Source organism: Nitratireductor sp. WH36-1 (assembly GCF_058725515.1).
Map to the genome: position 1 here is coordinate 1,767,725 of NZ_CM178970.1, position 908,729 is coordinate 2,676,453.

The 908,729-nt window shown below is 61.3% G+C and carries 835 protein-coding genes, 16 tRNA genes, 1 pseudogene and 1 riboswitch (2 of these 853 running past the window's edge); of the genes and pseudogenes, 429 read left to right on the forward strand and 423 right to left on the reverse strand.

Annotation, left to right across the window (positions count from 1 at the left end; all coding sequences use genetic code 11):
* Nucleotides 1–626, forward strand: the 3' portion of a protein-coding gene (locus AC4PTT_RS08420; protein WP_492162484.1) for a LysR family transcriptional regulator. Its footprint begins 277 nt before the window's first position; the window shows 626 of its 903 coding nt (coding positions 278–903); its start codon lies off the left edge, out of view; it ends in the stop codon at nt 624–626.
* Nucleotides 627–987: 361 nt separating this feature from the next.
* Here the strand turns inward: AC4PTT_RS08420 and AC4PTT_RS08425 are convergent, their stop codons facing one another.
* The 6 genes from AC4PTT_RS08425 to AC4PTT_RS08450 form a co-directional block, all read right to left on the reverse strand.
* Nucleotides 988–2,814, reverse strand: a complete 1,827-nt coding sequence (locus tag AC4PTT_RS08425; protein ID WP_492162485.1) for a TniQ family protein — start codon at nt 2,812–2,814, stop codon at nt 988–990.
* 10 nt (nt 2,815–2,824) lie between these two features.
* Nucleotides 2,825–3,895, reverse strand: coding sequence for an ATP-binding protein (locus tag AC4PTT_RS08430; protein ID WP_492162486.1), 1,071 nt, complete (start codon nt 3,893–3,895; stop codon nt 2,825–2,827).
* Nucleotides 3,896–3,917: 22 nt separating this feature from the next.
* Complete coding sequence (locus AC4PTT_RS08435; protein WP_492162487.1) at nt 3,918–6,170, reverse strand: TnsB C-terminal domain-containing protein; 2,253 nt, start codon at nt 6,168–6,170, stop codon at nt 3,918–3,920.
* Nucleotides 6,167–6,760, reverse strand: a complete 594-nt coding sequence (locus AC4PTT_RS08440) for a hypothetical protein (protein WP_492162488.1) — start codon at nt 6,758–6,760, stop codon at nt 6,167–6,169. Before AC4PTT_RS08440 ends, AC4PTT_RS08435 begins: the two co-directional genes overlap by 4 nt.
* A 728-nt stretch (nt 6,761–7,488) precedes the next feature.
* Complete coding sequence (locus AC4PTT_RS08445; RefSeq protein WP_492162489.1) at nt 7,489–7,665, reverse strand: N-acetyltransferase; 177 nt, start codon at nt 7,663–7,665, stop codon at nt 7,489–7,491.
* Between the two features lie 172 nt (nt 7,666–7,837).
* Nucleotides 7,838–7,969 carry a hypothetical protein gene (locus AC4PTT_RS08450; RefSeq protein ID WP_492162490.1) on the reverse strand — a complete coding sequence of 44 codons (132 nt, stop codon included), beginning with the start codon at nt 7,967–7,969 and terminating at the stop codon, nt 7,838–7,840.
* Nucleotides 7,970–8,356: 387 nt separating this feature from the next.
* Between AC4PTT_RS08450 and proA the strand changes: the two genes are divergently transcribed.
* Nucleotides 8,357–13,165, forward strand: a complete 4,809-nt coding sequence (proA, locus tag AC4PTT_RS08455) for an anti-phage protein ProA (protein WP_492162491.1) — start codon at nt 8,357–8,359, stop codon at nt 13,163–13,165.
* Nucleotides 13,166–13,748: 583 nt separating this feature from the next.
* Here proA and AC4PTT_RS08460 read toward each other — a convergent pair.
* The 6 genes from AC4PTT_RS08460 to AC4PTT_RS08485 all read right to left on the reverse strand — a co-directional run bounded on the left by AC4PTT_RS08460 (nt 13,749) and on the right by AC4PTT_RS08485 (nt 19,147).
* Nucleotides 13,749–13,874, reverse strand: a complete 126-nt coding sequence (locus AC4PTT_RS08460; RefSeq protein ID WP_492162492.1) for a transposase — start codon at nt 13,872–13,874, stop codon at nt 13,749–13,751.
* Nucleotides 13,875–13,956: 82 nt separating this feature from the next.
* Nucleotides 13,957–14,298, reverse strand: coding sequence for a DUF6634 family protein (locus AC4PTT_RS08465; protein WP_283801408.1), 342 nt, complete (start codon nt 14,296–14,298; stop codon nt 13,957–13,959).
* A 186-nt stretch (nt 14,299–14,484) separates the two neighbouring features.
* On the reverse strand, nt 14,485–16,425 hold the full coding sequence (locus AC4PTT_RS08470; RefSeq protein ID WP_492162493.1) for an AAA family ATPase: 1,941 nt from the start codon (nt 16,423–16,425) through the stop codon (nt 14,485–14,487).
* 66 nt (nt 16,426–16,491) lie between these two features.
* Nucleotides 16,492–17,127, reverse strand: coding sequence for a hypothetical protein (locus AC4PTT_RS08475; RefSeq protein WP_492162494.1), 636 nt, complete (start codon nt 17,125–17,127; stop codon nt 16,492–16,494).
* A gap of 256 nt (nt 17,128–17,383) precedes the next feature.
* On the reverse strand, nt 17,384–17,938 hold the full coding sequence (locus AC4PTT_RS08480; protein WP_492162495.1) for a PIN domain-containing protein: 555 nt from the start codon (nt 17,936–17,938) through the stop codon (nt 17,384–17,386).
* Nucleotides 17,939–18,472: 534 nt separating this feature from the next.
* A complete protein-coding gene (locus AC4PTT_RS08485; protein WP_492162496.1) occupies nt 18,473–19,147 on the reverse strand; it encodes a metallophosphoesterase in 675 nt (224 codons plus the stop codon).
* Between the two features lie 315 nt (nt 19,148–19,462).
* On the opposite strand from AC4PTT_RS08485, the gene AC4PTT_RS08490 reads away from it, so the two are divergent.
* Nucleotides 19,463–19,687, forward strand: coding sequence for a hypothetical protein (locus AC4PTT_RS08490; RefSeq protein ID WP_492162497.1), 225 nt, complete (start codon nt 19,463–19,465; stop codon nt 19,685–19,687).
* 342 nt (nt 19,688–20,029) lie between these two features.
* Here the strand turns inward: AC4PTT_RS08490 and AC4PTT_RS08495 are convergent, their stop codons facing one another.
* Entirely contained in the window at nt 20,030–20,806 is a 777-nt protein-coding gene (locus tag AC4PTT_RS08495) for an alpha/beta fold hydrolase (protein WP_492162498.1), read from the reverse strand.
* Between the two features lie 255 nt (nt 20,807–21,061).
* Nucleotides 21,062–21,628 (reverse strand): GNAT family N-acetyltransferase, encoded by a 567-nt coding sequence (locus tag AC4PTT_RS08500; RefSeq protein ID WP_317560172.1) that lies wholly within the window; start codon nt 21,626–21,628, stop codon nt 21,062–21,064.
* 292 nt (nt 21,629–21,920) lie between these two features.
* On the opposite strand from AC4PTT_RS08500, the gene AC4PTT_RS08505 reads away from it, so the two are divergent.
* Both AC4PTT_RS08505 and AC4PTT_RS08510 read left to right on the forward strand, forming a co-directional pair.
* The gene (locus tag AC4PTT_RS08505; RefSeq protein WP_492162499.1) at nt 21,921–22,643 is read left to right on the forward strand and encodes a hypothetical protein; all 723 of its coding nucleotides are present in this window, start codon (nt 21,921–21,923) and stop codon (nt 22,641–22,643) included.
* Nucleotides 22,644–23,007: 364 nt separating this feature from the next.
* Complete coding sequence (locus AC4PTT_RS08510) at nt 23,008–23,367, forward strand: GNAT family N-acetyltransferase (protein ID WP_492162500.1); 360 nt, start codon at nt 23,008–23,010, stop codon at nt 23,365–23,367.
* A 461-nt stretch (nt 23,368–23,828) separates the two neighbouring features.
* Here the strand turns inward: AC4PTT_RS08510 and AC4PTT_RS08515 are convergent, their stop codons facing one another.
* From AC4PTT_RS08515 to AC4PTT_RS08525, 3 genes are all read right to left on the reverse strand, one after another.
* Complete coding sequence (locus AC4PTT_RS08515) at nt 23,829–26,486, reverse strand: S1 RNA-binding domain-containing protein (RefSeq protein ID WP_492162501.1); 2,658 nt, start codon at nt 26,484–26,486, stop codon at nt 23,829–23,831.
* Nucleotides 26,487–26,755: 269 nt separating this feature from the next.
* Entirely contained in the window at nt 26,756–26,947 is a 192-nt protein-coding gene (locus tag AC4PTT_RS08520; RefSeq protein WP_492162599.1) for an integrase core domain-containing protein, read from the reverse strand.
* 40 nt (nt 26,948–26,987) lie between these two features.
* Nucleotides 26,988–28,075, reverse strand: a protein-coding gene (locus AC4PTT_RS08525) for an IS3 family transposase (protein WP_492162502.1) whose coding sequence is annotated in 2 segments (ribosomal slippage) — nt 26,988–27,814 and nt 27,814–28,075 — 1,089 coding nt in all. Because the reading frame shifts where the segments join, the coding sequence is not laid out codon by codon here.
* 218 nt (nt 28,076–28,293) lie between these two features.
* On the opposite strand from AC4PTT_RS08525, the gene AC4PTT_RS08530 reads away from it, so the two are divergent.
* Both AC4PTT_RS08530 and AC4PTT_RS08535 read left to right on the forward strand, forming a co-directional pair.
* On the forward strand, nt 28,294–28,938 hold the full coding sequence (locus AC4PTT_RS08530) for a YjaZ family protein (protein ID WP_492162503.1): 645 nt from the start codon (nt 28,294–28,296) through the stop codon (nt 28,936–28,938).
* A 708-nt stretch (nt 28,939–29,646) separates the two neighbouring features.
* The gene (locus AC4PTT_RS08535; protein ID WP_492162504.1) at nt 29,647–30,372 is read left to right on the forward strand and encodes an IS1595 family transposase; all 726 of its coding nucleotides are present in this window, start codon (nt 29,647–29,649) and stop codon (nt 30,370–30,372) included.
* A 509-nt stretch (nt 30,373–30,881) separates the two neighbouring features.
* Here AC4PTT_RS08535 and AC4PTT_RS08540 read toward each other — a convergent pair.
* The 7 genes from AC4PTT_RS08540 to AC4PTT_RS08570 all read right to left on the reverse strand — a co-directional run bounded on the left by AC4PTT_RS08540 (nt 30,882) and on the right by AC4PTT_RS08570 (nt 40,775).
* Complete coding sequence (locus tag AC4PTT_RS08540; protein WP_492162505.1) at nt 30,882–34,637, reverse strand: vitamin B12-dependent ribonucleotide reductase; 3,756 nt, start codon at nt 34,635–34,637, stop codon at nt 30,882–30,884.
* Nucleotides 34,638–35,320: 683 nt separating this feature from the next.
* Entirely contained in the window at nt 35,321–36,859 is a 1,539-nt protein-coding gene (locus AC4PTT_RS08545; protein WP_206543805.1) for an inorganic phosphate transporter, read from the reverse strand.
* A 115-nt stretch (nt 36,860–36,974) separates the two neighbouring features.
* Nucleotides 36,975–37,442, reverse strand: a complete 468-nt coding sequence (locus AC4PTT_RS08550; protein ID WP_113156352.1) for an NUDIX hydrolase — start codon at nt 37,440–37,442, stop codon at nt 36,975–36,977.
* A gap of 262 nt (nt 37,443–37,704) precedes the next feature.
* Complete coding sequence (gene bluB / locus AC4PTT_RS08555) at nt 37,705–38,406, reverse strand: 5,6-dimethylbenzimidazole synthase (RefSeq protein ID WP_206554577.1); 702 nt, start codon at nt 38,404–38,406, stop codon at nt 37,705–37,707.
* A 53-nt stretch (nt 38,407–38,459) separates the two neighbouring features.
* Nucleotides 38,460–38,957 carry a xanthine phosphoribosyltransferase gene (gene gpt, locus AC4PTT_RS08560; RefSeq protein ID WP_113155520.1) on the reverse strand — a complete coding sequence of 166 codons (498 nt, stop codon included), beginning with the start codon at nt 38,955–38,957 and terminating at the stop codon, nt 38,460–38,462.
* Nucleotides 38,958–39,103: 146 nt separating this feature from the next.
* Nucleotides 39,104–39,946, reverse strand: coding sequence for a universal stress protein (locus tag AC4PTT_RS08565; RefSeq protein ID WP_113156351.1), 843 nt, complete (start codon nt 39,944–39,946; stop codon nt 39,104–39,106).
* Between the two features lie 76 nt (nt 39,947–40,022).
* Nucleotides 40,023–40,775 (reverse strand): competence/damage-inducible protein A, encoded by a 753-nt coding sequence (locus AC4PTT_RS08570; protein WP_492162506.1) that lies wholly within the window; start codon nt 40,773–40,775, stop codon nt 40,023–40,025.
* Nucleotides 40,776–40,993: 218 nt separating this feature from the next.
* Here AC4PTT_RS08570 and AC4PTT_RS08575 point away from each other — a divergent pair.
* The 3 genes from AC4PTT_RS08575 (at nt 40,994) to hdhA (ending at nt 42,808) form a co-directional block, all read left to right on the forward strand.
* Nucleotides 40,994–41,079, forward strand: a tRNA-Leu gene (locus AC4PTT_RS08575).
* A gap of 268 nt (nt 41,080–41,347) precedes the next feature.
* Complete coding sequence (locus AC4PTT_RS08580; protein WP_492162507.1) at nt 41,348–41,923, forward strand: GNAT family N-acetyltransferase; 576 nt, start codon at nt 41,348–41,350, stop codon at nt 41,921–41,923.
* Between the two features lie 117 nt (nt 41,924–42,040).
* Nucleotides 42,041–42,808 (forward strand): 7-alpha-hydroxysteroid dehydrogenase, encoded by a 768-nt coding sequence (gene hdhA / locus AC4PTT_RS08585; protein ID WP_206554580.1) that lies wholly within the window; start codon nt 42,041–42,043, stop codon nt 42,806–42,808.
* A 47-nt stretch (nt 42,809–42,855) separates the two neighbouring features.
* Here the strand turns inward: hdhA and recQ are convergent, their stop codons facing one another.
* Both recQ and AC4PTT_RS08595 read right to left on the reverse strand, forming a co-directional pair.
* Complete coding sequence (gene recQ, locus AC4PTT_RS08590; protein ID WP_492162508.1) at nt 42,856–44,658, reverse strand: DNA helicase RecQ; 1,803 nt, start codon at nt 44,656–44,658, stop codon at nt 42,856–42,858.
* 92 nt (nt 44,659–44,750) lie between these two features.
* Nucleotides 44,751–45,647 carry a LysR family transcriptional regulator gene (locus AC4PTT_RS08595; protein WP_492162509.1) on the reverse strand — a complete coding sequence of 299 codons (897 nt, stop codon included), beginning with the start codon at nt 45,645–45,647 and terminating at the stop codon, nt 44,751–44,753.
* Between the two features lie 119 nt (nt 45,648–45,766).
* On the opposite strand from AC4PTT_RS08595, the gene AC4PTT_RS08600 reads away from it, so the two are divergent.
* From AC4PTT_RS08600 to ade, 3 genes are all read left to right on the forward strand, one after another.
* Nucleotides 45,767–46,741: a DMT family transporter gene (locus AC4PTT_RS08600; RefSeq protein ID WP_492162510.1), complete on the forward strand. Its 975-nt coding sequence runs from the start codon at nt 45,767–45,769 to the stop codon at nt 46,739–46,741.
* A 545-nt stretch (nt 46,742–47,286) separates the two neighbouring features.
* Nucleotides 47,287–47,889 (forward strand): TetR/AcrR family transcriptional regulator, encoded by a 603-nt coding sequence (locus AC4PTT_RS08605; protein ID WP_113155513.1) that lies wholly within the window; start codon nt 47,287–47,289, stop codon nt 47,887–47,889.
* A gap of 145 nt (nt 47,890–48,034) precedes the next feature.
* Nucleotides 48,035–49,852: an adenine deaminase gene (ade, locus tag AC4PTT_RS08610; protein ID WP_492162511.1), complete on the forward strand. Its 1,818-nt coding sequence runs from the start codon at nt 48,035–48,037 to the stop codon at nt 49,850–49,852.
* A gap of 100 nt (nt 49,853–49,952) precedes the next feature.
* On the opposite strand, the gene AC4PTT_RS08615 is transcribed toward ade, so the two are convergent.
* Together AC4PTT_RS08615 and AC4PTT_RS08620 are read right to left on the reverse strand one after the other, a co-directional pair.
* Nucleotides 49,953–51,149, reverse strand: coding sequence for an alpha/beta hydrolase (locus AC4PTT_RS08615; RefSeq protein ID WP_492162512.1), 1,197 nt, complete (start codon nt 51,147–51,149; stop codon nt 49,953–49,955).
* 80 nt (nt 51,150–51,229) lie between these two features.
* A complete protein-coding gene (locus AC4PTT_RS08620; RefSeq protein ID WP_206543796.1) occupies nt 51,230–52,687 on the reverse strand; it encodes a TrkH family potassium uptake protein in 1,458 nt (485 codons plus the stop codon).
* Between the two features lie 133 nt (nt 52,688–52,820).
* On the opposite strand from AC4PTT_RS08620, the gene ilvA reads away from it, so the two are divergent.
* The 4 genes from ilvA (at nt 52,821) to AC4PTT_RS08640 (ending at nt 57,649) form a co-directional block, all read left to right on the forward strand.
* Entirely contained in the window at nt 52,821–54,107 is a 1,287-nt protein-coding gene (gene ilvA / locus AC4PTT_RS08625) for a threonine ammonia-lyase IlvA (protein WP_113155509.1), read from the forward strand.
* A 9-nt stretch (nt 54,108–54,116) separates the two neighbouring features.
* Nucleotides 54,117–54,653 carry a DUF1697 domain-containing protein gene (locus AC4PTT_RS08630; RefSeq protein ID WP_475084517.1) on the forward strand — a complete coding sequence of 179 codons (537 nt, stop codon included), beginning with the start codon at nt 54,117–54,119 and terminating at the stop codon, nt 54,651–54,653.
* Between the two features lie 279 nt (nt 54,654–54,932).
* On the forward strand, nt 54,933–56,303 hold the full coding sequence (locus AC4PTT_RS08635; RefSeq protein WP_206543793.1) for a DEAD/DEAH box helicase: 1,371 nt from the start codon (nt 54,933–54,935) through the stop codon (nt 56,301–56,303).
* Between the two features lie 134 nt (nt 56,304–56,437).
* Nucleotides 56,438–57,649 carry an MFS transporter gene (locus AC4PTT_RS08640; protein WP_492162513.1) on the forward strand — a complete coding sequence of 404 codons (1,212 nt, stop codon included), beginning with the start codon at nt 56,438–56,440 and terminating at the stop codon, nt 57,647–57,649.
* Nucleotides 57,650–57,655: 6 nt separating this feature from the next.
* Here AC4PTT_RS08640 and AC4PTT_RS08645 read toward each other — a convergent pair whose 3' ends face one another.
* The gene (locus AC4PTT_RS08645; RefSeq protein ID WP_492162514.1) at nt 57,656–58,483 is read right to left on the reverse strand and encodes an SDR family NAD(P)-dependent oxidoreductase; all 828 of its coding nucleotides are present in this window, start codon (nt 58,481–58,483) and stop codon (nt 57,656–57,658) included.
* Nucleotides 58,484–58,711: 228 nt separating this feature from the next.
* Here AC4PTT_RS08645 and AC4PTT_RS08650 point away from each other — a divergent pair, with 228 nt between their 5' ends.
* From AC4PTT_RS08650 to AC4PTT_RS08670, 5 genes are all read left to right on the forward strand, one after another.
* A complete protein-coding gene (locus AC4PTT_RS08650; RefSeq protein WP_206543790.1) occupies nt 58,712–59,746 on the forward strand; it encodes a cysteine synthase A in 1,035 nt (344 codons plus the stop codon).
* Entirely contained in the window at nt 59,746–60,486 is a 741-nt protein-coding gene (locus tag AC4PTT_RS08655) for an alanyl-tRNA editing protein (protein ID WP_210344138.1), read from the forward strand. Before AC4PTT_RS08650 ends, AC4PTT_RS08655 begins: the two co-directional genes overlap by 1 nt.
* Nucleotides 60,487–60,501: 15 nt before the next feature.
* Entirely contained in the window at nt 60,502–61,353 is an 852-nt protein-coding gene (sseA, locus tag AC4PTT_RS08660; protein ID WP_113155502.1) for a 3-mercaptopyruvate sulfurtransferase, read from the forward strand.
* A 114-nt stretch (nt 61,354–61,467) separates the two neighbouring features.
* Entirely contained in the window at nt 61,468–62,025 is a 558-nt protein-coding gene (locus AC4PTT_RS08665; protein ID WP_206543788.1) for an OmpA family protein, read from the forward strand.
* 83 nt (nt 62,026–62,108) lie between these two features.
* Nucleotides 62,109–62,582, forward strand: coding sequence for a DUF1203 domain-containing protein (locus tag AC4PTT_RS08670; protein WP_206543787.1), 474 nt, complete (start codon nt 62,109–62,111; stop codon nt 62,580–62,582).
* A 93-nt stretch (nt 62,583–62,675) separates the two neighbouring features.
* On the opposite strand, the gene ald is transcribed toward AC4PTT_RS08670, so the two are convergent.
* On the reverse strand, nt 62,676–63,791 hold the full coding sequence (gene ald, locus AC4PTT_RS08675; RefSeq protein ID WP_206543786.1) for an alanine dehydrogenase: 1,116 nt from the start codon (nt 63,789–63,791) through the stop codon (nt 62,676–62,678).
* A 151-nt stretch (nt 63,792–63,942) separates the two neighbouring features.
* Here ald and AC4PTT_RS08680 point away from each other — a divergent pair, with 151 nt between their 5' ends.
* A complete protein-coding gene (locus AC4PTT_RS08680; protein ID WP_492162515.1) occupies nt 63,943–64,416 on the forward strand; it encodes an Lrp/AsnC family transcriptional regulator in 474 nt (157 codons plus the stop codon).
* Nucleotides 64,417–64,464: 48 nt separating this feature from the next.
* Here AC4PTT_RS08680 and AC4PTT_RS08685 read toward each other — a convergent pair whose 3' ends face one another.
* Entirely contained in the window at nt 64,465–65,109 is a 645-nt protein-coding gene (locus AC4PTT_RS08685) for a 5-formyltetrahydrofolate cyclo-ligase (protein WP_283800897.1), read from the reverse strand.
* Between the two features lie 211 nt (nt 65,110–65,320).
* Between AC4PTT_RS08685 and AC4PTT_RS08690 the strand changes: the two genes are divergently transcribed.
* Nucleotides 65,321–67,297, forward strand: coding sequence for a bifunctional 2',3'-cyclic-nucleotide 2'-phosphodiesterase/3'-nucleotidase (locus tag AC4PTT_RS08690; RefSeq protein ID WP_492162516.1), 1,977 nt, complete (start codon nt 65,321–65,323; stop codon nt 67,295–67,297).
* 198 nt (nt 67,298–67,495) lie between these two features.
* Nucleotides 67,496–67,792, forward strand: coding sequence for a Dabb family protein (locus AC4PTT_RS08695; RefSeq protein ID WP_492162517.1), 297 nt, complete (start codon nt 67,496–67,498; stop codon nt 67,790–67,792).
* A gap of 11 nt (nt 67,793–67,803) precedes the next feature.
* Here the strand turns inward: AC4PTT_RS08695 and AC4PTT_RS08700 are convergent, their stop codons facing one another.
* The 4 genes from AC4PTT_RS08700 to AC4PTT_RS08715 form a co-directional block, all read right to left on the reverse strand.
* Nucleotides 67,804–69,255: a cryptochrome/photolyase family protein gene (locus AC4PTT_RS08700; RefSeq protein WP_492162518.1), complete on the reverse strand. Its 1,452-nt coding sequence runs from the start codon at nt 69,253–69,255 to the stop codon at nt 67,804–67,806.
* A gap of 23 nt (nt 69,256–69,278) precedes the next feature.
* Entirely contained in the window at nt 69,279–69,506 is a 228-nt protein-coding gene (locus AC4PTT_RS08705) for a hypothetical protein (RefSeq protein WP_206543782.1), read from the reverse strand.
* A gap of 140 nt (nt 69,507–69,646) precedes the next feature.
* Nucleotides 69,647–71,209, reverse strand: coding sequence for a CYTH and CHAD domain-containing protein (locus AC4PTT_RS08710; RefSeq protein ID WP_492162519.1), 1,563 nt, complete (start codon nt 71,207–71,209; stop codon nt 69,647–69,649).
* Between the two features lie 162 nt (nt 71,210–71,371).
* Nucleotides 71,372–71,446: transfer RNA gene (locus tag AC4PTT_RS08715), tRNA-Asn, on the reverse strand.
* A 187-nt stretch (nt 71,447–71,633) separates the two neighbouring features.
* Between AC4PTT_RS08715 and AC4PTT_RS08720 the strand changes: the two genes are divergently transcribed.
* The 12 genes from AC4PTT_RS08720 (at nt 71,634) to AC4PTT_RS08775 (ending at nt 89,247) form a co-directional block, all read left to right on the forward strand.
* Nucleotides 71,634–71,918 (forward strand): hypothetical protein, encoded by a 285-nt coding sequence (locus AC4PTT_RS08720; RefSeq protein WP_222474230.1) that lies wholly within the window; start codon nt 71,634–71,636, stop codon nt 71,916–71,918.
* A 111-nt stretch (nt 71,919–72,029) separates the two neighbouring features.
* Nucleotides 72,030–72,103: transfer RNA gene (locus AC4PTT_RS08725), tRNA-Cys, on the forward strand.
* A gap of 2,077 nt (nt 72,104–74,180) precedes the next feature.
* Nucleotides 74,181–75,989 (forward strand): amidohydrolase, encoded by a 1,809-nt coding sequence (locus AC4PTT_RS08730; protein WP_492162520.1) that lies wholly within the window; start codon nt 74,181–74,183, stop codon nt 75,987–75,989.
* Nucleotides 75,990–76,106: 117 nt separating this feature from the next.
* The gene (locus AC4PTT_RS08735; RefSeq protein WP_113156346.1) at nt 76,107–77,042 is read left to right on the forward strand and encodes a pirin family protein; all 936 of its coding nucleotides are present in this window, start codon (nt 76,107–76,109) and stop codon (nt 77,040–77,042) included.
* 201 nt (nt 77,043–77,243) lie between these two features.
* Complete coding sequence (locus AC4PTT_RS08740) at nt 77,244–77,918, forward strand: protein-L-isoaspartate O-methyltransferase family protein (RefSeq protein ID WP_206546379.1); 675 nt, start codon at nt 77,244–77,246, stop codon at nt 77,916–77,918.
* Nucleotides 77,919–78,123: 205 nt separating this feature from the next.
* The gene (locus AC4PTT_RS08745) at nt 78,124–79,488 is read left to right on the forward strand and encodes a TolC family outer membrane protein (protein ID WP_113155492.1); all 1,365 of its coding nucleotides are present in this window, start codon (nt 78,124–78,126) and stop codon (nt 79,486–79,488) included.
* Between the two features lie 294 nt (nt 79,489–79,782).
* On the forward strand, nt 79,783–80,595 hold the full coding sequence (locus tag AC4PTT_RS08750; RefSeq protein WP_492162521.1) for a PopZ family protein: 813 nt from the start codon (nt 79,783–79,785) through the stop codon (nt 80,593–80,595).
* A gap of 204 nt (nt 80,596–80,799) precedes the next feature.
* A complete protein-coding gene (locus tag AC4PTT_RS08755) occupies nt 80,800–83,652 on the forward strand; it encodes a valine--tRNA ligase (RefSeq protein ID WP_492162522.1) in 2,853 nt (950 codons plus the stop codon).
* 427 nt (nt 83,653–84,079) lie between these two features.
* Entirely contained in the window at nt 84,080–85,321 is a 1,242-nt protein-coding gene (locus tag AC4PTT_RS08760; RefSeq protein ID WP_492162523.1) for an OmpP1/FadL family transporter, read from the forward strand.
* A 249-nt stretch (nt 85,322–85,570) separates the two neighbouring features.
* Entirely contained in the window at nt 85,571–86,503 is a 933-nt protein-coding gene (locus AC4PTT_RS08765; RefSeq protein ID WP_206548870.1) for a TerC family protein, read from the forward strand.
* 229 nt (nt 86,504–86,732) lie between these two features.
* Nucleotides 86,733–88,457, forward strand: a complete 1,725-nt coding sequence (ilvD, locus tag AC4PTT_RS08770) for a dihydroxy-acid dehydratase (RefSeq protein WP_206546373.1) — start codon at nt 86,733–86,735, stop codon at nt 88,455–88,457.
* On the forward strand, nt 88,444–89,247 hold the full coding sequence (locus AC4PTT_RS08775) for a tetratricopeptide repeat protein (protein ID WP_113155487.1): 804 nt from the start codon (nt 88,444–88,446) through the stop codon (nt 89,245–89,247). Before ilvD ends, AC4PTT_RS08775 begins: the two co-directional genes overlap by 14 nt.
* 19 nt (nt 89,248–89,266) lie before the next feature.
* Here the strand turns inward: AC4PTT_RS08775 and AC4PTT_RS08780 are convergent, their stop codons facing one another.
* From AC4PTT_RS08780 to AC4PTT_RS08790, 3 genes are all read right to left on the reverse strand, one after another.
* Nucleotides 89,267–89,554, reverse strand: coding sequence for a hypothetical protein (locus AC4PTT_RS08780; protein ID WP_206995016.1), 288 nt, complete (start codon nt 89,552–89,554; stop codon nt 89,267–89,269).
* Between the two features lie 97 nt (nt 89,555–89,651).
* Nucleotides 89,652–90,443, reverse strand: coding sequence for an exodeoxyribonuclease III (gene xth, locus AC4PTT_RS08785; protein ID WP_206546371.1), 792 nt, complete (start codon nt 90,441–90,443; stop codon nt 89,652–89,654).
* Between the two features lie 95 nt (nt 90,444–90,538).
* A complete protein-coding gene (locus tag AC4PTT_RS08790) occupies nt 90,539–91,606 on the reverse strand; it encodes a polysaccharide deacetylase family protein (RefSeq protein WP_492162524.1) in 1,068 nt (355 codons plus the stop codon).
* 269 nt (nt 91,607–91,875) lie between these two features.
* Here AC4PTT_RS08790 and AC4PTT_RS08795 point away from each other — a divergent pair, with 269 nt between their 5' ends.
* Complete coding sequence (locus AC4PTT_RS08795) at nt 91,876–93,255, forward strand: uracil-xanthine permease family protein (protein ID WP_206552315.1); 1,380 nt, start codon at nt 91,876–91,878, stop codon at nt 93,253–93,255.
* Between the two features lie 58 nt (nt 93,256–93,313).
* Here AC4PTT_RS08795 and AC4PTT_RS08800 read toward each other — a convergent pair whose 3' ends face one another.
* Together AC4PTT_RS08800 and erpA are read right to left on the reverse strand one after the other, a co-directional pair.
* Nucleotides 93,314–93,754, reverse strand: coding sequence for a cupin domain-containing protein (locus tag AC4PTT_RS08800; RefSeq protein ID WP_224873587.1), 441 nt, complete (start codon nt 93,752–93,754; stop codon nt 93,314–93,316).
* A 199-nt stretch (nt 93,755–93,953) separates the two neighbouring features.
* Nucleotides 93,954–94,304, reverse strand: a complete 351-nt coding sequence (erpA, locus tag AC4PTT_RS08805) for an iron-sulfur cluster insertion protein ErpA (protein ID WP_206995185.1) — start codon at nt 94,302–94,304, stop codon at nt 93,954–93,956.
* A gap of 170 nt (nt 94,305–94,474) precedes the next feature.
* Here erpA and AC4PTT_RS08810 point away from each other — a divergent pair, with 170 nt between their 5' ends.
* From AC4PTT_RS08810 to AC4PTT_RS08875, 14 genes are all read left to right on the forward strand, one after another.
* Entirely contained in the window at nt 94,475–95,695 is a 1,221-nt protein-coding gene (locus AC4PTT_RS08810) for a deoxyguanosinetriphosphate triphosphohydrolase (protein WP_113155481.1), read from the forward strand.
* A 67-nt stretch (nt 95,696–95,762) separates the two neighbouring features.
* The gene (gene argS, locus AC4PTT_RS08815) at nt 95,763–97,520 is read left to right on the forward strand and encodes an arginine--tRNA ligase (RefSeq protein WP_206546367.1); all 1,758 of its coding nucleotides are present in this window, start codon (nt 95,763–95,765) and stop codon (nt 97,518–97,520) included.
* A 111-nt stretch (nt 97,521–97,631) separates the two neighbouring features.
* Nucleotides 97,632–100,685: an SPOR domain-containing protein gene (locus AC4PTT_RS08820; protein WP_492162525.1), complete on the forward strand. Its 3,054-nt coding sequence runs from the start codon at nt 97,632–97,634 to the stop codon at nt 100,683–100,685.
* A gap of 91 nt (nt 100,686–100,776) precedes the next feature.
* The gene (nagZ, locus tag AC4PTT_RS08825; protein ID WP_206548875.1) at nt 100,777–101,796 is read left to right on the forward strand and encodes a beta-N-acetylhexosaminidase; all 1,020 of its coding nucleotides are present in this window, start codon (nt 100,777–100,779) and stop codon (nt 101,794–101,796) included.
* A 60-nt stretch (nt 101,797–101,856) separates the two neighbouring features.
* Nucleotides 101,857–102,663 carry a segregation and condensation protein A gene (locus AC4PTT_RS08830; RefSeq protein ID WP_204360910.1) on the forward strand — a complete coding sequence of 269 codons (807 nt, stop codon included), beginning with the start codon at nt 101,857–101,859 and terminating at the stop codon, nt 102,661–102,663.
* Complete coding sequence (gene scpB, locus AC4PTT_RS08835) at nt 102,656–103,387, forward strand: SMC-Scp complex subunit ScpB (protein WP_113156343.1); 732 nt, start codon at nt 102,656–102,658, stop codon at nt 103,385–103,387. Before AC4PTT_RS08830 ends, scpB begins: the two co-directional genes overlap by 8 nt.
* A gap of 53 nt (nt 103,388–103,440) precedes the next feature.
* Entirely contained in the window at nt 103,441–104,559 is a 1,119-nt protein-coding gene (locus tag AC4PTT_RS08840) for an ABC transporter ATP-binding protein (RefSeq protein ID WP_492162526.1), read from the forward strand.
* Nucleotides 104,560–104,594: 35 nt separating this feature from the next.
* The gene (locus AC4PTT_RS08845; RefSeq protein WP_113155475.1) at nt 104,595–104,819 is read left to right on the forward strand and encodes a twin-arginine translocase TatA/TatE family subunit; all 225 of its coding nucleotides are present in this window, start codon (nt 104,595–104,597) and stop codon (nt 104,817–104,819) included.
* Nucleotides 104,820–104,871: 52 nt separating this feature from the next.
* A complete protein-coding gene (gene tatB / locus AC4PTT_RS08850) occupies nt 104,872–105,507 on the forward strand; it encodes a Sec-independent protein translocase protein TatB (protein WP_492162527.1) in 636 nt (211 codons plus the stop codon).
* A gap of 52 nt (nt 105,508–105,559) precedes the next feature.
* Nucleotides 105,560–106,345: a twin-arginine translocase subunit TatC gene (tatC, locus tag AC4PTT_RS08855; RefSeq protein ID WP_283800913.1), complete on the forward strand. Its 786-nt coding sequence runs from the start codon at nt 105,560–105,562 to the stop codon at nt 106,343–106,345.
* A 68-nt stretch (nt 106,346–106,413) separates the two neighbouring features.
* The gene (gene serS / locus AC4PTT_RS08860) at nt 106,414–107,697 is read left to right on the forward strand and encodes a serine--tRNA ligase (protein ID WP_492162528.1); all 1,284 of its coding nucleotides are present in this window, start codon (nt 106,414–106,416) and stop codon (nt 107,695–107,697) included.
* Between the two features lie 4 nt (nt 107,698–107,701).
* Nucleotides 107,702–108,460 carry a 5'/3'-nucleotidase SurE gene (surE, locus tag AC4PTT_RS08865; RefSeq protein WP_206546364.1) on the forward strand — a complete coding sequence of 253 codons (759 nt, stop codon included), beginning with the start codon at nt 107,702–107,704 and terminating at the stop codon, nt 108,458–108,460.
* Nucleotides 108,457–109,110, forward strand: coding sequence for a protein-L-isoaspartate(D-aspartate) O-methyltransferase (locus tag AC4PTT_RS08870; RefSeq protein WP_283800867.1), 654 nt, complete (start codon nt 108,457–108,459; stop codon nt 109,108–109,110). Before surE ends, AC4PTT_RS08870 begins: the two co-directional genes overlap by 4 nt.
* Nucleotides 109,111–109,313: 203 nt before the next feature.
* Entirely contained in the window at nt 109,314–110,798 is a 1,485-nt protein-coding gene (locus tag AC4PTT_RS08875) for a peptidoglycan DD-metalloendopeptidase family protein (protein ID WP_432516231.1), read from the forward strand.
* Between the two features lie 123 nt (nt 110,799–110,921).
* Here AC4PTT_RS08875 and AC4PTT_RS08880 read toward each other — a convergent pair whose 3' ends face one another.
* Nucleotides 110,922–111,800 carry an ATP-binding protein gene (locus AC4PTT_RS08880; protein WP_492162529.1) on the reverse strand — a complete coding sequence of 293 codons (879 nt, stop codon included), beginning with the start codon at nt 111,798–111,800 and terminating at the stop codon, nt 110,922–110,924.
* 253 nt (nt 111,801–112,053) lie between these two features.
* Between AC4PTT_RS08880 and yajC the strand changes: the two genes are divergently transcribed.
* The 5 genes from yajC (at nt 112,054) to AC4PTT_RS08905 (ending at nt 118,217) form a co-directional block, all read left to right on the forward strand.
* Nucleotides 112,054–112,401 carry a preprotein translocase subunit YajC gene (gene yajC / locus AC4PTT_RS08885; protein ID WP_113156340.1) on the forward strand — a complete coding sequence of 116 codons (348 nt, stop codon included), beginning with the start codon at nt 112,054–112,056 and terminating at the stop codon, nt 112,399–112,401.
* Nucleotides 112,402–112,471: 70 nt separating this feature from the next.
* On the forward strand, nt 112,472–115,042 hold the full coding sequence (gene secDF, locus AC4PTT_RS08890) for a protein translocase subunit SecDF (protein WP_206546361.1): 2,571 nt from the start codon (nt 112,472–112,474) through the stop codon (nt 115,040–115,042).
* Entirely contained in the window at nt 115,042–115,431 is a 390-nt protein-coding gene (locus tag AC4PTT_RS08895; RefSeq protein WP_492162530.1) for an Mth938-like domain-containing protein, read from the forward strand. Before secDF ends, AC4PTT_RS08895 begins: the two co-directional genes overlap by 1 nt.
* A 1-nt stretch (nt 115,432) precedes the next feature.
* A complete protein-coding gene (locus tag AC4PTT_RS08900; RefSeq protein ID WP_492162531.1) occupies nt 115,433–116,281 on the forward strand; it encodes a phytoene/squalene synthase family protein in 849 nt (282 codons plus the stop codon).
* A gap of 178 nt (nt 116,282–116,459) precedes the next feature.
* A complete protein-coding gene (locus tag AC4PTT_RS08905) occupies nt 116,460–118,217 on the forward strand; it encodes a DUF4153 domain-containing protein (RefSeq protein ID WP_492162532.1) in 1,758 nt (585 codons plus the stop codon).
* Nucleotides 118,218–118,301: 84 nt separating this feature from the next.
* Here the strand turns inward: AC4PTT_RS08905 and trmFO are convergent, their stop codons facing one another.
* On the reverse strand, nt 118,302–119,705 hold the full coding sequence (gene trmFO / locus AC4PTT_RS08910) for a methylenetetrahydrofolate--tRNA-(uracil(54)-C(5))-methyltransferase (FADH(2)-oxidizing) TrmFO (protein ID WP_492162533.1): 1,404 nt from the start codon (nt 119,703–119,705) through the stop codon (nt 118,302–118,304).
* Between the two features lie 123 nt (nt 119,706–119,828).
* Between trmFO and AC4PTT_RS08915 the strand changes: the two genes are divergently transcribed.
* Nucleotides 119,829–120,410, forward strand: a complete 582-nt coding sequence (locus AC4PTT_RS08915; protein WP_492162534.1) for a hypothetical protein — start codon at nt 119,829–119,831, stop codon at nt 120,408–120,410.
* Nucleotides 120,411–121,090: 680 nt separating this feature from the next.
* Here the strand turns inward: AC4PTT_RS08915 and AC4PTT_RS08920 are convergent.
* Entirely contained in the window at nt 121,091–121,231 is a 141-nt protein-coding gene (locus tag AC4PTT_RS08920) for a DUF1127 domain-containing protein (RefSeq protein WP_008599151.1), read from the reverse strand.
* Nucleotides 121,232–121,567: 336 nt separating this feature from the next.
* Between AC4PTT_RS08920 and AC4PTT_RS08925 the strand changes: the two genes are divergently transcribed.
* The 4 genes from AC4PTT_RS08925 to AC4PTT_RS08940 all read left to right on the forward strand — a co-directional run bounded on the left by AC4PTT_RS08925 (nt 121,568) and on the right by AC4PTT_RS08940 (nt 124,748).
* A tRNA-Leu gene (locus AC4PTT_RS08925) sits at nt 121,568–121,652 on the forward strand.
* An 88-nt stretch (nt 121,653–121,740) separates the two neighbouring features.
* A complete protein-coding gene (gene tig, locus AC4PTT_RS08930; protein ID WP_206548883.1) occupies nt 121,741–123,177 on the forward strand; it encodes a trigger factor in 1,437 nt (478 codons plus the stop codon).
* A 184-nt stretch (nt 123,178–123,361) separates the two neighbouring features.
* Nucleotides 123,362–124,174 carry an aminoglycoside phosphotransferase family protein gene (locus AC4PTT_RS08935; RefSeq protein ID WP_299935304.1) on the forward strand — a complete coding sequence of 271 codons (813 nt, stop codon included), beginning with the start codon at nt 123,362–123,364 and terminating at the stop codon, nt 124,172–124,174.
* Between the two features lie 76 nt (nt 124,175–124,250).
* Nucleotides 124,251–124,748 carry a GNAT family N-acetyltransferase gene (locus tag AC4PTT_RS08940; protein WP_492162535.1) on the forward strand — a complete coding sequence of 166 codons (498 nt, stop codon included), beginning with the start codon at nt 124,251–124,253 and terminating at the stop codon, nt 124,746–124,748.
* A gap of 134 nt (nt 124,749–124,882) precedes the next feature.
* On the opposite strand, the gene AC4PTT_RS08945 is transcribed toward AC4PTT_RS08940, so the two are convergent.
* The 10 genes from AC4PTT_RS08945 to AC4PTT_RS08990 all read right to left on the reverse strand — a co-directional run bounded on the left by AC4PTT_RS08945 (nt 124,883) and on the right by AC4PTT_RS08990 (nt 137,239).
* Nucleotides 124,883–127,969: a molybdopterin dinucleotide binding domain-containing protein gene (locus tag AC4PTT_RS08945; protein WP_492162536.1), complete on the reverse strand. Its 3,087-nt coding sequence runs from the start codon at nt 127,967–127,969 to the stop codon at nt 124,883–124,885.
* Nucleotides 127,962–129,119: an NrfD/PsrC family molybdoenzyme membrane anchor subunit gene (gene nrfD, locus AC4PTT_RS08950; protein ID WP_492162537.1), complete on the reverse strand. Its 1,158-nt coding sequence runs from the start codon at nt 129,117–129,119 to the stop codon at nt 127,962–127,964. The genes AC4PTT_RS08945 and nrfD overlap by 8 nt, the downstream gene beginning before the upstream one ends.
* A complete protein-coding gene (dsrO, locus tag AC4PTT_RS08955; protein WP_113155460.1) occupies nt 129,100–129,879 on the reverse strand; it encodes a sulfate reduction electron transfer complex DsrMKJOP subunit DsrO in 780 nt (259 codons plus the stop codon). Before dsrO ends, nrfD begins: the two co-directional genes overlap by 20 nt.
* Before the next feature lie 347 nt (nt 129,880–130,226).
* The gene (gene radC / locus AC4PTT_RS08960) at nt 130,227–130,982 is read right to left on the reverse strand and encodes a RadC family protein (protein ID WP_475084354.1); all 756 of its coding nucleotides are present in this window, start codon (nt 130,980–130,982) and stop codon (nt 130,227–130,229) included.
* A gap of 70 nt (nt 130,983–131,052) precedes the next feature.
* Entirely contained in the window at nt 131,053–131,880 is an 828-nt protein-coding gene (gene map / locus AC4PTT_RS08965) for a type I methionyl aminopeptidase (RefSeq protein ID WP_113155458.1), read from the reverse strand.
* A gap of 57 nt (nt 131,881–131,937) precedes the next feature.
* Nucleotides 131,938–132,639 carry a DNA/RNA nuclease SfsA gene (gene sfsA, locus AC4PTT_RS08970; RefSeq protein ID WP_492162538.1) on the reverse strand — a complete coding sequence of 234 codons (702 nt, stop codon included), beginning with the start codon at nt 132,637–132,639 and terminating at the stop codon, nt 131,938–131,940.
* 61 nt (nt 132,640–132,700) lie between these two features.
* A complete protein-coding gene (locus AC4PTT_RS08975; RefSeq protein WP_492162539.1) occupies nt 132,701–133,675 on the reverse strand; it encodes a hypothetical protein in 975 nt (324 codons plus the stop codon).
* Nucleotides 133,676–133,823: 148 nt separating this feature from the next.
* Nucleotides 133,824–133,899 (reverse strand) — tRNA-Glu (locus AC4PTT_RS08980).
* A gap of 81 nt (nt 133,900–133,980) precedes the next feature.
* Nucleotides 133,981–135,129, reverse strand: a complete 1,149-nt coding sequence (locus AC4PTT_RS08985; RefSeq protein WP_492162540.1) for a YcbK family protein — start codon at nt 135,127–135,129, stop codon at nt 133,981–133,983.
* Between the two features lie 280 nt (nt 135,130–135,409).
* On the reverse strand, nt 135,410–137,239 hold the full coding sequence (locus AC4PTT_RS08990) for a PHA/PHB synthase family protein (RefSeq protein ID WP_113155455.1): 1,830 nt from the start codon (nt 137,237–137,239) through the stop codon (nt 135,410–135,412).
* A 200-nt stretch (nt 137,240–137,439) separates the two neighbouring features.
* Here AC4PTT_RS08990 and AC4PTT_RS08995 point away from each other — a divergent pair, with 200 nt between their 5' ends.
* From AC4PTT_RS08995 to recJ, 5 genes are all read left to right on the forward strand, one after another.
* Entirely contained in the window at nt 137,440–137,796 is a 357-nt protein-coding gene (locus tag AC4PTT_RS08995; protein ID WP_492162541.1) for a hypothetical protein, read from the forward strand.
* Between the two features lie 84 nt (nt 137,797–137,880).
* A complete protein-coding gene (locus tag AC4PTT_RS09000; protein ID WP_492162542.1) occupies nt 137,881–139,101 on the forward strand; it encodes an LL-diaminopimelate aminotransferase in 1,221 nt (406 codons plus the stop codon).
* A gap of 40 nt (nt 139,102–139,141) precedes the next feature.
* On the forward strand, nt 139,142–140,455 hold the full coding sequence (locus tag AC4PTT_RS09005) for a homoserine dehydrogenase (RefSeq protein ID WP_113155453.1): 1,314 nt from the start codon (nt 139,142–139,144) through the stop codon (nt 140,453–140,455).
* Between the two features lie 140 nt (nt 140,456–140,595).
* A complete protein-coding gene (glpX, locus tag AC4PTT_RS09010; protein ID WP_113155452.1) occupies nt 140,596–141,573 on the forward strand; it encodes a class II fructose-bisphosphatase in 978 nt (325 codons plus the stop codon).
* Nucleotides 141,574–141,728: 155 nt separating this feature from the next.
* The gene (gene recJ, locus AC4PTT_RS09015) at nt 141,729–143,510 is read left to right on the forward strand and encodes a single-stranded-DNA-specific exonuclease RecJ (protein ID WP_492162543.1); all 1,782 of its coding nucleotides are present in this window, start codon (nt 141,729–141,731) and stop codon (nt 143,508–143,510) included.
* A 9-nt stretch (nt 143,511–143,519) separates the two neighbouring features.
* Here recJ and AC4PTT_RS09020 read toward each other — a convergent pair whose 3' ends face one another.
* The 3 genes from AC4PTT_RS09020 to folE form a co-directional block, all read right to left on the reverse strand.
* Nucleotides 143,520–144,503: a patatin-like phospholipase family protein gene (locus tag AC4PTT_RS09020; RefSeq protein ID WP_492162544.1), complete on the reverse strand. Its 984-nt coding sequence runs from the start codon at nt 144,501–144,503 to the stop codon at nt 143,520–143,522.
* Between the two features lie 188 nt (nt 144,504–144,691).
* Entirely contained in the window at nt 144,692–145,138 is a 447-nt protein-coding gene (gene hisI, locus AC4PTT_RS09025; RefSeq protein ID WP_113155450.1) for a phosphoribosyl-AMP cyclohydrolase, read from the reverse strand.
* The gene (gene folE / locus AC4PTT_RS09030) at nt 145,138–145,803 is read right to left on the reverse strand and encodes a GTP cyclohydrolase I FolE (protein ID WP_113155449.1); all 666 of its coding nucleotides are present in this window, start codon (nt 145,801–145,803) and stop codon (nt 145,138–145,140) included. The genes hisI and folE overlap by 1 nt, the downstream gene beginning before the upstream one ends.
* A 243-nt stretch (nt 145,804–146,046) precedes the next feature.
* On the opposite strand from folE, the gene AC4PTT_RS09035 reads away from it, so the two are divergent.
* The 3 genes from AC4PTT_RS09035 to thrS all read left to right on the forward strand — a co-directional run bounded on the left by AC4PTT_RS09035 (nt 146,047) and on the right by thrS (nt 148,967).
* Nucleotides 146,047–146,493: an iron-sulfur cluster assembly scaffold protein gene (locus AC4PTT_RS09035; RefSeq protein WP_113155448.1), complete on the forward strand. Its 447-nt coding sequence runs from the start codon at nt 146,047–146,049 to the stop codon at nt 146,491–146,493.
* 2 nt (nt 146,494–146,495) lie between these two features.
* Nucleotides 146,496–146,834, forward strand: a complete 339-nt coding sequence (gene yidD, locus AC4PTT_RS09040) for a membrane protein insertion efficiency factor YidD (RefSeq protein ID WP_492162545.1) — start codon at nt 146,496–146,498, stop codon at nt 146,832–146,834.
* A 156-nt stretch (nt 146,835–146,990) separates the two neighbouring features.
* Nucleotides 146,991–148,967: a threonine--tRNA ligase gene (gene thrS / locus AC4PTT_RS09045; protein ID WP_492162546.1), complete on the forward strand. Its 1,977-nt coding sequence runs from the start codon at nt 146,991–146,993 to the stop codon at nt 148,965–148,967.
* Nucleotides 148,968–149,044: 77 nt separating this feature from the next.
* Here thrS and AC4PTT_RS09050 read toward each other — a convergent pair whose 3' ends face one another.
* Nucleotides 149,045–149,938 (reverse strand): RgsD C-terminal domain-containing protein, encoded by an 894-nt coding sequence (locus AC4PTT_RS09050; RefSeq protein WP_113155444.1) that lies wholly within the window; start codon nt 149,936–149,938, stop codon nt 149,045–149,047.
* A 222-nt stretch (nt 149,939–150,160) separates the two neighbouring features.
* Between AC4PTT_RS09050 and AC4PTT_RS09055 the strand changes: the two genes are divergently transcribed.
* Nucleotides 150,161–150,721 carry a nitroreductase family protein gene (locus AC4PTT_RS09055; protein WP_492162600.1) on the forward strand — a complete coding sequence of 187 codons (561 nt, stop codon included), beginning with the start codon at nt 150,161–150,163 and terminating at the stop codon, nt 150,719–150,721.
* On the forward strand, nt 150,721–151,329 hold the full coding sequence (locus AC4PTT_RS09060; protein WP_492162547.1) for a flavin reductase family protein: 609 nt from the start codon (nt 150,721–150,723) through the stop codon (nt 151,327–151,329). The genes AC4PTT_RS09055 and AC4PTT_RS09060 overlap by 1 nt, the downstream gene beginning before the upstream one ends.
* Nucleotides 151,330–151,387: 58 nt before the next feature.
* On the opposite strand, the gene AC4PTT_RS09065 is transcribed toward AC4PTT_RS09060, so the two are convergent.
* Entirely contained in the window at nt 151,388–152,266 is an 879-nt protein-coding gene (locus AC4PTT_RS09065; RefSeq protein ID WP_492162548.1) for an HpcH/HpaI aldolase/citrate lyase family protein, read from the reverse strand.
* Between the two features lie 2 nt (nt 152,267–152,268).
* Nucleotides 152,269–152,724: a MaoC family dehydratase gene (locus AC4PTT_RS09070; protein ID WP_492162549.1), complete on the reverse strand. Its 456-nt coding sequence runs from the start codon at nt 152,722–152,724 to the stop codon at nt 152,269–152,271.
* Between the two features lie 177 nt (nt 152,725–152,901).
* On the opposite strand from AC4PTT_RS09070, the gene AC4PTT_RS09075 reads away from it, so the two are divergent.
* Nucleotides 152,902–154,017, forward strand: a complete 1,116-nt coding sequence (locus tag AC4PTT_RS09075) for a DUF2336 domain-containing protein (RefSeq protein ID WP_206995042.1) — start codon at nt 152,902–152,904, stop codon at nt 154,015–154,017.
* Nucleotides 154,018–154,061: 44 nt separating this feature from the next.
* On the opposite strand, the gene parE is transcribed toward AC4PTT_RS09075, so the two are convergent.
* The 8 genes from parE to AC4PTT_RS09115 form a co-directional block, all read right to left on the reverse strand.
* Nucleotides 154,062–156,134, reverse strand: a complete 2,073-nt coding sequence (gene parE / locus AC4PTT_RS09080; RefSeq protein WP_206546342.1) for a DNA topoisomerase IV subunit B — start codon at nt 156,132–156,134, stop codon at nt 154,062–154,064.
* A gap of 293 nt (nt 156,135–156,427) precedes the next feature.
* Nucleotides 156,428–159,229 carry an aminomethyl-transferring glycine dehydrogenase gene (gcvP, locus tag AC4PTT_RS09085; RefSeq protein WP_492162550.1) on the reverse strand — a complete coding sequence of 934 codons (2,802 nt, stop codon included), beginning with the start codon at nt 159,227–159,229 and terminating at the stop codon, nt 156,428–156,430.
* Between the two features lie 9 nt (nt 159,230–159,238).
* Nucleotides 159,239–159,607, reverse strand: a complete 369-nt coding sequence (gene gcvH, locus AC4PTT_RS09090) for a glycine cleavage system protein GcvH (protein WP_113155437.1) — start codon at nt 159,605–159,607, stop codon at nt 159,239–159,241.
* 7 nt (nt 159,608–159,614) lie between these two features.
* Nucleotides 159,615–160,718, reverse strand: coding sequence for a glycine cleavage system aminomethyltransferase GcvT (gcvT, locus tag AC4PTT_RS09095; RefSeq protein ID WP_492162551.1), 1,104 nt, complete (start codon nt 160,716–160,718; stop codon nt 159,615–159,617).
* Nucleotides 160,719–160,866: 148 nt separating this feature from the next.
* Nucleotides 160,867–160,965, reverse strand: a riboswitch (glycine riboswitch).
* 125 nt (nt 160,966–161,090) lie between these two features.
* Nucleotides 161,091–161,474: a helix-turn-helix domain-containing protein gene (locus AC4PTT_RS09100; protein WP_113155436.1), complete on the reverse strand. Its 384-nt coding sequence runs from the start codon at nt 161,472–161,474 to the stop codon at nt 161,091–161,093.
* Nucleotides 161,475–161,695: 221 nt separating this feature from the next.
* The gene (gene fghA / locus AC4PTT_RS09105; protein WP_492162552.1) at nt 161,696–162,535 is read right to left on the reverse strand and encodes an S-formylglutathione hydrolase; all 840 of its coding nucleotides are present in this window, start codon (nt 162,533–162,535) and stop codon (nt 161,696–161,698) included.
* A gap of 4 nt (nt 162,536–162,539) precedes the next feature.
* Nucleotides 162,540–163,004, reverse strand: coding sequence for a YaiI/YqxD family protein (locus AC4PTT_RS09110; RefSeq protein WP_492162601.1), 465 nt, complete (start codon nt 163,002–163,004; stop codon nt 162,540–162,542).
* Between the two features lie 4 nt (nt 163,005–163,008).
* The gene (locus AC4PTT_RS09115) at nt 163,009–164,136 is read right to left on the reverse strand and encodes an S-(hydroxymethyl)glutathione dehydrogenase/class III alcohol dehydrogenase (protein ID WP_113155433.1); all 1,128 of its coding nucleotides are present in this window, start codon (nt 164,134–164,136) and stop codon (nt 163,009–163,011) included.
* Between the two features lie 196 nt (nt 164,137–164,332).
* On the opposite strand from AC4PTT_RS09115, the gene AC4PTT_RS09120 reads away from it, so the two are divergent.
* The 5 genes from AC4PTT_RS09120 (at nt 164,333) to AC4PTT_RS09140 (ending at nt 172,954) form a co-directional block, all read left to right on the forward strand.
* A complete protein-coding gene (locus tag AC4PTT_RS09120) occupies nt 164,333–166,345 on the forward strand; it encodes an acetyl-CoA carboxylase biotin carboxylase subunit (RefSeq protein ID WP_492162553.1) in 2,013 nt (670 codons plus the stop codon).
* A 13-nt stretch (nt 166,346–166,358) separates the two neighbouring features.
* Complete coding sequence (locus AC4PTT_RS09125; protein ID WP_206546337.1) at nt 166,359–167,042, forward strand: HAD hydrolase-like protein; 684 nt, start codon at nt 166,359–166,361, stop codon at nt 167,040–167,042.
* A 103-nt stretch (nt 167,043–167,145) separates the two neighbouring features.
* Nucleotides 167,146–170,670, forward strand: a complete 3,525-nt coding sequence (gene dnaE, locus AC4PTT_RS09130) for a DNA polymerase III subunit alpha (RefSeq protein ID WP_492162554.1) — start codon at nt 167,146–167,148, stop codon at nt 170,668–170,670.
* A 100-nt stretch (nt 170,671–170,770) separates the two neighbouring features.
* Nucleotides 170,771–171,874, forward strand: a complete 1,104-nt coding sequence (locus tag AC4PTT_RS09135) for a YjgN family protein (RefSeq protein ID WP_113155429.1) — start codon at nt 170,771–170,773, stop codon at nt 171,872–171,874.
* 57 nt (nt 171,875–171,931) lie between these two features.
* Nucleotides 171,932–172,954 carry a M48 family metallopeptidase gene (locus AC4PTT_RS09140; protein ID WP_492162555.1) on the forward strand — a complete coding sequence of 341 codons (1,023 nt, stop codon included), beginning with the start codon at nt 171,932–171,934 and terminating at the stop codon, nt 172,952–172,954.
* 21 nt (nt 172,955–172,975) lie between these two features.
* On the opposite strand, the gene AC4PTT_RS09145 is transcribed toward AC4PTT_RS09140, so the two are convergent.
* Complete coding sequence (locus AC4PTT_RS09145) at nt 172,976–174,286, reverse strand: DNA polymerase IV (protein ID WP_492162556.1); 1,311 nt, start codon at nt 174,284–174,286, stop codon at nt 172,976–172,978.
* A gap of 112 nt (nt 174,287–174,398) precedes the next feature.
* Here AC4PTT_RS09145 and AC4PTT_RS09150 point away from each other — a divergent pair, with 112 nt between their 5' ends.
* The gene (locus tag AC4PTT_RS09150) at nt 174,399–174,974 is read left to right on the forward strand and encodes a GNAT family N-acetyltransferase (protein WP_492162557.1); all 576 of its coding nucleotides are present in this window, start codon (nt 174,399–174,401) and stop codon (nt 174,972–174,974) included.
* Nucleotides 174,975–175,158: 184 nt separating this feature from the next.
* Here the strand turns inward: AC4PTT_RS09150 and AC4PTT_RS09155 are convergent, their stop codons facing one another.
* Both AC4PTT_RS09155 and AC4PTT_RS09160 read right to left on the reverse strand, forming a co-directional pair.
* The gene (locus AC4PTT_RS09155) at nt 175,159–175,812 is read right to left on the reverse strand and encodes a hypothetical protein (RefSeq protein ID WP_206552344.1); all 654 of its coding nucleotides are present in this window, start codon (nt 175,810–175,812) and stop codon (nt 175,159–175,161) included.
* A gap of 21 nt (nt 175,813–175,833) precedes the next feature.
* Nucleotides 175,834–176,118 (reverse strand): DUF3572 domain-containing protein, encoded by a 285-nt coding sequence (locus AC4PTT_RS09160; RefSeq protein WP_113155425.1) that lies wholly within the window; start codon nt 176,116–176,118, stop codon nt 175,834–175,836.
* Between the two features lie 225 nt (nt 176,119–176,343).
* Here AC4PTT_RS09160 and AC4PTT_RS09165 point away from each other — a divergent pair, with 225 nt between their 5' ends.
* The 3 genes from AC4PTT_RS09165 to AC4PTT_RS09175 all read left to right on the forward strand — a co-directional run bounded on the left by AC4PTT_RS09165 (nt 176,344) and on the right by AC4PTT_RS09175 (nt 180,570).
* Nucleotides 176,344–176,715, forward strand: coding sequence for a response regulator (locus AC4PTT_RS09165; RefSeq protein ID WP_113155424.1), 372 nt, complete (start codon nt 176,344–176,346; stop codon nt 176,713–176,715).
* A gap of 42 nt (nt 176,716–176,757) precedes the next feature.
* Nucleotides 176,758–178,122, forward strand: coding sequence for a PleD family two-component system response regulator (locus AC4PTT_RS09170; protein ID WP_206548903.1), 1,365 nt, complete (start codon nt 176,758–176,760; stop codon nt 178,120–178,122).
* A gap of 372 nt (nt 178,123–178,494) precedes the next feature.
* The gene (locus AC4PTT_RS09175; RefSeq protein WP_492162558.1) at nt 178,495–180,570 is read left to right on the forward strand and encodes a TonB-dependent receptor domain-containing protein; all 2,076 of its coding nucleotides are present in this window, start codon (nt 178,495–178,497) and stop codon (nt 180,568–180,570) included.
* A 575-nt stretch (nt 180,571–181,145) separates the two neighbouring features.
* Here AC4PTT_RS09175 and rpmG read toward each other — a convergent pair.
* A complete protein-coding gene (gene rpmG, locus AC4PTT_RS09180) occupies nt 181,146–181,313 on the reverse strand; it encodes a 50S ribosomal protein L33 (protein ID WP_007008183.1) in 168 nt (55 codons plus the stop codon).
* 367 nt (nt 181,314–181,680) lie between these two features.
* Here rpmG and AC4PTT_RS09185 point away from each other — a divergent pair, with 367 nt between their 5' ends.
* The 4 genes from AC4PTT_RS09185 (at nt 181,681) to AC4PTT_RS09200 (ending at nt 205,875) form a co-directional block, all read left to right on the forward strand.
* Nucleotides 181,681–187,245, forward strand: coding sequence for a DUF7507 domain-containing protein (locus AC4PTT_RS09185; protein WP_492162559.1), 5,565 nt, complete (start codon nt 181,681–181,683; stop codon nt 187,243–187,245).
* Between the two features lie 154 nt (nt 187,246–187,399).
* Entirely contained in the window at nt 187,400–191,932 is a 4,533-nt protein-coding gene (locus AC4PTT_RS09190; protein ID WP_492162560.1) for a DUF7507 domain-containing protein, read from the forward strand.
* A gap of 595 nt (nt 191,933–192,527) precedes the next feature.
* Nucleotides 192,528–199,529, forward strand: a complete 7,002-nt coding sequence (locus tag AC4PTT_RS09195) for a DUF7507 domain-containing protein (RefSeq protein ID WP_492162561.1) — start codon at nt 192,528–192,530, stop codon at nt 199,527–199,529.
* Nucleotides 199,530–201,342: 1,813 nt separating this feature from the next.
* Entirely contained in the window at nt 201,343–205,875 is a 4,533-nt protein-coding gene (locus tag AC4PTT_RS09200; RefSeq protein WP_492162602.1) for a beta strand repeat-containing protein, read from the forward strand.
* A 66-nt stretch (nt 205,876–205,941) separates the two neighbouring features.
* Here the strand turns inward: AC4PTT_RS09200 and AC4PTT_RS09205 are convergent, their stop codons facing one another.
* Nucleotides 205,942–206,643: a retropepsin-like aspartic protease family protein gene (locus AC4PTT_RS09205; RefSeq protein WP_492162562.1), complete on the reverse strand. Its 702-nt coding sequence runs from the start codon at nt 206,641–206,643 to the stop codon at nt 205,942–205,944.
* Between the two features lie 2 nt (nt 206,644–206,645).
* Entirely contained in the window at nt 206,646–206,870 is a 225-nt protein-coding gene (locus tag AC4PTT_RS09210; RefSeq protein WP_206546393.1) for a DUF1289 domain-containing protein, read from the reverse strand.
* 143 nt (nt 206,871–207,013) lie between these two features.
* On the opposite strand from AC4PTT_RS09210, the gene AC4PTT_RS09215 reads away from it, so the two are divergent.
* Nucleotides 207,014–207,982, forward strand: a complete 969-nt coding sequence (locus tag AC4PTT_RS09215) for a nicotinate-nucleotide--dimethylbenzimidazole phosphoribosyltransferase (protein WP_492162563.1) — start codon at nt 207,014–207,016, stop codon at nt 207,980–207,982.
* Nucleotides 207,983–207,996: 14 nt separating this feature from the next.
* Here the strand turns inward: AC4PTT_RS09215 and AC4PTT_RS09220 are convergent, their stop codons facing one another.
* The gene (locus AC4PTT_RS09220; protein WP_475078561.1) at nt 207,997–209,538 is read right to left on the reverse strand and encodes a sensor histidine kinase; all 1,542 of its coding nucleotides are present in this window, start codon (nt 209,536–209,538) and stop codon (nt 207,997–207,999) included.
* A 68-nt stretch (nt 209,539–209,606) separates the two neighbouring features.
* On the opposite strand from AC4PTT_RS09220, the gene AC4PTT_RS09225 reads away from it, so the two are divergent.
* The 4 genes from AC4PTT_RS09225 (at nt 209,607) to AC4PTT_RS09240 (ending at nt 212,060) form a co-directional block, all read left to right on the forward strand.
* Nucleotides 209,607–210,233, forward strand: a complete 627-nt coding sequence (locus tag AC4PTT_RS09225) for a thermonuclease family protein (protein ID WP_492162564.1) — start codon at nt 209,607–209,609, stop codon at nt 210,231–210,233.
* Nucleotides 210,220–210,831 (forward strand): glutathione S-transferase, encoded by a 612-nt coding sequence (locus tag AC4PTT_RS09230; RefSeq protein ID WP_432516392.1) that lies wholly within the window; start codon nt 210,220–210,222, stop codon nt 210,829–210,831. Before AC4PTT_RS09225 ends, AC4PTT_RS09230 begins: the two co-directional genes overlap by 14 nt.
* A 2-nt stretch (nt 210,832–210,833) precedes the next feature.
* A complete protein-coding gene (locus AC4PTT_RS09235) occupies nt 210,834–211,466 on the forward strand; it encodes a uracil-DNA glycosylase family protein (protein WP_492162565.1) in 633 nt (210 codons plus the stop codon).
* Nucleotides 211,467–211,565: 99 nt separating this feature from the next.
* On the forward strand, nt 211,566–212,060 hold the full coding sequence (locus AC4PTT_RS09240) for an Lrp/AsnC family transcriptional regulator (protein WP_113155415.1): 495 nt from the start codon (nt 211,566–211,568) through the stop codon (nt 212,058–212,060).
* Here AC4PTT_RS09240 and AC4PTT_RS09245 read toward each other — a convergent pair.
* The 10 genes from AC4PTT_RS09245 to moaA form a co-directional block, all read right to left on the reverse strand.
* On the reverse strand, nt 212,015–212,605 hold the full coding sequence (locus AC4PTT_RS09245; protein WP_492162566.1) for a DUF3299 domain-containing protein: 591 nt from the start codon (nt 212,603–212,605) through the stop codon (nt 212,015–212,017). The two genes, AC4PTT_RS09240 and AC4PTT_RS09245, sit on opposite strands and share 46 nt — an antisense overlap.
* 9 nt (nt 212,606–212,614) lie before the next feature.
* Nucleotides 212,615–213,484, reverse strand: a complete 870-nt coding sequence (locus AC4PTT_RS09250; protein ID WP_206546324.1) for an NAD(P)-dependent oxidoreductase — start codon at nt 213,482–213,484, stop codon at nt 212,615–212,617.
* Between the two features lie 45 nt (nt 213,485–213,529).
* Entirely contained in the window at nt 213,530–214,354 is an 825-nt protein-coding gene (locus AC4PTT_RS09255) for an ABC transporter permease (protein ID WP_113155412.1), read from the reverse strand.
* Nucleotides 214,351–215,064, reverse strand: coding sequence for an ABC transporter permease (locus tag AC4PTT_RS09260; RefSeq protein ID WP_492162567.1), 714 nt, complete (start codon nt 215,062–215,064; stop codon nt 214,351–214,353). Before AC4PTT_RS09260 ends, AC4PTT_RS09255 begins: the two co-directional genes overlap by 4 nt.
* Nucleotides 215,065–215,233: 169 nt before the next feature.
* Nucleotides 215,234–216,019, reverse strand: coding sequence for an ABC transporter substrate-binding protein (locus tag AC4PTT_RS09265; RefSeq protein WP_113155410.1), 786 nt, complete (start codon nt 216,017–216,019; stop codon nt 215,234–215,236).
* Between the two features lie 405 nt (nt 216,020–216,424).
* On the reverse strand, nt 216,425–216,943 hold the full coding sequence (mobB, locus tag AC4PTT_RS09270) for a molybdopterin-guanine dinucleotide biosynthesis protein B (protein WP_492162568.1): 519 nt from the start codon (nt 216,941–216,943) through the stop codon (nt 216,425–216,427).
* Nucleotides 216,940–217,569: a molybdenum cofactor guanylyltransferase MobA gene (gene mobA / locus AC4PTT_RS09275; protein WP_222473910.1), complete on the reverse strand. Its 630-nt coding sequence runs from the start codon at nt 217,567–217,569 to the stop codon at nt 216,940–216,942. Before mobA ends, mobB begins: the two co-directional genes overlap by 4 nt.
* A gap of 9 nt (nt 217,570–217,578) precedes the next feature.
* Nucleotides 217,579–218,784, reverse strand: coding sequence for a multidrug effflux MFS transporter (locus AC4PTT_RS09280; protein ID WP_113155408.1), 1,206 nt, complete (start codon nt 218,782–218,784; stop codon nt 217,579–217,581).
* Between the two features lie 100 nt (nt 218,785–218,884).
* Nucleotides 218,885–219,805: a DMT family transporter gene (locus AC4PTT_RS09285; RefSeq protein ID WP_113155407.1), complete on the reverse strand. Its 921-nt coding sequence runs from the start codon at nt 219,803–219,805 to the stop codon at nt 218,885–218,887.
* Nucleotides 219,806–220,222: 417 nt separating this feature from the next.
* Nucleotides 220,223–221,227, reverse strand: a complete 1,005-nt coding sequence (gene moaA, locus AC4PTT_RS09290) for a GTP 3',8-cyclase MoaA (RefSeq protein WP_206547454.1) — start codon at nt 221,225–221,227, stop codon at nt 220,223–220,225.
* A 177-nt stretch (nt 221,228–221,404) separates the two neighbouring features.
* On the opposite strand from moaA, the gene AC4PTT_RS09295 reads away from it, so the two are divergent.
* Nucleotides 221,405–221,758, forward strand: coding sequence for a gamma-butyrobetaine hydroxylase family protein (locus AC4PTT_RS09295; RefSeq protein ID WP_492162569.1), 354 nt, complete (start codon nt 221,405–221,407; stop codon nt 221,756–221,758).
* A gap of 40 nt (nt 221,759–221,798) precedes the next feature.
* Nucleotides 221,799–222,392: a pyridoxamine 5'-phosphate oxidase family protein gene (locus AC4PTT_RS09300; protein ID WP_492162603.1), complete on the forward strand. Its 594-nt coding sequence runs from the start codon at nt 221,799–221,801 to the stop codon at nt 222,390–222,392.
* A 23-nt stretch (nt 222,393–222,415) separates the two neighbouring features.
* Here the strand turns inward: AC4PTT_RS09300 and AC4PTT_RS09305 are convergent, their stop codons facing one another.
* Nucleotides 222,416–222,766, reverse strand: coding sequence for a VOC family protein (locus tag AC4PTT_RS09305; RefSeq protein ID WP_206546319.1), 351 nt, complete (start codon nt 222,764–222,766; stop codon nt 222,416–222,418).
* 72 nt (nt 222,767–222,838) lie between these two features.
* Nucleotides 222,839–224,041 (reverse strand): MFS transporter, encoded by a 1,203-nt coding sequence (locus AC4PTT_RS09310; protein WP_283800772.1) that lies wholly within the window; start codon nt 224,039–224,041, stop codon nt 222,839–222,841.
* Between the two features lie 135 nt (nt 224,042–224,176).
* Here AC4PTT_RS09310 and AC4PTT_RS09315 point away from each other — a divergent pair, with 135 nt between their 5' ends.
* Nucleotides 224,177–225,004, forward strand: coding sequence for an AraC family transcriptional regulator (locus tag AC4PTT_RS09315; protein ID WP_113155404.1), 828 nt, complete (start codon nt 224,177–224,179; stop codon nt 225,002–225,004).
* A 118-nt stretch (nt 225,005–225,122) separates the two neighbouring features.
* Here AC4PTT_RS09315 and AC4PTT_RS09320 read toward each other — a convergent pair whose 3' ends face one another.
* The gene (locus tag AC4PTT_RS09320; RefSeq protein ID WP_113155403.1) at nt 225,123–225,575 is read right to left on the reverse strand and encodes a MarR family winged helix-turn-helix transcriptional regulator; all 453 of its coding nucleotides are present in this window, start codon (nt 225,573–225,575) and stop codon (nt 225,123–225,125) included.
* Nucleotides 225,576–225,623: 48 nt separating this feature from the next.
* On the opposite strand from AC4PTT_RS09320, the gene AC4PTT_RS09325 reads away from it, so the two are divergent.
* Entirely contained in the window at nt 225,624–226,577 is a 954-nt protein-coding gene (locus AC4PTT_RS09325; RefSeq protein ID WP_492162570.1) for an alpha/beta fold hydrolase, read from the forward strand.
* Nucleotides 226,578–226,767: 190 nt separating this feature from the next.
* Nucleotides 226,768–228,651 (forward strand): L,D-transpeptidase family protein, encoded by a 1,884-nt coding sequence (locus AC4PTT_RS09330; protein WP_492162571.1) that lies wholly within the window; start codon nt 226,768–226,770, stop codon nt 228,649–228,651.
* A gap of 109 nt (nt 228,652–228,760) precedes the next feature.
* On the opposite strand, the gene AC4PTT_RS09335 is transcribed toward AC4PTT_RS09330, so the two are convergent.
* The 14 genes from AC4PTT_RS09335 to AC4PTT_RS09400 form a co-directional block, all read right to left on the reverse strand.
* Nucleotides 228,761–230,215, reverse strand: coding sequence for a TrkH family potassium uptake protein (locus tag AC4PTT_RS09335; RefSeq protein WP_492162572.1), 1,455 nt, complete (start codon nt 230,213–230,215; stop codon nt 228,761–228,763).
* Between the two features lie 133 nt (nt 230,216–230,348).
* On the reverse strand, nt 230,349–231,149 hold the full coding sequence (locus AC4PTT_RS09340; protein WP_283800776.1) for a methyltransferase, TIGR04325 family: 801 nt from the start codon (nt 231,147–231,149) through the stop codon (nt 230,349–230,351).
* Between the two features lie 139 nt (nt 231,150–231,288).
* Complete coding sequence (locus tag AC4PTT_RS09345) at nt 231,289–231,783, reverse strand: hypothetical protein (RefSeq protein ID WP_113156324.1); 495 nt, start codon at nt 231,781–231,783, stop codon at nt 231,289–231,291.
* Nucleotides 231,784–231,870: 87 nt separating this feature from the next.
* On the reverse strand, nt 231,871–233,214 hold the full coding sequence (locus AC4PTT_RS09350; RefSeq protein ID WP_206547459.1) for an HlyD family type I secretion periplasmic adaptor subunit: 1,344 nt from the start codon (nt 233,212–233,214) through the stop codon (nt 231,871–231,873).
* Nucleotides 233,215–233,228: 14 nt separating this feature from the next.
* Nucleotides 233,229–235,373, reverse strand: a complete 2,145-nt coding sequence (locus AC4PTT_RS09355; protein ID WP_412033025.1) for a type I secretion system permease/ATPase — start codon at nt 235,371–235,373, stop codon at nt 233,229–233,231.
* Nucleotides 235,374–235,393: 20 nt separating this feature from the next.
* Nucleotides 235,394–237,367: a type I secretion protein gene (locus AC4PTT_RS09360; RefSeq protein WP_492162573.1), complete on the reverse strand. Its 1,974-nt coding sequence runs from the start codon at nt 237,365–237,367 to the stop codon at nt 235,394–235,396.
* Nucleotides 237,368–237,535: 168 nt separating this feature from the next.
* On the reverse strand, nt 237,536–239,350 hold the full coding sequence (locus AC4PTT_RS09365) for a hypothetical protein (protein ID WP_492162574.1): 1,815 nt from the start codon (nt 239,348–239,350) through the stop codon (nt 237,536–237,538).
* A 471-nt stretch (nt 239,351–239,821) separates the two neighbouring features.
* Nucleotides 239,822–240,307 (reverse strand): hypothetical protein, encoded by a 486-nt coding sequence (locus tag AC4PTT_RS09370; protein ID WP_113155395.1) that lies wholly within the window; start codon nt 240,305–240,307, stop codon nt 239,822–239,824.
* 114 nt (nt 240,308–240,421) lie between these two features.
* Entirely contained in the window at nt 240,422–240,625 is a 204-nt protein-coding gene (locus tag AC4PTT_RS09375; RefSeq protein WP_113155394.1) for a hypothetical protein, read from the reverse strand.
* Nucleotides 240,626–240,846: 221 nt separating this feature from the next.
* Nucleotides 240,847–241,053 (reverse strand): hypothetical protein, encoded by a 207-nt coding sequence (locus tag AC4PTT_RS09380; protein WP_113156323.1) that lies wholly within the window; start codon nt 241,051–241,053, stop codon nt 240,847–240,849.
* A gap of 262 nt (nt 241,054–241,315) precedes the next feature.
* Nucleotides 241,316–242,704 (reverse strand): GGDEF domain-containing protein, encoded by a 1,389-nt coding sequence (locus AC4PTT_RS09385; protein ID WP_206552363.1) that lies wholly within the window; start codon nt 242,702–242,704, stop codon nt 241,316–241,318.
* Nucleotides 242,705–242,947: 243 nt separating this feature from the next.
* Nucleotides 242,948–244,426, reverse strand: a complete 1,479-nt coding sequence (locus tag AC4PTT_RS09390) for a pyridoxal phosphate-dependent decarboxylase family protein (RefSeq protein ID WP_492162575.1) — start codon at nt 244,424–244,426, stop codon at nt 242,948–242,950.
* A gap of 315 nt (nt 244,427–244,741) precedes the next feature.
* Nucleotides 244,742–244,816: transfer RNA gene (locus AC4PTT_RS09395), tRNA-Val, on the reverse strand.
* A 79-nt stretch (nt 244,817–244,895) separates the two neighbouring features.
* Complete coding sequence (locus AC4PTT_RS09400; RefSeq protein WP_113155391.1) at nt 244,896–245,579, reverse strand: HAD family hydrolase; 684 nt, start codon at nt 245,577–245,579, stop codon at nt 244,896–244,898.
* A 144-nt stretch (nt 245,580–245,723) separates the two neighbouring features.
* Between AC4PTT_RS09400 and rpiA the strand changes: the two genes are divergently transcribed.
* The 8 genes from rpiA to AC4PTT_RS09440 all read left to right on the forward strand — a co-directional run bounded on the left by rpiA (nt 245,724) and on the right by AC4PTT_RS09440 (nt 253,667).
* Nucleotides 245,724–246,413 (forward strand): ribose-5-phosphate isomerase RpiA, encoded by a 690-nt coding sequence (gene rpiA / locus AC4PTT_RS09405; protein ID WP_206546308.1) that lies wholly within the window; start codon nt 245,724–245,726, stop codon nt 246,411–246,413.
* Nucleotides 246,414–246,435: 22 nt separating this feature from the next.
* A complete protein-coding gene (locus AC4PTT_RS09410; protein ID WP_206546307.1) occupies nt 246,436–246,987 on the forward strand; it encodes a DUF2059 domain-containing protein in 552 nt (183 codons plus the stop codon).
* Nucleotides 246,988–247,274: 287 nt separating this feature from the next.
* Nucleotides 247,275–248,660, forward strand: coding sequence for a glutathione-disulfide reductase (gor, locus tag AC4PTT_RS09415; protein ID WP_113155388.1), 1,386 nt, complete (start codon nt 247,275–247,277; stop codon nt 248,658–248,660).
* A 1-nt stretch (nt 248,661) separates the two neighbouring features.
* A complete protein-coding gene (locus AC4PTT_RS09420) occupies nt 248,662–249,243 on the forward strand; it encodes a gamma-glutamylcyclotransferase family protein (RefSeq protein ID WP_492161024.1) in 582 nt (193 codons plus the stop codon).
* 154 nt (nt 249,244–249,397) lie between these two features.
* On the forward strand, nt 249,398–250,774 hold the full coding sequence (locus AC4PTT_RS09425; protein ID WP_206546304.1) for a class II 3-deoxy-7-phosphoheptulonate synthase: 1,377 nt from the start codon (nt 249,398–249,400) through the stop codon (nt 250,772–250,774).
* 100 nt (nt 250,775–250,874) lie between these two features.
* Complete coding sequence (locus AC4PTT_RS09430; protein WP_492161025.1) at nt 250,875–251,306, forward strand: GFA family protein; 432 nt, start codon at nt 250,875–250,877, stop codon at nt 251,304–251,306.
* Nucleotides 251,303–251,896, forward strand: a complete 594-nt coding sequence (locus tag AC4PTT_RS09435; protein WP_492161026.1) for a hemerythrin domain-containing protein — start codon at nt 251,303–251,305, stop codon at nt 251,894–251,896. Before AC4PTT_RS09430 ends, AC4PTT_RS09435 begins: the two co-directional genes overlap by 4 nt.
* Nucleotides 251,897–251,981: 85 nt before the next feature.
* The gene (locus tag AC4PTT_RS09440) at nt 251,982–253,667 is read left to right on the forward strand and encodes an NAD+ synthase (protein WP_283800793.1); all 1,686 of its coding nucleotides are present in this window, start codon (nt 251,982–251,984) and stop codon (nt 253,665–253,667) included.
* A gap of 129 nt (nt 253,668–253,796) precedes the next feature.
* On the opposite strand, the gene AC4PTT_RS09445 is transcribed toward AC4PTT_RS09440, so the two are convergent.
* The 3 genes from AC4PTT_RS09445 to AC4PTT_RS09455 are packed head-to-tail and all read right to left on the reverse strand — an operon-like array spanning nt 253,797 to nt 255,125.
* On the reverse strand, nt 253,797–254,417 hold the full coding sequence (locus tag AC4PTT_RS09445) for an ATP-dependent Clp protease proteolytic subunit (RefSeq protein WP_206546300.1): 621 nt from the start codon (nt 254,415–254,417) through the stop codon (nt 253,797–253,799).
* Nucleotides 254,418–254,457: 40 nt separating this feature from the next.
* Entirely contained in the window at nt 254,458–254,814 is a 357-nt protein-coding gene (locus AC4PTT_RS09450) for an SRPBCC family protein (protein WP_113155381.1), read from the reverse strand.
* Nucleotides 254,811–255,125, reverse strand: coding sequence for an ArsR/SmtB family transcription factor (locus AC4PTT_RS09455; protein WP_492161027.1), 315 nt, complete (start codon nt 255,123–255,125; stop codon nt 254,811–254,813). Before AC4PTT_RS09455 ends, AC4PTT_RS09450 begins: the two co-directional genes overlap by 4 nt.
* Before the next feature lie 163 nt (nt 255,126–255,288).
* Here AC4PTT_RS09455 and AC4PTT_RS09460 point away from each other — a divergent pair, with 163 nt between their 5' ends.
* Both AC4PTT_RS09460 and gltX (AC4PTT_RS09465) read left to right on the forward strand, forming a co-directional pair.
* A complete protein-coding gene (locus AC4PTT_RS09460; protein WP_492161028.1) occupies nt 255,289–256,506 on the forward strand; it encodes an MFS transporter in 1,218 nt (405 codons plus the stop codon).
* A gap of 49 nt (nt 256,507–256,555) precedes the next feature.
* Entirely contained in the window at nt 256,556–257,929 is a 1,374-nt protein-coding gene (gltX, locus tag AC4PTT_RS09465; RefSeq protein ID WP_492161029.1) for a glutamate--tRNA ligase, read from the forward strand.
* Here gltX (AC4PTT_RS09465) and AC4PTT_RS09470 read toward each other — a convergent pair.
* Nucleotides 257,847–258,947, reverse strand: coding sequence for a DUF2865 domain-containing protein (locus AC4PTT_RS09470; protein WP_492161030.1), 1,101 nt, complete (start codon nt 258,945–258,947; stop codon nt 257,847–257,849). The genes gltX (AC4PTT_RS09465) and AC4PTT_RS09470 overlap by 83 nt on opposite strands.
* 199 nt (nt 258,948–259,146) lie before the next feature.
* Entirely contained in the window at nt 259,147–261,462 is a 2,316-nt protein-coding gene (locus AC4PTT_RS09475) for an NADP-dependent malic enzyme (RefSeq protein WP_206546296.1), read from the reverse strand.
* Between the two features lie 309 nt (nt 261,463–261,771).
* On the opposite strand from AC4PTT_RS09475, the gene AC4PTT_RS09480 reads away from it, so the two are divergent.
* On the forward strand, nt 261,772–262,608 hold the full coding sequence (locus tag AC4PTT_RS09480; protein WP_113155375.1) for a UDP-2,3-diacylglucosamine diphosphatase: 837 nt from the start codon (nt 261,772–261,774) through the stop codon (nt 262,606–262,608).
* Nucleotides 262,609–262,627: 19 nt separating this feature from the next.
* On the opposite strand, the gene dgcA is transcribed toward AC4PTT_RS09480, so the two are convergent.
* A complete protein-coding gene (dgcA, locus tag AC4PTT_RS09485; protein WP_113155374.1) occupies nt 262,628–263,611 on the reverse strand; it encodes an N-acetyl-D-Glu racemase DgcA in 984 nt (327 codons plus the stop codon).
* A gap of 115 nt (nt 263,612–263,726) precedes the next feature.
* On the opposite strand from dgcA, the gene AC4PTT_RS09490 reads away from it, so the two are divergent.
* From AC4PTT_RS09490 to AC4PTT_RS09505, 4 genes are all read left to right on the forward strand, one after another.
* The gene (locus AC4PTT_RS09490; protein ID WP_432516371.1) at nt 263,727–264,917 is read left to right on the forward strand and encodes an ABC transporter permease; all 1,191 of its coding nucleotides are present in this window, start codon (nt 263,727–263,729) and stop codon (nt 264,915–264,917) included.
* 12 nt (nt 264,918–264,929) lie between these two features.
* Nucleotides 264,930–265,742, forward strand: coding sequence for an ABC transporter ATP-binding protein (locus tag AC4PTT_RS09495; protein ID WP_113155372.1), 813 nt, complete (start codon nt 264,930–264,932; stop codon nt 265,740–265,742).
* Nucleotides 265,743–265,752: 10 nt separating this feature from the next.
* The gene (locus AC4PTT_RS09500; RefSeq protein ID WP_113155371.1) at nt 265,753–267,126 is read left to right on the forward strand and encodes an MlaD family protein; all 1,374 of its coding nucleotides are present in this window, start codon (nt 265,753–265,755) and stop codon (nt 267,124–267,126) included.
* A gap of 97 nt (nt 267,127–267,223) precedes the next feature.
* A complete protein-coding gene (locus AC4PTT_RS09505) occupies nt 267,224–267,826 on the forward strand; it encodes an ABC-type transport auxiliary lipoprotein family protein (RefSeq protein ID WP_206547472.1) in 603 nt (200 codons plus the stop codon).
* A gap of 282 nt (nt 267,827–268,108) precedes the next feature.
* Here AC4PTT_RS09505 and AC4PTT_RS09510 read toward each other — a convergent pair whose 3' ends face one another.
* Both AC4PTT_RS09510 and AC4PTT_RS09515 read right to left on the reverse strand, forming a co-directional pair.
* On the reverse strand, nt 268,109–269,149 hold the full coding sequence (locus AC4PTT_RS09510) for a zinc-dependent alcohol dehydrogenase family protein (RefSeq protein WP_492161031.1): 1,041 nt from the start codon (nt 269,147–269,149) through the stop codon (nt 268,109–268,111).
* A 162-nt stretch (nt 269,150–269,311) separates the two neighbouring features.
* The gene (locus AC4PTT_RS09515) at nt 269,312–274,150 is read right to left on the reverse strand and encodes an apolipoprotein A-IV repeat region-like domain-containing protein (protein ID WP_492161032.1); all 4,839 of its coding nucleotides are present in this window, start codon (nt 274,148–274,150) and stop codon (nt 269,312–269,314) included.
* A 339-nt stretch (nt 274,151–274,489) separates the two neighbouring features.
* Here AC4PTT_RS09515 and AC4PTT_RS09520 point away from each other — a divergent pair, with 339 nt between their 5' ends.
* Together AC4PTT_RS09520 and AC4PTT_RS09525 are read left to right on the forward strand one after the other, a co-directional pair.
* Nucleotides 274,490–274,777: an Hpt domain-containing protein gene (locus AC4PTT_RS09520; protein WP_492161033.1), complete on the forward strand. Its 288-nt coding sequence runs from the start codon at nt 274,490–274,492 to the stop codon at nt 274,775–274,777.
* 155 nt (nt 274,778–274,932) lie between these two features.
* Complete coding sequence (locus AC4PTT_RS09525) at nt 274,933–275,253, forward strand: 2Fe-2S iron-sulfur cluster-binding protein (protein ID WP_113155367.1); 321 nt, start codon at nt 274,933–274,935, stop codon at nt 275,251–275,253.
* A gap of 78 nt (nt 275,254–275,331) precedes the next feature.
* Here AC4PTT_RS09525 and AC4PTT_RS09530 read toward each other — a convergent pair whose 3' ends face one another.
* Nucleotides 275,332–275,961, reverse strand: coding sequence for a DUF922 domain-containing Zn-dependent protease (locus AC4PTT_RS09530; RefSeq protein WP_315900348.1), 630 nt, complete (start codon nt 275,959–275,961; stop codon nt 275,332–275,334).
* A 152-nt stretch (nt 275,962–276,113) separates the two neighbouring features.
* Between AC4PTT_RS09530 and folP the strand changes: the two genes are divergently transcribed.
* Genes folP through folK form a run of 3 tightly spaced genes read left to right on the forward strand, consistent with a single transcriptional unit; the run spans nt 276,114 to nt 277,869 of the window.
* Nucleotides 276,114–276,959, forward strand: coding sequence for a dihydropteroate synthase (gene folP, locus AC4PTT_RS09535; protein ID WP_492161034.1), 846 nt, complete (start codon nt 276,114–276,116; stop codon nt 276,957–276,959).
* Nucleotides 276,960–276,966: 7 nt separating this feature from the next.
* Nucleotides 276,967–277,326 (forward strand): dihydroneopterin aldolase, encoded by a 360-nt coding sequence (gene folB / locus AC4PTT_RS09540; protein WP_206552784.1) that lies wholly within the window; start codon nt 276,967–276,969, stop codon nt 277,324–277,326.
* A complete protein-coding gene (gene folK / locus AC4PTT_RS09545) occupies nt 277,327–277,869 on the forward strand; it encodes a 2-amino-4-hydroxy-6-hydroxymethyldihydropteridine diphosphokinase (RefSeq protein ID WP_206995129.1) in 543 nt (180 codons plus the stop codon). It begins immediately after the preceding gene.
* Between the two features lie 42 nt (nt 277,870–277,911).
* Here the strand turns inward: folK and AC4PTT_RS09550 are convergent, their stop codons facing one another.
* The 4 genes from AC4PTT_RS09550 to AC4PTT_RS09565 all read right to left on the reverse strand — a co-directional run bounded on the left by AC4PTT_RS09550 (nt 277,912) and on the right by AC4PTT_RS09565 (nt 281,791).
* Nucleotides 277,912–278,457 carry a hypothetical protein gene (locus AC4PTT_RS09550; protein ID WP_113155362.1) on the reverse strand — a complete coding sequence of 182 codons (546 nt, stop codon included), beginning with the start codon at nt 278,455–278,457 and terminating at the stop codon, nt 277,912–277,914.
* A gap of 205 nt (nt 278,458–278,662) precedes the next feature.
* A complete protein-coding gene (locus AC4PTT_RS09555) occupies nt 278,663–279,727 on the reverse strand; it encodes a YcjF family protein (protein ID WP_492161035.1) in 1,065 nt (354 codons plus the stop codon).
* Entirely contained in the window at nt 279,724–281,202 is a 1,479-nt protein-coding gene (locus AC4PTT_RS09560; protein ID WP_492161036.1) for a YcjX family GTP-binding protein, read from the reverse strand. Before AC4PTT_RS09560 ends, AC4PTT_RS09555 begins: the two co-directional genes overlap by 4 nt.
* Before the next feature lie 79 nt (nt 281,203–281,281).
* A complete protein-coding gene (locus AC4PTT_RS09565; protein WP_206552383.1) occupies nt 281,282–281,791 on the reverse strand; it encodes a SixA phosphatase family protein in 510 nt (169 codons plus the stop codon).
* A gap of 267 nt (nt 281,792–282,058) precedes the next feature.
* Between AC4PTT_RS09565 and dksA the strand changes: the two genes are divergently transcribed.
* Nucleotides 282,059–282,475 carry an RNA polymerase-binding protein DksA gene (dksA, locus tag AC4PTT_RS09570; protein WP_113155358.1) on the forward strand — a complete coding sequence of 139 codons (417 nt, stop codon included), beginning with the start codon at nt 282,059–282,061 and terminating at the stop codon, nt 282,473–282,475.
* A 202-nt stretch (nt 282,476–282,677) separates the two neighbouring features.
* Here dksA and AC4PTT_RS09575 read toward each other — a convergent pair whose 3' ends face one another.
* Nucleotides 282,678–283,637: a flagellar biosynthetic protein FliO gene (locus AC4PTT_RS09575; protein WP_492161037.1), complete on the reverse strand. Its 960-nt coding sequence runs from the start codon at nt 283,635–283,637 to the stop codon at nt 282,678–282,680.
* A 227-nt stretch (nt 283,638–283,864) separates the two neighbouring features.
* Between AC4PTT_RS09575 and cckA the strand changes: the two genes are divergently transcribed.
* Complete coding sequence (cckA, locus tag AC4PTT_RS09580; RefSeq protein ID WP_113155356.1) at nt 283,865–286,450, forward strand: cell cycle histidine kinase CckA; 2,586 nt, start codon at nt 283,865–283,867, stop codon at nt 286,448–286,450.
* A gap of 93 nt (nt 286,451–286,543) precedes the next feature.
* Here the strand turns inward: cckA and pncB are convergent, their stop codons facing one another.
* On the reverse strand, nt 286,544–287,848 hold the full coding sequence (gene pncB / locus AC4PTT_RS09585; protein WP_113155355.1) for a nicotinate phosphoribosyltransferase: 1,305 nt from the start codon (nt 287,846–287,848) through the stop codon (nt 286,544–286,546).
* A 321-nt stretch (nt 287,849–288,169) separates the two neighbouring features.
* On the opposite strand from pncB, the gene AC4PTT_RS09590 reads away from it, so the two are divergent.
* On the forward strand, nt 288,170–288,439 hold the full coding sequence (locus AC4PTT_RS09590) for a hypothetical protein (protein ID WP_206552785.1): 270 nt from the start codon (nt 288,170–288,172) through the stop codon (nt 288,437–288,439).
* A gap of 19 nt (nt 288,440–288,458) precedes the next feature.
* On the opposite strand, the gene AC4PTT_RS09595 is transcribed toward AC4PTT_RS09590, so the two are convergent.
* Together AC4PTT_RS09595 and AC4PTT_RS09600 are read right to left on the reverse strand one after the other, a co-directional pair.
* Complete coding sequence (locus AC4PTT_RS09595) at nt 288,459–289,991, reverse strand: acyl-CoA carboxylase subunit beta (protein ID WP_492161038.1); 1,533 nt, start codon at nt 289,989–289,991, stop codon at nt 288,459–288,461.
* A 108-nt stretch (nt 289,992–290,099) separates the two neighbouring features.
* Complete coding sequence (locus AC4PTT_RS09600; RefSeq protein WP_206547481.1) at nt 290,100–290,540, reverse strand: VOC family protein; 441 nt, start codon at nt 290,538–290,540, stop codon at nt 290,100–290,102.
* Between the two features lie 226 nt (nt 290,541–290,766).
* Here AC4PTT_RS09600 and AC4PTT_RS09605 point away from each other — a divergent pair, with 226 nt between their 5' ends.
* The 4 genes from AC4PTT_RS09605 to AC4PTT_RS09620 are packed head-to-tail and all read left to right on the forward strand — an operon-like array spanning nt 290,767 to nt 293,570.
* Nucleotides 290,767–291,363: a cold-shock protein gene (locus AC4PTT_RS09605; RefSeq protein ID WP_113155352.1), complete on the forward strand. Its 597-nt coding sequence runs from the start codon at nt 290,767–290,769 to the stop codon at nt 291,361–291,363.
* A gap of 34 nt (nt 291,364–291,397) precedes the next feature.
* Nucleotides 291,398–291,925: a DUF192 domain-containing protein gene (locus AC4PTT_RS09610; RefSeq protein ID WP_492161039.1), complete on the forward strand. Its 528-nt coding sequence runs from the start codon at nt 291,398–291,400 to the stop codon at nt 291,923–291,925.
* A gap of 24 nt (nt 291,926–291,949) precedes the next feature.
* Nucleotides 291,950–292,714 (forward strand): alpha/beta fold hydrolase, encoded by a 765-nt coding sequence (locus AC4PTT_RS09615; protein ID WP_492161040.1) that lies wholly within the window; start codon nt 291,950–291,952, stop codon nt 292,712–292,714.
* Nucleotides 292,701–293,570, forward strand: a complete 870-nt coding sequence (locus tag AC4PTT_RS09620; RefSeq protein WP_206547484.1) for an alpha/beta fold hydrolase — start codon at nt 292,701–292,703, stop codon at nt 293,568–293,570. The genes AC4PTT_RS09615 and AC4PTT_RS09620 overlap by 14 nt, the downstream gene beginning before the upstream one ends.
* Nucleotides 293,571–293,591: 21 nt before the next feature.
* Here the strand turns inward: AC4PTT_RS09620 and AC4PTT_RS09625 are convergent, their stop codons facing one another.
* Nucleotides 293,592–294,302, reverse strand: a complete 711-nt coding sequence (locus AC4PTT_RS09625) for an enoyl-CoA hydratase-related protein (protein WP_492161041.1) — start codon at nt 294,300–294,302, stop codon at nt 293,592–293,594.
* Between the two features lie 198 nt (nt 294,303–294,500).
* On the opposite strand from AC4PTT_RS09625, the gene cysE reads away from it, so the two are divergent.
* Nucleotides 294,501–295,337 carry a serine O-acetyltransferase gene (cysE, locus tag AC4PTT_RS09630; protein ID WP_113155347.1) on the forward strand — a complete coding sequence of 279 codons (837 nt, stop codon included), beginning with the start codon at nt 294,501–294,503 and terminating at the stop codon, nt 295,335–295,337.
* Between the two features lie 303 nt (nt 295,338–295,640).
* The gene (locus AC4PTT_RS09635; protein WP_113155346.1) at nt 295,641–295,847 is read left to right on the forward strand and encodes a DUF3126 family protein; all 207 of its coding nucleotides are present in this window, start codon (nt 295,641–295,643) and stop codon (nt 295,845–295,847) included.
* Between the two features lie 101 nt (nt 295,848–295,948).
* On the opposite strand, the gene AC4PTT_RS09640 is transcribed toward AC4PTT_RS09635, so the two are convergent.
* Nucleotides 295,949–296,617 carry a hypothetical protein gene (locus AC4PTT_RS09640; RefSeq protein ID WP_492161042.1) on the reverse strand — a complete coding sequence of 223 codons (669 nt, stop codon included), beginning with the start codon at nt 296,615–296,617 and terminating at the stop codon, nt 295,949–295,951.
* 179 nt (nt 296,618–296,796) lie between these two features.
* Here AC4PTT_RS09640 and AC4PTT_RS09645 point away from each other — a divergent pair, with 179 nt between their 5' ends.
* Both AC4PTT_RS09645 and AC4PTT_RS09650 read left to right on the forward strand, forming a co-directional pair.
* A complete protein-coding gene (locus AC4PTT_RS09645) occupies nt 296,797–297,117 on the forward strand; it encodes a DUF6949 family protein (protein WP_492161043.1) in 321 nt (106 codons plus the stop codon).
* 72 nt (nt 297,118–297,189) lie between these two features.
* Entirely contained in the window at nt 297,190–297,717 is a 528-nt protein-coding gene (locus tag AC4PTT_RS09650; protein WP_492161044.1) for a gamma carbonic anhydrase family protein, read from the forward strand.
* Nucleotides 297,718–297,916: 199 nt separating this feature from the next.
* On the opposite strand, the gene AC4PTT_RS09655 is transcribed toward AC4PTT_RS09650, so the two are convergent.
* On the reverse strand, nt 297,917–298,531 hold the full coding sequence (locus AC4PTT_RS09655; protein ID WP_113155342.1) for a transglutaminase-like cysteine peptidase: 615 nt from the start codon (nt 298,529–298,531) through the stop codon (nt 297,917–297,919).
* A gap of 228 nt (nt 298,532–298,759) precedes the next feature.
* Between AC4PTT_RS09655 and AC4PTT_RS09660 the strand changes: the two genes are divergently transcribed.
* A complete protein-coding gene (locus AC4PTT_RS09660) occupies nt 298,760–299,476 on the forward strand; it encodes a haloacid dehalogenase type II (protein ID WP_297560272.1) in 717 nt (238 codons plus the stop codon).
* A 22-nt stretch (nt 299,477–299,498) separates the two neighbouring features.
* Here AC4PTT_RS09660 and AC4PTT_RS09665 read toward each other — a convergent pair whose 3' ends face one another.
* Nucleotides 299,499–300,116, reverse strand: coding sequence for a PilZ domain-containing protein (locus AC4PTT_RS09665; protein WP_206546275.1), 618 nt, complete (start codon nt 300,114–300,116; stop codon nt 299,499–299,501).
* A gap of 91 nt (nt 300,117–300,207) precedes the next feature.
* Nucleotides 300,208–300,846: a PAS domain-containing protein gene (locus tag AC4PTT_RS09670; RefSeq protein ID WP_113155340.1), complete on the reverse strand. Its 639-nt coding sequence runs from the start codon at nt 300,844–300,846 to the stop codon at nt 300,208–300,210.
* A gap of 402 nt (nt 300,847–301,248) precedes the next feature.
* Here AC4PTT_RS09670 and AC4PTT_RS09675 point away from each other — a divergent pair, with 402 nt between their 5' ends.
* Entirely contained in the window at nt 301,249–302,013 is a 765-nt protein-coding gene (locus AC4PTT_RS09675) for a rhomboid family intramembrane serine protease (RefSeq protein WP_206546273.1), read from the forward strand.
* A 95-nt stretch (nt 302,014–302,108) separates the two neighbouring features.
* A complete protein-coding gene (locus AC4PTT_RS09680) occupies nt 302,109–302,540 on the forward strand; it encodes a CBS domain-containing protein (RefSeq protein ID WP_113155338.1) in 432 nt (143 codons plus the stop codon).
* A gap of 36 nt (nt 302,541–302,576) precedes the next feature.
* Here AC4PTT_RS09680 and AC4PTT_RS09685 read toward each other — a convergent pair whose 3' ends face one another.
* On the reverse strand, nt 302,577–302,834 hold the full coding sequence (locus AC4PTT_RS09685; RefSeq protein ID WP_113155337.1) for a YjhX family toxin: 258 nt from the start codon (nt 302,832–302,834) through the stop codon (nt 302,577–302,579).
* A 310-nt stretch (nt 302,835–303,144) separates the two neighbouring features.
* Here AC4PTT_RS09685 and gatB point away from each other — a divergent pair, with 310 nt between their 5' ends.
* From gatB to AC4PTT_RS09705, 4 genes are all read left to right on the forward strand, one after another.
* Complete coding sequence (gatB, locus tag AC4PTT_RS09690) at nt 303,145–304,647, forward strand: Asp-tRNA(Asn)/Glu-tRNA(Gln) amidotransferase subunit GatB (RefSeq protein WP_206546272.1); 1,503 nt, start codon at nt 303,145–303,147, stop codon at nt 304,645–304,647.
* Nucleotides 304,640–305,146, forward strand: coding sequence for a GNAT family N-acetyltransferase (locus AC4PTT_RS09695; protein WP_492161045.1), 507 nt, complete (start codon nt 304,640–304,642; stop codon nt 305,144–305,146). Before gatB ends, AC4PTT_RS09695 begins: the two co-directional genes overlap by 8 nt.
* A gap of 378 nt (nt 305,147–305,524) precedes the next feature.
* Nucleotides 305,525–305,923 carry an NADH:ubiquinone oxidoreductase subunit NDUFA12 gene (locus AC4PTT_RS09700; RefSeq protein WP_113155334.1) on the forward strand — a complete coding sequence of 133 codons (399 nt, stop codon included), beginning with the start codon at nt 305,525–305,527 and terminating at the stop codon, nt 305,921–305,923.
* A 113-nt stretch (nt 305,924–306,036) separates the two neighbouring features.
* Complete coding sequence (locus tag AC4PTT_RS09705; RefSeq protein ID WP_206547493.1) at nt 306,037–306,465, forward strand: DUF2155 domain-containing protein; 429 nt, start codon at nt 306,037–306,039, stop codon at nt 306,463–306,465.
* Nucleotides 306,466–306,499: 34 nt separating this feature from the next.
* Here AC4PTT_RS09705 and aat read toward each other — a convergent pair whose 3' ends face one another.
* From aat to AC4PTT_RS09740, 7 genes are all read right to left on the reverse strand, one after another.
* The gene (gene aat / locus AC4PTT_RS09710; RefSeq protein WP_492161046.1) at nt 306,500–307,120 is read right to left on the reverse strand and encodes a leucyl/phenylalanyl-tRNA--protein transferase; all 621 of its coding nucleotides are present in this window, start codon (nt 307,118–307,120) and stop codon (nt 306,500–306,502) included.
* 123 nt (nt 307,121–307,243) lie between these two features.
* Nucleotides 307,244–308,587: an acetyl-CoA carboxylase biotin carboxylase subunit gene (accC, locus tag AC4PTT_RS09715; protein ID WP_113155331.1), complete on the reverse strand. Its 1,344-nt coding sequence runs from the start codon at nt 308,585–308,587 to the stop codon at nt 307,244–307,246.
* A 16-nt stretch (nt 308,588–308,603) separates the two neighbouring features.
* Nucleotides 308,604–309,074, reverse strand: coding sequence for an acetyl-CoA carboxylase biotin carboxyl carrier protein (gene accB, locus AC4PTT_RS09720; protein ID WP_113155330.1), 471 nt, complete (start codon nt 309,072–309,074; stop codon nt 308,604–308,606).
* Nucleotides 309,075–309,095: 21 nt separating this feature from the next.
* A complete protein-coding gene (aroQ, locus tag AC4PTT_RS09725; protein WP_206547495.1) occupies nt 309,096–309,539 on the reverse strand; it encodes a type II 3-dehydroquinate dehydratase in 444 nt (147 codons plus the stop codon).
* Nucleotides 309,540–309,669: 130 nt separating this feature from the next.
* Nucleotides 309,670–310,437 (reverse strand): DsbA family protein, encoded by a 768-nt coding sequence (locus AC4PTT_RS09730; protein ID WP_492161047.1) that lies wholly within the window; start codon nt 310,435–310,437, stop codon nt 309,670–309,672.
* Nucleotides 310,438–310,511: 74 nt separating this feature from the next.
* Nucleotides 310,512–311,882 carry a M48 family metalloprotease gene (locus tag AC4PTT_RS09735; protein WP_113155328.1) on the reverse strand — a complete coding sequence of 457 codons (1,371 nt, stop codon included), beginning with the start codon at nt 311,880–311,882 and terminating at the stop codon, nt 310,512–310,514.
* A gap of 192 nt (nt 311,883–312,074) precedes the next feature.
* Complete coding sequence (locus AC4PTT_RS09740; RefSeq protein ID WP_492161048.1) at nt 312,075–315,035, reverse strand: Rne/Rng family ribonuclease; 2,961 nt, start codon at nt 315,033–315,035, stop codon at nt 312,075–312,077.
* A 687-nt stretch (nt 315,036–315,722) separates the two neighbouring features.
* Between AC4PTT_RS09740 and AC4PTT_RS09745 the strand changes: the two genes are divergently transcribed.
* The 3 genes from AC4PTT_RS09745 to prfB all read left to right on the forward strand — a co-directional run bounded on the left by AC4PTT_RS09745 (nt 315,723) and on the right by prfB (nt 320,929).
* On the forward strand, nt 315,723–316,889 hold the full coding sequence (locus tag AC4PTT_RS09745; protein WP_222473919.1) for an N-acetylmuramoyl-L-alanine amidase: 1,167 nt from the start codon (nt 315,723–315,725) through the stop codon (nt 316,887–316,889).
* 332 nt (nt 316,890–317,221) lie between these two features.
* Nucleotides 317,222–319,678 (forward strand): penicillin-binding protein 1A, encoded by a 2,457-nt coding sequence (locus AC4PTT_RS09750; protein ID WP_206546263.1) that lies wholly within the window; start codon nt 317,222–317,224, stop codon nt 319,676–319,678.
* A gap of 119 nt (nt 319,679–319,797) precedes the next feature.
* Nucleotides 319,798–320,929 (forward strand): peptide chain release factor 2 gene (gene prfB / locus AC4PTT_RS09755; RefSeq protein WP_492161049.1). Its coding sequence is split into 2 segments (ribosomal slippage): nt 319,798–319,866 and nt 319,868–320,929, totalling 1,131 coding nucleotides; the frame shifts between segments, so codons are not numbered across the junction.
* A 66-nt stretch (nt 320,930–320,995) separates the two neighbouring features.
* Here the strand turns inward: prfB and AC4PTT_RS09760 are convergent.
* Together AC4PTT_RS09760 and AC4PTT_RS09765 are read right to left on the reverse strand one after the other, a co-directional pair.
* Entirely contained in the window at nt 320,996–322,297 is a 1,302-nt protein-coding gene (locus AC4PTT_RS09760; RefSeq protein WP_283800836.1) for a M23 family metallopeptidase, read from the reverse strand.
* A gap of 181 nt (nt 322,298–322,478) precedes the next feature.
* Nucleotides 322,479–322,958 carry a peroxiredoxin gene (locus AC4PTT_RS09765; RefSeq protein WP_283800819.1) on the reverse strand — a complete coding sequence of 160 codons (480 nt, stop codon included), beginning with the start codon at nt 322,956–322,958 and terminating at the stop codon, nt 322,479–322,481.
* A gap of 194 nt (nt 322,959–323,152) precedes the next feature.
* Here AC4PTT_RS09765 and AC4PTT_RS09770 point away from each other — a divergent pair, with 194 nt between their 5' ends.
* Entirely contained in the window at nt 323,153–326,431 is a 3,279-nt protein-coding gene (locus AC4PTT_RS09770) for a YhdP family protein (protein ID WP_492161050.1), read from the forward strand.
* Between the two features lie 77 nt (nt 326,432–326,508).
* Here the strand turns inward: AC4PTT_RS09770 and tyrS are convergent, their stop codons facing one another.
* Together tyrS and AC4PTT_RS09780 are read right to left on the reverse strand one after the other, a co-directional pair.
* Nucleotides 326,509–327,762, reverse strand: a complete 1,254-nt coding sequence (gene tyrS / locus AC4PTT_RS09775) for a tyrosine--tRNA ligase (protein ID WP_492161051.1) — start codon at nt 327,760–327,762, stop codon at nt 326,509–326,511.
* A 66-nt stretch (nt 327,763–327,828) separates the two neighbouring features.
* A complete protein-coding gene (locus tag AC4PTT_RS09780) occupies nt 327,829–328,503 on the reverse strand; it encodes an alpha/beta hydrolase (protein WP_113155319.1) in 675 nt (224 codons plus the stop codon).
* Nucleotides 328,504–328,763: 260 nt separating this feature from the next.
* Between AC4PTT_RS09780 and AC4PTT_RS09785 the strand changes: the two genes are divergently transcribed.
* The 8 genes from AC4PTT_RS09785 (at nt 328,764) to AC4PTT_RS09820 (ending at nt 336,318) form a co-directional block, all read left to right on the forward strand.
* The gene (locus tag AC4PTT_RS09785; protein WP_492161052.1) at nt 328,764–329,927 is read left to right on the forward strand and encodes a cysteine desulfurase family protein; all 1,164 of its coding nucleotides are present in this window, start codon (nt 328,764–328,766) and stop codon (nt 329,925–329,927) included.
* A 183-nt stretch (nt 329,928–330,110) separates the two neighbouring features.
* Nucleotides 330,111–331,634: a Fe-S cluster assembly protein SufB gene (gene sufB / locus AC4PTT_RS09790; protein WP_090326480.1), complete on the forward strand. Its 1,524-nt coding sequence runs from the start codon at nt 330,111–330,113 to the stop codon at nt 331,632–331,634.
* Between the two features lie 27 nt (nt 331,635–331,661).
* Nucleotides 331,662–332,417: a Fe-S cluster assembly ATPase SufC gene (sufC, locus tag AC4PTT_RS09795; RefSeq protein ID WP_090326477.1), complete on the forward strand. Its 756-nt coding sequence runs from the start codon at nt 331,662–331,664 to the stop codon at nt 332,415–332,417.
* Between the two features lie 9 nt (nt 332,418–332,426).
* Nucleotides 332,427–333,698 carry a Fe-S cluster assembly protein SufD gene (sufD, locus tag AC4PTT_RS09800; protein ID WP_206547500.1) on the forward strand — a complete coding sequence of 424 codons (1,272 nt, stop codon included), beginning with the start codon at nt 332,427–332,429 and terminating at the stop codon, nt 333,696–333,698.
* Nucleotides 333,699–333,857: 159 nt separating this feature from the next.
* On the forward strand, nt 333,858–335,099 hold the full coding sequence (locus AC4PTT_RS09805; RefSeq protein WP_206546258.1) for a cysteine desulfurase: 1,242 nt from the start codon (nt 333,858–333,860) through the stop codon (nt 335,097–335,099).
* Nucleotides 335,100–335,104: 5 nt separating this feature from the next.
* A complete protein-coding gene (locus tag AC4PTT_RS09810) occupies nt 335,105–335,503 on the forward strand; it encodes an SUF system Fe-S cluster assembly protein (RefSeq protein WP_206995161.1) in 399 nt (132 codons plus the stop codon).
* Nucleotides 335,504–335,601: 98 nt separating this feature from the next.
* Complete coding sequence (gene sufA, locus AC4PTT_RS09815) at nt 335,602–335,982, forward strand: Fe-S cluster assembly scaffold SufA (RefSeq protein ID WP_113155314.1); 381 nt, start codon at nt 335,602–335,604, stop codon at nt 335,980–335,982.
* A 9-nt stretch (nt 335,983–335,991) separates the two neighbouring features.
* Nucleotides 335,992–336,318: a TfoX/Sxy family protein gene (locus AC4PTT_RS09820; RefSeq protein ID WP_283800824.1), complete on the forward strand. Its 327-nt coding sequence runs from the start codon at nt 335,992–335,994 to the stop codon at nt 336,316–336,318.
* 91 nt (nt 336,319–336,409) lie between these two features.
* Here the strand turns inward: AC4PTT_RS09820 and AC4PTT_RS09825 are convergent, their stop codons facing one another.
* Both AC4PTT_RS09825 and AC4PTT_RS09830 read right to left on the reverse strand, forming a co-directional pair.
* Nucleotides 336,410–337,852 carry a DEAD/DEAH box helicase gene (locus AC4PTT_RS09825; RefSeq protein ID WP_317087949.1) on the reverse strand — a complete coding sequence of 481 codons (1,443 nt, stop codon included), beginning with the start codon at nt 337,850–337,852 and terminating at the stop codon, nt 336,410–336,412.
* A gap of 163 nt (nt 337,853–338,015) precedes the next feature.
* Entirely contained in the window at nt 338,016–338,789 is a 774-nt protein-coding gene (locus AC4PTT_RS09830; RefSeq protein ID WP_113155311.1) for an NAD kinase, read from the reverse strand.
* Nucleotides 338,790–338,950: 161 nt separating this feature from the next.
* Between AC4PTT_RS09830 and AC4PTT_RS09835 the strand changes: the two genes are divergently transcribed.
* A tRNA-Thr gene (locus AC4PTT_RS09835) sits at nt 338,951–339,026 on the forward strand.
* 371 nt (nt 339,027–339,397) lie between these two features.
* Here the strand turns inward: AC4PTT_RS09835 and AC4PTT_RS09840 are convergent.
* The 10 genes from AC4PTT_RS09840 to AC4PTT_RS09885 all read right to left on the reverse strand — a co-directional run bounded on the left by AC4PTT_RS09840 (nt 339,398) and on the right by AC4PTT_RS09885 (nt 348,393).
* A complete protein-coding gene (locus tag AC4PTT_RS09840) occupies nt 339,398–339,820 on the reverse strand; it encodes a hypothetical protein (RefSeq protein ID WP_492161053.1) in 423 nt (140 codons plus the stop codon).
* On the reverse strand, nt 339,817–340,197 hold the full coding sequence (locus AC4PTT_RS09845; RefSeq protein ID WP_492161054.1) for an XkdF-like putative serine protease domain-containing protein: 381 nt from the start codon (nt 340,195–340,197) through the stop codon (nt 339,817–339,819). Before AC4PTT_RS09845 ends, AC4PTT_RS09840 begins: the two co-directional genes overlap by 4 nt.
* Nucleotides 340,194–340,496: a hypothetical protein gene (locus AC4PTT_RS09850; RefSeq protein WP_492161055.1), complete on the reverse strand. Its 303-nt coding sequence runs from the start codon at nt 340,494–340,496 to the stop codon at nt 340,194–340,196. Before AC4PTT_RS09850 ends, AC4PTT_RS09845 begins: the two co-directional genes overlap by 4 nt.
* Entirely contained in the window at nt 340,496–340,924 is a 429-nt protein-coding gene (locus AC4PTT_RS09855) for a hypothetical protein (protein ID WP_492161056.1), read from the reverse strand. Before AC4PTT_RS09855 ends, AC4PTT_RS09850 begins: the two co-directional genes overlap by 1 nt.
* A gap of 97 nt (nt 340,925–341,021) precedes the next feature.
* On the reverse strand, nt 341,022–342,653 hold the full coding sequence (locus AC4PTT_RS09860) for a hypothetical protein (RefSeq protein ID WP_492161057.1): 1,632 nt from the start codon (nt 342,651–342,653) through the stop codon (nt 341,022–341,024).
* Nucleotides 342,650–343,039 (reverse strand): hypothetical protein, encoded by a 390-nt coding sequence (locus AC4PTT_RS09865; protein ID WP_492161058.1) that lies wholly within the window; start codon nt 343,037–343,039, stop codon nt 342,650–342,652. Before AC4PTT_RS09865 ends, AC4PTT_RS09860 begins: the two co-directional genes overlap by 4 nt.
* A 641-nt stretch (nt 343,040–343,680) precedes the next feature.
* The gene (locus AC4PTT_RS09870) at nt 343,681–346,221 is read right to left on the reverse strand and encodes a primase-helicase family protein (RefSeq protein ID WP_492161059.1); all 2,541 of its coding nucleotides are present in this window, start codon (nt 346,219–346,221) and stop codon (nt 343,681–343,683) included.
* Between the two features lie 76 nt (nt 346,222–346,297).
* Nucleotides 346,298–346,486, reverse strand: a complete 189-nt coding sequence (locus AC4PTT_RS09875) for a helix-turn-helix transcriptional regulator (RefSeq protein ID WP_492161060.1) — start codon at nt 346,484–346,486, stop codon at nt 346,298–346,300.
* Between the two features lie 201 nt (nt 346,487–346,687).
* Nucleotides 346,688–346,912, reverse strand: a complete 225-nt coding sequence (locus AC4PTT_RS09880; RefSeq protein ID WP_492161061.1) for a helix-turn-helix domain-containing protein — start codon at nt 346,910–346,912, stop codon at nt 346,688–346,690.
* 227 nt (nt 346,913–347,139) lie between these two features.
* A complete protein-coding gene (locus AC4PTT_RS09885; RefSeq protein WP_492161062.1) occupies nt 347,140–348,393 on the reverse strand; it encodes a tyrosine-type recombinase/integrase in 1,254 nt (417 codons plus the stop codon).
* A gap of 1,206 nt (nt 348,394–349,599) precedes the next feature.
* On the opposite strand from AC4PTT_RS09885, the gene AC4PTT_RS09890 reads away from it, so the two are divergent.
* The 4 genes from AC4PTT_RS09890 (at nt 349,600) to AC4PTT_RS09905 (ending at nt 354,254) form a co-directional block, all read left to right on the forward strand.
* The gene (locus AC4PTT_RS09890; protein ID WP_425523540.1) at nt 349,600–350,085 is read left to right on the forward strand and encodes a Csu type fimbrial protein; all 486 of its coding nucleotides are present in this window, start codon (nt 349,600–349,602) and stop codon (nt 350,083–350,085) included.
* A 20-nt stretch (nt 350,086–350,105) separates the two neighbouring features.
* A complete protein-coding gene (locus AC4PTT_RS09895; protein ID WP_206547504.1) occupies nt 350,106–350,822 on the forward strand; it encodes a fimbrial biogenesis chaperone in 717 nt (238 codons plus the stop codon).
* Nucleotides 350,791–353,196, forward strand: coding sequence for a fimbria/pilus outer membrane usher protein (locus AC4PTT_RS09900; RefSeq protein WP_492161063.1), 2,406 nt, complete (start codon nt 350,791–350,793; stop codon nt 353,194–353,196). The genes AC4PTT_RS09895 and AC4PTT_RS09900 overlap by 32 nt, the downstream gene beginning before the upstream one ends.
* Before the next feature lie 146 nt (nt 353,197–353,342).
* Nucleotides 353,343–354,254: a Csu type fimbrial protein gene (locus tag AC4PTT_RS09905; RefSeq protein WP_492162604.1), complete on the forward strand. Its 912-nt coding sequence runs from the start codon at nt 353,343–353,345 to the stop codon at nt 354,252–354,254.
* Between the two features lie 72 nt (nt 354,255–354,326).
* Here the strand turns inward: AC4PTT_RS09905 and AC4PTT_RS09910 are convergent, their stop codons facing one another.
* The gene (locus tag AC4PTT_RS09910; protein ID WP_317088187.1) at nt 354,327–355,175 is read right to left on the reverse strand and encodes a TrmH family RNA methyltransferase; all 849 of its coding nucleotides are present in this window, start codon (nt 355,173–355,175) and stop codon (nt 354,327–354,329) included.
* A 187-nt stretch (nt 355,176–355,362) separates the two neighbouring features.
* Between AC4PTT_RS09910 and AC4PTT_RS09915 the strand changes: the two genes are divergently transcribed.
* The 15 genes from AC4PTT_RS09915 (at nt 355,363) to AC4PTT_RS09985 (ending at nt 372,343) form a co-directional block, all read left to right on the forward strand.
* A tRNA-Tyr gene (locus tag AC4PTT_RS09915) sits at nt 355,363–355,447 on the forward strand.
* Nucleotides 355,448–355,478: 31 nt separating this feature from the next.
* Nucleotides 355,479–355,552 (forward strand) — tRNA-Gly (locus AC4PTT_RS09920).
* A 566-nt stretch (nt 355,553–356,118) separates the two neighbouring features.
* Nucleotides 356,119–356,340, forward strand: coding sequence for a hypothetical protein (locus tag AC4PTT_RS09925; RefSeq protein ID WP_113155302.1), 222 nt, complete (start codon nt 356,119–356,121; stop codon nt 356,338–356,340).
* Between the two features lie 123 nt (nt 356,341–356,463).
* Nucleotides 356,464–356,973, forward strand: coding sequence for a DUF2867 domain-containing protein (locus AC4PTT_RS09930; protein ID WP_492161064.1), 510 nt, complete (start codon nt 356,464–356,466; stop codon nt 356,971–356,973).
* Between the two features lie 212 nt (nt 356,974–357,185).
* A complete protein-coding gene (gene tuf / locus AC4PTT_RS09935) occupies nt 357,186–358,361 on the forward strand; it encodes an elongation factor Tu (protein WP_206547510.1) in 1,176 nt (391 codons plus the stop codon).
* A gap of 230 nt (nt 358,362–358,591) precedes the next feature.
* Nucleotides 358,592–358,667 (forward strand) — tRNA-Trp (locus tag AC4PTT_RS09940).
* Nucleotides 358,668–358,998: 331 nt separating this feature from the next.
* Entirely contained in the window at nt 358,999–359,202 is a 204-nt protein-coding gene (secE, locus tag AC4PTT_RS09945; RefSeq protein WP_113155300.1) for a preprotein translocase subunit SecE, read from the forward strand.
* Between the two features lie 30 nt (nt 359,203–359,232).
* Nucleotides 359,233–359,760 (forward strand): transcription termination/antitermination protein NusG, encoded by a 528-nt coding sequence (gene nusG / locus AC4PTT_RS09950; protein ID WP_113155299.1) that lies wholly within the window; start codon nt 359,233–359,235, stop codon nt 359,758–359,760.
* A gap of 138 nt (nt 359,761–359,898) precedes the next feature.
* A complete protein-coding gene (gene rplK / locus AC4PTT_RS09955) occupies nt 359,899–360,327 on the forward strand; it encodes a 50S ribosomal protein L11 (protein ID WP_113155298.1) in 429 nt (142 codons plus the stop codon).
* Between the two features lie 4 nt (nt 360,328–360,331).
* Entirely contained in the window at nt 360,332–361,036 is a 705-nt protein-coding gene (gene rplA / locus AC4PTT_RS09960; protein WP_113155297.1) for a 50S ribosomal protein L1, read from the forward strand.
* Nucleotides 361,037–361,379: 343 nt separating this feature from the next.
* Entirely contained in the window at nt 361,380–361,898 is a 519-nt protein-coding gene (rplJ, locus tag AC4PTT_RS09965) for a 50S ribosomal protein L10 (protein WP_113156316.1), read from the forward strand.
* 51 nt (nt 361,899–361,949) lie between these two features.
* Complete coding sequence (gene rplL, locus AC4PTT_RS09970; protein WP_065815249.1) at nt 361,950–362,327, forward strand: 50S ribosomal protein L7/L12; 378 nt, start codon at nt 361,950–361,952, stop codon at nt 362,325–362,327.
* Between the two features lie 181 nt (nt 362,328–362,508).
* The gene (gene rpoB, locus AC4PTT_RS09975) at nt 362,509–366,648 is read left to right on the forward strand and encodes a DNA-directed RNA polymerase subunit beta (protein ID WP_492161065.1); all 4,140 of its coding nucleotides are present in this window, start codon (nt 362,509–362,511) and stop codon (nt 366,646–366,648) included.
* A gap of 150 nt (nt 366,649–366,798) precedes the next feature.
* Entirely contained in the window at nt 366,799–370,998 is a 4,200-nt protein-coding gene (rpoC, locus tag AC4PTT_RS09980) for a DNA-directed RNA polymerase subunit beta' (RefSeq protein WP_113156315.1), read from the forward strand.
* 253 nt (nt 370,999–371,251) lie between these two features.
* A complete protein-coding gene (locus AC4PTT_RS09985; RefSeq protein WP_492161066.1) occupies nt 371,252–372,343 on the forward strand; it encodes an esterase-like activity of phytase family protein in 1,092 nt (363 codons plus the stop codon).
* A gap of 79 nt (nt 372,344–372,422) precedes the next feature.
* Here AC4PTT_RS09985 and AC4PTT_RS09990 read toward each other — a convergent pair whose 3' ends face one another.
* Nucleotides 372,423–372,704, reverse strand: coding sequence for a transcriptional regulator (locus AC4PTT_RS09990; protein WP_297560373.1), 282 nt, complete (start codon nt 372,702–372,704; stop codon nt 372,423–372,425).
* A gap of 469 nt (nt 372,705–373,173) precedes the next feature.
* Here AC4PTT_RS09990 and rpsL point away from each other — a divergent pair, with 469 nt between their 5' ends.
* The 36 genes from rpsL (at nt 373,174) to AC4PTT_RS10170 (ending at nt 397,268) form a co-directional block, all read left to right on the forward strand.
* Entirely contained in the window at nt 373,174–373,545 is a 372-nt protein-coding gene (gene rpsL / locus AC4PTT_RS09995; RefSeq protein WP_007010616.1) for a 30S ribosomal protein S12, read from the forward strand.
* Nucleotides 373,546–373,604: 59 nt separating this feature from the next.
* Nucleotides 373,605–374,075: a 30S ribosomal protein S7 gene (gene rpsG, locus AC4PTT_RS10000; RefSeq protein ID WP_113155292.1), complete on the forward strand. Its 471-nt coding sequence runs from the start codon at nt 373,605–373,607 to the stop codon at nt 374,073–374,075.
* A gap of 26 nt (nt 374,076–374,101) precedes the next feature.
* On the forward strand, nt 374,102–376,192 hold the full coding sequence (gene fusA, locus AC4PTT_RS10005) for an elongation factor G (protein ID WP_206552510.1): 2,091 nt from the start codon (nt 374,102–374,104) through the stop codon (nt 376,190–376,192).
* 75 nt (nt 376,193–376,267) lie between these two features.
* Nucleotides 376,268–377,443 (forward strand): elongation factor Tu, encoded by a 1,176-nt coding sequence (gene tuf / locus AC4PTT_RS10010; protein ID WP_206547510.1) that lies wholly within the window; start codon nt 376,268–376,270, stop codon nt 377,441–377,443.
* A 60-nt stretch (nt 377,444–377,503) separates the two neighbouring features.
* Nucleotides 377,504–377,812, forward strand: coding sequence for a 30S ribosomal protein S10 (gene rpsJ, locus AC4PTT_RS10015; protein WP_007009511.1), 309 nt, complete (start codon nt 377,504–377,506; stop codon nt 377,810–377,812).
* Nucleotides 377,813–377,897: 85 nt separating this feature from the next.
* Nucleotides 377,898–378,611: a 50S ribosomal protein L3 gene (rplC, locus tag AC4PTT_RS10020; protein ID WP_113155289.1), complete on the forward strand. Its 714-nt coding sequence runs from the start codon at nt 377,898–377,900 to the stop codon at nt 378,609–378,611.
* On the forward strand, nt 378,611–379,231 hold the full coding sequence (rplD, locus tag AC4PTT_RS10025) for a 50S ribosomal protein L4 (RefSeq protein ID WP_206545228.1): 621 nt from the start codon (nt 378,611–378,613) through the stop codon (nt 379,229–379,231). The genes rplC and rplD overlap by 1 nt, the downstream gene beginning before the upstream one ends.
* A complete protein-coding gene (locus tag AC4PTT_RS10030; protein WP_113155287.1) occupies nt 379,228–379,521 on the forward strand; it encodes a 50S ribosomal protein L23 in 294 nt (97 codons plus the stop codon). Before rplD ends, AC4PTT_RS10030 begins: the two co-directional genes overlap by 4 nt.
* Nucleotides 379,522–379,542: 21 nt before the next feature.
* Entirely contained in the window at nt 379,543–380,379 is an 837-nt protein-coding gene (gene rplB, locus AC4PTT_RS10035) for a 50S ribosomal protein L2 (RefSeq protein ID WP_113155286.1), read from the forward strand.
* Between the two features lie 16 nt (nt 380,380–380,395).
* Complete coding sequence (rpsS, locus tag AC4PTT_RS10040; RefSeq protein WP_009452531.1) at nt 380,396–380,674, forward strand: 30S ribosomal protein S19; 279 nt, start codon at nt 380,396–380,398, stop codon at nt 380,672–380,674.
* A 2-nt stretch (nt 380,675–380,676) separates the two neighbouring features.
* The gene (rplV, locus tag AC4PTT_RS10045) at nt 380,677–381,066 is read left to right on the forward strand and encodes a 50S ribosomal protein L22 (protein WP_113155285.1); all 390 of its coding nucleotides are present in this window, start codon (nt 380,677–380,679) and stop codon (nt 381,064–381,066) included.
* Nucleotides 381,066–381,773: a 30S ribosomal protein S3 gene (rpsC, locus tag AC4PTT_RS10050; protein WP_113155284.1), complete on the forward strand. Its 708-nt coding sequence runs from the start codon at nt 381,066–381,068 to the stop codon at nt 381,771–381,773. The genes rplV and rpsC overlap by 1 nt, the downstream gene beginning before the upstream one ends.
* 20 nt (nt 381,774–381,793) lie before the next feature.
* Nucleotides 381,794–382,207 carry a 50S ribosomal protein L16 gene (gene rplP / locus AC4PTT_RS10055; RefSeq protein ID WP_113155283.1) on the forward strand — a complete coding sequence of 138 codons (414 nt, stop codon included), beginning with the start codon at nt 381,794–381,796 and terminating at the stop codon, nt 382,205–382,207.
* Nucleotides 382,208–382,221: 14 nt separating this feature from the next.
* Nucleotides 382,222–382,422 (forward strand): 50S ribosomal protein L29, encoded by a 201-nt coding sequence (gene rpmC, locus AC4PTT_RS10060; protein ID WP_113155282.1) that lies wholly within the window; start codon nt 382,222–382,224, stop codon nt 382,420–382,422.
* 11 nt (nt 382,423–382,433) lie between these two features.
* Nucleotides 382,434–382,673 carry a 30S ribosomal protein S17 gene (rpsQ, locus tag AC4PTT_RS10065; RefSeq protein WP_113155281.1) on the forward strand — a complete coding sequence of 80 codons (240 nt, stop codon included), beginning with the start codon at nt 382,434–382,436 and terminating at the stop codon, nt 382,671–382,673.
* A 69-nt stretch (nt 382,674–382,742) separates the two neighbouring features.
* The gene (rplN, locus tag AC4PTT_RS10070) at nt 382,743–383,111 is read left to right on the forward strand and encodes a 50S ribosomal protein L14 (protein WP_007009523.1); all 369 of its coding nucleotides are present in this window, start codon (nt 382,743–382,745) and stop codon (nt 383,109–383,111) included.
* Nucleotides 383,112–383,123: 12 nt separating this feature from the next.
* Nucleotides 383,124–383,438, forward strand: a complete 315-nt coding sequence (rplX, locus tag AC4PTT_RS10075; protein ID WP_113155280.1) for a 50S ribosomal protein L24 — start codon at nt 383,124–383,126, stop codon at nt 383,436–383,438.
* Nucleotides 383,431–383,988, forward strand: a complete 558-nt coding sequence (gene rplE, locus AC4PTT_RS10080) for a 50S ribosomal protein L5 (RefSeq protein ID WP_113155279.1) — start codon at nt 383,431–383,433, stop codon at nt 383,986–383,988. Before rplX ends, rplE begins: the two co-directional genes overlap by 8 nt.
* Before the next feature lie 27 nt (nt 383,989–384,015).
* Nucleotides 384,016–384,321, forward strand: a complete 306-nt coding sequence (gene rpsN / locus AC4PTT_RS10085) for a 30S ribosomal protein S14 (RefSeq protein ID WP_113155278.1) — start codon at nt 384,016–384,018, stop codon at nt 384,319–384,321.
* A 12-nt stretch (nt 384,322–384,333) separates the two neighbouring features.
* On the forward strand, nt 384,334–384,732 hold the full coding sequence (gene rpsH, locus AC4PTT_RS10090; RefSeq protein WP_025030949.1) for a 30S ribosomal protein S8: 399 nt from the start codon (nt 384,334–384,336) through the stop codon (nt 384,730–384,732).
* Nucleotides 384,733–384,770: 38 nt separating this feature from the next.
* Complete coding sequence (gene rplF / locus AC4PTT_RS10095; RefSeq protein ID WP_113155277.1) at nt 384,771–385,304, forward strand: 50S ribosomal protein L6; 534 nt, start codon at nt 384,771–384,773, stop codon at nt 385,302–385,304.
* A gap of 11 nt (nt 385,305–385,315) precedes the next feature.
* Nucleotides 385,316–385,675, forward strand: coding sequence for a 50S ribosomal protein L18 (gene rplR / locus AC4PTT_RS10100; RefSeq protein WP_113155276.1), 360 nt, complete (start codon nt 385,316–385,318; stop codon nt 385,673–385,675).
* A gap of 79 nt (nt 385,676–385,754) precedes the next feature.
* Nucleotides 385,755–386,312 carry a 30S ribosomal protein S5 gene (gene rpsE / locus AC4PTT_RS10105; RefSeq protein ID WP_113155275.1) on the forward strand — a complete coding sequence of 186 codons (558 nt, stop codon included), beginning with the start codon at nt 385,755–385,757 and terminating at the stop codon, nt 386,310–386,312.
* 68 nt (nt 386,313–386,380) lie between these two features.
* Nucleotides 386,381–386,581 carry a 50S ribosomal protein L30 gene (rpmD, locus tag AC4PTT_RS10110; protein ID WP_113156314.1) on the forward strand — a complete coding sequence of 67 codons (201 nt, stop codon included), beginning with the start codon at nt 386,381–386,383 and terminating at the stop codon, nt 386,579–386,581.
* A 19-nt stretch (nt 386,582–386,600) separates the two neighbouring features.
* Nucleotides 386,601–387,077, forward strand: coding sequence for a 50S ribosomal protein L15 (rplO, locus tag AC4PTT_RS10115; RefSeq protein WP_113156313.1), 477 nt, complete (start codon nt 386,601–386,603; stop codon nt 387,075–387,077).
* 132 nt (nt 387,078–387,209) lie between these two features.
* The gene (gene secY, locus AC4PTT_RS10120; RefSeq protein WP_113155274.1) at nt 387,210–388,550 is read left to right on the forward strand and encodes a preprotein translocase subunit SecY; all 1,341 of its coding nucleotides are present in this window, start codon (nt 387,210–387,212) and stop codon (nt 388,548–388,550) included.
* Nucleotides 388,547–389,131, forward strand: a complete 585-nt coding sequence (locus AC4PTT_RS10125) for an adenylate kinase (RefSeq protein WP_492161067.1) — start codon at nt 388,547–388,549, stop codon at nt 389,129–389,131. Before secY ends, AC4PTT_RS10125 begins: the two co-directional genes overlap by 4 nt.
* Nucleotides 389,132–389,339: 208 nt before the next feature.
* Complete coding sequence (gene rpsM, locus AC4PTT_RS10130) at nt 389,340–389,708, forward strand: 30S ribosomal protein S13 (protein WP_113156312.1); 369 nt, start codon at nt 389,340–389,342, stop codon at nt 389,706–389,708.
* Between the two features lie 91 nt (nt 389,709–389,799).
* The gene (gene rpsK / locus AC4PTT_RS10135; protein WP_007009537.1) at nt 389,800–390,189 is read left to right on the forward strand and encodes a 30S ribosomal protein S11; all 390 of its coding nucleotides are present in this window, start codon (nt 389,800–389,802) and stop codon (nt 390,187–390,189) included.
* A 98-nt stretch (nt 390,190–390,287) separates the two neighbouring features.
* Entirely contained in the window at nt 390,288–391,298 is a 1,011-nt protein-coding gene (locus tag AC4PTT_RS10140; RefSeq protein ID WP_492161068.1) for a DNA-directed RNA polymerase subunit alpha, read from the forward strand.
* Nucleotides 391,299–391,348: 50 nt separating this feature from the next.
* Nucleotides 391,349–391,780, forward strand: coding sequence for a 50S ribosomal protein L17 (gene rplQ / locus AC4PTT_RS10145; protein WP_206545229.1), 432 nt, complete (start codon nt 391,349–391,351; stop codon nt 391,778–391,780).
* 275 nt (nt 391,781–392,055) lie between these two features.
* Complete coding sequence (locus AC4PTT_RS10150; RefSeq protein ID WP_492161069.1) at nt 392,056–393,561, forward strand: DegQ family serine endoprotease; 1,506 nt, start codon at nt 392,056–392,058, stop codon at nt 393,559–393,561.
* A 69-nt stretch (nt 393,562–393,630) separates the two neighbouring features.
* Nucleotides 393,631–394,944: a replication-associated recombination protein A gene (locus AC4PTT_RS10155; protein ID WP_492161070.1), complete on the forward strand. Its 1,314-nt coding sequence runs from the start codon at nt 393,631–393,633 to the stop codon at nt 394,942–394,944.
* Nucleotides 394,945–394,990: 46 nt separating this feature from the next.
* Complete coding sequence (gene crcB / locus AC4PTT_RS10160; RefSeq protein WP_113156310.1) at nt 394,991–395,368, forward strand: fluoride efflux transporter CrcB; 378 nt, start codon at nt 394,991–394,993, stop codon at nt 395,366–395,368.
* Nucleotides 395,369–395,419: 51 nt separating this feature from the next.
* Complete coding sequence (locus tag AC4PTT_RS10165; RefSeq protein WP_113155269.1) at nt 395,420–396,400, forward strand: RluA family pseudouridine synthase; 981 nt, start codon at nt 395,420–395,422, stop codon at nt 396,398–396,400.
* Nucleotides 396,401–396,473: 73 nt separating this feature from the next.
* Nucleotides 396,474–397,268 carry an ATP12 family chaperone protein gene (locus tag AC4PTT_RS10170; protein WP_492161071.1) on the forward strand — a complete coding sequence of 265 codons (795 nt, stop codon included), beginning with the start codon at nt 396,474–396,476 and terminating at the stop codon, nt 397,266–397,268.
* A gap of 370 nt (nt 397,269–397,638) precedes the next feature.
* On the opposite strand, the gene AC4PTT_RS10175 is transcribed toward AC4PTT_RS10170, so the two are convergent.
* The 3 genes from AC4PTT_RS10175 to AC4PTT_RS10185 all read right to left on the reverse strand — a co-directional run bounded on the left by AC4PTT_RS10175 (nt 397,639) and on the right by AC4PTT_RS10185 (nt 400,278).
* Entirely contained in the window at nt 397,639–398,016 is a 378-nt protein-coding gene (locus AC4PTT_RS10175) for a YggT family protein (RefSeq protein WP_210343937.1), read from the reverse strand.
* Nucleotides 398,017–398,181: 165 nt separating this feature from the next.
* Entirely contained in the window at nt 398,182–399,993 is a 1,812-nt protein-coding gene (locus AC4PTT_RS10180) for a sodium:solute symporter family protein (RefSeq protein ID WP_113155267.1), read from the reverse strand.
* Between the two features lie 12 nt (nt 399,994–400,005).
* Nucleotides 400,006–400,278 (reverse strand): DUF4212 domain-containing protein, encoded by a 273-nt coding sequence (locus AC4PTT_RS10185; RefSeq protein WP_113155266.1) that lies wholly within the window; start codon nt 400,276–400,278, stop codon nt 400,006–400,008.
* A 38-nt stretch (nt 400,279–400,316) separates the two neighbouring features.
* On the opposite strand from AC4PTT_RS10185, the gene AC4PTT_RS10190 reads away from it, so the two are divergent.
* Nucleotides 400,317–401,093, forward strand: a complete 777-nt coding sequence (locus AC4PTT_RS10190; RefSeq protein WP_492161072.1) for a hypothetical protein — start codon at nt 400,317–400,319, stop codon at nt 401,091–401,093.
* Between the two features lie 63 nt (nt 401,094–401,156).
* On the opposite strand, the gene glnA is transcribed toward AC4PTT_RS10190, so the two are convergent.
* Together glnA and AC4PTT_RS10200 are read right to left on the reverse strand one after the other, a co-directional pair.
* Nucleotides 401,157–402,566 carry a type I glutamate--ammonia ligase gene (gene glnA / locus AC4PTT_RS10195; RefSeq protein ID WP_113155264.1) on the reverse strand — a complete coding sequence of 470 codons (1,410 nt, stop codon included), beginning with the start codon at nt 402,564–402,566 and terminating at the stop codon, nt 401,157–401,159.
* A gap of 68 nt (nt 402,567–402,634) precedes the next feature.
* Nucleotides 402,635–402,973 (reverse strand): P-II family nitrogen regulator, encoded by a 339-nt coding sequence (locus tag AC4PTT_RS10200; RefSeq protein ID WP_007009552.1) that lies wholly within the window; start codon nt 402,971–402,973, stop codon nt 402,635–402,637.
* Nucleotides 402,974–403,253: 280 nt separating this feature from the next.
* On the opposite strand from AC4PTT_RS10200, the gene AC4PTT_RS10205 reads away from it, so the two are divergent.
* Nucleotides 403,254–404,759 carry an NAD(P)H-hydrate dehydratase gene (locus AC4PTT_RS10205; RefSeq protein ID WP_492161073.1) on the forward strand — a complete coding sequence of 502 codons (1,506 nt, stop codon included), beginning with the start codon at nt 403,254–403,256 and terminating at the stop codon, nt 404,757–404,759.
* A gap of 92 nt (nt 404,760–404,851) precedes the next feature.
* On the opposite strand, the gene lexA is transcribed toward AC4PTT_RS10205, so the two are convergent.
* Entirely contained in the window at nt 404,852–405,574 is a 723-nt protein-coding gene (gene lexA, locus AC4PTT_RS10210) for a transcriptional repressor LexA (protein ID WP_206547517.1), read from the reverse strand.
* Between the two features lie 86 nt (nt 405,575–405,660).
* Nucleotides 405,661–406,293 (reverse strand): MarC family protein, encoded by a 633-nt coding sequence (locus tag AC4PTT_RS10215; RefSeq protein ID WP_206547518.1) that lies wholly within the window; start codon nt 406,291–406,293, stop codon nt 405,661–405,663.
* 231 nt (nt 406,294–406,524) lie between these two features.
* On the opposite strand from AC4PTT_RS10215, the gene gyrA reads away from it, so the two are divergent.
* Nucleotides 406,525–409,392, forward strand: coding sequence for a DNA gyrase subunit A (gyrA, locus tag AC4PTT_RS10220; RefSeq protein WP_317088174.1), 2,868 nt, complete (start codon nt 406,525–406,527; stop codon nt 409,390–409,392).
* 48 nt (nt 409,393–409,440) lie between these two features.
* Here gyrA and AC4PTT_RS10225 read toward each other — a convergent pair whose 3' ends face one another.
* The gene (locus AC4PTT_RS10225) at nt 409,441–409,587 is read right to left on the reverse strand and encodes a hypothetical protein (protein ID WP_206545237.1); all 147 of its coding nucleotides are present in this window, start codon (nt 409,585–409,587) and stop codon (nt 409,441–409,443) included.
* A 220-nt stretch (nt 409,588–409,807) separates the two neighbouring features.
* On the opposite strand from AC4PTT_RS10225, the gene coaD reads away from it, so the two are divergent.
* The 9 genes from coaD (at nt 409,808) to AC4PTT_RS10270 (ending at nt 417,904) form a co-directional block, all read left to right on the forward strand.
* On the forward strand, nt 409,808–410,308 hold the full coding sequence (gene coaD / locus AC4PTT_RS10230; RefSeq protein WP_113155259.1) for a pantetheine-phosphate adenylyltransferase: 501 nt from the start codon (nt 409,808–409,810) through the stop codon (nt 410,306–410,308).
* An 18-nt stretch (nt 410,309–410,326) separates the two neighbouring features.
* Nucleotides 410,327–410,917, forward strand: a complete 591-nt coding sequence (locus tag AC4PTT_RS10235) for a peptidylprolyl isomerase (protein ID WP_206545238.1) — start codon at nt 410,327–410,329, stop codon at nt 410,915–410,917.
* 128 nt (nt 410,918–411,045) lie between these two features.
* Nucleotides 411,046–411,522 carry a peptidylprolyl isomerase gene (locus AC4PTT_RS10240; protein ID WP_113155257.1) on the forward strand — a complete coding sequence of 159 codons (477 nt, stop codon included), beginning with the start codon at nt 411,046–411,048 and terminating at the stop codon, nt 411,520–411,522.
* A 54-nt stretch (nt 411,523–411,576) separates the two neighbouring features.
* Entirely contained in the window at nt 411,577–412,653 is a 1,077-nt protein-coding gene (gene queA / locus AC4PTT_RS10245; RefSeq protein WP_492161074.1) for a tRNA preQ1(34) S-adenosylmethionine ribosyltransferase-isomerase QueA, read from the forward strand.
* Nucleotides 412,650–413,780: a tRNA guanosine(34) transglycosylase Tgt gene (gene tgt, locus AC4PTT_RS10250; protein ID WP_492161075.1), complete on the forward strand. Its 1,131-nt coding sequence runs from the start codon at nt 412,650–412,652 to the stop codon at nt 413,778–413,780. Before queA ends, tgt begins: the two co-directional genes overlap by 4 nt.
* Nucleotides 413,781–413,931: 151 nt before the next feature.
* The gene (locus AC4PTT_RS10255) at nt 413,932–415,341 is read left to right on the forward strand and encodes a circularly permuted type 2 ATP-grasp protein (RefSeq protein ID WP_492161076.1); all 1,410 of its coding nucleotides are present in this window, start codon (nt 413,932–413,934) and stop codon (nt 415,339–415,341) included.
* Nucleotides 415,342–415,394: 53 nt separating this feature from the next.
* Nucleotides 415,395–416,336 (forward strand): alpha-E domain-containing protein, encoded by a 942-nt coding sequence (locus AC4PTT_RS10260; protein WP_206552522.1) that lies wholly within the window; start codon nt 415,395–415,397, stop codon nt 416,334–416,336.
* 10 nt (nt 416,337–416,346) lie between these two features.
* Nucleotides 416,347–417,141, forward strand: a complete 795-nt coding sequence (locus AC4PTT_RS10265; protein ID WP_317088171.1) for a transglutaminase family protein — start codon at nt 416,347–416,349, stop codon at nt 417,139–417,141.
* 34 nt (nt 417,142–417,175) lie between these two features.
* The gene (locus AC4PTT_RS10270; protein ID WP_206545244.1) at nt 417,176–417,904 is read left to right on the forward strand and encodes a proteasome-type protease; all 729 of its coding nucleotides are present in this window, start codon (nt 417,176–417,178) and stop codon (nt 417,902–417,904) included.
* 22 nt (nt 417,905–417,926) lie between these two features.
* On the opposite strand, the gene AC4PTT_RS10275 is transcribed toward AC4PTT_RS10270, so the two are convergent.
* Nucleotides 417,927–418,340 (reverse strand): DUF4864 domain-containing protein, encoded by a 414-nt coding sequence (locus tag AC4PTT_RS10275; RefSeq protein WP_113155250.1) that lies wholly within the window; start codon nt 418,338–418,340, stop codon nt 417,927–417,929.
* A 194-nt stretch (nt 418,341–418,534) separates the two neighbouring features.
* On the opposite strand from AC4PTT_RS10275, the gene AC4PTT_RS10280 reads away from it, so the two are divergent.
* From AC4PTT_RS10280 to AC4PTT_RS10300, 5 genes are all read left to right on the forward strand, one after another.
* Complete coding sequence (locus tag AC4PTT_RS10280) at nt 418,535–419,308, forward strand: DeoR/GlpR family DNA-binding transcription regulator (protein ID WP_206545245.1); 774 nt, start codon at nt 418,535–418,537, stop codon at nt 419,306–419,308.
* Between the two features lie 98 nt (nt 419,309–419,406).
* Nucleotides 419,407–420,942 carry a glycerol-3-phosphate dehydrogenase gene (gene glpD, locus AC4PTT_RS10285; RefSeq protein WP_206552523.1) on the forward strand — a complete coding sequence of 512 codons (1,536 nt, stop codon included), beginning with the start codon at nt 419,407–419,409 and terminating at the stop codon, nt 420,940–420,942.
* A gap of 164 nt (nt 420,943–421,106) precedes the next feature.
* Nucleotides 421,107–422,603: a glycerol kinase GlpK gene (gene glpK / locus AC4PTT_RS10290; RefSeq protein WP_492161077.1), complete on the forward strand. Its 1,497-nt coding sequence runs from the start codon at nt 421,107–421,109 to the stop codon at nt 422,601–422,603.
* Between the two features lie 131 nt (nt 422,604–422,734).
* A tRNA-Lys gene (locus tag AC4PTT_RS10295) sits at nt 422,735–422,810 on the forward strand.
* A 113-nt stretch (nt 422,811–422,923) separates the two neighbouring features.
* Complete coding sequence (locus AC4PTT_RS10300; RefSeq protein ID WP_492161078.1) at nt 422,924–423,307, forward strand: hypothetical protein; 384 nt, start codon at nt 422,924–422,926, stop codon at nt 423,305–423,307.
* A gap of 39 nt (nt 423,308–423,346) precedes the next feature.
* Here AC4PTT_RS10300 and AC4PTT_RS10305 read toward each other — a convergent pair whose 3' ends face one another.
* From AC4PTT_RS10305 to AC4PTT_RS10355, 11 genes are all read right to left on the reverse strand, one after another.
* Nucleotides 423,347–423,868: a GNAT family N-acetyltransferase gene (locus tag AC4PTT_RS10305; RefSeq protein ID WP_492161079.1), complete on the reverse strand. Its 522-nt coding sequence runs from the start codon at nt 423,866–423,868 to the stop codon at nt 423,347–423,349.
* A gap of 1 nt (nt 423,869) precedes the next feature.
* Nucleotides 423,870–424,145: a type II toxin-antitoxin system TacA family antitoxin gene (locus AC4PTT_RS10310; protein ID WP_492161080.1), complete on the reverse strand. Its 276-nt coding sequence runs from the start codon at nt 424,143–424,145 to the stop codon at nt 423,870–423,872.
* Nucleotides 424,146–424,826: 681 nt separating this feature from the next.
* Nucleotides 424,827–425,633, reverse strand: a complete 807-nt coding sequence (locus AC4PTT_RS10315; protein WP_492161081.1) for a hypothetical protein — start codon at nt 425,631–425,633, stop codon at nt 424,827–424,829.
* Nucleotides 425,634–425,636: 3 nt separating this feature from the next.
* A complete protein-coding gene (locus AC4PTT_RS10320) occupies nt 425,637–425,951 on the reverse strand; it encodes a hypothetical protein (protein ID WP_492161082.1) in 315 nt (104 codons plus the stop codon).
* 15 nt (nt 425,952–425,966) lie between these two features.
* Entirely contained in the window at nt 425,967–427,400 is a 1,434-nt protein-coding gene (locus AC4PTT_RS10325) for a hypothetical protein (RefSeq protein WP_492161083.1), read from the reverse strand.
* Complete coding sequence (locus AC4PTT_RS10330; RefSeq protein WP_492161084.1) at nt 427,397–427,807, reverse strand: hypothetical protein; 411 nt, start codon at nt 427,805–427,807, stop codon at nt 427,397–427,399. The genes AC4PTT_RS10325 and AC4PTT_RS10330 overlap by 4 nt, the downstream gene beginning before the upstream one ends.
* A gap of 509 nt (nt 427,808–428,316) precedes the next feature.
* The gene (locus AC4PTT_RS10335; protein WP_492161085.1) at nt 428,317–430,620 is read right to left on the reverse strand and encodes a phage NrS-1 polymerase family protein; all 2,304 of its coding nucleotides are present in this window, start codon (nt 430,618–430,620) and stop codon (nt 428,317–428,319) included.
* A gap of 110 nt (nt 430,621–430,730) precedes the next feature.
* Nucleotides 430,731–430,940, reverse strand: a complete 210-nt coding sequence (locus tag AC4PTT_RS10340) for a hypothetical protein (protein ID WP_492161086.1) — start codon at nt 430,938–430,940, stop codon at nt 430,731–430,733.
* An 85-nt stretch (nt 430,941–431,025) separates the two neighbouring features.
* Complete coding sequence (locus AC4PTT_RS10345) at nt 431,026–431,715, reverse strand: hypothetical protein (protein ID WP_492161087.1); 690 nt, start codon at nt 431,713–431,715, stop codon at nt 431,026–431,028.
* The gene (locus AC4PTT_RS10350) at nt 431,712–433,001 is read right to left on the reverse strand and encodes a tyrosine-type recombinase/integrase (RefSeq protein WP_492161088.1); all 1,290 of its coding nucleotides are present in this window, start codon (nt 432,999–433,001) and stop codon (nt 431,712–431,714) included. Before AC4PTT_RS10350 ends, AC4PTT_RS10345 begins: the two co-directional genes overlap by 4 nt.
* Entirely contained in the window at nt 433,001–433,294 is a 294-nt protein-coding gene (locus AC4PTT_RS10355) for a hypothetical protein (protein WP_492161089.1), read from the reverse strand. The genes AC4PTT_RS10350 and AC4PTT_RS10355 overlap by 1 nt, the downstream gene beginning before the upstream one ends.
* 380 nt (nt 433,295–433,674) lie before the next feature.
* On the opposite strand from AC4PTT_RS10355, the gene AC4PTT_RS10360 reads away from it, so the two are divergent.
* The 5 genes from AC4PTT_RS10360 (at nt 433,675) to AC4PTT_RS10380 (ending at nt 439,164) form a co-directional block, all read left to right on the forward strand.
* The gene (locus AC4PTT_RS10360) at nt 433,675–433,899 is read left to right on the forward strand and encodes a hypothetical protein (protein WP_492161090.1); all 225 of its coding nucleotides are present in this window, start codon (nt 433,675–433,677) and stop codon (nt 433,897–433,899) included.
* A 288-nt stretch (nt 433,900–434,187) separates the two neighbouring features.
* Nucleotides 434,188–434,946, forward strand: a complete 759-nt coding sequence (locus AC4PTT_RS10365) for a cytochrome c biogenesis CcdA family protein (protein WP_297559505.1) — start codon at nt 434,188–434,190, stop codon at nt 434,944–434,946.
* A 73-nt stretch (nt 434,947–435,019) separates the two neighbouring features.
* Nucleotides 435,020–436,375 carry a bifunctional UDP-N-acetylglucosamine diphosphorylase/glucosamine-1-phosphate N-acetyltransferase GlmU gene (gene glmU, locus AC4PTT_RS10370; protein WP_492161091.1) on the forward strand — a complete coding sequence of 452 codons (1,356 nt, stop codon included), beginning with the start codon at nt 435,020–435,022 and terminating at the stop codon, nt 436,373–436,375.
* A 139-nt stretch (nt 436,376–436,514) separates the two neighbouring features.
* Complete coding sequence (gene glmS / locus AC4PTT_RS10375) at nt 436,515–438,338, forward strand: glutamine--fructose-6-phosphate transaminase (isomerizing) (protein ID WP_492161092.1); 1,824 nt, start codon at nt 436,515–436,517, stop codon at nt 438,336–438,338.
* A gap of 121 nt (nt 438,339–438,459) precedes the next feature.
* On the forward strand, nt 438,460–439,164 hold the full coding sequence (locus AC4PTT_RS10380; protein WP_206545500.1) for a DUF502 domain-containing protein: 705 nt from the start codon (nt 438,460–438,462) through the stop codon (nt 439,162–439,164).
* On the opposite strand, the gene recG is transcribed toward AC4PTT_RS10380, so the two are convergent.
* A complete protein-coding gene (gene recG / locus AC4PTT_RS10385; protein ID WP_492161093.1) occupies nt 439,116–441,224 on the reverse strand; it encodes an ATP-dependent DNA helicase RecG in 2,109 nt (702 codons plus the stop codon). The genes AC4PTT_RS10380 and recG overlap by 49 nt on opposite strands.
* Before the next feature lie 119 nt (nt 441,225–441,343).
* Between recG and AC4PTT_RS10390 the strand changes: the two genes are divergently transcribed.
* The gene (locus AC4PTT_RS10390) at nt 441,344–441,622 is read left to right on the forward strand and encodes an FAD assembly factor SdhE (protein ID WP_113156306.1); all 279 of its coding nucleotides are present in this window, start codon (nt 441,344–441,346) and stop codon (nt 441,620–441,622) included.
* A 12-nt stretch (nt 441,623–441,634) separates the two neighbouring features.
* Nucleotides 441,635–445,138: a transcription-repair coupling factor gene (gene mfd / locus AC4PTT_RS10395; RefSeq protein ID WP_492161094.1), complete on the forward strand. Its 3,504-nt coding sequence runs from the start codon at nt 441,635–441,637 to the stop codon at nt 445,136–445,138.
* A gap of 33 nt (nt 445,139–445,171) precedes the next feature.
* Here the strand turns inward: mfd and AC4PTT_RS10400 are convergent, their stop codons facing one another.
* Complete coding sequence (locus AC4PTT_RS10400) at nt 445,172–445,855, reverse strand: DsbA family oxidoreductase (RefSeq protein ID WP_492161095.1); 684 nt, start codon at nt 445,853–445,855, stop codon at nt 445,172–445,174.
* Between the two features lie 10 nt (nt 445,856–445,865).
* Nucleotides 445,866–447,698 (reverse strand): extracellular solute-binding protein, encoded by a 1,833-nt coding sequence (locus tag AC4PTT_RS10405; protein ID WP_492161096.1) that lies wholly within the window; start codon nt 447,696–447,698, stop codon nt 445,866–445,868.
* 285 nt (nt 447,699–447,983) lie between these two features.
* On the opposite strand from AC4PTT_RS10405, the gene AC4PTT_RS10410 reads away from it, so the two are divergent.
* A complete protein-coding gene (locus AC4PTT_RS10410) occupies nt 447,984–448,607 on the forward strand; it encodes an invasion associated locus B family protein (protein WP_113155240.1) in 624 nt (207 codons plus the stop codon).
* Between the two features lie 74 nt (nt 448,608–448,681).
* Here AC4PTT_RS10410 and hspQ read toward each other — a convergent pair whose 3' ends face one another.
* The gene (gene hspQ, locus AC4PTT_RS10415; protein ID WP_204360814.1) at nt 448,682–449,014 is read right to left on the reverse strand and encodes a heat shock protein HspQ; all 333 of its coding nucleotides are present in this window, start codon (nt 449,012–449,014) and stop codon (nt 448,682–448,684) included.
* 163 nt (nt 449,015–449,177) lie between these two features.
* Between hspQ and AC4PTT_RS10420 the strand changes: the two genes are divergently transcribed.
* Nucleotides 449,178–450,140 (forward strand): AEC family transporter, encoded by a 963-nt coding sequence (locus tag AC4PTT_RS10420; RefSeq protein WP_492161097.1) that lies wholly within the window; start codon nt 449,178–449,180, stop codon nt 450,138–450,140.
* Here AC4PTT_RS10420 and AC4PTT_RS10425 read toward each other — a convergent pair.
* Nucleotides 450,103–451,359 (reverse strand): UbiH/UbiF family hydroxylase, encoded by a 1,257-nt coding sequence (locus AC4PTT_RS10425; RefSeq protein ID WP_492161098.1) that lies wholly within the window; start codon nt 451,357–451,359, stop codon nt 450,103–450,105. The two genes, AC4PTT_RS10420 and AC4PTT_RS10425, sit on opposite strands and share 38 nt — an antisense overlap.
* Nucleotides 451,360–451,485: 126 nt before the next feature.
* Here AC4PTT_RS10425 and AC4PTT_RS10430 point away from each other — a divergent pair, with 126 nt between their 5' ends.
* The 8 genes from AC4PTT_RS10430 (at nt 451,486) to AC4PTT_RS10465 (ending at nt 459,449) form a co-directional block, all read left to right on the forward strand.
* Entirely contained in the window at nt 451,486–452,376 is an 891-nt protein-coding gene (locus AC4PTT_RS10430) for a DUF2182 domain-containing protein (RefSeq protein ID WP_492161099.1), read from the forward strand.
* Nucleotides 452,377–452,500: 124 nt separating this feature from the next.
* Nucleotides 452,501–453,115: a DUF1326 domain-containing protein gene (locus AC4PTT_RS10435; RefSeq protein WP_297560481.1), complete on the forward strand. Its 615-nt coding sequence runs from the start codon at nt 452,501–452,503 to the stop codon at nt 453,113–453,115.
* 9 nt (nt 453,116–453,124) lie between these two features.
* Complete coding sequence (gene pcsA, locus AC4PTT_RS10440; protein ID WP_113155235.1) at nt 453,125–453,850, forward strand: phosphatidylcholine synthase; 726 nt, start codon at nt 453,125–453,127, stop codon at nt 453,848–453,850.
* Nucleotides 453,851–453,951: 101 nt separating this feature from the next.
* Nucleotides 453,952–455,538: an ABC transporter ATP-binding protein gene (locus tag AC4PTT_RS10445; protein WP_492162605.1), complete on the forward strand. Its 1,587-nt coding sequence runs from the start codon at nt 453,952–453,954 to the stop codon at nt 455,536–455,538.
* On the forward strand, nt 455,538–456,635 hold the full coding sequence (locus AC4PTT_RS10450; protein ID WP_113156303.1) for an ABC transporter permease: 1,098 nt from the start codon (nt 455,538–455,540) through the stop codon (nt 456,633–456,635). The genes AC4PTT_RS10445 and AC4PTT_RS10450 overlap by 1 nt, the downstream gene beginning before the upstream one ends.
* Nucleotides 456,628–457,542, forward strand: coding sequence for an ABC transporter permease (locus AC4PTT_RS10455; RefSeq protein ID WP_206545272.1), 915 nt, complete (start codon nt 456,628–456,630; stop codon nt 457,540–457,542). The genes AC4PTT_RS10450 and AC4PTT_RS10455 overlap by 8 nt, the downstream gene beginning before the upstream one ends.
* 34 nt (nt 457,543–457,576) lie before the next feature.
* Nucleotides 457,577–458,653, forward strand: a complete 1,077-nt coding sequence (locus AC4PTT_RS10460) for a BMP family ABC transporter substrate-binding protein (RefSeq protein WP_206547537.1) — start codon at nt 457,577–457,579, stop codon at nt 458,651–458,653.
* A 148-nt stretch (nt 458,654–458,801) separates the two neighbouring features.
* Nucleotides 458,802–459,449, forward strand: a complete 648-nt coding sequence (locus tag AC4PTT_RS10465) for a glutathione S-transferase family protein (protein WP_492161100.1) — start codon at nt 458,802–458,804, stop codon at nt 459,447–459,449.
* 34 nt (nt 459,450–459,483) lie between these two features.
* Here AC4PTT_RS10465 and speE read toward each other — a convergent pair whose 3' ends face one another.
* Nucleotides 459,484–460,344: a polyamine aminopropyltransferase gene (gene speE, locus AC4PTT_RS10470; RefSeq protein WP_492161101.1), complete on the reverse strand. Its 861-nt coding sequence runs from the start codon at nt 460,342–460,344 to the stop codon at nt 459,484–459,486.
* Nucleotides 460,341–460,820 carry an adenosylmethionine decarboxylase gene (gene speD, locus AC4PTT_RS10475; protein ID WP_113155229.1) on the reverse strand — a complete coding sequence of 160 codons (480 nt, stop codon included), beginning with the start codon at nt 460,818–460,820 and terminating at the stop codon, nt 460,341–460,343. The genes speE and speD overlap by 4 nt, the downstream gene beginning before the upstream one ends.
* A gap of 470 nt (nt 460,821–461,290) precedes the next feature.
* Here speD and AC4PTT_RS10480 point away from each other — a divergent pair, with 470 nt between their 5' ends.
* The 8 genes from AC4PTT_RS10480 to AC4PTT_RS10515 all read left to right on the forward strand — a co-directional run bounded on the left by AC4PTT_RS10480 (nt 461,291) and on the right by AC4PTT_RS10515 (nt 468,379).
* Nucleotides 461,291–462,271, forward strand: a complete 981-nt coding sequence (locus AC4PTT_RS10480) for a hypothetical protein (protein ID WP_492161102.1) — start codon at nt 461,291–461,293, stop codon at nt 462,269–462,271.
* The gene (locus tag AC4PTT_RS10485; RefSeq protein WP_113155227.1) at nt 462,268–462,690 is read left to right on the forward strand and encodes a toxin-activating lysine-acyltransferase; all 423 of its coding nucleotides are present in this window, start codon (nt 462,268–462,270) and stop codon (nt 462,688–462,690) included. The genes AC4PTT_RS10480 and AC4PTT_RS10485 overlap by 4 nt, the downstream gene beginning before the upstream one ends.
* 165 nt (nt 462,691–462,855) lie before the next feature.
* Entirely contained in the window at nt 462,856–463,074 is a 219-nt protein-coding gene (locus tag AC4PTT_RS10490; protein ID WP_492161103.1) for a hypothetical protein, read from the forward strand.
* Nucleotides 463,075–463,199: 125 nt separating this feature from the next.
* Nucleotides 463,200–464,870, forward strand: coding sequence for a peptidase domain-containing ABC transporter (locus AC4PTT_RS10495; RefSeq protein WP_492161104.1), 1,671 nt, complete (start codon nt 463,200–463,202; stop codon nt 464,868–464,870).
* Nucleotides 464,870–466,192, forward strand: a complete 1,323-nt coding sequence (locus AC4PTT_RS10500) for an HlyD family type I secretion periplasmic adaptor subunit (RefSeq protein ID WP_492161105.1) — start codon at nt 464,870–464,872, stop codon at nt 466,190–466,192. Before AC4PTT_RS10495 ends, AC4PTT_RS10500 begins: the two co-directional genes overlap by 1 nt.
* 100 nt (nt 466,193–466,292) lie before the next feature.
* Complete coding sequence (locus tag AC4PTT_RS10505) at nt 466,293–467,219, forward strand: 2-dehydro-3-deoxygalactonokinase (RefSeq protein ID WP_492161106.1); 927 nt, start codon at nt 466,293–466,295, stop codon at nt 467,217–467,219.
* Nucleotides 467,216–467,860 carry a 2-dehydro-3-deoxy-6-phosphogalactonate aldolase gene (locus tag AC4PTT_RS10510; RefSeq protein WP_224873247.1) on the forward strand — a complete coding sequence of 215 codons (645 nt, stop codon included), beginning with the start codon at nt 467,216–467,218 and terminating at the stop codon, nt 467,858–467,860. Before AC4PTT_RS10505 ends, AC4PTT_RS10510 begins: the two co-directional genes overlap by 4 nt.
* 3 nt (nt 467,861–467,863) lie before the next feature.
* Entirely contained in the window at nt 467,864–468,379 is a 516-nt protein-coding gene (locus tag AC4PTT_RS10515; RefSeq protein ID WP_206545282.1) for a DUF3291 domain-containing protein, read from the forward strand.
* 57 nt (nt 468,380–468,436) lie between these two features.
* On the opposite strand, the gene AC4PTT_RS10520 is transcribed toward AC4PTT_RS10515, so the two are convergent.
* Together AC4PTT_RS10520 and AC4PTT_RS10525 are read right to left on the reverse strand one after the other, a co-directional pair.
* On the reverse strand, nt 468,437–468,784 hold the full coding sequence (locus AC4PTT_RS10520; RefSeq protein WP_492161107.1) for an ankyrin repeat domain-containing protein: 348 nt from the start codon (nt 468,782–468,784) through the stop codon (nt 468,437–468,439).
* Between the two features lie 454 nt (nt 468,785–469,238).
* Nucleotides 469,239–470,921: an alpha/beta hydrolase family protein gene (locus AC4PTT_RS10525; protein WP_492161108.1), complete on the reverse strand. Its 1,683-nt coding sequence runs from the start codon at nt 470,919–470,921 to the stop codon at nt 469,239–469,241.
* 307 nt (nt 470,922–471,228) lie between these two features.
* On the opposite strand from AC4PTT_RS10525, the gene AC4PTT_RS10530 reads away from it, so the two are divergent.
* The 3 genes from AC4PTT_RS10530 (at nt 471,229) to AC4PTT_RS10540 (ending at nt 473,812) form a co-directional block, all read left to right on the forward strand.
* Nucleotides 471,229–471,387: an acinetodin/klebsidin/J25 family lasso peptide gene (locus AC4PTT_RS10530; RefSeq protein WP_297559471.1), complete on the forward strand. Its 159-nt coding sequence runs from the start codon at nt 471,229–471,231 to the stop codon at nt 471,385–471,387.
* Nucleotides 471,388–471,461: 74 nt separating this feature from the next.
* Nucleotides 471,462–472,121: a lasso peptide biosynthesis B2 protein gene (locus tag AC4PTT_RS10535; RefSeq protein ID WP_492161109.1), complete on the forward strand. Its 660-nt coding sequence runs from the start codon at nt 471,462–471,464 to the stop codon at nt 472,119–472,121.
* Entirely contained in the window at nt 472,121–473,812 is a 1,692-nt protein-coding gene (locus AC4PTT_RS10540) for an asparagine synthase-related protein (RefSeq protein ID WP_492161110.1), read from the forward strand. Before AC4PTT_RS10535 ends, AC4PTT_RS10540 begins: the two co-directional genes overlap by 1 nt.
* A 161-nt stretch (nt 473,813–473,973) precedes the next feature.
* Here AC4PTT_RS10540 and AC4PTT_RS10545 read toward each other — a convergent pair.
* The 4 genes and pseudogenes from AC4PTT_RS10545 to AC4PTT_RS10560 form a co-directional block, all read right to left on the reverse strand.
* Nucleotides 473,974–474,718: pseudogene (locus AC4PTT_RS10545) on the reverse strand (IS30 family transposase).
* Between the two features lie 179 nt (nt 474,719–474,897).
* Nucleotides 474,898–475,308, reverse strand: coding sequence for a DUF2177 family protein (locus tag AC4PTT_RS10550; RefSeq protein ID WP_113155219.1), 411 nt, complete (start codon nt 475,306–475,308; stop codon nt 474,898–474,900).
* 31 nt (nt 475,309–475,339) lie between these two features.
* Complete coding sequence (locus AC4PTT_RS10555; protein WP_492161111.1) at nt 475,340–476,035, reverse strand: ChrR family anti-sigma-E factor; 696 nt, start codon at nt 476,033–476,035, stop codon at nt 475,340–475,342.
* Nucleotides 476,032–476,601 (reverse strand): sigma-70 family RNA polymerase sigma factor, encoded by a 570-nt coding sequence (locus AC4PTT_RS10560; RefSeq protein ID WP_244974849.1) that lies wholly within the window; start codon nt 476,599–476,601, stop codon nt 476,032–476,034. The genes AC4PTT_RS10555 and AC4PTT_RS10560 overlap by 4 nt, the downstream gene beginning before the upstream one ends.
* A gap of 226 nt (nt 476,602–476,827) precedes the next feature.
* Here AC4PTT_RS10560 and AC4PTT_RS10565 point away from each other — a divergent pair, with 226 nt between their 5' ends.
* The 3 genes from AC4PTT_RS10565 to AC4PTT_RS10575 are packed head-to-tail and all read left to right on the forward strand — an operon-like array spanning nt 476,828 to nt 480,187.
* Nucleotides 476,828–478,180, forward strand: coding sequence for an NAD(P)/FAD-dependent oxidoreductase (locus tag AC4PTT_RS10565; protein ID WP_492161112.1), 1,353 nt, complete (start codon nt 476,828–476,830; stop codon nt 478,178–478,180).
* A complete protein-coding gene (locus AC4PTT_RS10570; protein WP_492161113.1) occupies nt 478,177–478,983 on the forward strand; it encodes a DUF1365 domain-containing protein in 807 nt (268 codons plus the stop codon). The genes AC4PTT_RS10565 and AC4PTT_RS10570 overlap by 4 nt, the downstream gene beginning before the upstream one ends.
* Complete coding sequence (locus AC4PTT_RS10575; protein ID WP_206545288.1) at nt 478,970–480,187, forward strand: SAM-dependent methyltransferase; 1,218 nt, start codon at nt 478,970–478,972, stop codon at nt 480,185–480,187. Before AC4PTT_RS10570 ends, AC4PTT_RS10575 begins: the two co-directional genes overlap by 14 nt.
* Nucleotides 480,188–480,202: 15 nt before the next feature.
* Here AC4PTT_RS10575 and AC4PTT_RS10580 read toward each other — a convergent pair whose 3' ends face one another.
* Nucleotides 480,203–480,976 carry an SDR family NAD(P)-dependent oxidoreductase gene (locus AC4PTT_RS10580; protein ID WP_492161114.1) on the reverse strand — a complete coding sequence of 258 codons (774 nt, stop codon included), beginning with the start codon at nt 480,974–480,976 and terminating at the stop codon, nt 480,203–480,205.
* Nucleotides 480,977–481,231: 255 nt separating this feature from the next.
* Here AC4PTT_RS10580 and AC4PTT_RS10585 point away from each other — a divergent pair, with 255 nt between their 5' ends.
* From AC4PTT_RS10585 to AC4PTT_RS10610, 6 genes are read left to right on the forward strand one after another with little or no spacing between them, the layout of a single operon-like run.
* On the forward strand, nt 481,232–482,716 hold the full coding sequence (locus AC4PTT_RS10585) for a M81 family metallopeptidase (protein WP_492161115.1): 1,485 nt from the start codon (nt 481,232–481,234) through the stop codon (nt 482,714–482,716).
* Nucleotides 482,713–483,828, forward strand: a complete 1,116-nt coding sequence (locus tag AC4PTT_RS10590) for a C4-dicarboxylate TRAP transporter substrate-binding protein (RefSeq protein WP_206552553.1) — start codon at nt 482,713–482,715, stop codon at nt 483,826–483,828. Before AC4PTT_RS10585 ends, AC4PTT_RS10590 begins: the two co-directional genes overlap by 4 nt.
* A gap of 59 nt (nt 483,829–483,887) precedes the next feature.
* On the forward strand, nt 483,888–484,403 hold the full coding sequence (locus tag AC4PTT_RS10595; protein ID WP_113155211.1) for a TRAP transporter small permease subunit: 516 nt from the start codon (nt 483,888–483,890) through the stop codon (nt 484,401–484,403).
* A gap of 9 nt (nt 484,404–484,412) precedes the next feature.
* The gene (locus tag AC4PTT_RS10600; protein ID WP_492161116.1) at nt 484,413–485,717 is read left to right on the forward strand and encodes a TRAP transporter large permease; all 1,305 of its coding nucleotides are present in this window, start codon (nt 484,413–484,415) and stop codon (nt 485,715–485,717) included.
* Between the two features lie 4 nt (nt 485,718–485,721).
* Nucleotides 485,722–486,606: a MurR/RpiR family transcriptional regulator gene (locus AC4PTT_RS10605; RefSeq protein ID WP_492161117.1), complete on the forward strand. Its 885-nt coding sequence runs from the start codon at nt 485,722–485,724 to the stop codon at nt 486,604–486,606.
* 13 nt (nt 486,607–486,619) lie between these two features.
* Nucleotides 486,620–487,951, forward strand: coding sequence for an aspartate aminotransferase family protein (locus AC4PTT_RS10610; protein ID WP_492161118.1), 1,332 nt, complete (start codon nt 486,620–486,622; stop codon nt 487,949–487,951).
* Nucleotides 487,952–488,045: 94 nt separating this feature from the next.
* On the opposite strand, the gene ubiV is transcribed toward AC4PTT_RS10610, so the two are convergent.
* Genes ubiV through AC4PTT_RS10675 form a run of 13 tightly spaced genes read right to left on the reverse strand, consistent with a single transcriptional unit; the run spans nt 488,046 to nt 503,896 of the window.
* Nucleotides 488,046–488,963, reverse strand: a complete 918-nt coding sequence (ubiV, locus tag AC4PTT_RS10615; RefSeq protein ID WP_492161119.1) for a ubiquinone anaerobic biosynthesis protein UbiV — start codon at nt 488,961–488,963, stop codon at nt 488,046–488,048.
* Nucleotides 488,964–488,967: 4 nt separating this feature from the next.
* Nucleotides 488,968–489,966, reverse strand: coding sequence for a ubiquinone anaerobic biosynthesis protein UbiU (ubiU, locus tag AC4PTT_RS10620; RefSeq protein ID WP_317561305.1), 999 nt, complete (start codon nt 489,964–489,966; stop codon nt 488,968–488,970).
* Nucleotides 489,963–490,493 (reverse strand): ubiquinone anaerobic biosynthesis accessory factor UbiT, encoded by a 531-nt coding sequence (gene ubiT, locus AC4PTT_RS10625; RefSeq protein WP_206995938.1) that lies wholly within the window; start codon nt 490,491–490,493, stop codon nt 489,963–489,965. Before ubiT ends, ubiU begins: the two co-directional genes overlap by 4 nt.
* A 10-nt stretch (nt 490,494–490,503) precedes the next feature.
* A complete protein-coding gene (mog, locus tag AC4PTT_RS10630) occupies nt 490,504–491,067 on the reverse strand; it encodes a molybdopterin adenylyltransferase (protein ID WP_317561303.1) in 564 nt (187 codons plus the stop codon).
* A complete protein-coding gene (locus AC4PTT_RS10635; protein ID WP_206545300.1) occupies nt 491,057–491,599 on the reverse strand; it encodes a DUF2478 domain-containing protein in 543 nt (180 codons plus the stop codon). The genes mog and AC4PTT_RS10635 overlap by 11 nt, the downstream gene beginning before the upstream one ends.
* Entirely contained in the window at nt 491,596–492,873 is a 1,278-nt protein-coding gene (locus AC4PTT_RS10640) for a molybdopterin molybdotransferase MoeA (protein ID WP_492161120.1), read from the reverse strand. The genes AC4PTT_RS10635 and AC4PTT_RS10640 overlap by 4 nt, the downstream gene beginning before the upstream one ends.
* A 30-nt stretch (nt 492,874–492,903) precedes the next feature.
* Complete coding sequence (locus tag AC4PTT_RS10645; RefSeq protein WP_317088140.1) at nt 492,904–493,473, reverse strand: hemerythrin domain-containing protein; 570 nt, start codon at nt 493,471–493,473, stop codon at nt 492,904–492,906.
* Between the two features lie 10 nt (nt 493,474–493,483).
* Nucleotides 493,484–494,401 (reverse strand): peptidylprolyl isomerase, encoded by a 918-nt coding sequence (locus AC4PTT_RS10650; RefSeq protein WP_206547565.1) that lies wholly within the window; start codon nt 494,399–494,401, stop codon nt 493,484–493,486.
* A 4-nt stretch (nt 494,402–494,405) separates the two neighbouring features.
* On the reverse strand, nt 494,406–495,128 hold the full coding sequence (narI, locus tag AC4PTT_RS10655; RefSeq protein WP_113155200.1) for a respiratory nitrate reductase subunit gamma: 723 nt from the start codon (nt 495,126–495,128) through the stop codon (nt 494,406–494,408).
* Nucleotides 495,129–495,140: 12 nt separating this feature from the next.
* On the reverse strand, nt 495,141–495,854 hold the full coding sequence (narJ, locus tag AC4PTT_RS10660; protein WP_206545304.1) for a nitrate reductase molybdenum cofactor assembly chaperone: 714 nt from the start codon (nt 495,852–495,854) through the stop codon (nt 495,141–495,143).
* On the reverse strand, nt 495,854–497,392 hold the full coding sequence (gene narH, locus AC4PTT_RS10665) for a nitrate reductase subunit beta (RefSeq protein WP_492161121.1): 1,539 nt from the start codon (nt 497,390–497,392) through the stop codon (nt 495,854–495,856). The genes narJ and narH overlap by 1 nt, the downstream gene beginning before the upstream one ends.
* Nucleotides 497,389–501,144, reverse strand: a complete 3,756-nt coding sequence (locus AC4PTT_RS10670; protein ID WP_492161122.1) for a nitrate reductase subunit alpha — start codon at nt 501,142–501,144, stop codon at nt 497,389–497,391. Before AC4PTT_RS10670 ends, narH begins: the two co-directional genes overlap by 4 nt.
* Nucleotides 501,145–501,157: 13 nt before the next feature.
* Nucleotides 501,158–503,896, reverse strand: a complete 2,739-nt coding sequence (locus tag AC4PTT_RS10675; protein WP_113155196.1) for a nitrate/nitrite transporter — start codon at nt 503,894–503,896, stop codon at nt 501,158–501,160.
* Between the two features lie 244 nt (nt 503,897–504,140).
* Between AC4PTT_RS10675 and AC4PTT_RS10680 the strand changes: the two genes are divergently transcribed.
* Entirely contained in the window at nt 504,141–504,839 is a 699-nt protein-coding gene (locus AC4PTT_RS10680; protein WP_206552564.1) for a cyclic nucleotide-binding domain-containing protein, read from the forward strand.
* Between the two features lie 527 nt (nt 504,840–505,366).
* Nucleotides 505,367–506,620: a D-amino acid dehydrogenase gene (locus AC4PTT_RS10685; RefSeq protein ID WP_113155194.1), complete on the forward strand. Its 1,254-nt coding sequence runs from the start codon at nt 505,367–505,369 to the stop codon at nt 506,618–506,620.
* Between the two features lie 60 nt (nt 506,621–506,680).
* Here the strand turns inward: AC4PTT_RS10685 and AC4PTT_RS10690 are convergent, their stop codons facing one another.
* The 11 genes from AC4PTT_RS10690 to AC4PTT_RS10740 all read right to left on the reverse strand — a co-directional run bounded on the left by AC4PTT_RS10690 (nt 506,681) and on the right by AC4PTT_RS10740 (nt 516,426).
* Entirely contained in the window at nt 506,681–507,148 is a 468-nt protein-coding gene (locus AC4PTT_RS10690) for a YbaK/EbsC family protein (RefSeq protein WP_492161123.1), read from the reverse strand.
* Entirely contained in the window at nt 507,111–507,974 is an 864-nt protein-coding gene (locus AC4PTT_RS10695; RefSeq protein ID WP_206547570.1) for an MBL fold metallo-hydrolase, read from the reverse strand. Before AC4PTT_RS10695 ends, AC4PTT_RS10690 begins: the two co-directional genes overlap by 38 nt.
* Nucleotides 507,971–508,762 (reverse strand): TatD family hydrolase, encoded by a 792-nt coding sequence (locus tag AC4PTT_RS10700; RefSeq protein ID WP_113155191.1) that lies wholly within the window; start codon nt 508,760–508,762, stop codon nt 507,971–507,973. The genes AC4PTT_RS10695 and AC4PTT_RS10700 overlap by 4 nt, the downstream gene beginning before the upstream one ends.
* Before the next feature lie 5 nt (nt 508,763–508,767).
* Entirely contained in the window at nt 508,768–510,327 is a 1,560-nt protein-coding gene (metG, locus tag AC4PTT_RS10705) for a methionine--tRNA ligase (protein ID WP_206995954.1), read from the reverse strand.
* 83 nt (nt 510,328–510,410) lie between these two features.
* A complete protein-coding gene (locus AC4PTT_RS10710; protein ID WP_492161124.1) occupies nt 510,411–511,454 on the reverse strand; it encodes a DNA polymerase III subunit delta' in 1,044 nt (347 codons plus the stop codon).
* Nucleotides 511,454–512,149: a dTMP kinase gene (gene tmk / locus AC4PTT_RS10715; RefSeq protein WP_492161125.1), complete on the reverse strand. Its 696-nt coding sequence runs from the start codon at nt 512,147–512,149 to the stop codon at nt 511,454–511,456. Before tmk ends, AC4PTT_RS10710 begins: the two co-directional genes overlap by 1 nt.
* Before the next feature lie 142 nt (nt 512,150–512,291).
* Nucleotides 512,292–513,419 (reverse strand): D-alanyl-D-alanine carboxypeptidase family protein, encoded by a 1,128-nt coding sequence (locus AC4PTT_RS10720; protein WP_210346586.1) that lies wholly within the window; start codon nt 513,417–513,419, stop codon nt 512,292–512,294.
* Between the two features lie 174 nt (nt 513,420–513,593).
* Nucleotides 513,594–514,835: a septal ring lytic transglycosylase RlpA family protein gene (locus tag AC4PTT_RS10725; RefSeq protein ID WP_492161126.1), complete on the reverse strand. Its 1,242-nt coding sequence runs from the start codon at nt 514,833–514,835 to the stop codon at nt 513,594–513,596.
* Nucleotides 514,836–515,170: 335 nt separating this feature from the next.
* Nucleotides 515,171–515,599, reverse strand: coding sequence for a VOC family protein (locus tag AC4PTT_RS10730; RefSeq protein ID WP_492161127.1), 429 nt, complete (start codon nt 515,597–515,599; stop codon nt 515,171–515,173).
* Between the two features lie 119 nt (nt 515,600–515,718).
* Nucleotides 515,719–516,114, reverse strand: coding sequence for a hypothetical protein (locus AC4PTT_RS10735; protein ID WP_492161128.1), 396 nt, complete (start codon nt 516,112–516,114; stop codon nt 515,719–515,721).
* Nucleotides 516,115–516,336: 222 nt separating this feature from the next.
* A tRNA-Ser gene (locus AC4PTT_RS10740) sits at nt 516,337–516,426 on the reverse strand.
* A 230-nt stretch (nt 516,427–516,656) separates the two neighbouring features.
* Between AC4PTT_RS10740 and AC4PTT_RS10745 the strand changes: the two genes are divergently transcribed.
* Together AC4PTT_RS10745 and mazG are read left to right on the forward strand one after the other, a co-directional pair.
* On the forward strand, nt 516,657–517,712 hold the full coding sequence (locus tag AC4PTT_RS10745) for a dipeptidase (protein ID WP_492161129.1): 1,056 nt from the start codon (nt 516,657–516,659) through the stop codon (nt 517,710–517,712).
* Nucleotides 517,713–517,746: 34 nt separating this feature from the next.
* Nucleotides 517,747–518,568 carry a nucleoside triphosphate pyrophosphohydrolase gene (mazG, locus tag AC4PTT_RS10750; protein WP_113155184.1) on the forward strand — a complete coding sequence of 274 codons (822 nt, stop codon included), beginning with the start codon at nt 517,747–517,749 and terminating at the stop codon, nt 518,566–518,568.
* Between the two features lie 18 nt (nt 518,569–518,586).
* Here the strand turns inward: mazG and hflX are convergent, their stop codons facing one another.
* The 9 genes from hflX to dusB form a co-directional block, all read right to left on the reverse strand.
* Nucleotides 518,587–519,951 (reverse strand): GTPase HflX, encoded by a 1,365-nt coding sequence (hflX, locus tag AC4PTT_RS10755; protein WP_206995967.1) that lies wholly within the window; start codon nt 519,949–519,951, stop codon nt 518,587–518,589.
* The gene (gene hfq / locus AC4PTT_RS10760) at nt 519,952–520,200 is read right to left on the reverse strand and encodes an RNA chaperone Hfq (RefSeq protein ID WP_113155182.1); all 249 of its coding nucleotides are present in this window, start codon (nt 520,198–520,200) and stop codon (nt 519,952–519,954) included.
* A gap of 151 nt (nt 520,201–520,351) precedes the next feature.
* The gene (locus AC4PTT_RS10765) at nt 520,352–521,218 is read right to left on the reverse strand and encodes a D-amino-acid transaminase (RefSeq protein ID WP_206545322.1); all 867 of its coding nucleotides are present in this window, start codon (nt 521,216–521,218) and stop codon (nt 520,352–520,354) included.
* A 99-nt stretch (nt 521,219–521,317) separates the two neighbouring features.
* A complete protein-coding gene (trkA, locus tag AC4PTT_RS10770) occupies nt 521,318–522,694 on the reverse strand; it encodes a Trk system potassium transporter TrkA (protein WP_206545323.1) in 1,377 nt (458 codons plus the stop codon).
* A 111-nt stretch (nt 522,695–522,805) separates the two neighbouring features.
* On the reverse strand, nt 522,806–524,167 hold the full coding sequence (gene ntrX, locus AC4PTT_RS10775) for a nitrogen assimilation response regulator NtrX (protein ID WP_297559429.1): 1,362 nt from the start codon (nt 524,165–524,167) through the stop codon (nt 522,806–522,808).
* 3 nt (nt 524,168–524,170) lie between these two features.
* Nucleotides 524,171–526,423 carry a sensor histidine kinase NtrY-like gene (locus AC4PTT_RS10780; protein WP_492161130.1) on the reverse strand — a complete coding sequence of 751 codons (2,253 nt, stop codon included), beginning with the start codon at nt 526,421–526,423 and terminating at the stop codon, nt 524,171–524,173.
* 168 nt (nt 526,424–526,591) lie between these two features.
* Complete coding sequence (gene ntrC, locus AC4PTT_RS10785; protein WP_492161131.1) at nt 526,592–528,040, reverse strand: nitrogen regulation protein NR(I); 1,449 nt, start codon at nt 528,038–528,040, stop codon at nt 526,592–526,594.
* On the reverse strand, nt 528,037–529,197 hold the full coding sequence (locus AC4PTT_RS10790) for a two-component system sensor histidine kinase NtrB (protein ID WP_206547581.1): 1,161 nt from the start codon (nt 529,195–529,197) through the stop codon (nt 528,037–528,039). Before AC4PTT_RS10790 ends, ntrC begins: the two co-directional genes overlap by 4 nt.
* Nucleotides 529,194–530,108, reverse strand: coding sequence for a tRNA dihydrouridine synthase DusB (gene dusB / locus AC4PTT_RS10795; protein ID WP_492162606.1), 915 nt, complete (start codon nt 530,106–530,108; stop codon nt 529,194–529,196). The genes AC4PTT_RS10790 and dusB overlap by 4 nt, the downstream gene beginning before the upstream one ends.
* A 230-nt stretch (nt 530,109–530,338) precedes the next feature.
* Between dusB and AC4PTT_RS10800 the strand changes: the two genes are divergently transcribed.
* Both AC4PTT_RS10800 and AC4PTT_RS10805 read left to right on the forward strand, forming a co-directional pair.
* Nucleotides 530,339–531,568: a bifunctional 2-C-methyl-D-erythritol 4-phosphate cytidylyltransferase/2-C-methyl-D-erythritol 2,4-cyclodiphosphate synthase gene (locus AC4PTT_RS10800; RefSeq protein ID WP_206552602.1), complete on the forward strand. Its 1,230-nt coding sequence runs from the start codon at nt 530,339–530,341 to the stop codon at nt 531,566–531,568.
* On the forward strand, nt 531,565–532,056 hold the full coding sequence (locus AC4PTT_RS10805; protein ID WP_113155174.1) for a CinA family protein: 492 nt from the start codon (nt 531,565–531,567) through the stop codon (nt 532,054–532,056). Before AC4PTT_RS10800 ends, AC4PTT_RS10805 begins: the two co-directional genes overlap by 4 nt.
* A gap of 2 nt (nt 532,057–532,058) precedes the next feature.
* Here the strand turns inward: AC4PTT_RS10805 and AC4PTT_RS10810 are convergent, their stop codons facing one another.
* The 16 genes from AC4PTT_RS10810 to tpiA all read right to left on the reverse strand — a co-directional run bounded on the left by AC4PTT_RS10810 (nt 532,059) and on the right by tpiA (nt 547,604).
* Entirely contained in the window at nt 532,059–532,514 is a 456-nt protein-coding gene (locus AC4PTT_RS10810) for a type II toxin-antitoxin system RatA family toxin (RefSeq protein ID WP_113155173.1), read from the reverse strand.
* A complete protein-coding gene (gene lipA, locus AC4PTT_RS10815) occupies nt 532,514–533,491 on the reverse strand; it encodes a lipoyl synthase (RefSeq protein ID WP_113155172.1) in 978 nt (325 codons plus the stop codon). The genes AC4PTT_RS10810 and lipA overlap by 1 nt, the downstream gene beginning before the upstream one ends.
* Before the next feature lie 7 nt (nt 533,492–533,498).
* Nucleotides 533,499–533,798 (reverse strand): GlsB/YeaQ/YmgE family stress response membrane protein, encoded by a 300-nt coding sequence (locus AC4PTT_RS10820; protein ID WP_206545505.1) that lies wholly within the window; start codon nt 533,796–533,798, stop codon nt 533,499–533,501.
* A 139-nt stretch (nt 533,799–533,937) separates the two neighbouring features.
* Nucleotides 533,938–535,383, reverse strand: a complete 1,446-nt coding sequence (lpdA, locus tag AC4PTT_RS10825) for a dihydrolipoyl dehydrogenase (RefSeq protein WP_492161132.1) — start codon at nt 535,381–535,383, stop codon at nt 533,938–533,940.
* A gap of 68 nt (nt 535,384–535,451) precedes the next feature.
* The gene (locus tag AC4PTT_RS10830; RefSeq protein ID WP_113155170.1) at nt 535,452–536,003 is read right to left on the reverse strand and encodes an HdeD family acid-resistance protein; all 552 of its coding nucleotides are present in this window, start codon (nt 536,001–536,003) and stop codon (nt 535,452–535,454) included.
* An 18-nt stretch (nt 536,004–536,021) separates the two neighbouring features.
* Nucleotides 536,022–536,660 (reverse strand): SGNH/GDSL hydrolase family protein, encoded by a 639-nt coding sequence (locus AC4PTT_RS10835; protein WP_317088130.1) that lies wholly within the window; start codon nt 536,658–536,660, stop codon nt 536,022–536,024.
* Between the two features lie 33 nt (nt 536,661–536,693).
* Complete coding sequence (locus AC4PTT_RS10840) at nt 536,694–538,055, reverse strand: pyruvate dehydrogenase complex dihydrolipoamide acetyltransferase (RefSeq protein WP_492161133.1); 1,362 nt, start codon at nt 538,053–538,055, stop codon at nt 536,694–536,696.
* Between the two features lie 13 nt (nt 538,056–538,068).
* Nucleotides 538,069–539,469, reverse strand: coding sequence for a pyruvate dehydrogenase complex E1 component subunit beta (locus tag AC4PTT_RS10845; RefSeq protein WP_206545331.1), 1,401 nt, complete (start codon nt 539,467–539,469; stop codon nt 538,069–538,071).
* 13 nt (nt 539,470–539,482) lie between these two features.
* Entirely contained in the window at nt 539,483–540,403 is a 921-nt protein-coding gene (gene pdhA / locus AC4PTT_RS10850) for a pyruvate dehydrogenase (acetyl-transferring) E1 component subunit alpha (protein ID WP_492162607.1), read from the reverse strand.
* A gap of 350 nt (nt 540,404–540,753) precedes the next feature.
* The gene (locus AC4PTT_RS10855; protein ID WP_113156295.1) at nt 540,754–541,074 is read right to left on the reverse strand and encodes an FtsB family cell division protein; all 321 of its coding nucleotides are present in this window, start codon (nt 541,072–541,074) and stop codon (nt 540,754–540,756) included.
* Nucleotides 541,075–541,150: 76 nt separating this feature from the next.
* Nucleotides 541,151–542,425, reverse strand: a complete 1,275-nt coding sequence (eno, locus tag AC4PTT_RS10860; protein ID WP_113155165.1) for a phosphopyruvate hydratase — start codon at nt 542,423–542,425, stop codon at nt 541,151–541,153.
* Nucleotides 542,426–542,560: 135 nt separating this feature from the next.
* On the reverse strand, nt 542,561–543,391 hold the full coding sequence (gene kdsA / locus AC4PTT_RS10865; RefSeq protein ID WP_113155164.1) for a 3-deoxy-8-phosphooctulonate synthase: 831 nt from the start codon (nt 543,389–543,391) through the stop codon (nt 542,561–542,563).
* On the reverse strand, nt 543,388–544,293 hold the full coding sequence (locus AC4PTT_RS10870) for a VOC family protein (RefSeq protein WP_492161134.1): 906 nt from the start codon (nt 544,291–544,293) through the stop codon (nt 543,388–543,390). The genes kdsA and AC4PTT_RS10870 overlap by 4 nt, the downstream gene beginning before the upstream one ends.
* Nucleotides 544,294–544,404: 111 nt before the next feature.
* Entirely contained in the window at nt 544,405–546,033 is a 1,629-nt protein-coding gene (gene pyrG, locus AC4PTT_RS10875) for a CTP synthase (protein ID WP_162742309.1), read from the reverse strand.
* A gap of 148 nt (nt 546,034–546,181) precedes the next feature.
* On the reverse strand, nt 546,182–546,568 hold the full coding sequence (secG, locus tag AC4PTT_RS10880; protein WP_113156294.1) for a preprotein translocase subunit SecG: 387 nt from the start codon (nt 546,566–546,568) through the stop codon (nt 546,182–546,184).
* A 286-nt stretch (nt 546,569–546,854) separates the two neighbouring features.
* Nucleotides 546,855–547,604 (reverse strand): triose-phosphate isomerase, encoded by a 750-nt coding sequence (tpiA, locus tag AC4PTT_RS10885; RefSeq protein ID WP_492161135.1) that lies wholly within the window; start codon nt 547,602–547,604, stop codon nt 546,855–546,857.
* 175 nt (nt 547,605–547,779) lie between these two features.
* Here tpiA and AC4PTT_RS10890 point away from each other — a divergent pair, with 175 nt between their 5' ends.
* Genes AC4PTT_RS10890 through AC4PTT_RS10910 form a run of 5 tightly spaced genes read left to right on the forward strand, consistent with a single transcriptional unit; the run spans nt 547,780 to nt 553,221 of the window.
* Nucleotides 547,780–549,666, forward strand: coding sequence for a SurA N-terminal domain-containing protein (locus AC4PTT_RS10890; RefSeq protein WP_492161136.1), 1,887 nt, complete (start codon nt 547,780–547,782; stop codon nt 549,664–549,666).
* Between the two features lie 8 nt (nt 549,667–549,674).
* Entirely contained in the window at nt 549,675–550,706 is a 1,032-nt protein-coding gene (gene trpD / locus AC4PTT_RS10895) for an anthranilate phosphoribosyltransferase (protein ID WP_113155159.1), read from the forward strand.
* Nucleotides 550,696–551,511 carry an indole-3-glycerol phosphate synthase TrpC gene (gene trpC / locus AC4PTT_RS10900; protein ID WP_297559410.1) on the forward strand — a complete coding sequence of 272 codons (816 nt, stop codon included), beginning with the start codon at nt 550,696–550,698 and terminating at the stop codon, nt 551,509–551,511. Before trpD ends, trpC begins: the two co-directional genes overlap by 11 nt.
* Nucleotides 551,512–551,515: 4 nt before the next feature.
* Nucleotides 551,516–552,010 carry a cyclic pyranopterin monophosphate synthase MoaC gene (gene moaC, locus AC4PTT_RS10905; RefSeq protein WP_206545337.1) on the forward strand — a complete coding sequence of 165 codons (495 nt, stop codon included), beginning with the start codon at nt 551,516–551,518 and terminating at the stop codon, nt 552,008–552,010.
* 2 nt (nt 552,011–552,012) lie between these two features.
* Nucleotides 552,013–553,221, forward strand: a complete 1,209-nt coding sequence (locus AC4PTT_RS10910) for a molybdopterin molybdotransferase MoeA (protein ID WP_492161137.1) — start codon at nt 552,013–552,015, stop codon at nt 553,219–553,221.
* A gap of 126 nt (nt 553,222–553,347) precedes the next feature.
* Here the strand turns inward: AC4PTT_RS10910 and AC4PTT_RS10915 are convergent, their stop codons facing one another.
* Both AC4PTT_RS10915 and AC4PTT_RS10920 read right to left on the reverse strand, forming a co-directional pair.
* Nucleotides 553,348–553,779: a hypothetical protein gene (locus AC4PTT_RS10915; RefSeq protein ID WP_492161138.1), complete on the reverse strand. Its 432-nt coding sequence runs from the start codon at nt 553,777–553,779 to the stop codon at nt 553,348–553,350.
* 14 nt (nt 553,780–553,793) lie between these two features.
* Nucleotides 553,794–554,291, reverse strand: a complete 498-nt coding sequence (locus AC4PTT_RS10920) for a single-stranded DNA-binding protein (RefSeq protein WP_283800496.1) — start codon at nt 554,289–554,291, stop codon at nt 553,794–553,796.
* 939 nt (nt 554,292–555,230) lie between these two features.
* Between AC4PTT_RS10920 and uvrA the strand changes: the two genes are divergently transcribed.
* Together uvrA and AC4PTT_RS10930 are read left to right on the forward strand one after the other, a co-directional pair.
* Nucleotides 555,231–558,155: an excinuclease ABC subunit UvrA gene (gene uvrA / locus AC4PTT_RS10925; protein WP_492161139.1), complete on the forward strand. Its 2,925-nt coding sequence runs from the start codon at nt 555,231–555,233 to the stop codon at nt 558,153–558,155.
* Nucleotides 558,156–558,159: 4 nt separating this feature from the next.
* Entirely contained in the window at nt 558,160–558,960 is an 801-nt protein-coding gene (locus AC4PTT_RS10930) for a DUF72 domain-containing protein (protein WP_206993420.1), read from the forward strand.
* Between the two features lie 95 nt (nt 558,961–559,055).
* On the opposite strand, the gene AC4PTT_RS10935 is transcribed toward AC4PTT_RS10930, so the two are convergent.
* Nucleotides 559,056–561,440: a ComEC/Rec2 family competence protein gene (locus tag AC4PTT_RS10935; RefSeq protein WP_492161140.1), complete on the reverse strand. Its 2,385-nt coding sequence runs from the start codon at nt 561,438–561,440 to the stop codon at nt 559,056–559,058.
* Nucleotides 561,441–561,569: 129 nt separating this feature from the next.
* On the opposite strand from AC4PTT_RS10935, the gene gltX (AC4PTT_RS10940) reads away from it, so the two are divergent.
* Nucleotides 561,570–562,991 (forward strand): glutamate--tRNA ligase, encoded by a 1,422-nt coding sequence (gene gltX, locus AC4PTT_RS10940; RefSeq protein ID WP_492161141.1) that lies wholly within the window; start codon nt 561,570–561,572, stop codon nt 562,989–562,991.
* A 194-nt stretch (nt 562,992–563,185) separates the two neighbouring features.
* The gene (gltA, locus tag AC4PTT_RS10945) at nt 563,186–564,481 is read left to right on the forward strand and encodes a citrate synthase (RefSeq protein WP_113155150.1); all 1,296 of its coding nucleotides are present in this window, start codon (nt 563,186–563,188) and stop codon (nt 564,479–564,481) included.
* 89 nt (nt 564,482–564,570) lie between these two features.
* Here the strand turns inward: gltA and AC4PTT_RS10950 are convergent, their stop codons facing one another.
* From AC4PTT_RS10950 to AC4PTT_RS11025, 16 genes are all read right to left on the reverse strand, one after another.
* Complete coding sequence (locus AC4PTT_RS10950) at nt 564,571–565,005, reverse strand: glyoxalase superfamily protein (protein ID WP_206547600.1); 435 nt, start codon at nt 565,003–565,005, stop codon at nt 564,571–564,573.
* On the reverse strand, nt 565,002–566,393 hold the full coding sequence (locus AC4PTT_RS10955) for an MATE family efflux transporter (RefSeq protein ID WP_492161142.1): 1,392 nt from the start codon (nt 566,391–566,393) through the stop codon (nt 565,002–565,004). The genes AC4PTT_RS10950 and AC4PTT_RS10955 overlap by 4 nt, the downstream gene beginning before the upstream one ends.
* Before the next feature lie 263 nt (nt 566,394–566,656).
* A complete protein-coding gene (lpxB, locus tag AC4PTT_RS10960) occupies nt 566,657–567,832 on the reverse strand; it encodes a lipid-A-disaccharide synthase (protein ID WP_206552618.1) in 1,176 nt (391 codons plus the stop codon).
* Nucleotides 567,829–568,719 carry an LpxI family protein gene (locus tag AC4PTT_RS10965; protein WP_492161143.1) on the reverse strand — a complete coding sequence of 297 codons (891 nt, stop codon included), beginning with the start codon at nt 568,717–568,719 and terminating at the stop codon, nt 567,829–567,831. The genes lpxB and AC4PTT_RS10965 overlap by 4 nt, the downstream gene beginning before the upstream one ends.
* Entirely contained in the window at nt 568,706–569,536 is an 831-nt protein-coding gene (gene lpxA / locus AC4PTT_RS10970) for an acyl-ACP--UDP-N-acetylglucosamine O-acyltransferase (RefSeq protein ID WP_206545347.1), read from the reverse strand. Before lpxA ends, AC4PTT_RS10965 begins: the two co-directional genes overlap by 14 nt.
* A gap of 18 nt (nt 569,537–569,554) precedes the next feature.
* Entirely contained in the window at nt 569,555–570,025 is a 471-nt protein-coding gene (fabZ, locus tag AC4PTT_RS10975; protein WP_113155145.1) for a 3-hydroxyacyl-ACP dehydratase FabZ, read from the reverse strand.
* Nucleotides 570,018–571,079: a UDP-3-O-(3-hydroxymyristoyl)glucosamine N-acyltransferase gene (gene lpxD, locus AC4PTT_RS10980; protein ID WP_317088113.1), complete on the reverse strand. Its 1,062-nt coding sequence runs from the start codon at nt 571,077–571,079 to the stop codon at nt 570,018–570,020. The genes fabZ and lpxD overlap by 8 nt, the downstream gene beginning before the upstream one ends.
* Nucleotides 571,080–571,144: 65 nt before the next feature.
* Entirely contained in the window at nt 571,145–573,514 is a 2,370-nt protein-coding gene (gene bamA, locus AC4PTT_RS10985) for an outer membrane protein assembly factor BamA (protein WP_492161144.1), read from the reverse strand.
* Between the two features lie 216 nt (nt 573,515–573,730).
* On the reverse strand, nt 573,731–574,870 hold the full coding sequence (gene rseP, locus AC4PTT_RS10990) for an RIP metalloprotease RseP (protein ID WP_113155142.1): 1,140 nt from the start codon (nt 574,868–574,870) through the stop codon (nt 573,731–573,733).
* A gap of 195 nt (nt 574,871–575,065) precedes the next feature.
* Nucleotides 575,066–575,926: a phosphatidate cytidylyltransferase gene (locus AC4PTT_RS10995; RefSeq protein ID WP_297559390.1), complete on the reverse strand. Its 861-nt coding sequence runs from the start codon at nt 575,924–575,926 to the stop codon at nt 575,066–575,068.
* The gene (locus tag AC4PTT_RS11000; RefSeq protein WP_113155140.1) at nt 575,923–576,687 is read right to left on the reverse strand and encodes an isoprenyl transferase; all 765 of its coding nucleotides are present in this window, start codon (nt 576,685–576,687) and stop codon (nt 575,923–575,925) included. The genes AC4PTT_RS10995 and AC4PTT_RS11000 overlap by 4 nt, the downstream gene beginning before the upstream one ends.
* A 92-nt stretch (nt 576,688–576,779) precedes the next feature.
* Nucleotides 576,780–577,340, reverse strand: a complete 561-nt coding sequence (frr, locus tag AC4PTT_RS11005; RefSeq protein WP_113155139.1) for a ribosome recycling factor — start codon at nt 577,338–577,340, stop codon at nt 576,780–576,782.
* A 12-nt stretch (nt 577,341–577,352) separates the two neighbouring features.
* Nucleotides 577,353–578,099 (reverse strand): UMP kinase, encoded by a 747-nt coding sequence (gene pyrH, locus AC4PTT_RS11010; protein ID WP_113156292.1) that lies wholly within the window; start codon nt 578,097–578,099, stop codon nt 577,353–577,355.
* Between the two features lie 92 nt (nt 578,100–578,191).
* Nucleotides 578,192–579,115, reverse strand: coding sequence for a translation elongation factor Ts (gene tsf / locus AC4PTT_RS11015; protein ID WP_206545350.1), 924 nt, complete (start codon nt 579,113–579,115; stop codon nt 578,192–578,194).
* Nucleotides 579,116–579,219: 104 nt separating this feature from the next.
* Complete coding sequence (gene rpsB, locus AC4PTT_RS11020; RefSeq protein WP_113155137.1) at nt 579,220–580,002, reverse strand: 30S ribosomal protein S2; 783 nt, start codon at nt 580,000–580,002, stop codon at nt 579,220–579,222.
* A gap of 162 nt (nt 580,003–580,164) precedes the next feature.
* Nucleotides 580,165–580,998: a cell envelope integrity EipB family protein gene (locus AC4PTT_RS11025; protein ID WP_492161145.1), complete on the reverse strand. Its 834-nt coding sequence runs from the start codon at nt 580,996–580,998 to the stop codon at nt 580,165–580,167.
* A gap of 234 nt (nt 580,999–581,232) precedes the next feature.
* On the opposite strand from AC4PTT_RS11025, the gene AC4PTT_RS11030 reads away from it, so the two are divergent.
* From AC4PTT_RS11030 to AC4PTT_RS11040, 3 genes are all read left to right on the forward strand, one after another.
* Nucleotides 581,233–581,700 (forward strand): RidA family protein, encoded by a 468-nt coding sequence (locus AC4PTT_RS11030; RefSeq protein ID WP_113155135.1) that lies wholly within the window; start codon nt 581,233–581,235, stop codon nt 581,698–581,700.
* Complete coding sequence (locus tag AC4PTT_RS11035; protein ID WP_492161146.1) at nt 581,700–582,410, forward strand: glycerophosphodiester phosphodiesterase; 711 nt, start codon at nt 581,700–581,702, stop codon at nt 582,408–582,410. Before AC4PTT_RS11030 ends, AC4PTT_RS11035 begins: the two co-directional genes overlap by 1 nt.
* A 187-nt stretch (nt 582,411–582,597) precedes the next feature.
* A complete protein-coding gene (locus AC4PTT_RS11040) occupies nt 582,598–583,725 on the forward strand; it encodes a GNAT family N-acetyltransferase (protein ID WP_492162608.1) in 1,128 nt (375 codons plus the stop codon).
* Between the two features lie 4 nt (nt 583,726–583,729).
* On the opposite strand, the gene AC4PTT_RS11045 is transcribed toward AC4PTT_RS11040, so the two are convergent.
* Entirely contained in the window at nt 583,730–584,059 is a 330-nt protein-coding gene (locus AC4PTT_RS11045) for a DMT family transporter (protein WP_113156291.1), read from the reverse strand.
* Nucleotides 584,060–584,167: 108 nt separating this feature from the next.
* On the opposite strand from AC4PTT_RS11045, the gene AC4PTT_RS11050 reads away from it, so the two are divergent.
* Nucleotides 584,168–584,593: an HIT family protein gene (locus AC4PTT_RS11050; protein WP_113155132.1), complete on the forward strand. Its 426-nt coding sequence runs from the start codon at nt 584,168–584,170 to the stop codon at nt 584,591–584,593.
* Here the strand turns inward: AC4PTT_RS11050 and AC4PTT_RS11055 are convergent.
* The 5 genes from AC4PTT_RS11055 to clpS form a co-directional block, all read right to left on the reverse strand.
* Nucleotides 584,590–585,528: a phosphatase PAP2 family protein gene (locus tag AC4PTT_RS11055; RefSeq protein WP_492161147.1), complete on the reverse strand. Its 939-nt coding sequence runs from the start codon at nt 585,526–585,528 to the stop codon at nt 584,590–584,592. The two genes, AC4PTT_RS11050 and AC4PTT_RS11055, sit on opposite strands and share 4 nt — an antisense overlap.
* A 47-nt stretch (nt 585,529–585,575) precedes the next feature.
* Nucleotides 585,576–585,926 carry an AzlD domain-containing protein gene (locus tag AC4PTT_RS11060; protein ID WP_492161148.1) on the reverse strand — a complete coding sequence of 117 codons (351 nt, stop codon included), beginning with the start codon at nt 585,924–585,926 and terminating at the stop codon, nt 585,576–585,578.
* Nucleotides 585,923–586,672 (reverse strand): AzlC family ABC transporter permease, encoded by a 750-nt coding sequence (locus AC4PTT_RS11065; protein ID WP_492161149.1) that lies wholly within the window; start codon nt 586,670–586,672, stop codon nt 585,923–585,925. The genes AC4PTT_RS11060 and AC4PTT_RS11065 overlap by 4 nt, the downstream gene beginning before the upstream one ends.
* 130 nt (nt 586,673–586,802) lie before the next feature.
* On the reverse strand, nt 586,803–589,262 hold the full coding sequence (gene clpA, locus AC4PTT_RS11070) for an ATP-dependent Clp protease ATP-binding subunit ClpA (RefSeq protein ID WP_206545355.1): 2,460 nt from the start codon (nt 589,260–589,262) through the stop codon (nt 586,803–586,805).
* Between the two features lie 8 nt (nt 589,263–589,270).
* Nucleotides 589,271–589,621 carry an ATP-dependent Clp protease adapter ClpS gene (gene clpS / locus AC4PTT_RS11075; RefSeq protein WP_113156290.1) on the reverse strand — a complete coding sequence of 117 codons (351 nt, stop codon included), beginning with the start codon at nt 589,619–589,621 and terminating at the stop codon, nt 589,271–589,273.
* A gap of 368 nt (nt 589,622–589,989) precedes the next feature.
* Between clpS and AC4PTT_RS11080 the strand changes: the two genes are divergently transcribed.
* Nucleotides 589,990–591,312 carry a D-alanyl-D-alanine carboxypeptidase gene (locus AC4PTT_RS11080; protein ID WP_297561060.1) on the forward strand — a complete coding sequence of 441 codons (1,323 nt, stop codon included), beginning with the start codon at nt 589,990–589,992 and terminating at the stop codon, nt 591,310–591,312.
* A gap of 47 nt (nt 591,313–591,359) precedes the next feature.
* Here the strand turns inward: AC4PTT_RS11080 and AC4PTT_RS11085 are convergent, their stop codons facing one another.
* The 8 genes from AC4PTT_RS11085 to AC4PTT_RS11120 form a co-directional block, all read right to left on the reverse strand.
* On the reverse strand, nt 591,360–592,055 hold the full coding sequence (locus tag AC4PTT_RS11085) for a DnaJ domain-containing protein (RefSeq protein ID WP_206552625.1): 696 nt from the start codon (nt 592,053–592,055) through the stop codon (nt 591,360–591,362).
* The gene (locus AC4PTT_RS11090; RefSeq protein ID WP_492161150.1) at nt 592,052–592,795 is read right to left on the reverse strand and encodes a vWA domain-containing protein; all 744 of its coding nucleotides are present in this window, start codon (nt 592,793–592,795) and stop codon (nt 592,052–592,054) included. Before AC4PTT_RS11090 ends, AC4PTT_RS11085 begins: the two co-directional genes overlap by 4 nt.
* 66 nt (nt 592,796–592,861) lie before the next feature.
* A complete protein-coding gene (locus AC4PTT_RS11095) occupies nt 592,862–593,296 on the reverse strand; it encodes a DUF1489 family protein (protein ID WP_113155125.1) in 435 nt (144 codons plus the stop codon).
* 86 nt (nt 593,297–593,382) lie between these two features.
* The gene (locus AC4PTT_RS11100) at nt 593,383–594,783 is read right to left on the reverse strand and encodes an L-serine ammonia-lyase (protein ID WP_206993434.1); all 1,401 of its coding nucleotides are present in this window, start codon (nt 594,781–594,783) and stop codon (nt 593,383–593,385) included.
* Nucleotides 594,784–595,372: 589 nt separating this feature from the next.
* Nucleotides 595,373–596,182, reverse strand: a complete 810-nt coding sequence (locus AC4PTT_RS11105; protein WP_299939288.1) for a YdcF family protein — start codon at nt 596,180–596,182, stop codon at nt 595,373–595,375.
* Between the two features lie 41 nt (nt 596,183–596,223).
* Nucleotides 596,224–597,705, reverse strand: coding sequence for an Asp-tRNA(Asn)/Glu-tRNA(Gln) amidotransferase subunit GatA (gene gatA / locus AC4PTT_RS11110; protein WP_492161151.1), 1,482 nt, complete (start codon nt 597,703–597,705; stop codon nt 596,224–596,226).
* Nucleotides 597,706–597,768: 63 nt separating this feature from the next.
* On the reverse strand, nt 597,769–598,056 hold the full coding sequence (gatC, locus tag AC4PTT_RS11115) for an Asp-tRNA(Asn)/Glu-tRNA(Gln) amidotransferase subunit GatC (RefSeq protein WP_113155121.1): 288 nt from the start codon (nt 598,054–598,056) through the stop codon (nt 597,769–597,771).
* Nucleotides 598,057–598,222: 166 nt separating this feature from the next.
* Complete coding sequence (locus tag AC4PTT_RS11120; protein ID WP_492161152.1) at nt 598,223–598,930, reverse strand: metal-dependent hydrolase; 708 nt, start codon at nt 598,928–598,930, stop codon at nt 598,223–598,225.
* Between the two features lie 222 nt (nt 598,931–599,152).
* On the opposite strand from AC4PTT_RS11120, the gene ruvX reads away from it, so the two are divergent.
* Entirely contained in the window at nt 599,153–599,638 is a 486-nt protein-coding gene (gene ruvX / locus AC4PTT_RS11125; protein WP_113155119.1) for a Holliday junction resolvase RuvX, read from the forward strand.
* Here the strand turns inward: ruvX and AC4PTT_RS11130 are convergent.
* Entirely contained in the window at nt 599,584–599,916 is a 333-nt protein-coding gene (locus AC4PTT_RS11130) for a DUF6105 family protein (RefSeq protein WP_206545362.1), read from the reverse strand. The genes ruvX and AC4PTT_RS11130 overlap by 55 nt on opposite strands.
* The gene (locus AC4PTT_RS11135) at nt 599,916–600,500 is read right to left on the reverse strand and encodes a hypothetical protein (protein WP_492161153.1); all 585 of its coding nucleotides are present in this window, start codon (nt 600,498–600,500) and stop codon (nt 599,916–599,918) included. The genes AC4PTT_RS11130 and AC4PTT_RS11135 overlap by 1 nt, the downstream gene beginning before the upstream one ends.
* A 165-nt stretch (nt 600,501–600,665) precedes the next feature.
* On the opposite strand from AC4PTT_RS11135, the gene AC4PTT_RS11140 reads away from it, so the two are divergent.
* The gene (locus AC4PTT_RS11140; RefSeq protein WP_113155116.1) at nt 600,666–601,604 is read left to right on the forward strand and encodes an AEC family transporter; all 939 of its coding nucleotides are present in this window, start codon (nt 600,666–600,668) and stop codon (nt 601,602–601,604) included.
* Here the strand turns inward: AC4PTT_RS11140 and AC4PTT_RS11145 are convergent.
* Nucleotides 601,586–603,199, reverse strand: coding sequence for an acyl-CoA dehydrogenase family protein (locus AC4PTT_RS11145; protein ID WP_204360903.1), 1,614 nt, complete (start codon nt 603,197–603,199; stop codon nt 601,586–601,588). The two genes, AC4PTT_RS11140 and AC4PTT_RS11145, sit on opposite strands and share 19 nt — an antisense overlap.
* Nucleotides 603,200–603,436: 237 nt before the next feature.
* Between AC4PTT_RS11145 and AC4PTT_RS11150 the strand changes: the two genes are divergently transcribed.
* The 4 genes from AC4PTT_RS11150 to dprA are packed head-to-tail and all read left to right on the forward strand — an operon-like array spanning nt 603,437 to nt 607,457.
* A complete protein-coding gene (locus tag AC4PTT_RS11150; protein ID WP_492161154.1) occupies nt 603,437–604,399 on the forward strand; it encodes an aspartate carbamoyltransferase catalytic subunit in 963 nt (320 codons plus the stop codon).
* The gene (locus tag AC4PTT_RS11155; RefSeq protein ID WP_113155113.1) at nt 604,396–605,682 is read left to right on the forward strand and encodes a dihydroorotase; all 1,287 of its coding nucleotides are present in this window, start codon (nt 604,396–604,398) and stop codon (nt 605,680–605,682) included. Before AC4PTT_RS11150 ends, AC4PTT_RS11155 begins: the two co-directional genes overlap by 4 nt.
* Before the next feature lie 30 nt (nt 605,683–605,712).
* On the forward strand, nt 605,713–606,327 hold the full coding sequence (gene plsY, locus AC4PTT_RS11160) for a glycerol-3-phosphate 1-O-acyltransferase PlsY (RefSeq protein ID WP_206993439.1): 615 nt from the start codon (nt 605,713–605,715) through the stop codon (nt 606,325–606,327).
* The gene (dprA, locus tag AC4PTT_RS11165; protein WP_492161155.1) at nt 606,324–607,457 is read left to right on the forward strand and encodes a DNA-processing protein DprA; all 1,134 of its coding nucleotides are present in this window, start codon (nt 606,324–606,326) and stop codon (nt 607,455–607,457) included. The genes plsY and dprA overlap by 4 nt, the downstream gene beginning before the upstream one ends.
* Here the strand turns inward: dprA and AC4PTT_RS11170 are convergent.
* Nucleotides 607,419–607,667, reverse strand: a complete 249-nt coding sequence (locus tag AC4PTT_RS11170) for a hypothetical protein (protein WP_113155110.1) — start codon at nt 607,665–607,667, stop codon at nt 607,419–607,421. The genes dprA and AC4PTT_RS11170 overlap by 39 nt on opposite strands.
* A gap of 311 nt (nt 607,668–607,978) precedes the next feature.
* Here AC4PTT_RS11170 and topA point away from each other — a divergent pair, with 311 nt between their 5' ends.
* From topA to AC4PTT_RS11190, 4 genes are all read left to right on the forward strand, one after another.
* Nucleotides 607,979–610,600 carry a type I DNA topoisomerase gene (gene topA / locus AC4PTT_RS11175; RefSeq protein ID WP_492161156.1) on the forward strand — a complete coding sequence of 874 codons (2,622 nt, stop codon included), beginning with the start codon at nt 607,979–607,981 and terminating at the stop codon, nt 610,598–610,600.
* Nucleotides 610,601–610,604: 4 nt separating this feature from the next.
* A complete protein-coding gene (gene rnr / locus AC4PTT_RS11180; protein ID WP_492161157.1) occupies nt 610,605–612,947 on the forward strand; it encodes a ribonuclease R in 2,343 nt (780 codons plus the stop codon).
* Complete coding sequence (locus AC4PTT_RS11185; protein WP_113155107.1) at nt 612,947–613,408, forward strand: DUF983 domain-containing protein; 462 nt, start codon at nt 612,947–612,949, stop codon at nt 613,406–613,408. The genes rnr and AC4PTT_RS11185 overlap by 1 nt, the downstream gene beginning before the upstream one ends.
* Before the next feature lie 67 nt (nt 613,409–613,475).
* Nucleotides 613,476–614,216: an NUDIX hydrolase gene (locus tag AC4PTT_RS11190; RefSeq protein WP_206545509.1), complete on the forward strand. Its 741-nt coding sequence runs from the start codon at nt 613,476–613,478 to the stop codon at nt 614,214–614,216.
* Nucleotides 614,217–614,266: 50 nt separating this feature from the next.
* On the opposite strand, the gene AC4PTT_RS11195 is transcribed toward AC4PTT_RS11190, so the two are convergent.
* The 3 genes from AC4PTT_RS11195 to AC4PTT_RS11205 all read right to left on the reverse strand — a co-directional run bounded on the left by AC4PTT_RS11195 (nt 614,267) and on the right by AC4PTT_RS11205 (nt 617,627).
* A complete protein-coding gene (locus tag AC4PTT_RS11195; protein WP_492161158.1) occupies nt 614,267–615,088 on the reverse strand; it encodes a sulfite exporter TauE/SafE family protein in 822 nt (273 codons plus the stop codon).
* Between the two features lie 92 nt (nt 615,089–615,180).
* The gene (dusA, locus tag AC4PTT_RS11200) at nt 615,181–616,173 is read right to left on the reverse strand and encodes a tRNA dihydrouridine(20/20a) synthase DusA (RefSeq protein ID WP_492161159.1); all 993 of its coding nucleotides are present in this window, start codon (nt 616,171–616,173) and stop codon (nt 615,181–615,183) included.
* 158 nt (nt 616,174–616,331) lie between these two features.
* Nucleotides 616,332–617,627, reverse strand: coding sequence for a hypothetical protein (locus AC4PTT_RS11205; protein ID WP_492161160.1), 1,296 nt, complete (start codon nt 617,625–617,627; stop codon nt 616,332–616,334).
* Between the two features lie 221 nt (nt 617,628–617,848).
* Here AC4PTT_RS11205 and AC4PTT_RS11210 point away from each other — a divergent pair, with 221 nt between their 5' ends.
* From AC4PTT_RS11210 to AC4PTT_RS11220, 3 genes are all read left to right on the forward strand, one after another.
* Nucleotides 617,849–618,424: a LemA family protein gene (locus AC4PTT_RS11210; protein ID WP_162742308.1), complete on the forward strand. Its 576-nt coding sequence runs from the start codon at nt 617,849–617,851 to the stop codon at nt 618,422–618,424.
* Complete coding sequence (locus AC4PTT_RS11215; protein WP_299939280.1) at nt 618,421–619,446, forward strand: hypothetical protein; 1,026 nt, start codon at nt 618,421–618,423, stop codon at nt 619,444–619,446. Before AC4PTT_RS11210 ends, AC4PTT_RS11215 begins: the two co-directional genes overlap by 4 nt.
* A gap of 190 nt (nt 619,447–619,636) precedes the next feature.
* The gene (locus AC4PTT_RS11220; protein ID WP_492161161.1) at nt 619,637–621,457 is read left to right on the forward strand and encodes a serine aminopeptidase domain-containing protein; all 1,821 of its coding nucleotides are present in this window, start codon (nt 619,637–619,639) and stop codon (nt 621,455–621,457) included.
* A 15-nt stretch (nt 621,458–621,472) separates the two neighbouring features.
* On the opposite strand, the gene AC4PTT_RS11225 is transcribed toward AC4PTT_RS11220, so the two are convergent.
* The 12 genes from AC4PTT_RS11225 to AC4PTT_RS11280 form a co-directional block, all read right to left on the reverse strand.
* The gene (locus AC4PTT_RS11225) at nt 621,473–621,886 is read right to left on the reverse strand and encodes a hypothetical protein (RefSeq protein WP_206552642.1); all 414 of its coding nucleotides are present in this window, start codon (nt 621,884–621,886) and stop codon (nt 621,473–621,475) included.
* A 111-nt stretch (nt 621,887–621,997) separates the two neighbouring features.
* Complete coding sequence (locus tag AC4PTT_RS11230; RefSeq protein ID WP_492161162.1) at nt 621,998–622,891, reverse strand: hypothetical protein; 894 nt, start codon at nt 622,889–622,891, stop codon at nt 621,998–622,000.
* Nucleotides 622,888–624,867: a vWA domain-containing protein gene (locus AC4PTT_RS11235; RefSeq protein ID WP_492161163.1), complete on the reverse strand. Its 1,980-nt coding sequence runs from the start codon at nt 624,865–624,867 to the stop codon at nt 622,888–622,890. The genes AC4PTT_RS11230 and AC4PTT_RS11235 overlap by 4 nt, the downstream gene beginning before the upstream one ends.
* A 14-nt stretch (nt 624,868–624,881) precedes the next feature.
* The gene (locus tag AC4PTT_RS11240; protein WP_492161164.1) at nt 624,882–625,754 is read right to left on the reverse strand and encodes a hypothetical protein; all 873 of its coding nucleotides are present in this window, start codon (nt 625,752–625,754) and stop codon (nt 624,882–624,884) included.
* Nucleotides 625,755–625,912: 158 nt separating this feature from the next.
* Nucleotides 625,913–627,139 carry an NAD(P)/FAD-dependent oxidoreductase gene (locus tag AC4PTT_RS11245; protein WP_492162609.1) on the reverse strand — a complete coding sequence of 409 codons (1,227 nt, stop codon included), beginning with the start codon at nt 627,137–627,139 and terminating at the stop codon, nt 625,913–625,915.
* Nucleotides 627,140–627,235: 96 nt separating this feature from the next.
* Nucleotides 627,236–628,201, reverse strand: a complete 966-nt coding sequence (locus AC4PTT_RS11250) for an isoaspartyl peptidase/L-asparaginase family protein (protein ID WP_206547633.1) — start codon at nt 628,199–628,201, stop codon at nt 627,236–627,238.
* Between the two features lie 333 nt (nt 628,202–628,534).
* Entirely contained in the window at nt 628,535–630,187 is a 1,653-nt protein-coding gene (locus AC4PTT_RS11255; RefSeq protein ID WP_113155094.1) for an OFA family MFS transporter, read from the reverse strand.
* Between the two features lie 282 nt (nt 630,188–630,469).
* Nucleotides 630,470–632,488: a sensor histidine kinase gene (locus AC4PTT_RS11260; protein WP_206547635.1), complete on the reverse strand. Its 2,019-nt coding sequence runs from the start codon at nt 632,486–632,488 to the stop codon at nt 630,470–630,472.
* Nucleotides 632,481–633,881: a sigma-54-dependent transcriptional regulator gene (locus AC4PTT_RS11265; protein WP_113155092.1), complete on the reverse strand. Its 1,401-nt coding sequence runs from the start codon at nt 633,879–633,881 to the stop codon at nt 632,481–632,483. Before AC4PTT_RS11265 ends, AC4PTT_RS11260 begins: the two co-directional genes overlap by 8 nt.
* Nucleotides 633,882–633,954: 73 nt before the next feature.
* Nucleotides 633,955–635,037, reverse strand: a complete 1,083-nt coding sequence (locus tag AC4PTT_RS11270) for an ABC transporter substrate-binding protein (RefSeq protein WP_475077864.1) — start codon at nt 635,035–635,037, stop codon at nt 633,955–633,957.
* Nucleotides 635,034–636,443 (reverse strand): sensor histidine kinase, encoded by a 1,410-nt coding sequence (locus tag AC4PTT_RS11275; protein ID WP_492161165.1) that lies wholly within the window; start codon nt 636,441–636,443, stop codon nt 635,034–635,036. The genes AC4PTT_RS11270 and AC4PTT_RS11275 overlap by 4 nt, the downstream gene beginning before the upstream one ends.
* Nucleotides 636,443–637,120, reverse strand: a complete 678-nt coding sequence (locus AC4PTT_RS11280; protein WP_113155089.1) for a response regulator transcription factor — start codon at nt 637,118–637,120, stop codon at nt 636,443–636,445. The genes AC4PTT_RS11275 and AC4PTT_RS11280 overlap by 1 nt, the downstream gene beginning before the upstream one ends.
* Nucleotides 637,121–637,291: 171 nt before the next feature.
* On the opposite strand from AC4PTT_RS11280, the gene AC4PTT_RS11285 reads away from it, so the two are divergent.
* From AC4PTT_RS11285 to AC4PTT_RS11295, 3 genes are all read left to right on the forward strand, one after another.
* Nucleotides 637,292–638,266, forward strand: coding sequence for a Bug family tripartite tricarboxylate transporter substrate binding protein (locus tag AC4PTT_RS11285; RefSeq protein WP_113155088.1), 975 nt, complete (start codon nt 637,292–637,294; stop codon nt 638,264–638,266).
* 83 nt (nt 638,267–638,349) lie between these two features.
* Nucleotides 638,350–638,781 carry a tripartite tricarboxylate transporter TctB family protein gene (locus tag AC4PTT_RS11290; RefSeq protein WP_297559339.1) on the forward strand — a complete coding sequence of 144 codons (432 nt, stop codon included), beginning with the start codon at nt 638,350–638,352 and terminating at the stop codon, nt 638,779–638,781.
* 16 nt (nt 638,782–638,797) lie between these two features.
* Nucleotides 638,798–640,333 carry a tripartite tricarboxylate transporter permease gene (locus tag AC4PTT_RS11295; protein WP_206545396.1) on the forward strand — a complete coding sequence of 512 codons (1,536 nt, stop codon included), beginning with the start codon at nt 638,798–638,800 and terminating at the stop codon, nt 640,331–640,333.
* A gap of 16 nt (nt 640,334–640,349) precedes the next feature.
* Here AC4PTT_RS11295 and AC4PTT_RS11300 read toward each other — a convergent pair whose 3' ends face one another.
* From AC4PTT_RS11300 to AC4PTT_RS11310, 3 genes are read right to left on the reverse strand one after another with little or no spacing between them, the layout of a single operon-like run.
* A complete protein-coding gene (locus tag AC4PTT_RS11300; RefSeq protein ID WP_206552653.1) occupies nt 640,350–641,237 on the reverse strand; it encodes a DMT family transporter in 888 nt (295 codons plus the stop codon).
* Entirely contained in the window at nt 641,234–643,588 is a 2,355-nt protein-coding gene (locus AC4PTT_RS11305; protein WP_492161166.1) for a PIG-L family deacetylase, read from the reverse strand. Before AC4PTT_RS11305 ends, AC4PTT_RS11300 begins: the two co-directional genes overlap by 4 nt.
* Nucleotides 643,589–643,608: 20 nt before the next feature.
* A complete protein-coding gene (locus AC4PTT_RS11310) occupies nt 643,609–644,808 on the reverse strand; it encodes an ROK family protein (RefSeq protein WP_492161167.1) in 1,200 nt (399 codons plus the stop codon).
* 152 nt (nt 644,809–644,960) lie between these two features.
* Between AC4PTT_RS11310 and AC4PTT_RS11315 the strand changes: the two genes are divergently transcribed.
* From AC4PTT_RS11315 to AC4PTT_RS11340, 6 genes are all read left to right on the forward strand, one after another.
* Nucleotides 644,961–646,220: a sugar ABC transporter substrate-binding protein gene (locus tag AC4PTT_RS11315; protein WP_206547640.1), complete on the forward strand. Its 1,260-nt coding sequence runs from the start codon at nt 644,961–644,963 to the stop codon at nt 646,218–646,220.
* A 160-nt stretch (nt 646,221–646,380) separates the two neighbouring features.
* Complete coding sequence (locus tag AC4PTT_RS11320; protein ID WP_206545400.1) at nt 646,381–647,274, forward strand: carbohydrate ABC transporter permease; 894 nt, start codon at nt 646,381–646,383, stop codon at nt 647,272–647,274.
* A 79-nt stretch (nt 647,275–647,353) separates the two neighbouring features.
* Entirely contained in the window at nt 647,354–648,157 is an 804-nt protein-coding gene (locus AC4PTT_RS11325) for a carbohydrate ABC transporter permease (RefSeq protein WP_371685977.1), read from the forward strand.
* A gap of 7 nt (nt 648,158–648,164) precedes the next feature.
* Nucleotides 648,165–649,652: an argininosuccinate lyase gene (gene argH, locus AC4PTT_RS11330; RefSeq protein ID WP_492161168.1), complete on the forward strand. Its 1,488-nt coding sequence runs from the start codon at nt 648,165–648,167 to the stop codon at nt 649,650–649,652.
* 4 nt (nt 649,653–649,656) lie between these two features.
* Nucleotides 649,657–650,715 carry an ABC transporter ATP-binding protein gene (locus tag AC4PTT_RS11335; protein ID WP_113155079.1) on the forward strand — a complete coding sequence of 353 codons (1,059 nt, stop codon included), beginning with the start codon at nt 649,657–649,659 and terminating at the stop codon, nt 650,713–650,715.
* Nucleotides 650,712–651,614 (forward strand): carbohydrate kinase family protein, encoded by a 903-nt coding sequence (locus AC4PTT_RS11340; RefSeq protein ID WP_475077838.1) that lies wholly within the window; start codon nt 650,712–650,714, stop codon nt 651,612–651,614. Before AC4PTT_RS11335 ends, AC4PTT_RS11340 begins: the two co-directional genes overlap by 4 nt.
* A gap of 18 nt (nt 651,615–651,632) precedes the next feature.
* Here AC4PTT_RS11340 and AC4PTT_RS11345 read toward each other — a convergent pair whose 3' ends face one another.
* Genes AC4PTT_RS11345 through doeA form a run of 3 tightly spaced genes read right to left on the reverse strand, consistent with a single transcriptional unit; the run spans nt 651,633 to nt 654,696 of the window.
* Nucleotides 651,633–652,325 carry a GntR family transcriptional regulator gene (locus tag AC4PTT_RS11345; RefSeq protein WP_113155077.1) on the reverse strand — a complete coding sequence of 231 codons (693 nt, stop codon included), beginning with the start codon at nt 652,323–652,325 and terminating at the stop codon, nt 651,633–651,635.
* Nucleotides 652,326–652,344: 19 nt separating this feature from the next.
* A complete protein-coding gene (gene argE, locus AC4PTT_RS11350; RefSeq protein ID WP_206552658.1) occupies nt 652,345–653,508 on the reverse strand; it encodes an acetylornithine deacetylase in 1,164 nt (387 codons plus the stop codon).
* Nucleotides 653,509–653,511: 3 nt separating this feature from the next.
* Nucleotides 653,512–654,696: an ectoine hydrolase DoeA gene (gene doeA / locus AC4PTT_RS11355; protein WP_113155075.1), complete on the reverse strand. Its 1,185-nt coding sequence runs from the start codon at nt 654,694–654,696 to the stop codon at nt 653,512–653,514.
* 271 nt (nt 654,697–654,967) lie between these two features.
* Here doeA and eutB point away from each other — a divergent pair, with 271 nt between their 5' ends.
* From eutB to maiA, 7 genes are all read left to right on the forward strand, one after another.
* Nucleotides 654,968–655,981 (forward strand): hydroxyectoine utilization dehydratase EutB, encoded by a 1,014-nt coding sequence (gene eutB / locus AC4PTT_RS11360; protein WP_492161169.1) that lies wholly within the window; start codon nt 654,968–654,970, stop codon nt 655,979–655,981.
* Nucleotides 655,971–656,963, forward strand: a complete 993-nt coding sequence (locus tag AC4PTT_RS11365; RefSeq protein ID WP_492161170.1) for a cyclodeaminase — start codon at nt 655,971–655,973, stop codon at nt 656,961–656,963. The genes eutB and AC4PTT_RS11365 overlap by 11 nt, the downstream gene beginning before the upstream one ends.
* Nucleotides 656,964–656,965: 2 nt before the next feature.
* A complete protein-coding gene (locus AC4PTT_RS11370; protein ID WP_206547646.1) occupies nt 656,966–657,466 on the forward strand; it encodes an Lrp/AsnC family transcriptional regulator in 501 nt (166 codons plus the stop codon).
* 127 nt (nt 657,467–657,593) lie between these two features.
* Complete coding sequence (locus AC4PTT_RS11375) at nt 657,594–659,078, forward strand: NAD-dependent succinate-semialdehyde dehydrogenase (protein ID WP_492161171.1); 1,485 nt, start codon at nt 657,594–657,596, stop codon at nt 659,076–659,078.
* A 45-nt stretch (nt 659,079–659,123) separates the two neighbouring features.
* On the forward strand, nt 659,124–660,497 hold the full coding sequence (locus tag AC4PTT_RS11380) for an aspartate aminotransferase family protein (protein WP_113156287.1): 1,374 nt from the start codon (nt 659,124–659,126) through the stop codon (nt 660,495–660,497).
* Nucleotides 660,498–660,615: 118 nt separating this feature from the next.
* Nucleotides 660,616–661,311, forward strand: a complete 696-nt coding sequence (locus AC4PTT_RS11385) for a fumarylacetoacetate hydrolase family protein (RefSeq protein ID WP_113155070.1) — start codon at nt 660,616–660,618, stop codon at nt 661,309–661,311.
* 1 nt (nt 661,312) lies between these two features.
* Nucleotides 661,313–661,963 carry a maleylacetoacetate isomerase gene (gene maiA, locus AC4PTT_RS11390; protein WP_492161172.1) on the forward strand — a complete coding sequence of 217 codons (651 nt, stop codon included), beginning with the start codon at nt 661,313–661,315 and terminating at the stop codon, nt 661,961–661,963.
* A gap of 18 nt (nt 661,964–661,981) precedes the next feature.
* On the opposite strand, the gene AC4PTT_RS11395 is transcribed toward maiA, so the two are convergent.
* Nucleotides 661,982–662,446: a MaoC family dehydratase gene (locus AC4PTT_RS11395; protein WP_113155068.1), complete on the reverse strand. Its 465-nt coding sequence runs from the start codon at nt 662,444–662,446 to the stop codon at nt 661,982–661,984.
* A 384-nt stretch (nt 662,447–662,830) separates the two neighbouring features.
* Between AC4PTT_RS11395 and rirA the strand changes: the two genes are divergently transcribed.
* Entirely contained in the window at nt 662,831–663,292 is a 462-nt protein-coding gene (gene rirA / locus AC4PTT_RS11400) for an iron-responsive transcriptional regulator RirA (RefSeq protein WP_492161173.1), read from the forward strand.
* A gap of 79 nt (nt 663,293–663,371) precedes the next feature.
* Here the strand turns inward: rirA and AC4PTT_RS11405 are convergent, their stop codons facing one another.
* The 5 genes from AC4PTT_RS11405 to hemP are packed head-to-tail and all read right to left on the reverse strand — an operon-like array spanning nt 663,372 to nt 667,425.
* On the reverse strand, nt 663,372–664,166 hold the full coding sequence (locus tag AC4PTT_RS11405; protein WP_492161174.1) for a heme ABC transporter ATP-binding protein: 795 nt from the start codon (nt 664,164–664,166) through the stop codon (nt 663,372–663,374).
* A complete protein-coding gene (locus tag AC4PTT_RS11410; protein WP_206993463.1) occupies nt 664,166–665,266 on the reverse strand; it encodes a FecCD family ABC transporter permease in 1,101 nt (366 codons plus the stop codon). The genes AC4PTT_RS11405 and AC4PTT_RS11410 overlap by 1 nt, the downstream gene beginning before the upstream one ends.
* Before the next feature lies 1 nt (nt 665,267).
* Nucleotides 665,268–666,182, reverse strand: coding sequence for a heme/hemin ABC transporter substrate-binding protein (locus AC4PTT_RS11415; protein WP_492161175.1), 915 nt, complete (start codon nt 666,180–666,182; stop codon nt 665,268–665,270).
* A 16-nt stretch (nt 666,183–666,198) separates the two neighbouring features.
* On the reverse strand, nt 666,199–667,257 hold the full coding sequence (locus AC4PTT_RS11420; RefSeq protein WP_206545413.1) for a hemin-degrading factor: 1,059 nt from the start codon (nt 667,255–667,257) through the stop codon (nt 666,199–666,201).
* A gap of 9 nt (nt 667,258–667,266) precedes the next feature.
* Nucleotides 667,267–667,425 (reverse strand): hemin uptake protein HemP, encoded by a 159-nt coding sequence (hemP, locus tag AC4PTT_RS11425; protein WP_222473968.1) that lies wholly within the window; start codon nt 667,423–667,425, stop codon nt 667,267–667,269.
* 247 nt (nt 667,426–667,672) lie between these two features.
* On the opposite strand from hemP, the gene AC4PTT_RS11430 reads away from it, so the two are divergent.
* Genes AC4PTT_RS11430 through AC4PTT_RS11455 form a run of 6 tightly spaced genes read left to right on the forward strand, consistent with a single transcriptional unit; the run spans nt 667,673 to nt 672,663 of the window.
* Nucleotides 667,673–669,742: a TonB-dependent receptor domain-containing protein gene (locus AC4PTT_RS11430; RefSeq protein WP_492161176.1), complete on the forward strand. Its 2,070-nt coding sequence runs from the start codon at nt 667,673–667,675 to the stop codon at nt 669,740–669,742.
* 1 nt (nt 669,743) lies between these two features.
* Nucleotides 669,744–670,190, forward strand: a complete 447-nt coding sequence (locus AC4PTT_RS11435) for a hypothetical protein (RefSeq protein ID WP_206993465.1) — start codon at nt 669,744–669,746, stop codon at nt 670,188–670,190.
* Nucleotides 670,191–670,222: 32 nt separating this feature from the next.
* A complete protein-coding gene (locus AC4PTT_RS11440; RefSeq protein WP_283800452.1) occupies nt 670,223–670,930 on the forward strand; it encodes a MotA/TolQ/ExbB proton channel family protein in 708 nt (235 codons plus the stop codon).
* Nucleotides 670,920–671,309: a biopolymer transporter ExbD gene (locus AC4PTT_RS11445; RefSeq protein WP_492161177.1), complete on the forward strand. Its 390-nt coding sequence runs from the start codon at nt 670,920–670,922 to the stop codon at nt 671,307–671,309. Before AC4PTT_RS11440 ends, AC4PTT_RS11445 begins: the two co-directional genes overlap by 11 nt.
* A gap of 5 nt (nt 671,310–671,314) precedes the next feature.
* Nucleotides 671,315–671,725 (forward strand): ExbD/TolR family protein, encoded by a 411-nt coding sequence (locus AC4PTT_RS11450; protein ID WP_317561203.1) that lies wholly within the window; start codon nt 671,315–671,317, stop codon nt 671,723–671,725.
* A gap of 14 nt (nt 671,726–671,739) precedes the next feature.
* Nucleotides 671,740–672,663 (forward strand): cell envelope integrity TolA family protein, encoded by a 924-nt coding sequence (locus AC4PTT_RS11455; protein ID WP_492161178.1) that lies wholly within the window; start codon nt 671,740–671,742, stop codon nt 672,661–672,663.
* 80 nt (nt 672,664–672,743) lie between these two features.
* Here the strand turns inward: AC4PTT_RS11455 and putA are convergent, their stop codons facing one another.
* Entirely contained in the window at nt 672,744–676,370 is a 3,627-nt protein-coding gene (gene putA / locus AC4PTT_RS11460) for a bifunctional proline dehydrogenase/L-glutamate gamma-semialdehyde dehydrogenase PutA (protein WP_492161179.1), read from the reverse strand.
* Nucleotides 676,371–676,532: 162 nt separating this feature from the next.
* Between putA and AC4PTT_RS11465 the strand changes: the two genes are divergently transcribed.
* Nucleotides 676,533–676,985 (forward strand): Lrp/AsnC family transcriptional regulator, encoded by a 453-nt coding sequence (locus AC4PTT_RS11465; protein ID WP_113155057.1) that lies wholly within the window; start codon nt 676,533–676,535, stop codon nt 676,983–676,985.
* Here the strand turns inward: AC4PTT_RS11465 and AC4PTT_RS11470 are convergent.
* The 4 genes from AC4PTT_RS11470 to AC4PTT_RS11485 form a co-directional block, all read right to left on the reverse strand.
* The gene (locus AC4PTT_RS11470; protein ID WP_492162610.1) at nt 676,982–678,217 is read right to left on the reverse strand and encodes a cytochrome-c peroxidase; all 1,236 of its coding nucleotides are present in this window, start codon (nt 678,215–678,217) and stop codon (nt 676,982–676,984) included. The genes AC4PTT_RS11465 and AC4PTT_RS11470 overlap by 4 nt on opposite strands.
* Nucleotides 678,218–678,225: 8 nt before the next feature.
* Nucleotides 678,226–678,681: a FixH family protein gene (locus tag AC4PTT_RS11475; protein ID WP_492161180.1), complete on the reverse strand. Its 456-nt coding sequence runs from the start codon at nt 678,679–678,681 to the stop codon at nt 678,226–678,228.
* A 172-nt stretch (nt 678,682–678,853) separates the two neighbouring features.
* Nucleotides 678,854–680,311, reverse strand: coding sequence for an NAD-dependent succinate-semialdehyde dehydrogenase (locus tag AC4PTT_RS11480; protein ID WP_206545421.1), 1,458 nt, complete (start codon nt 680,309–680,311; stop codon nt 678,854–678,856).
* 68 nt (nt 680,312–680,379) lie between these two features.
* Nucleotides 680,380–681,321 carry an AEC family transporter gene (locus AC4PTT_RS11485; RefSeq protein WP_492161181.1) on the reverse strand — a complete coding sequence of 314 codons (942 nt, stop codon included), beginning with the start codon at nt 681,319–681,321 and terminating at the stop codon, nt 680,380–680,382.
* A 216-nt stretch (nt 681,322–681,537) separates the two neighbouring features.
* Here AC4PTT_RS11485 and AC4PTT_RS11490 point away from each other — a divergent pair, with 216 nt between their 5' ends.
* From AC4PTT_RS11490 to AC4PTT_RS11515, 6 genes are all read left to right on the forward strand, one after another.
* Nucleotides 681,538–682,089, forward strand: a complete 552-nt coding sequence (locus tag AC4PTT_RS11490; RefSeq protein ID WP_206547663.1) for a histidine phosphatase family protein — start codon at nt 681,538–681,540, stop codon at nt 682,087–682,089.
* Nucleotides 682,090–682,195: 106 nt separating this feature from the next.
* On the forward strand, nt 682,196–682,474 hold the full coding sequence (locus AC4PTT_RS11495; protein WP_007009717.1) for an acyl carrier protein: 279 nt from the start codon (nt 682,196–682,198) through the stop codon (nt 682,472–682,474).
* Between the two features lie 36 nt (nt 682,475–682,510).
* On the forward strand, nt 682,511–683,698 hold the full coding sequence (locus tag AC4PTT_RS11500; protein WP_492161182.1) for a beta-ketoacyl-ACP synthase: 1,188 nt from the start codon (nt 682,511–682,513) through the stop codon (nt 683,696–683,698).
* A gap of 113 nt (nt 683,699–683,811) precedes the next feature.
* On the forward strand, nt 683,812–685,032 hold the full coding sequence (locus tag AC4PTT_RS11505; RefSeq protein ID WP_394374054.1) for a beta-ketoacyl-ACP synthase: 1,221 nt from the start codon (nt 683,812–683,814) through the stop codon (nt 685,030–685,032).
* Nucleotides 685,033–685,235: 203 nt separating this feature from the next.
* Nucleotides 685,236–686,264, forward strand: a complete 1,029-nt coding sequence (locus tag AC4PTT_RS11510; protein ID WP_475077793.1) for a zinc-binding dehydrogenase — start codon at nt 685,236–685,238, stop codon at nt 686,262–686,264.
* A 10-nt stretch (nt 686,265–686,274) separates the two neighbouring features.
* Nucleotides 686,275–687,195, forward strand: coding sequence for a lipid A biosynthesis lauroyl acyltransferase (locus tag AC4PTT_RS11515; protein WP_113155051.1), 921 nt, complete (start codon nt 686,275–686,277; stop codon nt 687,193–687,195).
* A gap of 42 nt (nt 687,196–687,237) precedes the next feature.
* Here AC4PTT_RS11515 and AC4PTT_RS11520 read toward each other — a convergent pair whose 3' ends face one another.
* Complete coding sequence (locus AC4PTT_RS11520; protein ID WP_113155050.1) at nt 687,238–687,669, reverse strand: L,D-transpeptidase; 432 nt, start codon at nt 687,667–687,669, stop codon at nt 687,238–687,240.
* A 189-nt stretch (nt 687,670–687,858) separates the two neighbouring features.
* Here AC4PTT_RS11520 and AC4PTT_RS11525 point away from each other — a divergent pair, with 189 nt between their 5' ends.
* From AC4PTT_RS11525 to AC4PTT_RS11550, 6 genes are all read left to right on the forward strand, one after another.
* Nucleotides 687,859–689,142 carry an acetylornithine deacetylase/succinyl-diaminopimelate desuccinylase family protein gene (locus tag AC4PTT_RS11525; RefSeq protein WP_113155049.1) on the forward strand — a complete coding sequence of 428 codons (1,284 nt, stop codon included), beginning with the start codon at nt 687,859–687,861 and terminating at the stop codon, nt 689,140–689,142.
* 82 nt (nt 689,143–689,224) lie between these two features.
* Nucleotides 689,225–690,706 (forward strand): ABC transporter substrate-binding protein, encoded by a 1,482-nt coding sequence (locus tag AC4PTT_RS11530; RefSeq protein WP_492161183.1) that lies wholly within the window; start codon nt 689,225–689,227, stop codon nt 690,704–690,706.
* An 82-nt stretch (nt 690,707–690,788) separates the two neighbouring features.
* Nucleotides 690,789–691,736 (forward strand): ABC transporter permease, encoded by a 948-nt coding sequence (locus AC4PTT_RS11535; protein ID WP_113155047.1) that lies wholly within the window; start codon nt 690,789–690,791, stop codon nt 691,734–691,736.
* Nucleotides 691,733–692,605: an ABC transporter permease gene (locus tag AC4PTT_RS11540; RefSeq protein ID WP_113155046.1), complete on the forward strand. Its 873-nt coding sequence runs from the start codon at nt 691,733–691,735 to the stop codon at nt 692,603–692,605. Before AC4PTT_RS11535 ends, AC4PTT_RS11540 begins: the two co-directional genes overlap by 4 nt.
* The gene (locus AC4PTT_RS11545) at nt 692,602–694,236 is read left to right on the forward strand and encodes an ABC transporter ATP-binding protein (RefSeq protein WP_113155045.1); all 1,635 of its coding nucleotides are present in this window, start codon (nt 692,602–692,604) and stop codon (nt 694,234–694,236) included. The genes AC4PTT_RS11540 and AC4PTT_RS11545 overlap by 4 nt, the downstream gene beginning before the upstream one ends.
* Before the next feature lie 129 nt (nt 694,237–694,365).
* Nucleotides 694,366–695,022 (forward strand): transglycosylase domain-containing protein, encoded by a 657-nt coding sequence (locus AC4PTT_RS11550; protein ID WP_492161184.1) that lies wholly within the window; start codon nt 694,366–694,368, stop codon nt 695,020–695,022.
* A 16-nt stretch (nt 695,023–695,038) separates the two neighbouring features.
* Here the strand turns inward: AC4PTT_RS11550 and AC4PTT_RS11555 are convergent, their stop codons facing one another.
* On the reverse strand, nt 695,039–695,410 hold the full coding sequence (locus tag AC4PTT_RS11555; protein WP_206552681.1) for a TerB family tellurite resistance protein: 372 nt from the start codon (nt 695,408–695,410) through the stop codon (nt 695,039–695,041).
* Nucleotides 695,411–695,761: 351 nt separating this feature from the next.
* On the opposite strand from AC4PTT_RS11555, the gene AC4PTT_RS11560 reads away from it, so the two are divergent.
* Nucleotides 695,762–696,547 carry a TSUP family transporter gene (locus tag AC4PTT_RS11560; RefSeq protein ID WP_113156280.1) on the forward strand — a complete coding sequence of 262 codons (786 nt, stop codon included), beginning with the start codon at nt 695,762–695,764 and terminating at the stop codon, nt 696,545–696,547.
* 52 nt (nt 696,548–696,599) lie between these two features.
* Complete coding sequence (locus AC4PTT_RS11565) at nt 696,600–696,770, forward strand: hypothetical protein (protein WP_204360808.1); 171 nt, start codon at nt 696,600–696,602, stop codon at nt 696,768–696,770.
* Between the two features lie 75 nt (nt 696,771–696,845).
* Here the strand turns inward: AC4PTT_RS11565 and AC4PTT_RS11570 are convergent, their stop codons facing one another.
* Nucleotides 696,846–698,318, reverse strand: coding sequence for a cobyric acid synthase (locus tag AC4PTT_RS11570; protein ID WP_492162611.1), 1,473 nt, complete (start codon nt 698,316–698,318; stop codon nt 696,846–696,848).
* 143 nt (nt 698,319–698,461) lie between these two features.
* Between AC4PTT_RS11570 and AC4PTT_RS11575 the strand changes: the two genes are divergently transcribed.
* Nucleotides 698,462–699,631 (forward strand): isobutyryl-CoA dehydrogenase, encoded by a 1,170-nt coding sequence (locus tag AC4PTT_RS11575; protein WP_113155042.1) that lies wholly within the window; start codon nt 698,462–698,464, stop codon nt 699,629–699,631.
* Between the two features lie 50 nt (nt 699,632–699,681).
* Nucleotides 699,682–700,566, forward strand: coding sequence for a 3-hydroxyisobutyrate dehydrogenase (mmsB, locus tag AC4PTT_RS11580; protein ID WP_492161185.1), 885 nt, complete (start codon nt 699,682–699,684; stop codon nt 700,564–700,566).
* Nucleotides 700,567–700,843: 277 nt separating this feature from the next.
* On the opposite strand, the gene AC4PTT_RS11585 is transcribed toward mmsB, so the two are convergent.
* From AC4PTT_RS11585 to AC4PTT_RS11595, 3 genes are all read right to left on the reverse strand, one after another.
* Nucleotides 700,844–702,223 (reverse strand): aspartate aminotransferase family protein, encoded by a 1,380-nt coding sequence (locus tag AC4PTT_RS11585; protein WP_492161186.1) that lies wholly within the window; start codon nt 702,221–702,223, stop codon nt 700,844–700,846.
* A gap of 170 nt (nt 702,224–702,393) precedes the next feature.
* The gene (locus AC4PTT_RS11590) at nt 702,394–703,149 is read right to left on the reverse strand and encodes a phosphate/phosphite/phosphonate ABC transporter substrate-binding protein (RefSeq protein ID WP_492161187.1); all 756 of its coding nucleotides are present in this window, start codon (nt 703,147–703,149) and stop codon (nt 702,394–702,396) included.
* A gap of 40 nt (nt 703,150–703,189) precedes the next feature.
* A complete protein-coding gene (locus AC4PTT_RS11595; protein WP_492161188.1) occupies nt 703,190–704,203 on the reverse strand; it encodes a fatty acid desaturase in 1,014 nt (337 codons plus the stop codon).
* Between the two features lie 197 nt (nt 704,204–704,400).
* Between AC4PTT_RS11595 and AC4PTT_RS11600 the strand changes: the two genes are divergently transcribed.
* From AC4PTT_RS11600 to AC4PTT_RS11615, 4 genes are all read left to right on the forward strand, one after another.
* On the forward strand, nt 704,401–705,252 hold the full coding sequence (locus AC4PTT_RS11600; RefSeq protein WP_162742301.1) for a helix-turn-helix domain-containing protein: 852 nt from the start codon (nt 704,401–704,403) through the stop codon (nt 705,250–705,252).
* Between the two features lie 115 nt (nt 705,253–705,367).
* Nucleotides 705,368–706,405, forward strand: a complete 1,038-nt coding sequence (bmt, locus tag AC4PTT_RS11605; protein ID WP_492161189.1) for a betaine--homocysteine S-methyltransferase — start codon at nt 705,368–705,370, stop codon at nt 706,403–706,405.
* A 119-nt stretch (nt 706,406–706,524) separates the two neighbouring features.
* Nucleotides 706,525–707,295 (forward strand): polysaccharide pyruvyl transferase family protein, encoded by a 771-nt coding sequence (locus tag AC4PTT_RS11610; protein ID WP_492161190.1) that lies wholly within the window; start codon nt 706,525–706,527, stop codon nt 707,293–707,295.
* 205 nt (nt 707,296–707,500) lie between these two features.
* Nucleotides 707,501–708,910: an MATE family efflux transporter gene (locus AC4PTT_RS11615; RefSeq protein WP_206545437.1), complete on the forward strand. Its 1,410-nt coding sequence runs from the start codon at nt 707,501–707,503 to the stop codon at nt 708,908–708,910.
* On the opposite strand, the gene AC4PTT_RS11620 is transcribed toward AC4PTT_RS11615, so the two are convergent.
* Nucleotides 708,876–709,376 (reverse strand): hypothetical protein, encoded by a 501-nt coding sequence (locus AC4PTT_RS11620; RefSeq protein ID WP_492161191.1) that lies wholly within the window; start codon nt 709,374–709,376, stop codon nt 708,876–708,878. The two genes, AC4PTT_RS11615 and AC4PTT_RS11620, sit on opposite strands and share 35 nt — an antisense overlap.
* Nucleotides 709,377–709,656: 280 nt before the next feature.
* Between AC4PTT_RS11620 and AC4PTT_RS11625 the strand changes: the two genes are divergently transcribed.
* A complete protein-coding gene (locus tag AC4PTT_RS11625) occupies nt 709,657–710,685 on the forward strand; it encodes a DUF1176 domain-containing protein (protein WP_206545514.1) in 1,029 nt (342 codons plus the stop codon).
* 16 nt (nt 710,686–710,701) lie between these two features.
* On the opposite strand, the gene AC4PTT_RS11630 is transcribed toward AC4PTT_RS11625, so the two are convergent.
* The 7 genes from AC4PTT_RS11630 to AC4PTT_RS11660 all read right to left on the reverse strand — a co-directional run bounded on the left by AC4PTT_RS11630 (nt 710,702) and on the right by AC4PTT_RS11660 (nt 716,972).
* Nucleotides 710,702–711,589 carry an alpha/beta hydrolase gene (locus AC4PTT_RS11630; protein WP_492161192.1) on the reverse strand — a complete coding sequence of 296 codons (888 nt, stop codon included), beginning with the start codon at nt 711,587–711,589 and terminating at the stop codon, nt 710,702–710,704.
* Between the two features lie 5 nt (nt 711,590–711,594).
* Complete coding sequence (locus tag AC4PTT_RS11635; RefSeq protein WP_492161193.1) at nt 711,595–713,202, reverse strand: NTP transferase domain-containing protein; 1,608 nt, start codon at nt 713,200–713,202, stop codon at nt 711,595–711,597.
* Nucleotides 713,199–713,903 (reverse strand): XdhC family protein, encoded by a 705-nt coding sequence (locus tag AC4PTT_RS11640; protein ID WP_492161194.1) that lies wholly within the window; start codon nt 713,901–713,903, stop codon nt 713,199–713,201. Before AC4PTT_RS11640 ends, AC4PTT_RS11635 begins: the two co-directional genes overlap by 4 nt.
* A complete protein-coding gene (locus AC4PTT_RS11645; RefSeq protein ID WP_113155031.1) occupies nt 713,903–714,241 on the reverse strand; it encodes an XdhC family protein in 339 nt (112 codons plus the stop codon). Before AC4PTT_RS11645 ends, AC4PTT_RS11640 begins: the two co-directional genes overlap by 1 nt.
* On the reverse strand, nt 714,234–715,499 hold the full coding sequence (locus AC4PTT_RS11650; protein WP_206552692.1) for a vWA domain-containing protein: 1,266 nt from the start codon (nt 715,497–715,499) through the stop codon (nt 714,234–714,236). The genes AC4PTT_RS11645 and AC4PTT_RS11650 overlap by 8 nt, the downstream gene beginning before the upstream one ends.
* A gap of 1 nt (nt 715,500) precedes the next feature.
* Nucleotides 715,501–716,415: an AAA family ATPase gene (locus AC4PTT_RS11655; RefSeq protein ID WP_113156275.1), complete on the reverse strand. Its 915-nt coding sequence runs from the start codon at nt 716,413–716,415 to the stop codon at nt 715,501–715,503.
* A gap of 62 nt (nt 716,416–716,477) precedes the next feature.
* Nucleotides 716,478–716,972 (reverse strand): flavin reductase, encoded by a 495-nt coding sequence (locus AC4PTT_RS11660; RefSeq protein WP_206545444.1) that lies wholly within the window; start codon nt 716,970–716,972, stop codon nt 716,478–716,480.
* A 238-nt stretch (nt 716,973–717,210) separates the two neighbouring features.
* On the opposite strand from AC4PTT_RS11660, the gene AC4PTT_RS11665 reads away from it, so the two are divergent.
* From AC4PTT_RS11665 to purB, 5 genes are all read left to right on the forward strand, one after another.
* On the forward strand, nt 717,211–718,278 hold the full coding sequence (locus AC4PTT_RS11665) for a branched-chain amino acid ABC transporter substrate-binding protein (RefSeq protein WP_492161195.1): 1,068 nt from the start codon (nt 717,211–717,213) through the stop codon (nt 718,276–718,278).
* Nucleotides 718,278–719,297, forward strand: a complete 1,020-nt coding sequence (locus AC4PTT_RS11670) for a P1 family peptidase (protein ID WP_206547731.1) — start codon at nt 718,278–718,280, stop codon at nt 719,295–719,297. The genes AC4PTT_RS11665 and AC4PTT_RS11670 overlap by 1 nt, the downstream gene beginning before the upstream one ends.
* A gap of 24 nt (nt 719,298–719,321) precedes the next feature.
* Complete coding sequence (locus tag AC4PTT_RS11675; protein ID WP_492161196.1) at nt 719,322–720,047, forward strand: DUF2259 domain-containing protein; 726 nt, start codon at nt 719,322–719,324, stop codon at nt 720,045–720,047.
* A gap of 38 nt (nt 720,048–720,085) precedes the next feature.
* Nucleotides 720,086–720,583 carry a hypothetical protein gene (locus AC4PTT_RS11680; RefSeq protein ID WP_492161197.1) on the forward strand — a complete coding sequence of 166 codons (498 nt, stop codon included), beginning with the start codon at nt 720,086–720,088 and terminating at the stop codon, nt 720,581–720,583.
* 61 nt (nt 720,584–720,644) lie between these two features.
* On the forward strand, nt 720,645–721,952 hold the full coding sequence (purB, locus tag AC4PTT_RS11685) for an adenylosuccinate lyase (RefSeq protein ID WP_113156273.1): 1,308 nt from the start codon (nt 720,645–720,647) through the stop codon (nt 721,950–721,952).
* Nucleotides 721,953–722,169: 217 nt separating this feature from the next.
* Here purB and AC4PTT_RS11690 read toward each other — a convergent pair whose 3' ends face one another.
* On the reverse strand, nt 722,170–722,979 hold the full coding sequence (locus AC4PTT_RS11690) for a VOC family protein (RefSeq protein ID WP_492161198.1): 810 nt from the start codon (nt 722,977–722,979) through the stop codon (nt 722,170–722,172).
* A 222-nt stretch (nt 722,980–723,201) separates the two neighbouring features.
* Between AC4PTT_RS11690 and AC4PTT_RS11695 the strand changes: the two genes are divergently transcribed.
* A complete protein-coding gene (locus AC4PTT_RS11695; protein WP_492161199.1) occupies nt 723,202–723,750 on the forward strand; it encodes an RBBP9/YdeN family alpha/beta hydrolase in 549 nt (182 codons plus the stop codon).
* 117 nt (nt 723,751–723,867) lie between these two features.
* Here the strand turns inward: AC4PTT_RS11695 and AC4PTT_RS11700 are convergent, their stop codons facing one another.
* Nucleotides 723,868–724,641, reverse strand: coding sequence for an HpcH/HpaI aldolase family protein (locus AC4PTT_RS11700; protein ID WP_206993971.1), 774 nt, complete (start codon nt 724,639–724,641; stop codon nt 723,868–723,870).
* A 14-nt stretch (nt 724,642–724,655) separates the two neighbouring features.
* On the reverse strand, nt 724,656–724,979 hold the full coding sequence (locus AC4PTT_RS11705; RefSeq protein WP_113155022.1) for a DUF1476 domain-containing protein: 324 nt from the start codon (nt 724,977–724,979) through the stop codon (nt 724,656–724,658).
* A 270-nt stretch (nt 724,980–725,249) separates the two neighbouring features.
* Between AC4PTT_RS11705 and purC the strand changes: the two genes are divergently transcribed.
* From purC to AC4PTT_RS11735, 6 genes are all read left to right on the forward strand, one after another.
* The gene (purC, locus tag AC4PTT_RS11710) at nt 725,250–726,038 is read left to right on the forward strand and encodes a phosphoribosylaminoimidazolesuccinocarboxamide synthase (RefSeq protein WP_113155021.1); all 789 of its coding nucleotides are present in this window, start codon (nt 725,250–725,252) and stop codon (nt 726,036–726,038) included.
* A 29-nt stretch (nt 726,039–726,067) separates the two neighbouring features.
* Nucleotides 726,068–726,310 (forward strand): phosphoribosylformylglycinamidine synthase subunit PurS, encoded by a 243-nt coding sequence (gene purS, locus AC4PTT_RS11715; RefSeq protein ID WP_206545450.1) that lies wholly within the window; start codon nt 726,068–726,070, stop codon nt 726,308–726,310.
* A gap of 20 nt (nt 726,311–726,330) precedes the next feature.
* Nucleotides 726,331–726,606: a hypothetical protein gene (locus AC4PTT_RS11720; RefSeq protein WP_206547686.1), complete on the forward strand. Its 276-nt coding sequence runs from the start codon at nt 726,331–726,333 to the stop codon at nt 726,604–726,606.
* Nucleotides 726,603–727,271, forward strand: coding sequence for a phosphoribosylformylglycinamidine synthase subunit PurQ (gene purQ / locus AC4PTT_RS11725; protein ID WP_492161200.1), 669 nt, complete (start codon nt 726,603–726,605; stop codon nt 727,269–727,271). The genes AC4PTT_RS11720 and purQ overlap by 4 nt, the downstream gene beginning before the upstream one ends.
* A complete protein-coding gene (locus AC4PTT_RS11730; protein WP_206545452.1) occupies nt 727,271–727,711 on the forward strand; it encodes a hypothetical protein in 441 nt (146 codons plus the stop codon). Before purQ ends, AC4PTT_RS11730 begins: the two co-directional genes overlap by 1 nt.
* Nucleotides 727,712–727,894: 183 nt before the next feature.
* Nucleotides 727,895–728,536: a Pr6Pr family membrane protein gene (locus tag AC4PTT_RS11735; RefSeq protein ID WP_492161201.1), complete on the forward strand. Its 642-nt coding sequence runs from the start codon at nt 727,895–727,897 to the stop codon at nt 728,534–728,536.
* 99 nt (nt 728,537–728,635) lie between these two features.
* On the opposite strand, the gene AC4PTT_RS11740 is transcribed toward AC4PTT_RS11735, so the two are convergent.
* A complete protein-coding gene (locus AC4PTT_RS11740) occupies nt 728,636–728,863 on the reverse strand; it encodes a DUF1127 domain-containing protein (protein ID WP_492161202.1) in 228 nt (75 codons plus the stop codon).
* A gap of 84 nt (nt 728,864–728,947) precedes the next feature.
* On the opposite strand from AC4PTT_RS11740, the gene AC4PTT_RS11745 reads away from it, so the two are divergent.
* The 5 genes from AC4PTT_RS11745 to AC4PTT_RS11765 all read left to right on the forward strand — a co-directional run bounded on the left by AC4PTT_RS11745 (nt 728,948) and on the right by AC4PTT_RS11765 (nt 735,066).
* Nucleotides 728,948–730,360 carry an aminotransferase-like domain-containing protein gene (locus tag AC4PTT_RS11745; protein WP_492161203.1) on the forward strand — a complete coding sequence of 471 codons (1,413 nt, stop codon included), beginning with the start codon at nt 728,948–728,950 and terminating at the stop codon, nt 730,358–730,360.
* Between the two features lie 96 nt (nt 730,361–730,456).
* The gene (gene purL, locus AC4PTT_RS11750) at nt 730,457–732,652 is read left to right on the forward strand and encodes a phosphoribosylformylglycinamidine synthase subunit PurL (protein WP_206993489.1); all 2,196 of its coding nucleotides are present in this window, start codon (nt 730,457–730,459) and stop codon (nt 732,650–732,652) included.
* A 142-nt stretch (nt 732,653–732,794) separates the two neighbouring features.
* The gene (locus AC4PTT_RS11755; RefSeq protein WP_113155012.1) at nt 732,795–733,028 is read left to right on the forward strand and encodes a BolA family protein; all 234 of its coding nucleotides are present in this window, start codon (nt 732,795–732,797) and stop codon (nt 733,026–733,028) included.
* A 110-nt stretch (nt 733,029–733,138) separates the two neighbouring features.
* Nucleotides 733,139–733,474, forward strand: a complete 336-nt coding sequence (gene grxD / locus AC4PTT_RS11760; protein WP_113156272.1) for a Grx4 family monothiol glutaredoxin — start codon at nt 733,139–733,141, stop codon at nt 733,472–733,474.
* 347 nt (nt 733,475–733,821) lie between these two features.
* Nucleotides 733,822–735,066, forward strand: a complete 1,245-nt coding sequence (locus AC4PTT_RS11765; protein WP_113155011.1) for a multidrug effflux MFS transporter — start codon at nt 733,822–733,824, stop codon at nt 735,064–735,066.
* On the opposite strand, the gene ttcA is transcribed toward AC4PTT_RS11765, so the two are convergent.
* Nucleotides 735,050–735,880, reverse strand: coding sequence for a tRNA 2-thiocytidine(32) synthetase TtcA (gene ttcA / locus AC4PTT_RS11770; RefSeq protein ID WP_222473946.1), 831 nt, complete (start codon nt 735,878–735,880; stop codon nt 735,050–735,052). The genes AC4PTT_RS11765 and ttcA overlap by 17 nt on opposite strands.
* Nucleotides 735,881–736,070: 190 nt before the next feature.
* Between ttcA and AC4PTT_RS11775 the strand changes: the two genes are divergently transcribed.
* From AC4PTT_RS11775 to AC4PTT_RS11785, 3 genes are read left to right on the forward strand one after another with little or no spacing between them, the layout of a single operon-like run.
* Nucleotides 736,071–737,066: a glycosyltransferase family 2 protein gene (locus AC4PTT_RS11775; RefSeq protein ID WP_206545459.1), complete on the forward strand. Its 996-nt coding sequence runs from the start codon at nt 736,071–736,073 to the stop codon at nt 737,064–737,066.
* A complete protein-coding gene (locus AC4PTT_RS11780; RefSeq protein WP_492161204.1) occupies nt 737,059–737,871 on the forward strand; it encodes a ChbG/HpnK family deacetylase in 813 nt (270 codons plus the stop codon). Before AC4PTT_RS11775 ends, AC4PTT_RS11780 begins: the two co-directional genes overlap by 8 nt.
* The gene (locus AC4PTT_RS11785) at nt 737,868–738,269 is read left to right on the forward strand and encodes a GtrA family protein (RefSeq protein ID WP_492161205.1); all 402 of its coding nucleotides are present in this window, start codon (nt 737,868–737,870) and stop codon (nt 738,267–738,269) included. The genes AC4PTT_RS11780 and AC4PTT_RS11785 overlap by 4 nt, the downstream gene beginning before the upstream one ends.
* Before the next feature lie 74 nt (nt 738,270–738,343).
* Here the strand turns inward: AC4PTT_RS11785 and AC4PTT_RS11790 are convergent, their stop codons facing one another.
* The 6 genes from AC4PTT_RS11790 to AC4PTT_RS11815 form a co-directional block, all read right to left on the reverse strand.
* Nucleotides 738,344–739,834, reverse strand: coding sequence for a glycosyltransferase family 39 protein (locus tag AC4PTT_RS11790; RefSeq protein ID WP_492161206.1), 1,491 nt, complete (start codon nt 739,832–739,834; stop codon nt 738,344–738,346).
* A 91-nt stretch (nt 739,835–739,925) separates the two neighbouring features.
* Nucleotides 739,926–740,543 (reverse strand): 30S ribosomal protein S4, encoded by a 618-nt coding sequence (rpsD, locus tag AC4PTT_RS11795; RefSeq protein WP_113155007.1) that lies wholly within the window; start codon nt 740,541–740,543, stop codon nt 739,926–739,928.
* 279 nt (nt 740,544–740,822) lie between these two features.
* Nucleotides 740,823–741,638, reverse strand: coding sequence for a glutamate racemase (gene murI / locus AC4PTT_RS11800; RefSeq protein WP_492161207.1), 816 nt, complete (start codon nt 741,636–741,638; stop codon nt 740,823–740,825).
* Nucleotides 741,639–741,691: 53 nt separating this feature from the next.
* A complete protein-coding gene (locus tag AC4PTT_RS11805) occupies nt 741,692–742,477 on the reverse strand; it encodes an RNA methyltransferase (protein WP_206552708.1) in 786 nt (261 codons plus the stop codon).
* 47 nt (nt 742,478–742,524) lie between these two features.
* Entirely contained in the window at nt 742,525–744,654 is a 2,130-nt protein-coding gene (locus AC4PTT_RS11810; RefSeq protein WP_492161208.1) for a DUF294 nucleotidyltransferase-like domain-containing protein, read from the reverse strand.
* A gap of 114 nt (nt 744,655–744,768) precedes the next feature.
* A complete protein-coding gene (locus tag AC4PTT_RS11815; RefSeq protein WP_317088042.1) occupies nt 744,769–745,545 on the reverse strand; it encodes an NAD(P)H-dependent oxidoreductase in 777 nt (258 codons plus the stop codon).
* Nucleotides 745,546–745,639: 94 nt separating this feature from the next.
* Between AC4PTT_RS11815 and AC4PTT_RS11820 the strand changes: the two genes are divergently transcribed.
* The 4 genes from AC4PTT_RS11820 to AC4PTT_RS11835 all read left to right on the forward strand — a co-directional run bounded on the left by AC4PTT_RS11820 (nt 745,640) and on the right by AC4PTT_RS11835 (nt 749,297).
* Nucleotides 745,640–746,503, forward strand: coding sequence for a LysR family transcriptional regulator (locus AC4PTT_RS11820; RefSeq protein ID WP_297559234.1), 864 nt, complete (start codon nt 745,640–745,642; stop codon nt 746,501–746,503).
* Between the two features lie 180 nt (nt 746,504–746,683).
* The gene (locus AC4PTT_RS11825) at nt 746,684–747,895 is read left to right on the forward strand and encodes an NADP-dependent isocitrate dehydrogenase (RefSeq protein ID WP_206545464.1); all 1,212 of its coding nucleotides are present in this window, start codon (nt 746,684–746,686) and stop codon (nt 747,893–747,895) included.
* Between the two features lie 422 nt (nt 747,896–748,317).
* Nucleotides 748,318–748,674: a hypothetical protein gene (locus tag AC4PTT_RS11830; RefSeq protein WP_492161209.1), complete on the forward strand. Its 357-nt coding sequence runs from the start codon at nt 748,318–748,320 to the stop codon at nt 748,672–748,674.
* On the forward strand, nt 748,671–749,297 hold the full coding sequence (locus tag AC4PTT_RS11835) for a DedA family protein (RefSeq protein WP_113154999.1): 627 nt from the start codon (nt 748,671–748,673) through the stop codon (nt 749,295–749,297). Before AC4PTT_RS11830 ends, AC4PTT_RS11835 begins: the two co-directional genes overlap by 4 nt.
* Nucleotides 749,298–749,374: 77 nt before the next feature.
* On the opposite strand, the gene alaS is transcribed toward AC4PTT_RS11835, so the two are convergent.
* Nucleotides 749,375–752,035 (reverse strand): alanine--tRNA ligase, encoded by a 2,661-nt coding sequence (alaS, locus tag AC4PTT_RS11840; protein ID WP_492161210.1) that lies wholly within the window; start codon nt 752,033–752,035, stop codon nt 749,375–749,377.
* Between the two features lie 206 nt (nt 752,036–752,241).
* Nucleotides 752,242–753,321: a recombinase RecA gene (gene recA / locus AC4PTT_RS11845; RefSeq protein WP_113154997.1), complete on the reverse strand. Its 1,080-nt coding sequence runs from the start codon at nt 753,319–753,321 to the stop codon at nt 752,242–752,244.
* Nucleotides 753,322–753,556: 235 nt separating this feature from the next.
* Here recA and AC4PTT_RS11850 point away from each other — a divergent pair, with 235 nt between their 5' ends.
* Together AC4PTT_RS11850 and AC4PTT_RS11855 are read left to right on the forward strand one after the other, a co-directional pair.
* Entirely contained in the window at nt 753,557–754,507 is a 951-nt protein-coding gene (locus AC4PTT_RS11850; protein ID WP_492161211.1) for a carbohydrate kinase family protein, read from the forward strand.
* 13 nt (nt 754,508–754,520) lie between these two features.
* Nucleotides 754,521–755,438: a pseudouridine-5'-phosphate glycosidase gene (locus tag AC4PTT_RS11855; protein ID WP_492161212.1), complete on the forward strand. Its 918-nt coding sequence runs from the start codon at nt 754,521–754,523 to the stop codon at nt 755,436–755,438.
* Between the two features lie 83 nt (nt 755,439–755,521).
* On the opposite strand, the gene AC4PTT_RS11860 is transcribed toward AC4PTT_RS11855, so the two are convergent.
* From AC4PTT_RS11860 to AC4PTT_RS11870, 3 genes are all read right to left on the reverse strand, one after another.
* Entirely contained in the window at nt 755,522–756,181 is a 660-nt protein-coding gene (locus AC4PTT_RS11860) for a YiaD family glycine zipper/OmpA-like lipoprotein (RefSeq protein WP_113154995.1), read from the reverse strand.
* A gap of 162 nt (nt 756,182–756,343) precedes the next feature.
* Complete coding sequence (locus tag AC4PTT_RS11865) at nt 756,344–757,351, reverse strand: GGDEF domain-containing protein (RefSeq protein WP_315900285.1); 1,008 nt, start codon at nt 757,349–757,351, stop codon at nt 756,344–756,346.
* Between the two features lie 190 nt (nt 757,352–757,541).
* The gene (locus tag AC4PTT_RS11870) at nt 757,542–758,372 is read right to left on the reverse strand and encodes an aldo/keto reductase (protein ID WP_299939233.1); all 831 of its coding nucleotides are present in this window, start codon (nt 758,370–758,372) and stop codon (nt 757,542–757,544) included.
* Nucleotides 758,373–758,459: 87 nt separating this feature from the next.
* On the opposite strand from AC4PTT_RS11870, the gene AC4PTT_RS11875 reads away from it, so the two are divergent.
* Entirely contained in the window at nt 758,460–759,458 is a 999-nt protein-coding gene (locus AC4PTT_RS11875) for a heparan-alpha-glucosaminide N-acetyltransferase (RefSeq protein WP_492161213.1), read from the forward strand.
* Nucleotides 759,445–759,921 carry a methyltransferase family protein gene (locus tag AC4PTT_RS11880; RefSeq protein ID WP_206545471.1) on the forward strand — a complete coding sequence of 159 codons (477 nt, stop codon included), beginning with the start codon at nt 759,445–759,447 and terminating at the stop codon, nt 759,919–759,921. The genes AC4PTT_RS11875 and AC4PTT_RS11880 overlap by 14 nt, the downstream gene beginning before the upstream one ends.
* Nucleotides 759,922–759,934: 13 nt before the next feature.
* Here the strand turns inward: AC4PTT_RS11880 and AC4PTT_RS11885 are convergent, their stop codons facing one another.
* The gene (locus tag AC4PTT_RS11885; protein WP_113154990.1) at nt 759,935–760,321 is read right to left on the reverse strand and encodes a MerR family transcriptional regulator; all 387 of its coding nucleotides are present in this window, start codon (nt 760,319–760,321) and stop codon (nt 759,935–759,937) included.
* 549 nt (nt 760,322–760,870) lie between these two features.
* Between AC4PTT_RS11885 and AC4PTT_RS11890 the strand changes: the two genes are divergently transcribed.
* Nucleotides 760,871–762,055 carry an MFS transporter gene (locus AC4PTT_RS11890; RefSeq protein ID WP_206545518.1) on the forward strand — a complete coding sequence of 395 codons (1,185 nt, stop codon included), beginning with the start codon at nt 760,871–760,873 and terminating at the stop codon, nt 762,053–762,055.
* A gap of 48 nt (nt 762,056–762,103) precedes the next feature.
* Here AC4PTT_RS11890 and mgtE read toward each other — a convergent pair whose 3' ends face one another.
* On the reverse strand, nt 762,104–763,519 hold the full coding sequence (mgtE, locus tag AC4PTT_RS11895; RefSeq protein WP_113154989.1) for a magnesium transporter: 1,416 nt from the start codon (nt 763,517–763,519) through the stop codon (nt 762,104–762,106).
* Nucleotides 763,520–763,875: 356 nt separating this feature from the next.
* On the opposite strand from mgtE, the gene AC4PTT_RS11900 reads away from it, so the two are divergent.
* Together AC4PTT_RS11900 and AC4PTT_RS11905 are read left to right on the forward strand one after the other, a co-directional pair.
* Entirely contained in the window at nt 763,876–764,328 is a 453-nt protein-coding gene (locus AC4PTT_RS11900) for a TspO/MBR family protein (protein ID WP_492161214.1), read from the forward strand.
* A 42-nt stretch (nt 764,329–764,370) separates the two neighbouring features.
* A complete protein-coding gene (locus AC4PTT_RS11905) occupies nt 764,371–764,667 on the forward strand; it encodes a hypothetical protein (protein WP_492161215.1) in 297 nt (98 codons plus the stop codon).
* A 105-nt stretch (nt 764,668–764,772) separates the two neighbouring features.
* Here AC4PTT_RS11905 and proX read toward each other — a convergent pair whose 3' ends face one another.
* The 3 genes from proX to AC4PTT_RS11920 form a co-directional block, all read right to left on the reverse strand.
* A complete protein-coding gene (gene proX / locus AC4PTT_RS11910; RefSeq protein WP_206545473.1) occupies nt 764,773–765,783 on the reverse strand; it encodes a glycine betaine/L-proline ABC transporter substrate-binding protein ProX in 1,011 nt (336 codons plus the stop codon).
* A 101-nt stretch (nt 765,784–765,884) separates the two neighbouring features.
* Nucleotides 765,885–766,817 (reverse strand): ABC transporter permease, encoded by a 933-nt coding sequence (locus AC4PTT_RS11915; protein WP_113154985.1) that lies wholly within the window; start codon nt 766,815–766,817, stop codon nt 765,885–765,887.
* Nucleotides 766,814–768,067: a quaternary amine ABC transporter ATP-binding protein gene (locus AC4PTT_RS11920; RefSeq protein WP_317561155.1), complete on the reverse strand. Its 1,254-nt coding sequence runs from the start codon at nt 768,065–768,067 to the stop codon at nt 766,814–766,816. The genes AC4PTT_RS11915 and AC4PTT_RS11920 overlap by 4 nt, the downstream gene beginning before the upstream one ends.
* Before the next feature lie 336 nt (nt 768,068–768,403).
* On the opposite strand from AC4PTT_RS11920, the gene AC4PTT_RS11925 reads away from it, so the two are divergent.
* Nucleotides 768,404–768,652 (forward strand): hypothetical protein, encoded by a 249-nt coding sequence (locus AC4PTT_RS11925; protein ID WP_113154983.1) that lies wholly within the window; start codon nt 768,404–768,406, stop codon nt 768,650–768,652.
* A gap of 115 nt (nt 768,653–768,767) precedes the next feature.
* On the opposite strand, the gene AC4PTT_RS11930 is transcribed toward AC4PTT_RS11925, so the two are convergent.
* Nucleotides 768,768–770,213 carry an alanine/glycine:cation symporter family protein gene (locus tag AC4PTT_RS11930; RefSeq protein ID WP_113154982.1) on the reverse strand — a complete coding sequence of 482 codons (1,446 nt, stop codon included), beginning with the start codon at nt 770,211–770,213 and terminating at the stop codon, nt 768,768–768,770.
* A gap of 303 nt (nt 770,214–770,516) precedes the next feature.
* On the opposite strand from AC4PTT_RS11930, the gene AC4PTT_RS11935 reads away from it, so the two are divergent.
* The 16 genes from AC4PTT_RS11935 to AC4PTT_RS12010 all read left to right on the forward strand — a co-directional run bounded on the left by AC4PTT_RS11935 (nt 770,517) and on the right by AC4PTT_RS12010 (nt 786,920).
* On the forward strand, nt 770,517–770,777 hold the full coding sequence (locus tag AC4PTT_RS11935) for a hypothetical protein (protein WP_206545475.1): 261 nt from the start codon (nt 770,517–770,519) through the stop codon (nt 770,775–770,777).
* Nucleotides 770,778–770,843: 66 nt separating this feature from the next.
* Nucleotides 770,844–771,716 (forward strand): maleate cis-trans isomerase family protein, encoded by an 873-nt coding sequence (locus AC4PTT_RS11940; RefSeq protein ID WP_492161216.1) that lies wholly within the window; start codon nt 770,844–770,846, stop codon nt 771,714–771,716.
* Between the two features lie 117 nt (nt 771,717–771,833).
* Nucleotides 771,834–772,079 (forward strand): GlsB/YeaQ/YmgE family stress response membrane protein, encoded by a 246-nt coding sequence (locus AC4PTT_RS11945; RefSeq protein WP_113156265.1) that lies wholly within the window; start codon nt 771,834–771,836, stop codon nt 772,077–772,079.
* A 140-nt stretch (nt 772,080–772,219) separates the two neighbouring features.
* Nucleotides 772,220–772,399, forward strand: a complete 180-nt coding sequence (locus AC4PTT_RS11950; RefSeq protein WP_206545476.1) for a hypothetical protein — start codon at nt 772,220–772,222, stop codon at nt 772,397–772,399.
* A 238-nt stretch (nt 772,400–772,637) separates the two neighbouring features.
* Complete coding sequence (locus AC4PTT_RS11955; protein ID WP_283800400.1) at nt 772,638–773,777, forward strand: CehA/McbA family metallohydrolase domain-containing protein; 1,140 nt, start codon at nt 772,638–772,640, stop codon at nt 773,775–773,777.
* A 252-nt stretch (nt 773,778–774,029) separates the two neighbouring features.
* Nucleotides 774,030–775,037: a mechanosensitive ion channel family protein gene (locus AC4PTT_RS11960; protein ID WP_297559209.1), complete on the forward strand. Its 1,008-nt coding sequence runs from the start codon at nt 774,030–774,032 to the stop codon at nt 775,035–775,037.
* Nucleotides 775,038–775,264: 227 nt separating this feature from the next.
* The gene (locus AC4PTT_RS11965; protein ID WP_113154977.1) at nt 775,265–775,855 is read left to right on the forward strand and encodes a hypothetical protein; all 591 of its coding nucleotides are present in this window, start codon (nt 775,265–775,267) and stop codon (nt 775,853–775,855) included.
* Nucleotides 775,856–776,009: 154 nt separating this feature from the next.
* Nucleotides 776,010–776,255 (forward strand): DUF982 domain-containing protein, encoded by a 246-nt coding sequence (locus AC4PTT_RS11970; RefSeq protein WP_113154976.1) that lies wholly within the window; start codon nt 776,010–776,012, stop codon nt 776,253–776,255.
* A 1,048-nt stretch (nt 776,256–777,303) separates the two neighbouring features.
* Entirely contained in the window at nt 777,304–778,434 is a 1,131-nt protein-coding gene (locus tag AC4PTT_RS11975) for a DNA cytosine methyltransferase (protein ID WP_492161217.1), read from the forward strand.
* Nucleotides 778,431–781,406: an ATP-binding protein gene (locus AC4PTT_RS11980; RefSeq protein WP_492161218.1), complete on the forward strand. Its 2,976-nt coding sequence runs from the start codon at nt 778,431–778,433 to the stop codon at nt 781,404–781,406. Before AC4PTT_RS11975 ends, AC4PTT_RS11980 begins: the two co-directional genes overlap by 4 nt.
* On the forward strand, nt 781,399–783,210 hold the full coding sequence (locus AC4PTT_RS11985) for a response regulator receiver domain (protein WP_492161219.1): 1,812 nt from the start codon (nt 781,399–781,401) through the stop codon (nt 783,208–783,210). The genes AC4PTT_RS11980 and AC4PTT_RS11985 overlap by 8 nt, the downstream gene beginning before the upstream one ends.
* A 33-nt stretch (nt 783,211–783,243) precedes the next feature.
* Entirely contained in the window at nt 783,244–783,840 is a 597-nt protein-coding gene (locus AC4PTT_RS11990) for a hypothetical protein (RefSeq protein WP_492161220.1), read from the forward strand.
* A 541-nt stretch (nt 783,841–784,381) separates the two neighbouring features.
* Complete coding sequence (locus AC4PTT_RS11995; RefSeq protein WP_492161221.1) at nt 784,382–784,579, forward strand: hypothetical protein; 198 nt, start codon at nt 784,382–784,384, stop codon at nt 784,577–784,579.
* Nucleotides 784,580–784,622: 43 nt separating this feature from the next.
* Nucleotides 784,623–784,889, forward strand: a complete 267-nt coding sequence (locus AC4PTT_RS12000) for a hypothetical protein (RefSeq protein ID WP_297562316.1) — start codon at nt 784,623–784,625, stop codon at nt 784,887–784,889.
* A 9-nt stretch (nt 784,890–784,898) separates the two neighbouring features.
* Nucleotides 784,899–785,555, forward strand: coding sequence for an SOS response-associated peptidase (locus AC4PTT_RS12005; RefSeq protein WP_492161222.1), 657 nt, complete (start codon nt 784,899–784,901; stop codon nt 785,553–785,555).
* Nucleotides 785,556–785,738: 183 nt separating this feature from the next.
* Nucleotides 785,739–786,920 (forward strand): Fic family protein, encoded by a 1,182-nt coding sequence (locus tag AC4PTT_RS12010; protein ID WP_492161223.1) that lies wholly within the window; start codon nt 785,739–785,741, stop codon nt 786,918–786,920.
* Nucleotides 786,921–787,078: 158 nt separating this feature from the next.
* Here the strand turns inward: AC4PTT_RS12010 and AC4PTT_RS12015 are convergent, their stop codons facing one another.
* The 6 genes from AC4PTT_RS12015 to AC4PTT_RS12040 all read right to left on the reverse strand — a co-directional run bounded on the left by AC4PTT_RS12015 (nt 787,079) and on the right by AC4PTT_RS12040 (nt 791,589).
* On the reverse strand, nt 787,079–787,420 hold the full coding sequence (locus AC4PTT_RS12015; RefSeq protein ID WP_492161224.1) for a DUF1515 family protein: 342 nt from the start codon (nt 787,418–787,420) through the stop codon (nt 787,079–787,081).
* A 26-nt stretch (nt 787,421–787,446) separates the two neighbouring features.
* Nucleotides 787,447–787,659 (reverse strand): hypothetical protein, encoded by a 213-nt coding sequence (locus AC4PTT_RS12020; RefSeq protein WP_492161225.1) that lies wholly within the window; start codon nt 787,657–787,659, stop codon nt 787,447–787,449.
* 183 nt (nt 787,660–787,842) lie between these two features.
* Nucleotides 787,843–788,646, reverse strand: a complete 804-nt coding sequence (locus AC4PTT_RS12025) for a hypothetical protein (RefSeq protein WP_492161226.1) — start codon at nt 788,644–788,646, stop codon at nt 787,843–787,845.
* An 850-nt stretch (nt 788,647–789,496) separates the two neighbouring features.
* On the reverse strand, nt 789,497–789,928 hold the full coding sequence (gene nudI, locus AC4PTT_RS12030) for a nucleoside triphosphatase NudI (RefSeq protein ID WP_299939208.1): 432 nt from the start codon (nt 789,926–789,928) through the stop codon (nt 789,497–789,499).
* Nucleotides 789,929–790,154: 226 nt separating this feature from the next.
* Entirely contained in the window at nt 790,155–790,415 is a 261-nt protein-coding gene (locus tag AC4PTT_RS12035) for a DUF7940 domain-containing protein (protein WP_492161227.1), read from the reverse strand.
* Between the two features lie 31 nt (nt 790,416–790,446).
* Complete coding sequence (locus tag AC4PTT_RS12040) at nt 790,447–791,589, reverse strand: phage late control D family protein (RefSeq protein WP_492161228.1); 1,143 nt, start codon at nt 791,587–791,589, stop codon at nt 790,447–790,449.
* 291 nt (nt 791,590–791,880) lie between these two features.
* Between AC4PTT_RS12040 and AC4PTT_RS12045 the strand changes: the two genes are divergently transcribed.
* Nucleotides 791,881–793,095, forward strand: coding sequence for a hypothetical protein (locus tag AC4PTT_RS12045; RefSeq protein WP_492161229.1), 1,215 nt, complete (start codon nt 791,881–791,883; stop codon nt 793,093–793,095).
* 319 nt (nt 793,096–793,414) lie between these two features.
* On the opposite strand, the gene AC4PTT_RS12050 is transcribed toward AC4PTT_RS12045, so the two are convergent.
* The 33 genes from AC4PTT_RS12050 to AC4PTT_RS12210 form a co-directional block, all read right to left on the reverse strand.
* Nucleotides 793,415–794,764, reverse strand: a complete 1,350-nt coding sequence (locus AC4PTT_RS12050; protein ID WP_492161230.1) for a hypothetical protein — start codon at nt 794,762–794,764, stop codon at nt 793,415–793,417.
* A 527-nt stretch (nt 794,765–795,291) separates the two neighbouring features.
* Nucleotides 795,292–795,504, reverse strand: coding sequence for a tail protein X (locus AC4PTT_RS12055; protein WP_492161231.1), 213 nt, complete (start codon nt 795,502–795,504; stop codon nt 795,292–795,294).
* Nucleotides 795,505–795,507: 3 nt separating this feature from the next.
* Nucleotides 795,508–795,939, reverse strand: a complete 432-nt coding sequence (locus AC4PTT_RS12060; RefSeq protein WP_492161232.1) for a phage tail protein — start codon at nt 795,937–795,939, stop codon at nt 795,508–795,510.
* Entirely contained in the window at nt 795,939–798,254 is a 2,316-nt protein-coding gene (locus tag AC4PTT_RS12065; RefSeq protein ID WP_492161233.1) for a phage tail tape measure protein, read from the reverse strand. Before AC4PTT_RS12065 ends, AC4PTT_RS12060 begins: the two co-directional genes overlap by 1 nt.
* A gap of 117 nt (nt 798,255–798,371) precedes the next feature.
* Nucleotides 798,372–798,650, reverse strand: coding sequence for a phage tail assembly protein (locus AC4PTT_RS12070; protein WP_492161234.1), 279 nt, complete (start codon nt 798,648–798,650; stop codon nt 798,372–798,374).
* A 12-nt stretch (nt 798,651–798,662) separates the two neighbouring features.
* The gene (locus AC4PTT_RS12075) at nt 798,663–799,175 is read right to left on the reverse strand and encodes a phage major tail tube protein (RefSeq protein ID WP_492161235.1); all 513 of its coding nucleotides are present in this window, start codon (nt 799,173–799,175) and stop codon (nt 798,663–798,665) included.
* A 54-nt stretch (nt 799,176–799,229) separates the two neighbouring features.
* Entirely contained in the window at nt 799,230–800,660 is a 1,431-nt protein-coding gene (locus AC4PTT_RS12080) for a phage tail sheath subtilisin-like domain-containing protein (protein WP_492161236.1), read from the reverse strand.
* Between the two features lie 132 nt (nt 800,661–800,792).
* On the reverse strand, nt 800,793–801,269 hold the full coding sequence (locus tag AC4PTT_RS12085; protein WP_492161237.1) for a hypothetical protein: 477 nt from the start codon (nt 801,267–801,269) through the stop codon (nt 800,793–800,795).
* Nucleotides 801,269–802,471 (reverse strand): hypothetical protein, encoded by a 1,203-nt coding sequence (locus AC4PTT_RS12090; RefSeq protein WP_492161238.1) that lies wholly within the window; start codon nt 802,469–802,471, stop codon nt 801,269–801,271. Before AC4PTT_RS12090 ends, AC4PTT_RS12085 begins: the two co-directional genes overlap by 1 nt.
* Before the next feature lie 10 nt (nt 802,472–802,481).
* Nucleotides 802,482–805,733 carry a DUF4815 domain-containing protein gene (locus AC4PTT_RS12095; RefSeq protein WP_492161239.1) on the reverse strand — a complete coding sequence of 1,084 codons (3,252 nt, stop codon included), beginning with the start codon at nt 805,731–805,733 and terminating at the stop codon, nt 802,482–802,484.
* A gap of 2 nt (nt 805,734–805,735) precedes the next feature.
* Entirely contained in the window at nt 805,736–806,866 is a 1,131-nt protein-coding gene (locus tag AC4PTT_RS12100; RefSeq protein WP_492161240.1) for a phage tail protein, read from the reverse strand.
* The gene (locus AC4PTT_RS12105) at nt 806,863–807,717 is read right to left on the reverse strand and encodes a baseplate assembly protein (protein WP_492161241.1); all 855 of its coding nucleotides are present in this window, start codon (nt 807,715–807,717) and stop codon (nt 806,863–806,865) included. The genes AC4PTT_RS12100 and AC4PTT_RS12105 overlap by 4 nt, the downstream gene beginning before the upstream one ends.
* An 18-nt stretch (nt 807,718–807,735) precedes the next feature.
* Nucleotides 807,736–808,110 carry a GPW/gp25 family protein gene (locus AC4PTT_RS12110; protein ID WP_492161242.1) on the reverse strand — a complete coding sequence of 125 codons (375 nt, stop codon included), beginning with the start codon at nt 808,108–808,110 and terminating at the stop codon, nt 807,736–807,738.
* 5 nt (nt 808,111–808,115) lie between these two features.
* Nucleotides 808,116–808,310: a hypothetical protein gene (locus AC4PTT_RS12115; RefSeq protein ID WP_492161243.1), complete on the reverse strand. Its 195-nt coding sequence runs from the start codon at nt 808,308–808,310 to the stop codon at nt 808,116–808,118.
* 12 nt (nt 808,311–808,322) lie between these two features.
* Nucleotides 808,323–808,580: a PAAR domain-containing protein gene (locus tag AC4PTT_RS12120; RefSeq protein ID WP_206546839.1), complete on the reverse strand. Its 258-nt coding sequence runs from the start codon at nt 808,578–808,580 to the stop codon at nt 808,323–808,325.
* Nucleotides 808,580–809,014 (reverse strand): phage baseplate assembly protein V, encoded by a 435-nt coding sequence (locus tag AC4PTT_RS12125; protein ID WP_492161244.1) that lies wholly within the window; start codon nt 809,012–809,014, stop codon nt 808,580–808,582. The genes AC4PTT_RS12120 and AC4PTT_RS12125 overlap by 1 nt, the downstream gene beginning before the upstream one ends.
* 3 nt (nt 809,015–809,017) lie before the next feature.
* Entirely contained in the window at nt 809,018–809,776 is a 759-nt protein-coding gene (locus tag AC4PTT_RS12130; protein ID WP_492161245.1) for a hypothetical protein, read from the reverse strand.
* Nucleotides 809,776–810,153, reverse strand: coding sequence for a hypothetical protein (locus tag AC4PTT_RS12135; protein ID WP_206995260.1), 378 nt, complete (start codon nt 810,151–810,153; stop codon nt 809,776–809,778). The genes AC4PTT_RS12130 and AC4PTT_RS12135 overlap by 1 nt, the downstream gene beginning before the upstream one ends.
* Nucleotides 810,154–810,158: 5 nt before the next feature.
* On the reverse strand, nt 810,159–810,530 hold the full coding sequence (locus tag AC4PTT_RS12140) for a hypothetical protein (protein WP_492161246.1): 372 nt from the start codon (nt 810,528–810,530) through the stop codon (nt 810,159–810,161).
* A 136-nt stretch (nt 810,531–810,666) separates the two neighbouring features.
* Nucleotides 810,667–811,677, reverse strand: coding sequence for a major capsid protein (locus AC4PTT_RS12145; RefSeq protein WP_492161247.1), 1,011 nt, complete (start codon nt 811,675–811,677; stop codon nt 810,667–810,669).
* A gap of 9 nt (nt 811,678–811,686) precedes the next feature.
* Nucleotides 811,687–812,070: a head decoration protein gene (locus AC4PTT_RS12150; RefSeq protein ID WP_492161248.1), complete on the reverse strand. Its 384-nt coding sequence runs from the start codon at nt 812,068–812,070 to the stop codon at nt 811,687–811,689.
* 3 nt (nt 812,071–812,073) lie between these two features.
* Nucleotides 812,074–813,141 carry a head maturation protease, ClpP-related gene (locus AC4PTT_RS12155; protein ID WP_492161249.1) on the reverse strand — a complete coding sequence of 356 codons (1,068 nt, stop codon included), beginning with the start codon at nt 813,139–813,141 and terminating at the stop codon, nt 812,074–812,076.
* 24 nt (nt 813,142–813,165) lie between these two features.
* On the reverse strand, nt 813,166–813,429 hold the full coding sequence (locus AC4PTT_RS12160) for a hypothetical protein (protein WP_492161250.1): 264 nt from the start codon (nt 813,427–813,429) through the stop codon (nt 813,166–813,168).
* A complete protein-coding gene (locus tag AC4PTT_RS12165) occupies nt 813,426–815,009 on the reverse strand; it encodes a phage portal protein (protein ID WP_492161251.1) in 1,584 nt (527 codons plus the stop codon). The genes AC4PTT_RS12160 and AC4PTT_RS12165 overlap by 4 nt, the downstream gene beginning before the upstream one ends.
* Complete coding sequence (locus AC4PTT_RS12170) at nt 815,006–817,120, reverse strand: phage terminase large subunit family protein (protein WP_492161252.1); 2,115 nt, start codon at nt 817,118–817,120, stop codon at nt 815,006–815,008. Before AC4PTT_RS12170 ends, AC4PTT_RS12165 begins: the two co-directional genes overlap by 4 nt.
* The gene (locus tag AC4PTT_RS12175; protein WP_492161253.1) at nt 817,117–817,734 is read right to left on the reverse strand and encodes a hypothetical protein; all 618 of its coding nucleotides are present in this window, start codon (nt 817,732–817,734) and stop codon (nt 817,117–817,119) included. The genes AC4PTT_RS12170 and AC4PTT_RS12175 overlap by 4 nt, the downstream gene beginning before the upstream one ends.
* 136 nt (nt 817,735–817,870) lie before the next feature.
* Nucleotides 817,871–818,449, reverse strand: coding sequence for a hypothetical protein (locus AC4PTT_RS12180; protein WP_492161254.1), 579 nt, complete (start codon nt 818,447–818,449; stop codon nt 817,871–817,873).
* A gap of 188 nt (nt 818,450–818,637) precedes the next feature.
* A complete protein-coding gene (nusG, locus tag AC4PTT_RS12185) occupies nt 818,638–819,258 on the reverse strand; it encodes a transcription termination/antitermination protein NusG (RefSeq protein ID WP_492161255.1) in 621 nt (206 codons plus the stop codon).
* A complete protein-coding gene (locus tag AC4PTT_RS12190; RefSeq protein WP_492161256.1) occupies nt 819,258–820,499 on the reverse strand; it encodes a helix-turn-helix domain-containing protein in 1,242 nt (413 codons plus the stop codon). Before AC4PTT_RS12190 ends, nusG (AC4PTT_RS12185) begins: the two co-directional genes overlap by 1 nt.
* The gene (locus AC4PTT_RS12195) at nt 820,496–821,191 is read right to left on the reverse strand and encodes a hypothetical protein (protein ID WP_492161257.1); all 696 of its coding nucleotides are present in this window, start codon (nt 821,189–821,191) and stop codon (nt 820,496–820,498) included. The genes AC4PTT_RS12190 and AC4PTT_RS12195 overlap by 4 nt, the downstream gene beginning before the upstream one ends.
* A complete protein-coding gene (locus tag AC4PTT_RS12200) occupies nt 821,188–821,715 on the reverse strand; it encodes a hypothetical protein (protein WP_492161258.1) in 528 nt (175 codons plus the stop codon). The genes AC4PTT_RS12195 and AC4PTT_RS12200 overlap by 4 nt, the downstream gene beginning before the upstream one ends.
* Complete coding sequence (locus tag AC4PTT_RS12205) at nt 821,712–821,999, reverse strand: hypothetical protein (protein WP_492161259.1); 288 nt, start codon at nt 821,997–821,999, stop codon at nt 821,712–821,714. Before AC4PTT_RS12205 ends, AC4PTT_RS12200 begins: the two co-directional genes overlap by 4 nt.
* The gene (locus tag AC4PTT_RS12210; RefSeq protein WP_492161260.1) at nt 821,996–822,289 is read right to left on the reverse strand and encodes a hypothetical protein; all 294 of its coding nucleotides are present in this window, start codon (nt 822,287–822,289) and stop codon (nt 821,996–821,998) included. The genes AC4PTT_RS12205 and AC4PTT_RS12210 overlap by 4 nt, the downstream gene beginning before the upstream one ends.
* A gap of 164 nt (nt 822,290–822,453) precedes the next feature.
* Between AC4PTT_RS12210 and AC4PTT_RS12215 the strand changes: the two genes are divergently transcribed.
* A complete protein-coding gene (locus AC4PTT_RS12215; protein ID WP_492161261.1) occupies nt 822,454–823,119 on the forward strand; it encodes a hypothetical protein in 666 nt (221 codons plus the stop codon).
* 29 nt (nt 823,120–823,148) lie between these two features.
* On the opposite strand, the gene AC4PTT_RS12220 is transcribed toward AC4PTT_RS12215, so the two are convergent.
* The 4 genes from AC4PTT_RS12220 to AC4PTT_RS12235 form a co-directional block, all read right to left on the reverse strand.
* Nucleotides 823,149–824,366 (reverse strand): MT-A70 family methyltransferase, encoded by a 1,218-nt coding sequence (locus AC4PTT_RS12220; protein ID WP_492161262.1) that lies wholly within the window; start codon nt 824,364–824,366, stop codon nt 823,149–823,151.
* Between the two features lie 259 nt (nt 824,367–824,625).
* On the reverse strand, nt 824,626–825,111 hold the full coding sequence (locus tag AC4PTT_RS12225) for a hypothetical protein (RefSeq protein ID WP_492161263.1): 486 nt from the start codon (nt 825,109–825,111) through the stop codon (nt 824,626–824,628).
* Between the two features lie 284 nt (nt 825,112–825,395).
* A tRNA-Met gene (locus tag AC4PTT_RS12230) sits at nt 825,396–825,470 on the reverse strand.
* A gap of 297 nt (nt 825,471–825,767) precedes the next feature.
* Nucleotides 825,768–826,022, reverse strand: a complete 255-nt coding sequence (locus AC4PTT_RS12235) for a helix-turn-helix domain-containing protein (protein WP_492161264.1) — start codon at nt 826,020–826,022, stop codon at nt 825,768–825,770.
* Here AC4PTT_RS12235 and AC4PTT_RS12240 point away from each other — a divergent pair.
* The 3 genes from AC4PTT_RS12240 (at nt 825,954) to AC4PTT_RS12250 (ending at nt 828,368) form a co-directional block, all read left to right on the forward strand.
* A complete protein-coding gene (locus AC4PTT_RS12240) occupies nt 825,954–826,769 on the forward strand; it encodes a LexA family transcriptional regulator (RefSeq protein WP_492161265.1) in 816 nt (271 codons plus the stop codon). The genes AC4PTT_RS12235 and AC4PTT_RS12240 overlap by 69 nt on opposite strands.
* Nucleotides 826,770–827,118: 349 nt before the next feature.
* Nucleotides 827,119–827,292 (forward strand): hypothetical protein, encoded by a 174-nt coding sequence (locus AC4PTT_RS12245; RefSeq protein WP_492161266.1) that lies wholly within the window; start codon nt 827,119–827,121, stop codon nt 827,290–827,292.
* A gap of 8 nt (nt 827,293–827,300) precedes the next feature.
* Entirely contained in the window at nt 827,301–828,368 is a 1,068-nt protein-coding gene (locus AC4PTT_RS12250; protein ID WP_492161267.1) for a tyrosine-type recombinase/integrase, read from the forward strand.
* Between the two features lie 22 nt (nt 828,369–828,390).
* Here the strand turns inward: AC4PTT_RS12250 and AC4PTT_RS12255 are convergent.
* Nucleotides 828,391–828,475 (reverse strand) — tRNA-Leu (locus tag AC4PTT_RS12255).
* 185 nt (nt 828,476–828,660) lie between these two features.
* Here AC4PTT_RS12255 and lipB point away from each other — a divergent pair.
* Both lipB and ggt read left to right on the forward strand, forming a co-directional pair.
* Nucleotides 828,661–829,383, forward strand: coding sequence for a lipoyl(octanoyl) transferase LipB (lipB, locus tag AC4PTT_RS12260; RefSeq protein WP_113154969.1), 723 nt, complete (start codon nt 828,661–828,663; stop codon nt 829,381–829,383).
* Between the two features lie 227 nt (nt 829,384–829,610).
* Entirely contained in the window at nt 829,611–831,404 is a 1,794-nt protein-coding gene (gene ggt / locus AC4PTT_RS12265; RefSeq protein ID WP_492161268.1) for a gamma-glutamyltransferase, read from the forward strand.
* A 653-nt stretch (nt 831,405–832,057) separates the two neighbouring features.
* On the opposite strand, the gene AC4PTT_RS12270 is transcribed toward ggt, so the two are convergent.
* The 21 genes from AC4PTT_RS12270 to AC4PTT_RS12370 form a co-directional block, all read right to left on the reverse strand.
* The gene (locus tag AC4PTT_RS12270; protein ID WP_113154967.1) at nt 832,058–832,744 is read right to left on the reverse strand and encodes an ABC transporter ATP-binding protein; all 687 of its coding nucleotides are present in this window, start codon (nt 832,742–832,744) and stop codon (nt 832,058–832,060) included.
* Nucleotides 832,744–834,057, reverse strand: coding sequence for a lipoprotein-releasing ABC transporter permease subunit (locus AC4PTT_RS12275; protein WP_206549089.1), 1,314 nt, complete (start codon nt 834,055–834,057; stop codon nt 832,744–832,746). Before AC4PTT_RS12275 ends, AC4PTT_RS12270 begins: the two co-directional genes overlap by 1 nt.
* A 71-nt stretch (nt 834,058–834,128) precedes the next feature.
* Nucleotides 834,129–835,463 (reverse strand): proline--tRNA ligase, encoded by a 1,335-nt coding sequence (proS, locus tag AC4PTT_RS12280; protein WP_206545484.1) that lies wholly within the window; start codon nt 835,461–835,463, stop codon nt 834,129–834,131.
* 570 nt (nt 835,464–836,033) lie between these two features.
* Entirely contained in the window at nt 836,034–836,303 is a 270-nt protein-coding gene (locus tag AC4PTT_RS12285; protein WP_206545485.1) for a DUF1467 family protein, read from the reverse strand.
* 9 nt (nt 836,304–836,312) lie between these two features.
* On the reverse strand, nt 836,313–836,717 hold the full coding sequence (gene mce / locus AC4PTT_RS12290) for a methylmalonyl-CoA epimerase (protein ID WP_206993510.1): 405 nt from the start codon (nt 836,715–836,717) through the stop codon (nt 836,313–836,315).
* A 59-nt stretch (nt 836,718–836,776) separates the two neighbouring features.
* On the reverse strand, nt 836,777–838,480 hold the full coding sequence (locus AC4PTT_RS12295) for a ribonuclease J (RefSeq protein ID WP_113154962.1): 1,704 nt from the start codon (nt 838,478–838,480) through the stop codon (nt 836,777–836,779).
* Between the two features lie 13 nt (nt 838,481–838,493).
* On the reverse strand, nt 838,494–839,318 hold the full coding sequence (locus AC4PTT_RS12300) for a biotin--[acetyl-CoA-carboxylase] ligase (protein ID WP_113154961.1): 825 nt from the start codon (nt 839,316–839,318) through the stop codon (nt 838,494–838,496).
* 3 nt (nt 839,319–839,321) lie between these two features.
* Entirely contained in the window at nt 839,322–840,758 is a 1,437-nt protein-coding gene (nuoN, locus tag AC4PTT_RS12305) for an NADH-quinone oxidoreductase subunit NuoN (protein ID WP_113154960.1), read from the reverse strand.
* A gap of 15 nt (nt 840,759–840,773) precedes the next feature.
* Entirely contained in the window at nt 840,774–842,288 is a 1,515-nt protein-coding gene (locus AC4PTT_RS12310) for an NADH-quinone oxidoreductase subunit M (RefSeq protein WP_206545488.1), read from the reverse strand.
* 3 nt (nt 842,289–842,291) lie between these two features.
* On the reverse strand, nt 842,292–844,277 hold the full coding sequence (gene nuoL, locus AC4PTT_RS12315) for an NADH-quinone oxidoreductase subunit L (protein WP_206554529.1): 1,986 nt from the start codon (nt 844,275–844,277) through the stop codon (nt 842,292–842,294).
* A gap of 10 nt (nt 844,278–844,287) precedes the next feature.
* The gene (gene nuoK, locus AC4PTT_RS12320) at nt 844,288–844,596 is read right to left on the reverse strand and encodes an NADH-quinone oxidoreductase subunit NuoK (protein ID WP_025030250.1); all 309 of its coding nucleotides are present in this window, start codon (nt 844,594–844,596) and stop codon (nt 844,288–844,290) included.
* Between the two features lie 5 nt (nt 844,597–844,601).
* Nucleotides 844,602–845,222: an NADH-quinone oxidoreductase subunit J gene (locus AC4PTT_RS12325; RefSeq protein ID WP_113154957.1), complete on the reverse strand. Its 621-nt coding sequence runs from the start codon at nt 845,220–845,222 to the stop codon at nt 844,602–844,604.
* Between the two features lie 223 nt (nt 845,223–845,445).
* A complete protein-coding gene (gene nuoI, locus AC4PTT_RS12330; RefSeq protein WP_113154956.1) occupies nt 845,446–845,937 on the reverse strand; it encodes an NADH-quinone oxidoreductase subunit NuoI in 492 nt (163 codons plus the stop codon).
* Between the two features lie 43 nt (nt 845,938–845,980).
* A complete protein-coding gene (gene nuoH, locus AC4PTT_RS12335) occupies nt 845,981–847,024 on the reverse strand; it encodes an NADH-quinone oxidoreductase subunit NuoH (protein WP_206549086.1) in 1,044 nt (347 codons plus the stop codon).
* A gap of 6 nt (nt 847,025–847,030) precedes the next feature.
* Complete coding sequence (nuoG, locus tag AC4PTT_RS12340) at nt 847,031–849,112, reverse strand: NADH-quinone oxidoreductase subunit NuoG (RefSeq protein WP_492161269.1); 2,082 nt, start codon at nt 849,110–849,112, stop codon at nt 847,031–847,033.
* A gap of 49 nt (nt 849,113–849,161) precedes the next feature.
* Nucleotides 849,162–850,466 (reverse strand): NADH-quinone oxidoreductase subunit NuoF, encoded by a 1,305-nt coding sequence (gene nuoF / locus AC4PTT_RS12345; protein ID WP_113156261.1) that lies wholly within the window; start codon nt 850,464–850,466, stop codon nt 849,162–849,164.
* Between the two features lie 11 nt (nt 850,467–850,477).
* Nucleotides 850,478–851,575 carry an NADH-quinone oxidoreductase subunit E gene (locus AC4PTT_RS12350; RefSeq protein ID WP_206545492.1) on the reverse strand — a complete coding sequence of 366 codons (1,098 nt, stop codon included), beginning with the start codon at nt 851,573–851,575 and terminating at the stop codon, nt 850,478–850,480.
* Complete coding sequence (locus tag AC4PTT_RS12355; protein WP_113154952.1) at nt 851,576–852,766, reverse strand: NADH-quinone oxidoreductase subunit D; 1,191 nt, start codon at nt 852,764–852,766, stop codon at nt 851,576–851,578. It lies immediately after the preceding gene.
* Nucleotides 852,767–852,783: 17 nt separating this feature from the next.
* Entirely contained in the window at nt 852,784–853,386 is a 603-nt protein-coding gene (locus tag AC4PTT_RS12360) for an NADH-quinone oxidoreductase subunit C (protein WP_206545493.1), read from the reverse strand.
* An 8-nt stretch (nt 853,387–853,394) separates the two neighbouring features.
* Complete coding sequence (locus AC4PTT_RS12365; protein ID WP_113154950.1) at nt 853,395–853,970, reverse strand: NuoB/complex I 20 kDa subunit family protein; 576 nt, start codon at nt 853,968–853,970, stop codon at nt 853,395–853,397.
* The gene (locus AC4PTT_RS12370) at nt 853,961–854,326 is read right to left on the reverse strand and encodes an NADH-quinone oxidoreductase subunit A (protein WP_113154949.1); all 366 of its coding nucleotides are present in this window, start codon (nt 854,324–854,326) and stop codon (nt 853,961–853,963) included. The genes AC4PTT_RS12365 and AC4PTT_RS12370 overlap by 10 nt, the downstream gene beginning before the upstream one ends.
* Before the next feature lie 384 nt (nt 854,327–854,710).
* Here AC4PTT_RS12370 and AC4PTT_RS12375 point away from each other — a divergent pair, with 384 nt between their 5' ends.
* From AC4PTT_RS12375 to AC4PTT_RS12395, 5 genes are all read left to right on the forward strand, one after another.
* The gene (locus tag AC4PTT_RS12375) at nt 854,711–855,919 is read left to right on the forward strand and encodes a winged helix-turn-helix domain-containing protein (RefSeq protein ID WP_492161270.1); all 1,209 of its coding nucleotides are present in this window, start codon (nt 854,711–854,713) and stop codon (nt 855,917–855,919) included.
* A gap of 444 nt (nt 855,920–856,363) precedes the next feature.
* On the forward strand, nt 856,364–856,792 hold the full coding sequence (locus tag AC4PTT_RS12380; RefSeq protein WP_206545496.1) for a TadE/TadG family type IV pilus assembly protein: 429 nt from the start codon (nt 856,364–856,366) through the stop codon (nt 856,790–856,792).
* A gap of 1 nt (nt 856,793) precedes the next feature.
* Nucleotides 856,794–858,554, forward strand: coding sequence for a pilus assembly protein TadG-related protein (locus AC4PTT_RS12385; RefSeq protein ID WP_492161271.1), 1,761 nt, complete (start codon nt 856,794–856,796; stop codon nt 858,552–858,554).
* Nucleotides 858,555–858,722: 168 nt separating this feature from the next.
* Nucleotides 858,723–860,279: a VOC family protein gene (locus AC4PTT_RS12390; protein WP_492161272.1), complete on the forward strand. Its 1,557-nt coding sequence runs from the start codon at nt 858,723–858,725 to the stop codon at nt 860,277–860,279.
* Nucleotides 860,276–861,160, forward strand: a complete 885-nt coding sequence (locus AC4PTT_RS12395) for a DMT family transporter (RefSeq protein ID WP_206993517.1) — start codon at nt 860,276–860,278, stop codon at nt 861,158–861,160. Before AC4PTT_RS12390 ends, AC4PTT_RS12395 begins: the two co-directional genes overlap by 4 nt.
* A gap of 21 nt (nt 861,161–861,181) precedes the next feature.
* Here AC4PTT_RS12395 and AC4PTT_RS12400 read toward each other — a convergent pair whose 3' ends face one another.
* Complete coding sequence (locus AC4PTT_RS12400) at nt 861,182–861,976, reverse strand: methyltransferase domain-containing protein (protein WP_492161273.1); 795 nt, start codon at nt 861,974–861,976, stop codon at nt 861,182–861,184.
* A gap of 72 nt (nt 861,977–862,048) precedes the next feature.
* Between AC4PTT_RS12400 and AC4PTT_RS12405 the strand changes: the two genes are divergently transcribed.
* Both AC4PTT_RS12405 and AC4PTT_RS12410 read left to right on the forward strand, forming a co-directional pair.
* The gene (locus tag AC4PTT_RS12405) at nt 862,049–863,149 is read left to right on the forward strand and encodes an AraC family transcriptional regulator (RefSeq protein ID WP_492161274.1); all 1,101 of its coding nucleotides are present in this window, start codon (nt 862,049–862,051) and stop codon (nt 863,147–863,149) included.
* A 101-nt stretch (nt 863,150–863,250) separates the two neighbouring features.
* Nucleotides 863,251–863,490: a PA2433 domain-containing protein gene (locus AC4PTT_RS12410; protein ID WP_113154941.1), complete on the forward strand. Its 240-nt coding sequence runs from the start codon at nt 863,251–863,253 to the stop codon at nt 863,488–863,490.
* Between the two features lie 326 nt (nt 863,491–863,816).
* Here AC4PTT_RS12410 and AC4PTT_RS12415 read toward each other — a convergent pair whose 3' ends face one another.
* The 5 genes from AC4PTT_RS12415 to AC4PTT_RS12435 form a co-directional block, all read right to left on the reverse strand.
* Nucleotides 863,817–864,398, reverse strand: coding sequence for a hypothetical protein (locus tag AC4PTT_RS12415; protein WP_492161275.1), 582 nt, complete (start codon nt 864,396–864,398; stop codon nt 863,817–863,819).
* A 24-nt stretch (nt 864,399–864,422) separates the two neighbouring features.
* Entirely contained in the window at nt 864,423–865,043 is a 621-nt protein-coding gene (locus tag AC4PTT_RS12420; RefSeq protein WP_492161276.1) for a hypothetical protein, read from the reverse strand.
* A gap of 129 nt (nt 865,044–865,172) precedes the next feature.
* Nucleotides 865,173–866,555 carry a GGDEF domain-containing protein gene (locus AC4PTT_RS12425; protein WP_492161277.1) on the reverse strand — a complete coding sequence of 461 codons (1,383 nt, stop codon included), beginning with the start codon at nt 866,553–866,555 and terminating at the stop codon, nt 865,173–865,175.
* A 231-nt stretch (nt 866,556–866,786) separates the two neighbouring features.
* Nucleotides 866,787–867,203 carry a hypothetical protein gene (locus AC4PTT_RS12430; protein ID WP_492161278.1) on the reverse strand — a complete coding sequence of 139 codons (417 nt, stop codon included), beginning with the start codon at nt 867,201–867,203 and terminating at the stop codon, nt 866,787–866,789.
* A 20-nt stretch (nt 867,204–867,223) separates the two neighbouring features.
* Nucleotides 867,224–867,300, reverse strand: a tRNA-Asp gene (locus AC4PTT_RS12435).
* A gap of 185 nt (nt 867,301–867,485) precedes the next feature.
* Between AC4PTT_RS12435 and AC4PTT_RS12440 the strand changes: the two genes are divergently transcribed.
* From AC4PTT_RS12440 to AC4PTT_RS12475, 8 genes are all read left to right on the forward strand, one after another.
* Nucleotides 867,486–867,561, forward strand: a tRNA-Val gene (locus AC4PTT_RS12440).
* Between the two features lie 93 nt (nt 867,562–867,654).
* On the forward strand, nt 867,655–869,220 hold the full coding sequence (locus tag AC4PTT_RS12445) for a site-specific integrase (RefSeq protein ID WP_492161279.1): 1,566 nt from the start codon (nt 867,655–867,657) through the stop codon (nt 869,218–869,220).
* 118 nt (nt 869,221–869,338) lie between these two features.
* Nucleotides 869,339–870,562: a phage portal protein gene (locus tag AC4PTT_RS12450; RefSeq protein ID WP_492161280.1), complete on the forward strand. Its 1,224-nt coding sequence runs from the start codon at nt 869,339–869,341 to the stop codon at nt 870,560–870,562.
* Complete coding sequence (locus AC4PTT_RS12455) at nt 870,559–870,792, forward strand: hypothetical protein (protein ID WP_492161281.1); 234 nt, start codon at nt 870,559–870,561, stop codon at nt 870,790–870,792. The genes AC4PTT_RS12450 and AC4PTT_RS12455 overlap by 4 nt, the downstream gene beginning before the upstream one ends.
* Nucleotides 870,789–871,202: a gene transfer agent family protein gene (locus AC4PTT_RS12460; RefSeq protein WP_492161282.1), complete on the forward strand. Its 414-nt coding sequence runs from the start codon at nt 870,789–870,791 to the stop codon at nt 871,200–871,202. The genes AC4PTT_RS12455 and AC4PTT_RS12460 overlap by 4 nt, the downstream gene beginning before the upstream one ends.
* Nucleotides 871,202–872,725, forward strand: coding sequence for a phage major capsid protein (locus AC4PTT_RS12465; RefSeq protein ID WP_492161283.1), 1,524 nt, complete (start codon nt 871,202–871,204; stop codon nt 872,723–872,725). The genes AC4PTT_RS12460 and AC4PTT_RS12465 overlap by 1 nt, the downstream gene beginning before the upstream one ends.
* Before the next feature lie 5 nt (nt 872,726–872,730).
* Nucleotides 872,731–873,348 carry a hypothetical protein gene (locus AC4PTT_RS12470; RefSeq protein WP_492161284.1) on the forward strand — a complete coding sequence of 206 codons (618 nt, stop codon included), beginning with the start codon at nt 872,731–872,733 and terminating at the stop codon, nt 873,346–873,348.
* Nucleotides 873,349–873,539: 191 nt separating this feature from the next.
* Complete coding sequence (locus AC4PTT_RS12475; RefSeq protein ID WP_492162612.1) at nt 873,540–873,689, forward strand: HNH endonuclease; 150 nt, start codon at nt 873,540–873,542, stop codon at nt 873,687–873,689.
* A gap of 2 nt (nt 873,690–873,691) precedes the next feature.
* On the opposite strand, the gene AC4PTT_RS12480 is transcribed toward AC4PTT_RS12475, so the two are convergent.
* Nucleotides 873,692–873,886 carry a hypothetical protein gene (locus AC4PTT_RS12480; RefSeq protein ID WP_492161285.1) on the reverse strand — a complete coding sequence of 65 codons (195 nt, stop codon included), beginning with the start codon at nt 873,884–873,886 and terminating at the stop codon, nt 873,692–873,694.
* 104 nt (nt 873,887–873,990) lie between these two features.
* Between AC4PTT_RS12480 and AC4PTT_RS12485 the strand changes: the two genes are divergently transcribed.
* The 9 genes from AC4PTT_RS12485 to AC4PTT_RS12525 all read left to right on the forward strand — a co-directional run bounded on the left by AC4PTT_RS12485 (nt 873,991) and on the right by AC4PTT_RS12525 (nt 880,927).
* Nucleotides 873,991–874,248, forward strand: coding sequence for a hypothetical protein (locus AC4PTT_RS12485; RefSeq protein WP_492161286.1), 258 nt, complete (start codon nt 873,991–873,993; stop codon nt 874,246–874,248).
* Complete coding sequence (locus tag AC4PTT_RS12490) at nt 874,245–874,562, forward strand: head-tail connector protein (protein WP_492161287.1); 318 nt, start codon at nt 874,245–874,247, stop codon at nt 874,560–874,562. The genes AC4PTT_RS12485 and AC4PTT_RS12490 overlap by 4 nt, the downstream gene beginning before the upstream one ends.
* Nucleotides 874,504–874,977 (forward strand): HK97-gp10 family putative phage morphogenesis protein, encoded by a 474-nt coding sequence (locus AC4PTT_RS12495; protein WP_492161288.1) that lies wholly within the window; start codon nt 874,504–874,506, stop codon nt 874,975–874,977. The genes AC4PTT_RS12490 and AC4PTT_RS12495 overlap by 59 nt, the downstream gene beginning before the upstream one ends.
* Nucleotides 874,974–875,393 (forward strand): DUF3168 domain-containing protein, encoded by a 420-nt coding sequence (locus tag AC4PTT_RS12500; RefSeq protein ID WP_492161289.1) that lies wholly within the window; start codon nt 874,974–874,976, stop codon nt 875,391–875,393. The genes AC4PTT_RS12495 and AC4PTT_RS12500 overlap by 4 nt, the downstream gene beginning before the upstream one ends.
* Nucleotide 875,394: 1 nt before the next feature.
* On the forward strand, nt 875,395–875,709 hold the full coding sequence (locus AC4PTT_RS12505; protein ID WP_492161290.1) for a phage head closure protein: 315 nt from the start codon (nt 875,395–875,397) through the stop codon (nt 875,707–875,709).
* Entirely contained in the window at nt 875,706–876,092 is a 387-nt protein-coding gene (locus AC4PTT_RS12510; protein ID WP_492161291.1) for a phage terminase small subunit P27 family, read from the forward strand. Before AC4PTT_RS12505 ends, AC4PTT_RS12510 begins: the two co-directional genes overlap by 4 nt.
* A complete protein-coding gene (locus AC4PTT_RS12515) occupies nt 876,092–877,711 on the forward strand; it encodes a terminase large subunit (protein ID WP_492161292.1) in 1,620 nt (539 codons plus the stop codon). The genes AC4PTT_RS12510 and AC4PTT_RS12515 overlap by 1 nt, the downstream gene beginning before the upstream one ends.
* Before the next feature lie 10 nt (nt 877,712–877,721).
* Nucleotides 877,722–879,743 (forward strand): hypothetical protein, encoded by a 2,022-nt coding sequence (locus AC4PTT_RS12520; protein ID WP_492161293.1) that lies wholly within the window; start codon nt 877,722–877,724, stop codon nt 879,741–879,743.
* 245 nt (nt 879,744–879,988) lie between these two features.
* Nucleotides 879,989–880,927 carry a hypothetical protein gene (locus AC4PTT_RS12525; RefSeq protein WP_492161294.1) on the forward strand — a complete coding sequence of 313 codons (939 nt, stop codon included), beginning with the start codon at nt 879,989–879,991 and terminating at the stop codon, nt 880,925–880,927.
* A 167-nt stretch (nt 880,928–881,094) separates the two neighbouring features.
* Here the strand turns inward: AC4PTT_RS12525 and AC4PTT_RS12530 are convergent, their stop codons facing one another.
* Nucleotides 881,095–881,415 (reverse strand): hypothetical protein, encoded by a 321-nt coding sequence (locus tag AC4PTT_RS12530; protein ID WP_492161295.1) that lies wholly within the window; start codon nt 881,413–881,415, stop codon nt 881,095–881,097.
* Between the two features lie 209 nt (nt 881,416–881,624).
* Between AC4PTT_RS12530 and AC4PTT_RS12535 the strand changes: the two genes are divergently transcribed.
* On the forward strand, nt 881,625–882,023 hold the full coding sequence (locus tag AC4PTT_RS12535) for a hypothetical protein (RefSeq protein ID WP_492161296.1): 399 nt from the start codon (nt 881,625–881,627) through the stop codon (nt 882,021–882,023).
* 183 nt (nt 882,024–882,206) lie between these two features.
* On the opposite strand, the gene AC4PTT_RS12540 is transcribed toward AC4PTT_RS12535, so the two are convergent.
* Nucleotides 882,207–882,662 carry a hypothetical protein gene (locus AC4PTT_RS12540; RefSeq protein ID WP_492161297.1) on the reverse strand — a complete coding sequence of 152 codons (456 nt, stop codon included), beginning with the start codon at nt 882,660–882,662 and terminating at the stop codon, nt 882,207–882,209.
* Between the two features lie 40 nt (nt 882,663–882,702).
* Nucleotides 882,703–883,032, reverse strand: coding sequence for a hypothetical protein (locus AC4PTT_RS12545; RefSeq protein WP_492161298.1), 330 nt, complete (start codon nt 883,030–883,032; stop codon nt 882,703–882,705).
* A 617-nt stretch (nt 883,033–883,649) separates the two neighbouring features.
* Between AC4PTT_RS12545 and AC4PTT_RS12550 the strand changes: the two genes are divergently transcribed.
* Complete coding sequence (locus tag AC4PTT_RS12550) at nt 883,650–884,015, forward strand: hypothetical protein (protein ID WP_492161299.1); 366 nt, start codon at nt 883,650–883,652, stop codon at nt 884,013–884,015.
* A 332-nt stretch (nt 884,016–884,347) separates the two neighbouring features.
* A complete protein-coding gene (locus AC4PTT_RS12555; protein ID WP_297557684.1) occupies nt 884,348–884,794 on the forward strand; it encodes an acetyltransferase in 447 nt (148 codons plus the stop codon).
* 118 nt (nt 884,795–884,912) lie between these two features.
* Here the strand turns inward: AC4PTT_RS12555 and AC4PTT_RS12560 are convergent, their stop codons facing one another.
* From AC4PTT_RS12560 to AC4PTT_RS12580, 5 genes are all read right to left on the reverse strand, one after another.
* Complete coding sequence (locus AC4PTT_RS12560) at nt 884,913–885,269, reverse strand: hypothetical protein (RefSeq protein ID WP_492161300.1); 357 nt, start codon at nt 885,267–885,269, stop codon at nt 884,913–884,915.
* Nucleotides 885,270–885,419: 150 nt separating this feature from the next.
* On the reverse strand, nt 885,420–885,695 hold the full coding sequence (hupB, locus tag AC4PTT_RS12565) for a DNA-binding protein HupB (protein ID WP_113154937.1): 276 nt from the start codon (nt 885,693–885,695) through the stop codon (nt 885,420–885,422).
* Between the two features lie 257 nt (nt 885,696–885,952).
* A complete protein-coding gene (gene lon, locus AC4PTT_RS12570) occupies nt 885,953–888,376 on the reverse strand; it encodes an endopeptidase La (protein ID WP_297557690.1) in 2,424 nt (807 codons plus the stop codon).
* A 326-nt stretch (nt 888,377–888,702) separates the two neighbouring features.
* Nucleotides 888,703–889,977 carry an ATP-dependent Clp protease ATP-binding subunit ClpX gene (gene clpX, locus AC4PTT_RS12575; RefSeq protein WP_206549073.1) on the reverse strand — a complete coding sequence of 425 codons (1,275 nt, stop codon included), beginning with the start codon at nt 889,975–889,977 and terminating at the stop codon, nt 888,703–888,705.
* 318 nt (nt 889,978–890,295) lie between these two features.
* Complete coding sequence (locus tag AC4PTT_RS12580; RefSeq protein ID WP_113154934.1) at nt 890,296–890,928, reverse strand: ATP-dependent Clp protease proteolytic subunit; 633 nt, start codon at nt 890,926–890,928, stop codon at nt 890,296–890,298.
* 243 nt (nt 890,929–891,171) lie between these two features.
* Here AC4PTT_RS12580 and AC4PTT_RS12585 point away from each other — a divergent pair, with 243 nt between their 5' ends.
* Nucleotides 891,172–892,419 carry a cytochrome P450 gene (locus AC4PTT_RS12585; protein ID WP_492161301.1) on the forward strand — a complete coding sequence of 416 codons (1,248 nt, stop codon included), beginning with the start codon at nt 891,172–891,174 and terminating at the stop codon, nt 892,417–892,419.
* An 80-nt stretch (nt 892,420–892,499) separates the two neighbouring features.
* On the opposite strand, the gene AC4PTT_RS12590 is transcribed toward AC4PTT_RS12585, so the two are convergent.
* Complete coding sequence (locus AC4PTT_RS12590) at nt 892,500–893,783, reverse strand: O-acetylhomoserine aminocarboxypropyltransferase (RefSeq protein WP_113154932.1); 1,284 nt, start codon at nt 893,781–893,783, stop codon at nt 892,500–892,502.
* Nucleotides 893,784–893,904: 121 nt separating this feature from the next.
* Entirely contained in the window at nt 893,905–894,426 is a 522-nt protein-coding gene (locus AC4PTT_RS12595; protein WP_492161302.1) for a CoA-binding protein, read from the reverse strand.
* 115 nt (nt 894,427–894,541) lie between these two features.
* Between AC4PTT_RS12595 and AC4PTT_RS12600 the strand changes: the two genes are divergently transcribed.
* Entirely contained in the window at nt 894,542–894,874 is a 333-nt protein-coding gene (locus AC4PTT_RS12600; protein WP_113154930.1) for a hypothetical protein, read from the forward strand.
* Nucleotides 894,875–895,101: 227 nt separating this feature from the next.
* A complete protein-coding gene (locus AC4PTT_RS12605) occupies nt 895,102–895,386 on the forward strand; it encodes a hypothetical protein (RefSeq protein ID WP_113154929.1) in 285 nt (94 codons plus the stop codon).
* Nucleotides 895,387–895,446: 60 nt separating this feature from the next.
* On the opposite strand, the gene AC4PTT_RS12610 is transcribed toward AC4PTT_RS12605, so the two are convergent.
* Nucleotides 895,447–895,890 (reverse strand): VOC family protein, encoded by a 444-nt coding sequence (locus AC4PTT_RS12610; protein ID WP_206546686.1) that lies wholly within the window; start codon nt 895,888–895,890, stop codon nt 895,447–895,449.
* A 2-nt stretch (nt 895,891–895,892) separates the two neighbouring features.
* Nucleotides 895,893–896,711, reverse strand: a complete 819-nt coding sequence (locus AC4PTT_RS12615) for an enoyl-CoA hydratase (RefSeq protein WP_492161303.1) — start codon at nt 896,709–896,711, stop codon at nt 895,893–895,895.
* A 129-nt stretch (nt 896,712–896,840) separates the two neighbouring features.
* Here AC4PTT_RS12615 and AC4PTT_RS12620 point away from each other — a divergent pair, with 129 nt between their 5' ends.
* The 5 genes from AC4PTT_RS12620 to argC all read left to right on the forward strand — a co-directional run bounded on the left by AC4PTT_RS12620 (nt 896,841) and on the right by argC (nt 900,715).
* Nucleotides 896,841–897,311: a PaaI family thioesterase gene (locus AC4PTT_RS12620; protein WP_224873398.1), complete on the forward strand. Its 471-nt coding sequence runs from the start codon at nt 896,841–896,843 to the stop codon at nt 897,309–897,311.
* Nucleotides 897,312–897,590: 279 nt separating this feature from the next.
* A complete protein-coding gene (gene rplM, locus AC4PTT_RS12625; RefSeq protein WP_113154926.1) occupies nt 897,591–898,055 on the forward strand; it encodes a 50S ribosomal protein L13 in 465 nt (154 codons plus the stop codon).
* Nucleotides 898,055–898,540 carry a 30S ribosomal protein S9 gene (gene rpsI / locus AC4PTT_RS12630; protein WP_113154925.1) on the forward strand — a complete coding sequence of 162 codons (486 nt, stop codon included), beginning with the start codon at nt 898,055–898,057 and terminating at the stop codon, nt 898,538–898,540. The genes rplM and rpsI overlap by 1 nt, the downstream gene beginning before the upstream one ends.
* A 207-nt stretch (nt 898,541–898,747) precedes the next feature.
* The gene (speB, locus tag AC4PTT_RS12635) at nt 898,748–899,695 is read left to right on the forward strand and encodes an agmatinase (RefSeq protein ID WP_206549070.1); all 948 of its coding nucleotides are present in this window, start codon (nt 898,748–898,750) and stop codon (nt 899,693–899,695) included.
* A 90-nt stretch (nt 899,696–899,785) separates the two neighbouring features.
* Complete coding sequence (argC, locus tag AC4PTT_RS12640) at nt 899,786–900,715, forward strand: N-acetyl-gamma-glutamyl-phosphate reductase (RefSeq protein ID WP_492161304.1); 930 nt, start codon at nt 899,786–899,788, stop codon at nt 900,713–900,715.
* Nucleotides 900,716–900,789: 74 nt separating this feature from the next.
* Here the strand turns inward: argC and AC4PTT_RS12645 are convergent, their stop codons facing one another.
* Nucleotides 900,790–901,908: a COX15/CtaA family protein gene (locus AC4PTT_RS12645; protein ID WP_206546690.1), complete on the reverse strand. Its 1,119-nt coding sequence runs from the start codon at nt 901,906–901,908 to the stop codon at nt 900,790–900,792.
* Nucleotides 901,909–902,075: 167 nt separating this feature from the next.
* Between AC4PTT_RS12645 and AC4PTT_RS12650 the strand changes: the two genes are divergently transcribed.
* A complete protein-coding gene (locus AC4PTT_RS12650) occupies nt 902,076–902,291 on the forward strand; it encodes a DUF2842 domain-containing protein (protein ID WP_113154922.1) in 216 nt (71 codons plus the stop codon).
* A gap of 78 nt (nt 902,292–902,369) precedes the next feature.
* Nucleotides 902,370–903,557, forward strand: coding sequence for a GNAT family N-acetyltransferase (locus AC4PTT_RS12655; protein ID WP_492161305.1), 1,188 nt, complete (start codon nt 902,370–902,372; stop codon nt 903,555–903,557).
* Between the two features lie 57 nt (nt 903,558–903,614).
* Here the strand turns inward: AC4PTT_RS12655 and AC4PTT_RS12660 are convergent, their stop codons facing one another.
* Nucleotides 903,615–905,771, reverse strand: a complete 2,157-nt coding sequence (locus AC4PTT_RS12660) for a GumC family protein (protein ID WP_492161306.1) — start codon at nt 905,769–905,771, stop codon at nt 903,615–903,617.
* Between the two features lie 208 nt (nt 905,772–905,979).
* On the opposite strand from AC4PTT_RS12660, the gene AC4PTT_RS12665 reads away from it, so the two are divergent.
* From AC4PTT_RS12665 to AC4PTT_RS12675, 3 genes are all read left to right on the forward strand, one after another.
* Complete coding sequence (locus AC4PTT_RS12665; RefSeq protein WP_206546692.1) at nt 905,980–906,543, forward strand: polysaccharide biosynthesis/export family protein; 564 nt, start codon at nt 905,980–905,982, stop codon at nt 906,541–906,543.
* Nucleotides 906,521–907,717: a glycosyltransferase family 4 protein gene (locus tag AC4PTT_RS12670; RefSeq protein ID WP_206554511.1), complete on the forward strand. Its 1,197-nt coding sequence runs from the start codon at nt 906,521–906,523 to the stop codon at nt 907,715–907,717. Before AC4PTT_RS12665 ends, AC4PTT_RS12670 begins: the two co-directional genes overlap by 23 nt.
* 101 nt (nt 907,718–907,818) lie before the next feature.
* On the forward strand, nt 907,819–908,729 hold the 5' portion of the coding sequence (locus tag AC4PTT_RS12675) for an undecaprenyl-phosphate glucose phosphotransferase (protein ID WP_492161307.1). It continues 622 nt past the right edge of the window; the window shows 911 of its 1,533 coding nt (coding positions 1–911); the start codon lies at nt 907,819–907,821; its stop codon lies beyond the right edge, outside the window.

Here is a 908,729-nt window from a genome sequence, read left to right on the forward strand (position 1 = left end):
TGTCCGGTCACCTGCGGATCATCACGCCAGATCTTCCATTCATGGCTGACATCCTCGCGGATTTCTGTGCCTGGAATCCGCAGATACAGCTTAGCTGTGACACCCGGCTGGACCCGACGGACGGATTGCTGGAAGGGTTCGATCTGGTGTTGCGCTTTGGACGCGGGCCGCTGGAGAATTCCGGCTGGGTTGCAAGGGAAATCCTGCGCTGGCCGAGCTGTGTGGTGGCTGCGCCAGAGCTTCTGGAGCGATACCCGGCGCCGCAATCGCTGGAGGCGTTGAGCAGGGCCCCGTGTATTACGAGCATGTCGGTGCTTCAGGGAATGCCCTGGCGTTTCAAGCCTGACCAGACCGTTCAGGTGCGATCCAGCTACAGGGTGAACAGCGGCCAGATGGCGCGGGCGGCGGCGCTGAAAGGGCTGGGGTTTGCCGTTTTGCCCCTTCATGCCTGTCAGTCAGACATCGATGCCGGCTCCCTCATCAAAATTGATCCCGAGCCCGCGCCAGAGGATCTGGTGCTTTATGGGTTTTACTCAGGCAGAAAATATCCGCAGGTCAGGGTGAAGGCGTTCCTGGAGCACCTTCAATCGGCGCTCGCTGAGTTCTCTGCGGGTCCGGTCGAATGAAGGCTTCCGATAACGCCTGAAACGAAAAAATCCGGGCCGATGGACCCGGATTTTCTCTGGTTCTGTCGTCGCATGGCGCCGGCAAATTACCAAACTGCCATTGCGGACATTTCAGGGTGCAGGAGGACAAACCATGTTGCCCTCCTCAATGTGTGAGGGCGAGCATAGTTTGTCCCAATGCTAAGGATAACTCATTGAAATTATTGAATACGGGGTGAAAGGCGGCAATTTAGTTTGTCCGCAATGGCAGCTTGGTGGTGTCCCAAAGTCGAGTGCTTTGAGCGGCAGGGAGCGAAGCGGTTAAAAAAAAACGCCCCGGCATTGCCGAGGCGCTGATCTAGATACTCGTGTCTATCGAGGCTTACTGGAGTTCGGCTCGTGGATAAAACCGGGCCCCGATAAGGTCGGCCACGAATGCAGGTTCGACACCACGGCTATTGAGCTCGTTCTTGACCTTTCTGAAATGCTCGCCACGCTCCTTGGCGAGGTTCATGAGGGACACGTAGGCCTGTTGGAAGCGAGCCAGGTCCTCCGGCATGACGACCGTTTGCGGGCACCGATTGATCGGGTTTACCGCGGTGCGCGCAGATAGGTGCCCGTGCTCGATCAGAGCTTTCACGACGTTGGTAGTCGCTCGCAGCTGACGTTCAACTTCACGCAGTGAGAGTCCGCCATGGTCTTCGAGCATTGTCTTTTCGCGAAGTTCGGTCGGGTCGATCAGCACTGCCATGTAGCCGTGCCGGCTGGGATCGCGGAAAGCGCGCTCCAGCTTCCCAGCCAACAGTAGATCCAGGATCTCGACCGTCTTGCAGTTCGCCCTCCGAACGGCCTGAGGGATGCTACACAATTCGGATTCCTGGTCCGTCAACTGCTTCGTGTTTGCCAGCAGTCGGTTTAAAAACACACTGACATCTTCGCGACGAAATCGGAATTGGAGGCCGTGTTTGGCTCCCGCCCCAACGTGGGGTGCAAGGTAACCCCGGTCGACCAGGATGCCCCAGTGAACCCGTGGTGCGTTGACGAGTTCCTGCGCCTCCTTTGCGGATACGGTGCCCTCGATCTCCGCAATAAATTCCGCGATCTCCTCAGCGTCGAGCATGATGCGGGCATTGGCGAGCGTCGCAGCATCCTTGGAGAGGACATCCGCTTCGATGAGAAGCTTTCTTAGGCGCTTTGGGTGCAGGCCGAAGTCTTTGGAGGCCGACTGTACCGAATGCCAGCGTCGATCTGTGATCGGCCCGAAGAAGTCATCACCCGGGCCGAGAGGAAGGGTGTCGATCGCGTGCTCGCGGATCAGCTTTCGAACCGGATCGTAAGCGGGGTCGTCGCAGTCGTGTGCGAGCGTTTCGTACAGACGACCGTAAAGCGCCCGTCCTCCAACATCCCCGGTCTTACCCCCGAATGAGGCCTGCTTCTCCGATAGCCAGTTACGGATTCCATCTTCACCGCAGGAGGTGACGGAAAAGCCGGCTGTCCCTGCTTGCCACCAGTCGTCCCCGCTGAAGCCGCGGATTGGAGCCTTGAGTCCTCGCGTCACCACAGCACCCAATAGCTCTGTGAACCTTGCAGCGACATAGAAGGGCAGTGCGTCCAGGAAGGGAGCGGCACCGATGTGTCCTTTAATCCGATCGAGGAGATAATGTTCGAAAGCTGAAGGTTCGCGCACAACCGAATGCTTGGCCGCTTCCAGGATTTCCCCGTGGTCCGCTTTTACCATCGCAGCAAAGTCATGGATCATCGAAGGCTCCTGCTGCACGGAGCACTCGACAAGCGAGACGTTGTGGACGTCACATGTCCGGATGAACGAGATCAGCCATTTCCTGCGGCCCCATGCCCGTGCCAGTGGATGTTCATCCTGGCTGCGCATGTCCTCAGCCAGGCATTCCGGACAGAGACGCAGGCGGTTGCGGATCATCAGGTTCCGTGTCACCCGCTGACCATCGGCTTCGTATCCGTCCGCCGTTCTCCGGATCGCGCTTTCCTGGAGAGACTTCACGTCGATGTCCGTAAGATATGCAAGCCTCGAAAGGGCACTGTCACTGCCGTCGACGACGTCCTGAAAGCTGAAGCCCATATCGGCGCAGAAGTGGCGTGCTTTCGGGCGGCCGTTCACAGCCGCTAATCTGGAGCAGAAGCTTGCCAGAGTTTCGCCGGAATGAAGACGGGTTCTGATCGTTAACTTGGGCATACCTGTCTCCTCAAAACTTGCTGGGGCGCTTCAAGGCAGGGGTGCCTCCTTCAGTCGGACGATTTCGGACGAGAGCCGCCGAAGGCTGTAGCATTTGCCAGTCGGTGCGAAGAAAAACGTTCTCGTCCTCCGTACAACCGGAGAAGCGGCTGTAAGCCGCCGCGAAATGTCTTGCCTTCACCTGTTCGCCTGCAGCTTCATCGGACATCGCTTGCTCGATCGCGCCGCGGACGATCTGAATTACAACGCCGAAGCGGCCGTAAGCGGCGTGGAGCAGGCGGTGGATGAACTCGTCTGGCAGGGCCGAGGCGAGCTGCATTTCGGCATGCTTCGTGACCATGTGTTCGATCATCCTTCGTACGGAGGCGGCGTGTTTAGCAAATTCCAGGTTACTGAATTCGAAGATGCGGGATCTGCGCATAAGCTGCACATCGGATGAGACCAAGCGGGCGAGTGTCGGAATACCAGACAGGATAAACGACACAGGCCAGTCCGGCTGCTGCATGACGTTCTTGATCGTATCCGACAGCTTCTGCTGTTCGTTGTCGTTCAGCGTGTTCACCGCATGCTGCATCTCATCGATGTGAATAAACATCACCTTACGAATCCGGATCTGCTGACGGACGAGCTCCCACACCATGTGCTCTTTGATTTCTCGGGAGAGGGGATATCCTAGCGCTCTGAGTACCTCCCGGCCCAATTGCTTAAGCGTGCAAGGGGAGGGGGCAACGACGCTGATAAGGGGAGATGTCGAGATGCCGTAGCGGTCCTCATAGGGCGCAAATTCGGGTCTGTCCGCGATGATGCGTTTGAGAAGAGTCGTCTTCCCCGCCCCGGAATCTCCGATAACCACCAGCGCCGACCCATCACGGCGTACGCTGTCCTGCGAGCCGGCGGCATTCTGGATTAGCATCTCGATCTCAGTTGCAAGAGCGTCATCCCTTGGAGTGGAGACGTGCTTCGAATGCAGCTTTGCAAGGCGTTTTGCCCGCTCACGTGATCGGTCGGGCATTGCCGATCTCAGACGGTTGAGTGCCTCTGCGGCGTCTTCTGTAAAATGGGGGTGCTCCAACGTCTCCATGTTTGGGTTCCTTTCTCTTTTATCAGTCATCGAACGACCAGTCGTCAGTGCGATCGGCTTCGTTGGATCCGTCGTCGTCATCGGCGTAGGATTCAACTTGCATTTCGTAAGGGGATGGTTGCGGCTCCCGCGCTACAGGGGCAGCGCGAACGTCATCATCATCGGGATTGAGGTCATCGGCTGGCCGGTCTTCTCGACTTCTCTCCGGAAGGGTGATGACTTCGCTGCCCCTAGGTGTGTGGACCTCGCCGTCTTCCATCATCTCGAATGTAAGGAAGAGCTTCCGGTCGGCTTCACTGAGGTCGTCAGTGTTCATCACTGGTGAGCCAAGCTCTGCGCGTTGGACAGCCATTTCGCCGAAGGTTCGGCATTCGGTGATGGTCTCGGCCACTACTGCTTGGGAAACACTGGCATTTTTGGCGTGGATACTGGTGAGGTGTCTGACTGCTGCAGTCCATTCCCACACGCTGACGCCCTTAAAACCTTCGAAACGTGGTCGGGCCACAGCCCATCCGCCGGTCTCCTCATGCCAGAACGAAATTTCGCCGAGATCGAAGCGGTTCACGCGGATCTGAACGGAGGGCTTTGCCTTCGAGGCCCGGATCTTTTGGAGCAGCGGTGACTGGTAATGGATCCCCAGGAAGCGGACGCCTTTGCTGCCAATCCTGCACGAGCATTGGATCCCGAAAATGCTCCGACGCTGAAAGACATCTGGCGGTTTGGCGACCGGGTTTTGCTTTGTTTTGCGGAGCCACGCATTGCGGGGCGTTTCGCCTGCAAGTCCCGTATGCGGCGTATTGTGATAGGCATCCACAATGGCGCGGACGAGAAGGCGGTTCAGTTCCTCCACGGAGATAGACGCGTTGCCTTCCGAGTCATAGTCACCCCGGACCACGACGTTCGCAAATGTCTGACCAGTGTACCAAGAGAGGAACTTCTGTCGAATGGTCCGGAACATACGCTCCACAGTCCCCCGCAGGTATGGCTTTCCGGAAGCTGGGATAACAGCGTTGCCAGTCAGCGCCAGTACCGTCGCCTTGAAAGAATTGGCTACAAAGGCAGCGCCGGCGTCCGTGTAGACGTTTTCCGGCCTGCCGTGCATTTCCCAAGGCGTGTGGGTCCCTACTGCATCTGCGATGTACTGTTTGTCATGAACCGCCATCTCCAATGTAACGATGGACGACTCGGCCGACGGTGGCTTGGCGATAAACCGCATTGCCAGAATGCACCGAGTGGCAGCGTCAATTGCGAGCGACAGCCAGACGCGCGCGGGTTTGACCGCTTCCTTTTGTTCTTTGGAAAGAGTGTCCCAGATGCCGATATCCATAAGGATCGTCATCAACTCTACCTGGTACTCATCCATCTCCACGCGCTCCAGAGGACGTTCGGCGTTGACGCCTGACTGGGTGATCTGGAGTTTATTTGTCGCGTAGTCCGTGCCCTTTCTTCCGGCCAGCACGAAGAAGTGGTCGAGTTTGTCGATCATCGTTTCGAAGGTGCGCCGGCTGGGAGAGCGGAGAGCTTTCTCGCCATTCAGCTCACGCTTCTTGTTCTCCAAAGCAAGCTCCGCATTCATGTCTCTGAACAGGGTGGCCTTCGATGGTTGGTTAGAGCTGGCGTACCTCGCAGCCCACCTGCGGTGGATCTCAGTTTCCTCAGCTGTGAAACGGGACGGACGCGTGCCAGGATAGCGATATTCGTCTCGGAGAGAACGGGCGTCAAACCCGGTTTGCTCGTATTTTTTCAGCCAGCGACGGAATGTGCGAGGCGTTACCGGAGCTCGCCGAACTTCTTTGGTCCCTCCGCGAGGTTTCTTGCCCTTCGCGCACGCCTCGGCATCATCGAGTTCCTTTTGCCGTACATGCATGTACTTGGTGAGGCTTTCATCCGAGCGAGAGTATCGGCCTTCGGCTTCGTGGCGGAAGAAATCGTGGATCAGAGAATGTCGCCAGAGGATAGTGTCTTGGGCCTTCTTGCTCAGATCAGTAACCGGATGTGCCCTGTGGCCGGAGCGAACAAGCGCGTCAGACCCGCTAAACCAGTTACAATCGACGAGAAGTTCGCCATCCGTGAACTTGCGGTAGACGAGTTCATGCGGAAAATGCTCGACCAAGTCCGGGTTGTCATAGCGGCGGAAGAAATGCCCATTGGAATTGCCCCCATCATACATATACGCCGTCTTTCCGATCCTAATACGATCCTGCCGACCGAAACGATAAACGGTAACAACGGGAGCGGTCGCTCCAACAGATGCAATGGTTTCAGCGATGCTCATTTGAAATCTCCTTTTTGTGCGGCAAGCACATCGTGGTTCACGCGTACGAACGTGTGGTCACAGATGCGCGTGTGCAGAGGGTCTTGATTGATAGCTTCGAGGACACCGTCATCGATCAGGCACCAGAAGGCGGTCCTTGCGAGGCCGGGATCCGGCGTCTCTTTCAGTAGAGCGTGGACCGGCACTGAGCCTGTGATGTCGGAGACGATGCGGCGAAGCTCTGTGCAATCCTGTTCATTGCGCATTTGCCGTGCTCTGAGCACTTGTTCAGCGTTGTACACACGTGCACGGGAGATCTGCTTCTCCGTGAGGATGACCGCCTTATCAGCAATCTGGGCCAGACTTTGCTGCCGGATCAACTCAATCTCGAGATCGAGGCCGGTTCGTCTTACACGGCTGTAAGGCTTTACCGCATAGGCTACTCGGCAGCCGTCATCGAACTGCGCGAGCAGGTCAAACGTGTGTTTGCGTTTCACGCCGTCATGGTCGACGAACCAGACCGGCTCTGGCTGTTCCCAAACTTCCAGGACATTGCGTCTAGCCAATAGGACTGTCATCGCTTTGGCCTCAAGCAGGCTTTCTGCGATCATGCAGCGGTTCGATGCGACGTTTGCCACGCTTGCGCGCGTTGATGCCTTGGTTTTCCAATCGAAACGTCGAGAAGCTTTAGATTCTCCAGGCGGTACCCAAACTTGGGTCATGCTCAAAACATGGTTCGTGCGGACGGCACGATATTTCGCACCCTCCTCCCGCGGTCTCGATCACGCGGCCCATGAACACGTGGTCAGGGCGCAGGAAGCTCGTTGTCGTGGGAATGTTTCCCGACGCCAAGGCAATGCCCGCACGACGGTCATGCAGGTGATTTAGAAAAAGTCGTTCGCTCATTTGCTGTCCTTTCAAAGCTGATGATCTTGCTTTTCGAAAGGACGATCCGGACACCGATGCTGAACATCGGCATGAACTCACACCGATGTTTAGGCTGTCGCCGCGCGGTCGTCCCGCTTACGTATCGATATGAATATGATCATGTTGTTCCGGTCCTGTGTTTGCCGATGGGTGCATCGGGATGCGGCTTATGTCAGCCTATGCGGAGGAGATCAATATCTCAGTACCCAACGATTGCACTCATTAGGTAGATTGTTGCAGATTTGCAACACAATATTGTGTGGTAGTATCGCTCAAATATCAGATTTCGGATTCTGACAAAATCATTCTTTCGTTCATACGATATAATAATGATTATTTTGAATTAAATTTTCTAATTTTGTAATGTGGCGTTTTTATTTTGATTAACATTTTTGTGAAATGAAGTTTGTATTCATCGGTGTTCATTTTTGCGCATCGCGAACATTGGTAAGATCAGACCCCATTTTGTATTTTGAGGGGACCCGGACGATTTGAAGCCCAGTTTTTTATCTACGGCAATGGCTCGTTCATTGGCTGGGTTCGGATCTGTGGCGATAACGGGTGCGCCTGCTTCGAACAGTGCTTTCATTCTTGCTCCGATAAATGCTGATCCGTGCCCGATCCCAAGCATTTCCAAGGCTCTGATAGATTAAATATCCGGCATGCAAGCGCAATGCTGACGCCCTTCATAACCGCCGCCTTTGCGGCGAACTCTCGGCGTTGAGCTGGCCATATCATTCTCTTCCGCCCTGGCTTTCATCTCACTGGTAAGGCTGTGGCGTCCATCCCACTCTACTTGAGTGCAAACTGTAGACCGTGGCGCTGCTCATGCCGTATTCTCTGCACAGCTTGGATACCAGCACGCCGCTCTCCATCTGACGCAGGATGCCCATGATCTGCGCCTCGGTGAATCTCGCTCATCATGCTGAGAAGACTCTAACTTCACATCCCCTGAGATCGGGGGAGGCGCGACAATCCCTTCTGTAGTTAAGCTGTAGGCTCCAAGTTTTATAGAGCCATTCGTGACATGTCTCATTGGCCTTCCTGCCTTGCTGGTGCACACCCTCAGCCCCGCAGCAATTAATCGGCAATAAGCAAATATATATTGTAATGTATTCTTAAAGCAGGGCGTTCCAGAGATTGCCGTCTAAAACAAATAGCCGGATGCTACCATCAGAGTTCGGAGCGCCAAATTGCTTTGACATGCGGACCACGCCGCCATTGCGTTGACCGCCGAGGTGGCTAAGGTTGAAACGACACTCTTGGGGGCGGGGGATTTCATGGACAACCACAGTGCGGTCGACGCAGCAGACTCGATCAAAGATCGCCTTCTTGCCGATCGTCGTATCTTGCTCGATTTGAGCACTCGGAATCGTCTGGTCAACATCCCGCTGCGTTCGAGAAATATAAGAACGGTCGAGATCGTCGATGAAAAGTCGACTGAAATCTTTCGGCTTTTGGTTGAAGGAAAGGGACTCACATTTCTCCCTGGACGACAGCTTACAAAGGAGGAGAAGGCAGAACTCGATGAGGCCGATGACATCACCGGCGGCATTCCACAGCCCGATGACGATGAAGAGGTGGATGAACGCGGCTTAGCGCGCCGCCACACGGACACACGTCTGCAGACACGGTTGACTTCGCAAGGGCTGCAAAAGCGGCTATTCGACATCTGGTATGATGCTCGAACGCTCGAGGAAGAGCAGGGCGTCAACATCCTCTATCTGGCGTTGGGGCTTGTTCGGTGGTTCGATGCTGAAAACTCAGACATCGAGCGCCATGCTCCCATCGTCCTTCTTCCCGTGCAACTTGACCGCACAAGTGCTGCCGATCGATTTACGCTTCGTTGGCGTGGAGAGCCACCATCGTCCAATCTTTCACTTCAGGCCAAGTTGAATGCTGAGTTCGGTCTGAAGCTGCCGGATCTGGCCGATGAGGACGAAGTCGATATCGCGAGCTACATCGAGAAGATTACCGAGGCGGTGTCGAGCAAAGAACGTTGGTCGGTTTTGCCGGACGGGATGGTTCTTGGCTTTTTCTCGTTTGCCAAGTTCTTGATGTATCGCGATCTTGATCCGGACAACTGGCCTGAAGAGAAGCCTCTTGAACGGCACGCCGTTGTTGAAGGCCTGTTGGGCGATGGGTTCCCGATGCGCGAACCGATTATACCGGATACAGGACGCATCGATCCATATATTCCACCAGAGAAAACCCATCATGTTGTGGATGCCGACTCGTCACAGGCGGTTGTCATCGAAGAAGTGGCGCAAGGCGGCCATCTCATCGTCAAAGGACCGCCTGGGACGGGGAAAAGCCAGACCATCACCAACATAATCGCAGCTGCGGCAAAGGAGGGCAGAAAGGTTCTCTTCATGGCGGAGAAAATGGCGGCGTTGGATGTGGTGCATCGGCGGTTGAGAGATGCGGGGCTCGGACCGCTGACCCTGGAACTCCATTCGAACAAATCCAACAAGCGTGCGCTTCTTGAAGAGCTCCGCAGAACGAAAGATTTAGCGGGCCGGGTCCCGCAGAGTGATGCCACCGTCGTCACGCGCCTGAAGGAAGCTCAGAGCGGGCTCAACAATCATGCAGATGCTATGCATAGTGTGCATGAACCCTGCGGCATGACGCCATACCAGCTTATCGGGCACCTCGTCCGCGTCGGTGAAGGAGGTGGACTTCCGGGATTTGCGCTCGCTGCCCCAGAGAATTGGACGCCTCTGGACTATGAAAAACGACTGGATGTCTGTGGCGAACTGAGAGATCGCTTCGGTTCCATTGGTCGACCTGTAGAACATCCTTGGTACGGCGTGCGTCGGGAAGCTCTCGATCCAGGTGAGATCGACCAACTGCGCCGGAGTGTCGCCGAGTTGCGTGCGGATTTTGAACGCATTCGGACTATTTCTCTGGAAGCATCCAGTCGTCTAAATATCGAGGGGCCGAATAACTTCTCCGATCTCGTGGCTCTGGTGAGGGTTTTGCGGGCGATCACTTCAGTCCCGGACTTCAACCGGGAAGCATTCGCGGACCCCATATGGCAGCAACCGGGGCGGATCGCAGAGCTGGTTGAGGCTGGTAGCAAACTCAAGTCTCTTCGGGATACGGTAGGCACTTCGTTTGTGGAGACGGTTTGGACCTCATCGCTGGCAGAATGCCGATCCGTGCTAGCAGCGAAGGGGGCGTCGATATTCCGGATTTTTAGCGGCGAGTATCGATCGCGGCTTGCCTTGCTGAAGTCCTACATGAAACAGCCATTGCCGAAGGAATTATCCGCCAGACTCGCGCTGGTAGACACTGTGCTTTCTGCACAGGTTGCTCTGCGCGAATTCAATGACTTTGAGCCAATGGGCGTTTCGGCGCTGGGAACGCAGTGGAGCGGCGAGAGATCGGATTGGGCGCGGGCCCGCGCTGTGGTGGAATGGCGGCAGGCAAATGAAGGTATCTTAACGCCGGACATTCTCAAGTATCTGGCTCAGGCGACTGACCTGTCGCGCCAAGTTGAGATTTCGCGTGAGCTATCGGAGCTGCTGACACGGCATGTGAAGAAGTGGAGCGAATTGCAGAAGTTCCTGGAGCTGGATATGCAGCAGTCTCTGGCGGCTGATAATTTCTCGTCTGCGGAGATCGAGTGCCTCGCACAGCGACTGGACCTCTGGAGTGATAATATCGAAGGCGTCACTAAGTGGACTGCATTTTACGACCGATGTAGAATCGCATCCTCACTCGGCCTCCAAAGTCTTGTAGACGGCGTACTTCGCGGCGATCTTGATGCGGATACCCTGGTCTCGACGCTAGAAAGATCATATTTCGAGGCACTTCGAACTGATTTCTTTGCGCGTGAACCTGACCTCAAACGCTTCGACGGCGAGCTACATTCCCGCTTGGTGGAAACGTTCTGCGGGTTGGAGGCTGCCCGCATGTCGCTTGCCCGGGAGCAGATCGTTGCCCTGCATGCAACGGAATTGCCTCGTAGCAACGGCGGTATCGGTCCACTCGGTGTTCTCAATGGCGAATTGGCGAAGAAGCGCAATCATCTACCCATACGTCAGCTTCTCGATAGGGCCGGACCCGTCATTCAGCAAATCAAGCCGATCTTCATGATGAGTCCACTATCGATCGCTCAGTTCCTGAAGCCGGGCTCAATTTCGTTCGATCTTCTGGTTGTCGACGAGGCTTCGCAGATCGAACCGATCGATGCACTGGGGGCGATCGCCCGATGCGCCCAGGTCGTCGTCGTGGGGGACGAGCGTCAGCTCCCGCCAACGCGCTTCTTTGCGAAGCTCACCTCCGAAATTGACGAGCAAGAGGACGATGACAGTGTCACATTCCAGGCCCGGGATGCGGAGTCGATCCTTGATCTCTGCCTCGCCAAGGGAATGCCGTACCGCATGCTTAATTGGCACTACCGCAGCAAGCATCAATCCCTGATCGCAGTGTCGAACCGCGAGTTTTACGACAATAAGCTCTTTATCGTTCCGAGCCCATATGACGCGGTCGCAGGGATGGGGCTCAAGTTCAATTACCTTCCGCATGCACACTACGACCGTGGAAACACGCGCACGAATCCAGTTGAGGCCAAGGCCGTCGCTGAAGCTGTAATCAGGCACGCCACGGAGCGGCCCGAGCTTTCTTTGGGTGTTGCGACATTCTCGGTGGCTCAACGTCAGGTGATCCTGAAGGAACTCGAGCTTCTTCGCCGAGCTCATCCCGAAACGGAAGACTTCTTCAACCGGGCTTCCACCGAGCCCTTCTTCGTCAAGAACCTCGAGAATATTCAGGGAGACGAGCGCGACGTTATCTTCATATCGGTTGGGTACGGAAGGACGAGCACCGGCTACATGGCGATGAGCTTCGGACCTCTGAATTCCGAAGGTGGTGAGCGACGCCTGAATGTGTTGATCTCACGGGCCAAACTTCGGTGCGAAGTCTTCTCTTCCATAACGGGGGACGACATCGACCTTGATCGGGTCCGCAGCCGAGGCGTCACAGCACTCAAGCTCTTCCTTACATTTGCACAGACGGGCAAATTCGGCATTGCAGAAGAGACCGGCAATGGGCCGGACTCTGTCTTCGAAGAACAGGTGGCCGACAAACTTCGTTCGCTTGGCCATGATGTGAAAGCCCAGATCGGATCGGTTGGATTTTTCGTCGATCTCGCCATCTCCGACCCTGAAAAGCCGGGGCGTTTTATTTTGGGTATCGAGTGCGACGGCGCACAATACCACTCATCCCGGTCGGCGAGAGAACGTGATCGTCTCAGGCAGAGAGTGTTGGAAGACCATGGATGGATCATTCATCGAATTTGGTCGACGGACTGGTATCTCCGCCCCAACGAAGAATTGGCCAAGGTATCGGCAGCGATCGAGAGCGCGAAGGCAGAATGGCGGAGCCGTGATGACGGTCTGGCAAAGCCTCGGCAGGCCGTGCCATTGCACTTCACCACGCATACTGAAGCAGATGTCGACGTGATCACCGCACACGTGTCGCCGGAAGAGCCACTTCTCGCAATTCCATACGAGGAATCCTCACTAGCGGTCCGTACCGATCGCGAGCCGCATGAAATTTCCGTATCGGAAATGGCACGTTACGCAATCCAGGTAGTCAAGGAAGAAGGGCCACTTCACCAGAGCGAGATCGTCACGAGAATACGATCGGCGTGGGGGTTGGCACGCGCGGGTAATCGGATTCGGGACGCCGTTTTGGCGGGGATCAGTGCAGCTAAGTCGCAGGGGGAAATCAATGGTGACGGGCAATTCTATACCGTACCAGGCCAGCAAATCCGCGTGAGAGATCGTTCAGCGGTCATGTCTCAGTCGCTAAGGCGACCGGAAGCTCTGCCGCCGTCCGAAATCCAGGCCGCGGCCGTTGCAGTGCTGGAAGTGAACTTCGGAGCCAGTCGGGAGGAACTCATCACGGCTATTGCGCGGTTGTTCGGGTTTGCATCGACGAGCGCGCAGCTTCGTACAACCATTGAGCGGTCGGTAGAAAATGCAGCTCACACCGGTTTGATCCAGGAGGTAAACGGATTTCTGACGAGTGCCTCCAGCGGCGGCTCGGCGGCAGTGGAAGAGAAAACGATGCAGGCGTGAAAAATGCGCATATCATGGCATATTAAACGTGATGAGACGGTCCGGTCTGAAGATCCTGAGAAAGATTCGGGCAAGCGCTCTTCATTTGGAGACCCGTAGGGATAGATGCGGTGCTGCGGATGTGGCTTTCTGTTCTTCGGTGCCTGGCAGGTCGGGATAAACTGATCTTGCGCATCAGCCAGTGCACCCGCCTGCGGCCGGCCCACCAGTCTTGACGCCGCAGGGGCCGAGTCTACTGTCTCGAGCTATACCGTGGTGTCTTCATGAGCGCCGCGTCTATGAGGCGCATCAGTTCGAGGTTCTCAGGCGTTTTGCCCGCCGGTTGGCAGTAGAGCGACGTCCGTGAGATTAGGATCAGTTCGCACTGTCGACGGATCGGGAGCCCGTTGTGAGCGAGGGCAATCATCATTCTCCTCCGGTTCAGGCTCAGCGATCGATGGCCTTGGCCAAAAAAATCCCGCTCGACGGCGAACTGGTCGATCTTGGTATGCAGCTTCGTCACCTCAGCCTCCCGACCGACCTGCACTTCGGAAACCTTGTCGTCGAATGCCTTAATCAGGGTCTCAATTGCCTACCGTTGCCACTACGTCACCTGATTTGGTTGAAGTTGGTGCTTCGTTGCCACTTCCGAAACCGCCCGTTCGCCACGGATCGTCTCAAGCGCAAGGTTGGCCTTGAACGGGGCCGTAAACCGTCTGCGTCTCTTCATGGTGGATCGTCCTTTTCATCGGACGATCCATCATATGCCTTGTCTCAGAAACTCGCACTACCTCTCAATGCCAACAGTGGCCTTATGGTGCGTTGTCAGGTGGCACACCCTCAGGTGATCCTAGTCGGTAGTATCTGGATAGGGTGCGTACGTACCCATCAGCAGGCGCGAAAGCAAATACCTCAGTTGTGACGCCCTGATCTCCTTGAGTGATGCCTGGGTGCCCTGTGACTTTGCCTGTCAGGCAACCTACAGGCCGCAGTACAAAGGTCCAGCCTTCGATCAACGGAGCGTTTGAGAGTTCCGTTTCGTCCGGTTTCTTACCGTTGAGGATCTGTTCGAGGTCGTTGGCAAGGCCGCGTAGCCGATTAATCTCGAACGTCATGTCGAAAGCGTGTGATTGATCTTCGGATACAATAATCATGAGAGTCTCCTGCGCCAGCTGACCTGCGTGGTCGAAGCTGACGTGAGTCATTGAAAGATGGATTGGAATTCTAAGAAGTGGATTGAACGCCTGTCAGTTCAGCGTATCAGTGGTCCGTGTGTCACCAGCAGTTCAAGCCTCATGAGGAGTAAGTGTACCACGCCTCTACAATGGGCCCCGGTAGCGCTACACATGGTCAACCTCTTGGGTGCACTCTTGTGCGGTGTGACACTGGACTAAGCTCTGCTGCATGATCGCTTCGACATCGGCTCCGGTAAGGCTTTGTGTTTGGAGCAGTTCGGTTGCGATCAACTCAACAGTGTTTCGATGAGTAGATACAATACTCTTGGCGTGATTGAATTCGTTGGACAGCAGTTTGTCGACCCGCTGTCGAAGATCGAGGTTCTGTCGCAGCAAAGCCAGTGGTTCAGTTTCGTTTGCAGCTAGCAGGTAGCTGAGTTGGTCTCCCAGTCCAAAGGATGCCTCAATATTCAAGGCGCAGAGCGTGGCCATATGCAGATCTGCTCCTTCCTGGCCTCCGCCGCCTGATGAGCGAGATCCCAACAGCACTTCTTCCGCTGCCAATCCGCCGAGCATTGTGGTGATTTCGCCTAAGAGCTCGCACCTCAACATCGTCGGGGAAGAGTTGTACGAGAAACGGGTCTGTCCACCACTCTGCTGGTCGCGATCATCGAGTGTCAGGGAGGTTGCGATCGATACGTCCACCAAGCGGCCGACTTTAAGTACATACCCCACCAAAACATGACCTGCTTCATGAACGGCTAGTCTGTGTTGTAGGCGCTCGGGAAGGGCTAGGCGAAGGGGGAGGGATGCTGTCAGATCATCGACTGTCATTGCACGCCTTGCACGGCGCGCAATTCGACGTGCATCGCGTACAAGCTTTTCCAAGGAGGCACCGGTGTATCCTTCCGTCCCATCAACAACCTCATTGAGGTCAGCCCCGACGAGACTGCCTTTCAAATGCCATTTGAGAATTCCCGTTCGAGCATCGTGATCGGGGAGGGGGATACGGATAATTCGGTCCAGACGCCCTGGTCTGATCAATGCTGTATCCAGTTGCTCAGGATAGTTTGTCGCCCCAATGACTACTACGCCTTCCCGTCCACCCACACCATCAAGGCATTCCAGTAGGCCGTTTGTGACTTCCCTGTTGTAATGTGCATGGTGATCTGACAAGCGAGACCTATCCCCAACGCTGTCCATCTCATCGATGAAGAGGATCGCCGGTGCATTTCTTGTGGCCTCTGCAAATGCGCTGCGCATCGCTTTCAAGAGGTCGCCCAGATGACCTCGGGCCTGCCATTGAGCGAGTGATCCAGACACGAAGTGGGCGTTGCAGGTTCGTGCCAATGCTTGTGCGTACGTGGTCTTGCCGCATCCTGGAGGGCCGCTAATCAGCGCGCCGCGGTCCACATCGTCCCATGGGATTTTTCTCGCTCGCCAATCATTGATATCTTTTGCTAACTCTTGGCCCCAAGTGCTTGCCTCACCCATGCCGTGTAGGTCATCCAACGTCGGACCTTGCCTGCGCTGGCTTGGACTTTCGGTCGCCAGCTTAATGGCATCAATCACTGTGCCAACGCTTCGTCCCCTTCGCCACGTGACGGCTACAATTGATAGCGGGGCCAACGCAGCGCGTTCGGCATCTGTGTCTGAGATTTGCTGACCGAGAAAGGCTCTTGCTGCAGCTTGAATGTGACGAACTGTCGGCTTCTGGATCTGAACTACGGCATCGACTAGACCGTCGATCCCGTTGGGAAGCGCGTCTGAAGATTCTGCGATAAGAACGACCTTTTCGTTCTCAACCAATGTGTTGATTAGCCGGTTGCGTTGTCTGTCTTTGTCATGGGTGGCTTTGAGTCCCACGGTCCAGACATCTGGGACGATGTGCTGGGCATTGGGTTGCCAGCCTTGAAAAGCGTCTTCCAGAACTTCTCGGTAGAAGCTGAAATCTTGGGAATCCGGAACGCATAAAACCACGACTTTCGGTTCGTCGCCCTGGTAAATGTGTGCGTTTCGTACTGAGTGAATGATTGAGCAGAAGGCCAGAAAACTGGCCGCGCTCGCGAATTGTTTCGGAGACTTGTGTTTACGTCTACGGCTCATGGATTGACTCCAGATACTGCATCAGGGCGGGGCCCAGCATCGGTCTTCGTCAGGGAAAATTTGTTGTCAGCCACGCCAGCGTCTGACGGATGTCTCCGGCCCTATCAGCGCTTCATCGAGGTCCACTTCGACAAAACGATTGAGGATCAGGGATGAGAGGCCGGCTGCAGGCTGCGTCTCTTGGAATGCGGTAAAGCAATCTGAAACAGAAAGGCTCGCATGTTCTTCCAGCGCCGCTAGCAGGCGAATGCGATCCCCGAGGGGGCATTGCCATCGGGCATAGCGAAGAAGATCCATTGCGTTCTGAAGGCGGAAGCCAGTGCAGAACTCAGAGGCATGCATGGCCGCGTATTCGTAGCCATTGGCTGCTGCCGACTGAGCAATCCACGGCTCAGGACGAGCGCTATTCTCCAGTAGGGCGTCAACGACGAATAGCTCGCCGCTCTTCTGCACCAGAAAGTCGGGAACGTGTAGGTTTGCCCCGTTCTTCAGCGCAATAGGCAGGCAAGTCCAGGAAGCGACTTCGTTGTCAACATCCAGGAGGCAGCCCAGATGTCGAGCCGAAAGATTCCGAAACAACGGCGTTCCGATGCAGCGCATGGTGCCACTTGGTTGGAATGACCATTTAGCCGCTTCGGATCGAACAGTGAGAAGCCCGGAGCTTGAGTCTACATGTACATTGGGAAAGTGTTGGTCAGTCACACTGCACTCCATACGCAAACATGAACATGAACGCCGCAGGGGCGGCATCGACATGAGGTCAGCGTATGAGGCGTATGGTGTGTCTAGTGTTCATTTTGGAACAAATAGAGAACAATCTGCGGCGTGTCAACTGACTTTTAACGAGAGCGGGCTGCTGGCCAGACGGGAACCATGCGCGGGGCCATCCACGTAAGCCGCAATGTTGGGGGGAGCATTTGGGTGTTGTCGTCCACCGCGATTTGCGATGAATCCAGAGCTACGGGCCGAGTTTAGGCGTTTTCTGTTCCCAGAATCCTTGCCTCCCTTCAGGCCGCGTCTTCTTCGATTCTGAGTACAGCGGATGGATCGACCATTGCCGTTTTTGTGGGTTGTAGAGACCTGGCAGTTGGTAGTGGTTATGGATGCACAGGAAGTCTTTGGTGTTCATGGTCGCGATCGTCGCGCCATACACGATGGCTGTAGCTGCGATCACCAGGTCCTGCTTCAAGCTGGGAGACTTGGTGTTTGGACCGTTGAGCCAGAGGTTTTTTAGCGCCGGTGTACAGGTCATACAGGCGTGCAGCCGTGCCACTTTCTCGTTCATCTCAAGATATGGGAGGCCCTGTGCGAGCAAATCATCCAGCCACTCTTCCAGTTCGCGGGCTTTTTGAGGGGCAGATTCTTGGATTAGTGTAATTCCGCGTTGGATTTCGAACACCGATGCAGGTGTAAGTGCAAGAGCCTCTTCTTCCTGAGATATCCACTCCGTGATGTTTTGATCCGGGAATTTTAATCTCAGGTTGCTGAGAACGCAGGTGTCAAGGATGTACATGCTGCTTCGCCTCGTACGGGCTTTCTTACTTCGGCGAGCTTTTGTGAACGTTAGAGGTTAAGAAAACGGGCGGTCGCGCAGTGAGGCAGTGTTTTCGAACAATCTGAATCTTTTCTATTCAGAGGGGGCGGAGACAAGGTGCGTCATGGCCTGACGGGGATGGTCGCCGATCACGGGTAACCCGCGATAGTGAGCGCAGATCGAGGTGGAGGGGTATTTTATCTGATCGGCTAGTATCACTGGCCCACTAAGACGGGCTGCGAAACTCGAAAGACGACCGCCGACGATGTCTGGATAGCACCTTGATTGAAAGTCTCCGGGAAATATGTGAGCAGGACGCTGCTCACCGTGTAGGTCTCCGGAACGCACTCCACTCTGAGCTGGCGGTGCCCTGCCTACTACAACACTAATCGCTCGTTCGCCCTTGATCTGTGCCCTCAAGGTTCCGCATGCGAGCCGTCCTGCAATAGCAAGAAATGACATGAAGCCTCACCTCAGCGTAGGTTTTAAGGCGGTTAAGAAGCCAGTGCTACATTACCCACGGTGAGTGCTGTTTTGAACGTGGATGCTGTGGGCGTGCCCTTCCGCTATTAGGAATGTAACAGGATGAAGATCATCCAGTATTGCGCAGCAGAGACGGTTTGATCGATATGCGGCGGTATCAAGTGCAATTCTGTTGCTCAGGACCTCTGGAAGCCCAGAAGGGGTCGGGGTATGGCCGTGCACAATTATCTTCGAAAGGCTCTCAGGGTAATCTAGGAACTCTTCTCTAATCCATCTGGTTTTTCGCGCGTCTTGGTGCGGAAGCGGCACGCTCGGATCAACACCCGCATGAACCAAATGGAATCGTTTGGTTTCAATAAATGAGACCGCGCTTCTGATAATCTCTACGTGAAGGGGGTGTTCACGAAGGAACTTCTCACGCGCCTGCTGGATACTCGTACCGTGTGAGATTCCGTAGGATTCTAGAGTTGGTAAGCCACCGCCACGCATCCAAGCCCAAAGCAGTTTTTCTGCGTCGCCGATTTGATTGATAAAGCGTAGCAGGAATTCTTCGTGATTTCCCAAGATGAGCCGTGAATTTTTGCTGCTGTTTAGTGTTTCAGCTACGAGGTCCATCGCTCTGCGGCTTTCTGGTCCGCGATCAATGATATCGCCTAAGAATACGATCCTGGCGTTTGGCGAGTCACTGATCGCGATTTTTGCCAATAGCGCCTCCAGTAGATCAGCTCGGCCGTGTACATCTCCGATCGCAAATGTTCGCATTTAGATCCGTTCCGTTTACTGACTGCGGCCAAGCAAATTGGGTGCGCCTGGTGAAGCTGGCTCTGCGTGAGATGGCCGACGCTTCTCTTCCGACCAACACAACTCTGGCTTGGCTTGGACGATCATAGTTTGATCGATTCTCTGTGGGGCAGGGGGGGAGCGTTGGGACCGTTCGACTTTCTCTTTGTGATAGATGCAAAATTATCAAATTTCATGCAAAATACGCCCCTAGCATTTTAATGCCTTGAAGGATTTCTCATGGTCAAAGGCAAACTTACCATTGGTGAAGGAACAACAGCCTCCTCTTGGTCTGCTGACGAGGTGCGAAGCAATTTTGATGAATTTCTTGAAGCTATCGCATCTAGTGGTCCGCATACGATAGTTGATGGGGAGCGAGAGTTCAGCATCCGACTGATCCGGGCCCCCGACACAAAGGTAGCCAATGCGTTTCTGGTGGCTGGCGGGCCATTAGAAAACAACTGAACGTTTTCGCTTGGATTCTGCCCTGTGTAGCCGTTGGGCGGTGCATGCGTTCGGGGTCACCGCTTGGTGTAGAAACTGGTTCGTGAAGAATGTCCCTGCAACGTGAAAAACGTCCTCCAGACACTGTTCTTTATGAATGCCGATCTCGTTGCTTGATCGGTGATGGACAGGTTGGGAACTCCTCAGTGAAGCAGATCACGAAAGTTGCTGTTCCGCTTTTGCCCGCATCCTGGTTATTCACTTGGTGATGTGGCGCTGCGCTGCGGCCCACCGAAGTAGCCATTCTTTGCATCTGCGAAGACGGCTGGCTGCAAGTCGACGGCAATGCGGACAGAACCGCACTCACAAGTTTTGCGTGTTTAAAAAGTGCCGCAAGGTTTCTACGAACTCTGTGCGATTATCAATATGGATGGAGTGACCAGCTTTTAGCTGGGTGAAGACAGTGCCTTCACGCCTCTCTGTCATGGTCTGCAATTCTGTCCCATCACATACGCGGCTTTCACTGCCAGACACGACCAAGGCGGGGCAGCGGCTTTGCAGCCAGACCTTCCAGTGATTGCCGTTCGTAGCCCGTTCCGACACAAGAAATTCGGCAGGATCGAAATTGAGCGTCCAGCCATCCTTCACGCGGCGAATGGACTTCTGCAGATATGGAGAAAGTCGTGGGCCGAGCTGTTCCTCCAACTCTTCGCGTAGGCGGAACGTGCCACTCCAATTCGTGACGTAGGGCGTTGAATCATCCTGAATGTTCACGCCGATATCTTCGATTATCATTGCGGAAACCCGATCCGGCTGCGCTGCTGCAAAATGATAGGCGACGATACCGCCGAACGAGTGTCCCAAGACCGGAACTGGCTCGTTAATGGAGAGATTCTTCAACAGGGCGACCACATCGCCAAGATAGGCGGCCATGTTGTGCGCGGCCCCATGGTCGGTTTCCCCAAAACCACGCTGGTCGAGTGCGATTACGCGCCACTCAGGCGAAAGATCGTCCGCAACTTCCGTGAAGTCGGACGCCCCCATCCAGTGGCCATGAAGAGCCAGCAACGGTTTGCCGTCGCCGCCGGCGTCAAGAAAAGAAAAGACCACGCCATCGTGCTCAAAACTGCGTCTGTGCATAGATTCACCTTCCGTTCTCGATCCGTATAGCGGCCTCATTCGGTTGGGGCAACGTCGCGAAAGGGCTTAGAACGGTCATGCCACGGCGCGGCGAGCCTGTCTGGAGAACAGCGCCACCGTATCGATCCGATCGGCCCTTAACGGACAGACTAGAGCGTGCAGACATTGCGGCGGCATTCCCCGAAGCGGCCGTTCATGGCCTGGCACGGCAGAATCTCGGGCGAAGTCAGCGGTGCACGGCGGAGTGGCCTCCCACTACAGTCCCTGGCGGTCCTCCCACTCGGCCTTCAATAGTGCATAGATGAACTCATCGCCCCAAGTGTCGTCGAAACGGTCGTTTTGCAGGAGGTGTGCTTCGCGGCGAAACCCTAGCCTCTCGACCACGCCAACAGAACCTGCGTTGAGTGGATCGAGCCGCGCGAAGATCCGGTGGAATCCGCACTGGCGGAAGCCGAAGCCGACCATCATCCGAGCAGCTTCGGTCGCGTACCCGGCACCAGCAAACGTCGGATTGAAGATGTATCCGACTTCTCCCTGCAAAGCCGCCTTGTTTGCCATCTTCAGAAGGACTTCACCGAGCAGCGCAGAGTCGACTTGCCGGATCACTGCCAGCCGCAGCGTGTCTCCATCCTCTTCCAGGCGGGTAGACATGGCAGCCGAAAATTGCTCTGCGAGCACGTCTTCATCGGGGACAGGAGTGTAGAGGAACCTGTAGACCTCTGGTCGCGTGTGATATGCATCATAGTCAGGACGATCGGAAGGCTCGAAGGGCCGAAGTACAAGGCGCTCGGAAACGATTGGCAGCCAAATCTGGTGGTTCATTGGGTCTCAATCTAAAGGTTAGTGGCGCTTCACATCTATGTATGCGGAACGGTGTTCGCAATGTGTTCTGAGGGCTCTAAACCGGACATGCGGCGCTGCAGCGGACTAGCGCCTAGTTGCACACCAACCTTCATCGCTCACGGCCCATTCCGGAGATCCGCGAACCGGTCAGCATGCTGTGGATCAACCCGTTAAACCAGCCATCCGCCGCAAGTGCAAAATCTGAAGAGTGGCGAGCTTACATTCCTTGAACGTATTGTAACTGCTGCGCGGTCTGTGACAGCATCCCGCTATGATCGAGTTTCGCACCCTCGCCGATGGCCATCCGGACCTTGCGCATTCGCCGCTGCTGCGAGCAGCTCTCCTAACAATGCAATACGCGCAAAAGCACGGAACAATCGGCCTGACCAAGACTAAGACCTTCAAGCGCGCCTTTGTGCATTGGGCTGTTGAGCATTTCGATTGGCCGGGGAAAAGCGCTGAAGAGATGTTTCGCTACAACAAGGTGATCAATGAATACGAGTTCCCGCCGCTCGAGGTTCTGCATCATATGCTGATTTCCCTGCGCCTAGGGCGGCACTTTAAGGGTGAGTTTCAGTTGACCAAACAAGGCGCATACTTGGCAGAAGACGCAGGCCGATTATTTGCCAAGCTGATCCCATACTTTTTGTTCCAGATCGATCACGCATCCTATGCGCGCCTCGATGAACGTCCGTTCGGAGAATGGGACATATGGATGAATGTGATCAACGTAGAAGCTGATCACGGTACTACTGAGGCTGCCTTGTTTGAAACCTTCTACGGTGAGCCAGAGGATTGGAACACCGTTGGGTGGCGAGACATGGCTGCGTTCTCATCGTGTGTGCTTCGGCCGCTCGAATGGGCGGGATTGCTGACCGAGACCCGCGACGACGGTGTCGGCAAGCACGTTTGTCATGTATTCAAAACCCCGCTCTGGCGCAATGCGCTCAAACTTGACACAGACGACATGCTGCGACCGATATCCGTTCAGTGAAAATGCTTTCTACTGCTCCCACAACGCGCCGTGACCTGAGTGTGACGGCTGAACCAGTCATTCACCTGTTGAAATGCCGTTGCGATGCGCCCACCGAAGCGGCCATTCGTTGCATCTGCGAAGACGGCCGGCCACCAGGCGACGGCAATGCGGACAAAGCTGCCGTTCGGCATCATAGCAACAATTGTCTGCCTTGGGGTGGATTGCAGAATGGCGGCTAAAGTCACTAAAAGCTAGTTAGTGGACGTTCTTGGGAACCAAATCCGTTCCTGCAGCCGGTAGGTATTGACCTTTCATGACCACGACATTGCGACCCGCGACCCGTTCAGATGCACTGTATTTGTTGAAGCTGGAGGAGGCGTGCATGCGCGCCTATGCGGAGGCCCTGTGGGGTGCTTGGCGTCCATCGGATACCGCCGAAACGCTAGATCTGTCGGGCCACGAGATCATTGAATTGGGAGGGCGTCCCTGCGGCTGTGTCGCCGTATCATGGCAGCCAGATCACATGTTTGTCGAGAAACTATACATCGACCCCGCATATCAGGGGCGTGGCATTGGCGCGCATACGCTAAAGGCCATGACGAGCATCGCTGCCGAAAAGGGCTTTCCCACTAAGCTTAGTGTCCTGACAACCAACCCGGCTGATCGCTTTTACACGCGGGAGGGCTTCACCCTCGAAGCGGAAACACCTGAGCGTCGCCGGTTCTCCAAGCCTGTAGAATAGCTACCTCACTACCGCGGCTCGCCAAGGTCGTAGCCTCGCCCGCAATTCAGTCGATGACGAGGCCACACGAATGGCAACTATGGACCACGCTTTCCGCTGCGCGAGCGAGCTGTGTGCCCCGTTGCGGACAGATCGAATGTCCATGATGGGCTCGAACCGCACATGCGGCGATGCGGCGCTCCAGTCCTGATCTTGGTAGTTTCCTGGTCGACACAAACGGCCCGAAGCCGACCTTCGTGCCAGGCGCAGCGGATTACCGGTCCCAGCCCTAAGCGGCCCTTGCTTTGCCGACAGTCAGACATTTCTGCTGATCACCTCAAGGCATGGAGCCGGCAATCGGGCGGCCATTTACTGCCGGTCGCCGATACGCTCCTCTAGCCTCATGAAATTCGATTCTCAAAATCGCAGAAATCTCCAAACGACTTTGATAATAGAAGGCGTTGCACGCGTTCCAAGATACGTCAATCGTGTCTAGTTTCGTCAACAATGCGGAGCTCTATCCTCTTAGCTAGAGAATCTACGCTCAAGACCTCTGCCGTCACGATGTCGTTTCTCTCCAATTTTTTACTAGATTCAGATAGTTTCGAAATGTGTGCAAGGCCATCAATGCCTTCCGAAAGTTCAAGGAATATTCCGAATTTCGTATGATTCTTCACTTTTGCCGGCACTTTAGCGCCAATAGCGAACTCGCCGTCTACAATGGCCCAGGAACCGAGGTACTCCCCTCTCTTCTTTTTGATTAGCGCCTCCAGCGACACTGTGGAGAATAGTTCACTTAGGTCATCTTCTGTAAAAAGCTGCTTATGGAAGCTTAGTAATTCTTGAGACTCGCTTAATAGAAACTTCGTCGCCGCGTCGGCGTTTTTCAGAACGGTCCTTTGATCAAACTGAGAAGACGGATTGCGGATTCGGTCAGATATCGATCTAGCAAGGTCTTTGTCTCTGAACCAGGTGTCCTCCGAAACGGCTGATATATAATGAATATTGCCAAGCATATATAGGTGCGTACGGCCTGCTGGCCCAATTGTAACAAGATCCTGACTCTTAATATCAGTAAGGCGAAAATCCTCACTAATTAAGCAGTGCTTTTTGGTCAGATAATTGACTTCACGCAAAAGCATATTTTCCGTAACGCCAATCCTTTTAAGAGGCTCATATATATCGCTCACTCTTGCGTAGCCGGAGATCCTTGGACCCTTGCCTATCACCGCAATATTTGCGAGAGCTCTAAGGATTGCTATTCTTACAAAGAAGTTTGGCCTCTCATCATCAATCTCAGAGGAGAAAACATTTACTACGTAAGAGTGGTCGCTGTCATAGTATCTCTTTTTGGATCTCAGTAGAACTCGGCTGACCATAGCCATGGGGAGCTTATAAGTACCCGAAGACTGCGCCATCTTTACGATATGGTCTTCGCTGATATGACCACTGGAACAGAAGTCGAGAAAAATCTCCATAGCTCGACGCATATTTCGACCGGACAAACCAATTAATAGGCGTCTAATATTTTTATCCGTGTCAAAAAGAGATCGCAATATTGATCTCAGGTAGGAGATTTTCTCCGATGATGTGTACACCGCCTTCATGGAGTTTGGCAGACTATATGAGTACTTCTTGTTTGGGTCTTCGTTCAGCTTCATAATGGCAAAGTCAACTCTAGAACGAAGTATGAGGTCAAATCGGGGTGGCTCAATTCTGAATGATAGATCCTTTAGGGCAGTATCAAGAGGGGGAAGGTCCAGATTATTGTCATAGGTTTCCTCTCGAATAGGAAGGAATACCATTGATCTGAATGACTTCCTTATCCACTGAGCAGCTTCAAACATTAGAAGCTGCTCTTTCATTAGGCGCTTATCGCAATTGTCTAGCGCAATAACTATAAGAGCAGAGTTTTTTGCTGAAACATATTTGCAATATGCTTCAGCAACGCGCTGTTGATCTGAAAGAGCTTCCGTCAAAACATCGGCAAGCTTCTCATCGTATTTTTCTTTGTTGGACTCGTACAGTCTCCCGACGCCTTTGCGAAATTTCTCTACGTCGTCTTTGAAGATTTTTCTCAAGCTTTCTAAGCTGTCAAAGTCCATATCCTTTTCTGATGCTTGAACGCCTTTTATAATCTCCGACCTAAGCCAAGGGTAGATTTCAACTGATGAAACAGGCGCGTCATTCATATTGATATGAATCCACCGAGTCTGACGCCGTAAATCAGCAGGAAGTGCATTTACTCGCAAATGATCGACAAATGTTGTCTTCCCAGAGCCAGCAGCGCCAATAAGTAACATCACCTCGTTGTTTAGGTCGGCTCCCTTTCTTAATTTGGTGATCAATTCTTGAGGTGACGAGGAATCTGACAAAGCGGTAGTATTACCTTCAGATGGAGGTATAATTGCCTTGAATGTGCGATCGATTGAATCGACGTAGCGATCTCTACGCTTGGATGGTATGTAGCATTCCTTGGCAATAACTTCCCTTTCTTCCAGCGTGGAGGGGGAGAATAGCTCGCGAAAATCGGACTTAATTGATACGCCGAATGAGTTTAGGCCGATCTCTTCATCTTGAGCCGCCAGTCCCCCCACCATCTTCCGAGGCTTCCAAAATCGATCAGGCCTCAAATCACGAACAATTTCCCTATGCCAATTCTGTATTCCGTCTTCAGAACAGATGTCCGCAAAGCGTGAAAACTCGATATCAACGGCACTCCAGCGCTCATATGGAATATCAAATTCGGGCTCACCTGAGTTGCTGTGGCCTGCAAGCAGGGAACGACCGTCTGATGCGATTACATACTTTACTGGGTCAAACTTGGGGCCAAATCCAGAATTCAACTCACTCGCGTAAAGTCGCGCCTCTCTGAGTGCTTCATGCAGATCTTCACCTGGAGCCTTAGCCTCGACAACTAGATATGGAAGCCCATCTATTGTCACTACGAAATCAGGGAAATAGTTCTTCTTTGATCGACCCTTATCTATCAATATCCCTTTTATGCTCACCTTAGTGATTATATTGGCGATATCGTGCCCCAGTCCATTTGGCCTAGGCCCAGTTAACAGGGGGAGAATAGCCTTTTGCTCTGCGTCGCTTTCGCTTTTGATCCCAGAGTTCGCCCTATTCTCGTTCATCTGAAAGGCCCATTCATTTTGTCGGGCAGTTGTTCTGGCCACCCGCGCACTGTTTGATATCTACTATCGCGATTGAACTACGTTGTTATATCCGTGGCAACCCGCCGGATGTCCGCGATGCACCAAGGTGGTCGTTTTGTTGTCTATATGTGCTAGTTGAAGCTGGCCCTATACAGTCGCCTCCTAGAGCCTGATGTAGGCTTTGAGTGAAGTGGTCCCACTTTTTCGGACAGTTCTGCAGCTTTGCTAAGGTGTATCGGGTTTAGGTTTCATGCTGCTTTTTGCTCTTCCAAGCCTGCCCAATATGCCTCGTCCGGCGTTCGCCGATCAAGCGCGGAATGGGGTCGCTCGGTGTTGTAGAATGCCATCCAGTTTTTTATGACCCTGTGTGCCTGGAAGCCGTCCTTGATTTCTTCGAGGTAGACCGCCTCCTGTTTCAGGCTTCGCCAGAGCCGCTCGATGGGTAATCATCCCATTTTTAACGGGTTTTAAAACTGGACTTCAGGCCGCTGTTTTCAATTTCATTGCTGGCGTAATGCCGCCGATGGCCATGTTGGGCCGCTCATTGTTGTATGTCCATAGCCAGCGTGTGGCGTGTTCCTGCGCCTCCTCAATCGTTTCGAATATGTATTGTCCGAGCCATTCCTGGCGGACGGTTCGGTTGTAGCGTTCAACACAGGCGTTCTGTGGCGGCTTGCCGGGCTGGATGTGCTCCAGCCCAATGCCACGTCTCGATGCCCATACCTGCAGCGCGGCACTGACGTTTTCCGGGCCATTGTCCACCCGGATGCTCAAGGGCTGGCCGCGCCATTCGATGATCCGCTCCAGCGTGCGGATAACCCGAAGAGCCGGAAGCGAGATATCGACTTCAATGCCCAATCCCTCCCGGTTGAAGTCGTCCAGAACGTTCAAGGTCCTGAAGCTGCGTCCGTCGGCCAACTGATCCGACATGAAGTCCATGGACCAGGTCATGTTGGGGGCATCGGGAACAGCCAACGGTTCCGGTCTGCCTCGAACCAGACGCTTCTTCGGCTTGATGCGCAGGTTCAGTTCGAGCGCACGATAGATCCGCCGGACCCGCTTGTGGTTCCATGCAAAGCCTTTGACATTGCGAAGATAAAGAAAGCACAAGCCGAAGCCCCAGGTGCGATGCGTTGTCGTTAGCCGGACCAGCCAGTCCGCGATCTCGACATTCTCGTCGTCCAGTTTGCGTTCATAGCGATAGCAGCTTTCGCTGATCTGGAACGTGCGGCAGGCAAGCGCAATGCTTACACCGCGCAGCCGGACTGCATTGGTGGCCATCTCTTTACGTTGAGATGGCCTCAAGACTTTTTTCCCAGAGCATCCTTCAGCAACTCATTCTGCATCGCTATCTCGGCGTACATCTTCTTCAGACGGCGGTTCTCTTCGGCCATGGCCTTCATTTCCGCCATCAAGGACGCATCCATGCCGCCGTATTTGGACCGCCAGTTGTAGTACGTTGCGTTGCTGATCCCGTGCTCCCGGCAAAGATCGCCAACTGGAACGCCGCTCTCACCCTGCTTCAAAATTGCCAGGATCTGGCTTTCCGTAAATCTTGTTTTTTTCATCTCGTTCTCCAAGCGCATCAAAGGCCGGAGAAGTCCAATTTTCAACCCAATGGTTCTGGGGGACGATTACCGAGTGAAGTCTGGTTTTGGCCCAAAGCTGCCGATTCTTCGGGGCGCGATAAGACAACCTTGGGCCGGGAAAAATGCTGCTAAGCAATCTTTTATGTTGAATCATCTGACATCGCACTGCAAATGACATGCATTGCAGGAGATTTTGATTGCTCGATCATTTGGGAACCACGGTTGCAGTAGGAGGAGCGGACTACGACATCTCCCACCTCGCGCCTTTCATCTATACTCTGAACGCGGCTGGTCCTGATGGCATGGACATCAGGGTACGCGTCAGCTTCTCTTGTCATGTCTTCAGTGAAAAGGCCGCGCACAATGCTGCCTTCGATTTTCCAGATCATAACGGAAGCCATCGAATCTTCTGCGCGAACCGCTACGCCAAATGCCTTACTCTTCAACAAGGCGTGCGAAACCTGTTCGATCAGAACGGCATCACTTGGGAGATGAAGGACCATAATCAGATCGAAAACATGGCCGCATTGGCGCACGATCCGGCTGTGCGGATCGTCAGAGGCACACATGACGTGATCCTCTACTACTTCTATCCGAGTAACTCCGAACACTTCGAGATCGAGATGAACGTGCTGACTTGCCATGAGCGGGCGGTAAACACCGCGGACAAGCACAAGTGGAATATGAAGCAAGCTGTGCGAGCCTGCTATTTTAGCAAGGAGCGAATTCCGATGACCGAGGATAAGCGCCGAGAGCTTGCCCAGATGAAGGCCGACGAAGTGCGGGCTAAGAAGGCTGCCAAGCGCGAGAAACGGAAGGCATCGAAAGCGAAGAGGTCCTAAATGACAAAAGGCTCCCGTATAGGAGCCTTTTGAGAATAATGAAGCGGGTGCGCCTTACCGTGGTTTACCGAACCTCAAGAGAGGTGCGCAGCTACAGCATCAAGGCTCTCACCAAGAAGTCCCGCCACCTGAAGCTATCTCACTCTTACAAAAAACAGGCAGGGTTAGCAACAGAAAAGCGCATGAAAGTTTTCACAAACATGTGAGAGCAGCTATGCTCAAGAGCATGCTCGAAGTTAAGACGCTGAATCTACGTAGTTTCTTGCATCGTGACAAGAGTGAATGTCCTTCACAGTGTCATTTCGCCCTCAGCCGGAGCCGACCGCAATGGTTGCCTCGACTCCACGCGGCTCCCTTGGAGTGGGTCCGTGCATGTTCAGATCGATACGAATAGAGCGCTGACCTTTGCCTCCGTCCTCAGACGGGGTTGTCCGCCTATGTCCTGCGTATCGAACGGAAATCTGAACATGCTCCAGAAGCGCATTCCCATCCTGAGGCGGAACTCCTATGACCCCTTCTCTTCAGGAGGCCGGAGGTTCGAAATACGACTGTTGCGCTTGGCCCGACCCGAAAAGGGCTTCGGACAGCATCCACTGATGCGTCCGCCGTCGCCGCTTCCGATGCTCCGAGCCTGAATGCCGAGCCGAGTTCTCGGTGACATCTGGAACGGTGTTCGCCAATAGGAAGCTGTCGTTCAAGAAGATCATCATGGCGATCTGGGAGGAGATCACTGCGGCCAAGGGGATGGCCGCGCTCGATCTCAGCCGAAAGCTCAACATCCAGTACAAGACAGCCTACGTCTTGTTGCAGAAGCTTCGTGAAGCTGTTGGCCTGTGCCGTAGTGCTATCACGCGTCAGGGACTGGTCCAGATCGACGGGAAGTACGTCGGTGGCGTGCTCCGCAAGGCCAACAAGAAGGAAGAGCGCAAGAAGGAGAACCAGAACGGCAAGCGCATGTGCGTCCTAGCGCTGAGGGAGGCGAACAAGCATGCCCCGAACCGTACGCTGACACGGGTGATCATGGATGAAAATGGCAAGGATGCTTGGGCAGCCGTGGCCAAACACGTCGATCCAAAGGCACTCCTGATCGCCGACGAACACAAGGCCTATGACGATCTCGTCGGCCTTGTTCCCATGCACCCCGTGAACCACAGCCTGCAGTATCAAGAGGATGACGGCACGAACTCGAACGTTATCGAGAGCTTCTTCAGTCGCGTCGAGAAAACGTACCAAGACGTCAACCACCGCTTCTCTACGAAGTATCTCGACTGGTACATGGCTATGCTCTCCTGGAAGGAGGACACCCGCTACATGGGGCTGCGGTGGCAGTTTGCCGATCTCCTGAAGACAATCACTGCTCGGCCGACATCGCGAAACGTTTGCGGCTACTGGCAGGGAGCTGCGCAGAATATCAGCTACCAGGTCTGGCTCTAGGGTGAGCCTCCCGAGACGGACTGGATCGGTATATTAGGGCCGAAGGGGGCTATTCAGACAGCGATCGGCATTTATCACCGAGTGCACTCGTGCGGCCTCAAAGCGGCGCTCTTGAGCACGACCGTCCACCTGCGCGGGACCCTGCGCGGTGTCTGTTCATCGAGAGCCTCTTTCGCTCGATGGGGTCGATAATCGCTTAGTTCTTCGATAGTCACACCTTCGGTTCGATTGCCGAAAAGGGTGACTGCACGCCGGAGGATTTTACCTAGCTGAATGCGGATGAGTTTGTCTGGATTTTTACCCACGCGACCTGCAGCAGGCTGACGATCAGAGTGGGGAGTTGCTTCCCAAGGACTTGGCGTAAAACGAAAAAAATCCGGGCCGATGTGCCCGGATTTCCTTGATTCCCAATGCGATCTCGCATTGGGACATCGTGAGGCTGCCATTGCGGACATTTTAGTGTGCAGGAGGACAAACTATGTTGCCCTTCTCACAATGCGGCCCTTGCCTCAGCTACAGCCGCTCGTTGCGCCGCAGGTGTCGCACTTCTCGCAGGTGCCGTTGCGCACCATGGTGAAGTTCTGGCACTCCGAGCACATATTGCCCGTATAGCCCTGCATGATCGCCTGCTGGCGGCGGTGGCTCTCGACCTTCTTCGCTTCGGCGGCTTCCTGAGCGACCGCCTCGGTGAAGAGGGCGTCGGTTTCGCCTTCCTGCGCGGCTTCCTCTGCCAGTTCCTTCGCACGCTCCTCATAGTCGCGGCGGAAGGCGGTGGCTTCTTCCTGCAGTTCCGAAACGGCAGGCTTCAGCGCGTGGACGGTTGCGCCCGAAGCGATGGCGCGGACGGACGGGCCGCCAGCTTCGCCCTTGGGCTCACCGCTTTTGCCGGAAACCAGCTTGAACGGGGTCGCCCCGCGGGTCAGGCCCTTGGAGAAGGGGATCGCCTTGCCTTCATTGATGCCGCGGCCGAGCGCGGTGTTGGTGAAGTCGGACGTGTCCACATGGGCGAGATCCGAACGACCGAGATAGGACACGGCCAGCTCGCGGAACACATAGTCGAGGATCGACGTGGCGTTCTTGATCGCATCATTGCCGATGACCATGCCGGCCGGCTCGAATTTGGTGAAGGTGAAGGCCTCCACATATTCCTCGAGCGGCACGCCGTATTGCAGGCCAAGCGAGATGGCGATGGCGAAGTTGTTCATCATCGCACGGAAGGCAGCGCCTTCCTTGTGCATGTCGATGAAGATCTCGCCGAGGCGGCCATCGTCGAACTCGCCGGTGCGCAGATAGACCTTGTGGCCACCGATCACCGCTTTCTGGGTGTAGCCCTTGCGGCGGTTGGGGAGCTTCTCGCGTTCGTCGCGGACAACCTTTTCCACGATGCGTTCGACGATCTTCTCGGAGACGACGGCGGCCTGCGCGGCAGCCGGTGCGGCGACCAGCTCTTCGGCCAGATCGTCGGCATCGTCCTCATCGTCGGACAGGAGCGCGGAGTTCAGCGGCTGCGAGAGCTTGGAACCATCGCGGTAGAGCGCGTTGGCCTTGAGCGCCAGCTTCCAGGAGAGGAGGTAGGCCGCCTTGCAGTCCTCGACCGTCGCCTCGTTGGGCATGTTGATGGTCTTGGAGATGGCGCCCGAGATGAAGGGCTGCGCGGCAGCCATCATGCGGATGTGGCTTTCGACCGAAAGGTAGCGCTTGCCGACCTTGCCGCACGGATTGGCGCAATCGAAGACGGGCAGGTGCTCTTCCTTCAGATGCGGTGCGCCTTCAAGCGTCATGGCGCCGCAAATGTGGATGTTGGCGGCCTCGATTTCCTTCTTGGTGAAGCCGAGGGCGGCCAGCATGTCGAAGGAGAAATCGTCGAGCTGCTCGTCGGTGAGGCCTAGCGTTTCCTTGCAGAAATCCTCGCCGAGCGTCCACTTGTTGAAGGCGAACTTGATGTCGAAGGCCGATTTGAGCGCACCGTTGACGGCGGCGATCTTCTCGTCGTCGAAACCCTTGCCCTTGAGGCTGGTCGGGTTGATGGCCGGAGCCTGATCGAAATTGCCATGGCCGACCGCATAGGCCTCGATCTCGGCGATCTGGGCTTCGGAATAGCCGAGCGTGCGCAGGGCTTCCGGCACGGCGCGGTTGATGATCTTGAAGTAGCCGCCGCCGGCCAGCTTCTTGAACTTCACCAGTGCGAAGTCGGGCTCGATGCCGGTCGTGTCGCAGTCCATGACGAGGCCGATCGTGCCGGTGGGCGCGATGACGGTGGCCTGCGCATTGCGGTAGCCGTGCTTTTCGCCCAGCTCAAGCGCGCGGTCCCAGGCGGCGCGGGCATGCTCGATCAGATCGGCATGCGGGCACTCGTCCGCCTTGAGCGGCACCGGATTGACCGACAGGCCCTCATAACCGTCGCTCTGGCCATGGGCGGCGCGACGGTGGTTGCGGATGACGCGCAGCATGTTCTCGGCATTGCGCTCATAATCGGGGAACGCACCGAGTTCGCCGGCCATCTCTGCCGAGGTTGCGTAAGCGACACCGGTCATGATCGCCGTCAGCGCGCCGCCAATGGCGCGGCCTTCCGCTGAATCATAGGGGATGCCCGAGGTCATCAGCAGACCGCCAATATTGGCGTAGCCGAGACCCAGCGTGCGGTACTCGTAAGAGAGCTTTGCGATCTCCTTGGACGGGAACTGGGCCATCATCACGGAGATTTCCAGCACCATGGTCCACAGGCGCACCGTGTGCTCGTAGGCCGCGATGTCGATGGTGCCGTCCTGATTGCGGTACTGCAGGAGGTTCATCGAGGCGAGGTTACAGGCCGTGTCGTCCAGGAACATGTATTCCGAGCACGGGTTCGAGGCGCGGATCGGGCCCGCCGCCGGCGAGGTGTGCCAGTCGTTCATGGTGGTGTTGTAGTGCAGGCCCGGATCGGCGGACGCCCATGCGGCGTAACCGATCTTGTCCCACAGGTCGCGCGCCTTGAGGGTCTTTGCGACCTTGCCGTCAATGCGGTTGATCAGATCCCAGGTGCCGTCGGTCTCTACGGCGCGCAGGAAGTCGTCCTTGAGCGAAACGGAGTTGTTCGAGTTCTGGCCCGAAACGGTGAGGTAGGCTTCCGAATCCCAGTCCGTGTCGTAGGTCTTGAACTGGATGTCGGTGTAGCCCTGGCGGGCGAACTGGATGACGCGCTTGATATAGTTCTCAGGCACGGCATTGCGCTTTGCAGCACGGATCTCGCGCTTGAGCGCCGGGTTCTGGGACGGGTCGAAGCATTCATCATTGTCGGCCTCGCAGTTGATGCAGGCCTTCATGATGGCTTCGAGGTGCTTCTTGGCGATCTTGGAGCCGGTGACGAGGGCGGCGACTTTCTGCTCCTCCTTCACCTTCCAGTCGATGTAAGCTTCGATATCGGGATGGTCCGCATCGACAACGACCATCTTGGCCGCGCGGCGGGTGGTGCCGCCCGACTTGATGGCTCCGGCAGCGCGGTCGCCGATCTTCAGGAAGGACATGAGGCCCGAAGACTTGCCGCCGCCGGAGAGCTTTTCGCCTTCGCCGCGCAGATGAGAGAAGTTGGAGCCGGTGCCGGAACCGTATTTGAACAGGCGCGCCTCGCGGACCCACAGATCCATGATGCCGCCTTCATTGACCAGATCGTCGCCGACCGACTGGATGAAGCACGCATGGGGCTGCGGGTGCTCATAGGACGATTTGGACTTGGTCAGCTTGCCGGTGAACGGGTCGACATAATAGTGGCCCTGGCCGGGGCCGTCGATGCCATAGGCCCAGTGCAGGCCGGTGTTGAACCACTGCGGCGAATTGGGGGCGACGCGCTGGGTGGCGAGCATGTAGCACAGCTCGTCCATGAAGGTCCGGGCGTCTTCCTCGCCATCGAAATAGCCGCCCTTCCAGCCCCAGTAGGTCCAGGTGCCGGCGAGACGGTTGAAGACCTGCGCGGCGCTGGTCTCGGAGCCATAGCGCTCGTCTTCGGGCAGATCCTTCAGCGCTTCTTCATCGGCAACCGAACGCCACAGGAAGGAGGGGACATCATTCTCCTCGACCTTCTTCAGGTGCGCGGGCACGCCGGCCTTGCGGAAATATTTCTGCGCGAGAATGTCGCTGGCGACCTGGGAGAACTGCGCCGGAACGTCGATGTTCTCCAGCCGGAAGACGATGGAGCCGTCCGGGTTCTTGATTTCGCTCGTGGCCTTGCGGAACGCGATTTCCGCATATGGGCTTTGGCCTTGCTTTGTGAACCGGCGTTCGATGCGCATTTTGTCCTCTTTGCCCCTAATCCATATATAGCGTCTTGCGCAGCGAATGGCTCATCACATCTTCACTGCGCGGACACCGTGTCCGCCATGCCGGGCGCTTGAAGCGCGCGACGCCTAGATACCGAAGGTTGGTTCCTTTATGCGGCCCGGAATCCGGAAACCGCTAGGTCTTGTTTCGCAGGTGCGAAACCGCCCCCAACCTGATGCGACTGCGACGTCAATGTCACAGAACTAATACATTATATGGTGCGCAGGATTTCCGAAATCACTAAATATAGTGTTAACAGATTCTTGATGCCTCACGGCAGCCGACGCCCCCGCCTGCTTTTTCCACGGCGCAAACGATGCCGTTCCGCCCGAAACAGATGTCCGGGCAGATGCTGGAAACTCAAACGAATTGGAAAATCGACCGGCTTTGCGCCGACCAACCGCACCGTACGAACGCGAGTGCCGGACCATAAAATGCGACTCGTACCGTGGCGTCAAGAACTCGGCGGATTATGACAGGCAATCACTACATGTAGTGTGTGGGGTGTGTGAATTATGGGGAAGTCGCACGCCAGCTGTTGCGGTTTGCAAAACCCATCTTTCCCGGCGTCTCGGGAGGAGGGGCGTGCAGAAAAAAGCGCACAGGCCGGAGGGGCTGTGCGCTTTGATCGATGAGGGCCTGTGCAGTTTCCGGGTCAGGCGATCAGGTCGAGCACCAGAAAGATGACGGCTGAAAGGATGGCGGCGGCGGGAACCGTGGTGACCCATGCGGCAACGATGGTGCGCACATGGGCGCGGCGCACCAGTTTGCGACGGGCGACTTCCTCGCGCGAGGTCTTTTGCTGTTCGACTTCGAGATCGTCATCGTCGCTCGACTGGATGCCATTGTCTGCCTTGAGGCGCACGCCCTTGCGCTCCAGATAGGCGCGGCGGCGCTTGGAATGGGCGGTGTACCACTCGCGGAAGAAGCCGACGCCGAAAATGGCGCCGACGGCGGTGTGGGTCGAGCTGATGGGAAGGCCGAAACCGGAGGCGATGATGACGGTGATGGCTGCCGAAAGCGCAACGCAGAAGGCGCGCATCGGGTTGAGCTTGGTGATCTGCTCGCCGACCATGCGGATGAGCTTGGGGCCGAACAGGACGAGGCCGATGGAAATGCCGGCCGCGCCGATGACCATGACCCAGAGCGGGATGGCGACGGTCGTGTTGACGGTGCTCTCATGCACGGTGAAGACGATGGCGGCCAGCGGGCCGACGGCGTTCGCCACGTCATTTGCACCATGGGCAAAAGAGAGAAGGGCGGCCGAAATGACCAGCGGCACCTTGAACAGGCTGCGCAGCGACTGATTGCGGTTTTCGAGCCCTTCCGACTGCGCATGCACGAAGAGATGGGCGAGGAACCAGGTGACTGCGAAAAAGGCGAGACCGATGATGGCTGCGCCCCCGCCGGTGACCGGGAAGACCTTTTTCAGACCCTTGAGGGTGAGATAGGCGGAGAATGTGCCGGCCATGATGGCGATCAGCAGCGGCAGCCAGCGGCGCGCGGCGGCGATCTTGTCATCCTGATAGATGATGGCGGTCTTGATGAAGGCCAGGAAGAGGGCGGCGATGACACCGCCGACAACCGGCGAAATGACCCAGCTTGCCGCGATCTGCGACATGGTGGCCCAGTCCACGGAGGAGAAGCCGGCAGCCGCGATACCCGCACCCATGACGCCACCGACGACCGAGTGGGTGGTGGAGACGGGGGCGCCGATCCAGGTGGCCAGGTTGATCCAGAGGGCGGAGGAGATGAGCGCGGCCATCATGGCGCGCACGAAGGCCTCGGGCGTTCCCACGGCGGCGGGATCGATGATGCCCTTGGAAATGGTGGAAACCACGTCGCCACCGGCGATCAGCGCGCCGGCACTTTCAAAGACGGCTGCGATCAGGAGCGCGCCGCCGAGCGTCATGGCCTTTGCGCCGACAGCCGGGCCGACATTGTTGGCCACGTCATTCGCGCCGATGTTGAGCGCCATATAGGCGCCGATGGCGGCGGCGGCGACGATGATCACCGCGCGCGGCTCGCCGAACGTGTAGGTGGCTGCGAAGATGGCGGTGAGCGCGAGGAACAACAGGGCAAGACCGGGGGCAACCAGGCCGCGCGCCACGGTGGTGGTGGCTTCCTCGACATAGACGAGCTTGTCTAGATCCTTGTCGAGCGTCTGTTTGCGTGGATTGCTGCTTTCGCTCATGCGATATCCATCTCGTGCCCTGACTTCACGATGGTGAAAGTGTGCGGAAAAAAACTCCGCACCGGGTTAGGAAACAAACCCGCGCGCGGCAAGCGCCGACGGCAAAAAAGACCGATCAGGCGGCGATTTCTCGTGGATTGTGGCTGAATGCGATCAGAAGCTCACCGAGATCGCGCTCCTTCACGGCGGCTGCCGCCTCCTGGGGCGAGAACCACTGGCGGGTGCGCTGCTTGCGCTCCGGCCACTTGGCGCGCTCCTCGGTCACTTCCAGCGGGACGACCGCAACCTCGCAGGGCCACTCGACCCCGGTGCCGTCTTCCTTGTGGTAGTAGAAACGTCCGATTTCGCCGGCTGCGGGCCTGCCGCGCACGCCGGCCTCTTCACGCGCTTCGCGCTGTGCGGCCATGGCGAGGGTTTCGAGCCCTTCTGGCCAGCCCTTGGGCAGCACCCAGCGACCGGTTCCCCGGCTGGTCACGAGCATGATCTCGATGCCGCTGCCGTTCGCCGCGTTGCGCCACGGCAGCGCTGCTGCCTGAACGCGGCGGGGATTGCCACCGAACAGACGCCGAACCGTTTCGGTCAGCCGCAAACGTGTGCCGTGCGTGAAAATCGTACTTCTCCTCAACCGGGCACATCGCGCCCAGATTCATGTTTTTCCTGTAAGTTACTGTTTCTACGCTTATTTGCGCGCCGGGTGGCGGAACAATTGCCACTCAAGCTTTCGGACTCGAATCAGGGCGCGCGGAAAGCCTGATCGCAGACATAATCAATTTACGCAGAGAATCAAGAGGTTGGCGCAATGATCATGCGTCGCTTGTCGGATATGAAGGCGAGCGTTGCACGCTTCAGCCGTCTTCGCGCCAGCCTTCTTCATGGATATGGGAGGCGAGTGGCGAACGGCGCTTCCAGCCCCGCTTTTCAAGCTCGGGACTGTCGAAGAAGCCCTTGACGTGGCCGACACACAGATAGCCAACGAGGCGCAGGCGCTCGGGGATGCCGAGCACCGCCTTGACGCGGTCTTCATGCAGGATGCTGACCCAGCCGACGCCAATGCCTTCGGCGCGGGCGGCAAGCCACAGGTTCTGGATGGCGCAGACCGTGCTGAACAGGTCGGTGTCGGCCATGTGGGTTGCGCCCAGAATGACCGGCCCGCCACGCTCGCGGTCGCTGGTGATGCAGATATTGAGGGGAGCCGAGGTGATGCCGGCGAGTTTCAGGGCGCGGTACTGATCCCGCTTCCCGGCAGGAAAGCGCTCTGCGGCCTGCGCGTTGGCATCGGCGAAGATGTCGGCGATCCGCTGGCGGGTCTCCAGCCTGCGGATGAGAATGAAGTCCCAGGGCTGCGACAGGCCGACCGAGGGCGCGCGATGGGCGGCGTCCAGAATGCGGGCGAGCGCGGCCTCGTCTATCGGGTCGGGCAAAAACTCGCCGCGCACGTCGCGGCGGGTGGCGATGGCCCGATAGACGGCGTCACGCCCGGCAACGTCAAAGGGCGCGCCGGACGTGAGACCGTCCGTCGGTTCGGGCCTGTCGTCGCTGCGCGACATGAAGTTGCTCCTGGGCGTGCTGCGGCCGGGAAGGGCAGCGCTGCGCGTTGCGATCAGTCGGGCTGACCTTCGGCGATGGGTTTCTGGTAGGAGAAGCCCATGTCCCAGGGGAAGTAGATCCAGGTGTCCTGCGAGACTTCGGTGACGAAGGTGTCGACAAGCGGACGGCCCTTGGGCTTTGCATAGACGGTGGCGAAATGCGCCTTGGGCATCATGGCGCGCACGATGGCTGCCGTCTTGCCGGTGTCGGTGAGGTCGTCGACGATGAGGACGTTCTCGCCTTCATCCTTGAGGAGCTCGGGATTGATTTCCTTGAGCACCCGCAGTTCGCCCTGCGACGTGTAGTCGTGATAGGAGGCGACGCACACGGTTTCGATGAGGCGGATGCCGAGTTCGCGCGAAATGACGGCTGCGGGCACGAGGCCGCCGCGCGTGATGCAGACAATGGCTTTCCATTCGCCGTTGACGCCGGACAGACGCCAGGCGAGCGCGCGCGCGTCACGGTGGAACTGATCCCAGGAAACGGGAAAGGCTTTTTCAGGAAGAGACATCGGCTTCGCACTCCATGGGCGCATCGCGGCTGCTGATTGGAATGCGCGGTGAATTAGCCGGAAAGGGATGCCGAGCGCAAGCCCGGCATCCGGTTCATCCCGCATTTTCCCAACAGTTTGGATGCGGGCTGTGGGCGTGGCCCGCCTCAGTGGGCGAGGAAGGTGGGCACCGTCATGCTTTGCAGGATGGTGCGCGTGGCTCCGCCGAACACGAATTCACGCAGGCGCGAGCGCCCGAATGCGCCCATGACGAGAAGATCCGCGCCGGTGTCGGAAATGCGATTGTCGAGCACCTCGCCATGGGAGACGCCGCCCGACTGCTCCACCTTGACCGTGACGTCGATGCCGTGGCGTGCAAGGGCTGCGGCGATGGCCGTGCCGGCCATGGATGCGTCACGGCGGGGCGTATCCTGCGGGTCGATACAGAACACTTCCACGCTGTCGGCTTCCTTCATGAAGGGCAGGGCGTCGAAGGCGGCACGCGCTGCCTGCCGGCTGCCGTTCCAGGCGAGCAGGATCTTCTTGAACTCGGCCTCGCGGGCCTTGCGGATATAGGGCACGAGGAGGACGGGGCGTCCGGTCTCGAAAAGCAGGGCCTCGATATTGGCGTCCATGCTGGCGGTGGCGTCCGGGTCGGTCTGCTGGGCGATCACCAGATCTGCGCTGCGCGCGCTTTCGATGCCGGAGACGGCCGAATCGCCCGACACGCTGTCGAAGCCGCGCCACTCACTGGCCACGCCCTCGACGCGGGCGCGTTCGTCGAACAGGTGGCGGATGACCTTGTGACGGCGGGTCGTCTCTTCCTGCATGTCGATGCTGAGATCGACCACGGGGCCGCCCATGGGCGAGGCCATGACCATGGGAAGCGCTTCGGCGTGCAGGCCGATCACATGACTGTCGTGGCGGGCTGCAAGCGGCAGCGCCAGATCGAGGACACGCGGGGCGTCAGCCTCGCTTTGCAAAATTGCGAGAATGGTCTTGTAGCTCATGTCAGCCTCCTTGAGCTGCGATGCGGTGCGCTTTTTCTTTTCTAGCGCATCTGCGGCCAAACCGTTTTGCGCCAGATCAACCCTTTGCGACCTGCCTGGGCGGGATATCTTCGAGCATGGACCGGATGGCCACAATTGCCTCCTCAAGCGCCGCTTTCGAACGGGATCGAACCACAATTTCGGTCCAGAAGGAACCATCCTGATACTTTGGATAGGAGCCGATGATGGTTTCGGGATGGGCTGCCTGAATTTCGCCGAGCGGGCCGCCGATTGCGCCTTCGGGAAGGCTGGAGGGGACGGTTTCGGAGATGAGTTTCGCGCCGGTTTTGAGCGTGGGGATCACATTGTCGAGCATCGCCTGGAAAATCGCCGGCACGCCGGCCATCACATAGACGTTTTCGACGCGGAAGCCGGGGGCGATGGAGATGGGGTTGTCGATATGCTCGGCTCCCTCGGGCATGCGGGCCATGCGCTTGCGGGCCTCCGAGAATTCGATGTCGCGGCTGGCATAGTGCTTTTCGAGCAGGGAATAGGCCCTGTCGTCATAGTTGCAGGGGCAAGCGAAGGCGCGGGCGATGGAATCGGCGGTGATGTCGTCATGCGTGGGGCCGATGCCGCCAGTGGTGAACACATAGGTGTTGCGCGCGCGCAGCGCATTCACCGCCTCGACGATTGCCGCCTCGTCGTCGGAGACGATGCGCACTTCCTTCAGATCGATGCCCACGGCCGTGAGCATGTCGGCCAGATGGCCGATATTCCTGTCCTTGGTGCGGCCGGAAAGAATTTCGTCGCCGATGACAACCATTGCGGCCGTTACGAGTTCGCTCATCTCAGTGTGATCCCTGTTGATGTGTGGAGAGATAGACCCGCGCCCCTGGGAGGGCAATGGTGGAACGTGGCGGGCGGTGGAACGTGGCGGGCGGCGGGTTGGCGGTGGATGGAGCGGGGCGGTGGCCTGTTTCGCAGGGGCTGAACATGCGTATTTTCTGAAGAACATGCGTATCCCGCTTGATTGCCGGGATTTCTACCGCTAGTCGTTGTTGCGATGCGGACGTGGCGAAACTGGTAGACGCAGCAGACTTAAAATTTGCCGCCCCTGGGGCTTGCGGGTTCGATTCCCGCCGTCCGCACCAGAGTTTCTGAACAACACCAAGCAGCAGCTTTTCCGTTTGGGAAGCTTTGCGATTCTCTACCGACGAGAATGCGGTTGCCGTCTTCACTGGCGGGGATGCATTCGCGCCCGATGCCTGTCATGGCCAAGAAGGATTGCCACATCGGTTTCTGGCGCGAGAGGGTACACCGCCATCTGTATGCCCGTGAGCGCCCTTACAGACAGGTTTCCAAGGCAGTGCTATATTGGCTCTCAACCCTTATGCGTGGTTTTTGAGGGGGAGGCGTTTCATGGAGCTTGAGCGTTTTACCCGTATTGCCGAGGCGGGAGATGCCCTGCCGCTCGCTCGGCTCGTGAACCTTGCAGGCGAGGGGCTTCCGCTTCACATCTGGTCAACGATGGCCGCGCCGGATCAGGACCCGTGGGAGGTGGGGCGCGAGCGGCAGGCCGAAAAGGCGCGAGATGGCCAGATTTATGTCGTGGATTTTGGAGAGGGCGCGGTCGCAAGCCTGACGGGATACGCAATCGGTTCGACGCCCGAGCCAATCGGCGCGGAATTGCCGGCGCTCTTTCACCCGCTTCAGGAACTCGAAAACCTCGCCCTGAACAGCTGGTACGTCAATGTGCTGGCCTGCTTTCCCGAAACGCAGGGGCGGGGAATTGGAACCCATTTGCTCAACCTTGCTGAGAAGATTGCGGCGGATCGCGGCATCTCCCGCATGAGCGTTATCGTCTCCGATGACAATCACGGAGCCCGGAGGCTCTATGAGCGCGTGGGATACGCCGAAAAGGCGCGGCGGCGCTGTGTCAGCGATGGCTGGCAGACCGAAATTCAGAACTGGGTGCTTTTGACGAAAGAGCTTTGACGAGCCGGGGGCGATGGAAACTCCGATCCGACAGACTTCCGTGATGAGATTGCACTGGGCAATGCAACGCTTAGGGCTAGGTTCTCTGGCGTGGCTTGTTCAAAAGGAGTGCTTTGAATGTATGATCCGCAGAATTTCAGGCTGGACGGTCAGGTCGCGCTGATTACGGGCGCTGGCGCAGGGATAGGGCGCGCGATTGCCGAGGCATTTGCCGGCGCCGGCGCTTCGGTGATGGTGACCGATCTTGATGCAGAGCGCGCCGGGCAGGTTGCGGATGACATCGGAAAGACGGGGGCGAGGGCCGCGAGTGTCGCCTGTGATGTGACCAGCGAAGATGACCTTGCCCGCGCAGTGAGCGAGACGGTGAGCCAGCTTGGAAAGCTGACGCTTCTGGTCTCAAATGCCGGCGGTGGCGGTCCCAAGCCATTCGACATGCCGATGTCGGATTTCCGCCGGGCGTTCGATCTCAACGTCTTCTCGCTGTTTCGGCTGGCGCAGCTTGCCGCGCCTGAAATGGAGAAGGCGGGCGGTGGATCCATTCTCGCCATCACCTCCATGGCCGGCGAAAACAAGAACAGGCGCATGGCGTCCTACGGTGCGTCCAAGGCCGCGACGAACCATTTGATCCGGAACATCGCCTTCGACCTCGGGCCCAGGGGCATTCGGGTGAATGGCATAGCGCCGGGCGCAACCCGCACGGAAGCGCTGGAGTCTGTCCTGAACGACGAGATTGAGAAGAAGATGCTGGCGCATACGCCGATCAACCGGCTGGGCGAGCCGGTCGACATGGCGAATGCCGCGCTGTTTCTGAGCTCACCTGCGGCAAGCTGGGTCAGCGGGCAGATTCTGACCGTTTCCGGTGGCGGCGTTCAGGAACTGGACTGAGCGGGCCTGTCTCCCGCAACGGTTTCGCGCCGGATTGATCCGCTCTGTCAGTCGTGATTTGCGATGACATCCAGAAAGGCTTCGCCGTAGCGGTCGAGCTTGGCTTCGCCGATGCCGGAAATGCCGGCCATGGCCTGGCGTGAGGCGGGGCGGGCGGAGGCCATCTCGATCAGCGTGCGGTCGTGGAAGATGACATAGGGCGGCACGTTCTGCTCGCGGGCGATCTCGATGCGCTTTTCGCGCAGCGCCTTGAACAGGGCTGCGGCTTCGGGATCAAGCGCACTGGCGGCCTCGCTGCCGGAAGAGCGCCGGCTCTTGCCCTTTGCCGCCGGACGCGGAACGCGCAGCATGAGCGTGGGCTTTTCACGCAGGAACTGCGCGCCGCGCTCGGAGATGGACAGGCCGCCATGGCCGCTGAAATCCACATCCACGAGGCCGTGCGCCACCATCTGGCGCAGGACCGAGCGCCAGACGCGCTGATCGTATTCCTTGCCGATGCCATAGGTGGAAATCTGGTCGTGGCCAAAGCGGGCGATGCGCTCGTCTTCGGCCCCCAGAAGCACGGAGACGATGTAGGCCTGACCAAAACGCTCGCCCGTGCGGTAGATGCAGGAAAGCGCCTTCTGCACCGCGATGGAGCCATCGAAACGTTCGGGCGGATTGGCGCAGGTATCGCAATTGCCGCAGGGCTCGCAATGGTCGCCGAAATAGTTGAGCAGGACCTGACGGCGGCACTGGGCGGTTTCGGCGAGGCCGAGTAGCGCGTCGAGCTTCTGCATCTCCATGCGTTTGCGCTGGTCGGATGCGTCCGATTCTTCGATGAAACGGCGGCGCAGCGCAATGTCATCGAAGCCGTAGAGCATCATGGCTTCCGACGGCAGGCCGTCGCGGCCGGCGCGGCCGGTCTCCTGATAATAGGCCTCAATGCTGCCGGGCAGATCCAGATGCGCGACAAAGCGCACATCCGGCTTGTCGATGCCCATGCCGAAGGCGATGGTGGCGACCATGACCACGGCTTCCTCGCGCTGGAAGCGGGTCTGGTTTGCCTCGCGCGCCTCGCGGTCCATGCCGGCATGATAGGCAAGCGCGTTGTAGCCTTCCGACCGGAGCCATTCGGCGGTCTCGTCGGTCTTGCGCTTGGAGAGGCAATAGACGATGCCGCTCTCATCCTTGTGCTTTTCCAGAAAGCGCGCGAGCTGGCGGCGCGGGCTGTCCTTTTCTTCGATGGCGTAGCGGATGTTCGGGCGGTCGAAGCCGGCAACGAAGCTGTCGCGCTCATCAATGCCCAGATGCGCAATGATCTCGGCGCGGGTGGGGGCGTCGGCGGTGGCGGTCAGCGCCATGCGCGGCGTGTTGGGAAACTCTTCGACCAGCGCGTCGAGCTGGCGGTAATGGGGGCGGAAATCATGGCCCCACTGCGAGAGACAGTGTGCCTCGTCAATGGCGATGAGCGAGAGGTTTACCTGCTTCAGCCGGTCGAGGACGGCGGGGCGCAGCAGGGTTTCCGGCGACACATAGAGCATGTCGAGCGAGCCGTCGCCCATGGCGCGCCAGATGGCCTGACGGGCTTCGAGCGGCAGGTTGGAGTTGAGCGCGGCTGCGCGGACACCAGCCTGTTTCAGCGCCGCCACCTGATCGGCCATGAGGGCGATGAGCGGCGAAATGATGAGGCCGAGGCCTGGCCGGCAGAGCGCGGGGATCTGGTAGCACAGCGACTTGCCGCCGCCGGTGGGCATGAGCACGAAGGCATTGTTGCCGGCAATGACGTGTTCGACGATCTCGGCCTGGCGGCCGCGAAAGGCCTCGTATCCATAGACGGTCTTGAGGATATGCGTGGGATCGGCGGTCACGGCAGGCCTGTCAGGGGAATCGGAAGGTTGTTTCCTCTTAACAGGTTTGCGGGCCGGGTGCAGAGGATGGCGGGCTTGTGGCCCGGTGCGCGTCAATGCGCCTGTGGACTGAGCGTTTCGACGAGGAAATCCAGAAAGGCGCGCACCTTGGCCTGCACATGCCGGGCGGAGGGGTAGATCGCGTAAAGCGTGGTATCCATGGGCGTCCAGTCCGGGATGAGGGGGACAAGCGCGCCGGCGGCAAGATGCTCGCGCACGTATAGACGCGGGGTCATGCTGACGCCAAAGCCCGAAAGCAGCGCGTCGCGTACGGCGAGGCTGGACGTGACCTTGTAGCGCCCGTTGACCGGCACGGTGACACTGCGGCACGCCCTGTGAAAGGTCCATTCGTCGGCATGGCCGGACAGGCTGAACTGCACGCATTCGTGGCGGCGCAGGTCTTCGGGCGTTTCAAGCGGCCCGGCACGCTCGAGATAGGCTGGCGCGCAGCACAGGACGTGATCGAGAACCAGCAGCTTTCTGGCGATCAGGCTGGAGTTTTCCAGCCGGTCGCTGCCGCGTATGGCGAGGTCGAACCCGTCTTCGACGATGTTGACGCGGCGGTCATCCAGCCTGAGGTCGAGCGTGATTTCCGGGTAGCGTTCCAGAAACCGCGGGATTGCCGGGGAAAGGGCGACGAGGCTGGTGGCCATGGGAGCGCTGACGCGCAGCAGGCCGCGCGGCTCCTGCTGAAGCGGCCCGAGCGTGGCGTCGGCGTCTTCCAGATCATCGAGAATGCCGGCGATGCGCCTGTGGTAGAGCGCGCCCGCTTCTGTCAGGCTCATGCGGCGCGTGGTGCGGTTGATGAGACGGACGGCAAGATGCGCTTCGAGCTCGCGGATGTTCTTGCTGACGGCGGCGGGCGAAAGGCGAAGCCGCCGCGCTGCCCCGGCGAAACTGCCCAGCTCTACGACCGTGCGGAACACGTTCAGGGCGGTGAAGCGGTCCATTATTCAACACTCTGAGTGAATGGTTATTGAGCGAAGTCGCACATTATCAATCGATCCGCAATGAACTAGCTTTGGTTTCATGTTCAGGGCTTGCAGGAAATGTGGAAGGCGGAACACCGATGGCTGGCATGGTTGACATGGTTGACAGGGCTGACAGGGCTGACAGGGAAAAGAGCGCGATGCAGGCCCATCTGGGCATGCTTTTATGGGCGCTGATCGTGGGGGCTTCCTTTCCGGCGGTGGGGCTTTTGTCCGATGGTCTTCCGCCGCTGCTTCTGACGGCGCTGCGCTTTGCCATTGCGGCGCTGGCCATGGCCCCGATGGTGCGGGCGCGCGAGGACTGGCGGCCGGGGCTTTCAGCCCTTCTGCTCTATGCGGTGATGGGGCTTTGTCTGGCGGGGTTCTTCGGCATCATGTTCTGGGCCGCGCACCGGGTGACGGCGCTTTCCATGTCGGCGCTGTTCGTGACCATGCCGCTCATTGCCTACGGGCTGGGGCGCGTGCTTGGCGTGGAGCCGGGGGCAGGCGGGCTTCTGGCCATTCTCGCACTTGGCGCGTTCGGGGCGCTGGCGCTTGCCATGGCGCAGACGGGTGGCGATCTCGCGCAGTTGCAGTTCGGCTGGAACGAGGCGCTGTTCTTCGTCGGCTGCATCGCATCTGCGCTTTATCCCGTGCTTTCCAAATGGGGGATGGCGCGCAACATGCTGTCGAGCGATGCTGCGGCGCGCACCTTCTGGAGCCTTGCCGGCGGCGGCGTTCTGATTGCGGCGGCGGGGCTCGTTCTGGAGCCGATTGACGGGCTTATGCGGATGCAGATCGGCGATTTCCTGCTGGTTGCCTATCTGGGCGTGTTTTCGAGCGGCGTGACCTTCTGGCTCATGCAGCGGGGCACCGGTGTTCTGACGCCGGGCGCGGTGACCGCTTACAGCTATCTGGTGCCATTCGTTTCCATGCTGGTTCTGTTCGTGACCCGGCCCGGCCTGATCGGCTGGCACTGGCTGCCGGGCAGCGTGATGGTGATTGCCGCCATTGTGATCCTGTTGCGGCGGGGCGCCGGGGCTGCGGGGCGAGCAGCCGCCGGGCAGGCGGGGTGATGGCGTGTGGTGGTCTCGCCTTGCCATCAACGCGAAATGCGCGGGGACCGGATGGAACCCGGATGGATCATTGACAATCCTGCGGAGCAGAGGTCAAAATCCATTTATGGTGTTGTTTTTATTTGAATAATTATTTGAAATCGCATTCGTGGACGTAGGTGAAAAGACTTCGGTCGGGGCATGTGCGCTTCATGAAAACCCGGAGTCCGATCTGTGCACGACATCATTTTGGTTGCGCTTATTGTGATAACTTCAGCTGTAGCAACGATTACGGGAAATGATTACGTCCTCGGGATGAACGCGTCTCAGCTCGTGCTGTTTTTCTCTTCACTGCTGCTGGCAAAGGCAATTGTGAGCCTTGTTCGAAAGCGCAGATGACCGCATGCGCTGCAGCGCTGCGATTGCATGCAATGCGCCTGTTTTCTGCGTCATGATCCGGCCCCGTGCGCAGGCGAGATGCAAGGCGCGGGCTGTCGAAACAGACTCATGCCTTGAGATATCGAGCGGACGTAATTATTTACGGCTTGGTACAAAAGGTATTCGAGATGGCGGGACGCGGCAGGCCCAGAGCATTTGACAGGAACGAAGCACTGCATCAGGCGATGCGGGTGTTCTGGTCGTGCGGCTATGAGGGCGCTTCGATGAACGAGCTGTCGCAGGCCATGGGCATCAACAAGCCCAGCCTTTATGCGGCGTTCGGTTGCAAGGAGACGCTGTTTCGCGAAGCGATCGAGCTGTATGGGCGCGAACAGAGCGCACCGGTGAGCGAGGCGCTGGAAAAAGGTGATACGGCGCGCGGATCAATCGAACGGGCGCTGCGTGTGAATGCGCGCTGCTACACCGCGCCTGACAATCCCCGTGGCTGCATGGTGGTGACGGCGGCGCTGGCCGGCGCGCCGGAAAACAGCCCCGTGTGCCGCTTTCTGACCGAAAACCGCCGTGAAAACGAGGCCTGTTTTCGCCGCCGTGTGGAGCGCGGGATCAGCGATGGCGACGTGCCCGAGAGCGCCGATCCGGCGCGGGTCGCGGCTTTCTATGTGACCGTTCTGCACGGGCTTTCGATCCAGGCGCGCGACGGGGCCTCATGCGCGGCGCTGGAGCGGGTGGTGGACAGCGCCATTGCCGCCTGGGACGCCATTGCGCGTTAGGGGCTCGGCGAGAGCGAGGCCGTCCCCATGGGCATATGACGGTCCCGGTGACGCAATCCCCATTCTTTCCGCTGACTGATTGATGTGAGGGCTGGCGCGCGCGGCGCGGGTTTGCGAAAGTGCGCTTTCCATCAGGAGGATATCCATGCCCGACACCAAGCCCGTGCCTTCCACCGATCTCAAACCCTGGCAGACGGTCGCGCCGCAGCTGGTGGATGTGGCCATGGGGCGCCAGAAGGCGGATCTTGTGGTGCGCAATGGCCGCTGGGTGAATGTGCATTCGGGCGAGGTGATCCCCGCAACCGACATTGCCATTGTTGCAGGCCGCTTTGCCTATTGCGGGCCGGACGCGAGCCACGCCATCGGCGAGAAGACCAAGGTGGTCGACGCGATGGGGCGCTATCTGGTGCCGGGCCTGTGCGACGCGCACATGCATGTGGAAAGCGGCATGGTGACGGTGACGGAATTCTGCCGCGCCGTGATCCCGCATGGCACCACCTCCATGTTCATCGATCCCCATGAGATCGCCAATGTGCTGGGCCTCGACGGCGTGCGGCTGATGCATGACGAGGCGATGGCGCAGGCGATCAACGTGTTTGTGCAGATGCCCTCCTGCGTGCCTTCCGCGCCGGGTCTGGAGAATGCCGGGGCCGAACTCACCGCCGAGGACGTGGCCGAGGCGATGGGCTGGCCGAACATTATCGGGCTTGGCGAGGTGATGAATTTTCCGGGCGTTGCGGCCAATGACGCCACCATGACGGGCGCAATTGCGGCCACCGTGGCGGCGGGCAAGACCGTGGGCGGACATTATGCCTCGCCCGATCTGGGACTGCCGTTCCATGGCTATGTGGCCGGCGGGCCGGAAGACGACCATGAGGGCACGCGCGCCGAGGACGCGATTGCGCGGGTGCGTCAGGGCATGAAGGCCATGCTGCGGCTGGGCTCTGCCTGGTATGACGTAGCAAGCCAGATCAAGGCGGTGACGGAGCAGGGGCTCGATCCGCGCAATTTCATTCTGTGCACCGATGACAGCCATTCGGGAACGCTGGTGAATGACGGCCATATGGACCGCGTGGTGCGCCACGCCATCGCGCAGGGTCTGAAGCCGGTGACTGCGATCCAGATGGCGACGATCAACACGGCAGAGCATTTCCGGCTGGAGCGGGAGCTGGGTTCCATCGCGCCCGGACGGCGGGCGGATTTCCTGATCGTTTCGGATCTGGCGGAACTCGTGATCGATGACGTTTTTGCAAGGGGCGTGAGGCTGGCGCGCGGCGGGCGTCTGGAGGCGGATATTCCGGCCCATGATTATCCCGCAAAGGCCAAGAGCACGGTGCGGCTTGGCAAAAGCCTTGCGGCGCAGGATTTCGACATTGCTGCGCCCGAGGGCGCAAACCATGTGCGGGCGCGGGTGATCGGCGTGATCGAGAACCAGGCGCCGACGCGGGCGCTGGAGGCGGAGCTTGGCGTCGAGGATGGCATCGTCGCCATGGACCGGCGCAATGATGTCTGTCAGATCGCGCTGGTGGAGCGGCATCGCGGCACGGGCAATGTGACGAACGGTTTCGTTTCGGGCTTCGGCTACATGCAGGACTGCGCCATGGCCTCGACGGTGGCGCATGATTCACACCACATGATCGTGGTCGGCACCAACAAGGATGACATGGCCAAAGCCGCCAACCGTCTTGGCGAAGTGGGCGGCGGCGTCGTGCTGTTCTCGAAGGGGCGCGAGCTGGCGCTGGTGCAGATGCCGATTGCCGGGCTGATGTCGGATGAGCGGGCGGAAGTGGTGGCGCAGAAGGCGGCGAAGCTGACCGACGCCATGCGCGACATGGGCTGCACACTGAACAACGCCTATATGCAGCACTCGCTTCTGGCGCTGGTGGTGATCCCGGAACTCAGGATTTCCGATACCGGCCTCATCGACGTGACGAGCTTCCAGAAGGTCGATCTGTTCCTTTGAAAGGGCGCGTCATTTCGCGATGAATGCCCTTTAAATGCTTCTCGTCTTGAGTCTGGAAGCGCGTCTAATCTCTTGATTTTACGCGCTTCCGTGTTCGTTCTTAACGCCGGACCGGACCTGTGGCCAAATCGATGACCGTGAGCGGTGTGGTGATGACGATATCGGCGGCAGTGCCGACAGTTTGGCCGAGACCGCGCACCAGCGTTTCCAGTTTGCCGGCAACGGCGTCGTGATCTCTGGCGTTCAGATTGCCTTCGCTGGAAAGGCGTTCGCCCAGAAGGCGGACAAGGATCGGGTTTTCGGCAAATTTGGTGTGGTTGAGCCAGTCGCCTGAAGACACTTTGGTCACATCGACCACGACCACGCCGAGATTGGTCAGCTCCTTGGCGTCGCTGTAGTCGCCTAGCCGGGGCTGATTGCCGGCGATGAAACCGGACAGTGTAAGAGCGCGGTCGTTCTGCGATGTCAGGATGAGGAAGGTCTTTTTCGGCACGCCATAGCGACGCATCTGAGACTTGAAGACATCGATGTCGAGATCGGGAGAGGCGAGAACCACGTCGGCGAGACGTCCGCCCAGATCCCGGTCTCCGGAAATGGCGAGCTGGCGCAGGGCTTCCATCGTGACCCAGCTACCCATGGAATGGGCAACGATATCGATGCGTTTTGCGCCGGCGCGAACCACCAGGCGGAGCGTTTCTTCCAGCGCATCGCGGGCGGTGGTGGCGCTGTTCTGATCGTAGACATAATCGAGCATGCGGCCTGCGGATGGCCAGGAAAACATGATCGGCGTGCCGCTGTAATCGGCATCGTTGAAGATCTGGGCTGCGCGATAGACCGCGTCGTCGAAGCCGGTGTTGTAGCCGTGGATGAAGACGAGCGCGCGACCGTCATGGGTGGCGATGCTTTTCTTCAGGGCCGCCTCGAAATCGCTGGCATCCGGATAGAGGACCGCCTTTTGCGCCGTGAAATAACGCGCCGGATCGGCCACATCGGGATTGGGCGAAAGCTCCAGCTTGCCGGTTTCGTGCACCTTGGGGATGGACACGTCGACATGGGCGAAGGCTGCTTTTGGCGCGCCCTGGTGCGCAAGGCGGCGACCGGAGAAGAGTTCACCCGGTTCCTCGGCGGCAGCGCGGTTGGTGGCGATGAAAATCTCGTGCGTGGCTTCGATCTGATCGGTGCGCGCTGGCGCCTTGGTTTGCGCGATCAGTCGGGAGGGCTTCTGGTTGGCGCAGCCCATGACCACCATCAGGATGAACAAAAACGCGAACGGGCGCTGAAGCTTGCGAAACGGCATTGGATACGGTCTTTGCTTGCCCTGAGGATCGGAAGGTTCGACGTCGCTATCCTTAGCGGGAAAGCGACGTCTTGTGGAGGTCACTTCTCCCAGAAAACCGGTGCGAAGATGACGAGCACGGCGAGAATTTCGAGCCGTCCCATGAGCATTGCGAAAGCGACGACCCATTTGGCCAGATCCGGCAGGGGTGCAAAGCTTCCGGCGGGGCCGACCACCTGGCCGAGACCGGGGCCGACATTGGTGAGGCCGGTGAGGGCGGCGGAGATGGCGGTGACGAAATCGAGCCCGGTGGCCGCGAGAATGAGAATGATGACGGCCCAGATGACGAAGAAGGCCGAAATATAGAGAACAACCGCGCGCTGCAGGTCGTCATCCACTGTGCGGTCGCCATAGCGCACGGTGACGACGGTGTTTGGATAGACGAAGCGGCGCAGACCATTGGCCATCAGCTTGAACAGGATCAGGAAGCGATAGGCCTTGATGCCGCCTGTCGTGGAGCCGGAACAGCCGCCGAGAAACATGGCGACGAAGGCGGCCGCGACTGCGAACGCGCCCCACTGTGAATAATCCGAGCTGGCATAGCCGGTGGTCGTGATGATCGACACGAAGTTGAACGCCGAATGGGTGAGTGCGGCGAAGAAAGTGTGGTCGTGGACGATGCGCAGATAGATGGCCACCGCCAGCACGAACACGACCACATATCCGGCAAAGACACGGATCTGCGGATCACGAAGCGCATCGAGCCTGCCGCGCAGGGCAAACAGAATGAGGATGGAGAAGGGCAGCGCCGCCACGAACATGAAGAAGGTGCTGATCCACAGGATGGCTGGGTTGTCGGCATAGAAGCCCATGGAGGAGTCATGGGTGGAGAAGCCGGCAGTGGCGATGGTGGTGAGCGCGTGATTGACGGCGTCGAAGGCGCGCATGCCCGCTGCCGCATAGGCGATGGTGCAGGCGAGCGTCAAAAGCGCATAGATGCTGACAAGGCCGAGCCCGAACGTGGAGAAACGGTCGAAGGGGCGGTCTGCGATGTCCGAGGATTCGATGCGGAAATAGGAAACGCCACCGACATTCAGGAACGGCAGGACGAACAGGCCGAGCGCGATCACGCCGAGGCCGCCGATCCACTGCAGGATGGAGCGCCACAGAAGCAGGCCCGGCGGCATGCCATCCAGGCCGACAATGACGGTCGCGCCTGTCGCGGTGACGCCCGAGACGGATTCGAAGAAGGCGTCGGTAACGCTGAATTCCACCGAGGAGGCGAGCAGGGGCACGGCGCCCACGATGCAGGCGGTCATCCACAGAAGGTTGACGACCAGAAAGCCGAAACGGGAGGAAATGACGGGCGGGCGGCCCTGGGTGGCGAGCGAAACGCCGATGGCGAGCCCGCCGGTGAACAGCGCGGAGAAGGCGAAGACACGCCAGTCGTCATTGCCGTAATAAAGATCGACCGCCGCCGGTATGAGCATGGCAGCCGCGAGATAGATGGCAAAAACCGCCGCAATGTGGAGCGCGGCGCGGACGGCGAGATACTGCAAGTGGTGAACCTCAGGCTGCTCGGTATAAGCGTCTGTATCCGGGAAACGGTCCCCTCCCTGGCGCGAGAGTGGCGTCACGCGCCCTGATATGCAATAGCCCGTAGGACACACGGACTGGATAGGCAAGAGACGCATGAGTGCAGGAACGAACGAGACCGACTTCGTTGAGGCTGTCGCGGAGGCTGAAGAGGCCCTGCGGTCACTGTTTGCTGCAACGCCGCTTCAGGAGAACGACTATCTGTCGAAGAAGACCGGGGCGCGGGTTTTCCTGAAGCGCGAGGATCTGACGCCGGTCCGTTCCTACAAGATCCGCGGTGCTTTCAACTTCTTCCGCAAGGCGATGGCCGAGGGCGGGCCGGAGCGCACCTTCGTTTGCGCATCGGCAGGCAATCACGCGCAGGGCTTTGCCTATGTCTGCCGGCATTTTGGCTGCAAGGGCGTGGTCTTCATGCCGGTGACGACGCCGCAGCAGAAGATCGACAAGACCCGCATCTTCGGCGGCGAGTTCGTGGAAATCCGCCTGATCGGCGATTTCTTTGACGACTGCCTTCGCGCGGCGCTGGATTTTGCCGAGGAGAGCGGCGGCGCGATGGTGCCGCCTTTCGATCATCCCGACATCATCGAGGGGCAGGCGACGGTTGGCCGCGAGATCGCCGAGCAGATCAAGGCGTTTGACGGCGTGCGGATGGATGACAGCCTCGTCATTCTGCCCGTGGGCGGTGGCGGACTTGCCTCCGGTGTGACGCGTTATCTGAGGACTGCGGGACAGGCGGGCGCTTTCGCCTTTGCGGAGCCCGAAGGGGCGGCCAGCCTGCAGCAGGCGCTGGTTCAGGACCGGCCGGTGCGGCTCGACCGGGTAGACAATTTCGTCGATGGCGCGGCGGTGGCCGAGATCGGCGCAACCCCGTTCTCGCATCTGAAGACATTCGATGCGGAGGCCGTGCATCTGGTGCCGGAGAACCGGCTCTGCGCGACCATGATCGAGATGCTGAACATCGAGGGTGTGGTGCTGGAGCCGGCGGGCGCGCTGGCGATTGACACGCTGAAGGACTTCTCGCCGGAGGTTCTCAAAGGGCGCACGGTGATCGCCGTCGTGTCGGGCGGAAATTTTGATTTCGAGCGCCTGCCGGATGTGAAGGAGCGGGCGCTGCGTTACGAGGAACTGAAGAAGTATTTCATCTTCCGCTTTCCGCAGCGGCCGGGCGCGCTGCGTGACTTCCTCGACCTTCTGGGGCCGGAGGATGACATCACGCGCTTTGAGTATCTGAAGAAGTCGGCGCGCAATTTCGGCTCTGTCCTGATCGGGATCGAGACCAAGAACCGGGATAATTTCGATGTTCTGACCGAACGTTTCGACGCGGCCGGCTGGGCCTATCAGGACATCACCAACAATGACACGATTGCCGGGCTGATCATCTGAGGACGGAACATGGCCGCGACCCGATACATCGTTCTCTTTCGCGGCGTTGGCGGCGCGACGCAGCTTCCCGTGAAGGAGCTGCGCGCGGTGCTGGGCGAGGGCGGCTTTCAGGATGTGGCGACCTACATCAACAGCGGCAATGCGGTTTTGACCGCTCCGTCCGGGGAAGAGGCGGTGCGAGCAAAGGTGGCCGATCTGGTGCGTGTGAAGATGGGATTCGACAAGGCGATCATGGTGCGCAGTCTTGATGACTGGAATGCGATGATTGCCGCAAATCCGTTTCCGCAGGCTGCTGACGAGCCGACCAGGGTGCATGTCTATGCATTGGAGCGGGAGCCGGCGGCAGCGGATGTGGCAGCGCTTCAGGCGAAGATCACCGGCACGGAAGAGGTTCGCGTCAGCGGGCGCACGCTCTATCTCCACACGCCCGACGGCATGGGGCAGTCGCGCTTCGTGCCGAAAATGGAGCCGACGCTGAAACTGTCGATGACGGGGCGCAACTGGCGGAGTATGCTGGCGCTGGCGAAACTTGCCAGAGACGAGTGAGATACTGCGGTGCACAAAATAGCGTTTGCACTTTTGCCGCCAATGCCCCATATGACGCGCAGACGCATGGGCTGGTTATGCTGGCTTTCTTCAAAGACTGGTTGCGTCTGAAGCCTTTACCCAAGGGTGAGGCTCAAGCCGGCAAAGCCGGCGCGACAGCGCAGCCGTGTGGGTGAGACCCCCTCGTCACGTCGTTCATTCAAACATTTATTCGGCAGGTTGCGCCCTGCCACGTATCATTGCGGCGTCATCGGACGCCGGCATAGGAAAGATTGCATAGTGACCAATGACAACAATGCGAAACAGATCGGTTTCGCTGATCTTGGAATTTCCGGCAACCTGTTGAAGGCGGCCGAAGGGGTGGGGTTCGTAACGCCCAAGCCAATTCAGGAAAAGGCCATTCCGGCCATGCTCGAGAAACGCGACGTTCTGGGCATTGCCCAGACGGGCTCGGGCAAGACGGCAGCCTTTTCGCTGCCGATCCTCTCGCAGATCATCGCGCTTGGCACCAAGCGCAAGCCGAAGACGGCGCGGGCGCTGATCCTGTGCCCGACGCGCGAACTGGCCGTTCAGATTGATGATGTGGTGCGTGAACTCTCCCGCCACGCCCATCTCTCCACGGCGCTGGTGCTGGGCGGTGTTTCGCGCAACAGCCAGGTTCGTCGTCTCGCACAGGGGGTCGACGTTCTGGTGGCGACGCCGGGCCGTCTGACCGACATCGTGCGTTCGGGCGAGCTTTCGCTGTCGGAAACGCGCTGGCTGGTTCTGGACGAAGCCGACCGCATGCTGGATATGGGCTTCATCAACGATGTGCGCCGCATTGCGCGCGCCACGCATTCCGAACGGCAGACGGCGCTTTTCTCCGCCACCATGCCCAAGGAAGTGGAAAAGCTCTCCGAAAGCCTGCTCAACAATCCGCTGCGGGTGGAGATTGCCAAGGAATCCACCACGGCAGGCGAGATCACCCAGCGGCTGGTGATGGCGCGCACCAAGCAGAAGCGCAAAATCCTCTCCGACATGCTGGCCGACGAAGCCATGCGCTCGGTGATCATCTTCGCCCGTACCAAGCATGGCGCGGACCGCGTGACCCGCGATCTCGGCCGTGACGGTTTCGAAGCGGCGGTGATCCACGGCAACAAGTCGCAGAATGCGCGCCAGCGCGCGCTGAACGGCTTCCGTGACGGATCGGTGCGCATTCTCGTGGCGACCGACATTGCCGCGCGCGGCATCGACGTTCCGGGCATCAGCCATGTGGTGAATTTCGACCTTCCCGACCAGCCGGAAAGCTATGTGCACCGCATTGGCCGCACCGGCCGCAACGGCGCATCCGGCGAGGCGGTTACGCTGTGTGATCCAGCCGAGGCTGACAAGCTGAAGGCCGTGGAGAAGATCATCCGCATGCGCCTTCCGCTGGTGGCGGACCACACGTCGGAGCCTGACCCGGCACCGCGCCCCGCGCCTGCCAACAATGGCGGTGAGCGCCGCAATGCGCAGAAGCCTGCCAAGGCCGGCGACAACCGCAAGCCAAAGCCGCGTCACGGTGCGAAGCCGCAGGCGCAGCAGGGCGAGCAGCGTCAGTCCGAAGGCGACAAGCCGGTCCGTCGCCGTCGCCGCACCCGCGGCAAACGGCCCGGCGCGCACGCGGCATAAGCCCGGCATTCGGGCTTCTTCAAAAGGGCTGATCGGCCGATAGGCCGGTCTGGCCCAATTGTCCCTCCGGCATCGTTCGGCTAGGCCAGAAACATCTGGCGGTTTAGCCAGACGGAGGAGGGAGCAGCGAAAGCATGGCCGGTCTTGCGGCACTGGCGATAGGATACGTCCTGTCGCAATTCTACCGGTCGTTTCTGGCCGTTCTCACACCTGCACTGACCAGCGAGCTGGGCGCCACCAAAGCCCAGCTTTCCATGGCGTCGGGCGCATGGTTTGTGTCTTTCGCGCTCATGCAATTCGTGGTCGGCGTTTCGCTCGACCGTTACGGCCCGCGCCGCACGGCGGCGTTTTTGCTGGCGGTTTGCGGCGGCGGTGGCGCGCTGCTCTTCGCAATTGCGCCGGGGCCGTGGGCAATCATTTTCGCCATGGTGCTCAACGGCGCTGGCTGCTCCGCCGTGCTGATGGCCTCCGTTTTCATTTTCGCAAAAACCTTCTCGCCGGCGCGCCTGACCATTTTGATCTCCTGGCTGATCGCCTTTGGCACGATGGGCAATGTGGTGGGGTCTGCGCCGATGGCTGCTGCCGCTGAAGCCTTTGGCTGGCGCGGTGTGATGGCGGGGCTGGGGGGCTTCACCATTCTGACCGGCATCGCCATCCAGTTTCTGGTGCGCGATCCGGAGACCGACACACAGGCTGCGCGTGAAGCGGGCTTTGGCTTTCGTGGTTATGCGGAACTCTTGAAGCTGCGCGTCCTGTGGCCGATCCTGCCGCTGACTGCGCTCAATTATGCACCGGCGGCCGGCATACGCGGGCTCTGGGCCGGGCCCTATCTGGCCGATGTCTACAACGCCGATGCGCTCTTGATCGGTCAGGTGACGCTGTTCATGGCGCTTGCCATGTCGGCGGGCAGTTTCGTCTACGGGCCGCTGGATGTGTTCTTCAAAACCCGGAAATGGGTTGCGGTCGGGGGCAATGTGATCGGGCTCATGGCAATCGTGCTGCTTGCCTTCATGCCGGTTTCGACGATCTTCATCACGACGGTCATGTTCGTGGTGATCGGCGTGTGTGGCGCGAGCTATGGCCTTCTGATGGCGCATGGGCGGGCCTTTGTGCCAGCGCATCTGACGGGGCGCGGCGTGACGCTGCTCAACTTCTTCTCCGTCGGCGGCGCGGGCGTAATGCAGTTTTTGACCGGTGGCGTTGTGGCGGCATCGGTCGTGCCGGGTGACCCGGTGGCGGCCTACCAGACGCTGTTCATCTTTTATGCGGTGCTGATTGCGCTTTCGCTGGCGATCTATCTGGCATGCAGGGATGCGCCGCCGGAAGTGGAGCGGGCGCGGGCCTGATCGGGATCAGCCAGCGGCCCTGCGGCGCTTTTTGCGGGGGCCGAGCGAGCGCTTGTTCCAGCCTGTCAGGCGGTACATGACGAAGAAGACCACGGGCTTGGGGAACATGCGCAGAAATTTCAGCGGCCAGACAAGCCGCTTGGGGAAGGTGATTTCGTAGCCGCCCCGGCTGATGCCATTGGCGATGCGGCGCGCGGCATCCGGCGCGGTGAGAAGCGCCGGCATCGAAAAGCTGGTCTTGTCGGTGAGTGGCGTGGCGACAAAGCCCGGATTGATGATCTGCGTGCGGATGTTCAGCTTCTCGAAATCGAAGCGCAGCCCCTCAATGAGATTGTTGAGGGCGGCCTTGGTGGAGCCATAGGCCGAGGCAGACGGCATGCCGAAGAAGGACGTGACCGATCCCATCACCACGATCTGCCCGAAACCACGGTCGCGCATGCGGTCCGACAGGGGAACGAGCCCGTTCAGCGTGCCAAAAACATTGATCTGGTAGCTGCGGACGAAATTGGTCGTCTCCAGCCGGTCGCCGCGAACCGGCAGATAGGTGCCGGCGTTGAAGACGGCGAGCACGATGGGGCCGAGAGACTTCTCGATATTGGCGACGGTCCGCTCCATGCCGGCTTCGTCCATCACATCGCACGGAAAGACGAAGATGCGGCCTTTCAGGTTTTCCACCTCATCGGTGATGGAAGCGAGACCGTCTTCGGCGCGCGCCGTGGCGGCGACCGTGTAGCCATTGCGGGCAAGATGAATCGCAAGCGCACGGCCGATCCCGGTGCTCGCACCGGTGACCCACGCAATGCCATCATTTGGACTGGCCCGATAAAGCGCCATCCCATCCCCTCTTTCTCGCAGGCAAGACTTAACGGGCGGGTGATGGATTGAAAAGCGTATCAGGGCTAGAAATCGCTGAAAAACCTCAACTTATTGTCGGAATTTGTTCGTTCGTGAAGCAATTACAAAACGCGATAGCTTTGCGTGCTTTCGGCGTCTTGTAAAAAATCCCTCCTTGCAAGGCAGGAACGGGCTTCTTAACCTCCGCAAAAATTCAAAGAGGACGACATGAAGCACTCGGTTGTGGACGCCATCGGAAACACGCCGCTGATCCGCCTTAAGCGGGCCTCGGAGGAGACGGGCTGCGAGATTTACGGCAAGGCCGAGTTCATGAACCCGGGCCAGTCGGTGAAGGACCGGGCCGGACTGTTCATCATTCGCGACGCGGAAAAGCGCGGGCTTCTGAAGCCGGGCGGCGTGATCGTGGAGGGTACGGCCGGCAACACCGGCATCGGGCTGACGCTGGTTGCCAAGGCGCTTGGCTATCGCACCGTGATCGTGATCCCCGACACGCAGAGCCAGGAAAAGAAGGATGCGCTGCGGGTGCTTGGCGCGGAACTGATCGAGGTTCCGGCGGTGCCCTACAAGAACCCGAACAACTATGTGAAGGTTTCGGGCAGGCTTGCAGCGCAGCTTGCCAGGACCGAGCCGAACGGCGCGATCTGGGCGAACCAGTTCGACAATGTGGCGAACCGCGATGGCCACATCCACACGACGGCTGCCGAGATCTGGGAGCAGACCGGCGGCAAGGTGGATGGCTTTGTCTCTGCCGTTGGAACCGGTGGGACGCTGGCCGGCGTGGCCGATGGCCTGCGCGGCCGGAACCGGGACGTGAAAGTGGCGCTTGCCGACCCGATGGGGGCCGCGCTCTACAGCTATTACACGCAGGGCGAGCTGAAGTCCGAAGGCACCTCCATCACGGAGGGCATCGGGCAGGGACGCATCACCGCCAATCTTGAAGGGTTCACGCCCGATTTCTCGTTCCAGGTTCCCGATGAAGAGGCGCTGCCCATCGTCTTCGATCTGGTGCAGGAGGAGGGGCTTTGCCTTGGCGGCTCGACCGGCATCAACATTGCGGGCGCAATGCGTCTGGCGCGCGAACTGGGGCCGGGACACCGCATCGTGACGGTGCTCTGCGACCATGGCACGCGCTACCAGTCGAAGCTCTTCAATCCCGCGTTCCTGCGTGAAAAGGGTCTGCCGGCACCGGGCTGGATGGAAGGCGCGCCGGAAATCGACATTCCTTTCGAGGAGGTCGCGTGATGGCGCAGACCGAGACGCTTTTCCGCGAAGACGCCTATCTGCGCGATGGCGCAGCGCGGGTGGTGGGCATCAATGACCGTGGGGGCATTCTGCTCGACCGGACGATGTTTTACGCCACGTCCGGCGGGCAGCCGGGCGATACCGGCAGGTTCACGCGCGAGGATGGATCGCTGATCCATGTGGCGGCGACGGTGACGGGCGAGACCAAGGACGAGATCATTCACGTGCCGGCCGCCGAACAGGCCCTGCCGGAAGTAGGCGAGACGCTGCAGCTCGCCATTGACTGGGACCGGCGGTTCCGGCTGATGCGCATGCACACGGCCTGTCATCTTCTGAGCGTGGTCTGCCCTTTCCCGATCACCGGGGCATCGGTGAGCGAGACGGATTCGCGCGTCGATTTCGATTTACCCGATGCGAGCGTCACCAAGGAAGACGTGACCGCCCGCCTGATGGAGCTGGTGAACGGAGATCATCCGGTTTTCACCCGCTGGATCAGCGAGGAGGAGCTTGCAGCCAATCCGGATCTGGTGAAGTCGAAGAATGTGCGTCCGCCGCAGGGGGCAGGGCGCATCCGGCTCGTGTGCATTGGCGACGAGGCGTCGGTCGACAGCCAGCCCTGTGGCGGCACGCATGTGGCCCGCACGTCGGAAGTGGGCGAAATCCATATCGGCAAGATCGAGAAGAAAGGGCGCGAAAACCGTCGTTTCCGCCTGCGCTTCGGACCAATTCCAGCAAACTGAGACTGAGAGAAGAAAATGAGCGAGAAAAGCCGCTTCACGGTATCGCCGTCATGGCTGGAAGAACGACTGGAGACGCCGGGCCTCTCCATCGTGGATGCGTCCTGGTATCTGCCGGCGCATGGCAGGGATGGGCGTGCCGAACATGAGGCGGGGCGCATTCCCGGCGCTGTGTTCTTCGATCAGGACGCTGTGGTGCATCCCGAAACGGACCTGCCGCATGCGCTGCCGGATGCCGCGACCTTCCAGCGCCATGTGAGCGCCATGGGGATTTCCGAAGACGACACCATCGTCGTGTATGACGGGCCGGGTCTTTTCTCCGCGCCGCGCGTCTGGTGGATGTTCCGCGTGATGGGCGCAAAGAATGTGCTTCTGCTGGATGGCGGGCTCGATGGCTGGCGCGCCGAGGGACGGCCCCTCACGGACAAGCCGGTCCAGACGGCTCCGGCGGTGTTCAACGCCAAGCTGGACGAAGAGCGGGTGGCGAGCCTTGAGGCGATGCTTCAACTGGTGGAGGATGCGACGGCGCAGATCGCCGATGCGCGTCCGGCAGGCCGCTTTACCGGTGCAGAGCCGGAACCGCGTGCAGGCATGCGGTCGGGCCACATGCCCGGCGCGCGCAATGTGCCCGCCTCCGCACTTTCGCGGGATGGACGCCTGTTGCCACCGGACGAGCTGCGCGCGCTTTTCGAAGGGGCGGGCGTCGATCTTTCGCGGCCCGTGGTGACTTCCTGCGGATCGGGTGTGACGGCGGCTGTTATCTCGCTGGCGCTCGAAACGGTCGGCCATTCCGACCACCGGCTCTATGATGGTTCGTGGAGCGAGTGGGGCGGACGCGCAGACACGCCGGTGGAGACCGGAGAGGCCTGACGATCCGGGATGTGAAGCGGCTGAACGTTTCGCAACGGGATGTTCATCGCAAATTCAGCGGGGTTCGATGAAGATGTGCGCAATGATGACGCATGTCTTTGAAAGGAATCCTCCATGCTGAACCGTCGCCAGATGCTGGGAGCGGCCATTGCCGCCGCATTGATGCCGGGCGCTGCCATGGCGCAATCCCAGATGCCTTCGGCCTCTCGCATCCAGCGCAGTCTCGAAGCCGCGCCCGCGCAGCGCGTGCGCCCGCAGGACCGTGTGACGGTGCGGGAGCTGAAGCGGCGACCGGAGCTGCGCCGGCGCGCGCCATCCATCGACATTCAGGCCATCAATTTCGGCTTCGATTCAGCCGAGATACCCTATTCGCAGTTCCGCAAGGTGGAAGAGATTGCAGACGCCCTGCATCGCCTGCGTCGTCGCAGGCCGGGAACGGTTGTGCTGCTTGAAGGCCACACGGATGCGGTCGGGTCGTTCGCCTACAATCAGCAGCTTTCGGAGCGCCGGGCCAATTCGCTGAGGCGGGTTCTGGTGCGTGAGTTCCGCGTGCCCTCGCGCATGCTGGAAACGGTGGGCTATGGCGAGGAGTTCCTGCTGGTGCCGACACGCCAGGAGAACTGGCGCAACCGGCGTGTGACCCTGCGGCGCATCGACGATTTCCTGCGCTGACAGGCGCATTTGGCGGGAATCGGGTGGGAAGCCCCGGTCTCGCCCGGCACATTGCTCTCCAACACCCTTGAAGGAGAGCAATGATGGGCTTGATCAGATTTGTCGCCATGGACAGCGACGTTGCGCGGGCGTATCGCAATGGTGTGCCCGATGCCTATGGGCGGAGGCCGGAACGGCGGATTTCCACGGGCAGCGGGGTTCCCTGCCGCCATTGCCTGCGCACCGTTCCCGAAGGAAAACCCTATCTCATTCTGGCCTACAGGCCGTTTCCCGATCTGCAGCCCTATGCCGAGACGGGACCGGTCTTTCTGTGTGCGGAGGACTGTGAGCGGGCGCAGGAGAGCGATGTGATGCCCGACCTTCTGCGGGCTGGAACGCAATGGCTTCTGCGCGGCTACGGAGATGATGACCGCATCGTCTACGGGACGGGTGACGTTGTTCCGCAGCAGCATATCTGCACCCGGGCGCATGAACTTCTGCAGCGCGATGACATCGCTTATCTGCATGTGCGCTCGGCAAAGTACAATTGTTATCAGGCGCGCATTGAACGCGCCTGAAGTGTGGTTCTGGGGATCAGACGAAAAAATGCCCGCCGTTTCCGGCGGGCAAGTTTAGGAGGAAAGTCTTGCCGGGCTAAAGTCTTGCCGGGCTCAGGCCGCGAGCACGGAGCGGGCTTCGGCCATCTCGTAGCCCAGTGCGTCGGCGACAGCCTGATTGGTGATCCGCCCCTTGTGGACGTTGAGACCGTTGCGCAGGTTCTGATCGTCGACGAGCGCCTTGAGGCCCTTGTCGGCTAGCTGGAGCCCGTAATGCAGCGTGGCATTGTTCAGTGCATGGGCGGAGGTGACGGGAACCGCGCCCGGCATGTTCGCCACGCAGTAATGAATGATGCCGTCCACCTCATAGGTGGGGTCGGAATGGGTGGTGGCGTGCGAGGTCTCGAAACAGCCGCCCTGATCGATGGCAACGTCGACAAGCACGGCGCCCTGTTTCATGCCCGACAACATTTCACGGCTGACGAGCTTGGGCGCGGCTGCGCCGGGGATGAGCACTGCGCCGACCACAACGTCGGACGAGAAGCATTCTTCCTCGAGCGCCTCGACGGTGGAGTAGCGCGTATGGACGCGGCCATTGAAGATGTCGTCCAGCTCGCGCAGACGCGGGAGCGAGCGGTCGATGATGGTGACATCCGCGCCGAGGCCGACGGCCATCTTGGCGGCGTTTAGGCCGACCACGCCGCCGCCGATGATGGCGACCTTTCCGGGCAGCACGCCGGGCACGCCGCCAAGCAGCACGCCGCGGCCGCCATTGGCCTTCTGAAGCGCGGTTGCGCCGGCCTGAATGGCGAGACGCCCGGCAACCTCGGACATGGGGGCGAGCAGGGGCAGGCCGCCGCGCGCGTCGGTCACTGTTTCATAGGCGATGGCGGTGACGCCGGATGCGATCAGGCCGCGTGTCTGCTCCGGATCGGGCGCAAGGTGGAGATAGGTGTAGAGGATCTGGTCTTCGCGCAGCTGGACCCATTCCGAGGGCTGCGGTTCCTTGACCTTCACGATCATGTCGGATTTGGCGAAGACGTCTTCAGCGGTTTTGGCGATGGTTGCGCCAGCGGCGCGGTAGGCGTTGTCATCGGCGCCGATGCCTGCGCCTGCGCCGGTTTCCACGAGCACATCGTGCCCATGCGCCACATATTCGCGTACGGACCCCGGCGTAAGGCCGACGCGATATTCGTGATTCTTTATTTCTTTCGGACAGCCGACACGCATCCTTGTCTCCTCCAACATGTGTGCGAATTTTCTGGCTCAATCGATGAGACCACAAAAAAGACCGAACGTCTTTGCGAACTCGTTTGCAGTATCCGGCGATTTTCACTATTCCTTGCGCGAAATATCGCGTTCGTAGAAGGAAATTCGAAAAATGACCCTGGATAGGATTGATATCGCCATTCTGGATGCGTTGCAGCAGGACGGGCGGATCTCCAATTCCGCGCTTGCCGAGAAGGTCGGACTGTCGCAATCGGCCTGCTCGCGCCGTCTCGACAATCTGGAGAAGAGCGGCGTGGTCAAGGGATACCATGCCCGGCTTTCGAATGCAGCCCTTGGGCATGGTGTAACGGTGATAGTCCATATCTCCTTGTCGGGCCAGTTCGAACGCACGTTGAGCGAGTTTGAGGCGGCGGTGCAGCGCTGCCCGAATGTGGTTTCATGCCATCTGATGGCGGGCGAATATGACTACATTCTGCGGGTCGCTGCGCGGGATCTGCAGGATTATGAGCGCGTTCACAAGGAATGGCTGACGGGCATGCCGCATGTCATCAAGATCAACTCGGCCTTTGCGCTTCGCGAAGTGGTGGACCGCACCGCGCTGGGGCTGAAGCCTGAAATGTCCTGATCCGGGGTCAGGCGGGGACGCCTGACGGCAAAATCTTCTCGCCCGCAGTCAGCCGGCAGTCACTATGTGATCCATCGCAATGTCATGGGGCTGCGGGTAGATGGTCGGCAATTGCGAGAAGGCATAGCCGATGCCCACGACCAGCGGTTTCTTCGCCAGTGCGGCGAGGGTGCGGTCGTAGAAACCGCCGCCATAGCCCAGCCGGTAGCGCGCGGCGTCGAAGCCGACCAGCGGTGAAACCACGATATCAGGCGCGATTTCCGCCTGCGTTGCGGGAACGGGAATGTTCCACACGCCGCGTTCAAGTGTGTCGCCGGGCCGGTAGGGCCGGAAGACGAGCGGTGCGCCCTTTTCGATGACGACGGGGAGGGCCGTCTCTGCTCCCCGCGCTGCGCATCGGGCAAGCCATGGGCGTAGATCCGGCTCCCCCCGGAACGGCCAGTAGAGGCCGATCACCCGGCCGGCGGGATCGCCGATGAGACGGTCGAGCTGATTGGCAATGTCTTCTGCAAGTTCGCTTCGGGTTTTCGCCGGGACGGCGAGACGCTCGGCGATGAGGCGCTCGCGGGCCGCCTTGCGCCAGCGCCGGACATCCGGCCAGTGGTCTGCATCGGCCGCCTGTGCGCCGCTTGCCAGCTCATGCATGAAGCAGGGCGGTGACGCGTAATCCCGGTCGCCGGAAGAAGTGTTCATCTCTTTTCTCTCCCTCTGCTTTGTCCGTGCAGCGCTTATCAAGACTGCGGGGCGGGCGGCTGAGGCGCTTTTCTCGCTGCGACATGTGAAGCGCCGTTTGTGCCATGGCCCTGTCATCCGGGCGTCACGAGTTTTTGCTGGAAGTCTCGCCACGAGAGCGCAATCATGACTGATCGCTGTTTCCGTTTCAAAGATCGAAAGAGAGATGACCATGACCCGACCGCACGCCCTGCTTTCCCGTCGTTCCTTCCTCGCCGGATCGGCGGCTGCCGGTTCGCTGGTTCTCATGCATCCGTTTTCCGCACGCGCTTCCGGCAATCAGGCGCATCTGCGCATCATGGAAACGACCGATCTGCATGTGCATGTCTTTCCCTATGACTATTATGCCGACAAGCCCAACGACACGATGGGTCTGGCGCGCACGGCCGCGATCATCGATGGCATTCGCGCGGAAGCCACGAATTCGATCCTGGTGGACAATGGCGACTTCCTGCAGGGCAACCCGATGGGTGACTACATCGCCTATGAGCGCGGCATGCGCGAGGGTGATGTTCATCCGGTGATCAAGGGCATGAACACGCTGGGTTATGATTGCTCGACGCTCGGCAATCACGAGTTCAATTACGGGCTCGACTTCATGTTTAAGGTGCTCGATGGCGCAAACTTCCCCTTCGTCTGCGCCAATGTGACCAAGGGCGAGCTCGCAGCCAACGCGCGCGATGACGCGCTTTTCCTAAAACCTTATGTGATCCTTGATCGCAAGGTGAAGGACGGCAATGGCGAAGAGCATCCGATCCGGGTGGGCCTGATCGGGTTCGTGCCGCCGCAGATCATGAACTGGGATTCGAAGCATCTGGCCGGCAAGGCCATGACGCGCGACATCGTGAAGGCCGCAGAGGCCTGGGTGCCGCAGATGCGCGAAGAGGGCGCCGACATTGTGGTGGCGCTGTCGCATTCCGGCATCGGCCCGGCGAAGTATGAGGAGAACCTCGAAAACGCCTCGCTGCTTCTGGCCGGTGTTGACGGCGTTGACGCCATCGTGACGGGGCACAGCCATCTGGATTTCCCCGGCCCGAAATTCGAGGGGCTGGAAGGTGTCGACAATGCGAAGGGCACGATTGCCGGCAAGCCGGCGGTGATGGGCGGTTTCTGGGGCTCGCATCTGGGGCTGATCGACCTGATGCTTGAACGCGACGGCAATCGCTGGATGGTGGTGAACTCCACCTCGGAGGCGCGGCCGATCTTCAAGCGCGTGGAGCGCAAGGCCGAACCGCTGGTGGAAAGCGTGGCCAAGGTGGAAGACGCGGTGCGCGAGGACCACGAGGCGACGCTGAAATATGTGCGCACCGCCGTGGGCAAGACCTCCGCGCCGCTGCACTCCTATTTCGCGCTGGTGGCGGATGATCCGTCCGTGCAGGTCGTGAGCCAGGCGCAGACCTGGTACATCACCGACATGCTGAAGGATGGCGCGCACAAGGATGTGCCGGTGCTTTCGGCGGCAGCCCCCTTCAAGGCCGGCGGACGCGGCGGACCCGACTATTATACGGACGTGCCGGCAGGCGATGTGGCGATCAAGAATGTCGCCGACCTCTATCTCTACCCCAACACGGTGCAGGCGGTTCTGGTGACCGGGGCGGATGTGAAGGAATGGCTGGAAATGTCGGCCGGTATCTTCAATCAGGTGGAGCCGGGCAAGGCCGACCAGCCACTGCTCGATCCGACCTTCCCGTCCTACAATTTCGATGTGATCGACGGGGTGACCTACCGGATCGATCTTTCGCAGCCTGCAAAATATTCGCCCAAGGGCGAGCTTCTGAACGCGGATTCGAACCGCATCGTCGATCTGCAGTTCAAGGGCGCGGCCATCGATCCGGCGCAGAAGTTCGTCGTCGCGACCAACAATTACCGTGGCGGGGGCGGGGGCAATTTCCCCGGCATCGGCCCGGACAAGGTGATCTTCGAAGCGCCCGACACGAACCGCGACGTGATCGTGCGCTATATCGTGGAACAGGGCACGATCAACCCGTCCGCCGACGCCAACTGGAATTTCAAGCCGCTGGAAAACACGTCGGTGCTGTTCGAGACCGGGCCGAAGGGCGCGGCGTTCGCTTCGAGCGTCGAGGGCGTTTCCATCGAGCCGGCGGGCGAGGGCAAGGAAGGTTTCGCGCTCTACCGCATCACGCTCTGAACGGTAGTCGGTTAAATATAACGATCAATGATGAGAGGTCGGGCGCATTGCCCGGCCTTTCTTCTTTTGAAGCAAGTGTTTGCCGGCTTCGGCGGATAAAGAGATTCAGGCGGTTCGCGCTTTGCGTGACGCTGGGGCGCATTGACTTTTTCGGGCGGTCGGCGCGATTTGCGGGCGCAATTTCCAGGAGACATGCCCGTGATTCGACACATCGTTTTTTTCAGCGCAAAGGATGAGGCTGATGTGGAGCGGATTGCCGAGGGTCTCGGCATGCTTGCCGAGATTCCGCATTCGGATTTCTTCGAGATCGGTATCAACCGCAAGGTCGACCAGATCGGCACCGAGGTGGATGTGATCGTCTATGGCGAGTTCCGCGACGAGGCGGCGCTGGCGGCCTACAAGGCCCATCCGGTCTACGACGCCTGCACGGCGAAGGTGCGGCCCATGCGCGAGATTCGCATGGCGGCGGATTTCGTTTCCAAAAAGAATGACTGACGGGCGACCCGTCAGTCTGCATTTCTGATCGACTTGTAGGCGGAGAGCGCACTCTCCCGTGCGGCCTTGTGGTCGACCATGGGGCGGGGATAGGTCTCGCCGAGGCTGACGCCCGCCTTTCTGAGTGCTTCGGCCGGCGCTTTCCAGGGCTGGTGCAGGTGCTTGTCGGAGAGGTTTTCGATCTCCGGCACGAAGGCGCGCACATAGCGCCCCTGCGGGTCGAACTTCTCGCCCTGAAGCACGGGGTTGAAGATGCGGAAGAAGGGGGCGGCGTCCGCGCCCGAGCCCGCCACCCATTGCCAGTTGGCCGGGTTGGAGGCGGGGTCCGCGTCCACCAGCGTATCCCAGAACCACTCCTCGCCGGTGCGCCAGTGGAGCCCCAGATGCTTCACGAGGAAGGAGGCGACGATCATGCGCGCGCGGTTGTGCATCCAGCCGGTCTGCCAGAGCTGCCGCATGGCCGCGTCGACCACCGGATAGCCGGTTTGCCCGCGCTGCCAGTCTGTGAGCGCGCGGTCGTCCCTGTGCCAGGGGAAGGCATCGAAATCGCTGTTGAAGTTCTTCGTCGCAAGATCCGGGTTGTGGAACAGGAGATGCCAGCAGAATTCACGCCAGCCGACCTCCTTGCGGAAGGTGAGCATGTCTTCGCCGGCAAGCTCGTCCGTGCCGTCAAGCGCCTGCCAGATCTGGAAGGGCGTGATCTCGCCATGGGCGAGATGGGCGGAGAGGCCGGAGGTGCCATCGTCTCCCATCCGGTCGCGGCGCGTCTTGTAGCCATCACCGCCGCCATCGAGGAACGCGATGAGGCGGTCTCTGGCGCCAGCTTCGCCGGGTGTCCAGGTTTCCCGCAGGCCGCCCGCCCAGTCCGGGGTGGTGGGCAGAAGCTGCCAGTCTTCGAGCGCATCGCCCGTAACGTCGCCTTCGAACGGTTTTAGCGATCCGGGGCGGTCGGCGGGTGCGCGCGGATGCAAATGCTCGACCAGCGCGCGCCAGAAGGGGGTGAACACCCGGTAGGGACCGCCGGAGCCGGTCTTGATGCGCCAGGGCTCGTGCAGAAGGTGGCCGGCAAAACTCTCCGCCTCGACGCCGGCCTCCTGAAGGGCGGACTTCATCTGTGTGTCGGCGGCGATGCCGGGCGGGTCGTAGCGGCGGTTCCAGTAGACCGTGGCGGCTCCGGTTTCCTCTGCAAGGGCGGACACGGTCTTCGCCATCGGGCCGCGGCGCAGAATGAGTTTTACGCCAAGCGTCTTGAGATCCTTGCTGAGGGCCGTGAGGCTGTGATGCAGCCACCAGCGCCGCGCGCCACCGAGCGGGCGCGCGCCTTCGCTCTCCTCGTCCAGAATGAAGGCGGCGGCGACCGGCCTGCCGGCATTGGCGGCGGCGCACAGCGCCAAATTGTCGGAAAGGCGCAGATCGTGCCGGAACAGCACCAGAACCGTGTTCCGGTCATTCTCATTGGGCATGTGATTATCCGTGCGGCTTTGGTTCAGTCGTCGTTTGTGGCGTTGAGCTGGTCCGGTCGCAAGCCTTCATCGCCATTCATGCCGCTTTGCAGGAGGCCATTTTGCATGGCCCAGTCGCGCAGGGCCGAAATCAGCGCGTCCTCGCGCGAGATGCCCTGATCCTGCGTGGAGACGTAGCGGTCAAGCGCGGCGATGATGTTTGCCGGCAGCGTGACCGATAAGGTTTCCTGTTTTTCGTTTTCCCGTTTCATTGTGCCCGCCCGTTCTGGCCCCTTGGGGATTGTCGTAGCACAACCTGCAAAAGCCGGTTTGGTTCCGCGCCGGAAACATGGTCACGGAACTGTGTTCGCGGCGTGGGCTGGTGGTGGGGTGGAGGGATGCGCTCTGTGGCCTATTTGTGTTTTCGCTTCCAGAACAGGTGACTGGTCTTCAGCGCCTTCCAGTGGGCCTGCGCCGTCGTCCAGTCATAGGTCACCCGTGTTTCGCATGCGCCGAGCAGCCGGCCGATGGCGCGCTGGGCCGCAAGGTCGTTGATCGAGGAAAGCGGCGGTTTGCTGAGAACGGCTGCGACGACCGTGGCGTCGTTCAGGCTTCCGAACACGGTTTGAAGCGTTTTCAGCCTTTCGGTCACGCGCTTCACATCGCGTTTGGGGAAGAGCGGGCCAAGAAACTCTATCGTGTAGCGGAGCTTTTTCAGCTCCTTGCGCAGCGCGTGCTTCTGCTCCTGATCGAAGCGCTCGATCCCTTTTGCTTTGGTCAGGACGTGGGCCCATCGCCTGTCGAGTGTCTTGCCGGCGAAGTCCGTCAGCCTGTGGCGCTCTCGCTTCTTGCGATGGTCATCCTTCCAGCTGGCGGTTTCGATGAACTCGGAGAGGGACAGAAGGAAGTCGCCGACGCGCTCGCCGCAGAGTATCTGGCGCAGATCGTTGCGTATTTCTTTGGCGTGGCGCTCCAGTGTGCCAAGCACGGGGGCAGCGCCATGGGCATGGCCATCGAGCGCGAAATAGGGGCGTGCGATGTCGTTGAGGACGACGTCCAGATCGCGCAGGCGTCCGACCTCGCGGCCGAGCCAGCGGGCTTCCTCGCTGAGGCCGGGGGCTGCTTCTTCCGGCGAGGCAATTTCGTGCGCAAGGAGGGCAAGCGCGCTGCGCAGTCGCCGGAGCCCGATGCGTAACTGGTGCGGGCCTTCCGGATCGTCGCATTGCTGCACCGCCTCAATGTTGGCCGCGATCTGGCTGAGGCACTCGTGCAGCATGGCGCGGGCCGCTTCACCGGTCGCGTATCCGGGTTTGAGGGGAACCGTCTCGGCTCTGCGTGGCGTCGCCGGCGGCTCTATATGCCCCTGTTCGGCGAGAAGAACGCTGCGCGCCGCCTTTGAGAAGCGCGAAAACCGCAGGCTGCCTTTGGGGAGAACCATCCGGGCGGTTCGGTAGAGGTCGGCGGGAGCGCCTTCGACCAGCTCGATTTCGAGTTCGTGCAGGTTTTCGCTGCGTCCGGCCGCCTTGATGGCGCCGCTGTCCACGGCGAGCTCCGCCTTTGCACCGTCATCCAGGCTGAGGTCGATCTGGGTGCGGTTGATGTGGGTCTCGGCGATGGTCTTGAGCGGCCTGTCGCTTATGAGCTTCCTGAGTCGTTCGCGCACGTCTGCATCTTCGATGGCGTCGATGGAGACCTGACCGCTCGGCACGGGGCGCTCGAACTCGCTGACCTTCGACAGCCCGCCTGCAATCGTGCCGTTGAGCTTGACCGTCTGAAGCCAACGCTTTCCATCGCGCCTGAGGCGCAGGGAAATACCGTTCTTGCGCAGATCGCGCGCTGCCGTGTCGAAATAGATGCTGCGCAGGAGGCGGGAGGCATGCTTCGTGCAGGCCTGCGAAGGCAACTCGTCAATACGGGCGAGGACAGCGGGGACCTGTTGTCTGTCCAGCAGGAGTTTCAACTCGACTTCGGACACAGGCGCAACTCCTTCAGGAACGTCAAGCGTCACCCTAGCGTCAACCCGTGAGGGGAGAAAGCGCTTAAGCGGCAAGGGGCCATGACGGAATGTCGCGCGTTACAGCGCGGCTTCAGCGGTATTTCTGAAGGATCGCAAAGCAAACGAGTTTTGGAAAAGAAGTGGCTCCCCGGGCCGGATTCGAACCAGCGACCAACCGGTTAACAGCCGGTTGCTCTACCACTGAGCTACCGGGGAACGCCTGTGCTCTGTCGAGTGAGCGTGCCTATAGCAAACCGAATTCAGCTTTGCAAAGAGGCAAATGTGTTTTTTGTCTTTTTTTTCACAAGCGCCATTCCTTGGATCCAATTTGCAACGCATATGAAGCATCAGCGTTTGTGCAGCAAAACCGCTGAAATGTGCGGAACGGGCGACGGAACGGGCGATGGAACAACAGGAAGACAGGCAGGACGACGACAAGCGCGCGAAGCCTTCGGTTTCGCTGATGGGGAAACGAATCCCGATTCCCCAGTCGCGTCTGGCACGAATCACGGGCGGGTCGGGCCTCGTGGTGCTGGGCATATTCGGCTTTTTGCCCGTGCTGGGCTTCTGGATGATTCCGCTTGGTCTTTTGATTCTGTCCTATGACATCGCCGTGGTGCGACGGAAACGGCGCAAGATGACCGTCTGGTGGAGCCGCCGGGGCGGCGACAGGACGAACAGGCGGTGAGAAAGGGCTCTTATAAGGGGCTATGACGATAAATTGCGGATCAATGACATTGTCCGCTTGACGGGGAAATAGTCGCAACCTATTGAACTGCTCGATGCTGCTTGCCAGCATGGCCTCGTGGCGGAGTGGTTACGCAGAGGACTGCAAATCCTTGCACCCCGGTTCGATTCCGGGCGAGGCCTCCAAAAGTTTCCAGAATAAAATCAATATCTTCTGAGATTTATGGCTCCTGCGGGAGCCTTTTTCATGTTGCGCTTTGCTGCAACTGATCATCCTTGATTTCCAAGGGGTTCCTGCCACACTCGGCAATTCCACGCGACACGAATGCGACATGGGAGGGCGAATCGTGGGGTTGTTTGACTGGCTTTTCGGTGGAGGCGCCATGCGCGCCAGTCTCCCATCGGGACGATTCGGACAGGATAGACATAAGCCTGAAGGTAAATGGGTGCAGACGACGACGACTGTTAAAGTCGCGGGACTGCGCCACCGAAGGGGGGGGGCGGTGAACGCATTCCTACAGGGGGTCGCGAACGCGGAGGGAGGGAAACAGCTCTACGGTGTAAGGGTGAGGCCCGATCCATCCAACAAGCATGACCGAAACGCTATAGCCGTAGATGGCTTCGTTGGGGAGCGAGTATGGCACATTGGCTTCCTAGACAGGGATACAGCGGAAGAGATAACTCGCGACCTCGTGTCAAAGGGCATTCCGATCAGCGCTGAGCTGTATAGCCTGTGGCACGGCGATGATGGTTACATCGACGTCAATATCATCATTCTTGCTCCGAACGGGTACTCCATGAGGAAAAGGTTGCAGTCGCAATAAGGCCGCTTCCTGAGTCGATACCGGTTTTGACTTGTCCTCCTGTTAGGCGGCTAGTGCTGCCGAAGTAAGTATTGAACCGGTGATGGGCTGTTATCGATATTTTCTTTGGGATTGACGCTTCTTTCTGCCTGCGGCAACTTCTCCGCGAGGCAGGAGGGAAATATGGAAATTATAGTAATTTTGCTTGTCTGCGGAATTATTTCAGCGGTTGTTGCTTCCAATAAGGGGCGCAACGCGTTCGGTTGGTTCTTGATTGGATCGATACTCGGCATATTTGGCGTGATCCTTATTGCGTGTATGTCATCCCTGAAGCCTCAACAGGTATATCTTGGATCTGCGTCGAATAACGCGGGCGATTATGTTCGGCGCGTTAAGTTTTGCCCCGATTGCGCCGAAGAAGTGTTGGCCGAAGCCAGGATATGCAAGCACTGTCGACATGAATTTAGCTCCTCACGGGTGTCTCAATGAAGTGGATCATTGCTGCCGCCGGGCTTTGCACTCTCTTGGTCGGAATCTGGTTGGGAGGGGTGCGGGTTGTCGTCATTCAGCCAATCGGCGCGATCCCTAAGGGGGTGACTGTGATTGTCGCCGGTATTGAGGGCGTGAGAATGGTGGACAGTCCTGATGCCATATGTGCTCGGAAGCACGGCGGCGTGAGCTTGCTTTGTCGTGGTGCAACTGCGGCCGCCATTGCTCGCAACGGGAAAATCCTTCTTCGGCTTCCCTACAGCGAGACCCTTTTCCGATTCACGGGTGGTCCGTTCAGGAGCAATTAAGCCGCCCTCCTGAACACGTAGTCGAAGAGCCGAGGCGTGAAGCGAGTGGGCCTGTATCCCGGCTGCTGGAACCGCTTGTGGGCCTTCTTGCAGGCAGTCGAACAGTACTTCGCCAGCGTGTTTCCGGCTATGAACGAGGTGCCGCAGCACTCGCAGCGCGCATAGACTTCCACCCTGCGGAAACTCTCATTCGTGCATTCCACGCTACAGAAGCGGCCAGCTGACTTGTTGTTGACCGGGCGGAAGGCTTTGCAGCACTGCTGGCATTCCCGCTCCACGACTGTCCTGCTGTCGAGGTTGAAGCATGTCAGCGAGCAATAGCGGGCAGCCGGGTTGATGGACTTGAAGGCTCTCCCGCATCCTTCCCGCATGCAGGTCCGAGCCGTGGGCGCGCCGGCTGGCGTAAGCCAGCTGTCTGGGGCTTGCGAGAGCAGATTGTCTCTCGATCCAGCCTTGACCGTCCTCACCTCTTGGATTGCTCCGCCCGCTGGCGAGGGGGAAGCCGTTAGTCGACTGATAACCATATTCCTGCCCTAGCGTAAGCTGAAACTGGCGCTCGCCCTTAGAAGGGGCGAGACTGCTTCGCGTTCCGCTCTTCTTTGATTCGTGAAAGGAAAAGCGGGCGGGGACGGTATTTGTATGGAAGTACACAGGGGCGATCTTATGATGAATTTTCACGCACTACGTGCATTGCTTTTGGCGGGCACCGTGTTTGCCGGTGGAGCGGCTTGCGCGCAGGAAATTGCCGACACGATCTACAGTGGTGGCCCGATCCTGACGATCAATGATGCGCAGCCGACCGCTGAAGCGGTTGCGGTGAAGGACGGACGTATTCTCGCCGTTGGCGCGCTGGCCGACATTGAGGCCCACAAGGGCGATGAGACGACCGTTTTCGAATTGGACGGCCGCGCCATGGTGCCGGGCTTCGTCGACAGTCACGGTCATGTGGTGTTTGGCGGCCTTCAGGCGCTCTCGGCAAACCTTCTGCCGCCGCCGGATGGCGGCGTTGCTGACATCGCCAGCCTGCAGGAGTCGCTTCGAAAGTGGATCGAAGACAACGCCGAGACCGTCGACAAGGTCCAGATGGTCATCGGCTTCGGCTATGACAATGCGCAGCTGGCTGAACTGCGCCATCCGACGCGCGAAGAACTGGATGCCGTTTCGACGGAGCTGCCGATCCTGATCGTCCATCAGTCCGGGCATCTGGGCGTCGTGAACTCCAAGGCGCTGGAACTGGCGGGCGTTACGGCCGATACCAAGGACCCGTCAGGTGGCGTGATCCGGCGCGACGAGAACGGTGAGCCGAACGGCGTGCTGGAAGAGTATGCGTTCTTTACCGCTCTCGGTAAGATGCTGGGTGACCTCGGTGAGGAGGGCATGCACGCATTTGCGCGTGCGGGCGCCGAACTCTGGGCGCGCTTCGGCTACACGACCGCGCAGGACGGGCGTTCTGCGCCATCGATCGTGGAGGTTCTGAAGAAGCTTGGCGCCGAAGGGGATCTGCCGATCGATGTCGTGGCGTTTCCCGACGTTCTGGAAGCGCCGGATTACATCGTCGAGAATTTCTCGCAGGACTATACGAACGGTGTCCGCGTGGGCGGCTGCAAGCTGACCATTGACGGTTCCCCGCAGGGTTTTACGGCGCTGCGTGACCGCCCCTATTACAACCCGGTTGGCGATTATCCGCCCGGATATTCGGGTTATGCGGTGATCGGGATGGATGTCGTGCAAAACGCCGTCAACCATTGCTACAAGAACGGTCTGCAAATCATCACGCACTCCAATGGCGAAGCGGCCTCGGACATGCTTCTGACTGCCATCGAGGTGGCGCAGAAGGAATACAGCGACGCGAACAATCGCCCGGTTCTGGTGCACGGCCAGTTCCTGCGCGAGGATCAGGTCGACACGATCAAGCGGCTTGACGTCTTCCCGTCGCTGTTCCCGATGCACACTTTCTATTGGGGCGACTGGCACCGCGATCACACGGTCGGACCGGTGGCGGCAGACAATATCTCGCCGACCGGCTGGGTGCGTCAGCGGGACATGATGTTCGGTTCGCATCACGATGCGCCGGTGGCTCTGCCAGACAGCATGCGCATTCTCTCTGCGACGGTGACCCGCCGCACGCGCTCGGGCGACATTCTGGGACCGAGCCAGCGGGTGGACGTGCCGACGGCCCTGAAGGCCATGACGATCTGGCCGGCCTGGCAGCATTTCGAGGAGAACGACAAGGGTTCGATCGAAACCGGCAAGCTGGCCGATTTCGTGATTCTCTCCGACGATCCGACCGCAATCGACCCGGAAACCCTGTCCAGCCTGACCGTCCAGGCGACGATCAAGAATGACAGGGTGGTCTATGAGGCGGACGGAAGCATGCAGAAGACCGAGTTCCTGAACTGGCCGGTCGGCCCGGATGGCGAGGCATCGCATCATCTGCTGCACGCCATGTATGACGGCATGAGCAAGAAGTAACGGACGAACCCGTTCAAGATCGACCGCCGGAGCACGCTTCGGCGGTCGTTTTTCTTTTGTGCCGACCATGCGGATGGTACTGTTTGGGGATGAGCTGTCCCGTGTATGGAGGCGTCGATGAGCTGGAACCCCGCACTCGAACCCGGCTGTCCGGATGACATTGAAGCCGAATCCATCGAGACGCTGATCATTCCGCGCGCCCGTGACATTGGCGGGTTCGAGGTGCGCCGCGCGCTGCCGGCGCCACGCCGCCAGATGGTTGGTCCGTTCATCTTCTTCGATCAGGCGGGGCCGGCCGAGTTTCTGACCGGGCAGGGGATTGATGTCAGGCCGCATCCACATATCGGCCTGGGGACGGTCACTTATCTCTTCCGCGGCGATTTTCATCACCGGGACAGTATCGGCTCGGACCAGGTCATTCATCCGGGCGCGCTCAACTGGATGGTTGCCGGGCGGGGCGTCTCGCATTCGGAGCGCACCAGCGAGGCAGCCCGCAAGGGGCCGCACAGCCTGTTTGGCATCCAGACCTGGGTGGCGCTGCCCGAAGCGATGGAAGACGCTGCCCCGGCATTCGAGCATCATGAGAAGGAGACGCTGCCGGAGATCGTCGATGACGGCATCGCGCTGCGTCTGATTCTGGGACGGGCTTATGGTGAGACTGCGCCGGCGACGGTGTATTCCGACATGTTCTATGCGGATGTGATGCTGGAGCCGGGTGCGCGTTTCCCGTTGCCGGACGATCATGAGGACAGGGGTATCTATGTGACGGACGGGGCGATCTCCGTTGCGGGCCAGGTTTTCGGGGCCGGGCGGATGATGGTGTTTCGTCCGGGCGATTCGATCACCGTGGCGGCGGGAAGCGAAGGGGCCCGGATGATGCTTCTCGGCGGTGCAACGATGAACGGCCCGCGCTATATCTGGTGGAACTTCGTCGCCTCTTCGAAAGACAGGATCGAGGCGGCGAAAGAAGACTGGAAGCGTGCGCGCTGGGGCGCGGGACTGTTCGATCTGCCCACGGGAGACGATCAGGAGTTCATTCCGCTGCCCGGCTGACGGGGTATCCGGCCTTTAACACAATTGGCGCCGGGAATTCGGGGGCGCCGGGGCGCTATCAACCGCCAATATGCCGCAGCGGGGCGGAGTAATTGACAGGGGCGGCGGCAGCCGCTAGCAAACCCGTGAAATCGTTGTTTTCGCCGCGTTGGGAACACAGTCCCGAGGGCGGCGCGAAAACAGGCATCGGGAACCAGACGCATGACAATCGATTTTTCCCAGCAGCGCGCCAATATGGTTGAGGGACAGTTGCGCACGTCGGACGTGACGGCGAGTGCTCTTCTGGACGCCATGGGTGACATTCCGCGCGAGGCGTTCGTGCCCGGCCGCAAGCAGGCTCTCGCCTATCTTGACGAGGATCTTGAGATCGCGCCGGCAACGGATGAGAGCGCGGCGCGCTATCTCATGGAACCGGCAGCGTTTGGCAAGCTGGTGCAGCTCGCCGACGTGCGCTCCAGCGACGTGGTGCTCAATGTGGGCGCGGGCTCGGGCTATTCGGCTGCGGTTCTGTCGCGTCTTGCAAGCTTTGTGGTTGCGCTGGAGAGCGATGAGGATCTGGCCGCCAAGGCAACGGATGCGCTCAGCGAACTCGGTTGCGTGAATGTTGCCGTGGTCAGCGGACCTCTGCAGGGCGGCTATGCCGACGATGCGCCTTATGACGTGATCTTCATCGGCGGCGCGGTGGATTCTGTGCCGCAGACGCTGATCGATCAGCTGCGCGACGGCGGGCGACTCGTCGCCGTGATCGGTGAAGGCAACGCTGCGCAGGCGCTGCTTTATGTTAAGGATGACGGCATTGTTTCGAGCCGCGTTGCATTCAATCTGGCCGTGAAGCCGCTTCCCGGCTTCCAGAATGCACCGGAATTTGTCTTTTGATCAGTGACTTGTTGCTTTCCTGCAACGGAATTGATCAAGAGTTTGATGTAATGTCTATATAAAGAGCGCCTGGATTTGGGGGTGGGGGACAGGCTAACCGTTTGGTCTCCCGGGCGTGGACGCCGGTCGAAAGGCCGGAATTGATATTAGAGGTGGTGGTGTCGATTCGGCGCGGCTGCCGAAAACAGTCCGAGGTTGGCAGATCGTGTCCTTTTACCGTCGTTTCCTGATCCCTCTGGTGGCATCGTCCGCGCTTATTGCTGCGCCGGCCATTGCTTCCGCCGAAACCATTCTCGGCGCTCTGGCGAAAGCCTATCAGAACAACTCCACCCTGAACTCGGAACGCGCCGGCGTGCGGGTGACGGATGAAGACGTGGCGATTGCCAAGTCCGGCATGCGCCCGCGCATTCAGGGCACCGCGTCTTTTGCGCTCACCCACAATGACGGCACGGATATCAGGACGGGCGAGTTTGGCGTTTCGCTGACGCAGCCGATCTTCGACGGTTTCCAGACGCGCAACAATGTGCGTGCGGCCGAGGCTGGCGTGCGCGCCGCGAATGAAGGGCTGCGCAACCAGGAACTCAACACGCTGTTTAACGCTGCCAGCGCCTATATGGACGTGATTCGTGATCGTCAGATCGCGGCGCTGCGCGCGCAAAACCTCGAATTCCTTGAAGAGCAGGTGCGCTCCGCACGTTCGCGCTTCGATGTGGGCGAGGGCACGCGCACCGACGTGGCACAGGCGGAAGCGCGCCGTCAGGCGGCTCTGGCGCAGCTGAGCGCCGCGCGCGCCTCGGTGACGTCGAGCTCTGCCGTCTATCGTCAGCTCATCGGCGATGCGCCGGACAATCTGAAAACCGCCAACCCGCTGGTCAAGCTTCTGCCGAAGAACCTCGACAGCGCACTGGCAACCGGGCTTGCAGCCCACCCGGCCATCAAGGGCCGTCAGCATCAGATCGATGCGGCTTCGTTCCGTGTGAAGTCTGCCGAAGGCACTTTCCTGCCGCAGGTGAATGGCTCGGTCGGGCTCTCGCACAGCTATCAGGACACGTCGCCTGGCATTCCCAGCGACGGTTCGCGCGACAGCGCGCGTGTCGGCATCAATCTGACCGTGCCGATCTACCAGGGCGGTCAGGCTTCTGCGCAGGTGCGCAAGAACAAGGAATCGCTCGGCCAGGCGCGCATCAATCTCGATGTGGCGCGTGACCAGGTTCGCGCTGCCGTGGTTTCCGCATGGAGCCAGTATCAGGCCGCGCAGGGCGTTCTTTCCGCCAACCATGAACTGGTGCGGGCTGCACAGCTGGCGCTGAACGGCGTGATCGAAGAGCGCAATGTTGGACAGCGCACCACGCTGGACGTGCTCAACGCACAGGCCGACGTGATTGCCGCGAAGGTTGACCGTGTTCGCGCCGAGCGTGACATCGTGGTCGCCAGCTACGCCATTCTTTCCGCCACGGGCAATCTGTCCGCGAACCGTCTCGGCCTGCAGGTTGCCGAATACCGGCCGCAGGAGCACTACGAGGCCGTCAAGGACAAGTGGTACGGACTGCGCACGCCGGACGGTCGCTGAAACCGCAAGGTTATCCAGCGCCGGTCCCGCAGGGCCGCGTGTTTAACGCATTTTTCATAAAGTCTCGTATGCCGGGTTTGCTTTTGCGCCCGGCATTCTTGTGTGCAACCAGAAACAGGTGCTGCGCGGGGATTCTCATACCGCAGACGCTGCGTTACCCTTTTTTAGTGATTCGACCGTCTGCACTGGCGCCCGGACTTGGAATGGGAATGTCGCTCCGGACAAAGTCGGTGAAACGGACACAGGCTAGAGGCGGCAGATTTGACTATGTCACAGGGTTTCGGTGCGCACAAAATGGAAGCAGCTGTGGAAGCGCTGACTTCGAGTGGAAGCCAGCGTGAGCCTTCCATGGAAGAGATACTCGCTTCGATCCGACGGATCATTGAAGACAATGACGCGCCCGCCGCGCGCGCGGTGGAAGACGTTGGCGCTGTGGCCAATGGTGTTTCCGCAGATGAACGACCGCAAGAACGCGTGGCGCAGCCGGTGGAGGCGCAGCAGCCTGCCGCCCCGCAGGCCGCAGCCGTTGAAGAGCGCGCCGCGCCATTCCAGCCTGCGCCTGACGTCGAGAGCTTCCGCGCAGGATTGCGCGAGGAGCCTTTCCGGCCATCCGTGAGCGAAAAGCGCGACGAGGGGCGGGCTGCAAACGGTTTTGACTCCAAGCCTGTCGAGCCTGAGCCGGCCGTGGATCACGGTCTCATGCAGCGCCTTGCCGAGGCGCGGCCTGCTGCTGCTCCTGTCGTTGAGGATGTGGCTGACGCGGACGATGCGTCGGATGTCTATTCCTACCGCAGCGTTGAGGAGCAGGAACCCGAAGCCGCATCTCATGAAGATGTTCGTACGGAGGAACTTCCTCAGGTGAAGGCCTCTGCAGATGAAGGCGAGGGCGCGAAACAGGGCATCCTCTCCGAGTACACCGGACGCAAGGTTGCGGCTGCTTTTGGCGAACTGAACGAGGCCTTCGAGGCCAGCCGTCGTCGTCAGCTTGACCAGATGGCCGAGGAAATGCTGCGGCCCATGCTGCAGGACTGGCTCGACAACAATCTGCCCACGATTGTCGAGCGCCTGGTGCGCGAAGAGATCGAACGGATCGCGCGCGGCGGATAAGCCGCGCCGACTGCCGGTTGACTTGATCTGACCCTTCGGCTTTACACCCTGCTGTGAACGGACCAGACTTCTGGTTTACTGTCTCGACAGTGCGTTTCTCCGTTTCATGAAGCGGCGGGGCGGGCTGACCATTTGACTCCATGCAATTCCGGGCGAAAATCCGGTTTCCAATTTTTCCGGAATTGCTCTAGCGCGGAAACCCTCATGCTTGAAAAGACTTACGACGCAGCAAGCGTCGAGCCCAAAATCGCCGCACGCTGGGAAGAGGCCGAGGCCTTCAAGGCTGGCGCCGGCGCCGAACCTGGCGCGGATCCCTTCACCATCGTCATTCCGCCGCCCAACGTGACCGGTTCGCTGCACATGGGCCACGCGCTCAACAACACGCTGCAGGACATCATGGTGCGCTTCGAGCGCATGCGCGGCAAGGACGTGCTCTGGCAGCCGGGCATGGACCATGCGGGCATCGCCACGCAGATGGTGGTCGAGCGCCAGCTCATGGAAAAGCAGCAGCACCGCCGCGACATGGGCCGCGAGAAGTTCGTCGACAAGATCTGGGAATGGAAGGCGGAGTCCGGCGGCGCGATCATGAACCAGCTCAAGCGGCTGGGCGCGTCCTGCGACTGGTCGCGTGAGCGTTTCACCATGGATGAGGGCCTGTCGAAGGCCGTGGTCGAGGTGTTCGTCTCGCTCTACAAGCAGGAGCTGATCTACAAGGACAAGCGCCTCGTCAACTGGGATCCGAAGCTTCTGACGGCGATTTCGGATCTTGAGGTCGAGCAGATCGAGACCAACGGCAATCTCTGGCATTTCCGTTACCCGCTCGCCGACGGGCTGACCTATGAGCATCCCTACAGGCTGGACGACGAGGGCAACCGCGTCATCTGGCGGCCGTCCGATGGGCAGCCGGATGGCTATGAGACGCGCGACTATGTGGTGGTCGCCACGACGCGTCCGGAAACGATGCTGGGCGATTCCGGTGTTGCGGTTCACCCCGACGATCCGCGCTACAGGGATCTGATCGGCAAGAACGTTCTCCTGCCGCTGGTCGGCCGCCGCATTCCGATTGTTGGCGACGAATATCCGGACCCGGAAGCGGGCACCGGCGCGGTGAAGATGACGCCTGCGCACGACTTCAACGATTTCGAGGTCGGCAAGCGGCATGATCTGGCGCAGATCAACGTGATGGCGACGGACGCAACGATCACGCTGAAAGGCAATGAGGCGTTTCTCGAGGGGCTGGAAGGCGCTGATGCGCCGCTCGCCCGCACGATCGCCGAGCTTGACGGCGTCGACCGCTTCGACGCGCGCAAGATGATTGTCGCGATGATGGAAGAGGCCGGGCTTCTGGAGAAGATCGAGCCGCACAAGCACATGGTGCCCCATGGTGACCGTGGCGGCGTGCCGATCGAGCCGTTCCTGACCGACCAGTGGTATGTCGACGCGAAAACGCTGGCGAAGCCGGCGATTGCATCGGTGCGCGAGGGCCGCACGAAGTTCGTGCCGAAGAACTGGGAAAAGACCTATTTCGAGTGGATGGAGAACATCCAGCCCTGGTGTGTTTCCCGTCAGCTCTGGTGGGGCCATCAGATCCCGGCCTGGTACGGCCCGGACGGGCAGGTCTTCGTCGAGAAGGACGAGGAGACGGCGCTCGAGGCCGCGATCCAGCACTACATCTCGCATGAAGGCCCCTGGAAGGCCTGGGTTGAGGACAAGCTGGAGAACTTCAAGCCGGGCGAGATCCTGACCCGCGACGAGGACGTGCTCGACACGTGGTTCTCTTCGGCGCTGTGGCCGTTCTCGACGCTCGGCTGGCCGGACAAGACACCTGAACTCGCACGCTACTATCCGACCTCGGTTCTGGTGACCGGCTTCGACATCATCTTCTTCTGGGTTGCCCGGATGATGATGATGGGCATGCACTTCATGGAAGAAGAGCCGTTCCACACGGTCTACGTCCATGCGCTGGTGCGCGACAAGTCGGGCGCGAAGATGTCGAAGTCGAAAGGCAACGTCATCGACCCGCTCGAGCTGATCGAGGAATATGGTGCGGACGCGCTGCGCTTCACGCTCACGATCATGGCCGCACAGGGCCGTGACGTGAAGCTCGACCCGGCGCGCGTTGCGGGCTACCGCAATTTCGGCACCAAGCTCTGGAACGCGACGCGTTTCGCCGAGATGAACGGCGTCAAGCGGGACGAGAACTTCCGTCCCGAAAACGCGAAGCTCGCCATCAACCGCTGGATCCTGACGGAGCTGACGCGCGCGGCAAAGGGCATCACGGAAGGCATTGAGGCCTACCGCTTCAATGAGGCGGCAGGCACGGCCTATCGTTTCGTGTGGAGCCTGTTCTGCGACTGGTATCTGGAGCTTCTGAAGCCGGTGTTTGCCGGTGAGGACGAGGAGGCCAAGGCCGAGGCCCGGGCCTGTGCGGCCTATGTGCTCGACGAGACCTACAAGCTTCTGCATCCGATGATGCCCTACATGACGGAAGAGCTGTGGGCGCATACCGGCGGTGACGCCGGGCGCGACGCCGTTCTGGCGCTGACCCGCTGGCCGGCCCTCGATTTCGTGGATGAGGATGCGGCAGCCGACATCAACTGGCTTGTCGACCTCGTTTCGGGCATCCGTTCGGTGCGCGCAGAGATGAACGTGCCGCCGTCTGCGACGGCTCCGCTCGTTGCGGTCGGTGCGGATGAGGCCATGCGTGCGCGCATCGCCCGCCATGATCCGGCCATTCGCCGTCTGGCGCGTGTCGGCGAGCTTGGCTTTGCCGGTGAAGCGCCGAAGGGCTCGGCGCAGATCGTGCTTGGCGACACCACTTTCTGCCTGCCACTGGGCGACCTGATCGACCTGTCGGCGGAAGCCGCGCGGCTTGAGAAGGAGATCGCCAAGACGTCTTCCGAGATGCAGCGTCTTGAAAAGAAGCTGGGCAATGAGAAGTTCGTGGCCAATGCGCCGCAGGAGATCGTTGCCGCCGAGCGCGAAAAGTTCACCGAGTTCGCCGATGCGAAGGGCAGGCTGGAAGTGGCGCTCGCCCGCGTGAAGGAAGCCGGGTGACGAAACTGCGCCAGTCTCTCTGAAGGGCCGGCGTCAGCTTGAAGACAATCAGGGCCGCGTCCGTCGAAAGGTGGGCGCGGCTTTTGTATGTCCGCTTGCGATTCGCCTGAATGGGAAGTCCACAAGGGGAAGCGCGACGCTTTCAACAAGCGGATCGTGACAGTTTCTTGAAGAACTCAAGGTTGTGTTGCGCCTGTGCAACACTGGCGTCATTTGTGGTGCTCACCATGTCAGAATGTGTCAGATTCAGGGGTTTTTTAAGGCGTGGATGGCAAGACTCAAGCTAACCGCAACCGTTGTCGCCTGCCTATTCAATAGGTGTATTACGTTGACGTAAGCGTGAGGTGCGACAAACTGTACAAAGGCCAATTGTGGTGGGGCATGGCGCTGCTATCCTCCCATCGGACAATTGGAGGAGAGGGTTCTCATGGGTTTTGTTCGCTTTGTTTCGGCAGCGTTGTTGTCTTCGGCTGCGGTGGGCGCCGCTCAGGCCGGCGGGCTGGAGCGCGGTGGTTACAATGTTGATCTACTGTTCAATCCGGCACCGTTCGCTGCGGAGGCGACCGGCACCTATGTGATGCCACAGCGTAAGCTCGACAATGTTGTCGATATGGACCCGAGTGATGGCACGCCGGCGGGGCCGTCGCAGGGGGTGAAGGATACGGAGAGCTACTTCTCCCCGCGTCTCGGCCTCAAGGTCGGGATTGGCGAGCAGGTGGACTGTCTGGTCGACTATTCGGAGCCGTGGGGCGTGCACACCAATCCTGGCGCGAACTGGGCAGGTGCAAACCAGAACATTGAGACCAAGGTCAACAGCCACAGTTTTGGTGGGACCTGCTCCTACAAGATGCAGGCAGGGAAGGGCCAGTTCCGTGTGCTGGGTGGTGTGTTCTACCAGAAGCTTGAAGGCTTCAAAGAACGTCAGGTCTATTTCCCAACGCTCGCTGGCAATGGTATCGGGCGACTTGACCTTGAAGGCAGTGGCGTTGGCTGGCGTGTTGGCGCAGCCTATGAAATTCCTGAAATCGCATTCCGTGCGAGCCTCGTCTACAACTCTCGCGTCAAGCTGGATGATGTGACGGGAACGCTTGATCTTTCCAGGATACCCGGAGCCGTGAAACCGCCTCTAGCCGGGCAAATAACACCGGTTTTCGGTTCGGCTGAAATGCCGGAGACAGTAGAACTCAAGCTTCAGTCCGGCATCGCGCCTAACTGGCTGGCCTTCGGGTCTGTCAAATGGGTCAACTGGAGCATTCTGCAGTCCATCCCGTTCTGCCCGGAATATACACGGGGCATGGCCTGCACGACGACCGGCCCCACACGCGCCACGTCGCTTGATCTTCTGTACCGGGACGGCTGGACGGTTTCCGGTGGTCTTGGCCACAAGTTCAATGAGCAGTGGAGCGCTGCGGCGAGCTTGACCTGGGATCGCGGCACCTCGAAGGGCTTTGGTCATCAGGCCGATTCCTGGACGCTTGGCGGCGGTGTTGCCTATACGCCCAACGAGAATGTGGAGATGCGCCTGAGTGGAGCGCTCGGCATTCTGACCTCGGGTGAATCCGGCGCCATCGTGGGCGATGACGGACGGGTCTATGGTGACGACGTCTCCTACACCTTCGGCAATGATCTGGTTGGCGCGCTCTCCGCCTCCATGAAGGTGCGCTGGTAACGCGTCGCGCAGACTGCTTTTCGAGACCCGGCTTCGGCCGGGTCTTTTTGTTTGGGGAACGGGTGAAAATGCCATGCATTTTTGCATGGCTTGGGCAGTTCGGCGGATCCGAAGGCTTGTACTGCGCCGGATTTTGCAGCACATAAGAGGCAGTCACCCGGTCCGGGCCCCTCTGGCAGGCAAGGCGTTGCCTGTGATGTCGGATCGAACGACAACGCGCAAACGCGGCGCAAACCTCGTATCCTTCCAATGACAACCCATGATTGGCTCTGGCCCGGCTTTCTAGCTTTTGTGGCCGTTATTCTCTTTTTCGACCTTTTTGTCCTGCATCGCCGCGATCACGTGATCACCACGCGTGAGGCGATGAAAACCGTTGCCGGCTATGTGGCGCTCGCCATGGTCTTTGCAGCAGGCGTGTTCTACTTCGGCGGCAAGGACCGCGGCGCCGAATTTCTGACCGGTTATCTGGTCGAGCAGGCGCTTTCCCTCGACAACATTTTCGTCATCGCGCTCATCTTCACCTATTTCAAAGTGCCGTCGGAGGCCCAGTACCGGGTTCTCTTCTACGGCATTCTTGGCGCGATCGTGATGCGTCTCTCGCTGATCGTGCCGGGCGTGAAGCTCGTTGACCAGTTCATGGTGATCGGCATGGCGCTTGGCGCGCTGCTGGTTTTCTCCGGCTTCAAGATGATGACGTCCGACGACGAAATGGTGGACCCCGGCGAAAGCCGGATCGTGAAGCTGTTGATGCGCACCGGACGCGTGACGGAAGAGTATGAAGGCTCGCGCTTCCTGACGCGGCGCAACGGCCTTCTCTACATGACCCCGCTTTTCGTGGTTCTGGTCACGGTGGAGTTCACCGATCTCATCTTCGCGGTGGATTCGATCCCTGCGGTGCTGGCGATCTCGAACGATCCCTTCATCGTTTTCTCGTCCAACGTCTTTGCGGTGATGGGGCTGCGCGCCATGTTCTTCGTGCTTTCGGGCATGATGCGCAATTTCAAATACCTTCAGACGGGCCTGTCGCTCGTGCTGATGTTCATCGGCTTCAAGATGCTGATCGCGCACTGGATCAAGATCCCGTCGCCGGTGGCACTCTCTGTTACGGCACTCCTGATCGGCGGGTCGGTCGTGATCTCCATCCTTGCGCGCAAGCGCGAAGAACAACGGGCTCGGTCCTGATTTGATGCTCCGGGGCAGGGCGTGTTTTCGCCCTGTCCGACACCCCGAAGTCTACGCACAGACTTCTGTGCCCATTTGGCAACAGTTTCTCAATAAGCATTCGGCTAAGACTAGCGTGGGACGGAACGTCAATTTCCCGCCATAAACCCGGCGCATCGAAAATGCTCGATGGCGCTCGGGATACAACCGAATGTTCAGGAGAATGCCGCGCGCTGCGGATGGGGTAGTTATGGACGCTAAAGCAATTTCGAAAGACAAACTTCCAAGCCGATACGTGACGGTGGGCCCGGCAAAGGCGCCGCATCGCTCCTATCTTTACGCCATGGGGCTTTCGGAGGACGAGATCGCGCAGCCGCTCGTGGGTGTTGCCACCTGCTGGAACGAGGCGGCGCCGTGCAACATTTCGCTTATGCGCCAGGCGCAGGTGGTCAAGAAGGGCGTTGCAGCCGCTCATGGCACGCCGCGCGAATTCACCACCATCACCGTGACCGACGGCATCGCCATGGGCCACCAGGGCATGAAGTCTTCGCTGGTGTCGCGTGAGGTCATCGCCGACTCGGTCGAGCTGACCATGCGCGGCCACTGCTATGACGCGATCGTGGGCCTCGCCGGCTGCGACAAGTCGCTGCCGGGCATGATGATGGCGATGGTTCGCCTCAACGTGCCGTCCGTCTTCATCTATGGCGGTTCGATCCTTCCCGGTAATTACCGTGGTCGCCAGATCACCGTTCAGGACGTGTTCGAGGCCGTTGGCCAGCACTCCGTCGGCTCGATCTCCGACGCCGACCTGACCGAAATCGAGCAGGCGGCCTGCCCGTCGGCCGGTTCCTGCGGCGCGCAGTTCACCGCCAACACGATGGCGACGGTTGCCGAGGCCATCGGCCTGGCGCTGCCTTATTCCTGCGGTGCGCCGGCTCCCTACGAGATGCGTGACCGGTTCAACTACGCGGCAGGCGAAAAGGTGATGGAACTCATCGCCAAGCAGATCCGCCCGCGCGACATCGTTACCCGCAAGGCGCTGGAGAACGCCGCTGCCGTGGTTGCCGCTTCGGGCGGTTCGACCAACGCCGCGCTGCACCTGCCGGCGATTGCCAACGAGGTCGGCATCGACTTCACGCTGTTTGACGTTGCCGAGATCTTCAAGAAGACCCCGTACATTGCCGACCTGAAGCCGGGCGGCAAATACGTGGCCAAGGACATGTTCGAGGCCGGCGGTATTCCGCTCCTCATGAAGACGCTTCTGGAGCATGGCTTCTTACACGGTGATTGCATGACGGTGACTGGCCGCACAATTGCCGAAAACATGGAGCATGTTCCGTGGAATGAAGAACAGGACGTCGTTCGTTCGGCGGATAACCCCATCACGAAGACCGGCGGTGTGGTTGGCCTCAGGGGCAATCTGGCTCCGGAAGGTGCAATCGTGAAGGTCGCCGGTATGAAGAACCTGGAGTTCACGGGCCCGGCGCGCTGCTTCGATTCCGAAGAGGAATGCTTCGCAGCCGTTCAGAACCGGAACTACAAGGAAGGCGAAGTGCTCGTCATCCGTTACGAAGGCCCGAAGGGCGGACCCGGCATGCGCGAGATGCTTGCCACCACGGCCGCACTTTACGGTCAGGGCATGGGCGACAAGGTTGCGCTCATCACCGATGGCCGCTTCTCCGGCGCAACGCGCGGCTTCTGCATCGGCCATGTCGGGCCTGAGGCTGCGGTCGGCGGACCGATCGGTCTGCTGAAGGATGGCGACATGATCACGATCAATGCCGTTGACGGCACGATCGACGTGGCGCTCAGCGATGAAGAACTCGCAGAGCGCGCCAAGGATTGGAAACCGCGTGAGACAGACTATCAGTCGGGCGCGATCTGGAAGTATGCCCAGACGGTTGGTCCGGCTCGCGATGGCGCGGTGACCCATCCCGGGGCTAAGAAAGAAACGCACTGTTATGCGGATATTTGAAGCAGGGAAAACAGCTGTTCTTGCCGGCCTGGTAGCGTCCTTCGTGGCGCTACCGGGAGCCGCTTACGCGCTCGACGAGAACGCCGTGATCCAGGAGCCGGAGAAGCGCAGCCCGTGGGCCGTGTTCCGCTTCGGCTTCTCTGCCTACAAGCGCGGCGAGAAGCAGGAAGCCGTCGAGGCCTACCGCTACGCCGCTGAAAACGGTCAGGTCGGCGCGCGCTGGAAACTGGCGCGCATGTATGCCGAAGGCGATGGCGTTGCGCGCAACGACTACGAAGCCTTCAAGTTCTTCTCTGCGGTTGCGCAGCAGGAAGTGCGTCCGGGCAGCCCTGACGAGACCTACATTTCCGATGCGCTTGTGGCGCTTGGCAAATATCTCAAGGCTGGTATTCCCGACAGCCCGATCCGCGCCAATCCGCTGGCCGCGCAGGAACATTTCATGCGTGCGGCTGCGACCTATCGCAATTCCGAGGCGCAGTATCAGGTCGGCCGAATGTTCCTGAACGGCGAGGGCGTTGCACAGAGCGTGCAGCAGGCCGCCCGCTGGTTCCAGCTGGCTGCTGAAAAGGGCCATTCCGGCGCGCAGGCGATGCTCGGACACATCCTGTTCGAGAGCGGGCGCGTGGTGAAGGGGCTGGCGATGATGACCGCTGCGCTCGACCATGCCGCACCAAACGATGTGGGCTGGATCCGCGGTATGCAGGAGCAGGCCTTTGCGCTGGCCGGCGAATCGGATCGCCGCACGGCAATCGCACTGGCGCATGATCTGCGCGAAAACGGCTTCGACTGAAGCATGAAACCCGGCGGGGCTATTTCCCGCTGGTGGCGGCGCTCAGCCGCGTGACTGTCGGATCAGACAGTTTCTCTGGAAGCCTTGCCGTCTCAACGCAGGGGCGATCCAGAACCTTCCATGAAGAATTGTTGAGCACCATCTCGCAGCGCGCGAGGCGCGGGCCGTCCGGCATTGCCAGACAGGCCGTTTCGCCCTGCGCGAAGGTCTTGCCATTGGCGCGGCACGCACATTCGGGCGCAGCAGATGCTGCGACCGGCAGGCAGAGTGTTGTCGCCAGTGCGACGACCGGGAAGGACCGGAACATGCCCATAACCCGCAAATGATAGCACGCAAGCGCGGCGCGGGCCATCAAGCGGCTTTGAGGGGCAGGACCCCAAGGGGCAGAACGCGGGGCGTTTGCCTCAGGCGGGGTTGAGCTTCAGATCGACAACGACCGGCACGTGATCGGAGGGTTTCTCCCAGCCGCGCGTGTGCTTTTCCACCGTGACGGACCCCAGATGGTCTGCGGCCTCTGGCGACAGCATCAGGTGATCGATGCGGATGCCATTGTTCTTCTGCCAGGAGCCACCCTGATAATCCCAGAATGTGTAGACGCCGGCTTGATCATTGACGGCGCGCAGTGCGTCCGTGAAGCCGAGTGCGCCGAGACGACGGAAGGCCTGGCGGCTTTCGGGCCTGAACAGGGCGTCACCCACCCAGGCGTCCGGGTTTTTCGCATCTTCGGGCTCGGGAATGACGTTGTAGTCGCCGGCAAGAACGAGCGGCTCTTCGAGTTTCAGGCGCTCTGCGCTCCAGCGCTCGAGCCGCTCCATCCAGCCAAGTTTGTAGGGGAATTTCTCGGTGTCGACGGGGTTGCCGTTTGGCAGGTAGAGCGACACGACCCTGAGAACGCCCTTGTCGGTGGAGAAGACGCCTTCGATGAAGCGGGCCTGTTCGTCGCTGTCATCGCCGGGCAGGCGGCGGTTGACCTCGTCGAAAGGCAGTTTGGAAAGAATGGCGACGCCGTTAAAGCCCTTCTGGCCATGGGTCTCGACATTGTAGCCGAGCGCCTCGATGGCCTCGCGCGGGAACAGTTCGTCGACGGATTTGATCTCCTGCAGGCAGGCGATGTCCGGGCTGGACTCGCTGAGCCAGTGCAGCAGATTGTCGATGCGCGCCTTGACGCCGTTGATGTTCCAGGTAGCGATCTTCATGGGGGCCCTTCCACAGCTCAACCTCTTCTTAGGTTGGACGGGAAGGGGCCGCAACCGCCTTGTGCAGGATACTGACAGCCCATGCCTTGCGCGCCCTATTGCGCGGCCGGGCTGCCTCGCAGGCGGAAGGGCAGACCGGAGAGAAGCGCCTCGACATAGCGGCGGCGCTGATAGAACCCGTTGAGCGAGACGCGGGGCAGGGCTGCGAGCGCGTCGCGTGCGCCGGGCAAGAGCAGGCCGGGCTGCGTGGTGACCGCAGCGGCAAAGCCCGCCTGTTCCACGGCGGCGATTTCGCGTGCGCCGACGGCGGACGGATAGCCATAGGGATAGGCGAAGGTCGTGGGAGAAACGCCCACATAGCCGCGAAGCTTCGAGGCGGAGGCGGAAAGCTCTTGATGGAGGCGGGCGTCGTTGACCTTGCGCAAATTGGCGTGGGTCAGCGTGTGCGCGCCGAAACGGGCAAGTGGATCGCCTGCAAGATCGGCAAGCTCTTCCGCGCTCATGGTGAGGCGTTCGGTGATCTCCAGCGGATTGACGCCATGGGCCAGCGCAAGATCGTCCAGCAGCGCGATTGCCGCTTCTTCGTCCTGCGCATCCGTCACGAGATCCGACAGCCGGTCAAACAGGGCGATCTTGGCCATGCGGGTGCCGGCGCTCACGCGCCCATCGACGCCGATGCGTGCGAGGTCGACCGTTTCGCAGCACATGGTGATTTCCTGCGCCGTCTTCCACCAGATCGAGCGGCTGCGCTCGACGAAGCCCGAGGTGATGAAGATCGTGTAGGGAATGCCGTGACGCTGGAACACGGGCGCGGCAAAGCGGGCATTGTCGCGATAACCGTCATCGAGCGTGAAAGAAACATAGCGGCGTGTGTCGCTCTCGTCGGCCAGGCGTTCGGGCAGGTCTTCGAGCGCGATGGGGGTGAGCCCCTGCGTGCGCGCGGCGTTGATCGCTTCTTCAAGAAAAGCGGGCGTGATGCTGAGCCACGCATTGGGCGTCCAGCCTGGCGGCGTCTGCGGATCCACGTGATGCAGGGCGAAGATGACGCCGCGTGCCGGCGTTTTCGATGGCAGGCCTGTCCTTAGGGCAATGGCTGAACCTTCCAGGCCAGCCCGGATCAACGCGTAGCGAGCGGATCTCTTGAGGGCTTGGAGTGGCAGCATCAGGCGTTCGGCGTCTTTCCGCGGGCTAGCATTGATTTTGAACGGTGGGACCGGGCTCATGTGAGCCCGGTCCGGTCAGGGCTGGGAACAAGGCGATCCAAACAGAAAAAGCTGAAGAATTTCCTTCGCGAAAAGCTTCAATGCTGCGGACGCTTACTGTTTGAATCCGTGTCTGTCTTTCAAAAAATTATAGATAGTTGCGCGCCCCATTGTGCCCGATGATTTCAAGAAAAGATTTCAGAAAATCTGAAACACAACCGGGGAACGAAATGACACAGACAATGGAGCGCGCCGGCGATGCTTTATCGCGGGCTGATTTGAGCAATCCAGATTATACGCCGCCGCTGATGCAGGCGGTGCCGCTGGGCATTCAGCATGTGCTGGCGATGTTCGTTTCGAACGTCACGCCGGCCATTATCGTGGCGGGAGCGGCCGGTTTCGGTTTTGGCTCCAACTCGCCCGACTTTCCGAATTTGATCTACATGATCCAGATGGCGATGCTGTTTGCGGGCATCGCGACGCTGTTTCAGACAATTGGCATGGGCCCGGTGGGCGCAAGGCTGCCGATCGTGCAGGGCACGAGCTTCGCCTTTCTGCCGGTGATGATCCCGGTCGTGGCCGGGCAGGGCGTGGCCGCCATGGGCGCACTGATGGGCGGTGTCGTGATCGGTGGCATTTTCCACTTCTTCCTGGGCAGCTTTGTCGGACGCCTGCGCTTTGCGCTGCCGCCGCTGGTGACCGGTCTGATCGTTCTCATGATCGGCCTGTCGCTCATTCAGGTGGGCATCCAGTATTCGGCAGGCGGTGTGCCGCTGATCGGCAAGCCGGAATATGGCAGCCTTCAGAACTGGAGCGTGGCGCTGGTCGTGGTTGTCGTGACGCTTCTGCTAAAATTCTTCGCGCGCGGCATGTGGTCGATTGCAGCCGTGCTTCTGGGCCTCATCGCCGGCTATGTGGTTGCGCTCGCCATGGGGATGGTGAGCTTCTCCAATGTTGGCAATGCATCCTGGGTGGCAGTTCCCGTTCCCTTCAAATGGGGCTTTGAACTGGCTGCGCCCGCAATCATCGGCATGTGCTTCATGGCGGTCATCTCGGCCATCGAGACCGTGGGCGACGTGTCGGGCATCACCAAGGGTGGTGCGGGCCGTGAGGCGACGGAGAAGGAAATCTCCGGTGCGACCTATGCCGATGGTCTTGGAACGGCCATTGGCGGCATTTTCGGCGGTCTGCCGAACACCTCGTTCAGCCAGAATGTCGGCCTGATCTCGATGACGGGCGTGATGAGCCGGCATGTGGTGACCTGCGGCGCGGTCTTCCTGATTGTCTGCGGTCTGATCCCCAAGGTGGGCGCAATCATCTCGACTGTGCCGATCACGGTGCTGGGTGGCGGCGTGATCGTGATGTTCGGCATGGTTGCGGCAGCGGGCATCAACATGCTTTCGGAAGTGAACTGGAACCGCCGCAACATGGTGATCTTCGCCGTGTCGCTTTCGGTCGGGCTCGGGCTTCAGATGGAGCCGGCAGCACTCCAGCACCTGCCGAAGACGGCGCAGATCCTGCTGACCTCCGGCCTGTTGCCGGCGGCATTCCTGGCCATCGTCCTTAACCTGATCCTGCCTGAAGAGGTTGGTGTCGAAAACGAAGCATGAGTGCATGCGTCTTCGGGGCATTGTCCCGAAGACGCACAATTGTCAGGACTGGGGCTTCTCAGGGACGGATGACGGGCGGCGTTTCTGCGTTGCCGATGAAGACGGCGAGAATGCGGGCCGGCTTGTCGCCCACCACGCGGCCATTGTGCCATGTGTTGAGCGCCTCGATGAAGCTGTCGCCGGCCTTGAAGGTCTTCTCTTCCTCGCCTTCGTACTGAATGGCGAGTTCACCTTCCAGAATGTGACCGAACAGGGGAACCGTGTGCATGTGACGCCCGGTTTCCTCGCCCGGCATCAGCGTGACCACGACCGCCTTCAGCTCGGCCTCGCCATTCGGGTAGATGAGCTTCTGATCAAGGATGGTGCTCTTCGTGTCGAGGAGCGGCTGGACCCGCTGATAATCGGCCTTCGGAGCCTGATCGTCGGCGCGGGCGGGCGTGTGCATTGACGCCAGCAATGCGGGGAGCACGAGAAGCCCCGCCATATCTCGTCTGTTCATGAAATAACCTTTTAAAACAAATATATAGTTGAATAAAAATACCCATTGAGGCGGTCGCCCTTGTAACGGGTTCAGCCGCTGCGTCAATCGGGTTCTGGCTGTGACAGAGCGCCCACGGAAAGAATGCGCCGGAAAATGCGCACGAAAAAAAAGCGCCGCGCAGGGTGCGCGACGCTTTTGTCTGAAAAGGATCTTTGGATCAGATGGAGAAACTGGTTCCGCAGCCGCAGGAGGCGACGGCGTTCGGGTTTCTGATCTGGAAGGACTGGCCGATCAGGTCGTCGACAAAATCGATCACCGAGCCGCCCATATAGACCAGCGAGAGATCGTCGATCAGGACGGTGGCTCCGTCCCGCTCAATGGCGTGGTCGTCCTCATTGCGCTCACCGACCAGGTCGAATGCATAGGAGAAACCGGAGCAGCCGCCGCCCTCGACGGACACGCGCAGGGCGATCTTGCCCGGCTCGTCCTTGAGGATTCTGGTAATGCGCCGGGCCGCAGCCTCGGTCAGTTCAACGCTCTTCATTTCCGTTCCCGCGTCCATGCCCATGGTGGTTGTCCTGACGGTCACCTTGCGTTCGTGTTCATGGAATAGGTATGAAGCCGCAGGCGGCAAGTCAACCTGAGCAACGCAGTCGGGTTTGTCCGAGTGGTGCGGTTGGGGTTGAAACAGCAACAGCGGCAGGCCTGAAACGGTCTGCCCCAACGGTGTGGCGGATCATGAACAGTGAACAGGGTTTGCGGGACATCGGCTTCGGGTATCGGCCAAGGGCGGTTTACGCCACGGACCCGGCGGCCTCGCGCGGGCGACTTTTTGCAGAACCGGAAAGCCCGACACGAACGCCTTTCCAGCGTGACCGCGACAGGATCATCCATTCGACCGCTTTTCGCCGGCTGAAGCACAAGACGCAGGTTTTCATCGCCCATGAGGGCGACCATTACCGCACGCGGCTGACCCATTCCATCGAGGTGGCGCAGATCGCCCGCGCTCTGGCGCGGGCGCTGTGTTGCGACGAGGATCTGGCGGAAGCCATCGCGCTGGTTCACGATTTCGGCCACACGCCATTCGGCCATACGGGCGAAGATGCGCTCGACGAATGCATGGCGCGCTGGGGCGGGTTTGATCACAACGCACAGTCGCTGCGGATCGTGACGGAACTTGAGAACCGCTATGCCGAGTTCGACGGGTTGAACCTTTCCTGGGAAACGCTGGAAGGGCTGGTGAAGCACAATGGCCCGCTGATGGATGCACAGGGCAGGGGGCTCGAGGGGCCGGTGCCGCAGCCCATTCTGGATTATGTGGCGCGGCACGATCTGGAGCTGGCGCGCTATGCGGGCATCGAGGCCCAGTGCGCGGCCATTGCCGACGACATTGCCTACAACGCCCATGACATCGATGACGGTTTGCGCTCGGGCCTGCTCACGCTCGACATGATGGCGGGCGTTGGCCTGCCGGGAAGAATTCTGAGCGCGGTTGAGGAACGCTATCCCGATCTCGATCCGGTGCGGCGCGGGCATGAGCTGATGCGCCGGCAGATCACGGTGATGGTCGAGGATGTGATCGTGGCGTCAAGGCAGCGTCTGGAAGAACTGAAGCCCGCGAATGCGGACGATGTGCACGATGCGGGACAGACGATTGTGGCCTTCTCCGACGGCATGGCGGCGGATGAAAAGGAGCTGAAGCGCTTCCTTTATGCCAATCTCTACCGGCATGAGACGGTTGTGGCGGTGCGGGCCAATGCCGACCGCATCGTGAAGGACCTGTTCGACGCTTATTTCGACAATCCACGCCAAATGCCGGAGGGCTGGCGCGAGGGGCTGGATGTGGCGCAAGACGCTGAAAAGGCGCGGCATGTGGCCGATTTTCTGGCCGGCATGACCGACACCTACGCGGTGAAGGAACATCGACGTCTGTTTGACCAGACTCCTGAATTGAGCTAGTGCCAACCGCAATTCCGCCACCGGGCGGACGGTATCTTTCAACCGAACCTTTTTCAGGACATCGTCCATGAACATTTTCGCCGATTTTTCGGATCGGGTCGCAAAGACCATTGAAGCCCTTGGCCTGCAGGCCAGCAACGGTGAGCCGCTTGACCTTTCGCGCGTCGCCGTGGAGCCGCCGCGAGACGCCAGCCATGGCGATGTGGCGACCAATGCAGCCATGGTGCTGGCGAAGGCCGTTGGCGACAATCCGCGCGCGCTGGGCGAGAAGATCGCCAAGGCGTTCGAGGCCGATCCGGATGTGGCGGTTGCCTCCGTGGCCGGTCCCGGCTTCGTGAACCTGAAGCTGAGCGACAGCTTCTGGCAGGCGCGGCTTGGCGAGATGCTTGATCTTGGCACGAATTATGGCCGTTCGCAGCTCGGCAGGGGCGAGAAGGTGAACGTGGAATATGTGTCGGCCAACCCGACCGGCCCGATGCATGTGGGCCATTGCCGCGGCGCGGTGGTTGGCGATGCGCTGGCCAATCTGCTCGATTTCGCCGGTTATGACGTGGTGCGCGAGTACTACATCAACGATGCGGGCGTGCAGATCGACGTGCTCGGCCAGTCGGTCATGGTGCGCTACCGCGAGGCCCTTGGCGAGAACATCGGCGAAATCCCCGCAGGTCTCTATCCGGGCGATTACCTGAAGCCGGTCGGCAAGGCGCTGGCGGACGAATATGGCACCCGGCTTCTGGAAATGCCGTCCGCAGACGCGATGGCGATCGTCAAGGACAGGACGGTCGAGAGCATGATGCAGATGATCCGCGACGATCTCGCCGCGCTGAACATCCGCCACGACGTGTTCTTCTCCGAGCGTTCGCTGCATGAGGGCAATGGCGGGGCGATCCGTTCCGCGATCAACGATCTGACCATGAAGGGCCATGTCTACAAGGGCAAGCTGCCGCCGCCGAAGGGGCAGAAGCCGGAAGACTGGGAAGACCGCGAGCAGACCCTGTTCCGCTCCACCGAAGTGGGCGATGACATTGATCGTCCGCTGATGAAGTCGGACGGCAGCTTCACCTATTTTGCCGCCGACGTGGCCTATATGAAGGACAAGCTGGATCGTGGCTTCGAGCATATGATCTATGTGCTGGGCGCTGATCACAGCGGTTATGTGAAGCGGCTTCAGGCCGTGGCGCGGGCGCTGGCCGAAGACAGGGTCGAGCTGACGGTGCTGCTTTGCCAGCTCGTGAAGCTGTTCCGTGGCGGTGAGCCGGTCCGCATGTCCAAGCGGGCAGGCGAGTTCGTGACCCTGCGCGAGGCGGTGGACGAGGTCGGGCGTGATCCGATCCGTTTCATGATGCTCTATCGCAAGAACGATGCGCCGCTCGACTTCGATTTCCAGAAGGTGACCGAGCAGTCCAAGGACAATCCGGTCTTTTACGTGCAGTATGCATCTGCGCGCAGCCACTCGGCTTTCCGCCAGGCGAGCGAGCAGCTGGGCATTGCGGAATTCGGCCGTGAGGAGATGAAGGCGCAGCTTTCGAAGCTTTCCGACGAGGGCGAAATGGCGCTTGTACGCAAGCTCGCCGAGTACCCGCGTCTGGTCGAAAGTGCAGCCCAGGCGATGGAGCCGCACAGGCTGGCATTCTACCTCTACGACCTGGCGAGCCTCTTCCACGCTCAGTGGAATCGCGGCAGCGAGACAGACGACTTACGTTTTGTTAAGGTTAACGATCCAGAATTGACCTACGCCAGACTGGGTCTGGTGCAGGCAGTTCGTGATGTACTCACATCCGGACTTGCGTTGATCGGGGCCGAGGCGCCTTCAGAGATGCGCTAATCTCATCCCGAAAGGGGTGCGATCGTCTGTCACCTTTTGCCCACATTGCGCTGGTACCCGACAATTGTATGACGTCGCGGGCGTCTACCGAGTGTGAGTGCGGAAAAAGGTATGGCAGATCATAGCCCGAACCAACGTGCGGATAGCGCCGTTTTTGCTGATGATGACCCGTTTGCGGAACTGACCCGCATCATGGGGCATGATCCACGGCGCGCCGAGGATTCTGGCAATGCAGCAGGGCAGGAGGGCGATGATCTCGCCCTCGAGCTTGAGAACGAGCTGCTGGGCGACCTGGCGGAGTTTTCCGACGAGGTTCGCGAAGAACCGGCCGAAGACCACAGCCGTCCGGAAATGCAGACGCAGGACTGGCGCTTCGAAGCGCCGCCGGCGGCTGAAGAGCCCGGAGTGGTGGAGCAGGAGCCCGAAGTGGATCTTGCCTCCGACATGGCAAATGAACTCGACGAGACCTTTGCGGCGAGCTTTGAGAGCGAAATGCGCCTCGAGCCCGTGGAGGAAGCCGTGTCGGCAGACATTTCCGCTTCCCCGGCCGCTTCCATGGCAGAGCCCGAACCGTCGTTTGAGCCTTCCATGGAGCGCGCGTCGGCAGCCGCTGCTCCGGAGCCGCAACAGGTTTCGCAGTACGATGCGTTTGCAGCGCCCGAGGCTCCCGAGGCCCGTCAGGGCCATGAAGCGCCTCCGGCTTTTGACCCGCACGATATCGAACAGCATTTTTCCGAGTTCGACATTGATGCGAGCGCCCGTGAGTTTGCGTCCTTCGCTGCGGAAGAGCAGCAGCCCATCGAGGAAAGCGCGCCGGAGCCAGCCGAGGAGCCGGTCGTAACGTTCGATGAGAGCGATTTTGCCCAGCTCGACAATGATCTTGAAGCTTCGCTTGCAGCCGACAACTGGCAGGTGAGCGACGTATCCGCTCAGCCGGTCGAATCAGACGCGGCCGATACGCGTTACGTGCACGCACAGCCCCTGCACACACAGTCCATGCACTCCCAGCCCATGGTCACGCAACCCATGGACGTGCAGCCAGAGCAGACGGTCGAGACCGACATCACGTCTTCCGCCACTCCCACTGGAGCGGGCGTTGAGGACGAGGACATGTTCCCGGAGCCCGACGCCTGGGCAAGCATGCCTTCTGAGGACACGGATACGGCGGATGCCGTTGCCGGGGATGTTGCATCGACATTCTCCGAAATCGACGTGCCGCCAGCCACCGACATTTCGGCGGCTCTTGCCGACGCCGTTCGGGTTTCGGGCGGTGCGGATCCCTATCTTTCGCCTCAGGCCTTCGCAAATTCCGTTGCGCAGGGGGCTGAAAAGTCTGGTACTGTCGATGCAGACATGGCTGGCGATGACCATGATTTTGCGGCCAGTCTCGAACAGCAACTGACTGCGGGGGCTCTTGCGGAAGAGGAGGTGGCGGAACCCGTCATGGAGCCGCAGAGAGAACCGACCCCCGAAACGAGCTTCGACTGGGGTGATCTTGATTTTGGAGCGCCCGAGGCTCTCCAGTCTGTCGAGACGCATGAGCCAGTCGCGCCCGAGGCAACCGAGACCACACCGGCATCGTCCATTCCGTTCTGGCAGCAGCCTGAAGAGCCGCAGCCGAATGTGAGCTATGGTGGCGGCAGCGAAGCCAGCACGCCGTTCATCGATACGGTCGATGTTCCCGGCAATGAGCGCGTTCCCGTTACCGATTCCGCCCACATCCCGGAATTCGTGAGCGAGCCGGAGCATGCGCTGGCAGCCGAGGCGGATGATCTGGAACTGGCGCTGGCGCGTGCTTTCGGCGATAGCGAAAGCCTGCCCGAGCGTGCAGAGACCAGAAGCGCGGTCGAGGAAACGCCGGCATCGTCCATTCCCAGAGACGCCTATGCCGCAGCTGCCCTTGAGGGCGATGAGCCGCGGCGTCCGCAGGACGATTTCGACTTCGAGACGGCCTTTGCCGACAGCTTTGCCGAAACCGGCGAGTTCGACGATGATTTCGCTGCGGGCAGGGATGCCGGTGCGGCGGTTTCCGGTCGTGCGGAAGCTGCGGATGGATTTGCCCCGGCCATGACGCCCTGGGACGAGCCCGTCGACGAATTTACGCCGGCAGAACAGGCGGCAGCGCCCGCAGCGGCAGCTGCTGCGGCTGCGGCCTCGCGCTCCAACCCGCTCAAGAGCCGTCGCAACACGCTGATCGCGGCTGCGGTTGGTGGTGTTGCCGTGGTTGGCGCGATTGCCTTCTTCGCACTGGGATCCGGTGGCGGCGATGACAACACGGCCCCGGCGGTCGTTCGCGCGGACAGTGATCCGGTCAAGGTGAAGCCTGAAAACCCGGGCGGCCAGCAGGTCCCCAATCAGGACAATCAGGTCTATCAGCGTGTGACCGGTGGTGAGACGGACAGCGATCCCGCGCAGGAGCGCCTGGTGTCCACGGCAGAGGAGCCCGTCGAGGTTCCGCTTGCCGCACCGAAGTCGGAAGAACGTCTTGATCCGAATGCAGGCGACACCGCAGCGCCGACCAGTGAGCCGGTGACGGCAATGACCCCGCGCCGCGTGCGCACCATGGTGGTTCGTCCCGACGGAACGATTGTTCCGCGCGAGCCGGAAGCTCCGGTGCAGACGGCGACGGAAACGGCGGGCGCGCCTGCTGCGACCGGCAATGCACAAGAGGTTGCGCCTGACGCAAGGCTGGCGGCAGCCGGTGAGAATGCGCCTGCTTCCGGCACAGCCCAGACGGGTGCCGGCGAAACGGCCGCCGCCCCGAATGTGCAGGCGCCGGTGCCGACATCGCGGCCTGCAGCGCCGGCGGCGCCGCAGCAGCCAGCTGCACAGCAGCAGTCTTCGCAGGTGGCCGCAGCCCCGAGCCAGCCGACGCAGCCTGTCGCACAGGCTCCGGCTCCCGCACCGGTGACCACCGGTACGGATGGCTGGTCGGTGCAGATCTCTTCGCAGCCGACCGTGGAAGCGGCGCAAAAATCCTATCAGGACATGGCGCAGCGCTACGGGAACCTGCTGACCGGCAAGGGCGTGAACATCGTCAAGGCGGAGATCGCAGGGAAGGGCACTTACTATCGTGTGCGCATTCCTTCTTCTTCGAAGGACGATGCAATCCGTCTCTGCTCGCAGCTCAAATCGGCTGGCGGAAGCTGCTTCGTCTCGAAGTAGGTTTCGCAGACACTCCAGTCAAAACCGCCGCCATTGCGCGGCGGTTTTTTGTTTTCTTTTCCAGATTCGTGCGCCCGGCTATCCTGTGGGCATGAGCGAATCAAAATCCATGATCCTCGGCGCGACCGGGACCAAGCTGACGGCGGACGAAATCGCCTTCTATCGAAACGAGCGTCCCTGGGGGTTCATCCTCTTTGCGCGCAATATCGCGGAGGCCGGGCAGCTGAGTGACCTTGTCGCCTCCATGCGCGACAGCGTCGGGCGGCCGGATGCGCCGGTTTTCATCGATCAGGAAGGCGGAAGGGTGCAGCGGCTGCGACCGCCCATGGCCGCCAATTATCCGACGGCTTCGGAGCTTGGCAGGATTTACGACAAGGATCCCGAGGCCGGCGTGCGCGCTGCCTGGCTGATGTCGCGTCTGCACGCGATGGACCTTAAGCGCTACGGCATTACCGCTGACTGTCTGCCGGTTCTCGATGTGCCGATTGCCGGCGCGCATGACGTGATCGGCGACCGCGCCTATGCGCATGATCCAGAGGCGGTGATTGCGCTCGGACGCGCGGCCAGTGACGGCCTGATGGCCGGTGGCGTGCTGCCGGTGATGAAGCATGTGCCCGGTCACGGGCGCGCGTTCTGCGACAGCCACAAGGCGCTGCCGGAGGTGACGGCCTCGCTGGACGAGCTGCGCGCGCATGATTTCGTGCCGTTCAAGGCGCTTGCCGATCTGCCCATGGCCATGACCGCGCATATCGTTTTCCACGCCATCGATGCGGAGCGTCCGGCGACCACTTCCGAGAAGGTGGTGCAGGAGATCATTCGCGGCGAAATCGGCTTTGACGGGCTTTTGATGAGCGATGACGTCTCGATGCACGCACTTTCTGGGGATTTCTCGGATCGTGCGGAAGCAATCCTTGCGGCAGGCTGTGATCTCGTCCTTCACTGTCACGGCATCATGCCGGAAATGAAGGCCGTCGCCGAAAAAGCGCCGGAATTGTCGGGCAAGAGCCTGGAGCGTGCGAACCGCGCCATGGCGTACCTGACACCGGGTGACGACACTGAAGAATTGGCCGCGCGGGCGGAATTCGAGCAATGCTTCGCGGCGGTCGCCTGATGATAGGAACCACAACGCTTGGCGCAGAGTGCTGAAAAGACAGCCGTCAAACCGGCTCCCATGGAGAAGCTGTGGGACGACAAACCCGATGATCACGGGGTGTCGGAGCCTGCGCTGACGGTCGATGTGGCGGGCTTTGAAGGCCCGCTCGATCTGTTGCTGCATCTGGCGCGTACACAGAAGGTGGATCTGGCGCGCATTTCCGTTCTGGCGCTCGCCGAGCAGTACATCGCCTTCATCGAACAGGTGCGCAAGATGCGCCTGGAGTTGGCCGCCGACTATCTGGTTATGGCGGCCTGGCTTGCCTATCTGAAATCGCGCCTGCTGATCCCCAAGAAACCCGAGGACGAAGAGCCGACGGGTGAGGAGATGGCGGCCCTTCTGCAGTTTCGCCTGAAACGGCTTGAGGCGATGCGTGATGCGGCAGCGCGGCTCGTGAACCGCAACCGGCTTGGCCGGGATGTGTTTGCGCGCGGCATGCCCGAGCCGGTGATCGTGCAGAAGCAGAGCGCTTTCTCCGCTTCGCTCTACGATCTTCTGACGGCCTATGCTGCGCAGCGCCAGCGGCGCGCGGTGACCAATGTGCGCATCGCCAAGCGCGGCGTCTGGTCCCTGAAGCAGGCGCGCGACATTCTGGTGCGGATGATCGGCGATTTTGGCGACTGGACGGCGCTCGATCATTTTCTGATCCGTTACATGACCAATGCCGAGGAGCGGGCGACCGCGACGGCCAGTTCGTTTGCCGCTTCGCTGGAGCTGGTGCGCGAAGGCGCGCTGGAAATCCGGCAGCAGGAGGCTTTTGCGCCCATCTATATGCGCACGGGCAAGAAGGCTCCCGCCAGCCTGTTCGAGGGCTATGATGACTGAAAACAGCAATGTGGTTCCGTTTGTCGCCAATGACGGCGATGAGGAAAGGGAAGAGAGCAAGTCTGTTTCGCCGCATCTGGTGGAAGCCAAGCGCATGGTCGAAGCGATCATCTTTGCCAGCGCCGAACCGGTGCCCGAGCGGGCGCTGGTCGAGCGGCTTCCACAGGGTACGGATGTTGCCGAGGCGCTGGAAGCACTGCGCAGCGACTATGAAAAGCGCGGCATCAATCTGGTTCGCGTGGAAGATTGCTGGGTGTTTCGCACGGCGAGCGATCTTTCCTTCCTGATGAGCCGCAATGCGGTCCAGCAGCGCAAATTGTCGCGCGCCGCGCTCGAGATGCTCGCGGTCATCGCCTATCACCAGCCGGTGACACGGGCGGAGATCGAAGAAATCCGCGGTGTCGAGACCTCCAAGGGCACGCTCGACATTCTGTTGGAGACGGGCTGGGTGAAGATGCGCGGTCGCCGCCGCACGCCCGGACGGCCGGTAACCTACGGAACCAGCACGGAATTTCTCGACCATTTCGGTCTGGCGGAACTGCGTGATCTGCCGGGGATCGAAGAGTTGAAGGGCGCGGGGCTGCTTTCTGCCCGCATGCCGGCCAATTTTGCCGTTCCCCAGCCCATGACAGATCCCGATGAACTCACAGAAGATGAAGATCCGTTGACGGATATCGACCTGGAAGAGCTCGGTCTGTTGACACCGCTCGCAGAGGATGATTGACGGAAGGTCCGCGGGACAGGGGCCGCCTGCGATCCATCCAGGGATACCGGTGCATGGACAGTAAGAAGCAAAGTTCGGCGCGCAGGACAGCCGGCGTCAGCTTTGCGGCGCGTCTCTCCTTCAAGAACATCAGCCACTCCTACGCTTCGGGCGGCCAGACGCTGCGCGATGTTTCGCTTTCGGCCGAGCCGGGCGAGGTGCTGTGCCTTCTGGGGCCTTCCGGCTCCGGCAAGACGACGCTTCTGCGCATTGCCGCCGGCATCGAGGCGCAGCGCGCCGGGCAGGTGTTCCTCAATGAGCGGGAGATTGCGGGGCCGGATGTCTTCCTGCCGCCGGAGAAACGCTCCATCGGCCTGGTGTTCCAGGATTTCGCGCTGTTTCCGCATCTGACGATTCTCGACAATGTGCGTTTTGGCCTGACAGCCCTGTCGGGCGGCGAGGCACGGCAGGAGGCGATGAACGCGCTGGAGCGTGTGGGGCTTGACGGCTATGCCGACGCCTATCCGCATGTTCTGTCCGGTGGCGAGCAGCAGCGCGTTGCACTGGCGCGTGCGCTTGCGCCGCGTCCGGCGGTTCTCCTGATGGATGAGCCGTTTTCCGGGCTCGATTCGCGCCTGAAGGACAATGTGCGCGCCGAAACGCTTGCGATCCTGCGCCAGAGCCGCGCCACGGCCGTCGTGGTGACGCATGACGCCGAGGAGGCCATGCGCATGGGCGACCGGATCGCCCTGCTCAAGGATGGCGGGCTGGTGCAGGTGGGCACCGCCGAAGAACTCTATCACCGTCCTGCCGATCTTTTCGTTGCGGGTTTCTTCTCCGAGATCAACGAATTCGAGGGGCGGGTTCATGCAGGCGCGGTGGAAACGCCGCTTGGACGTTTTTCCGCCGATGGGCTGGAAGAGGGGGCTGCGGCAACGGTCGCGGTGCGCCTTTCCGGCTTCCAGGTGGACCAGAAGGGCGGGGCCGTTCCTGCCCGCATCATCTCGCGCCGGTTCCTCGGCGTGGTGGAATTTCTCGAACTCGCCATTCCCGGCGCGGATCATCATGTCCGGGCGCGTGTGCGCTGTGGACATCTGGAGCCGGGCGTGCGCGATATATGGCTGAATGTCGTCCCGAGCGATGTGCTTGTGTTTGCGAGACAATCGTTTGAACAATCGGGCGAAAGCGCATAAATCAAATCAATGGCAATTGGTGAAAGAGACTGATCATGGGTTCCTTTTCAATCTGGCACTGGCTCATCGTGCTCGTCGTGGTGCTGCTCCTCTTTGGTCGCGGCAAGATCCCCGAGCTGATGGGTGACATGGCCAAGGGCATCAAAAGCTTCAAGAAGGGCATGTCCGACGATGACGAGGACACGACCAAGACGGTCGAGCATCAGGCTGACGAGCCGGTGAAGGACGCAAGCAAGCCGAACAAGAAGAAGTCCGGCTGATTCGGCGCTGATGCGCTGCGGATAAACTTCCTGCCCCTCTTTCCGGTGACTTATGTTTGATCTTGGCTGGCCCGAAATCATGGTGATCGCCATCGTCCTGATCGTCGTGGTCGGGCCGAAGGACTTGCCGCGTATGCTGCGCTCATTCGGGCGCACGACGTCCAAATTGCGCAGCATGGCTGGCGATTTCCGCAAGCAGTTCGATGAAGCGCTGCAGGAAGCCGAGCTTGATGACGTGAAGTCTATCGTGGACGACGCGCGCAAGCTCGATCCGCGCAACGAGATCAAGAAGCACCTGAACCCTCTGGAGCAGGTGGGACGTGATATTCGTTCCGGGCTGGATGAGGCCATGAAGCCGCAGGCGGCAAAGTCAGGGCCTCCGGCCTCGACCGAGACGCATGCGGCGGAACCGGCCAAGGCCGGGGCAACCCGCATGCCGGGCGAGGGGAAGGATGGAGCCGCCAAGGCTCCGGCGAAGTCCACGTCTGCCAAGACGTCGCCGAAGGCTACTTCAACAAAGGCGGCGTCGACGAAGGCTACTTCGACAAAGAGCACGGCAGCCAAAAGTACGGCAGCCAAGACGGCCGCTGCAAAGCCGAGAGCGGCAGCCAAGCCGAAGGCCGCCAGCAAGACCACTGCGGCTGGCGCGGCGAAGCGTCCGGCCACCAAGAAGACCAGCGGAGCCTAATGTCGTGAACGCCGAACGAGACGACGACATCGATCAGTCTTCCGCCCCGCTGATGGATCACCTGATCGAGCTGCGTTCGCGGCTCATCTGGGCGATCGGAGGGTTCTTCGTGGCCTTTCTGGTCTGCTTCTTCTTCGCCAAGCAGATCTTCAACCTGCTGGTGATTCCGTTCCAGTGGGCGACCCAGTGGGCCGGTCTCGACGCGGACAAGGTGGACCTGATCTACACCGCGCCGCAGGAATTCTTCTTTACCCAGATCAAGCTGGCCATGTTTGGCGGCCTGGTGATCGCCTTCCCGGTGATCGCCATGCAGATCTACAAGTTTGTCGCACCGGGGCTTTACCGCAACGAGCGCCGCGCGTTCATTCCGTTCCTGATTGCCTCGCCGATCCTGTTCCTGATCGGCGCTGCACTCGTCTATTTCTTCTTCACGCCGATGGTGATGTGGTTCTTCCTGTCCATGCAGCAGGTGGGGCCTGACAACACGGTGCAGATCTCTCTGTTGCCCAAGGTTTCGGAGTATCTCGGCCTGATCATGACGCTGATCCTGTCGTTCGGCCTCGTGTTCCAGCTTCCGGTCGTGACGACGCTCATGGCGCGGGTGGGGCTCCTGACCTCGACCGGGCTTGCCGACAAGCGCAAATACGCCATCGTGGCGGCTTTCGTGGCTGCGGCGATCCTCACGCCGCCGGATCCGGTGAGCCAGATCGGCCTTGCGCTTCCGACCATCCTTCTCTACGAAATTGCCATCTGGGCCGCCCGCATGGTCGAGCGCCAGCGCGAGAAGGAAGCGAACGCGCAGGACGACACCGGCGAGACGGACCAGCCGACCGCCTAGCTCAGCAGGTCATTTCCTGTCTGTCCCGGGGCGGTTCACTGCAATCTCTCCGCGATTGGAAATCAGACATGCTCGACATCAAATGGATTCGCGAGAACCCGCAGGCGCTGGACGAAGCGCTCAAAAAGCGCGGCGCGGACCCTGAAAGTGGGAAGCTCCTGGCGCTTGACGAAGCGCGCCGCCAGCACCTGACGAAGCTTCAGGAGGCGCAGGAGCGCCGCAATGCCGCCTCCAAGGAAATCGGCAAGGCCATGGCATCCGGCGACAAGGATCTCGCCGAGAAGCTGAAGGCCGAAGTGTCTGAGCTGAAGAGTTTCGTTCAGGATGGCGAGGCTGAAGAGCGCCGCCACGACGCCGCGCTCAACGATGCGCTGGCGCGTGTTCCCAACATCCCGCTCGAAGACGTGCCGGTTGGCGCGGACGAAAACGACAATGTCGAAGTTCGCAGGCATGGCGAGCCGAAGCACGCCAACTGGTCGAAAGAGCATTTTGAGATCGGCGAGGCGCTCGGCCTGATGGATTTCGAGCGCGCGGCAAAGCTTTCGGGCTCGCGTTTCACGGTGCTTTCCGGCCAGCTTGCCCGCCTTGAGCGCGCGCTTGGCCAGTTCATGCTCGACCTGCACACGCAGGAGCATGGCTACACGGAAGTGCAGCCGCCGCTTCTGGTGCGTGACGATGCAATGTTCGGCACCGGGCAGTTGCCGAAGTTCACCGAGGACCTGTTCCGCGCCGGTGACGATCACTGGCTGATCCCGACGGCTGAGGTCTCGCTCACCAACCTCGTGCGCGAGGAAATTCTGGAAGGCGACAAGCTGCCGCTGCGCTTTACCGCGCTGACGCCGTGCTTCCGTTCGGAAGCGGGTTCTGCGGGACGCGACACGCGCGGCATGCTGCGCCAGCACCAGTTCTACAAGGTCGAGCTGGTCTCGATCACCGATGCCGAAACATCGATTGACGAGCATGAGCGCATGACGGCCTGTGCCGAGACCGTGCTGAAGAAGCTCGACCTGCCTTACCGCACCATGGTTCTGTGCACGGGCGACATGGGGTTCGGCGCGCGCAAGACCTACGATCTGGAAGTCTGGCTGCCGGGGCAGAATGCCTATCGCGAAATCTCGTCCTGCTCGGTCTGTGGCGATTTCCAGGGGCGTCGCATGAATGCGCGCTACCGTGCGACCGGCGAGAAGCAGACCCGCTTCGTGCACACGCTCAACGGTTCGGGAACGGCTGTTGGCCGTGCGCTGATCGCGGTTCTGGAAAATTACCAGAATGAGGACGGCAGTGTCACGATACCGTCAGCCCTCAAACCCTATATGGGCGGCCTGGAGAAAATCGAAGCATCGAAGGATTGAGACTTTGCGCATTCTGTTGACCAATGACGATGGCATTCACGCAGAAGGACTGGCGACGCTGGAGCGTATCGCCCGCACTTTGAGCGATGATGTCTGGGTAGTGGCGCCCGAAACCGACCAGTCGGGCTTTGCCCATTCGCTGTCATTGTCGGAGCCGCTCAGGATGCGCAAGATCGATGACAGGCATTTTGCCTTACGCGGCACGCCCACCGATTGCGTTATCATGGGCGTGCGGCACGTGATGGACACGCCGCCGGACCTGATCCTGTCCGGCGTCAACAACGGCACCAACATTGCCGATGACGTGACCTATTCCGGAACCGTGGCCGGTGCGATGGAAGGGACGCTTCTGGGCATTCCGTCCTTTGCGCTGAGCCAGGCCTACGACGTCACCGACGAAAGCCGCTACATTCCCTTCGGAACCGCCGAGGCGCTTGCGCCGCCGCTTCTGAAGAAGCTGATCGACCGGCCCATGCCCGAAGGCGTTCTGATCAACATCAACTTCCCCAATTGTGCGCCGGAAGACGCCAAGGGCACTCTGGTGACCGCACAGGGCAAGATGGTGCACGGGCTGAACGTGGAAGAGCGCCGCGACGGGCGCAACTATCCCTATTACTGGCTGCGCTTCGGCCGCCAGCAGGCCGATATTCGCCAGGGCAGCGATCAGGCAGCGATCCGTGACGGCTATGTTTCGGTGACGCCGCTGCATCTCGACCTGACGGCGCATGAAGTGCGTGACCAGCTTTCCAAGGCTCTGGCATGAACGAAGCGGGGCAGGAGCGCGAGAGCTTTGCCGCGTTCATGCTGCGCATGCGCGCACGCGGAATTGGCGGCAAGGAACTCTTTGCCGCCATGGAGGCGACGCCGCGCGCAGGCTTTCTTCCATCGGAATGGTATGCGGCGGCGTGGTCGCAGCGCATGGTGCCGATTGCCTGTGGCGAGGCCATAGAAGGCTGCGACCTGCAGGCAAGGGCGATTGATGCGCTGGAACTCTCTTCCGGGCACCGGGTGCTGGAGATCGGCACGGGGTCGGGCTTCACCGCTGCGGTGATCGCGAGGCTGGCGGGCCGGGTCCTCACGCTCGACCGTTACAAGACGCTTGGTGTGGAAGCACAATTGCGCTGGGAGAATCTGGGCCTCACCAATGTGTCGGCCCGGCATGCAGACGGTTGCGAAGGCGCACCCTCCGACGGGCCGTTCGACCGAATCATCGTGTGGGCCGCTTTCGATGAATTGCCGCGCCGTTTCGTCGACCAGCTTGCCACCGGCGGCATTATGGTCGCGCCAATCGGACCGGGCGACGATGTGCAGATGATGACGAAACTGGCCAAGGTTGGCAGTCGTTTCGAGCGCACAGACCTTGAAAACGTGCGGTTACAGCCTCTTTTCAAAAGCGCTGCCGAGGCCATCTGACGCCCCCGGCGAGGGGCGTTCATCTCAAAATCTGCCCGCAGCTTAACCGCTGAGTAACATTAACGCGATTTAATTGCCCGTGTTCAGGTATTGGGTACGCGGGTAGTCACATGCGTTGCATTACACGGAGTTTCGATCGCGCTATGTTGCGCGGAGCCGCTGTCATTTTGATGGGCGGCGTTGCGGCAGGATGCAGTTCCGATGTGTCCCGCTTCAAGTCCAGCGATTTTGCAGATGCACGGTCGACCAACCGGGCGGTGGCCATGGCCCCTGCCAGCCAGCCCTATCCGGGCGATGTCGGCGGTGTTGACACCACCTACACGGGTTCGATCAGCCGTCAGGGCTCCAGCCCGCGGCCGAACGGTCTCGTGGGCGGTGCCGTCAGCCAGCCTCTGCCCGCGCCGACCAACACACCGGTTCGCGCAGCGACCCGGCCGGTGGACCTGACCAATCAGACCGCTTCCAACGTACAGCGCCAGGCGCTTCCCGCGCCGTCGCAGCCGCAGCCGGCACGCGTTGCCGCAGCGCCCGTACCGGCGCAGCCGCAGCTTGACCGCACGTCGACCGGATCGGTGACGCGCCAGCCTGCGCAGACCGGGCAGGGCGGCGGCCAGACGATTACGGTGCGCGAAGGCGAGACGGTGTTCAACCTGTCGCGCCGGTTCGGTGTGCCGGTTGCCGCCATTCTGGGCGCAAACAATCTTTCCAGCGCATCGCAGCTGCGCACGGGTCAGACGCTGATGATCCCGAGCTATGCCTATTCGGGCAATGCACCGGCTGCCGCATCTGACAATGGTGCGGCCACGCAGCGTCAGGCCGCTGCGCCGCAGCCTGTTCCCAATGAGCCGACGCCTCAGAGAGAGCCGCAGGAGCGCCTCGCGGTTCTGCGCGAGACGCCCCGGCCCAAGCCGCGCCCGCAGGGTTCTGAAACGAACAATGCCGCGAGCAACGCCAATACGAACAGCCAGACGGCGCCGGTGCAGGCCAAGACGGCTTCTGCCGGTTCCTACACCGTGGTTTCGGGCGACACGCTTTACGGCATTGCCCGCAAGACGGGTGCGAGCGTCGCGAACATCAAGGCGGCCAATGGTCTTGCCGATGGTTATCTGAAGGTCGGTCAGATTCTGACCATCCCGTCCGGCAATGTGAGCCAGCCGACGCAGGTTGCAGCGGCTCCGAAGACGGTTGACCGCACGACGACCAGCGCCACGACCCGCGATCCTGCACCGGTGGTGAAAACCTCGACGCAGGCTCAGACACAGGTTGCCGCCGTGGCGAAGCAGAGCAATGAAGTTGCGCCGGACTCGACCGGCATCGGCAAGCTGCGCTGGCCGGCGCGTGGTCGAATCATCTCGGACTTCGGCAGCACCTCGGGTTCCGTGCGCAATGACGGCATCGACATTGCCGTTCCGGCAGGCACGCCGGTCAAGGCAGCCGAAAACGGCGTCGTGATCTATGCCGGCGACGGGCTGAAGGAATTCGGCAACACGGTTCTGGTGCGCCATGACAACGGCATGGTGACGGTTTACGGCCACGCCAGCGCGCTTCGGGTGAAGCGTGGCGAGAAGGTCCGGCGCGGTCAGGAAATCGCCCTGTCGGGCATGAGCGGCAGCGCCGAGCGCCCGAAACTGCATTTCGAGGTGCGCAAGGACGCCACGCCGGTCAACCCGACGGGTTATCTGGAATAGACGTTCCCTGAATAACGAGAAAAAAGCTGCGGCCTGCCAGACCTCCGGTCAGGCTGCCTCTTTGACCCGCCCGAAAGGGCGGGTTTTTTATTGAGGCGAAGCGTTCGGTCGGGGGGATACGCCTTAGGCGTCGAGACGCTTGCCGAGGCGGCCGGCGAGATCCTGAATGAACTGCCAGGCGACGCGGCCCGAACGGCTGCCGCGCGTGGTGGCCCATTCGAGTGCTTCGGCGCGCAGGCGCTCCGGATCGATCTCGAGGCCGTAATGGGCGACATAGCCGTCGATCATCGCCAGATATTCGTCCTGGGAGCATTTGTGGAAGCCGAGCCAGAGGCCGAAACGGTCTGACAGGGAAACCTTTTCTTCGACGGCTTCCGACGGGTTGATGGCCGTCGAGCGCTCATTCTCGATCATGTCGCGCGGCAAGAGGTGCCGCCGGTTGGAGGTGGCGTAGAGGATGACATTGGCGGGCCTGCCTTCAACGCCGCCTTCCAGCGCCGCCTTGAGCGATTTGTACGAGGCGTCATTCTGATCGAAGGACAGATCGTCGCAGAAAAGGATGAAGCGGAACGGCGCGGCTTTCAGGAAAGCCATGAGCTGCGGCAGGGTCTCTATGTCCTCGCGGTGGATCTCCACCAGCTTCAGCGGCGGCTGGCCGGCAGGGGCGGCGCGGTTGATCTCGGCATGGACGGCTTTGACCAGCGACGACTTGCCCATGCCGCGCGCGCCCCACAGAAGCACGTTGTTGGCGGGAAGGTCGCGGGCAAAGCGCTCGGTGTTGTCGGCCAGGATATCGCGCACGCGGTCGACGCCGCGAATCAGCGAAAGTTCCACGCGATTGACCTTTTCGACGGGATCCAGCGTCCGGCGCTCCGCATTCCAGACAAAACAGTCGGCGGCTTCGAAGCGCGGCGGCTCGGGCTGCTGCGGGGTGAGGCGGGCGATCGTATCGATCAGCCGGTCGAGTTTCTCGGACAGCGCTTCGATGGTGTTTTCGGACATGATTTCCTCGCAAAGCTTATGCGCAGACGGGTTGCGTACCGTACGGTACGGTTCTTCCATAAGGGGGCGGGATTTGCAAGTGCGGGAGGCGGCGCGGGGGAGTGTATTGCCGGACGCAGCGTCAGATGTCTGCGCATAAGCGGCCCTGCGGGCCTGTGCACACTGCGCCAACAGTTGCAATGAAGGGGTGAAAGTCTATATTCCGGCCACATTTATGACCAGCCGGACGTCCGGCAGATATCAGGAGTTTTCGATGTTCATCACCCCGGCATACGCACAGGCTGGCGCAGGCGGAGCGCCCGACATCTTTGTCAGCATTCTGCCCTTCGTTCTGATCTTCGTGATCATGTATTTCCTCATCATCCGTCCGCAGCGCCAGCAGATGAAGAAGCGCGCCGAGATGCTGTCGGCTGTTCGTCGTGGCGACACGGTGGTGACGGGCGGCGGCCTGGTCGGCAAGGTGAGCAAGGTCATCAATGACAGCGAGCTCGAAATCGACCTGGGCGGCGGCAACAAGGTTACGGCCGTGCGCTCCATGCTCGCAGAGGTTCGCGTGAAGGGTGAGCCGGTTGCAGACAACAAGCAGCCCGCCAAGAAATAACCGCAATATGACGTGATTGCCGGGAAGGGCCGGCAAAAACGGCCCTCCCAACCTGAACAGACGAGGCCCCATGCTACACTTCTCGCGCTGGCAAACGATACTTATCTGGCTGGCCGTGGCGCTCGGCGTCGCCTACGCGGCGCCGAACATCATTCCGGCATCCTATTTGTCCTCCATGCCGAGCTGGGCGCCTTCGCGGCCAATGACGCTGGGCCTCGACCTTCAGGGCGGTTCGCACATTCTTCTCCAGATCGAGAAGAAGGAACTGATCGAGGAGCGCATCGTTACGACGCGCGACGACATCCGCCGTACGCTGCGTGACAAGCGGATCGGCTATACCGGCCTCACCGGTTCTGGCCAGAGCGTGCAGGTGCGCATTCGCGACGCCGCTCAGATACCCGAAGCCAAGGAGGCTCTGCGCGAGCTGACACAGCCGGTGAATTCCGGCCTGTTCAGTGGCGGCACGGTGACCGAGCTTGCGCTCACCGAACCGGAGCCGGGCCTTCTGCGCTTCACGCTGACGGAAGACGGCATCAACTACCGTGTTTCCTCTGCGCTTTCGCAGTCCATTGAAGTGGTCTCCCGCCGCGTCAACGAGCTTGGCACCACCGAGCCGGTGATCCAGCGGCAGGGCGAAGACCGCATTCTTGTTCAGGTGCCGGGCCTTCAGGACCCGCAGCGCCTGAAAGACATTCTTGGTCAGACCGCCAAGCTGAGCTTCCAGATGGTCGATCAGTCGGTGCCCGTGCAGGAGGCCATCAACAGCCGCCCGCCCATCGGCACGACCATCAAATACTCGGTGGACGATCCGCCCGTTCCCTACCTGATCGAAGACCGCGTCATCGTTTCGGGTGAGAACCTCGTGGATGCGCAGGCGACCTTCGACCAGCGCACCAACGAACCGGTGGTGAGCTTCCGCTTCGACACGAAGGGCGCGACGCGCTTCGGTCAGGCGACGCAGGAGAATGTCGGTCGCCTGTTCGCCATCATTCTCGACGACCAGGTGATTTCGGCTCCGCAGATCCGCGAGCCCATCCTCGGCGGCACCGGCCAGATTTCGGGCAATTTCAACGTCCAGTCGGCCAATGATCTTGCCGTTCTTCTGCGCGCGGGCGCTCTGCCGGCGACGCTGACAATCATTGAAGAGCGCACGGTCGGACCGGGCCTTGGTCAGGACTCCATCGACGCCGGCAAGATCGCCTCGTTGATCGGCGCGGCTCTTGTCGTTGTGTTCATGATTGCCGCTTACGGGCTTCTCGGCGTGTTCGCCGTGATCGCGCTTGCCGCCAATGTGACGATGATCATCGCGATCCTCTCGGCGCTCGGTGCAACGCTGACGCTGCCGGGCATTGCCGGTATCGTGCTGACCATCGGCATGGCGGTGGACTCCAGCGTGCTCATCTTCGAGCGTATTCGCGAGGAGAGGGCCGGCGGGCGTTCCCTCATTCAGGCGGTCGACACGGGCTTCTCCAAGGCGCTGGCAACCATCGTCGACGCCAATGTGACGACGCTGATCGCCGCCGTGATCCTGTTCTATCTGGGTTCGGGTCCGATCCGCGGTTTTGCCGTCACGCTTGCCATCGGTATCGCGACGACGGTCTTCACCGCCTATTCGCTGACGCGCTGGATCGTCGCCGAGTGGGTGCGCCGCCGGCGTCCCCGTGAGCTGCCGCGCACGCCGCTGCGTTTCGTGCCTGACAACACGAAGATCGGCTTCATGAAGCTGCGCCGCGTGACCTTCACGCTTTCGGCTCTGGCTTCCATCGCGGCTGTGGCGCTGTTCATGACCGTCAACATGAACTACGGCATCGACTTCAAGGGCGGCTCTTCCATCGAGGTGCAGTCCCGCGAAGGACCGGCTGACATCGGCGATATCCGCGCGCGTCTGTCGGAACTCAATCTGGGCGACGTTCAGGTGCAGGAGTTCGGCGATCCGCGTGAGGTGCTGATCCGCGTTCAGGCGCAGGACGGCGGCGAGAATGCCGAACAGACCGTCATCGCCAAGGTGCGGGGCGAGCTTGAGGACGCCTATGAGTTCCGCCGCGTCGAAGTGGTGGGGCCGACCGTCTCCGGTGAGCTTGCGCGTGCCGGCACGATTGCGGTTCTGGTCTCGCTCCTGGCGATCCTGATTTACATCTGGCTGCGCTTCGAGTGGCAGTTTGCCGTGGGTGCGATTCTTGCCACACTGCACGATGTGATCATGACCGTCGGCTTCTTCGTGATAACCGGCATCGAGTTCAATCTGACGAGTATCGCGGCGATCCTGACAATCGTGGGTTACTCATTGAACGATACAGTCGTGGTCTATGACCGCGTGCGCGAGAACCTGCGACGGTTCAAGAAGATGCCGCTTCCGGAGCTTCTGAACCTGTCGATGAACCAGACGCTGTCGCGCACCATCATGACCTCGGTGACGACGCTTCTGGCGCTCGGTGCACTGTTCGTCTTCGGTGGCGAGGTGATCCGTTCCTTCACGGCCGCGATGATCTTCGGTGTGGTGATCGGCACCTACTCGTCGATCTTCATCGCCGGTCCGCTGCTGATCCTGTTCCGCATGCGCTCCACCGGGGCGCTGGGCGCAGAGCAGAAGGACGATGATGCGACCGGTTCGGACACGACCGGACAGATGCCGGCCAAGTGATGGCGGGCGGCATTGAAATACGCGCGGCCCATTTCCCGGGCCGCGCTCCCATCGACGCTTACGGCAATGGCGGTTTTCGCTTTGCCGACATGTCGCATCGCGGTTCCATCCTGTGCATGCCTTCGGGCATTCACGGGTGGGACGTGGCGGCTTTCGAAGGGCTGTGCGAGGGCGACTTCACCAGGCTGTTCGACGAAGCCGCCGACTTCGATATTCTGCTTCTTGGCACCGGAAAGACCCTGATCCCTGTGCCAGCTGAACTGCGCAAGCGCTTCCGGGCGGCCGGCGTGGCGGTCGAGCCCATGGCGACGGGCGCCGCGGTACGCACCTACAATGTGCTGCTTGCGGAAGACCGCACGGTTGCAGCAGCGCTGATCGCTGTCGACTGAGATGGCCGAAACGCAGCCTTTTGTCATGTCGGTGGTGCGCGACGCCGATCCCGACCGCTATCTCTCCGTGCTGTACGCACCGGAGGAAAAGCGCCCGGCGCTGTTTGCACTTTATGCATTCAATGCAGAAGTGGCGGGCATTCGCGACCGGGTGAGCGAACCGCTTCCCGGCGAGGTGCGGCTGCAGTTCTGGCGCGATGTTCTGACGGCCGAGGCTGCGCCTGAGAGTGCGGACGGTTCGCCGCTCGCGGTGGCTCTTCTGGAGGCAATCCGCACGCATGGGCTGCCCGTGCAGCCGCTGCTCGACCTTCTCGAAGCGCGCATCTTCGATCTCTATGACGACCCGATGCCAAGCCGCAACGACCTGGAAGGCTATTGCGGCGAGACCGCTTCGGCTCTGATCCAGCTTGCCGGACTGGTGCTCGACACGCCAGCCGCCATGCGCGCCTCGGAACTGGCAGGCCATGCCGGCTGTGCACAGGCCATTGCCGGCCTTTTGCGCATGCTGCCGATCCATCGCCGGCGCAGGCAGTGCTACATTCCGGGCGATCTGTTACGGGCCGCCGGCACCACACGCGAAAATCTTCTGAGCGGCGAGGACCGTGACGCTGCGGCGCGCGCCGTGGCGGCAATGGTCGCCCTTGGCAAACATCATGCGGCGGCATTCGAGGCAGGCGCGAAGGCGCTGCCGGCTTCTCTGCGTCCGGCATTCCTGCCTGCGGGGCTTTCACAGGCCTATCTCAAGCGCCTTGAGGCCAGCGGGGCTGCGGCACTCGAAGACATCGTGACGCTGCCGCAATGGCGACGGCACTGGCTGATGTTCCGGCGTGCCACGAAGGGATGGGGATAACCCCAGGACCTGAACCTCAAAGCGCGATCCGTTTTTCGGTTGTTCCGACGCTTCATTTACAATCCGGATTGTCCCTGATGCGCCCCAAGGGGCGCACGGCGATTGACGATGCCGTTGTCCAATTTACGCCGCGTCCGCATGGTCTTTGATCATCGGCTCATTGATCGGGGGAAGGTTTGTGGCTGAAAATCTGAACAAAAATCATGCGGCCACGGGGTGGCTCGCATCAGCGCTTGAGGCGCTTGTCGCCATGGGCGATGCCGTGGCGCGCTTTCCCGTCACCGTGTTTTTTCTCTTTTTGACCGCCACCTACGCCAACGCGCTTGTTGCGGATATCGATCTTGTGCCCGCCGCCCTTCTTGGCGCGGCCAACAAGGATGACCTCCTCTTTGCGCTGATCGCCGCCGTGATAGCCTCTTTTGCCGCAACCCTGTTTGCGCGGGCCCGGCAGCTTTCAGCGTTGATCAGCGTGGCATTGCCGGTGCTCGCCGGTGTTGCCGCCTTTGCGGTCATGTGGCCGGACATCACCGAGCGCACGGTGGAATGGGCGTTTGTGCTCTCCCTGATGGCGCTTGCGCCCATTGCGCCTTTCGCATGGCGGGGGACGGGCGATGCGTTCTGGATGTTCACGGCGCGGCTGGTATTCGCCGTGGGGCTAGGACTGTTGGCGTTTGCGCTGTTCGGCGGCGGGATTTCGGCCATTCTGGCAAGTCTGACCCATCTCTTCGGGATCGATGTTCCGAATGATCTCTATGAGCATATCTGGGCCTCGATCGGCCTGTTCGTCGCACCGCTCTTCGGGCTCGGGCAGACGCCGCGCACCTTCGATGAAGAGCCGGGCGGCCATGAGCATGCGCTGATGCAGAGCGGGATGCGCGCGCTGGGTGATTTCGCCGCCGTGCCCATGCTCATCATCTATGCGCTCATTCTGCACCTCTATGCGGCCAAGATCGCGATTACCGGAGAGGTTCCGCAGGGCCAGATCGGATGGCTGGTGCTCACATATGGCGTGTGCATTGTCGCCGTTCTTCTTCTGACAAAGCCGTTTCTGGACACCGCCCGTGCGCCGACGCGCTTCTTCGTGCGTTTCTGGCCGCTGTTCCTTCTGGCGCCGCTGGGGCTTCTGTTCTACGCGCTCGCTCTGCGGGTAGGGGCGTTCGGCTGGACGCCGCAGCGCTATTTCCTCGGCCTGTTCGGTCTGGTGACGCTCGCGCTCGTCGGGATGCAGGCGCTGCCGCGTCTGCGGGGCGATATCCGCCTCATCGCCGGCATTCCGGTTCTGGCGTTGCTTTTGGGCAGTTTCGGGCCGCAGGGTGCGCTCGACTGGTCGGTGCGGTCGCAGACGGCGAGGTTTCTGGAACTCGTCAACGATACGCCGCTCAGCGTGGAGGCGAAATCCGAGGCGCTTTCGGTGCTGCGTTATCTCAACGGAGAGGACGCCGTTGGCGCTGTGGAGCCTGAAGGTTTTGCGCTGAGCCCGGACGGCAATGCATATCGCGAAGTGGCCATCGCCTGGGGGCTCGATCCCGACAATCCCGTCCATGTGGATCGAAACGGGGTTTTCTACAGCAACCCGTTGATCGTTGCGTTCAAGTCGGATGGTTTCGATGTCGTTGTCCAGAATGCGATTTTCCTGGACGGGGAGCCGGGTACTTTCGATATCGTTCTGCCGGATGGCGGAAAGATCGCGCTTCTGCTGAAGCAGAATGCGGTTTCGGTGAAAACCGCGGACGGGGTTGAAGGGCTGTTCCCCGTGGAGGAAGAACGCATCGCATCTCTCGCCTCACAGGATGGGCAGACGGTGATGTTCTCTCTGGAGGCTGAGGGGCGAAAGATCCTCATCGTGCCATCTCATCTCCACGCCACGTTCGAGCCGGAGCTGGAGTTGCGCAACATGACCGGGACGCTGCTTCTAAGGCTTGAAGACTGGAAGTAGGGCGCAGCCAGGACTGAATAAAAAAGGGGAAGCCGGCATTGCGGCTTCCCCTTTCTCTTTGTGGGCTCTCGTTCGAGAACCTGCCTATTCGGCGGCCTGGCTTGCCGGCTGTGCAGCGAGCCATTCCTTGAAGTCGACCAGCGCGCGCGCCGTCATCGCCTTCTTCTTGGCGACGGTCTTCTCCTTGCCGCGGAGGCGCTTGCCTTCGGGCTTCGGCACCTCGACGGGCGGGAACAGGCCGAAATTGACGTTCATTGGCTGGAAGGAGCGTTTGCCCGGCTCATCGTCGGAGATGAGATGCCCGCCGGTGATGTGGTTGAGCAGCGCGCCGAAGGCAGTGGTCCCGGGCGGCGTGGAGATCGGCTGACCCAGACGCTCGGATGCGGCAAAGCGACCGGCGATCAGGCCCATGGCCGCACTTTCCACATAGCCCTCGCAGCCGGTGATCTGACCGGCAAAGCGCAGGCCGGGGCGGCTCTTGAGCTGAAGCCGGCCGTCGAGAAGCGCAGGCGAATTCAGATAGGTGTTGCGGTGCAGGCCGCCGAGCCGTGCGAATTCCGCATTTTCCAGACCGGGGATCATGCGGAAGATGCGTGTCTGCTCGGCATATTTCAGCTTCGTCTGGAAGCCGACCATGTTGTAGAGCGTGCCAAGCGCGTTGTCCTGGCGCAACTGCACCACCGCATAGGCCTTTACGTCGGGATTGTGTGCATTGGTGAGGCCCATCGGCTTCATCGGTCCGTGGCGCAGCGTCTCCGGTCCGCGTTCCGCCATCACCTCGATGGGCAGACAGCCATCGAAATAGGGCGTGCCTTCCCATTCCTTGAACTCGGTCTTGCCGCCGTCGAGCAGTGCCTGGATGAAGGCTTCATACTGCTCCTTGTCCATGGGGCAGTTGATGTAGTCCTTGCCGGTGCCGCCGGGGCCGACCTTGTCGTAACGCGACTGGAACCATGCGGTGCCTAGATCGATGGAATCGAAATGGACAATTGGGGCGATCGCGTCGAAGAAGGCGAGCGACTGCGCGCCCGTGGCCTCCGAAATGGCTTCCGCCAGCGAGGGCGCGGTCAGCGGGCCGGTGCAGATGATTGCCTGATCCCACTCTTCCGGCGGCAGGCCGGTGACTTCCTCGCGCTCGATGGTGATGAGCGGATGCGCCTCAAGCTCTACGGTGACGGCTTCGGAAAATCCGTCGCGGTCCACGGCCAGCGCACCGCCGGCGGGCACCTGGTTGGCGTCGCCGCAGCGCATGATGAGGGAGTCTGCGAGCCGCATTTCCGCATGCAGCAGGCCGACCGCATTCGTTTCCGCATCGTCGGAGCGGAACGAGTTCGAGCAGACCAGCTCGGCAAGCCCGTCGGTCTTGTGCGCATCGGTGCCGCGCACCGGCCGCATCTCGTGGAGAATGACGGGAACACCCGCTTGTGCCGCCTGCCAGGCAGCTTCGGAACCGGCGAGACCGCCGCCAATGATGTGTATCGGTTTCATGGGGGAGGAGATAAGCCGCCGGACCATGGAATGCAACGGTGGATGGCGTGTGGCGCTAACCAATTATAGAGGCGGCTCTGCCATCCGGTTTCGCAATCAACAGGGGCGTTTTATACTGTGCGAATGGAATTTGGAGCATCACGGGCGGGGCTGCTTGCAGCGGCGCTGTGTCTGGCATGTGTGACTGGGCCGGCGGCGGCGAAGGCGGAGCGCATCTATCTGTGCAGCGGCTATGGCTGTGTCTATAAGAAGAGCATGACCCTGGGGGCGGCTGCGAAGCAGCGGCTGACCGCGATCATGGCGGGCGGCAGGTCTTCCGCAAGCGCCGAACGGGCGGCCATCAGAAAGGCGGTCCGCTATTTCGAAACACTGGCGACACAGACCTTGGGCGTGCGCGATGGCGCGAAGTCCGGACCGGGCGGCGCGCGGGTCTATGGCCAGATGGACTGCATCGACGAGTCGCGCAACACACGGACGCTCCTGACCTATCTGCAGCGCCACGGGCTGCTGTATCATCACACCGTGCGCAGGAACGCCGCACGCGGCTTCTTCATCGACATCCGCTACCCGCACGCCACTGCCGTGGTGCGCGCGAAGGATGGCCGGGACTGGGCTATCGACAGCTGGTACGAGCCGGCCGGCGGTGCGCCGGACATCATGCAGCTTTCTGAGTGGAAGAAGCGCGGCGTGCGCGGCGAGCGCTAGCGCATCCGGCGCGCGTGCATGGAAGCGGAGGGGATAAAAAAAACGACACCCGCCGAGGGAGGAGGTTCGGCGGGTGTCGTTATAGGGTGACCGGCAATTTTGGGAGGAGGAGGTTGCCGGTCTATTCGTCAGGGTTGGGAGGAGGTAACCCGGACGAAATCTATGAAACTCAAATCCTGACAGCGCCCATATAGGAAGGCTTCTGCCCGGAAACAACACCCGCCGAGGGAGGAGGTTCGGCGGGTGTCGTTATAGGGTGACCGGCAATTTTGGGAGGAGGAGGTTGCCGGTCTATTCGTCAGGGTTGGGAGGAGGTAACCCGGACGAAATCTATGAAACTCAAATCCTGACAGCGCCCATATAGGAAGGCCTCTGCCCGGAAACAACACCCGCCGAGGGAGGAGGTTCGGCGGGTGTCGTTATAGGGTGACCGGCAATTGGGAGGAGGAGATGCCGGTCGTTTCCTTCGAAGTTGGGAGGAGGATAACTCCGAAGGAATCTCTAAAACTCTGTCTGGCGGGCTCTTACGAGGCTTACCGCCCTTTTTACAACCCCTGCCGAGGGAGGAGGTTCGGCAGGGGTTGTTTTGGGTGACCGACAATTGGGAGGAGGAGTTTGTCGGTCATATCCGTCAGGATTGGGAGGAGGTAATCCTGGCGAAACTGAATTAGCTGCTGTCCTTAGACAGACTTGCGTGCAACGAACGGGATGTCGCCGCGGGAGATGCCCAGATCGTTCAGTTCACGGTTGGACAGGCGGCTCAGCTCGTTGACGGTCTGACGGTAACGGCGCCAGTTGCGGTAGTTGCGAATGATGTTCATCTTGCTGCTCGCTTCGTTCGAATATTCTGTGTTCGTCTTGTGAGCAGGAGATAGTCCCAAGCCGCCCGGCTTTGAAGTGACAATGTTGCATGACAGCAATGCGATTTGTGCAATGCAACATGGCCTTTTTGCGGCTGCTGCATGGCTCGGGTTTGGCGCGGTTCTAATCGGTTTATAAAAAGCACGGTGGGAGCGGGGGATGCGGCCGGTATGCGCAAGGGGGCCGAAGCGATCAAAAAAGCCCTGAATCTTGCCAATTTTGCTTTGATAGACTAGGTGCAGGTGATATAGAACCCGCGCTTTCGGAAGCTTAAGGCGTTCCTTGGGTCTTTCGAAGCGGGTGTGGTGGAATTGGTAGACACGCAGGATTTAGGTTCCTGTGGCGCAAGCCGTGGGGGTTCAAGTCCCTCCACCCGCACCAGAAGGGCCATTCCCGGTAAGTATCCCCGACAGGAAGAGCGGTGGGCGCCGTGAACGCGGCGGCAAAAGCGAATACAAAGGTATGATGGATGCAGGTAACCGAAACTCTCAATTCAGGGCTCAAGCGCGAACTTAAGGTCGTTGTTCCTGCCAAGGACATGGAGGCGCGCCTCGCTGAGCGTCTCAACGACGCAAAGGACAAGGTGAACCTCAAGGGTTTCCGCCCCGGTAAAGTGCCCGCGCAGCACCTGCGCCGCGTCTATGGCAAGTCTTTCATGGCTGAAGTCGTGAACGAGATCCTCGCAGGCACGCAGAGCATCCTGACCGAGCGCGGTGAGAAGCCGGCCATTCAGCCGGAAATCTCGATGACCGAGGACGAGAAGGAAGCCGACAAGGTTCTCTCCGGCGATGCCGACTTCGAATTCTCCATGTCCTATGAAGTCATTCCGCCGATCGAGCTGAAGGATTTCTCCGACATCAAGATCACGCGTCAGGTCTATGACGTGACGGATGAGGAAGTCGAAGAGCAGGTCAAGCGCGTTGCCGACTCCGCCCGCACCTACGAGGTGAAGAAGGGCAAGGCGGCTGACGGCGACAAGGTCAAGATCGACTATCTCGGCAAGATCGACGGCGAAGCCTTTGATGGCGGCGCTGCCGAGGATTCCGAGGTCGTGATCGGCATGAACCAGTTCATCGCCGGTTTCGAAGAGCAGCTCGTGGGCCTGAAGGCCGGCGACGAGAGCACGATCAAGGTCACCTTCCCGGAAGAGTATGCGGCAGCGCATCTCGCCGGCAAGGAAGCCGAGTTCGACATCAAGGTCAAAGAAGTCTCCAAGCCCAACGAGATGGAGATCAACGACGAGACCGCACAGCAGCTCGGCCTTGAATCGGCTGACAAGCTGCGCGAGATCGTTCGTGGCCAGCTCGAGAACCAGTTCGGCCAGGTGACCCGCCAGAAGGCGAAGCGTCAGATCCTCGACGCGCTGGACGAGGCTTACAAGTTCGAAGCGCCGTCCAAGCTCGTGGAAGCCGAGTTCGAGAACATCTGGAACCAGGTGACCCGCGATCTCGAGGCTGCCGGCCGCTCCTTCGAAGACGAAGAGACGACCGAGGAAGAGGCTCGCGAAGAGTATCAGCGTCTTGCTGAGCGCCGCGTGCGTCTGGGCCTGGTTCTCTCCGAGATCGGCGAGAAGGCAGAGGTCAAGGTTGGCGACGAAGAGATGCAGCGCGCGCTCATCGAATCGATCCGCCGCTACCCGCCGCACCAGCAGCAGGAAATCTACGAGTTCTATCGTCAGAACCCGCAGGCCATGGCCAACATCCGTGCGCCGCTCTTCGAGGAGAAGGTCATCGACCATCTGCTCGCTGAAATCGCGGTCACCGACGAGAAGGTCTCCCGCGACGAGCTGATGGCTGACGACGAGGACGAGACCGAGGCGAAGCCGGCGAAGAAGGAGAAGGCTGCTCCGAAGAAGAAAGCCGCTCCGAAGAAGGCTGCTGCCAAGAAGAAGGAAGAGGGCGAATAAGCCTCTCCTTTTTGAAAGTTCGAGAAAGGCCGTCCTTCGGGGCGGCCTTTTTCTTTTTGCGGTATCTGGCTGGTGGGCTGGAGCGACGGCGCGGGCATTGCCGCTCTTAAACGGGCATGCGAAGAACCTCCCTGATTTCCGAATATGACACTTGCGGTATTCGCACGAGCCTGGGGAGACTGTGATGTTCGAGCCGTATCTGCGCCTTTGGAAGCTCGCCATTGATGGTGAGCCGATCGTTACCCCGGCAGCGAACCTTCTGCCGGTGCTTCGAGGGGACGAGCCGGCAATGCTCAAACTGTTCTCCAGCGCGGATCAGAAGCGCGGGGCGAGCCTTATGACATGGTGGAGCGGGGACGGGGCGGCAGAGGTTCTGGCGTGCACTGAAGGCGCTCTGCTTCTTGAGCGCGCCACCGGCGCTCGCTCTCTGGCGGACATGGCGCGTGGCAATGATGATGATGAGGCCTGCCGTATTCTCTGCGCCACCGCCAACCGCCTGCATCGCAGCAGGCCCGGCCCCATGCCTGAACTCGTTCCTTTAAAGCGCTGGTTCCGGTGCCTCGAACCGGCGGCGGCCAGGCATGGCGGTATCCTGATCCACTCGCTTGAGACAGCGCAAAAGCTTCTTGCCGAGCCAAAAGAGCAGGTCGTCCTTCACGGCGACTTGCACCACGGCAATGTGCTTGATTTCGGCAAGCGGGGCTGGCTGGCCATCGATCCGCATGGCCTGACGGGTAATCGCGGCTTCGACTTTGCGAACATTTTCACCAACCCCGATTTGAGCGATTCCAGTCGACCGGTCGCAACGCAGCCCGGCCGCTTTCAGCGACGCCTGGCGGTCGTTTCCGAGGCGGCGAAGGTGGAGCGCCGCACCCTGCTTCAGTGGATTCTCGCATGGACCGGCTTGTCGGCGGCGTGGTTTCTCGAGGATGAGAACCCATTGGCGGAAGTGGATCTGAAAATTGCCGCACTGGCGGCCGCGGAGCTTTCGCGGTGAGACGTCGCTTGCGGCATGTTGAGGCGAATTTTCTCCCTGTGAGAGGGGAGCGGAGGCTCGTGCTTGTGAGAAGGCCATGCAGATGAATATCAGACGGCTTGGAGCCGAAGACGCGCGCGCGTTCAGAGAACTGAGGCTAGAGGGGCTAAAGATGCATCCCGAGGCGTTCGGCGCTTCGTTTGATGATGAGCTTGCCCAGCCGCTCGAACGGGCAGCCGCACGTTTGGCGGAGAATGTCGTTTTGGGTGGATTTGACGCTGCTGGAGCCTTGCAGGGGATCATCGGCCCCCGCAGGGAAAAGGCGGCCAAAATCAGACACAGGGCCGGCATCTGGGGGATGTATGTGGTTCCTTCTGGTCGCGGCACCGGTCTGGCGAAAAACCTGCTGCAGGCAGCCATCAACGAAGCCATGGTTGATTGCCAGTCAGTTCTGCTTTCCGTGACCGCTTCAAACGAAGCGGCAAAAAGGCTGTATCAGCGCGCGGGTTTCAGGGAATGGGCGGTTGATCGGAAGGCGCTCTGCGTTGAGGGGGCATTTGTTGACGAAGTGCTGATGCGTCTCGACTTTGCCTGACAGCTGAGCCGACAGAGCCGCCCCGTCGCCGGTCGCGACTGCTTCCATCGCTCAAATCAGGGCGCATGCCGCGTTTACAAGAAAAAGCCCCCGCGCATGGCGCGAGGGCTTGAGACCGCCGTTCCGGGCTTCGATCAGGCAGCGCGGACCCGGATCGGCAGGCCCTGACGCACGGATGCGCCTGACACGGGCTCCAGCCAGGTGCCCAGCGTCTGCCGTGTCGGATCGGCAAAGCCCAGATCGTTGATGTTGACGCCGGCCGCAATCCACGGATTGCTGGCCATGGTCCTGTCGTCGATCACATGATCGCGCGCGCCCAGCTCCGTATGGCCGAAACTGTGCTCGATGCCGATCGTGCCGGGCATCACGCCATTGGTGACGATCGCCAGTCCGCGAATGGCGCCACCGGGGCTTTCCACCACGATCTCGTCACCATGGGCGACGCCGAGCGCCGCCGCATCCTCGCTGTTCACGAGCATGGGGTTGTAGGGCTTGATCATGCGCAGCCGCTCAAGCCCGATGGCATAGCTGTTCATCACGTTCGACTTGTAGGAGAAGGCGAGCATCGGCCATTCCTCCTCGGTGAAGTGATCGCGCATGGGGGAACCGTCGGCCATGACCGGCGGCTGCAGCTTTGCCGTGCCGAACAGGCGCTTGCCGGTCATGCTGTCGACGCAGGTGCCCACATCCTCGTTCCAGACGCAGAGCTGGCGCTTCCACAGATTGCCGAGCGTATCCCCCTTGCGCGCGTCGGCGAAAGTCTGGAACCGGCCGCCACGCGAATAAAGATGCGCCACGGGGCCGCGCTCTTCTGCCGGCAGGGTGGCCTCGATGGCCGGCAGAAGGCGTTCCAGGCCCGAGAAGCGGATGTCTTCTTCGCTGGCGTCGGGAAGCGTCTCGCCGGTGAAGGCGATGTTGGCCGCCGCACGCAGGTAGAAGTCTTCCGCCCGGTTGAGCGGATGCTTGCCGCCATTGGCGTCGGTGATGGCTGCATCGCCAAAGCCCTTGAGGCCGAGACGCTTGGACAGTGCGATGAAGAAACTGTCCATGCTGACGGGCTCGCCGTCCTGCGTCTTCGCCTGACGTGGCTCGACGATGGGCCAGCAGGCCGTGGTCATCTTGGTCAAATTGCCCGACCAAGCGCCCGTGAAGCCCCAGACTTCATACATGACCGAATCCGGCACGATGTAGTCGGCATAGGTGTTGGTCTCGTTGATGAAACCATCCACGGCCACATAGAGCGGCAGCACTTTGGGATCGGCGAGCTTGTCGCGCAGCACGGCCTTGAGACCGGCCTGGCCGTACATCGGATTGCACATGACGCCGATCATCGCCTTGATCGGGTAGGGATATCCTTCCACGGCAGCGGTGATGTGGTCGGTCAGGACCGGCGGCGCCAGCCGACGCCAGGGCGCACGGGCCGGGTAGGGGTTCTTGCCCTCGGCCTTGAGACGCTTGAACTCGCTCGTCTTCTCATAGGGGAAGCGCGAGCGCGACAGGAACACGCCCTTTGGCTTGCGCGCGCCTTCAAAGCCCGCGAGGTCGTAGCGGGGGCCTCCGGCAGTGCCGTTGAAATTGCCGCCGCCATGGGCGTTGCCGCCGGTGTGGTTGACGTTGCCGAGAAGGACGTTGAGCAATTGCAGCGAGAAGGCTGCATAGAAACCGGCACCCGACATCATGCCGCCATGGCAATCGACCACGGCCGTGCGGCCATGTTCGGCGAGCTTGTCGGCCATTTCCTGCATGCGCTCGACGGGGATGCCGCAGATCTCCGACATTTCGTCCAGCGTGTGCGCCTCAGCCTCGTCACGAAGCAGACGCAGGCCGGTGCGCACCTCAATGGTGTCACCATCCGCCAGCGTGACGGTTTCAGCGGCAAAGAGCGCTGCCTGATCGACGGCGTTGGCCGGCACGATCTGGCCATTAGCATCCACGACCATGGGCGCATCGTCTTCACCGCCCGCTACCTTGAGGCCTAGATCGGACTCGCGCAGGAAAGCGCCGGCGCGGGGGTGGTTCTCATCGATGATGACCAGATGCGTCGCATTGCTGTTGGAGGGCTCGCCAGCGGCCTTGGCGGCATCCGGGTTGGGGATGGCCAGATAGTCTGCCGCATAGCCTTCATTGTCGAACAGCAGCTTGATGAGCGCCATGCCGAGCGCTGCATCTGTGCCCGGCTTGACCGGCACCCAGTTGGCGCGCCTACCGGCGGCGCGCGCGACCGAGGCGTTCAGCGCCGGATCCACGACCATGTATTCGAGCGAACCGTCGACGCGCGCCTTGGACAGAAGCCGTCCCTGCCGCTTGAACGGGTTGCCGGCCTGCGATGGCGCGGTGCCGACGAACAGGCCGAACGTGGCCTTTTCATAGTCGGGCTTCACATGGGCGTTCTTGGCGAGGTCATTCATCATCGCGCCCGCGCCCATGCGGAAGGCGAGGCCGCAATAGGAGCCGTGATGGCCATAATTGCGGGTGCCGAACGCCTTGTCGGAGAAACGGCGCAGAAGGGCCGAACGTCCGTAGTCGGTGGCTTCCATGACCAGAAGCTGGTTGGTCATGGGGCCGTATTCGGGGTTTTCCGGATCGAGCGGCGTCTCATAGTCGTTGATCGCGGAAAGTCCGTCCACCTGGCCTTCGCCGAACAGATCGCCGCCCTCGACGATTTCCTCGATGAGCTGCTCGAAGCTGATCGTCTCCCACTTGCCTTCGCCGCGTTTTCCCGTGCGCTTCAGGCACTCGGTAACGCGCTGCGGGCTGGTCATCTGCGCGATCATGGCATTGCCGCGCGCGCAGGTGGTGGAGCGGTTGGCCCAGCCCTGATCGGCGTAGGCGGTGGTGCGCAGGAGCGCATCCTTGACCGGCATGGTCTCGTCGGTGTGCACCTCCGAGGACAGCGGGTTGAACGGGTTGCCGATCGAGCGCAGCACCTCTTCGGTGTTGTTGTCGATGCGCACCCGCACGCCACATTTTGTGGTGCAGCCATAGCAGACGGTGAAGGCGACGCGCTGGTCGGGATTGAGCTCCATCGCGCCGGTTTCGAGGTCGACCCTGTATTCGGGATCGAGCGCATTGCCGTAGACGGGGTGGCGGGGCTTTTCGCCCGAGCTGCCGGTCAGGCCCTTGGCCATGCGGGTCAGCGGCTCTGAATAGCCGGCGACGAAGGTGGCTGCGCCGGCGACGGCAACGCCACCCTTGAGCAGGTTGCGGCGGTTCTTATCCATGGCTGGGAACTCCCTTGGCGGAGATGTCGGTCTTTTCTGCGGGCGCGTCGGCGGGGCCGTCGAGCGCCTGTTTCCACGGTACGAACATGTCGATGACGAGCAGGAGGGCGATCCAGAGCCCGAAGGTTCCGATCACGCCGAGCCAGCCGCTGGACCCCCAGCCAACCACATATTCGAGATAGCCGGCGGTCTGCTTCTGCACCGTCTGCACGTCCATCAGCACGTTCCAGCGGGCCATCCAGGCGAGATGCAGCGCCACCAGCCCGATGATCCAGCCCCAGATGCGCGCGCCGTTGCGCCACACGAGCAGGAAGCTGACAAGCGTCATGGACGCCCCGACGGAGAGGCTCCAGATGGCCGTGGAGCGCCATTCGGCGCTGTGGCGTACCGACTGGATGGCGGCTGCGACGGAGCTGTCTTCCACGAAGATGCCCTCAAGCGCCCAGGCAAGGGCCACAAGCGCCGTCACCACCGCGGCGGCGACAACCACCATCAGCATGTTGCGGTCGGTGTCGGCGTCGCGCGCGCCGGTGAAACGGTTGAGAACGAGCACCAGACCGGCAGCGCCGATGAAGCCGGTGGCAGCGAAGAAGGGCAGGAGCCATTGCGTGTTCCACAGCGGACGACCTTTGAGGATGGCGACTTCGCTGCCGGTATAAATGGCAATGGCGAACGACATCACGGCGGCGAACAGCGCAAGTGCAACGACTGCGAAGCGCGGGGTCTGCCAACCGCCAAGCGTGGCGATGCGGGCGATGAGGCCGGTCATGTCGTCACGCGTGCGCCAGGCCAGCATGGGCTCGCGCCAGACAAGCCAGGCGAGTGCTATGATCGCGAAGACGAAGGGCGGCAGCATGAGGCTGCCGATGGACATCCACGACCACGGTGTGAAGTAGGCATAAAAATGCCAGAACCGCAGCGGCTGATGCAGATCGGCCAGAAGCGCGATGGGGGCAACGATGGCGGTTGTCATCGCGCCAAGGAGCGCATAGCGCGCCGTCGCCTTCCAGCGGCGTGCGCCGAGAAGACCCGGCAGGGCCAGCCAGAGCGAGGCATAGGCCAGCGCAATCATGAAAAAGTACTGCACGGCCCATGGGTACCAGGCGATCTGGTAGCGTGGCGCGAGGATCTCAATGACCGCTGAATTCATAGTGCAACTCCTCATTGTCCGTGCCACGGATTTCCCAGATCGAGGCGAAGGCCTCGGGGCGGTCGACGAAGCGTTCATCCATGCCGAGATAGAAGACGTGCGGCAGCGTTCCCTTTTCGGGCTGCAGAACCTGCAATTCGTCCCGGTGCTCGGCGATCATGCGGGCAATGGTGCTTTCGGGATCGTTCAGATCGCCGATGATGCGCGCGCCGCCGACGCAGCTTTCAACACAGGCCGGCAGAAGACCGGCTTCCAGCCGGTGGGTGCAGAATGTGCACTTGTCGGCGGTCTGCGTCTTGTCGTTGATGAAGCGCGCATCATAGGGGCAGGCCTGTACGCAATAGGCGCAGCCGACGCAGCGCTCGGCATCGACGACGACGATGCCGTCTTCCTGCTGATAGGTGGCCTGCACCGGGCAGACCGGCACGCAGGGCGGGTTGTCGCAGTGATTGCACAGCCGCGGCAGGAAGAAGGTCGACATGTCGCCTGTCTCAGGATCGTCGACCTCATACTGCGACACGATGGTGCGGAACTTGCCCAGCGGCGCATCGTTTTCCAGATGGCACGAGACCGTGCAGGCCTGGCAACCGATGCAGCGGCGCAGGTCGATAAGCATGGCGTAGCGCTTTGTGGGATCACCGCCGCGACGCGGCGGCTGGTCGTTGATGGCGGCTTCCGCCACCGTGGCCAGTGGCACGAGGCTGGCGCCCGCGGCAAGCCGCGCGAGCTGCCCCATGAACATCCGTCTTGCAAGATCCATGTGACCTCCAATGAGTTTGGCTAGCCCGCGAATCTGCAGGCAGGCATTGCTACGAAAGTCGTAGCCCGGAGGTGCGAGGTGGAATTTGACCAGAGTCAAAATTCCAAAAATATCAATGAGTTATGCTTTTTAGCATGGGTGTGATGCATTTCTGCATGCCTTGCCGGCAATGGGAGCCGCGTAGCAGCGCTGCCCTGCCATTGCTGTCTGGCGGGGCTTTCCGTTTCGCGCGGGATGGTGGGCGCAGGCTAGAGCATCGGCCCGAAAATCGGAATCGATTTTCGGAAAGCACGATGCGCAGATTGAATAGGTTAGAGCGTCCTTTGTGCATTCGAATGCACGGCGCTCTAGAAGAGCTGCAACCCCTTGAAGCTCACATGGCCGTTCTTGCCGATGATGATGTGATCATGCACGGCGATGCCGAGCGGTGTCGCGGTTTGCACGATGGTCTTGGTCATCTCGATATCGGCGCGTGACGGCGTCGGGTCGCCCGATGGGTGGTTGTGCACCAGCACCACGGCGCTCGCCGACAATTCCAGCGCGCGCCGAACGAGTTCGCGCGGATAGACCGGCGTGTGGTCGACCGTGCCCGTCTGCTGCACTTCGTCGGCAATGAGCTGATTCTTCTTGTCGAGGAACAGGACGCGAAACTGCTCGCGCTCCTCATGCGCCATGGAGGCGGTGCAATAGTCGATGACCTGTGACCAGGAGGACAGCAACTGTCGGCCACGCAGTTCGGCCTTCAGCATGCGTCGGGCGAGGGTGGCGGCAATCTTGAGATCGCGTGCGGCAGCCTCGCCAATGCCTTCCACTTCCTGCAGAAGGCGCTCTGGCGCGCCGAGCACTTCGGGAAGCGAACCGAAGCGCTCCAGAAGGGCCTTTGCCGGCCCCTTGGTGTCTGCGCGGGGAATGGAGCGGAAGAGGAAGAGTTCGAGAAGTTCGTAATCCAGAAGCGCTTCGCTTCCATTGTCGGCGAAGCGCTGCCGTAACCTGTCTCGATGGCCGTGATAGTGCGGTTTTCGCGCTGGCTTTGCGCGTTCTATCTTCGTGGTCGGTCCGACTGGCCCTTCAGCAAAGAATGTGTGCTCGTCCTGCCTGCCCATAAGTGCCTCCCCCTTGCACCGCTCAAACAGGCGTGAGTCCGTAAGGGACTGCACGCACCGGTAGAGCAGTTTAGGCGGAGAGGCCGGGGCGGTCGAGCCCTGCAGGCGAAAGGGTGAAGATTTCACAACCGGTTTCGGTGACGCCGATCGAGTGCTCATACTGAGCCGAAAGTGAGCGGTCGCGCGTCACAGCCGTCCAGCCATCCGAGAGCACCTTCACATGCGGACGACCCAGATTGATCATCGGCTCGATGGTGAAGATCATGCCAGGCCGCATCTCGACGCCTTCGCTCGGAGTGCCGTAGTGCAGAATGTTCGGCGCGTCGTGGAACAGCTGTCCGAGGCCATGGCCGCAGAAATCGCGCACCACGGAGCAGCGCTCGCCTTCCGCATAGGACTGGATGGCGGCGCCGATTGCGCCGGTGCGTGCGCCAGGCTTTACGGCGGCGATGCCGCGCATGAGGCATTCATGCGTGACTTCGAGAAGCCGTTCGGCCGCGCGCTTGATCGTGCCGACCGGATACATGCGGCTCGAATCGCCGTGCCAGCCGTCGAGAATGTAGGTGACGTCGATGTTCACGATGTCGCCTTCGCGCAGCGGCTTGTTGTCTGGAATGCCGTGGCAGACCACATGGTTGATCGAGGTGCAGGTGGACTTGGTGTAGCCGCGATAGTTGAGCGTCGCGGGAATGGCGCCATGGTCCATGCCGAACTCGAAGACGAAACGGTCGATCTCGTTGGTCGTCACGCCCGGCGCGACGCGGTCTGCCAGCTCATCAAGGCAGCGCGCCGTGAGGTTGCACGCCTTGCGCATGCCTTCAAAGCCCTCTTCGCCGTAAAGGCGGATCTGGCCGGTATTACGCATGGGGGCGGAGTCTGCTTCGAGATAGGTGACCATGGGGCTTTGGTTCGCTTGCGCTTTGTTCAATAATCGTTGTGCCGGATTTTGCGGCTTTTATCGCACGATGTCTATCAGACGATCCGGGCGGATGGCTTCAGGAGTGATTTGGCATTTGATGGCGTAAGCTTCAACCCCGGCGGCGCTGGCCTGCGCAAAAGCCGCAGCATAGGCGGGGTCCAGATCGCCACAGAGGCGGAAGCGGTCGCAGTCGCCGCGCTGCACCAGATAGATCATGATTGCGCGGTGGCCGGCGGCGCGCATGCCGATGAGCTCATGCAGGTGCCGCGCGCCGCGCTCCGTGACCGTGTCGGGGAACTCGGCCAGCCCCGGCTCGCGCATGAAGTGGACGTTCTTGACCTCCACATAGGCGCAGGCGCGGTCTGCGGCCTCCAGAAGCATGTCGATGCGCGAGCGCTCTCCGTAGCGTTGCTCGCGCTTCAGGACGGGGTAGGCGGCAAGATCGGAAACGAGGCCGGCGTGGATTGCTTCTTCGGCGAGCCTGTTGGGCAGGCCGGTGTTGATTCCGACCAGCGTGTCGTCCGCCTCCACGATCTCCAGGCGATGGGCGTATTTGCGCTTGGGGTCGTCGGAGTGGGAGAGAAAGACGCGTGACCCTTCAGCGGTCAGGCCCAGCATGGAGCCGGTGTTGGGCACCGAAACCGTTGTCTGCGTTCCATCCTGCAGGATGACATCGGCCAGGAAGCGCTTGTAGCGGCGGATCAGCCGGGCTTCTATCAGGGGCTCTGGAAACTGCATTTGGGTCTTTCCGAAGGGAGAGTCTTTTCAGCGGGTTGCGTGGGCTTCTGCAAGCGCTGATTCAGGTGGGCGGCTGGCCGTGGGCACTGATCGCTGCGCGCTTACTGTAATAACGGCCGAGCACGAGCGGCGTCAGATACATGGGGATCTGATAGCAGCCGATAAAGAGCAGAAGTGAATCGGTGACGCTCGCAGGAAGCGCAGTGAGGAAGAGGCCGATATTGCGGTTGCCGGCGGCAATGCCCAGAGGCGCTGCAATGGCTTTGGAGCCGGAGCGTTCCAGAAGCGTGGTCACGGCGAGCTGGAGAAGAAAGTTCGCCGCGAAGGCAATGGCGAGGTTGAGGCCTACAAGAGCGGGGTCGATCAGCAGGGTTTCGCCAACGGCGGACATGAGCCCCACAACGACCACACCCATGAGAATCGCGGAAAGACCGTCGATCGAGCGTATGGCGCCGGGACCGGGACTGCGTAACGCGAATCGGCGCAGCAGGAAGGCAGCAGAGACCGCCAGCGCGATAACGGCCAGCAGACGGCCTGCGGCCGCCAGAATCACGTCAGCGCTCCCCAGTGCGGGCGTGAGCCAGAATACGGGCAGAACGGTGAGTGGCAGGAGCGCGGTGCCGAGCGTCATGACCCGCATGACCGGTGCAGGATCGTTTCCCGTCATGATCGCCAGATGCGGGCTGCCGGAAACGGGCGCGGCTGCGGCCATGAGCACCAGAGCGGTGGGCAGGACGCCGGTCCAGCCGATGGCGAGGAAGAGGAGGGCGAAAACGAGCGGAAGCGCCAGCTGAAAGGCGAGCGTGGCGACGAGGGACTGCCGCAGGTCGCTCAATGCGCCGATGAGGGCTCTGGGGCCGACGCGCAGCGCTGCAAGAAAGAGCAGGCCGGCGATCATTTCCGCAATCCATGGCTTTGCGGCGTGTGCTGCTGCCGGAGAAGCGATTCCCGCCACAAGCCCGGCTATCAGAAAGAATCGCGCATGCGAGGCTGCAAAGCCGAGCGTATTCGAAATGGCGGTCAGTGCGCCCTGCATTCTCCCCGCCTTTCTCCCAAGGTCTCGACGGTAGGCGACTGGCCATGTGTCGAAGACATCTGCATCCGACAAGTACGCGGACTGCGAGAGCGGGTCAAACCGAAGCATTCGGCTGACGTTTTACTATGTGCAATTTCGGGAAAGAAACTGGCACGCCCAACGGGACTCGAACCCGTGTTTCCGCCGTGAAAGGGCGGCGTCCTAGACCGCTAGACGATGGGCGCGCTCGAGAACGAGACGGCTTATAGTAAGCTTCGCTGCATGGGGCAACCCATCAATTGATGGAACATGCATTTTTTTCAAAATTATTTTCTGCGGCGGCAGCGCCAGTTCCAATCGCGCTCCGGACCGACGTCCACATGCACGGATTTCGTGTGGCAATAGGTGCCTACACCACCACGGCCCGGCATGGAGCGAACGAACTTGGCCAGCTCCCATTTGCTGACGCCGGAAATCTGGATGTCGGCTGCCGCGCAATACATATGCAGCGACTTGCGGGCGCCGCGGACGCGACGGTTGTAGTTGGGGCTGCGATAGCCGGAGGTGACGACGATTCGCTTGCCATAGTGGCGCTCAATGGCCTTGAGCATGCCAACGAGCGCTGGCTTCAGGCAGGCAGTGTCGACGCTTTCGCGCTGCTTGAGGAGGCCATTGGGCGCAAGGCGCGCCATGCCGGCCGCAGAGGCGACCTGATAGGCAGGCTCTTCTTCGTAAATGTCGGCGTCGGCATCATCGTCCGCGCCGGACTTGCTCGAGAATTCGAACAGGCTGTCACCCTGGCGCACGCCGGGAAGGGCCGCGCCGGTGCCGAGGGATGCCGTTACGGGCCGGCTCTCGGAGGTGGCGGCGAGAACCACTTTGGGTTTCTCTTCGGCCTTCTTTTGCGTCTTCTTCGGGTCGATGAGCGGGCGGGCCGCTCTTTCCGCAGCCTGGGCGGCTTTCGGTTCGCGAGCCGAGAAGAAGGCGGCAAGGAAAGTCTGTTTCTTGGCTGATGCTTCCGCCTCGGCTGCTGCGACGGCTTCTGCCTCCGCAGTTTCTGTTTCCGCCGGGCGCGCTGCAGGCTGGGGAACCTCTGCGGCGGCTGTCTGTGTCGTGGTTTCGGCAGCCTGTTGCGCTGCGGTCTCTACCGGCGCTGTCTCGCCGGCCGGGGGCTGCTCATTTGTCTGAGCGGTCTGTGTCTGGGGTTCCGGGGCCGGGGTGGCCGCCGTTTGGGAGCCGGGGCGCGCTGCCGGGAGTGGAACACTGCTGCCTTCAGCGGCATTCTCTTCGCCAGGTGCTGCGGCAATAAGGTCGCTGTCGCTGGCCTCAAACCCGTCTTCGCCGGCGCTCGCCTGCAAATCGGTCGGTGTCAGGCCGAACTGCGTTACCGGATCTGATGTGGTGGAGCATGAAGCAAGAAAAAGAGCGCAAAGAACGCTGGCAAGGCTCGCACGCCCGCTACTCATCAACTTCATACAGCGCTTTCCGCTCTCGTCCCCCAGCAACAGAAGTCTGCCCCCTCATATGAATTCACGAACCAAACAACCCATGCCCGGTTACGGGCATGCAGCCACCGTTTGTCTGCTAACGAATCTTGGTCCCCATGTGGATAACTATCATAGGCGTTAGAAAACAATTAAGGCAACAACATGTTAGCTTTTAAGCATAGGCCAGAGACCCGGCTCAGTGCGTAAAAGCTTCTTTCGTTCGGTTACAACGCGTGATCAAGGTTTTGGTCCTTATCCAAGGGCGTGATCAGGCGCGGGTGCGAACATAATCTCCGGGTGCGTCGGCCAGAGCTTTCTTGCCTTTTGCGGGTTTGCGCGCCTTTACCTCTTCCTTGTCGAGGCCGGTGATCCATTCGTGCCATCTGGGCCACCAGGAGCCCGCGTTCTCCTTCGCCTGCGCCATCCAGTCGTCCAGTTCGCCTTCAGGCTTCGGTCCGCTCCAGAACTGGTATTTCTTCATCTCGGGCGGGTTGATCACGCCGGCGATGTGGCCGGACCCCGCGAGCACGAACTCCACCGGTCCGCCGAAGAAACGGCTTCCCAAAAAGACGGATTTCGCAGGCGCGATGTGATCCTCGCGGGTGGCGAGGTTGAAGATCGGTATGTCGACATCTTCCAGATGCAGCGTCCTGCCGCGCAGCACCGCGCGACCCTGCGAGAGATTGTTCTCCAGATAGCAGTTGCGCAGGTAATAGGAGTGGTTCGCCGCTGCGAGCCGGGTGGAATCGGAGTTCCAGTAGAGAAGGTCAAAGGGCAGGGGCGCCTGACCGCGCAGGTAGTTGTTGACCACATAGGGCCAGATCAGGTCGCCCGCGCGCAGCATGTTGAAGGCGGTGGCCATGCGTGTGGCGTCCAGAAAGCCGCGTTCACGCATTGCCGCGTCCAGCGCCTTTATCTGCTCTTCATCGACAAAGACCTTGAGATCACCGGCAAAGGTGAAGTCCACCTGCGTCGTCAGGAAGGTTGCAGACGCGATGCGTTGCTCACCCTCTGCCGCCATCAGCGCGAGGCCTGCGGCAAGCAGTGTGCCGCCCACGCAATAGCCCATTGCGTTGACCTGCTTCTCGCCCGTTGCCTGTTCGATCGTGTCGAGCGCGAAGCGAATGCCCTCATCAATGTAATCACCCCAGTCCAGACAGGCGTGGCGCTCATCCGGGTTGATCCACGAGATGACAAACACCGTGTGGCCCTGTTCCACCGCCCAGCGGATGAAGGAGCGCTTGGGGTTGAGGTCGAGAATGTAGAACTTGTTGATCCATGGCGGCACGATGAGCAAGGGCCGCTTGAACGCTTTCTTGGTGGTCGGCTCGTATTGCAGCACTTCCACAAGCCGGTTGCGGGCGATGACCTTGCCCGGCGTGGTGGCGATGTTCTCGCCCACCTTGAACTTGGAGGCGTCGGACTGGCGCAGTTTCAGGTCGCCCTTGCCAGCGGCGATGTCCTCGGCGAGCATGCGCATGCCGCGCACGAGATTTTCGCCGTCGCTCGCCATGGTTTCACGGTAAAGCTCGGGATTGGTGAGCAGGAAGTTCGATGGCGAAAGGGCCTGGCTCATCTGCTCGACATAGAAGCGGGCCTTGTGGCGCGTCGCCTCATCCAGATTGTCGGCTCCATCAACCAGGTCGGCCGCCCAGCGCGCGGTAACCAGATAGGCCTGTTTCAGGAAGCTGAAAAAGGCGTTGCGGCCCCATTCGGGGTCCTGAAACCGCTTGTCCCTGTCGGATGCCGGCGCATAGTCGGCGATGTTGTCTTCGCTCATGCGGCGGATCGCATTCGCCCAGATGCCCATGAACTCGCCAAAGAGCCGCGTCTGCGCCTCCAGTGCGCGCGCCGGATCGCTCAGCCAGTATTCACTGACGCGGGAGAACGTTTTGACCATGTCGGCGAGGGGCGCTGCGGAAATGTCGGTCGATTCGCCACTTTCACGGGCCTGCCTCCAGGAGGCAGCCGCCTTGCCGAGCTCTTCGAGCGCCTGCGCCAGATTCTGCGCAAAACGCTGCGGATCTTTTGCGAAATACTGCTCTACCGTGCTGTCTGCTTGGTTTTCTGCGCCATTGGTCTGCTTTTCATGAGCCATGTTCTGCGCCTACAACCTAAACGCGCCTTTCAACGGGCGCGGTGTTAACATAATCTGACGGGAGGCTCCCCCTCTGCCATCATGCATGGTAGTGGCTTGAATCGGAAGAGAATATGAAAATCAAATCTCACGGCGGTTTTTTTCGCGCAGTCGCGCTTCTCGCTCCGGTGGTTGCGTTGCCGCTGATTCTGGGGGGGTGCATGAGCGCAAGCCTGGAGGATGCAGCGCCCGCCGCCGCCCTCCGCACGCCGCCAGTGGTTCCACAACCCGCCCCGCGCACGGCGGCAACGCCGTCGCAGAAGCTGACACCAGGTTCGCCCACGCCGGGTGCAAATGTGACCGGAGCTTATCCTGACCTGAATGTGCCGCCGGCCTCGGCGACAGCGCCCATCGCGCCTTCGGAAAAGGATGCGCTGATGCGCGACCTGACAGCGACGCGGCAAAGGCTTGAGAACAGTGCGCCGGCAAATAATGCGGATGCCGAGGCGCGCCGTCTGCGCAATCTGGCGAAAACCCATGCCGAGCGGCAGCTTCAGGAAATCGAAAAGACCGAGTAGGGACGGGGGTCCTGCTCTCGACCGTTGACGGGATTGGGTATATGAGGACCGGGCGCGGCATCGCGCATCCCGTTTTGAGGTACGATGATGGAAGAATTCCATAAGATCCGCCGGCTTCCGCCTTATGTTTTCGAACAGGTAAACCGCCTGAAAGCCAGCGCGCGAGCGCGCGGCGCGGACATCATCGATCTCGGAATGGGCAATCCCGACCTGCCGACGCCGCAGGCCATTGTCGACAAGCTGTGCGACGTGGTGCGCGATCCGCGCACGCATCGCTATTCGTCTTCGCGGGGCATTCCGGGATTGCGCCGTGCGCAGGCGGCTTATTATGAGCGCCGCTTTGGTGTGAAGCTTGATCCCGAGACCCAGGTTGTCGCGACGCTTGGCTCCAAGGAAGGCTTTGCCAACATGGCCCAGGCGATCACCGCGCCGGGCGATGTGGTTCTTTGCCCGAACCCGACCTATCCGATCCATACATTCGGCTTCATCATGTCGGGCGGCGTCGTGCGCGCCATTCCCGCCGAGCCGGATGAGAATTTCATTCCCGCGCTTGAACGCGCGGTGCGCTATTCGACGCCAAAGCCGCTGGCGCTGATCCTCAACTATCCGTCAAATCCGACGGCCTGTATGGCGTCGCTCGATTTCTACAGGGACGTCGTTGCGTTCGCCCGCAAGAATGACCTCATCATTTTGTCGGATCTCGCCTATTCGGAAATCTATTTCGACGGCAACCCGCCGCCCTCCGTTCTCGAGGTTCCGGGCGCAATGGATGTGACGGTGGAGTTCACCTCCATGTCGAAGACCTTCTCCATGCCCGGCTGGCGCATGGGGTTTGCGGTCGGCAATGAGCGTCTGATCGCGGCGCTCTCGCGGGTGAAATCCTATCTGGACTATGGCGCGTTCACGCCGATCCAGGTGGCCGCCGCCGCCGCGCTCAATTCCGATGGCTCCGAGATCGAAGAGGTACGCGAGGTCTATCACCGCCGCCGCGATGTGCTCGTCGAGTCCTTTGGTCGCGCAGGCTGGGAGGTTCCGCCTCCGCCGGCCACCATGTTTGCCTGGGTGCCGATCCCCGAAGCCTATCGCGCGCTTGGCTCGCTTGAGTTTTCCAAGCTGCTGGTCGAGAAGGCGGAGGTGGCGGTCGCGCCGGGCATCGGTTTCGGCGAGTTTGGTGATCAGCATGTGCGCATTGCACTGGTGGAGAACGAGCACCGGATTCGCCAGGCGGCGCGCAGCATCAAGCGCTTCCTTGCAACGGCGCCCGAAAACACCGACAACGTCATCCCGCTCGGCGCCCGTCGCTGAGTCCCACTTACAGACTGTTCAAGAAGGAGCACGCCGCATCATGTCCGAAGCGTTGCGTATTGGAATTGCGGGTTTGGGAACCGTAGGAGCTTCTGTCGTGCGCTGCATGACGGAGAAGGAAGCGGAACTGACCAGGCAATGCGGACGCATGATGACGCTCACGGCTGTCTCGGCGCGCGACCGAACCCGTGACCGTGGCGTCGATCTCGGCAATGCAAAGTGGTTCGATGATCCGGTGGAGCTCGCCCGTTCCTCTGATATCGACGTGTTCGTCGAACTGATCGGCGGCGACAGCGGCCCCGCCTATGACGCGGTGAAGGCAGCGCTTGAGGCCGGCCACCACGTTGTGACCGCCAACAAGGCGCTTCTGTCCAAACATGGCGTGGCGCTGGCGACGATTGCTGAGGAAAAGGGCGTTCTCCTCAACTATGAGGCGGCGGTCGCTGGCGGCATTCCGGTCATCAAGACCATGCGCGAAGCGCTGGCCGGTAATGATGTGAGCCGCGTGTTCGGCATCATGAACGGAACGGCCAACTACATTTTGACGCGGATGGAAGAAGAGGGGCTTTCCTTTGAGGACTGCCTCGCAGAGGCTCAGCGACTTGGTTATGCCGAAGCCGATCCGACCTTCGATATCGAGGGACACGACACGGCGCACAAGCTCTCGATCCTCACGAGCCTTGCCTTTGGCTGCCAGATCTCGGCTGACGACATCTACATGGAAGGCATTTCCAACATCAGCCAGGCCGATATTCGCGCCGCCAGCGAACTCGGCTACCGCATCAAGCTTCTGGGCGTCGCGCAGCGCACCGACAGCGGCATCGAGCAGCGCGTGCACCCGACCATGGTTCCCACGCAGTCCGTGATCGCTCAGGTGCACGGCGTGACCAACGCCGTGGCAATCGAGACCGATGTTCTGGGCGAGCTCCTGCTCTCCGGCCCCGGCGCCGGCGGCAATGCGACGGCCTCTGCCGTGATCGGCGACATGGCGGATATCGCCAAGAGCCGGCCCGGCTTCCAGCATGGCCCGGTCTTCGGGCGTCCGGCCGCGAAGCTGAAGCCTTACCAGCGTGCGCGCATGCGTGCGCATGAGGGCGGCTACTTCATCCGCATGACCGTGCATGACCGCGCCGGCGTGTTCGCAGCCATTGCCAAGCGTATGGCCGACAACGAGATTTCGCTGGAATCCATCGTTCAGCACGCCGATGGCGGTCTGCCGGAGGATCAGAAGAACGTGATTCTCGTGACCCATGAGACCACCGAGGAAGCCGTGCGCAAGGCGGTGGATGGTGTGATCGCGGACGGTCACATGGTCGACAAGCCCCAGGTTATCCGCATCGAGCGGGCGGCCTGACGCAGGTTTGGCGTCTGTCACATTTATTCAATCGATTCATGTTTTTGACGGGGCGGTGAGGGACTTGCCGTCCCGCGCCGTCTTTGTCACAAGAAGCCGGCCCGCTCATGGGGAGCGGAAGAACATCAGGATTTGAGTCAATGTTGAAAGCCTCGCAGGCGGGTCTCGACCGCATTCTCACGCTGGAACTCGTTCGTGTGACGGAGCGCGCGGCTGTGGCTGCTGCGCGGCTGCGCGGACGTGGTGACGAGAAGGCCGCCGATCAGGTGGCCGTCGACGCGATGCGCTCCGAACTCAACCGCCTGCCCATCCAGGGCACGGTGGTGATCGGCGAAGGCGAACGCGACGAAGCGCCGATGCTTTACATCGGTGAGGAAGTGGGCGTGGGCGAAGGCCCGGAAGTCGACATCGCGCTCGACCCGCTGGAAGGCACCACGATCTGCGCCAAGAACCTGCCGAACTCGCTGGCGGTGATCGCCATCGCAGAGCGCGGCAGCCTGCTTTATGCGCCCGACGTCTACATGGAAAAGATTGCCGTCGGCCCGGGCTATCCCGAGGGCGTTGTTGATCTCGATGCGCCAGCCGTGGAGAACATCGAAGCGCTGGCCAAGGCCAAGGGCGTTCCGGTCAATGAGATCACGGCCTGCATTCTCGATCGTCCGCGCCATGCGCGCCTGATCGAGGAAGTGCGCGGCACCGGCGCTGCAATTCGCCTGATCGGCGATGGCGACGTGGCCGGCGTGATCCACACGACCGACCCGGACGAAACCGGCATCGACATCTATCTGGGCATCGGTGGCGCGCCGGAAGGCGTGCTGGCGGCGGCTGCCCTGCGCTGCATCGGCGGCCAGATGCAGGGACGTCTGCAGCTCAACACCGAGGAAAAGGTGGCGCGCGCGGCCAAGATGGGCATTTCCGATCCCGCCAAGGTCTACCGCATGGACGAGATGGCCAAGGGCGACGTTCTGTTCGCTGCGACCGGCGTGACGGATGGCAACCTGCTTTCGGGCGTGAAGTTCGGCCGTGACCAGATCTCCACCCACACCATCGTCATGCGCTCTTCTTCGCAGACGGTGCGCGAGATCATCGCCCGCCACCAGGACCTGGACAAGTTTTAGAGCATCGGACCGAAGAGGGGGCGCTGGCTTTCGGGTCATTCCGATGCTCCGTTGATGGTTTGGAACATCCTTTGTGCGTCCGGAAGGGCGCACAAATATCCAAGTGGGTTACGGCCCGCTTGCCTTTGTTCAGCCGCTGTGAAACGTAGGCGGTAATGACTGGCGAAAAACGGTATTTCCTCGATGTCCGGCACTCCGCACGCGGTCTTGCGTGGGAGCATCGGCTTGACCTGCGCGGCGAGAACGCTGCGCTGGCCATGGCGCAGACCCATGGCATTCCCGAAATCGTGGCGCGGGTTCTGGCCGGCCGCGGGGTGGATATCGACGATGCAGAGCGCTTCCTCGATCCCACCATTCGCGATCTCTTGCCAGATCCGGCAACGCTGACCGACATGGACAAGGCTGCCGAGCGGCTCGCCCATGCGGTGCGGCGCGGCGAAAAGGTGGCGATCTTCGGCGATTACGACGTCGATGGCGCTGTTTCCTCGGCCATGATGAAGCGCTTTCTCGGGCATTACGGCATCGACGCCGAGATCTATATTCCCGACCGCGTTTTCGAGGGCTACGGCCCAAATCCCGACGCGATGCGCGACCTTGCGGGGCGTGCGAGCCTCATCGTCACCGTCGATTGCGGCGTCAACAGCGCCGCCGCCATCGCCGCCGCCAACGAGGCGGGCGCGGATGTGGTCGTGCTCGATCACCACCAGGTGGGCGGCGATCTGCCGGATGCGGTTGCTGTGGTGAACCCCAATCGCGAGGATGATCTTTCCGGCCAGGGGTTCCTGTGCGCTGCGGGCGTCGTGTTTCTGGCGCTTGTCCAGACCGCGAAGCATCTGCGTCAGGGCGGTGTCTCCAAGCCGCCGCCGAACCTGCTCGGCCTTCTTGATCTGGTGGCGCTGGGCACGGTCTGCGACGTGGTGCCGCTCGTTGGCGTCAACCGTGCTTTCGTGGTGAAAGGGCTTGTGGCCGCGCGCCAGATGAACACGCCGGGACTGGCTGCGCTGGCGCGGGTGTCGCGCATCGGCGAACCGCTCAACCCCTACCATCTGGGCTTCATGATCGGCCCGCGCATCAATGCGGGCGGGCGCATCGGCAATGCGGCGCTGGGCAGCAATCTGCTCGCCAGCGACGATCCGGCCGAGGCTGCCAAGATCGCCGAGACGCTCGACCGGTTGAACACCGAGCGGCAGGAAATGGAAACGGTGATGCTGGCCGAGGCGAAGGCGGAGGCCGATGCAGAACTGATTTCGGGCGAGGGGCCTGCGGTTCTGGTAACGGCAAGCGACCGCTGGCATCCGGGCATTGTCGGGCTGCTCGCCTCCCGTCTCAAGGATCACGCAAGGCGACCGACCTTCGCCATCGCCTTCGGTCCGAATGGCAAGGGCACCGGCTCCGGCCGCTCCATTCCCGGTTTCGATCTCGGCAAGATCGTGCGCGAGGCGGTGGCCGAGGGCATTCTGGTCAAGGGCGGCGGGCATGCGATGGCTGCCGGCATCACGGTTGAGCGCGAGAAGCTTGGGCCGTTGCGCGCCTTCTTCGAGGAGCGGGCGGCGAGTGCAGTAAAGCGGCTGCGCGACGCCGAGAGCCTCAAGATCGATGCAGCGCTTTCTGCCGATGGCGCGAACCTTGCGCTGCTCGATGCACTGGAGACGGCCGGGCCTTTCGGGTCAGGGCATTCGACGCCGGTTCTGGCGCTGCCGCGCCACCGTCTGGCGGATGCGCGTGTGGTGGGCAATGGCCATATCCGCGCAGAACTGCGCTCACAGACCGGCGCGCGCATGGAGGCGATTGCTTTCCGTGCGGCGGAAACGGATCTCGGCAATTTCCTGTTTGGCAATCGCGGTGCGACCATTCACGTGGCGGGCACGCTGGCGGCCAATCACTGGAATGGAAACAAGCGCATCCAGTTGCGGCTCCAGGATGCGGCCAGCGCCTGAGGGCTGCGCCTATCCGAGGACCGTGAGCAGGCGTTCGAGTTCGGTAAGCCGGGCCTGCGTGGTTTCGTAACCGATGGTGATCGCCTCGTCAGCGCGGTGAAATTCCGTCAGGCCGATATGGCCGAGCTTGGGCTGAAGCGACAGGTCGGGCGGATCGCCGGCCATGCGCGCCCGTGAAATGCGATCCTGAATGATGTTGAACGCCTCGACCATGACGCCGGTGATGCCAAGACGCTGATCGCGCTGCTGCGGCCCCTTGTCGACCACCAGAGACGCAGTCTCGCCTTCCCCGCTTTCCTGCGGCATGTCGGCGGAATGCTTGATGACGGCGGCGCGGCCAAACAGGTCGTAATGCAGGTTCACCGCCATGACCAGAGGCTGCTCATAGGCGCGGCAGGCGGAAACGGGAACCGGATTGACCAGCGCGCCGTCCACCAGAACGCGGCCATTGCAGGTGACGGGTTCGAAAACGCCGGGCAGCGCATAGGACGCACGCATGGCGGTGATCAGCGAGCCTTTCGACAGCCAGATTTCATGACCGGTGCGGATTTCCGCCGCCACACAGACGAAGGGTTTGGCGAGGTCATCGAAGGTGACGTCCTGCAGGTGCTCCTGCATGCGGGCCGTCAGCTTCATGCCGCCGAACAGGCCGCTGCCGCCAAAATTGATGTCGAGCAGGCCGAAGATGCGGCGTTTGGTGAGGGACCGTGCGAATTCTTCCAGCTCATCAAGCTTGCCGGCCAGATAGCAGCCGCCGACCAGTGCGCCGATGGAGGTTCCGGCAATCATGCCGACGGGGATCTGGGCTTCATCAAGGGCGCGGAGGACGCCGATATGCGCCCAGCCGCGGGCCGCGCCGCCGCCAAGAGCCAGGGCAATGCCGCCTTTTTCAGGCGCGGGCGCTGGATCAAGCGGGGGCGGTTCCGGCGAAATCACGTCGATTTCCCGGTTTTCCTGTTTCCTGCGTAGAGATGCCCAATCGAGCATGTTCATCTCCTCGTCCCCGGAAGCATCATGCCCGAGGACTGTATCGAATTGGTGAATATGCGTCGCTGTGGCGAACCGAATGGTTCAACGCTGCCTCACCGAGGAACGCGGCTACTACCCCTTCCCAGTAGATGGGCGCTCCCGAGGAGAAAGTCTACGCTTCGGGCGTTCAAGAAATCGAGACCGACTTTCGGTCAAGCATGTCCGTCTTTGTCGTCCAAAGGCTTCATGCCGAGGTCGACCAGAACCGGTTTGCCGTCGCGAATGCTCACATTGCGGTAGAAGCAGGTGCGGCGACCGGTGTGGCAGGTTGCGCCATCGCCGGCGACGCGTACGCTCAGATGCACCGCATCCTGATCGCAGTCGGTGGCGATGGAGACGATGTGCTGGACATTGCCGGAGGTCTCGCCCTTCTTCCACAATTTGCCGCGCGAGCGCGACCAGTAGTGGGCGATGCCGGTTTCAAGGGTCATGGCGAGAGACGTGGCGTTCATGTGCGCCACCATCAGAAGTGCATTGGTGTCGGCGTCCGTCACCACGGCCGTGATGAGGCCATTGGCATCGAAGCGCGGAGAAAAAGCCGCGCCCTCTTCGAGCGCGGCCTTGTCGGATGGGGCAGGGGGAAACGTGAGTGTGGTCATCAGCCGTGTTTGTCGCGCAGCATGGTCATGAAGCGCGCCTGTTCCTGAAGGTCTTCGCGATAGGCGCCGGTGAAGGTCGTCGTCAGCGTGACCGAACCCTGTTTGCGGATGCCGCGCATGGCCATGCACATGTGCTCGGCTTCCACGAGAACGGCAACGCCGCGCGGCTTCAGGACGTCCTGAATCACATGGGCGATCTGCGCCGTCATGGCCTCCTGCGTCTGCAGGCGGCGGGCGAAGATGTCGACCACGCGGGCGATCTTGGATAATCCGACCACCTTGCCGTCCGGCAGATAGGCGACATGCGCCTTGCCGATGATCGGCACCATGTGGTGTTCGCAATGGGAATGGAACGAGATGTCCTTGATGAGGACCATGTCGTTATAGCCCTGCACCTCCTCGAAGGTGCGGCCGAGTTCTTCGGCGGGACACTGGTCGTAGCCGGAGAACATTTCGCGATATGCCTTGGCGACGCGCTTGGGCGTCTCGATCAGGCCCTCACGGTTGATGTCGTCGCCTGTCCAGCGCAGCAGCGTGCGAACGGCGTTTTCGACCTCTTCCTGAGAGGGGCGATCAGTAACTGCTTTGTCCATATAGGAATTCTTCTCCGCAGTGGCTTCACCCTTATCGGCATGAGGCGGAAAGTTCTTGATAATGGCGTCCATAGAAGGCGTCTCCCGTAGTTCCTGTCTCAGCAGGAACGAGTTGAACGGTTCACGGCCTTATCCAGCGGGTATTGGAGAAAAATTCTCAGCCCGGCCCGACAGTGGCGTGCGCGAAACTGGAACCCGCAGCGGCATCATGCCTTGTCGCGGGCCCATAGCGATCATTATATAAGTGCCTTGAAGCAGAAGGAAAGATGCCGAAACGACTTTGATTTGTTTCGGCTGCGGCAGAGCGGGAAAACCATGCTGGACGATGTCTATAACGCGAAAATTCTTGGCTTTGCCGGCAATATTCAGCGGGTTGGACGGCTGGATAATCCCGACGCCACGGCAAAGGCGCACTCAAAGCTTTGCGGCTCCACTGTCATTGTCGATCTCAAGATGGATGGCGACACGGTCACAGACTTCGCGCATGAGGTGAAGGCCTGTGCGCTCGGTCAGGCATCGTCCTCGATCATGGCTGCGCATGTGGTGGGTGCGAAGGCTGATGAGCTGCGCCATGTGCGTGACGCGATGTACGCCATGCTCAAGGAAGAAGGCCCGCCGCCGGCAGGCCGCTTCGAGGATCTGAAATATCTGGAGCCGGTGCGCGGCTACAAGGCGCGCCATGCTTCAACGCTTCTCACCTTCGATGCGGTGGTGGATGCCATCGACCAGATCGAAAAGGCGCGCGCTGGCGCTGCCGCCTGATCATGGCTCAACCCATTCGCAGCCGCAACTGGCAGGGGCCCTGGCCGAAGACGCCCGGTCGCCTGTTCGGAACGGCTTTCGTGCGGCTCTACCAGCTCACCCTGTCGGGCTTCATCGGCAATTCCTGCCGGCATTTCCCAACCTGCTCGGAATACACCTATGAGGCGATTGCCCGGCATGGGCTGTGGTCGGGCGGCTGGATGGGACTTTTCCGCGTGGTGCGGTGCGGGCCGGGCGGCACGCATGGGATCGATCCGGTGCCCGATGTGCTGGAACAAGACCTGAAATGGTGGACGCCGTGGCGCTTCTGGCGGGTGGCGCGGCAGAAGAAAGTGCATTGACGGCTCGACGCCGAAGCATCGCGCCTGCATGACCGCGACACTACTGCCGCCGGTTTGCCCTTTACCTTCGCTGGCGAAATGCTTATTTCGGGCCCGCAAACCCAGAATGCCCAAACCACCCGCGCTCGTTGGCGGGACTGGATAAGGAGAAGACTTATGGCCGAGGCCGTTTCCCTGAAATTTCCCGATGGCTCCGTTCGCGAGTATGACGCGGCGACGACCGGCGCTGACATTGCAGCCGGCATCTCCAAGTCGCTCGCCAAGAAGTCCGTCGCCTATGCGCTCGATGGCACGGTGCGCGATCTGTCGGAGCCTGTCGGCACGTCCGGCGATATCGAGATCGTCACCCGTGACGACCCGCGCGCGCTGGAGCTGATCCGTCACGATGCCGCGCATGTGCTTGCCGAAGCCGTGCAGGAACTGTGGCCCGGCACCCAGGTCACCATTGGCCCGGTGATCGAGAACGGCTTCTATTACGACTTCGCCCGCAATGAGCCCTTCACGCCCGAAGACCTGCCGGTCATCGAGAAGAAGATGGCGGAGATCATTGCGCGCAACAAGCCTTTCACCAGGGAAGTCTGGTCGCGCGACAAGGCCAAGGAAGTGTTCGCCGAAAAGGGCGAGAGCTACAAGGTCGAGCTGATCGACGCGATCCCTGAGGATCAGGACGTCAAGATCTACGCGCAGGGCGACTGGTTCGACCTCTGCCGTGGACCGCACATGGCTTCCACCGGTCAGATTGGCAAGGCTTTCAAGCTGATGAAGGTGGCCGGCGCCTATTGGCGCGGCGATTCCAACAATCCGATGCTGACCCGCATCTACGGCACGGCCTGGCACACGCAGGAAGAGCTCGACCAGTATCTCCACATGCTGGAAGAGGCCGAGAAGCGCGACCACCGTCGCCTTGGCCGCGAGATGGACCTGTTCCATTTCCAGGAAGAGGGCCCGGGCGTCGTGTTCTGGCACTCCAAGGGCTGGCGCATGTTCCAGAACCTTGTGAGCTACATGCGTCGCAGGCTCGCAACCGATGGCTATGATGAGGTCAACGCTCCGCAGGTGCTCGACAAGAGCCTGTGGGAGACCTCCGGTCACTGGGGCTGGTACAAGGAGAACATGTTCAAGGTCGAGTGCGCGGACGACGAGGCGGAAGACACCCGCACCTTCGCGCTGAAGCCGATGAACTGTCCCGGTCACGTGCAGATCTTCAAGCATGGCCTGAAGTCCTACCGCGACCTGCCGATCCGGATGGCCGAGTTCGGCAATGTGCATCGCTACGAGCCTTCGGGCGCGCTGCACGGCCTGATGCGTGTGCGCGGCTTCACGCAGGACGACGCGCACATCTTCTGCACGGAAGACCAGCTTGCGACTGAATGCCTGAAGATCAACGACCTGATCCTCTCCACCTATGCCGATTTCGGCTTCAAGGAGATCACGGTCTTCTTCTCCACGCGGCCTGAAAAGCGCGTCGGATCGGATGCGCTGTGGGATCACGCCGAGGAGATCATGACTGGCGTTCTCGAGAAGATCGCCGCCTCGGACAGCCGCATCAAGACGGCGATCAATCCGGGCGATGGCGCGTTCTACGGGCCGAAGTTCGACTATGTTCTGAAGGACGCCATCGGCCGCGAATGGCAGTGCGGCACGACGCAGATCGACTTCAACCTGCCGGAGCGTTTCGGTGCGTTCTACATCGATCAGGATTCGGAGAAGAAGCAGCCGGTCATGGTGCACCGGGCGATCTGCGGCTCGATGGAGCGTTTCCTCGGCATTCTGATCGAGAACTTTGCCGGTCACTTCCCGCTCTGGTTCGCACCGGTGCAGGTGGTGGTGGCGACGATCACGTCCGATGCCGACGAATATGCACTGAAAGTGACGGAGACGCTGAAGGAGGCCGGACTTCTGGCCGAGGTGGATCTGCGCAACGAGAAGATCAACTACAAGGTCCGCGAGCACTCGCTGGCCAAGGTTCCGGTGATCCTCGTCTGCGGCAAGCGCGAAGCGGAAGAAGGCACGGTGAACATTCGCCGGCTGGGCAGCCGCGATCAGGCGTCCATGTCGCTGGCCGATGTGACCGCCATGCTGGTCGAAGAGGCAACGCCGCCGGACCTGAAGCGCAAGGCCGCAAAGGCCTGAGCTGTAAGGCGCTCAAAACGAAGAAAGCCCCGCTGGATGCAGCGGGGCTTTTTCATTTCTGCGATGTGTTCCGGTTTTCAGTCGGGAAACTGATTGCGCGTGTCGAGCAGATCGGTCGGCAGCAGTTCCACATCCTGATTGCGGCCGGGCACGACCGAAAAATCGCGCTGGTAGATGCGGTCGCGGTTCTTGGCGACAATCGTGTAATTGCCCTCGGCGAGAACCATGGAGGCGTAGGCGCTGACCGTTTCATAGACGATTTCGCCCGTGTCGGTCAGAACCGACCAGGCGGTATCGGCAATGGCTTCGCCGCCGCGTTCGCGCACAAGCTTCATGGTAAGGTCGGCGGCGCGGTGCTCCACCGTCGCTTCCGTCAGCTTGCCGGCTTCCACGCGGATGTCGGAGCGGATCGCTGCGTTGATGTCTCCGTAATTGGAGACCACGTGATAGGTGCCGGAATTGAGCCGGACGATGCTGCCGGGCTCGACCTTGGGCAGGATCAGCGCACCGTCGCCGATATTGTCTTCCGTCGCCTCATAGATGGCAAAGCGCAGCTGGTTCTGCGGAATGCGCACGCCGCCGGGCAGGATCGCGTTGAGCTTGAGACCGCCGGCATCGAGGAACAGGTCTTCGCGCATGGGCTCGCGGCTGACCGTGATGCGCTTTGTCACGCCTGCGCGTCCATAGGCGGCATGGACGAGATAGCTGCCGGGGGCGAGTTCGAAGACGCTGTTGCCGCCGCGCGCGGTTGCGACGAGCGGCAGTTTGTCATCGGGGCCGGGCTGCGTGCCGAAAATACGCCAGACGAGACCGTTCGGGATTTCGTCGCCGCCTTCGTTCAGATGCGCGACCAGTGTGACCTCGCCGGTGTCGGCAATGGCGAGCGCATCATCCACGGAGGCGGGGGCATAATTGTTGAGGCCGGGCAGGCGCAGGCCGTCGACGGCTTTCGCCGCATCCTCCTGCGCCATGACGTTCGACGCCTGAAAGGACAGCGTGCACAGGGCGAGAAGAGACAGAGTCGTTTTAAGTGAACCGCGCATAGCTGACATGAAGCCCAAGGCGGTGGCAATTTCAAGGCGATTATGCGATCTGGGTCCAGCGAAAAGCCAGCTCTCGCCAGCCAGACAGCCTGTTTCAGGCAATGCAGATCCCACAGGAGACAGACAGTGCATCCATCCGTGCTTGATTTCATGCTCGCGCGCCGCTCCACGCCGGTGAAAGACCTCGCGGAACCCGCTCCTTCCGATAAGGAAATCGAGACCATTCTGACCGCGGCTTCGCGTGTGCCCGATCACGGGCGTCTGACGCCCTGGCGCTTCATTCTCTACCGTGGCGATGCGCGCGTCGAGATTGGCGAAGCGCTGGCAAAGCGCGCCGTCGAGCGCGAGGGCGAGCTGCCGGAAACGCGTCTGGAGCAGGAGCGCAACCGCTTTTCCCGCGCGCCGCTGGTGATCGGTGTGGTCTGCGTGCCCAGGGAAAGCCCGACCATTCCCGAATGGGAGATGTTCCTGTCCGGCGGCATGGCGGCCATGAACCTGATGATTACCGCCAACGCGCTCGGCTACGGCACCAATCTCATCACCAATTGGTATTCCGACGATGCGGAAGGCCGCCGCATTCTGGGGCTGGCGCCGCAGGAACGCGTGGTCGGCTTCGTTCATATCGGTTCCTATGATGTGGAACTGGTTGAGCGGCCGCGCCCTGCGCTGGACGCCATCGTTTCCGATTACTCCGGCCCGTGGGAAGCGTGATGTTTTTTGAACCCTCCAAGGGACACGGCCTGCCGCATGATCCGTTCAAGGCGATCGTCTCGCCGCGTCCGATCGGCTGGATTTCGACCCTGTCGAAGGATGGAACGGCAAACCTTGCGCCTTACTCCTTCTTCAATGCGATCTCGTCCAATCCGCATCTGGTGTTTTTCTCCTCGGAAGGGGCGAAGGACAGCGCCACCCATGCGGAAGAGACCGGCGAGTTCGTCGTCAATCTTGCAAGCCATGATCTGGCCGAGCAGCTGAATGCGAGCGCGGTCGATGCGCCGCGCGGTGTCAGCGAGTTTGCCTTTGCCGGGCTCACGGAAGCGCCGTCGACGCTGGTTGCGCCGCCGCGCGTGGCGGAATGCCACGCCGCTCTGGAATGCAAGGTGACCGAAGTGCGTCGCCCGCTCGGCCTTGATGGCGCGTGGGCCGGCGTCATTGTCGTCACCGGTGAGGTGGTCGGCGTTCACATCAGCGATGCCGTTCTGAAGGACGGCATGTTCGATGCCGTTGCTGCCGGCAATCTCGTGCGTCTTGGATATCGTGACTATTCGGCTGTGACCGAGGTCTTCCAGATGACGCGCCCCCAGTGGAAGGGCGACTGACGCGCCAGGGCAATCGGAGTAGCCCGGTTTTCGGGTTAATCCGATGCTTCTCCCCACTCTAGTCTGACGACGCGTCGGCTGCGCGTGCAAGCACGCGTTCGGCAAGCGCCAGGTGCGGGCGGTCATACATCCGCCCGCCAATATTGACCACGCCGGCGTTTCCGGCGGCAGAGAAGGCCTCCACCACGGCGCGGGCCTTCTCCACCTCCCCGGCGGAGGGGGTGAAGGTGGCGTTGATCGGTGCGACCTGCGCCGGGTGGATGGCCATCTTGGCGACGAAGCCATCGCGCGCCGCCAATTGGCAATCCCTAGCAAAAGCCTCTGTATCCGAGAAGTTCGGGAATACCGTGTCGATGGCCGGAACGCCTGCCGCCGCAGCCGCCAGCAGCGTCATGCTGCGGGCGAGCTGAAAGAGCGGCGTATAGCTTCCGTCTTCATGGCGCGCGGCGAGCGCGCCGATATGGGCCGACAGGTCTTCCGCGCCCCAGGTCAGCCCGGCCAACCGGTCGCTCGAACCCCGGTAGCTGGCGGCGTTGAGGACACCCAGCGCCGTTTCCGTGATGATCGGCAGGATGCGTGTGCTTCCGTCTTCAATGCCGTTTTCTGCTTCGTGCACGCGCAATGCGGCAGCAAGGCGCGCCACATCTGCGCCACTCTCGGCCTTGGGCAGCATCACGCCATCGGGACCCGCCTGCATGACGCCGGCGAGGTCGTCTTCCGTCAGGCCGCTCGACAGATCGTTGACCCGTACATAGAGCTGCGCGCCCGTACGGCCGCGCGCGTCCTCCAGGAAAGCGGTGGTGATGCGCCGGCCTTCGGCCTTGCGGTCGGGGCTGACCGAATCTTCCAGATCGATGATCAGCACATCGCTTGCGGAACCGAGCGCCTTTTCAAGCTTGCGCTCGGAATCCCCGGGCACGAATAGAAGCGAACGCATGATCAGGCGTCTTTCTTCTTGAGGATCATGGCCTGACGCAGGCAGCGCGCCACCAGCCAGTCATTCTGATTGTAGGCGCGGTGCTCGAACTCGACGATGCCGCGGTCGGGCTTGGATTTGGATTCGCGCACCGATTTGACCTCCGTTTCAACCCGGATCGTGTCCCCGTGGAAGACCGGGTGAGGGAAGCCCGTCTCCGTCATGCCCAGATTGGCGACCGTCGTGCCAAGCGTCGTATCGTGAACGGAAATGCCGATCATCAGCCCCAGCGTGAAGAGCGAGTTGACGAGCGGCTTGCCCCATTCGGTCTTCTCGGCAAAGGCGAAATCGATGTGGAGCGGCTGGGGGTTCAGCGTCATGGTCGAAAACAGCATGTTGTCGCTTTCGGTCACGCTCTTGCGCAGCGTGTGCTGGAACACCTGTCCCGGCTGGAATTCCTCTAGATAAAGACCGGCCATCGTGTCCTCCGCATCCCGTTTGACCAATGTATCCTCTCTTTCTTGATAGGCGGGCTGCCGGCCCCTCGCAAGCGGGCACTTATGGTAAACGTTTCCTATACGAATTCGCGCTAGGGTCATTCCAGACAGGGCGGGAGCGTGACTTCAGTGCAAGTGGTTCAGCATTTTCTTAAATGGATGGAGACTGCCAGAGTGGTTGACAGAGCAGGGGCTGCCACAGCTCTCGCCAGAGCCTATCTCGACCGGGAACTGCCGTTTGAGGACCGCTACGCGGCCGAGGCCGCGCTGACGGCGCTGCTCGACGATCCCTCATCCAAGGTGCGCGCCGCACTGGCCGAAGCGCTCTCCATGAGCCGGCATGCGCCCATGCAGGTGATCGCCGCTCTTGCCGCCGACCAGCCGGACGTGGCTGCGCCGATCCTGGCGCGCTCGCCGATGCTTTCCGATTCCGACCTTATCGACCGCGTGGGCGACGGCCGCGAAGGGACGCAGCGGCTTGTTGCACAGCGTCCGCAGCTCGCCATGGGGGTTTCGGCCGCCATTGCAGAGGTGGGGTCGCTCGAAGCCTGTCTGGCGATGGTCGACAATCCGAGCGCGGAGATCGCCGCAGTGAGCTTTCGCCGCATGATTGAGCGTCATGGCCATGAGCCGCGCATGCGCGTGGCGCTGGCGGCCGATCAGCGTCTTCCTTCCGATTGCCGGCACACGCTTCTCGTGCAGCTTGGCGAAGCCCTGCGCGAAGCGCCGCTGGTTAAGGCGCTGGTGGGTGCGGCGCGGGCCGAGAAGCTGACGCGTGATGCATGCGTGCGCGCCTCGCTCACGCTGATCGAGACGATTGACCCGGATGAGCACGAAGCGCTGGTGGAGCATCTGCGCATGCGTGGTGATCTGACGGCAGGTTTCATCGTGCGCATGGTGGCGCATGGCAAGATCGATTTCTTCGGCCATGTGATGATGGCGCTCACCGGGCAGTCGCACACGCGCATTCGCGGCCTGCTCGTGAACGGACGCGATCTGGCCGTATCGGCGCTTTTGCAGAAGGCGGGGCTTGCAAAGCCGTTTCACCGCCCCCTGATCCGCGCGCTGTCGGTCTGGCGTGACGTGGCGCAGGGGCGGCGGGTGGCCGGTGCGCAGGAGGTTTCCTGGCTGATGATGGAGAGCATTGGCGCGACGCCCGGCCAGTCCGGTCCGGCAGCGGAATCTGCCGAGCTCGCTGGCCTGCTGCGCTCAATCCACCTCGATGCCCTGCGTGAGAACGCACGCCTTCAGGCGCAGGCGATCGCCGCCGCCTGACAGAAGGGCGTCCGCGTCGCCGGCATCAATGCCGGCTTTGCGCGTCAGATATCCAGTTCTTCAGCGAACTCGGCATTGTCCTGAATGAAGCGGAAGCGCGCTTCGGGCTTGGTGCCCATCAGGCTGTCGATGGCGCCCTTGGTGGCTTCCTGACCGTCGAGCACGGTGACGCGCAGCAGCGTGCGCTTGGCCGGGTCCATGGTCGTTTCCTTGAGCTGGCTCGCCATCATCTCGCCCAGACCCTTGAAGCGGCCGATATCGATCTTGCCGCGCCCCGTGAACTCCGTTTCCAGAAGCTCGTCCTTGTGGGCGTCGTCGCGCGCATACATGGTCTTGCCGCCCTGGCTGAGGCGGTAGAGCGGGGGAACAGCCATGTAGAGATGGCCATTCTCGATGAGCTGCGGCATCTCCTGATAGAAGAAGGTGATGAGCAGCGAGGCAATGTGCGCGCCGTCGACGTCGGCATCCGTCATGATGATGACGCGGTCGTAACGCAGATCGTCTTCACGGTATTTCGAGCGCGTGCCGCAGCCGAGCGCCTGTGTGATGTCGGAAATCTGCTGGTTGGCGGCGAGCTTGTTGGAGCCGGCGCTGGCGACGTTGAGGATCTTGCCGCGCAGCGGCAGGACGGCCTGACTGGCGCGGTTGCGCGCCTGCTTGGCGGAGCCGCCAGCCGAGTCGCCCTCGACGATGAAGATTTCAGCACCCGCTGCCGCGCCCATGGTGCAGTCGGCGAGCTTTCCGGGCAGGCGCAGCTTGCGCACGGCGCTCTTGCGGCTGACCTCGCGCTCCTGACGGCGGCGAAGGCGCTCATCGGCGCGCGCCACAACCCATTCGAGCAGTTTGGAGGCTTCCTGCGGGTTTTCTGCAAGCCAGTGGTCGAACGGATCGCGGATCGCGTTTTCGACAATGCGGGTGGCCGCAGCCGTCGCCAGCTTGTCCTTGGTCTGGCCAACGAACTCCGGTTCGCGCACGAACACGGAAAGCATGCCGGCTGCTGAGATCATCACGTCTTCGGAGGTGATGATGGACGCGCGCTTGTTGCCGGTCAGCTCCGCATAGCCGCGCAGGCCGCGCAGGAGCGCGTTGCGGAAACCGCTTTCGTGGGTTCCGCCCTCGGGCGTCGGCACGGTGTTACAATAGGAGTTGAGCATGGCGTCGCCGCCATACCAGGTGATCGCCCATTCCACGGCGCCATGACCGGTGGTCTTTTCGCTGCGGCCGGAGAAAATCTCCTTGGTGACCTGGAACTGCCCGTCGAGCGAAGCGGCCAGATAGTCCTTGAGACCACCGGGGAAGTGGAAGGTCGCCTTTTCGGGCGTCTCGTCCTTCTCGCCGATCAGGGAAGGGGCGCAAATCCAGCGGATTTCCACGCCGCCGAACAGATAGGCCTTGGAGCGGGCCATCTTGTAGAGCCGCGCGGGCTCGAACTTCGCGCCCTTGCCAAAGATTTCTTCGTCCGGCTTGAAGCGCACCTTGGTGCCGCGCCGGTTGTGCACGTCGCCGAGCTTCTCCAGTCCGCCCTGCGGCAGGCCGCGCGAAAAAGTCTGGCGGAAGAGCTGGCGATTGCGGGCAACCTCCACCTGAAGGAGTTCGGACAGGGCGTTGACCACGGACACGCCAACGCCGTGCAGGCCGCCGGAGGTCTCGTAGACCTTGGAATCGAACTTACCGCCGGCATGCAACGTCGTCATGATGACTTCGAGCGCCGACTTGTCCTTGAACTTGGGGTGCGGATCGACCGGAATGCCGCGACCGTTATCGGTGACGGAGAGATAGCCTTCCTCGTCGAGTTCCACTTCGATGAAGGTGGCGTGGCCGGCCACCGCCTCATCCATGGAGTTGTCGATAACTTCGGCGAACAGGTGGTGCAGCGCCTTGTCGTCGGTGCCGCCGATATACATGCCGGGACGGCGACGAACGGGCTCCAGACCTTCCAGAACCTCAATGTCGGCCGCACTGTAGCCGTCGCCCGACGGGGCGGGCGATGCAGATGGCGCGGGACGCGCAGCGGGCTTGCGCTGAGGCGCTGCCGGTTCGGGCGTTTTCGCACGTTCCACATTGGCAGGCGTCCCGGCGGCAGGCATTCCGGCGAAGAGGTCGTTGTTGTCGTCCATGAAGCGTGTTGTTTCCTGTCCGCGAATCAGCCCGCAGTTTGCCATGGTTTGCAAGGCAAAGCGAAGCCTGTTCCGGTTCCGTTCGGAGTGTGTGGACGACGCTTTACCAGAAAGCGAGGGCGCGCGCCAAGAGGTGCGCGGCAATTGAGGCGATCATCTCCCCAGCTTGGGGAGATGATCCGTTTCATAGAGGGCTGGATCGCCGTGCGTCCAGCCGGACGCACGGCGATCCAGTTTATGAATGGAGCATCGGAACAGCCCGAAAACCGGATTCCACTTTTCGGTCCGATGCTCTAGCTTGCCAGCGCTTCGATGGGCGGGCAGGCGCAGACCAGATTGCGGTCGCCACCCACATTGTCGACGCGCGAGACGGGCGGCCAGTATTTGGACGCTGCGTCGAGCGAACCTTCGGGGAAGGCGGCTTCGCTGCGGCTATAGGGATGCGTCCAGTCGTCACCCATCAGCTCCATCGCGGTGTGCGGCGCGTTGGCGAGCGGATTGTCATCCTTCGGCCATTCGCCCTTTTCCACCCGCGCAGCTTCTTCGGCGATGGAGATCATCGCCTGGCAGAAGCGGTCGACTTCGCTCTTCGGCTCCGACTCCGTCGGCTCCACCATCAGCGTGCCCGCAACGGGGAAGCTCATGGTCGGGGCGTGGAAGCCATAGTCGATGAGCCGCTTGGCGATGTCGTCGACGGTGATGCCGGCGCGATCCTTGAACACCCGCGTGTCGAGAATGCACTCATGCGCAACACGGTCGTTGCGGCCCTTGTAGAGCACCGGGTAGTGCTCCTTCAGGCTGTGGGCGATGTAATTGGCGTTGAGGATTGCCATTTCCGTCGCCCGCTTGAGGCCGTCGCCGCCCATCATGCGGATATACATCCATGTGATCGGCAGGATCGACGCGCTGCCATAGGGGGCTGCGGCCACCGCATGGCTGCTGCCGAGCGCCACATGTCCCGGCACGAACGGCTTCAGATGCGCCTTGACGCCGATCGGGCCAACGCCCGGTCCGCCGCCGCCATGGGGAATGCAGAAGGTCTTGTGCAGGTTCAGGTGGCAGACATCCGCTCCCAGATCGCCCGGACGGGCAAGTCCGACCATCGCGTTGAGATTGGCGCCGTCGAAATAGACCTGGCCGCCGTGTTCGTGGATCACCGCGCACATGTCGCGCACGCCTTCCTCGAACACGCCGTGGGTCGACGGGTAGGTCAGCATCAGCGCCGCCAGCTTGTCGGCGTGCTCTTCCGCCTTCGCCTTCAGGTCGTCCTGATCGATATTGCCATCTTCCGTGCAGCGCACGACCACCACCCGCATGCCGGCCATGGAGGCGGACGCCGGGTTGGTGCCATGGGCGGAGGAGGGGATGAGGCAGATATCGCGGTCACCTTCGCCGCGCTCGGCGTGATAGCGGCGGATGGCCAGGAGACCGGCATATTCGCCCTGGCTACCGGCATTGGGCTGCAGCGAAACTGCGTCGAAGCCGGTGATTTCCGAGAGCCAGCGGTCCAGATCGTCGATCATGCGACGATAACCCACCGTGTGCTCCGGTGGAGCGAAGGGGTGAAGGCCACCCACTTCCGGCCAGCTCACGGGCATCATCTCGGCAGCGGCGTTGAGCTTCATGGTGCAGGAGCCAAGCGGGATCATGGCGCGGTCGAGCGCAAGGTCCTTGTCGGCGAGCCTGCGCAGGAAGCGCATCATTTCCGTTTCCGAGCGGTGAGAGTGGAAATCCGGCTGCGTGAGGAAGCCTTCGCCGCGCGCTGCGGCCGGGGCAAGGCGCGGTGCGCTTTCCGGCACGGTGGCGCCGAACAGGGCTGCCAGTGCGGCCAGATCGTCTTCGGTCGTCGTCTCGTCGAAGGCGACGCTGACGCGGTCCGCGTCGAGAACGCGCACAAGCCGGCCCTCGGCCTCGGCTCCGGCCGCGATCTCCTGCGCCTTGCCGGGAACGGTGACGGTGACCGTGTCGAAGATGACATCGCCTGCAAGCGAAAGGCCGGCAGCCTTGAGGCCCGCATGGAAGCGGGCTGCGCGCTCATGCACCTGCTCGGCAATTGCAGCGAGCCCTTCCGGGCCATGCCAGATGGCAAAGGCTGCGGCCATGTTGGCAAGCAGCGCCTGCGCGGTGCAGATGTTGGAGGTCGCCTTGTCGCGGCGGATGTGCTGCTCGCGGGTCTGCAGCGCCAGACGGTAGCCCGGACGGCCATGCGCATCGACCGACTGGCCGACGAGACGGCCGGGCATGAGGCGCGTCAGCTTGTCCGATACGGCGCAATAGGCCGCGTGCGGACCGCCAAAGCCCATCGGAACGCCATAACGCTGCATCGAGCCAACGGCGATTTCCGCGCCCAGTGCTGCCGGCGTTTCGCTCAACAACAGGCCGAGCGGGTCGGCCACCATGATGACGATGGCGCCCTTGTCCTTTGCCTCGGCGATCAGCGCGCCGTGGTCGCCATGAACGCCATAGGTGTCGGTCCACGGAACGATGAGGGCGAAGGTGTTGTCGTCGATCGTGTCGCCATCGACCTCGATGCCCAGCGGCTCCGCGCGGGTGACCACCACGTCACGGGTCTGCGGGTGCAGTTCGCCGGCAATCGCCAGTTTGCTGCGCTTGGAGCGATGATGACGCCAGGCAATGCCCACGGCTTCGGCCACGGCCGAACCTTCGTCCAGCAGCGAGGCGGAGGCGACCGGCAGGCCGGTCAGTTCCGTCACCAGCGTCTGGAAGTGGAACAGAAGCTCAAGGCGGCCCTGGCTGATTTCCGACTGGTAGGGCGTGTAGGCCGTGTACCAGGCAGGGTTTTCAAACAGGTTGCGCTGGATGACCGGCGGAACCTTCACGCCGTGATAGCCGGCGCCGATGAAGCTCTTGAGCACCTTGTTCTGGCGCATGGCTGCGCCGAGCTCTTCGAGCGCCTCGGTCTCGCTGGCTGCCGGCGGCAGGTCGAGCGGACGGTCGAGGCGGATCGAATTCGGCACGGCCTGCGTGATCAGCGTCTCGAGCGACGGAACGCCGAGCGTGGCCAGCATGGCCTTGGTTTCTTCACCGCGCGGGCCGATATGGCGGGCGGCGAAAGGGAGTGTGTTGGTGGACATGGTGTTTCCTCAGGCAATCGACGCCTTGTAGGCGGCTTCGTCCATCAGGCCTTCGAGCTGGCTTTCATCGGAGAGCTTCATCTTCCACAGCCAGCCATCGCCGGTGGGGGCGGAGTTCACGAGGGCCGGGTCGCTTGCAAGCGCTTCGTTGACCTCGGAGATCTCGCCATCGGCAGGCGCGTACACATCGGAAGCGGCCTTCACGGATTCAACCACGACGGCGGTGTCGCCCTTGGAGAGCGTTGCGCCGGTTTCGGGCAGTTCCACGAACACCAGATCGCCGAGCTGTTCCTGAGCGTGATCGGTGATGCCGACGGTTGCGACGCCGTTCTCGACTTTGATCCACTCGTGGTCTTCGGTGAAATAGGTCTGGCTCATCTGGCTGTTATCCTTTTTTGTAGCGCTGCGGCGTGAAGGGCAGGGTATGGACATCAAGTGCGATGCGGTTGCCGCGCACTTCGGTGAAAAGACGGGTGCCGGGTTCGGAAAGCGCCTTGGCGACATAGCCCATCGCCACCGGATGACCGGCGGAGGGGCCGAAACCGCCCGATGTGACGCGGCCGACCTTTTCGCCGGCTTCGTTGATGAGCGGTGCGCCGGCGCGCACCGGCTGGCGGCCTTCCGGCTTCAGGCCGACGCGCTTTTCCTTCGCGCCATCGGCAATGATCTTCTGCAGGGCCTCGGCGCCGATGAACCGGCCTTCGGAGCGCAGCGCCTTCGGCACGGCCCAAAGGATGGCGGCATTGGCCGGATCGGTCGTCTCGTCGAGATCCTGACCATGCAGGCAGAGCCCGGCTTCGAGCCTGAGGCTGTCGCGGGCGGCAAGGCCAACCCACTGGACGCGCTCGTCGTCGAGCAGTTTGCGGGCAAAGCGCTCCGCCTGATCGACCGGCAGCGCCACCTCGAAACCGTCTTCGCCGGTGTAGCCCGAACGGGTGGCGAACCAGCCCTCATGCGGCTCCGTGCCGGTCATGAAGACGAGATCGCTGAGGTCGAGGCCGGCGGCGATCAGGATGGCTTCTGCGTCGGGGCCCTGAAGGGCGAGGAGGACGCGCTCGAGCGCAGTGAAGGAGATGTTGAAATCTGCGGCGATGGCGCGGAAATGCGCTTCATCCTTCGCGGCATTGCCGGCATTCGCCACGATCATGTAGCGGTTTTCGCCGAGCCGGGTGACGATCAGGTCGTCGATGATGCCGGCATTCTCGTTGAGAAGGACGGTGTATTTCGACTGGCCTTCCCTGAGCGCCGTCGCATCGAGCGGGCAGGCGCGCGACAGGAAGGCTGCTGCGTCTGCGCCTTCAACCTCGAAGAGCTGCATGTGAGAGATGTCGAACAGTCCGGCGCTTTCGCGCGTGTGGATGTGTTCTTTCATCACGCCGGCGGGATAGGTCAGGGGCATGCGCCAGCCGGCGAATGCGCCAAAACGTGCGCCGGCATCTTCATGCAGCGCTTCCAGCGGCAGATGTTTCAGGGATTCGGTGTTGCTCATCATTCCTCCAGAATCGCACGCATGCCGCGGGAAGCGACATGTTCGTGCCCCTCTGTCGGAAGCCTGAGAGACTCGCGCAGCCGGAACTCTGTCGACCACGCTTACACCTTCGGCGCGGGGATCGCTCCCCGACTTTCCAGAGTGTCTTGACCTGTCTACGGTTCTTTTGCCTGAGAGATTTCGGGCGATTTCCCCTTCGGCGTCCGCCCCGGTTTTTCCCGGTTTGGCTCTCTCCCGCAAACAGGTAGGGCTGCTGCCCTCGACGGCTGGAAACTAGCGCAGGCCGCTGCGTTTGTCACCTGTCATAACGCCGGTCGGGGTCGTGGCATCACGCTTTCTGTGCACAATGTCGCATCAGAAGAAATCCGCGCGTCAGCCAGCGCCTTCAGCGCGCGCAAGGTCGGTTTCGATCTGCGCGACAATGCGGTTGGTCTCTTCCTGGAGCCTGCGGATGCGCTTCAGGTTGGCTGCGACGGCGTTGACCAGTTCCGAGCGGCTTTCGTCGGCGGGCGAAACGCCCACGCCGTGCAGCAGCCAGGAGAGGCTGACATTGAGAACGCCGGCGAGCATGGCCAGCCGGTTTGCGCGCGGCTGCGAGCGGTCGCTTTCCCAGGCCTGTATCGTAGCCGCCTTCACGCCGAGACGGCGGGCAAGTTCTGCAACCGAGAGGCCAACGGCGTCGCGCGCCCGGGAGAGGCGGCCGCCCATCGTGTCGCGGTCGGGTGTGTCTGAATAAATATGTGCTGTGTCCTGCACCGGGCAGCACCTCCGTTTTCGATCATCATTGGGTGGCATTCTGAGCTCAATGATCCCGCATTTTAGGGCGGGTTTGCTCCCGAAAGCATGCCGGATGCGACGCGCCGGCACAAGTTTGCGCCGGCGCGTCAATCGTCGTGGAGGTGAAAATCCGTTTGCCGGCAGAATGTTAGCCGAAGAACATGAGGAGATGATTCATCGGCTTCATGTGTTGATTCAGCTCAGCGGGCTGCGAGGCGCTTTGCGTGCCAGGCAAGATGGTCGTCCATGAAGGTCGAGATGAAGAAGTAGGAGTGGTCATAGCCCTCACGCATGTTGAGCGTGAGCGGAATGCCCGCCTTTTTGCAGGCCGCTTCGAACAGCCATGGCCTGAGGCCCTCGTCCAGGAAGCCGTCAGCCGCGCCCTGATCGATCAGGAATTCGGGAAAGCGAGCGCCGTCGGCTACCAGCGCGCAGGCGTCGTGTCCGCGCCACGTGGCTTCGTCCGCTCCCAGATATTTCTCCAGCGCCGGTTTCGACCAGTCCGCAGTCGATGGTTCGACGATGGGGGCGAAGGCGGAGCAGCTTTTGAAGCGGTCGGGGTTTTTAAGCGCGATGGTCAGCGCCCCGTGGCCACCCATGGAGTGTCCGAAAATGCCCTGGCGATCCATGTCCGCCGGAAATTTTTCGGCGATCAGCGCCGGCAGTTCCTCTGTGATGTAGGAATACATGCGGTAGTTCTTGGCGAAGGGCTCCTGCGTGGCGTCCACATAGAAGCCTGCGCCCTTGCCGAACTGCCAGTTGTCCGCCTCGTCCGGCACGTCGTCGCCGCGCGGGCTCGTGTCCGGGCAGACCACGATCATGCCGAGTTCGGCGGCCATGCGGCGGTATTCGCCCTTGTCCATGACATTGGCGTGCGTGCAGGTGAGGCCTGACAGATACCACAGGACCGGGCAGGGGCCATCAGCTGCCTGCGGCGGCACGAACACGGCGAAAGTCATGTCGCACTGGCAGGTTTTTGAGGTGTGGCTGTAAACGCCCTGGACGCCGCCATGGGAGCGGGCGGTGGAGACGGTCTTCATGAGGTCAGTCCCTGTTTTCTTTCAAAGCGCGGCGCACGGTGCGGTCGAGCGCCTGCAGGAAGTCGGAGCGGTCGCGTGCGGTGAAACCGGGATTGTATCCCTTGATCTCACCGGATTCGCGCAGATCCTGTTTGAGGTTGCGCATGGCGACCGCCATGCCGATGGTTTCGGGCGTGAACGGGCGGCCGGTGGGGCCGAGCACATGCACGTCCATCTCCACCAGGCGCGCGGCCAGCGGCACGTCCGCCGTGATGGCGATGTCGCTGGCCACGGCATTTTCCACGATCCAGTCATCGGCGGCGTCGGCGGTGCCGGGCACCACCACATGCCGCACCATGGGATCGCGTGAGGGGCGCAGCCCGCCATTGGAGACATAGACGATGACAAGCCCGTGCCGCTCGGCGACACGGGCTGCTTCCGGTTTCACCGGACAGGCGTCTGCATCCACATAGATGGTCGACAAGGTGATGGCCTCAGTAGACCACCACGGAGCGGATGGATTCGCCCGCATGCATGAGGTCGAAGCCCTTGTTGATCTCGTCCAGCGACAGGGTGTGCGTGATCATCGGATCGATGTCGATTTTGCCTTCCATGTACCAGTCGACGATCTTGGGCACATCCGTGCGGCCGCGTGCGCCGCCAAAGGCGGTGCCTTTCCAGGTGCGTCCGGTGACCAGCTGGAAGGGACGGGTGGAGATTTCCTGACCCGCACCGGCCACGCCGATGATGATGGACTCGCCCCAGCCGCGATGCGCGCTTTCCAGCGCCTGACGCATCACATGGACATTGCCCGTGCAGTCGAACGTGTAGTCCGCGCCGCCGATCTGGTCAGCGCCGCGCTTGGTCATGTTGACGAGATAGGGAACGAGGTCTTCGCCGGCTTCCTTCGGATTGACGAAATGCGTCATGCCGAATTTCTCGCCCCATTCCTTCTTGTCGTTGTTCAGGTCCACGCCGATGATCATGTCGGCGCCGGCAAGCCGGAGGCCCTGGATCACGTTGAGGCCGATGCCGCCGAGGCCGAACACGATGGCGGTCGAGCCGATCTCGACCTTGGCGGTGTTGATGACCGCGCCGACGCCCGTGGTCACGCCGCAGCCGATGTAGCAGATCTTGTCGAAGGGCGCGTCCGGATTGACCTTGGCGACCGCGATTTCGGGCAGAACCGTGAAGTTCGAGAAGGTCGAGCAGCCCATATAGTGATGCAGCTTCTCGCCGTTGAGGGAGAAACGGCTCGTGCCGTCCGGCATCAGGCCCTGGCCCTGGGTGGAGCGGATGGCGGTGCACAGATTGGTTTTCTGCGACAGGCAGGACGGGCACGCACGGCACTCGGGCGTGTAGAGCGGGATCACGTGATCGCCCTTCTTGAGGCTCGTCACGCCGGGACCGACATCAACGACGACGCCAGCGCCTTCATGGCCGAGAATCGCCGGGAAGATGCCTTCCGGATCTGCGCCGGAGAGGGTGAACTCATCCGTATGGCAGATGCCGGTCGCTTTCACCTCGATCAGCACTTCGCCTTCGCGCGGGCCATCGAGGTCTACCTCCATGATTTCAAGTGGTTTTCCTGCCTGAACGGCAACAGCGGCGCGGGTTTTCATGGACAATTCTCCTGCAAGTCCGGAATCTAAGCCGAAAGTTTCAGGAATTGTTATGTCCCGCAAGCCCGTTCCGGCCATAGGATGACGCAATCTGACAAACCCGCTTCTCATGCGACAATTGTGTGAAACGCTTGAGCGGGGGCAAGCAAAGCCATAAAACAGAAACGACGTCGCTCGTTGGGGGGAAACACCGTTCATGTTCAAGAAGATCCTCGTCGCCAATCGCGGTGAAATCGCCTGCCGGGTCATGAAGACAGCGAGGAGGATGGGCATCGCCACCGTCGCGGTCTATTCCGACGCCGATGCCGACGCGGTGCATGTGGACATGGCCGACGAGGCCGTTCACATCGGCCCGCCCGCCGCCAGTCAGAGCTATCTGGTCGCAGACAGGATCATCGCCGCCTGCAAGGAGACCGGCGCAGAGGCCGTGCATCCGGGCTATGGCTTCCTTTCCGAGAATGCAGGGTTCTGCGAGCGACTGGAAGCCGAGGGCATCGTTTTCATCGGCCCCAAGCCGAAGGCCATCAAGGCCATGGGCGACAAGATCACCTCCAAGAAAATTGCCGCCGAGGCCGGAGTCTCGACCGTTCCCGGTTTCATGGGACTGATCGATGATGCCGAACATGCGGTGCGCATCGCGGGTGAAATCGGTTACCCGGTGATGATCAAGGCATCGGCGGGCGGCGGCGGCAAGGGCATGCGGATTGCCTGGAACGATGACGAGGCGCGCGAAGGGTTCGAGCGCTCAAAATCGGAAGCTGCGTCCTCTTTCGGCGATGACCGCATCTTCATCGAGAAATTCATCGAGGAGCCGCGCCATATCGAGATACAGGTGCTGGCGGACGCGCATGGCGCGTGCCTGCATCTGGGCGAGCGCGAGTGCTCCATCCAGCGCCGCAATCAGAAGGTGGTGGAGGAGGCTCCGTCGCCCTTTCTGGATGCCGAGACGCGCGCGGCCATGGGCGCACAGTCTGTGGCGCTCGCAAAAGCCGTTGATTATCAAAGCGCCGGCACGGTCGAGTTCATCGTCGACAAGAACCGGAATTTCTATTTTCTGGAGATGAACACGCGCCTCCAGGTGGAGCATCCGGTGACCGAGCTTGTCACCGGCATCGACCTGGTGGAGCAGATGCTGCGGGTGGCGGCAGGCGAGGCGCTGTCCTTCGGTCAGGCCGATGTGAAGCTCAATGGCTGGGCCATTGAAAGCCGTATCTATGCCGAAGATCCGGTGCGTAACTTTCTGCCGTCCATCGGCAGGCTCACCCGTTACCGTCCGCCGCAGGAGGGGCGTTTGGGCGATGCCGTCCTGCGCAACGATACGGGCGTGACGGAAGGGTCGGAAATCTCGATGTTCTACGACCCGATGATCGCCAAGCTCTGTACCTGGGCGCCCGAGCGACTTGATGCGATCAACGCGATGAGCGAGGCGCTGGACCGTTTCGTGATCGACGGAATCGAGCACAACATTCCATTCCTCGCAGCTCTGATGAGCCATCCGCGCTGGCGCGAAGGGCGTCTGTCAACCGGCTTCATCGCGGAGGAGTTTCCTGACGGGTTTGCGCCGCCATCGCTCATGGCGGGCGAGCGCACGGTGCTTGCTGCGGTGGCGCTGGCCGTGGAGCTTCTGCGGCGTGATCGTCTCGACCGGCTGACCGGCCGTCTTGCACCGCATTCGGGCGAACTGAAGCGCGACTGGGTGGTGCGGCTCGATGACGATTATCTGTCCGTCAGCCTTGTCGAAGGCATGATCTCGATCCCGCTGGAAATGGACATTCGCATTGGCGATGCCGATCCGGTGACCGTGCGCTCTTCCTGGCGTCCGGGGGAGCCGGTCTGGGAAGGCGATGTCAATGGCCGCACTGTCGCCGTTCAGGTGCGTCCGATCCTCAATGGCGTTCAGGTCGCCTGGCAGGGCGTGGCTGCGAATGCGCGCGTGATGCTGCCACGCATTGCCGAGCTTGACCGCCTGATGCCCGTGCGCGAAGCGCCCGATACGTCGAAAATGCTGCTTTGCCCGATGCCGGGTCTGGTCGTGTCCATCGCGGTCGCCACCGGGCAGCAGGTCAAGGCGGGCGAAATACTCGCCGTTGTCGAGGCGATGAAGATGGAGAATGTCCTGCGCGCCGAGCGTGACGGGATGGTGGCAAAGATCAATGCCGCGCCCGGTGACAGCCTCGCCGTGGATGCGGTCATCATGGAATTCGAATAGGAGCTTTCCAAAAATGGCGCAGATGGAAAAGCGGGCAGCGGTGCTGTTCGATCTCGACGGCACGCTGACGAACCCGTTTGTCGGCATTTCCAGCTGCATCCGCCATGCAATGGAGAAGATGGGGCGCACGGCCCCGGATGACGCTACCATTCGCTCCCATATCGGGCCGCCCCTTCAGGTCACCTTCGCCACGTTTCTGGAAACCAGTGACGAAGGGCGCATCTGGGAGGCGGTCGGGCACTATCGCGAACGTTATCAGGACGTCGGAAAGTTCGAGAATGAGCTCATTCCCGGCATCAGGGAGACGCTTTCCCATTGTGTCGATGCAGGGCATTTCCTCTCCGTGGCGACCTCGAAGATGGAAGCCTACAGCAAGGATATCATTGCGCATTTCGATCTCGCGCGCTTCTTCGATGCAGTGCACGGCTCTGCCCCCGATGGGACCAATGCCAACAAGGCGGACCTGATCCGGCACATCATCGCCAGTGAAGGGATCGAGCCCGAAAACACGGTGATGATCGGCGACCGGCTTCACGATGTTGCCGGCGGCAAGGCGAATGGCGTGCCGGCGATTGGCGTTCTCTGGGGGTTTGGCGACCGGGCCGAGCTGGCGGAAGCGGGCGCGGTCGGTATCGTGGAAGAGCCGGCAGAGCTGGCCGTCGAAATCGACCGGGTTCTGGCTGCAGAGACGGTCTGACGCGTTCAGAAAGCCGTGTGCTGCCGGGTGACGGGCCTTTACCCCCGGTGCCCGATGCGGGACAATGAGCTTTGAGTCTTCAAGAAGCAGTTGGCAGCAATTCATGGCGAGCGACAGGCGTTTGCGCGATCCGATTTTCGCAGCGGCGGAGCGTGAAAGAAACCGGCCCGAACGGCCCTTCATTCACCTGCGGGTGCATTCGCCCTATTCGCTGCTGGAAGGCGCGCTGCCTCTTGGAAAGGTCATTGGCCATGCGCTGAAGGATGAAGCGCCGGCCATCGCCATCACCGACACCAACAATCTGTTCGGCGCGCTGGAGTTTTCCCAGAAAGCCTCCAAGGAGGGGCTGCAACCCATCGTCGGCTGCCAGCTTGACTGCGCGTTTGAGGACGCGCTGGCGGAAAGCCGCCGCGGCAATGGCCGCAAGGGTGGGGGCGCGCAGTATGAACCGCTGGTTCTGATCGCTTCGACCGAGGCAGGTTACGCCAATCTCGTGCGGCTCGTCAGCCGCGCCTATCTCGACAATGAGCCGGGCGAGGCGACCCATATCACCACGGAATGGCTGACCGAGCTGGCCGACGGCATCATCTGCCTGAGCGGCGGTCCGCGCGGGCCGATCGGCGCCGCATTGAAGGCCGACCGGCCCGAGGTTGCCGAGGAGCGGTTGCTTTTCCTGAAGGAATGCTTTGGCAACCGGCTCTATGTGGAACTGGAGCGTTTCGAGGGGTACGACCGGGTTATCGAGGCGGCAACCGTCGATCTCGCCTACAAGCTCGAACTGCCGCTGGTTGCGACCAATGAGGCATTTTTTCCCGCCCGTGAGGATTACGAGGCCCATGACGCGCTGATCGCCATCGCCGAGGGCGCGGTGATCGCCATGGACGACCGCCGCCAGCTCACGCCGGACAATTATCTCAAGAGCCAGGCCGAGATGGCGCGGCTCTTTTCCGATCTGCCCGAGGCCATCGACAACACGATCGAGATCGCCCGGCGCTGTTCCTATTTCACGCAGACCCATCCGCCGATCCTGCCGCGCTTTACGGGCGCGGATGCGGCCGACGCCGAGGCGGCGCTTCAGGCCGAGGCTGACGAATTGCGGCGTCAGGCCCGCGAAGGTCTCGACCACCGCCTCAATTCACAGGGGCTGGCCGAAGGCTATACGCGCGAGCAATATGCCGAGCGCCTTGACTATGAGCTCGGCATTATCGAGCGGATGAAGTTCCCGGGCTACTTCCTGATCGTTTCGGACTTCATCAAATGGGCGAAGGCTCAGGATATCCCTGTGGGGCCGGGGCGTGGTTCGGGTGCTGGCTCGCTCGTCGCCTACGCGCTCACCATTACCGATGTGGACCCGCTGCGCTTCTCGCTTCTGTTCGAGCGCTTCCTGAACCCCGACCGCGTGTCGATGCCCGACTTTGATATCGACTTCTGTCAGGATCGCCGCGAAGAGGTGATCCGCTACGTGCAGCGCAAATATGGCCGCGATCAGGTGGGCCAGATCATCACCTTCGGTACGCTGCAGGCCCGCGCCGTTCTGCGCGATGTGGGGCGCGTGCTGCAGATGCCCTATGGCCAGGTCGACCGGCTCTGCAAGATGGTGCCTTCGAACCCGGCCAATCCCACGCCGCTGCCCAAGGCCATCGAGGATGAGCCGCGCTTCGCCGAAGAAGTGGAGAAGGAGCCGATTGTCGGGACGCTTCTCGATTATGCCCAGAAGCTAGAAGGTCTCTACCGCCACGCCTCGACGCACGCCGCCGGCATCGTGATCGGCGACCGGCCGCTCTCCGAGCTGGTGCCGATGTATCGAGACCCGCGCTCCGACATGCCGGTCACCCAGTTCAACATGAAATGGGTCGAGCAGGCGGGGCTGGTGAAGTTCGACTTTCTCGGCCTGAAGACGCTGACCGTTCTGGAAACGGCGGTGAAGCTCATCCGCCGCCGGGGCATCGAGATCGATCTGGCGCATATCCCGCTCGACGATCCAGAAACCTACGCGATGCTCTCGCGCGGCGAGACGGTCGGCGTGTTCCAGGTGGAATCGGCCGGCATGCGCAAGGCGCTGATCGGCATGAAGCCCGACCGCATCGAGGACATTATCGCGCTGGTCGCGCTCTATCGTCCCGGTCCGATGGAGAACATTCCCACCTACAATGCGCGCAAGCATGGTGACGAGGAAATCGCCTCGATCCACCCAAAGATCGACCATCTGGTGAAGGAGACGCAGGGCGTTATCGTTTACCAGGAGCAGGTGATGCAGATCGCGCAGGAGCTGGCCGGCTACACGCTCGGTCAGGCTGACCTTCTGCGCCGCGCCATGGGCAAGAAGATCCGCGCGGAGATGGAAAAGCAGCGCGGCATCTTCGTGGATGGCGCGACCGAGCGCGGCGTTTCCAAGCAGCAGGCAAACTTCATCTTTGACCTGCTCGCCAAGTTCGCCGACTACGGCTTCAACAAGTCGCACGCCGCTGCCTACGCCATCGTCTCCTATCAGACGGCCTATCTGAAGGCGCATTACCCGGTCGAGTTCCTCGCCGCGTCGATGACCTACGATATGGCCAACTCCGACAAGCTGAACGACTTCCGCCGCGACGCCATGCGGCTCGACATTGAAGTCGTGTCGCCATCGGTCCTGACCTCGCATCGTCCGTTCGAAGTGGGTGAGAACAAGATTTTCTACTCGCTCGCCGCCATCAAGGGCGTGGGCGACGCGGCGGTGGAGCACATCGTCGAGAAGCGCAACGAGAAGCAGTTCGAGAGCCTTGAGGATTTCTGCGCCCGCATCGATCCCAAGATCGTCGGCAAACGGGTTCTGGAAAGCCTGATTCAGGCCGGCGCATTCGACTGTTTCGGTCTCGACCGCGCGGCCCTGTTCGGCGGCATCGACCGGCTTATGGGCATGGCGGCACGCGCGGCCGAGGACGCGGCCATGGGGCAGGGCGACATTTTCGGCATGTCGGGCGGCGGCGAGCCGCAGAAGCTTCATCTGCCGGTGGTCGAGCCATGGTCCGCTGCCGACAAGCTGCATCGCGAATTCCAGGTGGTCGGCTGCTACCTCTCGGCGCATCCGCTGGATGAATATGCCGAGATCCTGGAAAAGATGCGCGTGCAGAACTGGGGCACGTTCCAGGCTGCAGTGAAGCGCGGGGCGACGGCCGGGCGGCTTGCTGGCACCGTCACCTCCAAGCAGGAGCGGCGCACCCGCACCGGCAACAAGATGGGCATCATCCAGTTGTCCGACGCCACCGGACAGTATGAGGCCGTGCTCTTTTCCGAGGCGCTCGCGCAATATCGCGATCTTCTGGAAGCGGGTTCTTCCGTGGTCATCATGGTGGGGGCTGAAAACCGGCCTGAAGGCGTCAATCTGCGCATTCAGGGCGTGCAGTCGCTTGAGGAAGAAGCATGCCGGATGCAGAAGGCGCTGCGCATCTATCTGCGCGACCCCAAGCCGCTGGCCGCCATCTCCTCGCAGCTGACCCAGCGTGGCGATGCGCAGGTGAGCCTCGTCGTCATCAAGGATGGCGGGCAGGGCGAGATCGAGGTCGGGTTGCCCAACCGCTACCGCATCTCGCCGCAGGTTGCAGCCGCCATGCGCGCCGTGCCGGGCGTTGTGGAGGTTGAACTTGTTTAGGCGTTGCGCCACAAGGTGAGCGCAGCAACTTCTGGTCGTTTTTGCAAATTTCCGCGATCAGGGATTTTTCATTGTTTTTTAGTTTTGGGGCCTGTTTCTCATGAATTACGTTGAGACGGCGGCGGAAAGCCGCCAAACGCCTGTGCATCTTCCGTTTTCCTTCACCGGGCGCGCTTCTGAGTATTTTGGTATCTGGATCGTCAATTTGTTCCTGTCGATCATCACGCTCGGCATTTACACTGCCTGGGCGAAGGTGCGCCGGTTGCGCTATTTTTATGGAAACAGCTGGCTCGACGGGCACAATTTCGAATACCACGCGCGGCCCACCAGAATCCTGATCGGGCGCATCATCGTGGTGGCCTTTCTGCTTGCCTACAATGTGCTGATCAGTGTTTCGCCATTCTTCGGGTTGCTCATCATCCCTTATCTGATTGCCTTTCCGTGGCTTCTGAACAAGTCGATGGCCTTCAACGCACGGATGACCAGCTATCGCAATGTGCGGCTGAATTTCCGCGGGACCTATTGGGGTGCATTTTTCGCCTTCGTGATCATGCCGGTGGTCGCCCTTGTATCCGCAGGGCTTCTTGCTCCCGTGGCTTCGAAATTGGCGCGCAACTATCTCGGTCGCCATCTGGGCTATGGATCGACGCGTTTTGAGACCCAGGCGCCGCTCACCGCGCTTTACGGAAATCTGGGCGTGACGGTTATCTTCATCGGGCTTGTCCTGATGGTTTTCGTCGGAGGGGGCTTCCTGATCGGTTTCGGCGTTGTCTCGGCGGGAAACACGCTTCGGCTCGGCCAGGATGAGCTTTTCGATGTCTTTAATTATGGATCGATGGCCGGCATCCTGACTGGCGCTTCCATCGGTGCCTATATTGCGCTGGCGCTTGCCTATCTCTTCTATGAAGCCGGTGTGCGCAACATCGCCTACAATCACACCGTGCTTGATGGCCAGCACCGCTTCACCTCCCGTGTGGGGCGGCTGCGCTATGTCTGGATTCTGGTCTCAAATCTGTTCGCCACCATTTTGACGCTGGGGCTGTTGCGGCCGTGGGCAGCCGTGCGCAGCTGGCGCTATCTGGTGGTCAGCACCGGTGTGTTTGCGGTCGGCCCGCTTGACGATTTCGTCGATGAAGCCGCACCGGAGGGCAATGTCGGCGCGGCCGAGTTCTTCGATATCGAAGGCATCGATTTCGGACTTTGAGGGCTTGCGCCATTCTCCAGACCTGCATGGTCGATTGCGTCGAAACAGGGATAGGCCATGATTGAGGGACGTTATTTCCCACCCGGTTCCTCGCGTGTCGTGGCGGCCAGCCTTTCCGGCGTTCCGGAACGGCTGGTGCTGCGGCTTGCCGATGAAACGGAGGCGCTGGAGCCGGTAATCGTGTCCGTCTCCGACCCGGTTGCCGGTGTGCCGCGCAAGATCACCTTTGCCGATGGCGGTGTTTTCGAAGCCCCGCTTGGTGCCGATGTGGACGGCTTCCTGAAGACGGGTGGCAGCTTCTTCGCGCGGCTGATGCGTCTTGAGGGGCATCCGGGCTTCGTGGCGGCGGCCGCCGTGGTGACGATGGGGCTGATCTTCGTCGTCTACCGGTTCGGTGTCCCGCTTCTGGCGTCGGGTGCGGCGCTGGTGACGCCGCAGCCCATCATCGTCGCGATGGACCGGGGAACGCTTGAGACGGTGGATCGCACCGTGTTCTCCCCCACGGAACTTGCCGAAGAGCGCCAGAAGGCGCTGCGCGACATGTTCGGTGAACTGGCGCAGATTGCCGGCGGTGGCGGTCCCGCGCTCAGGCTTGAACTCCGGCAGGGCGGCATGATAGGCGCGAATGCGCTGGCGCTGCCGGGCGGCACCATCATTGTTACGGACGAACTGGTCGGGCTTGCCCGGTCTGACGACGAAATTGCCGGCGTCATCGCCCATGAGATCGGACACGTGCGCGAGCGGCACTCGCTGCAGCAGATCTATCGCGTTCTGGGCATTGGTTTCATGGTGGGGCTGATCGGTGGTGATGCGAGCCAGCTGGTCGATGATGTGATCGTGCAGGCAAGCGCTCTGCAGACCCTTGTCTATTCGCGTGAGTTCGAGACCCATGCCGACCTTTACAGTGTCGGGCTGATGGCGAAGGCGGGCCGCGATCCGCTGGCTTTTGTGGGGCTTCTGGACCGTGTGGTTGAGGACGCTGGCGGTTCCGATGAAACGGGCTGGCTCTCCACGCATCCCGGGACAAAGGACAGGCGTGAGGCGGTTCGACAGCGTGTTCAGGAGCTTCGCGGCCAGTAGGGCAGGCCCCAAGCAGCTGGCTCAATCGTCGCCGTCACGCTGTGGGCGCGCGACTTTAGAGCGCCCGAACGTATAGCCGGTCTCGACGGCCTGTTTGCCGAATTTTTCGCGCAGGCTGTCGATGGCGCCCTCGGCGAGTGCGCGCTTGTGGGAAAGCCCGTCGACAAGGTCTTGCGGATCGGCCCTGCCGGCGTCGGTCAGGTCGCTGACACCGATGCCCAGAAGGCGAAAGCGCGTGCCATCCACCTCCCGTTTCAGGAGTTCCAGCCCTGTGTGAAAGATGCGGTCGGCGAGCCGTGTCGGGTCTCCCAGCTGCCGGTTGCGTGTGCGCAGCCGGAACTCGGCGGTCTTGAGTTTCAGAACGACGGTTCGACCGGCAATGTCGGCCTCCTTAAGCCGGGCGGAAACCCGCTCGGACAACGCGCGCAGCACCGGCACCAGATCCTCCATCCGGGACAGATCCGTGTTGAACGTGGTTTCAGACGAAACGCTTTTTGCTTCACTGCGCGGTTTCACGCCGCGTTCGTCCATGCCGCGCGAAAGGTGATAGAGCCGGTCGCCCATCGTGCCGTAACGCCGCATCAGCTCGTTGCGCTCCATGGTCTGAAGCTGGCCGATGGTGCGGATGCCATCCTTGCCGAGCGTGGCGGCAAAGGCCTTGCCGACGCCCCAGATGAGCGTGACCGGCTGCTTTTGAAGAAAACTGACGGCCTCTTCCTGACCGATCACGGAAAAACCGCGCGGTTTGTCCAGATCTGAAGCCACTTTGGCGAGGAATTTGCAGTAGGACAGGCCGACCGAAACGGTGATGCCGACTTCCTCCTCCACCTGCCGCGCGAAGCGGGCGAGCACCATGGCCGCCGGCGCGCCATGCAGTTTCTCCGTGCCGGCGAGATCGAGAAAGGCTTCGTCGATGGACAGCGGCTCGACCATGGGGGTGAGCGCCTCCATCATTGAGCGCACCTGACGGCCGACCCTTGAATATTTCTCCATGTCCGGCTTGACCACGACAGCCTCGGGGCATGCTTCGAGCGCCTTGAACATGGGCATGGCAGAGCGAACGCCGTGGATGCGGGCGATGTAGCAGGCGGTGGAGACGACACCGCGTTTGCCGCCACCAATGATGACCGGCCTGTCGCGCAGGGCCGGATTGTCCCGCTTCTCCACCGAGGCGTAGAAGGCATCGCAGTCGACATGCGCGAGAGACAGGCGGTCAAGCTCGGCATGGGCGAGCATGCGCGGGCTCCCGCATGACCGGCAACGCCGCGATGCGGTGTTCGCCGGGGTCAGGCAATCGCGGCAAATGCCATGCGTGAGGGCGTTGACAGGCATGATTGGTCATGTGAACATAAAGTGAACATGCATCTTACTTGAAACGCCGCCATGGCACAAGCTGCGGTATGGAGGAGGCGGGTTGCCAGAAGCCGGGTTGCAACAGGTCAGGGTGGACTATCGAATTGCGCCCCTGACGCCGGATTTGTGGCCGGCGTTCGAGGATCTGTTTGGCAGGCAGGGTGCCTGTTACGGTTGCTGGTGCACGCATTTTCGTTTGCCACCGGCGGTGCGGCGACAAAACGACCGCGAGAGCAAAAGGGATCACATCAAGGCGCGAATTGCAGCCGGCCCGCCTCCGGGGATCTTGCTCATGGATGGCGCAAAGGCGGATGGCTGGATGCAGATCGGGCCGCGCGCCGACATTTCCGAATGGAACAACAAGGGGCGTGTCTCTGCGCCGCTGGGAGAGGGCGAGGAGCGTGAGGTGGATATCTGGGCGATCTCGTGCTTCTTCCTGCGAAGCTCGGCGCGCCGAAAGGGCCTGTCTCACGTGCTTGTTGCCGGCGGGATCGATTTTGCCCGGCAAAACGGCGCGCGCCTGCTGGAAGCCTGTCCGATCACCCGGTCGAACGACAAGCGTTCCATCGGCCTGTTCGTGGGCTCGACGCGGGTCTTTGAAAAGGCCGGGTTCCAGGCGGTCGCCGAGCGCAAGGCGGGGCGGCCGCTGATGCGGTTTACGCTTTGACTGTGTGATGCCGGGATGCGCTGTGGCTCCGGCCGGGCGCGGCGTTGTCTTTGCCAGGCCCGGCAGGTGCGGTGTGACTGTTCAGAGCGTTGCTGACGAGAAAAGGTTCACCGGTAATGCGCTATCTCATTGATTTTGCGCAATTTTGGCCGCAAAGTCTGTTTCCGCCTTTGCTGGAATTGCTTTAGATCTGCAGTGAGCGGGCGATCTTCTCGCCGGCCTCTTTCCAGTGTTCCACCGCCGTTACGCCCTCGGGGATCGGCGGCATCAGCGTGCGCACGGAATTGTCGGCCATCAGGTGGAAGAGATGCGCGTCCTCCACCGTGTCGCGCACCGAGACGAGGTTGTAATACATGTCGTCGACGAAAGCGACGGGACGCTGATGCTCGCCGCGCAGGCGCTGGATTGCAGGGCCCTTGGCGCGCTCGGTCGTGAGCAGCGGATAGTGCATTTCCAGCTGGTCGAGCAGGGTGCGGCGCGTCTGCCGGTAGCGGTGGGGCATGGCGGTCAGGAGCACCACCTGGCTTGCCTTCGAAAGCCGCGCAATGGTTTCGGAGGCGTCTTCGGCCAGCGCCTGCCAGTCATGCTGGACCTCGAAAAACGCGTCGACGAGCTGCGCCACGGTTTCATTGCTCACGCGGTCTCCGGAGGCGAGGTCGGTGACGTTCCCGTTGAGGCCGAAGCTTTCGAGCTTCAGCTCGAAGCCGCGCGTGCGCAGATATTCCGGAAACGGCCGGATGAATTCCAGGATCACGTCGTCCACATCGAGCACCAGCAGGGGATCGCTGCTGAGCGATAATTCGTCAATTTGCCGGGAGGTTTCCGGATCGATCGTCATGTTTGTGCCGTCCAAATCGTGTCAGGGCTGAATGTCGTAAGATGTGTTGCCATGGGGCAGGGCGGCTGGCGCGCGCGCAACCCGCTCGGGCGCGATGCCGCTTTCTTCGCAAAAGCGCAGCACTGTCGGCTCATGCGCCAGCACGAACTGCAGAACACCCGCCAGAAAACCCGGTTCGGCGGCGGCAGCGCGGATCTGGTGGGCCTCGATGCCGGTCAGCGACAGGAAGCGCGGCAGAAGTTCGCCGTCTGCCGCAATGAAGGCCAGGGCGGACACGGCAATGGTTTCGGCTTCCTCGCGTTGCATGGTTCATCCTCAATATAGGGTGTTTGGCCCGCTGCTGCATTTTCAACACGTGAATTGCGCGCAAAACCAGGGCCGTTATGCTGGAAGACTACGATTCGCAGGCGCCCATTACCGATTCATAAATCAAATCGTGCAAGGGTGGCGTCTGAAATTTCGGTGTATCGCACATCGCGGTCGGCAACCGGCGGTCTGCTGTTACGGCGGAGTTGAGTGGGACGGGGTTTGATGTCGAAGAAAGTCATGATCGTCGAAGACAATGAGCTCAACATGAAGCTCTTTCGCGATCTCATCGAGGCAAGCGGTTATGAGACAGTGCGTACGCGCGACGGGCTGCATGCGCTTGATCTTGCGCGTGAGCATCGGCCTGACCTCATCCTGATGGACATCCAGCTGCCGGAGGTTTCCGGTCTGGAAGTCACCAAATGGCTCAAGCAGGATGACGATCTGCACACCATCCCGGTCATCGCGGTCACGGCCTTTGCGATGAAGGGCGATGAGGAGCGGATCCGCCAGGGCGGATGCGAGGCTTACATTTCCAAGCCGATCTCCGTGCCGAGCTTCATCGAAACGATCAAATCCTATCTCGGAGACGCCTGATGCTGCACCCGGCCTCTCCAGTATTCATCTGAGGAGCCGACCATGACCGCGCGCATCCTTGTCGTCGATGATGTCCCTTCCAATGTGAAGCTGCTCGAAAGCCGGCTTCTGGCCGAGTATTTCGAGGTGGTCTGCGCGCATAGTGGCGCAGAGGCGCTGAAGATCTGCGCGGACGGCAAGGTGGATGTCGTGCTTTTGGACGTGATGATGCCGGAGCTCGATGGGTTCGAGGTGTGCCGCCGGCTGAAGGCCGATCCGGCTACGCAGCACATTCCCGTCATCATGGTCACCTCCCTTGAAGAGACGGCGGATCGCATCAGGGGGCTTGAAGCCGGTGCGGATGATTTTCTCTCGAAGCCGGTCAATGATCTGCAGCTTGTGACGCGCGTGAAAAGTCTGGTGCGGCTGAAAATGCTGACGGATGAATTGCGCCTGCGCACCGTGACGGCGCGCAATGCCGGTTTTGACGATGGTATTGAAGAGGAGCGTCGTGCTGCGCCCTCCATTCTGTTGATCGATGAAGACGCGCAGTCTTCTGCAACCATCGCCAACATGCTGCGTGATGGCTACAGGGTTGATGTCGAGGATGACCCGCAGGCCGGTCTGTTCCGCGCCGCCGATGGCAGCTACGAGTGCATTCTCGTCACATCTGCTTACACGACTTACGATCCGCTGCGGTTGTGCGCACAATTACGGGCGCTGGATCGCACGCGGCTTCTGCCGGTCATGCTGGTGGCCGACAGGGGCGACGATGCGATGATCGCGCGGGCTCTCGAACTCGGCGTGAACGACTATATCGTGCGCCCGGTAGATCAACAGGAACTCATGGCGCGCCTGCGCACGCAGCTGCGCCGCAAACGCTACAATGACCGTCTGCGCTCAAGCGTGAGCGAGAGCTTCCAGATGGCCGTAACCGACCCGCTGACGGGGCTTCACAACCGACGCTATCTGGACACGCATCTGCCGAGGCTTCTTGCCCGTGCCGCCGCGCGCGGGCGGCCTCTCTCGGTGATGATGGCCGATATCGACTGCTTCAAGGCCATCAATGACAGCTGGGGGCATCAGGGCGGCGACGATGTGCTGCGCGAATTCGCCGACCGGCTTCGCCAGAACATTCGTGGCATTGATCTCATCTGCCGTTTTGGCGGTGAGGAATTCGTGGTGGTGATGCCGGATACCCCGCTCGATGTTGCGGAGACCGTGGCCGAGCGTCTTCGTGTCGCCATTGCCAGCGACCCGTTCACGGTCGATGGTGGCAAGAATGCGATTGCGGTGACGACCAGTGTGGGCGTTGTGGCCACCGCCGGCGCGCATGACGACCCGGCCACTCTGCTCAAACGTGTCGACCTGGCCCTGTATGATGCCAAGAATGCAGGGCGCAATTGCGTGGTGGCTCCCGCCGCGTGAGGTGGCGTGCTGCGGTCTTTTGATAAAACTTATTGTGTAAAACTGTCGCAGTTTGAGCGCTCGCGCCCTTAAACTTGACTGTAATGATCATGTTTTTTCCGTGGCGGATAACGGTTTGCCGCGGTCTGAGGCATTGCCCAGTGGTTTTGGGAGCCCGTTTGACGTGCTGATGCCGCGAGGCTAAGCAAAAGTACATTCCAGCAAGCAAATGTTCAGCCAGCCCGAAATTCTGCTTTAGTCCGACAGGAGGTTTCGTTGGCTTTGATCATCGATGATTCCCGCAGGTTGTTTGCGGGAAGTGTCTTCGCTTGTTCTTTCTTATGTGCGCATGCAGCCTTTGCCCAGGAGCAGGCATCCCCGGCAGAGGAAGAGGTGGAGCAAGCCGTTTCGGGTGACGTGGGTGAGGGCAGGACCCATCGGCTGAAACGGCTGGTGGTGGTTGATGACCAGACGCTTCTGCCCTCGGGCGAAGCAGTCTACACCACGCCTGCGGCGGTCGGCTCGCTTGATGAGCAGGCACTGCAGGAGCGCTTCGGCGGCGATGTGCGAACGGCGGTGCGTTCAGTTCCGGGCGCCTTTACCTATTCGCCGAGCACCAATCCGGCGATTGAGGTCAACATTCGCGGACTGACCGGCTATGGCCGCGTCAATGCCATGATCGACGGCGTGCCGCAGACCTTCCGGAATGTGGGCGGGCATGGTTCGTCGGGCGGCAATCTGCTTTACGTACATCCCGAGCTTCTGGCCGGTGTGGATGTGGCGCGCGGCGCGGTTTCGGGCGCGGCCGGTGCGGGAACGCTGGCCGGCGCTGCCAATTTCCGCACGCTTGAGGTGGATGACGTTCTGAAGCCGGGCGCTGACATCGGTGCGCTCACCCGCTTCAAGGCCGGCACCAATGGTTATCGCTGGTCAGGTCTGCTCGCTGGCGGCGCACGGGGCAAGATGTTCCCCGGTCAGACTGGCGATGTGAGCATTGTCGGCGCGCTCGCCTATTCCGATTTTCACGATTATGAAACGGCGGATGGCGCGGTGTTTCCCGATTACGACAGGGTTTCCAATGCGCCTGCGGGTGGACTGGTCAAGCTCGATTTCGAACCCAATGGCGAGCATCGGCTCAAGCTTGGCGGGCGCTGGTATGACAACCGCTTCACCAGCAGCAATTACGAGCAAAGCCTGAAGAACCAGACCTACACGCTCGATTACACATATGATCCGGGGTCGGCGCTGATCGATCTTGCGGCCAATGTCTACTACAACGAAACGGAGATGACCTACGATTCCGAGTTTGGCGGCGGCTATCGCGGTCGTGAATCCCGGGATCGTTCCTTCGGTGCGAGCCTCGCCAACACGTCACGCTTCGTGGTGGGCGAGGGCGTGGACCTTTCCTGGTATTACGGGCTTTCCTACGGTTCCACGGATTTCGAGGTGCTGCGTCGCCGTGGCGCGAACCCGCCGGGCAGGATGCAGAAGGCGAGCGCCTTCTCCGATGTCACGCTGGACTGGAACATCTTCTCGCTGGCGGCCGGGCTGCGCTATGATTACTGGAACATGTCCGGGCAGCAGACCGCATACAGTGCGGGTACGGGTGATTGTCCGCCCGGCGGGCCGGACTGCGGCAACCGGAAGGTCTCGCGCTCCGGTGGTGAATTCCTGCCCAAGGTGACACTGGCCGCCGATCCGCTCGACTGGATGCAGCTTTACGCCACCTATGCGCACACGGCGCGTCCGCCCACCGTTCAGGAGATGCTGTGGACGATGATCCCGTTTGGCGATGGCATCGGCTCGGCCTATGCGAACAATCTGGGGCTTGAGCCGGAGGTTCGCAGAGGCTGGGATGTGGGCGTCAATCTGCACAGGGATGGTGTCCTGCTGCCCGACGACCGCCTGCGCCTGAAGGTCGGCTATTACAGTCACGACATCGAAAACTACATCGTCAACGATCTGGCGGATGTTACGGGAATTCCGTGGCAGGTCGCCAAATGGGTGAATGCGCCCGGCACCACCCGCATGTCCGGCTGGGAAGTGCAGGGCAGCTATGACGCGGGAGCCTTCTACGTGAATGCGTCCTACACCAATGCGGATACCGATCAGCCGGTCGGCTTCGGCACGGGCTGGGGCAATGGTGATGCCGGCTTCCTGCCCGAGACCTACGCCACGGTGGATGTGGGCGTGCGTCTTCTCGACGAGCGGCTGAATCTTGGCGCACAGATGCGTTATGTCGGCCCAAGCCGGCAGGCAAACGGCATGATGGAGCCGGAGGACCTTGAGGCCTACACGCTCTACGATGCCTATGGCAGCTATGAGATCCGCGAGGATTTCAACGTGTTCTTCACGGTCGAAAATCTGTTCGACAAGAGCTACGCGGTGGCTGGGTCCGGGCCGGAATCGATGAATTCAAAAAGAGGCAGGGGCCGGACCTTCATTCTGGGAGCGACTGCGAAATTCTAGGTCGCCATCCCTTCGCCGTGCGGTTTCGGTCGCACGGCATTCCTGCCGTCAAGAGCGCCGCATGTCCTCCCGGATGTGCGGCGTTTTCGGTTGTGGGTGGGTGGCTTTGTTTCGGGTGTGGTAGGCCGGTCATCTGTCAGGCACGAAAGAGTGATGACGGTCTCACCCTATTGGGGGCTGACGCAAAGCCGGTCGCGCGCCATATTTACCCTAACGTCAGGGAGTTGGCGGCAATGGTTAAGTAAGTGTTGATTTTCTTACTGCCCTGCGCAAATCTCTCGACCGATAAGGGCAGTTGCATGGCCGGGCCGATATGGTTCTGACGCGCCATGCCCCAAATACCCCATGATGCTCAGGTCCGCCGCATCTCCTGGGTCCGTGGGGTCGGTCGGTCGGCGCTGGTCTTTAGTGGCCTCCTCGTACCGCTGCCAGTTTGCCGACCGACCCCCATTTCCTTTAACGCGCATAGAAGTTCGTGGGCTCCGCCAGGCATAGAAGCGTGACGGTCAGGCCGTTTTATGTGCGCATAAAAAAACGCCGCTCGGAGCGGCGTTTTTGTGCGGCGAAAACGGGATCTATTTGATCTTCGTTTCCTTGAACTCCACATGCTTCTTCGCGATGGGGTCGTATTTCCGCTTGGTCATCTTGTCGGTCATCGTCCGGCTGTTCTTCTTCGTGACGTAGAAGAAGCCCGTGTCGGCCGTCGACTGGAGCTTGATCTTGATGGTCGTGGCCTTCGCCATAGCTGTCGTCCGTTCCTGATGTTTGTTGGTCGCGCATCAGCAGAATCTCTCCACCAGGCGCTTAAAGAGTCTGGCGGACACATAAAGGGTACGCGCGGAATGTCAAGCCGGTCTTGCTGGCGGGGTGCCGGTAAGCCGCGATCCGTTGCTTTGCCGATGCCGGAAAGCCGGTGGCGTGGGGCCGGTGCGGCCGGCGCTGAAACCGTAAAGATACGGCACGGCAACTCATGTCGCGGCGCGATCCTCACTAGAGTGCGCGGGACTAACTCTCAATCCCGCTTTCGCAGTGTTCGGCCTTGTTTCGATAGTCGCGAGTTTCAGGTCTTTTTAGGGGTACATGAACGCTGCGCCATTCCAGGTGACCTCAATGAACGTGCTGCTGATGAATGTGCAAAGGTTTGCTGCTTCTCTTGCTGTGGCAGGCCGGTTTTGGTTGCGGCTGGCCAGTCGTGAGGGAGGGCTGTCTCTCCTGTTGCTCTTCCTTCTCGTTGTGGCGGGGGGCAGCTCATTTTCCTTGCCGGGCTATGCGCAGCATATCCCACCGACGGCACCCTGCGTCTTTGGGGAAAACACGACGCCGGCTGGTTGGTTTAAGGCGGCAGGGTCACCGGACTGTTCCAACCTTGAAAAGTGGGGCTGGGGGAATCGGTGGATCGATGGCCCCCTTCCAGCGCTTCCGACTGGCGATGAGACATTTTCTACAATGTGGGCCAAAGCAAATCGTGCGGAAGCTATTTATACAAATATAACAGGATTGGTTGTCGGGCGTTCTTACAAGATTCCCTTCTATGGGCTGATGCGGGGGGCGCAGCGTGTTAATCATAACGAAGCATGTGAGGGGCTGCGCTTGCGAATTGACCAAAAGACGCCGCAAAAATTTCCAATGCCATCGACAACCTGGACCCAGTCGGTACTCGAATTCACGGCCACTGCGACAGAGCAAAGACTGACCGTGAGCGCTTATAAGAAGACCGGTGCGTCCTCCTCTCACTCCTGCGTCGCCCACTTTGCTATTGGTGCCTATCCCCTCGAAGTGATCAAGACAGCGTCGGTGGGGCAAGCTTTGGCCGGTGAAGATGTAACGTTCTCCTTCTCCGTCAAGAACACTGGTGCTGATCCGATGACCAATGTCCGGATCAAGGAGGATTTCCTTGAGCGTTCGGACGGCACCGCGCTGACGCTGACCACCGGGCCGACCTTTGTTTCCAACAGCGGTTCATCTCCGGAAGGGTCCCTGCAGCCCGGTGAGACTGCGACTTTCAAGGCTACCTACAGGCTCACCCAGGCCGATGTGAATGATGGCAAACTCAGCAACCAGGCCGTTGGGGCGGGCACATTGCCCGGCGGTCAGGAAATCACGATCTACTCGCAGGCGAAGGCCGATGGCGATCAGGCCCCGACGATCATAAATCTGCCGAGGACGTCCGCGATCGATCTGGTCAAGAAAGGGGCCTATCAGGACACCAATGCGAACCAGCTTCTCGATGTCGGCGATCGCATCATCTACAGCTTCGAGGTGGAGAATACCGGCAATGTCACCCTGACCGACGTGAAGGTGACGGACCCGCTGGGCACGGTGAATGGCGGCCCTCTGGCGACGCTGGCTCCCGGTGTCAAGGATACGACGACCTTTTCTCTTGCCTATGATCTCACGCAGGCGGACATCAACAAGGGCGAAGTGATCAACGCCGCGAAGGTCGAGGCGAAGGATCCGGACAGCAAGACAATAAGCGACACCGCCTCGCTGACGACCGGGCTTGGGAGCAAGCATTCGATCAAGCTTGAGAAGCGTGGCGTTCATGTGGATGCCAACAACAATTCGGTTGTCGATCTCGGCGACCATATCCAGTACTCCTTCACCGTTACCAATTCCGGCGATGTCGAACTGAAAGACATCAGCCTGACCGATAACAATGCGTCGAGTGTCACCGGCGGTCCGATCGCCACGCTTGCCCCCCGCGTATCGGACAGCACCACATTCACGGCGCGCTACGATCTGAAGCAGAGCGACATCGATAATGGCGATGTGAAGAACACGGCGACCGTGACCGCGAAGGCGCCGGACGACACGCCCGTGACGGACAGCGCGTCGGTCACCACCCATGAGGAAGGCACGAGCAAGATCGTGCTCGAAAAAGCGGGGGTGTATGTCGATGCGAACGGCAACCAGAAAACCGATGTGGGCGACCGGATCAAATACAGTTTCAAGGTCAAGAACGCCGGTTCCCTGACGCTTTCCGACATCAGCATCACGGACCCTTCTGTCAGCGTTTCCGGGGGCACGCTTTCGCAACTCATTGTTGGGGATGAGGATAGCACCACTTTCTCGGCCTTTCATACTTTGACGCAGGCCGATCTGGACAGGGGCGAGGTCGTGAACAAGGCCACGGCCAGCGCCAAGGATCCGCACGGTCACGCGACGAGCGACACATCTGAAGTGACGGTTTCCATCGACACGAAAGAAGCTGTTTCGCTGGATAAGACCGGTAAATGGGTGGACACCAACAACAACAAGGTTGCTGATCTGGGGGATCGCATCGAATACACGTTCGCTGTGAAGAATACGGGCGAGGTAACGCTGAAGGATATCAGCGTGTCGGACCCCCTGATCAATGGCAGTCTCGCCGTTGCAGGGACGCTCGCGCCCGGGGATTCAAACACGACGCCTCTGACCGCGAATTATGATCTGACCCAGGCCGATCTGGACCGTGGCTCGGTGGTCAACACGGCGACCGTGAAGGCGAAAGCGCCCGATGACGGTGATGTGGATGACACCGGCTCGACATCAGTCAGCCTGCCCGAGGCGGCATCCATCAAGATCGAGAAAACCGTGACTTTTCAGGATCAGGGAACCATCGGCGTGATGGAGCCTGGCGACCGTCTGAACTACCGTTTCAAGGTTACGAACAATGGCAATGTGTCTCTTTCGGGTATCAAATTAAGTGATCCGGGCGCCGTTTTGTCGGGCACGACGGTTCCAGACCTCACGCCGGGCGCGAGCAATGATACGGCGGTTACGGGCTATCATGTTCTGACGCAGACGGATGTCGACAACGGCGTTTTCTCGAACACGGCGTCCGTGGAAGGGACGTCGCCGAGCGGGAAAAAGGCGGAAGCTCTTTCCACTGCCTCCTTCAGCATTACGGCAACGCCGGCCATGAAGCTTGAGAAGACAGGCGTTTATCAAGACACGAACGGCAACGGGTTCGCAGATCCTGACGATCACATCAAATTTGCGTTCAAGGTCACGAACACCGGCAATGTGACGCTCGCGGCCGTCAAGATTACCGACCCCGCTCTGTCGTTCTCCGGGACGACGGTTCCGGATCTGACGCCGGGCAACAGTGATTCGACGGTGAGTGCGCTCTACAGGCTGACGCAGGCTGACATCGACAAAGGCAGGGTCGACAACAAGGCCACCGCGACCGTGCCGGTTGGACAGGAGGAGACCGTAACGAGTGAGGCCAGCGCGACGGTCGAGATTGCGCAGTCCGCGTCGATCAAACTGACCAAGACGCTCGTCCGCACGGAAGACCGCAACGAGAACGGGGTCACCGATGTTGACGATGCGCTGATTTACAAGTTCAGCGTGGAAAATACCGGCAATGTGACGCTCAGCAATGTCCGTGTGACCGATCCGACTGCGCAGGTGACCGGCGAACCGCTTGTGACCCTTGCGCCGGGCGACGTTGATGAAGACACATTCACCGCTGCCTATCTTGTGAAGCAGGCCGATCTGGACAAGGGCAAGGTGTTGAATGAAGCGCAGGTCGCGGCGCTTGATCCATCGAGCCAGCAGGTGACCGGTTCCAGCAGTCTCGAGGTTCCGCTGACTGCGGCTCCCAAGGCGCGTCTGATCAAGCGGGCGGCGCATGTCGACAGCAATGGCAATGGCCGCGTCGATGCCGAGGATCATGTCGAGTACCACTTCAAGGTTGAGAATATCGGCAATGTGACATTGAGTGATCTCAGGGTGGAGGACGAGAAGGTTGAGGTCGCCGGCGGCCCGTTGAGCAGCCTGAACGTTGGCGATGCGGATGAAACGACATTCAGCGCCGACTACGAAATCACGCAGGCGGATGTCGATGCGGGGGAGGTGCGGAACACTGCCACGCTGCATGCGAAGGCGCCGGATGGAACTGCTCTGGAGGTTGTGTCGGAGACGGATGAGGGGGCTGGCGATACCGTCCTGGTCATTGAGCACAAGCCGGCCGTGGAACTCGTCTTGACGGGAACGCTCGTTGACGGGGATGAAAACGGTTATCCGGATGCCGGTGAGATTGTGCAATACGAACTGGCCGTAACGAATGCGGGGAACACGACCCTTTCCGGTGTGTCCATCCCGTCTGTGACGCTTACCCTGCCTGACGGCCGGGAGGTGCAGGTTCCGGTCAGCGGCGGGCCGCTGGACGGGTTTTTGCCGGGCGGGACAAACACGGATGCGTTTACCGCAAGCTACAGGTTGACGCAGGATGACATCGATCAGGGATTGCTGAACGCTGCTGCGACGGTAACCGGTTCGGATCCGTCCGGCGAAGAGGTTTCCGCAAGTTCTCAGCATGAGTTGCCGCTGCCGCAACTGGCGTCTCTCGCTCTGACGAAGACGGGTGAATATCGTGGCGCTGGCGGGTTGCAGGCGCATCCCGGCGAAACGATCCACTATGAATTCGAGGTGGAGAATGACGGCAATGTCACGGTTGACAATGTTGCGCCGTCAGATCCCGGCCCGCTCTTTGGCGGCGCGCCTGCAAGCGGCAGTCTTTCGGCCTTTGCGCCGGCCAGTGCGACGCTGGCGCCGGGTGACAAGGCGAGGTTCACTGCAGACTATGTCCTGACTGCGACGGACATCCGCAATGCCCGGTCTCATGAGGTTGGCGCGGTGAATACCGCAGTGGCGCAGGGCGCGACGCCGCATGGGCGCATTGTGGTGTCGCCGGAGGCCGAGGCCAGCGTGCCCATGCCCGGTGTTTTTATTGGCAAGAGCACCCCGCTTTCGCAGGTGAGGCGCGGCGACCGTGTGCCCTATCAGTTGCGGGTCGCGGCTTACGCGCTCAAGGCGGCGGTGGAGGTGAACGTCATTGACCTTCTCCCGCAGGGCTTCACCTACCAGACCGGCAGCGCGTCCGTGTCCTATGGAAGTTTGGCGCCGAGACTGGAGGGGCGCAGGCTCATCTTTGAAAATGTCGAGCTCCAGCCGGACGAGCCACTTCTCATCGACCTGTCCCTGCTGGCGACGGCGAGTGTGAAGCCGGGTGAGTATGTCAATCAGGCCTGGGTGGAGGATCTTTCCGGAGAGGCTTTGACGGGAGTTGCCACCGCGACTGTGGAAGTGATCGTTGAGCCGGTGTTCGACTGTAGCGATATCACCGGTCTCGTTTTCAATGACCGCAATCGCAACGGCTATCCGGATGCCGGTGAAGAGGGCATTGCGGGTGCGCGGGTGGCCACGGCAAAGGGATTGCTGGTCACGGCCGGACCGAAGGGCAAATTCCATGTGGCCTGTGCCGATCTCCCGGATCAGCGGATCGGTACGAATTACATCATGAAGCTCGACCAGCGTTCTCTGCCGTCAGGTTATCGGGTGACCACGGAGAACCCGCGTATTGTCCGGCTGACCGCCGGTAAGGTGACAAACATTCTGTTTGGCACGACCATCGGACGGGTGGTGCGGCTGGATGTGTCTGACGCTGCTTTCGCGCCGGATGGCGTTGAGTTGCAGGACGCATGGCAGGGGCAGATCAAGCAGCTCGTCACTCTGCTGGATGCGGAGCCTTCCGTTCTTCGTCTTGTGTACCAGAGCAGCAATGCGGGAGGACGGCTGGCGGCGCGACGCATGCGCGCATTACGGCGTCACATTGCGGGTGAGTGGCAGAAGGTCGGTGGTCGCTATCGTCTCGAGGTGGAGACCAGAATGATCGGCGATACGAGATGATGACCGTATGGAATGCCGTTTGGCTCTAATCATCGCTGATGAATTGTTGTATTTCGTTCCTTCATGTTTGAGAAGTGTATCAATTAATATTTATAGTCCCATTTATATTAATTGAAGAGTAATAATTTCATCATTGGACACAAATGAGATTATTATGAAAATAGAAGAATATCTCAATCGAACGAAACCCCATAAAGGCCGCATGCGCCTTGGTCTGTTCGCTGCTGCCATGGTAACCGTTCTGGTGTCCATGGATGATAGTCGGGCGCAGGTTCCTGATTTTTCCACGTGCGATGAACGTTTGTGGCTGACCCAGGGAAATCCGACAGATCTGTTCTCGGTGGGGATGACCACAAATCCCTTTACCTTCACCAATGAGGGCGGAGAGACGTTCGCGCACAACGCGGCAGGTTTCCATCCCACAGACTTTTATGGCTATGCCATTCAGGCGGGTCCGACTCCCAATCTGCTGCGCCTTGGCTCGAATGGACAGACACAAAATCTGGGTGCCATCGCCGGGATTCCTTCGGCCCCCAACATCAATGCAGGTGAGATCGCGGATGACGGGAGCTATTATGTGATCGGCAGCGCTGCGCCGAGTACCCTTTACAAGATCGATGTCGGGGCGGTCTCGGCGACAACAATCACACTCAGCCGTGCCATCAACATTTTCGACCTGGCATGGTCCGGTGGCCGCCTCTACACAAAGGAGGGGGGCGCTACGGATCTAATCGCCATTGATCCGGTGACCGGCTCGGTTACAAGCGTCGGCAATACCGGCCTGGCCGCGGGAACGCAGTTTGGTGCGATGTTTGGAACGCCGGATGCCGTGTACGGTTCCGACAATGGCGGGAACGGCTTCTACAAATTCAATACCACGACGGGCCAGTCGACCCTTATTTCATCCTCGCCCGGCTCGGGAAACAATGATGGCCTGAAATGTGTGACGTCGTCTCTTCAGTTCGAGGCGGATATTCAGATCACCAAAACGGACGGACAGGAAGCCTATACGCCCGGGCAGGACGTCACCTATACGATGCAGGTCACCAATAATGGCCCCTTCGGCGCAGAGGCCATCGAGGTTTCGGACCCGCTGCCGGCAGGCATTGCCACCGCGAACTGGACATGCGCGGGTGCGAGCGGCGCAACATGTGAGAACGCCAGCGGGACCGGTGGCATTGATGCAGAACATCTCAACCTCCCTGCCAACGCGTCGGCCACCTACACGATCACCATGTCGGTTCCGGACGACTTCACCGGCGAGCTCAGCAACACGGTTTCGCTCGTGCTTCCCGATGATGTTGTCGACAACAATCTTGCCGACAACACGGCGACGGATGTGACGCAGGAAGCGTCCATGTCCCTGACCAAGGAAGCGGAGCTGCAGGACACCAACAATAACGGCGTCCCGGACGTTGATGAGAAGATCATCTACACCTTCACGGTCACCAATACGGGCGCAGCGCCGCTTTCGAACGTGACGGTTGATGATCCGGGCATCGTGACAAGTGGCTCGATTGCAACGCTGCCGCCGGGCGTGACGGACAGCGAAACGATTATTGGCGAGTACACCCTGACCGGTGCTGATATTGATTCTGGCTCGGTGGAAAACCACGCCACCGTGAATGCTCAGGACCCCGATGGTGATCCGGTCAGTGCTGAATCGGCACCTCCAGGCGGTCAACCGGGAGACGCCACGACCATTGACCTGCCGGGAAGCGCAGCAGTCGAGATCATCAAGACATCAACTTTGAACGATACCATCGCTAACGGTCGTCCCGACGCCGGCGAGATGATCGAATACACGTTCACCGTCACCAATTCGGGCAATCTCACGCTTACAGACATCGTGGTTTCAGACGACCGGGCGGATCTCGTGGGTAGCCCGATTGCAGGGCCGCTTGCGGCGGGCGACAGTGATACAAGCGTGACCGGAACCTATAAGATCACACAGGCCGATATTGATGCCGGTTCTGTTGCAAACCTGGCGTCAGCCACCGGTAAGGATCCGGCTGGAAATGATGTCACGGCTCAATCGAGTGCACCGGGAGGCGTTGCTGGCGAACCGACTGAAACGGAACTGCTCCAGACGCCGGAGAGTGATTTCGTCAAGGAGGTGTCTCACGTCGATGCCAATGGGAATGGCGCTGTCGATGCGGGTGAGCGGCTTGAATACACGTTTACGGTGGAGAACACGGGCAATGTGACGCTCACCAACGTCACTGTCAGCGATAGCAAGGCGCAGATCGTTGGTGGCCCCATCGCCTCTCTAGCCCCCGATGACGTGGATTCGACGACAATCACGGGCTACTACGATGTCACCCAGGCGGATGTCGACAGCGGTGGCGTGGACAACGTCGCTGAAGCCACGGCTTCGGACCCCAACGGGGCTCCTGTAAAGCGTACCTCGCGGCCGCCGGGCGGGATTCCCGGCGACAACACCACGCAGCCAGTGGTGGCGCAGGGCTCCATGGACGTCGTCAAGGAAGCGATGCTGAACGATGCCAATGGCAACGGTTTTGCTGATGCCAATGAGACAATCGGCTACACGTTCACGGTCATGAACACTGGCAATGTGAGCCTGACAGACATTGCTATTGAAGACGACAAGGCTGAAGTCTCTGGAAGCCCGATTGCCGGACCATTGGCTCCGGGGGAAAGCGACACGAGTGCGACAGGCAGCTATACGATTACACAGGCGGATATCGATGCCGGGTCTTTTGCAAATGTTGCCACTGCTACCGGCGTGGACCCGCAGGGCGAGCCGGTTTCAGCTGAATCCCGCTCTGCAGATGGAGAAGCGGGCGACCCGACGACGATCGAGTTCCAGCCGAACCCATCCATCGAAGTTCACCTGGTGGACCAGTGGAGCGATTCTGACGGTAGCGGTTTCCCGGATTCGGGCGAGCCAGTACATTATGCCTTTACGGTGAAGAATACCGGTAACGTCACGATCAACAGCATCACCATTCCTTCGCTGGAAGTGGTTCCGGACCCCAATGTCAATCCGGCGGATGTTGGAATTGGTGTGAGGGCAACGGTTCCCGTTGCGGGCGGTACGCTCGCAAGCCTTGCTCCAGGCAGCGAAGATGGGACCACCTTCACCGCGTCCTATCCGTTGACGGCGGCCGAGATTGATGCCGGCGGGCAGACGGCGACTGCAGAGGTAGAAGGTCTGACCCCAAACGGTGAAGAAGTGTCTGATCTCTCCGACGATCCTCATGATGGCGAAAATGTCGAAGAAGAAGGGGATGGTGAGCCGGACGATCCAACCGCCACGCCCCTGCCGCAAAAGGTGTCGCTGGTCCTCGAGAAAATCGGCGCATACCAGGGCGTCGGCACCGGTTTTGCCGAACCCGGTGATACGATTCTCTACACCTTTGCGGTAACGAATGACGGAAATGTCACTGTTGATGATGTGGTTCCGGTTGATGCAGGGCCGCGTTTCGATGGACGCCGGGGCACAGGAAGCCTGTCTTCCTTTACGCCATCAAGTGCGGATATCGCAGCCGGTGACAGCGCAACCTTCACCGCCACCTATACTCTGAGCCAGGCTGATATCGATACTGCTCAGGGGATTGAGGATGGGGTGAAAAACACGGCGACGGCCACAGGTACGGGACCGCGCGGCCAGAAGGCAGTGGCAGCGGAAGCGGAAGCGTCGGTCGATCTGCCGGGATATGCGATAAGCAAGATGTCTCCTCTGCGCGAGGTTCGCCGTGGCGGCAAGGTGCCCTATACGATCCGGGTCAAGATGCTCGGCATGCCGGGTTCGAGTACGGTCAATGTCATCGACATGACGCCTCCCGGGCTTACCTTCGTACCAGGTTCGGCGATGCTCGGTGATACCGGGATTGCCCCGGTCGTGGCAGGTCGCAAACTGACCTTTGAGAATGTCGTTCTGACAGGCGATGAGGCCGTGGAAATCACGTTGGATCTGGCCGTCACTGCGGCTGCCAAGCCCGGCGAATATGTGAACCGGGCCTGGGTTGAGGACCTTGAGGGTAATCCGATCTCGCGTGTGGCCACTGCCGTTGTCGAGGTGGTTATCGAGGCGGTCTTCGATTGCGGCGATATTATCGGCAAGGTGTTCGACGACAAGAACCGCAATGGTTATCAGGACAATGGTGAAACCGGCCTTGCAGGTGTTCGGGTCGCTTCGGTCAAGGGACTTTTGGTGACGGCAGATGCGGAGGGTCGCTTTCACATTGCCTGTGCTGACCTCCCGGACCAGCGTATCGGAACCAACTATATCCTCAAACTGGACCCGCGTTCGTTGCCTTCAGGGTACCGCCTGACTACCGAAAACCCGCGTGTGATCCGACTGACTGCCGGCAAGGTGTCGAAATTCACCTTCGGCGCTTCCATCGGAAGGGTTGTGCGTCTTGATCTGAGCGATGCCGCTTTCCAGGAAGACAGCACGGAACTTCGCCCGGAATGGCAGACCAGACTTGCTCAGATGATGCACCTGCTTGAGCAGGAGCCATCGATTCTGCGGCTGGTTTACACGGAAGCGGGTGAGGGGAGAAAGCTGGCGCTGAAGCGTAGCAAGGCAATGCGCAAGCACATTGCCCGTGAATGGCGTGAGGTCGGTCGTCGTTATCGCCTCGAGATCGAAAGCCAGCTTCACACCGCTGTTGGCGATGTGCCCGTGGAGCCAGTGAACGATCTTACGCTCTATAAGTAAATCCCAGGTGCCCTTGCTTCACCTCGTATGATTTCGCGCATCTCGTCGGCCCACAGGCGGCGGGATGCGTGGAACTCTTCGGTCTGACCGCACAAGGGGCCGTTCATTCAAGCCTGTCCGCTGTTTGCAGGTGGCGCTGATCTTGCTGAATGATCCTGTACTGGTCCCGGGTCTGTCGTTTCCTGTCTCTGCGGATTGGGCGTGGCTGTTGCTGAAGCGGTCTTCTCCGTGTCGGAGAACGCATATTGGCGCAGGTACATTGTCAGAAAACTCAAAACGAAGATCGATTGCCATGACTGCACGGCGCTTGGTTCACGGACATTTGAGGCTCATTGTACTCGCTTTCTGCGTGCGGTTCGCAGCAGGCCTCTCCAGACAGGCTCAGGTTTGTATCGTGATTTCAATGATTGCCCTGCTGGGCGGCGTCGAGCGCGCACGGGCTGTTGAGGGCCTGGGGATTTCTGGCACCTATTACGGCGGGCTCATCGGCTCCAACAAGGGCCACACCTCAATTACGCAATGCCCTGCAGGAACATTTTTGAGGGGAGTGCGCCATACAGATCATAACTTTACTGGCACCAGCAGCACCCACGGCATGACGGTGAGAGTGGATCTCTATTGCTCGCGTGTGACGACGGACGGCACAACCATTAATCTGGAGCCGCTTTTCACCGTGAATGGCTATGCATATCCCCGTCCGGGCAGTATACGAGTTAAGACCTGTCCTGCCGGGATGATCGCCAGGGCCTTTTATGGTCGGCATCGATCCACCGCCTCTGTACCCTGGGCCAGCCAGGTTGGAATCCTGTGCAACAAGCTGGAGCTGAAAGCCGGACAGTGGATTCACTTCAATACGGCGTCCAACTCCGGCCGTCTTGATGCCGGCGTGATTGAAGGCAACGCGGGTCACTACAGTCGCGGCCCGTTTTGCTTAGGCAGCGATGACAGACTGTTTGCCGGTTATGCGCCTCAGCGCGGTGGCGCAGGGTATGACGGCATTCGCGCATACTGTGGCTATTTCGCCCAGGCCAGACTTTCGGCCACGATTGCCTTCAGCGATTTTGCATGGGACACGACAATTGGCGGAAGCGGCTGGAACACGGCGCTGGCTCAGGGGGGCACGGCGCTTACAAATGGAGCCGCTGCCGATGTCTATGCGCTGCCAGGCGACAATGACGCTATGTCCTTCCAGAGCGCGCACGAGCTCTATGTCACGCCAGCGAGCAATTACGGAGCGCTGGTTAATCAGCGCCCGACCGGAATAAATGCGACCACCTATGTGGAAACGGGGTCATGCGCCGGGGGCAATGCATTTGCTCTTGTCGATGAGCAGGACGGAACCTGTGGACTGACGATCAATGGCCTGCCCGATATAGGTGTGAGCGGCACCGCCCCGGCGAGTTCCTTTACAGGCTATGGCGTTGCGCAGAATTTCACCATGACGGCCACGAATCATGGTCCTGGTGCGACCGATGGCGATGACGGGTTTACGCTGGTTGCCACGCTCCCCGCTGGTTGGTCGACCAGTGGCACATTGCCGGCGGGTTGTACGGAAAGCGGTGCGGTGGTTACCTGCAGCCTTAATGCAACGGCGCTTGCGGCCTCGTCAGGGCCGGGTGTTGCGGGAGGGACGGTCAGCTTTGCTATCCCTGTTGCTGTCAACCTGCCAGCGATGGCAGGCGATTACAGTGTAAGCGTTGTTCTGGGGCGATCCGCGCCGGATGGAGACGCCGATGCGACGAACAACGATTTTAACACCGGCAATGACAGCGCTAGCGTTCCCCTGAGTTTCCCCGCCGCGCCATCTTTATCGGTCCTGAAGACATCTGTCCTGAACAGCAATGGAACGATCAGCTACACATTCAAGGTGGAGAACACGGGCAATGTGACGTTGACGGATGTTGCGCTGACCGACAATCATGCGGCAGTGACGGGCAGTCCGATTGCGACCCTTGCACCGGGTCCCACCAATGCGGTGACGCTGACGGGGACCTACACGGTGTCGCAGGCGGATATCGATGCCGGTCATGTGGACAATCTGGCGAGCGCCACGGGCAAGGATTCAGCCGATGCGGATGTGACGGCGCAGTCGCATCCGACCGGCGGGACGGCGGGCACGGCGACGCGGACGGACATTGCGCAGACGGCTTCGAGCGACTTCATCAAGACGGTGACGCATGTCGACACGGACAATGACGGTCTGCTGGATGCGGGCGAGCGCCTGAACTACGCGTTCAGTATCAAGAACACGGGCAATGTGACGCTGTCCAATGTGACGGTGACGGACACGCGGGCCACGCTGACGGGTGGTCCGATTGCCACGCTTGCGCCTGGCGTGACCGATGCGACGACGATCACCGGTTACTATGATGTGACGCAGGCGGACATCGACAGCGGCAGCGTGGATAATCTGGCGTCGATGAGTGCGAAGGACCCGAAGGGGAACCCGGTCGAGAAGCAGTCACGCCCGCCCGGCGGGACCGCAGGCGACAGCACCAGCTTCAAGGCGACCGCGTCGACCGGTCTTTCGGTCCTGAAGACATCTGTCCTGAACAGCAATGGAACGATCAGCTACACATTCAAGGTTGAGAACACGGGCAATGTGACGCTGACGGATGTTGCGCTGACCGACAATCATGCGGCAGTGACGGGCAGTCCGATTGCGACCCTTGCACCGGGTCCCACGAATGCGGTGACACTGACGGGCACCTATACGGTGTCGCAGGCGGATATCGATGCCGGTCATGTGGACAATCTGGCGAGCGCCAAGGGCAAGGATCCGGGCGATGCGGATGTGACGGCGCAGTCGCATCCGACCGGCGGGACGGCGGGCACGGCGACGCGGACGGACATTGCGCAGACGGTTTCGAGCGACTTCATCAAGACGGTGACGCATGTCGACACGGACAATGACGGTCTGCTGGATGCGGGCGAGCGCCTGAACTACGCGTTCAGCATCAAGAACACGGGCAATGTGACGCTGTCCAATGTGACGGTGACGGACACACGGGCCACACTGACAGGCGGTCCGATTGCCACGCTTGCGCCTGGCGTGACCGATGCGACGACGATCACCGGTTACTATGATGTGACGCAGGCGGACATCGACAGCGGCAGCGTGGACAATCTGGCGTCGATGAGTGCGAAGGACCCGAAGGGGAACCCGGTCGAGAAGCAGTCGCGCCCGCCCGGCGGGACCGCAGGCGACAGCACCAGCTTCAAGGCGACCGCGTCGACGGGTCTTTCGGTCCTGAAGACATCTGTCCTGAACAGCAATGGAACGATCAGCTACACATTCAAGGTTGAGAACACGGGCAATGTGACGCTGACGGATGTTGCGCTGACCGACAATCATGCGGCAGTGACGGGCAGTCCGATTGCGACCCTTGCACCGGGTCCCACCAATGCGGTGACGCTGACGGGGACCTATACGGTGTCGCAGGCGGATATCGACGCCGGTCACGTGGACAATCTGGCGAGCGCCACGGGCAAGGATCCAGCCGATGCGGATGTGACGGCGCAGTCGCATCCGACCGGCGGGACGGCGGGCACGGCGACGCGGACGGACATTGCGCAGACGGCTTCGAGCGACTTCATCAAGACGGTGACGCATGTCGACACGGACAATGACGGTCTGCTGGATGCGGGCGAGCGCCTGAACTACGCGTTCAGCATCAAGAACACGGGCAATGTGACGCTGTCCAATGTGACGGTGACGGACACGCGGGCCACGCTGACGGGTGGTCCGATTGCCACGCTTGCGCCTGGCGTGACCGATGCGACGACGATCACCGGTTACTATGATGTGACGCAGGCGGACATCGACAGCGGCAGCGTGGATAATCTGGCATCGATGAGTGCGAAGGACCCGAAGGGGAACCCGGTCGAGAAGCAGTCACGCCCGCCCGGCGGGACCGCAGGCGACAGCACCAGCTTCAAGGCGACCGCGTCGACCGGTCTTTCGGTCCTGAAGACATCTGTCCTGAACAGCAATGGAACGATCAGCTACACATTCAAGGTTGAGAACACGGGCAATGTGACGCTGACGGATGTTGCGCTGACCGACAATCATGCGGCAGTGACGGGCAGTCCGATTGCGACCCTTGCACCGGGTCCCACCAATGCGGTGACGCTGACGGGGACCTATACGGTGTCGCAGGCGGATATCGACGCCGGTCACGTGGACAATCTGGCGAGCGCCACGGGCAAGGATCCAGCCGATGCGGATGTGACGGCGCAGTCGCATCCGACCGGCGGGACGGCGGGCACGGCGACGCGGACGGACATTGCGCAGACGGCTTCGAGCGACTTCATCAAGACGGTGACGCATGTCGACACGGACAATGACGGTTTGCTGGATGCGGGCGAGCGCCTGAACTACACCTTCAGCATCAAGAACACGGGCAATGTGACGCTGTCCAATGTGACGGTGACGGACACGCGGGCCACGCTGACGGGTGGTCCGATTGCCACGCTTGCGCCTGGCGTGACCGATGCGACGACGATCACCGGTTACTATGATGTGACGCAGGCGGACATCGACAGCGGCAGCGTGGACAATCTGGCGTCGATGAGTGCGAAGGACCCGAAGGGGAACCCGGTCGAGAAGCAGTCGCGCCCGCCCGGCGGGACCGCAGGCGACAGCACCAGCTTCAAGGCGACCGCGTCGACCGGTCTTTCGGTCCTGAAGACATCTGTCCTGAACAGCAATGGAACGATCAGCTACACATTCAAGGTGGAGAACACGGGCAATGTGACGCTGACGGATGTTGCGCTGACCGACAATCATGCGGCAGTGACGGGCAGTCCGATTGCGACCCTTGCACCGGGTCCCACCAATGCGGTGACGCTGACGGGAACCTATACGGTGTCGCAGGCGGATATCGACGCCGGTCATGTGGACAATCTGGCGAGCGCCACGGGCAAGGATCCAGCCGATGCGGATGTGACGGCGCAGTCGCATCCGACCGGCGGGACGGCGGGCACGGCGACGCGGACGGACATTGCGCAGACGGTTTCGAGCGACTTCATCAAGACGGTGACGCATGTCGACACGGACAATGACGGTCTGCTGGATGTGAATGAACGCCTGAACTACACGTTCAGCATCAAGAACACGGGCAATGTGACGCTGTCCAATGTGACGGTGACGGACACGCGGGCCACACTGACGGGCGGTCCGATTGCCACGCTTGCGCCTGGCGTGACCGATGCGACGACGATCACCGGTTACTATGATGTGACGCAGGCGGACATCGACAGCGGCAGCGTGGACAATCTGGCGTCGATGAGTGCGAAGGACCCGAAGGGGAACCCGGTCGAGAAGCAGTCGCGCCCGCCCGGCGGGACCGCAGGCGGCAGCACGGAGTTCGAGGCTGAGGCCCGTGGCGCGCTGGATATCGTGAAAGTGGCTGTGTTGAATGATGTCAACGACAATGGCTATGCCGATAAAAACGAGACGATCGATTATCGTTTCACTGTCACGAATATCGGCAATGTCACTCTGTCGGAGATCGCGGTGGAAGACAGCAAGGCCGAGATAACGGGCAGCCCGATTGTCTCTCTCGCGCCGGGTGACAGCGATACAAGCGTTACGGGCAGCTATACGATCAGGCAGGCGGATATCGACGCGGGTTCATTTGAGAACGTCGCTACAGCGACTGGCAAGGATCCGCACGGTGAGACCGTTACAGCCCAGTCTCGCCCCGAAGATGGCAATCCGGGCGAAGCGACGGTGATCAGGTTCAAGCTTACCCCGCTCATTGAACTCGATCTGGTTGGTGTGTGGATCGATACGGACAAAAGCGGTTTTCCCGACCCGACCGAGCCCGTGAAATACACTTTCACAGTCAGGAATACCGGCAATGAGACGGTTGAGAACATTACCATCAACACATTCGATGTGGCGGCAGTTTCCGTCAGGAAATCGTCGGGGCTGTTGCGTTTGCGCGCGCTCGTTCCCGTCTCCGGCGGCACATTGCCAAGTCTGGCGCCGGGAGACAAGGACTCTTCGACCTTCAGCGCATCCTATCTGCTCACGCAGTCCGATATCGATGCCGGTAAACTGATTGCAACGGCGCAGACTGTTGGTGTGGCTGTGAACGGCACGCCTGTTTCAGATATCTCGGACGACCCGCATGACTTCACCGATGTCGATACCGAGGGCGATGAAGAGCCGGACGATCCGACTGTCACGGTTCTGCCTCAGAAAGCAGCTCTGGCGTTGATGAAAACGGGCGAATTTCAGGGGAGTGGCGAGGCTATTGCCCAGCCCGGCGATACGATCCTCTATACATTCACGGTGACGAATGACGGCAATGTGAGCCTGTCAGATGTGACCCCGGTAGATGTCGGACCTCGCTTCAATGAGCGCCCCGCCAAAGGGCGGATGTCGAGTTTCTCGCCACCGGGCGCGGATCTCGGAGCGGGAGAAAGTGCGGTATTCACCGCAACTTACACGCTGACACAGGGAGACATCGCTGCTGCACAGGGTGTTGAGGACGGTGTGAAGAACACGGCGACGGCCTCGGCCACGGGACCGCAGGGCCAAAGCGTCACGGCGCCGGAGGCTGAAGGTGTTGTCGAGCTTCCGGGCTATGCAGTCAGCAAGACGACCGCGCTTGGCCAGGTGCGCCGTGGCAGTCGGGTGCCTTACACGATCCGGGTGAAAATGCTTGGCGTTCGAGGCTCCAGCACTGTCAATGTCGTAGACATGACGCCGCCCGGGCTGGTCTTTGCTCCGGGGTCGGCAAGACTGGGCGATACGGCCATCGCTCCAGTGGTTGCGGGGCGGAAGCTTGTCTTCAACGACATTGTCCTGAAAGAGGGCGAGGCTGTCGAGATTACGCTTGAACTCCTGGTAACCTCTGCGGCCAAGCCCGGTGAGTATGTGAACCGGGCATGGGTGGAGGATCTTGAAGGGACATCCATCTCGCGCATTGCAACGGCGGCGGTGGAGGTCGTTGTCGAAACCGTGTTTGACTGCGGCGACATCATAGGCAGGGCGTTCGATGACAGAAACCGCAATGGTTATCAGGACAGGGGGGAGCCCGGTCTGGCCGGCGTTCGGGTTGCGACCGTGAAAGGCCTTCTGGTCACCGCAGATGCGGAAGGGCGCTTCCACATCCCCTGTGCAGACCTGCCGGACCAGCGGATTGGCACGAACTACATCCTGAAGCTCGACACGCGTTCACTGCCTTCCGGCTATCGTCTGACGACTGAGAACCCGCGGGTGGTTCGCCTTACGGCCGGGAAGGCGTCGAGGTTCCTGTTCGGCGCTTCCGTTGGTCGTGTCATGCGGCTTGATCTGAGCGACGCTGCCTTTGAGGAGGGCGGGGCGGTGCTGCGCCCTGAATGGCAGTCTGGCATTGCCCGGATGATCGAGCTGCTCAACAAGGAGCCATCGTCCCTGCGGCTGGTCTACACAGAGACAGGGGAAGGCCAGCGTCTGGCCCAGAAGCGCATCAAGGCGGTGCGCAAGGAGATTGCCAGTGAGTGGCGGAGGGTCGGCGCCCGATATCGGCTGGACATAGAGATTCGCGTTCAGGCGTTTCGAGCGCTCCCAGACCGGCCTCAAAGTGCTTTCGGCTACAGGTAGGGCGTCTTGTGAACAGCGGGAAAGGCCTTGTGGTTCAAGGGCTGTACGCTGATCGCTAACGGTAAGTATACGGTCAGACTACTGAAGCCCGCGGGATATAGACGCCATGTATCGTTCATCGTTTCTCTGCACTTGAAGGCGAAGTGCGTTCGCGCTTCTCCAAAGTGCTCTTCTGGTGGTGACTAGAGCAAAAAGTGATAGTTCGATGAGGGCCTGCCAATGTTGTCACGCAACAGACCGTACCAACCGTCGTTCCTCATTTTTGATGAGCGCCGACAGCTGGGTGTGCGCGAGCATCGAACTCCAGCGCAGTCGTCTTCCAGAGATGTTGCTGCGTCCTCTTCAGCGAATTTGGCTCTTCCGGAATCCGCTGTTCGGTGAGGTGTGGAACCGGCCCTGCTTCCTTAGGAGCAAATCCGCTTTGCGTGTCCGGTACCGTTTGAAAACGCTCCGCTCCCAGTGATTGGACGCACCAGTTGGACGCCATTTTCTCAGCAATTTGTATCATAGGTCGGTCATCATGAACATGAAATACCGCATGAACACGCTCCGGAACGGCTTTGCAGGCGGTGTGGGACGAAGCATTTTCAGGAAAATTCTGACATATCTGGCTTTGTTGTTCATTGCTTTTTGGGGTGGTGGTGGCTGGGCCCAGGCTGGTGAAGGGTTTGCGATCACGGGTTTTTATAATGGTGGCCTAATTGGCAAGAGCACGGGCCAAACTGGCCTCACACGATGCCCGACCGGCTCATTTGTGCGTGGGGTGCGACACTACGACAGGGCCAATGTCGGCTGGGCCCCCGGATATGGGATGACAACCAGAGTAGACCTTCTTTGTTCGAGAGTGACCACTGATGGCACGACTGTGTCCATGGGATCGTCTTTCTGGGTGAATGGCTACGCATATGACGAGGTCCAAGCAATCCGGACCGCTGTTTGTCCGACCGGAATGATTGCCAGGGGATTTTACGGTCGGGACAGGAGGACTAATACCGATGCCTTGTCCAGCCAGGTTGGCATTTTATGCACCAGGCTGGATTTGAAAGCCGGACAATGGATTCACTTCAATGTTGCCTCCAACTCCGGTCGCCTCGATGCCGGCTTGATTGAGGGCAACGCACCCCATACCAGTCGTGGCCCGTTTTGCTGGGGGAATGCTGACATTGCATTTGCCGCTTACGCGGCTCAACGTGGCGGAGAAGGTTATGACGGCGTCCGCCCTTATTGCGGCCGCTTCGGCCAGGCCAGGCTGTCAGCCGCAATGGTGTTCAGCGATTTTGCATGGGATCAGACTGTTGGTGGAGTCGGCTGGAGCACGGCTTTGGCTCAAGGAGGAACAGTACTCCCTAATGGAGCCGCTGCAGATGCCTACGCGTTGCCAGGCGACAATGACCCTTTGCTTTTCCAAAGCGCCCATGAGCTCTATGTCACGCCCGCCAGCAATTATGGAGCCCGGATTCAGCAGCGACCGGCGGGAATAAATGCGGACACCTATGTAGAAGCGGGCTCATGCGCGGGGGGCAATGCATTCGCACTTGCCGATGAACAGGATGGCACCTGTGAGCTGGTCATCAACGGCCTGCCTGATATCGGCGTTACTGCGACTGCTCCGGCTGGTCCCTTTAGCGATTATGGCGTTACGCAGACTTTTACCATGACGGCTACGAACTATGGGCCCGGAGCGACCGATGGAGATGATGGCTTTACGCTAATTGCCACACTTCCAGCCGGCTGGACGACCAGTGGCGCACTGCCTGCGGGCTGTGTACAGGGCGGTTCTACCGTGACCTGTAGCCTTGATGCTACGCCTCTAATGGCGTCTTCCGGACCGGGCGCTTCCGGGGGGACGGTCAGTTTTGACGTTCCTGTTGTGGTCGAAGAGCCCACTGAGGCGGGTGATTACACCGTACCCGTTGTTCTTGGGCGATCTGCGCCGGATGGAGATGCTGACGCGACCAACAATGATTTTGATACAGGCAATGACAGCACAGATATCGTGCTGAGGTTTCCTCCAACGCCCTCTTTTACAGTCCTGAAGACGTCCGTCCTGAATGGCAACGGCACGATCAGCTATACGTTCAGGGTTGAGAACACGGGCAATGCGACGTTGACCAACGTAGTTCTGAGCGATGATCATGCGGCGGTGACGGGCAGCCCGATTACCACACTCGCGCCCGGTCCCGCCAATGCGGTGACGCTGACCGGAACCTATACGGTGACGCAGGCGGATATCGATGCCGGTCACGTGGACAATCTGGCGTCGGCCACGGGCAAGGACCCGGACAATGCGGATGTGACGGTGCAGTCGCACCCGACCGGTGGGACGGCGGGGACGCCGACACGGACGGATATTCCCCAGACCGCGTCGAGCGACTTCATCAAGTCGGTGACGCATGTCGACACGGACAATGACGGTTTGCTGGATGCGGGGGAACGCCTGAACTATGCGTTCAGCGTCGAGAACACGGGCAATGTGACGCTTTCCAATGTGACGGTGACGGATCCACGGGCGACGATCTCAGGCAGTCCGATTGCGAGCCTTGCACCGGGCGTGACCGATGCGACCACGATCACCGGCTATTATGACGTGACGCAGGCGGACATCGACAGTGGCAGCGTGGACAATGTGGCGTCGATGAGCGCCGAGGATCCGAACGGGGACCCGGTTGAGCTGGACTCACGTCCGCCCGGCGGGACTGCGGGTGACAGCACAAGTTTTACGGCAACCGCTTCGACCGGTCTTTCTGTTCTGAAGGCCTCGGTTCTGAATGGCGATGGAACAATTACCTATTCCTTCACGGTGGAGAATACGGGCAATGTGACGCTGACCGATGTCGCATTGACCGACGATCACGCGACTGTGACGGGCAGCCCCATTGCAACGCTTCTGCCGGGTCCCGCGAATGCGGTCACGCTGACGGGCACCCATACGCCGACGCAGGCGGAGATCGACGCCGGTTATGTGGACAATCTGGCGAGCGCCACGGGCAAGGATCCGGGCGATGCGGATGTGACGGTGCAGTCGCACCCGACCGGCGGGACGGCGGGCACGCCGACGCGGACGGATATTCCGCAGACCGCATCGAGCGACTTCATCAAGACGGTGACGCATGACGATACGGACGGGGATGGGTTTCTGGATGCGGGCGAGCGCCTGAACTACACGTTCAGCATCGAGAACACGGGCAATGTGACGCTCTCCAATGTGACGGTAACGGACACGCGGGCGACGCTGACAGGCGGTCCGATTGCAAGTCTTGCGCCGGGGGTGACCGATGCGACGACGATCACCGGTTATTACGATGTGACGCAGGCGGACATTGAAAGTGGCAGTGTGGACAATCTGGCGTCGATGAGCGCCGAGGATCCCGACGGAGACCCGGTCAATCAGGATTCGCGCCCGCCGGGCGGCAGTCCCGGCGACAGCACAAGTTTCACGGTTGCATTTGATGGCGCTCTGGATGTGTTGAAGACGTCTGTCCTGAACGGTGACGGGACGATCAGCTACACGTTCACGATCACGAATCCCGGCAATGTGACGCTGACCAATGTGGTTCTGAGTGACGATCATGCGGCAGTGACGGGCAGTCCGATTGCGACCCTTGCACCGGGTCCCACAAATGCGGTGACGCTGACGGGGACCTATACGGTGTCGCAGGCGGATATCGATGCAGGTCACGTGGACAATCTTGCGAGCGCCACCGGCAAGGATCCAGTCAATGCGGATGTGACGGTGCAGTCGCATCCGACGGGTGGAGCAGCGGGCACGCCGACACGGACGGATATTCCGCAGACCGCGTCGAGCGACTTCATTAAGACGGTGACGCATGACGATACGGACGGGGATGGGCTCCTGGATGCCGATGAGCGGCTGAACTACGCGTTCAGTGTCGAGAACACGGGCAATGTGACGCTCTCAAATGTGACGGTGACAGATCCGCGGGCGACGCTGACAGGCGGTCCGATTGCCACGCTTGCACCGGGTGTGACCGATGCGACGACGATCACCGGCTATTACGATGTGACGCAGGCGGACATCGACAGTGGCAGCGTGGACAATGTGGCGTCGATGAGCGCCGAGGATCCGAACGGAGACCCGATCCATCAGGATTCGCGTCCGCCGGGCGGCAGTCCCGGCGACAGCACCAGCTTTACGGCAGATGCCGAAGGCGCAATTGATATGATCAAGGAAGCTGTTCTGAGCGACACGAATGAGAATGGTTTTCCGGACAAGGGCGAGTTCATTGAGTTCCGTTTCACCGTTACCAACACGGGAAATGTGACGCTGACGGATATTTCCATCGAAGACGAAAAGGCGGATATCTCGGGCAGTCCGATTGCAGGGCCTCTTGCGCCCGGGGATGCTGATACAAGCGTGACGGGGCTCTACCGGATTACGCAGGCCGATATCGACGCCGGTGTTTTTGAGAACATCGCCAGCGCCACCGGCATGGAACCGCAGGGTGACACGGTTACGGTCGAGAGCCGGCCCGCTACTGGGCAGCCGGGGGAAAAAACAACGTTCACCTTCGCGCTGAACCCGTCTATCGAACTTGATCTCCATGATGAATGGGTTGATTCGAACAGCAACGGGTTTCCGGATCCGAATGAACCCGTGAACTACACGTTTACGGTGAGGAATACCGGCAATGTGACGGTCGAGAACATCGCCTTGGCCTCGTTTGATGTGGCGGTCAACAGCAGTCCTGGCGCTTCCGAAGCTCCGCAGCCACAGGTCCAGGTTGCTGTGCCGGGCGGTGCGCTTGCCAGCCTTGCGCCTGGCGGGGAGGACAATACGACTTTCACCGCGTCCTATCTTCTTACGCAGGCGGATATTGATGCCGGCGGGGTCACTGCAAAGGCAAAGACTCAGGGGCTTGCGGTTGGCGGAACACCCGTTTCGGATCACTCGGATGACCCGTTGGATAACGCGGACACGGATATCGAAGGGGATGGCGAGGCGGATGATCCGACTGCGACCCCGTTGTTGCAGAACGTGGTGCTGACGGTTGACAAGACTGGTGCGTATGAAGCCGATGACCTGGGGTTGGCCGAGCCCGGCGACACGATCCTCTATACGTTCACGGTGACGAATGACAGCAATGTGAGCCTTGAGGATGTGGTGCCGGTTGATGCCGGACCGCGCTTCAACGGACACCCCGGTGGCGGCAGCATGTCGCCCTTCTCGCCATCGAGCGTTGACCTGGCCGCCGGTGAAAGCGCTGGCTTTACCGCCCGCTATGCGCTGACGCAGGGCGACATCAATGCGGCTCAGGGCATTGAAGACGGTGTGAAGAACTCGGCGTCGGCGACGGGGACGGGGCCGCGAGGTCAGACCGCTAAGGCACCCGAAGTCGAAGCGCTGGTCGAACTGCCGGGGTTTGCGATCAGCAAGATGGCATCGCTGAGCGAAGTTAACCGTGGCGGCAGGGTGCCCTATACGATCCGGGCCAAGCTGCTTGGGCTTCCTGGCTCCACAACGGTGAACATCGTGGACCTGATGCCGCCGGGCCTGAGTTTTGTGCCGGGGTCGGCCAGACTTGACGGTGCGGCCATCACCCCTGTGGCGGTGGGCCAGCAGCTTACCTTCGAAAATGTCACGCTGGCCAAAGACAGTGCTGTTGAGATCACGCTTGATCTCGCCGTCGCTGCGGCAGCCAAAACGGGCAAACATGTCAACCGGGCTTGGGTAAGCAGTCTTGATGGCAGGCAGCTGTCTGGGGTGGCGACGGCTGTGGTGGAAGTCATGGCTGATCCGCTGTTTGATTGTGGCGACATCATCGGCAAGGTGTTCGATGACAAGAACCGCAACGGGTATCAGGACGATGGGGAGCGCGGTCTTGCCGGTGTTCGGGTTGCGACGGTGAAAGGGCTTCTGGTGACGGCGGATGCGGAAGGTCGCTTCCACATCGCCTGTGCGGATCTGCCCGATCACCGTATAGGCTCGAACTACATTCTGAAGCTCGACACGCGTTCCCTGCCTTCCGGCTATCGTCTCACGACGGAGAATCCGCGTGTCGTCCGCCTGACTGCCGGCAAGGCCTCCAAGTTCCTGTTCGGTGCTTCCGTTGGTCGTGTTGTGCGGCTTGATCTGAGCGACGCGGCCTTTGGCGAGGGTGTGGTGGCTCTGCGTCCTGAATGGCAGGCTGGCCTTGCCCGGATGGTCGAGCTGCTCGACAAGGAACCGTCGGTTCTAAGGCTGGTCTATACGGAAAATGGAGAAGGCAGGCGTCTGGCCCAGAAGCGTCTCAAGGTGATGCGCAAGGACATTGCCAGGGAATGGCGGAGGGTCGGCGCCCGCTATCGGCTGGAGGTCGAAGCCAAAGTCCTGTCGGGCTCTCGCTGATAAAGCAGACCTCCTCCGGTGATTTGCTGGAGGAGGTCCGTGATGCGTCGGACCTTAAACGGCCTGTCAGTCCTGCAGGACGATCCGGTCGCCGCGCAGTTCGAAGCCGGAAAGGGTGTTGATGAAACTCATGCCCAGAAGGCTCTGCCCAAGGCGGCCGGGCTGGGCGATGTAGACCGGCACATCGCTGCGCGCGATTGCGCCTATGCGCACTTCCTGCGCCCGGGCGCGGGCGACCATGGCGGTGCCGTTGGCGGTCGCGACCGGGATCTGAAAACGCAGCGTGGACGGGTCGAAACCAGCCCGTCTCGCATCGTCGTCGGACAGAACGATGCTGCTCGCACCTGTGTCGATCAGCATGCGCAAAGCCTGTCCGTTCACATCGGCGATCACCTCGAAATGCCCGTTGGCCGAGCGCTCCACCATGACCCGGGCATTGCCCTCGCTGCTGACCATGGAGACGGGGCTGCCGGGGATGAGGCCGACCGTGACGCGGCTTGCGACATCCTGAAGCTCGTAGCGATACTGATAGACGGCGATGAGTGCGAGAAGCAGGAACACCCAGAAGGCGAGGGAGCGTGCGGCTTCGCCAATCCGCATGCCCGATCCCAGAATGCCGACCAGCAGGACCGCGCCCCAGAGCCCGAGATAAAGCGTTGCGGCAAAGGTGGCGTTCTCCAGCCCGAGGACGCGGCCGGAATCGTGATTGGCGATCAGCAGGATCAATCCGCCGCCAAGCAGCGCCATGACAATCCAGAAAAGCCGCATGGCTATTGCTCCTGTGCGCGCGTTCGTGCGAGCCGGCTCCGCCGGGTTTCGCGTCGTGGTTTGCGTTCTATCGTCTCAAGACGCGCTGGAAGTGCGTCCATGATTGCGCCGCGCTCCTCGTCCGACATGGCGATCCAGCCGGCGATCTCCTCGCGCGTGCGCCCGCAGCCGAAGCAAAGTCCCGATGTCAGGTCGATGGAGCATACGAGGATGCAGGGAGATTTCATGTCAGGCATGGTCTTTCCAGTGTTCTGCCAAGACATGGGGCATGGCGTCCTGTGGCGCAAGTCGCCGCGCCCGTCTATTCACCATTGCACCGGGCGGCTGTGGTGGGTATCTCGTTGCCGAAACCAATCGGGAACCAGATTTCATGTCCTTCTCCGGAATGCCTTTCGACGATGTGCGCTCGCTGCTCGAGCAGATCGAAGCGCCTGACGACAATGCCGCGACAGCCATGGCGCAGGCATTCGACCGGGCGGGTTATGCGGGAGGGGCGCTGGGACGTCTCAGGACGCTGGGTGTCTGGCTTGCGCGCACGCGCCGCCGCGTGCCGCCGTTGATCGGCAAATCCGGTGTCGCGCTCTATGCAGCGACGCATGGTTTTGCGACGGAAGATGCAGGCGATCCGCTTGCCGCGCAGCGTGCGCGCGTGGATGCCGTTGCTGCCGGTGCGGCTGCGGTTTCTCATCTCTGCGTGGCGAACGATCTTTCGCTGAACGTGTTCGACCTGGCGCTCGATCTGCCCGCGGACGACATCCGCAAGGGCGCATCTCTGGATGAACGCTCCTGCGCCGCGACCATCGCTTTCGGCATGGAGGCAACGGCCGAGGGCGTTGACCTGCTTTGCGTTGGTGCTGTTGGTGCGCAGGCGAGGGCGGCTGCATCCGCACTTCTCACGGCACTGTTCGAGGGCGGAGCCGATGTGGTCGATGGCGCTGACCGGGATATCGTCGCAGGCGCGCTTTCCTGCCATGCGGGGCAGCTTGCCGATCCCCTGGAGGCCTTGCGCCGGCTTGGCGGACGCGACATCGCGGCTCTGACCGGCGCCATTCTTGCTGCCCGCGCGCAGGGCATTCCTGTGGTGCTCGACGGTGTGCCGGCGCTCGCTGCCGCCGCCGTCCTTTACCGTTTGTCGCCGGACATGATCTCGCATTGCGTTCTGGCCGGCGCCGGCTCTTCGCTTGAGATATGGGCGGCTGAAAAGCTCGAACTTGAGCCGCTTCTCGACCTCGGGTTCTCGGGCGAAGAAGGCTGCGCCGGTGCGATTGCGGTCGGTCTCGTGAAGTCGGCTGCCGCTCTTGCCGGCGGCGTGGCGGAAGTCGCCAAGCGATTAGGATAAACTGTCAGGCAGCCTCAGGCGGCTCCGCCTGAGGCGCGTTTGCGCTCTCTTGGAACGGCTGGAAGCTCTTCCATCACCCGCGAGCGGGGAAAGGCGACAATGGCGTCCGTGCCCGAGCGCAGTCTTGAATTCAGCTCGAAGACCCCGTCATGCAGCGCTGTCAGCCCCTGTACGATGGGCAGGCCAAGGCCCGTGCCCTGTTCGGCGCTCTTTATGGCGATGGAGCCCTGACCGAAGGCAGAAAGAACGACGGCCAACTCGTCGTCGGGGATGCCGGGGCCATTGTCCTTGATTGCCAGATACTGCCCGCCACCGGCCGTCCAGCCGACGCGAATGCGCACTTCGCTTCCCGTGGGGCTGAATTTCACCGCATTGGCAAGCAGGTTGAGCGTGATCTGGCGGATGGCGCGCTCGTCGGCGAAAAGGCGTAAGAGCGTCGGTTCGACTTCCAGCCTGAGGCTGATGCCCTTGCCGCGCGCCTTCATCTCCATCAGTCGGCAGCAGTCTTCCACGATGGGGCCGAGAAGGAGCGGTTCCTCGTTCAGCCGGTACCGTCCCGCCTCGATGCGCGAAAGATCGAGGATCTCGTTGATCAGGCTGAGCAGATGTTTGCCGGATGTGTGAATGTCGTTTGCGTAATCCCGGTAGGTGGGATTGTCGAGTGGACCGAGCACCTGGTTCGCCATGACCTCGGAAAAGCCGAGAATGGCGTTGAGCGGCGTTCTGAGCTCATGGCTCATGGATGCGAGAAAGCGCGACTTGGCGAGATTTGCCTCTTCGGCGCGCCGGCGCGCCTCATCCGACATGGATTTTGCGGTTTCCAGTTCTCCGATCAGCGCATTCTTTTCGCTCTCAAAGGCAAGCAGTCTCAGAGCCGCGCGATTGCGGTGATGCGCCACATAGGCGAGGAATGGCAGCGATGCGGCGAGAACCAGCGCCGTAACCATGCTCGCTGTGTCGGGCTCTGCGCTGACTGTGAAGGCGAAGAGGCAAACTGGCAGCGCGAAGGCCGCGACAAGCGCACCGCCAAGCGATGCGGTGACGATGGCCGTTCCCGCGATGACGAACAGAAGCACCGCGCCCTGAATGACGGCCGGGTCCGTCAATGCGCCTGCGGGGGCTTGTAAGATGGCGAAATAGGCCCATCCGAGGCCGCTGGCGAAATGCGCGGCATATAAGCGATAACGCGTGCGCGTGACCTCGATTTCGTTTTCCGGCAGCCGGTTGAGGCGATGCGCCAGGGCAAAGAGCGGCAGGTAGCAGGCGAGGCAGGCAAACGCCCAGGTGAAAATCCGCTGTGCGTCGAACCCCGCATAGAGACCGCCCACGCAGATTGAAACGATCAGCAGGGGCGGCTTGACGGCGTTGGAGAGGATGGCCCGCGCATGCAGTTTGAGCATGTCGCGGTTGAAATCGGGCGGGCCGAGATTTTGGGACAGCCGATCACGCGTGCGCCGCACGGCAAGCCCCACATTGCTGTTGCGATGCGGCTTGGTGCGGTCCACAATGAACTTGTCGGCGAACTTGTCGGCCGATTTTGACGCTTCCGGCACCATCACCTGTTTCGAATTCCCGCTATTCGCCACCCAGATTATTCGTGAATGATTAAGAGACCCTTCAGGAAATGAGTGGCCGTCGATACACGCGCCGCCGTGGTCGCAGGCGCATACGCCTTGCAGACCTTGCTCTGACCCTGCTGCTTCTGGGCGGGATTGCGCTTCTCGTGGACCGGCTTCAGTGGCTGAGCACCGAGACGCTCACTGGCGCCGTGATCGTCCATGACGGCGATACGCTCACCCTGTCCGGCGAACGTATCCGCCTCAAGGGTATTGATGCGCCGGAATACAACCAGTCCTGCACGCGCGATGGTCAAAACTATGCCTGCGGGCGTGAGGCGCTTCGCGCCCTGCAGCGGCTGGTGGCGCGGGCGGAGGTGGTTTGCGAGGGATATGAGCGTGATCGCTATGAGCGGCTTCTCGCCCGCTGTATGGTGGATGGAGAGGATATCGGCCATGCGCTCGTGGAGGCTGGCTGGGCGATGGCCTATGGCGATTACGATGCGGTCGAGGCGGAGGCGCGCCGCGCGCGCCGGGGCATCTGGGCCGGCGGCTTCGATGCGCCGAGCGATTGGCGCGCCGCGCATCAGGGCGAGGTTCCATCGCAGGATGATGACCTGCTCGGCGGCCTCTGGGAACGTGTAAGACAGTGGTTTTCAGGCGAAGGACAGGGAACGCAAGATGAAGCTTTATGACGGGGGCAGGGCGCCCAATCCACGACGTGTGCGCATATTCCTGGCCGAGAAAGGCATTGAAGTGCCGATTGTCCCCGTGGACATGGGCGCGCTTGAGCACAAGTCGGAAACGCTGACACGGCTGAACCCGCTGCAGCGCCTGCCGGTGCTGGAGCTTGATGATGGCACGGTTCTCACCGAGACGGTGGCGATCTGTCGGTATTTCGAGGCGCTGCACCCGGAGCCTGCCCTGTTCGGCAAGGGGGCGCTCGGCATGGCGCAGGTGGAGATGTGGCAGCGCCGCGTGGAAATGCACCTGTTCTTTCCCATCGCACAGGCGTTTCGCCATCTGCACCCGGCCATGAAAGACTGGGAAGTGCCGCAGGTGGGCGAATGGGGTGAGGCGAACAAGCCCAGGGCACTGGAATTTCTCACCTATCTCAATGCTGAACTCGCTGACCGGCCTTTCATCGCCGGTGATGATTACAGCATCGCCGACATTACCGGGCTCTCAAGCGTTGATTTCATGAAGCTGGCGCGGATTTCCATTCCCGATGGGCTCGATCATGTGATGCGCTGGTATCATACGGTGGCCGGAAGGCCGAGCGCGCAGGCCTGAGCATGGACATGCAGGACGGAGCGCTGGCAGCCCTTCTGGAGCAGGTCCGCGCCTGCCGTCTCTGCGTGGAAGAGCCCGAGGGCAAACCCCTCCCGCATGAACCGCGCCCCGTGGTGGTGGGTTCCTCGACCGCGCGTGTTCTGATCGCGGGGCAGGCGCCGGGCACGCGGGTTCACGCTTCCGGCCTGCCATTCGATGATCGCTCGGGAGACCGGCTGCGGGACTGGCTTCAGGTGGACCGCCCGACATTCTACGATCCGTCGCGTTTTGCCATCGTCCCGATGGGGTTCTGTTTTCCGGGCCTTGATGCGAAAGGCGGAGATTTGCCGCCGCGCCGGGAATGCGCACCCGCCTGGCGTGGGCAGCTGATGGCGCTCATGCCGCAGATCGAACTCGTGCTGGTGATCGGGCAATATGCGCAGGCCTGGCATCTGGGGGGCGAGCGTTCACGCACGCTGACAGAGACGGTTGGTGACTGGCGGCGGCTATTGGCGCTGCCTCGAAGCCCGCGCGTTCTGCCTCTGCCGCATCCCTCCTGGCGCAACACTGCCTGGCTCAGGAAGAATCCCTGGTTCGAGCGCGATCTGCTGCCGGTTCTCCGGGAGGAAATCCATCGGCTTATCTCACCGGTTTGAGAATTCTGCGGTCTAAATCTCGAGTTTTCGAGCAAAAAATTTCTTGTTGAGCGGTGTGGCTCCTGTCATTTTAGGAAATCATTTTCTCTGGAGTTTGTCATGGACCGCCTTGATCGCAAGATCCTGCGCCTCTTGCAGGAAAATTCGACCCTTGCTGTTGCCGATGTTGCAAAAAAGGTGGGCCTGTCGACGACGCCCTGCTGGCGGCGCATTCAGAAGCTGGAGGAAGAAGGCGTCATTCGCCGGCGTGTGGCGGTGCTTGATCCGGAAAAGATCAACGCGCGGGTCAATGTCTTCGTCTCGATCCGCACCAACATGCACAGCCATGAATGGCTGAAGCGCTTTTCCGAAGTGATCCAGCAGTTTCCCGAAGTGGTTGAGTTCTACCGCATGAGTGGCGATGTGGACTATCTGCTGCGCGTGGTCGTGCCGGACATTGCGGCCTATGACGCTTTCTACAAGAAGCTCATCGGCAAGATCGAGATCCGCGATGTCTCGTCCACCTTCGCCATGGAGCAGATCAAATACACGACCGAGCTGCCGCTGGATTATCTGGTGCTCGACAAGGATTCCGGCGGCTCCAACGGCGGCTGAGCGGAAAGTTCGGCACCTCTTGTGACCCGATGCCACGGATTGTCCTGTGACGGGTCGCGCCATGCAGGCGCGTTCCGGTTCGGGCTCACTTCCGCGCGGCGCATCGTGTAGCCGGATTGGATGATGGCCGCTCCGTCCAGAATGAAAAGCTGCGTCTTTTCCAGGCCGGGGCGCAGAGCGCCCGTGATCGTGACCGGCTCATAGTTGGAACTGAGCCGGTAGGGCTCTGATGGCACCACGCGGATGACCTGATTGGCCGGCGGCTGCTGCATGTGGCTGCAAGCGCCGCGCCGCGCGACCAGCATGAAGGCGTAGACCAGTTCGCCCTCGCGATCGGCCGGCAGGAGATAACCTGACAGCCTGATCGTTTCTCCGTCCAGACCCGTTGCAAGCACGGGCCCATCAGGATTGCCGTGGGCGGGGGAGAGTTCCGGCCAGTCGATCTCTCGTGCCTCAACTGCGCTGGCGCTGGCCGGTGCGATGAAGGCCGGTGTCACGAGAAGGCTCAGGATCGCTGCATGAAACACCCGGAACCGGCCAGCCATCGCTCGCTCCTATTTTGACAGTCGGGCGAGGAGGGATGAAGTGTCCCAGCGATTGCCGCCCATCTTCTGCACGTCCTTGTAGAACTGGTCGACCAGCGCCGTGACCGGCAGGCTCGCCCCGTTGCGATTGGCTTCGGAGAGGCAGATGCCGAGATCCTTGCGCATCCAGTCGACCGCGAAGCCAAACTCATATGCGCCTTCGTTCATCGTCTTGTGACGGTTCTCCATCTGCCAGGAACCGGCAGCGCCCTTGGAGATCACATCGACGACTTTTTCGATATCGAGACCGGCTTTCTGGCCGAAATGAATGCCTTCGGCCAGCCCCTGAACGAGGCCTGCAATGCAGATCTGATTGATCATCTTGGTGAGCTGGCCGGAGCCGGCCGGGCCCATCAGTCCGACCATGCGCGCGAAGGAGGAGATGACCGGCTTCGCTTTCTCGAAGACGGCTTCGTCACCACCGCACATGACCGTAAGCACACCGTTTTCAGCACCGGCCTGACCGCCGGAGACCGGCGCATCGATGAAGCCAAACCCGCTCTTTTGTGCTGCCTCGGCCAGTTCGCGCGCCACTTCCGCCGACGCCGTGGTGTTGTCGATGAAGATCGCGCCTTCCTTCATGCTCTGGAAAGCGCCGTCTTCGCCGAGTGTCACCGAGCGAAGGTCATCGTCATTGCCGACGCAGGAAAACACGAAGTCCTTGCCTGCGGCGGCCTCACGGGGCGTCGGGGCGCTCGCGCCGCCATGCTCTTCAACCCATTTCCGGGCCTTGGCGGCCGTGCGGTTGTAGACCGTGACCGTATGACCGCCCTTGTTTTGAAGATGCGCGGCCATCGGATATCCCATGACCCCGAGCCCGATGAATGCGACGTCTGCCATTCGGAAATTTTCTCCCTTGATATGCGTGTGCTGGCGCAGGTCGCGCTAGCGCTTCAGATGCTTTGTGATGCGGAGTTCGATCCAGTCGATCGCGTTGCGCAGCACCTCGACAATGCCAAGATAGATGATGGCGGCCCAGATGTAAGTCTGGAAGTCGAAGGTGCGGGCATAGGCGCGCCGTGTCTCGCCCATCAGGTCGTAGACCGTGATGATGGCGACGATGGCCGAACCCTTGATCATGAGGATGATCTCATTGCCATAGGGCCTCAGCGCCACAATCAGGGCCTGGGGGATGATGATCTTGCGGAGCGTCTGGAGTTTTGAAAGCCCCAGAGCCGAGGCAGCCTCCCATTGTCCGCGCCCGACGCTTTCCACCGCGCCGCGCAGGATTTCCGCCTGATAGGCAGAGGTGTTGAGCGTGAAGGCAAAGGCCGCGCAGTACCAGGCCTCGCGGAAAAAGCCCCAGAGACCGATGGCCTGCAGTTCCGGACGAAACGAACCGAGGCCGTAATAGATCAGGAAGGTCTGCGCCAGAAGCGGCGTGCCGCGGAAGAAGTAGACATAGGCATAGGCCAGTCCGGCGATCAGCTTGTTCCGCGACATGCGCCCGAGCGCGATGGGAACCGAGAGCAGTGCGCCGCAGATGACCGAAACGGCGACGAGCTGGATCGTGACCCACAGGCCCGACAGGTAGCGCGGCGCATAGCGGGCGAAGATCTCGGGATCCCAGGCGTTGACCATGAAGATCAGGACGCCGAGCCCAAGTGCTGCCCAGATCGTGAGCAGAACGACGCCGATGATGCGGGCGCGCGTCCAGCCCTGTTTGACTTCCGGTGGCCGCTCCACCGCAATTGTGCCGTTCGCGCTCATCGCTGCACTCCATGGCGTTTCGTCCGTCTTTCGATCGCGCCAAGGGCGATGGAGGAAAGCATGGCGAGGACGAGATAGAGGAGGCAGGCAATGCCGAAGAACAGGAACGCCTCCTTGGTCACGCGCGCGGCGATGCCGGTCTGGCGCAGGATGTCGGCGAGGCCGATGACGGACACGAGCGCGGTGTCTTTGAGCAGGATCAGCCACAGATTGGACAGGCCGGGCAGGGCGAGACGGATGAGCTGCGGCAGGATGACAAGCCGCATGGTCTGCCCGTTGGAAAGGCCGATTGCGTGGCCGCCCTCATATTGCCCGTCCGGGATCGCCCGAAACGCTGCAAGGAAAACCTCGCTGGCATAGGAGGAGAACACAGCGCCCAGCGCGACCATGCCGGCCACGAAGGCGTTGATCTCGATATTGGCGTCCGGGTTGAACAAATGCACGAGCTTCTGCAGGCCGATCTGCGCGCCGTAGAAGACGAGAAACAGCGTCAGCAGTTCAGGAAGACCGCGGAAAATCGTCGTGTAGATGTTTGCTGCAAGCCGTAAGGCCTTGTCGTTCGAGCGCTTGCCCAGCGCGACGAAGAAGCCGATGGCGAGCCCCAGAGGTAAGGTGGCCAGCGCCAGGGTTACCGTCAACAGAACGCCTTTGGCGATATTGTCGCCCCAGCCCTCAGGGCCGAAACTCAAAAGGGTCCAAACCCCTTCCATCTCCCAAAATCCTTACTCGAACCGCCTGATCCTGCACCCCCATGCGGATTGGCGATTTCATTTCTGGTAACGGCGCCCTTAAGCAAACGCCGCCCGATACGCAACAGGCGGCCGAACCTTTCGGGTCCGGCCGCCTGCGGCTATGTCAATCGACACATGATGACTGCGCTCAATCGCCGTAGACGTCGAACGAGAAATACTGGTCGTTGATTTCCTTGTATTTTCCGTTTTCCCGAATGGCGGTGATGGCAGCGTTCAGCTTCTCGCGAAGCTCATCCTCGCCCTGACGCACGGCAATGCCAATGCCGGGGCCGTAGATGGCTTCATCCGGGGTAAGCGTGCCGAGCACCTTGCAGCAGGCGCCATCTTCGCTGTCGAGGAACTCCTGAAGCACGATCACGTCATCGATCACGGCGTCCAGACGACCGTTCACCATGTCGAGCTTGTATTCCTCGGCGGTCGGATAAACCTTCACGTCGCTGTCGCTGAAGGTCGTTTCGGCGAAAGTCGCATGGGTGGTTGCGCCCTGTGCGCCGATCACCTTGCCGGCCAGATCCTCCCTGGACGTGCCGGTGATGTCGGATTCCTTCGGCACAACGAGCGCCGGCGGCGTGTTGTAATACTTGTTGGAGAAGTCGACCTGCTTCTTGCGGTCCTCGGTGATCGACATGGAAGCGATGATGGCGTCGAACTTGCCGGCCTGAAGGGCGGGAATGATGCCGTCCCAATCCTGCGTCACGAACTCGCACTCCGCCTTCATCTCGGCGCAGAGCGCCTTGGCGATGTCCACGTCGAAGCCTTCCAGAGAGCCATCGGCGGTCAGGTTGTTGAAGGGAGGATAGGCGCCTTCGGTGCCGATCTTCAGCTTCATCGTGTCCTGGGCATGGGCCGAGCCAACTGCGAGCGCCAGAGCGGCTGCGGGCAGGGCGAGCGCGATACGCCGTGAAATAAGCATTCTAGTTCCTCTCATCTTATTATGTGCCGCCTTCCATTTTGACCGGGGCGGTGCATGAAGCCGGATATTCCCACCGATTTGCCGCAAATTGCAACCGTAAAGGTGACAGCTGGGAGGCAATGCAAGGAAGGCGCAGGAACCCAGGGGCAGAACCCATTAATATGACCGCAATGGCGTTCGATAGACCAAAAGATGCAAGGAAACGCCCGCAGAGCGGGGTCTTCCCCCGGTCAAGGGGGGTGACGCAGCAGGTCGCCGGTCTATCGAGCGTCTTTCGGATCGGCCTGATTTGCACGGGCTACTTTGTCGCAAACCCTTGAAAAACGTGAAGTCTTCCTGCGGTCTTGCTTCGCGTATCCGCACAAATCAGGCCGACCATTGCGGCCATATTAATGGGTTCTGGCCCTAGCCGTCGCTGCGCGCGATTCCCGTATGATTGACGATGAAATCGGCAATGGCGTCCACGTCATCAAGGTCGAAGACCGGCAATGCACCGCCTTCGGTTTCGTGGTCGGCCGCCACAGCAACGATTGCCGGGTCTGATGCCGCAAGAAAGGCCTTGTCGTCGGAAGCCCGCCGGCGGCATTCGAGCTTTGGGTGGCCGGCGCGCTTGAAGCCTTCGATGAGCACCAGATCGCAGGGAGAAAGCCGTGACAGAATCTCCTCCATTGTTGGCTCTTTTTCATCGGTGAGTTCATGGATCATCGCCCAGCGCCCGCCAGACACGATGGCGATTTCGCCTGCGCCCGCGCGGCGATGGCGGAACGAATCCGTTCCTTCGTGATCAATGTCGAAATCGTGGTGCGCATGCTTCAGCGTTGCGATCCTGAAGCCGCGTTTCGTCAGCGTCTCCACGAGCGCGACGGTCAAAGTGGTCTTGCCGGAATTTTTCCAGCCAACAATGCCGAATACGGGCTGATTCACGACTTCTCTCTTCTGCTTCTTTCACGCGCCTGTTCAAGGTCATCGGGCGTGTTGACGTTGAAGAATGGATCGCCTTCGGCGCTTTGCGGGAAATCCACGATTGCCGCCTTCTGGATATCGCAGGCATAGGCGGCGACACGGCGGCTTCCGCCTTCGGCGATATGTCGGGCGAGATCGTCGGCGATGCACACAGGCCAGAGCCCGAAAACCGGATGCAGCCTTTCGCCTGAACGCGCAAGGGCCACCGTTTTGGCGCTCCCGCCGGCTTCGGCCAACCGGTCCACCAGATCATCCGGGAAGAAGGGCGTGTCGGCTGCTGCCGTGACGATGTGGGTGGCGCCGGGCGCATTTTGCCTTGCCCATTGCAGGCCGGCGAGGATGCCGCCCAGAGGACCGACGCGCTCTGGCAGCGGGTCGGAGACCACATCGAGCCCCAGTGTCGCAAAGCGTTCGGGATCGCCATTGGCGTTGAGCGCCAGCCGGTCGACCTGAGGGGAAAGCCGCGCGATTACCGTTTCCATCAGCGAGGTCTCCGCAAGCGCGAGCATGCCCTTGTCGCCGCCGCCCATGCGGCTGGCTTCGCCACCGGCAAGAATGATCCCGACAATGCCCTTGCTCATGCTCATATACCTGCCTCAAACATCTCCGACCTGCCGGGCAACGTAAATCACATAGAGCGATGTGACGATGCCGAGCGACGACGAGATCAGCATGACCCAGATGAGCGGGTAGGGGCCGGTATCGGGTGAAAGGAGAGCGCCGGCGAGAACGGAAAGGGCCGCGCCGCCGCCGATCTGCAACGCTCCGCCCAGGCCCGACGCCGAGCCGGCCAGATGTGGACGCACGCTGACAATGCCTGCATTGGCGTTGGGCATGGTCATGCCATTGCCGATGCCCACGAGGAATGAGGGGCCGAACAGCGACATTGGATGGTAGAAGCCGACAAGGAACAGTGCCAGAGCCAGCAACAGGCCCAGCGAGGCGACAATGTTGCCGGCGAGCATCATCGGGTTGATGCCGATGCGCCGCGAATAGCGACCGGACATGAAGTTGCCGATCATGTAGCCGACCGAGATGAAGATGAAATACAGGCCGTATTGCGATGGCGTCAGACCCAGGATCTCGGTGGCCACATAGGGCCCGCCGCCAAGAAACGCGAAGAACGCGCCGGACGCCATCCCCGCTGTGGCGGTGTAACCCCAGAAGCGACGGGCGCGGAACAGTTCGGGGTAGGTTTTCAGCTGTTTGGTGAGGCTGGTCGAACGGTTGTGATGGGTCTCGCCGAGGTCGAGATAGACCACCACGAAAGAGATAAGCCCAAAGCCCAGAATGAGATAGAAGGTGGACTTCCATCCATAGAGCTCATCCAGAAAGCCGCCGATAACGGGGCCGAGCATGGGGGCCAGCGTCATGCCCATGGTGATGTAGCCGATGCGGCTTGCCGCTTCGTCCGCGCCGACCGTGTCGCGCACGATGGCGCGCGACAGGACCATGCCGGCGGCGGCGAAGGCCTGCATCACCCGGCAGATCAGAAAAATGGTGATGTTGGGGGCCACAAGGGCGGCGATAGTCGCCAGGATGAAGATGACGAAAGAGGTGAGCATGACCGGCCGGCGGCCAAAGCGGTCGGAGGCGGGGCCGATGCCGAGCTGCAATATGGCGGTTGCGGCCAGGTAGAGCGAAACCGCAAGCTGGACGACCCTGTAATCAGCCTGAAAATACTCCGCCATTCCGGGCAGTGAGGGAAGGAAAAGGTTCATGGAGACAGCGGCGGTGGCGCTCGCGATCACCAGCGTGACGATATGGGGAGGGGTGGCAGAGCGGGGTAAATGCTTTTCCATAACGTCTTGAGAACCTTGATTTATCAGAGACTGTGACCGGAGATGCGGTGCACAGCCTCGTTGGCAATGGTCAGGCGCTTTTGTGATTGCCTGTTGCCCCTCATGTGCCCTCCGTGGCCATGCTGGGGGTTGTGCTTTCAGCGGCAGGTTTGACCCTGTCGATGATCTGTTCGCGATAGAGCGTGTAGAGGCCGGAACCGACAACCAGCCCTGCGCCGAGGATCATGGCCCAGTCCGGCCAGTCGCCGAAAAGGACGATGCCGAGCGCAATGGCCCAGAGCAGCGCCGTGTACCGGAAGGGCGCGATGAAGGAGAGTTCCCCCACGCGAAGCGAAACCACGATGAAATGATACCCGCAGACCACGCACAGCGTCGCGCCGACAAGGATTGCGAAATCCGCATTGCTCATCGGCGACCAGCCGCCATAGGGGACGACCAGAACAGCGCCGGCAAGCGTGACCGCTGCGGCGGTGGCGGTGGAGATCAGGGATGAGGGGATATCCTCGGGGATCTTGCGTGTTGTCAGGTCGCGCATGGTCGCGAAGGCAACTGCCGCCACGCCATAGAGCGAATAGGCGTTGAAGGCGTCAAAGCCCGGCCTGATGATGATCAGAATGCCGATGAAGCCCACGGCAATCGCGCTCCAGCGACGCCAGCCAACGGGCTCACTGAGAAAGAAGGCTGCGCCCATGGTGACGGTGAGTGGCAGCACCTGCATGACCGCTGTCAGGTTGGCGATGGGCATATGGGCAAGAGCCGACAGGAAGCAGATCGTTGCGCCTGTCTCGCCGGCAACCCGCAGCGCGACCATGGGGTGCAGGATGGCTCTGGGCTGCTGCAGCGCTTTCGTGCGCCACGCGAACAGAAGCATAAGCGCAGTCGCCATGACGCCGCGCACAAGCATGACCTGTCCCATGTTCATGACTTCGGCGACAAGCTTGGTCAAAGCATCATTGATGGTGAAGCCGGCAAGGGCCACACACATGAAAAGCGCACCGCGCGCATTCGGCGAAAAGGACACGACTACCCCGCGATGCAGGCACGTGGAAACACACCGCCCGCCGGGGCGGCGCTTCCACGTCGAAGGAGTTTCAACGGTTATGCGCGAAAGCGAATCTGCTCCCCGCACATCTCGTGTTGATGCTAAGTATACCTTATTGATTTGGCAATCGTTGAGGCCGCGAAAAACGCCCCGAATCCGGCCCTGGATCCATTCTGACGCACCCTGCGAGACACACGAAGATTTTCACAACGCGCTTGGTTCGGCTGGCTCACCATGAGGGAGGGCGCTGACTGCCAAACGCGTTGAAACGGCTTTGATCAAGATGCCTTGTCACGAACTGCTTCCCTCATGGTGAGCCAGCCGAACCATGCATCGCGCGAATACGATGGAGTATGCGAAAGACCGAAGAAGCGTTCCGCCTTTCGGTCCGGGACCTTAGCCGCCAGTAACGCTCATATGGCGCGAGACCGAGGGGCGGTTGGTGCGCCGGTCGATGATGAAGTCGTGCCCCTTGGGCTTGCGGGCGATGGCCCTGTCGATGGTTTCGGCAAGCAGGTCATTGCCTTCCGAAGCCCGCAGCGCATCGCGCAGATCGGCGGAATCGTCCTGACCCAGGCACATGTAGAGCATGCCCGTGCAGGTGATGCGCACGCGGTTGCAGCTTTCGCAGAAATTATGCGTCATCGGGGTGATGAAGCCGAGCTTGCCGCCCGTTTCCGCCACCTCGACATAGCGCGCCGGTCCGCTCGTCTTGAACGGAATGTCGGTCAGCGTGAACTGCTTCTCAAGCTGTGCGCGCAGGAGCGAAAGCGGAAGATACTGGTCGGTCCGGTCACCGTCGATCTCGCCCATGGGCATGGTCTCGATCACGGTCATGTCCATGCCGCGTCCATGCGCCCAGCGCAGCATTTCGGGGATTTCATCTTCGTTGAAGCCCTTGAGCGCGACGGTGTTCAGCTTGATCTTGAGGCCGGCGGCCTCCGCAGCTTCAATGCCACGCATCACCTTGTCGAGCTTGCCCCAGCGGGTGATGGCGTGAAACTTGTCCGCATCGAGCGTGTCGATGGAAACGTTGATACGCCGAACGCCACAATCGGCAAGCTCGGTGGCAAAACGCTCGAGCTGGGAGCCATTGCTGGTGAGCGTCAGCTCATCGAGTGCGCCGGACTTCAGGTGGCGCGAAAGCTGGCGCACCAGATGCATGATGTTCTTGCGCACCAGCGGCTCGCCGCCGGTCAGCCGAAGCCGCCGCACGCCCTTTTCGATGAACACGGTACACAGCCGGTCGAGCTCTTCCAGGCTCAGAAGATCGCGCTTGGGCAGAAACGTCATGTCTTCCGCCATGCAGTAGACGCACCGGAAGTCGCAGCGATCAGTAACCGAAACGCGCAGATAGTCGATGGCGCGGCCAAAGGGGTCGATCATGTTGCTCTGCGTCATAGGCTCGCTTCCGCTGGCGGTTCCGATCATGTTTCCACCCTTCTCATGTCGTGGATCGGGGCAGACAATTCAAGCGCCGTGACACTAGCACCGGGCTGTTCTCGTGGGCAATCCGCATCGCAGGGCTTTTCAGTTGAACCAAAGCTGAATAGGTCTGTTGGCGAAAGGCGGTGCACAATGAGACCACCCAAGGAATTGCGTGTTTCCAGAGATCGTTCTTTGCTGACGGTTCTGTTTCCCGATGCCGAGCCGGCGGAGCTTTCCGCCGAGATGCTGCGGGTTCTTTCTCCATCCGCCGAAGTGCAGGGCCATTCGCCCGAGCAGCGCGTCACCGTTCCCGGCAAGCGGCATGTCACCATCAGCCGGGTTGAGCCCGTGGGCAATTATGCGGTGCGGATCGTGTTCAGCGATGCGCATCAGAGCGGGATTTTCACATGGGTCTATCTCCATGAGCTCGCTGCGCAGAAAGACGCCAAATGGCAGGGGTACCTCGATGAATTGCAGGAGAAGGGGTTGAGCCGTGACGCATGACGCTGCAACGCATGAGAATGAAGAACACATCATCGCATCCATGGAGGCGCTTGAGGCGCTTTACGGAAAGCCGGGCGCGGCCTCGCTGACCAAGGTTACCGACCGTGTCATTCCCGAATATGCGCAGCTGATCGAAGCCTCGCCCTTTGTGGCGCTGGCCACCATCGGGCCGGAAGGCATTGACTGTTCACCGCGCGGCGACAGGCCAGGCTTTGTGCGCATCCACGATGACCGCACCCTCATGATGCCCGACAGGCGCGGCAACAACCGGACCGATTCCCTGCGCAACATCATCCGTGATGACCGTGTCGCTTTCCTCTTCCTCATTCCCGGATCGGGCACCACGCTGCGCGTCAACGGGCGTGCGAAGCTCTCGGTCGATCCCGATCTGTGCGCATCATTTGCGGTCGATGAGGCCGCCCCGCGTTCGGTCATCGTGCTTGCGGTTGACGAGATTTATTTTCAGTGCGCGCGGGCGATTGTCCGGTCCGATCTGTGGAACGCTGAAAACCATGTCGATCCGCAGAGCCTGCCAACGGCCGGCCAGATCCTGCAGGCGACAAGCCGCGCACAGATCGACGGCGAGGCTTATGATCGTGATTGGCCGGAGCGTGCGCGCCAGACCATGTGGTGACGCGCTGATTGGCGGGCCGTTGCCTATTTGTGGGTGAGGATGTTGATGAGCTTGCCGAAGGGGTCGCGCGTGTAGAAACGGCGCACACCCCAGGGCTCGTCGGCAGGTCCGTATTCTATCGGAAAGCCTGCCGCCTCGACCCGCCGCAGCGCTTCGTCGAGATCATCCACCTCGATCGACAGACCGGGCACGGGCGTGCCCGATCCACCCTCGGACATGACGCTGAGCTGAACGCTCATCTGTTCGTCTGCGCCATGGGTGACGATCCAGCCTTGATCCATCAGCGTTTCCAGTCCCAGAACATCGCCATAAAAGCGGCGTGCCGCTTCAGGCCTGTCTGCGGCGATGTTGCTGACGATGCGCTTCACCCTCATGGCGTTTTTCCTCTTGAAGCTCCGTCAATGGTTCAGACCGTCCTTTGTGCGTCCGGATGGGCGCACGGCGATCTAGCCTGCCTTTTTGAGGTTCGGCAGGAACACGGTCAACAGACCAAGCAGCGGCAGGTAGGAACAGATCTTGTAGACGAACTCGATGCCCTGACTGTCAGCGACGATGCCGAGCACCGCTGCGCCAAGCCCGCCGAGACCAAAGGCGAAGCCGAAGAACATGCCTGCGACCATGCCCACGCGACCGGGCAGAAGCTCTTGTGCGAAAACCACGATCTGCGGAAAGGCCGATGCGAGGATCAGGCCGATGGCCACGGTCAGGACCGGCGTCCAGAAGAAATTCGCATAGGGCAGGGCCAGCGTGAAGGGCAGCACACCGAGGATCGAGAACCAGATCACCGTCTTGGAGCCGATGCGGTCGCCGACCAGCCCGCCCAGAACCGTGCCGGCCGCAACGGACCCCAGGAAGACGAAGAGCAGGATCTGCGACTGCTGCACCGTCACACCGAACTTCTCGATGAGGAAGAAGGTGTAGTAGCTGGAAATGCCGGCCATATAGACATTCTTGGCGAAGACCAGCGAGACGAGAATGGCGAGCGACATGGCCACCTTGCCTTTTGGCAGAGTGAGCGTTTTTGCTGGCGCTGGACGAGAGGCCGCGCGCTGGCGATAGGCTGCGTACCAGGCGCTGACGCGCCACAGCACGATCATGCCGAGAAGGGCTGCGAGCGAGAACCAGGCAACACTGGTCTGGCCGCGCGGCACCACGATGAAGGCGGCAAGCAGCGGCCCAATGGCCGTTCCGGCATTGCCGCCCACCTGAAATACGGCCTGTGCAAGGCCGTAGCGCCCGCCAGATGCGAGGCGCGCCACACGCGAGGATTCCGGGTGAAAGATCGCTGATCCGAGGCCGACGAACATCGCGCCCACCAGAAGCAGCGAGTAATTGGCCGCCGTCGCCAGAAGCAGAAGGCCGATGAAGGTCGACCCCATGCCGACCGGCAGCGAATAGGGCATCGGCTTCTTGTCTGTCGTCAGCCCGATGGCTGGCTGAAGCAGCGAAGCGGTGACCTGAAACGCCATGGTCAAAAGACCGATCTGCCAGAAGTCGAGCCCGTAATCCGCTTTCAGCATCGGGTAGATGGCCGCAAGCATCGACTGCATGATGTCGTTGAGCATGTGGCAGAAGCTGACGGCGATGAGCACCGCGAAAGCGGTCTTCTCAGCCTGAACGGGAACGCGATTGGCGGTGGTGTCGGTCACGTAGGAACTCCATGCGAAAACGCCGTCGGCGAAGCGGCAACCGCTTATACGCCTGTTGCAAGTGACCTTCCTTGGTGATTTGGTCTAGTTTTTTCGCAAGTGGGCCAAATGAATCCACCCGACAGAGCCAATAGAATGCCCAGTACCGTCGTCATGAACGGGGATCGCCCGGTCAATGACGAAAAGCGCCGGTCGTGGATCGAGGAGGCGGAAGGCGATCTTGTCGTTGGCGAGATCGAGCAGGCGGCGCATGTTCGGGTGGAAGCGCATCGCCACAGCCGCGGCCAGCTTCTTCATGCGCGCAGCGGGGTTGTTCTGGTCAAGACCGTGTTCGGGCACTGGATGGTGCCGACGGGGCAGGCGATCTGGATTCCGCCCGGCATCGTGCATGCCGTGGACATGGTGACCGATGTGCGCATGCAGTCTGTCTATGTGCTGCCGGAGGCGATTTCCGATCTGCCCGACAGGCCGCGTGTGGTCGGTGTAACCCCGCTGATGCACAGTCTTCTGGAGGAGGTGGCGCCGCTGCCCCATGTGGCGCAGCCGACCGGGCGCAACGGGCTTATCTACAAGCTCATTCTGCACGAAATTCCGCGCCTGCCGGAATTGCCGCTCGGCCTGCCGTTTCCCGCTGATGCGCGGCTTGCGCGGATGTGCCGGGCCTTTCTCGATGCGCCGGCAAGCCGGGTCACCATTGATGACTGGGCGCGCGACGCGGGCATGAGCCGACGCACTTTCACGCGGCGCTTCAAGCAGGAAGCGGGTGTTAGCCTCTCGGTCTGGCGTCAGCAGGCGAGCCTCTTTGCGGCCTTGCCCAGGCTTGTGAGCGGCGAGCCGGTGACGAGCGTCGCCTATGATCTCGGCTATGACAGTGTCGCCGCCTTCACCACCATGTTCAAACGCATGCTCGGCTCTTCGCCGCGCAACTATCTGAAACTGCCCGAGAGGGAAGACGGGTCCTGACCCCGCGCGCTGCCGCTGGAGCGCCGTGCGTCCATTCGGACGCACAAAGGACGCTCTAACCTATTGAATCGACGCATCGTGTTTTCCGAACATCGATTCCGACTTTCGGGCCGAAGCGCTAGTCCTGCGCCAGTGTCTCGCTGATCTTGCGCATCTGCTCGCCCATGGCCTCGCACTGTTCCGGCGTGGACTGGGCCATGACGCGGTCGATAAGTTCCGTATAGACGGCGAGCGCTTCCATCAGCCGTTCCTCGCCATCGGGCGTCAGGTAGAGCCTGAGAATGCGACGGTCCTTTGCGTCGTTCTCGCGGCGCACGAGCCCCTGGGTTTCAAGCTGCGGCAAAAGCATGGTGATGTTGGAGCGGCCGACCAGAAGCCTGCGCGCCAGATCGTGCTGCGACTGACCGGGGTGGCGATACAGATTCATCAGCATGTCGAGCTGCGCGATCTTCAGGCCCAGCGGTTCGAGTGCCTTGCCAAGGGCCCTTACAATGGCCTTTTCTGCGCGCGCGACTGCAACCCATGTACGGAAGCGCGGATTGTCCCAGGGAAGTTCTTGTTTTTTGTTCATGCTTGAACTAACTTTGTTCATGATTGAACATTATCATGGATTGCCGACATGACCGCACTCAATCTGAGGATCTTACGGGGTCTTTTTGGCACAATCGATCATGTCGCGCCAAGCCTCGCAGGTCGTCTTGCCTTCCGGCTCTTCTGCCGTACGCCGAGCCCGCAGAAGCTGACGGAGAAGGAAAAGCGTCTCCTGTCAAAGGCGCAGAATTTCATGAACAGCGCCCGCAGGCACAGTCTCACGACGGAGTACGGCCGTGTTGCGGCTTACGAGTTCACAAACTGGGGCGGGCGTCGCGACGGGCCGACCGTGCTTGTGCTGCATGGCTGGCGTTCGCGCACGGAGCATATGCGCGCCATCATCGAGGCGCTTCTGGAGCGTGGGTTTCGCGTGGTGTCGCTCGATCTCCCGGGACACGGTTCGTCCGGCGGGCGGGTTTTGAACATCCCCAAGGCCGTCGCAGCCGTGCAAAGTGCGGCCCAATGGCTTGGGCCGTTCGACGCGATGGTCGGGCATTCCTTCGGTGGCGCCGTTGCCCTCAATGCGGTGGCCGGGTCCATTGATGGAATACCGCCGGTTCCGGTGCGCAGGCTTGTGATGATCGGCGCACCGAACGCGCTGCCTGATCTTTTCACGCAGTTCGGGCAGTTTCTGAAACTCAGCCCAAAGGCTCAAGACGTGTTTGAAGGGCGGGTTGAGATCATTGCCGGAACGCCGCTTTCCAGTTTCGTCGGGAGAGATCAACTGAGCGCCCTCGATATCCCGACCCTGATTGTCCACGCGCCCGATGACAAGGAGGTTCCTGCCACCGACGCCAGGGCGATGGCGGCAGCAGGGCGGCATGTTTCGGTGACATGGGCGCCGGGGCTCGGTCATCGCCGCATTCTCGCCGATCCGGGGATCGCAGCGCGTGTCGCCGCCTTTGTCGCCACGCGCAAGCTGCGGCGTGAGGATGTGCCCCTTATGCGGTCATTAGAGAATCATTTACCAATCCCCAACTGAGCGTGCATTTCCCGACAATTTTATCGATCTGCCCGCGACCGATCCTGTTTGAACTGTTATTTTGGTTGCGATTCATGTTTGGGAAGCGTTTTACGTGCAGGCGTCATCGGTTGCGGTCTCTGGCCGCCGCTGGAAGCCTGTCCGCAAATGGCGCTCCTGGAATATAGTTCGGATCTCGGCGGGGTGATCGATGATTTTGAAATCCACACGCAAGACCTGGCTGGCCTGTGCGGCCCTGGCTGTGTTTGCGGGGCATGCGGGGGCAGCACATGCCCAGGGCGACAATCTTTTCGACATGCTGTTCGGTGGCAACAACCGCTTCAGCGCCGCGCGTTCCGCGCCGCCGCCGAAGCCTGTTGAGCCCGCGCCGCAGCGTCGTGTGCCTGCGAAGGCGCCAAAGATCTCCGCGCCTTCCTATTACAATTACAAGCCGGAGAGCCTCGCCCATGTCGAGTTCTCCGAGATCACGCTTCCAGAGGCAGAGGGCGCTTTTCAGCCGACCCTTGAGGGCGTTTCCTTCCGCGAGGCATTGCCGATGCTGGAGGGGATGGAACTCTATGCCGAGAAGGATATCGCGAAGGCGCTGGTCGACTTCTATTCGAACAGGCCCGATTTCATCTGGGTTTCCGGATACCAGCCCAATGATCGTGCGCGGCAGGTTCTACGCGTTCTTTCTGAGGCTTCCAGCTACGGGCTCTCCGACAGCGACTATACGGTCGGCGTGCCGGGCAGCGATTTTTCCTATGATGACATCGCAGCACGCCAGAAAGAACTGATCCGCTTCGAGATGATGCTTTCTGCCCGTGCATTACGCTATGCGCGTGATGCCCATGCGGGCCGCATCAATCCGAACAAGTTATCCGGCTATCACGACTTCGCCAAGAAGCCGATGAACCTGGAACAGTCGCTCGGCTTCATGGCCAACATGGCCGACGCCGATATCTATCTGGAGCGGCAGCACCCGCAGAACGACACTTATCGCAAGCTGCGCGCGGAGCTGGAGATGCTGCGCGGCGCTGCCGAGCGTGAGATCATCGTCGACCCCAAGACGTTTGTCCGCCCGGGCGGAACCAATCCTGAACTGGCAAAGCTGCTCAAGCTCATCGAGCGTGATGCGGATGCCGCATTTCTGGAAACCCATGGCGCGGCGCTGAAAGAGCATGCCGGCAGCGAGGTTTACGTCGAGGCGCTCGTGCCTGTGGTGAAGGCCGCGCAGGAGGAGAGGGGCCTCAAGCCGGATGGCGTCATCGGGCCGCGCACCGTTGCCGCGATTGCCGGCGTTTCCAAGGCTGCGCGCATCGACAAGGTTCTCTACACGCTGGAGCGTCTGCGCTGGCACCCCTCGGAGCTGGGCGAAACGCGGGTGGTGATCAACGCCGCCTCCTTCAATGTTGATTTCTTCGACAAGGGCGAGCCGCGCATTTCCATGCGTACGGTGGTGGGCCGGTCTGCCAATCAGACCAATTTCTTCCATGACGAGCTGGAGACGGTGGAGTTCAACCCCTATTGGGGGGTGCCGCGCTCCATCATCGTCAACGAGATGCTGCCCAAGCTCTGGCGCGATCCGAGCTATCTCGACCGGAACGGCTACGAGGTGATCAATGGTCAGGGGCGCAAGGTCTCGTCGTCCGCCGTCGACTGGGGCCAGTATGGTCGCAATGTGCCTTTCAGCGTCCGTCAGAAGCCGGGCCGCCGCAACGCGCTTGGTGAGTTGAAGATCCTGTTCCCCAACCGGCACGCCATCTACATGCATGACACGCCTTCCAAGAGCCTGTTCCAGCGCGACACACGCGCATTCAGCCATGGTTGCGTGCGTCTGGCTGATCCGCGCGCCATGGCGGCGGCGCTGCTCGATGTTTCCGTCGACGACGTGGCGCGCGCCATTGAGAGCGGTGATCGCAGTCGCCCGACACGGCGCAAGATCGAGCGCAAGATCCCCGTCTATGTCGGTTATTTCACGGCATGGCCGCAGACGGATGGTGTGATCGCCTATCATGGCGATGTCTATGGGCGTGATGAGCGCCTGGGGATTGCGATCGAGAAGGTCACCGATACGCGCTCGCCCAATTCCTGATCGGGAGGATCAGGCGTCGCATTGCGGCAGGGTTTTGCGGCCATCGCTCTTGAGCGGTGGCCGTTTTTGCTTGTCTGACCCAGGGTCCTGCCCCTGGCCAGCAGGCTCGTTAATCGCGCCAGAAAGTCGGCAGCAGCAGGACGACGACCGCAAGGATTTCCAGCCGGCCAAGCAGCATGGTCGCTGAAAGAACCCATTTCGCAAAGTCGCTGAGCGGCGCGAAATTGCCGGATGGTCCGATGGTGGTGCCAAGGCCCGGACCCACATTGGTAAGCGCCGTCAGTGAACCCGTGAGCGAGGTCAGGAAGTCGAGCCCGGTGGCGGCCAGAAGCAGCGTTGCCAGCACCCAGGAGGTAAGGAAGCCGACCACGAACAGAACCACCGAACGCTGCATCTCCACATCCACGATGCGCTTGCCATAGCGCAGGGCGCGCACGGAATGTGGATGGATGAGAAGGCGCAGACCATTGCGCAGCATCGCGCCCAGTATGAGGAAGCGATACGCCTTCACGCCGCCCGAAGTGGAGCCGGAACAGCCGCCGAGGAAGGTCGCGAAGAAGGCGAGCGTCACCGCGAAAGGTCCCCACAGCGTGTAGTCCTCGCTGGCAAAACCCGTTGTGGTGATGATCGACGCGAAGTTGAACGCCGTGGAAGCAAGTATGTCATCGAAGGGCTGGCCGGTCGTGATCCTGCGTTGAACGGCCAGCACGATGACGATCACCGTCACATAGCCGAGAAACAGCCGGATTTGCGGATCGCGCAGCGCGTCGAGCCGTCCGCGTGCGAAGAACAGGACGAGGATCGAGAAGGGCAGGGCCGCCATCAGCATGAAGAATGTGCCGACCCAGAGCACCGTATTGCCCTCGAAATAGCCGAACGAGGCATCATGGGTGGAGAACCCGCCGGTTGCGATGGTGGTCATCGCATGATTGATCGCATCGAAATTGTCCATGCCTGCCGCCGCATAGGACAGTGCGCAGAGCCCGGTCAAAAGGCAGTAGATGCCGACCAGCGCGAACAGAAAGCTGATGAAACGGTCGAAGGGGCGGTTTTCGATGTCGGAGGATTCCACCCGGAAGTAGGAAAACCCGCCGACCTTGAGAAGCGGCAGCAGGAACAGGCCAAGCGCCACAACGCCGATGCCGCCGATCCATTGCAGGATTGAGCGCCAGAGGAGAAGGCCGGGCGGCAGTCCGTCGAGCCCGGAGATCACGGTGGAGCCGGTCGTCGTGATGGCCGAGACGGATTCGAAAACGGCCTCGGCCAGATCGAGCTTGAGCGAGGCGGTGTAGAATGGCAGCGCGCCGACCAGGCCGAGCATCAGCCAGAGAATGACCACCACGAGAAATGTGGACTGGGTGGAGCCACGGGTAAGAGGGGCGCGTGTGGCGGCTGCGATTGTCAGTGCGATTGCGCCTGTCGCCAGTGAGCAGACGACGAAAACCTGCCAGTCATCATTGCCGTAATAGAGATCGACGGCGGCGGGGAGGAGCATCGAAGCGGCCACGTAGACGGCGAAAATGGCCGCTGGATAGGTGGCTGTCCGGATTGTCGATGTTTGCAATGTCTCTACCTCGGTAGGTGCGGGCACCGTTGGTAGAGGAGAAAATGCGTGAGGAAAAGTGGTTTTGGAGAGGGTAGCCATGCATAACCGGCAGGGCTTGCCAGTGAGCAACAGCCCCTGCAAAGCCCGGCAATCATGGCATTACGCAGTAAAACCCAGCGCTTTCGCTGGCGCCGAATTCGGGGTGCGTGTCGATGGTATGGGAGAGCGAGGGAATGCTCCAGCGGTCTTCAATCCTGTAGCCAAGAGCCGCAAGCATCTCCAGAAATTCGGCTTCGTTGCGGATCTGATAGGGCACGAGAGCGGGGCCGATGCGCTCCAGCGTCACGAGCGTCTTTCCTTTGCGCAGCGCGACCTTGTTCAACAGAAGGTGCCGGGGCGGAACGCTCAGGCGTCCAAGCAGCTCCGGCAGGGGAACGTTCAGATATTGCAGCAGACCCGACCCCAGAAAGAGGTCACAGGGGCCGCCATCTTCGAGCCGGCTCGTGAAGGTGAGGGCGCTCAGGCCATCCGCCCTGGCGCGTTTCTCACCGGCTTTGACGATGGCGGGCAGGTCGTAGACGGTCCAGTTCAGCCTGTCGATGGAGGGCAGAGACCTGCGGAACGCCCTGAATTTCGTGCCCATATGACCGCCCGCATCGACCACCGTGCCGATGTGGCTCTCAAGTCGGCTGAGCCAAAACAGAAGCGGATAATCCCAGGGAACGAGCTGGCACATGCGCTCGAAGGCCACATCCGCCACCGCGTCGTGATCATAGCCCGCAAGCCCCTGACGCTGCGCGGCGGCAAGCGCTTCATCGAATGAGGCATAGGCGCCGGAAAAGCGCACGGGAAGCCCTGTTGCCATGCGCAGACGACCCGCCGCCGTCTTGAAGGGCAGGGCGACCGCGCCCCGGGCTCCTTTGATCCTCTGTTTGATCTGCTCCATCGGCATGTCTGGCCCCTGGTCCCTCTGGTCCCCCTTGTCGCCGCCGGGCCAAAGCCGGCCACGACAAAACATTACCCCCTGCAAAGGGGATGACCGATACGGCAAAACTGATGAATGCTGCGCCAAATAGGCTTAACGCCGGGCCTCACAGCGGGAATCCATACCGCTTTGCAATTGCCCAGATGTCCCGGTTGGTCTCGATCAGCCGGTTGATGGACCCGGTGATGTTGTCGATTTCCGCATCATCGATGGCGTCCACCTTGCCATATTTCAGCCGGTCGCCGCTGTCGGAAATCCGCATGAGCAGGGTCGAGACATTTTCGCCCGTGTCGTCGAAGGAATAGATGCAGTGGTTGTATTTGTTCCTGAGCTTGGCTTCGCTCATCATCCGGCGTGTAACGCCCAGCACATCCCTGCGAACGGCTTCATCCGTGCGCGATGTCTTGGCCAGTCGCTCCACCAGATCGACCCGTGCGCGCGACGTGTTCAGCGTCAGGAAAATGATCGTGGCCGTTTCCATGTCCACCCGCGCAAGTCCCGCGATCAGGTGGATGAGAAGGCTCTCGGTGTTGGTCCACGTGTAATTGAGCTGCCCCAGCAGTGTGAGTACTTTTCGGAAACGTGGGGTAGCCTCATTCATGGCGAAACGGCTCGCGTCCACCTCGGATAGCTCATTGTCCCTCATGCTATCACCGCACGTTTCAGTCGTCTACTTTCTGTGACCTTCCTAGTTCTCGCGAAACGCCCGGTTCATGCTGTCCATGATGGGCTTCGAGAGATATTCGAAGAAGGTGCGTTCGGCCGTCTGGATAAGGACTTCGGCCGGCATACCCGGTGTCGGCAGGAAGCCGTGAACCCGCGCCAGTTCGCTCGGCGGCAGCCGCACCCGCGCCAGATAGATTTCGCGTTTCTCATCGACCGAGCCGTCGCGCAGCGCGTCGGCCGAAACATAGAACACTTCGCCCGTCAGGACCGGCGTAGTGCGCTGGTTGAGCGCGGTCAGACGCACGGTTGCTTCCTGTCCCACCCGCACGCTGTCGATCTTTGTGCGCGGGATCTGCGTTTCGATGATCAGCGGCACGTCCGAGGGTAAAATCTCTGCAATGCTCTTGCCGCTTTCGATCACGCCGCCGGGCGTGTGGTAGTAGAGCCGCACGACGGTGCCTGCGACTGGCGTGTTGATCGTGGCGCGACGCAGGATGTTTTCTGCCGCGCGCGACTGCTCGCGAACCGCGTCGAGCTCCGCCTCGATGCTCTGCAGCTCATCAAGGGCCGCCTGCCGATAGGCGGCGAGCGTCTGGTTGGCCTGCTCTCGATAGCGCTTCATCTGGGCATGTGTTTCATCGACTTCGGCCGAAAGACGCCCGAGCTGGCCATCCGCCTCGGCCATGGCCCGCCGGATGGCGGAGATTTCGGGTTTGCGCATCAGCCCCTGCTCATAGAGCTTCTGCTTGCCGGAATACTCGTCTGTCAGGAAGGCGAGCTGCCGCGTCAGGGCCTCGTGCTGGGCCGTGTAGCCGCGTCCGCGAATTTCCAGCGCGGCGATGTTGTTGTTCAACAGCTCCAGTTCACTGTGGAGCTTGCGCTGCGAGGATTCGAAATTGAGCCGCTGGCTCGCCAGTATTTCTGCAATCTCCGGGTCTGCCATCCGCTCCGTCAGATCGGCGGGGAAGTCGATGCTGGTCTTTTCCTCATATTCAGAAGACAACCGCGCGACGATCGCCACAAGCCGCGCCCGCCGCAGGAAAAGCTGGCGTTCATTGGCAAGGGCAGAGGTCTCGTCCAGCTGCACCAGCGGCTGGCCGGCGGTCACATGGTCGCCTTCGGACACCAGAATGTCCTTGATCACGCCGCCTTCCAGATGCTGCACGATCTTGTTTTGACCGGTGGCGACGAAACTGCCCTGTGAGATGACGGCGGCTGCAAGCGGCGCGAAGGCGGCCCATATGCCGAACCCGCCGAAACAGAGAATGAGCAGGATGATGCCGGCAATGCTCTGCTTGCGGATCGAACGCGGCACCTCCGCGTACCACGTCATGTCTTGAAGCTTGGCGATTTCGGTGGAGCTCATGATGGACCTGCCCTTCAGGGAAGCTGGTTGGCGAAGGGACCGTTTTCGAGTTGTCCGGCCTGGTGGGCGGCAAGGGCGCGCAGCACGTCCTCGCGCCGGCCGAACATCGAGATGGTTCCGTTGGTCATCAGCAGGATCTTGTCGACATAGCGCAGCAGCGATGGCCGCTGCGTGATGACGATCATGGTGATCCGGTTTTCCTTGGCGTGTTTGAGTGCGCGGGCAAGCGCGGCGTCGCCGGCGCTGTCGAGATTGGAATTCGGCTCATCCAGAACGATCATGCGTGGATTTCCGAAGAATGCGCGCGCCAGCGCAATGCGCTGCTTCTGCCCGCCCGACAGCGGTGAGCCATCGGCGGCCACGATGGTTTCATAGCCCTGCGGGAAGGTGGCGATCATCTCATGCACGTCTGCGAGGATCGCCGCCTGGTAAATTTCCCTGTCGTCCACATCGTCGCGCATGCGCGCGATATTGGCCTTGATCGAGCCGGGGAAGAGCTGAACGTCCTGCGGCAGATAACCGATATTGTCGCCGAACTGGCGCTGGTCCCAGTTGCGCAGATCCATCAGATCGAGCCGCACACTGCCCGATGTGGGCAGGATGGAGCCGACCAGCATTTTGCCGAGCGTGGTCTTGCCGGCCCCGGAATTGCCGATGATTGCGAGCGAATCCCCCGGGCGCAGCGAGAAATTGATGCCGTTGAGCACGACCCGTTTTGTTCCCTGCGGCACGTAGAGAACGCGCTCCACATCGAGCCTTCCCTCGGGTTTCGGCAGCACGAGCCGTTCCAGATTGAGCGGAGATGCCTGCAGGAGCGCCTTGATGCGCCGGTATGCGCCGCGCGAGAGGATGAACTGGTTCCAGCCCTCGATGGAGCCTTCTATGGGCGCGAGCGCGCGACCGGCGATGATCGACGCGGCAATCACCATGCCGCCGGTAATGTATCCCTGAATCGCCAGATAAGCGCCCCAGCCGAGCAGGGCTACCTGCGTCAGGAGGCGGATGGCGCGCGAGGTGGCGGCCGACATGATGTTGCGGTCCTGCGCCTTGACCTGCGCCTTCAGTGATCCGGCCGTGTCCTGCCCCCAGATCTTCACCGCTTCGGGGATCATCGCCAGCGCGTTGATGATCTGCGAGTTCCGCGCCATGGAATCCAGATGCATATTGGCCTTGCTCTGATAGACATTGGCCTCGCCGAACGGGGCAGCGGTCGCGCGCTGGTTGATGAAGGCGACGATCATGAGCAGGAAGGCCGACAGCACCACGATGCTGCCGAGATGCGGGTGAACCAGAAAAACGGCGAGAACGAAGATCGGCGCGAACGGGATGTCGAGGAACGACAGAAGCGTGCCCGAAACCAGGAAGGAGCGCAGCTGTTGCAGGTCGCCCAGCGTCTGGTATTCGCGGCCCGTGCCATGCAGCGAAGCGCGCGCTGCCGCACTCAGAATGGGCGCGCCCAGCTGTGCTGCCACCTCAACGGCCGTGCGCATCAGGATGAAGCGCCGGATCGCGTCGAAAATCGCCTGCAGCAACACCGCCCCGATGATCACAATGGTCAGCATGATGAGCGTATCGGTGGAGCGGCTGGTCAGAACGCGGTCCGAAATCTGGAAGAGATAGACAGGGATCGCGAGCACCAGAATGTTGCTGGCATTGGTGAAAAGCAGAACCATCAGCAGGTTCTTGCGCACTGCGCCCAGCCCTGCGGACAGGCTCTTTGAGAAGTCGACCGGCCCCAGACGGCGATGGAATTTTTCCTTCGTGTCGCCGGACTGTTTGATCTGAGGCGCTTCCTCAGCCGACCGTTGCCTTTGCTCGGCAGGAGCTGTTTTCGCCGCGCTCTTCCTGTCTTCCCGGGGCTTGTTCTGCGGCGCTGCCGCTTCCCGCTGGGCAGTTTTTGCCTGTGGCGTTTCGGAAGCTTTGGGGGCGGCATTATCCGTTGCCCGGTCCTGCTGCGCCTCCCGTTTGGCTGCTTCCTGTGCCATCCGCGCCGCGCGCGCATCGACTTCCCTGAAAATCCGGGAAATCTCCTGATCCACCGAGAGCGTCTGTGGTTTGCTGCGCGGTTCTGCGCGTTGTTCTCTCGGCCGCGCTTCTTCGATCACCCAGGATGATGCATCCTTCGCGTGGGCAGGTTGCTTTGTCGGTTTGTCCAGCATGCGTTTCCCCCCGGTATCCGCTAACCCAGCATGGTCTGCATGACGTCTGCCGAACCCGCATCCGGTGTTGCCGCATCCGGTGCGGAGTGCTCGCCATCCTGTTCGGGAGCCATCAGGTCATCGCTGAGAAATGCCACCGCCTCGTTCACCAGCGCATCGCCGCTTTGCGTGTAGAGACCGGTATCGTCTGAAATGAGCTCGGCCTGGATCAGCAGTTCGTCCGAATAGACGTTGCCGCCCGCATAGGTCGTCGCATTGACGCCGCCATCGGTGATCGCAGCCTGGTTGACCAGCGCATTCCCTCCGGTCGACACACTCCAGTCGCCATCGGCGTTGGCTTCTGCGCCCGCCTTTGCAAGCGCCACCTGATCGGCATCGCCCAAAACGTTGGTCTGGCTGATATATTGCAGGTCCACCACGTCGCCTGAAATGTAGAGAACCTTGAGGTTCGCCATTCCCGAAAAGTCCTCGCTGGCGAGCAACGCGCCCGGAGCTGCGCCCGGGCCAGCTGCCAGCTGGTTTGCCGCCTCCAGATAGGACGGCGGCAGCGCCTCGAACGACATGGTGCCGTATTGGGTGATCGAGGCCTCGTTCCAGAGCAGATTCCCACTGGTGGAAAGCGAGGCCGCGCCGCTGGTCTCGAAACCTTCGAGCGTGCCCACCAGATCATCATCCAGCAGGATGTTCGTCTGGCTGATGATGTTGGCGTTGTAGATGTTCCCGCCGATGATGATCAGGTCGTAATAGATGCCCAGTTCGGCCAGCGAGGCGACGTTGACGGTCAGATTCCCGCCCAGTTCAATCACGGTGCCGCCGCCGGTTGCCGACATCACCGTGATGTCGTTGTCTTCGACGAAGCTGACCTGCTTGACCCAGTTTGCAAGAACAAGGTCGCCATCGATCCGCGACACCAGCCAGTGGGAAGGGAAGTCGGGTTCGCCCTCGCCATTGCCGGCCGTTTCAGGGCGCGGATTGTCGATGGTCTGCATCGTCGCGATGTTGAAGGCTTTTGTCGGCTGCGCCGTGAGCGATTGCCAGCCTTCGAGCGCGCCGCCGATGGCGTCGCTGTCGCTCCAGACATTCAACTGGCTGATGGCGTTGAAATGAACATAGTCGCCGGCAACCGCCAGCACCGGTGCGCCATACCAGTCGTTCACGAGGATGGCTTCGTTGACCAGAAGATTGCCGCCGGCTTCAACCTCAATCTTCGCATGGAGCGAGAAGTCGGTTTCTGCATCGTCATCTTCGCCGCCGTTGGCCTTCACGCCATCGGGCAGGTGGTCTTCAAGAAGCGGCGTTTCCTCAACGGCCTCGCCATTCACATACTGCCCCTCGAGAGCCTCGCTGCGGGCGATGAATATGTCTGCGCCATCGGGCAAATCATCTGCAAAGGCGTCCGCCAGATGCGGCGCGTGCATGATGAAATCGCCGATCTCTTCCGCCGAGCCGGGTTCGTCCAGATGGCTGAAGGGCTGGAATTCGGATGCAGCGCCTATCAGTGCTGCAAGGGCTGCGCCGGGATCGCCGACCTGGCTCATGACCAGACCATGATCACCGATGCTGAGATAATCGTTGTCTTCGATCCGCGCTTCCTGCTTCACATACCATGCGAGAGAGCCAAGCGGCTGGTATTCGGGAAAGGCGGGAGCTTCGGCACCGGTCATGATGGCCATCGCGCCTGCCGAGGAGCCCGCGCCGCCAAAGCCACCGCTCTGGGCGTCGAGCGCCATCGGATTGTGCGCGACCGCTGAAACCACCTTCTCCCTGAACTGATCTGTCGGAGGCGGCGTGTATTCCACCCGCGGACTGTAGTCCTTCAAAAGGTAGGGGCTGATGATGTTGATGTTTATGTTGAGGAGTTCGTCCTGCTCCGGCGCTCGCTCTTCAAGCGGATCGAACTCCACATAATCCATCCGCATGCGCACCTCTTCGACCGTCTGCGAGAACAGTCCTATGAAGTGGGCGATTGCTTCCGTGGTGGAGTCCAGATGCATGGAGCATTACCTTGCTGCGGGTTTGGCGAGTAACCTCGTGTTCTGCCATCGCCGGTCGACAGCCCCGAAAAAGGATCGGAGGTTTGCGGGTGTCAGGCGAAGGGTGAAAGGCGCAAACCTCCGGTTCCGGCGCCCAGGGGGACAGGGCGCCGGAATTCTCGTTTGCCGTCAGGCGTCGTCTTCGCCGACAACCGTGCTGTTGAGATCGCCGCCGACCACTGTCGTGTCCACGGAGTTTCCAAGCACGTTGGCGCCCATGACGATCTGTTGATTGAAGGCGCTCGTATCCACGATGGCATCGGCAGATGCCTCGGAGATTCCGGTCACATAGCCGTCATCTCCATTGTTGGAGCCCCACATGCCGCCAGCGCCGCCTGCGCCGCCAGCACCTGTGGTTGCGATGCCGCCCATGCCGCCGGCGCCGCCGTTGCCGCCTGAGACCGGTCCGGCCCATGCATCACCGGCGTTTCCGCCGACTGCAGAAGCCCAACCGCCTGCGCCGTCGCCTCCATCACCTCCATTGCCGCCACGGGCAGCGCCGAGGCCCATACCTTCGCCTTCACCGGCTCCGAAGCCGAGGCCGGCGCCACCATTGGCTGCGCCACCGAAGCCGCCCAGGCCGCCCATGCCGCCTTCGCCGCCTGCGCCGCCCGTGCCAGTTCCGCCATTGCCGCCGGAACCTTCAGCGCCTGCAGCACCGGTTCCGATGCCGCCAGCACCGCCGCTGCCTGCTGCGCCACCTGCGCCGCCTGCTGCCGCTGCTGCGGCTGCATCTGCGTCGGCTGCTGCCGCTGCATCAGCCACGCCAAGTGCTGCTGCCGCTGCCGCTGCTGCATCCGCTGCGGCTGCGCCTGCTGCAGCACCATCGCCGCCGTCACCGGCGTCACCGCCCGTGCCGCCTTCGCCGCCGTTGCCGTCACCGCCGTCGCCGCCGGTGCCTTCTCCGCCTTCACCGCCGGTTGCCGTGCCGCCAAGGCCGCCCATGCCGCCAGCACCGCCAGCGCCACCGGCACCACCGGAGCCGCCTTCACCGCCGAGACCGACGCCGACGCCCAGACCACCGAGGCCAAGGCCCGTACCGGTCGCCGTGCCGCCGGAGCCGCCGGCTGCGCCATTGCCGTTGCCGCCATAGGCCTTGGCGTCATCGGTCGCGCCGCCATTGGCGTTGCCGCCATCGGCCCAGCCATGAGCGCCAGCGCCGCCGTCAGCGTCTGCATCGCCGCCGCCTTCGCCACCGTCGCCGCCGGCCACGATGCCTTCTTCGGCATAGGCGTCACCGCCCGATGCGTCGCCGTTCTGGTTGAAGTCGGCATTGTTGGAGACGGTCGGGTTTTCAAGCGTGTCATTGTCGACGAGATCATTCACCTGACCGATCACAAAGGCATTGTCATTGCCGCCGCCATTGAGCGAGTCGTTCAGGATGTCCTCGAACGTCATGTCGTCGCCCGGATCGTAGGAAATCTCGCCATCGCGATTGATGAACAGCTGGTCGACCGAACCGCCATCGTAGACATCCACATCTGCAAAGTCGTCATCACTCGGGATGAACCCGTCGAGGCCGACATTCACGGACGTGTTGACGGAGGTGGCCACGGCAGTCGCCACATCGGTGTTGTTCGTGGCGTTGTTTGCAGCCGAGTTCTGCGCCGCATTGCTCGCGGCGTTGGCAGCCGTGTTGGTGGCTTCATTGCTCGCGGCATTGTCTGCCTGATTGCTCGCACCGTTCTGCGCGGCGTTGCCAGCGGTGTTGTTGGCGGCGTTCGTGCCGGTATTGTTGCTGGTGTTGTTCGCATCATTGTCGGCGTTGTTGTCGGCATCATTGCCGGCCGTGTTTTCCGCCGTGTTCAGGGCGTTCTGTTCCTGGCCCTGATGCTGCCATTCACCCTGATGTTGATGCTGGTCCTGATCCTGGTCTTGATCCTGCGACTGGCTGTTCCCAGGCCAACCAGGAAAGAAAACGCCGAAACCGTTTTGTTTGGGCATGATCGTGTCCTCATCCTCAAAATGAGAACCGTGTGGACACGATCACTGTTCATCTCTCAGGTGATATTGTGCTCACACGGTTCTGCTGTTTTGCGGCCATCCGGCCGCCTTTGAAGTGCGGAAACACGTTCGGATGTCGAACGAGATGCACTCCTCCCTCATTCGGACGACCCTGTGTGTCTGAAGCGAATCCCCACCGCCCGCGTCTTTGATGCGACCCGAGATCAGTTCTCGCGGCAGACCTTTCGGAGTTATCCGACGGGAGGGATTGTCGTGCGTGAACCGGCGACTAAAAACCCGCAAATTCGGTGGAGCAGGGCCATTTAAGGCCTCACCATAGGTTCAGCCCCCACCTAAAAATGATTAGAGGCGGGGTAGTAATCTTTGGGGGAAACGCGTCGATTGTGATGCTGAGACGCTGCTTCTGGCGCCGACGCGGCGCGCAAGACCGGGCGGCGATTCGCGGCGGTTCTAGAAGCGGAACGTCCAGTAGAGGCAGGCGAGGGTGGCGATCGTGAAGCCGATGAATGCCAGCGTCCGCAGAAGGACGTTGCGGCGCAGCGTATCGAGCGACAGATGCGCGACGATGATGCCGGCGGCAAAGATGAACTGCCAGTCAATCAGCGTCCACAGCGCTGAATTGTTGCCAAAGGCGAAGCGCGCAACCTGTACGCCCACAATGGTTGCCAGAAGCACCAACGCCGTTGAGTAGACCGGTGTTGTGCCATTGGCGTGAACCACGGCTGCTGCGCGGATGGGGAGGATTGTCACGAGCATGGCTGCGAACGCGTAAAGCGCTGCCAGCGGGATGAAGCTGGCGGCATTGGCCAGACCGTCGAGGCGCTCGATGCCGAGCGTGCCGAAACCGTATCCCTTGATCCGCAGTGCGAAGCTGAGCGCGACAAGAAGGCCCGTCAGTACGGCGACAAGCAGAAAGGCGGATGCGGTGCGGTTCATGATGTTCCTCTCCGGGAATCGGATCGTTCCGTTCCCGAATAGGACGATATTCTGAAGCAGGAAAGCCCGGATGTGGCGCAATCTGCGGCACGTGCGGCTGTCTCAGTGAATGTTTCAGGAATTCGCGGCGTGCCTGCGCTCTTCTCTGCTGCGCCGCCGTTTCTCCACTTCGTTGAGAACATAGCAGGCGTCCTCGGCCTCGGACTGGGTGATGCCGGCAACGATGGTCATGCCGATCACCGCCGGCTCGTTGGTTAAGTTGTCCCAGACGGTCCAGAGGTTTGAAGGGTCGAGGATGATCTCGTAGCGGTCTTTCAAGTCCCGTCTCCTTCATCGGGTTAAGTCACAATGCTCACCGGCAGAGGCATCGTTGATTCTGATGAAAGAGAGATGAGTAAAAACAATAGGATAATAGTAAAATTTTAAACAGCTGAACGACCTTGGTTCGTTTTCGAAACATCCCGGACCGCCATGGTGCGGTCCGGGACGCCTGTAGCGCGGACCAGCGCCGCCAGTGATGGCGACGCTGGCCCCATGGCTTAGATCGAGGCCCCGTCGAGGTTCCTGAGCAGGATGTCCCGGTCGGCGACGGAACTGACGCGAACGGTCAGCGACGTGCTTTTCGAGGGCACCTGCGGGGGCAGGGAAACGGCGACGCCGGGCGCGTTCTTCTCGAGCCAGCTCTTGAACCGCGAGAGTTTGTTGGGGCCTTCGATGGGAAAGGTGAAACTGTATTTGAAGCTCACTTTGCATTCCTTCAATTCGCAAAGGATCGCAGACGCGCGCAGCGGAGCTGCGGCATCGTGCTGTGTCCAGATCGTGTTTTGGGTGGAATAATCCTGACGCCGCTCTTGCCTTCGCAGGTAGTGGCGTCAGGCAACTAGCCGGGTTTGCGGCTGCCCTTTGGAAAACGCGGTCTATGACGGTCGTGGGTGAGCATGACTGACATGTCGGACACTGGCGCCCGGAAGTCAAACCCGTGCGCCTTTTTGCCTCAAGCTGGACGGATTACCCTTGGCCGGACGCAGAAAGTGCGGACGTGCCGCTTTCGTCTCCGGCGACCACGACGCAGTCGCGGCCATTCTGCTTTGCCGCATAGAGGGCGGCGTCTGCAGCATTGATCAGATATTCGTAGTCCGGATGGCCCTCATAGGCGGCAACGCCGATGGAAGCCGTGACCTTGATGCTTTCGGTCTCGGCCACGGATATGGGCGTTTTCGTCAGCTCCGTGCGGATGCGCTCCGCCAGTGCATGGGCCTGGCTCTCCGCCGTCTCGACCAGCACGATCAGAAACTCTTCGCCGCCATAGCGAAAGACGAAGTCGGTCGCGCGGACATTGTTGAGGATCGTTTCCGCCGTCTGGCTCAGAACCGCGTCACCGGCCGGATGACCGAAGCGATCATTGACCGTCTTGAAGTGGTCCAGGTCGACCATAAGCACGCTCAGTGGCGTGCCTGCCTTCTTCGACAGGCTGATTTCGCGCCCGAGAACCGTTGGCAGGAAGCGCCGGTTCAGCGTCTGCGTCAGCGGATCGCGCCCGTTCTCAACGCCGGCTGCGAGCTTGAAGAGGTCGTTGAGCAGAAACTTGATTTCGTCGATGCGCCGCTGAAACATCACCAGTGATGCCGGCTGACTGCTCGAAATGTTCGGCAGGATCTCGGTATCCACTTCGCGGATGAGATGCTGGATCTTGTCGAGCAGTGGCGATCCCTGAAACAGCACTGCCGCACGGTGGCGGATCCAGAGGCCGAATGGCGAGGCCGCAAAACTGTTGTGAGACGGCTCGCTCTCATTGCCGAGCATGGACAAGAGAACCGAATGGCTCCATTCCATGAGCGCGGCGCGCTGGGTTTCGCGTTCCAGGTTGATGTCCTGACCGAGCGAGAAGATGCGGAAGGCCTCTTCCGTCTTGGTTCGCCGGTTCGCGCCCGACATGTAGGCCGTGCTCATGAGCCTGATTGCGTAATCCACGACCTCGTTGAACAGGATGATCGCATGGAAGGCGGACGGGCTGTGATTGCCGGCGGTGGCAATCTTGTCTGCGACCTTCGTTTTGATGAGGGTCGTGCCCTCCATAACGAGATTGTTGGGGATGTTCAGGCGGGCATGCACTTCGCCGATCTCGATCTGCCGGCGCTCAAAAGCCTCAATGTCGGCCAGCGGATCGAATTCCACCAGTGCGAGAAGCCATTTGCGCAGCGAGTGGCGCAGCCTGTCCTGCACGACATTGTGGCTGAGAAACTGGGCGCTCTGGGTGTCGCCAAGGAAGACTTCGTAGAAGGCGGCCACCAGCGCGTCGGCCTCCTGATGAACGATACGAACAATCGTGCTGCGAGCCGCCTCGCGTTCGTCTTCACTGGAGGAAAGCCATCCCAGCACTCCGGCCCGACCGTTCATCGCTCAAACCCCCGTCGAATCTTTCGTCGGCTCCCCTTTACGTTGCACCCTGAAGGAATCAAGCGATGATGGGGAGGTGGGACAATCTTGCCCACGTACAGGCCCAATTCCCGTGTTGCCCGACATGCGCATGCAGGTGCTCTGGCAGGACGGTGCGTAAGGTGGCCGCGAGGGGCGCGGAGCCGCTGCTAGTCGGTCCCAGAAGGCCATTCACTCAAGCAGCTGTCTTCTTGTCCGAAAACGCTACGAACCAGATTTTTGAAGACCAACAAGCTCACCAAGCTCGATGACCTGCTGCAAAAACATCTCCAGATCCCCGGTCGTCGTCCTGTGATTGCAGATCGCCACACGCAGACAATGCTTGCCGGAGACTGTCGTGTCCGAAATGGCAGCGATGCCTGCTTCCTGCAGGCGCAGCATGATCTCGACGTTCAGATCTCGCAGCGCGGCCTCCGTCATCCCGCCCGGATCGTAGCGGAAGCAGACGATATTAACGGTCGGCGCCACAATGAGGTCGAGCTTCGCGGCCTCTTCTATGCGTCGCGCCAGATATGCCGCCTGCGCGATGTTCTGATCGATAAGACGGCCGAATTTTTCACTGCCGTGCTCCTTCAGTGTCAGCCAGACCTTCAGGGCGCGGAAGCCGCGGGAGGTTTGTAAATTATAGTCGTGCAGGAACTCACTGGCCGCGATGCCGCGTGTTTTCTCCTCGAGATATTCCGGGTGCAACGCGAAGGTGCCGCGATGGACCGATGCATCCCGGATGATCGCGCAGCCGGCTTCGAAGGGCACATGCAGCCATTTGTGGGGATCGAGAGCAAGTGAATCTGCTTCTCCGATCCCGTCCACGAGCCCATGGTTTTGCGGAGCAATCGCGATGAGCGCGCCGATACACCCGTCAACATGCAGCCAAAGCCCCTCGCGCGTGCAAAGTGTCCTGAGGCCGTTTACGTCGTCTATCGCCCCCGTATTGACCGTGCCGGCGGTGGCGATGACGCAGGCCGGGAGAAAGCCTGCCGCGCGGTCCCGGGCGATACAGTCCGCCAGCGCGTCCAGATTGATCCGGTAGTCGGGACCGGTTGGCACCCGGCACAGGGCGTTGTTGCCGAGACCAAGCAGTTCGACGGCTTTCTGGTGACAGCTATGGACTTGGTCTGAGGCATAGAACCTCAGCGGTTTTTCAAGTTGGGCAACGCCGTTCGCCCGGACATCGCCGCCCGCCATGGCGTTTCTGGCAGCGGTCAGGCCGATGATGTTGGCCATTGACCCGCCACTCACCAGCGTGCCGCTCGCATCGGCGGGGAAGCCCATCAGTATCTTGAGCCATCCCACCACCTGCCGATCCATCAGGGCCGCCGCGTTGTTGCCACCCCCGAGGTTCGAACCGTCGACTGCAGCGAGGAATTCGGCAAGCGCACCGGTCAGGCTGCCCGAACCCATGAACCACATCCAGAATCGGGGGTGGATGTTGCCCATCGGGTAGGGCATCAGGATTTCCTGCAGCTCCTGATAGAGTTCTGCCGCAGGAGCGGGGTCTTTCGGGAGAGGGGAGGCAAAGGCTTCTCGAACGGCAGGGGGCATTTCCTGCCAGAGCGGGCGGTCACGCACGTTCCTGATATGCGCCACTGCGTCGTCTATCATCTGGTGGCCCAGCTGACGCAGCGCCTCCCAGTCGTTCGGATCCAGAGTTTCTTCGCGGATTTGGCTATTGGCTTGGTCCATTGTGAACACTCCTCGTCGAAGTCACTGACCGTTTTCCGTACCCAACGTCAGGCAGGAGCTTACCACGGTTTTCGGTATGCGTGACTTGCAAGATCCCGGCGTTTGCGGGCAGGGCACGAACGCAGTCGCTGAGTGAACGGATCTTCGGAATCGGGAGCGTGTCGGCTTCAAGGAGCCTGGCAGGGAGAATGCGTTCCACGAGCAGGGAAGTCGTGTTTCGCTCTCATGCTTTGCTATGCTGAAAAGTGATGTTTGTCGTACATTCGCTTCAATGCAATTCCATCAACAAAACCAAGACATCGTCTGGAGTGTTGATGGTGGGCGCGGCAGGGATTGAACCTGCGACCCCACCCGTGTGAAGGGTGTGCTCTCCCGCTGAGCTACGCGCCCGTTGACGAAAGCTTCGTCAAGCGAGCCGGGATATAAGGGGCGGGGTGGCCGGGTGTCAAGCGGGCTTTCGAAACTGATTTCAGGATGCCGTGGCGGCGATCAGGCTCTCGGCCATCTCGACAGTCAGTTCGTCGAACCCCGAGATGACGCGGGACGGTTCGAATGCGCTGACATGGCGGTCCGTATAGCCGAAGTCGACTGCAATGACGGGAATGCCGGCCGCCTTGGCAGTGTCGATGTCGGTGCGCGAATCGCCCACCATCACGGCACGCTCCGGGTCGGCCCCGGCCATGGCGATGGTGCGCAGAAGGTGGCCCGGATCGGGCTTGCGCATCGGAAACGTGTCGCCGCCGCAGATTGCCTTGAAATGACCGATCACGCCCAGCGCCTCGAGAAGCGAGAGCGACATGCCTTCAAGCTTGTTGGTGCAAACGGCGGTCGTGTATCCCGCAGCCTGAAAGCGTTCGATGGCTTCGATCGCGCCGGGGAACGGTTTTGAGCGGCCGGGAACATTGGCTGTATAGTGGTCGAGGAAGATGGCCTGCAGCGCGTCGAGCTGGCCTTCCGCAAGATGCCGCTGGCGCAGCGCGAAGGCGCGTTCAATCATCACGCGGCTGCCAAAACCGACAATGCGGTTGATGTCTTCGCTTTTCACCGGTTCCATGTCGACGGTTGCAAGGCAGTGGTTGAGGCTGTCGAGCAGGTCGGGTGCCGTATCCACGAGCGTGCCGTCGAGGTCGAAAACGATGATTGGCGCTGACATGTTGTCCCCTTCTTGAATAATCTTGGGATAGCGCGCAGTGCAGGTCTAGGCAAGGTATGCCGCTTATGTGCCTTGCATTGCGGGGAGCGGTAAAACGGGTTAGGAACCGCTCAGAACGGACCGGGGGCTAAATTGTCGGCTGATATGCGTGAATTGAAGATCGAGGCGGCGCGTGCCGCACTGGACCAGGTGCAGGATGGAATGCGTTTGGGAATCGGCACCGGATCGACTGCCGAAGAATTCGTGCGCGTTCTGGCCGAGCGGGTCGCTGGCGGGCTTTCCGTCATCGGTGTGCCAACGTCGGAACGCACGGCTGCGCTCTGTAAAGAACTCGGTGTGCCGCTGACCACGCTGGACGAAACGCCTGAACTCGACCTCACCATCGACGGCGCCGACGAGATCGGCCCGGAACTCGGCCTCATCAAGGGCGGTGGCGGCGCGCTCCTGCGCGAAAAGATCGTGGCTGCTGCCTCGCAGCGCATGATCGTCATCGCTGACAAGACCAAGATGGTCGAATCGCTCGGTCGCTTCCCGCTGCCCATCGAGGTCAACGCGTTTGGTCTGCGCGCCACCGTGGTGGCCATTGAAAAGGTTGCGAAAGAGCTTGGGCTTGAAGGACCGCTTGCGGTTCGTGAGCGCGATGGCAAACCCTTTGTGACCGATGGTGGACATCTCATCGTCGATGCATCTTTTGGCCGCATTCCCGATCCAAGAGCATTGGCAATCGCCTTGAACGCCATACCCGGCGTTGTTGAACATGGCCTGTTTCTCGACCTTGCCGACACCGCCTTCGTGGCGGGAGACGGTCAGGTGCGAACCGTCGGGGCCGCATGAACAAGAATGGAGTGAGAAACACATGAACCTGGCAACCCGCATGCGCCTTGCCGCTGCCTCTGCAGCCGTGGCGATGACGTTCGCATTCGCTCCTGCCAACGCGCAGGACATTTCCGCTTCGCATCTTGCTGCGGCGCGTTCCGCAATCGATGCGATCCACGCGACCGACGATTTCGATGGCGTGCTGCCGCAGGCCGCCGCCGCGCTGAAGTCCGAGCTGATCCGCAAGAACCCGGATCTGGTGGCGCTCATCAACGCCACGGTGGACGAGAAAGCCATCGAGCTTGCAACCCGCCGTGTGGATCTCGAGCGTGAGGCCGCTCAGGCCTATGCCCGCGTGTTCACCGAGCAGGAGCTGACCGAGATCGCGAATTTCTACGATTCGCCCACCGGTCGTAAGCTGATCGAGGACGGCCCCATCGTGACACGCGAAGTGCTCAAGGCCGGCGAGATCTGGCGTCGCGGCATTGCCCGCGATCTGGCGCAGATGGTCGGCGAGCAGATCCAGGCCGCCGCCCAGGCGACCGGTGGCGGAGCTGCTGCCGGCGAGGGCGAAGCCGCCCCGGCCCAGTAAGCTTTCGATCACGAAACAGTTAGAGCCCGGTCGTCGCACCGGGCTTTTATTCTTGTGCGGCGGTTTCTACCTCTGGATCGCTGCGCGTCCATCCGGACGCACAACGGACGATCTGGACGATCGATGGGGCATCGGAACAACCCGAAAACCGGATGCCACTTTTCGGTCCGATGCTCTGGACCGCTGTAGGATTTTGGCGCCACGCGTTGGCGCCGCATGTTTGCGATAGGGGCGCAATTCGCTTTCGAGACGCGCTCCGCAAGGCCCTGGGGGGCGAGGATCAGAAGATGAGCGAATTCGATTACGATCTCTTTGTCATTGGTGGCGGATCGGGCGGCGTGCGTGCTGCGCGTCTGGCGGCGGGGCTTGGAAAGCGCGTCGCCGTGGCCGAGGAGTACCGTTTCGGCGGCACCTGCGTCATTCGTGGCTGCGTCCCGAAAAAGCTCTATGTCTATGCCTCGCAGTTTCCCGAGCATTTCGAGGATGCCGCCGGTTATGGCTGGACGGTGCCGGAAGCCACTTTCGACTGGAAGACGCTGGTCGCCAACAAGGAACGCGAAATCACGCGGCTTGAAGGGCTTTACCGCAAGGGGCTGGAAAATGCCGGGGCCGAGATCATCGAAGCCCGCGCCACGCTGGTTGATCGCCATACGCTCGACGTAGGGGGCAGGCGCGTGACGGCTGACAAGATCATCATCGCTGTCGGTGGTCGTCCCAACCCGCATCTGGCGCTTCCCGGCCACGAACATTGCATCTTCTCGAATGAAGCCTTCGATCTGGCAGAACTGCCCAGGGCCATCGTCATCGAGGGCGGCGGCTATATCGCCGTCGAGTTCGCCAACATCTTCCATGGCCTGGGCGTCGACACCACGCTCGTTTACCGGGGCAAGGAAATCCTGTCGCGTTTCGATCAGGATCTGCGCCGCGAGCTTCACGCCACGATGGAAGCGAAGGGCATCAAGATCCTGTGCCATGACGTGCTGACCGAGGTCGAAAAGCGCGGCGAGGGCGATCTTCTGGTGCATCTGAAATCGGGCAAGACAATCGAGGCAAGCCAGGTCATGCTGGCCATTGGCCGTCTGCCCAACACGGAAGGTCTCGGGCTTGAGGCTGCCGGCGTGGAGACGGGCAAGGGCGGCGAGATCCCGGTCGACAATTACTCGCGCACCAATGTCGACAACATCTGGGCGCTGGGCGACGTCACCAACCGCGTGCAGCTCACCCCGGTCGCGATCCACGAGGCCATGTGCTTCATCGAGACCGAGTACCGGAACAACCCGACCGAGGTCGATCATGACATGATCGCCACGGCCGTGTTCTCGCAGCCCGAGATCGGCACTGTGGGCCTCTCCGAAGATGAGGCCGCGAAGCGTTTCGACAGGCTCGAGATCTACCGCGCAAGCTTCCGCCCCATGCGTCACACCCTGTCTGGCCGTCAGGAAAAGATGCTCATGAAGCTCGTTGTCGATGGCGACAGCCGCCGCGTGATCGGCGCTCATGTGATGGGTCCGGATGCCGGCGAGATGGCGCAGCTTCTGGGCATCGCCTTGAAGGCGCGCCTGTCGAAGGACGATTTCGACCGCACCATGGCCGTGCATCCCTCCGCCGCCGAGGAGCTTGTGACCATGTACGCGCCGACCTATCGCGTCGAGAAGGGCGAGCGGGTCGGCTGACATGGACAGGCGTGCGGGTGCAGGCGCTCTGGTCGCCTATTTCGGTTATGGGTCGCTCGTCAATCGCGACACCCACCGCACCGAGATCGTCGACGCGCTGCCTGCGCGCCTGAAAGGCTGGCGACGCCACTGGGTGCGTCGTGACGAAGAAAGCAGCCGCGCGCTTCTGAGCGTGCGGCGCGATCCGGCATCCGTCATCGACGGGCTCCTGGTTATTGACCGGGCGGAAAACCTGCCGGCGGTCGATCTGCGCGAAGAGCGCTATCAGCGCGTATCGCTTGCGCCGTCAGATCTGGAGCTCTCGGCCGAATTGCCCGCCGATTGCCCGCTTCACGTCTATGAAGCGAACCTGGTTTATGCGCCCGTTCGGCTTGAAATCATCCAATCCTATCTCGACGCCGTGCTTCAGGGATTCCTGCGCGAATATGGCCGTTCCGGCGTCGAGCGCTTCGTCGCCGAAACCGAAGGGTTTGACGCGGAAATTCTTGCTGATCGCAAGACGCCAACCTACCCGCGCGCGGTGGCGCTCAGCGATGAAGAAAAGAACCTGTTCGATGCAATTTTGATGCTAAAAATTGAATGAAATGCAATTTTCGTGCGTCGGTGTTTCCTGTCCGCCACAATTGCGGGCTAGTATCGGGCGCATCCTTTGGTTAAGGAGATGGCCTTCCAGTATCCGTCTTGGAGTTTTGAGCGGATAGAGGGCATGATCCTATAGCAACTGTCGAGTAAGCAAGATGACGAAGTGGTCGCCGAATTCGTGGAGAAACAAGCCTATCCTGCAGGTTCCGGCTTATCCGGACGCCGCCGCCCTGGCCGAGGTCGAGGCGCGCATGGCCACGTATCCGCCGCTCGTTTTTGCAGGTGAGGCGCGCAAGCTCAAGAAACAGCTCGCTGCCGTGGCCGAGGGCAACGGTTTTCTGCTGCAGGGGGGCGATTGCGCCGAGAGCTTTGCTGAGCATGGCGCGGACAATATCCGCGACTTCTTCCGCGCATTCCTGCAGATGGCCGTCGTCTTAACCTATGCTGGCTCGCAGCCCGTGGTGAAGGTTGGCCGCATTGCCGGTCAGTTCGCCAAGCCGCGCTCCTCCGACAACGAGACCAAGGGTGATGTGGTTTTGCCGAGCTACCGCGGCGACATCATCAATGGCATTGAGTTCGAGGAGAGCTCGCGCATTCCTGATCCGGCGCGCCAGGAAATGGTCTATCGCCAGTCGGCAGCGACCCTGAATCTGCTGCGTGCTTTCGCGCAGGGCGGTTTCGCCAATCTGGACAACGTTCACAAGTGGATGCTGGGCTTCCTGTCCGACAGCCCGCAGGCTGAGCGTTATCAGGAACTGGCCAACCGCATTTCCGAGACGGTCGATTTCATGCGCGCCATCGGCATCACCGGTGAAAGCACGCATGCGCTGCGTGAGACGGATTTCTACACCAGCCATGAGGGCCTGCTTCTCGGTTACGAAGAGGCGCTCACGCGCGTCGATTCCACCTCCGGCGACTGGTACGCCACGTCCGGCCACATGATCTGGATCGGCGACCGCACCCGCCAGCCCGACCATGCGCATGTGGAATACTGCCGTGGCATCAAGAACCCGCTCGGCCTCAAATGCGGTCCTTCGCTTTCGCCGGACGGTCTGCTTGAACTGATCGACATTCTGAACCCGGAAAACGAGCCGGGCCGTCTCACCCTGATCGCCCGCTTTGGTGCGGACAAGGTGGGCGACTACCTGCCCAAGCTCATCCGCGCGGTGGAGAAGGAAGGGCGCAAGGTCGTCTGGTCCTGCGATCCGATGCACGGCAACACCGTCACTGCCGCTGGCTACAAGACGCGTCCCTTCGACCGCATTCTCAAGGAGGTTCAGACCTTCTTCGAGGTGCACCGCGCCGAAGGCTCGCATCCGGGCGGTCTGCATGTGGAGATGACCGGCAAGAACGTCACCGAGTGCACGGGCGGCGCGCGCGCCATCCGCGACGAGGAACTGCAGGATCGCTACCACACCCATTGCGACCCGCGTCTCAACGCCGATCAGGCGCTCGAACTGTCTTTCCTGGTGGCTGAACTCCTGAAAAAGGACCGTGAGGCTCTGCCGGCAGACAAGGTCGCCAACGCGTGAAGCTGGCCTGAACCCTGGGTTCAGGCTTTCGCGATGCCTGTTGCGGCGCGCGGCTGATATCATGGTTCCGAAACGGTTCGACTGGTTTCGGAGGGATACCATGACTGAACGACATGACGGATCGTGCCTTTGTGGCGCGGTCCGTTTTCACACTGAGGGCGCGCTGCGTGGCGTCGTCTATTGCCATTGTTCGCAGTGCCGCAAGCAGACCGGGCTCTATTACGCCGCCACCGATGTGGATGTCTGTAACCTTGTCATTGAGGGTGAAGACAGTCTCGCCTGGTATGCGGCATCCGGTTTTGCCAAGCGCGGTTTCTGCAAAACCTGCGGCTCTGCGCTTTTCTGGAAGCGGGACGGCGCAGACCGGGTTTCCATCCTTGCCGGCGCGTTCGATCTGCCATCCGGCCTTGCGGCGGAACGTCATATTTTCGTGGCCGGCAAAGGCGATTTCTATGCTATCGCCGACGGGTTGCCGCAGCATGCGCGCGGCAGTCCCGATATTATCGTTGCCGGGAGTGATACACAGGAATGACCGAATTGCCCGAAACGCTGAGGCTGGATACGCGCCCCGGTCTGCCTGCCGATCTGCGCTATCTCGTGGAAAAATACCCGCGCGAGGTCTGGCCCACCCATCCCAATCTCGGCGAGATGGCGCAGTTCTGGCTGCAACGGCACGACATGTTTCGCGAACTTGGCGGCATGTTGAAGACCAGCATGGGCGATTACAGGGAAGGGCGTCTCGCGCCGCGTGAGTTCGCCGGCTGGTTTGCGCCCCGCCTTCGCTTCTTCCTGCAGCAGCTCAATGGCCACCACCAGATCGAGGATATGCATTACTTTCCGGTCTTTGCCTCTGCGGAGGCGTGGATGAAGCACGGCTTCGATCTTCTGGACAGCGATCATCACGTCATCCATGACGCGCTGGAGCGCAATGCGCAGGCAGGAACCGCGTTCCTTCAGGCGCTTCAGGCCGATCAGGATCGCCAGCGATTTGCCGCCGACGCCTATGCGCGCGAGAACGAGGCGCTGCTTGCCATGCTTCTGCGGCATCTGGACGATGAAGAGGATCTGATCATCCCGCTCATTCTCGACCGCAGTGAGGAGGGGCTTGGCGTCAGCCTCTGATCCCCGGCAGCGTGTTGCAAGCAGGGGATGCAAAGGCTAAACGCTTTGAAGTCCAAGCAGTTCTCGCCCATTGAACAGGAACGTCATGGCCCCCAAACCTGCCTCTCCCGATATTCTGCGCATCGCCACCGCCCAGCTCAATCCGGTTGTGGGCGATGTGGCCGGCAATTTAGCAAAGGCGCGTGAAGCACGCGCGGATGCTGCCCGTCATGGCGCCGATCTGGTCCTGTTCACCGAACTGTTCATCGCCGGCTACCCGCCGGAAGATCTGGTTTTGAAGCCTGCCTTCGTTGAAGCGTGCGAGCGCGCCGTGCGGGAACTCGCCGAAGAGACGAAGGACGGCGGCCCCGGTGTCATCATCGGCGTTCCGTTGAAGCGCAAGAGCGGTCTGCACAATGCGGTCATGGTGCTGGATGGTGGTGAGGTGATCGCCGAGCGTTACAAGCTGGACCTGCCCAATTACGGCGAATTTGACGAAAAGCGCGTCTTCCAGCCGGGGCCGGACATGCCGGGACCGGTCAATTTCCGCGGCATTCGCATAGGCATTCCTGTCTGCGAGGACATCTGGGGCGATCTCGATGTGTGCGAAACGCTGGCCGAATCCGGCGCGGAGATGCTTCTGGTGCCCAACGGCTCGCCCTATTATCGGGGTAAAGTCGAGGTGCGCCACCAGGTGGTCATCCGTCAGGTGATCGAGAGCGGCCTGCCGATCCTCTACGCCAACCAGCTTGGCGGTCAGGACGAGCTTGTCTTTGACGGCGCGTCCTTCGCCATTCAGGCCGACAAGTCGCTGGCCTTCCAGATGAGCGAATTCGAGGAAGCCGTTTCCATCTCCACATGGAAGCGGGATGGCGAGGGGTGGCGCTGCGACGACGGCCCGCTTTCGAAGATCCCGGAGGCCGAAGAGGCCGATTATCGCGCCTGCATGCTGGGCCTGCGCGATTATGTGAATAAGAACGGCTTCAAGAATGTGGTGCTGGGCCTTTCCGGCGGCATCGATTCCGCGATCTGCGCGGCGCTTGCCGTTGATGCGCTGGGGGAGGAACGGGTGCGCTGCATCATGCTGCCCTACCGCTACACGTCCGAGGAATCGCTCAAGGATGCGCAGGATTGCGCCCGCGCGCTCGGCTGCCGTTATGACATCGTGCCGATCTCCGAGCCGGTCGAGGGCTTTTCGAGTGCGCTCGCCGCGCTCTTCGAGGGCACGAATGAAGGGGTGACGGAGGAGAACCTTCAGAGCCGTACCCGTGGCACCATCCTCATGGCCGTCTCCAACAAGTTCGGCTCCATGGTCGTCACCACCGGCAACAAGTCGGAAATGTCGGTCGGCTACGCGACGCTCTATGGCGACATGAATGGCGGGTTCAATCCCATCAAGGATGTCTACAAGATGCAGGTCTACGCCCTGTCGGCGTGGCGCAACACGACTGTGCCGCCCGGCGCGCTCGGTCCATCCGGTGAGGTCATCCCGCAGAACATCATCGACAAGGCGCCCTCGGCAGAGCTGCGCCCCGACCAGACGGATCAGGATTCCCTGCCGCCCTATCCGGTGCTCGACGATATTCTGGAATGTCTGGTGGAAGGCGAGATGAGCGTCGACGCCATCGTCGCGCGCGGCCATGACCGCGACACGGTGCATCGCATCGAGCATCTTCTCTACATCGCCGAATACAAGCGCCGGCAGGCAGCGCCCGGCGTCAAAATCACGAAGAAGAATTTCGGGCGCGACCGCCGCTATCCGATCACGAACAGATTCAGGGATCGTTCGTAAGGCTCTGTTTCGAAATTGCTTTCTGAATTTTCATGCGGCTCGCGCCAATGCGGTGCGGGCCGCGTTTCTATTCGCAGATTGAGTCCGGGATGAAGTGCAGAGTGCTGTTTCTTCTGTCTTTTCCCGTTTCTATCGCTCTCTCTCGTTTTCCAGTTCCGCCCGCGTTGAGTAGACCCGGTCCACCAGCCCCCAGTCGCAGGCTTCCTGCGCGGTCATGAAGAAATCGCGGTCGAGCGTGCGCTCCACCTCGTCTTCCGTGCGCCCGCAATGATGCGCATAAAGCCCGATCAGCCGCCGCTTCAGTTTGAGGATATCCTCGGCATGGCGCTGCACATCGGATGCCTGGCCGCGAAAGCCGCCGGAGGGCTGATGCAGAACGATGCTCGCATTGGCGAGTGCGGCGCGCCGGCCGGCTTCCCCGCCCATCAGGAGGAATGATCCCATGGAGCCGGCAGTGCCCATGCACACGGTCGCCACCGGGCTCTTGATGAAGCGCATCGTGTCGTAGATCGCAAAGCCGCTCGACACAACGCCGCCCGGCGAGTTGATGTAGAACGAGATTTCCCGCTCCGGGTTCTCCGATTCCAGAAACAGAAGCTGCGCGCAGATCAGTGCAGCCGAGTCGTCGTTCACCTCGCCATTCAGAAAGATGATCCGCTCCCGCAGGAGCCTTGAAAAGATGTCGAAGGAGCGTTCGCCTTTCGGCGATTGCTCCACCACCATGGGGACGAGCGCCATCGTTTCGCGCATGCGCGATCTCCTTTGTTGTCGATGTCGGTTTGCGTGAGCGTCAGGCGGCGCGCGCCATCGGCACTCCATTGGCATTGGCGGCCATGCGCGGCAACGTGCTGGCGCTGTGCGTCAGACGAAAATGCGTGTGCCCGCCGGGGGCGGGGCTGATCTCGAAGGTGACCAGCGTATCCGGCGCGTCGGTGTTCCGGTCGCGCCAGGCATAGCGAACGCGCGAGCAGGGCTCTTCGTCCACCATCTCATAGGCGGGCGATGTCTCGCCGTCGCCGGGTTCGCCGAGCCAGCTTGCCGCCAGTTCGGGAATGGTGAGGGCACGCCAGACCTTCTCCGGCGATGATTCCAGAACATACTCCAGAACGATGTTTTCGTTCGTCTTTTCGTCGTTCGCGTCGCTCACTGGTCCATCTCCCTGAGCAGCGTTTTGAGCCTGTCGACCCGTTCGGGCCAGAAGGCGCGATAGCGAGCGAGCCAGTCGATCACCGGGGCGAGCCCGTCGGGCCGAATGCGGTAGCGCATCTGCCGGCCACTCTTTTCCTCTTCGATCAGGCCCGCGCTGCGCAGTACGGCCAGATGCTGCGAGATCGCCGGCTGTGACATGGCGAGCCCTTCGCGCAGCTCTGTCGCGTTGCGTTCGCCAGCACTCAGCCGTTCCAGCATGTGCCGGCGGGTCGGGTCGGCCAGCGCCTTGAAGATATCCGTTTCTGTCATGTGCAATAGATAAGTCGATTCTTATGTATTGCGCAAGGGGGCTTCTGGCGCATTTCATGGAGCCATCGCGGCCATTGCGATATTTGTGCCTGCGTCTACGATGCAACCAACCCGCTTTCGCGGTCTTCCTACGGCGCGCGCCGCCAAGCTCCAGAGTTCGTCGATGTCCTATCTCGTCTTTCTTCGCGAAAATGCGCGCTGGCTTGCGGGCGGCTTCCTGCTCACGCTGTTTTCTTCTTTCGGGCAGACCTTCTTCATCTCACTCTCGGCAGGCGATATCCGCGCCGAATATGATCTGTCCCACGGGGCGTTCGGCACGCTCTACATGCTGGCGACGCTCGCCAGCGCCTTCACCCTGCCAAAGCTTGGCCAGATCGTTGACCGCCATTCGGCGCGAACGGTCACCTTCATCATCATCCCGCTTCTGGCGCTCGCCTGTGTGTCGATGGCGCTGTCGCATTCCATCATCGTCCTGGTGGTCACCATCTACATGCTGCGCCTGTTCGGGCAGGGGATGATGACCCACAATTCGCTGACCGCCATGGGGCGCTGGTTTTCTGCCCAGCGCGGCCGTGCGGTCTCCGTCGCCACGCTCGGGCACAATGTGGGTGAGGCGATCCTGCCGCTCGCTTTCGTTGCTGTTGCAGCGGTCGTCGGCTGGCGCAACAGCTGGTTCATCGCCGCTGGCCTGCTGCTCGTTTTCGCACTACCGGTCATCACCGGCCTGATCGCTGTTGAGCGCGCCCCGCGCGACAGCGATCCGGTGTCCCGCCGCAGCACCGTGCGTGACTGGACGCGCGGCGAGGTGGTGCGCGATCCGGTTTTCTATCTTCTGCTGCTCGGCGTCATGGCGCCGGGCTTCATCGGCACCACCATCTTCTTCCATCAGATCTATCTGGTGGATCTACGTGGCTGGTCGCTGGAGGTGTTTGCCTCCTCCTTCACCTTCATGGCGTCCATGACGGTCATTTTTGCGCTGATCTCGGGCCAGTTGATTGACCGTTTCTCCGCTGTCGCGCTTCTGCCCGGCTTCTTGATCCCGCTGGGGGCTGCCTGTCTCATTCTGGCAGGCAGTGAGGCCCAGTGGAGCGCCTTCGCCTTCATGGGGCTGATGGGTGTGTCCTACGGCTTCTCGTCCACCCTGTTCGGCGCGCTGTGGCCAGAAGTCTATGGCATCCGGCATCTGGGCTCCATTCGCGCGCTCACGGTCGCGATCATGGTCTTCGCCACGGCGATGGGGCCGGGCATTACCGGCTTCCTGATCGACCGTGGCGTGAGCTACCCGCTGCAGATCAGCGTGATGGGCGTCTATTGCCTTGCGGCATGCGTGGTTCTTTTCTTCGTCTCGCGCTCTCTGAGCACGCGCCTGAAAGGGGCCTGAGGCCACGTTCTTCTTGCCAGCTGCGGCACTTTTGGCTACGCCCGCAGGCATGACAGTCACCGTTCGTTTCGCGCCGTCTCCGACCGGCCACATCCATATCGGCAACACCCGCACCGCGCTTTTCAACTGGCTCTATGCGAAGAAGCATGGCGGCCGTTTCATCCTGCGTTTCGACGACACGGATGTGGAGCGCTCGCGACAGGAATATGTCGAAGGCATCGCCCGCGATCTCACCTGGCTTGGCATCGAGCCGGATCAGACGGTCGCCCAGTCGGCGCGCTTTGATCGCTATGACGCCGCCGCTGAAAAGCTGAAGGCCGCAGGCCTTCTCTACCCCTGCTACGAGACACCCGAAGAGCTGGAGCGCCGGCGCAAGATCCGCCTGTCGCGCCGTCTGCCGCCCGTCTATGGCCGCGAGGCGCTGAAACTCACCGAAGAGGAGAAGGCCGCACTTGAAGCCGAGGGCCGCAAGCCGCACTGGCGCTTCCTCCTGCCCAATTTCGCAGACAATCCCTTCGTGACCAGCCGCACCGAGGTTCATTGGGACGATGTGGTGCGCGGGCCGCAGACGGTCGATCTGGCTTCCATGTCCGATCCCGTCCTCATTCGCGGCGACGGCACTTATCTCTACACGCTTCCTTCCGTGGTCGATGACATTGATCTCGGCGTCACGCACATCATCCGTGGCGACGATCACGTCACCAACACTGGCGCGCAGATTGCGCTGTTCCGGGCGCTGCGCGCTGAGCCGCCGGCCTTCGGCCACCACAATCTTCTGACCACGGTTTCTGGCGAAGGGCTTTCCAAGCGCACAGGCGCACTTTCCGTGGCGAGCCTTCGTGAAAGCGGCATCGAACCCATGGCGGTGGCGTCGCTGGCCGTCCTGATCGGCACGTCGGAAAACGTAACGGCTGCCGCATCCATGGATGAACTGGCGGCGCTGTTTGACCCCACTTCCACATCGAAATCGGCTGCCAGGTTCGACCCGGCAGAGCTTTCAGGTCTCAGCCGGCATCTCATTCAGGCCATGACGTTTGGCGATGTGAAAGAGCGGCTGGCGGGTCTTGGTATTGCCGGAGACGATGCAGAAGCCTTCTGGCTTGCCGTGCGCGGCAATGTGGAGACGGTCGCCGAGGCGGCTGACTGGTGGAGCATCCTTCGCGGGAAACCTGCTCAGGATGCCGTTCTTTTGGACGAGGATCGTGACTTTGTTCGCGAGGCGGGGAAGCATCTCCCGCAGGAGCCATGGGACGTCGAGACCTGGCGCGCATGGACGGGCGCCGTGAAGGCGGAGACGGGCCGCAAGGGCCGGGGCCTCTTCATGCCGCTGCGGATTGCCCTTACGGGGCGGGAGCAGGGGCCGGAGCTCGCAGGTCTATTGCCCCTTTTGGGTCGGGAAGAAACGCTGGCCCGACTATCCTGACACGGCGCTGCTCGGCCTCGTCGTCGAGCGACCGTGCCGGGTTAGGACCCTGCTGAAGCGCTGATGCATCGCCAGCGCTGTCTACCGGTTTTGGTTCTGGCGCCTTTGCAATGTAGAAGCTCGTCTCCTTTGCGCTGGAAGCTTCACTGGCCGGAAATTCCTCTTTCATTTCCGGTTCCTGCCACGGTTCACCGCGGGCGAAGCCTTGCAATTCGACCGCCTTCTGGCCGGCAACAATCGTGAAATTCCTGTCCTTGCGACAGCCGCACGCGGCTTTCGAGACCCCGTTTTCACGGTAGCTGAAAGCCTTGGGCAACTCCCGATACGGCGTGCCGTCCGCGACCGAGATCATGTTTTCGGCTTCTTCGTTCAGCACGTCATGCGCGTAAAGCGCCACTTCTGCGCCCGGGCACCGGGCCGTGCATGTCTCGGCATCTCGTGAGAACTTGTCTTTCGAGACTGAAAACGAGATCGGGAAATAGTAGCCGTCACACGTGCGTACGCACATGGTCTGGAAGACCGTGCCGGGGCGGCGCAGATTCCGGGAGCTCGTGGTGCCCGATTTTGCCGCCTTCTTGACCTCGCGAGGCCGGGATGCCGTTTTTGCATTGCAATTGTTTGCCTTGAGCGCGGCGCGGATTCGAGAGCGCTGGCCAGGAGAACCACCACCCTTCCAGCCCCGCTGACGCCGCAATTCGGCAATGTTCTGCGTCATACGGGCGGCAGATCTGTTGAGTTGCGCGCATTGCCGGGCATTATCCCCGAAAATGGCGAACCCGCATCGCATCTTACTGAGCCGGGCGCGAACGACGCCGAGTTCTTTCTTTTGTTTGGCAATTGCCCGATCGTAGCGTTTGGCTTTGCTGGACGATCCGCCAGAGGCTGCGGCGAGCTGTGTTTCAAGCTTCCTGCATGTGCGCGACTTCGCCTCGGCGTCTGCAATGGTTGCAGCCATGCCGACCATGCTCATGACAGCCACAAGCATCAAACAGAACAGGTTTTTGCCGCGCAGATACATCACTCGTACCGTTCAAACAGCGCCGGTCAGAGTGGGGATACTTATTCCACGCTCACAGGCCTCCAAAACCGCACTGGTTTCCGAGGCACCACCGGCTGATTGGCGCGAAGATGCGCCAATCAAGTTAAGTTACGGTTAGAAATGCAACTCTATCGCGAAATTTTGATCTGTGACAACTAAAATTGCGACTTTTCCGCAATCAGCTTGTCATGATGGCCTTGCTCTTCTGCAGCGCCTCGACGGCGGCCAGCGCGGTCATGTTCACAACACCGCGCGACGTGACCGACGGCGTGAGAATATGCGCCGGCATGGCGGTGCCGAGAAGGATCGGGCCGACATGCAGCGCGTCGGTCATCACCTTGAGCGTGGTCAGGGTGATGTTGGCTGCATCGAGGCTCGGGAAGACCAGAAGATTGGCCTCACCGGAAAGAGCGGCCTGCGGATAGACACGCTGGCGCAGCACTTCCGAGAGCGCGGAATCGCCATGCATCTCGCCTTCGGACACCAGGTCCGGCGCGACGCGCTTCAGCGTCAGCGCCGCTTCGCGCATCTTGATGGCGCTTTCGGAATCGCGTGACCCGAAGTTCGAATGCGATAGCAGCGCCGCCTTCGGTTCGATGCCGAAGCGGCGGATTTCCTCCGCAGCCAGGATCGTCGTTTCCACGATTTCGGAAGCCGACGGGCAGAGCGTGACATAAGTGTCGGTGAAGAAGGTCACGCCGAACTGCGAGATCAGCATGGAGAGGGTGGAGAGATCGCGCACGCCCTCGCGCCTGCCGATGATCATGTCGACATAGCGCAGGTGTTTTTCGAAACGCCCTTCCAGACCGCAGATCATGGCGTCGGCTTCGTCACGCATCATGGCGATGGCGGCGATCACCGTGGTGTTGGTGCGCACCAGGGTGCGTGCGGCCTCCGGCGTCACGCCACGACGGCCGGCAAGCTGCACCAGCATATCGACATAGTCGCGATAGCGCGGATCGTCTTCCGGGTTGATGATGGAGAAGTCTTCGCCCGGACGAATGCGCAGGCCATAGCGCTTGAGGCGCGTTTCCACCACGTGCGGGCGGCCGATGATGATGGGCTCGGCAATGCCTTCCTCGATCACCACCTGGGCTGCGCGCAGCACGCGCTCATCTTCGCCATCCGCATAGATGACGCGCTTGGTGCCCGCACCCTTGGCGGCCGAGAAGACAGGCTTCATCACCAGGCCGGAGCGGAACACGAAGCGGTTCAGCCGGTCCAGATACTGGTCCATGTCCTCGATGGGCCGCGCCGCGACGCCACTCTTCATCGCCGCTTCGGCAACCGCCGGCGCAATGCGCAGGATAAGCCGCGGGTCGAAAGGCGAGGGGATCAGGAAGTCGGGTCCGAAGATCGGCGTCTCGCCCGAATAGGCGCGCGCTGCGACATCGGAAGGTTCTTCGCGTGCAAGGCCCGCAATCGCCTTCACGGCGGCGCGCTTCATTTCCTCGTTGATCGCGGTTGCGCCCACATCGAGCGCCCCACGGAAGATGTAGGGGAAGCACAGGACGTTGTTCACCTGGTTCGGGAAGTCCGAACGCCCGGTGCAGATCATGGCGTCAGGCCGCGCTTCGCGCGCCACGTCCGGCATGATCTCGGGAACGGGGTTGGCAAGCGCCAGGATCAGTGGCTTTTCAGCCATGTCAGCCAGCATTTCCGGCTTCAGGACACCGGCCGCCGAGAGGCCCAGGAACACATCCGCTCCGCCGATCACTTCGGCAAGCTTGCGGGCGTCCGTATCCTTCACATAGGGCGCTTTCCAGCGGTCCATCTCTTCCTTCCGGCCCTCATAGACGACGCCGTGGCGGTCGGTGAGCCAGATATTCTCGGTCTTCGCACCCAGCGAGACCAGCAGATTGAGACAGGCAAGCGCGGCAGCGCCTGCACCGGAGGAAACGATCTTCGCCTTGGCAATGTCCTTGCCGGCCAGCTCCAGCCCGTTCATGACGGCCGCGGCAACAATGATCGCGGTTCCGTGCTGGTCGTCATGGAACACCGGAATGCCCATGCGCGCCTTGAGCTGTTCCTCGACCTCAAAACACTCCGGAGCCTTGATGTCCTCAAGGTTGATGCCACCGAAGGTCGGCTCGAGTGCTGCGACGGTTTCCACCATCCGGTCGATTTCCGGCGCATCGATTTCGATGTCGAAAACATCGATGCCGGCAAACTTCTTGAAGAGGACCGCCTTGCCCTCCATCACGGGTTTGGAGGCAAGCGGGCCGATATTGCCGAGGCCAAGCACCGCCGAACCGTTGGAAACCACGGCCACGAGATTGGCGCGGGCGGTGTAGTCCGCCGCCGTGCTCGGATCGTCATGGATGGCCATGCAGGGAGCGGCAACGCCCGGAGAATAGGCAAGCGCCAGATCGCGCTGGTTGCCGAGCGGCTTGGTCGCCTGGATCTCCAGCTTCCCCGGCATGGGATGGCTGTGGAAGAAGAGCGCGGCTTCGTCGAATTCGGATCGTTGCGGTTTCTTGGTATTGGAAGACATCCAGCGGCTCCACATCATGGCTCTGTCGGTGGGGCCGTTTGGCTCGCGGCCCGGCGTTCGCGCGCCTTTCCGTTCCCGCAGGGAACAAGGCACTCAAACGATTTGAATCATCACTTGTGCTTAGGCGCTCATAACTGCTTTTTCCAGCGTTGAATGCCGAGAAGCAGTTTCATCCGCCAGAATTGCTGCTTTCGGGCTGTTCTGACGCAGGATGGGGCCGGGTTTGCAGTAACGCTACGGAATCCGTCATATGCCTGTGACATGAATCTGGCCATAGAATGCGCGACTTAACAGGGCTCAGGCGGGACAATGACCGGCGCTGAACATCGAAAATTTCGCGCACTCTTCATCTCCGATATTCACCTCGGTTCGAAACCGGCCAAGGCCGAGTTTCTGATCGATTTTCTGCGTTATCACGATGCGGAGCAGATCTATCTGGTTGGCGACATCGTCGATGGCTGGCGTCTGAAGCGCTCCTGGCACTGGCCGGCTGCCCATAATGACGTGGTGCAGAAGCTCCTGCGCAAGGCGCGCAAGGGCACCGGGATCACCTATATCGCCGGCAATCACGACGAGTTCCTGCGCTCGTTTCAGGGCGTGCATTTCGGCGGCATCGTCGTTGCCGACCGGGTGATCCATGAAGCAGCAGACGGACGCAAATTCCTCGTCATCCATGGCGACCAGTTCGATCAGGTGGTGCACAATGTGCGCTGGCTCGCCTATCTGGGCGACAAGGCCTACGATCTCGCCATCGTCGTGAACCGGGTCATCGCCCGGGTGCGCCGCATTCTGGGGCGGCCTTACTGGTCCTTCTCTTCCTGGGCGAAGATCAAGGTCAAGAAGGCGATCAAGTTCATCAGCTCGTTTCAGGATGTTCTCGCCCAGGAGGCGCAGCGTTCGGAAGTCGATGGCGTCATCTGCGGCCACATCCACCACGCCGCGATGGAAGACATTCGCGGGGTCACCTACATGAACACGGGCGACTGGGTGGAAAGCTGCACGGCGCTGGCCGAGAATTTCGACGGGAGTTTCGAAATTATCACTTGGGCGCAGATCCTTGAGACAGCGCCTGTCCCGGCCACCCGGGAAATCGAGAAACGCGGCGTTGTGACCGCGTTCCGAAAGGATGGGGTCAAGGCCGCCTGAGCGGCCCCGACCCTGTGCGTCAGCCCCAGAGCTGTGGCGAAGGCGGCGAAACGAGCGAGCCCGAATAGCTGAGCCCGTGCGCGCGGTCCTTTGCCAGAAGCAGCGGGCCGTCGAGATCCACGTAATCTGCGCCCTGCGCAAGAAGCACGGCCGGCGCCATGGCGAGCGACGTGCCCACCATGCAGCCGACCATCACGCCAAAACCCATTTCGCGGGCGCGGTCGCGCAGCTCCATCGCGGCGGTCAGGCCGCCGGTCTTGTCCAGCTTGATGTTCACGAAATCATAGAGCCCGGCGAGTTCGGGAAGGCTCTGCGCCGTGTGCACGCTTTCATCTGCGCAGATCGGAACCGGATGCGGGATTTCGCGCAGGATTTCATCCTTGCCGGCCGGCAGGGGCTGCTCGATCAGCGCCACGTGAAATTCGGCCGCTGCAAGCATGTTTTCGCGGATGTTCTCTTCGGTCCAGCCTTCATTGGCGTCAACGATGAGGCGGCTGTCGGGTGCTGCGCCCGCCACGGCGTGAATGCGCGCGGCATCGTTTTTGCCACCCAGCTTCACTTTCAGGAGAGGGCGGGTCGCATGGGCGCGGGCCTGTGCGGCCATCTCTTCGGGTTCCGCCAGCGAGATCGTATAGGCGGTCTGGAGCGGACGTGGCGGGATCGGGCAGGCCGCAGTCGATGCGCGCTTGCCTGAAAGCTTCGCTTCCAGATCCCAAAGCGCGCAGTCAACGGCGTTGCGCGCCGCACCTGCCGGCATGGCGGCGATCAGATCGGCGCGGCTGATGCCGTTGGCGATCTCCTGCCGCGCGGCCTCGATCTGGCCGACCACACTGTCCTCGGATTCGCCATAGCGCGGATAGGGTACGCATTCGCCGTGACCGCTGACGCCGTTTTCACTCACCGTGCATCTGACGACTCGCGCCTCGGTGCGTGAGCCTCGGGAGATTGTGAAGACGCCGGCTATCGGAAAACCTTCGATGTCTGTGGCCAGTTCGCGTGTCATTTCCGCCCTTCTTCTCGCAAAAAATCACAATTATCAGAGGAACAAGCCATATATGCCCGCTCCGGGAGCCCGCAACCGGTTCCCTTTGGACCTGCTCCACACTAATGATGGTGCCATGTTGACCAATTCCGTTGACGACGCAAGCGACGCAGGACGTCCCTCCGGCCAGAATGGCGAGCCGCGCCTCGAAATTCACGAGGAGGGGAACGCGCTTTCCTGTCGTCTGTCGGGGGCGTGGAATACACGCACGGTTGCCAAGGTCGATGCGCGCATGCGCAAGCTCGAAGCGCAGAACAGCCTGCAGCATGTCGGGCTGGACCTTTCCGGCATCACCAGCCTCGATACGGCCGGAGCCTGGCTGATCGAGCGTCTCGTCTATGCGCATCAGTCACGCGGTGTTGAGGTCGAGCTGACCGGAGAGAGCGAAGCGGCCAGAATTCTTTTGCCGGCTGTGCGCGAAGCGGTCGTGCAGGACGGCGAAGCCAAGCCGCGCCCCAAGGGCTCGATCATCATCAACACGCTGGAGCGGATCGGACGCGCCATGTACGAGGCGCGCGACGACATCGTCTATGGCGCGCATATTCTGGGCGCCACCATTGGCGGTGCGCAGATGAAGCTCGGCCGCACCCACGCCATCAACCCGGCGGCAATCGTCAGCCAGATCGACCGCATGGGCGTCGGCGCGGTGCCGATCATCGTTTTGATGTCGGCCATCGTCGGCGCAATCATTGCCCAGCAGGGCGCGTTCCAGCTTCGCTATTTCGGTGCGGAGATCTTCGTTGTCGATCTGGTCGGCATCCTGATCCTGCGCGAGCTCGGCGTGCTGATGACCGCGATCATGATCGCCGGTCGCTCCGGCAGCGCCATCACTGCTGAAATCGGGTCCATGAAGATGCGCGAGGAGGTCGATGCGCTGACCGTCATCGGCCTCAATCCGGTCGGTGTTCTGGTGTTCCCGCGCCTCGTCGCCCTGATGGTTGGCGTTCCGTGCCTGACCATTGTCGCCAATTTTGCCGCCCTTGGCGGCGCGATGCTGATCGCGTGGCTCTATTCGGGCATTCCGCCGGAAGCGTTCATCGACCGGCTTCGCGATTCCATCGATCTTTCAACGATCTTCGCCGGTTTGATCAAGGCGCCCTTCATGGCGCTGATCGTCGGCATCATCGCCTCCATTGAGGGGATGAAGGTGGGCGGCAGTGCGGAATCGCTCGGCAATCACGTCACCGCCTCGGTGGTGAAGGCGATCTTCGTGGTGATCGTGGTGGATGGTCTGTTCGCCATCTTCTATGCGGCAATCGATTTCTAGGGTTTTGGGCGTATGGTGCTGATCGACGAACAGCGGGAGACGCAGACGGGCGAGACGCGGGACGTGGTCCTGTCGGTGCGCGACGTCACCGTTGGCTTTGGCGACACCGTGGTGCTCGACGGCCTGTCGCTCGACGTCTACCGGGGCGAGATCCTTGGCTTTGTCGGCGCATCGGGTTCGGGGAAGTCCGTCCTTCTGCGCACCATTCTGGGCCTCATTCGCAAGCGTTCCGGCATGATCCGCCTTCTGGGGCAGGATCTCGACAAGGCCAATGACGAGCAGCGCCTCAAGGTGGACATGCGCCAGGGTGTTCTGTTCCAGCACGGTGCGCTGTTTTCAGCGCTCACCGTTCTGGAGAACATTCAGGTGCCGATGCGGGAATATCTCGATCTTCCGCGCGCCCTTATGGATGAGCTTGCCTATCTGAAGCTCGAACTGGTGGGCCTGCCGCGCACGGCCGCGCCCAAGTTTCCGTCCGAACTTTCAGGCGGCATGATCAAGCGCGCAGCACTTGCGCGGGCTCTGGCGCTCGATCCGGACATTGTTTTTCTGGACGAACCGACCTCGGGGCTTGACCCGATCGGCGCTGCGGAATTCGATGAGCTGGTCGGTAAACTGCGCGACACGATGGGGCTGACCGTCTATATGGTCACGCACGATCTCGACAGTCTTTTGACGGCGTGTGACCGCATCGCCGTTCTTGGTGGCAAGCGTGTTCTGGTGGATGGCACCGTCGACGACATGCTCGCATGCGACGATCCTTGGGTGAAAGCCTATTTCAGGGGAAAGCGGGCCCGGCAGATCGACCGTTCCGCAAGAGGTTAGCAGGCATATTATGGAAACCAGAGCCAACTACGTTCTTGTCGGCTTCTTCACCGTTCTGGTCATTCTGGCCGCGTTCGGTTTCGTCTACTGGTCTGCCAATATCGGTGACCGGGGGGAGACGGCGCTGCTGCGGTTTCGCATTCCGGGTTCCGCTTCCGGCCTCTCGCGCGGCAGCGCAGTGCTGTTCAACGGCGTGAAGGTGGGTGACGTTCGACGGGTCTATCTCGATCTTTCCAACCCCAGCGTTGCAATTGCCGATGCGCAGGTGGATCGCCTGACGCCGATTACCAGTTCCACCAAGGCTGATGTCGGGCTTGCCGGCCTGACGGGCACCGCGAATATCGAAATGACCGGCGGCAACCCAAACGAACCCAATCTGTTTGATCTCGCCGAGGACGAAGACACTGTTGCCGAGATCCAGGCCAGCCCCTCGGCCGTGACCAATCTTCTTCAGACCGCACAGAGCCTGCTGACGCGGGCGGATTCCGTTGTCGATCAGCTTGAAGGGTTCACGCAGGATGCCCGTCAGCCGCTGACCGAAACCGTCAAGAACGTGCAGCGCTTCTCCGAGGCGCTTGAGCGCAACGCGTCCGGCATTGATGATTTCCTGTCCAATGTGAGCGATCTCTCCGGCACCATTTCCAAGGTTTCCGGGCAGCTCGACAGCACGCTCAAGGCCGCCGAAGAACTGATCACCTCCGTGGACCGGGACAAGGTCTCTTCGATGGTGACCAACTTCGATGAATTCTCGGCGCGTCTCGAAAAGGCCAGCCGCAACATCGACACGGTGATGAGCAGCGTCGATGAAACGGTCCGCTCTATCGGCACCTTCTCCACCAACGCCAATCAGACGCTGGCCAAGCTCGACGGCGTGCTCGACAGTGTCGATCCGGCGACCGTCAAATCTGCCGTGGGGAATTTCGAGGAGGCGAGCGCCACGGTGAACCGGGCTGCCAAGAGCATCGCCGATGTCAGCGAAACCGTGGACAAGCGCAAGGAAGACATCGATTCCTTCATCACCAATGCAAGCGAACTCGCAAGCCAGCTCAACAAATCGTCCGTGCGGCTCGATTCCGTTCTGGCAAAGCTCGACGGCATGCTTGAATCCGGGGATGGCGAGGGCCTGATGGCCGATGCGCGCGAGACGCTCAAATCCTTCCGCAAGATGGCTGAGACACTCACCGTCCGCGTTGATGCGATTTCCGGCAATCTGGAGCGCTTCTCGGGCGGTGGTCTGCGAGAGGTGGAGGCACTGGTACGCGACGCCCGGCGTTCGATCAACCGCATCGAAAGCGCGGTCTCGGACTTCGAGCAGAACCCGCAGCGCATCATTACCGGTGGGGATGGCACGATTCGTCGCTACGATGGGCGGGTGCGGCGTTGACATTCATGCTGCATCATCCCAAACAAATTAAGGATTTTGCATTTCTAGAGGGGCGAATCTCCCCGGTTTGTCCGGCGTTTGGTTCGAGGAGCGTTTTTTGAAAACGAGTGCGAGGATTTCCGCGCTGTTGGTGCTTGGAAGCGTGTTGGCGGGCTGTGCAGCCCTGCCGGGGGGCGGTCCTGCACCGGTTGATGCCTTTAACCTCACGCCACCGCCGGTTTCGACCGATGGCCGACGCGCAGCGCGAACGCAGATCCTCGTCACCGAACCCACCGCCATCAAGATGCTCGACGGTCAGGACATCGTCGTTAAGACCTCCGGCGGCGCCATCCAGTATCTGGGCGGCGTTCGCTGGGCTGATCGCCTGCCGCGCATCGTACAGACCAGCATGGCCGATCTTTATCAGCGCTCCGGTCGCTTTGGTGGCGTTGGCATGCCGGGTGAAGGTCTGGCCATTGACTATCAGATCCTCGCGGATCTGCGCAGTTTCGATGTGCAGGTCAATGGCGCGAAGCGTGCCGAAGTCGAGCTGTTCGTCCGCGTTCTGAACGACCGCAATGGCGTCGTGCGGGCCTCGCGCACCTTCCGCGCGTCTGCTCCCGTCACGGGGACGGGCTCGGAGGCTTTCGCCGCAGCACTCGACCGCGCGTTCAGCGCCGCCGTGGCCGACCTGGTGGACTGGACAGTCACCAGTATCTAGATCGCTCTGCGATCAGTCAGATACCATCACATTCGTGATATGGAATTTGCAGCCACAGTGCGGAGCGTGGTTCGCCTCTCGACAGGCTCAGGGCGCTCGCCATGAAGGGGCATTGTGTCTGAAATCCGCCGCAACACCTTTGATCGAGGTTTCCTGCAAGCGGCCTCTTCCCTCATGGTGAGCTTGTCGAACCACGCACCGCATGAATGCAATGCGATTGCGCTCTATGTTCAGACGCTCGTTGCCACCATGCTGCGCCCCGCTGAACCGTCCCTCAAGCCTTTAGAAACGGTCGACCACGGTCACGCCGGTCGCCTGAAAGCTGTCCATCCCCGTCAGCGCTTCTATGGCCTCTTCCAGCGCGATGCGCTTTCCGATGAGACGCTGCGGCTCCACCTTGCCTGTGGCGATCATGGCCATCATCGCATCGTAGCGATGGGCCTGCATGCCGTGGCTTCCCAGTATTTCCAGCTCATTGGCAATGATCTGCGCCATCGGAACCTGCGGCGTGCTTTGCTCCGCCACCATGAGGCCGATCTGCACATGCCTGCCGCGTTTGCGCAGGTTGCGGATGGAGTTGAAGCAGGTCTCGGGATGACCAAGCGCATCGATGGAGACATGCGCGCCACCCTGCGTGATCTCGCGCACCGCTTCGGCCACATCGGGAACCGCTCTGGCGTTGATCGTGGAGACCGCACCCAGCGCCTGTGCGAGCGCGAGCTTGTCGTCGGCAATGTCCATCGCCACGACGTTTGCTCCAAGGGCATTGGCGATCATGATGGCTGAAAGCCCCACACCGCCGCTGCCGTGAACGCTTACCCATTCACCGGCTTTCGTCCGGCCCTGATCCACCACAGCACGAAACGAGGTGGCGAAACGGCAGCCGAGGCTGGCAGCGGTCACGAAGTCCATGTTTTCGGGCAGGGCGACGAGGTTCAGATCCGCCTGATGGATGGACACATATTCTGCGAATGAGCCCCAATGAGTGAAGCCGGGCTGAAACTGGTGGTCGCAGACCTGCTGATGTCCTGCATGGCATTGCGGACAGCCACCGCACCCACCGACGAAGGGGACGGTGACCCGGTCACCGATCTTCCATTTGCTGACGGAACCGCCGACAGCGGCCACGGTCCCTGCCAGTTCATGTCCGGGCACATGCGGCAGTTCGATGTCGTCATCATGCCCCATCCATCCGTGCCAGTCGCTGCGGCAGACACCTGTCGCTTCGACCTTCAACACCACGCCATGCGGTTCGGGCGTCGGGTCGGGGAGGGTGGCCAGACGCGGCGTCTCTCCAAATGCCTCAAAGAACACGGCCTTCATTCTGTCCCTCCCGATTCTGTGTCAGTCTTTCCATATCGGATTGCCTGAACGCAGCTTTGTCAAAGCGTTTTGCACGGCGCTTGTCTGGACATGCCTGTGACGCCGGCCACAAAAAAAACGGGCCCTTGCGGGCCCGTTTTCATTGGTGAGGGTTCGTCTGCTTTAGCGCAGGCGACCGCTGGCATGGGCCAGCATGGTGTAAACCTTGCCTGTGTCGGAGGTCAGGTAGGTCTGGGTCATCATGTTGTCGCGGTCCGAACGGGACACGTCGCGCAGCAGCTTCTCGAAATCGCGGCAGTAAAGGTCCACGGCCGAATGGAACTCGGGGTCGGAACGATACTTGCGCTGGATCTCGTCAAAGGTCTGCTGGCCCTTCAGCGTGTAGAGACGGCGCGTGAAGACATTGCGCTCACCGCGGCGGTAACGCTCCCAGAGGTCGATGGACGCTTCGTGGTCGATTGCGCGTGCAATGTCGACCGACAGCGAGTTGAGCGATTCGACCACATGAAGCGCCGAACGATCTTCCTTCTGGACCGACGGTGCAGCCGGTTCGCGTCCCTTGCCGCCTTCCTCGCTTGAGGCGCTGCGCAGAAGATCGCGGATCCAGCCACCGCCGGGCGCCTGAGGCGCTGCCTGCGGTGTCGGGGGGCTGGGGGCACGAGCGGTTTCCTGCAGACGCTCTGCCGGGCGAGGCGCCACGGGTGCAGCGGGCTGACGCGGACGCTCGATCACGGGCTGCTGCGGTGCGACGGAGGCTGTCGGTGCCTGCGGAGCGGGCGTCGGGGCCTGTGTCGGCCGGGGCTGCTGAAGCGGAGCGGGCGCTGCGGTCAGGCGTGTCTCGCTTGCCTGTTCCACATGGTACATCTTGCCCGATTTCGAAACGATGTCCGAAAGTTCCTTGAGCGCGTTGACCTGCTCGCTGATCGCGTTGCGCATGGCCGAGGTCGACTGCTTGGCTTCGGCCGGGAGTTCGGCAATGCCGCGCTTCACGTCGGTGCGGGTCTGCTCCAGCTCGGTGCGGATCTCCGAGGCGGTGCGACGGATCTCGTCGGTTGCGCCGCTGAAACGGCTGGTTGCCGATTCCACGACCTCTGCAATCGCTTCGCGGATGCCGTCCACCGACTGGCGCGTACGGCCCTCGGCGGAGGTCAGGATGCGCTCCACGAAGTCCTCGAACGAGTTCATCGTCTTTTCGATGTGCTCGGACTTTTCCACCAGACCGCTTGCCAGCGCTTCCAGCGCCTTCTGGCGGTCTTCCAGATTGCCGGTCAGGCCGGACTGGGCGCGCTCGAGAAGCTCCGATGCGGTTTCCAGAACCTTGCTGTGGTCCTCGAAACGGCTGGCGATGGCCGAAACCTCGCGCAGGGTCCGCTCCGAGAAGTCGGCGAGGCGACCGGAGTTCGCATTGATGAGGCTTGCCGAATTGGAGAAGGTCTCCGCGGCTTTCTCTGCATTCTCGGCAAAGGATGTGGCCGTGCCGCTCAGGCGCTCGTCCACCTCGGAAAGGTTCCGGGAGGCGGTGGAGATGAGTGCGCCGAGGCGCTGACCGGAAACACCGAGCTTCTGGAGAAGATCGTCGATATTGCCGGTAATGCTCGCCTGTGCCTGCTCGAAGGCCGAGAGGGTCTCGTGGGTGCGGTTGGAGAGTGCGTTGACCAGCGCGGCATTCTCCGACTGCAGACGTTCGGTCGTCTCTTCGGTGATGGCCCGGATGCTGGAGCGCAGCTGGCCGCCGCTCTCGGCAAACTTGTCGACCAGCGGCTTCGCCGTCTCGTCAAGAATGCGCGACAGTTCGGAGGTGCGGCCTGCAAGCATGGCGTTGAGTTCGCGCGTCCGCTCTTCAAGATTGGACACGGTCTCGCTGGTGCGCTTGCCGATATGGTCGTCCACGGAGGCGAAGGTCTGGGCAATCGTATCTGCGGTAGAGACCAGACGCGCCTGCGTTGTCGAAAGCTGCTGGTTGACGTGCTGGGCAACCGATTCTGCGCTCTCACGCAGGCGGGCGTCCGCATCCTCGATGCCGCCGGAGATCGCACCGGCAATCGTGCTGGCGCTGTTGGACAGACGCTCCTGAAGGCCCGACAGCGTATCGCTCATGGCATTGGCGCGCGCATCCAGCTCAGCCGACGTCTGATGCGTACGGGCGATGATGCGCTGATCGAAGTTCTCGAACGTGCTGGCCAGCTGTTCGGTGCGCTCTGCGAGCTGCTCCGAAGTCTGGTCGACACGGCTGACCAGCTTGCGGTCGGCGGCGTCGAACGTGTCGGTGATTGCCTTGGTGTGCTGCGACAGCGTTTCCGCCGTCGTCTCCAGACGCGAAGCGATACGGCCGTCGACCTCTGCGAAGGTCTGGGCGAACACGCCTGCGCGTTCGGTGAAGCGCGCCGAAGCGTCGTCGAAGGTGCGATCAATGTCCTCGATGCGCGAACCCAGCGTGGAAGCGGTCTGCTCGGCGCGGGCGGCAATGCGCTTGTCCGCATCCTCGAACACCCTGGAGGCTTCCTGGTTCAGTGTGGAGGTGGCTTCGATCACCTTGTCACGCAGCGCGCCTGCCACGACCACCGCGCTGTTTTCCAGCGTGGAGCGGACATTCTCGACGCCCATGGAGAGTGCTTTCTCCATGGTCTGCGTACGCTCTTCGATGATGTTCGTCTGCTTGGAGAACATCTCGTTGACGCGGGTTGCCTCGTCCTCGATCACGGCGTTCAGCGCCTGACGACGCTCGTCGATCTTCGCGATGTTGACGTCCAGCGCCTCGGCGAAGCCGTCGCGCGTCTTGGCCAGGTGCTGAACCTGCTCGCCAATGCCTGCCTCGAAGGTCGTGCGGGCTTCGTCGAGCTTCTCCATATCCGACTGGAAGGCGCCGGAGAGGCGCTGATGCGTCTCCTCGAAGGCTTCGATCTGGCGCTTTGCAGCGTCGCTCATGCGCGCCTGCGTCGCGTCGATCCGCTCGATGCCTTCATCGAAATGGGCGCTCATCTGCGACCAGTTCTGATCGATCTGCTTGCCGAAGTCGCTGGCGGTGTTCTCCAGCATGATGCTGGTGGAGGCCACGAGATCGGACATCTCGGAGCCGAGTGCGGCCTTGCCGGCTTCCACGGCTGCCGAAACATCGTCCTTGCCCTGGGCAAAGGTCGTGGCGATCTCGCGGGTGCGTTCGACCAGCGTCTCATTGATGCTGCGTGCGCGGGCCTCAAGCGCCGAATTGAGCTTTTGCGTGCCCGAGTCGAGCGCTTCTGCGCGGGTGGTGAACTCGGAGATCAGAGCGCGGCCGCGCTCGGTGATAGCGGTTTCCAGCTGACCGAGGCGCGAATCGAACTCGCCGGTCAGGGATTCGCTTGCTTCGCCGAGCGAAGAGAGCAGGGCCGTGCTGCGCGTCTCGAACAGCGTGTTGAGCGAGCGCGTGGTCTGGTCGGTGCGCTCGGCCAGCGTGGCCATGCGCTCGTCGAACAGGGTGCTCAGCGTCTTTGCGGCATCCTCGGTTTCCTGCGTCAGCGTGCCGAGGCGCGATTCCAGAACCCGGGTGAGGTTCTGTTCGGCGTTCTGCGTGTTCTCGCTGAACGTCGCGATGCGCGAATCGAGAACGCTGCCAATCTTGTTGACGGCCTGTTCAGCGCCATCGGTGAGGGCCGAAACGCGCGAATCCAGCAGTCCGCCAATTTTCTCATTGGCTTCCTCGGTGCGCTCGGCGAGCGTCGCCATACGCGTGTCGAACAGCGTGGTGAGCGTCTGCGTCGCGTCTTCCGTGCCCCTGGTCAGCGAGGCAATGCGCGTGTCGAGCAGGTTGGCAACCGCATCGCCGGACGTGGTGATGCGCTCGGACAGGCTCTGAATGCGATCGTCGATGCCCTTGTGCAGGTTGCCGCCGGTGCCGTCGAGCTGCTTGAGCAGCGTTTCGCTGGAAGCGTTGACCGAGGCGGCAAGCTGGCGCGAAGCATCAGCGATGGTGGCGCGGATGCGCTCGCCGGCCGTGTCCAGCTCGTCTTTCAGGATTTCGTGTGCGCCGGCGATTGAAGCGCGCACGCGCTCTGCGTGGCCAACAATGCCTTCGCGCTCTGCGCCAAGGCCGTCCACGAGATGGCGAATGCGCGATTCGTTGGCCGAGTAAGCGCGCTCGAGTTCGCTCACTTCCGTGTGGACCAGCGATTCCAGTTCCACGGCGCGGGTGAGGGTGCGGTCCATGCCGTCGCCCATTGCCTGCACCTCGCGGCGCACGGCCTGGCCGACCGTCATGACGCGCTCATGGGCAAGGCTCTCCGGCTCTGCAAGGCGGAAAGCGGCTTCAGCCATGGACTGGGCTGCCAGGCGCATCTCCTGCGCGCGGCGCACCATCACGGCAAAGCCCCAGAAAAGGATCACGGGAACGATGATGCCGATGAGCAGCGCAATGGCGTGCGGAGCCGCCATGAAGGCTTCGGTGGAGCGAATCTGCCAGAGATCGGAGCCGTAAAGCAGCTGGCCAAGCATAAGGCCGCCGCCGACCCAGAGAACCGAAAGGGCTGCCACGAGCCAATAGGCGGTGTTGGGTGCGCGACGATCGAATTTGCGCATGACGCTCGAAAAGTCGCCGGCGCGGTCGTCATTGGCAGGTGCGAAGGGCTGGGAGGCTGTCTGTTCGGGCGCGGGTTCGACCGGGGTGAGGTCCTTGCGATTGGCCGGCGCTTCGAGATTGGCGGGCTTGGGCGCAGCAGTGCTGGCCGCCGGGGCTTCTGCCTTGGCGGGCGCGGGCTTCTCTGCTTCGCTGGAGCCCTTGGGGGCTTCCTTTTTGTCGCTCAAGGGGATCTCGCTCACGGTGACTTTCTCGTCTCCGTTCTGATCGCGGTTTTCGCGTGCGAGTTCCTCAGCCGCTGCAGAAATCTGCGCTTCCAGATCCTCCATGGATGCGGCGATGTCCAGATCGCCGTTCTCCAGTCCGTCCGCAAGCTCCAGATCGAGTGCATCCTCGAGTTCCTTCGCAAAATCGCGCTTGGATTGATTTTTCTTTGCTACTGTACGCGCCATACCGCCAAACCTTCAGCTACTCACCGCCGGAGTCCCATACGCAAACTTCGGGACCTCGTACTCCGACACTATGCCCAAATTGAGCCAAGCGTATCGTAATGGGACATCGCGCTGTTGAAAACATCCAATCAGCCGGATGTGTAAAAGTTTAAACATAAGGTTAACGTGGTTTTTGGCGAATTACTCATTTTGCACCGATGCCGTTAACCCGTTGTCCATCCGGGATTAATAGTGTGTGAAGGGTGACGTTGGGGGAAGTAAAGTCGGATGCCGGCAAACATTAAGGCCGAAGCCCCGGGCAGGGTGAGGGAACTGGGGCCGGAGGGGCTTCCTCTCGATATGGAACACCTGACCCGGCAGACTCTCGGAGACAAGGCCCTGGCGACCGAGGTGCTGAAACTGTTCCAGACACAGACACTTGGGCTTGTGGATCGCATGGAGGCGGCAGACATGCGCAACCGCCGCGAGCTGGCCCATGCGCTGGTCGGTTCGGCCCGGGGCATTGGCGCGTTCCGCGTTGCTGAATGCGCCGCGCGCATCGAAAAGGGCGAAGCCGGTCCGGGCGAAATCATGCACCTGTCGAGCCTCATCGACGAAGTGCATGAATTCATTTCATCTTTATCCTGATCACCCTGCTGCGGCATCGCCGACAGATTGCGTTTCCCGATCAAAGCCAATATGTGAAGCGCCAAGTCTTGGCGTCGGGTGCGTTCGAACAGGGCCGGAGTGCCCGGTTCATGCTACGCGACGAAACGCTTTCACTATTCTGCCGGGAAACTTGCATGCCGAAAATCTCCTACATCGTCCCCGATGGCACACGATTTGACGTGGAAGCCGAGAATGGCTCCACTGTCATGGAAAACGCCATCCGAAACGCCGTTCCGGGCATTGAGGCAGAGTGCGGCGGCGCCTGCGCCTGCGCCACGTGCCATGTCTATGTGGATGACCAGTGGGCGGAAACGGTCGGCCAGCCGGAGGCCATGGAAGAGGACATGCTGGACTTCGCCTATGAAGTGCAGCCCACTTCGCGCCTTTCCTGCCAGATCATCGTTCGTGACGAGCTTGACGGTCTCGTGGTTCGCATTCCCGAGCGGCAGGCCTGATTTTCAGGCGTGCTGGCGGGAGCGGGCGGGCGCAAGCCTCTGCCCTCTGCCCGCGGTCGCTTCAGCGGGGGCTCCGGTTTAGCCGGGATTGCGCCCGCGTTCGAGCTGCTCCAGCCGATAGTTGAGGAGGCGCATCAGCCTCCATTCAAAATTCCCGCTTTCAATACGGTCGAAGCGCGCCTGCGCTGCATCGTGTGCATTCAGCGTTTTCTCGGTGATTTTTTCGGCGCGTTCCTGAAGCGCCTCGCAGGAAGCGCGTGGCCTGAGCCGCGCCACATCTTCCTCGATCTTGCGGGCATAGCGCTTTGCAATGCCAAGATGGCTTTCTTCGTGCCGCTTGATGTCTTTCGAAAGCGTGTCCCAGATCAGCGCGGTTTCGGGCTCGGCGCGCTTGCGGTTTCGCCAGCGCGGCAGGAAGACCTGCGCATCCACCGAAACATTCACGGCGGCGATCCGGCAGCGCCTCTCATCTTCCTCGTAAGTGATCTTGGTCTTGAACTCCATGCGCGTCGCGCCCGGGTGCCGTTGCCCGGTGCTTTGCACTTCCGGGCCGCGGGAGCGCAGCTGCTCCTCAATCTCTCCAAGCGTTTTCCCGCCGATGGAGAAATAGCTGTAGCTGCGCGAAATATCGGCGCTTGCTGCTGGAAGAACGCCGGCAGCCATAAGGACAGGCGCCAGAAAGGTGAGAGTAAGCGTCGTGCGTTTCATCATGTCTCCGATACTCACCCTGCGACCTTGGCTGAGCGATGGCAACCCCGGATCGGCGGAGCGCCGACTCAATCTGCTCACCACATTGCGGTTGATTTTGGCGGCAATGAGCCGCAAAAACGCCTGATTGTGATCCGGAGGCCGAAAGCCCGATGACCATTCCGACATGGAAGCTTGCCCACGGGTGCGAACTTGCGCTTGGACCGGAAGCGATTGTGATGGGGATTCTCAACGTCACACCGGACAGTTTTTCCGATGGCGGCGCGTTTCTGGATGCCGGTCATGCGCTTCGTCAGGCCGAGAGGCTCGTGAGTGAGGGCGCGCGAATCATCGATATTGGCGGCGAATCCACCCGTCCCGGCAGTGAACCGGTCTCCGCTGCCGAAGAGCAGGACCGCATCCTGCCGGTGTTCGAGGCCCTTGCCGGTCGCGACGATGTTTTGCTCTCCGTCGATACCTACCGGGCCGAGACCGCGCGGCTCGCAGTCACCGCCGGCGCGCATATCGTCAATGATGTGTGGGGCCTTCAGCGTGAGCCCGACATTGCCGAGGTTGCCGCTGCAACCGGTGCAGGCCTTGTCATCATGCATACGGGCCGCGAGCGCGAGAAGCTCCCCGATGTGATTGCCGATCAGTTCGCGTTCCTGCGCCAAGCGCTTAAAATCGCCAGTGGGGCAGGGGTGCGCGATGAGCAGATCATGCTCGACCCCGGTTTCGGCTTCGCCAAGGATGTGGATGAAAACATCGAGATCATGAATCGCTTTGGCGAACTCTCGGGTCTTGCGTTTCCGCTGCTTGTCGGTACATCCCGCAAGCGTTTCGTTGGTGCGATAACCGGTCATGAGAAGGCCGAAGACCGCGATGCGGGAACCGCAGCGACGAGTGCGCTGTTACGAATGAACGGTGCAGCCGTTTTCCGGGTGCACAATGTCGCAATCAACAGGGATTCGCTAAAGGTGGCGGATGCTATGCTGGCGACCAGAGAACGGGCCGGGTGAGGCGATGATGTATGTGATCCGGATGATGAACTGCGCTTTCTTCGCGCGGCATGGCGTCCTCGACGAGGAAGAGAGGCTGGGTCAGCGTTTCTATGTCGACGCGGTTCTGACGGTGGAGCCCGGTCGGGCCCTGAGCGACGATTCCCTGGAGGGCACCGTCGATTACGGGGCGGCCTTCAAGGTCATCGAAGAGATTGTTGCCGGCAAGCGGCGTTTTCTCATCGAATCGCTGGCGCTTGAGGTTGCCAGGGCGCTCTGCGCCCGCTTTCCCGAGATCGCCCGGTCCGACATCACGATCCGCAAGCCGAATGCACCGGTTCCGGGTGTTCTCGACTATGTCGAGGTTTCGGTGGCCTGGCCCCAGTAAATGCCGAAAACGCACGATGCCTATCTTGGTCTGGGCGGCAATATCGGAGAGCCGCGCCGGGCAATGCAGCTGGTCCTGCAGGCGCTGGATGAGCGCGCGGATACCGCAGTTCTTGCGGTTTCCGCGCTCTATCGCACGCCGCCCTGGGGTGTTGTCGATCAGCCGGATTTCCTGAACGCCGTCGCTCTGGTGCGCACCGAACTCGCACCCCACGCCCTGCTGGACGAATGTCTGTCCATCGAGCGCGCGCTCAAGCGTGTTCGCGCCGAGCGCTGGGGGCCGCGCGCCATTGATGTGGACATTCTGCTTTATGGCGATCTGAGCATTGATGATGAAGGCCTGACCATTCCCCATCCGCGTATGGGCGAGCGCGCCTTTGTACTGGGTCCGCTGTCCGAGATCGCGCCGGGGATCGAGATTGACGGTCAGATGATCGAAAGCCGCCTTGCGACGCTCGATCAGGCCGGCATGGAGCGCATTACCGCCGATGGCGGCTGGTGGCGCAGCCCACCAAACAACCCGACAAACAAAAAGAGCGGCTGACGGCCGCTCTTCTTTCAGTCTCGGATTTCTGGGCCAGCGTGACTACTGGCGGGCAATGGCTTCAAGGCCACCCGATTTGGTGCGCTTCAGCTTCATGCCGATCACCGGGACCATGTCATCTTCCACCTGCACGGAGATGGTGATGTGCATGGTGTTGTTGTCGCTGATGCGGGCACGCATCGCGCCACTGAGCGACGAGCGGTGCAGGGCAAACACAACGTCCTTCCCCATCACCTTGCCGCCCGTGACATCCAGCCCCTTGCCGGCTGCACCGTCGAGGAAGGTGCCGCGATAGTCGGAACCGGTGAGAACCACATTCGCTTTCATGGGCTGGGTGAAAACGCCGACACGGCAGCTTCCGTCGAGCGCCATGCCGATTTTCTTGTCCGGCGTGCCGCCGTCGAAATTGCAGACGAACTTCGTGCCCTTGTATTTGCCGGCCACGATTTCACCCGGACCGGACCAACTCCCCTCGACAGTCTGGAAAAAGCGCCGCTCCTTCTCTGAAGCTTCCGCCTTGCCGGCGAGGCCGGAGATCGGAGCTGCTGCCGCCGTCAGAAGAGCAAGCCTGAGCGCGAATTTAAGCATGAGCGAAGTGACCAAACTTGTTTGAAACTGGGAACTGCGGGGAATCTTGCCGCAGATTGGTTAAGGCTTTGTCTACCATGTCCCGGCTTCTGTTTGGAGACGGTTCCCGCTTCAAACCATGGTTGCAATGCACGCTAGCGGTCAGGTGTGTCTTTTCGGACTCACCCAAAAGAGGCAGCAGTCGTCCAGCTTGGGTGCTTGCAGCCTATGCCTTCGGCGCTTCCTTCTTGTCTTTTTCGCTTGATGCAAAGCTCGTCAGCGCTTTCAGGAAATCACCGACGCCGGGGCGCTGCAGGGCCGTGAATGGCAGAGGGCGGGCCGCGTCCATCGCTGCGATGCCGATCCGCGCCGTCATCATGCCGTTGACGACGCCTTCACCGAGCTTGGCGGACAGGCGGGCTGCAAGCCCGTGTCCCACCACCTGCTGCACCAGTGTCTCGCCAGCCGCCATGGAACCGGTGATGGCCAAATGCGTGAAAATGCTGCGCACCAGCCGCATGAAGCCAAGGAAGCCCGGACGACCGCCATAGAGGTCGGCGATGCGGCGTGTGAGCCTTGCTGCTTCGAAGAGCACATAGATGATGTCGACCAGCGCACGCGGAGAAACGGCTGTCACCACGGAAACGCGCTTGGCCGCGTTCAGCACCTGCTGGCGGGCGGCGGCATCCAGCGGGGCCAAAAGCTCCTTCTCCGCCACGGTCAGAAGATCCGCGCCGTCGATCACATCGTCTTTCAGGCTTTCAAGCGTTGCGCGTCCGGCTGCCGTTTCCGGCTTTCCGGCGAGAAGCCCCATCAGGTGGTCGACCGTCTTGCGCGCCTCTTTGGCATCATTGCGTTCGATGGCGTCGGCGGCGTCCCGGCGCATCGTCTCGATTGAGGCAAGCCGCATGATGCCCAGCGCTTCGCGGGTCAGGATGGCGATGAAGGCGGTGAGCCCGATCGTAGCCACGCCAAGCGCCAGCCATCCCAGCCAGTCTGCGCGGTTGTAAAGGTCGCGGATCAGCTGATCCGTCCACAGGCCGATGGCCAGCGACAGGAGAACGCCGAATGCGGCGAAGAAGACCCGTCCCAGAATGGAACGCCGGCGTGGCGGGATCGGCGGGGGATCGGCGAGCGCCATGTCCTGTTCGGCAAAATAGTCTTCGCTTTCGGCGACCACCGCCACGGCGTTGCAGGGGCCGATGGCCTGCGGCTTTCGCTTCGGCGCCGTCTTTTCAGGCTTCTCAGGCTTTGGCGGGTCCACGCGGAAGGATGCGGGCGCTCTGCTCATGCGAGATGGTCTCCGACGAGAAATTCAAGGGCCCGGTCAAGCCGGATATGGGGCAGGGACAGGGTGACGCCTTCCGCCGTCTGCTCAAGCCGGGGCGGGCGGAAGCGCACGAAGCGGATCGGATGGTCCGGCGGGCTGTCCGACCCGTCTTCCACTTTCTTCTGCTGAAAGATCAGGCCGGGCTTTTCCGGCAGGTCGCCGGGAAAGATTGCGGTTTCGGTTTCGCCGTCAAATGTCTCGCCGGCAATGGTCTCGCCCGCAAGCGGGGTGCCGATGATCACCGGCAGCGTTTCCTTGCCCTGCCGAACCGTGCCTTCTCGTGTGGCCCGCACGGCAGCCATGGCCAGCACATCCACTGCCGCGCCTGAAAAATCCGCACGCGCGATGGCGCGGTCGGCCAGCCGTCGCACAATGGCCTGCAGGCGGTCATGGCTTTCATGATGAATGTGATCCGCCTTGGTCGCCGCCACCAGAATGCGGTCAATGCGGTGGGCGAAGAGCCCCGTCAGCAGATTGCCGCGTCCCTGTCGAAAACACGACAGGATCTCCGTCAGTGCGCGCTCCAGATCGGTCACGGCTTCCGCACCCGCATTCATCGCCTGCATCGCGTCCACAAGCACGATTTGCCGGTCCAGCCGGGCGATGTGGTCGCGGAAGAAGGGGCGGATGACATGCGTCTTGTAGGCCTCGAAACGCCGTTCCATCATCGCGTGCAGCGATCCGGGCTTGTGTTTCTTGCCCGGCTCGACCTCGAGCGGCGCAAAGGTCAGCGCCGGCGATCCTTCCAGATCGCCCGGCATCAGAAAGCGTCCCGGCGGCAGTGTCGAAAGCGCCCTGTGGTCGGCCTTGCAGGCGCGCAGATAGGTCGAGAAGGCTTCGAACAGCCGCCGCGCGGTCATCTCGTCGGCTGGCGCGTCCGGGTCAATCCCGCTCGCCATCTCACGCCATTCGGCTGAAAGCTCCGCGCGGACGGGCAGGCGCGCCATCTCCATGGCCTCCTGGCAGAACGTGTCGTAATCCTTGCCGAGAAGCGGCAGGTCGAGCAGCCATTCTCCAGGATAATCAACGATGTCGAAGGAGAGTTTTCCGCGCGACAGGAGCCGGTTCCAGGCGGACGCGGACTCGAATTCCACCGTCAGCCGCAGTTCTGAAATGGCGCGCGTGGACTCCGGCCAGATGCGGCTTTCGACCAAGGCTGCGATGTGGTCCTCATACTGGAAGCGCGGCACCGCGTCGTCCGGCTGGTGCTCCAGATAGGCTTTGGATATCCGCCCCGATTTCTGGGCGTCGAACATGGGCAGCCGCCCGCCATGCAGCAGATTGTGAATGAAGGCGGTGATGAAAACCGTTTTGCCGGCGCGGGACAGCCCTGTCACGCCGATCCGCAGCGAAGGCGAAATCAGACCGGCAGCGCGTCCGGTCAGCGTGTCGAAGGCGATCCGCGCTTCGTCGGAATATGTCGTCAATGAAGCCAAGAGGCGAAATCCTCAAAAATCGCAAGACCTTGCATATAGGAAATCAAGCCTGTGATTGAAGAGCCGCCGACAAGGCCCGTTATCCGCGGTCGGGGCGCAGGAACATGTCGAGACGCCCGCTTCTGCGCTCGATATTGGCCAACGCGCCGGGAAAGCTGATGACTGCAAGCCCGCATGTGGGGAAGCCGGAAGAGGCGGCCTGCGTGGCCTCGGCGTCGCCGCCTGATGAGAGCTCGTAAGCCAGGTCTTCCATCATCGGGTTATGTCCCACGACCAGAATGGTCTCTGCCTGCGGCGCTTCGCGCACTGCGAACAGATAGTCGGTCGCGTCAGAGTTGTACAATTCGGCCAGAAAATGCGTCTCCGGTTTCTGATCCAGCATGGTGGACGAAACGCCATCCAGCGTTTCGATGGCGCGTCTGGCCGTCGAGCAGAGGATCAGGTCGGGGAGGAGGTGAGTCGCGCGCATCCGTTTTCCCAGCGCCCTTGCGTCCTCTTGCCCCGATGCGGTGAGCGTGCGGTCAAAATCGGACATGCCGGGCGCTGCCCAGCCAGCTTTTGCATGGCGAAGGAGAAGAAGCCGCGTCATATCACGAAATCCTGATCGATGGCGCTGAAAACGCACCTGAACGGGTTGGAAATGCCCTCAAACTGCGCGATTTCGGCTGCATTTTTCCCTCCGCAATGGCTTTTGAAGCTAAATGCAGACTTTATACGCATCCACAGCCCCGGGTAGAGCGGATTCACTTTTTCCGCTGCATTTAACAAAAGCGTGAAAGAGGCAGCCTTTGTGCTTGTGGTTGTGGAGGTGCGCTAATATATAGGCGCGGGCGAAAAAACATCCCAGGGTGACTCGATGAATGAGCTCAGTAATGCTGAATATGTGCCCACCGAGGACGAGCCCTTCATGAATGATCGCCAACGCTCGTATTTTCGTGCGAAGCTACAGCGTTGGAAGAGCGACATTCTCAAGGAGGCGCGTGAAACCCTCGAGGCGCTACAACAGGAGAACGCCAATCACCCCGATCTCGCAGACCGGGCGTCGTCGGAGACCGACCGTGCAATCGAATTGCGCGCGCGTGACCGTCAACGCAAGCTGATTTCCAAGATTGACGCTGCTTTGCAGCGCATTGAGGAAGGCACCTACGGTTACTGTGAGGAAACGGGGGAGCCGATTTCTCTGAAGCGGCTTGACGCGCGGCCGATCGCTACCTTGTCGATCGAGGCGCAGGAGCGTCATGAGCGTCGTGAAAAAGTTTATCGCGACGACTGACTGGCAGACAAAATAACGGTTAGGGCGTTAGCCCAGTTTTGTATGCGCCACGCCGCCGCGGCTGGCGCTTTTTCTTTGCCTGTTTTCCGGTTTGCCGACGCCCGCGCACTTTGGTTTCCGGGCATCAGCCTGGATGTATGGCCTATGGCCTGCCCATCCCGCCTTTGCGCAGAGATCGGGCAAGCGAGACGTTTCTAAAAACCTAGTGCTTCTGTTCCGAGAGTTCTTCCAGAAGCTTGCTCATTTCATCTTCGAGTGTGTGTTCGCTCACCGGCTCTTCGATGTGGTCCCGCCGCGGAGCCTCGTCAGATCGCGTTTCCACGGGAGGATCGTTGCGCGTGGTGGGCATGGCCGCTCGCGGGGCGGATGCGATATGAGTGCGTTCCACATAGCGCTCGTCAGGTTCTGCAGGGCGTACATCTGTCGCTACCCTCTCGGGTGCAGCCGCGCGCGGCGGTGTAGCCATGCCAGCCAGCCGCGCTGGCTCCGGGGCGGTCGCGGAAGGCAGGGTGCGATGGTCGTGGTTCGGCGATACCGGCAACGGCGCTGGCCTCACGGGAATGGGCCGGGGGATGGACCGGCGCTGTGGCGCTTGTTCGCTGAGCGTCGGTGTGCGCTCGGCAATCTGAATGCTGGGCTCCGGCTCCGGTGCAGGCGGCTCCACCTCTCGCCGGGACTCTGCCGGGGCCGGCTCGGGAGCCGTCTCCTGCAGCTCCGGCTCCTCACGCCCTTGCTCGGGAACCACCCGTTGGCGAGTTTCCGGGCGCTGGCGTGTTTCGGGCCGGGGCATTTCCGGCTCTGGCATTGCGCGCGGAGCCGGCTCACTCTGCCGCTGCGGCGCGACTGGCTCAATCCGCGCTGGGAGCTCTTTCCCGATATTGGCCTCGACAACAATATCGCTGGGGCCACCGATCAGGATCAGGTGTTCCACATCGTCACGGCGAACGAGCACAAGACGGCGATGATTGTCGACCGGTGTGGCGTCGGTCACCGCCAGCCTTGGCTGCTTGCCTCTGCCTCCGGAGATGAAGGTGCCTGCCGTAAAGCGCCGGTTCACCCGCACGAACACGAGAAGCACTATGGCGATTACAATGAGGATTATGGTCCAAAGGGCCGCAGTCGCGTTTGCTTCTCCAAAAATCCCCACGAGCCAGTCGCGCATTCGTTTACTCCAGTTTCCGTCAGATCAGACAAGGTATGCGTGTCACGCCATGGCAGCAAGCCGCCAGCAAAACTGTGGCCATTCAACAGAACATTTCGGGCAAAGAAAGGCGATTTGCGTTTCGATTACACGTGTGCGCTTGCAGATGGCGGGAGCCCTGATATATCCCGAATGGGTCGGGTTCGCGTGGAAGCCGGCGGGAATTGGGCGCGATAAACGGGAAACGCATGGCCAAGCAGACCGGGGGAGAAATCCACGCAGCACCGATCGTCGACCAGAGTTCGCGACCCGGTGCCATAACGCGGCTAATCATCTTCATTGTCGTACTGACGCTGTCTGCGGTTGCCTTCTCCGTGTTCCGCGACCGTCTGGGCGACCCGTTCCTGCTGGGGCTTCTGGGCGTTCTGGCGATGATCGGGGTGGGATTTCTGTTCGCAACGGCGATCGGCTTCGTGCAGGTCGCGCCGCGTTCGGCAGGCAGTGAACTCTCCAGGGCCTTTGTTGATTCCATGGAGGAGGGCCTCGTGGTTGCAGACACCAAGGGCCGCATCCTCTACGCAAACAATGCTTATGCCCAAATGACCGGTGCGACATCAGTTGCCGACGTGAAGACGGTCGATGGTCTGCTTTCAGACAATCCCGAAGCCGCGCCGGTGATCGAGAAGCTCGCCGCCGGTCTGCGCGATGGCCGGGCAGGGGATGGCGAGTTCCGTCTGACCCGTTCGATCCGTCCGGGCGGTGAACTGGGCGCGCGCTGGTACCGCACCTGGGCGCGTATTTTCAAACTGCCGGGATACCGTCAGCCGGTCTCCGCCTGGCAGATTGCCGACATTTCCGAGGAGCGCGCCGAGCAGGAACGCTTCTTCCTCGATCTCCAGAAGGCTATCGATCATCTCGATCACGCGCCGGCAGGCTTCTTCGCTGCCGACCCTGATGGCCGCGTCACCTATATCAACGCGACGCTCGCCGAATGGCTGGGCATCGATCTCGCCAATTTCGTGCCCGGCGCGGTTCGTCTGCCGCAGATCGTTGCCGGCGACGGCATGGCGCTGGTCAACGCGGTCAAGGCCGATCCGGGAACCGCGCGTAATGCGGTGATCGATCTCGATCTCTCCACGATGGGCGGCGAGGTTCTGCCGGTGCGCTTCATGCATCGTGTCATGGCAAGCCGCGAAGGTTCTTCCGGTCCGACACGCACCATCGTGCTCAACCGGCAGGTGGGCGAGGACGCCTCTGCGGATCTGCGCGCTTCCGAGGTTCGCTTCACCCGCTTCTTCAATTCGACGCCGATGGCCATTGCCTCGGTCGACCATGACGGGCGCATCCTGCGCACCAATGCGCCGTTCCTCTCGCTGTTCTCCCAGGTGGTCGACAGCGATGCGATGGAGCGCCAGGTGCGTCTCGATGCCGTCATTCACGAGAATGACCGTGAGGCCTTTGCCAACGCTCTGGAACGGGCGAAGCACAGGCAGGCCGAGATTGCCCCCATCGACACCGTTCTGCCTGATGACGCCGAGCGGCATGTGCGCTTCTACGTCAATCCCGTCGTCGATCATGATGGTGCGGAAGGGGCCGAGGAAGCGGCCATCGTCTATGCCGTGGAGACCACCGAGCAGAAGGCGCTCGAAGCGCAGATGGCGCAGAGCCAGAAGATGCAGGCCGTGGGCCAGCTTGCCGGCGGCATCGCGCACGACTTCAACAATGTGCTCACCGCCATCATCATGGCCTCGGACCTGTTGCTGACCAATCATCGCCCGTCCGATCCGTCCTTCCCGGACATCATGAACATCAAGCAGAACGCCAACCGCGCCGCATCGCTGGTGCGTCAGCTTCTGGCATTCTCGCGCCGCCAGACGCTTCGCCCGGAAGTGCTGAACCTGACCGACGTGCTGGCGGATCTGCGCATGCTTCTGGCGCGTCTGGTCGGCAACGAGGTGTCGCTTTCCATCGAGCACGGACGCGACCTGTGGCCGGTCAAGGCCGATATCGGCCAGTTCGAGCAGGTCATCGTCAACCTGACGGTGAACGCACGCGACGCCATGCCCGAGGGCGGGCAGCTGACGGTGCGCACGCGCAATATCTCGGCCGATGAATGCGCGCAGTTCCCCTATCGCGAGCTGGCAGTCGCAGATTATGTGGCCGTCGAAGTTTCCGACACCGGCACGGGCATTGATCCCGAGACGATCCGCAAGATCTTCGAGCCGTTCTTCACGACCAAGGAAGTGGGCAAGGGAACCGGTCTCGGCCTCTCCATGGTCTATGGCATCGTCAAACAGACCGGCGGTTTCATCTTCTGCGATTCCGAGCTGGGCGAGGGCACGACCTTCCGCATCTTCCTGCCGCGTTACATTCCAAGCGAGGCGGAGAAGGCGGCCGAGGAGGCAAATGCAGCAGCCGAAAACGGCGCCGCCAAGCCAAAGGAAGAAAACCGCGATCTCTCCGGCTCCGCGCGGGTGCTTCTGGTTGAAGACGAGGATGCCGTTCGCATGGGCAGCGTGCGTGCGCTCTCCTCGCGCGGCTACGAGGTGCATGAGGCGAGTTCCGGCGCGGAAGCGCTGGAGATCTTCAACGAGCTCGACGGTAAGGTGGATATCGTCGTTTCCGACGTGGTTATGCCGGAGATGGACGGTCCCACGCTGCTCGGCGAACTGCGAAAGGTGCAGCCGGACATCAAGTTCATCTTCGTCTCCGGTTATGCCGAAGACGCCTTTGCGAAGAACCTGCCGGAAGATGCGCAGTTCGGCTTCCTGCCCAAGCCCTTCTCGCTCAAGCAGCTTGCAACGGTGGTCAAGGAGATGCTGGAGGAAGGCTGAGACCGGCCCGTTTCGGCTCAACCAAAAAAGAAGGGGTGACTGGCAATGTGCCGTCACCCCTTTTTCTTGTCTCAGGCTCTGAAATTCCTGACCCTAGACCGAAACCGTGCGCCTCACACGGTTCTGCGTGCCGAACAGATCGATGTAGCGCTGGATCTCTGCTGGATCGCCGGTTGCCTTTTCCGGGTTGTCCGACAGTTTGACGGCGGGCCGGCCATTGGCCTCGCTCACCTTGCAGACCACGGAAATCGCCTTCAGCCCGTTGATTTCCGTGGGGGCGCAGTCCTCGAAATCATTGGTCAGGTTGGTTCCCCAGCCAAAGGCCATGCGAACCTTGCCCTGGAAGTGGTGATAAGCCGCCTCGATGGTCTCGACGTCGAGACCATCGGAGAAGATCAGAAGCTTGTCGCGCGGGTCTTTTCCGTGTCTGCGCCAGAATTCCATGATGCGCTCGCCGCCTTCGATGGGCGGTGCGCTGTCGGGGCGGAAGCCGGTCCAGTCGGCCACCCATGGCGGTGCGTTGCGCAGGAAGGATTCGGTGCCGAAGGCATCCGGCAGGACGATCAGAAGATTGCCGCCATAATAGCTCTGCCAGTCTTCCAGCACCCGGTAGGGGGATTCCAGAAGTTCCCTGTCAGTCTTGGCAAGTGCGGCCAGAACCATGGGCAGTTCATGCGCATTGGTGCCGAGCGCTTCCAGATCCGTGTCCATCGCGAGAAGCACGTTGGATGTGCCGGTGAAGGAATCGCCGATCCCCTCCTTCAGGGCTTCCACGCACCAGCGCTGCCAGAGGAACGAATGGCGGCGGCGTGTGCCGAAATCGGAAATCTTGATTTCCGGCAGCTTTTTCAGCCGCTCCACCTTGGACCACACCTTGGCCTTTGCGCGGGCGTAAAGCACATCCAGCGCGAAGGGGCCAAGAGAACGCATGGCCGCGCGCGAGCGCAGCTCGTTGATGATGGTCAGCGCCGGGATTTCCCACATGGTGGTTTCCATCCAGCGGCCATGGAAATGCAGTTCATATTGCCCGTCGCGGCGGGTGAGTTCGTATTCCGGGAGCCGGAAATCGGCCAGCCATTTGAGGAATTCCGGCTGGAAGATCTGCTTGTGGCCGTAGAACGTGTTGCCGGCGAGCCAGATCATCTCCTTCTTGGTGAAGCGGATGGCGCGCGCATGGTCCAGCTGTTCGCGCAGCTCGCCCTCATCGATCTCGTCTGCCAGAAGAACCGTCTTGTTGCGATTGATCAGCGAGAACGTCGCGTCGACCTTTGGATAGAGGCCCCAGATCATCTGCAGCATGAGCAGCTTGTAGAAATCCGTGTCCAGCAGGCTGCGGCAGATCGGGTCTACCTTCCAGGCGTGGTTGTAAACGCGTCGCGCGATATCGGTTTTCGGCATGGTATGCGTGTATCCTGCGAGTAAAGGCCACCGTTTCGCGGCATTCGTTCGGTTGGGCAGACCACAACGGCAGGCCACGATTGTCAACGACTACGTGATCCACTTTCGCGATCTTGCGACGAAAACCACACATGAATTCAACGACAAGTCGTTGAAGTTCAGTCAGGCCCCATGGCCGGATCGGGCGTGGTTAATTGTCCGTTAACGAAAGGAGCGAACACTGATTGCCGGGAGGAGCCCAAGGAGGTGACGATGTTCAACTCTGGATCCACCCACCATGGCCGGTCACTGGCCGGTGCATTTGCCCTGATCACTTTCATCATGTGCCCGTATCCTGCCGAGCCCCATGAGGCTCCGACCGGATGGCGCTACCCCTATGCCTGTTGCTCGGACCGGGACTGCCGCACCGTCTCCGATGCAGCGGTGACCGAAGGCCCGGAAGGCTATGTCATCAAGGTGACAGGCGAGGTTCTGCCGTACACCGACAGGCGCGTGCGCAACTCGCCGGATGGCGTGTTCCACTGGTGTTCGATGGCCGGTCAGGAAAACAGCCGCACCATCTGCCTGTTCGTGCCGCCCCGCGCATTCTGAAAGGACCGTGCTGCACCGCCTAAAGCGGGATGTTGTCGTGCTTCTTCCAGGGGTTCTGGAGGTCCTTGTTGCGCAGCATTCTGAGCGCGCGGGCGATGCGCTGCCTGGTCGAGTGGGGCATGATGACTTCGTCCACATAGCCCCGCTCGGCGGCCACGAAGGGGGAGAGAAAGCGATCCTCATACATCTTCGTGTGCGCCGCGATTTTTTCGGGATCGTCGATGTCCTTGCGGAAGATGATCTCGACCGCGCCCTTTGCGCCCATCACCGCGATCTGCGCGGAAGGCCAGGCATAGTTGATGTCGCCGCGCAGATGTTTTGACGCCATCACGTCATAAGCGCCACCAAAGGCCTTGCGGGTGATGACGGTGATCTTCGGCACCGTGGCTTCCGCATAGGCGAAGAGCAGCTTCGCGCCGTGTTTGATCAGACCGCCATATTCCTGCGCGGTGCCGGGCAGGAAGCCTGGAACATCGACGAAGGTGACGATCGGGATGTTGAAGCAGTCGCAAAAGCGCACGAAGCGGGCAGCCTTGCGCGAGGCGTCGGAATCGAGAACGCCCGCCAGCACCATGGGCTGGTTTGCCACAAAGCCCACCGTGCGACCTTCCACACGCCCGAAGCCGGTGACGATGTTTTTGGCGAAGGACGCCTGGATCTCGAAGAAATCCGCTTCGTCGCAGGTTTTCAGAATGAGTTCGCGAATGTCATAGGGCTTGTTCGCATTGTCGGGCACGAGCCGGTCGAGCGAATGATCCGCCTCGGTCACCGACTGGAAGCACTCCACTTCCGGCAGATCCGCCGTGTTCGATGTGGGCAGGAAGTCAATCAGGCGGCGCATCTGCAAGAGCGCCTCCACATCATTGTCATAAGCGCCGTCGGCGATGGACGACTTGACCGTGTGCACCGAAGCGCCACCCAGTTCCTCGGCCGTCACGGTCTCGTTGGTCACGGTCTTCACCACGTCCGGACCGGTCACGAACATGTAGGACGTGTCGCGCACCATGAAGATGAAATCAGTCATGGCGGGGGAGTAGACGTCACCGCCGGCGCACGGACCCATGATGACAGAAATCTGCGGAATGACGCCGGAGGCGAGCACATTGCGCTGGAAGATTTCGGCATAACCGCCGAGTGCCGCTACGCCCTCCTGGATGCGCGCCCCGCCGGCATCGTAGAAGCCGATGATGGGTGCGCGATTCTTCAGGGCCATCTCCTGAACCTTGACCACTTTCTCCGCATGCGCCTCTGAAAGAGACCCGCCGAACACGGTGAAATCCTTGGCGAAAACGAAAACCGTGCGGCCGTTGACCGTGCCCCAGCCGGTCACCACGCCATCACCCGAGATGCAGCTCTTTTCCATGCCGAAATCTGTGGAGCGGTGCTCGACGAACATGTCGAATTCTTCAAAAGAGCCTTCATCGAGGAACGCCTCGATGCGCTCGCGCGCCGTCAGCTTGCCCTTGGCGTGCTGGGCGTCGATGCGCCTTTGGCCTCCGCCTTCACGCGCAGCGGCGCGGCGGCGTTCCAGCTCGAGAAGAACCTCTTTCATGCTTGTCTCCCCCCAAAGGCGATAAACGGTTCTCATGCTGGTAGCATGGCCGCATCGACAGGCAAATACGCCGTGCGTCCAAGATGACGCACGGCGCTTCTGCAGATTTTACCAGCTGCCCGTGTTTTCCATGGAAGCCCAGGGCTCCATCGGCTCCTTCGCACCGCCTTTCTGCAGCAGTTCGATGGAGATGCCGTCGGGCGAGCGCACGAAGGCCATGCGGCCATCGCGCGGCGGGCGGTTGATGGTGACGCCGGCCTTCATCAGGCTGTCGCACAGGGCGTAAATGTCGTCGACCTCATAGGCGAGGTGGCCGAAATTGCGCCCGCCATCATAATCTTCCGGATCCCAGTTATAGGTCAGCTCCAGCAATGGAGCGTGCTCGTCGGCAGCGCGCGCGCCGTCGGCGGGAGCGGCGAGGAACACCAGCGTGTAGCGGCCCTTTTCGCTCTCGGAACGGCGCACTTCGGTGAGGCCGAGCTTGTTGCAGTAGAAGTCGAGCGATGCGTCGATATCCTTGATACGGACCATCGTGTGCAGGTAGCGCATGTTTCCTCTCGCTTGCTGGTTTACGTATGCGGTACGGGCATCCTACCCGCGCCATCCGGCAATGTTGCACGTTAACCAATTGTGCCGCACTGCCGAAGACCTTCAAATCCAGTTGTTTTCACCTGTTGTTGAAAATCAGAAACTGGGTCTTGCTATGCCACAAAGCGCAAATGCTATCTTCGAACTACACAGTGAGTCGGGCGGACTTGAAAAAAGGCTTGATGGGATGGACGACAAGTCCTCGACAACCAAGAGGTACGAGGCTGGCGGTACGGCGCCAACGGCGGATGACGCTACGGAAGCCATTGAGCTGGTGGAGATCACCGGCGCGATCAAGTGGTTTGACGTGGCGAAGGGCTATGGCTTTATCCTCCCGGACGACGAAGAGCATGGAGATGTGCTACTTCACGTAACCTGCCTGCGCAAGGACGGCTTCCAGACGGCGCTGGAAGGCGCACGGATCGAATGCCTTGCCCGACAGGGCGACAAGGGCCTTCAGGCCTTCAAGGTCGTCTCCATCGACCTGTCGACTGCGGTGCACCCGAGTGAGGATCAGGAGCCTCGCACGCATGTCACTGTGGCCGCGGAAAGCGGTCTGGAGCGTGCGCTCGTCAAATGGTTCAACCGCACCAAGGGGTTCGGCTTCCTGACCCGCGGCGAGGGGACCGAGGACATTTTCGTCCACATGGAAACGCTGCGCCGCTACGGCGTGACGGAACTGCGCCCCGGCCAGGTTGTGCTGGTGCGCTTCGGGCGCGGTGAAAAAGGCCTTATGGCTGCCGAAGTCTACCCCGATCTTGGCACGCTGAATGCCGCGCACTGATCATTGCGCGGCCCTTTTCACGAGAGTGCCGCCAATGTCGCATTTTTCCTTCCAGCCGGTTGAGGCTTTTCGTTCGTTGAGCCAGCGTGTCCTGCAGGCGTTTCTCGCGTCTGTTTTCCTTATTTTTCTCGCCGCTGGCGCTTTTGCACAGGGATCGGCCATGCGCCTGCCGGTCGATCCTGCACCGCTTGTCGTGGTCACGGCGGCGGGCGAGGTGCGTTTCGACATCGAAATTGCCGACGAGGCGCATGAGCGCCAGCGTGGGCTCATGTTCCGCCAGTCCATGCCGCAGGATCGCGGCATGCTCTTCATCTTCCCGGCAGAGGGCCGTCAGGGGTTCTGGATGCAGAACACACCGCTGCCGCTTGATCTTCTTTTCGTGGCGGCTGATGGCACGGTTCGGGCGATTGCGCCCGGCACGCCGTTCTCCACCGCTTCCATCTCGCCGGACGTCGAATCCCAATTCGTGCTTGAACTGGTCGCCGGAACCGCGCAGAAGACGGGGATCGAGGTCGGTGACCGTTTGCGCCATCCGCGCATAGAGGCCGCCGGCGCCCAATAGTCAGCAAGGGCGATTTTCCGGAAAATGAAGTCTTTCCTCCATGACGGGTTCGAGCTCGCTTTCATCGATGAAGGCCAGGGCGATCCCATTCTCCTCATTCACGGCTTTGCCTCCACGCATTTCGTCAACTGGGTTGCGCCGGGCTGGGTGAAGACCCTGCGGGATGCGGGCTTCCGCGTCATCGCGATCGACAATCGCGGCCACGGAAAATCTGCCAAGAGCCATGACAAGGCGGTTTACACGCCCGGTAAGATGGCGGGTGATGCAGCCGCTCTGCTCGATTATCTGGGCATCGGGAAGGCGCATGTGATGGGCTATTCCATGGGCGCGCGCATCTCTGCTTTTTTGGCGCTTGAGCACCCCGAGAAGGTCGCCACGCTCATCCTTGGCGGACTTGGGCGCGGCATGATCGACGGCGTTGGAGAGTGGGACGAGATCGCCGAAGCGCTCCTTGCCGATGATCCGGATAGCATCACCTCCGAGCGCGGCCAGATGTTCCGCAAATTCGCCGATCAGACAAAGAGCGACCGCATTGCGCTCGCCGCCTGCATCGCCACGTCCCGCGAACTCCTGACCGCCGAAGACGCCGCGACGATTGCCCAGCCGACGCTGGTTGCCGTTGGCACCGTCGATGACATTGCCGGTTCGCCCGAAGGGCTTGCCGATCTGTTGCCTAACGGCACGGCATTTGCGATTGAAAGACGGGACCACATGCTGGCGGTGGGCGACCGGACATTCAAGGCGCGCGCGCTGGCGTTTCTGGAGGAGCACCCTCTTGATCGAACGTAAGGCGATTTCCTTTGTCGGGGCCGAAGGCAACAGGCTGACCGGCGACATCTGGGATGGCGGCGGGCAGCCCGTCGTTTTCCTGCATGGCGGTGGGCAGACACGGCGCGCCTGGGACGCCACGGCGTGTGAAGTGGCCGAGCGCGGCATGCGCGCCATCTCGGTCGACCAGCGCGGCCATGGCGAGAGCGCGTGGGTCGAAAGCGGCCGCTACGGGTTTCACCATTATGGCGAGGATGCCGCTGCCATCTTCCGTCAGGTTCATGAGCGATTTCACATCAGGCCATCAGCCGTTGGCGCGTCGCTTGGCGGTCTGGCGTCCCTGACAGCGGAGATGCGGGACGGGCCGCTTCTTGATGCGCTCGTGCTTGTCGACATCACGCCGCGCCTCGATCCCAAAGGGGTGAACAAGATCCAGGGCTTCATGGGCGCGCGCATGGAAGAGGGCTTCGCATCGCTTGAAGAGGCTGCCGATGCAATCGCTGCCTATCTGCCGCATCGCGCGCCGCGTCGCTCGCTGGAGGGCCTGCGCAAGAATCTGCGGCAGGATGAGGATGGCCGCTATCGCTGGCACTGGGACCCCGCCTTCATCAAGGGGGCCGAGAGCATCAATTATGGCGCGGAAGCGCTGATGCAGGAGCTGCTTGCGGGCCTGCCGCAATTGAGCCTGCCGGTGCTGCTGGTGCGTGGCATGCGTTCGGAACTGGTGCAGGAAGCGCATGCCCGGGAGTTCGTTTCCCTTGCGCCTGCGGCTTCCTATGTGGATGTCGGCGGGGCCGGGCACATGGTGGCCGGCGACCGCAACGATGTTTTCGCAACCGAGATCCTGAAGTTCCTGGGCCGCGACGAGGCGGCCTAGAGCATTTCGCGGTCAGGCCGGTCAGTGTCCTGCAAAATGCGGTGGGCGCCGCTCGCGAAATGCGCGCCGGCCTTCTGCATAATCCGCACTTTCGAACGTGATGTCGCCGAGCGCCTGAGCGCGTTCGGCTTCCTGCGTGTTGCAGGTCAGCGCCGCCGAAATCGAAACCTTCGATGCGCGGATGGAAAGCGGGGCATTGCGGGCAATGGTTGCTGCAAGGTCCGTGGCCCGGCTGATCAGCACGTCAGAAGGCACGACCTCCAGCAGGAACCCGCATTCGCGGGCGCGCGCCGCATCGATCCGCGCGCCGGAAAAGGTGAGGTAGCGCGCCATCTGTGCGCCTGCCGTGGCCACGATGTCGCCCATCGCCTCCACCGGATAGGCAAGGCCGAGCCGCGCTGCCGGTACTGAAAAGAGCGCATCGGGCGAGGCTATCCGCAGGTCGCAGGCCGCAGCAAGGCCAAAGCCGCCGCCGAAGCAGACACCGGAAATAGCCGCAATGGTCGGCAGATGCGTGTTGCGAATGGCTGCAAACGCGCCGGCATTCAGCATTTCGTAGCTGCGCGCGGTTTCCGCATCGCGCCGCACCGTGTCGAACTCGGAAACATCCGCGCCCGCGCAGAAATTGTCGCCCGCGCCGCGCAGAACCAGAACGCGCACCGTGTCGTCGGCCCCCAGTTCGGCGACCAGATCGATCATCGATCGCCACATGGCCTGTGACATCGCGTTCATCTTTGCTTCCCGGGAGATCAGAATGGTCGCGATGCCATTCGAGCGGGAAACACGTAAACCTGCCTCATTTTGCTGCGATTGGACCGTCATGCATCAATTTTCCTGTAGCTGCTGTCACAGTTTTTTGCGGTTCAATTACCTTGGCTTCTGACGTATGTTTGGCTTTAAGGCAAGGTTAGGCCTCTGGCGGAGAAATCCATGAACGCTCGCAACGCTATCCGTGAACGCAGTTCCGGCAAAAGCGCGCCTCAACCGGTGGACCCGATCTGGTACGCGGTCCGTGAAGAGGCGGAGGCCGCTGTCGCCAATGATCCGCTGCTTGCGGCCTTTCTCTATGCGACGATCCTCAATCATGACGATCTGGAAAGCGCAGTCGTGCACCGCGTCGCCGAGCGGCTCGATCATCCCGATATGGGCGCGGACCTGATCCGCCAGACTTTCCACGCCATGCTCAATGCCGAGCCTGAATGGCGCACCACGGTGCGTGTGGACATTCAGGCCTATTACGACCGCGATCCGGCCTGCGACCGTTTTCTGATGCCGGTGCTCTATTTCAAGGGCTTCCACGCCATCCAGACCCATCGTCTGGCGCACTGGCTGTGGAAGGAGGGACGCAGGGATTTCGCGCTCTACCTGCAAAGCCGCTCGTCGGCCGTCTTCCAGACGGACATCAATCCCGGTGCGCGGATGGGCAAGGGCATCTTCATCGACCATGCAACCGGCGTGGTCATTGGTGAGACGGCGGTTGTCGAAGACGATGTGTCCTTATTGCATGCGGTGACGCTGGGCGGCACCGGCAAGGAAACGGGCGACCGGCACCCGAAAATCCGCCATGGCGTGCTGATCGGCGCTGGAGCGAAGATCCTCGGCAATATCGAGGTCGGCCATTGCGCACGCGTTGCGGCGGGCTCTGTCGTGCTGAACGATGTGCCGGCTGCCAAGACCGTTGCCGGCGTGCCGGCGCGTGTCGTTGGTGAGTCGGGCTGCAGCGAGCCGTCCCGTTCCATGGACCAGATCCTGCACGGTCAGTCCTGAGCGCGTCTGCGAGCCTCATTCAGCTCATCTCTATTTTGCCAGGGCAGGGAGGTTTCCCGGCACCACGACTGGTGACTGCTCGCAGCAAAAACGTCTGTTGACCCGCAGAGGCTTTACGGCTGAAATCCCGGTTTCAGGGTTTACAGTGGCGCTGGCCTCATGTCAGAAGCGCCGCGATCACAGCAGGGCTACCGGGTGTTCGTACGGATATCCGGCGGGTCTGCATCAAATCTGAAGCTGTGCGTCGTGCTGTCCCGAAACCGGTCCGGTTTCACACGATGCGCCAGGCACTGGAGATGTTTCTTGAAGCCCGAAGAGATCCGAAAGCTCGAAGCGTATTTCAAACGTACCTTCAACAATGATGCGCTGACCGTGAAGGCGCGTCCGCGCAAGGACGATTCCTGCGAGCTTTATCTTGGTGACGAGTTCCTCGGTATCGTCTTCAAGGATGAGGAAGAGGGAGAGCTCTCCTACAATTTCTCGATGGCCATTCTCGACATCGACCTCTGAGCCGTTTCGGCCAGACGCATGCAGGCGCTTTTGGCGCAGCGGCGTGAATTCGAAAGCCCGTATGCGCTGTCGCATGCGGGCTTTTTTCTGCCAAAGGGGGCTTACAGCGGGGTCTTGATGTGCTGGGCGACCTTCCGGCGAATGTCCTTTTCCAGAAGCTGCCACTGGCCGAGCAGCGAGGCGGGGAAGCGGTAGGTCATGCTCAGCCGGTTTCCCAGGTTGATGTCGCGTTCGCACGGCGCGAGCGCCTCCCGCGCCGCAGTTCCTGTCAGGCAACGCGCCACGAAGGGTTCTTCCCCCGGTTCTGAAGCCGAAACCGCAAGCACCTCACCCTCATAGCCCGACCCCTGTTTGAAGCGGTGAAAGCGAATGCTCTCCGGTCCGCCAACCGAGTGCGCCTCGATCACCTGCCGGTAGACGGGTTCAAGCCGGTTGCTCATGTCGCGCGACATCATCTGTTCCTCGAATGTCACGAACAGGATGCGCCGCGATCCGTCCACATGGTTGAAGTCATCGCTTCTGTCAGGCGAATAGCCCTCGAGTTCAGGCCAGACCATGTAGACATCCAGGCGCTGTCTCACGCCATCCTGCCGTGCGGCCTTGAAGCGGATCATGTTTTCCGGAAATGTCAGCACATTGTTGCCGATGACGATCTCGCGCGGCTTGGTGGATGCGGTGTGACCGGCTTCCGACAGCGTGTCTCCATACCACTGGCCGACAAACAGGATGCCGATGGAAAGCGCCAGCAGCAGCAGAAAGAACTGAAACACACGGCGCGCAAACCGGTTTTGTTGCACGGCGGCAGATGTGTTGGCAGCGCTGATGTCGTTTTCGGTCGCCAGTTTCGGATCCTCACTTGTGTCTCGATACGGGACACGGGAATCGGCACGAAGTTTGCCTCAAAGGTTGTATTGACCTTGGGTTCTTATGGTAAATGGAGCGTAAAGACATGGTCCATATCGGGCTTTGCGGGGCAGCGTTTGTCGCCGGACTTGTCTTTTGCGGTCTCCTTTCAAGTCTCTTTGAGCTTCTGACCGGCAGGCGTGTGCGCTTCCAGTCGCCCTTCATCGTTCGTCGGCGTGTTTTGCGATCCCTCGCGGTCATGCTGTGCGTGGGACCGGTCGTTTTCCTGCGTGAAGCGCTCGCAAGCTACAGGCAGAGGCTGATCGGGCATGGCGCGCTGGCGGGTGCGGCTTTCACGTCCGGATTATGGGTGACGGCGACCGGTGTGGTTGTTATCGAGGCGGTGCTGGCTGTCGGGCGGATCTGAAGCGGCGAAATGCAGATTCTGATTCCTGCCTGCGTGTTGTAGTGTGCCGCCTTAATCTACCGGGAGTTTTTAATGCCGATTTATGCGTTGGAGGGCGAGAGCCCGCAGTTCGAGGACAGGGACACAAACTGGATCGCGCCGGACGCCTCGCTGATCGGGCGTGTGCGGCTCGGACGCAATGCGGGTATCTGGTTCGGCGCTGTCCTGCGCGGGGACAATGAGCTGATCGATATCGGCGAAGACACCAACATTCAGGAACATTCCGTCCTTCATACGGATATGGGCTTTCCGCTGGTCGTGGGGCGCGGCTGCACGGTCGGGCACCGGGCGATCCTGCATGGTTGCCGGATCGGCGAAAACAGCCTGATCGGAATGGGCGCGGTGGTGCTCAATGGTGCCGAGATCGGCAGGAACTGCCTGGTCGGGGCCGGCGCGCTCGTCACCGAGAACAAGAAATTTCCCGATAATTCGCTGATCGTTGGCTCGCCTGCCAAGGTTGTGCGTGAACTGGATGAGGAAGCGGTGCGCGGGCTCCGCTGGTCTGCCGATCACTATGTGAAGAACGGTCAGCGCTTTTCCGCGGAGTTGAAGGAAGTCTGAGTTCCCGAAAAAGGTGGAGCCGACCCATGGGGTGGGCCGGCTCCTGACCCGGTCGTTGGGGACGGGGAGGTGGGGACTCGACCGGGTGTCCCGCAACGGATGCCGCCGGTCCGAAGATCGGGAGCGCGGCGTTCTCCGTTGGTGTTCAGAAAGACATGGGCGCGTTCACTGGATTGCGCCCATACATGTTGTTGAAAGATCAGCGGCTCGAAGCGACGCTGCCAACGGCGACGGGCTGTCCGTTGTTGATGTTGACCCACTTGCCCGAATGCGAAGCGGCCTGGCGCTTGAGATAGGTGTAATCCGTATCGCCCCACAAAGAGACGCGGGCTTCCAGATTATCGAGAATGAAATCGCCCATATTGGTGACCACGGTCAGAACGGCATGGCCGTCGCCATTGGGCTGGCGCACCACCGTGATCAGCAGATTGCCGGCAGGCACGCCGGCTGCCATCAGGCGGCGGCGCTTCTCGAGAACATAGTCCTCGCAGTCGCCATAGGCCGTCGGGTAGGACCAGTACTCTTCCACGCCCCACATTTCCATGTCGGTGCGCGGCAGAACCGTCGAGTTCACCGCATTGTTGACGTCGATCATGGCTTTCCACATCTCGCGCGTCAGCTTCACCGGACGCGGGCGCGCCGTTGTCTGGTTGCACTCGACCGGCTCGCGCTGGCAAAGTTCATAGTGACCGATCGGCTGGCTGGTGAAGCCACCGGTCTTCATGAAATTGGGTGTGGCGAACGCCCCCGTGGTGAACGCCCCGAATGCAAGTGCGGCGGCCGCGATCAGCCGTGCGCTCTTTGAATGCCCCATGGTCTTGTCTCCCCGTTTGAGAGGACAATGACACAGGGGGATTTATCCCAGGCAAAAGTGCGAAGTATAAATCGCGCTAAATTCTATTTGTATTTTGATCTAATCAATATAAAAATCTAATTATATTTGAATAAAATTTGTCTAAAATTGTAATGAAATTCGAAGGCGTCGTGGCGCTCGGTTCGCGCCGCACTTCACGGGCGGATCGACGATGGAGAGGAGAGCGGCATGAATGGTGTGAAAGCTCTGGTGTTCGATGTATTCGGCACGGTGGTCGACTGGCGCGAAGGTGTGGCGCGCGAGGCGGCAGAGTTTCTGCAGCGTCATGGGGCAGGGGGCGTTGATCCGGCAGCATTCGCGGATTTGTGGCGGGCGCGTTATCAGCCGGCCATGGAGGAGGTGCGAAGCGGTCGGCGGCCCTTTGTGCGGCTCGATGTCCTGCATCGGGAAAATCTGGAAGTGATCCTTCCGGATGTCGGCGTAGACCCTTCGCACGTTCCCGCGTCCGAACTGGATGCGCTGAACCGCGCATGGCACCGGCTCGATCCCTGGCCCGATGTGCTGGCGGGGCTTGCGCGCCTCAAGACGCATTACATCATCGCGCCGCTCTCCAATGGCAATGTTCTTCTCATGCTGAACATGGCCAAGCGCGCCGGCCTGCCGTGGGACGCCATTCTGGGCGCGGAGGTCGCGCAGGCCTACAAGCCCGCGCCGGAAGCCTATCTGCGCACCGCCGATATTCTGGGGCTTGAGCCCGGGGAGGTCTGCATGGTGGCGGCACACAACAGCGATCTGGCCGCCGCCAGCGCCTGTGGACTCAGGACGGCTTTCGTTGCGCGTCCGCTGGAATATGGCAGCGGATCGTCACGCGATCCTGTCGCAGAACGGGACTGGGATGTGATCGTCTCGGATTTTGCAGAGCTGGCGACGCGTCTGGGCGCTTAGGCCGCTGTTACGAATGCAGCGGTCAGGCTTCCGTCGGCAGCGAGAACTCTGCTTCCAGCGCCTGACGGTTCTGGATGCTTGCAAATTCGATGGCGACGCCATCGTCGAAATGGCGCACCACCTGTCCGCGCATCGTGCCAAGATGAACCTGCGTTCCGCGTTCAGGCCGCACTTCGCTCTCCACGGCTGCGCCGGAAAGAGACAGGTCGATGATGCGGCAGCGATATTCACGGCCGTCCGGCAGGCGCAGAACGCTGATCGGGTTGCGCGGTGCGATACGCTCATGACGGCGATCTTCCGGCAGATCCAGCTCGTGCTTGTTGGCAAGCCATGTAAGCTGGGCCGCAAGCTTGTCGCGCTTGCGCTCGGAAGCAACAACCGTCATGGCGAAACCGTCGCGGTTGACGCGGATCACTTCGCCTTCAATGCGGCCGATATGATCGAGATAGGCGATCACGCGCTCGCCCTGCCTGCCTGAACGCTGTGCGATCAGGCAAACGTCGCCCGGCGACATGTCTGTCACCCGGCAGGGGTGTTCACTGCGATCTTCAAGCATGAAGCGGCCATAGATCGACACCTTGACGCGCTGAAAGCTTCGTCTTTCATCGTCTGATGGGGATCGGTTGATCGCCGCTCTCATCGTGTCTTGCGCCCTTCGATCTGAAGATTCCAGCTGGCCCATGGGGCAGCGCGACACTACGCCTGATCCGTTAATAAGCGGTAAGGAGCAACTATTCGTTGCGCCCGCCGTCGAAAACCACAAGATGGCGGAACCGGCGGCCCTGGCCGGGTTCGATGAGGCTGTCGGTGATGGAGCGGCGCTCCGGCACCAGTGGCGGCACCTGGACGGCTGGCCGGTTCTTCAGGAGGGAGGGCTCGCGGTCGGCGTCGATGATCCGCAGCGAGGTGACTTCACATTCCACGATTGGTTCTGCGCCAAGCCAGAAAGGCTTGTGGCAGGCCAGCAGCGAGCCCATGGCGCGCGGGCTTTCCATGCCGCCTTCAAGCGGCAGAAGCAGAAGCTCGAAGGCTGCGGCATCGCCGCTCCTGTTGCGTCCCGCAAAGGAAAGAACCACCACGGATTTCATGTCGAACACGCTGCGCGCAAGCTTGCCGACCACGGCCTGATCACGGCCCGGCCACAGGGAGGCGAAGGAGAGGCCCTTGAGTTCCTTTCCGAATGTGGCGCACAGCCGGGTGCCAGCGAGGCGGAACACGGCTTCGCCGCGCGCATCGCGTTCCAGAATGAACGTATCGGCCAGCAGTGTCTTGATCTCTGCCGGCTCGACTTCCGTGCGCCTGGGGGCCGGACGGTTGCCACGCAACCTGTTCCAATATTGGAACAACGTCACCGAACCATCATGTTTCATGCCTCTTGGCTCCTTACTCTCGGCCCGGGCCTGTCCCATAGGCGGACAGGTGCAGGCATTTTCAATAGCGACATGTGGATGGGTGCAGGATGCGTGCCAAAGCGATGGGGGTTGTTCGCGCAGCCGCTCTGTTAGGGTTAACAAAGGGTTTAGATTGCGCGGGTTTCGGGCCGGTGGCAGTGTCCGGCCGTTCGCAAGACCGAATCAACCAGATCGCCATGCGTCCCCGTGGACGCCTGAAGGACGATCTGAATGATTGAGGGAGCAGCGGGGGCGCCCGATGCTCCAACTGACGGGCCGGGGCCGGTCTTTCTCACGAAAGCCGGAGTGGGGGCTCGACCAGGCCGTTCAGGTTCATCCTGAGCGGCTTTTTTCTTTTCCGCGGGTCTGCTACGCAAAATCATGAACAGAGATGAAGAGCGGGCGATTCCTGAAGCGGAATCCGAAAATGGGTTTGAGCGGAACGGCGGTGATGGCAGGGAGCCGGTGTTCAACCTGGCGCCGGCCGTCACGGTCCTCGGCCTGATCTGCGTTGCAATTTTTGCCATCGAGACATTCTGGATGAGCATTGATCAGCAGATCTGGCTGATGGTGCATTTCGCGTTTCTGCCGATCCGCTATAGCGGGCAGTTTGCGCTCGACACCTACGCTTTCATCAGCCCCGTCACCTATTCCTTCCTGCATGGAAGTTGGGGGCATCTTCTGGTCAACATGATCTGGCTTGCCGCCTTCGGGTCTCCGCTTGCCAACCGCATCGGAAGCGCGCGTTTCGTCCTGTTCTGGGTGGCAGGCGCGCTTGCCGCCGTCGGGCTGCATTACCTGCTCTATCCATCCTCGGCAGTGCCTCTTGTTGGCGCGTCCGGCTCCATTTCCGCGATGATGGGGGCTGCAGCCCGCTTTGCGTTCCGGGTGGATCGGCGTCAGCCTAAGCCGGCCTTCACCGGGCCGGTGCTTCCTGTCTCCCTGGTCGTGAAATCGCGCAGCGTCGTGGTGTTCCTTGGCGTCTGGATGGTGGCCAATGTGGTGACGGGCCTGATGAGCGGCACCGTGGTCAACGGTCCCCAGATCGCCTGGGAAGCCCATATCGGCGGTTTTCTCCTGGGTTTCTTCGGCATCCAGTTCTTTGATCGCCCGCCCGCGCGGCGTCAGGCTGATTTCCCTTCCTAAGGGCAGGATTTCGACGACGGCATAAGCATTCGTCTACTTGCAAAGCGCTCTTTCACGGCGCAACATTGCCCTGTTGCCAGAAGAAGGAGATTGCCATGACGGTGAAGGCCATTCTGGACGCCAAAGGGCGCAATGTGGTCACCATCGGTCCGGACAGGAGGCTGGCGGAGGCCGCCCAGCTCTTGTCTGAACGCGGTATCGGTGCCGTCGTTGTGACGGAGCCCGACGGGCGTATCGCAGGTATATTGTCGGAGCGCGATATTGTGCGCGTGATCGGGCGCGATGGCGCCGACATGCTTGAACAGCCAGTTTCTGCGGTCATGACCGCAAAAGTTCGCCGCTGCCATGAGCAGAACACGGTCAACGAGGTCATGCAGATCATGACCGAAGGCCGTTTCCGGCACCTGCCGGTGGAAGAGAACGGCAAGATTGCCGGTATCATCTCGATCGGCGATGTCGTGAAAAAGCGCATCGAGGAGGTCGAGCGCGAGGCCGAAGACATTCGCAGCTATATCGCGACCGCCTGAAAAGACGGAGGCTGCCTTTCGGCAGCCTCTTTTGTTTTAACGGTTATCGAGTTGTGAGCGGACCAGTTGAAGGCCGCGGCGCGTGATGCGGTAGGGACCGCTGTTGCGCGACTGGATTGCCCGTTTGCGTTTGATCTTTCTGAACAGTGTCAGGTCAAGGCCGGGAAACTGCCAGCCGTCACGTGTGATGCAGTTCAGTTCGAGTATCTGGCCTTGCTCGTCCTTTTCGATGACGATCCGGCCGCCCTGCGCCAATATGTGCAGGATGCGCTGCTCTGCGCGCGAAATATCCATATCTTGAAGTCCTGGAAAACCACTGGCGCGAACCAATGGGAAAACCACCGGCCAAATGGCCGGCAAACATCGCTGCGCCGCCTTGCGATGGCGCAGGGTTTCAAGGTTTTCTCGCCCCGACCCTGTGTTGGTTCAGGTTCGGGGCCCTACCGGGCCTCAAGATAGTTGGACATAAAAACTCCGTTGATGCTGCATTTCATAACGCAAACTGTGGCCGGAATAAAGTGCTTGGCTTGCCACGCGGGTATGTTTGGTCTAGCGAATGCGGCAGTCCATTCCGAACCATCCGACTGCACGGCACCGTGAAACCATGACACTCATCGATACACGCACGCCCGATCCCAAGCGTTTCATCTCCGGCGCTACCGGCGACTGGGAAATCATCGTCGGCATGGAGATCCATGCCCAGGTAACGTCTGAAGCAAAGCTGTTCTCCGGCGCTTCGACGACTTTCGGTGCTGCCCCCAATGCGAATGTCTCCCTCGTGGATGCGGCCATGCCCGGCATGCTGCCCGTCATCAACGAGGTCTGCGTCAAGCAGGCAATCCGCACGGGCCTTGGCCTGAAAGCGCAGATCAACCTGCGCTCGGTCTTCGACCGCAAGAACTATTTTTATCCGGACCTGCCGCAGGGCTACCAGATTTCGCAGTTCAAGCAGCCGATCGTCGGCGAGGGCAAGGTGACGGTTTCCGTCGGCCCCGCCAAGGACGGCTCGTTTGAGGAAATCGAAGTGGGCATCGAGCGCCTGCATCTGGAGCAGGATGCCGGCAAATCGATGCATGACCAGCATCCCACCATGTCCTATGTGGATCTCAACCGCTCGGGCGTCGCGCTCATGGAGATCGTCTCCAAGCCCGATATCCGTTCTGCGGACGAGGCCAAGGCGTTCCTGACCAAGCTGCGCACCATCCTGCGTTATCTGGGCACCTGCGACGGCAACATGGACGAAGGCTCCATGCGCGCCGACGTGAACGTGTCCGTGCGCCGGCCGGGCGGTGAATTCGGCACGCGCTGCGAGATCAAGAATGTGAACTCGGTGCGTTTTGTCGGTCAGGCCATCGAATCGGAAGCCCGTCGCCAGATCGCGATTCTCGAGGATGGCGGTTCCATCGATCAGGAGACCCGCCTGTTCGACCCGGCCAAGGGCGAGACGCGCTCCATGCGCTCCAAGGAAGAAGCGCACGACTATCGCTACTTCCCCGATCCGGATCTGGTGCCGCTGGAATTCGATCAGGCCTATGTGGATGCGCTTGCAGCCGACCTCACGGAGCTGCCGGATGAGAAGAAGGCGCGTTTCATCGAAGCCTTCGGCCTGTCCGAGTATGACGCTTCGGTCCTGATCGCCGAGAAGGCTACGGCAGACTTCTTCGAGAAGGTTGCAAAGGGACGTGACGGCAAGGCTGCCGCCAACTGGGTCATCAACGATCTGCTCGGCGCGCTGAACAAGGCCGGGCAGGGGATCGACGAGACCCCTGTTTCGGCTGACCAGCTCGGCGCGATCATCGACCTGATCAAGAACGGCACGATTTCCGGCAAGATCGCCAAGGATCTGTTCGAGATCGTGTTCACCGAGGGCGGCGATCCGGTCGCCATCGTCGATGAGCGCGGCATGAAGCAGGTCACCGACACCGGCGCAATCGAGAAGGCCGTTGACGAAGTCATCGCCTCCAACCCGGAAAAGGTTGAGCAGGCCAAGGCCAAGCCGACGCTGGCCGGCTGGTTCGTTGGTCAGGTGATGAAAGCCACCGGTGGCAAGGCCAACCCGCAGGCCGTCAACGCGCTGGTGAAGGAAAAGCTCGGCATCAATGATTGATGCCGGCGGTTATTTTGTCCGCACGGCCGGCGAGCGTGACTTGCCGGCCGTGCGGGCGCTCCTCGTGGAAACCTGGCACGACACCTATGACGCGATCTACGGCCGCGAGCGTGTGGATGAGATCACCGGTGCCTGGCACTCCATCGAGGCTCTGAGGGCGCGGCTGAAACAGCCGCACTCCGAATTCGTTCTGGCAGACAATGGCAGCGATATCGGCGGTATGGCCTTCGCCGTCGCCGAGCGTGAAGGCAAATCCATCAAGCTGCATCAGCTTTACGTCCGTTCGGCCTGCCAGGGGCGTGGCATCGGTCAGGCCCTGTTCGACGAGGTGGCGATCTGCTTTCCCGAGGCGCGCGAAATCACGCTCGAAGTGGAAGAGGCCAATGGCCGGGCGCGTGGCTTCTATGAGCATCTGGGATTTGAGCAGATGGGCCAGAGCGAGGATTGCGGAAGCGCCGGTTCCGATATCCCGGCCTTGATCTACCGCAGGCTGCTTTAGGGAAGGGCCTCAGGCTCTCCGGACGCAGGGCGGCGCTGATTCGAGACCGAATCCTTTTGTCAGCCGGCTATCCCTCTTGCGGCATTCGCGCGCATCAAGTCTCATTGCGGTGGCAGGCTTTGGCTTTGACCGCTGCGCGGAAGGCGCTCTCCATCCGGTCCCCGGAAACCCCGTCCTCGCCGCGCTTTCAGCTTTTCCAGCCATGAGACAGGTGAGGGGCAAAACCCCTTTGCCGGCCCGAAAACAGCCGTGATACGGCGAATGCGATGAAATGAACTTTGAGCAATCCGTAACGGGCCTTGCCTTCTGGCGATGCGGACGCCATAACGCAACTCACGAGCCATCTCGAACGATGATAGCGAGCGACTTGAGGACGCCATGAAGAAGTTCCTGCTTCAGTTTTTCACCTGGTGGAATGGCCAGACACTGGGCACCCGCTTCCACACGTGGCGCAAGGGCACGCGCGTCGGTGAAGACGAGTTCGGCAACATCTATTACGAAGGCGGCAAGGATTCCGAAGGGCGCACGCGCCGTTGGGTAATCTATAACGGCATTTCCGATGCGTCTCTGGTTCCCGCTGGCTGGCACGGCTGGCTGCACCACCGCGTCGATGTTGCGCCGGTGAACGAAAACTACACGCCGCGCGAATGGCAGAAGCCGCATCAGCCGAATCTCACGGGCACCCCCGCCGCCTATCGTCCGCAGGGATCGATTGCGACCGGCAAGGAACGCCCGCGCGTGACCGGCGACTATGATGCGTGGACGCCCGGCGGTTGAAGCCGCGCGCTGTTCTCGCCACAATTTAACATTAGTTGTGCGCCTTCCCATGGACTTGGTGATTCCACCGGTCTATCCCGGATGACAAGCGAACAGGACGGGTGTCGAGCCACATGAATTCAGGCCACAAGAAGAAAGCCGGTTTCAGGCTTGTTGCAGCGCTGGGACTGGGAATGGCGACGCTCGCCGCCCTGCCAGCGCAGGCAGAGCGTTTGCAGCACCCGGTGGCCGAATTCACCGGCATCGACAAGATTACCGGCCGCATCATCTCCTTCGACGTCTATATGCATGAGACCGTCCAGTTTGGCGCTCTGCAGGTGACGCCGCGCGTCTGCTACAGCTCCGAGGAGACCGAGGAGCCGCGCACCGACGCTTTCGTGGAAGTGGACGAGATCACGCTGGACCGTGAGATCCGCCGCATCTTCACCGGCTGGATGCTGGCCGAAAGCCCGGGCCTCAATGCCGTCGAGCACGCGGTTTACGACGTGTGGCTCAAGGCCTGCAAGGAAGACACGGAAGTCCCGCCGCCGGACGCGGACTGAGTGAAACCCTACTGATTTCCATCGACGCGGACTGTCAGGGGCTGAAGCGCGCTTCGCCCTTTTGCAGCGCGTCCTGAAGTATCTGCTCATAACGGCTGCGGGGCACGTCGATCGCGCCGAACTGTTTTAGGTGCGGCGTTGTGAACTGCGTGTCGAGCAATGTGAAGCCGCGTTCGCGCAGGCGCTCGACCAGATGCACAAGGCAGACCTTGGAGGCATCGGTCTGGCGCGAGAACATGCTCTCGCCGAAGAAGGCGCGGCCAAGTGTGACGCCGTAGAGCCCGCCCACCAGCCCTTCATCCGTCCAGGCTTCCACCGTGTGGCAGTGCCCGTTCTCGAATAGAAGCCCGTAGGCTTCGCGGATGGGCGCGTTGATCCATGTGTCGTCGGTGTCGCGTCGCGCCTCTGCACAGCCTTCTATGACGCCCTCAAAGTCCGTATCGAAGGCGATGCGGAAGGGCGCGCGGCGCAGCGTCTTGGCGAGGCTTTTGGGGATGTGAAAGGAATCGAGCGGGATGACCCCGCGCATTTCCGGCCGCACCCAGAAAACCTCCGGGTCATCGGCACTCTCCGCCATCGGGAAAACCCCGGTGGCGTAAGCGCGAAGAAGAAGATCCGGAGGGATCCGAAATCCTGGTGCGAAAGGTCGTGCCATCGTGCTCAACCGGCCAGATCGCCGGAGAATCACATGGGGCGGCGAGCTTTGGATCGCCCGGCGTCCACTGGACGCACAAAGGGCGATCTAAATCACTGACAGAGAAACGGGGTAACCGAAACTCTAGCTCGTTTTCGCCAGGTAATTCTCCAGCCAGTGGATGTCGTAATCGCCATTGGCGATATCGGGATTGCCGACCAGATCCTGGAACAGCGGAAGCGTGGTCTTGATGCCGTCGACGACGAACTCGTCCAGCGCGCGGCGCAGACGCATCATGCACTCGACGCGGTTGCGTCCATGCACGATCAGCTTGCCGATCAGGCTGTCGTAGTAAGGCGGGATGCGGTAGCCCGAATAGACGCCCGAATCGACGCGGATGCCAAGACCGCCCGGCGTATGGAAATGCGTGATCGTGCCCGGCGAGGGGGTGAAGGTGCGCGGGTCTTCCGCATTGATGCGGCACTCAATGGCATGGCCCTCGAAACGCACCTCATCCTGCGTGCAGGACAGTCCACCGCCGGAAGCGACGCGGATCTGCTCATGCACCAGATCGATGCCGGTAATGGCTTCCGTCACCGGATGCTCCACCTGCAGGCGGGTGTTCATCTCGATGAAGTAGAATTCGCCATTCTCGTAGAGGAACTCGATCGTGCCCGCGCCGGAATAGCCGAGATCGGCAATGGCCTTGGAGACGATTTCGCCGATGCGGTTGCGCTGCTCGACATTGAGGGCAGGCGAGTTGGCCTCTTCCCACACCTTCTGGTGACGGCGCTGCAGCGAGCAGTCGCGTTCACCCAGATGGATCGCGTTGCCCGCGCCATCGCCCATCACCTGAACCTCGATGTGGCGCGGCTTTTCGAGATATTTCTCGATATACACCGCGTCGTCACCGAAGGCCGCACCCGCTTCCGTGCGGGCGGTGGAGAGCGCCTCGGCAAGATCTGCCTCGGTGCGCGCAACCTTCATGCCGCGTCCGCCACCGCCGGCAGATGCCTTGATCAGCACCGGATAGCCGATATCGGCGGCAATGCGCTTGGCTTCCACATCGTCGGTCACGGCGCCATCGGAGCCCGGAACCACGGGAATGCCAAGGGCCTTCACCGTCTTCTTGGCGGTGATCTTGTCACCCATGATGCGGATGTGGTCGGCCGAGGGGCCGATGAAGGTGAGATTGTGTGCGGCCAGAATTTCGGAGAACTTGGCGTTTTCCGAAAGGAAGCCGTAGCCCGGATGCACGGCGTCGGCGCCGGTGATCTCGCAGGCGGCCAGAATCTGATGAATGTTCAGATAGCTGTCGCGCGAGGGCGGCGGCCCGATGCATACGCTCTCGTCGGCAAGGCGCACATGCATCGCATCCGCGTCCGCCGTGGAGTGCACGGCTACGGTCTGGATGCCGAGCTCCTTGGCGGCGCGCAGTACGCGCAGGGCGATTTCGCCGCGATTGGCGATGAGGATCTTGTGAAACATGCGCGCCTGCCCCGGACTATTCGATGACGACCAGCGGCTCGCCGAACTCAACCGGCTGCGCATCCTCGAAGAGGATCGCCGTCACGGTGCCGGAACGGGGCGCGGGAATCTGGTTCATGGTCTTCATCGCTTCGATGATGAGAAGCGTCTGGCCTTCCTTCACGGACTGGCCGACTTCGATGAAGGCGTTCGCGCCGGGCGCGGGAGACTTGTAGGCGGTGCCGACCATCGGGGAAGGAACGGCATTCTTGGAATCGGCCGGGCTCTTCTTGGCTTCTTCAGCCGCGGCCGGGGCCGGCGCAGCCGGTGCGGGCGCGGGGGCGGGTGCCGGTGCGGCATAGCTCTGCACGGCGACTGCGCCCTGCTTGGCCACGCGAATCCGCAGGTCGTCCTGCTCGACTTCGATTTCCGTCAGATTGGTGTCGTTCAGGATCGTCGCAAGCTCGCGAATGAGTTGCTGATCGACCCCCGTCTTTTTTGTCGACATGTGTTTTGTCCTGCTTTTGTCTCAATCCGGCCGGTGTGCGGCCAGCGCATCCAGCGCGAGTACATAACCGATTGTGCCCAATCCGCAAATCATGCCTTTTGCCGCCGGGGCAATCATCGAAACGTGGCGAAACGCTTCGCGGGCATGAATGTTGGAAATGTGCACCTCAATCACCGGGAGCGGGCTCACCGCACGGATCGCATCATGCAATGCAATCGACGTGTGCCCATAGGCGCCGGGATTGATGACGATGCCGGCAGCTTTCTGGCCGGCCTCATGGATCCAGTCAACGAGGTCGCCCTCGTGATTGGACTGGCGAAACTCAATGTCCATTCCAAGTGAAGCGGCCTTGTCCCGGCAGTTCTTCTCGACGTCCTCAAGGGTGTCGCCGCCATAGATGCCGGGTTCGCGCTTGCCGAGCGCATTCAGATTGGGCCCGTTCAGAATGAAGACTGTTTTCGCCATAAAATCGTCCCCTGGCCCTTTTGCGGCACCATCACAAGCTCCTCTATAGAGGGCTTAGACCGTACCGCAAAGATGGCAAGGGGCTTCTTTCTCTGTCCACAGAGCGCTCCGGAGGCTTCCGGCGTGCGCGTCAGTTGCTTTCCGTGCGGGCCTGTTCGATCTTTTCGCCGAGCACATCCTTGCCCAGCGCGCCGAACACAACCTCGTTTCCGACCACATAGGCGGGCGTTCCGGTAACCGCAAGCTGATTCGCCAGTTCATAGGTTTCCGCGAAAGCCTTCTGGATCTCCGGATTTTCCATTTCCTTGCGAAGTGCTGCCTCATCAAGACCAAGGCCGGTCGCAATCGACATGGCCAGTTCGCCATCGGCGCGGGATTCCGACCCCATCAGCTGCTGATGGAACTCGGCGTACTTCTCGGGCGCGGTCGCCTGAACAGCCATGGAAACCACATGGGCCTCGCGCGATTCTGCGGAGAGGATGGGGAATTCCTTGAGCACGAAGCGCACATCGTCATTGTCTTCGAGCAGCGCCTGCATGTCGGCCATGGCGCGTTTGCAGAAGCCGCAATTGTAATCGAAGAACTCGACCACGGTGACCTGGGCTTCCGGATTGCCGATCACGCCGTCATGCGGGCTGTTCAGGAGATCATCCTTGCGATCCTGCAGCACGGTCTTCTGGGCCTCGGCCTGCTGCTCGCGCTGCTTGGTTTCGAGTGCTGCCTGAACCTCGAGCAGGATTTCCGGGTTTTCGAGCAGGTAGTCGCGCACGATCTGCTCGACTTCCGGTTTGCCGAGCGCTGCGCCGTCCGATGCCTGCGCGACATTGCCGAGCACCATGGCGGGCAGGAAGAGGGCGGTTGCCGCCGTAAGGGCGCGGAGTTTGCTGGAAAGAGTCATGATCAAATCCGATTTCATCTGAATTGAGGATATCTGTTTGTTGTGTGGCCCATTTGGGGCGAAAGGTTCACCGATCAACCGGGAGCCTTGTACTGTATGATGTCCTGCGCGCGCAGCCAGCCGGGCGAGCCGCGCTTCATGCGCTTCTGCGCCCTGATGGCGAAAAGCTTCGCATCGCGATACTGGCCGGCATGGAAATAGCCCTCTGCTGAAGCAAGTTCCGCATTGGCTATGTCACCCAACTGCCCGTACGCCTGGGCAAGGTAGCGATAGCCATTGGCGAATTCCGGCTCACGCGAAAGCCCGGTCTGCAGTTCCGATGCCGCCTTCTTCACGAGGTCCGGCTGACCGGTCGCCAGAAGCGCCTGCCCATAGCCCACCTGAAGCAGTCCGGGCGTGCCCGGAGCAAGCGATAACGCCCTGGCATAGGCATTGGCTGCATCCTTCGGGCGGTTCGCCTTGATGAGGATGTCGCCGCGCAGCTCCTGCAGATAGGGATTGCGGGGCATTTTGGAGATCAGTGCATCGACCTTCTGGAGTGCCGTGCGGGGATTTCCGGTGAGAAAGGTGGCAATCGCGTCGCCATACATGGCGGGAATGCCGCGCGGGTCCTGCCTGAACAGCCGCTGTACGGCCTGCGCGCCTTCCGTATGCGCGGCAATCTTTGCGCGCATCATGTCATGGCGCTGCTGAAGCTGCGCCGGGTCCTTGCGGTCGTAGAAGCGGCTCTTTCGCGCAAGCTCTTCCAGATTGGCGATACGCTCGCGCGGCATGGGGTGGCTGATCTGGTAGGGATCGACATTGACGCCTGCGAGCGCCAGGCCGCCCGCCAGACGGTCGAACGTTGTCAGCATGCCCTTGGCCGACTGGCCGGTCTTGTTGAGATAATCGATGGCCGTGCGGTCGGCGGTCACCTCTTCGGAGCGCTGATAGCCGAGCAGGCCGCGCCGCGCCATTTCCGCACCGCCGGCAGCCATGCCGACACCGGCCGAAGCCAGACCGCGCGTATCCGTTGCTGCACCCGCAACGCCTGCGCCAATGCCGATCAGCGCCGACACGATGGCCATGGTCTGCGCACGCTTGAGCTGCTGGCGCAGTCGCTCCTGATGTCCGCCCGCGATATGCCCGGCTTCGTGAGCGATCACGCCGATGATCTCGTTGGGCGTTTCAGCCTGTGTCAGAGCGCCGGTGTGAATGAAGATGCGTCGCCCATCCACGAAGGCGTTGAAGCTGCGATTGTTGACGAGAATGATGTCGATCCCCGAACGGGACAGACCGGCCGCCTTCAGTATCGGGGCGGCATATTCGGTAACAAGAGCCTCGATTTCCGCGTCACGAACGACGGTCACACGCCCCTGCGCCTGCGAAGCCGGCACCGAAACGACAATCAGATAGGATGCCAGCATGAAGAGCGTGGCTGCCCGCGCGATAATCCTGTGAACCATGGTGTCTCTCTCAAGCATTGCCGAATTGGTAGACGAGCATAAGGGCAATGGGAAGGCACAACAGTCTTCGATCATGGAGTTTTGATCTGTGCTCTTGCCGTGTCGCCAATGCAAAAAGGCCGGCGCAATGCGCCAGCCTTCCAGTTTTTTGTGTTCCAAATGCGCCAGCTGCAGAAGCCGGCGCACGTCCCTCTAGAAGAAGCTCTTGCGCTGCCACCAGCCGGTCTTGCGGGGGCGATCGCTCTCTGCCGGTTCGGAAGAGGAGACAACCGGTTCCGAAGATACGGCGACTTCTTCCTTGGCAGGCTCTTCGACCGTTTCCTCGACCGCCTTCTGGGCCGGTGCTGCCTCGCTGGGAGCCTCTTCGGCGGTTTCCGGGGCAACCGTCTCTTCTGCAGCCGGCTTGTCTTCGGCTGGCTTGTCTTCAGCTGGTTTGGCCTTGGCGGTGCTGCGACGCGTGGTCGTGCGACGCCGTTTAGGAGCCGGCTTTTCTTCAGCGGCTGCCTCTTCGGCAGGCTTTTCCTCGGCTGCCGCTTCTTCCGCTACGGCTGGAGCCGCTTCGTGGGCTGTCTCGGCAGGCGCGGTTTCAGCCGGTGCAGCAGCCTTGCGGGGGCGGCGGCGCGGCTTGCGAGCAGGCTTCTCCTCGGCGGGCGCATCCGTTGCCTCGGCAGAAGCCTCTGCCTCGGGTGCGGCGGCCTGCGCCTCGGGTACAGCTGCCGGAGCCTCATCGGCAACAACCGGCGTATCGGCTGCTGCCGCCGCCTGCGGGGCTTCTGCACCTTCCGCAGTCGGAGCGTCCTCGGAAACGTCTGCCTCTACAGAGGCGTCGCCCTCGGCCTGGGCTTCCTGCGTATCGCTGTCGCGACGATTCCTGCGGCCACCACGCTTCCCGCGATGGCGCTTCTTGCGCTCGCCTTCGCCGGCTTCTGCCGGCTTCGTCTCGGCTGCATCCTCGGAAACTGCTGCGCCATCCTCAGCCGTGGCTGCGACGGCATCGTCGTCGCCTGGCATCTGATCTGCGTTCTGATCCTGATTCTGCTCTGCACCCTCGGCGCCGCCATTGTTGCGGTTGCGGCCGCCCCGGCGCTTGCGCTTGCGGCGACGCTTGCGCGGTTCGCCATCCTCACCGGCTTCGGTTTCCTGTGCGGGGGCAGGGGTTTCAACCACCTGTGCGGGCGCCGCCTGCGGGGCTGCCGGCTGCTCCATTCCCGACTTGTCGGCGGGCTGCTGCTTGGTGATCGCAAAATGCTGCGAACCCACGCTGTCATCCGCCTCGACCGTGATGGTCACGCCAAAGCGGTTTTCCATCTCGACCAGATTGGAGCGCTTGTGGTTCAGCAGATAGAGCGCGGTCTGCGCAGGCGTGCGCACGGCGATGTCGTTGCGCGCGTCCTTGAGCAGGTACTCTTCGATGGAACGCACCACATAGAGCGCCACCGACGAATCGGAGCGGATGTGTCCCGTGCCGCCGCAATGGGGGCAGGGCTGCATGGTGCTTTCCAGAACGCTTGCGCGGATGCGCTGACGCGACATTTCCAGAAGGCCGAAATGCGAGATGCGGCCAACCTGGATGCGGGCGCGGTCATTCTTGAGGCATTCCTTGAGGCGCTTCTCGACCGCCCGGTTGTTCCGGTTCTCCTCCATGTCGATGAAGTCGATCACGATCAGGCCCGCCATGTCGCGCAGCCTCAACTGACGCGCCACTTCCTCCGCCGCTTCCAGATTGGTCTGGAGCGCGGTGTCCTCGATCGAGTGCTCTTTCGTCGAACGGCCGGAGTTCACGTCGATCGCCACCAGAGCCTCGGTCTGGTTGATGATGATGTAACCACCGGATTTCAGCGTGACCTGCGGCTGCAGCATGCGGTCGAGCTGCGCCTCGATGCCATTGCCGGCAAAGATCGGCGTCACGTCGCGATAGGGCTGAACGACTTTGGCATGGCTCGGCATGAGCATGCGCATGAAGTCTTTCGCCTCGCGATACCCTTCCTCACCGGCCACCAGGATTTCCCCGATGTCCTTGTTGTAGAGGTCGCGCACCGACCGCTTGATGAGGCTTCCTTCCTCGTAGACGAGGGCGGGGGCCGTGGATTCAAGCGTCAGGCTGCGAACCTTCTCCCAAAGGCGCATCAGGTAGTCGTAATCGCGCTTGATCTCCGCCTTGGTGCGGTTTGCACCGGCAGTGCGCAGGATCACGCCCATGCCCTGCGGCACTTCCAGGTGCTTCACGACATCCTTGAGGCGCTTGCGGTCCTGCACATTGGTGATCTTGCGGGAAATGCCGCCACCGCGTGCGGTGTTGGGCATCAGAACCGAGTAGCGGCCTGCCAGCGACAGATAGGTGGTCAGTGCGGCGCCCTTGTTGCCGCGCTCTTCCTTGACGACCTGAACGAGCAGGATCTGGCGGCGCTTGATGACCTCCTGGATCTTGTAGTTCTTGCGGGCGGCGCGGCGCGACGGCTGCGCTTCTTCCATCGCATCGTCAGCGCCAACCGTGTCGACGTCGTCTTCGTCGTCGTTGCCATTGTTGTCGTCATCGGACCGGTTGCGGCGCGAGCGCCGGCTGCGCGGCTCTTCCGAAACCACGTCGGCAGAGGCCTCTGCAGCCATGGCCTGCGGCTTGTCTTCGCCGTCCGCGTCCTGCGCAGTGTCGGCATCGTCGTCGGAAACCGCGTCGGCGTCCGCCCCGGCTTCAGGCTGCGCCTCGGCAACGGCGTCGCTGTCGCCGTCCTCTTCCTGTGCAGCCTCGTCCTGGGAAGCCTCGTCCTGCTGGGCGGTCTTCTTGCGGGTGCTGGCGCGGCGGCGCTTGCGTCCGCCTTTCTGTGCCTGGCGGGGCTCGCTGTCTTCGTCGTCGTCATCGGCCTTGGCTTCTGCGGCTTCGGCCTCCAGAAGCGCCTGACGGTCGGCTACGGGGATCTGGTAATAGTCGGGATGGATTTCGCTGAAAGCGAGAAAGCCGTGCCGGTTGCCACCATACTCTACGAAGGCTGCCTGAAGGGAAGGTTCGACGCGTGTGACGCGTGCCAGATAAATATTACCGCGAAGCTGCTTCTTATCCTGAGATTCGAAATCAAACTCTTCGATGCGATTACCGCGAAGGACAACAACCCTCGTTTCCTCCGGATGGGAGGCATCTATCAGCATTTTGTTTGGCATAAATACTTGTCTCCCCGGCAAGGAAAGATTGTCGGGCCGGGCTCGACGGGCGTAGCCGCAAGCCAACGTGACAATCTGTGCCGGATAATCTGAGGCTCGCCGGCGTTGAAGGCCGCGCCAAATTGGGCCGGAGCACCGAGCTTGCGGTGCGTTTCAATCCGGATCTCGTTCCAATTGCGCCTGATGCCATTCCATCGCCCGGCAGAACCGTTTCAACCAAGGCCCGATTTTGCGGGCCAGCTTTTGCTCATGTAGAGCCGGCGCGGACAGTGATGGTCCGGCCGTTTCCTGAAGCCAGGGCTTCCATGCTTGAGGAAGGCCCTGAAAAATTCCTCTTGAATCACCACCCGTTCGGGTTTGCGGCGGCGGATAAAGGTTTGCCCCGTTGCTCATCGCCGTTTGTCAGCTGGGACTCAAACCAAGGACGGATATCGCGATGATTCAAAGATGCTTTTATGATTTGACAGTTGTATTGGCAACCCTGATTTCTATCGCGCCCTGGCCGGGGCGGCCTGCAAATATCATCCAGCTTATTTGCCCAATGTCCCTGCACAGCGCATAAAATATGATCGTTGGCGGTCGATTCGAAGAAAAATTGCCATTTTCTTTCGCTGGAAATGGGGTTGATTCGACTAAATCCGCATGACGCATCGGAGAGAAGCGGTTTTGCACAGACCAGCGTTTTTTTTGACGGTTGTCCTCACCGGGCTCTTTCTCGTTCTCAACAATGCCCTTGCCGATGGTCCTGCGCTCAAGGCGCATGACTACAAGATGGCCGGTGACCAGCAATACACGCGCATCGTCGTGCATTTCGACCGCGCGCCCGATTTTCGCTGGTTCCTCCTGCGCGATCCCAACCGGCTGGTGATCGACATGCCGGCCACCGAATTCACCTTCGATCCTCTGGAGCTGGAGCCACGGGGGCTGGTTGCCGGTGTGCAATATGGCGCCGTCGATGCGCAGCGCGCGCGTCTGCTTTTCAACGCCAAGGGGCCGTTCTCGGTCGAAAAGGCCGAGGTGATGAAGAACGAGACCTCCGACGGGTTTCGCCTCATCATCGAAATGCGCGCCAGTTCCGTTGAGGATTTTGACAAGGCCCTGCGGGCCAGCATGACGCCGCCCGACCTTGGTTCCGCCAAGGACGAGGCCGTTGCGATGAAGGATCGTTTCACCGTTGCGCTTGATGCGGGGCATGGCGGCGCCGATGGTGGCGCGCGTGGCGTGAACGGTACGGTCGAAAAGCAGATCACGCTTCTGTTCTCGCTCGAACTCAAGAAAAAGCTCGAGGAGACTGGCCGGTATCGCGTTGTTCTCACACGAGAGGATGACCGTTTCCTGCGTCTTGACGAGCGCGTGCGCATTGCGCGGGAGAAGGGGGCTGACCTCTTCGTTTCGGTCCATGCCGATGCGATTGCCATTCGCAGCGTGCGCGGTGCGACCGTCTACACGGTTTCCGACAAGGCGTCCGACGCCGAGGCTGCGGCAACCGCTGCACGCGAAAACCTGTCTGACGAGATCGCCGGCAAGGTGCCGGAAGAAGAGCAGGACGAGGTCGAGGATATTCTGGTCGATCTCATCCGGCGCGAGACGCACGCCTTCTCCATCCGCTTTGCGCGCACGCTCATCGGCGAACTTTCGAGTACCGTGCAGATGGTGAAAAACCCGCATCGCTATGCGGGTTTCCGCGTCCTGCGCGCCCCGGACATCCCCTCGGTTCTTCTGGAACTGGGCTATCTTTCCAATCCGAAGGACGAAGCGCAGCTGCGCGATCCGGCATGGCGGGAGAAGACAATGGCGGCGATCATTGATGCGATCAGCTATTTTGCCAAGGCAAATGGTGCAGCTGGAGGTTGATCTCAGAGCCCAATTCGTTGCAAGTCTGCAACGGCGCTCCCGTTTTGTGCTGTTCGCGCCGGGGGCGCTGCAATCGCCGTATTTTGCCCACAAGCGTGAGGCATTAAGAGCAGGCGCATGATTTTCCGGCTGTCCTTGCACGAGCGGGCGAAGATCGTGAAAAGAAATGGTATATTGGAATCGCATGGAATGAAGACAGCGGACTGCGTTGCGGTGGCAATCCACCATTCGCCTGTCCCTCTTTGTCCTGCCGATAAGACTTGGAAAGGCTGCGCGGGGCAGTTGCCGCTGACGGGCGGTGAAGTTGCGACCGGGCTTGAATTGGAGCGGGCATGATACGTCTCATCGGGTATTTCTTCGGCGTTGGCATCGTGCTGGCGCTGCTGGTGGCTGCGGGCATCGCGCTCTACATCGGCGATCTGACCAAGGATCTGCCCGATTACGAGGTGCTGGCGAAATATGAGCCGCCGGTCACGACCCGCGTTCACGCCTCCGATGGCGCTCTCATGGCCGAGTTCGCGCGCGAGCGTCGCCTCTACCTTCCGATCCAGGCCGTTCCAGATCGCGTCAAGGCTGCGTTCCTTTCCGCAGAAGACAAGAATTTCTACAAGCATCCGGGCATCGACGTGACGGGCCTTGCTCGCGCCGTGGTGACGAATGCGCGCAATCTGGGTTCGGGCCGGCGTCCGGTCGGCGCGTCCACGATCACGCAGCAGGTGGCGAAGAACTTCCTTCTCACCTCCGACCAGACCATGCAGCGCAAGATCAAGGAGATGGTGCTCTCCTTCCGCATCGAGCAGGCCTATTCCAAGGATCGCATCCTCGAGCTCTATCTGAACGAGATTTTCTTCGGTCTCGGTGCTTACGGCATCGCCGGCGCGGCGCTGACCTATTTCGACAAGTCGGTCAACGAGCTGACGCTGGAAGAAGCAGCCTATCTCGCTGCTCTTCCCAAGGGCCCGTCGAACTACCATCCCTTCCGTCACACCGAGCGCGCCATCGAGCGCCGCAACTGGGTGATCGACCAGATGGTCGAGAATGGCTACGCCACGGCTGAGGAGGGCGAGAAGGCCAAGAACACCGGCCTCAACGTTTCGCCGCGTCGCCGGGGCACCTATCTGTTCGCCGGCGAGTACTTCACCGAGGAAGTGCGCCGCGACATCATTTCGCGCTATGGCGAAGATGCGCTCTACGAGGGCGGCCTTTCCGTTCGCACCACGCTCGATCCGCAGATGCAGCTTTATGCGCGCAAGGCGCTGCACAATGGCCTTCTGCGCTATGACACGCTGCGGGGCTATCGCGGACCGGTCACGCAGATCGACGTTTCCGGCGACTGGGGTGCAGCCCTCGGCGAAGTCGATGGGCTGAGCGATGTTCCCGAGTGGAATGTGGCCGTGGTTCTTGGAACCGAAGACAACAAGATTTCCATTGGCCTCAAGCCTGAACGTGAGGTTTCCGGCGCACTGTCCGAGGAACGCACGACCGGTACGATTGCGCTGGAAGACATGAAATGGGCCATGCGGCACGTGGTGGACGGCAAGCGCCTCAAGGCGGAACGCCAGTCCGACGTTCTGAAGCCGGGCGATGTGATCTTTGTTGAGAAGAAAGCTGACACGGACCGCGCGTGGACGCTGCGCCAGGTGCCCGAGGTCGAGGGCGCGCTTGTCGCCATGGACCCGCACACGGGCCGCGTTCTGGCCATGGTCGGCGGCTTCTCCTACGCCGAATCCGAATTCAACCGTGCAACGCAGGCCTATCGTCAGCCCGGCTCGGCCTTCAAGCCGGTCGTCTATGCCGCCGCGCTCGACAATGGTTACACGCCTGCCTCCGTGGTGCTTGATGCTCCGATCTCGGTGCAGGTCGGCAATGATGTGTGGGAGCCGAAGAACTACGGCGGCAAGTTTGCCGGCCCTTCGACCCTGCGCGCCGGTATCGAGCGTTCGCGTAACCTGATGACCGTGCGGCTTGCCAAGGATATGGGCATGCCGCTCGTTGCCGATTATGCCGAGCATTTCGGCATCTACGACAAGATGCTGCCGGTTCTGGCCATGTCGCTCGGCTCGGGCGAAACCACGGTCATGCGCATGGTTTCCGCCTATGCGGTCATGGCCAATGGCGGCAAGCAGATCGTTCCGTCGCTGATCGACCGTATTCAGGATCGCTACGGCAAGACTGTCTACAAGCATGACCGTCGCGAATGCGTGGGCTGTGTTGCCAGCGAATGGACCAATCAGGAAGAGCCCGAGATCATCAATGATCGCGAGCAGGTTCTCGACCCGATGACCGCCTACCAGATCACCTCCATGATGGAGGGCGTGGTGAAGCGCGGTACGGCAACCTCCATTGCCGAACTCGGCCGTCCCATCGCCGGCAAGACCGGCACCACCAATGACGAGAAGGATGCCTGGTTCGTTGGCTACACGCCTGATCTCGTGGTTGGCGTCTTCATGGGCTTCGACACGCCGCGCCCGATGGGCCGCGGGTCGACCGGTGGCGGTCTGGCCGCGCCGATCTTCAAGGAGTTCATGGGCAATGCGCTCAAGGACATGCGCCCGGTGGACTTCCAGGTGCCCGAGGGCATGAACATCATCCCGATTGACCGCAAGACCGGCATGCGCGCCGAGTCGGGCCAGCCGGGCGTCATCATGGAAGCCTTCAAGCCCGGTACGGGACCGGCCGACAGCTACTGGGTGATCGGCATGGAAGATTTGGAAGGCATGGGCGGGCCGCGGGTTGTTTCGCCACAGGCCAACCGGGCGGTGAATTCCGGCGCCGGCGGCCTCTACTGACGCAGCGTTCTGAATCTGTGACGCGCCCGCTTTACACAGGCGGGCGCGGTTCATATGGTCCGTCGCGATTCAGGAAGCGTTTCCTGAAAAATCCAACAAAGCCGAGGTGTTGATCTGCAATGCGTGCGGAAACCGAAAATCTTGTCGACGAAATCAAGCAGGCCATAAGCCTGCTGAGGAGGCATCTTTGACTGGGATGAGGCAGTAAAGAGGCTGGAATACCTGAATTCGCGCGCTGAAGAGGCCGATCTGTGGAACGATCCGCAGGAGGCGCAGAAGCTGATGCGTGAACGTCAGATGCTGGAAGACAATATCAGCGGGGTCCGTGATCTGACCCAGGCGCTTGAGGACAATATCGGCCTCATCGAGCTTGGTGAGGAAGAGGGCGACGCTTACGTGGTGACGGAAGCCGAGAGCGCGCTCAAAGTGCTCAAGGACGAGATTGCCGCGCGTCAGGTGGAGACGCTGCTCTCCGGCGAGGCCGATGGCAACGACACCTATCTCGAAATCCATGCAGGCGCCGGCGGCACCGAGAGTCAGGACTGGGCACAGATCCTGCTGCGCATGTACACGCGCTGGGCCGAACGTCGCGGCATGAAGGTCGATGTCATGGAAGTCCATGACGGCGAAGAGGCAGGCATCAAGTCGGCAACCCTTCTGATCAAGGGGCGCAACGCCTATGGCTGGCTGAAGACCGAATCGGGCGTGCATCGTCTGGTTCGCATTTCGCCTTTCGACAGCGCTGCGCGCCGGCACACATCCTTTGCCAGCGCCTGGGTCTATCCGGTCATCGACGACACGATCGAGATCGACATTCCCGATTCGGACGTGCGCGTGGATACCTATCGCGCTTCCGGCGCGGGCGGACAGCACGTCAACACGACCGACTCGGCCGTTCGCATCACGCACATTCCGACCGGCATTGTCGTCCAGTGTCAGAAGGAACGCTCCCAGCACAAGAACCGCGCAACCGCGTGGGACATGCTGCGTGCGCGCATCTATGAGGACGAGCTGAAGAAGCGGGAAGATGCGGCGAGCGCCACCGAGGCGTCCAAGACCGACATCGGCTGGGGACACCAGATCCGCTCCTACGTCATGCAGCCCTATCAGTTGGTGAAGGACCTGCGCACAGGCGTGGAAAGCACCAGCCCGCAGGACGTGCTCGACGGCAAGCTTGATGCGTTCATGGAAGCCGCACTTTCGCAGCGCGTGCATGGCGGGGAAGGGGCCGAGGTCGAAGACCTCGCCTGAACCGGCTCATGCGTCGGCGTGAAGAGTAGAACAGCGGGCGGGCCTCAGGCTCGCCCGTTTTGCATCTCAGGAGCCGTCCTTGAGAAACGCGGCGACCTTTCGACCAGCCGTGATGAACTGCGAGGGATTGATGGCCGTACCACCCTTGCGCACTTCATAGTGCAGGTGAGGGCCGGTGGAGCGACCACTGGAGCCGACCTTGCCGATCAGCGTTCCCGGCTCGACCTTCTCGCCCTTCTTGACCAGAAGCTTGCTCATATGCGCGTAGCGTGTGGTCAGTCCGTTGCCATGGTCGATTTCGACCATGCGTCCGTAACCACCGTTCCAGCCGGACTTGATGACGGTGCCGACGCCGGCCGCGTGAATGGGCGCTCCTGTCCGGGCGCGAAAGTCCATGCCGGAGTGATGCGCCCTGCGACCCAGAAACGGGTCGCGGCGGGAGCCAAAACGGCTGGTGATCTGCGCACCGGGAACCGGATTGGCCAGCGGCAGCGCGCGCGCCTTGCCCTTGATGTCGTTGAGGCGAGACAGCGCATCGTCCAAGTCGCGTACCTGGTCTTCGAAGGCGAGCGCACTGGCCGATGTCAGAAGCGGGCCGCCGACATGCTGTTCGCGCTCGTCTTCCGAAACGCGGACCCCGACATCATCAAGTGCGTCCGCGATGACCTCGGCGCTCTGATAGGCGTTGTCGGCCAACGTCCTGACGCGGTCGATCTGCTCCGTCTCGATTGATGCGAGCGCGCGGTTGAGCTTCACGAAAAGAAAATCCGCCTTGTCTGCGGCAGAAAGCGGTCGGTCGTCCGATTGCGTCTGCGAACGAAGCGGCCAGGGAACGGTATCGGCTTTCGTGGGAGCCAGTGCTGCAACCGCGATGCTGCCGGTCCGTGTCGGATCGAGAAGCGGCTCGGTGTCGGCCTTGATCTGTGGGCGCGGGGCGGGAACCGGCCCCTTTTTGGGCAGGAGTTCCGTGCCGGCGCGGTTTAGAACCGGTTCCAGGCGGCTCTGGCGCTTGGTCAGCTGATCCTGCCGGGCAAGAAGTTCGCCCACCTTTTCCTGCATGAACTGCTGGTCGAGCAATTGACGGCTGGTCACGCGGTCGAGCTGGGCGCGCAGCGACGAGATACGGTCTTCATAGGCCTGCTGGATGCGGGCCTGCCGGGCCACCGTCGCGCCGATCAGATCGTCGCGCATAACCAGATAGGACGTTGCAAGAATGTAGCCGATGCCGATCGCAGCGATCGCTGAGCCCACTGATGCGGCCATCCATGGGCGAACAGTGAAATGTCGTATCTTTTCACCCCGCGCGATGATGATCGTGTGGGGCTCTTTTCGCTTGCCGAAAACCGCAGATTGCTGTGAACGCATCAGAAAATCGAACTTCGTTGCAGGTGAGCTTTGTTCGATTTTGATTACACTTGATTAGGGTTAATAAAGCTTTTCCCGATCAGGTGTGGCGTTAAAGAAAGCGGGGCAGGTGTGCTGCTCCGCTATATTTTATCATTCCCGCCTGTATGCGCACGTCAGGCGATCCTGCCTGACCGGAGCTGCTCTAGGCGACCTGCCTGAGCTTCTTGGCGGCCTCGAGAACGGCCTGTGCGTGACCGGGCACCTTCACCTTGCGCCACACTTCCGCAATGCGGCCTTCAGGATCGATCAGGAAGGTGGAGCGTTCCACACCCATATATTTGCGGCCATACATGCTCTTCTCGACCCACACGCCATAGGCCTGCAGCGTTTCTTTTTCCTGATCGGAAACAAGGCCGACGGTAAGGCCGTGCTTGGTCTTGAACTTGTCATGGCTCTTGGGGCTGTCGGGAGACATGCCCAGCACGACCGTGTCGACCACGTCGAATTCGGGCTTCAGTGCGGTGAAGTCGATGGCCTCGACCGTGCAGCCGCTGGTGTTGTCCTTGGGGTAAAAGAAGAGCACAACCGTCTTGCCGCGAAAGTCGGACAATCTGACCTCGCTGCCGCCATCGGCTGGCAGCACAAAATCCGGTGCTTCGCTTCCTTTGACGGGTTCTGTCATTTTCTTTCCCCTGTTTGTGGATAGGCGATGAAAGGGAGAGATATAATGATGTCGATGGATTCGTCCATGGCTGCGGTGTGTCGACGGGAACGGTTGTGGATCAGGAAGGCGCTTCTCACAGGAAAATCAGGTTCAGACGGGGCGAGATAGCGGCTTTGGAGACCTACCCTTCTACTGAGGGCAGGGCTCGTGGCGTGCTGCGGCGCTCGCTGTTCTGGCTGTGGTGCCGGCGCATTCTCATTGTTCTGGTCTCCTTGATCGCGCTTCTTGTGCTGGCCGGCCTTCTGCTTCAGTTCGTTGGCACCGGCTCCATCGGGCAGGATCGCCTCCGCGCCGCTGCCCAAAGGGCGCTGACCTCCGCCGCCGGTTACGAAATCCAGACCGACATGGGGGAGCTCGGGCTGGTTCTGAGTGATCGCAGTCTGGTTGCTCTGGAAATCCGCGATGCGCATCTGAGCAAGGCCGAGACTGGCCACAGAATGGTCGATGCGGACGTTTTGCGTATCGGGTTCCGTCTGCTCCCGCTTCTGAGCGGGAAAGTGGAGGTGGGAAGCGTCGAGCTTTCCGGCGCGCGGGTGCATCTGTCAGCACTTTCCGCGAAGTCCGACGAGGTTGCAGCGGTTGCCCGCTGGCAAAAGCCCATCGATCCGTCTGTTCTGGAAGAGAGCGTGTTTGCGGGCCTGCGGCGGGTCTATGCGATCTCCGAGCGCACCGGAACGCGCTATCTGCGCATGCGTGATGTCGAGATTGTTCTGGATGACGAGACGGGCCGCGCCGTAGCCCTCGACGTCAATGCCGCGCTCGCACCTTCGGGAAAGCTGGAATTCAGGGCCAATGCGGCGCTTGGTGAGCGGGAGGTGGAGCTTGTCGGATCAGCGCTTCGCCCGCTTGCCGATGGACCGATCAAGTCGCTCGAGGTGGAAATCGGTTCCCCCGATCCAACGCTTCTGGAGGCGGCGCGGTCCGTTGCCGGAGAACTGAAGGGAGCCGATGCGCTTCTTGCCGCCACAAGGCTATCGCTCAAGGGCGGCGAGCAGGAGGTCGGAAAAGGCAGGCTACAGTTCGAGGTGGCGCTGCAGGAAGCGCCGTTTGATCTTGGCGAAGATGGCATTCTGACCGCAACGGGCCGGATCCGCGCCGAGATTGGCCGTGAAGCCGGCATGATCGTCATCAATCAGGCAAACCTCGTTGTCGGCCGTTCGGTCTTCAACTTTACCGGCAGGATCGTTCCTCTTGAGAACGAGGAGGCCGACAGCGCGCTTTATGGCTTCGATCTGGTCAGTCCGAAATCGACCATCGCTCCGCTCGATTCACCGCAAGCCGCCGTTCCCTTCGTGGCGGGTGTTTCCGGACGCATCGACACCGGCAGCGGCCGCATCGTCGGCGATACGATCCGTATCGCAACGACATCCGGCGTCATCACCGCAAGCGCTGCTGTAACGCTGGAAGCCGGCAAGACGCCCGGGCTTTCGCTTGCCGTCTATACGAGCGGCATGCCGACCAATGAGGTCAAGCAGTTCTGGCCGTGGTTTGCGGCCTCGGGCGCACGGGAATGGGTGCTTGAAAACCTGTTTGGCGGGCATGTGGTGGAAGGCAATCTGCGTCTGCGCGTTCCGCCCGGCCGGTTCGGCAATGGCCAGCCGCTGAACGATGAGGAAGTGAACGGCGCATTCTCCGTCGCTGATGCCCGTTTCGATATTGCAGGCCGCATTCCGCCGGTGCGGGACGCCGCCGGCAGCATCGCCTTCAAGGGCTCCGACATCGATATTGCCATCGAGGCGGGCACCGTCTTCATGCCAAGCGGACGGCAGGTTGCGGCCAGCAATGGCACGCTGTCCGTTCGCAACGCGCATGTGAAGCCGCGCATCGGCAAGCTCGCCATTGATGTTGCCGGCAAGGCGCCCGCCGTCGTCGAACTGGCCTCCTACGAGCCCATCGACGTGTCAGAACGCATCGATCTGACGCCCAAGGATGTAACCGGTGACGTCACCGGTCATGTGACAGCCGACATCCCCCTGAGCGATGGCATTCCGCGCGACCAGCTTGGCTGGCGGGCGACGCTTGAATACTCCGACCTCTCGATCTCCAAACCCTTCAACGGGCAGATGGTCGCCAATGCCGATGGCGTGCTCATGGTCGAGCCGGGGCGGGCGGACATTTCGGCCACCGCCACACTCAACGGCGTGCCGGCGCGGCTCGAACTGGTGGAACCCTTTGGCGAATCCGATCAGGCGCGCTCGCGCAGGATCGAACTGACGCTTGACGATGCGGCGCGGCGAAAGATCGTGCCGGGCCTTGATGGCATTCTCTCCGGTCCGATGACGGTCGACTATGACGAGCTTGAGGATGGACGCAAGGCGCTCAAGGTCAATCTGGACAAGACGCGCCTGACGCTGCCCTGGATCAACTGGAGCAAGGGAGCGGGCATTCCGGCCACCGCTTCCTTCATTCTGGATGAGAAATCATCCTCCATGGAACTCACGGATTTCAGGCTTTCCGGAAAGACCTTTTCCGCAACCGGACGCATCACCCTTGCGGGCGGTCGGCTCGCATCGGCCCGCTTCGACAAGGCACGGCTGAACCGGGGTGACGATTTCTCCGTCTCCATCAACCGTTCAGGTTCCGCCTACAGGGTGTCGGTGCGCGGCGCGTCGGTCGATGGCCGCGCCATGGTGAAATACTATCTGGGTGCGCGGCAGGGCGCGTCAGGTGGCGATGATGACGGCGCAGACGCGGGCATCACACTCGACGCCCGTCTCGGCCGCGTGTCCGGTTTCGGCGGCGAAGTGATGCGCGATGTATCGCTTGACTACAAGGCGGGGGCCGGTGAGACCGGCAGGCTTGATTTAAAGGGCGTCACCGCATCTGGCGGAGGCGTTTCCCTTTCGCGCGACGCAGGCGGCATTCGCGCCAATTCCTCCGATGCCGGTGCGGTCATGCGTTTCGTGGATTTCTACGAACACATGGAAGGCGGGCGCATGGTGCTGGCCCTGACGGAAGCTGGCGGTGGCCGCTTTCAGGGCAGCGTGACGGCCGAGAACTTCTTCATCGTCAACGAGCCGCGTCTGGGGTCTCTGGTCGCCGCAACGGACAATAGCGGCAATGGCGACAAGGTCGATGCCGCACGTGTCAGCTTCGAGCGTGGTTTTGCCAACATCATCAAGGGACCGGGCAGTCTGGCGCTGAGCGACGGCGTTCTGCGCGGTCCGCTGATCGGCACCACCTTTCAGGGCACGCTGTTCGACGCCAATGACAACATCGCGATCACCGGCACCTTCATGCCGCTTTACGGGCTCAACCGCATTTTTGGCGAGATCCCGCTGTTCGGCGCCATTCTCGGCAATGGCCGTGATCGCGGCCTGATCGGCATCACCTATCGTCTCTATGGCAAGCTGAAGGATCCGCAGATGGAGGTGAACCCCATCTCGGCCATTGCGCCGGGCATCTTCCGGCAGATCTTCGAGTATCGATAGCAGGCAGCCGCCCATAAAGAAAAAGCGTGCGCCCGGTTGGACGCACGCTCATTTTTCAAATGCGATTGTTGCGCGGCTCAGACCGGGCGCAGAAGCACGTGCTTCTTCTTGCCGAGCGAGAGCTTCACCACGCCTTCCTCGGTGAGGTTGTCGAGGGTCACGGCCTGCCGGTCATCGCTGACGGGCTGGTCGTTGAGGCGCACTGCGCCACCCTTCACATGCCGGCGCGCCTCGCCATTGGAGGCGGCAAGGCCTGCGGTCACGAAGAGCGCCAGAACACCGACACCTTCCTCAAGCGCCGAGCGCTCGACTTCGACCGTCGGGAGCGTCTGCGCCAGCGCGCCTTCCTCGAACGTCTTGCGCGCCGTCTCCGCGGCCTCTTCCGCCGCATCGCGGCCATGCAGCATTGCCGTTACCTCGGTGGCGAGGATCTTCTTGGCCTCGTTGAGCTCTGCTCCCTGAAGTGCTGCAAGGCGGGCGATCTCATCGAGCGGCATCGTCGTGTAGAGCTTGAGGAAGCGCTCGACGTCGGCGTCCTCGGTGTTGCGCCAGTACTGCCAGAAATCGTACGCGCCAAGCATGTCCGGGTTGAGCCAGACAGCGCCGTCGGCGCTCTTGCCCATCTTCGCGCCCGACGAGGTGGTCAGAAGCGGCGAGGTGAGGGCGTAGAGCTGCGGCGTGCCCATGCGGTGGCCGAGATCGATTCCGTTGACGATGTTGCCCCACTGGTCGGAACCGCCCATCTGCAGGCGGCAGCCAATCCGTCTGTTCAGCTCAACGTAATCGTAGGCCTGGAGGATCATGTAGTTGAATTCCAGGAAGGACAGCGACTGCTCGCGGTCGAGGCGCGTCTTCACCGAATCGAACGACAGCATGCGGTTGACCGAGAAGTGGCGGCCCACATCGCGCAGGAATTCGAGGTAATTGATGCCCAGAAGCCAGTCGGCATTGTTGACCATCAGTGCATCCTGAGGGCGGTCGCCGAAGGTCAGGTAGTTGGAGAACACCTTCTTGATGCCGGCAATGTTGTCGGCAATCGTTTCCGGCGTCATCAGCTTGCGCGCCTCGTCCTTGAAGGACGGGTCGCCGATCATGCCGGTGCCGCCGCCCATCAGGGCGACCGGGCGATGGCCGGTCTTCTGCATCCAGTGCAGCATCATGATCTGGATCAGACCGCCGGCGTGCAGGCTCGGCGCGGTCGGGTCAAAGCCGATATATGCCGTGACCGTCTCGTTCCGGAAGAGTTCATCGAGACCCGCATTGTCGGAGGTCTGGTGAATGAACCCGCGTTCGCTCAGCGTGCGCAGGAAGTCGGATTTGAAGGCGGTCATGATCTTTCAGGCTCTTTGATGTTTGACGGAGGGCGCTGCCGGGGCAGCGCCTGTCCGTCGGACAGTTTACTTGAGGCGTTTGGGGCGGGGCTCGGACAGCTCGCCGCGCAGGCGGCGGTCGAGATAATCCGAGCATTCACCGATCAGGTTGTCGATCTGGTCGGTATAGAAGTGATTGACGCCGGGCATCGTCTTCTGGGTGATCGTAATACCCTTCTGCGACTGCAGTTTGTCAACGAGACCCTGAACGTCTGCCGGCGGCGCGACCCTGTCGGCGTCGCCATGGATGATCAGGCCCGAAGACGGGCAGGGGGCGAGGAACGAGAAGTCGTAGAGGTTCGGCTGCGGCGAGATGGACATGAAGCCCTCGATCTCGGGACGGCGCATGAGAAGCTGCATGCCGATCCACGCACCGAACGAGTAGCCGGCGATCCAGCAGTTCTTCGAATCGGGATGGAGCGTCTGCACCCAGTCGAGCGCCGCCGCTGCATCCGACAATTCGCCGGTGCCGTGGTCGAATGCGCCCTGGCTGCGGCCGATGCCGCGGAAGTTGAAGCGAAGCGTGGTGAAGCCGCGGCTCTGGAACATGTAGAAAAGATCGTAGACGATCTTGTTGTTCATCGTGCCGCCGAACTGTGGGTGCGGGTGCAGGATGAGCGCGATCGGAGCGTTCTTTTCCTTGGACGGCTGATAGCGTCCTTCCAGGCGTCCGGCCGGTCCGGCGAAAATGACCTCAGGCATGAGTACTCCACATTGGGCGTCGCAGCGCTTCGGGTTGCACAAGGAACTATGTTCCTTACCCTTGACGCGACGCCGACGCCTCCATAGAAGCTAGTTTAGAATTATTCAAAAATGACAGACGCAACGCGTCCATCATGTCGGCAAGCCGGGTAGATAGGACGGCTCGCCCTAAAAATTCAAGGAAATTACGCCATTGAGGCCAAGTTTGGCCAAGAAGGCGTAAAGCAGACGTCGGATTCGCGGAGAAAAGCGGAAAATCAATGTCGGCAGCCCGTGCTTATCTTGATTACAACGCCAGTGCGCCTCTCCTTGAGTGCGCGCGCACGGCCATGCTTGACGCACTGGCCATGCCTGCGAATCCCTCTTCCGTTCACAGCGAGGGGCGTGCCGCCAAGCGTATTCTCGAGACTGCGCGCCGACAGGTTGCAGCACTCGTCGGCGGAGAGCCTGCCCATGTGGTGTTCACTTCCGGTGCGACCGAGGCTGCGGCAACGGTTCTCTCTCCACGCTGGACGATGGGGCGTGCGCCGCTGATCTTCTCTGCGCTCTACGTGAGCGCCGCCGATCATCCCTGCATTTTGAAGGGCGGGCGCTTTTCCGCAAGCGCCATCAATATGATAGCCGTTCGTCCTGACGGCTTGGTCGATCTGGCTGATCTTGAGGCGAAGCTTGCCGCCCATGATCGCGGCGAAGGGCTTCCGCTGGTCGCCGTGCACGCGGTCAACAATGAAACCGGCATCATTCAGCCGCTTGAAGAGATCGGCCGTATCGCAAAGGCGGCAGGCGCGGTGGTCGTCATCGACGCGGTGCAGGCTGCCGGTCGGATTCCGCTCGATATTTCAGCGGGATACGCAGACTACTTTATTCTTTCCTCGCACAAGATCGGCGGCCCGAAGGGCGCAGGCGCCATCGTCGGCAGCGCTGATCTGATGATGCCTGAACCGCTGATCAATGGTGGCGGGCAGGAGAAGGGACATCGCGGCGGCACGGAGAATCTGGCCGCGATTGCAGGCTTTGGCGCAGCGGCGTCAGAGGCGCTCGGCAAACTGTCTGGCATCGATGCGCTTGCCGCCATGCGTGACCGTTTCGAGGCTGCGATTCTGGCGCATGTGCCCGATGCGGTGATTCATGGTCGGGGTGCGCCGCGCGTTGCCAACACCAGCTTCTTCTCGATCCCCGGCACCAAGGCTGAGACAGCGCAGATCGGCTTCGATCTTGGCGGTGTGGCCCTGTCTGCGGGATCCGCCTGTTCTTCTGGGCGTGTGGGACCAAGCCACGTGCTTGAAGCCATGGGGCTTGGTGATCAGGCCAGTGCGCTGCGCGTTTCCATCGGACACGCGACGGGCGAGGATGAACTGGCGCTTTTTGATGCGGCTCTGGCCAATATCGCCCGGCGGCGCAAGGGCGCTTCCGAGGCCGCCTGAGGCGGCGCTGTGAGAAAAATGGAACTGATGCAGATTAAAATGGAGAAAAAGACACATATTTAATATGTGACCGGATGAAACATCTGCTCCGATGCACTACATGAGGGTTGCCGCAAGGCAATCACGGTGTGCTCAATTTTGAAGACGGCCGGGTCTTGACCCCGGCATGGATGGAGAACGCATATGCCTGCCGTGCAGGAGACGATTGATCAGGTCCGCATGATCGATGTGGACCAGTACAAATATGGTTTCGAGACGCTCATCGAGAGCGAGCTGGCCCCCAAGGGCCTCAACGAAGACATCATCCGCTTCATTTCGGCCAAGAAGGAAGAGCCGGAATGGATGACGGAGTGGCGGCTGAACGCCTACAAGCGCTGGCAGGCCATGGAAGAGCCGAGCTGGGCGCGCGTCAGCTATCCCAAGATCGACTTTCAGGATCTGCACTATTACGCAGCGCCGAAGAACCAGACCGGCCCGAAGTCGCTGGACGAAGTCGATCCCGAATTGCTCAAGACTTACGAAAAGCTCGGTATCCCCTTGAGGGAGCAAGAAATTCTTGCCGGCGTTCGCAAGCAGGGCGAGCCGAGTGAGCTGGACGAAAACCCGAGCGACAACGTCTACAGCTCCGGTCGCGTTGCGGTTGACGCGGTGTTCGATTCCGTGTCGGTCGTGACCACGTTCAAGGAAGAACTCGCCAAGGCCGGCGTGATCTTCTGCTCGATCTCCGAGGCGATCCGCGAGCATCCCGAGCTGATCCAGAAATATCTGGGATCGGTCGTGCCGGTGTCGGACAATTACTATGCTGCGCTGAACTCCGCCGTCTTCACCGATGGTTCCTTCGTCTATGTGCCGAAGGGCGTGCGCTGCCCGATGGAATTATCAACCTATTTCCGCATCAACGAGCGCAACACCGGCCAGTTCGAGCGCACGCTGATCATCGCGGAAGAGGGCGCCTATGTGTCCTATCTGGAAGGCTGCACCGCGCCGCAGCGCGACGAGAACCAGCTGCACGCCGCCGTGGTCGAGCTGATTGCGCTGGACGATGCGGAGATCAAGTACTCCACGGTCCAGAACTGGTATCCGGGCGATTCCGAGGGCAAGGGCGGCATCTACAACTTCGTCACCAAGCGCGGCGACTGCCGGGGCAACAACTCCAAGATCTCCTGGACCCAGGTCGAGACCGGTTCGGCGATCACCTGGAAGTACCCGTCCTGCATCCTGCGTGGCGACAACAGCCGCGGCGAGTTCTACTCGATTGCCGTTTCCAACGGCCATCAGCAGATCGATTCCGGCACCAAGATGCTGCATCTGGGCAAGAACACGTCGAGCCGCATCATCTCCAAGGGCATCTCCGCCGGCAAGTCGCAGAACACCTATCGCGGACAGGTTTCGGCGCACCGCAAGGCGGCCAACGCCCGTAACTTCACCCAGTGTGACAGCCTGCTGATCGGCAATGACTGCGGCGCGCACACGGTGCCCTACATCGAAGCGAAGAACGCCACGGCGCAGTTCGAGCACGAGGCGACCACGTCGAAGATTTCCGAGGATCAGCTATTCTACGTCATGCAGCGCGGCATTCCCGAGGAAGAGGCCATCGCGCTCATCGTCAACGGCTTCGTCAAGGACGTCATCCAGGAACTGCCGATGGAGTTCGCCGTCGAGGCGCAGAAGCTCATCGGTATTTCGCTTGAAGGTTCGGTCGGCTGAGGCCGGCGCATTTGTTTGGAAAAAATCATGCTTGAGATCAAAAACCTGCACGCCCGCATCGCCGAGGATGGCACCGAGATCATCCGTGGCCTCAACCTGACCGTTAAGGCCGGCGAAGTGGCCGCGATCATGGGGCCGAACGGCTCCGGCAAGTCCACGCTGTCCTACATCCTCGCCGGTCGTGACGACTATGAGGTGACCGAGGGCGAGATCCTCTACAATGGCGAGTCCATTCTGGAGATGGATCCGGCCGAGCGCGCCGCCGCCGGCATTTTCCTCGCTTTCCAGTACCCGCTCGAAATTCCGGGTGTTGCCACGATGGAGTTCCTCAAGACCGCCATCAACGCGCAGCGCAAGGCGCGCGGTGAGGAAGAGCTGAAGATCCCCGAGATGCTGAAGCGCGTTCGCACCGCAGCCGACGAGTTGGAGATGAGCATGGACATGCTCAAGCGTCCGCTCAATGTCGGTTTCTCCGGCGGTGAGAAGAAGCGGGCCGAAATCCTGCAGATGAAGCTTCTGGAGCCGAAACTCTGCGTTCTGGACGAGACCGATTCCGGCCTGGACATCGATGCTCTGAAGATCGTTGCCGACGGCGTGAACGCCCTGCGTTCGCCGGATCGCGCCGTGCTGGTGATCACCCACTACCAGCGTCTTCTCGACTACATCGTTCCCGACACGGTTCACGTTCTCTACCGCGGCCAGGTCATCAAGTCTGGCGACAAGGATCTGGCGCTTGAGCTGGAGAAGAACGGTTACGCCGGCGTCATCGACGCAGCCGCTTGAGGTGACGAGATGAACCTTCATGCTCAAAACACGCTGACGGAGGCCGAAACGGCGCTGGTCAACGGCTATTCCAGCCGTTTCTCTGACCTGCCCGGCGATGCCGATGTCACCGTCCGTCGCGATGAGGCGCTCGAGCTTCTCAAGCAGGGTCTGCCCACGCGCCGGGTCGAAGCCTGGCACTATACCGACCTGCGCCGGCTTCTGTCCGTTGTTCCGGATTTCAAGCCGGTCGCCAATGCCGAGGCTGTTGATCCGCTGATCGAAAACGCGCTGGTCCTGCCCGTGCTGAATGGTGCAGCGCATGGCCGTGCCGCCGGGCCTGAAGGCCTGACCATCGCCACGCTGGCCGACAAGCTTCAGGAAGGCGCGCTTTCTGCCGAATGGCTGACGGCCTCCGACCGGTTCGACGCCGTTGGTGCGATCAACGCGGCTTTCGTTTCTGATGGCTACTGGCTCGATATCGCCGAAGGCGCGGAGCTCAGCCGTCCGGTCGAGCTTCAGAACATCCATGCGGGCGGTCAGGTGCATGGCCGTTTCGTGGTCAATGCGGCCGCCGGCTCGCGGGCGACCATCATCGAGCGCCAGACCGGTGTCGGCGATGCGCTTGCATCATCCGTCACGCATCTGGACGTTGCCGATGGCGCGCATGTGTTCTGGATCCTGCTTCAGGAACAGCCGGACGATGCGGCCTATCTCGGCCAGTTCACGGCCTCGCTGGGCAAGGAGTCGAGCCTGACGCTCTTCATCCTGAACAGCGGCGGCAAGCTGGTTCGCCAGGAAGTGAAGGTTGAAGCGCGGGGCGAGGGCTCCGAGTTCAAGCTTCGTGGCGTGAACCTTCTTGGCGGCGAGACCCATTGCGACGTGACCATGGTGCTCGATCACCTGGCGCCCGACACGGTCTCCACCGAGACCTTCCGCAATGTCGTCACGGGCAAGGCCAATGGCGTGTTTCAGGGCCAGATCCGCGTTGCGAAGATCGCCCAGAAGACCGACGCCAAAATGGCCTGCAACACGCTGTTGCTGTCCGATGATGGCGGTTTCTCCTCCAAGCCGGAACTCGAGATCTTCGCCGACGATGTGGCCTGCGGCCACGGCGCGACGGTGACCGATATCGAGAAGGAGCACCTCTTCTACCTGATGGCGCGTGGCATCGACGAGAAGACCGCACGCGGTCTGCTGGTCAAGGCCTTCGTGGCCGAGGTGATCGAAGAGCTCGAGGATGAAACCGTGATCGAGGCGCTGGAGGCCAGACTGGTCGACTGGTTCGCCGAGCACGGCTAGAGCGCCGTGCGTCCATCTGGACGCACAAAGGACGCTCTAACCTGTTGGATCTACGCATCGTGCTTTCCGAAAATCGATTCCGAATTTCGGGCCGATGCGCTAATCCTAAACCACTCACGCCCGCCTTTCTGAGCGAGGGGCGGGCACGCGGGGTTCGAAATGGACCAGAAGGTCGACACTATGCGTTATGACGTTGAAGCCGTTCGCCGGGATTTCCCCATCCTGGCGCGAGAGGTGTACGGCAAGCCGCTCGTCTATCTCGACAATGGCGCGTCCGCGCAGAAACCGCAGGCGGTGATCGATGCGATCACGCACGCCTACAGCAATGAATACGCCAATGTTCATCGCGGCCTGCACTTTCTCTCGAACGCCGCCACGGATGCCTATGAAAAGGCGCGTGAAACGGTCCGGCGCTTCCTGAATGCGGAAAGCACCGATCAGATCATTTTCACCAAGTCGGCCACCGAGGCGATCAACACCGTCGCCTATGGCCATGCGATGCCGAATATCGGCGAGGGCGACGAGATCGTTCTGTCGATCATGGAGCATCACTCCAACATCGTGCCCTGGCATTTCCTGCGCGAGCGCCATGGCGCGAAGCTCGCCTGGATTCCGGTCGATGAGCAGGGCGTGCTCACGGTCGAGGCGTTCGAGAAGACGCTCACCGACCGCACGAAGCTCGTCGCCATCACGCATATGTCGAATGTGCTTGGCACCGTCACGCCGCTGAAGGAAATCATCCGCATTGCCCATGAGCGCGGCATTCCGGTTCTGGTCGATGGCAGTCAGGGCGCCGTCCACCTGCCGGTAGACGTCCAGGCGCTTGACTGCGATTTCTATGTCTGCACCGGACACAAGCTCTACGGACCTTCGGGCATTGGCGTGCTCTATGGCAAGAAAGAGCGCCTTGCAGCCATGCGGCCCTTCCAGGGCGGCGGCGAGATGATCGAGGACGTGACGCTCGACAGTGTCACCTATAACGATCCGCCCCACCGCTTCGAGGCCGGCACGCCGCCCATCGTGCAGGCGATCGGGCTTGGCGCGGCGCTTGAATATATCGAAGGCGTTGGCCGTGAGGCGATTGCGGCTTACGAGGCCGATCTGGTGCGCTATGCGCATGAGCAGCTGTCGCGCATCAACGCGCTGCGCATCTTCGGCAATGCGCCGGACAAGGGCGCCATCGTCTCGTTTGAGATCGAGGGCATTCATGCGCATGACGTGTCCATGGTGATCGACCGTTCGGGCGTCGCCGTCAGGGCAGGAACGCACTGCGCGCAGCCGCTGTTGAAACATTTCGGGGTAACCTCGACCTGCCGCGCGTCGTTCGGCATGTACAACACGCGCGAGGAGGTCGACGCCCTCGCTGAAGCGCTTGAGAAAGCGCGGCGTTTTTTCGGGTGAACAAGATGACTGACACACCGCAGGACACGGATCAGACGGTCGAGGCCACGGCCCCGCAGGAGACGGAAGCCAAAACGTCTTCCATTCCGCAGGAAGAGCTTGCTCGCCTGACAGACGACATCGTCAGCGCGCTGAAGACGGTCTACGATCCGGAAATCCCCGCCGACATCTACGAGCTCGGCCTGATCTACAAGGTCGATATCGAGGATGATCGCTCGGTGAAAATCGATATGACGCTGACCGCTCCGGGCTGTCCCGTGGCCGGCGAGATGCCCGGCTGGGTGCAGAACGCTGTCAGTACGGTCGAGGGCGTGAGCGACGTGGAAGTCACCATGGTCTTCGATCCGCCATGGACGCCCGATCGCATGTCCGAGGAAGCCCAGTTCGCTGTTGGCTGGTACTGAGCAGGTGAGGCGTGGCCCTTGCAAGAGCCACGCATCTTGCCCATCTTGAAGACAGGACCTTTCCGCGAGCCTTTCACTCGCCGTGAACGGAGAATTCGATGAGCCGATTTCAAGTGATGACCATGACCGACGCGGCGGCAGGCCGCGTGCGCGATATCGTTGCCGCCCGTGAGGGCGCGAAGGGCGTGCGTGTCGGCATCAAGAAGGGCGGCTGCGCCGGCATGGAATATACGGTGGACCTCGTCACCGAGGCGGACCCCAAGGACGACCATGTGGAACATGAAGGCGCGCATGTCTATGTCGCGCCGGAAGCCGCACTGTTTCTTCTGGGCACGCAGCTCGACTTCGAGGTCACCAAGCTGCGCACCGGGTTCACCTTCAACAACCCGAACCAGACATCGGCCTGTGGCTGCGGTGAATCCATCGAGCTTCAGCCGGCAGACCTGAAAGCGCTTGCCGAAGCGCGCGGCGCGGCCTGACGCGCCGCCGTGGACGATGATGCGATCCACGATCTTTTCGCCGGGCTTGGGCCCGTTTCCATAAAACGCATGTTTGGCGGGAAGGGCATCTATCATCAGGGTGTCGTCTTCGCTCTGGAGGTCAGCAGCGAAATCCTTCTGAAGGCTGATGCGGAAAGCGCGGCTGATTTCGCCGAGGCCGGTTGCCGCCAGTGGGTCTATGAGGGCCATAAGGGGCGGGGGCCTGTCGCCATGCCTTACTGGTCCATTCCGGACGCTGCCCTTGATGATCCCGACGAGATGGCGCTCTGGGCGCAACGGGCCTTTCAGGCTGGCCTCAGAAGCCGGAAGCGCTGACAGGCGCAAGAGACACATCACGCAATAAGAAAAGCCGCCGCAGGCAGGAGCCAGCGGCGGCTTTTTCAATTCGTCACAAGATCGGATCGGGTCAGGTCTTGACCTGGATCTTCATGAAGGCGGGCACATCGTCGCCGAAGCCGACGATCGTGTTTTCCTCTTCACGCGGCTTGCGCCTGTTGTCGCGGCGCTGCTCGGAGCGGTCCTGCTGGGGCCTGTCCTGCTTTGCCTTGCGCTCGGCATTGTCGGACTTGATCTCTTCCTTGCGCGACTTCCTGTCGGTGTCCTGCCCGGAATTCTGTGCAGAACCCTGCTTCTCCTTCGCGCCGGCATCCTTCTTGACGCCACGCTTGGAGCCGCGCCCGCGCTTCTCCTCTTCAGGGCTTTCGTCAGCCTGAAGCGTCGAAAGATCTCCGTCCAGCCATTCGACGTCCTGGCCGATCAGCTTTTCGATGGAATCCATATATTTGCGATCCGCTTTGGTGATCAGCGTGAAGGCAGCGCCCTTGCGTCCTGCACGACCCGTGCGGCCGATGCGGTGCACATAATCGTCGGCATGGGTGGGAATGTCGAAGTTGAAGACGTGGCTGACATCCGGGATGTCGAGACCGCGTGCTGCAACATCGGAGGCCACGAGCAGCTTCAGATTGCCCTTGCGGAAATTCTCCAGCATCGTCATGCGCGCGCGCTGATCCATGTCGCCATGCAGGGCGCCTGCATCATATTCATGACGCACCAGCGAACGGAACAGGGTCGCAACCTCGCTCTTGCGATTGCAGAAGATGATCGCGTTTTTCAGCGTCTCGCCTTCATCGTCGATAAGCTTGCGCAGCCGCTCGCGCTTGTCCCACGGCTTGGAGCCGCTCTTGACGAAGCGCTGCGTGATGTTGGTTGCAGTGGTGGCCGGACGGGAGACCTCGACGCGTACCGGCGCCTGCAGGAACTGCTCGGTCAGCTTGGTGATCTCCGGCGGCATGGTGGCCGAGAAGAACAGCGTCTGACGCGTAAAGGGAATCAGCTTGCAGATGCGCTCGATGTCGGGGATGAAGCCCATGTCGAGCATGCGATCCGCCTCGTCGATCACGAAAATGTCGACGCCGGTCAGAAGCAGCTTTCCGCGTTCGAAATGATCCAGCAGGCGACCGGGCGTCGCGATCAGCACATCGGCGCCGCGCTCCAGCTTCTTTTCCTGCTCTTCAAAGGAAACGCCACCGATCAGAAGGGCAATGTTCAGTCGGTGATTCTTGCCGTATTTGACGAAATTCTCTTCGACCTGGGCAGCAAGTTCGCGCGTCGGCTCGAGAATGAGCGTGCGCGGCATGCGTGCCCTTGCACGGCCGCGCTCGAGGCGCGTCAGCATCGGCAGAACGAACGAGGCCGTCTTGCCTGTGCCCGTCTGTGCGATGCCCAGCACATCCTTGCCGGCCAGGGCATGCGGTATCGCACCCGCCTGGATCGGGGTTGGTTGCGTATAGCCCGCGTCGGTCACGGCGGAGAGGACCTTTTGGGACAGGCCCAGATCGGAAAATGTCAACGCTTCCTGAGCGGTGTCTTGTTCTTCTGCTGGCACGTTTCGGCTGTCTTTGGTTTCTGCGGCCTGATGCCGCCTCATAAGGCATGGAGCCTCGAATCCTAGGTGGCGTACGGCTTGGAGCGCCCGATGTCAACAGATGGCTTGCCGTAAAGTCACCTATTGTTCAATAGCGGAACTGCTCTGAGAGGATGCGTTCGTTCCAAGAATGGCTCTCGTCGAAAAGCACTGTAACGGTCTCATCATGCGATTCGCGCACGGTCACGGAGACGACGGATTTGATCTCCGTATGATCCGCAACCGCATTTACGGGGCGTTTTCCCGGCTCCAGAATGTCGAAATGCACGGTCGCCTGGTTGGACAGAAGCGCCCCGCGCCAGCGACGCGGGCGGAACGGGCTTACCGGCGTCAGCGCCAGAAGCGGCGCGTCCAGCGGCAGGATCGGGCCGTGCGCGGAAAGATTGTAGGCTGTGGACCCGGCCGGCGTCGCCACCATCACGCCGTCACAGATCAGTTCCTCAAGCCGCACCTTGTCGTCTATGGCGATGCGGATCTTTGCGGCCTGGTAGGACTGACGCAGAAGCGACACTTCGTTCACGGCCAGCGCCTTCACCGTGTTGCCGTCGGCATCCACGGCGATCATCTGGAGCGGTCGCACCGTTTCGGGAATGGCCGCCGCCACACGCTCGCGCAGCCCGTCCTCACGATATTCGTTCATGAGGAAGCCAATGGAGCCACGGTTCATACCATAGATGCGTTTCCCGGCTCCCATGGTTTCGCGCAGAATGTGCAGCATGAAGCCATCGCCGCCCAGCGCGACAATCACATCCGCGTCCTCGGGGCGCTCCTGGCCGTAGAGTGCGGACAGGCGCTTTGCAGCTTCCTGTGCGTCCCTGGTGTCGGCGCAGACGAAGGAAAGGGCCATCGGCTTTCGGGTCATGGTAATCTAAGGGCCCTTGAACTTGAGGCAGGAGCCTATCGGTTAGCATGCGTGCGAACGCGTGCAAAGGCATATGCGGCTGCATTGATGTGGGGATCGCAACCGGCTGTCGCCAGTTTTGATTTCACTTGAGCGCGGATTGTGCTAACGCATCGCCGGATGCCCTTGTAGCTCAGTTGGTAGAGCACCTGATTTGTAATCAGGGGGTCGGCGGTTCGAGTCCGTCCGGGGGCACCAAAAACCCCTTACAATCCAAGGCTTTGCGGCGTGTCAGTTTGATGCGGACACAAGAGCTGTTTTCTATGTCCGCACCATGTCCGCACTTTGCGGACATTGGATATTTGGCCGGATGGTGAGTCGCTTTGATGAGATACCCACACGGTGCGGCGGTTATGGATGCAGCAGGTCGATAACGATATGCCGCACCGTGTGGGATTCGGAAATTGAAAGGCGGTGCCCCCGGGCGTCGGACACCGCCTATCGCAGCGGCCCGGCGTGGGCTCTCAGGCTGCGAATTCTGGAATTGGTGGCCGACCGGGGAAAGGTGCGAAAAGCCGGTCGGCCTTCGAGCGGCTGCGAGAACCAGAGAAACGCGCCAGCTCGAACTCTTAGCCGTGCGCAGCTCTCATAGCGCGTTCAGCTTCGGCGGACAGGGCACGAACGCGCTGCTGTTCGTCGGCTGAATACGCCTCGGCAACTGCCTGCGGGTCGTTTTCCATGAGATGCGAATGCGCCTTCGCTTTCGACACATGAAGCCGTTCGGCAGTCTTCTCGATTAGGCGGGAATAATGGCTTTCGGCGGAGTTGTGGCCGTAATTCGTCGGATCATTTTCTGTCATTTTCGTTTCCTCGGTTTTCTGAATTTCTGCGGCTTTCGACTTCGCCATATCGGCGAAAAACCGTGCGGCAAGATCGTCAGCGGGCGTCGTGTGGGATTTGGTCAGTCGGGCCAGCGCCCCGGCCTGCGCTGGCTTGCGGACGCCTGAAATTTCTGTGATCGTCAGTTCTTCGATAATGTTTCTGGTCGTCATGCTGCTGCTTTCCTTTCGCCGGTTCCGCCGATGCTAAAACCGGAATAAGTTCCATTCTTGAATTTCTCGATCATCGCGGGATCGTCAGGTTTCATGGCGATCATCAAGCCAGTCTGTCGGCTCGAAATACCCATGGCGGCGGCGATGTCGGACGTCAGTGGCCAGACAAAAGCCACGCGCCCAATATCGCCGCCGACATGCATTTCTTTCGCCGCCGCACCGCTCTCCACATATTTCAGCGCGGCTTTGAGCATCACAGGCTCCGGGATGAAATCGCCCTGTGAATCGTGATACGGCTGGCCGTCTTCCGTGCAGACAATCGCCCATCCGAAAACCAGCCCAAGTGCCTCATCGGCTTTGCAAAACTGTGCGTTCACGTCAGCTTTACCCCCTTGCACTTTTCGAGCATTTTCAGATCGGTCAGCTCACAATTCGTCCGATCTCGGAAATCGTTCGGCGCGGAGTTTTTCAGGCTCAGATACTGGCCGAGTGCGGAGTCGACCACGACCTGCGTGAATTGAGGGTTTGCGAAAATAGGCCGAGCGTCACGAGGCGTGATCCGATCCTCCGAAACCTCATTCGCCCACAGGGCGCGCCGGCTTTCACAAAGCGACGCCAGCTCCTTCAAAAGCTCATCGATCCGGCGGCTGTGGGTAAGGATTGCGTGTGCCGACATTACATAGACCCCAGCGTCTGCCGGTCGAATTCAGCGAGCGGGCGGGTCGATCCGAGACGCCCCGAAACACTCGAAAATTTCCGAAGCGGGGAGAATGCGGCATCGATCGGATTGCGTTGCAGCAATCGATTGCCAGCGCCACGAATAACCTCAGAATACTTGCCGCCATAGCTAAACTGTCGGGCAAGCATCGCTCGCTCTTCCAACAGCTCTGCAAGTGATTCTACTGCGCCGTCAATAATTTCGGAAAGTTCAAAGAGCTCTTCAGCCTTCGCGCGGCCTTCTTTTAGAAGTTCGGCTTGGCGCTTTGCTTCTTTCTCCGCTTTAGCTTCCGCAATCTTCTGGGATTCGGCGGAAAGCTTATACTCAAGTTCGACGCGCTTTGCGTCGAGTTCTTCGAGCTGTTTCTCATAATCTGTGGAAGTCACTGGTTTAGTCCTAATTTAGTTGAATGTTTCGCTCCTGATGCTTGTTATACTATGTGAAATAGGGTATTGACAACCCGCGCAAAATGTGCATTCCGCCTCATCCGAAGTATGTTTGACGCTGCGGCGGGCGCTTTGCGGCTTCGGCTTCGCGGCGGTCGAATTCTTTCCAGTCGTCGTCCTTCTCTTCGCGGGTCAGTTCTCGACGGGTGCCCACTTCGTTGAATCTCACGAAGAGCTGGCCGGCTTGCGGCTTCGTTGGACCACCGGGCATGGTGGAGAATCCCTGCGCCGTGGCAAACACGGGTCCGGCGAGTTTTGCGGGCTTGCGACCAATGTTTCGAGATGCGGCGTACACCGCACCGGCAGCGGCGTTGGCAATGTCATCGTGAAACGACGCACCGGCAGGATGGTCGATGATCTCGCGCCCGGTCGAGGTTGCCGGCTTCCGGATGAGCTGCGTGAGCTGCGTCAACATTCGCGGATCGTCGATAAGCTGAATCTGGCGCGCATTCACAAGGGGTAAAAGGTTCAAATACAGCTGAGACCGGTTCGCCGTGCTGGCGTGGTATATGATGCCTTCCGCGCCGAACATTTCGCGGATGATCTGGCCGGTGTAACGGTCGCCAACGCACGAATTTAGTCCGTAGGATTTCAGGAACGTAGCGACTTCCGCAACTGCCGCTTTCGGTGAGAAAGGCGGCGTGATTTCGTATGTCGCGTCCAGAATGACCGTCCCATCCGTATCGACGTGAGCCACCGCCGCCGTGAAGGAGTCACCGCCCTTGGAGCCGCCAGACGCAGCATCGGCAAATCCGAAATATTTCACACCGGCGACAAACGGGCGCTGCGCCGTTCCATGATCGGTCACAACGTTCAATGTTTCGTGGCTGAAGAGCGTCGAGGACGAGTCGCGGAATTTCGCGCCGTATTCGGATTCAAACGAAACAGGATCGGCGGCTTTTTCCTCTTCCAGAAATTCAGCATCTAGCGTCGGGTTCATCCGCCACGATGGCGCGACCGCCACAAGGTTCCGACCGGCCTTTCCGAAATGCGCTTCGTGTTTTTCAAACAGCAAGCCGGTGCGCGTGAAGGGGCTGGAAATGCCGATAAGCATTGCGTTCGGAACCGTTGCCATGCCTGGCTTAATGGCCCGATACAGCTCCTTGTCAGGATTCACGCTGGATACGGACGAATAAAAGGCGCATTCGTCAAACACACAGGCTATCGTTGTGCGCCCTCTGACGGTCTTGAGGTCGTTAGTGGCGATCTGAATCGCAATTCCGTTCGATAGTTCCAGCCCGTCTGCCGTCTCGCGCGTGACCATTGCGGCGAGCATGGGCTTTTCAAAGAACGCTTTTGTGTAGTTGAGGCAGACCGACGCCTGAGCCCTATCAACCGCGACCAGCTGTGCGACAAGCGTTTCGCCCGGCTGCGCATGTTTCGTGAGCTGAAAAGCTTCGGCACCAATGGTGGCAAGATATGTGATGAGGGAAGCGGCTTTAACGTCCTTGCCGGATCGACGGCCCATTATCAACCAAGCTTCTTTGCATGGAACGCCGGGGAGGTATCCCGATTGGCCGGTCAGCTCTTCAAACGTTGCAAGCTCATCGGCGTTCAACGGTTCGCCAAACAGAGCCTTATCAAGAACGCGCCACGTGTCCCACGATGGGCCGTCAAACCAATCGCCGAACAAGTGCGGATCGCGACATGCTTCAGAGTAACTAATCATCGCGCGCCGCCTTGCTTCATGTAGTCTGAGAGCGACAGCGTGATGTCCTTGCGCTTCTTTTCGAGGCCCACGAGCTGTGCGGTTCTGTTGCGAGTGTTCGTCAGCGTCGTGAGCTGGCCAATATCCACGTTGGTTTCGCCGCTGAGGATTTGAGTGTGAAGGTGCTCAATCGTGGCCGTCATGATGGCGATGGAATCGACCATGCGTAGCTGTACAGCGGAAAGTTCATCGTGCCCGCCGAGGTCATCAACCATTGCATCGCGAAGCTGGACAGCATTGCGATAGGCCGTTGTGCGCCCGTCCAGATCGTCAAATGATTGAAGGCGTATCTTATCGCTTCGTTTCGGTGGCTTAGTTGGCGTGCTCACGCCGGGCATATTCATCATAATGGTGTCGTTTCCCTGCATAATTTTACGGCTTATGGCGGACACAGTGCGGACACGACACATAAGCAACTACTTATATAGCAAGGAATCCAAGGCATTGAGAAGGTGTAGCACCTGATTAGCTATCAGACGCCAGAAAAAAGTCGAAAGGTTCCAGTGTCTGGAAGGTTGCAAAATTTTAAAATTATACCGGCTTAAAAATTGTAAGACCGGCAAGAGCGCATAATCTTGAAAGACAGATCACGCCCGGCCAGTAATTTTACGATCTTCAAAATTATATAATTTTAAAACCTTCTTCGTCCCCCCACCTGAAAAACAAGGGGGGGACGGCTCAAAGCCTTACACAGCAAGGGGTTCAGCGTTCGTGTCCCCCGTCCCCCCTAATCTCAACCCGGGAGCCAGCGGGATGGGACGGACAGTCACGGACGGTCACAGGGCATGGCTATAATTATGTGACGTATATTTATCTGTATGTTTCTAATTCTAATATTTAAGGGGGACAGGGGGGACAGAACTCTAGAGACCTTACATTATAAGGGTTTGAGCCGTCCCCCTACTTTTCGATATGGGGGGATTTATAGGGGGACGGGGGGGACACGAAAAAAGCCCGCTGGATTTCAACGGGCTTTTCATCTTCAACGCTAGATCATGCCGGCAACGATGGGTGGAGCATTCTTGCCGAGTTCTATTCGTAATGCCTCAACCTCCGCCGGCCTCCATTTCTCGGCGAGCTCTGACGTTTTAGCGTAGACGACTTCTTTGCCGCCGCCGGCTGGATACTTGATGCGAGTGTCACCACCGGTCGCAGCCTTCTGCTTTCGCCGGACCCAGCAATTCCCCATCTCGCTTGACATGATCCGACGTGCTGCCGGCTCCCATCCCTTGAACATTGGCTCCTGCCGAATGGTGGCAAGATGACGGACCATCTGCACAATCTGAGTGGCGGTGAAAATCTCACCGGCCATCTCGCCAACTGCATCCTCGACCAGAACCGAAAGTTCACTTCGCGCACCTTCAATCATGGCGGCCTTCGCTGTGGACATCGGTGGAGCTTTGAAGGGGTCGAAGTCGGTAAGGTCTACGGTGGCGAGATGTTCCGCAAAGGCGGCAATGTTGGCCGGAACCTTCAGCCAATTGGCGAAGGCTTCGCTCACCTCTCCCGGCATCCGCTCACCGTTGGAGATGACGTCGAAACGCCGATCTTTCTGATCGAGCCAGATTGCATCGGCATGGTTTGTGGCGATGATCGTTGAATAGAAAACACGGGAATTAACAGGCGACAGACCTTTCCGCGTAATTGTTTGCCAACCGTGGTTTGACGGGTCGACTCGATCTTTGAGCATTTCATACTCCGACATTTTGCCGGACATTGTGCGCGCTATGTTCCGGGCTTCCTCCACCGTCACGAGCAGCGACCGGAAGCGCCAGTCTTCGTATTGGCCTTGGCCTTCGCGGCCGGCCAACTGACCGTAGGCGATGTTCTGGCAATATTGATGGCCGATCAGTTTCTGAAGGAGCGTAAAGAACAAGCCGCGCCCGCTGCCGTGATCGATAGCGCCCTGCATTATGATCCCATATAAGCGCTCATCCGGCTTGCGGACCTTCGCGGCAATCCAATGTAGCATCCGCTGCCGTTCTTCTTCGTCGGGGACGAAGTGGCACAAGAATTCCTGGGCTGCTTCAATCGTTCCGCCGCCGGCGCTGCCGAGATCATGCGGCATGTAAATATTCACCGCCTCTTTCTCGATATGGCCGAACGGAAGAGACGGGTCGAACATCGTCTTGTGAACCTTCGGGAAGCGGTGCAACCGATTTTCCGTCAGTGCGATAAACGCATTCTTCTCAGGTGCACATTCCGTCCCAATCTCGAACATGTACCCGCCGTACATGGCGCGGAACTTCTCCGGCTTCAACATCTCGCCGGATGGCGTAAGTACCGTATGATCGCTCGCAACGTACACGCAACCGGCGAAATATTTCTTCTGTTCCACCAGTGTCAGAAATTCGGTATTCGGCAGAACTTCGCCTTCAAGCGGCGTCACGCCGGGAATGTCCGCAACGGCCTGAGTCGGTTTCGTACTGACGCTATAGACATTCGTGCAACCGCTCACCGCCTTGCCAATTGTGATGTTCCGGTACGACTCACGATTCCATTTATCGCGCTTACTGAGTGGCGATTTATCAAAGATGCTTAGCATCCGAGACGGCCACTTTCCGGCGTAGAACGCTATCTTGGACATCGCCGCCATATCGAGAGCCGAAGCATCGCCATTGTAATGGTCAAGCGCCTCTTGGGTGCCTTCCCATATGTCGCGCATGGTCGGCGCTTGTCCGAAAGATGCAGCAATGTTCGGACGTTCTGCCAGCATGATTCGGATAATCTCTTCGTCTGTTTTATCCGAAAGGGTCCAGCGCGGGTCCGGGGAGTCAGGAAGCGCTTCAACGAGTGTCGCCCCCTTCGTGTCTGGAAAGCTTGCCGCAAGCGCTGCCGGGGCGAATGTCACGCCTGTGAACGGCACGGCAATAGAAGACTGTACCGGAACGCGACCGAGCGATTGCTTCTTTGCATCCGGCCAATTGACCGTACCCGGCAGACGAAGGAGCCTGTCAACATTCTGGCAGTGGTCGGCGTCGAACGCATCGGCAATCCCACGATTGATCGCCTCAACGGTTTCCATGTCCGTCTGTTCGGACAACCACCACAGCGCTTGAAGACCATTACCGGAATCAATGACCACGGACGGATTGCCGCGCAACATGATGTCAGCAAGCGCGGCGGATTTATCCCATTGCGGATTATCGCGCGGCGGGTCGATGTCGACATGCGCGACACGGATGCCAGTAATGTCGGCCTTGGTCGGCTTGGCGTCTGTACCGGGCTTCACCATGTTGGCCGTGAAATGAATGTTGCGGCGCGCTTCATTTTGCTCAATCGCCCAAGCTGTCGCGGCTGCGGCGTCGTTTCCGAAATGTTTTCCGGTGATCTTGTTCGTTGCGGCATCCGGCGTGATCGCCACAAGATGGATGCCGGATGCGGCTAGATAGTTGCCAAGGAAATCGCGCGCCACATCCGAATCCGGTTCTGGGTTCTTGCCCCGAAACGGAAGGACTACCGCCTCATTTCTCACACCGGGCAATCCGGGGAGGGCTTGACTTGCTTTAAGATTTGCAGTATGGTGCATCTTGCATATTACCTTCTATTTGGTGAATTTTCATCCCGCCCGGCCACGCACCGGGCGGGTTTTTCTGTTTCGTGTTTCATCGGTCGGCCATCTGCGTGGTGATCCATTCTTCAATTTCCGACTCCACGAATCCCACCCGACGCGGCGACACGCGGACAGGCTTCGGGAAGTCACCATCCATGAGTCGGTACAGCGTGGGTTTGGCGATGCCGCCGAGACGCGTTTGAACGGCTTTCATGCTAATCAGCATCGTCGGTTGTTCCATTTTCATTCTCCTACTAAATGTTGTGTATAGGATGATCTTAGCTACCGCATGTGCCATTGAATAGCCCCACCGTTTCGCATCCGTAACAATTCCAAAAGGCACAAAAAAACCCGCGCTCGGCGGGTCCATCGAAGTCCATCAATGTTCACGCATGGGTGCGCTCTGCCCTCCGGCAGACGACGCAATGTCGCGGATGTCAGGTCAAGCGGCCATTCGGCGGCGGCGAACGGAGCTGGTTGGATTCAACTGCCGCTCCCGTTTCGCCAACCATTCGCGCAATGACTCGACGCGGTAATAGACCCGTCCGCCGAACGGGACGCGTGGCAGCCCGTTCGGTTCGTTTTCATAGTTGATGAGCGACCGCTTCGTCACGCCAAGGGCGCTGGCAGCTTCGTCTCGCGTTACATATCCATCAAGTAGGTTCATCGGTTAATCTCCTTTTCCGTTCCGATGAAGCAATATTTAGTTCGCGATTCTTCACTTGTCCACCACATATAGTGTTTACATTGTCAACTGTACTGCGGATTTAGGCGGCTCCGCATATATTAGTGAGAAAAAACGCAATCGGTCAGATCGTTGAATTATCGCTTCTTTTTCGATACGTCACGATTGCTAAACCTCTCGGTTGAATTTGGTCCAAGGGAAGTAAAAATTTATCCCTTCTGGACCAATTGAGCGTTCGTTACGCGGTCGCCCACGCGGTCAGTTGCGCGGCGCAGGGCGTCGTCTTCGAGGTGGGCGTAGCGTTGCGTTGTGGCAGCTTGCGTGTGGCCGAGAAGCCGACCGATGACCGGAAGCGACAAGCCGTCGCTGACGAGGAATGACGCATAGCTATGGCGCAGGTCATGCATTCGGAAATCTTCAAGCCGGGCGGCCTTTGTTAGTGCGGCCCAAGCGTTCTTTACGTTGCTGCGGTGTGGGAGTTTGTTGACGGCATCGCGCTTGGTGCTTTCGCGGTGGGCCGGGAATACGTAGTCACCCGCATCATCCCCCTGTGCCTGTCGAATCTCGGCTAAGAGCTGTCGAGCCGGGGCGGATAGAGGGACGGCGTGAAGCTTCTTTTGCTTTGTATAATGTGCCGGCTTCGTCCATGTCCCTTTAGATAAGTCGAACATGCCCCACGAAGCTCCAAGCGCCTCAGACTTTCGACATCCTGTCAGTAGCATCAATCGAAAGATATTGGCCGCTTGCTGGTCTTCCAGAGTGGTTAGCGCATCAAGCAACCGGCCAAGCTCTTCCGACGATAAGAACCGCTCTCGCTTTTCCTCGGCGTTGCGCTCGATTCCGTCTGTTGGGTTCTTTTCCATCCAGCCGAGTTTCTTAGCGAAAGTGAACATTACCGACATCACCGCAACCACGCGGTTTGCGGTGGTGGTCTTTCCGGTCTTCGTCACTTTGCGAAACACCCCATACGTATCAACGTATGCGACCTCGGCAACCAGCCGGTGTTTCAGATTGGGTCGGATATACGTGTTGACGATTTGCTTGTAGTCGCGTTGTGTCGCCGGTCGCTTGGACGGCAGGTGCTCGGCGATGAACTCGTTACAAAGATCATCAACAGTTGGATCTTTGTAACGCCGTTCGCGTTCGGCAAGCGGGTCGTTGCCAACGTCGATTTGCTTCTTCAGCTCCTTCGCTTCCTTACGCGCCGCTGTTGTCTTCCAATCCGGGAAAGCGCCGATGGTGTATCGGCGCTGGCGTCTTCCGATGCGGTAAGTCAGGATGAAGGATTTAGCGCCATTCGCCGTGACGCGAACGCCAAATCCTTTCACCTCATCGTCGTACGTGATCTTGTATCCGCTCTCAGGAGCAGGCAGCTCTTCGTTGATGGTTTTATCCGTAAGTCTCATATCCGTGTCCACACTGTGTCCGCAAATCAAACGACTTGTTGCTTCAACCAGTTTCACACGGTTTCCTGATTTTGCAATACGTAAAACCTTATTTCACAAGGCTTTGCGTTGCGGACACGGCAGAATCCTTACGGCGCAAGGGTTTGCGGAATATGCTTAGAATCTTTTTTGTAATCAGGGGGTCGGCGGTTCGAGTCCGTCCGGGGGCACCATTCCAACCTTCTCGCTTTGTTTTTGCTAGCTTTGCTCCGATTATTTCCTCACCCGGATTTTGGGTGCGGTCCGGTATGTTCTCCGACTGTATCGAGATTCGGCCTGCTTTTTTGCGCCTCTGCGCTCGCTCTGGCCTTTTACGTCCGGGCGCAACCGGCTCAGATAAAACACTACACCGCTGACGAACTCATGGGGTTCAATTGCGAAGAGCTTGGTGCAGCGCATGAGGACCTGATCGTCGCCTATCATGATGCCGAGATCGCCCGCCACAGAAGGGAAGGTTCGTTTAGCGATGACCTTGGGCTTCTTAAGGAGGATGTCCTGCCGTTTGTCGTTCTCATGAGGCGGTTCATGCAGGACAACGACATAAGAGAAGCCGACCTCGCAAAACCTTCATCGCCCTCTGGAGCACTCCAGAGGTCCAGCTTTATGTCGAAATATCCGGTCTATGCGCGGGAAACCCCTCGTTGGGAGCCGTTGAGGCAATGCGGCAGGCCGCAACAAAACTCAATCTGATTGATTAGTCCGCAAATCCATAGTGGCGTGAGAAGCTCTTGAAGCCTGGTCAGGTTCAGGGAGGAGGTTGCGTTCATGCTCGTTGCTTCTGGCGTGGATGGTTGCCGGGATTGTCCTGAATTCTTCGGCTGTCCTGTGCGGTATCGCGCAGCGAAGGTGTTGAACGCCGGTAACTGCAGAGTGTTTAACCAGTATGGCGTGGCCGAGGTTTGGGTTTCTCAGTCGGACAGCTTTGAACGACCGCCACTCGTCCTTTGCAATTTGAAATGAGTTTTCGAAATATCTCGGGACCGAGCGCAATCGAATGTATCGATGTGATTGACCCCATGAATGTTCTTCCGTGAAATTTTCCGTATGTTGTATATCAGTTCGAATATCGCGCGATGGTGGATAAAGTTAGCTGACAAATTTATTTTTCTACTTTTGGCGAATCGCATTACTTTCTCCTCAATACGTAATTCTTGGCGAAGCCACCGTTAGTCCGGCAGCAAAACGCGCCTGTGACCAAGAGGAGCCAGCGTGCGTAGGATTTGCATATTGCTCGTTTCATCAGCCGCCTTCCTGACCTGGGCAGGTGGCGTTGTGGCGCAGGCGGCGACTGCGACCAGCACCTTGAACGTGCAGATCACCATTCAGGCCGAATGCACCATTGTATCCGTCGGAAGCCTCGATTTTGGGGCGCAGGGTGTCATTGACGCCAATATCGATCAGAGCAGCACGATTTCCATCCAATGCACCGATGGCACGCCATACGAGGTGGGGCTGGATGCCGGTGCGGGTTCGGGTGCAACCGTGGCGACACGGTTGATGACCGGTCCCGCGTCGGCAACCATTTCCTATGGTCTCTATCAGGATGCGGCGCGTTCCGTTTTGTGGGGAGACACGACCGGTGTCGACGTGGTGACGGGGACGGGCAATGGAAACGCGCAGGCGTTGACCGTCTATGGCCGGGTGCCGCCGCAGGCAACGCCCGGCGCTGGCGTTTATGCCGACACGGTGACGGTGACCGTGACCTATTAGGATTGCCAGGGGAGACCGGAATGCCAATGCGTTTTTGTTGTCTCGTTGTCCTGTTCCTTGCGTTGCAGATATCCGCTGCTTCGGCTGGCAGTCTGCGTGTCGCGCCGACCACGCTCGACCTGATTGCGCCCGATAGCGCGGCCGTGCTGCGGCTGCGCAATGATGCGGCTGCGCCCATGCACGTTCAGGTGCGCGTTTTTCGCTGGAGTCAGTCCGGCGGTCAGGATCGTTTCGAACCCACGCGCGATGTCGTTGCGAGTCCCCCGGCAACGCAGCTTTCGCCGGGTGTCGATTACACGATACGTGTGGTGCGCACCGCCCGGACGCCTGTTCGCGGGGAGGAGAGTTATCGCGTCGTGGTGGATCAATTGCCCGACCCGGCAAAGCGACGGGCCGGGGCGGTCAATCTTGTGGTGCGGCACTCCATCCCGGTTTTCTTCCGCGCGCCCGATGCTGCACCGGCGCGGGTCGCGCTGGGGTTGGTGCGGATGGACGGGCAGCTTCTGCTGGTTGCCCGCAATCAGGGCGCGTCACGATTGCGGCTTGCTGACGTCGTGCTGCTTTCAGGTGGCGGTGTGGTTGGGCGGGATGAGGGCCTGACGGGTTACGTGCTTGGCGGCGCGAGCATGCAGTGGCCGATCAGGACAAGTGGAAGGGTTGGCGCGGGGCCGCTTGTGATGCGGGCGCAAAGCCATCTCGGTCCCATTGAAACCAGTCTGGCCATACAGCGCCGCTAGTGCGCTTCTCACCATCGCGCTGGGGCTTGTTGGCAAGCCCGTCAGCGCCAGCGAGGGCGGTGCTTTCTCCGGCGCTGCTCCCGGGCTCGTGGAGGTGGTTCGCGAGCTCTATCTGGAAGTGTTCATCAATGAGCGGCCGGTCGGGATGATCGGGAACTTCAAGGAGCTGTCGACCGGCGAGCTGGCGGCCACGGGGCAGGAGCTGCGTGAGGTGGGTATCGAGCCGCGCGGGGATTCCAGGCTCGGCGAAAATCTCTTTCTTTTAAATGAATTGCCTGATCTTGTTGTTGCGGTGGATGAGGCCGGGCAGCGACTGTTTGTGACAGTCGGGCATGAGGGGCGCGCTGCCAGAACGCTGGATCTGTCGCAGGATGCCGATGACGAACGCAAGGCCGGTCGCTCCATCTATGGGGCGCTTTTGAACTACGCGCTGTTTGCCACCTCGCACTCATTCGAGCGCGGGCAGACCGGGCTTCTGAAGGGCGTCTCCGGCAGTTTCGAGGCGCGGCTCTTCAGTCCGCACGGCACGTTCAGCCAATCGTTTCTCGCCGGCTATACGGATGGTCAGCTCGATGGGCTAACACGGCTTGCGACCAGCTGGACCCGCGATGACGACGAGCGCCTTTTGACCTGGCGCGCCGGCGATCTGGTGAGCGGCGGTCTGGCCTGGACACGGCCCGTTTATCTGGGCGGCGTGCAGCTGCAGCGCAATTTCGGCCTGCGCCCTGATCTGGTCACGCTGCCGCTGCCATCCTTTTCGGGCACGGCGGCCGTTCCATCGACGCTTGAAGTCTACGCCGACAACACGCGCCGCTTTTCCGGCGCTATCGATGAAGGTCCGTTTGAACTGGTCAATCTGCCGGCTGTTTCCGGCGCCGGGTCGGCGCGCATCGTCCTGCGCGATGCGCAGGGGCGCGAGACCGAGGCCACACTGCCTTTCTACGCCTCGACGCGATTGTTGCGGCGCGGACTGCTCGATTTCTCGGTCGAGGCGGGCTTTCCCCGCCGCGCCTTCGGCAGCCGCTCCTCCGATTACGACAGCCGGTTGATGGCGTCGGCCAGCATGCGCTACGGCCTCACCGACAGGCTGACGCTGGAAGGCCATGTGGAAGGCGGGGGCGGGCTGGTGAATGGCGGTGCGGGCATCGCCTTTCCCATCGGTCCTTATGGCGCTGCCTCTCTCGCGGCTGCGGCAAGCCATTTCGATGGTGAGAGCGGCGGTCTCGTCAACGGATCGGTGGAGCTGGGCTTTGAGGGCTGGTCGCTGCGCGGGCGGCTGCAACGCAGCTTCGGCGCGTATCACGATATCGCATCGGTCACGGCGCTGCCGGTGAGCAGCGATCTTGAAGCCCGCTGGCTGGGTGCCGGCGTTCCGCGCGCCATCGACCAGATATCGCTCGGCATCCCGCTGCGCTTCGATCCCTCGACCCTCAGCCTCTCCTATACGCATATCGAGGATGCGCACAGCGAAAGCAGCCGCATTCTCTCGCTGTCCTACAGCCGGCGCATAGCCCGTCGCGGCAATTTCTATCTCACCGGTTTTGTTGATGCCGAGGAAAAAGAGAATTTTGGCGTTTTTGGCGGGATTTCAATCGCTTTTGGAGAAAACTTCAACGTTTCCAGCGGCATTGAAAGCCGCCCGGATGGCACGCGTCTGGTCTCGCAGCTCTCCCGGCAGGAAACGCGTGAAGAGGGGAGTTTCGGCTGGCGTCTGCGAAGCGCGGAGGGCGGGCGCCCCGAACGTTCCGCCTCGCTCAGCTATCGCGGACGGCACGGGCGCATCGAGGGCGCGCTGCACCAGCGCGACGACGCGTTTCAGGCGGAAGCATCGCTCGATGGCGCTCTGGTTCTGGCAGGCGGCGGGGCATTTGTCGCAAACCGCATTGATGGGGCATTCGCCGTTGTCGATACCGGCGCGCCGGGTGTTGCAATTTCCCATCAAAACCGTCCCGTCGGAACGAGCGACCGGTGGGGGCGGTTGCTCGTTCCCGATCTGGTGGCGAATGAGGAAAACGCCTTCTCCATCGACCCGGCGGATCTGCCGCTCGATGCGGACATCCCGATGACTGCGACGAGCGCCGTGCCGCCGCGCAAGGGCGGGGTTGCGGTTGCCTTCGGTGTTGACCGGCAGGCGCGTGGCGCGCTCGTTTCATTCGTGGATGGAGAAGGCGCGCCGCTTCCCGTCGGATCGGTCGGGGCGTTTCAGGGCCACGCCTTCTTCATCGGCTATGATGGCGCGACCTATCTGACGGGGCTTGGCCGGGAGAACGCCGTCCGCATCGAGCTGCCCGATGGGCAGGTCTGCGCTGCCTCCTTCGCCTATCGGTCACAGCCGGGCGAGCAGGTGCAGCTGGAGGCGGTGCCATGCCGCTAGAGCAATTTCAGAAAAAGGGGGAACCGGTTTTCTGTCCAAAATTGCGTAAAAACAATATGTTGGAGCGTTTTCGCGATCCACCGAAAAGCGAAAACCCTCCAGGCCGGGAAAGGGCGCTTCTCGCAGCTCTGCTCTTCCTCGCCTTCATGCTGGGTGCGCTTTCGCAGGCGCGTGCGCAAAGCTGCAACTTCACCATCTCCGACATGAGTTTCGGCGCGGTCGACACGCTTTCAGGCGGGGCGGTGAACGGGACGGCCACGATCAATGTGAACTGCACCGGCCTTTCGCTCACGCGTATCCTGATCTGTCCGAGCATTGGCGCGGGCAGCGGCGGCGCGACCGTCTCTGCGCGGCAGATGGCGAGCGGCGGCGACACACTCGCTTACCAGCTCTATTCCGACGCCGGGCGCACGGTGGTGTGGGGTTCCTATTTCTGGGGCTTTGCAGCCACGCCGCCGACGCTCGAACTCACACTCGGCGTGCTTGGCAGCGGATCGGCGAGTTTCACGCTCTATGGCCAGGTGTTCGGCAGCCAGTCGACCGTGCCGGCGGGAACCTATCTGTCCGCCTTTTCAGGCGCGGATGTGAATTTCATCTATCGCTACACGCTTTTGAGCGACTGTTCGAACCTGTCGGGCCAGACGGCGTCCCCGTCCTTCACCGTGACGGCCTCGATTGCCGACAATTGCCTCGTCGCCACGCAGGATCTGGATTTCGGCGCCCATGGCGTTCTGACGGGCAATGTGGACACGACGGGCGGAGTGACGGTGACCTGTACGCCGGGCACCGCCTACACGGTCGGGCTCGATGGCGGGCAGGCCGCAGCGCCGCCGGCGGCGCGGCTGATGAGCAAGGGAAGCGAAACGGTGACTTACGGGCTCTATCAGGATGCGGCGCGCAGCCTGCCCTGGGGGCTGGCCGCCATTCCGGGCGAGGCGGTGCCCGGCACGGGTAGCGGCAGCGGGCAGGTGCTGACCGTCTATGGCCGCGTGCCGCCGCAGACGACGCCTTCGCCGGGAACCTATACGGACACGGTGGTCGTGACCGTTACCTACTGAGCATCGGATTGATCCGATGCTCCATCAATGAACCGGATCGTCCTTTGCGCGTCCGGGAGGACGCAGGGCGATTTAGCGGCTGCCGAGATACTGGCGCGCCGCATAGAGCGACACGGCGGCGGCATTGGAAACGTTGAGCGAGCGGATTGCGCCGGGCATGTCGAGACGGGCGAGTGCGGTGACGGTATCGCGTGTCTTCTGCCGGAGCCCCTTGCCCTCCGCGCCCAGAACCAGCGCGATGCGGTCTGCGGCGAATGTGGCCTCAAGCTGGGCCGGCCCGTCCGAATCGAGACCGATGGTCTGGAAGCCGGCGGCGGAGAGTTCTTCCAGCGCCTCGGCCAGATTGCGCACGGTCAGATGGTCGATATGCTCCAGCGCGCCGGAGGCGGCCTTGGCGAGCACGCCCGATTCGGAGGGGCTGTGCCGCGCCGTGGTGACAAGCGCGTTGACGCCGAAAGCGACGGCCGAGCGCATGATCGCGCCGACATTGTGCGGATCGGTGACCTGATCGAGCACCAGCACCAGGCCTGCGCCTTCCAGATCGCCGAGCGGCCTTGGTTTCAGCGGTTCCGCCTCGATCAGAACGCCCTGATGCACCGCGTCCGGCCCGGTGAGGCCATCAATGGCGCGCGGCTCGACGATCTCCACAGGGAAGGGCAGGGCCGAGGGCTCGCCCAGCTCCAGCCGGGCAGCGGCGTTGCGCGTGATGCGCATATGCTTGATTCGACGCTGTGGATTGTCGAGGGCGGCGCGCACCGTGTGCAGGCCATAAAGCCGCACAAGGCCGTCGCGCGGGCCTTCGCCGCGTCGGGAATCGCTTTTGCCATCGCCCTGCTTCTGCTGCGTACGGTCCCTGTGGGCCCGCCGGAGGCGTGCATAATGGCTGTCTTTCGGGGTCTTTGAATTCTGATCGTCGCTCATGCGTTCTCTATAGGCGCGCCGGGCGATTGTGGAAACAGGATTTGCGTTCTGAAAATTTTTGACACCAGATTTGCGACAGGCGGTTGACACTTCGAAGCGGTCTCTGCATAAGGCGCGCATTGCGGGACTGAGCGGGGCGATTTGCCCACACGAAGTTCACGCCACGTCGCTGAGCTCTGACGGAAACGGAGGGGTGTCCGAGTGGTTAAAGGAGACGGACTGTAAATCCGTTGGCTAAGCCTACGCTGGTTCGAATCCAGCTCCCTCCACCACCGTCTCCCAGAGCCAGCGCAACGAACCCCGGCGGGTATAGCTCAATGGTAGAGCAGCAGCCTTCCAAGCTGAATATGCGGGTTCGATTCCCGCTACCCGCTCCAGCTTACCTCCTCTGAAATTGCCGTGTATTTGGATGGCGTTTGCCTGTCGTATCTTCCGGCGTCTCGATCAGCGCTATTTGAGCTGCCTGTGCCATCCGCAATAGTCGGCTTGGTATGGCGCGCTTCGCGGATCGCATTCATCCGCATCATTCCCTGACCGACAAGAACCTCTACCTGCCTTGGCGTCTCAAGGCGGGAGATGGCTTGGGCCGGGAGGTGTTCATCGAAAGCTTGCAGATTCTGCTGCGACGTTCAATCGCAGGCGCGAAATGCGTGCTCTGCAGGGTGCGTCAATCGGGCTGTGGGAGAAGCCGCACTCTTTGTCGCAGCCGGTGTCCGATCGATTGCCTCGACCCTACATTTCTGGCAGTCGCTCGGGCGAATGGGAACTGGCGATGGCTGCATCTGCGCATCCGGCATTGGCCCGCGTGCTGCGGCAACGCTTCATTCCCGCAGCCCTGCGTGGCGTCTGCGCGCCATGTCGATCCGTCTTCGGGCAGCCGCGCCCGAAGAGACAAAGCCCTCCCAGGCACCGACCCGTATGTACCATTCGAAAGGCTCCCCCAATGGTTCAGAAGCTCATCTATTCCATCCCCGTGTTTGGCTGGATGCTTAAAAGCGCATCCCTTGGCGATACGGCGGAGAAGGTCTTTTTCATTTTCAACCTGCTCGCATTCTGGGCGATCGCCATTTACTTCTTCGGCTATCCGGCGATCATCTTGCCGGCGCTTGGCATTGTCGGCTGCTACATGCTCGTGCTGGCGCTTCTGACCTCCGGCGACGTTTAGCCGGACCGGGCCTGTGCGCCCGTTTGCCGCATTCTTTCGCCGCACACTGGCAGGCCTTGCCAATGTGCGGCACGATGCTCCGGTCTGTTCGCCCGTGCGGTGAATGCATCAAGGAACTGCGTCATGCTGACCTCGAAGATGGGGCTGACCTCGAAGATGGGGCTGATGTCGAAGACGGGCCGGGCCGAAGCGCCGCTGACACTGCCCGGTGCAGGTTTCTCCGATACATATTCCGGTGTTTCAAAAGACACTTTCGATGCAAGCGCCGCGCTGACGCGGGCCTTTGCGCGCCCGCCGCGCTGGATCGGGACGCTCATGCGTTGGCGCAATGTGATCGTCCGGCCTTTCGGTCTGAAGACCGGGAAAGACGCCCTGGACCAGGTGGTCGGAACGGAGCAGGCCCCGTTTCCGGTTCTTGAACGCTCTTCCCGGCGAATCGTATTGGGGACGGACGACCGGCATCTGGACTTCCGGCTGATCGTGGAGGCCGATCCGGCCGACGGGCCGGGCACACGCGTTTCGTGCACCACACTGGTGCGTCCGCACAATCCGTTCGGATGGCTCTATCTCCTGACGATCATGCCGTTTCACAAGCTGATCGTGGTCAATACGGTGCGTCGCATCGTGGCCTGAAATATCCGTTCGTGCTGTGTGGCGTTGCCACCCTGGCGTGTGTCAATCCTCGGTAAGAGGCTCCCTGCATGTGGCATACGGGACGCTCTTTCGGGCAAAGGGCGCGGTTCGACGGGGGCGAAACGGCAAAGGGGCTTGTAATTTCGCGCCTTTGTCGTTAATCGCCGCGCATCTGAAACCCAAACGCATCCAGGGCGCCAAAGGAAGTTGCAATGGCCAAAGGTAAATTTGAGCGTACGAAGCCGCATGCGAACATCGGCACGATTGGTCACGTTGACCACGGCAAGACGTCTTTGACGGCGGCGATCACGAAGTATTTCGGTGAGTTCCGCGCGTATGACCAGATTGACGGCGCGCCGGAAGAGAAGGCCCGCGGCATCACCATTTCGACCGCGCACGTTGAGTACGAGACGGAGAACCGTCACTACGCTCACGTCGATTGCCCCGGCCACGCCGACTACGTGAAGAACATGATCACGGGTGCCGCGCAGATGGACGGCGCGATCCTGGTGGTTTCGGCCGCTGACGGCCCGATGCCGCAGACCCGCGAGCACATCCTGCTCGCCCGTCAGGTTGGCGTTCCGGCCATCGTCGTGTTCCTCAACAAGGTCGACCAGGTCGATGACGAAGAGCTTCTCGAGCTGGTTGAGCTCGAGGTTCGCGAGCTTCTGTCGTCCTACGACTTCCCGGGCGACGACATTCCGATCGTCAAGGGCTCGGCTCTTGCTGCTCTCGAAGACTCCAACAAGGAGATCGGCGAGGACGCAATCCGCAAGCTGATGGAAGAAGTCGACGCTTACATCCCGACGCCCGAGCGTCCGGTTGACCAGCCGTTCCTGATGCCGATCGAAGACGTGTTCTCGATCTCGGGCCGCGGTACGGTTGTGACGGGTCGCGTCGAGCGCGGCATCATCAAGGTCGGCGAGGAAGTCGAGATCGTTGGCATCCGTCCGACGACGAAGACGACCTGCACGGGCGTTGAAATGTTCCGCAAGCTGCTCGACCAGGGTGAAGCAGGCGACAACATCGGCGCGCTGATCCGTGGTGTTGACCGTGAAGGCGTTGAGCGCGGCCAGGTGCTGTGCAAGCCCGGTTCGGTGAAGCCGCACACGAAGTTCAAGGCAGAAGCCTACATCCTGACGAAGGAAGAGGGTGGCCGTCACACGCCGTTCTTCACCAACTACCGTCCGCAGTTCTACTTCCGTACGACGGACGTGACGGGTGTTGTGCACCTTCCGGAAGGCACCGAGATGGTCATGCCTGGCGACAACGTTGCCGTTGACGTCGAGCTGATCGTTCCGATCGCGATGGAAGAGAAGCTGCGCTTCGCTATCCGCGAAGGCGGCCGCACCGTCGGCGCCGGCATCGTCGCAGCCATCATTGAGTAAGCTCTGCCCCGGCAGTGTTGAATGCGGAAAGGGCGGCTCAGGCCGCCCTTTTATTTTGCCCGGAGCCTGTTTTCAAAGGGCTGGGGCAGGGTGGAAATCCGCCTTGACGAAACCCTCAGGGAAACAAATGACGTGGATGGTGCAAAACCTGCGCTAAAGTCTCTTTACAGACGCGTCGGAAGCCCTTAGGAAGCGGCCTGCCTACAGTGTGCAGCAGCGCACGGGAATGCAGGGGTATAGCTCAGTTGGTAGAGCGGCGGTCTCCAAAACCGCAGGTCGGGGGTTCGAGCCCCTCTGCCCCTGCCAGCGCATTTTGCGCCAGAGCCATTTCGTGAGATCCCGTTTGGTGAGATCCCATTTAGCGAGTTCGTTGAGTAAGCGCCTGTCGGAAGCTTCCGTTGGGGCTTGCAAGAATCGAACTTCGGTTCTATGTAGGGCGAACAGACACGCGGTGCGTGGAGCCGGGAACGCGGCTTTACGCGCCTTTGTCGTATGGGTGGATTACGAAAAGCGATTCGCTTTTTCGGATTTTGCTCTTGCCCGAAGGCCGGGTTTTCCTGGTCTCGGGTGCGTCTCCCGGCCAGTTCGGGGATAACAAACAGTCTGGGTTACCAGACGATAGAATCAAGAGCGGCACATGGCGTCGAAAACCACGAATCCTTTCACGTTTCTTCAGCAGGTTCGGTCCGAAACCGCAAAAGTGACGTGGCCCTCGCGGCGTGAGACCCTGATCTCGACAGTAATGGTCATCGCATTCGCCACGCTGGCGGCGATCTTCTTCTTTGCTGCCGATCAGCTCATGGCCTGGGGTATCGAGATCATTCTCGGTATCGGCGCCTGATTTGCGGACGATAGACGGAGTGCGATTGAAATGACTGCGCGTTGGTACATCGTCCACGCTTATTCGAATTTCGAAAAGAAGGTCGCAGAGTCGATCGAGGAGCAGGCACGCCAGAAAGGTCTTGATAACAAGATCGAGCAGGTCGTGGTTCCGACCGAAAAGGTCGTTGAAGTGCGCCGCGGTCGCAAGGTCGATGCCGAGCGCAAGTTCTTCCCGGGTTACGTCCTGGTGAAGGCGCAGCTCACCGACGCTGTCTTCTCGATGATCAAGAACACCCCGAAGGTGACGGGCTTTCTGGGCGACGCCAAGCCGGTTCCGATTACCGAAGCCGAGGCAGAGCGCATCCTGACGCAGGTTCAGGAAGGCGTGGAGCGTCCGAAGCCGTCCGTTACCTTCGAGATCGGCGAGCAGGTTCGCGTTTCCGACGGTCCGTTCGCTTCGTTCAACGGCTTCGTTCAGGAAGTGGACGAGGAGCGTTCGCGCCTCAAGGTCGAGGTGTCTATCTTCGGACGGGCAGTGCCCGTCGATCTGGAATTCGGTCAGGTCGAAAAGGGCTGACCGTGTTGCCCCGTGCGCGGGGCTTCATCGGTGGAAGGGAAATGCGGCTAAGCCGGTCGCTGATTTCCGGACCACCAAACTGCAGTGCCGGCACATTCTTTTCAGGGTGGCCGGTGAGAACGACAAGGCAGATGAGATATGGCTAAGAAAGTTGCAGGCCTGCTCAAGCTTCAGGTTCCCGCGGGTTCGGCTACGCCGTCGCCCCCGATCGGCCCTGCGCTTGGTCAGCGTGGCATCAACATCATGGAGTTCTGTAAGGCATTCAATGCCCAGACCCAGGAGATGGAAAAGGGATCCCCGATCCCGGTCGTGGTGACCTACTACCAGGACAAGTCCTTCACCTTCACGATGAAGACGCCTCCGGTGAGCTACTTCCTCAAAAAGGCAATCAACCTGAAGTCCGGCTCCAAGGAGCCCGGCAAGGTGGTTGCTGGCAAGATTTCGCGCGACAAGGTTCGCGAGATCGCGGAAGCCAAGCTTAAAGATCTGAACGCGACGGACGTCGAAGCAGCCATGCGCATGGTCGAAGGTTCGGCACGCTCCATGGGCCTGGAAGTGGAGGGCTGACGATATGGCGACGAAACTTTCCAAGCGCGTTGCGAAGTCCCGTGAAGGTATTGATCGCGACAAGGAATACGCTCTCGATGAGGCCGTTGCGCTCCTGAAGGACCGTGCGACCGCGAAGTTCGACGAGACCATCGAAGTTGCGATGAATCTCGGCGTCGACCCGCGCCACGCTGACCAGATGGTCCGCGGTGTGGTCAACCTGCCGAACGGCACGGGCCGTACGGTTCGCGTTGCCGTCTTCGCAAAGGGCGACAAGGCTGAAGAAGCAAAGGCAGCTGGTGCAGACATCGTCGGCGCCGAAGAGCTGGTTGAGAGCGTTCAGAAGGGCGAGATCAACTTTGATCGCTGCATTGCAACGCCGGACATGATGCCGCTGGTCGGCCGTCTCGGTAAGGTGCTTGGCCCGCGTGGCCTGATGCCGAACCCGAAGGTCGGCACCGTGACGCCGGACGTCACGGGTGCGGTCAAGGCTTCCAAGGGCGGCGCCGTTGAGTTCCGCGTCGAGAAGGCCGGTATCGTGCATGCAGGCGTTGGCAAGGCTTCCTTCGACGCCAAGGCCATTGCCGAGAACGTGCGCGCCTTCACCGATGCGGTGATCAAGGCGAAGCCGGCCGGCGCAAAGGGCAACTATGTGAAGAAGGTGGCTCTCACCTCGACCATGGGCCCGGGCCTGCGCATCGACGTTGGCAGCCTGTCGGCCGAAGGCTGATGAATTCCGGGGAGGGCGCTCCGGCGCCTTCCCCAAGACTTTCCGGATCGCAAGATCTGGAAGCCGGAAGGAAACTTCCGGAACATCCTGTCCGAGATTGCAGGCGGCTCGCCTTAATACTTTTAAAGGGCCTGCATGAGACGGGTGGGACCGGATAACGGAGCCTGGCTCCGGTTGATGGTTCGAACCGTGTTGGCCTTTTGTTTGATCCGGGTTTCCCGGTCAGCGAAGGGGGACAGGATCCTCGAGCGTCGCTTGGGTGATCCGAGTTTGCGGATGCCCTGCGGCAAAAGGCAAACCGGCGGATATTTCCTTCGGGAAACTCCGTCAAATGGAGAAGGCAGTGGACAGAGCGGAAAAACGCGAATTCGTCGCGGACCTGAACGAGGTGTTCAACAACACCGGTTCGGTCGTCGTAGCCCACTATGCCGGTCTGACCGTCGCGCAGATGAACGATCTTCGTTCCAAGATGCGCGGTGCAGGCGGCACAGTTAAGGTTGCGAAAAACCGTCTCGCCAAAATCGCCCTTCAGGGAACCCCGTCCGAGAGCATTCAGGCCCTTTTCGAAGGCCAGACCCTGATTGCTTATTCGGACGATCCGGTTGTCGCTCCTCGGGTCGCCAATGACTTCGCCAAGGCAAATGACAAGCTTGTCATTCTTGGCGGTGCCATGGGTGAGACCGCGCTCGATTCCGATGGTGTGAAGGCTCTTGCCTCGCTGCCGTCGCTGGACGAGCTGAGGGCGAAGCTGGTCGGCATGATTTCTACGCCGGCCACCCGGATCGCTCAGGTTGTCAACGCGCCCGCGGGTCAGCTCGCGCGCGTCTTTGGCGCCTATTCCAAGAAGGACGAGGCGGCGTGATGCCGGTCCTCAAGACCAACAACACAGTTCGAACACAAAAGGAAATGTACAATGGCTGATCTTGCTAAGATCGTTGAAGACCTGTCGAGCCTGACCGTCCTCGAAGCGGCTGAGCTCTCCAAGATGCTTGAAGAGAAGTGGGGCGTCTCCGCTGCTGCTCCGGTGGCAGTTGCTGCTGCTGCAGGCGGTGCTGCTGGTGGCGAAGCTGCTGAAGAGAAGACCGAGTTCGACGTCGTTCTCACCGATGCAGGCGCACAGAAGATCAACGTGATCAAGGAAGTCCGCGGCATCACCGGCCTGGGCCTCAAGGAAGCCAAGGACCTCGTTGAGTCCGCTCCGAAGCCGATCAAGGAAGGCGTGTCCAAGGACGAAGCCGAGAAGATCAAGGGTCAGCTTGAAGGCGCTGGCGCTAAAGTTGAGCTGAAGTAATTCGGCGTCCGGTCCGCGCGGATTTCCGATCTGCGCGGACCGGAACTTTGAAGACGGAACCGGAACCTCTTTCCTGTGGGCCGCAAGCGGCTTTCAGGAAACGGGTTTTTATCCGTTTGGATTGACCGCCGGGATGGCGGTTCACGTGGTGCATGCAAGCCAGGCAGGGCAAGGAGCGACGATGGCCGAGACCCAAACGTTTAATGGTCGCAGGCGGGTACGCAAATTCTTCGGAAAGATTCCGGAAGTTGCGGAGATGCCGAACCTGATTGAGGTTCAGAAGGCATCCTATGACCAGTTCCTGATGGTCGAGGAGCCCCAGGGCGGGCGACCTGACGAGGGGCTTCAGGCGGTGTTCAAGTCGGTGTTCCCGATCTCGGACTTCGCCGGTACGGCGATGCTCGAATTCGTGGACTACGAGTTCGAAGAGCCGAAATTCGATGTGGACGAGTGCCGGCAGCGCGATCTTACTTTCGCTGCGCCGCTCAAGGTGACGCTGCGCCTGATCGTCTTCGATGTGGATGAGGACACTGGCGCCAAGTCCATCAAGGACATCAAGGAGCAGGACGTCTACATGGGCGACATGCCGCTCATGACGTCCAACGGCACCTTCATCGTCAACGGCACCGAGCGCGTCATCGTTTCCCAGATGCACCGTTCGCCAGGCGTGTTCTTCGACCACGACAAGGGCAAGTCGCACTCGTCGGGCAAGCTTCTGTTTGCCGCGCGCGTCATTCCCTATCGCGGTTCCTGGCTCGACATCGAGTTCGACGCCAAGGACATCGTCCACGCGCGTATCGACCGCCGCCGCAAGCTTCCCGCGACGTCGCTTCTGATGGCGCTGGGCATGGACGGCGAAGAGATCCTGTCCACCTTCTACGATCAGCTGACCTATCAGCGCGACGGTGAGAACTGGCGCGTGCCGTATACGGTTGAGCGCTACAAGGGCCTCAAGGCCACTGCAGATCTCGTCGACGCGGACAGCGGCGAAGTGGTCGTTGAAGCTGGCAAGAAGATCACCGCGCGTCAGGCAAAGATGCTTGCAGAGAAGGGCCTCAAGGCCATTCACGCGACGGAAGAAGACCTGCTCGGCAACTATCTGGCCGAAGACATCGTCAACATGGAAACCGGCGAGATCTTCCTCGAGGCCGGTGACGAGATCGACGAGAAGACCCTCAAGGTTCTTCTGGAAGCCGGTGTCGACGAAGTCCACTTCCTGGACATCGACCACGTCAATGTGGGCGGTTACATCCGCAACACGCTGGCTGCCGACAAGAACGAGTCGCGCCAGGACGCGCTGTTCGACATCTACCGTGTCATGCGCCCGGGCGAGCCGCCCACGCTTGAGACGGCCGAAGCGATGTTCCATTCGCTGTTCTTCGACGCCGAGCGCTACGACCTGTCGGCCGTTGGTCGCGTGAAGATGAACATGCGTCTCGAGCTCGACGCCGAGGACACCGTGCGCGTTCTGCGCAAGGAAGACATCGTCGCCGTGGTCAAGACGCTGGTTGAGCTTCGCGACGGCAAGGGCGAGATCGACGACATCGACAATCTCGGCAACCGTCGTGTGCGTTCGGTCGGCGAGCTGATGGAAAACCAGTACCGCGTCGGCCTGCTCCGCATGGAGCGCGCGATCAAGGAACGCATGTCCTCGATCGAGATCGACACGGTCATGCCGCAGGACCTGATCAACGCGAAGCCGGCGGCTGCCGCCGTGCGCGAGTTCTTCGGTTCCTCGCAGCTCTCGCAGTTCATGGACCAGACCAACCCGCTCTCCGAGATCACCCACAAGCGTCGCCTTTCGGCGCTTGGACCGGGCGGTCTGACGCGTGAGCGTGCGGGCTTCGAAGTGCGCGACGTGCACCCGACCCACTACGGCCGTATCTGCCCGATTGAGACGCCGGAAGGCCCGAACATCGGTCTGATCAACTCGCTTGCCACCTTCGCCCGCGTCAACAAGTACGGCTTCATCGAGAGCCCGTACCGCAAGATCGTGGACGGCAAGGTCACGCAGGACGTCGTCTATCTCTCCGCCATGGAAGAGGCCAAGCACTACGTTGCGCAGGCCAATGCCGAGATCGGTGAAGATGGTGCGTTCACGGATGAATTCGTCATCTGCCGCCATGCCGGCGAGGTGATGATGGCTCCGCGCGAGAACGTCGATCTGATGGACGTGTCGCCCAAGCAGCTCGTGTCGGTCGCAGCAGCGCTCATTCCGTTCCTTGAGAACGATGACGCCAACCGCGCACTGATGGGCTCGAACATGCAGCGTCAGGCCGTGCCGCTGGTGCGCGCCGAGGCTCCGTTCGTCGGCACCGGCATGGAGCCGATCGTGGCGCGCGACTCCGGCGCTGCCATCGCGGCCCGCCGTACGGGCATCGTCGACCAGGTGGATGCGACGCGTATCGTTATCCGCGCCACCGAGGATGTGGATGCATCGCGCTCCGGCGTCGACATCTACCGTCTGATGAAGTTCCAGCGTTCCAACCAGAACACCTGCGTCAACCAGCGTCCGCTGGTGCGCGTGGGCGACCGGATCAACAAGGGCGACATCCTCGCCGACGGTCCGTCGACGGATCTGGGTGATCTGGCGCTTGGCCGCAACGTGCTCGTCGCGTTCATGCCCTGGAACGGCTACAACTACGAGGACTCCATCCTTCTGTCCGAGCGCATCGTTCGCGATGACGTCTTCACCTCCATTCACATCGAGGAATTCGAGGTGATGGCGCGTGATACGAAGCTTGGACCGGAAGAAATCACGCGCGACATTCCGAACGTTTCGGAAGAAGCGCTGAAGAACCTCGACGAAGCCGGCATCACCTATATCGGTGCTGAAGTTCAGCCGGGCGACATTCTCGTCGGCAAGATCACGCCGAAGGGCGAGAGCCCGATGACGCCGGAAGAGAAGCTTCTGCGCGCCATCTTCGGTGAGAAGGCTTCGGATGTCCGCGACACCTCCATGCGCATGCCGCCCGGCACGTATGGCACGGTCGTCGAAGTGCGCGTCTTCAACCGCCACGGCGTTGAGAAGGACGAGCGCGCCATGGCCATCGAGCGCGAGGAGATCGAACGCCTCGCAAAGGACCGTGACGACGAGCAGTCGATCCTCGACCGCAACGTCTACGCGCGCCTTTCCGACATGCTCGTTGGCAAGCAGGCAATCGCCGGTCCGAAGGGCTTCAAGAAGGGCAGCGAGCTCTCCGCTGATGCGCTGAGCGAGTATCCGCGTTCGCAGTGGTGGCAGTTTGCCGTTGAGGACGAGAAGCAGCAGGAAGCGCTCGAAGCTCTGCGTGCACAGTATGACGAGTCCAAGAAGGCGCTCGAGCAGCGCTTCATGGACAAGGTCGAGAAGGTGCAGCGCGGCGACGAGATGCCGCCCGGCGTGATGAAGATGGTCAAGGTCTTCGTTGCCGTTAAGCGCAAGATGCAGCCCGGCGATAAGATGGCCGGTCGTCACGGCAACAAGGGTGTCGTGTCGCGCATCGTGCCGGTTGAAGACATGCCGTTCCTCGATGACGGTCAGCATGTCGACATCGTGCTGAACCCGCTTGGCGTGCCGAGCCGCATGAACGTCGGACAGATCCTCGAGACGCACCTTGGCTGGGCCTGTGCCGGCATGGGGCAGCAGATCGGCGACCTGATCGACAGCTACAAGGAAAGCGGCGACATCAAGCCGTTGCGCCAGACCATTGAGGCCGTCATTCCCGAGAATGACCGCAACGAGCCGGTTCGCGAGTATGACGACGAGAGCGTCGTGCGTCTGGGCGAGCAGATGCGTCGCGGTGTCTCGATTGCAACGCCGGTCTTCGACGGCGCGCATGAGGCTGACGTCAACGACATGCTGGAGCTGGCCGGTATGAAGACCTCTGGCCAGGTCACGCTTTACGACGGACGTACGGGCGAAGCCTTCGACCGTCAGGTGACCGTGGGCTACATCTACATGCTGAAGCTGCATCACCTGGTGGACGACAAGATCCACGCCCGTTCGATCGGCCCGTACTCGCTCGTTACCCAGCAGCCGCTGGGTGGTAAGGCGCAGTTCGGTGGTCAGCGCTTCGGTGAGATGGAGGTCTGGGCGCTGGAAGCTTACGGCGCGGCCTACACGCTGCAGGAAATGCTGACGGTGAAGTCGGACGACGTGGCAGGCCGTACCAAGGTCTACGAAGCCATCGTGCGCGGCGACGACACGTTCGAGGCAGGCATTCCCGAGAGCTTCAACGTTCTCGTCAAGGAAATGCGCTCGCTCGGTCTCAATGTGGAGCTTGAAAACTCCCGCATTGAAGGATCCGAGGCTGAGCAGCTGCCCGACGCGGCTGAATAAGCGTTACGGCGTGTCGCGGGATTGCCCGCGACACGCATTCGTCGTTCGCACGGCAGCATAGCGGCCGAGCATTTGAACCGGTGAGGCAGGCGGCGGCAGCCAACACCGAAGTTTGAAAAAGGGACGATGCGTCCCGAAAAGGAGATCGGCATGAACCAAGAGGTCATGAATCTTTTCAACCCTCAGGCGCCGGCACAGACTTTCGATTCGATCAGGATTTCTCTCGCTAGCCCCGAGAAAATTCTTTCCTGGTCGTATGGCGAGATCAAGAAGCCCGAGACCATCAACTACCGCACGTTCAAGCCCGAGCGTGACGGCCTGTTCTGCGCGCGCATCTTTGGTCCGATCAAGGATTACGAATGCCTGTGCGGCAAGTACAAGCGCATGAAGTACAAGGGCGTCATCTGCGAGAAGTGCGGCGTTGAAGTCACGCTGTCGCGGGTGCGTCGCGAGCGCATGGGCCACATCGAGCTGGCCGCTCCGGTCGCTCACATCTGGTTCCTGAAGTCGCTGCCGTCGCGCATCGGCACGCTGCTCGACATGACCCTGAAGGACATCGAGCGCGTTCTCTATTTCGAGAACTATATCGTGACCGAGCCGGGTCTGACGGCGCTTAAGGAAAATCAGCTCCTCTCCGAAGAAGAGTATCTGATCGCGGTCGACGAGTATGGCGAAGACCAGTTCACCGCCATGATCGGCGCCGAGGCGATCCATCACCTTCTGGAATCGATGGAACTGGAGAAGATCGCCGGCGATCTGCGCTCCGAGCTTGCGTCCACCACGTCCGAGCTGAAGCAGAAGAAGCTTCTGAAGCGCCTCAAGGTGGTCGAGAACTTCCTGGAGTCGGGCAACCGTCCGGAGTGGATGATCATGAAGATCGTCCCGGTCATTCCGCCGGATCTGCGTCCGCTGGTTCCGCTGGATGGCGGTCGTTTCGCGACCTCGGATCTGAACGACCTCTACCGTCGTGTGATCAACCGTAACAACCGTCTGAAGCGTCTGATCGAGCTGCGCGCACCGGGCATCATCATCCGCAACGAGAAGCGCATGCTTCAGGAATCCGTGGATGCGCTGTTCGACAACGGCCGCCGCGGCCGCGTCATCACGGGTGCCAACAAGCGTCCGCTGAAGTCGCTCTCCGACATGCTCAAGGGCAAGCAGGGCCGCTTCCGTCAGAACCTGCTCGGCAAGCGCGTCGACTACTCCGGCCGTTCGGTGATCGTGACCGGTCCCGAGCTGAAGCTGCACCAGTGCGGCCTGCCGAAGAAGATGGCTCTGGAGCTCTTCAAGCCGTTCATCTACGCACGTCTCGACGCGAAGGGCTATTCGTCCACCGTCAAGCAGGCGAAGAAGCTGGTCGAGAAGGAAAAGCCGGAAGTCTGGGATATCCTGGACGAGGTGATCCGCGAGCATCCGGTTCTTCTGAACCGCGCGCCGACGCTGCACCGTCTGGGCATCCAGGCGTTCGAGCCCACCCTCATCGAAGGCAAAGCGATCCAGCTGCACCCGCTGGTCTGTACCGCGTTCAACGCAGACTTCGACGGCGACCAGATGGCCGTTCACGTGCCACTGTCGCTCGAAGCGCAGCTTGAAGCGCGCGTCCTGATGATGTCGACCAACAACATCCTTCACCCGGCCTCCGGCGCACCGATCATCGTGCCGTCGCAGGATATGGTTCTCGGACTCTACTACCTGTCCATCATGAACCAGAACGAACCGGGTGAGGGCATGGTGTTCGCCGACATGGGCGAGCTGCATCACGCACTCGAGACCGGCGTTGTCACGCTTCACACCAAGATCAAGGGCCGTTTCAAGACTGTCGACGCGGAGGGCAACCCCGTATCGCAGATCCACGAGACCACGCCTGGCCGTATGATCGTTGGCGAGCTGCTGCCGAAGAACCACAATGTGCCGTTCGACATCTGCAACCAGGAACTGACCAAGAAGAACATCTCCAAGATGATCGACACGGTCTATCGTCACTGCGGTCAGAAAGAGACGGTCATTTTCTGTGACCGCGTCATGCAGCTCGGCTTCGGCCATGCTTGCCGCGCCGGCATTTCCTTCGGCAAGGACGACATGGTCATTCCGGACACCAAGGAAAACCTGGTGGCCGAGACCGAGGCGCTCGCGAAGGAATACGAGCAGCAGTACAATGACGGCCTGATCACCCAGGGCGAGAAGTACAACAAGGTCGTCGACGCCTGGGCCAAGTGCTCGGAAAAGGTCGCCGACGAGATGATGAAGCGCATTAAGGCGGTCGAATTCGACGATGACGGTCGCCAGAAGCCGATGAACTCGGTCTACATGATGTCGCACTCCGGTGCCCGTGGTTCGCCGGCGCAGATGCGTCAGCTTGCCGGCATGCGCGGCCTGATGGCCCGTCCGGATGGCTCCATCATTGAGACGCCGATCATCTCGAACTTCAAGGAAGGCCTGACCGTGATGGAGTACTTCAACTCCACCCACGGCGCCCGTAAGGGTCTGGCCGACACGGCTCTGAAGACGGCTAACTCGGGTTACCTGACCCGCCGTCTGGTTGACGTGGCTCAGGACTGCATTGTCACCGTGCCGGATTGCGGCACCGACAAGGGCCTGACCATGCAGCCGATCGTCGACGCCGGTCAGGTGGTTGCTTCCATCGGCCAGCGCGTGCTGGGCCGTACCGCGCTTGATGACATCATCAATCCGGCAACCGAAGAAGTCATCGTTGCTGCCGGTCGGTTGATCGACGAGCGTGACGTTGAAGCCATCGAGAAGGCAGGCATCCAGTCCGTCCGCATCCGCTCGGCGCTGACCTGTGAAGTGCGCGTCGGCGTCTGCGCGGTCTGCTACGGCCGTGACCTTGCACGCGGTACGCCGGTCAACATCGGTGAAGCTGTCGGCGTCATCGCCGCTCAGTCGATCGGTGAACCGGGCACGCAGCTCACCATGCGTACCTTCCACATGGGTGGTACGGCGCAGGTGGTCGACCAGTCGTTCCTCGAAGCTTCCTTCGAAGGCACGGTCAAGGTTCGCAACCGCAATGTGGTGCGCAACTCCGAAGGCGATCTCATCGTGATGGGCCGCAACATGGCGGTTCTCATCATGGACGAGAACGGCGAGGAACGTGCAAGCCACCGCCTGACCTACGGTTCGCGTCTGTTCATCGACGAGGGCGACAAGGTGAAGCGCGGTCAGCGTATCTCCGAGTGGGATCCCTACACCCGTCCGATGCTCACCGAAGTGGAAGGCACCGTGGCGTTCGAGGATCTGGTGGATGGCGTGTCGGTTCAGGAAACCGCCGACGAATCCACCGGTATCACGAAGCGCGAGGTCATCGACTGGCGTTCGACGCCGCGCGGCACCGACCTGAAGCCGGCTCTGACGATCCTCGACTCCAAGGGCAAGATCTCCAAGCTTGCTCGTGGTGGCGACGCGCGGTTCCTGCTTTCGGTGGAAACGGTACTCTCCGTGGAGCCGGGCTCCAAGGTTATGCCGGGCGACGTGATTGCACGTATCCCGACCGAAAGTGCCCGTACGAAGGACATTACCGGTGGTCTGCCGCGCGTTGCGGAACTGTTCGAGGCCCGTCGTCCGAAGGATCACGCCATCATCGCCGAGATCGATGGTACGGTTCGCTTCGGCCGGGACTACAAGAACAAGCGCCGCATCATCATCGAGCCGCATGACGCGACTCTGGAGCCTGCGGAATACCTCATTCCCAAGGGCAAGCCGTTCCATCTTCAGGACGGCGACCAGATCGAGAAGGGCGACTTCATTCTCGACGGCAACCCGGCGCCGCACGACATCCTGGCGATCAAGGGCGTGGAGGCTCTTGCTTCCTACCTGGTCAACGAAATCCAGGAGGTCTATCGCTTGCAGGGCGTGTTGATCAACGACAAGCACATCGAGGTGATCGTTCGCCAGATGCTGCAGAAGATCGAGATCACGGCACAGGGCGACTCGACCTACATTCCGGGCGATCACGTCGACTCCGTGGAGTTCGACGAGGTCAATGACCGGTTGGTGGAAGAGGGCAAGAAGCCTGCCGAGGGCCAGCCGGTCCTGCTCGGCATCACCAAGGCTTCGCTGCAGACGCCGTCCTTCATCTCCGCGGCCTCCTTCCAGGAGACCACCCGCGTGCTGACCGAGGCGGCTGTTGCCGGCAAGGTCGACACGCTGCAGGGCCTGAAGGAAAACGTCATCGTCGGTCGTCTGATCCCGGCCGGTACGGGTGGCGCGATGAGCCAGGTTCGCCGGATTGCGCGCTCGCGCGACGATCTGATCCTGGACGAGCGTCGCAAGACCTCGGGCGTGGAAATGGCCGATCCGATGATCGCCGACATGACGACGAGTGCTGCCGAGTAATCGGCAGACCTCTTCTCAGAGAATGCAGAAGCCGGGCCTTGTGCCCGGCTTTTCTTTTGGCAGTCCACCGCCATCGTCGCGTGTCTGTCACCCGGCTGCATCATGAGGTTCTCCAGATCGCCGTGCGTTCATCCGGACGCACAAAGGGCGATCCAAACCATCGATGGAGCGTCGGATAAGCCGAAAACCGGTTTCGGTTCTTCGGTCCGATGCTCTGGAGGCGCATTCGCGCCCGGTTCACGGAGAAGACCTCATGTTCAGGAAATTAGTGCTCGCTGCCGCATTGTCCGTTTCGGCGCAGTCTCTGGCTCATGCCGAAGCCATGATGAAGCCCGCTTATCTCGGCGAAATCGTCCTCCCCAGCGGTCTCATGATCTCCGGTGTCGAGTTCGGCGGCATTTCCGGCCTGGACTACGACGCGGATGCGGATCTGTTCTACGCGATTTCGGACGACCGGTCGGAGAAAGCGCCGGCGCGGTTCTACCGTCTGAAGCTTGTGATCGAGGAAGACGGCGTGAAGGGCGTCGACATTGTCTCGAGCCATGTGCTGCAGGGTGAGAATGGTGAGCCCTTCGCGGCCAAGACGATCGATCCCGAAGCGATCCGCTACGATGGTGCGCGCCAGAGCGTGTTCTGGTCGAGCGAACGGGATGCCAAAGGCAAACCGACGCTCTTTGAGGCCAAACCGGACGGCGGGTTCAAGCGCAGTTTCGCGGTCCCCGGCGCTTATCTTCCCGATGCGGCCGGCGAGCGCGGCATTCGCAACAATCTGGCGTTCGAGGGGCTGACGCTTTCGGTCGATGGAGAGACCATCTGGGTCGCGACCGAGAATGCGCTCGTTCAGGACGGACCGAAAGCGACGCTTGAGGCGGGAAGCCCTTCGCGTATCGTTGGTTTCAACGTCGAAAGCGGCGAGCCGGTTGCCGAATATGTCTACGAAACCGGAACGATCCACCAGAAGTCGGAAACCGAGCCTTACTATAACGACAATGGTCTGACGGAGATCCTCGAGATCGACGCCGGCACGTTTCTCGCGGTCGAGCGCTCCTTTGCGCTGGGGACCGGAAACGAGATCAATCTCTATCGGGTCGAAACGGCGGGTGCGACCGATATTCTCGGTGCTGACAGCATCGCAGACCGCGATGTCACGCCGGTCAGCAAGACGCATGTTCTGAAGATCGGGGAAGGGGACTTCGGTCTCGACGTGGACAACATCGAATCCCTGACCTGGGGGCCCGTCATTGCTGGCCGGAAGACGCTGGTTCTGGCATCCGACAACAATTTCAACCCGAACGGCCAGTTCACCCAGTTCGTGGTGTTCGCCCTGGATGCGCCTTCTCAGTAAAGCGGGACGACCGAGGCTCGCTCATAAAGAAGAAGCCCGGCGCGATGGCCGGGCTTCCTGTCTCTGATCCGTGAAGGGGTCAGACCGGTTCGTCGAAGGTGACGATTGCGATCTCGCCTTCAAGCGCTCCCTGCCAGGCCGACAGGTGTGGCTCTTCATCGGGCTCGCCCTGCATGTCGCCGATCTGGTCCAGCTCGGCTTCCGCGTAGCCTTCGCGCGCGAGGGCTTCCAGCGCCATTCGCACCGCCGTGTCGTCGTCCGGGGCCTGCAGCATGATGTGCACGCCCTCGCTCTCATCACCCTTTTCGCGCCAGACCCGGCCGGTGATGATGGTGACGGGGCGATGTTCAGATTCGCTCATGGTGATTCCTGATTCTTGCCAACCGGCAATCGCTTACTATATGAAGCCTGCTTCTCGCATGCGGGATTGGAGAATGACAGAGATGGAGCGCCGTTTTGGTTCGAAATGGCGCTGTTTCGGGAAATAATCTGTCGTTTTAACCCTGTCTGGCTCGGCGATGGCCTGCGGTACAAGATAATCCTGGCGGCGGGGTTGACGGTTAACCCTCATGCGAGTAATTACCGCTTCGTCCGAGCCGATGTGAGGCTTTTTCTTTCGGGGCGACGCGCCCCGGATCAGGTCTCAAACAGGGTTCGTTTTTGCGAGCGACAGAATTTGCGGCGCATGAAGCGGAAACGCTTCCTCTGCTTTTTGTCCGGGCAAGACCGTTAAAAGCGGTTTGCAGCCTGGATTTGTGCGTAGAGCAAATTTTTGTTCTGGATGCGGCCCTCGGGCTTGAGACACGGAATTTGTAACAAGGGAAGGTTTGATGCCTACCGTTAACCAGTTGATCCGCAAGCCGCGCATTGCGCCGGTTAAGCGCAATAAGGTTCCGGCCATGCAGGCCAACCCGCAGAAGCGGGGTGTTTGCACGCGTGTTTACACGACGACGCCGAAGAAGCCGAACTCGGCCATGCGTAAGGTGGCCAAGATCCGCCTCGCCAATGGCTTCGAGGTCATCGGCTATATCCCGGGTGAGGGGCATAACCTTCAGGAGCACTCCGTGGTGATGATCCGCGGCGGTCGCGTGAAGGACCTTCCGGGTGTTCGCTACCACATCATCCGTGGTGTGCTTGACACCCAGGGTGTGAAGAACCGCAAGCAGCGTCGTTCGAAGTACGGCGCAAAGCGTCCGAAGTAGGATATCCGGCTTCGGCGCTTTGATTTTGAGCCGGGCCTCGAAGGTAAGAGACGAAAAACATGTCCCGACGCCACCGTGCAGAAAAACGAGAGATCAACCCCGATCCGAAATTCGGTGATACGGTTGTGACCAAGTTCATGAACGCCATCATGCTTGATGGCAAGAAGTCGGCTGCCGAGCGCATCGTTTACGGTGCATTCGACCAGGTAGAAGACAAGATGAAGCAGGAGCCTGTTGGTGTGTTCCATCAGGCGCTTGATAACGTTGCTCCGCACGTCGAGGTTCGCTCCCGTCGTGTTGGTGGTGCGACCTATCAGGTTCCGGTCGATGTTCGTCCTGAGCGTCGCCAGGCTCTGGCCATTCGTTGGCTGATCGCAGCTGCCCGCAAGCGCAACGAAACGACCATGGTCGATCGTCTGTCCGGCGAGCTGCTCGACGCAGCAAACAATCGCGGCACTGCCGTCAAGAAGCGCGAAGACACGCACAAGATGGCTGAAGCCAACCGCGCGTTCTCGCACTACCGCTGGTAGCCGTAGGATCGAAAAGGTACACGACGATGTCCCGCGAATATAAGCTCGAAGATTACCGTAACTTCGGTATCATGGCGCATATCGACGCCGGTAAGACGACGACGACCGAGCGTATCCTGTTCTACACCGGTAAGAACCACAAGATGGGCGAGACGCACGACGGCGCTTCGACCATGGACTGGATGGAGCAGGAGCAAGAGCGCGGTATCACCATTACTTCGGCTGCGACGACGACGTCGTGGACCGGCCGTGATGGCAACACCCGCCGCTTCAACATCATCGACACCCCCGGCCACGTTGACTTCACCATTGAAGTCGAGCGTTCGCTGCGTGTGCTCGACGGTGCGGTTGCTCTGCTCGACTCCAACGCCGGTGTTGAGCCGCAGACCGAGACTGTCTGGCGTCAGGCTGACAAGTATCATGTCCCGCGCATGATCTTCTGTAACAAGATGGACAAGATCGGCGCGGACTTCTACCGCTGCCTCGACATGATCAAGTCGCGTCTTGGTGCCACGCCGCTCGCCATCCAGCTCCCGATCGGTGCAGAGAACGACTTCCAGGGCGTTGTCGACCTCATCGAGATGAAGGCTGTTGTGTGGCGCGACGAGTCGCTCGGCGCTCAGTGGGACATTGTTGAGATCCCGGCCGACCTTCAGGCGAAAGCCGAAGAGTACCGCGAGCTGATGATCGAGACGGCTGTCGAGATCGACGAAGGCGCGATGGAGCGTTACCTCGAGGGCGAAATGCCTTCGAATGACGAACTTCGCCAGCTGATCCGGAAGGGCACGATCAACGTGAACTTCCATCCGGTTCTCTGCGGCACCGCGTTCAAGAACAAGGGTGTGCAGCCGCTGCTCGACGCCGTCGTCGACTTCCTGCCTTCCCCGCTTGAAGTTCCGGCGATCAAGGGCATCGATCCGAAGACCGAAGCAGAGATCGAACGCGTTTCTTCCGACGAAGAGCCGCTTTCCATGCTCGCCTTCAAGATCATGAACGATCCGTTCGTTGGCTCGCTCACCTTCTGCCGCATCTATTCGGGTGTGCTGAACAAGGGTGTTTCGCTGTCCAACACCGTGAAGGACAAGCGTGAGCGCATCGGCCGCATGCTGCAGATGCACTCCAACTCGCGTTCCGATCTGGAAGTTGCTTACGCCGGCGACATCGTCGCTCTGGCAGGCCTGAAAGAGACGACCACGGGCGACACGCTCTGCGATCCGCTGAAGCCGGTCATTCTCGAGCGCATGGAGTTCCCGGATCCGGTGATCCAGATCGCCATCGAGCCGAAGACCAAGGGCGACCAGGAAAAGATGGGCCTCGCGCTCAACCGCCTGGCAGCAGAAGATCCGTCCTTCCGCGTCAAATCCGACGAGGAATCCGGTCAGACCATCATCGCCGGCATGGGTGAGCTTCACCTCGACATCATCGTCGACCGCCTGAAGCGTGAATTCAAGGTCGAGGCCAATGTGGGCGCCCCGCAGGTTGCATACCGCGAGACGATCACCCGCGAAGCCGAGATCGACTACACGCACAAGAAGCAGTCCGGCGGTTCGGGCCAGTTCGCCCGCGTCAAGATCGTGTTCGCGCCGAACACCGAGAGCGAGGAATTCGAGTTCGAATCCAAGATCGTCGGCGGTTCGGTTCCGAAGGAATACATTCCCGGTGTCCAGAAGGGTATCGAGAGCGTTCTTTCCTCCGGTCCGGTTGCAGGCTTCCCGATGCTCGGCGTGAAAGCCACGCTGATCGACGGCGCCTACCACGACGTTGACTCCTCGGTCCTCGCGTTCGAGATCGCCGCCCGCGCAGCCTTCCGTGAAGGCGCCCAGAAGGCGGGTGCGCAGCTTCTCGAGCCGATCATGAAGGTCGAGGTTGTGACGCCGGAAGAATATGTGGGCAGCATCATCGGTGACCTGAACGGTCGTCGCGGTCAGATCCAGGGCCAGGAGCCGCGCGGTATCGCTACGGTGATTAATGCCATGGTTCCGCTGGCAAACATGTTCAAGTACGTCGACACGCTGCGTTCGATGTCGCAGGGCCGCGCCCAGTACACGATGCAGTTCGATCACTACGAGCCGGTTCCCAGCGCTGTGGCGCAGGAGATCCAGAAGAAATACGCATAATTCGCTCAACGCACGGCGTTACGGATTATCGAAAGTTGAAAGAGCCCGAACGGGCACAAGGAATGGAGAGCTCACATGGCCAAAGGTAAATTTGAGCGTACGAAGCCGCATGCGAACATCGGCACGATTGGTCACGTTGACCACGGCAAGACGTCTTTGACGGCGGCGATCACGAAGTATTTCGGTGAGTTCCGCGCGTATGACCAGATTGACGGCGCGCCGGAAGAGAAGGCCCGCGGCATCACCATTTCGACCGCGCACGTTGAGTACGAGACGGAGAACCGTCACTACGCTCACGTCGATTGCCCCGGCCACGCCGACTACGTGAAGAACATGATCACGGGCGCTGCACAGATGGACGGCGCGATCCTGGTGGTTTCGGCCGCTGACGGCCCGATGCCGCAGACCCGCGAGCACATCCTGCTTGCGCGTCAGGTTGGCGTTCCGGCCATCGTCGTGTTCCTCAACAAGGTCGACCAGGTCGACGACGAAGAGCTTCTCGAGCTGGTTGAGCTCGAGGTTCGCGAGCTTCTGTCGTCCTACGACTTCCCGGGCGACGACATTCCGATCGTCAAGGGCTCGGCTCTTGCTGCTCTCGAAGACTCCAACAAGGAGATCGGCGAGGACGCAATCCGCAAGCTGATGGAAGAAGTCGACGCTTACATCCCGACGCCCGAGCGTCCGGTTGACCAGCCGTTCCTGATGCCGATCGAAGACGTGTTCTCGATCTCGGGCCGCGGTACGGTTGTGACGGGTCGCGTCGAGCGCGGCATCATCAAGGTCGGCGAGGAAGTCGAGATCGTTGGCATCCGTCCGACGACGAAGACGACCTGCACGGGCGTTGAAATGTTCCGCAAGCTGCTCGACCAGGGTGAAGCAGGCGACAACATCGGCGCGCTGATCCGTGGTGTTGACCGTGAAGGCGTTGAGCGCGGCCAGGTGCTGTGCAAGCCCGGTTCGGTGAAGCCGCACACGAAGTTCAAGGCAGAAGCCTACATCCTGACGAAGGAAGAGGGTGGCCGTCACACGCCGTTCTTCACCAACTACCGTCCGCAGTTCTACTTCCGTACGACGGACGTGACGGGTGTTGTGCACCTTCCGGAAGGCACCGAGATGGTCATGCCTGGCGACAACGTTGCCGTTGACGTCGAGCTGATCGTTCCGATCGCGATGGAAGAGAAGCTGCGCTTCGCTATCCGCGAAGGCGGCCGCACCGTCGGCGCCGGCATCGTCGCAGCCATCATTGAGTAGAACGGGAAACTTCCGGCGCGGCGCGGACCTCCGCGCCGCAGCGGAACAAGGATTTGACACATGAACGGACAGAATATCCGTATCCGCCTCAAGGCGTTTGATCATCGCGTTCTTGATGCCTCGACGCGGGAAATCGTGTCTACGGCTAAACGCACGGGCGCCAATGTGCGCGGCCCTGTGCCGCTGCCCACGCGCATCGAGAAGTTTACTGTTAACCGGTCTCCTCACATCGACAAGAAGAGCCGCGAACAGTTTGAGATGCGCACCCACAAGCGGCTGCTCGACATCGTCGATCCGACGCCGCAGACCGTCGATGCTCTGATGAAGCTCGACCTGGCTGCCGGCGTGGACGTCGAGATCAAGCTCTAGGGCGCAAGACAAAAAGTCTGGAACCTGCGCCACCGTCCGCAACTGCGGGAGAGGTGGCTGGGAACCCCGAAAGGAAATCGAACCGATGCGTTCAGGTGTTATCGCACAAAAGATCGGTATGACACGCGTCTACAACGAAGCGGGCGAACATGTGCCCGTGACGGTTCTGCGCATGGAGAACTGTCAGGTCGTTGCGCAGCGTACCGAGGAGAAGAACGGCTACACGGCGGTGCAGCTTGGCGTTGGACTGGCCAAGGTGAAAAACACGTCGAAGGCGCTTCGCGGTCATTTTGCGACCGCTTCCGTCGAGCCGAAGGCCAAAGTGGCCGAGTTCCGTGTGTCGCCCGACAATCTTCTTGATGTCGGCGCGGAGATCACGGTCGAGCATTTCGTCGCCGGCCAGAAGGTCGACGTGACGGGTACTTCGATCGGTAAGGGCTTCCAGGGTGTCATGAAGCGCCACAATTTTGGCGGCGGTCGTGCAACCCATGGTAACTCGGTCTCGCACCGTTCGCATGGTTCTACCGGTCAGCGTCAGGATCCTGGTAAGGTCTTCAAGGGTAAGAAGATGGCCGGCCACATGGGCGACCATCGCGTCACCACCCAGAACCTGGAAGTGGTCTCCACCGACACTGAGCGTGGCCTCATTCTGGTCCGCGGTGCCGTACCGGGCTCCAAGGGCGCCTGGATCATGGTCCGCGACGCCGTCAAGGCTCCGCTGCCCGACAACGTGCCGATGCCGGCTGCAATTCGCGCTGCCAAGGCTGAAGAAGCTGCCGCCAGCGAGGGGGCTGAATAATGGACATTAAAGTTACGACCCTTGCAGGCAAGGACGCTGGTAAGCTGAAGATCTCTGACGAGATCTTCGGTCTCGAGCCCCGCGAAGACATCCTGCACCGCGTCGTGCGCTGGCAGCTTGCAAAGAAGCAGCAGGGCACGCACCAGACCAAGGGGCGCTCGGAAATCGCGCGCACCGGTGCAAAGATGTACCGTCAGAAGGGTACGGGCCGCGCCCGTCACTCGTCTGCCCGTGTTCCGCAGTTCCGCGGCGGTGGTCGCGCTCATGGCCCGGTCGTTCGCGATCACAGCCATGACCTTCCCAAGAAGGTCCGCGCACTCGGCCTGAAGCTCGCCCTGTCGGCGAAGGCGAAGGGTTCCAGCCTCATCGTCATCGACGATCTGGCGCTCGAGGACGGCAAGACGAAGACGCTCGTTGAGAACTTCGCAAAGCTCGGCCTGAACAACGCCCTGCTTATCGGCGGCCCGGAAGTCGATGCCGGCTTCAAGCGTGCGGCTCAAAACATCGCCAACATCGACGTTCTGCCAGTGCAGGGCATCAATGTTTACGACATTCTGCGCCGCGGCACGCTGGTCCTTTCCAAGGCCGCCGTCGAGGCCCTTGAGGAGCGTTTCAAATGACGGAGCTTCGCCACTATGACGTGATCGTCAGCCCGGCGATCACCGAGAAATCGACCATGGCGTCGGAAAACAACCAGGTGGTCTTCAATGTGGACCGCTATGCGACGAAGCCTGAGATCAAGGCTGCAGTCGAGGCGCTCTTCGGCGTCAAGGTTACCGGTGTCAACACGCTTGTTCGCAAGGGCAAGGTGAAGCGTTTTCGCGGAACGATTGGCCGCCAGAGCGACGTGAAGAAAGCGATCGTCACGCTGGCCGAAGGTCATTCCATCGACATCGCGACTGGCCTCTAATCGGGCGGCGAGGAAGAGACAATGGCACTGAAGAAGTATAAACCGGTAACCCCAGGCCAGCGCCAGCTGGTCATCGTTGACCGCTCGGGCCTTCACAAGGGCAAGCCTGTCAAGGGCCTGACCGAAGGTCTGACGGGCAAGGGCGGCCGCAACAACACGGGTCGCATCACCGCTCGCTTTCAGGGTGGTGGTCACAAGCGCACCTACCGTCTGATCGACTTCAAGCGTCGCAAGCTTGACGTACCGGCCACGGTCGAGCGCATCGAGTACGACCCGAACCGCACCGCGTTCATCGCGCTGGTTCGCTACGAGGACGGCGAGCTGTCCTACATCCTGGCGCCGCAGCGTCTTGCAGCGGGCGATACCGTTATCGCCAGCAACAAGGCCGTCGACGTGAAGCCGGGCAATGCGATGCCGCTTGCTGCGATGCCGATCGGCACGATCGTGCACAACGTCGAGATGAAGCCCGAGAAGGGCGGTCAGATCGCACGTTCGGCTGGCGCATATGTTCAGCTCGTCGGTCGCGATCAGGGCATGGCGATCCTTCGCCTCAACTCTGGCGAACAGCGCCTTGTTTCGGGTCTTTGCTTCGCCACCGTTGGTGCAGTATCCAACCCGGATCACAGCAACATCAGCCTTGGTAAGGCTGGCCGCAAGCGTTGGATGGGCAAGCGCCCGCACAACCGCGGTGTTGTCATGAACCCGGTCGACCACCCGCACGGTGGTGGTGAAGGCCGCACCTCCGGTGGTCGTCATCCGGTGTCGCCCTGGGGTAAACCCACCAAGGGCATGAAGACCCGGTCGAACAAGTCGACCGACAAATTCATCATGCGCTCGCGCCATCAGCGCAAGAGCTAAGGAAAGGTAGCGGCAAGTGTCCCGTTCAGTCTGGAAAGGCCCCTTCGTCGACGGCTATCTCCTGAAGAAGGCCGAGAAGGTGCGCGATAGCGGCCGTAACGAGGTTATCAAGATGTGGAGCCGTCGCTCCACCATCCTGCCCCAGTTTGTTGGGCTGACCTTCGGTGTTTACAACGGCCAGAAGCACATCCCCGTTTCCGTCTCCGAGGAGATGGTCGGTCACAAGTTTGGTGAATTTGCTCCGACCCGCACCTATTACGGCCATGGGGCGGACAAGAAGGCAAAGAGGAAATAACAATGGGCAAGGCCAAAGCGCCGCGCAGGCTTGCTGACAATGAGGCCCGTGCCGTATTGCGCACGATCCGCGTCAGCCCGCAGAAGCTGAACCTCGTTGCTGCGTTGATCCGCGGCAAGAAGGTGGGCACTGCTCTCGCTGATCTGGAGTTCTCGCGCAAGCGGATCGCCGGTACCGTCAAGAAGACGCTGGAATCGGCGATCGCAAACGCGGAAAACAATCACGACCTGGACGTGGATGCGCTGGTCGTGGCCGAAGCCCATGTCGGCAAGTCGATCGTCATGAAGCGGTTCCATGCACGTGGCCGTGGCCGCGCCAGCCGCATCGAGAAGCCCTTCTCGCACCTGACCATCGTCGTGCGCGAAGTGGAAGAGAAAGTGGAGGCCGCCTGATGGGTCACAAAATCAATCCGATCGGGTTCCGTCTCGGTATCAACCGCACGTGGGATTCCCGCTGGTACGCCAATGATGGCGAGTATGGCGATCTGCTGCACGAGGATTTCAAGATCCGCGACTATATCGAGAAGGAGCTGAAGCAGGCTGCCATCTCCAAGGTCGTGATCGAGCGTCCGCACAAGAAGTGCCGCGTCACCATCCACTCGGCTCGTCCTGGCCTGATCATCGGCAAGAAGGGCGCCGACATTGAGAAGCTGCGCCGCAAGGTCTCGCAGATGACCAATGCGGAAACGCACCTCAACATCGTCGAAGTCCGCAAGCCGGAGATCGACGCTGCGCTGATCGCTCAGTCGATTGCACAGCAGCTTGAGCGTCGTGTTGCTTTCCGTCGCGCCATGAAGCGTGCCGTTCAGTCGGCGATGCGTCTCGGTGCAGAGGGCATCCGAATCAACTGCGCGGGTCGTCTTGGCGGTGCGGAAATCGCCCGTATGGAATGGTACCGTGAGGGTCGCGTTCCGCTGCACACGCTGCGCGCTGATATCGATTACGGCACGGCCGAGGCAAAGACCGCTTACGGCATCTGTGGCGTAAAGGTCTGGGTGTTCAAGGGCGAGATCCTCGAGCACGATCCGATGGCTTCCGAGCGCCGCGCCACCGAGGGCGACCAGGGCGGCAGCAGCAACCGGCGTCGCGAGAACGCTTAGGAATTTTGGAGTAGAGAACGATGCTGCAACCAAAGCGCACAAAGTTCCGCAAGCAGTTCAAGGGCCGTATTCACGGCGCAGCCAAGGGCGGCACGGAACTCAACTTTGGATCCTTCGGTCTGAAGGCTCTTGAACCGGAGCGCGTTACGGCGCGTCAGATCGAAGCGGCCCGCCGCGCGATCACCCGCTACATGAAGCGTCAGGGCCGTGTGTGGATCCGTATCTTCCCGGACCTTCCGGTCACCTCAAAGCCGACCGAAGTCCGCATGGGTAAAGGTAAGGGCTCTGTTGATTATTGGGCGTGCCGTGTTAAGCCCGGCCGCGTGATGTTCGAGATCGACGGTGTTGGCCCGGATATCGCTCGTGAAGCTCTCCGTCTCGGTGCTGCCAAGCTGCCGGTCAAGACGCGCTTCGTGCAGCGTATTGCAGAGTAGGAAAGGCGGACGCGATGAAGTCTGTTGATGTCAGGGCGATGACGCCGGACCAGCTCAACGACGAGCTTGTCAAACTGAAGAAAGAGCAGTTCAACCTCCGCTTCCAGAAAGCGACCGGACAGCTCGAAAAAACCGCACGCGTTAAAGAAATCCGTAGGGATATTGCGCGCATTAAGACAATCGCAGCCGAGAAGTCGGCTGCTAGCAAGGCCTGAGGACAGCGAACATGCCAAAGCGCGTTTTGCAGGGCACCGTGGTGAGCGACAAGAACGACAAGACTGTAGTCGTCCGCGTCGAGCGTCGCTTTACCCATCCGATGATGAAAAAGACGGTGCGTATGTCCAAGAAATACAAGGCACACGACGAAGAGAACGCGTGCAAGGTCGGTGATCTGGTGACCATCCAGGAGACCGCGCCGATTTCTAAGGACAAGAACTGGGTCGTCCTTAAAGACGCCCAGGCGTAAAAAAAGATTGAAATTGCCGGAAAGCGGGTTATCTGAACCGCTTTCCATTGAACGAGAAGGCGGCCAGTCATGATTCAGATGCAAACAAACCTCGATGTGGCGGACAATTCCGGCGCCCGTCGTGTCATGTGCATCAAGGTGCTTGGCGGTTCGAAGCGGAAATATGCCTCCGTGGGCGACATCATTGTCGTCTCCGTGAAAGAGGCAATCCCGCGCGGCCGCGTCAAGAAGGGCGACGTGATGAAGGCGGTTGTTGTGCGTACGGCGAAAGACATTCGCCGCGCTGACGGCAGCGTCATCCGTTTCGACAAGAACGCAGCAGTTCTGGTCGACAACAAGAAAGAGCCCGTCGGTACGCGCATCTTCGGGCCGGTTCCGCGCGAGCTTCGCGCCAAGAACCATATGAAAATCATTTCGCTCGCGCCGGAAGTGCTCTAGGAGGCCGGGGATATGCAGAAGATTAAAAAAGGCGACAACGTCGTCGTTCTGGCCGGCAAGGACAAGGGCCGTACCGGCGAAGTGATGAAGGTGATGCCGAAGGAAGACAAGGCGCTCGTGCGCGGTGTCAACCAGGTTCGCCGCCATCAGAAGCAGTCCGCTCAGGCAGAGGGCGGCATCATTACCAAGGAAGCGCCGATTCATCTTTCGAATCTCGCGCTGGCCGATCCGAAGGATGGCAAGCCGACCCGCGTTGGCTTCAAGGTCCAGGAAGACGGCAAGAAGGTGCGCGTGGCAAAGCGCTCTGGAGAATTGATCGATGGCTAATGCTCAGTACCAGCCGCGCTGGAAGACGAAGTATGACGAGGTGATCCGCAAGGAGCTCCTCGAGACCTTCAAGTACGACAACGAGATGCAGGTGCCGCGCATCGAGAAGATCGTCATCAACATGGGTGTTGGTGAAGCGACGGGCGATTCCAAGAAGCCGGCTTCGGCTGCTGCGGATCTCGCCAAGATCGCCGGTCAGAAGCCGGTCATCACGCACGCTTCCAAGTCGATCGCCGGCTTCAAGGTGCGTGAAGGCATGCCGCTGGGCACCAAGGTCACGCTCCGCAAGGACCGCATGTATGAGTTTCTGGACCGTCTCGTGACGATCGCGCTGCCGCGCGTCCGCGACTTTCGCGGTCTGAACCCGAAAAGCTTTGACGGCCGTGGCAACTTCGCCATGGGCCTCAAGGAGCACATCGTGTTCCCCGAGATCAACTACGATCAGGTCGATCAGATTTGGGGAATGGACATCATCGTCTGTACGACTGCTAAGACCGACGACGAAGCGCGGGCCTTGCTCAAGGCCTTCAACTTCCCGTTCCGGCAGTAACGGCAGGCGAGAAGAAGGACAACTTAAATGGCAAAAGTCAGCGCAGTCGAAAAGAACAAGCGTCGGCGCAAGATGGTCGACCGTTACGCTGCAAAGCGTGCAGGTCTCAAGGCGATCATCATGGATCAGTCCAAGCCGATCGAGGAGCGCTTCCAGGCGCAGCTCAAGCTTGCTGCTCTCCCGCGCAACTCGTCCAAGACGCGTATCCGCAACCGTTGCGATGTGACCGGTCGTCCGCGTGCGTATTACCGCAAGCTGAAGATGTCGCGTGTCGCGCTGCGTGAACTGGGCAACAACGGGCTCATCCCGGGCCTGGTCAAGTCGAGCTGGTAAGGGGTAAGAACGATGTCCGTGAATGATCCGCTCGGCGATATGCTGACCCGCATCCGCAACGCCATCGGCCGTAACAAGCCGAAGGTGTCGACGCCGGCCTCCCGTCTTCGCGCCCGTGTGCTCGATGTTCTGAAGTCCGAAGGCTATATCCGTGATTATAGCCAGATCGACTACGATAACGGCAAGTCCGAGATCGAAATCGAGCTGAAATACGCAGAGGGCGGTTCCGTGATCCGCGAAATCGCGCGTGTTTCGAAGCCGGGCCGTCGCGTTTACGTGTCGGTGAAATCCATCCCGCAGGTCGCCAATGGGCTTGGCATCGCCATCCTTTCGACGCCGAAGGGCGTGATGGCCGATCACGAAGCTCGCGAGCAGAATGTGGGCGGCGAGGTGCTCTGCCAGATCTTCTGATCCGGCAGATAGCACACACAAAGAACGAGGGCAGACAAATGTCTCGCATTGGCAAAAAGCCGGTCCCGGTGCCGCAGGGTGTCACCGCGCAAGTCGAGGGCCAGACCGTTACGGCCAAGGGTCCGAAGGGCGAACTGAAATTCGTCGTCAACGACGAAGTTCTGGTGAAGCTCGAAAACGACGCTGTCACCGTCGACCCGCGCGACCAGTCCAAGGACGCGCGCTCCAAATGGGGTATGTCGCGCACGCAGATCTCGAACATCCTCAGCGGTGTGAAGGACGGCTTCGAAAAGCGTCTCGAGATCAACGGCGTTGGTTACCGTGCCGCAATGCAGGGTAAAAACCTGCAGCTTTCGCTTGGCTACAGCCACGAAGTGATTTACGAGGCTCCGGAAGGAATCACGATCACTGTGCCGAAGCCGACCGAAATCGTCATCGCCGGCATTGATAAGCAGGTGGTTGGCCAGGTTGCGGCCGAGATTCGCAAGAAGCGTGGCCCCGAGCCGTACAAGGGCAAGGGCGTCAAGTATGCGGACGAGACGATCGTTCGCAAAGAAGGCAAGAAGAAGTAGGAACTCGAAACATGGTCTCGAAAGTCTCCGTCAAGCGGCGTGCGGGACGTGTTCGCCGGAAGATCAAGGCAGTCTCCAACGGCCAGCCCCGTCTTTCGGTTTACCGTTCCTCGAAGAACATCTATGTCCAGGTTATCGACGACGCCAAGGGCCACACGCTCGCGGCCGCATCGACCCTCGACAAGGATCTCAAGGGTCAGCTCAAGACCGGCGCGGATTCCTCGGCTGCTGCAGCCGTTGGCAAGCTGGTCGCAGAGCGCGCCAAGAAGGCTGGAGTTGAGGAAGTGGTTTTCGACCGCGGTCCTTATCTCTTCCACGGCCGCGTCAAGGCACTCGCCGACGCAGCCCGCGAAGGCGGCCTGAAGTTCTAAACCGTTCGGGCGTTCCTCTGGAGCGCCCGGATTATCATTTGAAAACCCGTGCTTCCGGAAAAGAACAAGGAAAAGGGCAATGGCACAAGGACGTAGGGACGATCGCCGCGAGCGTGAAGAACGCGACAGCGAATTCGTCGACAAGCTTGTACATATCAATCGCGTCGCCAAGGTGGTGAAGGGCGGCCGTCGTTTCGGCTTCGCCGCACTCGTCGTGGTCGGCGATCAGAAGGGCCGCGTTGGCTTCGGTCATGGCAAGGCGCGCGAAGTGCCGGAAGCCATCCGCAAGGCAACCGAGAGCGCCAAGCGCGACATGGTTTTCGTTCCGCTGCGTGGCGGTCGTACGCTTCACCATGACGTCGCAGGCCGCCACGGTGCTGGCCGCGTGTTCCTGCGCGCTGCAAAGCCCGGTACCGGCATCATCGCCGGCGGCCCAATGCGCGCTGTGTTCGAGACGCTCGGCGTTCAGGACGTTGTTGCCAAGTCGCTCGGCTCCTCGAACCCGTACAACATGGTTCGCGCCACCTTCGATGCCCTGAAGCATCAGCTGCATCCCAAGGACGTTGCTGCACAGCGCGGCATCAAATATTCCACGCTCCAGGCGCGCCGCGGCGCTGCTGCTGGCGGCGAGGAATAAGGATCAAAGGCTGATCGGCCCGCAGTTTTGCGGGCTCTGATCGCCCAGGTTTGCAAGGATTGATGAAGATGGCAGAGAAGAAGAAGGGCAAGACGGTCACTGTTGAACAGATCGGCAGCCCGATTCGTCGCCCGGCCAGCCAGCGCCAGACGCTGATCGGCCTCGGTTTGAACAAGATGCACAAGCGCTCCACGCTCGAGGACACCCCGTCCGTTCGTGGCATGATCGCAGCCGTGCAGCATCTCGTCCGCGTTGTGGACGAGGCCTGAGGATCCCAGGAGAGACATGATGAAACTCAACGAACTCAGGGACAACGAAGGCGCCACCAAGTCGCGCAAGCGCGTCGGCCGTGGTATCGGTTCCGGCTCCGGCAAGACCGGTGGTCGCGGTGTGAAGGGTCAGAAATCGCGTTCGGGCGTTTCGATCAACGGTTTCGAGGGTGGCCAGATGCCGCTCTACCGTCGTCTTCCCAAGCGCGGCTTTAAAAACCTGTTCGGCAAGGACTTCAATGAAGTTTCCCTCGGCCGCATCCAGGCAGCCATCGACGCGAAGAAGCTCGACGAGAAGGCCGTCATCGACGTTGCCGCACTCATCGCAGCCGGCGTTGTTCGTCGCGCAAAGGACGGTGTTCGCGTTCTCGCCGACGGTGAGCTGAAGGCGAAGGTTTCGCTCGACGTGGCTGGCGCTTCCAAGGCGGCTCTCGAGAAAATCGAGAAGGCCGGCGGAACGGTCAAGCTGCCCGAGGCAGCGGCGAAAGCCGAATAATCCGAATGACAGGCGGCGGGCGACAGTCCGCCGCTTGCATCTATGCGTCCAAAAACCTATTTCGGTTTTCGGCAACACGCGCCCGAATCGCATATTCAATCTGCGGGCTCGTGACGAAGCGGAGAATTCTTCATGGCATCGGCAGCGGAACAGCTTGCGTCTAATCTCAATTTCGCGGCCTTCGCAAAGGCCGAGGACCTCAAGAAGCGCATCTGGTTTACGCTTGGCGCGTTGCTGGTCTACCGCCTCGGCACCTACATTCCCATGCCGGGCATCAACCCGGAAGCATTTGCGCAGGCATTCCAGCAGCAGTCTGGCGGCGTTTTGGGCATGTTCAACATGTTCGCCGGCGGTGCTGTTGAGCGTATGGCCATTTTTGCGCTTGGCATCATGCCTTACATTTCCGCCTCGATCATCATGCAGCTCATGACGTCCGTTGTGCCGTCATTGGAGCAGCTGAAGAAGGAAGGCGAGCAGGGCCGCAAGGTCATCAACCAGTACACGCGCTACGGAACGGTGATTCTGGCGACGGTTCAGGCTTACGGAATTGCCGTTGGTCTTGAAGGCGGCGCGAACATCGTGACCGACCCGGGCTGGTTCTTCAAGATTTCCGCCGTCATCACGCTTGTGGGCGGCACCATGTTCCTGATGTGGCTCGGTGAGCAGATCACGGCGCGCGGCATCGGCAACGGCATTTCGCTGATCATTTTCGCGGGCATCGTTGCAGGTCTGCCGTCCGCCATCGGCGGTACGCTTGAGCTCGGCCGCACCGGCGCTCTGTCTACCGGCCTGATCCTCGGCATCATCGTTCTCGTGGTTGCCGTGATCGGTGTGATCGTGTTCTTCGAGCGTGCCCAGCGCCGCCTCCTGATCCAGTATCCGAAGCGTCAGGTCGGCAACCGCATGTTCCAGGGCGACACGTCGCACCTGCCGCTCAAGCTGAACACGGCCGGTGTCATTCCGCCGATCTTCGCTTCGTCGCTGCTGCTTCTGCCGGCAACCGTTGCGGGGTTCTCGGACACCACGCAGCTTCCGGGCTGGGCGTCCACCATGCTCGCGTCGCTCGGCCACGGCCAGCCGCTCTTCATGGTCCTTTATGCTGCGCTGATCGGCTTCTTCGCCTTCTTCTACACGGCGATCGTGTTCAACCCGAAGGAAACGGCCGACCAGCTGAAGAAGCATTCCGGCTTTATTCCCGGCTACCGTCCGGGCGAGCGTACCGCTGAGTACATTGACTACGTGCTGACCCGCATTACGGTCGTTGGCGCTATCTATCTTGTCTTGATCTGTCTTCTGCCTGAGTTCCTTATTTCGGCGACTGGCGTTCCTTTCTACCTTGGCGGCACGTCGCTGCTGATCGTGGTGAGCGTGACGCTCGATACGGTTGCGCAGATGCAAGGCCACCTGATCGCCCATCAGTACGAAGGGCTGATCAAGAAATCCAAGTTGCGTGGGGGTAAGAGGGGACGATGAGGCTTATACTTCTTGGACCGCCGGGAGCGGGGAAGGGCACGCAGGCCCAGCGGCTGGTCGAGAAGCACGGTGTTCCGCAGCTCTCCACTGGTGATATGCTGCGGGCCGCGGTTGCTGCCGGCACCGATGTCGGCAAACGCGCCAAGGCTGTGATGGATGCCGGCGAGCTCGTCTCCGATCAGATCGTGAATGCGATTGTCGCCGAGCGCATAGACCAGGCTGATTGCGCCAACGGTTTCATCCTTGATGGATACCCGCGCACGCTTGCCCAGGCCGATGCCGTCGAGGCAATGCTCGCCGAGCGCGACCTGCAGCTTGATGCGACCATCGAACTGGTGGTTGACGATACGGCCCTCGTGGGGCGCATCGAAAAGCGCGCACAGGATGCGATTGCCGCAGGCCAGACGCCGCGCAAGGACGATAACGCCGCGGTGTTCGACGAACGCTTGCGTGAGTACTACAAGAAGACGGCCGCTCTCATCGGCTACTACCATGCGAAGGGCGCTCTGCGCCGCGTCGATGGTATGAAGAGCATCGATGAAGTGACGGCAGATATCGAGCAGATCCTCGCATCGCTCTGATCAGGGAGTTTCCAGGCTGGTGCGGTGCCGCTTGACTAAAGAGCGGTTATCGATTAATGCCAGCCGGTTCCCTGATCGAACGTAACGTTGGTCGGGCCTTCTGGCTCGGCCTCGTTGTTCTTAGGAATAATTCATTCCCGCAAGGGCCGGCCTCCACCGGACGCGGGCAAACGCAGCGCCGGATCATCCGGCTCAAATGGAGAAGAAGATGGCCCGTATTGCTGGCGTCAATATTCCGACCAACAAGCGCGTTGTGATCGCGCTTCAGTATATCCACGGCATTGGTCCCAAGACCGCTGCGGATATCGTCAAGCTCGTCAACATCCCGCTCGAGCGTCGCGTCAACGAACTCACGGACGCCGAGGTTCTCGCGATCCGTGAAACGATCGACCGTGACCTGCGCGTTGAAGGCGATCTGCGTCGCGAAGTTTCTATGAACATCAAGCGTCTGATGGACCTGGGCTGCTACCGCGGTCTGCGTCACCGTCGTTCGCTTCCGGTCCGCGGTCAGCGCACGCACACCAATGCGCGCACCCGCAAGGGCCCTGCCAAGGCGATTGCCGGCAAGAAGAAGTAATTTGGGTTGGCCGCGCTTCTCCGGAGCGCGGCTTTTCTCAGGTGGAGCCGCTGGTGCTACGGCGGTGTAGAGATCGACTGAAAGGAAGAGTATGGCCAAGGAAGCCGCACGCGTTCGTCGTCGCGAACGTAAGAACATTTCGTCGGGTGTTGCTCACGTCAATTCGAGCTTCAACAACACGATGATCACCATCACTGACGCACAGGGCAACGCGATTGCCTGGTCGTCTGCAGGCGCGCAGGGCTTCAAGGGCTCGCGTAAGTCCACGCCCTTCGCTGCACAGGTTGCTGCCGAAGATTGCGCCCGCAAGGCTGCCGAGCACGGCATGCGCACGCTTGAGGTTGAGGTTTCCGGTCCGGGTTCGGGTCGTGAGTCCGCTCTTCGCGCGCTGCAGGCTGCAGGTTTCACCATCACCTCGATCCGTGATGTGACGCCGATCCCGCACAATGGCTGCCGTCCGCGTAAGAAGCGCCGCGTCTAACCAGAGTTTTTGCCGTAAGAGCGCCTCGCGCGCTCCTCTGCGGTTTCCAGGACGCCCGTCACGAATGGATGGTGGCGGGGTAACGGAAGGAACCCGGAATGATCCAGAAGAACTGGCAAGAACTTATCAAGCCGAACAAGGTCGAGTTTTCGTCCAAGGGTCGCACGATCACCACGCTGGTGGCCGAGCCTCTTGAGCGTGGCTTCGGTCTGACCCTCGGCAATGCGCTGCGTCGCGTTCTGCTGTCGTCGCTGCGCGGCGCGGCTGTGACCGCTGTGCAGATCGATGGCGTGCTGCACGAATTCTCGTCGATCCCCGGCGTGCGTGAAGATGTGACGGACATTGTCCTGAACATCAAGGAAATCGCGCTCTCCATGGAAGGCGAAGGCCCCAAGCGCATGGTTGTGCGCAAGCAGGGTCCGGGCGCCGTAACGGCTGGCGACATCCAGACCGTGGGCGATGTGGAAGTTCTCAACCCCGATCACGTGCTCTGCGCGCTGGACGAGGGCGCGGAAATCCGCATGGAGTTCACCGTCGACAACGGCAAGGGCTATGTCCCGGCTGACCGCAACCGTGCAGAAGATGCGCCGATCGGACTCATCCCGGTCGATAGCCTCTACTCGCCGGTCAAGAAGGTCTCTTACAAGGTTGAGAACACCCGCGAGGGCCAGGTTCTTGACTATGACAAGCTGACCATGACCATCGAGACCAACGGTTCGGTGACGGGCGAGGACGCAGTGGCTTTTGCTGCTCGCATCCTGCAGGACCAGCTGGCGCTGTTCGTCAACTTCGAAGAGCCGCAGAAGGAGCAGCCCGCCGAACAGGTGGCCGAGCTCGCTTTCAACCCGGCGCTTCTCAAGAAGGTGGACGAGCTGGAGCTTTCGGTTCGCTCTGCAAACTGCCTGAAGAACGACAACATCGTGTATATCGGCGACCTGATCCAGAAGACGGAAGCCGAGATGCTGCGTACGCCGAACTTCGGCCGCAAGTCGCTCAACGAAATCAAGGAAGTGCTGGCCTCGATGGGGCTCCACCTCGGCATGGAAGTCGAGGATTGGCCGCCGGAAAACATCGAAGAACTCGCCAAGCGTTACGAAGACCAATACTAGGCCCGTAGAGCCCGCCAAGTTCGGGCGACGGGGATTGAAGGAGAAAGGCCATGCGTCACGGAAAATCCGGCCGCAAGCTGAACAGGACGGCAAGCCACCGCAAGGCGCTCTTTGCCAACATGGCGGCTTCGCTGATCGAACACGAACAGATCGTCACCACTCTGCCGAAGGCGAAGGAACTTCGCCCGATCGTGGAAAAGCTGGTGACGCTCGGCAAGCGCGGCGACCTGCACGCCCGTCGTCAGGCCATTTCGGCCATCCGCGACGAAGCGCTGGTCCGTCGTCTGTTCGACACGCTCGCTCCGCGTTATGCAGAGCGCAATGGCGGCTACACCCGCATCATGAAGGCCGGCTTCCGCCACGGCGACAATGCGCCGATGGCTGTCATTGAGTTCGTCGACCGCGACCTCGAGGCGAAGGGCGCAGCAGATCGCGCACGTCTCGAAGCCGAGGGTGGCAACGAAGAGGCCGAAGCCGCATAATATTGCGCGCCTTGAGCACACATAAAAAGGGGCTTCGCGGCCCCTTTTTTGTTGCGCGAAAATGGCGTGGCTGACCCGGCGACGCCTTTCAAAATGCACAATCCTCTGGAACAAGGATGCGCGACCGGTATCTCTTCCGGTTTCACTTCCCGGGGCGTTTTGCAGTCGGCTGGAGACAGTCGAGATGGCATAGATGCCCGGATCCATTGGATATCGACTGGAGCCGCGTCTCCGCCAGGCGCTGAACCGGTCCAGAATTGATCGAGGCCAGGCATATGCGGATGCGTTCTGATTTTCTAAGGGTCGTTGCTCTCGTCGTAGCGGTGGGCGTAATCGCCACCGGGGCAGCGCTTGCCCAGGAAAGCGGGGGCGGGACCCTGCGCGGATTTCTTTCCGGGCTTTTGAAGAGTGACGCTGATGCGCCGGCTGAGCTTCAGGCCCCGGTTTCCGACGGCGCTGAGCGGCGCGTGCCATTCGGACGCGAGGACATTCAGCTTTCCTTTGCGCCGCTCGTGCGCGAAACATCGCCGGCCGTGGTGAATGTCTACGCCTCGTCGACCGTGCAGGTCCGTTCACCGTTCATGGGTGACCCGTTCTTCGAACAGTTTTTCGGCCGGCCGCAAATGCCGCCGCGCGTACGCTCATCACTGGGCTCCGGCGTTCTGGTTGACCCGAGCGGCGTGATTGTGACGAACAATCACGTCATCAGCGATGCGGATGAGGTGAAGGTTGCGCTTGCCGATGGCCGCGAATTTGAGAGCGAGATTCTCCTGAAGGACAAGGCGCTCGACCTGGCGGTGCTCAAAATTCAGGACGATGAGGCGTTTCCGGCCGTTCGGCTTGGCGATTCCGACGCACTTGAGGTCGGTGATCTGGTTTTGGCCATTGGCAATCCCTTCGGTGTGGGCCAGACGACCACGAGCGGCATCGTTTCAGCCCTTGCGCGCAGCCATGTGGGCGTGTCGGATTTCGGTTTCTTCATTCAGACCGATGCCGCCATCAATCCGGGCAATTCCGGTGGTGCGCTGATCGACATGCGTGGACAGGTAATCGGCATCAACACGGCCATCGTCAGCCGCAGTGGCGGTTCCATCGGCATCGGTTTCGCCATTCCGGCCAATATGGTGCGCGCGGTGGTGAATGCGGCGCTCGATGGTGCGGAGACGTTTGAGCGTCCGTTCTTCGGCGCGTCTTTCGATCCCGTCACCGCGCAGATTGCCGAAGCGCTCGGCATGGACCGTCCGGTTGGAGCGCTCGTGCGTGAAATCGCTCCCGAAAGCCCGGCCGTGAAGGCAGGCCTGCGTCCAGGCGATGTGGTCGTGGCCATGGATGGTGCGGATATCCAGCATCCCGATGCGCTTGAATACCGGCTCGTCACACATCCGCTGGATGAAGAAGGCGTTATCCGCATCCTGCGCGACGGCAATACGCAGGAACTGAAATTCCGTCTGGAGCGCCTGTCGGATGGCGGCGAACCGCAGACACTGCTGCTCGACGGGCGCGGCCCGTTCGCCGGCGCATCCATCGCGACGCTCTCGCCACGGCTTGCCCAGCGTCTGAAACTGCCGCTCAACAAGAAGGGTGTCGTGATCCTTGATGTGGAGCGCCGTTCGCCCGCCGGCAGTGTGGGCCTGCGCCCCGGCGATATCATTCGCGAGGTGAATGGGATAGAGATCGAGGATGCTGACACCATGCAGGTGGTGGTGCGAGACACTGGCCGTCGCTGGGCCTTTGCCATCGAACGCGATGGACGCATACTGCGCCAGAGACTGCGTTTCTGACGCCCGATACCGTATACAGTTCCCGTGCGGGAATGCCCTGTGGAACTGCCCCTTGGAAATCAATGACCGATGAGTGACCTTTTCGCCAAGACCGACGATGCCCAGCCAGCCATGAACCGGCCTCTGGCAGATCGCCTGCGGCCAATGAAGCTGGACGAAGTTGTCGGGCAGGAGCATCTGACCGGACCGGACGGGATATTGACCCGCATGATTGCGAGCCGATCGCTCGGTTCGCTGATCTTCTGGGGGCCACCCGGCACGGGAAAGACCACGGTTGCCCGGCTACTTGCGGGCGAAACGGATCTGGCGTTTGAGCAGATCTCGGCGATTTTCTCCGGCGTGGCGGATCTCAAAAAGGTGTTTGAGGCCGCCCGGTTGCGGCGCAGTCAGGGGCGGCAGACGCTGCTCTTCGTGGACGAGATCCATCGCTTCAACCGTTCGCAGCAGGATTCCTTTCTGCCGGTCATGGAAGACGGGACCGTGGTTCTCGTTGGCGCAACGACCGAAAACCCGTCCTTCGAACTCAACGCCGCTCTTTTATCGCGGTCGCGCGTCCTGAACTTCAACACGCTTGATGCGGAAAGCCTGATGCGGCTTCTGGAACGGGCGGAAGCGCTTGAAGGCAAGGCGCTGCCGCTGGACGAGGAAGCGCGGGCCGTGCTCGTGCGCATGGCGGATGGTGACGGACGCGCTTCGCTGACGCTTGCCGAAGAGGTCTGGCGCGCCGCGCGTGAAGGCGAGGTGTTCGACGCCGAAGGTCTTCAGCGCGTGGCGCAGCGGCGGGCGCCAGTCTACGACAAGGGGCAGGACGGGCATTACAATCTGATCTCGGCGCTGCACAAATCGGTGCGCGGCTCCGATCCCGACGCCGCTCTCTATTATCTTTGCCGCATGTTCGATGCCGGCGAGCATCCGCTTTACATTGGCCGCCGGCTCGTGCGCATGGCGGTGGAGGATATCGGGCTTGCCGATCCGCAGGCGCTGGGCATCGCCACGGCGGCCAAAGACGCCTATGAATATCTCGGTTCGCCGGAGGGCGAGCTTGCGCTTGCGCAGGCCTGCGTCTATCTGGCGACCGCGCCAAAATCCAACGGCGTCTACACCGCCTTCAAACAGGCTTTTGCCGACGCCAAGGCGAACGGTTCCCTGCTGCCGCCCAAGCACATTCTCAATGCGCCGACCAAGCTGATGAAGGAAAGCGGCTATGGCGAAGGCTATGCCTACGACCATGACGCGCCGGATGCATTCTCGGGCCAGAACTATTTCCCCGAGGAGATGGGGCGCAGGCGCTATTACGACCCGCCCGAGCGCGGCTTTGAGCGCGAAATCCGCAAGCGGCTCGACTACTGGGCGCGATTGCGCAGGGAGCGTGGTGAACCGTAATGCGCGCAGTTGTTGATTTTTGCGCAGCTTCTGCGAAAAGAGCGCCATGAGTCATTTGCTGATCGTCGCCATCGGCGGTGCCGTTGGGGCGAGCCTCCGACACCTGACGGGACTGGCCGCCATGCGCCTTCTGGGGCTGGGCTTTCCCTGGGGAACGCTGACGGTGAATCTGGTCGGGTCTTTCGTCATGGGTGCGTTCATCGAATGGCTGGCGCGCCGAACGGGGGCGTCTCCCGAGCTGCGGCTCTTCATGGCGACGGGGCTGCTTGGCGGGTTCACGACCTTCTCGGCCTTTTCGCTCGATGTCGCGGTTCTGTGGGAACGCGGCGAAGGGCTGGTTGCGGCGTCTTATGTGCTCGTCAGTGTTTGCGGCGCGATTGCCGCGCTTTTCGCCGGCCTTTGGCTGGTTCGGCATTTCGCCTGAGGCGATGTTTTCACATCTCGCCCGAGGCGGTGTTTTCAATGGATAGGTGAAATGGCTGGCGTTCAGCAGATCGAAGTGGACAAGGACGAGAACGGAATGCGGCTGGACCGTTGGTTCAAGGCGCATTTTCCGGGGCTCGGATTCGGGCATTTGCAGAAGCTCCTGCGCTCCGGCCAGATCCGGGTGAGCGGCAGCCGCGCCAAGGCCGATACGCGGCTTGAGCCGGGGCAGGTGGTGCGCGTGCCGCCGCTGGAAGTGGACCGCAAGGGCGGCGGACAGACCACCGCACACAGCCTGCGCAACACGGGCGACGCTGAAGCTCTGATGCAGATGCTGCTTTATGAAGACCCGAAGGTCTATGTCTTCAACAAGCCGGCCGGCCTTGCCGTGCAGGGTGGCTCCGGTGTGAACCGGCACGTCGACGGCATGCTGGAAGCGCTGCGCAACAAGAAGGGCGAGAAGCCCCGGCTGGTGCATCGTCTGGACCGCGACACTTCCGGTGTTCTTGTGGTTGCACGCACGCGCCAGGCTGCCATGCGGCTTGCCGAGGCGTTTCGCGCGCGCGACACCAAGAAAACCTATTGGGCGCTTGTGAAGGGCGTTCCGAACCGGGATGAGGCGCGCATTTCCACCTGGCTCGCCAAGGAGCAGACGCCGGATGGCGACCGCATGCGGGTGGTCAAGCATGGCGAACCCGATTCCGACCATGCGGTTTCCAACTACCGGGTCATTGAAACCGCCGGCAGCGCGCTCTCGTGGCTCGAGATGGAGCCCTATACCGGCCGCACCCACCAGCTGCGCGTGCATGCCGCCCATATCGGCTGCCCGATCATCGGTGATCCGAAATATTTCGAGGCCGATCAGAACTGGGAGTTCCCGGGCGGCATTCAGAAGCGTCTGCACCTGCATGCCCGGCGCATTATCATTCCCAATCCGGGCGGCGGCAAGATCGATGTGACGGCGCCGCTGCCGCCACACATGCGTCAGAGCTGGAACCTTCTGGGCTTTGACGAAGCCTCCGCCGAAGATTGATGGCGGTGTTGAATCGCGCACCCTTTGCGTCGTTTCACTCGCCAAATTGCCAACACTCACTATATGAACAGCCATGCGTGACCTTCTGAACGACCTCGAAGACGGAAAGACGCCAGCGGAGCTGGACCCGATCCGGCGTGCGCAAAGCACAATGAAGAAGCCGCTGCCCAAGCGCTTCTACAAGGATGTGGCGGTTGCTGCACAGGAAGAGGGCGGTTTTGCCGTGCAGCTCGACGGCAAGAGCGTACGCACGCCGAGCGCCAACACCGTTCTGCTGCCGAATGAAGCGACGGCGCTTCTGGTGGCGCGCGAATATGAAGCGCAGGGCGATGAGATCGATCCGGCCACCATGCCGGTGACCCGGCTGGTGAACACCGCCATCGACGGTGTCGCGGCTCACGCGCAGACTGTTCTCGAAGATGTTCTGCGCTATGTGACCGGCGATCTTGTCTGCTACCGCGCGCCGTCTCCTGAACGTCTCGTCGAGTTGCAGGCGAAGGCCTGGGACCCGGTTTTGGACTGGGCGCAGCAGCATATGGGCGCGCATTTCGTTCTGGCCGAAGGCGTGATCCATGTGGAGCAGCCGCGTGAAGCGATTGCCGCCGTCAGCGCTTATATGCGCCAGAAGAACGAGCCGTTCCGCCTTGCCGCTCTCCACGTGATGACGACGCTGATGGGATCGGCTCTTCTGTCGCTTGCCGTCGAGGCGCGGGAACTCACGCCGGATGAGGCCTGGTCCGCGGCGCATGTGGATGAGGACTGGAACATCGGCCTGTGGGGCGAGGATTCAGAAGCCACACTGCGGCGCTCCGCGCGTCAGCGCGACATGATGGGCGCTGCAACGCTCCTGCGTGCGCTGGACGACTGACGGCGTATTTCCGGGCGGCATCAGTCCATCAAGCAGTGAGAAACTCCACCGCTCTGCCGGAAGGCAGGGCGGTTTCGCATTTGTGTGCGGGTTTTAAAGGCGTTGGGCTGACAAGTGGAAGCCGCTTTTCGATTGAGAACACGGCTGCTCCTGTGTTCGTCGGAACGCGGTCATTTCGTGTTGACAGTGCGGTGCGTGGTTCGACAGGCTCACCATGAGGAAGGGCATTGGCGGTCAAACCTGCGGTAATGCCTTTGATCAGGATTCACTGCCGGGCGCGACTTCCCTCATGGTGAGCCTGTCGGACCACGCACCGGGTCTATGCAGCAGGGCGTTGCGCCCCGCTGTGTCCGAATGGACGCGCGGCTATCTAGCTTCCGCCAAACATCTTGTAGAGCACGGCGGAGATCTCGCTTTCGAGCGGGAATGACAGCATGCCCATCACCGAATAGCCGAGCAGCCAGGGCATGAGATAGAACCGGATCATGAAGAAGAACCACGCCACATAGATCGGCACCAGCGGTTCCAGCAGAAAACGGGGCGTGATGGGGCGAAAGAATTTCAGGATCGGGTTCGTCGCACGGACGAAAAAGCGCATGAAGAAGAAACTGGAATCTTCCGGCAGGAAAATGCTCATGGCGGCGCGGCCGATCAGCGTCCACATGACGACGCCGAGAATGTAATCCAGCGCCAGCACCCAGATCGGGAATGCGGCCATCGTTTCCTGTATGGCGACCGTTTCCTGCATGCAGTATCTCCCCCGCGTGATTCAGGGGCGGGAGAACCCGCCCCTGACTTCGAAACCCTAGAGCATCGGATCGAAAAGTGGAATCCGGTTTTCGGCTGTTCCGGTGCTCGATCAATTGTTTAGATCGCCGTGCGTTCGAATGGATGCACGGCGATCTGGCACTGTTCAGTGCTGGTCGGAAAGAATGGACGGGCCTGTCGGCACGCGGGTTTCTTCCACCATGCGCTGGATTTCCTCATCCGGAGCCGGTGTCAGCAGGGTGACCACCACCATGGAGACCAGGCTCACCGCCATGCCCACAATGCCGAAGCGCAGATGGTCGAGACCGAACCATGGCGTTCCGCCGGTGTAGACATAGTAGAGGTAGAGCGTGCCGGCGGTGAAGCCGGCGGCCATGCCGGCGACTGCGCCTGCACGGTTTGCCCGTTTCCACCACACACCCAGACAGAGCGGGAAGAAGAGGCCGGATGCCGCGAAGCAGAACGCCCATGCGACTGCACCGAGAATGCCGGTGAGCTGCAGCGATGCGATCAGGGCTGCCAGCGCGCCGATGCCCAGAAGCAGGATACGGGCGACGACGAGCCGGACGGCAGTGTCTGCCTTCGGGTCGATCATCTTGTAGTAGAGATCGTGGCTGAGCGCGTTGGCGATGGCCAGCAGAAGGCCGTCGGCAGTCGACATGGCTGCCGCCATGCCGCCAGCGGCGACCAGGCCGGAAATCACATAGGGAAGACCCGCGATTTCAGGCGTTGCCAGCACCACGATGTCCGGCCGCATGAAGAACTCGTTCAGCTGCAGGATACCGTCGCCATTCTGGTCGGCGATGGCCAGGAAGCCCACGCTTGCCCAGTTCTGAATCCACGCAAGCGACGCCACTTCTTCAAACGGCTTGCCGATGATTGCCGTCGGCAGGCTGGGATCGAGAAGCTGCAGCTTCGTCAGCGTGGCGAGAGCCGGCGCCGTGAAGTACAGCAGGAAGATGAAGAGCAGCGACCAGGCGACCGATTTACGCGCAGCGCGCACGGTCGGCGTGGTGAAGTAGCGCATCAGGATATGGGGTAGGGATGCCGTGCCGCACATCATGACGAGTGCGAGCGTGATGAACCTCCACTCCGCGTAATCGCCCACCGGGCCGGTATGCGGGGTGGTGAGCACCGAGAGACCCGGAATGGCCTCGGCTGGCGGGTTGAGCCCGAACTGCGCTTCGAGTTGCGCCATGGTGGAGGCTGCATCGCCATAGGTGAAGTGCGGGATCAGGCCAAAACCCTGCACGTTGGACATCCAGATCACCGGCACCAGATAGGCGACGATGAGAACGATGTACTGTGCGACCTGCGTCCATGTCACGGCGCGCATGCCGCCGAGCATCGAGCATAAGAGAATGCCCAGAAGGCCGAACCAGACACCCCAGGAGAACGGAATGTGAAGTGCGCGGGCGGCGATGGTGCCGGTGGCGTTGATCTGCGCCGTCACATAGGTAAAGGACGCGACCACAAGCACGATCACGGCGCACAGACGGGCAAGATTGCCGCCATAGCGCGTGCCGATGAAGTCTGGAACCGTGTAGCAGCCGAACTTGCGCAGATAGGGCGCCATCAGCGAGTTGACGAGCACGTAACCGCCGGTCCAGCCGACGATGAAGGCCATGTAGCCATAACCGCCGAAATAGACACCGCCGGCCAGAGCCACGAAAGATGCGCCCGACATCCAGTCGGCCGCTGTCGCCATGCCGTTATAGACGGCAGGAACCTGTCGGCCGGCGACATAGTAGGCGTCGACCTCCATTGTGCGCGATAACCAGCCGATGAGAGCATAGATGCCGATGGTGAAGGCCACGAACAGAATGCCGATCGTGTCGGCGCCGACGCCGAATTGCTCCAACAGCGCCATCAAGAGGATGAATGCTAGAAAACCGCCGGTGTAGAGCGTGTACACCCGGCCGATATTATCAATGAACCGTCCCTGTAATAAGGCCATGCCGGTTCCTCCCTATTCGTCTTCTTCGCCGAAGCCGAACTCGTCATCGATTGCATCCTGGCGCCAGTTCTGCACCCAGATGATGATGACAAAGGCCAGCAGAGAACCCTGGGCGATCATGTAGTAACCGAGTGGGAAGCCCAGGAACGTGTATTGATCCAGCGTCGAAACCATGGCTGGCACGACAAGCGCGAAGAATGCCCAGAGCGTCAGAACCACAATCGTCAGGTTTCTGGTCTTTGCCCAGTAGCGATCCCTCACATCATCTGCGTTATTAGCGGACATGCTGTCCTCCTCCCTAAAAACGTCAGCGACGAAAGTCGTTGGATGTCACCATTGCGGTTCTGTGGAATTGGAATCACAATGGAATGCCTCAAGCATTGGGCATCTCAAGTTCAATGAAAATCGAGACATTGGTCGTATGTAACGGGAAGCACGCAATGGGTGTTGAGTGGTCGAAAGGCATTTTATTCTTGCGGGAAGCCGCAGCACGCATGCGTTTCCGGCGTGAAAATACAGCGATCAATACTGTCGGGATCATGTGCGACTTTGTTTGCACACGTTCATCTTTCGTCGCGCAGAAGAAGCTCTATGGATACCTGAAAGCGCGCATGGGAACGCGCTATCCATCCATGTTCGAGGATGATGTCTTTGTTGAATCCATCAACATCGCCAAGCTGCATGTGTTTGCCGCCTGCCTCTCGGATCTGACGGTTCATGCCGTTGCCAGGGTGGCCTCTGGCGGCGCGCTGGAGGGGGAAGAGGCACGCACGCTGGCGCTTCATTGTCACGAGGCCGGACTGGCGGACAATGGCGATGTGCTGCCCGATGCCGGTACGGTGGAGGCCTGGCGCAGCGCTTTCGTGAAGCGTATCGCGGATGTTCACTGGCAGAATGCGGCGCTGGCCGCAGATTGCTTTACCGAAAGCCCAAAGGCGCTTTTCAAATGGGCGCCGATCGCTGACGAACTCAAGCGGTATGACCGTGAGATCGTGGAGAACTCGATCCGCTTCGCCTTCGGTGAAGTGGCGCGCTCGTTCCGCGAACGCGCAGAGCTTCCTCAACTGGCGCAGGACTGGCGGGCGCAGTCGGTCACTTGAGCACGCCGCAATAAAAAAGGGCCCCGTCCGAAGACGGAGCCCTGATCGCCCCAACAGTAGCGATCAAACGGAATAGTACATGTCGAACTCGACCGGGTGCGGCGTCATCTCGTAACGCAGCACTTCCGACATCTTCAGCTCGATATAGGCGTCGATCTGATCGTCATCGAACACGCCGCCGGCCTTCAGGAAGCCGCGGTCCTTGTCGAGCGCCATGAGTGCTTCGCGCAGCGAACCGCAGACGGTCGGCACCTTCTTGAGCTCCTTCGGCGGCAGGTCGTAGAGATCCTTGTCCATGGCCTGGCCGGGATGGATCTTGTTCTTGATGCCGTCGAGGCCGGCCATCAGCAGCGCTGCGAATGCGAGGTAGGGGTTTGCGCCCGGATCGGGGAAGCGAACCTCGACGCGCTTTGCCTTCGGCGAGGAGCCGAACGGAATGCGGCAGGATGCCGAACGGTTGCGCGCCGAATAGGCGAGCAGGACCGGGGCTTCAAAACCGGGCACAAGACGCTTGTAGGAGTTGGTGATCGGGTTGGTGAAGGCGTTGATCGCCTTGGCGTGCTTGATGACGCCGCCGATATAGTAGAGGCAGCTCTCGGACAGACCGGCATATTCATTGCCGGCAAAGGTCGGCTTGCCGTCTTTCCAGATCGACTGGTGGACGTGCATGCCCGATCCGTTGTCGCCATAGATCGGCTTCGGCATGAAGGTTGCGGTCTTGCCATAGGCATTGGCGACCTGGTGAACGCCGTATTTGAACTTCTGAACGCTGTCGGCGCTCTTCAGGAGCGTCTCGAACTTGATGCCGAGTTCGTGCTGCGCAGCACCCACCTCGTGGTGGTGCTTTTCAACGATCACGCCCATTTCGGACAGGACCGTGAGCATCTCGGAGCGCATGTCCTGTGCGGAGTCGATCGGCGGAACCGGGAAATAGCCGCCCTTCATGCGCGGACGGTGGCCCAGATTGCCGGTCTCGTAGTCGGCGTCGTCGTTGGACGGCAGTTCGCTGCAGTCGAGCTTGAAGCCGGTGTTGTAGGGATCGGCCTTGTACTTCACGTCGTCAAAGACGAAGAATTCCGGCTCCGGGCCCACATAGACGGTGTCGCCAAAGCCTTCGGCCTTGAGGAAGGCTTCTGCCTTCTTGGCGGTGCCGCGCGGGTCACGGTTGTAGGCCTCGCCGGAGATCGGGTCGAGAATGTCGCAGACGATGGCCATCGTGGACTGGGCGAAGAACGGGTCCATATGCGCCGTGTCGGGCTCCGGCATCAGAACCATGTCGGACTCGTTGATCGCCTTCCAGCCGGCAATGGACGAGCCGTCGAACATGACGCCATCGGCGAACATGTCCTCATCCACGGCCGTGACATCCATCGTGACATGGTGAAGCTTGCCTCTTGGATCCGTGAAGCGAAGATCGACGAACTTTACGTCGTTTTCCTTGATCTGCTTCATGATGTCTTGTGCTGTGGTCATATTCGCTTTCCTGTTTGCGATGAGCTTGCCTGATGATCCGGACACGGTCCGGGAACTGGTGGTTGGGGTCAGACTGCGTCTGCGCCGGTCTCGCCGGTGCGGATGCGGATGACCTCTTCAACATTGGTGACGAAGATCTTGCCGTCGCCGATGCGGCCTGTCTGGGCTGCCTTGCGGATCGCCTCGATGGCGGCGTCGACGGTTTCGTCCGGCAGGACGACCTCGATCTTCACCTTGGGGAGGAAGTCGACGACATATTCCGCCCCGCGATAGAGCTCGGTGTGGCCTTTCTGGCGTCCGAAACCCTTCGCCTCGATGACAGTGATGCCCTGAAGGCCGATTTCCTGAAGGGCCTCCTTCACCTCATCGAGCTTGAAGGGTTTGATGATCGCTTCGACCTTTTTCATGCCTCGGTGGCCTCCAAATGGGTTCAGGGACGGATGGTCCGCATCCCTTATTGCTCCGGTTCGGTTGAAGCACGAAACATGCCAACTCGTGACAGAGCCTTGCATGTTGCGTGCCAAACGCTGCATTCTGCGTTTGAGAATTGGCGCGACGCGGTTTTCTCCGGCTTTGGCATGCTAGGCGAGCGCCCCCGGATAGCAAGATGGGAACCATGCGGTGCGGTTCGCAGTTTGAGACTTGCTTAAAAAATATGCAATGAGCCGAAGAAAGCGGCAGCTTGTTATGCGTATGGTTGTTCTGACACCTGAAGAAATGGGCAATGTGGATCGCGCGGCCATCGCAGCCGGCCCTCATGACGGGTACGGGCTGATGCGCAATGCCGGCGCGGCGGTGGCTGATCTTATCCTCGAGCGGTTTTCCGGCGCTGCCGGCGTCGCGGTTCTCTGTGGACCGGGCAACAATGGCGGTGACGGCTATGTCATTGCGCGGCTTCTGGCCGAGCGCGGCGTGAATGTCCGCCTGTTCGCCGATGCTGCGCCGCGGGAAGACAGCGATGCCGCCAGGGCGCGTGAAGACTGTTTTGTAACGCCCGAGGCGCTGGCCGATTTTCGCCCCGAGACCGGCTGGGTGGTGGTTGATGCGCTTTATGGCGCGGGGCTTTCAAAGCCAATCGAAGGCATTGAAGCCGAGCTCATCGAGCGGGTTGCGGCTGCGGGCGTCCCGGTGGTTGCCGTGGATCTTCCGTCCGGTCTTTCGGGTCTCACGGGCAAGCCCCTCGGCAGCTGCTTCGATGCGGACCTGACCGTCACGTTTTTCCGCAAAAAGCCGGGGCATCTGCTCATGCCCGGTCGACGCCTGTGCGGCGAGCTGGTCGTGGCCGATATCGGCATTGCCGAGATGGCGCTTGCATCAATGGATATCGCCCTCTGGGAGAATGGTCCGGCGCTCTGGCGCGACGGCGTGCCGGCGGTGGAGATCGATGCGCATAAATATGTGCGTGGTCATGTGGCCGTCGTTTCGGGCGGTGGCGCATCCACTGGTGCAGCGCGGCTTGCCGCGCGTGGCGCGGCGCGCGCCGGGGCAGGGGCCGTGACGGTGCTTTCGCCTGCAAACGCCCTGTCGGTGAACGCGATGCACCTGACCTCGATCATGCTGCGCAAGGCGGAGGCGGTGGATGAACTCATCGCCTTCCTCGATGAGCGAAAACCGACAGCCGCCGTTCTCGGTCCGGCAGCCGGCACAGGCGAGCGCACGCGCAGCTTCGCGCTGGGCTTTCTGGAGCGCGATGAAGGGCTGAAAGGGCTGGTGCTGGATGCCGACGCCATCACCGCCTTTGCCGATGCGCCCGATACGCTCTTCGAGGCCGTGAGAAGCTCCGCCTTAGCGACCGTGCTGACGCCGCATGACGGTGAATTCGCGCGCCTCTTCGGCGATCTCGCGGCTGACGCTTCCATGTCCAAGGTGGAGCGTGCGCGCGCAGCGGCAGAGCGCTCAGGAGCGGTGATCATCCTGAAGGGGGCGGACACGGTCGTCGCCTGCCCGGACGGGCGCGCCGCGATTAACACCAACGGATCGCGTTTCCTGGCGACGGCGGGCTCTGGCGATGTTCTGTGCGGGATTGTGGTCAGCCTTCTGGCGCAGGGCATGCCGGTCTTCGAGGCGGCATCGGCCGGCGTGTGGCTGCATGCAGAGGCTGGCGGGATGTTTGGCCGGGGCCTGATTGCGGAAGACCTCCCCGAGATGCTTCCGCATGTCTTCCAGGCGCTCTTCCCGGACGATGTTGGCTGAACCGATGCGGAGCTTGAAAAGAGCGCGCATTCTGGATGCCGGATGGCATCGGAACCGGGGCATGCCTGAAGCCGCCCCGGATAGTCTTAAACTCAGTAGCGGCGCATCAGGCCGACGAGGCGACCCTGCACCTTGACGCGGTCGGGGCCGAAGATACGGGTTTCGTAAGCCGGATTGGCCGCTTCAAGGGCAATAGATGCGCCCTTGCGGCGGAAGCGCTTCAGCGTTGCTTCCTCCTGATCCACCAGCGCCACGACGATCTCGCCGGGATTGGCGGTCTGCGTCTCGCGGATGATCACCGTGTCGCCATCGAAAATGCCCGCATCGATCATCGAGTCGCCCTTGACCTCAAGCGCGTAGTGATCGCCACCGGTCAGCATGTCCGGCGGAACCGCGATGGAATGGGTCTGGTGCTGAATGGCGTCGATGGGGACACCGGCAGCGATGCGGCCCATGACAGGTACGGAAACGACGCCGGAAAGCGCGTCATCATTGCTGGCGGCAGGCTTGGAGGCCGCTGGCGCGGGCGTCTTGCCGAGGCTGCCCTCGATGACGCTTGGCGAAAAGCCGCGCGCGCCGGAATTGAGGCCGGGCGCGATGGAATCGGGAAGCCGCAGAACCTCCAGCGCACGCGCCCTGTTCGGGAGCCGGCGAATGAAGCCGCGCTCCTCCAGAGCCGTGATCAGCCGGTGAATGCCGGACTTGGAGGCGAGGTCGAGCGCCTCCTTCATTTCATCGAAGGAGGGCGGGATTCCGGTCTCCTTCAGTCGTTCATGGATGAACAGAAGAAGTTCGTGCTGCTTGCGGGTCAGCATGGGCGCCACCGAGAATCAGTTAAAAACAAAACCAGAACATACTCTATATGTTCCAGTTGTGTTCCGCAACCGTCCGGTTGCAGCGCCTATGGCGCAGCGAAAAGCGCCTTGGCTCCGTCTGCCACGAACTGGACCGCGAGGGCTGCCAGAATGACGCCCAGGAGGCGCGTCAGGATGGAGCGTCCCGTTTCGCCCAGAAAGCGGTCCACGCGCTCCGCCAGCGTGAAAACGGCATAGGTGAGGAGGATCGTTCCAAGCAGGATGCCAAGCAGCGCAATGGTGCCAAGAATTGAATTGAACTCGCCCGAAAGAAGCACGGTGGCCGAGATGGCGCCGGGACCCGCGATCAGAGGAATGGCCAGCGGGAAGGCGGCGATGTTGCGGATCATGTCGCGCGTGATCGCGCGCTCGGCGCTCTTTTCGTGGCGCTCCTGGCGGCGTTCGAAGATCATCTCGAAGGCGATGAAGAAAAGAAGCAGGCCGCCTGCCACGCGGAAGGCGGGAAGCGTGATGCCGAACACGGCCAGAATGGCGCTGCCAGCGACGCCGAACAGGGCCAGAACGGCGAATCCGATGATGGCTGCGCGCACGGCCACCTGATTGCGCTCCGAGCGGTTCATGCCCGCTGTCAGCGCCAGAAAGAGCGGCGCAAGCCCTGGCGGGTCGACGGTTACCAGCAATGTGACGAAGGCGTTGAAAACGGTATCGTAACCAGGCATCGGGTTCTCCTTGCGGCCTCTCTAGCCCAGCTTGGATGCGAGGGAAAAGCCCTCATTCTTCACGCAGGCTCGCTTCCTGCGGCAATTTGTCAAGGCGCTCATCCCCAGGAGGTTCGTATGCGCCTGAAATTGCGTTGGATTTCCGTCATCAAAAACGGATGCTCAATTGGAGAATCGCTGACGGCTCATATATAAAGAGTATGTGATTCCTCATTAAGAATGTGACACGTTTTGACTGACCAGACGACGCCGAACGGATCGGGCGAGCCCGACGAAATCGAGCCGATTTCCATTGTCGAGGAGATGCAGCGCTCTTATCTCGATTATGCGATGAGCGTGATCGTGAGCCGCGCCTTGCCGGATGCACGCGATGGTCTGAAGCCGGTGCATCGGCGCATTCTCTATGCATCCCATGAGAGCGGTTACCACTGGAACCGCAAATATGTGAAATCGGCCCGTCCTGTTGCCGACGTGATGGGTAAATACCACCCGCACGGCGATGCCGCCATCTACGACGCCTTGGTGCGTATGGCGCAGAACTGGTCCATGCGCCTGCCGCTGGTCGACGGGCAGGGCAATTTCGGCTCCATCGACGGCGATCCGCCGGCGGCAATGCGTTACACCGAGTCGCGTCTCACCAAGGGCGCGCATGAGCTTCTGGAAGACATCGACAAGGACACGGTCGATTTTCAGGACACCTATGACGGCTCCTCCAGCGAGCCGCGCGTGCTTCCGGCGCGCTATCCGAACCTTCTGGTCAATGGTTCGGGTGGCATCGCCGTCGGCATGGCGACGAACATTCCGCCGCACAATCTGGTCGAAGTCATCAATGGCTGCGTGGCGCTGATCGAGAACCCCGCACTCGGCCTGCCGCAGTTGCAGGAGATCATTCCCGGTCCCGATTTCCCGACCGGCGGCCTGATTCTCGGCCGTTCGGGCATTCGCAGCGCCTATGAGACGGGCCGCGGCTCGATCCTCATGCGCGGCAAGGTCTCGATCGAGCCTGCGCGCAATGATCGCGAAGCCATCATCATCACCGAAGTTCCCTATCAGGTGAACAAGGCGTCGATGATCGAAAAGATGGCCGAGCTGGTCCGCGACAAGCGCATTGAAGGCATTTCCGACATTCGCGACGAGAGTGACCGTCAGGGTTACCGCGTCGTGGTCGAGCTGAAGCGCGACGCCGTTGCCGATGTGGTGCTGAACCAGCTTTATCGCTTCACGCCGCTTCAGACCTCCTTTGGCGCCAACATGGTGGCGCTCAACGGCGGCAAGCCGGAACAGATGAACCTGCTTGATCTGCTCCAGGCCTTTGTCTACTTCCGCGAGGAAGTGGTCAGCCGGCGCACCAAGTACCTGCTGCGCAAGGCGCGTGAGCGCGCGCACGTCCTGGTTGGCCTGGCGATTGCCGTTGCCAATATCGACGAGGTGATCAAGCTCATCCGTCACGCGCCCGATCCGCAGACCGCGCGCGAGCAGTTGATGGAGCGCCGCTGGCCGGCCTCCGATGTGGAAGCGCTGATCCTGCTGATCGATGATCCGCGTCACCGCATCAACGAGGATGGCACCTACAATCTGTCCGAAGAACAGGCGCGTTCGATCCTCGAGCTGCGTCTCCAGCGCCTCACCGCGCTCGGACGCGACGAGATCGCCGACGAATTGAACAAGATCGGTGTGGAGATCGCGGATTTCCTCGAGATTCTGTCTTCGCGCGCCCGCATTCAGCAGATCGTCAAGGACGAGCTCATCGGCGTGCGCGACGAGTTCGGCACGCCGCGCCGCACCGAGATCACCGAAGGTGGCGCAGATCTCGACGATGAGGACCTGATCCAGCGTGAAGACATGGTCGTCACGGTCACGCGCAAGGGCTACATCAAGCGCGTGCCGCTTTCGATCTACCGGGCGCAGGCGCGTGGCGGCAAGGGCCGCTCGGGCATGTCGACCAAGGACGAGGATTTCGTCACCCAACTCTTCGTCGCCAACACCCACACGCCGATCCTGTTCTTCTCCTCGCGTGGCATTGTCTACAAGGAGAAGGTCTGGCGTCTGCCGGTCGGTACGCCGCAATCGGTTGGCAAGTTCCTGCGCAACATGCTGCCGCTCGAAGAGGGTGAGAGCATCACCACGATCATGCCGCTTCCGGAGGATGAAGAGAGCTGGGGCGCGCTGGACGTCATGTTCGCCACCACACGCGGCACGGTGCGGCGCAACAAGCTGTCGGATTTCGTTCAGGTCAACCGCAATGGCAAGATAGCCATGAAGCTGGATGATCCGAGCGACGAGATCCTCGGCGTCTTCACCTGTACCGAAGACGACGACGTTCTGCTGACGGCGGCTTCGGGCCAGTGCATCCGCTTCTGCGTCACCGATGTACGCGTCTTCGCCGGGCGCAACTCGATCGGCGTGCGCGGCATCAATCTGGCCGAGGGCGACCGGGTCATCTCCATGGCCATCCTGGCCCATGTGGAGGCAAGCCCGGCCGAACGCGCTGCCTATCTCAAGCAGGCCGCCGCCGAGCGGCGTCAGGCTTCGGGTGAAGAAGAGGAAGTGGCGCTCACCAACGAGGATGTCGGTGAGGAGGAAAGTCTGTCCACGGAGCGCTTCGAAGAGCTTCAGGCGCGCGAGCAGATGGTGCTGACCGTCAGCGAGTTCGGCTATGGCAAGCGCTCGTCCAGCTACGACTTCCGTGTCACCGGACGTGGCGGCAAGGGCATTCGCGCCACCGATGTCTCCAAAACCGGCGAGATCGGTCCGCTCATCGCGGCGTTCCCGGTCGAGCAGGAAGATCAGATCATGCTGGTTTCCAATGCCGGTCAGGTCATCCGCGTTCCGGTCGGTGGCATCCGCATCGCAAGCCGCGCCACCAAGGGCGTGACCATCTTCAACACGGCCAAGGGCGAGAAGGTCGTTTCGGTTGAGCGTATTTCCGATACGCAGGCCGAAGAAGAAGAGATGGAAGCGCTGGACGGAGAAGCCGCAGCCGAGGCGGGGGATGCTCCTGCCGCCAACGCGGATACGCCTGACAATGGCGCTGACACTGGTGCCGACAATGGCGCTGGCGAAGACGGTGCTTCTGGCGGCGAGGGCGCTGCCGAATAATCGGCAGCCTTCTTCCAAACGTAAGGGGCAGGGATCCGTTCCTGCCCTTTAACGCAGGCGGCTATGGCCCGTGTTGCGGCCCGTGTTGCGCACGCGGTTTTCCAGCTTGATGCGGTTGGCCTCTTCATGAAGGCCGACCGCCGTTGCGATCAGCATGGCGACGGTCATTGCGGCAGCGAGCGTAAAGATAAGCATGGCTTGTCTCCTTTGGCCTGTTAACGAAGAGAGACGCCATTTGGTTTCATGGCTGGCGCTCTCCCTGCCATTGGTGTCCTGACTAGCCCAACTGGTTCGAACCGTTCTTGAATGGGGCGTTCATGCCTCGTTCATGCGCTCTGCGGCGTTGTGCCCGACGGGGCTGCCCTGGCGTGATTGCTGAATTGCCATCGCCCGGCAAGACGGATAAAAGCACGCCATGACCGAACGAACAGCCTTTTATGCCGGGTCTTTCGATCCACTGACAAATGGCCACCTGGATGTGCTCAAGGGCGCGCTCACGGTATCTGACCGCATTGTCGTCGGGATCGGCCTTCACCCGGGCAAGAAGCCTCTTTTTTCCTATGAGGAGCGCGTCGCATTGATCCAGCGCTCTGCGCTGGCCGAGCTTGGTGACGATGCCGGGCGCATCGAGGTTGTCGCGTTTGACGGGCTGGTCATCGATGCGGCGCGCGAGCATGGCGCATCGATCATGATCCGCGGCCTGCGCGATGGCACCGATCTTGATTATGAAATGCAGATGGCGGGCATGAATGAAACCATGGCGCCCGACCTGCAGACTGTTTTTTTGCCGGCAAGTCCTTCCGTGCGCACAATTACCGCCACACTTGTACGGCAGATCGCTTCCATGGGCGGAAATATAGCGCCATTCGTTCCTTCCGTTGTTCTGGAAGCGCTCAAAGCCAAATTCCCCGCCTGAAACCAAAAGGAGAGTTTCATGCAGCTTCGCAAGCTTGCCTCGTCTGCGCTCGTGGCCGGTGCACTCATGATCGGTCTTGGCGTTGCTACTGCAGCCGAACCCGAAAACACGGTGATTCTCACGCTCAAGAACGGCGATGTCACTATCGGACTGCGGCCTGACCTGGCTCCCAAGCATGTCGAACAGATCAAGGCTCTGGTGGCCGAAGGCGCTTACGACAATGTCGCGTTCCACCGCGTGATCGATGGCTTCATGGCGCAGACCGGCGATGTCCAGTTCGGCGATGTGGAAGATGGTTTCGATGCGCGTCTGGTTGGCACCGGCGGTTCGGAAAAGCCCGATCTTCCCGCTGAGTTCTCCGATGCAGACTTTGCGCGCGGCACGGTCGGTATGGCCCGCTCGCAGGATCCGAATTCCGCAAATTCCCAGTTCTTCATCATGTTTGCCCCCGCCTCGCACCTCAACGGCCAATATACCGTGATCGGCGAGGTCGAATCGGGCATGGAGCTGGTCGACAAGATCAAGAAGGGTGATTCCGCAAGAAACGGCATGGTGCAGAACCCGGACAAGGTTCTGAAAGCACGCATGGCGAGCGACAGCGCGAATTAAAGCGGTTCCAGGAAAAGCGGGAACATTTTTCCGTCCGGAACTGCGCAAAACCAATGCATTAGAGCGTTTTCCCGATTCACCGAAAAGCGCAAACGCTCTAACCGCGTCGATACAAGAAAGGTACAAAAATGGCTGATATCAAGGATCCGGAAAACGCGATCGTGATGGAGACGACCAAGGGCAAGGTCGTGATCCAGCTCTTCCCGGACGTTGCGCCCGAGCATGTGAAGCGCATCAAGGAACTGGCCCGTGAGAACTTCTACGACGGCATCGTGTTCCACCGCGTGATCGACGGTTTCATGGCGCAGACCGGCGACCCGACGGGCACCGGCATGGGCGGTTCCGACAAGCCGGACCTCAAGGCCGAATTCTCCAACACGGCGCATGAGCGCGGCACCTGCTCGATGGCCCGTTCGCAGAACCCGAATTCCGCCAACTCGCAGTTCTTCATCTGCTTCGACAAGGCTCCGTGGCTTGACCGTCAGTACTCGGCCTGGGGCCAGGTGGTCGAAGGCATGGACAGCATCGACAAGATCAAGCGCGGTGAGCCGGTTTCGGAGCCCGATTCCATCATCACCATGCGCGTTGCGGCTGACGTCGCTTAAATTTCTGACACCGGGCGGCAGTCGCCGCCCGGTCTCTTTCCGGCCTTACCTGCCATGCGCGTAGATATTTTCGATTTCGATCTCCCCGAAGAGTGCATTGCGCTGCGGCCTGTCAGTCCGCGCGATTGCGCGCGCATGCTTCTGGTTCGCGATGACACGCTTGAAGATCGCGTGGTCCGCGACCTGCCGTCGCTGCTTCAGCCCGGCGACGCACTCGTTTTCAACGATACCAAGGTTATTCCGGCCCGGCTTTCCGGCATCCGCCGCCGTGGCGAGGCTCAGGCCCGCATCGAGGCCACGCTGCATATGCGCGAAGGCCCGGACCGCTGGCGCGCCTTCCTGAAACCCGCAAAGCGGGTGAAGCAGGGCGAACGCATCCAGTTCGGCCATGATGGCGAAAGCTGCTTTCTGGGAACGCTGGAAGCAACCGTCGCCGAAAAGGGCGAGGGCGGTGAAGCCCTGCTGGTGTTCGACTTTTCCGGTCCGATCCTGGATGAGGCGATTGCGGCTGCGGGCCACATGCCCCTGCCGCCCTACATTGCCGGAAAGCGCGCCGAAGATGCGCGCGACGATACCGATTATCAGACGGTCTACGCCCGCGAGGAAGGTGCGGTGGCTGCGCCCACGGCCGGGCTCCACTTCACGCCGGAACTCATGCAGGCGCTGGATGCAGCCGGCATTGAGCGGCACTTCGTGACGCTGCATGTGGGGGCGGGCACCTTTCTGCCCGTGAAGGTAGACGATACGGACGACCACAAGATGCATTTTGAGCGTGGCGAGGTGAGCGCGCAGACCGCTGCCGCGCTGAACGCCGTGCGGGCGCGGGGTGGCAGGATCGTCTCGGTCGGCACCACATCGCTCAGGCTTCTGGAAAGTGCGGCGCAACGAACGGGCGCGCTTGAAGCCTGGTCCGGCGCGACCGACATCTTCATCACGCCCGGCTATCGCTTCCGCACCGTCGATGTTCTGATGACGAATTTTCACCTGCCGCGCTCGACGCTGTTCATGCTGGTTTCGGCCTTCTGCGGCACGGAACGCATGAAGCGCGCCTATGAGCACGCCATCAGCAATGAGTACCGCTTTTATTCCTATGGCGATTCCAGCCTGCTTTTCAGGGATGACCAACCGTGAGTGACCGGTTCACCTTTCGCCTTCTCGCTTCGGACGGAAAAGCCCGCCGTGGCGAGATCACCATGCCGCGCGGCACGATCCGCACACCGGCTTTCATGCCGGTGGGAACGGCGGGCACCGTCAAGGCCATGTATATGGACCAGGTACGCGATCTGGGGGCCGACATCATCCTCGGCAACACCTATCACCTGATGCTTCGGCCGGGTGCGGAGCGCATGGCGCGGCTGGGCGGACTGCACGAATTCGCGCGCTGGCCCTATCCGATCCTCACGGATTCGGGCGGATTTCAGGTGATGTCGCTGTCGGAACTGCGCAAGATCACCGAGAAGGGCGTCACCTTCCGCTCGCATGTGGACGGTCAGGTGTTCGAGATGCCGCCGGAGCGCTCCATCGAAATTCAGGGGCTGCTCGGATCCGATATCCAGATGCAGCTCGATGAATGCGTTGCGCTGCCGGCGGAAGAAAAAGAGATCGAGCGCGCGATGGAGCTTTCGCTGCGCTGGGCCGAGCGCTGCAAGACCGCCTTTGGCGATCAGCCGGGCAAGGCCATGTTCGGCATCGTTCAGGGCGGCGACAAACCGCATCTGCGCGAGCGTTCCGCTGCCGCACTCGCTGCGATGGACCTGAAGGGCTATGCCGTTGGCGGTCTGGCCGTGGGTGAGCCGCAGGCGGTGATGCTTGAGATGCTGGAAGCCACATGCCCTGTTCTGCCGGTTGAAAAGCCGCGCTATCTCATGGGCGTCGGCACGCCTGACGACATTCTGAAATCGGTGGCGCGCGGGATAGACATGTTCGACTGCGTGATGCCGACGCGCGCCGGCCGGCACGGCCTTGCCTACACGCGCCGGGGCAAGATCAATCTGAAGAATGCCCGCCATGCGGAAGATCTGCGCCCGCTGGATGAAGAGAGCGATTGCCCGGCAGCCCGTGATTATTCGCGCGCCTATCTGCATCATCTGGTGAAGTCGGGCGAATCGCTCGCAGGCATGCTTCTGACCTGGAACAATCTCGCCTATTACCAGTCTCTGATGCAGGATATTCGCGACGCCATCGAGGCTGGCCGCTTTGCCGAGCGCGCTTCCGAGATCACCGCTGCCTGGGAAAAAGGCGATCTGCCGTCGCTCTGATCGGCCGCGCCGCGATCGCTGCTTAAGGGGTCAGCGCAGTGCCCGGACCATGCGCAGAACGCGCCCATTCCGGGTGCGTTTTCGGTAAGTTATAGAAACGACTTGCTTTTTGGCTGTATCCCCGTTGAAATGCTCGTGAGAGGAGCATTTCTTGACGCCATTCGACGAGATGCGCCTGGGGGGCCAGGCACGAGATCCCTACGAAGATTATCAGCGCTGGTTCGACCGGCAGGATTCCAAACGCCTCAAGAAGAAGGCCGACGACGCGGAGCGCGTGTTTCGCAGAACGGGCATCACCTTCGCGGTCTATGGCGAGCAGGAAGCGGCTGAACGTCTCATTCCCTTCGACATCGTTCCGCGCATCATTTCCGGCAAGGAGTGGCGCAGGCTCGTTCAGGGCATCGAGCAGCGGGTACAGGCGCTCAACGCCTTTCTGGACGACATCTATCACCGGCAGGAAATCCTGCGGGCAGGGCGCCTTCCCAGGGAGATCATATCCAACAATGAGGCCTTCCTGCCCGAGATGATCGGCGTGCGGCCGCCGGGTGGCGTCTACACGCACATCACCGGTGTCGACATCGTGCGCACCGGCGAGGATGATTTCTTCGTTCTGGAGGACAATGCCCGCACACCGTCGGGCGTCTCCTACATGCTGGAGAACCGCGAAACGATGATGCAGCTCTTTCCGGAGCTGTTTCAGCAGGTGAAGGTGCTGCCGGTGGAGCATTACCCCCGGCTCCTGCGCCAGTCGCTCAATGCGGTGAAGCCGCAGAACTGCGAAGGCGCGCCGACGGTGGCCGTTCTCACGCCGGGCAGCTTCAACTCCGCCTATTTCGAACACGCTTTTCTGGCCGACCAGATGGGCGTGGAGCTGGTCGAAGGGCCGGATCTGCGGGTGGTGGACGGGCACGTCGCCATGCGCACCACACAGGGCTACAAGCGTATCGACGTCCTCTATCGGCGCATCGATGACGACTATCTCGACCCGCTGACCTTCCGGTCCGATTCCGTGCTGGGCGTGCCGGGCATCATGGATGTCTACCGCGCCGGCAACATCACCATCGCCAACGCGCCCGGAACCGGCATTTCCGATGACAAGGCGATCTATTCCTACATGCCGGAAATCGTCGAGTTCTACACGGGCAGCAAGGCCATCCTGCCCAATGTGCCCACTTGGCGCTGCTCGGAGCCCGACAGTCTTGCCTATGTGCTCGACCATCTGGACGAACTGGTGGTGAAGGAGGTGCACGGCTCGGGCGGTTACGGCATGCTTGTGGGTCCCGCAGCCTCGAAGAAGGAGCTTTCGGCCTTCGCCGCAAAGCTCAGGGCGCGGCCGAAGAACTATATCGCACAACCGACGCTTTCGCTTTCCACCTGCCCGATCATGACCGGCAAGGGGCTGGCGCCGCGGCATGTCGATCTGCGCCCCTTTGTTCTGGTCTCCGACCGCATCCGCATCGTGCCGGGCGGGCTGACGCGGGTGGCGCTCAAGAAGGGATCTCTGGTGGTGAATTCCTCACAGGGCGGCGGCACCAAGGACACATGGGTGCTCGATGACTGAGGGGTGCTCGATGATTAAGGGCTGTGCGATGAGTGGAAGGAGCAAGGGCTGACATGCTTTTGGGGCGCTCTGCGAACGGTCTCTACTGGATGGCGCGCTATATCGAGCGGGCGGAGAATATGGCGCGTCTGGCCGATACGGGGCTGCGGCTGGCGCTGACCCAGAGCAATGCAGCCTCCGATGAATGGGCCTCGGTTCTCACCAGCGCCGGCGTGCGCGATCTGTTCGAAGAGACGAACGACAATTTCGATACGGCGACGGTGACGAACTTCCTGCTCCGCGATACGGACAATCCCTCCAGCGTCCTCTCCTCCATCGACACAGCGCGCATGAACGCGCGGATGGTGCGCACGGCGCTGACGCGCGAGACCTGGGAAAGCGTCAACGAAGCATGGATGGCGCTTCATCGCATGCTCAGGCACCGCGTGGACGAGCCCGATCTGCCGGCCGTTCTCGATGCGGTGAAGCGGGAGACGGCGCTTATTCGCGGGGCGTTTCAGGGCACCATGCTGCGCAACGAGGTTTTCGACTTCGCGCAGATCGGCACGCTGATCGAGCGGGCCGACAACACGGCGCGCATTCTCGACGTGAAGTACTATGTTCTTCTGCCTTCGGCCGCCTGGGTCGGTTCATCGCTCGACAACAGCCAGTGGCAGACCATTCTGCGCTCGGTTTCGGCGCTGCGGTCCTATCGCTGGACCTATGACGGCGATTTCAATCCATCGAAGATCGCCGATTTTCTGATCCTCAATCGACGCATGCCGCGCTCGCTGGCCTTTTCCTATCGCGGCATTTGCGATTCCCTCGATTATCTGGCCGACGAGTATGGAGAGCGCCAGCCCTGCCACGAACTCGCGCATGCCCGCCTGACCCGGCTGAAATCAGCCGACATTGCGGATGTCTTCGATGACGGGCTGCACGAGTTTCTGAGCGACTTCATCCGTGACAATGCGGCGCTGGGCAACCAGATCGCGGCAGACTTCCGCTTTTATTGAGGAGGGTCGCATGCGCCTCAGGATCACGCATCATTCAGAATATCGCTACGACGCCCCGCTCGCCTACGCGCTGCAGCGTCTCCGCCTTGTTCCCCGCAGTGGCCCGACGCAGGAGGTGATCGAATGGTCGCTTCGAACCGATGGCGCAGCGCAGGAAGTGCAGTTCATCGACGGGTTTGGAAACGACACGCGCCTTATCAGCATTGATGGCGAACCCCATACGATCGTGATCGAGGCTTCGGGCATCGTGGAGACCCGTGACACCGCCGGCGTGACCGGCCGGCATCAGGGGCTCGCGCCGCTCTGGCTGTTTCAGCAGGAAACCACGCTTTGCAGCGCGGGTGACGGCATATCCGCGCTGGCAAAGCGAGCAGAAGGCGAAACGGACGTCGAGCGCCTGCACAGCCTGATGGCGCTGGTGCGCGATCAGGTGGCCTACCGGATCGGAACAACGGATGCGGGAACGCCTGCCGAAGAGGCGCTCACAAACGGCGAGGGCGTGTGTCAGGATCACACGCATATCTTTCTCACGGCGGCGCGCCTGATGGGTTTTCCCGCGCGCTATGTGAGTGGCTATCTGCGCATGGACGATACGGACGAACAGGCGGCGAGCCATGCCTGGGCGGAGGCGCATCTCGACGGTCTCGGCTGGGTCGCATTCGACTGCTCCAACGGGATATCGGCGGACGACCGCTATGTGCGTGTGGCGACCGGCCGCGATTACCGCGACGCCATGCCGATTATGGGGATCAGGATCGGCATGGCGCAGGAAGAGCTTGCGGTTCAGATCACCGTCGAGCAGTAATCTATCCAGACGAAACTGAAGAGGCACAGTCCGCATGACCTATTGCGTCGGGCTGAAAACCCATGAGGGGCTGGTGTTCATGTCCGATACGCGGACGAATGCCGGCGTCGACAACATCTCCGTTTTCCGCAAGATGCATTGCTGGCAGAAAGAGGACGAGCGGGTTCTGGTTCTTTTATCGGCGGGTAATCTCGCGACCACGCAGGCTGTTGTCAGCCTGCTGGAAGAGCGGACCAAGGCCCCCGACGAGCGCACGCCATCCATGCTCGAGACGCCGTCCATGTATCAGGCCGCACGCCTGGTCGGCGATACGGTGAAGGAGGTCATTCGCCAGTCCGCGCCAGCGGGTCAGAGCGCTGACGCTTTCGGAGCCTCGTTCATTCTGGGTGGACAGATCCGCGGGATGGAGCCGCGTCTGTTCATGATCTACCCGGAAGGCAATTTCATCGAGGCGAGCGCGGATACGCCGTTCTTCCAGATCGGCGAGACAAAATACGGCAAGCCCATTCTGGTGCGCGCATTCGATCCCGCAATGAGTTTTGAGGAGACGGTGAAGCTGCTTCTCGTCTCCTTCGATTCCACGCTTCGCTCCAACCTGTCGGTCGCGCCGCCCATAGACCTTCTCTATTACGAACAGGACAGTTTCCGCATCGGATATGAGAAGCGCATAGAGGCGGAAGATCCTTATATGCGCACGATTTCAGAGGGTTGGTCGCAAGCGCTGAAGTCTGCGTTCAAGAGCCTTCCCGACTTCACGCGCTGAACGAACCTGACCATGAGCCGGATCAGATCGCGAGCGACGCCGCTTCCCTGAGGCTCACGCCGGTGATGCGGAACGTGCCGTCTGCCTGTCGCTTCAGCGTGTAGACTGCTTCGTAGTTCCTGCCATTCGGTGCAGTTGTCAGAACACGCTGCATGATGGTTTCGCCGGAAAGCTCCACAGCCTTGTCGAATGCAAGACTGCGCGGGCGATAGACAGGCTGATAGCCCTGCCTGACCATCGCCATGAAGCGCTCCAGTGTCGGGAACATGCGCTTGATGTTGGGGGCGGCATAGGAATAGGCGCGGGCGTCGTCGCCGGCGATGAACGCCTCGATCTGCCCCTTGATGGATGATTGCGCCGCGCGGATTTCTGCCTCACCTGCAAAAGCGAAAACGGGTGTCAGGCAGATAAGGATGGTCAGTAACAGTCGTTGCATGATCGCTCCTCCACTTGAACGGCGGCCACTTGAACGGCGGCACACAATCACGGCTCTTTTCAAAGGCAGCCGCGCCGCCTGTCTTGCAGCTACGTAAGAAAATAGGGGATGGTTTCGTTCTTGCCAGCTTAGGGGTGCGCTTGCTCAATGTTCGTTTTTAGTTTTAAATACCGAAAACGAACATTGGAGTGGGCATGAACAACACTTTTCTGACACCGCGACTTTCCGAGATACTCGATCTGGCGAAGGAGCAGGGCCGCGTTCTTGTCGACGATCTGGCTGCCCATTTCGATGTCACGCCGCAGACCATTCGCCGGGATTTGAATGAACTCTGCGAAAAACGTTTCCTGACCCGCATCCATGGCGGCGCACTGATACCGTCCGGCATCGAGAACATGGAATATGAGGCACGGCGCAAGATTGCCGCCGATGAGAAGCGCGCCATCGGCCAGGCCGCCGCCCGTCTGATCCCCGACAAGGCGTCGCTCTTCGTGAATATCGGCACGACGACCGAGGCCGTCAGTGATGCACTTCTGGATCATGAAGGGCTTCTGGTCATCACGAACAATATCAATGTTGCCAACAGGATGCGGGTTTATCCTACACTGGAGGTTATCATCGCTGGCGGTGTTGTACGCGGATCAGATGGCGGTGTTGTCGGTGAAGCCGCGGTGGACTTCATCCGTCAGTTCAAGGTCGATTATGCGGTGATCGGTGTTTCTTCCATCGATCAGGATGGCGCGTTGTGCGACTTCGATTTTCGCGAAGTGAAAGTGGCGCAGGCGATCATCGCCAATGCCCGTCATGTGATCCTGGTTTCGGATTCCACCAAGTTCGAGCGTAGCGCGCCGGTGCGCATCGGGCATTTGTCTCAGGTGCACACCTTTATCACCGACCGCTGCGCCGCACCGTCCATGCGCGCGCTCTGCAAGGAAGCAGGTGTGCAATTGATTGAGACCGGTGTGTAACCGGAGTTTCATTTTCGTTTGACATTCGTTATGCTTTCAAAATAATTCCTTTTTGAATTGGCAATTGCTGATTACCCAGAGTTTTGAAGGAGAAGAACGTGTCCACTTCCCAAACCGATCCGTCCGCGATCTACGACGTTTTCGTTGTTGGCGGCGGGATCAATGGTTGCGGGATCGCGCGCGACGCCGTCGGGCGGGGCTATTCCGTCTTTCTGGCGGAGATGAACGATCTGGCCAGCGGCACGTCTTCCGGTTCCACCAAGCTCATTCATGGCGGTCTGCGCTATCTCGAGCATTATGAGTTCCGCCTCGTGCGCGAGGCGCTCATGGAGCGCGAAGTGCTTTGGCGCAACGCGCCGCACATCATCTGGCCGATGCGCTTCGTCCTGCCCGTGCACAAGGGGTTGCGTCCGGCTTGGCTCGTGCGGCTCGGGCTCTGGCTATACGACCATATTGGCGGCCGCAAGCTTCTGCCCAAGACCGCGACACTGGACATGCGCACCGATCCGGCGGGAAAGCCGCTCAAGGCCGATTACCGCCGCGCTTTCGAATATTCGGACTGTTGGGTGAATGATGCCCGCTTCGTCGTGCTCAACGCGCGCGACGCGGCTGATCGCGGCGCCGAGGTGCGGGTGCGCACCAAAGTCATGCGCGCCGAAGACGAAAACGGCGTCTGGAAGGTGCAGATCGAGGATCTGCGGACCGGTGAGCTGGAGACCGTGCGTGCGCGCTATCTGGTGAACGCCGCCGGCCCCTGGGTGGATCACATCATCTCCGGCGTTCTTCGCCAGAACGATGTTCACAATGTGCGTCTGGTCAAGGGCAGCCACATCGTCACGAAGAAGAAGTTCGACGATCCGCGCGCCTACTTCTTCCAGAACGCTGATGGGCGGATCATCTTCGCCATTCCCTATGAGGAAGACTTCACCCTCATCGGCACCACCGATCAGGACTATGATGGTGATCCGAAGGATGTCGCCATCAGCGATCAGGAAACCGATTATCTGTGCGCCTGCGCCAGCGAGTATTTCGCCGAACCCGTCACCCGTGACGATATCGTCTGGTCTTATTCCGGCGTGCGACCGCTTTATGATGACGGCGCGTCAAAGGCGCAGGAAGCAACCCGCGACTATGTGCTGAAGGACGAGGCCGGCAAGGCCGGCGCTCCGATGCTTCACGTGTTCGGCGGCAAGATCACGACCTATCGCAAGCTCGCCGAATCCGCGCTGGAGAAGATCTCTGACACGATTGGCGCCAAGGGACGTCCGTGGACGCATGCCGAAGCGCTGCCGGGTGGCGAGTTCCCTGCCGACGGATATGACGCGCAGGTGGACAGGCTCGTGGCGGACTATCCGTTCCTTGAGCGCGGCCATGCCGCCCGCCTCGTCAGGCTTTACGGACTGCGCGCCTGGAACATGCTTGGCAAGGCAGAATCGACGGAAGATCTGGGCCGGCATTTCGGCCACGATCTCTATGAGGCCGAACTGCGCTATCTGGTTGAGCATGAATGGGCGGTCAGCGGTGAGGATGTGCTCTGGCGGCGCACCAAGCGCGGCCTGCACATTTCTGCAGAAGAAGCAGCGGCCGTCGACGGCTTTATGCAGACGCTTTGCGAAGCGCAGAAGGCCGGCTGAACCGAATTGCCAGCGCGCCGATGAATTGCGCCAGCTGGACAGGAGCCGGACCTTGACGGATCAAGGCGCGGTCGTGTCTGGATGAGGATGGCCTGCGCCAGTTTTGATGCGCCGGTTTCAAGTCGCCAGTTGCAAGGCGCACGACAGTTACACCCGGAGGAACCATGAGCGGCTACATACTGGCAATCGACCAGGGAACCACATCCAGCAGGTCGATCGTTTTCGACAGGGCCATGAAAGCCGTGGCGACCGGGCAGAAGGAATTCCCTCAGCACTTCCCGAAATCAGGCTGGGTGGAGCATGATCCCGAAGACATCTGGGACAGTGTCGTCTCCACCGTGCACGATGCCCTGGAAGAAGCGGCGCTGAATGCCGGCGACATCGCCGCAATCGGCATCACCAATCAGCGCGAAACCATCGTGGTCTGGGAGCGCGACACGGGCGAACCGATCCACCGGGCCATTGTCTGGCAGGACCGCCGCACCGCGCCGCTGTGCGAAACGCTGAAAAAGAAGGGACTGGAAGAGACCTTCACGGCCAAGACAGGGCTTCTGCTCGATCCCTACTTCTCCGGGACCAAGCTTTCCTGGATCCTCGATCATGTGGAAGGCGCGCGGGAGCGGGCGCGGAATGGTGAATTGCTCGCCGGGACCATCGACACGTTCCTGATCTGGCGGCTGACCGGGGGCAGGGCGCATGTAACCGACGCCACCAACGCCTCACGCACGCTTCTGTTCAACATCGAGACCAATCGCTGGGACGACGAACTGCTCGAAATCCTCGATGTGCCGAAAGCGCTTCTGCCGGAGGTGAAGGACAGCGCCGATGATTTCGGCGTGACGGAGAAATCGCTTTTCGGTGCCGAAATCCCGATACTCGGCGTTGCCGGCGATCAGCAGGCAGCCGTGATCGGTCAGGCCTGTTTCGAGCCCGGCATGCTCAAGGCCACCTATGGCACCGGCTGCTTCGCGGTCCTCAACACCGGCGAGACGATGGTGGCCTCGAAGAACCGTCTTCTGACGACCATTGCCTATCGGCTGAACGGCAAGACCACCTATGCGCTGGAAGGCTCGATCTTCGTGGCCGGTGCGGCGGTTCAGTGGCTGCGCGATGGTTTGAAGGTGATCGATCAGGCAGCCGATTCGGGTGCGCTTGCCGCCGAGGCCGATCCAACCCAGAACCTCTACCTCGTGCCTGCCTTTGTGGGGCTGGGGGCTCCCTATTGGGATGCCGAAGCGCGCGGCGCGATCTATGGCCTCACGCGCAATTCCGGTCCGGCGGAATTCGCCAGGGCAACGCTCGAATCGGTGGCCTATCAGACGCGCGATCTTCTCGACGCCATGCGCAAGGACTGGCAGGACGACAGCGCCGAACACACGGTTCTGCGCGTGGACGGGGGCATGGTCGCCAGCGACTGGACGCTGCAATGCATCGCCGACATGCTGGATGCGCCGGTGGACCGGCCAACCCAGCTTGAGACGACGGCGCTCGGGGCCGCCTGGCTTGCCGGATCGCGTGCCGGGGTCTGGCCCGATTCTGATGCCTTCGCCAAAGGATGGGAGCTCGACCGGCAGTTTCAGCCCAAAATGGACGAATCCGAACGCGCGGAGAAGCTGAAAGGCTGGCGCGATGCGGTGCGGCGCACGCTGAGCACCACCTGAAACCCTTGCAGACAGGGCGGTTTCGGGCCTGGCGAAAAAAGTCGGGAGATAGACGCTTTTTTCCGGTTGACCATGGATAAGCGTCTATCTATGTTCCGCCCACTTTCCGGGGTTCGCCAGAACCCGCACGGGAGCGCGTAGCTCAGTTGGTAGAGCAACTGACTTTTAATCAGTAGGTCCAGGGTTCGAGCCCCTGCGCGCTCACCACCATTCTCTAATAAAATCAACACCTTATGGCGTTGTACGGGCCGGTGTGAATCGGCTATTTCTCTATGTCCGCATAGTGTCCGGATTTTATTACTGTCCGTTTTGGTGCAGGCATGCTTGATTCCCTGCTGATTCCTGCCAGAATCGAACTGCTCATTGAGTGGGGGGGGGGGGTTATGATTGTGCAATTTTCGGCTGTGTTGCCCGGTGGTGGCGATCAAGAATTTAGCTTTAGATGCGAGTTACCAAGTCTGCCCGCTACAGGGGATCTGATAGCTCGCACACGTGATGGTAATGAGTTGGGCATTGAGTATTTTATCGTGAAGCGCACCAAGTGGCTGCTCAATTGTCCCGATGACGGTAGTGGAAAAATGATATCAGCGCATGTTGAATGCGAGATCGCGCGGGGCCCAACTTCAATGATGAGTCCCAGTCATAAAGAAATGGTCGATAGGCTTGAAAGAGGGGGATTCATATTTCAGGTGGTAAGTATATAGGATTGACGCCTATTGTGTTGGGGGGGGGCTTTATAAGGATTACTCGCTGTTTTTCGTAACGTGAGCGAGTGAAATGGCGATATCTCTTGATGAAAGGATTAATCGACGATCCATTCCTTTTGTGGGTCGAAAGTTATATTTCAGATAGAATTTTTCAGCGTCATCATCTATCGCGTGAACTACGACACCGCGAAAAGCAACAAGTTGTGCTGCTGAGACTATACTCAATAAAGCATTCTTTAATAAGGCGGGTCCTAGACCTTTTCCTTGGTGTGTTTTTGTAACCGCTAAACGAGCTAATACGGCTACGGGAATTTCAACGGGGGCTTTCGAGCCTTTGGCGGCGCGGGATAAATCATCTCGGTGGATCATTCCGGCACAGACTGAGTGATAGCCGACGACATTATAATGCTCATCGGCTATCACAAATGTTCTCGTATATCCTTGCTCTTGGTTGTAAAGCGCCATTTCCTTCAGCCAATCATCAAGAGATGGTTTGCCTGAGTTAAAGCCCTCTACGGCGTGGTCGGATGAAATTGGAGCTGGCTTTCGATAGGCCAAATTAATCTATCCACTCGATTTTTGATTCGAACAGTTTGACAAGTTCTTCACGAATTTCGCCCGGTGCGAGCAGCGTCTCGTTGACTGCATCAAAAACATCGGAGGACACGCCGATGAAGCGTTGATCAAGGAGTTCCTCTTGCGCTGAATAGACCGATGCCTCAGTTATGAACGCCGTAACGCTTTTGCCACAAATGTCCGCTGCGCGAGAAATCAGTTCGTGAGCTTCCGGCTCAATTCGCAGGTTGATGGTTCGGCTCTTTCTTTGGGCAGACATATTATCTCCTTCCACCTATCTCGGTGGTACTCAACTCAGATTCACATAGTGCGTCGTGTTGACAATGTAAATACATCTTGAAAAATATGAAAAATGGTGCTACGAGGCGCGTGCCTCTGCGCATGGCACTTCCCTCTAGCGGTGCATGCGGGTCGTCAAAAAAAGCAAACACAAGTGCGATTTTATGATTTTAGCGCAAGAATGATGTCGCTGAGTAGAGGTTTGCGCGCAAGCAGCTATTTTGTGGCCTTGCATATCCATTGACGGTTCCCGCATGAACCGTCACAGAAGTGTCTAGTCAGCAAAACTGCAAACGGCTGGTTCGTTCCCGCGACATCAATTGATACGGGGGGGGGCGGATTTCTCGTCGTGTAGCACGGCGATAACGTGCGGTTTTCCGTTTACTAAGATCGTATGTCGGCAACGACGCCGTCCGTTTGCAAAATGCTGCCAATGCAACGGAATGCGCGTTGGTTCGCGATGAGATTAATTGACGCCATTTTTTTTAATCTTGTCGTTTCGAAATTTTCCGCCCTGCGATGTAGGAAACTGAGACGCCACAGGGCGGATTATGCGGATCGCGTCGAGGGTATTGCGACCATCCGCTGTCGGTGTTGTTACGGACACCGCCGACTGGTCCGAACGGCACGCAAATGTCTGGCGTGCCGAAGCTACTCGTGTTCAGATCGCTTCGAGATGAAGAAGTGCCGAAATGCTTGTCGATGGGCGATAATGAGCCTGACCGTCGCTGGCATCGATAAGAGCAACTTCATTCACCTCGGCAACAGTCAAATCGCTCCGAAGGGATGCGAGTTTCTTCGCCTTGTCGGCGCTGGATAGCGCGTTCTGCGGCTCCGGGCCGATGATCTGGTCAATCCGCTCATTCCAGATTGCTTCCGGCAAAAGCCAGCACACGAATTGCAGAAGCGCGTCGGGATGAACCGGCTGAATTAGTCCGTCGACTCCAATGTTGGGGCGACCGATTGAGCGGTATTGTTCGAGCTGCGCCAGCAGGGCCGTTTTCCGCTCCTCGTTCGGCACAGGGGCGATGCTTACGGTGCTGATTTCGTCACGAATGCGATCAACGTGATTGCGAGTGTTATCAAGCGCCGCCTGTGAGAACTTCCGCACGCCGGGCATCTTGGCCGCTCGATAAGAGCGGTAATGGTTGCGGCTTCCGAGCCATTCCATGCATTGCTCGACAATCGAACGGCTAGAGCCGGCTCTTTGCTGCGCCTTGGAAAGCTGATCGCTAAGAGCGTCAGTGGTGCGATCAAGGCGGATAGCTTCCTCCAGCGCTGCCCTTTTGGCCGAAACGATGGCTTCCGCTTCAGCCATGATCAAACGGAACATGTCGAGCCGGTCGTTTGCAATCTGTGGCACGCGATCACGCATCGTCATGCTTTTGTTTTCTGGCACACTGTCAGACGGTGCAGGGGAGGGTGCAAAAAGTTTCATCCCGGACGGCAGGGCAACTTGGTTTCCCATGTCTCAGGCTCCTTTCCCGGTCATTCGAGCAATCATCGCATCACGGGCGGCATCCGCGCGGGCATGAGCCATATCGGTTGCCGCATCCGCATTGAGCGGTTTGTTGCCGTGGTTGCCGTTGATGAGGCGCAGCGTTGCGCTCCACGCCTGAGCATCCAGATCGTCATCACGTTTAGCGGTGCTGTCCGCCACGCGTTCGCGCGCCGTGTTGTCCGCAAATGCGAGGGGAACACGAAGGTGCGCGCCGTCACGTGCGATCCCGTTGGGAAAATCTTCATCGTCTTCAATGTGATGGTTCTTATATTTTGAATAAGGCATTGTAATTATTCCTTTCTAAGAAACGGCCCTTCTAATATCTTCTAGCGTGAAGTGGGATGGCTTTTGGCTACACATGACCAGTGCGCCAGCGGCGGCGTTCGCTACATCATCGTGTGCGCCGGGGGCATGATCGATGATGTCCCGACCGGATCGACCGGCACGGCGTTCCAGCGCGATTAGCTGTTCAGTGAGCGCGGTGTTATCGAGCAATTGAACTGTGCCCGAATTCAGCATCGGCAAAAGTGCGCCGTAGATTTCGGAACGCGTCAGCTCGGAGGGCTCATAACGAATGCCATGGACACGGAAGCGTTCGCGCGGCCATTCTCCGCCGTATCTGTCGCCAGTTACGCTGTTCAAACCGAACGCTTTCAAAATTTCACAGAAATCACGAACGACTAGATCAGGTGAAAATGGTGGCTTCACCTCGGCAACGATGTCGAGCACCGATTGACCTTGTTCATGGTGTGCGATGGCCAATGTCATTGAATCGGCGCTGCCGCCCGATGGATCGACAAAACCGAAGTATCGAGCACCGTTAACCGGGCCACGTTCTGTCAGGTTCGTGATAACCGCCCCTTCGACAACCTCACGTTTGACGAACGCTTCGATGTCGTCGCGGAACTCGGCACCAAATTCAGCCTTTGCGCTCGCAGGATCGTCGGCAAATGCCTGAGTAATGAAATCGCCGACAAATGGCAGATTTGGATTCATCGTCCACGTGGGTGCTTTCACCACAAGAACTTCGCCCGGCTTGCCGTAGTGCTTTTTGTATTTTTTGTAGAGTAGACCTTTTCGGGCGTACGGACTGGAAATGCCGATAAGCATGGCATTTGGAATGGTTGCCATTGCAGGCGTAAGGGCGCGATACACTTCCTCATCTGGATTGACGCTGTTCGAATTCATCCAAAAGGCGGTTTCGTCCAGAATTGCTGCAATGACGGTTCGACCTCGAACGCGACGCCGATCATTGGTAGTGATCTCGATTGCGATGCGGTTGGTCAGTTCAACGCCATCTGCGGTATTCTTCTTCACCAGCTTCGCAAGCATCGGCTGATCGAGCATAGCCCTCAGATAACCGAGACATACCTTGGCCTGATCGTTGTCCACGGCCAGAAGCTGCACGACGCCACGTTCGCCCGGTTTGAGGTACTGAGCGAAGTTGTGCAGTTCCGCGCCGACTGTGGCGAGGTAAACGGCGATAGAAGCGGCCTTAACGTCCTTTCCGCTTCGGCGGCCTGCGATGATCCATAATTCTTTCACAGGGGCTGCGGGTGGCTCGTCGCGGCCTGTGATGGTCGTGAAAAGCATGCGTTCGAAATCGTCCAGCGGTTCGCCAAACGCGGCTTTGTCGATGACGCTCCATACTCCCTGCGGCGGTCTCCATGTGTCTTCGGAGAACCACGGGCCGAACAGGTGAGGGTCGCGGCAGGCTTGTGCATAAGAGATCATCTGCCGCCCGCCTGCACGTAGGATGAGAAGTCGGGCGTCACGTCGCGCTGGCGACGCTCAAGGCCGATATCGGACAGAAGTCGACGAAGCGCATTGGTCGCGGTCGTAAAGCTGCTGATATCCAGATCACCGGTAGTTGCGTATCCGGCCTCGCAATCTTCGCACCAGACTTGGAGAGAGACCGCGCGCTGGATGATCGCACGATGCGCTGTGGTTAGGTGGTCATCGCCGCCAAGATCGGCTGCATAGCCATCTACCAGTTCCTTGAAGCGCGCATAAGCGGCGGTTCGCTTGTCAATGTCTGCGAGAGTGTGCAGGCGAACCTTGCCTTGCCGCGTCGTCTGCTTAGGCGACTTGGAGGGTTTGGCGGGGCGGTTGGCCTCTAACAGGTCGTTGGTTTGCTGCATCTTGGTTGTATCTCGGCATAGTCATGCGGTCACTATGCGGACACAAGGGCATTTTCGAAAAAGAAGATCAATGTATTACAACTAGATAGTCATTATTCGTCACTGATTAGGTATCAGTTGACACGATTTTTCACCGGTTGAGGTCAGGGCACAGAGGGCGGCGGGCGCATGGCAAGCGGATCGAAAAAAACATCCAGTTGCGAACGATTTGCAACTAAGTCAAAACCGAAAGATCGTCAGCACCGTCACGATAATTTCGCAACGCTCGCTCAATCATAGCAATTATGTAGTAATTCGCCCGGCGCTGGACCGCCTTGGACCACCGGGACCGCTTTGGACCACCGATTTCCCTATATTACCAACTCGCCTATGATTACTGTAATTACCTATAATTATAGTAATTAATGATAATTCGGCTTTATATGTTTTATCAATCTTAGGTGGTCCAGGTGGTCCAAGTAGTCCAAAACAAAGAAAATCAATAACTTGTCTCGGACCACTCAATTCACTCAAGTGGTCCCGGTGGTCCCACTCAGCATTCCGGGCAAGTTTGTGGGGGAATAGAAATGCGTGCGCTTATCGTCTTTCGGCGTCCATGCCCGCACACGCTTATCGTCAATGTAAATGCGTCGGCGCACATACCCATTTCGTGACAAGATGCCTCCAATACGCATTTCGTGAGCTTTTGTGGCCTGTGCTGTATCAACGTTCAAAAAATGCAAGATGTTCATTGTTCGAACTGGAAGTGATGAGGTGGCTAGATATTGCATGACCTTTAGCTCCCACGGGTCGTCTTCCCGCCTGTCGCTCTGTTCCGCTTGGGCGACGTCGTTCTCTGCTCCTTCCAACCACCAGCGCTCACCCTGACGATATCGCGCGAGCGCTTCGGCCCAAAGCTGATCCCGGTCGGCCTTTAGTCCTTTGAAATCTAGCGCGCCATCGCACAGCACAGGCCAAAAGCGGCGATTGCCGGTATCGTCTTTCAGATAATCGTCCCGATTGGTCGTGCCGATGAAAACGGACTGTCGCTCGTGATCTTCGGCACTTTTGTCATATGGCGCTCGAAATCGATCAACTCGCCGCGACACGAACGCTTTTATCGATTCTACATCCGCCCGCTTCATCGCGGACAATTCGGCGATCTCAATGCACCACTTGCCCGCAAGCTGTATCGCGGCGTCGGGTTTATCAATTGACGGTAGTGAATCCGCAAACCAATTGTCTCCGAACAGAATAGAAACTGCAGTGGATTTGCCCACCCCCTGCTCGCCTTCCAGCACAAGAACATTATCAACCTTGCATCCGGGCTGGGTTATGCGTGCCACTGCACTGAGGAGCACTTTTGGGCCGATAAGCTTCGTCCAATCCGACGCGGGCACAGAAAGATAATCCGTCAGCCAATTATCGATACGCGGCACGCCATCCCATGCAAGACCATCAAGGTATTCGCGGACGCTGTGAAACTTGTTACGCTGTGCAATGACGTTGACGCCGTCAAAAACCGTATCTTTGGAGGGTTTCAAGCCATGCGCCTCAGCGGCGATCTGCATGTGCCGCGTGTCGTTTTGCGTCCATTGGCGCGGAAAGCTTGCATTCCACGTGAGGCGACTCGTCACGGTGACTGACTGCGAGAATTCATCAAAGGCAACCGGAAGATTGTTTGCAAACCGCTTCACGAATGCGGCGAGCTTCGTTTTGTTGTGCTCCTCTGAAACGTAAGCAAGCAGCTCATCAATACCCGCTCCAGTCGTTTCGATAATTTCTCGCTGCTTTGGAGTGGTTGAAGCAATTCGCGACGTTACAGATCGGTCAACGTTCCTACCTTGATATACGTTCGTGACTTTGTTGCCATTTTTGACAAGGCGAGTCATTAGATAGGTGCCGTGCCGCGTTTCGTATTTGAAGCGGCGATAACCCGGCCATTGCTGAAACAAGCGAACCATGCGGGATAGGTCTTTACCCGTCCAGAATGCGAGCATGGACATTAAAGCCTGATCGACGGCAGACGCATCATAAAGCAAGCCGTCCGCGCGCGGACCGTCAGGCGGGTAGCTTCCTGCAAGCGAATGAGCGTCCATATTCCAGACTTGTTCAAACGTTGCCTTGCCGCCGAAAAGAGCGTCAGGATAGTTTTTTCCGCTTCGCTCGATTGCGCGCTGAAGCAATTCCGTATCGTCAGAAGGGCCAGCCCATTCGGCAACCGGGCCAGCGCGGTCATGTGCGGCGCTGCTTGTTTCGGATACGATGGCTCGTTCCGGTATCATGAGGGTGATCGCCGTAGAGAGATCGATATTGGCATCTCCTCGCCAGCCATGTCGGCCGAACGCGCAAAACCTGCCTTGCTGGTAGAACTCACACCAGTCAGTGCGGTTGCGACGGTTCGCGAATATAGATTTGTCCGGGACGCGACCGATAATGTGCAATCCCGTGCCCGATTGTGAATACTCCCACATCGGGCCAGAATTCAGGAACACTTGCGCATTGGCCTGCACTTCTGGATCTACAAAAACCGGATCGCCGTTTTCCCATTTTATGCAACTGTCTATGTCGATGAATACGAACGGATCGTCGGCTGTGAATACGAAACCCATACCGTTCCAGCTGCCGCCATGAAGCGCCGTGCTGACTTCCTGATATGTGGCCCAGGTAGTCGGATCGACCGAACTGACGCGCCGCTTTGTGATTGGATTGTATGGAATTTTGTCCAGCTTCGATCTGCCCGGCGTTTGCTCCAATCGCCACACACACCATTGGTTAAGTTCGATGAGAGGCGCGAGATCGTTGACAGAATGTCCAGATTGCGAGATATTCATGCTTGAAATGCTTTCTTTTTGCAATAATTTTGCGAGTGTGTATCAGTGAAACTCTCGCCCGGCGTAGTGATCTCTGCGCCGGGCTTTTTTTGGGTTTTGGGGATAGGGGGTCACGCCGCACGCCTTCGTGGGTTCGGGTGAACTGTCCGCGCTTGAATCCATGCCAGAACGGTTGGCACGTGATAGAGAATCCGACCACCGAGTTGCACGTACGGCAAACCGTCCGGCATCGCACGATAGCGCTTGAGCGTCCGGTCACTCATGTTGAGTTCCCCGGCAAGCTGCTTTTCAGTTCGATAGTCCTGCAAAAGTCCTGTCATCGAAGTCATCTCCTGTTCGGTTGCGATGACATCAATGACTATGCACACCCCTTGCGCGGAGCGAGGAAGTTTAACGGATTCTCCGTTATTCTCCGTAATTCTGTTTGTATCGTTGGACCAGTCGGCGAACCTTGCTTTCGGGAGCGCCATTGCCCTGCGCGCCCTTGCCGTCCGCACCGATTACCTTCCATGCGGCGGCTGTTGGCGATGGTGCTTCGGCGCTGTCGAGCATTTCTCTCATTTTCTTAACAATGGGTAGGTCGGCTACATCGTATCCGGTGCCCGACGGTCGTCCGTGGGACTTTGATGCATTCACCGCCCCATTACAGTCGATGCCAAGCCATCCTTTCCATTCCGTAGCATCAAAGAAAATCGGATAACGTTTACCGTTCGGCGCGTGAAATAAACCTGTATGGACACTCGCGAAGGGATGAATGCCTTTGGACCAAAGTTCCGTATCAATCCGCTTCCTGATCTCCGTCTGAATGCCGTCTTCGTTTTTTATCTTCTCATAAAACCACACGGTAAGCGCTTTAGACGCAATGGCCTTCAACAGCGTGTCAGTAGGGTCGTCATCTGTGCAAACCACAGGGCGAAATTCATCAATTTGTCCGTTGAACACCGCTTTCGCAGCTACATCCGCGACATATTGAGAAAACGCTTCACGCATGTCGGAGTCGTCGTGTGGTGTCATTCGCCCAACAAGTGCAACGAATGCTTCGCGTACGCTGATTTCACCCTCTCGTGATGCCCCGTTTTGCCAACCCCGCTTCATGCCGCACCGCCCTTCATTGGCACAATTTCCGCGCCGTCATCCTCGCCACTGCCCGACACAATTGCCCCAACGCGTTCTGTTGCCGCTCGTAACGGATCATCCATAAGATGCGAATAGCGTGCCGTGGTAGCTGGTTGCGAGTGGCCAAGCAGCGCACCGATCACCGGCAGGGATAGGCCCGCCGACGCCAGCACAGAAGCATAAGTATGGCGAAGGTCATGTATCCGGCAATTCGGCTTCAGCTTGACGCGCTCGCGGCCCTTTGCGTCGGTTGTCGTTTCGGAATCGACCAAACCGGCAGCGACACACAGTTGTGCCCAATCCTTTTTGAGTTCCTGCCGGTAACTCTTACCGCCACGGCCCGGAAAGACGTACTCGGACGGATCGCGCCCCTTTCTTTGCGCTTCCCGTTCGGCGTCGGAATGAAGTTCGGATAGTAGCTGGCGGGCCGGGGCCGACAACGGCACCCGATGCTCGGTCTTCTGCTTGGTTGTACTGCCCGGTTTGGTCCAAACGCCGCTGGTCAGGTTGATATCAGTCCACCGTGCGGTCTGCACCTCACCACGGCGCGCGCCGGTCAACAGCAACAGCCGGATGATATTCGCTGCCTGCCGGTCGTCGTGCTCGGTTAGAGCCTTGGTGAGCCGCTGTAATTCCTCCGGCGACAAATACCGCTGCCGCTTCACTTCCTGATTGCGTTCAATCCCCTTGGCCGGATTGCCCGCTGCATGATCGCGCCAGCCCCACCGCATAGCGAGCGAGAACATTTTGGACAGCACCGCGACGGTACGATTTGCGTGATAAGGGGCAGGGCGCTTTGTGATCTTCCGATGCAAGCCATCAATATCGGAAAAGGTGACTTCTGCCACTTTCAGATGCTTCATCTCTGGCCGGATTTCACGGCGAATGATGGCCTCATAGTCCCGTTTTGTGATGGGGCGCACCTTGCTCAAATGATCTTGCTCAAAACGATCACACAGATCGGCAACGGTCTTTGCGTTCCGGTCAGCCTCAACTTCCGCCATTGGGTCCGCCCCAACGTCGATTTGGCGCTTCAATTCCTTTGCTTCATCACGCGCGACTGTCGTTTTCCAATCAGGGTATGAGCCAATGGTGTAACGGCGCTCTCTGCCTGATCGAGTGCGATAATTCAGTACAAAGGCGCGCGCGCCTGCTTTGGTTACGCGGACGCCGAAGCCTTTGACCTTTGAGTCATAATGGACCTTGTTACCTCTTTCGGGAGTGGGGAGGTTTTTAACGAGGGTGTCATTGAGTTCGGCGCTCATCAGTCATCTTTCCTATTTCTGAAAGCGGCTTTCCAGTTGGCATTCCATGCATGGCGCTCCTTGCGCTCCTTGTGAGCGGAGCGATCTTGGGAAAAGTGAATGACAATGTCCCAAACCGCACGGACGATCACTGGAATCCAGAATAGTATCAGCGCTGCAGCGATTAGGTTTGCGATAGTCAAGCCCGCGATCCATTCGCCAATCGAAGTGAATGCGCTTGAAATCCCGCCAGAGATTGATGTGATTAACTCTGAAACGGTCATTTCAGACCAATGTGTTTCAACCCTCTCCATTGTCCTCTCCCATTTGTTCGCAATGGACAGGTTTGTGTCCACACTGTGTCCGTGAATATTTGGCTTATCAGTGACATCTAATGTCTTTATATGTCACCGGCAATAATTAAATTGTCATATATATTTCAATGCGCTGCGCCACATTCTGCGAATTATCGATGTTTTTCAATGTGTTGGATACGTCGCTTGGATTGAACTTTTAATCAGTAGGTCCAGGGTTCGAGCCCCTGCGCGCTCACCACCATTCTCCAACAGATCACCGTTCTCCTTCGGGCAAGTTTTTGCCCTTGCCGCATGTTCGTTTGGGCGTCGACGCGCTTGATTGTCTGCAGCTTCCTGCCACGATCGGGCAATCGGATTGACCGCTCGGGAGTGAGGGTATGCATATTCGCAAGCAGATATTGAACCGCGATGGCGAGATTGTGCGCAATAAGACGTTGAAGCAGACCGCCCATACCCGCGAAGCTGCAATTGCCATGATCACGCAATGGCAGCAGGTTTTTCCGGTGCACGGTTACAACGACATAGACGACTATTGGTGGGGCCGTCCGGTCGAAGGCGAATTTCGCCTGAACAGGTGGTTTATCGAAGGAGCGTCATATTGAGTGGTCCCCTTGCGAGAGGATGGCCACAGGCAGCATTGCAATCGACAAGGTTTGACGGTTTCCCACAACCGCCCTTTTCATCAGCAGATCCAGGCGCTGAACGCTCATGACCATGCTTCACAACATCAACACGCGTCTTCGGTGCATCGCTGCCGCATTGTCTTTCCGCATGGGGCGACCCTATGCCACGGAAAGGTGATTGGCCTCATCCATCGCGCCTGCCTATATGGGCTCCATTGTTTTTGCGCGCGCATGAGCGTGCTGTCATTGTTGTATTGAGATTGAAGCATGGCGATTGATGTCGGATATTTGAGTGCGGCCGGTGCGGGAGCGCTGTCGTTTTTATCTCCCTGCGTTCTGCCGCTTGTGCCGCCTTATCTCTGCTATATGGCCGGCGTTTCCGTTGAGCAGTTTCAGGGCGAGGCCGAAGGCAAGCCGGCAGGAACCTCCGGCGGCGCAACGCGCTTTGCGCTCTTCACCGCTTCGCTTTCCTTCGTGCTCGGCTTCACCACCGTGTTCGTGATGCTGGGTGCAGGCGCTTCGACCATCGGCGCCGTCCTGCGCGCCTGGCAGCAGGAACTCGCCATAGCCGCCGGCATTGTCATCATCATCATGGGGCTCAACTTTCTGGGTCTGGTGCGCATTCCCTTTCTGTCGCGCGAGGCGCGTTTTCAGTCCGGCGGAAAGCCTGCAACGAGGCTTGGCGCATATATCATGGGGCTGGCCTTCGCCTTTGGGTGGACGCCCTGCATCGGGCCGGTTCTGGGGCCGATCCTCACGCTGGCCGGTGGACGCGAGACTGTTGGCGATGGCGCACTGCTTCTTGCCGTCTATTCGCTTGGCCTTGGCGTCCCCTTTCTTCTCGCCGCACTGTTTTCGGGCAGTTTCATGCGCTTCCTGTCGCGTTTCCGCATGCATCTCGGCCGCGTCGAGAAGGTCATGGGCGCGCTTCTCGTTCTTGCCGGCGTGCTCTTCCTGACGGGCGGTATGCAGTCCATGGCCTTCTGGCTGCTCGAAACCTTCCCGGCGCTGGGTAAACTCGGCTAACCCTCCATTGGTGCCGCGCTGACGGGATGCTAAGAGAAAGCGAATCGTCAGAAGCAGAACGGGTTTCCAGTCCATGAGCGAACGCACCTGCCTTTCCGTCATTCTCGCAGCCGGCGAGGGGACGCGGATGAAGAGCGCCACACCGAAGGTGCTGCACAAGATTGCCGGGCTGGAGATGCTCGGTCACGTGACCCGGGCGTTGGACGCCGCTGGCGCCGGCGACAAGGCGCTGGTCGTGGGTCATGGCGCGGAAGCCGTGTCGCGTGCTGCTGAAGGCTTTGCGCCGGGCGCGGAAACCTTCATTCAGGCAGAGCGGCTCGGCACCGGCCACGCGGTTTTGGCGGCCCGCGCGGCCATTGCCCGCGGTTATGACGATGTTCTGGTCACATTCGGCGATACGCCGCTCATCTCACTCGACGCGCTTGCCGCGCTGCGCGCAGGGCTTGCCGCCGGCGCGGATGTGGTCGTGATGGGTTTCCGTACCGAGCGCCCCACCGGCTATGGCCGCTTGATCGAGGACGGCGATGCGCTTGTTGCCATCCGTGAGGAAAAGGACTGTTCCGACGAAGAGCGCAGGATCACTTTCTGCAATGGCGGCGCGATGGCGATTGCTGGCAACAGCGCGCTTGAGCTGCTCGACGCCATCGGCAATGACAACGCCAAGGGCGAATATTATCTGACGGATATCGTGGAGATTGCCGCCGGTCGCGGCCTGACCGTGCGCGCCATCGAGGCCGATTACGAGAGCGCGCTTGGCATCAACAACCGCGCCGAACTCGCCGGTGCCGAGACCATCTGGCAGAACCGCCGACGGCGCGCCGTGATGCTCGATGGCGTAACGATGATTGACCCGCAGACCGTCTATTTCTCCCATGACACGGTGATTGGCCGCGACACGGTGATCGAGCCCAACGTGTTCTTCGGTCCGGGCGTGTCGGTCGGTGAGAATGTAGCGATCAGGGCCAGCTCGCATCTGGAAGAAGCGCGTGTCGATGAAGGCGCATCCGTTGGTCCGTTCGCACGGCTGCGGCCGGGGGCGGAGATCATGGAAGGCGCGAAGATCGGCAATTTCGTCGAGATCAAGAAGACGCGCGTCGAGCCGGGTGCGAAGGTTCCGCATCTCTCCTATGTGGGCGATGCGCGTGTCGGTGCGAAGGCCAATCTGGGCGCCGGCACCATCACCTGCAATTATGATGGATTCTCCAAGCATTTTACCGATATTGAGCCGGGCGCTTTCATTGGCACCAACTCGGCGCTCGTCGCGCCGCTCACCATTGGCGCGGGCGCCTATGTGGCCTCCGGCAGCGTGATCACGGAATCGGTTCCGGCTGATGCGCTGGCCTTCGGGCGTGCCCGCCAGTCCAATCGCGCCGGGCTCGGAAAGCGCCTGCGCGACCGTCTGGCAGCGATCAAGGCGCGGCGTGGATAAGCCTGACATGCGGGCGTCGCAGACCCAGATTAGGCTTGATACGAATTGAAAGACTTGTTGATTTTCATCCAGTTCCCGGGCGTTCTAAAACGCCTGCGTGAATCGGGGTTTTAGGTTTGGTGGGAGGCTGAGAAGCCATATGTGTGGAATTGTAGGCATTGTCGGGCAGACGCCGGTTGCGCCGCTCATCATCGACGCTCTGAAGCGGCTCGAATATCGCGGCTATGACTCTGCGGGCGTTGCTACGCTCGACCACGGTCAGCTCGACCGCCGCCGCGCCGAGGGCAAGCTGGTCAATCTGGAAAAGCGCCTGGGCGAAGAGCCGCTCGGCGGCATGATCGGCATCGGCCACACGCGCTGGGCCACGCATGGCGTTCCCAATGAGGCCAATGCGCACCCGCATTTTGCCGAGGATGTGGCTGTCGTTCACAATGGCATCATCGAGAATTTTGCCGAGCTGCGCGAAGAACTGAAGCGCGACGGCTTCGTTTTCGCTTCGCAGACCGACACCGAGGTGGTCGCCCATCTCGTAGCGCGCGAAGTAAAAAACGGCGCATCGCCGAAGGATGCGGCCTTTGCTGCGCTCAAGCGTCTGCGCGGCGCATTCGCGCTCGCCATCATGTTCCGCGGCGATGAAGACCTGATCGTTGGTGCGCGCAATGGGCCGCCGCTTGCCGTTGGCCATGGCGAGGGCGAGATGTATCTCGGCTCTGACGCCATCGCTCTTGCGCCCTTCACAAACGCCATCACCTATCTGGAGGATGGCGACTGGGTGGTACTGCGCCGCAACGGGATGGAGATCTTTGACATGGCCGGCCAGCCGGTCGAGCGTGCCCGCCAGCAGTCGGTCGGCACCAGCCTTCTGGTCGACAAAGGCAACCACCGGCACTTCATGGAAAAGGAAATCCATGAACAGCCGGAAGTCATCTCCCACACGCTTGCCAACTACCTGAACTTTGCCGACGGTACGGTTGCCGATTTCGATCTGCCGTTCGATTTCGCAAAGATCGAGCGTCTGGCGATCTCGGCCTGCGGCACCGCCTATCTGGCCGGTCTCATCGGGAAATACTGGCTCGAGCGTTATGCCCGCCTGCCGGTCGATATCGATATCGCCTCGGAGTTCCGCTACCGCGAGATGCCGCTGCCGAAGAACAGCGCCGCCCTGTTCATCTCACAGTCCGGAGAGACCGCCGACACGCTGGCGTCGCTGCGCTATTGCCGTGAAGAGGGCATTCCGATCTCGGCAATCGTCAATGTGCGCGAATCGACCATCGCCCGCGAGAGCGACGGCATTTTCCCGACACTGGCCGGGCCCGAGATCGGCGTTGCCTCCACCAAGGCGTTCACCTGCCAGCTCAGCGTGCTTGCAGCGCTGACGCTGAAGGCCGCCAAGGCGCGCGGAACGATTTCGCCGGAGGAGGAACAGGCGCTGGTGCGTGAGCTTTCCGAAGCACCGCGTTACGCGTCTCAGGCGCTCAAGCTCAGCGCCAGCATCGAGAAGGTCGCGCGCGAGCTCTCCCATGTGCGCCACGTGCTTTATCTCGGCCGCGACACGAACTATCCGCTGGCTCTGGAAGGCGCGCTGAAGCTCAAGGAGATCTCCTACATTCACGCCGAAGGCTATGCTGCCGGTGAGTTGAAGCATGGTCCCATCGCGCTGATCGACGAGCAGATGCCGGTGATCGTGATCGCGCCGCATGACCGCATTTTCGAGAAGACGGTCTCGAACATGCAGGAAGTCGCCGCGCGCGGTGGCCGCATCGTTCTGATTACGGATGAGAAGGGCGCACAGAACGCCACGCTCGAAACGCTCGAGACCATCGTTCTGCCGGATGTTCCCGAGTTCGTCGCGCCGATCATCTATGCACTGCCGATCCAGATGCTGGCCTATCACACGGCAGTCATCATGGGCACGGATGTCGATCAGCCGCGAAATCTGGCGAAGTCGGTTACCGTAGAATAACGAAAGGAGGGCTGTCATACGGCGGCCCTAATTTCTATTCTAATGTTCAGCCTGGTGGCGTAGTGTCCACCGGGCTGCTTCCCGTTAATTCGCCACTCTTGAGGCCCGTTCCCACATCATGATGACTCGCCTGCGCAACTATTTTCTTACGGGTTTCATTGTCACTGCGCCGCTCGCAATCACGGCCTATCTGGCCTGGTCGATGATCGGATGGGTGGATTCATGGGTCAAACCCTACATTCCCTTCCGCTACAATCCCGACAATTACCTGCCATTCGCCCTTCCGGGCTTCGGTCTGATCGTGGCGCTTGTCGTGATCACGCTGATCGGTTTCCTGACAGCGAATTTCATCGGTCGCACCATCGTCAACACCGGTGAAAACATTCTCGGTCGCATGCCGCTGGTGCGCAGCGTCTATCGCGGTCTGAAACAGATCCTCGAAACGGTTCTTTCCGAGCGCTCGGACACGTTCAAGAAGGTCGGTCTGATCGAATATCCGCGCAAGGGGCTCTGGGCGCTCGTCTTCGTTGCCACAGAGACGCGCGGCGAGGTGCAGGCAAAGGTGGATGACGATGCAGGTCAGACCATCGCCGTGTTCCTGCCGACAACGCCGAACCCGACCTCCGGCTACCTGCTGTTCGTCCCGAAGCAGGATGTGATCGAGCTGAAGATGACCGTGGAAGAGGGCGCAAAGCTCGTGATCTCCGCCGGTCTGGTTGCACCTGAATATCAGCAGCAGACGGCAGCGCTGGCCGCCGAGGCGATGAACGAAGACAGTCAGCCGGCGCGCAAGAGCCGCACCGCCTCATCCCGACCGAACAAATAAAGAAGCAGCCTCAACGCTTCACCGCGCGGGGTCTGTAGCTCCGGGTCGCGCGACAGGATAAGCCGCGCATCGTCACGCGCGGCCTGTAGCAGGTCCACATGCGCCTCGATGCGGGCCACCCGGAAACCGGGCGTGCCCGACTGTTTGGTGCCGAGAAGGTCGCCTTCGCCACGCAGTTTCAGGTCTTCCTCGGCGATGACGAAACCGTCTTCGGTTTCGCGCATCACTTCCAGCCGCCGGGTCGCGGTCTGGCCGAGCGGGCCCTTGTAGACGAGCACACAGGACGAGGCGAGGGCGCCGCGCCCCACGCGTCCGCGAAGCTGGTGCAGCTGCGCCAGACCGAAGCGCTCGGCATGTTCGATAACGATAATGGTGGCGTCTGGCACATCGACGCCCACTTCCACCACTGTGGTGCCAACCAGAATGCGCGTTTCGCCTGCCTTGAAGGCGCGCATCGCCTCGTCTTTCTCGGCAGCCTTCATGCGACCGTGAATGAGGCCGACCGCGCTGCCGAAGACCTTTTGCAGCGAAGCATGCCGGTCCTCCGCCGACATCAGCGGCAATTCCTCCGATTCATCGACAAGCGGGCAGATCCAGTAGACCTTCTGGCCTTCGTCCAGCGCCTTGCGCAGCCGGTCGACCAGTTGCGGCAGGCGCTCCACCGGCAACGTCACCGTACGGATGGGCTGGCGGCCCGCCGGTTTCTCGGTCAGGCGCGAAACATCCATGTCGCCGAATGCCGAAAGCACCAGCGTGCGCGGAATGGGCGTCGCCGTCATGACCAGCATGTCGGGCGCGTTGCCCTTGGCGGTCATGGCGAGCCTCTGGTGCACACCGAAACGATGCTGCTCGTCCACCACGGCCAGCGCCAGATCCCTGAACTGCACGCTTTCCTGAAAGAGCGCATGCGTGCCGATCACGAAGTCGACCGCGCCCGATGCGATATCATCAAGAATGCGCTGGCGCTCCTTGCCCTTTTCCCGGCCCGTCAGAACGGCAACGGAGAGGCCTGCCGCCTGCGCCAGCGGCGTGATCGTCGCGGCATGCTGCCGGGCGAGGATTTCCGTCGGAGCCATGAGGGATGACTGTCCGCCGGCTTCGGCGGCGCGCGCCATGGCAAGCAGTGCAACAACGGTCTTGCCCGCACCCACATCGCCCTGAAGCAGCCGCACCATGCGCTCTGCGCTGCCCAGGTCCGCTTGAATGTCCTTGACGGCCTCCTCCTGCGCGCCGGTGAGCGTATAGGGAAGCGCCGCACGGATCTTGCGCTCAAGGCGTCCATCGCCCGTCAGCGGCCGGCCGGAAAGGCGCTTCACCTTCGCCCGCACAAGCGCCAGGGAGAGCTGCCCTGCCAGAAATTCGTCATAGGCGATGCGCCGCCAGAACGGGCTTTCAGGCTGCACGTCTTCGGGCGTCTGCGGATCGTGAAGCCGCTTCAGTGCGTCTGCGAAGGGCGGCATCCCGTTGCGCGACAGGAATGCGGCATCCTGCCATTCGGGCATGTCTGGAAGGCGTTCAAGCGACTGGCCGATGGCGCGCCGCAGCACCTTTGCCGAAAGGCCGGCCGTCAGCGGATAGACCGGTTCGAGCGCCGGCAGCGTGTGCGCTTCGGAAAGCGGCACGATGAAATCCGGGTGCACCATCGATGCGCGCCCGTTGAACCATTCCATCCGGCCACTCACCAGAACCTTCTCGCCCTCCGGCAGGATCTTTTCGATCCATGGCGCGCGGGCATGGAAGAAGGTCAGCGTGATCTCGCCCGTGTCATCGAACGCGAAGACCCGGTAGGGCACGTTCCTGCGCCCCTGCGGCGAAGGATGATGGCGGCCCACTGTCACTTCAAGCGTGACGATCGCGCCCTCAGGCGCATTGGCGATGCCCGGCCGGTTGCGCCGGTCGATCAGCGAGTGCGGCAGAACAAAGATCAGGTCGCCGACGCGCAGCTCACGGCCAGCGGCGTCGCCCGGCACGATATTGGCCAGAAGATCGGCAACCTTGGCTCCGACGCCATCGAGCGTCGTGACAGGGGCGAACAGGGGATCAAGAAGTGAAGGGCGCATGGTGTCATGATTAAAGCCCAAATTCGGCGACGCAAGGCTGACAGACGCTCATGCACACGCTATATCCGCCCGGGCGACCGATCACCGCAGACCATGCCGCAGACCATGAAGGCCAGACCATGACAGGCACCACCCGTTCCAGCCACGATCTCGACCCCCGCCGCCGCCGCGCCCTGGTGCGCTCCTGGCGTCGCGGAACGCGCGAGATGGATCTCGTTCTCGGCGGTTTCGCCGATGCGGAAATCGACCGTCTCAGCGATCAGGAAATGGACGAGCTGGAAACCATTCTGGACGTGCCGGACACCCGGCTTTTCAAATGGGTGACGGGCGAAACGCCGGTGCCGTCGGAGTATGACACACCACTCTGGAGGCGCATTCTCGCCTCGCGGAGCCGCTGAGGCACGACGCTGATGAGCCTGATGACTGCTTTGAAACTGCCGCGCGAGGGCATTGGCGCGGTAACGGTGGACGGTGTTGCCGACGGCTTTGAAGCCTTCGCACTGGCAACGGTCGCGCGTGAGATCGCCCCGAATGGGCCGGTGATCTTCGTTCTGCGCGATGGCCAGCGTCTGCCAGCACTCATCGACACGCTGCGCTTTGCCGATCCGGGCCTGCCCGTGCTAGATCTGCCGGCCTGGGACTGTTTGCCCTATGACCGCGTGTCGCCGGGCGGCGATGCGGCTGCGCGCCGGCTTGCAGCCATGAACGCCATGGCGGATCTGCGCAAGAACCCGCACCGCGCCATTGTCATCGTCAGCGCGAATGCGCTTTTGCAGCGCATGCCGCCGGCAGATCAGATCGGCGCGCAGGGCTTCTTCGCCAAACCCGGCAATCAGGTGGACATGACCGCGCTCACGGGCCGGCTTGAGACCAGCGGTTTCGAGCGCGTTTCCACCGTGCGCGACGTGGGCGAGTATGCGGTGCGCGGCGGCATTCTGGACCTTTTCGCGCCCGGCTGGGACGAAGCGCTGCGGCTCGATTTCTTCGGCGACACGCTGGAATCGATCCGCTCCTTCGATGTCGCCACACAGCGCACCACCGGCCAGCGCACCGAAGTCGCGCTTCAGGCGATGAGCGAGATCACGCTGACGCCGGAGGTTATCAGCCGGTTTCGCCGCAATTACATCGAGATGTTCGGCGCCCCATCGCGTGACGATGCGCTTTATGCTGCCGTCAGCGAGGGCCGGCGTTTTGCCGGCATGGAGCACTGGCTGCCGCTTTTTCACGAACGCCTCGAAAGCGCGCTGGATTATCTGCCCGATGCGCCCGTTATCTTCGACCATCTGGCCGAGGAAGCGCTTGGCGAACGTCATGCGCTGATCGTCGATCACTATGAGGCGCGGCGCGAGCAGATGGCGGGCAACGAGCTTGGCGGCGCGGTTCCCTACAAGCCGGTCAAGCCCGACACGATCTATCTCGATCCGAAGGAAGTGACTGCGGCAGGCGCCGAGCGCCGCGTGGTCCACTTCACGCCCTTTGCCACGCCCGAAACCAGCAAGTCGCGCCTCTATCACGCCGGTTCCGAAGCGGGCCGCAACTTTGCCGAAGAGCGCGCCGACCCCAACGCCAACGTTTTCGACCATGCCGTGAAGCACATTGGCGACCTGCGCTCCAGGGGCAAGCGGGTGCTGATTGCCGGCTGGAGCGAGGGCTCCGCCGAGCGGCTTTCGCAGATCCTTGCCGAGCACAATCTGGGCAATGTGGCGCGTGTCGACACGCTGGCCGAACTTGAAAAGCTGGAAGAGCGGCAGGCCGGCATCGGCATTCTGCCGCTGGAATCCGGCTTCGAGACGGCGTCGCTGGCCGTCATCGGCGAGCAGGACATTCTGGGCGACCGCCTCGTCCGTCGCGCAAAGAAGCGCAAGAAAGCCTCTGATTTCATTTCGGAAATCGCGGCACTCTCCGCTGGTGATATCGTCGTTCATGCCGATCACGGCATTGGCCGCTTCATCGGGCTCAAGACCATTGAGGCGATGGGCGCGCCGCACGACTGTCTCGAACTGCGCTATTCCGGCGATGACCGGCTCTTCCTGCCGGTCGAGAACATCGAGCTTCTGTCCCGCTACGGCTCCGACGGCCCGGACACCATGCTCGACAAGCTGGGCGGCGTGGCCTGGCAGTCGCGCAAGGCGAAGCTCAAGAAGAAGCTTCTGGAGATGGCCGGCCACCTGATCCGCATTGCCGCCGAGCGCGAAATGCAGAAGGGCATCAGGCTCTCCCCGCCGGACGGTCTCTATGGCGAGTTCGCCGCGCGTTTCCCCTATGAGGAAACCGACGACCAGCAGAACGCCATCGACGCCGTGCTGGACGATCTCGGGTCCGGTCGCCCCATGGACCGGTTGATCTGTGGCGATGTGGGGTTCGGCAAGACCGAGGTGGCGCTGCGCGCCGCCTTCATCGCAGCGATGGAAGGTCTTCAGGTGGCCGTGGTGGTCCCGACCACGCTGCTTGCGCGCCAGCACTTCAAGACATTCCGCGAGCGCTTTGCCGGACTGCCATTACGGGTTCGCCAGGCCTCGCGCCTCGTCGGCTCCAAGGAGTTGGCCGAGACCAAGAAGGGCCTGACCGATGGCACGGTCGACATCGTGGTCGGCACCCATGCGCTTCTCGGCAGTTCCATAAAATTCAAGAATCTCGGCCTGCTGATCATCGACGAAGAGCAGCATTTTGGCGTGAAGCACAAGGAACGGCTCAAGGAACTGAAGTCGGACGTCCATGTGCTGACGCTTTCGGCAACGCCCATTCCGCGCACGTTGCAGCTGGCGCTGACGGGCGTGCGGGAGCTTTCGCTCATCACCACCGCGCCGGTGGACCGCATGGCGGTGCGCAGCTTCATCTCGCCGGTCGATCCGCTGGTGATCCGCGAAACCCTGTTGCGCGAACGCTATCGCGGCGGACAGAGCTTCTATGTCGTGCCGCGCGTTTCCGATCTCGCCGAAGTGCGTGAACTCCTCAACGAGCATGTGCCGGAATTGAAGGTCGCCACGGCTCACGGCCAGCTTCCGCCTGGCGAACTCGATGACATCATGAACGCCTTCTATGACGGTCAGTATGATGTGCTTCTTGCGACCACCATCGTCGAATCCGGTCTCGACATTCCGACCGCAAACACGCTGATCGTGCACCGTGCCGACATGTTCGGTCTTGCCCAGCTCTACCAGATCCGTGGCCGCGTCGGGCGCTCCAAGGTGCGCGCCTATGCGCTCTTCACCCTGCCGCCCAACCGCACGCTGACAAAAACCGCCGAGCGCCGCCTAAAGGTGCTTCAGTCGCTCGATACGCTGGGCGCGGGCTTCCAGCTTGCAAGCCACGATCTCGACATTCGCGGCGCGGGCAACATTCTGGGTGAGGAACAGTCCGGCCATATCAAGGAAGTTGGTTACGAGCTTTATCAACAGATGCTGGAAGAGGCGGTTGCCGAGCTGAAGGGGGCCGAAGACGCCGCCGATACCGGCTGGTCGCCGCAGATCACGGTCGGCACGGCCGTCATGATCCCGGAAAACTATGTGCCGGATCTGCAATTGCGGCTTGGTCTCTACCGCCGCATTGCCGATCTGGAGACGCCGCAGGAGATCGACGCCTTTGGCGCGGAGCTTATCGACCGTTTCGGCCCGCTGCCGCAGGAGGTGGAGCACCTGTTGAAGATCGTCTTCATCAAGGCGCTGTGCCGTCGGGCCAATGTGGAGAAACTCGATGCCGGTCCCAAGGGCGCGGTGGTGCATCTGCGCAATCAGCAGTTCGCCGAACCGGCCTCACTGGTGCGTTTCATCGGCGAGCAGGGCTCGCTTGCGAAGATCCGCCCGGACCACAGCATCGTGTTCATTCGCGACTGGCCGACGCCGCAGAAGCGCCTGGCAGGCGCTGCCGTCATCATGACCCAGCTCGTGCGGCTGATCGAGGCGAAGGCGGCCTGATTTCTCAAGCTTTGCGGAAGGTGGCCTGATTTCTCAGGCCTGGCTGCTGTCGAGCGCGCCTTCCGCCTTGGCCTGCGCCACCTGGCGGATGGCGTCCGCCAGCGTGTCGGCCTCCTGTGCGCCCATCACCGCATAGCGTCCTTCGAGAAGGAAGCAGGGCACCCCGGTGACGCCCATCTGCTGCGCGGTGGCAATTTCCTGCTCGACCTCGGCCCGGTCGGCATCGGTTGCAAGCAGGGTCTCGACAACGGCCGCATCCATGCCTGCGTCCCGCGCAGCCTGAATGAGAACCGCAGGATCGCCGATATTCGCGCCTTCTTCGAAATAGAGCGCAAAGAGCCGGCCGACGAGCTTGTCCTGCACGCCGGGCTCAGCCGTCGCCGCCCAGCGGATCACGCGGTGGGCGTTCAGCGTGTTGGGCGAGGTCCGGATCGCATCAAAAGCGAAATCGATCCCCTCCGCACGCCCGAGCTCATCGATCTGTGCATGCATCTGGCGAATGCGTTCTTCGTCGCCGAATTTGTCCATCAGATAGGTCTGACGGTCCTTGCCCTCGGGCGGAATGGTCGGGTCGAGCTGGAACGGGCGCCAGCGCAGTTCCACGGCAATCTCGGGAACCGCCGCCAACGCTTTCATGAGACGGGCCCGCCCCACATAGCACCAGGGGCACACGACGTCGGAAACGACGTCGATGGTTACGGGGAGGGGGCTCATCATCGTATCTGCCTTATTCTGCATCCGGTTTGTGCCACCACGTCTGCAGCTTATAGCCGTAAAGCGGTGTTTTTTCCGGGTGGTCGAGGTCACTCCAGTAGGCGACCCATTCGTCATTGTCATGCTGCATCGGCACCACATAGGCACCCGACATCAAAAGACGGTCCATCGCACGCACGGCAGCCGAATAATCGTCCATGTCACGCGCGTTCAGCATGGCGTCGATCATGGCGTCAATGGCCGGATCGGCCGCGCCCGAAAGGTTGAACGAGCCTTCTGCGTTTGCTGCTGCCGAACCCCAGCGGTTGATCTGCTCGGTGCCCGGCGACAGCGAGCCGGAGAAGCCCACGGAAGCAATCAGCATGTCGAAATCATAGCGCTGCTTGCGCTGCTGGGCCTGTGAATCATCCAGAAGCCGGATCGAAACATCGATGCCGATTTTCCGCAGCGCGCGCTGGAACACGGCGGCCAGCTTTTCGCCTTCCTCGGACGTAACCAGAATTTCGAAGGTGAGCGCTTCACCGTTTTCATTGACCAGCGCATTGCCTTCCAGGCTGTAGCCGGCCTCCTGAAGCATCTTCAGCGCTTCGCGCATCTGGTCGCGGCCGATTGGCTCGCCCGCCATTTCCATCTTGCCGTAGCTGCCGTCCATCACCTCCGGTGTCACCCGGTTGGCATAGGGCTCAAGCAGGGCGCGTTCGCGTTCATCGGCCGGCTTGCCGAGAGCGGAAAGATGCGATCCCTGCCAGTAGCTCAGCGTGCGCTCATACTCGCCGCGCAGCACATTGGTGTTCACCCAGCCGAAATCATAGAGCTTTGACAGCGCGCGGCGCACGCGCGGATCGGCGAATTTCTCGCGCCGCGTGTTGAAGAAGAAACCGCTGACCGCAGGCGGAACGCCATTGGTGAAGGTTTCGCTGACCACCTTGCCCTCGCGGGCCGCCGGAAAATCGATGCCGTGCTGACGACGCACCGGGTCGGACTCCGCATAGACCGAGCAGATACCCTTCTTGAACGCTTCCACCATGGAGTTCACGTTGAGGAAGTACTCGATGGTGATCTTGTCGTAATTGTCGAAGCCGCGCTTGGAGGGAATGTCCTCGCCCCAGTACTCCTGGTTGCGCGAAAACACGATGCGCCGGCCCGGGTCCACTTCCGAGATGCGGTAAGCGCCGCTGCCCGTTACCGGCTTCAGCGTCGTCTGGTCAAATGTCTCGATGTCGAAGGCGTGCTGCGGGATAATCGGCGTCATGGCGACGATCAGCGGGAATTCGCGGTCGGCCTTCTCGTTGAAGGTGAAGCGTACGCTGTGATCGCCCGTCTTTTCGATCTTCTCGATCTTGGCCGTGCGGCTGGAATAGGGCGGGCGGCCTTTCTCCGTGAACGCATCATAGGTGAAGATCACGTCTTCCGGGGTCACCGGCTTGCCATCCGACCATGTCGCATTCGGGTCGAGATTGAACTCGGCATAGCTGCGCGCCTCGTCCATCACCACGCTTTCGGCAAGCAGGCCATAGAGCGCGAAGGGCTCGTCGGCGCTGCGCATCATCAGCGGCTCGAAAACCAGATTGCCGAAAATCGTGTCGATCACGCCGCGCGCCGTTGTGCGCATGCTTTTGAGGATGAACGGGTTGAGATTGTCAAAGGAACCGACCACGCAATAGGTGACGTCACCACCCTTGGGCGCATCGGGATTGGCGTAGGGAAAATGCGTGTAATCGGCAGGCAGTGCAGGCTTGCCGTGCATCGCGATGCCGTGAACCGGCGCGTCTTCGGCGAGTGCCGCGCCCGAGGCGAGCATCGTTGCGGAAATGGCGAGAAGGAGAGATTTGGAGCTTGGGAACATCTACGCACCTTGGCCGGATTTATCTGGCGGTTCCATGATTCGTCGGCGAGCGTATCACACACAATGTGGCGAATGCGGCCACCGGGGGCGTTGCCGGACAAAGACGCGTGATCGTGTGATGTTTGCCGCACAGGTCGACAAAGTCCAGCGAAATGGTCCGTTGGGCTGGATTCGCGTTTCACGGCAGTGTAACACGCGCACAAGAGTCATGCTGTCGCCGCATTTTCCAAACAGGTGACACATGAACAAATTTCTGGCGCTGTGCATTTAGAGGAACTGAGCCATATGAAAAGCCTGAACGCGAAAGCTACCCGCACCCTGTTCGCCCTTGCCGGCGCCGCTTGTGTGGCTGCCAGCGGAGTTGGTGTCGCCGCCGCGCAGCAGCAAGCGCCGCAGGGCTGGTTCAAGGCCTGCACGAAGCAGGAAGACGTCGACATCTGCAATGTGCAGAACGTTCTCGTTGCCGAGACCGGCCAGATGATCACCGGCGTCAGCCTCATCGAGGTCAAGGGCAAGGTGAACCGCAAGGTCTTCCAGATCACCGTGCCGACCGGCCGCATGGTGCCTCCCGGCATCGGCCTGCAGATCGATGGCGGCCAGACGCAGAAGATCGATTACGCGATCTGCCTGCCGGACCGCTGCATCGCCGAAGCTCCGCTGACCGATCAGCTGGTTGGCTCCTTCAAGCGCGGTTCGGAACTGACGCTCACCTCGGTGAACTTCCAGAACCAGCCGAACCCGATCAAGATGTCGCTTTCGGGCTTCACCGCTGCCTATGACGGTGATCCGATGCCGCAGTCCGACATTGAGGACCGCCAGAAGAAGCTTCAGGACTTCGTGAACAAGAACAACGAAGAGTTCACCGAGAAGCTCCGCGAAGCGCAGGAAAAGGCCAAGAAGGCCGAATAGCGCTCACACAGAGTTCAAATGAAAACAGGGCCCGCGAGGCCCTGTTTTTGTATGCGTGTGGTTCTGCGCTGGCGTCAGTGGTGCAGGCGCTCGCGCGGTTCGTAGTGGCCGTCGCCGGTCTCGACGAAGAACTCCGCCAGTTGCGGGTGCCGCACGGGCACGCCGGTCTCGTCCGGCATCAGGTTCTGTTCCGAAACATAGGCGACATATTCCGTCTCCTCGTTCTCGGCGAGCAGATGGTAAAAGGGCTGGTCCTTGCGCGGCCGCACGTCTTCGGGGATCGCCTGATACCAGGCTTCCGTGTTGTTGAATTCGGGATCGACATCGAAAATCACGCCACGGAAGTCGAACACCCGATGGCGGACAACCTGGCCTATGCGAAATTTTGCAGTTCCAATGTTTTGCATAATTATACCTCTGCCCCCTATTTGGCGCAGCCGCCGCCACAATTCAATCCCGCGACCTTGACGGGCAGGGGGCCTGCGCGCTAGCCGCGATGTCGGGCGTAACGCAGTCGAGCTGCTTCCGCGGGTCCGGCGGATCGAATGGCGGGCTCCACGGGGATGGGCTATGTCGGGTGTCGCGGGACTTGTGCTGCCGTTTTTCGGGCTGATCTTCATCGGCTATGCGGTCGCCCGGCTGAAGCCGCACCCTGCCGATGCGCTCGGCTGGATGAACACGTTTGTCATCTATGTGGCGCTTCCCGCTCTCTTCTTTCAGCTGCTGGCCAAGACCCCGATCGAGAAGCTGACCGAGTGGGGCTATATTTTCGGCGCCGTCGCCTCGACCTATATCGTCTTCGCCATCATGTTCGTCGGCTCGATGCTCATCAGCCGCAGTTCGGTTGCCGAAAGCACGATCAAGGGGCTCGCCGCCGCCTATGGCAATATCGGCTATATGGGGCCGGGCCTGGCGCTCCTTGCCTTTGGCGAGAAGGCGGCGGTCCCCGTGGCGCTGATCTTCTGTTTCGAGAACATGATCCATTTCGCCGTCGCACCCATGATGATGGCGATTTCGGGCGGCGACAGGCAATCGCCTGGCCGTCTTGCGCTGGAGGTCCTGCGCAAGATCGCGCTGCACCCCTTCATCATCGCGACCGCAGTGGGCGTTGCAGCGGCTGCGGTGCAGTTCACCCCGCCGCTTCCGATCGAACGCCTTCTGGCCTATCTCGCCTCGGCTGCCGCACCCTGCGCGCTCTTTGCGATGGGTGTCAGCCTTGCCATGCGGCCGCTGCGGCGCGTACCGCATGAGGTGGGCGTCATCGCCTTCCTCAAGCTCATTCTGCACCCCGTTATCTGTTACGTGATGCTGAGCTGGATCGGAAATTACGAGGAGAGCTGGGTGTTCTCCGCCGTTCTGCTGGCCTCGCTGCCCACGGCCACCAATGTGTTCGTGATCAGCCAGCAATACGGAGTCTGGATGGAGCGTGCGTCGGCCAGCATTCTGATCACGACGCTGTTCTCGGTCGGGACGGTGACGGCGCTGCTTTACGCCATCACGAACGGGCTTCTGCCGCCGGATCTTTTTCCCTGACCAGACCTTTTTCCCTGACAGGACCTTTTCCCCCAAAAGGAAGAAGCGCGGAGAAACCGCTGCCCGGACGCATGCCCTCGCGCATGAAAAGCGCGCGCAGTGGCGGAATGCTGCTGATGACGCTGAGGCCCGCGCTGCGCGCGATCTGTGCCGGCAGAAGACCGGACAGAAGCGACATATTGAGCAGGTTCACCGAGTTGCTGCGCGCCAGAACATCCGGCCGGCGCGAAGCGTCGTAGCGCGACATGGCGGCAGGAGCGCCCGGATCGTCGCGGAAGGCGTCCGCCGTTGCGACAAGGTCTTCCACGTCGCGAATGCCCAGATTGAGCCCCTGCGCCGAGATTGGCGGGAAGACATGCGCCGCTTCGCCGATCAGCGCCACGCGGTTCTGACCGAAGCGCGACGGCATCAGCGTGCTCAGCGGATAGACCTGTCGGCCGGGCTCCACCGTCACGCCGCCGACGAGCGATGAAAGCTGCTCCTCCACCTCACGCGAGAGGTCTTCATCGCTCAGCGCATGGCGGCGCTCGGCGTCTTCCGGGCGCTGCACCCAGACGAGGCTTGAACGCATGCCCGGCAGCGGCACCTGTGTGCACGGGCCGTTCTGCGTGTGAAATTCGGTGGAAACGAAACCATGTTCGCGCGTGTGCGAAAAATTCAAAACGAGAGCCGCCTGCGGCAGCGGGCTGGTCTTGGCCGAAATGCCAGCCGCTTCACGGGCCGGCGATCTGCGGCCATCGGCAGCGACGGCCAGCTGCGCCGAAACGCGTTCACCATTGTCGAGCGTCGCGGTCACATGATCGGGCGCGCACTCCCAGTCCGTGACGAGGTTCTCATGCCAGTCGATAAGCGGCGAGGCCTGTGCGGCCTTGGCAAGCTCTTCGGTCAGGCGCGCATTGGGAATGTTGAGCCCAAAATACTCTTCGTCGATCTCGCCGGCGTGGAATGTCACGGTCGGACTGCGCACCAGCCGGCCGGTTGCGTCCACGAGGCGCATGGCCTTGAGCGGCGCGGTCTCGGGCAGGAGCTTTTCCAGAAAGCCCAGCGGTTCGATGATGTCGAGCGAAGGGCGCATCAGCGCCACGGTGCGGCGGTCGCTGCCCTTCGGCACCGGTCCCACCAGCGTCACCGCATGGCCATGATGCGCCAGCGCGAGCGCTGCAATCAGGCCGGCCGGTCCGGTTCCTGCAACGAGAATTTTACGGTCACTATCGCCCACGGCAGCTCATCCATCTATGCTTCGACAATCATCGACAGGACATCGGCATGTCTTTGTCATGATGGGGTTGTTCGACGCAAGGTTCAACGCGGCGAAAGCACCCAGGCAATGTGACGGGGGCAGGGCGTGGACCAGTCGAATGATGATCTGACGAGGCTTGAAGGCGGCGCGCGCGCCGTTCATCGCCTGTCGCTGGCGGCTTTTCCGCTTTCGGTCCTGTCGCTCTTTCTGGCCGTCCTCCTCTCATGGGGCGTTCTGGCGCTGATGGGCGCTGGCATTGCGGCGGTGGAGCCGCGTGCGCTCGGTCCGGGCGGCATGCTGCTTGAGGCTCTGCCCGACATGCCCCTGCCTGCACCGCTGCGAACCCTGCTTTCCCTGTGTCTAGCGCCTGTCGGGGCGGGGAGCGGACCTGCCGTTTTCGCCCTTCTCGCCTTCATGTGGTTTCTGATGGCTCTGGCGATGATGCTGCCATCGGCATCCCCGTTGATTCGCACCTATTGCGAAATCGCCGACACCGCCGCTCAGAAGGGGGAGCGGATTGTCCATCCGCTGGTTCTGGTCGCGGGCTATCTGACCGTCTGGCTGATCGCGTCTCTCGGCTTTGCCGGGCTGGCGCTCGTTGCAGAACGGTTCATGAGCCAAGGTGCGGTCATGTCCCCATGGACGGGACTGGCGGGTGCTGTCGTTCTTGCCATCGCCGGCCTTTACCAGTTCTCGGCCCTGAAGGAGGCCTGTCTCGTCAAATGCCGCAATCCCTTCACCACCCTTTTCGGGCGCTGGAGCACGCGACCGCGCGCCATCTACCGGCTGGGATTGCAGCAGGGCCTGTGGTGTTTCGGATGCTGCTGGGCGCTCATGCTGGTCATGTTCGCCGTTGGCATGATGAATGTGTTCTGGATGGCGCTTCTCGGCGTTTTCACCATCGTGGAGAAATCTGGTCATAGTCGGCTTTTCACGCGCATTTCGGGCGTGACGCTGCTTGTGTGGGCGCTCGCGCTTCTAGTAATCTCGATCTAGAGCATCGCAATATCCGAACAGAAGGGGTTGGTTTTTCGGATATTCCGATGCTCTGCCAATGGTTTAGATCGTCCTTTGCGCGTCCGGCCGGGGGTGCGGCGATCTGGAAGAGGGGTCGCAAGTCATGGGAAAGAAAGACTGGGCGCTGAAAGGCGAGCTGGTGCTGTCATGCAATTGCACCGTGTTCTGTCCCTGCGTGCTTTCACTCGGCAATCATCCGCCCACTGAAGGCTATTGCCAGACTTGGGCGGGCTTCCGCATCGATCAGGGCCACTATGGCGAGACCGACCTCTCGGGCCTCAATCTCGGTCTGGTGATGGAAATTCCCGGCTATATGAGCCGCGGCAACTGGACCGTCGGCCTGTTTCTGGACGAACGCGCCTCGATCTATGCGGAAAAGGCCATCGGCAAGATCTTTTCCGGCAAGGCCGGCGGCACAACCGGTCTGCTTTCCATTCTCGTTGGCGATTTTCTGGGTATTCAGCGCGTGCCGGTGACCTATGAGGTTGAAGGCAAGACGCGTATCTTCCAGATACCGAAGATCATCGACGGGGCCGTGACGCCCATTCCCGGCGGAGACAGGGATGGCGACACTGTCATCACCAATTCGCAGTACTGGATCGCGCCGGAGATCATCGTCGCGAAATCCGACAAGAGCCGTATGCGCGCTTTCGGGCGCAACTGGAATTTTGCCGGCCGCTCGGCGGAGATCTGTCCGCTCGACTGGCGTGGCCCTTAGGCGACTATCATGACCAAGAAGAAAGTTACGGCCCCTCAGGCCAAGGCGTTTTCCGTGCATCTCTTGACGGCATCGGGATCGTTTCTCGCATTCCTATCGCTTGTGGCTGCAAGCGAGGAGCGCTGGGCGGCGATGTTCTGGTGGCTGGGCTTTGCGCTTTTTGTGGATGGCATCGACGGCCCCATCGCGCGCAAGCTCGATGTGAAGCAGGTGCTGCCCACCTGGTCGGGCGACATGCTCGACAACATCATCGACTACGTCACCTATGTGCTCATCCCCGCTTTCGCCCTGTATCAGAGCGGGTTCATGGGCGAGGGGCTTTCCTTCCTGTCGGCCGCCATCATCGTGATCACCAGCGCGATCTACTACGCCGACACGGGCATGAAGACGCGGGAAAATTTCTTCAAGGGGTTCCCCGTCGTCTGGAACATGGTGGTGTTCACGCTCTTTGTCGTACAGCCGGGCGAGATGATCGCTTTTGGTGTCGTGCTCATTTCGGCCTTCACGACATTCCTGCCCGTCTTCTTCCTGCATCCGGTGCGCGTGCAGCGCCTGAGAACGCTCAATCTGGCGATTTTCTTCGCCTGGTGCGCCTTCGGCATAATCGCGCTCATCCAGTCTCTGGAGGCTGATCAGCTAATTCGCATCGGCATTGCGGTGACCGGCATTTACCTCTTTGTCATTGGAGGGGTCATGCAGGCTTGGCCGAATCTTGGCAAAGGGCGTAAAGAGTAATTGTGCGTTCCCATTTGAATCTCTTTCAAGTAAAGCGGCACTAATACGGGGCAAATCCGTCTGCCTATGATCGAGCTGGGAACAAAAACAAAATGACCGAAATGGGAGCCGGCGTGGATCAACTACACGAAGGCGAAGGTGGCGGACTCCTCGATGTTCGCGGCCTGACAAAGATATTTGGCGCTCTGAAAGCCTGTGACGCGATCGATCTGTCGATCGGCAAGGGCGAAATTCATGCGCTTCTTGGCGAAAACGGCGCCGGCAAATCGACGCTGGTGAAGATGCTGTTCGGCGCATTGGAGCCGGCTGCCGGTGAAATCCACTGGAAAGGTCAGCCGGTCGCGATCCATTCGCCCGGCGCTGCGCGCCATCTCGGCATCGGCATGGTGTTCCAGCACTTCTCGCTGTTTGAGGCGCTGACCGCCGCCGAGAACATCATGCTCTCGCTGGATGAGAAGACGCCGATCCTTCAGGTGGCCGAGCGGGCGCGGGAACTCTCAAAGGCCTATGGCCTGCCCCTCGATCCTTTCGCACATGTGGGCGATCTTTCGGTCGGCGAGCGCCAGCGCATCGAGATCATTCGCTGCCTCCTGCAGAAGCCGGACCTGATCATTCTCGACGAACCGACTTCCGTTCTGACCCCGCAGGAAGCCGACAAGCTGTTCGAAACGCTTGAGACGCTGCGCGACGAAGGTAAGTCGATCCTCTACATTTCGCACCGCCTTGAGGAAGTGAAGCGCCTGTGCGACCGCGCAACGGTTCTGCGGCACGGCAAGGTGGTCGCGCATTGCGATCCCCGTCAGGAGACGGCGGCGTCGCTGGCCCGCATGATGGTGGGCGATGAAGTGGACACGGTAAAGCGCACTGGCAGCGTCGACGCTGGCGGTCAGGCGCTGCTGGAGGTCCGGGAGCTCAGCCGCCCGTCCGCCAATCCGTTTGCCGTCCCGCTACGCAAGATCGATCTCTTGGTGCGCTCCGGCGAAGTCATGGGCATTGCGGGCGTTGCCGGTAACGGGCAGGGCGAGCTTTTCGAGGCTCTCTCCGGTGAAGCCCTGCAGCAGAACGCCGCCACGATCCGTATCCGCGACAAAGATGCCGGCCGGCTCGGCATCTCCGGTCGCCGCCTTCTTGGAGCAGCCTTTGTTCCCGAAGAGCGCCTTGGCCATGGCGCAGCCCCCCAGATGCGGCTTTCCGAAAACCTGTTCCTGTCGCGTCACGTGACGGATGCAAAGGCGCTCATGGGTGCTTTCGGCACCGTGCGCACGGGTGCGCTGGCCAAGGCTGCCGCCCGCATCGTCAAGGTGATGGATGTGCGCAAGAGCGGCGAAGACCCGGAAGCCTCCGCGCTCTCGGGCGGCAATCTGCAAAAGTTCATCATCGGCCGCGAGCTGGACCGGCAACCGGCGGTGATGGTCGTGAACCAGCCGACCTGGGGTGTGGACGCCGGCGCTGCCGCGCGCATCCGCCAGGCGCTGATCGATCTGGCGCGTTCGGGCTCTGCCGTTCTCGTCATCAGCCAGGATCTGGATGAGTTGTTTGAAATGTGTGATTCCGTCGCCGTGATGCATGACGGTCGCCTCTCGGCTCCCATGCCCATCGCGGAAGCGACATTCGAGAAGATCGGTCTTCTGATGGGTGGCGCGACGCCGGAACGCTCCGAACTGCCTGAAGAAGCGGAGACGGCATGATGCGGCTTGAACTCATCAAACGGCCGCAGCATTCGGTTTTGTTCAGCGCGATTTCGCCGCTGATTGCTCTGGTTCTGACCATGATTGCCGGTGCGATCATGTTCTCGGTACTGGGCAAGAACCCGCTCGACGCGCTCTACTATTATTTCATCGATCCGCTGCGCGAGACCTGGTCGCTGCACGAGCTGGCGATCAAGGCGGCGCCGCTGATCCTGATCGCGGTCGGTCTGTCGGTCTGTTTCCTGTCCAACAACTGGAACATCGGCGCAGAAGGACAGTTCATCGCTGGCGCAATCGCCGGCAGCATCCTTCCGGTGGTCTTTCCTGATTTCCAGAACTGGCTTGTTCTGCCCCTGATGCTGATCATGGGCATGGCGGGTGGCGCGGCCTATGCCGCCGTTCCGGCATTCCTGAAAGCGCGTTTCAACACCAATGAGATCCTCACCAGCCTCATGCTGGTCTATGTGGCCGAGCTTTTCCTCGACTGGATCGTGCGCGGCCCGTGGCGTGATCCGGGCGGCATGAATTTCCCCGAAACGCGCGATTTCCATTCCTTCGCCATCCTTCCGGAGCTGATGCCGGCGGCAGGCCGCGCCAACTGGGGCATCGTGTTCGCCATCATTGCAGCCCTCGTCCTGTGGTTCGTTCTCGGCAAGACCCGCAAGGGTTTTGAAATTCGCGTTCTGGGCCAGAGCCCGCGGGCAGGGCGGTTTGCAGGCTTCAGCGCGTCGCGCATGGTCATGGTCGCCTTCCTGATCTCCGGCGCCCTGGCAGGGCTTGCAGGCATTTCCGAGGTTGCCGGCGCAATCGGGCAGTTGCAGCCGTCCATTTCTCCCGGCTACGGCTTTACCGCGATCATCGTGGCGTTTCTTGGCCGGTTGAACCCGCTGGGCATCGTGGCCGCCGGTTTCGTTCTGGCGCTTTCCTATCTCGGTGGCGAGGCGGCACAGATTTCGCTCGGTCTTTCGGACAAGGCCGCCCGCGCCTTTCAGGGGATGCTTCTGTTCTTCGTTCTCGGCTGCGACACGCTGATTCACTACCGCATCCGCCTGGTCGGGCGCGCGCCGCAGGCCCGGGAGGCCGCCGAACATGTTTGAATCCGTTCTGATCACGATCGCAACGGCCGCCACGCCTCTTCTCATCGCTGCAATCGGCGAGCTGGTCGTGGAGCGCTCCGGCGTTCTCAATCTCGGCGTTGAAGGCATGATGGTGATGGGCGCCGTCACCGGGTTTGGCGTGGCGATCACCACCGGCTCGCCATGGCTCGGCGTGTTTGCGGCCATCCTCGTCGGCGCTGCCTTTGCCCTTCTGTTCGGCTTCCTGACGCTGACGCTGGTCACCAATCAGGTTGCGACGGGACTTGCGCTCACGCTTCTGGGGCTCGGCGTTTCCGGCATGATCGGCGAGGCGTTCATCGGCCTGCCGGGCGTAAAAATGTCGCCCTGGGTCATTCCCGTTCTGTCGGACATTCCCCTTGTCGGCCGCTTCCTGTTTGCGCAGGCGCCGCTGTTCTACATCTCGATCCTGCTGGTCATCGGCGTCAGTTATTTCCTGTTCAGCACGCGCGCCGGGCTGACGCTGCGCTCGGTGGGCGACAATCACGATTCTGCCCATGCGCTGGGCATTCGCGTGATTGCGGTGCGCTATGCCGCCGTCATGTTCGGCGGTGCGTGTGCGGGGCTGGCGGGCGCTTATCTGTCGCTCGTCTACACGCCGCAATGGATCGAGAACATGACCGCCGGTCGCGGCTGGATCGCGCTGGCGCTCGTCGTGTTTGCCTCGTGGCGGCCCTGGCGCGTGCTCGCCGGGGCATATCTCTTCGGCGCGGTCTCCATCGGCCAGCTTCACGCGCAGGTGATCGGCGTGTCCGTGCCGTCGCAGCTGCTGTCGGCGCTGCCCTATGTGGCGACCATCGTGGTTCTTGTTCTAATCTCCCGCAACAGACGGCTGACCATGGTGAACACACCCGCCTGCCTCGGTCGGCCCTTTGTTCCGGCCCGGTAATATCCGAACTCAGTCAACAGAGAGGACGTCAACAATGAAGAAACTCGTTATGGCACTCGCCGCCAGCACCGCGGCCCTTGCCTTCACGGCGGCCCCTGCCGCAGCGCAGGACAAGACCAAGGCCTGCTGGATCTATGTCGGCCCGATCGGCGATTTCGGCTATTCCTACCAGCACCATCAGGGTCTGCTGGATGTCGAGGAGCATTTCGGCGACAAGGTCGAGACTGCCTATCTGGAGAGCGTTCCGGAAGGCGCGGACGCCGAGCGCGCGATTGAGCGTTTCGCACGTTCGGGCTGCGACATCATCTTCGCAACCTCCTTCGGCTTCATGGACCCGGTCCAGAAGGTCGCCGCCAAATTCCCGGACATCAAGTTCGAGCATGCGACGGGCTTCAAGCGCGACCATCCGAATGTCGCCACCTACAATTCGCGCTTCCATGAGGGGCGTTATGTGCAGGGCGTGATTGCCGCCCAGATCTCGGAGAAGGGTGAAGCCGGCTACATCGCGTCCTTCCCGATCCCGGAAGTCGTGATGGGCATCAATGCCTTCATGCTCGGCGCGCAGTCCGTCAATCCCGACTTCAAGGTCAAGATCGTCTGGGCCAACACCTGGTTCGACGCCGGCAAGGAAGCCGACGCCGCCAAGGCGCTGCTCGATCAGGGCGTAGATGTCATCACCCAGCACACCGATTCTACCGCGCCGCTTCAGGTCGCCGGTGAACGCGGCATCAAGGGCTTCGGTCAGGCATCCGACATGATCAAGTTCGCGCCCGACACGCAGCTCACCTCCATCGTCGACGACTGGGGCCCGTACTACATCGAGCGCGTTCAGGCGGTCATGGACGGTTCCTGGGAGCAGCAGGACGTCTGGGGTGGCATGAAGGACGGCCACGTCGTGATGGCGCCCTACACGAACATGCCCGACGATGTGAAGGCGGCCGCCGAAGCCGTTGAAGCGAAGATCAGGGATGAGGGCTTCAATCCCTTCACCGGTCCCGTCTACAAGCAGGATGGCACGCTGTGGCTCGAAGAGGGTGAGGTCGCACCCGATGGTGACGTTCTCAGCATCAACTTCTATGTGAAGGGCGTGGACGACCAGCTGCCGAACTGATCGACATCCTCGCAATCTTCTGCATTCGGAAAAGGCGGCTCTCGGGCCGCCTTTTTTGCGTCTAACCGCTTGCCCGCGAATGCTCCTGCCACAGCCCTGTCAGGAGCACTGTGCCAGAACGGCTGCGAGCAAAAAGGAAGGCAAAACGATGCTTAAATTCTACCACGCGCCATGGTCCCGTTCCTCTAGCGTATTGTGGCTTCTGGAAGAGTTGCAGGCACCCTATGATCTCGAACTGGTCGACATGCATGCACAGGGCGGCGTGCCTGAGAGCTATCGTGCGATCCAGCCGAGCAAGAAAGTGCCGGCCATCGTTCACGACGGTCATATCGTGACCGAGCGCGCGGCAATCACGCTTTATCTCGCCGACATGTTTCCCGAGGCAGGGCTCGCGCCCGCCATCGATGACCCGGCGCGCGCCGCCTATCTGCGGTCTCTCGTCTATCACGACGCGGTGTTTGATCCGGTCGTCTGCGCCCGCGTTCACGGGCTGGCCTATGAGAGCCGTGACTATCCCTTCGGGACCTTTGACGACATGGTGGCGTTTCTGGAGCGCCAGCTCAGCGAGAACCCCTATGCTGCCGGAGACCGTTTCACCGCCGCCGACGTTCAGCTTGGAACCGGCATCGGCTACACGATGAACATCATGAACGCCTTGCCGGAACGCTCCGTCTTCAAGGAATATGTCGCAAGGATCGAGCAGCGGCCGGCCTACCGCAAGGCGCAGCAGATCGACATGGAACTCGCTTCGAGAATTCCGTTCTTTTCAGGAGAAAATGCGCCGGGAAATGTCTGAAGGAAGGCGCGGGCAGGCGGGGCCTGCCCGGCGCTTATTTCGTTGCTTCCTCAAGCAGCGTTTCGATGAAACGCGGCAGGGCGAAAGAAGCCCTGTGATGTAGAGGCGTGTAGTACCGTGTGTCGATACCGGCCATGCGCTGCGCGAGCGTTTCTTCGCTCACCGTCAGCGTCTCGGCATTGTCGGTCGACCAGCCGAGCGTCATGTGTCCGCCGAAATAGGTCGGCACCGCGACGAGATAGCAGCTTGCGATCCCGAACACGGAGCGCAGGCCGCGCATGGCGGTCTGGAACTCTTCGGGCTGCAGGAACGGCACGCCGTTCTGGCTGACGACGATGCCGCCAGGGCGCAGAATGCGCTTCAGATTCCGGTAGAACTCGGTCGTGAAAAGAACCGCGCCCGGACCGGACGGATCCGTGGAATCCACGAGAATAACGTCGAAGCGCTGATCGGTTTCGGCCGCAAATGCGGCGCCGTCGGCAATCTCCACCCTGAAGCGGGGATCATCGAAGACGGACGCATTGAAGTCCGCGAAATGCTCTTTCGAGAATTCCAGAACCGAAGCGTCGATCTCGACCTGGGTGAGGGCGCCGACACGCTTGTGCTTCAGCACTTCCTCGGCAAGGCCGCAATCGCCGCCACCGATGATCAGCACATCGGCAGGGTTGTCATGCGCCGCAATCGGCACATGCGCGAGCATCTCGTGATACATGAACTCGTCGCGGCTGGTGACCTGCACCGCCCCGTCGAGCATCAGGACCTTGCCGAAGATGCCGTTGCGGATCAGCGCCAGCTGATGATGCCCCGTACCGTCCTGGTACAGGACATCATCGACATCAAAAACGATGCTGACGCCGTTGTGCAGGGTCTCGGCGATCGTTTTGCGTTCGCTCACGCGCTTCGCCCCCGCAACAGTTCCTGCACGTCAATGCGACCCGGCGAGAAGGCGCGCTGCAGCACATCGATGCAACGTTCCGGCTCCGCGTCGCCGCACATGAAGATATCCAGAGCCGCGTAATTCCGCTCCGGCCACGAATGGATGGAGATGTGGCTTTCCGCCAGAACGGCAACGCCGCTCACTCCGCCATTCGGTTCGAATGGATGCAGATGGATATGCAGCAAAGTCGCGCCGGCTGCATTCACGCAGTCGACGAGCGTTTGCTGGATATACGGCAGATCGTCGAGACGCTCGGCCTCGAACAGATCAACGATAAAGTGCGATCCGGCGCACAGCACGCCGTTCTTCTCGATGAAGTGATCTTTGTCGTCGCAAACCGCCGGAGCGGGCTGCGCTGTGGTGTTTTCTTCCTTTTGGGCGGTGTTCAGTACAACTGAATCCATCCCCAATTGGAAAAGGGCGTCTTGCGACATGGCGTCCTCTCCAACCAGCAGATGTCTGAGGCCTGACCATTCAGGCGTGGCCCGTATATATGCAACGAAAGTGGCGACGCAAGCATAATCATTCATCGAATTTTATGACATTTTTGTAGCACCCGGGTGCGAATACGCATTACCCCTGCGTCACATTTCGGCGATGCAGGGCATGTGCGACCTGTATATTTCCTGACGTATACATTTATAAATCATGGCATCATTTCACATTTCCAGGAGGAATAAGTATTTTACAATTTTGTGTACCGAAATAAGAATAGATCTTATTGAAATAACTTATTTAATGTTTGTAACAAAGATATACGATAATGAACCTGAATGGAGAGTTCTCGGATTGGCTCGCGACCAACCAGGTTGATGAAAACTTCCTTCTGAGAAATTTAACCGGCAAACCATTCTCTCGACAGGCGTTCGCCCCTGAATCAGCCGCCGTCGGTGAAGTTGCAGACATGTCTGCAGAAGAGGCCTGGGCGCTTGCGTCGCAGTCTCTTGCGGCGGCGCTGCCGCGACTCGCGCGGTTGATTCGATTTGTCCGAAACCGTGCGCCCAAATGCCTTGAGCCAAAGGCCGGGAAGCCGGAAAGGGCGTTCACCTATGATCATGGCAGCCGGCAATTGCCGTTCGTCAGTTGCAGCTATCGCGGCCAGGCGTCCGACATTCTGACGGTCGCACATGAATTCTCTCATGCGCTTCAGATTGTCGCTTCGGCAAATTCTGCCATGCCGCCTCTGGCGCGTGAGGTCTGCGCGTTCATTGGCGAGCATGCGCTTCTGGACTGGGCCCGGCAGAATGCTTCTCCATTGCTGCCCCGTCTTGAGGCAGCCTGGGCGGCGGACAATCAATGCTATATGGGCGCAGATGCCGAGCGATTACGCAAAGCGCTTGCCCGCAAAAGCGGAGCTTACGATTATCGCTGGAACTACCCGGTCGCCCGTGTTCTTGCCTGTGCGATCTGGCGTCACTGGGAGCGCGCGGAGATCATCGCGCTCTTTCGCAGCGGAGCTGCTGCGCCCTCCCTGCTGATCGGGGGCACGCGGACGCTGCGGCCACATTTTGATCTGCCGCCCTTACCCCTTGATGGTGGCGAGACCGTCAAACTCTATCGTCAGATCGGCGTTGCGACGCTGCTTGATCTACAGGAAGGCTCTGGGCGCGAACAGGCTGGCGCAGAGTTGTCCAGGCGCTATGACACCCTTTTGGGGTGCATGCAGAGCCGCAGTCTCTTCATCGCTCTCGACCGCGAAAATGTGCCCATTGGATACGCCACATGGGAGCGGGACGAAGAGAAAACCATCACGGCGCATTCCTGCGTACCGCAGACTGAACGGCTGCCGTTTTTCCTCAAATCGCTTTCCCGAGCCTGCCCTGATGTAGGTCGCGTTGTCGAGCGTTCCTGTCAGTTGGCCAATAGCGAGAGGCCGGCCTCATGACGGCAATCGATGTCTATGCGGGCGCTGGCTATGTTCTGGAGCTCTTGGCGCGGTCACCCTATCACCGGCCGTTCCCGTTCCGGCGCTATTTCGAAGTCGAGATCCTGCCGCCGCTTCAGTGCAGCCAGGCGCGCTTCTATCTGACGCCGGGCGGCATCCCGACCGGTTTTATCAGCTGGGCCTTGCTGGATGACGCCACGCTGGACGAGATACTCTCCACCGGCCGGGCACTCAGGGCAGGTGAGTGGGCGTGTGGTGAAAACCTGTTCTTCAACGACTTCATCGCGCCATACGGGACGCTTCCGGAAATCGTCAAAGACCTGAAAACGAATATGTTCCCGGGGCGGCAGGCGACCAGCATTCGCCGCCACCCGGATGGTTCCATCAGGTCTGTGAAACGCTGGAAAGCGTCCAGATAAATTCGTTTCGCCGAAGCAACTGGCCGAAACCGGGGGCGGTTATTGTGCTTCTTCGGCAAGAGATGCTTTCGCCGTTTTGCGTCGAAAGCATACCGGTGATTTTTCCACCGGTTTAACTGCCGGATATCCGGCTCAATAGTAAAAGTCATTTTGACGAGGTTACCAATGTTTACAGATATTAATTTCCCTGATGATTGCCTGGACAGCGCTTTCAGCTTCGGAGGCGGTGGTGAAGGCAAACTGGCCGGTGGCATCATTGGCGCATTTATCGGCGGTTTGGTTGGCGGTTGCATTGGCGCCGTTCCGGGCGCTGAGATCGGGGGCGTTGTCGGCAACACTGTCGGCGGTCTCATCGGTGACGTGATCGACAGCGCAGTGGCCTGACCGGCTCTTTGCGCCAATCGTTGTTGCAGCCCGCAGCTTGGAGCGAGGGCTGTAGCGATATGGGGCCGTGGGGTTCCGCGGCCCTGTGTCTGCCAGACAAACCACGCCACTGATGGTTTTCAGATATGACACCAAACACCTCGCTTCCGGGGCAGGGCGTTCCGCTCTCCTGGTTCAGCACCACGCTGCGCAAGCACAGCTTGCTCTATGTGGAGCTCACCTTTCTGGCCATATGCGTTCGGCTGATTGGTCTGCTGGAGCCCTTTGTCTTTCAGGTGGTGATCGACCGCATTCTGCCGTTTCAGCGTGAAGCGTCTTTGATTGTCGTTATCGTCGTCCTGATCGGCGCCAACCTCTTTTCGCTCGGCTTCAATCTTCTGGCGGCGTTTCTCGGCGTCTCGGTCGCAAATCGCCTCACATCGGAACTTGGACGCCGGCTCTTCGATCACCTCTTTCGGCTCCCGCTGCGGCATTTCCGAAGATGGCCGGTGGGGGAAACCCTGTCACGGATCGGCGAGACCGACACAATTCGCGGGTTTCTGATCGGGGTCACGACGGGTGCGTCGCTCGATCTTCTGTTCATCGGCGTCTATTTCATGGTTCTCCTGTCCATCTCGGGCAAGCTCACCATGGTCGTGGCCTTTGCGCTCCCGCTTCAGGCGCTGCTCTATATGTGTTTCGGGCCTGTTCTGCGAAAGCGCCTGCGCGCCCAGTTCGATGCCGGATCACATCATCAGGCGCGCATGGTGGAAAACCTTTCAGGCATGACCGCCGTAAAAGCCATGACGGCCGAAGGGGCCATGCTGTCGCGCTTAAGCGAAACGCTCGCGCAGACCCTGAATGCCTCCCGCCGCGTCTACACGATGAACGCGGTCAGCGGACAGCTGATCGGCCTTTGCGAAAAGGGCATCTTCATCGGTGTCATCTATATCGGCGCACAGCAGGTCTTCGCTGGAGAGCTTACCCTTGGCCAGCTGATCGCGTTTCAGTTGATCGCAGAGAAGATCGCCGCGCCTATTGCCGGGTTTTCGAAGCTCTGGCAGGACTGGCAGAACCTTCGAATTTCCCGCCAGCGCCTGGGCGACATTCTCAACAGCGAGCAGGAAAAATTCGGCAGCGGGAGTGTTTTTCCGGATGACATCGAACCACGGCTTGCCTTTCAGGGGGTCTCGTTCGGTTATGGGCCAGACGAGCCGCCGGTCATCAGCGGGCTTGATCTCTCCCTTGAACCGCGGACCTGCACGCTGGTGGTCGGGCCGTCGGGCATAGGCAAGTCCACATTCGGACGTCTCGCCGCCGGTCTCGAAGAACCGCAGAGCGGGATCATAACCGTCGGTGATCAGGATCTGGCGGCGTTCGAACCGGAAAGCCTGCGCTCCCGCGTCGTTTATGTGCCTCAGGAGCCCTATCTCTTCTCTGGAACATTGCGCGAAAACCTGCTGCTGCGCACACCGGACGCCAGCGATGCCGAAATCCTAGACGCGCTTCGCATCTCTGCCGCCGGGGAACTGGTGTTCCGCCTTGCGCAGGGGCTTGATACCGAGGTCGGGGAGCGTGGCTCGGCCCTGTCAGGCGGGCAGAAGCAGCGCGTGGCCATCGCGCGCGCAATTCTTCAAAAGCCCGCCATCCTGATACTGGATGAACCCACAAGCGCACTTGATGAGGCAGCGCAGCACCGGCTGGTCTCCGAGCTCATGCAGCTCAGAAAGCAACTGACCGTTATCGTGATCACACATCGTCCGGATGTCTTTGCCGGAGCGGATCGCATCATTGATTTCGGTTTGGGGAAACATTGATGTCTGCAACTGACGAACTCGACCGCACATCGCCGACGCTGCGCATCACCGCGCTTTTCACCAGCACGGTCTTTCTCATCATTCTGGTCGCGTCCTGCGTCCTTCGTGTCGAGATAACCGCACGCGGTACGGCACGCATCGTCCCGATCGACCGGGTTCAGGTGGTGCAGCCCGAATATCCTGGCGCGATCACACAAATACGCGTCCGCAATGGAGCAAAAGTCGCCAAAGGCGACCTCCTTGTAAGCCTCGATGCAACGCCGGCACGCGCCGAGTGCATGACGCTGATCGAAGAGGAGACACGACTTGGACGCGAAGATGCACGTCTAGCGGCTTTTCTGGCGGGGATTGCTGCGATGCGGGAAGGGGGCCTGCCGCTCCCTCCCGACGTGACCGAAGATTTTAAGATCGATGCAGTCGATGAGACAGGCATGGAGGAACAGAAACGCCTTCTCTCCGCCGATCTGAAGGACTTTGCCGACACTCTAAGGCGCGCCGATGCCCGCATCGAGGCAAACAGCCGGGAAAGCGACGTCATTCAGGGAAGAATTGCACAGACCGAGGCCGCTCTGGAAATCCAGAACGAACGTTTGCAGGCGGTTGAGAAACTCTTGAAGCGTGGCGCAGTGTCCCGCAGCAACTATCTGGATGTGCGCAAACTGTTCGACAGTCTGGAAAACGACAGGATCATCGCCGAACGCCAGGCGGAGCAGAAACAGGCAGAGGCCGGTGTCTTGCAGGCCGAGTGGCAAGGCCTTTTCAGCAGCAGAAGCAGCGCCGCCTTAAAACGACGTGACGAGATCGCTCTGCGTCTTGCCGTGCTGCGGCAAAAGCAGCGCGCCCTGAAGGAGCGCATCGCGGCTGCCACGCTGACCGCCCCCGTGTCAGGCACTGTCGAGCAGCTCCAGATCGCCACCATTGGCGGCGTTGTGCAGGCGGGGCAGGAGCTGTTGCGGATCGTGCCAAGCGACAGCGCGCTTGAGCTGGAGGCGCTCTTTTCGAACGAAGACAGCGGCTTTCTCGAGGTCGGCCAGAAGGTGCGTGTTCGTCTCGATGCCTATCCGGCCGAGCGTTTCGGATCTGCAATTGCCGAGATCACTGATATCGCGACCGACTCCATCGAAACCGGATCATCCGGCCGCTGGGGTTTCGTGGTTCGCATGAAGCCGGAGGCTGCGTTCCTCCAGTCCCCGTCCGGCCAGCTCGCGCTGCGGCCCGGCATGACGGCCAGTGTGGACGCCATCACCGGTGAGCGCCGCCTGATCAGCTATTTCATTGCGCCGATCACCGCCCAGTTCAGCCGAAGCCTTGGAGAACGCTGACCTTTCCTGATTTTGTGGCCGCGCCCTCTTCATGAAAACCGCCTGGCCCGGTATTGAGAAACCGGTCGACCGTTCGTCGGCGTCGTACCGGGGAGGGGTAATGACACAAACTCTCGCGCCTTTTTGCGCTGCCGTTGACTGGGGCACCAGCAGCTTTCGCCTGTGGCTTCTGGATGAAGCAGGCGCCGTTCTGGCCGAGAGCCGAAGCGGCGAGGGGATGATGCACTGCGCTTCGGGCGCGGGGTTTCAGCCCGTTCTTGACGCCCATCTTGCAAAGGCCGGAGCACCCGCAGACCTGCCTGTCGTGATCTGCGGCATGGCCGGGGCGCGTCAGGGCTGGCTGGAAGCGCCCTACGTGCCCGCGCCGGCCGCACTCTCCGAACTGCCGTTCAACGCCGCGCGGATCGCAGACGCCACTGCCGACATTCGCATTCTGCCCGGCATTTCGCTCAATGACGCATCTTCCCCGAACGTCATGCGCGGCGAGGAAACGCAATTGCTGGGCACCGTCGAGGCGCTTGGCAGCGCTCTCGTCTGCATGCCGGGTACCCACAGCAAATGGGTGCGCGTGGAGGCAGGCGCGGTCACCCGTTTCAGCACCTTCATGACGGGGGAGCTGTTTTCCGTTCTCACCCGGCACGCCATCCTGCAACATGCGGTGGATGCCGAAAGTGTGGTGAAGAGCGATGACGCGGCGTTTCTTGCCGCACTCGAGCGCGCCATCGCCCAGCCCGATGCAATCCTGTCCGGCCTCTTCGGCGTCCGCGCTGCACAGCTTCTGGGCTATGAGACCCGTGACGAGGGGGCCGCACATCTTTCCGGCCTCCTGATCGGCGGTGAAGTGGCCGCAGCCCGCTCGCTCTATGGTGCGGATGCCGCTGTCACGCTCATTGCCTCCGGCGGCGTGTCGGCCCTTTATGAGACAGCGCTTGCGCGCGCCGGCTTTACCGTGACGCTGATCGATGCGGAAACCGCTTCGCGCAACGGGCTTTACCGTTCTGCGCGCCAGATCTGGGATGTGAAATGATGGATGTTTTAGACAAGAACTGGCCCGGAACGAACCGTGCGCTTGTCGCGATCCTGCGTGGCATTCGCCCCCCGGAAGTCGTGCCCATGACCGAAATGCTGATCGAAGAGGGCATCACCTCCATCGAGGTGCCGCTGAACTCGCCGGATCCCTTCAGATCCATCGAGGCGGCGCTCGCAGCAGCCGGGAAGAGGGCGCTGATTGGCGCCGGGACGGTGCTTGATGTCGAAGACGTCGACCGGCTTGCCGATATGGGCGCAAAGCTTGTCGTCAGCCCAAACACGGACGCGGATGTGATCCGCCGCACTGTCGAGCGCGGGCTCGTCTCGATGCCGGGCGTCTTCACGCCCTCCGAGGCGCTTCTGGCCCACAAATGTGGCGCCACGGCGCTCAAATTCTTTCCGGCGTCCGCGCTTGGCGTATCGGGCATTGCCGCCGTCAAGGCGATCCTGCCTGCCGATGCGACCGTCTGTGCAGTGGGGGGCGTTTCGGACGCCACCATAAAGGATTATGTCCGCATCGGAGTGCGCGCCTTCGGTCTCGCCACAGGGCTCTACAGGCCCGGCGACAGCGTCGAAACCGTCCGCCAGAAGGCGCGTTCCACCGTCGCGGCCTACGATGCGGCGCTCGCGGACGCGTAAGGAATGCCGCTCGCGCTCTACACGTTCGGTGTGTTTTCCAAACCGGCGGATGATCCGGCCAATGATGGCTTTCACCGGCGGAATGATCCCATATTCGAGCTGGTCGATCAGGCCGAGGGGCTGATTGCACGCTCCGGCTATGCATCGGATCCCGGCCCCTTGTCCTGGGGCGAGGAGGTCTATCCGCGTTTCTACGAGGAGAGGGGGGATGGATGGTCTCCGGCCACGCTGTCCTTATGGACAGACATGGAGGCGCTCTTCTCCTTCACCTATTTCGGGCTTCACGCCGAGGCGCTCAGGCGTGGCCGGGATTGGTTTGAAAAGCCGCAGTGGCCGCCGCTGGCGATGTGGTGGCATCACGAAGAAACCTATCCAGTCTGGGCCGAAGCCGTGCGGCGGCACGCGCATCTGCACGAGCATGGCCCGACGCCCGTGGCCTTCACCTTCAAACAGCCATTCGATGAAAAGGGTATGCCGGTGAAGCTCGACAAGGCGCGCATTCAGGCGCTTCGCCCTTAGGGACGATGAGACCGCGCCGGGTGAAAAATCCATCCGGCGCATGTCAGTCAGATCAAATCAGGGCCGCAGTTCCTTCGCGCCCTTGTCAGTCAGCATCTTCGCGATCTCCTCATTGCCGTTCGCGTTTGCGCGCACGAGGGGCGAATAGCCTTCGAAATCACGCGCATTGACGTCTGTGCCATTGTCGATGAGGAACCTGGCGAGTTCTTTATTGCCGACCATGCTCGCCAGATGCAGCGGCGTGTAGCCGTCCAGCTTCGCCGTGACGAGAGCCGGATCGCTCTGCATGGTCTTGATCGCTTCGGCATTCTTGCCAGTCCAGATCAGGTCACTGAGCGCCGCGTCGGCGGCAAGCGCCGGCCCGGAAAGGCTGACCGCAATCAGGAAGGCTGAGACGAATTTCATGAGAATCTCCAGAACGTGATGAAAGCCACGTCTTAGGCCGCCGGCCAGTCGAATGAAACTGCATATCGAGCAGCACATAGGACGGGCCCAGATATACGCCGAGGACCAACCTGGCTTTGCTTGAGGGCTCCCTGATGGAGCGGTCGCAGATGATCGTCTGGAGCGCCCTTGGCCCAGCGGTAGTCGCCAGTCAGGTTGATGTGCAACCGGCCGATTGCCGATTTTGGGAATACGTGGCGCGAAGCGAAAGCCGAGGGGGCTCCCGAGCCGAACCAGGCCGCGAGTAGCATGCGTTGCTGAGCATCGACGAGACAGTCTGGCGCGAGAGGCTGGGGAAAGAGATGGAGCGCATCCCTGTGAGCCTCCGCCAACGTGATCATTTCGTATTGGTCCGCGAGTGCTTTTGCGTTCTCTTTGTACCCCTGCGTTCCGGGCATCTGCAACTCTTTATCTATCAGCTGTGATGCTCTGACAGCCAGTCGCCTACGCAAGCCACAAACGCGCGCATATTATGCGGGTTCGCAAGGACATGGCCTTCGCCCGCCAGGCGCAGCAACCGCGCATCCTTACCGGAATATTCCATCGCACTCATGAACTCTTCGGCCTGCGATATCGGCACGTAGTCTAGGTCACCATGTACGAGGAGCGCGGGGATATTCATGGCGTCGACCCCGAATAGGGGGCTGTGCTCCACATATGTATCCAGCTGGCGCCAAGGCGGACCGGAAAGCTTGAAGACGCTTTCGTACAGACTCGACATGTATGTGAAGTCGTCTCCGTACCGCGACCGAACGTCTATTTCTCCGTGGAGCGATATGAGGTTCGTTGGTGCGGAACAGGCAATCACACTGCGGAATAGGTTGGTTCTAGTTGCCATCAGGAGCGCAGCCCATCCTCCCAAGCTGTGACCTAGAACATGGACGTTCGACCCATCTATATTTCGATGTTCGACCAGATTTTCCACGCAGCGCGAAACCGCGACTTCAATTTGTGATGCAACACCGCCCGCAGGAACTTCGGACAGATCGACCTCGGGCCGGACAATCGCGAATCCCATCGAAGCGAGAAGGTAGGGGTTTAAGCTGGAAATGTTGTTGATGTTACGGAACCGTGTTCGATCCTCCCTGACGAGATATCCAGGATAGATACTAAGAACGACCGGCTTGCGCCCGTTACCATTACACTGCTCAATGAGAATGTAGCGGTCTTTCGCGCTTCCATTTCCCCCGAACTCGACGATCTCATTCGAGAACGGGCCACGGTTGATCAGGAATTCGTCCGCGCGGTAGACCACCACATCGCCGCCGCCCCCAGTATTGAGGATTACGAACGTTCCGTTTTCGCCGGAACGGCATAGAATTCGACTTTCGCCATAAACGCCATCGGCTATCAGTTCGCCGGTCTGTGCATCGTCTTCCAGCGACCTTTCGGGTTCGAAGGGTATCTCCCGCTCGCGGCACCCGAAGGCCGCTACGCCCGCTGGGGCAGTGGTGATATCTAGATGCTCTCGTACCTCGCCGGATCGGACATCGACCGTAGCTAATGTGCCCACAGGAAACCCACGGTCGCCTTGCAGGGTGCGAACCAACCCCGCGGTCGCACGCGCCCCCTTCCATGCGTCGGGCCAGTCCGACAAAACTGCTCTGGCGCTGGCTGTTTCAGAAACAACCCCGACCGACTTTGTTCCAGGCTCCAGAAGCTCGCAAATGATCGTCTGTTGATCCAGCCACGCGACCGGTGACATGCCTGGACGAAGCCATATCTCGCGATCGGAAACGGTCCTGACGTCGCCGGTATTGGGATCGCCGACGGCCAAACGCACCCATTCCCCGTTTGTTATGCAAAAAGCAAGTTGTTCGCAGTTGAGCGACCAGCGAGGGGAGAATGCGCCTACCCCATCATCCAGATTGAACTGTAGTTCCGTCTGATCCCTGATATTGATGCGCCGCATCACGCCTCTTTCGTTTCCGTCCAGAAACGGGACAGAAAATACAGACGCGCTTTCCAGTGGTTTTCGCACTGAGATGGCGACCATTCCGAGCCGATCGCTTACGTCGAACTGCTTTCCGTAGAAGGTGCTGAAAGAATTGATCCGCAAAATATCTTCAATTGTTAGACTTCCCCTCCCATGCGTCATTAAACCCCTCCTGGCTAGGTAATTTCATATTATTCGTAAAATAATCAATAAAAAGCAATTATATTATTGTTTGTTACTATATTCCTATGGAGAAATTCGTATATTTTTCATTTTATAGAATTGAAAATTGACAGGCAATTGAGTATATATTTATTTGCGTGATTTTTTAATATGATAAGTTTTGTAGCATTTTATTTTTAAAAATATTAAATTTCACGTTTTTATCTTCTCGCCAGTGGGCAATTTTTAACATACCCGCATAGCACTCCTTCTTGTTTGTGAACTGAAACGACAGAAAGGAACTACCATGACGAAGGCGAACACCGCCCCAACTCTGAAGGTATCCATGGTCGGCTCTCACAAGCTCGTCACGCTCAATGCGAGCGCGACGCAGCAGACCCATGGCGGCGCCGGCCCGATTGCTGAGACGTTCCAGCGGCAGCCGCCGGTCACGTTTTACGGCTAATGCCGGAGGAGGGGGCGCTTGGCGCCCCCTTTTTTATCGAAGAAGTATTGATACAAAACTTTCGGAGAATCCGGATGGCATATCGTGTGGCTGAAGGCTTCTGTGTCACGATGTACCGAGACGATCTTGTCATTCTCGACACCCGCGCCAACAGATTTTCCTTCGTCAACAACGTTGATCTGGACGGCTTGAACGCCGAGCTTCAAGGCGAACGGGGGGACCTAGCGCAGGGGCTTTACGATCTGGGTGTTCTAGTCCCAGCGAGCGACAGTCCACTCGAGCTGTCGAACTGCATCCCCCACGAGGGGTTCGAGGCCCGGTGGATGATGCCTTTGACGTCCTCTTCGGTTAAGGCAGGCGACCGACTGCGTATGGCTATGCGCTTGGCACGCTCGATGTGGTTTATCCGCTCAGCGACCTTCGAGACAATCCGGTCCGCCCTTCGGAGCAAGCCGACTTCCCATATGGACCACAAAACGGACTCCAAGTGGGATTGGACCGCAGATATGGCGCTACTTAACAGTGTATATCACTTCGACCTAAGCGGCAATCAGTGCCTCACCTATTCGTACACGCTGGTCAGGCACCTTCGCTCGAAAGGCTTCCCGGCGAACCTCTGCATCGGCGTCCGTACACGTCCCTTCGTCTCCCACGCTTGGGTAGAGTGTTATGGAGAGGTCGTGAACGACGATCCCGCACTTCGCGAAAAAGTCGCAACAATAATGGTCGCCTGATGCTCGTTTCGACAAATATAGATGTTCTTGTCGAACACCTTCAGCGCCAAGCTCCCCAGGTTCAATTCCGGCTGCATCCGTCCGGTTATCGCTTCACGTCGCCCAACGACGATCTGCGCCCTTCGGTGACTTGGCCTGCTGCGATGGTGCGTTGCGAAAGCCGTCTTTCCGGCGACCTCGAACAGGCTCTCGCCGTGCGGGATGTTGAGCGTCTGAACGAAGACCTGGGCCGCCTGATCGGCGCCTACACGGTCATTGTGATTCTGCGGGATGCCGTTCACATCTGGTCGAGCCTCGTCAAAGAGAGTGACATCTTCTGGAGTGCAAGCGCAGCCGGTATGATCATATCGGACAACATCGGTGTTATCCGCTCTCTATCTCGTGAGTTCACGGCAGAGCCGACGTTGAACGTCCAATATTGTACGGACGGGGTATTGGGCGAGGATGCGTTCGGTACGGAGACGATATTTTCCGGCATCCACCACGTGCCGCTCGGAACGCGGACAAGCATCAGCGTGGACGGCAAGGTTGAGGTCCAGGCGATCCCTCTCCCCGAAAAAGACAATCCACTTGACGCCATCGCTGAGCATCTGACGGGATCGAGGCATTCGAGTGGACCACAGCCAATCCTGATGTTCTCAGGCGGGCTGGACTCAAGCTCCATCCTCTATGCTTGCAAGGAAGCCGGGATGTCGCCCGTGCTAATCCACGTTCTGAACCACGAAGATCGAACAGCCACAGAACTACCGACTGCTCAACGCATCGCCTCCGGGTGGGGGTTCGATCTGCAGGTGATCGAGAAGCCACCGCTCACGTCCTACGCTCCCAACAGAGCAAGGAAGCTCGACGCGAGTATCCAGTCGCCCTTCGAGGTCAACCCGATATTCTTCTTCCTGAACGAAGAAGCGCATTTGGAGGATAGGGCCGCGAATCTTGGGATCAGCACATGTGTAACGGGTTTCGGCGGTGATGACGTGTTTGGCCAGAACCCGTCGACGAACGTCACTATCGATGCCTACCGGCGCGGCGGAGTACATGCCGCGCTCTCGGGATGCCTGAAATACAGCACCCTTAAGGGGCGCAGTTTTGCGCCGGATGCTTGGGCGGCGGCTCGGAAGCTGCTTGGTGTCACACCGATTGAGGACGGCTATCGCCCTCCGGACTGGTTTGCATCTCGCTCCGCGGTAGAGCGCCGCGACGAGCATCCATGGAGCCGCGATCATATGAACACCCCTGCCAAGCGAGCGCACCTTCGGGGCATCCTTCGAGCAGCCTATAGCTGTTCCAATGCACGCCAGAGCCCACTTCTCTATGTCACTCCCATGGTCTCACAGGCAGTCGTTGGAGGTGTCTTTAGAAAAGATGTCGCCGATCTTTACGACAGCAAATTCGATCGAATCATCCTGCGGCAGTCGCTCTTTCAACGCAGCGGATCCGAGATTGCGTGGCGAAGGTCGAAGCGATCGTCGTCAAATTTCGTGTTTGAATTCCTCACGAACAATCGCGATGAACTGCACGACTACATCGTTGACGGTAGGGTCGCCAAATCCATGAACGTAGACCGAACGGGCCTGAAGAACAGTCTAGAATATTGTTGTTCAGCTGGTATCAATAACGATCTACCGTTGTTATTTTCGCTATTGAGGCTCGAAATATTTCACCGGCATGTCGCATCAGTTAGACCGCGCTGATCGTCGTGCGCGAGATATTCGCACAGTACGGACGAAAAGTGCTCGCTCCGACCTTGTTCGTTATATTTTTGACGCTAGTAGACGCGTTGGCCGGTGTTGCTGTGTGAGTTCATGTCGAAGGGCGACTTGCGAGCTGGATCAGGCTATTCGGCACAGCGCATCTATACCAGTAGCTTCTGCCGGAAGACTTCAGCAGGGAGGGGGGCTGAGGCATTTACGCGGTGTCGCATTGAGGCGATCGCAGATGTCCTACAGGTCGCGATCGGTGATCGACAGCGGATTGACCTCTCTCGAAAGCCATTTTCGGGCCCTGCCGTTGGTGTTCTCCACGGTGCCTTTCTGCCACGGTTGTTGCGGATCGCAGAACCAGATCTGCGTTCCGATGCCCGCCTGCAGGTATGTCCAATCGGTGAACTCGGTGCCTCGGTCTAAGGTGATGGAGCGGCGGGCGCGATGGGGCAGGGACTGCAGCACTTGGATCAGCCCGTCGATGATCGGCCGGGATTGCCGGTCGTTGTTGCGCAGGAGCACCGCAAAGCGGCTGACCCGTTCGACCAGTGACGTGACATTGGCCTTGCCGAACGTCTCGCGGAACTGGATCAGATCACACTCCCAGTGCCCAAACTGCCTGCGTGCCGCCACCAGATCGGGACGGTGGAGAATGTTCAGTTCCGGGCTGAAGCGGCGTCCGTGCCGCCGTCCCGCATGCCGTGGCCAGCGCCGGGCGCGGCGCTCCGGCAGATGCCGCCACAGCTTGATCGCGTGGCCATCGGCCGAGTAGGCGAACTTGTAGAACGTCTCGTGACTGACCGAGAGCGGATGACGTTCCGACCGCATCCTGCCAGCGATCTGTTGCGGCGACCAGCGGTGTTTCGCAGCAATGTGGTCAACGCAAATGCCGACCATCCGCCAGCGGGCGATCTCGCTGCGGTCATCCAAATCGAGTTGGGAGTAGGTGCGCTTCATAGTGTTTCCTTGCATACGATAACCGATTGATATCGCTGCAAAGTCGCACTTCAAACTTGAACCCACCCAACCACACACAAAGATCGCATAAGATAGATTATGGAACTATTGTGTGTCGATCAGCCAGCAGAACCAATGATGCGTGCGGTCGCCAGATAGCCGGCCCAGGCCGAAACGCCGGTCAGAACCGTGCCCCAGGCAATGTCGACGAAGGTCACCGCAATCGACCAGTTCTTCACGGTCGCAAGGTTCGTCATGTCATAGGTGCCGTAAGCGATGAGCCCCAGAATGGCGCCGGCGAAAAGCGCGCTGGCGGCGCTGCCATTGTTCAGCGATGGCGCGACGGCGAAATAGACGATACCCGCCACATAGACGCAATAGAACAGTCCGGCAGCGACGAGATTGGGCTGGTCCAGCAAGAGATGTCCCATGCGCTCGCGGTAGAAGCCCGTGGCGACGCGTGACAGCCAGATGTAATCCAGCCCGAAGAACACAAGCGCTGTTGCGACATAGGCCACGAGATAGCTCATTCGATCTCTTTCTCCGTTTGTCCATCGATTGTCAGATTCCGATAATCGGCTGCACGGCGCGCACCAGCCAGCTGCGGAATTTCAATGGCGCGTCCGTCACGGCCAGGCAGATGCAGTCTTCGCCTTCGGTGGCGATGGGCTGGTGCTGCAGCGTCTCGTCTGCTTCCTCGAAGTCGCCACGCGCAAAGAGATCGTCTCCGTCGTGAAAACTGCCGGAAAGAACGAGGGTCAGCTCCCTGCCCCTGTGGCCGTGTTCAGGCACCGGCTTGCCAGCCGGAATGCGCAGAAGTCGCACGCGCGCCGTACCGTCATCGGTCTCGATGGGCAGATGATACGCACCGCGACCGAGCGGCCGCCATTTCACCGTATCCACGTCACCGCCCACATAAGAGCGTAATGGTTCTGGCAGAACCGTCTGCCCGGCTTGCGAAGAAGCCTTCGCCTTCACGGGCCGTTCAGCGTCCGGCGTATGCGCCCTGTCGGCGGCAAGCCGCTTTCTGAGGCTTTCCCAGGACGCGCTTTCGTCGCTGGCCGCTTCCTGCGTTGCCTCTTCATCCACTGGCTCGGCAATGAGCGCGCCGCCCGTCATTTCCATCACGGCCAGACGCCGGCGGCATGCAGGACACAGCGCCAGATGCGTGGCGACAGCAATGCGCCAGCCTTCCGAAAGCTGGCCGGTTGCATAATCGAGAAGAAGCTCTTCGCTGATATGGTGCTGGATGCTCATGATCTGTCTCCCAGCGTCGCTCGCAGTCGATTGAACGCCAGACGAATGCGTGATTTCACGGTTCCCAGTGGCAGGTCGAGGCGCTTGGCGATCTCGCTGTGGGAAGCCTCGTCGAAAAATGCGAGATCGAGCAGCCTGCGTTGCTCGGGCGGCAGCTCTTCAAGTGCCGCATGGAGACGCCGCTCGTCATCACGGGCTTCCATTGTCTGATCGGCCGTCGGGTCTGCGTCAGGCACGAAAGCCGGATCGTTCGGGTCGAAATCCGGCCTCTTGGAGCGACGGTAGCTATCGATGCGCAGATTGCGCGCGATGGTGAAAATCCAGGTGGCCGCGTTGCCTTTGTCGGCGTCGAACTGCGCTGCTTTTCGCCACACCGTCATCATGGTTTCCTGCATCAGCTCCTCGGCTGCCTGCGGGTCCCGCACGAGACGCATCATATATGCGCGCACCCGCGGCCCGAAGGCGCGGAAAACCTGTTCAAAGGCCTCCATATCGCCATCGCTGCCGATCCTGGCGATGAGATCAGCCATCTCTGCCCTGGGCTCGGTATCCGTCGTCTTGGTCATCTCGCCCCGATTCACGGCGCGGCGGCGCTTCCGCGTCGCAGAGCCGGAGAACATTAAAAGCGCCTGTCGCACAGGCTTTGTCGGGCCGATTTCAAGGTTCATGCCCGCCACTACGCGATCTAGCGCGCTCCGGATCACAGCAAACAAAAAAAATGTCATGCCGGCAAATCCAGTCGCGCTTTGCTTGCGTATCTGAGTTCAAAGAGACGTCAAAAGGAAAAATCCGGTGCTCAACCAAGTTCGCCCAGCCAGCAAAGGCCATGTTGCTGTCATCGGAAGTGGTATTTCGGGCCTGTCGGCCGCCTGGCTCCTTTCGCGGTCGCGCCGGGTCACGCTTTACGAGGCAGATGCCCGCCCGGGCGGGCACGCCAACACGGTGGATGTTCCTTCCGAGACCGGTCCGATAGCGGTCGATACGGGGTTCATCGTTTACAATGACCGGAATTATCCCGAACTCGTCTCACTCTTTGATCACTTAAGCGTTCCGACACTACCGTCCGACATGTCGTTCGCCGCGTCTCTGGATGGTGGACGTTTTGAATATTCCGGTTCTGGTCTGCGCGGTCTTCTGGGACAGAAGGCAAATGTGGTGCGCCCGCGTTTCTGGCGGATGCTGGCCGATGTTCTTCGGTTCTACCGCGAGGCCCCTTCCCTCCTGATCGAACGCAAACATGCCGATGAAACCCTCGGCTCCTATCTCAGGCTTTCCGGCTACAGCGAAGGCTTCATCAACGATCATCTCCTGCCCATGGGCGCAGCCATCTGGTCGACAACGTCTGAGGAGATGCGTGAATACCCACTGCATGCCTTCATCAGCTTCTTCGAACGGCACGGGCTTCTCTCGCTGTCGGATCGCCCGCGCTGGCGCACAGTGGCGGGCGGCAGCCGCACCTATGTGCGCCGGCTCCTTGACGATTTTGACGGCGAGTTGCGGCTTTCCACGCCGGTTGCAAACGTTCGACGGCTCAAGCATGGCGTGGAGGTCACAGACACGTCGGGTCATAAAGAACGGTTTGACGATGTCGTAATCGCAACGCATGCCGATCAGGCACTCAAGTTTCTGGAGGATGCGAGCGAGACGGAGCACCGGCTCCTGAGCGCCTTCTCCTACACGCCGAACACGGCCGTCCTGCACAAGAACACGGATCTCATGCCGAAACGGCAAAGCGTCTGGTCGAGCTGGAACTATATCGAGCGCGACAGGAAGGCCGGCAACCGTCAGCTTTGCGTCACTTACTGGATGAACCGGCTCCAGAACATCGACCCCGCTCATCCGCTTTTCGTCACGCTCAATCCTTCGCAGGATATTCCGGACGAAGACGTGATACAGGCGTTCGACTACACGCACCCGCTCTTCAACCACGCGGCTCTTTCGGCGCAGAAGCAACTCTGGCAGTTGCAGGGAAACCGCAACACATGGTTCTGCGGTGCCTATTTCGGCAGCGGCTTCCACGAAGACGGCATCCGCGCCGGTCTTGGCGCTGCCGAGCTTCTGGCCGGCATCGCCGCGCCGTGGAAAAGTGGCAGGGCGGACGCCGCCGCCGCAAGGCGGGACGAGGCGCTTGTGGCAGCCGAATGAGCTGGAACTCCGCCATATACCGGGGTGAGGTGGTCCATGTGCGCCACCGGCCGCGCGTGCATCGGCTGCGCTACCGCGTGTTCGCACTGGATCTCGATCTGGACGAACTGCCGCGCCTGTCGAAGGCGCTCCGGTTTTTCGGCTACAACCGCCCTGCTCTCTTTTCGTTCCGCGACAGCGACCATGGAGATGGTGTTGCGGGCGGCCTGCGCCGCTGGGTGGATGCGCGCATCGCCGAGGCCGGGTTCGATCCCGCTTCCATGCGGGTCAGCGTTCTTTGTTATCCGCGCATTCTCGGCTATGTGTTCAATCCCCTCACCGTCTATTTCTGCCGCGACGAAAGAGGCGCGGTGCAGCTCGTTCTCTACGAGGTCTGCAACACGTTCAACGAGCGCCACACCTATGTGATCCCGGCCTCCGATACGGGCAGGCCCAGCATCCGACATTCCTGCGACAAGGCGCTTTATGTCTCGCCATTCCTCTCGATGGATTGCCGCTATGATTTCCGCATCGCTCCGCCGGGTGATGAAGTCATGGTCTCGATCAGCGAGAGCGAGGCGCGCAAGAAGGTGCTTTTCGCTTCCTTTTCCGGCAAGCGCCAGACGCTGACCGACGGGGCGCTCATCCGCCTCTTCTTCAGCCATCCGCTGATGACCCTGAAGGTCACCGGAGCCATTCATTTCGAGGCGCTTCGCCTCTGGCTGAAGGGCGTTCCATTTCACCGCCATCGGCCCGCCGACACCCCCGTCGCCAAAACACTGGTCGCCCCCAATCCCAAGGTGAAACAGCATGAGCCACATTGAGAACGTTTCCGGCCTCTCCACCCAGATCGACGGCGCGCTCTGGCAGCGCATCGTGTGCCGCTGGGCTGATGCGATCACCATTGGCCGGATCACCCTGCGCTTTCCCGATGGCCAGACCTACACCGCTGCCGGAGAAAAACCGGGTCCGGCTGCCGCCCTGCGTTTCAACACCGGTCGCGGTTTCATGCAGATCCTTTCCGGCGGCAGCACGGGTTTTGCAAAGGCCTATCTCGACGGGCACGTAGACACGCCCGATCTTGATGCGATCATGGAGCTGGCGCTTGCCAATGAAAACCGCTGGCAGAATGTGCTCGACACGTCGAAGCTCGTCTCCCGGCTGGATTTCATCCGGCATCGTCTGCGGCGCAATTCACGCAGCGGCAGCCGGCGCAACATCGCCTATCACTATGATCTGGGCAACGCGTTCTATCGGCTCTGGCTCGATGACACGATGACCTATTCCTCGGCCCTTTACGAGGACGGACAGACGGATCTGGAACAGGCGCAGATCGCGAAATATGACCGCATTCTGGAGCGGCTCGGGATCGGGCCGGATGACCGTGTTCTGGAAATCGGCTGCGGCTGGGGCGGCTTTGCCGAACATGCGATCCGCAAGACCGGCTGCCATGTGACCGGACTGACGCTTTCCACCGAACAGGCGGATTATGCACGCGCCCGGCTGTCTGATGCCGGGTTGTCGGAGAAGGCCGACATTCGATTGCAGGACTACCGCGACTGTCAGGGCCGGTTCACAAAAATCGTGTCCATCGAGATGTTCGAGGCGGTGGGCGAGGAAAACTGGCCGCTTTATTTCGCCCGCGTGCGTGATCTGCTGGCCGAAGACGGCCGTGCGCTTCTGCAGGTCATCACGATTGATGAAACCCGCTTCGACCATTACCGCCGCAATGCGGATTTCATCCAGAAATACATCTTTCCTGGCGGCATGCTCCCCTCGCCTGCGGCCTTCATAAACGCGGCCGGAACCGCCGGCATGGCGGTGGTTGACGAACTGCGCTTCGGTCCCGATTACGCCACCACGCTTGCCGAATGGGAGACACGCTTCCGCGCGTCCTGGGAGAAGATAGAAGCGCTCGGCTTCGATGAGCGCTTCTATCGCATGTGGCTCTATTATCTCGCTTATTGCCGGACTGGCTTCCGCACCGGCCGCATCGATGTGGTCCAGTTCGAGCTTGTGAAACCGTGAGGCGCGCGGTGCGCCTTACGCAGTTTCCTGCGCGCGCACCAGCTTTCTCGTGATCGCAAACCTGAGGCCTGCCGGAAGTGCGTGAAGGAGCTTCACCGCGAGCTTCATCTTCCATGGAAAGATGATCTCGTAGCGGCGGTCAGTAAGCCCGCGTTCAATGTGTTCTGCGGCCTCGTCGGCCGAAATCATGAACGGCATTGGAAAATCGTTGCGCGCCGTCAGCGGCGTGTCGACGAAACCGGGATTGATGATGCTGAGCGAAACATTCCGGCGCTCGGCTTCGGGCTTCATCGCTTCACACAGATTGTTCAGCGCGGCCTTGGTCGCGCCATAGGTCGCGCCGCCCGGAAGGCCGGTATAACCGGCGACCGAGGCCATGATGGCGATCTGCCCCCGGCCCCGCCGCATCATTGCCTGAAGCACCGGGTCGAGCGCATTGCACGCCCCTTGCAGATTGACCGATATCATTCTGGCGGCGGTTTCCGCGCTGAAACCGAACGCATCATCCCGCGTATAGGTGCCCGCCCCCAGAACGGCCATGTCCACCGGCCCGAGCGCTTCTTCGATGGCCTCAAACACGGCGCGTGTTTCATCCATCTCTGTCACGTCGAGCGGATACGGGTGAATGCTCTCCGGGACTTCTTTTGCGAGATTGAGGAGCGCCTCTTCACTGCGCGCGCTTGCCGCCACGCGCCAGCCCGATTTGGCCAGTCGCAGGGCAAGCGCGCGTCCGATGCCGGAACTGGCGCCGGTGATCCAGACGAGACGGTTTGCGGAAATTTCGCTCATTTTCACTCGTTCTCCTGCGCTTTTGTCACAAAACACTACGAGAATCGGCGAAAAGTGGATCACCACACGCGGGGTCAAAAAATGTCGGTGACACACCCGACCTTCACGTGGCGATTATGCAGAAAACCCAGCAATTGCAGGCATTTGCGCTGTGGTCCACAGGCGAACCGGAAACACGCCGGCTAAGCTTGACAAAACAAATGCGCTATTTTCTTATTAAAAGAACATTTGTTTCATATTTCCATTGGAAACGACATGCGCATAGGCGTCGCCCGGCTCTGGCACGAGGCAAACTCATTCTCAGTCTGCGAAACCCGTCTGGAGCAGTTTCAGGCCCGCGAATGGGTGTGCGGCGAAGAAGCTCGCGAACTCTACCGGGGCACAGCCACGGAACCGGGCGGTGCGCTCGCCTGGGCCGAGCAGCGCGAAAACGTCGAGCTGGTCTTCTCCCGTTGTGCTTCAGCAGCCCCGGCCGGCCCGGTCGATCAGGCGCTGCTTGACCGGTTGACGCAGGAAATCGTCGAAGACGCATCGCTGGACGGTATCGACGGGCTCTACCTCTCGCTTCACGGCGCATGCATCGGAACCACGGATCTCGATCCGGAGCTGACGCTTGTCAAAGCCCTGCGCCAGCGCTTTCCCGATCTGCCGATTGCGGCCTCCTTCGACATGCATGCCTGCATCGCACCCGAACTGGCCGGGATGCTGAACGCGGCAACCATCTATCGCACCTACCCGCATGTGGACATGGCAGAGACCGCGCAGGCCGCGCTCGACATGCTTGCCTGCATGGTGGAAGGCGGGCTGAAGCCCCGCGTGATCCTGCGCCGGATCGGGCGCATTCTGCCAAGCTTCAACATGCGCACCGACGGGCCGGGCCCGATGCGTGACATCGAGGCGAAGGCGCAGATCCTTGCGCCGGATGCTGCCGCCGCGCCCTTCCCCGCAGCCTACCCCTATGCAAGCTTTGCCTATGCGGATGTGCCCGTCGCGGATGCCGGCGTTCTGGTAACCTGTCTCGACGAAGCCGAAGGCTCCGCACTGGCGGACGAGGTTGCGGCCTTCATGCTGTCGCAGCAGGCCCGCTTTCAGCCGGATCTGCCATCGGCGCATGAGGCGCTCGCGGCCTGTCCGTGGGCGAGCGGCGCGCGCGTCGCGTTTCTGGAACCTTCTGACAATCCGCTTTCCGGCGGCATTGGCGATACGCCGGGTCTGTTTGCAGCGGCTCTGGAAGCCGATCTGCCGGAAGGCAGCGTCTTCGCGTTTTTCTGCGATCCCGATCTGGTGACGAAATCCCACGAAGCGGGGGCCGGCGCGATGCTCGAAGTCTCGCTGGGCGGACGGCTTGACGACCGGTTCGGCGAACCGCTGCGTTGCATGGCCAAGGTGCTCTGCGTGACCGATGGCCGTTTTCGCAATGAAGACGCGATGGAACGCGGCATGCCGGTGGACCTCGGCCCCACCGCACTGATTGGTGTGAACGGTCTGCGGGTCATCGTCACCACGGGCTGCCAGTCGCCCAACGACACGGCCTATTTCCGCCTTCACGGCATCGATATCGACACGGTGCCCGTGCTTCTCGCCAAGGCGAAAAACCATTTCCGCGCTGCTTTCGGCAGCCGGTTTGACGTCATCCAGTCCTGCGAAACGCTGGGGCCAGCCATGGCTGACGTTTCACAACTGCCCTTCCGAAATGTGCCTCGGGAGCGCTTCAACCTGAAAGAACAGAGGGAAACATGAAGAAGACAATTACTGCCGCCCTGCTCGGCCTTGCCGCAAGCTCCGTCAGCGCCGCTGCCATCGAACTCACCGTCAGCTCCTGGGTCGCGCCGTCGCACCCGACGATCTTCGCCGGCTATGAAACCTACTTCCCGGCCGTGGCCAAGGCCTCCGGCGGTGATGTGACCTTCAACCTCGTTTCCGGCGGCGCGCTGCTGGGCGGCAAGGAAACGCTGACCGGTCTTGGCGATGGTGTTGCCGATGCATCCGTTCTGGCGCTGACCTACAACCCGGCCCAGCTGCCGACCAGCCAGCTCGTTGCGGAGCTCGCCATGCTGAGCGGCGATTCACTGGCCGTTGCCGCTGCCGTGACCGAGTTCACGCTACTCAACTGCGCGCCCTGCGTTGACGAATTTTCCAAGCAGAACGTCGTTTACACCGGCAGCTACGCGACGGCGCCCTATGCGCTGATCAGCAAGGAAGACGTGACCCAGACCGGCGACGTGGCTGGCAAGCGCATCCGTTCGCCCGGTGGCGCATGGGATCGCTGGATCGGCGAGGCCGGCGCGACCGTCGTGCACACCTCCAGCTCGGAAATGTATGAGGCGCTGGACAAGGGCGTGATCGACATCGCCATGCAGCCTGCCGCTTCGCTGAAGACGCATTCGCTCTGGGATGTGGCCGACACGATCACGCTGGGCAGCTTCGGCGTCTACAATTCCGGTCCGCTGCTTGCGTTCAACAAGGACGCGTGGATGGAGCTGAGCGCTGAAAACCGTCGCGTTCTGCTCGACGAGATGGCTGACGCCATCGTCGCGACCACCGAAGCCTATGTGGCGCAGAACGAAGACGCCAAGGCAGAAGCCGCCGACCACGGCATGAAGGTTCTCGACAAGCCGGAAGCGCTGGAGACGGAAATTGCCGCCTTCAACAGCCAGGACATCGCCTCCATCGTCGAGAAGGCGCAGGACGTCTACGGCGTCGAGAATGCGCAAGCGCTGATCGAGAGCTACCAGGCATCGCTTGCCAAATGGGAAGAGATCACGGCTTCCGGTCTTTCCGGCGAGGCGTTTGCCGAGCGCATGAAGACCGAGATCTTCGACAAGCTTTCGGAAAACGAATACGGCCTTTGAGCCGGTCGCGGCGGCGCTTCATGAGCGCCGCCCCTTCTCTCTGACACGCCGGATATTCCATGCAACAAATCGATGTCTTCCTGGGCAGGCTGGGGCGTCTTCTCGCGCTTGCGGCAAGCCTTTGCCTCGTCGTCATGATGTTCCAGATCTGTCTTGATGTTGGCGGGCGTTACCTCTTTGGCAAGCCCATGCCCTCAACGCTCGAGATCGTCTCGGACTGGTGGATGCCGGCGCTGATCTTCCTGCCTCTGCTCAATGTGGAATGGCGCAACGAAAACATTGCCGTCGACCTGTTCTACCAGGGGCTCGGCCCCCGTGCGCAGGCCGTGCTTGATGCGATCGCCCTCGTGTGTTTCGGCGTGTTTCTCGCGCTCATCGCCTATGCCGGTTTCGAGCAGGCCATGCGCGCCTATCGGCAAGGCGAGTTCATCATCGGCATGATCCCCGTCATCACCTGGCCGCCCCGTTTCTTCCTGCCGGTGGCGGGCTTCCTGACGGCCCTTCTTTGCTTTGTCCGGGCCGTGCGCGCCGTTGGCCGCGCCGCTTCGACCAAAGCCGAAACCAGCGACATCTAGGGGCCTATCGTGGATAGCATCACACTCGTCTACTGGGCGCTTGGCGCGCTCATGATCCTTCTGGCGCTGCGCGTCCCCGTTGCGGCAGCCCTTGGCCTCGTCGCCATTGTCGGCATGTATATTCTGGTTGGCGAGCGGGCCACCTGGGGCGTTCTTCGCTCGGTCCCGCATGCCTTTGCCGCACATTGGAGCCTGAGCGCCATCCCCATGTTCCTGTTCATGGGCTATGTCTGCTTCTCCGCCGGCCTGACTGACGGTCTGTTCCGTGTGGCGCGAGCCTGGCTGAACTTCCTGCCGGGCGGCCTTGCCATCTCGTCGGTTGGCGGTGCAGCGCTCTTCTCCTCTGTTACCGGCTCCTCCGTTGCCTGTGCGGCGGCCATGGGCAAGATCGCCGTCCCGGCCATGCTCGACCGCGGCTATAACGCAAAGCTCGCCGTTGGCACCATCGCGGCTGCCGGCACCATGGGCTCGCTCATTCCGCCAAGCACGATCCTGCTGCTTTACGCCGTCTTTGCCGAAGTGCCGGTCAGCGAACTGTTCATCGGCGCGGTCATTCCGGGCCTGCTGACCGCACTCATGTACGGTCTGATGATCCTGATGCGGGTGAAGTACAACCCGTCTCTGGCGCCGCGCGAGAAAAGCGTCGACTGGCGTGAGCGCTTTCTGGCGCTCGGCGAAACCTGGCCGCTCTTCCTGCTTGTCATAACGGTCTTCGGCGGCATCTTTGCCGGTCTCTTCTCGGCAACGGAAGCGGGCGCCATCGGCGCGCTGGCGGCCATTGCCATCGGTTTCGCCAAGCGCACGCTCTCCTGGCGAGCCCTGAAGGACGCCGCGTTCGAGACCATCCGCTCCACCTCGGCCATCTTCCTGATCGCCGTGGCCGCAGCGCTGCTGACCCGCCTCTTCGCCTTCGCCGGCTTCCCCGATTATGTGCAGGGACTGATCGGCGAGGACATGTCGCCGCTGCTCATCATCATCGCCGTCTCGCTGATCTATCTGGTTCTGGGCATGTTCCTCGACCCGATCGGCGTGATGCTTTTGACGCTGCCCGTTCTGCTGCCGATCTTCGAGACGGCGGACATCAGCCTCATCTATGCGGGTGTGATGATCACCAAATATCTGGAGATCGGTCTCATCACGCCGCCGGTCGGGCTCAATGTGTTCGTGATCAAGAATGTCGTGGCGGACAGGGTGTCGATCAGCGACGTCTTCCGCGGCGTGGGCTGGTTCCTGCTTGCCGATGTGGTGACGGTGGCCATACTCATAGCCTTCCCGGCGACCGTTCTGTGGTTGCCCAGCCTGATAAGCGGGTGACACCATGACCGAGGCCCCTACCCTTGAAGCCCTGAGCCAGCGGATGATTGCCGAGATCGACGCATTGCCGCGTCGACTGGCCGATGGCGCACGCTATCTGATCGATCATCCCGACGATGTGGTGCTTCTCTCCATGCGCGAGATCGCCACACGCGCCGGCATTGCGCCGGCGACGCTGGTGCGGCTGGCGCGCACGCTGGGCTTTGCCGACTGGTCGGAACTGCGGGCGGTCTACGCCAACAGTTTCCGCACCGGGCCGGCCCGCTATGCCGACAAGGCGGTGGCGGCCGTGCAGCAGGACAAGGGCGCGGGGCTGCTGGCCGAAACGTTTCGCGCGCAGGAGGCGAGCCTCGCCTTTGCGCTCGAAAGCAACGCGCTTGAGGACATCACGGCGGCGGCGCGCACGCTTGCCCATGCCGAGCGCATCTATGTGGCCGCCTTCATGAGCTGCCGGGGACCGGGCCTCACCTTCACCTATCTTTGCAAGATGCTGCGCCCGAACGTGGAGTTTCTCGGCAGCGAAGGCTCATCGCTGGTGGCCGACCTTTCCATGCTCACCGAGCGCGATGCGGTTCTCTCGATCAACTTCCAGCCCTATGCGCGCGAAATCGACATGGTGGCCGAGGCTGTCGCAAAGTCGGGTGCAAGCCTGATCAGCCTGGCCGACAGCCGCGCCACGCCGCTTCAACCGCACGCCTCCACCTGCCTACTGTTCTCCGCAGAGAGCCCGTCCTTCTTCCCCTCCGTTATTTCCGCCGTCGGCGTTGTCGAGGGGCTTGCAGCGGCCATGCTGACCGAGCTGCAGGACACGGCCATGGAGCGGATCGGCCACATCGAAGAACAGCTTTACACATCCGGTTCCTACCACGCGCACCGTCGTGCGCGATAACAGAGACGTCCCAATGACCCACGTGTTTCATCGCTCCCCGAAAAACCCGCTGCCGCTGGCAGTGAAAGGGGCTGGCGCCTACATCACCGACGAGACCGGCAAGCGCTATATCGACGCCTGCGGCGGCGCGGCCGTTTCCTGCATCGGCCATGGCGATGTGCGCGTTCTCGAGGCCGTTCAGCGCCAGATGAGCGAAATCAGCTATGCGCATACGAGCTTCTTCACCTCGGCTGCTGCCGAGGCGCTTGCCGACCATCTGTGCGCGGCAAGCCCGGTCCCGCTCGACAAGGTCTATCTGGTCGGCTCCGGTTCCGAGGCCGTTGAAGCGGCCATCAAGATGGCGCGCCAATATCACCTGGAGCGCGGGGAAGCATCGCGCAAGCTCGTGATCTCCCGCCACCAGAGCTATCACGGCAACACGCTGGGCGCGCTTTCCGTCGGCGGCAACCCGCCACGGCGCAAACCCTATGGCCCCTTCCTTCTGGAAGAGCCGAAGATCGAGCCCTGCTTTGCCTATCGCTATGCGAAAGAAGGCGAAAGCGCGGAAGACTATGCCCTGCGTGCAGCGAACCTTCTGGAAGACAAGATCCTCGAGCTCGGGCCGGAAAACGTCGTGGCGTTCCTGGCGGAGACCGTGGTGGGCGCAACGGCTGGCGCAGTGGCCGCCGAGGCCGGTTATTTCCGCCGCGTCCGCGAGATCTGCGACCGCTACGGCGTGCTTCTCATCCTCGATGAAGTGATGTGTGGCTCCGGGCGCACGGGCACGTTCCTCGCCTGCGAAGAGGAAAATGTAACGCCCGACATCCTGACGCTCGCCAAGGGACTGGGCGGAGGATATCAGCCCATCGCGGCGGTGATGTGCACGGCCAATGTCTATGACACCATCGTCAATGGCAGCGGCGGTTTCGTGCACGGGCACACCTATTCGGCTCATCCGCTCGCCTGCGCGGCGGCACTTGCGGTTCAGAAGATCATCCGCGACGACGACCTGCTCGCCAATGTGCGTGCGCGTGGCGCGCAGCTTCACGAGCGGCTTCAGGCGCGTTTCGGCAACCATCCCCATGTGGGCGATGTGCGCGGGCGCGGGCTTCTGCAGGCCATCGAGCTGGTCGAACATCGCGACGCCAAAACGCCGTTTTCGCCTGAACGGCGCATCGGCGCGGCGATCAAGAAAGAAGCGATGGCCGCTGGCCTGATGGTTTATCCGGGAGCGGGCACCATTGATGGCGTATCGGGCGACCACGTGCTGCTCGCACCACCTTACAATGTCGACGCCGAAACCATTGATCTGATTGTCGACAGGCTGGGCCTGGCGGTGGACGCGGCCCTCGCCCGTCAAGGCTGAAATGCGCAGTTATGCGCCTCAATGGTGAGGCGCATAACAATTTAAAAACAATGTGTTGCTTGAGAGTTCGTTTGTAAAAAATGAAGTCTCCAGATCAGGAAACCGGTGTCAAGCCAGCAACCATCCGGTGCCCGGCGACACGGTGGAAGAAGCCGTTGCTGAAGCGCGTTTGAGCGCAGGTTTCCGAGAGCTGCGCAAGCGCTTCCTCGCTGTCGATTTTTCCGTCGAGACAGGCCCGGAAAGTCTCCGCCACCGCAACCATGTCGACCGATTGCGGCATGAGCCGCAGATGCCGGATGCCCATTGCGACAAGCTCGGCCATCTCCCGAACGAGACAGATATAGCTTTCAGACTGGGTCTGGATTCCGTTCACCCTGAGGAACGGCGTCCCGTCGGCGGTCAGGAGCGGCATACCGTCCGGGTCGTCCTCGCAGACGAACTGGCAATTGTCCTTGTGACGGCCATGGGCGCGGGCATGGTAGCAGCGTGCGGAAACGGCAAGCGGCGCGCGGCCGAACACCTGAAACTCGGTCTCGATGGCGATTTCGCCTGCTGCCTTGGCGGCATGGGCGAGTGAGGCGCGCGGCAGTTCGTGTGGCAGGCACACATGCGTCGCTCCGTTCTGCGCCAGCCAGGCGATGGTCGCTTCGTTATAGGCGTTGAGGAACGGACCGATGCGGTGCGGTGCGCCGGCCCGTGCATGAAGGCCGGCCGCATTGTTGATTTCGATCTCGGCGCCTTCCATTTCGCAGAGTGCGCGCGTGGCCTGCTGCTCGCGCGGCAGCATGACTTCGGCAAGCGATGACAGAACCACGGTCTTCCCGGCTCTCTCTAGGCGTTCGATGATGTCCGGCATGTCGCGCTCGAAGAAGGGCGCGCGTTTCGAGCAGATCACCTCCCCCAGATAAACGGTTTCGAGCGGGGCCTCGTCGGCAATGCGCGCATAGAAATCGCGCTTGCGTTCAGCGGGCCAGTGGTAGGCTATCGGCCCAAGCGTCAGAGCGGCGTGCATCGGCTTATCTCCACTTCTTCGTTTCGAATGCGCCCTGCGTTTCCCGGCCGCCTTCGGTGAGTTGCAGGAGGCCCGCAATGTTTGCCTCCCTGCCGGCGCGAATATCGTCCACCGCATTGCGGAAGGCGGAAACGACATTGCGCACATAGCTCTTGGAGCGCTGCCGCCCCTCGATCTTGAAGGCGTGGACGCCGGCATCGATCAGTTCGGGCAGGAGGCGTGCGAGGTTCAGGCTGACGGGTTCTTCAAAGGCGTAATAGCCTTCGGGACGATGCGGCGCCTGATAGCGCCCCTTGCAGATCGTCGGATAGCCGGCCATCTCGTCCGGCCCGAAACGGTCGATCACGTAGCCAGAGAGGCAGCTGGAGACCGCGCCATCACCCTCCCGGCGATACTCCACGTCGGCCGCCGGCGAGCACACGCCATCCATATTGGTGGAAAGCCCGGTGACGTAATTGGTCAGGCTGCAGCGCCCCTCCACCATCAACCCATGATTGCCGAAGATGAAGGTCTCGATCTCGCAGGGGATTTCTTGGGCGATGCGCCGGATTTCCGGAATGGTGAGAATGCGCGGAAGGACGACGCGCTTTACACCGAAATTCTCGCAGTAATAGCGGATGGCCTCCGGGCTCGAAGCAGCGGCCTGCACCGAGAGATGCAGGCGGATTTCCGGGTATTTCGTGGCGATGTACCGGGCAACGCCCATATCCGCGACGATGAAGGCGTCAACGCCGATGCGCGCGCCGGTGTCGGCCGCCTCGCGCCACAGATCCACCTGGCCCGCAGGCGGATAGGTGTTGAGCGCGAGAAGCACTTTCGAACCCTTCGAATGGGCATAGGCGACGGCTGTGGCGAGTTCGTCGGTGCTGAAATTCAGACCGGGAAAGTTCCGCGCATTCGTCGCATTGCGAAAGCCGCAATAGACGGTGTCCGCGCCGGCATCCACGGCCGTGCGCAAGGCTGCCGGTGTACCGGCCGGGCACACCAGTTCTGCAAGTGTCATGTCGAGCTCCTTTGTGAACGCGCGTCAGCCCGGCTTCGCAGGAAGCCAAGCGCAAGCCTGCCTGGCGGGCCGAACAGGTCGGCCGTATCAGCGGCAATCGATCCGTCGACATCGTCGAGCGCGTTGCGCAGGCTCACCACGGCCTCCGTATTGCCTTCGATGATCAGGTCGCGGGAGAAGAAGACGGCGTCGCCGTCGGCGTCTGCATCGATCAGTTCGAACAATGTGTCGAAGCTGCCCCGGATCAGCGCCTCATGCGCCGGCAGCGCCCGGCGGGCGACGGCGCGCAGCACGGGGCGTTCGGGATCCGGCTGAAGGAAGAGAGCGAAAGGCAGGTTTGTCGGGTCGATGATATAGCCTGTCTTCGTATGCGGTCCGAGGCGCTCGAAGATTGCGGGGTGCTTGCGCGAGAGGCTTTTGACGACCCGGCCGAGAAGCGGCGCAAGGATGACTGTGAGGGCTGGAGCTGTGAGGTCGGTGAGAGGATTTGCTTTATTCAGAACTTCATGTTTATGTGAATAAGCCATTGTTCATGCTTCACTTTGGTCTGAATGCCTTGCCGGTTTCGCCCGCCGTTTCCAGACCGGGCGAACCGATCAGGTCGAGGCAATAGGGAATGGCCGGAAACACGGCGTCGAGGCATGTGCGGATCGCTGCCGGCTTTCCCGGAAGATTGACGATGAGCGTCTTTCCGCGTGTTCCGGCGGTCTGGCGTGAGAGGATGGCGGTCGGTACTTCCTCAAGACTGCGCCGGCGCATCAGCTCGCCGAAACCCGGCAGCTCCTTTTCAAGAACATCCTGCATGGCTTCGGGCGTTTCATCGCGCGGAGCGGGACCGGTGCCGCCCGTGGTCAGGATCAGCGCTGCATTCTCTTCATCGCAGAGCCTCTTCAGTTCATCGCCGACAGGGCCCCGCCCGTCGCTGATGATGCGAATTTCGAGATGGAAGGCAGAAGCGATGTTCTCTTGAAGCCATTCGGCGATGGCCGGGCCGCCGCGGTCCTCATAGTCGCCCCGGCTTGCGCGATCCGATATGACCAGCGCCACGATGCTGAGGCCGGCGCGTTCATTCTCATGAGGCGGTGCGGGTTCATGCGGCATTGCGGGCATCCTTGCGCACCACATGGGTTGCGAGCCACGCGTCGATGCGCGCCGGATCTGGCTGGAGTTCCGTGTGGCACCCTTCCGTGAAGTCCTGCCAGGCCTGCGCATATTCATCCCGAACCGCCACCAGCACCGGAATGCCCAGCATGAAGGCTTCCTCGATTGCCGCGCGAAAACCGCCGCCGAGCATTTCCCCCTTGCCGAAACGGTTGAGGATCAGAAGATCGGGCTTTTCACGAACACGCTCAAGAAGCGGGCCGCACAGATCGGCCAGCGCATGCGGATCGAGCCTGCACCCGGACGACCCCTGCCCCAGTTCCTGTGAAATGAGCCAGACCGCGCCATTGCGGATGTCTTCCAGATGCATGGCCGCGCAGCAGTTTTCGGAAAGGTCGCGTTCGAGCTGGACAAAGCCTTCAACGACAATGTTCTGCGACTGCAACCGCGCGGCGGCATCCGCGAGCAGCGCGTCGATGGGATCGCCGCCGCTGAAGCGGACCGCCGCTATGGCCGGGATGGTGTTCGTCATTCCAAAACTCCTTGCACGAAGGGGAGGAAATCCAGTTCCTCGCCCGCCTCGGCATCGCCGGTTGTGGCTTCGATAATGGCCACTCCATCGGCAAAACACAGAGGATAAAGCGACGCAGACCCGCCATGGCCGATGCGCGCCAGAAGCGGCTGTCCGCGATGGGTGTGCGACACGACGCGCACCGGCACGTATTCGCGCCGTCCAAGCCTGTGGCGTATGACGCCCTCGGTGATGGCGCGCACGGGTTCGACAGGCTGCGTTGCTCTTCCCGATAGCCGCTCGACCGCCATGCGTCCGAACAGCTGGAAGCCGATCCATGCCGCCATCGGGTTTCCCGGAAGGCCGAGAAACGCCGTTTTGCCGATGCGACCGAACATGACGGGCTTGCCGGGTTTCAGGGCGACTTTCCAGCTGTCGATAACGCCGCCGGCGGACGAAAACGCGCCTTTCAGAAAATCCCTGCCACCGACCGATACCGCGCCGGAGGAGATGAGCAGATCGAAGTCGCCGGCATGCCGATGCAGGAACTGGCGCGTTTCAAAGGGATCGTCCGGGAGGATGCCGAGATCGACCGGCGCGCAACCCATCTCCTGCAGCATCATCAGGAGCATGGGGCGGTTGGCATCGTGCAGTTCAAAGGCGCGTCTTTCGTGGCTGGCCGCGACCAGCTCGTCGCCGGTCGAGAAAACGCCGATGCGGGGCTGGCGATAGACGGTCACCGAGAGATGCCCATTGGCTGCCAGAAGCCCGGCATAGCGCCCGCTCATCCGGGTTCCGGGCGCGACAAGTACGTCATCGCGCGCGATATCGCAGCCAGCGCGCCTGATATGCGCGCCCGGTCGCGGCGCTTTGAAGAACGCGGCGCAGCCCTGCTCTTCCGACGTCTGTTCAAACGGCACGACTGCATCCGCATTGGCTGGAATGGGCGCGCCGGTGAAGATGCGCATACAGGCGCCCGGCGCGAGGGCTGGCGCCCCATGATCGCCCGCTGCAACCGCGCCGCTGATCGGCAGCGCATGCGGCGGTCCGTTTTCGAAATCCGCAAGACTGACGGCGAAACCATCCATCGCCGAATTGTCGAAGAATGGCATCGGGCATGACGCATGAAGCGGTTTTGCAACGATGCGCCCGGCGGCCTCAGCCAGAGGCAGGCTCTCCGTCGCGCTGGCCGGCGTCAACAGGGCGTAAAGGCGCTGACGCGCTTCGTCCACGTTGAGCATTCCACCGGCAGGGGCGTCGCAGGGACAAGAAATCGATATTGCCGCTTCACCCATGGGGGTTCTCCGTAGTGCCTGATCTCTGGATCACCTGGCGCTTCCTTCCGCGTGTTCGGGGAAGGTGATCCCACGACGTTCCGCCATATGCCGGCCGATGCGCGTGAGGTCGTCCGGCTCGAGCCGGATGCGCGCCATGGGGATGACGATGGCGTTCTCCACGATCAGATGCCGGCGCTCGTTCGCCGCAAAGCGGGTGAACAGGCCCTTCCAGCCCCTGCCCTGTCTTTCCGGCGCGTCCAGCGCGCGGCACAGTTCGTCTGCGTCGAGCTTATCGGACGAGTGTTCCGCGCACAGTTCGCTGACCACATCCTCCATGCGGTCCTCCGGCAGAGCGCGCTCAAGAAGCACGGGAAACAGATCCAGCTCTTCATCCAGAACATGAAGCCCGAAGTCACGGCGCAGAAACGCCAGAATATGCCGCGAGAGTGCGAGGTCGCGCTCACCCTCCGAGACCATCGCGTCGAGCAGGTTGCAGAGCATCCGCTGCCGAAAATGATCGGCAAAGATGTAATCAAGCGGCTCGCGCAGCAGCGCCTCCGGCGGGCGCTCCTCCAGCGCCTCCACCATCAGCCTGCGTTTCTCCTCCATATGTTCCATGACATCCCCGCTACTGTACGAGAGGACTGTCCGCCGCGCCGATCTCAATGCCGGAAATGTCCGCCTTTCCGGCGAGGATCGCGATGTATTGCGCGGAAGCGCGTGACCATGACTGGGCTTCCAGCCAGGCCGCAATTCTGTCCTCGACGAGTTCGAATGGAAGTTCACGTGCCGGAACCACGCGGTCGAGTGCGATGACGTGATAGCCAAAGCGCGAAGCGACCGGCCCCGGCGCGATCTCGCCTGCCGCCAAGCCTTCCAGCGCCTTCTCGAATTCGGGCACGGTGCTGCCGGGCGAAAGCTGGCCTAGATTGCCGCCCTGACTGCCCGATGGACAGGCCGAGTGCAGCGCGGCGAGCGCGGCAAAGGCCGACGGATCGGAGGCCAGCGCATTGCACAGTTCCTGCGCGAGGCGGTGCGCCGCGATGCGCTTTTCCTCATCGCTTTCAGGTGCAGCGATCAGGATGTGCCGGGCTTCAAACAGCGGCTCGCTCATGAAGCGCTGCCGGTTGTTCTCATAATAACGCCGGCACTCCTCCGCACCGGCGCGGGGCACGTCGAGTTCGGCCTCCAGCAGCGCATGGATGGCCGCATCGTCGGCCGAGGTGGTCCGGCCTTTCTCGTCGCGTTCGCCCTCGCCTGCAAGCCCGCGTCTTGCCGCTTCGCTCAGAAGGAGCTGACGGATCACCAGTGCTTCGGCAGCGGCGCGCAGCGCCTTTCCGGGATTGTCTGCCGGATGGTTCTGCGCCTCGCGCAGGATCTCGTCTTCGGGCACAGCCACGCCATCGACCGTGATGGCGCGGATGAGCGGCAGGGGCTTGGGCGGAACCCGTGTGTCGGGCTCCTGATAGGTGGTGTAGCCCTGCCCGTCCGGCGACGGAGCCGCCGCCGGATGATCGAGTTTGGGGTTCTTGTAGATCGTCGCCATGGTGCTACTCCGCTGCCGGCAGGCGCGTCGGCTGCGCCCGTTGATTGCGTTCGCGAACGACCTGGTAGCCGGGCCGCCAGAAGAAACCGAGCGGCACACTCAGCATGTGCACCAGACGGGTGAACGGGAACAGGAGAAGGATCGTAAGTCCGAGGAACAGGTGCGCCTTGAAAATGAACGATACTTCAGAGACATAGCTCGATGCCTCAAAGTTGAAGGTGAAGATGCCCTGCGCCCAGGACATGAACTTCACCATCTCCTCGCCGTCGAGATGCTGCATCGAAATCGGGATGGTCATGAGACCGAGCGCCAGCTGGATCCATAAGAGGATGATGATCAGCGTGTCGGTGGTGCTGGAGTTTGCACGCACCCGCGCATCGAACAGGCGGCGATGGACGAGCAGGCTTGCGCCGATGATTGCCATCACGCCCGCCACGCCGCCGGCGACGATGGCCAGAAGCTGCTTTGCCCCATGGCTGATGCCGAGCGCATCGAATATGGCGATGGGGGTGAGCAGGCCGACCAGATGGCCGAAGAAGATCACCAGAACGCCCACATGGAAAAGCACCGATCCCCAGATGAGCTGCCGCCGCCTGAGGAGCTGGGAGGAGCCCGAACGCCAGCCATACTGCTCGCGGTCGTAGCGAATGGCGGTGCCCAGAATGAGCACGACCAGCGCGATATAGGGATAGATCCCGAACAGGAGTGTGTTGATATAGCCTGACATGACGGCCTCCACTCAGAGATTGGTTGCCGGCGCGGGAGCGTCCGGCCGGCGTTGATGGGCGCGCATCTGGCGTTGCAGACGGTCGGGACCGCAGGCGTTTTCACCGGCATTGCCGGCAAAGGTCACGGCCTCTTCCTCCCAGATGCGGTCGAGCGCTTCGAGATCCGCCGGATCGTCTTCCGGCGTCTCAAGGAGTTCACGCACCAGTTTCGGATCGGCTTCCCCCGAGGCGAGCGCCTCCAGAACCGCAAACGCATTGGCGTAGACCGACTGACGTTTCTTCAGCCGCTCGCGCAGGACCTTCAGGATATGGCCGGTCTGGCCGAGGAGTTCCGCTGCTTCCGCATCCGGCTTGATCGATAGATATTCGAGGAAAAGCGGCAGATAATCCGGCATCTCCTTTGCGTCGATGGACAGGCCGTCCGCCTCATACATGGCAAGCAGATCAACCATCGCCTGACCGCGATCCCGGCTCTCTCCATGGACATGTTCGAACAGATGAAGCGACAGCGAACGCGTGCGGTCGAACAGGAACACGTAGCGTTCCTGTGCGTCGTAGAGGTCGAGCCCGCCAATATCGTCGGCCAGCCGTTCCAGAAGGCGCTTCTGGGTCCCGGTGATCCCGTCTGCGCCGGCGATGGAGGTTTTCACCTCCTGCGTCGCCGCCTGCAGGTCCGCGCTCGGATAGGACAGAAGCAGGGAAATGATTTTCAGTGCGGTTTGCATCACACGCCCTCCGAAAGTCTGCCAACCGGCGTCTGCACCGTGCGGGTGCGCTTGCCGCCGAACAGATCCGTGCCCGTGTCTTCTCCCGAGCAGCCATTGCCGAAGGTGAAACCGCAGGAGCCGCGCACGTCATATGCGTCTTCCGAGATTTCACGATGGCTGGTGGGAATGACGAAACGGTCCTCGTAATTGGCAATGGCCATCACGTGGTACATTTCCTCGATCATCTCGTTGCTCATGCCGACCTTGCCGGCAACGGCCTCGTCGATGACGCCATCGACCGTCTTGGCGCGCATGTATGTCCGCATGGCCAGCATGCGTTCGAGCGCGGAGACGACCGGTGCTTCCTTGCCGCCCGTCAGAAGATTGGCGAGGTAGCGGACGGGAATGCGCAACGAGCGCACGTCCGGCATGTCGCCATCAAGGCCGATCTTGCCGGCTTCGGCCGCAGACTGGAGCGGCGAAAGCGGCGGCACATACCAGACCATTGGAAGCGTGCGGTATTCCGGGTGAAGCGGGAACGCCACTTTCCACTCCATCGCCATCTTCCAGACCGGCGATTTACGGGCGGCCTCAAGCCAGGCATCGGGCACGCCGTCCTTCTTCGCCTGGGCGATGACCTCCGGGTCATTGGGATCGAGGAACACTTTGAGCTGCTCTTCATAGAGATCCTGCTCGTTGGGAGCGGATGCGGCCTCGGCGATGCGGTCGGCATCGTAGAGAACCACGCCCAGATAGCGGATGCGCCCGACGCAGGTTTCCGAACAGACCGTGGGCTGGCCAGCCTCGATGCGCGGATAACAGAACACGCATTTCTCGGATTTGCCCGAAGACCAGTTGTAATAGATCTTCTTGTAAGGGCAGCCCGAGACGCACATGCGCCAGCCACGGCACTTGTCCTGATCGATCAGGACGATGCCGTCATCCTCGCGCTTGTAGATGGCGCCCGACGGGCACGAGGCCACGCAGGTCGGGTTCAGGCAGTGTTCGCACAGGCGCGGCAGATACATCATGAAAGTGTTTTCGAATTCGCCGTAAATCTGCTTTTCGACGCCTTCGAAATTGTAGTCCTTCGACCGCTTGGCGAACTCGCCGCCCAGGATTTCCTCCCAGTTCGGCCCCCATTCGATCTTTTCCATCCGCTCGCCCGAGATCTGTGAACGCGGGCGGGCGGTGGGCGATGTCTGGCTTTCCTTCGCCGTCTGAAGGTGGCTGTAGTCGAAATCGAACGGCTCGTAATAGTCGTCGATCTCCGGCAGGTCCGGATTGGCGAAGAGCTTTGCCAGAATGCGCCATTTCGCTCCCTGTTTGGGCTCGATGCGGCCATTGGCCCTGCGCACCCAGCCGCCATTCCAGCGTTTCTGGTTTTCCCAGTCCTTCGGATAGCCGATGCCGGGCTTGGTCTCGACATTGTTGAACCAGGCGTATTCAACGCCCTCGCGGTTCGTCCAGACGTTCTTGCAGGTGACGGAGCAGGTGTGACACCCGATGCACTTGTCGAGGTTCAGCACCATGCCGATTTGCGCGCGGACTTTCATTCTGCCGCCTCCTTCTTTTCGCCGGTTTCGCGGTAAGGCCCTTCCATCCAGTCCACGTCCTCCATCTTGTGCACCACGACGAATTCATCGCGGTTGGAGCCGACGGTGCCGTAATAGTTGAAGCCGTATGCCTGGTGCGCGTAGCCGCCGATCATGTGCGTCGGCTTGGTGATGGCGCGGGTCACCGAATTGTGGATGCCGCCGCGCTGGCCGGTGATCTGCGATCCCGGCGTGTTCACGATCTTTTCCTGCGCGTGATACATGTAGACGGTTCCCTGCTTCATGCGCTGGGAGACCACGACACGCGCCACGATCGCGCCGTTGACGTTGAAGACCTCGACCCAGTCATTGTCGACCAGACCCGCCGTCTTCGCGTCTTCCTCCGAAATCCACACGACCGGACCGCCGCGATTGAGCGTCAGCATCAGGAGATTGTCGGAATAGGTGGAGTGGATGCCCCATTTCTGGTGCGGCGTGATGAAGTTCAGCACCACCGAAGGCTTGCCCTTCGACTTCTCCGCGATCATCGGATTGATCGACTTGGTGTCGATGGGCGGCCGGTAGACGCAGAATGCCTCACCGAAGGCGCGCATCCACAGATGGTCCTGATAGAGCTGCTGGCGGCCGGTGATGGTGCGCCAGGGGATCAGCTCATGCACATTGGTGTAGCTGGCATTGTAGCAGACCTTCTCCGATTCAAGTCCCGACCAGGTCGGAGAGGAGATGATCTTGCGCGGCTGGGCCACCACGTCACGGAAGCGGATCTTTTCGTCTTCCTTGGGCAGCGCCAGATGGGTGTGGTCGCGGCCCGTGTTCTGGGACAGCGCATCCCAGGCCTTCACGGCCACCTCGCCATTGGTTTCCGGCGCGAGCATGAGGATCACCTCGGTCGCATCGATATCGCTGTCGATGCGCGGACGTCCCTTCGTTGCGCCCTCCTCCGTCACGACGCCGTTGAGACGGCCAAGCGCCTCCACCTCGTGCTCGGTGTTCCACGAAATGCCCTTGCCGCCATTGCCGAGCTTGTCCATGAGCGGCCCGAGCGCGGTGAAACGCTTGTAGAGGTTCGGGTAATCGCGCTCGACCACGGCGACTGCCGGCATGGTCTTCCCCGGAACAGGCTCCACCTTACCGGTCTTCCAGTCCTCCACCTCGAAGGGCTGGGCAAGTTCACCCGGCGTATCGTGAAGAATGGGGACCAGAACCACGTCCTTCTCCACGCCCAGCACCTCGGGCGCGACTTCGGAGAATTTCCTGGCAATGCCCTTGAAGATGTCCCAGTCGCTGCGCGCCTCCCAGGCCGGGTCCGCCGCGCTTGAAAGCGGGTGGATGAAGGGGTGCATGTCGGACGTGTTGAGATCGTTCTTCTCGTACCAGGTGGCCGTCGGCAGAACGATGTCGGAATAGACGCAGGTGGTCGACATGCGGAAGTCGAGCGTTACCAGAAGGTCGAGCTTTCCTTCAGGCGCGGTCTCGTGCCAGACGGCCTCGCGCGCCCTCTGCCGCCCTTCTTCGCCCAGATCCTTGCCCATGACGCCATTCGCCGTCCCGAGCAGGTGTTTCAGGAAGTACTCATGCCCCTTGCCCGAGGAGCCGAGCAGGTTTGAGCGCCAGACGAACAGGTTGCGCGGCCAGTTGGCCGGATCGTCCGGGTCTTCGCAGGACATCTGCAGATCGCCGGACTTGAGCTGCGCCGCGACGTAATCCTTGGTCTCCTGACCAGCCTCGCCCGCCGCCTTTGCGACATCCAGCGGATTGGTCTTCAGCTGCGGGGCGGATGGCAGCCAGCCCATGCGCTCGGCGCGGATGTTGTAGTCGATCAGTGTCCCGTCCCACGGGCCTTCCGGCGCGGTCGGCGACAGGATCTCGTCCACCTTGAGCGTTTCATAGCGCCACTGGTCCGTGTGCGCGTAGAAGAAGGAGGTCGAGTTCATCTGCCGGGGCGGACGGCCCCAGTCGAGCCCGAAGGCGAGCGGCAGCCAGCCGGTCTGCGGGCGCAGCTTCTCCTGTCCCACATAATGGCTCCAGCCGCCGCCGGACTGGCCGACGCAGCCGCACATGACCAGGAGATTGATGATCCCCCGGTAGTTCATGTCCATGTGGTACCAGTGGTTCAGGCCCGCGCCGAGAATGACCATCGAGCGGCCATTGGTCTTTTCGGCATTGAGCGCGAACTCACGGGCGACCGTGACGATGTGATCGCGCGGCACGCCGGTGATCTTCTCGGCCCAGGCCGGCGTATAGGGCGCTTCATCGTCATAGGATTTCGCGCAGCTATTGTCGCCCAGCCCCCGGTCGAGCCCGTAATTGGCGACGAACAGGTCGAACACGGTTGCAACCAGCGCCTCTCCGGAAGCGAGCTTGACCTTCTTGGCGGGCACGGCGCGTTCCAGAACGCTGTCATGATCCGTGCCGGCGAAATGATCGTGCTCGCGATTGCCGAAATAGGGGAACGACACATTGGCGACCGTGTCGCGGTCAGCATCGAGGATCAGGCTCATTTCGAGCTCGACATCCTCACCCTTGCCGTCCTTGCTCTCCAGGTTCCACTTGCCTTTCTCACCCCAGCGGAAGCCGACGGAGCCGGCCGGCGCGACGATCTTGCCCGACTTGCGGTCAATCGCGACGGTCTTCCATTCGGGATTGTTCTTCTCGCCGAGCTTGCCCCGGAAATCGGAGGCGCGGAGCAGCCTGTCGGGCACATAACGCCCGTCCTTCTCGACAAGCCGCACCAGCATGGGCATATCGGTGTAGCGACGGCAGTAATCCTCAAAATACTCCGCCTGCCGATCAAGGTGGAACTCGCGCAGGATGACATGTCCCATGGCCATGGCGAGCGCCGCGTCGGTGCCCTGCTTGGGATGCAGCCAGATATCGGAGAACTTGGCCGCTTCCGAATAGTCCGGCGACACGACCACGGACTTTGCGCCCCGGTAGCGCACTTCCGTGTAGAAATGGGCGTCCGGCGTGCGGGTCTGGGGCACGTTGGAGCCCCAGAGGATGAGGAAACTGGAATTGTACCAGTCGGCCGATTCCGGCACGTCCGTCTGTTCACCCCAGGTCATGGGAGATGCCGGCGGCAGGTCGCAATACCAGTCGTAGAACGACATGCAGGTGCCGCCCAGAAGCGACAGATAGCGCGAACCCGCCGCATAGGAGACCATCGACATGGCCGGGATCGGCGAGAAGCCGATCACCCGGTCGGGACCATGGGTGCGCGCTGTATAGGCGTTGGCTGCGGCGATGATCTCGTTGACCTCGTCCCAGCTTGCCCGCACGAAGCCGCCAAGACCGCGCACCTTGGTGTATTCGGCGCGCTTGGCCGGATCCTGCTGGATCGCCGCCCATGCGCCGACCGGCGTCTTCACCGCCCGTTCGCGCCGCCACAGTTTCAGAAGCCGCGAGCGCACCAGCGGATATTTCACCCGGTTGGCCGAGTACATGTACCAGGAGTAGCTGGCGCCGCGCGAACAGCCGCGCGGCTCATGGTTGGGCAGATCGGGCCGCGTGCGCGGGTAGTCGGTCTGCTGCGTTTCCCAGGTGACGATCCCGCCCTTCACGTAGATTTTCCACGAGCAGGAGCCGGTGCAGTTCACGCCATGGGTGGAGCGCACGATCTTGTCGTGCTGCCAGCGCTTGCGGTAGGCGTCCTCCCAGTCACGGCTTTCATTGGTCGTGACGCCGTGACCGTCGGAGAAGGTTCCCGTGTTCTTCCGCGCCAGGAAGTTGAGACGGTTTAACAGATGTGACATCGCTTGGTCCTTTTCAGCTTGCTGGCACGGTGCTGGCTGGCCGGGTGTTTCCGGCCCGCTCAACGGCATGCAGGAGCCCGCCTTTTCGCGTGTAGAAGAGGTAGGTGAGGCCCATGCAGACCACGTAGAAGATCAGGAAACCCCACAGGGCCATTTCGGGCCCGCCGGACATGGCGATCGAGGAGCCGTAGGCTTTCGGGATGAAGAATGCGCCATAGGCTGCGATGGCCGAGGTGAAGGCGATGATGGCCGCCGACTCGCGCTCGGCCTGTCTGACCGAAGCATCTTTGTCGAGCTCGGGCATCAGCCGCGGGATCTCGAGCCGCATGATCGAGGGGATCATCTGGAAGGTCGACGCATTGCCCACGCCCGTGAGGAAGAACAGGGCCATGAAGCAGGCGAAGAAGCCCCAGAAATTGCCGCCCGTGCCGTTCAGGGGCAGGAACTGCAACACACCCCAGACCGCCACGATCATGCCCGCAAAGGTCCACAGCGTGACGCGTCCGCCGCCATACCGGTCGGAAACCCAGCCGGTGCCCGCCCGCGAGAGCGCGCCGACCAATGGGCCGAGGAAGGCGTAGGAGAGCGCATTCACCTCAGGGAACTGCGTTTTCATCAACAGCGGGAAGCCGGCCGAATATCCGATGAAGGAGCCGAACGTGCCCGTGTAGAGAATGCACATCACCCAGTTGTGGAACCGCGAGAAGATGATCGACTGTTCGGCGAACGAGGCGCGCGCGGAGGCGATGTCGTTCATGCCGAGCCATGCGGCGATGGTCGAGACGATCAGGAACGGAACCCAGATGAAGCCCGCGTTCTGGAGCCACAGCATGGTGCCATCGCTGGCCATCTGGCCATCGCCGACCGCGAAGGCGAATGCGCCTGTCGAGATCACCACCGGCACCAGGAACTGCATGACGCTGACGCCGAGATTTCCAAGCCCTGCATTGAGCGCAAGCGCATTGCCCTTCTCCGACTTCGGGAAGAAGTAGGAGATGTTGGCCATGGAGGAGGCGAAGTTGCCGCCGCCAAGACCGCACAGAAGCGCCAGGACTAGGAAAATCAGGTAAGGCGTTTCGGGGTTCTGCACCGCATAGCCGATGCCGAAGGCCGGGATCAGGAGCGAAGCGGTCGACAATGTCGTCCATAAGCGCCCGCCGAAGATCGGCACCATGAAGGAGTAGAAGATGCGCAGCGTTGCGCCCGAAAGCCCCGGCAGAGCGGCCAGCCAGAACAGCTGATCGGTCGTGTAGTCGAAGCCGATGCTCGGCAGCTTGGCCACCACCACCGACCAGACCATCCAGACCGAGAAGGCCAGAAGCAGCGCGGGAATGGAGATCCAGAGATTGCGCCGGGCAATCGCCCTGCCCTTCTCGTTCCAGAAGGTTTCATCGTCCGGACGCCAGTCTTCGATCACGCCGGCCATGCCGCCATGCTTGTCTTTCTCATGGATCGGCTGCATTTCAGGCAGTTCGGGCAGCGCGCCGAGTTCGCGCGACAGCGCCGTCTTCTCCATCTGGCGGATCGAGAAGTGCATCCAGACGAGCGACACCGCGACGATGCCGAACAAGAGCATGAAGCAGGTGGTCCACACGCCCGTCATGTCGAGCAGAACGCCGAAGGTGATCGGCAGAACGAAACCGCCAAGACCGCCGATCATGCCGACGAGACCGCCGACAGACCCCACATGATCGGGATAGTAGACGGGAATGTGCTTGTAGACCGCCGCCTTGCCGAGCGACATGAAGAAGCCCAGAACGAAGATCAGCAGGATGAAGGGCACCAGGCTCAGGCTGGTCGAGAAGGTGATCGGCCCGCGAATGCCGTGGATGATGTAATCCGTGTCCGGATAGGACAGCATGAAAGTCGTCACCAGCGCCACGCCGAAGGTCCAGTACATGATGCGGCGCGCGCCATACCGGTCGGAAAGATGTCCGCCATAGGCGCGGAAGATGGAGGCCGGGATCGAGTAGAAGGCGGCGATCATGCCGGCCGTCTTGATGTCCAATTCATAGACGCCGACCAGATAGCGCGGCAGCCAGAGCGCGAGCGCGACGAAGCCGCCGAACACGAAGAAATAGTAGATCGAGAAGCGCCAGACCTGCAGGTTCTTGAGCGGTTCGAGCTGCATGAAGGTGCCGCGCGCCTTTGCGCCGGCTGCCCGCCTGGACTTCAGGTCCGGATCATCTTCGGTTGTCAGCCAGAACACGATGGCCATGGCGACCAGAACGGCGGCCCAGACCTGCGCAACCATGGTCCAGCCAAAGGCCACCATGACGAAGGGCGCGACGAATTTGGTGACCGCCGCGCCGACATTGCCGGCGCCGAAAATGCCGAGCGCCGTGCCCTGCTTTTCCTTCGGATACCATTTCGACACATAGGCCACGCCCACGGCGAACGAGCCACCGGCAAGACCGACGCCCAGCGCCGCCAGGAGCATTGTCTCATAGGTCGTGGCGTAGGAGAGCGCGAATGTCGCGGCGGCTGCCGCAAGCATCGTCAGGACATAGACGATGCGCCCGCCATACTGATCCGTCCAGATGCCCAGGAAGATACGGGACAAGGAACCGGTCAGGATCGGCGTGCCGGCAAGCAGACCGAACTGCGTGTCGGTCAGGCCCAGATCCTCTTTGATCTGAACGCCGATGATGGAAAAAATGGTCCAAACGGCAAAGCACACGGTGAAAGCCAATGTGCTCATGCCAAGAATTGTGTTTTGCTGTCGGGGAGTGACCCCTTGGAGGGAACTCATGTGTCCGCCCTTTCCTCACAAGCGGCACGCGCCGCTCCGATGGCTATAACGGGGCGAGTTTCGGGGCATTCCTTCGAAGAAGTTTGATGCAGATCAAACTTCTGGAGCAAGGGATGGGAAATAAGACGCTGCGGGAAATGTTTCGGCAGCAGGGTTGCAGCCATCAAGTTTGACGGCCGGACCAGCAAAATGACAGACTGACTTTTATCAATCGCGCGATTGATAATTATCAAAAGGGGGATACATGCGGCCTTCAGATATTCCGGAGATCCGAGCGCTGCGCCTCTTCAAGAGCATGTCGGATTCGGCTTTTGAGGCGCTGATTCAGGCCGCTTATCTGCAAACCTTTCCCGCCCAGCTCGAACTGATCCGCGAAGGCGATCCGGCGGACTTTCTCTATGTGGTCACCGAGGGGCGCGTTGAGCTTTTCGCCCGCGCCAACGGACGCGAGGCCACGATGGGCATGGTGCATCCCATCGGCACCTTCATTCTGGCGGCCGTGCTGAAGGATGCCGTCTATCTGATGTCGGCGCGCACCTGCCAGAAGTCCAAGGTTCTCATGATCCCGGCGGAGAATGTTCGCGCCGCGTTCGAGGCGGACGATGCCTTTGCCCGCGCCATCGTTGTCGAGCTTGCGAGCTGTTACCGCTCGGTCGTCAAGGAGCACAAGGATCTGAAGCTGCGCAGTTCCGTGGAGCGTCTGGCAAACCGGCTGTTGCGTTACCACGCCGACCAGGGCGCAAACGGCACGCTTGAACTGCCCTATGACAAGCGCACCCTCGCCTCGCTTCTGGGCATGACGCCGGAGAACCTGTCGCGTGCTTTCAATACGCTCAAACCCTATGGCGTGCAGGTGAAAGGCACCGAGGTCACACTGTCTGATCTCGACGGGCTGACGACGCTTGCCAAACCCAATATTCTGATCGACGACCGCACAAGCTGATCGTCCTGCTCTCAATTTGCGCAAGATGCTGCGAATTCATGTTGCATCCTTCGCAACATTCACTAGTATCCGGTGCGTAATCCTGCTCCTTTTTTGATTGTTCGAGAGCCTCCACCGCATGCGTTTCACACCCGGAAAATCGAGGGACCGCGTTCGCTTCTGCAACCACGCGGGTAGCCTGATCGCAAGCATCTAGCCCTGGCGCGGTTGCAAGACCGTCGACCGGGGGCCGGAAATCCAAACCACCTGAAATTTCGGTTCTGATTTCCGGGTCCGCCACCGACGACCCGGTGGAGTTGCATAAAGTGTTCACGACCATGGAAAGCCGTTTCCCCACGGCTCGCAGCATCGTTTTCATGCGCCCGCATCGCGTCGCGCGCAGTTCCCCGACAACGTCCCACGCAGGCTTGATCCCCGATCGGCGAAGGCACGCCCTCGCCGTGCCGCAACGGGCGTTTTCCATCCCGGCGTAGCACTCGCGCCTTCCCCAAATCCCCCAGATCCAAAAGTCATTCGGAGTACCCATCATGCGCGTTGTCGTGCTTGGCGCCGGCGTTGTCGGTGTAACCTCAGCCTACTATCTCGCCCAGCAGGGCCATGACGTCACGGTTATCGACCGCCAGGAAGGCCCGGCGCTGGAAACCAGCTTTGCGAATGCCGGCGAGATTTCGCCCGGCTACTCGTCGCCATGGGCCGGCCCCGGCATGCCCTTCAAGGCCATCAAATGGCTGATGATGAAGAATGGTCCGCTGGCGATCCGCCCGCGCCTCGATCCGGTCATGTGGTCCTGGCTCTTCAAGATGCTCTTGAACTGCACCTCGGCACGCTACGCGCTCAACAAGTCGCGCATGGTGCCCATCGCCGAATACAGCCGCGACTGCCTGCGCGCACTGCGCGCCGAAACCGGCATCACCTATGATGAGCGCAGCCAGGGCCTGCTTCAGCTCTTCCGCAAGCAGGAACAGCTCGACGGCATCGGCAGCGACATTGAAATCCTGAAACAGTTCGGCGTGCCCTTCGAGGTGCTCGACCGGGATGGCTGCGCCGCGGCTGAACCCGCACTGGGCGCGGTGAAGGAGAAATATGTCGGCGGCCTGCGGCTGCCGGGAGACGAGACGGGCGACTGTCAGGTGTTCACCACGCGGCTTTCGGAACTGGCGGCCTCCTCGGTCGATTTCCGCTACGGCGTGTCGATCAAAAACCTCGTCAGGGACGGCGCGCGGGTGACCGGTGTCGAGACGGATCAGGGACGCTTCGAGGCCGATGCGGTTCTCGTCTGTCTCGGCAGCTATTCACCGGCGCTGCTGCGGCCGCTCGGCCTCCACATCCCGGTCTATCCGGTCAAGGGCTACTCGCTGACTGCCAGGATCACCAACGAAGCCGGCGCGCCGGTCTCCACCGTCATGGACGAGACCTACAAGATCGCCATCACCCGGCTGGGCGATCGCATTCGTGTCGGCGGTACGGCGGAAATTTCCGGCTTCGACCTGTCGGTGCCGGAATCGCGCCGCCGCCCGCTGGAATTCTCCGCCGGCGATCTGTTCGGCAATGGCGCGAACTTCTCCGACGCCACCTTCTGGTCTGGTCTCCGCCCGATGACGCCTGACAGCCCGCCCATCATCGGCGCAACGCGTCTCGACGGGCTTTACCTGAACACCGGCCACGGCACGCTGGGCTGGACCATGTCCTGCGGTTCCGGGCGCGTGATCGCCGACATCATTTCCGGCCGCAAGCCCGAGATCGACACGAACGGCCTCGGGATCGAGCGTTACGGGCAGTGATCGGGAAAAAGGGCGGGCGCCGGTGAGGCCCCGCCCTTTCAATCTTCCTGTGCTCAAAACTCAGGCGATGTCGGCGCGCTTTACTGAAGCCGCGTCAAACAGAGCGCCGGGCATCGCGGAAAACACCGCGTCATGCGCGCCGGCGGCTGCCCACACCACATCATAGCCGAGCAGGCTTTCATCACCGAAGCGCAGCACGTCGTCCGGCTGACCGAGAGGCGACACACCGCCAATGGCGAAACCCGTCACCTCGCGGATATGGCGCGGGTCGGCCCGCTTGAGCGCTTCGCCCACCAGCGCCGACGCCTTGTCGAGCGCCAGCTGACGGCTCCCGGAAACCAGAAAAAGATAGAGCTTTCCGCTCTCTTCACCCTGAAAGATCAGGGATTTCACGATTTGCGCCACGCTGCAGCCGCACTGGGCCGCCGCCTCTTCGGCGGTGCGGGTGGATTCACCCATGCGCTTGACTTCGATCTCCAGTCCGGTGGCCTCAGCCGCCGCCTGCACCCGCCTGATGCTCTTGCTCATCGGTCTTCTCCCCCTCCTCCATGGGTATCTCGATCACCATGCCATCGAAACCGGGTTCGACATGATCCGGCGTCTCGCGCAGCACGGTCTCGTAATCGAGTGGAATGTGCATATGCGTGAGCACTGCGCGCCTTGGCGAAAGCCGCTCGATCCAGCCAAGCGCCTCCTCCAGCGAGAAATGGCTCGGATGCGGGCGGTATTGCAGGGCGTCGATGACCAGAACATCCGCACCGGCGATCAGCGCAGGCGTCTCTTCTGGAAACTGGCTGACATCGGGACAGTACGCCAGCCCGCCGATGCGATAGCCGAGCGAGAGAATGTCGCCATGGATTTGCGGCAGTGGCTGGAATGTCAGCGGCCCGCCCGCGCCATTGATGGAGAAAGGCGCTTCATGGCTGATCGGATGCGCCTTCAGGATCGGCGGATAATTGCTGCCCGGCGGTGTCTCGAAACAATAGCCGAAGGCTTCGATCAGGCGCTGGAGCGTGGGCTTGTCGGCGTAGACATCCATGAGATGGCGCTGATTCATGACGAAGCCGCGCAGATCATCTATGCCGTGAATATGGTCCGCATGGGGATGCGTGTAGACGGCGGCGTCCAGCCGGTCGACGCCTGCGGAGATCATCTGCTCGCGAAAATCGGGGCCGGTGTCGATGACGACGCGGGTGATGCCGCCGCTCGCCGAAACGCGCTCCACCATCGCCGCGCAGCGGCGGCGACGGTTTTTCGGATTGGCCGGATCGCACGCGCCCCAATCGCCGGTGATGCGCGGCGTTCCCGGAGAGGAACCGCATCCCAGGATCGTCAGGCGCAGCAGATCGCTCACCGCGCGGCAGCGTCCCGCGGCGCTTTCTTGAACAGGCGGAAGAAGTTTTCCGTGGTCAGGTCGGCCGTCTCGGCATCGGAAAGGCCGATGGTTTCGGCCAGAACATGCGCCGTGTGTGCGACGAAGGCCGGCTCGTTGCGCTTGCCCCTATTGGGAACGGGCGCGAGATAGGGCGCATCCGTTTCCACCAGAAGCCGGTCATGCGGCACGGTCGCGGCGATGTCACGCAGCGCCTGCGAGTTGCGGAAGGTCAAAATGCCGGAAAAGGAAACATATCCGCCAAGCTCCACGCCGGCCTTTGCAAGACCTGCGCCCGAGGAGAAGCAATGCAGGATGAAGGGAAATGCGCCCTTGTCCGTCTCCTCGCGCAGAATGGCGATCATGTCGTCATCGGCGTTGCGGGCATGAATGACCAGCGGCAGGCCGGTTTCACGCGCCGCCGCAATGTGCGTGCGAAAACCCTGCGCCTGTGCTTCGCGGGGAGCCTTGTCATAAAAATAGTCGAGACCCGCTTCGCCGATGGCCACCACCTTGGGGTGCTGCGCCAGACGCACGAGCTCTTCTGCCGTTACATCAAGTTCCTCATCCGCATTGTGCGGATGCGTGCCCACGGAGCAAAGAACGTTGTCGTTCGCTTCTGCAATTGCCAGAATCCGGTCGAACTGACGCACGCGCGTCGAGATCGTGACCATGAGGCCGACGCCGGCCTCGCGCGCGCGCTCCATGAACGCGGCGCGATCCTCGTCGAAATCCGGAAAATCCAGATGACAATGGCTGTCCACCAGCATTGGCGTCAGGCTCCCTCGCTCTCCGGCTTCGGCTCCACATAGCGCGGGAAGACCGGCTGCGGCGCGGGCAGTTCACTGCCGGAAACGAGCGCGTTTTCATCCGAAAGATGCGCGAAGGAGCGTGCATCCGCCGGAACGGCCAGAAGGTCGAGCAGCTTCTCGGCGGAGCCCGGAATGTAGGGCTGGCAGAGGATCGCCACGCGGCGCACCAGCTCGGCGGTCGTGTAAAGCACCGAATGCATGCGCGCGGGATCGGTCTTCTTAAGCGCCCAGGGCTCCTGCCCCGCAAAATAGCGGTTCGCCTCGGCAACAACGCCGAAGATTGCGCCCAGCGCCTGATGAAGCGCCTGCGTGCTCATGGCCGTGCGTGCAGTGGCGAGTGCCTCGTCGGCGCTGGCGAGAATGGCCAGATCGGCTTCGCCGAGCGCGCCCTTCTCCGGAACCTTGCCTTCGCAGTTCTTCGCGATCATGGAAAGCGAACGCTGGGCGAGATTGCCCAGATCGTTTGCAAGATCGGCATTGGTGCGGTTCACGATCGCATCATGGCTGTAGCTGCCGTCCTGACCGAACGGAACCTCACGCAGGAAGAAATAGCGCACGGCGTCGAGGCCGTAATGCTCCACCAGCGTGAACGGATCGACGACATTGCCGACCGATTTCGACATTTTCTCACCGCGGTTGAACAGGAAGCCATGCGCAAAAACGCGCTTGGGCAGCTCGATGCCAGCCGACATCAGGAATGCCGGCCAGTAGACCGCGTGGAAGCGCACAATGTCCTTGCCGATCATGTGCACATCGGCCGGCCAGTAGGACCAGCTATCGGCATCCGTGTCCGGATAGCCCGCAGCGGTGATGTAGTTGGTGAGCGCATCCACCCACACATACATCACGTGCTTCTCGTCGCCCGGCACCGGAACGCCCCAGTTGAATGTGGAGCGCGAAATGGACAGGTCCTTGAGGCCGGAGCGAACGAAGCTCATCACCTCGTTGCGGCGCTCGGACGGGCCGATGAATTCCGGATTGGCTTCGTAATGCGCCAGGAGCTTGTCCTGATAGGCGGAGAGACGGAAGAAGTAGGTCTCTTCCTCGTTCCATTCGACCGGCGAGCCAAGCGGCTCGCGGCGAACGCCATCTTCACCGACGGTCGTTTCGCTCTCGTCGAAATAGGCTTCCTGACGGACGGAGTACCAGCCCTTGTAGCTGTCGAGATAGATGTCGCCATTGTCTGCCATCTTCTTCCAGATAGCCTGACAGGCGCGGTGATGGCGCTCTTCGGTCGTGCGGATGAAGCCATCATTGGAGCCGCCCATTGCGGCGATCATCTCGCGGAACACGGCCGAGTTGCGGTCGGCGAGTTCCTGCGCGGTGATGCCTTCCTTTTCGGCGGTCTGCTGCATCTTCAGCCCGTGCTCGTCCGTGCCCGACAGGAAGAAGACATCCTTGCCGTCGAGACGCTGAAACCGCGCCATCGCGTCGGTCGCGATCACGGTATAGGCGTGACCGATATGCGGCTTGCCATTCGGGTAGAAAATGGGAGTCGTGATGTAAAAGCTATCGCGGGCCATTTGGCAGAGAGTCCAGAGAATGCATTGTTTGATGACGCCCAGATAGCGCATCGGCGAGGTGCATGCCAGCCCAAGCGGCCGCTTCAGGCATTGAATGCGGCATTAAGCTTCGCGGCGAGCCCGGCGGCATGCTGTTTTCGGTCGAGATTGTAGGTCTCGGCGTCGCGAATTGTGGTGGTGACATCGTCCCAGAGATCGGCAGCGGCGGCAGCGCCACGCGCATCACCGGCCGCAGCAAGCGCCACGGCACGCTCGTTGATCATGTCAAGAACAGTGCGGTTGAAGATCGAGAACTGCACGTCGCGGTCACGCCCGTTGACCGCGTCACCAAGCTTCAGCGCTTCGACCGCATCGAAATTGCGCCCCGAAACGAGCTTTTGCAGCACATCGGCGATTTCCGCACCGCCAAACTGCGACAACAGGATCGCATTGCGCACACTGCCCTGCGCGCGCGCCGCGATCTCCTCATCGCTGCCACCTCCATCAGCGCCTAGACGGCGCAGAAGCCCGGCAAGCTCCGGCGTTTCCAGAGGCTGAAGACGCACGATCTGGCAGCGCGAACGGATGGTGGGCAGGAGCCGTCCGAGCGAATGCGTGATCAGCACGAAGAGCGTGCGCGGCGGCGGCTCCTCAAGACTTTTGAGCAGGGCGTTGGCGGCGCTGATGTTCAGATCGTCGGCGGGATCGACAATCACCACGCGGTAGCCGCCATCATGCGGCGTCAGCGAGAGGAAGCGATGGATCCTGCGGATCTCGTCGACCGTGATCACCGTCTTGAACTTCTTGTCGCGCTCAACGAAGGGACGCGTCAGATGGAGCAGAGACGGATGCGCATCCTGCGCCACCAGCCGAAACACCTGTCCGGTGGGATCGGGCGGCGAAAAGCGCGGTGGCGCGGCCTCCGGCTGCGGGTTCGAAAAAAGATGGTTGGCCAGATGAAAGGCGAGCGTCGCCTTGCCGATTCCGGGCGGACCAGCGAACAGAAGGCCGTGATGCAGTTTGCCCGCGCGGTAAGCCCCGGCAAGCATTTCGGCGGCGCGCTCATGGCCGACGAGTATGGGGTTCTCCGACGGCTCGGGAATATCCGGCAGACTGTCGAAGCGTTCAGGCGCCGTGCGTTCGAACATTACCCCGTGCTCCTTTTGCCAGGCGACTGGTTGCCAGACGCCCCGCTGTCAGACGACTGGGCTTCGGCCATTGCCAGACTGACAGTGCGCAGGATGGTTGCTGCAACCTTCTCCGGATCGGCGTCCGCATCGATGACCACACAGCGCTGCGGTTCGGCCTTGGCGATTTCCAGAAATGCCTTTCTGCGGCGGCGGTGGATCGACAGCTTCTCCTTCTCGAAACGGTCGGGCGTATCGTCGCCACGCCGCGCGGTTGCCCGGCGCAGCCCCTCTTCGGGATCGATGTCGAGAATGAGCGTCAGATCCGGCTTCATGCCGTTGACCGTCACGCGTTCGAGATTGGCCATGAAGTCGGCGTCCAGATTGCCGGTCACGCCCTGGTAGACACGCGAAGAATCCAGAAACCGGTCGCACAGAACCACCGCGCCGCGCGCGATGGCAGGCCGGATCACCTGCTCCACATGGTCTGAACGCGCCGCAGCGAAAAGGACTGCCTCCATTGCCGCGCCGAAAGGCTCGGCAGCGCCCGACAGGAGAACGTGGCGAACGGCCTCGGCGCCCGCAGAACCGCCAGGCTCGCGCGTGACGATGACGTCGCGCCCCGCTTCACGCAGGCTGGCCGCAAGCTGCTCGATCTGCGTCGACTTTCCGGCCCCCTCGCCTCCCTCGAATGTGATGAAGAAACCGCGAGACAAGAGACCTCAATCCTTTCAGTAAGCGCCTGCCGGCTCCATTGCCGAACACGCTCCTACTTAGGCGCTCGTTTCCCGCAGGTCCATGCTGAACTGACATTGCGACAGGCTTTGTGGATGGCGGACGGGTGATGCGTCGCCGCGCTCAGGAGCGATACCGGCGCATCCAGCCGGTCAGAAGCTCACCGACGGCATCCAGCGCGCGGTCCGGCAGCCCACCCACGGCAATGCTTTCGGCCGCATAGAGCGGCGTTTCCTGGCTGAGCGTGTCGCCGATCCAGACCTTGAGTGTGCCGATGCGCTGCCCCTCTTCCACCGGAGCCGGGATCGGCCCCTGATAGACGATGCGCGCACGCAGGCTGTCGGCATTGGTGATGGGGCGGAAGATGGCCACAGGCCCCTTCGCGCGCACCGCAAGCTCGCCCTTGGCTCCGCCAAATACGGAGACGTTGCCGATGGTTTCACCTTCGGCGAAGATATCCATGCGCTCGAACGCCCGCACGCCCCAGTCCAGCATCTTGCGCGCTTCTTCGGCCCTCTCGCTCTCGGTCTCAAGCCCGCTCATCGCCATGAAAAGCCGGCGGCCATTGCGGTTGACGGAACCGACGATGGCGTAGCCCGAGGCTTCCGTAAAACCGGTTTTCAGCCCGTCTGCGCCAATGTCCATGCGCAGGAGCGGGTTGCGGTTGCGCTGCAGGATCTTGTTCCAGGTGAAGGACTCCTGCGCGTAATATTTGTAGAATTCCGGATATTCCCGCCAAAGATGGGTGGCGAGCGTCACCAGATCGCGCATGGTGACATGCTGACCTTCGGCGGGCAACCCGCTCGAATTCACGAACACCGAATCCGTCAAGCCGATCTTGTGGGCGCGCTCGGTCATCAGACGCGCGAAATTCTCTTCGGACCCCGCCATGCCTTCCGCGATGATGATGCAGCCATCATTGGCCGACTGGACGATCACGCCCTGGATCAGCGCCTCGAGCGGCACGGAGGATTTGATCTCGGCGAACATGGTCGACGTGCCCGAAACGGCCCCGCCCGTGCGCCAGGCGTGTTCGCTCACATAGAACGCATCACTCATCGAAAGCCGCCCGCTCTTGATGGCGTTGAAGACGACTTCCATCGTCATCAGCTTGGCAAGCGAAGCCGGGGGGATTTTCTCGTCCGGGTTCTTGGAGAAGAGGACCGTGCCCGTGTCCGCATCGATCAGAAACGCCTGTCTGGCCCGGGTTTCGAACAATTGGGCGAATGCCGCCTGCGACCCGAGAAACAGAAGACAGAAGGCGAAAACAAGCGATTTATTGAGTGTAGAGAACACCGACCATGCACCATACCAGAACCCCACCAGGGAGACTCTAGCGCTGCTCAGCCGGCGGGATCAACCGCAGTAATACAAATTTGATGAAATGGTTATGGGCCGGGGGCGCCGCGCCGGCGCCCCGATCATTCAGCGGACGATGAAAGCGTCGGCTGCGCCTGCATTCCAGGCGGCCTGCAGCACCTGGTCGATGGAGCTCTGATCCTGCGGCGTGACGGCGAGCGTATAGTAGAGCGTGCCGGCATCATCCGAAACGGTTTCGAGCTTCAGCTGACCGAAGCCCGCGAGCTTCTCTGCCTGCGCCTTGGCCTCGGCCTCAGACTGCCAGGTGCCGACATTCACGAAGGCCAGATCGTCCGAAGCGCCCTGCCCGGCTGCGCCGGGCTGCTTCTGCCGCCACCAGCGCGCCACGTCCTGCGACTGCAGATCGCTGCGCAGCACATTGTCAAACGCGCCAGCAGCCGCGCTCACGCGCTGATCGGCATAAGAGAGGAACGCCACGTCACGCTCGACGCCGTCCATCGGCAGTGAATCCGGGCGGTCGGGAACCAGCGGACCGGAGGTTGGCAGGGTGAAGGAGCCGGAAGACGCGGCAATCGGCTGCGGCGGCGTCAGGCCCGGCTGGCTCGCAAAAGCGTCGCGCGCCTTGACGCCTGGAAGCGTCGCCGTCGGCGTGGAGCCGTTCATTGCAATCATCACGCCGGTCGGCAGACCGTCGGATGGATCAGGTGCTGCGCCGCCCGGGCGGTAGGACGCCATGAGATATTCGTCGTCGCGCCCTTCGAGCGGCGCCGGGCCGACATATTCGACCTTCACCTTCGCCACGCCGGCGCTCTGGTAATCGAGCAGCTGGGCCGCACGTTTCGACAGATCAATGATGCGGTTGTGCGCGAAGGGACCGCGATCGTTGACGCGGACCAGAACGGAGCTGCCATTGTCGACATTGGTGACGCGCGCATAACTGGGCAGCGGCATGGTCGGATGCGCCGCAGAAAGATGCGTCATGTCATAGGTTTCGCCATTGGCCGTGAGCCGGCCATGAAAGGCGTCGCCATACCAGGAAGCCGCGCCGACCTTTTCATAGTCGGGGTCTTCCTTGGGATGATACCATTTGCCCTTGATCTGATAGGGCTTGCCCACCTGACGGCGGCCACCGCCGCGCTTCAGATTGGAGCTTTTCACGGAAACGCGCGGGCTTGCCTGAACGCCGTATTCGGACTCGGCGAAATATTCCTTGGACTTGGTCTTGTTGACAGCGACCTTCGGGGTCGTGGACGAGCACGCCGAAAGCAATGCGGCACAGGCTGCAAAGGCAATGGCGGACGACAGGCGGCGAACCGCAATGCGGTGCACAACAATCTGAATGCTCATGCGTCCGCGTCTCCCCCGGACATCGAAATCCCGTTCATGGTCGCGAGATATCCCCACTTGTCAAAAAATGCCGAAACAAGGCGTTCCGGTTTCTACAACTCAGGATGCCCTCCGCACCCTTAGCTGAAATGCATTAGCAAGTTGTAAATCATTTATGGCAGCAAAACGGCAGAATTTCGAATTTTTGCCAAAACCCTACTACCATTGCGTGTGTTATTAGACTGACACGGTTTCAAATGTAAACCCCACGTGCATCCGGCAACGCCGGTCTGCTGTGCGGGCGCGGTTTCGGGGCACATTCGAATCGTCGCGTCGCGCGGTGAGCCAGCGCGGTGCTAGAATTCGATCACCACCGATGGCGCACTGCGCTCTGCCTCGCCGTGGAACACGAATTCGATGTTGTTGCCATCCGGATCGAGCACGAATGCGGCGTAGTAACCGGGATGATACGCCCTTTCGCCGGGCGCACCGTTGTCGCGTCCACCATGCGCCATCGCGGCCTGATAGCAGGCATCCACCATGGCGCGGTCCCTGGCCTGAAAAGCCAGGTGATGACGCCCCGTCAACACGCCGAGCGCTGCGGGGCTGTCCGCCGAAGACACCACCAGTTCGTCAGCGAAGAAGAAATCGGCATTCGTGCCGATGATCGGAATGTCGAGCACCTCCAGAACGGCCGCGTAAAAGGCTTGGCTTGCCTCAAGATCGCGCACGACGAGCTGGATGTGGTCAATGAGCCGGCCACGATGCAGTTGCTGGGTTTCCATGGTTGGGCTCCCTGTGGAATGAGGCTGGGTTCGCTTCCTGCGCTGACGGATAGCATAACTTTGGGGATCCTGCGTGCTGGAAGCTTGGGCCGCTGTATCGCGGTATATTAGAGGCGCCCTCAGCGCTCTCTGTATGCGCAATAGACAGATTGATGCCACGCGATCACAGAAGCCGGGACGGATATGAGGCCATACTGCCAGGATATATCGCTGAAACTGCCTTCAAAGAGATGCATCTCCAGCCTGATTGCGATGGCCTGAATGACGATCAGAAACAGTAGCAGCGACGAGACTGGTCTTAACTTGAGCGCTGCAACAATGGCGAGCAGAACCGCCCCGCCCACCAGCGCGACAACCAGCGCCACAACGAAAGTCACGGCAGCGATATAGGCGAGTTCCAGACCAATCGAACGGGCCGCTATTCCCACGAGAACCGCATGGGCCAGTGCCGCGAAGATGGATGTCGCAATGGCCGCAGGAAAGAGGCGGCGAAATAGGGGCTGCGTTTCGCGCATGTGATTCAGATTTCCCGCACTCTTCCCCTGTTTCGCGAACCCTCGTTTCGACAGGCGGTCGCTTCTTCACCCTTCGGCAAGCATTGCCACGCGCAGAACCGCAAGTCGATGCTCCAGTTTATGCAGGGTATGAAACAGACATATACAGAGAAATCTGCAACCGTTCCGTACAATGCGGTGGCTCACGGCGGTCAACGGTATTTGGGAGAATGCAGGTAAGGTTGGCGGAGGGAGTGGGATTCGAACCCACGAGACGGTCACCCGCCTGCCGGTTTTCAAGACCGGTGCCTTCAACCGCTCGGCCATCCCTCCGGAACTTTCCGGGCGCTTGTACAGTCCGGCCCCGTCGCGCGTCAACTTATTCCGCACGCTGCGAACCGGTTTCTCGCCAGGCTCGACCGTTTGCCCCGCCGCGCCCATAGCTGCATGCCTCGCGCATTTCGGCCATGCGCTTTCGCGGGATTTGCGTCCTGCTGCGCGCTTGCCTAGAAAGGACGCGTGCAGACCAGTCGGGTCGGCCGGATCAAGAAGCGAAGTCATTCATGCCATCAGATATCATTCCCGTTTTCGACGGTCACAACGATGCGCTCCTGCGCCTCTATGAAAGTGGCCAGTCCAATGCCGAGCAGTCCTTTCTGGACGGAACGACCGAAGGCCATATCGACCTGCCGCGTGCCCGCAAGGGCGGACTTGCCGGCGGTCTCTTCGCCATCTTCCCGCCGCCGATTGCCGAGCGCGGACCGAACGGAAAGCGTATCCGTCCGGAAGACGGCGCGTTTCCGCAGCTCTCGCAGGCCGACGCGCTGAGCTCGACGCTCGCCATGGCCGCCATTCTGATGCGGCTTGAACGCGCCGCGCAGGGACGCTTTGCCGTGTGCCGCTCCTCCGGCGATATTCGCAGCGCCATGGCTGTCGGTGCGCTCGCGGCGGTGTTTCACATCGAGGGTGCGGAGGCGATCGGCCCCGATCTCGACCTCATCGATGTTCTTTATGGCGCAGGCCTGCGCTCCATCGGCCCGGTGTGGAGCCGGTCCAACATTTTCGGTCACGGCGTGCCGTTCCGCTTCCCCTCCTCGCCCGACATTGGTGACGGGCTCACCGATGCCGGCAAGGCTCTGGTGCGCAAGTGCAATGCGCTCAAGATGATGGTCGACCTGTCGCACCTGAACGAGAAGGGGTTCCGCGATGTGCAGGCCATCAGCGATGCGCCGCTGGTTGCAAGCCATTCCAATGTCCACGCCATCAGCGAGCAGTCGCGCAATCTCACCGCCTGGCAGCTTGACGCCATTCGCGAGACGGGCGGTCTGGTCGGCCTCAATTTCGCGGCCGGTTTCCTGCGCCCCGACGGCCAGTCCAACGCGGACACCGATCTCGAAGTGATGCTGCGCCATCTGGATGCGCTGCTTGAGGCGCTCGGCGAGGACGGCGTGGCGTTCGGCTCCGATTTCGACGGCGCGCTGATGCCGCAGGCGATTGGCGACGCAGCCGGCCTTCCAAGTCTGCTGTACGCAATGGAGGCCCATGGCTATGGGCGCGAGCTGGTCGAAAAGATCGCCTGGCGCAACTGGCTCGGCCTTCTGGAGCGCACCATTGGCTGATTCAGGCGTGACAGAGCAGAAAGGAACAGGCCGGATGCAACCGTCCAAGGACATCGCCAGACTGCTTGAAATCATGCGCGCCCTGCGCAATCCGGAAACGGGTTGCCCCTGGGATGTGGAGCAGGATTTCTCGACCATCGCGCCCTACACGATCGAAGAGGCCTATGAGGTCGCCGACGCGATCGAGCGCGGCGACATCGACGATCTACGCGACGAGCTGGGCGACCTGTTGCTTCAGGTGGTTTTCCATGCGCGCATCGCCGAAGAGGACCAGCAGTTCGATTTCGGTGATGTGGTGGAAGCGATCACGACGAAGATGATTCGCCGCCACCCCCATGTGTTCGGCGACGCCGAGGCCCGCGGCCGCGGCATGGCCAAGGGCATGTGGGACGAGATCAAGGCGCAGGAAAAGGCCGAACGCCTTGCCCGCCGCCTGCAGAGCGGCGCCCCCGACGAGACAATCGCCTATCTGGACGAGGTGCCGCGCGCCCTTCCCGCGCTCATGCGCGCCCACAAGCTGCAGTCACGCGCTGCGCGCGTCGGGTTCGACTGGGGCGAAGCCGGGCCGGTTCTCGACAAGATCGAGGAAGAGATCGGCGAATTGCGCGAAGCGCTTGCCGAGGGCGACGACGCCCATGCGGCCGAGGAATATGGCGACCTTCTGTTCGCCGTGGTCAATCTGGGCCGCCATCTGGGGCATGATCCCGAGGCAGCCCTTGCCGGCACGAATGACAAATTCCGTCGGCGGTTCGATTTTGTGGAGCGTGAACTCAAAAAGGCCGGCCGCTCGCTCGACGAATCCGGCCTCGAAGAGATGGAAACGCTCTGGCAGCGGGCCAAGACCGAAGCGAAATAGGCGTGGCTGCCGGCAGCTTTACCTGCCGCCGGCAAGACGTTCCTGGATTTCAGCGCGCGCCGTCTGCGTCACGCGCACGGTCAACGTGATGCTGCCATCGTCATTGTCCGTACGCCCGGTCACATCGCCATTGCGATAGATCCAGTCGATCAGCGACATCTGATGCGGGGCGAGATCGACCGTCATCGGCGCGACAGCACCCGAGATATGCTCTTCGATCAGGTCGAGCAGCTCGGGAACGCCCTCACCCGTGATGGCGGAAATGGCGAGCGGCGCATCGCTTGCGCGCATGCCTTCGAGCAGCGCGCGGCGCTGTTCGGCGTCCAGATTGTCGACCTTGTTCCACACTTCCAGAACCCGTGTGCGGTCCGAGGCGTCAACGCCCAGATCGCCGAGGATTGCGGCCACGTCGGTTGCCTGAGCCGTGGTGTCGGGGTCGGAAATGTCGCGCAGATGCACGACGAGATCGGCCTCGACCACTTCTTCGAGCGTTGCGCGGAACGCGGCGACGAGATGCGTCGGCAGGTCAGAGATGAAGCCCACCGTATCGGAAAGGATGATGATCGTGCCGTGCGGAAGCGTGACGCGCCGCAATGTCGGATCAAGCGTGGCGAAGAGCATGTCTTCGGCCATAACGCTCGCACCGGTCAGGCGGTTGAACAGCGTCGACTTTCCTGCATTGGTGTAACCGACAATGGCGACGATGGGGAACGGCACCTTGCGGCGCTTCGAGCGGTGCAGATCGCGCGTGCGGCGCACATGCTCCAGCTCTTTCTTGAGCCTTGTGATGCGCTCCTGAAGCTGACGTCTGTCGGCCTCGATCTGGGTTTCACCGGGACCGCCCATGAATCCGCCGCCGCCGCGCTGGCGTTCAAGGTGCGTCCAGCTGCGCACGAGGCGGCCGCGCTGATATTCCAGATGGGCGAGATCGACCTGAAGCCGCCCCTCCTTGGTGCGTGCGCGGCGTCCGAAAATTTCCAGAATAAGGCCGGTGCGGTCGAGCACCTTCGCCTTCAGCGCCTTTTCGAGATTGCGCTGCTGAACCGGCGTGAGCGGATGATCGATGATCACCACTTCCGCCTCCAGATCGTGGACGCGCTCGGCGATCTCGTCGAGCTTGCCCGTTCCGAGCAGTGTTGCGGGGCGCGGCGTGTTGACCGTGACGATATCGGCGGAAACGATATCGAGATCGATGGCCTCGGCCAGTCCGACCGCCTCTTCATGCCGTGCTTCAGGCGCACGCGCAGAAGCCGCGCTGCTTTCGGCAGAACGGCGCTCGTTGGTCAGAACCGGAGTGATGACAAGAGCGCGTGTGGCGAAAGGCTGCGTTGTCAGCCCTTCGTCTTCTCGCTTTCCGTCAGCGGAGTTTTCTGTGTCGTCCAATCAGGAATCCCGATTGTTTTCCTCGGCGTCATAAAGCTGCACGGGCTGGCTCGGCATAATCGTCGAAATCGCATGCTTGTAGACAAGCTGCGAATGGCCATCGCGGCGCAAAAGCACGCAGAAATTATCAAATGAAGTGACAATGCCTGTCAGCTTGACACCGTTGATGAGAAAGATCGTCAGAGGGTTCTTGCTCTTGCGAACGGTGTTCAGGAACAGGTCCTGTAGGTTTTGAGATCGTTCCGCCATTTTTTGGTCTTTCACCCATTCGCTGCACTTTATGCAGCCAGTAGCGCAAATATCACATGCCTCTGTCAAGAAACTCCGCGACAGAAGTTACATGAATAATTGATGCCAGTATTTTTCGGTCGTGCTGAGCCGCTACCACCATGCGCGCTGGTTAACAGCTAGGACTTTTTTCCGCAATCTCAAAAAATGCCTCGCGCAAAGAAGTTGCAACCGTGCCCGGATGACCATTCGCCACAGGCTTGCCGTCAATGTTCACGACCGGCATGACCACGCTCGTGGCGCTGGTCACGAACGCCTCGCGGGCATTCTGTGCTTCTTCCACGGAGAACGGGCGCTCTTCCACCTTGAGGCCGAGACTGTCGGCGACCTTCATGACGGTTGCCCGCGTGATGCCGCGCAGAATGCCGAAATCGGCAGGCCGCGTCACCAGAGAGCCGTCCGCCGTCACGATCCAGGCATTGGTGGAAGCGCCCTCCTTCACGGTTCCATCGGGATCGACGAACCAGGCTTCCTGTGCGCCCGAATCCACCGCCGTCTGGCGCGCAAGCACGTTGGGCAGAAGGCCGATGGTCTTGATGTCCACGCGTTCCCAGCGATTGTCCGGTACGGTGATGACCGTCATGCCCTTTTCGGCCTTCCTGGCCGCAGCCACCGGGTCCATGCGCTTGGCGGTGACCACCAGTGCGGACCGCACCGGCGTGGTCGGGAACGCATGATCGCGCGGCGCAACGCCGCGCGTGACCTGGAGATAGACCATGCCGTTGTGGACATGATTGCGGCGGATGACCTCGCGCATGACGAACTCAAGCGCCTTGCGCTCGATCGGCCAGTCCATGCGAAGCTCGCGCAGCGACCGGTCGAGCCGGTCGAGATGGCCCTCCATGTCGATGATGAAGCCCCGGGAAATCTCGCAGACCTCGTACACGCCATCGCCAAGCTGATAGCCGCGATCTTCCACATGAACCATGGCGTCGTTGTGATTCGCATAACGCCCGTTCACATAAGCAATGCGTGGCATGTCGAGTTCTCCATTCTGGGTGGATGCAACCGCCAGGCCCCGGGCGGCGCGAAAAGGCAGACAGTGTTTTGCCGCCGTGCGGCGGAATTTTCAAGCGACTCAGAAAAACTCCAGGCTGACGCGGAACATCTGTTCCACCTGGCGCACCGCGCTCTCCAGCGCGAAAATCACGACCCGGTCCTTCGGCTTGATCTTGAGCGAACCGCTCGGCTTGATGACCGCGCCGTCGCGATAGACCGCGCCAATGCGCATGCCATCGGGAAACTCCACTTCGCTGAGCGGCGGGCCGACCAGCGGCGAGGTTTCCAGCGCCTCGGCCTCGATGACTTCGGCAGCGCCCCGCTGAATGTTGTGGACAGCGCGGATGCGGCCGCGCCGCACATGCTGCAGCACCTTCGAGATGGTCACCGAGCGCGGGTTCACATGCGCGTCGATGCCCAGCGTCTTGGCGAAGTCGTGATAGGTCGGATTGTTGATCAGAACGAGATTGGAGCGGCAGCCAAGCCGCTTCGCGATCACGCTCGACAGGATGTTGACCTGATCGTCATTGGTCAGCGCCACCATCAGGTCGGCATGCTGGATGTCGGCTTCCAGAAGCAGTTTCTGGTCGAGCGCGCTGCCATGCAGCACCACGGTGCGGCGCAGCTTGTCGGCGAGCGCCACGGCGCGTTCGCGCGTGTTCTCGATCACCTTGACCTTGGTGCGGCTCTGCTTCTTTTCCATCGCGCGCGAGACATAGAGGCCGATATTGCCGCCACCGGCAATGACGATGCGGGTCGCTTCGCGCTCCTCATGGCCAAACAGGCCGAGCGTGCGGCGCACCTGATCCTTGGTGGTGACCACATAGGCAAGATCACCGGCCATGAGCTGATCGCCGGAATGGGGAATGAAGAGCTTTCCCTCACGCGACACGCCAACCACGGTCGACGGCAGATCCGGAAACAGTTCGGTGAGCTGCGCCAGCGGCGTGTTGATGACCGGGCATTCCTCAAGACACTCGATGGCGACCATGGAGACCTTGTCATCGGCAAAGCTCACCACATCCGTCGCACCCGGCAGCGCGATGCGGCGCATCACCATCTCGCCCACCTCGACTTCCGGCGAGATGATCACGTCGATCGGCAGATGGTCCCGCGAGAACAGGTCCATATAATGCGTCTGGAGATAGGACTGCGAGCGAATGCGCGCAATCTTGGTCGGCACGTTGAAGAGCGAATGCGCCACCTGACAGGCGACCATGTTCACTTCATCAAACAGCGTGACCGCAATGATCATGTCGGCTTCGCTGGCGCCGGCCGAGGCCAGAACGTCGGGATGCGCCCCATGGCCGACGAAACCACGCACATCAAGCGTGTCGCGAACCGCGCGGATCAGCTCCGGCGAGGTATCGATCACGGAAACATCGTTCTGCTCGGCGGCCAACCGCTCTGCGATACCGAAGCCAACCTGGCCTGCCCCGCAAATAATGACCTTCATCACGTATTCCCTGCATTCGCGCAGACCTCTTTCGGTCTGCAGGGTCACTGCTCTAGCGCTTTTCGGGGCGCGTGAAAACCTCGTCCATCGAGATGGACGCGGCCTGGCGGATCAGACGCCGAGCGACTTCAACTTGCGGTGCAGTGCAGAGCGCTCCATGCCGACGAATTCCGCCGTGCGCGAAATGTTGCCGCCGAAGCGGTTGATCTGCGCCAGCAGATACTCCTTTTCGAACATTTCGCGCGCCTCGCGCAGCGGCAGCGCCATGATGTGCTGGTCGGACTGCGTCGGCAGGCGCGGCATCACATCGCCGATTTCGGACGGCAGAAGATCGGCGGTGATCGGCGTGTCCGGGCCATCGCCGCGCGTCAGGATCATCAGGCGTTCGATGTTGTTGCGCAGCTGGCGCACATTGCCCGGCCAGTTATGGGCCTGAAGAACCGCCATGGCGTCATTGCCGAGCGGACGCGGCTTGATTCCGGCCTGTTCGCCGATCTGTTGCATGAAGTGATCGACCAGAAGCGGAATGTCCTCGCGCCGTTCCGCAAGCGGCGGAACGCCAACCGGAACCACGGCCAGCCGGTGTAACAGATCCTCGCGGAACCGCCCCTCGGCGATCAGCGATTCGACGTTCTGCGCAGTAGAAGAAATGATCCGCACATCAACCTTCACGCGACGCGTTCCGCCAACCCGCTCAAACTGCTGGTCCACGAGCACACGCAGGATCTTGCTCTGCGTGCCAAGCGGCATGTCGGCCACTTCATCCAGATAGAGAACGCCGCCATGGGCCTCCTCCAGCGCGCCTACCTTGCGCTCGCCGCCATTGGATTCGGTGCCGAAAAGCTCGATTTCCATGCGCTCGGGCGTGATCGCAGCGGCGTTCAGCGTTACGAACGGTCCGCCATTGCGCGGCGAGGCCGCATGAATGGCGCGGGCGACAAGTTCCTTGCCGGAGCCGGAGGGTCCGGTCAGCATGATGCGGCTGTTGGAGGGCGCGACACGCTCGATGGTCTGGCGCAGATTGTTCAGCGCCGCCGATTCACCCACGAGATCGAAGGATGCGCCGCTGCGCTTCTTCAGGTCACTCATCTCGCGCTTCAGTTTGGAGATCTCCAGTGCGCGCTCGCAGATGAGGATCATGCGATCGGTCTTGAACGGCTTTTCGATGAAATCATAAGCGCCGCGCTTGATTGCCGAAACGGCCGTCTCAATGTTGCCGTGTCCGGAAATCATCACCACCGGAACGTGCGGATGCAGTTCCTTGATCTTGTCCAGAAGCGCAAGCCCGTCGAGCTTGGAGCCCTGAAGCCAGATGTCGAGCAGGATGAGGCGCGGCACGCGCTCGGTGATGGAGGCAAGCGCGCTGTCGCTGTCGAAAGCGGTGCGCGTTTCATGGCCCTCGTCGCTGAGAATGCCAGCAACGAGTTCGCGGATGTCTTCCTCGTCGTCTACGATCAGAATATCGGAAGCCATTTTCTACCTTCTTGTCGTCTCAGCAGCGCTACCGGCGTCTCCGGCAGCAGGAAGTATGATGCGGACCATGGCGCCACCTCCGCCGTGGAAATCGTCTGGCGCGTCGTGGAGTTCCAGGCGGCCGCCATGGTCCTCGATGATCTTCTTCACGATGGCGAGGCCAAGTCCCGTGCCCTTCTCGCGTGTGGTCATGTAGGGCTCGAGCAGCCGCTGCCTGTTCTCGCGCGGCAGGCCCTTGCCATTGTCGATCACCTCGATCTGGATGAACCGGCCATTCATGCGCGCCGCGATGCGGATTGCGCCCGGCTGGCCGTTCTGACGCTCAGCCGCGTCGATGGCTTCGGCAGCGTTCTTGATGATGTTGCCGAATGCCTGCCCCAGGAGGCGCGCGTCGAAACGGCCCATCAGCGGCGTGTCGGAAATCTGCCGTTCAAAGGTGATCTCGTTGCGCGCCACCTCCACAAGGAAGGAAGCCTCGCGCAGCGGCTCGCGCAGATCGAGAAGCTGGATGTCAGGCTTTGGCATGCGTGCAAAGGCCGAGAACTCATCCACCATGCGCCCGATATCACCCACCTGGCGAATGATCGTGTCGGTGCACTGGTCGAAAATCTCGCGATCCTGCTCGATCACCTTGCCGAAGCGACGGCGAATACGCTCGGCTGAAAGCTGGATCGGCGTCAGCGGGTTCTTGATTTCATGCGCAATGCGGCGGGCAACATCGGCCCACGCCATGGAGCGCTGCGCCTGCATCAGATCGGTGATGTCATCCACCGTGACCACATAGGAATGCTCGTCATCCTCGTTGACGCCCTCCTCCGTGGTGATCTGTATGTTGAAGGTGCGTTCCACGCCGCCACGGAAGAAGGTGGCCTGCTCGCGATAGACGGCGCGACCGGACTTGCGTCCCATCTCGAAAATGCGGCCCACATGGGGCAGCACCATGGAGAGGTTGTTGTTGACCGCGTCATCGGCTGAAATGTCGAGCATCGCCTCGGCGGAGCGATTGACCATGGCGACCGAACCATCGGCTTCCACGCCGATAACCCCGGCGCTGACGCCCGAAAGCACGGCCTCGGTGAACCGGCGGCGCTCGTCGATGACGTCCCTTGCGGTGATGAGCTCATCGCGCTGCGATTTCAGCTGCTGGGTCATCTGGTTGAACGTATCGCCCAGAAGCCCGACATCGCCATCGGAACTGCGCACCGGCACGGAGACGTCGAGATTGCCGGTCGAAACGGCGCCCGCCGCACTGATGAGCTGGCGGATCGGTCGCACCAGACGGTCGGCGACCGCGATGCCGGTCCAGATGGCCGCCAGCACGATGGCAAGCGTCACGACCAGATAGAGCAGTGCGAAGGCGATCTGCGTATTGCCGCGATTGCCCTCGAGCGATCGGTACTCATCCGTATTCGTGCGCACGATCTGGCGCGCCTTCAGGACTTCGGGATCAAGCAATGCGCCTGTGTAGAGATAGGCGTCCGGAATCTCCTGCAGCTTGTAGACCGCTGTCACAAGATTCGTTCCGCCGATCTCGTTGAAAGCGATCTGCGAGCTGTTGGCGACCTCGATGGCGTTCTCGTTTGGACGCGGCAATGGAATCTCTTCCGGCATCTGCGCGCCGATGATCACCGAGCCGTCCTCGCGCACGAGTTCGGCAACGGCCAGACCGCGCAGCATCGCCTGACGGGTCAGGAAATCGCGGAAACCATAGCGGTCCAGATTGTAGAGCGTGCGCGCCTGATCGAGCCGCACCCCCATGCTCTCCGTCGTGCCCTGCAGGCTGCGGGCATTCTGCTGCACATAGGCATCGGCAATCGAAAGAGACGAGTAGACGATGACCTTGGTTCTGAGTTCGAACCATCGATCAAGGCCCAGATCCAGCGTCACCGATGCGACAACCGCCACCAGAATGGCAGGGATCGCCGCCACGAGCGAGAACATGGCGACGATGCGCACATGCAGACGGGAAGCTGCCCGCCGTCCCTTGCGGGATTTGTAGATACGCCAGCCTTCCATGAGGATCAGGCCGAAAAGGAGCAGAATGAAGCCAAGATTGATCGCGATCAGAAGGATCGTCGTGGTCGCATCAGGCGTGATCGGGGTAAGGCCAAGCAGAACGGTGAAGGAAATGCCTGCCGTCACGACAGCGCCGATCGCCGCCGTCATACCGATATAGAACGCAGCCGTTCGCCCGCGCCTCACGGGCGCAGCCGCAGCCAAAGGCTCCATCGGCGAACTCTCGGACAAGCTGACCATCACTCCCGCTTCCGTTTTCCAGCATAGCGTTTAGTTGTTGCACATATGCAACGACTGTAACCATCTGGCAACAGTTGCATTTCCTAACAATGCGGCATTGCTGGGGCAGACTGGGGATCGTGCCGGGAAGTCAGGGCTGGCCTGAAAAGGTGTGCGGGCGGACTGGCTTCAGTTCGCGCCGCGATAGATGTTCACGCCATATTCGCGGATCTTCTTGCGTAAGGTGTTCCGGTTGACGCCGAGAAGGTCTGCGGCCTTCAACTGGTTGCCGCCCGTCGCGGTCAGCGCCGCAATCAGAAGCGGTTGCTCCACTTCAGCCAGCACCCGCTGGTAAAGCCCTGCCGGCGGCAGCTGGTCACCGAATGTTGCGAAATAGCGCTGCAAATGCTGCTCGACGGCCTGGGACAGCGTGGTTTCCTCCGGCAGCGGCTCCGACTGGTTGCCGCGCAAAGCGCCTGCCGCGCGCAGCTCCTGCTCAATCACTTCGGCCGAAATTTCGTCCTGTGGGTAGAGCGCGGCCAGCCTGCGCACGAGGTTTTCAAGCTCACGCACATTGCCGGGCCAGCGATAGCTCTTCAGCCGGTTGAGCCCGTCATTGCTGATTCGCTTGGCCTGCAGCCCCTCCTGCTCGGCGCGGGTGAAGAAGTGGCGCACCAGATCCGGGATGTCTTCCGCCCGTTCGCGCAGCGGTGGCAGCCGCAGCGGCACGACGTTCAGCCGATAGAAAAGGTCTTCCCGGAACAGGCCCTGATCGATCAGCGTGCGCGGATCCTTATTGGTGGCGGCGACGATGCGCACATCGGTGCGGATCGGCGTGCGCCCGCCAACGGTCGTGTATTCGCCCTGCTGCAAGACGCGCAGGAGGCGCGTCTGCGCTTCCATTGGCATGTCGCCGATTTCGTCGAGAAACAGCGTGCCGCCTTCCGCCTGCTCGAACCGGCCGAAGGAGCGCGCCTGCGCGCCCGTGAACGCACCCTTCTCATGACCGAAAAGTTCCGATTCGATCAGATCGCGCGGGATGGCGGCCATGTTGATGGCGACAAACGGCCCTTTGCGGCGACGGCCATATTCGTGAAGCGCGCGGGCCACGAGTTCCTTGCCGGTGCCCGACTCGCCGCTGATCATCACCGTCAAATCGGTCTGCATCATGCGCGCAAGCAGCCGGTAGATTTCCTGCATCGCCGCCGATCGGCCGATCAGCGGCAGCGTCTCGGGAGCATCCGCACCGGAAAGCTCCTTCTGGCTTGCCTTGGGCTCCGACAGCGCACGCCCGACAATGTTCACCAGTTCGGTCAGATCGAAGGGTTTGGGCAGATAGTCATAGGCCCCGACCTCGGAGGCGCGTATCGCGGTCATGAACGTGTTCTGCGCGCTCATGGCGATCACCGGCAGATCGGGCCGCACCTTCTTGATGCGGGGCAGAAGGTCGAACGCATTGCCATCGGGCATCACCACATCGGTGATGACCAGATCGCCCTCGCCGCCCGAAACCCAGCGCCAGAGCGTCTCTACGTTCGAGGTGACGCGCACATCGTGGCCGGCGCGCGACAGCGCCTGATTGAGCACGGTGCGGATGGCCGCGTCGTCATCGGCCACGAGAATGCTGGAACCGGTCATGACCTGCCCTCCATTTCAGTCTTCAAAGGGTTTGGCCGGGGGGCCGGATGGCGCGCCTCGCGCCAGGCCGGCATCAGGATGCGGAACACGGTTCCGCGCTGGCCGGAGGATTCGCATTCGATCACCCCGCCATGCGCGCCCACGATCTTGGCGACCAGCGCAAGCCCGAGGCCAGACCCGTTTTGCTTGGAGGTAACGAAGGGATCGAAGATGATCTGCCGCAGATCCTCGGGGATGCCCGGCCCATTGTCGTAGACGCAGAATTCCAGCGGAAGCGCCACGCGATCCGGCGAGCCTGGAACCGAAAGCCGGATGCCCGGACGAAACGCCGTTGTCAGCCGGATCTCGCCATCATCCTGATCGGCAATGGCTTCGGCAGCGTTCTTGACCAGATTGAGAAAGACCTGGATCAGCTGGTCGCGATTGGCCCAGACCGGCGGCAGCGACGGATCGTAATCCTCCAAAATGCTGACTTTGCGCGCAAAACCGCTCTTGGCGACGGCTTTGACGTGATCGAGCACCAGATGAATGTTGATCGGATCGCGTTCCACCGGGCGTTCGTCGGAAAACACTTCCATACGGTCGACCAGCGCCACGATCCGGTCGGTCTCCTCGGTGATGAGGCGCGTCAGCGCCCGGTCTTCATCCGAAACGGCGTGTTCGAGCAATTGCGCCGCGCCGCGAATGCCCGAAAGCGGGTTCTTGATTTCATGCGCCAGCATGGCTGCCAGCCCGGTCACCGAACGCGCCGCGCCGCGATGCACCATCTGCCGGTCGATCTTGTCGGCCATGGAGCGCTCCTGCAGGAGAAGCGCAACGGCGCCGGGCACTTCCGAAACCGGGGCTGCGTGAATATCCACCAGCCGCTCCGGCCCAAGGCGCGGTGACGAGATGTCGACACGGTATTCGTTGATCGCCACGCGCTGCTCGCGCACCTGTTCGACAAGCGCGATCAGCGGGCTTCCGAAGGGAACGAAATCCGACAGGCGGCTTCGGGCAAGAATGGACGCGCCGGAGCGGAAGAAATCCTCGGCCTCCGCATTCACCTCGGCGATGAAGCCATCCCGGTCGATCATCACCACGGGGTGGCGCAACGTGTTCAAGAGCAGACTGGCCGGGCCGGTTTCCATACGTGCGCGTTCACCCCTGTCATTCATGCGGCCAGTTGATCCTCTTGTCTGCGAAACAGGTCGCGCAGGAGCCGGCTGACCTCTCTGTGATCGGTCCCCGTCATGATCGCCCTGCGTGTTTCGGGAGAAACCTCGGTGATGTGCCGGTCCATGTACCAGCCGAGATGCTTGCGGGCGTGCCGTGTGCCGTGATCCGCGCCATAAAGCGAGAGCATCGCCTCGTAATGGTCGATCACATAGTCGGCGAGGTTGTTCGGGCGGCGCTCTGCATTGGAGGCAACAGCGCCTGCGATCCATGGCGCGCCGTAATGCGCGCGTCCGACCATCACCGCGTCAGCGCCCGAAGCGGCAAGCATGCCTGCTGCATCTTCCGCCGATGTCACGTCGCCATTGGCCACCACCGGGATCGTGACGGCTTCCTTCACCGCCGAAATCGCCTTCCAGTCGGCCCTGCCCTTGTAGAACTGGCAGCGCGTGCGCCCGTGCACCGTCACCATGGCCACGCCCGCCTCCTCGGCGCGGCGCGCAATCTCCGGCGCGTTCAGCGCATTGTCGTCCCAGCCAAGACGCATCTTCACCGTGACCGGCACCTGAACAGCACCCACGACAGCCTCGATCAGGCTCAGCGCATGATCGGGTTCGCGCATCAGCGCCGAACCGGAATAGCCGCCCGTCACCTTCTTGGCCGGGCAGCCCATATTGATGTCGATCACGTCTGCGCCGCGCTCTTCGGCGATGCGTGCTCCTTCCGCCATCCAGCGCGCCTCGCGTCCGGCAAGCTGCACCATGTGCACGTCCACATCCGGGCGGCGCAGGCGGCGGGCCGATTCAGCCTTGCCGCGCGCAAGCTCGCCGCTCGCCACCATTTCAGAGACGACCAGCCCCGCGCCATGGTCATAGGCGCGTGCGCGGAACGCCAGGTCGGTAACCCCGGACATGGGCGCCAGAAACACGCGGTTGCGAATCGAAACCGATCCGACCGAGAGTGGCGTGGACAAAAACGCGGCTGATGAGATGCACAAATTTAAAGCACCCTCTGATTGTGCTTATTATTTAGCCATTTTTTACCCGATCCCGCAACTGCGTTTTCGCATCTGCGCAATCGCCTGCAAATTCGGCTGGCCTTTCGCGGCATGTATTATTATGCGTCTGCGCTATGGACAAGCAGATGACACAATCCGATAGCCTGACGGCCCGCAGGACCGGTGAGGTCGCCGCCGTCATCGTCGCCGCAGGACGCGGCGAGCGCGCGGGGCAGTCCGTCGAAGGACCGAAGCAATATCGCCAGATCGGCGGCAAGCCGGTGCTGCGTCACACGCTGGAAACCTTCCTCACCGATCCGCGCATCGGGCGCGTGGTGGTGGCGATCCACCCGGACGACGAAGCGCTGTTCGCCGAGGCCACTGCCGGCCTGACCGATGATCGCGTCATCGCCATCCATGGCGGCCATTCCCGCCAGGCCTCCACCCGGCTGGCGCTGCTTGCGCTTTACGATCCGTCTCCGCAGACGGTTCTCATCCATGACGGCGTGCGCCCCTTCATCGACCGCGAGCTGATCGACCGGATCATTGCGGCGGTGGAAGATGGTCGCGGCGCGCTGCCATCCCTGCCCGTGGCCGACACGATCAAGCGCGCAGGCCCCGCCGGCAACATTGCCGAGACGGTGCCGCGCCACGACCTGCATGCCGCGCAGACGCCGCAGGGCTTTCCCTTCGCACTCATCGCGGCAGCCCATGAGCGCGCCCACAAGCTGGGGCGTGAGGATTTCACCGACGACGCCTCCATCGCCGAATGGGCGAAAATCCCGGTTCGGCTCGTTGCAGGCTCCGTCGACAACATCAAGCTCACCTGGGCGCGCGACATCGCGCTTGCAGACGAACGCCTGACCCGCCCGAGCGTCTTCCCGGATGTGCGCACCGGCAATGGCTATGACGTGCACACCTTTGCCGATGGCGATGCGGTCGTGCTTTGCGGCGTCGCCATTCCGCATCACAAGCGCCTCTCCGGCCATTCGGACGCCGATGTGGGCCTGCACGCACTGACCGACGCGCTTCTGGCCACCTGCGGCGCTGGCGATATCGGGACGCATTTTCCGCCCTCCGACCCGCAATGGAAGGGCGCTGCCTCGCACATATTCCTCGAACACGCAGCCGCCATCGTGCGCGAGGCAGGCGGACGCATCGCCAATGTCGATGTCACGATTGTCTGCGAAGCGCCCAAAATCGGCCCGCATCGCGAGAGCATGACGGCAGCCCTTGCCGGCATGCTGAACATCGCGCCGCACCGCATTTCCATCAAGGCCACCACCAATGAGAAGATGGGTTTTGTCGGGCGCGAAGAAGGCATTGCGTCGATCGCCACGGCAAGCGTGATCTATCCCGGCGAGGTGCCGGCATGAGCGGTTTCGAGACACGCGCCCGCGCTGTTCTTGCCGCCTGCAACGCACGCGGCATCATGCTCGCCACGGCCGAGTCCTGCACCGGCGGCATGATCGCAGCCGCCCTGACCGACATTGCCGGCTCCTCCTCGGTCGTCGACCGTGGCTTCGTCACCTATTCCAATGAAGCCAAGATGGAGATGCTCGGCGTTTCGCCAGAAACGCTGGCCGCCCATGGCGCTGTCTCGCAGGAAACCGCGCTGGAAATGGCTCAGGGCGCGCTTGCCCACTCACGCGCCGGCGTGACGGTCGCCGTCACCGGCATTGCCGGCCCGGATGGCGGGTCGGACGAAAAACCGGTCGGCCTTGTCTGGTTCGGACTGGCGATGAAGGGCCGCGCGCCCGTGGCGCAGTCCCATGTCTTTGAAGACCGCGACCGCGCCGGTGTGCGCGCTGCAACCGTCGAGACCGCGCTCGACATGGTTCTGTCGGCCCTTCAGGAAGGCTGAATTCAGGCGCTCACGCCGTAGATCACATCCGCACGGCGCTCGAACGCCTCGGAGAACATGCGGAAGGCGCGGTCGAACATCGCGCCCATCACCGCGCCCAGCATCCGGCTCTTGAACTCATATTCGATGAAGAAATGAATTTCGCACGCGCCCTCGCCGGCCGGCTCGAAGCGCCATTCGTTCTTGAGGAAGCGAAACGGGCCGTCCACATAGCGCACGTCGATTGCCGCATCGTCGGGTTTCAGCGTTACCTGGCTGGTGAATGTCTCCCGCAGCGCCTTGTAGCCGACGGTCATGTCGGCCACGAGCAGCGTCACGCCATCGCGCTCCTTGCGCGTGCGCACGCTGAGCGCCTCGCACATGGGCACGAATTCAGGATATTTCTCCACATCCGCGACGAGCGCGAACATGTCCTCGGCTGTGTGCGCCACACGGCGCACGGTCTCGAATTTCGGCATCAGTTCGCAGCAGCACCAGCGCCTTCAAGACGCGCCTCGCGCGCCGCCCGCAGCTTTGCGAAGTCTTCGCCCGCATGGTGCGACGAGCGCGTGAGCGGGCTGGAAGAAACCATCAGGAAGCCCTTCGTGTAAGCCACGGTCTCGTAGGACTTGAACTCCTCCGGCGTGACGAACTTCTTCACCGGATGGTGCTTGCGCGTCGGCTGCAGATACTGGCCGATGGTCATGAAGTCGACATTGGCCGACCGCAGATCGTCCATGAGCTGCAGCACCTCGTTACGCTCTTCGCCAAGGCCGACCATGATGCCCGACTTGGTGAACATGCCGGGATCAAGTTCCTTGACCTGCTGGAGAAGACGCAGCGAGTGGAAATAGCGCGCGCCGGGGCGAACCTTGAGATAATTGCCCGGAACGGTTTCCAGATTGTGGTTGAAGACGTCGGGCTTTGCCGCGACGACGACTTCAAGAGCGCCATCCTTGCGCAGGAAGTCGGGCGTCAGGATCTCGATTGTCGTTTCGGGCGAAGCCGCGCGGATTGCGCCGATCACATCGGCAAAGTGCTGCGCGCCGCCATCGGCCAGATCGTCACGGTCTACCGAGGTGATGACGACATGCTTCAGCCCCATCTCGCGAACGGCCTTGGCGACATTGTCAGGCTCGTTGATGTCGACGGGACCGGGAATGCCGGTTGCGACGTTACAGAAGGCGCAGGCGCGCGTGCAGATCTCGCCGAGGATCATGAACGTGGCGTGCTTCTTGTCCCAGCATTCGCCGATATTCGGGCAGCCGGCCTCTTCACACACGGTCACGAGCTTGTTCGACTTCACGATCTCGCGGGTTTCCATATAGCCCTGCGAGGTCGGCGCCTTCACGCGAATCCATTTCGGCTTGCGCATCACGTCCTGATCGGGGCGGTGCGCCTTTTCGGGATGCCGCGGGCGCGGCTTGTCGGTGACGGTATCGAGAATGGTGACCATGTTTGTCCTATCGCGTGCGGCGCGGGGCCGAACGACCGAATATCCAGAGGATCAGGATCGCGCCAAGAATGGCGACCACCAGATTGCCAAAAAAACCATAGAACGAGATGCCGGCAATACCGGCAATCGTCCCGCCGACAAAAGCGCCGGCTATGCCGACCAGGATATTGATGAGAAAGCCATGCTCGCGGTTCATGGTCTTTTCAGCCACGTAACCGGCCAGAAAACCGATCACTAGCAGTCCGAAAAAGCCGACACCTGACATTCCCATACCAGGTATTCCCATGAGGCCGTGGCTTTCGCCCATCATCCCGATCCTCGTTGCGTTCCCCCGCATATAGTCCACTTGTCGCGGGGGAAACAGGGGCTTTTCAGCCCTTTTCGAGCATTTGGCGGTCAGGCAGCATCACCAGACCGCACACAAACGCTGATCTTAAGCGCCGATCTCAAGCATTGAGCGTGCGCCCATAGGCGTCGAGAACGCTTTCCTTCATCATCTCCGACAGGGTCGGATGCGGGAAGACCGTGTGCATCAGCTCTTCCTCGGTCGTCTCCAGGTTCATGGCGACGACAAAGCCCTGAATGAGCTCGGTGACTTCCGCGCCGATCATGTGTGCGCCCAGAAGCTCGCCCGTCTTCTTGTCGAAGATGGTCTTGATGAAGCCCTGATCCTCACCAAGCGCGATGGCCTTGCCATTGGCGGCGAACTGGAAGCGGCCAACGCGAATGTCGCGCCCGGCTTCCTTGGCCTTTGCTTCCGTCAGACCGACGGAGGCGACCTGCGGCTGGCAGTAGGTGCAGCCCGGGATCAGGCCCTTTTCAAGACCGTGAACGCCCGGCACGCCGGCGATCTTCTCGATGCAGATCACGCCTTCATGCTCGGCCTTGTGCGCCAGCATGGGCGGGCCCGCCACGTCGCCGATGGCGTAGATGCCATCGACATTGGTGCGGCCATAGCCGTCCACGGCAACGCAGCCGCGATCGGTCTTCACGCCCAGCGCCTCGAGCCCGAGATTTTCAATATTGCCCTGCACGCCAACAGCCGAAATCAGCTTCTCGGCGGAGATCGTCTCGGTCTTTCCATCCTTGGTCTCGATATGGGCGGTGGCGCCGTCCTTGCCCTTCTCGACCTTGGAAACCTTTGCGCCAAGCTTGAACTTGATGCCCTGCTTCTCGAACTGACGCTGTGCGAATTTGGAAACTTCCGCATCCTCGACCGGCAGGATCTGCGGCATCAGCTCGACCACCGTAACCTCCGCCCCCATGGTGCGGTAGAAGGAGGCGAACTCCATGCCGATTGCGCCGGAGCCCATGACGACGAGCGACTTCGGCATCGTCTTGGGAACCATTGCTTCGAAATAGGTCCAGATCCGGTCACCATCAGGCTCGATGCCCGGCAGAACGCGCGGACGCGCACCGGTGGCGACGATGATGTGCTTGGCCTTGTAGGTTCCGGGGCCCTTGGTGTTCTTCGGCGCGGGCGGCTGCGGCTGCATCGCCTTCTTCGCCGTTTCCGACACCACGACTTCGCCAGGCCTGGAAAGCTTGGCCTCGCCCCAGATCACGTCGATCTTGTTCTTCTTCATCAGGAACCCGACACCGCCATTGAGGCGCTGCGAGACCTTGCGCGAGCGGTCGACGACGGCGTCCACATCGGCCGTCACCTTGCCCTCGATGGAGAGACCGTAGTCCTTGCCGTTTTCGGCATAATGCTTGATCTCGGCGGAGCGGAGCAGCGCCTTGGTCGGAATGCAGCCCCAGTTGAGGCAGATGCCGCCCAGATGTTCGCGCTCGACGATTGCCGTTTTCAAGCCAAGCTGTGCAGCGCGGACCGCGGTCACATAGCCGCCCGGTCCCGAACCGATGATGATAACGTCGTAGTTTTCAGCCACAGCTGGTCTCTCCTTGTAGTCGTATCGTTGTTCCAGGGCGCGGGGCAGACCCGCGCCCTGAAAGAAAATCAGGCCCGCTGCGCCCCGCGCAGGCCGAAGGCGATGAGCAGGAGGAAGATGCCGTTCGACAACAGCTCAACCGCCAGCAGAATGCCCAGAATGGTTGCGGCCGCCCACGGCATGTCCGCCAGGATCATCACGCCGAGAACCAGCGAGACGAGGCCCGAGAACAGAACCCAGCCCCAGCCCGAAAGCGGGCGGAATGCAAAGGCGTACATGATCTTCACCACACCGAGCACGAGGAAGATGATCGCCACCAGAACCGTGAGCGAAACAATGCCCGCCGCCGGTTTCATGATGATGGAAACGCCCACTGCGAGCATCAGAACGCCCATGAGCAGCGCCCAGAGGAACCCGCCCCAGCCACGCACGCTGAACGCCTGCACGATCTGCAGCACGCCAAACAGGACGAAGGTCCATGCGGCCAGCATTGCAGCGGTCATCGTGGCCGCGAATGGATTGGCGAATGCCAGAATGCCGCCAATGAGTGAAATGGCGCCGAGCAGGGCAAGCCAGCCCCAGGAAGCGTGTACGCTTCTATTTCCTGCCGTATCGGCCATATGTCTATCCTTCCGCCTTTAAAACCCAAGCATTTCAGTAACGACCGGCGCGACTCCCGCACCGATCGACCTCGTGTTGTCGGCGTCCAGATGAACGCCGTCAAGCGGACTTGTGCGCGCCACACGGCCGGCGTCGAAGAAGCCGACACCCGTGTCCCGTGCGAGCGCTTCATATAAACCGGCGAGCTTTGCCGATTCGGAGCGCGCATTATCGAACAGTACTGAAAAGTCGGGATCATCCGTCGCGCAGGCCTGCGGCGGCGCCATGACGAGCACTTTCGGAGCCGGATCGCCCATCGGGTAGTCATGGCGGCGCACGATGTCGACCAGACGCTGCATGCCCTGTCTCGCACCGAAGGCGCGGCCACAGATGAACGGCTTCATGTCGTTCGTGCCAAGCATGATGATGACGAGATCAAGCGGTGCATGGCTCGTCAGAAGTGTCGGCAGAACCCGCGAACCATTGCGGTCAGCGCCGGCGGCGTAGTCGTCAAACACCGTGGTGCGGCCATTGAGCCCTTCGGCGATTACCCGGGCGCGGTCGCCCAGAGCGGCCTGAAGCGTGCTTGGCCAGCGGTCTTCAAAGGAATGGCGTCCGGGGCCGGCAGGATCGTACCCCCATGTCAGCGAATCGCCGTAGCACAGGATGGTCTTCATGTTCCGCCCCCGGACAAGATGTTCATTTGCGGCCTATACCAGCATCGCCATCGGGTTTTCGATGACCTGCTTGAAGGCGGCGAGGAGTTCAGCGCCAAGCGCGCCGTCCACCGCACGGTGATCGGTCGAAAGCGTGACCGACATCACGGTCGCAACCTTCACTTCGCCATCCTTCACCACGGCCCGCTGTTCGCCCGCGCCGACCGCGAGGATCGTCGCATGCGGCGGGTTGATGACGGCGGCGAAGTCCTTGATGCCGAACATGCCCAGATTGGACACGGCCGTGTTGCCGCCCTGGAACTCTTCCGTCTTCAGCTTGCGCGAACGCGCCCGCGCGGCCAGATCCTTCATCTCGTTGGAGATGGCAGACAGCGTCTTCTCGTCGGCGCGGCGCACGATCGGCGTGATCAGACCGCCGGGGATCGACACGGCAACGCCCACATCGGCGTTTTTGTGCTTCACCATGGCGTTCTCGGTCCACGACACATTTGCATCCGGCACCATGGCCAGCGCCTTCGCGTGGGCTTTGATGACCATGTCGTTGACCGACAGCTTGTAGGCCGGCTTCTCGCCATCCCCGATCTTCACCTTCGGCGCGGCATCATTGAGCTGCTTGCGCAGCGCCAGAAGCGCGTCGATCTCGCAATCGAGCGTCAGGTAGAAATGCGGGATGGTGGACTTGGCCTCGACCAGACGACGGGCGATGGTCTTGCGCATGCTGTCATGCGGGACGAGCTCGTAGGAGCCTTCCTCGAACAGTTTCAGCACCTGATCATCGGACATGGCCTGCGGCGCGGACGCAGCGGCGGAAGCTGCTTCAGCCGGTGCGGCTACAGCGGCCTTAGCACCGCCATCCTTGCCGGCTGCTTCCACGTCGGCCTTGACGATCCGGCCCTTCGGACCCGAACCGGCGATGGCGGACAGGTCGAGACCGGCTTCCTTCGCCAGACGGCGGGCGAGCGGAGAGGCAAACACACGCTCTCCATCGCCGGATGAAGCAGACTTCGCCTCTGCCGGCTTTGCCTGCGCGGGCGCTTCGGCCTTTTCCGCCGGTGCTACGGCTTCAGCGGGCTTCTCGGCCTCGGGAGCCTTCGCCCCGGCCTTTGCGCTTGCGCCGCCTTCGGCAGCCTTCACGGCGTCGGCAGCGTCCTCGCCTTCCTCGGCGAGAACCGCGATCAGCGCATTCACCTTCACGCCTTCGGTGCCTTCCGGCACGACGATCTTGGCGACGGTGCCTTCGTCCACGGCTTCCACTTCCATGGTCGCCTTGTCGGTCTCGATCTCGGCGATCACGTCACCGGGAGCGACGGAATCCCCTTCCTTGACCATCCACTTGGCGAGATTGCCCTCTTCCATCGTCGGCGAGAGGGCGGGCATGGTGACTTGGATCGGCATGGTGTCCTCCCCCTCAGTTACGATAGGAAACGGCTTTCACCGCCTCGACCACTTCGGCGACGCTCGGAAGCGCCAGCTTTTCGAGATTGGCGGCATAGGGCATCGGAACGTCCTTGCCGGCCACCGTGATCACCGGCGCGTCGAGATGGTCGAAGGCCCGCTGCATCACCTGGCTGGCGATATGCGCGCCGACCGACGACTGCGGGAACCCTTCCTCGACCGTCACCAGACGGTTGGTCTTCTTGACGGATTCGATCACCGTATCGAGGTCCATCGGACGGATCGTGCGCAGGTCGACGATTTCCACGTCGATGCCCTCGGCAGCCAGTTCCTCAGCTGCCTTGACCGCATAGGTCATGCCGATGCCGAAGGATACGATGGTCGCGTCCTTGCCCGTTTTGTGGATGCGCGCCTTGCCGATCGGCAGAACGAAATCATCCATCTTCGGAACGTCGAAGCTCTGGCCGTAGAGAATCTCGTTCTCCAGGAAGATCACCGGGTTCGGATCACGGATCGCGGCCTTCAGAAGGCCCTTCGCGTCGGCTGCCGTGTAGGGCATCACCACCTTGAGGCCCGGAATGTGCCCGTACCAGGCGGCGTAGCACTGCGAATGCTGTGCCGCCACGCGGGCAGCAGCGCCGTTGGGACCACGGAACACGATGGGCGCGCCCATCTGGCCGCCGGCCATGTAGAGCGTCTTGGCCGCCGAATTGACGATCTGGTCGATCGCCTGCATGGCGAAGTTGAACGTCATGAACTCAACAATCGGCTTCAGACCGGCAAAGGCCGCGCCAACGCCGACGCCGGCAAAGCCGTGCTCGGTGATCGGCGTGTCGACGACGCGCTTGTCGCCGAATTCCTGCAGGAGCCCCTGGGTCACCTTGTAGGCACCCTGATACTCGGCCACTTCCTCGCCCATGACGAAGACGTCGCCGTCACGGCGCATTTCCTCGGCCATGGCGTCGCGCAGCGCTTCGCGCACGGTGGTCGAAACCATCTCGGTGCCTTCGGGAATATCCGGATCGGCAGCGACCTTGAGTTCCGGTGCAGCCGGCACGGAGCCACCGGAAGACTTTTCTTCCGGCTCCGCCTTTGCGGCGCTGTCGTCAGCAGCCTTCGTCTCTTCGGCAGCCGGCTTTGCAGCCTGCCTGTCGAGATCGGAGGCGCTTTCGCCCTCACCCAGAAGAACAGCGATGGCCGTGTTCACTTTCACGCCTTCGGTGCCTTCGGCGATCAGGATCTTGCCGAGCGTGCCTTCGTCCACGGCTTCCACTTCCATGGTTGCCTTGTCCGTCTCGATCTCGGCGATCACGTCACCGGGAGCGACGGCGTCGCCTTCCTTCTTGATCCATTTGGAAAGATTGCCCTCTTCCATGGTCGGAGAGAGCGCGGGCATGAGAATTTCGGTTGGCATGTCGGCCCTCCCCTCAAAGCAGAATGTCGGTGTAGAGTTCAGACACATCCGGCTCCGGATCCGTCTGTGCGAATTCGGCCGAATCGCCGACCACGTCACGCACCTCTTTGTCGATGGCCTTCAGCGCATCTTCATCCGCCCACCTGCTGGCCAGAAGACGCTGCTTCACCTGCTCGATCGGATCGTGCTCGGAGCGCATCTTCTGCACTTCGTCCTTGGAGCGGTATTTCGCGGGGTCAGACATGGAATGGCCGCGATAGCGGTAGGTCTGCATCTCGAGGATGATCGGCCCCTTGCCCGAACGGCACCAGTCAACGGCCAGCTCACCGGCCGCCTTGACTGCACGTACATCCATGCCATCCACCTGGATGCCGGGGATCTTGAACGAAAGGCCGCGATGCGAGAAATCGGTCTCGGCGGAGGAACGCGCGACCGCCGTGCCCATGGCGTAGCGGTTGTTCTCGATGATGTAGATCACCGGCAGCTTCCACAGCGAGGCCATGTTGAAGCTCTCATAGACCTGGCCCTGGTTGGCCGCGCCATCACCGAAATAGGTGATCGAAACGCTGTCGTCGCCACGGTAACGGTTGGCAAAGGCAAGCCCGGTGCCCAGCGGCACCTGCGCGCCGACAATACCGTGACCGCCGTAGAACTTCTTCTCCTTGGAGAACATGTGCATGGAGCCGCCCTTGCCCTTGGAGTAGCCATTGCGGCGCCCCGTGAGCTCGGCCATCACGCCGCGCGCTTCCATGCCTGTTGCGAGCATGTGACCATGATCGCGATAGCCGGTGATGACCTGATCGCCTTCCTTCATGCTCATCTGCATGCCGACGACGACGGCTTCCTGGCCGATATAAAGGTGACAGAAACCGCCGATCAGGCCCATGCCGTAAAGCTGGCCGGCCTTTTCCTCGAAGCGGCGAATGAGCAGCATTTCACGATAGGCGTGAAGCTCCTGCTCCTTGTCGAATTCCTCGGGCTTTGGAGCCTTTGGTGTCTGGCCGGCACTTGCTGCCGCCCCTTTTCCGGTCGAGCGTGACCTGTTGCCACTGGTCTTGCTTGCGGCTCGCGCCATGCCTCTACTCCCTAGCTGACAATCCGGGGAATTTGTGCAACGGTGGAGCGCGGCAAAATTGCGCCGTGAGCCTCCCGTCATTTCCCGCTTATAGATGACAAAGCTAGCACGTAGTTCACATTTCGGCCATTCAAAATCCGCATAGCTGCCATGCAGCTAAATGCTTGGATTTGCACACCTTCTTATCGATTAACTGAAAGTCGGTTAATTCACCGATCCGCGCCAATGAGGATAATGACCTCATTTTCACGCGCGACATTGAGCGCGCGCCTGGCCTGCTCGTCCAGCATGTCCTTCTCGAGGCTGCCATCATTCACCAGCGCAACACGATGCTCCAGCTCCCTGCGCTTGGCGACAAGCGTGTCGAGCCTGGCCTGCGCCTCGGCAATGCGGGATTCGAGCTGAATTTTGGAATAGATGCCGTATTCGCCGTGATAGGCATGAAAGCCGAAATAGGCGAGAAACAGGCCCGTGATCGTCGGAACGATCAGGCGACCAGTGTTGCGGCGTTTGTGATGACGTGTCCACATGCGGAAAAAACCCTTCTCCCGCATGTGTTCATATCTTGCTTAATGGACCGTTATTTCAGCGCGGCCATTTGCATTTTTATCCGCGCAGGAACGACTTTCCGGCGTAACGCGCCTGACGGTCGAGCTCTTCTTCAATGCGGATGAGCTGGTTGTACTTCGCGGTCCGGTCGGAGCGCGCCAGCGAACCGGTCTTGATCTGCCCGCAATTGGTCGCGACAGCCAGATCGGCAATGGTGGAATCCTCGGTCTCGCCCGAGCGGTGCGACATCACTGCGGTGTAGCCGGCCTTGTGCGCCGTCTCCACGGCATCCAGCGTCTCGGTCAGCGTACCGATCTGGTTCACCTTCACGAGGATCGAATTGCCGATGCCCATCTTGATGCCGTCGCGCAGACGCGCCGAATTGGTCACGAACAGATCGTCGCCAACGAGCTGGGCCTTGTCGCCAACCAGATCGGTGAGGATCTTCCAGCCCTCGAAATCGTCTTCCGACATGCCGTCTTCGATGGAGATGATCGGGTAGTTGCCGACCAGCTTGGCGAGATACTCGGCCTGCGCCTTGCCGTCGCGCGTCTGGCCTTCGCCTTCGTAGACGTATTTGCCTTCCTTGAAGAACTCGGTGGCGGCGCAATCGAGCGCGATGCCCACATCTTCACCCGGGCGGTAGCCGGCCTTCTCGATGGAGGCGAGAACGAAGTCCAGCGCATCCTCGGCGCTCTTCAGGTTCGGCGCAAAGCCGCCTTCGTCGCCCACATTGGTGTTGTGGCCGGCATCCTTCAGACCCGCTTTCAGCGTGTGGAAGATTTCCGAGCCCCAGCGCACGGCTTCACGGATGGAGGACGCGCCAATCGGCATCACCATGAATTCCTGGAAGTCGATCGGGTTGTCGGCATGCGCACCGCCATTGACGATGTTCATCATCGGCACCGGCAGGACATGCGCGGAAGCACCGCCCACATAGCGGTAGAGCGGCAGGTTGGAGGATTCGGCGGCAGCCTTCGCCACGGCCAGCGAAACGCCGAGGATGGCGTTTGCGCCAAGACGGCTCTTGTTCGGTGTGCCGTCCAGATCGATCATCGCCTGGTCGATCTGCATCTGGTTCTCGGCTTCAAGACCGCTCAGCGTCTCGAAGATCTCGCCATTGACCGCATCGACGGCCTGCTCGACGCCCTTGCCGAGATAGCGCTTGCCGCCATCGCGCAGCTCCACGGCCTCGTGCGCGCCGGTGGACGCACCCGAAGGCACGGCGGCGCGGCCCATCGAGCCGTCTTCCAGAACCACATCGACCTCGACGGTGGGGTTGCCGCGGCTGTCCAGTATTTCGCGTCCGACAATGTCGAGAATGGCAGTCATTTTAACTCTCTCTGATCTGGAGGTTGAACCTGGGCATGAACCCGGGGGCAAGAACCCCGTAAGGTAAGCACCCGGGAGGAAGTGTCCGCGCTTTCTTAGCGCAGACACGTGAAAACTCAATGTCGCGCCTGACGTTCAGGCAGCCTTTGCGATCCGGTCGAACGCCATGAGACGCTCAAGAAGCCCTTTCATCTCGTTCAGCGGCACCATGTTCGGACCATCCGAAGGCGCGTTGTCGGGGTCCTGGTGCGTTTCCATGAAGACGCCGGCAACGCCAACGGCCACGGCCGCCCGCGCAAGCGTTTCCACGAACTGGCGCTGGCCGCCCGACGAACCGCCGAGACCGCCGGGCTGCGCAACCGAATGGGTCGCATCGAAGATCACCGGCGCCCCCATGGCCGCCATCTGCGGCAGACCGCGCATGTCGGAGACGAGCGTGTTGTAGCCAAACGAGGTGCCCCGCTCGGTCGCCATCACATTGGGATTGCCCGAAGCCGTCACCTTGGAAATCACGTTTTCCATGTCCCATGGCGCGAGGAACTGGCCCTTCTTCACATTCACCACCTTGCCGGTCTCGGCAGCCGCGATCAGGAGATCGGTCTGGCGACACAGAAAGGCCGGGATCTGAAGCACATCGACCACTTCAGCGACGATGCGGCACTGCTCCTCGGTGTGGACGTCCGTCAGAACCGGAACGTCGAATTCCTTGCGCAGATCCGCGAAGATCGGCAGGGCTGCCTCCAGCCCCGCACCGCGCTTGCCCGAAAGCGATGTGCGGTTCGCCTTGTCGAAACTGCTCTTGTAGACGAGACCGATGCCAAGCTCGTCCGTCATTTCCTTCAACGCGCCTGCCATGTCGAAGGCGTGCTCCCGCGTCTCCATCTGGCAGGGACCGGCGATCAGAGCCAGCGGAGCGTCGTTGCCGAAAACGACATTGCCGACCGTGACACGCGGATTGGGTTTCATAGGGAAGACTCCTCAAAGACAAATACTGTGCCCTGGCCGGCCGCCGGCGGCACGATGATGGAACCGGCTTCGTCGGCGAACAGGATCTCACGAATCGAAAATTGCTCGCGCAATCTGGCAACATCCAGACACTCAAAGACGATTGCCGCGAGATCGAACCGGCCATGTTGAGAAACACGGTCTAGACCATAACGCATTGCGTAGCGGTCGGGCGTCATCACCGTCAAAACCGCGTTGCCGAGCCTCAATTCGACTTCGCCATCCACCAGCCGCTCATGCGCTTCATCGGAAAATGCGTCCAGAAAGCCTGCATAATCGTCCGGCGATGCAGCAAGCATGACGATGCGTGCGGTGCCCGTCACGCCATTTGAATGCGTCTCGAGCGCGCCGCGCCCCGCAGTCGGCATGTTGATGCGCTGGCAGGTGAAGAAAAAGTGGCCGTCGGCGTTTTCCGGAGCGGCAAAGGCCAGCCGGAACGAAGCCGTGGCCTCACGCCCTTCAGCGTCGCGGAATGGACGCGAGAAGGACAGCGGCTTTCCCGCAGAAATCCCTGCATCGACAAAGCGTGCGTGATCGGCATCGGCGTCCGCCGTTCCCAGAACCACGGCTGAAAACCCTTCATCGCCATAGGTTTGACGAAAGACGCTGTCCCGCTCAATGAAGACATTGCCGTCTGCTTCCGCCTCAAGGGCAGCCTTATGGTCCATGCGGGCCAGGGGTTCGAGATAGGAGCCGTCTGAGAGAAAAACGCAGCAATTGCCGGTGCCGAAAGGATGCGCCGCGTCTGCGGCGACCGTGAAGCCAAGCGCTTCCAGTCGTTGCCGCGCGACCGTCAGACCTGCGGTTGGCAACACACAATGATCGAGGGTGCGATCGAGCTTGCGATCAGGGCTGCGCGGCATTTGCATCTTGTCTTCAGATACCATGCACCGCATGTGCCCGAAGCCCGGGCGCTTTGCAAGTGCAGAGCCGGCCAAGGAAGGTTTCCCCGCCACGAAGGCGGGGAAATGAAATCACACGAGGCGTGACTGCTCCACCGCAGCTGCGATGAAGGAAGCGAAAAGCGGATGCGGCTCGAAGGGCCTGCTCTTCAGCTCAGGGTGATACTGCACACCGATGAACCAGGGATGGTCGGCATACTCCACCGTCTCCGGCAGAACGCCATCGGGCGACAGGCCGGCAAACACCAGACCGCACTCTTCCAGCTTCTGACGATAGCCGATGTTCACCTCGTAGCGATGGCGGTGACGCTCGGAGATTTCCTCCGAACCATAGATCTCCGCAATCTTGGTGCCCTCAACGAGCATCGATTCGTATGCGCCGAGGCGCATCGTGCCGCCGAGATCGCCAGAGGCCGTGCGCTTCTCGAGCATGTTGCCCTTGAGCCACTCGGTCATCAGGCCGACAACGGGTTCGCTGGTCGGACCAAACTCGGTCGAGGAGGCATTCTCGATGCCAGCCAGCGAGCGGGCCGCCTCGATGCAGGCCATCTGCATGCCGAAGCAGATGCCGAAATAAGGCACCTTGCGCTCACGCGCGAACTTGGCCGCCAGGATCTTGCCTTCCGCACCGCGCTCGCCAAAGCCGCCCGGCACCAGAATGCCATGCACTTTTTCGAGCCACGGAGCCGGATCTTCCTTCTCGAAGATTTCCGCTTCGATCCATTCGAGCTTGACGCGCACCCGGTTCGCCATGCCGCCATGAGACAGGGCCTCGATGAGCGATTTGTAGGCGTCTTTCAGGCCCGTATACTTGCCGACGACGGCAATCGTGACCTGGCCTTCCGGATTGTGGATGCGGTCTGCAACCTCTTCCCAGCGCTCCATGCGCGGCTTCGGCGCCGGATCGATGCCGAAGGCCGATAGCACTTCCGAATCGAGCCCTTCTTCGTGATAGGCGATCGGCACATCATAGATATGCGCAACGTCGAGCGCCTGAATCACGGCTGATTCGCGCACATTGCAGAACAGCGACAGCTTGCGCCGTTCTTCGGCCGGGATCTCGCGATCCGCGCGCACCAGAAGGATATCCGGTGCAATGCCGATGGAACGCAGTTCCTTGACCGAGTGCTGGGTCGGTTTTGTCTTGAGTTCGCCCGCCGCCGGAATCCACGGCATCAGCGTCAGATGCACATAGACGGCGTTGCCGCGCGGCAGTTCATTGCCGAGCTGACGAATCGCCTCGAGGAACGGCATCGCCTCGATGTCGCCAACGGTTCCGCCGATTTCGCATAACACGAAATCGTAATCCTCATTGCCTTCAAGGACGAACTGCTTGATCTCGTCAGTGACGTGCGGGATCACCTGCACCGTGGCGCCCAGATAGTCGCCACGACGCTCTTTTTCCAGAATGTTCTGGTAGATCCGACCCGTGGTGATGTTGTCCTGCTTGTTGGCCGAACGCCCTGTGAAGCGCTCGTAATGGCCAAGGTCCAGGTCGGTTTCGGCACCGTCATCGGTGACGAAAACCTCACCGTGCTGATAGGGCGACATCGTGCCCGGATCAACATTCAGGTAGGGGTCGAGTTTACGGATGCGAACGCGGTACCCACGGGCCTGAAGCAACGCGCCAAGGGCCGCTGCTGCAATGCCTTTTCCGAGGGAGGAGACCACGCCGCCGGTTATAAAAACATATCGCGCCATGGGACTCATCGCTTATCCGGACACAGGCGATTCCGCCAGCAAAAAATAACGAGACGCAAATCTTTTTGCGCCCCGCGGTGAATAACTCTTGCGCACTGCAAAACCGGCCGCACCATTCAGGCGGCCGGAAAGCCTTGCAAGCGTGGGCTTACTGCCCCGTGGGAACCTGATCTTCAGGATTTGCTTCGGCAGGAGCTGCCGGCTCGTCGGTCGGAACCGATGCGCCTGCGCCGCCAAGCTGGTCGAGAACGCCGCCAGTGCCTTCGGTCTGCTCACTTCCGGCCGGGATGCGGTCCAGAATGTCTGTCGGGCTCGCGCCGTAACGGGCGATCAGCGAAAGAGCAAGCGAGGTTGCGAAGAAGGCTGCGGCGAGGATCGCCGTCGTGCGCGTCAGCGCGTTGGCCGCACCGCGCGCGGACATGAAGCCGGAACCGCCGCCGACACCAAGGCCGCCACCCTCGGAGCGCTGCATGAGGACGACGCCGACCAGCGCGACCACGACGATCAGATGAATGACGATGATAACGGTCTGCATGTTTCCTTCCGGCTTTCCGGCTCGAAGCATCCACTTGAATGCGGACGCGGCTCATTACACGGCTTTCACCGTTTTTCCAAGACCGCTTTTCCAAGACCGCCGGGTGCTCACTCACAGGGTCTCGTCTTCGATACCCCGTAATTTTGCCCTTAAAAGGACCGCACCGCATCCGGTTTTGCGGCATTTCAAACGCGTTTTCGCTCAAACCACATCAAATGACGGCATTTGAACGAAGCTCGCTCTCACATAGGCGGTTGAGCGAGCAACGCAAGACTTTTCTCTTCACTCAGCTCGGACAGGCAGCCGCGATGGCAAGAAAATCGACCGCCTTGAGGCTCGCCCCGCCGACCAGCGCACCGTCCACATTCTCAATCGAGAGAAGCTCGGTCGCGTTGCCGGGCTTCACCGACCCGCCATAGAGAAGACGCATCTTGTCGGCTTCGTCGCCGAGCAGCGTCTTGAGTTCGGTGCGGATATGTCTGTGTGCTTCAGTAATGTCCTCGACCGTGGGCGTAAGGCCCGTGCCGATGGCCCAGACCGGCTCATAGGCAACCACGGTGTTTGCCGCCGTGGCTTCCGCCGGAACCGAACCCGGGATCTGGCTGGAGAGGACAGAAAGCGTCTTGCCGCCTTCGCGCTCTTCTTTGGTTTCGCCGATGCAGATCACTGCCGTGAGGCCGGCGCGCCATGCGGCCTTCGCCTTGTCGGCCACGACGGCATCGCTCTCGCCATGATCGGTGCGGCGCTCCGAGTGACCGACCAGCACATGGCTCGCCCCCGCATCGGCCAGCATTTCGGCGGAGACATCGCCCGTATGCGCGCCGGAGGCTGCCGCATGACAGTCTTCACCGCCAAGGCGCAGCTTGCTGCCGGCAAGCGCATCGCTTGCGCGCGACAGGAGCGTTGCGGGAACGCAGATCAGCCCTTCCGCGCCGCCAAAGGCGCCCTCGCCCATCGCTGCGAGTTCACCGATGTCGGCCGAAAGACCGTTCATTTTCCAGTTGCCTGCAATCAGGGGGCGAATACCTGGCGTCATGCGTCAGCGTCCTTACAAAAATCAAACTCGGCAGCTTCCCTAGCAAAAACACGCGCTAATGCAAAAGCAATTGGGCCTGCAATTCCCACTCAACTATCGACACCCGGCGTCAGGGGCGTTATTGCGCTGTGTTGGGGCCAGTCCCTGAAATCACGCGAGGAACTTCGGAAAAGCCATGCTCGACAGTCTCAGAAACGCCGCCTCTACCTGGATCGCCAAGCTGCTCCTGGGCCTTCTCGTCCTGAGCTTTGCGGTTTGGGGCATTTCGGGCCAGATCCTGAACGATCAGTCGCGCAATGTGCTGACGGTCGGAGATTCCTCCGTTTCCATGCTGGATTACCGGCTGGCCTATGACCGCCAGATCAACACGCTTTCGCAGCGTCTGGGCACACGCGTCACGCGCGAACAGGCTGTTGCCTTCGGCATTGACGAACAGGTTCTGCAGCAGCTGGCCGCCGGCGCGCTTCTGGACGAGGAAGCCCGCAAGCTCGGCCTTGGCCTTTCCAGCGACCGGCTTGCGCAGCTGACCGCCGACGACCCGGCGTTCCGCGGACCGGACGGTCGCTTCAACCGCCAGCAGTTCGATTTCGTTCTGAGCCAGATCGGCATGCGCCCCGAAGATTATCTGCGCAACCGCGAACAGGTGGCCATTCGCCAGCAGATCGTGGAAGCGGCAACGGACGGCATGAGCGTGCCGGATGAGCTGTTCAAGAACCTGGCGCTCTATCGCGGTGAAGACCGCACCATCGAATATGTGGCGCTGCCGCAGGCTCTGGTCGAGCCCGTCGCAACGCCGGACGATGCGACGCTGCAAGCCTGGTTTGACGAGCGCAAGGCAGACTATGCCGCCCCGGAATACCGCAAGTTCAGCTATGTGAAGCTTGAGCCGAGCGACATTTCCGACCCGGCTTCCGTGTCCGAAGATCAGGTCAAGAAGGCCTATGACGACCTGCGCAACCGCTACACGACGCCGGAGAAGCGCACGATCGAACAGATCGTCTTCCCGGATCGCGAAGCAGCCGAAGCTGCGCTGAAAAACCTGCTCGACGGCCAGAGCTTCGCAGACGTGGCGACGGCCGCCGGCAAGAGCGCCGACGACATCGCGCTCGGCACGCTCGCCCAGGGCGAAATCGCAGACAGCGCCATCGCCGAAGCGGCCTTCGCGCTCAGCGAAAACCAGTTCAGCGACGTGCTTGACGGCACGTTCGGACCGGTGATCGTGAATGTCTCGGAAGTTCAGGCCGAGGTGGTTCAGCCCCTCAGCGAGGTGGAAGACGAGATCCGTCAGGACCTGGCGCTTGAGGAAGCGTCGCGCGTTCTGCTCGATGTGCACGATGCCTACGAAGACGCCCGCGCCGGCGGCGCGACCATGGCGGAAGCAGCCGAGCGCATGAACCTGACCATGCGCACGATTGAAGCCATCGACGCCACTGCGCGTCGCCCTGATGGCGCGATCGTCGGTGATCTTCCGGTTTCGGCAGAGCTGATTCGCGAAGTGTTCGAGAGCGATTCCGGCATCGAGAACGCGCCCCTCTCCATGGGCGGCAATGGCTTCATCTTCTACGAGGTGGAAGGCATCACGCCCGAGCGCGACCGCACGCTTGACGAAGTGCGCGAAGAGGTCACGCAGGACTGGATCGCTGCCGAGACGGATCGCCGTCTGGCTGCGCGCGCTGCCGAGCTGGCCCAGAAGGTGAAGGACGGCGTTTCGCTGGATGACATCGTTCTGGAAATCGACCAGCAGAAGCAGGTGAAGCGTGGCGTCAAGCGCACGGCGAACGACGCCGACCTTGGCCAGGCCGGTGTTGCGGCGGTGTTCTCCGTTCCGCGCGATGGCAGCGGCGTGTTTGCCAACCCGGCCGGCGACGGACAGGTTCTGTTCCGCGTCACCGAGGTCTTCGAGCCGGCGAGCGCGACGGCGCAGAGCATTCCCGAAAACCAGCGCGACGCCATGCGCACCGGGCTTGCCGACGATCTTCTCGACCAGATGGTTGCACGCCTGCAGGGCAAGCATCCGGTGACCGTGAACCGGGCTGCAATGCAGGAAGCCCTTAGCTTCTGAGGCCGACGATGAAGGCATTCAAAACCTATATCGCCAAGGCAGCCTCGGGCGAGCCGCTGAGTTTTGACGATGCGCGCGAGGCGTTCGACATCATGATGTCGGGCAATGCAACACCGAGCCAGATCGGAGGTTTTCTGATGGCCCTGCGCGTGCGTGGCGAGACCGTTGAGGAAATCTCGGGCGCAGTCGCCACCATGCGCGACAAGATGCTGACAGTCACCGCGCCGGAAGATGCCGTGGACATCGTCGGCACGGGCGGCGACGCCTCCGGCTCCTACAATGTGTCCACCTGCTCGGCCTTTATCGTGGCAGGCGCGGGCGTTCCCGTCGCCAAACACGGCAACCGGGCGCTCTCCTCGCGCTCGGGCGCTGCCGACACGCTGGCGGCTCTCGGCATCAATATCGAGCTTGGGCCGAACGAGATCGCGGACTGCATCCGCGAAGCCGGCCTCGGCTTCATGTTTGCGCCGGCACATCACTCCGCCATGCGCCATGTGGGCCCGTCGCGGGTTGAGCTTGGCACGCGGACAATCTTCAACCTGCTTGGCCCCCTGTCCAACCCGGCTGGCGTGCGCCGCCAGCTCATCGGCGTTTTTGCGCCGGAATGGGTGGGACCGATTGCCGAGGTGCTGAAGCAGCTTGGAACGGAAACCGCCTGGGTGGTGCATGGCGCGGGTCTTGACGAACTGACCACCGCCGGAACCACGCAGGTCGCCGCGCTCGAAGACGGCCAGATCCGCCATTTCGAGATCACGCCGGAGGATGTTGGCCTCAAGCGCGTGACCATGGCCGACCTGAAGGGCGGCGAGGCAGACTACAATGCGCGCGCGCTCAGGGCCGTTCTCGAAGGCGAAAAGAACGCCTATCGCGACATCTCGGTTCTGAATTCCGGCGCTGCGCTGGTCGTGGCCGGACGCGCCAAGACCCTGAAAGACGGCATCAAACTGGCGGCGGAATCACTCGACCGCGGACAGGCTCTGGCAACGCTGGAACGCCTCATCGAAGTTTCCAACAGGGGCACGAACAGCGATGACGACTGACATTCTGCGCAAAATCGAGGCCTACAAGCGCGAGGAAATCGCCGCCGCGAAGACGGCCTGCCCGCTGCCTGAACTGGTGGCGCGCGCCCGCGACGTGGAAGCGCCGCGTGGCTTCGGTGATGCGCTGTTGTCCAGGCAGGAGCGCGGGCGCTTCGGCCTGATCGCCGAGATCAAGAAGGCGAGCCCCTCGCGCGGCCTGATTCGTGCGGATTTCGACCCGCCGCGACTGGCGGCAGCCTATGAGGATGGCGGAGCGGCCTGCCTTTCGGTTCTGACCGACGGTCCGTCCTTTCAGGGTGCGCCCGCCTATCTGGAACAGGCGCGCGCCGCCTGCGGCCTGCCGGCGCTGCGCAAGGATTTCCTGTTCGAGCCCTATCAGGTCTACGAGGCCCGCAGCTGGGGTGCGGATGCGATCCTGATCATCATGGCGAGCCTTACGGATGACGAAGCCCGCGCGCTTGAAGAAACGGCGCTGGAACTGGGCATGGATTCACTGATCGAGGTGCATGACGAGCGCGAGCTGGAACGCGCGCTGGAGCTTTCCTCGACGCTGATCGGCATCAACAATCGCGACCTGCGGACCTTCGAGACAAGTCTTGAAACAAGTGAGCGGCTGGCCCCGCGTGTGCCCGAAGACCGCCTGGTGATCGGCGAGAGCGGCATTTTCACCAATGACGACTGCCGGCGGCTGGCGCGTGCGGGCATGAACACGTTCCTGGTGGGCGAAAGCCTGATGCGGCAGGATGATGTGACCGCTGCCACGCGCACGCTTCTGGGGCTCGACGCCGCCAAACTTGCGGGCTGAGCCGATGAGCGAGAAAGCGGCAGGCCTGACCCATATCGGCGCTTCCGGCGAAGCGCATATGGTCGATGTGAGCGGCAAGCAGGAAACCAGCCGGGAAGCGCTGGCGGAAGGCGCCGTGGTGATGAAGGCGGAAACGCTGGAGGCCATTCTGGCGGGCAACGCCAAGAAGGGCGACGTTCTGGCAACCGCGCGCATCGCAGGCATCATGGCCGCCAAGAAGACGCATGATCTCATTCCCCTTTGCCACCCGCTGGCGCTCTCGAAAGTGGTGGTGGACATCGAGCCCGACCACGAACTGCCGGGGCTCAGGGTGATGGCGCGTGTGCGCGTGACGGGACAGACGGGCGTGGAGATGGAAGCGCTTACCGCTGCCTCGGTTGCCTGCCTGACGATCTATGACATGGCCAAGGCGCTGGACAAGGGCATGGTGCTCGACGGCATCCGCCTTCTTGAGAAGACGGGTGGAAAATCCGGCGACTGGCGCGTAGCGGAGAACTGACCATGAGCCTTTTGCCGGTGGATGAAGCGCTGGAGCGCATTCTCGAGGGCGTGAAAGCACTACCCGGCGAAACAGTGCCCATTGAAGAGGCCGACGGTCGCATTCTGGCAGCCCCCCTCGCCGCCACCCGCACACAGCCGCCCTTCGACGCTTCGGCCATGGACGGCTATGCCGTGCGCGCCGCCAATGTGGCGACGCCGCGCGCAATGCCGCTAAAGCTTATTGGAGAATCTGCCGCGGGCAGCCGGTATCACGGCGCAGTGGCCGACGGCGAAACCGTGCGGATCTTCACCGGCGCGCCGGTGCCCGAAGGCGCGGACACGATACTCATTCAGGAAAATGCGGACATTCTGGACGATGGCCGGATCGAGGCGACCGATACCGTCGCTGCCGGACGCCATATCCGCCGCGCAGGGCTCGATTTTCAAAAGGGCGACAGCGTTCTCGAACAGGGACGCCGGCTCGGACCTGCGGGAATAGGGCTGGCGGCTGCGGCAGGCCATGCAACGCTTGATGTGACGCAGCGCCCGCTGGTGGCGGTGATCGCCACGGGCGACGAGCTGGTGCGGCCGGGCGAGCCCTGTGGCCCGGACCAGATCGTTGCATCCAACGGCTTTGCCATCGGCGCTCTGGCGCGCAGGGAAGGCGCGCGCATTCTCGATCTCGGCATCATCCCCGACGACAGCGCCGCGATCTCCGACGCGGTGCGCAGCGCCGCTGCCGCCGGTGCGCATGTTCTGGTGACGCTTGGCGGCGCTTCTGTCGGTGCGCGCGATCTGGTGCGGCAGGCGCTGCTCGATGCGGGCATGTCGCTTGATTTCTGGAAAATCGCCATGCGCCCCGGCAAACCGCTGATGTTCGGGCGGCTGGGTGACATGCGTGTGCTTGGCCTGCCTGGCAACCCGGTTTCCAGCCTCGTCTGCGCGCATCTGTTTCTGCGTCCGCTCATTGCCCGGCTTGGCCAGCGCAGCTACGCGCCGGATCTGCGCTCGGCTGTTCTGGCAAAGGCGCTGCGGGCAAACGATGAACGCCGCGACTATGTTCGCGCCTCGGTGGCGCCCGGCTCCGAAGGGCTGATCGCCACGCCGTTCACGCTGCAGGATTCCTCCATGCTGACCACGCTGGCCGCATCCAATGCGCTGATCGTGCGCGAGCCCGGCTCGCCGTCAGCTGAAGAAGGCGATCGCTGCCGTGTGCTGATGCTTGGGTGAGTGCTTCGCACCCGATGGTTACAGCCAGAAGTGCTGCGAAATCCGATGGATCGTCGTCAGCACACCGCGCCAGCCCGGCTTGCCATTCTGCGCAATGTCAGCCCGCTGCGCTGTAGAGAGCAGGCATTAACCGCCCTCGCCTTCGCGCCCGGGGATTGCGACGCGCATGGTGCGACCGCCAAGCCCGTGCACGGTGTCATGCGCACGCACAGTCACATGACCGAGCCCCCCTGGCAGCGCGACACCTGAAAGGCTGCGCGTAAAAGGCTGCTCATTCACATGTGGGTGGAGAAGCGTTCGGGAGGCGATGACCCTGCCAGCGTCATCCAGCACATCCCAGCGGTCTGCATAGTGATCCCAGCCCTCGTCCCCATGCTCGACCGTCACGTCGAAACGATGGGTTCCATCACCGTCAGCAATGATGTCGACCGCGACAACATCCGCTTCACCGGCATTCACCGGCGATGGCGCAAGGGCCGTCGCCACCGCAAAAAAGAAAAGCCCGGCAGGCCTGCTCAGACACGGTGCGGTCGAAGCGGCTCTGCCGGGCTTTTTCATGCGATTGTTCTGCCTCAGAACGGAATTTCGTCGTCGAGGTTCTGCGAGTAACCGCCACCGCCGCCGCTGCTGCCACCGGTGTCGGCGGGACCGGACTGGCCGAAATCGGAGCTGCGACCACCGCCGCCGCCATAACCGACCTGGTTGTCACCACCCTGCCCGCGCGTGTCGAGCATCTGCAGCTCGCCACGGAACTTCTGCAGAACGATTTCCGTCGTGTAGCGGTCCTGACCGTTCTGGTCCGTCCATTTGCGCGTCTGGAGCTGGCCCTCGACGTAAACCTTGGCGCCCTTCTTCAGATACTGTTCCGCCACCTTGGCAAGATTGTCGTTGAAGATCACGACATTGTGCCACTCGGTGCGCTCGCGCCGCTCGCCGGACTGGCGATCACGCCAGGTTTCCGAGGTCGCGATGCGGATGTTGACCACCGGATCACCGGAGTTGAGCCGGCGGATTTCCGGGTCTGCACCCAGATTTCCCACCAGAATGACCTTGTTGACGCTGCCCGCCATAACGCTTCTCCACGCTTATCCGAAATCTGCCGCGCACTTTATCGCAAGCAGGGCTGGCGCGCGCTCTCCCGCTGCCCCTGCTCCGGTCTCGTCCACAGCTCATTTGTTCTTCTTATGTTCGCACCTGGCGGAATGCCTGTCAATGAGCCCCTTCCGGGGCGCGCAGAAAGGCGCAACAGAAAAAGGAAAAGCCCCGCCGCATTGTTTCGAGCGCGCGGGGCTTCGGGTCTTCTGACCCTCCGTACCGGGAGTGGTTTACCGGTAATCATCAGGCAGGACGGGTTTCACCGTCCCTGTCTTCATAAACATTAGATTTTCGTGAGGCAGCCAGCCGCCAGCGTTGTCGTGCCTGCCGACGAAAAAGGTTCTGCAGTGCAGTGCCCTCAATCGCCATGGACCGCGTCGGGAACGCATGATCGTACGAGACGGTTATGCGCTCGGGACCGATCAGCCAGCTGTGGCTTCGCGCAAGAGGCGAAGCCCGATGCGTCGGTCAGGTGGAGTCATGCCTCCCTCCTTCTTCGCGTTACGAGGCTTTGCTCGGTGTCAGCGTGCTCAAGCAACCATGCGCGCCCGAAGCGCCCACCGGCGCGGTTTCAAGGGCGGCCAACAGCCACGAGCACTGACGAAAATGATACTGCGCCTTTGGTTAATGGCGGTCAAGGCGATGCGGCGGCGCGGGCGAAATTGTGATCATCTGTAACGGATGCTCACGAGAGCCAGCCCGGCGCAGGACGATAGTGTCAGGAGCGTGTTCGATATTTGTTCTTTTCCCTTGCTCTTTTTTTTAAAACGAGGGACAACCCCCGCAACGTCGAAACGCCCTCGTCTGTCAGCGGGCCGCGCGGCCCATCGACATTTGCGGCGCGTTTCCTACATGAAGCATGGTCCGGCATGCTGCCGGCCACACCAGATAAATGAGACAGGCAGCGACGGGGCATGCCAGAACACAAGTCCATCACCATTCGCGGCGCGCGCGAGCACAATCTCAAGAATGTCGATCTCGACCTTCCGCGCGAAAAGCTGATCGTCATGACCGGCCTGTCGGGCTCGGGCAAGTCTTCGCTCGCCTTCGACACGATCTATGCCGAAGGTCAGCGGCGCTATGTCGAAAGCCTTTCGGCCTATGCGCGCCAGTTCCTGGAAATGATGCAGAAGCCGGATGTCGACCAGATCGACGGGCTTTCGCCGGCCATTTCCATCGAGCAGAAGACCACGTCGAAAAATCCCCGCTCCACCGTCGGCACGGTGACGGAGATCTACGATTATATGCGCCTTCTCTTCGCGCGTGTGGGCGTGCCCTATTCGCCGGCGACCGGCCTTCCCATTGAGAGCCAGACCGTGAGCCAGATGGTGGACCGGGTGATGGCGCTGGAGGAAGGCACCCGCCTTTACATTCTCGCCCCCATCGTGCGCGGGCGCAAAGGCGAATACCGCAAGGAGATGGCCGAGCTTCAGAAGAAGGGTTTTCAGCGTGTGAAGGTGGACGGCGTCTTCTACGAGATCGCCGATGTGCCCGCCCTCGACAAGAAGTACAAGCACGACATCGATGTGGTGGTGGACCGCGTCGTGGTGCGCGCAGATCTGGCGACGCGCCTGGCGGATTCGCTCGAAACCTGTCTAAAGCTCGCCGAGGGGCTAGCTGTCGCCGAGTTTGCCGACAAGCCTCTTTCGGAAGGCGCGACCGCCAAGGGCGGCGGCGCAAACAAATCGAAAAACGAGACGCATGAGCGCATCGTTTTCTCCGAAAAATTCGCCTGCCCGGTCTCCGGCTTCACCATTCCGGAGATCGAGCCGCGTCTCTTCTCGTTCAACAATCCGGCTGGCGCCTGCCCCACCTGTGACGGTCTGGGCAGCCAGCGCGCCATCGACCCCAATCTCGTGGTGCCGGACGACAATGCGATCCTGCGCGAAGGCGCCATCGCGCCCTGGGCCAAATCCACTTCGCCCTATTATCTGCAGACGCTGGAAGCGCTTGGCCGCGAATTCGGCTTCAAGGTGGGCGACCGCTGGCGCGATCTGCCGGACGATGGCAAGGACGCGATCCTGAACGGCACAGGCAACAGGAAAATCGTCTTCGACTACAATGACGGCCTGCGCAGCTACCGCACCACCAAGCCTTTCGAGGGTGTCGTGGTCAATCTTCAGCGGCGCTGGAAGGAGACGGAATCGGCCTGGATGCGCGAGGAGATCGAGCGCTACATGTCGGCCCATCCCTGCCCCGCCTGTGATGGTCACCGGCTGAAGCCCGAAGCGCTCGCCGTCAAGATCGACGGCCTGCATATCGGCCAGGTCACGGGCATGTCGATCAGCAAGGCCGGCGCATGGTTCGAGGACCTGCCGGAGCATCTGAACGACAAGCAGAACGAAATCGCGGTGCGCATCCTCAAGGAGATCCGCGAGCGGCTGCGCTTCCTCAACGATGTCGGGCTGGAATATCTCACCCTGTCGCGCAATTCGGGCACGCTGTCGGGCGGCGAAAGCCAGCGCATTCGTCTGGCCTCGCAGATCGGTTCCGGCCTGACGGGCGTGCTCTATGTTCTGGACGAACCCTCCATTGGCCTGCACCAGCGCGACAATGACCGCCTGCTGGCGACGCTCAGACATCTGCGCGATCTCGGCAACACGGTGATCGTGGTGGAACACGATGAGGACGCCATTCTGACCGCCGACTATGTGGTCGATATCGGCCCGGCAGCCGGTGTTCATGGCGGACAGATCATCGCCGAAGGCACGCCGCAGGAAATCATGGCCAATCCGGCCTCGGTCACCGGCAAATATCTCACCGGCGAAATGGCAATCCCGATGCCGGAACAGCGCCGCGAAATCTCCAAGAAGCGGCGCATTCGCGTCGTGGGCGCGCGCGGCAACAATCTGAAAAACGTGACGGCGGATGTGCCGCTCGGCACCTTTGCCTGCGTCACCGGCGTTTCTGGCGGCGGAAAGTCCACGCTTCTGATCGAGACGCTGTTCAAGGCCGCATCGCGCCGCATCATGGGGTCGCGCGAGCAACCGGCCGATCACGACCGGCTCGAAGGGCTTGAGCATCTCGACAAGGTCATCGATATCGACCAGTCGCCCATCGGCCGCACGCCGCGCTCCAACCCGGCCACCTATACGGGCGCGTTCACGCCGATCCGCGACTGGTTCGCGGGCCTGCCCGAGGCCAAGGCGCGCGGCTATCAGCCGGGTCGCTTCTCCTTCAATGTGAAGGGCGGGCGCTGTGAGGCCTGCCAGGGCGATGGCGTCATCAAGATCGAAATGCACTTCCTGCCGGATGTCTATGTGACCTGCGACGTCTGCCACGGCAAGCGCTACAACCGCGAGACGCTCGACGTCACCTTCAAGGGCAAGTCCATTGCCGACGTGCTCGAGATGACGGTGGATGAAGGCGTGGAGTTCTTCTCTGCCGTTCCGGCCGTGCGCGACAAGCTCGTCACGCTCTCGCGCGTGGGGCTCGGCTATATCCATATCGGCCAGCAGGCAACCACGCTTTCCGGTGGTGAGGCGCAGCGCATCAAGCTCGCCAAGGAACTCTCCAAACGGGCAACCGGGCGCACGCTCTACATTCTCGACGAGCCGACCACGGGTCTGCATTTCCACGATGTGGCCAAGCTGCTCGAAGTGCTGCATGAGCTGGTGGACCAGGGCAACACGGTGGTGGTGATCGAGCACAATCTCGAAGTCATCAAGACCGCCGACTGGATTCTGGACCTCGGCCCCGAAGGCGGTGATGGCGGCGGCGAGCTCGTGGCCTGCGGCTCCATCGACGATGTGATGGCCGAGCCGCGCAGCTACACCGGCAAATTCCTGAAAGAACTTCTGGAGCGCCGGCCAGCCGGCAAGGCCCAGGCAGCGGAGTAAGACGATGAGCGCAGGCACCATTCGCGCCGGCATGGGCGGCTGGACGTTTCAGCCCTGGGAAGGCACGTTCTATCCGGACGACCTTCCAAAGAAGCGGCAGCTCGAATATGCGGCGCGACAGGTGCCAACCATCGAAGTGAACGGCACCTATTACGGCAGCCAGAAGCCGGCCACCTATGCCAAATGGGCGGATGAGGCCCCGGATGGTTTTGTCTTTTCACTCAAAGGGAACCGCTTCGTGACGAACCGCAAGGTTCTTTCGGAAGCCTCTGCTTCTCTTGAGAAATTTCTGGGTTCCGGCATCACGGAAATGGGTGACAAGCTCGGCCCGCTCGTCTGGCAGTTCGCGCCCACGAAGACGTTCGACCCGGAAGATTTCGAAGGGTTCCTGAAACTGTTGCCGGCCGAGCGTGACGGCATCGCGCTGCGGCACGTTCTTGAAGTGCGGCACGATTCTTTCTGCACGCCTGAATTCCCGCAGCTGGTTCGCAAATATGGCGCGGCCATCTGCTACGCCCACCACAACACCTATCCCGAGATTGCCGATGTGACGGGTGACTTCGTCTATGCGCGCCTCCAGCGTGGCGAGGACGATGTGCCCACGGCCTATCCGCCCGCCGAACTGGAGGGCTGGGCCAGACGCGCAGAGCAATGGGCCGAAGGCGGACAGCCAGACGACTTGCCGATTGTTGACCCCGGCTTCACGCCGGAGAAGAAGCCGCGTGATGTGTTCGTCTACTTCATTCATGAAGGAAAGATCCGCGCCCCACATGCTGCAAAAGCCTTCATGGGCCTTGTCGGCTGATCTCGCTTCAGGCCGCACGCAAAAGCGCATGTAGAGAGTCAATATAGCGGCGTATCGATCTGTTTTAATTAATTATTAGAACGATGGTGCGCCGCTCATTCTTTGTCTTTAGGCCTGTAGGGGCCAAGCCCTCTCGATGCCCGTGAGTATTGCCGGTGTTCATGCCAGGGCCGGTATGGCTCGCGGATCGCGAAGGCGATGTGCGGCATCCCGGCGCCTTCCGAAAAGCGGACTTCGGCGCTGCCGCGACGCGCAAGATCGCGCGCCGTGATGATGCGCGCGCCATCTTCACTGCAATGCCGATCAAGCGTTGGATCATTCACCACGACAAGATCGACCGATGCGCAAAGAGCGATGATGCTGCGCCGCACGGTCGCGGCATCGTCCGACTTTTTCACATGCGCGATCCGCATACCCTCTGGATGCCGCAGAATGCAGAGAGATTGATTGCACAGGAAACGGCCGATGCTCTGATCTGCGAGAAGGTCGGACAGCGACGCGCCTTTTGAACCGGCGGGCTTGCGCACCGTTCCCGCGCCCGCTGCGCGCAACCAGTTCTCGATAGAAAACCCGTTGGGGCGCGCGCGGTTGACGGCGAGCGTGTCGTCCCCGATCTGGACCGCGACCAGTCGCGCATCTTCAGAAACGAACATGTCGGGCAGATCGTGGTTTGCCAGAAGCACGCCGCCCGCCAGCAGGAACGGAACAGCCGCCAGCCACAAACGGGTGGTTGTGAGGGTGAGAATGGCCAGCGCGCAGCTCAGGCTCAGCGTGGCTGACAGCGGGATCGCTCCCGTCGCATCGAATGGCGTGCGCTCAGAGAACCAGTGCGCGATAGCCATGACTGTCGAAATGCCGCGCCCCATGAGGGCAAGCGCCCAGCCATCGAGATTGAGGGGCATCGTGGCCATGGCCGCGACCGCCGATGGCATGACGACAAGAGAGACGACGGGCATGGCCGCGAGATTGGCCCCAAGCGCCAGTGGCGATGCGCGCTGGAAATGCCAGACGCCATAGAGCGTGGTCGCCACACCCGCGATCAGCGAAGTGAGCGCCAGACCGCCCACATAGACCAGAACAAGGCGGAAAAGCCGGCGCGCGCCAGAAGGTTCGATCCCGGCAGAATTGCGTCCGAATGCCCTTTCACGACGTCGGTTCCAGGCAGCATAGCCGGCAATGAGCGCCGCCGTCGCAGCAAAGGACATCTGAAACCCCGGACCGACCACCTCATGCGGCGAAACCGCAATCACCACCAGCGCAGCGATGGCCAGATTGCGCATGGTGAGCGCGGCGCGATCGAACAGAAGCGCCAGAAGCATGACGGCCAGCATGAGAAAGCTGCGCTGCGCGGCCACGCCCGCTCCGGAAATGAAAAGGTAGAGGAAGCAGACCATAAGTGCTGCGCCGGCCGCATATTTGCGGACCGGGTGCCTTGAGGAGAAACCGGGAAAGAGCGCAAAGCCCAGCCGCGCCGCGCCGATGATGGTGAAGGCTGCGAGCGCCATGTGCAGGCCCGAGATCGCCAGCACATGCGCGAGCCCGGCCCGGCGCAGATCCTCATTGACCTCTTCCGGAATGCCGCTGCGCAGGCCGGTGATGAGTGCCGCGGCGACATTGCCCTCCGCGCCGCCGATTTTCTCGCGCAGCCGGGCGGCAAGCGCTTCGCGCACCGCCTGCAGGCGGGCGGCAAGCCGCTGCAGCAGCCCGACAGGGTGATCAAGGGCGATGCGCGCCGGCTCCCGCATGAAGAAACCGACTGCGCCAAGGCGGTCAAAATAGCTCTCGAACGAGAAATCATAGGCATGGGGGCGCACCGGACCTGAAGGCGACATGAGCCGGACAAGCCCGCTCAGACCCTCGCCGGGTTTCAGGTCTGGCGGGATCGTGCGGGCGGAAAGCCGCGCGCGCTCCGGCGCATAGCGCAGCTGCGGGCGTGCCGTGGACAGAATATCGATGGTCAGGCGGAACCGGCCATCGGCGCGATGCTCGACCTTGAGCACGCGCCCGGTGATGCGTGTGGTGATGTCGGAGCCGACCATGGGCGTGCTGGCGCGCCAGGTCTCCACCTTTGCGGCCACGAGCCCCAGAAGCACGACGAGACCGGCCAGAAGGGCAAGGCGCAGCCGGGGCTTTGCGCCGGCCAGATGCGCTGCCAGAACACAGAGCCCCAGCCCGCTCGCCAGTGCATAGGCCGGCGGTTCGACCGGCAGGGCGAAATAGATGAGCGCCCCGCTTCCCAGAAGGACCGGAAGCCATAGAAAAATCGTGCCCCGCGCCACTTCCTGCGCGATGGCGAAGCGGATTCCTGCCGCAACGGGCCTGGCGCCATGGCTCGGGATCTTACGCGCCTCATAAGAGCGAAGCGCGCGCGCTTCGATGGCAGGCGAAGGGCCGCAACCGTCCACTGCGACGGGAGCCGGCTCTGTGTCGGTGAACTGCATGCGTTCATCGGCGCGCGCCGATGCCACCTCGCCCCCCATGGCGTGGTCCCCCGTGCAATGCTTGCGCCCCGAGCGTTGTATGCTACATGACTGCCAGTCGAATGCCACCTGCGGTATCACCTACCCCTTGCGGGCCGGGAGACCGCGACAATTCCCGGGAAAGACCCCATGACAAAACCCGTCGTCACGCGCTTTGCGCCCTCACCCACCGGCTACCTGCACATCGGCGGGGCACGCACGGCGCTCTTCAACTGGCTCTATGCGCAGCATACGGGCGGCAAGATGCTTCTGCGCATCGAGGACACCGACCGTCAGCGCTCCACCGAAGCCGCAACCGCCGCGATCCTCGACGGTCTTGCCTGGCTGGGCCTCGACTGCGACGGCGAGCCGATTTCCCAGTTTGCCCGCGCAGACCGGCACCGCGCGGTGGCCGAGGAACTGGTGGCCAAGGGCGAAGCCTATTACTGCTACAGCTCTCCCGAAGAGCTGGAGGCAATGCGCGAAAAGGCGCGCGCAGAGGGACGCCCGCCGCGCTATGACGGCACCTGGCGCGACCGCGATGCTTCCCAAGCGCCTGAAGGCGTGAAGCCCGTCATTCGCATCAAGACCCCGCAGGAAGGCGAGACGGTCGTCGAAGACCAGGTGCAGGGCACGGTGCGCTTCCCGAACAAGGATCTGGACGATTTCATCATCCTGCGCTCCGACGGTTCGCCGACCTATATGCATGCCGTGGTGGTCGACGATCACGACATGGGCGTGACCCACATCATCCGTGGCGATGACCATCTGACCAACGCTGCGCGCCAGACGGTGATCTACAAGGCCATGGGCTGGGACGTGCCGGTGATGGCGCATATTCCGCTCATTCATGGCGCCGATGGCGCAAAACTTTCCAAGCGTCATGGCGCGCTTGGCGTCGAGGCGTACCGCGCCATGGGCTACCTGCCTTCGGCACTGCGCAATTATCTGGCCCGCCTTGGCTGGAGCCATGGCGATGACGAAATCATGTCGGACGACGACATGATTCGCTGGTTCGACATCACCGATGTAAACAAGGGCGCTGCACGCTTCGACTTCCAGAAACTGGAGGCGCTGAACGGCGTTCACATGCGCCAGATAGCCGATGAAGAGCTGCTTTCCCGACTGATAGACACATTGCCGCATCTTGAAGGTGGCGAAGCGCTTCTTTCCGCGCTGGACGAGCAGCGCAAGGCGCAGCTTCTTGCCGCCCTGCCCGGCCTGAAGGAGCGTGCGAAGACGCTGGTTGAACTCGTTGAAAGTGCAGCATTTATCTTCGATCAGAGGCCGCTCTCCTTCGATGAGAAGGCACAGCAGCTTCTCGATGAGAATGCGCGTCAGCTTCTTGCGGAAATTCTTCCCGTATTGCAAAATGTCGGCGATTGGACCCTTGCGAACATCGAAGCAGCTGTCCGTGAATTCGCGGAGCAGACCGAACGCAAGCTTGGCAAAGTCGCCCAACCCCTCAGGGCAGCGCTCACCGGGCGCACCACATCGCCAGGCATCTTCGATGTTCTCTCCGTTCTTGGGCGCGAGGAGAGTTTGGCGCGTATCAGCGATCAGGCTGCCTAGCTTCGTCCCGCAAAGGACTTGGCTTGCGGAACGGGTTTGATCACCGAGTGCGTGCTGCACTGCAATATTTGCATGCTGCACGCGCTTGGCACCACGGGGGAAATGCGTTAGCTATTTCGCGCGCTCGACCGCCAGCCATTATTTTGGGCGACAGATTTCTGGCGCCAAGTTCCTTGAAGTGAGAGGTGATTGCGATGACCAAACCAACTGCGAAGCTGGAAATTGGCGGCCAGGAAGAAGGGCACGAATTCGAGGTATTGAAGGGCAGCGTGGGCCCGGATGTGGTCAACATCGCCTCGCTTTACAAAGACACGGGACTGTTCACCTACGATCCCGGCTTCACGTCGACCGCAAGCTGCGAATCGAAGATCACCTATATCGATGGCGATGAAGGCATTCTGCTGCACCGCGGCTACCCCATCGAACAGCTCGCCGAGCACGGCGACTTTCTGGAAACCTGCTACCTCCTGCTCTACGGCGAGCTTCCGACGAAGACGGAAAAAGCAGACTTCGATTACCGCGTGACGCACCACACCATGGTGCATGAGCAGATGAACCGCTTCTTCACCGGCTTCCGCCGTGATGCGCACCCGATGGCCGTTATGTGCGGCGTTGTCGGCGCGATGTCTGCCTTCTATCACGACTCCACCGACATCTCCGATCCGCATCAGCGCATGGTCGCCAGCCTGCGCATGATCGCCAAAATGCCGACCATCGCGGCCATGGCCTACAAGTACCATGTCGGCCAGCCTTTCGTTTACCCGAAGAACGATCTCGGCTACGCGGCCAACTTCCTGCACATGTGCTTCTCGGTGCCGTGCGAGGACTACAAGGTGAACCCGGTTCTGGCCCGCGCCATGGAGCGGATCTTCATCCTCCATGCCGATCACGAGCAGAACGCCTCCACCTCGACGGTGCGTCTGGCCGGTTCTTCGGGCGCAAACCCGTTTGCCTGTATCGCTGCCGGCATCGCCTGCCTCTGGGGCCCTGCCCATGGCGGCGCGAACGAAGCCGCGCTCAACATGCTCGACGAAATCGGCTCCGTTGACCGTATCCCCGAATATATCGACCGCGCCAAGGACAAGAGCGATCCGTTCCGTCTCATGGGCTTCGGTCACCGGGTCTACAAGAACTACGATCCGCGCGCCAAGATCATGCAGAAGACCTGCCATGAGGTGTTAAGCGAACTGGGCATCAAGGACGATCCGCAGCTCGACATCGCCATGGAGCTGGAGCGCATCGCCCTGACGGACGAGTACTTCATCGAGAAGAAGCTCTACCCGAACATCGACTTCTACTCCGGCATCACGCTGAAGGCGCTGGGCTTCCCCACCACCATGTTCACGGTGCTCTTCGCGCTCGCGCGCACCGTCGGCTGGATCGCCCAGTGGAAGGAAATGATCGAGGATCCGAAGCAGAAGATCGGCCGTCCGCGTCAGCTCTACACGGGCGCAACGCACCGCGATTACGTTCCGATCGCCAAGCGCTGATTGTTCGACATTCAAAAAAAGCCCCGCCAGACTGGCGGGGCTTTTTCTTTGAGCTGTTGCTCCTCTCTCAGGGACGGAGAAGCTTCTGCCTATTTTTCGGCTTCGACGCGCAGATGTGGAACACCGTTGGATGTGCGTTCTCTGGAATGACCATCCGGGCCCACAATACCGCGAATGCGCCTGCGGTAGTTGGAGAAGCCTTCAAACATCACCACATCGACGGGCTCGTCCAGATCGAGCACCAGCCTGAACCAGCCCGGCCCCTGCTTCATCTTGGCGATGATGCTGCCCTTGAAGGGTTGGGCCAGATAGGTCCCCTGTACGCGCATGCCAGGCTCCCACGGGTCTTCCTCACGGGCGGAAATCACCGCGCAGAACGTGTTCCAGTCGCGATAGCCATGCTGATGCGCGACCGTTTCCAGAGCCTGCGCATGAGACGTTGCACGTCCCTGGCTCTCCAGATGCGCTCGCAGTTTCTTTGCGAGCGCCTTGGCTTCCGCCATGGTCGGGATCTGGTTCATCATGCCTGCTCCGCTGCACCGGCCTGAAACAGGCCCCATTTCAGAGAGCGCGTGCGCGCCGTGCGGAAGAGAACGATCAGTGTCAGACAGAACAGCAGCAGTTCCGCAAAGGGCCCGGCCATCCAGATGCCGCGCTCACCCACCATGTCGGCAAGGACAAAGGTGAGCGGGATGCCGAACAGATAGGGCTTTGACAGACCAAGCAGTGCGGCGCGACTGGCGTCGCCGATGGCCTGAAAATGCATCGCAATCATCATCAGCGGCCCGCCGGCAAAGAGCAGCGCCACCATGATCGGAAGAACGCGCTCAACCTCCGAGACCACAGCCGGATCATCAACGAAGCCTCGTCCGATGTCCGCGGCAAAGACGGTCAGCAAGAACTGGACCACCAGCGCGTAGACGAAGGCCGTGACAACGGCGATGCGCAGGCTCCGGTCGGAACGCGCCCAGTCGCGCGCGCCGTAATTGTTGCCGGTGATCGTCTGCATCGCGTGGCTCAAGCCCAGTAACGGCAGGAAGCAGAAGGTCATCACCCGCGTGATGATGCCATAGGCGGACACCGTATCACCGTAACCGGGCGCGTTCACCCATTGCAGGGCGATGATGATCGCCGCAGACCCGAGCGCCAGCCCCATGAAGTTGAGGCTCTGGGGGGCGCCGAGCGCCAGGATGCGCGTCCAGGCCGTATCGAGCCGGTGGCGCAGCAGAACGCTGGGACGCAGTTGCGTGCGTCCGCGCAGCCGAAACGCCAGAATGATGACGAAAGCCAGCGCCTGCGCCATCGCCGTGCCATAGGCGGAACCGGCGACGCCCATCTCCAAAATGGCGATGAACAGATAGTTGAAACCGATATTCGCGACGGACACCAGAAGGCTCATGCCCGCCATGAGGTTGATGAGCCCCTCATTGCGCAGAGCGTCGGAATTGACCGAGAGGATGAACAGAAGCGGCGAACAGAACACCGTGATCCGCAGATAGACGAGCCCCATCTCGGCCAGAGGAACCGAGCCGCCCGCGGCAAGCAGCGCAACCGGAGCACCGAAGAGCAAGAACAGGAGGATGAGGACACCGCCCAGAAGAAGGGCGAGACCATGCGCGCCTGCGAACACCGCCTGCGCATCATCCATCGAGGATGCACCGAGGTGGCGGGCAAGCAGGCTGGACATGCCGCTTGCGACCAGCGTCGCCATTGCGACGATGAGCATGTAGACGGGAAACATCAGCGTGACGGCCGCAAGCGCATCCGGGCCGACAAAATGCCCCAGAAAGAGCGCATCGCACACGGCAAGAAGACCGTTCATCCCCATCACAAAGATGATCGGCAGCGCCGTTTTTGCGTAGATCGGCCCCAGTGGGCCTTCCGTAAATGTATTGGAGGACGTTTCAGACAAATCCCCATTCTCCTGTCGCAAAGGCCGCGCTGGAACTGGATGGGGCCCGCATTTCCATCCGCGCGACGAGCGTGGAGGACGAAGAAATCAGTCTGAGGCAGAACTTCACCGGGACAGGTGTCAGCGGGCGGCGGGCGTCTGCAGCCAACCGCCATCTAGCGGGAACGATGGCAAACGTCAAGAAGCCGTTCGGTAATGACCTGTCTCGGAACACGAGCGCGCCTGATCAAACGGCAAGCGCTCGGCGTCTGAATACACCGTTTTCAGGCCGCGCCTGCGATGTGCCGCATAACGACTTCGGCCGCGATCTGGCCGGAGGGGCGCGGCGTTTCGAGCGCATCTGCGACCTGCTGAAACCCGTCCATCTGTGCTGCGCGCGGCGGCTTGTCCGCCCACAGCCCGGTGAGCTGACGCGCCAGATAGGACGGGCGGACATACTGGTTGAAGTGCTCCGGAACGACAGGCCAGCCGGCAATGAGATTGGGCAGCGCCGCCGACCAGACGGTGATGAGCGGGATCAGCGCCCGCGCAACAAAATCCGTTTTGTAACAAAGGATTGTCGGAACCCGTGAAAGCGCCAGTTCCAGCGACACCGTGCCCGAACAGGCAAGGGCTGCATCGGCTTCGGCGAAGGCCTCCCACTTGCGCGCAGGCTCCAGAATGATCTCCGGCTGAACGGGCCAGTCCTTCACGGCGGCTTCCACCATGGGCGCGACATGCGGCACGGTGGGCATGAGCAGGCGGAAGTCGTGCCCGGCTTCATGGAGGTGCCGCACAGTCTCTCCAAACGGCTCCAGAAGACGCGACACCTCGCCCCGGCGCGATCCGGGCAGGAGCAGCAGCGCGCGCTGCGCATCGGCAGGCTTGGCGGGTCCGGAAAGATGTGCGCTGGCGGCTGCAAGAATATCGGGGTCGGTGGCCAGACGATGTCCGACAAAGGTTCCGGGCGGACCTTTCAACCGTTCCAGCTCCGCCGGTTCGAATGGCAGCAGGCAGAGGATTTCGTCCACATGCGGGCGCATCGCGATGGCCCTGCCCGGTCGCCAGGCCCAAACGCTGGGGCAGACATAATGGATGATGGGGATGGAGGGATCGAGCGCACGGACCTTCTTCGCCACGCGCAGGCTGAACTCGGGGCTGTCGATGGTGACGAGGCAATCGGGCTTTGCCTTGACGATGGCCTGCGCTGTCTGGCCGATACGGCGCAGGAGACGCGGCAAGTCGCGCAAAATGGCGCTAACGCCCATAAGCGCTATTTCCTCGGCATTGAAGATCGGCTCCAACCCAAGCGCCATCAAATTGCGCCCGCCGACGCCGGTGAGTTCGACCTCTGCGTCGCTTTCGACCCGCAGCGCCTTGACCAGATCCGCGCCAAGCAGATCGCCGGATTCCTCGCCGGCGATGATCGCCAGTTTCAATGCCCCGCCTTTCGCGTTCATGCCCGCCCCTCCGGCTCAAGGCCAACGATGAACAGGCCAAGCGCGTCGGCCCGGCCAATCGTGTCCGCATAATCTATGATCAGCGAGCGGCCCGCCTCCAGCCCCACACCGGCAAGGCCGGCTGCATGCGCCGCCTCGATGGTGTTCGGCCCGATGGTCGGCAGGTCTGCGCGTTCATCCTGATCCGGTTTCACACATTTGACCAAAGCGCCCCCGGACTTGCCTGCAAGGCGGCCATGGTTGCGCATGTCGCGCATCCGGTCCAACAGGCCGGCCGTGCCCTCTATGCCTTCCAGAGCCACAGCGCGCCCGCCGACGGCGATGGCGGCCTGTCCGATGTCGAGACCACCGATCATGCGCGCAGCTTCATAAGCGGCGGCGAGATCCTTGCGGTCTCTGGCGCCGGGCTTTGTGCGGGTCATGACACCTTCAGGCGACAAAAGCTCCGGCGCGATCTCATGCGCGCCCAGAACCCGGATGCCTTTTGATTCGATATAGGCAATCACCGCCCGCAGCAGGCCATCGTCGCCCTTGGCGTAAGCGGCGATCAGCTTCGGCAGCGCCCGGAATACGTCCCAGCCGAGCCGCACCTTGAGGATGGGCGGTCGCCGGCTGACGCCGCCGGCCAGAACCAGATGCGTCACGCCTGCACGCTTGAGTTTTGGAAGAAAGAGCGCCAGACGCTCAACGGGCGTCGGCCAGAGATCAAATGCGCTCTGATCTTCACCGGCCACCCAGTCTGCCTCGCCTTCCATGGCGACGACGAGCGGCCTGTGGCCATTCTTCACCAGCGTGCGCACTACATCGCGTGGCAGACCGCCGCTGCCGGCGACCACGGCAACGCGGGCGCCCGCTGGCAGGACCGACTTGGGGTCAGGCTGTCTCATTATCCTCGGCCGCGCCCTTGCCGCGCGCCGGTAGCGTGAAGTGCCGCTTGTCCTTTGCACCGACAAAGGCCACCACGTCGCCGATCAGTTCCGAATCGGGATAGGCGCGCAGAACGGCGGCAGCGTTCTCTTCAAGCGAAGCGCCTTCGGCAAAGAGCATCCTGTAGGCCTTGCGCAGCGCCGAAATGTCTTCACGCGGCATGCCCGAGCGCTTGAGCCCGACCAGATTGAGGCCGCGCAGGCGCGCACGGTCGCCCACAGCCATGCCGTAGGGGATCACATCGCCGACAACGGCAGCAAAGCCGCCCAGAAAGGCGTGATGACCGATGCGCACGAACTGATGAACCGCAGCATAGCCGGAGATGATGACGTGATCGCCGATCTCGGCATGTCCGCCAAGACCGGCATAATTCGCCATGGTCACATGATTGCCCACCGCGCTGTCGTGCGCGACATGGGAATAGGCCATGAAGAGGCCATGGGAACCGACCGTGGTCTTGCCACGGCTGGTGTCCGTGCCGGCGTGAAAGGTCACGCCCTCGCGCACGACGCACTGTTCGCCCACTTCAAGCGTGCTGTGACCGCCCTTGTGGCCGAAATTCTGCGGCGGAGCGCCGAGAACCGCCTGCGGATAGACCTGGCAGCCTGCGCCAAGCGTGGTGTCGCCCATGATGGTGACATGGCCGATCAGCTCCACATCGTCGTGTAGCTTCGCCTGAGCGGAAACATGGCAGAACGGGCCAATCCGCACCCCCTCGCCCAGCTCTGCGCCGGGTTCGATGATGGATGAGGGATGAATGACGGTCTCTCGGGTCATCTATTCTATATTCTTCCGTCAGCCAGCCTGTTCGACAGACATCAGTGCCGAAATCGTGGCCTCGGCAACCTTCGCCTCATCAACCTTGGCCACGCAGTCGAACTTCCAGATGCTGCCGCGCTGCTTGACCTTGGTGACGTGGATCTCCATGCGATCCCCCGGCACGACGGGCTTGCGGAACTTCGCATTGTCGATGGTCATGAAATAGACGAGAGACGGGCTCTCATCACCCGCATTGTTGATGCAGATTGCACCGGCGGTCTGCGCCATGGCCTCAACGATCAGCACGCCCGGCATGACCGGCTGCGTTGGGAAGTGACCGGTGAAGTGCGGCTCATTGGCCGTCACGTTCTTGATGCCGATGGCAGAGCGGTCGCCGTCAATCTCGATGATCTTGTCGACCAGCAGGAACGGATAGCGATGCGGCAGCAACCGCATCAGGTCCATGATGTCGAGGCTTTCAAGCGTGGTCGAAGCGGAGTCAGTCATCCCCATCCCTCTGTTTCTTCTTCCTTCCACCAACAAGACCGCGCAGCGCGGCCAGTTCGCGGAAAGCTTCCCGCATCGGCTGCGCCGGCGAGCCAGCCCAGCGTTCTCCCGGCGGCACGTCATTCATGACGCCGCTGGAAGCCGCAAGCTGCGCGCCTGAGCCGATGGTAATGTGATCCGCGATGCCGACACGTCCGCCGAGCATCACGAAATCGCCAAGTGTGACAGAACCGGACAGCCCGCAATGGCCTGCAACAATGCATCCCCGGCCAAGGCGGACATTGTGCGCGATCTGCACGAGATTATCGATCTTGGAGCCCTGCCCGATGATCGTGTCGACCAGCGCGCCACGGTCGACTGTGGTGTTTGCGCCGATCTCCACATCGTCCTGAATGACGACGCGTCCGATCTGGGGCAGTTTTTCGAGCCCGGTGGGGCCTGGAAGATAGCCGAACCCATCCTGACCGATGCGCACACCGGCGTGAATGATCACGCGGTCGCCGACCATCGCGCACTGAATGGTGGCGCCGGGGCCGATATAGCTTTCGCGTCCGATTCGCGTGCCCGCTCCAATCACCGCATTGGGGGCGATGATCGTGCCGCTGCCGATATGCACGCCGGAGCCGATAACGGCTCCCGGCTCGATGGTGACATCGTCTTCAAGAATTGCGTCGGAGGCCACGCTTGCACGGGCGGAGACGCCGGTTTCGCCGGTCATCGAGCCCGGGCGCATGGCCTGAGGGAAAAGAAGGCGTGTTATCTGCGCGAAAGCGGCCTGCGGTTTGTCGACCACGAGGACGGCAACACCTTCGGGAACATGGCCCGCGATCTCATCCCTGCACAGAACGGCGGAAGCCGTTGTTCCCATTGCCAAATCGGCGTTGCGCTTTCCTTCAACGAAAACAAGCGTTCCGGCACCGCCCTCAGAGGCTGCGGCAACGCTTTCAATAACAATCCCGGCATGCTCTGCATGCGTGAGATTCGCTCCCGTCAGCGAGGCGATCTCGCCTGCCGTTATGCGGCGCGCGGGAGCAAAGAATTCAGGATCCTTCATGGAAACCTTTCGCCCGGGCCACCGGGGCCCGGGCTAAACAGGGTGTGCCAGAAAACGTCAACCGGTTAGAAGCGGGTCGAAATACCGAAGTTGAAGTTCTGCACGTCGTCTGTGTCTTCTTTCAAGATCGGGTATGCGTAATCGACACGCAGCGGGCCGAAGGGCGAAGCCCAGATCAGGCCTGCACCGACCGAAGCGCGCCACTGCAGATCCGTTCCGATGGCGCCTGCGATATCGCTGCCATAGAGCGTTGCCGCATCAGCAAAGACCGCGCCGCGAAGACCGAAGCTCTCCGGCAGGACCGGGAACGGGAACTGCGCTTCTGCCGAAGCGTTGAAGTAGGTCTTGCCGCCGATGTGGTCGATGCCGCCACCCGTTGCGTTCTGGTACGGGCCGATGCCGTTGTAATCGAAGCCACGGATGATGCGGTCGCTGCTCGAGAAGTGGTCGAACACGCGCAGATCGCCATCCAGAGCCTGGATGTGACCGGCGCCAACCGTGAACAGGCCGACGAGATCGAGTTCTTCGGACAGCGTCTGGTAGTAGGTGCCGCGCGCCGTCGCCTTCACGAACTTGGCATCGCCACCGAGACCGGCAACCTCAAGCGTGAGGTTCGCATAAAGGCCCGAATGCGGGTTCTTCATGTCGTCGATCGTGTTGTAGACCAGCGAGCCGCTAACCGAGGACTTGATCCACTTGCCGTCGTCGATGGCTTCGATCAGAGCGGGTGCAAGGTTACACTGCGTAGGATCGATCGGATCATCTGCACAGTCGCCAACGCCCGTGTACTCCTCCTGGGAGAAGTTGTAGGCGAGCTGCGAAGACAGGGCTTCCGTGATCGGCAGACCGAAGCGGATCGTCGCACCGGTGGTGTCGCGATCATACTTGTCGTCGAACTTGCGGGTGCGGCGGTAGACGTCGAAACCAGCCGAAATCCGGCGACCGAGGAAATACGGCTCGGTGAAGGAGAACGAGTAGTCGCGCGAGTCCTTGCCACCGCCGGCCGCGATGCGGACGAACTGGCCACGGCCGAGGAAGTTGCGCTCGGTGACGGAGCCTTCAACGGAGAAGCCGCCGCTGCTGCTGTCGCCGCTAGCCGTCGAGTAACCGGCGCCGATGGAGAACTCACCGGTCGACTTCTCAACCACATCAACGACCAGAATGACCTGATCGGGCTGCGAACCCGGAACCGTCGAGATGTTGACGGTCTGGAAGAAGTTGAGGCCTTCGAGGCGACGCTTTGCGCGCTGCACGAGCACCTGATTGAAGGCGTCGCCCTCGCTCAGATCGAACTCGCGACGGATCACGTAGTCACGCGTGCGCTGGTTGCCGCGGATCTCGATGCGCTGGATGTAAGCGCGCGGACCTTCGTCGATCGAGTACACGACGTCGATCTCGCGGGTCTCGAAATTGCGGTTGCCGCGCGGCGTCACCTGGGCGAAGGCATAGCCTTTGCCAGCCACATTCTCGGTCAGCGCAATGATGGAGTCTTCAACGTTCTTGGCGCTGTAGACATTGCCCTGACGAGTCTTGATCTCTGCATTGAGAGCTTCCGTGTCGATACCGGTGACCGTGCTCTCGACGCCGATATTGCCGAAGCGATAGCGCTCGCCCTCGTCCACGGTGAAGGTCACCGTGTAGGCGTTCTCGACTTCGTCTAAGTCGGCGGTCGCCGAGATCACGCGGAAATCCGCATAACCACGATTGTAGTAGAAACGGCGCAGCGTCTCTTCATCCGCGCGCAGACGATTGTCGTCATAGATGTCGTCGCGCATCAGGAAGGAAAGGAAGTTCGACTGCTTGGTCGAGATCACGTCGCGCAGACGACCATTGCCGAAAGCTTCGTTGCCAACGAAGTTGATCGCGGCGATCTTCGTGCGACCACCTTCCTGAACTTCGAAGATGACGTTGACGCGACCGTCGTCGAGCGCCTGCGTGCGGCCGGTAACGGTTGCGTCGTCGCGACCGATGCGGCGATAGGCTTCCCGAATCGTCTCCTCATCAGCCTGGAGCGACTGGTTGGAGAAGGACTTGCGAGGCTGCAGCTGAACAGCGCGCGCCAGATTCGCGTCCTTGATCTTCTTGTTGCCCTGGAAAATGACCTGGTTGACGATCGAATACTCGTCAACGGTCACGATCAGCGCGCCGCCGGACTGGCTGATCGACACGTCGGCAAACAGGCCGGTTGCGAACAGGCGCTTGACGGCCTCGTTCACATCATCGTTCGAGAAAGAGCGCCCCGGACGAATGTCGATATAGTTGCGAATGGTCTCGTCTTCGACGCGGCGGTTTCCACGCACCTCGATACGGCTGACCGTCGCGGCCTCGGCCGCTTCCATGGCGGCGAGCTGGACGGCAACCGTCCCCGTCATCGCCAACCCCGCCGAAAGGGCTACTGCCGAAACGGCGTTCTTAAAGCTAGAAGATGCCTTCATTGGGCCTGAAAACCTCTATTCTCTTTGTCCCCGCAGCGAGAAATAGGAACAATCTAAAAAAGCAGCTATCGTAATAGCCAGATTTTCCCTACACGCAAGCCTTCTGGTTAATTTGCGTTTACGAACCACCGCTTAGTGGCATTCGCGTCACGCGAAATTCAAAGCCATGGTAAATATCGTCTCAATTTTTACACATTCCGCCTTCCCGATCCTCCCTCAGCATCCGAACAGGTCGTTCCAGAAAACGAATCCCATGAATGCGAGAACGGCGAACAAGCCGACGCGGTAAACCGCATCCATGACCCTCTCGGACACAGGACGACGCATTACAGCTTCTATGGCGTAGAACACCAGATGCCCGCCATCAAGGGGGGGAATGGGCAAAAGATTAAGAACACCGATACCGACTGACAATAATGCAACAAGTTGTACGAGCCATTCGAAGCCGAGCTGGGCCGCCTTGCCGGCCATATCGGCGATCTTCACCGGGCCACCAAGCTGACACCTGTCCTCACGCCCTGCGACAAAGCGTTTTAGAAACTGGCCGGTGCGATAGATCACATAGCCGGTTTCCTTGACCGCCTCGCCCAGCGCATCCAGCGGGCCATACTCAACCAGTCGCGGCTGGCCCATTTCCTCATCATTGACGACGCCGATGATTCCGATCTTCACCGTGTTGCCGAGCGCATCCTTCTGCTCGACCATTTCGGGCGTCGCCCTGAGCTCCAGCTCTTCATCACCACGACGCACCACGAAGGAGAGTTCGTCGCCCGACCGCCCGGACACGAGACGCTGCACATCGCCAAAGCTGCGCACCTGCGATCCATCGACGGAAACGAAGCGGTCGCCCGGTTCGAAACCGGCAATGGCGGCCGGCGTGTCGGGCCGAACCTCGGCCACCATCGGCTCCATCACATAGCGCCCGAAACCGGCGAACATCACCGCGAAAACCGCAATGGTGAGAAGGAAGTTGAACAGCGGGCCGGCAAAAACCGTGGCCGCGCGCTTCCATACCGGCTGGGTATGGAAGGCGACGCGCAGCTCTTCGGGCGACAGGCGCTCCGTCGATTCGGGATCGGGCGTGCTGGTCACCGACATGTCGCCGGTGAACTTCACATAGCCGCCGAGCGGAATGGCCGAGAGCTTCCAGCGTGTGCCATGCCTGTCGTTGAAGCCGAAGAGTTCCGGCCCGAAACCGATCGAGAACGCCTTCACGCCGATGCCGCACCAGCGCCCCACCAGATAGTGCCCCATCTCGTGCACGAACACGACAACGGTCAGGACGAAGAGAAACGGCACGATGGTGCCGATCAGCAATCCGTCCGTGCTGAATATGGTGCTGAAAAAATCGGTCACGGTTGTTCCACTCGATTACGGTTTGCATCAGCGCCTCGATCCGAAATGTCTGCATGACTTTCAGAACGTCAGCTGCACTGTTCCAATAAGCTGCTGCTTAACAGCCTGCGGGATTCCGTCGACGCTCTTCGGCGAATCCCGGAATTCGACACTTCAATGCCACTCCGGCATGGCGAAGGCAAACGCCCTCAGCCCCTAGAACCGGAAAAAGGCGTGCGCTGGCATCTCCGGACTGCCGAGCAGCGCCGCCACGAGATATAGGGCGAGCGCTGCCGCCATCAGCCCGTCGACGCGATCCATGACCCCGCCATGGCCGGGAATGAGATTGCTCGAATCTTTCACGCCGCTGCGGCGCTTCAGGGCTGATTCGAACAGATCGCCAAGCTGCGAGATGACAGAGAGAACAAGCGCGATGAGCGCCAGCAGAACCACGCCATGGACGGTGCTTTCATGCATGGCGAAAGCCGCGCCTGCGACAACCGCAAAGGCCGCGCCGCCAATCGCGCCGCTCCACGTCTTGCCGGGAGAAATCGAAGGCGCAAGCTTCGGCCCGCCCAGACTGCGGCCGGTAAAATAGGCCATGATGTCCGAGGTCCAGACCACGGCGAACAGAAACAGGATTGCCAGGAAACCGGACTGGTCGTCCGCCCGCAAATGCACCAGGGCGATTGCGGGTGCTGCGGCGTAAGCGACGCCGGCCGTGGTTCCGAGCCCCTCGCCCGACGCCCATCCATGAAGCGCAAGCACGACAAGAATACCGGCCAGCGCCAGAAAAACCGCGCCCGCTGAAAGGCCGAGTATCATCATTGCCATCACCACCGCCAGAAGTGCGATGGCGATGGTCGCATGAACGCCGGTCTTAGAACCGGGGCGCATGGCGAGCCATTCGTAAAGGATCGCGCCGGCCATGACCGCCGCCATGAGACGGAACGGCAGGCCACCCAGATAGGTGATCAGAAGGACGACGCTTCCAAGAACGAGCGCTGAAACGGCCCGCACCTGAAGATTGCTGCGCGGGCGCCGTGTCGGCCCGCCTTCATCGCCGGGCTTGGTCATAGAGCCGCTTCGCGTGCTCCAACACCGCCGAAGCGGCGCTCGCGCGCGTTGAACGTGGCCAGAGCCGTCTCCAGCTCGCATCGGCCAAAATCCGGCCAGTGGCACGGCAGGAAGACGAATTCCGCATAGGCTGCCTGCCACAGAAGGAAATTCGACAGGCGCTGCTCGCCGCTTGTGCGGATAATCAGGTCGGGATCGGGAATACCGGCGGTATCGAGACGGTTTCCGAAACCATCGATATCGATGTCGTCGGCGGTGATCTTTCCCGCCTGCACATCGGCGAAGAGCGATTTGGCAGCGCGCACGATCTCGTCACGCGCACCATAGTTGAAGGCGATCACCAGATTCATGCTGGTGTTTTCCGCCGTCAGATTTTCCGCTTCAAGCAGAAGGGACTTGATGTCCTTTTCGAGGTTTTCGCGGTCGCCGATAATGCGAACGCGAACCCCGTTCTGGTGCAGTTCCGCCAGATCGCGCCTGATGAACAGCCGCAGGAGGCCCATGAGGTCGTTCACCTCGGAGCGCGGTCTGGACCAGTTTTCGGAGGAGAAGGCGTAAACGGTCAGCCAGTTGATGCCCAGCTCACCGGCAGAGCGCACCGCCTTGCGCAGCGCCTCCACACCGGCGCGGTGGCCGGCACGGCGTGGCAAGCCGCGCGCTTCCGCCCAGCGACCGTTGCCGTCCATGATGATCGCCACATGCGCCGGCTTCACGTATCTGCCTCCCCTCGCGTTCGAGCAGCCCTGGGGCTGGTAGAGCATCGGACCGAAACGGGAATCCGGTTTTCGATTGTTCCGATGCTCCATCGATGGTCTGGATCGTCCCCTATGCGTCCGGATGGACGCAGGGCGACCTAGACGTGCATGATCTCGGCTTCTTTCTCGGTCAGGAGCTTGTCCATGACGGTGATGGTCTCATCCGTCATCTTCTGCACCTGTTCGGACTGCGTGTGCAGTTCGTCCTGGCTTATGTCGCCATCCTTTTCGGCCTTTTTGAGGTGCTCCATGCCGTCGCGGCGCACGTGGCGCGCGGCAACCTTGGCGCCCTCGGCGTACTGATGGGCGATCTTCACGAGTTCCTTGCGCCGCTCTTCATTGAGCTCGGGCAGCGGAATGCGCAGGGTCGAACCGTCCATGATCGGGTTGAACCCGAGATTCGATTCGCGGATCGCGCGGTCCACGGCATTGACCATGCTCTGGTCCCACACCGACACGGAGATCATGCGGGGTTCGGGCACGGACACCGTGGCCACCTGGTTGATCGGCATGGGCGTGCCATAAGCCTCCACCTGGATCGGGTCCAGAAGGTTGGCAGAAGCACGGCCCGTACGAAGCGAAGCAAGATCGTGCTGAAACGCACTGACTGCCCCTTCCATACGTCGCTTCAGATCTTTGAAATCAACGCCGTCGGCCATTCTTAAATCTCCTTACGCACCGGCACGCTGTTCGGTATCGGCGTCATCGGACACGATGGTGCAATGTCCGCCGCCTTTCAAGATGGCGTTAAATCCGCCCTCTTCATGAATCGAGAAAACGATTATCGGAATGTGGTTCTCGCGCGCAAGAGCAATCGCAGCGGTATCCATAATCGCCAGCCCGTCACGTATAACTTGTGCATGGCTGAGAGTGTCAAAGCGCGTGGCGTCCGGGTCCTTGCGGGGGTCGGCGGAATAGACGCCATCCACCTGCGTGCCCTTGAACAGCGCGTCTGCGCCGATTTCCGCAGCCCTCAGAGCGGCGGCCGAGTCGGTCGTGAAGAACGGGTTGCCCGTGCCACCGGCGAAGATGACCACCTTGCCTGCGTCCATGTAACTCATCGCCTGACGCTGGGAGAAGCTTTCGCACAGCTCCGGCATCGCAATGGCCGACATGACCACCGCATCAACGCCCATCTTGACGAGCGAGGTGCGCAGGGCGAGCGAATTGATGACCGTGGCGAGCATGCCCATGTGGTCGCCCGTCACACGGTCGCCGCCCTTCGAGGCAACGGCCACACCGCGGAAGATGTTGCCGCCGCCGATGACAACGCCAACCTCGACGCCGATCTTGCGCGCCTCGACGATATCGCGGGCAATCCGGTCGACCACCGAAACATCGATACCGAATCCCTGCTCGCCCATCAAAGCTTCGCCGGATGCCTTAAGGACAACGCGCCGGTAGCGTGCTTCGCTCATCTTCATAGTCTCCAAATTTGCCCCTGCGTTACACGAAGGGCGCCGCGTTGTCACGCGGCGCCCTTTATCATCAAGCAGTTATACAACCAGTCTTACGACTTGGCGGCTGCCGCAACCTCGGCTGCGAAATCGCTCTCTTCGCGCTCGATGCCTTCGCCAAGAGCGAAGCGGACGAAGCTGACGATTTTCGCCGGTGCGCCGATTTCCTTCTCGGCTTCGGCAAGCGCCTTCTCGACCGAGAGATCCGGGTTCATGACGAAAGCCTGCTTCAGGAGGACAACCTCCTCGTAGAACTTGCGCATGCGGCCTTCGACCATCTTCTCGATGATGTTCTCGGGCTTGCCGGACTGGCGTGCCTGGTCGGAGAAGATGTCCTTCTCGCGCGCTGCGGCAACCGGGTCGACATCGGCCTCGGTCAGAGCCAGCGGGTTGGTCGCGGCAACATGCATGGCGACCTGACGGCCGAATGCACGGGCAGCTTCCGCATTGCCGGTGGTCTCGATGGCGACCAGAACGCCAAGCTTGCCAAGACCGTCGGTCACGGCGTTGTGGATGTAGCTGGCAACCGCACCATTCTCGACGGAAAGCTTCGCCGAACGACGCAGCGACATGTTCTCGCCGATCGTGCCGATCGCGTCCTTGACGGTGTCTTCAACCGACTTGCCGGTTTCCGGGTAGGTCGCAGCAGCAACGGCCTCGATGGAGCCGTCGGTGCCCAGAGCAACGGTTGCGATGTTGCTGACGAGCGACTGGAACGCGTCGTTGCGCGCAACGAAGTCGGTCTCGGAGTTCACTTCGACGACAACGGCGCTGTTTGCGTCGCCTGCAACGCCGACCAGACCTTCAGCAGCCGTACGGCCGGCCTTCTTGTCAGCCTTGGCGATGCCCTTCTTGCGCAGCCAGTCCATGGCTGCTTCCATGTCACCGTCGTTTTCCTTCAGGGCCGTCTTGCAGTCCATCATGCCTGCGCCGCTTTTCTCGCGCAGTTCCTTGACCTGTGCAGCTGTAATGCTCATCGTCGCCTCTTCATCAATATTCTAACAAAAACGGCCGCGTAGCTGGTCGTCTGCCGCGCGGCCGTCGCGGGGCCATAAGCCCCACATTTTCGGAACGGCGCTTGTTAGGCGTCCTTGTTTTCGCCCTCGGCGGCATCGTTCAATGCAGCCTCTTCCGGTGCATCGACCGCTTCGCCAATGTCGAAGCCGAGTGCACCCTGCTGACGCTCGATGCCGTCGATTGCGGCCTTCGCGATCAGGTCGCAGTAAAGTGCGAGTGCGCGTGCGGCATCGTCATTGCCCGGGATCGGGTAGTCGACAACGTCCGGATCACAGTTGGAGTCGACGATTGCGACAACCGGAATGCCAAGGCGCTTGGCTTCCTGAACGGCAATCGCTTCCTTGTTGGTGTCGATCACGAACATCAGGTCCGGCGTGGAGCCCATGTCGCGAATGCCGCCCAGCGCGCGATCGAGTTTCTCGCGCTCGCGCTCAAGGTTCAGGCGCTCCTTCTTGGTGAAGCCCTGTGCTTCCGAAGCGAGCAGCTCGTCGAGCTTGCGCAGACGCTGGATGGAATGAGAGATCGTTTTCCAGTTGGTCAGCATGCCGCCGAGCCAGCGTGCGTTCACATAGTACTGAGCCGAGCGCTTGGCCGAGTCGGCAACGATCTCGGAAGCCTGGCGCTTGGTGCCGACGAACAGGATGCGGCCGCCCTTGGCCACCGTGTCGGACACGGCCTTCAGCGCCTGGTGCATCAGCGGCACGGTCTGGCTGAGGTCGATGATGTGAACGTTGTTGCGGGCGCCAAAGATGTAGTTGGACATCTTCGGGTTCCAGCGGTGGGTCTGGTGACCAAAGTGAACACCAGCTTCGAGAAGCTGGCGCATGCTGATATCGGGCAGTGCCATTCTTTTTCCTTTCCGGTTGAACCTCCACGGACCGTCAGGCGGAAACCGCCACCGGGGGCGCCGACCGGATTTCTCCCGACCGGAACCAAGATCCGTGTGTGGAATGCGCGCGCATATACGAACTAATCGCGCACAATGCAAGCGTTAGGCCGGCAAAAGCGCCTATTCAGCGCAGTCTGCCTCTTCTTCGACCTTATCGAACAGGGTGAGGTCGACAAGCTGACCGCGAATCGAAAACTCGCCATAGTTCATGTCGAGGCTGCGCGTGACGCCGCTTTCATGCAGCAGGAAACCGATATCGTAGTCGGGCAGCGTCTCGCCCCGCTCATTGTCGGGGTCGAAATAGGCGATGCTCACGGGCCAATAGGACTGGTTGTCGAGCGGCGCTGCCGCGTCCTTCTCGGCATCGCCCTCCGCCATCGGCTTCGGCTGGCCGATGGTGACCGACGTCATCATGACCCGGTCGGCATCTTCGGAACTGTCATAGAGTGTCGTCTGATAAAAGCCGCCGCCGGCAGCCGCCTTCTCCAGCACTTCAATCATGTGCTGAACCGGGAACTGCGTCGCCTCGAGCGTTTCGCTGCGCCGCTCTGGCTTTGACAGTTCGACCAGGGTTTCATCGCCTTCCAGCCGGGCGACGCCCTTCACCTCGCGGTCGAGCATGTTGTCCAGATACATCTTGTTGACGAACTGGAAGACCTCGCCCTTGCCATCCTCATAGGTGGTGGTCTGCTGATCGGAAAGCCGCGATGCCTCATCCGTCTCGAGCCGCATGACGAAGCGGAACGTCGTCGTGTAGCCCTCGCAGGCCGAGCCGGCGAACTCATAGACCATACGCCCCGATATGCCGTTGATGCCCGAGCGGTCGCTCGCCTGTTCCAGCGAGAGATCATAGACCGCCCGATGGGGGAGCAGGTTGGGCTCGGCCGCAGCTGCACTGATCGCGGCGCTTGAAACGGCGGTGAGTGCCAAGGCAAATAAGCGCGATGCGCGCATGTACGACCTCCCGGTATTCGGCATTGTCGCGGTCGGAGAGTGGATTGACCGCCTGGAGCGTTATCGTTTGGACAAGAGTCGTGGCGGAAGCGAGGCAAATATGCAACCTCTCGCCTTGCGGCGCTTTCCCCATCAACGGCGGATTCGATTGCGTAACTGTCACGAGTGACGTTTAGATCTGCCGACAGTGCGGAGCCCGCTCTGTTTGAATTCAAAAAATGCCGGGAGACAATCATGGCAAGCGAGATCGAGAAAAGACTGTTGGAGCTGGGTGTGGAACTGCCCGAGGCGGCAGCCCCCGTGGCGAACTATGTGCCTTACGTCCAGACCGGCTCCCTGCTGATGACCTCCGGCCAGCTGCCCGTAAAGGACGGCAAGCTGATGGCGATGGGCCTTCTGGGCCGCGAGCTCGGCGTTGAGGCCGGCAAGCTTGCCGCCAAATGGTGCACCGTCAACATTCTCGCCCAGGCGCGCGCCGCGCTCGGCGATCTGGAGCGCATCAAGCGCGTTGTGCGCATTTCCGTCTTCGTGGCTTCCACGCCCGACTTCACCGACCAGCATCTCGTCGCCAATGGCGCATCGGATTTCCTCGTCGCCGCTCTGGGCGACCGTGGCCGTCACGCCCGCGCAGCCGTCGGCATGGCCTCCCTGCCGATGAATGCGCCCGTCGAGATCGACGCCGTCATCGAGGTCGCTGAATAATGAGTGCGCTTTCCTGGCTGACCGAGCGGCCGATTGCCCATCGCGGTCTGCACGACATGAACAATGTGCGCTGGGAGAACACCCTCCCCGCGTTTCAGGCGGCCATCGATGGCGGCTTCTCCATCGAGTGCGATCTCCATCTTTCCTCCGATGGCGTTCCGATGGTCTTTCACGATCACGCGCTGCGCCGTCTCACCGGTCAGGAAGGCACCATTGCAGAGAAAACGGCCGCCGAAATGGGCGCAATGCCCATCGGCGGCACGTCGGACTGCGCTCCGACGCTTCGCGAAATGCTCGATCTGGTCGCCGGCCAGGTGCCGCTGGTGATCGAGCTCAAGGGCTCGGAAGGGCATGACGACGCGCTTGTCGGGAAAGTCGTGGAGACGCTTCAGGGCTATTCCGGAAAAGTGGTGCTGATGTCGTTCTCGCACCGTCTTGTCCGGCAATTGGCCAAATTCGCGCCGGACATTCCGCGCGGACTGACGGCCGAAGGGCTTTCGCCCGAAGCCATGGAGGCGCATTTCTCCATGCTGGCGCACGATCTGTCCTTCGTGTCCTATGCAGTGAAGGAACTGCCGAACCCGTTCGTCAGTTTTGTGCGCGAGCGCCTTTCGCTGCCCGTCATTACCTGGACGGTGCAGGATCAGGAAGCCGTTGACCGCACCTTCCGGCATGCCGACCAGATGACGTTTGAGGGTTTCACGCCCTGAAGCACCGGACCCGAAGGGAGTTTCCGCCTTTTGGGCAATGCCGCTGCTCCATCCACATGCCCTCAAGGGGCATTGCCCCTTGAAGCGCCCTGCCTCACGCGCTTACTTATCTGGCATGTCATCAGCCCAAACGAGTGCCGCCATGTCAGGCGATGTAACGCTGACGGTTTCACCGTCCTTCGCCGACATGCCGGCATCCGACTGGGAAGCGCTTGCCGGCGCTGGCCCGCAGGCAGCGGGCGCGCCCTACAATCCCTTTGTTTCCCACGCTTTCCTTTCAAGTCTTGAAGAAAGCGGCTGTGCGGTGCGCGAAAGCGGCTGGCTTGGCCAGCATCTTTTCCTGCGCTCGGAAGATGGCGTACTGCTCGGCGCAGTCCCCTGTTACCTGAAATCCCACAGCCAGGGCGAATATGTGTTCGACCATGGCTGGGCCGATGCCTTCGAGCGCGCCGGCGGACACTATTACCCCAAACTGCAGGTTTCGGTGCCGTTCACCCCGGCAACGGGTCCGCGCCTTCTGGTGCGCGATGGCATAGCGCCCGACGCGGTGCGCCATGCGCTGGCGGAAGGATTGAAGACGCTGACCGACAGGCTTGGCATTTCGTCTGTCCATGTCACCTTTGCCCGTGACGAGGACATTGCAGCGCTCGATGATGCGGGCTTTCTTCTGCGCACCGACCAGCAGTTCCACTTCTTCAACCGCGGCTATGAAAACTATGACGATTTTCTGGGCACGCTTGCCTCACGCAAGCGAAAGGCGCTGAAGAAGGAACGCCGCACGGCGCTTGAAAACGGCATCGAGATCGAATGGCTGACGGGAGCCGGGCTCACCGAAGCCGTCTGGGACGATTTCTTCGCCTTCTATCTGGACACCGGCAGCCGCAAATGGGGGCGCCCCTATCTCAACCGGCGCTTCTTTTCGCTGATCGGCGAACGCATGGCCGACGACATTCTTCTGGTGATGGCGCGCCGCGAAGGCCGCTACATCGCCGGCGCGATCAACTTTATCGGTTCCGACACGCTGTTCGGCCGCAACTGGGGCTGTATCGAGCATCACCCGTTCCTGCATTTCGAGGTCTGCTACCATCAGGCCATCGAATTCGCCATCGCGCGCGGCCTGTCGACGGTGGAGGCCGGCGCGCAAGGGCAGCACAAGCTGGCGCGCGGTTATGAACCGGTCACGACGCGCTCGGCGCACTACATTCCGCATCCGGGTCTCCGGCGCGCAGTGGCGCAGTATCTCGAACTGGAGCGGCGCGACGTGGCCGAGATCAACCGCGTGCTCGAAACCCACACGCCCTTCCGCAAGGGCTGACGCTTCAGTGCATCACGGATTTTGAAAACAGGTTGATGACCAGCACGCCGGCGATGATCAACGCGACGCCGATGAGCGCCGGCGTATCGAGCGACTGCTGAAACCACAGCCAGCCAATGGCGGTGATGAAGACGATGCCCGCACCTGACCACAGCGCATAGACAATGCCCACCGACATGGTGCGCAGCGTCAGCGACAGGAAAAAGAAGGCCACCGCATAGCCGATCAGCGTGATCAACGACGGCACAAGACGCGTGAACCCCTCGGTCTGCTTGAGTGCGGTGGTGGCCACGACTTCGAACAGAATGGCCACGAGCAGGAAGAGATAGGTCACGGACGGCACCTTTTCGAAAAGCGCGGCGAATCGCCCGCTTCCGGGAGTTGACGGGCGCGACATTAGCGCAGAAAAATGCGGCCGCAATTGCCCAGACGAGAGGTTTCCATGAGCAGCGCCGCCTATGACAACGACAATGTTTTCGCCAAGATTTTGCGCGGCGAACTGCCTTCGCACAAGCTCTACGAAGACGACGAAACCTTTGCCTTCATGGACATCATGCCGCGCGGCGACGGCCACTGCCTGGTGATCCCGAAGAAGCCGTCACGCAACATTCTCGATGTCGAGCACGATTCGCTCGCCGCCGTCATGCGCACGGTGCAGAAACTGGCCCGCGCCGCGAAGGCCGCCTTTGGGGCGGATGGCGTGACGGTCCAGCAGTTCAACGAGGAAGCCGGCGGTCAGGTGGTGTTTCACCTTCACGTCCACATCATCCCGCGTTTTGATGGCGTCGCCCTGCGTCCCCACACGGGCGAGATGGCGGATCAGGCTGTTCTCGCAGAGCAGGCGGAAAAGATCCGCGCAGCGCTTTAAAGCCCCTGTTCGGCCGGGGCCGCTGGCTCCGGCCTTTGCCTTGTGTCCGAAACCCGTGCGAGAACACTCCGGGCAAGCCAGACACTGATCAGGAAAGCAGCAAGACCGCCGAACAGGTCAATCAGATGATGCCCGCCATGGATCAGGATTGCGGGCAGCATGAGCGTGTTGATCACGACGAAGACCGGAAACAGCCCCCTGATGGACCGGGTAAACCAGACGGCCATCAGCGCCATGACAGTGTGGAACGAGGGAAAGGCGATCAGCCCCAGTGCGTCCTGCGGCGACAGACGCTGAGCGCCCTGTGTCATCACGCGGTTGAGCTCCACACCATAGTCAGGCCCGACCACCATTCCGAGACGTTCAGCAGTCTCGACCGGGATCGAAAAATAGGCCGACGGCCCGGAACTTGGAAAAGCCAGCCAGAAGGCCATGGTGAGCGTGGCGGCAAGCACACCGGTCAGGAGGAAAGCGTGGAGCTGCGCCTGACGTCCGGTCATGCCAAGCGTCAGGATGACGATCACGAATTGCGGCAGTGAGCTGACATAGGTCCAGCGAAGCAGTGTTCCAAGCGCCGGATTCTCGCTCGCCCACCCCACAAGCCCCGGCCATGAATAGCCCACGAGACCATCGAGCCTGATCAACAGCGGATCGATGCGTTCGGCGCCGACCGGTATGAGCAGATAATTGAGCGCCGCGCCGACAATGGTGAAGAGGATGAAAAGTCCGGCGGCGATAGCGGCCAGTGCAATCTTCTGGTCACGCCCGCTCCAGCGGTATGCGAGGCCAACCGCAAGTATGACTGCACCACAGGAAACGACAGCGCCATAACCACGCCAGTCGACCGAAATGGCGCTGCCGGCCACAAGCGTCAGATCAGCAATCAGGAAAGCGCCAATGACAAGCGCGACCAAACGTTCAGCTGGAAAAAGCATCGCCCACCCCTTGATGACGCTTTACCTGCGATTGTTCTAATAAAGAACTAATCGATCAGGTAGAGACCTGTGAGCAGGATGATCTCTGCAACCACGATGCCGACGAGGATCTGCTTGCGGGAGAGAAGATAGGCGGCGAAGCCGGCTATGGATGCGCCGACCCGCAGGGTGAGCGGTGCATCGGCCAGAGCGCCGCTGGGAAAGACAATCAGATTGGCGATGACGGCGGCGACCAGCGCCGTCGCCACACAGCGCACGAACACCAGAATGTCCGAACCTTCCGAAAGCTTGCCGCCAAGATAGACACCGAGATAGCGCCAGGAATCAGTGGCGAGCCAGCCTGCAAGCAGGATGAAGAGATAAGGCCACCACCAGGCATCAAAGGCGTCGAAACTCATCCGACAGTCTCCCGTCTGACGCGCGCGCGGTGCCAGAAATAGGCCACCGAGCCACCGATAACCCCGGCTGCCAAAAGGTCAAAACCGGGCAGGAGAATGTGAAAGACCGGGCCTGCGGCGAGGCCGAGCACCATCGCGACATGCCCTGCCCGCTCCCGCGCAGAACCCCAGAGCGATGTCAGGAAGTAGAGCGGTGTCAGGAAGAAGAGCGCGGCCGTCAGTTGCGGCGGCAGACGTTCGGCCAGAAGAAAGACGGTCGCCACCACGCCCATATTCACCAGAACAAGCGTCGAGCCGATGCCGGTGTAATAGGCCGTGCGCATTGCGCGCGGAACGTTTTTGAAGCTCTCCATCGCCAGCACCCATGAGGTCACGGCAACGAAATGCGAGAGGCAATAGAGCACCCAGGGCCGGGTCTTCTCCGTGCGCATTTCAGGCGTGATGGCCACCACCATGGGCGCAAGCCGGACCGATGACAGCGCCACGGCAAAAGCCGCCGCAAACAGGCTGTTGCCCGCCAATACGGCGCCAATCAACACCACCTGCGCCGGCAGGGCCCAGACAGCCCCTGTCATGAAAACGGTTTGGGGAAGCGAAAGCCCCGCCTCGCGCGCCAGACCCGCGAAACCGATAAAGGCGCTGACCAGCACCAGACCCGGAATGGAGAAACAGCGGCGCACGCCCCGCAGATACCAGGTGACGTGCTTTTCCTGACTGTCCGATTCGACTTCCGTGTTCTCGCTCATCGGTCAAATGATTTAGCACAGCGCATGCAGGCCCGCGATACAACGAAGGCGTGAGTGCTTGGGGCACCCACGCCTTCGAAATTGGACCAGTTCCGAGACCGGACTTGCCTGTCAGTAACGGGCCCGCCTGTCAGTCCTTGCGCGGCAATTGCGGCACAAGGCTGCGCTTTGGCGGATCCTTGGGCTTCTGCGCCTTGGGCTTGGCCGCTGCCGTCTTGGGTTTGCGGGTCCGTTTGGCCGCCGGCTTCGCCTTCTTCTCGGGCACCTCGTCGCGCGGCTTGATCGGTGCATCATCGGGAAGCGCGTCGAGTTTGAGGTGGCTCTTGCCCGCCTCGTCCTTCTCGACGCTGACGCGGACCGTGCCGCCCTTCTTGAGCTTGCCGAACAGCACTTCATCAGCCAGCGGCTTCTTGATGTGCTCCTGGATCACGCGGCCAAGCGGCCGTGCGCCCATGCGCTCGTCATAGCCCTTGTCCGCCAGCCAGGCGATGGCGTCATCCGACAGGTCGAAGGTGACGCGACGCTCGGCGAGCTGCGCCTCCAGCTGCATGACGAATTTCTGCACCACCTGGTGAATGACCGGAACCGGCAGCGAGCCGAACGGGATGACCGCGTCGAGACGGTTGCGGAACTCCGGCGTGAACAGCCGGTTGATCGCTTCCATGTCGTCGCTGTCGCGCTTCGTCGATCCAAAACCAATGGCCGGCTTGGCGAGATCAGCCGCACCCGCATTGGTCGTCATGATGAGGATGACATTGCGGAAGTCGATGCTCTTGCCGTTGTGGTCCGTCAGCTTGCCGTGATCCATGACCTGCAACAGGATGTTGAACAGATCCGGATGCGCCTTCTCGATCTCGTCGAGTAACAGCACGCAATGCGGATGCTGATCGACACCGTCGGTCAGAAGGCCACCCTGGTCGAAGCCCACATAGCCGGGCGGCGCGCCGATCAGGCGCGACACGGTGTGGCGCTCCATATATTCCGACATGTCGAAACGCAGGAGTTCGACACCCAGCGACGCGGCGAGCTGCTTGGCGACTTCCGTCTTGCCGACACCCGTGGGGCCGGAGAACAGGTAGGAGCCAATCGGCTTTTCAGGCTCGCGCAGACCGGCCCGCGCCAGCTTGATCGCCGACGACAGCGCCGTGATCGCGGCATCCTGACCGTAAACAACGCGTTTCAGCTCGTCCTCGAGCGTCGCCAGCACCTTCTCGTCATCGGCCGAAACGGTCTTCGGCGGAATGCGGGCCATGGTGGCGATGGTCGCTTCGATTTCCTTGACGTTGATCGTCTTGCGACGCTTCGATTCCGGCAGAAGTTTCTGCGATGCGCCGGTCTCGTCCAGAACGTCGATGGCCTTGTCCGGCAGCTTGCGGTCGTTGATGTAGCGCGCCGACAGTTCCACGGCGGCCTTCACCGCCTCGTTCGTGTAGCGAACCTTGTGGAAGTCCTCGAAGTAAGGCTTCAGCCCCTTCATGATTTCGACGGCGTCCTCAACGGAGGGTTCGGCGACGTCGATCTTCTGGAAGCGGCGCACCAGCGCACGGTCCTTCTCGAAGAACTGTCGAAACTCCTTGTAGGTGGTCGAGCCGATGCAGCGGATCGAGCCGGACGATAAGGCCGGCTTCAGGAGGTTTGATGCATCCATCGCGCCGCCCGACGTTGCGCCCGCGCCGATAACCGTATGGATCTCGTCGATGAACAGAACCGCGCCCGGGAAATCCTCAAGCTCCTTGACGACCTGCTTGAGGCGTTCCTCGAAATCGCCACGATAGCGCGTGCCGGCCAGAAGCGTGCCCATGTCGAGCGCGAAGATGGTTGCGTCCGACAGAACATCCGGCACATCGCCTTCGACGATGCGCTTGGCAAGACCCTCGGCAATCGCCGTCTTGCCGACGCCGGGATCGCCCACATAGAGCGGATTGTTCTTCGAACGGCGGCACAGGACCTGGATGGTGCGGTTGACCTCGGCCGTGCGACCGATCAGCGGATCGATGCGGCCGGCCCGCGCCTTGTCATTCAGATTGACGCAGTAAGCCGTCAGCGCGTCCTGCGCCTGTTTCTTTTTGGCGCCCTCTTCCGCCTCGGCGCCCGGTGCGCCGGCATCATCGTCCTCGGCCCCGCGCGGCGTGCGCGCTTCCGAGCCGCCCGGCCGCTTGGCGATGCCATGGCTGATATAGTTGACGGCGTCATAGCGCGTCATCTGCTGTTCCTGCAGGAAGTAGGCGGCGTGGCTCTCGCGCTCGGCGAAAATGGCCACGAGCACATTTGCGCCCGACACCTCTTCACGACCGGAAGACTGCACATGGATAACCGCCCGCTGGATGACCCGCTGGAATCCGGCGGTGGGCTTGGAATCCTCGTCATAGCCCGTGACGAGATTGTCGAGCTCGCTGTCGATATATTTGACCACGGTCCCCTTGAGCGCATCGAGATCGACATTGCATGCGCGCATGACGGCGGCGGCATCGGCATCATCGATCAGCGCCAGGAGAAGATGCTCCAGCGTCGCATATTCGTGGTGGCGCTCATTGGCAAATGTGAGCGCCTGATGCAGAGCCCGCTCCAAGCCTTGGGAAAAAGCCGGCATTCAGTACCTCATTTCTTTTCCATCACGCATTGAAGTGGATGCTGGTGCTGTCTGGCGAAGTCCATCACCTGCGTTACCTTGGTCTCGGCCACTTCGAACGTGAACACGCCACATTCACCAACACCGTGATTGTGTACGTGCAGCATAATTCGCGTCGCAGCCTCGCGGTCCTTCCTGAAGAACCGCTCGAGCACATGAATGACGAACTCCATCGGCGTGTAATCGTCATTCAACAACAGAACACGATACAGACTCGGCTTCTTTGTCTTGGTCTTCGTGCGCGTGATGACAGCCGTTCCGCGATCGGATTCGTCGCCATCGCCCTCACCATCCTGCAATCGCCAATCGTAACGCTGCATGGCTTCGCTGCCGGTGCTCAAAAATTCCATTCCCTTTGCCGAGCCCTTACGTAGGACATGTAGGTACCCTTCCGACAATTTTAAGACCTTCTCAGTTCCTGACAATACGGCGCAGGGGCTTTTACGTTCAAAACTACGCCATCAAACGGATAGACGATTCTCTACCCCCAATTCCCCTGCGGAATGGCTCAATTTCGCTTCAATGTTAAGAAATTCCGTCAACGTTTGGGTCACCATAAACGGATTGGTAACGCCGCTCGCACTAAAGTTTCGGGAAATGGGCCTGTGGGTTGGGATGCCCCGCGGCCTGAAACCAGGTGCAAATAGGTGTTGTTGTGCGTCAGGCGTTGTTGGGTAGAGCGAATCTTGTGCGGCTCCCGGGCAAGATTCTCACCGCACTTTTTCTTTCATGTCTCATGGTATTCGGTGTGATTGGGCAGGCTTCGGCCAACTCCAAATATGCGGGCATCGTGATGGACGCCAAAACCGGCAAGGTCCTCTATGAGTCCAATGCCGACTCGCTGCGTTACCCGGCCTCGCTCACCAAGATGATGACCGCCTACATGCTTTTCGAAGCCATGGAGAGCGGTCGCATCAACAAGAACACCCGCATTCCCGTTTCACGCAACGCGGCAGCAGAGCCGCCAACCAACATCGCGCTCAAGCCCGGCGACAGCCTGACCGTCGACCAGGCGATCCGCGCGCTGGTCACCCGCTCGGCAAACGATGTGGCAACGGCAGTGGCCGAGTTCCTCGGTGGCTCGGAAGCGAAATTCGCGGCCATGACGACCGCCAAGGCCCGCCAGCTCGGCATGTCCCGCACCACGTTCAAGAACGCGCATGGCCTGCCCAACAGCAAGCAGAAGACCACTGCGCGCGACATGGCGAAACTCAGCATCGCACTGCGTGAGCACTACCCGCAGTATTACAGCTATTTCCAGACCAGCTCCTTCACCTACAAGAAGCGCCGTTACGGCAACCACAACCGGCTTCTGGGCCGCGTCAAGGGCGTGGACGGCATCAAGACCGGCTACACGCGCGCTTCCGGCTTCAATCTCGCCAGCTCCGTGCAGGCAAATGGCCGGAGCATCGTTGCCGTCGTCATGGGCGGGCGCACCTCCCGCAGCCGTGACGCGCACATGGCCGACCTCATCAAGCGCTACCTGAACAAGGGTTCGACCGGTCGCGACCGCATGCTGATCGCCAAGGCGCCCGGCGGCGCCCGCACAGCACTTGCCGCGATGATCCCCGGCAGCGATGTTCCGCTTCCGACCGATCGCCCCGAGGCGCAGCCGCAGACCCTGACCGCCTACGCGCCCGAACCGCCCGTCAAGGCAGCCGCCGTGGTGAACGCTGCCGTTCCGCGTCCGCGTGTTGCCGTCGCAGCCGTCGACCCGATGCCGACGGCCTCCACCAATGCCGCGGCAACCGAGACCGCCGCCATGGGTGGCTGGGTCATTCAGGTTGCGTCGCTTCCCACCGAGGATGAGGCCCTCATGGTTCTCGCCCAGACGGAGCAGAAGGCCGGCAGTGTTCTCGCCCGCGCCGTTCCGATCACCGAGACCTTCGAAAAGGGCGGCGTCGTCTATCACCGCGCCCGCTTCGTCGGCTTCAACAGCAAATCCGACGCCTGGGGCGCCTGTGCGTCTCTGAAGAAAAAGAGCATCTCCTGCTACGCGGTGCAGCAGTGAGAACCAGTTTGAAGAACAGCAAGGAAAGTGTCTTGCCCACCGGGAGTTCAGTTGTGAGTGGAGAGCAGAACGTCGCGCGCCTCGTTGATACGGGCGGCAAGAGAAGAGGTTCCTCCCATGTCGGGATGCAGGCGCTGCATCAGGCGGCGGTGAGCCTGTCGGATCTGCGCAACGGACGCACCGCGTTCAAGACCAAGGATCTCATAGGCCTCCTCCTTGGTCATGGGGCCCGTGCCCGCCGCACGTCCCTGCCCCGCGTCTCCGTGCGTGTCCGCGCTGTCGCGCCAGGCGGGGAATTCTCCGTCAAGGTAGGTTTCTAGGAGCCTCAGGCTCTCTTCGTCGCTGGCAAGTTCAGCGTACAGATCAAGCAGTTCATCCTGCGTCATCTCGCCGAGCCGGCGTCCTTCATGCCGGCCGGCAAGCACCACACCGGATAATTTGCCAGTGTCGTGATCAAGCTCCATTTCGAGCGCTGCCGAACGAACGGTGGACCTTTGCCCAGGCGTTTTGCTCTGCCCCATCTTGAGGCGTCCAGAGCCATACCAGGCGGCAGCGCCCGACAGGAGCATTCCTCCCAGGCCCGCCCTTCCGATGAAAAGCATCACCACGCCGACCACCGCCATGAGCGCCGGCCCGGCGATCCGCAGCGTGTTTGCGATGCTGCGCGGGCTGGACTTTACGAACGCCATGCCCGCCAGAAGCACGAGCAGGACAAGCGCGAAGAAGAAAAACGGATAGGTCATCGCTCTTGTCCGCCGCGCAGATGCTCCAGCATCCTGCGGTCTTCGGGCCGGTTGCGGTCGCTCAGCGCTTTCAGCCCGCCCGTCGCATAGACGGCGACCGCTGAAAGGAGCTTCCCAAGTTCTGCGGCCGCGCGCGCATCGAACCGGAACCATGCGCCTTTGGAAAGCCGCGCGATCTCGCGGAAGGCGCGCTCGGCTGTCGGGTCATGCCCTTCCTGGAAGACGAACACCGGCACGCCGCCCAGCCCCAGCCTGCCCGCCTTCTCGGCAAGGTCATCCACGCTCTCTTCCATCGCATCCCCGATATAAACGAGCGCGTTGACCTTCTCGCGTCCGGTCTCCTTCAGCGCATGCGACAGAACCTTGCCGATCTGCGTGTGGCCGCCACGGCAGTCGATCTTCGTCATCAGCGTCTTGAGCGCATCCGTGTCGCGCACGAAGCGCGAGGCGCGGCTTTCGCCAAACCCGCGAAAATAGACGAGCTGGACGTTGAGCGAACCGGCCTTGCCCACCGCATCGAACATCTCGGCCTGCAGCTTGCAGGCCAGATCCCAGGTGGGCTGCCGGCTCATCGTCGCATCAAGCGCCAGAATGAGCCGGCCACTCCCGGTCTCACCGCCGCGCACGGGTGCGACGGCGCGCGCATGGCGCACGAAGGCATCAATCGCTCCCGATGACGATCGGGTATTGGCGATGTCCGATTCGACGCGGCGCGGCGCAGGCGTTTTCTTGTCGTTCATGATGAAAAAGATGGGCTCGTTGAGAGCAGTTGCAAGACTATCCCGCAGCCTGCGCCAGAACAGCGCTTACAGCAAGCCGAGTTCGGTGAGTTCGCGGCGCAGTTCCGGCGGCATCTCCGCATCGTCTCCAGCCGCGCCAAGATCAGCCGGCGCATCCTTGGGATCGAGATAGCGCCAGCCCTGAAACGCGCGGCGCGGCTGAAACTGCGTGCGCACAAGCTTCGGCTCCAGCACCAGATGGCAGCGCGACACGCCTTCCGCATCGCGAAACGGGCGGATATCGATGAGCTTCTGGCGGCACTGCACCGTGCCCTTGATGACCCAGTAGAGCGAACCGCCATCGGTCAGCTCTTCAACGCGCTTGGGCACCATGCGGGTCGTGTGAAACTGCTCCGCCGGTTCGCCCAGCGCCCGCTGTTCCTGCGTGCGCAGCCTGATCCAGTCCTGCAATTGCTCGACGCTTTCGCAGCCGACGCACAGTTTTATGAGATTTAGTGCCATGATCTAAATGTCGGGCGCAGCTCCACCAAGGTCAAGCACGATAGCCGGCTCTCCACAGCGCGAAATGTCGCTCAGCACTCCACCACTCAGCACTCCACCACATTGACCGCCAGACCGCCAAGACTGGTCTCCTTGTAGCGTTCATTCATGTCGACGCCGGTCTGACGCATGGTTTCGACTGCGGCATCAAGTGAGACGAAGTGCTTTCCGTCGCCCTTCACCGCAAGCGATGCTGCCGTCACGGCCTTTACCGAGCCCAGCGCATTGCGCTCGATGCACGGCACCTGAACGAGCCCGGCCACGGGATCACAGGTCATCCCCAGATGATGCTCCAGCGCGATCTCGGCCGCATTCTCAACCTGTTCCGGCGTGCCGCCCAGAACCGCTGCCAGCCCGGCCGCCGCCATCGCCGAAGCGGAGCCCACCTCGCCCTGGCAGCCCACCTCTGCGCCGGAGATCGAGGCATTGTGCTTGACGATGCCGCCAATGGCCGCCGCCGTCAGCAGGAAGTCGCGGATGCCGTTCTTGTCCGCATCCACGTGGAATTTCTGCCAGTAACGCATGACTGCCGGCACGACGCCCGCCGCGCCATTGGTCGGCGCGGTGACTACACGGCCACCGCTGGCGTTCTCCTCGTTCACCGCCATGGCGAAAACCGCCAGCCAGTCGTTTGCGGCAAGCGGGTTGGGCCGGTTCTGACGCCAGTCCTCGTCAAGCCGGTCGTGAAGCTGGCGCGCACGGCGGCGCACATTGAGCCCGCCGGGCATGATGCCGTCCTGGGAAAGCCCGCGCTCGATGCACGAATCCATCGCCTGCCAGATCTCGTCGAGCCCTGCGTCGAGCGCGGCGCGATCCATCTTCACTTCCTCATTGGCGCGCTTCATCTCGGCAATCGAAAGCCCGCTCTCGGCTGCCATCGCCAGCATCTCGCGCCCGTTGGCAAACGGATATGGCACAGTGCTGCCCTCGGGCCCGGCCTTCTCGGCCTTGAGGGTCTGAAGCTCTTCTTCGGAAACGACGAAGCCGCCGCCTACGGAATAGTAGATGCGCCGCAGAAGAAGGCGGTCGTCTGCATCATAGGCGTTGAAGGCCATGCCATTGGCGTGACCGGGAAGCGGCTGCTTCTTGTCGAGCACAAGATCGCTTTGCGGATCGAAACGATAGGCCGGATGGCCCTGTGGCCGCACCATCTTTTCCTCGGCGATGGTGGCCAGTTGCCCGTCCATGCGATCCGGATCGACCGTCAGCGGGTTGAAGCCCGCAAGACCGAGGATCACGGCGCGGTCGGTGCCGTGCCCGATGCCCGTGAATGCAAGCGAACCATGCAGGCTGACCGACAGACGGTCCACTTCGCTGCCTGCCGGGCGCGGCCAGTCATCGCCTGCAATCTCCGCCAGAAAGCGCTCTGCCGCCGTCATCGGCCCCATTGTGTGCGAACTCGACGGTCCGATGCCGATCTTGAACAGGTCGAAAACGGAAAGAAACATGGGCGAAGGCTCCGGGATTTCACCGCTGGAAGCATTCCAGCGATCAGTTGCCGTGGCGGGCTATCGCGCGGCACGGGCTGGCGTGAACGCGACAGGAAAGATGTAGGCGATTTCCCTGAACAAGCAAAGGGCGCAGCGATTGCGCTGCGCCCTTCAACTTCTGTGAACCGATGTTGTGCGGTTTTGCTGGTTGTTCAGCCTGCCGTTGCTACGACCGCTGCCGTCTCGGCGCCAATCAAGAGCCATGCCAGAAAGATGATTCCCGCAAGCCCGATCACTGCCTTGGCGGTTACGCCCCAGCAGGATCTCTCAACGCTATCGTCCATGCATATCCCGTTTGTTATCCGATCTCCGACCGGGATGATCCCGACCGCCGATCCGTGACGGCGGGAGATACTCCTAAGCACATGCTTCCGCAAGTCCAAAAACGGCAAAATGACGGCATTTGAACTGTTAAAAACCCGCAGAAAACGGGGCTTTCCGTGTCTAATCAGGCACTTGCGCGCATAAAGGAATTTTCAATACATGCGACCAAAAAAGGACAATATTGCTGCACTGCACCATCAGACAGGGAAAGCCGGTCCGAAACTCAGTCTGTGCGTGTATCGGAAGCCGGCAAAAACACGTCCGTTCTGCCTGCGAACCAGTAGGCGACGAGCCCCAGCCATTCCCTTATGCCCACTGTGAGATTGCGCAGGGAATCGAGCGCATTGTCCTCGGCAAGGCCGGGCTTCTCATTGCCGGCGGTCTTGTAGTCGACCGGCCACGGCGTCACCGGGAACCCCGCCTTGCGGAACACGCCCACCGCGCGCGGCATGTGAAACGCGGATGTGACGAGCAGCCATGTCTCGCCTTCGGCCGGTTGCACCATCTCGCTGGAGAAGCGCGCATTCTCATAGGTATCGCGTGAGCGGTTCTCCAGAATCAGGCGGTCCGGATCGACGCCAAGCGCCGTCAGCAGACGCGGCGCCGTATCCGCGTCGCCCTCACCGGCCAGGAAAACGGCTCCCTGTCCGCCAGAAATCAGGATTTTCGCCTGCGGGAAGCGGCGCGCCAGGATGGCGGTCTCAACGAAACGGTCGCCACTGGCATTCAGTTCGTGGCCGCCGCGCGCACTGTTGATGGAACCTTCCAGCCCGCCGCCCAGAACGACGATGCCGTGAACCGTCTCAGGCACGGGGTCGGGCTTCTGGAAGCGGTCTTCGAGCGGTCCGAGAAGAAGCGCGCCGAGCGTCGTCCAGGCCGACAGAAAGAGAACGATAAAAGAAAGGCCGCCTGCCGTCATGGACAGGCGGCGCCAGCCAAAAAAGGCGGTGACCACCGAAACCGCAATCAGGATCGCGGCAAGGCCGAGCGGCTGCAGGAACAGCCAGCCAATCGCGGAGACGAAATGGAACATGACGCGGCCTTTCTCTCAGGAAGCGAGCCGCGCCATGGGCATTACCACCACTTGTTCGGTGCGAAACGGCCTGCGGCCTGTTCGATCACATGTGCTGTGCGGAACAGCGTTTCTTCTTCAAACGGCTTGCCAATGAGCTGCAGGCCGAGCGGCAGGCCCTTCGTGTCAAGACCGGCGGGCACGGCGATGCCCGGCAGGCCCGCCATGTTCACCGTCACGGTGAAGATGTCGTTCAGATACATCTTGACCGGATCGGACGCCATTTCCTGATCGGCGATGCCGAAAGCGGCCGACGGCGTTGCCGGCGTCAGGATCGCGTCGACGCCCTGATCGAAGACCTGCTCGAAGTCGCGCTTGATGAGCGTGCGAACCTTCTGCGCCTTGAGGTAATAGGCGTCGTAATAGCCGGCCGACAGCACATAGGTGCCGATCATGATGCGGCGCTTGACCTCGCGACCGAAACCGGCGGCGCGGGTCTGCTCATACATGTCGGCAATGTCCTTGCCGGGCACGCGCAGGCCATAACGCACGCCGTCATAACGCGCGAGGTTGGAAGACGCCTCGGCAGGCGCAACGATGTAATAGGCCGGCAGCGCGTATTTCGTGTGCGGCAGCGAGATGTCGACGATCTCCGCGCCCGCATCGCGCATCCAGTCGATGCCCTGCTTCCACAGCGCCTCGATTTCCTCCGGCATGCCGTCGAGACGGTACTCGCGCGGAATGCCGATCTTCATGCCCTTGATCGACTGGCCTATGGCGGCCTCGTAATCCGGCACCGGAAGATCGACGGAGGTGGTGTCCTTGTCGTCGACCGAAGCCATGGACTTCAGAAGGATCGCGGCGTCGCGCACATCGCGCGCAATCGGGCCTGCCTGATCGAGTGAGGAAGCGAAAGCCACCGTGCCCCAGCGCGAGCAGCGGCCATAGGTCGGCTTGATGCCGACCGTGCCGGTGAAGGCTGCGGGCTGGCGGATGGAGCCGCCGGTGTCCGTTGCGGTTGCGCCGGCGCACAAAAGGGCGGAAACGGCTGCCGCCGAACCGCCGGAAGAGCCGCCCGGCACCAGATCGGCATTGGAGCCTTCGGCGCGCCACGGGTTGATGACCGGACCGTAATAGGAGGTCTCGTTGGACGAGCCCATGGCGAACTCATCCATGTTGAGCTTGCCGAGCATCACCGCGCCATCGGCCCACAGATTGGCCGTCACGGTGGATTCGTATTTCGGCTTGAACCCGTCGAGAATGTGGCTGGAGGCCTGGGTGTGAACGTCTTCGGTCGCGAACAGGTCCTTGATGCCGAGCGGAATGCCTTCCAGCGCGCCCGCCTCGCCCTTCGCGATCCGCTCATCGCTTGCCTTCGCCATGGCGCGCGCCTTGTCGTGGGTGACGGCGACATAGGCGTTGAGCTTTTCATTGGCCGTGTCGATGGCCGAAAGATATGCCTCGGTCAGCTCCGTGGCGGTGAACGCCTTGGCAGCCAGCTTTTCGCGCGCCTCGGCAATGGTGAGTTTGGTGAGCTCTGTCATGGAAAATCCGTGAAAATCCGGGGGCCGGTCAGGGCAAATGGGTTTGGAAGCCTATGCTGGCTTCTATTCGACCACTTTCGGGACAACGAAGAAATTGTCCTCCGAAACCGGTGCATTGGCGACGATGTCGTCGGCCTTGTTGCCGTCGGTCACGCCGTCCTGACGCTTCTTCATCGCCATCGGGATGACAGACGTCATGGGCTCGACGCCCTCGACATTCACTTCGTTCAGTTGCTCGACGAAACCGAGAATGGCGTTCAGTTCGCCTGTCATGCGCTCTGCGTCCGCATCGTCAACGGCAATGCGGGAAAGGCGCGCAACACGCTTCACGGTATCGATGTCCACGGACATGGTTCTCTCCAGGCGCTTATTGGCTGCGCCACGGCTATAATCGGCGCGCGGGCGGCGTGCAACCGCCAACGCGCTCCGGCGCACCGGAATTGCTATAGGAAAGGCCTGAAAATCGGAAACGATTTCCAGAATACGTGATGCATCAATGCCCGATGCATCGCGGTCCCTAAAGCGAAATCGTCTCGCCCACCTTCAGCGCCGGCACATTCACGCCGGAGCCTTCCATGCCGTCGATGAATTTCTGCGCCGTCTGATCGATGATCGGGAATGTCCCGAAATGACAGGGCAGCACGGTATCGAACTTGAAGTAGCGGCGGCAGGCGAGCGCCGCGACGGCACCGCCCATCGTGAACCGGTCACCGACCGGCACAAGACCGATTTCAGGCTGATGGAGTTCATGGATCAGCGCCATGTCGCCGAAAATGTCGGTATCGCCCATGTGATAGAGCGTCTTGTCCTCGGGGAAGTGGAGGACGAGACCGGCAGGATTGCCCAGATAGGTGTTTGCCCCGCCCTCGCCTGCAGACGACGAGGAATGCAGCGCGTTCACGAATGTGGTGGTGAAGCCGCCGCAATCGACGGTGCCGCCGTGATTGCCGGGGTTGATGCGGTTCTGGTCGACGCCCTTGCCGACAAGGAACATGCAGATTTCGAAATTGGCGACCAGCATCGCGCCGGTCTTCTTCAGGATTTCAACCGCATCGCCGATATGATCGTCATGGCCGTGGGTGAGCAGCACATGCGTCACGCCCTCCGCCGGGCCTTCCCATCCATCGTTCCAGGAAGGGTTTCCGCTGAGGAACGGATCGATCAGGATGCGCGCATCGCCTGCATCCACGCGAAATGCGGAATGGCCGTACCAGGTCAGGTCCATGGGAAATACTCCTTGCTGAATGTGGCGCGTTCAACGACGCCTGTCGCGCAGTGGCTTCTTTTCGTGTAACCGCTGCAGCGTCATTAGACCACTTTGTCGTCCCGCGGAATCGGCAAAGTCGCCAAGTCATTGTTTTCAGGCAGTTCCGGACGGGAAACCGGTTTCCACTTTCCCTGGAATTGCTCTAGAACCATCCCACAGTCGTAATTGGAGTGTACAGTTTTGTCAGTGGTCGACCTGCAGGAACTCCCCGCTTTTCTCACTGCGGGCCAGACGCTGGCCGGGCTCGACCTCGGCACCAAGACCATCGGGCTTTCGGTCTCCGACCGCGGACTGTCGCTGGCGACGCCGCGTCAGGTGGTGATGCGCAAGAAATTCACGCAGGACGCCGAAGCGCTGCTTGCCGCGTTCAAGCGCGACAATGTCGGCGGCATCGTCATCGGCCTTCCGGTCAACATGGATGGCACGGAAGGCCCGCGCGCCCAGTCAACCCGCGCCTTCATCCGCAATCTTGAGCGGCTGACGGACCTTCCCGTCGCCTTCTGGGACGAACGCATGTCGACGGTTGCCGCAGAGCGGGCGCTTCTGGAGATGGATGTATCGCGCAAGAAACGGGCGGAGCGGATCGATTCGGCCGCCGCCGCCTTCATCCTTCAGGGCGCGCTGGACAGGCTGCGTGCTTCCGGAGCCGCTTCACCGGCCCGGTAGGCCGCGCGCTTTTCCTGATACCAGGCCTTGATTGCGCGCCGGCGACGAAACGCGACGATGCCGGCAAGGATGAACGAGTCGACCACGCAGGCCCGCGCGACCATGCCGGGAATCACCTGCGGATCGATGCCGAGAATATTGCCATAAATCCTGAACAGCAGATCATTCATCTCCCGGCTCAGGAATGTGAAGCCGAAGTTCAGATCGTTGTACGACAGGCCGTACCATCCCCAGAACAGGCCCATGGGTAATGCCCATAAGATAAGCAGCAGACGCATCAGTGGCTCCTGTCGTCATTGGCGGGTGGGGAGAATCGGAAGCCCCGGCGGGCGACAAGCCGGGAAGCAAGGCGAGCGGTCATGGTTTCGTGCGCGGCATCGACAAGGCGCATCGCCGAGAATCGGTTCACCGGAGCCGGCTGAAGCTGTTGCTCCGCGCCATCGTCCGCAAGCTCTTGGCGACGCAGCACCAGATGGGTTGCCAGGATGGCGAGGAATTTCACCGTCACCGCTCCCGTCGGCGTCAGAGCCGTCGCATCCGCGACGAAGCCGGCCTGAACCGCATCCACGATCAGCATGAGAAGCGCGCCGGCGCAGGCAAGCTGCGCCACGGTCGCGGTCTCCCGCGTTTCCCCCTTTTCCAGCACGGACACCACGAAGCTCCACAGGAACAGCACCGCAACGAGCGCGTTTCCAAGCACCACGCCCAGCTGGCCAAGGAGATGTGAAAGCTGCAACGCCCCCTCGGCAGCCGACGCACCGACGGGCATCAAAACGCCGTCAGCAAGCGCTGCCGCCCAGGCAGAGGCTGCGAAAGTGATGGTCCAGAAGACCGTCAGAAGGGTTGCGAATGTGCGATTCATGGCTCTCATTCTCGAATGCCAACCACAGTGAACTGCGGGAAAATCCGCCGCAACGCTTACCAATTGTTAAGGTTAATTTTCACAGCATCGCAATCGCGCCCTCGCTTTACAGGCGCAGCCCCGGCAACTAGCTAATGAGGCTTCCTCTCGCCTGCCGGATTCTCCATGTTCGCGATCTTTGAAAGTATTCTGCCAATCTTCCTGCTGATCATCGCCGGCAATGTGCTGCGCCGCACGCCGCTGATCAATGATGAGACATGGCCCGGCCTCGAGCAGCTCTGCTACTGGTTCCTCTACCCGTCGCTTCTTTTCATAACCATCGCGAACGCCGACTTTTCCGAGCTTCGGCTGGACGCGATGCTCGGCGCGCTGATCGTCTCCGTTCTCTCTTTCATTGCGCTCGTTCTGGCGCTCTGGCCTGCGCTGCGCGCAACCGGCCTCGTGCGCCACGCACAATATTCCTCGGTTTTTCAGACGGCGGTGCGCTGGAACGGTTTCATGGCGCTCGCGGTGGCCCAAAAACTCTTTCCGCCAGAGGGGGCGGCCGTTGTGGCGCTGGTGATGGCGACGATCATCATCCCGATCAACATCGCCTCTGTCTTTGTGGTGACGCGCTTTGCCGACAGCACCGCTTCGCTCTCCAAAGTGATGCTGGATGTCGCGCGCAACCCGATGATCCTGGCAGCGGCGACGGCAGTCCTGCTGCGCTTCATGCCCTTTGATCTCTACCCGCCGCTCAACCAGACGCTCGATCTGGTCGGACGGGCAGCGCTTGGCATGGGGCTCCTGACCATCGGGGCCAGCCTGCAGACGGACGATTTCCGCGCCGCAGGCGCGTCGCTCTGGATTTCATCCTTCCTGAAGCTTTTGTTCTTCCCGGTCTTGATGATTGCCGTGGCGCTCGGCTTCGGTGTGTCCGGGCCGGCACTCAGCTATCTGGCCCTGTGCGCCGCGGTCCCCACCGCCATGAACGGGTTTCTGCTGGCGCGTCAGCTTGGCGGCGACGCGCCGCTTTACGCCAGCATCACGACGGTACAGACCGCCCTCGCCTTCTTCACGATCCCGCTGGTTCTGACGCTCGTTTCTCAGTTCGTTTCCGGATAGAGCACATCAAGAATGGACGCCGCGTCATGGCGCGCGTCCAGCATGCCGTAGGTGCTGCGCCACTGGCCGGCGAGGCGCGTCTCGATGAAGGCGTCGGCGACCCGGCCGCCGCCCATGCGCCGCAGTTCGGCAGCCGCTGCCGCAAGCGCCAGCTGCTCGGTCAGGATGCGCGCAGAGCCTTCATCCGTCTGGCACACGCGGGCCGCAGCCGCCAGCACCTCAAGCGTTGCGCCGCCCTTTTCGCCAAGGTCATTGCCGATCATGCCCAGCACATCGTCAAAGAGCCCGGCATTGCGATCCAGCACGCGCAGCACATCAAGGCCCATCACATTGCCAGAACCTTCCCAGATCGCGTTGACCGGGGCTTCGCGGTAATGGCGCGCAAGCGGCGCTTCCTCCACATAGCCATTGCCGCCAAGACACTCCATCGCCTCATAAGTGACGGCAGGCGCAAGCTTGCAGACCCAGTATTTCACGACCGGCGTCATCACGCGGGCAAAGGCCGCCTCGCCGCGATGATCCGCAGCCTCGTCGAAAGCGCGCGCAAGGCGCATGGAAAGCGCCGTGGCCGCTGCCACATCCAGCGCCATGTCTGCCAGAACGCGCAGCATGAGCGGCTGCTCGATCAGCGTTTTTCCGAAGGCGGAACGATGACGCGCGTGATGAACCGCCTCTGCGAGGCTCGCCCGCATGATACCCGCTGATCCGAGCGCGCAATCGAGCCGCGTCAGCGTGACCATGTCCATGATGGTGCGCACACCGGCTCCCGGCTCGCCCACGAGCTCGCCCATCGTGCCGTCGAACTCCACTTCGGCGGACGCATTGGAGCGATTGCCAAGCTTGTCCTTCAGGCGCTGAAGACGCAGCCCGTTGCCGGCATTGTCTTCCAGAAGACGCGGAACGAGGAAGCATGACAGCCCCCGGTCCGTCTGCGCGAGCATGAGAAACGCATCCGACATGGGGGCGGACAGGAACCATTTGTGGCCCGACAGACGGTAGATCTTGCCTTCCAGCGGCTCGGCGCGCGACGTGTTCGCCCGCACATCCGTTCCGCCCTGCTTTTCCGTCATTCCCATGCCGATGGTGATGCCGGCCTTTTGCGCAAGCGGCTTGCTGGTGTGATCGTATTTGCGCACCGCCACGCGCGGCGCCCAGCGCCGGAAGAGCGATGTATCGGCCATCAGCGCGGCCAGTGACGCATTGGTCATGGTCAGCGGGCACAGATGCCCGCTCTCGAGCTGCGCCGTCATGAAAAAGCGGGCCGCGCGAATCTGGTGCCGCATGCCGGATTCGGATGCCGTTTTCTCCCAGATGGAAGAATGCAGGCCGTTCGCCGCAGAACGCCGCATGAGCGCGTGATAGGCCGGGTGATACTCCACCAGATCAAGCCTGTTTCCGTAACGGTCATGGGTACGAAGCTGGGGAATTTCGGAATTTGCAAGCCGCGCCAGATCAAGCGCTTCCTGATTGCGCACGAAACGGCCAAGCGTGTCGAGATCCTTGCGCACGGGTTCGGAAAAATTCTCCGCCGCCTGCATCAGCAGCGGGTCGCTGCGCCAGGCGTTCGTACCGGCGATCGGAGGCGACTGGTTCATTACTTCGTGCGTCACGGTTTCACTCTATCAGAACTGCGGCGGCGCGTCGGGAATCAACGCACTTTTAACGATGCATGATGGCAACCACACCTTGCCAATCCATGAAAACGGGGCCAACCCATGAAAACCGGGGCGATCCATGAAAACAGAAACCTGTTACTTTTGCCGGATTAATCAAGTGCGCGCGTGATGCGCGCTTGCAGCCTTGCCGGGCGGGGCCTATAGCAAACTCTTGAGATGACAAACACTTCTTTCCCGCTCTATCCGCACCGCCACCTGCTTGGCATCAAGGGCCTGTCGCCGCTGGATATCGAGATGCTTCTCGACCGGGCCGACGCCGCTGTTGCCATTTCACGACAGCAGGAAAAGAAAACCGCCACGCTGCGCGGCCGCACCCAGATAAACCTGTTCTACGAAGCCTCGACGCGCACACAGTCCTCGTTCGAGCTGGCTGGCAAGCGGCTTGGCGCTGACGTGATGAACATGTCCATCGCCAGTTCCTCGACCAAGAAGGGCGAGACGCTGCTGGACACGGCCATCACGCTGAACGCGATGCGCCCGGACATTCTGATAATCCGCCATGCGGCGGCGGGCGCGGCTGCGCTTCTTGCCCAAAAGGTCTCCTGCTCGGTCGTGAATGCCGGCGATGGCGCGCACGAACATCCGACCCAGGCCCTGCTCGACGCGCTGACCATCCGCCGCGCCAAGGGCCGGATCGGCGGGCTGACGGTGGCGATCTGCGGCGACGTTCTGCATTCGCGCGTGGCGCGCTCGAACATCGTTTTGCTCAACGCGCTGGGTGCGCGGGTTCGGGTGGTCGCCCCCTCCACGCTTCTGCCTTCCGGCATCGACCAGATGGGCGTCGAGCCGTTCACCCGCATGGACGAAGGCCTCAAGGGCGCGGACATCGTGATGATGCTGCGCCTGCAGCGCGAGCGCATGGCCGGCTCTCTGGTTCCGTCCGTTCGCGAATATTTCCGTCATTTCGGGCTTGATGCAGAAAAGCTGAAAGCCGCGAAAGATGACGTCCTCGTCATGCATCCCGGCCCCATGAACCGCGGCGTCGAAATCGCCTCGGAAATCGCCGACGGGCCGCAGAGCCTCATTCAGGAGCAGGTTGAAATGGGCGTTGCCGTGCGCATGGCCGTGATGGATGCGCTGCTCGATCCGCGACGCAACGCGGAAGGAGGCGCAGCATGAGCGCGACGGTTTTCCAGAACGCCCGCGTGATCGACCCGTCGCGCGGCATTGATGAGCGCGGCGCGGTGATCGTCATCGACGGCGCGATTGCCGCCGCCGGCGCTGACGCGCTGAACCAGGGTGCGCCCGACAATGCAACGATTGTCGACTGCCAGGGCCATGCCGTCATGCCGGGCCTCGTGGATTCGCGCGTCTTCATCGGCGAACCGGGTGCCGAGCATCGCGAGACCATCGCTTCAGCCAGCCGCGCGGCAGCCGCCGGCGGCGTGACATCGCTGATCATGATGCCCGACACCAAGCCCGTCATCGACGATGTGGCGCTGGTGGAATTCGTCAAGCGCACGGCGCGCGAGACGGCCGTGGTCAACGTGTTTCCCTCCGCCGCCGTCACCAGAGGCTTTGCCGGCAAGGAGCTTTCCGAGTTCGGCCTGCTCAGCGAGGCAGGCGCGGTGATGCTCACCGAAGGTCGTGCAACAATTGCCAATGCGCTGGTGATGCGGCGCGCCCTCACCTATGCGCGCGATCTGGGCATCACCATCGCCCATGAGACGCAGGATCCGCATCTCGCCTCCTCCGGCGTGATGAATGAGGGGCTTTTTGCTAGCTGGCTCGGCCTTCCGGGCATCCCCCGCGAGGCGGAGACCATTCCGCTCACCCGTGACCTGATGCTCGCAGGCCTGACGGGCGGGCGCTATCATGCGGCGAAGATTTCGACCGCCATGTCAGCGGCTGCCATCGCCCGCGCCAAGGACGAAGGCGCGCAGGTGAGCGCCGGCATTTCGATCAATCACCTGACGCTCAACGAAAACGACATCGGCGATTACCGCACCTTCTTCCGGCTTTCGCCGCCACTGCGCACCGAAGACGACCGGCTTGCCATGGTGGAAGCGCTGAAATCGGGCGCGATCGACGTGATTGTCTCCTCGCACGACCCGCAGGATGTCGACACGAAGCGCCTGCCCTTTGCCGAAGCCGAAGCCGGGGCCATCGGCCTCGAAACCGTTCTGGCTGCTGCACTTCGTCTCTATCACAATGGCGACCTGCCGCTGCTGCGCCTGATCGAGTGCCTGTCGACCGCGCCGGCGCGGCTTTTCGGCCTGCCCGGCGGCACGCTGAAGACCGGCGCGCCTGCCGATCTGGTGCTTGTCGACATTGATGCGCCGTGGATCGTGCGCGAGGCAGACATTCGCTCGCTGTCCAAGAACACCTGCTTTGAAGGCGCCCGCATGCAGGGCCGGGTCTTGCAAACAATGGTTGCAGGCCGCACAGTGTTCAGCGCCTGAGCACTCCGAAACACCGGGGGAGAGAGTCGGATGCCAGATCCCATCAGTTGGCAAGTAGCCTTGCCCTATCTCATTGCCGCGCTTGTCTTCGGATATCTGCTCGGCTCCATCCCGTTCGGCCTCATCGTCACGCGGCTTGCGGGCAAGGGCGATGTGCGCAAGATCGGCTCGGGCAATATCGGCGCAACCAATGTGCTGCGCACCGGCAGCAAGAAGCTCGCCGCCCTCACCCTTCTGGGCGATGCGCTCAAGGGCACGGTGGCCGTTCTCCTGGCCGGGCTCTACGGGCCTGATCAGGCGGTCGCAGCCGGGCTTGGCGCGTTTCTCGGCCACCTCTTTCCCGTCTGGCTCGGCTTTCGCGGCGGCAAGGGCGTGGCAACCTATCTCGGCGTGCTCGTCGCCATCGCCTGGCCCGGCGCGCTGATCTTCGCCGCAGTGTGGCTCTCCGTCGCCTTCCTCACCCGCTACTCTTCACTGTCGGCGCTTGTCGCCGCCGTCGCGGTGCCCATCGGGCTTTATCTGCTTGGATATGTGCAGGCGGCGGAACTGTTCGTTCTGATGAGCCTGATCGTCTTCATCAAGCACCGCGCAAACATTGCGCGCCTTCTATCCGGCACGGAAACGCGCATCGGGGGCAAGGGGTGAACGCGCCCCGGGGCGGTGTGCGGCTCAATGACCGACAGCGCCTCGACTGGCTGCAGCTCCTGCGCAGCGAGAATGTCGGGCCGGCGACCTTTCGCCAGCTCGTCAATCATTTCGGCTCTGCAACGAACGCCCTTGAGATGATTCCCGAACTTGCGCAGCGCGGTGGCGCCAATCGGCGCATCGTGATCGCGACGCGCGAGGACGCCGAACGCGAAATGGAACAGGCCCGCCGTTTCGGCGCGCGCTTCGTCGCTGTGGGCGAGCAGGAATACCCGCCCCTGATGCGCCGCATGGACCAGCCCCCGCCGCTTCTGGTCATGAAAGGCGATCCCGCAATCGCCCAGCGCCCGACCATCGCCATGGTTGGCGCGCGCAATGCATCCATCACCGGCATCAAGATGGCCCAGCGCCTGGCCTCGGACCTTGGCAGCGCCGGCTTCACGATTGCTTCGGGCCTCGCGCGCGGCATCGACGCTGCCGCCCATAAGGGCAGTCTGGAGACAGGCACCGTCGCCGCGCTGGCCGGCGGGCTCGACAAGCCCTATCCGCCCGAGAACGACAGGCTCTATGGAGAGATTGCCGAGCGCGGCGTGGTGATCAGCGAAATGCCGTTCGGCTGGACGCCCCGCGCGCGCGATTTCCCGCGCCGCAACCGCCTCGTTGCCGGCATTGCCTTCGGTCTCGTGGTGGTGGAAGCCGCCAAGCGGTCCGGTTCTCTCATCAGCGCCAGACTGGCAGGAGAGATGGGACGGCTGGTTTTCGCGGTGCCCGGTTCCCCCTTCGATCCAAGGGCCGGCGGCGCGAACGCGCTTTTGAAGGATGGCGCGATCCTCGTGACCGAGATGGATGACGTGGTGTCGCAGATCCTGCCGCTTCTAGACACGCCGCCCGTGAGAACGGAAAGCTTTGAAGAGCCGGAGCCCCTGACCTCCGCTCCGCCCCCAAGCGAAAGCGAGCGCGACCACATCGTCAACGCGATGGGACCGACGCCCGTGCTTATCGATGATCTCATTCGCCATACCGGGCTACACCCGGCACAGGTCATGACAATATTGCTTGAGCTTGATCTGGCGGGCCGACTCGAACGGCACTCAGGAAGCGCGGTCTCGCTTGTTCCCCCCGACATCTAGCTCAAGACGACATTCCCCGACCCCGCGACCTTGCCCGACCCGATGCGGTCGTTCGCCACGAATGATGTCGCTGGCCTCAAGATAGGCCATTTCGATCAGGTAGGCGAGCATGTCGCACCGTTCGGAAAGCGCCATCGTCCGCAATTGCCCGAGCATCGCCTGAACGTAATCAAGCGTCTCGGTACGTCTCCTTCCATACTGTTCGCCCATTCGCCGACACTCCCTTCCAGCGCGCGGCACCCCTCTTCACAGCCCCGATGCTCCTGTTGTGCAGCCCCAGTGTTGCCTGTTTCCCCGGTACTTCTCCATTAAGGACCCAGATGGAGTATACATGCCGTTATAAACAAATAAACGATAAATTTACGATAAACGAACCGCCGTCCACAGCCCTTCGCCAGCGGACGAAATTCCCATTGGCCCTTGACCGCGGGGTAAAGCACGGCCATGTGACGGGGCTGGATTCGTTCAAAATGCGGGGCGCGGCGACAAAGCCGGAAGCCTGCGGGGAAATCTGAAAGCTTATGGATCTCGTTATCGTCGAGTCGCCTGCCAAGGCGAAAACCATCAACAAATATCTGGGCTCGAACTACAAGGTTCTCGCCTCCTTCGGCCATGTGCGCGATCTGCCGGCCAAGGACGGGTCCGTTCGCCCGGACGAAGACTTCGCCATGTCGTGGAGTGTCGACAGCCCTTCCGCCAAACGCCTGAGTGATATCACCAAGGCCGTGAAGGAGGCTGACACCCTTATCCTCGCCACTGACCCGGATCGCGAAGGTGAAGCGATTTCCTGGCATGTGCTTGAGGTTCTGAAACAGAAGAAGGCGCTGAAGGACAAGCCGGTTCGCCGCGTCGTCTTCAACGCCATCACCAAGAAATCGGTTCTCGATGCGCTCGCCAATCCGCGCGACCTCGACACGCCGCTGGTGGATGCCTATCTCGCCCGCCGCGCACTCGATTATCTGGTAGGCTTCACCCTGTCGCCGGTTCTGTGGCGCAAGCTGCCGGGCGCACGCTCGGCCGGCCGCGTTCAGTCCGTGGCGCTCAGGCTCGTCTGCGACCGCGAAGCCGAGATCGAGCGCTTTATCCGCGAAGACTACTGGCAGATCGCGGCAAAGCTCGCCACGCCCCGCCAGGAGGGCTTCGAGGCACGCCTGACGACGCTTGAAGGCAAGAAGCTCCAGAAGCTCGACATCAAGAGCCAGGAGCAGGCCGACGACATCAAGGCCATGCTGGAGGGCGCGACCTTCCGCACGCTGTCCGTCGAGGCCAAGCCGACGCGGCGCAACCCCGCACCGCCCTTCACCACGTCGACCATGCAGCAGGCCGCGTCCTCGCGCCTCGGCTTCGGGGCATCGCGCACCATGCAGGTCGCGCAGCGCCTTTATGAGGGCATCGATATTGGCGGCGAGACCGCCGGTCTCATCACCTATATGCGTACCGACGGCGTGCAGATGGCGCCCGAGGCGCTCGATCAGGCCCGCAAGGCGATCGGCGACGATTTCGGCGAGCGCTACCTGCCCGAGAAGCCGCGCTTCTATTCGGTCAAGGCCAAGAACGCCCAGGAAGCGCACGAAGCGATCCGCCCGACGGATTTCTCCCGCACGCCCGACCAGATGCGCCGCTATCTCGATCCGGATCAGGCCCGTCTCTACGAGATGATCTGGAAGCGCGCTATCGCCAGCCAGATGCAGCCGGCAGAGATCGAGCGCACCACGGTCGAGATCCTTGCCGAGAACGCTGGCCGCAATGCGGGCCTGCGCGCTGTTGGCTCGGTGATCCGCTTTGAAGGCTTCCTTGCCGCCTATGCAATCGACAAGGACGAGAACGCCGGCGACGAGGAAAGCCGCCGCCTGCCCGAGATCCGCGAGGGCGAGGAGCAGACCCGCGAGACCATCGACGTCACCAAGCACACGACCGAGCCGCCGCCGCGCTATTCCGAAGCCTCGCTCATCAAGAAGATGGAAGAGCTCGGCATCGGCCGCCCGTCCACCTATGCCGCGACGCTGAAGACGCTTGAGGATCGCGATTACGTGATCATCGAGAAGCGGCGGCTCATGCCGCAGGCCAAGGGCCGTCTCGTCACGGCGTTTCTGGAGAGCTTCTTCGAGCGCTACGTGGAATACGACTTCACGGCCAGCCTTGAAGAGAAGCTCGACAAGATCTCCGACGGCCAGCTCTCCTGGAAGGATGTGCTGCGCGATTTCTGGCAGGACTTCTCCGGTCATGTGGACGAGATCAAGGAACTGCGCGTCACCAATGTTCTCGATGCGCTGAACGAGGAACTTGCTCCGCTCGCCTTCCCGGCAAAGGAAGACGGCACCGATCCACGCGCCTGCCCGCGCTGCGGCACCGGCCAGCTTTCGCTAAAACTTGGCCGGCACGGCGCATTCGTCGGCTGCTCCAACTATCCCGAATGCGGCTTCACCCGCCAGTTCGGCGAGGCTGGAAACGGCGAGAATGGCGAGAACGGCGTCGACGGCGACAAGGTGCTCGGCAAGGATCCGCAGACCGACGAGGACATCACCCTGCGCTCGGGCCGCTTCGGCCCCTATGTGCAGCGTGGCGAAGGCAAGGAAGCCAAGCGCGCCGGTCTGCCCAAGGGCTGGTCTCCGGCCGACATGGATCTGGAAAAGGCGCTCTCGCTTCTCGCCCTGCCGCGCGAGGTGGGCGAGCATCCCGAAACCGGCAAGATGATCTCCGCCGGCATCGGTCGCTACGGCCCCTTCCTGCTTCATGATGGCGCTTACGCCAATCTGGAAAGCGTCGAGGATGTGTTCACCGTCGGCCTCAACCGCGCGGTGACCGTCATCGCCGAGAAGAAGGCCAAGGGTGGTCGCGGCCGCTCCACGCCATCGGCGCTCAAGGAGCTTGGCGATCATCCCGACGAGGGCGGCAAGATCACCGTGCGCGACGGCCGTTATGGCCCCTATGTCAACCACGGCAAGGTCAACGCCACGCTTCCCAAGGGCAAGGACCCGATGGAAGTGACGCTTGAGGAAGCCGTGGAGCTGATCGCGGCAAAAGCGGCCAAGGGCGGAAAAAAGAAGCCGGCCGCCAAGAAAAAGCCTGCTGCGAAGAAGACAACGACGGCAAAGAAAACCACCGCGGCCAAAAAGAAGACCGCAGCCAAGAAAGAGGAATAATGCCTTGGCGCGCAGCATCTCCGGCAAGTCCAGATCCAAGCCCCGTTCGGCAAAATCATCCGGCGCGAAAGGGGCATCTGGCGCAAAAGGGCCTTCCGATACGCGACTGCCCAGCCGCGACGAGGTGCTGCGCTTCATCACCGACAACCCAGACCGCACGGCGAAGCGCGACATTGCCAAGGCGTTCGGCCTCAAGGGCGGCGACCGCATCTGGCTGAAAGATATCCTGCGCGACCTGCAGGATGAGGGGCTTTTGAAGAAAACCCGCAAGCGCCTGCTGCGCCCCGGCGCGCTGCCGCATGTGGTGGTGCTCGACATCTTCTCGCGTGACGCATCGGGCGCATTGCTCGCGCGCCCCGCAGAGAAAGACGATCAGGACGAGGGCGAAGGCCCCCTGCCCCTGGTCGAAATCCGCACCCAGAAGGGCGGCAAGGCCGCCGGCATTGGCGACCGCGTTCTGGCCCGCGTCTTTCCGACCGAAAGCAAGGATGGTCCGGCCTATACGGGCCGTGTCATGAAGGTCTTCGAGAAGCGCCGGCAGAATGTGCTCGGCGTCGTGCGCAAATCGAAGGATGGCGGCTTCCGCATCGAACCGGTGGAGCGCACGCAGCGCGAACTGGTGATCGACGCAGATTATCTCAACGATGCGCAGGACGGCGATCTGGTCGAGGTCGAACCGGTCTCCGGCGGGCGCTACGGCCCCTCGCGCGGCAAGGTCACCTCGGTCATCGGGTCGCTGTCGAGCGAAAAGGCGGTCTCCATGATCGCCATTCACGCCCATGAAATCCCCCATGTCTTCCCCGATCAGGTGATCGCGGAGGCCGAGGCCGCAGAACCGATCACCCTTTCGGGACGTGAAGACTGGCGCGACCGCCTTTTGATCACTATCGACCCGGCTGACGCCAAAGACCATGACGACGCGGTCATGGCCGAACCCGACCCCGACGAGAAGAACCGTGGCGGCTTCATCGCCACTGTGGCCATTGCCGATGTCGCGCATTATGTGCGTCAGGGATCTGCGCTCGACCGCGAAGCGCTCAAGCGCGGCAATTCGGTCTATTTCCCCGACCGGGTGGTGCCGATGCTGCCGGAGCGCATCTCAAACGATCTGTGCTCGCTCCGTGAGGGCGAAGCCCGCCCGGCCATGGCCGTGCGCATGCGCTTTACCGCGACGGGCCGCAAGATCGGCCATTCGTTCCACCGCGTCATCATGCGGTCAGCGGCAAAACTCTCCTACCAGCAGGCTCAGAGCGCCATAGACGGCAATCCCGACGACAAGACGGGTCCGCTTCTGGAAACGATCCTCCAGCCGCTGTGGGACGCCTATGGCGCGCTCAGGCGCGGCCGCGAGGAGCGCCAGCCGCTGGAACTCGATCTGCCGGAGCGCAAGATCCTTCTGAAAGAAGATGGCACGGTCGACCGCGTTGTCGTGCCGCCGCGCCTCGATGCGCACAAGCTCATCGAAGAATTCATGGTGCAGGCCAATGTGGCCGCTGCTGAAACGCTGGAAGCCAAGCGTCAGGCGCTTGTCTACCGCGTGCATGATGCGCCCTCGCTCGCCAAGCAGGAGGCGCTGCGCGAATTCCTGCAGAGCTTTGAGATTTCGCTGGCGCGCGGCGCACAGCTGAAACCCTCGCAGTTCAACGCCATTCTTTCCCGCGTGCGCAACACCGAGCACGAACAGCTCGTCAACGAGGTGGTCCTGCGCTCCCAGAGTCAGGCCGTTTACGCGCCGGAAAATCTCGGCCATTTCGGTCTGAACCTGCGCCGCTACGCACACTTCACCTCACCGATCCGCCGCTACGCGGACCTGATCGTTCACCGCGCGCTGATCTCCGCACTCGGTCTGGGCGATGATGGTCTGAAGCCCGAGGAAGAGGCGCGGCTTGAAGAGACCGCCGCCCTGATTTCCGCCACCGAGCGCCGCGCGATGGCCGCCGAACGTGATACGGTCGACCGGCTGGTCGCCGAACACCTCTCCAGCCGTGTCAGCGAGGAATTCGACGCCCGCATCTCCGGTGTCGCCAAGGCCGGCCTCTTCGTTCAGCTGCCGGATTACGGCGCGGACGGTTTCGTTCCCGTTTCCACTTTGGGCGACGAATACTATATCTATGACGAAGCGCGCCACGCCATGGTGGGCGAGCGCAGCGGCCGTGGCTTCCAGCTTGGCGATTCCGTTTCGGTCCGCCTCGTTGAGATTGCACCGATGGCTGGCGCGATGCGCTTCGAGATGCTGAGCAAGCCTGACAAGCTTCCCGGCTCCATGAAATCCTTCCACAAGGCCAAGGGCCGCCGTGGAAGCAGCCAGGGCAAAAGCCGCCGCGCCAGCCAGAGCAGGAGACGGTAATGGAACAGAAGGTTTACGGCGGCGCAGCAGCCGGGCAGAAGCCGACACGCCCGCTTGGCGAGGCGATGAAGCGCGGTTTTCTGGGGCGCTGCCCCAATTGCGGCCGTGGCAAGCTGTTCCGCACCTATCTCAAGACCGCCGACGAATGCTCCGAGTGCGGCGAGGCCTTCCATCATCACCGCGCCGACGATCTGCCTGCCTATCTGGTGATCTTCGTCGTCGGCCATATCGTGGTCGGCGCGTTCATGGGACTGGAAGCCGTGACCGACTGGGCCGGCTGGGTTCATCTGGCCATCTGGGTGCCGCTCACGATCATCATGTCTCTGCTGCTCATCGAACCGATGAAGGGCGCAGTCGTGGGGCTGCAATGGGCCTATTACATGCACGGTTTCGGTGGCGAGGAAGATATCATTGAAACCCACCCGGAGCTTGATGCTTCCGCCTCAGACGAGATGCGCTGACGCCGCATCGATGCGGCACAGCGATGCGAGCTTTCAGGAGACAGCGATGAGTGATCGGCCAAACCGTATGGACGGTCTCGACAAGGCGGCGGTGGACCGCGCCGAGGCAAAGGACTTTTCGCTTGGCGGAAAGCCGATGCGCCCGCGCGACGCGGCAACGCTCATCCTGCTCGACCGCAGCGGCGATCAGGTGCGCGTTTTGATGGGTCGCCGCCACCACAAACACGCTTTCATGCCCGGCCGCTTCGTCTTTCCCGGTGGACGCACGGACCCCGCCGACAGCCGCATTCCCGTCGCCTCCGGTCTCCACCCGGATGAAGAGCGTCGTCTCATCGGCACCGGATCGCGCGCCACGGCCGCGCGCGCCCGCGCCGTCGCCATGTCCGCAATCCGCGAAACCTATGAGGAAGCAGGGCTTCTGATCGGTGAAAAGGGTGCGTTTTCGACTGCTGCAAAGGACTGGCAGGGCTTTGTCGAGCACGGCGTCTGCCCGTCGCTTTCGGGCCTTCGCTACATTGCCCGCGCCGTGACGCCGCCGCGCCGCGTGCGCCGCTTCGACACACGCTTTCTCGCCGCCTGGCGCGATGACGTGGCCGTCGAACTGCCCGATGGCGGGCCGACCCACGAACTGGAAGAGCTGGTCTGGCTTCCCATTCCAGAAGCCAAGGAAACCGAGGTTCCGCTGATCACCTGCACGATCCTCGATGATCTCGAGGCGCGTCTCAAGGTCGATCCCGACCTTGCCCCCGGCGCACCCGTTCCTTTCTACGCAATGCGCCGCAACCGCTTCGAGCGGACGCTTATCTAAAGCAATTCCAGGAAAAGTGGAAACGCTCTAGAGCATTTTTCTGAACGGAATCAGATCAGGCTCCAGCCGAAGCGGGCCGCGACAATGATCATGAAGATGCCGAAGGCCGTTTCGAGCTTTCGCTTGTCGAGCGCATGGGCGATCCGCACACCGAGCGGCGCAACCAGAAGCGTGATCGGGATGATCAGGAACACCGCAATCCAGTTCACATAGCCGGTCGAGGCGACCGGCAGAAGCGGTTCGCCCCACCCGGCCCACACATAGCCAAACAGGCCCGGTATTGAGATCAGAACGCCGACGCCGGACGAGGTCGCCACAGCCTGGTGCATGGGACGGTTGAACAGCGTCATGAAGGTGTTGTTCAGAACGCCGCCGCCAATGCCCATCAGCGTCGACAGGAAGCCGATCAGAACACCGACCATCGAGCGCACGGGATTGCCCGGAAGCTCCGTGCCGAGCCGCCAGCTCTCGCGGTTCAAAAGCAGCCGCACACCGACAAGAAGCGCGATCAGCGCAAAGATGGCGCGCAGGCCGCCGCTCGACACATAGGCGGCAACGAGCGAGGCAAGCACCACGCCCACCGGCACCGCGATGACGAAACTCTTCAGGAGGTCCATATCCACCGCCCCGCGCAGATAATGCGCGCGGAACGACCGCAGCGAGGTGGGCACGATGATGGCCAGCGAGGTGCCGACGGAAAGATGCATGCGCACCGCCTCGTCCACACCGACCAGAGCGAAGACCTGATAGAACACCGGCACGAGGATCGCCCCGCCGCCAATGCCAAACAGCCCGGCCAGAACGCCCGCCACGACGCCCGCAGCCGCAAGGGCAGCGGCAAACATGGCGATCTCGCCAATCGGTAGGTTCATGTCAGTTCCCTCTCCCGCCCCGGTTCGACCGATCCGCTCGGCTGAAACACCCCATGGCTTGTTGCAGATTATGCGTGATGATTGAACACGCTTCAGGCCGCGTCGCGCTGCGTGCTGAGATCAACGGCCGCAAACGCCGCGCGCAGCACCTCCGGCCCCGCACCCGCCCGCGTCGCCTCGCTCGACAGGATCTGCCGGTAGCGGCGCGCGCCGTCATAACCGTGGAACAGGCCGATCATGTGCCGCGTGACATGCGCCAGGCGTCCGCCGGCTGCAATGTGTCGCCCGGCATAAGCCGCCATGGCGTCGATCAGCCCTTCGAAATCCACCTTCTGCGGCGTGCTTCCGGCCAGCAGTGCATCGACGCCGGCCAGCACCACCGGGTTCTGATAGGCCGCGCGCCCCATCATGACGCCATCCACATGCTCAAGATGTGCGGCGGCGTCCTCAAGGGTTGCAATTCCGCCATTGATACCGATGAAGCGGTCTGGATGCGCCGCCTTCAGGCGATAGACACGGTCATAATCGAGCGGCGGGATTTCGCGGTTTTCCTTGGGGCTGAGCCCCTGAAGCCAGGCCTTGCGCGCATGCACCCAAAGCGCATCCGCACCAGCCGACCAGGAAGCCTCCGCCAGCGCATCAAGCGCTGTCTGCGTGTCCTGCTCATCCACGCCGATCCGGCATTTGACCGTGACGGGAACCGACACACGCTCCTTCATCGCGGCGACACACGCACCGACAATCTCCGGCGTCTTCATCAGGCATGCGCCGAACGTGCCCGACTGCACCCGGTCGGAGGGGCAACCTACATTGAGGTTGATTTCGTCATAGCCGAACTCGGCGCCGATCTCCGCGGCCTGCGCCAGCTTCTGCGGATCGGAGCCGCCAAGCTGCAGCGCCACGGGGTGTTCGCTCTCGTCAAAGCCCAGGAGGCGCGACCGGTCGCCATGGATCGCAGCATCTGCAACAACCATCTCCGTATAGAGCAGCGCGCGCTCCGTCAGCCGGCGATGGAAGTAGCGGCAATGCCGGTCCGTCCAGTCGATCATGGGCGCTACGGCGAATTTTTGATTGTACTCAGCCATTTACGGGTTCTGTCTGCAGTGTTTCATGATGCAGCGCGGTCACGCGCCTCTCTGAGCAGATATGTGCCCCATCGCGCGGCATTTTTCAAAGGTAACATGCGCTGGAGCACCGGACCGAAGGATGGAAACCGGATTTTGCCCCGTTTTTCAATCGCCCCCTAACCGGCGATGGCCCGGCGACTGCCTGTCAGATAGGCAGTGAAACCGTAGACCATGGCCGCGAATGCGCAGCCCACCAGCGCCGCGGAATTCTGATCCACGGTGAGCAGAAGGAGCGTCACGATCACGCCCGCGTTCAGCGACAGGATGGCGGCAGGCGCACTGACCCGGTGGCCCAGGACCGCTGCAAGCACGGTCGGCAGGAACACGGCGAGCGATGAAAAGGCGGCGATGATGGAAGACAGGAGGTCACCGAACAGCGCGCCGATCAGGGCCATGCCTGCGAAAACGGCGACCACCATCAGCTGTAACTGCCTGAGCGGCAGCGTCGTGCGCTCAAGCCCGGTCATCAGCGGCATGACGAATGTATCCATGGTCGACATGACCACGGCGATCAGCATCAGGTCGACGATCCAGCCATGGCCCGCCGGCACAAGACCGTGCAGGCCGCTCGTTATCGCGCCCTCCACTGCGCCGCCGAGCCCAAGCCAGACGATGCCGAGATAGCACAGGAGGCAAAGCGGAGCGCCCGCCAGAAACGCCCTGCGCGCCACCTGCGGATCGCGCGCCGTCGCCATGCGCTGCCAGTTGTCCACCGCCAGCACCGCGCTGACCGGGATGAAGAGCCAGACACCGATAAGGAGCGGCAGCCGATAAGGGCCCAGATCGAAGAATGGCCCGGTCTGCGGAACCGCACCCAGATTGGCGAATGTCAAAAGCGCAATGCCGGCAACGATGATGAGCGACTGCACGACATCCGTTTCCGTCGCCACGCGATAGCCGCCGATGGCCGTGTATGCGCCGGCGCAGAGCGCCGCAAGCCCCACCGCCGCGAGCTGTGATACGGGCAGGATCGTCATCAGGATCGCCGCCAGCGCCAGCAATTGCACGGTCGCGCGCAGCAGAAACACGAACGCAATGGGCAGCCAGACCAGAAGGGGCTGCTGGATGCGGTGGGTGACCACGATCAGATCGATCAGCCCCCTCACCCCATGCCGTTCAGAAAGCGCATGCACGTTCGGTGCGATGATTGCGCAGATCACGAGACCAAGCGCGTAGGCGAATGCCAGCGAAACACCGATCACGGGGCTCGCCGCCGAAAAAAGCATGATCGCCACGAAGGTGCCGATGCCGATATTGCCGCAGACAATGCCCGCAAGCGTGCCCCAGAACCCCGTGCGGCCGGAATTGAAGATGAAATCGTCGCGCGTTCCCGAAGGCGCGCGCCAGAGCGCATAGAGCGCCGGCAGCGCCAGAACCGCGCCGATCAGCGGCAATTGCAGATTGATGTCCATAGTCGGTCTTCTGTCCCGGTTCCCGCCCACTGAAACGCCGATTCGCGTGACGGGAGACTAGGCGTGCCGCCAGACCGGAGACACCGTCTGAACGGACAGTGTGGCCGCGTTTCGATGCCACAAGCGCCATCTGAAAGTGTTCACTCCCTCAAATGGGAGAGGCGCTTGGTTTCCCCATTTGCTTGATTGCCGGCAGCATTCTGCAGAAAGTGAAAGCCGGCATGACAACCATACTGATCATCGTCCTCGTCCTGTTTGGCGGGTTCGTCTTCTTCCAGAACCGCCTCGCATCGGCCCGCAATTCCGTACTGAACGGCTTTTCCGGCGTTCAGGTGCAGCTCAAGCGACGACACGATCTCGTTCCCGCGCTCGTCTCGGCGGCGCGCAGCGCCATCGCACAGGAAAACCGCCTGTTCGACAGCATTCTGGACGTGCGTGAAAAGGCGGTCGCCGCACTCAATGGCAGGATGGAAGAGGTTCAGGAGGCCGAGGCCGAACTGACGGCGAGCCTGCGCAGCTTCTTTGGCTATACGGAAGATCACCCGGAAATCACCTCGACGGGGAACATACTCGAGCTGCAGAAGCAGCTTGAGGAGACCGAAGACCAGATCAGCGCCGCGCGTCGGCTCTACAATGGCAATGTCGAGCGCTACAACACCATGCTTGATGCAATCCCCTCAAGCTGGGTCGCCGCCATGCTCCGTTTCGAGCGGGCAGACTTCTTCGCGCTCTCGGATGCCGAACGCAAACATGTCGAGGCCGTGCCGGCCATCGATCTGCCGGGAGCGCAGGCGTGAACGCCGTCAGCGGCCACTGGGATCCCGTTCAGGGAACCATCTCGGTCGAAACCGACGACATCTCGCAGATCAAGACCGGCATCACCCTGCCCGCTCCGGTTCGGCGTTTCCTTCCCATCGCCGCGCTTGCCGCCATGTTGTGGACCTTCGTGCAGGGTTTTCTCACTGACGGGTTCCCCTTCATTCCGGTCGCCGTCACCACGGTTCTTTTCGGCGCATTCATCTTCGCCGCAGAGCTTGAGAACGAAGATGGCCGAAAGACCCTGCGGCGCGTCAGGCTCGCACGGCAGAAGGGCTGGACCTACACCGGCAAGCTGATGGAGCGGGTGATGGCCTATAAAACGGCCTGGTCCTCGGATGGTGCGGAACGGCGCGCACAACGTGTGAAATCGGAACGCGCCAGAGCCGTCGAGACCCTTGTTCCGGAACTGACGAAGCTTCAGGTCGGCGCGTTCATGGGCGCTGAGTTCGACGGCGAATTCTGGGGCAAAAGCACCAAAGACGACCTGCCTTTCTGGATGGCCATCGGCGCCATGCAGATGGAGGCCGGGCTTGCGGCAGACAAGTCGCTGCGTGAAGACGCGCATGGCGGCAAAGGCGGCTTCGGCGTCTTCTTCTCATTGCTCGGGGCCTACAGAATTGGCCGCAAGACAGGCGTTCGCGCCGTCATCCGCCCGGAAAACCTGGTCAACAGGGGACCGCTCGACCGGGACATCAAGACTGAATCCGTGCAGTTCAACGCCGCCTTCAACATCACCGGAACAGCAAAGAGCGGTGATGAAAACGCGGTGGAGCACGACATTCTGCGCATTCTCACCCCCGCGACACAGGCGACCATGCTCGACCTGCTTCAGCGCTACCACAATGTCGGTTTCGTGGTGGATGACGATGTTCTGTTCTTCATGGCGCAGGACAGGCTGGTGGGCAAGAACGCCAACCCCGACCGGATCGACACACTTCTGGCCGGCATCGCGGCAGACTTCGAAGAAGCGAAATTCGCCATCAAGCGCTACGTCGAATAGGCGCGTAGCCATCTGTATCCTGTTCCGGCTGGCATCGCTGATGCCGGCCCGCTCTGCGCATTCATGCGGATGTCTGGTGTTTCCACCTGACTGCAAAATGCTCTAGGTTTCCCCCGTTTCGGGGAATCTGCACGCCCCGTTCAGTGTCGGTTCAGCCGGCGTCTGCCAGAAGGGCATGCAGGAGGAACCCATGGAAGCCAAATACTTAGCGCGTGTGAACGGCCCGCCGCTGTTCTACCGGAAATGGCGCTCTGCATCGCAGCCGCGCACTTCCGTCCCGCGCAGGGCCGTGTTCATCGGCCACAGCCAGCCCACCCATTCCGGCATGCTGTCGGATCTGGCGGAAGGGTTTCGCGCCGCCGGCTGGGATGCCCATTCCGGCGATATTCGCGGCCATGGCAAAAGCACGGACGCCCAGGTGCCGCTCGGCCATCTGGACACCGGCGATGGCTGGTCGCTGGCCGTGGACGACATGCGCCATCTTCTGGAACGCAGCTTTGATGGCGTCGGGTGGGAAGACCGCCTCGTCGTGGTGCCGAACATCACGGCGCTGATGACGCTTGAAGTGATGAAGACCTGGCACGACCTTGCCCGCCACATCGTGCTCATCTCGCCGGTTCCCAACCAGAGAACGCTTGCCCTGTTCGGCAAAGCCTTTTCAAAGGTCCGCATGCGTCTTCGCGCCGCCGACCAGCCGGACGAACAGATCCTGCATCATCTCTATGCCTTCCTCGGCGCGCATCTGCGCGACCGGGAGCATCCGGCGGATGTCATCAGCACCGACCGGGACCTGATCCGCGAGATCGTGTCCGATCCGGAAGGCTGGCCCATTCCCAGCCCCGCCTACTGGTCGAACATCTTCTCGGGCATGCTGTCCGCCTGGAAATGGCCGAACAATGCGCGCCTCAAGCCCGGCACCCGCGTTCTGGTGATGTTTGGCGGTGAGGACGCCATGCTGCGCGATGGCGGGTTCCTGCCGCCCATCGAACGCTTTCTGGCTGAAGTCGGCGTTGAGGACGTCGCCGCCGAACGTGTCGAAGGCGTACGCTCCGGCCTGTTTCTGGAAGAAAGGCGCTTCGGCATTTCAAAACGCATTCTCGACTGGGTCGGTCAGGATGGCGCAGCGACCGCTGACGCACGCTACAGCGAAGTGGACGTCGCACAGCTGGCGAGCGATGTGATCGCCCGCCTCGGCGGCGGAGCCGCGCCCGCAGACATGCGCCCCGACGAACTGGTCGAGCTCTGCTACAACGCCATTGATGACGAGACGCGCTGGACCGAGGTGATTTACCGGATCATCTACGAGGCCGAGCAGGATGGCGAGATGACGGAGGCCGAACTGGCCGAGCGCATCGAACGCCTGATGCCCCACTGGGAGCGGGCCTTCAGCCTCAACCGGCAGGTGATGATGAACGCCACGCTGGGCGTCCTGCTTCAGGCGGTCATCGACAAGCTGCAGATCGGCATTGCTATCCTCGATGCCGATGGCGCGCTTTTGCACGCCAATACGACCTACCGGGAAACGCTCTTACGGATTTTTCCCAAAACTTCACCCGGTACCGATGGCGATGCCTTCAGCGCGGCTGCCACCCGCCGACTGTTCGTTTCAGGCGCAGCCGCCGAGGACACCGGGAAGGTCAACAATGACCGGATCGTGCTGCACGACAATGCGCCGGTCGGCTTCCATTTTCACCCGCAGGCGCTCCGGCAGACCGGACTTCAGCGCCAGGGCCCGGCAAGCATCCTCATCCTGCGGGCTACGGAACGCGACGATGACGACAACACGCGCCGCGTGCTCACCGAGCTGGCCTATGGGCTGACCGGCAAGGAAGCGGAAATCGCCCTCCTGATCGCCGAAGGGATGTCGCTGGATGAGATCGCCGGCGAACTGGGCATTCTTGTCAGCACCGCGCGCGGGCACCTGAAGAAGGCGTTTCAGAAGATGACCGTTCACAGCCAGGCCGAGCTGACGGCCCGGATCATGTCCGGGCCGGTGGGCTGGCTGAAATGAGGGGCCGCCCGGTTTTTAACGTCGTCCCGGCGCATAGACCTCGCAGCCCTGCCGAAGCGCGGCCCGCCTGTCCGGCTGGCATTCACAGACCGGCGTGATGCCCGAGCCGGTCACGCATGAGACACGTTTGACGTAACAACCCTGTGCGCGCACCGTGGCGGCATGATTGAAACGCCCGTCCCGCTGCCGCTTGGGAAAGCCGCGCGTTGAGCGCGCAAGCGCCACCGAGAAGCGTCGTCCGTGCTCATTGCGCATCTTGCCCTGCCAGTTGACCCAGGCCCGCGCCACGGCTCCCTTGCCGGTGCGGTGTCCCTTGCTGCTCGCCTCGACCGCCTGAATGGAACAGATCGTCTTGGCCATCGCGGCAGGCGCATGGCCGACGATGGCAAGGCCCAGCATGGCAGCCAGTCCAATCACAAATCTTCGCATCTGGTTCTCCTTCACCCTGCGTTCTTCAATGCAGGCAGGAGACACGATCATGCGGCGCGTGGCCTCTCCCATTTGGGTGGTTTTGCAACGCAGTACTGCGCAACAATCGCCCTATCGGCATACGATGAAGCTGAACGCCGCACAGCCGCCACCCTGACAGTAAGCGCCGACATTGAGCGCCTGTGCTGCCGTCGTCACGCCAAAACAGGCTGCATTGCCATGCTGCCTTGTGAGGCAGAAAGCGCGGGCGGCAGGCAGACCGCAATCACTGAGCGCATTGCCTGCCATCCTGAGACAGAGGGCAACCTTGTACCCGGCCATATGCATGAAATCCGGGTTTTGGTAGACCTCGCCTGCGCAGGGCTTTTCGGCATAGCCTTCAAGCTGCGCGAAATCAGAACCCTCTGTGCTGCTTTTCTTCCGGTCCGGGCCGCCTTCCCCCTCAAACATATCGATTGCCCTGGACGGTTCTTCGCTGCCATCGAAAAGCTCGATCTCTCCGGACGTCTCGTCCGCGCTGTCGGCATCGAGTTTAACCGGATTGTCGCGCTGGCCTTCCGAGGGAAAGGCGTCTTCCAGATAGGCTTCCGGAAATTCGCTTGCGTAGCGGTCACGCGCAGCGCTCCTGCTTTTCTCGCCCGAAAGGACCAGCGCATCGTCTGGCGAAACAGCCATACCCTCACAGCCAAAGCCCGATGCGCAGCGCAGAAGATCGGCATCCGCCGTTTCCACGGGCTCGGCAGCCGTCTCCTTCGCCGCCTCGAAGGCATCCTCGACATAAAGATCGGGATGATCCTGCGCATAGCGGTCACGCGCTTCCTGCGCCGAGCGTACATCCACGAGGCCAAGCGCGTCCTCCTGCGACACGCCGCCCGCGGGACAACCGAACCCGGCTGCGCATCGAAGCACCTGCGCATCCGGTTCCTGCCCATGGGTCACGGTCGTCATGGCCGCGAGCAGCATTGCACCTGCCAGATGCCGCCAGACCGTGTGGAGCGCGATCATTCCGATCCGGCCTCAATCGTGAAGCGATCAAAGGCGATATGACTTTCGCCCGGACGCGCCTTGTGCCAGTGCCCGGCCAGAACGGCCGGCTGACCGGAAAGACGCAGAACGGTCATCGGTTCTGTTTCGAAACGGAACGTGTCGGCCGGTCGTCCGTCGGCTTCGGGCAGTTCCATCGCAATGGCCGCCGTCACCTGCCGTCCGCGCCGCTTGAGCCGCAGTTCCGCGCCCTGCGTGCCGAGCGCTTCCAGAACCCGGTCGCCATAAGTGCGGTCGCCGTCCTGACAGAGCCTGGCGACAATCGGCCCGTCAAAGAGGTTCGTATCGAACCTGGCTTCCTCCTTGCCATCGCTCACGCGGATCAGAGACAGGTTCAGATAGGCCCCGCAGCCCTTCCGCCAGACCCATGCCATCGCACCGATCTGGTTTTCCGCATCGTCCTGAACACTGAGCCAGACATTCTCATAACCGGTCTGCTCATGAATCCTGAAATCGAGCGCAAGGTCGAAATCACCCTCAGGCAGGGCATGATCGAGCACATAGCGGTTCTGAGCCTTCGCATCGTCATGATTGGCATAGCGGCCCAGCACCGAGGCGAAAAGCATGCCATCGCCGGTGAAGGCCGTGAGGTTTTCAGCCGGGTTTACCACCTGCCAGGCCGCATCCAGTTCCGGCCCGTCGAAATTCTCCTCAAACACAGCCTGAACCACCGGTTCAGGCTGCGGCGCAGGTTTCGGCTCGGGCATCTGTCGCTCGGCCTCGGCGACAACCTCGCCAACGGCGCGCGCAAATTCGTCCGCATTGCTGGCAGAGTAATATTTGCCGTTCCCGTTATCCGCGATGCATTGCAGGGCTGCGTTTTCTTCATCGCTCAGATCAAATCCGACCACATGCACCCGCGTGTTGATGCCGCGCTCGGCAAGGGCTGCCGCCGCTGCGCACGGGTCCCCGCCGCAGGTTTCCAGACCATCCGAGATCAGGAGTACATTGGCCGGACGGCCCGATTGCGGCATTGCGTCGGCAGCGCGCATGAGCGCGTCGGCAATCGGCGTCTTGCCGCGCGGCGTGATGCCTTCAATCGCCGGCTTCAACTGCCCGCTTTCATAATTGGCAACCGGATAAATGATCTCCGTATCGCCGCAGTCGCCCTCGCGGCGGTGGCCATAGGCCATCAGCCCCACATTCGTGTTGGCTGCCAGATCGCCCATCAGACCCGACAGAACCTGTCGCGCCGTGGTGATCTTCGCCACACCGTCGATCTGCCCCCACATGGAGCCTGAACCGTCCAGAACGAAAAGAAGATCGCTGCCGCCTTCGGCCAGACCATTGCCCGGCAGGTCTCCCTCTTCCATGCCCGGTAGGATGGAAGACCGGTCGTCAGCGCCCGCACCCTCCGGCCTGCGGTCTCCGCCCGATCCGGCGCCGGAAGGCCCCCCGCCCGAAAGCGTTGCCTCCATGGCCGGATCGGAGCGGATTTCAAAACCCTGACCTTGCGCCAGCTCAGACAGCGACCAGTTGTCATCCTCGGAATAGATGTCGTTGATCTGCCACGTCCCGTCCGGGGCCTCGATCAGCGTGTAGATGAAGTTGCGCGGCGCGCCCATATTCGTGAATGTCACGTGGATCTGCGCCGCACCGCGCAGAATCGGCGCATCCGCATCCGGCGCGATGTTCAGATTGGCTATGTCCGCATCCTGTCCGCCATAGACCGGGTCGAACATCAGCGCGCCCTGCAGATCGTCATGGGCAAGCCCGTCCACGAGAAAGCGTCGCGAGGCCTTGCCATCATTGAGAAGCGGCTCTTCATTGTTGTTGAAGCGGCGGCTGTGTTCGGCAAAGAACATGCGCACCACCTCCACGGCGTCATCAATTTCGGCCGCTTCCGCCTGCAGCGCCCCCATGGGAATGCAACCCGCCAGCGCCGTGCCCAGCATGGCCCGACGCAACCCTTGCGCGAAACACGTCTTGCCCATCATTCTGCTCACCCTGCTCATTGCTGCCCCGGACGTTTGATGCTGAACCGGTCGAACTCGGCGAGTGTTTCCCCGCCCTTGGCCTTCTTGCCCTGCCCGACCATGAAAGCGGGGCTGCCGAAACCGGCCATGCGCGCGACCCGGCCGCCGGAAAATTCCTGCACGCCGCCTACCGCCTCGCCTTCACCGGCGGGCAGATCGAGCGTGACCTTCGCCTGGTAGCGCAATCCGCGCCTGGAAAGCGTGAGAACGAATCCTTTTTCATAAAGATCGGCCAGGACCCGATCCCCGTAGGCGCGCCCGGTCTTGTTGCAGATATTCCGGGCTGCCGGCCCGTCAAAGAGGTTGACGGACATCGCAGAAGGCACGGCGGGTTCTTCCGGGTTGAGCGGCTGGTTGGCGACCGTGCTGATATAGAGCGCCGGTCCACAGCCCTTGGTATGAACATAGAGATGCGCGGCGACGAAATTCTCATCGCTCTCGCGCAGTCCCAGCCACACTTCATCAAAGCCGGTCTTGGCGTCGAGGCGGCCGCCAAGCGAGATGTCGAAATCGCCGTCCGGCATGGCGCCCTGCAACTGGTAGATGTTGCGCGCATCGGCATTGTCGAAACCGTCCCTGCCGCCGCTGGTGATGGCTAGCAGCATGCCCCGCTCGGCAACATACTGGTCGCGGTCCTCATTCAGAACCTGCCAGTGCGCGGCAAGCCCGTCATCCTCGAAACGGTCCTCGAAAGGCAGGGCGATGGCGGTTGCGGGCGTCTCGCCTTCATCGGCGGCAGCAAGCCGCGCCTGCTCCTCCTTGCTCAGCGTCTTGGCACGGGCGTCCGCCCCGGCATTCACGAACGCCACGCCCGCAAGAAGCGCCAGAATAAAAGAAGATCTCAGCATCCCCCTGAGAGGGCTGCTGATCGCGAGCGAAGAAGTGCGCGGGATGGCTGCTGCGCCGGACATGAAACGAATCTCCATCAATCGATCAGATTGATTGGTAGTCGCTCACGCTTGTGCTGAACTCCCTCAAATGGGAGAGGCGGAGCTCCCCTCTCGCCTCAGGTTTTCCCCATAAACGCCGCCTTCAGCGCCGCCGGTCCTTCCAGTATCTGCGCCTCGCTCGGCGAGAATCCTGCGGCCAGCATGCGCCGGCCCAGCATGTGTTCTCCGGGCCGGTTCACGGTCTCGACCGCAACAAGCCGGTCTCCTGAAAACAGATAGACGCTGAAAGCACCGCTCTCGGCCTCGCCCGCCACAATCTCGCGATCCACGCCGAAAGGCAGGCCAACCATCTGCAGCTTGCGTTCGCCCTGATCCGACCAAAACCAGGCAACCGCATCGAAAGCGGTCTCCTGCCCCAGCATGGCCTTCGCCGCGCAGCGCGCCTGATCGGTCGCGTTCTGTACCGATTCCAGCCGCAGGAAACGCTCCGCCGCAACATGCGGGAACGAAACGCAATCGCCAATGGCGTAGATGTCGGGCGCGCTGGTGCGGCACGCCGCATCCACGCGAATGCCATTGTCGCAGACAAGACCTGCCTGTTCGGCAAGCGTGGTGTTCGGCAGCGCACCGATGCCCACCAGCACAAGATCGGCTGCAAGCTCCTGCCCGTCTGATGTCACAAGCGCCCGCACCCGCCCATTCTCGCCAATCAGGCGCTCCACGCCCGCGCCGGTGATGACTTCGCAGCCAAGGCTCTCGTGATAGGCCAGCATATGCGCGGCAATCCGCGCACTCACCGCACGGCCCAGAAGGCGCTCTGCGGCTTCCACCACCCGGACCCGCTTTCCCGCCATTGCCATGGTCGCGGCGGCCTCAAGGCCGATGAAGCCGCCCCCCACGACGACGACGTCGCGCGCCGTTTCCCCCGCCTCGCGCAGCTGCCGCGCATCGGCGCAGTCGCGCAGGTAGAACACGCCATCAAGGTCCGCACCCGGCACCGAAAGAGGCCGCGCATGGGCGCCCGTCGCCAGCAGAAGCCGGCTCCAGTGAAGCACGCTCCCGTCTGAAAGCGTCAGCGTATGGGCTTCGGGGTCAATGGCCGTAACCGTTTCGCCGAGGCGCAGATCGATGCCCTGCGCATCATAAAAGGCCTGCGCCTTGAGGATCTGCGGTTCGGCATCCAGCGCCTTCAGAAAGGCCTTGGAAAGCGGCGGCTTGTGGTAGGGAAGTTCGGGATCTACCGAAATCAGGGTCAGCTTCCCGGCATAGCCTTCCTCGCGCAGGCTTGCCGCCGCCTGCACGCCGCCATGCCCCGCTCCCACGATGATGATGTGCTCGTCCAGCGCTCTGTCTCCGCTCGTCTCAGGGCCGCTGCCCACGCCCGCCTGACATAGAGACGCCCGGCGGGCGCGGCAAGAGCAGCGCGCCTGCACCAGTCCTCAGACGGAAGCCTCAAGCGTCTCGACGCAGAACACCTCGTCATGGGACGCCACGTAGAGCGCGCCGTCGCTGGCAATCCAGCCACGGAACATGCCGGCGGTGTTGTAGGGCGCGCAGACATTGCCCGCCCCGTCCACCGCCACGGCCCCGGCACCGATCCCGTAGGATTTCAGGTCTTCGCGAATGACGCCGTTCGCCGCCATTTCCAGCGTTTCACCGCGATAGGCGATGCGGCTTGCGATCTCGTGGCCAACCACGTGACGGATGAAGAACTCGCCCTGCCCCGTGCCGGAAACCGCGCAGACGCCATCGCGTGCGTAAGTGCCCGCACCGATGATCGGGGAATCGCCCACGCGTCCCTCCGGCTTGTTGTTGTATCCGCCGGTCGAAGTCGCGGCTGCGAGATGTCCGTCTGCATCGAGCGCCACGGCCCCCACCGTGCCGTGCTTCTCGGCTTCCGATGCAGCCGCAGCCGTTCCTGCCTTTGCGTGTTCTTTCATGGCGGCAAGCGCATCCTGCCTGCGTTTCGTGGTGAAATAGTCGGGCGCGACCATTTCAAGACCGCAACGCTCGGCAAAACGATCTGCGGCAGCGCCGGTGAGCAGCACCGCGCCGCTTTTCTCCATCACCGCCCGCGCCGCCTTGACCGGATTGCGAATGCGGCTTGCCGCCGAAACCGCACCCGCATCAAGGTCTGCGCCGTTCATGATAGAGGCGTCGAGCTCATGCTCCGCGTTCTCGTTGAGCGCTGCGCCGTAGCCAGCGTTGAAATGGGGCGAATCCTCCATCACGACAACGGCGGCTTCCACCGCATCGAGCGCCGAACCGCCCTTGCTCAACACGGCCCAGCCGGCGCGAAGCGATGCGGCAAGGTCTGCGCGCGCAGCCTCCCATTCCTCTTCACGCAGATCGCTCTTCGCCATGACGCCGCAACCGCCATGAATAGCCAGTGCAACAGGTTTCATTGTCTCCCTTTCAAAACCATGCCCCGCGCGCCGCAATCGGCCGCCGGGTCTGGCAAATGCGTCGGGCCTGGCTTCATCGCGAGCCACAGGCGCATTTGCCCTAAATCCATCGCCGCGCAGGTCACGCACGGCGTGCTTCTTATTCGACAAGCCCCATGCCGCTGACAAGCCCGTCGCCCCTGAAAGTAGGCGTGATCGACAGGCGCTTTCCCGCTCAGGGAAAAAAGAAGGGTCGCGCAACGCAAAGCCTGACACAGCGCATCGCGCGGCCCTTGGAAAAACTGCCCTCCGGCGGGGCTCGAGAGCCGGAGGGCAGCGCTGCAACAACCCTGCCTAGAACAGGGCCGCGGTCTTCTGCAGCGTTATCCAGACACCCCAGAGGATCGGGATACCAACAATGGCCCATGCCATGAGCGCCTTGCCGTCAAAACCGCCCTTGCCGATGCCGAAGGAACCGGTCGGGCCGGAATCCGCAGCGGCAGACTTCGCCTGAAGCTTGGCCACTTCCTCATCCGACATGTACCATTTGTCGGAAAGCGGCTTGACCAGCATGTTGCAGATCAGGCCGAGCAGAAGCATTCCGGCCAGAATGTACATGGTGAAGTCGTAGACCTGCTCGCGCGGAATGCCCGCATTGAGCTGCGCTTCACGAATGTAATTCACCACCACGGGGCCGATGATGCCGGCCGTTGCCCATGCCGTCAGCAGGCGGCCATGGATCGCGCCCACGAACTGCGTGCCGAAAATGTCGGCCAGATAGGCCGGCACGGTGGCGAAGCCGCCGCCATACATGGACAGGATGATGCCGAACATCAGCACGAACAGAACCTGGCTGCCCATATGCGCGGCTGAAGGAACGAGCGCATAGAGCACGATGCCGATCAGGAAGAAGGCATAATAGGTGTTCTTGCGGCCGATCTTGTCGGAAAGCGAGGCCCAGAAGAAGCGTCCGCCAATGTTGAACAGCGACAGAAGACCGGCAAAGCCTGCCGCAATCGCTGCAATCGCGGTCTTCTGCGATGCATCGAGTTCATTGAACGAGAGTTCGGGAAGACCGATCAGACGTCCGCCGAAGATCTCCTGAAGCATGGGCGACGCCATGCCGATCACGCCGATGCCGGCGGAAACGTTGAGCGTCAGAACCGCCCAGATCAGCCAGAACTGCTTCGTCTTGTGGGCGTCGCGCAGATGCACATGGCGCGAGGTGATCATGGATTTCGCGCTCTTGGCAGGCGGGGTCCAGCCCTCGGGGCGCCAGCCGGCCGGCGGAATGCGGTAGCCGAAAGCGCCACCCATCATGAACACGAAATAGATCACGGCCATGACCAGGAACGTCTGCCACACGCCGACGGAATCGGCCGTCTTGAACGTGTTCATCAGCATGTCGGCCAGCGGTGCGCCAATCATCGCGCCGCCGCCAAAGCCCATGATCGCCATGCCCGTGGCCATGCCGCGACGGTCCGGGAACCATTTGATCAGCGTCGAAACCGGAGAAATATAGCCGAGGCCGAGGCCAATGCCGCCGATCACGCCAGCGCCCAGCCACATCAGCCAGAGCTGGTGCATCATGACGCCGAGCGCTGCAACGGCGATGCCGCCGCACCAGCAGAAGGCTGCAACCACGCCGGCCTTGCGCGGGCCGGCGCGCTCCAGCCAGCCGCCCCAGATGGCGGCAGCGGAGCCGAGCAGCACGAAGAACAGCGTGTAGATCCAGCCGAGATCGGAAACGCGCCAGTCGCAGCTCGTGGTGAACAGCGCGCCCACCAGCGTCATGTCTTCACAGACGACGCTCTCGGAAATGCCGATGGCCTGTGTCAGCGGCAGCCAGAACACGCTGAAGCCGTAGGCCATGCCGATGCACAGATGGATGGCGAGTGCTGCCGGCGGAACGAGCCAGCGGTTGAAGCCCGGCCGGGCGATGATTCTTTCCCTGTCGAGAAAGCCACCGGCGGGTGCGCCGGTTAGTGTTTCACTTGCTGCGGACATTAAGTCTCCTCCTCCTGCCGGAAACCCGGCAGCCGTCCTGCTGGTTACTTGTGCGAAAATCCCGCCTGCGCTGGTCCGGCGCCCTGCGCACCAGACACGGTCCCCGCTGCGGGATCAGGTGATTGAAAACGTCCTCCTCTTGCATTACCCATTGGGCAAGCAATGAGCGTGCCAGTCGGCACGGCTGAACGATTTCAATTGCTTATCGATTGAAAGAGTTTCTCTATGGACAAATTGTCCATGGGACCCGGACAAAATGTCCGGACATTTTGTCCAAAGGCCTCAACTGGCCTCGGGCAACCAGATCGTGAAGCGCGTGCCCACGCCCTCTTCGCTTTCAGCCGAGATCTTGCCGCCCTGTCGCGAAATCAGCGTCTGGCTGATCGACAGGCCAAGCCCCGTCCCTTCCTGCCGCTTGGTCGTGAAGAAGGGATCGAACACCTTGCTTAGCATTTTCGCCGACATGCCAACGCCCGTATCGGCCACCTCGATCAAGACGCCCGGCTTGCCGTCCAGATCGCTGTCATGGCTGCGCAGCGAGAGCGTGCCGCCATCCGACATGGCGTGGATGGCGTTCACGATGAGATTGACCAGAACCTGCTGCAGTTCCGTTCGGTTCATCAGAACCAGCCTGCTTGCCCGATCATCGCGTTCAACGACGATCTCGCTCTTATTGAGAAGATGCTGCACCAGCGGCAATGTGTCGGAAATCACGTCCGTCGGCGCGTGTCGTTCCAGAAACCCTGCATATTCCTCAGGTCTTGCAAACTGAAGCAGCTTGGTGACGATCTGGCTGATGCGGTGGATCTGTTCGTCCAGCAGGCGAAACTCGGTGCGCGCCTCTTCCGCCCGCTCGCCCATCACCTGCCGCACCACCTCCAGATTGCCCTGCATCACGGCAATCGGGTTGTTGATCTCATGCGCCACGCCAGCAGTGATCTCGCCGATGGCGGCGAGCTTTTCGGAGACGATAAGCTGGCGTGTCGTCGCTTCAAGCTGCCGGTTGGCAAGGCGCAGTTCCCGCGTGCGCTCTTCAACGCGCGCGTTCAGCTCCTCGTTCCAGGCGCGCAATTGCCGGTCGCGCTCCTGTAGCTGTTCCAGAAGCAGGTCGAGATGTTGCGCCACGCGGCCAATCTCGTCATCGACGCCGTGAATGCCCGTGCGCGCGCCAAGATCGCCGCTTTCCACTTCCGAAATCGTGCCCGCCATCCGCTCCAGCGGCTTGAAGATGGAGCGCGCCCAGCGCAGGAAAAGCGGGACGCTGAGCGCCGTTATCGCCAGAAAGGCGATGGCGATCGTCAATAGCGTTGCGTATTTCGCCTGGGTGAACGGCGTTTCCAGAAAGCCGACATAGAGCATGCCGACGCGCTTGCCATAGGTGTCCGTGATCGGCTCATAGGCGGAGATGTACCAGTCATTCACGACAAAGGCGCTGTCGAGCCACACGCGCCCCTGTCCTAGAACGGCCGAGCGCACAATGCTCGAAACGCGGGTGCCCAGCGCCCTGCGCCCCTCGAAAAGGCGCACATTGGTGCTGATGCGCACATCGTCCAGAAACAGCGTCGCCGTTCCCTGACTGCCCTCCGGCAGGCTCGCCTCGCGGTAAACCAGATCATTGATTGTATCAATAAAGACGAGGTTCCGATTGAGCAGATTGCCGCCGACAAGTGCTGCCGCGCTTCCATCGGCAAGCCTTACCGGCGTTGCCGAATGCACGACCATGCCGCGCGTCTCCGCTGCGCGCTCCGTGGGAACGGCATTGGCGGTCGGCACCAGTTCCAGCCGGGCGCGGTCGGCAAGGGCGGGCGATATGTCAGCAAGCTCCTCGCGGGAAAAGATGTCGACGCCCGTCATGGCCTCACCGGCATAGGCCTTTTCGGTGATCAGCCAGTCACGCCGGGGCGCGCCTGCAAGGTGCGGTGCGGAGGCAAGCACCCCGCCGTCTTCAGGCAGGAGATAGAGAAAATCGAGGTCGAGCCTGCGGCGATGCTCTTCCAGAAGGGCTGAAAGTCCCTCACCGCCTGCGTCAAGCGTATCGCGAAAGCGCGCGGATGCGCCAAGCGCCGTCACCCGTTCGCCCGTGTTTTCGAGCAGGCGCGCGAAATACTGGTGCGCAATGGTCAGGTCGCCATTCACCTTGGAGATGAGCGCCGCGTCGAACTTGGCGTTCCAGCGATAAACCGCCATGCCAAGCAGCAGCGGCAGGATCACAAGTGTCGGCAAAAGCGCGATCGCCAGAAGACGAAAGCGGACCGAACCGCCCTTTCCCCTTGGCTGGCGTGTCGCTAATCGCTCAGACATTCCAGGCAGCGCATTTGCGGTCGATTGTCTTGCGCGAAATACCCAATTGCTGCGCCGCCGCTTCCCGGTCACCGCCGGTGCGCTTCAGAACGGCCAGAATATGCCGGCGCTCGATGTCGGCCAGGCTTTCGCCACCGACACTCGTTTCGGGAACAATTGCGCCATTTCCGCCAAAGTCGTCCGGGAAACGCCCCAGAATGAGCGTGCGTTCGATCAGATTGCGCAATTCGCGCACGTTTCCGGGCCAAGCATAGGCCGCAAGCGCGGCCCGCACATCCGCGCCGATGGGCACATCCGGCGTGCCGAGCTGCAGCGAGAGTTTGCTCATGAACAAATCCGCCAGTTCCTGCACATCGTCATCGCGATCCTTGAGCGGCGGCAGGTGGATCTGCATCACATTGATGCGGAAGAAGAGATCGGCGCGAAACTGGCCGGCCTCCACCTGCTTCTCAAGCTCTGCATTGGTAGCGAAGACGAAACGCAGATCGACCGGAATCTCACGTTCCGAGCCGACCGGGCGGATGCGCCGGTCTTCGAGTACCCGCAGGAGTTTGCTTTGTGTCGCAAGCGGCAATTCGCCGATCTCGTCGAGAAACAGCGTGCCGTCCTGGGCATGCATGAAAAGGCCTTCGCGACCGCCTTCCGCTCCTGTGAACGCGCCCTTCAGATGACCGAACAGCTCGGTCTCGATCATGTCTGGCGGGATCGCCGCACAATTGACCGGCACGAAGGGCTTGTCCGCGCGGTCCGACAGCGAGTGCAGCGAGCGCGCCGCCACTTCCTTGCCCGTGCCCGACTGGCCGGTCAGCAGCACCGATGTGGGCAGCGGCGCGACGCGCGCAATCGCGTTGCGCACATCACTGATCGCCTTTGATCCGCCGATCAGCTTGTCGCGCAGCAACACATGGTCCGATGTGGATTTCAGCTCATAGCGCAGCACGTAATTTTCACGCTGGAGCCGCATCTGATCGAGACAGCGGGCCACCGCGTTCAGAAGCTGGTTGGAGCGAAACGGCTTCAGGATGAAATCGACCGCGCCTGCGCGCAGCGCCTGGATTGCGGTTTCGAGGTCCGCATAGGCCGTCATCAGGATGGCGTTGGAGAAAAAGCCGATGGCCCGCTGCTCCGCCAGCCAGTCGACGCCGTTCTTGCCGGGCATGATGTTGTCGAGGATCACCACATCATAGTGGTTGGCGTCGAGCTTTCGGGAGGCTTCTTCCGTGTCGGCGGCTTCATCGAGCCGCTTGCAGCGCGGACCAAGTGTGCGCACGAGAAAGTTGCGCATGCCCGGTTCATCATCAATGACGAGAATCGAAGCCTGTGCAAGCCACGGCCCGAATTCGGGATCCGCCGCCATGTTGCGCTGCGCCTTTGCTGCCTGACCGCTCGCCATTTCCTCCCGCACCTCTCCCCGTTTTTTGCGGCATGATTAGCCAAGGATGACGGGAAAGCAAATAGCGCGCCTTCTACTCTCCACCGCCCGCGCGAAAGGATTTGCGCCACTGGTCGAGAAACGCCTTGCGCTTTGCCTGGTCGAGCCCGACCAGAAGGGCCGGTGAAAGCCCGATGGGCCGGAAGGCCGCCGCCTCTGCAGACGGTCCGTCGCCCGTATCGATCCTGCCCAGCATTTCAGGCCCGCTCATCGAGGAGAACAGACGCGACGGGCCGGAAAAAAGCTCCTGCCCCTTGTCGCTGAGCGCCAGGGCGATCAGTGCATTGGCGGCGCGCTTGTTGCGGGCATGGCGCGAGACCAGTGCCGCGCGCGACAGCGCCAGCGTGTAATCGGACGGAAAGATGATGCCGATGCGCGGATCTTCCTGCTGCCGGGCGAGCGCATAGGACCCCAGAACATTGTAGCCGAGCACCAGCCGGCCGGTCCGCACGCCATCGATCACATCGGAACTGCAACAGAAAAGCTGCGCCCGGTTCTGACCAAGACTCTCCAGAAGCCGCCCCCAGGTGGAAGCCTGCGCGGCGTCTTCGAAGGCAAAGATGTAGCCGACGCCGGAGCTTTCGATGTCATAGGTGCCGATGCGACCGCGAAAACGCTCCGTCTGGCGCAGAAGGTCGACCAGCTCGAAACGGTTGCGCGGCACCTCATCCGGTTCCAGCCCTTCCCGGTCGTAGACGATCACCGCGGGCTCGAAGGTGAGACCCACAAGCTCGTTGCGCCACGAGGCCCAGTCCGGCAGATCAGGTGGCAGCGCAAAGCGGAACGGCTCCGAACAGCCATCGTTCACAAGGCGCACCTGTTCGGGAATGGCGGACGAAATCACCGCATCGGCAAAGAAGCGCCGCTCCTCGCAGGCTTCCGCCGCAGCGCCATAAAGATCGAGGCTGGTCATCTGGCGATAGACGACCTCTGTCGTCGGATTGGTTCTCTGAAACTCCTGAATGAGCGGTTCGATGTGTTCGAGATCGGTCACGCTGCCGATAACCAGCGTTTCAGCCTTGCCGTCCGGCGCATCGAACACCGTGTCATTGGCGTGGGCCGGCAGCGCATGAAGGAGCGCGAACAGCGCCGAAACGCACAGGATTAAGCGTATCATGCCGGCTGGTCTCCCGGTGTTGCAAGCGGCAGATCGAGGCTGATGGAGAACGCGCCCTCCCCGCCATCGAGCGCGATATGCCCGTGATGAAACTCCGCCACCTCACGCACGATCGCGAGCCCGAGCCCCGCACTTTCCGGCTTGTTGGGGTTGATCGCATAGCGCTGGCCGATCTCGACGGGATCACGCACGGAGAGCCCCCCGCCACGATCCGTGACGGTCACCCGCGCCCGTTCGCCATGGCTCGATACGCCAAGCGCGATGGGCGGCTTTCCATGGGCGTGCGCGTTGTTCAAAAGGTTCTTCACGGCTTCCCCCAGACTGAACGCATCGCCGCGCACCATCACCGGTTCTTCCGGCAAGTCGAGACGGATGCGCGATCTGCCGCCACCCGCAAGCTGCGTGAACTCGCGTTCAGCGTCGACAGCGATGCGCCGCAGGTCGAGCGGCTCAAGCGGTGCGGTGTCGGCGCGGTGTGTCACCAGCGCATGGCTGAGCAACTGGTCGGTCAGCCGGTTCAGCCCGATGGCGCGGCTGCGGATGCGTCGGTGCAGAACCTTCAGGCGCTTTGGATCATCCTCGTCCAGCGCCAGCTCGCTATGCGCCCGCAGAGCCGTGATCGAGGTGCGTATCTGATGCGCGGAATCGGCCACATAGTCCTGCATGGCGCGCACCCGCCGGTCGAGCCGCCCCATGAAGCGGTTGATGGAGGCGACCAGCGCCGACACCTCGTCCGGCGCATGCATGGAAAAGGGCGAGAGGTCGAGCGGGTCACGCTCAAGGATCGCCGTTTGAATGCGCTCCAGCGGGCGCATCGCATAGCGCATGGCCAGAAGCGCCAGAACCAGAATGGCGACACCCGCACCGGCGATCACGGCGACGGCCTGTGTGGCCATGCTGCGGGCAAGCTGCTCGCGGCTTCCCGTCGTATGCGCCACGACGATGTAGATATCGCCGCTCACCGCCCGTTCCGCCAGCCTGCGCAGGGTTGCAAGCGCACGCACCCGCTCGCTGCCGAAATCCACTTCATAGGCAAGACCGCCCTCGGGGATCTCGTCAGTTTCGGGCAGCGGGAAGTCTTCATAGCCCGTCAGCGTCGCGCCATCCGGCTGCGCGACCCGGTAGAAAACGCGTTCGTCCTTGGCAAGCGAGAGAAGCTCGAACGCCGAAACGGGGATATCGACGCGCACCTCGCCTTCGATCACGAAAATGCGCTCCGCAATCTGAAGCGCCGCGCCCTGAAGCAGCCGGTCGAAGGCTTCGTTGGCCGCCTGCCGGCCATAGCCATAGGCCGCATAAATCGTCGCTGCCACGGCGAGCCCGAGCACCAGAGTCAGAGAAATGGCCAGTCGATAGGCAATCGAAAGGCTGCGGTCGGGCGCAGCCTCGCGCCCCTGATGCGCCATCAGCCGCCCGTCTCCATCGTCACCGCCTGATAGCCGAGCCCCCGTAAGGTGCGGATTTCCAGTCCGGAACCCTCGATCTTGCGCCGCAGCCGCCCGACATAGAGCTCCACCGCATTGGGATTGCGCTCATCATCATGGCCGAACAGGCGCAGGAGCAAATCCTCCTTGTCGAGAACACGATCCCGGTTTGTCAGGAAAATCTCCAGAAGCGTCTGCTCGCGCCGGGTCAGATCACAGGGCTGCCCGTCGATCAGAACCCGCCGCGCCGCCATGTCGAAAGTGAGTTTTCCGACCGAAAGCGTCCGGTCGGCCTCGCCGCTGCGCCGGCGGATGATGGCGCGGATGCGCGCTTCCAGCTCGCCGAGATCAAACGGCTTGATCATGTAGTCGTCCGCGCCGAGATCGAGCGCATCGATCTTGTCGTTGACCGCAAGCCGCGCCGTCAGAACCAGCACCGGGACCCGGTTTCCCGCAGCCCGCAGCGCTTTCAGAAACGCGATGCCCGACCCGTCGGGCAGATTGATGTCGAGAATGACAAGGTCGTGATGCGCCATCGCCACGAAGTGCCTTGCATCTTCCAGCGTCTCCGCACGATCACTCACATGACCGGCCTTTTCCAGCCTTCTTTCAATGGCTTCTGCGACATCGCGTGTGTCTTCGACGATCAAGAAATGCATTTTTCCCGACTTTGACAGCTTTGTGACAGGGACACCCTATAGGCTCTCCATCGTCATGAGAACAATCTCATTGGCGCACCGCTCCGGTTTCCGGGAGGACAGCGGTTAAAAAACAGGTTTGAGGAGAGTTCCGTCCACCATGTGGCGGAACTGCTTAACAGGAGGAATTCCATGAAGAAGCTGCTTGGCCTTGCGGCCGTGGTCACACTTGCGTCCAGCCTGTCGGCGTTCGCGTTCGATCCTAACAACACCGAGTGCATCGCGCCTGCAAATCCGGGCGGCGGCTGGGACTTCACCTGCCGCCAGGTTGGCAAGACGCTTCAGGACCTGAAGCTTGTTCCCGGCACCATGCAGGTCGCCAATGTCGCCGGCGGCGGCGGTGGTGTGGCCTTTGCCGAAGTCGTCGGCAAGCGCAATGACGAGAACAATCTGATTGTCGCCGCCTCCTCGGCAACCGCCACCCGTCTCGCCCAGGGAGCGTTCCCCGGCAACACGATGGATCAGGTGCGCTGGGTCGGCGCAGTCGGCGCTGATTACGGAGTGATCGCCGTCGCCAAGGATTCGCCCATCAACACGCTCCCCGAGCTGATGGACAAGATCAAGGCGGACCCGTCCTCCGTCTCTGTGGCCGGCGGTTCTGCCGTGGGCGGCTGGGATCATCTGAAGGTTCTGATCGCCGCCTCCAAGTCCGGCATCGAGGATGTCCGTCAGGTCAAATATGTCGCCTTTGACGGTGGCGGCGAAGCCGTTACCCAGCTCCTCGCCGGCTCCGTGCAGGCGTTCACGGGCGATGCTTCGGAAGCCAAGGGCTTCGTCGATTCCGGCGACATCAAGGTCATCGCCGTCATGGCGCCCGAGCGTCTTGAAGGCGATTTCTCCTCCTTCCCCACGGCCAAGGAACAGGGCATCGACGTGATCGGTGCGAACTGGCGCGGTTTCTATGCCCCCGGCAACATGTCGGACGAAGCCTATGACTACTGGGTCGACGCCGTCAGCAAGGTCTATGCCTCCGACGAGTGGAAAGAGGTCATGGCCAACAATGGTCTCGCACCGCTCGACCTGCAGGGCGCGGAATTCCAGGCCTTCGTGAAGGAATCCATCGATTCCATCACCGATCTGTCCAAACAGATCGGCATCGTGAAGTAACGCACGAGCGAACCTAATCGGGCCTGTCGGGACACCCCACAGGCCCGAATTGTATCAAGAACAATCAGGGGAACACGTCTGTCATGAGCGACCGCATCTTCGGCGTTTTCGGTTTCCTCCTCGCCGCCTTCTATATGTGGCAGGCGACGCAGATCGAACTGAGCTTCATATCCGATCCGTTTGGCCCCAAGGCCTTTCCCTACATGATCGGCACCGTGCTCGCGATTTCCAGCGTGGTCATTATTCTCAAGCCGGACACCGAGCCGGAATGGCCAGGCTTCGCGCGGCTGTTTGAAATCGGCGTCGCCACCGCCGTGATGATCGCCTATGCGCTGTTCCTGAAGGAATATGGCTTCGTGCTCTGCACGGCCATCGCAGCGAGCTACCTTTCCTGGCGTCTGGGGTCGCACCCCGTTTCCGCCATCATCGCCGGCGTTGTGATCGCCGTCGGCATCTATGTCATTTTCCATCTCGTCCTGGGGCTGTCGCTTGCACGCGGCCCCTGGGGCTTCTGAGACGGGAGGCCCTATCATGGACACACTAGCCTCTTTGGCAGACGGCTTTGCCGTCGCACTGACCTGGCAGAACCTCATGCTGGCGCTGATCGGCTGCTTTCTCGGCACCATCATCGGCGCGCTGCCGGGGCTCGGCCCTTCAAACGGCGTTGCGATCCTCATTCCGCTCGCCTTCACCCTCGGCCTGCCGGCCACACCGGCGCTCATCCTGCTGACCAGCGTCTATTATGGCGCGATGTATGGTGGCCGCATCTCATCGATCCTGCTCAACATTCCAGGCGATGAACCGGCCCTCATGACAACGCTTGACGGCCATCCCATGGCCAAGGCCGGCAAGGCTGGCGAAGCGCTCGCCATCTCCGGTCTTGCATCCTTCGTCGGCGCATTCTTCGCCACCTGGGGCCTCGTCTTCCTCGCGCCGCAGCTGGTCAAGGTCGCGCTCCTGTTCGGCCCGGCCGAGTATTTCGCGCTGTTCGTGCTCGCCTTCGCCACACTTGGCGGCATTGCCAGCCGCAATCAGGCCAAGGCGGCGCTGGCCGCGGTTCTGGGCCTTGGCATCGCCACCATCGGCGTCGATGGCCAGACCGGCGTTCCGCGCTTTTCCTTCGGCGAAGTGCATCTTTATGACGGCATCGACTTCCTCGTCGCCATTGTCGGCCTGTTCGCGCTTTCGGAAGTGTTCATCTTCCTCGAACACCGCGCCGGCGGCGGCGCAGATGACAAGGTGGTCAAGGTGGGCCGCATCGTGCCGCCTTGGAAGATGGTGCGCGAAACCATTCCGGCCATGGGCCGTTCGACGGTCTTCGGCTTCATCGCCGGTGTTCTGCCGGGCGCCGGCGCTTCACTCGGCTCCTTCATCTCCTACACGTTCGAGAAGCGCATCTCCGACCGCAACGGCACGTTCGGCAAGGGCGATCCGCGCGGCGTGGCAGCGCCCGAAGCCGGCAACAACTCGGCTGCCGGCGGCGCGCTGGTGCCCATGCTGGCGCTCGGCGTTCCCGGTTCCGGCACCACCGCCGTCCTGCTCGCCATGCTGCTCGCGCTCAACATCACCCCCGGCCCCCTGCTCTTCCAGCAGAACCCGGATGTGGTCTGGGGCCTGATCGCCGCGCTCTTCATCGGCAACATCATGCTTCTGGCCATGAACCTGCCGCTGGTGTCGCTGTTCGTGCGCGTGTTGCTGATCCCGACCCGCTATCTGATGCCCGCCGTGGCGATGATCTCCTTCGTCGGCATCTACGGCATTTCCGGCTCCACCTTCGACCTTCTGGTGATGATCGCCTTCGGCGTTCTGGGCTGGGTTCTGCGCAAGCTCGACGTGCCGCTGGTGCCGATCATCCTCGGCGTTCTTCTGGGCGACCAGATGGAGAAGAACCTGCGCCGCGCGATGACCATTCATGACGGCGACTGGACGATGCTGTTCAACTCGTGGCTCGCCATCGGGCTCTGGTCCTTCGCCATCATCGGCTTTGTCATGCCGCTGATCGTCGGTCGCTACTTCCGGCCCAAGATCGCCGACGAGGCGATTGCCGAAGGCGCCGATCCCGATTGATCAGCACTTACAGGCTTCAACTGCCAGAGGCGGCGTGGCTTCTCAGCCGCGCCGTCCTCAATGTGAGAAAGGCAGTGGCCGAAACGATGATGGCCGCGCCGATCACCGTGTTGAGGCTGGGCACCTCACCGAAGAAGACATAGCCCACCACGCCCGACAGGATCAGGCTCGAATAGCCGAGTGGTCCCAGAAACCCCGCATCGCCAAGCCAGTGCGCCCGCAGAAAACAGAACTGCGCGGCCTGCGAGAAGACGCCAACGGCCAGCAGAAACGGCCAGTGACCGGCCGCCACGTCCTGCCAGCCCGAAATGGCCGGCCAGGCGGTGATCAGCGCCAGACCGCCCGTATAGAACAGCATCATCACCACCGGCGGCGTGCCCTTGAGCTGACGCGTGACGATGATCGCCCCCGTGCCTGCCAGAACGGCGGCCAGCGCCGCGAGCAGGGCCGGCGTCCATTCCACATTGCCGGGGCTTGCGGCGATGAACGCGCCGACGAGCCCCAGCCCCGCCGCAAGCCAGCGCGAACCGGACACCGCCTCGCGCAGGATCAGCGCGGAAAGCGCCACCAGCACGACGGGCCGCGTGAAATTCATGGTCATGTAAAGCGCCAGCGGCAGATGCGCGACGGCGTAGAAGCCGCCCGTCAGCGCCACTGCCGACAGGAACACCCGGAACAGATGCAGCGGAACACGGTCGATCGACCACAGAACCTGCCGCTGACGCGCCAGCCACGGCAGGATCAGGCAGAACCCGACCAGTGCCCTGAGAAAAACGAGTTGCCACGGCGGATAGCCCGCGCCCAGCGCCTTGACGATGGATATGGCCCAGATGTTGAGGCCCATATCCGCCAGAAGCCAGGCCCCGGCGCGCAGATTGTCCTTTGCCGTGGCAGGCGCACTCACGGTCGCGCCAGAAGGTTCGCCATCAGGCGGAACGCGCCGGGCACCAGTTTCTCCATCTGGTGATGCAGGATCAGCGCCGCATGGGTGTGCCGCCCCTTGCCGATCCGCGCCGAGAGAAGCGCGCCCTCATGCGCGTTCTCTTCCGGATCGGCCATGGACAGAAGCGGTTCATAGGCCTCGTCCCAGCTCTTGGCGAAATAAAGCCCGCGCTCCTTGTGCCAGTCCTTCCAGTCCTCATCCGTGATGCGGTTCGGCGTGTTGAGCAGCGGATGCCCGGGCGCGAGATGGGTCACCTCGGCATTCTCATCCGTCACCCGCCAGCGCAGCGACGGTTTGCCGATCTCCAGCCGGCGCGGCGGCACCGTCTCCGGATCCCACGCATCCCACGGGCGGTGATAGAGCGTGACCAGATTGCCGCCATCCTCCACCCAGGCTTTCACCGCGGGCATCGCTTCTTTAAGCGCCGGACGGGCGCGCATGGCGAAAATGCCCACCACCAGCGTGTCGATGTCCTTCAGCCCCTCAGCCGTCAGCGCCTCATCACTCATGTCGGTGACATCGAGCCCCAGTGCGCGCAGCCACAGTCCGACGCGGTCATTGCCGCCGCCCACATAGCCGACACGCACATCCGGCAGCGCCACGTCGAGCACCCGCACGGAGAGCTTGGCCGGAAAGGCGCGCGCCCGCGCGCCGATATGCGGATAATCGAACCGGTGAACCGTTTCGGCCGTCTGACCGTCAATCTCCAGCGGCAGTTCATAAAGCCCCGGCGCGATGGCCTCAGGCGCTGTAACCCGCAAGCCCCCCGTCACCGACGATGCAGTCCAGCCGTCCGGCAGTTCCAGCGCGGTTTCCGCCTGCGCCGGATGGAGTTCCGAAACGCGCAGGTCGATCGCGCGCGCACTGGCAGCAACATTGATCAGCGCCCGGTCAGGCGCAAGCGTGGCCGAGCGCGCGGGCAGAACCACCGACGCGCGCTCGAGCGGCAGGAGCGTTTCCGCCGAAACCCCGTCAATGGTCACGCCCACACGCACCGCAGGCAGGCGCGCCCTGCCCGGCAGATAATGCGCGGGATAGCAGTCGGTGGGTTGCGCATCGTCCGGGACATGGACGAGGCCATCGGCAGCGCGCCAGCCCTCCGGCACGACGGGCGTCACTTCCGCCACGGGTCCGGCGCTCTCGATGGTCAGCGCCACGCTCTCGCCGGGGCGCAGAATGTCGCGCTCAAGTGCCGCGCGCACCTGCACCCCGCTTGCGATCCGCATCACGTGCGAAAGCTGAACTTCCTTGGCGGCAAGGCGGTGCTGCACCTCGTCATGGGCGTGCGCCGGGCAGGCATCGCGCGCCTCGCGAATGGCCCTGAGCGCCGAGGCTGCCTTTCGCGCCACGCTCTCCCTGTTCGGGAAGGCGGCAATGGCCGCCATGCAGGCCTCATGCGCGGTTTCCAGTTGCGCGGCGATTTCCGGCGCACCGGCAAACGCCGCCAAATCGATCAGCGTAACGGGCAGGCCGTCCGTCACACTGTCATCCGGGCCGGAAACCTCCGAGCGCACCAGATGGAGCGGCCAGTCGTTCGCCGCGCCATGCGCGACCCAGCGGCCCATGCCCTGCGTGCGATGGAACACGCGTGACTGCTCGCCGATCTGCGCCCAGCTCCAGCCCGTCACCGGGTCTTCGCCGCCGCCCTTCACCGTCAGCGTGGCGCTCGGAGGCGGCAGATCGTCATCATAGGCGTCGCCCGCACCGGACCATGCCGGCAGATAGAGCTTCTTCACCTGCCATACCGGCAGATCCACATCGGGAAACGCCGGATCAGCCGCCGCGTCCATCACCGCATGCGCCAGTTCCGTCATCGCCCGGTGATGGCCGTGCTGGCCCGGAATGTCGAGGAAAGTCGGGCAGATGATGTCCGGGCGTTCGGTGCGTATGATCTCGACGAAACGCTTCAGCGTGCGTTCACGCCCCCATTTGCCCAGCGTTTCCTTGCCGCTCTTGGAGAAACCGAAATCGAAGACGGCGTCGTCCGGCGTTTCGGAAAGCCAGTAGAGATTGAGGTTCAGCACATCGGCGGCGCGCTCCATCTCGGCAGTGCGCACCACACCCAGATCATGCGTGACTTCCGAGCCGATGGCGTTCTGCCCGCCCTCGCCGCGATTGGCGCAGGCGAATGACAGCGCCACGCCGTCCCGCAGCCCGAGTGCTGCCAGCATCTCGGACGTCTCGTCATCGGGATGCGCGCCCGTATTCATGAAGGAGACGCAGGATTTCAGCGGCGCCAGCGCGCGCCACAGCTGGACGATACGCGGGTTGCGCATCTGCGCGTCAATACGCTCCTGATCGGACAAGGGCATTCCAAACCTCCCGGAAATTATCAAGTCTTCGCGGCAATGCGCGGGGTAATGGTGTCGTGGATGACGAGGGCTGCCCCGCCAAGGGCGGCCGTCAGGCGGCCGCATGCGCCGCGCTGCACGCGCGGAGAAACGCGCCCCTCACGGGCCGCAACCGAGCCGCCGGGCAGATGCAGCGCGCCGATCAGGTGATCGAGCACTTCGTCGGGCATCGCCCCGCCGAGAATGACGGTTTCCGGATCGAACAGGTTCTCGATCATGCCGATGGCCTGCGAGAGCGGGCCGGCAGCCTCGCCGATCCACTCCATCAGATGCGGATTGCCTGCTTCATAAAGCTTCTCGATGTCGGTCGCGCTGTCGATCTCGACGCCGGCACAGGCCAGTTTGGAGCGCACGGAAATGCGGCTCGCATAGGTTTCCAGACAGCCCTTGTTGCCGCAGGCGCACTGGCGTCCACCCGGCGTCACGATCACATGACCGATCTCGCCCGCATTGCCGAATGCGCCGCGCTGCACCTCGCCATCATTGACGACGCCAAGGCCGAGACCCGCGCCGAAATAGATGAAGCAGAAAGTCCTGAGCCCCGATGCAACGCCGCGCACGCGCTCGGCAACGGCTGCGGCGGTGGCGTCGTTCTCGACCACGACCGCCATGTCGAGCGCATCCTCAAACAGCGCGACGGGGTCCGTCTCCTCCCAGCCATGCAGGGCCGTCTGGCCAGCGCCGGAAATGCCGACCTTTCCGAACGGGCCCGGCATGACGACGCCAGCGCCCAGAATGTCCTGCCTTTCCGCATTCCGGCCATGGAGCGCCACCGTCCTGATGCGCCGGGCCACATCTGCAACCGTCTTCGGATCGTTCTTTGGCAGGGCTTCGCGCGTCGTGAAAAGCGTCTCGCCGGCAAGGTTCACCAGCGCGCCGAACATGGCATCCGGCCGCACCTCGATGCCGAGCGCCGCCGCGCCATCCCCGTTCAACCGGTATTGGAGGACCGGAAGCCCCCGGCCCGCCGACTGGCGACCGGCCTCGACGATGAAACCGTCCTCCTCCAGCTCCGCGATGATGTTGCTCACCGCCTGCGTGGAAAGTCCCGAAATGCGCGCGATCTCGGCGCGCCCGATGGGCTGGCGCTCACGCACATGCCCAAGCACCACCTGTCGATTGTGCAGACGGGTGCGTTCAGCGTTCGATCCGACGATGCGGCGTGGGTGGACAATCTTCATACAGGCTTATTAATTCAACTTACTTGAACATTCAACTTGATTGAGTTAATCGTTAACGAATGAGCCGGCTGTCATTACCGGATGGCCGATCTGAGGGTGAATGCCGAAACCAGCCGGAAAGAGGCGGCTGGCGGTCAAAGGGAGCGAGTAAAATGAAATTGCACAGGTTACGGACTTACATCCTGGGTGCTGCGACGGCAGCGCTTACGGCTGCGGCCACCAGCGCTTCGGCTGTCGAGATCGAATACTGGCAGTACTTCTTCGACGCCCGCGTCAAGGCGATGGACCAGCTGATCGAGAATTTCGAGGCGGCCAATCCCGACATCACCGTCAAGATGACGCATTTCCCCTATGACAGCTATCGCACCAAGGTTGCCGCCGCGATTCCGGCCGGCCAGGGTCCGGACGTTGTGCAGCTGTTCTATGGCTGGCTGAACGACTATGTCGAGGCAGAGCTGATCCAGCCGCTGCCGGCCGACACCTTCCCGCCGGAGAAGATCGAGGAAGAGTTCTTCCCCATGGTCAAGGCGATGCGGATGGGCGACAGCTACTGGGCGCTGCCCACGGCCGTGCGTTCGCTGGCGCTCTTCTACAATGAGCGCATGTTCGATGAGGCCGGTATCGAGAACCCGCCCACCAATCTCGACGAGTTCGTCGAGGCGGCAAAGAAGCTGACCAAGAAGGACGGTGCCGGAAACCTTACCGCCGTCGGCATCACCACCGGCATGACCGCGCAGGACCATCACTGGATCCGTGAAGTGCTCATCCGCCAGTTCGGCGGCGAGCCATATCTCGATGATTACAAGAAGGTGAACTACGAAAACGAAGCCGGTCTCAAGGCTTTCGGCTTCTACAACGACCTGCAGGCCAAACACGGCGTCACCAAGGCCGCGTTCATGGACGAGCCGCAAGCAGCCTTCAAGGCGGGCCGCGCCGGCATGCACATCGACGGCTCCTTCCGCATCGGCGCGCTGGAAAACGTGCGCGGCCTCAAATGGGGCGTGGCGGAGCTGCCGGCCGGTCCTGACGGCACCAAGTCGAACTATTCCTCCTACTGGGTGAACGCCATCACCTCCAAGGCGGAAGGCGAGAAGTTCGATGCGGCGGTCAAGTTCATGGAATACCTCACCTCCGACGAAGCCATGCAGATCTGGCTTGAGACCGTTGGCGAGCTTCCGGCCAAGCCGTCTGCCGCAATGACCGACGAGAATGTCAACCACCCCGTCTACGGCCCCTTCATCAAGGGTCTCGAATACGCAAAGACCACGGTCTTCGCCAATGAGAGCGCCCAGCGCCAGACGATGGTGGACATGATGCAGCGCATCGAGCTGCAGGGTCAGGCGCTTGAAGAGAGCGTCTCCCAGGCCGCCGGGGAAGAGCAGAAAATCCTCGACGAGTATTACAACAAATAAGGCCTGTCGGGCGTCCGGACCATGTTCGGGCGCCCTTTCAGCGTTTTCTGCTACCGGGTGAACACATCCGGCTTCGCATCGACGCATCGACAGACAGACAGGGTGGTTTCGCGGGCTTCGGCACGGGCGAAGACACTCTGGCGCCGACCGGGACGGGGCCATGCGCTTTTACAAAAACCTATCCATACCGCAGAAGCAGATCGTCTGGGCCTGGGCTTTCCTCGCCCTCCCCGTTCTCTTCTACGTCGTCATCCGTTTCTATCCGACGGCCAACGCCTTCGTTCTTTCCTTTCAGGAATGGAACCTGCTTGGCGACCGCAAATTCGTCGGACTGGAAAACTACGCAAAGCTGTTCAGCGATCCGGTCTTCTGGAAAGTGTTCAAGAACACCTTCATGTATCTGATCCTCGGCACGCCGATCAGCCTCGTCCTGTCCTTCATCATTGCCTATCACCTCGACAAGGTGCGGTTCATGCATGGCACGATCCGTGCACTGTACTTCCTGCCTTTCATGACAAGCGCGGTGGCGATGGCCTGGGTCTGGCGCTGGTTCTACCAGCCGGTTCCCATCGGCGTGTTCAACAATTTCCTGGCCAGCCTCGGCTTTGCGCAGATCGAATTCCTGAGCTCCACCACCAACGCCCTGCCTTCGGTGCTCGCACCGGCCGTGTGGGCGGGTCTCGGCTTTCAGGTCATCATCTTCATGGCCGGCCTGCGCGCCATTCCGCAGAGCTATTACGAGGCAGCCCGCATCGATGGCGTCTCCACCTGGACGGTGCTGACGGAAATCACCATTCCGCTCCTCAAGCCCACCATCGTGTTCCTGGTCGTCTTCTCCTCGATCGGCTTCCTGCGGATCTTCGATCAGGTGTTCAACATGACCACCAACAATCCGGGCGGTCCGCTGAACTCCACCAAGCCACTGGTGCTCCTGATCTACGACACCGCTTTCAACGGCTTCAACATGGGCTACGCAGCCGCGCAGACCGTTGTTCTCTTCACCATTCTGCTGGTCGTCAGCCTGATCCAGCTTCGTCTCCTGAAGGATAGCTGACATGGCCAGTCAGGACATTGCAGTCAAAGCGTCCACGGACGCGCTCTTCTCCGGCTCCTCGCGCAATTCACGGCGCAATATGGGCCAGTTCATCCGCTGGGTGCTCTTGTTCGGCGGCGGCATCCTCATGGTCATGCCGATCGTGTTCATGATCTCGACCTCGCTGAAATTTCCCTTCGAGGTCTACAATCTGAACCTGATCCCCGAAGAGCCGACAATCGAGAACTACACCTATGTTCTCGAAGACGGACGCTTCTACGGCTGGTTCATCAACTCGCTGGTCATTGCCATCCTCACCACCGTGTCGGCCGTCTTCTTCGACGCGCTGGTTGGCTACGCGCTCTGCAAGTTCAAGTTCCCCGGCCGCTATCTCGTCTTCATCGCCATCCTGTCGACGCTGATGATCCCGACCGAGATGCTGGTCATCCCGTGGTATCTCATGAGCAAGAGTTTTGGCTGGCTCGACACCTATTGGGGCATCATGTTCCCGGGCGTCATGACCGCCTTCGGCACCTTCCTCATGAAGCAGTTCTTCGAGACCGTTCCCGACGATTTCCTGGAGGCTGCGCGCATCGACGGGCTGAACGAATTCCAGATCTGGTGGCAGGTGGCCATGCCGCTCGTGCGCCCCGCCCTTGCCGCCCTGGCGATCTTCGTCTTCCTCGGCAACTGGACCGCCTTCATCTGGCCGCTGATCGTCACCAACTCTGCCGAGATGTACACGCTGCCGGTCGGCCTCTCGAGCTTTGGCGACGAGGTGGACGTGGCCTGGGAACTGATCATGACGGGCGCCGCCATCTCCACGCTGCCGACGCTGGTCGTCTTCCTGATCTTCCAGCGCTTCATCATCCGTGGCGTCGTCATGGCCGGCCTCAAGGGATAAGTGAACGATGAGTCTCAACGAGAAATTTCCCCATCCCGTCTACAAGGACACGGTGCTTGCGCCCCTCTTTGAAGGCGTGAAGGCCAATTATGTGGGTGCGTTCCGCGCCATCAACCGGGCGCATCTGGTGATGCTCACCGAAACGGGCATCCTGACGCGTGAGGACGCCGCCCGCATCGCCGGCGCGCTCATCGACATCGACGGGACTGTCGATGTCGACGCCCTCACCTATACCGGCGAGGTGGAAGACTATTTCTTCCTCGTCGAGGCCGAGCTGAAGAAGCGGCTTGGACCGGATCTCGCAGGCATGCTGCACACGGCCCGCTCGCGCAACGACATGGACCACACGGTCTTCAAGCTCACATTGAAGGCCCACGCCGACACGCTGATCGAAAAGGCGCAGGCCCTCGCCTCCGCCCTGATCGCCAAGGCTGAAGCCGAGCGCGACACGCTGATCGTTGCCTACACGCACGGCCAGCCGGCACAGCCCTCGACCTTCGGCCACTATCTGTCGGCAGCCGTCGAAGTGCTTCTGCGCGACATCGAGCGCCTTCAGGCGGCCCGCGCCAATATCGACCATTGCCCGATGGGCGCAGCCGCAATCACCACCAGCGGCTTCCCCATCGACCGCGCCCGCATGGCCGATCTGCTGGGCTTCTCCGAGCCGCTGCGCAATTCCTATGGCTGCATCGCCTCGGTCGACTATGTCACCGGCCTCTACAGCGCGATGAAGCTGACCTTCCTGCATCTTGGCCGCCTGATCCAGGACATGCAGTTCTGGTCGGCCTTCGAGGTGGGACAGCTCCATGTACCCGGCAGCCTCGTACAGATCTCCTCGATCATGCCGCAGAAGCGCAATCCGGTGCCCATCGAGCACCTGCGCCATCTCGCTTCCATGACCTGCGGTCGGGCCGATGCGGTCGTCAACACGATGCACAATACGCCGTTCACCGACATGAATGACAGTGAGGGCGAGGTTCAGGTGGCCGGCTATGCGGCTTTCCAGAGCGGCGCGCGCGTGCTCGACCTTCTGGCAGCCCTGATCAGCGCCGTTTCCATCGATGGCGAGCGCGTGGCCAGAAACATCGACGCCGCCTGCATCACCGTGACGGAACTGGCCGATACGCTGGTGCGCCGCGAGAACCTGTCCTTCCGGCAGGCGCATGAGATCGCAGCCGCCACGGCCCGCGCCGTCATTGCCGCCGGCAGGCCCCTCGCCGAAGGGTTCGAGGCGTTCTCCGAAGCCTTTACGGGCCTGACCGGCCGCGACAGCACGCTCGACCGCGCAGCCTATGGCGAAGCCGTCAGCGCGCGTCATTTCGTGACGGTGCGCGAACGTTTCGGCGGTCCCGCGCCCAAAGCCATGAACGAGGCGCTTGAAACCTACCGCGCCACGCTTGCCAGCCTTTCAGAACAACAGGCCGCGGCCCTTGCCCGCGCTGCCAATGCCGGGGCCGCGCTCGACGCCGCCTTTGGCGCACTCTTGCAGGAGTAGACCCTTGGCCACACTCAACCTTCGCAAACTCGTCAAAACCTATGGCAAGGTCGAGGTGCTGCACGGCATCGACCTCGATGTGGCGGATGGCGAATTCGTCGTCTTCGTCGGCCCTTCGGGCTGCGGCAAATCCACGACGCTGCGCATGATCGCCGGCCTCGAAGAGGTTACCGGCGGCGAGATCCACATTGGCGACCGCCTGGTCAACAATCTGGAGCCCAAGGACCGCGACATCGCGATGGTGTTCCAGAACTACGCCATCTATCCGCACATGTCCGTGCGCAAGAATATCGGTTTCGGCCTGCGCACCTCCAAACTCTCGAAAGAGGACAAGGACAGGCGCATTGACGAGGTTGCCGCCATTCTCGGCATGACCGACCTTCTCGAGCGCCGTCCCAACCAGCTCTCCGGTGGTCAGCGGCAGCGTGTCGCCATCGGCCGCGCCATGGTGCGCGACCCTGCCGTCTTCCTGTTCGACGAACCGCTCTCCAACCTTGATGCGCAATTGCGCACGCAGATGCGGCTTGAGATCAAGAAGCTGCATCAACGCGTTGGAAACACAATTATTTTCGTGACCCACGACCAGGTTGAAGCCATGACCATGGCTGACCGTATCGTGATCATGAAGGACGGCTATATCCAACAGGTCGGCACACCGCTGGAGGTCTACCACAAGCCCGCAAATACCTTTGTCGCCCAGTTCATCGGCGCGCCCTCCATGAACATGCTGCCGGGCACCTGGAACGGCAATGGCGTGAAGCTCGGCGACGGTCTCGGCATCGAACTGCCCCACCGCAAGGCCACCGAAGGCGCTGACGTGGTGGTCGGCGTGCGTCCGGACGATCTGGTCGTGACCGGCGACAAGGGCCTCTTCTCCGGCAAGGTCAACATCGTCGAGCCGCTTGGCGCGGACACGCTGGTCTATGTCGGCGTGAATGGCTACGAAGTGATCGCCAAGGCGTCCGGCCGTGAGCCGCCGAAGCCCGGCGAGACGGTCAACCTGACGGCCAGCGCCGGCGAGATGCATCTCTTCGACGCGAAATCCGGGGAGGCCCTGCCGTGACGCGAGCCAAACGCTCGGGCCGCGTTTTGAGTGTGGGCCGACTTTACTGCGACCTTATCTTCACCGAACTGCCGAAGATGCCGACACTCGGCGAAGAGGTGTTCGCCGGCGGCCTGTCGATCAAGCCCGGTGGCGGCGCGTTCATCACCGCAGCCTATGTGGCCGCTCTCGGCCGCCCGGTTTCGCTCGCCTCGGCGCTTCCATCCGGCCCCTTTGCCAGCGCCCTGATGGCCGACCTTGAGGCAAGCGGCGTCGACCTTTCGGCATCGGAGGAAACCCCGGCCAATCTCGATCCGCAGATCACGGTCGCCATGGCGTCGGGCCTGGAACGCGCCTTCCTGACGCGCCGCGCCGGCCCCGCCGTACCCGGGGCTTTCGATGCGGCGGTTGCAAGCGGCGCGTTTGCGCATCTCCATATCGGCGAGCTTGCCACGCTGGTCGAAGCGCCCGACCTCATCGAGAAGGCGCGTTCGGCGGGCCTGTCCGTTTCGCTGGACTGTTCGTGGGACGATGCGGTGCTCGCGCGCGACGATCTGGCCGGGCTGATTTCCGCCGTGGACATCTTCCTTCCCAACGAAACGGAGGCAGAGCGGCTTGGCATTCTGAAGGCGGCAACCCCGCCCGCCCCGCTCACAATCGTGAAGCGTGGGCCGGATGGCTCCATCGCCATCACGGCGGAGGAAACCGTTTCCGCACCGACAAAGCCCGTGGATGTAATCGATTCCACCGGTGCGGGCGACGCATTCAACGCTGGCTTCATCGACGCCTGGCTTGCGAAACTGCCGCTAAAACAGTGCCTTGAAGCGGGCAATCGATGTGGCGCTGAAGCCGTGATGCGTGTTGGCGGAGCCTCGGACCTGCCAGACCTCAGCGCCCTTGCGCAAGAGGCCGAAGCTTGAGAGAGCCACTCACTGCGCCTAAACCTCGTCGGGCAGCACATCGCCGCGCGCACGCGCCTTGAGCCTTGCATAGCTCATCGCCACATGCGCCCGGCGCACCTGCCCGACCGTTTCCAGCGCCCCGCACGAAACCGCCGTGGCGATGTCTGAGATTTCGCGCAGGAAATAGTCCGTTTCGCTGGCAAGCGCTTCTTCATGGCGCTCAAGACCGGCCACCGTCTTCAGCCAGAAGCGCGTGGTCTGGTAGTAGAGCCGTTCGGAAAACTCCCGCAGCGGCTCGTTCTCCGTGAGCGTCATCAGGAGATCCAGAAAATCCATGTTGAGCTGCGCGAAGGTGCGCTGGTCCGGCGCTTTCGCCAGCGCCTCGCAGCGCCGCCGCATGACATCGAAAGCCTCGATGGTCTCCGCGTCCGGCACGATGGGCGAAAGCCGGCCGATCAGTTCGGAAAGCTCCACGCGCAGCCGGTAGACCTGCTCGAGCGAGGCGCTGTCGATATCGGTCACCATCGTGCCAACACCGTGCACCGAGCGCACATAGCCTTCGTCTTCAAGCCGCGCCAGAACGCGCCGGATCGGCGTGCGGCTGGTTTCGAATTCCTCCGCGAGGTCTTCTTCACGCAGCCGCATGCCCGGCGGGTAATCCAGAAGACAGATCCGGGAGCGCAGCAGCGCATAGATCCGCTCGAACCGCGCCCGTCCCTCGCCTGTCATCGTTTTTGCTCCATCGTCCTCAGCTCATCCTTTTTCCCAGCCGCTCGAGCATCCCAAGACACTGGTCGAGTTGTTCGATGGAAACGAACTCGTCCGCCTTGTGGGCCTGCTCGATGGAACCCGGCCCGCAGATGACGGACGAGATGCCCGCCTTCTGGAAGAGCCCGGCCTCTGTGCCGAACGCCACCACTTCCGCTTCGGTAAGACCGGTCAGCTCCGAAACGATCTGCCGCGCTTCGGATTCGGTCACCGGCTCCAGCCCGTCCACTTCGCCGATCACGTGGGTCACGATGTCGGCGTCCTCAAACACGGCGCGCATCGCCGGTTTCAGTTCCAGCTCTGCATAGGCGCGAATGCGGTCTTTTACAAAGTCCGCATCCTCGTTGCGCACCGGCCGCATCTCCCATTCCACAGAACAGTGATCGGCAATCACGTTGCGCGCAGCACCGCCCGAGATCGTCCCCACCTGAAGCGTCGTCCAGGGCGGGTCAAACCGGTTGCCGAGCGGCGCCCGCGTCTTGAGTTCCTCGGCAATCGCCATCAGGCGCGTGATATAGCGCACCGCATATTCGACCGCATTGACCCCGCGCTCCGGCCCGGAGGCATGGCCCGCAAGGCCACGGAACTCGGTCGTGTATTCAAAACAGCCCTTGTGCCCCTCAATGATGCGCATCATGGTCGGCTCGCCGATAATGGCGACGGACGGGCGGATTTCGGCCCGTTCCAGCTCCTCCACCAGCGCCCGCGCACCGAAGCACCCCACCTCCTCGTCATAAGTGAAGGCGAAATGCAGCGGCCGTTTCAGGTCGAGCCCGGCGTAGTGCGGGGCCATGGCGAGACAGCAGGCGATAAACCCTTTCATGTCGCATGTGCCGCGCCCATAGAGATTGCCGTCGCCCATGCGCAGCGCAAACGGATCGCCGGTCCACTCCTGCCCGTCCACCGGCACGACATCGGAATGGCCGGAAAGGACGATGCCGCCATCGCCCTCCGGCCCGAGCGTGGCGAACAGGTTCGCCTTGTGCCCGCCTTCATCCAGCGTCACCGAAAGCCGCGCGCCCAATGCGCTCAGCATTTCGCTGGCATAGGCGATCAGTTCCAGATTGCTCTCTGCCGAAATGGTGGGAAACCCCACCAGATCGGCCAGAATGCGCGTCGTGTTATCAAGCCTTTCAGTGCGCATGGATCACGACTTCACGATCAGTTCGCGCGGACGGCGGCACAGCGCCTCGGCCGGACCGTCTTCCGTGATCAGGATGCTCTCGGTGATTTCGAGCCCCCAGTCGGCCATCCACAGGCCCGGCATGAAATGGAAGGTCATGCCCGCTTCCAGCACCGTCTCGTCCTCGCGGCGCAGCGAAATCGTGCGCTCGCCCCAGTCCGGCGGATAGGAAATGCCGATCGGATAACCGCAGCGCCCGTCACGCGTTATGCCGGCCCGCTCCAGCGCGCCATAGAGCGCATCGGCGATCTGGCCTGCGCGGTTGCCCGGTCGTGCGATCTCAAGCCCGGCCTCGATGCCTTCCACCAGCGCCTTTTCCGCATCCAGCATGTGCTGCGGCGGCGTCCCGAGAAACACGGTGCGGCAGAGCGGCGCGTGGTAGCGGCGATAGCAGCCGGCGATCTCGAAGAAGGTCGCATGCCCCTGTTCGAACCGTCGGCCGTCCCAGGTCAGGTGTGGTGCTGCCGCATCGGAGCCCGTCGGCAGAAGCGGCACGATGGCCGGATATTCGCCCCAGTCGTCATCCACGCCGCGAATGGCGTCCGCATAGATCTCGGCCACCAGGTCGTTCTTCTTGAGACCCGGCTCGATGCGCTCGACAATGCCGTCGATCATCTTTTCCGAAATCCGCGCCGCCCGGCGCATGAAGACGATTTCCTCTTCGGATTTCACCGCGCGCTGCCAGTTCACCAGCGCCGTCGCATCGACGAATGTGGCGTTCGGCAGTTCTTCCTTCAAAACCAGATAGGCCTTGGCGGAGAAGTAATAATTCTCCAGCTCCACGCCGATGCGCTGATTGCCATAGCCGTGAATGCGCAGGATTTCCGCCAGATGCTGCATGGGATGCAACGTGTTGGCCTGCACATAGTGATCCGGATAGCGCAGCACCCTCTCATCATCCATGTAGACGGTGCGCACCGCGCCGTTTCCGTCCATGGCGCGGCCCCACCAGATCGGATCGGCATCCTTGAAGACGATCACGCCCTGATGGACGTAGAACGACCAGCCATCATAGCCTGTGAGCCAGGCCATGTTGGACGGATCTTCCACGAAGAGAACGTCGATACCCTTCGCCTCCATGGCGTTGCGGGTCTTTTCCAGACGCGCGGCATATTCCTGCGCGCTGAAGGGCATTTCGGCTGCTGGCATGGTTCCTCCACCTGAGAAAAGCCGGACGCTGACGCACCCGGACAAACCGTACACCGATCAGGCTCTCCCACCTTGTGTACAACTAATCCATCATCACATTTTTGAACGCCTGAATCGCACAGAAACGACATCAAATGTCGTTGTTCTATTCTCCACTCGGATGATGATGTGTACAAATCCTCAGATCATCATGTATTCGCGCATCACGGGGCGCGCATTACGGGGGCCTTTTCATGTGTCACACGACCTCACGCATTCCGGTCGCGCCCAAATGACGTCGCTCACCCTTGCAGACATTCTGGCCGCCCGTAAACGCATTGCCGGCATCGCCACGCTCGACACGCCTTTGCCGCCCTCGCCCCGTCTCAGCGCCATCGCCGGTGACGATGTTCTCCTGAAGCTCGAAATCGGTCAGGCCACCGGCGCCTTCAAACTGCGCGGCGCGGCGAACGCCGCCCTGAGCCTGCCGGAGAGCACGAAAGGCGTCACCTGCTGCTCGACCGGCAATCACGGCCGGGCCGTCGCCTATGCTGCCCGTGCGCGCGGCTTCCGGGCCGTTATCTGCATGTCGAGCCTCGTCCCCGAGGCCAAGCTTGCCGGCATCCGCGCTCTGGGCGCGGAAGCGCGGATCATCGGCAAGAGCCAGGACGAGGCGCAGGTGGAAAGCCGCCGCCTCGCCGAGGAAGAGGGTTTCCACGAGATATCGCCCTTTGACGATCTCCATGTGATCGCCGGCCAGGGCACGATCGGGCCTGAGCTTCTGGAACAGCGCCCGGACCTTGAGACCGTGCTGATCCCGCTGTCCGGCGGCGGCCTTGCGGGCGGCATCGCCTTTGCGCTCAAGACGATCAAGCCATCGATCCGGGTCGTCGGCATCACCATGGAGCACGGCGCGGCCATGCACGCCTCGCTTGCGGCCGGAAAACCGGTGGCAGTCACCGAAATGGCGAGCCTTGCCGATTCGCTCGGCGGCGGCATCGGGTTCGAAAACCGCCATTCCTTCGCGCTCTGCCGCGATTTCCTCGATGAGGTAATCCTCGTCAGCGAGGAAGAAATCTACCGCGCCATGCAGGTGCACTACCATGAAGACCGGCTGGTCTGCGAAGGCGCAAGTGCGGTGGGCGCGGCCGCTCTGCTTTCCGGAAGGCTGAGCAGGCACCCCGGCCCCACGGCCACGCTCATAACCGGGCGCAATGTCGACATGCAGGTTTTCACCGACATCGTGTCTGGCCGGGCGGTGCAGCTCGGCGACACAACGCTCAAGGGACACATCCATGCCGCATGACATTCTCGTTCTGACCGAAGCCGATCTGCGCAAGGCCGTCCGGCTGGACCTCGAAGCGATCGACGTGGTGGAAGAAGCCTTCCGCGCGCTCGCCTCGGGCGCGGTCATCATGCCGCCCATCCTGTCCATGGACATTCCGCAGGTTCATGGCGAGGTGGATGTGAAGACCGCCTATATTCCCGGCTTCGACGGGTTCGCCATCAAGGTCAGCCCCGGTTTCTTCGACAATCCGAAAATCGGCCTGCCAAGCCTCAATGGCCTGATGATCCTGTTTTCGGCGAAAACCGGGCTGGTGGAAGCGCTTCTGCTCGACAATGGCTTTCTCACCGATGTGCGCACCGCTGCCGCCGGCGCGGTCGCCGCCCGCCATCTGGCCCCGTCGAGTGTCGAGACCGCCGGCGTCATGGGAACCGGCGTGCAGGCCCGCCTGCAAATGATCGCCGCCCATCAGGTGCGCCCCTTCTCCCGTCTTCTCGTCTGGGGGCGCGATGCAGAAAAGGCAGAAGCCTGCGCAGCCGATCTGGCCAAAACCCTCGGCATCGACGTGAAAGCTGAAGCAGACCCGGCCCGTCTCGTTGCCGAAAGCCAGCTTGTCGTCACCACCACGCCCGCGCGCGATCCGGTTCTGATGGCCGACTGGCTTCATCCGGGCCTTCACGTCACGGCCATGGGATCCGATCAGGAAGGCAAGAACGAGTTGCAGCCGGCAGCGCTTTCCCGCGCCGATCTCTATGTCGCCGACCGTGTGAGCCAGTGCGAAAAACTGGGCGAACTGGCGGCAGCGATCCGCGCCGGCGACTGGAATGGCGGCAGGCCCGCAGAGCTCGGCGAGATCGTGACCGGAGCCAGAACCGGTCGCACCGGAGACGACCAGATCACCATTTGCGACCTCACCGGAACCGGCGCGCAGGACACGGCCATCGCCACCCTGGCGCGTGAACGGGCCTTGACAGCGGGAGCCGGTACGACGATCCAGAGCTGACCATGCTCAAGCTCGACGACCGCGATCTCAAAATCCTCGGTATCCTTCAAAGGGAAGGCCGCATCTCCAAGGCGGCGCTGGCCGAACGGGTGAACCTGACGCCCGCCCCCTGCTGGGAGCGGCTGAAACGCCTTGAAAAGGCGGGGATCATCACCGGTTACCGCGCCGAAGTGGCGCTGGCGAAGCTCGCCCCGCACATCGCCGTCTTCATGGCGGCGGAGCTTGCCGGCCACCGCGCCGAAGACTTCCAGCGATTCGAGCGCAGCGTTCAGGAGATCGATGAAATCACCGGTTGCTGGGCTGTCGGCGGCGGTTTCGACTATATTTTGCAGATCATCGCCCGCGATATCGACACCTATCAGCGTCTGGTCGACCGGCTTCTGGACATGAATGTCGGTCTGGCGCGCTATTTCACCTACATCGTCACCAAGCCGGTGAAGCAGCCGGGCGCGTTCCCGCTTGGCGTTCTGGTGAACACCGACGATACGACACAGAAGGAATAATGGGCGAGCGGCGCGAAGTTCAGAAGAAACGTTGGCGCGCCATGGCAAGTTCATCAGAAAATTTGGCGGCCCGAACGGCATAATTCCAGTCAATCCAAACACTGGAAATCCGCTTGGGAGTGAGCCGATGTCCGCTATTGCAGCCCTTCAGAAAACCGCCCTTTCCGACCTCGCCGATCCGCGTCTTTTCCGCGAATACGCCTATGCGAACGGTCACTGGATCGCCGCCCCCGGCGACCCGGTCGTGGATGTCTTCAACCCGGCCGATGGCGCGCGGCTCGGCTGCGTCCCGGCACTCACCGCCGAGCAGGTCGATGAAACCATCGAAGCGGCTCATGCGGCGTTTCCCGGCTGGGCGGCCCTTCTGCCGCAGGAGCGCGCGCAGATCCTGATGCGCTGGTACGATTTGATCGTCGCCGCCAAGGAGGACCTCGCTCACCTCATGGTTCTGGAGCAGGGCAAACCCCTCTCTGAAGCCCGTGGCGAGATCGATTACGCCGCCTCCTTCGTCTCCTTCTACGCCGAGGAAGCAAAGCGCGTTTCGGTCGAAAGCGTTGCCTCACACCTGCCGGGCGCCGACATGCAGGTTTCGCGCGAGCCATTGGGCGTTGCAGCCCTCGTCACGCCGTGGAACTTCCCCTCCGCCATGCTCACCCGCAAGGCGGCGGCAGCCCTTGCCGCCGGCTGCACCGTGGTCGCGCATCCCTCTTCCGAGACGCCGTTCTCCGCACTCGCCCTTGCCGAGCTGGCCGAGCGCGCCGGCGTGCCGGCAGGCGTCTTCAACGTGCTCACCGGCAAGGCCGCCGAAGTGGTCGGCGCGATGACCGCCTCAACCCGTGTGCGCGCCGTTTCCTTTACCGGCTCCACCGAAATCGGCCGCCTGCTCTACGCGCAGTCCGCGCCGACCATGAAGCGTCTGGTCATGGAGCTTGGCGGCCATGCGCCCTTCATCGCCTTTGCCGATTGCGACCTCGATCACGCGGTCGAGAGCGCCATTTCGGCCAAGTTCGCCACCTCCGGGCAGGACTGCCTTGCCGCCAACCGCTTCTATATCGAGCGCTCCATCTATGACGCCTTCGTCGCCGCATTCGCCCGCAAGGTCGAGGAACTGACGGTCGGCAATGGCCTCAGCGATCCCGATATCGGCCCGCTCATCCATGAGCGCGCCGTTGCCAAGCAGACCGAACAGGTCGCCGATGCGCTCGCAAAAGGCGCACGTCTGGTAACGGGCGGAAACGTGTCGCGGCACGGCCCCACCTTCTTCGAACCCACGGTTCTGGCCGATGTGCCCGAGACCGCGCTCATCTTCCGCGAGGAAACGTTTGGGCCGATTGCCGCCTTCACCCCCTTCGATGACGAAGCGGACGTGCTCAAAAAGGCGAACGACACCGAAACCGGCCTTGCCGCCTATCTGCACACGCAGGACCCGAGCCGCATCGCCCGCCTTTCGCGCGGCCTGGAATTCGGCATGGTCGCGGTCAACCGCACCAAGATCACCGGCGCGCCCATCCCCTTTGGCGGGGTCAAGCAGGCCGGCCTCGAGCGCGAGGGCTCCCGCCACGGGCTGGAAGCCTTCACCAACATCAAATACGTCTGCCGCAACATCGGTTGAGCAGCGCTGACTGACACAGTCTGAGAATAACAGGAGAGTGACATGCTGTTGAAGAACGACCAACTCGACCAGTGGGACCGCGAGGCCTTCTTCCATCCCTCGACCCATCTGGCCCAGCATGCGCGCGGCGAAAGCCCCAACCGCATCGTGACCGGCGGCAACGGCGTCTATATCGAGGACCGTGACGGCAACAGGCTGCTCGACGCCTTTGCCGGCCTCTATTGCGTCAATGTCGGCTATGGCCGCACCGAGATCGCCGACGCCATTGCCGAGCAGGCCAGGGAGCTTGCCTATTACCACGCCTATGTGGGCCACGGCACGGAAGCCTCGATCACGCTTGCCAAGATGATTGTCGACCGCGCGCCGGAGAACATGTCCAAGGTCTATTTCGGCCTCGGCGGCTCCGACGCCAACGAAACCAACGTCAAGCTGATCTGGTACTACAACAACATTCTCGGCCGCCCCGAGAAGAAGAAGATCATCTCGCGCTGGCGCGGCTATCACGGCTCCGGCCTGATGACCGGCTCGCTGACCGGCCTTGAGCTGTTCCACAAGAAGTTCGACCTGCCGCTGGCCCAGGTGGTTCACACCGAAGCGCCCTATTACTACCGCCGCCCGGACCTCGCCATGAGCGAGGAGCAGTTCACCGCCCATTGCGTGGCCGAGCTTGAAGCGCTGATCGAGCGCGAGGGCGCGGACACCATCGCCGCCTTCATCGGCGAGCCCGTGCTCGGCACGGGCGGCATCGTGCCGCCGCCGGCCGGATACTGGGCCGCGATCCAGAAAGTGCTGCGCAAGCACGACATCCTGCTCGTCGCCGACGAGGTGGTGACCGGCTTTGGACGCCTCGGCTCCATGTTCGGCTCCATCCATTACGACATGGAACCCGACCTCATCACCATCGCCAAGGGCCTCACCTCGGCCTATGCGCCGCTTTCCGGCTCCATCGTCGGCAAGAAGATGTGGGAAGTGCTTGAGCGCGGCACGGACGAATACGGCCCCATCGGCCATGGCTGGACCTATTCGGCCCACCCCATCGGCGCGGCAGCCGGCATCGCCAATCTCGAACTGGTCGACAAGCTCGGCCTCGTCAAGAATGCCGGCGAGACGGGCGCTTACTTCGTCAACGCCATGCGTGACGCCATCGGCGCACATGCCCATGTCGGCGAAGTGCGCGGCGAAGGCATGCTGTGTGCAGTCGAGTTCGTGAAGGAGCGTGAGAACCGCCAGTTCTTCGACGCTTCCGAGAAGATCGGCCCGCAGATGGCCGCAGCCCTTCTCGAACAGGGCGTCATTGGCCGCGCCATGCCGCAGGGCGACATTCTGGGCTTTGCGCCCCCGCTCTGCCTGACGCGCGAAGAAGCAGACCGCATCGTCGATGCGACCGCGAAGGCCGTGAAGACCGTCTTCAAGGACTGACCCCGAACTTTCGGCGCTTCGGGTCCCTGCCCCGGAGCGCCGGTTCGCGCTCTTGCCGGGCTTGCCCCGGAGCGCCAATTAAGCCATCTCTTTCTCCGCAGTCATCTGGGAGAATTTCATGGCCGATTTCGTTTTTCCGCCCGCCAGCCAGCCCTCCGTCGCCGTAGCCGGCGAAGAAGCGCGCTTTCCCGTGCGGCGCATCTTCTGCGTGGGGCGCAACTATGCCGCCCACGCCCGCGAAATGGGCCATGAGCCAGAGCGCGAGCCGCCATTCTTCTTCACCAAACCCGCTGACGCCGTGGTCGATGCCGACACGGTGATTCCCTATCCCGCGCTCACGCAGGATCTGCATCACGAAATCGAGATGGTTGTCGCCATCGGCAAGGGCGGCAGCAACATCGATCCGGCCCATGCGCTCGACCATGTCTACGGCTATGCCGTGGGGCTCGACCTCACCCGCCGCGACCTGCAGGCCGAAGCCAAGAAGAAGGGCCGCCCGTGGGACTGGGCGAAGGCCTTCGACCGCTCTTCACCCTGCGGCCCCATCGTGCCCGTTGCAAAGACCGGCCACCCGTCGCAGGGCCGTGTCTGGCTCGCCGTCAATGGTGAAATCCGCCAGGAAGGCGATCTCGACGAGCTGATCTGGCCGGTGGCCGACGTGATCGCGCTGTGCAGCCAGGCCATGGAGCTGAAGGCCGGCGATCTGATCTACACCGGAACACCTGCCGGCGTCGGCGCGCTTCAGCCGGGCGACCACGTGGAAGGCGGCGTTGACGGCGTCGGCGAGATCGCCATCACCATTGGCGAGGCCTGATATGGGCGAAGTCGTTCTGCACAACTACTTCCGCTCCTCGACCTCCTACCGGGTGCGCATCGCGCTCGCCATGAAGGGCATCGACTATCGCTACGCCGCGCATCATCTGCGCCACGGCGAACATCGCGGCGAGGCCTATCTGTCGGTCAATCCGCAGGGCCTCGTGCCCGCACTCGTGTGGAGCGACGGCACAATGATCGCGCAGTCCATGGCGATCATGGAGTTTCTGGACGAGACGGTGTCCGAGCCCCCGCTCCTGCCTGCGGATGCGCATGGGCGCGCGCGGGTTCGCATGCTCTCCCAGATGATCGCCTGTGAAATCCATCCGGTGAACAATCTGCGCATTCTGAACGCGCTCAAAGAGCGTTACGGCGCAGACGACGCCGAAGTCGGCGCATGGTTCCGCCACTGGGTGAACGCCACGTTCGAACCGCTTGAAAAGATGCTCGCCGAGAGCTCGCAGACCGGCGTCTTCTGCCATGGCGACACGCCCGGCATGGCCGATATCTGCCTCGTTGCGCAGGTGGCGAACAACAAGCGCTTCGACGTCGACATGACGCCCTATCCCGTCATCCAGCGCATCAACGACGCCTGCATGGAACTGGAAGCGTTCCGCAAGGCCGCGCCGATGAACCAGCCCGACGCCGAATAATTCAACCGGAAGGCCGGCTCAGCCGGCCTTTTCCTCGAGAATAAGCATGATGATGGTTTCGGCCGCGAGCGCGGGCGTGTCCTCGCCCTCGATCTCCACCTCGCCGTGATGACGCACGAGAAGCCGGCCCGGAGCCTTTTCCTCGACACCTTTCAGCGTGCTGCGCAGGCGCACGCGGCTGCCAGCCTTCACCGGCGCCAGAAAGCGCAGCTTGTCGAGGCCGTAATTGATGATCGTGCCCAGATGCACCGGCCACGCGCCACAGTCATAAGACAGGCTTGATAAGAGCGACAGCGTGAGGAAACCGTGCGCCACGGGCCTGCCGAACGGGCTTTCGCGCTCCGTGCGCTCGCGATCCACATGGATCCACTGATGGTCATTGGTGCAATCGGCGAAACGGTCGATCATCGACTGATCGACAACCACCCAATCGGAAACGGTCGTGCCGCCGCCGATCTGCGCTTCAAGAACATGTGCGTTCATGAGCTGAGCCTTCCCTGTCAAATTCTGCAGCAGCGCGGGCGCATCCGACCGGACACAAGAACGCGGCAGAGTAGTCCTTCATTCAGCGGATCGGCTCGCCGCCAGCCAGTTGGCTGCATGCGGCCGAAACGCCCCTGCGCCCGGTCACACAAAGCAGCCGGGACTGATTGCTTTCACCATTTCAGGCTGGGCACCCATTCCCCTAGCGCCTCAATATTGTGCAACGCAACATAATTCGCATAAACGCACGTTCAGCGCCCTTGCGCGGACACCCGTTCGCAAGGCACATAAAGTTGATTTGTTTTGTCAGATTTTACCAGACTCACTCTGGAATTATTCTAAACAATAAGCCATATTACGGGAACGTTATCTGAAAGGATTGTTATGCGCTTAACGCGACAAACCAACTACGCCATTCGCATCCTCATGTACTGCGCGGCCAATGAAGGTCGTCTGAGCCGCATCTCGGAGATCGCGAAGTCGTATTCGCTCTCCGACCTGTTCCTGTTCAAGATCCTTCAGCCCCTCGTGGAGAACGGTTTCGTGGAAACCGTGCGCGGCCGCAATGGCGGCGTGCGCCTTGCAAAGCCGGCAGAAGACATCACCCTGTTCGAAGTGGTGCGCGTGACCGAAGACAATTTCGCCATGGCGGAGTGTTTTGAAAACGACGAAGCGGAATGCCCGCTGGTCGACAGCTGCGGCCTGAACGAGGCCCTGCGCAAGGCGCTCAATGCCTTCTTCGAGGTTCTGGGCAGCTACACGATACGCGATCTGGCCGATTCCAAGCCCGATATGCGCTTCCGGCTCGGTCTGGACGAGTTACCCGAGCGCGCAGCGGCGCGCTAGAAAAGCGGAATTTGAGAAAAAGGACCGCCAGTTTGACGGTCCTTTTCTTTATTTTGATTCTGCTTTTCCGGCATTTCTCTCAAAGCTGCGCGGACTGCGGCAGGATATAGGGCAATGCCCCCATGGGCGGCACGCCCACCTGTATCCGGCATTCGAACACGTCAGAAATCAGCGTGTCGTTGAAAACCTCCGCCGGCGTTCCCGTCGCCACCAGCTTTCCGCGATGCATCATGGCGACCCGGTCGGCAAAACGCGCCGTCAGGTTCAGATCATGCAGCACGGCCAGCACCCCGCCTCCGGCGGCGGCAAACTGGGCGGCAATGTCCATGATGATGAGCTGATGCTTGATGTCGAGGCTCGACACCGGCTCATCGAGCAGCAGGTAGCGCGGCTGTCCGTCAAGCACCGGACGCCAGACCTGACAGAGCACACGGGCGAGCTGCACACGCTGCTGCTCGCCGCCTGAAAGCTCCTGATAGAACCGCCCTGAGAAGCCGCCGAGATCGACACGCTCAAGCGCGATTTCGGGCAACCGCTCCTGTTCGGCGCGGGTTGTGCCCGAGCGGCCGCTCAACAGGCCCAGCTTCACGACCTCACGCACCTTGTAGGGAAAGGACAGCGCGCTCGCCTGCGGCAGCACGGCCCTGTGTCCCGCCGCCTCCCATGGCTTCATGCCGTGAAGCGATGCGCCATTGATCCGCACCATTCCCGTGAAAGGCAGATCGCCCGAGATCGCTTTGAGGAAGGTCGTCTTGCCAGATCCGTTGGGGCCGACAATGGCAGTCACCTCACCGGGCCTTGCACAAAGCGCCACATCCGAGAGGATCTGCTTGCGCCCCACCCGCACACCAAGATTGCTGACTTCAATCGACATCACAGATCCAACAATCCTCTCTGCCGCAGCAGGATCCAAAGGAAGAACGGCGCGCCGATGGCGGCGGTCACGATGCCGATCGGCAGTTCCGCCGGCGCGACGACCACCCGGCTGATCGCGTCTGCCACGAGCAGAAGGCTTGCCCCCAGAAGCGCCGAAGCCGGCAGCAGGTAGCGGTGTTCCGGGCCGATGGTGAGCCGCAGCAGATGCGGCACAACGATGCCGACAAAGCCGATGCCGCCCGAAACGGCCACCGATGCGCCCGTGGCGGCTGCCACGGTGACGATGGCGGTGTTCTTCACCCGCTGCACGCGCACGCCCAGATGATTGGCTGTCGCCTCGCCCAGCACCATTGCGTCAAGCCCGCGCGCCAGAAACGGCGTGACCAGAAGCCCCGCCAGGATGAACGGGCCGGCAGCCCAGATTTTCGCCCATGTCGCACCGGCCAGCGAGCCAAGCCCCCAGAAGGTCAGGTCCCGCAATTCCTGATCGTCGGCGATGAAGACGAGTATGCCCGACAGCGCCCCCGCCAGTGCGCCAAGCGCGATGCCGGCCAGAAGCATGGTGGCAACCGAGGTCTGCCCGCGCCGCGTCGCCACGCGGTAAAGAAGCAGCGTCGAGGCAAGGCCGCCGAAGAATGCCGCCAGCGGCAGCGCGTAGATGCCAAGCACTCCGATCACCGGAGCAAGCACGGTGCCGCCCAGAACGATGATCGTGATCGCGCCCAGCCCCGCGCCGGACGAAACGCCGACAATGCCGGGATCGGCAAGCGGGTTGCGGAACAGCCCCTGCATGACCGCGCCCGAAACCGCCAGCGACGCGCCCACCAGCGTGCCAAGCACGATGCGCGGCAGGCGAATGTCGTTGATCACCACGCGGTCGCGCAGCGACAGTGCTTCGCTGCCACCGCCAAGCCAGGCAACCGCCGCATCCCAGAACGAGGTGTCGGACGCCCCGGAACCAAGGCTGAACAGGAACAGGAGGACATAGAGAACGACGAGAGCGAGGATGACCGCTTTCGCCCGCATGGAGCGATCGCCATCCACCGCATCGCGCCAGCGCCATGAGGAAGCTGGCGCCATTTCTTCACGCACCGCCATGTCAGTCGACCACCAGGCCCGCGCCATGCAGCTTCTCGGAGAGTTCGCGGATCGCATCCGCCGTGCGTGGTCCGAAACCCAGCAGGTATGAGCCATCCATGCGGATCAGCGCCCGGTATTCTCCGGCCGGCGTGGAAGCGATTGCCGGATTGTCCATGATGTCATCCGATGCATGTTCGCTGCTTTCGCCGCGTGACATCATCAGAACCACATCCGGTTTGGCGGCGATCACGGCTTCTTCGGAGACGAGCTTGTAGCCAATAAAACCGTCCATGGCGTTCGTGCCCCCGGCCATGCGGATAATGCCATCGGCGGCATTGTCCCGGCCTGCAGCCATGATCCGTCCCGCCTGAACGCTCAGAATGAAGAGAACACGCTTCTCTTCACCGCTTTCCTGCGCCAGCGACTCGGCTTCTTCGAGATCCGCCTCCAGTTCACGCGCGAGCGCCTCGGCCTTGTCGTTCACGCCCAGCGCTGCACCCGTCACCCGCACCTTGCGCAGGATCGCCTCACGGTCGAAACCCTCCGGCACGGTAACCAGTGGGATGCCCGCCTTTTCAAGAACCCCCATGGTCTCCGCCGGTCCGCTGCCTTCGGATGCCAGAATAGCGCTCGGACCCACGGAAAGAACGCCCTCGGGAGACAGGGCGCGCATATAGCCGACATCCGGCAGTTCCTTGACTTCAGCCGGATAGATGCTCGTCTGGTCGCGGGCGACGAGCCTGTCTTCTTCCCCGAGACGGTAGACGATCTCGGTGACCGCGCCACCAATGCTCACGACCTTCGTAGTGTCAGGAAAAGGCTTCGGCAGCGCTTCATCAGCCATGGCCACGGGGGCCACGCCGCCCATGAGGCCAGCGATCAGGACCGCGCCGCCCAAAAGGGCGCGGCCGCTCATTAATTCGGTGATAGGCATGGGTCAGTTGATCTCCCTAGGCCACCTGCCGGCATTCAAGCCGTGGCAGGCCTTCGACCATGGCGCGCCAGTCATCGCGCTCCGCGCGCCCTTCCAGCCGCTCGCCGAAGAACTGCGCAATCAGCTGGCCATCGGCGCCATAGGCTTCCATGGAGGTCACATGCCCGTCCCTGGTCGGCTTTCGCACGGCCCAGAGTTCTTTCACATGGTCGGTGCGCAGATGAAGGTTGAAGCCGGGATCGAGAATGTTGATCCACGGTCCCATCGGCTTCACGGTCTGGATCGCTCCGGTGTGAATCTGAATACAGCCGCTGCTGCCCACAAAGCACATGATCGGCACTTCGCCGCTCACCGCCTCGTGGAGCATCGTCGTCAGCGCGTCCTCTTCCAGCCGCCAGGCGTAATCCTCACCGATCAGGTGAACGGCCTGATGCCGCGTCAGTTTCAGCTTGCGCAGGATGTTGAAGAGCTGATGAACATCCGTCATCGCGCTCCAGCGCTCGCGCAGCAGATCGGCAGCCGGAAGCTCCTCGCTGACCACGTCATCGACGATTTTCTCGGCCTGCACCTCGATCTGCGGATCCTGCTCTGGATGAAGCAGCTCCTCGACGAGGTTCTGATAGGCATAGAGGTTGGATTTCGGCCGCAAATGAACCTTGTGGACGGCGTCGCCCGCCGCATCAAAGAATTGCAGGCTGCGCCGAACCGTGTCGCCGTCGCGTTTTTCCACCGCAAATCCGAATGCCCAGCGCCCCGGGAAAATGCGCAGATCGATGTCGCGGCCCAGCACAATCGCATGCTGCGCGCCGCTTGAGCATTTCTCATAAACGCCGACCTTTTCATGCACCGCGCTTTCATTGCGGGTGAGAACCATCACCTCGCCCAGCGCCTCGAGCAAGGGGAGAAGAGCAGCAACATTCGGTTCGATGCGCGTTGCACCCTCACCGATGTGAGCCGCAACCAGTTCCGCTTCGGAGACACCGAGTTTGAGCGCCAGGTCGCGCTCACGCATTTTCGGGTTTTCGTTGCGGGCGCGCCTGATCACCTCAGGCGCGCGAACAGCCTGAACAGTCATTCTGTAAACCTACTTGTTGAGAATTAGCTTTCCCTGACGGGTGATCTTCAGCCGGTAATACGCACCATGGTGCTCGATGCCGATTTCACGGCGACCGCCGAACAGATCGACGCTCGAGATCGTACGGTCAGGTGTAACGGTTCCATGTCTGGCGGCCAGATGCTGCATATCCGCCTGCCCCTGCGGGTCGATCGACAAATAGGTCTTCATTGGAAAAACCTCCTTTTTGAATGTGCTTGCGACGGCTCGCATCACGGTGAAAAATTCGCCCCTCCGCTTTCTTGACTTTTATTATCATATTTTATAGCCACCGCAATACCGGAGTGAAATTATCAAGATAAATTTCCTAGCCGGATAATCGTCGACAAGCCAGTGCCAGTCGGCCCGTTGAGTTTGTTTTCTGGAGAAGGCGGGAATGCAGGATAACAGTTTAAACGGACGGCTCGGCCTGTTGTGCGGGACCTCCATCGTGACGCTGGCGCTGAGCATGGGTGCCATGGCTGAGGAAGACCCTTCCATGATGATGGCGGACGCTGCAGGCAGCGTCACGCTTCTCGACCGCATCACCGTGGTCAGCCGCACCGGCGACAGCGCGCTCGACACGCTCGCCTCGGTCAGCCAGATCAGCGGTGAAGAGCTTGAGCGCCGCATGGCGAGCAATGCCAACGACATCTTCTTCGGCGTTCCGGGCATCAAGGTCTATTCGAACGGCCGCCCCGCCGTCAGCAACATCAACATTCGCGGCCTGCAGGATGCCGGCCGTGTCGCGGTCATCGTCGATGGCGCGCGCCAGAACTTCCACAAGGCCGGCCACGAGGTCGCCCGCATGTTCTGGCTGGACCCGGAACTGGTGCAGCAGGTCGATGTGATCCGTGGCCCCAGCGCCAACACATTCGGCTCCGGCGCGATCGGCGGCGTGGTCTATTTCGAGACAAAGAAGGCCGAAGACTTCCTGCGTGACGACGAGAATTACGCCCTGTCGCTGACCGGCCGCTACGAATCAAACGGCTCCGGCTGGACGACCAGCGCCGTCGGCGCATACCGCTTCAATGAAGCCGCCTCCATTCTCGGCAATATCGTCTGGCGCGACTATGGCGACTACAAGGATGGCGGCGGCGTGCGTGTCGGCCATTCCGGTTTCGATGTGCTGTCCGGCCACCTCAAGGGCACCATTAAACCGACGGAAAACAGTGAGTTGACACTTGGCTGGACCGGTTCGCGTGACGAGTGGTCCTCCAAGGCAACCCGCGACTACCGCCTCGACAGCGACATGTTCACCGGAGAGTTCAAGATCTCCGACGCCGAGGAAAAGTGGGTAAACCTCAACATCAAGGGCGCGATCAACGATCTCGACCTGCGCCAGACCGATACCGGAACACGCCCCGGCACAACCGGTTACGACTTGCGCACGAGCAGCCTCGACATCTGGAACACCTCCTATTTCGAGACCGGCCTTTTCGCCCACGAACTGACAGTCGGCGGCGACTGGGTTTATGACGACTTCACCTCGAAGACCGGCAACGGGGCCGCCGACACCTACAACCCCACCGGCACACGCTCTGTCTGGGGCGCCTATGTTCAGGACAAGATCACCTATGACTGGCTCGAGATCGTCGCCGGGCTGCGCTACGATTCCTACGAACTGGAAGGCTCCGGCAAGAGTTCTGGCGACCGTTTCTCGCCGCGCCTCAGCGTCGGTGTCTCGCCCTTCAGCGAAGGCGCACTCTCCGGCCTGCAGGTCTATGGCTCCTATGCCGAGGGCTACCGCGCACCCAACACATCCGAAGCCTACATCACCGGCGGACATTCCTTCCCCGGCTTCAGCTTCGCCTTCCTTCCCAATCCGGACCTGAAGCCGGAAACCGGCAAAACCTGGGAAGCGGGCGTCAACTACAAGGCTGACGGGCTCATTCAGGCCGACGACACGCTGCGTCTCAAGGCGGCCTATTTCCACAACGACATCAAGGACTACATCACCATCCCCACCTTCCCGGCCATGCCGGGCAGCGAATGCGCCAGCCTCGGCCACACCATGTGCGCCCAGTACCAGAACATGTATTCGGCAAGGATTCAGGGCTTCGAGCTTGAGAGCCGCTATGATGCAGGGCGTTACTTCGCGGGCCTCAGCGCCTCCATCATCGATGGCCACCAGACCGACCGCAGCGGCGTGCGCAAGGATCTCACCACCATTCCGTCAGCCAGCGTCACGGTGGATGGCGGCATGCGCTTTCTGGAGCGTCGCCTGACGCTGGGTGGTGAAGTCCAGTTCAACAAGGCGCCCAGCGGCTCCTCCTTTGCCAAGGACTACACGCTGGTCAATCTCTACGCGAACTATCAGCCCACCGAGAATCTTCGGTTTGATTTCCGCGTCGATAATCTTTTCGATAAGAGATACGTGCTGCCCATCGTCGACACGTCCGATGGCGTCTTCGCGCAGCCCGGCCTGACCGTAAAGCTCGGCGCGACCGTGCGTTTTGGAGGATAGAATGCCATCACGATTATCCGTCTCCGCCCGTTTCCTCGCCGCCAGCCTCGTGCTGGCGGCGGCAGGCGGCAGTCCGGCCCTGGCCGAAAACGCTCCTCAAGGCATGATCGACCTCGAACTCAATGCGCTTGAGAAGAGCGACAAAGGGTGCCGGATAACCTTCGTGGTGAAGAACAGCCTTGGCAGCGACGTCACAAGGACCGTCTACGAGATTGCGCTTTTCAACAGGCAGGGCCTTGTCGAACGGCTCATGAAGCTCGAATTCAAGGATCTTCCGGACCAGAAGACAAAAGTCAGCCGCTTCGATCTGGCCGACACCGATTGCGACGCCATCGGTCGCGTCCTGATCAACGATGCCGACGCCTGTGAGGGTGACGGCGTTCAGGCGGGCGACTGCATCGCCAGACTGAACGCGACGAGCCGCAGCTCCGTCACCTTCGGCAAATAACCAGAAACTGCGACACCACGGGAATGCCAAACATGTTCGACGGCGTCATCAACTCCATCGGCTCCTTTCTCAAGCTGGGCGGCCCTGTCGTTGCCATCCTGCTCGTGCTCTCGGTCTTCGCCCTGGCGATGATCCTTCTGAAATTCCTTCAGTTCCAGCGCGAGCGCGTGGGGCGGCATGGACGGTCCAACCGGGCGCTTCACGCCTGGTTCCACCACAATCAGGGCGAGGCGCGGGCCATGCTCGCCAATGCCCGTTCGCCGCTGGAGGAAACGCTCTCCACCACCATGCGGCTCGCAGCGGCCAAAGCCGACAAGAGCGCCATTGAGGATGAGGTGAGCCGTCTGGCGCTTGGCCGCCTGCATGATCTGCAACGCGGCTTCCGCGCGCTGGACGCCATTGCCCAGGTTGCCCCGCTTCTTGGCCTGTTCGGCACCGTTCTCGGCATGATCGAGGCGTTCCAGAAGCTTCAGGAAGCGGGCAATTCGGTCGATCCGTCCCTGCTTGCAGGCGGCATCTGGGTGGCCCTTCTGACAACGGCCTGCGGCCTTGCCGTCGCCATGCCGGTCTCGCTGGTGCTCACCTGGTTTGAAACCCGCATCGAAAACGAGCGCGTCGCCATCGAAACCATGACCGCCACCGTGCTTTCGCACGCTTCAATCGAGGCAGCGGAAGCCGGAGCCACGCCGGTCAGCGCCAGCACGCCGAGGCTCGTGACGGGTGAAGGCCATGCGCATTGACGCAATCAGGGTCAGGAAGCGAAAGCCGCTTTCGCTAACATCGCTGATCGATGTGATCTTCCTGCTCCTTCTGTTCTTCATGCTGACCTCCACCTTCACGCGCTTCGCCAAGGTCGAGATTTCGGGCGGACCGGCTTCGGCCTCCGCCGGCGGCAAGCTGCCGGACGTGCTGATCCGCGTGGACGATCCGGCCGGCTGGCGCATCAATGGCCAGACACTGGCCGAGGATGCCGCCATCCTCGAGCTTGCGCGCCTGCAGGTAGCCGGCGCAGAGACCGCCGTTCTGCTCGTTCGGGGCGAATTAACGTCACAGGACCTCGTCAGCGCCGTCGAGCGCATCCGCCGCAACACGCAACTTAATCTTTCCGTCGCGAGGTAATCCCCATGCTGCGCCTTGCCCGTCCCACACAGACACGTCAGCGGGAAAGCACGATTGCCCTGATCAACATCGTCTTCCTGATGCTGATCTTCTTTCTTGTCGCCGGCACCCTCACCCCGCCGCTCGACAATGATGTCAGCCTGATTTCCACCATCGAGGCGGATCAGTCTCAGCCACCGGACGCCCTTTTCGTCACCAGTGAGGGCGAAATGCGCCTGCGTGGAACCGCCACGGATGCGCAGAGCTTCATGCTGGAGCGTGTCGACACGCTCGGCGAAACAGCCGCCCGCGAGCTTGAAATCAAGGTCGCCGCCGATCGCGAACTGCCGGCTGCCAAGCTGGTCGACATTGTCGGCGCGCTGAAAGCCGCCGGCGCAAGCCGGATCAGCATCATCACCGAACGTGTGCCGCAATGAAGATGCGGGCGAAGATGCGGGCATGGAAATGGGCTGCAGCACTCGCGGTCTCGTTGGCAGTGCATGCCGGCGCCGCCGTCTATGTGATGGAGCGTACCCCCGATATCGAGATTGCCGGTGGCGGCGTGACAGAGATCGCCCTAGCCGGCAATGCCTTTGCCGACATGGTGTCCGCGGGCGACGCCGTTGACGAGGCCGAGCCCTTAACGGAAACGGCAACCGAAACGGTTCAGCCGGAAACCGTGGCCGAAATCGTGACCGAGACTGCGGTTGAGGCGACAAGCGCCGCCACCGTGGAAAGCGTAAGCGAAGAATCTCCGGTGCAGCCGGTGGAGGCAGAGGAGCCCGTCGAGCAGGCCCCAGAGGCCGAGACCGCTGAAGAAATTGTCGAACCGGTCGAAAACGCGCAGGTCGTAGCAGCCCTCGCCGAGGTGCCGGTTCCCACACCCCGCCCCGCCTATACACCGCCTCCCAAACCCAAGGTTGAACGCAGGCAGAAGGTGGCGAAAGCCGCACCGCCGAAGAAGCGTCAGGCCGGCTCAAGAGAAAAAGACCAGCAGGATGCACGCCGCGGCACCGCATCCGGCCGCGAGAACGCCCGGAAGGCGACCGAGGGCCGCAAGACCGCCCGCGCCACCCAAAGCGGCAATGCGCAGGTTTCCAACTATCCCGGAAAGGTGAGGACCAAGCTTCGTAGAGCGCAGCGCTATCCCAGCGCAGCCAAGCGCCAGCGCCTGAAGGGCGAAGCTCATGTCCGCTTCACCATTGCGCGCAATGGATCGGTCAGCGCCATACGCATCGTTCGCAGCTCCGGCTCGGATATACTTGATCAGGCGGCTGTCGACACCGTGCGCCGCGCCGCCCCCTTCCCCAGAATTCCGGATGGCGCAGGCCGTTCAAGCTGGGGCTTCACGGTGCCTCTCGCCTTCCGGCGCTAACAGAACGAAAAACGGGCGGAGATTTCTCTCCGCCCGTTTTTCATTCTGCATCAGGCACAATCGCCTGAACTGTGTTCCCGCTAGACCGAAGCCAGAAGGCTCGCATTGCCGCCCGCCGCCGTCGTATCGACGCAGATGGCGCGTTCATGGGCATAGGCTGCCGGATAGATCGGCTCGATCACCAGCGGCACGATGGCCCCGTCCCGGCCGGCAAGCGCGCCGCGCAGGCTCTTCAGCCATGCAGCATCACCGCTGGCCGCCACCAGGTCGAGCCTCAGCGCGCCCAGCGCTTCGGGCGCTGCCACACCGTCTGCGGCTTCAACCGGCAGCCCCTGACCAAGCAGCGGCTTCAGGATGCGACGCGCCTCGGGGTGAACGGCCAGAACCGCATTGCCCGTGGCCAGCGCCTGCACGACCTGCGCCATCAGCGTGTCTTCATCCGCGCCGAGGCAGAGCGCGCGTCCGCGCGGCGTCAGCATCAGCGAGTTGGCCTCACCGGTCGGTCCGGGCAGATCCACCGGGCCCTGATCGAGCGCTGCGGCAGCCGCCATGGCCGCCTGCGCCTGCCCGCGCAGTATCTTGCGCAGCGCCGGCAGACGGTCCGCACGCGCAGCCCACTTGCCGTCCACCGCCGGCATCAACCTGTCCAGCGTGCCGGAAGAGAGAACGGCCCCCTCAGGCGCAGCACCCGCGCCTTCCGAACCACGGCGGAAACGGCGCAGATAGTGAGGACCGCCAGCCTTGGGACCGGTGCCCGAAAGCCCTTCACCACCAAATGGCTGGGAGCCGACAACCGCGCCGATCTGGTTGCGGTTCACATAGATATTGCCCGCATGAACCCGGTCCACCACATGCTGCGCACGCGCATCGATGCGTGTGTGAAGCCCGAAGGTCAGGCCATAACCCTTTGCGTTGACGTCGGAAATCACCTTGTCGATGTCTTCTGCGTCGAAGGTTGCCACATGCAGGATCGGCCCGAAGATCTCGCGCTCCATTTCGCCGATGCCCGACACCTTGAATGCCGCCGGCGCCACGTAACGCCCGCCAGCCGGCACATCCAGCGCGGCGATCAGCCGGCCCTTGCTGGTCATCTGCTGCGCATAGCCGCCAATGGTCTGAAGCGCTTCGTCATCGATCACCGGCCCCACATCCGTCGACACGTCCCACGGATCGCCAATGCTGAGCGCCTGCATCGCGCCCTTGAGCATTTCCAGAACCCGGTCCTCCACATCCTTCTGGACATAGAGCATGCGCAGCGCCGAGCAGCGCTGTCCCGCACTCTGGAATGCGGAGGCCACGATGTCGCGCACCGCCTGCTCCGGCAGCGCGGTGGAATCGACGATCATGGCGTTGAGACCGCCGGTTTCGGCGATCAGCATCGCCTCCGGTCCGGCATTGGCAGAAAGCTGGCGCTCGATCAGACGCGCCACTTCCGTCGAGCCGGTGAAGCACACACCTGCAATGCGAGGATCAGCCGTCAGCGGCCCGCCCACGGTCGGGCCATCGCCGATCAGAAGCTGCAGCGCATCCGCCGGCACACCGGCTTCGTGCATCATCGCCACGGCGCGCGCCGCAATCAGCGATGTCTGCTCTGCGGGTTTGGCCACAACGGCATTGCCTGTCACCAGCGCGGCTGCGACCTGGCCCGTGAAAATGGCAAGCGGGAAGTTCCAGGGCGAAATACACACGATGACGCCGCGCGCATCCGTGTCCTTCTCCACATGGGCCGCTTCACGCGCATAATAGCGCAGGAAGTCGACCGCTTCGCGCACCTCGGCAACGCCATCGGCAAGCGATTTTCCGGCCTCCCGGTTGGCAAGCGCGAAGAACTCGGCGGCATGCTCTTCATAGAGGTCGGCAACCCGGCGCAGGATCGCGCCGCGCTCGGCCACCGGCGTTTTGGCCCAGGCCGGCTGCGCCTTCAGGCCGATCTCCACCGCCGCCGCAGCCTGTTCGCTGGTCGCATCCTGCACCGAGCCGACGATCTCGCCGAGCTTCGCCGGATTGATGACATCGCGCGTTTCGCCCTTGCCCCTGGCTCGGGTAATGGCGCGGGTGATGGACGCGGCGTCCCACCGGTACGGCGCGGCAAAGGGCGCACGGCCCGCGTCGAGTTCGGCCATGGTGACCGGATCGGTCACGTCCCAGCCCTTCGCATTCCGGCGTCCTGCGCCAAAGATCTCCGAAGGACGGCGAATTGCCGTATTCGTCGCCTCGGCTTCCGCCTCGACTGCGGCAAACGGATCGGCTGCAATCTCTTCCGCGCTCACATCGGTATCGACGATCTGATGAACGAAGGAGGAGTTCGCACCATTTTCCAGAAGGCGGCGGACCAGATAGGCCAGCAGATCCTGATGCGCGCCGACCGGCGCATAGATGCGGCACCGCGTGCCCTCGCTCTTGCGCACGGCCTCGTGCAGCGCTTCGCCCATGCCGTGCAGGCGCTGAAACTCGAACGCGCTCTTGTCCGTGGCCATGGCGAGGATCGCCGCCGCCGTGTGCGCATTGTGGGTGGCGAACTGCGGATAGATGCGGTCCGTCATGCCCAGCAGCTTGCGCGCACAGGCGATGTAGCTCACATCCGTGTTCGACTTGCGGGTGAAAACCGGGAAACCGTCAAGCCCGAGCACCTGCGCGCGCTTGATTTCCGTGTCCCAGTAAGCGCCCTTCACCAGCCGCACCATGATGCGGCGGTCAAGCCGTGTTGCAAGGTCGTTCAGCCAGTCGATGACAAAGGGCGCGCGCTGCCCGAATGCCTGGACAACCACGCCGAACCCGTCCCAGCCGGCCAGATCCGGATCGGACAGAACGGCTTCGATCACATCCAGCGAGAGGTCGAGGCGGTCTGCCTCTTCGGCATCGATGTTCAGCCCCATGCGGGCGTCACGGGCGGCGAGTGCAAGGCTCTTCAGCCGCTCCACCATGACCGGCAGCATATGTTCCTTCTGCGTCGCCTCATAGCGCGGGTGAAGCGCGGAAAGCTTGACCGAAATGCCCGGATTGGCGCGAATGTCGTCACGGTTGGAAAAACGCTTCAGCGATGCGATGGCGTCGCCATAGGCCTTGAGGTAGCGCAGTGCGTCGGCCTCGGTGCGGGCCGCTTCGCCAAGCATGTCGAACGAGTAGGTGTAGCCCTTCTCTTCCATCGACTTGCCGCGCTTCAGCGCCTCGTCGATGGTGCGGCCCAGAACGAACTGCTCGCCCATCTCACGCATGGCGCGCGATACGGCGCGGCGGATCACCGGTTCGCCCATGCGGCGCACCAGCCCGCGCAGCGTGGCTTCCACGCCCTGCCCTTCATCGTCCAGCACCCGGCCGGTCAGCATCAGCGCCCAGGTGGACGCGTTCACGAAGATCGAGGCGGATTCGCCCGAATGCGCCGACCAGTCATGCGGCGCGATCTTGTCGCGGATCAGATCGTCCATCGTCTCCGCATCCGGCACGCGCAACAGCGCCTCGGCCAGACACATCAGCGCAACGCCTTCCTCGGTGGAAAGACCGTATTCGGAGAGGAAAGCCTCCATCAGGTCCATGTCGCTCGATGCGCGGACATTGCGCACGAGATCGGCCGCGCGCTTCGAAATCTGCTGGCGGTCCTCCCGCGACAGTCCGGAAAGCTCGATCAGCCTGCGCAGAGCCTCGGCCTCATCGGCCAGATAATGGGCTCTGATGTCCTCTCGCAAGTTTGCGGGCGCTTTGTTCTGCATAACATCCTCAGATGGCTGGAAAGGTCTTCGCGGCGCTCCCATCGCCGCCATTCGGGCGATCATAGCATAACAAAAACAGCCAATCGGGCTGATTAGTTGCCGTCGACAGCCCAAATGGACTATGTTGATCGCAGCAAGAACACCCATAGGGACGGAATTCCCATGTCAACAGAACGTGTGGACCGCATCGACCGCAACATACTGGACGCGCTGACCAAGGATGGCCGCCTGTCCATCGCCGAACTGGCCCGCCGGGTCGGGCTCTCCAAGACCCCGGTTCAGGCGCGCTTACGCCGGCTTGAGAAGGATGGTTACATCCGTGGCTACTCGGCCATCATCGACCGGGCGCGCATCGGCGAGGGTCACATCGCCTTTGTTCAGGTGGAGCTGGAAGACACCCGCTCATCGGCGCTTGCCGCCTTCAACAAGGCCGTTCTCGCGGTTCCCGAAATCGAGCAGTGCCACATGACGGCAGCCGGTTTCGACTATCTGCTCAAGGTGCGCACGCGCGACATTTCCAGCTACCGCAAGATTCTGGGCGAGCGCATTTCCGCCCTGCCCCATGTGGCGCGCACATCCACCTTCGTGACGATGGAGACGGTCAAGGACCGTTAGGGGGACCGCCCAGGGGGACCGCTAAGCGGCTCCACATCCAGCGTCTTCAGAAAGGCGATCAGCGCCCGCCGTCCACGGTCGGTGAACACCACGCCGCGAATCTCGCTTTCCCCGGAAACAGCCTCCGGCGCAGTGCTGTAATGATCGATCACCCCGTCGAGCGTGTCGATCTGGCCCGCATGCATATAGGGCGGTCTGCTGGCCGCCCCGCGCAGCGACGGCGTCTTGTAGGCCCGTTCCATCACCGCCGCATCGCGCTGCATGAAGCGCAGCGCCTCGCAGGCCTCCGGGGCGGCGTCGCTGTAGGGTCCAAGACAATTGAACGGATCGGCCAGAACATCCGCCATGCCTTTGGCGCGGCCCAGATCGTCCGGCAGCCCTGCGACGGGCGGAACGCCGGTATTGTGGAAATGATCGTCGGTGAAACGCGGGCCATTGTGGCATTCGAGGCAGTTCGCCTTGCCGATGAACAGCCTCAGCCCCTCCTGCTCCACATCGCTGAAGGCGGCGTCACCCTTTGCCACTTCGCCCGCCGCCACGGCGCGCGCAAACCGGTCAAAGCGGGTTTCGGGCGGGTGCAGCGTGCGTTCGAACGCGCCGATTGCCTTGCCCAGATTGGCGAACACCCGGTTCACCGCATCACGCTCGTCCTCGCCCATCGCGGCCCAGGCCGCGCGCTCGGCCTCATTGCCAAGCGGGCTGGCATTGGCCGGCAGCCCGTCGAGTTCCGGCAGCGCGCCAAAAACCTCTGCATAGCCGTCCGGATATGTCGCCGCGATGTAGTGTGCGAAGGCGGTCCGGTTGCCGGCATGCTCGCGCTGGTCTTCCAGCGGCGTCAGCGCCTGTGACCAGAGGCTGTCGCGCCGCCCGTCCCAGAACTGCCAGACATTCCACCCCGTGCCCGCCAGCGGCATGGTGCGCCGGTCGCTTTCGCCCACCGCGACACCGCGCGGCAGACCATCCTGAAACTGCAGATCGGGCATGTGGCAGGTGGCGCAGGAGACATTCCCCTCGCCGCTCAGGCCCTCCTCGAAGAACAGAAGCTGCCCGAAAGCCGCTGCACGCGGATGATCGGCAAACCGGTTGCCGGGTGACGGCGGCAACGGCCCCAGCGCGTCAATGGAAAGCGACGCGATCTTTGCCTTTTCATCCTCGCTCAGTTCGGAGGAATCGCAACCGGCAAACGCGACAAGCCCGCCAAGGACAAACGACACGAAAAGGCCTCGCGCCATCCCCATCGTCAGAGATCCAGATTGAACACCGCCTCGTCGAGGCCGGGTTCGGCGTCTATCCCGATGCGGATTTCCCAGTGCCCGCCCATATTGAAGCGCATGCCCTCCACGCGGTAGCGCCCCTCGCCCGGATTCTCGCTGGCCTCGGGCTCGGTCGGCAGGCCATGACCGTGATCCGGCATGCCGCCATCGATGGAAATCTGCGCATTCTCGACCGCAGCCCCCTCCGGCGTGGTGATCACCACCACCCAGTCATGGGTCTCATTGAGCGGAACCGGCTGCGTCTCCGGCTCGAACATCACCTGATAGAGACCATCACGGCTCACGGTGTTGTAGGCAGTGTCCATTTCGGGCGGCGGCGGGGCAAACAGCCGGAATGCCGCATAGATGGCGACAGAAACCACCAGCAGTCCAACACCTGCAAGAATGAGGCGCTGTTTTCCGTTCGCGCGTTGCGCCGCCATGTCGTCCCTCCGATTCACCAGCATTGCCAGGCCACTACATAACCCGCGCCCTGACCGCAGTTCCACCACCGGGTTGTCGCATCCATGCGCCCACACGAAAAACGGGCGCGAAAAACGGGCAAAGAAAAACCGGCGTCGATGACGCCGGTTTTCAATTTCAGCCGATTGTGGCTCAGAGGCCGAGGCCGCCGATGCACACATATTTGGTGTCGAGATAGTCCTCGATGCCCTGATGGCCGCCTTCCTTGCCCATGCCGGACTCTTTCAGGCCGCCAAACGGCGCTTCCACCGTGGTGATGATGCCTTCATTGACGCCCACCAGACCGTATTTCAGCCCTTCCATCACGCGGAAGGCGCGGCCCAGATCGCCCGTGTAGAAGTAGCAGGCCAGACCGAACACCGTGTCATTGGCAAGCTTGATCGCCTCTTCCTCCGTCTCGAAACGGAAGACCGGGGCCACCGGGCCAAAAATCTCTTCCTGCATGAAACGCATGTCGGAGCTGGCGTTGGAAATGACGGTCGGCTGGAAGAACGAGCCGCCCAGCGCGTGGCGCGCGCCGCCGGCCGTCACCTTGCCGCCCTTGCCGGTGGCGTCGGCGATCAGTTCCTCGACCTTCTCGACAGCCTTCTCGTCGATCAGCGGTCCCTGCTGCGTGCCTTCCTCAAGGCCCGAGCCGACCTTCAGCCTGTCGGCAGCAGCCGAAAGTTTCTCGACGAATTTGTCGTAGATGCCGGCCTGTACGAAGAAGCGGTTGGTGCAAACGCAGGTCTGGCCCGAATTGCGATATTTGGCGGCAATCGCCCCCTCGACCGCGCGGTCCAGATCCGCATCGTCGAACACGATGAACGGTGCATTGCCGCCGAGTTCCATCGAAACCTTCTTCACCGTGCCGGCCGTCTTCTGGATCAGAAGCTTGCCGATCTCGGTGGAGCCGGTGAAGGTGATCTTGCGCACCAGCGGGTTTTCGCACAGCTCGTCGCCAATCTCGGAAGCCGAACCGGTGACGATGTTCACCACGCCCTTCGGGAAACCGGCTTCTTCACACAGAACACCCCAGGCAAGGCCCGAATAAGGGGTCTGCGAAGCAGGCTTCGCCACGGCGGTGCAGCCCGTCGCCAGCGCCGGACCGAGCTTGCGCGCCAGCATGGAGGACGGGAAGTTCCACGGCGTGATCGCGCCAATGACGCCCACCGGCTCCTTGGTCACGAGAATGCGGCGGTCTGCCCAGGGCGACGGCACCACATCGCCGTAAACCCGGCGGCCCTCTTCCGCATACCAGAGGATATAGGCCGCCGAGCTGCCGACCTCGCCCTTTGCCTCGGCAAACGATTTGCCCTGCTCCATGGTCAGCAGTTCGGCCAGCGCGTCCTGATTGTCCATGATCGCGTCATGCAGCCTGCGCAGCAGCGTTGCGCGGTGCGCCGCCGAGGTCTTCTTCCACGAATGGAAGGCCGTTTCGGCAGCCTCGATGGCGCGGCGCGTTTCTGCACCGCCCGAACGCGGCACGGTGCCGATCTTTTCGCCATTGGCCGGATTGAAGACATCGACGGTCTGCCCCGAATCCGCGTTGACCCAGGCTCCGTCGATGAAGTTCGCCTGACGCAGGAAATGATTTGTTTTCTGAAGCATTTGCTTCTCCTTTTGTTTTGCGCAGCAACCTAATGGTCCAGACGTCAGCGACTAGGGGCTGTCTGGCCCTATTGATAGGTCCAGTGGACCACTGACAGCCAGAATGCCGTCGTAAATACGGCAAAGAGCGTACCGATGGTCATCGCGTTCGACGCCAGAGCCTGTCCGGTGCCGAACCGCGAGGCGATCAGATAAGGGTTCACCCCGGAGGGGAGCGCTGCCGCCACCACCGCAACCTGCGCGCTGAAGGCCGGCAGTCCGACCGCCAGCGCCACACCGAGGGCAACGGCGGGCATGAGGAAAAGTTTCAGCGTCGCGATCACGATGGCCGGACGCACATCGCCCGTAATGCCAAACCGGTTCAGGCCAAGCCCCATGGCAAACAGCGCCACCGGCCCCGCCACATTGGCCAGCGCATCCACGAAACGCGTACCAAGCGCGGGCATTTCAAGCCCCGAGAAGCGCCACAGAAGCCCCGCGACGATGCCCAGGATCAGCGGGCTTGAGAAAAGCTTCGTCAGGAACTCGCGGGCAATACCGATTGCGCCCGTTCCCTTTCGCCCGACCAGCGAGAACAGAAGGATCGATGCCCCCAGCATCACCGGCAGGTGGATCGACACGATCAGCGACAGCACCTCGAACCCCTCTTGCCCGTAAACACCGAGCATGAAGGGAATGCCAAGCAGAACAAGGTTGGAGAAACTGGTGGACAGGCCCGCCACCACGCCGACACGCGCATCGCGGCCGAAAAACCGCATGATGGTGAAGTGCCCTGCGACCCAGGCAACGCCGACGGCGCTGAAATAGGTGAACCAGAGCGCCCAGGGGATGCTGGAGCCAAACTCCGCCCCCGCCATGGTGCGAAACAACAAAAGCGGAACCGCAATGGTAACGGCAAACTCACTCAACGCTTCGCCGGTCTCCGTCTTCAGCAAACCGGTCCACCCGGAGATATAGCCGAAAGCGACGAGACCGAAGACGAAGGCAACAGTTTCGACAAGTGGCGACATGCAGCCTCTTTAGACGCAAACCCAGGTGGAAGGAAAGCCACTGGACAAGCAGCGCGCGAAACTGGCCCAGCAGGCGTGCCTCCCCGCTTCCGTGCCTCCCGGCCGCCCAGCCCCCATGCGCCGGGGCTCATGGCGGGGCAGCGACGGCAAGGCACCTTTCAAGCTGCCCCCACATGCCTATATGCTTCAGAAAAAGTATATTTTGAGGATTGCCACATGTTTCGATTGCTCGCCGTCATCGCCCTTCTTCTCGGCGTATTGCCAGCACAGGCGACGGAAGCCGGCTGGGCGCTTTTGCGCAATGGCGGTCAGGTGGTGTTGATGCGGCATGCCATCGCACCGGGCAATGGCGATCCGGCCAATTTCGACATCGAGAACTGTGGCACGCAGCGCAACCTCTCGGAGCGCGGTCGCCTGCAGGCACGCCGCATCGGCGCACTGATCGAGGCACGCGCCGCGCCGGTCGAAAAGGTGCTGACCAGCCGCTACTGCCGCGCCCGCGACACCGCCACGCAGGCCTTCGGCGCAGGCCCGGTCGAAATCTTCGAGGCTCTGGACCTGCCGGCCGACGATGCCGCGCTCGAACAGCAGAAAGCTGAAATTCTGAAGCGAATCAACGAATACACCGGATCCGGAAACCTGATCATGATCACCCATCTTGAGATCATACAGGCGCTGATCGGTGGTCAGGCGCGTGAGGGCGAGGCCATTATTTTGTCACGCGGAGGCGACAATCTGCATGCTTCGGCAAGGATCAAATTCAACTGATACCGGCATCGCCCGGAGCCTTAGCCCTTTTCCTGCCGCGAAAAACCGATTAGAGACCCCCGATCATCCAATTGTAAAAGAATCTCCCCAGACCTGAGGGCCCCAAGTGACGACATTCGACAAGGTTGCTGACATCATCGCTGAGACCAGCGAGATCGACCGCGAGAAAATCACCCCCGAGAGCCACACGATCGACGACCTTGGCATCGACAGCCTGGACTTCCTCGACATCGTGTTCGCAATCGACAAGGAATTCGGCATCAAGGTTCCGCTCGAGAAGTGGACCCAGGAAGTCAATGACGGCAAGGTTTCGACGGAAGAGTATTTCGTCATGAAGAACCTGTGCGCCAAGATCGACGACCTCGTGGCCGCCAAGGCCGGCTGATCGCATTTCCGACACCGCATCGTTGAAGAGGCAGGCATGAGCCCGCGCGACGTAGTTATCACCGGTATGGGCATCGTTTCCTCGCTTGGCGAGGGCGCGGACGCCCACTGGCAGGCACTGACAGCCGGCACGCCGGCTCCCGTGCTCGATAAGGAGCGCTTCGCGCCCTACACCATCCACCCCCTTCCCGAGATCGACTGGGGCCAGCAGATCCCGCGCCGCGGCGATCAGCGGCAGATGGAGACCTGGCAGCGCCTGGGCACCTATGCAGCCGGTCTTGCGCTCGATGACGCCGACATGAAGGGTGACGAGGCGCTCTGCGCCTCCATGGATATGGTTGTGGCCGCTGGTGGCGGCGAGCGCGACGAGACCGTGGATGAGGGCATTCTCGCCGCATCGCTCGAGCGCAGCGATCATGATCTGCTTCTCAACGAAAAGCTCACGACCGAGCTGCGCCCGACCCTGTTCCTGGCGCAGCTTTCCAATCTGGCCGCCGGCAATATTTCCATCGTCCACAAGGTGACCGGCTCGTCCCGCACCTTCATGGGCGAGGAAGGCGCTGGCGTTTCGGCCATCGAGACGGCTGCGGCCCGCATCCGCTCCGGCCAGTCCTCGCACATTCTGGTGGGCGCGTCCTTCCAGACCGAGCATTCCGACATGCTGCTCGCCTACGAGCTCGGCGGCTTTCTGCACCGTGGTGACTGGGCGCCGGTCTGGCAGCGCGCCAATGGCGAAGGCGGCGGCTTGGTCACCGGCTCCGGCGCGGCCTTCCTGGTTCTGGAATCGCGCGAGCATGCCGAAAAGCGCGGCCGCAAGGCCTATGCCGCCATCGGCCCCGTCGTTTCCCGCCGCAGCCGCCGCAAGGCGGAGCCGCTTGCCGCAGGCGTTTCCGAAATGATCGACCGGCTCGAGCTGCCCGGCGCACCGCTCATGGCGCTCTCGGGCGCATCGGGCGCGCATGAGGCAACCGCTGCCGAGCTGGAAGCCTTTGGCAGCCGCGAGAACATGGTGCTGCGCGGCTTCTCCTCGCTCACCGGCCACATGAAGGAGGCGCAGTTCCCCTTCGCCGTGGCGCTTGCAGCGCTCGCCGTTCACCATGGACAGGCCTACCCTGCATTTGACGATCAGCGCGAAGCCGCATTCGATGGCAGCCTCGACGCCGTTCTGGCTACGGCCGTCGGTTATCACTGCTATGAGGGCATGGGGCTCATCACCAAAGCCTGACCCGACAGTCGGGAAGGCCCGGGCCCGTAAGTTTATGAGCCGGAAGATTTAGAGAAAGCGATCACGTGAAAACGACCGACAGCTTTGGAAGACCCGTTATCGCCGTCACCGGCATGGGCGTTGTCACCTCTCTCGGCCAGGGACGTGCGGAAAACTGGGATGCGCTGATCAATGGCCGTTCCGGCATCCATCCCATCACGCGCTTTCCCATCGACCATCTCGCCACCACCATTTCCGGCATGGTCGACTTCCTGTCATCCAGCACCCGTGGCGCAAGCGTTCACACCCATGAGCTTGCCGATCTGGTTGCGGCGGAAGCCATCGGGCAGTCGGGCCTTCCCGCGTCCGATTTCGGCGGCCCCCTGTTCCTTGCAGCGCCCCCGGTGGAGCTTGACTGGCATCACCGCCTGGCGCTCTACGCCAAGGCCCGCGAGCACAATGGCAACACCTCGCTGATCGAAGCCGCCCGCGAGGCGCACGCCACCGAACTCTTCGAGGAAAGCCAGTTCGGCACCATCGCCGACCGCCTTGCGGAACGTTACGGCACGCGCGGCCTGCCCATCACCCTGTCGACGGCCTGCGCCTCGGGCGCGACCGCCATTCAGCTCGGCACGGAAGCGATCCGTCGCGGCGAATGCGACCGCGCGCTCGCCATTGGCGCAGACGGTTCGGCGACAGCCGAAGCGCTTATCCGCTTCTCGCTCCTTTCCGCGCTCACCACCCAGAACGACGATCCCGAAAAGGCATCGCGCCCCTTCTCCAAGGACCGCAGCGGCTTCGTTCTGGCCGAGGGCGCAGGCGCACTGGTTCTGGAATCGCTCGAAAGCGCCCTTGCCCGTGGCGCCGAGATCCTCGGCATCATGAGCGGCTGCGGCGAAAAGGCCGACGATTTCCACCGCACCCGGTCCAAGCCGGACGGTTCGCCGGCCATTGGCGCCGTCCGCGCCGCGCTCGCTGACGCCGGCATGTCGACCGAAGACATCGAATACATCAATGCGCACGGCACCTCGACGCAGGAAAACGACAAGATGGAGCACATGTCTCTGTCGACCGTTTTCGGCGAGCGCATGAAGACGCTGCCCATCTCGTCCAACAAGTCGATGATCGGCCACACCCTCTCGGCCGCCGGCGCCGTGGAAGCCGTCTTTTCGCTCATGACCATGCGCGAAGGCGTCATTCCGCCGACCATCAATTACGACACGCCCGACCCGGCCATCGAGCTCGACGTCGTGCCGAACGTGAAGCGCGAGGCGCAGGTTTCGACCGTGCTTTCCAACTCGTTCGGCTTCGGCGGACAGAACACCTGCCTTGTCATGGCCAGGGAACCGGTCTAATCGACCGGTTCAGACCGGTGGAATGCGTTTGGCGTTCGGTGCCTGCGCGGTGTGTCGCGCTCCACGAACGCCAAATTTGATCGTTCCGCCGGAAACGCAAACTTGCCGGTGGCCTTCACTGTTCCAGTCCTGGCGCTCATCCCCGAAACGGATCGAACGCAAATGCCGGAAACAGACCACCAGCCTGAACATCGGAAGACATGATGCGCGCACTTCAACTCGTCGCCGACCGCAAGCTTGAAACCGTCGATCTTGCGCCGCCCCCCGCTCCCGGACAGGGAGAAGTGACGCTGAAGATCCGCGCCGTCGCGCTCAACCACATCGATGTCTGGGGCTGGCGCGGCATGGCGTTCGCCAAGCGCAAGATGCCGCTCGTGGTCGGTGCGGAAGCCTCCGGCGTGGTCGAGACGGTCGGCCCCGGCGTGAGCAACCTGCTCCCCGGCCAGCTCGTCTCCATCTACGGCGCGCGCACCTGCGGCCTCTGCCGCCCCTGCCGCGAAGGCCGTGACAATCTGTGTGAGCACGTCTCCGGCGTTCATGGCTTCCATCTCGATGGTTTTGCGCAGGAAAAGATCAACCTGCCGGCCCGCCTCCTCGTCCCCGCGCCGCCCGGCGTCGACGAGATCGGCGCAGCCGTCGCACCCGTCACCTTCGGCACGGTCGAGCACATGCTGTTCGACAATGCGAAGCTTGAGCCCGGCGAGACGATCCTCGTCCAGGCCGGCGGCTCCGGCATCGGCACCGCCGCCATCCAGCTTGCCAAAAGCATGGGCTGCACCGTCATCACCACGGTCGGCTCCGACGACAAGATGGAGAAAGCCCGCGCACTCGGCGCGGATCACGTCATCAACTACCGCGAAGACCGTTTCGAGGGCGTGGTGCGCAAGATCACGAAGAAGCGCGGCGTCGACGTGGTGTTCGAGCATGTGGGCGCAGACACCTGGGCAGGCTCGCTTCTGTGCATGAAGCGCGGCGGCCGTCTCGTCACCTGCGGCTCCACCTCCGGCGTCTCCACCAACATGAACCTGATGCAGCTCTTCCAGCAGCAGCTCAAGATCTTCGGTTCCTTCGGCTGCCGCATGGAAAACATGGCCGACGCCATGCAGAAGATGGCGCGCGGGCTGGCTTCGCCGGTCATCGACACCGAGGTGAACTTCGACGACATCGACAAGGCGCTTGCCCGCATGGAAGGCCGCGACGTGTTCGGCAAGATCATCCTGCGCGTCGACTGATCCATCCAGCATGAAGCGCTTTCTTTTCCTTCTCGGCAGGCGTCTGAAGACGCTGGAATACTGGCTGACCGCCAAACTGGTGATCGGCGTTCTGGCGCTGCTGCGCCGCCTGCCGCCTGAAAAGGCGCTCAATCTGGCAGACCGGGTCGCGCGCACATTCGGCCCGAAGGTCGGACGGCATCGCCTCGCCGTCGACAATCTGCGTCAGGCCTATCCCGAAAAGAGCGACGCCGAGATCGAAACCATTGCCCGCGACATGTGGGGCAACATGGCGCGGCTCGCCGTCGAATACGTGTTTCTCGACAAGCTGTTCGATTTCGACCCGGAAGCCGAGACGCCCGGCCGCGTCGAGGTGGAAGGCGTGGAGATCTTCAAGCGGCTGCGCGAGGAAAAGGGTGTCCCGCACATCTTCTTCACCGGCCATATGGGCAATTTCGAGTTCCTGCCCATTGCCGCAGCCCGCTTCGATCTGACCACCACCTCGCTCTTTCGTCCGCCAAACAACCCGTTTGTCGCCGACTACATTCTCGAGACCCGGCGCAGCGCCATGGGCGGGCTCGTGCCCTCTCAGGCCGGTGCAGCCCTCCAGCTTGCCCGCGTTCTCGACGATGGCGGCAATATCGGCGTTCTGGTCGATCAGAAATTCCGCAAGGGGGTGAAGACCCGCTTCTTCGGCCGTGAATGCCGCACCAATCCGCTGCTCGCAAAGCTTGCGCGGCAGTATGAGTGCGATGTCTACCCGGCGCGCTGCAAGCGTCTGCCCGGCGGCCGCTACCGCCTGATCGTGGAAGACAAGGTCGCCCTGCCCCGCAATGCCGACGGCGTCATCGACATCGAGGCCAGCGCCCAGATGCTCAACGACGTGGTCGAACGCTGGGTGCGCGAAGATCCCGGCCAGTGGATGTGGTTCCACAAACGCTGGCAGATGTAGCGGAAGCGCGCCTGCGCTTCCCCGTCAGCCCCGTCATCCCCGTCAGTCGGTCACGACGATTCGCGTGTTCCCCGGCCCGATCTTCTTCACCAGCGCGTAGAGCCGCTTCGCATTTGTTGTGTGCAACCGCACACAGCCATGCGAGGCCGGACTTCCCAGCCTGGAGACGGCATTCGTGCCGTGGATGGCATAACCGCCATAATAGAAGATCGAATAGGGCATGGGCGACATGTTGTATTTGCGCGAATGCCACATCTTGTGCATGCGCTTTGGCCTCCACTGCCCGCGCGGGGTCACATAACCGCGCCGCGCCGTGGAAACACGCCAGCGATGCAGGACACGTCCGCGATGCATCACCGTCATGGTCTGCTTGGATACACTGACCTTAGCCACCAGGCTTGCAGCGAAGCTTTGGTCCACGCCGCCAGAAAGAATCATGCCTGCAATGGCTACAGCAAAGAAAAATCGTTTCATGAGCGCCCCCCGCTGCATGTGTGAAGTTTCTACCCGTAGTCTTGAGAAGCTTAGCTTCAAAACATAACGAAACCCCAAACTTCCCGATTAAAATTGAACTACACGCCCGCGTAACGTGCAAGTTCCGGGGCTTCACAATCGCGTGCGAAGCATCTTGCCAAGCCGCTTTCGTATCGCTCTATTGCTCGCATGAATGAACAGCTTGCCTTAGCCGTACGACGCAGGACGGAAGAACTCGTCGCCCTCACCATCGATCTGATCCGCTTCCCGACGGTCAACCCGCCGGGAGACGCCTATACGCCCTGCTGCGAGTACATCGCACGCCGTCTCAAGGCGAAGGGATTTGCCACACAGTTCATCCGGGGCGTCGGCGCGCCGGGTGATTCCGACCGTTATCCGCGCACCAATGTGGTCGCCCGCCGCGAGGGCCGCAGCCCCGGTGCGACCGTGCATTTCAATTCCCATATCGACGTGGTGGAAGCCGGCGAAGGCTGGACGCTTGATCCCTATGCGGGCGTGGTTCGCGACGGCAAGGTGTTCGGTCGCGGCGCATGCGACATGAAGGGCGGCCTTGCCGCTTCCATCATCGCCGCAGAAGCCTTTCTGGAAATCTATCCGGATTTCCCCGGCGCCATCGAGATTTCCGGCACGGCTGACGAAGAGTCCGGCGGTTTTGGCGGCGTCGCCTATCTGGCCCGCGAAGGCTTCTTCTCCAAGCCCCGCGTCGATCACGTGATCATTCCCGAGCCGCTCAACAAGGACCGCATCTGCCTCGGCCATCGCGGCGTCTGGTGGGCGGAGATCGAAACCCACGGCGCAATCGCCCATGGGGCGATGCCGTTCCTCGGCGATTCGGCCATCCGCCACATGGGCGCCCTGCTTCACGCCTTCGAGGAGGAGCTTTTCCCCGCCCTCGACGCCAAGCAGACCCGCATGCCCGTCGTGCCGGAGGGCGCGCGCCGTTCGACCCTCAACATCAATTCGGTCCATGGCGGCCAGACGGAGGATTTCTTCCCCGGCCTGCCCTCACCCAATGTCGCCGATTCGTGCCGCATGGTGCTCGACCGCCGCTTCCTCATCGAGGAGGACATTTCCGAGGTGAAGGGCGAGGTCGTCTCGATCCTCGAACGCCTGAAGCAGGAACGGCCGAAATTCGACTATTCCATGCGCGACCTGATGGAAGTGCTGCCGCTGATGACCGAGGAAGACGCGCCCGTACCCAGCGCCATCGCCGCCGGCATCCGCGAAGTGTTCGGCAAGGAGCCGGAATATGTCATTTCGCCCGGCACCTATGACCAGAAGCACATTTCGCGCATCGGCCATCTGCATGACTGCGTTGCCTATGGCCCCGGCATTCTCGATCTGGCGCACCAGCCGGACGAGTGGGTCGGCATCGAGGACATGGTGCAGTCGGCCACCGTCATGGCCATGAGCCTTGATGTGCTTTTGCGCGGTGTCACACCGCCGAAATAACCCCTTCCAAAACACGCGATTTACACGTGCCCTGAATCGCGCTTCAATCCATAAAAATGACACGGCCCTGCGGGAGAGACACATGAAAACTATCAAGTCCATCATTGGCGGAGCCGCGCTGTTATTGGCAGCGGGCACCGCTGCATTTGCAGCACGCACCGACCTCGTCATCGGCGTGGTTCTTGAACCGCCGCATCTCGACCCGACCACCAGCGCTGCTGCCGCCATTGACGAAATCCTCTACGCCAATCTCTTTCAGGGTCTGACCCGTATCGGCCGCAATGGCGAAGTGCTTCCCGCACTGGCCGAAAGCTGGACCGTTTCCGACGACGGCAAGGTCTACGCGTTCAACCTGCGTTCGGGCGTCACCTTCCATGACGGCACCGCGTTCGACGCCGAGGACGTCAAGTTCACGCTCGACCGCGCACGCGCCGACGATTCGACCAATGCGCAGAAGCAGCTTTTCGCCGCCATCGACACGGTCGAGGTGGTGGACCCGGCCACCGTCAAGGTCACGCTGAAATCCCCGCAGGGCTCATTCCTCTACAATCTGGGCTGGGGCGACGCCGTCATGGTCGCGCCCGAAACGGCTGAAGGGAACAAGGAGAAGCCGGTCGGCACCGGCCCGTTCAAGTTCGGCAACTGGGCCAAGGGCTCTTCCATCACCCTCGTCAAAAACCCGGATTACTGGGGCGAGCCCGTCGCGCTGGAGAAAGCCGAGTTCCGCGTCGTTCCTGATGCCGCAGCCGCCATTCCCGCCCTCTTATCGGGCGATGTGCAGGCATTCCCGCAGATGCCCGCCGGCGATGCGCTCATCCAGATCGAGAGCGATCCGCGTTTCGTCGTCGCCATCGGCGCCACCGAGGGCGAGACCATCCTGTCGACCAACAACGGCAAAGAGCCCTTCAACGACATTCGCGTGCGTCAGGCCATCGCCCACGCCCTCAACCGCGAAGACATCATCGCCGGCAATGGCTCCGGCTATGGCACCCCCATCGGTTCGCATTTCTCGCCGGCCAACGAGGCCTATGTCGATCTGACCGAAACCTACGCCTACGATCCGGCAAAGGCGAAGGAACTGCTTGCCGAAGCGGGCTACCCGGATGGCTTCAAGGCAACGCTGAAACTGCCGCCGCCGGCCTATGCGCGCGATGGCGGCCAGATCGTCGCTTCGCAGCTTCGCCAGGTCGGCATTGATCTGGAAATCATCCCCGTCGAGTGGGCCCAGTGGCTGGAACAGGTCTTCAAGAACAAGGACTACGACCTGACCATCATCTCCCACACGGAGCCGAACGACATCAACATTTACGCCCGTGACGACTATTACTTCGATTACAACAACCCGGCCTTCAAGGAGGTCATGAACACGCTCGAAGCCACCGCCGATCCGGAACGGCGTGTCGAGCTGTACAAGACCGCGCAGAAGATCATCGCCGAAGATGCGGTGAACGGCTTCCTGTTCCAGCTTCCCAAGATCGGTGTCTGGGACGCCAAGCTCGAAGGCATGTGGGAGAACTCTCCCATTCAGGCAAACGACCTGACCGACGTGAAGTGGGCTGACTGAACCTTCATGAACCGCCCTGCCGTCCGCGTGAGCGGGCGGCGGGCGGGCTGCGATCATATGGATAGGTTCTGACCCCGGACTCATGCTCGTCTATCTTCTCAAGCGCATTGCCATTGGCCTCGCCACGCTGCTCGTGGCGTCCGCCGTGGTGTTCTCCGTCCTGGAAATCATTCCCGGCGACCCGGCCCTCTTGATGCTCGGCATGAACGCCGAGCCCGACACGCTCGCCGCCCTGCGCGAGCAGATGGGCCTCAACCAGCCGGTTTTCCTGCGCTATCTCGACTGGGTGTCGGGTCTCGCCGTCGGTGATTTCGGCACGTCCTACACCTATTCCTCGCCGGTTCTGGAGCTCATCGGCGAGCGCGTCATGGTCTCCCTGCCGCTCGCTCTCATCTCGTTATTCCTGTCCACCGTCATCGCGCTGCCCGTCGGCATTTTCGCCGCTGCGCGCCGCGGCAAGCCCGCCGACACCATCACCATGGGGGCGGCGCAGGTGGGTGTCGCCATCCCCAATTTCTGGTTCGCGCTGCTCCTGATCTACCTGTTCGCCGTCTGGCTCCGCCTTGTGCCCGCCGGCGGCTTTCCCGGCTGGGATGCGGGCATCTGGGCCGGTCTCAAGGCGCTCATCCTGCCGGCCATCGCGCTGGCGCTGCCGCAGGCGGCCATCCTTGCCCGCGTCACCCGTTCGGCCATGCTCGAAGTGCTCGGCGAGGATTACATCCGCACCGCCCGCGCCAAGGGCATGCCGCGCCGCATCGTTCTGTGGCACCACGCGCTGCGCAATGCGCTGATCCCGGTGCTCACCATTCTCGGCCTGCAATTCGCCTTTTTGCTCGCCGGCACCATCATCATCGAGAACGTGTTCTACCTGCCGGGTCTTGGCCGTCTCGTTTTCCAGGCCATCACCCAGCGCGATCTCATCGTCGTTGAAGGCGTGGTGATGCTGCTCGTCGCCACGGTGATCATCGTCAACATTCTCGTCGATATCGGCTACGCCATCGTCGATCCGCGCCTGAGGACACGCCGATGAGCCAGGACGCAAGCATGCCCCCCGCACCGCCGCAGAACCATTTCCTGCAAATGGCGCTCGCCAACCGTTCCTTCATGATCGGCCTTTTCATAACGCTGATCATCACCGGCATGGCGCTCCTGTCCTTTGTCTGGACGCCCTACGACATTACCCATCTGGTGGTCTCCGACCGCATGCAGGGCCTGTCATGGGCGCATCCGCTGGGCACCGACCACCTTGGCCGCGACATCCTTTCCATGATCATGATCGGCGCGCGCAACTCCATCGCCGTGGCCATTGTCGCCGTTGGCATCGGCATGGGCGTCGGCGTGCCGCTCGGCTGCTGGGCAGCCGCGCGTGGCGGCGTGGTCGATGAAGTCCTGATGCGCTTCAACGATCTGGTCTTCGCCTTCCCGGCCCTTCTCTCGGCCATCATGATCACCGCCATTTTCGGCCCCGGCGCGATCAACGCCATCATCGCCATCGGCATTTTCAACGTTCCGGTCTTTGCCCGCGTGGCGCGCGCCGGCGCGCTCTCCATCTGGCCGCGCGAGTTCATTCTGGCAGCCCGCGCCGCCGGCAAGAACAGGGTGCTCATCACCATCGAGCACATCCTGCCCAACATCGTCGCGCTGCTCCTCGTTCAGGGCACCATCCAGTTTGCGCTCGGCATTCTGGCCGAGGCGGGCCTGTCCTATCTGGGGCTTGGCACGCAGCCGCCCATGCCCTCCTGGGGGCGCATGCTGTTCGAGGCGCAGACCCGCATGATGATCGCCCCCCATCTGGCCATCTTCCCCGGCCTCGCCATCGTCATCACCGTGCTCGGTCTCAACCTGCTCGGCGACGGCCTGCGCGACCTTCTCGACCCAAGGCTGAGGCGCGAGCGATGAGCCTGCTTGAAATCGAAAACCTGTCCCTTTCCATCGCCGGCCACCCGGTTCTGAAGGATGTCGACCTTCAGATCGCTCCCGGCGAAGTGCTCGGCGTCGTCGGCGAATCCGGTTCCGGCAAATCCATGAGCGCCCTTACCGTGATGCAGCTCCTGCCGGAGCTCACCCGCGCTCAAGGCCGCGTCACCTTTGACGGTATCGACATTCTCGCCGCCCCCGAAGAGGCCATGTGCCGCCTTCGCGGCGATGATCTCGGCATGGTCTTTCAGGAGCCCATGACCGCGCTCAACCCGGTCAAGACCATCGGCGAACAGGTGGCCGAGGGCATTCGCTGGCACACCGGCGCCAACCGTCCGGACGCCGAAGCGCGCGCCCGCGCCATTCTCGACCGTGTCGGTCTGCCCGAGAGCAAGTTTCCGCTCTCGCGCTTTCCTCACGAGCTTTCCGGCGGCCAGCGCCAGCGCGTCGTCATCGCCATCGCCTGCGCGCTCAAGCCCAAGCTCCTGATCGCCGACGAGCCCACCACCGCGCTCGATGTCGTGCTTCAGGCGCAGATCCTCGATCTGCTGCGCGACCTGGTGGAAGAAAACCGCATGGGCCTCATGCTCATCTCGCACGATCTGGCCGTCGTCGCCGACATGGCCGACCGTGTGACCGTCATGCGCCATGGCGTGGTGATGGAAAGCGGCCCCACGGCCACCGTTCTGCGCGAGCAGAAACACCCCTACACCCGCCAGCTCGCCGAGGCCTCCACCCATGTGCCGGCCCGCGCGCGCCCGCAGGAAGAGGCCGGGAAGGAGGAGCAGACGCCCCTCCTCAGCGTCTCCAGCGTCACGCGCGACTATCCCGGTCGCCGCAAGGGGCTTTTCTCCAAGCCGGAACCCTTCCGCGCCGTCGACAATGTCAGTTTTTCGCTGGTTCCCGGCCATGCGGTTGCGCTGGTGGGACGTTCAGGCTGCGGAAAGTCGACGCTTGCCCGCATGATCCTTGCGCTCGATCGTCCCACATCCGGCGAAATCCGCCTCGACGGCGAAGCGCTTGGCGGCAAGAGCGAACATGAACTGCGCCACGCCCGGCGCAACATGCAGGTGGTCTTTCAGGACCCCTATGGCTCGTTCAATCCGCGCCATCAGGTGGAGCGGCTGGTGGCCGAGCCCCTGCATCTGCTGGACACGAAACCGTCCGTCACCGAACGCCGCGACCGTGTTGCCGAAGCGCTCGAATCCGTCGGCCTCAAGGCCAGCGACATGCAGAAATACCCGCATGAGTTTTCCGGTGGCCAGCGCCAGCGCGTATCCATCGCCCGCGCCATCATCACCCGTCCGAAGCTGATCGTGGCCGACGAGCCTGTCTCCGCCCTCGACGTGTCGATCCGCGCACAGATCCTCGACCTGTTCGCCGATCTGAACCAGCGGCTCGATCTCACCTATCTTTTCATCACCCATGATCTGACGGTGGCGCGCGCCATCACAGACGAAGTCATGGTCATGCATGACGGGCGCATCGTGGAAAGCGGCCCCACCGCCGCCGTTCTGGAAAACCCGGAATCGGAAGCGGCAAAGGCGCTCGTCGCCGCCGCGCCCGATCTGGAACGCGCCATCGCGGCACGGCTCGCCCGGGAGAAGGCCTGAGCCCGGTCATAACGCCAGACCGACGATGTCGGGCAAGCGCCCGCCCCGGTCTGGCGTCACATCATCAAACATCAGAGGATTCTTTCTGCCGGCCACATTTTGACCGATCCGAAACCGCATCCGGTTTGAATGAAGAAGATTCTGAAAACAGCCTCTACCCTCATCCTTGCCATTTTCGCCGCCGCGCTTGCCTATGGGGGATGGGGCTATCTCGATGCAATCAAGGATGCCGATGCCCTGAAACTGCGGGCAGATGCGCTCATCGCCGAGAACCGCGGCGGGCAGTCGCTTGGAGACGCCCGGTTGCGGCAGTTGCTGCAGGTGCAGGATCCAAACTTCCAGGGCCATTCCGGTGTCGACATGATCACCCCCGGCGCAGGCGTCACGACCATCACCCAGTCGGCCGCCAAACGCCTGGCTTTTGAGGCGTTCAAACCCGGCATCGGAAAAATCCGCCAGACCGGCTATGCCCTTGGGCTGGAAAGCGAACTCACCAAAGAGCAGATCCTCGCGCTCTGGCTCGACACGCTGGAGATGGGCAAAGGTCCCGATGGCTGGGTCACCGGCTTTCACCGTGCAAGCGAAAAAAATTTCGGCAAAGCGCCCTCAGACCTTCAGGAAACCGAGTTCCTGAGCCTCGTGGCCGTTCTGATTGCGCCTGGAAAATACCGGCTTGGCACGGACGATCCGGCCCTTGCCGAACGCGTAGAGCGCATCGCACGTCTTGTTTCAGGATCGTGCAGCCCGCTGGACAATGGGGACGTCTGGCTGGAAGGATGCCGTTGAGCCTCAGAGCCGCGCTCTAGCCCGACAGATGCGCCACTTCATCTGCGCCGAGCCCCAGCACATCGCACACCCGCGCCGTCAGCCGGTCAGCGCGGGGACCAAGCTCCGCGTCGCGCGCGGCCAGATCAAACAGTGTCTCGGCAAGGATCAGCCGTCGCTCGTGGCTGGTCTGGCGCAGGTTCGCGCGCGCCTGCATCACTTCGGCCTCCGTCGCCAGCGCCGAAAGCGCGGCGACAAGCTCTGCAATCTCGTCTTCGGATAAAGCAAGCGCGCCAGAGGCGACGCGGCCAAGGACCGTCTTCTCACGCTCCCCCAGCGGCTCGTCGGTCAGTGCCAGCCGTAAGAGCAGCAGCACGTCGCCGGCCATGGCGTTCAAAGCGGCTGACATCTCATGGCCCTCCGCCCCTGAGCCGGAGTTTGGCCCGGACTCTGGCCCGGCATCTGGCCCGGAATCTGGCGAAGTAAACATGGCTTGCTCCCGGTCTCTCCGTTCCTGACCACAATACGGTGCCACTGCCCAACTGGATCACCGGGCCGGGCATCGCGCCATAACGCAACCGCCACGAAAGTGCTCAAACACAACACTTCCGGTGAGGGTCGACACGCATCGTCGTCAAGGCCGTTCCTTCATTGATTGCGCCACAGCGCAAAGCTTCCTGTACAACTGCCGAAACCGCCTTGCGGAGCGCATCCGGTTGTGATGCAAGAAGCCATCCTTATCGCTGGCTACTCCGTGAATATGTTTGAAGCAAGTCTCGAGATTCTCCTCCTTCTGACCCTGGCAGCCTTTTTTGCCGGCTTTATGGATGCAATCGCCGGTGGCGGCGGTCTCGTCACCATACCCACCCTGCTTCTGGCCGGCTTTCCACCCGTGCTTGCACTCGGCACCAACAAGCTGCAGGGCATGTTCGGCAGCGGAGCCGCGGCATACGCCTATGCCAAGGCGGGGCATGTGCGCATTTCCGACCAGATATGGCCCGCGATCTTCTCGTTTCTGGCCTCGATAGCCGGCGCGCTGGTGGCAACGATCCTGCCGGCCGATCTCCTGCGCGGCATGCTTCCCGTGCTCCTGATCGCGGTCGCGCTTTATTTCGCGTTTAAACCCAATTTGAACGACATCGACCGCGCGCAGCGGATCACGCCCTTCGTTTTCGGCTTAACCGTCGCGCCTTTTCTCGGCTTCTATGACGGTGCGTTCGGCCCCGGCACGGGCTCGTTCTTCATGCTCGCCTTTGTCGGCCTCGCCGGTCAGGGCCTGCTCAAGGCCACAGCGCACACAAAGTTTCTGAACTTCGCCTCCAATGTCGGTGGCTTCGCAGCCTTCGCCATGGTCGGCGCCATCGCGTGGAAGGTCGGGCTGATGATGGGACTGGCGCAGATCGCCGGCGCGCGCATCGGTGCAGCCTTCGCCATGAAGAAGGGTTCGCGCGTCATCAAGCCGCTTCTGGTGATCACCTGTCTGGCGCTTGCGGTTCGTCTCCTGATGGATCCCGAGAACCCGCTGCTGCGGTCTATTGGCCTATAAGCCCGATCCGGCCCTAACCTGATCCCCGCTATCATCACCATCGGGGATTCCCATGACACTCAACGCACCCACAAAAGTCGTCTTTCTGCTCAGCCTGGTCATCGCGATCATAGGGGTCGTCGCAGCGTTCAATCTCCTGACCTTCGTGCCGATCCCTGCCTTCTGGATCATGACGCTGGCCTATCTTCTGATGGTCGGCGGCTCGCTTTTGAAAGGCGTCTAGGGAAAGACATCAGGAGCCACCGGCCTGAAGAGCATTGTATGATAGCGTAATCGGGGTGCGTTCAGGGTCAGGACCCTAGCGGGCGGCAGCAAGCAGCGCGTCGCAGTCCAGATGCTCTTCAAGTTGCATGGCGATGTTATCCAGCGCCTGCTCGACCTGCGCGCGATAATTCGTTCCCCCCGTCTCGATGCCAAATTCCCTGAGGAATCGCGCCCGAAATGCGTCGGAGCCGAACAGACCGTGCAGATAGGTGCCCGTGACAAGGCCATCGCTGGATGTCGCACCGTCCGGGCGGTCGCCGATCATGGCCACCGGGCGGGCGCAATCCGCCCCTTCGGTCCGGCCGATATGGATCTCATAGCCGGACAGGGCCACGCCGTGGCGCGGTGAGTGCGCCTCCACCTCGCGCAGCGCCTTTTGCGGCTGCATCACCGTCTCCACATCGAGCAGCCCCAGCCCCTCGAAGCGCCCTGCCTCGCCCTCAAAGCCTTCCGGATCATCGACGCTGCGGCCAAGCATCTGATAGCCCCCGCACAGGCCGACAATGTGCCCGCCGCGCGCGTGATGCGCCTTCAGATCCTCATCCCAGCCCTGCCGGCGCAGAAACGCAAGATCGCCGATGGTCGATTTCGACCCCGGCAGAACGATCAACCCTGCATCGCGCGGCAGACGCTCCCCCGGCGGCACGAACACCACTTCCACCTCCGGCTCCGCCGACAGCGGATCGAGATCGTCGAAATTGGCGATGCGTGAGAGCATCGGCACGGCAACCTTGAGCTTCGCCGGCAGATGGCTCGCCCGCCGCGCCAGCGTGACGGAATCCTCCGGCGGCAGGCGGCTTGCGTCGGCCAGCCACGGCACCACCCCGAAGGAGGGCCAGCCCGTGAACCGGCCAATCGCGGCAATGCCGTCATCGAACAGCGAGAGGTCACCGCGAAACTTGTTCACGATGTAGCCGACGATCATGCGCCGGTCTTCCTCGCTCAGGATCAGATGCGTGCCCGCGAGTGCGGCGATCACCCCGCCCCGGTCGATATCGCCGACCAGCACCACCGGCACGTCCGCCTGCGTGGCAAACCCCATATTGGCGATGTCACGGGCGCGCAGATTGATCTCGGCGGGCGAGCCTGCGCCTTCGACGATCACCAGATCGGCTTCTTTGCGCAGCCGCTCGAACGATTCGAGCACCGGCCCGATCAGCGCGCCCTTGCTGCGCTGATAGTCGCGCGCCCGCGCCGAACCGCGCGAGCGGCCCTGCACCACGAGCTGCGCGCCCATGTCGCTCTCCGGCTTGATCAGAACGGGGTTCATGTCCACGCTCGGCGCGACCCCGCAGGCCAGCGCCTGCAGCCATTGCGCCCGGCCGATCTCGCCCATCTCGTCGCCACCGCCCGGCATCGCGGCAATCGCTGCATTGTTCGACATGTTCTGCGGCTTGAACGGGCGCACATTGAGGCCCCGCCGCTTCGCCATCCGGCAGAGCCCGGCCACCAGCACCGACTTGCCCACATCCGAACCCGTGCCCTGCAGCATGATGGCGCGCGCCATGGTCATCCCCGTCTTCATCCTGTCCGCGCGCCCATACTGTCCGTGTTTGATGCACAGCGCCTGTGCCGCACCTCGCATTGCGCGGCCCACTCAATGCACTAAACTGATCCGACTGGGAAGATTTTCCATTTCGGGAGGACGTCATGGACGCCAATGCTTCGTCTGGCGCAGAGCAGTTCGAGCTCAACGCCGATCAGCGCGCCATTCAGGAAATGACGGAGAGCTTCGCCGCCGACCGTGTTGCCCCCAACGCGCTCGACTGGGACCGTGACAGGCATTTCCCTGCCGATGTGGTGCGCGAGACCGGGCCGCTCGGTTTCGGCGGCATCTATGTGCGCGACGATGTGGGCGGCTCAGCGCTCGGTCGGCTCGACGCCGTGCTCATCTTCGAGGCTCTGGCCGCCGCCTGCCCCGGTTTTTCCTCCTTCATTTCCATTCACAACATGGCCGGCTGGATGATCGACACGTTCGGCAGCGAGGAGCAGCGCCAGCGCTTCCTGCCGAAACTCACCTCCATGGAGTGGCTGGCAAGCTACTGTCTCACCGAGCCCGGCTCCGGCTCCGATGCCGCGGCGCTCAAGACCAAGGCCGTCAAATCCGGCGACCACTATGTGCTGAACGGCACCAAGCAGTTCATTTCGGGTGCCGGTGAAAACGACATCTATGTCGTCATGGCCCGCACCGGCGAGGACGGCCCCAAGGGCGTTTCAACGCTGATCGTGCCCAGGGATGCGCCCGGTCTCTCCTTCGGCCCGGCCGAGTTCAAGATGGGCTGGCACATGCAGCCGACCCGTCAGGTCATCTTCGAGGATTGCAAAGTGCCCGCCGAAAACCTTCTCTCCAATGAGGGAGCAGGCTTCAGCATCGCCATGGCCGGGCTTGATGGCGGTCGCCTCAACATCGCCGCCTGCTCGCTGGGTGGCGCGCAATCGGCCCTCGACAAGGCGCTCGCCTACACGGCAGAGCGCGAGGCGTTCGGACAGGCCATCAACCGCTTTCAGGCGCTCCAGTTCAAACTCGCCGACATGGAGACCAGCCTCCAGGCCTCGCGCATGATGCTCTACACCGCCGCCGCCCGGCTGGACGCCAGGACACCGGACGCCTCCAAATGGTCGGCCATGGCCAAGCGTTTCGTCACCGATACCTGTTTCGATGTGGCCAATGACGCGCTGCAGCTTCATGGCGGCTATGGCTATCTGCACGAATATGGCGTTGAAAAACTGGTGCGCGACCTGCGCGTCCACCAGATCCTCGAAGGCACCAACGAGATCATGCGCCTGATCATCGCAAGACAGTTGGTCGGTCGCTCCTGACCCCAAACGAGAACACGACGCCCAGCCCGCATTTCCGGAGGAACCCCAATATGGCAACCATCGCATTCATCGGTCTCGGCAATATGGGCAATCCCATGGCCGCCAATCTGGTCAAGGCCGGGCACAGCGTTCAGGGCTTCGACCTGATCACGGAGAACCTCGAAACCGCCGCCAGCAATGGCGTCACCGTCATGGCCAGCGCCGAAGCGGCGGTGAAGGATGCTGCCGTGATCATCACCATGCTGCCGGCGGGAAAGCATGTGCTCTCCGTCTATGCCGACATCGCCCCGAAAGCCGCCCGGGGCGCGCTCTTCATCGATTCCTCCACCATCGACGTGGAGTCGGCCAGAAAAGCCCACGCCATTGCCGCCGGGAACAATCTTCTCTCCATCGATGCGCCGGTCTCCGGCGGTGTGGGCGGCGCGGAAGCGGGCACCCTCACCTTCATGGCCGGCGGCTCTGCCGACGCCTTCGCCAAGGCCAGCCCCATTCTGGAGCCGATGGCCGGTCGCGTCGTGCACTGCGGCGAAGGTGGCGCAGGCCAGGCCGCCAAGATCTGCAACAACATGATCCTCGGCATTTCCATGATCGGCGTCAGCGAGGCCTTCGTGCTGGCCGAAAAGCTCGGGCTTTCCCATCAGGCGCTGTTCGACGTGGCGTCCACCTCGTCCGGCCAATGCTGGTCGCTGACGAGCTATTGCCCGGTGCCCGGCCCCGTGCCCGCCTCACCCGCAAACCGCGACTACAAGCCCGGCTTCGCCGCAGGCCTCATGCTCAAGGATCTGCGCCTTGCACAGGAAGCCGCGCAGGGCGCCGGCGCAGTTACGCCGCTCGGTGCGGAAGCCACCCAGCTCTACGCACTTTTCAATGCCATGGGCCACGAAGGCACGGATTTTTCAGGCATCGTGAATTTCCTGCGCGGCAAGGAAAGCTGAAAAAAATAGTCTGCCGGCAAAAAAGATGCGTTTTTATACTTCCCGCTAACCTCCCGGTAACCATGAGGGGCTAGAAATGACGTCGAGGCGGATTTGAAGCCTCCCCGACGCCGGAACAGGTCTCGCGTACCGGTACGGGAAGTTTTCGCAGCGTAGCGTATTTGCGAAGACAGCGTATTCGAGTAGCAAAAAACCGCGTCTCTTCCCGCCCGAAGAAACGCGGTTTTTCTTTGCACTGGTGAGAACGCCGGGTGCACACACCCGGCTGCAAAACTCTCTACCCCTTCCGCAGATCCGCTTCCGCGCGATCAAGCGCTGCGCCGATCCGCTCGCAGGCCATGTCGATGGTCTCCCGCGTCCAGATCAGCGGCGGCGACAGGATCATCGTGTCGCCCACGGCCCGCATCATCAGCCCGCCGGAAATCGCATGATCGCGCACGCAGGAAGCCGCCGCGCCATCACCTGGAAAACGCTCCCGCGTTTCCCGGTCCGCCACGATCTCGATGGCCGCCATCAGACCAAAGGCCCGCACCTCGCCGACAATGCCGTGATCGCCCAGCCGCGCCTGAAGCGCTTTGGCAAAATAAGGCCCGGTGTCCGTTCGCACCCGCTCGACAAGCCCTTCGCGCTCGATGATCTCCAGGTTCTTCAGCGCCACCGCACACGCCACCGGATGCCCCGAATAGGTGTAGCCGTGATAGAACTCGCCGCCCTTCCTCACCAGCGTCTCGGCAATCCGGTCGCCGACCAAAAGGGCCGAAAGCGGCTGGTAGCCGGATGTCAGCGCCTTGGCTGTCGTGATCGTGTCGGGCTCAAGCCCAAGCCGCTCGGCCGCAAACCATTCGCCCGTGCGGCCATAGCCCGTGATCACCTCATCCAGCATCAACAGCACATCATGTTTCTTGCAGATGCGGTCGATCTCCGGCCAATAGCTTTCCGGCGGGATTTTCACGCCGCCAGCCCCCATCACCGGCTCACCGATGAAGGCGGCGACATTGTCCGGCCCGGCTTCCAGAATGGCGTCCTCCACGGCCTTCGCCGCGCGCAGGCCGAAATCATGATCGCTCTCGCCCTCTTCCCGCAGCTCAAACGCATAGGGCGGCATCACATGGGCGATGTTCGGTACTTCGCCATAAAGCTGGCCATGCATCGCCGACATGCCACCCAGCGACGTCGCCGCCACGGTTGAGCCGTGATAGGCCCAGTTGCGCGAGATGATGCGGTTCTTTTCCGGTCTGCCTTCCAGCGCCCAGTAATGACGCACCAGCCGCAGCGCCGTGTCATTGGCCTCCGAGCCCGACGATCCGTAGAACACCTGGTTGATGTTGGCGGGCGCGATCTCCGCCAGTTTCTGCGCCAGAAGCACCGGCGTCGGCGTCGTGCAGCGGAAGAAGGAATTGTAGTAGGGCAACTCCTTCATCTGTTCACAAGCGGCCTCGGCCAGTTCGTCCCGCCCGTAGCCCACATTCACGCACCACAGCCCCGCCATGCCGTCGAGGATTTCATTGCCCTCCGTGTCATAGACGAAAGGCCCGTCCGCGCGCGTCACGATGCGCGAGCCCGCAGCCCGCAGATCCGCGTGGTCGGTGAACGGATGCAGATGGTGCGCAGCATCCATCGCCTGAAGCTGATCCAGGGAAAAATTCTTGTATGTCATAGACTTGCTCTCTTCGCTTGAATTCATTCGGCAAGGCCGAAAACCGGTTCAGGCGAAGAGCGGCGGTGAGTACCCTATGCGCGCGCAAAGCCGCAGAAGCTCCGTGTGCCGTGTGCGCGGCGACGGTCTGGCGGTCGGCAGTTTGGCGCTTGTCAGTGTTTGACGACGGCTCATGGCGCAAGTCTATCCCCGCCATCATTCACCTTGCAAGATGCCTCCGCCAGCACGGCGCGCAGCGCAGCCCGTGTCTGCGCATCCGTCGCAAGGCTCGTGATATAGGGAAGCCCCGGCCGCCGCGCCGTCCACCCCGCCACAAGCAGGAGATCTATGCCCGGTTCGAAACGCTGCGCCAGCGCCCAGCTTCGACAGTCTACGGCACACAAATCCGCACGCCCGTCGCGGACGGCCCGAAGCGACTGGCGATGCCCGCCTGTTTCAAGACATTGTGAAAATAAATCAATACCTTCTCCGGCCTCTCTCAGATCCTGAATCAAGCCGAGATAGCCCGATCGGGAGACCAGCTCATTAAACGCAAACCGCATCCCGCGCATGCGATCAAGCGGCAGGCGCGCCATGCCGTCCTCGGGCGCGGGGACGCTCACGGCTCCACCCGCCGCGTCACGGCGCATCACGTTGGCGCTCGAATAGAGCGGCCCCGCACCGCCCTCAAAGGCGGAATAATCCGGCTGCGCCAGCACCTGCACGTCATTCGCCAGCCCCGCCTCCAGAGGCCCCCAGCAGGTCTGCGCCAGAAGCAAGTCCGGGTCCCGCCAGACCGCCTGCACATCGCCGCCGCGCGTCAAAGCATCCGGCGCGGCCACGCCACGGGCGCGCAGCCCGTCACGAATGACCCGCCACAGCGCATCGGTTTCGTCCCGGCACTCCGGCCAGTCATACATGGGAAGGGCTGCCAAAGGTCCGCTCATAGAACCTTATCCGATGGCTGGAAGGATGATGGCAAGCGCCCTACTCCTTCACGGGCCTTGCCGGAACCGGCACACTTCCCGTCCCGCTCATCAAGCGGCCATGGGCGCGCGGACGAAACGCGCTGGCGGCTTCCCGTGCCCGTCGAAGTGCGGGATGCGGCACCGGCTCCTTCGTGCGAAAGGCAAAATCCTTCGCCAGCGCAAAATAGCCCGGATAGCTGTACCCGTCATTCATGGCGAGCCACTCCGCCCGTCGCGCACGATAGAGCGCCGGCAGCCGGTACCACGGCGCGCCCGGCATCTTGTGATGGACCAGATGCAGATTGTTGTTCAGAAACAGGAGCGCCAGCGGTGAGCGCTCCACGATGATCGTGCGCCCGTCCGGCCGCTCGGACCATTGATGCTCTGCAAAGGTGCGAACCGAGATCAGCGATTGCCCCAGCCAGGCCGGCCCCAGCACGTAAAGCCACAGCGGCATCCCGAACCCGAAAACGACCACCGGCAGCAAAACCGCCAGCCCGGCTGCATGCAGAAGCCACGCCCTGCGCACTCCGGGTGCATTTTCCCGGATCAGCTTCATCTCCGCAGCGAGAAAGCCTGCCGTCATGATCGCCGGTCCCAGCACGAACCGACCGGCCATCGTGTTGTTGATCCCAAGAAGACGCCGCGCCCAGCCCGGCATTTCCTCATAGTGCCACCGCGCCCGGTAATAGCTCTCCGGGTCCTCGAACGGATCGGTCAGGCGCTCGTCTGCGTGATGGCGCAGATGCAGCGCCCTGAAACGGCGATAGGGATAGACAAGCCCCAGCGTCAAGAACACCAGCGCCTCGTTCACCAGCGCCCGCCGCGTCGGGTGGCCGTGGAGGCATTCGTGCATCAGCGAGCTCTGCAGCGCGACCGTCAACGCCAGAAGCGCCAGTGCCGTCAAAGGCCAATCCGGCCACAGAAAAAGCCCCGCCGCAGCCCAGGCTCCGTAGCATAAGAAAATCAGCGCAAGCGTCGGCCATTCCACCGCCGCACGGCCTGCGCCCCGGCGTCTGGTTGTCATATTCATCTCTATCCCGGTTCTGCGCCGCACGGCCCCAATCGCTCCCCGCTCTCGGCCCGGAAACGCGGCGCGCCGTGCATCCTGACACGAAACTGTCAGGGGGCCCCGGCACACGCAATGCGAGAATACGCACAATGCGTTGACATTGCGCACCAAGAGCATCAATTGTTTACAAAACTCATCAGTCGACGATTGAGCGCATCATGGACAGGATTGTCATCGACAAACGCGATCTCTCCGGCACGTTCCGCGAGCGCCTGAAAACCCTGCTCAAGCGCTCGGGCCTCAACCAGTCGGCCTTCGCCAGCGCCGTCGGCATAGACCGCTCGGCCCTCTCCCAGCTTCTCTCCGGCGCGTCCACACGCCTGCCGCGTGCCGAAACGCTCATCAACATCGCTGCCGAACACAAGGTCTCGCTCGACTGGCTCCTTGGCCTCAGTCAGGATGAAGGCATCACCGGCGACCTGCGCGAAAGCCTGGAGATCGCCGAGGCGCAGGGCGGTTTCAACGACACGCTGCTCGCCAAATGGCACGCCGAGGCCGTCGGCACCAAGATCCGCTACGTGCCATCGGGCATTCCGGATCTGCTGCGCACCGAAGCCGTCATCCTTTACGAAGCCGAAGCCATGCCGCAGCGCCGCGCCACCCAGATCAGCGAAGCGCAGTACCGGGTCGATTACAACCGCAGGCCGGAAACGGACATGGAAGTCTGCATGCCGCGCCAGACACTCGAGCTCTTCGCCAAGGGAGAAGGCGTCTGGCGCACCCTGCCCGAAAAGGTGCGCGCCGAGCAGGTCGTGCACATGGCCCGCCTGCTGGACGACCTCTACCCGACCTTCCGCCTCTTCCTGTTCGACGGGCGCAAACGCTTCTCCGCGCCCTACACGATCTTCGGCCCCTACCGCGCCGCGCTCTATATGGGCGGCGTCTATCTGGTCCTCAGCGCCACCAGCTCCGTGCAGCGCCTGACGCGCCATTTCGACGGTCTCATCCGCGATGCCGAGATCAACGCCCATGAGGCCGCCGGCTTTGTAAAGAGCCTGCGGCTCGGCTGATCGCCTTCCCGCGTCCCGTCCGGGCCTTCCGGGCCTTCCGGGAGGATTGACGGGCATAAACGCCTCTCTATACCCTCAACGCCTGAAACAGCGCCGCCCGAATGGAGGGCACCCGATGCAAGCTTCTTCGATCCCCAATCCCATCGATGCCCTCATCGCCGAAAAAGGCGTTCTCCTCGCCGATGGCGCGACCGGAACCAACCTCTTCGCCATGGGGCTTGAGTCCGGCGATGCGCCGGAATTGTGGAATGAGGATGCGCCGGAGAAGATCGAGGCGCTGCATCAGGGCTTCATCGATGCAGGCGCCGACATCATCCTCACCAATTCCTTCGGCGGCACACGCCACCGGCTGAAACTGCACAATGCGCAGGACCGCGTCTTCGAGCTGAACAGGAAAGCCGCCGAAATCGCCTGCCGCGTCGCCGAAAAGGCCGGCCGCCGCGTCATCGTCGCCGGCTCCGTCGGCCCCACGGGCGAGCTTCTCGAACCGCTCGGCGCGCTCACCTATGATGAAGCGGTCGAAGCCTTTGCAGAGCAGATGGAAGGCCTCAAGGCGGGCGGTGCGGAAGTCGCCTGGATCGAGACCATGTCTGCGCCTGAAGAAATCCACGCGGCTGCCGAAGCCGCGATCCGCGTTGGCCTGCCCTACACCTATACCGGCTCCTTCGACACTGCCGGCCGCACCATGATGGGCCTTGCGCCGAAGGACATTCACGGCGTTGTCGACGATCTCGGCCAGCCGCCTGTCGCCGTCGGGGCCAATTGCGGCGTCGGTGCACCCGACATCCTCGCCACCCTTCTCGACATGACCGAAGCCCGGCCAGACGCCACAATCGTGGTGAAGGGCAATTGCGGCATTCCCGAATTTCGCGGCACGGAAGTCCATTATTCCGGCACGCCTGAATTGATGAGCGAGTATGTGCGGCTTGCCGTCGATGGCAGTGCAAAGATCATCGGCGGCTGCTGCGGCACATCCTTCGAGCATCTGGCGGCCATGCGCACGGCGCTCGACGGCCACAAAAATCCCGAACAACGCCCGACCATCGAAGATGTCGTCGCCCGCGTCGGCCCGCTGCGCAACAAGTCCGCCTCCGAAAGCGGTTCCGCCACAGGCACGCGCCGCTCCCGCCGCGCACGCTCCGGCGAGAGCTGAGCGCCGCCAGACCCTACGCCTTTTGGACGATATGTCCGCCGCCATCAGCGGGCATTGATTGGTGTATACTGATCGGCTCAAACCACATCGCACCTCTCAGACAAGATCCGGAGGGCGCCATGAGCAAACCCATTGGCCTCTATTGGTGGCAGGCTCCAAAAGGCAATTTCGGCGATGATCTGTCGCCGCTCATCGTTGAACACTACGCACAGCGCCCCGTTCGGCACGCAAGCATCAAGTCCTGCGACATGATCGCAATCGGCAGTCTTCTGGGGCAGGCAACCAAGCGGCGCTGGCAACGCGCACTCCGCAAGCCACTGCGCAGAACACACATCTGGGGCACCGGCTGCTTCGGCGACATTTCCGGTCGCTACCATCATGCAAGCGTCAGCGGCGTGCGCGGCCCGCTCACCCGCAGGATGATGAACCTCCCCGCAGAAACGCCTTTGGGCGACCCGGCCCTTTTGTTACCCAGAATTCTTGACCGACCCGCCAGAAAACACCGCTGGGGCCTCATCCCCCACATTCACCATCAGGAAAGCCCGCTCATTCGGGAACTGGCCAGGGCTCCCGGCGTCCACCTGATCGACCTCACCAGCAAAGACACACTCGAAATCGCCCGTGACATCGCACGCTGCGACTTCGTGCTCTCCTCCAGCCTGCACGGCCTCATCGCCGCCGATTCCTTCGGCGTGCCCAATGTCTGGCTCCAGGTCGGCGCGTCGATGGGAAACTGGAAATTCGAAGATTACTTCCAGAGCGTCGGCCGCACGACCTCTCCCATCACGCAACCCGTGGACCTCGTTTCCCTTGAACAAACTGCAACCGCAGCCGATCCGGGAATCGTCTCACGACTGGCAGACGGTCTGGAGCGATCCTTCCCCTATTGAAAGCGTCCGCTGCCGCCTCCGTCGTCTCCCCGTCACACGCCCCCGTTACACGCCCCCGTTACACGCAAAGCTTGCTGGACCAAACGAAACCGCCTTGCCTGTCAGGCTGGGCGCGTTAAAAGCGATGCTTCGCCGAAGGCATCCTCCTTCCGCGATTGATTCCGGCAGGCGTTGAACATTCCGCCCGCCGCAAGGGGTAGACGACATGACGGTTTTTGCTTCCGGCGCACGCGCGCCGGTCAATCCGTGGATCGCGGAAGCGCGGGCGACACTCTCGCTCGCCTGGCCGATGGTGCTCACCAATCTGGCGCAGAACGCCATGACCACCACCGACGTCATGATGATGGGCCGTCTGGGACCGGATGCGCTGGCTGCCGGCACGCTCGGCTACAACCTCTATTTCGCACCGCTCATCTTCGGCCTTGGCCTGCTTCTTGCCACCTCACCTATGATGGCGACCGCGCTTGGCCGCAAGCTGCACGCGGTGCGCGATGTGCGCCGCACCGTGCGTCAGGGCCTGTGGCTCGCCATTGCCGTATCGCTTCCCATCTGGCTGCTTCTCTGGCAGTCCGAGAGCATCCTCCTGTGGATGGGACAGGACCCGGAACTCGCCCGCATCGCCGGCAGCTATGTGCGCACGCTGCAATGGGCGGCCCTGCCCTTCTTCGGCTACATCATCCTGCGCTCCTTCATCTCGGCGCTGGAGCGTCCCGGCTGGGCGCTTGGCATCATGTTCGTCATGGTGGCTTTCAACGTGCTGGCCAACTGGGCGCTGATGTTCGGCAATCTCGGCTTTCCGGCCCTTGGCGTTCCAGGCTCCGGCATCGCCACCACGATTTCGAGCACGCTCATGTTCCTCGGCCTTGCCCTCGTCGTTTCAGTCGAGCGCAATTTTCGGCGATATCAGCTTTTCGGCCGTTTCTGGCGTGCCGACTGGCCGCGCTTCTTCGAGCTGATCCGGCTTGGCCTGCCGATTGCCGGCTCCATGACCTTCGAAGTCACGATCTTCAACGCCGCAGCCCTTCTGATGGGCCTCATCAGCGCGCCCGCACTTGCCGCGCACGCCATCGCCATCCAGATCGCGTCGATCAGCTTCATGGTGCCGCTTGGCCTCAGTCAGACCGCGACGGTCCGCGTCGGTCGCGCCTTTGGCGCACAGAACCTTGATGGCATCACCCGCGCCGGCTGGACCGCCTTTGTCATGTGCATCGCTTTCATGGCGCTGATGGCGCTTTTGATGGTCACGATACCCGAACTGCTCATCGGTGCGTTCCTCGATCTCGACCTGCCGGAAAACGCAGAGGTGATCGGTCTGGCCATCACCTTCCTGGCCTTTGCCGGCCTGTTCCAGATCTTTGACGGCGCACAGGCGGTTGCGGCGGGCATGCTGCGCGGCCTGCACGACACCAAGGTGCCGATGGTCTATTCGCTTCTGGGCTATTGGGGGCTCGGCATGACGTCGAGTGTCGTCCTCGCCTTCACGCTCGGCATGGGCGGCCCCGGCATCTGGATCGGCCTCGTCAGCGGCCTCGCCATCGTCTCGGTGCTGCTCTACGTGCGCTGGCTCCGGCGTGACCGGCTCATCCCCTGGCTTCGACCGAACGCGGCAACCTGAATTTGCCGCGTTTGGCCTCATCGATCAGCATGTTCGCCACCTGCATGCGCTCCATCGCATTGGCGCGCAGATGGGACGGCACACGGTCGGGGTGATTGTTGAAGGCGAAGTCGCGGCGGATCCGGCCAAGCAGGCCCGCATCAATGTCCGCATACAAGCCGAGCTCCCGGGCGATCTCGTCGGGATCGGTGGAAAGCGGCAGCGCTGCCGGTGGCTCGTCTTCCGCGGCAGCCTTGACCTCATCAACCGCGTCGGGCGTCTCGTCCAACGCAGATGTTTCCTCGGCGTCATAGGCGTCCTGCGCCCGCTTGTCGGTGAAGTTGATCCGGCCCGAATGCAGCTCTTCGGCGACCGACAGATAATCGAGCGAGTTGAGGCTCGTGGCCGCACCGCCGGTGCGCTCTGCCTCCTCGCTGATCAGTTCGTCCAGTAAGGCCGCAAAATTGCGGTTTCCTCCGATCGCCATGTCTCTCTTTCCGGCCCCCTTCAGGCCCGAAGCGCACAAACGCCTCCCGTTTGCGCAAAGCCTGCCAGCTTCAGCCTTAGCCGGCTGCGGTTAAGAAATCCCCCAGCGAAAACACACTATTTGAACGAGCGGCGCAACGCACCCTGCGCGAGAACTGCGCGACGCGGCTGCCTCCCCATCGCACCGGACACAATCCGGGCAATCTTGGAACAGTAACATCTGTCCGAATCGACGCACGCCGCGTTACTCTCCCGCCAGTTTCAAAGCCGAGGAGGCCATGATGAGACCCGTTCTAACGACCGCCGCAATCCTTGCCGCGCTTCAGGCTCCGGCCTTTGCCCAGCAGCAGGACGCCTATCTGGACGACCGTTCGAGCCCCGAAACGCTGCTGCGCTCGCTCTACAACGCGGTCAACCGCAAGGAATATGCGCGCGCCTACGACTATTTCTCAACGCCCCCGGCAAAGAGCCTCGATGCCTATCAGGAAGGCTACGCCAACACCGCCAATGTCGAGCTCGCCACCGGTGCGGTCAGCTCCGAAGGCGCAGCCGGCAGCATCATCTATTCGCTTCCCGTCGCCATCCGCGCCACCGACAATGACGGCAAGGAGCAGGTTTTCGCCGGTTGCTACACGCTGCGCCTGTCCAACCCGACAATCCAGGGCACGCCCTATAACCCGCTCCACATCGAGAAGGCATCGCTCAAGCCCGCAAGCGGCGAGTTGACGGATGTTCTGCCGGCAAGCTGCGGCGATGGTCCCCCCGACGAGACCGACAGGGTTCTGGCCGAGGCCAAGGCGATGTTTGCTGCGGTCTACGCCGAAACCTGCCCGCCACCGCCGGAAAATTTCGATCTGGTGGACAGCTACACCATCCCCTTCAACTATTCCTACGAGACCCTGGACACGCCCAAGCATGAAGCCCGGCTCTTCCGCTTCTATTGCGGCACCGGCGCCTATAACGAGATCCACGCCTATATTCTGGCCAGCCCGCAGGGCGGCGTGTCGCCGGTCCAGTTCGCCATGCCGGAAACCAGCGTTCAGTACGAGAATGGCGACAGCGACGGCAAGGTCGAGGATATCCGCATCGTCGGCTACACCGCCGAGAGCACGCTGGTGAACTCGGACTATGATCCGGGAACGCAGACACTTACCAGCTACAACAAGTGGCGCGGCGTCGGAGACGCCTTCTCTGCCGGCACATGGATCTTCCGCGAGGGCGCGTTCACTCTGGTGCGCTACGATGTGGATGCGTCCTATGACGGCGAGCAGAACCCGGTCACGATCCTCGACTATCACACCGGCCCGTAAGCCAGGGCCTCACGCATCACGGCTGCGCGAGCATCCAGTTCAGGGTCTCGCGCCAGTCGCTCATACGGATCGGCGTGCCGTGCGTCCCGCTCTCAAAACGCACGAAGCGCGCCGGATAACCCTTTGCCGATGAACGGATTTTCCTGAAAAACGCTTCCTGATTTCCAACCGGGAAAACCCGGTCTTCGCTGCCATGCCCGAAGAACACCGGCACCCGTTCAGCAAAGGCCGGGCTTTGCAGGAACGCATCGTTCCACATCGAGCCGAGCAGCAAAAGCCCGCCCAGCCGGTCGGCTGTTACCCGGTCCTGCGCCAGCCGCCAGCACAGCGCGCCGCCCATCGAACCACAGGCCACGAACACCCGCGCGCCGGGTGAACGTTCCGCATAATACGCGATCAGCGCCGCGATTTCCTGAGCGCCCCGCGCCTCGAAATCCGAGAAATCGGGCGACAGGTAGAGCCCGCCGCTCTTTGCCATAAGGTTCTTGATGCGGTTGAAATTGCCCCCGAAGGTGAAGTCGTCCACCCCCTGCCGACGGTTGCCGCCCTGACCATGCAGATAAAGCACGATGGCGCTTGCACCCTCGGTCTTGCCGACAGCGACATGGCGCACCGTGCCCGCCTTGGTCTGCAGCGCCAGATCCTGCTGCGCCCGCCGCACACCGGTGGAGATGTAGCGCCCGTCCACGCGGCGCTCGGGCACCGCGTCGCGCCCGTTGATGTCCCGCATCTCCCGATAGTCGACCACCCGGTAAGCGCCGCCATCGCTCGATGACAGAACCGCCGGATAGGCAAACAGCCGGTCCTTCTGCGAGGCAAGCTCCAGCGCCTGCGCGCTCACACCGGAGAAAGCCACCACAAATCCGGTAAAAGCCAAGCGAATACAGTTCCTTGCAAGAGACATCGCACTCATCGATTCAACACGCCGCCTGCCTTTTCCAGCGCGTCCGGCGTGTCCACGTCGAGATGCGCGGCAGCGCCCGTCTCCACATCGACAATGCCGACCAGCTCCTGCTCCACCACATGCCGCGCGCCGGTGTCGCCCTCAAGCCGCGCCACTTCGGCAAACAGCGCGCGCGGCAGGATCACCGGATTGCCCCGCTTGCCGTTATGCGTCGCCCTGACCACCGCATTGCCGCCGGCCTTCACAAACGCCTCCACCAGACGGTTGAGATCCGCAGTGCTGATTTCCGGCATGTCGGCCAGCATCACCAGCGCGCCCGCCGCCTCGTCCGGCAGCGCCGCAATGCCGGCTTTCAGCGAGGTGGACAGTCCTTCCGCATAAGCATCATTGACCGCAACCGCCATGCCAAGCCCGTCCAGCGCGCCCTGCACGCGCTCCGCCTCATGCCCGAGCACGGCGACAGCCCCGTCGACACGGCTTTGCGCCAGCGCCGCTCCCGTGCGCCGCACCAGCGGCACGCCGTCGAACGACGCCATAAGCTTGTTGTGTTCACCCATGCGCCGCGACTGTCCCGCCGCCAGAAGCACGCCCCAGACAGAGGGTGCACGCTCCGCAATCCTGCCTTCACGCGGCTGCGGCCGGGTCGGAATTTCGGCCAATAGCCCGCCAACGCCCATCCCGGCAATGTCCGCCGAGGAAAGGTCGAGCCCCGCCATCAGCCGGTCGAGCACCCAGTCGAAACCATTCGTCTTGGGGCTGCGCGCGCATCCCGGCGCGCCGATCACCGGCCGCCCCTCGATGGTCCCCAGCACCAGAAGATTGCCCGGATCGACCGGCATGCCGACCCGCTCCACCGTTCCACCCGCCTTGCGGATGGCGGCGGGGATCACGTCGTCGGCATCGCACACGGCCGAAGCGCCGAAGACGAGCAGCATGTCGCTCTCATCCTTGAGCGCTGTAATGGCGCGCGCCACCGCATCCGGCTCATGGGCAGGCCGCAGTTCGCGCGTCACATGACTGCCGGAGCGCTGCAGCCGCTCCACGGTAATGCGCGCCGTCTTGTCGAGCACGCTGTCCTTCAGGCTCGGCAGCGCGGTCTGCACCACGCCGACGCGCATGGCCCTGAAGGGCCGCAACGAAAACACCGGCCCGTGCGCGGCAGAAGCCGCCCTGTCCACCTGCGCGGCGGAAACGGCAAACGGGATGATCTTCACCGTTGCCACCATCTGCCCTTCGCTCACCGCACTGTAATCGGGCAGCGTGGCCATGGTGATCGCCGGATCGACGGCGTTCACCGCATCGACCGCCTGCCGGTCCACAATAAAGAGCCCCGCCTTCTGCGCATGCAGATTGACCCGCCCGGTCGTGGGCGCGCGCGCAGAGATTCCTTCCACCGCAAGCGTTGCCGCCAGGCGCTCCGCCGCCTGATCCTCGTCCAGATCGCCAGGCTCCAGCCGCGCCGCGATCACCGTCCTGACGCCTTCCGCCCTCAAAAGCGCGATGTCGGCAGCGCCAAGCCGGTGCGCCTTGCGCAGCCGCGTCTTGCCGGCCATCGTGGCATGCGCCAGCACCGCCCCTTCGGCCTCGTCAATGGATAGCGGTCCGAACTTCACGCCGATACGCTCCTGTCCCCCGGCCCGCGCGAGCGCAATGCTGCAATCACCGCGCCCAGCACGGCAACCGCGATCTCCGCCGGCGTTGCCGCACCAATATCGAGCCCGATGGGCGCATCGATCCGCTCAAGCGCTGCCGGCGAAACGCCAGCCTCCGTCAGCCGGTCGATGCGCTTTGCGTGGGTCTTCCGGCTGCCAAGCGCGCCGATATAGAAGCACTCCGCTTCAAACCCCGCCCGCAGCGCCGGGTCGTCAATTTTCGGATCATGCGTCAGCGCGGCAAGCGCCGTGTAGGCATCGAGCGGCTGACGCGCCAGCGCCTCGTCAGGCCATTCGGCATGAAGCGCAACTCCGGGAAAACGTTCCGGCGTGGCAAACGCCGTGCGCGGATCGATGATCGTCAGATCGAAACCCGCAATCTTCGCCATCGGCGCCAGCGCCTGGCTGATATGCACCGCCCCGATCACCACGAGGCGCGGTTCGGGCAGGTGCACGTTCAAAAAGAAATTGCGCCCGTCGATCTCCACCACACCGGACTTGCCGGAGCGGAAGGCGCGCGCCACCGCCTCGCCAAGCGCACCGGCCACCGTGTCGCCCTCGCGGATCACCCGGTCGCGCCCGTCTTCCAGATCGGTGAGCAGGATCGCGGCCCTGCGTTCGCGCCGCAGCGCGTTCAGTTTCTTCAGCGACAGCGGATCCACTAGCCGAGCCTCTCCACATAAACCCTGATGCGCCCGCCGCAGGAGAGACCCACTTCCCAGGCCGTCTCGTCGGCAACGCCGAATTCCAGCATGCGCGGCCTGCCCTCGGTCAGCACATCGGCGGCCTCCGCCACCACCGCGCCCTCCACGCAACCGCCCGACACCGAGCCCTCGAAATTGCCATCCGCATCGATCACCAGATGGCTTCCCACCGGGCGCGGCGCAGAACCCCAGGTCTCCACCACCGTGGCAATCGCCACATCGCGACCAGCCTGCATCCAGTCCTCGGCGATCATCAGCGGATCGCGTGTCTCATCGGATTGTTTCAGCTCAGACATTGGCGTTTCTCCCGCCCTTCATATGGGCACGCTGAAAGTGCCGTGCCAAGTCCCCGCCCTGTGCGGGCGCATCCGTCAGCGCGGCGCACAGATCGCCAAGCGCATCGAGATTGTGCACCGGCCGCAGCTCGTCCACATGCGGCAGCATCGCCCGCATGCCGCGTGCGCGTGGCTCGAACCCGTCAAAGCCAAGCAATGGGTTAAGCCAGATCAGCCGGCGGCATGATTTCGAAAGCCGCTCCATCTCCCGCGACAGAACCTCGATATGATCGCGCTCCAGCCCGTCGGTGATCAGGAGCACGATTGCGCCCTGTCCCAGAACCCGGCGCGACCACAGCCGGTTGAAATCGCCAAGCGCCGTGCCGATCCGCGTGCCGCCGGACCAGTCGCGCACCGCTTCAGACGCTTCTTCCAGCGCCTCGTCGGGGTCACGCCGGCTGAGCGGGCGCGTGATGTTGGTCAGCCGTGTGCCAAAGGTGAAGCTGAAAACCCGCCGCCGCTTTTCCGTCAGTGCATGCAGAAAATGCAGGAAAACCCGCGAATACTGGCTCATCGAACCGGATATATCGACCAGCGCCACCAGCGGCGGCGCGATCTGGCGCGGCGAGCGGAATTTCGGCAGGATCAGGTCACCGCCCGTGCGCAGGCTTGCCCGCAGCATCGCATGCGGATCGATCCGCGCCCCATGCGGGTCCGGCCTGAACCGGCGCGTCGCCACCCGGTCGAACGGCAGAACGAGATCGCGCATGGCGCGGCGGGCCTCGGCCACTTCCTCAGCCGACATCTGAGCGAAATCCTTCTGGCGCAGAACCTCCATCGCCGTGAAGGAAAGCCGTGCGTCCAGTTCAAACTCCGGCCGCTTCTTGATGATCGCGCGGCGCTCCTCGTCCAGCGCATCCTCGGCGCGGCGGTCGCCGGCGCGTTTCTTCTCGCGCAGCACTTCCGCCTCGTCGCCCTCGTCTTCGGTCCGCCCCTCATCGCGCTCGTCGCGCCGCGCCCAGTAGAGCCGGAACGCCGCATCGAACAGCGCATGATCCTCATGCCTGGAAATCAGGGTGGCGTGCAGCGTCCAGTAAAAGTCGTCGCGCCGCTCGACGCCGACCGTCACCACCGCCTGAATGGCGTCCATAACGGCGGCCGGTCCCACGCGCAGCCCAGCGCGCCGGAGCATGCGGGCAAAGCCGACGATCCTGTCGGCCAGCCGCGCGCCCTCTTCGCGTTCCGGTGCTCGTTTGTCCGCGTCTGGAGCAGCCGGCATGTCAGCTGGCCTTGACCTCTTCGAGAACGCGCGCGCCCTCGCCGTCTTCCAGCCGCGCAATGTCGTCCTGGTATTTCAGCAACACGCCCATCGTGTCCGACACCGCATCCGCATCGAGGCTGTCCTTGCCCAGCGCCGTCAGCGCCGTTGCCCAGTCGATGGTTTCGGCCACGCCCGGCGCTTTGAAGAGATCGAGCTCGCGCAGTTTCTGCACGAATGTCACCACCTGTTTCGCCAGCGTGGCGTTGGCGTTCGGCACCTTGCGGGCGAGAATTTCCAGCTCGCGCTGCGCATCCGGGTAATCGACCCAGTGATAAAGGCAGCGCCGCTTCAGCGCATCGTGGATTTCGCGGGTCCGGTTGGTGGTGATCACGACGATGGGCGGTTCATCCGCCTTGATCGTTCCCAGCTCCGGCACGCTCACCTGATAGTCGGAGAGCACTTCCAGAAGATAGGCTTCGAACGCCTCATCCGCCCGGTCGAGTTCATCGATCAGGAAGATCGGCGGCCCGTCAATGCCGCTTTCCAGCGCTTCCAGCACCGGGCGGCGGATCAGATATTTTTCGGAAAAGACGCCGCTCTCCATCTCGGAGCGGTCATGAATGCCCGCAGCCTCGGCCATGCGGATCTCGATCATCTGCGCGGCATAGTTCCACTCATAGACGGCAGACGAAACGTCGAGCCCTTCATAGCATTGCAGCCGGATGAGCCTGCGCCCGAGCCCCGCCGCCAGAACCTTGGCGATCTCCGTCTTGCCGACACCTGCCTCGCCTTCCAGAAACAGCGGGCGCTGCATGGTCAGGCTCAGAAACAGCACGGTCGCCAGCGCCCGGTCGGCCACATAGCCGCCTTCCGTCAGAAGCGTAAGCGTCTCGTCGATGGATTGCGGCAGGCCGCGGGCTGTCGTTTCGGACATCATTCCCCCATTGCTTCCCAAAGGGCTCCCCGGGTTTCCCGAAATACTCCCGGGTCGAGAGGCTACAATACCCGGTAGCCCCGCTCATGGTAGAGGAGCGGATTGCTTTTGTCGCCGATGCTCAGGCCGGCCACGCGGCCGAAATAGACCCGGTGCGTGCCGATTTCCACGGTCTGAACCACATGGCAGTCAAACACCGCCAGCGCATCCGGCAGCGTCGGCGCGCCCGTGGCGATGGTCTCCCACTCGGTCAGCGCAAAACGCTCTTCGGGCGAAAGCCCCGTCAGGCCGGAAAAGGCGTTGGAAAGCGCCTGATGGTCCGCCGTCAGCGTGTTGAGCGCGAAGATGCCATTCTTCACGAAGGCCTCATTGTGCGGATTTTCGCGATTGAGGCACACCAGAACCGTCGGCGGATCGTCCGAGACGGAACACGCCGCAATCGCCGTCACGCCGCGCAGGCCAGCCGGCCCGTCGGTCGTGACCACATGAACGGCCCCTGCAAAGCGGGCCATGGCATCGCGATAATGACGCGGTTCGATCTCGTTGGTCTTCAGCACAGTCAACTCTTTTCAACTCACATGTGCGATATAGGATTGCTGCAGAGCCTTACCAAGGCGCACCATCGCCCGACAGTCCAAAAAAGGAAAAAGGACTGCGCCAGAAAGTCTCCATCGCCGGAAGCACTTTATGGCACAGTTATTTACCAGTTCCGCAGCTTTGCGGTTAACTTCGGATGCGGGCGGCCTGATTCTCATGCTAGTGCGTGACCGTGAAATGGGTGATTGATCTCCAGATATGCGTTGCCTCGCTTGCCTTCTCGTCTCCAGTTTTGCCGCGTTGACCGCGCCTTCCGCGCATGCGCAGGAAACCTCCATCGGCATCGCCGCGCCACTCAGCGGCAATTTCTCCATTCTTGGCCATCAGTTGCGCGACGGTGCCCGCCTTGCCGCTGAAGCCGGCGACGCCACCGCCATCGAGGCTGACACACGCTGCACCGCCGAAGGTGGCGAAGCGGCGGCCCGCGCGCTGATCGGGCAGAATGTCACCATCGTGGTCGGCTTCCTGTGCACCGACGCCATCGAGGCCGCGCTGCCGCTTTTTGCCGAGGCCGGCATTCCCGTCGTCACGCCCGGCGTGCGCACCGCCACGCTCACCGACCAGCGCGAGCGCACCGGCTGGCCTATCTTCCGCACCGCGCCCCGCGCCGACGCAGAACGCGACGCCGTAGCCGACATTCTCGTTCCGCGCTGGCGCGAGAATTTCTTCGCCATCGTCGATGACGGCACGATCTACGGGCGTGAACTGGCCGAAAACATGCGCGCCGCCGCCGAGCTTCAGGAACTGAACCCCGTCTTCATCGACACGTTCCGCCCACAGCTCGACAACCAGATCGGCCTCGCCGGACGCCTGCGCCGCGCCGGAGCCACCCATGTCTTCGTCGGTGGCGACCGCAGCGACATCGCCATTCTGGCGCGCGATGCGCGCGGCATGGATTACGAGCTCACCATTGCCGGTGGCGAGGCACTGCGCGCGGAAAACAGCAGCGTCCCCCTTGCCGCAGGCACGCTCATGGTCGGCCTGCCGCACTGGGCGGACATCGTCTCGGATGACGTCAGGCAGACGCTTGAAGTCGCCGGCATCGTGCCGGACGGCTATGTCATTCCGGGCTATGCCGCAACGGAACTTGCCATTGCCGCCGCCCGTCAGGCGGACGCGGAAGCAGGATCGGTCTTCGACGCCCTTTCTTCCGGCACGTTCGGCACCGTGCTCGGCTCTCTTTCCTTCGACGCCAAAGGCGACCTGAACGAGCAATTCTATCGCCTCTTCCGCTTCGAAGACCAGACATTCCAGGAGGTTGAATGATGTGGCGCACCGGCCCGCGTAATCTGCTCACCGATGTGGCGGGCATCACTGTGGGAAATCACACGGACGAGACCGTCAAATCCGGCGTCACCGCCATTCTGTGCGATGAGCCTGCCGCCGCCGGCGTTCAGGTGCTGGGCGGCGCGCCGGGCACCTGCGAAACGGACGCTCTGGAGCCGCACAATCTGGTCGATGGCGTCGACGCCATCTCGCTGTCGGGCGGCTCGGCCTTCGGCATCGACGCCGCAGCCGGCGTGCAGGCGGCTTTGCGCGAGATGGATCGCGGGTTCGAGATCCTCGGTTTCCGTGTGCCGATTGTGCCGGGGGCTATCCTGTTCGACCTGCCCAATGGCGGCGACAAGAACTGGGGCCGCTTCTCCCCCTATCGCGATTTCGGCTTCGAGGCCGCCATGGCCGCCTCGCAGGAGTTCGAGATCGGCAGCGTCGGCGCAGGCGCAGGCGCAACCACCGCCGCGCTCAAGGGCGGGCTCGGTTCGGCCTCGACCGTGCTTGAAAACGGCATCACCGTCGGCGCGCTCGTCGCCGTCAATGCCGTGGGCTCCGTCACCGTCGGCGGCACGCCGCATTTCTGGGCAGCGCCCTTCGAGATCGGTGACGAGTTCGGCGGTCTCGGCCTGCCTCACCCGATGCCCGACGACGCGTCGAAAGTGTTGACCAAGCTGCGCGCCACCGCGCGCGGCAACACCACCATCGCCGTCATCGCCACCGACGCAAAGCTCGACAAGGCAGCCGCCAAGCGCCTCGCCATCGCCGCCCATGACGGTTTTGCCCGCGCCATCTGGCCGACCCACACGCCGGTCGACGGCGATCTCGTGTTCGGTCTTGCTACTGGCCGCAACGACACGGTCCTCGACATGGAAGGCGTGATCGACCTGAACGCCGCAGCCACCGCAACCATGGCCCGCGCCATCGCACGCGGCGTCTTTGCCGCAAAAAAGACCAATCGTGATATATTCCCGGTTTGGGAAGAGCTCAAAGCCACCAGCAAGCGCGACTAGTTTCAGTTTAAAAGGATTTTCAGCATGAAATCTCTTCATTCAGGGTTTTGCGCCATCGCCCTCGCCGCCACCTGCACCATGGCGCAGGCGGGCGACACCGCCTCCGTCAACATTCTCGGCTTTTCCGCCGATGGCTCCACCTTCGCCTTTGAGGAGTATGGCATTCAGGACGGTTCCGGCTTTCCCTACGCAAACCGCTATTACATCAACACCGCCAATGACAGTTTCCTGCCCGGCACACCGGTCCGTGTGCGCATCGATCAGGATGGCGCAAGCCTCGCCGACGCCCGCGCACAGGCCAAAAGCCAGTCCCAGTCCGTCATCAGCGACACCGTGCTCGCCGAAAATCCCGGTTTCACCGCCGGCTGGAACGCGGTCACGGAAATTTCGGCCGATCCCTATCGCATCGAGGTCAATCCGCGCCCGGTCTTCCCGTCGATCGACGGCACCCTTGATTTCCGCCTCGCCGAACTGCCCATGCCCAATGGCGCGGAATGCTACGGCTTCGGTGAAGCGGCCGGTTTCCGCCTCACCCGCATCGCCACCGAACCGGGTACGGAAACCACGCTCGTGCATGAGGACAATTCCATTCCGAAAAGCCGCGGCTGCCCGCTCGGCTACCGCATCGCCGGCGTCCAGACCTTCTACCCTCAGGGCGGTTCGCCGGTCTTCGCCGTCATGATCGCCGTGCGCGGTATCGGCTTTGAAGGGCCGGACCACCGTTTCATCGCCGTGACCGGCCAGTACTGACCTGTCATGTCCGGGGGCGGTGAAAGCATCGGGATCTCATGAGACCGGCTCTCGCCGCCATCAGGCGTGCACTGCCCGCCCCCGCCACGGCTCTTCTGGGCGCGCTCCTTTGGGGCGCTCTGATGGGGCTCAACGCGCTCGCCTTCTTTTGGCAAAGCGAATGGCAGACCGCGCCGCGCGTCACCGCCCTCACCGTGATCTTCGCGCTGGGCGGCGTGCTCGCCTTTCCGCTCGGCCACACGCTTCAGGCGCTCATCGCGCGCCATGGCCGGCCTGAACAGCGCTTTGCCGCAACCTTCCTCGCCTTCGCGCTGTGTACCCTGTGCATCACCGCCGCCCTCTACGCGCTCGAATACCGCGCCTATTACGCCCAGTGGCACGGCCCGATCCTGTCGCTTCGATGGGCGTTTGAGTTCGCCTTCACAATAGCCGGCGCACTATACCAGTTCGCCGTTCTCGGCCTGCGCATCTATTTTCCCTGGGGATTGGCCGCACTTTTCGCGCTCTCGCTCGCCTATGCCGTCAAGCCGCGTTGAGCAAAACGCGCACCTCTGCTAGTGAAGCGCCAACCCCACACCTATGGAAGGCAAGGCACGCATGATCCCGCGCTATTCGCGGCCTGAAATGGCCGCAATCTGGTCGCCTGAGACCAAGTTCCGCATCTGGTTCGAAATCGAGGCGCATGCCGCAGACGCGATGGCCGAGCTCGGCATCGTGCCCAAGGACGCCGCGAAGACCATCTGGGACAAGGCCGGCGAAGCCACGTTCGACATTGACCGCATCGACGAGATCGAGCGCGAAACGAAGCACGACGTCATCGCCTTCCTGACGCATCTGGCAGAGATTGTCGGCCCCGAAGCCCGCTTCGTGCATCAGGGCATGACCTCTTCCGACGTGCTCGACACCTGCCTCAGCGTCCAGCTCGTGCGCGCCACCGACATCCTGCTTGACGACCTCGACAAGCTGCTCGCCGCCCTCAAGAAGCGCGCCTTCGAGCACAAGGACACCGTCACCATCGGCCGCAGCCATGGCATCCATGCCGAGCCGACCACGTTCGGCGTCAAGCTCGCCCAGGCCTATGCCGAGTTCGAGCGCTGCCGCCAGCGCCTCGTCAATGCGCGCGAAGAAATCGCCACCTGCGCCATTTCCGGCGCTGTCGGCACCTTCGCCAACATCGACCCGAGCGTCGAGGAGCATGTGGCCGAGAAGATGGGCCTGAAGCCGGAGCCCGTCTCCACGCAGGTCATCCCGCGCGACCGCCACGCCATGTATTTCGCCACGCTCGCCGTGATCGCCTCCTCCATCGAGCGGCTCTCGGTCGAGGTGCGTCACCTGCAGCGCACCGAGGTTCTGGAAGCCGAAGAGTATTTCTCGCCGGGCCAGAAGGGCTCGTCGGCCATGCCGCACAAGCGCAACCCGGTCCTGTCGGAAAACCTGACCGGTCTTGCCCGCATGGTCCGCGCCTATGCGACCCCCGCCATGGAAAACGTGGCGCTCTGGCACGAGCGCGACATTTCGCACTCCTCCGTCGAGCGCATGATCGGCCCCGACGCGACCGTCACGCTCGACTTCGCGCTCGCCCGCCTCACCGGCATGATGGAAAAGCTGGTCGTCTACCCCGACGCCATGCAGAAGAACATGGACCGCTTCCGCGGCCTCGTTCACTCGCAGCGCGTTCTGCTTGCCCTCACCCAGGCTGGCGTGTCCCGCGAGGACGCCTACCGCCTCGTGCAGCGCAACGCCATGAAGGTGTGGGAACAGGGCGCCGACTTCCTCACCGAACTGCTCGGTGACGACGAGGTGCGCGCCGCCCTCTCCGAAGAGGTCATCCGCGACAAGTTCGACCTCGGCTACCATACCAAGCATGTGGACACGATCTTCGAGCGCGTTTTCGGCGAAAGCTGATCTTGACGCCCTGAAACCTGAAAACGCCGGCGCATCACCCGATGCGCCGGCGTTTTTCTTTGTCTGACCAGAGCAACTCCACAAGAAGCGGAAACGCTCTGGCTGAATGACGGCTTCCTTCTCCCCGCGAGCGGGGAGAAGGTCCCGCCAGGGGGATGAGGGGCTGACACGGCGTATGAAAATCCCGCCGCATTGTGGGTTCGCGGAACCTGACGCGTCAGTTCGACGGTGCGACCCGCACGACCGTGCCCCACGGATCGGCGAACTCGGTCTCCGCCGTCGCATTCCTGCTCTTCAGTTCAAGCCAGGAGAGCCCCGTGCGGTTCGGGTTGCGTTTGCCCGCCCCGGCGCTGCGCCAGCTGTTTGCGCCGATATGGTGGTGGTAACCGCCCGTCGCCAGAAACACCGCCTGCGATCCATAGCGCGTCATCGTGTCGAAGCCCTGCGCCTCATGCCACCAGGCTTCCGCCGTCACCGGGTCGCCAACGCGCAGATGCACATGGCCGATCACCGTGTTCACCGGCGCGCCCTGCCAGCCCGCATCGCCATCGGGAACCGTGGAAAGCAGGCTGCCGAAATCGAGACGCTCGGTCGCCATGGCGATCCCGTCCGCGGTTTTGGTCCAGCTTTCGGGCGCACGGTCCGCATAGATCTCGATGCCGTTCCCTTCCGGATCGGACAGATAGACCGCCTCGCTGACCAGATGGTCGGACGCGCCCTCAAGCCGCATGTTGCGGTCGCGGGCAAAGAGCGACCAGCGCGCCAGATCGGCCCGCTCCGGCAACAGGAACGCCGTGTGAAAGAGACCGGCCTCGCGCGGATCGTCCGGCTCGGCAGACCTGTCCTCGGCAATCTCCAGAAGCGTGCGACCACCGACCCCCAGCGCAATCGCGCCATTGTCGCCGTCCATCTCCTGAAGGCCCAGAATATCCGAATAGAACGCCGCCAGCTTCTGCGCGTCGCGCGCTTTCAGGCCAACACGGCCAATGCTGACCGGCGTGGTTGCGGCAAAGGGAAACCCACTCATCGCTTTATCTCCTGCGAAGCGGCAGCCAGCCCCTTTGGCGGGCCGCCTCATGTCCCCCTGAAACTGGCGCGCCATCCCCTTCCGCACAAGCACCTGCCCGGCGAACACGCTGTTCACTAAATAAAATACAATCTTCAAAAATCGTTCGAAAACACGCGCAATTCGCGCCGCAGATCATCCCAGCGCTTGCATGCCTCCGGCACGATGGCTACATGCCCGGCCATGAAAGCTTCAGACGCCGATATTCTCATCATTCCCGGTTACACCAATTCCGGGCCCGATCACTGGCAGACGCGCTGGCAGTCGCGGCTGTCGACGGCGCGTCGCGTCGAACAGGAAGCCTGGTCGAAGCCGGTTCGCGAGGACTGGATCGCCAAGGTGGTGACGGCCGTCAACGAAGCGGAAAAGCCCGTTGTGCTGGTCGCCCATTCGCTGGGCGTCGCCACCGCCGTTCAGGCCATTCCCGAGTTCAGGAAGCCGGTTGCGGGTGCATTCTTCGTCGCCCCGCCCGATGTCGCAAACAGCAAGATCAGGCCCAAACACCTGATGACCTTCGGGCCGTACCCGCGCGATCCGCTGCCCTTTCCGTCGATCACCATCGCCAGCCGCAACGATCACTTCTGCTCCTACGAAGTGGCTGAAGACATCGCCGCCGCGTGGGGTTCGCTGTTTATGGATGCGGGTGACGCCGGGCACATCAATGCCGAATCGGGCTTCGGCCCCTGGCCGGAAGGCTCCATGACCTTCGCCAAATTCCTGCAGCAGCTCTGAACAGCCTGTCTGCAGACCGCGTCTTCTGCCGGTGCGCCTGAAAAGAAAAGGGCGGCTCATCGTTCCTGAAAAACGAAGAACCGCCCTCAATCATTTGCCAGACCGGCTGTGGCCGGATCAGCCCTTGATCGAACCGCGCGCAGCCGCAAGCATGGCCGGTGCGCCATCGGTCATGTAAGCGCCCTCGGATCCGAGCGCGAAAAACCGGTATCCCATTGCATGGAAACGGCCGACAAGCAGCGGATCGACCACATAGATGGCCGCATGCTTGCCCGCTGCGCGCGCCTTTTCCGCGATGGAGGCGATCGCCGGCATCATGTCTTCAAGCGCCGGGTCCATTGTCGCGCCATTCGACCACGCAATGGAGAAGTCCGAAGGACCGACCAGAACACCGTCGATCCCGTCCACGGCGAGAATGTCATCAAGCGCCGCCAGCGCCTGCCGCGTTTCGATCATCGCGAAGGCGACCGTGTTGGCGTTCTCGTTCGCCAGCCAGCTCTGCGCATCGGAGGCCCCGGCGCGCGGCATGGCGAAGCTTGGTCCCCATGAACGCAGCCCGACGGGCGGATATTTCATGGCGGCGGCAAAGGCGCGCGCATCCTCTACCGAGTTGACCATGGGCGCGATCACGGTTTCCGCTCCCATGTCCAGCGCGCGGCTCGCCATGTCAAAACGGCCGACGGGAATGCGCACCACCGGGTGCTTTCCCTTCAGCCGAACGGCGCCCACGCCGCGCAGCACGCTGTCCTCGTGATGACCGCCATGCTGCATGTCGAGCGTGACGGCGCCGAAATCCAGTCCGGCAACCAGTTCGACGGTCTGCGAATCGGGAATCAGCGACCAGGCGGAGAAAACGCTCTCCCCCGCCCTGAGGCGTGCTGCCAGTGACAAGGACGCCAAGACGCTTACTCGCCGTTCTTGATCTGCTCGAGCGCCGTGGAGAGCAGCTCTTCCATGGTGCGGCGAATCTGGTGATCGGACTGCTCGACATTGGCGGCGTCGAAGTCCTTGCGCACCTTGCGGAACACGTCCTCGTCACCGGCTTCCTCGAAGTCCGAGTTCATCACTTCGCGCGCATAGGCCTCGGCCTCGTCGCCGCTTTTGCCAAGCTTTTCTGCGGCCCACAGGCCCAGGAGCTTGTTGCGACGCGCCATCGCCTTGAACTTCTGGGTTTCGTCGTGGACGAACTTGTTCTCAAAAGCGTCTTCGCGGTCTTTCATGCTGGCCATACTGAATGTCCTCCGGCTCGGGCATCGCGAACGATGCGGATACAACTGGGTTGGCAAGCAAAAACCAGAACCCCCGCTCCGGGTCAATACGCTCTATGGGCGCATTTGCCCTTTGGCTGCGGCCATAAACCGGTTGGCTTTGAGAAATGGCAATTGTGGTATGGACGGGTTTGCGCTAGAGACCCCGTGAAACGATGCATCTTTGAAACTGCCGCGTTGCGGAACTTCCGCGCGAAGTTTCCCTGTCAAGGCAACGGACCAGGAAAAGCCATGAACCGTCGTCGCCGCATTTATGAGGGCAAGGCCAAGATTCTTTATGAAGGCCCGGAGCCCGGCACCTTGATTCAGTTCTTCAAGGACGACGCCACCGCCTTCAACAAGAAGAAGCATGAGATTGTCGATGGCAAGGGCGTGCTCAACAACCGGATCTCGGAGTACATTTTCGAGCATCTGAACCGGATCGGCATCCCGACCCACTTCATTCGCCGCCTCAACATGCGTGAGCAGCTGATCAAGGAAGTGGAGATCATTCCGCTCGAGATCGTGGTGCGCAATGTTGCCGCCGGCTCGCTCGCCAAGCGTCTGGGCATCGAGGAAGGCACCGTGCTGCCCCGCTCGATCATCGAATTCTACTACAAGGCGGATGCGCTGGACGACCCGATGGTCTCCGAAGAGCACATCACCGCGTTCGGCTGGGCAAGCCCGCAGGAGATCGACGACATGATGGCGCTCGCCATCCGCGTCAACGACTTCCTGACCGGCCTCTTCCTTGGCGTCGGCATCCAGCTCGTCGACTTCAAGATGGAGTGCGGCCGCCTTTGGGAAAACGACATGATGCGCGTCATCGTGGCGGATGAGATTTCGCCTGATTCCTGCCGCCTGTGGGACACCACCACGCAGGACAAGATGGACAAGGACCGTTTCCGCCGCGACATGGGCGGGCTGGTCGAGGCCTATCAGGAAGTCGCACGCCGTCTCGGCATCATGAACGAGAACGAACCGCCGCGCGGTGGCGGTCCCGTCCTCGTATCCTCCAAAGACAACAAGACGCGCCACTAGGGCGCGTCGGGAAATCAGGGAGCACTACCGTGATCAAGGCGCGCGTCACCGTGACGTTGAAGAACGGCGTTCTGGACCCGCAGGGAAAAGCCATTGAAGGCGCGCTCGGCGCGCTCGGTTTCTCCGGCGTCGGTTCGGTGCGTCAGGGCAAGGTCTTCGACCTGGAGCTCGAGGGCTCCGACAGGGCCAGGGCCGAGAGCGACCTCAACGCCATGTGCGAAAAGCTTCTGGCGAATACCGTGATTGAGGACTACACTGTCTCCGTTACCTGAGGTTGTGGAGAAAGACTGTCATGGGCGACGTCACCAATGAGCTGCTTTATGAGGTTCTCAAAAGCATGCAGGGTCGCCTGGACAAACTTGAAGCCGGACAATCGGAGATCCGTCAGGAGCTGATCTCCATCCGGGGGCATATGATTGCGATCCAGCAGGACACCCACAATATCTACGGTATGCTCGGACGCCATGACGACCGCCTTGAACGCATAGAACCCCGCCTCGAGCTCCGCGAATTGGCCGAAGGCCCTCAGAAACCGTACGATCCCAGCCCGAACGATCAGAACCCATGAAATCAGCCATCATCCAGCTTCCCGGCCTCAATCGCGACCGCGACATGATCGCCGCGCTTACCAAGATTTCCGGAAAAGCGCCGATCACCGTCTGGCAGACGGAGACCGAGCTTCCCGATGTCGACCTGGTGGTCATTCCCGGCGGCTTCTCCTATGGCGACTATCTGCGCTGTGGCGCAATCGCCGCCCGCATGCCGGTGATGCAGGCCGTGGCCGAGAAGGCCCGCAAGGGCGTTCTCGTCATGGGCGTCTGCAACGGTTTCCAGGTTCTGCTCGAAATGGGCCTCCTGCCCGGCGCGCTGATGCGCAACGCCTCGCTGAAATTCGTGTGCCGCGAGGTGAAGCTTGAAGTCACCAACGCCAACACGCCCTTCACGCGTGGTTATCAGCAGGGCCAGATCATCCGCTGCCCGGTTGCCCACCACGACGGAAACTATTTCGCGAACGCCGAGACGCTGAAGCGGATCGAGGGCGAAGGCCAGGTTGCTTTCCGTTACGCCGAGGGCACCAATCCCAACGGCTCGGTGAATGACATTGCCGGCATTGTCAGCGACAGCGGCAATGTGCTTGGCATGATGCCTCACCCCGAAAACCTGATCGAAGCCGCCCATGGCGGCGATGACGGTCGCGCGCTCTTCGCCGGCGTGCTTGGAAAGGCCGCCTGATGGGCCGCGCCGGTCACGCCGGTTCGCATTTTCAATTACGCTCCCGGCTTGCCGCCGGCGCAGCCCTTGCAGCGCTGACATTTTCCCTCGCCGCCTGCCAGACAGAGCCGGCGGGCGGGCCGCTCACCCTCGAAGTCGAGGAATCGAGCGCGGTAAAGGCGCTTCAGACCATCAACAGCGCAGGCCTCAAATGCTGGATACGCTCCGGTGACCGTCGCTTCCGCGATCTGCGCATGGTTCCCGAACTCGACACGCGCGTCGGGCGGCCACGCCTTCTGATCGTGCGCAGCAACAAGCAGCAGGGTCTCCCGCTGCTTGTCATCGAAGCGTCAGGGTCGCCAGCGACGATCAGCACCTATGGCCCTCTGGCCTCCACACGCACCGGCGCACGCATAAACACCGACATCATGCGCTGGTCCAGCGGCGGCTCTTCGTGCTGATTTTGCGGTTTCAATCGCTTTAAATTTAAACCTGGAATTTAGATTCCCGGCTTTATTGCATCTCCCTGGGAACTCAAGAGCATCGGGCCGAAATGTGAATTCCGGCTATTCCGATGCTCCATCACTGGTTTAGATCGTCCTTTGTGCGTCCAGACGGACGCACGGCGATCCTGGGGGGATTGCATGGCCAGATTATTGAACGTCGCAGGCCTGACCATAGGTCTGTTCGCGCTCATTCTTCAGTTCGGTCTGACCATCCCCGACGCCATGGAAGCCGGGCGCGGCCTTGCAGGCTCGATTGTCTTCTATTTTTCCTTCTTCACCATTCTGACCAACATACTGGCCGTGCTGGTTCATGGGGCAGCCATGTTTTGTCGACAGGGCTTTTTCACGCAGGCATGGGTGCGCGCCGGCGTCGCCGTTGCGATCACCGTGGTTGGCACCATCTACTGGCTTCTGCTTTCAGCGCTCTGGGAGCCGGAAGGCCTGTTCCTCGTCTGTGACATCGTGCTCCACTACGTCGCGCCCGCGATCTACCTCGCCTGGTGGCTTTCGGCCGGCACGGATGGAAGTCTCGGCTGGCGGCACGTTCCGCTCTGGCTCGCCTATCCGTTCGCCTACATGGTCTACGTGCTCGCCCGCGCACAGATCACCGGCGAGGTGCCCTACCCGTTTCTCGATGTCGCGCTGAACGGCTGGCCGAGCGTTCTCGTCACATCCGCGGCCATTCTCCTGCTCTTCGCCTTTCTTGGCCGCCTCGCGATCCTCGCAGACCGCCTCACAACCGAAGGCAACGCCACCCGCGAAACGGGCGGCGGCAGCTAGAGCAATTCCAGCAAAAGTGGAGACCGGTTTTGCGTTCGCAATTGCGTCAAATCATAAAGACAGAGCGTTTCCGGTGATCCTGTTTTCACCGGAAACGCTCTAATCCCAGAAGGGGCGCAGCCCTTCGCGCCGCGCCTCACTGCGCGACACGCCAATGTCGCACAATTGCTCGTCGGTCAGCTCCAGAAGATCCAGCCTGCTGCGGCGCTTGCTCAGCCATGCCGCAAGCTTTCCCATCACATAAGCGAGGCTGAACCCCGCGCGCTCGTGCTTCAGACGCGGCGCAGCGGGACTGCATGCACCATGCATTGTCTTACTTGCACCCATTGCAAGGCCCTCGATCCGTCTTCATTTGAACGATTGAACCTATGCATTGACTCAAAAACAGGTGCAATATACACAATTGTCACCATGACAAATTGGCTTCCAAACCTCGCGCGCGGCACCGGCCCGCTCTATGTTCGCCTCGCAGACCAGATCGAGCGGGACATTGAGAGCGGACGTCTTGCGTCCGGAACCAAGCTGCCGCCCCAGCGCAATCTCGCCTACGACATCGGAGTGACCATCGGCACGGTCAGCCGCGCCTATGCACTCCTGCGGCAGCGCGGGCTCGTTTCCGGCGAAGTCGGTCGCGGCACCTATGTGCTCGAACGCGTTGGCACGCCGCGCACCGGCCCCTCTGCCGCACAGGCCTTCGGCGGCACGCGCGACATGGTGGTTGCGTCCGGCAAGACGCGCATGGATTCCTCCGCTGCCCCCGATATCGGCCAGGCCGCGGCGCTTGAGCGCATCACCACGCGCATCGTTTGCGAGCACCCGCACAGCATCGCCAGCTACACGCGCAGCCTGCCCGCTCACTGGTTTGACGCAGGCCGTCAGTGGCTGGCGCGCGAGGGCTGGAGCTCGCCGCCCGAAGGCATTGTCCCCACGCTTGGCGGCCATGCCGGCATTCTCGCCACCATCGCCGCGATGACCACGCCGGGCGACCGCATCGCCTTTGAAGAACTCACCTATTCCCATGTCGCGCGCAGCGCCACGGTCATCGGCCGCCGCCCGCTCCCCATCGCCATCGATGAAGACGGCATGATCCCGGAGGATTTCGAGCGCGTCTGCGCCCAGCAGCATCCCCGCATGGTGTTTCTGGTGGCCTCGCTCCACAATCCCACACTCGCCACCATGCCCGAGGCGCGCCGGCGCGCAATTGTGGATATCGCCCGGCTTCACAATGTCTGGCTGATCGAGGACAACATCTATGGCGCGCTGCTTGAGGAAACCCCGCCTCTCTTCGCCTCGCTTGCGCCGGAGCGCACCTTTCATGTGGGCGGCCTTTCCAAATCCGTGGCCGCCGGCGTTCGCGGCGGCTGGGTGGCGAGCCCGCCCGCCTATGCCTCCCGCATTCTCACCGCCCACAAGATGATCACCGGCGGCATGCCGTTCCTGCTGGGCGAACTGGCGGCGCAGCTCGTCCTGTCCGGCGAGGCGCAAACCCTGCGCAATCAGGTGCTTGAAGAGATCGCCGCACGTCACGCCATTGCAGCCGAAGCGTTCGCCGGGGCCGATTTCACCAGCCATCCCCGCGCGCCGTTTCTCTGGCTCAAACTGCCCGAACCCTGGCTTTCCAGCACGTTCAAACAGGCGGCCTTCGAGGAAGGCGTGCTGATCGACGACGAGGACGAGTTCCGCGTCGGGCGCTCCGGCGCGCCCCTCCACCGGGTGCGCATCGCCTTCACCGTTCCCCAAAACCGCGACCTGATCCGGCGGGGATTTGCCACGCTCGCAGGCCTTCTGGACAACCCGATCAGCGGATTTGACAATTACGGCTGATGAAAACCGGCATTGGGAAGTGGATTATCGGGCCGCAATACTGTAACGCAGCCTCGAGACACCCGTTGCCACCCTTTTGCAGGGAACGCCGACCCGATGACCATCCCCAATCACATCCCGATCACCGAAGACCTCATTGCGGCTCACGGCCTGAAGCCCGATGAGTATCAGCGCATCCTGGAGCTGATCGGCCGCGAGCCGAGCTTCACGGAGCTGGGCATTTTCTCGGCCATGTGGAACGAGCACTGTTCCTACAAGAGCTCCAAGAAATGGCTGCGCACGCTCCCCACAAAGGGGCCGCAGGTTATCCAGGGCCCCGGCGAGAATGCCGGCGTGGTCGACATTGGCGATGGCCAGTGCGTGGTCTTCAAGATGGAGAGCCACAACCACCCTTCGTTCATCGAGCCCTATCAGGGCGCAGCCACCGGCGTCGGCGGCATCCTGCGTGACGTCTTCACCATGGGCGCACGCCCCGTCGCCGCGATGAACGCGCTGCGCTTTGGCGCGCCCGATCATCCCAAGACGAAGCATCTGGTTGCCGGCGTCGTTTCCGGCATTGGCGGCTACGGCAATTCCTTCGGCGTTCCCACCGTCGGCGGCGAAGTCAACTTCGACGCCCGCTATAACGGTAACATTCTGGTAAATGCCTTTGCAGCCGGCATCGCCGAGACCAACGCGATCTTCTATTCCAAGGCCGAAGGCGTCGGCCTGCCCGTCGTCTATCTTGGCGCAAAGACCGGTCGCGATGGCGTCGGCGGCGCGACCATGGCGTCTGCCGAGTTCGACGAAGGCATCGACGAGAAGCGCCCCACCGTTCAGGTCGGCGATCCGTTCACCGAAAAATGCCTGCTCGAAGCCTGCCTTGAGCTGATGGCCACCGGCGCCGTCATCGCCATTCAGGACATGGGCGCTGCCGGCCTCACCTGCTCGGCGGTCGAGATGGGCGCAAAGGGCGATCTGGGCATCGAGCTCGATCTCGATTGCGTGCCCGTGCGCGAAGAGCGCATGAGCGCCTATGAGATGATGCTGTCGGAAAGCCAGGAGCGCATGCTCATGGTGCTCCGCCCCGAAAAGCGCGACGAGGCCGAGGCCATCTTCCGCAAATGGGGTCTCGACTTCGCCATCGTCGGCAAGACCACGGACGATCTGCGCTTCCGCATTTTCCATCAGGGCGAGGAAGTCGCAAATCTTCCCATCAAGGAACTGGGCGACGAAGCGCCAGAATATGACCGCCCCTGGGTGGAGCCGAAGCTTCAGGCCCCGCTCGAAGGCCCGGCTCCCGAGGCCGACATTGCCGACAGCCTCGTCAAGCTGCTCGATTCGCCCGATCTGTCGTCCCGCCGCTGGGTCTGGGAGCAGTATGACACGCTGATTCAGGGCAATTCGCTCCATCTTCCCGGCGGCGACGCCGGCGTGGTGCGCGTCGACGGACAGGACAAAAAGGCGCTTGCCTTCTCCTCCGATGTCACGCCGCGCTATTGCGAGGCCGATCCCTATGAGGGCGGCAAGCAGGCGGTTGCCGAATGCTGGCGCAACATCACCGCAACCGGCGCCGAGCCGCTGGCGGCCACCGACAATCTGAACTTCGGCAATCCGGAGAAGCCCGAAATCATGGGTCAGCTCGTCCATGCCATCAAGGGCATCGGCGAGGCCTGCACCGCGCTCGGCTTCCCCATCGTTTCCGGCAACGTCTCGCTCTACAACGAGACGCTGGGCGAAGCGATCCCGCCGACACCGACCATGGCCGGCGTTGGCCTCATCCCCGACTGGCAGAAGGCAGCCCGCGCCGCCTTTGCCGCCGAAGGCGAAGCCATCGTCCTCATCGGCGCACCGGAAGGCTGGGGCACGCATCTGGGCCAGTCCGTCTATCTGCGCGACATTCATGGCCGCGCCGAGGGCCCGCCCCCGCCGGTCGATCTCGCGCATGAAAAGCGCACCGGCGACATGGTGCGTGCGCTGATCCGCGCCGGTCAGGTTTCCGCCGTCCACGACTGTTCCGATGGCGGGCTCGCCGTTGCACTCGCTGAAATGGCCATCGCTTCGGGCATCGGCGCGACCATCGATGCGCCTGAAGACGCCATCCCCGCCTTCTTTGGCGAGGATCAGGGCCGCTACATCGTCACCACCAGCGATGTCGAAGCCGTGCTCGCCGCCGCCGAAAAGGCCGGCGTCTCGGCATTCGAGATTGGCGAGACCCGTGGCGACACGCTCGAGCTCGGCGACGCCGGCGCTGTCTCCGTAGAAGTGCTGAAGACGGCGCACGAGGCCTGGTTCCCGGGCTTCATGGACTGATATCGCACTGTCCCGCCCCGGCTCGTTTTTAAAACCGGGGCGGACATTCGGCCGCTGCCTTCGCGGGCTCACTGCGATTGACCTTGCCTGCCGGAACAGCCATATCTCGTTAAGACAGACTGTTTTGGAGACTCGCCTACCCATGGCTATGAATGCTTCTGATATCGAGCGCCTCATCAAGGAAGGCATCCCGGACGCCCAGGTCACCATCCGCGACCTTGCTGGCGACGGCGATCATTACGCCGCAGAGGTTGTGGCGGAGAGCTTCCGTGGCAAGTCGCGCGTGCAGCAGCACCAGATGGTCTACAACGCGCTCAAGGGCAATATGGGCGGTGCGCTCCATGCGCTCGCCCTGCAGACCAGCGCTCCGGACTGATTTCATCCGGAAAGTTTGACGCGTGGCGTTGCGCCATGGAAAATGGTGCAATACATAACGTTTGATGATGAAAATGCCGGGCCTTGAACCCGGACATGAAAGGACTTGCGATGAGCGGTATCAACGAATTCATCGATAATGAGGTCAAGAGCAGCGACGTTGTGCTGTTCATGAAGGGCACGCCCGGCTTTCCGCAGTGCGGTTTCTCCGGTCAGGTCGTCCAGATCCTCGACTATCTCGGCGTCGAGTACAAAGGCATCAACGTCCTCACCTCCGACGAGCTTCGTCAGGGCATCAAGGATTATTCCAACTGGCCGACCATCCCGCAGCTTTATGTGAAGGGTGAATTCGTTGGCGGTTGCGACATCATTCGTGAGATGTTCCAGGCCAGCGAGCTTCAGGCTTTCCTGAACGAAAAAGGCGTGGCAGCCAAAGGCGCCGCCTAAAAAGCTTTTCAGGACCGCGCCTGCTTTCACGCTGGCGCTCTCCTCTTTGGAAATGCGCTGGTTTTCGCCAGCGCATTTTTTCGCGTCTGAACATGCTTTTTCGCCCGCAGGGCAACTGGTGTTTTGACGCAGGAGATAAGCGCGCCTCGCCATGCGAGAACCCTCATGGATATTTCGGGGGATTCTCCTGGGCGGTACTGTTCGGGCGGACGCGCTGAAACCTTTTGCAGACGCGCGCCCTGACGGCGCGGACGCCTGCCCCTGTTGACCGGCCCACCTGCCTTTTTACTGCGAGGGGGCGCGACCGGCCATTTGATTGCACGCATTGACGACCGCTGGAGAGATATATGCAGAAACCCGTTTCAGAAACCGCCCTTAAACCGCAAAGATCCCTCGGTCGTGTCGAATTCGTCGCGCTGACGGCAGCGCTCATGTCCATCAACGCGCTCGCCATCGACATCATGCTGCCCGCCCTTCAGCAGATTGGCGCGGAGCTGGGCGTCGATGACGAGAATTCGCGCCAGTATATCGTGACCGCCTATCTCGCAGGCCTCGGTGCGGGACAGCTCTTCTTCGGCCCCGTTTCGGACCGTTTCGGTCGCCGCGCGCCGCTCTTCTTCGGTCTCACGCTTTACGTGGCGACGTCGCTGATTGCGGCCATCTCGCCCAGCTTCGCCTTCATTCTGGTCCTGCGCTTCCTGCAGGGCGTTGCCGCTGCCGCGACGCGCGTTGTCGCCGTCTCCGTCATCCGCGATGTGTTTGGCGGTCGCCAGATGGCAGAAGTCCTCTCCATGGTCATGATGGTCTTCATGGTCATCCCCGTGATCGCTCCCAGCATCGGCCAGATCATCATGATCTTCGGCGACTGGTCGGAGATCTTCGTGGCGATGGCCGTTCTCGCCATTATCTTCGGGACATGGGCGGCTTTCCGCCTACCCGAAACGCTTGCGCCGGAGAATCGCCGCCCCCTCACCGTCTCATCGATCACGAAGGGGTTCGGCATCGTTCTTACGAACCGCATCTCGCTCTGCTACACGCTGGCCACCACCAGCGTCTTCGGCGCGCTGTTCGGCTTCATCAGCTCCGCACAGCAGATCTACACCGACGCTTTCGATCTGGCGGACTGGTTCCCGATCCTGTTTGCCGTCGGCGCCGGTCTGATGGCCGTCTCGTCCTTCACCAATTCGCGCCTCGTGGGCCGCATCGGCATGCGCCGTCTCTCCCACGGCGCACTGGTCGGCTTCACCACGGTCAGCCTGCTCTGGCTCGTTCTGGCCAGTATCGGCTTCATGCCGTTCTGGCTGTTCTTCCTGCTGTTCTCGGTCGCCATGTTCCAGTTCGGCTGGGTCGGCGCGAACTTCAACTCCATCGCCATGGAGCCGCTGGGCCACGTGGCGGGCACGGCAGCCGCCACGCAGGGCTTTCTCACCACGCTGGGCGGCGGCCTGATCGGCGCCTTCATCGGCCAGATGTTCGACGGTTCAACCGCCCCGCTCGCCACCGGCTATTTCATAACCGGGGCAGTCGGCATCGTTCTGGTGTTGGTCGCCGAGCGCGGACGCATGTTCCACGCGGTCAATCAGCCCGTGTAAGACCCGCAAAGTCGAACAGTTTGCGATCCAGAAGATGAGACGGGCGCGCATTGGTCAGCGCCCGGATCATCGTGTCCTTGCGGCCGGGCATGCGGGCTTCGATGTCGGTCAGCATCGACTTCATTGCATTGCGCTGCAGCCCGTCCTGACTGCCGCACAGATCGCACGGAATGATCGGAAAATTCATGGCGTCGGCAAACTTCGCCATGTCGCTTTCCGCACAATAGCTGAGCGGGCGCAGCACCATCACGTCACCTTCATCGTTCAAAAGCTTGGGCGGCATCGCCGCCAGCCTGCCGCCATGGAACAGGTTCATGAAGAAGGTTTCGAGAATGTCTTCCCGGTGATGACCGAGAACAAGCGAGGAGCAGCCCTCTTCGCGCGCGATCCGGTAGAGGTGCCCGCGCCGCAGCCGGGAGCAGAGCGAACAATAGGTGCTCGATTCGGGCAGTTTCTCGGTCACCACCGAATAGGTATCCTGATACTCGATCCGGTGCGCGACCCCGAGACTGTCCAGATAATCCGGCAAAATATGCTTTGGAAAGTTCGGCTGCCCCTGATCCAGATTGCAGGCGAGAATCTCCACCGGCAAAAGGCCGCGCCACTGAAGATCCATCAGCACCGCCAGAAGCCCGTAGGAATCCTTGCCGCCCGAAAGCGCCACAAGCCAGCGCTCGCCGGGCTTCACCATGGCGAAATCCTCGATCGCCTGACGCGTGTTGCGCAGCAGGCGTTTGCGCAGCTTGTTGAACTCCACCGAAGACGGCATACCCTTCATGAAAGGTGGTGTGTCCTCGCCGGTCGGCGTTGCCATTTCAACGGTTTCCGCCGGTTCTTTCGGTTGCGCCAAGGTGCTATGCATGGGCGGGCCTTTGTCGGATCGTGTGATTTCGCGCCTTCCTATCAGAAGCCTTGCGGCAAGGCGACTTAACGAATAGGCATTTTCGACTTTCTGTTGGCAAATCACCTTTTGATCGTGTCACCTTTTGATGGAGATTGCGCGCGTGGCCAAACGGCTCGACATTCTGGTCCCGTTCCTCAACGAGCGGGAAAGTGTAGCCGGCTTCTGCGCCCTGGCTGGCGATTTGGCTGCGCAGGCAAAAGAACGCTTCGGCCTCGACGCCAATTTCATCTTCATCGATGACGGCAGCACCGATGGCGGTGGCGCGCTCTATGGCGAGCACATGACCGGCGACTGGTCGCTCATCACGCTCGCGCGCAATTTCGGCAAGGAAACGGCGATCCTCGCCGGTCTCGACCAGAGCGAGGGCGATTACGTCCTGCTCATGGATGCAGACCTCCAGCACACCGCCGATGTCGCGCTCGACATGATCGGCCGCATCATCGCCGATCCCGATCTCGACATGGTCTATGCCATTCGCGCCGACCGCGCCGAAAGCCGCACGCTCGGGCGTTATCTGGCCAACGGCTTCTACTGGCTCATCAATATGGGGCAGCGCTACGAAATCCCGGCCAATGCCGGCGATTTCCGCATCATGACCCGGCGCTTCGCCATGGCGCTCCGCCAGCTACGCGACCAGCGCCGTTTCAACAAGGGCCTCTATGCGTGGACCGGCTTCCGGCAAGAACGCATTCTCTACAAGCCGGCAGATCGCCAGGGCGGTGAAAGCAAGTGGTCGCGCCGCAAGCTGATCGCCTTTTCGCTCGAAGGCTTCACCTCCTTCTCCGTCGTGCCACTGCGCATGGTGTCGCTGTTTGGCGGCGGTGTTGCGGCCCTCGGCTTCATCTACGGCATCAAGATCCTTCTGGAGGTTCTGTTCACCGGCGTGGCCGTTCCCGGCTATCCGAGCCTCATCGTCGCCGTCCTCGTGCTTGGCGGCCTCAACCTCGCCCTGACCGGGCTTGTCGGCGAATATGTCTGGTCGGCGCTGAGCGAGGCCAAGAACCGGCCGAACTACATCATCAAATCCATGTCCGGTCCGAGCGCCGTCCCGCTGGCCGAGACCCGCAAGACCGGCAGAGCGTCTCACGATGACTGAGCCCGCCGCCCGCTCGGTCTGGTTGATCGCCGACGATTACGGCTTCTCCCCTGCCGTCAGCGAAAGCATCCGCATGCTTCTCGCCAATGGCCGCCTGAGCGGCACGGGCTGCATGACGCTGTTCGATGACTGGCGCGACCACGCCGCCGCTCTTGCAGCCACCAGCGGCAGTTTCGCGACCGGCATGCACCTCACCCTGACCGATTTTCCGGCTCTTTCCACCGGTCGGAAGATGCCTGAGCTGAAACGGCTTCTGGCAAGCCATGATGACGATGCCGCCATCGCCGCCGAGGCCGATGCGCAGCTTGACCGTTTCCGCGAGGCGTTCGGCCGCAATCCCGATTTCATCGACGGGCACCAGCACGTGCATTTCCTGCCTCCGGTCCGGCGCTGGCTGGCCGCGCGCTTTGCCGATGCTCCCGCAGCCGAGCGCCCCTGGCTTCGCGGCGCACCGACGCTGCGCGCCGCCCCGGCGCTCATCAAGGCCAAGATCGTGGTTGCCCGCCTGCTCGCACGCGGTTTCGATGCCGAGATGCGCCGGCACGGCTTCGCCGTCGAAGGCCCGCTCTGCGGCTTCTATGACTGGCGGCGGAAAGGCGCATTCTCCCGCGCGCTTGATCTCTTCATCGACAGGGCACCCGACGGCAGCGTCATCATGTGCCATCCCGGCACGGTGGATGATGTGCTGCGCAGCCGCGACGTCTTCACCGATGCCCGCGAAGAAGAGCGCGATGCGCTCGCCGCAGACGCCTTTCCCGCCCGCCTTGTCGCCGCCGGGCTTTCCCTGAGACAGGCCCGCTCATGAGCGAAGGCGAGAACCGCACGCTTTCCGCAAAGCTGGGCCGCTTCGCGGTGGTCGGCGTTTTGAACACGGTGATCGACTTCGCCACCTTCACGGCGCTGATCGCCCTGTCTTTTGCGCCGCTGCTCGCCAATTTTCTCGGCTGGGCCTTGGCGGTGATCTTTTCCTTTGCCGTCAACTCACGCTGGACATTCGAGCGGGCGGAGCGTTTCAGCCTGCACAGGGCGTTTGCGAAATTCGCCGTCAGCGGCAGCATCATCTCGCTTGGCTCGTCGACGCTCGCCGTCTATCTCCTGCCCCCGCTCACCGGTCTTTTCGCGGCCAAGCTGATCGGCATCGTGATCGGTGCGATCCTGAATTTCTTCGCCGCGCGCTGGTCCATAGAAGACCGCATCGTTTGAGGGAATTTCGGGTAAAACGAAGAAATTTCGTCCCGAATTTCCCAACAACAGACCGTTTTTCCGAAAAAACGAAATCAGGAGCCCTGAGCCGCCGGCGGCATGAAGAACAGCTGCACCGTCCAGCTGCGCTCACCACCAAAACCGGGAACGGTCAGAACCTGCGTCTCCGCCCCTGCGCCCGCCAGTTCCTCAGCCTTTGCAAGACATCCCGACTGACCGTCAAAACAGGCAATCGCCATGCCCTTCTCGGCCACCGCCTGCGGCGAAACCCAGGGCGTCAGAGCATAGGAATTGCCCTGCATGGAGAAGGGACGCGAGGCGGTGTAGAACGTGGTGCCGCTCGCCAGTATCTTGTCGCCCGCCACATGGGTGAGCGGCGTGTCGAACCGCTCGTTCCAGGCCGCCTCGATCTCCGTTGCAATCGCGCGAACCGGCACATTGTTGTAGTGCGAGGTGTTCTTCGCCTCTTCCGCATAGATGAAGGGCGACAGCGCAAGAAGGGACGCGCCGTAGATCACCACGGCAGCGGGAATTGCCAGTTTCTGCGCCTCAAGCCGCCCCGGCTTGATGAGCAGAATCAGGAAGATGGGCGCGGCGAAATAGAGCGGCAGCGCCCAGACGGAGCTGAACTGTACCGTGAATGCAATGCCCAGAAGCAATGTCAGTGCCAGCGAGCCGAAGCCGGTCCACAGAAGCGCCCTGCCGGCCAGCGTCTTGCGCAGCGCCAGGAAGGGCGTTGCATCAAACCACGGCCCGCGCCCGTTGCGCAGTATGGCGATCAGAAGCACCAGCACCACCGGCAGCATGTAAGCCAGAAGCGCGCCCAAAAAACGGGGGGCGGAGGTGATGCCGATCAGCGCGGAACCATCGCCCTGCTCCGACACATAGGTGAGCGGCAGGAAATCGTTGCCAACAAGCCAGATCAGATGCGGTGTCACCAGCGCGACAAAGACGAGGCTGGCAACCCAGACGCCCGGGCGCAGCAGCAGCGCGCGCGCTTCCCGGTCGATCAGGACATGAAGGACAATCGCGCCCAGAAGCGCGCCGGAGAAATATTTGATCAGCACCGAAGCCGCAGCCAGCGCGCCAAGAATGATGGCGTCGGAAAGCCGCTGCTTTTCAAGAAAGCGCAGATAGAACCAGACCGTCGCCGCCCAGAAAGGCAGCATCGCCGAATTGGCGTTGTACTTGATGGCTAAAAAGGTGACCGGCGGCAGGAAGAAGAAGAGCGCGGTGCTCAAAAACGCGCGCCACGGATCGAGAAACCGCACGGCGATGCGCCAGCTTGCAAACATGAGCGCGGCGCTGTTGACGGCCGACAGGAGATAGTAGGCCCAGTCCACATTCGGGAAGACGGAAAACCAGGCGGCCGTGATCCAGGCGAAAAGCGGTGGATGCTTGTAGTAGCCCTGCTCCCAGGCGATGCCCCAGGAGTAGTTTTCCAGCATGTCGCCGAAACCGTCGAGATTGAGCTGCGTCAGGCTCGCATAGACCGTCCATAAGCCCACGAAAAAGGCCAGCAACAAGCCCATCCGCAACCCGGACGCCTTCGCCAGTCCCGTCATGCAAGCACCTCGCCTCTTCCCGAAAAAAGACAAAAAAGAAGGCGCCCGGCCACTGGCAGGACGCCCCCCAAAAATTACCTGCCGAAAGGTATCAGCGCGAGTAATACTCGACAACCAGGTTCGGCTCCATATGCACGGCATACGGCACATCGGAGATGGCCGGAACGCGCAGATAGGTGGCAACCATCTTGTTGTGGTCGACTTCGACATAGTCCGGAACATCGCGCTCTGCGAGCTGCGTTGCTTCCATGACGATGGCGAGCTGCTTCGACTTTTCCTTGACCTCGATCACGTCGCCAGCCTTACAGCGGTAGGACGGGATGTTGACGCGGCGGCCGTTGACCAGGATGTGACCATGGTTCACGAACTGGCGCGCAGCGAAGATCGTCGGAACGAATTTGGCGCGGTAGACCACGGCGTCGAGACGGGATTCCAGGAGACCGATCAGGTTCTCGTTGGTGTCGCCCTTGCGACGGTTCGCCTCGTCGTAGGTCTTGCGGAACTGCTTTTCCGAAATGTCGCCGTAGTGACCTTTCAGCTTCTGCTTGGCGCGCAGCTGCAGACCGAAGTCCGAGAGCTTGCCCTTGCGGCGCTGACCGTGCTGGCCGGGGCCATATTCACGACGGTTGACCGGGGACTTCGGACGGCCCCAGATGTTTTCGCCAAGACGGCGATCAAGCTTGTACTTTGCAGAATGGCGCTTGCTCATCGCATTCCCTTTCATATCAAAAACACCGAAGCCGAAGCTCCGGACGAAGGAAACGCGCCCTCCTCTGGCCTCCGTTTTCGAGACCTGACAGGACATGCCACGCACGCTAATGCGGCTTGTCCACGGGACACGTTAAAAAGCGCGGCAGCCGGAAGCCATCGCACTTGAGCGGGTGATTATGCCAGCGCGCCCCGAATGTCAACCGAAACGCGATATCTTGGCGAAAGACGGGGCCGGGCCGGTTCCGCAAAGTCCCGGCCCTGAAGAAAGCGCGGATGCTCAGCGCATCCTGAAGCCGAATCCGGACAGCAGCCGGCGATAGCCTTCTGCGGGTGCGCCGGAGGTGAAATGGGCGATGTCTGCGCCATTACCATTTCCATCGCCACCGCCATGGGCCGCGGATGATGGCGCGGGCAGATTTGCCGACAGCGCCAGCGCGCGGCGGGCAATCGCCTCGGATGTGTCGATCCAGTCGACCGGCCATGGCGCGGTCTTGCGCATCCGGTTGACCAGAAAGGGATAATGCGTGCAGGCCAGAACCACGATATCGGTGCGCCCGCCATCCTGATCGACGAAACAGGGCGCGATTTCGGCCTCGACGGCAGCCTCGTCCACGAAGCCTTCGCGCATATATTGCTCGGCAAGGGCTGCGAGATTTTCGCTGCCCACGAGCCGCACATGGCATTTCGCAGCATAATCGCGGATGAGGTCGCGGGTGTATTGCCGCTTCACCGTGCCCGGCGTGGCAAGAACGGAAACGAGGCCTGAGCGGGTGCGCTCCGCAGCCGGTTTGATGGCCGGAACCGTGCCGACAAAGACCTCGTTTGGAAACGCCTCGCGCAGCCGATGGATGGCGAGCGTGGATGCCGTGTTGCAGGCGATGACCGACATGACCGGCCTGTAAGTGTCGAGAAGTTCGGCGAACAGGCCGACCATGCGCTCCAGAAGCGCCTCCTCTTCCCATGCCCCATAGGGAAAGGCGGCATCGTCCGCCACATAGACGTAAGGCCGCCCCGGCAGAAGAATGCGCGCTTCCTTGACGACCGAAAGGCCGCCAATGCCCGAATCGAAGAACAGGATCGGCCGCGTTTCCATCTTCATCTCCGATCCATCTCTATCGCCGCCACTCTATCGCCACCACTTTGCGGTCAACGCTCAGGCGCGCCAGAACCGCGCGGATTCCTGGGCGAAAATTTCTCAAGCGACGTCAACACGCCGCGCAGAACGGCAAGCTCCTCGACGGTGAAACCCGGCCGCGTGAACAGGGCGCGCAGGTTCTCCATCATCTTTGGCTTCTTGTCTTCCGTGCGGAAATAACCGCGCTCGTCGAGCACATTGTCGAGATAGCCCATCAGGCTCTCAATATGCAGCTTCTGTGCAGGCGCAAGCGCCTGCTCCGGCGGCGTCACGGCCTGATCGCCGGTTTTGATCCACTCATAGGACATGAGAAGCACGGCCTGCGCGATGTTGAGCGAGGCGAAGGCCGGATTGACCGGGAACGTGACGATCTCGTCGGCGAGCGCCACTTCCTCATTGGTGAGGCCCCAGCGCTCGCGCCCGAACATGATGCCGGTCTTCTGGCCGCCGGCAAAACGGCTGCGCAGATCGCTTGCCGCTTCGACCGGCCCGCGCACGGGCTTGAAATTGTCACGCGGACGCGCCGTCGTCGCCAGGACGAAATTGAGATCGGTCACCGCTTCGGCCGGTGTCTCGTAGACGGTCGCCGCATCAATGACGTGGTCTGCGCGGCTTGCAGAAGCGCGCGCCTTTTCATTCGGCCAGCCATCGCGCGGGGCGACGAGCCGCAGCTCCGCCAGACCAAAATTGGCCATGGCGCGCGCCACCATGCCGATGTTCTCGCCCAGTTGCGGCTCCACCAGAATGATCGCCGGGCCTTCCGCGAGCATGTCCTGCTGTTTGTCTGTTCCTGCCATAATGCGGTGCTGTTACCCGCTTCACGCGCTGCGGTAAAGCGCGCAGTTCATCCATTCACGAACATGGCGTTGCGCACGAGCTGCGGAATGATGGCCACGCTCTTCAGCGCATCTTTCAGTGTTTTCTGCTGACGCGCGGTGAGACGCTCGGGCGCGACATTGTTGGAAAGAGGAATGCCGAGCGCGATGTCGTCCACCTGCTGCTCCAGAACGAGTGTGAGGAAAAAGCGGTGCGCATCACGCAGCGCCAGAAGATCGTTGCGCGGCATGCCCGGATGTTCGGCCAGCGCCTCAAGCCGCGCACGGGTGGAGGCGCGCGGCAAGTGGTGCCGGATCGCCAGCGCGCGCGCCATCGCCGCAATGGGAAAGAGACCATGCATTTTGAGATCGACCCGCCCCTCCTCCAGCCTGAACCCGCCGAACAGGGTGAAAGGATTGTTCATGTCGCGCACGCTCTCGCCCAGAAGCTTGGCGAACTCGATCTGCTCCGATCCGCGTTTCCATGCATGGGCGCTGAGCGCGCTTACGAGGCGTTCGTCGCCATGGACGGCGCGCAGGTCGTAAAAGATATCGACGTTCAGAAGATCCTGCGGGCGCGCCTTCGTCACCCATTCATCCACGCGCTGCCGCCAGGTTTCCGCCGAGCCGCGCCACACCGCATTGCGCGCCATGACCCCGCCCTTGCAAAGGGGGATTGCGGCGGCGTGAAGATGGTCGGCGAAACGGGCTCCCAGTTCCGCAAACCAGCGGTCCTGCGGGCCATCGGGTTCGCCTTCGGCGAAGATCAGTGCATTGTCCTGATCGGGGGCAAGCAGGCTTTCGCCGCGCCCGCCAGAGCCCAGAACCATGACCGCGAAGGCACAGGGCGGCTTGCCCTCGCCCGCCTCCTCCATGTCGTGAAGCGCCATCTCGCAGGCACGCGCGGTCATCGCGCACAGGACGCCGGAGATGATTTCCGTGATGCTGCGTGTGTCGATCTCCTCGTCAAGCAGCGCCGACGCAACCACGGCGACGCGCGACCACGCGCCGGCAAGATCGGCCGGGGTTCCGGCATTCTCGATGCGCGCCTGAAGATCCACCGCAGCGCCGGCGCGAAATTTCAGAAAGTCGCGCGCGGAGATGACGCCCGCCAGCCGGCCATCGGCATCGCTGACGCCCAGATGGCGGATCTTTCTTCGGTTCATAAGCCCGAGCGCCCGGTAGAAGAAAGCACTGCCCTCAATGGCGATCAGCGGGGCTGCTGCAATGCCCGAGACCGGGCCGGCAAGCGCCGTGCCGCCGGACGAAGCCACCGCGCGCAGAACATCGCGTTCCGTCACGATGGCGTATCGCTCCGCCGGGCCGCCCGGTGCGCCATCGGATGAGAGGAGCAGCGAGCTGATGCGACGCTCGGCCATGATGCAGGCGGCTTCCTGCACCGAAATGTCGTCGCGCGCGATCACCGGCCCGGCGCTGGCCGCCTCGGCCACGCGATGGCTGAACGCGTAAGGGTCGATGGCCTCAAGCGCGTGGCGGGACGCGCCATTGCGGCGCAGAAACGGTTCGCTCCAGCCCGCCTCCGCCTGCTGGCGCAGCGCCTGTGAGCGCAGGCTCGACGCGCGCTCCGCCTCCGCCACGGTGCGGATGCCGCGCCCGGCAAGATGCGGAGCGAGTGCGGTGAAGACCTCCCCGGCGATGCGCGCATCGGCAAGCGCCGAGTGGCGGCCGGACGTCTCCACCTCAAGCCAGGCGGCAATGGCGTCGAGCGAGGCGTCCGGCAGGTCGGGATTGACGATGCCGGCCAGCATGCGCACGCAAAGCGTTCGCGGGGCCTGCCATAAAAGGCCAGCGCGATGCGCCTCGCGCTCCAGAACCGCCAGATCAAAGCCCAGCGCATAGCCGACCAGAAGCCGGCCGCTGCGATACTCTTCGAAACGCTGCCAGGCATCGGCAAAATCCGGCGCGGTGCGCAGCATCTGACCGGTGATGCCGTGAATGGCGGTGGAGCGCGGCGGGATCGGAACGCCCGGATCGACCAGCGTTTCGAACGCATCGTCAGCGCGCAACCGCCCTTCCACCAGCGCCATGCCGCCAAGCTGCAGAATGCGCGCTTCCTTGACATCAAGGCCGGTGGTCTCGGTGTCGAACGCCACAGCATTGGCCGCGATAAGGGGCGTGGCGTCGGTTACGGCTTTCACGACAGATCCCCCTCTTTTGCGCCGGAATGGCCGGTTTTGGCGAATTTTGCCTCAAACCAAACCCGATTTCACGCCAGAATGCGCCATTCTGGACCAAAGTCTGATGGCTGTGCGCTACCGCGCGCCCTTGCGCGAGCGAAAGCGCAGTGCTTCGTCCGCCCCATCGGCGCGGAGCGGGAGACCGGTCTCATCCCAGTCGTTCCAGCCGGAAAAGGGCAGCGGTGTTTCATCGGCAATCGTTGCCAGCCGCGCTTCCCAGGAACGGCGACGGGCATCGAGCCGCCGCGTCTTCTCTTCATCGCTGTCATAACGGTAGCCATGGCCGGCAACGCCAAAGCTGAGAAAGGGCGGCAGAACGGCGAAGCCCATATAGTTGAGCGAATAGTGGATCGGCCACAAAAGCAGCTCGATATCGCCGCTGCGCCCGCCGGGGGCAAAGGAGGTTTCGGGCGCACCCGTAGTGAGCGAAACCACCGCCTGCCTGCCGCGAAAGACGCCCCGGTCATAGCGCTTCGACCCGCTGTAGAGCAGACCGTTGACGAAGACCCGGTCGAACCAGCCCTTCAGGATGGCCGGCTGGGCGTGCCACCACAGCGGGAACTGGAAGATCACCAGATCGGCCCGCTCAATGCGCGCGATCTCACGGCTGACATCGGCGGCAAGCGTGCCCTGCCGGCCTGCATGGCGCTGCTCTGCAAGCGTGGCAAACTGGTCCGGGTCGAGCCGGTTCTCATAATGCCGCGCGCCTTCAACCGGATCGAACCCCTCTCCATAGAGGTCTGACACCTCGACCGTGTGGCCGAGCGCCTCAAGCCGCCGGATGGCGGCGTCCTTGAGCGTTCCGTTGAAGGATGCGGGCTCGGGATGCGCGAAAACGATCAGCGCGTGCATCGGCTTTCTCCTGCATTGTGCTCTGTTTCGACAGGATCTAGGCTGTTTTCTGACGAACTTCTATTGAGCAAAACCGGAAGTCGAGCTTGCAAAAATGAACAACACGCTGGAATGGGACGATCTGCGGCTGGTGCTGGCGGTGGGCCGCGCGGGCACGCTGACGGGGGCCGCCAAGGCGCTTGGTGTCAGCCACCCGACCGTGTTTCGCAGGCTTGGCGAGATGGAGCGTCGCATCGGTGTGACCCTGTTTGAGCGCTCGCGCCATGGCTATGCGCCAACGCCCGCCGGCGAAGAGGCGATTGCGGCGGCCGGCCGGGTCGAGACCGAGGTGCATGCGCTGGAGCGGCAGGTGATCGGGCGCGACCTGCGGCCTTCGGGCACGGTGAGCGTGACCACCACGGATGCGCTTTACGGCTTCTGCCTTGCGCCGCTTCTGGCCCGTTTCTGCAGCGCGTTTCCCGGGATCGAGCTGAATGTCGTTCTTTCAAACAGCGTGCTCGATCTGACGGAGCGCGAGGCCGACATCGCAATCAGACCGGCGACAGCACCGCCCGGCCACCTTGTCGGGCGCAGGCTGGGCGTGATCCGCCAGTCGATTTATGTGCGGCGCGGCCTGCTGGACGGGCCATGGCGGAAATCGACGCTCGGCTGGATCTGGCCGGAGCGCCATATGGGCTATGCGGCGCTGGAAAGCTGGATGAAGGCCGAAAGTCACGCGCAGAACTGCCGCATGCGCGTGAATGCGACGCCGGGCATGCTGGCGGCTGCACAGCACGGCGTCGGGCTCGCCGTTCTGCCGGATTACGCAGCCGCAGACGATCCCGATCTGGAATGTGTGGAAGCCGTTCCCGCGCTGGATGTGGATCTGTGGCTCCTTACCCATCCCACCTTAAGGCGCGCGGCGCGCATCCGCGCGCTGATGGACTTTGTCGCGGATGCTGCAAGGGACCGTTTCTGACACGCGCGCGGCGGGAAGAGTGGCGCATCATGCCGGCGACACGCGTGTGGTTACGCGGCGCCAGGGGTAAAACATTCCTCCCCGCTTTGCGCTTTCTGCAAGGAGTGCTATAGGGCAGCCGACCTTTGCGCGGCCGGTCTTCGCCGCGTCGTTTCACACTCTATAGTTGGGAGCTTTTTCATGGGTAAGATCAAGGTGGACAATCCAGTCGTCGAGCTCGACGGCGATGAGATGACCCGGATCATCTGGCAGTTCATCAAGGAAAAGCTGATCCATCCCTATCTCGACATCGACCTGAAATATTACGATCTGGGCATCGAATCCCGTGACGCCACGGACGATCAGATCACCGTCGATGCAGCCAATGCGATCAAGGAACATGGCGTCGGCGTGAAATGCGCGACGATCACCCCGGACGAGGCGCGCGTCGAGGAATTCGGCCTGAAGCGCATGTACCGTTCGCCGAACGGCACGATCCGCAACATTCTCGGCGGCGTGATCTTCCGCGAGCCGATCATCATGAAGAACGTGCCGCGCCTGGTTCCGGGCTGGACGCAGCCGATCATCGTTGGCCGTCACGCATTCGGCGATCAGTACCGCGCCACCGACTTCAAGTTCCCCGGCAAGGGCAAGCTGACGATCAAGTTCGTTGGTGACGACGGCCAGGAGATCGAGCACGAAGTGTTCGACGCCCCCTCCTCCGGCATCGCCATGGCCATGTACAACCTCGACGATTCGATCCGCGACTTCGCACGCGCCTCGATGAACTACGCGCTGATGCGCAAGGTTCCCTGCTACCTCTCCACGAAGAACACGATCCTCAAGGCCTATGACGGCCGCTTCAAGGATCTGTTCCAGGAGATTTACGAGGCCGAGTTCGAGGCGAAGTTCAAGGAAGCCAAGATCTGGTACGAGCATCGCCTGATCGACGACATGGTCGCTTCCGCTCTCAAGTGGTCGGGCGGTTATGTCTGGGCCTGTAAGAACTACGATGGCGACGTGCAGTCCGACACGGTTGCGCAGGGCTTCGGCTCGCTCGGCCTGATGACCTCGGTTCTGATGACGCCGGATGGCAACACGGTTGAAGCCGAAGCCGCACACGGCACGGTGACCCGCCACTACCGCCAGCACCAGAAGGGCGAGGAAACCTCGACCAACTCCATCGCTTCGATCTTTGCCTGGACGCGTGGCCTCGCCCACCGCGCCAAGCTGGACGACAATGCAGAGCTGGCGCAGTTTGCACAGACGCTTGAGCAGGTCTGCATCGACACCGTCGAATCGGGCTTCATGACCAAGGATCTGGCGCTGCTGATCGGTCCGGACCAGCCGTGGCTCTCGACCACCGGCTTCCTCGACAAGATCGACGAGAACCTCCAGAAGGCAATGAGCTAGGCAGCTCTTCGCGCATTCTGCGCAGCTTGAAGATCAAGACGGCCGGAACCTCGCGTTCCGGCCGTTTCTTTTTGCGCATCGACAAACGAACAATGGGACGGGCCGACGACCCCGAAATGGTTCAACAGGTGATGAGGGAGGATGCCCGTCGAACGGCGGAGCCTCGTCACGGCTCTAGCGCCAACCGGGGTTTTCGGATGTGAACGCGTGGAACCTGACCGTGAGGTCGATCTCCGTGCCCAGCGCGTTCGCCGGCGGACGTTCCGCAAATCCTGCAGAGAGAACGGCCATGCCGGTAAGGCGGCCCCGGCGAAGCGCGGAAAGGCATGACATCGAAAGCCAGGCGCTGCGCCTCTTTACGCTCGACAAACAGGCCCCATCCCTGCGAGATAAGGTCAACGGCAAACACTCTGGGGCGATGAATGCGCGGCGCGATAAAATCCCTGTGGCAGCACAACAGGCTGCTCTTCATCGCTTTCTGCGTCGCCCTGCTCGTCACACTGTTTCTGGCCGTACGCACCGTCGCCTTCTACGCCTACTGGTCAAGCCATCGTTCGGTGCCCGTCGAGGAGTGGATGACGATTGGCTATGTCGCCCGCTCATGGGAGGTGCCGCCGCAGGAGCTGCGCGGCCTACTCGACCTTTCGGTGGAGAACCATGACCGGCGCAGCATCGCGCAGATCGCGAGGGAGCGTCAGGTTCCGGCCACTGCCCTTGTCCGCGAGGTCGAACAGGCCGTGGAGACACTGCGCGCCGAGGGCGGGGAAACGGCGCAGTGACAGAGGAGATCCTTGCTCTTTTCGCGCTTTACGGCCTGCCCGGCATCTGCGTGATCCTCGCGGCTGGCCAGTTTGGCGTTCCGCTTCCCACCTCGATCCTTCTGATGACAGCGGGCGCGCTGATTGCCGATGGCGACCTGACGCCGACCCAGGTTTTCGCCTGGGCGCTTGCGGGCGCGGTGCTCGGCGACCAGTTGAGCTATGCAGTTGCGCGCTTTGGCGGACGCAGCCTGCTGGACCGCGTGTTCAAAGGCGGAACGTCCGAAACCGGAAGCTTCGCCCGGGCGGAGCGTTTTTCGGCCAGATGGGGCGGGTTCGGCGTTTTCTTCAGCCGCTGGCTTGTGAGCCCACTCGGGCCATGGATCAACCTGACCAGCGGGCTGGCGCGCTACCACTGGGGCAAGTTCCTGTTCTGGGATGTTGCGGGCGAAAGCGTGTGGATCATCGGTTATCTGTCGATCGGCTATGCCTTCAGCCGCTCCATCGCCGGAATTGCCGAACTTCTGGCCAATCTGGGCTGGCTGATCGGCGCGGCCGCCGTGACGCTGCTCCTGGGCGTGCTGATGTGGCGGGCGGTGAAAAGGCACCGCGCGCGCAGCGCCAGCGGCACACGCAACGCCTGAGCCGGATACGAAAACGCCGCGCATCCGTCGGGACGCGCGGCGCTTGATGTTCATGTGATTTCAAAGCTGGCGGCCAGTCAGCCTTCCATCGCCGCCTTGACTGCGGCAATGGCTTCGGCGGCCTTCGAGCCATCGGGACCACCGGCCTGCGCCATGTCGGGACGACCGCCGCCGCCCTTGCCGCCAATGGCGGCAGACGCGACGCGCACGAGATCGACAGCGCTGAAGCGGTCGACCAGATCCTTGGTGACGCCCACCACGACGCTGGCCTTGCCTTCATCCGACGTGCCGACGAACACGGTGACGCCCGACCCCAGCGACGCCTTGCCATCATCGGCGAGCGGCTTCAGATCCTTGGGCGAAATGCCATCGACCACGCGGCCCATGAAGCCAACGCCGGCAACCGTCTCCGCGCCGCCATCCGAGGCGGAACCACCGCCGCCAAGGGCGAGTTTGCGGCGGGCTTCGCTCAATTCGCGCTCCAGCTTGCGGCGCTCTTCAAGCACGGCTTCCAGGCGGGCGGGCACATCGGCGGGCGCGACCTTCAACGCGCCGGCGGCGCGCTTCAGCTGCTGCTCCTGCTCACCAAGATAATGGCGGGCAGCTTCGCCCGTGAGCGCCTCGAGACGACGAACGCCGGCGGCGACCGCGCCTTCGGAGACGATGCGGATCAGACCGATATCGCCGGTCGCCGTCACATGGGTGCCGCCACACAGTTCAAGCGAGTAGGTCTTGCCTTCCTTCTCGCCATCCTGCGCGGTGCCCATGGAGACGACGCGAACCTCGTCGCCATATTTTTCGCCGAACAGCGCCATTGCGCCAGCCTCGATGGCGTCATCGACGGCCATGAGGTGCGTTTCGACGGGTGCGTTCTGGAGAACGATGCGGTTTGCGATGTCTTCGACGCGGGCAAGCTCGGCCTCGGTGATGGGCTTGGGGTGCGAGAAGTCGAAGCGCAGACGCTCGGGCGCGACCAGCGAGCCCTTCTGCGCCACATGGGAGCCCAGAACCTCGCGCAGCGCCTCGTGCAGGAGATGCGTTGCCGAATGGTTGGCGCGTACGCGGCGACGGCGCACGTGATCAACCTTCAGCGCGACGACATCGCCGACCTTGACCTGACCACCCTCGACACGGCCCATGTGAACCAGCAGGCCGTCGCCCTTCTTCTGGGTGTCGCCAATGGCGATAGAGAAGCCCTCTCCCGCGATCACGCCGGTATCGCCCACCTGACCGCCGGACTCACCGTAGAACGGCGTCTGGTTGGTGACGACGATCACCTCGTCGCCATCGCTGGCGTGCTCGACCATCGCGCCATCGCACACCAGAGCTGAAACCACGCCCTCGGCCTCTTCGGTTTCATAGCCGAGGAAGTCGCTGCCGCCGGTCTTGTCCTTGACGGCGAACCAGACGGCCTCGGTTGCGGCCTCGCCGGAACCGGCCCAGTTGGCCCGCGCCTCGGCCTTCTGACGCTCCATTGCATCATTGAAGCCGGTGAGATCGACATGGATGCCGCGCTGGCGCAGCGCATCCTGCGTCAGATCGAGCGGGAAGCCGTAGGTATCGTAAAGCTTGAAGGCGGTCTCGCCATCGAGCCGGTCGCCTTCATCCATGTCGCTGGTGGCATCGGAGAGAAGCGTGAGACCGCGCGCCAGCGTCTTGCGGAAACGGGTTTCCTCGAGCTTGAGCGTTTCGGTGATGAGCGGCTCGCCGCGCACCAGCTCGGGATAGGCGCGGCCCATCTCGCGCACCAGCGCCGGCACGAGACGCCACATGAGCGGCTCCTTCGACCCGAGAAGCTGGGCGTGACGCATGGCGCGGCGCATGATGCGGCGCAGCACATAGCCGCGCCCTTCATTGGACGGCAGAACGCCATCGGCAATGAGGAAGCTCGCGGCGCGCAGGTGGTCGGCGATGACCTTGTGGCTGGCATGCTGCGCACCCTGCGCCTTGACGCCGGTGGCCTCTTCCGAAGCGTGGATCAGCGCGCGGAACAGGTCGATGTCGTAATTGTCATGCACGCCCTGCAGAACGGCTGCGACGCGCTCAAGCCCCATGCCCGTGTCGATGGAGGGACGCGGCAGGTTGACCCGCTCTTCCGGCGTCAGCTGCTCGAACTGCATGAAGACGAGATTCCAGATCTCGATGAAGCGGTCGCCATCCTCATCCGGGCTTCCGGGCGGACCGCCGGGGATGTCCTCGCCGTGATCGTAAAAAATTTCAGAGCACGGACCGCACGGGCCGGTATCGCCCATGGCCCAGAAATTGTCGTTGGTGGCGATGCGGATGATGCGCTCATCCGGCAGGCCGGCGATCTTCTTCCAGAACTCGGCTGCCTCGTCATCCGTGTGGTAGACGGTGACCAGAAGGCGCTTTGCATCGAGGCCGAATTCCTTGGTGACCAGGTTCCAGGCCAATTCGATGGCGCGGTCCTTGAAATAGTCGCCGAAGGAGAAATTGCCCATCATCTCGAAGAAGGTGTGATGGCGGGCCGTGTAGCCGACATTGTCGAGATCGTTGTGCTTGCCGCCGGCGCGCACGCATTTCTGCGCCGTTACCGCGCGATCATAGGGCCGCGTTTCCAGACCGGTGAACACGTTCTTGAACGGCACCATGCCCGCATTGGTGAACATGAGGGTCGGATCGTTGCGCGGCACGAGCGGGCCGGAGGCCACGATCTCATGACCGTTTTTCTTGAAATAGTCGAGAAAGGTCGACCGGATGTCGTTGACGCCACTCATGTTTCAGCCTTTGCGAGAAGCCCGTCCAAGGGTGCGGGGAATAGAAGTCCGCCTTTTAACGCCAGCACCGGGACGTGTCCAGAAATCCCGTGCGCCAGCGCACATCATGCGGGCTTTACACAAAAAAACACCGCCGGCGAGCGGCGGTGTCTTGTCTTTCACAGTCAGCCAACGGTCATATCCGACAGTCGGCGTCACTCAAATGATCAATCGTCAGCGCCATCCTGGTCGCCGGGGCCGCCATCCTCAAGGAATTTTTCGGCGATGAGACCGGCATTCTGGCGCAGCGCCAGCTCGATCTCCTGCGCCGCCTCGGGATTGTCGCGCAGGAACTGCTTGGCGTTTTCACGCCCCTGCCCCAGACGCTGGGAATTGTAGGAGAACCATGCGCCCGACTTCTCGACGATCCCGGCCTTCACGCCAAGGTCGACCAGCTCGCCGGTCTTCGACACGCCCTCGCCATACATGATGTCGAACTCGACCTGCTTGAAGGGCGGAGCCATCTTGTTCTTCACCACCTTGATGCGGGTCTGATTGCCGACCACTTCGTCACGGTCCTTGACGGAGCCGATGCGGCGAATGTCGAGACGGACCGAGGAGTAGAATTTCAGCGCGTTACCGCCCGTCGTCGTCTCGGGCGAGCCGAACATCACACCGATCTTCATGCGGATCTGGTTGATGAAGATGACCATGGTCTTGGAGCGCGAAATGGAAGCGGTGAGCTTCCGGAGCGCCTGGCTCATCAGACGGGCCTGCATGCCCGGCAGGGAATCGCCCATCTCGCCTTCGATTTCGGCCCGCGGCGTCAGCGCGGCGACCGAGTCGACCACGATCACGTCGAGCGCGCCGGAGCGCACCAGCGTGTCACAGATCTCAAGCGCCTGCTCGCCCGTGTCGGGCTGCGAAATGAGAAGGTTTTCCAGATCGACGCCCAGTTTGCGGGCATAGACCGGATCGAGCGCATGCTCGGCGTCGATGAAGCCGCAAATGCCGCCCTTCTTCTGCGCCTCGGCCACCGTGTGCAGCGCGAGTGTCGTCTTACCGGAGCTTTCCGGGCCATAAATCTCGATAATACGGCCGCGCGGCAGACCGCCCACGCCCAGAGCAATATCGAGGCCCAGAGACCCGGTGGAGATGGTCTCGATCTCGACCACCTGATCGTTGGCGCCGAGCCGCATGATCGAGCCCTTGCCGAAGGACCGTTCAATCTGCGATAGCGCCGCGTCCAGAGCCTTGGTTTTGTCCACCGAATTATCCTCTACAAGCCGCAATGAATTCTGAGCCATGATACAACACCCCTTCGAGGTCAATGGAGGCGGTTCCGCCAAATCCGCGATGATTATCTGTACCTCTTTTGTTCTATTTTTGCAATAGGCACCAAAATATTGAAAAACATAGACAAACCAGATTTGTTCTATTTTTGTACGCGCAACAACATGCCGGACAGCCTCTCTGCCGCTCAGGAAGGCCGCGGCGGCGAAGGGGATTGCGGGGGTGCATTTCGATTCGCGGGAGAGCGCCATGAACGCGGATAAAGCCCCTCGCCTGCTGGCCATTGGCGGCGCGCATCCGGACCGGCGCGGACGCCTTAATGCGCCGCACATTCCCGCCACATCCAACCCCGGACGGATGAGCGAAGAAGTGGGCGGCGGCATATTCAATGCGGCGCGCATCGCCAGCCGGCGTGGCGCCGCGGTGTCGCTCATGTCTCTGCGCGGCGGCGATGCAGCCGGCAGCGCCGTGGCGCGCGCCATCGAGGATGCGGGCTTTGAGGACCTCTCCGCCACGTTTCTCGACCGCGCGACGCCCAGCTATACGGCGATCCTCGACCATGATGGCGAGCTGATCACCGGGTTCGCGGACATGGCGCTTTACGATACGGCCTTTCCCAAACAGATGTGCCGCTCGAAGGCGCGGCATGCCGCCGAACAGGCCGATGCGATCCTGTGCGACGCCAACATGCCTGAAGATGCGGTGGCCAGACTTGCGGAGATCCGCGCCGGCGCGCCGCTCTACGCCATCGCGGTCTCGCCTGCAAAGGCGGGGCGGCTGACCGCCAGTTTTCCGCAGATCGCCGTTCTCTTCATGAATGTGCGCGAGGCGCGCAGCCTTGCAGGCGTCGATGACGAGGCCGCCCTTCCCCGCGCCATCGAGGCGCTGCGCGCGCTTGGCCTTAGCGCCGGCGTGATCACCGGGGGTGGCGGATCGGTCATGATTTTCACCCCCGAAGGGCTGTGGCAGATAACGCCGCCGCGCATCGAGGAGATCGTGGACGTGACCGGTGCCGGCGATGCGCTGACCGGCGCGACGCTGACGGCGCTGATGCGCGGAACGCCCTTGCCGCAGGCCGTGCGCGAGGGTGTCGCGGCCTCCGGACTTGTGATCGCCAGCGCCTCGGCAGCGCCAGAATTCGACGATAACGCCTTCCTTGCGGCGCTTGAGCGGGTGCCCGCGCCGCAACCAGTTTCATAAAGGAGCCTCCCCCGTGCAGTCCAAGAACATTATCGACATCCACGCGCCCGTCGCCGAAGCCCTCGCCGCCGGCAAGCCGGTGGTGGCCCTGGAAAGCACCATCATCACCCATGGCATGCCCTGGCCGCGCAACAATGAGATGGCGAGCGACGTGGAGGCTCTGATCCGCGAAGAAGGTGCGGTTCCCGCCACCATCGCCGTGATCGACGGGCGGCTGAAGGTCGGCCTTTCCGACCATGAGCGCGAGGCGCTGGCGCAGGCCAAGGATCCGATGAAGCTGTCGCGCGCCGACCTCGCCTTCGCCATTGCCGAAGGCAAGAGCGGCGGCACCACGGTGGCCGCGACCATGATTGCCGCACAGATGGCCGGCATCCCGGTTTTCGCCACCGGCGGCATTGGCGGCGTTCACAAGGGCGCGGAGACGAGCTTCGACATTTCCGCCGATCTGGACGAGCTGGCGCAGACGCCGGTGATCGTCGTTTCGGCTGGCCCCAAGGCCATTCTCGACACGGAAAAGACGCTCGAGGTTCTGGAAACGTGCGGCGTGCCGGTCGTGGCCTATGGCACCGACACGATGCCGGCTTTCTGGTCGCGCCAGTCGCCCTACACCGCGCCGCTGCGGCTCGACACGGCAGAGGCGATTGCCCGTTTCCAGGCAACGCGCCGGGCGCTTGGCATCGACGGCGGCATGCTGATCGCCAACCCGGTTCCGGCGGATGAGGAAATCGCTGCCGACGTGATGGCCGGATACATCGCCACCGCCCAGAAGGAGGCGACCGAAAAGGGCATTTCGGGCAAGGATGTGACGCCGTTCCTGCTGGCCCGCATTCTGGAGCTGACCGATGGCGCGAGCCTCACCACCAATATTGCGCTGGTGAAGAACAATGCCCGCCTTGCCGCGCGGATCGCTGCCGCCATCGCCGCCGGCTGACCGCGCGACCTTATAACGGACACGAAAAAAGCCGCCGGCGATGCGCCGGCGGCTTTTCTTTTTACGTATGACCGCTGTGTCGATCAGGCGCCGGTGAGCGGCGACAGACGGATTTCCACGCGACGGTTCTGTGCGCGGCCTTCCGGCGTTGCGTTGGACGCAATCGGCTGGCTCTCGCCACGACCGATGACCGCGAAGCGCTGGCTGGCCGCGCCCTGCGAGATCAGGTAGCTGGCAACAGAGCTGGCGCGACGCTGCGACAGGTCCATGTTGTAGCTCGGGCTGCCGGTGGAATCGGTGAAGCCGAACACGTCGACGAGGGTGCGGTTGTACTTGTTGAGCACCAGCGCCACCGAATTCAGCGTTGAGTAGAACGCCGGCTGGATGGTCGACGAATCGGTTGCGAAGGTGATGTTCGACGGCATGTTGAGGATGATGTAGTCGCCCTGACGGGTGACGCTCACGCCCGTGCCCTGAAGCTGGCCGCGAAGCTGCGCTTCCTGCTGGTCCATATAGGAGCCAATGGCGCCGCCGGCGAGCGCACCGATGCCGGCGCCGATCAGCGCATTGCGGCGGTCATCGCCACCAGCCAGAAGTCCAATGCCCGCACCCGCCAGCGCGCCGAGCCCTGCGCCGCCGGCCGTGTTGGAGATCTTCTGCTGACCGGTATACGGGTCTGTGCTGGTCACGCAGCCGGCGGCAAAGCCCGCCACGAGCGCAACAGCGATGGATTTCTTCAACATGGTCAGTATCCTCACTTGAATGGAAAGCAGCGACATGAATCGCGCGCAAATCGCCCCTTGCCTCTCCGTTTAGCACAGATCGGTTGGAATTCGACGTCTTACCCGTCAAAGTGTAGGCAAAATTTAACAAAATGCGTGCGGCGGAATGCCCGGACTTAACCCTCAGTCCTGCCTGTAGAGAAGCCAGTTCTTCGTGAACTTCCCCTTGGGGATCCGCGAGAAGAGCGTTGCCCGGTTTCGACCGTCGACTTTCGACGCGTAAAGCGCCTGATCGGCCTTTGCGTAGAGCTCTTCGGCATCGCCGGCGTCTGCCGCCATGCACACGCCGAGCGAGATGTGGATGGGGCCGTAATTGCGAACGCCGGCCCCGATGACGAACTCCGCCTTTTCCACGGCGAGACGTATGGCTTCTGCAACCTTCATGGTCGCTTCTTCCGATAACCCCTCGACAATAATGGCGAATTCCTCGCCGCCGGTGCGCGCAACGAAGCAGTCTGTGGTCGACTGTGTCTTGAGGATCTGTGCAACGCCCTGAAGAATCCGGTCGCCCACCGGGTGACCATAGTGATCGTTGAACGCCTTGAAGCCATCAATGTCTGCAAGGATCAGCGCGTGGAACATGACCGAGCGCTGGTCGTCATAGACATCCGCCATGCGCTTGTCGAAGGCGCGCCGGTTCCAGATCCTGGTCAGCGGATCGGTGTCGGCGAGCTTCTTGTACTGGGCGAGCTTGGTGCGCATCTCTTCCAGCTCGTTGGACTTCTCCTCCATCGCCTGGCTGATCTGCCGCCCCTGCTGGATCGTGGTCTCGGTGGCGGCCGCCATGATGCCGACGATCTTGCGCAGAATGTCGTGGGAGAGATCGCGCCCGCTCAGGCCATTCGAGGTCTGATCGAGAATGACGCCGAACTTTTCCAGCGAACTGCGCTCGCGCCCCAGAAGCGAGAGAATGTCCTGCGCACGGGCTGCGATCTGCTCCTGTGCGCTCTCGACAACGGCCTGTCGCTTGTTCTGGGTGAAATATTTCAGGGAAAGCTTGTCCAGCGCTTCCTGCGTGGGACGACCGTTCAGCGCCTCGAACTCGCGCACGAGATCGCGGTTCGAACCGGTGAACACCTCATAGAAAATCTCGTAGTTGCGCGGCAGACCGCTAACCCCCATGCGACGCATGGAACTTGCGATCGTGCTGGCAATATCGGTGGGCCCCTTTCCCGGGACGTCTGACACCTGCAACATACGCCGTCCACCTTCCCCCAAAGGCATGTTGTCTCTCGCCGCGCGGACGCGTGACCGACGACAACCGCAAGTAAACTATTCAAGACCAGCTAACGCAGGGTTAACCCGTTGCGCAAGGCCGTATTCAGGCCATATCCCAGACCGGTGAGAAGTCATAATCGCATATGCGATAGCCGCGTTTACGCAGTGCGGAAACGGCAACCATTTCTTCACCGCTCAACGCGAAGTCGAAAATGTCTGCATTCTCGATCAGGCGATCCGGATTGGTGGTGCGGGGAATGGCTACGACGCCTTCCTGCTGGACATGCCAGCGAAGCACGATCTGCGCCGGGGTCTTGCCATGACGCGCGGCTGCATCGGCAATTGCAGGCTGTGCGAAAAGATCGCCACCACGCGACAGCGGACAATAGGAGACCATGGCCATGCCAGCCGCGCGGCATGCCTGATACACCTTCTCCTGATCGAGATAGGGGTGATACTCCACCTGATTGGCCACCAGCGGCGCATCCGACAGGCGCACGGCTTCGGCAAGAAGCGCGGTCGGGAAATTGGAAACGCCGATATGGCGGGCAAGCCCGCTCTCACGCACACGATTGAGCGCCGCAATGCTCTCGGACAGAGCGACATCCGGGTTCGGCCAGTGAATGAGCAAGAGGTCGACATGGTCGAGACCGAGCCGCGCACAGCTCTCTTCTGCAGACCGTTCGAGGTCGCCAGCGCCGATATTGGTCCACCAGACCTTGGTGGTGACGAAGATTTCGTCGCGCGCGAGCCCCGATGCGCGCAGGCCGGCGCCCACGGCTTCCTCGTTCTCATAAGCCGCTGCGGTGTCTATGTGCCGGTATCCGGACTTCAGCGCATGGGTGACGAGATCAGCGCAGGTCTGCCCCTTCAAGGTCCAGGTTCCCATTCCCAGAGCAGGAATGGACGCGCCGTTTGCTTCAACCATGTGCATAGAAAACCTCTCCGTCTTTCGGCCACTTTTAGCGCCGACTAATATAAGCACAACACATAACAGTCATTTTCCAGGGGCGGAGCATATATGCGGCATCGGGCGGCAGGGAAGACGCGCATCGAAGCCATCGACATTGCACGCGGTGTCGCCCTCTTCGCCATGGCGGTCTACCATTTCGGGTGGGACCTCGAATTCTTCGGCTATATGGAGCCGGGTACCACCGTGACCGGCGGCTGGAAGCTCTTTGCCCGCAGCATCGCCACATCGTTCATCTTTCTGGTCGGCGTGGGTCTTTTTCTCGCCCATGAGAAGGGGATTCGCTGGAGGAGTTTCGCAAAGCGGCTGTTGATGATCGTCAGTGCGGCGGCTGCCATTTCGCTTGCCACATGGTTCGCCTTTCCCTCGGGCTTCATCTTCTTCGGCATTCTCCATCACATCGCGCTTGCGAGCCTGCTCGGCCTGGCGTTTCTGCGCTTTCCGGCATGGAGCCTTCTTGTTCTGGCAGCACTTGTAGCGGCGGCACCCCATTTCCTGCGCTCGGCTTTTTTCGACACGCCGGCGCTTTGGTGGGTTGGCCTTTCGACGTTCCGCCCGCCCTCCAACGATTACGTGCCGCTGTTCCCGTGGTTTGCGGCCACGCTCGCCGGGATCGCGGCGGCGCGCATCGCCCGTGACAGCGGTTTCCTCAGCTGGCTCTCGCTGATGAAGCCGGCGGGCTGGCATACGCCATTCACCTTTGCGGGCCGGCACAGCCTCGCCTTCTATCTGCTGCACCAGCCGGTGCTGATCGGCTGCGTGTGGGTGCTGGCGCAGATCTGGCCGCCGGCAGTGGAGCCCGCCGAGATCCGCTTCACCAAGGCCTGTGCGAGCCAGTGCCTTGAGAGCCGCGACGAGGCTTTCTGCACCGCATATTGCGCTTGCTTTACCGATACGCTGAAGGTGGAAGGCCGGCTGGATGCGCTGATGACATCAACGCCGGGAATGGAAACGCAAAGCCGCTTGAGTGAAATCGCTGCCGAATGCACTATGACCGCTGAAACGGGGAGCGATTTTACGGAGCGGGACACTTCGAATGAACGACCATGAACAGCGACCGGCGCGCTTTCCCTGGCCACCGGTGATTTATCTCTCGGCCATCGTGATCGCGGCGGTGCTTGGCATTTTCTATCCCCTGCCGTGGATCGGGCCGCCGCTTTCCGATCTTCTGTTCGCCATCGGCTGGCTGCTGATCGCAGGCTTCGTGTTCATCGACCTGCAGGCCATGCGCACGCTGCACAGGGCGGGCACGGCGATCCTGCCGACGCGCGGCGCAGACACGCTGGTGACGAGCGGCCCCTTCTCATTCAGCCGCAACCCGATCTATCTCGGCAATTCCATGCTGACGGCGGGCATCGGGCTTGTGGCGGGAAATGCGTGGTTTTTCGCGAGCCTCATCGTCGCCTGCTTCCTGACGCAGAAACTGGCCATCGAGCCCGAGGAAAAGCACCTCGGCCTGCGGTTCGGCAAGAAATACCGGGATTATCAGAAGCGGGTGCGCCGCTGGTTCTGAGGCGGGTTGGGCGTCAGGTGTTGACGCCGAGCTCGGCAAGGCGCTCCACGCAGGACTCTTCCGCGCGGCTTAACTCATCGAGCGTGTCTTCCAGATCACGGCGCTTCTGGCGCAGATCCTGCTGCTTTTCCGAAATGCGCGCCAGCATGAGCTTGAGCTGGCCAATCTCGCCGGGCGGCGCCTTGTAGACATCGATGATCTCGCGGATTTCGGCGATGGAAAAACCGATGCTGCGCCCGCGCAGGATCTGGCGCACCAGATGCCGGTCGGACGGGCGGTAAAGACGGGTGCGCCCACGACGCACGGGCTTGATCAGCCCTTCATCCTCATAGAAGCGAAGCGTTCTGGTGGATATGCCGAACTCACGCGTCAGCTCGGTGATGGAATAATAGTCGCGCATGGCTTTTCGCCCTTTGCTTCCGGCCCCCTGCCCGGTCGTTCATCAACCGGCGCCCCCAGGAATATGCCGCGATTTATCGTGTTCGACAGAAAGCCGATCACACCGGACCGGCAAACCATCAAGACCCGCCATCCATTTCGGTCGATTCCCTTAAAGCATGCAGCGGGCGCGTAAACTGCCACGGCCCTTACGTAAAAGTCAATTTTTCGTTGTGCACCATTACTCTTTAGACAGGAGAGACACTTGTGCGGAGCTCAGGGTCAGGACCCATTAATATGACCGCAATGCTGTCCTGCTCCAGGCTTTGTGCTGGCGGGACATACGGCCCGTATGCCATGGCGGGGCGCGCGGGCATGGACAGGCATGACAGGGCGACTGGCCCTACGGTGGCGCATCGCCACGCGCTATGAGAATAACTGTTCAGGATCGAGCCTGTTTCGGCAGGCGCGCATGAACGCCTCTCACGAGCAAGGATGACAAGACGTGCATTTGCGCAGCTTCTACAGCGCCGGCGACAACGCGATCGACGGACCCTATGCCTGGTTCCGGATGACGATCGCGATCCTGATCGGCACCTTCGGCACTGTGGGGCTCTGGGCCTTTGTCGTGGTTCTGCCGCCCATTCAGGCGGAGTTCGGCGTTGACCGCGCGGCGGCATCCCTGCCCTATACAAGCGCGATGGTCGGATTTGCGCTGGGCAATGTGCTTCTTGGGCGCTTTGCCGACCGGACCGGCGTGGCGATGCCGGTGGCGATTGCCGGTGCGGCGCTGGGCGCAGGCTTCATCCTCTCCAGTTTCACGACCGCGCTCTGGCAGTTTGTCATCCTTCAGGTTCTGATCGGACTGGGCGGCGCGGCCTGTTTCGGGCCGCTTCTGGCGGACATTTCGCACTGGTTCGAAAAGCGCCGCGGCATCGCGGTGGCGGCTGTGGCCTGCGGCAATTACCTGTCCGGTGTCCTGTGGCCGACCGTCATCAAGCTTGCGCTGGAACACACGAGCTGGCGCGTGACCTTTCTGGGCATCGGCGTTTTCTGCATTGTCAGCATCGTGCCGCTGGCGCTTCTGATGCGCGCGAAACCTGTCGTGCAGGAGGCGGATGAAATGCCGGGCGCACAGGCGCGGCGGCCGGGCGGACGACGCCCCATCGACCTGTCGCCCCGCGCGCTTCAGAGCCTGCTCGTTCTGGCCGGTCTCGGCTGCTGTGTCGCCATGTCGATGCCACAGGTGCACATCGTCGCCTACTGCATCGATCTGGGCTACGACATTGCGCGTGGCGCGGAAATGCTGTCGCTGATGCTGGGCGCGGGCATTGCAAGCCGCCTGATCTCCGGCGTGCTCGCAGACAAAATCGGCGGCGTGCCGACACTGCTGCTCGGCTCCGTGCTACAGGGCCTTTCGCTGCTTCTCTACATTCCGTTCAACGGGCTCGCTTCGCTCTACATGGTGTCGTTCATTTTCGGCCTGTCGCAGGGCGGCATCATTCCGAGCTACGCGATCATCGTGCGCGAATATCTGCCCGCACGCGAAGCGGGCCAGCGCATGGGCGTGGTGATCATGGCGACCATTATCGGCATGGCGCTGGGCGGCTGGATGTCGGGCTGGATCTACGATCTGACCGGCTCCTACCAGGCGGCGTTCCTCAACGGGATCGCATGGAACCTGGGCAATGTGGCCATCGCGTTCTTCATTCTCTATCGCGCGCGCCGCTCGGCCATGGCAGCCGTTCCGGCCTGAGCAATTCCGGGCGGAAAAGCGGTTCCCACTTTTCCTGGAACTGCTCTATTAGACGCCGAACCACCAGGTCGCCAGACCAAGGAAGGCGAAAAAGCCCACCACATCCGTCACGGCCGTCACGAAGACGGCCGAGGCGACGGCCGGATCGGCGCCCACCCGGTCGAGCAGAAGCGGGATGAGAATGCCGCCAAGCGCCGCCACGAACATGTTGATGATCATGGCGGCGGCGATGATGCCGCCCAGATTGTAATCCTGGAACCATGCGGCGGCCACAGCGCCGATCAAAATCGCGAAAACGATGCCGTTGAACACCCCGACGCCCATCTCACGACGGATGATGCGGCCGGCATTGTAGATATCGATGTCGCGGGTGGCGAGCGCGCGCACGGTGACCGTCATGGTCTGCGAGCCGGCATTGCCGCCCATGCCGGCGACGATGGGCATCAGGATGGCGAGCGCCACCACTTTTTCGATCGTGTCGTCGAACAGGCCGATCACCGACGCAGCAAGGAAAGCGGTGATGAGGTTCACCATCAGCCATGGCACGCGCGAGCGCGCGGCCGTCCACACGCGGTCGGAGAGTTCTTCATCACCCACGCCGCCAAGGCGCAGAAGATCCTCCTCGGCCTCCTGCTGGATGACGTCGACCACGTCATCAATGGTCAGGACACCCACGAGGCGCTCATTGTCGTCCACGACGGCGGCGGACAGAAGATCGTATTTTTCAAAGATCTGCGCCGCCTCTTCCTGATCCATCGTGGCCGGAATGGCGTGGCGCGTCTCCCGCATGATGTCTTCGATCTTGGTGCCCCGCCCGGTGCGCAGGATGCGGTCGAGATCGACGGCGCCCACGAGGCGGAAGGTCGGATCGATGACGAATATCTGCGAAAAGCTCTCCGGAAGGTTCTGCTCCTCGCGCATGTAGTCGATGGTCTGGCCGACGGTCCAGAACGGCGGCACGGCGACGAATTCCGTCTGCATGCGCCGGCCGGCGGTTTCGTCCGGGTAGCCAAGCGACCGGCGCAGCCGCACCCGCTCGGTGAACGGAAGCTGGGCGAGAATCTCGTCCTGATCGGACTGTTCCAGATCTTCCAGGATATAGACGGCGTCATCCGAATCGAGCTGTTCGACGGCGCGCGCGACCTGCGCATTGGGCAGGTTTTCGAGAATTTCGAGACGGATCGCCTCATCGACCTCGGTCAGCGCCGTATAGTCGAAATCGTCGCCCATCAGCACGACCAGCGCGAGGCGCTGATCCGGCAGGAGGGCTTCGAGCAGATCGCCGATTTCGGACTGGTGGAGCGAACTCACCTCTTGTCTGAGGGTGATCGTGTCCCGGTCGGCTATGGCTGCGCCGATATGGGCCAGGAACGGCGCGGAGACGACGCCATCCTCGTCATAAATGCCCAGACCGTCGGCGGCTTCCGCCCCGGTTTTCTCGTCCAGTCCTTCAGGCTCGCTCAAATGGTCCTCCCTGGCTGGGAATTGCGGCTTTGTGAACGGGCACGGCCCTCATCCGGCAATACAGAGGCGCGCGCCGCACGGCAACCGCGACAGGGCGCTTTCCGCCAGAGAAATTCCGCCCGGCCCCGCCCCTGCCTGAGGAGCGGTCACACGTCTGCCAGAACAATAATGCCGGTGAATTGGCATTGTTCCCCCTGGGGTTCCCCCTGGGTTTCCCCTTGGGGTACCCACCGGGGACGGGGCAAAACACTCTTCTTTTGCATCACCTCGCCTTGAAATCCGCAGCGAAACGGACATGTGATCTGCACGGAAGCACGCAGCCACCTCCCCTCAAGAACATCAATACGGATCAAACCATGCCCATCATTCGCGTCCTGCCAGTCTTTCTGCTTCTCGTTGTCGGCGCGGGTCTCGCCATCGGATACATCACCGCGCCCGGCCCCTGGTATGCGGCGCTGGCAAAGCCGGCCTTCAACCCGCCAAACTGGGTGTTCGCGCCGGTCTGGACCATTCTCTATGTGCTGATCGCGGTGGCGGGCGCACGGACATGGCAGCGCGCACGGCATGGCATGGCGATGCGGCTCTGGTGGCTTCAGCTCGTCTTGAACTTCGCCTGGTCGCCGGCCTTCTTCGTGCTGCATCAGGTGGGGCTCGCCCTGCTGATCATCCTGCTTCTGGCGGCAACGATCACCGCCTTCATTGTAGCAAGCTGGCGCTCGGACCGTGCATCGGCGCTGATGTTCCTGCCCTATGCGGCATGGGTGTTCTTCGCGGCCCTTCTGAACGGGGCCATTCTCTCGCTCAACTGAGCCTCCCTGTCGAAACGCAGCCTGGCACACTACATAAGGGCCATGAGCACAGTTCTGAAAGACGGGTTACGCATTGCCGGCATGGCCTTCGCCCTTGCGGCGGCGGCGGCCATACAGGCTGCAATGCCGGTTCATGCGGCAGAAGACACGAAGACGCTGACCGAAGCGGAACGCGCCCGACAGGAGCGCGCCGAAAGCGAGGCCGAACGGACCCGCGATGCGATGGACGACCAGCATCGGGATTGGTTGCGCCAGCAGCAGGACCTCAATTACCGTATCCAGCCGGTGCAGCCGGATCTGGATGTTCCGATCTACACGGCCCCGCCGCGGCTTTACTAGATCGCCGCGCCTTCATCCGTACCCACAAAAAAACCACGCGCAGTTTCCAGCGCGTGGTCTCGAATTGTGCCGTGTCAGGCAAGAGCGCCTGACTGAGCCAATTTCTTAGTCGACAGCCTTGCGGGCTTCTTCGAGCCAGCCATCAACCATTTCGCGGTTCTTCTCGATCCAGTCCGAAGCCTGCTTCTTGATGTCTTCGGGGCTGTCCGCACCGTCATTCATCGCAGAGTTCTGGGCGAAGATGTCTTCAAGCGGGATCGAAGCCGTCTTGAGAACCGCGGCAACAGCCGGGTTTTCCTCAAGGAACTTGGAGTTTGCGACCGGCACGATGTCGTTCGCCTCAAAGCCCATCACGCAGGGGTCGGCCACACAGGACGCGATGCCGGCAGCTGCGTTCTCTTCGGTGGCTTCCTCGGGAACCTGAATCCAGACAACGTCTTCACCGAGCTTCAGCTCGTTGACGGTCCAGTTCGGCGTCCAGGTGTAGAACAGGATCGGCTCGCCGCTGTCATGGGCGGCAACCGCATCGGCCATGGAAGCCGAATAGCTCGCCTTGATCTCGTTGATGTGATCCTTGAGGCCGTACTCGGTCAGGTGACCTTCAATGGCAACCTCACAGCCCCAGCCGGGCGGGCAGGCAACCAGATCGGCCTTGCCATCGCCATCACGGTCGAACGCTTCCTTGACCTCGTCGCGCTTGAAATCGTCAAGCGTCTTGATGTCGAACTTCTCGGCGGATGCCTTGTCCACCAGATAGCCCTGAAGCGCGCCGCCAGCGGCAACGGCGCCGATGATCTCGGCGGACTCTTCAAAGGCCGGGCGATAGGTATCGTGGATCGGGAACCAGCCATTCACCCAGAGGTCGACGTCGCCATAGCCGACGGCCTGGTAGAAGGGCGGGTTGTCGAGCGTGGTCGGGCCATCGACAGTGTAGCCGAGTTCCTCGAACAGCTGCTTGTAGATCTCGGAGTGGAACCAGCCGGTGTCCCAGGTGGCCTGGGCCATCTTGATCGTCTTGCCTTCGCCAGGCGCGTCTGCGGCCATCGCCGGCATGGCGACGGAGCCGAGCAGCGCCAGGGCTGCAATTGCGGGGATGCTTTTCTTAAGACCAGTCATAACAAGCAGTCTCCTTTATGTGATTTTCAGTGGTGGCAGCGAATGGAGCCGCTGCCGCAAGAGCGGAACGCGCAATTGCGTTCCGCAGAGCGGGTCTCGCCTCAGGCGGCTTTGCCCGCTTGCTCTTCCTTGACCGGCTTGCCGAGCCCGAACATCGAGCGCAGCGTCTGCCAGAGCGAAGGCGTCTGCACGGCTTTCTTTTCGCCGAGCGACTGAGTGATGCGATCGAGAATGATCGCGAGAAGCACGATGCCGATGCCGCCGGCCGTTGCCGCGCCCACATTGAGGCGTCCAAGGCCGGTGTAGACCGTGAGACCGAGACCGCCCGCGCCGATGAGCGCGGCGATGACGACCATGGAAAGCGCCAGCATCAGGGTCTGGTTGAGGCCCGCCATGATGGTGCGAAGCGCCAGCGGGAACTGGACCTCCCACAGCATCTGCGAACGGGTGGAACCGAACGCCTCGGCCGCCTCGATCAGGTCGGCGCGCACATTGCGGATGCCGAGATTGGTGAGACGGATGATGGGCGGCAGCGCAAAGATGATGGTGGCGATGATGCCCGGCACCATGCCCACACCGAACAGCATCACGATCGGCACCAGATACACGAAGGACGGGATCGTCTGCATGATGTCGAGGATCGGACGCACGACAAGCAGGACACGGTCGCTGCGCGCCGCCCAGATGCCGATGGGAATGCCGATCACGGCGCAGAAGAACACCGAGGTGATGATCATGGACAGCGTGGTCATCGTTTCCGCCCACAGGCCGATCATGTCGATGAAGACCAGCGCGATGAGCGTGAAGATTGCCACGCCACGACCGGCCGTGCGGTCGGCGATCACGGTCAGGATGGCCGTGAAGACCAGCATGGGCAGCCAGTGGAAGAAGGCGTCGAGCCAGCCCAGAACAACGGTGACCGGCACCTGCAGGCTTCTGAAGAAGGGGCGGAAATTCGGCACGAGGAAATCGCGCACGAAGCTGTTCACCCAGTCGTCGAGCGGGATCTGAACGAGGTCAGCGGGGCTAATCATGGGCGGTCTCCTTCGCTGGCGGACTGCCGGGCTTCGGCGTCTTCCGCCGGAACCGCCGTGTCGTCGTTCTCGTCGCCCGAAAGCTGCGAGAACACCGCCTGCGCCTCGATGACGCCGGCAAGCCGGCCGCGCTTGTCGGCAACGGCGATCGGGTAGCCGGCGCTCGCTGCGCCATAAAGTTCGTTGAGCGGGGTTTCGCGCTCGACGGTCGGAACCTCGGTGACCATCACTTCGGAAAGATCGGTCCGGCCCTCCTCGCGTGCGGCAACCGCCAGCTCCTGATAGGTGACGAGGCCGGCGATGCGGTCCTTGTCGACCACGTAGAGCGCATTGCGATTGTGCTCTTCCATGAGCTCAAGCGCCTTTTCCGCCGCGCCCTTTTCACCAAGCTCGACCGTGATCGGGCGTTCTGCCACATGGGCGGCGTCGAACACGCGGCCGCGATCAATGTCGGCGACAAAGGCGGCGACGTACTCGTCAGCCGGGTTGTCGACGATTTCCTGCGCGGTGCCCACCTGGACGAACTCGCCATCCTTCATGATGGCGATCTTGTCACCGAGGAGCAGCGCCTCGTTGAGATCGTGGGTGATGAAGATGATGGTCTTCTTGAGCTTCTTCTGCAGGTGCAGGAGCTCTTCCTGCATCTCGCGGCGAATGAGCGGATCAAGCGCGCCGAAAGGCTCGTCCATGAGCAGGATCTGCGGATCGGTGGCGAGACCGCGCGCCAGGCCGACGCGCTGCTGCATGCCGCCCGACAGTTCGCTGGGGAAGCTGTCCGCATAGGCGGCAAGCCCGACCTGCTCCAGCGCCGCCAGCGCCTTCTTGCGCCGTTCGGCAGCGCCCTCGCCCTTGATCTTGAGGCCGTAGGCGACATTGTCGGCAACGGTCTTGTGCGGGAAAAGCGCGAAATGCTGGAAGACCATGGTGATCTTTTCGCGGCGAACCTTGCGCAGCCGGTCTGCCGAGCAGCTGGCGACGTCATCATCATCGATGAGGATCTTGCCGTATGTGGGGGCAATCAGACCGTTCAGCGTGCGGACAAGTGTCGACTTGCCCGAGCCGGACAGGCCCATAACCACAAAAATTTCGCCCTCACCAACATCGAAACTGACATCCTGGACACCAACGGTTTGTCCCGTTGCTTCGAAAATCTCGATTTTCGACTTGCCCTCTTTCAGACCTTCGAGCGCCTGTTCTGGATGATCTCCAAATATCTTGTAAACATTCTCGACCCTTAGCTTGGGTTTCATGGTTCCTCTTGATTGATTATTTTATGGAAAATGAAATACAGGTAGAACACCTGCTCAATATTTCACATATCCCTGCACTCAGGCGGAGCGCTGAGAGACTTAAGTCTTCCTCGCGCATGATGTGAAAATACCATACATGGCTAAAGACATAACGTGCGATATTACGAATCGCAACAGTGAGTGAAAATTAATTCAGCATCGAATTATCCTGAACCATGCCCAGAAAGCCGGAACGCGGCGGACTGGCGGGCGTTCCTTTCGGCCAGATGAACTGTTAGGGATAGACACGCGGGGGGCGCCTGCGACGCAGCAAACGCACCAGTGAAGGGATGAAGAATGAACGACCGCTACGACGCTTATGCCGCTGCCACCATCGTGATTTTCGGCGCAATCGTGATTGGCGGCCTGATGGCTGCATCGCTGTCATTTGGTGAGCGGGATGCGTTTTTCTTCGCACTCGGCGCGGCCACTTCCGCGTGGTGTGCCGGCTATGCGATGTTTCTCGACAAGGCACGTGTGTTCGTGGCGCTGACTGCGCTGGCGGTGGCCATGTCCATTGCCGCGGCTGTTCTTCTGGGCTTTTAGCGGGCCCTCCCTCCCGGTCAGAGGCTCCTCCAGCATTCCGGGGCTCTTCCAGAACTGAGAAAGGGCAGGTTTCCCCTGCCCTTTTCCGTATGCCGGCGCCTGAAACGACCGCGCGCTACGCCGCCTCGCGGAATGTGCGCACCTTGCCGGTCCATGCCGTGCGGTCGATATCGAGATCCGGGAAATTGTCGGGGTTGAGAACCGGGCGGTCCACCCCTGCCTTCAGCTGCTCGCGGAAGTCCTTCAGAATGCGCAGGCAGATGGGTAAGAGCATCATGATGGCGATCAGATTGACCAGCGCCAGAACGCCCATCAGCGGATCCGAGAAGAAGAACACCGCCGTAGCGCCGGGCGCCACCGCCCCGAGAAACACCATGCCCATGACGGTCAGGCGCAATATGTTCACCGCGACATTGCTTTCGGTGATGATGGTCAGGGCGTTTTCACCCAGATAGTAATTGTAGATGATCGAGCTGAACGCGAAGAGCAGCAGAATGAAGGTCAGGAAATACTGGGTCCATTCACCCAGATGCGAGACCAGAGACTGCTGGGTCAGCACCACGCCATCAATGCCTTCCGCACCCGGCGTATAGACATCGCCCAGAAGGATCACGAAGGCCGTGCAGCTACAGATCACGATCGTGTCGATGAACACGGAGAAGGACTGGGTGATGCCCTGGCTGATGGGGTGACGCACATCGGCCGTGGCCGCCACATTGGGGGCGGAGCCGAGCCCCGCTTCATTGGAGAACAGGCCGCGTCGTAACCCCTGCGCCAGCGCCGCGCCCATGCCGCCGCCAACCGCCTGCTCGAAGCCAAAGGCGTTCATGACGATGGAGTAAAGGACACCCGGTAACTCGGTGATGTTGATGACGATGATGAAGATGGCCATCAGCAGATAGGCCAGCGCCATGACCGGCACCACAACATCGGCTGCAAGCGCGATGCGGCGGATGCCGCCGAAGACGATGAAACCCGCAATGACGGTGAGCAGAATGCCGGACCACATCCGGTCGATGCCAAGGCTCTCCTGCGCTGCGCCGGCGACCGTGTTGCCCTGAAACGCGTTGAAGCCGATGGCGAAGGCCGCGATCAGACAGACCGCATAAAGAACGGCGAGCCATTTGTGCTCATGGCCAAGACCGTGGATGATCGAGCGGGCCGGTCCGCCGCGAAACGTGCCATCGGGCTCGCGCCGCTTGTAAAGCTGGGCGAGCGAGCATTCGACCAGGCTGGTGGCCATACCGACCAGAGCCACGGCCCACATCCAGAACACCGCGCCCGGCCCGCCCAACGTGATCGCCACCGCAACGCCGGCAATATTGCCGCCGCCGACGCGACCGCCAACGGAAACGAGGAGCGCTGCGCGCGCGGAGATCGCATTTGGATCCCCGCTCTGGTTTTTGGAGGAAAGCACACGGAACATGCGCTTGAAGAACTGGAACTGCACAAAACCGGTCAGCGCGGTGATGAAAATGCCAAGAACGATGAGGATCGGAATAAGCGCCCACCCCCAGGTTAAGTCGCCTATGATGCCAAATAAGTCTCGTATGAATGTCATTTCCGTATCCTCACTTTCAGAAATAGACTGCTGCCGACCGGCCCGTGCGTAGCCACGCTTCCTCCGGGAGGCCAGTGCAGACGCGACATGATAGCGCGCAAACGCAATGAGCGCACGCGCGCGTCAGGCATTGCTTCGCCCCCTACCCGCCTGAATTAACACTTTCATAACGCTTGCACGCGTGAGTTGGGCACTACCCCGATTGGACGACTCGTCGGAACGCTGTGGTTGTGGTAGTGAACCGCCAAAATTCAGCATGCCAAACAAAAACAAGTCCGTTTTCACGCTTCCCGGGGGGAAAGCATGTCGTTTGCATATGAAAACTGTGTGCCCGCAGATTTCGTGAGCGAGGCGCAGACATGTCGTGACGCCATTGAGCCGGCGTTAAGGCAGGTGCTGGTTTCGGCACGGGAGCGCGGCTGGAGCAGCCAGCAGGTCCATCTGGCCATGATGGAGATCGCCATCGCATCCATAAAGACCGACGGCCTCGACATCACCACGCTCGCCAAAATGCGGCGCGCGGCCTGGCGCGGCGACTTCGTTGCCGGACGGAAGAGCCAGTAGACCCGCGTGAAGAATTTCGGGAATTGGCAAGCGCTCGATTGCATCGCGCCGGGCGAGAGACGATGATTGGCGCATCGCACACACGCACAGACGAGCACAGCCAAGATGACCGCAATGCTGCAGACCCCGCAGCCCAAAACCCCAGGGCCAAAAACCCCGCGGCCCAAAACCCCAGGGCCAAAAGACCGCAAACGGGAGGCGCCGGGGCCAGTCCGCTTCGATGACGGGCGCAATGCCCGCGCCAAGCTCGGTTTCGTGCTCGTGCCCAATGACCAGCTGGTCGAGGAAGACATGGTGCGCATGGCCCCGCCCGGTGTCAGCACCTATTTCTCGCGCGCCCGCATGCCGCATGAAATCTCAACCGGGTCACTCGCGCAGCTCGCCGACAGCCTCGCGGAGACGGCCGGGCGCATCCTTCCCGACGATGCGCTGGATGTGGTGTGCCTCGCCTGCACATCGGGAACGGTCGCCGTCGGCGAAGCGCGGGTGCGTGAAGAATTGAACCGGGGTGCCCCCAATGCGCGCGCAACCTCGCTCATGGGCAGCGTCCACAAGGCGCTTGAGGCGCTGAATGTCCGGAAACTGGCCGTTGCCACGCCCTATGCGGAAGAACTGACGGAGAACGTCGTCCGCTATCTGCATGACGCGGGCTTCGACATCACCGCCTATGCGGGGCTCAATCTGGACTATGACAGCGAGATGGTGCGGGTGACGCCGGAATTCCTTCTCGAATTCGGCGCGTCGATCGACACGGCCGACGCCGATGCCGTGCTGATCAGCTGCAGCGCTTTGCGTTCGCTTGAGATCGTCGACGCGCTGGAACAGAAGATCGGCAAGCCGGTCGTCGTGAGCAACCAGGCAATGATGTGGAACTGCCTCAGACTGGCCGGCATCGAAGACCGGATCGAAGGCTACGGAGCCCTGCTGCGCGACCTGTGAAGCAGATCAATACCGGCTTCACACCTCTATTTTGAAACATTCTTTCGCCGGTCGGCTTGAAACGGAGGGCGAAACCGGTCGATCATTTGCCGCCTTTCTTTTCAAGGAGTGATTCTGATGCAGGGCATTGGCTGGATCGCCGCCATCATCATCGGCGGCATTGCCGGGTGGCTGGCAAAACAGTTCATGGACACCAACACCGGCCTTCTCATGAACATCGTTCTGGGCATCGTCGGCGCGGCTGTCGCAAACGCGCTTCTGGGCGTGGTGGGAATTTCGTTTGCCGGCTGGCTCGGCAACCTGATCGCCGGTTTCATCGGCGCGTGTATTCTCATAGCCATTGTGCGTGCCGTCGCGAAATAGCGGCGAGCGCACAGGGCCAGACAATTGAAACCGGCAGGGTCCTGCGCCCTGCCGGTTTCTTAATGGGCGGAAGAATTCGTGATGCATCGCTTTGCCGGGTAGCGACTTATCGTCATTGTTGCCCTGCAAGGTCGAAGACCATGGATACCCTGACCGAAATCATGAATGCGCTGGCGCTGGCCATCTCCGTTATCGTCGTTTCGACCGCGACGGTGGAGCTGCTGTCACGCGCGATCAGCCGCAGATACATTGATGGCCGCCATATCGATGACCGGGCAGCCAGCCGGCACCCGGCGAGCCGGCTTTCGCCGCACGGCTGAGCCTCCGCCTCCGCCCCCACCAACAGAAACAAGATCGCCCGCCCCTCGCCCGGCTCCAATCCAGTGCGCAACCGGGTGACCAATCCTTCTGTCATCAAGCATTTATACCGGGACAATTATATCAGCCCCGTTGATGATCTTTTGGATCGGATGCTAGCAATTCATTTGGCATTTCGCTCAATCTGAAAATGAAACGCCATATAAAAACCAGAAATTGAATATACCGGGGCAATTCAACGTGAAAAAACTATTCGGATTTACGATTCTCTCCGCCGCATTATTGGCTGGCGGGAGCGCGCTATCCCTCGCGCAAGAAAAAACAGATCCAAACAAGTTTCTTGAAGCCTTCCCCGAGGATGGCTCATGGTTCAAGGCGCAGTTTCATATTCACGCAAATTGGGGCCTGCCCGACCTCATCCCCACCACGCCGCCGGATGTCCCGCTCAATTACTATTTCAGCCGGGACTACAACATCGTTTCCTTCACCGACCTGAACTACACCACTCCCGTCTTCGAAGGCGTGAAACCTTACTGGGACCGCCCGGGACGCACGCTTGTAATGGCCGGCAACGAACTCAACTGCGAACCCGTGGGCGAACCGCCCTATGGGGTGATCGACACGATTGTCGTTGGCCTGCCGAGCGACGACCAGCTGGAGGTTCCATGCGACACATCGTGGAGCACGGCGGCGGTGCTGAAGGCGCAGGCCGAAACCGGACGCGCCGCGGGCGGCATTCCCGTCATCTCGCACCCCAACATGTTTTACAGCATCACCGCCAAGGACATTCTTGAAACCGACCCGATGGCCAGCCGCCATGTCGAAATCCGCAATGGCGAGCCGGGCATGAACGACTTTGGCGGAAACGGGCACGCCTCGACCTTCGAGATCTGGGACGAGGTTCTGTCCACCGGCCGCCAGATTTTCGGCTGGGGAACGGATGACAGCCACCACTTCCCGCAGCAAAGCGCCCCGAACCATCACAATCCCCGCAAGCAGGCCCTTGCCGACCGGGTCTGGATGTATGTGTTCGCGAATGAATTGAGCGACGACGCCATTCGGGCCGCACTCGACAAGGGGCATTTCTATGCCTCCACAGGCGTGACCTTCACCGACCTTCAGATGGGCGAAGGCAGGCTCTCCATCACGCTGGACCCGGCCTCCAGCGACATTGGCTGGCATGGCTTTTACCTGAAGGAAGGCGACTTCAACCCGACCAGCTACCGCACACGCTTCATCGGCCGCGATGGCGAGGTTCTCGCCATGGATGACAGCTATTCACCCGAGTATAGCTGCAAGCCCGACGACCTCTATGTGCGCGCCGAGGTCACCAACAGTGATGGCTGGCAGGCCTTCACCAATGCGGTGTTCTGCCCCTGACGGGCCACCCGGCCTGCAGCCTCGCCAAGAAAGCGATCATATGCGGGCGAGACAGGAAACGGGGCCGGCAACTGCGGCCCCGCTTCAAGAATCCCGATGGACGGCAGGGCAGATGCGTGATTTCTGGAAAGCGCCTGGCTCACCTGAGCCGGCGCGTTCTGCGCGCCGGGCCGTGTTCACGGGCAATATGACGATCTTATCTGCATGCGGCGCCCATTGCCTGCACATTGCGGACAACAGCGAGGTGATCGCATGACATTCTACTGGATCGATCTGGGTCTGATCGTGGCCTTTTCGGCCGTTGTACTCGGCTGCCTCTATAGCATGCGCAGGAATGGAAAATGGTCGCACAGCATCGTCGTCCATGCGATCTATCTGCTGTCGGTCACAGGCCTGTTGCTGACCGTCAACACGGTCATCGATCAGTTGCTGGTGCACTACAAAGTGACACTGATACAGCCTGATTTTATTGACGATTTGACCTATGTGGCGATCGGCCTGGCCGTGATTGAGGAGATGTTTCACCTCATCAACCGACTGACCTATGCCCAGGTACAGAAAGGCAGCGACCGAACGTCGGCGACCAGTGTTGCACGCGTTCTCAAAATGGCGATTGTCCTGTCGCTCGTCCTGCTCTTTGGCGAGCATCTGGGGCTGAGCCTGTCCGGCCTGCTCGCCTTTGGCGGATTTGGCGGCATCGCCATCGGCATTGCCGGCAAGGATGTTCTGAGCAATGTCTTCTCGGGCGTGATGCTTTATTTCGACCGCCCGTTCAACCTGGGCGACTGGATCCGCTCGCCCGACCGCCAGATCGAGGGCTCCGTCGAGGAGATCGGCTGGCGCATGACCCGCATAACGACGTTCGACAACCGCCCGCTTTACGTTCCCAATTCGCTCTTCTCATCGATCAGCGTCGAGAATCCCGGCCAGATGCGTAACCGGCGGATCAGCACGTCCATCAATGTGCGCTACGAGGATGCGGCGAAGATCAATGCCATCATCACGGACATACGGGCGATGTTGCGGGGGAATCCGAGCATCGACCTGAAACAGGACCTGCTCATCTACTTCAACGAGTTTGGCGAGTATTCGCTGAACATCATGGTCTACTGCTTCACCAAGACCACCAACTGGGCGGAGTGGCTGGACGTCCAGCAGGACGTGTATCTCAAGATCATCGAGATCGTGCATAACAATGGTGCTGACTTTGCTGATCCGAAGCAGGTCATCTCGATAGAGAAGGCCGAGGCCGCAGGGTAACGCGAGGAGCATCGACCTCTAGAGGGCGCCCGTTTCCGGCTGACCGCCGCCTGCGGCGCGCCCCCTTCCATACGCTGTTGATGCTCCCTTGATGTGCTCTCGATGCGCCCTGCCCCGGCCGGAATCCGGCGCGCGGCTTGCCAAATCGTTTCACCGATAGTGCAATGCTTATGAGTTAAAGCAATCCGGCCTGACGATTCGGCTGATGGAAGGAGCAGGCGCGCGCAATGGAGCAGTCGATCCCCAACACCGATCAGCTCATCCATATTCGCGTTGTGCTGGGTGTTGTGATGGGGTTGAGCCTCGCGCGGCTCCTCAACGGCCTGGCCCATTTCGTTCAGCATCCGGGCAAGATCCGCATCTATTCGGTGCATATCGGCTGGGTTCTGTTCCTGTTTCTGGCCGTCGTGCACTTCTGGTGGTTTCAGTTCAGCCTGATCTACATCTCGCACTGGACCTTCGAGCACTACATCTTCGTCATCATGTATGCCGCGCTGTTCTTCTTCATCTGCGCGCTGCTTTTTCCCGACGACATGAAGGAGTATTCGGGGTTCGCCGACTACTTCCATTCGCGGCAGACGTGGTTTTTTGCGCTTCTGGCCGCGCTTTATGCGGTGGACATCATCGACACGCTGGCCAAGGGCGTTGAGCATTTCAAAAACCTCGGGCCTGAATATCCCCTGCGGCAGGCGGTGATGATCACCCTGTCCATCGTGGCCATCTTCGTCAAAAGCCGCCGCTTCCACCTCAGTTTCGTGACGGCAGCGCTGGCAATCCAGGTCCTCTGGATCATCCAGTATTTCCAGGTTCTTGCCTAAAACCTTAAAAGCGCAGTGCTTTTACAAACGCCTGCGGCGATGAACATGGGCCTTCCACCTGACTTTTCGCCCACTTCACATCTCGGTGATGCAGGCGCGTGTTCCCTTCTCCATGTGGTAAAATCCCCGCCTCAACAGGCTGGGAGAGCCGGCAATGAATGAAGGATGGTTTTCCAAACCCGTACCGATTGCAGAATGCATCACGGGCGATATTCGATACATTTCGAGCGCCAGACAGGCTCTGGAACTGCTGGACGGCCACTGGCGGCAACCGGGCAGCGAAGCGCACCGGGAAGCGCTGATCGTCTGCCAGCGCGCCATGGATGGCAGAGCGACCGGCGATGCGGCAATGCAGGCGTTTCTCACCGCCGCGACGGAAGCACGCGTGCTGACATCGTGATGGTGGACTGCGGGGGTCGAGACGCAAAGCGCCGGACAGCAAGAGCGGCTTGCTCTAAAGACGTCTAAAACTCTGAGGGAATTTAAGCGTTCGCTGCTTTGTGCGCGATACATTCCGAAGATGACCGGGAGGAACAGCTTTCTCGGAAGAGAGCTTGGTGCGGTCGAGAAAAGTATCAAGGCTGCATGATTTCAATGACCTATCTCCCCGCACCCGGGTTTAGAGCCCATTGAAATAATTGAGGGATTCCGATGAGGTTCCCGCACTTTTCCAACATATAACGGCAGCCAGGCTCACGCTCGCGACCGTAAGCCTGGAAGCCACAAGCGACTGATCCGCCATACGTAGATCGCTGCGACAACACGCTACGCGCACATCACGAAGGACGATCTACGCCTTGCGCTGGAGTTGTCCAGCAAGGCCTATGCTGACCGTGCTACGAAAACTGCTGCGGGACACAATACATATCGCCAAAACCGAATAGTATTTTGAGAATTCAGAGCAGGAACCTCAGTTCCCAAACCAGATGCGCTACCAGGCTGCGCTACGCTCCGAAGTCCGCCCCCTAGTGTTTCCGTTCTGATTTGGCAAAGGCGAATGAACCAAAAACAGAACAATCAGCGCCCAGTGGCACTGGTGGGCGCAAAAGTCCCACGGAAATTACCACGGTTGTTCTTGTGACGTTCACGTCCACAGAGGAGGCGCCACCAATCACACCACCGCCAAATCGATTTCGAGTCGTGCAGTCGTATCAAACGGTCGAGCGGGGGACGAAAACGAACTATCTACTTCCGGACGCCCCCCACGGATGGCGGACGGTGGGGTATCGCGCACCTGCATGTATTACAGGTCCATCGTGTGCATTTGTTCACTGCACTCGCCAAATCGTGCGCGGCGTTTGGATTCCCAGGCAACACCAGAAGTGGGTGTATTAAAGCGGCAACCTATTCTGTTTTACGCTATTGTAAGTTATGGTCCGGCCACTATGGATGTCATGTCGTCGGAAACCTATGCCATGATGTTGGGACGGTAAAATATTTTGACTGGCATGAAACTCAAAGTGGTAGACCTATTTGCTGGCGCAGGCGGATTTTCCCTAGCCGCAGTGCAGGCGGGATGCGAGATCGTATTCGCAGTCGAATTCGACAAGAACGCCTCTATAACGTACAAGAACAATATCGGCGCGAATGATCGCTGCAAGAACGTCGTCGTCTACAACGAAGATATTACTGCGCTAAGCGCGACCGATCTAGCCCTGAAGCATTTTTCAGAATCCGACTGCGATCTGCTACTGGGCGGCCCCCCATGCCAAGGTTTCTCGACCCACAGGATCAACGATGCTGGTGTTGACGACCCGCGCAATGCGTTGATCCACGAATATTTTGCGTTCGTGCGTAGCTTGCGGCCCAAGGCGTTTCTTATGGAGAACGTGCCGGGCATGCTGTGGCCGAGGCACAAAAGCTACCTCGAAGAATTCTACAGTCAGGCGCGTGACAGCGGGTACCTTCTTTACCAGCCCCACAAACTGGACGCTCGGGACTATGGAATTCCGCAGCGTCGTCAGCGGGTTTTCATACTGGGCGTTCGCGAGGACATCTACCTGAACGATTTCATATGGCCGCCCAAAGCGACACATTGTGCACCGGAGTTAGCGATCACGACTGGCCTTAGGCCGTGGACGCCCTGCCAGTCCGCCTTCCAAGACATGCCCGAAGGCGATGTCAACGGCGTGCATATGAAACATGGACCGGAATTAGTCGCTGCGTTTGAGCGCACGCCTGCAAATGGCGGCAGCCGCAAAGATTCAGGTCGAGTGCTCGCATGCCATGTTGATCACGATGGGCACAAAGACGTCTACGGTCGTATCAACCCGAACAAGCCCGCGCCCACAATGACGACTGCCTGCATAAACCCGTCCAAGGGCCGTTTCGTGCATCCGGTCCTCCACCATGGAATAACAGCCCGCCAAGCGGCACGCATCCAGACCTTCCCTGACGACTATGTATTTTACGGCGGCTTAATGGCTGCTGGCAAACAGATCGGGAACGCGGTCCCCGTTGCTTTCGGTGAGGCCCTTATTCGGCATATCAGTTCTCTCCTGCACCAACAATCGCAGGTGACGATGGTCGCAACCAGCAAGGGAAGCGCCTCCAAGATTGGCGAGTTGATGCACGCATGAAGACGGTCAGCTTCAAGACAAGGGCTCGCACCGTCGACCACCTCGGGCGCGAACAGATTGCCGACGTGCCTACGGCCATTTCCGAGTTGTGGAAGAATTCCTACGACGCCTACGCTCGGTCGGCATCATTGACCATCTTCGACAGCGATCCGCTGGTCGTGACCATCGCAGACGACGGCCACGGCATGAACGTTGATGAACTTATAGACCGATGGCTTGTCGTTGGTACGGAGTCCAAGCTTTTCGACGACGGTCGATCGGACGAGGATCGTGACGGACTAGAGCCTAGAACGCGTCAAGGCCAAAAGGGCATCGGCCGGCTTTCTTCTGCACACCTCGGCCCCCTGATGCTGCTGCTGACCAAGCGCAAGCAGCAGAAGATGGCTGCTGCGTTGATCGATTGGAGGCTCTTTGAAAACCCTTTTCTGATCCTGACAGACATCGAGATTCCGGTGATCGAGTTCGACGCTCCTTCCGAGATTGCCGAATTCCTGCCATTGATGGCCGATGCGTTGCTCGAGAACGTTCTTGGGACGGGGAAGTCGGACGATCGATCCACGAGGATAGTCGGAGCCTGGGCCAATTATGACCTTGCCGTGCAGGCCGATAAGAGCAAGAGCGGCGAGATCACGCCGTCGCAATCCATAGTGGCGGCCTGCAGGTCGTTCGAATTTGTTGACGAATACTTGGCTCCTTGGAGTGTCTGGACCGGAACCAGCGACAAGGGCACCGCCATGGTTGTGTCAGGTGCCAGCGACGAGTTTTCCGCTCTGCTACCTGCAAATAGTCAATTGGCCACAGCGCAGGACGACAAGATCCGCTTCCAGACGACCTTGGGAAGTTTTGTGGACCCGCTCTACGACCCCGCCAGTCCGGAGATCAACGCATCGAGGACCGAGTTCGAATACGGTGTCTTCGTATCCTCCGGAGGACAATCGAGCAAGATCATTGGCTCCGCTGCCGAATTCAACCGATCGCTCACCGACCGGATGGAGCACATAGTCGACGGCCGCATCGACGAGAACGGCGTGTTCAGAGGCCAGATTAAGTCGTTCGGCAAGTGGCGTAAGATCGGCAACGAATACGAAATTCGGCCGCCCAAGGAGTTCGTTCTGCCCACTGGGTCCAGTACCTCGCTTGGGCCGGTGGATATCTACTTCGCGACCTTCGAGCAGGATCCGAAGAACTCAACCCATACCCCGATTGACTACGAGGACCTCAAGAAGCACTCCTCTTCGCACGCTGGCCTTATGATCTATCGGAACGGCCTGCGGGTTCTGCCTTATGGCCGCGTGGACAACGACTTCTTTGAAATCGAGAAGCGACGCAGCGTTAACGCCGGACGGGAGTATTGGAACGCTCGACGAATATTCGGCCGGATAGCGATAAGTCGCGAACACAATCCCAACTTGAAGGATAAGGCTGGTCGCGAAGGTTTCATCGTCAACAAGGCTGCCAAGTCCCTCAAGACAATCATCATCAATATCCTGAAGTCGACTGCATCCGACTACTTCGGGTCAGGATCCGCCGATCGCGCTCCGGAAACCAGAGAGACACAGCGCAATTTCGCCGAGTTTAAGGCGAAGGAGGCTCAGAACAAGCTGCGCCAGAAGCAACGAAAGAACTTTCGGAAGAGCCTGCGAGCACGGACAGCCAGCTTGCCTTCTGTATCGGAGCAGGTGCGTGCCAATATTGCCGCGACAAAAATCGAGGTCGCCGAAGACATTTCAGTTGCCCAGGAACGACTGGAGGCGGCTCAGGCCAGCATTGCCGAATTGCGATTGCCAGGAGCTCCTTCACCACTCGGCACGCTTGAGGACGAATATCGGTCCTATCGCAGGTCTATGACTGAGCTAAACCAACTGATCGCGGACTTTTCCACCAGCATTGCCCGCGCCGCAGACCGCATCCAGCCCCCCTCGCCCGAACAAATCGTGCTCAAGCAGATCCAGCGGAACGAGGGCCAACTCACCTCTCGTGTTACGCGCTGGGCGAAGGAGATTAGAGTACTGCAGGAAGCGGAACACGTTCGCATTGGCGATCTCGTCGCTGAGCGCAACAAGCTCCTCCGTGAAGAGACTATGCCGCTGATAGAGCAGACCGCCAGTGGCAGGCTATCGCTGACGGCAGCATCCAGATCGGTCATCGAGGCTAAGAACAGGATCGAAGGCGAGAACGAACTGCTGTTCCAGAACTACATCTTGGCCCTGGAGAATCTCAAGGAAAGCATCGACATTCAGGCGATCGCTATTCTCAGCGGCGAGGAGAACAGCGAACTTCGCAGTACCGTGGACCGCCTGAATGGGCTGGCACAGCTTGGCATTACCGTCGAATTCCTCGACCATGAGCTTCATTCCCATGACGCTGTCATCGAAGATGGCATCCAGCGGCTCAGAAAGAAACTGGATGGGGACAAGGACCTCATACAGCTCGCCACAGGCTACGCTGGCCTCAAGCACATGCTCGATTTCTTCGCGCCGTTGCGCATCGCAGGCCGCCCACCTCCCCGAGATATCGGTGGCGACTACATCCATCAGTACGTCTCGGACTTCTTCGGCCGCACCCTTGCTGCCAATGGTATAAATTTGATCGCTACCCCGGCGTTTCGGCGATTTAGCGTGTTCGACCAGCTATCAAGGCTGCTGCCGGTGTTTGTGAACCTCGTGAACAACAGCATCTACTGGCTGATCAACGCACGAGTAGAGGATCCGAAGATCGTATTCGATGTCCGCGATGGAGAGGTGATCGTGGCCGACAACGGACCCGGCGTGGACGAGATTGACTTCAAACGGCTGTTCTCACTGTTCTTCACCAGGAAGATCGAGGGCGGGCGAGGTGTAGGCCTGTATCTATCGCAGGCCAATCTGGCCGCTGGAGGGCACACTATTGCTTACGTACAGGACGTCGACAGGAAAATCCTGTCCGGCGCGAACTTCGCAATGAAGTTCCGGGGAGCGAATATCGATGACTGAGCTGGTAGCGGTGGGGGAACCCAAGCTTACGTTTTCGGATCTGGTCAAGCAGGCCTTTATCGACCCGATTAGGTCGGTGCTGATAATCGACGATCAGTACCCCACTTGGGAGCAGATCTTCAGCGAAGAGGGCTACAACGCCTCCGACAGGAGCCGTTGGACGCCCAAGAGCAAGATTCTAAAGGTCGTCAAACAGTTCAGGAAGATGTCGCCAGCGCTGACGGTGGACATCCATGACGGCCAGCACAACGACGAGATCGGCAGTTACCTGCATCAATCCGACCTATTGGTGCTCGATTACCAGCTCGAGAAGAATGAACCCCATGGCGTCCTTGCATCTAAGATGATCGGCGATCTGCTGAACAATAATCACTTCAATTTGGTGATTATCCATACTGCCATCGGTGATCTCTTCGATCCGTTCAACACCATCCTGATGTCACTACTGACGCCACTTAACATCTCCGACACCAGGGCGGCCGAAGGCCTCAAATTGATCGAGGAACTGGAGGATAGCGACGACGAGCGCTTCGCGAACATTCTAGACGACTTGAAGCGAACCTTGAATGCGACCGTTTATGTCGCTCTCCAGCGCTACGTGCTGGATGGAGGCAAGCAGGTGGAGTTCCTGAAGTCATCGCCGACGATGGCGAAGCTTCGCGACATTGCCGACGCAGCGCAGTGGAACATCAACAACTGCCTAAAGGTAATGCAATGGGGCATGTCGTTGCACGACAAGAAGGTCGCTTCTTATGGGGCGTCGCCCAGGGACCTGCGGTGGAGCGTTCCGGGGAACCGTCGCAAGGCATGGATTCGGACAAATGGCGGCTTCATCGCCTTCGCCCACAAGAAGAACACCGAGTTGCTAAAGATCCTTCAGGCTGCAATCGAGGATTGGCGTCCGTCCCCATCGAGGCTCATGTCCTCTCGCATTCGCGCTGAGATCAGCAAGCAAGGTGCCGAGGCCGAAGACAATGCCCTGAGCGACAACCACGCCTACTGGCAGTACTATCAGGAACTGCGCACCACGCCGTTGGACAATACGCCCGCCGCGCGCAAAAATCGCCGAAAGACCCTGCTCGAGAGCCACGCTGCTCGGCACACCGAGCGGCTGCTCGATTTGATCGGAACAGAAGCGGTCGAATTCGGGCTCAAGGTGCTGGAAGCGGACCCCAGCGAGTCCAACTCCAGGCTGTCGGGGTTCTCCAAGCACTATGCCATCAAGTCCACCGCCAAAGCGGGGAGAGAAAAGGCCCGGGCACACTACAACGCCCACATATCAACCAAGCAGCTTTCCGGTTGGCACCTTCATCCAGGCCACATCTTCCGGATCGATCAGGAGATGTGGGTATGCCTGTCGCCATCGTGTGACCTAGTGCCGATGCAGAAGACATCGGCCGCCGTCCGCAATTCCAAGTCGGCATCCGTAAAGCCATTCGTCGCGGTCAGGTTGACTCTGAGACCGGAGTTTACCGTTTCCGAGGTGAACTCGAACACGCTGATCTTCCTCAAGGAGGACGACGCCATCAAGACGTACACTGTCTACCCACGCGGTGGCGAGTTCGGTTCCCCCGTCTGGCGACTGTTCATGGCCGCCGACTATGGCAAGTTCGAGATCGGCGAGGACCGGACTGCCGAGCTGGAGCTCAGTTACCTCTCCGGCAAAGAGCAGAAGATGCGGGTCGAACCGGTCAAGGCCCGATTGGTCGGCCAGTTGCGATATGAGTATGCGTTAAACCTGATCCAGAAATTGGGCGTCGAATTCACCAGAATTGGCCTCGATTTCGTTGCGCCGGCCGAGTGATGCTTGCTGGCCAACCTGTTTGAGGATAGACGAATGCCGCTTCGTAGCGCAGGTGTGGAAATCCACTGGGATGAAGGTATCCGCGAGCTGTGCCTCTTGGATGAGGAGCAAGCCTCGTCCGAGGATGGCATCTACCTGAACCACGCCTATGCCGACTATCGGGGCGTACCGATAGACGAGGCCGTCGAGTGTGTTGAGGAGGAGGCTCAACTGCTTGCCGATCTAGCCGAAGCCGGTTGGGACACCGAGGAGGCCGAAGAGATCGTCGAGGGGAACTTCGACGCAATGGGGCTGACCTCTTTCTTGGATCCCGGTGTCGCGGGCTTGGTCATGACCATCTCTGCTCTTGGAGGGACGCCCATTAGTTCCTGCAATGGTGGCTTCGTTGGCACTTCGGTGCACACAAGCGACGTGCCCAACATCCTCTTCACCGCATCTCCCGATACCATGGACCGGATCATCCCGCAGGCCATGGGCAGTGAGGTGGGGCTGGTCTTCAATGAAGGGTACGCTGAGGCATTCGTCGATCACCTGCCGAACTTCCACCGGCTTGCCAGGAAGCTCTTGGGACTGCCAAAATTGGCAACGACACCTAGCAATGAAATTTCATCGTCATCATCATTAACTTAAGCGCCAATATGGTACGGTTGGGTTGCTTCACGCCCGCAACGGGGCCTCTGATTTTGCTGAATTCTTCTCCGGCCAGAGATTATTTGTGGCACAATAAGTGGCCCGATAAGTGGCGCAAAATCCCGGAATATCTCTCACTCAGCCGGTGGAGGCATCCAGGGATCAGACCTGTGATCGACCGGCTTCTCAGGTACGCGCAACTGCAACCTGATCGGTCCACGGTAAGGTAACCCCTTCGCACTACACTTGGAGCACCGCAACATCGGCGCCACCGTATGGTGCATGACTTCAAACTCCAAGCCGAACCGTCGCCTCAGATAGTCAAGGTCCAGATAGGCAGAGTGCCGGCACCACTCCCCTCCGATCTGGGCATCGCAGATTATCAGCACCTGATATCCGTCTTCGATCAGGTTTCCGAGGCGGCTAAGGCGACAGGACTTCATTCCCATAATGCGAACATTTAGAGAACAAAATGTAGACTCGTCAAGGGCAACTGCGGTACGATCTGGCATTCTCATTACGTACAAGCAGGAGATGGCGCGTGGACCACGCACTGAAGCCACAGACGGAACCTGATCCCTATGAGCCGGCGGCCGAGGCGATCATCGAGGCCTGCGGAGGCAATCCGCGCAAGGCGGTCATCGCGCTCTTGGGAGAGCGGGACTATCTCGCCGGGCGCGTAGAAGCGCTGGAGCGGTCTGTCAGCTGGGGATTTGTGCGCGCTGGGGCCGCACGCTGACGAAGGAAACAATGGTGCGGCACATGTTTTGCGGAGCCGCCAGATGCGCCAGTTCAAACCACTCCACCTGTCCGAGGTCGTTTTCTTCACACGCGACGGCCAGATCCGGCTGAAGGACATTCAGCCCTACTATGTGCTCGGCGCGATCTGCCGGCACTGCAAGTCGATATCCGAGCTGGACCGCCGCGCGCTTGAGCGGCGCTACGGCCGGGATGCAACAGCGGTCGATCTGGAACAGCGCCTGCGCTGCAGGAGTTGCCAAAACGCCCGTGGCAATACCATCATGGTCATAAATCAATGGCCGAGGTGATCCCGACCAATGTGCAATCTTTACAACATGACGACGACGCGCCAGGCGATCCGCGGCTTCATCAAGACGACGCGGGAATACGCTTTCAACGAGCCATCCCTGCAGGTCTATCCGAACCGCTATGCGCCGATCATTCGCGTGGGAGAGGATGGAGAGCGGGAGATGGTGCGCGCTCGCTGGGGCATGCCGACGCCGCCCATGTTCATCAAGGGAAAGCACGACAGCGGCGTCACGAACATCCGCAACACCTCATCCGCCCACTGGCGCAAATGGCTTTCACCGCAAAGCCGCTGCCTTGTGCCGGTCACGAGCTTCGCCGAGCCCGACCCTGCCGGCAGGAAGGAAGGCGATAAGCGCACACCGAACGCATGGTTTGCACTGAGTGAGGATCGGCCGCTGTTCGTCTTCGCCGGCCTCTGGACGCCGTGGCACGGCAAGCGTATGGCCCGCGAGGAACCAGAGGACCATGAGGTCTATGGCTTCCTAACCACAGAGCCCAACAGCGTGGTAGAGCCCATTCACAAAAAGGCGATGCCGGTTATCCTGACCACAGAGGATGAAATGACCGCGTGGCTCACAGAGCCATGGGAGGAAGCAAAGAAGCTTCAACGCCCCCTACCCGACGACAAGCTCATGATCGTGGATGCGCGAGAAATGGGAGACTAAAATAGACCAGAACAAACTCGCGCCAACGCGAAAACGATCGCGAAGGTCGGGAAACTGGGAGATAGGAGCGAATATAAACGAATATTGATTTGTATAAGACATTTTTTAGGACTACGAAGGCATATAAAAAAAATACACACCATCTGAACCCTTGTATTATAAGGGATTTAGGGAGAAGCGAGAATGCTTGCAAAGCGGACATATCAAGAGACACATCCGTGGATCAAATTTGACCTCGAGTGTGACAAATTCACTCCCCAGATATGGATGCTCCTCGGAGAAGCCACCTCTAAAGCCAAACACATTGGCGGTGTCCCTCTCGCGCCGGAAGCAGCTGAGAAGCTGTACCGCGTCTTTCTTGCAAAGGGCGCGCTAGCAACGACCGCCATTGAGGGCAACACACTCACTGAAGAACAAGCCTACGACGCAGTGGAAGGCAAACTACGCCTCCCCCCATCACAAGAGTATCTCCAAAAGGAGATACAGAACATTATCGACGCGTGTAACGGGATAGTCCAAGATCTCAATGCACGCGGTCCCGAGCCAATCACTCCAGAGTTTTGCTGCCAGCTGAACTCGTTGGTCCTCAGAGATCTGGAGATGGAAGATGAAGAAACGCCAGGGACTATCCGCCGCCATTCCGTACGCGTTGGAAACGTCTACCGCGGAGCACCGCCAGAGGATTGCCACTTCCTACTTGAAGAGATGTGTCGACATATTGAAACAGCAACTTCACAATCAGACGGCATTGACACCGCAATACTGACCGCACTTTTCGCACACATATACATCGCGCTGATTCACCCATTTGCCGATGGCAACGGCCGAACGGCGCGTCTGCTCGAATACTACATCCTCCTACGTGCTGGACTGCCACATCCTACAGGCCATCTGCTGAGCAATCACTACAACCTGACACGGACTGCATACTATCGGGAACTTGACAAAATCAGCAAAACCGGAGGGGACACGCGCGGGTTCGTCCTCTACGCTCTTAGAGGTTTTGTTGACGGCCTAGTCGAGCAAATTGGATACATTAGAGAAGAGCAATTCAAAGTCGCTTGGGTAAACTACGTCTATGAGCGCTTTCGCGGCAAGAACAGCCCTTCAGACCACCGCCGCCGAGAGCTTGTCCTTTGCCTTGGGAACGAGCCACATTCAGTACGGATTGGCGACTGCATGGAGCTCACCCTAAGCTTGGCTAAGGAGTATGCCACCAAAACAGATAAGACGCTTACACGTGACATCAACGAGCTAGAACACATGGGATTGGTCAAGCGGGTGGCAGGAAGAAAGATCCGAGCCAGAACCGACATCGTAAAGGCATTTCTCCCTTGGAAACATGAGAATGACAACTCAGACTAGCACTAACGTCTGAAGTCTAGCCATGATCACTCCCACTACGCCTGCGGGTTGAGTTACCACTCTAGGTCAGCAACATTTCCAACGACGGAAGACACTTTGACGAACAAGCCCCGGCTACCACTAAGGAAGCCGGGGCGAGTTGGGGAATATGGATTGAGCTACGGAGGTGGCCGGCCGGTCAACCAAGTGTAGCCGGCGACGACCCAGCTCGCGAGCGTTACCACCCCGATCCCGATGCGGATGAGCCATCGCCCAACAGTACCTGCCCCGACAGCCTGAGTGCGAAGCTTCACCATATCGTCTGCCACTGGCTGGATATGGTCGACAGTCTTCTTCGTCGCTTCGACCTCGACCTCAACATGCGAAAGCCGTTCGCTCATCCCATCCAACCGGCGATGCACCACGGCGCGGCTGTCATCCGCGCGCATCAAGCGGTCATCAATGCCTTTCAGCTCACCAAGGATTTGACCAAGGGTCCGCTCAACGCCAGCTTCTGACATTCGCCCCGCCTATTAACTGGATGCGGTCACTTCCCGCAGCTGTATTTCTGATACCGGCCACGGTGCTGCGCGATGGCCATGGCGGTAACGCGGTCATTCGCCACCAGATAAGAGTTGGTGGCCGGCACCGGATTGATCGGCACCAGCACGTCGCAGGGCTCAACGATCGCCGCCGTCTGGCAGGCAGCCACCAAGAAAGCCGCAAAGATCATCGGCATCAGCGCCAAGAACTTCATCATCGATGGCCTTTCCATCTTTCAGAATTGTGATGCGATCGGATTGCAGACGCTGCAGAACCGACGCAGCGCCCCGCTGGTACCCGTAGAGGTAAATCCCGCCGGCCATGACAGAGACAGCCAGCACCGCAGCCAAAACCCTCCCCATCGGCGAGAGCAGCACACGCGACACAAAGTCGACGCCGATCACGCGCCCTGCCCCATCTCAACTTTCATCGAGCGATATACTTTCGCGATGTCACGCCGCCGCTTGATTGCATAGACTGCGAACCCGGCCACGATCAGAACAATGGCCAACTGCACCCGCCAGTCATCGAACACGGCCAGCACCGGGACAATGGTTGAGGTGACGACCCACTGCCAGACCGTCTTGGATTTGGTCAGCGGCTTGTCGAGGTGTTCCGGGTCTTTGACGACCAGTCTCTCAACTACCGACACCTCGCTCCGAGCCGCGGCAAGAACCTGATCCAGCACTGCCTCGACCTTCTCAGGCGAGACCAGCGCATTGTTCAGACGGTCTCCAGCGAAATAACTCTGACCACGTCTCACATGGCGATGAGCGCCCCTCGTGTCCGCCAGAACGGGGAAGGATGCCCACTCACGCGAAAGCCGGCGGCCGAACTGCGTGCGGCTGATCTCGCCATTGACGAACTGGTGGTAGCCGCGTCGGATCAGAAGGTGATAGGCGAGCCGGTCCTGAAGGTTTCCGCTGAACACCTGCGTCCCGCGAAGGCCCAGCTCTTCCTTGAGACCGATGAGCGTCTTGCGGAGGAACTGCGGCGCACCGGCCGCCGATGAACCATGATGGCGCGACCAGTTTCGCTGCGCGGCAATCACCTCGTCAACAGTCATGCGCGTGAGCGGCTTCGGCAAGCGATCCTGCCGGTGCGCATAGATCACTTCATAGCATTCAGGCGGGCGGCGGCTGGTCTCCGTCTCATAGACGAACGCAAGCAGCAGCGCCGCGCCAGCAGGCACGGTGCGGTCCATGTCGTTTCCTTTCTGGTAAAGAGCCCATGCGAAAGCGCCGCGCCGGTGGGCACGGGGCAAGTTTAAGCAATGAGGTTTAGGGGAAGATGCGCGTTCAAGCGCAGACTGGAAGACTAATCGCCACCGCTGAGCTGGAGCCCCTCATGCGAGCGGCGGCGGCAAAGATTTTTGCTGGTTATTGCGAACTACCTATCCTGGCATTCACGCAAACTTGTCCGAACGAGCCCAAGGTAGTCTTTAAGAATGGGGCCCCTGTCCGACATCTCTGGGGCTTGGCGAACTCTCCGCCAAAACCTCCACGCTCATTCCAATAAAGTACGATAACAACCCTATGTCTTTGCAGTCATCCTTGGTCGCTATTCGTAATGCTTCATACAAATGCATCAGTATCAAATCACGCACAGGTATAGGCATCGGATCGCCCACCTGAAATGAGCTTATCGCCATTGTAATTCCCCACCGATTTTTTTGTTAACAAATAGATTTTGCCCCAACACAACCCTAGCGCGCAAGCATTTTTGAAATTGATTCTCTAGGAGGCTTCTCCAAGCTATCACCAAAGCACTGGAGTAACTGGCAATAAACACAGCCCCGCGAAGTGTCTGGTTAACCGGGAACGACACTACCGATCACACCAATAGCGCTGTGACAACAAGTGACTATTTTGGCGCTGTCGGCGATGAGGGTTTTCGCCCTTGGACACCAACCGCAAGACGTGAAATAGACCGCCTTTGCTCCTCGCCCCCAAGCGATCGCAGAGTGAGCCAGCACACACCAAGCCTGGACCGGCAGAAAGCGCACCAGTTGGCAGGTAGTGGAGATGGTGTCGCCATAGATTCGAAGTGGCGCACTACGAGTTTATCAAGCCTTTCGACGCGAGAGTGACACGCGTCGCCTCATTAAGATCGTACTGCCCAAGGTCGCTGGGTAGAACCCACGCAAAGTCCTCGAATTCGTCGTTGATTGAGACGTTACGATTGGCCGCCCTGCAGTCAAAAATCAGATAGATCATATAGATCTGTTCGGATGTGCCGTCAGGATAGGTCTTCGTCCTTACATCGTCGCGGAATGTCCACGGCTGCACGTGCTCGATCGCCAGCTCGGACCCTAATTCTTCAGCGATCTCTCGAAGCAGCCCATCGGAAATGCTCTCACCTTGCTCCAAGCCACCACCTGAAAGCGCCCATTGTCCGGGGAAGACGCCACGATCACTGGGCATCTTGCAAAGAAGGTACGCGCCTTCATTCTCGATCAGCGGGCAGACAATAATTCTTTGGCGCATTGCTCTCTCAATCCAACTGTTTGCGCGAGCAACATATCCGTTTCCCACATACTGGCAATGACAGGAAAACTCGCCAAGCAACCATCGCCGCCTGCCCCCCCCCCTTCCACAACATGACACAGTCCAACGAGCGTTGGGCACGACCGATTTGGATTACGTGATCACACCAATGGTGCGATCACGTCGGTTTGCCACCTTAAGTGCCGGTGAGCGAGATAATCGTCCTTCAAGCCCCAAGCTTGAAGACGTGACTTAGAACGTTCTTGCTCGTCGGTGCTCGCTGCCAACACCTATCGTTAGCGAAATCTCCTGGGATTGGATCCGCATCCTTTAGCGACCGAGCGGCGAAAATGCCTGCGGGGATCGGGATGATCCCGACCACCAGCGGCAGTGCGACCTCGACGCCGGAAAGCACGGCGGCGAGCACAAGAAAGCGGATGCTCCACGCATAGCGAAGCACCGCCTTCCAGTTATGGAGCAGGCGCATTGAACAGCCTCGTTTTCTTGATGATCAGCCTTCAGGCGTGCCCGATGCCGCCCGGCAGAGAAGGAACCGGTGGCGCTTCCGGTTGCCCCTGCCCGGCTCCGTTCCCATCAGTTTCAGCGCCCTGAGAAGCCGAAGGGGCTGCCCCCTTACTGCCAGAGCCGACGGAGTTCCCGCCGCTGTCAGACGAAGGCCTGAGCTTTGCATCGACGTCGACGACATAGCCTGCCTTCGACAGACGATGGGCCGCGGTTTCGATGATGAACACAATGCCATCGACACCCGGCCTGACCGACCTGTACTGAAACGACGCCCCCGCACGGATGGTCGGATCGCCATTGAGCGTCACGCGGGTGCGCATCGTCTCGCTTTTCAGGCTTTGGGCCTTTGCGCCGGCCGCGCGACGGGCTTCCCCTTCATCCGCGAAGGGCTCCGGCATCGTGTAGTCAGCGGATCCATCCGGATCGCTCTCGACCTCGAATTCAAGGAGCTTTGCCTGATGGCGGTCCTGCACACGTGCACGCACCTTTCGGTAGCGTTTGCGATGGTCATAGGTGATGCGGCATGTCCCTTCAACAATGTTGTCAGGCGTTGCCACAACAGGAGTGAGCGCGCCGCCAGAGGCCGCCCTGCCGCTCCCCTTGCGCGCGAACACCACCCTGTCCCCCTTTATCGAGAACAGGGCATCATGCCGGCGCGCCAGCCGCTCGAGCACATGCAGATCACTCTCGTCCTGTTGCCCGAACCATTCATAGACATGTGCGCCAATCTCGCTGTCGATCGAAGCCTGAAGGCCAAGATCAGCCGCGATCTCCGAAACGATCTCGCCAACGGATTGCCTGTCCCAATGGCGGGATCGATGCTGCTTTGCGTCGTCCCGGATATTTGCACCGCGGCCGCTGATCAGCATCTTGTAGGGAAGACACTGGATCTCCGGATCGTCGATCGTATAGGGACCGAACTCAGCCAGACCGGTCTCAAGAAACCCCAGCCGCGCAGTGATGGCATCGCCCTTTTCGGGGATTGCGGCAAAGGGATTGCCGTCATTGAGCTCACAGCGAATGCTGTCCGAGCTCACGCCTTCCTTGTCGATGATCGTTACCGACACGAGGCGCTCATTGAACAGGGACGCCACGGCGCGCCCGTTGACGGTGATTTCCGCCCGGGGTGTTTTCATATCAGTGCGCCTCAGAATGGGGACTCATAAGCGGTCTAGTCTGTGAAAGGCCGTTCCGAGGACAAACGGCTGCTACTCTCCTCGTATCCGCTTACGACCCCAAGTCTGCCGTTCAAAAATGACTCGCGAATTCCCAAAACTCGCCATTCAGCTTCGCGAGTCCATGCCGGCCTTGCTCCAGTGGCTGTCAGTGAGAGACTGGTGAGAGGGCTGAAATCAGAAGCGTAAATCCGCTACAGCTTGGAGCGGCCTTCGCCTCCGTATATTACCAGCCGAAATGCGAGATCTTCCATGCTCAAGAAAACCGAAAAAGACCCGGAAGCGAATGAGGAGCTGACGAAGATCCGCAAGCGTCTCAGCAAGACTCTGGCAGGCTTCTCATCTGATTTCCCTTCCGGCTTGGATCGTTGGGATATGGAGTCGTCACGGCCACCCGCAGAACTGTTTCCGGTACCGGAATTGGTGCTGTTCGCTTTCCGCAACATCCTCGGCTGGCAGTGGAGCGGGGTCGGCGAAAAGGTGCGCTGGACCGTCTATGGCAGCGTATTGGGTGAACCAGTGGGCTTTGAGCTCAGGAAGTTCGGCTTCACGATCCTACGCGCTAAGGACCACAGGGTATGTCACGATCGCATCGTCGGGCAGTTGGGCGCGGCCATGCGGCAGATTGAAGGCCTTCTGGCGCCGTTCGCGGTTGAACAGGCACGTTTGGGCAACGTTCTAATTGTCAACCGTTTCGGTGAGTTCGAAAGCCGTTACCGCTACTTTCGCGGCAAGGCCGGGATGGCCTTCGCCAAGGCCGACAAGCCGGCCGAACTTCCCCAAATTCCAAAAGCAATAAAGAAGAAAAAAAGCGAGGGAGAATTGCCGGCGGGGATGATCTCGGCTGTGATAAACCACCTGCATGCAGCACAGACCGAGGGGTACTACCTCACCACCGCGATGATCGAAGCCTTCTTCAGCGCTCTGGAGCACAGGCTAATTCTGCTCCGGGCCTTCAGCGGCCAGCCGCTCGAGTCAGGAGGTCTTGAGGCGTTCCTGGGCAAATCATGGTACGAAAAGCTCAAGGCGGTATTCCCACTCAATAACAATCATCAGGCCGGCGATACACTAGGCAAGCTCCGGCGGATCAAGGAACGGCTGCGCAATCCTCTCAGCCATGGCGGCGTCGAAAACGATGGGGGATCGTTGTTTTTCCACCTTCCAGGTATCGGAGTCGTTCCAGCGAATCTTTCGGACTTTGCCGACAGTCCTCGCTTCTCGTTCATCCCCATCAAGGTAGACAGCTTCGAGGAATGCTGCTCGGTGTTCGATGCAGTCCACGAGATGCTGTCGACGGGAGCGCTGGAATTTCCGCACCGGTTCGTCGATGCGGGCGTCGATCCCTCATTTGATGACAAGACACTCTCTGAATATGCTGTCGCGATAGCCAAGGGAGCAGACGCCGTCGAACAGTGGATCGAGCTCTGGGGCCATGATTGGATGACCCACGCAAACATGGACTACTAAACGGAAGCCAGAAGACTGTAAGCGCCAAGCAGCAAAGTGGAGATCCGCGCTGGAGCAGGAGCGGACGTGGCGACGACTAGCTGAAGACCCGCATACGCGAGTAGGACCAGAAAGTTGCCCTTCAGCTTTTCACCCTTCCCCGCGGACTCTGTGCCGCGTCCATAACGATCATCTAACGTATGTCCGCCATCGCCCCCAGCATCGCCGTTCGGAGTGCTTCCGTCGTCGCCCGAAACTGGCCATGCTTTGGCTTCCAGGAACGGCGGAGCCGGGGCCGTTTGCTGCTTGGTCGCTTCTAGGGGACAGGCACACTAGATGGTCAAGGGCGCTTCACCATGCTCGCACTAGGTTCGAGAAGCAGCGCGTAGTTAAGACATTTTACGAGGTGATGGAGACGGTGCACTTCGCGGAAAAGCGCCAGCAGGCGGTACATGTACTCGAGAAGCTGGATTTCTCGCTTCTTCTCCCGCTCCATACCCTCCAGTTTCGGGTAATAGGTGATGACCTGCGTCACGTCGTCGTAGTCAATTTTGTTGTGCGCGACGGCATTCCTCAGCTCGTTATCATGAGCGAGCGGGTCAATAGTGTGCCATCCACTGTCTAGGTCTTGCAGCTTACTTCCCAAAGCTACGTCGGCATATTCGTTTAGCGATGCAGGTGACAGCTGCTTTCCGAGCTTGCTGGTCCTCACCGCGAAGGCGTTGTGGTCTCCACGTTCGATGAGATTACCCATACCAGCCACCAGCACTAACTGGCGGCTCAAGACCTCCGCCATGTCCTTGTAGACCTCACGGTACTCCGTGAAATCCTGAGAGCTGACACGCATTGCCGTTTTTCCCGCAGCGTACGTGCCGTCAACATCCAGAAAGAGCGCTGGCCGCAGTGGCAATTCGGCGTCAAAGATCGGCTTGTAGACTTTCAAGCAATCATGCTGGAGGCTCGTCAAAAAGTCCGCATCGAAAAGCTCCTGCAGGAATGCGGCCATTGCAGCTTTCTTATTTTGCACTAGATCGGCGACGGTTCCGACATATTTCCGAACGATTACCTGGCTGTCCGCCGGCAAGGTGAAAGGTAAAACGTAGTGGCTGATCACCGTGTAGAGAGCGGCATTAATATCCTCCATTTTCTGCGACTTGACCTGAAGCTTGAAGCGTTTTTTCGCATAATCGCTAAACGGTCCGTAAAAGCCCTTTCTATACTTGGATATCAGCTCGATGACCTGCGGATACTTCTTATACTGGCTATTGATTAACCCCAGCCTCTCACGGTGGAAGGCAGCCATTCGAGCGCTCGAACGGCCAATAGCTTGCAAATAGGGTGTGTTCCCTGGAACGTATGTTCCAAATACAACTGGAAAGTCCAAATGTAGGTCTACGAAGTCTAGATTTGCATCGAACATCCCTTCTAGGAGAACTTCAGATGCATTCGTAATCGTCCACTTAACCCCTTGATTCAGATATAACTCTTTAGGCTTAATACCTGCTTGAATTGCTGCGATAGCCCGATTGTCGAGAGTGTCTGCGCCCTTGGCAGTTACATGAATTCCAATGAGGGTCCCGCACTTCTTGCAAGAAAATTTCAAAGGCTGCACGTCGCGATTACTCATACCGACACGACAGTTCGTCTGATTGGCGCATTCGTCGCACTTCAAAGACATATTGATATTCAAAGCCCCCCCCCATAACCTGCACTATTTGCTAAATACGCCCCCACGATCATTGTCGTCAATCGGCGGAAGTAGTCTCTCATCGCTCTCGAACGTTGCAGACCGCCATGCGCCTCTGTTGAAAATGTCCCCTTTCTAACGTGATCGTGCCTTCCAACCTTTAGCACTTGGACCGCTGAGCGAATTCGAGATGGCGAAAGCCACCATTGCTGAGCTACTCATGACGTCCGACTTGTGGTGCTGCTGCGACCGTCAATATCGTCAGCCGCAGCGTCTTCCGGATGGATGCAAAGGTTGCATAAACGGCAGGGATAAGGGCGCGTTGTCTAGGTCCCGATGAAGGGCAGCTTTCCCGGCGAAGTCACCCGAAAGCGGTCGATCGGCAAACCACCCCAAGGCAGACACTTGGCGCTATGATACCGAACGGCAGCTAGGTCCGCATTGCGGACATCCACATCGCTCCCACTATATTCAGAATCCGGCATGACTAAAGCCTACCATCTATGTGTGCACCACCTGGCTGTTACGACCTAATCCCACAGATTGACCACCGGGACGGCCCCACTCGTCGGGGCCAATTCCGGAAGAACGATCTCGACGCCCATCGGTAACGGCGTGGCAAGCGCAGCCAACCCCGGATTGGCGTCGAGAACCTTCTCGACATATCCGCTCTCGTCGCCATAGACCCGACGACATATCGCATCGAGCATTTCGTTCTGCCGTGTCACGTAACGCTGGGCCATAGATCATCCAAACAGGGTTTTGATGATTGCGATCGGTGAGAAGCTGCCGCCGGTATAGCGACGCAGGCGAATGCGAAACACATCCTTGCGTGGCAAGCCTGTCGCATCATGGAATGACTGATCTTCAAAGACGCCTTCGATCACGTGCATCCCGTAGACATTGCCTCCCAGGGTAACGAGGGGGAGCACCATGCCGGCAACCGCCGCGCTCCGGATCCCCTCGAGCGAGGCCACCCCACCGAACTCATGCGGGAACACCACCCCCTCTATATCGACCACATCACTGTCGCCGCCAGTCCATTGCAGCCGGTTGAGCCCACCGACGGTCGCGATGTCGGCCCAGCCAGTCGAGAGGTTGCGCCGCAGGCCGTTGAAGCCAAACGACAGGCTGTGGAACATGAACGGCCCGAGGGCCATGGGGACAGGACCTGCCATCAATTCGCTCCATCGGAGAATGCGCCGGCGGCGATCTCGCTGTATTTGCGCGAGAAGGCGAGTTCTGTTGCCCGCGCTATGGCGTCAGGATCAGCATTGGTCTGCACCTGAACCGAGATCGAGACATTGGGTGCGGGCGCCGGATTGGTGACGCGAACCTCCTGCACGCCACGTGGCTGGGTTTCAACCGGTCCGGCTATGGATACCTCTCCAGTACCCGCAACATTTGCCTTCATCCCGCTCGCATTCGCGGCCCAGGCGTCGAGTTCCTTGAGACTACCCCAGAGCCGGGAGATGTTCTCCCAGGTCGAGACGTTTGCCCCACCGGTCTTCTCATCAGCATTTGCACGCTGTTGCGGGGTGTAGATCCGGTTGTTGAGCGCGCCGAGCCCGGTATCGATCGCATACTCACCAGCGGCGTAGAGCACCCCGCCGACCAAGCCGCCTTTGACACCTCCCCTGACGGCCTTCCCAAGGCTCGACTTTGGCGGACCATAGGGAGCGGTACTTGCAGTGCCCGGTTTCGCACCTTCCGGAATGGCCGCACCCAGCCCGCCCGCATTCTTGATGGCAGACAGCCCACGCGCGATCCTCCAGATCCGCGAACCGATGATGAGCAGTCCGGCCCCAAAACCTGCCCACTCCAGCGCAGACAATCCCTTGAGGTTTTCGACAAACGCACCAAGGCTCTCCGCCCCCTGTACCGCATCGATGAGCTTGGCAATCGCGAGAGCGGCGAGGAATATCTGGCCCGTTCTGGAAAGAGCGAGCGAAGCCGCGCCGGCAGCAAGGCCAAGAAGCGCGCGGCCGGTTGCAGCGATGACCAGCGCCCCGCCAACAGTGAGCCCGCCGTTCAGCCTCGAAAGCGCATTGCCAACACTTGTGACGGCTTCGCCAAGATTGCCGGCTGCTATATTGTCGGAGAACAAGCGCAGATCACGCCCGATCCCGCGGAACTGGTTTGAGAGTTTCGCCAGCCCGATCACGCGCTCATCAGCATCGCGCAACTCTCCCTCGAAGGCCTTCCCGAACAGGACATCGCCAATGTCGTTGACGAGTTCGCGAATGCCGCCCGTGCCGCCATACCCGATGCCCGCCATGAAACCGCTGACGGATGTCTTCACGTGGTCGAGAACACCAACCCGCTTGTCCAGCGTGTCGAGTACATCGCCAATTCCGAGCCCAAACTCCTTGATGGTCGGCAACCAGCTGTCACCGATGCCAATGCCGATACCCCGGATCTTGTTGCCGATCAGCTGGAGGGCATTTGCCGCCGTCTCCGAGCGAACCAGATATTCCTCAAATGCCGAGCCGGAGTAATTTGCTTCAGTGCCCACTAGGGCTAGCTGCCGGCGCAGCTCCCTGGTATCGGCGATAACAGGCAGCAGAGCCCTTGCCTCATCACCGAACAGGGCCGAGGCGATGCTCGCGCGCTGCCATTCGGGCAGGGCCTGAATCCGGTCAAAGACATCCAGCGTCGTCTTCAGCGCATTCTTCTGCATGCTCTTTGCAGTATTGACTACATCAAGGCCAAGCGCCTTGAACGCCTGCCGCTGCGCCTTCGTCGCCTGCTCACCGCGCACCAGCGCACGCCCCATGTTCCGGAATGATGTGGCAGCCACTTCGCTCTGCGCGCCGGCAGAGATCATCGAAGCACCGAAAGCCAGTGTCTGTGTCTCCTGGTAGCCGAACATCTTGCCGTTTGCCGCCACGCGTTTGGCAAAGTCGACAAGGTCAGGCGCGGCAGATGCGGTGTTGTTTGAAAGATGGTTGATTGCATCCGCATAGAGCCCCAGCCCGTCCACACCGAGATTGAGCTGTGTCTTGATCTTGGCGAGCGCCTCACCGGTTTCGGACTGGGAGGTGTCCCAGGCGACCGATACCTTGGTTGCCATCTCGGCAAAGCGGCCGAGCTCGTGCAACGGCACGTTGGACTGCCCCGCCGCCGCATAGATGGAAGCAATGCCTTCGGCGGTCACCGGCAGTTGCTTTGACATACCGATGATTTCGGAGCGGATTTTCTGGAGCTGGCCCGGCGTCCCGTCGACAACCTTCCTGACATCGGCAAACGCTTCCTCGAACTTGATGGCAGCGCCTACGGTTCCCCGGATGCCCTGCGACACGCCGACATAGCCCGCCCCCATGGCCATGAGATTGCGCACCGACCTGCCGACTGCCGCGCCTGGCTGCGCGCCGAAGAACGAATTTCGTGCGCCCTTTCGCTGCAGAAGATCCAGCGCTCCGCCGATGCGGCGCGCGGGCCCGGTGACGCGATCAAGCAGGGATACAATCAGACTGGCTGTCTGGGTCGCCATTTCAGGTGGTCCGCTTCAGGAGTTCATGGAGGGCATCCCGCCAGCGGAGCGCTTCCGCCGGCGGCATCGACACGATCTCGGAGATCGGCGTGTTGAGTTCACGGCAAAGCTGGGCAGCTAGCCGTCTCCACCCTCGTCCGGGAAAACCAGAAAAGGGCGCAGCGCACGGTCACAGGCCGCGTAGTCGGGCAGAGACAGTTCGGAGATCTCGGGCTGGGTCGCGCCGGAAAGCTGCGCCATCATCACCGCAGTGGCCGCATGCGGGCCTCCGTCGGCCGTCACGCTTTCGATGACCAGAAGATCGGCAAGCTTCGGCTCACGGAACGTGATCCGGTCCGTTTCCTTGCCGCCAATCGTATAGGGGCGGGAAAGCCTGATCTCGATGGGCTTCGTCATGGTTCCCTCCCCTTAGACCATCAGGGCCGAACGGATGGCAGCCGTCTGCGAGACGCCGCCAATCGAGACGGAGAACGGGTCCATTTCGATGAGCGTCTCGCCATCCACCTCAAGGCGGTAATAGCGCAGCGTGATGGAATGCTCGCTCTCGCCGGCTTCTCCCGGTTTCCAGCTCCCGTGGTTGTTCCGGACAAGACGGCCGCGAATATAGGCGGTTGCGTTGATCACCGTGCCGTCGTCATGCGCGAGCGCGCCAGTGACCATGAACTCGCGTTCCTGACCGACGGCGAGCCCGAAGAGCCTGATCACCTGCGGATCAAAAGCCGTGAGCTTGAACGATGCCTCGTTCTTCTCATAGCCCATGGGCACGTCAATCGGCATGACCATGCCGGCATTGCGGATCTCTTCGAGCTTTTCGGCCGGCACGGGCAGCGAGATCTCGCTGGCCTGGCCGATCTTGGAAACCCGGTCGGTAAAGATGGTGCAGTTGCGCAGGATGTAGCGCGGCATTTCGCTGGTCGGCATGACCATGTCCTTTCATCGATGGTGGATCGGTTGGCTGCCGGCAGATCAAGCGGACTACGCCGCCTGCGTGCCGCCATTGAGTTCCTGGGCGATCTGGTCGAGCAGGAGTTCGTAGCTGACGACGTTGCGATAGGTGTTGAGGCGGATGTCGACCATCGGTGCCGGCGGCTCGAACTTGACGCCAAGCTTGACAATGCCCTGCGCGAGTTCCGTATCGGTGTTGGCATCCAGCAGCCAGACATCGTGTCCGGGCAGGATCGCCCCCTCGCGCTCCAGCATCCGCAGATGAGCGCGGCCGCCTTCGAGCAGAAACCGCAGATTGGCATGGGTGAACGGTCGGTCGATGAACTCGAGATAGCCCTTTTCGAGGGCTTCGTTGACGGCATCGGCCGTGCGCCGCACGGAAACGAACTGCCACAGCGGATCGCTGGCACAGGTCCAGACACCCCAGAGCCGAAAGCCGGTATTGTCGATGTTGATGATCGTGTTGATCCGGTTTTCGTTCAGATAGTTCGACTGCTCGCCATATGCGATCGGCCGGTTGACGCCCGTGATGCCGGAAACCCCGATGTTGGATGCGGGCCACCAGTAACCCTGCTCGAGATCCATGCGGGCCTGACTGGCAGCAAAAATGGGAGAGGACGGTTCCGGCGCATGGGCAGCCAGGTCGCGGTCGAACTTCAGCACCTTGGGATCGCAGACGAACACGCGCTCGGAATTGATCAGTCCACGATACTGCACCGCGGCCTGATCGGTCGTGTCCGGCCCGTCCACATAGACCATGCCCCAGAGCCGGTCCGCGACACCGGTGAGTTCCGCAACCACGGGGTTGAGCACAGAGCCGATACTGGCCTCGGCGGTCGCGCCGGTTCCGTGACCGGCAATCGTCACCGTGACCGGGCCGGTGTAGCCATAGCCGGGCTTGGTCACCACGATGGAGGTGATGACGCCGGCATCGACAAGCGCGATGGCTTCGGCCCCCTGCCCGGTCGTGCCGGCAATGGTGACCGTGGTGGTCTCCTGCGCATACCCGGAACCACCGACCTGAACCGACACCGAAGCGATGCCATCGGCGGGCGAGGTCTGTGTAAATCCGGGGGCGATCAGGAGCTTGGGCTTGTAGAGACCGTCCGAGGTTGCCCGCATGAAGGCGTGAACACCGGTATAGGCGGTTCTGTCGCCGACTAGGTTCGCCCAGGTGGCAGGCGTGTCCGCGCCTTCGGCAACACGGACCATGATGATCGGACACCCGACCTGATCGAAAATGCTGTCGATGGCGCCGGGCAGCGTGCCATCAGCGCCGATACCCTCGGCATCACGCGGGCGCAGTAGCTGTACCGGCCTGTTCAGCGGGAACTTCCTATCGTCGGCATCGCCTGCCGTGCCGATCAGTCCGATGACCGCCGTGCGGGCGCTGCGGACAATCACCGGTGTTTCCGCCGACTGAATGGCACGCGTGCCATGGTGGAAGGACACAGAAGCCATGCTGGCTCTCCTTTCTAAGTAGACGATGTTTGATGTGAAAAAGCGCGCCGCCCCGACCGGAAGCGTCCGCATACAAAAAAGCCCGCCAATGCGGACGTGGAATGCACCAGAGCCGAGGGCCACCCAGTCGACCTAGAGCGAGATTGACGCACTCCACATCGTGTCAACCTGCTCCGGCGTGAGGCTCAAAGCAGTTCCGATCTGCCAGATCAGCGAGTGCGTTCGTTCAAACGTCGTGGCATACTCCCATTCGACCTGAGCCATATCGCGCGTTATCGGGTCGGGTATGGCATCAACTGCAGTCTGTACCGACGCCAAGGCTATGCCGTTTGCGATCAGGCCGAGGCGAAGCTGCCGCGCTGTGAGCGGCGGCATAGACAAGCGCATTTCCTCTGGTGTGGGTGGCGTGAATGGCTCTGGTGTGTTCCCTTCAGCTATCCACGCGTAGACAGTCTCACGTACTGTCGGGCCCAGCCCAAAAGGATCGGTATCACGTGAGATGAATTCACAACGGTATGTGGCCCCGGATTGATCGGTAATGGTGATGTCCGCAATGAACACGCCCGGCTCTTCCGTTTCTGCGACACCATGAAGAGATTGCAATTCCATCAGGCAGACCTTTCGTAAAGCGTGGTGTTTCTGACAGAGGCGCGAGACCGATACACACCGGACAGGGCGCTGCCGCCAGATGAGTCGCTATATCCAGTTTCACCAACCTCTCTGATGGTGGCGGTGAGGTAGCGCCAGCGCGCATCCGGAGAAGAAACAAGCACGGTATGACCGACCGGATGGTCCAGTTGCCACCTGTTCGTGGCAGCAGACACGCCGGCAATCAGGTCCACTCCAATCCTGGAACCCGCAGGGAGGGTCACCGGATTGTCGAACGACACGGTTCCCTCCACTCTCAGGTGACCCGACATGCGGAACTCGGTTCCAACCGGCACGCGCCAGCCCCAACCGTTTTCACCGACAAGAACCCCATAGCTGCCATCCGCCCAGCCAATATACCCGCGCCTTATCCCATCAGGAGTATGGAACGTGTGATAGCCGGGGCTGATACCACCCGGAACCAAGCTAACTCGACCATCGCCTGGTAGTCCTGCATGTACTGCATCACGAACAGTCAGGACACCATCGATTGCCCCACCCGATTGCGGAAGGGCGGCATTCGCCTTCGCCAACGCCTGCTCTGCTTTTGGTAGTGCGGCGTCTGCCTTGCTGCCTTGCTCTGAAGTGGCCGCGCCGATAGCGGCCAACAGGGCAGCCGCGCTGATCGCCCCGGTAAGACCGGCGACAGACACGACGCTTTCGGTGTTGTCGACCTTGTCCCAGCCTGTGCCGTTTGAGACGATCCAGTCGCCAATCTTCCAGTCGTCAATACCGCTGATGGACGTGGAGCCCGGCGTGCCGACCTTGTAATACCAGCCCTTGTTGGACGCACTGGCGGCCGGGATGGTGGGCGCGTTGGTGTTTGCGTTCCACGTCCCCTGATACGAGAGCGCCCCGAGTACGGCTGACGGGAGCTGCCCGGCCGGAACCTTGCCATCTGCTCCCAGCGACGCGAATCCGTTGGCAAGCCCCTTCTGCTCCGCGTCCTGCTTTGCAGCGAGCGCGGCGGCAAGTCCGGTGATGTCGGAAACCACATGCCCATGGCCGTTCTCGGATTTGAGCGCGAGCGACACGAGAATGTTTGCAATGTCCAGGTCGATACCGGTGATGGCGCCGATCAGGCGCGCAACATCATCCTGCAGCTCATTCTCCTTGAACGGCAGCGGATAGTTCCTGTTCGGCGTCGTGTTTTCTACAGGCATGACACCCTCATCATCGTGCGCTGATGGCGCGGAAATCGTAGGCCATGGGACGGGCGGAAGGCGTTCCGGTCAGCGTGATGCGAAGCCGGCCCACCGGATTGGCGTGATGGCCCTCCAGTTGGTAGCGCCGCTCTATCCAGCGGGGATCCGTCAGCGGGCTCTGAAGCACCTGCGGCACAGCGGTCCAATTGTCGTCTGCCGCATCCGCCTCAAGGGTAACCGCCGCCCCGCTGGGAATGTTCGTTTTCAGGTAGGAGATCAGTTTGATCGCCGTCCCCATGTCGAAAGCACGGGTGATGTAGGTGCCGGCAGTTCTCACCTTGCCAGACACCGCCAGCACCACCGGGAACAGAACCGGCGACACTCTTTCGGACCCCATCAAGACGGCGCGCACCTGCACCGGCCCGCTATAGTAGTCCTGCCGCTCCCATGCCTGGCCGGGCTGCAGGATGGTGATGGAGCCATCACTTAGCTCAACCTCGAAATGCATGGATGCGGCGGCGGTCGGCAGTTCAACGTCTGCCCGGATAACAAGGTCGCTCATGTCGGCAGCGGTGAACGTGCCCACATCAACCGTCTTGGTCACGGGCGCGAAACGCGCTTCAATGAGCTGGAAGGTCACGTCTTCGTCCTGATGCGGTGTCCAGGTCCGCGAATTGGCAGAGGTAAGCATGGTGCCAATCGCGTAGGGCTGTGACGCAACAGGCGTCTGCGTGGCAATGTCGAAGTCGCCCAGCTTGGCCGTATGGATTGAATGATCTGCATCGTCGGTCTTGATGACGAATGCATACTCCACGCCTCCAGAAAGCCAGACAGGATAAGGCAGACGGATTTTCGTCCATTCCCCAATCACCACCGAATGCATGGGATGCAGCGCCTGCGAAATCACCTTGCGCGTCGGGTCACCATTCTCCACCTCGACAATCTCAAGAACAATCGAGTTGTCGGGGTTGCCGATCTGGCAGACCTTCACATTCACGCCGGCGATATGCCGACCGCCGAAAAGCATGAAGGTCTGGGCGATAGGATCAGCGCTGCCGCTACTGTCGCTCCACTGGAACTCCACGCGCGGCGGGGGATTGCGCTGCACGGTCACGTCGCGGCTGACCGTGGTGGTGATGACGCGGCGCAGCGTCGTGATTTCAACGGAGCCCTGCCCGATGAAGACAGCTTCCGCCTCCGAGCCGCCTGCTCCCTTCGCGTAGACCAGCTTTGAACCGGCCGTGACGTTTTGGGGAATTGTGAACGTGCCCGAAATCTTGCCTTCAGGATCGGCCGTTACCGGCCCGGCCGGCGTGATGTCGAGATCATCGAAAGACAGTTCTTCCAAAATTTCCCCGGCAAAGAAGCCCTCGATCGAATAGTTGATTTCGATCTGACGCAGGAACTGCAGCAGCTCTTCGCGCTGATCCACGGTTCTGGTTTCGGCAGTCTGACGGCGCGTCGTCGTGGTGGTCTCGGAACCCCATGCCCTGCGGTTCACCTGCGTCTGTACTGTGACAGGAACGGCCACGGCCTGCGTGCTGTCAGACGTCCATTCCGTCGCCGTCTGTGTCCAGTAATCCACCGGCGGACTAAGCCGCATCTGCGCCGGCATGGGCTCAAAGTTCATATAGGGATTGATCTTCCGACAGCTCGTCGCAAGCGGCTGCTCGATGGCAACCTGCTCGGTCCAGTCGAGCAGCGTCACGCCAGACAGGTTGATTGGATGAAACGCCGGATCGATGGCAAGGCGTACCAGCCCGTCAAACACGGCGGCTGTCTGTGCTTCGCCCTGATCGCGATAGCGATCAGAGGTGAACGGGTCGACGAACACACCGTGCTTTGAAATCGGTTCGCGGCTGTCGATATCGCGCTGCAGGCGCTCAAGGGCGGTCAGGTCGTAGAGATCGATCAGGCTGTTATACATCCGGTCAATCTTCGCCATGGTGTAGGCGCGCACACCGATATTGCGAACTGCCGGCCTATCACCCCAGCGGTTTTCGATCATTGCGAGCGCAAGAACGTCCGCCGGCACCTGCGGCGGCAGCGGATTGGAGCGGCTGGAAATGCCCTTGATGTAGACGGGCACGCCTTCTTCATCGAGGCCGAGAACGTCGATGCGTGGAAGCTGGAAATCATAGTCGATGTGGACCTGACCGCCGTTGACGCCGCCGGCAACCCTGATCGTGGTCGCCGTGATTTCCGTTGGAAGGACCGCACCAAGGAAACGATATTTCACGGTGTAGGAGCTGCCGGCGGCCGGCTCGGAACCACCGGGAGCCCAGGAAACCCGGTCTCCGCTGCGGGCGTAATCAGTGCCGGCCGCATAGGTCGTGCCGCCCTGCTTCACTTCCATGATGGCCATGACGCCGGTGTTTGCCAGAGTATCGAGCCCGCCGGCCGTCCCGCCCCGCGTCACGGTCTCGGTGACTTCCTTTTCAACCAGCACCTCATTGATTGTGGCAATCGGCGCATGGTTGAGCGTCAGCGTCGTCGGGTTCGCCCCGAACGTGTGCACCTCGGTCGGGATGCGCGAAAGATCGGACTGTTCTTCCTCGCGGTGGCGCATGGCCGCTTCACGCGTCCGCTTGAACCCGTTGATGTTGGCGACACCTGCCTCAATCGAGAACACCTGGTCGCCGGCATCCTTGCCCAGCGCCGTCACCCGGCAGCCAGTGACGATGTAATTGCCATTGGCGTCATAGTCGTAGACCGCAAGCTGCGCATTGATGCCGGTCAGGTTCGGAGGCGGCGTCTGGTCGATGGCAACGCCGTCTTTCAGGAGATAGACCTGATAGAGATCGCCCTCACCTCCATCGCCGGCAAAGCCCCATTGCAGCGAGACGATGCCGCGCGCGGCACCCGGCTCACCCTCGGACATGGATCCGGGATGGAGCCCATGGAGCGCCGGCTCATCAATCTCGGTCAGCCATTCCTGAACCAGCCGCACGCCGACGCTTACAGCGCCGACCATGGGGACACCGACAAGTATTGCCGCTGGCACATCCAGCACGCGGCCTGCGACGTAGATGCGGCCGGGGACAAGCGAAACGGTTCCCGCGTCTGGATCAATGATGATGTCTGCGCCCTCGACGCGGTCGCCGTCTCGCGCGACCAGATCACCAACGGCCCTCAGTTTACGGTGCGCGATGGTCTGCGCTTCAATCATCTCGGCGGCCTGGCCAATATGCCCCTCGCGCGTGACAACGCTGTCCCAGGTCGGGAAGGCCGCCGCCCGGTCATATGCGCCGGGAAGGCCGCTTTTGTGTTCATATGCCATGGTCAAATCCTGAATATGCCGCGCATGCGCTGCCGGTCTGTCTTGCCGATCTGGTCTGCACTGGTGGGAAAGTCTCCAACGATCACGCCGCCCGAAAGCGTGTCACCGTCCAGCCACTGAACTCCGGGTTTCGTCTCCGCCGGCGGCGCACCGCCAATCACCAGAGACCAGGACGCGAACGCATCACCCTCGCCTTCACCGAATGCGGAAAGCGCCTCCACAAAGATGCGTGACGTGAACTCTTCTACAGGCTCATAGGTGGACCCGCCCGCCTCAAACCGGCCGGCGAATGCAGGGATGACGCAATGGACCGAGCGCGCTTTTCGATAGCCGATGACGCTGCCATCGCCCCGCCGAAGCACCGCCCAGAACGATTTGCCGAGAAGGCCGGCGGCAATCGCCTGCGCACGCGCTTCCTCGCCATCTGATGACCATTGGATGCCCGCCGTCGACCATGGGAACGCACCCCAGGCAAGACCACTCCCCACCACCGGCTCAATCCAGACACCAAGCGCTGTAAGCTCGGATTCCGTGAACCTGTGTTCGCCGCCGGCGGGCTCATGTGTCCGTCCAAATGACCATTTGACGCCGCCCTCATGAAGCCGAACGCCTGACACATCACCCCAGATGGCGTTGCCCCAGGCCGACCAGCCCCATTCGAATTCCCGGACATTGTATCCGTCATAGCCGCGCCAGACCTCTGAACGCGCAGGCTGGGAAAGCCGGACCACCGCTTCTATCGTGTCGAGGTGCGCCTCATCATCGCGGACCCTGTCCAGATCGAGCTCGAACAGGTTCCAGCGCATGCGTCGCGACGGCGCTTCATGGATCAGGTCATAGGCATAGCCGATCCATGAGAGCGCGCGGCGCACACCCTCCGGGGTTCCCCTGACACGGCTCCATGGCACACCATAGAAAATCACGGTCGCGAGGTCGGGCAGGTAAGGCGTGATGGGCCCCAGCCCATATTCCATCACGAGTGCAGGAAGGATGCTCTCGTTCGGCGCCCGATATTTGAAGGCATGGAGCGCCTCTATCGCCGGCGCAAGCTCGGCCCGACGATCAAGGGCTGCGGAGACGGCCTGCTCGGCGGCACTCGAGCTTGATGGCAGGAAATGCTGGCGCTCACTCACCGCGCCCGCCCTTTATACGTGAGATCGATCACACCAAACTTCGCCGCCTGATAATCGGCCATGACCAGATTATGCGTCGGCGTTGCCAGTTCGACGCGCTGGACACCCGGCTGGTGCAGCGTCGCGATCAGCCAGGACCGGGTGACATCGAAGCCCAGTCCGCCCTCACCCGCCAGAGTTCTGCGCAGGCTCGCTTCGAGATTGTCGAACACGGTCTGTGGCGCGTCCGGCTGAAGCCAGATGTCGGCAGCGACGTCGATGATCGCCGCCGTTGCCGGGACCACTTCAACCCGATCCGAGATCACACGGACGTCGTCGGCCGTGACAACGGATCGCACGGCATCGAGCAGAGCCTGATCAGCCTCCCCGAAATTGTCCGCAGCCAGCACCGAAACATACACGTCCGGCCTGTTATGTCCGCGATAGACGGCCGCGTCCCTGACCCGCGGGCTCGCCCGCAGTGCTGCTGCCCGATACCAGTCGGCAGGCCCCGCCGTCGAACGCCCGATAATGGCGGCAATCACGCGACTGCGCAGCGCATCGTCCGTTTCCCCGTCAAGGCGAACGACATCATAAAAGCCCGCAAGATGCTCAAGGTCAGCGCCCTGCGCATAAAGGAGCAGGTTTGAGCGGGCTGCATCATTGATCCGTGCCCGAAGGAACATTTCGCGAAACGCGCAGGCCTCGGCGACGATCTTGACCGGATCGGTCTCGAGCATCCCCACGTCGTAATCGATGCCGGCGGCGAGAAGGCGCGCCCGCACATCCGAAAGCAAATCCGCAAGGATGACCTCATAGTCGACAGCCTCGAACACCTCCGGCTGGGGAAGGTTCTGCAACACCTGCGCCATTATCGGCTCCTCTGGGCATCAACGGGTTTTCTGGAACGTGAACGATGCCGACTGGTCGCTTGCGACGGTAAAGTCGCCAAGATGCCCCTTCGGGTAGTAGAGCCCTGAAAGGTCGAGCCGAACGCGGCCGGTTTCATCCGCTTCGGTGACCTGGCAGCCGGTCACCGCAAATCGCGGTTCCCAGCGCGCGATGGCCAGCACGACGGCGGTGTAGAGCGCCAGAATGACCTGATCACTGAATGGTCGATCAATCAGGTCCATGAGCTCGGATCCGAACTCCCGCCGCATGACGCGCGCGCCGATCCGCGTTCTCAAAATGACATCGACGCTCTGCCTGACATGCGCGAAGCCCGAGAGGGACTGCCATGCAGTCTGGTCGATGCCGGCGCTCACTCCATTCACTCCGATTTGACGGTGTCGGGTTTGACGGCGGCCTTCCCGGCAGCCTTCTTCAAAGAGGATGGCAGGCTCAGCTGATGCCCGTACGGCGGCAGGAAGGCCCGGGCTACTGCATCGGGCATCGAAACCTCTTTGTCAGAGGCTTCAAACCACGTGCCGCCATAGAACCCGCTGGTGTTCACGATCACTTTCATAATCAGCTCCTGTCAGTCACAAGACCATTTTTGAGCGCCGGAGATCAGCGATGCGCCGCACGCCGTCCTGTCCCCGTGTCGCGCGATTTCGCTGCCTTCGCAGAGCCAGCGGGATGAGCCATCAATGATTGGATTGGCGCCATGGATCGGGCAGGCGTAGAGATCGCCGCGGCGCGCGATCAACTTTCCCTCGCACCACCAGCCGGACGCCGAGGAGACGACCTGGCCCCCATGCGAACCCGCATCTCCAAGCCTGACAATTTTCGGCATCAGCGCAGGTGGCCGCTCTGTCCGACGAGTTCGATCCTGGGCGCAACCACCCTTGCCTCCCCTGCGCCGATGAGAATGGTCACGTCCCCATGGACAAGCATTGCCTCCGGACCATCATGAGGCCGCGGATTGCTGTTGCTCGGCGTCGACATGTCGATGACGGCATCTGTCAGATCCCCGCTTTCGGAAACGACATCGACCTGCTCCCCCACCGTAGGCGGGATATGGGACTTGATCCCACCGGCCGCGATCTCCTTCCACGGCACCCATGGCGAGAGGAACGGCCTGTCGCCATCAGAAATCCGCACCCGGGCAAGACCCTTTTTGAGATCCAGCTCCGCTACAACGCCGGTTCGCTTGCGGTTGCGCCCCCGCCGTTCCAGTTCGGCGATTCTGCGCTCCGCCTCGACGATCCGGTCGATAAAACCAGCCATCTCTCACGCTCCCGAAGTGGTGACGGACTGGATCGTCGCACCGGGAGACACCTCGCCCGCAAGCATGGCGGTGAGTTCCTCCAGCGTGAGACCATAGCGCCGCCGGGTTCCCTGATCCGTGCCTTCAGCGCCTGAACCAAGCAGCGCATTGATCGAGGCAAGATAAGGGTGGTTCTCTTCCTGCATTGCCGCCAAAAGACGGGCCCAGATACTGGTGTCCGCGATTTCTTCGCCGAAGACAGGGTCTGAAAGCAGATCAAGGGTCAGGACGATCTGTTGCGCGGCAATCCGCACCCCCTCGGCATCCGAGGCACGGCGGCGGTCCACCCTGACCACCCGGTTCGAAAGCCCGCGCCAGATCTCTGCCCAGGCGTTATCCGGATCGGAAAGCGTATTGGCGATTTGCCGCCCCACACTGTCCAGATAAAACTCCATCGCCGCATCGGTGGCCGGAATGCCGATACCACCAAGAACGGTTTCACCGGTCTCCTGATTGAGTTCCGCCATGGTTGTGGTGATGCCGTATTCGATCACCAGCTCCGTCAGCCCTGCCCGGTGCAGCGACCGGCCGCCAGCCTGATCTGACGCTTCGCTGCTGTCCACATAGACCGCGATGAACGGCTTATTTGCCTCTGTGCGCAATGCGCCGGCACCGTCGACGTCCAGAACACCGATCTGGCTGTCCAGCACATTGTCACCGACCAGCGTTCGCCCCTTGATGGCCCCGATCGTCGCCAGTCGAACAGCAATCCGGCTCAACATCAGACTTCCCCCAGCTGCACGACGAGACGCGTCATATGGCGGTCGTCGACACCAAGAACCTCAAACCATGGCTCCCCGGAGCGTTCCGTGGCCTGCACGCGGTCACCGACATTCACGACAAGGTCCGGATACGCGATCCGGTCGACATGCAACTCGCCCCTTTGCGCCGATATCCGCGTTCTCCATGACCTCGTCAGACTGCCCGCGGCACTCGTTTCCTTGCCCCCGCCAATGCGCAGAACCGCCTCAATGGCGCGCTGTTCGCGACCGGGATCCAGCCTGCCATCCTTCATGAAGGAAAGACGCAATGGCTCGGCCATCACCGGGTCGACCTCGCCCATGAGTTCTTCCGCAAGCCCGCGAAACCCGGAGCGCATGCCGGCTACTCCGCGGAAGCCGCGCCGGGAGCCCCACTCTTGCGGGCATCGGCCAGTGCCCGTTCAGCCTCTTCAAGCGCTGCCTGCGCCTTCCCCTGGCTCTCCAGATCCTGAGCGGCCTCAAGGGCGGCGCGCGCATCTTCGACGGACTTTTCCAGATCCGCGAACTCGGGGAACGGTGCCTCCACCTTCTTCTGCGCAGCCGGCTTCATCTTTTCGGCGTCATAGGCAAAGCGGTCATCCGTCAGTTGCCGTCCATAAGCGACCGGCACGCTGACCGGCTCATGGGGCGGCACCGTCTTTTCCTTGCCGCCCGTGATCTCCGCAGGGAGGATCCCGCCGAACGGAAAAGCAATGCGCATTGTCTTCTTGGCCATGGGTTTTCTCCTGATTTCCGCATGAGAAAGAACTGGTCCGGGCTCCGGGTGGCTTGCCCTGCCCGCAGATCTTTCCAATGGGGAACGGCCCCGCGCATCCCGCGCGGGGCTCGCCACCTGCCTTTACGGCTTCACATCAGGTGAGCGTGAGTTTGCGAAGCGTGCGGGGATTGGTGCAGATCGAAATCGCGTTCATCTGCACTTCGAGGTTCCGGCCCTTCCCATTCAGCGTCGGGAACTGCTTCATGTAAAAGGGAACGCCAACGGTGTTCACCGTCTCCTCGTAGTCTGCCGGCGCGAACCGGGTCAGGAACAGGTCCGGCACACCCTTGACGATGACACGCGCCTCGTCCGGCGCGATGTAGGGAGAACCAAGATCCGCCGTTGCCTTCGCGCCCGTGCGATAGCGCTCCCAGGTTGCGCCGCCGAACTCGTAGACATCGGGAACATCCTGGCGAAGCACCGCCGCACCATTGTGGTAGAGGAAGGTTTCCTGAACCGTCTTGTGCGTCCACAGGGCGCGATGGAAATCACGGCCGGTGAAGACATGCAGGCCCTCATAGGGCTCGTCCAGATCATCTTCCAGGCTGTAAACCACGTCCTGCCAGAGCGCGCCGACCTTCGTGGTTTCGACGTCGAGTTCGAGCGAGACGGCAGCCGGGACGGCAATGCCGAAGCGCGCATAGAGATCATGCATCACCCTGCCGCTCTTCGAGGTGACAATGCCCTTGATTGCGCCGACGCGCTGATGCTCCAGCGTCATGGTCAGGTCACGCGCATGACGCATCCCTTTGCGCAGCACCCGCTCCTCCAGAACCTCGAGCTGATCTTCCGTTCCGAAGGCGCGCACATTCTGCACCTCGTCGGCCTTCACCGCATCATCCCGCTCATAATGGTCGATGTCGAAGGGCACGCGATTGCGGCTTGTGTCACCGCTGGTTTCACCGGGACCACCACGCTCCGACGGCTCGACCAGCGACAGCTTGCCATTCTGCTCTTCGATCGAGATCCGCGTGGTCGTCACGCCGTCTTCGTCAAAGATGCCAAGCGCGCTGATCTGGCCGGGCCGGTAAGGCTCATGGTTGATCGCGGCCGTCATGGTTTCGATGGTGAAGCCCTCACCATCCCAAATATCTACTGCAGGCATCGGCCCCTCCTATCGTGCGATGATGGTGGCGGCGGAGAGCTGTTCCAGCTTCGCCGCGATCTTGCTCGCATTGTCGACGGTCGCATCGAAAACGAGCATCGGTTCCTTCACCTCGGCGTGCCGGGCGATCACAACCGCCTCGACATCTTCGCTGGTGGCGTCGACGCGGTAGGCAAGAACCGCCATTGCAGTCTCAGCGCCTTCCTTGCCAACGATCTCGGCTTCCGGTGATGCGATGCACTTTTCGGATGCCGTGATCCTGCCGAGCACGGTGCCGGCCTCGAGCTTTCCGGCGCCCGACGCGATGGTGACGACGTCACGCGAGATCTTCCCGTTGCCCTCGGACAGCACGAAAGCGAGGTTGCGTGCGCCTTCCGTTTTGATTTCCAGCATGGATCAGCCCTCCCTGGACTGCTTGCGGCGCATCGCATAGATCTCGCCGCGGTTGATCGAAGCGCCCACGCGTTGTTTCTTCCCTTCCGGCTGCGCCTGTCCGGATGCGGCAACGCGGCTCTGCTCGTAGCCCGCCGGGTTCGGCTTATCCGCATCGTCTGCCGCCTGCGGCGCGGACGTAGGGGCAGCAGCAAGGGCCGCGACCGCTTCTTCCACCGACATCTCGGTTTCGTAAGCGAAGTGCCCGGCAAGGCCTTCCCGGTCCTTTGCCTCATCACTGGTCATGATGGCCTTGATGCGCGCCTTGGCGGCCTTCGCCCCCTCGGCCTGGGCAGTGGCGACGGCTTCACTGTTCCCGGCGGCCGTCGTGTCCGCCGTCTTCTCCTTGGACATGGAGTTCTCCTTCTTGTGTCCGGTTGCAGCGGCGGACGAGCCCGCCTTTTTCCCTTTCCCACGGAGGGTCCAGGCGTTTTTCGCAGCGAGCGTGCGAAGCTCTTTCGGGGCATGTGCAAAGACGCGGTAATCGAAGGCGGCAAACGCCTCTGCCTCATCGCTTTCCGCCGATGTGGCAAACCCCAGATCAACGGCTTCCTCACCGTTCATCCAGAGCTCCTTCTTCATGTCCTCGCGAATATCGGACGCGGCGAGGCCCGTGCGATCGGCATAGATGCCGGCCATCTCGTCGGCCCACTTGTCCAGAACGCTTCGCTGTTTGTCGTGATCGTCGGCCGTGCCAAAAGTCACCGTCGCGGGGTCATGGATCATCATGAGCGAGCCGGTGCGCATGATCCGCCTGTCGCCGGCCATCGCGATGATCGAGGCAGACGAGGCGGCAATCGCATCGACATGCACCGTCACCCCGCCCTTGTGGGCCGTCAGGGCATTGTAGATCGCAAGCCCCTCATGGACGTAGCCGCCGGCGGAATTGATGCGCACCACGACATCCGTCTCGCGCCCCAGTTCCATCAGCGCGTTGATCACGTCTGCCGAGGTGAACCCCTCATCGAAATAATCATCGCCGACGAAACCGTACAAAACGATTTCGCCGTCCTTCAGGATCGATCCTGACATGACAGTCTCCAGAAGTTTCAGGCTTCAGATGAAGCGGATGCGCTTTGCGTAACGCCGGCGGCGGCCGTTTCCCCGGGAAGCCGCGCAGGCTCCCTCATACCGCTCGATCTCACGCTCGAGCGCTTCCAGGTTGGCGCGCGAATAGCGCACCTCATCATCGCCGAAGCGAATGACTTCCGCCTGTCCGCCGGCAACAATCTGAAGCCGCACAAGCTTCAGGTTTTCCGCAACGGTACAGGGGTCGGACACATCGAATGTGCGTTTGCGGATCGTGATGCTCGTGGTCATTCTGCACCCGGCTTTCGCTCGAATTCCTCACCCGGATCGGCAGACGGTCCACCGGCCCGGCGTTCAAACGGCGAGGCCATCCCCGCTTCACGATAAAGCGCGTGTTCACGAACGCGCTGCTCAAAGACTTCGTCCGGGTCGTAGCCAAGTTCCGCGCACTCGGCCGCAAGCGTCGACGTGCCGTTTCCCAGCCGCTCGCTGGCCGCCTTCGCGCTTTTTCCATCGTCGGCCGACGGCTTGGCAGGCCCCTGCCACAATGCCCAGCAGACCGCATCACGGTTTGCAGCAAACGCCCGATAGCCACCCTTGAAGGGAATTCGCCCCTCCCCGATCGCCTCATCCAGCGCGTTTTCATAGATCGCCTGCGCGATGGGACCGGCAAGGCGCTCGCGACGCCGCATCACCACCGGCCAGATCGAGGAATTCTCCATCCGGACCGACGAATAGGTCGAATTGCTGTGATCCATCGTCAGCCCGCCATAGGTGATGCCGATGGCGCGCGCCATGTCACGCGACAGTGCCGACCAGAGCGGCTGGAACTGCGGTCCCGGCGTGCCGGTGGACAGGAGCTTCAACTCTTCACCCGGCGCCAGATGCGACACCTGCGGATCGCCGCTGATGTTGATTGCACTGTCGGCGGCGCGATCGAACGATGCCGCAAAATAGTCTTCCATCTCGCCGCGCAGGTCATCGTCTTCAATGGCGGCGAGCGCCTCAAAGGCATCCTTTGACGGTCCCTGACTGGTCAGCGCCGCGGCAAAGACCGTCTGCAGGATGGCCGTCTGCACCGTCGCATCGACAAGAATCTCATGCTGGATATGCTGCCGGAAGCCGGGAGCGATCCTGCTGATCCCGCGCACATCCGTTGCATCCATCGGATCAAAGACATGGATTACCTGCTGACGCCAATCGGCGTCATGGGCACGGTAATCACGCTTCACCCGGATCCCGGTTTCCTTGTCTTCAAGACGGTAGGCAACGGGCCGGCCATTCGGGTCATGGATCACCCCCTGAAACAGCCCCTCCATCTCGTTGGTGTCCTGAACGAGCCTTGTGGGCGGCGACATGCAGACCTTCGTCCCGCTCGTCAGACCGTAGCGCTTCCGTTCAGCCATGGTCATGTAGGACATGACGCCAAGCGCCTCGCCATAGACCATGTCCCAGCGAAGGGAGATGTCGATCATCTGCGGCACGGTGAACTTGCCGCGCAGGTCGCATTCCCGCGGGTTCCACGCCCAGCGTTTCCACCAGCGCTTCACCATCCGCGAAAACTCGACCGTTTCCTTCTGGTCATAGCCAAGCCGCGAAAGATCCGGCTGCGGGTTCAGCACAAGCTCGATCCCCACCGTGTCCGCGATGACCTGATCGACAGCCCCGCGCAGGCGTCCTGAATTCTGCACAAGGTCATTGGCAATCGCAGCGGCACGCCGCCAGGCAACACGAATATCGTCCCGGCTCGCGCGCAGGGTCGACGGGCGCGTGCTGATGACGGCGGAACGCGTGTCGCGCAGGTAGGACGCCTTCGGCATCGCCTGCCGCACGCTCCCCGCCTTCACCCGTATCCGCTGCTTCGCTGTCATTTGCGCTTTGCCCATTTCTTCCGGTTTTGAGAACGCCGCTCGACGCGGTCCGACCTGCCCTTGCGCGACTGTTTCGTGAACGGTCCTTCGTCGGCAGCCTCAAACAGATCGGGCTCCGGCTTCCTGCCATGAACTTCAAGAAGCAGATCCGCCCAGCGATCAGCCGTCAGACGACGCTTGTGCTCGAGATGCCATGCCAGCGCCAATGCGTAGACCGTCGCGTCAAACCAGTCGTTCTTGCGACCGACAATCCGCTTCCACTCCCGTGGCGCTTTCGGACTGATCAGCCGCCGCGCGCGCCGGCTCACGCTCGCCCTTGCCTCTTCATCCGGATCGACCAGACGTTCGGCGGTCATTTCCTGGGCGAACTCTTCGTCACACAGGTCCGGCGGCATATGCAGCGTGTTGCGCGGCCAGATGCCCTTTTGATCCGGCCCCTGAACGAGATTGGCGAGGCCGGCCATGATCTCGGTTTTGATGTCGTAGTTTCCGACCGGGTAGAGGAGAACCTTCGCGACCACCCGCCTTCTCTGGTCCCGGATGTCCTTCTTTACCGGTGTGCCAAGCCAGGGAAGCCCCTGGCTGTGCCGGCCGTCGACGGCAAAGACGTTTGGACGGCCGGCGCAAAACCGGTAGACGCGATCCGTGGCAAAGCCCGAATCCACGCCCGACAGATCAATGCCCTTCTCCATGTCGCCATCGGTCGGATAGGTCCGGCCCAGCGCATCCGCCAGTTCGATCCATGCATCATCGACCTGATCGGGCGCGCCTTCGAAAATCTCCCGGTCGATCAGCCAGCGCTGACCACGCGGGCCGATGGCCCAGACCACCCATTTGATGCCATATCCCTGAACGTCCGCAGCCGAGACGACGAGTGCAGCATCGCGCGGAATGCGCCGGGACGGTGTGCGATACCCGCGCACCGCCTCGACGATCTTTTCCCATTCAACAGCGACGCCGCCGGGATCATAGGGCTCTGCCAGATCCTGCTGGCAGAACACCCGCATCTTCGTGGTGTCGCCCTGCGCCTCCTGGAACCGGGCCCATATGTCGGCAAAACGCTCGCGCGGCGCATAGGCGGCCCAGAGATGATAGCTCGGCTGCCAGTCCCGGCACCGCCCCTCAAGCGGCGGGCAGGCCCATTCCTCGATCTCGGATGCGGGAATGGCGTGTGGAACAGGATCCTCGCCCTCACGGACCCGCCGTGCAATCCATCGTCCGCGCGCATTCATGTCGAGCTTGTGCCCGTCCATGATAACGCCATCGCAAACCACGCATCGCAGATGAACCGGCAGATCCTGCTCGGGCTCCGCGTCGCGCATCTGATCGAAGGCAAGCGCCTGAAACCTGTCGCAATGCGGGCACGGCACATAGAAGAACCGCTGATCCCCGCTCTCGAAATCCGCAGAGATCTCGCACTCACCGGTGACGCCCGGCGTGGAGCCCTGCCATTCCTTGGCAAGATCGCCATACATTTTCTGGCGGGCGCGCGCCTGGTCACGCGGGCTCCCGCGGCCATCCACATCCTTCGGATAACCGGTGACCTCATCCATGGCCAGATACTTGATCGAGACCATCTGCAGGCCCTTGGAAGAACCTGCGTTGACGATCTGGCAGAAGCCGCCCGCATAGCGCTTGAACGATGTCGTCGAGCCCTGCTCATCCCGGCTGTTGACCGGCAGCACCTTGTGCGCAATGCGCGGGCTCGCCTCGATCGTGGGCTGCAGCTTCACCCGGTTGAACTTCGTGGCCTCTTCAAGCGTCGGCAGCACGATCATCATCGAGCCCGGCGCCTGATCCACCACGAAGCCGAACCAGTTCTCAATCGCCGTCGACTTGCCGAGCTGGGCAGCCCATCGCGCGGTCACACGGCGCGCCGGATGGTCCGGATGGAGGCAGTCCTGGGGCTCCCGCAGATATGGAACCCGGTCGGTCCGGAATTTCCCCGGCCATGGCGAACCCGATTCAGCCGAGACAACCCTGTAGCGATCTGCCCATTCACTGATCGACAGATCCTCGACCGGGCGACTGGCTGTCTCAACAGCCCTGAATAGAACCGCAGCACCTTCAGACAGCTCCGGAAACCGAAGCCGCGTTTCATGAAACGTCATGAATGGAGCGCGTCCATATCCGTCTCGCCCTCACCGCCTGTTGCTGCCGTTCGGCTGAGCGCATCGAGGCGACCGAGGATTTCGCGATGAAACACATCCAGTCCCGTGCGCGCAAAACCCTTCAGCGCTATACGGACGGTTCGTTCATCCCAGCCATATTTGAGGGACACCGTTGCCGCCTCGGTCTCGATTGCACGCTCGAATGCGCTCTGCATCAGCGCAACGGCATCACGCCCGGCCTGATCCACTTCGGAGGTGGGCGTAAGCTCCTTGCGGCGTTCCGCGACATCCATCTCGCGCAACTCGGCATCGGCCTGCGCCTTGCGCGCAGCGCCATCGGACTGGCTTCCGGCAAACCGCGCGGCTGGTCGCTTCGCAGCACGTTCGTTTGCCGCCGGTTCGACAGGGACAGTGCGGATGCGAATGTTCTCGCCGCGATGCGCAACCAGCGCTTCATAATCGACCAGGTTCGACTTGCCCGACCGCCTGAGCGGCAACGCCTCGGCATGCTGCTTCAGATACCGCGACAAGGTCGAACGGTCCACGGCATCGCCGGCAGCAGACAGGCGTGTGGCGGCTTCCGTGATCGAGATCCAGTCACCGTGTTCCATCATTCGCTATCCGTGCATCTCACGTGTGCAGCACGTGTATCCGTGTACCGGTTTCAAACACGCCTACTGGCGAAAAACCGGGGGCTTTCCGCACCGTGGGGCTGGAGGGCAAAATACGGTCCCTAAACCCCGTCGGGGGTCATTTGAGGAGGCGGTCCAGCTCATGCTCGACGCGACGCGGGAGATTTGCCCGAACCGAGGCCTGAAACGCCTCGGCCGTCCGGCCCTTGACCATTTCGGCAGGGATGACGACGCCGCTCTTCTGCTTCTCGACCGGAAACCTGCTCTTTCCGGACCGGAGGAAGACGTGGCCGCCCATATCGAGCGAAACGCGTGAAGGAAACCGACCCGCCTTGATGAAGGTGCCGGCGAACACCTTTCGCTTGCCGAATGGCGATGCACTCACGCCCTTGCGGGTTTCGCGCGCCGAAAAATACTTGAGGGCAATGTCACCGCCGCGCGTTCGCATGACATAGTTCAGGCTTCCGAAGCTCGGCCGTGTAACCTTCACCGCACGCACAATCACCTTGCGCTTGAGGCCTGTCTGCTTCGTCAACGCGCGAACGACCTGCGTGCGTGCCATGTCACCAGTACGGGCCACCGCCCTTTGCAACGCATGGGGAGCTTTCTCACCCAATGCGCCGATCTGGTTCTCGAACCGCTTCAAACCGGCGACTGCATGCCACCGGATTGCCAATCCCGGCATGACGCCCTCCATTCGATGTGAATCGTGGTGAGCACTTCCGTTGGAAGCGCCAGCGTATTGATCAGAATGTTTGGTAAAGCTTCGCCATGGGGCCCGATGCTCACCGGCTGATCGCCGTCTCATCAAGCTGGGTTGCCGCGGCGTCGCGCGCTTGCCTGAAGCGCCTTCGTCCTGCAGCAGTGGCCTAAGGACCGGAATCGCTATGCCAGTTTCGACAGGTGGTCAATCCCGACCCGGCACGGCGTCATGCGCCCGAATATGTCGATCTCGATATCGACCGTGTTTCCGCTGCCCTCGTCTTTCGACACGACACCCACGAATGAAGCGAATGGCCCGAGCGTCACAGAAGCCCGGTCGCCAGCCCGAAACAGGCTCGACTTGTCGATTAGATCATCAGCACAACATGCTTGAATTTTCGTGATAATTCGCTCCGGCACTGCCTGCGGAATTTCACCATTGCCCAACAGGCAATCGACACCATCGAATGTCATCAGACCGAGCCAGGCAGCCTCGAACTTCACAAGGCGAACGAAGAAGTATCGGGAATAAAGGGGCCGCTCCACCGTGATGCACGTCTGCCTCCGCGGGAGCCTTTTCACAACTTTCTCCGTCGGACAGAAGACGGTGATGCCACCCTTCCTGACTGCATCGGCGACCGAATCAGCATTCGGCTTCTTCGTGCGAACCACGTACCAGAACATCTCATCGTCCTGCGCCGCTGCCTGATCGCGGAGCCATCTGACCATTTCACGGACCTTGCGGGATTTCTGCCAGGCGCCCTCCTCGCGCTCGCTCAGTTCGTGCACCAGACCCTCACGCATCATTCCGCCGCCCCGCTGGTCTCTGCATCATTCGCACCGATTGCCGTCTCGAATGCCTTCAGCCCGCCCGGCCCGCCAACAGGGAAGTAGACCACGCGCTGCTCCCCCGTATTCGGGAGCCATGGCCACCCTTGCCGCTCATGGAACAGCTTCCACTCCTCCCAGCGCTCGGAACCGACCGGAACCGGCTCCATCAGTCTGGAGAAAGCCTGAAGCGCCGGCGCCACAGAAACGCCCCGCCTGCTCGCCGCGCGCTCATGCATCGCGTTCACCGCCGGCCAGCCATAGCGAGCCTGCCGTTCGCGCAGCACTTCGTCAGCGTCGATAACGCCCTGATCGATCATCCTGCGCTGCGCCGCCGTCATCGGTGGTGCGTCCTTCGGCTCAACGGTGAGAAACTGCTTCACGCGCACCAGCCCCCAAAGCGCGCCCCATGGTTTGGCCAAAAGGCTTTCCGGTTCGGGCTCTTTCGGAAGCGCCACGTCTTTCCAGAGCCTGTTCGTGAAATACACCGAAGGCTTGGGCACGTTCTTCCAGCCCTGAGACTTCACCATGTCGAACCACGCATCGCGTTTGGCTTCCGCTTCAGCGCGTTCCTCCGGCGTCAACGCAAGCCAGGGCTTCCTGGCAGGATCCTTCGGCATGCCGTCGAACCCCGGCCAGCCCTTCAGCACACGCCAGTATGCCCTTTCGACCGCTTTGGGGTTTTCGGTTTCTGGTTCATTTTCCAGATCATCCCTCTCTCGCGCGCCTTCGCGCGCACATTGAGAGGTTCTACTGGTAGGTTCTATGGGAGGTTCTTCCTTATAGGCCCGGAACTGATTGCCGGTAGGCGTGTCGTCAATTGCCGGTAGGTCGGCCTCTGATTGCCGGTTGGTCCTACCGGCAGATTCTGCCGGTAGGCCATCCGTTCCCGTCGCATCCGGGCACTTGCTGCTGCGGCAGCGCTCCACGCCGTCAAGCACGCTGGCATCAAGCTTGAGCACGATCATGTCGGCAGCGCGCGCGCCGTTGCGCCGGGTGCGTCGCGTGCGGGCTATCAGCCCCCACTCCTCAAGACGCTGCAGCCATTCGCGTGTGGTGCGCTCGCTCACTTCCGCATCCTGCGAAAGCTGCTCCTGGCTCGGCCAGCAAGCCGCCTTCTCGGCGTCGGCATAGTCGGCAAGGCAAAGCAGGATTGCCTTTGCAGCCGGCGAGCCGAGGCGCTGCTCTTTTGCCCATGCAGATGCTTTCCAGCTCATTCCGCCGCCTCCAGCGCAAAATCATCGAGGGCAGCGCCGCCCCATTGGTCGGCCATGGCGTCTGCCATGCCGGGGAAGAAGCGGCTGCGCTCCTTGCCGCGCTCCGCACCAGGCGGCATGCGCCACACGCGGTTCCAGCGCTTCCATTCATCACTGCCCTTTTCGGGCTCCGGCAGCCGGTAGGTCTCTTGGAGGGCGGGGAGCCCGCGCAGATACCAGCCCGTCGCCTTGTATTCGGGATGCCCGAACCAGAACGGCTGCACGATCTGCGGACGCGGCAGGTCCGCCGGCATCCGATCCCTGGCAAGGTCGTGCATTTCCGGGTTTTCAATCGCCACGCGGGGAATGGGCGCGCGCCAGCAGGCAACGAACAGGTCAACGCCCTGCTCGAACTCCGCTTTCATACTCTCCCATGTGCGGCCCTTGGGCAGTTTCTTGGGCGGCGTCATCTTGCCCGCGCCGGAAAGCCAGCGACGACCAGAGCGGCACAGCCGTGTGCATGGCGGATGCGCGACGATGAGCAGATCCCAGCCATCATGCAGGATCTCGCGCACATCGCCGATGATATGCCGGTTGCTGCGGTCATCGGCAGGCAGAAGGTCGCAGGACCACGCATCATGCCCGCGCGCGGCAAAGGCCCGCCGCACGATGCCCGAATACTCGCATCCGACAAGAACGCGGAGACCATTCATCCCACAGCCCTCCAGGCCATGAAGGCAGCCCTGAGCGCCTTCCAGCGCTCGGCCGCCTGTCCATTTCCGTTGAGTTCGCGCCGCGAGGTGATCGCGAGGATCGAGCGCAGCTTCACCACAGCCCGGTCCTTCGTCAGCGGCGGTTCCAGCCCGTGCTGCTCCGCCAGAAATCGGCGGAAGGCGGGCTCATCGCATTTCATGGTTGCCTCGGCGGCAAAGTCGCGTGGCGCGTCCTGCCGGACCGGCTCGGCCTGCTGGTGTGTGGCCGCGCCCCTGCGCGCCTTCTCAATGGCGCGATCCACCAGCCCAAGCAGGAAACCTGCCATCTCCGGCGCGTCGGCAATGAAGGCGATTTCGTCAAACGTCGCGCGCGGCGTGAACCGCGCCAGCTCGACAAACGCGCCTCGCTCATCCCGCGCTTCCAGAAATTCGCCATAGTCATCCATGGAACGGTGCCAGCGCGCAGGCTGGATCCGCGCAAGCCTGTCGCGGGCTGCCTGAAGGCGCTGCATTTCCCAGCTCACGGGAACCTCCCGTGCTTGGTCATCACGGTTTTCAGCCGCCGCGACGCCGCTTCGAGGTTCCTGCGCGCGCGAACTTCCGGCCCGCCGGAAAACTTCGCCTGCTGCAGTCGATCAAAGGCCTCGCCAACCTGACGACAGGCGTTCATGGCCTCCTCATCCGCCTTGCGCACGACAACGCGCGGCGCAGGCACGCGCAGCTTATCCACCCCCTCCATGAGCAATTTGCCAACCGCGCTGGCCAGCCGCTTATTGATGCCGTCTATCTGATCGATGGGCGCCGTCATGACCGGCCCCCATCAGCAAATGCGCCCAGCTGCGCGCCGAACTCGGCAAGCGCGTCGGCAACAGAAGGCTTCAAGCGCCCCTGCCCGTCCCGCACCGAGCGCATGGCATTGAGCCGCAGCTCGAGATAGGTCTCACCCGCCTCAAACTGCCGCTTGCGACAGATGTTACGGATGACGCCCTGATACTTGCTCAGGATCATGTCCGGCACAGCCAGCAGCAGCCGCGCGAGCGACCGATTGTCCTCGACGTCATGCATCTGACGCAGAATGGGGAGCATGGTGTCGGTCATGACGCGCCAGCCGCAACCTGATACTGGAAGTGCCGCGTATGATCTATTCGCCTCGAGACAGCGCCTCCCCTCAAGTATAATAAATTAATATCTTTCAAATTATACTTACACAGAAACGCTTTAAAAAAAGCGATTTCAAATATTATAATATTTTGGATACAGGTATGCGCGAACTTGGCTTTGACAGCTTTATCGTTCTTGTTTTGGCGGGATTCCTCGGTGGTTTCACATTTTTGGCGTTGACTGACTTCACCGTCACGAATGCTGCTTGGTGCATGACGAAGAACGAGAATTGCCTTCGAGAATGGGTAGGCGCTCTGTCCGGATGGGCTGCAACCGTCGCTGCTGCAGTTACAGTCATTTTCCTTGGCAGGCAGACAAGAGAATCCAACCGACATCAGAGTGAAAATGTCAGAATTCAACTGATGGCGCGAAAATCTCTTTGTAGACGGATCGAGCAAACAACAAGGCTGCCAATGGTAGCGTGCCATGCGCTGGCTAACGCAGAATCTCTTTACGGGAAACCAGACGAATTCTACAAAAATAGAATACTCATTAGAAACGCAACCGATGTAATAAAAAGAATTCCGGAAGGAATAGTTGATAGATTTATCACTGAAATAGGATCCGAAGGAATATCTAACTATTTTATAATTGAAGACAACATAAATAAGATCGACAATTGCATTGATCGAATTTTTAAACTCAGTACATACTCGATAGAATACACAAAAGAACTTAGAAAAATATCGAGCAGCGCCAAAATAATGACACAAGCCATGGCAGAAATAAGGGAATCCGCAACATCCTTTCTGGAAGAGTGGGGATAGGCGAACAATTCCAAGAAACAGCGCTCTCTTCATTCCGCCACCTCCCCTGCCTCATACCCCCAGGCATCCCAGCCCGGTCGCGGCGAGCGGCAGAACAGCTCAAGCCGGGGCATATCGGGATAAAGGCGCTCGATTGTCTCGGCGAAGTAGTCCGGTTTCGCGCTGTGCCGCCCCTTCCGCTCCCGGTGCACGGTTTCGGGCTGCGATCCGGGCAGCGGCGCGGTGATTTCACCGCGCCGGCCGATCAGCAGAAGCTCATGCCGATCCCGCCCCCAATAGCCGGTGCCAGCCACTTCCTTGTCCCAGATCCAGTGATGCACATAGGCAAAGCCACAGGCATCGAGCACCCGCAGGGCATCCGGCAGCATGGGGTTCGTCGCCCACAGAAACAGAACACCCGGCGTTGCCCCGCCGATGAGCTCGGCCATCAGGCTGGCGATGCCGTCTGTCTCCATGGTGGGATAATGGTTCTCCGCGCCCTTCTCGCGCCCGGTCTCTTCCGAACGGACACCGAACTTCCACGGTGGATCTGCGTAATAGACCGGATAGACGCGATCGATCTTGTCAGGAGCGCTCGCCTTTCCCTTCGCGGCAAGGGCTTCCATGTGTATCAGACGCACCGCATGTCGCCGCTTCTGCTTTTCCGCGCGGATCTCCTTCGCACGTGCGACGATCTCTTTCTCTTCGCGGCGCAGCACGTCCAGCTGCGCGGCATGCTCCAGCTCGGAAAGCGCTTCGCCGGCATGCACGGTCACACGACCATCGCGGATCGCATCGACAAGCTCACCGGCGCCACGCTCATGAATGCGCCGCGCGGCGCGCACCGCGCGCTCGGATATGGAAAGCCGCCGGGCGGCTTCGTGGGCCGGCAAATTTGCCGCCCCTGCCGAGTGCTGGTTGAGCCCGGTTTCCCAGTCGACAAGACGCGCAGCGACAATCGCGCGCTGGCTTTCGCTCAGGTGGCGACGATAGAGATTGTGCGACAGCACGAAGTTGAGCGCGTCACCGCCGTCAAACTCCACAAACACCGGCTCAACCTCCGCTATGCGGCAGGCAGCCAGGCGATTGCGTCCGTCCAGAACCATGCCATCAAGAAGCTGGATCGGCTCGCGCTGCCCGAAGGTGCAGATGTCGTCAGCGAGCTCACGCACGTCTTTTTCCGACATCATCGGAAAGAGCTCGGCCAGGGGGTGCGGTTTGGGATCAACAGTCATCGCGCCCTTCATCGCTTGCGGCTCGCCCGACATCGCGCAGACGTCTCCCCCGCCACCCTCTCGCAACTGGCGAGATAATCGCGGTGAAACGCGCAATAGCGGCTGCACTGCCGACCGCCGGCCCAGTTCACGGACTCCACAGCGGCAGCACAGAAAAACGAGGTGCCCGGCTCGCGACGCACCGGAAAGAGACAGGCAGCCCCTTCGATTTCCACAAGGCTACGCCCGCCGGCAACGCCAGCAGGCGCTAGCGGCGCATTGCGCGCCTCCACCATATCTCTGACAGAGCGGATCATTCGCCGCCCCCACTGACATGCAGTGGTCCATCCACTTTGACGCCGATCAGCGTGTCTTTAACTGCGGGTATCAGTCGCTCCGCACTCTGAAGCAGAGCAAGCAGGCGGTTGGCTTCGCTGACGGTTATCACCCCGTCAGAACGCGCTCGCGCTGTCTCAACCACAAGCCGACTGACATGCTCCACCATCTCACCGACCTGGAGCTCAAGACTGCTTTCAACCGCGCAGCGCTCGGTGCCCGTCGCCTCAAAGCCGAGGTGCCAGACCATCTCTTTGGAGACGACGGGGCGGCGATGATAGCCCTCGACCTGCATCACCTCTGGCAGCGACATCAGGTCGGGTGCGGTGTCGGTTTTCCAGCGATAGACCACAGACTTGGATTTTCTGGTGAGCTCCATCACCTTTGGAACGCCCACCTCCTCGACCAGCTGCGCTTGAGCATTGCGCAGTTTTTCAAGCGTCCGGGCGGTGAATTCGATCATGGGTTTCTCCGGGCAATAACGTTCCCGCGCCGGGAAAACCCGGCGTCATTTCCCGTGGCGGGAATGGATTGGTGCTGTCAGGATGCGGGCATGGAACAGAAACCAGACACCCGCGAGTTTACCGGTCTATGGCGGCGACCGGAGAGCGCCCCGAGGCGCACCCGCCGGCCCCTTCTCGCTCTCAGGGTTGCGGGTTTGCGCCGCGCGAGGCTGCGACCGCAGCCCGCCGGACGTTTCGGGCCTCCTGTCGGGCGAAGCCTGGCGCCCGGCCGGGAGGACGCGACTGGTTGCAGGGGGCAGATTCGAACTGCCGACCTCTTGGGTATGAACCAAGTGGGATACCGCTTCCCCACCCTGCTGAAACTGATTTGCTGCGCCGGCCTCAAGGGCGCACACGGCGCGCAGAAGGCGCGGAATGCCCGCGGCCCTGGCGCGCTCGGCAGCCATGTCGGCAATCAGCGCCTCGACGCTGAGCAACCCGTCATAGGCGGCAAGCGCCTTGAGCAGGATCATCATGGCCGGCGAAACGCGAATGGAAGAAGAAGCCGCGCCAGCCGGGAGACGAGACCCGGAACCGACTGGCGCGGCAGGTGCCGCATTCCCGAGGAGGTGTTCGGAAACGCGGTCATGGGAGGAACAGTGTTGCCGGGGCGCGCTCATTCAGCGGCCTCGCGAACAGGTCGGAGTGGCGTTGCGGTCGTGAACAATTCTTCAACGCCGTTGCTATCAGCGGCATCAGCCAAAACCGAGAGGAGCCGCAATATGGCTCCACTTGGCTTTCGCCCATTCTCTAGATGGGAAACGGTTGAGCGGTCGACGCCGAGAAATTCGGCCATCCGCTCTTGCTTCCAGTTGATGCGCAGGCGAAGCGCTTTGACGTCACAGATGTCACTCATAGCGGAAACGTGCATAACGCACTGTTTTATGTCAAGTCGAAACGCACAGCTAAACTGTGCATTTTGCACATGATGGAACACGATGACAGGCCAGACAGCGCCAAAAGGCTTGAAAAGGCGCGCATCAGTAGAGGCTTTACGAGCGCAGCGGACGCTGCCCGTTACTTTGGGTGGTCCTACGACACATACATCCAGCATGAAAACGGCACACGCGGGATTGTCCGCGCGGCACAGAGGTACGCAAAGGCATTTCGAGTAACTCCCGGCTGGCTGCTCACCGGAGAGGGCGCAGGCCCTGGTGAGCTACCAGTGAACGGCGCAACCAGTGCAAGAATCGTGCGCGTAAAGGGCTTTGTTCAAGCCGGCCATTGGGTCGAGACGTGGGAATGGCCGGAAGACGACCAATACATAGTCCCAGTGCCTTTCGATGAGGGGCTTTCGCCCTTTTCACTTTACGGCGTAGAAACGCGCGGCCCCTCTATGGATAAGCGCTATCCGCAAGGCACCGTTCTGATTTTCACTGACACCATCGAAACTAATGGAGATGTGGAAGTTGGCGCACGCTATATCGTCGAAAGAGAACGACTGGACGGAATGCGCGAAGCCACGGTGAAAACCCTCTGGCGAGATGACGCAGGTGAATTATGGCTCCTCCCTGAGTCGAACGATCCGCGTTTCCAGGAACCGATACCGGTAAACGGCGACGACGACGATACAATCCGCATCGTCGGCCGCGTGCGTTACGCCGTTTCCCGAGAGTAACAAAAGACACAACGTGCATTATGCACGTTTTTTCTTGACACAAATATGTGCGTTATGCACTCTTTACTCGCTCCCCGCCCGAGGGCCGTATCGAGTAATCCCTCCGCTCGGTACGGCCCGCCCTGGGGCCATCCAAACGGAGAGGTGCAATGTTCCAGCCTCACAAGGACAAGACTCTGCCAGCGGAAGCCGCCCACATTGAGACCGATCCCGTGAATCTCATGACCACATGAAAGCCGCCCTCGCCGCCGCAGCACTCGACCTTTGCCTCGTCGCAGCGCTGATCGTCACCCTGAAACGCCAAGAGCGCCGCACCGGTTAGCCAAACGCGAAGTGAGGAAACAAGACCATGTCCAGAACGCTTGCCATGCGCCAAAATCAGGTTCGCGCCATCCTTCGCGCGGCTCGGAAAGAGAGCATGCGTGTCGAGCTCAGAATCGGGGACGTGACAGTTACCGCGATTCCCAATGAATACGACCGCGCCAAGCGACCAACTGATCAGGACGACGAAATCCGGCTTTGAGGTTGAACATGCCGCGCAAACTACCCCCTTTCGTCAATCGCGAGACAACGCGCCACGGCAAGAAGGTTTACTATTTCCGCCGCGGCAAAGCCGCTCGCGTTCGGCTTCCAGACATCACCTCACCGGCGTTCGAAGACGCCTATGAGGCAGCATTGGCCGGTAGCCCTCGCCCAAAGAAGCGCATAGCGAACACCAACAGCGTCGAATGGCTGATCACCCGATATCGTGAGACATCGGCCTATAGGGGCCTGTCAGCAGCCACACGACGGCAGCGGGACAACATCTTCAGTCATGTTCTGGATAGCGCCGGAGACAAGGATTACCGCAAGATCACGCGCAAGGTGATCGTTGATGGCCGGGAACGCAGATCGAAGACGCCTTCACAGTCCCGCAATTTTCTCGATGCGATGCGCGGACTGTTCCGCTGGGCGCTTGAAGCCGAGCTTGTGTCGATTGATCCCACATTCGGGGTGAAGAACCCTGCCAGACCAAAGACCGGCGGCTTTCAGGCGTGGACGGAGGACGATGTTCGGGCCTACGAAAAGCGCTGGCCGGTCGGCACGAAGGAGCGTGTGTGGCTCCATGTCCTGCTCTACACCGGCCTGCGGCGCGGGGATGCCGTCAAGATTGGGAGGCAGCACGTCCGTGACGGCGTTGCGACGATCCGGACAGAGAAAACCGGCACCGAAGTCAGCATACCGATTCTACCCGCCCTGGAAGAGACACTGAGAATCGGCCCAACCGGCGATCTGGCCTTCATCGTTGGCGAGCGAAAACAGCCACTTACGAAGGAAAGCTTCGGCAATTTCTTCCGCCACGCATGCAACGAAGCGGGCCTTCAGGGCAGATCTGCGCACGGCGTTCGAAAGATTGGCGCGACACGGGCAGCAGAGGCTGGCGCGACGGCGGCTGAACTCGAAGCCCTGTTCGGCTGGACCGGCGGCGCGATGGCCATGCACTACACGAGAACAGCGGATCGAAAGCGGCTTGCGCGGGCGGCTGCAGAAAAGATCAGGAACGCACAACGCCCGCACCTTGGTGACGAGGTGCGGGGAAAAACCGATAAATCTGAATGAAATCAATGCCTCCAACAGCTAATGGTGCGGTCGAGAAGACTCGAACTTCCACGGGTTGCCCCACAGCGACCTCAACGCTGCGCGTCTACCAATTCCGCCACGACCGCACGTAGCTGGAGGCCGGTTCGTCACCGGCAACGGGCATGTAGCAAATCGGTTTTCGGGAGACAAGCGACTTCTCGAAAAAGACGCAAAAAAAGATGCTCATGCACATCTTCAAGCCGAGACTGGACCCGAGCGCCCATTATCGCCATATGAAACGGGTGATTTCAGTACCTGATGGGATGAGAAAATGAGCGAACGCGGCCAGATCGACACCGTATTCCTGCCGCGCGAGGATGCCCCGCCGGTGGAATGGCGAATCGAACCGGGTCTCACCGACTACGAAACCGCCGTTTCCTTCATGGAAGAGCGCGCCGGGCTGATTCGTGACGGCAAGGCCAGAGAGCTTGTCTGGCTGGTCGAGCACCCGCCGCTCTACACCGCCGGCACCAGCGCCAACAGCGAAGACCTGCTCGAAGCCCATCGCTTCCCCGTCTACAAGACCGGGCGCGGCGGCGAATACACCTATCATGGCCCCGGCCAGCGTGTGGTCTATGTGATGCTCGATCTGAAGACGCGCCGCGAAGACATCCGCGCCTTCATCGCCGCGCTGGAAGCCTGGATCATCGGCGCGCTGACGCGCTTCAACGTGACCGGCGAGCGGCGCGAGGACCGGGTTGGCGTGTGGGTCGCGCGCCCCGACAAGCCGCCCCTGCCCGGCGGCCTGCCCGCAGAAGACAAGATCGCCGCCATAGGCATCCGCCTGAGGCGCTGGGTGAGCTTTCACGGCATCTCGATCAACGTTGAGCCGGAACTGGCGCATTTCGGCGGCATCGTGCCCTGCGGCATCAGCGGCTATGGCGTCACCAGCCTGGTCGACCTCGGCCTGCCGGTGACCATGGACGATGTGGACCTGGCGCTGAAAGCCGCTTTCGAGGACGTGTTCGGTCCGGCCGAGAAATCCACCGACTGAGCACTTGCAGCGCGCGCGCCTTGGTCGGGATGCGTTTGGTCTGCGTGTTTTGCAATCTGGGCCATTTCCACCGCACGGAAAAATGCTCTAGCTTTCACCGGTCAAAGCAACTGGTTCGTCTGCCGGGCTTGTGCGCCCGCGCAAACGGCCGTTGAGGGATCGAGAGCGTTTTCTACTCGGGGCTCCGGTTGGCCGGGCCCATGGCGCTCTCATGGAGGAGCGCCAAGATGCGATTATCACATGCCTTCGGGGCCGTTGCCCTTTTGTCATCGCTCACCGCCGGGCCCACCGCCGGACTTGCCGCAGGCAGTGCGATGGCCCAGCAGACAACCAAACAGGCGGCCGATGCCCAGGCCCCTGAGATAGCCAGCGGGCTTAGCGAAAAGAAAACCGTTCACGCGAAGGAACAGATGGTCGCGGCGGCCAATCCACTGGCCGCGCAGGCGGGTCTCGACGCGCTGCGCAAAGGCGGCACTGCCGCTGACGCGCTGGTGGCGGTGCAGACCGTGCTCGGCCTCGTGGAACCGCAATCCTCCGGCATTGGCGGCGGTGCGTTTCTGGTCTGGTACGATGCGGCCAGCGGAAAGGTGACGACCTTTGACGGGCGCGAAACCGCGCCTGCGGCCGCAACCCCGGAGCTCTTTCTGGACGACAAGGGCGAGCCGCTTCCCTTCTTTGACGCCGTGGTGGGTGGACGCTCGGTTGGAGCGCCGGGCGTGGTGCGCCTGATGGAAACCATCCACACCCGCGCGGGCAAGCTCGAATGGGATGCGCTGCTCCAGCCGGCAATCCGGCTTGCTTCAGAGGGTTTCACCGTCTCGCCAAGGCTTCACACGCTGATCGAGGGTGACAAGGGCCGGCTCGACACGCAGGCGACTGCCCGCGCTTATTTCTATGACAAGGACGGCAATGCGCTGGCTGTCGGCTCGGTTCTCAAGAACCCGGACTATGCGGAGACGCTGAAGACCATCGGCAAGGAGGGCGCGGACGGCTTCTACAAGGGCAAAATCGCCGAAAAGATCATCGCTGCGGTGAAGGCGCATGACGGCAATCCCGGCCTGCTCTCGCTCGAGGATCTGGCCGCCTATGAGGTGAAGGAGCGCGAGGCCGTGTGCGCCCCCTATCGCGGGCTCGACGTCTGCGGCATGGGACCGCCCTCCTCCGGCGCGCTGACCGTCGGGCAGATACTCGGCATGGTGTCGGAGTTCGATCTGGAAACGCTCGGCCCGGACGATCCGGAGACCTGGCGCATCATCGGCGATGCAACGCGCCTCGCCTTCGCCGACCGCGGCCGCTACATGGCGGACAGCGACTTCGTGAAGATGCCGAAGGGCCTGCTCGATCCAAATTATCTAAAAGACCGCGCCGCCCTGCTGCGCCGCCCGACAGCGCTTGGCGCAGATGACGTGAAGGCCGGCGACCCGCCATGGGACAAGGCGGAGCTGCGCATTGACGGGATGAGCTTCGAACAGCCCTCGACCTCGCATTTCGTGATCGTGGACAAGGATGGCAATATCGCCTCCATGACGACCTCGGTGGAGAGCGCCTTCGGTTCGCGCCAGATGGCGGCCGGCTTCATTCTCAACAACCAGCTCACCGATTTCTCGTTCAGGCCGGAAGCCGATGGCGAGGCCGTGGCCAACCGTGTGCAGCCCGGCAAGCGGCCGCGCTCGTCCATGTCGCCGACCATCGTGCTTCAGGACGGCAAGCCGCTTTATGCGCTGGGCTCGCCCGGCGGCAGCAACATCATTCCCTATGTGACCAACACGATCATCGCGCTGGTGGACTGGAAGATGAACATGCAACAGGCGATCGACCTGCCGCATCTGACGAACCGGTTCGGCACCTATACGCTAGAAGCGGGAACGCCAGCCGAGGAATTCAAGGCTGACCTCGATGCGCTTGGCTTCAAGACATCCATCGGCGACCTGAACTCGGGCCTGCACGGCATCACCATCACGCCACAGGGGCTGGAAGGCGGAGCCGACCCGCGCCGCGAAGGCGTTGCGATGGGGGATTGAGCCCGGATGCTCCGGGAAAGGCGCGTCACCGCCGGGAAGCCATGAGGCATTTTCTGACGGGAAGCGTATCAGAGAGGCGGGCCTTCCCGCCTCTTTTCATTTGGGCCGAACGCAACTGCCACGATGGCAGGAATCGGCGAACACGGCGATGCGCTCAGCGCGCATCCGCAAAGGGATATCAGATCGCGCCGATGAAGACGGCGGCCATCATGATGAAGGAGCTGACTGCAACGAGCGAGACGACATCCTGAAAAAGATCGGTCATTTATCTCTCCTGATCACTTTATAATCCCTTTATGTTCTATTTATGTTCCATCGTCAAGCGTGCAGAACAGCTCACACGGAGCGCCCGGATGTTAAGGTTGACGTGGCGTTAATCGCTTAGCCGGGTAGCACCTGGTGCGCCCGCGAGAAGGCGCGGCGTTTAGGGGCGGTCCTGGGCGCTTCAAGGGCAAAAGAAAACCGCACTGCACGGGCAGCGCGGTTTGTAGCCTGTTCGTCATTTCAGTAAGCGCCGTCGGATCGTGGCGCATCCATTTTCAGATCAATCGTCTGGAGCATTTCCGCTTTTCGTTGAATCGCGAAAATCCCCTGACTCATTGTTTTACGCAATTCCGGACGGAAAACCGGTTCCCACTTTTCCAGGAATTGCTCTAGCGCTTCCAGGCGGTGACCTTGCCGCCCTCCAGCGTGACCACGCGGTCCATGCGGGCGGCGAGTTCGTGATTGTGGGTGGCAATCAGCGCGGCCAGTCCCGACTGGCGCACAAGCGCCTCAAGCGCATCGAACACATAGCCAGCCGTCTTGGGATCCAGATTGCCGGTCGGCTCATCCGCCAGAAGCACGCGCGGCGCATTGGCGACGGCGCGCGCAATGGCGACGCGCTGCTGCTCGCCGCCCGAAAGCTCGGCCGGACGGTGGCTGCCGCGATGGCCGACGCGCAGATAGTCGAGCAACTGGCTGGCGCGCGTTTTGGCCTCGGCCGGGTCCATGCCCGCCACCATCTGCGGGATCATCACATTCTCCTCGGCGGTGAATTCCGGCAGGAGATGATGAAACTGGTAGACAAAGCCGATCTCGTTGCGGCGGATGGCGGTGCGCGCATCGTCGGAAAGACGGCCGCAGGCCTGGCCGGCGACGATCACCTCACCCGCATCCGGCGCTTCCAGAAGGCCCGCCAGATGAAGGAGCGTGGACTTGCCGGCACCGGAGGGAGCGACAAGCGCCACCATCTCGCCCGGCCGCAGAGTGAAGCCCGCATCCTTGAGAATGGTGAGACGGCCCTCACCCTCGCTGTAACTGCGCTCAATGCCCTTGAGTTCGAGAATAGGCGCGGCCATCAGTCATACCTCAGTGCTTCGACCGGATCGAGCCGCGAGGCGCGCCAGGCCGGGAAGAGCGTTGCCACGAAAGACAGGGCGAGCGCCATGACGATGACGGAAACCGTCTCGCCGGCTTCCATCTTTGCCGGCAACTGGCTCAGGAAATAGAGTTCCGGATCGAAGATCGTGGTGCCGGAGAGCCAGGAGAAGAACTGGCGGATCGATTCCACGTTCCAGCAGATCACGACGCCCAGTACAACGCCTGCAGCGGTGCCGGCCACGCCGATGGCCGCGCCCGTCATCAGGAAGATGCGCATGACGGAACCACTGGTCGCGCCCATGGTGCGCAGGATGGCAATGTCGTGCCCCTTGTCCTTCACCAGCATGACGAGACCGGAAATGATGTTCAGCGCCGCCACGAGAACGATCATGGTCAGGATCATGAACATGACGTTCCGCTCCACTTCGAGCGCGGAGAAGAAGGTGCTGTTGCGCTGCCGCCAGTCGGACAGGAGAACGGGCCGCTGGGCGGCCTCCTCCACCTGCGGGCGCATGGTCGCAACCGCGTCGGGATCGTCGACGAACAGCTCGATGGACTGCACCAGTCCCTCGGCGTTGAAATAGAGCTGCGCTTCCTGCAGCGGCATATAGATGATCGAGGCGTCATATTCCGACATGCCCACCTCGAAGGTGGCGGCAATCGGATAGGTCTTGACGCGCGGGGTCGTGCCAAAGGGTGTGACATCGCCCTCGGGCGCGACAAGGGTGACGGAATCACCCACCGTCAGGCCCAGATTTTCCGCCATGCGCGAGCCCATGGCGAGCCCTTCGCCCGTGGCGAAGCCCACCAGAGAGCCGTCCTTGATATTGCTCGACACCAGATCAAGCCGCGACAGGTCGTCCGCGCGCACACCGCGCACCACGGCGCCGGTTCCAGCGCCGCTGCGGCCTGAAACGAGCACCTGCCCCTGCACCATGGGCAGGGCGATCTGAACGCCCTCCACGCCCTCAATGCGCTTTGCGACAGCCTCATAATCCGTCATGGGCATGTCGACGGGCTGCACGATCAGATGACCGTTGACGCCCAGAATGCGGGTCAGGAGTTCGGCGCGGAAGCCGTTCATGACGGCCATGACCACGATCAGCGTGGCCACCCCCAGCATGATGCCGACAAAGGAGATGGACGCGATCACCGAGATCACGGTCTCCTTGCGGCGCGAACGCAGATAGCGCCAGGCAATCATGCGCTCGAAGCGGGAGAACGGTCCTGCCCCCTTCGGCTTCGCCGGCGCGCTCTGTGCGGCTGCCTCGCTGGTGGCGGCTTCACTCATGTCTTGACCTCAAAGGCATTTACGCTGGCGGGCGCGCGGCTGCGCGCCCGGACCGGAATTGCGCTGCTGCGTCATGCAGCGCCCTGCTGGCTCAGGCGGTTCACCACGGCCTCGAGCGTGAGCGATTCACGCTCGCCTGTGGCGCGGTTCTTGATTTCCACCTCGCCACTGGCGACGCCGCGCGGTCCGACGATCACCTGCCAGGGCAGACCGATCAGATCGGCGGTGGCGAACTTGCCGCCGGCGCGCTGGTCGGTATCGTCGTAGAGCACGTCCTTGCCGGCCGCCTGGAGCTTTTCATAGAGTTCTTCGCAGACGCGGTCGCAGGCCTCGTCGCCCGCCTTCATGTTGATCAGGCCGACATCAAACGGCGCGACGCTCTCCGGCCAGATGATGCCGTTCTCGTCGTGGCTCGCCTCGATGATCGCCGCAAGAAGGCGGCTCGGGCCAATGCCGTAGGACCCCATGGAAACGCAGTGCTCCTTGCCATCCGGACCGGTGACGGTCGCGTTCATGGGCTCGGAATACTTGGTCCCGAAGTGGAAAATATGGCCAACCTCGATACCACGGGCAGAAACTTTCTCGTCCTCGGCAATCGCGTCCCAGGCGGCCTCGTCATGCATCTCGTCGGTGGCTGCATAAGGCGTCGTCCAGGTGGTGACGATGTCGGCGATTTCGGCATCGTTTGCGAAGTCGACGTCCGCGCCGGGCACCTGAAGCTCAAGGAACTCCTTGCGGCAGAACACCTCGCTCTCGCCGGTGGAAGCGAGAATGATGAATTCGTGGCTCAGATCACCGCCGATGGGGCCGGTGTCGGCGCGCATCGGGATCGCCTGCAGGCCCATGCGCCCGAAGGTGCGCAGATAGGCAACGAACATGCGGTTATAGGCGGCCCTCGCCCCCTCGTAATCCAGATCGAAGGAATAGGCGTCCTTCATCAGGAACTCGCGCGAGCGCATGACGCCGAAGCGCGGACGCACCTCGTCGCGGAACTTCCACTGGATGTGGTAGAGGTTGAGGGGCAGATCCTTGTAGGACTTCACATAGGACCGGAAAATGTCCGTCACCATCTCTTCATTGGTGGGGCCATAGAGCATCTTGCGCTCATGCCGGTCGGTGATGCGCAGCATCTCCTTGCCGTAATCGTCGTAGCGACCGCTTTCCATCCACAGATCGGCCGACTGGATGGTCGGCATGAGGATTTCCTGCGCACCGGCGCGGTTCTGCTCCTCACGGATGATCTGGTTCACCTTGTCGAGGACGCGCTTGCCCAGCGGCAACCAGGAAAAGCTGCCAGCACCCTGCTGGCGGATCATGCCGGCACGCAGCATCAGACGGTGCGAGACGATCTCGGCCTCGCGAGGGGTTTCTTTCAAGATAGGCAGGAAGTAGCGCGACAGTCGCATAAACGCATCCATTCAGGCGGCTCTGGGGAGCCTGTTCGGAATCAAAGAGAGAAGTGGCTCAAGGCCGCTGTCTTAACGATTTCATAATGAATTGAAAAGCCGCCGACACAACCGCTCACGCGTTGGGGTCGCAGGCTCACATGTTCAAGACAGCGAAATGATAACAATGCATTTCAAACGCAATTTTCCTCGTGACATTTCGTCTCAACTTGCTCTATGGTGCGCTCCCATAACAAGAGGTTGAAGCGCAAATTCAACCTCATTACGCGGTCAAAGTCTTGGGAGGATGCGGTCCAGGCGCGGTTACACGCAGCCGCCGACGATGATACGGCAAAAGGATCGGACGCGTTGAGTTTGCAAGGCCTTTGGCCTTGCTTTTTTTTTGGGGCTTACGCTGCGTAAAGGCCCGTTTCCCGACATGTTCCCGAAAAATCGATACGCGTGCCCTACCGTTTTCAGCAGCGTTTCAGGCGCGGCAATGATGGCGCATCAGGCCGTGCGGAACCCCTCCTCCGGGCAAACCGGAAGAGCCTGCTGGTCTGGCAGAGAAACGACCGGACCTGTACGCGATCAGTCGAAGGTGGGGACGAGGCGCGGAATGTCGTCGAACGAATAGCCAAGCCCGCGCGTGATGAAGACCAGCACGCCGCAGATGACAATCGCGATGATGGTGGTGCGGATCAGGGCGCGCAGCATGTGCGGCCCGCGCGGCGCGCTGGCCGTGGTGCCGAGCGTGACCTCGCCATCCTCATCCTGCGTGCGCAGGCCGAATGGCAGCGCGATGAAGAGCACCGTCCACCAGACGATGAAGAATACGGCGAGAAGAGAAACCCAGCCCATCTGAAAACCTCAAACCTGTTCGAGCTCGACGAGCGTGCCGGCGAAATCCTTCGGGTGCAGGAAGAGCACCGGCTTGCCATGGGCGCCGATCTTCGGTTCGCCGTCGCCGAGAATGCGCGCACCATCCGCCTTCAGGCGGTCGCGCGCGACGATGATATCTTCCACCTCGTAGCAGAGGTGATGCATGCCGCCATCCGGGTTTCTGGCCAGGAAAGCGGCAATCGGGGAATCTGCGCCCAGCGGCTCCAGAAGCTCGACCTTGGTGTTGTCCAGCTCGACAAAAACCACGGTGACGCCGTGCCCGGGCAACACCTGCGGCGCAGAGACCCGCGCCCCAAGCGTATCACGGTAAAGCGCGGTTGCCCTGGCAAGATCGGGCACGGCGATTGCGACGTGATTGAGCTTTCCGAGCATCGGCTTCGTTCTTTCCATCCGGGCAAAAGGGGCAGTCGCCCTGCCCCTTGTCCCTTAAGTTACTGCGTGACGAACACCGTCACCATGGGCTTTTTGCCCCATGCGGCGTTTGCGGCGTTGCGTACCGCGCGGCGCGCGGATTCCGACACCATGTCGAGATCCTTGCGGCGGTTGCGCGGAATGCTGCGTACGGCGCCAATGGCGGCGTCCAGCATGATGTCCTCAAGCGTTTCGCCTTTTGCGTCGCGCTCGGCCACGCCGATGGCGACAATGTCCGGATCGCCATCCAGATTGAGCCGGTCATCGAGCACGATGTTGATGGCCACATGGCCCGCATAGGAGAGCTTTCGGCGATCGCGGATGCCCATCTCCTCCTCGTCACCGAGAAGGCGGCCATCCTTGAAGAAGCGGCCATGCCGGGCTTCGCCGATGATTTCGGCGGGTCCGGGCGCAAGCCGCACGATGTCGCCATTGCGCACCTGAGCGACCTCGGGGATGCCCTCCATGGAGCCGAGCGAGCCCTGCGCCACGAGATGCGCGGCTTCGCCGTGAACGGGCACGAGGATCTGCGGGCGGACCCACGAATACATGCGCTTCAGTTCGCTGCGGCGCGGATGGCCGGAAACATGCACCAGCGCGTCATCATCCTCGATGATCTTGATGCCCATCTCGATGAGACGGTTCTTGGTTTCCAGAACCGCCTTTTCGTTGCCGGGAATGAGGCGCGAGGAATAAACGACCGTATCGCCGGCTGCGAGCGCGACATTGCGCATCTCGTCCCGGGCGAGCTTGGCGAGTGCTGCGCGGTTTTCGCCCTGGCTGCCGGTGCACAGGACCACGACCTTGTCGCGCGGCACGTGCTGGAACTCATCCTCGTCCAGATATTCCGGCAGGCCGTCGAGATAGCCCAGATCGGTTGCCACATCGATGACGCGCTTCATGGAGCGGCCAAGAACCAGAAGCTGGCGACCGGCGTCGCGCGCGGCCTCGGCGATGGAGCGGATGCGCCCCACATTCGAGGAGAAGGTGGTGACGACGACACGACCGGCAGCCGCTTCGATGACTTCCTTCAGCCCCTCGCCCACCGCCTGCTCGGTGGGGGATTCGCCCTCACGCATGGCGTTGGTGGAATCGCACATCAGCGCCAGCACGCCCTCGTCGCCGACAGCCCGGAAGCGCGCCTCGTCCGTCTTGGGACCGATGGCCGGTGCGGGATCGATCTTCCAGTCGCCCGTGTGAACGAGCGTGCCGAGCGGCGTGGTGATCACCAGCGAAACCGGCTCGGGAATGGAGTGCGCAACCGCAATCGCCTCGATGGCGAACGGTCCGACCTCGAACTTTTCACCGGCCTTGAAAATCTTCACCGGCACGTCGGGCGCCCAGGATTCCGACTGGCGCTTGGCCTCCAGAAGGCCCGCGGCGAACGGCGTCATCCACACATCGGTCTTCAGGCGGGGCCACAGATCAAGGATCGCGCCGTAATGGTCTTCATGGGCATGGGTGATGATCATGCCGCGCAGACGGTCGATCTCGCCTTCGATGAAGCTGATATCGGGGAGAACGAGATCGACGCCCGGAAGCTCCGGCCCCGGGAAGGTCACGCCGCAATCGACAATGATCCACTCGCGCTTGGCGGCCGGGCCAAAGCCGTAAAGGCCGAAATTCATGCCGATCTCGCCGACGCCGCCGAGCGGACAGAAGACCAGTTCGGCCTTCTTCAGATCTTCGCTCACGGTCGTCTCTTTCTTGCTGGAACGCGCCATGGGTCCCTTTCTCTTAATCTGCCTGTGCCGAGGCGACCGCGCCGAAATGCACGTCGCCCGCTGCAATTCTCAATAATGAACCGTCCGCCTCGCGGATGACGAAGCGACAGGCTTCGTCGATGGTTTCGAATGTACCGCGCGCCACACGTCCATCGACACGGATGGACACCTGCGCGCCAAGCCCGGCGGCCCGGGTGAGCCAGCGCTTGCGAATGGCTTCAAGCCCGCGCCCGGCATTCCAAAGACGAACGTTATCGACCCAGGCGTCGGAAAGCGCAAGGAAGAGATCGCCCGCATCCCCTTTGAAACCAAGCGCTTTGAGCGAGGTCGCCGGATAGGGTGTGTTTTCCGGGTGGGCGACGACGTTGACGCCAATGCCCACGGCGATGGCGAAGCGTCCATCCGGGAGGATGGACGATTCGAGCAGGATGCCCGAGAGCTTCGCCCCTTCGGCCAGAACATCGTTTGGCCATTTGAGCGCAAAGCGCCCGCCCGGAAGATCGCCGCCATCGGCAGCGACCGCAATGCGCTGTTCGGGAACGACAGCGAAAAGTGCGTCTGAAAGTGCAAGGCCTGCCACGAAACCAAGCGTGGCAGCGGTGGCCGGCTCGAAATGGCCGACCGTCAGGAGCGTTGCTGCAAGATTGCCGGGCGGTGTGGACCATTCGCGACCGCGACGCCCTCGCCCGCTCTCCTGACGGGATGAGACGACCCAGAGGTCGCCTCCATCGCCGGCGCGCGCATGTTCGAGCGCCAGCGCATTTGTGGAGCTGACGCTCTCATGGGCCTCCAGCCGATAGCCGGCTGCAGCAGCCGAAGGCGCCAGACGAAAGGCCATGACCTAGAAGAAGGTCTTTGCGGCAGCCTCGGCAATGCGGCCGACGGGGCCAGCGATCACGGCATAGAGCAGGACGAATGCGCCCGACAGGAGCATGACGAAGCGCAGCTCGCCTGCCATCGGCTGGAACGCACCCGAGCTCTCGTCGAACCACATGATCTTGATGACGCGCAGATAGTAGAACGCGCTGACCACGGAAGCGACGAGACCGATCACGGCGAGCGGATAAAGCCCGGCCTGAATGGCGGGAAGGAACACGAACCACTTGCCCCAGAAGCCCGCGAGCGGCGGAATGCCGGCCAGCGAGAACATGAGGATGGTCATGACCGTCGCCATCATCGGATTGGTGGTCGACAGGCCTGCCAGATCATCGATCTGCTCGACATTTGCGTCGTTGCGGCGCATCGCCAGGATGACGGCAAAGGTGCCGAGCGTCATGGCCAGATAGATCAGCATGTAGATCGCAACACCCGCCACGCCTGCTTCCGAATTGGCGGCAAGGCCGACCAGCGCGTAACCGACGTGACCGATGGACGAATAGGCCATCAGACGCTTGATGTTGCGCTGACCGATGGCGGCGAACGCGCCCAGAACCATGGAAGCGATCGACACGAAGATGATGATCTGCTGCCAGTCGCTGGCAATCGGCTCGAACGCGCTCATGGTGACGCGCACCAGAAGCGCCATGGCGGCCATCTTCGGCGCAGCCGCAAAGAAGGCGGTGACCGGCGTCGGCGCACCTTCATAGACGTCCGGCGTCCACATGTGGAACGGCACGGCCGAAATCTTGAACGCGAGACCGGCAAGCACGAACACCAGACCGAAGACGAGGCCAAGCTCGCGCTCCGCACCCGTCAGCGTTGCCGCGATGACGTCGAAGCCGGTGTTGCCGGTGAAGCCGTAGACCAGCGAGATACCGTACAGCATCATGCCCGAGGAGAGCGCGCCAAGCACGAAGTACTTGAGGCCGGCCTCGGTGGAACGGGCGCTGTCGCGGTTGATGGCAGCGACCACATAGAGCGCGAGCGACTGAAGCTCGAGGCCCATGTAGAGCGCGATCATGTCATTGGCCGAGATCATCAGCATCATGCCGAGCGTGGCCAGCATGATGAGAACCGGGAACTCGAACTTGTCGAACTTCTCGGCCTTGGCGAAACCGACCGACATGACCAGCGTCACGACCGAGCCGACCAGCGTCAGGATCTTCATGAAGCGGGCAAAGCCATCGCTCACGAAGGCCCCGCCAAAGGCGCGGCCATCGGCCGGGAACACGACCATGAGTGCGATCACGGCGACCAGAAGCGCGACCGCAAGACCGGTCACGGTGGAGTTGGCACGGGGGCCGGAAAAGACACCGACCATCAGGAGCGCCATAGCGCCCACCGCCAGAATCAGCTCCGGCGTTGCAAGGATCAGGCTTATCGTCAGATCAGGCGTCATTCGCTTTCGTTCCGTTTACTGCGCGGCAGCTGCTGCCGCTTCCCGTGCCATGTCGGCCGACAGGGAGACATTATTCACAAGCGCTTCGACCGAAACCGCCGTCGCATCGAGGAGCGGTGCCGGGTAGACACCGAAGAAGATCACCAGAACCACAAGCGGGTAGAGGATGAGCTTCTCACGCGCGGAGAGGTCGAGCATGCCCTTCAGGCTTTCCTTGGTGAGCGAGCCGAAGACCACGCGGCGATAGAGCCACAGTGCATAGGCTGCCGACAGGATCACGCCGGTCGTGGCGAAGAAAGCCACCCAGGTGTTGACCTTGAACACCGACAGAAGCGTCAGGAACTCGCCGACAAACCCGCTGGTGCCCGGCAGGCCCACATTGGCCATGGTGAAGATCATGAACACCGTGGCGTATTTGGGCATGTTGTTCACGAGGCCGCCATAGGCCGCGATCTCGCGGGTGTGCATGCGGTCATAGATGACGCCGACACACAGGAAGAGCGCGCCCGAGACCAGACCATGCGAGAGCATCTGGAAGATCGCGCCCTGCACGCCCTGCTCGTTCATGGCGAAGATACCCATGGTGACGAAGCCCATATGGGCGACCGACGAGTAGGCGATCAGCTTCTTGATGTCCTCCTGCATCAGCGCCACCAGCGACGTGTAGACGATGGCGATGACGGACAGCGCGAACACCAGAGGCGCAAGATCGATGGAGGCGACCGGGAACATGGGCAGCGAGAAACGCAGGAAACCGTAGCCGCCCATTTTCAGGAGAATGCCCGCCAGAATGACCGAGCCCGCCGTCGGCGCTTCAACGTGCGCATCGGGCAACCAGGTGTGAACCGGCCACATCGGCATCTTCACCGCGAAGGATGCGAAGAAGGCGAACCATAGCCAATATTGCATCCCCGACGGGAAGACGTGCGTGAGCAGCGTCGGAATGTCGGTCGTGCCGGCTTCCCAGTACATCGCCATCATGGCGATCAGCATCAGAACCGATCCCAGAAGCGTGTAAAGGAAGAACTTGAAGCTGGCATAGACGCGACGCTTGCCGCCCCACACGCCGATGATGATGAACATCGGAATGAGGCCCGCCTCGAAGAAGACGTAGAAGAGCACGATGTCGAGGGCGCAGAACACGCCGATCATGAGCGTTTCCAGGATCAGGAACGCGATCATGTATTCCTTGACGCGGTGCTCGACCGAATTCCAGCTCGCCAGGATACACAGCGGCATGAGGAAGGTCGTGAGGATGACGAACAGCATCGAAATGCCGTCGACACCCATGTGATAGGCAATGCCGGAACCGATCCACTCGCGCTTCTCGACCATCTGGAAGCTTGGCGTCGACGGATCGAAGCCAGCCCAGATGAAGAGCGACAGGACGAAGGTGAAGACCGTCGTCAAAAGCGCAACATTGCGAATGTTCCGGCGCGCACCTGCGCCATCCTCCCGGATAAGGAGGATCAAAAGCGCACCCACCAGCGGCAGGAAGGTGACCGTGGAAAGAATTGGCCAGTCGGTCATGGCTTAGAACGTGCCTCCGAGCATCATCCAGGTAACGAGGGCCGCAACGCCGATGAGCATGGCGAAGGCGTAGTGATAGAGATAGCCGCTCTGCAGCTTGACGATCCGGTTGGTCACATCGACCACCCGGGCCGAAATTCCGTCCGGGCCGAGGCCGTCGATGACGGCGCCGTCGCCCTTCTTCCAGAGGAAGCGGCCAAGGCGCATCGCCGGGCGAACGAACAGGAAGTCATAAAGCTCGTCGAAGTACCACTTGTTCAGCAGGAATGCGTAGAGACCGCTGAACTGCTTGGCGAGCCGCTTCGGACGCTCGGGCGAACGGATGTAGTAGACCCAGGCGACGTAGAGGCCGAGAAGCATGGCGACGAACGGAGCAAGCTTCACCCAGACCGGAACATGGTGGAACTCTTCCAGCATGTGGTTGCCCGGCAGCGTGAACAGAGCGCCCTTCCAGAACTGGTCATAGGCATCGCCGATGAAGAAGCCCTTGAAGGCAACGCCTGCGAACAGGGCACCAACGGCCAGGATGAACAACGGCACCAGCATGACCAGCGGCGATTCATGAACATGGCTCATGACATCGGCGGAAGCGCGCGGTTTGCCATGGAAGGTCATGAAGATCAGACGCCAGGAATAGAAGCTGGTGAACACGGCTGCGATGGTGAGCATGACGAAGGCGAACATCGCGAAGTAGTTCTGGCCCGCGAACGCACCTTCGATGATGGCGTCCTTGGAGAAGAAGCCTGCCGTGCCGATGACCGTCATCGGGATGCCCACGCCGGTCAGCGCGATCGTGCCGATGATCATCATCCAGTAGGTCTGCGGGATCAGCTTGCGAAGGCCGCCCATCTTGCGCATGTCCTGCTCGTCGGAAACGGCGTGGATGACCGAACCGGAACCAAGGAACAGCAGAGCCTTGAAGAAGGCGTGCGTGAACAGATGGAAGATGGCCGCGCTATAGAAGCCCGTGCCGAGCGCCACGAACATGTAGCCGAGCTGCGAACAGGTCGAATAGGCGATCACGCGCTTGATGTCGTTCTGCACCAGACCGACGGTCGCGGCGAAGAAGGCCGTGAACGCGCCGACGAAGGTGACCACGGTGAGCGCGGTGTGCGACAGTTCGAAGACCGGCGACAGGCGCGCAACCATGAAGACACCGGCGGTGACCATGGTGGCGGCGTGAATGAGTGCGGAAACCGGCGTCGGGCCTTCCATGGCGTCCGGCAGCCAGGTGTGCAGCGGCACCTGCGCCGACTTGCCCATGGCGCCCATGAACAGAAGAAGACACACGGCCGTCAGCGCCCCGCCCTTGTCGAGCGCGTAGCCGAGGAAGGTCAGGACAGGTTCGCCCGCTTCTGCGCCTTCAGCCGGCAGATAGGTCGCGGCGTTGGCGAAGATGGTGCTGAAATTGACCGAGCCGAACAGCATGTAGATGCCGAAGATGCCGAGCAGGAAGCCGAAGTCACCAACGCGGTTGACGACGAAGGCCTTCATGGCGGCGGCATTGGCCGAGGGCTTCTTGAACCAGAAACCGATCAGCAGATACGAGGCAAGACCAACGCCTTCCCAGCCGAAGAACATCTGCACCAGATTGTCGGAGGTCACCAGCATGAGCATGGCGAAGGTGAACAGCGACAGATAGGCGAAGAAGCGCGGCCGATGCGGGTCGTGATGCATGTAGCCGATCGAGTAGATGTGCACCAGCGCCGACACCGTGTTGACCACGATGAGCATGACGGCGGTGAGCGTGTCCACGCGGATCGCCCAGGACACATCCAGATTGCCCGAGGTGATGAAGGAGAGAAGCGGGACGGTGAACGCCTCGCCGCTGCCCAGAGCCACCGAGAAGAAGGCCACCCAGGACAGAAGCGCGGTGATTACCATCAGGCCGCTTGTGATCAGCTCGGAAGCCTTCGCGCCGATGGAGCGGCCGAACAGCCCGGCGATCAGAAAGCCGATAAGCGGGAGAAATACGATCGCTTGATACATGGCCGTATGCTCAGCCCTTCATCATGTTGATGTCTTCGACGGCAATGGTGCCGCGGTTGCGGAAGAAGACGACGAGAATGGCAAGGCCGATCGCGGCTTCCGCCGCCGCGACGGTGAGAACGAAAAGCGCGAAAACCTGGCCGACCAGATCTCCAAGAACCGAGGAGAAGGCGACGAAGTTCAGGTTGACCGCAAGCAGGATGAGCTCGACCGACATCAGGATGATGATGACGTTCTTCCGGTTGAGGAAGATGCCGAACACGCCGAGCGTGAACAGGATCGCCGAGACGGTCAGATAGTGTGCAATGCCGATTTCCAGCATGATCAGATTCCCTCGCCCGTTTCGACTTTCTTGATCTCGATCGCCGTCTCAGGGGTGCGCGCCACCTGGGCAGTGATGTCCTGCCGCTTGACGTTTTCCTTGTGGCGCAACGTGAGCACGATGGCGCCGATCATGGCGACCAGCAGCACCATGCCGGCGATCTGGAAGTAGTGGATGTAATCCGTGTAGAGGATGTCGCCGAGCGCTGCCGTGTTGTGGCGCACATCGATCGGCGGCGTCGGCTGGGCGACCTCGCCTGCGATCTCCGGCGCGAATGCATAACCGCCGAGAACGACGATCAGCTCCGCAGCCAGGATGATGCCCACCAGCGCGCCGACCGGAGCATATTGCAGCGCACCGCGCTTCAGCTCCGCGAAGTCCACATCCAGCATCATGACGACGAACAGGAACAGCACGGCAACCGCGCCGACATAGACGACCAGCATGATGAAGGCCAGAAATTCAGCGCCCGTAAGAAGGAAGAGACCGGCCGAGTTGAAGAACGCGACGATCAGATAGAGCACCGAATGCACGGGATTGCGCGCGGAAATGACCATAAAGGCCGCCGCCACGGTTAGGAAGGCGAACAGATAAAAGAAAATCGCCTCAAGTCCTGTCAGCATGGTTCCCTCGGTACCTAGCTAGCCTGCCGAAGCATAACGCCCGGCTTCTGCGATCCGCCCGGCCAGGCCGAGCGTCAAATTAGCGTGTTCCTAGACTGCAAGCCGGCTTGCGTGAAGCCGGCTGCCGCCTGCGAATTAGTCTCGATGCCCCGATCCGAATGCGGATCGCCTCGAGCGGGGCAGCTGTAGACGGGCGCCCTGCCCCCGTCCACGGGTCAAACCGTCACCGGTATGGTGCGTCCAGCGCGATGTTGCGCGCCAGCTCTCTCTCCCACCGGTCGCCATTGGCGAGCAGCTTGTCCTTGTCGTAGTAAAGCTCTTCGCGCGTTTCCGTCGCGAATTCGAAGTTCGGCCCCTCGACGATGGCGTCGACCGGACAGGCCTCCTGACAGAAGCCGCAATAGATGCACTTCACCATGTCGATGTCGTAGCGCACCGTGCGGCGGGTGCCGTCATTGCGGCGCGGACCGGCCTCGATGGTGATGGCCTGAGCCGGGCAGATGGCCTCGCACAGCTTGCACGCGATGCAGCGCTCTTCACCATTGGGATAGCGGCGCAGCGCATGTTCGCCACGGAAGCGCGGGCTCACCGGACCTTTTTCATGCGGGTAGTTCAACGTGTATTTGGGCGCGAAGAACTGGCGCATGGACAGGATGACAGCCCCGACGAACTCTTTGAGAAGCAGCGATTTCGCGGCCTGAGCAAGCGCAGTCATCGTTTTTCTCCGAAACGCGTTTCAGAATGGGTGATGGCCATGATCATGCCATCCCCGTGAATTTCAGGAAGGCCGCGGTTGCGACAACCATGAACAGCGACAGCGGCAGGAACACTTTCCAGCCAAGGCGCATGAGCTGGTCGTAGCGGTAGCGCGGGACAAAGGCCTTCACCAGCGAGAACATGAAGAACACGAGGCAGACCTTGAGGACGAACCAGATGACGCCCGGCACCCAGGTGAAGGGAGCGAAGTCGAACGGCGGCAGCCAGCCACCCAGGAACAGGATGGTGGTGAGCGCGCACATCAGGACGATGGCCACATACTCGCCGAGGAAGAAGAGCAGGAACGGCGTCGAGGAGTACTCGATCATGTGACCGGCCACGAGCTCCGATTCCGCTTCGACCAGATCGAAGGGCGGACGGTTCGTCTCGGCAAGAGCGGAGATGAAGAACACGATGAACATCGGGAACAGCACGAGCCAGTTCCAGTCGAGGAACGAGTTCGGCAGGCCGACCATGGTGCCAAGACCGGTGCCCTGCGACAGGACGATGTCCGTCAGGTTGAGCGAGCCGACGGTGAGCAGGACGGTGACCATAACGAAGCCGATGGAGACTTCGTAGGAGACCATCTGCGCCGCCGAGCGCAGCGCGCCGAGGAACGGATATTTCGAGTTCGAGGCCCAGCCGCCCATGATCACGCCGTAAACCTCGAGCGAGGCGATGGCGAAGACATAGAGAATGCCGATGTTGACGTCGGCAATCGCCCAGCCTTCCGCGACCGGGATCACCGCCCAGGCCGAGATGGCGAGCACGGAAGCCACCATCGGCGCGAGCAGGAAGACGCCCTTGTTGGCGCCGGACGGAATGACCGGCTCCTTGAAGACGAACTTGAAGAGGTCGGCGAACGCCTGGAACAGGCCCCACGGACCGACCACGTTCGGACCGCGACGACGCTGAACGGCCGCCCAGATCTTACGGTCGGCGTAGAGGATATAGGCGACGAAAACCAGCAGGATGACGATCATCGCCACCGACTGCAGAAGGATCAGAAGCCCCGGAAGGACGTAGGTTGAAAAGAAGGTATCCATTCGTCTCTACTCGGCCGCCTGTTTCAGTTCGCCACGCGCCAGCGCCGAACATTCGGCCATGACGGCCGACGCGCGGGCAATCGGATTGGTCAGATAGAAGTCCTTCACCGGCGAGGTGAAGGGAGCCTTGGTCAGACGCCCGCCAAGCCTGGCGAGCTTCTCGATAGCAGCCGGATCGGCCGGAGCGACCGTGTCGATGGCTGCGAAATGCGGGAATTCGGCATAAAGCGCGGCGCGCAGGGCAGCCAGCGAGTCGAACGGAAGCCTGTGGCCAAGCACATCGGACAGCGCCCGAAGAATGGCCCAGTCTTCCTTTGCCTCGCCCGGTGCGAAACCGGCGCGGTTGCCCATCTGCACCCGGCCCTCGGTGTTCACATAGGTGCCGGACTTCTCCGTATAGGTGGCTGCCGGCAGGATGACATCGGCGCGGTGTGCGCCGGCGTCACCATGGGTGCCGATGTAAACGGTGAAGGCGTCGCCGATGGCGTTCATGTCGATTTCGTCGGCACCGAGCAGGAAGAGCACGTCAAGTGCGCCCATCATGCCGTTCACGTCCTTACCGCCCTTCTCCGGCACGAAGCCGAGATCGAGGCCGCCGACGCGGGCTGCCGCCGTGTGCAGAACGGCAAAACCGTTCCACTCGTCGGACACGGCATTGACGGAACCGGCGAGCTTGGCTGCGAGACCGAGAATGGCTGTGCCGTCGGTGCGGGCCAGAGCCCCCTGCCCGACCACGATCATCGGCCGCTTTGCCTTCTTCAGAACGGAAGCGAACTTGCCCTTGCCGTCCACCAGCTCCTGCAGCGTGTCCGCTCCAGTGCCGAGCATGTCGTAATCGTAACGCAGGTCGCCCATCTCGCCGATCACGCCGACCGGGAAATCGCCCATGCGCCAGCGCTTGCGGATGCGGGCATTGAGAACCGAAGCCTCGAAGCGCGGATTGGCACCGACGATCAGAAGCGCGTCAGCATCCTCGATGCCTTCGATGGTCGGGTTGAACACATAGCCTGCACGGCCAAGCGCCGGATCGAGTGCTGCGCCATCCTGACGGCAATCGTAGTTCGGGGAACCGAGCGACTGCATCAGCGCCTTGAGCGCGTACATTTCCTCTACGGCTGCCAGATCGCCGGCAATCGCGCCGATCCTGTCGGACGTCGTTGCGGAAACGGCCCTGGCGATGGCGTCGAACGCCTCGCCCCAGGAGGCCGGCTGCAGACGGTTGTCCTTGCGCACATAGGGGCGGTCGAGGCGCTGCGTGCGCAGGCCGTCCCAGATGAAGCGCGACTTGTCGGAGATCCACTCCTCGTTCACCGCCTCATTGATGCGCGGCATGACGCGCATGACTTCACGGCCACGCGTGTCGACGCGGATGGCCGAGCCTACCGCATCCATCACGTCGATGGACTGGGTCTTGTTCAGCTCCCACGGACGCGCCTGGAAGGCGTAGGGCTTGGAGGTCAGCGCGCCGACCGGGCAAAGGTCGATCACGTTGCCCTGCAGCTCGGACGTCATCGCGTGCTCGAGATAGGTGGTGATCTCGGCATCCTCGCCGCGGCCGATCAGGCCAAGCTCGGAAATGCCGGCCACTTCGGTGGTAAAGCGAACGCAGCGCGTGCAGTGAATGCAGCGCGTCATGATCGTCTTCACGAGCGGTCCGATATATTTGTCTTCGACGGCGCGCTTGTTTTCCTTGTAGCGCGAAGAATCCACGCCAAAGGCCATCGCCTGGTCCTGCAGATCGCACTCGCCGCCCTGATCGCAGATCGGGCAATCGAGCGGATGGTTGATGAGCAGGAACTCCATCACGCCTTCGCGGGCCTTCTTGACCATCGGCGTGTTGGTGAACACTTCCGGCGGCTCGCCATTCGGGCCGGGACGCAGATCGCGCACGCCCATGGCGCAGGATGCGGCCGGCTTGGGCGGTCCGCCCTTCACTTCCACCAGACACATACGGCAGTTGCCGGCGATCGACAGACGCTCATGAAAACAGAAACGCGGCACCTCCGCGCCCGCCTCTTCGGCGGCCTGCAGCAGCGTGTAGTGATCGGGAACCTCGATCTCCGTGCCGTCGACTTTCAATTTTGCCATGGTCGCTGTCCGCTTGCCTCTCGCCCCTTCCGGAGCAAAATCTTCACTCTTATTCCGCTGCCACCAGTGCCGGCTGCACCTGATGACCATTGCGGGTGAATTCGTCGATACGCCGCTCGATTTCCGGGCGGAAATGACGCACGAGACCCTGGATCGGCCATGCAGCCGCATCGCCAAGGGCGCAGATCGTGTGTCCTTCCACCTGCTTCGTCACGTCGAGCAGCATGTCGATTTCGTGTTTCTGGGCCTGGCCAACGACCAGACGCTCCATCACGCGCCACATCCAGCCGGTGCCTTCACGGCACGGCGTGCACTGGCCGCAGCTCTCGTGCTTGTAGAAGTAGGAAAGCCGCGCAATCGCCTTCACGATGTCAGTGGACTTGTCCATGACGATCACGGCGGCGGTGCCCAGACCAGATTTCAACTCGCGCAGGCTGTCGAAGTCCATCGGCGTGTCAATGATCTCGTGCGCCGGCACCAGCGGCACCGAAGAACCGCCCGGAATGACTGCGAGGAGATTGTCCCAGCCGCCGCGAATGCCGCCGCAATGGCGTTCGATCAGCTCGCGGAACGGGATCGACATCTCTTCTTCCACCGTGCACGGCGTGTTCACGTGACCGGAGATGCAGAAGAGCTTCGTGCCCTTGTTGTTCTCGCGCCCGAAGGAGGAGAACCAGGACGCGCCGCGGCGCAGAATGGTCGGCGCAACGGCGATGGATTCGACGTTGTTCACGGTCGTCGGGCAGCCATAGAGACCGACATTGGCCGGGAATGGCGGCTTGAGACGCGGCTGGCCCTTCTTGCCTTCAAGGCTTTCGAGCAGCGCGGTTTCCTCACCGCAGATATAAGCGCCGGCGCCGTGATGAACGAAGACGTCCATGTCCCAGCCGCACTTGTTGTTCTTGCCCAGAAGGCCCGCGTCGTAGCACTCGGCGATGGCGCGCTCGAGCGCCTCGCGCTCACGCACGAATTCGCCACGCACATAGATGTATGCGGTGTGCGCGCCCATGGCGAAGCCGGCGATCAGGCAGCCCTCGATCAGCGTGTGCGGATCGTGGCGCATGATGTCGCGGTCTTTACAGGTGCCCGGCTCCGACTCGTCGGCATTGACGACGAGGTAATGCGGACGGTCGCCCGGCTCTTTCGGCATGAACGACCATTTGAGACCGGTCGGGAAGCCGGCGCCACCGCGCCCGCGCAGGCCCGAAGCCTTCATCTCGTTGATGATCCAGTCGCGGCCCTTGTCGACCAGTCCCTTCGTGTTGTCCCAGAGGCCGCGCGACTGCGCGCCCTTCAGCGAACGGTCGAACTGGCCGTAGATATTGGTAAAGATGCGGTCCTTGTCAGCGAGCATGGCTTCGTCCCTCACCTCGGCTTCTTGCCGAAGACCTTGATGTATTCGGCTTCGCCGCCCTTGGCGAGCGCCTTGGCCTGCTTGACCCAGTCGTCGCGCTCAATGCGGCCATGGAAACTCAGATATCCGTCAACCCACTCGCGCTCGGCCTTCTTCCACTTTGCGACCTGCGCAAAGGTGAAAATGCCGATCTCGTGCAGAATGCCTTCGATCTTCGGACCGACGCCGGAAATCAGCTTCAGATCGTCCGTTTCAGCCGGACGCTCAATGCCTTCGGGGCGGTTCTTGTCTTCAAGGCTCGGCTTCGCGGCCTTCTGCGGCGCGCTCTTGGCGGTTGCAGAGGTCGCACCATTGTCGGCCTTGACCGGCGACGGCGATTTGATGGCCGGATCGGTCACGGTTGCAGACGTGTCGGGCTTGGCTGCCTGAGACGGCGGAACCTTCGTCCCGGTGGCGGCTGCCCTGGAAGAGGAAGCCTTCGCCTTGCCGGTGACGGCCTTCTCGTCGGTCAGCGCGGTCAGACCGCCAGCCGCACCGGAGAAGATGCGGTCGATCTGCGGACCGGGTTCGATCGTGTCGCCCTTGCCTGCCTCGAATGCATCGATGATCTCTTCGAGACGCTGCGGCGTCAGATCCTCATAGGTGTCCTTGAAGATCATGACCATCGGTGCATTGACGCATGCGCCCTGGCACTCGACTTCTTCCCACGACAGCGTGCCTTCCTCATTGAGGTGGAACGGCTCGGGATTGATCTTCTTCTTGCACAGCTCGATGAGCTCGCCCGAACCACGCAGCATGCACGGCGTGGTGCCGCAGACCTGGATGTGGGCGCGCGTGCCAACGGGCGCGAGCTGGAACTGGGTGTAGAAGGTCGCCACTTCCAGAACACGGATCAGCGGCATGTCCAGCATTTCTGCCACATGCTCGATGGCTGCGCGCGTGACCCAGCCTTCCTGCTCCTGCGCCAGCATGAGCAGCGGGATCACCGCCGACTGCTTGCGGTCCTGCGGGTATTTGCCCAGCCAGCGCTTCACCTCCCCGCTCATGGCGGAGGAGAATGCGAAGCTTTCGGGCTGGACGGCTTCGTCTGCGAGACGGCGGACTGACATTTATCTGTCTACCTCACCAAACACGATGTCGAGGGAGCCAAGAACGGCGGCGACGTCGGCCAGAAGATGGCCGCGGCACAGGAAATCCATGGCCTGGAGATGAGCAAAGCCCGGTGCGCGCAGCTTGCAGCGATAGGGCTTGTTGGAGCCGTCGGAGACCAGATAGACGCCGAACTCGCCCTTGGGCGCTTCCACAGCCGCGTAAACCTCGCCCGCGGGGACGTGGTAGCCTTCGGTGTAGAGCTTGAAGTGATGGATCAGCGCTTCCATCGACCGCTTCATCTCGCCCCGCTTGGGCGGGACGACCTTGCCGTCGGTGTTGGAAACCGGGCCGACACGCTCCTTGCCAAGAAGACGATCAACGCACTGGCGCATGATCTTCGCCGACTGGCGCATCTCTTCCATACGGATGAGATAGCGGTCGTAGCAGTCGCCGTTCTTGCCGATCGGAATGTCGAATTCCATCTCCGGATAGCACTCATAGGGCTGGCTCTTGCGCAGATCCCATGCAGCGCCCGAACCACGCACCATGACGCCCGAGAAGCCCCAGGCCCATGCCTCTTCCAGCGTCACGACGCCGATGTCGACGTTACGCTGCTTGAAGATGCGGTTGCCGGTCAGAAGGCTGTCGAGATCGTCCAGCGTCTTGTGGAACGGATCGATCCACTTGCCGATGTCCTCGACCAGCTGGTCGGGAATGTCCTGATGAACGCCGCCGGGACGGAAATAGGCTGCGTGCATGCGCGCGCCACAGGCCCGCTCATAGAACACCATCAGCTTTTCGCGTTCCTCAAAGCCCCACAGCGGCGGGGTGAGCGCGCCCACGTCCATCGCCTGCGTGGTGACGTTCAGGAGGTGGTTCAGAATACGGCCGATCTCGGAATAGAGAACGCGGATAAGCTGTCCGCGGATCGGCACCTGAATGTCGAGCAGACGCTCGATCGCCAGGGCATAGGCATGCTCCTGGTTCATCGGCGCGACGTAATCGAGACGGTCCAGATAGGGCACGGCCTGCAGATAGGTCTTGTGCTCCATCAGCTTTTCGGTGCCGCGGTGCAGCAGACCGATATGCGGATCGACTCGTTCCACCACCTCGCCGTCGAGTTCCAGCACCAGACGCAGAACGCCGTGGGCCGCCGGATGCTGCGGGCCGAAGTTGATGTTGAAATTGCGGACGGAGTGCTCAGTCATCTGGCGCTGCCCAACCTCTAGTCTTTCGCCTTCTCATCACCGGGCAGGACGTAATCCGTCCCTTCCCACGGCGAGAGGAAATCGAAATTGCGGAATTCCTGCCTCAGATTGACGGGCTCGTAGACGACGCGCTTCAGCTCGTCATCATAGCGGACCTCGACAAAGCCGGTCAGCGGGAAGTCCTTGCGGAGCGGATGTCCTTCGAAACCGTAATCGGTCAGAAGGCGGCGCAGGTCCGGATGGCCGGTAAACAGCACGCCGTACATGTCGTAGGTTTCACGCTCATACCAGTCGGCGGCGGGAAACACTTCCACGACCGAAGGCACCGGCGTGTCCTCATCCGTCGACACCTTGACGCGAACGCGCTGGTTCTGGCGCGGCGACAGGAGGTGGTAGACCACCTCGAACCGCTTCTCGCGCGCCGGATAATCCGCGCCTGCAATGTCGATGAAGGCGAAGAACTGGCACTGCACGTCGTTCTTCAGAAAGTTGAGCACATCGACGATGTCACCCGGCTCGACCAGGAAGGTCAGCTCGCCATAGGCGACGACCGCATCCTGAATCTGGGCGTCGAGCTTTTCCGTGACGTATGCCGCCAGGTCCTTCAGCGCTTCGCTCATGCTCGCCTCTAACGTTCGATCGTGCCGGTGCGACGGATCTTCTTCTGGAGAAGAAGGATGCCGTAAAGCAGCGCTTCCGCCGTGGGCGGGCAGCCGGGCACATAGATATCGACAGGCACGACGCGATCGCAGCCGCGCACCACCGAATAGGAATAGTGATAGTAGCCGCCGCCATTGGCGCACGAGCCCATGGAGATGACGTAACGCGGCTCCGGCATCTGGTCGTAGACCTTGCGGAGCGCAGGCGCCATCTTGTTGGTCAGCGTGCCGGCGACGATCATCACGTCGGACTGGCGCGGTGAAGCGCGCGGCGCGATGCCGAAACGCTCTGCATCGTAGCGCGGCATGGAGATGTGCATCATCTCGACGGCGCAGCAGGCCAGACCGAAGGTCATCCACATGAGCGAGCCGGTGCGCGCCCAGGTGATCAGCGCTTCCGACGACGTGACGATGAAGCCCTTGTCGGAAAGCTCGTTGTTGAGGCCCGTGTAAAACGGATCGTCCGCGCCGACCGGATTACCGGTGCGGGGGTCGATCAGCCCCTTGGGCTGGGGCGCCACGAGCGTGCCGTTGTTCAATCCCATTCCAGCGCTCCCTTCTTCCATTCGTAGATGAAGCCGATGGTCAGAACACCGAGGAACACCATCATAGACCAGAAGCCAAGCCAGCCGATTTCGCCGAACGCCACCGCCCACGGGAAGAGGAACGCGACTTCCAGATCGAAGATGATGAACAGAATCGCCACCAGATAGAAGCGCACGTCGAATTTCATGCGCGCGTCGTCGAATGCGTTGAAGCCGCACTCATAGGCCGACAGCTTCTCCGGATCCGGGTTGCGGTAGGCCACCAGGAACGGGGCAACCACAAGCGCAATTGCGACGACGAGGGCGACGCCGATGAAAATAACGATAGGTAGGTATGAACTCAGAAGCTCATTCATGGTCCGACTTTCCGTTGCCCGCCGCGGGCGAGGCTGCGTATCAAAGGCCCGTAACCGGGGTTTGTGCGCCGCTAGCCGAGGCAGCAAGGCTAGGCTCATGTTGCAACGCGGCGAGGGTTAGCGCAGGGCGCTTGGCGAAGCAAGTCAAACATTGGCGAGAATGCGGCATTGTCTAAAGCATTTCCGCCGTTTTTCGCCTGCCCCACACGGTTTCGCCGCGTTTCATGAGCGGACTTAACGCATAAAATCGGTGTGTAAAGAGTTACCTCCGCCCTGTCATCGTCCTGTCAGGAGAGGTTGCGGCTGCGAAGCCTGTCGGGTGGCGCGGCCGGAAACGAAACGCTACGTCTTGTGTATATTGGACACGCGAATTCGGCAAAGCCCATGAGAAAGCAGCGACTCACGCCCGCCGAGGTGCGGCGAATTGCCCTCGGAGCCCAGGGGTTTTCCACTGCTGCGCCGGCAAACGGTGTGGAGAGGCAGCATCTAAGGCGCACGCTTGCACGAACCGGCCTTCTGCAGATCGACTCGGTGAATGTCGTCGCGCGCGCCCATCTGATGCCGCTTTATGCGCGACTCGGCCCCTACCCCGTCGAACTTCTGGAGCGCGCCCAGTCCAGAAAGCCGCGCATGCTCTTTGAATACTGGGCGCATGAAGCTTCCCTCCTCCCTGTGGAGACACAGCCCCTGATGCGCTGGCGCATGGAGCGCGCGGCGCGCGGCCAGGGTGTCTACAAGGGGCTCGTGCGTTTCGCCCGTGAAGAACACACCTTCATTGAGCATGTATATGAGCGCGTCGCAGACGAAGGCCCGATTGCCGCCTCGGCTTTCGGCGGCGACCGGGGCGATGGCGGCTGGTGGGGCTGGAGCAAGACCAAGAAGGCGCTGGAATGGCTGTTCTGGTGCGGCCGCATCACCACGCATTCACGCCGCCCGAGCTTCGAGAGACTCTACGATCTGCCCGGGCGCGTGCTGCCGCAGAGCGTGCTCGACACGCCCACACCAGGCGAAGACGATGCGCAGCGCGCGCTGGTGGAGATTGCCGCACGTGCACTGGGTGTCGCCACCGAACCGGACCTGCGCGACTATTTTCGCCTGAAGCCGACCGACTCGCAGGCCCGCGTTGCAGAACTGGTGGAGGCCGGCGCGCTGCTGCCGGTCGAGATTGCGGGCTGGCGCAACACGGCCTATCTGCACCGGGACGCAAAGCTCCCGCGTCGCATCGACAGGCCCGCCCTGCTCTCGCCCTTCGATCCCGTGGTCTGGGAGCGCGACCGCGCCGAACGCATCTTCGGCTTCCGCTACCGCATCGAGATCTACACGCCGGCCCACAAGCGCGTGCATGGATATTACGTGCTGCCGTTTCTCATGGGCGACCGTATCGTCGCCCGCGTCGACCTGAAGGCCGACCGCGCAAAACGCACGCTTCTGGTTCAGTCGGCCCATGCCGAAACGCATGCGCCGGCAGAAACGGCGGAGGTCTTGTCTTGTGAACTAAGGCGGTTCGCCAACTGGCTGGAACTGGAGAGCGTTTCCATCATGGAGCGAGGTGATCTTGCCTCTGCTCTCATCGCGTACAAAAAGGCGGCCTGACGCCACGGAATTTGCTTAGCCGGAATGGCTTCAGAAAACAAAAAATGCAACTTCTGGCTCTCTTACTGTCAGATCCCGGCTCATTTTTTTGTTTTTTTTCGCAGAGGTTTATAGGCGGCAGAAACAAAAACCGCCCTTTATGCGACATTTGTTCAAAACCACTGATTGGTATCTTTTTTCAATCCTTGGATGAAGCCGACAAACCCGCCTGCGCCTTGCAAACCACCGCAAAACCGCCCCTCCGGGCGCCAAGAATTATCTCTCAATCATTACTTGCATAACCTTGAGTTGTCCTGTAGGTTGTTGAAATATATTTATCCAGGGTTGATTTAATTTTTTAGTTAAACTCTAGATTGCATCTGGCTATACTACAAGTTTATAGTCCACTTTATTCTTTGTTTAATTTTGCTCCTGAATCCTGATGCCGGGCTTGGGAGTATTGGAATGACAAAAAGAATTATCAGAAAATTTCTGGACCGATCGGACGGCACGGCAGCTCTCGAATTCGCGATCATCGCACCTGTGTTTTTCCTGACGGTCTTCTCGATGATCGCCTATGGGATCTATCTGAGCGCATCGCACTCCGTGCAACAGGTGAGCGCCGACGCGGCGCGAGCGGCGGTTGCCGGTCTTTCCCAGACCGAGCGGCAGACAATCGCACGCGACTTCATTGAGCAGTCGATGATGGACCACCCGTTCATCAATGCCGAGAAGTTCAACATCGATGTCGCTGACGATGCCGGTAATCCAAACCAGTTTACGGTAACCGTCAAATACGACGCCAGCGATCTGCCGATCTGGTCGCTCTATTCATATGCGATGCCGGACAAGGAGATTGTCGGTTTCTCGACCATCCGGCTCGGAGGCCTCTGAGATGCGGGCGCTGCTTCCCCTCGCCCGCCGCTTTGTGAGAGACACCAGGGCCAATGTCGCGACGCTGTTCGCGCTCTTCCTGCCGATCATGATCGGCTGCCTGGCGCTTGCAGTGGATTATGGCAATCTCACGCTTCAGGACCGCAAGCTGCAAAAGGCGGCGGACCTTGCCTCCATCGTGGCGGCGGCAGACATCGTCAACGCGGAAGAAGCGGTGGCGAAGTTCTTCGCACTCAACAACCACAACATTGCAGTCGAGACCGAAGACGGCCTCCTGCTTGATGAGCGATATCTGACGGAAGAAGAGTATATCGACCAGCAAAAGCGCGGCGTCGCCAGGCTTGTGCGCGGCCGCTACTATCCCGACCCGTCAATTGCCGCAAATCTGCGCTTTGTGGAGATGGAGACGTCGCCCGACGCCGCCAAGGTGACGATCCGGAAGGAAGGCAACATCTATTTCGGGTCTCTGTTCACCGATGCGCCCGAGCTCTCCGCCGTTGGAACGGCCTCGTCGGAGAAACTGGCAGGCTTCTCGGTCGGCTCCCGCCTTGCCAGCCTGAACGGAGGCATTCTCAACAGCCTTCTTGGCGGCCTTCTGGGCACAACGATCTCACTCAAGGCGATGGACTATGAAGCGCTGCTCGACGCGGATGTCGATGTGCTCGCCTTCATGCAGACACTGGCGACAAGGCTGGACCTGACCGCCCTCACCTATGACGAGATCCTGGCAACGGATCTGACGCTGCCGCAGCTCCTGTCCACGATCCGACTGACAAGCGGCGTTCCGCCCACGGTGCAGACCGTGCTCAAGACGCTTGAGACAGCCACGTCCAAAAACTCCGAAACGATCCGGCTGGACCGCATCCTCAATCTCGACGCCAAGAATGCCCTGACACTGGCGACCGATGCGCCATGGGACATGAAGATCGGCGTTCTGGAGATCATCACGGCGGCAGCGGCACTCGCCAATGGCGAAAACCAGATTGCCGTCGACACGGGGCTCAGCCTGCCGCCACTGACGAATCTTTCCGTCAGCCTGGCGATCGGCGAGCCGCCGGTGGGTACGCCAAGCCACGCGCTCGGTCCTATCGGAACCGCCGTAAGAACGGCGCAGACCCGGCTGAAGGTCTCGTTTGAACTCGACATCAACCTGATCGTCCTGCGCACCAAGCTTCGCGTGCCGCTTTATGTGGAAGTCGCCCATGCCGAGGCGCGGCTTGCCGACATTCAGTGCAGCCCCTCCTCGCCCAACAGCGGCAGCGTCACCATCGACGCCATGCCGGGCGTTCTGGAAGTGGCGCTTGGCGAGGTGGATGACAGCGTTCTGTCGACATTCTCGGAGGAAGCGCGCGTGACCCCGGCCAAGATGATCGATGTCGACGGGCTGCTCTCCATCTCGCTCGAAGGCATGGCCCATATCGAGGGACAGAACCTGCGCCCGTCGCGGCTTCGGTTTTCCGATTCCGACATTCATCAGGCGCGTGTGAAGAGTGTGTCCACGCGCAACCTTCTGGGCTCGGTGACCGGCTCGCTGCTCGAAAACCTGGAACTCGAGGCAAAGGTTCTGGGCGGCTCGCTGCTGGGCGGCACGCTCCTGAACGGCCCTCTGGTGCAGGGAACCGTGAAAACGCTTCTGGCGGGCCTGACAGCCCCCATCGACGAACTTCTCTACAATGTGCTGGCGCTTGCCGGCGTGAAAATCGGCGAAGCCGATGTTCGGGTCACCGGTGTCAGCTGCGAACGGCCGGTCCTAGTTCAGTAATTACCCAAGCAGACCGTCCAAAACTGCCCCGCAACCAGCGTTGCGGGGCTTTTTTTATTGAGCTTCACGCTGGCTTGCGGAAGTGCCGCACCAATGCCATCTGGACGCCGACGGGCGCCGGTGCCACCTTCCAGACAATCGAGTGCAGTTTCGCAGAAAGAACAGACCATGAGCAGCGGCATCCATCACATCACGCTGATAACCCGCAAGGTGCAGGCCAATGTGGATTTCTATGCCGGTTTTCTGGGGCTGCGGCTGGTCAAGCAGACGGCGGGTTTCGAGGATGCCGAGCAGTTGCACCTGTTCTATGGCGACGCGGCCGGCACGCCGGGCTCGCTCGTTACTTTTCTTGTCTGGGAAGACGGTGCGCCGGGCCGCGCAGGCTATGGCCAGATCGGTGAGTTCGCACTCGCCATTCAACCGGAGAGTATCGGCTTCTGGCTGACGCGCGCGCTCGCCGCCGGCCTCAGGCCGGAGGGGCCGCGCAACGAGCTGGGCGAACCCGTGCTGCGGCTGAAGGATCCAGACGGGATCATCATCAAACTCGTGGGCGTTGCCGGACTGCGCCATGCAGCCCCCTGGGCGGCTGACGGCATTCCGCCGGAACATGCAGTCGGCAATCTGCGCAGCGCGACGCTCTTCACCGAGGAGCAGGATCTGACCCGCGCCTTCTTCACCACGCATTTCGGCTATCGGCCCGGAATGAGCGACGGTGCCATCGAACGCCTTGTCTCCGACACGGGCGACGCGCTTGATCTGCGCAATGTGCAGGGTTTCTGGTCAAGCGCGCCGGGCGCCGGCACGGTCGACCACATCGCCCTTCGCGCAACTTCCGAACAGGTGCTGGAAGCGACCGGGGCGAGCCTCAGGCGCAGCAATGCGACACCCACCACGATCCATGATCGCAAATATTTCACCTCGCTTTATGCCCGCGAGCCCGGCGGCGTTCTCGTCGAGATGGCAACCGATGCGCCGGGAATGGGCGTGGATGAGCCGCAGGAGACGCTGGGAAGCACGCTTTTCATTCCGCAGGCCCCGGCCGGGGATGAAGATGCCTTCCGCGTGGTGCTGCCGCAATTCGCGATGCCCGGCGAACCACGCGTGATCTATCGCGAGCTTCCATTCGTGCACCGTTTCTACACGCCAGAAACGCCCGATGGCGGGCACATCGTGCTTCTGCATGGGTCCGGCGGCACGGAGACCAGCCTGATGCCGCTTGCCGCACGCACGGCCCCGCACGCCACGCTTCTGGGGGTGCGCGGGCGGGCCACCGAGGAAGGTGCAGCGCGCTGGTTCCGCCGCCTGCCGCAGATGCGCTTCGATCAGGCCGACATTCGCTCCGAGGCGGAAGCCTTTGAAGCCTTCTGCGAAGGCGCTGCCGCCGCCTATGGGGTCAAAGCCTCCAACACGGTGCATATGGGCTATTCCAACGGAGCGAATTTTCTGGCCGCCTTCATGCGGCTTCACCCGGGCTGGGTGCGCAAAGCAGTGCTCATCCGTCCGATGGACGTACTGGAGGAATCACCAGAGGCCGATCTTACGGGCGTTGAGGTGTTGATGGTCGTCGGTGCGGAAGACCGCCTGACCCGGCAGCCGCAGGCCCTGTGCGACACGCTCAGCGCCGCCGGCGCGACGGTGACCGTGGAAACGGTGGCGGCTGGCCACTTCCTGACCGAGGCAGACGACCCGGTGGTTCAGTCCTGGCTGGAGACCCATACCCCATGACCGTTGAGACCGCAGACGCCCGAAACAGCCCCGGACCGGCCATTGCCACCATCTGCCTTGGCGTGCTTTGCCTTGTGTTCAACGACGCCATGGCGAAATGGCTTACCGCGCATTATGGCCCGCTGCACATCGTGTTCTGGCGCAACATTCTGGCCGTGCCGATGATCGCCGCCTTCATCATCGCCACGCAGGGCCTGCCGGCGATCCGTACGCGGCATCTGGCCGTTCACGCGGCCCGTGGTTTCGTGATGGTGCTTGGAAGCTACGCTTTCTTTCGCGGCCTCGCCACGCTGCCGCTGGCCGAAGCCACATCGCTGGTCTTTGCCGCCCCGATCTTCATCACCGCGCTCTCGGTGCCGCTTCTGCGTGAACATGTGGGCTGGCGGCGCTGGCTGGCCGTGTGCGTCGGCTTTGCCGGTGTTCTGGTGATTGTGCGACCGGGGGCGGAAGCCTTCCAGCCAGCCTCGCTGTTCATCGTCGGCACGGCCTTCTGCTACGCGCTGTTCATGATCAGCGCGCGCTGGGTCGGACGCGAGGAGAATGTCTGGACGATGATGTTCTATGTGGCGCTGTTTCCGCTCATCTACGCCACGCCCGTGGTGGCGATGGAGTGGCAGCCGCTTGCGCTTGATCACCTGCCGCTTTTCCTCGGCATGGCGGTGTTCGGCTCCATCGGCATAACGCTGATCGGCCATGCGTTCCGCCTCGCCCCTGCCGCCATCGTCGCGCCCTTCGATTACACCGCGCTTCTTTGGGCAAGCCTGCTGGGCTGGCTGGTCTGGGGCGAACTGCCCGACGGCTGGACCTATGTGGGCGCGGCCATCATCATTGCCAGCGGCGTCTATATCGTTCTTCGCGAAACCCGTATGGCGCGCAAATAGGCGCGCCGGGCGGGGCTTCTGTCAGATCGCCGTGGCGCGCAGGATGAGCGCCGACATGTCGAACACCACAGAACCATCCGCCTGCCTGAAGGGTGCGAGCGCTGCCTCGCTCTCTTCAAGAAGCCGCTCGAACTGCTGGTCATCGAGCAGACCGCCAAGCGTCCAAACACAGGCGCGTTCCGTTGAAACGAGCGCGCCGATGGATTTGAACCGGACCTGTGCGTTGTGGCGAACCACGGACGCGTCACGCAGACCTGCCTCGTGACACAGGGTTTCGAGCGCGCAGACGTCTCCGAGTGCGAATGGTGCGCGGAAAGCGTCTCCCGTCGCCTTTCCGAACAGACGGTCGAGCAAGCCGGCGAATGTGTCGTAAGCGGGCGAATGCGCCAGCGCATCGCAAACGGCGACAGCCATGCGCCCGCCGGGCCGGAGGACACGCCGCATTTCACGCAGGGCCGCTACACTGTCATCGAAGAACATGAGACCGAACTGGCTCACCACCGCATCGAAGTCGGCATCCGAGAATGGCAGCGCCTCGGCACGGCCTTCCACCCAGACGATCGCCGTCTTCTTGCTGCGGGCCACCGCCAGCATTTCGGGATTGGCGTCGAGCCCGACCACCGCACCGGAAGGCCCCGTGCGGGACGCGGCAGCCAGCGTCAGCGCGCCCGTGCCGCAGGCGACATCAAGAACGCGGTCTCCGCCCTGAATGCCTGCCTCTCCGGCGACAATCGGCCCCCATTGGGCAAACAGAGCCGGCACAAACCGCTCATCATAGATCCGTGCGGGTGATTTTTCCCGGTCGAGCAGGGTCATGGAGAGCCTCCTTTCAGGCGCTTCGCATCCAGCCATTTGGCCGATCAGCCTGTGCGAGGGTATTCTGGGCCCATGGCGCAAGCCCATGACCGCACGTCTGCAATGCTTGCCGGATCGTCCAGAACCGGGCGTCGGCAGGGAGAACTGCGCGCCGGTGTCGGGACACCGCTTCTCTGCACCCAAAGCGGAACCGACCCGCTCTCTGATGTTCTGCGCGCGGTGAGGCTGACGGGGGCGGTGTTTCACCGCGTGGAAGCAAGCTTTCCATGGGGCGTGGAGATACCCGACAGCACGCTCTACAGACCCATCATTCTGCCGCAGGCGCAGCACGTGATTTCCTACCACATCATTCTGGAGGGCAACGGCTTTGTCTGCATGCCCGGCAGCGAACCGGTGCGGTTTGAGGCCGGGGACATTCTGCTTCTGGCCGGCGGAACCCGCTACGCGCTTCTGAGTACGCCCGGGCAGAAGCCGGAATATGACGAACCGGCCACGACGGCGTTTTTCAGGGAATGGATGAACGGGACACTGCCCTTCGTGACACGGGAGGGTGGCGGCGGCGAAGGCGGAACGGCCTATATATGCGGTTTTCTCGGCTGTGACACACGCCCGTTCAACCCGGTTCTGTGCGCCCTGCCCCCACTGACCAGAATCAAATGGGCCAGAATCAAATGGGCAGGACACGAAGGGGCCGGCCTGCTCGGCCAGTTGATCGAGCTCACACTGGCCGAAAGCGGCCTGCCCGGCCCGGGTGGCGAGGCGATACGCCTGCGCCTGTGCGAACTGATCTTCGTGGAAGTGATGCGCCTTTGCCTGCAGTCACTGCCGGCGCATGAAAAAGGCTGGCTGTCCGGCCTGCGCGATCCGTCGGTCGGCACGGTTCTGGCGCTGCTGCACGCGCAACCCGCAAAGCACTGGACGCTCGACACGCTGGCCGCAGAGGCAGGGATGTCGCGCGCTGCGCTGGCCGCGCGCTTTGCCCATCTCGTGGGTCACGGCCCAATGCACTATCTCGCCCTGTGGCGCATGCAGCTCGCCGCAAACCGTCTTTCAGACAGTTCCTTGAAGGTGGCCGCCATCGGGCGTGACGTTGGCTACGCATCGGAGGCCGCCTTCAGCCGCGCCTTCAAAAAAGCCACGGGACTTTCTCCATCCGCCTGGCGCAATCGATAGGGCCAGCATTGGAGCGAAGCGCTCAAGCGTGTATGATACAGGCTTCCCGCCACACGGCAGGCTATCAACACAAACACCGTGTGGCCCAAGTGGAGGAGATCATGAAACGCCTTGCACTCATTGCCGCGCTCGCCCTTTTCATGCCGGCCAGCGCGCTCGCAAACTCATGCCCGATCCTGATGTCGGAAATCGATGAGGCGATGCAGGTCGCATCGCTGTCGGACGGCGACAGGGCGCGTGTGGAAGAACTGCGCGCACAGGGTCAGGTCCAGCACGAGGCCGGTGACCACGCGGCTTCCATGCAGAGCCTCGGAGAAGCGAAACGCATTCTCGGCCTCTGATGCATGTGACGCCTCTAATGTAAGTGACAACATGATTGTGCGCCGGCTGGAAAGCCGGCCCGGAGCACCGAACGATGCAACACAGGGCGCGGGCCTGCTTCCAAACAACAAAAAAGCGGGCCTGAGCCCGCTTCCTTCGTTCCCGGGACTTTCGTGGGTGCCGGTACCTTCATGGTCACCACACGGTCTTCCGGGTCGAATACAGCAACCGGTCGGGGAACCTCACCACATATCTTGCAGGACGTCCCGCGCCGGCCCGGCTGCCGACCACGCTGATATGGGGAGGCAGCCTGAGCCTTTCAAGCCCGGAAAGAGAATGGCGTCAGCTATTGGGCTGCAATCACCTCTTCCTCGCCCTCTCCTTCAGCATCCGCCTGCTCGCCTTCAGCCTGTTCACCGTCCGGCTGTTCCTGCGCTTCAGCCTCAAGGCTTTCGCGCACCTCGTCGATCTTGCCTTCCGCCTCGCCAACGCCGAGCAGGTCTTTCGCCCAGCTCAGCATTTCGTCGTCGACATAGGCGTCAGCGCCATACTCTTCGACACGGTTGGGATTGGCCGCCGCCAGAAGCGCTTCGGTGAGCGCCTGATCGTCGGTCTCGCCTTCATAGGCGTCGGCCCTGGCCTGCGCTTCATCGAGATCGCCTTCCACCTCCACGAGCGAAGCATAGGCGTCGCTGGCAAGCGCATCCTCAAGTGCTGCGCGCTCGGCCTCGAGCAGTGCGGCGTCCTCCTCGGAAAGCGCTTCTGCATCGACGGCATCGAGTGCATCAAGACGCGCCTCGAGGTCTTCGGTGCCGAGACCCTGATAATCGAACCCGTCATGGGCTTCGATGCCAGCGGTCATCGCCTGAACGGCCTCAGCGGCTGCGGCAGCCCTGGCTTCCAGTTCCTCGATATCGGCCCCGAGCATCTCGGCCTCCGCCGATGCAAGAACTTAGGCCCGGATCGCCGTCATGCGCGGGTCACTGGCGTTCAGATAGGCATGATAGTTGCGGTTCAGCGAATTCAGCCCCGCGAGCTTGGCGTTGAAGTTGCGCGGACGTTCCGGCCGCGCCTGCGGCACCGGTGCGCTTGCCGGCAGAACCTGAGCGGGGCGGTAGGCGCGCGCCGTGCGGGTTTTCTGCTTGGAAGCAGGCCGCGCCGCGCGCTGCGCCTTGCCTGGCGCTTCTCGTTTGCCGCCAAGAGCGTTGCGCGCAGCACCGACGACATTGTCGATGAAACCGCCAATGCCTTTGTTGCCCTGACCGCGCGCGTTCTGGTTTGCGCGTTCCGATCCGCGCCGGACGCCGGAGCGCGCAGCGCCATTGCCGCCGCCATGGGATTTGCCGGCCTGGCTCTTGCCGCTGCCGCCCCCATGCCCGCCCCCATGCCCGCCGCCGTTTCCACCACCATTGCCGCCGCCGTTTCCGCCACCGTTGCCACCGCCATTACCGCCGCCCTTGGCGAGCGCATCGACCGAGAAGGCCGATGGCGACAGGTTGGAGCCGGACAGCATGACAGGGGCGGCCATGAGCGCGGAAGCGCAGGCCAGAGTGATGGCTAAACGGGACAGCATGGCAATCTCCTCGACAGTATCTTCGCCCGGAGGTTAGTCGGCGTTCAGTAACCGCCGAAATAACGATTTATGTGGGAATCAAAACAAACTCGAACATCCGGTCGCCAGACAGCCGAGCCTGCGCATTTCTCAGGCAGCATCCTCGTCGCGATGCAGCTGATGAACCTCGATGCGGTTGCGCCCCAGATCCTTCGCCCGGTAGAGCGCACCGTCGGCCTTCTCCAGAAGGGTATCCAGATCCACGGATGCGCTTTCGCTCGCGGCAAGCCCGACGCTCAGCGTGACGGTCAGGGAGATCGTGTCGTCGTTGAGGGTCATGGTCTGGGCGAAGACGCTGCGAATTCGCTCGGCCACCTCCAGCGCCTCGCTGCGGCGGCATTTGGAAAGAAGAACCGCGAATTCCTCGCCGCCCACCCGGCCGACAATGTCGTTGCGGCGCAGGCAGGCATTGATGCGGGCAGCCGCGATGGCGATCACCTGATCCCCGGCCGCGTGCCCGTATCTGTCATTGATCGCCTTGAAGTGGTCGATGTCGATCATCAGGGCCGCAAAGGGCTGGGAGAAGCGGTTGAGCGAGCGGATGGCTGTCGCCGCTTCTTCCTGAAACGCCCCGCGGTTGAAAACGCCGGACAGCGTGTCGTGGGTCGCAAGATGCGAGAGCTCGCCGATAAGCCGCTTCTGCTTCGCCATGGCGCTCGCCAGCATCATCGGCGCAAGCGCAATCAGGCTGACGCCGAGCCGCATGGAAATCAGTCCGCTCTCGGTCGTCACATCCACCACATTGGGGAAATAGCCGGCCGACAGCGCCAACAGGCTCCAGAAGCTGAAGATCGAAGTCAGAAGCACGGTGAGGAAGCGCGGATATACAATCGCGCTCCAAAGCAGAGCCGGAACCGGGAACGCGATGGCGCCCGGCCCGCCGATCTGCACGCTGACCGCGCAGGATGCGACGAGCGCCAGCGCCGGAAGCGTCAGGCGCAGCAGATCCATGCGCGATGCGCTTTTGGGAAGCGACACCCGGCGGGCGGTCAGCATGACCGGGAGAATGGCCACGTAATTGGCGAATTCCGTGACGAACCAGAAGGACCAGCCGCCAAGCGAGGAGCCGCCGAACAGAACCGGATTGGCAACCGCGCCCACCAGGCCCGCAAGGAAAGCCCCGAATCCGATGGCCGCGACCATCAGAGGAATCGATTCCGGCGTTTTCAGGCGGATCGTGTCACGCGAATAGCGCCGCAGCAGAAAATAAGCGCCGCCAACACCGACAAGATTGGCGGCTGTGAGAATCAGCGTCTTGAACAGGGGCGAGCCGGTCAGAAGGTCTGCCGCGAGGAAGCCCAGCGCCGCCATGCCCCAGCCAAACGGCGTCGCGGTCGCCGGAAAGCGCAACAGCATTCCCAGCATGATCGCATTCGCGGGCCAGACGGTCGCCAGAAAATCGACGGGGCGCGTATAGATGCCGACAAGACAGGCGCACAAGACCACCGCGCCGATCAACAGCGCTGCCGGCACTTGCCCGAACCCCGGGACTGCCGCTTGCGCCCCACTGGCTTCCCGCCCAATCAGCACAGATACGAACTCCATCTACAATCGAAGATCAGGGTATCGGCCAAAACTCACCCTCCGGTTAAGAGGTCGGCTAACGAACTGACAGTGGCGATCTGTGGAGGTTATGGTTAATCGGCTTATGCAGATTCCATTAAATTTAGAGGCATAGGCTGGCGGATTATGAGACCGAGCCAACTAATAGCCTTTTTGTTTCGCGCCGCCCTGCTTCTGTCGCCGGCGACGATCGCGGTCCTTACCTTCATTTATCTGGTGCAGACCGCCGAACAGCGCGACATTCCGCCGAGTGTTGACAGAATCCACACGGCGACGATCCGCTGACGCCCCTGCCCTGACAGGACGACATGGAATCACGGATTGCCGGCTCGCGTGGCCGACCCGGGAGTGAATCGGCGTCGGATCAGAAAAATCAGAGAAAAGCGGCCCGCCCGTGCGTGGCTGCGAATCGCACATGGCGATTCGTACGCAGAGCAAGCGATTGGACCAAAAACCGATAACCGGCTCAATTGAGAGCGGTGCGATAATCTGCTTTGAAATCAGGAAGAAGAAGCCATTTGGCAGAGAGTGTATTTCACTCTTTAGCGCGGCCGCCACTTCTCCAGAGAGAGGAGAAGTGGCGCGAGTGACGGGGCTCGAACCCGCGACCTCCGGCGTGACAGGCCGGCACTCTAACCATCTGAGCTACACCCGCGCTTGAGGCGCTCTGCCGTGGCAGCAACGCGTCGATGAGCGCTGAATTAGGGGGTTCTTGCGGGAGTGTCAAGCGCCCCAAACCTACTTTGTGAAACTTTCTTGATCTTATTCGAATTCGCTCTGAAAAAGCTCTTTTCCACTTGCGATCCGATCGCGAAGCACCTAAAGGAAGCGGCTTGGAATGGGCGATTAGCTCAGTTGGTAGAGCGCTTCGTTTACACCGAAGATGTCGGGAGTTCGAGTCTCTCATCGCCCACCATTCCAACCCCTTGAAATCCCTACAAAGCCTTGACCCAAAAGGGTTTCCGTCCATAACGATGTTACAAACTTCGTTACAAAATGGGTGCGACGGATGGCGGGTAAAGTAAGGCATCTTCTGAATCGTGACGGGCGATATTTTGCTCGACTGATCGTCCCCAAAGAGCTTCGCCCCTTCAATGGTGGCAAATCAGAGCTGCGCACCCCTCTCGGCCCAGATCGTCGCACGGCACTAGCCAAGCTACCCGGTGCGGTTGCCCTCCTTCAAAACCAGATCGCCTTAGCTGAAAGGCGAGCAGTAGAAGCCGGACAACGACAACGGCACGCCGCTCGATATCCATTAGCGCCGGATCAAATCGCAACGCGCAATTACTTCGACAGGCTCTCATTCGATGAAGAACTGAGAAACACAGATTCTCGCTACGTGAACTCTGGCTTCGTTGACGACGCATTGGTGTCCGCTCTGCGCGATGGCATCGCAGGACGCCTTACTGACAATCAGCTCGCACAAGTCGTTGGGCAACGCATCGAGCATTTCAGGAAGCTCGGGAACACAGAGGCCGCATTTGGCTCCGAAGAATGGCGGACACTGGCACGGGCTATCTGCATATCCGAATTTGAGGCTCTATCGCGTGTGGCAGAGCGTGATGAGGGTGATTTCACCGGAGCACCAACCCACCCGCTGCTTAAAGATGCGACGCCACCCACAAACGACATCGCTTGCCCTACTACTTTCGACCAGGTCATTGACGACGAAGAGAAGAGACGCGCGCGCGGGAAGAATGCGAAGCCCCTCCCTAAGCAGACTGTAAAGAAATACCGCGATGCCGCCGGCGAGTTCGCCAAATTTCGCAAATCAGAGGACGCCGCAACCGTCACCGCCGCCGAAGGAAAGGCATGGATTGAAGCCATGCAGGACGCGCACCTGATCGGCAATCGCACCGTGAAAATGAAATTTCAGAACGTCCGCACCATTCTGAATTGGGGTCGACAGAACGACCCTGAGAATTTCCTTCCGGCAGGCAACCCACTCGCCGGCATCAAGACACCCGACTACACTACCACCCCCTCATACCTTCGTGCGTTCACCATGGCGGAAGCCCGGCTTGTGCTGATTGCTGCACGAAAGGAAACAAAGCCCTTTCTCCGTTGGATACCGTGGCTATGCGCTTACTCTGGTATGAGAGTGAGTGAAGCAGCGAGCTTGCGTAAGGAAGATTTTTTCAAAGTCGGTGAACGATGGTTCTGGAAAGTAACTACTGCCGGCAATCGATCCCTCAAGACCGCAAGCAGTGAGCGCCGAATTCCGGTGCACACAGCACTCATCAATGAAGGCATTATTGAGTTCGTTGAAAATGCGGAAGATGGCCGCCTGTTCCGCGGAGAGAGTAAGGAAGCGATCTCCGTTCAACCTCGGCTCAGCACCTGGGTTCGCAAACTGATCCCAATGCATCAGCGCCCGGATCTATCACCCAATCATGGGTGGCGGCATCTATTTGAAGACCTATGTCGCCGTGATCGCGTGGCCGAAGATGCCCGCAACTACATGACCGGTCGCACCGATGGCCTTTCGCATGAACTGTATGGCCGCAGTGACGTGATGCTTCCCGGCCTGGCAGAAGCGATGGATCAAATTGAACCTATCGAACTCGCAACATAATACATACATAAAATAGATGAATTCGGAAAAATTCATCACTTTTATTGATTTTTAGGATTCACATCACGATTCGAGCATGAGACAATATTCCTAAGTTGAACTTAGGGGTTGTGTCCTGTTGCGTGTCCTGAATTCTGTAAAGCGTCTCATCGGCAGCGGTATGGAGCAAAAATCCATACCGCTGAGCGATCCTGCAATTACCGAGATATTTGGCGCTGCACCCACCAGTTCCGGGATTCCGGTCAATGCCAGCACCGCTATGCGGGTGCCGGCTGTTCTTCACGCCGTCCGCCTGATTTCCGAAACGGTTGGCTCGCTTCCCTGCAAGCTCTATCGCGACACCGACGACAGCAGGGAAACCGCCAAGGAACATGACGGCTACCGCCTGGCGCATAACCGCGTGAACCCCTGGACGAGCGCCAGGCAACTTCGCGTTGACCTCACGACCGACGCCCTCTTGTATGGAGCAGGCTATGCTCAGGTTGTGCGCGTCGGCGATGACAAGCCCTATGAGCTTCACCGGCTAACGCCCGGCACCGTCCAACGCCGCACCGAAGATGACGGCGAACCTTACTACCTTGTGCAGCGCGAGCGTGGCCCGCAGGAACGGCTTTCTTACAGGGACGTGCTGTATGTGCCAGCCTTCGGCGGCACCTCCCCTATCAGCATCGGCAAAGAGGCCATTGGCGTTGCCATGGTGCTTGAACGCCATGCGTCCAGGTTCTTCGGCTCCGGCACCCGCCCTTCAGGCATCATCTCGAACGACAAGGCAACCGGCGGTGAAAACGGCGCAAAGACCATCAGTAATATCCTGAAGTCTTGGCGCGCCTGGCAGTCCAATGCAAACGGCGACCCACTTATCCTGGATGGAGGCTGGAAGTTCGACCAGCCGACCATGACCTCAACCGATGCGCAGTTCCTTGAGCATCGACTTGAGCAGGTGCGCGAAATTGCCCGCATCTTCGGCGTGCCGCCACACATGCTCTATGAGCTTTCCCGCGCTACCTGGAGCAACGCCGAACAGATGGCGGCGAGTTTCCTACAGCTTTGCCTTCGGCCTTGGCTGGACCGCTGGCAGGACGCCTATGCGACCGTCCTTCTGACTGAAGACGAACAGGACGACCTCTATTTCGAATTTGTCATTGACGACCTTCAGCGGGCGGACTCTGCCGGCCGTGCGGAGATCTTCGGCAAGCTGGTCGCGATGCGCGCCATGACGTCAAACGAGGTTCGCGCTGCAATGAACCTCCCGGCCATCAAAGGCGGCGACGAGCTTGCCAATCCCTACACCACGACCACAACGACCGGCCCGGTATCGGCTCCGGCAAAGGAAGCAGCATGAACAACGAAGACCTGAAGCGCGAAATTAAGCCATTTGTCGACGCCTACAACGCCACGCTCACAGATGATGCCCCCTTACAGCAGACTGCCAGCGCGGGCTTGACGCTCATCGAAGAAACGGCTCGCCGGATCAAGACGGCTGGCGTTGAATCCGACTTCAACGCTGATCAACTCCGGATCGCCGACGAAATCCTTGCGGCACTGTCTGACCGCAATGAGGACGGCCAATGATCCATACAGCATTCTTTGGTGACGGCGAAAAGACGTTTGCCCTTAGCACTCCGATGGTTCTTGAGCTTGAGCGAAGAACCGGCAACGGCATCGGCGCAATCTTCGCCCGCATCCGAGCGCACCAGTTCACACTTCAGGACGTTACAGAGACCATCCGGCTTTCACTGATCGGTGGCGGAGCCTCCCCTTCGGATGCCGACGCTCTGGTGAAGGCCTATGTCGATGAGCGCCCGCTGGTGGAAAGCATGGAGATCGCTCTCGATGTGATCACCGCTCGCATGATCGGCCCCATCGCGGCCGATAGCAAACCTGTTCCCCAGGACAAACCGCGACATACCGCGCAGACCGGCGATCTAGCAGCCGCCATCAATGCAACCGAAGCTCACACTACAGACGATGGTGCCGGATAATGAACAGTCTCGAAATCAAAGCCGATCTGGTCATTGACGAGGCGGGCACCGTCACCGGAATTGCGTGGCCCTTTGGCACCGTCGATAGCGTCGGTGACGTGATCGAGCCGGGTGCGTTCAACCTCGCAAGCAACTCCCTGCCAATGGTTATCGAGCACGACCAAAAGCAGGTTGTCGGCGTTTGGAACTCACTCGCTGAAACGGACAAGGGCCTTGAGGTGAAGGGGCGCTTGTTTGTCGAAGGCATTGGCCCTGCCCGCAATGCGCGGCGTGACCTTCATGCCGGCCGGATGCAGGGCCTGTCCATCGGCTACCGCCTTCATGAAGCGAAGGCCCGGCCGGAAGGTGGCCGCATCCTTTCCAGTCTCACCGTCACCGAAATCTCGCTCTGTCGCCGCCCTGTCAATTCCAGCGCGCGCGTCACCGAAGTCAAATCCATCATTGAGGAAAAGCACATGGAAAACGAAATCGAGAATGCACCGGAGGCAAAGGCCGAACCGGTTATCGAGCAGAAGGCCCTCGACAGCATGAAGGCCGAAATCAACGCACGGCTCGATAAGATGGAAGCCAAGGCTAACCGGCCCGTCGCTTCGAACAACAATCACCCGGCCGCAGAGAACGACAACGAGGTAAAGGCGTTCACGTCCTTCATCCGCAACGGCGATTCCAGCGAAGTGAAGTCGCTTGGCTACGCCACGCCTTCGACCGGCAGCATTCTGGCACCGGAAACCGTCTCCACCTCCATTCTTGAGAAGGTGGCGGAGTTCTCTCCGGTTCGCTCGCTTGCGCAGACGATCAGCATGGGCGGTGCGTTGCTTCAGCTTCCCCGGCTTGTCGACCAGGTTGAACCTGGCGAAGTCGGCGAAACCGATCCCCGCCCCGAAAGCGAACCGTCCTTTGACCAGATTGATCTGAAGCCCTTCGAAATGGCGGTGACTGTTCCTGTCACGCGCGTTCTCTTGGAAGACGCACAGATCGACCTCGCCGCATATCTCGGCAGCCATATCGCCCGGCGCTTCGGCCAGAAGGAAGCACGCTGGTTTGTGAATGGTGATGGCACCACGCAGGCAGAGGGCGTCCTTACGTCTACAGACATTGCCGAAGTCGAGGCCGCTATCAGCGGCGACGACCTTATTGACCTGTTCTACAGCGTCAAAACCGCCTATTCCGCAAACGGCTCTTGGTTGATGAACCGCAAGACCATGGCGGCCGTTCGCAAGCTGAAAGACCCGGACGGCGGTTATCTCTGGGAACGTTCCGTTGCAGCCGGCCAGCCGCCGCTTCTGCTTGGCCGTCCAGTTTATGAGGGCGTCGACATGCCCGATCCGATTGCGGGCAATACGGCGATTGTATTTGGCGACTTCACAGCGGGCTATGCGATTGCTGATCGCGTCGGCTTTGAGATCCTGCGCGACGACTACACAGGCGCTGGAAACGGCATTGTGAAGCTGCATGCCCGCCGCCGCGTCGGTGGCCGCGTGATCATGGGCGAGGCCTTGACCAAGCTCAAGGTTGCGGCCTGATCACCATGACCTTCCGGCCCGCATATGACGAGATCACGCTTGCGCTCGGAGGCAACACCGTGCGCTTGCGCCCGTCTTTGCGGGCCGCGCTCCATCTATCCCAGGACAACGGCTTTGCGACGATGCATCGCCAGATAGCCGAGATTCATCTTGGCACGATCCGCACTCTAATCACCATTGCGGCAACCGACCGACAGGAAGCAGCCGCCTTCCTCGATCAGATCGACCGCACGCCACTGCAACTGGTCGCGGATTGCATCACCATGCCGCTATTCAGCCTTGTCGCCGGCTTCATCCCTGCGACCGATGACAGCGACGAAGCCACGCCTAAGCAGGAAAGCCAGCCAATGCCGTGGCCGACTGTCTACCGCGAGCTATACCGCACCGCGACGGGCTGGCTTGGCTGGACACCAGGCACGGCTTGGAGCGCCACGCCAACCGAGATCACCGAAGCCTTCGCCGGCCACATTGCCAAGCTGAAAGCGCTTCATGCGCCAGATACAACCGACAACGCAGCTTCGGACCCGGACCAGCGCGCGCGTAACGTTAAGCTTGGCCTTGATCCCGACTTTGACCGCAACGGCCTTCACGCCCTCAGAGGCTTACAGGGGATGCGAGCATGAGCCGCCCGCCCCGCCTCTGCCATTGCGGCAAAATCGTTCCGCACGGCGCTCGCTGCGCGTGCCAGCGGGAAGCTGATCGCCAGCGCAACGCCCGCCATGATGCACGCCGACCAGCAGCCGGGCAGCGTGGCTATAACCACAACTGGCGCAAGGCCCGCCTTGAACACCTGGCGGCCTATCCCGACTGCCGTATGTGCGCCGCACCTGCGACCACCGTTGACCACGTCATTCCGCACCGTGGCGACCGCGCATTGTTCTGGAACCGCCAGAATTGGCAGTCTCTTTGCACCCGCTGCCACAACAGCGTGAAGCAGCGACAGGAATGGAGACCCCGGCCGTGAATTTACTTAGCTTGGCTCTCTATCCATTTCAGAGCCTCTGCGCGGTTCCAAAAACTGCGCTCAGAGAGGTGTTTGGGGAGCCGTTTGCCGCCCACCTCGATAATATGTCCCACGTCGAAAATTCGATGACGTTCTCCGCTTGGATCAGTCACCGTGCGTTGCTCAATGTAGTAGTCGCCGTGCTCTTCAATGCTCATTACTTGAAACCCATCCGCGTAATTCTCTGCACGTCCGTATCCGATTCAATTGATGCGTGTCGAGCATTAGGGCGGAGAACTCCGCTACATGATGGGAGCGATAGATGACTACGCTGCATAAGTTTCGTGGTGTCCGTTACACAATGAGCGAACTATCAGAGATGAGCGGCGTCACAGTGTCCACGATCTATCAGCGCCGTAAACGTGGATGGACGATGGAGCAGGCGCTTGCCATCCCAACGCGGGAACAGATCAGCCGGGGGGTAGTTGTCAATTCCCTGCCCTTTGCGGGGACCGGCGCGGGGACGACCGCGCAAGAGACACCCGAAATAACTTTTTCTGAGAAGGCACGGATCGCATGAGCATAGTGAGCCCTGCGCTCGCAAAAGCGCATATGAACATTACCGGAACGGACGACGATGAGCTTATCGCGCTCTACATCGGCGCTGCCGAGACGTTCCTTGGCAACTACATCGGCAAGCCGCTTTCGGACATTGATCCCCTGCCCGACGATCTGAAGCTAGCCGTTCTGAAGCAGACCGCCTTCTATTACGAGCAGCGTGAAGCCGTTTCCTTCGGCGTGGCGATGCAGATATCGCCCTTTGGCGTCACCAGCATTGCCAACGCATACCGCGAAAAGTGGTTTGGTGAGGAAGGTTCGACCGATGGCGAGTAAGTCCAGCAACGGGCTCGCCTCGACGCTCGCTGCTATGGAGCGCGTGAGAAAAGCCGCCAAGGAAGCCGCCATGCAACGCCTCATCAAAGGCGCGCAGGAAGTCGCTGACGCGGCCGCCATGCTTGCGCCGGAGGATGAAGGTCATCTGAAGGAATCCATTGCGGTAACATTGCCCGGCCAATCTACACCGCCGCATTCACAGCCCGGCGGCTCCCGCATTGCTGACGAAAATCAGGTTCTGGTGACGGCCGGCAATTCAGAGGTTCGATACCCGCATCATCTGGAACACGGCACGGTGAAGATGGAAGCACAGCCATTCTTCTTCCCGGCCTACCGCCTGCACCGCGATCAGATCAAACGCGGCGCAGCAAATGCCTTTGGTCGCACCGCGCGCAAAGAGTGGAAGCAAAAATGATTGAGCCAACGCTTGCCCTTCAAACCGCGATCCGTTCGGCGCTTATCGCAGCGCCAGCAGTGGCCGAGCTTGTGCCGGCCGTCCATATCCGCAACGGCAGCACACGCCCAAATAGCCTGCCATGCATCATCATGGCGAACGGCCAAACTACTTATCTCGGCAACGCTTCCGGCCCGCAGTATACGGCCCGCGTCTTCCTCGACCTGCATATCTGGGCGCTGGAAGATGGCGTGAACACCGCGAAAGCTATCGGATTTGCGGTCTGCAACACACTTAAAGACGCTCCGAATGCCGAAGGGTTTGCGTTTGATGAGTTCCGCTTGCCGGCAGTGCGATGGATGCGCGACCCCGACCCGGACAAAGCCTACACCCATGGCGTCATTACCGTGGAAGCCGTCATCCGGTGGAGTGTCTGACATGCGTGCAGGACAATTGAATCGCGTCATTTCCATTGAGCGCAAGGCCGAGACGGTTTCGGAAACGGGTGCCGTGAACACCACCTGGGCAAGAACTGCCACGGTGCGCGCGCAGATCGTGACGCAATCGACCACTGAATTCCTGACCGGTTTCGGCGAGGCCGAAAGCGGCACAATCGTTTTCCGCATTCGCTATCTTGCAGACATCAACACAGCCGACCGCGTTGCCTATGCCGGGCAGCTTTATGACCTCAAGGAAGTGACAGAGATCGGCCGTAGGCGCGGCCTTGAACTTCGCGCGGTGGTGACGGCATGACCCACCTTCGCGGCATAAAGCCAACGCTCTCCCCGGATCGCGAGCCGCTACGCAAAGCGCCGCCGGCACCCAAATGGATGACGCCTGAAGCACGTGCTGAGTGGAAGCGGATCATGCCGCGCCTGATTGCGGATCGGATCATAACCAAAGCCGACCTGACCGGCGTCGAAAACTATTGCGTGGCAACCGGCCGCGTCCGCGAGATTGAACGCCTCTTTGCTGCCGGTGGTTTGGACAAGACCCTTTTCGGCATGCAGAACCGCGCCATGCAGACGGCCCGGCAGCTTGCCGCCGAGTATGGCCTGTCACCTGTTTCCCGCACCCGCGTAGGCGCAGCAGGCAACGACGACGATGATACTGACAACCCGCTTTCGGTGACGTGATGGCGAGCACGTATCCCGAATGGATTTTTGACGGCAGCCCAATTGATGACCCGTTCGGCTATGGCGAGCGCGCGGTAACGTTTCTTCGTCGTCTGAAGCATCCGAACAGCAACGCGCCGAAGAACGGCTTCCAGCTTTATGACTGGCAGGAACGCATCATTCGCCGCATTTATGGGCCTCGCCATCCTGATGGCCGCCGGATCGTGGAAACTGTCTTCTGGATGATCCCGCGCGGGAACCGTAAAACCAGCCTCGCCGCAGCCCTCGCCCTGCTTCACACCATCGGCCCGGAGAAGGTTCCAGCCGGACAGGTAATCTTTGCGGCCTCCGACCGCGAGCAGGCCGGCCTTGGCTTCAAAGAAGCCGCGAACATAGTTCGCATGGACAAGCGCCTTGTCGCCGCGACCCGTATCTATGACGCGCACAACAGCGCGAAGAAGATCGTCTACAAGGCCGAAGGCGTAGAGCTTCAGGCAATCTCCAGCGACGGCGCAGCGCAACACGGCAAGACACCCGCCTTTGTGCTGGTAGACGAAATCCATGTGTGGAAGGGCCGCGACCTTTGGGAAGCGCTGAAATCCGGCATGGTGAAGACCAGTGGCACGTTGATGGTGATCGCCACCACAGCCGGACGCGGTTCCGAAAACATCGGCTTTGAGCAGTATGACTACGCTCGGCGCGTGGCGTCCGGCGAGATCGTGAACCCGGCTTATCTGCCAATCATCTTTGAAGCGGCCAATGACAATGATTGGCAGGATGAAGCCCTATGGCATCGCGTCAATCCCGGCCTGCAACACGGCTTTCCAAACCTCAATGCGCTGCGCACCGCAGCGAAGGAAGCCGAGCACCGGCCAGCCGACCGTGCCGCCTTCAGGCAATTCAACCTAAATATCTGGCAGGCGCATTCCCGCGACCCGCTGTTCGACATGGCGACCTATGACGCTGGCGAAATACCGTTCGACCTTGCCGAGCTTGAAGAACTGCCATGCTTCCTCGGCGTTGACCTGTCCCGCTCTGGCGACCTTACCGCCGTTGTCGCCGCATGGCGGCATGACGATGGCCGCATCACAGTCCACCCTTGGTTCTTCGTTCCCGGAGACGACCTGAAAGGCCGCGCAGAACGTGACGGTGTGCCATATGAACAGTGGCGCGACGCCGACCTGATTAACGTCATTGACGGGCCGGTGATCGAGCCGGAGGAAATCGAGAAGCACATTCGCGAGCTTTGCGCCCGGTTCAACGTGCAAGAAATCGCCTTCGACCCCTACGACGCGCGCATGATCATGCAGCACCTGCACGACGATGGTCTGCCGGCCGTCGAGATGAGACAGGGACCGCTCACCATGGGACCGGCAATCGCCGACCTTGAGCGCATCGTGAACGGCCGGGTGCTTCGCCATGGCGGGCACTCGATCCTCCGCCATCACTTCGATAGCGTTGTCGTGTCACGCGGCGATAGCGGTTTTCCCCGCATGCACAAGGGCCGAAAGACCGACCGCATTGACGGCGCAGTTGCCGCCGCCATGGCTGTTTCCCGCGCAAGCATGAACGACAGCCGCAAATCCTTCCTCGACATGGACACCGACGACTTTGACCGGCTCATGGCCGAAGCAGCATAGGAATTGAACGATGAATGACGGCCAGCAGCTTCTTCTTACCTTTGAAGCGCGCTTTGAGCGCTACATGCGCAACTTTGAGCGCGCACAGCAGCAGACCGACCGGCGGTTCCGGGCGATGGAGAGACGCGCCCAAGTGGCAGGCAACCGCATGGAGCGCCACCTGTCGAGCAGCGCGACACGCATTGCCGCGTCACTGGCCGCAGCCGCCGCCCCTGCCGCCGTCTTTGCGAAAACACTTGATACTATCAGGGAAGCGTCCAGCTTGGCGAAAGCGGCGGATCGCGTCGGCCTGACCACCAAGGCGTTTCAGGAACTGCAATTCGGCATGCACCTAGCGGGCGTCGAAGCCAACACGTTTGAACGTGGCATGGCAACATTCGCCGAAAAGATCGGCGAAGCTGGCACACGTGGTAATCGTCTGGGCGAAATCCTGAAGGCAAATGGCGTTGCGATCAGAGACCAAAACGGCCGCTTCCGAACGACCGAAGCCCTGTTGCGCGACTATGCCAGACTCATTTCAAATGCAGGTTCTGAACAAGAGCAGCTTACGCTGGCCACGGAAGCTTTTGGCGACCGTGCTGGCCGCGAGTTTGTTACGGCTCTCAAAGGTGGCGAACAGGCCATCAACGGCATGGCGAACGCGGCTGAAGACGCGGGCGGCGTAATTGATGAAGAGCTGTTGCGCAAAGCGGAGGAGCTGGATGACCAATTTGAAATCCTTTGGCGCAACTTCGAGATCAATTCCAAGTCCGCGATCCTCACCGCAGTCAGCTTTCTGGATCAGTTGGGCGCGAAGCTTGGCGAGCTTGGGAACAGCCCATTCTTCCAATGGCTCGCCGGAAAGGTAGGCGCTGACGACGCGGTGTATGTGCCAGGTGAAGGTGTTTTCAATCCGGGCAGCGATGAGCTAACACCGAGCGCCCGCGTCGCGCAGGCGCACATGGGTGAGATCCAGAAGGCCGATGCGGAGATCGTTGAAGCCCTGCGCCAGCGATACGGCCAGGCAGCGAAGACCGCTGCAAACACCACAGTCATTCCAGCAACCGGCGCCGGCAACGGCGGTAGTAGTGGCACCAGCGGCCGTGGCGGTAGAGGTAGCGGTAGCGGAACTAGCAAAGGTTCATCTCGCGCCGACACCTATCAGCGTGAAGTTGACCAAATTCGCGAGCGCATCGCTGAATTGCAGGCCGAAAGCGAAGCCCGCCGCAACGCGACCGGCACCTACCAGCAACAGGCCATGGCTGTTGAACAGGCGCGCATGAAGCATGAGCTGCTTACGGCCGCACAACAGGCAGGGCTTGGCATCACACCTCAGTTGGAAACCCAGATTGATGCTCTGGCGCAGGACTACTCGGCAGCGGCACGCGAAGCCGAAGCACTGGCAGACAAGCAGGAAGAAGCCCAGCAGCAGGCACAGGATTGGGCCAACTTTGGCGGCTCTCTGGTCTCTGGGTTCGTCTCCGATCTGAGACAGGGCAAAAGTGCGTCCGACGCTTTTGCCAACGCGCTCGGCAAGATCACCGACAAGCTGATTGATTTGCTGATTCAGATGCTCATCGTGAAGCCGCTCATGAGCATGTTCGGCTTTTCATCTGGTGGACTGGTCGGCGGTCGCGCACCCGGCTATGCCAGCGGCGGCTACACCGGCCCCGGCGGAAAGTATGAACCAGCGGGTGTTGTCCACCGTGGCGAATACGTCCTCAACCAGGAGGCAACACGCCGGATCGGTGTTCCAGCGCTAGACGCCATGAACGCCGGCCAAGTGCCGGGGTTCTCTGCCGGCGGATATGTTGGCGCTGCACCCGCGCTTCGCGGCCCACAAATTCCCACCGGCACGGCATCGACCCCGGTGCAGCAAATCGCGGTCAACACCTCGATCAAGGTGGAAGGCTCTGCCGGCACGCCAGAACAAAACAACGACCTGGCCAAGAAGGTCGGCAAGCAGATGGAGCACACGGTGCGCGGCGTCGTTGTCGAGGAGATGCGCAAGCAGATGCGCCCCGGCAACATGCTCAACCCGAACCGGCGCTAAAATCCACACAGAGACTCACCAGCGCGGGTTCAGGCGCTATCCGGTGTTCTTCCCACAAAAACAGAGAACGCCCGTCACTGACTCTCTGAAGCCGCTCTAGACAAAGAGCCTTCGGAACCATCCAGGCATTGGCGATATTTCGCTGAGATAATAAAAAACGAGAACAGCAGCGCTCTAAAACTGCTATAATAAAAAGACCGGTCACAGTTTCCCGACGGCGACCGGTCTTTAGAGGAGAGTTTTCTTTGTATGCGCAGAATTATACAGACTCCGTGGAATCTTGTCACGCACAAAGTGCGAAGGGCAAACCAGGGTATGCACGCGCCAATTCTGACAAAAAGATAAATTCCAAGCGCCTCAAATCCCCCTATCGCGACGCCAAGTTTCGCCCACTCTTCCGGGCCCTTGCGGCTCTTGGCCGGACGCTTGAGAGCGGCGGGACTTCAGTTACGTATGAAACCCCCAACCACCCCACCTACCCACTGCTTCACCTCCAAGCAGCCTCACACCACAAAAGAAGCACTTCGCCCCTCATCCGAGAAGAACTCACCGACGAGGAAGATCAGCGCACCGCGCGCTTCTGGCGACAGTATGCAGCAGAGCTACCGGGACTCACGCAACACCGCCTCCCCGCCCCTTGGAGCAACCTTAGCGACCAGGCAGCGGCCGAGTGGTATCACTACGGCCTGAAATCCTCCGGGGCTCTGTGCGGCTTTACGCTCAACCTTTCTGAAGAAGTCGAGAAGAAGACGCGCAGCGAAGCAAAATCCGCAGACTGGCTTGCCAAGCGCATTTCCCGACGCTTACGGGCCGCACTGGGTAGGAAGGTAGACTTCTGGTTTGCATTCGAGACCTCCGATAAGAGGCGGCTCCATATTCACGGTGAAATTCAGATTTCCGGCGAAGAGAAAGCGCGCGCGCGTAAGGCGCTACGTCTGGCTGGCGGGGAATGGAATGAAGTGCGCCAGCATCAATGCAAGACGGATGACCAGCCTTCCGTTGTCTGGGCAAACTACTGCATGAAGAGATGCATATTCATGCGCCCCAAGAAGGGATGGCTCGCAACGCTTGAGCGCCCCATCTCCGGCGATTGGCTTTTTGCCACGAATGGCACACGCCGGGCAGCAGACGCTCTCTATACCGCCAAACGCGCCGAAGTGATCCAGTTGCTTCAAGAGCTGTAGAGGGATGGAAAGCCGCCTGGTGGCTTTCCCCTTTTCGGCTATTCAGGCCACTTGCTGACCTTCACGTCTCCGGTGTCTAGATCTATGAAGAAGCGATACGATCCGATGCTGTCGTCGATCTGGTCATTGCTATAGCCAAACGGGCCGCAATAGACGCGCTCTCTCGTTCAATCTTCCCACACGGACGCGCGAACCCGGTCTCTCGTATAGTTCTGTTCGATCCGATATGGCCCCATCGTCTCATCGATCTCATCGGAATTGTATGAGCCGCAATAGACCTTCTCGACGGTCATCTCTTCGGGATCATAGGTCATCTGCATGATGATGACCTTCTTGACTTCCGGGCATTCAAAGCCGCGCTTAGTAAGATAGGTCGAATACGGCTTGAACCCGAAGTAGTCGTAATCCCGCTCGATGTTGAGCGGACTATCCGCCAGGGCCGGATAGGAAATGGCCGCGATTGCCGCGGCCACCAGAATGCGTTTCATGCCTGCCCCTCCCGGCTGCAATAACCTGCCGCCGACGCATCATGCAGATCAATACGTTTCGGACAAGCCAAATCAGCCGGCAATTAGAAAAGTAAGTCAGCACTGACTTAAGTTATTGTTTTTATTATCAATTTTTTAATTCCGAGGTGGACAGAACAGAGCAAATGATTCATGCTCCCGGCTATCTTAAAAAGACCGGAGCAAGAATTATGAATGTCTATCTGCCAGACGACCAATACAACGCCTTGGTTGAAGCACTGCGCCAGGCGCAGCCGACAATCATGCAGCCAGACCTCAAGAGCGTAATCATAGAACTGCTTGGCGAAACCGGCGGAATCTGGCCGGAACGCATCGCTGACGAAGCCGCGCAGATGGCGACTACCCCTGCTTTGGCCAAGATTCTGAACGCAAAGCACCAGGGGCGTGAGAGGTTCAATCGTGAGCATAAACGGAAGCAGATAGCTGCTTTGATTACGGCTGTAGAGATTGCCGCGAAAGCGAACCCGGAGCGTGCCAGCGAATACCGATTTGCGGTCGGATACCTGGCCGGACACGTCCTGGACAATAAGAAGGATTGGGAACTCGCCAAGAAGATTGCAGCGGAATAGCTACCCGATCCTCGACGCCTACCAGAAGCCCGCCGAAGAGACACGGCGGGCTCGTTCGCCTGGTGCAAACCCTAGCGAGCGTTCCACGTCTGCCAGAACCTGCCACCTCTGATCTCGCGATCAACCCACCGTCGACCGGCGCGCGCCGCGATGAGTCACACAAATAGATCCCCGATGATGAGTTCAAGCATGTCCGCTGCCACCAGCCCGTCGTGCTTGCTCTTCATCAAGAGCGTCATCGAAACGCTTAATCACAGCTTCAACCCACGGGCATAGGCGCGTTGCTGTAGCCCGCCACTCGTGCAAATCCCTCAGGAGTTTGTCCCAATCTGTTGCGCTTGCCTCCGCATCGATTTGCTGTTTCAGCCCTGCCGCCTGGGCAGTTAGCGCTTCCGCCTGACTTCGCAGGGTGGCAAGCATCTGGGCGCAACTCTCACCTATGGAAGGGTCTTCCGGGCAGATCGTGACACACCGATGCAAGAGGCGTGGTGTCGCCATAGCGATGGTGTCAAGAGCACGGCCAACCTCGCCAGCCACTTCGGAATTCAGCCGCGCGATTTCGTTCCGTCTGTCAACGATCCGGCTTTGCGCATCGCGCCCAAGACCAAATAGAGAAAGCAAGAACGAAATGAATTCCATGTTGTTTCTGGGCTAACCTCTGCGGACTGCGTTGAAGCACCTATGAGAAGTCCCGTGGCACGTATTGCCCCGCAAACTCGGCTTCAAGGCGCTTGTGATCCTCCCATGACATCGGTGACGGATTGGCCTTATCCCAAGCCCGCAAGCGCTTGTCAGCAGCTTTCATCGCCTTGGAGAAATCGGGATTCAACAAGTCGTCAGCGCCTGTTTCCTGCCTAAAGGATTTGCCCGCCTCTGAACGCCGATTTGACCACTCTGCATACTCAGGATGGTTCGCGAGCCTGTATTGCTCTAGCGCCCGCTGACGATGTTCTGTGGCGCGCTTTATCCATGGCGCGGGCTTGCCTTTCTTTCCGGGATTGTTGCTCATGGCGAACTCTACACGTTGCGGAGCTTGTAGGCTTCCGGAAAAGGGTGATAGCGCATCTGCGGAAGGCTGCACATTGGATGCCCTTCCCAAGCGTCACCGCTTGACCATTGACGATTGCGATAAGCCACCCCTTACGCCCCGTATAGCCGCCCATGGCGTTCTTCGCGTTCACCTTGACGCAGATGTGTCCGTTCTTCCCCGTCACGTCTGGAACGAAGTAGGAGATTTCAGCATCTCGGATCGAATAGGGATCGCGCATTACCTCCCTTGCACCCGAGATGATTGATGCTTTCTCGGCACTGGTCGCCGGCCGTTGTTGTTCAAAACGATCGGCCGCCGTCTGGCACCCGGTCAGCGCCAGCACTGCCGCAACAATAGTCAGTCTTTTCAATATCGATTCCCCCAGGTGACAACCCGATGGGAACCGATCATAGGGCGAACTCGCGTGTCAAGATTTCTGCCACCTACAATGGTAGACTCTTCATGTCAGCAATTTCCGCCAGCCTCCAGGCACAGCCGCTCACCACGGCGGGTTTTGCTTTTGCGCCTTGACCAGGCACACCACGGCTGCGACTTATACGCAGCGACGTTGCCATAGGTATTCAAAGGTAAAATCCATGATCGGCGAGGCCTTCATCGACCGTGAAACCGAGCGAATTTATCATGTGAGCGGCGTCGTTCCGGCTCACGATGACCTCACTGGCGGCAAGTCGATTAGCGGCGCTCTCATAATCGTGCGTGAGAACCTTGAAGCTAGGCTTGTGTCGGCGTCCCAGGCCGACAATATGGAAGGTAGACTAGCCTTCAGCGTCGAGGTTCTTATACGGGCAGCACACTATCGCTACCCGGAAGGCACACCGTTTGTTCTATATCGAGTTGCGAACTGGAAAAGCGGCAAGATGTGGGCCACACCACTTCGCCAGTTCCACCGCGAATTCTCCCCCCTTGACGACGAGTTTGTCGACAGCGCTCTACCCGAATAGAAATAAATGCCTCCTTGCGACACGCGATCTCACTACACCCCGATCTGACTATTCCGACCGACAGGAGTTACTGAAGCTTCGTCATAGTCGCCAGGTTACGGGATTTCCACAAGTTCTACGTCCAGTTTTAAGCCCATTACAATGTTACAAAATGAATTTATTCCTAATTTAAAATGACTTTTATTTCAATAACTTACACAAAATCCGATGAGAGAAATGACAATTCGAGTCTCTCATCGCCCACCATTCCCTCCCTCACTTTTGCGCTTTTCCTGCCCCGCCATACGCGGACACTCAGGCTATGAGTGCTGTTTTTCCCGCATGGAGCCGGTGTGGCTGAGATTCGCAAAGCCCGAAAGGACGATCTGGTCGACCTGATCGAGATCTGGCGGGGCTCGGTGCGTGCGACTCACGATTTTCTGGCCGAATCCGACTTCCGCGCCATCGAACGGGACGTCGCGGAGAAATATCTGCCCTGCGCGTCTCTCTGGGTCGCCGTTGATGAGCGCGATTCTCCACTGGCCTTCATGGGAATCGACAAATCGCACATCGACAGCCTGTTTGTGGCCCCTGAGGAGCGTGGCAAGGGGCTTGGCAGGCTTCTCATTACCCATGCCCGCCAAATCGCCGGGAATCGCCTCACGCTGGACGTGAACGAGCAGAACGGGCAGGCGCTCGCCTTTTACCGCAGAATGGGCTTTGCGGTGCATGCACGCTCGCCACGGGACGGTGGAGGCCGTCCTTACCCGCTCCTGCATATGACACTGCGCGCGGTCTGAGGCGCCCGACGCCCGAGCGGGCTGCCGGATCACTGCGAATCTTCACCTTTGAGCGAATTCAGGCGTTTCTCACCGCCCGCACAAGAATCACAGCGCTACGTTGACGGGCTGAACGATTCTATCGGTATTTCTCGGTATCGGCGTCGGTCCACGGGCGGATGAGAATCGTCGCCGCATCATCGTCGCCCTCGACGCGATAGGCAGCCGGCTGCACTCCCGCCGCATCATCCTCAAGCCTGCAGAGAACCTTCTCGACAAAACGCGAAAAGTCGCCGCTTTCCTCAACGAGTTCCGCCGTCAGCGCAAGCTGGCAGTCATGCCCCTTCTTCCTGATGTAGAAAGCGTATTCGGCAGCTTCATCAGGCCGCAGATCACGTGACATGGAAAATAGTACCGGCTCGAGTTCCCGGAATTCATCCGCCAGCGCCGGGCCTGACAGGATCGCGGCCGCCAAAGCCACCAATATGCGCTTCATCATCGGCCCTCCCCGACCGCAAACAATGCGCTGCATAATGCAGATCGCCCACCCTGCGACAAGCCCAACGGGCAAGCGTGCAACTGAACAGCAGACAAAAGAAAAGCCGGGTCGAAACCCGGCTTTTCTTGTATTCCCAAAAGGGCGCAATCAGGCGTTGACTGCGTCCTTGAGGCCTTTGCCGGCCGAGAACTTCGGCACGTTGCGGGCCGGGATCTGAACTGCGGCACCGGTCTGCGGGTTGCGGCCGGTGGAAGCCTCACGCCGAGAAACGGAGAAGTTTCCGAAGCCGACGAGACGCACGTCCCCACCCTTCTTGAGTTCGCCTTCGATAACGGCAAAAACCGCATCGACCGCGGACTGGGCGTCGCCCTTGGAGAGGTTGGCCTCTTCTGCGACTGCGGATACGAGCTCGTTCTTGTTCATGTAATTACCCCTTCCTGATAAGGACCAAGTGATGCGACTCACTCAGCTTGAGGCAGTCTAGGGAGAACAAGTGTCCCGACCAAGCAAGAAATGATCAAAAACTACTCGCAAACCCATGTTTTCCGGGGTTTTCGACAGAAAAGCCGGGCACAAAGCCCGGCTTTTGTCGATTTTAGCGAAATTGCGGCCACAAAGTGGCGCAATCCCTTGTGCTGCACCGGCTCGGCGGCTTTGCCGAACCGGTTCAGGGCAAGCCGTCAATGGGCGACGGCAGGCCCCTCATTTCCAACGCCAACCTTGCTGGCCGGCTCCGCAGGCTCGACCCATTCAATCGGCTCGGGCATCCGCACGAGAGCATGTTCCAGCACCTCGCCGACGCGGCTGACGGGCACGATCTCGAGACCGTTCTTCACGTTCTCGGGAATGTCAGCCAGATCCTTGGCGTTCTCTTCGGGGATCAGCACCTTCTTGATGCCGCCGCGCAGCGCCGCCAGGAGCTTTTCCTTCAGACCGCCAATGGGAAGCACACGGCCACGCAGGGTGATCTCGCCGGTCATGGCGATGTCCTTGCGCACCGGGATGCCGGTCATGATCGACACGATGGAGGTCGCCATGGCGACACCGGCCGACGGGCCATCCTTGGGCGTCGCGCCTTCCGGCACGTGCACGTGGATGTCCTTCTTGTCGAACACGGGCGGCTCGATGCCGAAATCGACCGCGCGCGAGCGGACGTAGGACGCCGCTGCGGAAATCGATTCCTTCATCACGTCACGCAGATTGCCGGTGACGGTCATCTTGCCCTTGCCCGGCATCATGACGCCTTCGATGGTCAGAAGCTCGCCGCCAACCTCGGTCCAGGCCAGACCGGTGACCACACCGACCTGATCCTCGCCCTCGGCCTGACCGAAGCGATAACGCTGAACGCCCAGATAGTCGGCCAGATTTTCCTCGGTCACTTCGACCTTTTCCTTGCCGCCATCCTTCTTGGCGTTGCGCAGGATCTCCGTCACCGCCTTGCGGGCAAGCTTCATCAGCTCACGCTCAAGGTTACGCACGCCCGCTTCGCGGGTGTAGGTGCGGATGATCTCGCGCAGCGCGCCGTCGCTCACCGAGAACTCCTGCGGCTCAAGCGCATGTTCGCGCACGGCCTTGGGCAGAAGATGCCGCTTGGCGATCTCCACCTTCTCATCCTCTGTGTAACCGGCGATGCGGATGATCTCCATACGGTCCATCAGCGCCGGCGGAATGTTCAGCGTGTTGGCCGTGGTGACGAACATCACGCTCGACAGGTCGTACTCAACCTCGAGATAGTGATCCATGAAGGTCGAGTTCTGCTCGGGATCGAGAACCTCGAGCAGGGCCGAAGACGGATCGCCACGGAAATCCATGCCCATCTTGTCGATCTCGTCGAGCAGGAAGAGCGGGTTGGACTTCTGCGCCTTCTTCATCGACTGGATGACCTTGCCGGGCATCGAGCCGATATAGGTGCGGCGGTGACCACGGATCTCGGCCTCGTCACGCACGCCGCCGAGCGCCATGCGGACATATTCGCGTCCGGTGGCCTTGGCGATGGACTTGGCGAGCGAGGTCTTGCCGACGCCGGGCGGTCCGACGAGGCACAGGATCGGGCCCTTGAGCTTCTTCTGACGGCTCTGCACCGCCAGATACTCGACGATCCGCTCCTTGACCTTCTCGAGACCGAAATGGTCCGTGTCGAGCACGTTCTCGGAAAATTCGAGATCGTTCTTGATCTTGCTCGGCTTCTTCCACGGAATGGAGAGCAGCCAGTCGAGATAGTTGCGCACCACGGTGGCCTCGGCCGACATGGGCGACATGGTCTTGAGCTTCTTCAGCTCGGCCTCGGCCTTCTCGCGCGCTTCCTTGGAGAGCTTCGTCTTCTTGATCCGCTCTTCGAGCTCGGCAGCCTCGTTGCGGCCGTCCTCGCCCTCGCCGAGCTCCTTCTGAATGGCCTTCATCTGCTCATTCAGATAGTACTCGCGCTGGGTCTTCTCCATCTGCCGCTTCACGCGGCTGCGGATACGCTTTTCCACCTGCAGCACGGAAATCTCGGCTTCCATGAAGCCCATGGCCTTTTCAAGCCGCTCACGCACGGAGAGCGTGGCCAGCATTTCCTGCTTTTCAGGGATCTTGATCGCCAGATGCGAGGCAACGGTATCGGCCAGCTTCGAGTAATCCTCGATCTGGTTCGCCGCACCGACCACTTCGGGCGAAATCTTCTTGTTCAGCTTGACGTAATTCTCGAAGTCCGAGACCACCGAACGCGCCAGCGCCTCGATCTCGACCTGGTCTTCTTCCGGCTCGGGAAGCAGATCGGCGGTTGCCTCGTGAAACTCTTCACGATCGCTGAACTGCGAAACACGCGCACGCGACGTGCCCTCGACCAGCACTTTCACCGTGCCGTCGGGCAGTTTCAGGAGCTGCAGAACGTTAGCCAGCGTACCGATATCATAGATGCCACTCGGCTCCGGATCGTCGTCCGCCGCGTTCATCTGCGTCGCCAGCAGGATCTGACGCTCGGCGCCCATCACCTCTTCCAGCGCCTTGATCGACTTGTCGCGGCCGACGAAGAGCGGAACAATCATATGCGGGAACACCACAATGTCGCGCAGGGGCAACACGGGATACAGAGCACCACCAGCGGTCTTGGGGGTATCAGTCATGTTTCAGCCTTTCAAACCGCAGCCGCTCAAGAGCCAGCCGCGGACTTCAGTCTATCCGGCCAGAGCGTTATCCACCAGAAGCACCCGCATTGTCGCGCGATGCGTGAATGGAAACCACCCCACCTTTGCTCCCCCCTTAGTTGGAGACATGGACCGAGAAGATCAAGGGCTTACGCATGATGCATGGGCCGGACACACAGCAAGCGCCCTTCAGGCTTCTCGATCTGGGCAAACGGTGGACAAGAACAGTGCAGACAACACAACGTCACCGAAGCGGAGCCCCGGTGACGCTGAAACGCTTTGCACATCGAAACGCCGAACAATCGTCAGGCGCTCGCATTGCCTTTTTCCTGCTCGCGCTCCGCATAGATGTAGAGCGGGCGAGCATTGCCGGCGACCACCTCATCGGAGATCACCACTTCCTGGACGCCTTCCAGCGCCGGCAGTTCGAACATCGTGTCGAGCAGGATCGCTTCCATGATCGACCGCAGGCCACGGGCGCCGGTCTTGCGCTCGATTGCCTTGCGGGCAATCGCGGCAAGCGCGTTCTCGTGGAAGGTCAGCTCGACATTCTCCATGTCGAACAGACGCTGATACTGCTTCACCAGCGCATTCTTGGGCTCGCTGAGGATCTGCACCAGTGCAGCCTCGTCGAGGTCCTCAAGCGTCGCCAGAACCGGCAGACGGCCAACGAATTCGGGGATGAGACCGAATTTCAGAAGATCTTCCGGCTCGACCTGACGGAACAGCTCGCCCGTCGGGCGATCTTCCGGAGAGGCCACCGTCGCGCCGAAGCCGATGGAGGTCTTGCGGCCACGGTCGGAAATGATCCTGTCGAGGCCGGCAAAAGCGCCGCCGCAGATGAACAGGATATTGGCCGTATCCACCTGCAGGAACTCCTGCTGGGGATGCTTGCGACCGCCCTGCGGCGGTACGGAAGCGACCGTGCCTTCCATGATCTTCAGCAGCGCCTGCTGCACGCCCTCGCCCGAAACATCCCGCGTGATCGAAGGATTGTCGGACTTGCGCGAAATCTTGTCGATCTCGTCGATATAGACGATGCCGCGCTGCGCCCGCTCGACATTGTAGTCGGCCGACTGAAGCAGCTTGAGAATGATGTTCTCGACGTCCTCGCCCACATAACCGGCCTCGGTCAGCGTCGTCGCATCGGCCATGGTGAAGGGCACATCGATGATGCGCGCCAGCGTCTGGGCCAGAAGCGTCTTGCCGCAACCGGTCGGGCCGATCAGCAGAATGTTGGACTTGGCGAGTTCGACCTCGGCATTCTTGGATGCGTGGGCCAGGCGCTTGTAGTGATTGTGGACGGCCACAGACAGCACGCGCTTGGCATGCGCCTGACCGATCACATAATCGTCCAGCACCTCGATAATTTCCTGCGGTGTGGGCACGCCCTCGCGCGACTTCACCATCGAGGATTTGTTTTCCTCGCGGATGATGTCCATGCACAGTTCGACGCACTCGTCACAAATGAAGACAGTGGGTCCCGCAATAAGCTTGCGGACTTCGTGCTGGCTTTTGCCGCAGAAGGAGCAGTACAGCGTGTTCTTGGAGTCTCCGCTGCCGTTGCTGGCCTTGCTCATGTCTTACGTCCTTTCACTACCACCGGCAGGTCGACCCGCACTTGCCGGGCGGTCATGGTGCCCGGGAGCACGATAGCCCCGGGCGGTCCACGCTCTGTCCTCGAAACGAAACACAAATCCGAAAACGCGGCAACCATACCGAGCCCCTGTCCAGACCTTGGATCTGGAAACTCAATATAGACTTAACGTAGGCGTTCACACACCGGCTGCAAACACAAAAATGTGACGGAAATGACGCAATCGGCGGCAAATGCCGGCCAAACCGCGCCATGCCCGGCACAAGGCCGGGCAGACCGATTGCAAAAGCCGCGTTCCGAATCAGGATTCGGCTGCTTTCTCGGGCGTGTCGCGGGAGCTGACGACCTTGTCGATCAGGCCAAACTCCTGCGCCTCGTCCGAGGTCATGAAATGATCGCGGTCAAGCGTGCGCTCGATCGTGTCGTAATCCTGGCCGGTGTGCTGGACATAGACCTCGTTCAGACGACGCTTGAGCTTGATGATGTCCTGCGCGTGGCGCTCGATATCGGACGCCTGGCCCTGGAAGCCGCCCGAAGGCTGATGCACCATGATGCGCGCGTTCGGCGTCGCAAAGCGCATGTCCTTGTGGCCGGCGCACAGAAGCAGCGAGCCCATCGACGCAGCCTGGCCGATGCACAGCGTGGAGACCGGCGGCTGGATGAACTGCATCGTGTCGTAGATGGCCATGCCCGACGTCACCACGCCACCCGGCGAGTTGATGTAGAGCGCGATCTCTTTCTTCGGGTTCTCTGCCTCGAGGAAGAGGAGCTGCGCACAGACCAGCGAGGCCATGCTATCCTCGATCGGGCCGGTGATGAAGATGATGCGCTCCTTGAGGAGGCGCGAGAAGATGTCGTAAGCCCGTTCACCCCGGTTCGTCTGCTCGACGACCATGGGCACCAGATTCATGGCGGTATCGACGGGATTCGGCATGAAAACACCTTTCGGTTTGAGGTCGCACGCCCGATTGGCTGGCGCACGCAAAAGCGGCAGAATCGTTTGGTTCAACGGGATAGATATGATGCCCCATTCCCCCGACGCAAGAGCAAGCCTTTATCTTGATGATCGCCGGCGTCCGATTCGCCGGTTCTGACAGGCCCATACCGCGCCCTGCGCGCGACGCAATGTACCCATCGGGCCCCCCTTGAGGCGCCCATCAAGCCGGACCGCACCATCATGCCCCAAAGACCAGCCCACCTCCTCTACGATCATGACCGCAAAGCCGTTCGGCTCAATCCGCACGATCCGGACTTCGTTCAGGATCCCTACCCGGCCTATGCCTATCTGCACGCCCATGCGCCCGCGTTCTTCTGGGACGACTTCGGCTTCTGGTGCCTGACCGACTATGAAAGCGTCAACCGCGCCCTGCGCGACCGGCGCCTTGGACGCGAGCAACCCGCCGACCAGAAGCCCGATCCGGCCACGCGCACGCATCTGAAGCATTTCGACGCCATCGAAGCCAACTCGATGCTTGAGATCGAGCCGCCCGTGCACACACGGCTCAGGAAGCTCGTCAACCGCGCCTTCGTCTCACGCCAGGTCGAGCGGCTGCGCCCCCGCGTAGAGACGCTCTGCCACACGCTGATCGACGGTTTTGAGCAGACCGGCGAAGCGGAGCTGCTTGAAGCCTATGCAACGCCCATTCCGCTGGTGATCATCACGGAGATGCTGGGCGTGCCCACGGATATGGGGCCGCAGCTCGTGGAATGGTCGCATCGCATGGTCGCCATGTATATGCACGGCTCTGACGAAGAGACGCAGCGCAGCGCCGATGAGGCCGCGCGCGACTTCGCCGCCTTCATCCGCGACTACGCCAGAAAGCGCAGCGCCACACCGGGCGATGATCTGCTGAGCCTGCTCATCGCCGCGCAGGAAGATGGCGAACGGCTGAGCGAGGATGAACTTGTCTCCTCGGCCATTCTTCTTTTGAACGCAGGGCATGAGGCAACCGTGCACCAGCTGGGCAACGCCGTATCGACCCTGCTGGCGCAGGGCGGCGATCCGCGGCGCTTCTTCGGCTCCGACGCGGAAGCGGCGGCAACGGTGGAGGAATGCCTGCGCTACGATCCGCCGCTGCACATGTTCACCCGCTATGCCTATGAGACGGTGGAGGTCGCTCCGGGCCTGACCCTGAAGCCCGGCGAGACGGTCGGCCTGCTTCTGGGCGCAGCCAACAACGACCTGACGGCTTTCGAGGAGCCGCGCAGTTTCCGCCCCGGTCGCCCCGACCAGAAGAATGTGTCGTTCGGCGCGGGCATTCATTTCTGCATCGGCGCGCCATTGGCGCGGCTGGAAATGCAGGTGGGGCTAAAGGTTTTGTTCGAGCGCCTGCCCTCGCTCGCCCTGAAGACGCCGCCGGTCTATGGCGACACCTACCATTTTCACGGACTGGAGCGGCTGGACTGCGTCTGGGACGCCTCCTAGCGCCCCCACCTCCCTGCAATAAGAAACGGCGCGGGCCTTTCAGCCCGCGCCGTTATTGCATTCGCGATCAGTCGCTTCGATCAGATTTTGGCGAGCGCCTGCTCCAGATCGGCGATGATGTCCGCCACGTCCTCAATGCCGATGGACAGGCGGATCACATCGACGCCGGCGCCAGCCGCCGCCTTCTGCTCGTCGGAGAGCTGGCGGTGGGTGGTGGAAGCCGGATGGATGATCAGCGACTTGGTGTCGCCGATATTGGCCAGATGCGAGAAGAGTTCGACGCTCTCCACCACCTTTACGCCCGCATCGAACCCGTCTTTCAGGCCGAAGGTGAAGACAGCGCCAGCGCCCTTGGGCGAATACTTCTTCATGAGCGCGTGGTTGGGATCTTCCGGCAGGCCCGGATAGGAAACCCACGACACCTTGTCGTGCCCCTTGAGCCATTCGGCCACCTTCAGCGCATTGTCGCTGTGGCGCTGCATGCGAAGCGCCAGCGTCTCGATGCCGGTGAGGATCTGGAAGGCGTTGAAGGGCGAGATCGCCGGACCGAAATCGCGCAGGCCCAGAACGCGGGCTGCGATTGCGAAGGCGAAATTGCCGAAGGTCTCGTGCAGAACCATGCCGCCATATTCGGGACGCGGCTCGGAGAGCATCGGGTACTTGCCGGACTTCGACCAGTCGAACGTGCCGCCATCGACCAGTGCGCCGCCCACGGAATTGCCGTGGCCGCCCATGAACTTGGTGAGCGAGTGCAGCACGATATCCGCGCCATGCTCGATGGGACGCAGCAGGTAGGGCGACGCCATCGTGTTGTCGACGATCAGCGGCAGGCCGTGACGGCGCGCAATGTCGCCAATCTTTTCCAGATCCACGAAAGTGCCGCCCGGATTGGCCAGGCTCTCGACGAAGATCGCCTGCGTGTCGTCATCGATCTGGCTTTCGAAACTGTCGAAATTCTCCGGATCGGCCCAGCGGACATGCCAGTCGAAATTCTTGAAGGCATGGCCGAACTGATTGATGGAACCGCCGTAAAGCCTTTTGGCAGCGATGAAATTCGCGCCCGGCCGCATGAGATTGTGGAAGGTCAGCAACTGAGCCGCATGGCCGGAAGCCGTGGCCAGCGCCGCCGTGCCGCCCTCAAGGGCTGCAACGCGCTCTTCGAGCACGGCCTGGGTGGGATTCATGATGCGGGTGTAGATGTTGCCGAAGGCCTTGAGGCCGAACAGCGAAGCGGCATGGTCCGCATCGTCGAAGACATAGGAGGTGGTCTGGTAGATCGGCGTGGCGCGTGCGCCTGTCGCCGGATCGGGCTGGGCCCCTGCATGCACCGCCAGCGTGTCGAAACCGGGAGTACGCTCACTCATATGACAATCCCTCCATGTCAAAATCCCTCCATGTCAAAAATCAGGGTTGCGGGCATCAATACAGAGCCCTTGGTCGCAGGCAAAGGAGATTTATGCCCCGCCGACCGGCTGCACTGAAAAATCAGCGCTGGCGAATGCCGAAGCTCTGGAAACCTTTGCGCATGATCGGCTTTTTCGACGAAATCACGCGGCTGTTGACGCCGTTCCAGCCGATTTCGCGTGAAAGCCGCGCATATTCGATCTTCGGGCAGCGATCCATCACGACCTGAATGCCCTTCTCCTCAAGCCGTGTTGCAGACACATCGTCACGCACAGTTAGCTGCATCCAGACCACTTTGGGGAGCGTCTCCATGGCGAGGATCTCGTCCGTCAGGCCCGGAATGGCGGAGGATGGGCGGAAGACATCGACCATGTCGACGGGCTCGGCGAGATCGGCAAGCGTTGCGGCGACGGGACGACCGGCGATCTCCTTGCCGGCCTGACCGGGATTGACGGGAAACACCGTGTATCCCTTGTCGATCAGATACTTCGTGACAAAGAAGCTGGGCCTGACCTCATTGGCCGAAGCACCCACAATGGCGACGCTCTTCACCGTGTTCAGAATGCCGGAAATATAGGCGTCGTCGTAACTGTCGTGGTTCATCGTCGCTCCCGAACCCTGCGAATGCCGCCTCAATCTCGGCAAAGCCGCAGGCTATGATATGATAATCGTTATCCGCTGCACCCGTTGCAGCCTGCTCAAAGCAAAGTGACCGATCATGTTGAGATACATCGCCCTGACCCTTGGAATGGTCGTTCTGGCCAGCCCCGCCGGAGCCATATCCCGATACACGTCAACTGCCATGAGCTGTGCCGAGGCGCAAGCCAGGATCAATGCGGAGGGCGCTGCGATCATGCGCTACCAGTCGCGCAACAATCCGAGCCTGCCGCGCTATGACCGCTATGTGGCGAATGAGAATTTCTGCCCGGTGGCGCACATCGCCGTGCGCGATTACATCCCCACCGCAGACCGCGAATCCTGCCCGGTTCTGCGCTGCAAGGCGGAGATGCGGGAGCGGCTTTTCGACCGCCGGTGGATATTCCGGAACTGACGGGAACGGCCCACAGAAAGATGCTCCGGATGCGGTCTCCATGAGAACCGTCCGGCGTTATATTGCTATAAAAGAACATCTCAAAAATCATTGATTTATTTAACTTTATAGCCGCTTTTACCGGCAATTTTCCTGCTGCATAACGTCCCGGCGCGCCCCTGAAGCCACCAGCATTTCTGGCCGGCGAAAAGCGTGTTTGAAAGTCAAAAATCTCAGAAAGGGAAGCTATGCGTAAGTCATTGATGTTAGCCGTTGCCTGCGTCCTCCTTTACCCCAACAGCAGCGCTCAGGCAGGTGGTCAGACCTGCAGGGAGCTTCAGGATTCCATCAGCGAAAACGGGGCGGTCATCCTGCGTTATCCGTCGAGCACCGCACAGGCTCCCCGGCGCTACGACCGGTTTGTCGCGGATCAGAGCGAATGCCCTGCGCATTATGAAACACTCAAAGTGCGGCTTTTACCGGCGCTCGATACCGATGCGTGCCCTGCCCATGTGTGCTGGAGCGACGACTAGATCGCCTGCTTCACGCCAGGCATTTGCGGAGGCGGCGCGTTTGTCGCCCCCGTAGATCGCTCAATCCGGCAGCGAGATCGCGCCGTCGTCGCTGATCGGAAAATCCGGATTGAACGCAACCTCCCAGAGGTTCCCCTCTGTGTCGGCAAAATACCCCTGAAACCCGCCCCATGAGGCATGAGCGGCAGGTTTCACGATCCGGCCACCCGCTTTGGCGGCGCGGTTGAGCACGACGATCACATCGTCCTCGCTGCGCGTGTTGTAGGCGAGCGCCACACCTGAATGCCCGGCCGCCGCCTCATGGGCTGCGCGATAATTCTCTTCGCCGACATCGGCCACAAGCTCCTCGCGCGGCCAGAGCGCCAGGATCATCCCGCCCATCTGGAAGAAGGCGACACCACCCGTCATCTTGCGATTACGCTCAAGCCCCATGGCCTCGTAAAACGCCACCGCGCGCTCAAGATCGTCTACGCCAAGCGTGATCAGCGAGATGCGCGGCTCCATGCCTACTTCCCTTTCCACTCGGGAGCGCGTTTTTCGATGAACGCGCCGATGCCCTCTTCGGCATCACGGGCGAGCATGTTCTCGACCATGACCCGCACCGTGTAATCATAGGCCTGTGACAGCTCCATCTCGGCCTGTGCATAGAACGCCTCCTTGCCGATCTTCAGCGTCAAAGGCGATTTGGAAGCAATGGTTTGCGCGAAATTCATCACGGTTTGATTCAACGCATCCTGCGGCACGACCCGGTTGACGAGACCGAAGGCATGCGCGCGCCCGGCATCGACCATCTCGCCCGTCAACAGCATCTCCATCGCGTGCTTGCGCGAGACATTGCGCGACAGGGCAACCATGGGCGTGGAACAGAACAGGCCGATATTCACGCCCGGCGTGGCAAAGCGCGCCGTCTCGCTCGCAACCGCCAGATCGCAGGAGGCGACAAGCTGGCAACCGGCAGCGGTGGCGATGCCGCTCACCTCGGCGATCACCGGCTTGGGATGACGCACGATGGTCTGCATGAGGCCCGAGCAGAGGAGCATGGTCTTTTCGAAGAACGCCCTGCCCCGGTCCGCATCGGCGCGGTGGGCCGTGAGTTCCTTCAGATCGTGACCGGCGCAGAACACCTTGCCCTCGGAACGCAGCACGATGACCCGGACCGCATCATCGTCGCGGGCGTGGTCGAGCGCTCCCTTCAGCGCCTCCATCATGGCGATCGAGAGGGCATTGGCCGGCGGGCTCGCGAGCGTGATCTGCACAATGCCGTCCGCCTCACTGACTGAAACCGGCGCCTGGACGCTCTCCTGCACTGCCGCCGCATTGGCCATGGTCTTCCTCCGTGTTCATGAACCGCCGTCACCATAGTGCCGCTTGTGTTGCAACGGCAATCCGGCAATTCTCTTCGCAGCCGGCCTTTTGCGACAGATCCAGCCGGCGTCGAACGGGAGGTCAGGATCATGGATATGAAGCGGGAAGGCACAAGGCCGGACAGCGCGCTCCAGCCGGTGATGGACGCTGAAGAGGTCAATCTCTATCTGCGCGATGTCTTTCCCCAGGCCTGCAGCGGGGAGACACCCGATTATCGCGCGCTGGAAGTCTGGCCGGGGGGCTGTACGGTGCGTCTGGAAGCAGGCTTTCAGCATCTGCGCCCCGGCGACACGGTGGCCGGCCCCTCGCTCTTTGCCCTCGCCGATATCGGCGGCTATGTCTGCGCGCTCTCCCATGTCGGGCGCAAGGCGCTGGCCGTCACCACCAACCTGAACATCAACTTCATGCGCAAGGCCGAGGCAGGCGTCGTGGACGGCCATTGCCGCATCCTGAAACTGGGCCGGCGGCTGATGGTCTTCGAGGCCGAGCTGGTGGCTGGCGACACGGGCGAAACCGTTGCCCACGCGACCGGAACCTACTCCATTCCACCCTCAAAATAGGCTTTTGCACGGCTGAAGCGCGCCAAACGGGCGTCAATTCATGCGGTATTATAATACCGTATTTTTAAACAATTGTTTTTATTGATTTTTTCAGCGCAATACTCGAAACATTGCGCTTGACGATCCCCCGGTCCGTCTATAGGTAACCATCGCTGCACCTCGAATGTGGTGCTGCATTGGTTTGCGCTGGCCGAATCCGAACCGGACAAGATCGCCGCGAACACAAGCAACAAGAAACGCCCTGCCTTCGGGCCGGGTCCAATAAAACGGAAAAGACCCATGAAAACCTTTTCGCAGAAGCCTGCGGAAGTGACGAAGAAGTGGATCCTGATTGACGCCGAAGGTCTCGTCGTCGGTCGTCTGGCCACCATCGTCGCAAACCGTCTCCGCGGCAAGCACAAGCCCACCTTCACCCCGCATGTGGACGACGGCGACAACGTCATCGTCATCAATGCCGACAAGGTGGTCTTCACCGGCAAGAAATACACCGACAAGAAATACTACTGGCACACGGGTCACCCCGGCGGCATCAAGGAGCGCACTGCGCGCCAGCTGCTCGAGGGCCGGTTCCCCGAGCGCGTGGTTGAGAAGGCCGTTGAGCGCATGGTTCCGCGTGGCCCGCTTGGCCGTCGCCAGATGAAGAACCTGCGCATCTATGCAGGCGCCGAGCACCCGCATGTCGCCCAGAACCCGGAGACGCTCGACGTCGCCGCCATGAGCAAGAAGAATGTGAGGGCCCAGTAATGGCCGAAATCAACTCCCTCGAAGAGCTGGGTGCGGCAACCGCTGCGCAGAACGCCGAGCAGGAAGCTGCTCCGGTGCATGTGCAGAAGCTGGACGCACATGGCCGCGCTTACGCCACCGGCAAGCGCAAGAACGCAATTGCCCGCGTGTGGGTCAAGCCGGGCTCCGGCAAGATCACCGTCAACGGCAAAGAGTTCGCGGCTTACTTCGCACGCCCGGTTCTGCAGATGATCCTGCAGCAGCCGATCGTTGCTGCCGACCGCAACGGCCAGTACGACGTCGTCGCCACTGTCGTTGGCGGCGGCCTGTCCGGCCAGGCCGGTGCAGTTCGTCACGGCATCTCCAAGGCTCTGACCCATTACGAGCCGGAGCTGCGTGGCGTCCTCAAGAAGGGTGGCTTCCTGACCCGCGACAGCCGCGTGGTTGAGCGTAAGAAGTACGGCCGGGCAAAGGCTCGTCGTTCGTTCCAGTTCTCCAAGCGCTAAGCTTCACGAACTTCCAAGAACGAAAAGCGGGCCTTCGGGTCCGCTTTTTTCTTGCGCAGATTTTGCCTTCCCCCTACCCATTGGGCCGATGGAGCGGTTCACCGCCTCATGGCGTCGCAGCCGGGCTCTGTCTTTATTGTTTCACCGCATTCGTGCGGATGTCAGGCGGGTGGGCCTGACTGCGAAATGCTCTGAAGGAGGAGCGCCATGCCGTCGAATTCCATCGACAATGCCTTCACCGCCCGCGGCCTGACGGGCGCGGCCAGCGACCCGACCTATGCGGGAGCGCTCTCCTTCATGCGCCGCAAATTCACCAAATCGCTGAAGGGCGCTGACGCCGTCGTGTGGGGCATCCCCTTCGACGCCGCCGTCTCCAACCGGCCGGGCGCGCGCTTCGGCCCGCAGGCGATCCGCCGCGCCTCGGCGATCTTCGACAATGATCCGCAATATCCGTTCGACGCCGATCTGTTCGAGGCGCTGGCCGTCATCGATTATGGTGACTGCCTTCTGGATTACGGCAATCACCAGAAGACGCCGGCGACCATTGAGCGCGAAGCGGCAAAGATCCTCAAATCCGATGCGTTTCTGCTTTCGCTTGGCGGCGACCACTTCGTCACCTGGCCGCTTTTGAAAGCGCATGCAGCAAAGCACGGGCCCCTCGCCCTCGTGCAGTTCGATGCGCATCAGGACACCTGGTATGATGACGGCAAGCGCATCGACCACGGCTCCTTTGTCGGCCGCGCGGTGCGCGACGGCGTCATCGATCCGGCGGCGTCCATTCAGGTCGGCATTCGCACTCACGCGCCCGAGGATTGCGGCATCGCCATTCTCCACGGCCATGACGTGGAAGAGATGAAGGCCGGCGAGATCGCCGAGGCCATCATGGCCCGCGTCGGCGACCGGCCTGCCTATGTCACTTTCGATATCGACTGCCTCGACCCCGCTTATGCGCCCGGCACCGGAACACCGGTGGCCGGCGGCCCATCCAGCGCCCGGATGCTTTCCGTTCTGCGCCAGCTCGGCGCGCTCGACATCGTCGGCGCGGATGTGGTGGAGGTCGCTCCAGCCTATGACCATGCCGACATAACGGCCATCGCGGGGGCAACCATCGCCATGCACTATCTCGGCCTTCTCGCGGCGCGAAAGCGACGATAAGAGCTGAAGCAGCGATTCAAGCGCTTTGCGGATTGATTCCGCCGGCGCGCATAACCAGTTGAAATCCGAATCTTTTCCAGGACTGACACCATGACGGCGAAAATCTTCATCGATGGCGAACACGGCACCACCGGCCTGCAGATCAGGACGCGGCTGGCCGAGCGCCGCGACATCGAAGTGATCTCCATTCCGCCAGAAAAGCGCAAGGATCCGGCTGCCCGCGCCGAATTCCTCAACGCTGCCGACATCGCCATTCTGTGCCTTCCCGACGATGCCGCGCGCGAAAGCGTCTCGCTGATCGAGAACGACAGCACCCGCGTGATCGACGCCTCGACCGCGCATCGCGTGGCCGAAGGCTGGACCTATGGCTTCGCCGAGTTGGACAAGGCGCAGGGCGACGCGATCCGCACCGCCAAGCGCGTCGCCAATCCCGGCTGCTGGCCGCAGGGGCCCATCGCCTTCCTGCGCCCGCTGATCCAAGCCGGCCTGCTGCCAGCCGATCTGCCAATCACGGTGAACGGCATTTCCGGCTATTCCGGCGGCGGCCGCACCATGATCGAGGATTACGAGGCGAAAGGTGACGCAGCGCCGGAGTTCATGCCTTATGGGCTGTCGCTCAACCACAAGCATCTGCCGGAGCTTCAGGCCTATGCAGGCCTTGCCGGCGCGCCGCTCATGCAGCCGGCTGTCGGCGATTTCGCGCAAGGGATGCTGACCGCCCTGCCCCTGCAGCTTGGCCACCTCGACAGCGTGCCGACGGGCGCCCGGATGCATGCCGCGCTCGCCGACCATTACAGCGCCATCAAGGATGGTGTGGTGAAGGTCGCTCCTTACGGCGTGATCGAGCGCACGGAAGCGCTGAACCCGGAGACCCACAACAACACCAACGACATGACGCTGCATGTCTTCGTCAACGATGCGCGCGCGCAGGCCCTGCTGGTCGCCGTCTATGACAATCTCGGCAAGGGCGCTTCCGGCGCTGCCGTGCAGAACATGGATCTGATGCTTCAGGGGCTCTGAGCCTCCAGACATCGCCCAATAAAAAAGGCGCGTCCCCGTAGGGCGCGCCTTTTTGTTTGGAGCGTTCTGCGCCGTTATATCGCCGCGTAGACCTCGTCTTCGTCACGCTTGAGACGTCGAGCGCCGGGCAGCGGATAAGGCCCCTTCGTCGCGCGCCAGTGGGCGCAGGCGAAGAACAGAACCACCAGCGCCACGCCCTGATGGGTGAGCGCCACGTCGATGGGCACGACCATGAGCAGCGTGACGATGCCAATGGCCGCCTGCACCAGAACGAGAGCGGCAAACAGGACCGCCCGGCGCGCATGCGGCGTGGAGGGCGCACGGCGGAGCACGAACACCATCTGCCAGAGCGCCAGCGCCAGAAGCGCGTAAGCGCCGAGACGGTGAATGAACTGCACCATCTTGGGGTTCTCGAAGAAATTGAGCCAGGCAGGCGTCTGCGCGAACAGACCGCCCGGCACCAGTGCACCGTCCATCAGCGGCCAGGTGTTGTAGGTCATGCCTGCGCGAAGACCGGCCACGAGACCACCCAGATAGATCTGGAAGAGGACGGCGACCACCATCCAGCCGGCGAAGCGGCGAATGCCCTCCTCGGCCCGCCCCGTCGAGTGGGGCGCAAGCCCGCGCGCGACCAGCGCGGTGGCGGCGAAGATGAAGCAGGCGATGGTGAGGTGTGTGGCGAGTCGGTACTGGCTCACATCCACACGGTCGACAAGACCGGAGGCGACCATCCACCAGCCGACCGCGCCCTGAAGCCCGCCAAGCGCCAGAATGCCGAGAAGCTTGGGCTTCAAATCGCTTTCAAGCCGCCCGGTCATCCAGAAGAACGCCAGCGGCAGCGCAAAAACGAAGCCGACGCCACGCGCCAGAAGCCGGTGCGCCCATTCCCACCAGAAGATGGTCTTGAACTCGCCAAGGCTCATGCCTTTGTTGATCTGCTGGTATTCGGGGATCTGGCGGTACTTCTCCAGCTCTTCCTGCCATTCGGCTTCGCTGAGCGGCGGGATCACGCCGTGGATCGGTTTCCATTCGGTGATGGAGAGGCCGGATTCGGTCAGCCGCGTCGCGCCGCCGACGATCACCAGCGCAAACAGCGTAAACAGCACAAAGTAGAGCCAGAGGCGCACGAATTTTCGATTGCGCAGCAGGGTTTCCTGCGGAACTTGCGCGGTTGCAGCACTGGTAGCAGTCATATCCACAGCGTCAGCCATCATCGTTTCGGAAGAAGTCTGTAGGTGAACCAAAGCCCGGCAAGTTGCAAGCCGCAGCGCCAATTACGCGACAAGCCGTCGCGCAGGTGAATGCCTGCGATTGCATCGCGGGGCGGCTCACTCTATGAAGCGGCGGAAAGGTCTTCCCAATGCCCGTACGCCTGCGAAAATTCATCGGTATGGTCGCCCTCGTGGCGCTGGTCGTGGTTTACGCCATCCTGTCGACGGCAATCGCCGTGGCGCAGCTGGCCGATGCCGGTCCGCTGATGCACCTTGCCTATTATTTCCTGACCGGCCTTCTGTGGATCATTCCCGCCATGTTCATCATCCGCTGGATGATCGGGCGACCGCAGAACGACGCCTGATCCGTCGATCTTTCTTTCACCTTTTGCGGTTACACAGGATCAAAGCCGCCCGTGCGGCGGTCCTGTTGATCGCGATGGATGATGACGGTTTCCAACCAGCCTGAACGGACACCGAGCGCCACGGCAAGCCCCGCTGCGGGGCTGACAGTCGAATTGCGCCCGGCCGATAGAGCGGCGCTGGCTCTCTATCGCGAGGACAGCGCTGCCTCCTGCTTCATGCCGGCGCAGAGCCCTGAATGGGTTTCCGCCTGGGCCAGGCACAGTGTTCACGAGACGCTGATCGTTCGGCTTTCAGACAGTGCAGGCCATCTTATGAGCCTTCCGCTGGAGCTGGCTGCGCAGGGGCGCTTTCGCGTGGCGCGCTTCATCGGCGACCGGCATGCCAATGGCAATTTTCCGCTGACTGACCGGCGGGCGGACGACCGCATCGGTTCTGTCCAGCTACGGGACCTCCTCGACCACATCCATGACCAGAGGCCGGACATCGACCTTCTGAGTCTGGAGCGTCAGCTCCATGCCTGCGATGGCGTGGCCAATCCACTTCTTTTCTGGCCGCACAGCGAAAGCCCCAATCTGTCGCTTGCGGTCGATCTGGAGGGCGGATTCGACGCGGCGCTTTTGCGCGCCAGCGGCAAGCGAAAACGCAAGCAGCACCGCTCGCAGGCGCGCAAGCTTGAAGCCGCCGGCGGCTTTGAACGGCGCATGGCGAAAACACCGGATGAGGCGGATACGATGCTGGAGGCCTTCTTCGCCATGAAGGCGGAGCGCTTTGCACAGATGGGCATCCAGAACGTGTTTGCGCCAGCGCCGGTCCAGGCTGCGTTTCACACGCTGTTTGGCGAAGCAACGGCAAGCGAACATCCGAAATTCGTGCTTCACGGGCTGGAGGTTGCCGGCAGGCTTCGCGCCGTGACCGGCTCCAGCCTCACCGATGATCGCATCATCTGCGAATTCAGCTCGATCTCGGACGACGAGCTGACGGAGATCAGCCCCGGGCGTTTCCTGTTTTTCGAGAACATTCAGGAAGCCTGCGAACAGGGTCTGAAGGTCTATGACTTCAGCGTCGGCGACGAATATTACAAGCGCCTGTGGTGTGATCTGGAGACCGTACAGTTCGACAGCTTTGTTCCGCTAACGGTCAAAGGGCGGGCAATGGCCCTGACACGCGGCGCCATTGCGGGCGGAAAACGCATCGTCATCAACGACCCGCGCCTCTGGGCCATGGCCAAGGGCCTGCGCAAACGGCTTTCGGCGTTGAGGCGCTAGGGTATTTCTCCGTCAGGTGGAGCCTCCCAACGGCCACACAAATGCGAAAGAACAGGATCAGGCGGCGTCGCGTCCGGGCGGTGCGGGCGGTTTGGAACCGCCAGTCGGCGAAACGAGGATGGGCGTTGCGATGCCGCTCTCGCGCAGTTCCTCGGCCGTTTCTGCGGCCAGCTCACCGGCTTCCGGATCAATCATGCTGACAAGAACCTGCGTATCGGACGACATGAGACGTCCAATCCCCTGCGCATCGACGGGACCGCACTCGATGATGACCACATCATAGGCCGCCGACAGCGATTCGATGATGATGGGCAGCCGGTCGGCGGCGCGCATGGCGCGCTGCGGGTCCGCCGTGCCAACGGGGATGATGTGGCACTCGGAGAACAGGTCCGTGTGGATCACATCGGCAAAGTTCGCCTCGGACGCCAGAAGATTGGTGATGCCGGCATAGGCAACGCTTTCCAGCATGGGAAGCGATGCGGCACCCGATGAAGTGAGGTCGAGCAGCAGGACCCGCATGCCGGAATCAGCCACATCCCGCGCGACCAGAACCGAAGCGGCAGCCGCCTCATCCCCTTCCGGCGAAATGAACAGCGCCCGGGTAACGCCCCCGGTGACGAGCCGCTCGGAGGCCTGCTCCACATCCATGCCGCCATAGCGGGCCGTCCGCGATACGGGCTTCGGAAAAGGAAGGTCTGCGACCTCGGGCGTCGGCAGGACCGGCTCCGAAGGCCGTTCCGGGGCCGGAACCGCATCAAGCGCAGGCTCGGCCCGCCGCATGGGAACGGCCGCTGGAAGCGGCGCGGGCGCCACAGCCGACGGGCGCATGGCGCGCCCGGAGAACAGTTCCTGCAGAAGCGTGATCACGGCCATGATCAGCAGAGAAGCGACAAAGGCCGCCGCCGTGATCGGCACGATTTTTGGGAAATAGGGCTCGCTCGGCGTGATGGCGCGGGAGAAGATGCGCACATCGGCGGGGAGATAATTGCGGTCGCTGCGCGAGGCAGCCTCGCGGTAGCGGGTCAGATAGGATTCCAGCAATTCGCGCTGTGCGGCGGCTTCGCGCTCCAGGGCGCGCAGCTCCACCTGCTCTTCTTCGGCGCGCGCCGAGGCGACCTTGAGGCGGTTGAGTTCGGCCTGCAGCTCCTCCTCGCGGCGCTCCGCGCGGGCAGCCTCGGCTTCGAGCCCCGCGAGCACCTTGGTGGCCTCATTGCGGATCTGGACATCGAGATCGCTTAACTGCGAGCGCAGGGCGCGGATGCGTGGATGGTTTCCAAGAAGCGTGGTCGACAGATCGGCGATCTGCGCGTTCAATTCCACCTGCCGCTCGCGCAGCCGCTGGATGAGTGGCGACGCGAGAACCTCCGGCATGCTCTCGATGGCCACACCGCTTTCAAGGGCGCTACGCACGGATGCCGCCTGCGCGGCTGCGGCCGAACGGTTGGCGCGGGTGCGCGAAAGCTCGCTGGAGAGTTCCGAAAGCTGCTGCGTGGCCAGCACGGTGTTGTTCTGCCCAAGCAGGAGATCCGACTGGGCGCGGTATTCCGCGACCCGCGCCTCGGCCTGTTTCACGCGCTCGCGCAGGTCCTCGATTTCCGGCTCAAGCCACTGGGTCGCACTGGTGTTGGACTGAAGCTTGGCGTCGCTCTGCATGGCGACATAGGCGTTGGCCACCGCATTGGGCACCTCTGCGGCAAGCTGCGGGTCTTCCGAGGAAAACTCGATCACGATGACGCGCGAATTCTCGACGCGATAAACCGTCAGCCGTTCACGAAAAGCCCGCAGCACCTTTTCTTCCGCAGTGCCCTCGACCGGCGCGCTCTTGAGACCGACCATGACGAGGATGCGCGAGACAAGCGAGCCCCCGCTGCCGGAGAACTCCTTGCGGTTTGCAAGGTTGAGATCGCGCGCCACCGTGTCGAGGATTTCCGTCGAGGTGATCAGCTCGACCTGGCTGGTGACCCCTTCCCCGTCAAGAATCGGACGGTCGCCATCGCCCACGCCCTGCGGACGGGTGTAGATTGATTCGCGCGTCTCGATCAGAAGCCTTGTCTGCGCGCGGTATTGCGGGGTGGCCATATAGGCAAGCGCGAACACCAGTCCCGTAATAATGAGAGAAGCAAACAGAATGCGCGGCCATTTGCGCCGGACAGCGGCAAAAAGCCGGCCCAGGTCGACATCCACGTCACCATGCGCGATCTGATCGCTGTTCATGCGGTCTGCTCCCAAATTGGTCCGCGCCAAGGTAAACGCGCATAGTAACCAGCGGGTTAAAGCTTCACGCACACCGCTAGACGGTTACGGTATGCGCGCTATGAGGGTATAAGAGCGCTTTACCCGACATTAACCCTAATGGATGGATAAAACGGGCATGGGACCTGTGTTTGCGGGTCAAGATGACGCCAGAGGTTTGCAGTCCGTCATGAAGAATAAAGCCAAATTCTTGCCAGTGCTGGCAGCGCTCGTTGTCGCTTCAGGCTGTTCGGGCTATCGCCCGGCGCCGGCGGCGTTTCACGAAGCGCTCTATCAGCCCTATGTGCTTGATGCAGGCGACACGCTGCGCATCACCGTCTTCGACCAGGACAACCTCAGCAACACCTATAATGTCGACCAGTCCGGTTACATCGCGTTTCCGCTGGTGGGATCGGTGCCGGCGCGCGGCAAGACCTCCAAACAGGTCGAGCAGTCCATCGCCAGCATGCTCCGCCAGGGATATCTGCGCGATCCCGACGTGACCGTCGAGGTCGACCGCTACCGCCCGGTGTTCATCATGGGCGAAGTGGGCGCACCGGGTCAGTATTCCTATGTGCCGGGCATGACCGTACAGAAGGCCGTTGCGGCGGCCGGCGGTTTCAGCCCGCGCGCCAATCAGGGCAATGTGGACATCACCCGCGACATCAATGGCAAGGTTCTGACCGGTCGCGTGGTCACCACGGACCCGCTGCTTCCCGGTGACACCGTCTATGTCCGTGAACGCCTGTTCTGAGACATCTCCCCCGCAAACGCCCCTGCCGGCTGAGGCTGGTGGTGGGAAGCTGCGCATCGTTCACTGTTTTCGTTCGCCGGTCGGCGGCATCTTCCGCCATGTGCGCGACCTGTGCGACGCGCAGCGCGCGGCGGGGCATGATGTCGGCATCATCTGCGATTCCACCACTGGCGGCGACTATGAGGCGAGCCTGATCGCCGCGCTGGAGCCCAGCCTCTCTCTCGGTGTGCGCCGCACGCCCATGCAGCGCCATATCGGGATCGGCGATCTGACAGCTGCACGGCGCGCCTATCACGTGGTGCGCGAAATGCGGCCCGATGTTCTTCACGGCCATGGCGCAAAAGGCGGCGTCTATGCGCGTGTGTTCGGCACGATGATGCGCATGGCGGGACAGCGGCCCGCGCGCATCTACTCGCCCCATGGCGGTAGCCTGCACTATGCGGCGGAGACGGCGACGGGGCGCGTGTTCTTCGCCATCGAGCGCCTGATGGACCGCTTCACCGATCACATCCTGTTCGTTTCGGACTACGAAAAACGCACCTTCGAGCAGAAGGTGGGGAAGCCCCGCGCACCGTTCTCGCTTGTTTATAACGGACTGACGCCGGCCGAGTTTGAGCCTGTCCGGACAGTCGGGAATGCGGCGGACTTTCTCTATATCGGCATGATGCGCGACCTGAAGGGACCGGATCTCTTCATCGACGCACTGGCGCTTACGCGCGACCTGCTCGGACGCGACCTTACGGCCGTCATGGTCGGAGACGGGGCCGGTCTTGAAGGGTACAGGCGTCAGGCCGACGAGCTCGGCTTCGGGGAGCGCATTCGCTTTCTCCCGGCCATGCCCGCGCGCGAGGCCTTCGGGCTGGCGCGGATCATGGTGGTGCCATCACGCGCCGAAGCCATGCCCTATATCGTTCTGGAAGCGCTGGCCGCCGGGCGCACGCTCATCGCCACCGCCGTGGGCGGCATTCCGGAGGTCTTCGGAGAGGCGTCCCCTGCCCTCACCGAGCCCGACGCCGGCGCCATTGCCGGGACCATGCAGCGCGCCCTTGATGACGAGCGCGCCTTTCACGCCCTCATGCCGCCGCCTGGAGAACTGCGCGCCCGTTTCGGCGCGGATGTGATGGCGAAGGCCATTGAAACGGTCTACCGGACGAGCCTGCCAATAACTCGTTAAGCACAACCGGAAAATATTCCCAGCCAGTACTTTCATGAAAGGGAATCTTACGCCCCGCAAAATATGCTGCGCGCATAAAAAGCAGGGGGCGTATTCCGTTCATGAACCAGGTAGACCCGAAGCGGATCTATGCATCGAAGGCGAGACAGACGGGAATCCTGAAGGCCGGTAGCGAGCAGACCAAGCTCAATCCGATCGCCTGGCAGGTCGCGCAGCAATACAAGCGCGAAACCATGTCTCCTGTCATGGTGCTCGGTGTCATGCGGCTGGTTGAGCTGTCCATGCTCCTCCTCACCGGCATCGCGCTCTACTTCGCCTATGTCGGTTTCTCCGCACCGCTTTTCTGGCACTACATGACCGTTGTCGGCGGCGGCTCGGTTCTGGCCATCGTCATCTACCAGTTCACCGGCTGCTACGACATGCGCGCGCTGCGCAATCCGTCGGGCTCCATGGGGCGCATCTTCGTTGCCTGGATGGCCACATTCGCCGCACTGGCGTTGACCGGCTTCTTCCTGAAAATTTCTGCCAGTTTCTCGCGCTTCTGGCTCGGCGCATGGTTCGTGTGCGGCTTCGGTGCGCTGCTCATGCTGCGCATCACCGCCTCGCAGCTCCTGCGCCGCTGGGCGCGCAACGGCACCATCGAGCGCCGTGCGGTGATCGTCGGCGGCGGCGCCAATGCCGAAGACCTGATCCGCTCCATCGAGCAGCAGCCCTATAACGACATCCGCATCTGTGGCCTGTTCGACGACCGCGACGACCTGCGCTCGCCGCCCGTCGTCGCCGGTTATCCAAAACTCGGCACCATCACGGAACTGGTGGAGTTCACCCGCATCGCGCGCATCGACATGCTGATCGTCGCCCTGCCGATCTCGGCGGAGAAGCGCGTTCTCTCGCTTCTGTCGAAGCTCTGGGTCCTGCCGGTCGACATTCGCCTCTCGGCCCATGCCAACCATCTGCGTTTTCGTCCGCGCGCCTATTCCTATATCGGCTCGGTGCCGATGCTCGATATCTT

What these genes read in the sequence shown, in the direction of transcription:
- AC4PTT_RS10650 (WP_206547565.1), bottom strand. Translation starts at nt 494,401, where the DNA reads ATGGCGACGATCTACAAGAACCCCAAACTCGATCATCCGGCGGCGGCT.
- AC4PTT_RS12600 (WP_113154930.1), top strand. Translation starts at nt 894,542, where the DNA reads ATGTTGAGATACATCGCCCTGACCCTTGGAATGGTCGTTCTGGCCAGC.
- AC4PTT_RS10700 (WP_113155191.1), bottom strand. Translation starts at nt 508,762, where the DNA reads ATGCTGGTGGACAGCCATTGTCATCTGGATTTTCCGGATTTCGACGAG.
- AC4PTT_RS11000 (WP_113155140.1), bottom strand. Translation starts at nt 576,687, where the DNA reads ATGCTCTACCAGCCCCAGGGCTGCTCGAACGCGAGGGGAGGCAGATAC.
- nagZ (WP_206548875.1), top strand. Translation starts at nt 100,777, where the DNA reads ATGAGCGAATCAAAATCCATGATCCTCGGCGCGACCGGGACCAAGCTG.
- AC4PTT_RS10355 (WP_492161089.1), bottom strand. Translation starts at nt 433,294, where the DNA reads ATGGAGAGGGTTGAAACACATTGGTCTGAAATGACCGTTTCAGAGTTA.
- AC4PTT_RS11960 (WP_297559209.1), top strand. Translation starts at nt 774,030, where the DNA reads ATGACATTCTACTGGATCGATCTGGGTCTGATCGTGGCCTTTTCGGCC.
- AC4PTT_RS12585 (WP_492161301.1), top strand. Translation starts at nt 891,172, where the DNA reads ATGCCCCAAAGACCAGCCCACCTCCTCTACGATCATGACCGCAAAGCC.
- grxD (WP_113156272.1), top strand. Translation starts at nt 733,139, where the DNA reads ATGAGCGGTATCAACGAATTCATCGATAATGAGGTCAAGAGCAGCGAC.
- AC4PTT_RS09865 (WP_492161058.1), bottom strand. Translation starts at nt 343,039, where the DNA reads ATGATGAATATGCCCGGCGTGAGCACGCCAACTAAGCCACCGAAACGA.
- AC4PTT_RS12180 (WP_492161254.1), bottom strand. Translation starts at nt 818,449, where the DNA reads ATGGAGGGCGTCATGCCGGGATTGGCAATCCGGTGGCATGCAGTCGCC.
- AC4PTT_RS10280 (WP_206545245.1), top strand. Translation starts at nt 418,535, where the DNA reads ATGAACAACACTTTTCTGACACCGCGACTTTCCGAGATACTCGATCTG.
- nuoL (WP_206554529.1), bottom strand. Translation starts at nt 844,277, where the DNA reads ATGTATCAAGCGATCGTATTTCTCCCGCTTATCGGCTTTCTGATCGCC.
- AC4PTT_RS09125 (WP_206546337.1), top strand. Translation starts at nt 166,359, where the DNA reads ATGGCGCAGATGGAAAAGCGGGCAGCGGTGCTGTTCGATCTCGACGGC.
- bmt (WP_492161189.1), top strand. Translation starts at nt 705,368, where the DNA reads ATGCAAGCTTCTTCGATCCCCAATCCCATCGATGCCCTCATCGCCGAA.
- AC4PTT_RS11250 (WP_206547633.1), bottom strand. Translation starts at nt 628,201, where the DNA reads ATGAAACCTGTTGCACTGGCTATTCATGGCGGTTGCGGCGTCATGGCG.
- AC4PTT_RS09990 (WP_297560373.1), bottom strand. Translation starts at nt 372,704, where the DNA reads ATGAGCGAATCTGAACATCGCCCCGTCACCATCATCACCGGCCGGGTC.
- proX (WP_206545473.1), bottom strand. Translation starts at nt 765,783, where the DNA reads ATGACTGGTCTTAAGAAAAGCATCCCCGCAATTGCAGCCCTGGCGCTG.
- AC4PTT_RS10685 (WP_113155194.1), top strand. Translation starts at nt 505,367, where the DNA reads ATGCGCGTTGTCGTGCTTGGCGCCGGCGTTGTCGGTGTAACCTCAGCC.
- narJ (WP_206545304.1), bottom strand. Translation starts at nt 495,854, where the DNA reads ATGCAAACCGCACTGAAAATCATTTCCCTGCTTCTGTCCTATCCGAGC.
- AC4PTT_RS10150 (WP_492161069.1), top strand. Translation starts at nt 392,056, where the DNA reads ATGCGGATGCGTTCTGATTTTCTAAGGGTCGTTGCTCTCGTCGTAGCG.
- rplX (WP_113155280.1), top strand. Translation starts at nt 383,124, where the DNA reads ATGCAGAAGATTAAAAAAGGCGACAACGTCGTCGTTCTGGCCGGCAAG.
- secDF (WP_206546361.1), top strand. Translation starts at nt 112,472, where the DNA reads ATGCTACACTTCTCGCGCTGGCAAACGATACTTATCTGGCTGGCCGTG.
- AC4PTT_RS12040 (WP_492161228.1), bottom strand. Translation starts at nt 791,589, where the DNA reads ATGAAAACACCCCGGGCGGAAATCACCGTCAACGGGCGCGCCGTGGCG.
- cysE (WP_113155347.1), top strand. Translation starts at nt 294,501, where the DNA reads ATGAACGCTCGCAACGCTATCCGTGAACGCAGTTCCGGCAAAAGCGCG.
- AC4PTT_RS09460 (WP_492161028.1), top strand. Translation starts at nt 255,289, where the DNA reads ATGTCCTATCTCGTCTTTCTTCGCGAAAATGCGCGCTGGCTTGCGGGC.
- dnaE (WP_492162554.1), top strand. Translation starts at nt 167,146, where the DNA reads ATGGCGAGCGACAGGCGTTTGCGCGATCCGATTTTCGCAGCGGCGGAG.
- AC4PTT_RS10240 (WP_113155257.1), top strand. Translation starts at nt 411,046, where the DNA reads ATGGCTGATATCAAGGATCCGGAAAACGCGATCGTGATGGAGACGACC.
- AC4PTT_RS09165 (WP_113155424.1), top strand. Translation starts at nt 176,344, where the DNA reads ATGTCGAAGAAAGTCATGATCGTCGAAGACAATGAGCTCAACATGAAG.
- AC4PTT_RS10520 (WP_492161107.1), bottom strand. Translation starts at nt 468,784, where the DNA reads ATGAAATTCGTCTCAGCCTTCCTGATTGCGGTCAGCCTTTCCGGGCCG.
- AC4PTT_RS09860 (WP_492161057.1), bottom strand. Translation starts at nt 342,653, where the DNA reads ATGATTAGTTACTCTGAAGCATGTCGCGATCCGCACTTGTTCGGCGAT.
- recA (WP_113154997.1), bottom strand. Translation starts at nt 753,321, where the DNA reads ATGGCTCAGAATTCATTGCGGCTTGTAGAGGATAATTCGGTGGACAAA.
- AC4PTT_RS10400 (WP_492161095.1), bottom strand. Translation starts at nt 445,855, where the DNA reads ATGATGAGCCCCCTCCCCGTAACCATCGACGTCGTTTCCGACGTCGTG.
- AC4PTT_RS10725 (WP_492161126.1), bottom strand. Translation starts at nt 514,835, where the DNA reads ATGAGCATTCAGATTGTTGTGCACCGCATTGCGGTTCGCCGCCTGTCG.
- recG (WP_492161093.1), bottom strand. Translation starts at nt 441,224, where the DNA reads ATGCGCCCTTCACTTCTTGATCCCCTGTTCGCCCCTGTCACGACGCTC.
- AC4PTT_RS11975 (WP_492161217.1), top strand. Translation starts at nt 777,304, where the DNA reads ATGAAACTCAAAGTGGTAGACCTATTTGCTGGCGCAGGCGGATTTTCC.
- AC4PTT_RS09615 (WP_492161040.1), top strand. Translation starts at nt 291,950, where the DNA reads ATGAAGTCTTTCCTCCATGACGGGTTCGAGCTCGCTTTCATCGATGAA.
- AC4PTT_RS12545 (WP_492161298.1), bottom strand. Translation starts at nt 883,032, where the DNA reads ATGAGCAACAATCCCGGAAAGAAAGGCAAGCCCGCGCCATGGATAAAG.
- AC4PTT_RS09740 (WP_492161048.1), bottom strand. Translation starts at nt 315,035, where the DNA reads ATGCCAAACAAAATGCTGATAGATGCCTCCCATCCGGAGGAAACGAGG.
- AC4PTT_RS09780 (WP_113155319.1), bottom strand. Translation starts at nt 328,503, where the DNA reads ATGCCTGAGGTCATTTTCGCCGGACCGGCCGGACGCCTGGAAGGACGC.
- lon (WP_297557690.1), bottom strand. Translation starts at nt 888,376, where the DNA reads ATGACTGATACCCCCAAGACCGCTGGTGGTGCTCTGTATCCCGTGTTG.
- AC4PTT_RS12275 (WP_206549089.1), bottom strand. Translation starts at nt 834,057, where the DNA reads ATGAGTGAAGCCGCCACCAGCGAGGCAGCCGCACAGAGCGCGCCGGCG.
- AC4PTT_RS10965 (WP_492161143.1), bottom strand. Translation starts at nt 568,719, where the DNA reads ATGAGACAGCCTGACCCCAAGTCGGTCCTGCCAGCGGGCGCCCGCGTT.
- tyrS (WP_492161051.1), bottom strand. Translation starts at nt 327,762, where the DNA reads ATGACCGCCTTCAAATCCGACTTCCTGCGCACGCTGAGCGAACGCGGG.
- AC4PTT_RS09650 (WP_492161044.1), top strand. Translation starts at nt 297,190, where the DNA reads ATGCCGATTTATGCGTTGGAGGGCGAGAGCCCGCAGTTCGAGGACAGG.
- AC4PTT_RS10200 (WP_007009552.1), bottom strand. Translation starts at nt 402,973, where the DNA reads ATGAAAAAGGTCGAAGCGATCATCAAACCCTTCAAGCTCGATGAGGTG.
- AC4PTT_RS11860 (WP_113154995.1), bottom strand. Translation starts at nt 756,181, where the DNA reads ATGTTGAAGAAATCCATCGCTGTTGCGCTCGTGGCGGGCTTTGCCGCC.
- AC4PTT_RS09765 (WP_283800819.1), bottom strand. Translation starts at nt 322,958, where the DNA reads ATGACAGAACCCGTCAAAGGAAGCGAAGCACCGGATTTTGTGCTGCCA.
- AC4PTT_RS08655 (WP_210344138.1), top strand. Translation starts at nt 59,746, where the DNA reads ATGGCGCAGACCGAGACGCTTTTCCGCGAAGACGCCTATCTGCGCGAT.
- rpsJ (WP_007009511.1), top strand. Translation starts at nt 377,504, where the DNA reads ATGAACGGACAGAATATCCGTATCCGCCTCAAGGCGTTTGATCATCGC.
- ntrC (WP_492161131.1), bottom strand. Translation starts at nt 528,040, where the DNA reads ATGACCGGTTCCAGCATTCTCGTGGCCGATGACGACGCGGCCATCCGC.
- AC4PTT_RS10585 (WP_492161115.1), top strand. Translation starts at nt 481,232, where the DNA reads ATGCGCATAGGCGTCGCCCGGCTCTGGCACGAGGCAAACTCATTCTCA.
- AC4PTT_RS12160 (WP_492161250.1), bottom strand. Translation starts at nt 813,429, where the DNA reads ATGACCACGAGCATCACGATCCGCAAACGCACATTCGATGTGTCCGAC.
- AC4PTT_RS11675 (WP_492161196.1), top strand. Translation starts at nt 719,322, where the DNA reads ATGAAATCTCTTCATTCAGGGTTTTGCGCCATCGCCCTCGCCGCCACC.
- AC4PTT_RS12655 (WP_492161305.1), top strand. Translation starts at nt 902,370, where the DNA reads ATGATGACGGTTTCCAACCAGCCTGAACGGACACCGAGCGCCACGGCA.
- AC4PTT_RS10275 (WP_113155250.1), bottom strand. Translation starts at nt 418,340, where the DNA reads ATGCAACGACTGTTACTGACCATCCTTATCTGCCTGACACCCGTTTTC.
- AC4PTT_RS11190 (WP_206545509.1), top strand. Translation starts at nt 613,476, where the DNA reads ATGGACGGTCTCGACAAGGCGGCGGTGGACCGCGCCGAGGCAAAGGAC.
- AC4PTT_RS12105 (WP_492161241.1), bottom strand. Translation starts at nt 807,717, where the DNA reads ATGGCGCAGGTGTTGCAGAACCTTCCCCAGCCGGAGGTGTTCGAGGCT.
- AC4PTT_RS10780 (WP_492161130.1), bottom strand. Translation starts at nt 526,423, where the DNA reads ATGGTCAGCTTGTCCGAGAGTTCGCCGATGGAGCCTTTGGCTGCGGCT.
- ubiU (WP_317561305.1), bottom strand. Translation starts at nt 489,966, where the DNA reads ATGACACTTGCAGAACTGGTGTGCCCGGCCGGTACACCGGCAGCCTTG.
- hdhA (WP_206554580.1), top strand. Translation starts at nt 42,041, where the DNA reads ATGTATGATCCGCAGAATTTCAGGCTGGACGGTCAGGTCGCGCTGATT.
- AC4PTT_RS12310 (WP_206545488.1), bottom strand. Translation starts at nt 842,288, where the DNA reads ATGACCGACTGGCCAATTCTTTCCACGGTCACCTTCCTGCCGCTGGTG.
- mmsB (WP_492161185.1), top strand. Translation starts at nt 699,682, where the DNA reads ATGGCAACCATCGCATTCATCGGTCTCGGCAATATGGGCAATCCCATG.
- rpsI (WP_113154925.1), top strand. Translation starts at nt 898,055, where the DNA reads ATGGCCGAAATCAACTCCCTCGAAGAGCTGGGTGCGGCAACCGCTGCG.
- AC4PTT_RS11195 (WP_492161158.1), bottom strand. Translation starts at nt 615,088, where the DNA reads ATGAACCTACCGATTGGCGAGATCGCCATGTTTGCCGCTGCCCTTGCG.
- serS (WP_492162528.1), top strand. Translation starts at nt 106,414, where the DNA reads ATGCTCGACATCAAATGGATTCGCGAGAACCCGCAGGCGCTGGACGAA.
- AC4PTT_RS09675 (WP_206546273.1), top strand. Translation starts at nt 301,249, where the DNA reads ATGAACAGAGATGAAGAGCGGGCGATTCCTGAAGCGGAATCCGAAAAT.
- AC4PTT_RS08790 (WP_492162524.1), bottom strand. Translation starts at nt 91,606, where the DNA reads ATGCTGCCACTCCAAGCCCTCAAGAGATCCGCTCGCTACGCGTTGATC.
- AC4PTT_RS09830 (WP_113155311.1), bottom strand. Translation starts at nt 338,789, where the DNA reads ATGACCCGAAAGCCGATGGCCCTTTCCTTCGTCTGCGCCGACACCAGG.
- AC4PTT_RS09870 (WP_492161059.1), bottom strand. Translation starts at nt 346,221, where the DNA reads ATGCACCATACTGCAAATCTTAAAGCAAGTCAAGCCCTCCCCGGATTG.
- rpsB (WP_113155137.1), bottom strand. Translation starts at nt 580,002, where the DNA reads ATGGCACTGCCCGATATCAGCATGCGCCAGCTTCTCGAAGCTGGTGTT.
- AC4PTT_RS08940 (WP_492162535.1), top strand. Translation starts at nt 124,251, where the DNA reads ATGCAGATGAATATCAGACGGCTTGGAGCCGAAGACGCGCGCGCGTTC.
- hisI (WP_113155450.1), bottom strand. Translation starts at nt 145,138, where the DNA reads ATGACCACACTCACGTTTCCCCCTGCCCCATCCGACAAGGCCGCGCTC.
- AC4PTT_RS09805 (WP_206546258.1), top strand. Translation starts at nt 333,858, where the DNA reads ATGGACCAGAAGGTCGACACTATGCGTTATGACGTTGAAGCCGTTCGC.
- AC4PTT_RS12370 (WP_113154949.1), bottom strand. Translation starts at nt 854,326, where the DNA reads ATGAATGAGCTTCTGAGTTCATACCTACCTATCGTTATTTTCATCGGC.
- lpxD (WP_317088113.1), bottom strand. Translation starts at nt 571,079, where the DNA reads ATGAAGGATCCTGAATTCTTTGCTCCCGCGCGCCGCATAACGGCAGGC.
- AC4PTT_RS08630 (WP_475084517.1), top strand. Translation starts at nt 54,117, where the DNA reads ATGGCCGCGACCCGATACATCGTTCTCTTTCGCGGCGTTGGCGGCGCG.
- AC4PTT_RS12445 (WP_492161279.1), top strand. Translation starts at nt 867,655, where the DNA reads ATGGCGGGTAAAGTAAGGCATCTTCTGAATCGTGACGGGCGATATTTT.
- AC4PTT_RS11185 (WP_113155107.1), top strand. Translation starts at nt 612,947, where the DNA reads ATGGAACAGAAGGTTTACGGCGGCGCAGCAGCCGGGCAGAAGCCGACA.
- AC4PTT_RS11345 (WP_113155077.1), bottom strand. Translation starts at nt 652,325, where the DNA reads ATGACAGGCGAGGGACGGGCGCGGTTCGAGCGGATCTATGCGCTGCTG.
- AC4PTT_RS08495 (WP_492162498.1), bottom strand. Translation starts at nt 20,806, where the DNA reads ATGCACAGACGCAGTTTTGAGCACGATGGCGTGGTCTTTTCTTTTCTT.
- AC4PTT_RS12075 (WP_492161235.1), bottom strand. Translation starts at nt 799,175, where the DNA reads ATGCCGACCAGCGAAATGCCGCGCTACATCCTGCGCAACTGCACCATC.
- AC4PTT_RS08425 (WP_492162485.1), bottom strand. Translation starts at nt 2,814, where the DNA reads ATGCCCAAGTTAACGATCAGAACCCGTCTTCATTCCGGCGAAACTCTG.
- AC4PTT_RS08880 (WP_492162529.1), bottom strand. Translation starts at nt 111,800, where the DNA reads ATGTCCGAAAACACCATCGAAGCGCTGTCCGAGAAACTCGACCGGCTG.
- rplB (WP_113155286.1), top strand. Translation starts at nt 379,543, where the DNA reads ATGGCACTGAAGAAGTATAAACCGGTAACCCCAGGCCAGCGCCAGCTG.
- AC4PTT_RS09330 (WP_492162571.1), top strand. Translation starts at nt 226,768, where the DNA reads ATGATTTTGAAATCCACACGCAAGACCTGGCTGGCCTGTGCGGCCCTG.
- AC4PTT_RS11870 (WP_299939233.1), bottom strand. Translation starts at nt 758,372, where the DNA reads ATGCACATGGTTGAAGCAAACGGCGCGTCCATTCCTGCTCTGGGAATG.
- AC4PTT_RS09160 (WP_113155425.1), bottom strand. Translation starts at nt 176,118, where the DNA reads ATGCAACGCGAGGAAGCCGAAACCATTGCCGTGTCCGCCCTGGCCTTC.
- AC4PTT_RS10680 (WP_206552564.1), top strand. Translation starts at nt 504,141, where the DNA reads ATGCGGCCTTCAGATATTCCGGAGATCCGAGCGCTGCGCCTCTTCAAG.
- AC4PTT_RS12465 (WP_492161283.1), top strand. Translation starts at nt 871,202, where the DNA reads ATGAACAGTCTCGAAATCAAAGCCGATCTGGTCATTGACGAGGCGGGC.
- rplN (WP_007009523.1), top strand. Translation starts at nt 382,743, where the DNA reads ATGATTCAGATGCAAACAAACCTCGATGTGGCGGACAATTCCGGCGCC.
- AC4PTT_RS11530 (WP_492161183.1), top strand. Translation starts at nt 689,225, where the DNA reads ATGAAAACTATCAAGTCCATCATTGGCGGAGCCGCGCTGTTATTGGCA.
- ggt (WP_492161268.1), top strand. Translation starts at nt 829,611, where the DNA reads ATGCGATTATCACATGCCTTCGGGGCCGTTGCCCTTTTGTCATCGCTC.
- AC4PTT_RS10505 (WP_492161106.1), top strand. Translation starts at nt 466,293, where the DNA reads ATGACACAAACTCTCGCGCCTTTTTGCGCTGCCGTTGACTGGGGCACC.
- rpiA (WP_206546308.1), top strand. Translation starts at nt 245,724, where the DNA reads ATGCGTGAATTGAAGATCGAGGCGGCGCGTGCCGCACTGGACCAGGTG.
- AC4PTT_RS11145 (WP_204360903.1), bottom strand. Translation starts at nt 603,199, where the DNA reads ATGAACCAGTCGCCTCCGATCGCCGGTACGAACGCCTGGCGCAGCGAC.
- AC4PTT_RS10205 (WP_492161073.1), top strand. Translation starts at nt 403,254, where the DNA reads ATGCGTATGGTTGTTCTGACACCTGAAGAAATGGGCAATGTGGATCGC.
- AC4PTT_RS09850 (WP_492161055.1), bottom strand. Translation starts at nt 340,496, where the DNA reads ATGTCGGCACACGCAATCCTTACCCACAGCCGCCGGATCGATGAGCTT.
- AC4PTT_RS10235 (WP_206545238.1), top strand. Translation starts at nt 410,327, where the DNA reads ATGCAGCTTCGCAAGCTTGCCTCGTCTGCGCTCGTGGCCGGTGCACTC.
- AC4PTT_RS11655 (WP_113156275.1), bottom strand. Translation starts at nt 716,415, where the DNA reads ATGTCCGAAACGACAGCCCGCGGCCTGCCGCAATCCATCGACGAGACG.
- AC4PTT_RS11695 (WP_492161199.1), top strand. Translation starts at nt 723,202, where the DNA reads ATGAAAGCTTCAGACGCCGATATTCTCATCATTCCCGGTTACACCAAT.
- AC4PTT_RS11455 (WP_492161178.1), top strand. Translation starts at nt 671,740, where the DNA reads ATGCGGGCATGGAAATGGGCTGCAGCACTCGCGGTCTCGTTGGCAGTG.
- AC4PTT_RS11985 (WP_492161219.1), top strand. Translation starts at nt 781,399, where the DNA reads ATGACTGAGCTGGTAGCGGTGGGGGAACCCAAGCTTACGTTTTCGGAT.
- AC4PTT_RS10845 (WP_206545331.1), bottom strand. Translation starts at nt 539,469, where the DNA reads ATGCCAACCGAAATTCTCATGCCCGCGCTCTCTCCGACCATGGAAGAG.
- AC4PTT_RS09300 (WP_492162603.1), top strand. Translation starts at nt 221,799, where the DNA reads ATGGAGGCGCTTGAGGCGCTTTACGGAAAGCCGGGCGCGGCCTCGCTG.
- AC4PTT_RS11630 (WP_492161192.1), bottom strand. Translation starts at nt 711,589, where the DNA reads ATGTCTCTTGCAAGGAACTGTATTCGCTTGGCTTTTACCGGATTTGTG.
- ubiV (WP_492161119.1), bottom strand. Translation starts at nt 488,963, where the DNA reads ATGCACGCCGCTCTGACGCTTGGGCCGATAGCCTACCACTGGCCCGCT.
- sseA (WP_113155502.1), top strand. Translation starts at nt 60,502, where the DNA reads ATGAGCGAGAAAAGCCGCTTCACGGTATCGCCGTCATGGCTGGAAGAA.
- rplL (WP_065815249.1), top strand. Translation starts at nt 361,950, where the DNA reads ATGGCTGATCTTGCTAAGATCGTTGAAGACCTGTCGAGCCTGACCGTC.
- AC4PTT_RS11805 (WP_206552708.1), bottom strand. Translation starts at nt 742,477, where the DNA reads ATGGCAGGAACAGACAAACAGCAGGACATGCTCGCGGAAGGCCCGGCG.
- AC4PTT_RS12300 (WP_113154961.1), bottom strand. Translation starts at nt 839,318, where the DNA reads ATGGCCTTTCGTCTGGCGCCTTCGGCTGCTGCAGCCGGCTATCGGCTG.
- lipB (WP_113154969.1), top strand. Translation starts at nt 828,661, where the DNA reads ATGAGCGAACGCGGCCAGATCGACACCGTATTCCTGCCGCGCGAGGAT.
- nusG (WP_492161255.1), bottom strand. Translation starts at nt 819,258, where the DNA reads ATGCGTGAGGGTCTGGTGCACGAACTGAGCGAGCGCGAGGAGGGCGCC.
- AC4PTT_RS09425 (WP_206546304.1), top strand. Translation starts at nt 249,398, where the DNA reads ATGACGAAGTGGTCGCCGAATTCGTGGAGAAACAAGCCTATCCTGCAG.
- AC4PTT_RS12070 (WP_492161234.1), bottom strand. Translation starts at nt 798,650, where the DNA reads ATGACGAAGCCCATCGAGATCAGGCTTTCCCGCCCCTATACGATTGGC.
- AC4PTT_RS11370 (WP_206547646.1), top strand. Translation starts at nt 656,966, where the DNA reads ATGCTCAAGCTCGACGACCGCGATCTCAAAATCCTCGGTATCCTTCAA.
- AC4PTT_RS10225 (WP_206545237.1), bottom strand. Translation starts at nt 409,587, where the DNA reads ATGCTTATCTTTACGCTCGCTGCCGCAATGACCGTCGCCATGCTGATC.
- AC4PTT_RS09385 (WP_206552363.1), bottom strand. Translation starts at nt 242,704, where the DNA reads ATGAACGGTCGGGCCGGAGTGCTGGGATGGCTTTCCTCCAGTGAAGAC.
- AC4PTT_RS12420 (WP_492161276.1), bottom strand. Translation starts at nt 865,043, where the DNA reads ATGCTGTCCCGTTTAGCCATCACTCTGGCCTGCGCTTCCGCGCTCATG.
- AC4PTT_RS11610 (WP_492161190.1), top strand. Translation starts at nt 706,525, where the DNA reads ATGAGCAAACCCATTGGCCTCTATTGGTGGCAGGCTCCAAAAGGCAAT.
- AC4PTT_RS11705 (WP_113155022.1), bottom strand. Translation starts at nt 724,979, where the DNA reads ATGGCCAGCATGAAAGACCGCGAAGACGCTTTTGAGAACAAGTTCGTC.
- mce (WP_206993510.1), bottom strand. Translation starts at nt 836,717, where the DNA reads ATGCTCGGAAAGCTCAATCACGTCGCAATCGCCGTGCCCGATCTTGCC.
- AC4PTT_RS10140 (WP_492161068.1), top strand. Translation starts at nt 390,288, where the DNA reads ATGATCCAGAAGAACTGGCAAGAACTTATCAAGCCGAACAAGGTCGAG.
- AC4PTT_RS08680 (WP_492162515.1), top strand. Translation starts at nt 63,943, where the DNA reads ATGACCCTGGATAGGATTGATATCGCCATTCTGGATGCGTTGCAGCAG.
- AC4PTT_RS09810 (WP_206995161.1), top strand. Translation starts at nt 335,105, where the DNA reads ATGACTGACACACCGCAGGACACGGATCAGACGGTCGAGGCCACGGCC.
- tuf (WP_206547510.1), top strand. Translation starts at nt 376,268, where the DNA reads ATGGCCAAAGGTAAATTTGAGCGTACGAAGCCGCATGCGAACATCGGC.
- AC4PTT_RS10605 (WP_492161117.1), top strand. Translation starts at nt 485,722, where the DNA reads ATGACCGAGGCCCCTACCCTTGAAGCCCTGAGCCAGCGGATGATTGCC.
- AC4PTT_RS11755 (WP_113155012.1), top strand. Translation starts at nt 732,795, where the DNA reads ATGGCTATGAATGCTTCTGATATCGAGCGCCTCATCAAGGAAGGCATC.
- AC4PTT_RS11485 (WP_492161181.1), bottom strand. Translation starts at nt 681,321, where the DNA reads ATGTCGCCACTTGTCGAAACTGTTGCCTTCGTCTTCGGTCTCGTCGCT.
- AC4PTT_RS12195 (WP_492161257.1), bottom strand. Translation starts at nt 821,191, where the DNA reads ATGAATGGTCTCCGCGTTCTTGTCGGATGCGAGTATTCGGGCATCGTG.
- xth (WP_206546371.1), bottom strand. Translation starts at nt 90,443, where the DNA reads ATGAAGATCGCTACCTGGAACATCAACGGCGTCAAGGCGCGCATCGAC.
- AC4PTT_RS11880 (WP_206545471.1), top strand. Translation starts at nt 759,445, where the DNA reads ATGAACGACCATGAACAGCGACCGGCGCGCTTTCCCTGGCCACCGGTG.
- AC4PTT_RS11820 (WP_297559234.1), top strand. Translation starts at nt 745,640, where the DNA reads ATGAACAACACGCTGGAATGGGACGATCTGCGGCTGGTGCTGGCGGTG.
- AC4PTT_RS10310 (WP_492161080.1), bottom strand. Translation starts at nt 424,145, where the DNA reads ATGTCTGCCCAAAGAAAGAGCCGAACCATCAACCTGCGAATTGAGCCG.
- AC4PTT_RS12505 (WP_492161290.1), top strand. Translation starts at nt 875,395, where the DNA reads ATGCGTGCAGGACAATTGAATCGCGTCATTTCCATTGAGCGCAAGGCC.
- argE (WP_206552658.1), bottom strand. Translation starts at nt 653,508, where the DNA reads ATGCGCACTGAAAGGCTTGATAACACGACGCGCATTCTGGCCGATCTG.
- tpiA (WP_492161135.1), bottom strand. Translation starts at nt 547,604, where the DNA reads ATGACGCCAGGTATTCGCCCCCTGATTGCAGGCAACTGGAAAATGAAC.
- AC4PTT_RS12225 (WP_492161263.1), bottom strand. Translation starts at nt 825,111, where the DNA reads ATGATCGAATTCACCGCCCGGACGCTTGAAAAACTGCGCAATGCTCAA.
- rpsH (WP_025030949.1), top strand. Translation starts at nt 384,334, where the DNA reads ATGTCCGTGAATGATCCGCTCGGCGATATGCTGACCCGCATCCGCAAC.
- AC4PTT_RS09785 (WP_492161052.1), top strand. Translation starts at nt 328,764, where the DNA reads ATGTCGGCAGCCCGTGCTTATCTTGATTACAACGCCAGTGCGCCTCTC.
- AC4PTT_RS11950 (WP_206545476.1), top strand. Translation starts at nt 772,220, where the DNA reads ATGGATACCCTGACCGAAATCATGAATGCGCTGGCGCTGGCCATCTCC.
- bluB (WP_206554577.1), bottom strand. Translation starts at nt 38,406, where the DNA reads ATGTCGCGCAGCGACGACAGGCCCGAACCGACGGACGGTCTCACGTCC.
- recJ (WP_492162543.1), top strand. Translation starts at nt 141,729, where the DNA reads ATGACTGGCGAAAAACGGTATTTCCTCGATGTCCGGCACTCCGCACGC.
- purC (WP_113155021.1), top strand. Translation starts at nt 725,250, where the DNA reads ATGAACCGTCGTCGCCGCATTTATGAGGGCAAGGCCAAGATTCTTTAT.
- AC4PTT_RS08900 (WP_492162531.1), top strand. Translation starts at nt 115,433, where the DNA reads ATGGCCGAAACGCAGCCTTTTGTCATGTCGGTGGTGCGCGACGCCGAT.
- rplQ (WP_206545229.1), top strand. Translation starts at nt 391,349, where the DNA reads ATGCGTCACGGAAAATCCGGCCGCAAGCTGAACAGGACGGCAAGCCAC.
- AC4PTT_RS11095 (WP_113155125.1), bottom strand. Translation starts at nt 593,296, where the DNA reads ATGGCACTAAATCTCATAAAACTGTGCGTCGGCTGCGAAAGCGTCGAG.
- AC4PTT_RS08535 (WP_492162504.1), top strand. Translation starts at nt 29,647, where the DNA reads ATGGCGATCTGGGAGGAGATCACTGCGGCCAAGGGGATGGCCGCGCTC.
- AC4PTT_RS12045 (WP_492161229.1), top strand. Translation starts at nt 791,881, where the DNA reads ATGCTCAAGAAAACCGAAAAAGACCCGGAAGCGAATGAGGAGCTGACG.
- AC4PTT_RS11885 (WP_113154990.1), bottom strand. Translation starts at nt 760,321, where the DNA reads ATGCGCGACTATTATTCCATCACCGAGCTGACGCGTGAGTTCGGCATA.
- AC4PTT_RS10515 (WP_206545282.1), top strand. Translation starts at nt 467,864, where the DNA reads ATGCCGCTCGCGCTCTACACGTTCGGTGTGTTTTCCAAACCGGCGGAT.
- glpX (WP_113155452.1), top strand. Translation starts at nt 140,596, where the DNA reads ATGTTGAAAGCCTCGCAGGCGGGTCTCGACCGCATTCTCACGCTGGAA.
- putA (WP_492161179.1), bottom strand. Translation starts at nt 676,370, where the DNA reads ATGCAGAACAAAGCGCCCGCAAACTTGCGAGAGGACATCAGAGCCCAT.
- AC4PTT_RS11980 (WP_492161218.1), top strand. Translation starts at nt 778,431, where the DNA reads ATGAAGACGGTCAGCTTCAAGACAAGGGCTCGCACCGTCGACCACCTC.
- AC4PTT_RS10180 (WP_113155267.1), bottom strand. Translation starts at nt 399,993, where the DNA reads ATGGCCTTATTACAGGGACGGTTCATTGATAATATCGGCCGGGTGTAC.
- AC4PTT_RS10450 (WP_113156303.1), top strand. Translation starts at nt 455,538, where the DNA reads ATGCGGCTTGAACTCATCAAACGGCCGCAGCATTCGGTTTTGTTCAGC.
- AC4PTT_RS12035 (WP_492161227.1), bottom strand. Translation starts at nt 790,415, where the DNA reads ATGCGCCTGCTCCATAACTGGAAGGCGGTGCTTCGCTATGCGTGGAGC.
- AC4PTT_RS11405 (WP_492161174.1), bottom strand. Translation starts at nt 664,166, where the DNA reads ATGTCGATTGAAGTCAGCAATCTTGGTGTGCGGGTGGGGCGCAAGCAG.
- AC4PTT_RS10995 (WP_297559390.1), bottom strand. Translation starts at nt 575,926, where the DNA reads ATGACCAAGCCCGGCGATGAAGGCGGGCCGACACGGCGCCCGCGCAGC.
- AC4PTT_RS08845 (WP_113155475.1), top strand. Translation starts at nt 104,595, where the DNA reads ATGGGTTCCTTTTCAATCTGGCACTGGCTCATCGTGCTCGTCGTGGTG.
- crcB (WP_113156310.1), top strand. Translation starts at nt 394,991, where the DNA reads ATGAGTCATTTGCTGATCGTCGCCATCGGCGGTGCCGTTGGGGCGAGC.
- pcsA (WP_113155235.1), top strand. Translation starts at nt 453,125, where the DNA reads ATGACCAAGAAGAAAGTTACGGCCCCTCAGGCCAAGGCGTTTTCCGTG.
- coaD (WP_113155259.1), top strand. Translation starts at nt 409,808, where the DNA reads ATGACCGAACGAACAGCCTTTTATGCCGGGTCTTTCGATCCACTGACA.
- AC4PTT_RS11435 (WP_206993465.1), top strand. Translation starts at nt 669,744, where the DNA reads ATGCCATCACGATTATCCGTCTCCGCCCGTTTCCTCGCCGCCAGCCTC.
- folK (WP_206995129.1), top strand. Translation starts at nt 277,327, where the DNA reads ATGCCGAAAACGCACGATGCCTATCTTGGTCTGGGCGGCAATATCGGA.
- AC4PTT_RS09315 (WP_113155404.1), top strand. Translation starts at nt 224,177, where the DNA reads ATGCCCAGTACCGTCGTCATGAACGGGGATCGCCCGGTCAATGACGAA.
- AC4PTT_RS09670 (WP_113155340.1), bottom strand. Translation starts at nt 300,846, where the DNA reads ATGAAACATGATGGTTCGGTGACGTTGTTCCAATATTGGAACAGGTTG.
- AC4PTT_RS09070 (WP_492162549.1), bottom strand. Translation starts at nt 152,724, where the DNA reads ATGGCCGGTCTTTATCTAGAGGAATTCCAGCCGGGACAGGTGTTCCAG.
- parE (WP_206546342.1), bottom strand. Translation starts at nt 156,134, where the DNA reads ATGGACGACAACAACGACCTCTTCGCCGGAATGCCTGCCGCCGGGACG.
- AC4PTT_RS10300 (WP_492161078.1), top strand. Translation starts at nt 422,924, where the DNA reads ATGCTTGATTCCCTGCTGATTCCTGCCAGAATCGAACTGCTCATTGAG.
- AC4PTT_RS12375 (WP_492161270.1), top strand. Translation starts at nt 854,711, where the DNA reads ATGAGAAAGCAGCGACTCACGCCCGCCGAGGTGCGGCGAATTGCCCTC.
- AC4PTT_RS11310 (WP_492161167.1), bottom strand. Translation starts at nt 644,808, where the DNA reads ATGAAGATTGTCCACCCACGCCGCATCGTCGGATCGAACGCTGAACGC.
- gltX (WP_492161141.1), top strand. Translation starts at nt 561,570, where the DNA reads ATGACAAAACCCGTCGTCACGCGCTTTGCGCCCTCACCCACCGGCTAC.
- AC4PTT_RS09265 (WP_113155410.1), bottom strand. Translation starts at nt 216,019, where the DNA reads ATGCTTATTTCACGGCGTATCGCGCTCGCCCTGCCCGCAGCCGCTCTG.
- ntrX (WP_297559429.1), bottom strand. Translation starts at nt 524,167, where the DNA reads ATGGCTTCCGATATTCTGATCGTAGACGACGAGGAAGACATCCGCGAA.
- rpsD (WP_113155007.1), bottom strand. Translation starts at nt 740,543, where the DNA reads ATGAGCAAGCGCCATTCTGCAAAGTACAAGCTTGATCGCCGTCTTGGC.
- AC4PTT_RS08540 (WP_492162505.1), bottom strand. Translation starts at nt 34,637, where the DNA reads ATGCGCATCGAACGCCGGTTCACAAAGCAAGGCCAAAGCCCATATGCG.
- rplK (WP_113155298.1), top strand. Translation starts at nt 359,899, where the DNA reads ATGGCTAAGAAAGTTGCAGGCCTGCTCAAGCTTCAGGTTCCCGCGGGT.
- AC4PTT_RS12520 (WP_492161293.1), top strand. Translation starts at nt 877,722, where the DNA reads ATGAATGACGGCCAGCAGCTTCTTCTTACCTTTGAAGCGCGCTTTGAG.
- AC4PTT_RS09925 (WP_113155302.1), top strand. Translation starts at nt 356,119, where the DNA reads ATGGTTCAGAAGCTCATCTATTCCATCCCCGTGTTTGGCTGGATGCTT.
- AC4PTT_RS09595 (WP_492161038.1), bottom strand. Translation starts at nt 289,991, where the DNA reads ATGAAAGAGGTTCTTCTCGAGCTGGAACGCCGCCGCGCCGCTGCGCGT.
- AC4PTT_RS10380 (WP_206545500.1), top strand. Translation starts at nt 438,460, where the DNA reads ATGACTCGCCTGCGCAACTATTTTCTTACGGGTTTCATTGTCACTGCG.
- AC4PTT_RS12010 (WP_492161223.1), top strand. Translation starts at nt 785,739, where the DNA reads ATGCTTGCAAAGCGGACATATCAAGAGACACATCCGTGGATCAAATTT.
- gcvH (WP_113155437.1), bottom strand. Translation starts at nt 159,607, where the DNA reads ATGAGCCAGACCTATTTCACCGAAGACCACGAGTGGATCAAAGTCGAG.
- rpsG (WP_113155292.1), top strand. Translation starts at nt 373,605, where the DNA reads ATGTCCCGACGCCACCGTGCAGAAAAACGAGAGATCAACCCCGATCCG.
- AC4PTT_RS09605 (WP_113155352.1), top strand. Translation starts at nt 290,767, where the DNA reads ATGGACGACAAGTCCTCGACAACCAAGAGGTACGAGGCTGGCGGTACG.
- AC4PTT_RS09145 (WP_492162556.1), bottom strand. Translation starts at nt 174,286, where the DNA reads ATGCCTGTCAACGCCCTCACGCATGGCATTTGCCGCGATTGCCTGACC.
- AC4PTT_RS09510 (WP_492161031.1), bottom strand. Translation starts at nt 269,149, where the DNA reads ATGAAGGCCGTGTTCTTTGAGGCATTTGGAGAGACGCCGCGTCTGGCC.
- AC4PTT_RS10175 (WP_210343937.1), bottom strand. Translation starts at nt 398,016, where the DNA reads ATGCAGGAAACGGTCGCCATACAGGAAACGATGGCCGCATTCCCGATC.
- AC4PTT_RS11560 (WP_113156280.1), top strand. Translation starts at nt 695,762, where the DNA reads ATGTTTGAAGCAAGTCTCGAGATTCTCCTCCTTCTGACCCTGGCAGCC.
- yidD (WP_492162545.1), top strand. Translation starts at nt 146,496, where the DNA reads ATGGCTCAACCCATTCGCAGCCGCAACTGGCAGGGGCCCTGGCCGAAG.
- AC4PTT_RS12095 (WP_492161239.1), bottom strand. Translation starts at nt 805,733, where the DNA reads ATGGCATATGAACACAAAAGCGGCCTTCCCGGCGCATATGACCGGGCG.
- AC4PTT_RS10670 (WP_492161122.1), bottom strand. Translation starts at nt 501,144, where the DNA reads ATGTCACATCTGTTAAACCGTCTCAACTTCCTGGCGCGGAAGAACACG.
- AC4PTT_RS10540 (WP_492161110.1), top strand. Translation starts at nt 472,121, where the DNA reads ATGCTCGTTTCGACAAATATAGATGTTCTTGTCGAACACCTTCAGCGC.
- AC4PTT_RS09200 (WP_492162602.1), top strand. Translation starts at nt 201,343, where the DNA reads ATGGCGTCTTCCGGACCGGGCGCTTCCGGGGGGACGGTCAGTTTTGAC.
- rplE (WP_113155279.1), top strand. Translation starts at nt 383,431, where the DNA reads ATGGCTAATGCTCAGTACCAGCCGCGCTGGAAGACGAAGTATGACGAG.
- AC4PTT_RS11030 (WP_113155135.1), top strand. Translation starts at nt 581,233, where the DNA reads ATGGCAAGCGAGATCGAGAAAAGACTGTTGGAGCTGGGTGTGGAACTG.
- AC4PTT_RS11575 (WP_113155042.1), top strand. Translation starts at nt 698,462, where the DNA reads ATGGACGCCAATGCTTCGTCTGGCGCAGAGCAGTTCGAGCTCAACGCC.
- AC4PTT_RS11490 (WP_206547663.1), top strand. Translation starts at nt 681,538, where the DNA reads ATGTTTCGATTGCTCGCCGTCATCGCCCTTCTTCTCGGCGTATTGCCA.
- AC4PTT_RS12025 (WP_492161226.1), bottom strand. Translation starts at nt 788,646, where the DNA reads ATGGACCGCACCGTGCCTGCTGGCGCGGCGCTGCTGCTTGCGTTCGTC.
- AC4PTT_RS10645 (WP_317088140.1), bottom strand. Translation starts at nt 493,473, where the DNA reads ATGGAACATATGGAGGAGAAACGCAGGCTGATGGTGGAGGCGCTGGAG.
- AC4PTT_RS09195 (WP_492162561.1), top strand. Translation starts at nt 192,528, where the DNA reads ATGACGGTGAGAGTGGATCTCTATTGCTCGCGTGTGACGACGGACGGC.
- murI (WP_492161207.1), bottom strand. Translation starts at nt 741,638, where the DNA reads ATGGAAACGCGGCCGATCCTGTTCTTCGATTCGGGCATTGGCGGCCTT.
- AC4PTT_RS12405 (WP_492161274.1), top strand. Translation starts at nt 862,049, where the DNA reads ATGGCGCAAGCCCATGACCGCACGTCTGCAATGCTTGCCGGATCGTCC.
- glnA (WP_113155264.1), bottom strand. Translation starts at nt 402,566, where the DNA reads ATGACCACAGCACAAGACATCATGAAGCAGATCAAGGAAAACGACGTA.
- AC4PTT_RS10730 (WP_492161127.1), bottom strand. Translation starts at nt 515,599, where the DNA reads ATGGAAACCCAGCAACTGCATCGTGGCCGGCTCATTGACCACATCCAG.
- mazG (WP_113155184.1), top strand. Translation starts at nt 517,747, where the DNA reads ATGCAACCGTCCAAGGACATCGCCAGACTGCTTGAAATCATGCGCGCC.
- AC4PTT_RS09035 (WP_113155448.1), top strand. Translation starts at nt 146,047, where the DNA reads ATGCTGGACGATGTCTATAACGCGAAAATTCTTGGCTTTGCCGGCAAT.
- AC4PTT_RS11890 (WP_206545518.1), top strand. Translation starts at nt 760,871, where the DNA reads ATGACGATCGCGATCCTGATCGGCACCTTCGGCACTGTGGGGCTCTGG.
- eno (WP_113155165.1), bottom strand. Translation starts at nt 542,425, where the DNA reads ATGACTGCCATTCTCGACATTGTCGGACGCGAAATACTGGACAGCCGC.
- AC4PTT_RS09575 (WP_492161037.1), bottom strand. Translation starts at nt 283,637, where the DNA reads ATGCGCGACTGGCTCGTGGGGATTTTTGGAGAAGCAAACGCGACTGCG.
- folE (WP_113155449.1), bottom strand. Translation starts at nt 145,803, where the DNA reads ATGGACGCCATTATCAAGAACTTTCCGCCTCATGCCGATAAGGGTGAA.
- AC4PTT_RS11905 (WP_492161215.1), top strand. Translation starts at nt 764,371, where the DNA reads ATGAGCACAGTTCTGAAAGACGGGTTACGCATTGCCGGCATGGCCTTC.
- AC4PTT_RS11205 (WP_492161160.1), bottom strand. Translation starts at nt 617,627, where the DNA reads ATGGACATCAATCTGCAATTGCCGCTGATCGGCGCGGTTCTGGCGCTG.
- AC4PTT_RS11065 (WP_492161149.1), bottom strand. Translation starts at nt 586,672, where the DNA reads ATGAGCGAGAACACGGAAGTCGAATCGGACAGTCAGGAAAAGCACGTC.
- AC4PTT_RS12530 (WP_492161295.1), bottom strand. Translation starts at nt 881,415, where the DNA reads ATGAAACGCATTCTGGTGGCCGCGGCAATCGCGGCCATTTCCTATCCG.
- AC4PTT_RS08490 (WP_492162497.1), top strand. Translation starts at nt 19,463, where the DNA reads ATGGTCAAAGGCAAACTTACCATTGGTGAAGGAACAACAGCCTCCTCT.
- gltA (WP_113155150.1), top strand. Translation starts at nt 563,186, where the DNA reads ATGACCAAACCAACTGCGAAGCTGGAAATTGGCGGCCAGGAAGAAGGG.
- AC4PTT_RS10690 (WP_492161123.1), bottom strand. Translation starts at nt 507,148, where the DNA reads ATGAGCAAGAGCATCAGGCGGGTGCAGGCGGCGGCTGAGGCCACCGGA.
- secG (WP_113156294.1), bottom strand. Translation starts at nt 546,568, where the DNA reads ATGCAGACCGTTATCATCGTCATTCATCTGATCGTCGTGGTCGCGCTG.
- AC4PTT_RS12360 (WP_206545493.1), bottom strand. Translation starts at nt 853,386, where the DNA reads ATGAGCGAAGCGCTGAAGGACCTGGCGGCATACGTCACGGAAAAGCTC.
- AC4PTT_RS12455 (WP_492161281.1), top strand. Translation starts at nt 870,559, where the DNA reads ATGAACAACGAAGACCTGAAGCGCGAAATTAAGCCATTTGTCGACGCC.
- AC4PTT_RS09500 (WP_113155371.1), top strand. Translation starts at nt 265,753, where the DNA reads ATGGAAACCAGAGCCAACTACGTTCTTGTCGGCTTCTTCACCGTTCTG.
- AC4PTT_RS09445 (WP_206546300.1), bottom strand. Translation starts at nt 254,417, where the DNA reads ATGCGCGAAACGATGGCGCTCGTCCCCATGGTGGTGGAGCAATCGCCG.
- AC4PTT_RS11210 (WP_162742308.1), top strand. Translation starts at nt 617,849, where the DNA reads ATGACAACCATACTGATCATCGTCCTCGTCCTGTTTGGCGGGTTCGTC.
- AC4PTT_RS11270 (WP_475077864.1), bottom strand. Translation starts at nt 635,037, where the DNA reads ATGATACGCTTAATCCTGTGCGTTTCGGCGCTGTTCGCGCTCCTTCAT.
- AC4PTT_RS09205 (WP_492162562.1), bottom strand. Translation starts at nt 206,643, where the DNA reads ATGCGGCTTTTCTGGATTGTCATGGCGCTGCTTGGCGGCGGATTGATC.
- rplA (WP_113155297.1), top strand. Translation starts at nt 360,332, where the DNA reads ATGGCGACGAAACTTTCCAAGCGCGTTGCGAAGTCCCGTGAAGGTATT.
- AC4PTT_RS11875 (WP_492161213.1), top strand. Translation starts at nt 758,460, where the DNA reads ATGCGGCATCGGGCGGCAGGGAAGACGCGCATCGAAGCCATCGACATT.
- AC4PTT_RS11475 (WP_492161180.1), bottom strand. Translation starts at nt 678,681, where the DNA reads ATGGCGGCGCAACGCGCGAACGGAAAACAGCGCCTCATTCTTGCAGGT.
- plsY (WP_206993439.1), top strand. Translation starts at nt 605,713, where the DNA reads ATGCCAGATCCCATCAGTTGGCAAGTAGCCTTGCCCTATCTCATTGCC.
- AC4PTT_RS08870 (WP_283800867.1), top strand. Translation starts at nt 108,457, where the DNA reads ATGAACGAAGCGGGGCAGGAGCGCGAGAGCTTTGCCGCGTTCATGCTG.
- AC4PTT_RS12550 (WP_492161299.1), top strand. Translation starts at nt 883,650, where the DNA reads ATGATCGGCGAGGCCTTCATCGACCGTGAAACCGAGCGAATTTATCAT.
- AC4PTT_RS11025 (WP_492161145.1), bottom strand. Translation starts at nt 580,998, where the DNA reads ATGCGCGCATCGCGCTTATTTGCCTTGGCACTCACCGCCGTTTCAAGC.
- AC4PTT_RS08565 (WP_113156351.1), bottom strand. Translation starts at nt 39,946, where the DNA reads ATGAGCTACAAGACCATTCTCGCAATTTTGCAAAGCGAGGCTGACGCC.
- moaC (WP_206545337.1), top strand. Translation starts at nt 551,516, where the DNA reads ATGAGCGAGAAAGCGGCAGGCCTGACCCATATCGGCGCTTCCGGCGAA.
- AC4PTT_RS09020 (WP_492162544.1), bottom strand. Translation starts at nt 144,503, where the DNA reads ATGAACATGCTCGATTGGGCATCTCTACGCAGGAAACAGGAAAACCGG.
- AC4PTT_RS08430 (WP_492162486.1), bottom strand. Translation starts at nt 3,895, where the DNA reads ATGGAGACGTTGGAGCACCCCCATTTTACAGAAGACGCCGCAGAGGCA.
- AC4PTT_RS11590 (WP_492161187.1), bottom strand. Translation starts at nt 703,149, where the DNA reads ATGAGCGGACCTTTGGCAGCCCTTCCCATGTATGACTGGCCGGAGTGC.
- AC4PTT_RS10820 (WP_206545505.1), bottom strand. Translation starts at nt 533,798, where the DNA reads ATGGGCGAAAGCCACGGCCTCATGGGAATACCTGGTATGGGAATGTCA.
- trpD (WP_113155159.1), top strand. Translation starts at nt 549,675, where the DNA reads ATGAAGGCATTCAAAACCTATATCGCCAAGGCAGCCTCGGGCGAGCCG.
- AC4PTT_RS10265 (WP_317088171.1), top strand. Translation starts at nt 416,347, where the DNA reads ATGCGCCTCAGGATCACGCATCATTCAGAATATCGCTACGACGCCCCG.
- AC4PTT_RS12015 (WP_492161224.1), bottom strand. Translation starts at nt 787,420, where the DNA reads ATGTCAGAAGCTGGCGTTGAGCGGACCCTTGGTCAAATCCTTGGTGAG.
- AC4PTT_RS11570 (WP_492162611.1), bottom strand. Translation starts at nt 698,318, where the DNA reads ATGGCGCGCGCCATCATGCTGCAGGGCACGGGTTCGGATGTGGGCAAG.
- AC4PTT_RS08830 (WP_204360910.1), top strand. Translation starts at nt 101,857, where the DNA reads ATGGAGAAGCTGTGGGACGACAAACCCGATGATCACGGGGTGTCGGAG.
- AC4PTT_RS11815 (WP_317088042.1), bottom strand. Translation starts at nt 745,545, where the DNA reads ATGCACGCGCTGATCGTTTTCGCGCATCCCGAGCCCGCATCCTTCAAC.
- AC4PTT_RS09665 (WP_206546275.1), bottom strand. Translation starts at nt 300,116, where the DNA reads ATGAGAGCGGCGATCAACCGATCCCCATCAGACGATGAAAGACGAAGC.
- AC4PTT_RS10855 (WP_113156295.1), bottom strand. Translation starts at nt 541,074, where the DNA reads ATGTGGACACGTCATCACAAACGCCGCAACACTGGTCGCCTGATCGTT.
- purL (WP_206993489.1), top strand. Translation starts at nt 730,457, where the DNA reads ATGACCATCCCCAATCACATCCCGATCACCGAAGACCTCATTGCGGCT.
- narI (WP_113155200.1), bottom strand. Translation starts at nt 495,128, where the DNA reads ATGTCAGGCTATATCAACACACTCCTGTTCGGGATCTATCCCTATATC.
- AC4PTT_RS10675 (WP_113155196.1), bottom strand. Translation starts at nt 503,896, where the DNA reads ATGAGTTCCCTCCAAGGGGTCACTCCCCGACAGCAAAACACAATTCTT.
- map (WP_113155458.1), bottom strand. Translation starts at nt 131,880, where the DNA reads ATGGTCACCTATCTCGAAGCAGACTCCGCCCCCATGCGTAATACCGGC.
- AC4PTT_RS12065 (WP_492161233.1), bottom strand. Translation starts at nt 798,254, where the DNA reads ATGGCGACCCAGACAGCCAGTCTGATTGTATCCCTGCTTGATCGCGTC.
- AC4PTT_RS09680 (WP_113155338.1), top strand. Translation starts at nt 302,109, where the DNA reads ATGACGGTGAAGGCCATTCTGGACGCCAAAGGGCGCAATGTGGTCACC.
- AC4PTT_RS08700 (WP_492162518.1), bottom strand. Translation starts at nt 69,255, where the DNA reads ATGCCCAATGAGAATGACCGGAACACGGTTCTGGTGCTGTTCCGGCAC.
- fabZ (WP_113155145.1), bottom strand. Translation starts at nt 570,025, where the DNA reads ATGACTGACTCCGCTTCGACCACGCTTGAAAGCCTCGACATCATGGAC.
- AC4PTT_RS10830 (WP_113155170.1), bottom strand. Translation starts at nt 536,003, where the DNA reads ATGGCCGATACGGCAGGAAATAGAAGCGTACACGCTTCCTGGGGCTGG.
- AC4PTT_RS08995 (WP_492162541.1), top strand. Translation starts at nt 137,440, where the DNA reads ATGAGCGCAAGCCTGGAGGATGCAGCGCCCGCCGCCGCCCTCCGCACG.
- AC4PTT_RS12115 (WP_492161243.1), bottom strand. Translation starts at nt 808,310, where the DNA reads ATGAAAGTGATCGTGAACACCAGCGGGTTCTATGGCGGCACGTGGTTT.
- AC4PTT_RS08605 (WP_113155513.1), top strand. Translation starts at nt 47,287, where the DNA reads ATGGCGGGACGCGGCAGGCCCAGAGCATTTGACAGGAACGAAGCACTG.
- AC4PTT_RS12215 (WP_492161261.1), top strand. Translation starts at nt 822,454, where the DNA reads ATGCGCGAACTTGGCTTTGACAGCTTTATCGTTCTTGTTTTGGCGGGA.
- purB (WP_113156273.1), top strand. Translation starts at nt 720,645, where the DNA reads ATGATCCCGCGCTATTCGCGGCCTGAAATGGCCGCAATCTGGTCGCCT.
- AC4PTT_RS09520 (WP_492161033.1), top strand. Translation starts at nt 274,490, where the DNA reads ATGGAACACCTGACCCGGCAGACTCTCGGAGACAAGGCCCTGGCGACC.
- AC4PTT_RS11740 (WP_492161202.1), bottom strand. Translation starts at nt 728,863, where the DNA reads ATGGGTGCAAGTAAGACAATGCATGGTGCATGCAGTCCCGCTGCGCCG.
- AC4PTT_RS09645 (WP_492161043.1), top strand. Translation starts at nt 296,797, where the DNA reads ATGGTCCATATCGGGCTTTGCGGGGCAGCGTTTGTCGCCGGACTTGTC.
- AC4PTT_RS12390 (WP_492161272.1), top strand. Translation starts at nt 858,723, where the DNA reads ATGAGCAGCGGCATCCATCACATCACGCTGATAACCCGCAAGGTGCAG.
- AC4PTT_RS12475 (WP_492162612.1), top strand. Translation starts at nt 873,540, where the DNA reads ATGTGCGCCGCACCTGCGACCACCGTTGACCACGTCATTCCGCACCGT.
- AC4PTT_RS12590 (WP_113154932.1), bottom strand. Translation starts at nt 893,783, where the DNA reads ATGAGTGAGCGTACTCCCGGTTTCGACACGCTGGCGGTGCATGCAGGG.
- cckA (WP_113155356.1), top strand. Translation starts at nt 283,865, where the DNA reads ATGGCCAAGCAGACCGGGGGAGAAATCCACGCAGCACCGATCGTCGAC.
- AC4PTT_RS11445 (WP_492161177.1), top strand. Translation starts at nt 670,920, where the DNA reads ATGCGCATTGACGCAATCAGGGTCAGGAAGCGAAAGCCGCTTTCGCTA.
- speD (WP_113155229.1), bottom strand. Translation starts at nt 460,820, where the DNA reads ATGTCGCAAGACGCCCTTTTCCAATTGGGGATGGATTCAGTTGTACTG.
- AC4PTT_RS08920 (WP_008599151.1), bottom strand. Translation starts at nt 121,231, where the DNA reads ATGAACATCATTCGCAACTACCGCAACTGGCGCCGTTACCGTCAGACC.
- AC4PTT_RS12595 (WP_492161302.1), bottom strand. Translation starts at nt 894,426, where the DNA reads ATGAACCACGACAGTTACGACGACGCCTATATTTCCGGCATTCTGAAC.
- sfsA (WP_492162538.1), bottom strand. Translation starts at nt 132,639, where the DNA reads ATGCAGTTTCCAGAGCCCCTGATAGAAGCCCGGCTGATCCGCCGCTAC.
- AC4PTT_RS08800 (WP_224873587.1), bottom strand. Translation starts at nt 93,754, where the DNA reads ATGAACAGACGAGATATGGCGGGGCTTCTCGTGCTCCCCGCATTGCTG.
- rirA (WP_492161173.1), top strand. Translation starts at nt 662,831, where the DNA reads ATGCGCTTAACGCGACAAACCAACTACGCCATTCGCATCCTCATGTAC.
- AC4PTT_RS11785 (WP_492161205.1), top strand. Translation starts at nt 737,868, where the DNA reads ATGAGCGAAGGCGAGAACCGCACGCTTTCCGCAAAGCTGGGCCGCTTC.
- AC4PTT_RS11500 (WP_492161182.1), top strand. Translation starts at nt 682,511, where the DNA reads ATGAGCCCGCGCGACGTAGTTATCACCGGTATGGGCATCGTTTCCTCG.
- AC4PTT_RS10530 (WP_297559471.1), top strand. Translation starts at nt 471,229, where the DNA reads ATGACGAAGGCGAACACCGCCCCAACTCTGAAGGTATCCATGGTCGGC.
- AC4PTT_RS10325 (WP_492161083.1), bottom strand. Translation starts at nt 427,400, where the DNA reads ATGATCTCTTATGCACAAGCCTGCCGCGACCCTCACCTGTTCGGCCCG.
- AC4PTT_RS08665 (WP_206543788.1), top strand. Translation starts at nt 61,468, where the DNA reads ATGCTGAACCGTCGCCAGATGCTGGGAGCGGCCATTGCCGCCGCATTG.
- AC4PTT_RS08545 (WP_206543805.1), bottom strand. Translation starts at nt 36,859, where the DNA reads ATGAGCGAAAGCAGCAATCCACGCAAACAGACGCTCGACAAGGATCTA.
- AC4PTT_RS12250 (WP_492161267.1), top strand. Translation starts at nt 827,301, where the DNA reads ATGCCGCGCAAACTACCCCCTTTCGTCAATCGCGAGACAACGCGCCAC.
- maiA (WP_492161172.1), top strand. Translation starts at nt 661,313, where the DNA reads ATGGGCGAAGTCGTTCTGCACAACTACTTCCGCTCCTCGACCTCCTAC.
- AC4PTT_RS08570 (WP_492162506.1), bottom strand. Translation starts at nt 40,775, where the DNA reads ATGAGCGAACTCGTAACGGCCGCAATGGTTGTCATCGGCGACGAAATT.
- AC4PTT_RS08760 (WP_492162523.1), top strand. Translation starts at nt 84,080, where the DNA reads ATGGGTTTTGTTCGCTTTGTTTCGGCAGCGTTGTTGTCTTCGGCTGCG.
- AC4PTT_RS10390 (WP_113156306.1), top strand. Translation starts at nt 441,344, where the DNA reads ATGACAGGCACCACCCGTTCCAGCCACGATCTCGACCCCCGCCGCCGC.
- rplD (WP_206545228.1), top strand. Translation starts at nt 378,611, where the DNA reads ATGGACATTAAAGTTACGACCCTTGCAGGCAAGGACGCTGGTAAGCTG.
- AC4PTT_RS10580 (WP_492161114.1), bottom strand. Translation starts at nt 480,976, where the DNA reads ATGAGCGAAATTTCCGCAAACCGTCTCGTCTGGATCACCGGCGCCAGT.
- AC4PTT_RS12500 (WP_492161289.1), top strand. Translation starts at nt 874,974, where the DNA reads ATGATTGAGCCAACGCTTGCCCTTCAAACCGCGATCCGTTCGGCGCTT.
- nuoH (WP_206549086.1), bottom strand. Translation starts at nt 847,024, where the DNA reads ATGGATACCTTCTTTTCAACCTACGTCCTTCCGGGGCTTCTGATCCTT.
- AC4PTT_RS09225 (WP_492162564.1), top strand. Translation starts at nt 209,607, where the DNA reads ATGAGTGGCCGTCGATACACGCGCCGCCGTGGTCGCAGGCGCATACGC.
- AC4PTT_RS12490 (WP_492161287.1), top strand. Translation starts at nt 874,245, where the DNA reads ATGAGCATAGTGAGCCCTGCGCTCGCAAAAGCGCATATGAACATTACC.
- rplC (WP_113155289.1), top strand. Translation starts at nt 377,898, where the DNA reads ATGCGTTCAGGTGTTATCGCACAAAAGATCGGTATGACACGCGTCTAC.
- AC4PTT_RS11235 (WP_492161163.1), bottom strand. Translation starts at nt 624,867, where the DNA reads ATGATGGGCAAGACGTGTTTCGCGCAAGGGTTGCGTCGGGCCATGCTG.
- AC4PTT_RS11440 (WP_283800452.1), top strand. Translation starts at nt 670,223, where the DNA reads ATGTTCGACGGCGTCATCAACTCCATCGGCTCCTTTCTCAAGCTGGGC.
- argH (WP_492161168.1), top strand. Translation starts at nt 648,165, where the DNA reads ATGAGTCTCAACGAGAAATTTCCCCATCCCGTCTACAAGGACACGGTG.
- AC4PTT_RS10745 (WP_492161129.1), top strand. Translation starts at nt 516,657, where the DNA reads ATGCCATCAGATATCATTCCCGTTTTCGACGGTCACAACGATGCGCTC.
- lexA (WP_206547517.1), bottom strand. Translation starts at nt 405,574, where the DNA reads ATGCTGACCCGCAAGCAGCACGAACTTCTTCTGTTCATCCATGAACGA.
- AC4PTT_RS10435 (WP_297560481.1), top strand. Translation starts at nt 452,501, where the DNA reads ATGGGAAAGAAAGACTGGGCGCTGAAAGGCGAGCTGGTGCTGTCATGC.
- mobA (WP_222473910.1), bottom strand. Translation starts at nt 217,569, where the DNA reads ATGAGCATGAGCAAGGGCATTGTCGGGATCATTCTTGCCGGTGGCGAA.
- AC4PTT_RS10510 (WP_224873247.1), top strand. Translation starts at nt 467,216, where the DNA reads ATGATGGATGTTTTAGACAAGAACTGGCCCGGAACGAACCGTGCGCTT.
- AC4PTT_RS11225 (WP_206552642.1), bottom strand. Translation starts at nt 621,886, where the DNA reads ATGCGAAGATTTGTGATTGGACTGGCTGCCATGCTGGGCCTTGCCATC.
- argC (WP_492161304.1), top strand. Translation starts at nt 899,786, where the DNA reads ATGACGGCGAAAATCTTCATCGATGGCGAACACGGCACCACCGGCCTG.
- AC4PTT_RS11555 (WP_206552681.1), bottom strand. Translation starts at nt 695,410, where the DNA reads ATGTCAGCCGCTTTGAACGCCATGGCCGGCGACGTGCTGCTGCTCTTA.
- AC4PTT_RS12400 (WP_492161273.1), bottom strand. Translation starts at nt 861,976, where the DNA reads ATGACCCTGCTCGACCGGGAAAAATCACCCGCACGGATCTATGATGAG.
- AC4PTT_RS12480 (WP_492161285.1), bottom strand. Translation starts at nt 873,886, where the DNA reads ATGAGCATTGAAGAGCACGGCGACTACTACATTGAGCAACGCACGGTG.
- purQ (WP_492161200.1), top strand. Translation starts at nt 726,603, where the DNA reads ATGAAATCAGCCATCATCCAGCTTCCCGGCCTCAATCGCGACCGCGAC.
- AC4PTT_RS09355 (WP_412033025.1), bottom strand. Translation starts at nt 235,373, where the DNA reads ATGCTGGACAAACCGACAAAGCAACCTGCCCACGCGAAGGATGCATCA.
- frr (WP_113155139.1), bottom strand. Translation starts at nt 577,340, where the DNA reads ATGGCCGACGGCGTTGATTTCAAAGATCTGAAGCGACGTATGGAAGGG.
- tig (WP_206548883.1), top strand. Translation starts at nt 121,741, where the DNA reads ATGCAGGTAACCGAAACTCTCAATTCAGGGCTCAAGCGCGAACTTAAG.
- AC4PTT_RS09750 (WP_206546263.1), top strand. Translation starts at nt 317,222, where the DNA reads ATGATACGTCTCATCGGGTATTTCTTCGGCGTTGGCATCGTGCTGGCG.
- AC4PTT_RS09260 (WP_492162567.1), bottom strand. Translation starts at nt 215,064, where the DNA reads ATGGAAGGGGTTTGGACCCTTTTGAGTTTCGGCCCTGAGGGCTGGGGC.
- AC4PTT_RS11545 (WP_113155045.1), top strand. Translation starts at nt 692,602, where the DNA reads ATGAGCCTGCTTGAAATCGAAAACCTGTCCCTTTCCATCGCCGGCCAC.
- nusG (WP_113155299.1), top strand. Translation starts at nt 359,233, where the DNA reads ATGACTGCGCGTTGGTACATCGTCCACGCTTATTCGAATTTCGAAAAG.
- AC4PTT_RS11625 (WP_206545514.1), top strand. Translation starts at nt 709,657, where the DNA reads ATGAGACCCGTTCTAACGACCGCCGCAATCCTTGCCGCGCTTCAGGCT.
- AC4PTT_RS09000 (WP_492162542.1), top strand. Translation starts at nt 137,881, where the DNA reads ATGATGGAAGAATTCCATAAGATCCGCCGGCTTCCGCCTTATGTTTTC.
- argS (WP_206546367.1), top strand. Translation starts at nt 95,763, where the DNA reads ATGAACATTTTCGCCGATTTTTCGGATCGGGTCGCAAAGACCATTGAA.
- AC4PTT_RS12515 (WP_492161292.1), top strand. Translation starts at nt 876,092, where the DNA reads ATGGCGAGCACGTATCCCGAATGGATTTTTGACGGCAGCCCAATTGAT.
- nuoF (WP_113156261.1), bottom strand. Translation starts at nt 850,466, where the DNA reads ATGCTCGCTGACAAGGACCGCATCTTTACCAATATCTACGGCCAGTTC.
- AC4PTT_RS10215 (WP_206547518.1), bottom strand. Translation starts at nt 406,293, where the DNA reads ATGCCTGGTTACGATACCGTTTTCAACGCCTTCGTCACATTGCTGGTA.
- secE (WP_113155300.1), top strand. Translation starts at nt 358,999, where the DNA reads ATGGCGTCGAAAACCACGAATCCTTTCACGTTTCTTCAGCAGGTTCGG.
- AC4PTT_RS10560 (WP_244974849.1), bottom strand. Translation starts at nt 476,601, where the DNA reads ATGACCAAGACGACGGATACCGAGCCCAGGGCAGAGATGGCTGATCTC.
- AC4PTT_RS09910 (WP_317088187.1), bottom strand. Translation starts at nt 355,175, where the DNA reads ATGAGCGACGATCAGAATTCAAAGACCCCGAAAGACAGCCATTATGCA.
- rpsK (WP_007009537.1), top strand. Translation starts at nt 389,800, where the DNA reads ATGGCCAAGGAAGCCGCACGCGTTCGTCGTCGCGAACGTAAGAACATT.
- AC4PTT_RS10405 (WP_492161096.1), bottom strand. Translation starts at nt 447,698, where the DNA reads ATGTTCCCAAGCTCCAAATCTCTCCTTCTCGCCATTTCCGCAACGATG.
- AC4PTT_RS11645 (WP_113155031.1), bottom strand. Translation starts at nt 714,241, where the DNA reads ATGTCTGAGCTGAAACAATCCGATGAGACACGCGATCCGCTGATGATC.
- AC4PTT_RS11505 (WP_394374054.1), top strand. Translation starts at nt 683,812, where the DNA reads ATGGGCGTTGTCACCTCTCTCGGCCAGGGACGTGCGGAAAACTGGGAT.
- AC4PTT_RS09490 (WP_432516371.1), top strand. Translation starts at nt 263,727, where the DNA reads ATGTTGACCAATTCCGTTGACGACGCAAGCGACGCAGGACGTCCCTCC.
- folB (WP_206552784.1), top strand. Translation starts at nt 276,967, where the DNA reads ATGTATGTGATCCGGATGATGAACTGCGCTTTCTTCGCGCGGCATGGC.
- rplO (WP_113156313.1), top strand. Translation starts at nt 386,601, where the DNA reads ATGAAACTCAACGAACTCAGGGACAACGAAGGCGCCACCAAGTCGCGC.
- pncB (WP_113155355.1), bottom strand. Translation starts at nt 287,848, where the DNA reads ATGCCGAAAACCGATATCGCGCGACGCGTTTACAACCACGCCTGGAAG.
- lipA (WP_113155172.1), bottom strand. Translation starts at nt 533,491, where the DNA reads ATGGTCACCATTCTCGATACCGTCACCGACAAGCCGCGCCCGCGGCAT.
- AC4PTT_RS11265 (WP_113155092.1), bottom strand. Translation starts at nt 633,881, where the DNA reads ATGGCGAGCGGTCAGGCAGCAAAGGCGCAGCGCAACATGGCGGCGGAT.
- AC4PTT_RS11255 (WP_113155094.1), bottom strand. Translation starts at nt 630,187, where the DNA reads ATGTCCGCAGCAAGTGAAACACTAACCGGCGCACCCGCCGGTGGCTTT.
- AC4PTT_RS09660 (WP_297560272.1), top strand. Translation starts at nt 298,760, where the DNA reads ATGAATGGTGTGAAAGCTCTGGTGTTCGATGTATTCGGCACGGTGGTC.
- AC4PTT_RS08720 (WP_222474230.1), top strand. Translation starts at nt 71,634, where the DNA reads ATGGAACAACAGGAAGACAGGCAGGACGACGACAAGCGCGCGAAGCCT.
- AC4PTT_RS11465 (WP_113155057.1), top strand. Translation starts at nt 676,533, where the DNA reads ATGTCAACAGAACGTGTGGACCGCATCGACCGCAACATACTGGACGCG.
- ald (WP_206543786.1), bottom strand. Translation starts at nt 63,791, where the DNA reads ATGCGTGTCGGCTGTCCGAAAGAAATAAAGAATCACGAATATCGCGTC.
- AC4PTT_RS08640 (WP_492162513.1), top strand. Translation starts at nt 56,438, where the DNA reads ATGGCCGGTCTTGCGGCACTGGCGATAGGATACGTCCTGTCGCAATTC.
- AC4PTT_RS11315 (WP_206547640.1), top strand. Translation starts at nt 644,961, where the DNA reads ATGAAATTGCACAGGTTACGGACTTACATCCTGGGTGCTGCGACGGCA.
- AC4PTT_RS11320 (WP_206545400.1), top strand. Translation starts at nt 646,381, where the DNA reads ATGCGCTTTTACAAAAACCTATCCATACCGCAGAAGCAGATCGTCTGG.
- tatC (WP_283800913.1), top strand. Translation starts at nt 105,560, where the DNA reads ATGGATCACCTGATCGAGCTGCGTTCGCGGCTCATCTGGGCGATCGGA.
- nuoG (WP_492161269.1), bottom strand. Translation starts at nt 849,112, where the DNA reads ATGGCAAAATTGAAAGTCGACGGCACGGAGATCGAGGTTCCCGATCAC.
- AC4PTT_RS11735 (WP_492161201.1), top strand. Translation starts at nt 727,895, where the DNA reads ATGGCCAGATTATTGAACGTCGCAGGCCTGACCATAGGTCTGTTCGCG.
- AC4PTT_RS12535 (WP_492161296.1), top strand. Translation starts at nt 881,625, where the DNA reads ATGAATGTCTATCTGCCAGACGACCAATACAACGCCTTGGTTGAAGCA.
- scpB (WP_113156343.1), top strand. Translation starts at nt 102,656, where the DNA reads ATGACTGAAAACAGCAATGTGGTTCCGTTTGTCGCCAATGACGGCGAT.
- AC4PTT_RS10465 (WP_492161100.1), top strand. Translation starts at nt 458,802, where the DNA reads ATGCTTAAATTCTACCACGCGCCATGGTCCCGTTCCTCTAGCGTATTG.
- AC4PTT_RS08750 (WP_492162521.1), top strand. Translation starts at nt 79,783, where the DNA reads ATGGAAGCAGCTGTGGAAGCGCTGACTTCGAGTGGAAGCCAGCGTGAG.
- dsrO (WP_113155460.1), bottom strand. Translation starts at nt 129,879, where the DNA reads ATGGATCTTGCAAGACGGATGTTCATGGGGCAGCTCGCGCGGCTTGCC.
- AC4PTT_RS12145 (WP_492161247.1), bottom strand. Translation starts at nt 811,677, where the DNA reads ATGCCTGCAGTAGATATTTGGGATGGTGAGGGCTTCACCATCGAAACC.
- AC4PTT_RS12210 (WP_492161260.1), bottom strand. Translation starts at nt 822,289, where the DNA reads ATGACCGACACCATGCTCCCCATTCTGCGTCAGATGCATGACGTCGAG.
- AC4PTT_RS08650 (WP_206543790.1), top strand. Translation starts at nt 58,712, where the DNA reads ATGAAGCACTCGGTTGTGGACGCCATCGGAAACACGCCGCTGATCCGC.
- AC4PTT_RS10810 (WP_113155173.1), bottom strand. Translation starts at nt 532,514, where the DNA reads ATGCCGAAATTCGAGACCGTGCGCCGTGTGGCGCACACAGCCGAGGAC.
- AC4PTT_RS11325 (WP_371685977.1), top strand. Translation starts at nt 647,354, where the DNA reads ATGGGCCAGTTCATCCGCTGGGTGCTCTTGTTCGGCGGCGGCATCCTC.
- gatA (WP_492161151.1), bottom strand. Translation starts at nt 597,705, where the DNA reads ATGACAGAGCTCACCAAACTCACCATTGCCGAGGCGCGCGAAAAGCTG.
- rplM (WP_113154926.1), top strand. Translation starts at nt 897,591, where the DNA reads ATGAAAACCTTTTCGCAGAAGCCTGCGGAAGTGACGAAGAAGTGGATC.
- pyrG (WP_162742309.1), bottom strand. Translation starts at nt 546,033, where the DNA reads ATGGCGCGATATGTTTTTATAACCGGCGGCGTGGTCTCCTCCCTCGGA.
- AC4PTT_RS11055 (WP_492161147.1), bottom strand. Translation starts at nt 585,528, where the DNA reads ATGCTTTTTCCAGCTGAACGTTTGGTCGCGCTTGTCATTGGCGCTTTC.
- AC4PTT_RS08820 (WP_492162525.1), top strand. Translation starts at nt 97,632, where the DNA reads ATGGCAGATCATAGCCCGAACCAACGTGCGGATAGCGCCGTTTTTGCT.
- ubiT (WP_206995938.1), bottom strand. Translation starts at nt 490,493, where the DNA reads ATGGCTTATTCACATAAACATGAAGTTCTGAATAAAGCAAATCCTCTC.
- AC4PTT_RS10525 (WP_492161108.1), bottom strand. Translation starts at nt 470,921, where the DNA reads ATGACGCATGGGAGGGGAAGTCTAACAATTGAAGATATTTTGCGGATC.
- AC4PTT_RS09515 (WP_492161032.1), bottom strand. Translation starts at nt 274,150, where the DNA reads ATGGCGCGTACAGTAGCAAAGAAAAATCAATCCAAGCGCGATTTTGCG.
- AC4PTT_RS08615 (WP_492162512.1), bottom strand. Translation starts at nt 51,149, where the DNA reads ATGCCGTTTCGCAAGCTTCAGCGCCCGTTCGCGTTTTTGTTCATCCTG.
- AC4PTT_RS09600 (WP_206547481.1), bottom strand. Translation starts at nt 290,540, where the DNA reads ATGCGCTACCTGCACACGATGGTCCGTATCAAGGATATCGACGCATCG.
- AC4PTT_RS09695 (WP_492161045.1), top strand. Translation starts at nt 304,640, where the DNA reads ATGATTGATGCCGGCGGTTATTTTGTCCGCACGGCCGGCGAGCGTGAC.
- AC4PTT_RS08775 (WP_113155487.1), top strand. Translation starts at nt 88,444, where the DNA reads ATGCGGATATTTGAAGCAGGGAAAACAGCTGTTCTTGCCGGCCTGGTA.
- AC4PTT_RS11275 (WP_492161165.1), bottom strand. Translation starts at nt 636,443, where the DNA reads ATGGCGCATCAGGGGCGCGAGGCTGCGCCCGACCGCAGCCTTTCGATT.
- AC4PTT_RS11670 (WP_206547731.1), top strand. Translation starts at nt 718,278, where the DNA reads ATGTGGCGCACCGGCCCGCGTAATCTGCTCACCGATGTGGCGGGCATC.
- AC4PTT_RS11280 (WP_113155089.1), bottom strand. Translation starts at nt 637,120, where the DNA reads ATGCATTTCTTGATCGTCGAAGACACACGCGATGTCGCAGAAGCCATT.
- rpmD (WP_113156314.1), top strand. Translation starts at nt 386,381, where the DNA reads ATGGCAGAGAAGAAGAAGGGCAAGACGGTCACTGTTGAACAGATCGGC.
- sufC (WP_090326477.1), top strand. Translation starts at nt 331,662, where the DNA reads ATGCTTGAGATCAAAAACCTGCACGCCCGCATCGCCGAGGATGGCACC.
- AC4PTT_RS11690 (WP_492161198.1), bottom strand. Translation starts at nt 722,979, where the DNA reads ATGAGTGGGTTTCCCTTTGCCGCAACCACGCCGGTCAGCATTGGCCGT.
- AC4PTT_RS12510 (WP_492161291.1), top strand. Translation starts at nt 875,706, where the DNA reads ATGACCCACCTTCGCGGCATAAAGCCAACGCTCTCCCCGGATCGCGAG.
- AC4PTT_RS09735 (WP_113155328.1), bottom strand. Translation starts at nt 311,882, where the DNA reads ATGGTTCACAGGATTATCGCGCGGGCAGCCACGCTCTTCATGCTGGCA.
- AC4PTT_RS09700 (WP_113155334.1), top strand. Translation starts at nt 305,525, where the DNA reads ATGAAGAAGTTCCTGCTTCAGTTTTTCACCTGGTGGAATGGCCAGACA.
- AC4PTT_RS10125 (WP_492161067.1), top strand. Translation starts at nt 388,547, where the DNA reads ATGAGGCTTATACTTCTTGGACCGCCGGGAGCGGGGAAGGGCACGCAG.
- AC4PTT_RS11410 (WP_206993463.1), bottom strand. Translation starts at nt 665,266, where the DNA reads ATGGCGGTGCGTGAAGAAATGGCGCCAGCTTCCTCATGGCGCTGGCGC.
- AC4PTT_RS11050 (WP_113155132.1), top strand. Translation starts at nt 584,168, where the DNA reads ATGAGCAGCGCCGCCTATGACAACGACAATGTTTTCGCCAAGATTTTG.
- AC4PTT_RS11535 (WP_113155047.1), top strand. Translation starts at nt 690,789, where the DNA reads ATGCTCGTCTATCTTCTCAAGCGCATTGCCATTGGCCTCGCCACGCTG.
- proA (WP_492162491.1), top strand. Translation starts at nt 8,357, where the DNA reads ATGGACAACCACAGTGCGGTCGACGCAGCAGACTCGATCAAAGATCGC.
- AC4PTT_RS08755 (WP_492162522.1), top strand. Translation starts at nt 80,800, where the DNA reads ATGCTTGAAAAGACTTACGACGCAGCAAGCGTCGAGCCCAAAATCGCC.
- AC4PTT_RS08690 (WP_492162516.1), top strand. Translation starts at nt 65,321, where the DNA reads ATGACCCGACCGCACGCCCTGCTTTCCCGTCGTTCCTTCCTCGCCGGA.
- mog (WP_317561303.1), bottom strand. Translation starts at nt 491,067, where the DNA reads ATGCCGCATGAACCCGCACCGCCTCATGAGAATGAACGCGCCGGCCTC.
- AC4PTT_RS11290 (WP_297559339.1), top strand. Translation starts at nt 638,350, where the DNA reads ATGAGCGACCGCATCTTCGGCGTTTTCGGTTTCCTCCTCGCCGCCTTC.
- rpmG (WP_007008183.1), bottom strand. Translation starts at nt 181,313, where the DNA reads ATGGCGAAGGCCACGACCATCAAGATCAAGCTCCAGTCGACGGCCGAC.
- mfd (WP_492161094.1), top strand. Translation starts at nt 441,635, where the DNA reads ATGAGCCTGATGACTGCTTTGAAACTGCCGCGCGAGGGCATTGGCGCG.
- AC4PTT_RS09455 (WP_492161027.1), bottom strand. Translation starts at nt 255,125, where the DNA reads ATGACAGAAACGGATATCTTCAAGGCGCTGGCCGACCCGACCCGCCGG.
- AC4PTT_RS09905 (WP_492162604.1), top strand. Translation starts at nt 353,343, where the DNA reads ATGCTGGGTGCGCTTTCGCAGGCGCGTGCGCAAAGCTGCAACTTCACC.
- AC4PTT_RS09655 (WP_113155342.1), bottom strand. Translation starts at nt 298,531, where the DNA reads ATGGGGCATTCAAAGAGCGCACGGCTGATCGCGGCCGCCGCACTTGCA.
- sufB (WP_090326480.1), top strand. Translation starts at nt 330,111, where the DNA reads ATGCCTGCCGTGCAGGAGACGATTGATCAGGTCCGCATGATCGATGTG.
- AC4PTT_RS11550 (WP_492161184.1), top strand. Translation starts at nt 694,366, where the DNA reads ATGAAGAAGATTCTGAAAACAGCCTCTACCCTCATCCTTGCCATTTTC.
- eutB (WP_492161169.1), top strand. Translation starts at nt 654,968, where the DNA reads ATGACGTCGCTCACCCTTGCAGACATTCTGGCCGCCCGTAAACGCATT.
- AC4PTT_RS09470 (WP_492161030.1), bottom strand. Translation starts at nt 258,947, where the DNA reads ATGTATCTGCGCGGCAAAAACCTGTTCTGTTTGATGCTTGTGGCTGTC.
- trpC (WP_297559410.1), top strand. Translation starts at nt 550,696, where the DNA reads ATGACGACTGACATTCTGCGCAAAATCGAGGCCTACAAGCGCGAGGAA.
- AC4PTT_RS11305 (WP_492161166.1), bottom strand. Translation starts at nt 643,588, where the DNA reads ATGCCCTTGTCCGATCAGGAGCGTATTGACGCGCAGATGCGCAACCCG.
- AC4PTT_RS12380 (WP_206545496.1), top strand. Translation starts at nt 856,364, where the DNA reads ATGACAAAAAGAATTATCAGAAAATTTCTGGACCGATCGGACGGCACG.
- AC4PTT_RS12610 (WP_206546686.1), bottom strand. Translation starts at nt 895,890, where the DNA reads ATGGAGCCGCGCATCTCGCTGATCACGCTTGGCGTAGACGATCTTGAG.
- moaA (WP_206547454.1), bottom strand. Translation starts at nt 221,227, where the DNA reads ATGACGCAGAGCAACATGATCGACCCCTTTGGCCGCGCCATCGACTAT.
- AC4PTT_RS08915 (WP_492162534.1), top strand. Translation starts at nt 119,829, where the DNA reads ATGGAATTTGGAGCATCACGGGCGGGGCTGCTTGCAGCGGCGCTGTGT.
- AC4PTT_RS09065 (WP_492162548.1), bottom strand. Translation starts at nt 152,266, where the DNA reads ATGCGTTCGCTTCTATTCGTGCCCGGGGATTCCGAGCGCAAGCTTGAA.
- AC4PTT_RS11150 (WP_492161154.1), top strand. Translation starts at nt 603,437, where the DNA reads ATGACAAACACTTCTTTCCCGCTCTATCCGCACCGCCACCTGCTTGGC.
- AC4PTT_RS12580 (WP_113154934.1), bottom strand. Translation starts at nt 890,928, where the DNA reads ATGCCGAATCCCGTCGATACCGCCATGAATCTGGTGCCCATGGTCGTC.
- AC4PTT_RS12130 (WP_492161245.1), bottom strand. Translation starts at nt 809,776, where the DNA reads ATGTTGAGCCGGATTGCTGTTCGACTGGCGACGATCGGGGCCATCAAG.
- rpsE (WP_113155275.1), top strand. Translation starts at nt 385,755, where the DNA reads ATGGCACAAGGACGTAGGGACGATCGCCGCGAGCGTGAAGAACGCGAC.
- AC4PTT_RS12615 (WP_492161303.1), bottom strand. Translation starts at nt 896,711, where the DNA reads ATGGCCAATGCGGCGGCAGTGCAGGAGAGCGTCCAGGCGCCGGTTTCA.
- AC4PTT_RS08500 (WP_317560172.1), bottom strand. Translation starts at nt 21,628, where the DNA reads ATGAACCACCAGATTTGGCTGCCAATCGTTTCCGAGCGCCTTGTACTT.
- AC4PTT_RS12460 (WP_492161282.1), top strand. Translation starts at nt 870,789, where the DNA reads ATGATCCATACAGCATTCTTTGGTGACGGCGAAAAGACGTTTGCCCTT.
- AC4PTT_RS08705 (WP_206543782.1), bottom strand. Translation starts at nt 69,506, where the DNA reads ATGAAACGGGAAAACGAAAAACAGGAAACCTTATCGGTCACGCTGCCG.
- hspQ (WP_204360814.1), bottom strand. Translation starts at nt 449,014, where the DNA reads ATGCAAAACATTGGAACTGCAAAATTTCGCATAGGCCAGGTTGTCCGC.
- aroQ (WP_206547495.1), bottom strand. Translation starts at nt 309,539, where the DNA reads ATGGCGAAAACAGTCTTCATTCTGAACGGGCCCAATCTGAATGCGCTC.
- AC4PTT_RS08685 (WP_283800897.1), bottom strand. Translation starts at nt 65,109, where the DNA reads ATGAACACTTCTTCCGGCGACCGGGATTACGCGTCACCGCCCTGCTTC.
- AC4PTT_RS09220 (WP_475078561.1), bottom strand. Translation starts at nt 209,538, where the DNA reads ATGGTGCCGGAAGCGTCAAAATCGGCCGACAAGTTCGCCGACAAGTTC.
- AC4PTT_RS10030 (WP_113155287.1), top strand. Translation starts at nt 379,228, where the DNA reads ATGACGGAGCTTCGCCACTATGACGTGATCGTCAGCCCGGCGATCACC.
- AC4PTT_RS11730 (WP_206545452.1), top strand. Translation starts at nt 727,271, where the DNA reads ATGGGCCGCGCCGGTCACGCCGGTTCGCATTTTCAATTACGCTCCCGG.
- AC4PTT_RS12485 (WP_492161286.1), top strand. Translation starts at nt 873,991, where the DNA reads ATGACTACGCTGCATAAGTTTCGTGGTGTCCGTTACACAATGAGCGAA.
- AC4PTT_RS11825 (WP_206545464.1), top strand. Translation starts at nt 746,684, where the DNA reads ATGGGTAAGATCAAGGTGGACAATCCAGTCGTCGAGCTCGACGGCGAT.
- AC4PTT_RS09360 (WP_492162573.1), bottom strand. Translation starts at nt 237,367, where the DNA reads ATGCATCTGGACTCCACCACGGAAGCAATCGCCCACTTCATAGGACTG.
- AC4PTT_RS10165 (WP_113155269.1), top strand. Translation starts at nt 395,420, where the DNA reads ATGGCTGGCGTTCAGCAGATCGAAGTGGACAAGGACGAGAACGGAATG.
- AC4PTT_RS11230 (WP_492161162.1), bottom strand. Translation starts at nt 622,891, where the DNA reads ATGATCGCGCTCCACACGGTCTGGCGGCATCTGGCAGGTGCAATGCTG.
- AC4PTT_RS11085 (WP_206552625.1), bottom strand. Translation starts at nt 592,055, where the DNA reads ATGACCTATCCGTTTTTCTTCTTCGCGCTTGTCCTGCTCGTGCTTCTG.
- AC4PTT_RS10330 (WP_492161084.1), bottom strand. Translation starts at nt 427,807, where the DNA reads ATGCAGCAAACCAACGACCTGTTAGAGGCCAACCGCCCCGCCAAACCC.
- AC4PTT_RS09190 (WP_492162560.1), top strand. Translation starts at nt 187,400, where the DNA reads ATGAAAATAGAAGAATATCTCAATCGAACGAAACCCCATAAAGGCCGC.
- AC4PTT_RS11830 (WP_492161209.1), top strand. Translation starts at nt 748,318, where the DNA reads ATGCGCGGCGCGATAAAATCCCTGTGGCAGCACAACAGGCTGCTCTTC.
- AC4PTT_RS09430 (WP_492161025.1), top strand. Translation starts at nt 250,875, where the DNA reads ATGACTGAACGACATGACGGATCGTGCCTTTGTGGCGCGGTCCGTTTT.
- AC4PTT_RS11040 (WP_492162608.1), top strand. Translation starts at nt 582,598, where the DNA reads ATGCCGGCATCCGACTGGGAAGCGCTTGCCGGCGCTGGCCCGCAGGCA.
- AC4PTT_RS08895 (WP_492162530.1), top strand. Translation starts at nt 115,042, where the DNA reads ATGGCGGGCGGCATTGAAATACGCGCGGCCCATTTCCCGGGCCGCGCT.
- AC4PTT_RS11140 (WP_113155116.1), top strand. Translation starts at nt 600,666, where the DNA reads ATGTTCGCGATCTTTGAAAGTATTCTGCCAATCTTCCTGCTGATCATC.
- AC4PTT_RS09880 (WP_492161061.1), bottom strand. Translation starts at nt 346,912, where the DNA reads ATGAACCTACTTGATGGATATGTAACGCGAGACGAAGCTGCCAGCGCC.
- AC4PTT_RS09435 (WP_492161026.1), top strand. Translation starts at nt 251,303, where the DNA reads ATGACCGAATTGCCCGAAACGCTGAGGCTGGATACGCGCCCCGGTCTG.
- AC4PTT_RS12140 (WP_492161246.1), bottom strand. Translation starts at nt 810,530, where the DNA reads ATGGCCAAGAAGACAATGCGCATTGCTTTTCCGTTCGGCGGGATCCTC.
- AC4PTT_RS11965 (WP_113154977.1), top strand. Translation starts at nt 775,265, where the DNA reads ATGGAGCAGTCGATCCCCAACACCGATCAGCTCATCCATATTCGCGTT.
- AC4PTT_RS12060 (WP_492161232.1), bottom strand. Translation starts at nt 795,939, where the DNA reads ATGGCAGGTCCTGTCCCCATGGCCCTCGGGCCGTTCATGTTCCACAGC.
- AC4PTT_RS11510 (WP_475077793.1), top strand. Translation starts at nt 685,236, where the DNA reads ATGCGCGCACTTCAACTCGTCGCCGACCGCAAGCTTGAAACCGTCGAT.
- nuoI (WP_113154956.1), bottom strand. Translation starts at nt 845,937, where the DNA reads ATGACTGCGCTTGCTCAGGCCGCGAAATCGCTGCTTCTCAAAGAGTTC.
- AC4PTT_RS10805 (WP_113155174.1), top strand. Translation starts at nt 531,565, where the DNA reads ATGAGCGGTTTCGAGACACGCGCCCGCGCTGTTCTTGCCGCCTGCAAC.
- AC4PTT_RS11035 (WP_492161146.1), top strand. Translation starts at nt 581,700, where the DNA reads ATGAGTGCGCTTTCCTGGCTGACCGAGCGGCCGATTGCCCATCGCGGT.
- AC4PTT_RS12670 (WP_206554511.1), top strand. Translation starts at nt 906,521, where the DNA reads ATGTCCGTGAACGCCTGTTCTGAGACATCTCCCCCGCAAACGCCCCTG.
- AC4PTT_RS11650 (WP_206552692.1), bottom strand. Translation starts at nt 715,499, where the DNA reads ATGCCGGCTGCTCCAGACGCGGACAAACGAGCACCGGAACGCGAAGAG.
- bamA (WP_492161144.1), bottom strand. Translation starts at nt 573,514, where the DNA reads ATGAAGGCATCTTCTAGCTTTAAGAACGCCGTTTCGGCAGTAGCCCTT.
- AC4PTT_RS12090 (WP_492161238.1), bottom strand. Translation starts at nt 802,471, where the DNA reads ATGCCTGTAGAAAACACGACGCCGAACAGGAACTATCCGCTGCCGTTC.
- AC4PTT_RS10570 (WP_492161113.1), top strand. Translation starts at nt 478,177, where the DNA reads ATGAGCTGGAACTCCGCCATATACCGGGGTGAGGTGGTCCATGTGCGC.
- AC4PTT_RS08985 (WP_492162540.1), bottom strand. Translation starts at nt 135,129, where the DNA reads ATGAAGTTGATGAGTAGCGGGCGTGCGAGCCTTGCCAGCGTTCTTTGC.
- AC4PTT_RS11120 (WP_492161152.1), bottom strand. Translation starts at nt 598,930, where the DNA reads ATGGACCTGACCTGGTACGGCCATTCCGCATTTCGCGTGGATGCAGGC.
- AC4PTT_RS09350 (WP_206547459.1), bottom strand. Translation starts at nt 233,214, where the DNA reads ATGAGCTCCACCGAAATCGCCAAGCTTCAAGACATGACGTGGTACGCG.
- AC4PTT_RS08945 (WP_492162536.1), bottom strand. Translation starts at nt 127,969, where the DNA reads ATGGATAAGAACCGCCGCAACCTGCTCAAGGGTGGCGTTGCCGTCGCC.
- rpsQ (WP_113155281.1), top strand. Translation starts at nt 382,434, where the DNA reads ATGCCAAAGCGCGTTTTGCAGGGCACCGTGGTGAGCGACAAGAACGAC.
- AC4PTT_RS09235 (WP_492162565.1), top strand. Translation starts at nt 210,834, where the DNA reads ATGGACATGCAGGACGGAGCGCTGGCAGCCCTTCTGGAGCAGGTCCGC.
- AC4PTT_RS08510 (WP_492162500.1), top strand. Translation starts at nt 23,008, where the DNA reads ATGCGCGCCTATGCGGAGGCCCTGTGGGGTGCTTGGCGTCCATCGGAT.
- AC4PTT_RS11990 (WP_492161220.1), top strand. Translation starts at nt 783,244, where the DNA reads ATGCCGCTTCGTAGCGCAGGTGTGGAAATCCACTGGGATGAAGGTATC.
- doeA (WP_113155075.1), bottom strand. Translation starts at nt 654,696, where the DNA reads ATGCCAGCAGCCGAAATGCCCTTCAGCGCGCAGGAATATGCCGCGCGT.
- AC4PTT_RS11220 (WP_492161161.1), top strand. Translation starts at nt 619,637, where the DNA reads ATGGAAGCCAAATACTTAGCGCGTGTGAACGGCCCGCCGCTGTTCTAC.
- AC4PTT_RS09705 (WP_206547493.1), top strand. Translation starts at nt 306,037, where the DNA reads ATGAATTCAGGCCACAAGAAGAAAGCCGGTTTCAGGCTTGTTGCAGCG.
- AC4PTT_RS12080 (WP_492161236.1), bottom strand. Translation starts at nt 800,660, where the DNA reads ATGGCTTCTGTGTCCTTCCACCATGGCACGCGTGCCATTCAGTCGGCG.
- AC4PTT_RS09985 (WP_492161066.1), top strand. Translation starts at nt 371,252, where the DNA reads ATGTTCAGGAAATTAGTGCTCGCTGCCGCATTGTCCGTTTCGGCGCAG.
- AC4PTT_RS11780 (WP_492161204.1), top strand. Translation starts at nt 737,059, where the DNA reads ATGACTGAGCCCGCCGCCCGCTCGGTCTGGTTGATCGCCGACGATTAC.
- AC4PTT_RS11295 (WP_206545396.1), top strand. Translation starts at nt 638,798, where the DNA reads ATGGACACACTAGCCTCTTTGGCAGACGGCTTTGCCGTCGCACTGACC.
- secY (WP_113155274.1), top strand. Translation starts at nt 387,210, where the DNA reads ATGGCATCGGCAGCGGAACAGCTTGCGTCTAATCTCAATTTCGCGGCC.
- hupB (WP_113154937.1), bottom strand. Translation starts at nt 885,695, where the DNA reads ATGAACAAGAACGAGCTCGTATCCGCAGTCGCAGAAGAGGCCAACCTC.
- AC4PTT_RS08765 (WP_206548870.1), top strand. Translation starts at nt 85,571, where the DNA reads ATGACAACCCATGATTGGCTCTGGCCCGGCTTTCTAGCTTTTGTGGCC.
- AC4PTT_RS08670 (WP_206543787.1), top strand. Translation starts at nt 62,109, where the DNA reads ATGGGCTTGATCAGATTTGTCGCCATGGACAGCGACGTTGCGCGGGCG.
- AC4PTT_RS11470 (WP_492162610.1), bottom strand. Translation starts at nt 678,217, where the DNA reads ATGGCGCGAGGCCTTTTCGTGTCGTTTGTCCTTGGCGGGCTTGTCGCG.
- AC4PTT_RS09120 (WP_492162553.1), top strand. Translation starts at nt 164,333, where the DNA reads ATGTTCAAGAAGATCCTCGTCGCCAATCGCGGTGAAATCGCCTGCCGG.
- AC4PTT_RS09730 (WP_492161047.1), bottom strand. Translation starts at nt 310,437, where the DNA reads ATGACTCTTTCCAGCAAACTCCGCGCCCTTACGGCGGCAACCGCCCTC.
- AC4PTT_RS09055 (WP_492162600.1), top strand. Translation starts at nt 150,161, where the DNA reads ATGCTCGCGCGCCGCTCCACGCCGGTGAAAGACCTCGCGGAACCCGCT.
- AC4PTT_RS09115 (WP_113155433.1), bottom strand. Translation starts at nt 164,136, where the DNA reads ATGAAAACCCGCGCCGCTGTTGCCGTTCAGGCAGGAAAACCACTTGAA.
- lpxB (WP_206552618.1), bottom strand. Translation starts at nt 567,832, where the DNA reads ATGAACGCGAAAGGCGGGGCATTGAAACTGGCGATCATCGCCGGCGAG.
- AC4PTT_RS10800 (WP_206552602.1), top strand. Translation starts at nt 530,339, where the DNA reads ATGACACAATCCGATAGCCTGACGGCCCGCAGGACCGGTGAGGTCGCC.
- AC4PTT_RS12220 (WP_492161262.1), bottom strand. Translation starts at nt 824,366, where the DNA reads ATGTCGGGCGAGCCGCAAGCGATGAAGGGCGCGATGACTGTTGATCCC.
- AC4PTT_RS12660 (WP_492161306.1), bottom strand. Translation starts at nt 905,771, where the DNA reads ATGAACAGCGATCAGATCGCGCATGGTGACGTGGATGTCGACCTGGGC.
- ilvD (WP_206546373.1), top strand. Translation starts at nt 86,733, where the DNA reads ATGGACGCTAAAGCAATTTCGAAAGACAAACTTCCAAGCCGATACGTG.
- gpt (WP_113155520.1), bottom strand. Translation starts at nt 38,957, where the DNA reads ATGTCTCTTCCTGAAAAAGCCTTTCCCGTTTCCTGGGATCAGTTCCAC.
- pdhA (WP_492162607.1), bottom strand. Translation starts at nt 540,403, where the DNA reads ATGCTGCTCATTCGCCGCTTCGAGGAAAAGGCCGGCCAGCTTTACGGC.
- AC4PTT_RS10890 (WP_492161136.1), top strand. Translation starts at nt 547,780, where the DNA reads ATGCTCGACAGTCTCAGAAACGCCGCCTCTACCTGGATCGCCAAGCTG.
- nrfD (WP_492162537.1), bottom strand. Translation starts at nt 129,119, where the DNA reads ATGAATTCAGCGGTCATTGAGATCCTCGCGCCACGCTACCAGATCGCC.
- AC4PTT_RS11945 (WP_113156265.1), top strand. Translation starts at nt 771,834, where the DNA reads ATGCAGGGCATTGGCTGGATCGCCGCCATCATCATCGGCGGCATTGCC.
- AC4PTT_RS12235 (WP_492161264.1), bottom strand. Translation starts at nt 826,022, where the DNA reads ATGCACGTTTCCGCTATGAGTGACATCTGTGACGTCAAAGCGCTTCGC.
- erpA (WP_206995185.1), bottom strand. Translation starts at nt 94,304, where the DNA reads ATGGGCATGGACGCGGGAACGGAAATGAAGAGCGTTGAACTGACCGAG.
- AC4PTT_RS11240 (WP_492161164.1), bottom strand. Translation starts at nt 625,754, where the DNA reads ATGCTGAGATCTTCTTTTATTCTGGCGCTTCTTGCGGGCGTGGCGTTC.
- tatB (WP_492162527.1), top strand. Translation starts at nt 104,872, where the DNA reads ATGTTTGATCTTGGCTGGCCCGAAATCATGGTGATCGCCATCGTCCTG.
- gcvP (WP_492162550.1), bottom strand. Translation starts at nt 159,229, where the DNA reads ATGTCCACCAACACACTCCCTTTCGCCGCCCGCCATATCGGCCCGCGC.
- AC4PTT_RS10555 (WP_492161111.1), bottom strand. Translation starts at nt 476,035, where the DNA reads ATGAGCATCCAGCACCATATCAGCGAAGAGCTTCTTCTCGATTATGCA.
- AC4PTT_RS09230 (WP_432516392.1), top strand. Translation starts at nt 210,220, where the DNA reads ATGAAGCTTTATGACGGGGGCAGGGCGCCCAATCCACGACGTGTGCGC.
- AC4PTT_RS11765 (WP_113155011.1), top strand. Translation starts at nt 733,822, where the DNA reads ATGCAGAAACCCGTTTCAGAAACCGCCCTTAAACCGCAAAGATCCCTC.
- narH (WP_492161121.1), bottom strand. Translation starts at nt 497,392, where the DNA reads ATGAAAGTCCGCGCGCAAATCGGCATGGTGCTGAACCTCGACAAGTGC.
- AC4PTT_RS08600 (WP_492162510.1), top strand. Translation starts at nt 45,767, where the DNA reads ATGGCTGGCATGGTTGACATGGTTGACAGGGCTGACAGGGCTGACAGG.
- AC4PTT_RS08435 (WP_492162487.1), bottom strand. Translation starts at nt 6,170, where the DNA reads ATGAGCATCGCTGAAACCATTGCATCTGTTGGAGCGACCGCTCCCGTT.
- AC4PTT_RS12000 (WP_297562316.1), top strand. Translation starts at nt 784,623, where the DNA reads ATGCGCCAGTTCAAACCACTCCACCTGTCCGAGGTCGTTTTCTTCACA.
- AC4PTT_RS09210 (WP_206546393.1), bottom strand. Translation starts at nt 206,870, where the DNA reads ATGAAATCTCCCTGCATCCTCGTATGCTCCATCGACCTGACATCGGGA.
- AC4PTT_RS08740 (WP_206546379.1), top strand. Translation starts at nt 77,244, where the DNA reads ATGACAATCGATTTTTCCCAGCAGCGCGCCAATATGGTTGAGGGACAG.
- AC4PTT_RS08595 (WP_492162509.1), bottom strand. Translation starts at nt 45,647, where the DNA reads ATGGACCGCTTCACCGCCCTGAACGTGTTCCGCACGGTCGTAGAGCTG.
- AC4PTT_RS12325 (WP_113154957.1), bottom strand. Translation starts at nt 845,222, where the DNA reads ATGCTGACAGGACTTGAGGCGATTTTCTTTTATCTGTTCGCCTTCCTA.
- AC4PTT_RS09155 (WP_206552344.1), bottom strand. Translation starts at nt 175,812, where the DNA reads ATGACGATCGATCCGGAAACCTCCCGGCAAATTGACGAATTATCGCTC.
- AC4PTT_RS11430 (WP_492161176.1), top strand. Translation starts at nt 667,673, where the DNA reads ATGCAGGATAACAGTTTAAACGGACGGCTCGGCCTGTTGTGCGGGACC.
- AC4PTT_RS12470 (WP_492161284.1), top strand. Translation starts at nt 872,731, where the DNA reads ATGACCTTCCGGCCCGCATATGACGAGATCACGCTTGCGCTCGGAGGC.
- AC4PTT_RS09340 (WP_283800776.1), bottom strand. Translation starts at nt 231,149, where the DNA reads ATGCCGATGGAGCAGATCAAACAGAGGATCAAAGGAGCCCGGGGCGCG.
- AC4PTT_RS08730 (WP_492162520.1), top strand. Translation starts at nt 74,181, where the DNA reads ATGATGAATTTTCACGCACTACGTGCATTGCTTTTGGCGGGCACCGTG.
- AC4PTT_RS09410 (WP_206546307.1), top strand. Translation starts at nt 246,436, where the DNA reads ATGAACCTGGCAACCCGCATGCGCCTTGCCGCTGCCTCTGCAGCCGTG.
- AC4PTT_RS09685 (WP_113155337.1), bottom strand. Translation starts at nt 302,834, where the DNA reads ATGGATATTTCGCGCGCAGAGCAGCGCATCCTGCACATATTGGCGCAG.
- AC4PTT_RS09325 (WP_492162570.1), top strand. Translation starts at nt 225,624, where the DNA reads ATGACCGCACTCAATCTGAGGATCTTACGGGGTCTTTTTGGCACAATC.
- AC4PTT_RS10490 (WP_492161103.1), top strand. Translation starts at nt 462,856, where the DNA reads ATGTTTACAGATATTAATTTCCCTGATGATTGCCTGGACAGCGCTTTC.
- AC4PTT_RS10935 (WP_492161140.1), bottom strand. Translation starts at nt 561,440, where the DNA reads ATGGGGGGCGAGGTGGCATCGGCGCGCGCCGATGAACGCATGCAGTTC.
- AC4PTT_RS10910 (WP_492161137.1), top strand. Translation starts at nt 552,013, where the DNA reads ATGAGCCTTTTGCCGGTGGATGAAGCGCTGGAGCGCATTCTCGAGGGC.
- accB (WP_113155330.1), bottom strand. Translation starts at nt 309,074, where the DNA reads ATGTCGACAAAAAAGACGGGGGTCGATCAGCAACTCATTCGCGAGCTT.
- hfq (WP_113155182.1), bottom strand. Translation starts at nt 520,200, where the DNA reads ATGGCGGAACGATCTCAAAACCTACAGGACCTGTTCCTGAACACCGTT.
- AC4PTT_RS09370 (WP_113155395.1), bottom strand. Translation starts at nt 240,307, where the DNA reads ATGAACCGCACCGCATCCGCCTTTCTGCTTGTCGCCGTACTGACGGGC.
- AC4PTT_RS10610 (WP_492161118.1), top strand. Translation starts at nt 486,620, where the DNA reads ATGACCCACGTGTTTCATCGCTCCCCGAAAAACCCGCTGCCGCTGGCA.
- AC4PTT_RS11090 (WP_492161150.1), bottom strand. Translation starts at nt 592,795, where the DNA reads ATGAACGACAAGAAAACGCCTGCGCCGCGCCGCGTCGAATCGGACATC.
- AC4PTT_RS10950 (WP_206547600.1), bottom strand. Translation starts at nt 565,005, where the DNA reads ATGATGAACCAGATCCCGACCATGGCGGAAGCCAAGGCGCTCGCAAAG.
- trmFO (WP_492162533.1), bottom strand. Translation starts at nt 119,705, where the DNA reads ATGAAACCGATACACATCATTGGCGGCGGTCTCGCCGGTTCCGAAGCT.
- AC4PTT_RS11365 (WP_492161170.1), top strand. Translation starts at nt 655,971, where the DNA reads ATGCCGCATGACATTCTCGTTCTGACCGAAGCCGATCTGCGCAAGGCC.
- AC4PTT_RS08450 (WP_492162490.1), bottom strand. Translation starts at nt 7,969, where the DNA reads ATGGGCATCCTGCGTCAGATGGAGAGCGGCGTGCTGGTATCCAAGCTG.
- AC4PTT_RS09530 (WP_315900348.1), bottom strand. Translation starts at nt 275,961, where the DNA reads ATGAAACGCACGACGCTTACTCTCACCTTTCTGGCGCCTGTCCTTATG.
- AC4PTT_RS12355 (WP_113154952.1), bottom strand. Translation starts at nt 852,766, where the DNA reads ATGACTGAGCACTCCGTCCGCAATTTCAACATCAACTTCGGCCCGCAG.
- AC4PTT_RS11155 (WP_113155113.1), top strand. Translation starts at nt 604,396, where the DNA reads ATGAGCGCGACGGTTTTCCAGAACGCCCGCGTGATCGACCCGTCGCGC.
- AC4PTT_RS11135 (WP_492161153.1), bottom strand. Translation starts at nt 600,500, where the DNA reads ATGAATCGCACATTCGCAACCCTTCTGACGGTCTTCTGGACCATCACT.
- AC4PTT_RS12540 (WP_492161297.1), bottom strand. Translation starts at nt 882,662, where the DNA reads ATGGAATTCATTTCGTTCTTGCTTTCTCTATTTGGTCTTGGGCGCGAT.
- AC4PTT_RS09895 (WP_206547504.1), top strand. Translation starts at nt 350,106, where the DNA reads ATGCCAATGCGTTTTTGTTGTCTCGTTGTCCTGTTCCTTGCGTTGCAG.
- rplF (WP_113155277.1), top strand. Translation starts at nt 384,771, where the DNA reads ATGTCTCGCATTGGCAAAAAGCCGGTCCCGGTGCCGCAGGGTGTCACC.
- AC4PTT_RS09250 (WP_206546324.1), bottom strand. Translation starts at nt 213,484, where the DNA reads ATGGCAGACGTCGCATTCATCGGGCTCGGGGTCATGGGATATCCGATG.
- AC4PTT_RS09320 (WP_113155403.1), bottom strand. Translation starts at nt 225,575, where the DNA reads ATGAACAAAAAACAAGAACTTCCCTGGGACAATCCGCGCTTCCGTACA.
- AC4PTT_RS12285 (WP_206545485.1), bottom strand. Translation starts at nt 836,303, where the DNA reads ATGGGCTGGGTTTCTCTTCTCGCCGTATTCTTCATCGTCTGGTGGACG.
- AC4PTT_RS09245 (WP_492162566.1), bottom strand. Translation starts at nt 212,605, where the DNA reads ATGGCTGGCCGGTTCCGGGTGTTTCATGCAGCGATCCTGAGCCTTCTC.
- AC4PTT_RS10445 (WP_492162605.1), top strand. Translation starts at nt 453,952, where the DNA reads ATGGGAGCCGGCGTGGATCAACTACACGAAGGCGAAGGTGGCGGACTC.
- clpS (WP_113156290.1), bottom strand. Translation starts at nt 589,621, where the DNA reads ATGCAGCGTTACGATTGGCGATTGCAGGATGGTGAGGGCGATGGCGAC.
- AC4PTT_RS11900 (WP_492161214.1), top strand. Translation starts at nt 763,876, where the DNA reads ATGCCCATCATTCGCGTCCTGCCAGTCTTTCTGCTTCTCGTTGTCGGC.
- AC4PTT_RS09550 (WP_113155362.1), bottom strand. Translation starts at nt 278,457, where the DNA reads ATGCTTAAATTCGCGCTCAGGCTTGCTCTTCTGACGGCGGCAGCAGCT.
- AC4PTT_RS10360 (WP_492161090.1), top strand. Translation starts at nt 433,675, where the DNA reads ATGCATATTCGCAAGCAGATATTGAACCGCGATGGCGAGATTGTGCGC.
- AC4PTT_RS11585 (WP_492161186.1), bottom strand. Translation starts at nt 702,223, where the DNA reads ATGACATACAAGAATTTTTCCCTGGATCAGCTTCAGGCGATGGATGCT.
- AC4PTT_RS12165 (WP_492161251.1), bottom strand. Translation starts at nt 815,009, where the DNA reads ATGACAGCGAAGCAGCGGATACGGGTGAAGGCGGGGAGCGTGCGGCAG.
- AC4PTT_RS11105 (WP_299939288.1), bottom strand. Translation starts at nt 596,182, where the DNA reads ATGTTCCATTTCGTCTCCGCGATTGGCTGGCTGTTCCTGCAGCCGCTC.
- AC4PTT_RS11260 (WP_206547635.1), bottom strand. Translation starts at nt 632,488, where the DNA reads ATGTCTGAGCGATTAGCGACACGCCAGCCAAGGGGAAAGGGCGGTTCG.
- AC4PTT_RS12560 (WP_492161300.1), bottom strand. Translation starts at nt 885,269, where the DNA reads ATGAAGCGCATATTGGTGGCTTTGGCGGCCGCGATCCTGTCAGGCCCG.
- gatC (WP_113155121.1), bottom strand. Translation starts at nt 598,056, where the DNA reads ATGTCCGTGGACATCGATACCGTGAAGCGTGTTGCGCGCCTTTCCCGC.
- AC4PTT_RS11565 (WP_204360808.1), top strand. Translation starts at nt 696,600, where the DNA reads ATGACACTCAACGCACCCACAAAAGTCGTCTTTCTGCTCAGCCTGGTC.
- AC4PTT_RS09590 (WP_206552785.1), top strand. Translation starts at nt 288,170, where the DNA reads ATGTGCCCGTATCCTGCCGAGCCCCATGAGGCTCCGACCGGATGGCGC.
- AC4PTT_RS10345 (WP_492161087.1), bottom strand. Translation starts at nt 431,715, where the DNA reads ATGAAGCGGGGTTGGCAAAACGGGGCATCACGAGAGGGTGAAATCAGC.
- lpxA (WP_206545347.1), bottom strand. Translation starts at nt 569,536, where the DNA reads ATGACCCGAGAGACCGTCATTCATCCCTCATCCATCATCGAACCCGGC.
- AC4PTT_RS12365 (WP_113154950.1), bottom strand. Translation starts at nt 853,970, where the DNA reads ATGGGATTGAACAACGGCACGCTCGTGGCGCCCCAGCCCAAGGGGCTG.
- AC4PTT_RS12135 (WP_206995260.1), bottom strand. Translation starts at nt 810,153, where the DNA reads ATGCGCTCCGGGTTTCGCGGGCTTGCGGAAGAACTCATGGGCGAGGTC.
- nudI (WP_299939208.1), bottom strand. Translation starts at nt 789,928, where the DNA reads ATGCGCCAAAGAATTATTGTCTGCCCGCTGATCGAGAATGAAGGCGCG.
- AC4PTT_RS10335 (WP_492161085.1), bottom strand. Translation starts at nt 430,620, where the DNA reads ATGAATATCTCGCAATCTGGACATTCTGTCAACGATCTCGCGCCTCTC.
- aat (WP_492161046.1), bottom strand. Translation starts at nt 307,120, where the DNA reads ATGGCACGACCTTTCGCACCAGGATTTCGGATCCCTCCGGATCTTCTT.
- AC4PTT_RS12395 (WP_206993517.1), top strand. Translation starts at nt 860,276, where the DNA reads ATGACCGTTGAGACCGCAGACGCCCGAAACAGCCCCGGACCGGCCATT.
- AC4PTT_RS08975 (WP_492162539.1), bottom strand. Translation starts at nt 133,675, where the DNA reads ATGCAGGGCGCACTGACCGCCATTTCGAATACGCTCGGCTTTGCAGCC.
- ilvA (WP_113155509.1), top strand. Translation starts at nt 52,821, where the DNA reads ATGAGTGCAGGAACGAACGAGACCGACTTCGTTGAGGCTGTCGCGGAG.
- AC4PTT_RS09185 (WP_492162559.1), top strand. Translation starts at nt 181,681, where the DNA reads ATGAACGTGCTGCTGATGAATGTGCAAAGGTTTGCTGCTTCTCTTGCT.
- fghA (WP_492162552.1), bottom strand. Translation starts at nt 162,535, where the DNA reads ATGAAGACCGTCTCCACCGCCCGCTCCCATGGCGGCGTCCAGGGCGTT.
- AC4PTT_RS09525 (WP_113155367.1), top strand. Translation starts at nt 274,933, where the DNA reads ATGCCGAAAATCTCCTACATCGTCCCCGATGGCACACGATTTGACGTG.
- folP (WP_492161034.1), top strand. Translation starts at nt 276,114, where the DNA reads ATGACCATTCCGACATGGAAGCTTGCCCACGGGTGCGAACTTGCGCTT.
- AC4PTT_RS10365 (WP_297559505.1), top strand. Translation starts at nt 434,188, where the DNA reads ATGGCGATTGATGTCGGATATTTGAGTGCGGCCGGTGCGGGAGCGCTG.
- AC4PTT_RS10640 (WP_492161120.1), bottom strand. Translation starts at nt 492,873, where the DNA reads ATGGGTGAAGCGGCAATATCGATTTCTTGTCCCTGCGACGCCCCTGCC.
- AC4PTT_RS11720 (WP_206547686.1), top strand. Translation starts at nt 726,331, where the DNA reads ATGGGCGACGTCACCAATGAGCTGCTTTATGAGGTTCTCAAAAGCATG.
- AC4PTT_RS09135 (WP_113155429.1), top strand. Translation starts at nt 170,771, where the DNA reads ATGAATTACGTTGAGACGGCGGCGGAAAGCCGCCAAACGCCTGTGCAT.
- AC4PTT_RS10765 (WP_206545322.1), bottom strand. Translation starts at nt 521,218, where the DNA reads ATGCCACGCATTGCTTATGTGAACGGGCGTTATGCGAATCACAACGAC.
- rpoB (WP_492161065.1), top strand. Translation starts at nt 362,509, where the DNA reads ATGGCCGAGACCCAAACGTTTAATGGTCGCAGGCGGGTACGCAAATTC.
- AC4PTT_RS09345 (WP_113156324.1), bottom strand. Translation starts at nt 231,783, where the DNA reads ATGAATGAGGCTACCCCACGTTTCCGAAAAGTACTCACACTGCTGGGG.
- AC4PTT_RS12350 (WP_206545492.1), bottom strand. Translation starts at nt 851,575, where the DNA reads ATGTCAGTCCGCCGTCTCGCAGACGAAGCCGTCCAGCCCGAAAGCTTC.
- AC4PTT_RS09610 (WP_492161039.1), top strand. Translation starts at nt 291,398, where the DNA reads ATGTCGCATTTTTCCTTCCAGCCGGTTGAGGCTTTTCGTTCGTTGAGC.
- gcvT (WP_492162551.1), bottom strand. Translation starts at nt 160,718, where the DNA reads ATGAGCAACACCGAATCCCTGAAACATCTGCCGCTGGAAGCGCTGCAT.
- rpoC (WP_113156315.1), top strand. Translation starts at nt 366,799, where the DNA reads ATGAACCAAGAGGTCATGAATCTTTTCAACCCTCAGGCGCCGGCACAG.
- ade (WP_492162511.1), top strand. Translation starts at nt 48,035, where the DNA reads ATGCCCGACACCAAGCCCGTGCCTTCCACCGATCTCAAACCCTGGCAG.
- AC4PTT_RS08440 (WP_492162488.1), bottom strand. Translation starts at nt 6,760, where the DNA reads ATGATCGCAGAAAGCCTGCTTGAGGCCAAAGCGATGACAGTCCTATTG.
- glpK (WP_492161077.1), top strand. Translation starts at nt 421,107, where the DNA reads ATGAGCGGCTACATACTGGCAATCGACCAGGGAACCACATCCAGCAGG.
- ttcA (WP_222473946.1), bottom strand. Translation starts at nt 735,880, where the DNA reads ATGGCAACGCCGACCGGCGAGGACACACCACCTTTCATGAAGGGTATG.
- AC4PTT_RS08840 (WP_492162526.1), top strand. Translation starts at nt 103,441, where the DNA reads ATGGACAGTAAGAAGCAAAGTTCGGCGCGCAGGACAGCCGGCGTCAGC.
- thrS (WP_492162546.1), top strand. Translation starts at nt 146,991, where the DNA reads ATGGCCGAGGCCGTTTCCCTGAAATTTCCCGATGGCTCCGTTCGCGAG.
- AC4PTT_RS10550 (WP_113155219.1), bottom strand. Translation starts at nt 475,308, where the DNA reads ATGAGCTATCTCGTGGCCTATGTCGCAACAGCGCTTGTGTTCTTCGGG.
- AC4PTT_RS09475 (WP_206546296.1), bottom strand. Translation starts at nt 261,462, where the DNA reads ATGTCTTCCAATACCAAGAAACCGCAACGATCCGAATTCGACGAAGCC.
- AC4PTT_RS10455 (WP_206545272.1), top strand. Translation starts at nt 456,628, where the DNA reads ATGTTTGAATCCGTTCTGATCACGATCGCAACGGCCGCCACGCCTCTT.
- AC4PTT_RS09305 (WP_206546319.1), bottom strand. Translation starts at nt 222,766, where the DNA reads ATGAGGGTGAAGCGCATCGTCAGCAACATCGCCGCAGACAGGCCTGAA.
- AC4PTT_RS10480 (WP_492161102.1), top strand. Translation starts at nt 461,291, where the DNA reads ATGTCTGCAGAAGAGGCCTGGGCGCTTGCGTCGCAGTCTCTTGCGGCG.
- AC4PTT_RS10485 (WP_113155227.1), top strand. Translation starts at nt 462,268, where the DNA reads ATGACGGCAATCGATGTCTATGCGGGCGCTGGCTATGTTCTGGAGCTC.
- rplP (WP_113155283.1), top strand. Translation starts at nt 381,794, where the DNA reads ATGCTGCAACCAAAGCGCACAAAGTTCCGCAAGCAGTTCAAGGGCCGT.
- AC4PTT_RS11665 (WP_492161195.1), top strand. Translation starts at nt 717,211, where the DNA reads ATGCGTTGCCTCGCTTGCCTTCTCGTCTCCAGTTTTGCCGCGTTGACC.
- AC4PTT_RS12175 (WP_492161253.1), bottom strand. Translation starts at nt 817,734, where the DNA reads ATGATGGAACACGGTGACTGGATCTCGATCACGGAAGCCGCCACACGC.
- metG (WP_206995954.1), bottom strand. Translation starts at nt 510,327, where the DNA reads ATGGCCCGCGATAGCTTTTACATCACGACTCCCATTTTCTACCCGAAT.
- AC4PTT_RS08470 (WP_492162493.1), bottom strand. Translation starts at nt 16,425, where the DNA reads ATGAGCCGTAGACGTAAACACAAGTCTCCGAAACAATTCGCGAGCGCG.
- proS (WP_206545484.1), bottom strand. Translation starts at nt 835,463, where the DNA reads ATGCGACTGTCGCGCTACTTCCTGCCTATCTTGAAAGAAACCCCTCGC.
- rpsN (WP_113155278.1), top strand. Translation starts at nt 384,016, where the DNA reads ATGGCAAAAGTCAGCGCAGTCGAAAAGAACAAGCGTCGGCGCAAGATG.
- AC4PTT_RS12270 (WP_113154967.1), bottom strand. Translation starts at nt 832,744, where the DNA reads ATGGCCGCGCCTATTCTCGAACTCAAGGGCATTGAGCGCAGTTACAGC.
- AC4PTT_RS11525 (WP_113155049.1), top strand. Translation starts at nt 687,859, where the DNA reads ATGAATGAACAGCTTGCCTTAGCCGTACGACGCAGGACGGAAGAACTC.
- AC4PTT_RS11375 (WP_492161171.1), top strand. Translation starts at nt 657,594, where the DNA reads ATGTCCGCTATTGCAGCCCTTCAGAAAACCGCCCTTTCCGACCTCGCC.
- AC4PTT_RS09495 (WP_113155372.1), top strand. Translation starts at nt 264,930, where the DNA reads ATGGTGCTGATCGACGAACAGCGGGAGACGCAGACGGGCGAGACGCGG.
- dgcA (WP_113155374.1), bottom strand. Translation starts at nt 263,611, where the DNA reads ATGACACGCGAACTGGCCACAGACATCGAAGGTTTTCCGATAGCCGGC.
- dusB (WP_492162606.1), bottom strand. Translation starts at nt 530,108, where the DNA reads ATGTCCGGGGTTACCGACCTGGCGTTCCGCGCACGCGCCTATGACCAT.
- AC4PTT_RS11915 (WP_113154985.1), bottom strand. Translation starts at nt 766,817, where the DNA reads ATGATTAGCCCCGCTGACCTCGTTCAGATCCCGCTCGACGACTGGGTG.
- AC4PTT_RS09555 (WP_492161035.1), bottom strand. Translation starts at nt 279,727, where the DNA reads ATGAGCAGAGCGCCCGCATCCTTCCGCGTGGACCCGCCAAAGCCTGAG.
- AC4PTT_RS10710 (WP_492161124.1), bottom strand. Translation starts at nt 511,454, where the DNA reads ATGTTCGAACGCACGGCGCCTGAACGCTTCGACAGTCTGCCGGATATT.
- AC4PTT_RS10185 (WP_113155266.1), bottom strand. Translation starts at nt 400,278, where the DNA reads ATGTCCGCTAATAACGCAGATGATGTGAGGGATCGCTACTGGGCAAAG.
- AC4PTT_RS09075 (WP_206995042.1), top strand. Translation starts at nt 152,902, where the DNA reads ATGGAGACTGCCAGAGTGGTTGACAGAGCAGGGGCTGCCACAGCTCTC.
- AC4PTT_RS10410 (WP_113155240.1), top strand. Translation starts at nt 447,984, where the DNA reads ATGAAAAGCCTGAACGCGAAAGCTACCCGCACCCTGTTCGCCCTTGCC.
- AC4PTT_RS10420 (WP_492161097.1), top strand. Translation starts at nt 449,178, where the DNA reads ATGTCGGGTGTCGCGGGACTTGTGCTGCCGTTTTTCGGGCTGATCTTC.
- AC4PTT_RS10350 (WP_492161088.1), bottom strand. Translation starts at nt 433,001, where the DNA reads ATGAGCGCCGAACTCAATGACACCCTCGTTAAAAACCTCCCCACTCCC.
- glmS (WP_492161092.1), top strand. Translation starts at nt 436,515, where the DNA reads ATGTGTGGAATTGTAGGCATTGTCGGGCAGACGCCGGTTGCGCCGCTC.
- AC4PTT_RS12020 (WP_492161225.1), bottom strand. Translation starts at nt 787,659, where the DNA reads ATGATGAAGTTCTTGGCGCTGATGCCGATGATCTTTGCGGCTTTCTTG.
- AC4PTT_RS11595 (WP_492161188.1), bottom strand. Translation starts at nt 704,203, where the DNA reads ATGAATATGACAACCAGACGCCGGGGCGCAGGCCGTGCGGCGGTGGAA.
- AC4PTT_RS09295 (WP_492162569.1), top strand. Translation starts at nt 221,405, where the DNA reads ATGAGACCACCCAAGGAATTGCGTGTTTCCAGAGATCGTTCTTTGCTG.
- radC (WP_475084354.1), bottom strand. Translation starts at nt 130,982, where the DNA reads ATGGGCAGGCAGGACGAGCACACATTCTTTGCTGAAGGGCCAGTCGGA.
- AC4PTT_RS10535 (WP_492161109.1), top strand. Translation starts at nt 471,462, where the DNA reads ATGGCATATCGTGTGGCTGAAGGCTTCTGTGTCACGATGTACCGAGAC.
- AC4PTT_RS10320 (WP_492161082.1), bottom strand. Translation starts at nt 425,951, where the DNA reads ATGCCTTATTCAAAATATAAGAACCATCACATTGAAGACGATGAAGAT.
- AC4PTT_RS11850 (WP_492161211.1), top strand. Translation starts at nt 753,557, where the DNA reads ATGAACGCGGATAAAGCCCCTCGCCTGCTGGCCATTGGCGGCGCGCAT.
- AC4PTT_RS09840 (WP_492161053.1), bottom strand. Translation starts at nt 339,820, where the DNA reads ATGACGACCAGAAACATTATCGAAGAACTGACGATCACAGAAATTTCA.
- kdsA (WP_113155164.1), bottom strand. Translation starts at nt 543,391, where the DNA reads ATGAAACCCAATCCGCGTGTCACGGTCGGCAATGTCGTTTTCGGCAAC.
- AC4PTT_RS12605 (WP_113154929.1), top strand. Translation starts at nt 895,102, where the DNA reads ATGCGTAAGTCATTGATGTTAGCCGTTGCCTGCGTCCTCCTTTACCCC.
- AC4PTT_RS11620 (WP_492161191.1), bottom strand. Translation starts at nt 709,376, where the DNA reads ATGGCGATCGGAGGAAACCGCAATTTTGCGGCCTTACTGGACGAACTG.
- topA (WP_492161156.1), top strand. Translation starts at nt 607,979, where the DNA reads ATGGATCTCGTTATCGTCGAGTCGCCTGCCAAGGCGAAAACCATCAAC.
- AC4PTT_RS09930 (WP_492161064.1), top strand. Translation starts at nt 356,464, where the DNA reads ATGCTGACCTCGAAGATGGGGCTGACCTCGAAGATGGGGCTGATGTCG.
- AC4PTT_RS09420 (WP_492161024.1), top strand. Translation starts at nt 248,662, where the DNA reads ATGGACAGGCGTGCGGGTGCAGGCGCTCTGGTCGCCTATTTCGGTTAT.
- AC4PTT_RS11520 (WP_113155050.1), bottom strand. Translation starts at nt 687,669, where the DNA reads ATGAAACGATTTTTCTTTGCTGTAGCCATTGCAGGCATGATTCTTTCT.
- AC4PTT_RS12155 (WP_492161249.1), bottom strand. Translation starts at nt 813,141, where the DNA reads ATGTCAGGATCGATCCTGAAGGACGGCGAAATCGTTTTGTACGGTTTC.
- AC4PTT_RS12055 (WP_492161231.1), bottom strand. Translation starts at nt 795,504, where the DNA reads ATGGCCCAGCGTTACGTGACACGGCAGAACGAAATGCTCGATGCGATA.
- rplV (WP_113155285.1), top strand. Translation starts at nt 380,677, where the DNA reads ATGGGCAAGGCCAAAGCGCCGCGCAGGCTTGCTGACAATGAGGCCCGT.
- AC4PTT_RS09365 (WP_492162574.1), bottom strand. Translation starts at nt 239,350, where the DNA reads ATGCCCAAACAAAACGGTTTCGGCGTTTTCTTTCCTGGTTGGCCTGGG.
- sufA (WP_113155314.1), top strand. Translation starts at nt 335,602, where the DNA reads ATGAGCCGATTTCAAGTGATGACCATGACCGACGCGGCGGCAGGCCGC.
- AC4PTT_RS11935 (WP_206545475.1), top strand. Translation starts at nt 770,517, where the DNA reads ATGTCGTTTGCATATGAAAACTGTGTGCCCGCAGATTTCGTGAGCGAG.
- AC4PTT_RS10930 (WP_206993420.1), top strand. Translation starts at nt 558,160, where the DNA reads ATGAGCGCAGGCACCATTCGCGCCGGCATGGGCGGCTGGACGTTTCAG.
- AC4PTT_RS12620 (WP_224873398.1), top strand. Translation starts at nt 896,841, where the DNA reads ATGGATATGAAGCGGGAAGGCACAAGGCCGGACAGCGCGCTCCAGCCG.
- alaS (WP_492161210.1), bottom strand. Translation starts at nt 752,035, where the DNA reads ATGAGTGGCGTCAACGACATCCGGTCGACCTTTCTCGACTATTTCAAG.
- AC4PTT_RS11415 (WP_492161175.1), bottom strand. Translation starts at nt 666,182, where the DNA reads ATGCCTATCACCGAATTAATGAGCGGCCGCGCCCTTTTGGGCGGCGCG.
- tuf (WP_206547510.1), top strand. Translation starts at nt 357,186, where the DNA reads ATGGCCAAAGGTAAATTTGAGCGTACGAAGCCGCATGCGAACATCGGC.
- AC4PTT_RS11170 (WP_113155110.1), bottom strand. Translation starts at nt 607,667, where the DNA reads ATGGGCGAACAGTATGGAAGGAGACGTACCGAGACGCTTGATTACGTT.
- AC4PTT_RS10590 (WP_206552553.1), top strand. Translation starts at nt 482,713, where the DNA reads ATGAAGAAGACAATTACTGCCGCCCTGCTCGGCCTTGCCGCAAGCTCC.
- nuoN (WP_113154960.1), bottom strand. Translation starts at nt 840,758, where the DNA reads ATGACGCCTGATCTGACGATAAGCCTGATCCTTGCAACGCCGGAGCTG.
- sufD (WP_206547500.1), top strand. Translation starts at nt 332,427, where the DNA reads ATGAACCTTCATGCTCAAAACACGCTGACGGAGGCCGAAACGGCGCTG.
- AC4PTT_RS09215 (WP_492162563.1), top strand. Translation starts at nt 207,014, where the DNA reads ATGTCCTTCTCCGGAATGCCTTTCGACGATGTGCGCTCGCTGCTCGAG.
- AC4PTT_RS11680 (WP_492161197.1), top strand. Translation starts at nt 720,086, where the DNA reads ATGAGACCGGCTCTCGCCGCCATCAGGCGTGCACTGCCCGCCCCCGCC.
- AC4PTT_RS09060 (WP_492162547.1), top strand. Translation starts at nt 150,721, where the DNA reads ATGTTTTTTGAACCCTCCAAGGGACACGGCCTGCCGCATGATCCGTTC.
- AC4PTT_RS11615 (WP_206545437.1), top strand. Translation starts at nt 707,501, where the DNA reads ATGACGGTTTTTGCTTCCGGCGCACGCGCGCCGGTCAATCCGTGGATC.
- rpsM (WP_113156312.1), top strand. Translation starts at nt 389,340, where the DNA reads ATGGCCCGTATTGCTGGCGTCAATATTCCGACCAACAAGCGCGTTGTG.
- AC4PTT_RS11285 (WP_113155088.1), top strand. Translation starts at nt 637,292, where the DNA reads ATGAAGAAGCTGCTTGGCCTTGCGGCCGTGGTCACACTTGCGTCCAGC.
- AC4PTT_RS09140 (WP_492162555.1), top strand. Translation starts at nt 171,932, where the DNA reads ATGATTGAGGGACGTTATTTCCCACCCGGTTCCTCGCGTGTCGTGGCG.
- yajC (WP_113156340.1), top strand. Translation starts at nt 112,054, where the DNA reads ATGTTCATCACCCCGGCATACGCACAGGCTGGCGCAGGCGGAGCGCCC.
- trkA (WP_206545323.1), bottom strand. Translation starts at nt 522,694, where the DNA reads ATGAAGGTCATTATTTGCGGGGCAGGCCAGGTTGGCTTCGGTATCGCA.
- AC4PTT_RS10155 (WP_492161070.1), top strand. Translation starts at nt 393,631, where the DNA reads ATGAGTGACCTTTTCGCCAAGACCGACGATGCCCAGCCAGCCATGAAC.
- AC4PTT_RS12085 (WP_492161237.1), bottom strand. Translation starts at nt 801,269, where the DNA reads ATGGAATTGCAATCTCTTCATGGTGTCGCAGAAACGGAAGAGCCGGGC.
- AC4PTT_RS09255 (WP_113155412.1), bottom strand. Translation starts at nt 214,354, where the DNA reads ATGAGCGCGAACGGCACAATTGCGGTGGAGCGGCCACCGGAAGTCAAA.
- hemP (WP_222473968.1), bottom strand. Translation starts at nt 667,425, where the DNA reads ATGCAGCATCTGGCCGCCAGACATGGAACCGTTACACCTGACCGTACG.
- AC4PTT_RS09170 (WP_206548903.1), top strand. Translation starts at nt 176,758, where the DNA reads ATGACCGCGCGCATCCTTGTCGTCGATGATGTCCCTTCCAATGTGAAG.
- AC4PTT_RS12170 (WP_492161252.1), bottom strand. Translation starts at nt 817,120, where the DNA reads ATGACGTTTCATGAAACGCGGCTTCGGTTTCCGGAGCTGTCTGAAGGT.
- AC4PTT_RS10735 (WP_492161128.1), bottom strand. Translation starts at nt 516,114, where the DNA reads ATGCGCGAAACGCAGCCCCTATTTCGCCGCCTCTTTCCTGCGGCCATT.
- AC4PTT_RS08810 (WP_113155481.1), top strand. Translation starts at nt 94,475, where the DNA reads ATGAACAGTGAACAGGGTTTGCGGGACATCGGCTTCGGGTATCGGCCA.
- AC4PTT_RS08735 (WP_113156346.1), top strand. Translation starts at nt 76,107, where the DNA reads ATGAGCTGGAACCCCGCACTCGAACCCGGCTGTCCGGATGACATTGAA.
- AC4PTT_RS09280 (WP_113155408.1), bottom strand. Translation starts at nt 218,784, where the DNA reads ATGGAAAAGCATTTACCCCGCTCTGCCACCCCTCCCCATATCGTCACG.
- AC4PTT_RS08780 (WP_206995016.1), bottom strand. Translation starts at nt 89,554, where the DNA reads ATGTTCCGGTCCTTCCCGGTCGTCGCACTGGCGACAACACTCTGCCTG.
- AC4PTT_RS12650 (WP_113154922.1), top strand. Translation starts at nt 902,076, where the DNA reads ATGCCCGTACGCCTGCGAAAATTCATCGGTATGGTCGCCCTCGTGGCG.
- AC4PTT_RS11420 (WP_206545413.1), bottom strand. Translation starts at nt 667,257, where the DNA reads ATGACTGTTCAGGCTGTTCGCGCGCCTGAGGTGATCAGGCGCGCCCGC.
- AC4PTT_RS12645 (WP_206546690.1), bottom strand. Translation starts at nt 901,908, where the DNA reads ATGACTGCTACCAGTGCTGCAACCGCGCAAGTTCCGCAGGAAACCCTG.
- accC (WP_113155331.1), bottom strand. Translation starts at nt 308,587, where the DNA reads ATGTTTCACAAGATCCTCATCGCCAATCGCGGCGAAATCGCCCTGCGC.
- AC4PTT_RS10835 (WP_317088130.1), bottom strand. Translation starts at nt 536,660, where the DNA reads ATGAAGACCATCCTGTGCTACGGCGATTCGCTGACATGGGGGTACGAT.
- AC4PTT_RS09440 (WP_283800793.1), top strand. Translation starts at nt 251,982, where the DNA reads ATGGCCCCCAAACCTGCCTCTCCCGATATTCTGCGCATCGCCACCGCC.
- AC4PTT_RS10315 (WP_492161081.1), bottom strand. Translation starts at nt 425,633, where the DNA reads ATGGGAAACCAAGTTGCCCTGCCGTCCGGGATGAAACTTTTTGCACCC.
- AC4PTT_RS12385 (WP_492161271.1), top strand. Translation starts at nt 856,794, where the DNA reads ATGCGGGCGCTGCTTCCCCTCGCCCGCCGCTTTGTGAGAGACACCAGG.
- AC4PTT_RS10460 (WP_206547537.1), top strand. Translation starts at nt 457,577, where the DNA reads ATGAAGAAACTCGTTATGGCACTCGCCGCCAGCACCGCGGCCCTTGCC.
- AC4PTT_RS10870 (WP_492161134.1), bottom strand. Translation starts at nt 544,293, where the DNA reads ATGCCGCGCAGCCCTGATCGCAAGCTCGATCGCACCCTCGATCATTGT.
- AC4PTT_RS11385 (WP_113155070.1), top strand. Translation starts at nt 660,616, where the DNA reads ATGGCCGATTTCGTTTTTCCGCCCGCCAGCCAGCCCTCCGTCGCCGTA.
- AC4PTT_RS11540 (WP_113155046.1), top strand. Translation starts at nt 691,733, where the DNA reads ATGAGCCAGGACGCAAGCATGCCCCCCGCACCGCCGCAGAACCATTTC.
- queA (WP_492161074.1), top strand. Translation starts at nt 411,577, where the DNA reads ATGCGCGTAGATATTTTCGATTTCGATCTCCCCGAAGAGTGCATTGCG.
- AC4PTT_RS12295 (WP_113154962.1), bottom strand. Translation starts at nt 838,480, where the DNA reads ATGGCGCGTTCCAGCAAGAAAGAGACGACCGTGAGCGAAGATCTGAAG.
- AC4PTT_RS09050 (WP_113155444.1), bottom strand. Translation starts at nt 149,938, where the DNA reads ATGGCGCAGGAGGATGCGGCGAAAGCCGTCGACGGCCTGCGCCTGCCC.
- dksA (WP_113155358.1), top strand. Translation starts at nt 282,059, where the DNA reads ATGAATGAGCTCAGTAATGCTGAATATGTGCCCACCGAGGACGAGCCC.
- AC4PTT_RS12205 (WP_492161259.1), bottom strand. Translation starts at nt 821,999, where the DNA reads ATGACGGCGCCCATCGATCAGATAGACGGCATCAATAAGCGGCTGGCC.
- AC4PTT_RS12120 (WP_206546839.1), bottom strand. Translation starts at nt 808,580, where the DNA reads ATGCCGAAAATTGTCAGGCTTGGAGATGCGGGTTCGCATGGGGGCCAG.
- AC4PTT_RS11865 (WP_315900285.1), bottom strand. Translation starts at nt 757,351, where the DNA reads ATGCGTCGCATGGGGGTTAGCGGTCTGCCGCGCAACTACGAGATTTTC.
- AC4PTT_RS09565 (WP_206552383.1), bottom strand. Translation starts at nt 281,791, where the DNA reads ATGACGCGGCTTCTTCTCCTTCGCCATGCAAAAGCTGGCTGGGCAGCG.
- AC4PTT_RS08445 (WP_492162489.1), bottom strand. Translation starts at nt 7,665, where the DNA reads ATGAAAGCACTGTTCGAAGCAGGCGCACCCGTTATCGCCACAGATCCG.
- AC4PTT_RS11450 (WP_317561203.1), top strand. Translation starts at nt 671,315, where the DNA reads ATGCTGCGCCTTGCCCGTCCCACACAGACACGTCAGCGGGAAAGCACG.
- AC4PTT_RS10920 (WP_283800496.1), bottom strand. Translation starts at nt 554,291, where the DNA reads ATGGCGGGCAGCGTCAACAAGGTCATTCTGGTGGGAAATCTGGGTGCA.
- AC4PTT_RS11060 (WP_492161148.1), bottom strand. Translation starts at nt 585,926, where the DNA reads ATGAGTTTCGACGCCTTTGATGCCTGGTGGTGGCCTTATCTCTTCATC.
- AC4PTT_RS08465 (WP_283801408.1), bottom strand. Translation starts at nt 14,298, where the DNA reads ATGATTATTGTATCCGAAGATCAATCACACGCTTTCGACATGACGTTC.
- AC4PTT_RS12665 (WP_206546692.1), top strand. Translation starts at nt 905,980, where the DNA reads ATGAAGAATAAAGCCAAATTCTTGCCAGTGCTGGCAGCGCTCGTTGTC.
- AC4PTT_RS08580 (WP_492162507.1), top strand. Translation starts at nt 41,348, where the DNA reads ATGGAGCTTGAGCGTTTTACCCGTATTGCCGAGGCGGGAGATGCCCTG.
- AC4PTT_RS08795 (WP_206552315.1), top strand. Translation starts at nt 91,876, where the DNA reads ATGACACAGACAATGGAGCGCGCCGGCGATGCTTTATCGCGGGCTGAT.
- AC4PTT_RS10840 (WP_492161133.1), bottom strand. Translation starts at nt 538,055, where the DNA reads ATGCCGATCCAAGTCACCATGCCCGCCCTCTCGCCGACGATGGAAGAG.
- glmU (WP_492161091.1), top strand. Translation starts at nt 435,020, where the DNA reads ATGAGCGAACGCACCTGCCTTTCCGTCATTCTCGCAGCCGGCGAGGGG.
- AC4PTT_RS11515 (WP_113155051.1), top strand. Translation starts at nt 686,275, where the DNA reads ATGAAGCGCTTTCTTTTCCTTCTCGGCAGGCGTCTGAAGACGCTGGAA.
- AC4PTT_RS08505 (WP_492162499.1), top strand. Translation starts at nt 21,921, where the DNA reads ATGATCGAGTTTCGCACCCTCGCCGATGGCCATCCGGACCTTGCGCAT.
- gltX (WP_492161029.1), top strand. Translation starts at nt 256,556, where the DNA reads ATGACAGTCACCGTTCGTTTCGCGCCGTCTCCGACCGGCCACATCCAT.
- AC4PTT_RS10260 (WP_206552522.1), top strand. Translation starts at nt 415,395, where the DNA reads ATGCTTTTGGGGCGCTCTGCGAACGGTCTCTACTGGATGGCGCGCTAT.
- AC4PTT_RS11130 (WP_206545362.1), bottom strand. Translation starts at nt 599,916, where the DNA reads ATGCGTCTGCTGCTTATCTTATGGGCATTACCCATGGGCCTGTTCTGG.
- AC4PTT_RS09390 (WP_492162575.1), bottom strand. Translation starts at nt 244,426, where the DNA reads ATGGACCAAGCCAATAGCCAAATCCGCGAAGAAACTCTGGATCCGAAC.
- gatB (WP_206546272.1), top strand. Translation starts at nt 303,145, where the DNA reads ATGACACTCATCGATACACGCACGCCCGATCCCAAGCGTTTCATCTCC.
- AC4PTT_RS11790 (WP_492161206.1), bottom strand. Translation starts at nt 739,834, where the DNA reads ATGACGGGACTGGCGAAGGCGTCCGGGTTGCGGATGGGCTTGTTGCTG.
- gor (WP_113155388.1), top strand. Translation starts at nt 247,275, where the DNA reads ATGAGCGAATTCGATTACGATCTCTTTGTCATTGGTGGCGGATCGGGC.
- AC4PTT_RS10575 (WP_206545288.1), top strand. Translation starts at nt 478,970, where the DNA reads ATGAGCCACATTGAGAACGTTTCCGGCCTCTCCACCCAGATCGACGGC.
- clpX (WP_206549073.1), bottom strand. Translation starts at nt 889,977, where the DNA reads ATGAGCAAGGCCAGCAACGGCAGCGGAGACTCCAAGAACACGCTGTAC.
- AC4PTT_RS11395 (WP_113155068.1), bottom strand. Translation starts at nt 662,446, where the DNA reads ATGAACGCACATGTTCTTGAAGCGCAGATCGGCGGCGGCACGACCGTT.
- AC4PTT_RS12245 (WP_492161266.1), top strand. Translation starts at nt 827,119, where the DNA reads ATGTCCAGAACGCTTGCCATGCGCCAAAATCAGGTTCGCGCCATCCTT.
- AC4PTT_RS10170 (WP_492161071.1), top strand. Translation starts at nt 396,474, where the DNA reads ATGCGTGACCTTCTGAACGACCTCGAAGACGGAAAGACGCCAGCGGAG.
- AC4PTT_RS08460 (WP_492162492.1), bottom strand. Translation starts at nt 13,874, where the DNA reads ATGAAGAGACGCAGACGGTTTACGGCCCCGTTCAAGGCCAACCTTGCG.
- AC4PTT_RS12415 (WP_492161275.1), bottom strand. Translation starts at nt 864,398, where the DNA reads ATGCTCGGGGCCGATATCGAGGAACTGGAAGCCAGGGCTGCCGCAGCC.
- AC4PTT_RS09625 (WP_492161041.1), bottom strand. Translation starts at nt 294,302, where the DNA reads ATGAACGCGATGTCACAGGCCATGTGGCGATCGATGATCGATCTGGTC.
- AC4PTT_RS11480 (WP_206545421.1), bottom strand. Translation starts at nt 680,311, where the DNA reads ATGCTTCAGAAAACAAATCATTTCCTGCGTCAGGCGAACTTCATCGAC.
- AC4PTT_RS11920 (WP_317561155.1), bottom strand. Translation starts at nt 768,067, where the DNA reads ATGAAACCCAAGCTAAGGGTCGAGAATGTTTACAAGATATTTGGAGAT.
- AC4PTT_RS11925 (WP_113154983.1), top strand. Translation starts at nt 768,404, where the DNA reads ATGAACGACCGCTACGACGCTTATGCCGCTGCCACCATCGTGATTTTC.
- AC4PTT_RS12005 (WP_492161222.1), top strand. Translation starts at nt 784,899, where the DNA reads ATGTGCAATCTTTACAACATGACGACGACGCGCCAGGCGATCCGCGGC.
- rplR (WP_113155276.1), top strand. Translation starts at nt 385,316, where the DNA reads ATGGTCTCGAAAGTCTCCGTCAAGCGGCGTGCGGGACGTGTTCGCCGG.
- AC4PTT_RS08480 (WP_492162495.1), bottom strand. Translation starts at nt 17,938, where the DNA reads ATGTACATCCTTGACACCTGCGTTCTCAGCAACCTGAGATTAAAATTC.
- AC4PTT_RS08645 (WP_492162514.1), bottom strand. Translation starts at nt 58,483, where the DNA reads ATGGCGCTTTATCGGGCCAGTCCAAATGATGGCATTGCGTGGGTCACC.
- uvrA (WP_492161139.1), top strand. Translation starts at nt 555,231, where the DNA reads ATGCCAGAACACAAGTCCATCACCATTCGCGGCGCGCGCGAGCACAAT.
- rpsL (WP_007010616.1), top strand. Translation starts at nt 373,174, where the DNA reads ATGCCTACCGTTAACCAGTTGATCCGCAAGCCGCGCATTGCGCCGGTT.
- AC4PTT_RS11930 (WP_113154982.1), bottom strand. Translation starts at nt 770,213, where the DNA reads ATGACATTCATACGAGACTTATTTGGCATCATAGGCGACTTAACCTGG.
- AC4PTT_RS09005 (WP_113155453.1), top strand. Translation starts at nt 139,142, where the DNA reads ATGTCCGAAGCGTTGCGTATTGGAATTGCGGGTTTGGGAACCGTAGGA.
- pyrH (WP_113156292.1), bottom strand. Translation starts at nt 578,099, where the DNA reads ATGAGCGAAGCACGCTACCGGCGCGTTGTCCTTAAGGCATCCGGCGAA.
- AC4PTT_RS11745 (WP_492161203.1), top strand. Translation starts at nt 728,948, where the DNA reads ATGACAAATTGGCTTCCAAACCTCGCGCGCGGCACCGGCCCGCTCTAT.
- speB (WP_206549070.1), top strand. Translation starts at nt 898,748, where the DNA reads ATGCCGTCGAATTCCATCGACAATGCCTTCACCGCCCGCGGCCTGACG.
- AC4PTT_RS10270 (WP_206545244.1), top strand. Translation starts at nt 417,176, where the DNA reads ATGACCTATTGCGTCGGGCTGAAAACCCATGAGGGGCTGGTGTTCATG.
- AC4PTT_RS12410 (WP_113154941.1), top strand. Translation starts at nt 863,251, where the DNA reads ATGAAACGCCTTGCACTCATTGCCGCGCTCGCCCTTTTCATGCCGGCC.
- AC4PTT_RS10340 (WP_492161086.1), bottom strand. Translation starts at nt 430,940, where the DNA reads ATGACAGGACTTTTGCAGGACTATCGAACTGAAAAGCAGCTTGCCGGG.
- AC4PTT_RS10495 (WP_492161104.1), top strand. Translation starts at nt 463,200, where the DNA reads ATGACACCAAACACCTCGCTTCCGGGGCAGGGCGTTCCGCTCTCCTGG.
- AC4PTT_RS12150 (WP_492161248.1), bottom strand. Translation starts at nt 812,070, where the DNA reads ATGCTGGAAATCAAAACGGAAGGCGCACGCAACCTCGCTTTCGTGCTG.
- AC4PTT_RS08515 (WP_492162501.1), bottom strand. Translation starts at nt 26,486, where the DNA reads ATGAACGAGAATAGGGCGAACTCTGGGATCAAAAGCGAAAGCGACGCA.
- AC4PTT_RS10790 (WP_206547581.1), bottom strand. Translation starts at nt 529,197, where the DNA reads ATGAATGACAGGGGTGAACGCGCACGTATGGAAACCGGCCCGGCCAGT.
- rpsC (WP_113155284.1), top strand. Translation starts at nt 381,066, where the DNA reads ATGGGTCACAAAATCAATCCGATCGGGTTCCGTCTCGGTATCAACCGC.
- AC4PTT_RS11970 (WP_113154976.1), top strand. Translation starts at nt 776,010, where the DNA reads ATGAATGAAGGATGGTTTTCCAAACCCGTACCGATTGCAGAATGCATC.
- AC4PTT_RS10915 (WP_492161138.1), bottom strand. Translation starts at nt 553,779, where the DNA reads ATGAAAAAGCCCGGCAGAGCCGCTTCGACCGCACCGTGTCTGAGCAGG.
- AC4PTT_RS10635 (WP_206545300.1), bottom strand. Translation starts at nt 491,599, where the DNA reads ATGACGAACACCATCCCGGCCATAGCGGCGGTCCGCTTCAGCGGCGGC.
- AC4PTT_RS08990 (WP_113155455.1), bottom strand. Translation starts at nt 137,239, where the DNA reads ATGGCTCATGAAAAGCAGACCAATGGCGCAGAAAACCAAGCAGACAGC.
- clpA (WP_206545355.1), bottom strand. Translation starts at nt 589,262, where the DNA reads ATGCCGGCTTTTTCCCAAGGCTTGGAGCGGGCTCTGCATCAGGCGCTC.
- AC4PTT_RS11100 (WP_206993434.1), bottom strand. Translation starts at nt 594,783, where the DNA reads ATGTTTCTTTCCGTTTTCGACCTGTTCAAGATCGGCATCGGACCGTCG.
- AC4PTT_RS09400 (WP_113155391.1), bottom strand. Translation starts at nt 245,579, where the DNA reads ATGTCAGCGCCAATCATCGTTTTCGACCTCGACGGCACGCTCGTGGAT.
- AC4PTT_RS10500 (WP_492161105.1), top strand. Translation starts at nt 464,870, where the DNA reads ATGTCTGCAACTGACGAACTCGACCGCACATCGCCGACGCTGCGCATC.
- AC4PTT_RS09240 (WP_113155415.1), top strand. Translation starts at nt 211,566, where the DNA reads ATGGACCGCCTTGATCGCAAGATCCTGCGCCTCTTGCAGGAAAATTCG.
- AC4PTT_RS09875 (WP_492161060.1), bottom strand. Translation starts at nt 346,486, where the DNA reads ATGGAACAACCGACGATGCTGATTAGCATGAAAGCCGTTCAAACGCGT.
- AC4PTT_RS10595 (WP_113155211.1), top strand. Translation starts at nt 483,888, where the DNA reads ATGCAACAAATCGATGTCTTCCTGGGCAGGCTGGGGCGTCTTCTCGCG.
- dusA (WP_492161159.1), bottom strand. Translation starts at nt 616,173, where the DNA reads ATGGCTGAGTACAATCAAAAATTCGCCGTAGCGCCCATGATCGACTGG.
- AC4PTT_RS09480 (WP_113155375.1), top strand. Translation starts at nt 261,772, where the DNA reads ATGACCGGCGCTGAACATCGAAAATTTCGCGCACTCTTCATCTCCGAT.
- tsf (WP_206545350.1), bottom strand. Translation starts at nt 579,115, where the DNA reads ATGAGCATTACAGCTGCACAGGTCAAGGAACTGCGCGAGAAAAGCGGC.
- rpmC (WP_113155282.1), top strand. Translation starts at nt 382,222, where the DNA reads ATGAAGTCTGTTGATGTCAGGGCGATGACGCCGGACCAGCTCAACGAC.
- AC4PTT_RS12190 (WP_492161256.1), bottom strand. Translation starts at nt 820,499, where the DNA reads ATGAGCTGGAAAGCATCTGCATGGGCAAAAGAGCAGCGCCTCGGCTCG.
- AC4PTT_RS12125 (WP_492161244.1), bottom strand. Translation starts at nt 809,014, where the DNA reads ATGGCTGGTTTTATCGACCGGATCGTCGAGGCGGAGCGCAGAATCGCC.
- AC4PTT_RS11600 (WP_162742301.1), top strand. Translation starts at nt 704,401, where the DNA reads ATGGACAGGATTGTCATCGACAAACGCGATCTCTCCGGCACGTTCCGC.
- fusA (WP_206552510.1), top strand. Translation starts at nt 374,102, where the DNA reads ATGTCCCGCGAATATAAGCTCGAAGATTACCGTAACTTCGGTATCATG.
- AC4PTT_RS08935 (WP_299935304.1), top strand. Translation starts at nt 123,362, where the DNA reads ATGTTCGAGCCGTATCTGCGCCTTTGGAAGCTCGCCATTGATGGTGAG.